Genomic DNA, 922,746 nt, shown 5'->3' with positions numbered 1-922,746 from the left:
AATCGGCGACACGGAAGTGCCGATGATGTCGCACTTGATCGGCCAGCGTTGTCGTGAGCTGGTCTACACAGGAGATATGTTCGGCGCGCAGGAGGCGTACCGGCTCGGTATCGTAAACCGTATTTTCGCCAAAGATCGCCTTGAGGAAGAGGTCACGCGTATCGCGAAGCGCATGTCTCGGGTTGCATTGCCAACGTTGGTATGGAGTAAGAAGGCACTCAACAACACACTCTTCGCGGCCGGATTGGAGTCTGCTCTACGATACAGCTTCGCCGCTGACCTTATCATTAACAAGTCGGATTCCGAGTTCAGGCGCTTTCGTGAGTTGCTACGCACTGAGGGTGCGAAGGCGGCATTCCAGTGGCGTGATTCGATCTTCGCGCCGTTCGAATCCGAGACATCGTGGGCCCGCACGGCATCCAAACAGCCGGCTAAGCCTAAGGATGGAAAAGGCTGATTTTCATTCAGCCCGGATGCGTCTTAACCAGCGCGGGACCAATGGCCGTGCCGCGCCCATTCCGGACTTCCCCATCCGTCCTCACGTTCGCCGGGAGGTCAGGTTCCAGGACGAGATGTGTGATAGCGTACCGTCACGAGAGATCTCGAACGTCCTCGGTGACCCTGCCCCACGGGCTTAATCCAGTTTGAAGTTCGCTCTGGCCCACATAACGACCAGAGCATGAAGCGCAGCCGCTTTTCGGAAGAGATGGGGTATTCGGTCCCGATCGCCTGACCTATTTGCTGCGCGGCACGTTTTGACTGACGATCATGGACCAACTCTATCCGAAGGAGAAACGTCATGATCTACGTCGGCCCCGATGTTTCGCTGAATTCCGTTGCGGTATGTGCGGTGGACGAGACCGGAAAGCTTATCCGGGAGGGAACGACGTTGGCGGACGCGCCATCGATTGTGCAGTACCTCGAACCATGGGCTGGTCAAGTTGAACGGGTGGGCCTTGAGGCAGGACCGACGTCAGAATGGCTGACCGCAAATCTAATCGAACTGGGGCTGCCGGCCGTCAGTTTAGAAGCCCGCCAAGTTAAGGCGGCGCTTTCGGCCATGCCGGTGAAGACCGATCGGAATGACGCCCGTGGGATCGCGCAGGTGGTGAGAACGGGATGGTTCAAGCCTGTTCACGTCAAGAGCATCGGCAGCCAAAGGGCGCGGACGCTGGCCGCGGCTCGCAAGCATATCATCCGCTCCATCGCTGCCACAGAGCAAGTCATCCGCGGACTTCTGCGTCCGCTCGGTCTCAAAGTCGGAATCGTCTCGCGGACTCTGTTCGCGACGCGAGTTCGTGAGTTGGTCGGCGATGACGCCTTGCTGGAGGCGATCATGAATCCACTGCTTGCCGGACGCGAAGCGCTGATGCGGGAGTACGCCCGACTGCATCGTCTGGTTCTGAAGGCCGTGCGCAGTGACCCGGCTTGTCGGCTCTTGATGACGATGCCAGGGATTGGCCCGGTCTCTGCGTTGACCTTCCGCTCCACTGTGGACGATCCCAGGCGCTTCCTGCATTCCCAATCTGTCGGCGCCTATCTCGGGTTGACGCCCCGGCGATACCAATCTGGCGACGTTGATCGGGTGGGACGGATCACAAAAGTCGGAGATGGAGAGACGCGCACAGCCCTGTTCGAAGCTGCCAACGTCGTTCTCAGGCCATCAACCCGATGGTCTCCGATGAAGGCCTGAGCGGTGCGTGTTGCCCACCGGCAAGGAAGCAAGCGTGCGAAGGTCGCGCTGGCCAGAAAGATGGCTGTCGTCCTTCACCGAATGTGGGTTGATGGAACCGAATTCCGATGGACGGCGGTGGCGTAAGGACGCCATCGTCATCCCAAGAGACGCCCGTCGCGGGGCGTGGGGATGGTCGAGTTCGTATGATCTGTCGTGGCGTCCGCCTCCAGGTCGGATGACTACGCCGAAGAGCTTGAACCGACCATTCAACCGAATCCCATCGTGTGGCGGCTTTGCCGACCACGAACAGAAGCAAGGTACCCGCGGCACGCGCTCTTAAGGGATTGACAGAAGCAGACCGAATACAGAAGCAGATCATCGGGATTTAATGAGCATGGAGCGCCGCCGCTTCGGCTATCGGCGCCGGAGGGCTATGTGATCAACCACAAGAAGTTGTTCCGGCTCTACCGGGAAGAGAGGCTTGCGGTGCGCCGTCGTGGCGGTCGCAAGCGGGCGATCGGGACCCGGGCGCCGATGACAATGGCGATGGTGCCGAACGACCGCTGGTCGCTCGACTCGTGTCGGATCAGCTCACTGACGGCCGCCGCTTCCGTATCCTGACCGTGGTCAATGATTGCACCCGCGAGTGCCTGGCGCTAGTGGTCGATACCTCGCTTTCCGGTACCCGGGTCGGGGGGAGCTGGACCGACTGGTCATGGAGCGCGGCAAGCCGAAGATGGTGGTCAGCGATAACGGCAGCAAGCTCACCAGCAACGCCATCCTGACGTGGGCCGATCAGAGCCGTGTCGCGTGGCACTGCATCGCCCCGGGCAAGCCCATGCAGAATGCCTTCATCGAGAGCTTCATGTATAGACGGCCCCGCGGATGCAAGAGATTTCAGCACCACCTTTGGCTACCGGTCGGGTGCGTTCATGTATACGGCCTGTTAGTGCGACCGATGCCATGACCGCTGGTCCTGATGGAGATCGCGGATCGAGGCCTCATCAAGGGGTCGCACTTGTTGCGCTTAGGGGTCTTCGGGCTTGCTCGATCCCCAGCTCCGCCGGTGTCCATCATGCTGTTATTTGCTCGCACACCATAAAGCGGCCAACATACGCGGAAAGTCAGGCGGTGATCTTACCCCGATAGAATTCCCCGGTCGTCATCATCGCCCAGACGATCCGGGCCAGCTTGTTGGCAACCGCGATGGCGACGACCATGGGCCGACGCCGTTCGAGCAGGGCTTCGATCCAGCTGCCTCCAACCCGGGAGCGTGCCTTTGGGTACCGAACGACGTTACGTGCTCCGATGACAAGCAAGTACCTGAGATAGGAATCGCCCTGTTTCGCAATCCGGCCGAGCCGATCCTTCCCGCCCGTCGAATTCTGCTTAGGCGTCAGGCCAAGCCAGGCCGCGAGCTCCCGCCCGGAGCGGAACATTATGGCGTCCGGTACGGTCGCGGCGAGAGCCGTGGCCGTTATGGGACCGATCCCGGGAATAGAAGAAAGCAACTTCGCCATCCGATTTACTCGCTGAATCTGGGCTAGCTCGCGCTCGATGGCCTCGACCTGCCGGTCCAATTCCTTCAGTTGGTTCACAAGGACGGCTAGTGCGATGCGGGCGTGGGCTGGTAGCGTCAGTTCCTCGTCATCCCACAAGTCCCCCAGACCATCTACCTGTTGCCGGCAGATCGCGGCCGCGTCAGCGGCGTCATTCCTGGCTCCTCTTCGTACGTACGGTTTGACATAGGCTGGCGGAATCAATCTCACATCGTGTCCGAACCGCCGAATCTCCCGCGCCCAGTGGTGAGCAGTCGCACAGGCCTCGATGCCGACCAGACAAGGTGCGAGCGAGGAGAAGAACGACAGGATCTCGCCTCTCCGGAGGCGTTGGCGACACTTGGCCTTGGCCATCAACTGCATGGACGTGAAATACGTGCTTCGAAATATCCAACCCAATTGTCGCGGTTTCCATGGTGAATTGCTCCTGTTAGCGGGTTCGTCCATCGCCAGTATATCGCCGGCGCCGAGGGGGCGGGGCCGTCTTCCCCATCAACGGCCGGCTGCGGGACGAACTGTTGAACGAGACGCTATTCACTCGCTGGCCCAGGCCCGCCTTGCGCTCGAATGCTGGCGGGTCGACTACAACGACGCACGACCACACTCGCAGCTCGGGTGGAAGACGCCCTCCGAGTTCGCCTTCACCTGCCATCCGCGCCGGGATCTCGCGCTGCGCTATGCCGAGGGCTCCGCGCCAGCTCCCGTCGCTAGCACCGCCCAACCGGGCAAATCCAACAGCCGGGGCGAACTCAGGACTGGATAAAACTTGGGGGCAAGGTCAGGGCTCTCGTCTCTCGGTCGCAACGATCGAGAGCGAATGCGACGTGAAAATATTCGGCATAATCGCAGCTATCGCAAACCCCTCCAAACACCACGGACAATCGAGCGCCCCGCTTGCGACTTACTGTCATAACACCTCTCATCTTGTTCATGCGCTCGACGCTGAAGCATGAGACCGTCGGCGCGCATGACGCGATACATGTGCTTTCGGTCAACTCGGAGTGTGCCCCGCAGCGGCAGCGTCTTGCGCGCAAATCGGCCAGACGCGCGTCTGTAAGAGAGTATATGACAAACCATCACTCAACGGCTGCAGGTGCCTCTGCGCTTCGGGAGCGCAGAGGCCCACTGCACCCGCTAAGGGACATTCGAGCGCGAGCGTCGCAAACCGCTTTCATCGATAATCGTTCCTCGACGGCAACGTCCGTTTTGAGCGTCTCTTGCGACCGCGAGTGCGTCGGCAGATCGGTCGACAGAGCGAAGTGACCGAATCTGACTGTTGGTGCCATCGTTAGGTGGCGGTCACGATTCTGTCTGGTAAAGCCTTGGGAGGCGGGCAGGAGCCGGCAGACGATTTGATCGTCTGCCGGATGTTTTGGTCTTCGAACTGATGCGGATCCGATCCTTCATGGGTGGTGGCTGTATTATGGGCAGTTCTATCCAACGGAGATGTCGAGGCTGTTCACGTTACTTTGACGAACGTCTCCGAGCGTGGGCCAGGCGGAAGTACAAGTAGCTCAAAAGGCCGGCACGGAGCTTGCTGCGGCTGAACAGTATTGCGAAGCGCAATCCCCTCATTCTTCGTTTACTGGGCGCACCTTGGTCACGCAACGGTTGGGTGACAAGAGCCGGATGATGCGAGGTATCACGTCCTGTTCTGTGAGGGGGTGAGGGTGAAACTCCGTCGGCACACCCGCCTGTTGTTCTGCGGCGAAGAGCTCTTCCAGCATCGCTTGGTGGTCGATCTTTCCTCGCTGACCCGTTCGCGCCAGCACATGGCCGAGGAGAAGCTGCACGCGCTGTTGTAGGAGAGAGCCTCTCGGTCGCCGCCAACCGAGGCGTTCAAGCCGTCCGACCTCAACCGCGTCATCGTGGACACCAGTGCAACCCAAGAACGTGATGTTTCCGGCCGATGCGCGGCTTCTTAACCACGCCCGCGACATCCTGGTGCGGCTCGGCAAGGGAGCTGGCTGGCCTCAAGCTGCGTCAGTCCCTGTGCACGGGTGGGCAGCCGCGTCATCCGCGACATCAACCGCAAGATCGAGGGCTGCACCGACCTGCTTGGCGTGATTGTCCTAGGCCACATGCTGGCGCTGGCGCGACGGGTGCTTGACCAGGAACAGCACCAGCGTGGACCGAACATCTATTCGCTGCACGCCGGAAGTGGAGTGTGCCGCGCGGCAATCTGGATGGAAGCGCGTATTGCCGCATGTAGCGATGTTCCCGATGCGCCTCTTGTTGCCTCATCTATTTTGCTCCCCAGCCCTGGGAGCGACCCGGCCGCACAACCGATAGGCGTTTCGAGCGCGCCGACGTCGCGCTCGGTCCTCGACCGAGCGCTTGCAAAGCCAACAGACCGGTGATCGGGCGTGGTCAAGGCCGCAAGCCGCCGAAGGCGGTGGCGCATCGCGCCAGCCTTGAGCACGGTCGATCACCGGTCTACTTCACACGACCGTTCGTCCGTTGGCAGCGGGGGGCTTTCCGGTGATGTCACGATTATGTCGGTCTGTGCTGCGTTTACCTGGGAGCTAAACAACAGTGCGCTTGCTTGCTCGCTGCGCCACGATTTGAGACGACGTTGAAGAGTTCGGAGTACTTTGCTCGGGTACACGCCGGGGCATTCTTCCTGAAGCTTGCACAGGAGTTCGCTGCTGGTCCGCCACGGCTCGGCTTCGAACCATTCGCGCAGCTGTGGCGTAGCCTTGACGAGTGGATCAGGGCGTCGTCGCTCTCGCTTCGGCTTCACAATCGGCTTGTCGGTCGGGCGGACCGCCCCTTCCTTCCATGCGATTCGCAAGCTCAACAAAAACTGTTCGGTCGGTGGCACCGCGGTTGGATTGCTTGCTGGGGCGGCGTCTGTGACAATGGCCAACTTCATCTGCACGGCCCGGATATCGCGCAGTAGGGCGACCGGATCTAGGCGGGCATAGATTTCATTGACGTGGGCGCGGACGGCATCAGGTGTTCTTGCTTCGGCAACCAGGCGCTGATGTGGGGTCGCGGGGGCGCTATAGGTCTTGCCGACGCGCGCTCCGTCGCGTTCCTTTCGTATCAATTTGAACGATGGCTGGAAAAAGTTCACGAACAAGCGGGCCGAACGATACAGCTGAGCCAGCAAAGCAGCCGCTTCGAGCCCCTCGTATCGACGGTAACCGACCATTCGTCGGACCACCGCGCCATTCTTCTGCTCGACAAAGGCTTGATGGTTCTTGCGATAGGGGCGACAGCGCGTGAAGACGACGCCAGCCTGTTCGCAATATTCCTTCAAAGTCTCATTCATGAACACAGACTCGTTGTCGGTGTCCAGACCCAGGAGCGCAAACGGTAGCTGTTTACGAAGTTCGGTCAGAACCGTGCTCAACAACCTCTGTTCGCGCACCAGAAGTGGCGCGCATTCCGTCCAGCCGGTCGCGATGTCCGTGAGAACGAGCGTCTGGACGAAACTGCCGCGCGCCGAAGGACCGCTGTGAGCAACAAGATCCGCCTCGACGAACCCGGGCGCAGGATCTCCCCAATCCGCCGATGTACGAACAGGGATGCGCGTCGCAGGGCACTTGCTACAGAGTGACGGCGCTGCCGGCCGCTTTGTTCACGAACGCTTCGAAGCGCCCTATCGATCGTCGCCGCACTCATCAATAACGATTTAGCCCGAATCTCTGGCGCCAAGTCGATATGATCGTGCCGCTCCATCGATTCAATCAAGATCGGCAGCAGGGCCTTCAGACGCTTGCCGCACACCCGATCTGCGGCCTCCCAAAGCAGTATCAGCGCAGTTCTCTCAGCGTCTTGGTAGATCCGCTCACGATTGCGGCGCTCCGTTGTCTGGCCGTTAGGGTCGCACCGTAGCAGCCGCATCGCATGCTTCCGATGCAAGCCCGCAATCGCGACGAACTCGTCGAGAATACGGCCCTTTTCGACGCGGCTCGACATCCTGTAGCGCCGCGCCAAAGCAGACTTCAATTCCTTGCGCGTCGCCATACTCAATCGCCTCATCGTTGCCTCTGCGCTCCCTTGCCATTGGGGAGCAATTTACGTGAGGCAACAACTCAGCATTTAGGAACATTGTTGGCGACGCAATGCGCTTCCCAGCCAGATTGTCGCGCTATAGGAGTGCATTGGCAAGGGCGAGGCCCACCGGCTTACCAGTTCGGGGGCAAGGTCTCCGTCGCCACGACGCTGCCGCACGCCAAAGGCAGCTAGTTCGTCACGCATGTGAAGGCTCTGCCCGGCAGCCCCTACGATGGCCAGCTTGTTCAACAAAGGCTGTCGCGGCCACAATGCGCCACCCGACTACAAGTTCAGGGTGTTCATCTCAGGTCAGAAGGCGAGTGACGCCCAAGATCGAACGCGAGCTGAGCCGCCCCTCGGCCATCGAGCCGGTCATTCCAATCCGAACGTCGGATGGGCCGGAACTATCTCTGGCACTGCCAGGGGGATGCCACCAATAACGTCCTCGCTGCCGCCGGCTACAACTTCTGTCGCCTCGTCCGCTGGAGCTCTTCTTGCAACAAATCCTCGTCCATCCTCCGACTTCACCTCGCCCTGAGCTGAAGTGCGCATCGTACACGGGCGACTCTCCATCGAGCCCGCTACGCTCAAGAGCGCTGGGCCGCCTTTGAATGCTGATACGTCCAATTCCGTGTGCGTACTCACCAGAGTAAGTAGTGTCTCGGTCCCCTGTTAATAATGTACCATGACGCATGAGTTCGCTGTATGGGGGCGACGCAGCCCACCGCCATAGGCCAAGATCCAGCAATGACAAGCCCAGCTAATCCGTTGCACGTATCAGGTTTTCTTCAGGTAAATGCCTTGCGACCGTCGCCACGCCGTACATCTGCTCGAGCAGTTCGCAATAGTCGGAGCGAGTTTCTCATATGACGATCGTCGGAGCGCCATACGAGCGCTCCCCGCACCCATGAGTGCATCTCGGACCATCAGCCGCGGCGGGCACGGGATGAGGGTAATTCCACAGCAATGTCGGAAGCCAGACGGCTCTGATGACGGCGGTGGGCATCTGCTGGCCGTGCCGTTACTCGCGGAAATCGCAAACCACCGCGAATCGTTGCCCGACGAGCAGAGCCGCGATCGCGGTCTCGATAAGTTCGAATGTTAGGGCAGATCAAGGGAGCATTACCATGGTTGAAAAAAACGAGTGTTGCACGAAAGTGCTATCGCATTTGCGGGTCATCGAATTAGGTAGCTCGGCCGCAACTAGCTATTGCGCGCGCTTGTTTTCGGATTTCGGCGCCGATGTTCAGAAGGTCGAGCCGCCAGCGGGCGATCCACTTCGCCGGAGCGCCCCACTTACGCCCGACGGCCAGAGCGCGTGGTTCGCATTCCTAAGCTTCAATAAGTCAAGCATCATCATCGACCCAAGTAAGCCGGACGCGAGCACACGGCTGTTAGCACTGATCGAGGATTGCGATATTCTTTTAGATGGCCGCGACATTGACCGCGCGGATTGCCCTACGATTAATATCGCCGCAATCCGCAAGCGCCGCCCCGAATTGATCTACATCGAAGCGAGCTGGTTCGGCCGTGATGGCCCTTATGCAGGGTTTGCCGCAACTGATTCGACCGTTCGTGCGCTCGCCGGCCTCATCAAGCTGATTGGACCGGCCGAGGGGCCTCCGTTGCACGCACCGGATTTCCAAACGGGCATCCTAGCGGGTCTATGGGGCTTCATTGCCGCGAGTTCTTCGACGATTGCAAGAATGCAGGGTGGAACCGGGCGGTCGTGGTCGCTCAGTGTTTTCGAATCGAGCGTCGCCCTCAGCGAATATCTTATGTCTGAAGCGTCTGAGCGCGGCAACGTGATGCGTCGGATTGGCATTAACCGATTCTGGCCGGGGTCGATCGGCATCTACGAAACGAAAGAGGGGCGGCTCGGGGTTACGGTGGGAACGCCGGCACAATGGCACGCATTCTGCGATATGCTCGGCCTACCCGAATTGCGTGACGATCCGGGACTGGCCCTCGCCGAAGATCGTCTGCAGCACATGGAGCAGATCGAGCGACATTTCGTGCCGAAGTTGAAGACGCGGACAGCGCTGGACTGGTTTGCGGAGGCTCTAAGACGCAAACTCCCGGTCGTACCAGTACCCGAAATATCGAATCTGCTGCAGGATTCGGAGAAAAAGCTGCATGGCGCGATCGTGCCCATTTTATTTGGTGAAGAAAAAGCCGCTACGGTTGGCTCAGTTCAGCAGCTGACGTTGACTCCTCCGCGCCGCGGGGGGAAAGTTCCAGCGCCTGGCGAGCAACAGGTTTTCGCGAATACTCGAAGGCGCTTGCCTGGTACCGACGCGGTGTCGTCAGACTTTATCGATACCGATCGGCCGCCGTTGCATGGCATTCGGGTTATCGACTTCTCAATGGGCTGGTCAGGGCCATTGTGTACCCGCACACTAGCTGATCTCGGTGCGGACGTCATCAAAATTGAGGCCATACAATATCCGGATTGGTTTCGTGGCGTTGATCGGCGGCCGGCTTATGTCGACGGACAGATGTACGAAAAGACCACGCGATTCTGCATCATGAATCGGAACAAGCGCGGTATTACACTCGATTTGCGCCGACCGCGAGGCGTCGCTCTAGCGAAACGGCTTTTGGCGGGAGCCGACATTGTCGTCAGCAATTATTCAGCTGAAGTGCTGCCGAAGCTTGGGCTTGGTTACGACGTGCTTCGAGAGCTCAATTCTAGGCTCGTGATGATGTCAATGTCAGCATTTGGCGCAGACAGCGTATATCGAGATTGCCGGGCCTACGGTTCGACTCTGGAGCAGGGCTCGGGCTTGCCGAGCGTGATCGGGGAACCTGATGGGCCACCCGTGATGAGCCACGTCGCCTTTGGAGATGCCGTCGGCGGACTGAATGGCTGTGCTGCAGTTCTGATAGCTCTGGTTCATGCCCGCGCAACCGGGCAAGGACAATTAATTGACCTTGCCCAGATCGAATGCATGATGCCGTTTGCAGCGCCATGGATTACTGTCCAATCGATCGACTGCATGCCACCGAAAAAGTATGGCAATCGACATCCACAGTTTGTGCCGCATGGCTGCTTCCGATGTGCAGGTGAGGACAACTGGATTGTTGTAGCCGCGACGGACGAAGAGATGTGGCATAGACTTGCGCTGCTTATTGGCCGACCTGACTGGGCCGAGGACGCATCACTAAAATTAGCCGAGGGTCGCCGGGCTATTGAGCATGTGATCGAGACGGAGATCGCAGCCTGGACGCTCGCCCGCGACGCGGATCAGGCAATGACCGAGTTGCAGGGCGTGCAGGTTGCCGCCGGAGTGGCCCTGCTGCCAATTGATCTGCTCAAAGATCGGCATCTCAAGTCGCGCGCATTTCTGCAGCAACTCGAACGTGCTTTCGTAGGCTGGCATCCGCAGCCCTCGATGCCGATCCGAGAGGGCGAGCGGCCTACTGCGATCCACACTGCGGCGCCGACGCTGGGACAGCATAATAGAGAGATCCTATCAACGCTTCTCGGCCTCTCGGACGCCGAAATAGAACAATTAGCGAGAGAGGGCATCATTGGAACAGCGATGCTTTCCGAAAGGGAGCTTGCGAAAACGCAGAAGATGTTCTCACACTAGGCAATCAATCTAGGAGCTACAATTTTCTAAGCCCGTAAGCCTTGCAGATCGGCATCGGCAGATACTTAATTCACAAGGTCTCAAAGCTTTGTCCGGTCCTAGGTGCTACCTATGCTGACGATCTTTGATAGATCTCAGGACCTTCGGCTAACCTATGTTCGTTCGCTAAATTAGGTGTTGCCTGACCAGAATGTCTAGTGAAGGACTATTCGGTTCCGAAGGTCACGAACTCGATAGCAGGATGACGGCCTGTGACTGGTCAACACAACGAGGAAAGCGGTCAACGTTTGACTTCAACGCTCGTGGCAAGCAGGTCTGTGCTCTTTTCGCGGATTGCGATAAGAATTCGGAAATGCGGGCGGTAGAAACGAGCTTCAGGGCTGACGAGCTAGTCTGTCGTCCATCAAACGCTTTCAATCGCTCCTCTTTCGATTCGGCAGTGAACCGCCCCGGGTTTGCTGGAGGCGATTTGGTTTAGGTTAGGCCGCCATGGTCGTCTGTTCTAGCTTTTTTAGTAACGTTGCTCGGCTTCGGCCGACGGGATGTTGCCGATGGGCTCCAGGAGCCGCCAGTTGTTGAACCAGTCCACACTTTCAAGTATTGCGAACTCAACGGTCTCAAAGCTGCGCCATGGCCCGCGCGATGGATCATCTCGGCCTTGTATAGGCCATTGATGGTTTCGGCGAGAGCGTTGTCGTAGGAATCCCGGCGCTGCCGACGGGGGGATCCACGCCTGTTTCAGCCAAGCGCTCGGTGTACTTAATATGAGACGTATTGGCTGCCTCTGTCGCTTTCGCGCACGAGCCAGCCGCGATGGACCGGCCGTCAATCGTGCAGTGCCTGCTCCAGCGCATCGGGCACGAAGCCCGCGTGCGCCGTGCGCGAGACCAGCCAGCCCACGATCCTGCGGGCGTAGGCATCGATGAAAGGCAACGTAGACGAAGCAGGTCCAGGTCGCGACATAAGTGAAATCGGAGAGCCAGATGGCATTCGGTCGTGGCGCCTTGAACTGGCGTTGACGTGATCCAGCGGGCATGGCGTGACGGGTGTTCCCCGGCGCGATCCAGAACCATCCCAACCGCTCGAGTCCGGACTCGGGTGAAAACTTGTTCGTCGTCTTGCTTGTCATGACTCCGTCCGCCACCAGCACGAAACGCATGATGCCCGACGATGCACTGATGTGGAACGCGTCGGCCACATCTCAGGGCGCGTCATCGTCAAGCAGCGTTTGAGCTCGACGCTAAGCGCGACCGGCCTCACACGAGGCGCGATCTTGTCACGCCAGCCGTGTCCGGTTGATGACGACGATGTCGGAAGTCCGATAAGCAGCAGCGTCATCAGAAGCCGTGCATCGGATTCTGCGAGTGGCACACCGTTTGCTGGATGAGGACTGCTGCAGCAAACGCGTTCGTCGGGGTGCCGTGTCGCCAGGAGTTCCCAATGAGACCTGCTCCAGTTCATCGCGATCATGCGTTGACCTCTTTATGCGCGTTACCGCAGAAGCGAAAAGCGATGAGCATCACGAGATAAAAGTTATCGCCGGGCTGCCGGTCGAGGAGAGGGTCAAGCGTTTAGCGAGAGGAGATGGTGAAGATGATTTCTGATGTGTTCGTCACTTGTGCAGTCACAGGCGGTGGGGAAGTGAAGCAGGCGAATGTACCTATAACTCCCGAGCAGATCGCGGACTCGGCGATCGAGGCGACGCGGGCGGGCGCGGCGGTGGTGCACATCCACGTACGTGACCCAAAAACTCGGCGTGGCTCGCGGGATCCGGCGCTGTATCGGGAAGTCGTGCAACGCATTCGGAAGTCGGATGTGAATCCGGTGCTCAACCTGACCGCGGGGACGGGCGGTGGCCTCACGCTGGGCGGAGTGGACTCTCCGCTACCGCCGGATCCGGCAGGGACGAACATGCTGGGCGCGCTGGAGCGCTTGGTGCATGTGGAAGAGTTGCGCCCGGAGATCTGTACCCTGGACTGCGGGACGATGAACTGGGGTTCCCGCAGTGACCTCATCATGGCCAACACCTCAGCGATGCTGTGCGCGATGGCCGCGCGCGTGCAGGAGCTCGGGGTGCGGCCTGAGCTTGAGGTGTTCGATACCGGGCATCTGGTGATGGTGCACGATTTAATCAAAGAGGGGCTGATCGACGGTCCGCCTCTAATCCAGCTTTGCATGGGGCTTCGCTACGGGGCGCCGGACGATTTGACGACGCTCATGGCGCTCGTGCACCGGCTGCCGCCGCGCGCCATCTACTCGGCCTTCTCGATCGGGCGGATGCAGCTTCCGTATGCGGCGATGGCGCCGCTGGTCGGCGCGAATGTGCGGGTGGGGTTAGAGGATAATCTATATCTCTCGCGCGGGCAGCTGGCGACCAACGCCGAGCTCGTGCAGCGGGCCGTGGAAATTCTCCAGCGGATCGGGGTGCGGGTGATGAGTCCAGATGAGGTCCGCGAGAAGCTCGCGCTCAAAGTTCATGCCCGCGAGGTCAAAGTTCATGTCTGAGAGCTCAAAGTCCATGTGTGAGAGGTGCCCGCAGGCGGTCGGCTTGCTAGGGGGCGGGGTCATCGGCGGCGGGTGGGCCGCACGTTTTGTCCTCAATGGGATCGATGTGCGGTTATATGGCCCGTCGTCTGGTGCGGTGGAGCGCGTCCAGAAGATGCTTGCCAATGCCCGCCGGACTTATCAGCGGCTGACGCAGGTCCCTCTGCCGGCGGAGGGGGCGCTGATCGTGGTGGACTCGGTCGCGGACGCGGTGCGCGGCGTAGAGCTCGTGCAGGAGTCTGCGCCTGAGCGGCTGGAGCTCAAGCAGCAGCTGCTCGCTGACGCGAGCCGCGCCGCGGCACCTGAGACCCTGATTTGCTCGTCTACCTCGGGGCTTCGGCCGTCCTTGCTGCAGGCCGGGATAGATCACCCCGAGCGCTTGCTTGTCGCGCACCCCTTCAATCCGGTGCACCTGCTCCCGCTGGTCGAATTGTGCGCCGGGCAGCGCACGGCGCACGAAGCGCTTGCGCGGGCAGCCGAGATCTACCGAGCGGTGGGGATGCACCCGCTCATCGTGCGCAAAGAGGTGGACGGCTTCATCGCGAACCGCCTTCAGGAGGCGATCTGGCGAGAGGCCCTGTGGCTGGTGCACGAGGATGTAGCGACGATGCAGGAGGTTGATGAGGCAATCCGATACTCCTTCGGGTTGCGCCGAGCTGTCATCGGCCCGTTCCGCATCGTGGGTGATGGAATCGGTATTCGGCGCTTTCTGGAAAAATGGGGATCCGTGCTCAACTCGCCATGGACGAAGTCTACCGACGCGCCCGAACTGTCAGGCGCGTTCCTGAGCAAGCTCGTCGAGCAGGCAGATGCGCAGACTAAAGCCGACAACCTGACGATTGCTGAGCTCGAACAGAAGCGGGATGACTGCCTCACAGCCGTGCTGCAGGCACTACGGGCTGAGGGGTTCGGTGCGGGCGAGACGCTCGCGCGCTGGGAACAAAGGCTCCGCGATCGCCTTACGCGGCCCGCTGACGGTTCCGGGCCACTGCGGACGCCGGTACTGGAGATGCACTCTGACTGGCTCGATCACAACGGCCACATCTCAGAGTGGCGCTACCTCCAGCTCTTCAGCAACGCCACCGAGACCCTCCTCAGTTACATCGGTGTCGACAGCGAGTACCGCTCAAAGAGCGGCAGTTACTACACTGTCCAGACGAACCTATCCTATCTCCGCGAACTATACGCCGGGGACCGGATTGAGGTGCTCACCCACATTCTCGGCGCCGACGATAAGCGCCTTCATATCTTTCACGTGGTCACGCGCGAAAGTGACGAAGGGCGGGTGGCCACATGCGAGCAGATGCTGCTTCACGTCGACGCCGTCGCCCGACGCAGCCGACCGGTGCAGGGGAAGGTGCGCGAGCGCATGCTGGAGCTGGCCCGGCTGCACGCGGAGCTGTCTCGTCCCGAGCCCGCCGGCACGAGCATCGGGCTGCGCTGAACGCGAACTCGCCGGTGGCACGTGATGCCCGGCAAGCCAACCCCTCGAATCACGCTGCTCACTGCGCGCAGGACTGGAGAACTCCCCAATGGCCCGTAAGCAGTTGCGCAGCAAGCGAACGTTCTTCGCCGCGCCCGCCCGTGACGTCGAGGATGTAGTGGGCAGCGGGCTGTGCACGGGCTGTGGCCTGTGCGCGAGCATAGTCGGCTCTGCGATATCGATGGGCATCAATATCGAAGGCAACATGCGGCCTCTCGTCCGAGGTGAAGTCGCTGCCGGTAAGAACGAGCAGATCATGGCCGTTTGCCCGGGCGTGTCGATCCACGGGCCCGGCAGACCCCAACGGGTCCCCATCCATCCGGTGTGGGGCCCCATGCGTGAAATACACAGGTCCTGGTCCAGCGAGCCGATCGTCCGTCAGAAGGGGGCCGCAGGCGGCACGTTGACGGCCCTAGGTCGATATCTCCTTACGAGTGGCCGGGTCCATGCCGTACTGCACGTCCGTGCCGACGATCGACAGCCCTGGCTGACGATATCCACGATCTCGAGGACGCCGGACGAAGTACTGCGCGCCGCTCAGTCTCGCTACGGACCATCGTCGCCTCTCGTCAATGTGCACCGGCTGCTCGACGAAGGCAAACGTTTCGCGGTGATCGGAAAACCTTGCGACACCTCGGCTGTTCGTGCTCTCGGAAGTATCGACCCGCGGGTCGAACGGCTGATCCCCTACATGTTGACCAACTTCTGTGGTGGCGTTCACTCTGCTCACGTCGCCAAGGCCGTAATGCGTCACCACGGCGTCGACGAGCTGGATGTCGTTTTGTACCGATACCGTGGGGAAGGGTGGCCCGGCCCCCTGCGTGTGCAGACACGCGACGGAACCATTTACGACCTGCCCTATCCAGGGGCTTGGCACATGGGTAAATTCCGCTACGAACTTCCTTTTCGCTGCAAGATCTGCCCCGATGGAGTAGGCGAAGTCGCGGATATTTCCGTGCCCGATGGCTGGATCCTTCAGAACGGAAAGCCTGTTTACGGCGAAGCGCCCGGAACCAATGTGGCCGTCGTTCGCACGCCAGCCGGCGAAGAGTTGCTCCATCGGGCCGTCGACGCAGGATATCTGGAGCTAGCGCCGGTTTCGGTCGAGGAGATCGAACAGATGCATATTAACCATCACAGGAAAGCGGCCGCGTCAGTCGCTTTGTTCGCTCTCCGGCTCATGGGCCAAAGGACGATCAGGGCTTTGGGCTACCGTACTAAGGACGGCCTTAAGCGTGCCGGCTTGCGCGGCATTTTCCAGGAATTCGCAGGAACGGTTAGGCGTGTGCTCGCCGGTGAGAACCGGGAGCACTTAATTTAATCGTCAGCGTTTTGAAAGCCAATCCTGCGATTGCGAACTCACGTCAGCGCGAAGTCGGGATCATCATGTGCTGGATGGCGGAGGCCCATGACATTGCAACGGCGCCTTAGCATTGGTCGAGCGCGCTGGCGGCTGGCAGGCAATGACTTCGCCGAGTTCAGCGGGCGTCGCGCAAGGGCGCACATTTTCGCGGTTCATGGCTTTACAGAGGTCAGATACGCCCATGCAGATGGCGCTTGCCGCGACCGAATGCTGCGAGTGTTTTCGTCGATGGCCTCTGTGCTGACGAACGGGCCACGACTTCTGGTGCCTTGCTGTTCGATTTGGCGTAAAAGTCGTTAATCTTGGCGACAGCCACGGGGCTGCCAAAACTTCGCATCGCCAAGTTTGGCCTTGTTCTCGAACTCAAACGGTTCGCCTTGCAGCGCTCTTCACGGGCATAGATCGGGTCCTCGACGCTGATGTTCAGCTCCTCGGCGAAAACTGCGAAGGCATCGGCGGAGTTGAGTCATGGCCGCTCCCCATCTCGGAGACGTCATCGCGCATGGGTGCGGACCTCCCAAGATCAGCATGAGGACCTGTGCGAACTGGTTGCTGTCCTTGTCGCGTTCGGCGCCAATCGCAAGCACGGTGCACGATCCCGCGCTTCGAAGGATGGAGAACGGAAGCGCAGAGAAATCGATATCGAGCTCGAGCTCAGAGGTTCTCAAGCTGGGCCATCAACTTTTCGATCGTCGTTGATCCTGACGTGCGAGCGAGGCGTTGTCGTCTGCTGCGCCGTGCTGATTGTCTCGGGGCAGCGCGGTCGGTGGCCGAGCAAAGCGCGATGTATGCGACGTAGTCACCTCGACAGGTTGATGCTGTTGCCCCACATACAAGTATGTAAGATACTTCAGTTTTGGACATCAGCGATATCGACTATCAGAGTTGATAGTTGCGGGGGTGGCAGTACGCTTTAAAGTGCTTAGCCTAGTCGTGGGACAACTCGGCTTATTATCACCGATGTCGCTCCCGACGCGTGTATCGGAGAAGGCGATCGCATCCTCATGAGCGCCATCGAGCAGATCAGGGCGGGAGTGACGAAATAGCGACCGGCTTCAACGGCGCTTAGTAATGGCTCATCGACAGCTCAAGTGTCGATGCTGTCAGATGTTGAACATGTTGGATAGGTGTGACCACATGCCATTGTTTGTCATCAAAAGACAGGTATTCATCATCTGCACCGTTACTGGATCAGCAATACACGGGCAAGTATCGGCATTCCCCCCCTTGCTAAAGGAAATCGCCATTGACAGTCGGCGCCGCGAAGGCCGATGCCGCTTCTGGGTCGGCTCGCAACAGTTCAGCTTTCAGCGAAAAGGTAGGCATGCGGTGGAGCGCAGTGCGCGTGCTGGTGAATCCGGAGATCGAAAGATCGCTGCGAACAGCATACGCCGGATCCGCGGGATCATGTCGCAGCCGGCGCTTGCCGGATATATGCCCGTGTCGAATGGAACTCGAGCGTTGTCTGCCAGAGCGGTGCTGGTCTGGCGAGAGTTTGCGGGCGATATCGCCAATGGCATTGCACTCGGCACCACGATGACCGGCTGTGAGCAAATCCGATTGCGATGGGCCAGCCACTTGTGTGGAAGGGGCACGGACTGATTGCCCATATAGATCCCCAGCGGGAAAACTGGTGCGCTTCTCCCCCTTTATGATCACCAGGAAACCGGCGGCCTTCATCCTCGCGAAGCCAATCGGCATCCGTTGCACTCCCAGCACCGTCCCGGACAGCCCACAAAGTGACAGAGATGCGACGTTCAACCCTTCCTCTCTTCGGAGTCAAGGTCCTCGATTTTGGTCAGTTCATTGCCGGCCCGGCGGTGACCATGATCCTCGCCGATCTTGGCGCCACCGTCGTGCATATCGATCCGCCATCAGGTCCGCTCTGGGACAGCCCGGCCAACGCGATACTCAATCGAAACAAGCTGATCGTTCCGATCGACTTGAAGACTGACAAGGGCGTGTCGCAGGCGCAGGCACTTGTCCGGGAAGCGGAGATCGTAGTCGAGAATTTCCGACCAGGAGTGCTGAGCCGCCTCGGCATCGACTTCACCGCCGAACGCAAGGCGCGGCCGGACTTGATTACCGTGTCCATTCCCGGCTTTGCTTCCAACGATCAACTCCGTCGCAAGCGGCGCGCCTACGAAGCCGTGATCTTGGCATCCTCGGGCGTGTTCACCGATATGGGACTGGGCCGCGTGCTGAGAGGTGTCAATCCATCCTTCTCGCCGCTGCCTTTGGCATCCGCCTACGGCACGATGCTCGCGGTTTCGGCCACGGTACTGGCGCTTCAGGCGCGGGAACGGAGCGGGATCGGCGATCAGATCGAGGTGCCTCTTGCATGTGCGGTGATGGAAGGCCTCGCCTACAATTCGATCAGCATTGACGACCTTCCGCTCCGCTACAAAACTCAACGTGAGCGCGAGATCGCCCGGCGGGGCGAAGCGGGATTGCCCATGGATATTTCCTACGACTCCTCGCAGGAGCTGCTTGATCCATTTTGCCGCAACTACAAATGTAAGGACGAACGCATGTTCTATGTCGTCTGCCCGGGCCACAAGTATCATACCAAGCGCTGCTTGCAGGTTCTGGGACTGTACGACGAACTCGTGGGCGAGGGACACGCAGAGGAGACCGATATCTATCGTCCTATTCGCGAATGGCGATCCGACTTTTCGCTCAGCTCCTATCCGTTGCCGAAATACTGGGCGGATAAGATCGCGGGGCGGATGAAGGCTGTCTTCCTGACACGAACAGCAAAGGAATGGGAGCGTATATTCGGGGAAAGCCGAATTCCCGCGGCGGCGCAGCATTGGTTACATGAATGGATTGGCGACGATCACGCAAAATGTACGGGCCAGATGATTGAGGTCAGCGATCCGGTGTATGGACGGATGGTCCAGCCCGGACCTCTGGCCTGGCTGGAGGAAAGCGGGAAAGCGATGCTGAGCCCGGCACCACGGAAATGGGCCGCCTTCGACCAGGCCCTCGCCGCGCTGTCGGCAATCCCAACGAAACGGCCGAACGCCCGATCGGCCGAAACGCCGGCGGGATGGCTCGACGGCGTACGGGTTCTTGACCTGTCTAATGTCATCGCTGGCCCACATTCGAGCTACTATCTCGCCCGTTTCGGTGCGGAGGTGATCAAGCTGGATCCCGCACGCCCGCTTTACGACTGCTATAATACAGTCATTTACGGCATGGCTCACATGCGCGGCAAGCGCTCGGTTCTGGTGGATATCGGTTCATCCGGTGGCAGGGAGGTTCTCGAGCGGCTGGTGAAGTCGGTTGATGTCGTCATCTGGAACGCGACTGACCTGCAGGTCAAGGGCATGGGCCTCGACCTGGAAAGCCTGAAAGCGCTCAATAACGACGCGATCTTCTGCCAGCTCGATTGCTTCGGCGGCGTCCACCGCGGCCCACGCAGCGACTATCTCGGCTATGAAAATAACGTCCAAGCGGCGACGGGCATCATGTTGAGATTTGGTGGTTCGGCGGAGACACCCGAGGAGCACGCGCATGTCGGTACAATTGACGTACTGGGTGGGTTCGGCGCGGCTCTGGGCGTTGCTGTCGCACTGTACCAGAGAGCCAAGACTGGCCACGCAGGGCGGGCTCGGATATCACTGTCGTCACTCTCCGGTATCCTGCAGATCCCGTTCTGCTACCAGTATGATGGGCGTGGACACTTCGATGAGCCGTCCGGTCCCGATGCTCAGGGCTATGATGCACTAACGCGTCTCTATAGGACGGGTTCTGGCCGCAGCGTCCTGCTCAGCGCGCGCGAGGGCGATCTGTCTCGCCTAGCGCGGGTCGAGGGACTTGAAGGGCTTGCCGATGTGCCGAAGGAAGACCGCGTCTCCTTCCTTGCAACGGCAATCGCGATGGAATCGGCTGAGGAATGGTTGTCAAGATTTGATGCAGTCGATGTCGGTGCCGCGATCTGCGAGAGCATGGCGGCCATTCGATCGGCGCATTCGCGGCCTGCGGATGGTGCTCCGGGGATCGATCAGGGCAGCTATTCCTTTTCAATATTCCATGGCCATCCGAGCGGCCATACCGTAACGTTGATTGATCCCTATGCAATCCGCTTGGCGACGGCAAAAATCTATGCGCTGTCTCCCGCAGAAAAATACGGCGCTTCGACCCGGTCGGTCCTGCGGAGATTGCAATACGACGAAACCGACATAGACGCGTTGCTCGCCGCAGGCGCCATCAGCGAGGGTTGGAGTCGCGAGTATTTGCCTAGCTGAGGACGGCAGCCCAAGTCCGATCTGGCTAAATGCTGTTAACCGGCTCTGCTGCAGCATGCCTTCGACTGATGACCGGTTTTTCTGTTGAAAGCTGCAGAAATTTCCTGATCCGGCTTCGGTGAAGTTCACGGCAACTGCGACATTGATGTTCCCCCACTCGAAAACGAAGCACAAGTCTCGATCCATCGGCCAAGGTCTATGGGCTTTGCAGGTGGCTCCTTCTTACTCATCAGACCAATCAGCATGCTATGCGGGATATTGACGAGCCTTGCTGGCAAAACGAAACACACCGCGCGATCTCGGTGAGGTGGGAGCCCGGCGAGTTTCTGCTCGAGCGTCCTCGGCGGCACGTAAATCTTTTTCTCGTACTTGCCGCCCTTCTCTGTTGGTGAACAGCTCAATCTGCGCCAGCGTGGCCACAGGCTGGGCATCTCGGTCCAGGCGAGCGAGATCTCCTTGCCAAACATCGGTGAGCATAATGTCCTTGGCGATGCAATTGGCGAGGCCGGCTTTGGCGTCCATGAAAGCGTCTTATTTGTTCGCTCGTCATTCCGGGCGCTCGACACGAGCGAGGCCGACATCCGAAGGTTCGAGATCCAAGTTCGCCGCTCAAAGCGACGCCTTAGTTGAAGTCAGCCAACCTCGGGGCCGCCGCAATCGATATTGAGAAGATTGCACATGGCTGCGGTGAACTCGGGATGCGCTGACATCCTGGCGCGCATATTCGACACATTCACATCAAACCTGCATGCATGATTTAGCGAAGTGGTTCGAGGCTTGTGGCGTGACCAGTTTTGCGATGGAATCCGCATGCTGCGGGAATCGACCAGGCAGCTCTTCCTTTTTTATATTTAAGCCCATCCAAGCGGCCAGACCGTAACAAGGTAGGTCGACCCGCTTGGCGGTAGGAAATGTCCATGCGCTGTCTACCATGGAAGAATACGGCGCCTCAACGCTGCACATTCTAACGGTAGTTGCAGTAGCCCGAAGCCGAAATAGACGGGTTGCTCGGCTGCGGGCGCTATCAGCGGAAGCTGGAGTCCCGAGTATTTGCCTAGCTGAAGCCGGCAGTCCAAATTTGATTTGTGTCTTCAATACAGTCATAGTGCTTAGCCTTCGATTCATGGCCAGTTTTCTCTTTGAAAGCCGCAGAAATCTCCTGGTCTGGCTGTCGCGGAAACCGCGGCACCTCAAACAGAGCGACATCAAGCACGAAAGCCCCAAGCTGTGCCGGGGCTTTTCCAGAGATGTGCGATCAGTAACGGTAGTGATCCGCCTTGTACGGACCTTCCACCTTCACGCCAATATAGTCCGCCTGGTCCTTGCGCAGCTCGGTGAGCTTGACGCCGATCTTGGCGAGGTGCAGGCGGGCGACCTTTTCGTCGAGGGTCTTGGGCAGCACGTAGACCTCCTTCTGATTTTTGCCGTCCTTGTTGTTGGCGAACAGCTCGATCTGCGCCAGCGTCTGGTTGGTGAAGGATGCCGACATCACGAAGGACGGATGGCCCATCGCGTTGCCGAGGTTCACGAGGCGGCCCTCCGACAGCATGATGATGCGGTGCTTGTCCGGGAACTCGATCTCGTCGACCTGCGGCTTGATGTTGGTCCACTTCAGATTGCGGAGCGCCGCGATTTGGATCTCGTTGTCGAAGTGGCCGATGTTGCAGACGATGGCGCGATCCTTCATCGCGCGCATGTGCTCGATGGTAATGATGTCCTTGTTGCCGGTCGCCGTGACGAAGATGTCGGCGCGGGGCGCGGCGTCTTCCATGGTCACGACCTCATAGCCTTCCATCGCCGCCTGCAGCGCGCAGATCGGATCGACTTCGGAGACCATGACGCGGCAGCCGGCCTGGCGCAGCGAGGCCGCCGACCCCTTGCCGACGTCGCCGAAGCCCGCGACCATCGCGACCTTGCCCGACAGCATCACGTCGGTACCACGGCGAATGCCGTCGACCAGCGATTCCCGGCAGCCATAGAGATTGTCGAACTTTGACTTGGTGACGCTGTCGTTGACGTTGATGGCGGGGAACAGGAGCGTGCCCTTGTTGGCCATCTCGTAGAGGCGATGCACGCCCGTGGTGGTCTCTTCCGAGACGCCCTTGATGTTCTTGGCGATCTCGCCGAAATAGCCCTTCGGCTTCTCCTTCAGCAGGCGCTTGATCAGCGCGTAGAAGATCTCCTCTTCCTCGGAAGCAGGCTTGTCGAGGAAGGCGGTGTCGCCGTTCTCGGCGCGGACGCCGGCATGCACCAGCATGGTGGCATCGCCGCCGTCATCGAGGATCATGTTCGGCGTACCGCCGCCATGCCAGTCGAACAGCTTCGCGGTATAGTCCCAGTATTCCGTCAGCGTCTCGCCCTTGACGGCGAAGACGGGAATGCCGGCGGCGGCGATCGCGGCCGCAGCGTGGTCCTGGGTCGAATAGATGTTGCAGGAGACCCAGCGGATGTCGGCGCCGAGGGCTGCGAGCGTCTCGATCAGCACCGCGGTCTGGATGGTCATGTGCAGGGAGCCGGCGATGCGCGCGCCCTTCAGCGGCTGCTTCGGGCCGAATTCCTCGCGGGTGGCCATCAGGCCGGGCATCTCGGTCTCGGCGAGCGAGATCTCCTTGCGGCCGAAATCGGCGAGCGAAATGTCCTTGACGATGTAATCGGTGAAGCCGGGCTTCGCGTTCATGTCTGTTTCCTAATCAGTGAGGGCTGGCGTGTCAGTACCAAGGCAAGCTGAACGCTATGTGGCACATTCTCCCTCTCCCCGTTCTTACGGGGAGAGGGCTGGGGTGAGGGGCTCTATCCAAGCACAGAGCTTGCGGAGGGTCCCCTCATCCGCCGCTTCGCGACGACCTTCTCCCGCAAGCGGAGCGAGGTAAGAGCGTTACAGCGCGCGCTTGAGTTGCTCGACGAGATCAGTCTTCTCCCAGGAGAAGCCGCCCTCGTTGTCGGGCGTGCGGCCGAAATGACCGTAGGCTGCGGTGCGCGCGTAGATCGGGCGGTTGAGGTCGAGATGGGTGCGGATGCCGCGCGGCGTGAGATCCATCGCCTTGGCGGCGGCCTTCTCGAGCTGGTCCTCCGACACCTTACCGGTGCCGTGGGTGTCGATGTAGATCGACAGCGGACGCGCCACACCGATGGCGTAAGCGAGCTGGAGAGTGCAGCGGTCGGCGAGACCGGCGGCGACGATGTTCTTGGCGACGTAGCGCGCGGCATAGGCCGCTGAGCGGTCGACCTTGGTCGGATCCTTGCCGGAGAACGCACCGCCGCCATGCGGGGCCGCGCCGCCATAGGTGTCGACGATGATCTTGCGCCCGGTCAGGCCGGAATCGCCGTCGGGACCGCCAATGTAGAACTTGCCCGTCGGGTTGATGTGCCAGATCGTCTTCGGCGTGATCCAGTCCTTCGGCAGCGCCTCGCGCACGTAGGGCTCGACGATCTCGCGCACCTGCTTGGAGGTGAGGTCCTCGATCAGATGCTGGTGCGAAACCACGATCTCGCGCACGCCGACCGGCTTGCCGTTCTCGTACTGCATGGTGACCTGGCTCTTGGAATCCGGACCGAGCACCTTCTCCTTGCCGGAGTGACGGGCTTCGGAGATCAGGCGCAGGATCTTGTGAGCGTAGAAGATCGGCGCCGGCATCAAATCGGGCGTCTCATTGGTGGCGTAACCGAACATGATGCCCTGGTCGCCCGCGCCTTCTTCCTTGACCTCGCCCGGCTGCAGCGCATCGACGCCCTGGGCGATATCGGCCGACTGCGGATGCAGCAGGATCTCGATATCGCAGGTCTTCCAGTGGAAGCCCTCCTGCTCGTAGCCAATGTCCTTGATCGCGCCGCGGACGACGCTCTCAATCTGCTCGTTGGTGACCGATTTCGGACCGCGGGTCTCACCGGCGATCACCACCTTATTGGTGGTCGCCAGCGTCTCGCAGGCGGCGCGAATCTGCCAAGGGTCGATGCCCGCCTTCGGCCCTTCACGATAGAACAGGTCGACGATCTCATCGGAGATCCGGTCACAGACCTTGTCCGGATGGCCCTCGGACACGGACTCGCTGGTGAAGAGATAGGACACGCGCATCAGCCAAACCTCTCAATTGCCGCCATCCCGGCGGCTCATATCACGATGTGTCATGGAATGTTAGTCCAGACAGCACGGGATGACGCCGCTGTGCTGCGCAGAACGTCACTAGCGCCGTCCAGAATGCGGCGTATGACTGATTTTTGTTAATCTCGCTCCTCCTGCTGAAGATCGGCGCAATCGACTGCACCAAAGGCATCGCATGTGCCGAGTCAGTCCAAATAGTCGTCGAGTGCGCCGGTAATCCGGCGAGACACGTTCGAACGATCTGCAGGACCACGGCGAGGTTTATTGTGAAGCTGCCGGCACCCCCACCCCCCCGGATGACCTCGATGCGCATCAACACTGATAGTCGCGCGTAGCAGGCAGGCCGTGCTTCCACCGAGGTGGAATCCGGAGCGTTGCCACATTCACGAAGATCCGCGTCGCTTTGCTGCTGGCGTATTGAGACATTGAGCCGTTCTCGCTGACCGCGAGTTGTGATGGCGCGTAAAAGCCAATTTGGGTTGCGGACCTGTTGATAGTGATGACCAACTCGCCTGCAGAGCCACACTGGCGGAGCGCCTGTGCTGCGAATGCGCGATGACGTGCCCCGGCCAGGTGAAGGTCCAGTTCCTTGAGAGGCGCCGTCTTAAGCACCTCCGCGCAGTTCTCGAAGGTCATAGGCTCGCTCGATAGCACGAGTTCACCCACTGCATAGGTCGAGTAGCATTTCTGAAAAGAAACAACCGATCTCTTCGAGCGCGAATGGCCCTCGAAAGGGAACACCTGAAACCGCCTCACTGCCATGATAAGGCTCCACAAGCATGTCCGCTTGCGCGCATGTCCGCTTGCGCGAAGGAAGCGGCCTAGTGGCCGATCGTTTGGTTTAATGACTCTGCAGTTTCTTTGTCGGGTTCGGTAAAGTTCGCTGCAAACCTGATCGGCTCTCATCGTGAGCTCCTGGCGGACAGCCGAGGCGAGCGCCTTCGCTGCGGCTGGCATCTACCTCCCAGCAATCGGCGTGCCGTTCGCCGGACAGGAGAAAACATGTGAGGTTAGCAGATGAAGTTGGAATGAAGCTGCCGGTTGTAGAATTTCTGACATCGCCGTATTCAACCGGACTGGCTGCCATCGCGCGGATGTGATGGCGACCGTCACTCGGCTGAACCTGAAGCTTGCCAGCGCCCATCATCCGTTCGATGGGGGAGTAGACGGGGGAACGGACAATCCTCTACAGAGCATCGAGCAGAGGAGAGCAACCATGCAAATCTAGTTGAGAGAGCGAACGCGTAGGTTCTTTCGAAATCAGCCGCATAAAATATTACCGTGGATGACGCGTTGAAGATTAACGTCGTTCGTTAATGCCGGCTCATCACGCACCTCAACGAGGTTCAATCCGTCATCGCGATCGGTCTCGCTGAAAGCGATCTTGGCAGAGAGGAGAACGGGCTGAGAGACGTCGCCAACAGATAGACCCTGGGACGGCTTGGTCCGGGTGTTTGGGTCCGAGACGCAGGCGTCAAGGCGTTCACCGACTATGGCGTTCAGCTCATCAGGATGCACAAAGTCCATTCCCTAACTCCTCAAGTAATGAATTCGATCCGTCCGCGGCTTAGCGCGAAAGGATGTTTCCAGAATGTGGGGAGTTCCCGTTCTCAGAGGTGTGCGCAAACTGTCGATCGCTCTGGCGGACTTCAGGATCTACGGCCGTCCGCTCCTGCATTACGCTTGTCGAAGTCCGAGCTTTTCATGTTCTTTGGAACAGTTGCTGTTCTGGCGGTTGGAATCTTCTCGGCGGTATTAATCGTGAGTTGATGCAGCGACTGGCGAAGGATGGGAGCTGCGTACCGCTCCTTCTCTGCCGCCAGCGGATGCGTATGCCTGCTATCGTCACTTGCTCACATCGACATTATTGTGCTCACCAAAATAGGTAGTCGCGAGCCAATGTCGATGGTGTATCGTTCAGTCCGCGACCCGCCGTGCGGCCTATGACGCAGCTCATCACGACAGGATAATGTGCAGCAATGAACAGCGAAACTGACCCGCTGCCAATCTCACGTTTGGTTCAACTACATAGCGACGCGGCCGCGCAAAGAGACATCAAGCTTTTCATAGGATTCGATTTTCAGGAGTATGTCTCAATCACCCGCGGCATTCCAACGAAAGGGCGGATATCTCCGAATTTTCGGCCAGATCGCTCGCCGATTAAATCTGGCGAGGGCTACTGGATAATAGGGGTCAACCAGAATGAGGTCGCCCTTTCATATGCTGCCCGGCTATATGACCTTTCACAGACCAACTTTGCCGAGCACCTTGAATCTCTGAAGGCGTTTTACGGTGACCCGAGCATACATGCGCATCCTCAGGACCGTTGTGCTTGCGCAGCACCAAGCGCCAAAAAGATGACCGGAAAGGTGGCCTACGGCGGGGATCTTTGGGTCCGCAGAGATCTTAGGGGAGGGGGGATGGCCGAACTCATAACACGAACAGCACATGGCGTGTCCTTTGCGCTGTGGGCTCCTGATTTCGTATGTGCGCTTGCAGCGCGCTGGCGAGTGGATAAGGGCAACGTTTCGCAGTATACCCATCATGAACCCGGCGGGGCGATATTGCGGTTGGTAGAAGAGGATATAGTGGGCGACGAATGGCTTATTTGGTTAACTGGGGACGAACTAAGAAGCCGGCTCGACGAACCAATAGCGGCACAGGCTGCTGAAAGAATAAACTCTTGAAGGACGATTTTCCTGCTAGCGTTGGCGAAGATGATGACGGGTCGCAAGCGGCTCTGTACGCGCAGTTATCGATATTGTTTTGGTTTCGTGTTTGATGGTCTGACGAAAGTATCGGATTGGGGCCTGTATCTTCGGAATATAGATGGATTGAAGGCTGCAGAGCAGCGCATGAAGAACAAATCGAGCGGACCACATGGATGCCAAGTCTAGTGCAGAGCACCGGGCCGTGTTGAAGCACGAGATATCAGTCTTGAGCAGGCGATTCCGTCCTCACGGAACACGTGACGCCAATCATCTATCTTATGCCGCCGAAACACCGAAGCAACCGATGCTACTTAAGCTGCACATATGCAGCAGCAGCGCCCGCGCAGCCTCTCGGCCAAATCGGCGGCATCCCGCAACAGTTATCAAGTTCGCGCAACAGATTCTTTGTATGCCACGGTCGCGATCAATAGACGATCCGCCGGAACGCTCGGAAAGCAGAAATGACTCTTTCGATCTTGCAGGAGGTGGGTAACGTGACGCGCACACTCGGTATATTGCAGCTAAATAGTACTCCACAGATACTGGCCGGATCGGTCAGCAATCCTGCGACGTTTTCATTTCCAACAATTTGCCGCCGCGTCCCGGGGGCTTCGGTCAAGAATGTCGTTTTTGGCGCGGATGACGATCAAATGGAAGTCGCGTTCGTAAGCACGGCAAAAAGCTTAGTGCGCGATGGCGCAATTGCGATCACGACCAATTGCGGTTTTACTATCAAGTATCAGAAGGCAGTGGCGCAGGCGCTATCAGTGCCAGTTTCCATGTCCTCATTGTTACTTCTGCCGTATATCGTTGCGACCATCAAGGGGCGCGTCGGCATCGTGACGTTCGACTCGAAACCACTGACGTCGAATTTGCTGAGGATCGCCGGTGTTGAGTCGCATGATCGCATAGCAGTTGCTGGCATCGAGAATTCCGAGACCTGGAGAGCGATGTCGGAGCCCGAGAATAACACCACGGTTTCACAGATGATCGAGGATCTGCTGGCTGCCATCGCGCTTATGCGCAAACAACATGATGACGTTGAGGCGATGTTATTTGAATGCGCGGGATTTACAGCAGTGGCCCAGGAGGTGCGCAAGCAGACACGGTTGCCGGTGTATGATGCCGTAAGCAACGCGAAGTTATTGATGAGCGGGATATGCTAGTGCGATAAAAAAGGACGCCGAGTGTCTTGCGCGCGGGCACGAGTTCAGCAAGGTCGCGGGCGGGCAGGACGAGAAGGTCTAAGAACATGCATCTCGCGTCGTCTCCGGACCTCGTCCAGGTGCAGCTGCACTTCTCGACGCCGTCGTCACTGACTCTTAGCTGGTTTGAGTCTGCGGGTGAGGGCCGTTGCGGTAGCGCATTCGGTGTCGAGCGATTGTGCATCGTCATCAAGAAGATGCGTCGACAGCTCAAAGATGTCGCTCTCGCGATCACCGATATGAATGCACCGGCCTCAATCGCCAGCAGCTCCGTCGACTGCTGTGGATTCTCCAGCCAGCGAACTCTGCTCGATCCGTAACATCCGTCGGAGTGATCTTCCGCTTCAGCACCGTCGTTCCTTTGAACTTCTTGTGGGTCCATAATTTGATCGCCGCGAGGCCGAGCGGAAGCCCCTCGGTCGTTACGGCGAGGCTCGAACGCATCAGGATGCCGCACTGCATGCGCACTGCTGTCGGACCGCCTCTGCATGTCGAAAGCTGCGTCATACCCATGAAGCCAATTAGTTCCGGCTTGTCGCGCCTGAAGCTGAATTCTGTCGTGTCATGGAGGACAAGGATTGATCCCTCCTTGCCGTCGCGCGCCCGCGCGTTGCCTCAACGTGGCCGCTAAGAATGTCCGCCTCGTTGAGCAGCTCGTTGGAGAAGAAGTGATAGGCGGCCTTCGTGTTGGCCAGTCCTGACGAACCAGGGGGATGCTTTGTATCGCTCTCGGCGGCCAAGCCGCTCATCCTTAAACTCGCATCCGGAGTTTCCCGATCAACCCACGTCTGGGTTATACCGATCGTCAATCGCTGAGCACGCGCCTCAGCGCGTACACCAGCCCCATCGGGCATGCCATGCTCCCGAATCGGGTGCTCAACAACGAATCACGAAAGTGTGTTGCCCATTCAAGATTGCGCCTCCGACGCGTCGTTCAAGTCGGGCGTGAAACTATGGGTAATTGAAAGGGGAAATGACCTCTTACGGTCGGGCGAAGAGTGCAACCAGAATTTGGTTCGCCAAACCTCATCCACTGGATGGCATGGCGAAAGTTGTAGGTGGCTGGGCTGAGCATGGCGTTGGCAGCGTCCCTCGCCGAGTTGGGGTCCGTGCGGTTGTTCAGCCTTGAGATGAGCGATGACAGGCCGGACGGCGGGTCTGTGGCGCCTGCCGCACTTTAACCTGGATCTTGCAATCCTGCCAAGAGATAAAGCCCCTGAACTTGTGGTCTCGCGCTGCATTGTGGCGGCGGTATTCCTTATCTGCGAGGATGCTCGCGATAGTTTTGCCGACTGGCGGCTCCCATATTCTGGTCCGTGTTCACCGATTGGTATCCGAGATGACGTCTCGCCACCAAAAGTTTCTGCACCGCGCACGATAAACAGTGCGTGCCATGCGAGGTCGAAATAGTGATCACTACTTTCGCCAAGAAATTGCTTGCACCATTTCAATGGTTCTCTGAGAGAATTGAGTGTCACAGTGTGCGGATCCGCGCCAAGCCGCTTCATCATGGCGAAGGATATGCTCACCAGAGTAGGTAGTGCCCCGATCCTTGTTAATGAGGTACGATCAATTGCGTATTCGCGAAGACCGGCGAGCGCGCAGCTTATCATAATAGAAAGGTGCACCAATGGCAGCCGTAGTTAATCATTGCACGTCTCACGATTGCCTCAAGTGCGCCGGCACGAACAAGGCTGCCAAACTCCCGCCTCGCTCACGCGGGCCATGCCGAGTCGCAAGGTGATATCCACATCTTCCTGCGTGTTGGCGCCGCTTGATCTTGATCCGAATGAGAAGTTGCGCGTCAGCACGCTGGAGCGGTGAACCTGACGGTCCTGTCTCTACGACGGGCATGCGGAATCGGCGAGCTGAGGACTAGGAAATCTGCGCATCGACAGTGGCTCTGGTGATCCACAATCCCAGCGAGGTGCATCAACTCGAAAAGGTTAGAGCGCTGGGTGGACTTGTCCCGTGCTCTCGAAACAAGGGTTCCAATTATGATACTCGAAAAATTGACAGCAACTCAGCTGCAAGAGCGCGTCGCGAACGCGTTGCGCAAGATCGAGGCGCTGGAGTCCGCATATGAGACGATCACAATCGCGCAGCTGGTTTCAATGCGAGCCAGGACGAACGGCTCAACCACGGCGATCGACGTCTTCGATCGCGGTGAGCGCGCAACCTACTTGGAGATGGACCAATTGTCTAATAGATGTGCGCATGCGCTACGTACGGCTGGCGTACGCAAGCGCGATCGCATTGGAGTGATGCTACCCAATCGCATCGAATTCCCCGTCCTGTGGTTCGCCATTGCGAAGCTCGGCGCGGTGATGGTCCCGATCAACATGCGCTACACGCCGCGGGAAATCGAATACGTTCTCAGCGACACACAAGCCAAGTTCGCCGTTGTCGACGGGGCGGCGTGGTCAGTGTTCGCGGCGATGGAGCCTTGGCCGCGAGACCTCGCGAAGGAGAGAGTAATTCTCGTAGGGCAACCTTCCCACGGGACAGCCACTACGCTCGATAAATTGGTCAAAGGCGCTGATAACGGATCGGTACAGGAAGATATCTCTCCCAATGACTTGCTAAATATTCAGTATACCTCGGGGACAACGGGCTTTCCAAAGGGCTGCATGTTGACGCACGATTACTGGGGCGTGAGGTCGTATCATGCTATGTGCTCGGAGCTGCAGCCATACCAGAGATATTTATCAGCGCAGCCCTTCTTCTACGGCGATCCGCAAGAGCATCTCCTAAGGTCATATCGACAGGGCGGCACGCTCTACCTGGCTCCGCAACTCAGCTCGACTCGCTTCATTGGCTGGGTCAAAAAGCACCGTATCGACTGGTGCCAAATTCCCGAGCTGATAGGCCGCCAAGCCGAGGCTTCTGACGAGGATGGGGCGACATGCCTAAAGCAGACCCTGAATTGGGGCTGGAGTCCTGACTTGGTGCGCCGCTTCCGGAAGCGTTTCGGAGCCCACACCCAGGACGCTTACGGGATGACGGAAATTGGCTATGCCACGCTGATGACGAACGAGTTCGACGAACTTGCGGACTCAGGTTCGGTGGGGATCCGTGCGCCTTTTCGAGCGCTGCGGCTGATGAACGAGGATGGCAGCCCCACGCCGGTCGGCGATGTAGGCGAGCTGTGGGTGAGGGGGCGCGGGATCCTACAGGGCTACTGGAACAAGCCAGAAGCAAACGCAGCCTTGTTTGAAGGCGAATGGTTCAAGACCGGCGATCTGCTGCGCTGCGATGAGCTCGGCTTTCATTGGCTGGTGGGACGCACGAAGGACATGATCCGCCGCTCGAGCGAGAACATCGCTGCACGCGAGGTGGAGGCGGTGATCCGAGAGATTCCCGAGATTGCAGATGTGGCCGCCGTGCCCGTTCCCGATGTGAAGCGCGGCGAGGAGGTCAAGATTTACGTCGAATTGAGGGACGGCGTCACGCCAGACAAGCTGGATGTGGAGCGCATTCTCAAACATGCCCGCGCGAACCTTGCAGTATTCAAGGTGCCGCGGTACATTGCCTTCATCCGGGCGCTGCCTAGAACCACCTCCAGCAGTAAAGTGCTCAAACGTGAGCTGATGGCCGTGAGCGATCCGCTTGCTGGCGCGTATGACGCCGAAGCGATGCGCTGGCATTGACGCGCACTTTTAAACCCCAGTTTGAGCCGCGCGTGAAGGTGCTAGTGCATCTGCACGGTGATTATGACTCTTTGGAAGAATGGGATAGGCGCGGCCCATTTTGGCGCGGGCCTTATCTGTCGTGAACACCCGCGGCATTTCGCAAATACCCGAAGACGTCTGATCGTCACCGCGTCGCCGTTGTCCGGCCGCGAAAATGCTTACCTGCATCCGGCGCATGGGAGCCGCGCCATCGACTTCAGCATGGGCCGGACAGGCGTGGACTGGGACGACGCTCGATGGCAACGCAAACGGCAACATGCATTCGACTCGCGTTAGCTTATGAAATTTCCCCGCCCCGGCAATGCGCGCGTGAACCGACCAGACCTGCAGAGCAGCCGTTCATTCCGCCGACGTCTTTGCCAAAAGGTGGAATGGCTCATGATGCGTGGCCTTCGGGAGTTCCGATCATGCGAAGCAACCAGAGCCGGTGCTCAAGTCCAACCATAGGCCCGCCAATGTGATAGGTGCAGTCCGCACCAAAGGCTGACATGGGTCATGACAGGTTGAATGTTCTGAGCACAGTGTAAGCCAACGCGAGCTTCGGCAGCACATCAACGGATTGTCGACAACGATATCAGTACCAGCCGTAAAAGGCGCTTGCGAGAGCAAGAGCGAAACCTAGTGGCCGCGTCAGGTCGAGTGTGACGTCGCAATGGCTAAGAGTCAGGAAACGCAGAAGCACATTGTCTTCTCAAACATCTGGCCGTCGACGTAAGCGGCACTTCGATCAACACCGCGCCAACAATCAGGATATTGGTTGGCTTTGACTTTGAGAACATCCGCACCGAGATCAGCCAGTATGCCGGTCTATACCCCTAACCTAATCTGGATAGCTCTACTTGATTTGGTAGCTGCCCAAGCGAAAGAGCCAATGATTTAACTCGTCGAGACAAAGGCGACAGCCGAGCTGCCCGTAAGAATCGAACAGGATCCTTCAGTTCGCCCATTGGCGTAAGTCTCGCTGAAGGTGGACATGGCTGAGCGATCGGCTGAGAATGGAAGTCTAGAATGCAAAAGCGGATCGCGCCCTCGGATAGTGGTGGCCGACTGAATACCTTCGGAACACCCTCTAAATGATTAGCGAGGGCAGGCAGTACTTGGGTGCGGCCCACACGGCTGGTCTTATGGCGGTTCATGGACGTTCCGCGACCGGACGCACTGTCGCTTGGGACAACGGTCAACTTGAGAGTCGCCCGAAGGTAATTGACTTCCTGCGATGCTCCTACCTGGGCCTCGACAATCATCCGGTGGTCGTCGCTGGCGCGATCGAGGCGATCGAGGGGCAACGGTCATTGCATTCGTCCTGTGCGCGCACGCACCTCAATTTCGATCTTCTTGGAGAGCTTGAAGAAACTCTGTCCGAGATGTTCTGCGCGCGCGTGCTCGCTTTTTCCAGTGTCATGCTCGCCAATCTGGGCGCGATGCCCATTCTCGCCTCGGGCCAATTGACAGGCGGAAGAAAACCGGTCGTGGTATTCGACAGCTTTGCACACGTCTCGCTCGCCTATCACAAGCCGGTGGTGGCTGATGAAACGCGGGTGGAAACGATCGTCCACAACGACGTCGACGCGATCGAACGCTTGTGCCGCGAAAATCCTGTGGTCGCCTATGTATGCGATGGTGTTTACTCCATGGGAGGCTATTCGCCGATCAAGGAACTGCGTCAGCTCCAGGAACGGTATGGGCTCTTTCTCTATATCGACGATGCTCACGGCATATCGATCTTCGGACGCCAAGGGGAAGGATTTGCTCGCTCTCAGTTTCCGCATGGGCTCGGTGAGCGAACGATCATAGCCGCCTCGCTGGCCAAGGGTTTCGGCGCGTCGGGCGGAATATTGATGCTTGGAACGGCCGACCAAGGGACGCTGTTTCGGCGATACTCCATTCCTTATGCATTTTCGAGCGCACCCTACCTGGCGGCGATTGGCGCGGCGCTCGGGTCGTGCAAAATCCACCGGTCGGCAGAACTCAGCCAGCGGCAGGGAAGATTGGCGCGAAGAATTGACCTCTTTGACAGTCGTGTCGCAACCGCCGAGCAAGGCAATTCACTTCCCATCAGAACGATGGCCATCGGACCGGAGGCCAATGCGATCGCAATCGCAAGACGCCTCCTCAGCTGCGGATTGTATACGTCGCTGGCGTTCTTGCCAACCCTCGGCCAAGGAAAAGCGGGGATTCGGGTGTGCATAACAGCGGAGCATGAGGTCCGCGACGTAGAGCGGCTGTGCGACTGCTTTTTGGAGCAGGTAGCCGAGACAACCGGTAAGCCCTACCCGTTGAGGTGATGTGACGATTCAGAGAAGAACTCATAGAGCCGCCCATAGAATTCAAATGGGCTGGCTCTTGAAGCGGCGGAAAGGCCGGAAACCGTTCAATCCTTCAGCCTTTGCGGAGGACAACTACATCCTACTTAGATACGCGCTGATCCTCGTTCAGTCTATGTTTCACGCTTCACTGGCGCGATCGTCAGGCGCTGGTATCACTCCTGTCGTCGACGCGCTTTCGCAGCTCTCAGCCGAGAGCTGAGGCGTCGCGGAATTCAGAGTGGGCTGAATCGCGACATGTTGCGTTCGGACCTCGAGGTTGGGAATCAAGGAGAGATCCTTTCTTCGACCGGCGGATAAACGTTACGCTCAGTACCGTATCGTGCATACAACAGGGTCGTGCATGCTCGAGCACATGCGATAAAGTTATTCGGCAGCTGGTTGCCGTCGCCGCGGAGTGGCTATAACCAGCGCGTGCGCTTGCTCGCGCGTGATGGGCAGCCCTGTGGTTTCCTCCTGCGTGACGAGCCGTTCAGTTCGGTCGATCGCAAAGCGAGCGGAATCCTTTTCCAAATCGCCGTGGGACCGGCTCCTAATCCGGAAACGCAAGTGACTGTTAGCGTCGCTGAGAGGAGAGCGGGAAATGCAAAGGCGAACACTTCTGAAGTCCGCAGCAGCGGCTGTGATTGGCGCTCTAGCTGCGCCCCACATACACGCTCAATCGAAAAAGATGTCTCGCATCAAGTTACGTGTAAACGGATTTGGCGGTGCGTGGGACGAAGCCCTTATGAAGAGCGTCGCCGCGCCACTCCAGGAGAAGTACGGCCTGAAGGTTGAATTACTCGCCGGGGCTCAAACATCTGACTTCGTCAAGTTGGTCGCGAATAAGGATAATCCTCCGTTCGACCTGTTTCAGGCCGACAACGTTTACATGCTCGAGCTCCTTAAGGCTGGCCTCATCGAAGAGACGAAGGAGTCAGATGTTCCCAATGTCAAGCGGATCCTTCCCGGATTCCGCGAATATGGCGACTACGGCGTGCCGTTCAGCGTTTCGTCTCTCCATCCAGTCTACAATTCAAACTACATCAAGCAGCCGCTTGGGTCCTACTCGGATATTGCTCGGCCTGATCTCGCTGGTCGCGCCGTTATTTTTTCTCCGACCTTGGATACCAGTAGTCTCTTTCTTCTTGGCATGGCAGAGGAAAATGGCGGCTCGATCGCGGACATGGAGCCGGCGTATAAGATTCTGCAGGCGGCGAAACCGAATATTGTCGCGATCGCTCAGACAACCGTCGCAGGATTGCAGATGTTTCAAGCCGAAGAGGTCTATGCAGGCATATTCTGGGCGGGCAGTACCTACAAACTGCGTACCATGGGCATTCCCATGGTGACCGCTGTTCCGCCTAAAGGCATTTACGCGACCACCAGTTACATGAACATCGTGAAGGGCACGAAATATCCTGAAGCCGCCTACGCGTTCGCGGAACAGCTGCTTTCCGATCAAGGCATGCTCGCAATTCCTCAAGCGCTTCGGTATTCCGTAACGACGGACGTCAAGTTGCCGGAAGAACTCCGCAAGGACGCGATACTCGGCTCGCCGGAGGTCAATGCTCTGGTAAAGAAAGTCGATTGGCAAGCCTGGATTGCGGGTCACAGCGCTCGGATCGAGCGGGTCAATAAGATCATTCGAAGCTAGTCAGGTGAATCTAAAGTTCGCCACATAAGGTCTGCTGAACTTTGCAACGAAGCGTTTGACAGAAGCCAAGATCTGGTCTGCGGACTTGGTCCATTTGAAGGGCTTATGGTTGTTGTTGTGCAGTTCGATGAAGGTACCGTGTCCGCCTCGAGCTGCCTGACGAAGGTGTGAACACCTTGCCGGATTTTGCTTTCTGGTGAGCTTAGCGTCAGCGCTCGACCTGATTGATCGATGACGCGGAAGTCGGCGTGAAGTGGACATGATAGTGGAGCCGGCGGGGCGAGCCACGCTTTGATCTTGGGTGTTTTGTGGGTGGCGTAGTTGCTGGACATCGAGGCCTTCAGGATTTGGGCGTCGATCTCTTTGAGGAACTTCTAGGGCTTGACCGCCCGATGGCGCTTTTAGCTTTCGCCGATGCCGAACCCGGAAGCGACATCGAGCGCGGCAAAAAGCCTAAGCGTAACGTCGCTGTGCATGCTACATTCCGGTACGCCATAATCGGCAAGACCGGTTGCTCGCGATCGAGTGCCTGTGGGGAGCCTCAGGAGGTTATCCTCGGTCAAACCGAGCCTGCTGATCGGTGTACGAATTTTATACGACCGCGGGCCAGTGCCAGTTGTATACCCTGATGCAGCTAGATCGGCAGCTCTTGGGCGCGCCGATCTGAGGTGGGGTAGGCTTGTGCGTAGGCCCATTCCCGAAGTGCGGTCTGGATGAAGCGCGCGGCCTGGCTGTTTATTTTGGGCGTGTAGGGTCTGGGTGCGGATGTGCTTATGCCCAGGTCTCGGCAAGCGTCGCGGAACGCGAAAGCCTTGTAGCAACTTCCGCTGTCGTCATGACGCGTGTGACGGTGACGCCGAGACTCTTGTAATAAGCCACGGCCGCGTTGAGGAAGGACACCGCGCTGTCTGCCGTCTCGTCGGGCTTGATCTCGGAGAAGGCGACGCGGGAATGATCGCCATTGCAGACATGGGCCAACTCCCAGCCGACGCCGCGGCTGTTGCTCTGGCCGGTCCGATCGCCCGTGATGCGGTGGTCGACCCGCTCTAAATGCCCGAGCTTTTGATGTCGATTTGAATGATCTCGCCTGGGTTCTCGCGCTCATGCCGGCGTTCCGGCTCGACCTGCTCAAGATCGCGTATCCGGTTTCATCCTAAGCGACCAAGGATGCAGCCGACGGTCGTGGTAAGGCCTCGACCTCGGCTGCGATTTGTTTGCCGGTGTGGCGCTGCCGGCGCAAGGTCTCGATGGCCGTGCACGTGGCTGGCGGGGTTTGGCTCGGCGATGAATACGGCTTGGAGGAGCGATCGTGCATCCCCTCCACACCTTCTGCGCGGAACCACTTGACCCATTTGGCGACGGTCTTCGGCGTCGTGTCAAACTTGTAGGCCGCGTCGGCTTGGCTCGGCCCCACCTCCCACCACGCCTCGGGCCATCGTCTCTCGGCCTTTGGGCGTCAAAGGCGCATTCTTGTGGACGTTCATCTGGTCCTTCCTCGGAACATTGAAGCTTCGCGACCTCGGCTTCCTCGGTTCAGACCAGATGGACAACTTCCTGAAAGACCACACCTCGCCATGAGTCCCCAGGCCATCCTCTGGCGGGATGAAGCTGTTGCGCTCGGTCAACTATCAACGTTGATGATTGATCTAGAAGATAGAAGCATGTCACCGTAAGCCTCGGACCTGTCAGCTGCAAGAACTTCGGCATGCAACATCAACCACAATGTTTTGTCGCCAAGCGCCCTGATCGATGCGCTGGCTCGTCGCGTGCAGGAATCTGGTTTCCTCCAGCAGTGAGCCCTCCTTTCTCATGCAAACGCAGTACGGGTTCTCCAGCGCGTTCGCCGAGCGCGCTTGTCTAAATAGGATCTGGAAATCCAGGCTGTCGAATGCGTGCTTACTGCGGTGCGCAACGAAAATCCAATTCCAAGGAGTACGGCATGCGGCGTGATCAAATGAAGCTCGGACTGTTCCTCGTCCAAGCCGGATATAATCAAGGTGCTTGGCGCGATCCGAGTGTGCCAGCGAATGGCGGCATTGATATCGAGCATTATGCTCATCTGGCTGAACTTGCCGAAAGTGCGGCATTTCACTTCATTTTTTGCGCTGATAGCCCGAGCGTGTCAGAGCGTGATAATGCAACGATAGCTCGTGCAGGCCGAAACGATGGCTTCGAGCCAATCACGCTGCTGTCAGCGCTTTCCTCAAGAACACAACAAATCGGTCTTGTCGCGACGGCGACGACGACGTACCACCAGCCCTATCATATTGCACGCATGTTCGCTTCACTTGATTACTTATCGGGGGGACGTGCGGCCTGGAACATTGTCACCTCGGCAGGTAAGTTCGAAGCCGCAAACTTCGGCGAGAAGGAACTTCCAGACTATGATGCGCGCTATGCTCGAGCGAAAGAATTCGTAGAGGTTGTGAAGGGTCTTTGGGATACGTGGGAAGATGACGCCTTCATTCGCGATAAGCAAAGTGGCATTTTCGTTGACACCAATAAGTTGCATTTGCTTAACCATCGGGGGAACTACTTATCAGTCAGAGGCCCACTGAATGTGGCAAGGCCGCCGCAAGGGTACCCTGTGTTGATTCAGGCCGGCGCATCCGACGCCGGAATACGGTTCGCTGCAGAAGTCGGAGAGGTCGTGTTCACGGCCGAACCTTCGTTAGAAAACGGTGTACGATACTACGCAAATCTCAAAGAGAAAGCGCGCGCCCTTGGGCGGCAGGACGATCAGGTGTTAATCATGCCGGGCATTGTCCCGATCGTTGGAAGGACCAAGCAAGAGGCGTCTGAGAAGCTTCAGAGACTGCAATCGTATACGCCTATCGACGTCCTAACTAGCAGAGCCGATCAATGGCTCGGATTTGTCACTGACCTACGTTCAGAGAATCTCGACGCATTGGTCCCCGAGGCTTTACCGCAGACGAATTTCTTCCAGAGTCGTCAAAAGGTGCTCCTCGGCCTGGCCGCTCGCCACAAATTCACCTGGAGACAACTGATTCGCTTGATAGCGGACAGCGGAGGCCATCTATTGGTTGTTGGAACACCAGACGACATTGCCAACACGATGGTGAATACATTTGATCAGCGTGCCGCTGACGGCTTCAACATCCTGCCGGCAACTGTTCCCGGTGGGCTCAAGGATTTTGTTGACCTCGTTGTTCCCGAATTGCGCCGACGGGGCAAATTCAGATCTGGATACTCTGGAAGAACACTAAGAGAGAACCTCGGGCTGAAGCGACCGCTCAATCAGTTCACGCGCCCGGGTGTAAGCGGCCCTTCGCAAAAGCATACTTAGAGCGCATACGCGGAAGTCGGCCCTCGGCACGGTCGTGAGTTTTGGATTGCAAACTTTCCGGGGCTGGTGGCTCAAAAAATCCACTGCCGCGCTGCTATGCGTGGACCGAGGAGGCCTACGAGAAAACTTCGGACGAGACCGGCATCGTACGCTTCCGGTGTCGGCCCCTGTTTAGGTGATCTGAGCGGATGGCTGACCGCGCTTATGCTGCGTGAACGACGTTCTGAGGTCGCCAATTGCAGGGCATCAGTTCGTGGATGCGGAGTTTGGCGGTGGCGATGAGGCTGTAGAGGCCGGCTGCACGCCGGCCGCCCTCATCGGATCCTTCGAAGGTCCAATTTTTTCGCTTACGGCGACCGCCCGTAGCTCACGCTCAGCCGCATTGTTAAAGGGCATGATGTTTTCAGCGCTCAAACCCGGTGGAGAGGACCGGTCGTCCGGATTAGTCTGTGCAAGCCGGGATAGGGGCGCTGGAGCACGAAACGGTGGCAGGCCGCCATGACCATGAGCTGTGAGCTCGCTTTGTTACTTGGCCGCCCCTACGACTTGCCCGGCTGCGCTGCGAGCGCGGATCCGTAGATGTCGTGCAAGCCACTGGCTCCTGAGACAAAGGAGAACCAAGCATGCAAATCGTCGGCATGGACATCCACCGATCGTTCGCCCAGGTGGCGATCCTGGAGGACGGAACAATAATCCGACAGCTGCGCGTTGATCTCGTCCACGATCGGCTTGTCGCCTTTGCCAACACACTCAGCCTCGAGGATGAGGTGGTTATCGAGGTGACGGGCAACAGCGCGGCGGTCGAACGTATTCTGCGCGCGCACGTTAAGCGCGTCGCGGTCGCCAATCCGAGGCTCGTTCGGGCGATCGCTTATGCGCGAGTCAAAACCGACAAGGTCGATGCTGGGATCCTGGCAAAGTTGCATGCTGCCGGCTTCTTGCCGGAGGTCTGGGTTGCTGACGAGGACACCTACAGCCGCCGGCGCCAGATGGCCGAGCGCGCTGGCGTCTTGGCGCAGATCATCCGGATTAAGGGACGCATGAAGGCTATCCTGCATGCCAACCTCATCCCGCCCTACAAAGGCTATCTCTTCGGTAAGCGCGGACAGCATTGGCTGGACAGTCTGCCTCTGCCATCGGAGGAGCGTGCAATGCTCCGGCGTCTGATCGCGGAACTCGAACGCGTGACAAAGCAACTGTCGGAGATCGACAAAGTCGTGGCCCAGCAGGCTCTGGACGATCCACGGGCTCTCAAGCTGATGACGATCCCCGGCGTGAGTTCGGTCGTCGCATCGACTGTGCTGGCCTCGATCGGCGACATCGCGCGCTTCCAGTCACCGGATAAGCTCAGCAGCTACTTCGGTTTGACCCCTCGAGTTCGGCAATCGGGAGAGCATCCGGCAAGGCATGGTCGTATCTCGAAACAGGGCAATCGTGACGCCCGCAAGATGCTGGTTGAAGCGGCCTGGTCGGCCAAGACGGCACCGGGGCCTCTGCGAGCCTTCTTCAACCGCATGCAGAAGAAGCATGGGCCCGGAGTCGCGGCCGTCGCGACGGCACGTAAGCTCGCAGTGATGATCTGGCACGTCCTGACGACCGGGAAAGATTATGCTTACGCACGACCGGCGTTCACAGCGATGAAACTGGTGGCACTCAAGGCTGGAGCGCCTCGTGCCTATGGCAAGGCTGGCCCGGGTCGGGACTACTGGATCAAGGAACTGCGTGAGCGGGAAGCTGGCTACGTCGCACGCGTCGAGCAGGCGTACGAGCGGATGGTGGCGGCCTGGAAGGAGAAGCCAAAAAAAGTTGCCTTGAACTGACGGCAGGGCTTCTCAACACCATCCGTCGACATGCAAAGCCGTCCGTCATCAAGGAAGCGACTAAATGCATCCCAGCGGCCGAGGCAGTAATTGATCGCTTCAACGATGTGCTCCTGCTGTGTGTCATCAGAAAAATCCATGTTGGGGCGACCGCGTAGTCGTTTTCTGGAGACTCAAGGAACGGAGTTGTTATCGCCGCATCTCGTGACCGTCGGGTCTGATCCTCCCTCGGTACCCATGGCGCCGATCGCGCGACATCGTGGTGACGCTTCGGCTCCGTAGGGTCCGCAGGGTCCGCAGGGGAAGCGATCATTTGGCGTCCGCTTGGCCCTCAGCTGCATGGGATGCCTGCCTTGGCACGATGGGTATCGCGTCTCGTTCCATTAGCGGTATAGGGAAATGAGCGCACATCGGCGTGCGGTTGCCTATCCATCTCTTTTCATACGCTCGGAGATCGCGGCAACCGCTGTCAAGAACGAGTCCATTTGCTCCTTCGTGCCGATGCTGATGCGAATACAGTCGTCGAGACCGTCATCTGCAAAGACCGCAACGAGTATGCCTTCTTTCTCCAGCGCGGCATGCCACCACCTGCCGTCGTGTCCATTCGGCACCCGCGCCAGCAAGAAATTGGTATGAGAAGGCGCAACACCGAATCCGAATTGACGCAATTGGGCCGCAACTCGTTCTCTTTCGTGCTTGATATGCCTATGATTCTCCTCGTAGGCCGCGCGATGTGAAAGGATGCTGACTCCGACCGCTTGCCCTATGATGTTCATGTTGAAGACGTTCTGGATGTTTCGCAGCCGTCTAATAATCTCTGGATGACCAAGGCCGAAGCCGACCCGAATGCCTGCTGCCGCATAGCTCTTCGAAAAAGTCCTTAGGAGCAGAAGGTTGGGATAGCGGCGGACGAGCCCCAGACCGTTATCCGGTGCGAAGTCGACATAGGCTTCGTCCAGCACGATTAAGCGATCAGACTGTGCAACGAGGCGTTCGATATCGGCGATAGGGGCGAACGTACCGGTGGGGTTATTGGGATTTGCCAGCAAGATGAACTTGGCGTCCTTTGCCGGACCGAAGAGCAACTGGTCAATCGGAATCGAATGCGAGTCGCTCCACGACACTTCGAGGAGCTTGGCGCTCTGCAACAGAGCAAGCTTGCGATTGAACGAGAATCCAGGAGACATCATTGCGACGCTGTCGCCCGGTCCAAGGAAGGCCCTGTAGATCAGGGCGAGAAGCTCCGACGATCCGTTGCCGGCGATCACATGGTCCTTTGAGAGGCCGTAGGCATCAGCGGCGGCTTCTCTCAAGCCGATGTTGTCGTCTTCCGGATACAAATACTGACGTTCGAGCGCCGAGATCGCAGTTCGCCATACCATTGTTGGTAGTGGAAATGGGTTCTCATTGGTGTTTAGCTTCACGTAACGTGCATCTGGCGCCCGCCGTCCGGGCGATTGAGCGCCTAGCTCTTTAGCCGGCTGCGCAAGAGAAGAGAGCACACTTTGCAGTTTTACATCGATCATGTCCTTTTCCCTCTTGATGCGCAGACGGCAGTTGCCATCGAGAGTGCGCAAGACGTTCCAACAACAGTCCGTTTCGCGGACGCGGCGCCGCGCAGTCTGGAGCGTTGGCGGTCCGCGAGCCGAAAGTCGGCGGTTAAAGTACAGCCCATTGCTCGTAGGCCCTGGGCGGTGGTGCGCGAGGTTGAGAGCGCTTTGTCAATCTCAGCGCGACTGCGTGCAGCGGAGCGGAGTTGGCAAACCAAGCCTTCCAGACCGAAGCCGCGAGCCTTGGCCTAGAAATCGGTACATACGTGACAGCGTCATGAGATTGCTCCCCGGGGAGGCACACTGGCCTGCGCCGGCTTTTCCAAAGGCCGTGGCGGCTTGTTTCTCGAGCCTACAATTTGACGCTTCGTGCGAATCAAGTCTTGTCGACGTGCTCGGGGGGCTCGCGCGAGCTTTGAACTATCGATCGGGTTTGCAGCGCCATTTTCGCGCCGCCTCCTTGCCCAGGACCCGTGTCACCACCTCAGTGTCCGTATCGGAAGCAAATCTGGCGTCATTCTGCTCAAGTTCAGCGCGCAACTCACGAAAATTATCGATGATTCCGTTATGGACGACCGCGACAATGTCGTCATATGCGGTAGGAGCTCCAGCGACCAAGACAGGCATTTTATCTGCCTGTGGCTTCATGCTCTTTACGGGGCTGCTGTGCCGTTCGGGGACGATTGCATCGCGGCCATGGGAATAGCTGTGCGATTGCTCACGATTGGCGCACTGCTTATCACCAGCTTTTTTATGGGCTCTCAAGCTGTTCTGGGTTTCGGTTGTTCAAGGCCGCAAAGCTCATGCTGTCGATGACTGTTGTGTATTCTGCGGCCCTTGTGAGTTTTACCCGACCTTTGGTCAAGCTGTTCAGCGATAGCGGGAACGTCACGGAAATTGCCGTCTCGACTTGTATCTTTTCCATCGCTTTTTGAGTTCTTTGGTATCGAGAGTTTCGTGACGATGATGCTTCAGTCGTTCGGGAGAGCACGACTTAGTGTGGCGTATTCAATATGCGGCCGATGGATTCCATGTGATTCCGGAGATTGTTCCGAGCGGGCCCAAGGAGTTCACGGAGTTCGTTGTTCCAGAATTGCGCCGACGCGGCAAGTTTAGGTCGGCAAGCTCCGGACGCACTCTTAGAGGAAGCCTCGGGCTCACGCGGCCAGTCAATCGATTTTACGTGAGCGGCGTAACCGCTCATCTCGAAGATCCTCTGGCTTACTTGGGCACAGATCGCGCTGGGCGCCGTTTTGCAGCCGGAGGTCAGAATGGCCGCCGCACACTCGAAGTGGCACGTGAGCCGGTCCGGCCCGTATGCCCGCGTCGTTCGCGATAAAAATGGCTCTCTCGATATTTACCTCCTGTTCCGACACGGGTGGGCCGGCTTGCGTCCTCTCGACATTGGTTTGGGAGGCGCCGCACCCCTGGCCGGCTCAGCGAACAATTCGGACAAGTGAATGCCTAAGGTCATGGCGATACGGTCCAGGAGATCAATGCTCGGGTTCTCTTTCTGCTGCTCAATGCCGCCCAAATACGAGCGGTCGATCCCGGCATCATAAGCCAATCGCTCTTGCGGAATGCCGCGATCTACACGGATCCGGCGCACATTCCAGGCCACAAGCGCACGAGCGTTCATGCGCAAAGCCAGCCATTCTGACGGCTATGAAACCACTGGTTATAGCCGAGCTATTATGATAAGCTGCCACACAAGCAGTTGGCTGTCGGCGGACTATTGCTTGAACGCAGCAGGTCAGGGGGAGACGCAGATGTCCTGGAGTTGTCTTCTTAATGCCGTTGGCCCCATCACAAGCGACCTCGCAGCGCGACAGCTCGCTATTGGCTGGACAGCAAAATAACCCCGGAGCTTCCGGCAGCTTTTTGGCGGCGCCGCGACCAAATAGGACAACCGTTCAGCTGGAGCTCGAAAATTGAACGAATTCTTTCCACTTGGCTGCCCTTTTGGGCTGCGGCCGTCACCAGCCGGCGGGTAAACGACCGGCCTCCACTCCGTTGCCGTAGGGTGAAGAGAAGGACAGCCTCAGCTGTGGCAAGTCTGCGATCAGCCACCGCGTGGACTGCGGGCAGATTCAGCGCCGATCAAAGGGCAAATGCACAGAATGGAGCCTCCATATGCGTTCGCGGCTACGGGGCCGGTCAAAAAGACAAGGGGCCGCGATGATTCGAGCGGTACCAAAATGACCCTAAGTTCGTTATCGTTGCTCGGATTTCGATAGAATTTTCAGTTCGGTAGGAGTTTCAGTCAGTGCCGGCCGACCCGAAGATCGCAGAACTGGCTCCCAGCGCGCACGAGCTCACGTCATATGACAAGGAGCACGCCGTCACCTACATGCGACTTCTGGATGCCGACGCTGACAAAGCAGATTGGTGCGAAATCGCGCGCGTTGTGCTTGGGCTTGACCCGACCGTTGAACCGGATCGTGCGCGACGCACCTTCGAAAGTCACCTGACGCGGGCCAGGTGGCTAGCAGGCCACGGCTATCGTGATCTGCTGCGTGGCGGTTGGCCAAAGCAATGAACACCGCCGCTCTCAGGATCGGGGGAATTTCTAGCAATCGCAAAAAACGATCATTCCATCGATTAAGTGCGTGCAGGGCCGGTACGCGGTACGTACGCAGCCGGAAAGCGCCACAATCATGGGGTGCGCTTCCTCGCGTGTGAAATCTTGCGGGGAAGTTGCGACAATGGCGGGTACTGACTGGAGATCTGAGGAAGCATACAGCAATCTCAAGAAGGCAGAAGCTGCCGACGTGGCCTGGGAGTGGCTGCGCCGAGATCCCGATTACCAGGAGGACTATAGGCGCTTGTCTCGCCGCCAACGATCCAGCGCAACCACGGAGCAGTTGCGACGGAAGTGGGGGCTCTCGTTTTCCAGCTGATCCGCAAAAGGCATTCGACAAGCAAGCAGTCTTCTGGGCACCCGAAGTGCTGTCGACCGTACTGCGTGTGCGGGCGGCCAACTGCGTGGCGCCCAAAAACTACCAGATCGATTTCGGCAATCTGACGGGCAGCGACGTTCGTCGCGCGCCGGATGGCTGGCATGCCATCGTGCCGCTCGGAGGCGCGAAGCATCGCCTTTGGCTGAAGAGCCTTCCGGCGAGCGGGTCTGTTGTCGTGGTCGACCTGCCGGTCGACGCGGATTTCGAGCTTCGCTTGCAGGCCGCACGTCGATTTTGGCTCGCCCTTGAGCATCGGCCGCTCGGAACGCCTCCTCTTGATTTGCCAGCCTTGAAGCGGCGTCGCCTTATCCTCGCGCTGCGCGCACTGGATGGATGGCAGGAAGGAAATAACTATCGCCAAATCGCGCAAGGTCTGTTTGGAAGCCATCGTATTGCCGAGCGGGGCTGGAAAACAAACGACCTGCGCAGCCGAACCATTCGACTGGTTGAGCTGGGGCGGCGCCTCTTGCGCCTTCGCTGCCGCGCATTGCTCCACAAGGGCAGACGCAGGAATAGCAGGTCATGAGCTCTCGGGCGATCAATGGCATACCTGCCTTGCAGCCAATTCTTCTGACATCGCACGATCGCGGATAGGAGGAGACCTTTATTCCGATCTCTCCCTCTGTCCCTCGTCGTCGGGATGGCCGAGTTCTATGCGTCAAGTTCAGCAAAATTGATCATGGGGTCCGGCCGAGCCATCCCCTCGGAGCCGCCGTCGCTCGCTTGCCCAAAAGCGTAGCGCTGGCGAGCGACGGCGGCGGAGAGGGGTGGCGTGCATCCCCTTGGTGGGCCTGAGCATCGTCAGGCCGCCTGGCGTAACGCCTCCTTCTCGTGCTCCTTCAACAGATCCATGTTGAGATAGCGATGATCCTCGAGCCAGGCCTCATGGCGCTCGACAGTCAGCGCCCGCACCAGCCGTAAACAGCTCTCGGCATTGGGGAAGATTCGCACCACATAGGTGCGCCGCCGGATTTCCTCGTTGAGACGTTCCAGCATATTGGTCGACTTCATGTGCTTGCGGTGCACCAGCGGCAGCCGGAAGTAGGTCAAGGTCTCCTCGATGTTGTCCTCGACCCAGCCGGTGAGCTTGGGGTATTTGCCGCCCCATTTGCCAAGCCAGGCCGCCAGATCGCGCCGCACCTCGCCAAGATCGCGCCGGTCGTACATCCAGCGCAGCTCGAGCAGGCAATCGTCGTCGACCTTGCGGGGCACATAGTCGAGCGCGTTGCGCAGGAAGTGCACATAGCAGCGCTGCCAGAACACACCGGCCAGCACTTCGGCGATCGCCTTCTTCAGTCCGGGACGATCGTCGGAGACGACGAACTCGACGCCATGCAGGCCGCGGGCCTTCAGGCCTTCCAAAAACTCCTTCCAGCTCGACCGGCTCTCCCGGTTGGCAAGCTCGACCGCAAGCACCTGACGCCGGCCCTCCCAGTCGACCCCGATCGCGATCAGCACCGCCTGGCTCGCGATGATGCCATCGACCCTAACGCGCTCGTAGCGGGCGTCCAGGATCAGATAAGGGAACGGCTCCTTGAGCTTGCGTTCGCAGAACGCCTTCAGCGACGCATCCAGCCGCTTGTTGATCGCGCTGATCGCAGAGGCCGAGAAGGCATGGCCCACCAGTTCCTCGGTGACCTGCTTGACCTTCCGCGTCGAGACGCCTTGCACGTACATCTCGGCCAAGGCCGCAACCAGCGCCTTCTCCGAGCGCTGGTAGCGCTCGAACAGCTCGGTCGAGAACCGCCCCTGCCGGTCCTGCGGCACCTTCAGCTCGATCTTGCCGACCCGGGTGATCAGCGAGCGGGGATAGTAGCCGGAGCGATAGCCAAGCCGTCCTTCGCTGCGCTCCCCTTTCTCCGCACCCAGCGTCTCCGTCATCTCGGCTTCGAGAATGTCCTGCACCGCACCCTGGATCAGCGGCTTCAGGAACTCCTTGTCCGACCTCAACAACTCTTTGACTGCAGCGACATCCGTCCTAATCTTCGTCACGGTCATGGCGGGTCCAAGCTCCTCTACGAGCGGCGATCTTCACAATCACCGGACTTACCATGACCGCTTCAGCCTCTCAGCTTTTGCAGAACCTCCCGCACACTACCGATGGCCGCAACCGAGAGGTAATCTTGGTCGGAAGAAGACGCCGCCCCTTGTTCGGATTGTCTTTCAGGTTGGCTCCTCTCGACATGAATGGGGCGGTACAGCGATCTGGCGCACCGTCATCGAGGAGACCTGGAGGGGCGTTTCAGGTAACCTGAGCTAGCGCCGCCTTCTTGCAAAGACGAGCAACCCAGCGGCAAAAAGAACGAGCGATCTCGGGGTGCTCGCTGCGATCCACCGCATAGGCGCGATATTGCATGCCACTTGGAGCGCGTGAGCCGGGAATGATTTGCAAAGCGCCCCCTCGCACCAGATCACTGACGATGATTTCTGGTGCGACAAGAAGGCATTTTCCTGTCATGACTGCCGGCAGAGCAAGATAGTTGTGATCATAGCGCGCGCCCGCTCTGATGTCGTTTGAGGACAGGTTCATCGCCCTCAGCCACGTCGGCAGGATGTCGGGACGAGATGTGATGTTCAGTATCGGCGTTGATCGAACGATCGAGAGCTTTTTGCCCGCGACCAGATGTGGCGGCCCCACGCATACCAGCTCCTCATTGTAGATCTCCCAGCTATCGGCAGGTTCGATGACGGAAAGGTCGCGTGTAATCAATATGTCGTAGTCATCCGAAGATGTCGGCGGCGACAGCGAGCTGACGACGTCCACGATAACGCCGCCCGCTTCAGCAGAGAACGCTTGCAGATTTGGGATCAGAAGCGAGGAAGCAAAAGTCGATAGTGATGTGCGAACGACAATCCGATTGGTGCCCGCGGCCGCCCGCCGCCGCATTCTCTTGGCGGTGAAGCCGACTGTCTCGAGCGGTTCAGAGACTGCGTTAGCAAATAGTCTTCCGAACTCGGTCAAATGACTGCGTCGGCCGCGCCGCTGGATCAGGTCCGCACCGAGATAGTCCCGCAGGACGGACAAATAGCGGCTGACCGAGCTCTGAGTCGTTCCCAAGCTGCTGGCGGCGCGCGTGACGCTGCCTTCGCGTGCGACGATCACAAAAGCGCGGATGGCATTTAGAGGAACGTCATCGTCTTGAGCCGCCATTGTCTGCTCCGGCGCCAGATTGAACATCCATCACATTATTCGATGTCCATAGCGGGATCGCCGCGAATCAAGGCTCGGCTGCGCACAAAATCCGCGTGGGAGCACTTTCATACTTGATCCAGTACCAAACAGATCGGTGCCCACGGCTTGGCCCTGTCAGGGGGACTAGATCCTTTTGCGGCGTACCGCCTTGGGCTTGCGACCTTTAGGTAAGGTGGCGGGCGGCGGCGCACCCTTGGATGGCCGAACAAACAGCTCGGAGACAGCAACGCCGAGCGTCTCGGCAAGGCGATCGAGAAGATCGATTGTCGGGTTTGCCTGTTGGCGCTCAAGTCCGCTCATATAGGAGCGATCGACACCTGCATCGTAGGCCAATTGCTCTTGCGGAATACCGCGCTCGACGCGGATCCGGCGCACATTGTAAGCCACAAGCGCACGAGCTCTCATGCGCGAACGCAGCCATTTCGATGGTCATCAAACCACGGGCTATACCCTACATAAAAACATCACAAAGTTGCAGGTTTCCGATCGAACCATTCAATGCGTGTCACCGAATCGTGGTTTCGCTACGCTATTGGGGCGGCCCACCAGCGCTGGCATGTCGATCCGTCTATCACTTGTGAGGGCGCAGGTTTTGCCGGCGCTGACCGGAGCTTGGTCGTTCCGCTGGCTCGTCAGCCGTTCGATTCCACTGCCCCATTTGCGTGAGCGGCCTCGAGCCAAATGCGAAGATGCTGGCTGAGAGGGCGCCCACGGTCCTCCATTCGAAATGGAGTTGCAACGGCCGATGAATGAGCAGGCCCAACCGAGGGATACAGCGACAGCCGATCAGGCGAGGTTAGAGTCGGCCTCGGGCCCTGCATCAGCGCAGAAAGCGCGTTTCAGCTGCCTTAATCTCATCCATTCTCTGCAGTCTGAAGATTTCTTCTACCGGTACGATATCCTTATGGACGTTCTGGACGCCGCCATCAGCGATGATGCGGCGGAAGGTGTCTCTCAAGGCCGTGCTTGAGGCCCGAATGGCGTAATTGCCATAGATCATCATCTGGACGTTGCCCAACGCCTTGACCCGACGGGCATCCAGATCCGGATAAGCATTGGGCACAATGGCTAGCGGCACTGAACCGGTCCAAGCGCGGGAAAAGCTTTCGATCTCGCCAGAATCCTTTTTCTTTGAATGGACCAGGATCAGGTCCGCACCAGCTTTCACATATGCTTGCGCGCGGTCTAAAGCTTCAGCTTCGCCAAAGCCCGCGATGAGCGCTTCGGTTCTCGCGATCACAAGAAAGTTTGGATCTCTTCTTGCGGCGAGAGCAGCCTCGATCTTGCCTTGGAATTCCTCGATGCGCAGCAGTTGCTGCCGGCTGTCCGCAGCAAGACTTGTAACCTTCGGAAATGTCTTGTCCTCGATGACAACGGCGCTCGCCCCCGCCCTTTCATACTCGCCAACCGCATGTATGACATTGATGGCATTGCCATAGCCTGTGTCGATGTCGGCCACAATCGGGATCGTCGTGCGCCCAGCGATTGCTCGCAGCATATCCAGATGCTGTGCCATCGAGATCAGGCTCATGTCAGCCAAGCCATAAAGTGCGGAAAGTTCGAAACCGGAGGCCCACAGCCCCTCGAAGCCGGCTTCCTCCGCGAGGATCGCTGAAAGCGGGCTGTGAGCTGCCATAATGTGGACAAGACCGTTTTCGGCCATTCGGGCGCGCAGGCGTTTGGCAGGGGACATCCAAGTTCTTTCAAGATTGGGCGGTGCAAGCGGTGATGATCCGATCGCAGGCGCGGGTGAGATCTTCAAGCGAGGAAGCATGGCAGATGCGAATATTGGGCGAAGTCTGCAAGCCGCGGGGCACTACTACGGGGGTCCAAACACGTAGAAATACGACGGCAAATATGGCTGTCAGTCCGTCACATTGCCGTCCGGCCGGCCTTTGCCGACCAAACTGGCGCAGGAGGAAAAAGCGCAAGATGAGCCGGGTAAGGGGCACGATGGTCCTTCCGCCTGGTTCAGCTTAGCGACGAGGAGTTCGGGGCGGTTGCGGAAGCGCGCGCAACGGGTTCGCCTTGGCCGAGTGTGACCGCTTCGCATTTTCGCGTAGCTCGGCTGTTCGCGCCGGCTGGCCTCGGGCTCTGAGGGACGGACAGCTGCTAACGAGAGACAATAGGGAGGACCCGAAGTGTGGCGCAGGATGGTTGATGGCTTCTACTCGTTGGCAAAGTTGCAAACAAAACGGACATATGTGTTTGTTGAATGAAATTATCGCAACTTGCGATGACTTGCGTCGCATCGCCGAAGACGGCGGTGAGTTTCGCGGCCGCGCCTTACCAGCAAGAGCAATATACTCGGCGGCTTTGTGGGTTTGGTGCCGCGCAGGCGTGTGAATGTTCTCGTCCAAAACGAAATCAACCGGACTCGAGCCGCTTTCCAGGCCACGACGAAGAAATTGCGCGAGCGCTCCTTAGGCAAGCAGGGCCAAGGCTAGCTCGCTGCGCCGATCCGTTGTCAAGCGACCTCGCGCGACGCTGCTTAGGGCCACACTGTTTAGGTCCGCAGTACCACTGTTATCGCATATTGCAGGTGCTTTAATCTACTTATTCGATGCGTGTCATCCAGCTGTAGCAGGATGGGTCTTGAAGGTCCGCAGCTTGCGCAAAGAGTTTCATGTCAGCAAGGAAGTGATGCAATGGCATCTGTTTTGATCGAAAGCATCTTTAAGGCCTACGGTCAGACGCCCGTCCTGCGCAACGTCTCGTTGTCGATAGCCGATGGTGAATTCCTGACGCTGTTGGGGCCGTCGGGCTGTGGTAAGTCGACGCTGCTCCGTATCCTGGCTGGACTTGAGGTGCAGGACGCCGGCTCCGTCTCGATCGGCGAGCGCGTGGTCGATGGAATGCCACCAAAGCGGCGGGACATCGCAATGGTGTTTCAGTCCTATGCACTCTATCCCCATATGAGTGTCGCGTCGAACATCGCGCTGCCGTTGCGGATGCGTCGGCTCTCTGCCCTACAGAGGCTTCCTCTTCTCGGCCGTCTTCTGCCTAGAACGGCGCAGATCGCCGCGGACATTGGGCTGGACGTCTCCCGTACGGCTAAGTCCCTCGGAATCGGTCACTTGTTGTCGCGCAAACCGGGGCAGCTCTCGGGCGGCCAGCGCCAGCGTGTCGCGGTCGGTCGGGCGATGGTGCGCCATCCAGCTGTTTTCCTCATGGACGAGCCCCTATCCAATCTCGACGCCAAGCTGCGCGTGCAGATGCGCGCCGAGATCAAGGAGCTGCACCAACGGCTCGGGGGCACCTTCGTCTATGTTACGCATGATCAGACCGAGGCGATGACCCTTTCGAACCGAGTCGCGGTGATGCTCGATGGTGAGTTGTTGCAGGTTGCTCCACCGCAGAACATCTATTCCGATCCAGATAATCGCCGCGTTGCCGAATTCATCGGCTCACCCAAGATCAACCTGCTTGATGGCGTGATGCGCGAACGCGGCCTAATCGACGTGGCTGGTTCGACGATCCCGATCGAAGCCCATGCCCTGGCAGGAACGCCGCTTTCGCTCGGCATTCGTCCAGAAGCTCTTTATCTCACGGACCACGCTGGTCAGGGGGTGCTGACAGGTTCGGTGCGAATGGTTGAGCACATGGGATCAGATCTCTTTGTACATATCAATCTTGCCGGGATCGATCAGCCGCTCGTCGCAAGGTTGCTCGCCGAGCGAGCGCCACATATCGCGCCCGGCCAGACTTTACACGTCGGCGCGAGACCGGATCGCATTCTTCTGTTTACACGGGATGGACGGCGATTAAGGCGGGAAGCGGATCCTGTTTGCAGATACGTCGCTCCGTTCCGGGAGGCCGCGCGATGAGCGAGCCTCATGTTTTTGCCGACGCTTATATTCGGTCCTTAACGCGGCGATGTCTTGCGATCTCACCAGCTCGTCAGCAAGCCTTTGTGGCGGCATTTGCAGGATACGGGCTGGCCGGTCCGGCGGTCTTCTTTCTGCTCGTGCTATTCTTGGCACCGGTGGTTGGGGTGTTTTTCATCGCGCTTACCGACTGGCAGCTCGGAGCGGGCTCTTTTTCCTTCGTCGGCCTCGCCAACTACCGGGAGGCGTTCGAAGACGCCACCTTTAGGGCCTCCCTCGCCAACACCGCTGTCTATGTTCTGATCGTCGTATCGGGTACGCTGCTTACCGGCCTTGTTGTTGCACTTCTGATCGAAAGCAGAAAATCCTGCCGCTCGTTCTATCGTGCCGTCCATTTCCTCCCCTTTATGGCGACGGTCACGACGATGGCCATCGTCTGGGAGGCGCTGCTGCATCCCACTATGGGCCTCGTGAACCAGATCTTCGCCGCAATCGGCGTTCCGACCGCCAACTGGCTGCGCAATGAAAATACTGTCCTGCCGGTGTTGGGCGCTTTCGGCATTTGGCAAAATCTAGGCTATGCGATGGTGCTGTTTCTCGCGGGCCTCAAAACCATCCCGCGAGATCTCTACGATGCAGCCGATGTCGACGGTGCCGACTTATGGATCGACCGCCTGCATACTGTCACTCTGCCCTTGCTTGGGCCAGTCTCGATGTTCATTGTCATTGGCGTGACACTGCGGGCCTTGGAATGCTTCGACGCGGTGAAGGTACTGACGCAGGGCGGCCCTGGAGATGCCTCCGAAGTGCTGCTCTACACTCTCTATCGAGAGAGTTTTGAGTATCTGCGCACCGGATATGGCGCCGCTATCGCCGTCGTCTTTCTCGCCGTCGTTGGAACTCTCACGCTGATTAACGCCCTGGTCATGGATAGGAAGGTGCATTACCAATGAGCGCGGCCACTTCCGTCAAAGGCTTCTCATCGCTTGCCGGTATCCTTCGTCATGCCGTGTTACTCGTCACAGCAGCGTTGATACTCGCTCCCTTCTTGTGGATGATCTCGCTATCGATCAAGGCGCCGGGCGAGATGTTCCACGCGTCCTTCTCCTTTTGGCCCGTGCAATTCTACGGCTTTGAGAATTATGAAAAAGCCCTGACTGAAGCGCCGCTGCTCCGCTACATGGGCAACGGCGTGATGGTATGCGCCGTCATACTGGCCTTCCAAATTCTCCTCTGCGCCCCCTGCGCTTACGCCATTGCAAAACTGCGATTTTTCGGTCGCGACCTCGTTTTCGGTTTGGTGCTTTTCGGTCTGATCCTCCCGCACCAAGTGCTTTCGCTGCCGCTGTTCGTCCTCGGGTACAAGCTCGGCATTCTCAACACTTACAGCGCGCTGATCCTTCCTTATGTCGTCTCCCCGTTCGGCATCTTCCTGTTCCGGCAATTTTTCAAGACGATTCCGGATGATGTCGTGCACGCTGCACGCCTCGACGGTCTCTCTGAACTCGCTATCGTCTGGAAGGTCATGGTGCCGATGGCACTACCGGCCGTGGTCGCATTCGCAATCTTCTCGGTGGTCGCGCACTGGAATGACCTGTTCTGGCCACTGATCGCCGTGCGTGATCAGTCCCTGATGCCACCACCGCTGGGTATTCTGGTCTTCAAGAACGAGGAGGCCGGCAGCGACTACGGTCCTCTGATGGCCGCATCCACTGTTGTTGTACTTCCGCTCACCATCGCCTTCCTTGGCGCCCAACGTTGGTTCGTCGAGGGACTGACCGGAGGGGCCGTCAAATAATAGGCGAACCGAGGGGATCGAAATTGTCCTCTCGTCGCATGCACAGGCAATGCCCTACCGGCAAGCGCCGAAATGGATATGGTAGAAAAGGAACTCGATGTTTACGATAACAAAGCTTTCTTCCGCAATCGGCGCGGACGTTGCCAATGTCGATCTACGCAGATTGGCGGAATCGAAAGACGCCGCCGTTGTCGCCGCGCTTCGCGAAGCGCTTGAAGCGCACCTTGTGCTTCGCTTTCGTGGTCAACATCTGTCACCAAGCGACTTCGTCAGGCTGGCGTCAGCCTTCGGCCATACAAAGACGCTAAAACGCGCAGCAGCGCCAAGTAGCGCGCATTTGGCTGGCCATCCTGAAATCAAGGTCGTCTCGAACGTAGCGAATGATGATGGCCGCCCGATCGGTGACGGTGGCGCCTCCGAGAATTACTGGCACACCGACGGCACCTATCTGCCACAGCCGGTGAAGTTGACGTTCTTGTACGGACGCGAGTCGCCCAAAACAAATCCACCGAAGACCTTCTTCATGAACCTGTCTGATGTCCATGATCGCCTGCCTCACTGTTTGACGTCCTATTTGAGCCGGCTGAGTTGTATCCATTATTCGCCGTATAACTTCGCTCCTGAATATGCCGAGCAAATTGCAGCACTCCCCGAAGGGGCGGATCGTCGGCATATTGGGCCCAGCTTTCCGCTCGTGCGGCTCAATCCCTATAGTGGAAGACCATCTCTGTATCTCCCTCGACAGCGACAATGCCTTATCGAGGGCTTGACGCGCGCAGAGAGTGAAAAAATCTCTGACCTGCTATGGACATACGTCGAAGCCTATAACGATACATGGGGCGACGTGATAGGTGTCGATGATCTCTTCGTTTTCGATAATAGCTACACCCTTCATAGACGAGAGGCGTTCGACTCTCGAGAACGCCGTGTTCTATGGCATATCACGACGCAGGGCGAACCACCGATTCCGTATGCATCGGCGTCCTAATCTAGCTCGCTAGGGTCGAGTGGCAGCAGAAAGAGTTGCGGCGGAGTGAAGGTGAGCGGTGCCATTCGCCCTGCGGCAATCATCCATGCCCGCGAAGACGAGCAGAGCCTCGGTCGGATAGCCACGAAAACTGGTGAGCCGTTTTCCCGAAACACAAGTCGCGCCATCATTGGAGAAGTGGGGTGGTTCCCTGTTGCCCGACAATGTCAGAGCCCGCCGCAAGATCGGCGGCCACGCTGTTTTCGAACGAGCTGTTTATAAATGGCGGCTCGTTTCCTGCGATTGTGTTTTGGCGTCCGCCAACCGGCACAAACCCAACCGTCGTTTTCTTGCCTGGCGGTGGCCATCTGGCCCGGGTCGCATATGGCCATCCGGGGGCGGATCCACGTGACTTCCTCGACTTCTGGCTGCGCGAGGTCGGATGGGGGCTTCTGGCGGCCTCCTATCCCAGCGATCATCCCACCTTCCCCCGGCTTTATCCCGAGATGACCGTGAGCGACTGGGGGGCATCGGTGACCGCGATCACTCTCAGCCTCTTGGCCCCGAGCCCGGAGCCACGGCGGGTCATCGTGGCCGGCTGGAGCATGGCGGGTCGAGTTGCGCGCGCAGTCTGTCAAGGGCTCGCCCGCGGCGGTTTGCCGCCGATCGGCTTTATCTCGCTCGCTGCGAGCGCTCCGTTTCCCGGCTTGGTGCCCGTCTTCGAGAGGGGCGAACCGGTGACGGAGGCGGGCTTGTGGGCTCTCTCGGCCGATGAGCCCGGTCTGCCAAGGCGTGACTCTAATTGGTGCGCTGAACTTGCTGCGCAAGCGGCCGACAACGGCCGCCTGATCATCCCCGAAGATGTCTATCAACGCGACTATCGTGTAAATACGCCGCTTCTGCTGCGCGGAGAGCCTCAATTTCTGCGATCGCGCAGCTCGGCCGTTTCGGTTGCCGATGTCACGGACGAACTCGGCACTTTCGATTTTGGTTCCCATCCGCTGACGGGTGTAATAGCGCCGACGCGGCCTTCTGATGCGCGTCATGCGTTGACGGATTCAATCACCTGGGGTTTCCTGAACGCACAGCACGTCTTCGAGCGCTACGTTAGCGGATGGCCCGACCTTTCCACTATCGATCTTCAGCTTTGGGAGCAGTTGCGCTCGCTTATGTTAGATTTGCCACGCCGTCTCACGCGTACTGTATCGGGCGGTCATTTCTTCTTTGTAGGCGAGCGCGGCGCCGAAGCAACCGTACGTCATCTAACAGATCTCGCCACCGAAATCGCAATCCTGCAGGCCGAAGTCTCGGCCATCTTTTGCAATCAACCCATACCAACCCAATAGTGTGACGGCCTTCAGCCGTTCCCAAACACTCACTTCCTGCATTTATATGCATGTCTGATGATGCCCGCGCCCTCACAAAGTGTCGGCTCCCGCGATAACAATGGATAGAGCATGCGCTGCTCTGGGCAGTGGTGGCCGCCGGGTTGCTCGCCCTCCTCTCCATGGTAGTGTGATCAGCGCTCGGAGAGGAGCGGACCAGCAACGGTCGGCGGCTCGGTAAATCCCTCAATGCTTGCAGAGACAATCTACTGGCGCCGTGCTACTGTTCGGTATCACCGGCCTCTACCGATGACTGAGAGCCAAAATGCTCCCGCCGTTTACGGGATCGGGAGATGGCAACGGAAAATGAGGCGGAGCCCCTTTCAGAGACTGAGCTGACGGTCGTGGAGCGCTATAAGCGTGCCGCGATTGAGGACATGGGCGGTCCCGAACTCCTCAAGTTGCTGAAAGAGCTGGAGGACGAGAGAAAAGGCGTGGCGGCTGCGATCTCTAAGGCTCTGCAATCCTGAGAAAAATGCTGCGCTTGGCGCTTGCGGAAGGGAAGCCGCGCATTCAGGCTCAAGAGTGGATTCTTTATCTCCACTCCGAGCCATAGTGGCGCACCATCTCGCGACGCGCGCGGCTGACAAACGCCGCTGGGCGCTGCGCCAGGCAATGCATGAAGCGACCAAGGCGAGGCCGCAGGCGAGATAGTCGTTCATAAAGCCCGACAAATTGTCGCTGCCGACGACGATGGCGAACGCGAGCAGCGCCGCCACAGCCGGAAAAGTCCCGGCCAGGTTAGCCCCAGCGAAATAGAGGTGCATGCTAACACTGTCGGCGATGCGATAGTCGGCGTTCATCGCTATCGTGCGCCGTATTTCTGCTCAATCGGTCTAGGTTGTGCGCATTTCGCACACCCTGAAGGCGTAGACGGCGGCCCGGCGCCACTTGACACATGTTAAGTCCGCGTCGGTAACTTCAGCATGTCGGGGCCGGGTTGCCCGCGGTGCAAGGCGAGCGCAGGCGGCGATCCGTTTTGTCGCGGTGCGGTTTGACCTGGAACTATCAAGGTGGCCCTCGCGCGGCGGCTGCGCGTATTGCGAAGAAGAGCGCCTATTTACCGACGAACATCCGTTTCCTGACCGGTTGGGCGACCACTTCGCCCGGCCAGAAACGATCATTGTGCACGAGCTTGGACGACCAAGCACAATTCCCACCGAGTAGCAGACCTGGAATGTCTTCCGGCAACATATTCCACAGCATTGGCAACCAGCACGCGAAGATCGTCGAGGCGAGCCTTACCAACTCCAATACCCCTATGTCAGCGGGGAGTGCAACACGGGATGGAGGAGTACGCTACAGACCGATGCTCTTCCTAGAGTCCTAGGTTTAGCGCTCGGTGTCAGGCCGAAGATGGATGCTCGCGCCCCCGTGAGATCCTCGCGCGCTGGTCTGCTATGATGACGATCACCCCCGGCTGACACGTCGCCGGCGGTCAATTGAGCGATAGCAGCGCCGCCGAATGCAGTGGCATCGCACAATTGCTACACCGATAATAGGCCCCGCAGAATGAATTCTTTAGCCAATTTTTTACTGCATCGAACCAGCCATCTCTCCGTGCGTAGGCGCACTCGCAATAGGAGCCGCGCCTTAGCACGGCATCACCTCTTCAGAATGAGCTTGCGCGCCTCCTTGGCGGCATCCCCGAGCGCCGCCTGCGCCGAGAGTTTACGGCCTAACACTAGTTGCATTTTGTCCACGATCATCGCCGCAGCCTTCGTGCTGTTCTCGCCGGGAAATGCATACCAAGCCCTCAGATTGCCAAGTTGCCGCAGCGGAACGTTGTAGTTCGGCTTTTCCAGATAAAGCTTCTGTAGCTGTGGATCCGACAGAGCAGCCGTGTTGATTGGTGTATAGCCGGTCATCGCCGCCATGATCGCCTGTGCCCGCGGGCTTGCGGCGAACTTGATGTATTTCCACGCTGCTTCCTGCCGCGCCGGGTCCTTGGTTAGCATCATCATTCCGTTGCCGGCGGCCAACGTCTTGCCGTCGTGAGCCAAAGGGATCGGCGTCATCGCAAGCACGAAGCGCTGACCGATTTTCTGTTCGAAATCAGCGAGAAGGCTGCTGGACGTCAAGTAGATACCAATCTTGCCGCCAACAAAGGACTGACGGGCATTGTCACGCGACAAGTCGATCATACCTGAATCGGCGGCGCGCGCTACGGTTGCCATAGCGGCAAGGCCCTGCCGCTGGTCGAATGTGATATCGTCTTCGCCCTCGGTCATCATCTTGCCGCCATGCGCAAAAAGCAGTGTTTCAAAGCCCCATGCGCCATTGGCATTGTACTCCACGTAGAACCCGCTGACGTTCGGCTCCAGCTTTGAGATCTTCTGTGCCAAATCGAAAACGCCGTCCCAGGTCTCGGGGAGATTCGCAGGGTCAGCGCCAGCGCGGGCGAGCAGGGCACTATTGTAGAATAGCACTGGCGTCGTCAGTGCATAAGGAACGGCATAGGCTTTGTCGCCGATCGATCCGATGTTTCGGATGGCGTCGGCAACACCCTGCTGGTTCCACTCCTGTTCGCCCGAGATAAAGGGTTCGAGCGGTACGGCGAGGCCCCGATCGGCCAGCAGTCGTATATAATTGAGGCCCTGGTGCGCGACGTCAGGCGCGTCGTCGATCAATTGGGCGCGCAAAGTACTCTGTAATAATTCGTCGTAGCTCTTCGCCGTTTCGAACTTGATTGTTATCTCGGGGTACGTTTTCGTGAATTCAGCCGCGATTGCATTGTACATCGGAGAAAAATTGGCCGGCGAATAGCTCACACGCAGTTCCAGGGCGTAAACCATGCTCGGTCTGGCCATAACAATCGAAACCAGCAAGAACAAAGCCACCGCAAGTAGACGTCTCATCGTTAGTCTCCAATAAAAGAATTCAGCGAGCAAGCGCTTCAGCCGGCCGCTCGACCCGCAGGCATGTGTTTGTGCAGCAATTGCGCCGATGACCAGTGGACTCAAGGGGCAGACGTCAGGCTGGAGCGTTTCCGATAGGTCGGCCGTCAACGGCGCGTTGCCATTGCTTCTACATCTCATCACAGGATATTCCTCGACCTCTCGATCGCGCTGGTTCGCGAAGGACTTCAAGATGGAGATGGCGACATGCAAATGACATGCATCGAGAAAGTATATGAGAAACGCGCAACATGTGATCACTGCGTGGTCTGGGGAATGCTCAGCATTCAATTGTGCGTGTCCTCGGAAAAAAACGACAGATCATCTCCGCGGCCGAGCGCGACGCGCGAGATCGAGCCCTGAAGGCGTCCGCCCCTAGCAAGGGCCGGTTCATTGCGAGAACCGCCCAGGCTGCGGCTGGCAGGTTGAGCGCCGGGCTAGAAGCGCAGGCGTTCAGCTCCTCTCTGACGCAAAAGGTCGAAAATTCCCACTAACGAGCCGCTCGTTGGGGCTCTGTATGCATGGATCGGGTGTGGACCTACCCATGAAACTGCGAGGGGACGCCATTGGCGTCGCCCGCGCGTGCTTGAGTATAACTTCGGCCGCATCATATGCGTGTCGGCTCGCCTAGTGCTCCGAGGCGCTACGATCTAGCTGATCCAGTCTTGAGCGGCTTCATGTATTTGGCGAGCGACTTTGCTAGAAGAATATCGATGTAGACGCTGAGAAGTTTAGGGCATGGCCGATTTGGGGCGTGTATGTGATGCTTGTCGGGTGATCAATATATGTCAGCCCCAAGCTCGCGTAAATTCCGGGGCCAAGATGCGCAGTATATGTTCCGGAGATTGCTTTCGCGTCCCGATGAACGAGATTTCCTTTAGCCGCCGCAGCATCAACTGCAAATCCGCTCCAAACCGTGTAAAGCCGAACCTCATAATACTGGCTAACCTTGTTGAGGTCAGGCGGAGCTCCCATGACCGAAAATCCACCATAGATGCCACGAGATGCGGTATCATGGACATGGCTCTGCCAGAGTTGCCTGTCGGCAGCAACGTAATAAAGACTATTCTCGTCAGCTCTCGGTTGGGTGGGATGTGCCAAGTTCGTGTAGTGACTGTTGTTGAAGCCAACACCCGCTCGCAACCACGTCTCGGGTAAGCCGGGAGCCGCGCGGTTGCGATAACCGCTCTCATCGAGCAACAGAATGCCCGCGTTCGCTGTACTCCAGTTTAAGCCCGTTGGATTTGCAGTTATATGCGCAAACACCCCGTCTGGACTGGTAGAGCGTTGGAGTGACACCTTATTATACAGCCGATCATCGAAATGGTAGGTCAGGTTGAGAGATGGCGTCGGCGCCGGCGCGAAGTTCATCCCACCTTGATACAGCACATTTGATGAGGGTCCAAAGACGTTTGCTCCTGGATTTCCTCCGACCACGGTGCCGGCTAGTTCATATGAGTTCATGAGATACCCGACTTTGAACTCGAGCTTCCGATCAAGAAAGGTTTGGTAGTAGGCGATCGTATTGATCCCCCATCTATCTGGGCCGCCGGGCTGCCATGTCCAAGATTGCTGCTCGGTTCCGACAATGATCTGACCGTCGGGTATCCCGTATCGGCTGAGATCATAGGTCACCATCATGTAATTTAGGGTATAGAAAGTCGGATTTTGTCCGCTATAGAGTTGGTTGGCGATAGTGCTCTTGGCTGCATTGGGCAGAAGGTTGTTAACGAAAGTATTTTGCGTCCAGGCAATGTATCCGATTCCAATCTCTGCCAGCGCGGATCTTATGCCCCCTTTGTCCTGAATCAAACTATCGGCTGGCCCAGGCAAGTTGACTTCCAATCCCTTTATGCGGAGGTTTTCGAACTTTGCGAATTGGTCGGATTGGAGTGTGGTAGCTTTGGCTGCGCGGGCGCCAGGACGCGCTGTTCGTTTATTATCAGTATCAGTTCCAACTTGGACCATCTTCTTCTGAACATTTTTCTTAGCGGTCTCGCTCGGAGCGGCTGCTTTGGAATTGGGCATGTTGGTCGTCTGTGCCAGCGCCGTTCCGGCGATAGAACTAGCTGTGAGGATACATGCAACCGCTAGCTCCGCTTTGGCAATGAAGCGAAAGCGGAGCGCATGTCCTGATGTCGAGTATGGCAGTCTTGTCTGATCATTTTGTACATGGTTACTGTTCATCTTAACGCGCATAGGGTCCCTCAGACGCGGTTAGAGCCGTTGCGCGCTGTGTTTGGCATCGTGACCGCAACTGCAGGATGACAGGCATCGGATAATTCGATGTGATTGCCTGTAAGATGCGATGGCGCTTGCTATTTGCCCGCAATGCTATTGCGAGGGTGTACTCGTGCGATTGCGAGCGAAATCAATCTATAGGCGGACCATCCAATTCATCCACCGGAGGCAGTCTGAGCCGTCAAGTGGAAGACGCCCGGATCAAGAAGCTGTCCGGGACAGCTCATCGGCTTTTGGATTATTCGAAAGTGCAGTTGAAGCGTGGTGTGCTATGACCTCGGCCCACATGTGGTCCTCGTTTGATCAGGTGCATATTCGGCTGTGGTGACACTCGAGACGGCTGTCGAGCAATCGGACAACTTCCGGCTTGGTGCGGTGCCACACCGCTGCCTTGAGGCGAAAGCGTGTCCTTCCGTTTTCAGCGGGAAGGAAGGCTGTTCGGTTGCGCTGAGATGGCCCGGTCATTATCTGGGGCACTCTCAAGGACCAGCCGTTGTCAGCATGTTGGGGATGCGAAGAAGAGACCAAGTCCATGGCAAATCATAGCCGGCTTGGATGGCTCCCAGCTGGTGCTGACGGGGTGACGAACACAATCCTGAGACGCCTCCTTCTCTGCGTGCAGTCTAGGCGGCGCCGCAGACAGCCCAGGCCTATTCCAGCGCAGCAGCGCGAAACGACCCATCTCTCTAAAGATGGGCCGACGAGCATCTGCACCGATCACGCGAGCTGCTGCGGCTCCCTCAACAGTCCTGCGCGACCGGCATCGAGCCTAGATGTCAGCCAAACGTCGATCACCCAGCGACTTTCGGCAACTCGGATAAGGTGAGTAAGCGATTCCGCTCGGGTTTCTCCTCAAGGTGGGGCTCTGCTCAAGACGAGATCGGTCAGCCAGTCAACGGTGACATAACCTGACGCGTCCTGGTGCCGGTCTAAAAGGGCGTCGAGCTCCCTGGCGATAGTTGCCGCGCCAAACTTAGCTATCGCCGTCTTTATATGTCCTGATTGACAGTAGCCGCGAAACTGCTCTGCCGTGATCGTCTGGCGCCATTTGAGATTATGGCGCTCTACAGCCGCCCAATCGTGACTCGAGCGAAGTTCCGCTTCGAAATCAGCTTTCCCATAACCGCCCCAGAAATCAGAGTAGTGGTCTCGGCAAAATCCAGGGATGTAGCGCTCTTGAAGGCTGGCGAAATCATCGAGAAATGTGCTTTCCTCGTGCCGATGCTTGTTCTGTAGGAGCAGCAATGTTCCGGAAGGCTTCAGCACCCGTGCAGCCTCTTGGTAGAATATAGGCCGATCGAACCAGTTAGCTGCCGTTGCTGCCGTCACAAGTTCACATGAATGATCTGTGAGTGGGAGATTTTCAGCAAATCCGGCGAGGACGTCGAGGCCGCGAACTGTCGCGGATCGTTCCTTGGCTACGGCGGCCATATCGCAGTTTGGCTCAATACAGGTGAGGCGCTCAATGCTCGGCATTGACGCCATGAGCTGTCTGCTGAAAATCCCAGTCCCCGCGCCGATGTCTGCGGCTGACCGCAGTGGCGCAAGTGCCGAATGATAGTTGGTGAGGATATCAAAGACCACGTGAGGATACCGCGGCCTGTACTCGTCGTAGTCCAGCGCGGCGCCGTTATAGAGCTGCCATGTCACCCGTTCATTCATATCGATCCTCGAGTGGAGTATTAAATAACCAAGAGCAGCGCTTCCCCACGCGGACGGATGCCGCCAAAAGTCCAAGGGTACCTGGAGTGAGGACGAATGCGTCAGATCTGCGTTCAATCAGGCGGTCGATCCTATCAGGCAGCGCTCAAGACGCAGACTACAAATGCCAGTAGGTGAAGAGCGAGAAAGGAGGTGTGTCCCCATTCCGTTTGCGCTGTGGTGCGGATAGCGACGCTCGGGTGTGGTAGCGCGCTCTTTGCCGAGGTTAGCGACCGCAACAGCGTCTGCGGGGGAAGAGCATTGCGGCAGTTCTGGATTGAAGAACCGGAAACGAATCGACGATGATGACATCAATGACCACGTCATCAATGTCTTCAAAAGACAGGAGTTCGCCATGACTGGTGTGCGGTATTCGTTCCAGTGGCGATGGCTCGGTAGATCTCGATCAGCTGGCGTGTGATAGCTCCGGGTTGACCACTCCCTACTACTATGCGGTCGACTGAAATCACCGGAGTGATCTCGGCGCCGGTGCCGCAGTAAAACACCTCCTGCGCGACGATGAGTTCCGTCCGATCGACATCGCGCTCGACGGTGTCTACCCCGAGGTATTCACGCGCTAGCTGAATAACAGTCTGGCGTGTGATCGATTCCAGTATATCGTTGGTCGCGCTTGGCGTTACCAACTGAGCATCGCGTACGATGAAAATGCACATTGCTGGCGCCTCGGCCAGTTTTCCTCTTGAATTAAGGAGAAAAGCGATGTCGTACCCATCAAGTTTGGCCTGCATCATAGCCAATCGTGCATTATGATAGTTCGCATTGCATTTGATGCGTGCGGGCATGACGTTGTCCGGCATGCGCATCCAAGAACTGATCTGAGCAGAAGCGCCTTGAATTGATTGTCTGGTGGTTCCGCGCGGCACGGCAGTAATGGCAGTCCCTATAGGTCCTTTTGCTACCAAGTCGCCAGGCCCATCAATGAAAGCCATCATCCGAATATGCACTGTCGTGCGAAATGCATTTGAACGGCAGAGGTGAATGAGTGCCTCGATCAGCTTATCGCTGGAGATCGGCTCATCGAACCTCATTGCCTTTTGCGAGAAGGCATATCGCTCGAGGTGCTCTGCAACACGAAACAGATAGAGTTGCTGGACATTTTCGTTCCAGTAGCCGCGTATTCCTTCAAAAACACCAATGCCATACTTCGCCACCGGCGAGAATACATGTACCCTGGCGTCATCCCATGGGACAATTCGGCCGTTGAGATACGCAAATTCTGGCGCCAACATCTATCCTTACACCTATCCTGAGTTGCCGTGATCGCGAGTTAAGTCCGACTGAGGAGTAAGTCCGCCAGAACGCGCAGTCCACGTCGGAGGTCCTCGTGGGTGGTTGGAGCGATCAACGACACTCTGATATTGTGTTCGACGTTGACGCCAGATGTCGCAAACACTCGTGGATGCCGCAGGCTTACGCCATTCAATCGAGCAGCTTGGATGAATGGCTCAGCTGTCCAGGGAGATGGCAAGTCGATCCAGACGTGCAAGGAGGATTTGTTCGTGTGCATCACCCCTAGAGGCCCAAGCATCTCCTGCGCAATGTCTTGCCTGGCCGCGATCTCCTTGGATATCTGTCCGACAATCTGGCTTGCAGCACCACTTTCAATCAGGTGAGTGATAATTGCCGCGGATAACCCTGGTACAAACCAACTCGAGACGCTCGGTATTTGTCGAAGAAGATCGGCAAGGCTGTCGTTCGACGGCGCAATAAGATACGCAGTCCTCAATCCGATGCCCAAGCATTTTGAGACGCTCATCAGGTACCAGGTGAGATCGGGGGCGATCGAGGCCAGCGGAGGGGGCGCGTTCTTCGCTATAAGGCCATGTACATCATCTTCGATGATGGGAAGAGCGTACTTGCGGGCCACTCGAACGAGGCTCTGTCTGCGTTCAAGCGACATCATTGAGGTCGTCGGATTATGACCGGTCGGATTAATGTAAACGGCCGCCAGATTGTGAGCTTTGCATAATGACTCAAGAGAATCGTCACACATACCGTCTTCGTCTATGTCAACGGGCAGAACCCTAATCCGCCCCAGCATTGCGAGTTGGCCGATCGCTGCATATGTCAGCTTTTCGGCCGCAATGGCAGCTCCTTTGGCAGCTAGGAGCGAGAACAGGACCGTTAGCGTGTTCTGAGTGCCACCTGTCATCAGTAGGCGCGTAGGAGTAGGGGGCGCGCCGAGGCGGTTCCTCAACCAATAAGCAGCGGCCTGTTTGTCACGTGCACTCCCGTGGAAGCGATGGCGTTGTATTGTGCTAGCAAGATCCGGTGCGCGCGCCGCCGCAGTGAGGCTTCTTTCGACATGTTCGCGGAAAGCTGGCACTTCAGGCGCCCATGTCCGCGTCATATCAATCTGCGCCGTCGTTTCACCACCAGACATTTGGAATCTCCTCGAGCGGCCGATACGCCACTACATCAACGCTGTGGCTGTTGGCCGAATCTCCGCCGGCAAAGGATAGAAGCGAGGTCGGGAGGTGAACTTCGCATGATGTGGTTGATGGCGGAATCGGCGGTTCCGTCTCTACCACAAATACCGCGTGTCCCGGTCAGCCGCAGTTGCTCCGGGACGAGCAGCAGGGCTTTAAGACTGATCAGAGCTCTGGGAGGTAACTGGGATTGGCTCGATGATCCCGGCCAGGGCCACGCGCAGTGACCAAGCTCGTCAGCAGACGTAGAAGCCGGTGCATAGTCGTTCTGCCGCTCAGAATGGGCTATTATCGCGAGCCGCGACAGAACGCGTCCTCGATCAAGGCTGCACCTAGAGCGATTGAAACTCAGCACAATCTCCATGTGTGCGAAGCTCCGTAGGGTTAAATGTTTCCGAGTACCCGAAGAACGATTTCGTCTGCACTCCGCCCTTAGTACCGGCCGGCGTACAAGATTTCTAAGTGGCATCTTTCGATGAACGTATGAGCCGGGGACAGTCGGTGAAGTAGAGAGCGCAATCGTTCGTCGAATTCATCTCTCCTCTGGGTTAGTACGCCTGGACAGGCCTTTGATGTCGAATACATATATTGGACGAGTTTCTCGGACGTCCAAAACACCGTGTAAGGGATGTGGCTCCTTGTGATGCTCGAAAACGCCGACCGGCGCAGAACAGCTTCGTGGTCCACCCGCAATTCGCGGCGCTTATCGCCAGGTCCGGCGGGAAAATGGCCTCCCCACCAGGTGTGCACGAACTCCCAGACTCTGTTCCACCAATCATTCGGTACGCCTTCGTCGCGAACTCTTGTGATGATCGCTACCTTGCCGGATGATAGCAGGCGACGATCAAGCGTCTCCATAACGAGCGAGCGGTCCATCCAATGAAAGGCACTGGCGATCGTGGCCCCTTGGTAGCCGGTCAAGCCCGAATCCATCTCCTCGGCGGCGCTTTCGATCAGCGAAATGTTGAGCAGCCCGCGTTCGGAGGAAAGTCGGTCGGCCTCGCCCAGCATGTCGCGGTTTGGATCGACGCAGTCCACATGTCCAACGCCAGGAGCAAGCCCAAGTCCGATCTGTCCGGTACCACATCCAAGATCAAGTATCCGACTTTCACGTGTTAGAAAAAGATGCTCGCTGAGCGACCTGAACAGTTCGTGCGGATACTCCGGTTGGTAGCGAGCATAGTAAAACGCTGCTCCCTTAAAGATGCTGCTTGCTAACATCCAGCCCTCCTTTCGGCTGCTTAACACCCCAAACCGGCGTCTGACGTCTCTCGGGCACCTAAGTCTGGGACGAACTTGCGAAGGTCTAGCGATCCGTAGCGATAGCCAGGCTGGTTTAGCTGAGGCCTCGCAATCCCAGGGTCGATGAAGCGATGACGGCGAATATTGAGATTGCGACGTACATCGTCACATTCGGCGCCGCGACGCGAATCGACGCGACATGGAGTCCTGCGAGTAGGATGAAAGTGCTGAGCGTGAAGTGTGCGAAAAGATCAACTGGAACCCACGGTCGAGCCAGGAAAATGATCGCCATCACAGGAATGTCGTATGATAGTGGGAGCCCTAGAAAGCTGCCATCACGTAAGTGGCCGAAATTGTCAAAGTAGCTCAGCCTAATTGCTCCTGCTGCGAGCAGGCAGGTCGCAGTGACTAGGCCAAAAACGGAGGGCCCGCTGAGCTGGATCAGGATTACCGCGGGCAAGACGGCTCCGTAGATAATGTCGGCAAACCCGTCGAGGCTCTTTCCCATCTTGGCAAAATCTGGGTGGCGATTTTTCGTGTGAGCTGCCACTACTCCGTCGAGGTGGTCGGACAGGACCGCCCAAAGTGCTGTCGCTATCGACAGTTCAAGGCGATTGGAGAGCGCAAGAAACAGACTGACGGACGAAAAGATAAGGCCGCCAGTCGTTATGACGTTCGCCGGGTCCCAGAGGTATTTGAGCATCGAAATGTCACCCATTGCGAAGCATGCCTCGGTCTTGCACGCTCCTGAAAAGTCGCTCTGCGACTTTGCAGATCTTCAGTCGTGTCAATTTCGTACCATCTGACATGCTCGCACCGCGTCGTGGCGAGCTGAAGGCCGCGCAGTGCAATAAGGTACGAAAGAAGCTCTTCGATGTAGGCCTGAGTCGCGCCGGACCCCATGATCTGGTCTAGCGCTGGAACAATCGTCGCTTTGAGGGTCGGCGCTGAAAGTCGCAATAGGTGTTCACTCGAATCTACGAAGCGTTCAACCGCGTCGACAAGCTGGGTCCGCGACGCTTCGTTGGCGTCGCGGTAGTCCAGAGCGCAGGCAATCGATAGACCGGACGCCCAAAGACCCTTGAAGCCTGCGCACTCGGCGATCGCAGCCGAGAGGCCATCATGTTCTTCCATCAGGAAAGAGCGTTCGGCGCTGGAGCAGACCTCGCGACGCAGCGTATCAGCACGGGAAGAACTAACCTCTTGATCGCTGCCGTCGGCGAGGAGAGAATTTGATTGATCTAGCATGCGGACTCCCGGCGCGCCGGTCGGTCTGTGTTCTTTGTTCGCCGAAGTGACATTGTTCTAACGGCTCGATCAATTGCTAGCATTGGTAGGTGACACGCGAAGAAAAAGCTGGACATTTCGCTACGGATGCGGGTCGGCAGTTAAGCTGGATTGCTCGGCTAAGGTCGATCCCAGTACTGGCGTCCGGCATGGACGGGAGCGGCGGGTATGGCAAGCCTGCATTGGGCTAAGGTTGTTTTTGGCTAATGTCCGGCTCACCCCTTCGAGGATGATCTGTTTGCAAAATATGACGCTGCGGCGCTCATGAGCTAGTGCAAAACTCCAGTTCAATCTCACGCGTAACCTCGATGATGCTTTCTGGATGGCCTCCATTCTTGAGCAGCGCATATTTCATGGCATGCGCGCGGTTGACAAAAAGGAGAAGCCCCGTTGTTCAAGCGCGACCCAGTAGCCGGCCGATTCCTGCCAACAAGAACGATCCGTGTGGCGGATCCGCGCGAAGTGTATTCGAGGAGCGGAGTCATCCTGTCCCCTCGTGAAACCACGACTGAGGCTCATGTGACCAAATCCATAGCGGAGGCATGCCAAGTCGCATCTCGAACAGTCGCGTAATTGTCAGGCGACTTATACAAATGGCGTGACATCAACCTCGTTGTCGCCAGGGTCCGCACAAGCTATGGCGTTAAGCGGCAGCCGCGCACCGAGCTCGCAATGAATACACCGAATTCGACCGACCTTCTCCTACCCGTTCTGGCACAATGAGAGAGGAGCAAGAATGTCCGGCCCAAGCAGGCTACATACGATGTATTCGCAGATTGGCAATGCAGAAGACATGCGGGGTCGAGGCGGGGCATTTGATGCCCGATCATGTTCGCATGATGATGAGACGTCCGCCCTGGCCAACCGATCCCGCTGGTGCCATGCCGTTCGGCATCTACCAGCCGAAGCCGAATGGCGATAGCGCGTTGCCGCTCTGCTCGCACAGCGTCTCCTAAGGCCTTATACGCGACGTGCAGGGCGTCCGCGGTAGCATCTGCAAAGGCATCATCCTTGTCCGGATGCTGATAAAATTGCTCCGCTAAGTCTATGGCCTCTCTTGGATGCACCTCGGCTATTGCAGTACACAACGCAACAAGCGACATCAAAATCTCGCCTGGATCTCCGGCGGCTTGCGCGCATCTGTGGTAGTGGCGTGCGGCTTGCTCGATCAGCGCGGTAATCGCACCAGGCGTCGCGAGATCGAGATCGCCGTCCTGTACCGCCGGTGGATTTCTTCTTCGAGATTCTGATGGCGCTCTCGCGCGGCGATCAGTTTCTGACGGCTCCTCTTTGGAGGAAAAATATGCTGGTTGAAAATACCTACCCATTTCAGCCGCAGCAGGGTCGGTAATAGTTATATTGTCATTTAGCAATATAGCGAAATAGATCGCGCTTGCTGGTTCTGAGCGAGTTCCTTGTCCGCCAGATGCCCTATTGTGGGTCATTTTCGACGCTACCCGCAGGGAACTCGCCGACTATGAATGGGTTGCCCATCAAGCCGATGCTGCCAACAAACCGCGTGGCATTCCTCGGGCTAACGACCGACTTGTCCTCAACGATATCTTCTGGGTCTTGCGATCTGGAGCATCTTGGCGTGATCTGCCGGCGGCGTTTGGCCCATACACCACTTGCTACAACCGGTTCGTCCGCCGGCGGCGGGCTGTGTTTGGGGGCCGCATCATACACGCACTTGCCGCTGCCCACGATGCCGCTGTCCAGATGATCGACACCTCGATTGTCCGCGTGCATCAGCATGGAGCCTGCATCACAACGAACCAGCCAATCGATGGGAAGATCACGCGGCGGCTTGACCAGCAGGATTCATGCGGCGGTCGATAGCAATGGTTTGCCGGTACGGCTGGCGCTGAGCCCCGGCGAGGTACACGACATTCGACTTGCCGGGAAACTGCTGTCTCCTCTGAAATCCGGGTCAATGCTGCTTGCCGACCCTCGCCATGACGCCGATTGGATGAGAGCGCTTGCCATGAAGAAGGGCGCGTGGGCCAACATCCCGCCGAAAAGGCAATCGCAGCGATCCGATCTGCTTCAGCCCGTATCTCTACCGCGCTCGCAACCTGGTCGAGCGGTTCTTCAACAGGATCAAACAATGCCGTCGGGTGGCAACGCGCTACGACAAACTGGCAGCGAATTATCTCGCTTTCGTTCAGCTTGCCTCGATCAGGCTATCTTAGGCCGGGATGTACCAGTATTTACAGACGATCGGGGGTTGCAATCGGGTGCGGTTGGATTAGGCTCGAGATATCGGGCATCGCCGGAGACGTGAGATGTCAAATGGCCAGCAGGAAACAAAACCTGACTACAAGCAAGCGCTCGATCTTGCGCGATATGAACTCGATTATCGCCGCAAGAAGCAATGGGATATTTTTTCCTGGTCAGTCACCATCCTGGTGTCCGTTATGGGCGGCATCATCGTCCTGATTTCGAAGGAGAACATGATACCGGATCCCGCATCGCGCAGGGCCATGGCGCTTGCACTGGGCTTCCTCACAATTTATGCCGGTTTCTGGATTTGGGAAAACATCCAGGCGGAAGACCATGCGGATGGAAAAATCAGAATGTTGCACAAGGCCGCAAACCTGCCGGACGATCTGCTCAGAAAATCCACCGCATTCGCCCTCGGCTATGTGCCGATCGTGTTATTGATCGGTGCGGCGGCGGTAGGCGCGGTCCTGCTGGTCAATACCCCGGTCGCGTTTGGCATCGCACAACCAGGCTAAGAAGGTTAGCTGCCCGGTATGATTTGCCGCGTTAGTGGGGGACGGAGACCTGGCGCGGAGTCAGGCTGGCGGGACCTTCCGAGAACAAACGCCGAGGCTTTTCCTGCCATGGACGCCGGCAGGCGAGACATAAGGACAAGCGCCGACTATGATCCGTTTCAATTCAGGACCGGTGACCGTCGGTAAGATGTCACCATACTTGTTGGTACGATGGTCATGGTGGTGTCAGGTGACATGCAAGATCGCAACCGTCAGATGCCGAAGCGACGCCGCTCCGGTGAGAGCTTCGCGGACTGCGCGGTTGGATCAAACGTCGGCTTTTGCGAAGATGCGCTCGGCGGTACGCAGATCTTCCGCGTCGTCGATTTCGTACCACCTGAGATCATCGCATCTCACCGCAGCAAGCAGCAGGCCTTGTGTTTCCACGAGAAAGGAAAGTAGCTCCTCGGTGTAGGCTTGGATAGCTCCGGCCTTGATCATATCGTCTAGGGCCGGAATAACCTCTGTCCGCAGAGTAGACGCGGACAGCCGTAACAGATTCATCGTCTTGTAAAGAGGCGGGTCACCCGCGATGAGATTTCTCGCTGTTTGCTTCAAACGAAACCCTGAAATGAAGCCAAGATCGGACAACAGCACCGCGGATCCCTGCATCAGCTTGTGGAAGGGAGCGACAGCAGCCGCGTCGGGCGCTTCACTGACGAGCAGCTGCCGCAATACATCTTCCTCGAAAAAGACGTCGCCCTCAAGAAGGAAGCAGTCTCCGGAAAGCAGTGCGGCACGCGCCAGCCATAGCGAATAGGCGCTGCCAGTACGATCGTAAACGGAGGATTCGACATATTTGACGTCAACCCTGCCAAAGCGGCCACCGCAGCTATCTTTGATCGCCTCTTTGCGATATCCGACAACAATCGTCACCTGTTCGACGCCGACACGGTCAAGGTTATGTAGCGCGTTGTGCAGGATGGGAGTGCCGTTAACTTGCACAAGGGATTTCGGGGTTAGATCCGTTAGCGGCCGCAGACGAGAGCCAACGCCAGCGGCAAGAATGAGAGCATTCTTGGGAGCATTCACTGGCATTTCATTCGCTTTCTTTAATCCCCGCCGTAACTGCGTGGGCATCGCGAGCGTCCTGTTCTGCCGTTCGGCACCGTAGACCTGTCTAGATCGTCTCGGAGATCGAAAGGGGTAGGTCGTCACCCAAGTGCATCATCCGCTGTGTGGATTGCATACACCTGGCGAGGGGAAGCTGTTTAGTGCTGTGCAAAGGTTTTCCGGCATTATGGGTCGACTGCCTGTTGTTTGACACTTCAAGTGAGACCACGAGAGGGGCACATCGGAGGACTTTCGAGGAAGGGGGCGTTATGTGATAAACCCTCTCAGCATGGACTACCGAGGCTGCAGATATCGCTTTTCGGCCGCGGCAAGCTCGTCATACCTCAAAAGCTCGAATATCTCGCTGAGCGGGGCGATATGGGATTCAATGCCCGTAACGTCCTCTTGAGCTGCGATACTATCGCAGACGCGCCGCATTGCAGCTGCCGCAGCTCGCAAGGAGTGATTGGCCCAGACGACCGTGGAGATCCCCGCATCGCGAAAGGTTGACACTGGCGTTCGATAGTAGGTCGTCGGAACAATCACAACGGGCAGCCGGTTCCGCCACTCGCTGACAAACGATAGCATCTCGTACGCGGTACTTTTTCGCGAGTGAATCAAGATTGCATCGGCACCTGCGTCGGCATAGGCATGAGCACGCAAGATGGCTTCATTCAATCCATGTCCAGCGATCAGCGCTTCGATCCTAGCCACGAGAACAAGGTGTTCAGCGACGGTATCCTTCACGGCCCGTAGGCGACCGGAGAATTCCTCGATATCAGCGAGCGGATGCCGCTCACCAATGAGCGAGTTCAGCTTCGGGAAGCAACTGTCCTCAAGCGAGACGCCCGCCGCGCCAGCCTGATGAAGTTTCCGTGCGACAAGCCGCGCATTGTTGAAATTGCCGAAGCCGCCGTCACCGTCAACGAGCACAGGTAGCTCGGTTGAGTCTACTATGCGTTCGACGCTCTGGACGAGCTGGGTCCATGAAGCTTCATTGGCATCGCGATAGCCGAGCGAACTGGCAATCGACAGACCAGAGGCCCAGAGCCCCTTGAATCCTGAGCGCTGGGCGATCGTCGCAGACAAGCCATCATGTGCTTCCATCAGAAACGATAGATCATCATTCGAGCACACCTGGGCGCGAAGCACTTCGACAGGCGACGGACGAGTGCATTGATGACCTGCGTTAGGCCGCACGGATTGTGGCTGATACTGCATACAGAAATCCTGAAGCCCGAGCTTCGATTGGTGCAAACTTCACTGTTCATATTGTTTTGTCGTGATGTCGATCAATGACCAGCGTTGGTAGTTTATTGGGGCGTAAAAGCTTGCATGATCGCCATAGGATTGGCGCCGAACGCTAGCCTGTCGTTATGGTCGATTAGCGTCGAGCCGACACGCTGGAAAGGAAAGCTTTAGTGCAAGTGAAAGATCTGGGCGCGCGAGCCGCCTGCTACGGCCCTTCACAGAGCATTCAGCCCTGGCGGGAAGAGCGCCTGGTCAAAGGGTGATATCCAGCTCACACAGATGTGGAAATATCGACTGCTACCGATTGTCGTAAATGCTACTATTGCGTTGCGGCATATGTCGCAAGCCCGTCGAGAGGGCTGCAGTTCGATGGCCGTCTCCCGAGAACGGACCGGCAATCGAAGAACTTGTCCTGCCGCGAGAGTTTGCGGGTGCCACTGAGTGGCATGGCACTTGCTGATCTCGTTCTTGTCCTCTCGGCTCCAGGAGAAATTCATGGCGGATGGGCAAGAAGTTGTGCTGTCGAAGCGGGAAAGACAGTGTTTGCGATGGGCGGAGAAGGGGAAGTCATGCTGGGCCATCGCAGTCATCCTGTGCGTGAGCGAAAACACCGTCAACTTTCATATCAAGAATGCGATGCGAAAGCTGGAAACGACCAGCCGGACCGAGTGCGTCGTCAAGGCGCGGCGTCTGGGTCTTCTTAAGTAACGGCCGCAGTTCCGTTGCCACTGAAGAGGGCGTGCTTCTATTTCGTCGCCGATTGTGACGCGGCGCCGTGGACCACTAGGCGAGGTGAGATCACCGGCGCATAACGCTCTTGAAAGCTCGACGGCCGTCGGATCCCTGTATTAACGTTGTGGTCGGTCCGTCCCCCCTGGCGGGGACGTGGCGGCCGTATGCGTGTCGCAAGCTGAAGAGAGGTGATCGTACCGGCTTAGGTACTGAAGTCGTGCTGATCGGAACAGCGGGGGTAGGCGGACTAGCCCGTACACGAAGACGGCAGTGATGGTTCGTAAACGCAGTTCGAAAGCGTGCTGCTGGTCGACGTTCCACCACACACTCTGCGCGCTCAACCAAGTGCGGGCGATCCTAACAAGCGTAGCTAGCTGAATGAATTACCCGTTCGCGGACCGGTAATGCGAAGGCTGCGTTTCTCGATGATCTAGGGGATTTGGGTCATAAGCTGGATATGTTTGCGGCGTGGCCGCGATCCTGTGTTTCCGGAATGGCAGGCGACCCGAAGTCGATTTTACTGAGTTGGACCACGACCAGAGGGCGTCATCGATGATTTCTAAAGGAGAATTCGAGGCGCGCGACGTGACCACAAATCGGTGCGCAATGTGCAGCCCATATGCATTCTGCGCAGGTGGGTGCGACTCGCAAGGAGCCATTAATCACGCACGCCCTCCGCTAAACTGGTCAACATTCGAGCTACAATTTCGTTCGTTGTCGCATAGTGGGGAGCCGGCCGCATTCTTTGTGCCGCCGGCAGAAAACAAGCCGACCACATCGGAGGTATCTTCCTCACGGTATGAAGGGGCATGTCATGGAAGCGGATCGTATCGTCGCACCGGGCCACAACCTGATAGAGCCAAGGTCGTGGGCCGATGCAGCTTGAAAGAAGCTTCTCTGCAGGCTTTTACCTCGCATTCGGATGCGCGCTGATATGCCACGGAGGACCACCCCAGGAGCCATATGATGGCCGTCTATATCGTGCCGTCAGGATGCCGCAGCGCGGCCGATGTTCGCGAGCCGATCTGCGACATCCAAAGGATTGACCTACTCCATAGACCTCGTCAATGCGCGCTCGCGCCGTTCAAAGGGAGCCGATCAGGACGGTGACCTCGCCAGAGCGCCCGAATCTTCATAGCGTCGAGACCGATTGTGCGTCGCCGGCTACGACGGCAACGCTCTGCTTGCACTCATTAAATCGACAAGCCGACCGTCGTCTTGCCTTAGGCCGACAAATTCTCGCCTCATCCCCACGACCACCTTGAAGTCCTGGTTGGATGCGTAATCCGACCATTTTGCTCGACTGGTCAGCTTCCGGAAAGCTGGACCTGTCATCGTGGCGTAATGGAGATATCTCGGGGCCGATCTGCGATCTGCATCGAACTTAAACATCGCTAAAGGGAGTTGCGAGATGGTTCGAATCCATGACACCCTCGACAGCGCAACGTTGGATTCCAGCAGCACATCAGGCGCGACCCAGCGAGATGAAACCTTAGGCCAAGCGGCCTTTGCCCTGCATCTCGATGAGATACCGTTGGAGCAGGAGCAAGAAGGAGGTGCAGGTCCTTCCCATGCTGTTGCCTCCGCCGACGTGGAACATCGCTCGGTAAACCAGCAACCCGACATGAAGCTGGTCGTCATTTCGAACCGCGGCGCGCCATTCGACCCCAATAAACCCCAGACCGGCGGACTTGCCGCAGCCCTCGAGCCGGTCGTCGAACGTTCCGGCGCGGTCTGGATGTTCTCCTCGGAGAACCGCGGCGACGGGACTGAGCGGCCCCTGCCACTCGTGAAGGCTGGCGAAGGCCATGTGGCCGAACTCGATCTGCCGGCCGCGCACTATCGCGGCTACTATCGAGATTATTCGAATTCAACCTTGTGGCCGGTATTACACTCCCTGTCCGACCGGATGTCGCGCGCGGAAGAGGGATACGACAGCTATCGGCAGATGAACAACTTCATCGCGCGTGCGGCGTTCGACTTGCGGGATCGGGACGCATTCTGGGTGCATGATTATCATTTGTTCCCGCTCGGGGGCGATCTGCATAACCTCGGCATCGAGCGGCCGACCGGCTTCTTTCTGCACACGCCATGGCCGACGCCCGACATGATAGAGCGCGTACCCAATTATCGCGAACTGATGAAGTCGATGCTGGAATACGATCTGCTCGGCTTCCAGACAAACCGGGATCTGAACAATTTCTTGGTCTCCTTGCGAACCTATTTCGGGCTGGAGAGCAAGGATGGCGTCGTGACCACGGAGCGTGGCCAGACGCGACTTCAAAAATTCCCAATCGGTATCGATCCCAGGCAATTTGCAGAGTATCTTGCGGCGGAGCTCTCGCCCGCAGAGCAAGAAAAAATCTCGTCATTATTGCAAAGCTTCGAGGGCGCCAAGTTCGCAATCGGCGTGGACCGGCTCGACTACACGAAAGGCATCGACAAACGCGTCGAAGCGTTTAACCAGCTCTTGGCGGCCGAGTCGGGCAGCATCTCGCTGTTGCAGATCGCGCCGTCCTCACGCGCCGACGTCGACGAGTATCGAACGTACAAGGAGGACGTGGAGAATGCGATCAACCATGTCAATGCCGAGCATGGCACAGAGGAGTGGAGGCCGATCCACTACACGAATGACCCGTTCAGCCAGGCTGCACTCGCGCGTCTTTACCGCGCGGCACATGTAGGTGTCGTCACGCCGCTGCGGGACGGCATGAATCTGGTAGCGAGAGAATATGTTGCTGCCCAAGATCCGAAGGATCCCGGCGTTCTGGTATTATCGAAGTTTGCTGGGGCGGCTGAAGACTTCAACGAGGACGAGGCCCTGCTGGTAGATCCAAACCATCCCGAAGAAATTGCGGACGCTATTTCGAAAGCGGTCAATATGCCGCTTGACGAGCGTGTGAAACGCTGGCGGTCGATGATGGATAAAATTGAATCCTATACGATCCACGACTGGTCGGCGGACTACCTCCGGGAGCTGGACAAGAGCCGCATCACCATTCCGGCCGATCAGTTCCACCATCTCGGTCTCGGCTGGACCAACGAGGCTCAAATGCCCCTGTATCAAAACTATGCCGCGGCGCTGACCGCCTATAACGAGATCGATCCCGCTGATGCCGCTTTGAGGCAGGCTGCCTATGAAGACGTGAAGTTGGCCTTTGAGGCGTTGGCGGCCCCACTGAAGCATACACAGGACAGATTCTGGGATCTGCCGGGGCCGACAGCTTCACGCGATGGTCATCGCGGACAAGAGCTCGGTGCCCGCGAGGACTGACCGCGAAACGCATAGCACGGCGGATGACACGCTTCTATAGCAGGATGGAGGAGCAATCCAGGCTTTGGCGCTGACGCGGTTCTTGCCGGCGGCGCAGGGCCGCATGAAATCACGACATCATGCGAGTGGTCCATGATTAGAAGGGGGCGATACAGTCAACTCAGGTTCTATCTCTAAACGACGCTGATGAGAGTGGTGGCGGCGCCAGTCGGCGCGCTGCTGCCTGTTGATCGCTCCGCCCCGGAAATCGGCGCTTAACTGCGCCGCAACAGCACCGTTACGAAACAGTTCGCAGTAGGGGTTGCACTAGCCTTGAACCAGCCCGGATGATCCGGCAGCCGCGGGCATTCTCGATCGAAAATCTCGCCCTTGATCTTCTTTGTGCGATAGGACTTCGATGAGGACCACGGCTCGTGCGTGGGTCTCCGCCGGGTGGATCAGGATCGTTTAAGCTGGACCGTAGCCCCTCAATTGCGGCTGATGCCCAGCTTCATTTCGCCGTTTTGTGCCGAAGAACCTGATCTGGTGCTTGTACCTGTTGTTGATTGTTGGCTCAATCTCAAGACGTGTTGCAACGTAGGCTGTTTCTAGGGCGCTTTTACTCGCAATCCTCTCGGCAATCAGTCAACGAACCGAGCTATCGGCGTGACTAGTGGATTTCGCGAGGAAAAAGCTCGTCCAAATGGGCAACGCTTGCAGTCAACGAGTCGGAGGTCGCCATGCATACCACCTTTGCCGACGTCGACCTGGCTGCTGATCAATGCGCAGCTCTTCGTGGGGATGATGCCTGTCGACAAGTCTGTCCGGTGGCGCCAGCGAGAAGGAACAAGCTCATATGCGGAGGAAAGCAGCATCGCTGCGTCCCGGGTTTTTGCCACTGAAGACTAAAATGAAAGGCGCTGTCTGGCAGGTGGTTCGCCGACACGCTGTGATGTCCGCTTGGCAACCAATGTCGGCAACCGAACAGGGTCGTGCAGCTCCGAACGGCTGAAACTTGCGACTCTTTAGCCGGCACGCAGCTTGCAGTGAACGGCCCGCCACATAGCCCAGCCGCGCTATGTCATGCGTTTGCGTGCTTTCCGCCGCTTTTGCTTGACGCGCCGCGGCCTGCGAGCGTGGCCTCTCGACCTTAGCCGGAGCGAATCCATGAAGACATCACTCCTCTCCGCCACGTTGCTTTCGATTGCCTGCTTCGCCTCCACGGCGCTGCGAACGGATGCGGCGGTGACTGATGACCCATTCCTTTGGCTCGAGGAGATCGAAGGGCCAGACGCCGTGGCTTGGACTCGCGCCGAGAACGAGAAGACGCTCGGGGTGCTTCAGTCAGATCCTCGCTATGGGCACTTCTACGGACAGGCGCTCTCCATCCTGCAGGCCAAGGATCGGATCGCATATGTTTCATTGAAACGGCGCGGCTTGGAGAATTTCTGGCAAGACGAGAACCAGGTGCGCGGCGTCTGGCGGCGCACCACGCTCGAGAGCTATCGTAGCAAAGACCCACAATGGCAAACCATTCTCGACGTGGACGCCTTGGCGGTCGCCGAGAACAGGAATTGGATCTTTCATGGTAGCAGATGCCTTCCGCCTGAAGAGCGCCTCTGCCTAATTAGTCTTTCCGATGGCGGCAAGGATGCCGCGACCATACGAGAGTTCGACTGCGACACCAAGACCTTCGTTGCGGGTGGCTTCTATCTCCCTGAGGGCAAGCAGCACGTCAGCTGGGTCGATCGTGACACACTCCTTGTTGCACGAGGCTGGGGCGAGGGGACTTTGACGCAAGCCGGCTACCCCTTTGTGGTGAAGGAGCTCAAACGCGCTCAGCCGCTCAGTGAGGCTCGCGAGATCTTTCGTGGCGAGCCCACCGATGTTAGGGCGTCCCCCTTCGTGCTTCGTGACAGCGACGGCAATATTCATGCGACCGGCGCGATCCGCGCAATCAGCTCTTTCGAGTCCGAGTATGTGGTCTTGCGCCCCGATGGGCCCGTCAAGCTCAATCTGCCGAAGAAGGCCGCAATGGTCGGTGTAGTGGGTGGTCGCCTGCTTGTAAGGCTTGATGAAGATTGGAGGCCGCGAGGCGATATCAGCTTCGCCGCCGGATCGCTGATTTCGTATGATCTGGCCGAATGGAAACAGGATCCGCTGCGCGCCAAAGCTTCGCTCGTCTTCCAACCTGGGCCCCGCCAAGCCCTGAGCGGGTTAGGCGCCACAAAGAATTTGTTGATCATGACGATCCTTGAGAACGTTCAGAGCAAAGCGTTCGCTTATAAGTACGATCAGGGAGCTTGGTCGGCGACGCCGATCCCGTTGCCGGAACATGCAAATATCAGCCTATCGGCCAGCTCCGATGAAGCGGACCAGGCGATGTTCGCGGTCTCGAGCTATCTCAGACCAACCTCACTCTGGTATTTTGATGGCGAAAGCAAAAGGCTTGAGGAATTGAAGAAGACACCGTCTGCCTTCGATGCGTCCAACCATATCGTGGAGCAGCTCGAAGCCACTTCGCGTGATGGCACGTCAATTCCCCATTTTCTGGTGCGGCCCAAGAACGCAAGGTTTGATGGCACGCTCCCGACGCTTCTCTATGGCTATGGCGGTTTCCAGGTTTCGCTTCTGCCCTCGTATCTGGGACCGGAGGGCCGGCTATGGCTCGAACAGGGCAATGCCTATGTCGTTGCGAACCTGCGCGGGGGCGGCGAGTTCGGCCCACAATGGCATCAAGCCGCCCAGGGGGCAACGAAGCAGACCACATGGGATGATTTCATTGCCGTCGCCGAGGACCTGATCCGCCGCAAGATCACGAGTCCACTCCGGCTAGGAGTCATTGGCGGCAGCCAGGGCGGCCTGCTCGTTGGCGCCGCAATCACCCAACGTCCCGAGCTCTTCAACGCGGCGATCATCCAGGTGCCTCTGTTTGACATGCTTCGATACACCAAACTGGGCGCGGGCGCCTCCTGGATCGGCGAGTACGGTGACCCCGCCATTGCCGAGCAGCGTGCCTGGATCGAAGGCTACTCGCCTTACCAGAAGCTGGTGGCGGGCAAGACCTATCCTGTTCCCTTAATTCTTACCTCCACCAAAGACGACCGCGTGCATCCAGCGCACGGCCGCAAGGCTGCCGCGAAGCTCGCCGCGCTCCGTCAGCCTTACTTCTATTACGAGAACATCGACGGGGGGCACAGCGCCGCCGCTAACCTCAGGGAATATGCGCGTCAACTGGCCCTTGAATACACCTATGCATCGAGGCGCCTTTGTTCTGAGTAAGATTCGGTCAACGGACTGATCGAAGCAGATAAAATGCAGACCATTGGTTATCTCAACGCCTTCACGGTGCTCAGCTGAATTCGTCGAGCCCAAGGCGAGAGGCTGAAGAGCCGCCGGCGGCGCGACGAAGTTCGTCAGATGCGCAAGGTACCGGTTTGAACAGGATCCACCGTTGCCGAGCGGGTTTTCCGGCTTCCGAGCGGATCACTTGCCAAATGCGCTTCCTTCAGGATTGTATCGGCAGACCCTGTTCGTTCGACAAGGCGCGACGTGCGGTTGACATCCGAAGACGAACAGTCAAAGCACAGCACTGCCGGCGTCTTCGTGCTTGAGAAAGCATGTCAGGTAGCTTCAATGCAGCCATGCGCGCATTGATAATCCTGCTCGACGCTGCACAAAGGAGTTCACGACCGTCCTGTTATTCAACGTCGAAAGCACCCGCCGGCTCTGGATGAACGCGGCATGTTCGAAGCTCCGCACGTCTTTAAGCCGGTCGCGCGCGACGAGTGAAGCGAAGGTCAAAACGTCATCTGAGCTGAAGCCTTGAGGCGAAGTGTCGTCGACGTCAGGACGCTCTTGTCGCTTGCACAATACGGCCGCAGCTAGACCACGCGATAAAAACGAGCACGTAACCAGGGCAGCGACTCGTCTCTTGCCGACCCTCTTGATGGCCGGGAGACTCTTCGCTAGATCACAACGGTTCACTATGGAGATGCCGCCGTGGCAATGGGTATTGTGAAGTGGTTCAACTCGACCAAAGGTTATGGGTTCATCAGGCCTGAGGACGGAAGTCCCGATGTCTTCGTGCACATCAGTGCCGTCGAAAAAGCCGGTTACACCACCCTCGAAGAGGGAGCCCGGGTAAGTTATCAGCTCAAGGCCGGGCGTACGGGTAAGATGTCAGCTGAGGATCTCCGGGTTGGCTGATCTAACCCGCCTCCGGAAGCTGCTCTCTCCAAAGCGTGTTCTCGCACCTGTCCGACAATCCCTTGTCACGGCGCCGGGCGTTCGGCCATTCGATTGTCTCTTCCCCAGCCATGAGGCTGTCTCGCAACCCGCATGACAGCCTTGATCTCCCGAGGCCGTCGACTGATCACTACGGTCAGAGTTATATGAGTTGCGGGGCCGATCGCAGTGTGGCGTGGCAAGATATTCCTGCCAGCGGCCCACGAACGGCCGCGCCGTACGCTCGTGACCAACGCGCCGGGAAGTGGCACGCCAGCCAGGCTGGTGCTCCCCTGTGCAAGCGTGATGTATATAGCTCATGAAGGTGCTCGCACAACCGGGTTCGTCCGTTACGGTTCTGGCCGGCTGCGCTGACGCTGCAGGTCTGTTTCTGTTACGCTCATGCCGTGAGCCATCGAGAGCCGGTGTAAACGAAAGCGCATTGGCTGATGCGGCGCGGTGAGGTGAAAATTCCAGGCATCGGCGCTTGGGGTGAGCCGATATAGTTGAGATTAATGCGCCTTAGTTGTTTCGTACGAGGCGGAACGCGCGCGGCTTCGATCCAAATGCCTGACACGCGGTGGAAATGTCGCACATGCGCAAGCGGTCTTTATTTGGGGACGGCGATAACCCGATCTTTGACCAATATTATCTCGGACATCCTGCGGTCGCAGCTTCTGCAGGTGCTCCATTACGCATGAAGGCAACAGTCAGCCCGATGCCGATGAGACCAATCAGGAGCGATGCCGCGGCCAGGGACGCGACGCCGCTAGTCTCAACAAGGATGCCGCCGAGAAAGGCGCCAATGGCGATCCCCGCGAACGTGGTCGAGCTGTTCATTGCCAAAACAAGCTTCGAACGATTTCCGGCCAGACCGAGAAGCCGGTGCTGGATCGGGACGAGATACATATAACTCGCATTACCCCAAAAGAAGGCGATGAGCACGGTGAGGGCACCATGCTGTCTGAACGCAACCAAAGCTACGAGCAGGATAAGTTGTGCGCCTGCAACCGCGATGAGAACTCTATACGGGCCAAAACGGTCTGTCAGAACGCCACACGCAGTGTTTCCCGTCACGGCTCCAAAACCGTAGGCAAAGAGCGCGGCTGAAAGCAGCGGCACCCCGGCAAGCAGAGAACCGGTGATGAAGACGCTCACATAGGAGTAAACGATGAACTCGGAAACGACGATGAATAGTGTCACCGAAAGCATACCGTAGATGCTCTTTGACAGCCCTTGGGAGATCGGGCCGTTTCCGCGCTCCGGCGCCTTGGGAGCTATTCCGGACATCATCGGAGCGAAGATTACCAATGCGAGAAGCCCGGCAATGACCACGAAACCGAATGAGAAGCGCCAGCCGATAGCATCTGCGATCCAGCTTGTGGCTGGAGCGCCCACAACTTGTGAAACAGTCATACCGCCAAAGATGAGAGACAACGCGAACCCCTTGCGGGCTGGCGGCAGGAGCTCCGCGGCCAGCGCGGTAGCCGCCGGGGTGAACATCGCCGCGCCGTAGGCCGCAATGACGCGACCTGCAGCAACGGTAAGGAAGTTTGGAGCGATCGCGCAGATCACGTTACCGATGATGAAGATCGAAACAGACAGAATCTGAACATTGTGGCCGCTCATCGCCGTGAACATCCAGGCATTCAGCGGCGCGAAGACGGCGTAGCAGAGCGCGTAAATCGAGATGATCGAACCCGCCGCGCCGGGTGAAATCGCAAGATCGCGAGAGATTACATCGAGTGCTCCAATGATGACAAAAGTGTCCAAGCCAATAGCGAACGCAGCGACGGTCAGAGCAGCAATGACGAGTTTCGTTCGCGCGTCGGGAGGGGATAAGGTCATGACGGTGCTCGTTCGTGTTGTTGTGGTGTGTTCAAAGGCAGCGCGTCATGCAACTCAGGATAGGGGCTGGCGATGATCGTACCCGAGTAGCGGGGACGTGGGCCGTATAGCAGGGACTTGGTCACCACCTCGCCGATTTCTTGCGCGATCTCCAGCTTGTCGGGTGTTCGAGTGTCGATATGCTGTAAACTCCCGGATCATACACGCCTTCAAGGAGTGTTTCTCGACAACCGGCTTTGTTGTTTCGAAATTCATCTTATTCCATGCTTTTGGGTCGATATACCCCAGCGTCGACTTGGGACTCGCTGCGTCCGAGGCTACTTCACTTCCTTGCGTTTAATACCGCAATGCTCTGACTCGGTAGTATGAAGGTGTTGACGACCTGGAGACCACCGCCAAACTTCTCGATCACGAGATAAACTTCAGGTGCGCGCTGCACAGAAGGATATAGCTGCACCGTGTTTTGCGGCTTCGACCGTGGCAACCATGGAAATCGTCGAGCGAGTATGATTTCGTACACCTCGAGAGTCTTTGGAACGCAAGACACTTTAAGGTCGCATGAGCGTGACAGCGACTCGCTCGACGGAACGTGTAGATGCGCACCATCAGGAGAGAGCCTTCTCATCTAGTTTTGTCGCTTCGAGCTCGCAGGCTTCGCCTATCGTTAGCGCATCCGGATCGGCTCGCATGACCAAGTGCTCACCGACAAGGATTTCGTGTCCAACTTCTGACATGGGACAAAGTCCGTCAGGTTCAAAACACCGGCTGCGTTTGGGGCGTCTTGGAGTTTTCAAAGCGTAGTCAGGCGTTTGATGCGTGCGAACCGAGATGGCACGCCTTTTGCTGTTGGGATGCAGAAACACGGAGTGAGGGCTGAGCGCACACAAGATGCGCAAAACGCGTGATGCTCTCCAACCCGTGTGCTCCGTATGAGAGAAACAGGCTAGCGCTAAGTCGCGCAACGAGTGGCAATAGTTTTGGAGAGCAACATGGTGCTGCGCATGGAGTCCCCAGCTCCTCCGATCAAGGTGGAGAACTGGCTGCGCGGCGAGCCCCTCACGAGCTTCCAGCCCGGGAAGGTGTACATCGTCGAATTTTGGGCAACTTGGTGCGGACCATGTGCGGAAGTCATGCCTCATCTAGTAGAGCTGCAAGAGAAATACAAAGACAGCGGACTTGAGCTGCTCGGCGTCGCAGCTTGCGAACAAGCTCCAACGGCGGACGAGGCCCGAACAACGTTGGACGCGTGGTTGACGGACAAGTTCTCGAACCTGAACTATCGGATCGGGTTCGACTCCACAGGCGAAATGAACAAGCTTTGGATGGACTCCAGCTTTTCTGTGGGGATTCCCACCTCGTTCGTCGTTGACCGTGACGGCCACATCGCCTTTATCGGTCATCCGATGGAGCTCGATGACGTCTTGCCGAAAGTTCTTAACGGCAGTTGGCGGACCAGCGATGAAGCTAAAGCCGCCGATACAGAGCGGATCGACAGCGGACGACGCGAAATGCGCGAAAGGACGCTGACTAAGTCGATTCTCGCCAAGCTTCGGCCGGCGATGGAGGCGGAGGATTGGGCAAAGGCGGTTTCGGCGGTCGAAGAGGCCGTCGCGGTGATGCCGGACGATCTCCGCTTCCGCGCACTCCATGCGGAACTGTTGCTTCACAAACTGCGCAACTTGCAGACCGGCTTGCCGGTTTTGAGGCAATTCGCTCGCGACGCGATCGACAAAAACGATGAGCGGTGGATGGAGTGGGCGCTGCGCCAACTCTTTGATCCGGCGAATGACAACTCCCACTTCCCGTCTGCCGAGCGCCTCGCGATGGGCAAAGAGTTGTCCGAACACATTCTTGCGCTGAATCCTCCGCAAGGGGACTGTGGCTTCAAGTACCTGTCCTATGGGATGGTCGCTCAGTATTATTATGAGTGCGGCAACAAGGATCGCGCAATCGAATTGATCGAGGTGGCGTTGAACTCGCTAGGCGGTCCTCAGCCTATCCCCGACGAACTGAAACAGGACGTCATGTCGACGTTGGTCGAAGCGCTGGCCAACTACAAGGGTGAGAAGGCTTGCTATGGGACTGTTTGTGCAACTCCACAAGACGGGTTTCCGATAGCGTCAAAGCGCAGGCAACGGAGCAAGCAACAAAAAGAAGGGTGATCGTGGGAATTGCTCGCTTGCCATCATCAATTTCTGCGCGGCCAGTGGCAACTAAATCTGACGATCTGACGGTTTACACGAAATGCTAAACGACTCCTCCGTCATCAAGATGCACGTGCGCACAGCCATCGGGGCTGCCGGACCTACGCGGGCATCGCCACGCTTCTGCAGACAGGCGAAGATGAATGTTGTCAATCCGCCGTACGCTCACCGCCATCCCGATGCAGAACGGAATCATGAAGAGGGCAATTGCGAGTTGGAGGGCAATCTGATGGGCGGCAACGGCTGTCGTGCTGATCACACCCATCGGAAGCGCCGTCGCGAAAAAAAGGCCCGAAAACGGCACCGAAACCGGCGTCCCGGGTCGCCGAACCAAATCCCGGCAACGAAAGTCGCACTGTTCACAAGGCCGGTTGCGGCAAGCCGAATTGGCCTGATCAACAGAGTGCGTTGGTCGGAATGGCGGCGAGAGTGATCCACAAGCCTGGCGTCGGGTAGTTGACCGCCGCCATGAAACTGCGGATCGCCAGGAACCACAATGTCGGCAAGATGCCCCGGCCAGCCCGAACAGATATTGTTGAGCTAGTCTAGAATCGCGATGGCTGGTTCGTGGCCGAGCGCAAGCACGATTTGCTCGCCCTGCACCGGCAAAAACCATAATCGGCGCCCACAGAAGGAATGCAGCCGATAGCCCCATGCGCAGCGAGCGCCATACCAGGGCTCTGTCCGCCGCGCCACATGCTAGCGCCGCGGGCGCATCCAGCATCGAGATCACAATCACTACACAGACCTGTGTGGTCTTGAGGGCATTCTCAAATTCGGCAAATTCTGATTCACCGAGTCGAGATCCGGGTGAACTCAAGCACGGAATCGACGTTGCGCGAGAGTTTGCGCAACAGATCGCGGCCGGAGCGGATGGGCGCTCCCGCCTGTTTATCGACTATCTGCTCGACCTAACGATAATTTTGCTTCGAACGATGGAAATTCTTCATCGCCTGCTTCAGCCGGGCGCGCGGCGATCTCGGGCAACCGCGAGCGTATGCGGACAACGGCCGGGGCGTCGCATCGGGCTCTCGCCTTCGATCTTCGCGGTTCATGACAAACCGCCTGCAGGGCGGCTTCCCGATTTCCTCGGAGCCGTTCGCGACCTCGACGAGGTCTGCCGCCGACATGGCGCATGTATCGAGGAGGCGGCCTTCGGCTGCGCAAAGCCACCCTAGTTTGGTGTCAGATTGCAACCGGGATTGCGTTCCTTGGATCATTTGGCGCTTGGTCATAGCTTCTCCATTGATCTTGAACTGCGTGGCTTGAATCATCCGGCCTTTCACACGAATGGGAAGTGCGCTGGCAATCATGGGCACGCCCGGATCACCTAGCGCCTCATGTTTTGACGCGGTTACTCGTCGCAGCGAGCTCGTCTCTATATCCCCCATCCGCTGCCAGTCGCGGAGATCGTTGTGGGCCGGCAGCGCCGCTCGACACCGAGCGGAGGCTAAGGACCATGCTTCGCTCGATCGGGCTCGGATTTCCCGGCGCACGGTCGTCGTCGATCTCCTCTTCAATGAACCCAGTTGCTCGGCGCAGAATTCCCGAGCGGTAACTTTCCGGACCGCTCTCGGTTTGAGATAATGTTCCCGTTCGGTAAATTTTATCCTCTTTCCATCGGATTTCCATCGCATCGTGCGAAAAGTTCCCGTTCGGTAACTGTCCTCTGGACATTTGCTGTTCCAACCCATAAAGTTCCCGTTCGGTAACTTCATGACGAGAGGGCTATGAACACGCCTCCAAAACGCACTCCCCCCTCGGGCGGAGACGAGGCTCCTGGCGAGACCGGTGTCGCACGCCAAGCCGCGGAGTTCGCTGCAGCATTCGGTCGCCTCATCCAGGAAGAACGCAAACGCCAGGGCCTCCGGCAGGACGAGCTGGCCATGGTGAGCGGGACAGGAAAGCGCTTCATCGTCGACCTTGAGGCCGGAAAAAGCACGTGTCAGCTCGGGCGCAGCCTGCACGTGGCAAACGTGCTCGGGCTGCGCATCGAAGAGGTTCTCAAGGATGCGCAAGTCCGCCGCGCGAACACTTCCGAGACACCGGACATTCCCGACAGCGACGAGGAGGAGCCTCATGGACCGTCTTCCGGTCTACTTTGAGACGCGAGAGGTCGGTTGGATTACTGCCGCCGACGAAGCGTCAGGCTTCACCTATGCCGAATCCTGGCGCGGGCTGACCGGCGCCTTCCCTGTGTCGCTCACCATGCCGCTCTCGCGGGCGTCGCATGATGCTTCGGCAATTCTGGTATGGGCGGCAAATCTGCTGCCGGAGAACGCAACTCTCGGGACCGTAGGTCATATGCTCGGCAAGTCGCCGGCCGATGTCATCGGTCTTCTTGCCGAGATGGGCCGCGACACCGCCGGCGCGCTCTCCATCGGACAACCTGGCACCGGGCTGATCGCCGGCAAATGGCGAGAGATCCCCGACAAGGCCTCGCTCGCGCGCATCCTCAATGAGCTACCCCACAAGCCCTTCCTCGTCGGCGAAGATGGCGTGTCGATGTCGCTTGCCGGTGTGCAGACGAAGCTCGCCGTCGCTCTGGATGGCGACACCCTGTACATACCGATCGACGGCGCGCCATCGACCCACATCATCAAGCCCGATGGCGAGCGCTTGCCTGGCGCCGTCCAGAACGAGGCATTCTGCCTGACGCTCGCGCGCATGATCGGAATCCCGACGCCGAAGGTGACGACCGGGACGGCAGGCGAATGTAGCTACCTGCTGGTTGAGCGCTATGACCGCCGTCACGACGGCAAGAGGTGGCGGCGGCTGCACCAGGAGGATTTCTGCCAAGCCCTGGGCCGTCCGCCAGCTGCCAAGTACCAGAACAACGATAGAGGCCTAAAAGGACCATCATTGGCCGACATGATCGGCGTGACCCAGCGCCACATGACAGCACAGGAGACCGCCCGCTTCGTCGATCTTGCCATCTTCAATCCGATGGTGTGGAACACGGATTCCCACGCTAAAAATTACTCGCTGATGCTATCGGCGCGCGGCGCCGCCATGGCGCCAGGCTACGACATCGTCTGTGCGGCGCCATATCCGAAGATCACCCGCAACATGGCTCAGAAGATCGGCGGGCAGAAGCAGGCCGACCAGCTCGGACGCAACCACTGGGAGCGCTTCGCCATCGACTGCAAGCTCTCTCCAGCGCAGACGATCCGGCGCGTCTCCGAGATTGCTCAGGCCGTGACGCACCATGCAATGGCGGCCAAGGCCGAGGTCGAAGCCATGCCTGCCGGCGGCGATCCCGTCCTGGACACAGTGGTCGAGGCGGTTATTTCGCGCGCACGCGGCTACCTAGAGCGCCTGAAGCAAGCGGCGCCAGCGCCGGAAGGCGCAGCAGCCCCATCGCCCTAGGAATAGACGCATGTCGCGAGAAAGCCGAGCCCGCCTGCCTCACCGTCTGAAAATGTGGCTGCAGATCTGCGCTCAAGGCTCCCGGGGGGACGCGCCCGACGATTGTCCGCACAACGATACGATCATCGCACTCGAGGCGCTGCTCGAAGACGACGACAAGGATTTCACCCAGCAGGCCCCGATCTTCCGCATCGCTCATGTAGCTTGGCGCGGCGCGCCGGATAGCAAGATGTCTGCTGCCGGCACGATATTCGCGACGTGGCATGCGAAACCGCAAACGGCGGTTTATCGCAAGGCCTGATGCGTGCCGATCGAGTGGCAGAGCGCCCAGGCTACGGCGAGCTTCGTGCTGATGGTCGTCGCCTTCTTCGCCATCAAGGAGACGAACTCGGCGAAGCCGCCGCGCCTCATGCTGGTCGTTGTCTCCAAACTCTTGCCTCCAAATCCTTGTCTCCAAACGCTTGGCCCGCTCGCGTTGCGAATCGCGGAAGGGGTCATTGGATGCGTACCAGCCGCGACAGGGTCAATGTGCGAGTTTTTGCATTTCTACCTTCGTCAAAGATGCCGCTTAGCTCATGGCTCTCGCTTCGGAGCAATTGGCCGCTCTGTGACAAAGTCGCGCCGGACCGGAGAAGGTCGCTAGCAAGGCGGTGTCGGAAGACATGGACCATGCAGCGGCAGGTCACGGCGGACATATGACCTGACGTTCAGTGGACCACGGGGGTAGCGACATTGCGATGCTTCCCAGCATGAATTTTCCGGCACCCACAAGCGCGGACGTTCTTGAGAGGCTCAGAAATCGGCTTCTCGACCAGGGCAGTTACAATCATTCTCATTCCTCGTCAGCTTCTCGAAAGCTAAGCCGCGTAGCGAGAACGTGTTTATCCGGGTTCGGCGTTCGCTGCTCAGATTTGCCAGGAGAATTGGATGGATCCGAAGCACCTCCACCCATTCGAGGCCCCGGATGTCGAGCGGGCGTACGACGACGAGCTGCAACAGCAGCAGGAGTACCAAGCGGGGTTTCAGCAGCACCTGAACGAGTTGCGTCCGCACGAGCGCCCGCCCCAGCATTCAAATAGTCTCGGCGACCGCGACGTTGTGTCGAACAGAGATGCAGATTTTTTGAGAATGCCGCACGGGCATCGCGTCGGACAAGGCACCTCGCCGTTGCCCTCGGATTCGCCTGCCTTCTCTGGACAAGGGGTCAATCAAGATCTGCTTTTTGCGGCCGCGGATCGGGGTGGCCAGTTGCCAGCCGGCAGTTTCAGTCTGACGGATAGTTGGCACGGCGTGGATGCAGCTGCCGATTGGCCGACGCAAAGTTTCGATCAGGAGGGGCATTGGTGGGCGGAGCCCGCTGATGTGGTGCCTGAGTGGCCAACGACCCCAGCAATTCCTTGGCAGCAAAATCTCGGAGCATCAATCCTCGGCCGACAGCTCCGGCCAGGCGATGGCAGTACGACGGACCTTGAAGACCCCGTCCTCAGGCAATCGCGGCTCGACCACATCTTGGACAACTGGGCCGCCGAGGAGGGGCAGACGGAAGACGAAGACCGCCAAGAGGCCGTAAGACGAATAAGAGCCTGGGCAGAGGCCGGCGACGTCTATGCAGGGCTGGAGCTGCATGATCTGGGCCTGACGACACTGCCCGCCGCCCTTCCGCCCGGGCTCCAGTCGCTCAACGTCAGCGACAACGAGCTGGTGCGCCTGCCTGACACCCTCCCGTCCGGACTCCGGACGCTTGGCGCCAGCAACAACCGCTTAACCGGCCTGCCCGACACCCTCCCGACCGGACTCCAGTCTCTCGTCATCGGCGGCAACCAGCTGACCGGGCTTCCCGAAACGCTTCCGGAGAGCCTTTCGACACTCGCCGTCTGCAGCAATCGGCTGACCAGCCTGCCAGACAACCTGCCGGCCGGGCTCCAGGACCTCGATGTCCGCGGCAACCTGTTGACCCGCTTACCCGACACCCTACCGACCGGACTTCAGTCGCTTGCCCTCGGTAGCAACCGGTTGACCAGTCTACCCGACACTCTCCCGCCTGAACTCAAAGAGCTCGAAGCCGACGGCAACCGGCTGACCAGCCTGCCCGACACTCTCCCGGCCGAGCTCCTGTTGCTCTTCGCCCGCGATAACCGGCTGACCAGCCTGCCCGAGACACTCCCGACTGAGCTCCAGAGACTCCACGTCAGCGGCAACAGCCTGTCGAGCTTGCCCGAGAACCTCCCGACCGAGCTCCAGATGCTCGAGGCACGCAACAATCGGCTGACCAGCCTGCCGGAGACCCTGCTAACCCGGCTAGGTTCTGGGTGCATGGTTTATGTGGAGGATAATGCGCTGCCCGAGCAGGTGCGGACGAATTTGGCGGCAGCCCTGAATGCGCGGAGCTATGCCGGCCCGCGCGTCTTCTTTTCAATGGATGAGGGGACGATGGTGGACCAGGAACGGCCGCTGGCCGATGCGGTCGCGGACTGGTTGAAGGGCGAGCCGGAGGCGATCGCCGCCTGGCAGAACTTCGCCCACGAGGAGGGTGCCCCGCAATACGCGCTCTTCCTCGACAAGCTGCAGAAGACTGTGAATTATGACAATCCCGAATTCCGAGAGGCGGTGGCCGAGGATCTACGGCAGGCGGCGATCAGGCCGGAATTGCGGCGGCAGTTTTTCGAGCTGGCCTACGGGGCGAGCGAGACCTGCCAGGATCGCGTCACCCTGACCTGGAACGGCATGCAGACCGCACGTCTGAAGGCTGATGTCGAGGACGGAGCCTATGACGATCGGCTCGGCGAACTCATCCAGCAAGCGCGGGTCCTGTTCCGCCTGAACGCGCTCGAGCCGATCGCCCGTCAAAAGGTCGACTCGCTCGGCTTCGTCGACGAGATCGAGGTCTATCTCGCCTATCAGGTCAAGCTACGTGAGCGGCTGGACCTGCAGCTCATCGCTCCGGACATGCGATTCTTTGATGTCGCCCACGTCACTGAAGACGACCTCACCGCAGCCGAGATCCAGGTGCGCAATGAGGAGGCGGCGGGGTTCGCCGACTATCTGGCAACTCGCTGGCAGCCCTGGGAGATGGTGGTGAGCCGGATCGCCCCACAAGCCTATGCACAGATGGAGGGCCGGCTCAGGCAGGCGATGGACGAGGAGTTTCCGAGCCGCCTTGAGCAACGGCTCGCCGAGCATCAGCTAACCGGAGATAGCGATGCCGAGGTGCAATTCGGAGCCCAGATCGGCGAGGAGATCGCCCGCGAGATCAAGGGCCCTCTGATGCGCCAAGTGCTTGGGGACCACGGGCTTGAGCTGTGAAGCGGCCATCCAATTACGAGGAGCGTCAATTTTGCTTCCACCCGGCCCTCGCTAGGTCCTGTTGTTTTCGGATGCCGGCACGCTGAATGGGGCGCTTGTTGAAAACGCTCGGCCGGCAGATCTACGGACATGGCGGCGCTCGATCTCCCCGAAAGATGACCGCGGAGGCGCGCGGCAACGGCCCAGATGCAATTCATTGCGCCAATCGCGCTCCAGAGGCCCTTCGTTCTGCGGACTGACGCAAGCGCGCCTTGAGCTCTGAGCGCACGTCTGACTGCAGAAAGGCGTTCTCACGGGCAGCATCGCGATGCGCCCTTACCGCCTCTTCCGCGGGACTTTCAGATTTAGCGAGGATGCAATCCTCGCCGAAATTGATCCATTCACTAAATCTTATAGCGATGACGACGGCTGTAGTGGATACAGTCGGCGTTGGCCGGGAAGGGGCTGTATGGCGACCAAGAGCGCGGAGATCGCGCAGGAATTCGCGCAGGCGGCGCTCAGCGCCGCACCGGTATCATTCTGGGACCTCGGCGTGAGCGGAAGAGGCTCAAGGGGCAGTTAACTGGCGGCCTCAGCGCGTCGAGCGTGTAGGACGTCGCTCATGTCTTAGGGTGCGTACTCATCGGTGGACGCCCCGCGAGATGCAAGCGATTTTTGAAGAAGATCGGCACGTAGTCGGATGCTGCCATCTGTCCGGCCTCTGATGGTGCAGCGATGAAGCTGCGGGCCCGTATGGGAGTTCGCAGACCGGAACCAAATCATAAAAGCGTGCTCTGGGCACGATGAGTACGCCTGGTTCTTCGGGCCTCGTCTCGCCGACTGTTGCGCCATACTCTCCTTCGACCGACTACACTTCCGACGACGATCACGCCTTGGCTGCGACCGGAGCCCTGTAATTCTCCTGCTTGATAAGTAGCGCCCAGACGATCCGCGCCATCTCGTTGGCAATCGCGACCATTACCAGCATGCGTGGTTTGCGAGCCAGCACTGTTCGAGCCACGAACCACTTGGCGCACCGCGTTTGCTCGCCTATTGCACAACCGCGCTGCTGCCGATGATGAGGAGGCGCCTAAGCGTGCGTTCGCCCTTGGATGTCGCACCGAGCTTCTGCTTGCCGCCTGTCGATCTTTGAAGAGGCGTGAGACCGAGCCCATGCCGCGAAGTCACGGCCTTTGGAAAGGGTCTCGGCCGGCGGCGCTAGAGCGGCGATCGCGGTGGCGCAGATTGGGCCAATGCCAGGAATGGTCATCAGCCTGCGCGATACCTCGTCTTCGCGAGCGCGCCGAGCGATCTCCTGGTCGAGATATGCGATCTTGCCATTCAACTCGGCGAGCAGGTCTAGCATCATTCGTAACATGGGGCGGGCCGCTTCGGGAAGTGAACTGGCCATGGCTTTCTTCTTCGATGTGATCGGTAAGTTTCGCCACATGTGATGGCCCCTTGGGCGCGATCCAGCCATACTCCGTGAGGTGTACTCGGATCGCGTTGATGAGCTGGGTTCGTTGCCGCACTAACAGGTCACGGGTTCGAAATACCAAGCCCGCAGCCTGTTGCTCCTCGCTCTTTAGGGCAACGAACCGCATGCTCGGCCGCTGCGCGGCTTCGCAGATCGCCTCAGCATCAATCGCGTCGTTCTTTTGTCGCTTCACAAATGGCTTTACATAGGCGGGAAGGGATCGGCCAAACGCTATGGCCAAGCTGCGCGAGCTGCCGAGCCCAGTGATGAGCTCCTCCACATGCCTCTAAGGCTACTGTGCAAATCGGCTGAGCCGCGAAGAAATCCAGCAACTTTCCCCGGCTGATCCGTTTGCTGAACAAAGCCCGTCCTTTCCCGTCCGCGCCATGAAAGTGGAAAACATGCTTGGCGATATCCAGACCGATTATGCTAACCTACACGTCCACTTTGGCCATCGATGCCGTCGGCGGGGCGTCCACCCCATCATAAAATCTGCTGCTAAGAGAAGGCGCGCGTGATGTCCGCTTCTCATCCAACAGCGGCGCGAAAGCGGACGCTGTCGGACTTCAGAGGAGGGCCAATAGTCGACATCCAGATGCAGGGAGCCCCAATTCAGGTAGCCTTAATCCTCGCAAATGCGCTTGCAGTACGCGCGTCGCAGACTTGGGCGAACTACACCGCCCCAACGTGAATTTCGAGCGGGCCTGGCGATCAGCTCTGGATGGACTTTACGGTAGAAATCGGCCATTGGCCCTCATGCCCACTGATCGATATACGAAGTCCGTGTAGGTCGTCGAGGTCGATGCGATCGATCGCGCCAGCCTTGCCGTCGCTCATGACAACAGCCCTACCGACCAACTCGTCCTCGGCTGCATGCAATTCGCGGAGAATGTTTATCGCTCGTTCCTCGCCAGAGCTCGACCAACTCATGCACAAAAGCCTTTCGCACAACAGAATCTGGAAACAGAGAGGACCTCAATCTTTGTCTTCGCTGGAAAAGGGTTCTTGGGTCTTGCGGCCTAGGAATGTGTCCGGCAAAGGATCGTGCAAAAGTTTAATAGCGTTGCCTGCCAGTTCGCGTTGTTTGGCAACGCATGCCCCTTCTTGATTCAGGGAATGCCGAAGTTCCTCCTCAGCTGATGCTCGCATCCGCTCTGCCCGTTCAGAGGCAGCTCTGCGCTTCACCTCACGGATTGCAACGCCCAACTCGCGATCTGACATCGGTCCTGTCGCTGAAGGGTTCGGTCGATTACGGTTCGGCGTGAGGCGATCTAGCACTTGCGCTAGGACGGAAGTTGTTTTCATTAAGATCATCTCGCGGTGCAGAGGTGTGAGCGGGCTAGAACATTCCAAGTTCTGCCCGAAAGTGCCTCAATCCTCATTTGAAACCTTGGGCAACAAGTCGAGTTTAATCGGGCAAAGCTTTGCCGTCGTATCAAATGATGCGGCGTCGAAATTTTCCGGATTGCGCTTTGAACCGACCTCACGAAACGCTAATACGTAACCTGAAGGAGCACTCCCGCCTTCCCGATGAAGACGTCGCGGAAATCTGCAAGTTTTCGATCACAACCCGAGACCTTACGCCTGACGAGGATTTCATTCGTCAGGGAGACCATCCAGAAATGGCGGTTTTGGTCGTATCCGGGATGGTCGCCCGCTATCACCTACTGCAGAGCGGCCGTCGACAATACCTTTCGTTCCATATGTCCGGCGATCTTCCCGACGCACAGGGACTCTTCATCGAAAGAATGGACCATGCGCTCTGCGCAATTGGCCCTGCGACCGTAGCCTTTATACCGCACAGGCAGATATTGAGGGCCTTCCAACGACGTCCCTCGCTAGGCATTGCCATTTGGAGGGAAACGCTGTTGGACGCCGCAATCTTCCGGGAAGCCATAACAAACAACAGTGCGCGACCAATGCAGGCCCGAATGGCACACCTCTTCTGCGAGCTGTTCTATCGCGCCCGCGTCTCCCGGCTGAACAAGGGAAATAGGTGCTCGATTCCGCTAACTCTGGTCCAGATTGCGGAGACGCTCGCCATGGCAATCGCTACCGTCAATCGGACCCTTCAACAGTTGCGTACCTCGCGCACTATGGATTTTCGCGACGGCGAACTGGTGGTTCTGAAATGGCGAGAATTGCAGGAGTTAGCTGACTTCAACCCAGACTACCTGCACATGAAGAAACAGTCGTCTGTTTGATGATTGGCCGGACCACCGAGTCTGTCAGCCGGAACTTCTCGCTGCGGTACGCTCGATGCACGCGCAAGCCCGCGGGTCCGCTGTGAGTCACGCCCGGAAGAACTCAGGTCGCGCATATCGGGTCCGCTGCACCCCGAGCAGCTGACATCCGACGGAAGACCGGGTCGGCCCCTTCGGGCCAATTCCGGACCCACACACCGAAATGATCCGTCTGTGTTCGACCACGCCCATAGGCTGTCGCGTTCCAGATTGCGCGCAATGTCGCTTTGCCTTACCTCACTTCCGTATACGTCGTCTTCGCTTGATGGTCAGATGCGGACTGAGCTTGCTTAATCTTTTCGCATTCGCCGCTACACGCCGCCTGTATCGACGAACGATATCTTCGCCCGAAGCACCAGCCATGAGGCTCGCACCAGCTCTGAATGCCTCGTCTATCTTTTCACTGACCATTAGTTCGGCTTCTCGCCGGGCGCGTTTGCCGCCCGCCGTCAGCTTCCACATCCGCAGCCCAACGACCTGGTTAGCCTCCAACGCCAGCATCATCCAGGAATGAAGCATCCGCTGTTTTCCGAACTGCCGCAATTCAGCCGCTCCTCTGGTCCGTTCGCGTTTCGCCAGGAGCCGTTCGCCCTGCGACGAGACCGCCTACCGTTTCAACGGCCTCTGTGATATCGGCCGTGTCGGCGTAGGTGACCATGTGCCCGGCATTCGGGACCAGGTGTAGCTCGGATCGAAGCAGCGCCCGGTGCAGATTGCGCGCCTGATCGGGTTCACTTATTTGGTCCGCTGTTCCGTGGAAAATGCATACTGGACACCGAACGGAGTGATAGGAAGATTGGAACTGTGCCGCCATCGGGATCATAAGCGCGCTTTCCTCTGCAGCCGCTCTCAGTTGTTTGGGCCTGACCGTTAGCGAAGCTGGAAACTCGTCTCTGAATTTTCGCGGCACAGGGCGCGGTGCGAACAGCTTGCGGATCAATGTCGGCAGCATTGCCCATGAGATGATCGGAGCGATGGTGTATCGGAACAGATCGCCCACTATGGGGATGGCAGGTCCCGACATCACCCACACGTCCAACCGTCGAGTGCGAAAATAGTAACCGGACACGAGCACGAGACCGCGGATCGGATAATCATTGCGCAAGCCCAACGCGATGGCGACGAGCGCCCCCCATGAATGGCCCAGCACGACCGGGTCGCGCACCCCGAGTTGCATGAACGCCTTAACGAATAGATCCGCTTGGGCTGTTGCGGTCCAGACATGTGAACGGGGCCGCTGGCTGTGTCCGAAACCTGGCCGGTCAAAGCAAAGAACGCGATTGCGACGGGCAAGATGGTCAACAAGCCCGCTAATCATGAAATCCTGGATCATAGAACCGTTGCCATGGAACAGTACCACCCATGGAGCGGCAGGATCGCCTCGCTCCACGTAATGAAGTCGTGACCCGGAGCGACATGTCAGCCATCCGACGGCCGCTCTCAAGCACGCTGGCGACTGGCATCGGCTTGGCTGCCACTCAGGTCGGAGACGAAATCGCTCAGGGGATGGGCCATGTTGATGTTCCCTCTTTCGTGACGAGTGATTTGTATATCAGCACATCTGCTTCACCGCACAGTGCCGTACTTCGAGGGCCAACGTGGGCGCGTGAGGACCGTTCCTCCTATGATGATCCTTTTCATCAGTGCTGGAGGTACGAAGGAACGAGAGCTCCGAGGCCCGGTTAAACGGGCGGACGAACTGCTTCCCAATGATGCGGCTCATCGAGGGTCCTCAATGTCCACGCGCCGCGTCTGCTCGGCGGCCTTCTCGCCGGTACGCCGAACCGTCTCTTCAGCACTGTGGGCAGTTTTCTCCTCCTGGCGGCTGAAAGCGTCTCTATCGTTGTTGCCGGGTTAATACTCGCTCTGGTCATTGGTAATGTCGTATTCTCGGTGCTGGCGGAACGGAGCAACGCTCCTATTGGTCGCTTCGTCGAATGCGATGGGATACGATGCTAAGAAACCGATAGCTGAAAGCATGGGACGCGCCGCTTAGCCGAGCGGTATGCCGCCGACAGGGCCAGCGTTCGCCGGAAGAGAACTGGAAGGCCGGTCAGGTTCGAACTTACTGAATCCACCCGTCAGGCCATCGATGACTAAAAGACGACCGGCAAGAAGCCGGGCGACCGCTTGTTCACCGGCCGCAAGGGGCCCGAGTGCAGCCTGACCACTCGGGCGCGCCTGTTGTCGGATTGGCTGGCTGGTATAGGGTTAGACCCTCACCGGTTCGGAACGCACTCACTGCATCGACCAAAGGCGACGCTCATCTATCGGCGCACTGGCAACTTGCGGGCCCGGCAGCTTCTGCTGTGGCATACGAAAATCGAGAGCACCGTCCGCTACCATGAGCGCGGCAATGTCGGCTCAGGGTCACGAACGACAAAACTCAAGGTGAGCATAATAGGTCCGCTTTCGGGTGCATAACGGCCAGTTGAGCCTGCCAGCCGAGCCATGATTCAAGCCATCCATCGGAAGGGCTCGAATCGTGCGCTACGAACTCACTGACTATGAGTGGTTTGCCATTAAGCCGATGCTGCCGAATAAGTCCCGCGGCGTGCCACGAGTGAATGACCGTCGTGTCCTCAATGGCATCTTGGTCTTGCGATCCGGGGCACCGTGGCGCGACCTGCCGGAAAGCTTCGGTCCGTACACGACCTGCTACAATCGGTTCGTTCGCTGGCGACGGGCCGGCGGTGTGGGCCAAGCTCCTGAGCGTACTGGGTGGTGCCCATGATGCTGCCGTGCGGATGATCGATACGTCCATTGTTCGCGTCCATCAACATGGAGCCTGTATCACAAGGAACCAGCGCCAATCGATGGGAAGGTCACGCGACGGTCTTACAAGCAAAATCCACGCGGTGGTCGATAGCAATGGTCTACCGATACGGCTTGCGTTGAGCCCGGCGAGGCGCACGACGTTCGACTTGCCGGAAAACCGCCATCTCGTCTCAAATCCGGATCAATGCTCCTTGCCGACCGTGGCTATAACGCCGACTGGATTAGGGCGCTTGCCATGAAGAAGGGCGCGTGGGCCAACATCCCGCCGAAAAGCAATCACAGCGATCCAATCTGCTTTAGCCCGTACCTCTATCGCGCTCGCTCGAACGGTTCTTCAACAGGATCAAGCAGTGCCGTCGGGTGGCGACGCACTACGACAGGCTTGCTGGAAACTACCTTGCCTTCGTCCAACTCGCATCTATCCGCCTATCTAGCCTAGTTTAGTTTGGAAACGCAGTCGCTGTTGGAGCTTGCACACGGATGGCGCGGGCCGCTCGCCGTCGAAGGAGAGCGGCCATCGCCGATCTTGAACCAGGCCCGCTTCTTGAGCCGCGGGTTGGCTGCTTTCGGGCAACGCTCCCTGTTGCTGATCGCGCTGCTGCTCCTCTGGTAGGCAGCTTCCAGGTTCGGATTGGTCGATCCGGTCGTCCTGCCACCACCGTTCACGGAGGTCATCGTAGCCGGCCGGCAGCTTGCGCAAACCGGCTATCATTCACGACTTGAGCACAGCTAGCGAATTCACGCGGCGCTTCGCGCCATCGGCAATCGATATGGCCATCTTCTCCGGAAATCCTTTTGGAAGTGCATTCAGCACCTGATCTATGGCTTTTGCGGCTGTATCGCCGAGCTGCTGGATGACAACCTTGACTGTTTTGTCGGGTAGACCGCAGCTTTTCGCAGTCTGCACGAAATGTCGGCCGAGAACCGTGTGGACGACGTAATGCCGGCTGCTGCCGATCGCCATGGCCAGCTTCATTTGGTTTTGGCTGATCTGTCCAGCGTCCAAACTCGGTTGGGTCGAAATGATGTCGTAAAGCGGGGCAAGATGAAAACGTCCGCCCGGCGCCAAATGAATGCTAAAATTCTTCGCGTGGCCATCGGTGGCGGCAAGCAGCCAAAACACGATCTGCGCCTTAAAGAAAATGGCCTGGTCGTCCTCAGGTGTATCGCTGCCCTTGAGGAAATCCGAGATTTTGCGGATGCCGGGTCCGCCATCGCATTCATACTTTCGCGCGGGTGGAACGGACAGCGCCTGGCAGCAGTCTTCCTGCGGCAGCCGCAACAGGCGGCCGTCGCGCGTCCAGATGCGATCGAACCGCTCAACTGCGAGCACGCGGCGCCCGGCGAAATCGATGATGCTTGATTTGGCGACAGGCAAGCCGAGTGCCGCAACCAGCTCAAGGCAGAGATGCTCGTTTTCAACGCTGCCGGTCAGGTCGATTCCGTTCGGCAACTTCCCGATCTGCGGCTTGATGATGTGCGTAGTTGCCGTCGTGCCATGAGGCACGTGCCACTTGTCTTTCCAGTAAAGCAGCGCTGTCTTTTCTTGCGCGCCCGCGAGAGAAATGCGGAAGTCCTGTTCGAGGCTGATGCCGAGCGGATTGCTGGCAAGATTGCCGAGAATGGCGGCGATCTCCTGATCGCTAGTCGCGCGGCCATCGATGGAGCCGGCGCCCCCGGGTGCGGCACCGTCGGGAAGGAATTGCAGCGCGCCAATGCAATCGCGGCCGATGGCGGAGAGCAGGTTGTAAGCGTCCGCGCCATCAGCATGCGCGCGTTCGGCGACGCGCCGGCGGATGTCGTCATTGTCGGGCAGAAGATTGTCAAAAACAGCGACGACGGGATCGCCGATGTAGTGATCCTCCCGCAGAGGCAGCGACACCGAAACGGGGATGGCATTTTCCCACGCGAGCCACTGCTCGTCATACTGGAAATCGATTGCACCGCTGCTCTCGCGCCGCAGCCGCCCGACCAGCCGTGCGTTGAGGTAGACGTTGAGCGGCGCGCGGGCAGGACGACGCGCCATCAGAACAGATCCTCAACCGCTTCAGCCGTCAATTTGGTGCGCGGCCGGATGACCAGCTCGAGGTCAAGCGCGGCCAGCGCATCCATTAAGATGCGCAGCTGCGTTGCGGGTTCGCCGGCCTCGAGCTTCGAGACCGTCGCTTGACGCGCATGCATCTTCTCACCGAGGTCAGCCTGGGTGAGCTTCTTCTGCCGCCGGTAGCGCCTGATCCCGGCGCCAATCTGTTGGGGGGTGCGGGCAATCGTATCCATAAGCTACCATACGCGAATGCGTATACATCGTCAATATACGCGACCGCGAATATCTCGCGGTTATACGTTTTCGCGTATATTTTCGCATAATACGCAGTTGCGTATAAGGCCCCGCGATCCCACTGCCTCTCTTATTGAAATTACCAAAAAACCTAAAGCTGATGATCGCTGTAGAGCTGGTGGCTCGAATCTGCCGGTGGGCGAGAGAGCCTCCGCGACATGTCGAACGTTCGTATCACTATCGTGCCAAGCAACTCCTTATATCCATTTTGCCGCAATAGTAACCACAACAAATTCAATGACTTGAGGCTGGATTATTCCGTATCTAAGACCGGACACTAGCTTCCGATCGGACTTTTGGAGTCTCGACAGCGATTGAGCTGGAAAGCTATACTAGAACATACTAAGAACGGATCTCTTCTGGTTGTATTTTCAAGACCCACTCTCAATAACAATGTTGTCCGGCACATCACGCGTTTAGCGTCGCCAACTCAGGATGAAGTCGGGCCCGGGAGCCGCGTCATTGACCTTGTTCCGCCATCTGCATGACGACGCCTTTTTAGCTTTTTCGCGCGATCACAAGCACCTGTACGCAGCGTGTCTGCTCGATCTACACGAACGCTTCTTTTCAGGCGCGCCGTCGTTCCCGACGCCGCAGCAGGTGGTCCACGCCATCTACGACGTCATGCGTGCCAACCCCGTCCTCTGGAGCGAGGGCGATGATTTGGCCAGCCTGCCGGAAATGATCTCCGCGGGACGCCGCCGGATGCGGAAGGCCGACGTCGCGCTCGCTTCCGAGAAGGGCGACAAGGCGCTCGGTCTGGCCCGACAACTATACGCTCGGCTGCTCGCCTGGGGATGGCTTGAAGAGGAGGAATACGGACTACGCGTTACCGTGGACATGGCTATGGGACCGCTGCTCGTGATCCAGCGGCTCGCGAGCCTCAACAAGGATCTCTCGCAGCGATTCGGCGGCTTGATCGTGCAAATCCGCCTCAACCTGGAGGCCGTCGAAAAACTGAGGCCTGAGATCACCGACCGCAAGCAGCGCGAAGCTGCGCTCGCCGTCCGCGAGGCGCGCAATCAGGCCGACCAGTTCACTAAGAGCCTGCGGGCCATTCTGGCCGACCTGAAGCGCGTCCGACGGACCGTCATGGAATCGAAAACAGTCGCTACCCGGCTGGAAGCCTTTTTCGAGGAGTTCATCGAACAGCTCCTGCTGAAGGATTTCGAATCCATCCTCACCGTCAACCATCCGTACCGCTTCCGCGACGCCATCGTCGATCTCGCGCGGAGGATCTCCTACACCCCCGAAACCATGCAGGTCCTCGCCGAGGAGTACACAGCTTCCAGCATGGCAGCCGACATCGAGGACGGTCGAATGGCCGCGGCCGACGACCTGCTGGCCATCGAAAGCATCTTCGATCAGATCGGGGAGATGTTCGATAGGATCGAGGCCTTCCGCAGGCAGCTCGAAGCCCGGGTCCGCAACACCATTAAGTACGCCGAGCGGGGCGGGCAGGGACTCGTCGGCCGGGCCGGCGACCTGGTGCGGCGCCTGGATGCCCTCCTGCGGGACGGCAGACACCACAGGGCGACAATCGAATGGAGCATCGAGCCGCTGCGGTCCCCCTGGTCGGAGCACCATCAGGCGACGACCAGACAGCCACGCCGTCCCGTCGAAGCAAGGGAGCTCGCCGAGCCGCCGTCGGATCCGTTGTATGAACTGCGCAAGAAGCTCCGCCTCGAGTACATCGCTCGCATCGCGCCCCGCCCCGAGGATGTCAGACGATTCCTCGAGGGCCAGGTGCCGCCATTCGCGACCAGGGAAGCCCGCTTCATGGAAATCGATACCGTGGACGACTTTCTCGCCTTCGATTGCGCCCGCCGATATGCGTTGACGGGCGAGGTTCCGGCGCAGGTCGCGGCCGGATTCGACCTGGAGCCGCGCCCAGACACACCGCCCCACGACAGCGAATGGCTTCGGTGTGCGAACTTCGTGGTCAGGCGCTCCGGCCCCCTCCGGAAAGCAGAGGCAGCCCATGCTCAGTGAGTTCGAAAACGTCGAGCGCTCCTTCGGCGCGGAAAAGGCAGCCGACCTCCGCAAGGCGCTGCACTTCCTGCTACGGCGGCAGTTCGTGTTCGCGGGAGATCCCCGGACCGGGACAGTCTACAACACGATCATGGATGGCCGCTTCCGCGACGTGGTCGACGGCTTCTTCGATAGTTGCGGATACCGCCTCCATCGCGATTCGGAGGCGCAGTGGGCCGGTATCGTCGCCATGGACGAGGACGTGCCGCTGCCCCGGATGAAGCTTGACGAAACCATCGTCATGCTCGTGCTGGCGGCATACTGGCAGCAGGAGGTGAACGTCGGAGCAGTCGAGGACCGGGCCGTCGTAGTGGCCACTTTGAACGACCTGTTCGATCGCTACCGCGAGATGGCGCAACACGGCGGCGGAGGCGCGATCTCGCCCGCCCGCTTCCGGGACGTCCTGCGCGAGGCCGCCCAACGCAGTTTGGTCGAGATCGGTGATTTTGACGACGAGCAGCAGGACTGCGAGATCAGGATCCGCCCGATGATTAAGCTGATCAGTGGCGGCGATGCCCTCCAACGGCTTGAGCGCTACGTCCGTAGCGAGGAGGCGCGGTTTCCGCAGCCCGCGGGAGACGAGGCATGATGGAGCTACGCCACCTGACGATGGTGAACTGGCACCTGTTCGACGTCGCCGACATCGACGTGACAGGACACGTCGGGGTCCTGGGCGAGAACCGGTCCGGCAAATCCACAATCCTCGACATGGCGCAGGTCGTTCTCACCGGCGGGAGCCGGCGGTTCTTGCGCCTGAACGCGGTCGCCGGCGACAGCGGAAAAGCGCGCAGCGGCTCGAAGCGCAGCGTCGTCGATTACTGCCTTGGGACGCTCGGCGAAGATCAGCGCCGGCGCGACGAGGCCCGCACCTACATCGCGCTCGGTTTCGAAGACACGGAAGGCGCCCGGCCACCGGTCACGGTCGGCATGGCGCTCGAGGCGCGCAAGTCCGACAGCAGGGAGACCGTGCTGGCACTGTTCGTCGCCGTCGGGACCGTTCTGAGCTCCAAGGACTTCATCGAGCAGCGAGGAAAGTCGCAATTTCCGGCGCCGTGGGAGGACGTGCGCGCCCGGATCGTCGCGGCGGTCGGCGAAGGCAACTTCGTCAATCATCGCGACCGGGCGAGCGACTACGTCCGCGAGTACATGCGCCATCTTCTGCCGCATTCGCCCTATGGCGAGCAGAACGCCAGCGCCCTGCAGAAATCAATCGTCAACGCGATGACGCTCGACCACAACCAGACAGCCACGCAGTTCGTGCGGAACTACATCCTCGAGGACAGTCCGATCGGCATCAAGGAGCTGCGCGAGTCGATCCAGACATACCGCAACATCAGCGAGACCATCCGGAAAATGCGCCTCAGGCTCGAAGCCCTGAGGGCGCTTCGGGGCGTCCTCGCCGCGCTTGAAGAGGCGCTCGAGACCAAGTTCAGGGAGGAGTGGATCGCAAAACGCGCGACTTGGCTCGCGGCGCGAGCCACGAATCTGGACTTCAAGACCAAGCGGCGTACCGAGATGGCGCGCCGGGACGCCGCAGCAAAAGAACTCGACTTTATCGACGACGACGTCAAAGCCATCGATAACGAGATCGAACGTCTCACGGCCGCGATCGCCGAGCACGATGCCAAGACCGGCAGAAAGTCCCTGCAACAGACCGCCGATGTGGCCGGGCAGGCGGCGCACCGCGCCTCGGCGGACTTCAAGGCTCGCATGGAGAACATCCGTCTCCTGGAGCCGCTAAGGGCGATGTGCGCGGACGGTTTCGAGGACTTCGTTCCTGCGCTTGAGCGTCTTCTGAACGCCACCGCCGGGGCCGACATCGGGGGCGTCTCCGACGAGGTCTCCGCGGCCGAGAAGTCCTTCGCGGCAAGCGGCGCCAAATGGCTGCCGAAGATCGACGAAGCGCGTCAAACGATCATCGCGGAGCTTTCCGGGCTCCGCGGCCGGCGCGACGAGGTGCTCGAACGGATCCGACAGCACGCCGCCGGAGGGGCGCGCGCCTATCTTGGCGACGACACTGAACTCCTCTGCCGCAGGCTGCGGCAGAAGGGAATGGTCCCGCGCGTGCTCTGCGACATCATCGAAGTCGCCGAACCCGAGTGGGTGGGAGCCGCCGAGGCGCTCCTCGGCCGCGACCGGGAAGCCGTGTTCGTGGACAGAGCGGATATCAGCGCCGCCACGTCAATCTTCAAGGAAGGTCGCCGCGAGTTTCGCCATGCATCGCTAGTGAGCCTAAATAAGCTCGAGCAGTTCAGGGCCAAGCCGGAGCGCGGCACTTTCCCCTCGATCTTCCGGAGCCAGGATCCGGATGCGATGGCCTTCATCATGCGCCGCTACGGCACGGTCCGCCTCGCGGACACGCTCGACCAGTTCAACAGGCCCGGCCGGGCTGTCATGAAGGACGGCCTCTACGACGACGGACTCGTCAGGACCCATCGCTGGATCGAAGCCACGCAGCACAAGATTGGAAAGGCAGCGCAGGCGAACGCCCTGCGATCCCTGCAGGATCAGGCCGAGGAACTGGGTCGCATCCTGACCGACAAGGGGAAGGAGGCCCATGCCGCGGAGCAGGCTTTTGCCGCTCTGAAGAACATCTGCGAGGGACGTAATGACCTGGGGGCTTGCGCGGCCGCCTTCGCGGCCGCGCAGATTGAGGTCGCTGAAGCTCAGGCCAGGCTCGAAGCGCTGGACGGCGCGGGGGACGGCGGGCTTCGCGACAAAAAGAGGGCGCAGCAGAAACTGAAGGAAAAGAGGCTGGAGGAGAGAAAGGCACAGCAGAAGGCGTTCGGCGAGCATGACGGCGAGGTCAGGTCGGCGGAGAGGAGGCTCGGAGAGGGCGAGAACGTGCCCGGCTCCGAACTCAACCTCAGGGTCGCCCGGTCGATATACCGCAAGTTCTTCCCACTCTACTCCACCGCGAAAGGCAGGGCCGTCTACCGCGACCGCCTCGATGCCGCAGCCCAAAAGGGCTTCGCGGAGATACACCGGGCCATCGCCGAGAAGGCCTTGAAGGATGCGAACACGTCCGACAACGAGCGCGCCCGGATCGAGCGGCGGGTCCGCGAACTCCTTTACGATTACTTCGACCAGTTCGGGATGAGTTCGCAGGTCGGCGCGGAGAGCGAGCCGCTGCGGGAGGTGAAGCCATGGATGGAGCAGCTCATCTCGGATATCGAATCCAATGAGTTGCGCCAGTACGAAAGGCAGGCGCGGGAAGCGGCGGAAAAGGCCTCTACCCTGCTGCGCGGCGAGTTCATCAACGCGCTCACGGCCCGGATCGGAAAGATGGAGCGGGAGCTGCAATCGTTGAACCGTAGCCTCTACGCCCATCCCTTCCATAACGAGCGATATTCATTCCACCGCACCCAGATGGTGGAATTCCAGCCCATCCTGAAGATCATCGAGATCGCCAAAACCTCTCCGGAGGCGCTCGATATGCTGTTCAGGGGTGACGTGCCCGATGACTTCCCGCACAAGGATACGATCGTCGCACTTGAGGCGCTGCTCGAGGATCCCGACAAGGATTTCACCCAGTTCGAGGACTACCGCAACTTCTACACCTTCGAGATCCACATGGAGGATGTCGGCACCGGCCGCTCGACGCGCTGGGAGCAGCGGCGCGGCACCGGGTCTGGCGCCGAACAGCAGGTGCCTATCTACGTTGCCATCGGCGCTTCGCTGGCGGCCGTCTACGGCAGCGCGGAGCGTCGTGCCGGCAAGCCCGCGGGCTTCGCCCTCGCCATGTTCGACGAGGCCTTCTCCAAGATGGACGGCAAGAACCAGCGGCAGATGATGAGCTTTTACAAAAACCTCGGCCTGCAGTTCGTGATCGCGGCGCCGTTCGAGAAGCGCGTCGCCGTGCTCGAGCACATGGACACCATCGTGGAGGTGGACCGGATCGGCGAGCAGTCCAGGGCTACCGTGGTGGAACTGAAAGAGAAAGCCAAGCACGAGCTGATGGCCATCGATCCGGACCTGATGTCCGAAGATGAGCTCGCCAGCCGTCTGGCCGCCGAGTAGCCATGGCTCGGCGTTTCACTGATGCGATCGGCCTGCTGAACGACCTGCTCAACCGCTTCGAGGCCGGGGCCGCAAGCCCGATCGCCCACCCGGACTACCCTGCCTTCCCATCAGTAGTCGCGGCGGACGCCTTCCTGAAACAGATCAGGGAAGCCGAAAGTGCCGGCGCGGTCTCCCTTGGTTGGGGGCGCGGGGCCAACCGAGACCAAGTGGCGCACGTGCGGTTGGCCTCGGCGGAGATCTTATACCGATATCTCGGCCGCACCCCGGCCTCACGCATCGCCGAGCATGCCGCCGTGCGGCTTGTAGCCGGAGTGGCGCTGCACGAGTCCTTGAAGAACAGCGTCTCTCAAATCGCAGAGGTGTGGGCGCGGGGTAAGACGTGGCACGGATTTGCCTCGTCCGACGTCGACACCCTGCGCCACGCATTCGTTCTCGCTCAGGCGATCCTCGATAACAAGCATCTGGACGTCGACTACAAAACTTTCTCGCGACGTACGGTGGGGCACAGCAAGATACTCGAGCGCATCGAGGGTGCCGTGGTCCGGCTTTTGAGCGGCAGAATGGACTTTCCGCCCGGCGCGCGGCCACGCGAGGCGCTCCGGGCAATCGGCCTTGAGCGCTTCGCGCCACCGCTGCTGATCGCAGGCAAGATCGACCTCGATGGAGCCGACCTCTCCGGAATCGCTCCGCTGTATCTCGGAATCACTCCCAAGGAAGCAGATCGCGTCCGCTTCCGGGAGCCGCCGGCCTACGTTCTAACGATCGAAAACTTCGCAAGCTTCAACCGGCACATCGCCGAAGCGGACCCCGGCCGATTAGGAACGACCATGTATGTCGGCGGGTACCCCTCGCTTGCCATCCAGCAGGCGCTGCGGACAATCGCAGGCCTGGTATCCGAACAGACGCCGATCTTTCATTGGTCGGACATCGATCCGGACGGCACCTGGATATTCCACACCATCGAGCGCGCCGTCGATCGACCGATCCGTCCCCACCTCATGAGCGTCGGAGTTGCCGAGCGTTTGGGACAAGTGCCGTTCAAAAAATCGGCACCCGCTCGATGTCCACCGGACTCCGGTATCGCAGCTCTGGCAGCGTACCTGGCGAAAGATGGAGCCAAGACACTCGAGCAGGAAGAACTCGATCCAGTCCTGCCAGAGTATCATTAGAAAATGCGCGCGGACGCTCGTGTTTGCGGCTTTGGCTGTCTCGCTCAAGACGTCGTTTGTTTCAAGCGCGACAACAGCACCGCCTGCAACTACGTGCTGCGGGAAAACCGACATCGTTTCTTCATAAATACGCTCAACCGGCATTGGCATGCCGGTTGCTTGAAGACGTGACGAAACCACTTGTGACTATGATGCTCGTTCAGCATCCGGCTGAGGTTATTCAGATGAAACTTGTTCCGTTTGATCATGGCAGAGGTCCCTTGATGCGCATTCCAAACCGGGCGCATGCCTTGACTCTGCCATCTTCGGATCGCGCTGCGGTTTGCCGGGCAGAAGCCGATTGTCTTGTAAGGGGGCTCGCAACGAATGGTGGTTCTCAACAAGAACCGCCAGCGTAAAGGCGTCCTCAGGACGATCGTTGGCATCGCTTTAGCCCATGGCTCAGGGTGGGCATCTGCGACATGCGGACCCTGCGTCCTTGAAGCTAAGAGCCGGCCTTGCATCGGTGCTTGTAGATGGTCAATGAGTTAATGCAGAACGATTGGGATCTTGAGAAAATACTCAGGCAACAGGACGAGCTCAAGGTCAAGCTGCTTCGCGCCCAATCGGTGGTCGCCGAATGTAAGGCAGGATTGGCGGATCTGGAGCGGAGGCTTGAGCGTCGAGCGGTCTCATCATCGATCGATGAACGCCAGCACAACTCTGCGGCAAACAATCCAATACGCAACGCACGACCGCCCAAATCGCGAAGCGTCGATAATCCTGTTAACCCGGATGCAGCCGTAGCGTTTTCGCCTCGATCATGGCACTTTTGAAAGCTGCCGCCGCGCACGTTAACGGCGACAGGTTTCGTCACGGACCTGGCGAAAGATCTCAAGACGCATGGTGTTGCGAACCCGGCGGCGAACTGGACAATTAGGTGCGGCCCTGCCGATAAATTCTCGCTTAGTCTGGGTTTTAGTGTGGGGAAATTTTCGAATGCGCTCTCGCCACGAGCACAATGGAGGTTAGAATCACCTCCCTCTCCGCCAGAACCCTCGAAAACTTCCGAAAATCAGCAGCCCTTTTTGATCTGAAAGGTTTTTCCGTCTCTTCCGGACGACCATCAGTACACAACGTCCGCCTGTTGCATTGGCGGAGGAAGAAACCCATCGGCGTGCGCTTGATCGGTGGTTCGATGGACGCGGGTAGCGAGGTGACTGCGAGTTCCCGGTTTCAACAGTTCGGTGCTATTTTCGATGGAACTGTTGAAACTATTGATTTCAAATGATAAATGTTGTTTCAACACCAAGGTCCAAAATCAGGCCGGATTGTTGAAACCATGGATTTTCAAGAGCTTAACAACGACCAACGCCGCGAGGTGGTCAATAGTCAGCAACGCTTCCAGGCCTTGAGGGATGCCAAGGAGGCCTACGATGCCCATAGGGGTTCCCTGACTTGGGTGGAGTCGAAAGGCCGCGAATACCTCGTCCGGAGCTACTACGACAAGGCGGGCCTCAGGAAGCAAGCCTCGCTCGGCGCGCGTTCGCCCGAAACTGAAAAGATGAAGGCGGACTTCGAAGCTAAACGTGCTGCTGCAGAAGACCGGGTGAAGAACTTGCGCGATACCATGGACCGTCAAGCCGCGGTCAATCGTGCGCTCGGCTTAGGCCGCGTTCCGTTGATTGGAGCCCGGATCATGCGCGCTCTCGACGGCTTCGGAATGTTGGGTTCTGGGATTCGGATTCTCGGGACCAACGCGATCTACGGGTATGAGGCCTCCTCGGGCGTCAGACTCGATCCGGGCTTGGCCACGACGGAAGACATCGATCTGCTGTTCGACGCGCGCGGCGGGCTTACGTTCGTCGCAGACGACGACGTCTCTGAGTCATCGCTCATGAAGATACTCAAGCGAGTGGACACCAGCTTCGAACGCGCCAAGCAGACGTTCCGCGCTGTAAACCGGGACGGCTATCTCGTCGATTTGATTAAGCCGATGCAGAGCCCACCTTGGAAGAAGGCTCCAGACAAGATCGGCTCGGATCCGGAAGATTTGACCGCCGTGCAAATCGAAGGACTCGATTGGCTGCAGAATGCTCCCGCGTTCGAGGCGGTCGCTATCGACGAAAAGGGCGAACCGGTACGCATCGTAGCTCCGGATCCGCGGGTTTGGGCCGCCCATAAGCTTTGGCTGTCCCGTCGGGCGGACAGGGAGGCGCTCAAACGCCAACGAGATGCAGCGCAGGCTGAAGCCGTAGGCGCTCTGGTGGCGAACTATCTTACTCACCTCCCGTTCGACGCAGAGCAATTGAGGATGCTTCCGAAAGAGGTGGTTAACAGCGCGGCGCCTCTTTTCGCTAAGAAAGATGGTGCTGCGCGAGCTTAGCGGCCAGGGTGAGCAACAACGGCTCCGGCATATCCGGCGCCGCCGATCATCAGCGGCACCATGATGATGATCAGCATGCTGCTGCTCATCGACATGCCGATGATCATGATGCCAGCATCATCATCATCCCCAGCAGCACCAGCAGCAGCAGCACGACCAGCACCACCAGATTGAGCATCGGCGCCGCCGGCAGCCCAGCGGCTGCTGGCGTCTACCTAAGAGCTATCGAAACGGCTTGCGATCGCTGCGAAATCGCTTACGAACGTACGAGCAAATCTTTGCGGCGTTAACGTTCAGTTTTCAGGCTTGGTCGCTGATTTCGACGACGGGGCCTTACAGAATCGAGTCGTTCTTAAAGCCCGCAATCGAGTCGCTCTTATAGTCCGAGCGAGTCGTTCTTAAAGTGGACCAACATGACCAACGATTATTATTGGTGGGCCCGCCTGGATTCGAACCAGGAACCAGACCGTTATGAGCGGCTGAATAACGATCAGCCTCGTTGATTTGCTGCATTTTTTGCTTGGGTTCGTCCGCGTTCGTGGCATTTTGGCGAGGTCGTTTCTGGTGCGAAACTGGTGCGGTCCGCTCGATCGCTATTGCGAGCTGCGAAGTCTGGATGAGGCCGACCGCCAGGCCGTGGGCCTCGACCTTATGCGCATTCAATACCGCTGGCCGGTGGGTATGCCGCTTTGCCGCGCACTGGGCGATGGGTTGTGGGAGGTGCGTACATCGCTGCCGAGCAACCGGATCGCTCGCGTTCTCTTTAGCGTGCAGCAGGGCCGCATTCTGGTCCTTCACGGGTTCATCAAGAAGACCCAGAAGACCCCGCCAGACGACCTAGCCCTTGCCCGCCGCAGGAACCGTGAGTTTGAGAAATGAAGGAGATCAAGATGGCCAGGAAGAAGGACGTGGCCAAGAAGAAGAGAGTAATCCGTTCCACCGCCAAACTCACCACGCTCGATGATTTCCTCGGCGAAGAAGGCAAGCTCGACGAGTTCGAGGCCATTGTCGTCAAGGAAGTCCTCGCGTGGCAGATCGAGCAGGCGATGAAGGAGAAGAACATATCCCGCAGCAACCTGGCCCAGCGCATGAAGACCTCGCGCAGCCAGATCGGGCGCCTGCTCGACCCAAAGGATGGCAATGTCACGCTGACCACGCTTCAGCGCGCAGCGCGCATGGTCGGGCGGACGCTTCGGTTGGAATTGGTTTAAGAGCTATCGGGTTCCTAATCCGTCGGCCTTCGAGCCTACAAAGCGATCAGGCTCATTGAGTGCACTGTCACCGTTTTCCCAAAGGCCCCAAGGGCGCGGTGTGAAAAATGAGGGATACCGGCGGCTTAATGTGATTGACAGAAGCCGATCATGCTACCTTGGCGTGGGCTGATTCGCTGAGGAGCACCATTCAATGCCGGTCCAGTTGCCGTATTTGAGTAGCTATAAAAACCTGCAAACACTTTTCGATAAGATTGGCTCCGCCAAGATCCCAGAGTCATTTACGCACGCGTTCTTGCAAAGCACGATCGGCCTCAAGGGCAGTATCCCTCCGGCGGCGGCCGTCTTGTGAAGTTCGGGCGTCTTTCTGAGGATGTGACCTTAAGTCTAGCCTTAAGGTCATGCCGCTAATGCAGGTGAAGGTATTGGGCGCCGAGCGCCGGCGCCGATGGAGTTACGACGAGAAGGTCCGACTTGTTGAGGAGACCTTGCAAGCTGGTGAGACGGTCTGCGGGATCGCACGCCGGCATGGGGTGGCTCCGAGCCTGCTGTTCACTTGGCGTCGGCAGGCGCGCCAGGGCCGCCTGGGCGGTGACGCCGTGCCAGTTCTCGTTCCTGTCGAAATCACTCCGGCGCCGGCTCAGATATCGATCAGCGCGCCGCAACCGGCGTCTTCGCCGCCTGCGCAGCGAAGGACTGGAATCATCGAGATCGAACTTGGCGGAGGCTGTCGCGTTCGGGTTGACCGGGACGTAGACGGTGAAGCGCTGCAGCGCGTCCTTGAGCTTCTGAGGCGGCGATGATCCCGATACCGAGCGGCGTCAGGGTCTGGATTGCCACGGGCTACACGGACATGCGGTGCGGCTTTCCGAGCCTGGCTCTCCGCGTGCAGGAAGTGCTCAAGCACAACCCCATGAGCGGTGGTCTTTTCTGCTTCAGGGGAAAACGCGGCGATCTTTTGAAGGTGATTTGGCATGATGGCCAGGGGGCATGCCTGTTTACAAAAAAACTTGAGAGAGGAAGATTCATCTGGCCTTCGGTTGCGGGCGAAGCAGTGACGATCTCTCCGGCGCAGTTGAGCTATCTCTTATCTGGAATCGACTGGCGCAATCCTCAAGAAACACGGCGTCCAACGCGAGTTGGATAGGCTTTTTACGATTGAATCTGCAGCCTGATCTGATTCAATGGCTTCATGACATCGAAGCCGGGCGCTCTTCCTTCGGACCTCGCGAGTGCCTACATGGCGCTGCTGGCTGAGCGTGAGGCGCTGCTGGCTGAACGCGATGTGGCCGTCGCGGATGCCGCCAACGCGCGGGCGGAGCTGTCGGACAACGAGGCGCTGATCGCGCATCTCGAGCTGCGGATCGAGAAGCTCAAACGCGAACTGTACGGGCAGCGCTCCGAGCGCACGGCGCGGCTGATCGAGCAGTTGGAATTGGAGCTCGAAGAACTCGTCACCACGGCGAGCGAGGATGAGCTTGCCGCGCAGGCCGCGGCGGCAAAGGCGCAGAAAGTCCGCGCCTTCACGCGCAAGCGACCGGTACGCAAGCCCTGGCCGGACGACATCGAACACGAGCGCGTCGTTATCGAGGCTCCGACGACCTGCGCCTGCTGCGGCGGATCGCGGCTGGCGAAGATCGGCGAGGATGTGACCAAGACGCTGGAGGAGATCCCGCGTCGCTTCAAGGTCGTCGAGACGGTGCGGGAAAAGTTCACCTGCCGCGATTGCGAGAAGATCAGCCAGCCGCCCGCGCCGTTCCATGCCACGCCGCGCGGCTTCATCGGCCCGCAATTGCTGGCGACCATCCTGTTCGACAAGTTCGGCATGCATATCCCGCTCAACCGCCAGAGCGCGCGCTTCAAGTGCGAGAGGATCGACCTGCCGTTGTCGACGCTGGCCGACCAAGTCGGCCACGGGACCTTCGCCGTCATGCCGCTCTTCCACCTGATCGAGCGTCATGTGCTCGCGGCCGAGCGCCTGCACGGCGACGACACCACCATCCGCATCCTGGCGAAAGGTAAGTGCGTGACCGGGCGCATCTGGACCTATGTCCGCGATGACCGCCCCTTCGCCGGACCTGCGCCGCCGGCGGCGGTCTATTACGCCTCGAGCGACCGACGCGGCCAGCATCCGCAGAAGCATCTGGCCGCCTTCACCGGCATCCTGCAAGCCGACTGCTACAATGGCTTCGAGCCGCTGTTCGACCCGCAAAAGAAGGTGTTGCCGATCACGCCGGCATTTTGCTTCGCCCATGCGCGGCGGGGCTTCTTCGAACTGGCTGACATCGAGAAAACCGTCCGGGAAGGCCAGAAAGGCAAACCGGTCTCCCCGATCGCGCTGGAGGCGGTTAGGCGCCTCGACGCGCTGTTCGAGATCGAGCGCGCCATCAACGGCCGCGGCGCGGACGAGCGGCGCGCCGTGCGCCAGGAGAAGAGCAAACCGCTTCTCGACGACATGCACGCCTGGTTGCTGCGTGAGCGCGAAACCCTCTCGCGCTCCTCCGAGGTCCTGAAGCCCATGAATTACATGCTCAGGCGCTGGGACGACTTCGCCCGCTTCCTCGACGATGGCAGGATCTGCCTCAGCAACAACGCAGCCGAAAGAGCGTTGCGGGGCATCGCATTGGGAAGGCGCAACTGGACCTTCGCCGGCTCCCAACGCGGCGCCGACCGCGCCGCCATCATGCTGACGATGATCACGACCTGCCGCCTCAACGACGTCGATCCCAAGGCCTGGCTCGCCGACGTCCTCGCCCGTATCGCCGATCTTCCCGCATCGCGTCTGCACGAACTGCTGCCCTGGGAATGGAAGCTCCTGCGCCAAGCCGACAAGCCCGCCGATCAGCCGGCCGCCTGACCTTCACGCAACGCCATCATAGAGCTCGCCGTGCCCGCGCGCATGCGTCAATCATGCGGTCCTCGTCGTATGCGTACCAAGGGCACAGGTGACAGGCCTTTGATCCCTTTCCTTAGGAGCTTGGGCTTTATTGAGCAGTCGGGTAAGCCGACCCCTGAATACAGCAAACTAAAAGGTTCGGAAGAACAGCGCCGCGTCACGATCGGCGAGGGTATCAAGAAGGCGTACCAGCCGCTTTTCGATGCCGATGAAGATGCCCACACACGCACCGGTCAAGAGCTAAGGGGCCTCGTCGCGCAGGTTGCCGGCACCGACGAAGATATGACCGCGCGCATCGCAAATACGTTCGCCGCGGTCGCGAAGCTCGGCAAGTTCGTCAAAGGCCCAAAAGATGACACCGACAAAAGCAAGGAGAAAGATAATCAAGACAACGAGGCCGACGAACACTTGACCGTGAGCAAGAAGATCAAAGGCCTGCGGACTGAATTTCACTACAACATACAGGTCGTGCTGCCATCCAACGCGACCGAGGAAGTATATCTGAATACCCGCGTGAATAACCTTTTGAGATCGCCGCCCTGAGCGCTGCGATCTCGTGCTTCAGAAACTCGTTCGCGACGAGCAGCACAGCGCTTTTGCCATCTCCCGCGCGGCGTCCCCGTAGGCTCGATGGTCAGCAGGGAGTTTATGTCGCGACCGTGTTTGCAATCTGGCGCACCGATTCAGGTTATCGACTGGAGAGCCGGCAGAATGGGCGCAGCGAAAGAAAGTCGTCCCAGCGCAATTGCAGACATCTATACGGGCCGACGGTCACGCGTAGTTGTGCCCGACCGATAAACCGCATGAAGTCCAGTTGACGGCTGCGCCTCAGCTTGAGGGTGGTGTCCCCCGAGAGACCCAAGGACGATGCTTTGGCTCAGGATCGCAAGCAGCCAATCGGATCGACGCACGTAGGACTGCCGGCTTTGAGGATTCCCAAGAGAACACTCCTTTAGACGCGGCGGAGGAAAGCGCGGCCCTTCTATCCGGATTCAGCGTCAACATCTCGATGGATGCCTGATGTACAAATTCTGGTTGAAACGTCATTCTCGTGCACGATAATGACAAAGCAATTGGGGGGTAGGCGCCCTTAGTTTGGAGGTGTCAATGTATAGATTTGTTTTCGCAATTTGGGGAATGCTGCAGCTGCTTCTTGGTATGCAGATCGCCGAGGCCAATGACGCTCTGATCAAGCTTTCTCAAGATCCAAAAGGTTGGGTCTTGCCGACCGGTGACTACGCTAACACACGATATTCGAAGCTCCGTCAGATCAACGCTAGCAACGTTGACCGATTGCAGGTGGCATGGACATTCTCAACGGGCGTTTTGCGCGGGCACCAAGGCGGGCCGCTCATCGTCGGGAACACGATGTACGTTCACACCCCATTTCCGAATAAGGTTTATGCTCTGGATCTGTCGGACGACAATAAGGTTCTTTGGAAATACGAGCCAAAACAAGATCCGAACGTAATTCCAGTGATGTGCTGCGATACCGTGAGCCAAGGTGTCTCTTTCGCAGATGGCAAAATCTTCCTGTATCAGGCGGACACTAAGCTGGTAGCTATCGACGCGAATACCGGCAAGCTCGTGTGGAGTGTCGCGAATGGCGACCCCACGCAGGCGCAGACTGCGACCTCGGCGCCCTTTATTGTGAAAGACAAGGTGCTGGTCGGTCTATCCGGGGCCGATTTCGGAGTGCGATGCCACGTTACGGCCTACGACATTCGGTCCGGCCAGAGAATCTGGCGGGCATTCTCAGCCGGTCCGGACGACGACACGCTTGTTGATCCCGAGAGGACCACTGAGCTTGGCAAGCCGGTAGGGCAAAACTCGAGCTTGAAAACTTGGCGAGCCGAGCAATGGCAGACCGGTGGGGGATGCGCGTCCGCCTGGATGTCCTACGATCCAACGTTGAATCTCTTCTACTATGGCACCGGAAAGCCGGGAAATTGGAATCCAAAACAACGTCCTGGCGAGAACAAGTGGTCGACAGCGATCTTCGCCCGCAACCCTGATACTGGTGTCGCCAAATGGGTCTATCAGCTTACTCCGCACAATGAGTGGGCGTATGACACCGGCGAAATGATCCTGACCGATCAGCAGATCGGTGCGACACAGCGCAAGTTGATCACCCACTTTGATGGAAGTGGCCTCGCATATACGCTGGATCGGAGTAATGGCGAACTGATCACCGCGGAAAAGTACGACGCGTCGGTCAATTGGACGTCTGGCGTGGACATGAACAAGAATTCGCCGACCTATGGGCGACCCAAAGTAGTCGATCGGTACTCAACCGATGTTGCTGGAGCTGACGTCAACACAAAGGGCGTGTGCCCGTCATCTTTCGGAGCCAAGAATGAGCAACCGGCGGCCTACTCACCCGATACGCAGCTGTTCTATGTTCCGACGACTCATGCGTGCATGGACTATGAACCGTACAATGTAAATTACACGGCTGGCCAACCCTATGTTGGTGCGTCAGTTTCGACATACCCGCCCCCCGGCGCGAGCAATCTTGGCAACCTCATCGCCTGGGATGGCAGGTCTGGCAAGATAGTTTGGTCGAATAAGGAGCAATTTTCCGTCGAGTCTGGGGTGCTGGCGACTGCAGGGAACGTCGTGTTTTATGGAACGCTTGAGGGGTATCTCAAGGCGATCGACGCAAAGACCGGAAAGGAGCTTTACAAGTTCAAGACGCCCTCGGGAATAATTGGCAACGTTACGACATACGAGCATGCTGGCAAACAGTACGTTGCGGTGATGTCTGGAGTAGGCGGCAGATCGGGGCAAGGGATTGCGATGGGAAGCGATGATCCAAACGCGAATCTCGGAGCCGTCGGAGGATATTCTCAATTGTCGCAATATACTGCTCTCGGTGGGACGGTTACTGCGTTTGCATTGCCAGATGGCGCCGACGCGTCAGCTGACGCAGCCGCGCTACCGGATGGGGTCAAAGCTCTCCAGCCTGTTTACTATGCGACTAATCGGGTAGTTACGGATAGCGGGACGCTCAAGACGAGCTCATTCACTTCCGAGAGAAATGCTAATCCGAACTCGGAAAGTCTAAAATACGGATTGACGGTCGTAAGTATACCGGAAGTTCATCAGATCGGGCAGGTGGAGCGTCCATTCGACATTTGGCAAGCTCTATATCAGCCATGGAATATTATAAAATTGCTGACGGATAAAGAGCGCGACGGCGAACACTTCAGAATTCGATCAATCACCCCTTTGGGTGAGCGCCAGTTCGTTGAGGCGCTGCGGACCAGAACAGAGTCCGATAGCATTCTGCTCTTTGTTCACGGATACTACACATCATTCGAGCGTGCAGTCTTCAAGGCTGCCCAAATGGCGTATGATGCAAACTTCAAAGGGCACGTCCTCGTTTTCTCCTGGCCATCGGCGGATGCGCTGGCTGACTATGACTACGATGAGGTTGCTGCTGATACTTCGAAAAACGATCTGCTGAAAGTATTTCAACTCCTGAAGGAAGTGTCCGGAAAAAAGCTCTACATCGTTGCCCACAGTCTGGGAAACAAAGTAGTGCTTGACACACTCGAGCTTGCCGCAGCCAAGAACGCTGATCTTAACATCTCAGAGTTGGTGATGGCCGCACCTGACGTTGATTATATAAGATACGGGGACGCCACTAAGGCGATAAAGGCGTTAGCTCACAATATGACCATGTACGCATCGTCCGCCGACTGGGCGTTGACGGTGTCGAGCATCAAAGCGCGGGCCATCCGTGCAGGATATATAGATTCAGGCAAGCAGCCGAATCTCTACAGCGGGGTCGATACAATCGATGTGACCGCCGTGGGCGACGACATGCTGAAGATCAATCACGATACTTCATCCAAGAGTCGCATGGTTTTGGAAGACATTGGCCACTTGATAAGTTCACGCAATCACCAGCTACCAGACGAAAGAATCACCACTTTGAAATCCCTGGTAGGAAAGGAAGCGATGAAGTACTGGTATTATCCCCGATGATGAGAGGGGGCTTTCAAGATCGTTCTTTCCATAGAGTGCCCGGGGAGCCATCTCTCAAGGCGCGTAAAACCGAGGACGATCTCCTTCCTGATGTGTGACCCCGGCTGAAGCAGCTAGCGACGGGCGGCTCCCTCAATGCAATACGAAAGTTCAGCTGTAACCGCCTTGGCTACTCTCTTCTTGTCGAAGCGTCTGGAGCGCGACCTTGTTGGAAGTTTCCTTAAAACGACGAGCGAAGGCGGCTCGGCCGGCCTGCTTATGGAAGGACTCCACTTTCGTTTCCTCCACGAGGAACAGTCGCAGGAGATGGCGCAGGGTTGCATCGTCGCGCCGGCCATGACGGTTAGACAATAGTTCGCGAGCCGCCCCCGATTTGGCGTGGGCCGCGAGTAGCCGGGGCGCGAATACGGGATTCCGGAGTTCCGCGCTACGCGCGATCAGGATTGTTCTGACGCACCACAGAATTCTCTTCGCTTGCAATGAGGAGTTAAGTCCCTCGCCAAATCTCGCTAAGAACCATCCGAATTCGCTCGCTCTAGCTATCTCGGACTGATAGTCGGACTTGAAGCGAAAGGACTTCTTGAGCTTCAACAGATATCCTTGCGGATCGATTATGGCCTTCGCCTCGTAGGCGAGGTGACAAGCAAAAAGATCACCTTGCTTGGCGTCGAGCTTCAGTCGAAGCCACGGATACAGAAAAATCGATGCATGCCCCACCGAAATGTGGCGTGTCTCGTCGTTAAGATTGACCATCAGTAGATCGGTGTCCGATCTCTCTTCTTGGTCCGATCTTGCGACACTTCCGAACAATAGAGTCGCGACTACTGACATGACCAGCCGTCTGCTCGTTTCGAAAGTCGCAGACTTTCTAGGAATCGAATCAATTGATCGATCCCGATGCCTGAGCGCGCGCAAGCGCCTCGATCGCCATCTGGCGCGCTGCAGCACGTGCCTGCGTGACTTCGTCTCGGTTTTGCAGGACGATCTGTTGCTTTTCGGGTTTGAGAACGCCCAGCTCGACGTCCAGATTGTATTCGTTCATGAGATAGAAGCTAAGACTTAGCCGGCATGGTCGTATCAGGCGCCCGCCTGACATGGCGTGCTCCGCGGCAACAGCGGCTTGGCGCTCCGGCGTCAGGCCTGGGTTCGGAACGATCACGAGATTGATCCTGTGGATCCACTCGAAATCCAGTGCGGGATCGACGGGAGAAGCCCGCTGCGCGCCGACCGAGCTAATGCGGTTCAGATTGTAGTCTCGAAAGTCGTTGTGTTCGCGCGACCAGCATCGCAGGTACCACCGGCCTGCGCTATGGGCCAGTGCATGGGGAGCGATGTCTCGGGGACGCCGTTCGGAGCCGGTCAATGAAGAGTAGGTGACGGAGATCTCAAGTCTGTTCCGGACCGCGTCGAGAACGCGCAGCAAGATCGCCGGATCGGTAGGTGGGCGACCCAAGGTCACGACCTCGACCGGCGGAATGGAGTCGAACCACGTGTCCTCTTGCCGCATCCAGCGGTTCTCGATGGCGACGAGTTGCAGCAGATACCGCTCGACCGTCTCGCCGATGAAGGCCGGCTTGAAGTCGCCGGTTCGCTTGTAGGCCTTCTCCACACGGTCGTACGCCAGATTCATCGGAGCGATTTTCTCGTACTGGGAAATGTCGGCCGAGGCTTGCTGGGCGGAAATTCCAAAGGTGTCGACCATGTCGCTACGATTGAACCGGCTCGCCCAAAACAAACGAAAATCGATGAATTCGAGCCTTCGTCGAACGCCCCACCGCAGTTTTTCGCCTTCATCCATTTGAAGCACCTCGTAAAAGTCGACACGTAACCAAATTATTGCTCTAGTTACTTGACGCAATATCGACTCCTACCCATATATATATTATGGACAGAGCCTCGTGTGCGCAAAGCCTCGGGCCTTGGTTAACGCGATTGCCCAAGGTTTGGGCGGGATAACTTGAGAGGCACATCAATGAGCGACTTGAAAGAAAAGTTTGCGTTCGACGTCGAGGGCGTAGAATATCATAGCGAAAACAAAGAGATGAGCGGCCGTGAAGTTCGCTCGCATTCGGGGCACAACCCGGCGGCCGACTGGTGCCTGATCCAGATCAACGACGGCTACACGAGTTCGGTTGGTCTCGAGGCGTCGGTGAAGCTCGGCGGCGGGGCCAAGCCGCACTTCCGCACCATGAAGAGCGACCGGGTCTTCGAGTTCACCGTCGAGGACCTCGGCTGGGAGTGGGGCTCCCCGACCATCGCCGAGGCGGACGTGCGTACCTACGGCAAAATCGCCGACGACCGCGAGATCGTGGTCGAGGTGATCGGTCAGGAAGAGATCGTCGTGCCGCGCGGCGGAACGATCGATTTGGCAGGGCCGAAGATCGAGCGCATCTATACCCGCGAAAGCCATCTGCCGAACAAGTTGCACGTCATCTTCGTGATCAACGGCGAGCCCACCCCCGTTGAGGGCAAGCCTGCCGAGCAGTTGGTCAAGCTGCTCGAGAAGGCGCTCAAGGAGAGCGAAAACACCGGCCAGCCCGTCGACGCCTGGCAGGTGACCGACGAGCCCGGCAACGTGCTGGACGTGTCGAAGACCCTTGCCGAGCTCGACATCAAGGACGGCGCGACCCTGCTGGCGAGCCTCAAAGCCGGAGCGGCAGGCTGATGATGCAGGCCGTCGACAGCGAGGTCAGCCGGCGCAAATTCGAGCGCGAAGTCGGTCATCTCCGCGAGATTGAGCCCACGCTGATCTCGCGCGGCTGGTGGGTCATGTCGGCCGATTTTCCGTGCGTGAAAGTCGCCTTCGCGACCGTCGGGATGCGCCCGCGGGTCATCCCGTTCGCGGTCAAGGCGGATTTCACCGACTACGATGTCCGGCCTTTGGCGATCACCTTCGTCGACCCCTTCGAGGATCGGGAGCTGGCTGCGTCGGAGATGATGACGCATCTTCCGCGGCTGCTGCCAGTCGATCCCGCTGTCCCGACAGAGGTCGCCGCGCAAATGCCGCCGCAGAGAATTAACCTGTACCAGCACTATCCGCACATGCCGACGACGCCGGGCTTCCTTTGTTTGCCTGGCACTCGCGCTTATCACGAGCATCCCGCGCATTCGGGCGATTCCTGGGAGCTTCATCGGAACACAGGTGAGGGGCGCCTTTTCGCCTTGCTGGAGACGGTGTGGCGCTACGGCACGGCGCCCATCCAGCAGTTTCAGTTTGCGGTCAATGTCATGCTCGGCCAGTCAGAGATTCCGGCATGAAGGTGTCCTTGACGGAGGTCGTCTCGGTGACGCTGCCGCGTTCCGTGGTGAAGCGCACCCACGCGCATCTTGCCGCGACGGGCAGGCGTGGCCTCGAGGGCATGGCGCTCTGGGCAGGCGTTCAGGAAGGCGAAGTCTTTAATATCCGCGAAGTCATCATTCCGGAACAACAGGGCGTTCGCAGCGATCACGGTCTAGCCGTCATGGTGCCGGGTCCCGAACTGCACCGCATCAACCTGCACCTATACAAGTCAAAGCTGCGGTTGTTGGCGCAGATTCACAGCCATCCGACGCACGCCTTCCACAGCGAGATGGACGACGAGTACGCGATCGCGACGGCGCTCGGTGCGTTCTCGGTGGTCGTACCGGACTTTGCGCGCGATCCCTTCTCCTTCGCGGGTTGCGCGATCTACCGGCTCACGCCGCGTCCTTGGTGGAAGCCGGGTACACGTCCTGAATGGAAGTCGGTCGACGCCGCCGCCACCATCTTCAACATCGTGGAGGGCTGACGATGGGCCTTGCCCCTTTCTTCGACCGCGCGCGCCAGAGCGCTGCGCAAGTGCTGCGCGACATCCATCCCGACGCCTTCGAGCGTCGATTGGCCGAGACGGTGGTGACGCTCGCCTTCGATTCCCAAGCGGCTTCGACCGCAGAGGGCTTGGCATCGCTCGATATGGCGGCGCGACTCATTGCCCGGCTCTATCCGCGCGTTCGCGTGCGGATGCTTGACGGCGACGACGTGCTGGTGGACGAGCTGATCGCGTTGATGCGCAACATCAATCCGAATCTGGAGATCGTGACTGAGATCGGCACCGAACTTCACGTGGCGGTGGTCGCCGGCGGAACAAACCTCGAGTCCGACGCGACCATCTACATGGGGTCCGATCGGTGGATCGCCCGCGTCTCGACCGTCGCTCCGGTTCGCTCGGTCGGAAGTCCGAACCCTTTCGGGGCCGGCGCAGCGGCGTGTATCGCCATGGCGAACGTGTTCCGGGCGGTCTTCGCGTCGTGGATGGCCAAGCCGGGCCTCGACATCGAGGTCACGTTTTCTCTGCTCAACTTCGAGATGGGATCGCGTGCTGCCAATACCGACCTTCCGGCCGGTCTTGATTTTGGCCTGGTCCAGCTCGCCGGGGTGGGCGCCATCGGAAACGCTTTCGTGTGGGCCCTGTCGCGGTTGCGTGGCGTGAAGGGCGAGATCGACCTTATCGACCACGAAACCGTCGACCTGACAAATCTGCAACGTTACTTGCTCACCGCAATCACTGACGTCGACGCCTCCAAAGTCGCGCTAGCGGCCTCGGCGTTGAAAGACAGCGGCATCGAAGCGCGAGCCTTCGCGACGACCTGGGCCGGATACGTGGAACAAGTGGGCCATCATTGCTTCGACCGCGTCGCTGTGGCGCTCGACACCGTACGTGACCGTATTCAGGTCCAAGGCTCGCTGCCGCGACGCGTGTACAACGCGTGGACCCAAGCCGGCGACCTCGGAGTCTCGCGACATGGGTTTGACGGCAACGAGGCATGCCTGGCGTGCTTGTATTTGCCTACCGGTAAGCGCCGGAATGAGGACGAGATCGTCGCGGAAGAATTGGGGTTGCGGACGCAAGAACAGATTCTTCGCGTGCGCGCCATGCTCCACCTGGGCACACCCGTCGGCGAACAGTTCGTGCGGGAGATCGCCGCCAACGTCGGCACAGACGCGGCGACTCTCCTGCCGTTTGCCGACCTACCGCTTCGCGCGTTTCGTCAGAAAGCGATCTGCGGCAACGCCATCTTGCGCGCTGCTGACGGTGCAGGACCAGAACTGGAAGTGCCCATGGCTTTCCAATCTGCGCTGGCGGGCGTGATGCTCGCGGCCGAGATCGTCGCGTCGACACCTAATGTTCGGGCCGCGCCTCCTGCAACGCGCTCGGTCGTCGATCTGACGCGTGCTCTACCCAGCCGCATCACGTTTCCTTTCTTGAAGCGGGCGCCGGGTCCGATTCGTTGCATCTGCCAGGACCCGGACTACGTCGGCGTCTACCGCGCGAAGTACGGCGCAGAAGCGGTCTGACGCACGATCACAGACGAAGAACGGAAACAGCGATTTGGGTCATGGAGATCTGCATTAACACCCGGAGATAAGACGTGACGGCACAGCTCAAGGCGCTTTCCGCGGAGATCGAACTTCCCAAGGGGATTCAGCGCATCGTTTCCCTTCCAAACGACCAACTCGGCGTCCTCTGGAATTCGATCGTCCTGGATGCGGCGATCAAAGAGAAGCTCCTGGCGCAGGCGACCCTCAATTTCGCCATGCGGGGCAAGGTATCGCGCACCGTGATTCCCCTGCACGGCGTCATCTTGTTGGTCGGCCCCCCGGGCACGGGCAAGACCTCGTTGGCCCGCGGCCTTGCGCATCGGGTCGCGAAGGCATTTCCTCAGGAGAAGTTCCGCCTGCTGGAGGTCGAGCCGCATCAGCTGGCCAGCTCCTCGTTGGGCAAGAGCCAGCGGGCCGTCACCGAACTCTTCAGCCAGGCGATCGCCGAGGCGGCCACGTCGGGCCCGGTCGTGGTGCTGCTCGACGAGGTTGAAACGCTCGCCGCCGACAGGACCAAATTGAGCATGGATGCCAATCCGGTCGACGTGCACCGCGCTACCGACGCGGTTCTCGTTCAGCTGGATCAGCTCGCCGAAAAGTACCCGCAGCTGCTCTTCGTCGCGACCAGCAACTTCCCCCGCGCAGTAGACGACGCGTTCACCTCGCGCTGCGATCTCGTCCTAGAGATCCCACTCCCCTCGAAGGATGCCTGCGCCGAAATCCTCAAGGATTGCTTGACCGGACTTGGCACGACCTATTCCGCGATCGGCAAGCTAGCCGACAAGTCAGGCTTCGCTGAATGTGCGGGCGCCTGCGTCGGTCTTGACGGCCGGGCCATCCGCAAGCTGGTCGCAAGCGCGATCGCGACTGACATCGATACCGCACTGCATCCGGAGAAGCTCACCCTTGCTCAGATCCTGGCCGCTGCCAAGGCGGCCAAGGCCGCCCGCGCGGCGACGGAGCGCTGACCATGAGCACCGTCTTCCGCCGTACCTTCGCCGCCACGCCCGCCCGCGACGCCCTCTCCACCTGGAGCGCGATCGTCGATCTGCTGGCGCCCGGCGCCTCGCATCCGGCCCGCAAGGAGATGACGGCGGTCGCCGGCATCGCGGCCAGCATCATCTCCGACCGCTCGCCGAAGGACCACGCCATCGTGGCCACCTGCGAGGGACCGCGCACCCGGGTCTATTGCATCTTCGACGACGACGCGGTCGACAGCACCGACGCCAACGAAGCCGCTCTCGGTTACGACCCGCTGAAGGGCGACTGGGCCGTCTCGCTGCCCTGCGACGTCGACGAGCTCGATTGGGTGCAGCGGGCGCTGAAGAAGCACAGCGACAGGATCACGGCGCGCGAACTCGACGCGCCGGTCGCCGCCGACCAGGACGAGCCGGCCACGGCGGCGAAGCTTTCGCTGGTCCCCGACCTGAAGGGATTGCTCGAACCATGACCGCAGTCGCCGTAAACGTCTATACGCACACGCACTCGGTCACTTACGTGGCCGAAAACATCCTCAAAAGCATGAAGGACATCATCCGCCTCAGCGGCCTCGACCCGTCCGAGTTCGTGAAGGACTGGGACTTGCACATGCGCGGCATCGACGGCTGGCTCCGCTCCGGCGAGCTCGAGCGCGTCAAGCTCGACATCTTCCATCCGCGCACCGGCGAGCTGCTCTTCCAGTGGAAGATCGATATCTCCTACAGCTGGACGGGCGGTGACGGTAGCTTCTGGACCGACACCGAGCAGCTGAAGTACGCGATCCGCAAGGCCGGCGTGGTGCCGAGCGAGGCGAAGTACGACCTGCGTCTCAAGGTTAAGCCGGGCCACCGCGAGATCGACGGCTGGAGCACGGGCGCGGCGCGGTCGACCGACGGGATGGTCCGCCAGAGCCTCGGCACCACCATCGGCCACGGCAGCCTCAGCGGCAGCACGTCTTACCTGAGGAAGCCCTGATGCTGACGACCAACGAAGCCTTCCGCAAGTTCAAGAGCAAGCTCGAGCTGAACCAACGCGAGCAGGAGAACGCCTCGTCACGCGAGAAGGAGGTGCGCGAATATCTCGACACCAAATTCTCGATCGACAGCGACTTCCTTACCGGCTCATACGCGCGATGGACCAAGACGAAGCCGCTCAAGGACGTCGACATCTTCTTCGTGCTGAACCCGAACAAGCACGACTACCGCTCCAAGGCGCCATCTGTGGTGCTTGGCGACTTCAATGATGCGCTCGTCGACAAGTACGGCGACAAGGCCGTCAAGAAGCAGGGCCGGTCGATCAACGTCGACTTCGGCGTGCACGTCGATGCCGATGACAACACCGACTACCGCATCATGAGCGTCGACGCGGTACCAGCCTTCGTCGCCGGCGACGACTATGAGATCCCCGACAAGGATCTAGGCAAGTGGATCAAAACCAACCCGAAGACTCATGCAGAGAAGGCGACGGCGGCCCACCAGGCCTATTCCAGGAAATGGAAGGGGCTGGTTCGCATGGTCAAGTATTGGAACAACAATCCGAAGCACGGCGAGAAGCCGATTAAGCCATCCTTCCTGATCGAGGTCATGGCGCTGCAGGTGCTGTACGGCGGCTTCGGCGGCAGCTTCGACAGGGAAATTCAGAGCTTCTTCGCCACGCTGGCCGACCACATCTTCGACACTTGGCCGGATCCGGCCGGACTCGGTCCGCCGATCAGCGATGGCATGGACCAGGCGCGCAAGGAACGCGCACGTGGTCTGCTGCGCGCGGCGGAGCAGGAAGCCGCATACGCGATCGATCTCGGCCGCAAAGGCCGTCAAGGGGATTCGCTGAAGGCCTGGCGCGCCCTTTTCGGCGCGAAGTTTCCGCTATCGTGAGGAGAACTTTGCCGTGACTGAGTGGTCCCTTTCCGTGCTGCTGTCCGGGCTGCACGACGACATCCAACAGAAGCTCGCCATCGCGCGCCGCTCGTTCGCCCATCCGGGAACGAAGGGCGACGCAAGCGAACAAGTCTGGCTGGAGATGCTGCAGGACTACCTGCCCCAACGATACCAGGCCGCATCGGCCCACATCGTCGACAGTCACGGCAATTTCAGCGATCAGATCGACGTCGTCGTCTTCGATCGGCAATATTCACCGTTCATCTTCAAATACCAGGGACAGACAATCGTGCCGGCGGAAAGCGTCTATGCCGCGTTCGAAGCCAAACAGGCGATCAACGCGTCCATGGTCGAGTACGCGCAGAAGAAGGTGGCCTCCGTGCGGCGCCTTCACCGCACCAGCCTGCCGATACCGCACGCTGGCGGGACCTATCCGGCCAAGCCGCTAATACCAATTCTCGGCGGCCTGCTCACCTTCGAGAGCGAATGGAGCCCGCCCTTCGGCGCGCCGCTGGAGCGTGCGCTCGCGGTAGTGGACGAGTTCGAAAGGTTGGAGATGGGGTGCGTCGCCGCCCATGGACACTTCACGTTCGACACGATCGCGAAAACCTACACCTTCACGAAGGAAGGACGACCGGCGACGGCGTTCCTCTTCAATCTGATTTCCACGCTCCAGTTCAGCGGAACGGTCCCGATGATCGACATCCAGGCCTACGCCCGCTGGCTGTCATGAACCATCCGGAACGCATGTCATGAAGAAAATTCTCCGGTTCTTCGAACGCCCGCGCACACCATCGGCTTCCTTCTCGCCAGCGTCTGGATCAGAGTGCGGGTCGGCCGGCCTGCAGAGAAGAGCGGTAGCCAGCCGACGTTCGCCGGCGCGGACCAGAAGCAGAAGCGATAGGCGATCTACTTCGACGGCACGTGGACGAACGTCTGGTGGATGCTGGCGCTCACCGCGGCGAAGAGCAAGGACGACAAGCCTCAGCTGGTCTATTACTCGGTCGGCGTCAACGGCGTGCTCGGAGGCATGTTCGGCCAAGGATTGGACGACAACATCCGCCTGGCCTACGAATGGCTGATCGAGAACTACAACGATGGCGACGAGATCTTTATATTCGGATTCAGCCGCGGCGCATGCACCGCGAGAGCGCTCGCTGGTCTGATCGCCATCGACGGCGTCCTGAAGGCCGGCTCCCCGATCGGCGTCGGCGAACTGTTCGAGCGCTATGAGAAGGGCGACGAGCCGCTAGGGTGATCCGGGTGCAGACAGAGCGCCGATCGCTCCATTTCATATCGTCGGTCGAGAGGGGCGCGCTGGCTCCTGAGAAACGACCTGTTCGGCCCAATTATCAAGGGTCTCGTCGGCGTTCCTGAATAGCGCCGCGCGGGCCGGGTCATGGAGCATGATCTGCTTCAGAGTTTGGCCGGCGATAGAATCCTTGAACGCGACTTGACGACCAAAGGATTCTAGGGCGTGCAGGCCGAATTCTGGCTGAGAAGCCGCACGTCGTCGCTGTGGAGGTGACCGAGAAACATTTGGGGCTCACGTGCGGTGTCGTGGCAAACCGTCCAGCCAGGCGGGCCTGAAGGCATTCCGCGGCGCTGCCATCCTGTCTCAGAATAGCAAAGACATGGAAGAGCGAATGCCTTTCCAATGAGGTTGACCTGCCACTGCATTTTCATCCAGCGGCAGTTAGAGTCTCGCGGTTTTGTACGCCAAGTGGCGCGGATGGAGCAACGGACGATCGGCGGAGCTGGTCGGGGTTGCGCAGCCGATCGTCCGTTGCGGTGAGGTGGGCGGCGTAGGCCGCGGGGGTCAGGTATTTCAGCGACGAGTGGGGACGCTGGAGATTGTAGTCGGCGACCCAGTTGGCGATCTTGGCGCGGGCGTCATCGAGATCGAAGAACAGGGTCTCGTTGAGTAGCTCATCGCGCATCCGGCCATTGAAACTCTCGACGAAGCCGTTCTGCATCGGCTTTCCCGGCGCAATGAAGTGCCAATCGATGGCTGCGTCCTTGCACCAAGCGAGCATGGCGTTGCAGGTGAATTCGGTGCCATGGTCGGACACGATCATTCCTGGCTTGCCGCGTCGCTGGACGATTGCCGTCAGTTCGCGGGCCACGCGCCGCCCCGAGATCGACGTCTCCGGAATGGCGCCCAGGCATTCCTTGGTGACGTCGTCGACGATGTTGAGGATGCGGAAGCGTCGGCCATTGGCGAACTGGTCGTGGACGAAGTCCAGCGACCAGCGCGCGTTCGGCCTCGCCTCGACCAGGATCGGGGCACGGGTCCCCACGGCCTTGCGGCGAGCCCGCCGTTTGCGGACGGTGAGCCCTTCCTCGCGGTAAAGCCGGTAGATCCGGTTGATCCCCGATGGCTCGCCCTCCCGCCGCAGCAAGACGAACAACCGGCGATAGCCGAAACGCCGCCGCTCGTTGGCGAGATCGCGCAATCGGCCACGCAGAACTGCGTCCGGCGGGCGGCTGGAGCGATAGCGGATCATCTTCCGATCCGCCCCCACAATCGAGCAGGCCCGCCGTTCCGACAGGCTCATGACGGCCTGCAGATGCGCGATCGCAGCGCGCTTGGCGGCGGGCCCTACCATTTTTTTGAAAGGAGCTCGCGAAGTGCGGCCGCATCGAGCATCTGCTCGGCCAGAAGCTTCTTCAGCTTCGCGTTCTCCTCTTCCAAGGCCCTCAGCCGCTTCGCTTCGGAAACGTCCATACCGCCGAATTTGGCCTTCCAATTGTAGATCGTCGCCTCGGAAACACCGTGCTTGCGAGCCAGGTCGGCTGTCTTCGCCCCAGCCTCATGCTCCTTCAATACCGCGATAATCTGCTCTTCCGTGAACCTTGCTCGCTTCATCTGTCCGTCCTTCTTCGGGCCGGACTCTAACTCCTTCTGGAGGAAATACGCAGTGGCAGGTCAAGGTCTATACTGGACTCGCGGCCGCTCGAATTCACCATGTAGAGAATGACGCGCCCAGACTCCACCATCGCACGAAACGTGACGTCGGCGACTTCCTGTTCATGGAATACGAACTTCGTGGATGACTTCCTCATAGCTTGTTCCTCAAGTGGTCTTTGAGTGCCTGTCGGGACTTGCAAATCGAGGAAGAACGCTGAATAGACCCCCCTCGCTTTGGTCGAGCTCCAGAATCGGCGAAAAAAACGAGACGAAATTCGTAACTGTTTACAGGGGATCTGCGGTCGAGTCGTTCTCAAAACGAAATCGAGTCGTTCTTAAAGCGGAAACCGAGTCGTTCTCAAAGTGTCCGCACCACAAAAAAAAGAAGGGCGAAGCGTGGTGGGCCCGGCAGGACTCGAACCTGCAACCAGACCGTTATGAGCGGCCGGCTCTAACCATTGAGCTACAGGCCCCGCTGCGGGCAGCGCTGAAAGATGGCCGGCAACGGTGCGCGGGTCGTCTACAGGATGGCCGGCACTCAGGCAATCCCAAATTGTTCCTATTGAGTCACGTACTGAACCGGAATTACAGCCATCGCGGCGGATCGAGGTAAGCGACAACAACCCCGATCGTTGCGCGCCAGACCATCACTTGCTCCGGACGTGATGCTGCTCACGTCCACGGACTCGGCTGCGGCCATGACGCGATTCCGCATGGCGATCATGTCGACGATCTCGTCGCCGAGCATCTGCACCATCCCCACAGTGATCACTGCGATGACCATGGTCCACTGGAGATCGTTCGAAATTAGGATCGTGGCTGAGCTGTTCTCTCAACGCAGTAAAATTGGCCGTCGAAACCGCACGCTACCGTCATAAAGCTGCAAGAGAGCGCTATTGTTTCGGTCGAGAGACAAGCTGATGCAGCGTCAGCGGGCGAAGCTGACCGGTGCGAGGTAGGTGTCGCGCGTCCTCGGCTTGGCGGCCGGAAATGCCGGGAAGGGGCTGGCGCGCCGGAGGAGGTCAAGCGCCTCGCGGTCGAGCACCGCATTACCGGAGGATTTTGCCACCGCGCTGTCGATCACTTCGCCGGCACGGTTCAATTCAAACCGTACGGCGACCGTGCCGGACGCGCCGTGCGCCGCCTCGGGATAGCGCTTGAACCGCTGCAGGTGACCGAACACCAGTGCGTTGTAGGCGTTCGCGCTCGCTTCGGTGAATTTCCCGACATGCTCTGTTTTCGGCGGCGCACGGGTTTCCGGCGCGGGCGGCCGAGGCTCCGGCTTCGGCTGCTCGAGCTGCTTCGGTGTTTCCTGCGGCAGCGTCACCTCGGCCTGTTGCTGCGGCGGTGGCGGCTGCTCGACCTGTTCGACCGGTTGCTCCTGCTTGGGCGGTTCCCTCGGCGCCTCCTCAGCCTGCTGCATCGCTGGCCCGACCGCGATGTCCTGGTCCTGGATTTCGGGCGAGCTGGCGTCGACCGGCGCGAGCGTCACGCTGATGGCGGGGATGATGTTGGGTTCAGGCGCCGGCCGGTGAGCGTACCAGAACACAATGCCCGCCACGAGCGCCGCATGCGCCAGCAGGATAATCACGCCGGCGATGCTCCAGCGCGAGAGGCCTTGCCGCTCCGGCAGGTGCAGCGTGTGCGCGTTCATGGCTTTATCGCCGGCGTTTCCAGCCCGACCAAGGCGAGCTTCAGATAGCCGGCATCACGCATGATGTTCATCACCTCCATCAGCTCGCCATAGCTCAGCGACTTGTCGGCGCGGATAAAGATCGTTTCATCCCTGTGATTGTTGGTCGCCGCATCGAGTGCACCGGGAAGCGCAGCGTGCTCAACAATGGTTTCACCGATGGCAACGCTCTGGTCCGACTTGATGGTGACGAAAACCGGCTTGTCGGGCCGCGGCTGTTCCGGCGCCGTACTTGCCGGCAGATTGATGCCGATGTCGACGGTCGCAAGCGGCGCCGCCACCATGAAGATGATCAGCAGCACCAATATGACGTCGATAAAGGGGGGGACGTTGATCTCGTGCTGGATTTCGAGATCGTCGCCACCGGAACGTGAGCGGAGACGCATCGCCATGGCCGTCACTCCGCCGCGTGCGGCAGCGGCATGGTCCGGCTGCGCTGCCCACGGCTGATCAAGAGCAGCAGTTGCGCCGAGGCGTCGCCCAACAAGGCGCGATAGCCCGCGATTAGACGGGCTAGATGGTTGTAGATCACGACGGCTGGAATGGCAGCAACCAGCCCGAGGGCGGTGGCGAGCAGCGCCTCGGCGATGCCCGGCGCCACCACCGCGAGGTTGGTGGTATGCGACTCGGAAATGCCGATGAAGGCATTCATGATGCCCCACACCGTGCCGAACAGCCCGACAAAGGGCGCGGTCGCGCCGATGGTGGCGAGGATGCCGACGCCGCGCGAAATCTGGCGTGTCATCGCCGCTTCAACGCGCTCCAGCCGCAGCGCGACGCGCTCCTGGAAGCCGTCATCGACGATGCCGCCGGACAATTCCGCCTCGCGCGCGGTCGAGAGGATCGACTGCGCGATGGCGTCGCGGTCGCCGTCGCAGTCGCGGACCGCATCGTGCAGGCTGCCGCCTTGCTCGAGCATCCCGATCCGGCGCCGCGCGCGGCTGCTCGCGAGACGCAGCTCGATGGTCTTGGCAAGCCAAACCGTCCAGGTCACGATCGAGGCGAAGGCAAGCCCGATCATCACCGCCTTCACCACGATGTCAGCATTGAGGAACATCCCCCATGGCGACAGTTTGTGTGGCAGCAGGGGATTTGGGGCTTGCGCGAACGCTGTTTCCGACAACGCGGTTGCCCCCAGGAAGCCGAGGACACCGAATATCGGCCATTGCCAGGTGCCGCACCGAAGTTTCTTTCCGATATGTTTCATCTCATTCTTTCTTGCCAGTTATCCCCCCAGTTATTCCCCAGCATCTTAGATCTTTTGCGAAATGCCGAAATAGAAGCCGCGCCGCGGCCCGAATTGCGGTGCAAACACGCCGATGCCACTGCCGTCCCTGATCTCATAGATTTTGTCGAACACGTTTACGACATCGAAGCGCAGTGTGGTCGGCTTGTTCGGCGCGGCAAGGAAGAAATCGTGCGATAGCCCCATGTTGACCTGCGTGTAGGACGGCACGTGCTCCGTGTTGGCAAAGCCCGATCGAAGTCCACTGCCAAAGATCATGTTGGCGGAGAAGCGCGTGCCGTTCCACAAGTAGGACGCGCCGGCCGATGCGGTCAGGATTTGGGTGTGGTCACTATAGATGTAGTGACTAGCGGCATAAGCCAATTCATCCGGATTGAAGAGATACTGATTCGAGACGACCTGGGTGGCGAGCTGCCGTGCCCAGGCGAGATTGCCGTACATCTTCAAATTGCCGTTGGTGTAGCTCAGCTTGAGCTCGACGCCGAGATTGTTTGCCTTTGCATAGTTGAACCCATCGAGCACATAGGCTTGGCCGAACTGACCATCATCCAAAAGATCGGTTGCGATCTTGTAGTAGCCGTCGAGACCGAACTCGAGACCCGGGATCGGGTAGATCTTCTGGACTACGCCGACATCGAAGACGTGGGCCCGTTCCGGCAGCACCGGATCGTTCTGGGTTACGGCGGGGGCAGCCACAGTGTTCTGGTAAAGCGCCGTGTTGGCGGGCGAAGCGACGATCTGCGGAGGCGGCGTGAAGGTTCGCGCGTAGCCTGCATGGAACGTGGTTCCGTCGTAGGGCTTCCAGGTCAGGCTAACGCGCGGGCTAAACTGGTGACGCCGACATATTGCCACATCTGGTCGAAACGCAATCCAGCGTTGAGGGTCAACTGGTTGGTGATCCTCCACTCGCCCTGCAAATAGCTGCCGAACAGCCAGCCTAGCTTCGAGCTGGAGTCGTAAAGGGTGACGGGCGAAAGCGGGTTGCCTGTGACCGGATCGAGCGCCTGCGGATTGACGCCAGTGGGATCGCTCAGGAACGTGGTATTGATGCCGGTCACCAAAGATTGTTCGGCACTGACCATAAATCCAAATCTCAGCGTGTGCGCATCGGCCACGCGCCAGGCGGTATCCTCTTGAAAGCCGTTGACGTAGCTCTGACGGTAGACGTCCGAAGCAATTCCGTTGATGATGAGATCGCCGATCGGGTCGGGCATGAAGTGGAGCTGGTTGTAGCGGTTAAAATAAGAGATCTGATAGTCGATATCCTCGTGCGAATGTTGGTAGGCGAGCACGTTGAACTGGCTGAGTTCCCGCTGCCGCTCGTTGAGATTTGAAGAATCAAAACTGGAGACGGTCGGGGTCGCAAGGCTGGATGGCTGTCCCGGATTGTTGGGGATCTGAAACAGCGAGTTTGACACGCCGCTGATCAGCGTCAGGCGGCTCTCCGGATCGATGACGGTGGAGAGATAGAGAAAGCCCTTTTCCTGCGCCGTGCGGTCGTGAATGGCTTGATTCCCGGGTGTCGGATTCTCGATACCGAGTTGATTGCCGAAATAGCGGCCCGACACGTAATATTGGGTTTGTCCGACCGTGCCGCCGTATTCCGCCCATGGAGTGATGGTCGAATGACTGCCGCCGTAGACGCTGACCGTGCCGGAATTGTTGAAGGCATCCGCCTTGGTCTGGATGTCCAGCACACCGGCGGTGCGCAGGCCATATTGCGCCGGCAGGGCGCCGTAAAGCAGCGCCATGCTGCCGACAATGCCGGAATCGAGGAACTGTCCGAAGCCACCGGCAATGCTGTCCGGGAGCATGACGCCGTTGATGCGGATCGCCAGGTTAGCGTGCTCGTTGCGCACGTGCAGTTCGCCGCTCGCCGCCGAGTCCTGGGCTACGCCCGGGAGCTGCAATAGCGCCTTGTCGAGCGTGGCGTTATTTCCCTGCGGCAAGGCTTCGATCGCCTGGCGGCCCAACTCATATGAGGTGGCCCCGATTGGCGGCAGAATGGTGTTCTGTCGCGCCGCATCCAGCTTTTGGTTTTGCTCGGTCACAACCTGCGCATGCGTCGGCGCTGCCGGTGGCGGCGCCGGGTTGCTCACGACCTGCCTTGGCGGGGGCGTGCGCGGCTGCCGGCGCTTAGTCGGTGCGATCACTCGGGTTTCCGGCAGAACGTTGGTACCTGGAGGCTGCGCCTGCGCGGCGGGCGTTGATTGCGGCGTTTGCGCCGGGACAGGGGGCGCCATGGCTTGCGGGGTCGGCGAAGGCGATGCCATCGGAGAGGCGGTGGGCTGCGATGCACCGGGCGGCGATGTGTTGTCGTTCTGGGCCAATGCGGGTGCGCTCCAAATGGCCGCGAGAGAGAGCGACGACGCCGACAGGAGCAAGTAGCGAATGGCACGCAGCGAAGTGGGACTGTTCATCTGATGAGGATTCCCGACAAGACAATTGCCATGATGCGAGGGCACCTGCAGCCCGGAACGAGCTTCGGCTCGTTGGCCTGCGGGGCGCCTCATCGCACGGCGCTAGAGACGGATTGACAAGCGACGTCAGGAGATCGGAGGGGCGCGCGATTGAAAGCCGGCGCGAGACGGCTGCGGTGCGGAGAGCAATTGATCGAGCGGCCGATCGATCCTCACCTCAGTCAACTCGACCGGCGCCGTCGCCGGTGGTGTCGACGCTAGCGCGTTGCCCATGATGGCAACGGCCATGCAGATCGGGCAAAAATCCTCGTCGTGGTGATCCGCAGGATGGTTCTGGCTTGGACCGCTGTCGCCCATTGCAACAGCGAGGATCAGCGGGTGCTCTGCGCCCCGTCCGCCCGAGACGTGGACATGACCGAAGGCGAGCGTGAAGTTGATGGCCAGCGCGACAAGCGCGAGCCACGCACCATGCCCGATATGTCTCCGATACCAACGCATGCGATAGCTGTCGTCCCTCACGCCGCCTGCTTGTCCCACCGGGGAAAGGGATCAGGGAGGTGACGCCAGGCGTCAGGGGTGAAGGCGTCGACCATACCGGTCAGCGCGGCATCGAGTTCAGCACGGATTGCCCTTTCGTCCATCTGATCGGCGAGGCCGATGAACACGATCTCCTGGCGCCTGTCACCCCATATGCGATCAAGATAGGGCTTCATGCTTTCGTGCCATTCCGGATTGTCCGGCCACCGTTCGCGCGGCACAGCTGACCACCATAGACCGCGCTTGGAGGTCCGGACGAGCGCGCCGGCCTGCGCGAGCTCGCCGACGAAGTTCGGTCGTGTCGCCAGCCAGAAGAAGCCTTTGGCCCGAACGACGCCAGGCCAGGACTTGCTGACGAAGGCATTGAACGCCATCGGCGCGAAGGGGCGCCGCGCCCGATAGACAAAGGAGCGAATGCCGTATTCCTCCGTCTCCGGCACGTGGTCCTTGAAACCGTTCAGCTCCTTGAACCAGAGCGGGTGGGTTTGCGCGCGCTCGAGATCGAACAGACCAGTGTTGAGGACGGCGCTGAGCGGGACGCGTCCATAGTCGGCATCGATGATCCGAGCCTCCGCGTTGAGCGAAGCGATAATCTTGCGCGCCAACTCACGTTGTTCGAGCGAGGCGGATCCGGCCTTATTGAGGACGACGACGTCGGCGAATTCGATCTGCTCGACCAGAAGGTCGACCAGGGCACGCTCGTCGCCTTCGCCCGCGATCTCTCCGCGATCACGAAGAAAATCCGGGCTGGAGTAGTCCTTCAGCAGGTTTATTGCGTCGATAACGGTGACCATCGTGTCGAGCCGCGCGACATCCGAAAGAGAGCCGCCGTACTCGTCCCGAAAGTCAAAGGTGGTCGCCACCGGCAGCGGTTCGCTAATCCCGGTCGATTCGATCACGAGGTAATCAAAGCGCCCGTCGTCGGCGAGGCGCCGCACCTCTTTAAGGAGATCGTCGCGCAGTGTGCAGCAGATGCAGCCGTTCGACATTTCCACCAGCTTCTCGTCGGTGCGCGAAAGGCTGCCATCCTGCCTCACCAGTTCGGCATCGATGTTCACCTCGCTCATGTCGTTGACGATGACGGCGACCTTCATGCCATCCCGGTTGTTGAGGATGTGATTGAGCAGCGTGGTCTTCCCGGCGCCGAGAAAGCCGGACAGCACCGTGACGGGGAGACGACGGTCTCCCCCGATTTGGGACTTGGTCATGGACGCTCCGGATATAGCAACAGTCGGGGAGTGGCTTTGCGCGCGCTACAGGATCGATTCCGCGAGGGCTCTAGATTTCGGTGTAGTCCAGAATGCTGTGTTCCCCCGACCAGATCTTGTCTGCGTCGTAAACCCGCTCGCGCCGCCTGGACCTGAAGTCGATTCCGAGAACGACGACGCCCGCAGTCGAAGCCTCGCCGACTACTCGCGCGCGATTGACGGGGAAGCTGGGGTTTTCCGCGACTTGGGGCTTGGTCATGGACGCTCCGGGGTGTAATATTATCACATGGAGCCTGTTATAATATTACACTCGTTGTCGTCAAGGCGCGATCTGAATGGTTCGTGACCCGGATCAGAGGGCGAGTAGCGTGGATACAGATGCGCATCATCATCATGCCATCGATGCCGATGCCCTGCAGAGCCGTGCGCGCGCCTACGCGACATCGAAGGGAATTCCGTTCACCGCGATGCGTCAGCGCGTGCTGGCGTTGCTTGCGGCGTCCGGAAAACCAATGGCGGCGTACGAGATCGCCGAAAAGTTGAGCGATGCACGCAAGGTGCAAGCGGTCCAGGTCTACCGCGCGCTTGAATTCCTGCAGGAAGCTGGGTGTGTGCACCGGCTGGCCTCTCGGTCAGCCTATTTCGCTTGCGATCATCTTCATGGGAGCGGCGAGATGGTGGTCTTTATGGTCTGCAGCCAGTGCGGCGCGGTTCAGGAAGCGGCCTCGCACCTGGTCGCGCGGGGCTTGCGAGGCGTCGCGAAGACGACCGGCTTCAAGCCTTTACACCCGATTGTCGAATTGGAGGGAGAGTGCGCGAACTGCACCGGCGAAGCCGTGCGTTAGATCACTTCGCTTGTCCGCTCTACGGCGCGACCAATATCTGCCGGCAAGCGGCCGGGAGTTCAGCAAGCGTGATCCCCCGGCTTGGCGTCACTGGAGTTGTCGGTAACTTTGGATGCAGTGTCGGCTCGCTGAACCAGTAGGCGAGGTCGCTTGCGGCACAGCCCTCATTTTCCGAGGGCGGCGGTTGCGGCTGACATTCGCTGCTGCCCGACGGGCATTTGATCCGGACATGAAAATGATAATCGTGCCCGTACATCGGGCGCACCTTTGAGAGCCAAGTCCTGTCGCCTTTGGCGTCACGGCACAAGGCCTTTTTTATCGCAGCATTGACGAAGATGCGTTCGACGGCGGGCTCCTGCGCTGCGGCGCGGATGACGAGGAGGTGGCTCGGGGTCCAGACTTTCGGATCGACATCGAGATGATCCGGGCGCACCATCATGATCGCCGACATCTCCTCACGCTCTTCACGGGACAGCTCCCGGTCCGGCATCGGCGTCAGCCAGATATCGGCATCGAGCCCAACCTGATGACTGGCATGTCCGGTGAGCATCGGCCCACCGCGCGGCTGTGAGAGATCTCCAACTCGGTTTTTCATCGAAAGCGCACGGTCTGACAGCGACCAGAACCTCGCCAATGTGCGGCGAGACAATCCATCGTGAACCAAGCCCTATGCAAACGTTGCCTGGACGACTGTAATGTTATAACATTACAAGTCAAGCGGTTTAGCATCACCTCGTCCGAGCGCCAGCCAGGTCCTACCGCCAATTGAGTACCCAACCCGCCCATGAAAATAGACCAACCGATTCCCGTGACGATCCTCACGGGCTTCCTGGGCGCCGGGAAATCCACACTGCTCAACGAGCTCCTGGCGAGCGAGGCGTTTGCGGACACAGCTGTCATCATCAACGAGTTCGGCGATATCTCCATCGATCATGATCTAGTTCGCGTGAACAAGCGCGAGCTGATGGTGACAACGACAGGCTGCCTCTGCTGCACGGCTGCCAGTGACATCAGGTCTTCCCTGTTCGAACTTTACGACGCCGTGGAAAGCAAGGCCGTCCCGCCGTTCAAGCGCGTGATCGTCGAGACGACGGGCTTGGCCGACCCCGCTCCCATCATCAATCAGCTCATACCCGGCGGTCTTCCGGCGGTCGGATATCGGGATCACGTCGTCGCAAGATGCTTTCGATTGTCCGGCGTCGTCTGCGCCATCGACGTGACCACGATCGAAGAATCGATGGAGCGGCACTTCGAATGCATGAAGCAGGTGACGTTTGCGGACATTGTCGTGCTCACCAAGACGGATGTTTGCGCAGAAGCTGCCGCGGCTCCGGATCGGTCCGGCCTGCTGACGAGGATCCGGCAGATCAACGCTGCCGCAGCCGTCGCGGACCGTCACGGAAACGACTTCGATCTCGCCGCAGTCTTTGCACCGCGTCGCTACGTTCCCTCCGAACAGGGGGGCGATGTTGAGGGGTGGTTGGCCTTAGAGCAGGCGTTGGCCCAGCAAGGGCAAGCTCACGACAATGCCGCAGGCTCAAGCCGCCACGCGGCGGCTGGCATCCAAAGTCTGGCGTTGCTGGAAAGCCGCCCTGTATCGGTACGAAATCTTACCCTATTTATTGATCTTCTAAAGGCCGTGACCGGCCCACAACTGCTCCGCCTTAAGGGCCTCATTGGACTCGAGGACGATCCGGAGCGCCCCCTCGTCGTGCACGGCGTTCAGCATGCGATCCAACAGTACCGGCTGCCGGCCTGGCCCTCGGACGATCGTCGCACGCGAATGGTCGTCATCACCCACGGCATCGATGAAGCGACCATCAAAAATCTCTTCACGGCGATCACAGGCATTCCAGCGCGCGCAAAGGTAGAATTGGTGCTCACTGCCGCTGGTCTGGCTGTTCTCGGCTTTGCGCTTGTCGCCGGGTTGTTGCTGCTGTTCCACGACCGCGCCACCGCCCAGTTCGAATCCTCCGCCGTGATCCACAATCTACCGAATCCGAAACGTTGAAAGGACCAAGCATGGACAATGCGATTTCTCAGACACCCGTCACCGTCCTCACCGGGTATTTGGGCGCGGGGAAGACGACTTTGCTGAACCGGATCCTGACCGAGACCCACGGCAAACGCTATGCGGTGATTGTGAATGAGTTCGGCGAGGTCGGAATCGACAACGATCTGATCGTCAATGCCGACGAAGAAATATTCGAGATGAATAGCGGGTGCATTTGCTGCACGGTGAGAGGTGATCTCATCAGGATTCTCGAAGGGCTGATGAAGCGGCGCGGCAAGTTCGACGGCATCATCGTGGAGACCACCGGGCTTGCCGATCCGGCGCCCGTGGCGCAAACCTTTCTTGTCGATTATGACGTGCGTCGCAACACGAGACTGGATGCCATCGTCACGGTTATCGACGCAAAACACCTCCTTGGAGAGATCGACCAGGCGCGCGAGGCGCAGGAGCAGATCGCGTTCGCCGATGTTGTCTTGCTCAACAAGACCGATCTGGTCTCGGAGGCGGATCTCAAGCTCGTCGAGGCGAGAATTCGTTCAATCAATCCCTATACCGTAATCCATCGCACGGAGCGCTGCGCGCTCGACCTCGAGAAGGTCCTGGATCGCAACGCATTCGATCTCAACAGGGTTCTTGAGTTCGAGCCCGGCTTTCTCACCGAAGCTCACGACCATGAGCACGACAGCCACGTCAAGAGCCTGTCATTGACGTCACAGACACCTCTCATTCCCGAGAAATTTTTCCCCTGGATGCAGGAGACCGTTCGTCAGTTCGGGACCGATATTTTACGGCTGAAGGGAATCATCCAATTCCAGGATGATCCTGATCGCTTTGTTATTCAGGGCGTGCACATGTTGCTCGAAGGGACCATCAACGCCCCTGGAAGCCTGGTGAGCTCCGAGCAAGCCGTCTTGTCTTCATCGGGCGCGACTTGCCCGAGGACGTCTTGAAGGCAGGCTTTGAGCAGTGCCTGGGCTCAAGTCGCTGATGAAGAAGGATCATGTGTGAAGCCGCAGCATGGCACTGGAGTCTCTCCGTTGCCATGCTGAGGCCGCGCCAGCCCTCGCAAATCCATTCGGATGCCAAGAACATGCAAAAGATTGCCTTACCTATGGGGCGGCGGGTCCAGAAGGCAGGTTATCCTCAGGCAGTTCAGCAATTAAAGCTGCAAACCCAGAACCTGTTGGGCTTGTCCGATGACGTGACGATCTCGGTGAGCGAGTTGACCTGTCGAGAGCCAGGATGTCCCGATGTGGAAACCATCGTCGCAATCCTGAGAGACGGGGAAAAGTCAAAAATCGCAAGGATCCACAAATCGATTCCCGAGGTCACTCTCGATGAGCTGAAAACAGCGTTCAATCTGAGGCTTCGTAGCTAAAGTCGCGGGGTGGCTATTGCGGGTCCCCGCATGGCAGTCCCTCAGACTACGAATCTGAGGGGCGGACGTTCGAATCGTTCCGGGCGCGCCACTTTACGATTTCGTCGCGATATCGTGGCCAGTCGTTCGCGCACCCCGCATCAAGCCGCTGACTGCCGCCATGACGAGACGACTTGTGCGCGAGACTGTGCATCGCCTCCTCGGCCTCGTGGTGGGGGCGCAGGCAGCGCCCTCATGCTGCCTTCTGGAATCTGATGCCGGGGCGCAGCCCTGCGCGCTCCGCAAGTCGAACCAGCATGCTCAGGCTAAACCGATTGATCTTTCCGTTCTTGATCTCCGACACCCGAGCCTGAGTGATGCCGAGGCGCTTCGCCGCCTCGATTTGCGTCAAAGAGGACTTGCTCAGCCATTTATTGATCCCTGAGAGCAGCTTAGCGCGCATTTCAAGCTCGGCCGCTTCTTCCGCTGGGAACAGGTCGTGAAATACGGACTTTGTCATCGTGGTCACCTGATCTGTCTGAGCCGCGCCCTCGCGAGATCGATGTCGCGCTTAGCCGTTGCTTGGGTCTTTTTCTGGAACGCGTGCAGGACGTGAACAGCATCGCCAATGGTCGCCAGATAGATGACGCGATATGCGCCCGACGCCTGACGGATCCTGATCTCGCGAACTCCAGGGCCAATAGACGTCATCGGCTTCCAGTCGGACGGTTCTTCGCCAATCTGGACCTGAAACAATTGATATCCTGCCTCGCGTCGGGCATCGACCGGAAATGCTTCAACATCGGATCGGCTGCTGCCGTGCCATCGCACCTCCTTCATGATCGAAATATTCCAGAATTGGCATAGTTCGTCAACGTGCTTTCGGCTCCGTCGGGCAACATCGCAGTCCGTCGCTTGTTATCGGACCGGATCGTATGCGCGGCCGCGGCGTCATAGTGCCACGGCGAAGCAATAGTGCCCATCTTCATCGGCTATAGCGCGCCAGCTAACCTCTTCTGGCACAATGAATTTTCTGACACTAACGCAACTACCCCGGACTAAGAGTTCTGTTTAGTCTGAGATTTGGTCTGGGGATTTTTGCAGTACGGAAGCCTTCGACAGTCGGCGGCATACTCAGCACGTCGAACTTCGGCCCGTTTACGTCTCACGTCCGGTTGGGCGAGGATTTGCTTATTGCAGGCTTGTGGCCGACTGGAGTTCTCATCAGTCTAGACGTATTCATCAACGCCCTCGTACGAGATGCAAGCGGCGCCAAGATGTCGAAGTCCAAGGGAACGTTATGGACCCTCTGGAACTGGTGGACGAGTTTGGAGCCGACGCCTTGCGCTTCACGCTGACCGCCATGTCCGGAGCTGCACGCGATATCAAGCTCTCGCGGCAGCGCATCGAAGGCTATCGCAATCTCGGCACCAAACTCTGGAATGCCACGCGCTTCGCCGACATGTCCGGCGCAGCTCTTTCGTCCGCTTCTGACGAGGCAACCAGCAGGATATCGTTGTTTTCCTTGTGATGTTGAACGCGTCATCCATCATTCCTGCCAGTGATGGAGTTCACGAACTCTTCCTCATTAAGGTGCGTCGGCAGATGTCAGCATAGACGATGTTGTGGAGACGGGGGGGCAGCGCAGCGGCTCCTGTTTCGCGCCGCTGACAAGCCGCAGTGCGGGCCGCGAGTGCGGTCTTTCGGTCTTGGGGTGTCTGGCACGGAACGGGCTCTCTCAACGCGTGGGCGAGGCTAGTGGTGGGGTTTTGGGCAGGCGGCAGGCGCGCTTCTCCGCATCCACAGCGATCGCTGAGAGCGTTTCGTTCTGATCAATGAGCAGAGAGATTGCCTTCGTCGACCAGTCCTCGTAGCTCAGTGTGCCGGAGTTCCACAAGAAGACGAGCGCGCGGGCGACCGCGTTATTGCGCGATAGTTCCTGCAGTTTGCGGTAAAGCTCGGCGTTCATTTGCTCGGGCATGCTCTTCTCTTCGTTGAGGCCGTGTCGGGGTTATCAGTCGACGCTAAGCTCGACCACGCAATGCCTCGAGCCTGTTGCCGCCATCGCGCCAGTGGTCCCGACCTTTCGTGATGTCGCGCTCGGCCTGCTCGGCGACCGACACGCGCTCATGGAGGGGCTCTTAACATCGCAACCTATGCGATAATCGGCGCCGATGGGCCACCTTGTGCCGTCTTTCTGCTTGATCAGCGGAGGGTTAGCAAACACACGCGCGAGCAGAGCGGAGGCGACTGCGACATAACCTCTAGAGAGATCCAATAATGCAGCTGCCCGGCGAGCGGCGGCAAAAGTTAGCGCCATCGCCGACCAGAAGGTCTTTAGCACCCTCGCGAATCTGGCGGACCCCGAATGTGCGCTTTTCGGCGAAATGATCCGCATCTAGGGCGAAAAACGGCACGCATTCTATGCGATCCTGCGTCTCGATCCCCTCCGGGATCAAGCGGCTGCGAGGTCCGGTTGGATTCGTCTCCATTGCCGGGCCTCGCTTCCGGCCAGTAGCGGAAGCGCTAGATCTTTGGCTGTTCAGCCGGCGCCAAGCCTCATTGTCGGCGTCTATGTGCGAGACCGCCAACCGTCCAACCGATTTGGAAGCTGGCGCTGGGCTTCCTCAAGCTGACCTCATCTCGGCAATCCTTCTACTATGCGGAGGCCGGCCAGACGCGAAATCAGCACGATCGGTTCCTGACCAATATGTCGGATGTCACAAGGAATCCTGGAGGAAACTCAAATCGGCGATGAGAAGCTGGGCTACCGCTTAGGATGGGGACGACCGCTCCCGACATGCGCATAGTTATGACTTGACATCATCTTTCGGATTTCGTCAAGCTATAGCTTTACAAAATCATCTTATTTGTATATCTATAGCTATCTGAATGGATCCGTTTGCAAAGCTGTGAGTATACAAATGGGTGTCAAAGACGTAGTTCAAAAGCAATATCAGAGGCTTGTCGACAGTGCGGCAAGCCACACAGTCTTACGGATACCTCCTGAGGGCTGGCTTCGCACGGTACGAAACGCCCTCGGCATGTCCGGCTCCCAGCTAGCGAAGAAGTTGGGCGTCACACGCGCCCGCATTCCCCAAATCGAGCAAGCCGAGCTTTCAGGGGCAGCCACCCTGAAGTCGATGCAGGCTGCAGCGGAAGCCATGGGATGCCGATTTGTCTACGCCGTCCTTCCCGTCGGAACCATACAAGATGTAATAGCTGCTCAAGCGCGAAAAAAGGCGCAGGCGTTGGTTCGTCGGGCAAGCACACATATGGCGCTCGAAGACCAAGCGCTTTCAAAAGAAAAGATGGCCGCGGAAGTCGAGCGCATCGCAGCCAAGCTTGTGCGGGAGATGCCGTCTGATTTCTGGAGCGACAAATGACCGGACTGACAGAGTATCCGGAGGGCGCGACACCCTTAGATCCAAATGAACTCGGGGGGGTGAAGTTCAAGCACATTACGACCCGCGAAGAGCTGGACGAGCTTGAGCAGGCGAATATTGAGTCTGGCCTGCAATGGCTTGGTCGCCATCGCGGCGATGTTCTGACGGACGATTTTGCAGTTGCCCTTCACAAGCGCCTGTTCGGTGACGTGTGGGATTGGGCAGGTACGTTCCGAAAGACGGGCAAGAATATCGGCGTCGATCCCATTCACATCCCAGTTCAGCTGCGGACGCTGATGGATGACGCGCAGTACTGGTCAAAGACTAAGACTTATCCTGAGTTAGAGGCAGCGGCTCGGTTTCATCATCGGCTTGTTCAAATCCATCCATTTCCAAACGGAAACGGACGGCATTCTCGGATCATGGCGGATACGATGCTTGAGCGCGTCTACGGAGCGAATCCTATCGATTGGGCGGGCGGCTACGATCTTCAAAAGATGAATGATCGTCGCACCACCTACATTGTGGCGCTCAAAGCTGCCGACGCAGGCAACATCATTCCACTGATAGACTTTTGCAGCCCGCGGGGCGGCCATTGACAACGACATGAGACAGCGATGGCCAAGAAGAAAGAGCTAAGTGAATACGAGGCTGCCTGCCTTAGGCCAATGCTACGGCTATCCTTCGTGTGCCCGGTCCCGATGTCCAATTGTTCACCGCATGCGCCCAAGTTAGGTTGTTCAGAATAACAAGGTCCCCTGGTTTTAGCTTGAGAATAATCTCGTCACAAAAAAGTTTCTCGTAATCAGCGCCTGAACACCAGCTCCGTCCTGCATTAACGGGGTCCAGTTGGTGCAACTCAAAACCGTCCGGTGGGAGCTTGAGAAGTTCGCGCTCCTGCAACATCCGAACAAAAAAGTGAAGACAGCTTTGGTCAACACTACCGATGTTATCCCAAAGGACATTCACATCGCGCCCTAGGAGAAGGGAAAAGCTTCTTTTCGGCCTTGCCATAACAATCGCCAGCAAAAGGCCCGGGATCTCGGATTTCACCTCGGCAACTATTTGGTCATCTGGTACCAAATAGTCATCCGGCGAGCTCAGACGATAAAGTGCTTTTGCACGAGTGATCACGCCCCGAGACAATGGTCTTGATCCGGGTAAGATTTTTGTCGTTTTTTCTCGTAAAAGTCCCCATGCTTCACTTGTGTCGTCGATGTTCAATAGGATTGTTTCTCCTCCGTCTTTACTATTCTCGAAACAATAAAAGCACGACAACTGCATATTAGATATCCTATCTCCTTCGGAATGCGGGGTGACAAACTGATAATCATCCCGAGAATTAACGCTCATGAAGTATTTGTTGATCCGTCGTCGGTGACCAAGAAAATCGGAAAAGCCGGCCTCCAGCTCTAGCTTTTTTTGCAATCCTAGTTCACCGGCAATTTGATGTACGAGGCCGTCCGCCTCGCTCGGTGAGACGTTACGAATCAAAATGACACAGTCTCGACTGAGTGCCTCGATCACGGAAGTCACATCCAAGCCGCTGCACCCAAGAATCAACAGCATGCGCCGATGTGAGAGATCAGGAGTCAATTGTGGTTGCGACATTCGCCGTGGACCCGTTCTTCGTCGCTTTCGTCGCCTCACGAGCAAGGGCCGTGCCAGTAGACGTCAGCGGGCATTAAGCGAAAACGCTACTTAGTGCCGAGCACCGGCCAGTCTGCGAAAACGCGATCCGTGGCGAACTTTGCAACATCGAGCGGAATCCCTGTCGCACGACACTCTCTCACTCGACAAGCAGACCACCTGGAGAAAGCAGCGGCGAGCATTCTGGCTCGCGAAGGCGATTTCGGGCGAGTTGACGGCGCGTGCTGTTGTGTTGAGCTCTGTTCGGTTCAAAGACGTTAATGTCCCAAGCCCGACGGCATGTCGGCAAAATACGGCCAGCCCGGCGAGAAGCGAATTGTTTTCTTCAGAATGAGCTCGCAGAAGGTCATTGGCGCGTCCGTTACTTAACGTGAGTGCCAAGGAGACCCCACGTAGTGCGTCGGCAAGAGATCTGAGAGTCCTCGGCATGGAGTGCCGAAGATTTGGTGATGGAAATTTCCATAAGTCTGCCTATGCCTGATGACAGAAATTATCAGGTGATCGAAGCGCCAGGCGGTGTGGACTCTAAGAATTCCCTTTTGGGAGCTGACCAGCCACTGCGAAGCGGCACGAGAAATCGAATGTTTGCTGACCTAAGATTGGCACGCATCGGATTTAGCTCAATCACGCACAGTTGCTGGCGCTGGTTGACGGGCAGGATTGGGCGAAGGTGCGTCCGGTGGTTGTGAAGCGTCCGCTATCGGTCGGTTGATATCTGCGGGCGAATTGAATCAGGGCGATGAAAGGTTTGGAAGATTGGCGGCGATTCTGCTGTACGTGCGGTGATGACGGCGGCGGTTGCAGAGCTTGCGATGACCTTTGCGGACGCCCATGCGCTGATCGTCGCCATTGACGTCTGTATTGTTGTGGTGAGCTGTGTCTGGTTCAGGACGTCGATGTCCCAAGTCCGACGGCAGCATTCCGAGCGAGGCGCGTTGTTTCTTTAGGAAACGCTCGCAGAACGTCATTGGCACGTCGATTGCTTGAAATGCAGGGTGATCCGTTACGACGGTTGGCCAATCGCTGATTGTCGCAGATTCTCCGAGCTCCTGTGCGGACTATCTCGGCTTGGGTTCCTAAGCGCTGGACTATGGAAGTGGATTGCCGCACTCGTGGCACACGCGGGGGCTTTGTCGTGGATGCGGAGCACGAAAATTACGAGGTGAGAATCTTGCCCTCGTCGAATTCCGAATTGGGCGATTGGGATATGCAACAACCTGCGGCCTCACCGGTTGGCTCTTGCATCTTTGTTGGTGGTGGTACGCTAGCTATTAGATGTGCTCAGCTAGTGATGGAGATGGGCCACGTGATCCGGGCGGCGCTGTGTGCCGACGCCATATTCCGCGATTGGGCCGCTCTCGCCGATATCTTGTGTGTGATGAGCATTGAAGAGCTATCTGCGCTGCTCAACGCCGAGCCAGTCGAGTGGATATTTTCCGTTGCCAATCCGTTCATATTGCCAGCAGATGTGTTTGGGCAAGCGCGTAGAGGCGCTTTTAACTACCACGACGGTCCGTTGCCGCGATATGCCGGGACTCATGCGACGTCTTCGGCGCTTCTTGCCCGAGAGACCGAACATGGCATCACGTGGCATCGTATCGATCATGGTGTTGATACTGGTGAGCTGGTCGTCCAACGCCAAGTGTTGACTGCGACGAGCGATACGGCGGCGACGCTGAACCTCAAATGTTATGAGGCTGCTATCGATGGCTTCCGCGAGCTTGTAACTGGCTTAACAAATGGAGAGCTTAGTGCTCGTCCGCAAGCGCTAGCGGACCGAAGCTTTTTCCCGAAAGGTCGACGCCCAGAGGCTGCGGGCTGTCTGCGATGGGATCGATCCGCACAAGATCTGGAAGCGATGACGCGCGCCTTAGACTTTGGCCCGTATCATGCCAATCCATTGGGGTTGTCCAAGGCTCTCGTTGGCGATGACGTTGTCGCCATCAGGCGCTTGGAGGTGTCGGCTCGGCGCTCGGGCTTTGCTGCGGGGTCTCTAGTTGAGATCCACCCCAGCCACTGGCGTGTGGCCACAGGGACAGAGGATGTTGATGTTTGGCTTAGCAGCTTGGATGGTAAGGCTCTACACGCGCGGGCACTCGCGAGGCGTTCTGATTCCCATGTCGGCGACCGCCTCCCGATTCTGAGCGATGACGAGGCGCGGAGCATAACGGTTGCGCATGAAATGTTGGCGCCTCGTGAGAGTTTTTGGCGACGGCGGCTTGAGCAGTTCAAAACATCCCAGCTTTCTTTTTTGTCGTCTTCAGTAGCTTTGGCTGCACCTCAATGGCAGTCGAGTTCGTGGCGAATTCCAGGTGCTTTGGCTGAGCTGTCTCCCAGTAATCGCACGGAATTCTTGCTAACGGCTTGGCTGATCTACCTGGCCCGCATCACGGGGGAATTAGAGCTTCAATTGGGATGGACTCCAGCGCCCAGTGGATCGCGAGCGGGCTTGAAAGCGCTCGAGGTGCTTGTCGCTTCTGTTGTGCCGATGGCAATTACCATCGATCTCGACAATGATTTTGCAGAGGCGCGCACGGCGGTCGCGGCCGAAATCGCTCAGCTGAAGGAGCAGGATAGCTTCGCGCGGGATCTTATCGCGCGCTGCCCCACGTTGCTCGGTATGGAGGCGTTACGATTGCGCCGCCCCTGGCCTGTTGGCGTTATGATTAATGTAAGTGGCGAGTCTGCCACTGGTGACCGAGCTTCGAGCCCGACTTCTGAGGCAGCCCTGCCTGGTGAGGCGTTAACATTTGAGGTTTGCGCTCTAGATGGGAGCTTTCGATGGCACTTTGATGCAAGTCGCTTGGAGCCCAAGCAGATCGACCGTATGACCCAGCATTTGCAAAATTTGTTGGGTGCTGTGAAGGTTGATCCGCGGCAGCCGGTGGGGCGGATTGAACTCTTGTCATCCGCTGAGCGCGCGTATCTGCTGGAGGAGCTGAACCGGACGGCATCGGCCTATCCGTCGGACGTGTGCATCCACGAGCTGTTCGAGGCACAGGTTCGCCGTGCGCCGGACGCGGTGGCGATGGTCTATCAGGACCAGCGCGTCAGCTATGGCGAGCTCAATGCGCACGCCAACCAGCTGGCGCATCATCTGATCGGGCTCGGGGTCAGGCCGGATCAGCCGGTGGCGATCTGCGTTGCGCGCAGCGTGGCGATGGTGGTCGGGCTGCTGGCGATCCTCAAGGCGGGCGGGGCGTACCTGCCGCTGGATCCTGCCTATCCGTCGGCGCGGCTGCGGCAGGTTCTCGACGATGCGGCGCCGCGAGTGCTGCTGGCCGATGCGGCGGGGCGATCGGCGCTGGGCGAGGATGCGCTACTCGATCTGACGGTGGTGGATCTGGCGGCGACGCCGGAATGGGCAGATCTGCCGGCGTCGGATCCGGACCCGCGTGCGCTCGGGCTGACCTCGCGCCATCTCGCCTACGTGATCCACACCTCCGGCTCAACCGGGACGCCCAAGGGCGTCATGATCGAGCATCGCGGAGTGGTGCGTCTGGTGGCGGGGAACGATTTCGTCGAGATCTCGCCGCAGGACGTTTTTCTCAACGCTTCCTCGCCGACATTCGATGCGACTACGTTCGAAGTCTGGGGAGCCTTGGCGAACGGCGCCAGTGTTGTGCTCTATCCTGAACGCTATCTCTCGACGGCAACGCTAGCCCGGATCATCCAAGACCAAGGCATCACAATCGCTTGGATGACTGCGCGGTTGTTCGACGTCTATGTCGGGGAGGGGCGGAGCACCAGTGGGCTGCAGCAACTGCTGGTCGGGGGCGAAGAGGTCTCCATCGCTTCCATCAGAGCATGTCAGAAGCGACATCCGATGCTTCGGATCTCAAATGGCTATGGCCCGACCGAGAACACGACCTTCAGTCTCTGCTACCCGGTGCCTGCTGGCTTCGATGGCCAGCAACGGGTGCCACTGGGACGACCAATCCGGAATTCGGTGGTCTATCTGCTTGACGGTCATGGTGCGCCCGTTCCGTTTGGCGCGGTCGGGGAGCTCTATGTCGGCGGGGCGGGGGTGGCGCGCGGCTATCTGAACCGGCCGGAGCTGACCGCGGAGCGGTTCATCGCCAGTCCCTTTGTGGACGGCGACCGGCTGTACAAGACCGGCGATCTGGCGCGCTACCTGCCGGACGGCAATCTGGCGTTTTTGGGCCGCAACGACGACCAGGTGAAGATCCGCGGCTTCCGGATCGAGCCGGGGGAGATCGCGGCGCGGCTTTGCGAGCACGTGTTGGTGCGCGAGGCGGTGGTGGTGGCGCACGCGGGCCCCGGCGGCGAGCAGCGTCTTGTCGCCTATGTGGTGTGCGCCCCGGAAGCTGCTTCGAACGGGCTGGATGGAAGCGAGCTTGCCGGCGCCTTGCGCGCACACATAAGTGCGCACCTGCCGGACTACATGGTGCCATCGGCGTTCGTGCGGCTCGCGGCGCTGCCGCTGACGGTGAACGGCAAGCTCGACCGCAAGGCGCTGGCTGCGCCGGACGATGAGGCGTATGCGCATCGCGCCTATGAGCCGCCGCAAGGCGAGATCGAGACGGCGCTGGCCGAGATCTGGGCCGAGCTTCTGGGGCTTGAGCGGGTCGGACGCCACGACCACTTCTTTGCGCTGGGCGGGCACTCACTGCTGGCGGTGCAGCTGATCGAGCGTCTGCGGCAGCGGTCGCTGGGGGTCGACGTGCAGACGCTGTTCGCCAGGCCGGTGCTGGCCGATCTGGCCGCGAGCCTGGGCAGTCATCAGGAGGTGGCGGTCCCGGCCAATCGGATCAGCGAACAGAGTACGGCGATCACGCCAGAGATGCTGCCGCTGATCGAACTGGCGCAGGGCGAGATCGACCGGATCCTCGCCAGGGTGCCCGGCGGGGTCGGCAACGTCCAGGACATTTATGGCTTGTCGCCGCTGCAGGACGGCATCCTGTTCCATCATCTGTTGGCGACAAAGGGCGATCCGTACCTGCTGGTATCGCAGATGGCGTTTGCCGACCGTGGCGTGTTGGAGCGCTATCTGGCCGCGGTGCAGCGGGTGGTGGATCGGCACGACATTCTGCGCACCTCGTTCGTCTGGGAGGGCCTGTCGCGCCCGGCCCAGGTGGTGTGGCGGAAGGCGCAACTTGAGGTGAGCGAGGTCGAGCTGGACGGGTCTGCTGGTCATGGCGCCGCGCAGCTTAAGGATCGGTTTGATCCGCGCCAGCACCGCATCGATCTTGGCCGAGCGCCGCTGCTGCGGTTTGTGATCGCGCGCGAGCCCGGCAGCGCGCGCTGGCTGCTCTTGGAGCTGCAGCATCATCTGATCGGGGACCACACCACACTGGAGGTGATGCATGCCGAGGTTAAGGCCGAGCTGGAGGGGCGGGCGCATGAGCTGACGGCGCCGCAGCCGTTCCGCAATCTGGTGGCGCAGGCGCATCTCGGCGGTGATGCCAAGGCGGATGAAGCGTTCTTCCGGGGGTGGCTGGCCGACATCGACGAGCCGAGCACGCCGTTCGGCTTGCGCGAGGTGCGCGGCGACGGCAGCGGGATCAGCGAGGCGCAGCGGATGCTGCCGCAGCAGCTGAACGCGCGGCTGCGCAGCCAGGCGCGACGGCTGGGGGTGAGCCTGGCGAGCTTGTGCCATCTGGCCTGGGGACAGGTGGTGGCGCGCAGCAGCGGGCGCGAGCAGGTGGTGTTCGGCACGGTGCTGTTCGGCCGCATGCATGGGGGTGCGGGTGGCGACCGCGCCATGGGGCTGTTCATCAACACCCTGCCGCTGCGGCTTGATCTCGATGACACCGCGGTCGAGGCGAGCGTGCGAACCACACATGCCCGGCTGGCCGAGCTTTTGGCGCACGAGCATGCCTCGCTGGCGCTGGCGCAGCGCTGCAGCGGCGTGGCGGCGCCGGCGCCGCTGTTCAGCGCGCTGTTGAACTACCGCCACACCACGCCGGCGACCATCTCCACCTCGGCAACCGATGACGCGCTGTCCGGCGTGGCATGGCTGGGCGAGGAGGAACGCACCAACTATCCGCTGACCTTGTCGGTGGATGATTTTGGCGAGGCGCTCGGTCTGACGGCGCAGGTGGCGGAGGGCGTCTCTGCGGATCGGATCTGCGGCTACATGCAGCGGGCGCTCGAGCAGCTGGCGGAGGCGCTGGAGCATGCGCCGAGCACGCCGGTGCGCGAGCTGGACATCCTGCCAGCCGCCGAGCGGGCGTATCTGCTGGAGGAGCTGAACCGGACGGCGGCGGCCTATCCGTCGGACGTGTGCATCCACGAGCTGTTCGAGGCACAGGTTCGCCGTGCGCCGGACGCGGTGGCGGTGGTGTATCAGGACCAGCGCGTCAGCTATGGCGAGCTCAATGCGCACGCCAACCGCCTGGCGCATCATCTGATCGGGCTCGGGGTGAAGCCGGACCAGCCGGTGGCGATCTGCCTCGAGCGCAGCGTGGCGATGGTGGTCGGGCTTTTGGCGATCCTCAAGGCGGGCGGGGCGTACCTGCCGCTGGATCCGGCCTATCCGCCGGCGCGGCTGCGGCAGGTTCTCGACGATGCGGCGCCGCGAGTGCTGTTGGCCGATGCGGCCGGCCGATCCGCGCTGGGCGACGATGCGCTGGCCGATGTGAGCGTGGTGGATCTGGAGACGGCCATGCCGGCGTGGGCAGACCTGCCGGCGTCGGATCCGGACCCACGCGCGCTTGGCCTCACCTCGCGCCATCTCGCCTACGTGATCTACACCTCGGGATCAACAGGCACCCCCAAGGGGGCACAGAATGAGCATCGGGCTATCGTCAATCGCTTGATTTGGATGCAAAACGCCTATGGTCTCAAGGCAACTGATGTCGTGTTGCAGAAGACGCCATTTGGCTTCGATGTCTCGGCCTGGGAGTTCTTCTGGACCTTGCTTGAAGGGGCGACCCTGGTGCTGGCGCCTGCGGGTACGCACAGAGATCCCACTGCATTGGTCGACTTGATCATCAGCCAGCGCATCACGACGGTTCACTTCGTGCCATCCATGCTGGTCAGCTTTATGGATGCGAAGAGTGTTGAGCGCTGCACATCGCTGCGACGAGTTTTATGCAGCGGCGAGCCGCTCCCTGCCGCCAGTGTGCATAGGGTTCGGCGCCTCTTGCCTTGGACGGGCCTGCACAATCTCTACGGTCCGACGGAAGCTGCGATCGACGTGACAGCGTGGAGTTGCCCCGATGAGTTTGATGGGGCCATTGTCCCGATTGGCCGCCCGATTGCGAACACGCGGATCTATCTGCTTGACGGTCATGGCGCGCCCGTCCCGTTTGGAGCGGTGGGAGAGCTTTACATTGGCGGGGCGGGGGTGGCGCGCGGCTATCTGAACCGGCCGGAGCTGACCGCGGAGCGGTTCATCGCCAGTCCTTTTGTGAACGGCGACCGGCTGTACAAGACCGGCGATCTGGCGCGCTACCTGCCGGACGGCAATCTGGCGTTTTTGGGCCGCAACGACGACCAGGTGAAGATCCGCGGCTTCCGGATCGAGCCGGGCGAGATCGCGGCGCGGCTTTGCGAGCACCCGTTGGTGCGCGAGGCGGTGGTGGTGCCGGATCGGGCCGGCGAGCAGCGTCTTGTCGCCTATGTGGTGTGCGCGCCGGAAGCAGCTTCGAACGGGCTGGAGGAAAGCGAGCTTGCCGGCGCCTTGCGCGCACACATAAGTGCGCACCTGCCGGACTACATGGTGCCGTCGGCGTTCGTGCAGCTGGCGGCGCTGCCCTTGACGGTGAACGGCAAGCTCGACCGCAAAGCGCTGGCTGCGCCTGCGGATGAGGCGTATGCGCATCGCGCCTATGAGCCGCCGCGAGGCGAGATCGAGACGGCGCTGGCCGAGATCTGGGCCGAGCTGCTCGGTGTGGAGCGCATCGGACGGCACGACCACTTCTTTGCGCTCGGCGGGCACTCGCTATTGGCGGTGCAGCTGCTCAGCCGGGTCTCGCAGGAAATTGGCTTCACACTGCCGCTGACCACGCTCTTTGCCAAACCGGTGCTGGCCGATCTGGCCGCGAGTATCATGGATGAGTTGAGCCGCTCCGGCGCGCAAGACCTGCCAGCCATTGCGCCGGTGTCGCGTGAAGCGCCGCTTGTGCTGTCGTTTGCGCAGCAGCGGCTGTGGTTTTTGGCGCAGCTGGATCAGAGCAGCACGAACTATCACATTCCACTGGGGTGGCGGCTCAAGGGCGGGCTCGACCGCAGCGCCTGGCAGCGTAGCCTGGACCGTGTGTTGGCGCGCCATGAGGCGCTGCGCAGCGTGTTTGTTGCGCCGGAGGGCAAGCCCCGGGTGGAGCTGCTGCCGGAGGATGCGGGGCTGCCGGTTGTGGAGCACGATCTGAGGGATAGGCCGGATGCGGACGAGGCGCTATTGGGTCTGTGCAGGGAAGAGGCGCGCACGCCGTTCGATCTGGCGCGTGGCCCGCTGATCCGCGGCCGGCTGATCCGGATCTCGGATGAGGAGCACGTCTTGCTGCTGACGCAGCATCACATTGTCTCGGATGGTTGGTCGCTGGGCGTGTTGGCGCGTGAACTCAGTCAGCTGTACCGGGCGTTCGTGGCCGGAGAAGGCGATCCGCTGCCGCCGCTTGCAATTCAGTATCCGGACTATGCCACCTGGCAACGGCAGTGGCTGTCGGGCGAGCGGCTGCAGAGCCAGGCGCAGTATTGGCGCAGCAATCTGTCCGGCGCGCCGGCCCGTCTGGCGCTGCCGACGGACCGGCCGCGGCCGGCGCAGCAGTCGTTTGCGGGGGCGACGGTCCCGATCGTCATTGATGCGGAGCTGACGCGGGAGCTTAAGCGGCTGGGCCTGCAGCATGGCACGACGCTGTTCATGACGGTGCTGGCGGCGTGGGCGGCGGTGCTGTCGCGTCTGTCGGGACAGGACGATCTTGTAATTGGCGTGCCGAGCGCCAATCGCGGGCGCCGCGAGATCGAAGAGCTGATCGGCTTCTTCGTCAACACGCTGGCGCTCCGGCTGGACCTGTCGGGCGAGCCGAGCGTGTCGGAGCTGTTGGAGCGGACGCGGCGCACGGTGCTGGCTGCGCAGGACTATCAGGACCTGCCGTTTGAGCAGGTGGTGGAGATCGTGCAGCCGCCCCGGGCTCTTGATCACACGCCGTTGTTCCAGGTGATGCTGGCCTGGCAGAACAACGCCGCTGGGACGTTCGACCTTTCTGGGCTGCGTGTGGAGGCGGCGGCAGACGGCTTCGATCAGGTCAAGTTCGATCTGGAGCTGAACCTTGGCGAGCAGGGTGAGATGATCGCCGGGACGCTGGGCTATGCCACGGCGCTGTTTGATCGCGCGACCATCGAGCGGCAGCGGGATTATCTACTGGCGCTGCTGCGGGCGATGGTTGCCGATGCGCAGCAAGCGGTCGGGCGGATAGAGCTGCTGCCAGCCGACGAGCGCACCTATCTGCTGGAGGAGCTGAACCGGACGGCGGTGACGTATCCTGAGCAGCAGTGCATCCATGAGCTGTTTGAGGCGCAGGTCCGCCGTGCGCCGGATGCGGTGGCGGTGGTCTATCAGGACCAGCGCGTCAGCTATGGCGAGCTCAATGCGCACGCCAACCAGCTGGCGCATCATCTGATCGGGCTCGGGGTGAAGCCGGATCAGCCGGTGGCGATCTGCGTTGCGCGCAGCGTGGCGATGGTGGTCGGGCTTTTGGCGATCCTCAAGGCGGGCGGGGCGTACCTGCCGCTGGACCCGGCCTATCCGCCGGCGCGGCTGCGGCAGGTTCTCGACGATGCGGCGCCGCGAGTGCTGTTGGCCGATGCGGCCGGCCGATCCGCGCTGGGCGACGATGCGCTGGCCGATGTGAGCGTGGTGGATCTGGAGACGGCCATGCCGGCGTGGGCAGACCTGCCGGCGTCGGATCCGGACCCACGCGCGCTTGGCCTCACCTCGCGCCATCTCGCCTACGTGATCTACACCTCGGGATCCACCGGAACGCCCAAGGGCGTCATGGTCGAGCATCGCGGTTTGGTCAATCTCAGCTTGGCTCAGATCGGGCTTTTTGGCGTTTGTTGCAACAGCCGCGTGGTGCAGTTCGCCTCCTTCGGTTTTGATGCAAGCGCCTCGGAGCTTGTTATGGCGTTTGGTTCGGGCGCCGCATTGCATTTGCCTGCGGATGAGCTCCGTCAAGCGAGTAACAAGCTATCGGATTATCTGCGAAGCGAAGCCATCACGCATGCGACGCTGCCTCCAGCCTTGCTTCAAGGAAGCCAAAAGCTGGAAGGCTTGGGATCGCAAGTTCTCATTCTTGCTGGAGAGCTGCCGAAGGCAGAACTCATCCGGAGTCTGGCTCCAGCATCCATTGTCAATGCTTATGGACCTACCGAAGCAACAGTTTGTGCGGCGACCTGGCGTTGCCCCGATGAGTTTGATGGGGCCATTGTCCCGATTGGCCGCCCGATTGCGAACACGCGGATCTATCTGCTTGACGGTCATGGCGCGCCCGTTCCATTTGGCGCGGTCGGGGAGCTCTACATCGGCGGGGCGGGGGTGGCGCGCGGCTATCTGAACCAGCCCGAGCTGACCGCGGAGCGGTTCATCGCCAGTCCCTTTGTGGACGGCGACCGGCTGTACAAGACCGGCGATCTGGCGCGCTATCTGCCGGACGGCAATCTGGCGTTTTTGGGCCGCAACGACGACCAGGTGAAGATCCGCGGCTTCCGGATCGAGCCGGGGGAGATCGCGGCGCGGCTTTGCGAGCACCCGTTGGTGCGCGAGGCGGTGGTGGTGGCGCACGCGGGCCCCGGCGGCGAGCAGCGTCTTGTCGGCTATGTGGTGTGCACGCCGGAAGCAGCTTCGAACGGGCTGGATGGAAGCGAGCTTGCCGGCGCCTTGCGCGCACACATAAGTGCGCACCTGCCGGACTACATGGTGCCATCGGCGTTCGTGCGGCTGGCGGCGCTGCCGCTGACGGTGAACGGCAAGCTCGACCGCAAGGCGCTGGCGGCGCCGGACGATGAGGCGTATGCGCATCACGCCTATGAGCCGCCGCAAGGCGAGATCGAGACGGCGCTGGCCGAGATCTGGGCCGAGCTGCTCGGTGTGGAGCGGGTCGGACGCCACGACGACTTCTTCGAACTGGGCGGGCACTCACTGCTGGCGGTGCGGCTTCTCAGTCGAGCGCTCGATGCCGGGTTCAAGTTTACCGCAGCCGATCTCTTCCAAGCTCCTGTTCTGAAGGAACTTGCATTGAAGGTTCATTTGGAGCCACAGCCCAGTAGTCCGGGAGTGATTTGTGTTCGCGCAACCGGATCGCAGCCGCCGCTGTTCTTTGTTCCCTCAGGCTTAGGAGATTGTTCCTATATCCTCAACTTGGTGGAGGAAATGGACGCAGACTGTCCGATCTATGGTCTACCGTGGCCTTCTTTCAGTGAAGTTTGTTCACCAACTCTTGAAGCGATAGCCTCGCAAGTAATTCCGGCGATCCGCAAGATCCAGTCCCATGGTCCATATCGATTTGCTGGATACTCATCAGGCGGAATATTGGCTTACGCCATAGCCGAGCACTTACTGAGCCTCAATGAAACTGTCTCATTTATGGCGTTCATTGATGTTACGTTACCCGCAAAGCCAGCCGGCATGACGCCCACCCAGATGGTGTCCGAAGTGGTGCTGGAAACTCTTGAATCCCTAGAGGACGAGCACTTCAAACTATTGAAGCGCTTTGCAGAGCACAGTTCAATTCCTCGGCTACTTGAGAAGGCTCAACAAATAGGAGCTATACCTCCGGATCACAATGACGCTTTGATGTACGAAAGAATTGAGCAGTTTCAAAGGGCGCTGCAGCTATATCGGGCTCCGTCGCTGCCAATTGAGATACATCAGTTTTACGCGACGGATTCTTCCGTAAGTCGCTGCGCACGACTAGACAAGCGCTCAATAGCTCAAGAGAGGAGCTCGCCGATGCGAGGCTGGGACAGGGTTTTGAGTGCAGCGGCCATTGATACCACACCGATTCCAGGCAATCACGCGACGATGATGAACACTCCAGAAAACCGCAAAGTCCTGGCACGCTCGTTATCAAGAGCCTTAAACAGCTCACCGACGAAATGATCTGAGGCCGCCGGCGAACTGGACCATTTTGGTTAGATTTTTTCGCGATTTCCCCGGCCGGGAGGAGCGAAGAACGATGAAGTCTCGAAGTTTTCCGGCGGCCAGAAGGCGTTCATTTTGAAGCTCGACTGGAAGTCCTTGAAGCCGCGTGCGGATTGATCGGTCTTCTCGGCCGTAGCCGGGCTGCCGTCAGTTCGTCCGCGATCATGGCGAGCAGGCGCGTATTGGGGCGAGCCCGAACAGATAATCCACGTGGTTGTCCTCCCACCGCACCATCAGCGGCTCGCGCGCAAAGGTATAGCGGCTTCGCGCCTATGTCGGCGTTAACCAGTTGACGGACCAACTTGAGATACCGCTTCCTCACAAAGCGGCTATTCATGTATTCGCCACTATCGAAAACATGGACAACAAACGCTCTAAAACGCAGTGCTTGGACCATCTCGCGCCAGCTCTGGTGGGGTCATCGCATCCCGGCTTGGTTCGGTCCGGATGGCGCCATCTTCGTCCAGGAGACCGAAGAGAAAGCCAAAGCTCAGGCTCGCGCGCATTATGGCCATGACGAGCCGCTCACTCAAGACAAGGACGTACTCGACACTTGGTTTTCCTCGGCGCTGTGGCCGTTCTCGACCCTTGGCTGGCCCGAAAAGACAGGCGATCTTGAGTGCTTCTATTCGACGACCCCCTCATCACAGGTTTCGATATCATACCTTTCTGGGTCGCCCGGATGATGATGCAGGGCCTGCAGCTAACGGGCAAAGTTCCGTTCAAGCGGGTGTTCATCAACGCGCTAGTTCGAGATGCAAGCGGCGCCAAGATGTCGAAGTCCAAGGGCAACGGCGATCGGCAGCTCGAGACCGTGCCGGCGAACCTCCTTGACCGGCAGTTCGCCGCCGAGCGGCCGAACCAGAAGTGGATCACCGACTTTACGTATCTCTGGACAGCCGAGGGCTGGCTCTACGTCGCAGCAGTGATCGACCTGTTCTCACGCCGGGTGGTGGGTTGGTCGATGAGCGGATGTCCGCCCTGGGTCTTGGCTGTGTGAAAACGCCAGGACGCTTGAGCGCGATAGAAGAAGTTATTCGTCCAAGCCTGTTCTGGGGCTCAAGCTCGCAAGCGCCTTCAACTTTGACGACGAACTGAAGAATGTAATTCTAGTTGCGTTTCGATCCTTCGCGTTTTCACACAGCCAGGGTCGGAAGCCGAAGAGGCTCGTCGGGTCATCTTCGCGTCGAAAAGCGGAAGTCGAAAATCAAAGCTGCGGGTGTGACCAACCACCTGCCAGTGCGCGGCCGACGTGTGTCACGAGTAACCCTCGGACGCGCAGTGTAGGGCGAGCCACCTCACCGGAAGAGGCAGACATACGGTGGTTCGTGCCATCTCTTTGCAAGCCTCTCAATGATGCGCCTGGGCGCGACAATGCTGCGCTTTGCGCGATAGCAGGCTGAATTGTTTCGAATCGTGATCCGCTCCGGGTCGTGTGCCCCGAGCGCGATGACGCGTTCTCCGCACCAGGTTCGGGCAAATCCAACAGCCGCCCACTAACTCAGAACTGGATTTTCACTTCGAGGTCACGGTCCAGTTACTGAACTTGAAGTTCATTCCGCCAGGGGACGAGGTGATCTCGACGCCGTATTGGACGCTACCCACATTTATGTCGCCGAAGTAGCCCTTCGACTTTATCCACTCCAGGATGCCTTTGATGTCCACTGTCCCGCTGTTGCTCTTCGAAATGGGCACGAGTGAGATGACGTTGTGACCATTGTTCCCTTCAAAAACGTTCCAGGTCGTCCCACCCACCTCAACGTTAGTGTGGACCGGGATGGCCGCCCCGGAGGGATCCTGCCGATAATGATAAGATATGGGCTTCACGTTGCCGCTACCGTCCGGGTTTCCGGTGTAGTTTGTCCAGATCATGATCTCATGCTGGTTTGAGCTGTCCCAAATATCATAGGCGGTGTCCCAGGCGCCGCCTTTAGGAACGTCCTGATTAAAGGTCGAGCTCAACGTGTTGATTGCACTGAGCGGCTTTCCGACATGGACGGTCTCGTGCGGATAGCTCTTGATGCCACCAGTTCCTGGCTGGTTCGACCACACGCTCCACTGGTTCGCTCCATACACCGAAATGGTCTGAGGCCCGGCACCACTGCCCCAGACGTCGTTATTCCAGGAGTAGCCATCGCGTGAAAAGTTCCCATACGGAGCGCTCGAACTCCAAATCGGGGCCTTTGCCGGTGCAGGAGCGGCAGCCGATCGCCCAACTTCGTTCACAGCCTGCCCAAAAAGATCATGATGCTCCTGTGAGCAGACGTACCCCAGGGGGGACTCTGGCGAGCCGGCACGGTTTATCCGATCGGAATCCATAATGCTCTCCCTTGCTCCTATGGGAACACAGCCTCTTGCCGATCCGCCCAGCGGGTGCCCTGGGTTTGCGACCAGTTCGGTCGTGGGCGGCATCGTCATCCAGAGACTGGCTTCCCAAATCTAAAAAGGTTGGCTTTCGAGAAGCTGACTAGCGCAAGAGTGCACCGTGCGCGCCTGGCCGCTCCTTTTCCAATCCATGCATGCGGCGCAAATAGAAGGATTTGTAGAAGGGTCATCGAGCGACAGGTTCGAAGGACACCCTGGGCCTTCTTGTCATCCAGCAACGACGTTGATGGAAAAGGCGAGTGGAACGTCAAGGAGGGCACTCGCAAGGGCCTTGAGGAATTCTATCAATCGCTGAAGCAGGCCAATGAGGGCTACACGCCAATGGCCTATCACCCCGGCGGCGGTGGTGTTTCGCGCGGGGGATGGTTCGGAAGCAAGGAATTTCCAGCGATCAACGCCACCGGTGGCGGTGCATTCTCCAATGCACAGCGCGACGCCATCGGCGGTAACGCAGATGTTCCTGCCGGCTCGAGCCCGCGGCCATCAGGGCTAGCCGCCAACAAGCGAGAAACGGCCAAGATCATGACGGACGAGCTGCGGCGAGCCGGCGTGTCCAAGGAAGCGATCGCCGGCATCATGGCCAACCTGCAGGATGAAAGCCGTTTCAATCCGATGCTGCGCCATCCTGACCAGCCGAATTGGTCCGGCGAGGCTCATTACACCCACCAGGAGGGCGGAGGAACAGATACGCCGCATGGCTCGGCAAAAACTATCCAGGATCCGATTGCCCCGACCCTCGCCCTCAGACCCGCTTCCTCGCGAAGAACTTGAAGAAGAACTATCCCGGCACCGGGCAGATGATGGCAAATCAGGATCGCTTCCACGCCGGCGCGACGTTCGTGAATGAGTACCTCAATTGGGCGCGGTATCGCGCGGAGCGAATGCGTCGCTATCTGAACGGTGGGGTGGGGGCACTGGAGAGCTATGCCGGGCCCCCCGAGGATGCCCACGGGGCGAGGCTTCGCGACATGGTGCGGCGAGGGCGCAATGCGCCGCAACGATGCGGAGCTCTTGATGCGCGGCATGCGCGGGACCGATGCCAGCGACGCCCTCAAGGGATCTCTCGGTGTGAAGATCTCGCTCGATGGTTTTCCGCGGGGTACACGCACCGCGATCTCCCAGGAAGGAAGCCTGCTCAAGGAGGTGCAGCTCAACCGCGGCCGGTCGATTGTCTCAGGCGAGCGAGATCTCATAACGACACGCTACACCCTTGCAGGATCCTCTGTGGCCTTCGAGAGCGTGAGGCACAACAGGGCGGCCGGTTCAAACTCCGTCGGTTAAGGAAAATTCAAGCTTAACGGCGCTCGGCGTCTCGCTACGCAGCAAACGCGCGCATCGGCGCGTCAATTGACTGCAATGATCTTCAGCTGAACGATCTGCTGATATTAGACAGCATTGTCGTTGCGGCTCGGAAATACCGGCCGCTGCTGTATTGCTCGTCCACGACATGAAGAGCGAGGAGAGCAACAAGTGTGGCGATTGCAACTCTCATGAGGACCGAGCCTACTCGTACCCTGTAAAACCCCGGTTAAAGCCATGGCGTTAGGTGGGTCTATATGCTTGACGCATCGGTCAATCCGGCTGTCCGGTACCGGGCCGATCTCCACGCCTGCAAGGCAGGCTATGTTGGAGATCCTGGCGTGAGGCAAGCCATTGATCAGCGACGAAGAACTGAGCGCCGTTACCGCGGCGATCGAGTAGTGGAAGCGCTCCCGCCAACTGCGCTACCTGCCCCAGCGCCTGCACGCTCAATCAGCTGATCGTCGCGGCTATGAATGCCGTCCTGGCACACCGGGCCGTCGCCGAGGACTATTCAACGGCGCTATGATCCCTGGCGCTTGTGCTGCTAATAACGCTGGTCTTCTGAGCGGAAATCAGGCGCCCTTCGTTTCCAGCTTCAATACTCGATCCGGCGTACTTTGCGGCTGTCAGAGGCAGATCAAATTCGAGTAGATGGTGGCCGGCCTGGCCTCGGCCCCACGAAGCACATCACCGCTGTCGATCGTGCGCGCGCCGCGGTCGCGGCCGTCGAGCAGGCCTTCGAAGGGATGGCGCAGCGCGGCGAACTGCGTGAGTAGAATGCTGCCTTCAAGGAAGCCGGAGCGTCGACCCGACCCTCCGCTATGCGACCTTCATCTCGGCTAAAAAAGCTGCCATGATCGCGGAGCTCGCGCGGCGAGCAAACAGGACTTAGGATCTGAGCCAGTGGGCGGGCTCACGGAGTGAGAAGCGTGACCTCAACTTTGAAGTTACCATGTCGGCAAGTAGGTAGGGGTGGACAAATGGACGGCCGGAGAACCTGTCTGGAGGGGGGCGCGTTCAATGACACGATGGTCCGCTATGGCCTTCGGGCAAGGCATGCGAGTCGCGGGCGGTGCTGACCACGCAAGCCTAACATGTCATCCGGCATCGCATGGATGATGGACGAGAACTGGCCAACTATGTCGCGCATGCGATCACAATGCGATTCGAAAAAGGGCGGGTAACGGCACTCACCTCGGTTCGTGAGAACCCAGGAAGAGGGTTCCCGGCGCGAATGCATCCGGTGCCGGCCGTAGCCTCGTCAGCTTCTCGAAAGCTTCTCCGAATACGGACTAACCCACTGATGTGATCCTGGACGGGAGACTGGCATGGACTCGCACTATTTCGACATATCCAACACAGGACCTCCACCATCGGTACAGCACGCCGTCAGACGATCGGTAGCCGAGCCACCCGGGAGACCGCCTTTGAGCAGCAATTGGATGCGGCGCGCGGGAACGATTTCGCTGGCCTTGCCCGACGCCTTATGTATTCGCGCGGATTTTGAAGATTCGCGAGATGATGAGCGGTGTCATACTTGACGAAAACTGTGATGGTTGGCCGCTGAGAAGTATCTTAAAATGCTTTACAAGGCGGCGCGTTTCCCGAGCGCGACCAGTCGCTCGAAGCCAGTGATGACAATGTACGAAATCGGCTCTCTAGCACCCTGTGGGTATGGCTTTGCGGGCGCTTCAAGAACAGCGCGCAAGTTCATCAGCAGTCAAGGTCAGGCGCGTGCGTGCCGCGGCTTCGGCGAGGTGTCGGGCGCACACCTGTTGCTCCCACTGAGGCGATCTGGCAGCGGCTAAGTAGACGAGCCTCAATCGGAGCGCATCGGATCGCTTTCGACAGCTCTTAGCGCCAGAGGCGGTGAACAGTCCATATCCTTAACCGCGCGGGCGCTCGACCTCGATCTCGCCGCCGTGAAAGTCGATCGCCCGCATTCGTCCAACGACGTGTCGCTACAAATCTTGCGGTGCGCCTTCCCGGCTGAACGGCGGCTTCGGTGCCAGGTGACCCTCGGCGCGCCTGTCAATTCTTGTAGTGCGGCTCTTCGATCAAAAATCGATCTGACGCAGCGTCGGGATTCACGCGCAGTTGTTGATGCCGAAAATCGGGACCGGTTGGGCAGCAGTGTGAGAACGCTGAGAAGCTGTTTGGATTTTGGACTATCGCACAACGCTTCGTCTTGTTCGCGCATAGGCAAGGTGCAGCTCCGCAATCGCAAGGTTCAGGCCTCTGCTGCGTCTTATAAATGTCATCTTGCGCGGGCCAGTGACGCGCGCGGCGGCTCGATCGAGCCAGCGCTCAATATCAGAAAAGGCACGCGGCAAGGATGCGCGTGACAAAAGCACGAGCAGGTCAATGACAAAGCGTTTTCGCAACTGTGCCCTATTCTCCGTACTCGCCTCCATCGTTGTCTGCCCCGCCGCAAAAGCGCAAGACCGCCGGACTATCGTCGAACCTGTTGCACCTGATACGGTCTGCGATCGCCCTGTGCCTTCCGGCAAGAACGATACAGTAAGCCTACAGGACGCCATTGAACATTGCCCCGCTGGCGCTGCAGTTTATCTCGGGCGCGGCGAGTTTCACTCAGGTCCACTCGAGATGAAATCGGGCGTGACCTTATGGGTCGGACGCGGTGCGACACTGATCGCCATCCCCGAACCTGCTGCTTACGACAAGGGCCTCGGACAATGTGGTCGCATCGCGGAAAAGGGCGACAGTTGCCGGCCATTCATCAGCTTTTCCAAAACGCGCGGCGGCGGCATCTACGGAGAGGGCATCATCGATGGTCAGGGCGGCGCAATGATCGGTGGCGGCGCGGAAACCTGGTGGCAGCTAGCCCGCCGCGCCCAAGCCCAGGGCGGCAATCAGAACGCCCCACGCTTGATCCAGATCGATCATGCGCAGGACATCACGTTCTCTGGTGTCACCTTGCGCAACGCTGCCAATTTTCATGTCGCGATGAACCGGGTTGAAGGTGCCACGTTTTGGGGCCTCACGATCGATTCGCCGGCGGATGCCCGCAACACTGATGGCATCGATGTTGGCGCCAGTCAGGATGTGACCATCACCCATAGCCTGATCCGTACGGGTGACGACAACGTCGCAATCAAGGCCGGCGACAATGGCTCAAGCAGCCATATCTCGATCATTGATAATTATTTCGGCTGGGGGCATGGCATGTCGATCGGCAGCGAGGTGAATTCCGGGGCCAGAGACATATTGGTGCGTAATCTGACGCTGGATGGTACGACGTCGGGCCTGCGCATCAAGAGCGATGTTAGTCGAGGCGGTCTGGTCGAGAGTGTGACCTATGAGTACGTGTGCCTGAGGGGCAACCGGTGGCCGCTGGCTTTCGATACAAAATATGACCCGCGCGCTCAAGGCACGAGGATTCCGGTCTATCGGCAAATCGTTCTGCGTCATGTGCATGGCGACAGCGGTGTGCTGCTGATGCGCGGTGTAGACGAACGGCATGCCCTGGACGTGACACTCGAAGATGTCCGATTTGCCAATTCCGCGACTTGGCAACTTGAACATGCAAAGGTCGCCGCAAATAACTCTGACGTATGGCCCCCGCTACCCGGGCGAGCTACACAACCGCTGCTGCGCGGATCGGAGGTATGTTCCAGGGCATTCCGCGACGGCAATCGGTAAGCACTACAGCCGGCGCCGAAAACAGGTGGTGCGGACGAGGTTCGGCCTCATGTCCCGAGTTGGTGCAACTGGCCGACGGTTTTGCAGGGCCGAAAATGCCAATGTGACGTGCAGGTTCTGATTTGGATGAAAATCTGGTGTCGATGCGCGGCAGCTATCGCGCTGAGAAACGAAGTGTAAGATCACATGCGAATTTTCACTTCCTCCGCTGCACTTCTGGCGGGATGTTTCTGCATCCCCGCGTCGTACGCTCATCCACTGTTGGTGTCGCATGCCGGAAATGCAGACTATCACTCCGTGCAGCAAGCCATCGACGCGTTGCCTGCGGAAGGCGGAAATGTCCGGATCGCGCCGGGCATCTATCGCGAGAAGATCAAAATCACCAAATCCGGTGTTCATCTCGCAGGGACTGGCAACAAGCCAGAGGATACGGTCATTGTGTATGGCGACGGCGCGATCAATGTAGGAGGAACGGCCCGTTCGGCGACGCTTGATGCCGCTGGCGACGACTTTCGGCTCGAGAACCTGACGATCCAGAACGACTACGCCCTCAATCCGGCCAATCCACCCTCCCAGGCGGTAGCGCTGTCCGTTACCGGAGACAGGGACGTCATTACGCGCGTCCGCCTGCTCGGCGCCCAGGACACGCTGTTTGCCGGTAAGGGACCAAACAGCAGAATGTCACGACAATACTTCTCGAACTGCTACATCGAAGGGCATGTCGATTTCATATTTGGCAACGCCAAGGCCTGGTTCCGGCAATGTCAGTTGCACGGCATCGCCAATCAAGCGGTCATCTATACCGCTCAGAGCAAGGCAACGCCGGATGAGGACAGTGGCTATGTTTTTGATCATTGCAGGCTAAGTGCCGACCCTGCTGCGCGCTATATCGCACTTGGCCGCCCCTGGCGCCCCTACGCCGCCGTGGTGTTCCTGTCGGCGAAGATAGATGCCCCTGTGATCGCGGAAGGGTGGCGCGAATGGACGCCCGGCAAGACCAATACGTTGAGGACAAGCTATTATGCTGAATACAGATCCTTCGGCGTCGGGGCTAACTCCTCAGGCCGCGAGCCTCATTCCCATCAACTGACAGATGGCGAAGCTGCCAGATGGTCGCTGAGCGTGTTCTTCGGGGGTGTCACAGATTGGCTGCCAACGAACCTTCACGCTGCGCCACAGAGCAACGTTCATGGCGAAGGGCTTCGACGGCGATCCTCGGGTGAATGACGGGAGGAGAGCCTGGTTGTGATGGAAAGTCTTGTACAGCAACCTAACTGCCGCCGGATTCAAACCGACAGAGGGCCTTGAGAACGAAGTGGGCTGGTGCTTCGCGGCTCTCTTCGTTCGGCCAGTGATGGTCAGGCCCTCGTAGCTCAGCCAGCAGCCGTCGCCTCGATCAGCCGGTACGCGCGGTGCAAGTACTGTGGAGTACGGCGTTCTTCCATGCCGGCTCCGGAGCCGTATAAACTAGCGTATCGGCTCTCCGATTTCGGCAATTCGCCCATATCCATGCGGCCCTCGATAGCAGTCGACGAGCATCCGCATCATAGAGATCGGCCATCGTCGCTTTAGGAAAACACCCGCCGGAACGAGTCGAGCAGCGCCGGTTTCTAGGTCGGCGCTGCGCCGCGCTTGCTGCGCATCACGTGAAGGCTTTCGGGCACAAACCGGCGCACCAGAGGGAAAAGATGGCTTTACAGGGTGTGGCCGTGATCATTGAGCACCTTGTCTCTTAGAACGCCCTTGATCTCACGGGCGATGTCTTTACGAACTGCAGCACCCAACTCTCGTTTGGCATCTTCGACGAGGTCGGCTTCAGCCCCGCTGAAGCCTTTGTCGACGAGCTGTTGCTTCAGTCGGCCGTCGAACTCCTTTCCCATTGCAGCAATGAGCTGGTCCTGTGTCCTGGCGTGGTCTTCCGGCGCGATACGACGCACCACGTCGTCCCAAGGTTGCCAGTCCACCGCCAAATAGTCGGCGAATTCCTCCGCCTCCCTGTTCCGCACGGATGTCTCTGCGCTGTCAACGTCAGCGTCGGTGACGCTGGAGACCTCAAAGAAGCGCATGTCCGGTGCGACGTGTTGCAGTCCCAGCCGCTCGCGTAGCTTGCTTTGATAAGCAAGAAAGACCTCAATGGCGTCGATGTCTTCGACGTCGTTGCCCGAGGCCAGCGAGTGAACCTTCTCGCGCGCGATCCCTTCCAGCGCGTCTAGTCGGAACATGACGCGTCCCAGATCGACGAGATCGGGAAGCCGGGCCTTATTGTCATAGACGCCGTTCTCGACATCTGCGATGAGGCGTGCCGTCTGCATGCCGTTCCAGGTCAAAGTTCTGCGATCCTCGCAGCTCTGGTTGACGTCCAGCGCCAGTTGAAAGTACTGCGCACGCAATTGCGGGTTTTTCGCCGCCTGTCGCAGATCATTGGCCACCGAGCGCCGGAATCCTTCATTGCTAGAATTGACGGAGTCGAACAGTTTGCCAAGGAAAAGGCCGTATTCGCGGGCGCCCGGCTCTTCTGCAAAGCTCTGCCAAGCCGCCAGCACCTCTCGATCGCCGTTCTGTGGATTGTCCCTGAGCCAGTCTGCGACCGTTTCAATGAGAGCATCGGCCTGTCCATCGTCTGTCGCGGAGAATTCACTTTCGTCATCGCGCGAAAGGTGGACGGTCGGACCGACATAGCTCTCGGCGCTTAGGACTGTATCCAGGTTCGTTAGCACCTGCTCGGGCAGCGGATTTTCAGTCAGAACTATGCTGCTACCTTCGCCCAGCTGCGTCAGCAGGTCACCGGGCAGACTCGTCAACTGGTTTCGGCTGGCGTCGAGAAACTGCAGTGAAGCAGGCAGGGCCTCCGGCAAACGCGTTAGTTGGTTTTCGCTGACGTCGAGAAACTGGAGCGTGGCAGGAAGGACCTCCGGCAGATTGGTCAACTGATTGTGGCTGGCGTGGAGAAACTGGAGCGAAGCAGGGAGGACCTCGGGCAGATCTAGCAACTGATTGTGGTTGAGGCCGAGAAACTCCAGCGCAGCAGGTAGGAGCTCAGGCAAGCTCCTCAGCCGGTTGGAACTCGCCTCGAGACCTCTGAGCTCGGTCGGAAGCGCGGGCAGGCTGGTGAGCTGATTGCCCCTAACGTCAAGACGCTGGAGCGAAGCAGGGAGATTATCCGGTAGAGTGGTAAGCCGATTGAGGGGCACATCGAGGACGACGATACCGGTCGGAAGTCTCGGCAGGCTAGTAAGAGACAGCGATTCGAGATCGAGTCTAGTGGCCTCACCCCGAGCATTCAGTCGCCTTAATGCTTCTTCCCGATCCTCGAGTGGACCCACCTCCGGTTCAGCTGCCCAATTCTCAAGCCCCTCGTCATCGTCCTCTAAATGGGCTGAGTGCTCGGGGTTTGCTGCGTAGCCTGTCGCGACTGCGTTCCACTGCGCCGCCGCTCCATTTTCCCCGCCCTCTTGTCCGGAAGATGCAGAAGGGATGCCACCGCCGCGCTGAACTTGTCCTGCCTCAAAAGGATCCATCTCACCCTCCTTACGAAACTGAGTAGACTCAGTCCATGGTGACATGCTCTAGGACCTAAGACGCTTAGCTTTCGATAAGCTGACGCAATATCACAGTAAGGTGGCAAGGATGGCATCGAATACGGCATGACTGTCGGTAAACGATTTTGGAACAGTGACTCGATCTCGACGGACGGTAGTTATCTCCGGCCTACAATTTTTGCGGATACGAAGGCGGCAGCGACTTCAGTATAGAGCCCCAGAGCCGCGATGGTGCTTAATCTCAAGGGTGGCCAACGGAGCCTTTTCGGCCGAGTTTCTGGAAACCAAGGGCAGCAGGTGGTCCGAACGGCCACGTTCAGGTCCCTCTCAGATGCCTAGGCAGTCGACGTCGAGCTGGTCTTTGCGAAGCTTGATCGGTTCACCCGCAAGCTCGATTGCTTCGCTCATCAGTGGCAAACTGAGCAACTCTGAGGTTTTGCAGCGGCACTCGTCAGCTGATCGACAGGTAGGCCTGCTAACGGCAGAACGTTCAGCCACCCCGTTACTGTCCTAGCGCACTTAACTGTCAACGAAAGGCAGTAAGCTCGCGGCAGTATCGATCGTTTTGCCGCGGCAGAGCTCGTGTGAACGTGCACCCAGTTAAGTCGGGCTGGAGCCGCAGAGCACGTGCACGGGCGGTCCAAGCATCATTGCGCTGGCAACCACCTGCTTCGCAGCTTGAGAAGCGGGGGTATTCTTGTTGTGACCATGGAGAAATTGATGAACACAGGACAGGCACTGTCGAGTGCAGGTTCTTCTTCCGCGCCTTCTGAAGATGCGGACCAGGAAAGTTACCTCGGCGGCTTCAATCGTGCCGTGGCGAATTTGATCGAAACTTTGACAGGCTATCGGACCCCAGCCTCCGCGCGCGCGCAGGTCCTCGACAATTGGGTTGCCGAAGAGGGGCAGGGCGAGGCCGAGAATAGGCAACAGGGGCGCAGACGAATCAGGAATTCGGATAACATAGGCTCGCACTCGCTGGATTTGTCCTCGCTCTCGCTGACCGCTCTACCCTCCGCGCTGCCGCCAAGGTTGCTGGAACTGCGCGCCAGGCACAACGAGCTAAGCAGTCTGCCCGCTATGTTCCCGCCCGGTCTCCAGCATCTTCTCATTAGCCATAATCGCTTGACCAGTTTGCCGGACGATCTTCCGGCGACCCTCTCTGCGCTGGAGGTCGCTGACAACAGATTGACCAGTCTGCCGGCAAACCTTCCGGCCGGGCTCCAGATCCTGAACGCAAACGACAACCAGCTAACCAGCCTGCCGGACGCTCTCCCGAGCAGGCTCACCTCGCTTGCGGTCAGTGGCAATCAGCTGACCGAGCTCCCCGAGTCCCTCCCCTCGTGGCTCACTGAACTCAATGTCAGCGGCAATCAATTGGCCGACCTGCCCAACCCTCTTCCGAGCACGCTCGAATCACTCAATGTCAGCGGTAACCGGCTGACCAGCCTGCCTGAAGGTCTTCTAGAAACTCGTGTACCTCTTAATAGCCTGTACTACCCGCATCTGGAGAGCCTAGACGTCCGGGATAACGCGCTGCCGGACGAGGTCCTCGCTCATCTGGCGGCGGCTGAAGCGCCACCGCAGCTCGCGCAGCAATCCCTGCATGAGGCGGCCGCACACTGGCTCGCAGACGATCCGGCCGCGCTGGCCGAATGGCAGCACTTTGCGGATGAGCCCGGCGCCCGAGAGTACGCACAGTTCCTGGAGAGGCTACGAGGCACTGTGAACTACGGCAATGACGAGTTCCGGCAGGCAGTGGCTGATGATCTGCGGCAGGCGGCCACCAATCCGACATTGCGCGAGCAGTTTTTTGCGCAGGCGTCCGAGGCCAACGCGACCTGCGAGGATCGTGTCACCTTGCACTGGAATGGTATGCAGACCGCGCGCCTCAACACTGATGTCGAAGACGGGGTATATGACGATCGGCTTGGCGATCTGATCCAGCTCGGCCGTGTCGCCTTCCGCTTGGAGGCATTGGACGAGATCGCGCGCGACAGGGTCAACTCGCTCGCCAGCGGAAACCCGAACGTAGACGACATCGAGGTCTACCTGGCCTATCAACATCGGCTGCGCGAGCCGCTTGAGCTCAGTCATGTCGCCCCTGACATGCGCTTCCTGGTGGTCTCTCATGTAAGCGAGAATGATGCGACGGAGGCGCTCGACCTGGTCCGGGAGCGGGAAGCAAGCCAGGTCACCGACTACTTGGCAAGCCGCTGGCAACCCTGGGAGACGGTGCTGAGGCGCATCGCTCCGGACGAATATGCCGCGATGCAAGACCGGCTCGTCGAAGCCATGGGCGAGGAGTTTCAAACCCGCTTGGATCAGCGACTGGCCCAGCGCGGTCTTCTCGGCGATCCGGATGCCGAGCGGGTGCTCGGCGCCCAGGTCCGAAACGAGATCGGTGGCGAGATCAAACGCGAGGTCATGCACCGTGTGCTCGCAGAGCGTGGCCTCGAACTATGAGGCTCCCAAACCGCGGCAGAGATAATAATCATTGCTCTGCGGGCGGTACGTAAGATCCATCGTGAAGCCATCGCTGCCAAGGTGCTCTTGCACCTTGCAAAGTGCGTTGCCGTCGATCAGGGCCTCTCGGTCTTGCCGAGGGACGAAAGTTCCCGCGCGCGAGGCGAGGGCGTATCTGCATCCCGTCGAAAGCCGCTTCGGGACGAGAGCCCGGTCGCTCGAAAAGTTGTTGAGGAGACCAAGGTGGGCAGCGGTGAATCGTCTATTGGAGGCGCTGCCGCAGCCAACCAGCTCGATTTAGAGGCAACTAACTGTTCGGCAGGTCTATTTGACTTCGGGTGCTTGGTGCGAGCTCGATCTTGGCAAGCAAGCTGTGGAGTCCAAGCATGCACCGCGTTGGCAGCTTACGACGGCCAAGCCAAGCGGTCGCGCAGGTGAGGTCGTGCGCGCGCCCGAGCGGGGCGGTCTCGAGACTGCACGAGAAGTCTTGCGGCCCCTCAGTCAAAGCTGAACCCGATTGAAGTGAACAAATCGAAGTCTGCCGGATCATTGCGGACTTAGCTTGCCAGGCCGGTAAGCGAATTGCGCGCTGGATAATCTTTAAACCTATCCCATCCCGAGAGGCGCTCACCGTTACTGCTGCGAACTCTTGTCGAAAAAAATGTTTTGATGCCTGAACGCGCTCGTCGCCACTAGGCGAGAATCTCGTCTTCAAGGGCGGAACGTCCCTTTGTGCGTCATCAATGAGCAACTGCAACAGGACAAGCTCACTACCAAAGTTGATGCCGAGGACGACAAGATGCTCGTTATGTATGATCCATTGGAGACTGGTAGCGGCTATGTGATCCCGCGGACGCTCGACTTCGGCGCTCGATCGATCGGCGATCCATTGTTATATCGGTCGACCAATTTGGTCAGCTCGAACACGGGGCCGGCGAAGACGTGCGGCAAGATTGGAGCGACTCGCTCCCGTCGTCAGGCGGGTGCCGATGCGAGGCCGGTCTCCCGCGCAGCAATATCCTGATCTCGTCAGCTTTTTGAAAGGTTGCGGCTACAACAATCGAAAATCTGAAGAGCTGCAATCTCGCCGTAATCCAGGCCGTACGGATTGATGCAGAGTCTATACAAACATCGGGAGAGCAGGATGGATCCGGTTGACCCATTCTTCCATTCAGAAGCTTGGATCCGGGAATACGCCGCGCTGCAGGGGCGGGCGGGGCAGCGACAGGGCGACTCAAGCGAGCAAGGCGACTTTGAGAAGCGGATGGAGGATTTGCATCTCGATCCGTCTGATCAAAGCAAGTCACCTTCGCCTGATCGGCCTCCCGCAGGCGGTGGTCGAGCAGTCCGGCGGGATGATTTCGGCGGTTCGATGCGGGCGCCGCCGCACTCCGCTTTCAGGGAGAGTGTGCGAGGCGACACGTGCCGGAGCGTAGACATTCCCAGCTTTCAGTTTCCCGTTTCGCCGCAAGTGCCGCAGTCTAGTTTGCGAGATGATCTGTTCAGCAGCGCGCGCTACAGCTTTCCGGAGGCAGAGTCTGCCGCGTCGGCCAAGAGCGCAAAAGGCCGCGGATTATGGTCGCGCTTCAAGTCGGGAATCGGCAAGGCGCTTGGCCGGAGCAGCAGTGGAAATTCGTCGCGCGACGCTGGGCGATCTGATGTCTTTTCGACGAATTTGCGAATTGATTATGCGAGGCAGCCAGGCCGGACGCGCGGGGCGCCTGTCCCTGAGTCCGACGAGGTGCTGATAAAAGATTTCAGAGACAACGCGGCGGGTAACCACACCGACGGCACGATCAAGAATGCAGCAGCCGATTTGCGCTATTTGAGCGCGCGCCTGAGCACGGCCGGCAGGCCCTCAATTGCGGATCGAATTGGCTGGGAATTGGAAAACGCGCAGCAGGACCATCCGGAGGTGGAAAATCGTCAGCTGGAAGCTGAGCTGGATGTGGACGTGGACACCTACGCGAAGGATCGCAGCAGACGCATCAAGGCGGCCTTGAAGAAGTTGCGTGACTTCCGTGCCGGCAAGGTCATGATGGCCGATCTCCGCCGACTTGCCCCTCACGGCGCGGATGCAGTCCTCATCAGCATGTGGGCGGCGGCGGAAAAGGCAACAGGCAGGATCGAGCCGGAGACGATCGACAGGCAAGCTCGCCGCATGTCTAGGCTGAGTGAGTGGCTGCAGACCCATGATAGGCCACCGATGGCCGGCCGACTTTCCACCCCCGCGTTGGTCCAAGATGTCGAGGAGTACAGGCGCGAAACCCACGACAGCAAGATCAATGCTGATCTGGTCAAACTTGCCCGATACGAGCAAATCCTGGAGGCGAACAGGGCGCTTGGATTGAGGCCTCCTGAGGATCCGGGCCAGCCTTCTTGGGAAGCTGCTCGACAGCCGCTTGCCCTGCAGAATCCTCCCGCAACGCCAGCTCGCCCGAGCGCGGGAGCCTGGGATCCGCTTGGCGAGCAGGTCCACTGGCCCAGCACATTGATGCCGGCGCCGCCCAGCCATGGGCAGGCCGGTTCGTCGCAGCAGCTTCCCGCAACTCCGGCGACGCCGAGCGTCGGAGCCTGGAACTGGCTTGGCGAGCAGATACACGGACCCGCCTCACCAGAGCCAGCGCCGCACTGGGTCGCGCAAGCTCATCCGCCGCTCGAGCTTCCTGCTACACCGGCCACCCCCAGCCAGGGAGCTTGGGCTTGGCTTGGGCAACAGATGCAAGACCCCGCATCGCCGTCGTCCGTGAGGCCTCGATCGTCAAACATCTACGGCGGTCTCGACTCCTTCGTTGATCTGGATCCACCCACACCTTACGACTTGCGTGACGATGCGCGCTCTGCGCCAGCATCCGAATTTGTAGCCGCCTCGTCGTTCGCGGGACCGCCGGGGGCGGCTCCGGAGCTGCGGGATATTGGAGCGATCGTTGGCGCCGGCTGGCGCCACGGCTCCCAGGCGGCTTCAGACGTGTTGATCGATGTATTGGGCAATATCCATCTGCTGCCAAACCAGTTCGGGCCAAGTCAGTTTGTGATCAATGGGGAGCGCTATTCGGCGACGCTTGGACCGGGAGGCCGCAGGGATGTTCGCCTGATCCATCATCCCCACCTGAGCCAACCGGATGAACCTGGCCCGTCTCAGTCGCTCTATCGTCCCCGGCCGATCGTGCCAGCCGCGCAATCCGGTGAGGGGCCCGTTGATCTTGGGTATCTGATCCGCGGCGGATGGGAGCATCGCGAGCGATTCCTGCCGGATTATCTTGTCCGCGCCCTCGAAGGCCAGCGCATCATGCCAGGAGTTGGGCGCCCAACCTATTTCGAGATCCGCGGAGTGCCTTACAGGGGCGAATTGCTGGAAACCGAAGGCCGCCAGCGCGTACGCATTTATCCTGAACGTGGCTGAAGAGGCAGCAGGGCTGCATCGGGCTTTCGGCGGGCGCGTAAGGCGTTCTATGCGAGGCTTTTGGCAGGCGATGGATCGGTAGCAGGGGCACGGCCTGAACCGTCCTGCTTCCTCTTTGCAGAATCTGCCAAGCTCAATGGATTCTACGAATTTGGTGCATGTCCGAACCTGCTTTCTGCATCCCTGATCCTTCCACATAGTCCGCCAATTCTTGTCTTGAAAACCGAAGCTATTGCGGGTCGAACGCATTCGTGATCGACGGAGCACGGCGCCGAGTGCTGGCGATGGACAAGTGCCAAGAACATGGCCACCAAACGAAAGCTTGCTGACGAAGGCTTTTCCTAATGGCGGCCCACGCTTGTGCCCTACTTGATTTAGGGTACGGTATTCCGTCTTATGGATTCCATACAGTATGGAGAACTTTGGGACCCCCCAATGAGGTCTGCTGCGGCTGCATTTCTCGGGACAATGATTGTTGCCGCCGCGCTAGCGGTTCGCTGGACGGTGCGCGACATCCCTTATCTGTCTCAGCTCATGCTCGGAGTGCCACCCCGCTCACTTCGATAAGTAGCCGTAACCGAGATCTGATCAGGAGGTCTCCCAAACTATCGTAGATTGCGTGCCTTATGAACCTGCTGTGTCTACTCAAGGCGAGACAATCTGGAAAAATGCCCTCGAAATTGGGTCGTTGCCCCGCGTAATTTGCTTCCCCCGAACGTCTAGCGCAGATGCGGCCGAGGAGGGAGCGCGAAGGTCCGGTCCCATGCGTCATGATAACTGAGAGCAGAACGGCGCTTGCGATGATCAGAAGAATATCAACGTAGATACCAACAGATTGAGCGCGTGTTCCGTTTGGCGCGTATGTGTGATGCTTGTCGGGTAATGAATGTATGACAGTCCGACGCTTGCATATATCCCGGGAGCGAGATGCGCGATGTATGTTCCCGTGACTGCTGTGCTATCGCGATGCGCAAGCTGGCCTTTAGCCAGAGCAGCATCCACTGCAAGCTTACTCCAGGCCGTATTGGTCGCAACAAGAGCAATCAGGTCACTGGGCCGGTTATCAAAAGGTCCCTTCGCATAAAGACGAAGCTCGTAATACCGGCTGATCCTGTTGCGCTCAGGTGGGGCTCCCATAACGGAGAAGCCGCCGTAGATGCCGCGAGACGGCGACCCAAGGGCGTCACTCTGCCAGAGCTGCCTGTCCGCAGCGATGTAGTGAAAATTATTTCCGCTCTCCCTTTGTTGCTTGGGATCCGCCAAATTCGTGTAGCGGCTACTGTTCAAACCAACGCCCGCCCGCAGCCACGTGTCGGGGACGCCGGGAGCAGCCTTGCTCTTGTAGCCGGCTTCTTCGACGAGAAGGATGCCTGCATTGGCCGTGCTCCATTTCAAGCCGGTGGGATTCTCGGTTATATGAGCATAGGCACCATCTGGACTGATTGAGCGCTGGACGGAGACCTTGTTGTACAAGCGAGCGTCAAAATTGTACTTCAAGTTGGCCGCAGGCGTGGGCGCGGCATTGGTGCTCATCCCAGCCTGGAACAACGCAGACATGTTCGATCCTGTACCTCCGAACAATGTGCCGGTGAATTCATTCTGGTTTCTGAGGTAGCCAAGTTTGAGCTCTACTGTCCTGTCGAAGAAAGTCTGGTAGTAGGCGAGCGTATTGAGTCCCACTCGATCTGGCCCTGGGCGATCCCACGTCCAGTATTGCTGCTCGGCTCCTACGACAATCTGTCCGTCGGCAATGCCAAACCGGCTCAGATCGTAGGTGACGATCATGAGGTTCGTCGACGCGAAAGTCGGATTCTGGCCCATATAGAGCTGGTTTGCGATAGTGCTTCTGGCTGCATGCGGCAGCTGGTTGCTTGCAAAGGAATTATGTGTCCACCCGATATAGCCGATGCCGACGTCCGCCAGCGCAGATCTAACGCCCCCCTTATCCTGATCAATCGTATCTGCAGGACCAGGGATCGGAAACCAGAGTCCTTTTTCACGCAGATTGTCGTACCTTTGGAAGGGATCGACCGTTTTTTGCGGTCTCGTCTGAGCAGCCCTGTCCGCATTGCCGCGCTTCTCGAAAGGTGCTCCGGGAGCTGCTGCTGGCGCCGGGGCAGGAGGGCGGATTGCCTGACGGATCAGGTCGATCGGGAGCTTTGCGGCCCGGTCGGAAGTCTTTCCTCTTTTGCTGGCCTGATCCACAGGGGGCTTACTAGGATCAAGTCCGCTCGCCCTTTGTGCCAGTACGGAATTGCCGACCAGACAAGCCGCTAGCGAAAGTGCGATCAGCTTTCCCCTTGGGCTTAAATTGAAAGAGAGTGCTGCCGTAGCCGAGTATGTGCGAGGCGAGGTCGTCGCGAGAAGGCAATCACGCATGGCGTAGTTCGGGTCCATGTCGACTGTTCATGAATAGATTGAACTGCGGCCTGATTGGCCCAGAGTGAGCTCCGGGTGGCCTGCGGCACGCGCCTGCTTCCACACCGTCATTGCGAACTCAGCGAAGCAATCCAGAATCCCTCCGCGGCGGCAGTCTGGATCGCTTCGTCGCCAGCGTTCGTCGCAATGACGGAGCACGCGGCATCGCCGGCGTCCTTTCGCGTCCGAGGGCGAGGGGGACGAGCCAGAACTCGATCTATCCGAACAGAGCCACTCGGGTTCCTGAACCTCTTAGCTCGCGGCGCTATGATGATCTGGTCCGAAACTCTGCTCGCGCATGACGCCGGTGCGCCGAGAGCCGGCGGAGAGCGCTGGCTCGGCAAATGCTCGCGAGCGCGCGGGGGCGTGCTGCCTTGGGCGCATTGCGAATGTCCACCTTGCTCACTGTGATTCTGGCGAGAATGGCGCCGCGCATTTGCATCGAAGGCGGCTTTCTGAACCAAACGGCAGCTACCAGAAAGCAAGCCTCGCCTTGCAAGAGGCTCGGCTTCACGAACCGCTTCATTGGTATCGTTGTTAGCGAAACACGAGACACTCGCCGGGCTTGAAGGCCGAAGAGCTGTTGGATTTGCGCGCGCGGCAATCACACCACAACCTCCAACGTGATCGGCCAGAAAACCGGAGGAATCAGCCATCGAGCAGCTTTTGGCGGATATCGGCGAGCAGTTGCTTGCTGCCGCCGGCGCGGCAAAACCTGTCTTGCATCCGATACCTTGATGTGCGCGGCGTTCGTTGGTCACGCTTGCCACGTGCCCGTCATCTCGAACAACCTGCCGGAACAGGTAGTTGATCAGGTGCGATGTTGCCGGTCCAATCGGCCATTGCGGTCGGCCGATCAGCGTGGCGCCTACGTCGCCCGTCCCAGACGAAGTTGCTGGTCTGGGCACTGCGCGAGGCGGGAAAATCTGCACGGTTCTTTTGATTGTTGAGAGAATGCTGCGCCATCGCCGACGAAGACGAGAACCATTGCTCGCTGGTGGCGCTATCATGGAGAACGCGCGCAAATTGTCGCGTTGCGTTGCTCAAGAAGGAGCGTTTCATAGGAGCAGGCGCAGCCGATCGGGAAGCTCGCCAAGTATTGTCGACGCCGCAGCTCCTCGAGAGGGGGAGCATCGCGGGCTATCGCGTCGACCAAATAAGCCTGCTGGGATCGGATCTTGAGCGAGGGACAATGGACTTGATTGATCAAGCGGCCGCTTCAGACGTGCGGCCGCTCTTGCACGGGCCGTCAAGAAGGATTCTTCCGGTTTTGGTGCTCCCGCTTGTCCTCGTCGGCTCGTGTGCTGCTGGCGCCTGGCTTTGGGCTAACCTTGCAGAATTTGTCCAGACGCCGGAAGGCAGGGAAGTCCTTCAACAATGAGCCTGTCACCGGAGGACAGGGCATCCCTATTCGAAATAAAGTGGGCACAGCAGAAAACTGACGATGAGATCGCAGAACTCAACCGCCGGATTGATGCTCAGCGGCATGCCCTCAAGGAGATCTTGGATCAGATCACCATGCTGACTTCGCGGATCGATTCGCTGCAGAGTTCAACACCTATTCCATCTGCTGCTTCCGAGCCTCCTTTGTCGCAAACCCGGGCTGTTTCGAGCGTCGCCAGGAAGCGCTTCGGGAGGTCCAAACCACAGGGACCTGTTTCCGTCGGAGGCGCGCCAGTGATCGCCGGACCGAAGACAGCCGAGCCTTGAGTCTGAGACTGCAGGCGTGGTCGAGTCGAGGCGGACCGTGGCTTCGCAAAGTTGCCTCCAGCCGTAAAATACCCGAAGCTAGTGCGGGCACCGGCGTCTCCAGCGGCACGTCGCTCAGGCCGTCACCATTATCAAAAGCAAATAAGGGGGGTAGAGCCCATTCGGCATGATTAGCCGTGCCCTAGACGGGGGAATCCGCTGCGCCTCTCCTTCAAATCAGCTTCCTTTTAGTCAGCCCTCCGGGCTTGAGGCTATATCTGAAAGGTCGTTGTCATCACACGGCTGCTGCATCCTCGAAATCTGGCCTGTCTGCCGGAGGTGGCCTCTTCTGATCAGTTCCTCCCGGAGAGCTCAGATGTTTGGATCTGCTTACATGCGCGGCTTAGTTAACAGGGGTGCGGTCGAGATAAGTGTCGAATGCTGCGGCAACGGCGCGAATGACCAACCGGTGCTCCTGCTTGACCCGAATGAATCCCTCTTCAATCTCCACTATCCCGTCTTCGGCAAGCATTCCCAGGCGGTTGGCCGAATTGAGAAGAGGAATCGGATCAAATCTGTGAGCAGCACAGATCGCTGGTACGTCGGCCTGCAAATCGCACATCAGACGCTCGATAATTGCGGCGCGGAGCCGATCTTCGGCGCTGAGATAGTGGCCTTTTGAGGTTGCCAGACGGCCAGCCCGAATGTGTTGGTGATAGGAAGCGGCTGCGATCTCATTCTGGACGTAACCGTCACGCAGCCGGCCGACGGCTGACGGACCTAAGCCGATCACGGTTTTGCAGGTGTCAGCCGAATAGCCCAAGGAGTTGCGGCGCAGCCGACCAGCTTTCTGCGCCAGCGCCAGCTCGTCGTTGGGCAGGGCGAAATGGTCGAGCCCGATCTGGCGGTAGCCGGCCGAGACCAGCGTATCTGCAATCGCCGCGGCTTGCTCGGCGCGGGCGAGATCATCCGGCAGCGCCGTCTCATCGATCTGGCGCTGACGTTTCATATAGGAGGGGACGTGAGCATAGCCGAAAACCGCAAGTCGGTCTGGCCGCATTGCCAGAGCCGTCCGCGCGGAGTCCACGCAGGACCGCACCGTCTGATGTGGCAGTCCGAAGAGAAGGTCGAAATTGATGCGCCTTATCCCATGCCGACGAAGGCTTTCGACGACAGAAGCCGTCTGCACGTCGCTCTGGACGCGGTTGACCGTCCTTTGAACCACGGGGTCGAAGCTTTGCACGCCTATGCTCGCGCGACTGATCCCCGCCGCTTCTAACGTTTCGACCATCTCGGCTGTGAACGCACGCGGGTCAATTTCTACGGCGATGGTAGCTGATTTGGTGAACGCGAAGCACCGGCGCAGGAGTTCCATCACGCCCAGGAATTCGGTCGGCGCAATGATGGTCGGCGTCCCGCCGCCGAAATGCACGTCGTTCACCGGCAGAGCGGGCGGCGCTTGCTCTGCGACCAAGCGTATCTCATCCTTCAGCGCCGCCAAATAATTGCGGATGGGTCGCTCGCTGCGAGTGCGGCTTGTAGGGAAGCCGCAATACCAGCAGATCGAGCGACAGAACGGAACGTGGAGGTAGAGCGAGATGGGTTCGTTCGGCGGCAGCCGCCTCAACCATGTCTCACAAATCTTTGGACCCACCATCGCGGAGAAATCCCGTACGGTTGGGTAGATGGTGTACCAAGGTAGGCGAGCATCACAATACTTGTTTAGGAGGGAGGTCTGCAAGGCTTAACTTTCCAATGCTCAAACAGCGTGAAGCTGACCGGTGCCCTCTCTTGTGTCTTTGCGTTATGTCAAACGCGCCTACTGTTTTGAGATCGGTCCCGCTTCGATGTCACTGTCGACGCAGCTTAGGGGCCGGGAGTGGGAGTGAGCGCCGCCCCTTCGATTATCCGGATGTTTGTGGGTAGAATGAACGTCTCTTACGAGTACGGCCCAAGCGCCTAGACGTCCCCGACTAGCCTGCGTGCAGTGCCAATTATTCATCCGAGGGCGCGTCGCTTCTGCACTCCCTGGCATGCAGCCTTGCGACGAAGATAGGGATCAGGGCGTCATCAAGAGCGGGCCAGGCTCGCGCCAGACTTTGAAGCTGGTTTTCCGTGGAAAAATCGATGTGCATGCTCCAGCATTCGACGGATGCCTCGCGTCCCAAGGCCGGCGTGTCACGGAAAATACGTTACTTGCTGGATGAAGAGCGCCAAGTTCGCGATCGTACAACGTGACGCTACGTGCGATTCAAGTCCTTTGGAGCAGCTCACGAAAAACATTGTCGAAGTTCAACTACAAAACGTAATGAGCCTCAATTCCGCCACGCTGCTTGTCTCATTGCAGCGAGCATCATCACGGATGTACTGATGGTGTTGGGGCGAGCCCGGCGCACTTTCAGTACCCGGCAAAGTGCGTCGGGTGCGCCTTGCTTCGGCGTCTCGTTACGGCTCCAATGCGGCTCACCAACACTCAACAACTTGCAGGTCCTGCTTATAGCGAACGCGAGCCCGGCCAGATCCACACGTGACACTATCTGCAATGTTCTATTTTGCTTTAGCGCTTGACGTCTTTTGTTTTTTTTTACATCGCCTTTGCGGCTAGCGGTCGCCGTCAGAGCGCACACAATTGCAGTTGGCCCCGCATTGGCGTCGCGATCAATCCGCCCATTTCGAATTGACTGCGACTTTCTGGCGCTCAGCACATAATCTTCCTGACAATCTCCATGAGCAGCGCGCCGCAAGGACGGACGCAACTGACTTCGAACTTGGCTTGCAGACCCTCCCCACCAAGCTCCTCGACGCAGTCGACGCGCGAGCCGACAACGAGATACTGAAAGATCTCACGGCCCCTGTCGCTCTCGAGGAAGCCGAATGAGCCTCCCTGGATTGATCCGCACGAGCGTACCTAGCGAGAGCGCGCTGAGTCGGGGATCCCTCGGGGGGAGGTGCAGTCAGTCAAGTTCCTCGACGATTGTCATGTGGACGGCCCTCATCAATTGCCAAGGCTAATACTTGACTGGGCTGGGAAAGGGCTGCGCTTGAGAGACCGACGGTTGGACTCGCGGCCGCAACCGAGAGAAGGTGCGCACCTTTCTTGGTCCAGGTCAACTCGTGCTGCGGCTCGTGCAAATGGCGCTGTCGGCTTTCCTCCCGATGTCATGACTGCTTCAATGCACTTACCTTGAGACCAATCGGGCGCCTTTCAAGCCCTTGTCTCGGCGGTGATTTTCGCGAAATCAGCAGTTGGTATGACACTTGCTGGACTGGTGCGATCCGATCCGGAGTCCTCTCCCTTCTGGAGATGCGCATGCAAAGTGTCCTCTGCATCAAGCGGGTCGCGCGACTGCGCGTATCTTCCATTGCGCCTTTGACCTGGCCATTTTCTGCCCGTTCGATTCATTTGCGCCGGACCTGCCGGGCGGACCCGCTGCGACGCCGGCCAATCATGCGAGGAGTATGGCTTCGGCTTCGACTGTTCCGTGTTGCCCATCGATCGCGTGCCCGACGCCGTCACAAGGCGGAGCAGCAGCGAACGGTTAGCGATGACAATTCGCAAGATTGGGAAGAAAAATGGCGCTCCTGTTCTCTTCGTCGGCAAGCAGACAATCGATACCGACAACGCGCAGGTCGAGGCCGGCACCGCCGGACGCATCGGCGTGCTCTACCTTAGCTGTATCGCGGAGTTCAGTGCCCAGGATCTCCTCGTGCTCGGCCTGGAGACAAAGCGAAGCATGGTTCGGACACAACCCTATTTTCTCGCCATCCAATCTGAATAGAGCTGAGCCTGTGACCGCTCGTGCTGTTCGGTTCGTCTCGCCAGCTGAGTCGTCAGGGCGCTCGGACTTTCCTTCACTGCCAGACCATCAACATGGACGACCGCCGGTGATCACCGATTTAGCCAGTACGCTATCGGTGAGCTCGACCGATCACTTTGCCTGTGCAACGGCGCTTCGATTGCGGCATGGCGTTCAGCCTGGGACTAGGGATGATGGTGGCAGCTCGGCTGTTTGAGGGGACGATCATGCCGGCGCAGCCAGCGGCGGGGCAACGAATCCGGGAATGGCGTCTGACGCAGGTTGCGGCGCTCAGGCTTCACGAAGAACAAACGCAAGGGTTCAGGTCATGGAATTGAATTTGGCTCCGCCTGAAACAAGCGCAAGCGAACACACTGACAGGGAGCTTGATCGAGGTTCTGAGGCGCCCATCAGGGATCTCTTTAGCTTCACCGAATGCGCGAACCAGACGCATTCGCTCAGAGCGCTGTTCCAGCTTCTTGTAAGCTGTGCCACCGATGAAGGGTTCAGTGAAGTCGCTTTCGGCGCTCTCAACTTCGTCGAGCCACTTCGGCTAGTGGAGTATCCACCTCCGGCTGTGGCTGTGAAGTGGCCGCCAGACTGGTGCGACCGGTACTTCAAACGCGAGTACCATACTATCGATCCGGTGGTCCGGAGGACGCCGATGCTCGCGCGGCCGTTTTTGTGGGATCAACTCGCCGACCACTATCAACTGCTACCGGACGAGAGACGCGTATTGGACGAGGCGAAAGAGGCGGGCCTGAAGCATGGCATGAGCGTGCCATTGTTTGGCCCTGCGGGTCGAGTATCTGTGGTGTCGTTTGCATCCGCGTCCGACGATGCTGATCCTCAGGACCGCATCGGTCATCTCAACGCGCTGGCCGGGCAGTTTCACAACGCCTATGGCGAAATCGCTCGTCCCTGCAATAATGGCTGCGAAAGAAAAGTTGCACTATCGCAGCGGGAGATCAATTGCTTGCGGTGGGTGGGAGAGGGGAAATCGTCATGGGAAATTGGGAGGATCCTGGACATCAGCGAGAATACGGTCAATTTTCATATCAAAAATGCGATGCGAAAGCTGGATGCGACCAGCCGGATTCAAGCGGTCATTATAGCAATTCGCCTCAATCTTCTTTGAATTCATCAGTCGAATGGAACGAGCACCACGTGCCAAATCTTGCTTCAACTTCTGGCAGGTTAATCGATGCCCCGCGATAATGGTTGCGAAAGAAACGTTGCATTATCGCAGCAGGAAACCAGTTGCTTGCGGTGGATCGCAAAGGGGACATCGTCTTGGAAAACGGGGGAGATCATGGACATTAGCGAGAATACAGTCAATTTTCATATCAAAAATGCGATGCGAAAGCTGGGTGCGAGCAGCAGGACTCAAGCGGTCGTTATAGCAATTCGCCTCAATCTTCTTTGAATGCATCAGTCGAATGGAACAGGTGCCAAATCTTTCTTCAGCTTCGTCTGGCAGGTTAATTGATGCTTATGGAGCGACACAACCTGAGGCGGGGAAAGGTTTCAGACTTGCCTTAAGAAGTGTTGTATTTGTGGCTTCGCCGAAAGTGCTATCAAATGTCGTGTCGACACCGCCAGTGTTGAGGTCAGGCGGCGTCGTTCCATCCAGCCGGTGATCGCTGCTAAGACGAACTCGGACCTTGGTGCTTCGGAAGTGCGGCAGGGTTGCCGTGAACGTGTGAAGAAAGAACCCCGACCGCGGTCGGGGCTCCCGATTCACACAATCGCGTGGAGATCACTATTTGGCAAACCCCGGGCCGAACTTGTAATTGAGCCGTGCCGTGACGAGATCGACGTCCTGGTGGACGCGATCGGCGGCAACGGCCGCTGGGAAGCTTACGTTGCTGCGCTGCATGAACAAGTGGGTATACTCGAGGCCAGCTGACCAGCTGGGCGCGAGGCTGACTTCTGCACCGGCGCCCAGCGCGCCACCCCAACGCACATCATTTTCATTGGCAATCTCGGTGCCAGTAGCCACCGAGTTCACGTGATAGGTGTTGCTGGTCACCGCAGCACCGCCCTTGGCGTACAGCAGCACGGCATTGAACGTGTAGCCAATATGGCCGGTGAGCAGGCCGAAAGCATCTGTCTTGGTGCCAATGGTGTCTGCTGGGAAGGCGGCGCTGACATTGGAGCCGCTGAAGTCGGCCCAATTGCCCTGGCCTTCGATCCCGTAGACCATGTTGAAGATGTGCCAACGATAGCCAATCTGGCCGCCGACGGTACCGCCAGTCGAATTATGGCAACCCTCGGGAGTGACTCCATTGAAATCCCAGCAGTTGCGGCTCGTTCCCCAGCCGCCATTGACACCGATATAGTAACCGGACCAATCGATAATTGGAGCTGCGACCGGCAGCGGTGGCGCCTTGACTTGGACGGGCTGCCCGGCGAGGTCCGCGCCGAGTACGGGAGCGGCCGCACTGAGTGCGCCGATGCTTGCGGTCAGAATCAGAAAATTCTTCATTCGAGTGTCGTTCCTTTCGATGCCCCTCCGGCGCCGTGCGTTTAACAATATGATCGCGAATTGCTGTAACTGCCGCACAACATGTCTTCGAAAGAAATGGGTCAAATCGCACGCGGCGTCAGATTGTGACAAAGGCCACTCTGCGCGAACACGTCCCCTGCATGCGCGCTGTTCAAAGAGTTCGGCAAATGAAGGCCGCTGATCGAAGACGCGTCTCGGGCGCTCAAGCTCATTATTCCGGCAGGAGGGTCGTGCTGCCGCTTGCAATCGTGGGGCGATGCGGCGGTGACCGATCACAGGCGTGGATCGCTTTGGCTCCGGACCTATCTTAGGTGCAGCACGATGCGGGGCTGAACATGAGTGGAGGAAGGTCAGCTCGACCACGCTCTGCCCCGGCTATTTTCCCGCCGCATAAGGTTCCCAAAAGCCTTAGCGAAGCCGAACTTATATGGCAGTAGAGGTGCAAGCGGCTTGTTGCTCCGTCGAGGGCGCCAGTTCAGCCCGCAAGCTGCGTATCGCCTCGTTTGCCAGGTTCAAAACATTCCGTTCGCCTTTGCTTATCGAAGACTCAAGGAAAGTGCGCAACCGGCTATGGAGGACCGTCTTGAGATTATGCGCCAGCAACGGATCCTTCTCAACAAAGCGCCAGGCCTTATCAAATGCGACGCTCACGATAGTATCTGTCATCTGCACTTGTTCGGGTAAGAACGGATCCATCTCAACACTCCACGACGTCCTGATACAAGGAGGTACCTTGGCAAAAGCTAACCGAGAGCCTGTGGCTTGTCCCCAGAAAGTAAGATCAGAGCGGCAGGACGCTCGGACATCGAGCTGCTCTCGGTGGTTCAATGAATTTATAGATGTTTGTTGAAATTCCGATGACCCCGCAGTCGTATTGCCAGGCGCAATTTGAATAATTCTGAAGCGGCTGAAACGGGCACGCGTTGTTCGCACGGATTCTTGCCGAAGTGCTCTTGTTGCTCGGCAACTGTCAATAATTGTGGCTCTTCCTGCAATCGGAAAATCGGCGCCACGCCAATCACGACGAAAGCCGAACACAATGAAAATGGATCGTTCCGCTCATCGCAGACTCAAGCTAAGAAGCGTTTATGGAAGCGTGTGGTGTTTTCCGAACACTGCTTGTTTGCTTTCTGACATGTGTCCGCGGCCCGTCATCCTTTGCTCGGCCCTGCGCGTGGTCTCCTGGTCTCGGTGCAGCTCCAGCTTTCTAGCATGGTGGCGAACAGTTGCGATTTGGAAAAGCCAGCGGAACCGGCGCGCTTACGGGACCGTCAGCCCATAAACGCCAAGTCGTCGATCCCTGGTGCGTACGGCCGCAGAACTCAGCCCAACGATAAAGGTCAATAAGCGCACCATCAAGCGCAGAAAACGCAAATGAAATCTCAGTCCGTTGCTGAACGTGACAGAATTAGTTTCGCGATCTTCAGTTGATTGGCGGGAGTACGGAGCTCTGCCGGTAATGCTGCCACGGCCTGATCGAGAAGGCGTCCCAAAACCTGAAGGTCTTCTGGGTAGTAAACGCCACGGTCTCGTGACAGTCGCGTCGTTCGCCGGTCGCTAGCGCGACCCCCGCCCAGCTGGCCGAGCTCCACTTCCGCCGTTATCATTTGGTTCGTGAGTGCGTTTAGCAGTCGGATGGCCTCGAGCTCGTTGCCTTGTTCGCGTATGAGGGCGGCCACGATGTCGAGTTGCAGGTCGACGCGTTCCTCGAGGTCCTCTGCGCGTGAATTGGAAGGGTCAAGTTCCACGGTGTCGCTCCAAAGTGGTTAAATGCAGGCAGCAGGCTGATTATCGGTTGTGGCAGACGGCGATTGAACGAATGGCTGCTGCACAAGGCAAGGTGCGCACGCACGGTCGCCGAAGGGGGGAGGGTGGCGGGCATGTGCCGCGAAACGACCGCAAGGGCAAATCGACGGTATAGAACGCTCCGAACTGGTTGTAGATGGCCCGTCATTTGATTAGACCGTCGAGCCGGTCCAGCGCCTTGGGCAGTGGCAGTGACTCCAGCCAGCGGGGACACCGCTAATGACGGCAAGTCCAGAAGCCAGGCCCGAACTGCTGCGGGATTGCTTACTGCCTGACATAGCGATCTCGACGGAACCGGAGGCCTCGCTAGACAGGGGATAACCGCGGCGGGATATCGTCGAAGAGCGCCGGCGCATACAATGAGATAGGGTAGCGTCAGTCTGTAGAAAGTGGGTGTGGGGGCGGCCCACCGACGAAGACTGTGCATGCGAGCAGAGTGCGAATCCACGATCACACGACGTATGGGGGTGGGCAGTAAGATCGCGAGGCTGGTCTCATCACGTCGATCGACATCAGTGCCTCGTCCTGGCCGGAGGATATGTCGCTTGCACTTAGCCTGGTCAGATAGCTGATCGCACTGCTTTGTTTGAAGGCCGCGACAGCGGCGGATTGTCGACGCTGCCCACCTGGTCCGGGCGAAAAGTCCAGCCCGCACCGGTGTAGAGGGCAGTTCGCCTGCCGGAATTTTATGCAGCGCACGCATTTACTTTGGCCAAGCAGTGTGCGTGAGAGCCGATCTTCTTGGAGAGCCTTAGTAAGATTGCAAAGGGGGAGGCGACAGCGCGATAGATTGCGCGCCGGACGTTGCGAACCGCCATCCGACTGGATTTGCGCCGCACGCGCCTCGATTCCAAAGTTTGATGGGGGTCGATGGGGATGCAGCCACGAGAAGCTTGAGTCGGCCTGCGACTATGCAGAAAGCAAAAAGGATCCATGGTCACACGACATTCGTGAAATGTGCTTTCCGGAAACCGGCGATCGACTTATGGGGTATTTGGCTGAAATTGGTAAAATCGAAAGTGTTGATGGGATGCATTCAGTTCGTGGATCGCGTACGCGCGCAATCTCATCGCCTAAATGGACTGCTTAGTGTTTCCCGCTTCTTGGTTCAGTGAGTTTAAGGGCCTTGAGGCCAGCCGGCTGATTCGTTGATGACCGGCCATGGTAGAGAAGACAAAAATCGCAGCGAATACCTCGAAATTGGACTTCAGATGTCACGAGGGTGTCACAAAAACTCCATCGATCGGCGTAAGCCAAAGAGAAGGGCATGGAATCTCGACGCCGACTATCCACCAGCTCCGGCTCCCGCAGATGCAGGATGACCCAATCGCTGGCCTTGATGATCGAAGCGGACGAAGAGCGTCCCCTGCGGATGAGTTGATAAACGCTCGCAAACACTACCTAAGCCAAAGCTCGCTCCCAAATAGAAGCGGCAGGCGGGTCAGATATCGCCGATTTTCTCCGGTATAATTTGTACCAGGCTACCCGCAACCATGAGCGCCTGTGGCTTCGCATCTGAGAAGTTGGCAGGCCAATCAAGCGTCAGGCTCCATCTGTTGTCCGCCGGTACTACAAGCGTGCCGCCGGTTGGCCGCATACAGGTGACAGTCCCCTTTTATGCGGCCGCCTTGCTCGATGTAGATGCCACAATAGCGCTCGTTTCCAACATCGACCGCACAATCTTGCCGTTGCCGACGTAGACGGCACCGCCGCCGGTTCGCCCGCGCCGACAGTCCATTGCGTAAAGCGCGCACAGAACGGAAAGATTCTCTTCGAACGCCGAGTTTCATGTGCCGAAGTAAGGAGAAGCGCCGTCAGGAACGGTGAATGTTTGATCGTTGCCATTGAGGCTGACGATCGCGTTCGCGCCCAGGACAAACGACAACGAAAATCGCATTCGGACAAACCTCGGTACGCCAGTCTCCTTGCCAAGCATATGATTCCCCAATGTAGACATTAGCCACGAAAGCTATCGAGAATTTCAGCTTTGATTGCGGTTGCCGTGTACAGGGAGATCTCCAGCGGAAGATTTCCAAATGCAAGCTGGCAAAGCAAATAGTTGGCACCCGCCTCTTCCATCTGATGAAGAAGAAGCTGCCGGACGGAGGCTGGCGTTCCAACGACACACAGTTCGCTCTCAAGTGCTGCTTCGAAGGTCAGCGGAAGGGCAGGCGGGGCCGGAATGGCATTCAGGTCGTAAAGAAACTTGAAGCTCTCCAGCCATCGCCCATACGCAGTTTTGGCCGCCGCATGAGCGTCCTGGTCAGACTTAGCAACTACGACCATGCGGAGCAGGCCGAGAAATGGCTCGCGGCCGTGTGCGGTTGTAGTGTGGGTTCGTTGGGAGCGGTAGGCCTCCGTAACTTTCCGGACAACAGAGGCGGGGCCTATGCACGCCAGATTGGCGCCATTTGCAGCGGCCCACTGCGCCGACTCGGCCCGATTGCTGGCGATCCAGGTCGGTGGATAGGGACGTTGATGGGGCCTCAAGGTTAAGGGAATTTCGTTCAGCTCAAAGTGGTGTCCCTGATAGGATAGCGTAGGTCCCTTCAGTGCAATATTCAGGATTTCGCTGGCTTCAGTATAACGGCCTGGTGCGGCTTCTGCACTGATGCCGAAATAGCTCCATTCGATCGGCTGGGAGCCGCGGCCGATCCCGAGTTCGAGCCTGCCGCCGCTCAACTGGTCAAGCATGCAGATCTCTTCGAATGCGCGCAATGGGTGATAAAGGTTGAGCAACAGGACGAGCGGACCAAAGCGCAATTGCCGGGTGCGCTGCGCGAGGCTTGATAGAAAGAGGTTCGGCGAGGGCCCCCTGCCATGAGGTGTGCAGTGGTGTTCGGCCAGGTGATAAGCGTAGAAGCCCAGAGAATCACAGACCTCCGCCAGCTTGAGACGATCTTCATATTGTCGTGCGGCATCTCGACCGTCGTCATCCAAATGGTCGAAAATGCCGCACGTTAGTCTTGAAGGAAGGCCACTCTTCACTCGATCAATCTCCGATTATGGCCGGGGCGGCGAGCCCTGGTTGCTTCATGCCGTCGCCCTCAAAGAGGTGTTGCTCCTCATTTGACGGCTTAGGCTTTTCTCTTTGGATGCGTGGATCTGCCGTTGCACGTGTGATTGGGTCACGAGAATGCGTGGATGGCGGTCCGGCAGTTACTTTGAAAAGAGGTGGCGAAGCGCCTCCACACCGAGCATGTGCTCGACCAGAAGCATCTTTAGCTTCGCGTTCTCCTCTCCTGGGCCTGCCCCAACGCTTGGCCGCAGAAACGTCCATGCCCGAACCTAGAACAATTGGGGCGCTTTAGAGGTCATGTGCCTGCGAGCCCGGATCAGCGAGACAGGGCTACTATTTGTCTATGGCGGGACGCAGCGCCTCCTTCAGTTCGACATCAGGCAGCTCTGCGAGGGCTGCAGCGAACGCGACGAATGCAACGAAAGCAGCAAGAATAAGAGAGCTTGCGAGTATCGCTGCTCCAATGTCCTGAGGGCGTCTTATCATCCGTGTCACTTCGGGTTCGGGGAGGCGGCGTTGACATCAATCAGTTCTGCTCGACAGTTTCAACACGGCCGTCGCGCCAGCGGTAAACCAGAAAGTGAGGAACCGCATTGTCTCCCTTTATATCGAACCGGACTGGCCCAATCACGGTATCGATCGCCCGTGAACGAAGTGCGCTGGCCACTCGCGCAGCATTGAGCGAGCCGGTCCGGTTCACCGCCTCTGCCCATGCTTGCACGGCGGCATAGGCGTAAAGCGTGTAGCCCTCAGCGGACAGGTTGGAAGCTTTGAGTCCGGCTACCACGCCGGCCGCATTGGCGTTCTTGGCGGGGTCCGGCATGAAGGTAAACAACGTGCCATTTCCAGCGGTGCTGGTAATGGCCCAGAACTCAGAGGTCATCAACGGATCGTTCGCCATGACGATGAGGCCCGCTCCTGCCTCTGATGCCTGGCGCACGAACAAGCCGATTTCGGTATGATAGCCGCCGATATAGACGACGCGCACCCCATCCTTCTTCATTCTTGAGACCAGCGCCCTGTAATCCTTTTCGCCGGCTACGTAGCTTTGCCGAATAACTTGTTCACCGAACCTCTGAAGCTGTGCCTCAACCACGTCGGCAATACCCTTGCCTGCGGTGCTCTTGTCGTCGAGCACTGCGATCTTGGCGTTAGGGTAGTTCCTGTGAATGTACTCAGCGGCAGCGGTGCCCTGTTGGTCGTCGCGGCCGCAGATGCGAAAGACGGTCTGAAGGCCTCGTTCTGTTAGTTGTGGATTTGTCGAGCCGGGGGAGACCTGAATGATGCCTGCTTCGGCATAGATGTCGGAGGCTGGGATCGACGACGAGGAACAAAAATGGCCAATTACCAACCGTACCCGCTCGGTTGTGAGCTTATTCGCGACTGCGACAGCTTGCTTCGGGTCGCAGGCGTCGTCGGCGACACTCATAATCACCCTGGTATCGGGAAGTAGGCCCGACGCGTTCAACGCCTCGACCGCCGCGGCCGCGCCATCGCGCATTTGCAAGCCGAACGCAGCGCTGCTTCCGCTCATCGGGCCAGCCACGGCAATCTTGACTTCGGAGCCGCGCGCAGGCGAGGCGAGGGCGCAGAAGAGAAGCGCTGTACTCGCAGCAGAAGCGTAATGCCTATTTAACATTGTAGAGCTCCCAATGCTCATCTGAAATAAAACGCCAGCAGCTGTGATCAGACGTGCCTGCAGGTCGAGGCCACCTGCCAAGCGAAGCGTGCGTTGCGACCACGTAAGAGCCTACAATTTGACGTTACGTGCGGTTCAAGCCCCGTTTGAAGGGAGTCTCGATCAAGGCGTCAACGAGCCCGGGACCGGCGAGGCCATGACGATCTGTCCGGTCGAATCCGTAAAACTGTCGGCCAGCATCAGAGCCGCCGATCAGCCAAAGTACGGCTGATCTTCCAACCCGCCAAGGGCGAGATCGAGATATTGCATGAGGCAGGGATCCCAACCAGCCAGACTACGGGGAGCGCTTAATCGTGCAAGTACCTTCAGGATCATCGAAACCCGTGAATCGGTTCCGGCGATTTCGCTGATTAGCAGGCGTGCTGCAACTGCGACAGCTTTTGCCCGCTCGCCGCAAGGGTGCTCACCCCGATCCATACAATCACGCAGGTCGTCGCGGATCCGCCGCCAGCGCTCCTCGCGGTCTGCAGCCAACTTGCAGCTGCATCGGGACGTCTGACTACGCGTCTCGACCCGCGACATGGCATTCAAGGTGGCAGGCAGCTCATCCACACTTACCTGGATCTCGCTGTTGATGGTCATGTTGCGCAAACGATCTCGCAACAGAGTTGCCCGAGTGACTTGAAGTTCTATCCGCTCTAGATGTTTGCGCAGAAGGTCAGTGAGTGAGGTCGTGCCCTCCATAGCTTTACGGATCTCGACAAGCGAGAAGCCAAGCTCACGTAGCGCCCGGATCTGGTAAACGCGCTGGACGCTTTCGCGGTCGTACATCCGGTGGCCACCGTCAGTACGCTCTGAAGCTGCCAGGAGCCCGGTGTGTTCATAATGATGCAGCGTGCGTACCGTTACTCCGGTCGCCTCTGCAAGTTCGCCAATGCGCAATCGACGCCTTCGTGGTGTAGCTTTGCTCATGTTGCTCAATTTCAAAGCCTACAACCTGACGTCACGTGCGATTCAAGGTATTTCAAAGCTCTAGCTGGATCGTCTTCCATTCCAGCGCGAGAGTGGTGACTATCCTCAGAATGGCGGGGGATCAACCCTGAGGGGAAATGGTGATCAACAAGTTCGTCAGGCATGCCAGTTGAGCATCGGTAGCCGCTGTACGCTCCAAGATGAGTTTGGCGATCGCAGTGCAATTTTCCGGAGTTTGCATGGATGGGGGTAGTGCGGCGACCGCACTATCATAAAGGTTTCCCAGGGCGGAAAGCTCTTCCGGATCGAAAACGCCGCTGCATTGCTCCAACGTTCAGCTCCTTGTTCGTCATTGCGTCATGGCAGCGCACGTCGTCAAGACGTTTGGCGGCGTTAGGGCAAAAAGAGGTCAGACCTGCGGCGCGGGGCGACGAAGATGCGATGTACTCCAGGCTGATGCGACAGGGCAACACGCGGGCGCGATGCTTGCTTGGACAGCGCATGAGATCGTGGTCATGTGCATGATCGATGACCACGACGCTCGCTGGGGATGGTGGTACGACTCCGAAACACGAAGAACCGTCTCCGCTCGTCGGGAGCCACTACTGATTCGGAGAGTTGACGACGACGTTCAGCGCCGATCCTGCTGTATCGAGGCAGGTGCGCACGATGGCCAGGTGCAACGTACGTCCCTTTTTCTAAAAGCAGGCCAACGGTCCACCGCCGCTCGCACGTCGCGTGCAGACCTACACAACGTCGTCATGAGAGCCGTCCGCTGCGACGATCTTTATGGAACGACCATGAATTCGAGCGAGGAGAACCCAAATCGCTGTGCGTTGAGACATTCGTTGAGATATGAGGTTCGCACATCTTTGCGGACGTCCTTTACGACAACGGCGAGGCAGATCGTGCGGAATCTCCGGCAGCATCCGCTCGTTCCGAAGTGCAGATGAAGGGCTCTTGTCCAGTGGACATGCGGGTAGCCTCCTGCAACAATATCTCTCGCATCCACAGGCTTGCCGGGTCGCTATTGTGCAGCACGGGCCATTGGACCGCCTCAGTGAAGGCGGGGAATGGCTGCGGGAGCTCGGCGATTCGAAGGGGGATCGTTCGTTGGAAATGCTTTACGAGCCCTAATGGCATCGTCCCTATGCGGTTCGTGCCTACCAGCAGGGGCGGGATCATGCTGAAGCTCTGCACGAGAATGTCGATGCGCCGATTGAGGGCGAGATCGAGTAGAAAGGATTCCTCGACCGGCGTCTTGCGCGCGCCTCCGAGCTTAACCGCAACGTGGCCCATGGACATATACCGGTCAAATGTGAGCCGCCGTAGCAGTTGGCTGTTGGTGCAGCAACCTACGCAGACGAGTCTCTCCTCGAATAGAGCCGCCCTGGGGTGCGCGGTGGACATGAATAATTCCGGCAAGATAACAAAATCGACTTCGCCGCGGCGGAGAAGCTCATCGTGCTCATCAGTGAGCGCGACGAGTTCGAAGCTGACGGCAGGTGCTTCTCGCGCAACGCGCTCCACCACATTTCGAAAGAACACTATTGTTATAAAATCAGAAAGGCCGATCCTGAATCGCCGGTTCGATCGAGCTGGGTCGAACACGTCCCGCGCGATAATTGAGAGGTCAATGTGCATTAGAGCCTCGCGCACAGGAGCTGCGAGTCCTTCTGCGCGTGAGGTCGGGACGAGTTCCCGCCCCCTCATTCCAAACAGCTCATCACGGAAATAGGAGCGAAGCCGGGCGACGGCAGCGCTCATGGCCGGCTGACTAAGGTTGATCTTGCGTGCCGCTGCGCTGAGGTTGCGCTCGGTCATTAGAGCATCCAGCGCGACGAGGAGATTTAGATCCAGACCTTTGAAACGCATGTCTTCTTATCCGGCACGAACGTAATTGCGGCGCATACAACGAGCGGTGAGGGCTGCGTCTGGAGAGGTCCTACTCACTCACCCGAATGGACGTCGTTCCATCGTGCGATCGCGAGAAGACGCTCGCGAAATGACCGCAACAATAGAGAGCAAGGCAGTAGGCCGGCCAGCAGCGGCCGGAAACCGTCAGGAGTTCCGAAGCTGATCGGCCTCGCTGCTTCCAGCGAGCCACGCAACGGGACCCGGTCAGTTGGTTAATGGTAGATCAACCCAGTGTCCGGCCAGCGCCGTGAGTTCGCCAAAGCGTCCAGTCGACGGTCGCGTAGCGCAGCGTTAGTCACGGCGGCCAGCCTACAACCTGACGCAGTGTGCGGTTCAAGCGATTTTATCGGGCAAGGCAAACATTATTGCACCGGAGGAAGCGTGTTTTGCCGCGATAGTGCCGGACGTCGCTGGTGCAAGCACCCCAAACCGGACCTTCGAGGTCACTACGCTCGCTACTCGGCAAGTCTTCGCAACCAATCGCCATCTCTGGCAGCTTCGCCCCGGAGACGTTGAAGTGACGAAAGCGGCCGAGCATGTCGAAGGATTGTTAGCGTATTTGTAACGTGCCGAGAGCCGCTGATGGTTCTAGCAGCGCCGGCGAGTTGGAGGCTCCTGAGGCCCAGATGCCATGTTGGATGCTTCCTCCAGCAATATCCGCCGCATCCAGATGCTCGCCGGGTCGGTATTTTGGAATGCAGGCCACTGCACAGCCTCGGTGAATGTGGGCAGCGGGAGCGGTGGTTCGACGATCCGCAGTGGCATCCGCTGTTCGAAGTGTTTGGCGAGTCGTAAGGGCATTGTGCCGATACGGCGCGTGTCTAACACTATGGGCGGAATCAGGCTAAAGCCCTGCACAACGATCTCAATGCGTCTCTTGACGCCGTGCTCAAGCAAGAACCATTCTTCGAGGTTTGGTCTGAGCGCCCGTCCGAACTTCGCCGTAACGTGGCCCATCGACATGTATTTCTCGAACGTAAGTTGCCGCGATAGCTGCTTGTTCGCGCGGCATCCCACGCATACGAGGGTCTCATCGAACAGCGTTGCCTTAGGATGCGCGCTCGACATGAACAGTTCCGGCAGAATGAGAAAGTCGACCTCGCCCCGGCGGAGCAGCTCATCGGGTTCATCGGAAAATGGCAGCAATTCGAAGCGCACCGCGGGAGCTTCCTGTGCAAGACGGTCCACAATCTTGCGCAAAAAGACGATCGTCATGAAATCGGAGAGAATGATCCTGAAGCGTCGGCTCGACTGAGTCGGGTCGAAAGTGTCCCGTGATATGATTGAGAGTTGGATGTGCAGCAGCGCCTCGCGAACCGGACCGGCAAGCGCCTCCGCGCCAGGTGTCGGGACGAGCTCGCGACCTCTCATGGTAAATAGCTCATCGCGGAAATAGGTGCGCAGCCGCCCAATCGCAGCGCTCATAGCCGGCTGGCTCAGGTTGATTTTGCGCGCCGCCGCTGTGAGGTTGCGTTCTGTCATCAGAGCATCGAGCGCAACGAGAAGGTTTAGATCAAGTCCCTTGAACCGCATCTTGTGAGTCTATCCATCGGGTGGATGTGTTCCATCGGAACTATCGATTTTACCAAAGCGCGGGATGTTGGATAGCAAACATCAGTTTGAAAAAGTAATCGGGCATATGACGATGGCTGCTGCTCGTTCACGCGGGCTGAGAGAGCAACTCCTGGACGTTCGAGCTGCCGCCGCTTGCGTTTCGAGAGCGGCTATGGGCGCGCCGTGCGAGCCGCGAAGCGTCTTCTCTGTGCGAAGCTCGCTCGAGCAAGACGTCCGGCGCACCTCGATAAACGTTGGTATGCGTGTTTCATCCCTTTCCATATTGCAGGTTTACCCGCGTACACTTGAGAGTGCGTTCAGCGGCATTCTAGTGTCGCGACATAGCGGCAGGCGCAGATTGCGGATGCCAAGTAATTCAGGCGGCTCTCCAGATGGCTGGCCTGTCCACCGCAATCACGGCGTGTAGAAGATGCATAAGGACCACTGTGAGCTGATGCCACTCCGATGCACCATCGTCGAGGCCCCGCGCATCGAAGACCAGCCCTCAGACGTTAAAGCGCCGACAGCGATGCTAGACGAAGCGGAAAAGCTCCGTGGTGCAGACATGCTCTCACCAGTCCAATCGCCTCGTCGGCATCTTTCGGCGTATCTCGCGCAGGGCGTTGGCCGGATCACGAGCGCGAACCATGCGCTCGCTTCATCGCGAGCGAAGGCGCACGGCGCGGTGCAGGCGGGCAGTGCCGCGCTCCGGCGGGTCATAGCAGCGCATTTCACTGTCGACCAGCGCTTCGGCGACTAGCGAGTTCAAGTGACCATTTCCGCTCTTCATTCCACTGGCGCAAGGAAGCCCGCCATGAATATTGCCGTATCCCGGACTGCGGAAGCTCCTCCTGCACGCGCTCAAGTGCAGTGGAGCTGTCGCTGGGAAAGCGAATTGCAGCTTACCGATCATGCCGAACTCGCCGAGTTCTTCCGCAAGAGTTACGGGCCGACAGGTGCGTTCAATGCGCAGCCATTTGAGGGCAGCCGAAGTTGGGCCGGAGCGAGGCCTGAGGTCCGCGTTATCGGTTACGACGCGCGCGGGGTAGCCGCTCACCTCGGGCTACTTCGCCGCTTCATCAAGATTGGTGGTGTCGATCTCCTCGTTGCCGAACTGGGGTTGTATGCGGTGCGTCCGGATCTCGAAGGGCTGGGAGTCAGCCACGCGATGCGCGTGACGTATCCGCTACTGCATGAGCTTGGGGTTCCGTTCGGCTTTGGTACGGTCCGGCCTGCGCTTGAGAAACATATGACCCGACTGGTCCAAAGGCGGGGGCTCGCCACCCTCATGTCTGGCATTCGCGTCTGCTCCACGCGTCCCGATGTCTATCCCAACTTGTCGCCGATCCGCATCGAAGACGTGATCGTCCTGGTCTTCCCGGTCGGACGCTCGATAAGCGAGTGGCCGACGGGGACAATGATCGATCGGAATGGGCCTGAGTTGTGAAAGAGCATCTCCCCCTATCTGCTGTCCGTTGCGATTATGCTGACGCGGCCGGAAGTCGCCCCGTCTATTTAACGTTCGATGACGGGCCAAATCCATTTTACACGCCAGAGGTGCTCGATGTCCTAGCGCAACATGGGATTCCGGCGACGTTCTTCGTAATCGGCACGTACGCGGCCGAACAACCTGAACTCATTCGACGAATGATCGCGGAAGGGCACGAGGTTGCGAACCACACGATGACGCATCCGGACCTATCCCGATGCGGACCAGCGGAAGTACGCGATGAACTTCTGACGGCGAGCGAGGCGATCCGTTCGGCGTGCCCGCAGGCCTCACCCAGGCACATGCGAGCACCTTACGGCATGTGGACGCAGGATGTGCTCGCTGTGTCAGCGAGCGCCGGTCTCACAGCTGTGCACTGGTCCGTCGATCCAAGAGATTGGTCCCGACCCGGTGTCGATAGAATTGTGAATTCAGTACTGGCGAGTGTTCGTCCGGGTGCAATTGTGCTCCTGCACGACGGATATCCTCCTGATGAGGAGCGACCGTGCACTGATGCCACGCTGCGCGATCAGACCGCGATGGCCCTGTCACATCTGATCCCGGCATTACAACGGCGCGGGTTTGTAATCCGTCCACTCCCTCAACTCCACTGAGCCAAAACTGACACCCTATGGATCTGCTCACTACAACCAGTGCTGTAACTGTTTCGTCTTATGCGTTGCTCTCGACCATCTACAAGAGCGCGCAAGCGCTTTATGCCCAACCGGCGATTAGCTCATCGCTGCACGACAACCTGGAAGGATCGGAGGTGGTCCTTCCCAGTGTAGACGTCATCGTGCCGTGCTTCAACGAGGATCCAGTCACGCTCGCCGAATGTCTGGAGTCGCTTGCGAGTCAAGACTACACCGGAAAGTTACAGGTCTATGTGGTCGACGACGGATCTGCAAATCGTGACCTTGTCGCGCCCGTGCACAAAATCTATGCGAACGATCCGAGATTCAGCGTCATCCTGCTGGCCAACAACGTTGGAAAACGCAAGGCGCAGATCGCTGCGATACGTAGCTCATCCGGTGACCTGGTGCTCAACGTCGACTCGGATACGATACTTGCCGCCGACGTTGTCACGAAGCTGGTATTGAAGATGCGTGACCCGCAAATCGGCGCGGCCATGGGTCAGTTGATTGCGAGCAATCGTAGCCAAACCTGGCTAACCAGGCTGATCGATATGGAATACTGGTTGGCGTGCAACGAAGAGCGCGCGGCCCAGGCGCGGTTCGGTGCCGTCATGTGCTGCTGCGGTCCATGTGCCATGTATCGTCGCTCCGCGCTCGCCTTGCTTCTTGATCAATACGAAGCGCAATTCTTCCGTGGAAAGCCGAGCGATTTCGGCGAGGATCGCCATCTAACGATCCTCATGCTCAAGGCGGGCTTTCGGACCGAATACGTCTCGGACGCGATCGCAGCAACGGTCGTCCCGGACCGCCTTGGGCCATATCTACGTCAGCAACTCCGCTGGGCCCGCAGTACCTTCCGGGATACGTTTCTCGCATTGCGCTTGCTGCCGGAGCTCGATAACTATCTGACGCTAGACGTTATCGGGCAAAATCTCGGTCCGTTGCTTCTCGCCCTTTCATCACTGGCTGCGGTCGCGCAGGTCCTAATCGTAGGGTCTGTACCCTGGTGGACGGGATTGACGATTGCAGCAATGACCATGGTCCGGTGCAGTGTGGCAGCCATTCGTGCTCGCGAACTGCGGTTTCTCGGCTTCTCGCTCCACACACCGATCAATATCTTTCTCTTACTTCCTTTGAAGGCCTATGCGCTTTGTACATTGAGCAACAGCGATTGGCTATCGCGCAAGGTCGCCAATGTCCCGGTCGAAGGGGAAAAGGAATCTGTCATCCTGCACCCGAACGCGGGACGAAGTGCTGCAAGTAAATGGGGAATGTCCAGTACAAGTCGTAAGGCGAGGATTTCCCAGTCTCCATCGAGCCTGACGGCAACAGAGAGTGTTTGCGGTAGCGATCGTTCGACTGCCTGCAAATAAGTAATTGGCTCATGATTCAGGACGCAAACCATCAGCTACTAGTGCGAGAGCTGGCTGTCGACGATCCATGGCGGCTCGACAGTAGTTCCTTCGAACAGGAGCGATACGCGCAAATGCTCCGGATGTCGCGTTGCAACGGAGATGTTTCGTGTGCCCTCGAAGTAGGGTGTGCAGCCGGTGCATTCACGGACATGCTGGCTCCGCTATGCGAACGGCTCATCGTTGTCGATGTCATGCCGCAGGCGATCGAGCGAGCACGACTACGAACCAGGAAGTGGTCACATATCACCTGGGTGAACTGCGACATTCAGCGGTTCTCGACCACTGAACAGTTCGATTTGATCGTCGTGGCTGAGGTTCTTTACTACCTCAAGGACATTGTCGAGATGCATGCGGCTATCCGCAACCTGGTGAGTATGCTTGCGCCAAATGGAGCTCTGATTTTCGGGTCGGCACGGGATGCCACGTGTCAACGATGGGGGCATGCTGCTGGTGCAGAAACCGTGATCGCTCTCTTCAACGAGGGACTGTCGGAAGTTGAACGTCTGCACTGCCACACCGAGTCGATCAACGAAGACTGCTTGATCGTCCGGTTCCAGAAGCCGGGTCACTCGTCAGATCAATCAAACGTGGACCACTAGACCAGGGGATCGTATGCGTATCTGCGGCATCAAAGTAACACATGACGGGGCAATTGCGGTCGTCGAGGACGGGCGGCTTGTCTTTTGCACCGAGCAAGAGAAGCGCGGCAACGGTCCACGCTACCAATCCGTCGAGAATCTCGATGCAGTCGTGCTCGCCTTGGCGGAGCACGGCCTGGACCCGCAGGATATCGATCAGTTCGTCATCGACGGCTGGGATGGGGAGATTGAGTCGCAGTTCCAGGTCCTAAGCGGAGCTGTGCCGATCGCGCTGAAAGGGGCACCATATGTCGAGCGCCATGCTGAGGGCCTTCTTGATTCCGTGGACGGCTTTGGCCTGATCCTCAGAGGCAAGGTGTTTCCATATAAGAGCTACCCGCATGTCACAGGCCACGTCGCATCAGCATATAGCACCAGTCCCTTTGCCGGCGCGGGAAAACCCGCGTTCTGTCTGGTATGGGACGGCTGCATCTTTCCACGTCTTTACTATGTCGAACCTCGGGGGGCACGGCTGATTGCATCCCTGTTTCCGATGATCGGACATGCCTATGCTGCCGCGGGCCTTCACTTCGGCCCGTACAGGCAGCCGAATCGCTCCAGTTGGGATTTGGGCATCGCCGGCAAGCTGATGGCTTACATCGCGCTTGGCTCTGTCGACGAAAGCATCGTCGCAGTCTTTCAGGAGCTCTATGAAAAGCGCTTCGCCGCTGACACGGAGGAGGCTCGTCGCTGCCGCGCTGAGATCAACAATCCCGAAGCGTCTCTTGCAGCTCTGCACGACTTCTTCGAGGCAAGCGCTTTGCGCCTGACAGCGAAGCGAGCGGAGGACGTCCTCGCGTCGTTTCATGTGTTCGTGGAACGTCTTCTTGTCAAGGAAATGGCGGTGGTTCTACTGCAACACTCGTCGCTTCCGGGAGCGAGAAATCTATGTATCGCCGGAGGTTGTGGTCTCAACATCAAGTGGAACAGCGCGCTTCGTGCGACTGGATTGTTCGATGATGTTTGGGTGCCGCCGTTTCCGAATGACAGCGGCTCGGCAATCGGCGCTGCTTGCGGCGCGATGGCGGCGCAAAATGGCTTCGGGCCATTGGAATGGTCAGTCTACAGTGGTCCGGGCCTGCAGGACAGCGAGCTTCCGCCGGATTGGGAGGCGGCGCCGTGCAGTCTGCGTGAACTTGCGGCGATTCTCGCGGACGATAAGCCGGTTATCTTCCTTTCCGGGCGCGCCGAACTTGGGCCGCGGGCGTTGGGCGGCAGAAGCATTGTTGCAGCCCCGACCTCCCCGGCAATGAAGGATCATCTCAACGACATCAAGCGTCGCGAGTACTTCCGACCGGTGGCGCCGATCTGTCTGGAGGATCGAGCGCCGGAGATTTTCAGCCCCGGTACGCCAGATCCCTACATGCTGTTCGATCACCAGACCCGCGCGGAATGGCGCGACAAGGTCCCCGCTGTCGTCCATCTCGACGGTTCGGCGCGGCTACAGACAATCTCCCGCAACTCTCCGCACAAAGTCGCCGAGCTTCTCGTCGAATTTGAAAAACTTACCGGCATTCCGCTGCTCTGTAATACGAGTGCCAACCTCCACGGACGTGGCTTCTTCCCCGATGCTGCCGCGGCATGTGAATGGGGACGCGTTGAACATGTGTGGTGCGACGGCCTGCTCTGGACCAAAACGGTCGTAGGGAAGCCATCGTCGGCTGAACGACTTTTGCCGGCCTAAGGTGAACATGTCCACCGTAGCAGTCGACCTTGCCGGGGTAAGTAAGTCATTCGGCGGCAAGCTCATCGTCAATGAGCTGTCGTTGTCGGTTGCCCGCGGAGAATGCTTCGGCCTGCTCGGGCCGAATGGAGCTGGCAAGAGCACGACTGCACGTATGCTTCTCGGCATGATCTCGCCGGACGCGGGCAAGATTACAGTCCTGAATGAGCCTGTACCTGCACGTGCCCGGGTAGCACGTGTGCGAATCGGCGTGGTGCCGCAGTTCGACAACCTCGAACTAGGATTCACCGTAAAAGAGAACCTGCGGGTGTTTGGCCGCTACTTCGGCATGAGCGCCCGCAAGATCGAGGCGGTCGCTCCCTCGCTGCTCGAGTTTGCGCGCCTCGAAAGCAAGGCGGATGTGCGTGTCGCCGAGCTGTCCGGCGGCATGAAACGGCGGCTGACGCTGGCGCGCGCACTGATAAATGACCCCGACCTGCTCGTGATGGACGAGCCGACGACCGGTCTCGACCCACATGCACGTCACCTGATCTGGGAACGCCTGCGAGTTCTGCTTGCGCGTGGCAAGACGATTCTCTTGACGACGCACTTCATGGAAGAGGCCGAGCGCCTATGCGATCGGCTGTGTGTGCTTGAGGGGGGACGCAAGATCGCCGAAGGCAAGCCTGACGCCTTGATTGACGAGCATATCGGCTGCGACGTGATCGAGATCTATGGTGGTAATCCACATGAGCTCAGTGAGCTGATCAGGCCTCATACGCGAAACGTCGAAGTGAGTGGAGAGACGCTGTTTTGTTATGCGGCACATCCGGAGCAGGTACGCGCGGAACTGCGCGGGCGAGCGGGCCTTCGCGTTCTGCAGCGCCCGCCGAATCTCGAAGACGTGTTCTTGCAGCTGACCGGGCGCGAGATGGAGAAATGATCGATGGGTGAAAACTATGCGGCGGTGATGCCGGCTAACGCGTACAACTGGATCTCAGTGTGGCGTCGAAATTGTCTTGCGTGGCGGAAAGTCGCTCCTGCGTCGGTACTCGGAAGCCTTGCAGATCCTCTAACCAATCTATTCGGCCTGGGGCTTGGCCTTGGCGTAATCGTGGGGAGCGTCGACGGTACCTCGTATGTCGCGTTTCTGGCGGCGGGCGTGGTCGCGACCAGCGCGATGACTTCCGCGACCTTCGAAACTCTCTATGCGACCTTCGCACGCATGGACATGAACCGCACCTGGGAGGCGATCCTGTCCACGCAGCTCACGCTTGGCGATATCGTGTTAGGTGAGCTGGTCTGGGCGGCCAGCAAGTCCGTTCTCGCCGGAACAGCAATCGGCACTGTCGCTGCCACGCTTGGTTATGCCTCCTGGCCGTCCATCTTCTATGCAATGCCAGCTGTCGCCCTTACCGGCCTTGTCTTCGCCAGCCTGGCGATGGTCGTCATATCTCTCGCACCAAGCTACGACTACTTCGTGTTCTACCAGACGCTTGTGCTAACGCCTATGATGTTTTTGTGTGGCGCGGTCTTTCCGATGAACCAATTGCCGAGCTCGTTTCAGCACTTCGCCGGCTTGTTGCCCCTCGCACATTCTGTCGACCTCATTCGGCCTGTGATGCTTGAGCGCGGCGCCGGCGACGCTGCTCTGCACGTCGCCGCGCTGTGCATGTACGCAGTATTTCCTTTCTTCGTGTCGACGGCACTCCTTCGGCGGCGCCTGCTCCGTTGACATGAAGTGCCGCAAGAGCAGACCAAACTCGATGAATGCGGGCTCTCGATGCCCTTTGCCGCAGCATGAGGCGATTCGAACCCTCGCGGCTGCGCTGATTGCTAAAGGAGGCGATCAAGCCGGGGAGTAGGGCCTGTTGGTTCGAGACGCCACAACCTCAATAGGCGCTAAGCAAGGAGACGGACTTGGACGCTTGGGCGTGCTGTCTGTCCCTTGCAGCCGCCGGAGCGTGACAGGACAGATAACGTAGGGGGAATGGCAGCTGGCCTTTCCGTAATGATCAAATGGAGAGCGAGATGTTGTGTCTGGGAATAAGTGGTGGTCTAGACAGAATTTTTGAAAGTTCGCCTGAGTTGCCGAATACATTTCTGCACGATGGCGCTGCCGTCCTTGTGCGGGATGGCCGCGTGATCGCTGCCGTCGAAGAGGAGCGGCTCAATCGGGTCAAGCATTCCAACAAGTTCCCGAGCAACGCGATCCGATACTGTCTTTCTAGTGCAGGCGTTGAGCTTGGCGATATCGACCGGATCGCCTTTTATGCAACCGAAGCCTACTGCAACGCCATGCTCGAGCAACAGTTTGTTTCTCGGCCGGTTGAGTTGAACGCCAAGCTGTTGGCGCGGCATCTGCTGGCACAGGTGTTCGGTACCGATGTCGATGCGTCGCGGGTTTCATTCGTGAATCACCATGAAGCCCATGCCGCGAGTGCGTTCGCGATGTCCGGGTTCGAGCAAAGCCTCATTTTCGCGGTCGACGGCGGAGGCGATTTTTGTTCCGGTCTACTGGCGGTGGGGTCTGGTACCGAAATTACGCAGCTCGCAAGCTTCCCAGAAAGCGACTCTCTCGGGCTGTTCTATCTCGAGACGATCCGATATCTCGGCTATGGACTATTCGACGAGTACAAAGTCATGGGGCTCGCCCCCTATGGTGACCCCGCTCCCTATCGCGAGCTCTTCGCGCAGTTCTATGAACTGTTGGACAACGGTGGCTATCGCCTCCACCTGGACCGTATAGGGCCGGCCCTGATCCGCAATATCGAGATCCGGCGAAAGGGCATGCCATTCACGCAGCAGCATCGAGATGTCAGCGCTACGCTGCAGGAAGCGCTGGAGCGGATCATCTTTCACATCCTGCGGCACCATCGCGAAGCGACGGGTATGGCGCGTTTGTGTCTGGCTGGAGGGGTTGCTCACAACTGTACGGTGAACGGTAAGCTACTCTATTCGGGGCTTTTCGAGGACATATTCGTTCAACCCGCTGCACACGACGCCGGTTGCGCCCTCGGCGCTGCATTGATGATGTCAAACGAGCTGGGCCAGCCTGCGCCGCGCGAGCGACAGCGGGAGGTCTATTGGGGGCCTGATCTCGGAACCGAGCAAGCGGTGGAACACGAGCTCAATGCATGGTCCGGCCACCTCGATATTCGACGCAGTGACGACATCGCAGCCAGTGCGGCTGACTGGATGGCAAATGGTGCTGTGATCGGTTGGGTTCAGGGCCGTTCTGAGTTCGGACCACGTGCGCTTGGCAATCGCAGCATTCTCGCGGACCCCCGGCCGGCAGAAAACAAGAACCGGATCAACGCGATGGTCAAAAAGCGTGAGGGCTATCGTCCGTTTGCCCCATCCGTGCTGGAGGAGGATGCAAGTGAGTTCTTTGAGCTCCCAGGCGGCAAGCGTGAGTTTCCCTTCATGAACTTCGTGGTTCGTGTGCGTGAGGCCCACCATAGCGTGCTCGGTGCGGTCACCCATGTTGATGGTACTGCTCGGCTGCAAACGGTCTCGCGCAACTCAAACCCTGCCTATTGGGATGTCATTAATGCATTCAAGAAGCGAACCGGCATCCCGGTTCTTCTAAACACGTCCTTTAACAACAATGCTGAACCGATCGTAGATTCTGTTGCCGACGCGATCGTAACGTTTTTGACGACTGACCTGGACGGACTTGTCGTTGGACCATTCCTCGTCAGCAAGCGCGCGGCAGCGCTGCAGGATTGGTGCACATTGAGCGTTTCATTACCGCCGTATGCATCGCTTCATCGAGTCCGCTCCCACGTGGCGGAAGATCGTCAGGAAACGGTCTGCGAGATCCGCACGGGACATTCGGGCGGCGACGGCGTACGCATATCACATGAGCTTTTCGAGCTGCTGATGCGGATCGAGGGGGAGGCGTCGCTCGGTGATCTTCTCGACACAACCATGTTGGACCAGGCCAAACGCGAAGATCTCGTGAAGGAACTGCGGTTCGTCTGGGAGCAGCGCCGCGTTCGGCTGCATCCCCCGCGAGCGGCGTGCGGCCACAATAAGGTGAAAAGCGAAACATAGCCGTCATGAGCATGGCCTGCCGATGCCTGCAAGTGAGGGAGCCAGGCCATCCGACGCACAGGGGTCATCGGGCACCCGACTCCGGGCACGTCGACGCAACACCGCTGAGGAAGAAATGGAAAGTTCGAGAGAACGCGGCAGATCAGGGATAGCGCTGCTATGAAGTTCTACCGACGCAGCTCGCCGGCGGCGCGATTTCAGGCGATGGGCTCGGACGAGATGATACGTGAGATTTCTGCAATGGCGTCTGTTGTCCAACCAGGAGCCCGGGAAGAGGAAATGCGGATGCTTAGCGGCTCGAGGAAGGACCGGTTCGTCGTTTCCCGGCGACGTACGGGGTTCGGCGATTGCCTGTGGTCACTGGCGGCAGCCTGGCGTTTTGCAAAGCAGACGGGGCGGACGCTGGCCATTGATTGGCGGGGATCTTGTTATCTCGATGACCCATTCACCAATGCCTTTCCAGTTTTCTTCGAACCGGTTCAAGACATTGCTGGCGTGCGGGTGATTTGCGGTGACGAGATCAACCAGTGTTCATTTCCGGGACCATTTTTCCCGACATGGTGGAACAAGCCATCCATCGATTGCGTCTATCGGCCGGACGAGCAGATTTTCCGGGAACGCGACGAACTCGATCAACTGTTCCAAAGTCAAAAAGATAGCGACGCTAACACGGTTGTGTGTGACGCCTGCCTGATGTGGCGCTGCGATCAGGAGGCCGAACGAGAAATCTTTCGGAGCGTCAAACCACAACCTCAAATTCAGGCCCGGATTGATGCTATCTACCGCGAGCACTTTGAATCGTACAGCGTAATCGGCATCCATGTCCGGCATGGCAACGGCGAGGATATCATGGGGCATGCGCCCTACTGGGCTGACCCGGAGCGCGCCTTGCGACAGGTCTGTAATGCCATTGATAAGGCAAGGGGGTTATCCCACGCAAAACCCGTGAGGGCTTTCCTTTGCACGGACAGCGCGCTCGTCGTTGAGAAGATTTCGACTATATTCCCTGATGTTTTCACGATCCCAAAACGATTTCAGGCGCCTCAGGCTGGGCCATTGCACAACGCGGCACTCGGAGCCGAGGGCGGCTTTTGCGCCCTCATCGAAATGTATCTCCTTGCGCGCTGCGACACCGTGATCCGTTTTCCCCCGACGAGCGCCTTCACCCGCTACGCGCGTCTCTTTGCCTCACGCGTTATAGAATTCGATTTGAATGATCCGAGCCGATTGATCTTGATTGAAGAAAAATCGAAAGATTTCGTAGCTTCATGAAAGTCGTAGCCCGATTGATCGACCTGATTGCCGCTCTTTGCATCCAGCGGTACTGGCAGTTCTTTTCGGGGCGGCAATTGTCTGTCCAAAGGGATGCTCTGCCGCTTTCCAGCGGAGACCAGAACGATACGTGCTAAAGCTCGACGTCGACAACAATGGCGTCAACGTGCTGCCGCCGCGTTAAACAAGTGGAACACTTCTTCGTCTTCGCCTCGGGGGACCGGCAAGTCGAAACTAATCAGTCGTCGATCGCGGATGAACATTCGAAAGGGTCGCCGTTCAGCCGGCGAGTTCCGTCGTGGCGGTCGGGCGCTCGCAGGTGCGGACGGGCGCTCTCGGGATCCGGAAACGTCAGCACGCCAGGTCGTGATCCGGAATCAATCCGCCCGGCGGTGTGCCAGTGCTAGACAGCGCAGGACGCGATGAAGTCGGCATCAGTTGCCGGCGAACCTAACGTACGAAGCTGGTAACGTCAGTTTTCGAGCTAACGCGGCTACTGGCCGTGGCCATTATCCTGATCGATCGTTGCTTCGACGAGAGGCGCTGGCCTCCGCTGGCTCTTCCGCTTGTGCAATCAGGAGATAACATGCGGCTTGCAGCCTGGTCTTGACGCAGGCAAGTGTGCTCGTGACATTACGTAGCTGATGCGCCGTCACTGTCACAAAACAAACGCTCCGTGTCTTGAACCCGCCAAGTATTCCGCGTGCGCGACATTAGGACGCAAAACGGAAACGGATTTACCTGCATCGCGGTGGCCCAAATCCTGCTACGCGTGCGGCGCGCAACAGGAGAGGAGGCGGGCGTGGGTCTCGATCTGCCAAACGTCGATCTGATCACAGGCTCGCTGCCCGAAACAGATTTTTGTTGCCCCGTGCACGCCGATAAAGCCCGCGTTCATGGCGGAGAACAGAAGGCCATGTTGCTCACCGGAGCATCACGCGGAATTGGTCATGCCACTGCCAAGCTGTTCTCGGAGGCGGGCTGGCGCATCATTTCTTGCGCGCGTCAACCGTTCGACGGCGAGCGGTGTCCCTGGCACGCAGGGGACGAGGATCATGTTCAGATCGACCTCAGCAATCATCGAATGCTGCCGCGCGCGATCACTGAGGTCAAGAATCGCTTGGCCGGTGCACCTTTGCACGCGCTAGTGAACAATGCCGGTGTCTCGCCAAAAACGCCCGCTGGCGATCGGTTGACGTCGTTGACGACGTCAACCGAGACCTGGATGAGGGTGTTCCATCTCAATCTGGTGGCCCCGATCCTGCTGGCCCAGGGTTTGTTTGACGAGCTAAGAGCCGCGTCAGGATCGATCGTGAACGTGACCTCGATCGCGGGATCGCGGGTGCACCCGTTTGCCGGCAGTGCCTATGCAACGTCGAAAGCTGCGCTTGCGAGCCTCACACGCGAAATGGCACACGATTATGCGCCGCATGGCATTCGTGTGAATGCGATTGCTCCAGGCGAAATCAGGACGGACATGTTATCGCCCGACACAGAAGCGCGTCTCGTGCCAAGTATCCCGCTGCGCAGAGTGGGGACTCCGGATGAAGTGGCTAAGGTCATCTTCTTCCTGTGCTCGGATGCGGCGAGCTATGTCACGGGGGCCGAGGTGCCGGTCAATGGTGGGCAACATCTGTGAATTGGCCGGCCTTAGCGACGCAGCTAAACTGAGCTGCAGCAGCGGCACTTATGTTCTCCGCTGACGATGCGCACGCAATCCGCAAAAATGAATGAAGGCACACTGTAAGTTTATCGTCGTGCCATGAAAAGGTCTTACGATTCTACGTCATCTCGTCAACACTTGGCGTTAGATCGAGAGTGACATGCAAAACGAAGCTCGCCAACCAGGACAGGGTACCAGGGAGGACGATCAACACAACGGAGGCCGCCTCATGCTGGATATTCCTTTCTCACACGAAAGATCTGCCTCGCAACCTGAGCCGGAGGGTAAGCTCCCGGGGGAGCCGTTGCGTGAGAGCGCACTCACCGGTATCTTCGAGATATCGAAAATTCTTACCGCACCTTGTCGGCTCGAAGTCACGTTGGCCAACGTTGTTGGTCTTCTGCAATCGTTTGTGCAGATGCGACACGGCATCGTCTCACTGTTCGACGAGGACGGCATGCCGGACATTACAGTGGGCGACGGCTGGAGCGAAGGCAGCGACGAACATTACCGGATGCGACTGCCGCGGAACGCAATCGACCAGATCATCGCGACGGACAGGCCTCTTCTCGCCGAAAACGTGGCCGCCGAGCCGGTATTCAGCGCTGCCGACCGGGAGGTGCTCGGCGCCTCGGATAGTATCCCAGTGTCGTTCATCGGGGTTCCCATTCGCATTGATCGGAAGGTCGTGGGTACGCTGACGGTCGACCGCATCCGGGACGATAGGTCGAGTCTCCGGCTTGAGTACGATGCGCGACTGCTCGCCATGATCGCCAACCTGGTGGGACAAACAGTGAAGTTACACCGCTTGTTCGCCTGCGATCGCGAACGACTGATGGCGGAGAAAGACCGGCTACAAAAGGAAGTACTAGAGCTCAGGCAACCATCTCGGGAGCGCAAGAAGCTACACGTCCATGGGATCATTGGCGACAGTCCGGCGCTGCGAGGGCTGCTCGAGAAGATTGCGGTTGTAGCCAGATCGAACAGCACAGTTCTGCTGCGTGGCGAATCCGGCACCGGAAAAGAACTCGTAGCCAAGGCCATTCACGAATCATCGTCCCGCGCCAAGCGCCCGTTCGTTAAGCTGAATTGCGCGGCGCTTCCTGAGACCGTCTTGGAATCCGAATTATTTGGTCATGAGAAAGGCGCCTTCACCGGTGCGTTCAGCTCGCGCAAGGGACGCTTCGAACTTGCCGACAAAGGAACGCTGTTTCTTGACGAGATCGGCGAGATCTCAGCTCCGTTCCAGGCGAAGTTGCTGCGCGTTTTGCAAGAGCAGGAGTTCGAGCGCGTCGGCAGCAACCAGACTATTAAGGTCGATGTTCGAGTGATAGCTGCGACCAACAAGAACCTTGAAGAGGCTGTCGCAAGGAGCGAGTTCCGGGCGGACCTTTACTATCGCATCAGCGTAGTTCCCCTACTGTTGCCGCCGCTACGCGAAAGACGCAGTGATATTCCTCAGCTTGCCAGGGAATTCCTCAGAAATTTCAATAACGAGAACGGCCGTACTCTGACGTTGGAGGCGAGTGCGATCGATGTACTGATGAACTGCGGCTTTCCGGGAAATGTCCGCGAACTCGAAAACTGCATCGAGCGGACAGCGACGCTGTGCGCCGGATCATCGATCGTGAGAAGCGACTTTGCATGCTACCACGGGCAGTGCCTTTCCGCGATGCTGTGGAAAAGCACGTCGGACGAGAGGAAAGAGCAGCCCGCACCCACGCCACCAGTGCCCGCAAAGTCCATCATTCCGCTAGCTGAAGCGACCCAGCCGGTCCAATCTGTCGGCGGCGAACTTGCCTCACTGGGGCCTCCCGGCACAGTTCTCGTTAGCGGCGCGAAGATGGCCGATCGCGAACGGGTCATTGCGGCCATGGAAAAATCTGGCTGGGTGCAGGCAAAAGCAGCGCGCCTGCTCGGACTAACGCCGCGCCAGATCGGCTACGCGCTGAGGAAATATGGAATCGAGATAAAGCGGTTCTGAACGACGACATCGGCCGGAAGTGCTGCTGCCAAATAGCTATATGAGGACGATCTTCGATAGGCAATCTCATCGCGATCTGAAGGGAGCGGGTCCGCCCTCGGCGGCAACTTGGCCCCGTGCGAAACCCCCGCCCACTTGCGGAACTGCATCGGAAAAGTGTGAAGCGGATTTCCGAAAAGATCATGCTCAAACAAAGGATCTAAAGCGCGATGACGATTCATCTTAATCTCATCGCGCTTTTGTGTGCGGCAATGCTCAATGAAAACCGCTTCGCGGCTCGCTAGCGATAAGCGGCGGTAATCTGTCGCAAGCTGGACTCACTCAGCTGGCGCGTCCTGCGGAACAGCGCTGTCGCAGCCCTGACTTATGTTGGCATTGTTCGTCGGGAAGAGCGGGCTAGAGGGGCGGATGATCCGGTCTAAGCCTGTGTAAAGGCAAGCCGACTCCAAAGGGGCGGGTGATGGTACAACACTTGCTCTGCTCTTCGCAGCTGTCGCAACTTTTGGAGCAACACCTTGCACAATGTCGTCTGCATCAAACAGGTTCCGGACTCGGCGCAGATCCGCGTGCATCCCGTGACCAATACAATCATGCGTCAGGGGGTGCCGACCATCATCAACCCATATGACCTCTTCGCGCTCGAGGCCGCGCTGGAGCTGCGCGATCGGTTCGGCGGCGAAATCACCGTGCTTACAATGGGACCGCCATCGGCGGAAGATTCCTTGCGAAAGGCGCTGACTTATGGCGCCGATCGCGCCGTCCTACTCACCGATCGCTGCTTTGCGGGCTCCGACACCCTGGCAACAACGTATGCACTTGCAACAGCCATCCGAAAAATTGATAAGGAATATGGGCCGACAAACCTCATCTTCACGGGAAAGCAGACCATCGACGGCGATACGGCGCAGGTTGGGCCCGGCATCGCAAAGCGGCTGGGCGTACTGCAGCTAACTTACGTTGCGAAGGTAAGATCGTTAGATCTCGCCAACCATACGATTGAAGTGGAACGACGCTCCGAAGGTGGTGTCCAGGTGCTGCACACGAGGTTGCCCTGTCTCATCACCATGCTGGAGGCGACGAATCAGATTCGGCGTGGCGCGATGGCGGATGCCTTGCGTGCCGCGCGTGCCCAAATCGTGAAATGGAGTGCGCACGATGCCGGTATCGAAGACGTCTCCAAATGCGGCCTCAAGGGATCGCCGACCGTCGTCAAGCGAGTGTTCGCTCCCTCTGCGCGGGCTGAGAAGGCGGCGCTGGTTGAGGCCGCCGAACAACCGGCGCAAGCGCTGATAGATGCGATTTTCAAGCGTCAACCGAAGCTCGAAGCTGATCTTACGGCACTTGTCCGTGACGCTTGATCTGGAGAGTCCTGGCAACCGCCGTCCCAACGCCAAGAGGCGCCCGCGCCAAGTGAGCGCGCTAGATGTAGCTAGGCATCTCGGCCCGCGACCAGCTCTTTCTGGGTGCATCGTGTTCGCGATTGCTCGCGATCACCTGGGACCGCATGTTCCGTAGACCACGTTATGGCCTCGATCAATGTCCGGAGTTGGCCGCGATTGTCAGGCAGATCGACAAAGGCCTGCGCATGCGTCCAGGTCCCACTGCATGGTCGTGTTTGACGGGGTTGAGGCGAGTGTTTCGCGCGTAGTTGTTACGAGCGAGGACGGATTGCGTCCGCGACCGGCATACTAGCGTCCGAACGCCCAAGGCACTGTCGCGCTGTCGAGGGCCCGAAGCCCACCTATGTGGCACCTTTGGACTAATTTTCGCGATTCAACAGCCCTATACCATTTTGAGTGGCGCTTCGCCGTTTGGTTTTTGGCGGCCGGCAAGCGCTGTCAGGTTCAATACACTTGCAATGAGAAATCGGCCGCTAGCGTTTTTTTAATGTATTCAAAACTGTGGCGTGAGTGCACGAGTTGGCACGGTGATTGCTGTAAGCATGCAAGAGAACGGCGGGGTGGCGCTCGCTACGCGAAACCTAGCGGCGGTATCTTTGAGAAGCTCGTGCCGGCCAGCAGCCGGCATTTCGCGCGGCTTGCGACCGAAGGCCCCAAGAGCCAGGTAGATGCGGATAGTCCTTGTAATGCTGTATGAAGCTCATAGCGGTTCGCCCAACTGGCAGGAGCAGAAACCGAGAGGGCCTGCGCGGCGCAAATCTCACCATGGCTCTGCAAGCGAACGCTGGCTGTGCCGGGAATTCCCGTCGCGGACCGGCGTCCGTTTGGATCGCCGCCGCTCAGTTGATGAACGCGTTCCCTTCGAATGCGCGTGAGCAGGACTGAGCATGCCGATGTCTGCTACCGCGAAGGTCGCCACCAAGAATTTCGCTTGGGTTGTAAACGCGATCACAAGTCCATGGCAACCAACGAAATCGCGGTAGCCGATAGTTGTCCCGCGGACGAAGTTGCTCCGTCAGGGAGCGTTCTCTCCTCATCGCCAGGGGTCAAATGACATCTCAAGCGTCTCGATTTACACCCGATCAGCATCCGCAGATATGCTGCGAGTACTTGACTGAGCAAGCGCGAGCCCTGTTCGGCCCGCACCCGTTTGCTGCGGAGATGTCCCAGGGCCAGGTCGCTAGCCTGCTGCCCGAATATCTGGCCATGTCACAGGCGTTCCCGTACCTGCAGGCTGGGTCGCAAAAGGATCTCATATTCGATGCAATGAATCACAATCGAGATCTTGCGAGGGACGTTGAACTGACCAGCGTGGTCGCAAATTTCATCTGTTGGGATGAGACGGGTGGTTATGGCCAAATTCTCCAGGGCGGAAAGGCGGCGCTACCCGATATTCTGATGACTAAAAACTTCCACTCGAACCTGTTTAGAAAGGATGCGTCGCAACTACTCGGCAGAGCAATACGGCCCAACTACAGCGACACGACGAAGCGGTACTTGCATTCTCTCTATACCGGATTGTCATCGAAAGATCCCTTAGTGCGTTGCGCCTACATGGTCGCTTTTGAGCTACATGCTGCGGACATGATCCAGTCGCTATGGACCACTCTGGTCAAAACCTTTGAGGTGCGGTCTGACGAGCTTGAGTACTTCCGCAGCCATGTCGGCGGAGAAGATCCCGCGGAGAAGTATCACGGAGAAATGACAAGCCGGCTGATCGGCGAACTTGTCCCGGCTGACCGTAATGATCGCTTTCTGGATGAGTTCGATCGAGCCTATCGGCTCAGCTTACAGTGGTGCCGCGATCTGCTCCGAATTGTCTCACTTCAGGGAGATGATTATTCGGAGATCACACATTATGGCCGTTGTCATTGTGGTTCCGTCAAGTTCTACGTCCAAGCGCCGCGAGAGCTCTCTGCAGTTCGATGCAATTGCTCAATCTGTCAAATGTCTGGATTTCTGCACTTGCTCGTACCTGGCAATAAGCTTGGCATTGAGTGCGGCGAAGAATTCCTCACGACGTACCAGTTCAACAAGAACATCGCTCGGCACACGTTTTGTCGGGTTTGCGGCGTAAAGCCATTCTATAGGCCGCGGTCGAACCCCTCCGGTTTCAGCGTAAATATTCGATGCCTGGATAACAGGACCATCGAACGCATAACGATAAGCGAGTTCGATGGCGAGCATTGGGACCGAGCCTTCCGCTCGATGCACCAGGACCTGGAGTCCTGCGTCGAAGATAAAACTCTGGAGTGAACTCGAATGGCGCGCGCAATGAATCATAAATCCCGTCTGCTTTCAGAAGAAGCTTTGACAAAATACCGCATAGAGCTGTTGGTGAAGGGGACGGTCGTGATTGGTCCCCAGATATTGTTCACCCAAGATGACTTGGCCAAGATCGATCAGCTGCAGGCTGAGATTCCCGAAGAAGAGGTGAGGGAGGGAGATGCCGGCGACTCGCACAATGTTTTCGTCAAACGCGTGAGGATAGACCCGCCCGGCCGCGCTCCTAGCGACGCGAGTGGTGCAGCTCCAGGCCAGCTCATGGAGCTACTTGAAAGGAAAGATCGCAGCTTTGCGCTAAAAAAAATCTTGGGCGACACGTCAGATTGCGTGATTCGCCGATGCCAAATGCATCGGATGCCTCCAGGTTCCTTTGTTGGCATCCATCTGGATGCTGCGAGCGATCCGGATTTCGAATACTCGGTGATTGTGCAGCTCGCGAGAGACTTCGAGGGGGGTGAGTTCGTGGTATATCCAAGCAGGTACGAACAGCAGGTGTTCCGACCGCCATTTGGGGCAGTCCTTGTCACCACATGTAAGCTCCGGCATGAGGTGAAGCCTGTGTTGACCGGGGAGCGCCGATCGCTGGTCTACTTCTGTTCAAAGCGCAGCGGCGCGAACCGCCGGATCATCGAAAGCTCGACGGCGGCCTCTGATTGAGGTGGCTGAAATAGGTTTCGAATGACTTGGGTAACCGGTGAGCTCTCAGGACAGATTGCTAGCTTGCCATCTTCTGGTCAGACTGTCCCTCGCAAAGGCCGCCACAATGCAGGTCGGAAGCCGCAGCTAGCTTTGCTGCCTGTAAAGGTCATCGCGCGTAATCCGAGCAAAGGTTTGCTCAGGTAGTTGTGGTAAGTCATCGTCACGGCCTCGAACTGAGAGGCGTGTCGGCGCGTGCGCGATGGTGTAATCGCGCCGAGCGCAGGAAGGCCCTGTTCTCATCAGGTTCTCGAGAGCTACACACCTAGCAAAACAGCCGAATGCTCGGGCTAATTTGGGACGGATGTGCGCGAACTGGGCCTTTGCAGGGTCCATCAGAAGAGAAGTCTGATGTGAAAATCTGAAGGCCCTAATCGCGCATGGTCTTTTGCTCGATCGTCGTGCGTTAGCCGAGACCTGAGTATTCATTCAGAACGTGAGAACGGATGGGCTTTACCCTCAACTCGCGGGAGACTCCATGAGTCGGGCAGCGCGGGCCAACAAGACAACTTGTCGGTTTCCCCCGTCGGCAGACACCCGGGCGACCGCGCCCTCGTGGACGAGTTGCACAGGAACGATCCGGATCTCACCACCCAGACTCGATTCCTTCAACCCAGCAAGCCCAGCTGCTGCGTTTAAACCGGAGCAGCTCGCAGCAGGTCTCGGCTGCCGCCTGCAAGCGGCTCGCATGGCCCGGCAGCAGAACCGCCTAATTGCGGAGTACTTTGACGCGAAGCGAGCGATAATTAGACGATTGTCGCAGGGTGAGCAGCCAGGCGATGAGCCGCTGCGCATCGAGCACCTCATCGCCGATCGTGGCCACGGAGACGTTCAAATGGTTAGCCATGTTCTGCTCCTGTGCAGCAAATAGCCAAAGATTCCCGTTGTGTTCCTTCCAGGCGCCGAGATTTCCTTCGTGAGGCCCCTCGTCATTCGTAGCGCTCAATGCTCGATGAAAACCGATTAATGCAACAAATGCCTCATGGGCGCCTAAATTCGGCGTTCCATCGCCTTCTTTCCTGGACTTGCTGCTCGTATTTTCGGTTTGTCCGGCAGAGCGCGATGTTTGATCACTGCGCCTACTGTGATTCATCGATGAAAATCCGTCATGTAGCGGATTACGAAGAAAGTCGCGGCCACGACGGCGGACGTTACAGCGAGCGAAAACGCTACCCGCGCCAAGAACTGGCCAGGGCTAAGTCCGTCCCATGAACTCATTTTCGTCCTTTGCGTTACGACTCGAATTTGCGCCTGCAGCATGATCGTTACCATACGAACTTTGCGAGTAATCAGCGGAATTCGGTTTGTGCGCGCCGCGAATCGTCGCGCCCCTTGAGGCGGTCACTCTGCAACCCTAAGCTCCGTTAGGGGCACAAAATTCCACTGCTGAGCAACTGGCCGGCTGAATTGGTAGAGCCAAGTAGAATTGCCATCTTTCGTGACGCGGGTTTTGTTGTCGATGCACAGCTTATTGTCGGCGATACTCAGAATAAAACCTGGACTTGAGTAGTCCCGCTTGGGATCGGCAGGGTGGTAGACTTCAGGCGTCAGCGATACTTCCGGAGCCATGCAATCGCCTTCCCGTGCGATTGCGAGCTTACCTGCGCTTGGGTTCAGCGTTGACGCGCGAATGTCAGGTTGCAAACATTCTGCGTCCTCTTGGACGGTGGGACAGAACAAAATGGGACAAACTCGAGAAGTACACACAGCCAGACGAGGTACAGCAGCCTTTTGACAAAAAAGGCACGTTGCTTGCTTGGGTGCAGTGAGCGTCACTGGTCTTGAAGGGGCTGTGATGCAGGGGCGGGCCTGACGTGATTCATGGCCATTTCGGGTCCGCCCCGTTATTGCTCGCGAGGCAACATGGAGCAACCTATTCGAGCAGCTTCAGCGGCTATCGCGTTCGCTCATGCGCTCGGTCGCGAAGTCCTCAGCGTGTACGAACATGAAGGCCGCAGGTCCAACAGAATCAGAGTCCGCGTAACCGGGAGCATAACAAACGGTTACGACTTCGAAAGTGAATGTCACATCGCCGGTGCGCTACCGATATATATCACTTCGGTGCGGAGTCGCATTGGCTACTAACGCCCAAGTGCCCACGAATCTACAGCGGCCTTGATTATTGCACCTCAACCCACTTCTCCATGAGAGTGACGGACAATGGTGTCCAGATGGTCGATTGGCGGAGGAATTCATTCACATACACCGTCTGGTGGGTGGTCCGCGCAATAGAAGGAAGCCGACGATGGAAATTGCGCTAGCGATTGGCGCTGTACTCGTTTTCACCGCGATCATGGTCGCTTGCCTGTGGGCGCTTGGAGCCGGGGGTGGCTGAGTATCTTGGTGAATGAGGCCGATAGAGAAAGCGTTTGTTACCTTGCCGCCCCTTCTCGTCGAATTTCCGTCCTGTCCCACTGGATTGGCCTGGTGGACCTCCCTAGCGGTCGTGCTGTTGTGGGTGTTGATTGTTTGCGAATGCCGCCGGAACAAACGTCTCCCTCCGGTGAGGGCCGTCTTGCCGGGTTAGGGCGAGTGCTGTGTAACAGCCCTTATGGACAGCAATAAGTGCAGTGCTCAGATTGAACGGTTCGAGGTTGTCGAGACCGGCCGGCGTCGTCGGTGGACCGATGACGAGAAGCTCAAGATAGTTGTGGAGAGTTTGCAGACCCCGCGGTCCGTCTCATCGACGGCGCGGCGATACGGCATCTCGCGCTCGCTCCTGTTGACTTGGCGACGATCCTTCGGGACGCGGACGAGCGAACAAACTCAGCCAGCCTTTGTGCCGGCGATGGTGATGCCGGACCCACCGTCGGCGCCGCCAGTAGCTTTGGCGGGGCCAGCGGGCGGACGCATGGAGATTGTCGTCGGCAAGGCCTGTCGCGTGATCGTGGACGCCGGCGTTGATATGACCGCGTTGTCTCGTGTGTTGGATCTGCTGGAGCGGCGATGATCCCGATCGCAGCAGGGGCGAGGATCTGGATCGCAACCGGTCACACGGACATGCGCAAGGGCATGCAGGGTCTGGCATTGCTGGTGCAGGAGGGCCTCGGGCGAGATCCTTTTGCCGGCGACGTCTTTGTGTTCCGTGGTCGTGCCGGCACACTGATCAAGGCGCTTTGGCACGACGGGGTCGGGCTATCACTCTACGCCAAGCGACTGGACCGTGGCCGCTTTATCTGGCCGGCGACGGTGGACGGCGTGGTGTCGCTGACGGCAGCTCAGATGGGCTATTTGCTGGAGGCGATCGACTGGCGCAACCCCCAACACAGTTGGCGGCCGCAGAGCGCAGGGTAAGCAGCGCAATAGTCCCGTGAGATTGCAAAAAGGCCGCGCCAAATCGCGGCTTTTGTGATTCCATCGGTGCATGGGTGACGGTCCCGAAAATCTGCCGGAAGATATAAAGGCGCTGCAGGCGGCGTTACTGGCCACGCGGGCCGAACTTGCCAGCGTTCGCGCCCAGCAGTCCGACGACCAGGCGCTGATCGTGCACCTGAAGCTGCAGATCCAAAAGCTGAACCGTGATCGTCATGGCCCTCGCTCGGAGCGTACCGCAAGGCTGCTGGATCAGCTCGAACTGACGTTGGAGGAGCTCGAGGCTTCTGCGACTGAGGACGAACTCGCTGCCGAAATGGCCGCGGCCAAGACGACGAAGGTGGCCTCGTTCACGCGCAAGCGGCCGTCGCGCCAGCCGTTCCCGGACCATCTGCCTCGCGAGCGGGTGCTTGTGCCGGGACCGACGCCGTGCATCTGCTGCGGCGGTTTGCGGCTGTCCAAGCTTGGCGAGGACATCACCGAGACGCTGGAGGTGATCCCGAAATCCTGGAAGGTGATCCAGCACGTCCGGGAGAAGTTCAGCTGCCGTGATTGCGAGAAGATCAGTCAGGCCCCGGCGCCTTTCCACGTCATCGCCCGTGGTTGGGCCGGCCCCAGCTTGCTGGCGATGGTGCTGTTCGAGAAGTTCGGCCAGCACCAGCCCCTGAACCGGCAGGCTGAACGCTATGCCAAGGAAGGCGTGCCGATCAGCCTGTCGACCCTAGCCGATCAGGTCGGCGGCTGTACGGTAGCGCTGACGCCCTTGTTCCGGCGCCTCGAGGCCCATGTGCTGAGCGCCGAGCGATTGCACGGGGACGACACTACGGTGCCGGTCCTGGCCAAGGGCAAGACCGACACCGGCCGCATCTGGGTCTATGTGCGCGACGACAAGCCTTTTGGTGGGCAGGCCCCGCCGGGGGCTGTATTTTATTACTCGCGCGATCGCGCCGGCGAGCATCCCCAGACCCATCTGGCCGGCTATAGCGGCATCTTCCAGGCCGATGCCTATGGTGGCTACGGCAAGCTTTACGAGGCGGGCCGCAACGCAGGTCCGATCCTGGAAGCCGCGTGCTGGGTCCATGCCCGACGCCCGTTCTTCGTGATGGCTGATCTGGCGGAGAATGCGCGCCGCAAAGTGCAGGGCAAAAAGCCGGCGGTGATCTCGCCTCTGGCGCTGGAAGCAGTGCGCCGGATCGACGCCCTGTTCGAGATCGAGCGCGGCATCAACGGCGAGACGCCCCAGCGGCGCCGGGCCGCGCGCCAGGAGCTCAGCGCCCCACTGGTCGCTGATTTGCAAACCTGGATGCGTGAGCAACGCGCCAAGCTCTCACGGCGCAACGATGTCGTCAAGGCGATGGACTACATGCTCAAGCGCTGGAGCGCGTTCACCCGCTTCCTCGACGATGGTCGCATCTGCCTGTCGAACAACGCCGCCGAACGAGCCCTGCGCGGCATCGCCCTGGGGCGGAAGTCGTGGCTGTTCTGCGGCTCTGATCGCGGCGGCGACCGTGCCGCGATGATGTACAGCCTGATCGTCACAGCCAAAATGAACGACGTGGATCCACAAGCCTGGCTCGCCGATGTCCTGGCGCGCATCGCTGCACATCCGGTCCAACGGCTCGACGAACTTCTGCCCTGGAATTGGCGCGACCGAAATAAGCAAGTCAACCAAGCAGCCTGAGTGACCGCTACGCGGTCCTCACCGGCTTTCAATTACCCACAAATTCTCCTCCGACCATGGCGCCCAGCGCGACGTCGGTGAGGCGTGACAGCCCGCGCCACATGACCGTATTGCCGGGCGGCGGATCGCTGGCGCGGGCGAGGTAACCGCCGAGCCGGGCGATCTTGATCAGATAGTGCGAGAGCGTTTTCCGTCTTGCTTTTGGTTTATCGTTGACGAGGCGATCGAGCACGCCGATTTCAGTCGCAGTCAATGCGAGGGTTGGCGGCGCGTCTGGGGCGGAACGGTTGAGCATCGTCATCCAGAAGACCCGCCAACTCAGGATGCAAAAGAGCGAGATCAGATTGGTCAGACGCTGGGCGGTCCTGAGCTTCGACTCCTCAGCTTTGCAGCCCGATTTGAGGATCTTGTGGAACACCTCGATCTTCCATCTCAAACCATACCATTCCAGCTTCTCAATGGCGTCGGTGCGGGAACCAACAGGCAGGTCGGTGATCAGCTTCCAATCGATCTTCCTCCTGTTTTTCGGCGTCCCGCACTCTTCGGCATGGATCACCGTCAGGGTCAGAGCGGGATAGCGCTTCTGCTTTCCAATCGGTGGCAGGACGCGAATCTTGCGATACCTGATCTCAAGAATGGCCTGGTCGGGATCGCCGTTGCTGTCTCTGACTTCGATGCGATGCAGCCCTTTGACGGCGACCTCGTCCATTTCGTCAGCGATCGTGTGATCCCCGTCTCCAGCCAAGCGGTCGACGCAGGTCCTGATCAGCAAATGGGGTCCGATCTCCTGTGCTGCGCAGAAGAGCTCGTAGATGTCACTCTCGCGATCACCAATATGGATGCATCGTCCCGGATGATCCAAGAGTTGCGTAGACTGCTTGAGATTTTCCAACCACCGGACGCTTTCCTTTTTCTCGATGGGAACCCGGGTCGGATTGATCTTCCTTTTAAGCGCTGCCGTCCCCTTGAATTTCTTCCGGGTCCAGAACTTAACGGCCGCCAACCCCAGCGGCACACCCTCGATTGTAACTGCGAGGCTCGAATGCATGAGGATGCCGCAAACCGTGTGAGATCTGAGGCGCCCCGCCTTATCCCATCCACTGTTTATGCTCTTGGTGATGCCGATTGCTTCGGAATTTTCGCGCCGATAGCTAAATTCGGTTGTGTCATGCAGCACAAGAACGAGACCTTTTGTGGCTGCGGCGCGATCACTTGTCGATTGGAAATGGCCGGCCAGAATGTCCGCTTCGCTGACCCGGTCATTAGAGAAGAAGCGGTAGGCTGCCTTGGTATTCGCCCAATCCTGGCAGACGAGCGGAATGCTTTGTCCCATGGCGCTTCCAATCTGCGTGAGCAGCTTGCGGAATCTGTCGCCCAGCCGCGCGTCCCTAAACTCGCATCCACTAGTCTCTCGATCAATCCAACATTCACCCTCCAAGGATCGCAACCGGCCTCTTGCCGATCGATCCCTTAATGTCAGCCCCATAGAGCACCCCCTCGCGAATCAGGTGCTCAGCAAGGAATCACAAGTGATTCTTTCGACTCAAGATTTCGCCGATCAGCAAATCAGGCCGAGTGGTCAAAGTTATGGGTAATTGAAAGCCTCACCGGATGCTTACGAACAAACGGGTGCGGACTCCTCGAAAGCTATACGGGTGCGCGGTGGTCTAACTCGTGGCCCGCTCTCACGGCCGCGCGTTTTGAGCGGATCACTCTGCAAGCGTAAGGTTCAGGTAGTTCGGAGAGTAGGGCAAGTCAGCGGTTTCGTTGGCCTAACAGCACCGAAACGCCGATCTTGAAGGCCACGATCTGATTGGTAAGTTCGGATGAATTGAACGGTCCAAGATATGGTCGATGCGATCTCAATCAACCATGCTCAGTAGGCGGTGCTGTAGATCGCGGGCCGCGGGCCTGTCGCGCGCAATCACAAGGCACTCCACCGTGCCAGCCTCTTCGTCTGCGGCAAGCGGGATGACGCCCTCCTTGCGTGAGCGGTCGAATAGAAATCCTTCCTTGCCGAAACGATCATGCGCTGTTTGGAGGGATCGTGATCGAACATCTCTCACGGATAAAATAACCTTGCAACCGGAATAGTCGAAGCCCAGCAGCCGGACGGCAATACTGTGTAACACGGAGCCGCCACCCCAGCGGCCATTCGCTTCATTAAACAGCAACCGTCCGCTATTCGCGAAAATGGCGTCAATGTTGATCATCCCGCGATATCCCAGGTCTCGCGCAAGCGCCACAAATCGGTAGGCGTGCGCCTGGGCGGTCAACCATTGCTCGTTCGTCAGGTCACTTGGAAGCTCAAGTCCTGTCCAGATCAGAGCTCTCTCGGATCCATCTGTGCTTTTGCGCAGTCGTATGTTTCCACTGTTGATGAAAACGATTGAACCATCATCCTCGATTTCATACTCGAGATAGAACAAAGACCGGGCCAGGTGGTACGATTCCACCACCAGCGTCTTACAAGACACTGTTGTCATCTCAGACCAAAGCGCGTCAGGATCAAACGACCGCCATGAAATTCGCCGGGTATCTCTTGCCCCAGGTAGTGGATCGCTTTCATTGCCGGTCAGGATGACATTTCCGACTCCACCGGCTCCGTTGTCCAGCTTTACAATGACTCTGCCGGTCTCGGATCTGAGGGAAGTGACCGCTCTGAATAGTTCGTTTGCGTCCGTCGTGACAGATCCATTGGGCAGCGGAAGTGCGACGCTTGTCGCCAATTGACGGAAGTGGCTCTTGCGGTTCAACAGATCAGGCCCTCGCTGCAGAGCGAAGTCGTCGCCGGTCTGCGGTATGCCCAGCATGGCCGCCAGGCGTGCGACGCCTTCAGTAGAGTAGCAAGGATACAATCGCCAGGTTGATTTCTGACGAATATGTCTGTTGATCCGCTCAACAACAGTCTTGGACAGCAATGTGCAGTCATCAAGGACCGGCGATTGGCGGCCGCCTACAGGTACAAGCAGAAAAAGACTCGATGCATCGAAATCGAGCGTCGCGCCAATGAAGGATAGCAGATCCGCCGGGATGACTACCGGGGAGACTATCAGGTCGCCGTGCTGGGCAAACCATGCTGAACGATATGCCGAGTTGGCGGCCAGCGAAAGTTGAGCTGCTGTCAGATCGGCGCCCGACATTTGAGCCGTACCGGCATTCATGATCAAGATCCGCGGCATCCGCGACCTCCAGGCATCTGGACGCGATCAGACAGGGATCGTCATGCGAGCAATGTTGAACTTGCTGCGCCGTCGTGAGGCACTGAGCGAAGGTTGATTTTGCGCCGTCTCGATGTCACCTGCGATGTAGAGCACGGCCCGCCTCCGTTCTGCCGATCTCAATTGATAGCTCCTTTCGGGCTGATCGCGTGGCGATTTCCTTCAGCAAAAAATGCTGGATCTTGCCCAACGCGGTTTTCGGTAGCTCTTGTGTGAAAATGATCTCGCGCGGCACCTTAAAACGGGCGAGCTGTGACTGGACATGTGCCGTCAGCGCTTCCGCCTCGACCCGGGCCCCCGGTCGCTTGACCACATAGGCGACGGGTACTTCTTCCCACCGCGCATCAGGTCGACCGACCACGGCGCATTCCGCGACATCCGGATGGTCCGTAAGCACACGCTCTACTTCTGCCGGATAGATATTCTCTCCGCCTGAAATGATCAGGTTTTTCTTGCGGTCGTGGACCCAAATATATCCATCTGCGTCGCAGCGGCCAATGTCCCCAGTGTGATACCAACCATTGTTCAGAGCCTCACGCGATGCCTGTTGATTGCCCCAATATCCGCAGAAAACGTTGGGCCCACGGACTGCGATTTCGCCAGGGGTGCCGGGCGGCAACTTGCTGCCCGAATCATCGATGATCGCCGCTTCGCAGCAGAGACCTGCCAAGCCGCTTGAGCCCTCAGGCACGGGATTTGCGCCGAGCTTCGTATACACAGCGATCGGGCAGGTCTCCGTCGAACCGTAAACCTGTAGGACTGGGACGCCGCGCGCGACAAAGCGCTCGACAAGGTGCTGAGGCACCATCGTCGATCCGGTACAGATTGCTCTGAGCGAGGATAGGTCGGTGCTTTCCCATCGACCATTGCTGGCCAGGGCTTGCATCATGGCTGGCACCAGGGCTGCCAGGCTCGGCCGGTCATGTTCGAACGCATCAAGCACCGTCTCCGCCCCAAAGCGGGTGTGGATACTCACCGTCGCGCCGTGATGCAAACTCGGCGTCGTCTGGATGTTCAAGCCCCCGACGTGGAAGAACGGCAAAACAGCCAGCGTGTGATCAGCCGAGGTGAGGTCATGCATGTGCTGACTCATGATGCCGTTCCACAGCAACGCTTCCTGACGCAGCACGGCGCCTTTCGGTCGCCCTGTGGTGCCCGAAGTATAGACGATCAGAAGCGGGCAAGACGGCTCCGCGCGAGGATTGCGTCCGTCACCACAGTCTCCGTCCAAGAGATCGTCCAACTTGCAGCCGCCGAGAGGCGTAAAATCCAACCCGACAAGAGAGGCACGGGGTACTTGCTTCGTCAGGACAGGCAAAGCTGCGCCGAAGCACTGCTCAAGAACGAGCACTTTTGCCCCCGAGTCTGACAAAATGAAAAGGTGCTCGGCGGCCGCAAGACGCCAATTCAATGGTACGAGGATTGCGCCGAGCCTCGCGCACGCATAGAGCAGCGCCAGATAATCAGGCCTGTTGAGGCTGAGGATCGCGATCCGGTCTCCCCTTTGGACGCCGAGCTGGCTCTTGAAGGCGCGAGCGATCCGCTCGATCCGCCGATTGAGGCTGGCGTAGCTGAGACTTTTCCCTTCGAAATGGATCGCAGTTTTGCCGGGAGTATACGCAGCGTTTCGCTCGATCAGTGTGCAGAGATCCAACTTGTTATCCATGAGCCTCTGGCCCGCACGTTACGTTTGTCCCGATGCGCTTCAGCCGCAACCCGGAATTGCTCGGCGAGGCTCCGATCACATGCTTCGGTTGGCCTTTGTACAGGCTATGAGCACACGGCCTAGGCCGGACAGGGTTCTTGATGGATGTCATGGGTTGCGAACAATGGATATTGCTTGAGAGATCTCGGGCGATTGATCACTCACTCTGTTCAGCTCGGCGTCGGTCGTGTGCATCTGTCGGTAGTGATAGGCACACCACGAAGACAGTTTCTTGCCGCGTCTTTGATATACAGGCTCGCCGCACATATAGGCCGCTCTGGCATCTCCATCTTTGAAGCCGATGATGCAACGGCATTGGCCTTCAATATGGTCGATTAACAGGACCTTCTTGACGTCGTCGGGCTCTTTCAACTTGCTGCTCCAGAATGCCAAGCAATATCTCCGATGCCGGGTGGTTGCGCGGAGCGACACTTGCAGCTCAGGCTCTTTGAAAACCAACGCAGGCCCGCCGTTTGCCTTGCCAGCCATGGAAAAGCAGTTTGAACAGAGCGGAAAGCCGGTTCGGCCAACTGATTTTGGCGCGGTGTCGCACCAGAGGAGAGGTTTGGTTCAGATCCAGGAAGCAGCGCCCGTCGGCAGGGGCTTCGGATGGAGGTCTAGGTCTATCAATTCCGACCTCAACGCCTGTCTGGTGGCCCGGCCCAGGACAGCCACATAGTCTCGGTTCCGGAATGCCGAACGATTCAAAGCTACGTGCGAGCGGTAGCTCCACAACCGGCGCTCGCTGCATAGCCCTTCCGACCGACCCCGCATCGGGGACGAGGATCATGACCGACCATCGGGGCTCGGATCTGACCAGCTGAGACATGCTCAATCCTTCACAATCCCGGCGGCAGACCGAGATAGGTGCTAACCAGGACCGTACAGCTTAACGTTACGTCAGATTCAAGCCCTTTTTGGCAGCCTGTGAAAATGGCCGCCGGCCGGTGTGCTGTCGCAAGCATTCAGCGCTGCGATGCGAGCCCAGAAAGTTCGTCTCCCGTCGAGATCAGGGTCGCTGCCAAATGAGCGCATTGTCGGAAACGCTCGCCCTTCCGCGACCAGGCGCTCGCTGCCCTTGCAGCCGATTGCGCGCCTGAAGTGCACTGCGCCGTCATTGAATAGCTCAGTCACTTCTATCTGGCGCCGACCGTGGGATGCCAAATGCGGCCGACCGATAGTTGTCGATGAGGTCGGCCTGATAGGGGCACCAGCCTATAGCCCTTGCGGCGTTCGAGAAATGATTCGGCGAATGTGCCGGCGGGCGTCATCCAACGTCCGTCGCGGTCACTGCCTTCGCCTGGTCCTGGGATTATCGCAGTGTCTGATAGAGGCGGTACAGCAGCCGCGCGCGAGGTCCAATCGACGAGATGTAGAGTTGCTCATAATGCGTATGCGCGCCCTTGCCATCGACGCCAAGGCCGTCAAGGGTCGCGGTATGCGGCGCGGTGAAATTGCTATCGGAACCGCCGCCGCTGAACGCATCGAGCAGCTCGAATCCAAGCTCGGCAGCAAGCTTTTTGGCGTGTGCGTAAAGCGCGGCGCCGGCGCTGGTCTTCTCATATGGCGGACGGTTCAATTCGCCTGATACCTTCACCTTGACGCCCTCGGTGCGCGAGCTGATGCCCAGAATCTTCGGCACCAGCTCCTCGGCATGGGCCATGGTCGGGACGCGCATGTCGACTTGCGCATAGGCCAATTCCGCGATCACGTTTGGCCTGGTGCCGCCGCGGACGACGCCGACATTGACGGTGATACCGCGCGTGAGATCGTTCATCGCCTCCAGCGTCTGGATCACATGGCCGAGTTCCCGAATCGCGCTGCGGCCGTCCTCGGGGCGCGTGCCGGCATGCGCGGGCGCGCCCTTGATGAATACCTCGAAGCGCGCAACGCCCTTGCGCCCGGTGATGACCTTGCCGCCGTCGCGCGCCGGTTCGGTCACGAGCACGTATTTGGCTCTGCGGCCCTCGGCCTCGATCAGCGCACGCGAGGTTGGGCTGCCAATCTCTTCGTCCGAGACGTAGAGCTGGGTGATGCCGAGCGGCGGGCGTGCGTCATCGGCGCAGATCTGCCGGAATGCGTGATAGGCGAGGTAGGCGCCGCCCTTCATGTCGTAGATGCCGGGACCGAACGCACTGTCGTCCTCGATCTTGAATGGTAGCCGTTCGATGGATCCCATCGGATGGACGGTGTCGAGATGGCTCAAGACCAGAATTCCCGGTACGCCCCGCCCCCAAGAAGAGCGGATGACCAAATGATCGCCGCAGCCGTCACGCCCCGCAACGCGCTCGACGCTGGCCGGCAGGTCGCGATAGCCTGCTGCGACGACATCAGCCAGCTTGTTGATCTGATCCGGCCGCTCCGTCGGAGATTCGATCACGACCCAGCGGCGAATGCCCTCAAGAATCGGGGCGATTTGGAACGGGTTGCTGGACATCTGACGCCCTTGAATTCGATTGTCATTGCTTCTGCAAGATGATGACATCATCTCTCACATCAGAATCGAGGCCGAACATCTAGAGAGTCACCAACCGTTGTGACCCAGGCGAGCCTCCGGATCCGATCTTGCTGCGGCAACGATGTACGCGCCTGTCGATTCTAACTGAGCTACCAAAGCTGGTAGTTTTCGACGGGATTATGCGGCCCCAAGAAGAAGGCCTTCTGGAGTTGGCCGTTCTGGTCCTGCGACATCGGCGAAAATCGCATTGGCCTGACCACCCCCACGCGTCCCAATGCGGGAGGTCGCCGCCCAGCGCCAGCATAGCACGAGCGGCGAAGCGCCAAAAAAATCGCCGGAGCTGAGGGACCTCTCAGTACGAGCTCTAATCTGTGAAATAGTTGCAGCCCGGTCGATTGTTCGATGACTGTCGCTGGAAGCGATCAGGAATCGAGGCCATTCATCGTTCTGCTCTCCCATCTGCGCAACCCGCGCTCAGTCAAGCAGTAGGGTTGAAGCGCGCCCGCAAGTTGATCAATGGATTGCAACGGCCTCGTCGGGTCGCGATAATTCGGTCCGATAAAGATGGTATGGGTGCCAAGCACCTTGTGATCATACAAAACGCATTCGAGCGCGCAAAATGCGTTCGGCAATAGCGGTACGTTGAGAACGCCTTGATTCTAGGGCGCTGTATCGAAGCGGTGAACGCCTTGGGGCCCCTCCCGACCGCCAAAATGCAGGGCAAGGTCTTCCTGGTCACTGCGGAGAAGACTGACTCGAAAGCTGCCGCTGGCGAGGATCATGTGCCTGGGAGCAGGCATCGATACCAACGACCAGGCACGGCGTCTCCATGCAGATAGACGTCACAGAACTCACCGTCAGTCCACGTCGTCCGGCCGTCGTTCCGGTCGTCACGATGGCGACGCCGCTCGCCAAATTACGCATGACCTGACGGAACTCTGCCGCTTGGATAGACGGCATTTCAAACTGGTGACTCATGATCTGCCTCTGGAGTTGTACTCGATTCCGACTTTGATCCGTATTGGGCGGCCTGTAATAAGGTACCCGGTGTCGGAAATTACGTGACGAGCAAGCTCAGATCGAGCTCGGGTATGATTTCGATGTCCTTTGGATTAGCTACAATCATGACCAGACCGACCCGCAGTATCTCGCCTTGTTACTGGCGATTGCAGCGGCGAGTTTCAATAGAGTGCCATAGAGTTGTGGTCGCGATCCGACCAGCGGGGCTGGAACCTCGCTGGGCCGTCGTGGGGAGAGGATGGCCGATTGCGGTACCGGCGCGCGCCTGCCAGAGTTTCTCCGCATGTAGATGGCATCGGCGCACCTAAAGCGCCTTTAGGAGAATACGTTTTTTTGCCTCGATAAGATGCTTATCCAGCGTCGCGTGCAGCGCACCCCGCAACTCCGGCGGGATCGAGCTATCTGTATCGATCAATTCCCGGAACTTCCGAATGATGTGTTCTAACACTGCAATAGATCCTTGTGTTTCAATCTTCAGCCAGGACATCATCGATTCTCTCCTTTGCGCGCAGCCGCTTCGTCGTGGGTCCTCACCGCGGCAATCCTGGCTGCAACAGGCTCTCGTCGATAAAAAAGTTGGCGCTCGGGCCGCGTGCTCAGCGCGAAATTGCTGCGGTGAGGGCGAGCGCAGGCGGCGTAGCTCCTTGAAATCCAGCAGAAGTGAGGCGCATTCGCGCCTGCAATACTTTCGCGCTCGTGAGCAGCAGACTTGGTCGGACTCGAACATCGGCCAGCTCGGCTGTCACGCGTTCGAAACCGCGATCAGGCGCTTCAGTCGAGCGGCTGCGGCGCCGCCATCAAGTGCTTCTTGTCCAAGTGCTACGCCTTCCTGCAAGGTCGAGGCCCGGCCGGCCACGACCAATGCCGCCGCCGCGTTCAAAAGCGCGGCGTTGCGAAATCGACCTGGTTCGCCATCAAGCACATTTTGCAGAGCAACGGCATTGGCCTCGGCATCGCTGTTCTCCAGCGCGTCGTTGCGGCAGCGGGAGAGCCCTGCTTCTTCCGGCGTCACTTCGAAGGTGCGGACTATACCCGCCTCAAGCGCAGCAACAAGGGTTGGACCCGTAATGGTTATTTCGTCGAGCCCGTCCGAGCCATGAACAACCCATACCGATTCGGCACCAAGGTTCTTCAAGACGTACGCCAGAGGCTCGACCCATTCGGGAGAGAATACCCCAACGATCTGCCGCTTGACCCTGGCCGGATTGGATAGAGGCTCGATTAGATTAAAGATCGTGTGGGTTCCAAGTGCGGTCCGGATCTGGCCGACGCGCTGCATCGCCGGATAACGGGCTAACGCAAACATGAAGCCGATTTTGGCTTCCTGTACACAACGTGCAATAGCTTCAGGTTTGAGATCGACCTTCACGCCGAGGCGCGCCAACACGTCTGCGGCGCTTGAACCCGAAGGTGCAGCGCGGTTGGCATGCTTGGCGACAGGAATGCCGACCCCGGCGACGATGAAGGAAGCACACGTCGACACGTTGACCGAACATATAGGGGTGTCGCTCGTGCCGACGATACCGACGGGGTCGCATGCCGCCTCCACGCGCGGCACTCTATTCCGCATCGCGGAGGCGGCGCCGGTGACTTCTTCGACCGTCTCGCCCCGGACCCGCATCCCCATCAACAAGCCACCGATTTGCGAGGGAGTCGCGTGCCCCGACATCATGCTGTCGAAGGCAGACGCAGTTTCCTCGCGCGTCAGAGTGGCGCCGGTGGCAACTTTGCCGATGATCGATCTAAGCTCTTCCATCGAACTTTACTTGTCCAAACTCTCGATCTCTTCCGCGACGCTTAAGGCAGCAGTCGGTTGAGTGTGGGCGCCCTTGGCGAGGCTACAACCTGACGCTACGTGAGGGTCAAGCTCTCCTTTTCGTGGTGCCGTCGAGAGGAGATCGTCGGCCAGTTAGAACGCTGTAGTTTCTTGCCAGGACCGATGGCACTGTCTCGCGCCCGCTTGCCGCGTCCGCAGCGGCCTCTTTACCGCGGTGTTCCGGCCGGATCACCGCATCCTTCAAACCCTTTTAGCTTTCGGGCGCCGCCGTCGTGGAGCATTGAAGCGGCTTCCTCTACCTGCTTCGCGAGTGATGGTGCTGGGAGATGGAGCCCGATCTCAGCTGGGCTCTACAAAAGAACTCCACCTGATTGTAAATGAGGGTGCGCAGCAGAGCCTTCATAGAGCGATAGACGCGTCCCGTTGATCCGGCCGCATGAGGCGGTGAGACGTGTTCGGTCCTGCCTTACAGTCGGAATACGCCGTACTGCGGCGCATCGATCGGCGCATTGAGCGAAGCACTCAATGCGACTGCGAGGGCAGTTCTGGTATCGACAGGATCGAGAATGCCGTCGTCCCAGATTTCCGAGGTCGCATAATAGGCACTTGACCTCTCGCGATATTCTTCAAGAATTGGTGCTCGAATGGCTGCCAATTCCTGCTCCGAGAGGCGCCCTCCGGCGCGAGCCAATTGTCTCGCCTTGACGTGGGTGAGAACTCCGGCGGCCTGCTCGGCGCCCATCGCAGATATCTGAGAATTCGGCCAGCTGAACACGAATCGAGGGTCAAACGCGCGTCCCGACATGGCGTAAGTTCCTGCGCCGTGCGAGCTATTGCAAATGATCGTAAACTTCGGCACGGACGCTCCGGACACCGCCATGATCAGCTTGGCGCCGTCCTTGGTGATCCCACGTCGTTCATATTCGCGCCCAACCATAAAGCCAGTTACGTTCTGCAGGAAGAGCAGGGGCGTCCGGTTCTTGTCGCACAATTGAATGAAATGAGCCCCCTTTAGCGCGCTGTCGCCGAACAGCACGCCATTATTGGCAAGGATCCCGATTTGATATCCATGAAGTCGCGCAAGGCCGCACACGAGTGATGTCGCATAGCGCGGCTGGTATTCTTGAAATCGGCTGCCATCGACCAGACGAGCGATGATCTCACGCATGTCGAACTGCGCTCGCGAGTCCTTTGGAATGATGCCGTAGAGTTCGGACGCACTATAGGCGGGCGGCTCGGAGGCCACTCGATCGATCGAGGTCTTCGCCGGTTGGTGGAAGCGAGCAACGACGTCGCGGGCAATCGCAATCGCATGGATTTCGGAGCTTGCGAAGTAATCACAGGTACTCGACACGCTGGTATGCATGAGGGCGCCGCCAAGTTCGTCGGCGGACACTTGTTCACCGGTGGCAGCCTTCACGACTGGAGGGCCCCCGAGAAAAATCGCTCCAGTGCCTTCGACAATAATGTTATATTCACTAAGCGCAGGGACGTAGGCCCCTGCCGCGGTGCAGTGGCCCATGACGATGGCGACCTGCGGCACCCCCATCTTCGAGAGAACGGATTGATTGCGGAGAATTCGACCGGCATGGTAGCGATCAGCAAAGAATTCCGCCTGCAAAGGCAGGAATCCGCCGGCGCAGTCGCACAGGTGAACCACCGGCAGACGGTTCTCGATGGCTATATCCAGTGTCCGCACGATCTTCTTGACCGAGAGTGGATACCATGCGCCGCTCTTCACGCTGGCATCGTCGGCGTGAACAATAATCTCTCGCCCCGCCACAATGCCGATGCCGACAACCTGGGCCGCGCCGGGCACCTCGCCGTCGTATGCCTTGTTAGCCGCCAGCGTCGAAAGCTCTAGGAATGGAGTTTCCGGATCGAGCAGGGCCGCGAGCCGCTCACGAACAAACAGTTTATTCTGCCGACGTAGCCGCTCGAAGTCCCGCTCAGGCCTGTGGAAGCGGGCAACACGTTGGCGCTCCTTCAATTCGGCGGCAAGTTGTCTGTTGTGCAGGTCGTTGCGACGAAAATCCTGCGAGTTCACGTTCGCCACGGAACCGATCCGCTGCATTTCAGCGCCCTTCTTTAGAAAGCGTGACCAGCACAGCGTCGTGCTCGAAGCTCTCACCTTCCTTGACGTGAATTCGATCGACGATGCCACCCTGTGGTGAGCGTATGATCGTTTCCAGCTTCATGCTTTCAATCCGCATCAGTGCCATTCCCGCCGAGACCAATTGACCAGACGAAACTGTGACCGCAACAACAAAGCCAGGCATCGGCGCCCGGGCCACCAGGGCGTGAGTCTCGCTGTTCTTGGATGCGCACGCTCGCAACGGGTCATTGTAGCGCAAAATGCGCGTCCTGCCGCGGATGTGGAGGTGAATGAGATCCCCCTCGATGGCGAACCTGACGGGTTCGCTCTGGCCCGCAATGGTCAAGATGCCGCTACTCTCATTGCAATGGGTGAGCGCGACAGGGGCAATTACCTGGTCCCGGAGATGGAGCCGGTAGCCCTGCTGGCTGGGTGAAAGCCACAATTCATGATCCACGCCGTCGACCTCGAATGAGTGATGCACGTCAATTTCTCCAACTACCGAGCGCTGCGTGAAGCTCGGGCACGGCATCGGCCGACTCGCGGACCGGTCTTGTCAGAAGAGCCGCAGATGCCAGGAACGCAGAGGTTTCCGCAGCAAAGTTGCCGGCTGCGAGATGTGGGTTTTCTTCTAGGTATCCAGTATGGAACTGACCGCCAAGAAATGCCTCGTCGCGAAGAATCCGGGCGAGCAAGCTCGCGTTGGTCTCGCACCCAAGTAGAACCAGTTCGCGAACGGCGCGATGGGCTTTCAGCGCAGCCTCTATACGGCTCGGTGAATGCACGATGATCTTGGCGAGCATGGAATCGAATGCCGGCGTTATGTGCTGGCCTTGCATGATGCCGCTGTCGATTCGTACGCCATCCGGATATTCGATATGAAGTACTTTGCCGGTGGTCGGGACGTATCCGCGTTCGGGAGCCTCCGCGCAAAGCCTGAGCTCGATTGCATGCCCCTTTGAAACAATGTCGGACTGCGAAAGTGCAAGTTTTCGGCCCGCTGCCGCATAGAGTTGTTCGGCGATCAGATCGACGCCGGTGATCATCTCGGTCACCGGATGTTCGACCTGAAGGCGTGTATTCATTTCCAGAAAGTAGAACTCTCCGCCGCTGAAAATGAACTCGACCGTTCCTGCATTCTGATAGTTCGCTGCACGCGCGATGCCGACGGCGGTTTCGCAAATCCGGGTCCGCAATTCTGGTGATAGCGCTGGCGAGGGCGTTTCCTCGATGATCTTCTGGAAACGGCGCTGCACCGAACATTCGCGCTCGAAGAGATGGACCAGGTTACCGAAGGAGTCACCGAGCACCTGTACTTCAATATGTCGCGGGTTTTCGATATATCGTTCAACGTAAAGTCGGCCATCTCCAAAGTAGCGACGCGCTTCACCGCTCGCCTGCTCAATGGCTGCCTCCAACGTAGCGGGGTCGCGTACAATCCGCATTGCCTTGCCGCCACCGCCACCTGATGGCTTCACGAGCAAAGGAACTCCAATGGCCCGCGCTCTCGAAACGAATGTGGCCGGATCATCTTCCTCGATGGCGCACGGTGCGACTGGAAAGCCATTGCCTTGGACGAAATTACGGGCGCGGATCTTATCGCCCATTAGCTCGATAGTTTCTGGAGCGGGTCCGATGAATACGATGCCGGCCTTTATCACTCTACTGGCGAATTCCGCATTCTCGGAAAGCATTCCATAACCCGGATGTATCGCGCCGGCGTTCGCCTTGTGGGCGGCAGCAATGATCTGCTCAATATCCAGATAGCCTGCGATCGGCGTGCGGCCGCTGATCGGAATAGCCAAGTCGGCCATTGAGACGGCCGGGGTTCCCGCGTCAACCTCATGGTAAGCAATTGCAGAACGAAGCCCAAGCTTGGTCAAGGTTTTGATGATACGAGCGGCTATCTCACCCCTGTTGGCGATCAGAACGGTATCGAAGGGTAATTTATGCATTCGCCCATCCGAACAAGCGCGATTGAACCAGAGCGTCGGTCAATTGTAGGCGGCCATGCTCGTCACCTGACCTCAGGTGACCGTCCTGCAGGTCAGGCTGGGGCCACTTCTGTGGATGAGGCAAACGAACAGGCCGGCACATCTTCACTTCGAGTCGCTGCTCTTCTTGCCAGTGTCTCGCACGGAGATCACGTAGCGACATTGCTGACTGAGGCTCGCTTGCCTGGATCTGAGGCAGGCAGTGATGGCGGTGGGATCTGGTATGTGGCTGCTACAAAGGCGGAACACGTCCTCCATGCAAGCCTCTTTCTCCTCTGCGGTCGGCGCTTGATCGCGCGCGTTGAGCAGCGTGGGCATTAGAGCTGTCATTGCGACGGCAAGCGCGACGACGCAGTAGTTGAGTTTGAGGCGCGAAGGCAGCTGAGTTCGTTGATTTTGAGCCATGATATTCCTTTAGGTCGGAGGGCTACGGTATTGTTCTTCCTGCGCGAAGCGCCAACATGACCTGTCAGCCGCGAAACAGGCCGGAACTGCTTAAGTGCGGTGCCGGCAAGCTCGTCCTTTCATTTTTGCGGTCTGACCCTACGGTGCTGGTCATCTGTCCGGCATGACGAAACGACACCTGCTAGTGGCGGAGCTCCGCGAAGAGAGGAAGCACTGGCGGGTAAGCTGGCCAAACAAGTGATCATTTCGGAGCTTCCGGTGATTGTGCGGTTGGTGCCTGCTTGGATGTCGCGAGGTATTGCTTGGGCGGGACATGTGCTTAGGTGCTCTGGCTCAGCCTACTCGCCAGCCGACTAATGATGCCGTAGCAGGCGCGACGCCGGGTTGAAGTGGCCCGGGCCGCGAGGCAGAGAGATCAGGCAAAAGCTAGGTCCGCTCAAGCCATTGTTGATGATGCATTCGATCGTGCAGAGCGAACCATGATGGCGCGCGCCCAGACCGTTTGGTATATCCGCACCTGTGTTCCGCGTGATGTGAAGACGTTGGGCAGGGTATCTGGGGCGGAGCCTCAGTCTTGCGTCGTTCCGGTGAGGCTACGGTGGTGGAAGCGCCTGCCGTGCAGACCTCGAAACGTGCGATTTCGTCCAGCCGCGATAGGAGCAGCTCCGACAAAGCGCGGACAAGGATGCGCCTGGAGAATCTTGTCATCCTGATCGAGCTGCGCCAGGTGAGTTTAGATGTTTGAAACATTCGCAATTCTTATGATGTGTCCGGACCACCTGGATTGTCGGGCGTGGTTCCAACTTGTCCAGGATCGTACAATCTAACGCTACGTGCGATTCAAGCCCTTTGTGCATCCCATCGTCTGAGGAGGTCGGGGCTGTGCATTCTTCGTACGAGCCTCGGCTGCAAGGCGCGTTTTGGTGCTTCAGAATTGCCTCTGTCCATGGCGATCGTCCGCGTGTGTTCAACCGAGGCGACGAGCGTCGCTGTTACGTGATTATACGGAGCGCCGGTGTCGCATTTCTTTGATCTGCGAATTGCATGCTCTCGGCATGAATCCGAAAAGTAAACTCTACCAGCCCGACCACTGGCGAGGCCGCGCGGAAGCAACGCGCAAGAAAGCGGAAGCGCTCGCTGACGGAAAAGCCAAGGACAGGCTGCTTAAAATTGCCGTGGAATACGACATGCTGGCTCGGCGTGCCCACGTGTGGCAGATGCACAAAAACGAGGACGATACGTGGCCTGAGGAAGAGCTGTAAAACATCGCTGCGGATCATCAAAAAGGCCCTAGCCTGTTGATCGCTACCCGGCGCAATAGCCGCGCAAATGTCGCTCAGCAAGCAGGTCAGTTCTTGGAAGAGACTTTGAGGGGCACCGTAGGGCGAGGGATCCTGACGCTCCTGTGGCGCGCTCCAGATCGCGATACGTAGGTGAAGGCGGAGCAGGCCGCCTGCCCAACGCTCCTTCAGGTCTACTCGGTTAGTCAGCTTCTCGAAAGCTAATCCTGATATCACGAACGTGCGAAATCCTAGACGTCAATTTGCAGTCACTGCGTCGCAACTAATGCGGAAGCCCGGATGACATCTACGCGCGGACATGTTGAGCCGTGACAGGTCAGTGTTTGGCACTTCGTTGCGGCTGCAATGGCATATCGGTTTCGCCAATTCGAGATATCGGCGGTATGCCTCAATATTCCTTTGCGTTCGTCGGAGGGGTGGAGTTCCAGGTAGTCGCGCGAAGTGTGGATTGGAATCAAGTCCGTGAACGAGGTCTCCACCTCCGATTGATGGTGCGCATAAGGTGCGGCCGCGACACGCGAGAGGCGTCGGTAAGCTCCGCGCGCCTTGCCATCCGCGAGATTAGAAGAGCGCTGAAATGATCCAGTAGATAGCGGCCCAAAGCAGCGCATTTATGAGGAGTGCGGCCAGCGGCCAAAGGTTCCACCTCCTTTGCACCAGCCGAGAGCGACAATTGGCGCCGTAATGCTTGCCCGTTGGTTGCTTTGGTGCGCGCCAATGCGTCATTTCATCAGACGTCGCGCTGGTCCACAGAAAAATGCCAGGCTTTGCATGCCTCGTACCACTCATAGGTTCGCGGTCCTCTTTCATAAGGCGAGTATCAGAATTGTCTGCGCGCGGCGAGCATCCGGCCGATGATATGCTCGTGTATCGTCGGTGCATTGAAGGTCGCGTTCCGTTGCCACAGCAATCTACATGCCACGACGGAAAAGTGTCGGCACCGCTTTTGATGCATACGAAAGCGCGTCTGTCGGGCGTTGGCGACACCAAGCCGCTGTCCAAGGTCGGATTCGCGACGTCCATGTCTGAAAGAAAACACCCACATTAGCAGCAAAAGCGCGAGCACGTCGCCGGGCGTCATCCCCTGAACAATGCGTTAGGAGTTGCATCGTAGTAACGCTGGAAAGACGGCCGACGGTCGCACCCATTGAGACCGACTAATCATTGTTTCTGACCGTCACCTTACGAGGGGACACCGAGATGGCAGGCGAATCGCTGGATGTTATCAGCGCGAAAACAGTTCACGCCCGGCGTCTGCTGCTCTGGTGCAAGCCCGTTCGAGTTGGCCCGTACAATTCAGTCGTGCTCACGTAGACGGCGCTTGGCACCGTTCAGACTCGTCGAAAGCTGCGAATGGTCAAGTCCCACGATCTCACCAAGCAGGATCGCCGAGAATCATCAACTGGTGCCGGCAGTGGTCTTGCGAGACAACATGGAATGTGGATCTCAAACGCCGCCATAGAAGCATGCCATGATGACGACCAATTCATTGAAGAGGAGATGACGGCGCCAAGAACCGACAAGTTCTTGTGCTCAGAAGGTCACCATGAAACATGAATGGGGCGCTAACGCTTGCTTGAAGAGTGATGGCGGACATTGCTGTTGCTGATGCGCGCTCTGTTCGGCGACGGCCTGCCATCGCGCAGATCGTGCTATCGCGCGTACTCACGCAATCAGTGGCCCCTGAGAGCGATCTTCGTCCACAATGCGAGCGTTAGAGACTCTATAACAGGAGAATGAGTGATGATGGACATCTGCGGCTTTCTCAGATGGTGCACTGAAGTGGGGTACAGGAGCGCTGGGCCGAGGATCGAGCCGGTTGACGAGTTGCGAGACAACGTCATCTGCGTCGAGTTCAAGGCCATCCGAGAGGCAAAGGAGCGGGCGTGCGGGCGCAGGTGATAGAGAAGCTGGAGGCCGGCCGCGTGCAACACGGCCGGTTCGCTACCGTTCCGGGATCAGGCCCTTGCGGCGTGTTCCTTGTGCAGGGGCCTTGCGGGTGTGAACTAAAGATAAGTGGATTCGTCCGTCCTGGGTGGGAGCATGTCGCTGTCTCGACGCCGCGGCGCTGTCCGAATTGGGACGAGATGTGCTTTGTCAAAGACCTGTTCTGGGATGAAGAGGAGTGCGTCATGCAACTGCATCCGCCACATTCGCAGTATGTGAATAACAGCCGATATTGCCTGCACCTGTGGAGACCCACTCATCGCGGCATCCCAATGCCGCCGCCGAGCTTCGTAGGCATCGTTGGTCTAGGGCCATCAGAAGCTGCAATGTTGTTCGCCCAGATGAGCGCGACAGCATGATGAGCTGAGATAAGGATATCCGAGCGGAAGATGAGGCCGAGCTGGTGCAGAAGCGCCGGTTCGGCGCCGCCGGAACGCGCGTCGCAAGCGGATATAATCAGAACCGATCGCCTGTTGCGCTGTGCAAGGGTGCCGAGCCTGAATTCGCTGTTCTCAAGGGAGCTGCTGATAGTGCTCTGATCTGGTTCAAGAGATGTCTCGTATGCGCTTGAGACCTATTATTGTCGAAGGAGCGGATTGGAGTTCGGGTCTTAGCGGCATTCAAACGAGTGTTTGCGGAAGCGTGCTGAGCGTCGGTTCGGCAGCAACAACGACGTCTCCCGGGACAGGCGACTGGTCGCAAGGCAATCACTGAACGATCCGACGAAGCGATTGCTCTTTGGAACGAAATGCATGTGCCGACCGAACGGCATAACGCGAAATAGTGAGACCGAAGCTAAAGCGGCGGCCGAATTCAGTTTGACGAAGGCGCTGCCCAGGCGCCGCCTAGGCCACGAGCCGGGATCCGGTCACCCTGACGGCATCCGGAATTGCTCAAGCTAGGCCTATCGGTCGCTCGGCCAGAGCCGGTCGCTCGGCCAGAGCCGGTCGCTCGTCGGCCACTACCCTCATCTGGAGCGGGGCGGAGAGCAGAGACGGTCGGGGTCGCCGAGTAGCAAACTGGGGCGGTAGCTTCTTCAATCCCATTTGGTTGTCAGCTCGTCGTCAGCTTGCCGCAATAGCATTCACGAGGGCTTAAGCAGCCCACCCTCGCTCTGAAGACACGTACGATGAAGAGGCAGGCGAGCCGCCATGTATAATCGAGTTAGTGGTCAATCCACACGCTCTGATCAAGCTAACGAACCGAGTCAGCCGGCAGACAGCAGCGAATTTGAGCAAACACTGATGGATCTCGCTCGACAGGAGAGCCCGTCACCTGGGGAATTGCCCGAGAAAATGGGGCTCTGCTGCAGCAAGCCACATACCTCCGACGCAAACATTTACAGTCCAAGCACCTCAGATTCCAGCATAACCTCTCTGTCCTCCAGCTCAAGTCCATCCTCTCCAGCGAGGCCTATTCCTGCTCTGTTCGATTACAGGACTGCGGAATTGTGCGAGGCCAATGTCAACGGCATCTGCGTCGGATTGGCAGCGGAGTGGATCCGCAATCTCCCAAGCAGTCCTTCATCCCGGATGAGGGCGCTGCGCCCGGGTACTCAAACTCACGGCTCAGCCGCGGTGCTGCAGCAGCGGTATCATGACTTAAGGACGGCGGAAGGTTCTCACAATCGTCATGCAAGAAGCATGATGTTACGCGAAGCCGGCCTAGAGCCGTCCGCCGAACAAACACGATATAGGTTTGGTACATCTTCGCGCATCGACCAGATCGTGAACGAGGTCACCCAGGATCCGTCAGTCTATTTGGTCAGCTTGCGTTTCGTCCAAGGTGACGCCCACATGATCGCAACGTCGACATCGAATGAAGTGACGACCCTCTTTGATCCTAATTATGGAGAGTTTACTGTTCGGCCAGATCAGATGGGTGATTTGTTCAAAAGTCTTGCCGACCGTTACCGCAACCCGCCGAACGGACTTGATATATCGATGGTCGTCACACAAAGGATGAGATGAGTGTTTCGGAGGTTCCGACTGACCTTGCCGATCCCACGCGCGGATTCTTTCGTGATCGATGCCGGACAGCCGCGTCGCGTCCGACAGTGTAACACCACGGCAGAGACAAGACGGATTGGGGCACTCTGAACGTGCGTCCGACGTGGTAGCGTAGCTCACCGCGGCCCTTCGGACGTTAGAGGGGCACGCTCGACGGAAGCTCTCCCGAAGTAGTGCAGCGAGGGGAGAATATTCAGAGAGAGGCTGGCCGGTCACTCAGCTTCATGAACTCCCGCCCTCGCGCGTCAAAGCCTGATGGGCTGCGCTTGCACTCGAGTAGGACCGTTGGCCGCTCGCCACGAGCTCCGCAACCATCCGCGCCCTGTCCTCGTGGCTGCACTTCCGCTGACGTCCGGCTTCTGGTGAAGACCTCAAAACCGGAACCGACGCAGACACTATGCACTGTTCCAAGGCTGATGGTCAAACTTTGCATCGAGCTAGGCTACAAGGTCGTTTGACAATTTACGTCCCGGATAATGCCAGGTGACATGCGGCCCTGGAGCTCCTCGCCGCGGAGCGCGCGCAAGCAGGCTATTAGTTCGATCTGGAAGACGTCGCCCGGTGGTTTAGAGTTGATCCCGGTCTCACACCGGAAGCAGCGCGGGCGCGACTCGGCGCTGGTCGGGCTGGATGGATCAGACGCTGTCCCTGCCCCGCCCGCACTGATTGAAGTTAGCAGAAACGTGACTCGGCGCCCAAAAGCCCCACGCATACACAGGGCAAGCGCTGTCCCTACCACGCGCCGCTAACTTCAACGGCGTTGTACACGGACTAGCTTTCCGAAAGCTGACGAACCCGACGCGGTTCGTAAAACGAAAGCGGCGGGTGTGGGGCGATGCCCTCCTGTCTGGAACGCACGCGTCTGTCCAGCGGACATCCGACTTAAGGGTATGATGCATAAACACAAGCCGATCTCTTCAAAGAGGTCGTGAAACTCGCATATGCCATGTGCCGCGGAAGGTGTCAGCAGAAGCCCATCGATGTCTGCACGGCGCGGCGCCGCGACATCATTCACGAAAGACGATCCATCATCTCTGCTACTTCGATGGCAGCTAGGCCCATCCGATCAAGCGCGAAAAGTGATCCGACAACAGGCCAACGAACGGCTTCCAGACTCCATCGGGGGCTGCGCGGCAAGGCCGATCATCTCGCGCCAGAGATCGGCATCAGAGATCTTCTCCAAGAGCGTGCGCAGGTTCATCATGTCGGTCATGGGTGGTTCCTCCCTTGCGTTGGCGGGCTTACTCATGGCTGATGGGTTCAGCATAGTGGCTTTGCCGCTCTTGTCCGAAACAACAGAAGCCTCGTGGCACTGGCTAAGTTATGGCGGTCATCTCGTTGCGGCATGCGCTTCGGTGCCCCCAATTCCAATGGAGCAAAACAGTACCAGGAATGAAGGGCGCGGAGTTTTTGCGTGTAGGGCGGAGCTTCGGTGGTGCATAGCATTTCTCGGGCAGATTTACGAGAAATGTCGGAACACGCATCCGTCTCGCGCAGTCGCCAGGCGCGAGTATCGACCATGGGAACCACGAAACGGTGGCCGGCCACCATGGATGGGGGAGACGTGCTCAAGTTCATCGAGGCCGCCCGTCCTTGTGGAGCGGCAGCGGGTCGAGGAGCGGTCTCGGGTCCTCCTGAACGCGGCACGCTGCCCCGAGCGAGATTAGGTTAGGCCCTCATAGCAGTGCCTGCGGGATTTAGAGGTGGCCAGTGCTCAGGGATGCTTCGGCTTTCCCGAGTTGCATCGTCGCGCGCGGGACCACCAGGTGGAAAGACGTCCGGCATCCGCCAAATCTCAAACATACTGCACGAGCTTAAGGTAATCGTCTGTGAGAACAGGTGAGCGAATAGAACAAGCCGCGTCTTGAAGGAAGGTGGTCAGAGTCCGACTGGCCCGATACCGGACTTCGACAGATTGCCGTGCCGGCGCGCGAGTACGGAGAGTTGCTAGTTCGGAACTGACCAGGTCAGCCGCTGCTGCGGCGCAATCTGAGACAGAGAAGCAACCAGCAGACACGACAGCGTTTGCCAGTCCCAATGTGGTAAGCCAACCCGCATAGATCAGCACGGCACCGTCTGCCTCATCGAGTCCAGAGAGCTCTTCAATTGCAGCAGCATGGACTGATGCTGCACCAACTGATCGAAAGAGATCGGCTATTTCATCACGGGTGGCTTTAGAGAGGAGGCAGCGGCCGAGATGTGATAAGAGCGCCTCAGTCGGGCCTTCGAAGATGCGAAGGATGCGAGCGTCTCGATAGATTTTGGCCAAAGGCGTTCCCTCATCGTAACCACGGCCACCTAACAGCTGGACGCATTGATCAGCGACAAGGCCACACCACTCCGAGGACAAAACTTTCGTTGCCGACGCAAGGTAAACGTTGGGCGCGCCCTGCGCTGAAACAAATCGGCAGGATGCCGCCAGCATCGCCTTTACGACTTCCCGCCGCAGCACCATCTGCCCAAATAACTGCTCGATGTAGCTGTTCTCGATCATACGCAGTTTACCGAGCCGACGATGGCTTGCATAAGAGGCTGCGAGCTGGATAGCGCGCTCAAGCGCTCCAAGACCCATAGCAGCCACACCGATACGGCCGCGGTTCATACTAGATGACGCCGCGCCCCAGCCGTCTTGATCGCGGGAGAGCACGTAAGCACGCGGCACCTCGACATCCTGGAACTCCAGCGTATTCTGAATAATGCCACGTAGACCGAGTGTGCGATGCTCGTGCGTGACCTTTAGCCCTGGAGCCTGCCTGTCAACGAGTACACCAACGAGCCGACCTTTCGCATCGGGACCAGACGCGCGAGCAAAGCAAACGATCCAGCGAGCCCAGTCAGCCAGGCCGATCCAGATCTTGCGGCCAGAGATCTGAACTTTATCTTCGCTCATGAGAGCCGAAGCTTCTATATGCCTCGGGGCAGAGCCTGCTCCAGGCTCGGTCAAAGCGAACGCGCAGAGATCGCCGCGCGTTGCACCCCAAATGATATGCTTTTGTTCGGGGATGTGCGGTGCCGCTTCGATGCAGGGCAAGGCTAGGAAGTTATGGATCACGAGGGTAGAGGCAGCGGAGACATCGAAGGATGCAGTGGCGGAGATGAGGTCGATAGCCTCTTGCAAGGGAAGAGCTAATCCGCCGTGCTCTCCTGGTGTGGTGAGTCCGAACAGTCCGTGCCTTGCCAAGATGCTGTGTAGGGTTGGAGGGAATGCTCGGCGGTCATCCGCGTCTGCGAAATTCAGCTGACTGAGGTCGGCGATCAAACTGGAGTATAGTGCAGCTGCACGGCTCTCAGCTGTGCGTTCCTGCGCCTCACCGTATTGGGCGTAAACCTGAGTATACATAGCCATAAGGCCCACAATGACCCCGGCCCCGCTTCGTGCCAATTCATCCGCGTGGCTAGCTTGGCTACACATTGGTATAGTGTGGATGCAAGCGCAGTATAAGCACGTTATCAGGACGGGATTTATTGCGGCCACCTTCGCTTCCGGGCCGATCTCAGCACCGATCAGTTCCTCAGTCTTGCAGACGCCCAGGAAACGTGGAGATTTGGCGCAAATTCTACAACAAGAAATGCTCCCAGAGGGCAATCGGCAACAGATCGCCGATTGTGCTGCGAAGCCCACGTGGCGCAACCAGCCCGCCAACGTGTTCAGAGTCGTAAAGCTCGACTTCTGGGTAGTCCAAAGTTCGGTCTCGCTGCATCCTCAAAAGTCATTCCCCGTGATTTGCCTGGCCGTATGCTCAACAGCATCAATTGCGCAACCTGCTGACACACACACTCTCTAAAACAGATATCATGGTAGGACGCTGCGGCGCAGTTCAGGGGCCCGGCAGGCGAAGCGGAGCCCATCCGCGAGGACAAAAAGAAGCGTACACTAAATCATGGCACTTCCGCAGGACATCTTGTGGTTCTTGACAATGAGCATTCTCGCTGAGGGGTTTCAAACAAGCCCTCTGGCCATGAGATGTAAGTGCGAAATTGCAGGAAAGGGCATTTGGGCGCTTGGGACCACGCGTCAGGACAGGAAAGTAGGCAAGAAGGTCGAAAGCGGGTAGACGGCGCCGGATAAGCCCCAGACGAAGTGTTCAAACACTCAGCAGGGCAGCCCGTGAGACTCAAATAGCGACAGGCCCACTTTCCATCGCAATGTTGGACCCGTTTAACTTTGACCGAGGCCCAGTCCCCGCCGAAGGAAAAGTCACAAGCAAATTAGGTCTGGGCCCTAGCGCCGTTCATATGGATAGGCGGACGGGTTGGGCCTTTTGGCGCGGCTTGCAAGGGCTACGTTGCAAGCTCGCCCGAAGCAAAACCCTGGCATTCGTGCCAGGGTTTTGATGTCATCGCCACTTTGAGAGAGCGGATCAAAAGTCCATACCGCCCATGCCGGCGCCTGGAGGCATTGCTGGACCAGGCGCGGCCTTCTTCGGCAGCTCGGCAACCATCGCTTCCGTCGTGATCAGCAGCGCGGCCACCGAGGAGGCGTTCTGGACCGCGATGCGCACGACCTTGGTCGGGTCGATAATGCCCTTGGAGACAAGGTTGCTATACTCGCCTGTCTGCGCATCGAAGCCATAAGAGTACTGCTCGTTGTCGAGGACTTTGCCGACCACGATCGAACCGTCTTCACCGGCGTTGATCGCGATCTGGCGGGCCGGCCAGGACAGCGCCTTGCGCACGATCTCGACGCCGGTCTTCTGGTCGTCGTTCGTGGTGCGCAGACCCTTGAGCTGCTCTGAGGCACGGAGCAGGGCGACGCCGCCGCCCGGCAGGATGCCTTCCTCGACCGCCGCGCGGGTCGCATGCATCGCGTCATCAACGCGATCCTTGCGCTCCTTTACCTCGACCTCGGTCGCGCCGCCGACGCGGATCACCGCGACGCCGCCCGCGAGCTTGGCGAGACGCTCCTGGAGCTTCTCACGGTCGTAGTCCGAGGTGGTCTCCTCGATCTGCGCCTTGATCTGGGCGACGCGCGCGTCGATGTCGGCCTTCTTGCCGGCTCCGTTGACGATCGTGGTGTTCTCCTTGTCGATCATCACCTTCTTGGCGCGACCGAGCATGTTGAGCGTAACGTTCTCGAGCTTGATGCCGAGGTCTTCCGAGATCGCCTGGCCGCCGGTCAGGATCGCGATGTCCTGCAGCATGGCTTTGCGGCGATCGCCGAAGCCCGGAGCCTTGACGGCCGCGACCTTCAGGCCTCCACGCAGGCGGTTGACGACGAGGGTGGCGAGAGCCTCGCCTTCTACGTCCTCGGCGACGATGACCAGCGGCTTGCCGGTCTGCACCACGGCCTCGAGCAGCGGCAGCAGCTCGTTCAGCGAGGAGAGCTTCTTCTCGTTGATGAGGATGTAGGCGTCGTCCATCTCGACGCGCATCTTGTCGGCGTTGGTGACGAAGTAGGGCGAGATGTAGCCGCGGTCGAACTGCATGCCCTCGACCACGTCGAGCTCGGTCGCGAGCGACTTGGCTTCCTCGACGGTGATGACACCCTCGTTGCCGACCTTCTTCATGGCGTCGGCGAGGAACTTGCCGATCTCCTGGTCGCCGTTGGCCGAGATGGTGCCGACCTGGGCGATCTCCTCGTTCGAGGTGACCTTCTTCGAGTTCTTCTCGAGGTCTGCCACCACGGCCTCGACCGCGAGGTCGATACCGCGCTTCAGGTCCATCGGGTTCATGCCGGCGGCAACCGACTTGGCGCCTTCGCGGACAATCGCGGCGGCCAGGACGGTCGCGGTGGTGGTGCCGTCGCCGGCAGCATCCGCGGCCTTCGAAGCCACTTCGCGCACCATTTGGGCGCCCATGTTCTCGAACTTGTCCTCGAGTTCGATGTCCTTGGCGACAGCAACACCGTCCTTGGTGATGCGGGGAGCGCCGAACGACTTGTCGAGCACGACGTTGCGGCCCTTCGGACCGAGCGTGACCTGCACGGCATTGGCGAGGATGTCGACGCCGCGCAGCATGCGGTCCCTCGCGTCTACTCCGAATTTGACTTCTTTGGCTGACATAAAGAATTCCTCAGTTTCTTATTTTCTCATCCTTCAGCACGCCCGGCGGGCGCTCGTCAGGGGGTGAGCTGTGCGAGCGCTGGGTTAGGCCGCATTCTTCTTAGAAAACACATCGGTGAGAACGCCCATGATGTCGCTCTCCTTCATGATCAGCAGGTCCTGGCTGTCGATCTTGACTTCGGTGCCCGACCATTTGCCGAATAGCACGCGATCGCCGACCTCGACGTCGATTGGAATCAGCTTGCCGGTCTCATCGCGGCCGCCCGGGCCAATTGCAATGACTTCGCCCTGCGAGGGCTTTTCCTTGGCTGTGTCGGGAATGATAATGCCGCCAGCGGTCTTCTCATCGGCGTCGATGCGCTTGACCACGACGCGGTCGTGAAGCGGACGGAAATTCATACAAGTCTCCTGAGCGTCTGAACAAGTTGGAGATAGTCAGATTGTGACGAGCCCAATTATAGCAAGAGTCAGGCCAAAAATGAGCTGAACGATCATGCCTGCAGTTCTGCTGAATCGTTGCCTGGTCTGCGCGTGTCTTTGTCCGTAAGTAAACGCCCTCAGGTACACAGCCCGCCAAACTGTTGCGAAAATGACATTGCGTTTCGTCGGAACACCCGGTTGATCCCAGGATTCCTCAACTTGGCGGCCCTTACACCAATCGACGCGCCGCGTATTCGACGGCGGCGGCCTGACTGCACACAATTGGTTCGTCTTACAGCAGCATCTGGTAGTCGGGGAAACGTACGGCGCACAAGATTCATTCGAAGGGCGGGTTCGAACAATATGAGATCCTCGCGCATAATAACAATTATGACGACTATCTAGAGCGCGGGACCTTCAAGAATTGATCTGGACCGAGCTCGATCAGGTCATTGCACGCTGCGGCACGAACACAGCAGAGGCGCGCCATGAGGAAGGCGCACGGCGGTCTCCAGACAGCGAGAGGCAATTTGCATTGCAGGGCAGTCGCTGCACCTATCGGTCCGAGAGGTTTCCCTTTTGATGTCGATGGCATCCAAATAGCCGTCATGGATCAAGGGGACTGAGGGGCATATGAACTATATACGTTGATATACGTTGTGCCGGCGCATCTGGCGTGTGATTGCAGCTTCGAAGTTCGAAATTCACGCGATCTCCGCGCCCAATGGAAAAAGCATCTGTGTCCTCTGTAGAAGTCCACCAGTACATCGTCTCACTTCTTCAGAAGCCGAATCCAGTCATCCTGGATATCGGCTGCAATGACGGGACCGATACGCAACAGTTTCTCAACCTCTGCCCGCAAGCTCAGCTCTACTGCTTTGAGCCGGACCCCAGAGCGATCGCGCGCTTCAAGAAAAAGCTGGGCTCATCCCTCAATAAGGTGAAGCTCCTTGAAATCGCGATCAGTGATCGAAACGGGATGATCGACTTCCATCCAAGCAACGCAGATGGTGATGCGAAGGAATGGGACCTCTCCGGCTCAATACGCCGCCCGAAGAATCATCTTACAGAGTATGATTGGGTCCGATTCGATCGCCCTGTCTCGGTTGAAACGCGGCGGCTGGACGACTGGTGCAGCGAGGTAAAGCTGAACACGGTCGATCTCATCTGGATGGATGTCCAGGGAGCCGAAGCCGATGTTATTACGGGCGGCATGCGGACCTTGAGCAACACGCGCTTCATCTACACGGAATATAGCGACCGTGAGCTCTACGAAGGGCAATTGTCCCTGCAAGCCATTTTGGACCTGCTACCATCATTCGAAGTAGCGGCCCACTATCCACGCACAGTGGAAGGGGATGTATTGCTCAAAAATACGCGCTTCTAGTGGCTGCTCGTATCGAGCGCCTCATTCATCGCTAGAAGACTTGACCAGCGCGCTCCATGCCACCCAAAGCTGCACAACTGGTGGTCATGAAGGCGAGGGATGTCAGTAGCCGAACGGGCACTCCGGTTGCCGGCTGCCATTGCAGACCGCACGGATCAGGTCGGCGTCGGGCGGGTGGTGGATTTCCGACGATCATCTATTTGGCGAGCCGGCCACAAGCGACGACTTCGTGGCCAGCAGGCCGAGCCGTTTCATATACTTGAATCAACACTGGCAGCTGGGGCTCGAAGCGTTAAATCACCTGAACGGCTGCTGTTGGTCTGGACCTCTTGTAAGCTGGTGCACTGCTTCGAATAAATGCCAAAGCAACTGCATGGGTTCTCGTAGTTCCTTGTCTCAACGGGAAACCGAGCTGAAGCATGTGCTCATTCCATGAGGATCGCCGTGAGGCGTCCAACGTAACTGCAGCGGCCGATCTCGCGCCGGATCGGATCAAGACCATCATCGTAATCGCGGTTACTTGCCTGCTCATTTGCCGCAGGCGGAGCCGATCATCGAATCTGCGAGCACGCGCGGCCTATGCGGCCGCGGCGCGATGACGAAGATCGGCGAGAACGTCAGTAAACGCCTCGACGTAATCCGGCGCAATGGCCGAAGTGTCTCCTAGCCGCGCCGCCAAATCACCCGCAATTCCAGATCGGCCCGATCGGGGTCCGCGTCCAGCATGGCCCGAAACTGCCGCCATTGTAGCGGCCGCCGCGGAAGCCGGGTCGGCCGAAATAGTGCCACTCGCCATCCCAACCATAGTACTGAGGAACCGGATCAATATACCAGTGGCGCCGGTCGGCGCGTGAGAGCCGGCGCATCGCGTCCTTCTGCTTGTAGAGCGGAATGCTGTTGCTCAGGGGCTGGCGATAGCCGGGCAGGAAGCCGTAACTTTGCCAGACCGGCTTGGGTCGCTTTTGAGTTGACGCAGCGTTCGCGTCGACGGACAGCAGCGACAGGACGATAGTAGCAGTTAGACACACAAGGCGCGACATGGATCGGCAATAGTCGGTCGGTTGCGCGCAGTCCATTCAAATTTTGGTGCAGAGTCGTGCGCAATCTTGCACAGAATTGTTCTCTTAGCTGATCACGCCCTTCCTGATCGGTAAGCGCGCATATCACGTGCTGTCACCCACCTGCACCACGCCGAAGCCCGAAGCTGTAGCGCGAGAAAATCCGGACCTGAGAGCTTGCGGCGACTGAATGGGCGACCGACCGAGCGCTCGATCTCGGCCAACATCGTGCGTGCGTCCGGGCACACGGTCGAGATCGTCGACCGGCCATCACGCCGCGGACGGACGAAATCCTCGAGCGGATAGAGCGTTAGGATGGCGCGGACAGTCTTCTCCATACTCATGCCCGGGAGCCGGATCAGTCGCTCCGAGCAGAGTCGCGGGTGGCCGGGTGTTGGTGTCGACGGCCATGAGGGTCGACGCCATGGCCCATGGAGGCGAGCAGCCGGAGCAGCTCGGGCGCTAAGATCGGATCAATCGATTTCAGGGTGTGATGAACTATCCTCCCGATCAATCTTACGTCTGTCTCTGTCTCCCTAGCCCTTCGCAATCATCAGATACAGCGAGCCAGAACAGTCCAAACTGTCGTTGATGGGTGGCAAAAAAAAGCCCGGCCTCATTTCGATAGCCGGGCCGAAGTCAGTCGTCGACAGAGGGAGAACTGCCGACGGTTATTTGCGGAAAAACGATCACCGCAAATTCTAATTACGAAACAGTCAATGACCGGAGAAATCTGGCGTCTTTTCCTTCCATCAGACGATATTGACCGAATGCGGCTCAACACTGCTCGCACAAACCTTGAAGAGTGTACTGTCCCTTGCCCTAAGGATCGTCGAAAGCCATGGTGACAAAATGAGCGGCGCCGAACAGAGACGATCCGAAGCTGTTCGAAAGGCGTCAACTACGTGTCGGCCGCAGAGCGCAGCAACCCAGCTTCCCCTGGGCTGGGACGAAGTACGTTGTTGTTCCCATGCGAGCACTCGGAACCCCGTTCGCGCGATCCCGCACGCGAGGGCCCGCTGCTGCATACACAACGACCGAATTGGCATCATCGTCTCACCGATGGCAGCAAGCCGCTAGCCTCTCCGATTGGCCGGGCATCCTAAGCTATTCGCATGGTACACCGTGACGTCACGTGCGATTCAAGGCCGTTTTAGCTCATCCGCAAAACTCCAAGCCGGCGACTTCTCACAGGCAGCCGCGTGGCTGCACGCAGCGGGATGCTGAGAGGCCGGGCGGGCAGTGGCGGATCAGACGAGCCTGCCGGCGAGCGTTGAACAGCAATTGAGCCAGTTGCAAACAACTGTGCCCCCGCAAGGTCTCTCTCTCTCTCTCTCTCTCTCTTGCCCTTTAAACAACGCCGGCAGGCCGCCAGGTCCTGTAGCTGCAGGCCGCATCATATCGCAGGTCCCGGCAATCCGTTGCTGCGGAGCGTGCGGGAACGTGGGTGAACCACTTCATGGAAAGCCCGGCTGTGCTGCGCTTCCGAGCAGGAGTCGGCCGGCGCTCTGGAGCGTTCCCTCGTTTAGAGCGGCGTGCTGGGCAACCACAAAGCTGTCGCACATGGCGCGCGCCAGATTGCTGGTGGTATACAGCGACCCACTTCCAGCGAGACCGCTCGCAATCCTACAGACCTCAGCGCTCTGCCGCGCGGCGTTCGTCGCGGCGAGTCGCATTAGCGTCGCCGTGCTCGGGTTTACCGCACCCTTGAGCGCTTCTTTCCATAGCTCCTCGGTGGCCTCATAGAAGAAGGAACGGGCGGAGCGCAGCATGGCTTCGACCCTGGCCATCTCCAGTTGGACATAGCCGCGCTCTGCCATCACGGGCGCTCCAGTGATCGAGGCGCGACTTCCGGCCATGGCGATCACCTCGTCTAGCGCGGAGCGCGCGATACCGATGCCGACAATCGCATGCACCTGCGCAGCGAAAGCCACGGACGGATAACGATAGACCGGCCCGTCGAGTGTCGGCGGACCGCCGCGGATCAAAGTCCATTCCTCCGGCACAATGACATCGTTGACAACGACGTCGTGGCTGCCGGTGCCTTGCAGGCCGATGACGTCCCAATTGGGGCGGATTGTCACCTTCTCGGCCGGCATTACGGCTACACGCACAAGACCACCGGTTGGATCGTCTTCCACAGTGATGCCAACGCCTATCAGGTCCGCGCCCGGTGAGCCGCTGGCAAATGGCCACACGCCGTTCACGACAAATCCGTCGGTGCTTCGCCTGGCGGGCTGGAGTGGGAAAACCGCACCTGCCAACACCACGTCAGGTCCATTCGCGTATACCTTGCGAAGCGTGTCGTCCGGAAGAGCAGCGAGGTAGCGAGCCCCATCGCCGAAGCTGGCGACCCAACCGGCGGAGCCGTCGGCTTCGGAAATACGCTCGATCAGGCGACAAAAATCGGCCGGCGTTCGCTCCTCGCCGCCGAATCGCTTGGCGGCCATAGCCCGATAGACGCCAACGCGCTTGAAGCCGTCGATGATCTCGTCGGGAATCTTTTGCGCGCGGGCGAACTCGTCTCGACGCTCGCGGATAGCGATCAGTAGCGGCGACAGGTTATCCCAGGTCGCAGCCGTAGCGTCGGTTTCTGCAGTGATCTTCTCTGGTGGAGCGTTCATAAACTGTCCTCGGTGTCTTGGGCCGATCGACGGCGCGCGTCATTGATATGGATTGCGCGCGCATCGTGAAGCCGGCCGGATTGAAATCCGAGCCGGAGGGGATGGTCGAAACTGTCGCAGTTGATACTCGACTGTGATGCGATTGCAGGCGGTTGCCGGTCCAAACCGCACGCCGAACGGATTGGCTCAAAGAAAAAGAGTTGAGGGCCGACAAGGCTGACGGAGATTTGGGCGTCGAAGTTGTCATTGAGGCTGAACCCGCAATGCAGCCGACATGCGGCGGCGCGATTGATCCGCCTCTGCAGCACTATGACGGCTGAGGGCAGCGCTCGTATTGTCATGTCTTCTCCAACGGGCGACTTGTCACACTTGGCGCCCGGTTGGCTCGAACCACCTTGTGAATTCCTAACTTGGCGACCCCTACGTCGCCCAAGCCTGCGGCTCTTTTCCATGTTGCAGCAATCGACGTGCCATCAATCATGGTCTGCCGGTCGTGTCTGAATCGAGCGAGATCACGTGGCCCATGCTGCGCCAGCAGGATGCTCGCGCCTCCCGTGTCTGATTCCAGGCACAAGATGTCATCAACCGAACACGGCGGGAGGAGAACGACTGAAGTGAACCTCGACCGCGGACCGGTCGAGCGCGGCTTGCCTGCCGGAGTTTCAGGCCCGGTCCGATCTCCTGAGATTGCCAAAGGCGCAATTTGCCGTGGTCTCAAGGAGCTGTCCGCATCGGCAGAACGAACTTCAAAGGTGCGCGCCGGCCGCGAAGATGCTCCGTTCCGATGCGCCACTTCGGAACTCCCGATGACAAGACCCGCCTGCGCAGAGCCACGAACGCCCTTTAGATGGCACGTCAACGCGTCTGTCGATAGTTGACCGCCAGGCTTGACGCACTCCGGCGAGGGCATAAGAGATTGTTCTCCGCTCGACCCGGTGGTCGCAATTGTCGTACGCGCGACAAGTTTCTGTTTATGCTGATCCAAGGTACAGGCCCAAGTCAGATGCAACGAGGCTGCTTTTCCGACACTGGCAGTCTCCCAAATGGCTGATGCGGGAGAGACGTCCGATGCCGACGCGAAGCTTTTGTCTTTACGTCGGTGGGTCGTTGGTCACGGCGGTCGTAATCCTGCTCTGTTGATCTTCGGCCCTGGCTGAGCCTGGTGGTCATAAGCAGGACCATAGATGACTTGCCGGACCGAGCGTGAGAGTCTACCGGAATTGTCGCGTGTTCCGGAGGCCGAGAGCTCAGACCCTGCATGCCTCGCACTGCGATCTGCCGCTTGAACCACGTGCGTCGGCCTAGCGCGTTAAGGTGCAGGCATGAATAAAGTTGGTCGCTGTATGAGTGTTTCTTGGTGCTGGCCTCGCGTTGCCAACATGAGCACGTAGAATACGAGGAGGATTAAGAGGCCGCGCATACCTAAGATCTTCCCGAAGCTATAACAACTGTGGAGCGGATTGTATCCGGTGCATTTGATGCAGCCGATGCACGAGCGAGTTGCGCGGAACTCGACCGGAGCCCTGTATCAGGCGGCAAACGACCAGCCGGCCGCGCGAAGTGCCAGCGTCAACTCAGCAAATCGACCCTGCCGGTGTCGAGCCGATACAGCCCCCCGACGACCTTCAGTCTGTTCTGCTCAACTGCCGCGTTCAGAATCGGTCCCGTCGATTTGAGTTTGTTGACATTATCGACTACATTTTGTCGGGTTGCTTCTGCCAACGTGTCACCGGTTTGCTGGCGAGATGCTTTTACTGCAGGCGCAAGCGCGCCGACGAGGGATGAAATGTGCCCCGGCGGCGGCCTATCGTCGTGGAGCGACTTGATCGTGGCGTCAATCGCACCGCAATGATCGTGGCCAAGTACCAGGATCAGCGGCGTGTTCAGCACGGCGACCGCATATTCCATACTGGCGAGCGTGTCATCATTGGCGAAGTTGCCGGCGAGGCGGCACACAAACAGATCACCAAGTCCGCTGCCGAAGACAAGTTCAGGCGCCACGCGAGAGTCGGCGCAGCTCAGAACCGCGGCATATGGATTTTGCCCGTCCACCAAAACAGAGCGCTCGCGCGTGAAATCGTCGCCTCGTGATACGCCCTGGACATAACGATCGTTCCCTTCCATTAGCCGCTTCAGGGCAGCATCCGGCGAGAGTAGGTTATCCGGCTTGGGCGGCGCTTTTGCTTCCTTCGCATCGACAATGTTGTTGCCAAGCCGCCAGTAAACCGCCGAAACAGCGAACAGCAAAAGCAAGCGGCGCGAAGGCGCGATCTTGGTCAGATAGGACATATTCGGATAATGGCCTGAACGCATCTCACCTCATCGCGCGGCTTTGCGCCACCCGGTGGCTTCGGCTTCCGCTTCGCTGCAGAGCCAGCGTTCACCGGATTTCTTCGTCATGTCGATTTGTTCGTAACCGAGTTGCCCGGGCAAGTAATAAATGCGCTCGCCGTTACGGTCCACGGTGCCTTTTATCAGACACTCTGACGAGGGCGGGTCCGATAACAGCGCGGATCCGAGCAGGAGTTCCTGAGCGTCGATCGGAACCGAGCTCGCGCCGATGATGATCGTCCCCTTGTTGCGGCGACGCCAGTCCCAGGGCGCGATGAACGCCCCCGACCACAGCCCCGCATAGGCTTTGCTCGCCACAACCTCATATATAACGTAGGTATGGGTCGAGAGACCCGATAGTGCCCACCCGGAGCGTACCATCCAGGCGTTCACGTCCTCGCCTTCGATGAAGCAACTGCCGCGCGACCTGCCGTATTCATCAACTCCTGTGGTATGACAATCCCACGTTCGTCCGTTCGAATGCTTGATAAGCTCGTCGCGAGCCGCTACGCCGCAAGCCCATTTCCGGCCGTGTGCGTCGAGGCAAATCTGGTCAGTCTCAGGAGCGTCGATGCCTGAAAGCCGAAGCTTGGTGTTCTCGAGCTCGATCGTATTGCCGTCGAGGATGCGCGGAGGGCCGCTGAGCTTCGCCGCGCAGACCGGAGATGTGATGACAGCGAACAATGCGACCATCATTACGCGGTGTTTCATCCCGACAATAACCTTTCGCTCTTGATTCATATTCACGCAACTTCCGGCGCCGCCACATTCGACTGCTTAAAACGCACTATGCCCGTTATTGGGCCGCATCTTGCACGTTCGCTTTATGAAAGCTTGGCCCTCATTTCCAAGCTACGACCTGACGCTGCGTGAGGTTCAAGCGATTTCTTCCGGTTGCGTGTCGCGATATCCATCGAGCCTCGCCGGTCTCACTCACTGGGCGCGCACTGCACCCTCTCGGCCTGAGGAGCAGGTCCCCATACCTCAGCCGCCAACTCGGTATGCGGAGAAAGCCGAATCTCGAAACGCTGTTTTCTCATGAGATTGAAGAAGAAAAGCGCCTGTGAAATTTGATGGTCGAGTGGAAGTCAGGCGTGGAGGAGCAACCTGGTTATGATTTGTGCCAACCCTCATCGGCAGACAGAAGGCTGCCGGCGGTTTTGGCGAGGGCGATGACATTTTAAGTTCTTGTCACGAAAAGTCTGATGTTCGAAAGAAATCTGGTCTCGCGTCCTGTCTGAGATTTGGTCGAAATGCGCCACGGAGTTCAGCTCAACGCTCGCTGCGCAAGTGAATCGGTATCGTTTGGGCAAACCGCGCAAAACCCGCAGCTCTTTCGGAGAGGCAGCCGGGATGGTCGTTGATGCAAATCTCATTGTGGCTTTTCGCACCTCTGCGCTGCACCATAATTGGTCGTAGTGCCGCGGCCCCGTTCGTAGCGTTTGCGCCAGGGAAATTTGGAAGGACAACCATGTGGAGCTGTGGCTTCGTCGTATACGCACCGGCGAGGGGTAAGCTGCCCGCGTGTTCGGACGACCGCGAGTGCCGTCCTGATGCCATTCGGTGCGAGGCATCAATCCACAACATGGGTTGGCCCCCAACGCGGCACCCGAGCAGGTAGCTCTGGTGCGGTTCAGCCGACTCAAGCTACACATCATTCTCAACCACCTCACTACACAATGGGAATGAAATGGTTGCAGCCCCGCGGGAATTGCGGGTCTCTTCTTACGCGCTTGAAGTGGATGGCCGACTCAGAGCTGAATTCGCAACCAAAGACGGCGCCAAGGCAGGTGGAGCAGAACTAAAGAAGCGTTTTCCCATGCTTCAAATCCGGATCTATGATGCGCAGACGAATGCGCGCGAGGAAATCTAACCGCCGACTCAGTTCGGTTCTCGATGCCTCGGGCACGGCTCCGGGCTGCTCGCCCGTGGCGCTCAAAAAGGACCGGTGGTCGGGGGGTATGCCGGCGGCCGCTAACACCGCCCCATTACCCTATTAACCGGTTTCGTCGCAGCACTCGATCCCGCCTGCCGTCTCGGCCTTGGAATGCTTACGCTCTTGCGGGGGCCAGTCAGTCGCGCGATGGGCGGTTCGCGCGCCGGATCGGGCTTGGGCCCGAGGCATCTGCAGGCCCGGTCCCGTGAAGAATGGCATGGAGAGCTGGTTCCCTCGCAGACGGTGTCCTCTCACTGCGTGGGGTGCGCTGACCAAGCCACTTCTCGCAAGCTGGCACGCGCCGCTGAGCTCGACTCCTCGCAGAAAGGGGCGGAGGTAATCGTGCTCCCATTTTTTCGATGCTGGCTGAAGGCCGCGGGAAAGGCTCGCGACTGTTCAAGGCGTAAACACCCGAGAGTTTAGAGCTGATATGTCTTGCCGTTGCTCTGAGACGTTCGGCCCTACAGGAGCTGCGGCGCGATCTTGCTCTGCGCGATCATTAACCGAGGCCTTTCGCTCCCCCTCTACTCTTCCCGTTCCTTTGGCTCCATGCGAGCGAACCAGGAGCCAGGAGGAAAGCCCGCGATACGCTTGGCAAAGGAGGATTGCGGCTCCCAATCTTGTCCTTCGCTCTTCTCGAAAGTGATGACCCCGTTGTGTGTAAAATAACGCGGCCCTGGGATATTACAGTTCACCACAAGCAAAACGCGCCACAGATCACCTTTCTCGGTCGGCTTGTCATTCTGCTTCGGCAAGTAGTCCACTCCAACAGGGTCAACGATAGTGCAGCGGCCCTGCCGCAGAAGATCGCCGAGCCGGCCTTGCTTGGTCGTCACAAAATTGAAGTTGGTCGTGTCACGCAGAAAGCCAAGATTTGCGTCTTTTTCGCCATCCGAGACTTCACGGGCGATCAAGGAGAGCGCGAAGGCGCGCCAGCCCAATTCCATGGGCTTTGCATAGGTCGACGCAAGTTCAATCGTCCCGTCGAGCGCGATCTTCCAGGTGATAACGTACTGTTCGTCTGATTTATCATCCCGGTGCCTGGTCCACGAGAGGAAAACATGGTCATTTTGGTCAAGTTCAGCGACGCCCCACATTCGAGGGACGAACTGTGCCACCTTCGAGACGTTGGAGATAACTTCTTCTATTGTCTCACCGTCTTGCGCTCGCCACGTTGACTTAACTCTTTCAATAAGGGGGCTGTCGTTGGCGCGAACACTGTTGCTCGTCGCAGCCAGCCCGGCCAGGCAGATCAGGAATCGAGCGAGGCAAAGCCATAGCGCGCGTCTTCCAGACATTTTCTTCATAACCGTCGGCCTATCTGGTCTCATCCACACGTCATTCCAGAGCGGGCAACCTTCAAACTGTTATGCGCGAGCGCAAGAAGTTAGCGGCGACGCGACGGGGCGACCGCCGGTTTCCCGTGCGAGCAGGCGCTCCCCTCTATGTCACGCGCCGCTAACTTCACTGCCACCGACAGCCTCAATTTGCTGTGCTGGACATGCCCAGCAGGAGGACTGGGCATAGCGAGGACGTGCATTCTTCGTGCCAGGTAACAGACGTCAATTCGCAACGGTTTTGTGTCCTCTTTGTCGACTTTCCGACTGGCGCACGTCTCGATGTTTCCATTCAACCTATCCACCCGGGCTTATGCATCCCCGTCGCGGATCGGATATTCGACGGCTCAGCGGAGCGCCTCGGTGCCAAGTTCCTGATGAGAAGTGGCAGCACGTTTGCCATCACTGAACGGTGTGGTTCGCTTATCGTTGCCGGAATGTGGGCTTTCGATCTCTGTCATGCCTTGGGCACATGTGGCGCCATGGTGTCTTTTGCGCTCCTTTCGCGACGTGCGGCGACTCCGGAAGTCGAGAACAGCCTCAGTCAGGTGCGCTTTGTACTCGATGACGAACGACGCGAAGCCGATCTTCACCGTCGAGCATTTGGAATCTGGCCGGCGCCGCAAACCAACGTGCTGGCCGGATATGTTGCTGGCTTCACAGGTGTGTTGGGCCTACGGATCCTGTTGGTCGAGAAGGTGGCTGGTGGCGAACGTGCTCCAAGAACCGCTGGTAAGCCCGGACGCGCAACAACTTCATTCTGCTCGAGGCAGCGGTCCCGACCGCGGAAGCCGCATTTGTTCCTTCCGATCTGGCGTGCGGCCGGCAGACAGCTGTGATCGCCATTCCGATATCGCTGATTTGGAGTGCACTTCTGCATCATCTCAACGATAGAGATGCACGGTCGTTCGCGTCGCAGATGTCGCAGCATCTGCTTGAGACATAATCTGAGAGGTTGACGGAAGACTCCTCTTGCCGATAATCCAAGTCGTCGAGGTTCTCCGGTTTCCATTTGATCCGGAGCTAAGAGGGAAGCCGGTGAAAATGCCGGCGCTGCCCCCGCAACTGTGAGCGGCGAGCCGCTGTCCAACGATGTCACTGAAGCCTGCGCGGCTTCGGGAAGGCCGGACAGCACCGATGACCCGCGAGCCAGGAGACCTGCCCCGACAATATATTCGTCCACGGGCGGGGTGTCCGGTGGTGCGCCAAGCAGCCGTCGCACCGCGCGACTTCCTCTGCCTGCGTCCGCCATGGCCTTTGCCCCCAACATGGGGTTAACGCTATGTCTCTTCTCTCCCTTCCTGTTGCCACGCTCGGAACGCCACGCATCGGTCCAAGGCGCGAGCTCAAACTCGCTCTAGAAAGCTACTGGGCCGGAAAAAGCAGCGAACAGCAGCTGCTCGAGGACGCAGCTGGCCTGCGTGCCGCGAACTGGGCTCGTCAGAAATCTATCGGCGTCACGGTCATTCCATCGAACGATTTCTCGCTGTATGATCAGGTGCTCGACACAAGTTTCATGGTTGGCGCCATCCCGCAGATCTACGCCTCGAAAGCCGAATCCGTTTCGCTCAAGACGTACTTCGCCATGGCCCGCGGTTCACAATGCGACGACCAAGAAGCGAGTTGCGGTCACGGACCGCGCGGATTTGGCGCACCCGTGCAGGAGATGACCAAGTGGTTCGACACCAACTACCACTACCTGGTCCCCAAGTTTCACAGGGGACAGACTTTCAAGCTATGCTCCCGCAAGCCGATCGAGGAGTATGAGGAGGCCAAGGCCCTTGGCTTTCAGACCCGCCCTGTCCTGATCGGGCCGGTCACATTCCTAAAGCTCGGCAAGAGTACCGATTCCACATTCCAGCCACTCTCATTGCTGGATGAACTGATACCGGCCTATATCGAGGTTATGCAGGAATTGGCCAAACGTGGGGCAAATTGGGTTCAGTTCGACGAGCCCTGCCTAGTTCTTGATCTGGATGAGGGGGCGCGAAAATCTTTGCGACATGCCTATAACCGGCTCGCCAAGGAGGGGCCGGCCATCAAGATCATGGTTGCCAGCTATTTCGGCGACCTCGGCGACAATCTGAACACTGCCTTGGGCCTGCCAGTTGCCGGATTGCACCTCGATCTTGTTCGAGCGCCACAGTTGTTGAACCAGATTATCGCTGGCGGCCGAAATGATCTCGTCATGTCGCTCGGTGTCATCGACGGTCGGAACGTATGGCGGTCGAATTTGTTGTCGCTGCACCAGCGGCTCGAACCAGCGATTGCGAAGCTCGGCAAGGATCGTGTACAGATCGCCCCATCCTGCTCGCTGCTTCATGTGCCGGTCGATGTTGAACTCGAGACTCGGCTCGCTTCCGACGTGAAGAGCTGGCTTGCTTTCTCGGTCCAGAAGATGCGGGAGCTTGCGATCCTGGCGCGGGCACTCGCAGGCGACCGGAATGTTGCGCTAGCTCTTGCCGAGTCGGAATGTGCCGCGACTGTTCGCCGGACTTCGCCGAAAATCCGGGATGCCAATGTCGCTGTCCGGATGAGAGCGATCGACCAGACCATGCGTCGCCGCGCGAGCCCATTTGCCCGTCGTGCCGAGATCCAAAGCAATCGTTTCGGACTACCGGCTTTTCCTACCACGACGATAGGATCGTTTCCGCAGACCACAGAGATCCGGAATGCCCGTGCGGCGCATGCGCGAGGTACGATAAGCGACGAGCAATACGACAGGTTCCTCAAGGAGGAGACTGCGCGCGCCGTACGTTGGCAGGAGGACATCGGTCTTGACGTCCTCGTGCACGGCGAGTTCGAGCGCAATGACATGGTGCAGTACTTCGGCGAGCAACTCGCCGGCTTCGCATTTACCAGGAGCGGATGGGTGCAGTCCTACGGCTCGCGCTGCGTCAGGCCACCGATCCTGTTTGGCGATGTAGCGCGACCGAAGCCTATCACCGTGGACTGGTGGCGCTATGCGCAATCACTAACCAGGAAACCGATGAAAGCGATGTTGACCGGGCCTGTGACGATCTTGAACTGGTCCTTTGTTCGCGATGATATTCCCAGAAGCGAGGTCTGCCGCCAGATTGCGCTCGCGATCCGAGACGAAGTCCGCGATCTCGAGAATGCTGGTGCGACCATGATCCAGATCGACGAAGCGGCAGTCCGCGAAGGATTGCCGTTGCGTCGATCGGAGTGGGCGGCTTATCTCGACTGGGCCGTCGATTGCTTCCGCATCTGTTCATCGGGCGTCGCCGATCAAACGCAAATTCATACACATATGTGCTACTCGGAGTTCAACGACATCATCGGTGCGATCGCTGCAATGGACGCGGATGTCATCTCGATCGAGACATCGCGCTCGAAAATGGAACTACTCGACGCGTTCAGGAACTACGATTATCGAAATCAGATCGGGCCGGGCGTGTACGACATCCACTCTCCACGGGTTCCCGAGGCGGGCGAAATGAAGGAGCTGATGGCGTTGGCTCGGACGCGGCTGCAGGATTCGCAGCTCTGGATCAATCCAGACTGCGGCCTGAAGACGCGCAAGTGGGAGGAGGTTCGGCCAGCGCTAGCGAACATGGTCGCTGCCGCCCGCGAACTGCGCGCTGCACTCGATCCGCGAGGCCGTTGATCCGGGCTTCGGCCTCTTCTCGACAAGCTGATCCGTCTGTGATCATTTGCGCGGGAGCCTTGGGAACACAAAAAAGATGCCCGGCCCCGCTTAGCGGGCCGGGCGAAAGTCTGGAAGGAGCGAAGCTGACGCATTCGCGCGGATTTCCATCGGCGGAGGGAGGACAGCCGCCGGTTCGATCACGGCGAGGACATTCTCCGAAAATCTGAGCCGAGTTGAAGCACAAGCTCAGCGCAGCTCAACTATGCTGTGGTATGCGACCGTATAGCCTGAGAGTTAGAAATCTACACCAAGGTTTGTGGCTCATGAGCGCGTCGGCACGATTACGACAGCAGCGAGGGGGCATGCCGGGCGGTCACCGCAGGGCACCAACAGCTAACTTGGTGCGCTTTCCTGCCTGGAACCTTTATGTTCGATCAGCGAGACGTAAGCGCGGCTCCAAGAATCTCGCTAGCTTAGCCAATGCATAAGCGGTTACTATTGATTTGAACCTCTGCTTAAGGCAGTCCTTGATCGACCGGTTCCATCCGATAGTCGGGGTTCGGCTTGGGCGCTGAGGAGCACCCTATCGGCACCGCGGCATCTTCAAGCTCGTGATATCCCCCGCATGGTCCGCTCATCGATCTCAAATAGAAGTTTCTGGACCCGATCACCGGAGTGTCGCCGATGGCTATGACGGCTCCAAGGCGCAATGGGAGGGCATGCTGCACGCCGCATACACGTATGTAGGATCACGATGAAGCAGTCACGCGTCAGGAATGAGCATCGTTTACGATGTGGATCCCATAGCTTGTTGAAATCCAGTCGCGCCAGAACTGCTTGTGGCGATCCACGTCCAGCGCCTTGCTGTTGGTGCTGAACGTACCCGGGTCTGGCAGCGCCTTGCATTTCGCGTGCAGTGAGTAGAACCGGCTGCGGCCGAATGATTCAGAGCGTATGGGGCGGGGCTCAAAGAGTGGGAGTGACTTCGCCGCACCCCGGGCGGCCGCAATCGTCCGTCCTCATCGGTCGGCGGACATGAGAGGCGTCCGTTTCGCGCGATATCATTGCGCAACTACCGGACCTGCGAGGGTTACATTGTGGTGCCGGAACCAGAGCTCAGCTAGGATCGGCCAGGCTGTTTGCGCCGGTGGTCGAGGAAGCGATCATATTGCGCAGAAGGCATTTTGGGGTATGGCACTACGTGGTCGCGAGCAACCCCATTTCTTTGAGCAAGAGGTCCTCTTCCTGCTGTCAAACGGCCGCGATTAATACGGCCCGTCCGTCTCGGCGCCGTGTCACGGGTTGCCGGGCTCGGCGGACGAAAACGCGACCGAACTCCGTGCGGTCTCAGCTTCTTGCTCCAATTGCAGAATATGCCCTCTTAGCGCATCGGAAGTCGCTGCCGCTGTATCGCTAAACAGCGGATCTCCATCATTGGTGAGGGCTGAAGAGATTTCGGTCCAATCCTGAGCCGAGAGAGCCTTCAGGGCGGCGGGAAAGAAATCTCGTTCTTCCCACATCATGTGGTGCCGCTCGCGTATTATAAAGTCGCGTATGATATTGCCGACGTCTTGCCGAAGGAGGTCACGATCCGCGAGGATAGCGTCAATAGCTCGCGCGAAGTGGTGCAAACGGTCGATGACTTCCTGGTGTTCAAGCGCGAGATCGCCGACCATTGCAGCTGCATCCGGATCGCGAGACTTAAGCTTGGAAAAAATCAAGTCTTCCTGTGGATGATGGTACACCTCGGGGTAAACCTCGAAATAGCTGATAATGGCGCGAATGACCTCATAATCCGGGCGGATCCCTTTCTCAAAAATCTCCAATTCGCGTTGAAGAGCGACCAGAAGCAGATCAATGTTGCGATGCTCTCGAAGCAGAAGATCGATGGTCATAGCGGTGCTCCTGGAGGCACAATCTAGGCTGGAAGCGTTTCAGCCATTTGCAAGACTGCCCAAGCCGAATTCGGTGTCCTTCGCTGCGCTGCGATGCGTCCGCGCCTTTCGACGTAAAAAGTAGCGCGCTTCAATTTGAGCTGGCGTAAATCAAGTTAGCCGAAGTGTTGCACGAAGCTCCTGGGCTGCGTCGCTACGCAGCACGACTCGGCCTGAGGTCGGCAGGGCGATCACGCGTCCACGACGATGAGCTTGCCCACGCAAGACGCTGGTCGGATGGCGTCTCGTCTTGTTAAAACTGGCGGCCTGGGCGTGCATGGCGGACCCTATCTTGCGAATGGCGATGGGACGCAGATTGGCTGCTCCTGACGAATTGGGAAATTTGGATGTTTTCCCTAGGTAGAAACCCCTAAGTATTTACACATAAGGCCCATGAGGAGGGCGTCTTGAATTGGGGGCGGCGCGGTCACTTAGTCTCAAACATGCTCAAATCGGATTAGAAAGCCGCATGCTGGCTTCGTCGGCCGCGTCCATGGAAACAGGCGGAAACGCACTGCCGTACCCCTGAAGAGCTCCAGTCAGCCGGAACGTTGTCGTCCACCGCCACTTTCGGCTCACCGCAAGAGGTCTTGTTCGGCGCCTTGACTTTGATCCTCGTCAGCATCGGTCGGCCGCGGATCTGACGGGGCGGATATTGATGGCATCCTTATCGATGTAAGCTGGCATGGTCGACGTGCTTGATGATCATGCGATAAGTGCGCATGTGAACCGAGGTGGGGCCTGACCCCGGATCATAGGACTCGGCTTGCGTGACATATTCACCTGGCGCAACGGCCGGCCTGCGTGTGTTGCATCGGCAGCCGTCACCGAAAACATGATCGGCTCGGTGCGCGCGAAACTCACCGTTCGTCGTCTGGAGTGCGCAGCTTGAATGCATGAATAAGCCATTTACGCTATTTGCGCTGCTGCTAGAGTCCCGCGGTAATGGCGATCCGCATCAACTCGGACATGCTGCGGACATTGGTCTTGGCCATCAGGTTCGCACGGTAAACCTCGACTGTCCGCGGACTTATGCCGAGATCATGGGCGATCACCTTGTTAATCTTCCCGGCCAATAGTCCCTGCAGGACGTCGCGCTCGCGCGACGACAGGTCCGCGAGGCGGGCTTCCGCCTGCAGTTTCGCTGCGTCGGCTGGCTTTGTTGGCCGCGCTTTCAAAGCACTATTGATCGCACGCAATAGCACCTCCTCCTTGAACGGTTTCTCGATGAAGTCGACCGCACCTGCTTTCATCGCTTCGACTGCGAGCGATACGTCGCCATGACCAGTTATCAAGACGACGGGGCAGTCGACGCGATCGGCTTTCACGTTTCTGACCAGTTCGAGACCGCTCATACCTGGCATATGGATGTCTGACACAATGCAGTCAACCGGACCGCTTGCGACGTCATTGAGAAAAGCGGTCGCCGTCTCATAAGTTGCTACGTAGAAGCCATTAACATCAAGCAGAAACGCGAGCGAGTCCCGCATGGCGGCATCATCGTCGATCACGAGAATGCGCCGCCCAGTCATGTGTCTTCACTAAGCTCCGCAAATCGCGCGGTGAACTGAAAGAGCCTGCCGCCGCCCGGATTCGTCCGCGACGATGTGGCCACCATGTGACTTGATGATCGTCCGGGAGATTGATAGCCCCATACCCATGCCATGCGTCTAAGTCGTGACAACTGGCTGGAACAGGCTGTCGCTGATCCAGAGCAGGGTAGCAAAGCTCGCCCAGTCCGCAGCCGCGGCGAAAGCGGCAAAAACGACGACCGGAAGGTAGATGATCGTGAACGTGCGGTCCTGAAGATACGGATTAACGCCGGGCGCAGCACGAGAGCCAACGCGGCGTCTGCCGCGTCAGTCCCATAGCCGTACCAGATGTGGTCCGACATGTTTCTAGCAGGCCCTCTCATTGATCAACTCTACATTGTTTGCCACGAGAGGCCAGCCCGAGGCAGTCCGGGCCTCAACTCACGCCAATCTATTGTGCAGGATGGCCGCCGCTATCCGGGCCAGATGCGCCAGTGCGTCGGCTGCACGGCGACGCGTTCTCCGGTCTTTGCCTTGATCCAGCCGTCGAAGATCCAGCGGCAAGGAAAGACCACCCGGTGAATGGTATTACCCTCGATCACGGCAATCTCCAGATCCTGATTAAAGGGCGGCGAAGCTTCGAGCCGCTCCCAGGTCAGGTCGCCACTAGATCCTGGACGGAGTTCCTCGCTGCGGGCTGACAAACTCAGGCAACCTTCTGAACATTACGGACGAGATCCCTTGGGCGCAGCGCGAACAGGCTCAACTCAGTATAACCCAGCCTGCGCGTGCTCTCGATGGGAGCGGCCCCGGCCGGGATTTTATCGGCCGTGGCGCCGTTGAACGTATCGTGCCGGGACATGATCCGCTCGCCAGCCGAAATATTAGGGTTGGCGCCGCGAAACAACTCCCGGGTTTCGGTCGAATCGATCTGGATCAGCTCAAGCCCGCGGCGGTTGGTATTCATCGCTGTTCTGTAGAAGTTAAACTGGACTGCCGCTCCCGCCATCTGGCCGGCGCCGGGACAAAGGTCGCCGTGGTCTGTCATGTCGAAACATCCTCCGTGGTGAGAAATCTCCTTGTCCCACGGCTTCAGCGCGGGGCGTTGGGTTGTGATGACGTCAGCCGCGCCGCTTGCGAGTAGGGCGGCATCCCCGAGCGAGAACGGGAAGACGCCGGAATTCCCTTGACAGCATTCGGATGGGCCTCGGCGCCGGTCATCCCGGCCGTCCGCAGGTCGATGAAGTGAACGCCATCGCATGCGGCGCAAATTGTTGTGTGCAGGTCATCGGCAGCGGCTCGGGTGCGTCCGGCAGCAGTCCTTGAACTCGGTCGCCGGGATCTGGACATGAAGGGATGATGGGGCGCCAAGTCTTTCTGTCTGCCATGTGTCTGACCTTGGACTGGAAGCTCACTTCTATCAGTAGGAAGTCGCCGCAGAATTGATACAGCTCAAAAGAGCTGATGCGCGTCCAGAAGGGCCAAGCTCGAGCGGCCGCTGCGAGCCGGACAGGCTCGCGTTGGTAGGCGACATGTCCCAACTTGGGCGATCCGCCAGGACCTCGCGTTGGTCTGCAACACGCCAGCGTGTAGCCGGGTTGACCTGCCACTGCGTATTTCCTCCAGAAGGAGTTAGAGTCCGGCCCGAAGAAGGACGGACAGATGAAGCGAGCAAGGTTCACGGAAGAGCAGATTATCGCGGTATTGAAGGAGCATGAGGCTGGGGCGAAGACAGCCGACCTGGCTCGCAAGCACGGTGTTTCCGAGGCGACGATCTACAATTGGAAGGCCAAATTCGGCGGTATGGACGTTTCCGAAGCGAAGCGGCTGAGGGCCTTGGAAGAGGAGAACGCGAAGCTGAAGAAGCTTCTGGCCGAGCAGATGCTCGATGCGGCCGCACTTCGCGAGCTCCTTTCAAAAAAATGGTAGGGCCCGCCGCCAAGCGCGCTGCGATCGCGCATCTGCAGGCCGTCATGAGCCTGTCGGAACGGCGGGCCTGCTCGATTGTGGGGGCGGATCGGAAGATGATCCGCTATCGCTCCAGCCGCCCGCCGGACGCAGTTCTGCGTGGCCGATTGCGCGATCTCGCCAACGAGCGGCGGCGTTTCGGCTATCGCCGGTTGTTCGTCTTGCTGCGGCGGGAGGGCGAGCCATCGGGGATCAACCGGATCTACCGGCTTTACCGCGAGGAAGGGCTCACCGTCCGCAAACGGCGGGCTCGCCGCAAGGCCGTGGGGACCCGTGCCCCGATCCTGGTCGAGGCGAGGCCGAACGCGCGCTGGTCGCTGGACTTCGTCCACGACCAGTTCGCCAATGGCCGACGCTTCCGCATCCTCAACATCGTCGACGACGTCACCAAGGAATGCCTGGGCGCCATTCCGGAGACGTCGATCTCGGGGCGGCGCGTGGCCCGCGAACTGACGGCAATCGTCCAGCGACGCGGCAAGCCAGGAATGATCGTGTCCGACCATGGCACCGAATTCACCTGCAACGCCATGCTCGCTTGGTGCAAGGACGCAGCCATCGATTGGCACTTCATTGCGCCGGGAAAGCCGATGCAGAACGGCTTCGTCGAGAGTTTCAATGGCCGGATGCGCGATGAGCTACTCAACGAGACCCTGTTCTTCGATCTCGATGACGCCCGCGCCAAGATCGCCAACTGGGTCGCCGACTACAATCTCCAGCGTCCCCACTCGTCGCTGAAATACCTGACCCCCGCGGCCTACGCCGCCCACCTCACCGCAACGGACGATCGGCTGCGCAACCCCGACCAGCTCCGCCGATCGTCCGTTGCTCCATCCGCGCCACTTGGCGTACAAAACCGCGAGACTCTAACTGCCGCTGGATGAAAATGCAGTGGCAGGTCAGGGTGATTTGAGGCGCACCGCTCGCGTTGGGCCACGACAGCATTCGTCCTCAATGCTGTGTTAGCCGGCAAGCAGATAGTCAATTGATCGCTCGCTTTGCATTGTCGGTAGCCTTGCCGGCGCTGATCCCAGCGATAGCCTTGGCGCTGAAGGCCGGAATCTTGGGCTTATGTTGGCTGCGACAAACCTGATCATCGGCTTTGCTGTCGAGGCGGCAAGGTGGACCGTCAGAAAGTCGGGGCGGTTCGCCTCATTGGCCCACGATCATTTCGCGTAGGTCTCGCCGTCGCGGCACGCCTCAGAAATGCCTCTGCCCGGTCATTGGCGCAATGACCTGGTGTTTGCGGCAATGCCTCGTGAGGCACCAAATATCGCGCGCAAGATTCTCGCCGTCTCGAGCCTCCATATTGCCAGCGGTTGAATATGGGATCGATAGAGATCAATAGCCGGCATCTCGGGCGTGACGGCGCATGCTGCTCTCAATACTCTCTTCGAGACATTACCCAATTTATCGGCACCCCAATTTGTCGGTCGAGGGCTTGAGCAGACCAGAAGACGCTTTCCCTGGGCTCAAACAGAGTGCGATCTGCCAAACTAGACCGATAGAGATCGCGTGGTTTGCGGGACAACAGGAGCGCTCGGGCCGCGCTGCCGAAGTCTCGACCTTATCTTGAGCAGCAGCGGACAACCTCTTGGGGATGCTGCTTGAGGCAGATCAAATACTCTTGAAGCGCCAATGGCAGAATGGTGGATAAGCAAACCCACAAGAAGAGGGTGCCATGCCTTCATTTAACGTTCGGTTCATCAAGACCGTTTGTGACGATACCGGTCACGAACATCGTGCCTGTGAGGCAGCGTTTAAGATCGATGCCGCCTCGCTAAGTGCTGCTGCACAGCAGGCGGAGACCGATTTCTGCAAGCAAAGGAGTGTCCGCGATTGGACAGTCTTCGCCGATGTGATAGAGCTTCGAACCCCGCCTGTATCGGCTGGTTAGCTTGACTTTGGCAAGGGAAGTCTGTGAATTGAATTGTGGGGGTCAATCTGTAATCTAACCGTGATCCCGGACAGGGGCGTGCCGGTCGTCGATTCGAGAGCACCTGGTAATGCTGTCGTCAATTCCGGAGGGCACCCTGTTGTCTCACGATAAGCGGACCTCGCTGGAGGGTTCGCCGCCTGCCGTTCAATTGGCTCTGCAGCGCTCCGCCAAGCACCGTACCGGCAGGGCCATTCCGGATCGAAGGATCCCCACAAATCGGTCTTGTTTGATTGAATGTCAAAATACGTTCCCGGCCGCTATGGCTGTTTCGAAGAGTATGTCTGATTGACAGTTCTGCACACATGCCGATGACGGTTTAGGCATTTTATCAGCCGGTTACGCGCGAGCCTGTCCCAGACATGCTAACCGGCTTACTTGAGCCCGCAGGACATCGATGCGATCGCACGTGAGCTTAATCTGTCCGCATCCGCCTTTCGAAACATGGCGCAAAGACCGGTCTCTCTTGAACTCCTAAGCAAGCGCCTCGCACTTGCCGGGTTTTCCGAGAATGCGCTTGCTGCCGCCACATCGAGACGCATTGCGCGATCTGCAACGCGTGCGCGGCCTGTGTCAGACCAAAGTCCGATGCGCTGATGTGGCGCGCTGCGTGACAAGAACGGCAATATCCTCAAAAAGGCGGACGGTCATTATCGTGTCGATCTGACGAGGCCTCGACAAGTGGATCTGCTAGCGACAATAAGGCGTGCGAAGCTCGTGTGTTCTCGGCGATGCGGAGCACACCTGAAGGAGCAACGGAATTGCGTCCTGCACGCTCAAGTGCTGGCGACATCCGGAGAGCACTCGCGTAGAGTTCTTAATCGCGACTGTTGCTTCGATGTCACCAAATGTATGAACCCGCGATCTACGCTCGTGCCAAACGAGGGACGACATGTTTGATATTTATTTGAACGGAAGGCGCGATCTTTTGGTCGTTCCGCGAGGCTTTGCGATCCCCGCGGGGGTGGACGGCAATTGGAAGCGAAAGAAACGGGCGGTGCGTTCAGTAAGCGATGTCATTCGCCAAGATGTCCAACAGCGCGGTTACCACCGACGTAGTTTGATCTCAAATCGGTCGGGGACCGCAGTTGATACCTCGTCACAAACGTAGCCAAAGCGGCTATCTCCCGCTGACCCATTCTTCGAAACACTATGGGCAGAAAGCATGAACGAACTTATACGTTGGCGTGAGTTCCGATGATTACCTCTTTTTTACGGTCGTCGCTCCGAAAAAAATGTGTTACAGGCGCTCCTCTCAGAAGGAGCATTCATCGTGAAAAAAGCAACCAAGAAACGCGTTAAGCGGCGCGAGTGGACAAAGGCAGATATCAAAGAGCTCAAAGTCCATTCGAAGGCTCGGACCCCGGTCATTAAACTAGCCAAAATGACCAAACGCAGCGAAGGTGCGCTACGCCAGAAGGCCTTAAATCTCGGAATCGGGCTCGGACATCAGCGGTAATTGTGAGCAACGCTGGCTAGTGGCCCAGTAGGGCGGCTCGCGGGCCGCCCTCGCTGTCCGTAGAAACTTTTGTCGCACATTCGCTTTGCGAACCCGCGCTGAGAGAATTTTTTACGCACGTGCTGGATGCCTTCAATGTCGCGGAACGTGCTCCAGCGCCTCCTCATGTTTGATCAAGTTTCCTGGAAGGTTGTTTCGACAGCCGCTTGCGATGTATGATCGCGAGTGAAGAGATGGTCTTAACCATAGCCCTGTCTCGAAGATGAAACCCCGAGACACTCGGCCCCGGAACGCATGGGATGGGGCCACAAAGCCCAGTCCCAGGCGCGTTAGTTCGAGAAGCTGACCAGTCTCAGAGGAACTCCTGTAGGGGCCGAATCTAACATCCGTTCGGGCAGCAGTTTCTTCAGCTTGGGCGAGGCAGTCTTGGCCGCGCTGGGCCGAACAGATCGGCTGATAGCTTTAGCCAAATGGAAACAACTCGCGAATGGGGCATCCTCGAAGCTCTTGAAAGGCTAAAGTTTGGGCGTAAGCGGACCTCGCCGAGCCTGTTGGCTAGCTCGAGCTCCGAGGCGATATGGCGCGCTCAACAGCAATTGAAAAAGCGCTCTGTTAGCTTGATAGATGGCGGCGGAGCGGTTACGTCCTGAACCAGTCATCACCCGAGCGCCCTCGGCGTTGTGAACGGACCACAACCACCTTCGACCGCGCTGCTTCAAGACATATTCGAAGGATGGGAGACTCATGTTAAGAGCTCCATTTCTGACAGTTGTTCGTTTGATCTTCTGAATGCCAGCGCGGGCCCTTTCCAGGCGAAGCCTCACCGTAGCAGCCTTGGCAATGAACTCGCTTGATCGGTCAATGCCGCTTTCATCAAAAGCGAGCTCATCCAGCGCGGCCTCTCGTGGCTCCAAAGTCGCGAGATGCTTGCGCGTTTTGGCCGTCAGCGACATCTGCCCGATCCGGGCATGGTTTGCGGAGGACTTATGCCGCAGAAAACCGCTTTTTTCTAGCAGCTTTGAGCGGGTTGTCATGAAGGAAGAGCCGACGTGCATCAATCGTGACACCAGGTCGCCCGGTACACCCTTTTCTTTGCCCAAATAGGTCACAGCCATCAGGATCGTCCACCGTGGCCGAGTGATGCCCAGCACATCTAATTTGGCAAGTGCTTCGAGACGCGCACGGATCGGTCTGATCTCCCACATAGATGACCGGAAAAGGTCGTTTCCGTCAGTAGAGATGCGGCCAAGCGCGCTTGGTAGATCAGGTAGATCCGGAGGCATCTTAAGTCAGGTTCCATCGTTTACAAGCCTCCTTAGCGCCGAAAAGGGGAGGGGCAACGCTCCAAGAGGAGGCAAATCAAACACTTGGTGTAGTTAAGGATAGGCTGGCGAACGACGGGCTGGCCGGAGCTATGGCTCAGTGTCTTGGCAGACCAGGGGCAGCATTCACGGTGCGTCGGGAGCCAGCTTGTGATTACGTAATAACCTTCCATGTGCCGTGGGCGGAATTCGGCAAACGTCCGTATGGTTCGTTTCAACCTTCCTATAACCGCAATCGATCTTCGTGTAATTGAGTTGGCTCGTGACTTCGTTTCAACTGTCGAGCAATCGAGGTGGCAATTGCAGTGTCCTTGTGTGATCCAGCCGATCGATCAAACTGAACGGTTCTCAAGTCATGAGTGGCAGACTAAATTCTTGTCGTATTAGCGCTTTGCGGCTGGCTTTCGAGCGAGTGCCTACGGGGTTTGTTTTTCAAGCACGAGGGTCTGGCCGATGAGCGGACGTATTGGCCGTTCGCCTGCGGTGTGCTTTCTCCTCGGTCTTCCACGATCCGGGACGACACTCCTGGCGCATTTGCTCCAGCACCATCCAGATGTTGTGGCTCCGCCTGAACCCTGGTTGATGCTGGCGCTTGAAGCATTTGGCAGGACGGATCAGCGCCATCCGGCGGGTAGCTCACTGATTGAGGCCGCAACCTCTGAATTCCTGGGGCGCATAGATCGCACGATCCCCAGCCGCGCTTTTGCCGATGCAGCATATGATCAGTATCTGGCACAAGCGGGCAAGCGCATCATCCTAGACAAGACACCACGCTATTGGATGGCGCTTGAGTTTCTTGAATCTGTCTATCCAGAAGCGCCACACGTCCTGCTGATGCGCAATCCCTATGCCATCGCGGCTTCACTGAAATCGACGTGGGGCGTCCCACTGCGGGCAGAAATCTCGCATCCGGTCAGCGTCTCCAGTCTCGTCGATCTCATGCTCCGTGTCCCAGACGGCATCATAACTTCACTCGCCGATTTGGCTCTGGGCCTTCCCAAGCTCGCCGCGCACCGCACTCGCCCGCACACACAGTTCGTGCAATACGAACGGCTCGTGGCGTATCCGGACGAGGAAATCCGGCGTCTGTTGACGGGGCTCGGCTGTGATCCAGCGGCCGTCGCATCGGCGGAGATGAGACAAGCGGATTATCTTCGATCGAGCAGCTTCGGAGACCGAAAAATCTTGGAACGTGACGCGGTCGACCAAAGCTCTGTCAAGGCATGGCAATCGCAATTGAGCGTCGAAGAGATGCAAACCGTGACCGATCTTGTAGGCGCCGAGCTTTTGCTAGAACTCGGATATGAGCAGGAACTGGTACATGCACGGCAAGCCGGGGTCCTGGATAGGGGAGGGGAGGTAACTGAACTTTATCGTCAGATATTCCGAACTTGGTGGGATTTGCGAAGTACCAAGGCGGGAGCATTATCCGGCTTATCTGACGCCGGAGAGCCGGTCCACGCGATGGCTGCCCAGTTGCAACAGACGCTGTCAGCGTCAGAAGTTGATCGAGCTGCGGGGCTGGATGGCATTCGCACCCGCGACGCGGCTATCGAGATGTTGCGAGGCGAAGTCGCGCGGCTTGAGCGGATCCTCAATATCCACTAGGGGATCTGAACGCTTGCGAACAAAACACGCTGGCGGATTCAGCCAAGATCCTTAACCCGCACGAGGCTGATCTCCCGATCAGGTGTGACGCAGGCGCCAGCCGCACCAGCGGCGGAATGCGATATCCTCCCAATCTGCAAGTCTGGTGTCCAGCGGGGCTTGAGCTCATCCAGAGCCCATGCGTCTTAGCCGGCCGTTTCCGCCGCTGGATATTCCCACTCTAGGCTGAAGCCATAGAACGGCGAAGAACAGAGATCCTGCATCGAAAAGAAGACATATGCTACCGAAACATCTGCGCCGCCTCGAAGCTGAATCGATTGAAATTATGCGTGATGTGGTCGCCGAGTTCAAAAGGCCGGTCATGCTTTACTCGATCGGAAAAGACTCAAGCGTAATGCTGCACATTGCAATCAAGGCGTTCTATCCGGCAAAACTGCCTTTTCCCCTGCTTCACGTTGATACGACCTGGAAGTTCCGCGAGATGATCAGCTTCCGGGACGCTACAGCCAGGCGACTCGGCCTCGACCTGATCGTCCATGTCAACAAGGAGGGCCTCACGCGCGGGATCAACCCGATCGATTCCGGCTCCGCGCTTCATACCCAGGTGATGAAGACCGAGGCGCTGAAGCAGGCGCTCGACCTGCACGGATTTGATGCCGCCTTTGGCGGGGCCCGGCGCGATGAGGAAAAGAGTCGCGCAAAAGAACGGATACTCTCCTTCCGTTCGGCCGGACACGTATGGGACCCCCGTAACCAGCGGCCGGAGCTCTGGAGCCTGTTCAACACGCGGATCCGCCAGGGCGAAACTATGCGCGTGTTTGCGATGTCAAATTGGACCGAGCTCGAGGTGTGGGAATACATCATGATCGAGAAGATTCCGGTCGTTCCGCTCTACTTCGCAAAACAAAGACCGATAGTGCGTCGGAATGGTGCGACGATCATGGTCGATGACGAGCGATTGCCCCTTAACCGCGATGAGACGCCGGAAATGCGGATGGTCCGCTTTCGCACGCTTGGATGTTATCCTTTGAGCGGAGCTATTGAATCCGATGCGACGACGATCGAAGATATCGTCGCGGAAATGCAGACTACGACTGTGTCGGAGCGCCAGGGACGTCTAATTGATACCGACGAAGCCGCTTCAATGGAGAAGAAAAAGCGGGAAGGCTACTTTTGATGTCTACGAATCCGACAACGGAATCGGTCCTGGCCAGGACAAAGGATCAGCTGCGATTCATCACATGTGGCTCGGTAGACGACGGCAAATCGACGCTGATCGGCCGACTACTGCACGACAGCAAGATGATCTACCACGATCAGCTCACGGCGCTGGAACGCGACAGCCTCAAGCACGGTAGCACCGGGAATGACATCGACTTCGCGCTGCTCGTGGACGGGCTGGAGGCCGAACGGGAGCAGGGCATCACGATCGACGTCGCCTACCGCTTCTTCACGACGCCGCGGCGCTCCTTCATGGTGGCCGACACTCCCGGTCACGAGCAGTATACCCGCAATATGGCTACCGGCGCTTCGCACGCCCAGCTCGCCATCATCCTGATCGATGCCCGGAAAGGCGTGATGGTTCAGACCCGCCGCCACTCCTTTATCTGCTCGCTGCTCGGTATTCGTCATGTCGTGCTGGCAGTGAACAAGATCGATCTTGTCGCATATAACAAAGATTGCTTCGATCGGATCGCCCGTGACTATCTGGCCTTTGCCGCCGGTCTCAGCTTCACCTCGATCGTTCCGATTCCGATCTCGGCCCGCTACGGCGACAACGTCGTGGACCGCTCCGCTCATGCTAACTGGTATCATGGTCCCTGCCTGCTCGAGCATTTGGAGAGCATTGACATCCAGTCCGGCACCGCAAGCCAGGCTTTCCGCTTTCCAGTCCAATGGGTAAACCGGCCAAATCCGGATTTTCGGGGCTATGCCGGGTCGGTGGCTTCCGGGAGGATCTCGACAGGAGACGAGATCGTTGTCGCTGCGTCGGGGCGGACCACGCGCGTCAAGCGGATCGTGACCCACGATGGCGACCTTGTCGCCGCCGAAGCCGGGGATGCGGTTACCATTACACTGGAAGACGAAATCGATATCAGTCGTGGCGACATTTTGTCGCGACCGGACGACCGACCGAAGGTGGCCGACCAGCTTGCCGCTTATGTGATCTGGATGGACAGGGAGCCGCTCGTTCCCGGACGCAATTACGTCCTGCGGATTGGATCGCAGACGGTTTCCGGCAGCATTACCGCAATTAGGCATCGAATCGACGTCAACACTTGTGAGCATCTGGCCGCCGCGACGCTTTCCCTCAACGAGATCGCCTTCTGCGATGTTGTGACCGCAACGCCCGTAATATTCGATCCTTACGACCTCAATCGAAAGACCGGATCATTCATCGTCATCGATCGTTACACGAATCGTACGGTCGGGGCCGGCATGATTGCCTTTCCGCTACGGCGGGCCACCAATATTGCTAGGCAAGCGCTATCCGTGCACAGGATGGAGCGCGCCGCGCTCAAGAATCAGAAGCCTTGCGTCATCTGGTTCACTGGCCTGTCTGGCGCGGGAAAGTCGACGATTGCCAACCTCGTTGATCAAAAGCTGTTTGCGATGTCGCGGCATACCATGCTTTTGGATGGCGACAACCTCCGGCACGGATTGAACGCGGACCTCGGCTTCTCGGAGACGGACCGCGTGGAGAACATCCGGCGCGTCGGCGAAGTTGCCAAGTTGATGGCGGACGGCGGCTTGATCGTGATCTGCTCGTTCATCTCGCCCACCAGGGCCGAACGGGACAGGGTGCGCAGCCTGGTTGGCAAGGAAGAGTTCATAGAAGTCTTTGTCGATACGCCGCTCGAGGAATGCGCGCGGCGAGACCCAAAAAGCCTGTATTCAAAGGTGAAATCCGGCAAGATCAAGAATTTCACCGGGATCGATTCGTGCTACGAAGCACCAACGACACCGGAGGTTCATCTCAGGACCATGGAGCAGACCCTAGAGCATTCCGCGGAAGCGGTAGTGGATGTCTTGATGGCGCGCTCAATTCTTGATGGTTAGCGGTCCCTCGCGTCGCATCATCGATGCGCTAGTATCCCGCAGGCCCGGCCAAGGCGATCCAGCTCAGCCGAGCCTGCGATCGGACTTTTGGCTATAAAGGAACAAAATGGTCTCATCCACTCGCCGATTGCCCGTTTCCGGTTATGTGCTCGAAGTGGATGGTCAATTCAAAACCGAGTATGCGAGCAGAGATGGAGCATTGGCGGGAGCGGAGGACCTCAATAAACGCCGTCCCATGCTCCGGATCAGAATCTACGATGCGACAACAAAAGCCAGAGAGGAAGTCCGACTTCCAGTAAGTTGACTTTTTGCTTGGCGCTTCTTGCTGGGTGTGCGGCTAGGACACGCCGAGCTCCCGTTAAAGCCGAGCCGGGCAGCGTCTCGGCCGGCTTCGATCTCTCGCGCAGTATGAGGCACCTGGGTTTCGGGACGGTCGCTTGCTTTCCAGTATATTGACCAATCCGAACTTGGCAGTCGACCACGACTCCCTCCTGTCGCGGCCATGCCGGCTTTCGGCAAGCTTGCTTCCTTTTGGCCCGCCGCTCGACGGCGGACACTGCCTGCCTACGCCCGCGCCTTCGCATTGCGAGACAAAGCAGCCGCGAACCGTAGCCATCCCGTGCTGCGCTACGGACCTCCGCCGCGCTTCGGGTTCTGCTCCGTTCCGCCTGTCGTCGTTGATCACCATGAAGGCGGCCATGGCGCGGCCGAAAAGGCCAGGGAGCTCATCCATGGCAAGCGACAAGGACGATCGAATTGATGGCTGCTCTGGTCAACCGTCAACCTGTTCGACTGCGCGGTAGACCGCGTCGAACGCGAGCTCGCCATCAACGAGCAGGCGCTGCAGAGGGGCCAACGCGAGCAGAACGGCTGGGAGATGCGATTCGTCGAACCAGAGCGCCTCACCGCAGAGGTACTTGCGCTCATTGATTGCTGGGCGCGATGGAACTCCGTTCACCTTGGGGCTTACGGTTTGGACCAGCCGTCAACCGCGGCACGCTCGCCCCGGCGATGATTGTCCGTGAGACTTTCTCGCCGCAAAGCGGCGTGCTGAACCGACAGATACTGCCAGCCTAACCATCGTGCTCACAGAGGGACACTGCCACTCATATGAAGTCGAGTAGACCTGGTCGTAGCAAAGCAGGACGACATGTTCTGCGTCACGGCGTCCTCGCCGAAAGGTCTCGAACTGTTCGTTGCTAAAGGGACCGCAATCGCAAGGTCGCTCAGATTACCTTCAAGCCCGATTCGACCCACAGCCTGCCAAGGGCGCTTCATTCAAGCGCAACGACACCTGACAGCGATGCTCATGTGCGACGAGGCGCACACTTTCCAAGTGCCAGCTATCCAGGAGGATCCGGCCGCATGGCGGAGAAGCTCGGTACCTCCATCTGCGGTATGGCAAGGAGCGTACGTGAACGGGAAGACTGGGCCATCATTACCTGCTGGTATGCGGTCGCAGGCGGAATGCCGACGGTCCTGATGTCGAACTCTCAAATTATTTCAGCTCGCTGTGAATCTCCCCACTCTGCACCCTACGTCGGCTTGTCGCCGAAAGATGGGAGTACGGCAGGAAAAAAATCTCACGAGAAAATCCCCCGAGAGGGTTGAAACGCCCCTAACGTCAAGTTGTACGATCTCGAAATGGACAACGACAGTCATCAGCGTCTCAAACCCTCCAACGAGCTACGAAGTGCGAATGCATCAAGTCCAAGCCCATGCATCACACTCCCGCTGCCAGCGACGTCATCAAGTGTGCCATGCCTTAATCTGCATCCCGGCGCGGTGATCCGGCTGCATCGCGTTCCTAATGTCAGGTTTGCCTGAATGACGCAGGTTCGCACGTAAGTCGGTCGGTCGACCTGCCGCTTCGCGACGCAAGCAGGCGCGCTCAAGCCCGCGCGTGCGTGATGGCTAATGATAGCGCGGGTCGCCGCCGGTTGTGTTCAAGGGCGCGGTCGCAAGGCCAATTTCTAGGAGGTGATGAATGGTATCGGTGAGGAGCTTTGTGGAAGATCGCTCTGCATCTGCGATGAGATGTGGAGCTTGTCATCCGGCAGGGTTTCGGACACAGACCCGAAGCGCGCCGGCAATCTATGGGCATCTGACCCGAAGCTGTTGACCCGAGGAAGTCGACCCTCGCCACAGGGGCTCCCTGGTGGGGTGGGCGTACTCCAGATCCATTAAGGAATACAACTTGAGGAGGAATGGTTTGATAAGACAGCGCTTTTTGCTGACGCCTGGTCCATTGTCGTTATCGATGGCGGTCAGGAGCCAGATGCAGCTTGATCTCGCATCGCGCGATTGCGAGTTCAAGGAAGTGACCGCCTGCATGAGGCGGCTGATGCTCAACTTGCTGGGAAATGCTGACGACTATTCGGTCGTGCCTATTCAGGGAGGGGGCTCCTTTGCGATGGAGGCAGCTCTCTCTTCATTTGTGTCCCCAGCCCATAGGCCGCTCGTTTGCATAAACGGCATCTATGGCGAGCGCATTTTGCAAATTTTGCGGCTGTGGGGCGTCGAAGCACTGAAGCTCGTGAAGCGAGCGACCGATCCTTTGGATCCGCAAGAGATTGGTGAGCATCTGAGCCGAAATCCTGGCGTTACGCACTTGTGTTTCGTGCATTGTGAGACGACAACCGGAATCGTTAATCCGCTGGACGCGATCGTGGAGGAGGCGAGAAGACGTGGCGTAAAGACCATCATCGATGGGATGAGTTCCTTCGGCGCCCTTAATATTAACCTGAGCCAGCGTGGGCCTGACGTCCTGGTCACGTCGAGCAACAAGTGCATAGAGGGGCCGCCGGGAGTGGCGTTTGTCATCGCATCCCGCGAGCTGCTCGAGAATGCGGTTCAAGAACCGAGGTCGTTTGTGCTCGACGTGAGAGATCAATGGCTCTCGCTCGAGCGCACCGGTGAGTGGCGGTCGACCCCTCCCACCCACATCGTTCAGGCAACGACAAAGGCCCTGAAGATTCTGCACGAGGAGGGCATTGATGCCAGGCGCTGCAGGTACGAGAAGGTCAGGGACGATCTCGTCAAAGAACTCGAAGGACTGGTGTCTCCGCTGCTGTCCGCGAATTTGCAGTCGCCGGTCTGCGTCGCGTTCAGTGCGCCGTCGGGAATCGTGGACCAGGTAGGATTCGATGGGCTTTATCGCCACTTGGCGGCCCACAACCTTTACGTCTACTCAAAGCTGCATCTTGCCACGCGGAGCTTTCGCGTCGGTTGCATTGGGGAAATCCAATCCAGCTGGATCGAGCAGTTGGGATGCGCTTTTCGTACATATTTCCGGTCCGGTCAGGCTCGGTTAGCAAGGCCGATGTCGGGCCAAGAGGCATGCGGGGCTCGCGTAAAGATGCCGGCTCGAGCGGCTGGGGACCCGCGGCTGCCGTTTTCGGCCGAGACTGCTGTTCTGCATGCGGGCTATCGGCGAGACCCGGTGACGAAAGCCGTCGCAGTGCCGATTTACCAGAATACGGCTTATGAACTCGACGGCGATCTAAACCACATCGCCGATGTCTACAACGTCAAGGCCGATGGGTTCACCTATACAAGGATCATCAATCCAACGACCCGCGCGCTTGAAAGGCGCTACGCCGCCGTCGATATGGGAAGCGACTCGCTCGCCGTTGCGTCAGGTCAAGCAGCGACTTTCCTTGCGATCGTCAACCTGTCAAGTGGCGAGGTGGGGGACAATGTCGTCGCCTCTCCGTATCTATACGGCAATACCTGGAACCTGCTCCACAACACATTAAAGCGTCTTGGGATCAGCGTGAGGACGGCCGATCCTCGAAGGCCCGAGACGTTTGAACGTGCGATTGATGATCGCACGATATGCCTGTTCGGAGAGGTGATTTCGAATCCTTGTCTGATTCCGCTCCCGGTCAAACAGTTGGCCGAGATCGGCCGAAAGTATGGTGTGCCTTTGGTCGTGGACAATACGACGACGCCACTGGTATGCCGGCCGTCAGATCTCGGCGCTGCTATTACGACGTACTCCGCAACGAAATATATATGCGGCCACGGCACGACGCTCGGTGGACTGATCGTTGACAACGGAGAGTTTAGCTACCGGGGAGCCTCTCGCTTTCCCTTGTTCAACTGTCCCGACGATGCGCATGGCGGAATTGTTTGGCATAACGCGGTGCGCGATGTCGACGATCTTGGAAAGAGCGAGTTTCTTCTCAAGGCTCGCATGACCTGGTTGCGTGATACCGGCGCGGCCATCGCCCCGTTTGCGAGCTTTCAACTTATCCAAGGGCTTGAAACGCTGCCACTTCGCATGAAGCAGCACTGCGCGAATGCCAGGATCGTGGCCGACGCTCTCAAGGGGCATCCAAAAGTACGCCGTGTCTTCTACCCGGGGCTCTTCGAAGGCGCCGATCGGGAAACCGTTGAACAGACACTCAATGCTGCATACGGACACGGGGCGATGGTCATGTTTGAAGTGGAGGACGAACAAGCCGGGCGCAAGTTCATCCAGAACGTCGACTTGATGTATCATGTTTCGAATGTAGGCGATGCCCGCACGCTCGTGACCCATCCTGTCTCGACGACCCACACCACCGTCCCGCGGGAAAAGCGCGAAGCCGCCGGCATATTTGGCGGCTCAATCCGGCTTTGCGTCGGCATTGAAGATGTCAACGACATCCTGCGCGATCTGGACAAGGCGCTTTCCGCAATCTGACAACCTGCAAGGCGATCAGGAGGAGGTTCTCATGAATCAGGCAGACGCTTGGAAATTGAGGTCATCACGCTATGAGGCCGTTCAGTTCAGCCGAGAAATCAATAGGCAGCTCTCCGAGCTGAGGCCCGACAACATAACGGGAGCGGCTTATATTGCCAAAGATTACGCTGTCATCACAGCGTGTACGCTCGCGACTGTGTCGGTCTCATGGTGGCTCTACCCGCTGGCCGTGCTTCTGATTGGTGCCTATCAACGCGGATTGACAACCATCGCTCATGATGCGGCTCACCGCACGCTCGCGAAGAACACGACCTGGAACTACGTCCTGGGCATTCTGTTCGCTTCCTATCCCTTGTTCCAGCGCCACTGGGCCTACCGGATCTCGCACGTCTATTTGCATCATCCCTATCTCGGAGATCCGGACAAGGATCCCGACCTGAAGTTCTTCCTGTCCAGCGGCGTTTACGACGTGCAGCCTCCGAAGCGGTACGCTTTCAACATGATCTGGAAGCCGATCTTCGGCGGCGCGACAGTAGCGTATCTGAAGTATCTTTGGACCAATCGATTTTCGATCACGGATGTCGAGGATCAGAGCCGCTCAGGCGTACTTATCGACAAGTATGGCTTCTATCTCTTCTGGATCAGCATCCTGGCCGGGTCATATGCTGTTGGGCTGCTCCATATCGTCGTCCTGTTTTGGATCGTGCCCTATCTCACCACGTTTCAGGTCCTCGGATGGTTTATCGAACTAGCCGAGCACTCACCCATGTGCGAAACCGAGACGCAGAACGTCTATCTCACCAGGAATCGGAAAGGAAATTTCCTCGAGCGGGCCATCCTCGGGCAGAATCTGGATGAGTACCACCTTGAGCATCACCTTTCGCCGGGGATCCCGTTTTGGCTGCTGCGCAAAGCTCAGAAAATCCGAATGCAGGATCCGAACTATGCGAAGGTTGCCGCGACCTGGGGCGGGCTCTTTGTCAAGGGACCTCAAGGTCAACCTAGCGTCATAGCTCAGCTAAAAGAGCGAAATCGACGCTTGTATGAGCAGGCCGTTGCCGAGGTTCGCGCGCGAGGGCAGGTCGCGTGACGTTGCTACGGCCAGAGAGCACCCGAGTCGTGGTCGGCGTCACTTCGAACCGTCTTCTGGTCGATGGTGTGCATCGCGACTGGTTGCGGCGCAAGTACTTGCAGGCACTCCATCGTCACGCGGGAGTGGCTTGCGTCATGTTGCCAACGGTCGACGCCGAAGATGCGAGGGAGGAGGTCGCCCCGGCGATCATGTGCCGGCTCGACGGCTTGGTGTTGACAGGTGATGAATCGAACATCGACCCTGCCGCCCTGAGAGCGCCTGCGTTCCTGACGCAGGCTGATCGGCAGGACGTTGAGGTTGGGATCCTTGACCGTCCGCGGGACAGGCTCTCTGCCGTAACCATAGAGAGCGCCATCGCGCTCGGAATGCCTATTCTGGGCATCTGCCGTGGGCTTCAGGAACTCAACGTCTATTTCGGCGGCACGCTCCGCTCATCGCTTGCGGAGTGGAGGCCGGAAAGTGGCGCGATGCATGCCGAGAAGCCAGATCGTCCAAGAGACCGTCAGTACGATGCTGCGCACAGCGTCAGGATATGTTCCGATGGCGCGCTCTTTCCGATCGCGCGGACGATCGAAGCGCAAGTCAACTCGCTGCACAATCAAGGCATCGACGCGCTTGCCCCGGCGTTGAGGCCGGAGGCATGGGCTCCTGACGGTTTGGTCGAGGCGGCTTCGGTCATTGGCGCCCCGACCCTCCAAATCGGTGTGCAATGGCACCCCGAATGGCACGTTTCAACCGATCTCCTCAGCAAGCAACTGTTCAAGGCATTTGGAGAGGCGTGTTTTGGGTACTACCGAACTAAGAACAACTAGAGGCCGGTTGTGACATTTCAAACCAAACGTGGCCCGTGCACGTCGAAAGGACAGTCCCTCGGAGCCGATGCACGCGTCCGGTCCCGCGAGGGCCGTGCGCGGCCTCGCCGGTACAGGAAGACTGGGCGATTGGCGACTAGCTTCGCTCTGGGAGTTCTATTTGTGGCGCTTTATGTTGTCGTGAGCGCGGCAGGCGAGGTTTATGCGGCGTCGTATTTTCAGCAAGCGGATGTGTTCGTCGCGCTTCTGCTGTCCTTCACTGTGGTTTGTCTGATGTTCAATCTCCTGGCTCGCGACGAGGGAGCCGAGGCAACGGTGACGAAATCGTCGCTCCTGGTCTTCGTCGCGCTCAATGTCGTGACGGCAATCAGCTGGATCGGCCTATTTATTGGACTGAAATACGCTGAACCTGCGATCGTCGTCGCCTTCATGGTGGCGCTGGGGCCCACCGCAACAGTGTGGTTAAACGCACTGATCAGGCGCCAGGGTGCCCCGCCAGCATCCGATATTGTGGTGAGCGTTACGATCGCAACGATCGGGAGCTACATGATTTGGATCTCGGCCAGCGGCAACGCGGGCGTGGAGTGGGGGCCACGATCGTCCTTTGGCATCGTGTTGGCAATCGTGGCCGGCCTATCGCTGGCCCTTACAAATGTACTTGTCAAACTGCTGTTCGACCGTGGGTTTTCTGGCCGACAAGTCCTGGCGCATCGCTTTTATGGAACGATTCTCTTGCTGCTCGGACTGGTCGACCATTCATCTATCGTGCCTGAGATTTCGCAGCATTGGTTTGCGATCGCGGCAATTGGGCTGTCGACGATCATTGTTCCTTTGCTCTTGATCCAGCAAGGCATTCGCCGGATAGAGCCCTTCACCGTCAACATGGTCCTGTCCACCGCCCCTATCATCACCTTCCTGTTCCAGTACTTCGATTCTCGCATCGTGCCTTCGTTACATACGTTCATAGGAAATGCTCTCATTACGGCTGTTGCTGTCGGCAACATCTACTCGCAGTATCGGAGATCCGCATGAAAGAACGGAATTGTGTAATCGTAGACGCATACTCTACCGGCCGGTACCTACCGGAAGAATTCAAGCGCTATGGAATTGGAACTGTGCATGTGATGTCGGCTGCACAGATTCCGCCGATATTCCAATCGCATTTCAATGCGGATCTGTATGAGGAAGTCATTCGTCCCAGCGAGCGCATGGGATATGACGAGATCGTTGATTATCATCTTCAGGCTCTCCATGGCCGGGAATTGGAGTTCGTTATCGCGGGCTGCGAGACCGGAGTTGAACTCGCCGATTCTTTGTCGGAGCGGCTGGGCTTACCATCAAATGGGACCGCGCTATCCGCTGCGCGGCGTGACAAGGCGCGATTGTCTTGCGCGCTGACCTCTGCAGGCGTGCGATCGATCAGACAAGTCGTGTCCGACAGTCCTGCAGAGATCGCGAGGTGGAAGCGTGAAGCGAAGTTCGATCAGATCGTGATCAAGCCGCTAAACAGTACGGGTACCGAGGATGTATTCTTTTGCTCGACAGATGCTGATATTCAGCGGGCTCTGAGCGCAATTGTCGGGAAGACGAACCGTGTCGGAGCGTTGAATCGCTTTGCCCTTGGCCAAGAAAAAATAAACGGCCAGCAATATACCGTAAATGCCGTCTCGATCGACGGGGAAGCCTTCGTTACGGAGGCCTGGACCTATGACACGGTTCCGATTGAGAGGGCATCATCGGTCTGCTCACTTGAGAGATTGTTGGAGGGCAGCGAACCAATCGTTCAGGAATTGTCCGACTACTTGATGCGTGCGTTGCAGGCACTACAGATCGTCGACGGACCGGCTCATGCTGAGATCATCGTCGATCATGGGGGACCGGTTCTGGTGGACTTCGGAGCAAGGCTTCAAGGGACCATGTCGGCAAAAGCACGAACGATGGCGTTGGGGCACAACCATATGAGCCTGACGGCCTGGCGCTACGCAGATCCCAAGGGCTTTGGTGAATATATGCGGTTGCGCGGGCCCTACAAGCGGCAGGCTCACGCACTTTGCGTCTCGCTGATCTCCGATATGGGCGGTGTCGTTGCCGGTTATCCGGGACTCGAAGCAATCCGCAAGCTCCCGAGCTTCGCGGATGCCATTGCATTCGTTCCGATTGGTCAAGAGCTAGTTCCCACGATTGACTTGGCGTCGACACCAGGCATCGTTTATCTCGTCAATAGCGACTTGACTCAGCTTGAGAATGATTATCGCAAGTTGCGAGCCATGCGAATGGACCAGGTGTTCGATTTAGTGATGCAGGATCGCGACTAATGCCAACTGATCCCAGGTTGACCGGAGCGAATCGAGCCCGCGCGGCGATGGTCGGCGTAAGCGACTTCGATGGCGTTCTGCGAGGCAAACACGTCTTGGGTGATGGTCTCTCGGATGGAGATAAAGTTATCAAGTTCTCTGAAGCGGTGCTGGCGTGGGATTGCACGGACCGGGTCATTCCGGCCAGTTTCACGCAAAAGCCGCTATCAGCGTTCGGAGATGCTGACCTGCGTATTCTGTCGGGCTCCGGCCGTTCGGTGTCTCATCTCGGCGATCAATATCTCTACCTCGCGGAGTTCGCGGGCGCACATGAGAACATCTGCCCGCGCGGTGTCTTGCGTAAGGTCCTGCGAAGAGCTGCTGACCACGGATACGACTGCACTGCCGGGTTCGAGTTTGAATTTATGCTGTTCAAGGAGAACGCAGACACGATTGAAGAAAAGCCATTCGGCGAATGGGCTCCTTTAACGCGCGGCCCGTTCGGCTACTCAGTTGCGCGCTCTGTCGCGCAACATGAGCTGTTCGATGAGATCTTGGCGCTTTGTGAGAAGGCTAGAATACCTCTCAGCGGACTACACTTTGAAACGGGACCTGGCGTGGTCGAAGCGTCACTTCGTCATTGTGATGCGCTGGAATCTGCCGATCGGGCAACCATATTCAAGTCGATGATAAAAGCCTGGGCGCAAACGCGAGGCATGATGGCTACATTCATGGCCAAGGTTTCCGAGAAATGGCCCGGCCAGTCCGGCCATATTCACATCTCGATATCCTCGGATAGTCAAAATGCGTTTTACGACGGTGATGCGTTCGGCAACGTCTCGGAGCTTATGAAGCAATTCATCGCCGGACAACTAGAATACATGAATGAGTTCTGTGTACTCGCTGCGCCGAACTTCAACAGCTACAAGAGATTGGTGCCTGGCTCCTGGGCACCAATCTGTCCAAGCTGGGGAGTTGACAACCGCTCCTGCGCGGTTCGCGCGATTCCGGGAGAGCCATCTGCCCATCGCCTGGAGTATAGGCTGCCTGGCGCAGACGTGAACCCATATCTCGCGCTGGCATGTGCGATTGGTTCGGGAATATTGGGCGTCGAGACAGGTCCGGCACTACCCGATTCGATCGTCGGTGATGCAAGCGTGGAAATGTGTCGTTCGTCCGCGACGCTGCCTCAAAGCTTATCGGAGGCAACATCTCGGTTTGCGCAGTCTGCAGCGGCCAGCGATGTCTTCGGAGAAAGGTTTGTTGAAGCGTTTTCTTGCTCGCGCCGTTGGGAGTGGGAAGCCGTTCAACATCGGGTCACCGACTTTGAACGTCAAAGATACTTCGAGATCATTTAGCTTGAGCTCTTCGACAGTTCTGAACCCTCATTACTCTGGCCGGTGCCGGCGGGGCTACTGCGGCTGTCTGTGCCGCTGATGTTGGACTTCATACAGAGCAAATGTGCTTACTCGTTAAGTGAGGACCTTGGGACACTGAGGAGGTCTGCTGGTAGCTGCTCTGTGGTAGCAACCGCGATTGCGTTTGCGATGCTAGATAATTCTAGCAACGAACAACACCATTTCCATTCGCATCAATGAAGACGTGCTCGGCTTCTTCAAGAGGGAAGGCAAAGTCGATTATGCTCAGAGGCGAGCCGAAGAGGACCGTGATGCGCGACGCTGTAGCCGAGCCGCGGAGCCACGCAGGACGCGAGGCGCAGCATCAATGGGGGCTGCGCGACCAGACGATGGCTTAGCCGCCGCCGGCTACGACGAGGCTGGCGTAGATCGGTGCTGACCAATACGCGCTTCGCGCGGCGCACGTGAATTTATGGTCGTCCGCCCAGTTTGAGATAGCGGCCAGCGAAGTATGCCGATCGGCTCCTTGAGCTTGGGTGTGCGCCCGGACTTTAGTGCGGCTACGCCAGTTCCGCAGTGACATAATGACGTAGCTGTCCCCACGCTGGGGAGGAAGATGTGCTGCCTACAGCAGCGGTGCAGATCGCAAGCTGAGTCTGAGTAGTTGCCAATGCTGATGAAGTGCGTCAAGTCATCGCGGACAGAGGCAGGTGCTTGGGTTACGGCACGTCGACCGGGGGCATAGATGCCGTCGGGCGTGGCACGAAGCCATTTTGGTGCTGGTCACGTACCGCCAACATGATCGTAAAAGCCGCGAAGAGCATTAGGAAGACCCGCATGCAACAAGGATTACTCGAAACGATATATCGCAATTATGAAACGGCTCACATCCCGTGCCTTGGAGGAGGGGCGGCTCTTACGGGGCATCCCACGCACGCAGCCTATTGGCCAGCAAACACCTCACAATTTTTGATACTCGTTCGTTCTCGCCTGTAGCCGCCGAACAATGGGACGATTGCGCTCAAAAAATGCATTTTCCTTTGCAGACCGCAGGAATAGTGCAGCGAATTTGAGTAGTAATCCGGTGATTGGCTACTCACCGCGAAGGCAGCCACCCCCTCGTGCTGCTTCCGGGCGCCATGAAGGACGGTTCATGCGCAATCATGACATTGTGTCCGGCAGCCTGTTGGCGCTGACCGCCGCTGGGCTTGCGCTGCTTTGCTCTAGCCTGCTCGCATTTGCTTTCATTTAGATCCCGCGGTCGACCTTTGGGCGCTAGGATCCCTGCGAGACCTCACGCAAGACGGTACGCAGCCGGACAGGGGCGCTGGTATGGTTTTCTACGTATGGAGGCCCGGCGGTTGCAGATGATCTGCTCAGGGTAGGGATTAGCTTCCTCGAATCTCTTCATTTTCGCATGTAGTGCCCGTCATTCTGAACGGCCGACCTGATCTCGTGGCTGGACTTCGTGCAGTTGCCCACTAGCAACGTAAGTCCTCTCCATCGAACGATAGAGTTTGTCTTATGGTTGCGCTCGCGTCACGCATTTTTTGCGTGGGTTGGGCAGCATTTTGCGCCAGGTCAACTTCGGCGCTACAAATATCGATTCTCGAACAATCAGGCACAGGAGTGCTGGAAGCGTCACCTCGCAAATCCCCGACGTGCACAGCCTTTCGGTGAGCCTCTCAAGAGCAAGCAGGTATGAATGTACTTCATAATCCCCTCTACCGGCCCTCATTATTTACCTGGTCACCTGCAGCGCAATGCCTGGCCCGTAAAACCCCTGATGCATCAAGACCCGGCTTTGGGGACAACGTTGCTGAAAACGATGCAGCGGGGGCGGCTCGCGTCAGCTCTTGACCATCTTCTGCTATCGCGGCAACGAGAACGATCAAAGCAGATCGAGATGATGAGAGCGGGGTGACGGCTGTGACGGAACAATCCCAAGCATCGGAATTGCCGCCGGTCCTGCAGAGACCGTCAAAAGGCTTTCGGTGGATCTTTGGTCTTCTAGCCGTATTGCTCGTTCTTTGCACCGGAGGAGCCTATTTTTTGACAAAAATCGAAACGTTTGCCGAGGCGGCGCCGGCGCATGAAGTCGTGCCGCCCACACTTGGCTTGTCAACTGAGGATAGGGACGCGCTTTTAGGGATCCAATCGAGGCAGCAGAAGACAGCCGATGAAATTGCCGAGCTCAATCGCAACGTCGGTGCGCAGCAAGCCGAGCTAAAGCGGATCTCGGATCAGATCGCAACACTGACCCAAAGAATGGAGGAGCTGCAGAATGCTGCGCCTGTTGCTTCTCCTGCTCCTGCTCCTGCTGCTTCCTCGCCGCCCGTGCGCACCATATCCAAGCCGGCCAAGAGAGACGTCCGTCCCTCGAAACCACAAGGTCCGGTTTCTGTCGGAGGCGCGCCGCTGACTGCGGAGCCGAGCACGGAACAGCGCTGATTACCACAAAACGCCTGCCACATGACGCTGCGCCTTCCAACCACGTCAGAAACCAACTGTCCACCATCTTGATCGGCAGGCGAGCCTCTCATTGCTCCGCGTGGTTTCGAAAATCCTCTATGAGTCGCAAGAAGTTCATAAGCAGGACGTGCCCCTGTGAGGTAAGTATCGACTCGGGATGGAACTGGACCCCATAGGTGGGATAGTAGCCGTGCGTGAGGCCCATGATCTCGCCTTCCTCCGAACGCGCTGTCACGATGAGGTTCTGCGCACATGACTGGTCAAGCTCGACGATAAGAGAATGGTAGCGTCCGACGTCAAGCGGGGTTGGCAGCCCCTTGAATAACCCTCGGCCGTCATGCGCAATGTATGAGCGCCGACCGTGCATGGGCCGATGCGCACGCGCCACCCGTCCTCCGAAAACGGTCCCAATACACTGATGTCCAAGGCAGATGCCGAGAATTGGTACGCGTCCTGAAAGTTCGCGAACCACTGCTGTCGATATTCCTGCCTCATTTGGGGTGCAGGGGCCGGGCGATATGACCACCGCGCGCGGGTTGAGACCAACGAGCTCGCTGATGCTGATAGCGTCGTTTCGGATCACTTCCGTCGCTTCACTGAGCTTGTGGAAATAGCGGGCAATGTTGAACACGAAGGAATCGTAATTATCGATGATGACAATCAAAATGCACCAACTCGTTCAGAACCAAATGCGTCAAAGATTCGCTCTGCCTTGGCGAGCGTTTCCTCGTATTCGGCCTCGGGCTCCGACAGGGCGGTTATACCGCTGCCCGCATGAAATACAGCCAGGTCGCCGTCGATCGTGACCGTGCGGATCGCAATACTTGTGTCCATGTGCCCGTTGAAGCCGATGAAGCCGATCGCCCCACAATAGACCTCTCGCGCTATGCGCTCGATTTCTGTAATAATTTCCATCGACCGCATCTTTGGCGCTCCGGTAATGGAGCCGCCGGGAAAGCAAGCACGGAGCAGGCTAACGGCGTCTTCGTCTCCGGCAAGTGTCCCCGTAACGATCGACACGAGATGGTGCACTGAGGCATAGGACTCGAGATTGCACAGGGCCGGAACCTCGACCGAATGCGCGGTGCAAACGCGTGACAGATCGTTGCGCAGAAGGTCGACAATCATCGTGTTCTCGGCATGATCCTTTTCGGAAGCGAGGAGAACAGCCGCACGGCGGTGGTCTTCCTTGAAATCAGGAGAACGCGCGATCGTGCCCTTGATTGGTCGTGTCTCGACTTGTCGCCTTTCAAGCTTCAGGAATCGTTCCGGCGAACTTGATGCGATGGTCAGCTTTCCCCATCGCAGCAGGGCCGCAAAAGGCGCCGGATTCAATGATCGTAGCTGGCAATAGAAGGCGAGTGGATCAAACGAGGTCGGCAGGCGGGTGCTGAAACGCTGCGCAATATTCGTCTGGAACACGTCACCCGCCAGGATCAAGTCGATCACGCGTTGTACCGCCGCAATGTAGCCCTCGCGGCTGAAGTTCGAGCGCCATGCGCCCGCTTTGCTGGGACACCCCTCCTGTGGCGCCTTTGAACCGGCAAGCAATGCCGCAAACTCGTCGGCTCGACGACGCGCTCGTTCGCTCCGTCGCACGCGATCCTGCTCCGGCCATCCGGTCGAGACGATCCAGCATTTGTTGTCCCGGTGGTCGAAGCTGATGACCGCATCATAGAAATGCAGGATAGATTGGGGCAAACCCAGACCGGCAATTGCCGGCGCAGACAATCGCTCCAATGTCCTGTTCATGTCGTAGGCAAGGTAGCCTGCCGCTCCTCCCTGGAACGGCGGGAGATCGGGACGATGCTCTTGCGGGTACTTCGCGAGTAGCGTGCGAAGGACCTTCCATGGATCGGCCTCGAGAGTCAGTCCGTTCCAACTGACTTGGCCGTTGGCGACCCTATAGGTGCTGAACGGGTCGCACGTTAGATATGAGTAGCGCCCAAGCAGCTCGTGCCTTGCTACGCTATCGAGAAATGTGACATGCGATCGATGCCCAAGACGTAGCATCGCTATCACAGGTTCAACCCACTGCAACTCGCGAACATACATCGGGTTATCGGTCACCGGCGGCTGACGTCGTGAAAGTGCCGTTCCATCTGTTGCCCCACCCAATGAGAACGACGCTTGTCTGCGATGGGCCGAAACTTGACGCCCATTGCCAAGTTAGCTCGGCAGTGGACTTTTTGCTGCGACAGCACCTGATCATCCTGCCGTGGAGGCGAAAGGGGTATCTATTGATGCATCGTAGTCGGCCGCGAACCGCAGCTCGCGGAGCGGTCGGACCCGTTTAATCGACTCCTGGTAGAGATCGTGCGCCTTGTACGCTGCGAGCTCCGCCTCGCTGTCGAACTCACCATAGACCACGATGTCGATATCGTTGCCGAGCTGATCGGTCTTGCGGTTGCGGGCAACCTCAAGCCGGCGCGCATGTGGTATCGTGGTGAGAAGCGAAAGACCTTCGATGATATGGTCGATATGCGCCTCGTCCTTGGCGCTGAAGAAGACGATGTGACGAATCATGGCCGTCCATGGAGATGTCGCTAGCGGGTGCCATAACTATCTGGGAATAGAGCCCGTTGCAATGAGGCTAGTCGCTTGGAGCATGATCGTCGATTGCGATCGTCGGCGATCCGCAAGGAAGCTTGCCAGATTTGCTCAGGACGCCGGAAGGGCAAGGCGCTCAATGGTTTGAATGTGCCGCGTGAGCAGGTTACAGGCTTGATCGACGTTGCGCGTTCGCAAGGCTTGCAGAATCAGGCGGTGATCTTGATTGGAGCGCGGTCGCCAGCCCACCGATCGCGCCATCGCGAACACCAATCGAGAATTGGCGAGCTGCAGTCCATCGAGGCTTGCGAGCAGACGCGGCATTCCGCACGGCGCGACCAACGCTTGGTGAAAGGCGCGGTTGGCTATCTCAAACTCCTCGATCGTCTTTGCATTGTCTCCCTCGATCAGGGTGAGCTCGATCTGCGCCAAATGAGCTGTTGTGAGCCTTGGCCCCGAATGGCGCAATGCCACCACCTCGAGCGCGGCGCGCATTTCGGCGATCTCCTTCACTGAACGGCTATCGAGCGGGGCAACCCGAACACCGCGACGCGGCACAGCGACAACAAGATGTTGTGCCTGCAACTGCCGAAAGGCCTCGCGCACGGGGACGTGGCTGGAATTGAATTCTCGTGCCACGTGATCCTGACGGAGTGGCGCGTCTGGCTCTAAGGCGCCACTGATAATGCGCTCAGCGATTGAGTCCGCGATGCGCGCGACCGTCGTCATGTTGTCGGTACGGATCATAGATTATCTACCGCAATAACGGGTGCATTTGCGAGGCAGCTCGATTAGCATCTCTTCAAGAGCGATGACTATAGATAATTGACGCGATTATCTATAATTGAGCGGGATTGAATTATGGATGCTGCTGCGCAAGTCCAGATGGAAACAGGCGACGGGGCGCAGATCCGTTATCATTGGAACGTCGAAGAGGCTAAGGCGCTCTACGAGCTTCCTTTTGCCGACCTGATGCTTCAGGCGCAGCGCGCTCATCGCAAGAACTTCGATCCAAACCACGTCGAAACTGCGAGCCTGCTCAGCATCAAGACCGGCGGCTGTCCGGAAGATTGCGGCTACTGCTCGCAAAGCGCACATTACGAGACTGGCCTGAAAGCCACCCGTCTGATGCGTTGCGCCGATGTGGTTGCGACCGCGCAGCGCGCGAAGGATGCCGGCGCCACGCGCTTCTGCATGGCTGCGGCCTGGCGTACGCCAAAAGATCGCGATCTTGATTCAGTCTGCGACATGATCAACGCGGTCAAAGGACTCGGCATGGAAACGTGCGTCACGCTCGGCATGCTGACACCGAAGCAGGCCGCGCGCCTCGCCGAGGCCGGCCTTGACTTCTACAATCACAACCTCGACACATCGCCCGAGTTTTACAGCAAGATCATCACCACCCGCAGCCTGCAGGACCGCATGGATACGCTGGCGCATGTGCGCGATGCCGGGATCAAGATCTGCTGCGGCGGTATTATCGGCATGGGCGAGCGCGTCGAGGACCGCCTAGGTATGCTCGTGCTGCTCGCCAATCTTCCCAACCATCCCGAAAGCGTGCCGATCAACCTGTGGAACAAGATCGAGGGCGTGCCGGTGGAAGACACCGCGGAGCCTCCCGATCCGATCGCGCTGGTCCGGCTGCTGGCGACCGCGCGGATCATGATGCCGAGGAGCGTGGTTCGCTTGTCCGCCGGGCGGCAATACATGACCGACGAATTGCAGGCGCTTTGTTTCTTGGCCGGCGCAAACTCAATCTTCGTCGGCGACGTGCTCCTGACCACCAAAAACCCGAAAGTTGATCGCGACGCGGATCTGCTGGCCCGGCTCGGCATCACGTCCGGGCTCGCCTGACGGAAGCAGTGCGCTCAATATGTTGCCCTACATCCAGCCTAGGTGAGAGATGCAGATAACTTTGATGAAGGGAAAAATCCATCGCGCCTCAGTGACCGAAGCTGATCTGCACTATGAAGGCTCGATCTCGATAGATCGTACGCTCCTGGACGCAGCAGGAATGGTGATCAACGAGCGCGTCGAAATCTACAATGTCGAAACAGGGGCGCGCTTTGCCACCTACGTGATCGAGGCGCCGCCGATGTCTGGCAAGATAAGCCTGAACGGTGCGGCCGCCCGACTGGCGATGCCCGGAGACAAGGTCATTATCGTTGCATATGCCTCATTCGACGAGGCCGAAGCAAAGATATTCAAGCCACGCATTGTGCGTGTGGACCGAGACAATCGCATCCTGGCAAGTTGAATCTAGCGGGTCATCCTTCGTTCTTGCACGGCCAACGCATCTTTTGCGTGATTTGATGCGATCCTGGGAGTGATGAATGCGGTCAGTCCAAACAGCTAGACTTGGTCCCTACGTCGCAGCGTTGAATGCCTTGAACGAAGATAAACGGCTGCGCTGCCTCAAGCCGCGCGTCGGGATCGATTTCGCATCGAACGACTATCTGGCGCTCGGGAACGCCTCGCGCATCAAAAAGGCGATGGTTGCCGCGCTCGAGGCGGGCACTCCGGTTGGAGCCGGCGGGTCGCGGCTTCTGCGCGGCAATTGCGAGGAGCATGAACTGCTCGAAACGGAAGCGGCTCAGTTCTTTGGCGCGGAGGCAGCGCTTTTCTTTGGAGGCGGCTACATCGCAAATTTTGCCCTCCTGACAACGCTGCCGCAGCGCGGCGATCTGCTCGTTCTCGATTCGCTCGTGCACGCCAGTATTCACGAGGGGGCGCGGGCCAGCCGCGCAGAGTGTCGAATTCACGCGCACAATGATCCCCAGGCAGTCGAAGATGCAATTCGCGACTGGCGAAACAAAGGCGGGGCGGGCCGCGTCTGGATTGTGGCCGAAAGTCTCTACAGTATGGATGGCGACTTCGCTCCACTCGAAGAGCTGGTGGCGATCGCCGATCGACAAGACGCGTTTCTGATCGTGGATGAGGCTCATGCCACAGGTGCTTACGGGCATCAGGGACGAGGGCTCACGGCCCCTTATGATAGGCGCGAAAATCTCATTGTCGTTCATACCTGCGGCAAAGCGCTCGGTGCGGCGGGTGCGCTTGTTACGGCCTCCGGCATCTTGCGCGATTTTATGGTCAACCGCTGCCGTCCGTTTATTTTTGCCACCGCCCCATCACCATTGATGGCCGTTGCCGTTCGAGAGGCACTCCTCACCCTGCAGAAAGAGCCGGAGCGACAGCAACGGCTGACCAAACTCGTTGCGTTCGCGCATCGGCAGATCACCTCGCTTGGCTTGCGCACACCATCGACCTCTCAGATCGTGCCGTACATCGTAGGTGACAACGCGCGTGCAATGCGACTTGCCTCTGCTCTGCAGGCGCGCGGCTTCGATATCCGCGGAATTCGGCCGCCAACCGTCCCTGCAGGCACCGCCCGCTTGCGAATTTCGTTGACACTCAATGTTGGGGAAGCGGACGTGCGCGCAATGCTCGATGCACTGGTTGAGGTGACGCGAGGAGCTCGTTTTGATGAATAAGCGAATCGTCGTGACTGGTACGGACACCGGGGTCGGCAAAACGATATTTTCCGCAGGGCTCGCCGGCCTTCTCGGCGCGAATTACTGGAAGCCGGTCCAGGCTGGACTCGAACAAGAGACCGACTCCGAGTGCATCCGCCGCCTCGGGGGCCTCTCGTCCGATCGGATTGTCCCGGAGCTCTATCGACTTCGGACGCCTGCGTCGCCCCATTACGCCGCGGAGATCGACGGCGTTCGCATAGATACAGAGACGCTTCGACTGCCGGACAGGGGCCAGCAGCAACTCGTGATCGAGGGCGCCGGCGGACTCATGGTGCCGCTGACAGCGCGCACTCTTTACATCGACATCTTCGAGCGCTGGCAGCTTCCCGTCGTGCTTTGCGCAAGGACCGGACTGGGCACAATCAATCACTCCCTGCTCTCCATAGAGGCTCTGCGGAAGCGTCAGATTCGAATCCTTGGAATTGCGTTCATTGGCGAAAGAAACGCCGAAACTGAAAGCGCGATTTGCGAGATCGGGAGAGTGCGTTGGTTGGGACGGCTCCCGTGGCTTGTTCCCCTCACGCACGATAGGCTGCAGGCTGCTTTCAAAGACTCCTTTGTTGGTACCGATTTCCTGAACCTATGAAGATAGCTAAGAGGTCGCCGATCTGGCACCCGTTCACGCAGCATGCTCTACAGCTGGACATGACGAAGGTGCTGCGGGGAGAGGGGGCTTATCTCTACACCGAAGATGGCCGACGCCTTATCGATGCAATCTCCTCCTGGTGGGTCGTGACCCACGGCCATTGCCATCCATGCATCGTGAACGCGATCCGAGAGCAGGCAGGCAAGCTCAACCAGGTCATCTTCGCCGGATACACTCACGACCCGGCTGAGCAAGTTGCGACGGAACTATTGAAGGTTACCTCGCCGGCGCTCGAGCATGTGTTCTTCTCCGATAGCGGGTCAACCAGTGTCGAAGTGGCGCTGAAAATGGCGCTCGGCTACTGGCGCAATACCGGAAGACAGCGAACCCGAATTGTGGTGATGCAGCACTCCTACCATGGCGACACGATCGGGGCGATGTCGGTAGGTAGCCGAGGCGTCTTCAATGCGGCCTACGGGGCGCTGATGTTCGAGGTGACCTCGATTCCGTTCCCGGCAAGGGATCGTGAGCAAAGAGCGCTCGACGCGCTTGAAAACGCGTGTCGAAGAGAACATCCCGCAGCCTTTATCGTTGAGCCCCTGATATTGGGTGCCGGTGGAATGCTGATGTATTCTCCCTCGGTACTAAGAGAGATGAAGCGGATCTGCGAAGCCTTCGACGTCCTGTTCATTGCGGACGAGGTCATGACCGGCTGGGGTCGGACGGGTACCTTGTTTGCGTGTGAGCAGGCCGATGTGACGCCCGATATTGCCTGCTATTCGAAAGGACTCACGGCTGGTGCGCTGCCGCTCGCTGTCACACTCTGTCGTGCCGATATTTTCGATGCGCATTATTCTGAAGATCGCACGCGTACGTTTTTTCATTCGAGCTCATATACGGCCAATCCAGTGGCCTGTGCCGCCGCCAAGGCTAATCTGGACCTGTGGCAGGATCAGGAATATCGCGGGCGGCTGGCATCCTTGGCCAGGATGCAAGAACAGGCACTCGCGCCATTCCGCGCCGATTCAAGGTTCGCAAACGTCCGACGCACAGGAACAGTCACGGCGCTTGAACTCAACACGAGCGATGCCGGCTATCTGGCGGACATCGGTCCGAGGCTTTTGGCTTTCTTCCAAGCGCGGAATCTGCTGTTACGCCCACTCGGTAACACAATCTACGTGATGCCGCCTTACTGCGTTACGGCGGCCGACCTTGATGAGATCTATACTGCCATCCGCGACGCTGCCGACTTGCTGATGTGAGATGCACAAGACTCTGCAATCGTCTGCAGTGACAGGATCTTGCAAGGCGAAAGTGTCCGTATTGCTGCAGTTTGATCGTGCAGCGAGGATGCAGCACCCAAGGCCAGCAGGCTGATCGCGCTTTAAGCACTTAAGCGCTCCCGATCCAACTGCCGCAGCAATCCTGCGGGCTAGCCATGAAAGGCGCAGCATTTGGCCGAAAATGTCGGGCGAATTGCGTTAACCACGATCGAGAAATCCATTATCTTGAGCAAATTCTCGGCGAGGCTTTCTGCGGAAACGACTGCTTCGCGAGGCAGCCGCACATCAGAGTCAAGGCTCTTGATGGCTGCAAGAACCAGGAGACGGACCGCTCGGCGAGCGCACCTTTGGTGCGCCCGTGGTGCTGTGGTCGGAGGGCAGCGGGGCTTCCCGAGTAAATGTCTGACAGGAGGCGAGAATGCACATTGGCTTGCGTAATTCCCTCGACCATTCAGCCACATGCTGCGCGATATGCGGCGGAAAGTTTGGGCTGATCCGCCATTACTGCTGGCGAACGGCCCTTTGCTCCAAGAAATGCGTCAACCGCTTCAAGGCGCGGCGGGAGGCTGATCAGAAATGGCTTCGATGGCGAGCGGCTTAGGAATGGACTGAGTTGTGCCGGTACGGCCCTGGTCAGAGAATTCGAGTGGGCCCTCTAGACCGCGTGGAAATGAAGTGATGGAAACATCGGCAAAAATAATCGACTTTAGGGCCTACAGGGCCAGCAGGCTGGCTCGGTCTGAGCGCCTTCGCGACGACATCTACTCGACCCCGACTCTCGCTGCGCTTACAGCGGCCTGTCACCTTTGGACGTTCCTGGCCTGCCATCCGTTTACTTTGCTCGGTGCGCCACCGCCGAAGCAGGAGTCTAAGGAGTACCCCTAGGGGGCAGACATGCAGATGTGCCCTAAAGACGAAGTCCGCACTGCGTACATTTGCAGCTCGGTCCGGTCGAGCCGGCACCGTTTGGAGAGACTGCAATCAGCCCAGAAACGCGTGCAGAAGGTGGCTCGTCGCGAGCGCCCGCTCCTCGATTGAGGACGCGGCTGGCATAGCCGCTGAAACGGCACGGGAAGACGAGCCATCGGTGGTGCAATCGCGATGAGCAAGATCTTGTCTCATGGTTGCGCGACCATTGGATTGTTGTTGCGCTGTTCTCCAGTTCTAGAGAACTGGGATCTCCATACTCCATGCCATTGACATGTTTCTCCAGCCTTCTCTAGGAAGCGCCGACGGTGTGTGGAGAGCGGATTGAGTATGAGCCACAGTTCAGAGCAGCCTCTAGAGCGTGTCACGATTCCGGCACTGCAGCAGTGGAAGGATAAAGGACGGCGTGTCGTGATGACCACCGCCTACGATGCGGTTGCGGCGCGCATCGCGGATCCCATTGTCGACATCATCCTGGTCGGCGATAGCGTTGGAAACGTCTGCCTGGGATTCGACAACACGCTGCCTGTCAGCGTGGCCATGATGAATCATCACCTGGAGGCTGTTGCGCGCACGAGGCCTCATGCGCTGCTTGTGGCCGACATGCCCTTTCTGAGCTTTCATGTCGGTTCTGAGGATACGATTCGCAATGCAGGAGGTTTTCTGCAGCGTGGCGCCGATGCTGTGAAACTCGAGGGTGGCGCCAAACGCATCGAGATGGTACGCGCTTTGGTCGACTGCGAAATTCCTGTGATGGGACATCTCGGTCTGACCCCGCAGAGCGTCAACGTCATGGGTGGTTTCAAGGTGCAGGGACGGACAACGGATACCGCCTTGCGGCTGCTCGAAGACGCGCACCATCTGCAGGAAGCCGGCTGCTTCGCGCTGGTCTTGGAGGGCATTCCTGCCGAGCTCGCGGCGCGAGCGACCGAATGTCTCACGATACCCACCATCGGGATCGGAGCAGGACCTGATTGCTCGGGCCAAGTGCTCGTGTTTCATGATGTCTTGGGGCTAACCGAAGGTCATCGCCCCAAATTCGTTCGGGCCTATACAAATGGATTCCAGCTGTTCCAGGAGGCGCTGTCGCGCTGGGCTACCGATGTCCGCAAAGGTGCATTCCCGGGCTCAGAGGAGTGCTATCGGCTTCCTGATCAGCTTCGGGATGCCGTCGCCAACTGGGTGCCCTCCAATTCAACCTCAAGGTAAGAAATGCAAGTAATTACGAAGGTCGCTGAGCTTCGTCGCGCCCTTGCAGACGTTCGCAATGCCGATAAGCGCATCGGATTCGTTCCGACGATGGGATACTTGCACGACGGCCACCTGGCCCTGATCTCGGCTAGTAGGGGACACTGCGACGTCACTGTCGTTAGCATCTTCGTCAACCCCACTCAGTTCGGCCCAAATGAGGATCTCAGCAGGTACCCTCGCGACTTCGCGCGCGATGAAGCGTTGTGCCGCAGTGCCGGGGTCACCATCATCTTCGCGCCAAGTGCAGAGGAGATCTATCCGGCTCTATTTCAGAGCTTTGTCGAGCCGGGCGAACTCGCAAAACCGCTCTGCGGGGCTTTCAGGCCTGGACATTTTCGTGGTGTAGCGACTGTCGTCTGCAAGCTATTCAACATGGTGCAGCCGGACGTCGCGTACTTTGGACAGAAGGATTTTCAGCAATGCGCTGTGATACGCCGCATGACGGTTGACCTGAATCTTCCGATCGAGATTGTCACTGTGCCAACCGTGCGGGAGCCAGATGGGCTGGCAATGAGCAGTCGCAACCGTTATCTCAGCCCGGAAGAACGTGGTCGGAGCCTTGCGATCAGCCGTGGTTTGTTCGCCGCAGCGCAAGAGTTTGCCTCAGGGGAGCGCGACGCGGCAACGCTGATTGCGCTTGCAAGAAAGCATTTGGAAAGGGTCGATCGACTGCAGTACCTTGAGCTTGTCGACGCTGGGACCTTAAGGATTGCCGAGAGTCCTCTGCGCTATCCGGCGGTGCTCTGTGTCGCAGCGTACGTCGGCTCGACTCGGTTGATCGACAATGTAGTCCTGTCCTGGTCGCCATCGTAGCCAGATCCGCAAGTGATTGCGCTCAGAAATCGTCGAACCGGGGGCACTGAAATCCTCAACATCCTGGAAGAACTCTCGGGGCGATCCGGAACTGCCCTTTGCGTGCTGAACAACTGCCCCACGCTCGAACTTATGATGTCGGCTGGAGATTGGCTCTGCCGCTGACAGGGTAGAGCGAGGCCGGGCCGCTCCCACGCTGCCGAGAGCAGCGAAGTACGAGTTCGCTTTCCGTATTATGACTTCGGCGGATCGCTCAAACACTCCGGGACGTTCCGACCGCTTTGCGCGCTTTTTACGACGTTGCGCAAAGCAATTTCAGAAAGTCGTACAACCAGCTGTTTGAGGCGCTCAATCTCCTGCTTGCAGCGCTCCAGCTCGTGCTGTTCGTCTGTCATCACAGATGGTGTAAGACGATGGTTGCTGCCGAGATGATTCATGTAGTTCCCTTTTCGGATTCGACAAACGCAGCAGATAATCTGAACAGCCCAGTCGCTTCGTCGGATCGGAGCGTTTCACACGCAGCCCGCGGTGGGCTGGTTGCTAGCCCACTCCCTGCAAAGGGCTTCCGCCTAGCTCGCCGATGCGAAACTTTCGGCGACGCCATCTCGCTCGTCGCGTCATGCTCAGTTGCAATAATGGCCCCAACAATGTGGCCGCGGAATATGCTGCTCTCCGGCTGCATGTCATTGCTCTGGGCGGAGACTGTAACAAAGTGGCAATATCTATTAATGCAACGAGCCGCGCTCTCGCGCTCAAATCCTGCATTACGGCCGCGCTCCCGATAATTTTCACGCGACGTTCGCGTGCTGGGTCCTTCAGCTACATCAGCTTGTATATCCAAAGCGCAAGTCGCTACCGAGATCACCGCCTGCAAGCGGGCATTGCCAAAGGAGATTCGCTCAAAATCGTGTGCTGCCAATACGTGCGATTATGGATCAATAAACACGCCCTGACCATGAAATTACTTCGCGATCGCGCAGACGCCCTCCTAAGCTGCATAAAGCCGAAGTTCCCTCAAGAGCGGCCAGGGGGCGAGTCAAGGGGGCAGTGAGCGCCGGCGCCGGATCTTGGCCCGATTTCGTCGCCAGACGTGGGGCGGGCGCTGGTTTTTGACGTACTTCACCGCCTGAATCGAAATCCCTCTACAGTGCGAGATGCCAAGCGCTCGGATTTGGAGCCGCAGGGCCGTGTCGTGAAACGACATCGGAGCAGAGCAGTGGCAAGCTATTTCTACCAACTCCATCGGGCAGGTATGCCAAAGCATTGGTTAGACGCAGCGGGCGCGATAAACGGCAAATCCTCTAGCCGCATTTGAGATGCTGGACATTGCACCGCGCTGGAAATCTGCGGACCGGCAGTCGCGGAGGCTTATATGATCTGATGTACTTGAGTTCCGGTCCAGCAAATGCCCATTATCTTCCTCGATGGTATGAGGGAGATCTCCCAATGCTGGACGGTGCCACGACCGCGCTTCTGCGTACGATCTTGGATGAGGTTTGCGAAAGCGTCTCACCGTATAACGCCGGCGTCCGCGCCTACGTTGCCTCCAAAATCCTGGAGGCCGCCACCAGAGGTGAGACGCGACCCGATCTGCTTAAACAGGTCGGTCAGGAAGCTCTTTCCAGAGCACCAACGATGTGGCGATAGATCTAGGACGTGGCTTGTCATTGAGTGAATCTCCAAGTAACAGTGCTGAAGATCCTGGCCTGCGCGCCGTGGCCTCGCCTGCGGCATAGTGATCCGGTCACCTCGCAGAGGTGTATCGTGGTTGCAAATCGATGGCGGCCTAACGTCACCCAAGACGCGGCCTTATCCGATGTGAATCGGTTGGCGCGTTGCTCGCTGCGGGGCCGCTCGTTGAAACGAGAGAGCAGCTCGCACAACAGGCGGCGCATCAAAGCCTTGGCACACGCACCCTTGCGCGCCACGATGTCGGTGAGCCGTCGCGCTAATAACCTTCTTCCGGAGGCGAGGGCGAACTCAGTATTCGGCACCGGAGCGCCATCGCTCAAGCGAGCCGGTGCGCCCTTGCTGTTTACTCCTGTGCGAGCGCCGCAAGTGCCCTTTCGATCGCTGTGATGTCTTGACGGACCTGAGCGATCGCTGGCTTCGGATCAACTCCGGTAACGCAGTTCAACTGCTGCAGTAGCTCCCGCCGATGCGCCAGAAGATTCTCCAGCGCGCTGCGGTTGTTTAGTTTCACATAGCCGTCGACAATCAATCCAATCGAAAGAGACATCGAAACTCTCAAACAAAGCTGTTCTCAACGAAGATGCGTATAGCACATCGGCAAACGATGTTCAGCTCGTCGAGAGAGAATACTGACGGGCGAGCTTGTTAGCGGCAAGCGTCCGGCGCCGGGGCGTGACCGCCTATTCCTTGCGCCTTACAAGCGTCCAGCTCTGTTTGAGCGACTAGCCGAGCAGAAAGACGGCTATGGCGAGCCAAAAAACGCTGCGGATCGTCGCGATGGAAGTGCTAGGGTAGGGGAAAGAATGATGTCACGAACTAGCATGGTCCTGATCCGCCTGCCGACCGGCTTCCGAGATGCGATGACAGACGGCGCGCTGATCGACGACATGCTCGCCTGAATATGTCTTCGTAGAGATTGCGACGACCTCAGGAGCGTCCAGGATGCTTGATGAATATTTGGCCCGTATTCGTGCTCACCGCAACACCATCTATCGCTATCGTCGCCTGCTGAAGTCGAACCTGTCGGATGTCGAACGTCAGGATATTGAAAAACGCCTCGCCGAAGAGCAGACCGGACTCGAATCTCTTCGGCCGAGACCTTCCCGCTCGCGTTTAGCCTTCCGAGGGGGACGGACATGCCGGCAAGCTAGGGGCGGAGCCGCGAACGACGCACACATTCGGGGCCACGCGAGTTCTGCCGACGGCGTCATCATGAGCTCGCGACCGGGCAAATAATCGATGATATCCGCCAGCTATTGGACTAGCCCCAGGACCTGATCTGCTGACCTGCACGTGAGTTCACTCCGCTCGGGTATCAGGTGCTCAATCTACATCGGCATTTGCCTATAGCGGATTAGAAAGCCGCACTGTTCGACCGGTTCTCGCTCCGGACCTGTTTGTATTCGGCCATATCTCGGCAGTTTATTTGATTGGCTACACGACCAGCCAACTCGTTCTCACTCGCTAGCCAGCTGAGACAGCCACAACTTCATCTTTCATCGGCCTGCGACGACGGCATGAGATTTGCTCTACTGGCTGAGACGCTGCGGAACCGTATTCGCGGCGAGAGGCACAGCAAGGAAGGAAACGACTTGCCAAATCTGGGATTGGGGACAGTTAATGTCGCCGGCAATATCTCCAGCAGCATTCTGGGGAAAGCAAGGTAAGCGGCGGCACCACGCGAAACGTGGGACATCAACTTCGTGCGCGTTGATCCTGTTGATGAACCGCTCGACCCGATTGCGAGCGCGGTAGAGATACGGGCTGAAGCAGATCGGATCGCTGCGATTACTTTTCGGCGGGATGTTGGCCAACGCGCCCTTCCTCATGGCAGGCTCGCTGATCCAGTCAGCATTATAGCCACGGTCGGCAAGCAGCGTTGATCCGGATTTCAGACGAGATAGCAATTTTCCGGCAAGTCGAACGTCGTGGGCTTCGCCGGGGGGCTCACCGCCAGCCGCACGGGCAGACCATTGATATCGAACACCGCGTGAATCTTGCTCGTCAAGCCGCCGCGTGACCTTCCCATTGATTGGCCGTGATTCCTGGTGATGCAAGCTCTCTGTTGATGGCCCGGACGATGGAAGTATCGATCATCTGAACAGTGGCATCATGGGCAGCGGCAACTGCGTCTATGATGCGGCCCCAGACACCAGCTCGCCGCCAGCGAACAAAGCGGTTGTAGCAAGTGGTCCACGGCCCAAACTCCGCCGGCAGATCACGCCAGGGGGCTGCAGATCGCAAGACCCAGAAGATACCATCGAGGACACGGCGGTCGTTAACCCGATGAACGCCACGCGGCTTGTTCGGCAGCATAGGCTTGATGGCAGTCCATTCATGTTCGGCGAGTTCGTAGCGCATGATTCGAGCCCCAGTTTGGGTGTGAATCACGGGCGGCCGGCCGAGCACAATGCTTCTACCATGCGTGCATTTAGGCCGACTTGTCCTGGCTGCTCTCAAGCTTCTCTCGCAAGGCCGTGATTATGCGATGGACCGTGCGTATTTCCTTGACCGACAATCCTTCTGAAAGACCGTTGATCCAGGGAGCTTGCAATTCCATTGCGGCTTCGAAGGTGCGTCGTCCATTCTCAGTTAGCACGACGAGCTGCGCCCGTCGGTGATGTGGATTGATCTCAAAAGACACGAGGTCCTCTCTGTGCAGATCGTTGATAATTCGCTGCACATTTTGACGATTGCCGCCGAGGTCGCGCGCAAGCCAAGCGACCGGTTGGGGACGTTCGGCGGACACAATGGCGCCAAGCACCTGCCAGCGTGCGCTGGTCAGGCCAAGCGAGGCGACCAGCCGGTCGCCGGCCGTCAAAAGCAGGCTGTCGAGCCTGAATAGATCGAGAACAAGGTCGGTCAGGGCGTCACCTTCGGGGGTCCGCTTGGTTCTTTTCATCTGTCACCATTATTTTATATTGACATCATGTTGTCGATTTGCTATGTAATCATAATACCAATTAGGCACCACATATCAAATAGCGATGGAGCTTCTCATGTCCCTGCTACGCCCACTTGACCCTTCCTTTCCGATCGACCGCCAGATCGCGATCGAGGCAAATTCGGTCGTCCTGGTGAACCCCTTCACCCTCGACAGAGCCGATGAGAAGGCATTTCTCAAGACTTGGCAGGATGACGCGGAATTCATGAAGCAACAGCCCGGCTTCATTTCCACTCAGCTCCACAGAGCTCTGGGCGAGAGCCCGACCTATCTGAACTACGCCATCTGGGAATCCACTGCGCACTTTCGAGCGGCGTTCACCCATCCTGGCTTCCTGGCAAAAATCGCCGGCTATCCGGCCTCAGCGATCGCTTCACCTCATCTGTTCCAGAAAGTTGCTGTGCCTGGCATCTGCGTTGCCTAGCTCTGCTGTTTTCGGAAGACACTCATGATCAGGTTGATCCATCCCGTCGCGGGCGCACTGCCTGTCGCAACGATTGGCACATTTTGGCTATCGACGGTACTTAGCGAACTCTTCGCGTCCCATGCCACTGTCGCAGCGGTTAAGGGCACCATTCCGTGGGGCTTCTTATTGTTGATTCCAGCACTCGCCACCACCGGTGGTATAGGTATCAGCATGGCGAAAGGGCGCCGGGCTGGCTTGATTGGGACCAAATTCAAGCGCATGCCATTCATTGCTGGAAACGACATACTGATTCTTATACCGTCTGCACTCTTCCTTGCGTCCAAGGCTCAGGCGGCAGAATTTGATGTCACGTTCTACGCTGTGCAGGTGCTCGAACTGGTCGCGGGCGCAACAAACATCACACTGCTCGCCCTCAACATGCGGGACGGCCTTAAAATGAGAGGACGGTTGCGCCGCACACCCGTTTGATCAACTAAACCGGAACAGCGCGAACAACTGACCTAATGGCCATTTACAGTCATGACTTTATGAGTACGCGCCCTAGGTGTGGTCTTTCAGGAGGTTGTCCATCTGGTCTGAACCGAGGAAGCTGAGGTTGCGAAGCTTCAGTGTTCCAAGGAGAGACCAGATGAACGTGCACAAGAATGCGCCTTTGACGCCCAAAGGTCGAGAGGCGATGGTCCGAAGCGTGGTGCAAGGTGGGCTAAGCCAAGCTGGCGCGGCCGACCTGTTCAATACGACGCCGAAGACGGTCGCCAAATGGGTCAAGCGGTTCCGCGCGGAAGGTGTAGAGGGATTGCGAGATCGGTCCTCCAGGCCCCTTTCATCGCCAAGCCAAACCCCGGTCGCCACGTGCACCGCTGTGGAGGCGTTGCGCCGGCAGCGCCACACCGGCAAGCAGATCGCTGCCGAGGTCGAGGTGTCACCGGCCACCGTCAGCCGCATCCTGCGCCGCTTGGGATTAAACCGGATACGCGACCTGGAGCCGGCCGAACCGGAGCGCCGCTATGAGCGCGAGAACCCAGGCGAGATGCTCCACATCGACATCAAAAAGCTCGGGCGTTTCGAGCGTGTTGGCCACCGCATCACCGGCGATCCGAGTGGTCCAAACAAGAGCCGCGGCGCTGGGTGGGATTTCGTCCACGTCTGCATTGACGATCATTCCCGCGTCGCGTTCTCCGAGATCAAGCCCGACGAGACAGCGGACAGTGCTGTTCCCTTTCTCAAGGCGGCTGTGGCTTATTACAAAAGCCTCGGCGTCACCGTCACGCGCGTCATGACCGACAATGGCAGTTGCTACCAGTCCTTCGCCTTCCGCGACGCTTGCCGGGACCTGGGCATCAAGCACATTCGCACCAAGCCCTATACGCCCAGAACAAACGGCAAGGCCGAGCGCTTCATCCAAACCGCGCTTCGCGAATGGGCCTATGCCAAAGCCTATCCAACATCAGATCGGCGCGCCCAAGAGCTGCCGTTCTGGCTGCACCAATACAACTGGCATCGGCCCCACGGTGGGATAAAATCTCAAACGCCGATCAGCAGGCTCGGTTTGACCAAGGACAACCTCTTGAGGCTCCACACCTAGGGCGTGTACTCATAAAGACGCAGATGCCTGAGCAATGAGCTTACATTCACAAATTCACAAAGAACTAGCCGGACGGAGTTGGCTCGTTCCATCGATGTTGGAGCGAAACGTTCTCGTAACCCACTAGAGGAGCGCGCTATGTCTTGGAAGTCGAAGCCGAGTTGGCACAATCTGGGCGATGCGAAGGACGAAGCGCCATTGCAGACCTCAGAGGATTTTGTGCGCACCTATGGTGCTGTCGTCGAGGCGCTCACAGCGACGATCATCAATGCAGAGGCCGGGTTAAACTGGCTGAGCGCGCAACAGCCGGATCTGGAAGAAGTTCGGCGAACTCTCAAGACCATCGCTAACGACGGTAAGCGTGCAGGCGAAATTGTCGTTCGACTTCGGGGCGCCGATGCGGGATGATGCTTCGATTTATGAGTACACGCCCCAGCCACCGCCTTCTGACGGATAAAGGACGGCATGGGTTTTAGCACCGTTTCGCTTCTGCAATACCGGAATCATTTCGAAGCCTGCTGCTGCATCGGCGGAGAGGGCGCCGTCGAGGACATGGACAGCAATGTCTTTCCCATTCGCAATGATGACATGTATGTGCTTGATAAGCATTTCCTGCGCGGGGGTGCGGAACAACGACATGATCCTCGTTCGCATCTTCTCGCGACGCTGTTGGACAGCTGACACAGCACTGCTGTGGCTATCGCATCGATTGCACTCGATTTCACCTTTGGCACGATACATGCTTAATCGTCTAAAGGGCGACCATAGAGGAGACGTCGTTCGATGAGAACGCCTACCAGAAACTCTGACGCGGTTGAGTGGCGGCTGCGATACTGCTGGCACCATATGGTCGCGTCAGTCGGGGTAGACTGAGTCTACGGGTCTTCGCACAGGTAAGCAATTGAGCAGCGGCTACTCGACCTGGTCACTCGAGCCGAAAGCCTAAGCGTCATCCTCGACCTGATCAGCGTTGCCAAGCGCATTAGCGGATCGACCCGCGTGCGCGTCAGCGGCTTGCTGGACGGGGGTCGTGCGCCATATGAGCTCTATCCCACTGACATGTCGAGGAGAAGATGCGAACCCGAGCGCGTGACTGCGTCTTTATGTTGGCGCGGCTTACAATGTGATCCCGGCTCCCCAAGCTGCGGGGGCGGCCATGAGCGTACGAGGCAAATTGGGGGGAAACGCCAATCGCGGCTTGGCTGCGTTAGGCTCTTTCATTCTGTTCACAAACGTAGGCGGTGATTTCGCGGTGGATTGCTCGCGGGGGCAATACATGTCGCGAGGCCTCCGTGAGCTGATCTGTTATTGCGTTCATTCTGGCATGCCACCTAAAGAAGCCGAGTGACGGTCAGTTCCTGCTTCAAGTTACGCTCTGGTCTCGTCAATTTTGCGAGGAAATTGCCAATCCTACGATCCAAGGAAGGAAAGGTTTACTTTCAATACGGCGCTGACATCTTAGTTCGGTTTTAACAGCCGCGCTGTGGCGTTGATGCCGCGTCGAACGCAACCTGAAATTACACCTGATACTCCACTTCGCCTTGCCGATGCCGTGAAGATGCATTCCCTTTGGGAGGAATGACGGTCGCGGGTTTGCGTCGTGAGCGCGACCGTAATCGACTGGTTATCGAGAAGATTGCCGGCAAGGAATTTACAACGCTAGCTCATATCGGACGGATGAGAGAGCTATGCCGCGAAGACGCAAGGGCGCCCGACTTCAGCTCAAGGCTGCCCGCCGAAACAAGAGCGCATAAATCACTCACCTTGCAACCTGGATCATCAGAGACAACGGCCGGGATGTCAGCACAGGCTGCGCTGCAGATGAGATTGCGGCCGCGGAGGAAAAACTAGGAGATTACATCAGCTCTAAACACGAGCCAAAGCGAAGAATCGCGAGCAAATGAACGAGGAACGAATCGCGGAAGGCTGGTCGTGGATTTGCGAGAACGATCCGGATCAACTGTGGCGTGGCACCCGTACGTGCACCTGCGGCGCCGCCGGTATGCCGTTTTGCAACCCCAGCAATGACGAGTCGTCGGCTCCCATGCCGCCGCAAGACTTCATCGGCCGGGAGGAGGGCGGCTCCTGAAACCCATGAAGCCCTGCGACGATCGAGAGCCGCGGGGCAGTTTCGTTTTGCAGATGTCGCGATGCATTGCCTCACGAGCAATGGCCTCGTCAGCTTCTGGAAAGCCAGGATGGCTCCCAGCCGGTGTCGGATTTCTTACTCGATGTCCTGGATAACATCGGGGGCCTGCCGGTCCAGTTCAGCGGCCCAACCCAGGTCTCGATTAACGGTGAGACCTACTCGATCACATCGGGGCCGCGAGGACGCCGCGGTGCGCAATTCATCCACCATTCTCGCCCGTCCCCTGTCCCGGATGCTCAGATCCGCCCGTCGGCTACCGTTGCCTCTTCCGACCGCCGCAGCGGACCCGTGCTGGGGCCCACGCAGTGGCTGGGCGACGAGCATATCCAGCGGGACTATGAGCTTCTGGCGCAGGAGTTGCAGCAGAACAATCCGGATCTCGCCGCCCGGATGCGGTTCGTGGATCCCCTAATAGCCCAAATGTTGCGATCCCCCTCCAAGGAAGCCGCCGAACGAGCATTAGGGTGGGTTCGCCATGATACAGCCGACTTCCTGCCGGTAAGCGATGCCAGCGATACGGATAGACATCAGCGCGGCGGTCACTGATCGCTGCTGCTGGTTGATCGCCGCGATCGTTGCCGGCCGGTCGCCGATCACTATGACTCCACCCAGGAATACAATGACAGGCCCGCAGCGGAACTCGCAGGCGAAGTGAATTGGAGCCTCGCGAATAAGTTAGGCGCGATCTATGGATGCCTGCACAGTGCTTAACAATCCTCTATGAAAAGGAAGTCGTATCGTTGTGACGCAGTGCCGCGCAACAGTCGAGGCGATGCAATTTTGGCCTTCGATCGTCGAGAATGGTGCCCGGCAACACGCGTCAGAGCGAATGAAACGACCTAGATTTGACTGCTAGACGAGTATTCCGCTGCGCGAAGGCGCCAAGTCGCGCTTAAAACATGCGTTTCGCGGGGCGCTGTCGCTGGAAGGCTGCTTCGAAATGCGGGCGGGTTAGCTCAGGACCGAGGACGGGTCGCACAATCCGCTCCAACCCTCTCATTACAAGTGTCTCGCTCGGGTCTCCCCACGGGTGATGGTCTTGCTGACGATAGTCCGACTGGACCCACCATCTGCCATTGATTAAGATCAAACCGTTTAATTCGGATCTTCTATCCTTCAGCGAATTAACGGAGGCAAGAGATCTCATGCGCTACGTTCTCGCTATCGGAGTGCTAACACTTCCTATCCTCGTCGGCTTTGGATCAGGCTCGACCGCCGCTTCACGGGTTCATTCGTACACCCCACCGGCCCGCCAAGACGTTTATTGCTTGCAGGGCCGAGCCTGGGGATATCCGGGCAACTGCCAGTTCTCGACCTATAGCCAGTGCATGGCTACCGCATCCGGCACATATGCCTATTGCGGTATCAATCCGATCTACGCCTTCGAGCGACAGGAAAGGCAATTCGGCTGGAGCGAACGTCGTTAGGTCAGCCAAGGACGGCGTTGGATGAACGGGCGGGCCGTCCACGCTCTTGTTGCCGTTCGCTCGACCCCGCCTATTCTGCGCTGAATCTGTTGGGACTTTTCGTTTGATTGCGTCCAGTGCTAGGCGTGCTTGCATCTTGGACTGCAATAGCCGGTCCGACCATGCGAATTCGATGCTCCGATCTCTTCGGCAGAGCAAGTGATCTCGGATGCCGGCGAATGCGATTGGAATATTCCAGTCACCGGCCGAAGCCGCAGTATTTGGTGCAGGTCGCTATGCCGTTGCCGCCGTACGGCCGTGGCGATTGAATGACCTTCTGCGCGGCGAGGAAATGATCAGCTTGCACCCACACAGCAACAAGCGACGCGTTCGCCGCCAAACAAAAGGAAGCTGATCTTCTCCGCGTGGCGAAAAATAGTTCGTCTTGGACTCGCATGGTCGAACAATCTCTGAGAGGATTGACCATCAGGCGATGGTCCCACTCAGGAGCACGGACAATGCGCAACTACGTCTTCGACAGCGTTACGCATTCGATTCCGAGCAGGCTTGTCGACCGGTTCTGTTCGTGTTGTTCCTGAGCGGCGTCTTAATTCATAGGGACGATCTGGCCTGAGATCTCCTCGAAATCAACAACGCAAACGCTGGCTGAACAGCAGTGTCGGCGCCCGCTCGTCTTGAGCGGCGTGGTCGCATGGTGCTGCGCGCTCATGCCGCACTTACCTCGCAGTAAGTGTCATTCTCAAGGGACAAACCAGGATGTCTGTAAACAACGAACCGATCAAATTCGCCTACTGGGTGCCGAACGTATCCGGCGGCCTCGTGATTTCTTCGATCGAGCAGCGTACCAGCTGGGACATCGACTACAACCGGAAACTTGCTCAGATCGCCGAAAAGGCGAGCTTCGACTACGCACTCAGTCAGATCCGGTTCACGGCGGGTTACGGAGCCGACAAGCAGCATGAGCCGGTCAGCTTCTCGCATGCGCTGCTGGCTGTGACTGAAAAGCTCAAGGTGATCGCCGCTCTCCTTCCCGGGCCATGGAATCCGGCCGTAGCAGCGAAGCAGATTGCGACGATCAGCCAGCTTACCAACGCGCGCGTTGCGGTGAATATTGTATCCGGCTGGTTCCGGGGTGAATTCCACGCAATCGGAGAGCCCTGGCTCGATCACGATGAGCGCTACCGGCGTTCGGAGGAGTTCATCAACGCTCTGCGCGGGATTTGGACGGAAGAGAGCTTCACACTCAAAGGGGACTTCTATCGGTTCAACGAGTACTCGCTGAAGCCGAAACCGCTCGATCCTCTGCCCGAGATCTTCCAGGGCGGCTCTTCGCGCGCCGCCCGCGACATGGCCGCTCGCGTGTCCGACTGGTACTTCACGAACGGGAATACGCCGGAGGGGCTGAAAGCGCAGGTCGAGGACATCAGGTCCAAGGAGAAGGCTTTCGGCAAGAGCTTTAAGACCAAGATCGGAATCAATGCATTCGGCATTGTCCGGAAAGCCGAAAAGGAAGCCAAGGACGTCCTGCAGGAAATCCTCGACAAGGCGATCCCCGATGCAGTTCGCGGCTTCCACCATGAGGTCCAGAACGCCGGCAATGCCAGCCCCGAGCGAGAGGGCAACTGGGCCAAGTCCACCTTCCAGGATCTCGTTCAATATAACGACGGCTTCCGCTCGAACCTGATCGGCACGCCGCAGCAGGTCGCTGAACGGATCATCGAGCTCAAGCATGCCGGCGCCGACTTGATCCTGCTCGGGTTCCTGCACTTCCAGGAAGAGGTCGAATATTTCGGCAAGCATGTGATCCCGCTGGTCCGCGAAATGGAGGCAAGGACGCCCGTACGTGTTCAGGTTGCGGAATAGGTGTAAAGCGAGGGGCAGCCACGTGACAGCGATTGCGACAGGGGCGTTTCGGCTGCCTCCACGCGGATGTATCGACCGAAGGCGCGTAGGAGGCGCTGGACGGGGGCGCGGGCGAGTCTGTCAAAGGCGCCCGTGCGGCCAATCCTCGGACTTTTGAACATTTCGCTGACATTCGGCGGCGTCGCAGCGCTGCGCGAAGTCGATCTCGAGGTCGCGCAGGGCGAGATCCTCGCCATGATCGGACCGAGCGGCGCGGGCCCATCGAGCGCGCCTTCCGCGACGCGCGCAGCCATCGCCATGGGAGCCTCCAATGTGATTGCTCGGGACTGGATCGGCAGGGCGCTGGCCGGCCTTCCCCTCGAGCTATTCTACGAGGGCGGTGAGTAGTTTTCGGGTCGGGACCCTGACACCCTGTCGGCGATTGCGGTGTTCGGACCCGTGCCCGACACCGCGCAGCTTGCATGGGCTTGAGCAGGTCGGCGCGCCGGGACGGCGGGACGACCCACTGTCCGAAACGGATCTTTCCGGCTCAGATGGTCTCTCGCGGGCGCGCAGCATTCGCTCCAGTATGTCTCAATCCGTCTCAGAGTTCAGCGCGGCGTGCAGCCGAGCCTTCTCCAACCGAGACCTGAGCCCAGTCAAACAGCCCGCCAGTTTGGCGAACTCCTGAATGCTGAGATAATCAAAGACGAACTGCTCGAGCTCTTCCTGCTGCCTTGCAATGCTCGCGAGGCTCTTGCGAGCAATGTCCGTGAGCGACAAAAGGACGTACCGGGCATCATTCGCGTCAGATTTCCGGCGCACGAACCGCTTGCTCTCGAGCTCCTTGGAATGCTTGGTGATGAAACCCGACTCAACTCTCATCAGCTTCGCGACAGCGTTGACGGGAACACCATCATCTTCTTCCAGTTCCGTCAGCGCCATCAAGATCATCATTTGCGGGCCTGTAATGCCAAGCGCATTCGCCTGGTAGGACCGAAGATCGTCGAGACATATGTCGATCGATCTGATCTCCCATGTGAAGCGCCTCAGTAGATCCTGACTCACGCGCTGCTCCTTCCGGAGGCGTGTTGCTAATCCAGGCAGCTTCGGTGGCATCTGATCTCAGGAGCTCCATCCTCGAAACGATTGGCTGCTGGCCGACCTCAAAAAACGGGACCGATTTTCGCTGATCGCTTCGACGTCCCCGGCGCGCGATCTAAAATCAATCGCCACACTCAGACGAGTTCGTTCCGTTTCGATATCTAAGAGGAGGAGCCCCGATCCAGGTTCGAGTGTACCACGTAACTTCACCTGATCGTTGTGATTAAATTCGTCAAATACTTGAAAATGTCCGCAGGATTTCCGTGGATCGCGCCTCTTGTGCGCGGTTATTCCGCAGGCGTCTTCTATCTGATGTCGCGAATCGCAGACACTGAGTTCGAGTTCGGATAGGGCGCAGGAGCAGCCGATTCACCATGCCCACCAACGCCAGTATCAAACCCACTGTTTTCTAAGCCTGCTAGGATTGCAGGCATCGTCTCGCAGTGATTTGGTCCTCTCAGAGCGATGTCCGTCTCGACGAGGCAAGTCATTCTATACGGAGATTTTCTGCCAACACTTTATCCGAGTTGTCCGTCTTGGGCTCGAAGCTGATCCGGGCCCCTCAGCACGGTGTAGTCCGCCTTCTCGACTGCCCTAAGGTGCCCAAATACGTCGGGTTGGCCATCAACCGGCCTGATAAAGCCATAGCCCTTTGTCGCACTAACCACTTCACAATGAAGGACACAAACGAGGGCGTTCTAAGCATGATTGCTGAGGCATCAAGGTCTTGCGGGGAGGCTCTATGAGATGTTGCCGGCCCTGGATATGCAGCCACATCGTCGCCGGCCGTGAGCTAAAGGGCTAGGTGGACCGGCCATCGCGCGTCCTCAGGCGCTTACGTCGACGATGCCTACGACTGGCGCTGTGATCTTGTCGGCCCGGGGCGAGCGCGGGAAGCTTACTTGCGAGAGGTTTCTCATCCGTGCCTTCGAGCGCTCGCTCCTGAGAGGTCGGTCGGCCCGTCTGTTCTAGCAAAGCAAGAAAGGCCCGGCCTTTTTCCGTTATGATCCAGTGTCCGGGTTCTCGCGCAACCAGCCCTTGTCCGAAAATGTTGAGATCCGGTGCTCGCTCTGCCAATCGCTTCATACGAGCCCTCCACTCCGGACCGCTGGTGTAGAACACCGCCAAGTAGTCCTTCAGGACGGCGAGACTCGCACGGCCTTCCGGTTGGCCGGCGAGAATTTTAAGTATCGAGACCTGAAAACTCAATTTCTAACCAAACGCGATAGAACGAACGCCGCACATCTTAGCGGCACCTGCCGGACCCCGCGCTGGACTTCAAAACAAGAACCTGAAGACAAATGCTGATGAGCGGATCATCCAGCAAATTTGGATGAAGCTTAGACTGTCCTGTCTGATCCAGGGAGACCCATTTGATGCAATTCTCGGCCCTTCCTGGATGGCCTGCAGGCTATCGAGCATCGAACCTGACTGATCGTGGACAGCCCAGAGCCTTGCGAAATGAGCTTGCGCGTCTCACGTCAGGTCGAAACTCGCGAGCGCGAGTTTTCGATCTAAGGTCGACGTCGCAAGAAAGCTGAAGACTACCATACGCGCGTAAATGTATCGGCGCCCTTCAGCTTGCTGGGCTTGCCGTTCTTATCAACGTAGAACAGCGTCCATGACGTTGGCATTTGAGGACCGTTAATCTTTCCAACCCACCGGGTGAAAGAATTGCACTGACCAAAAGTAACAATAAAATATAGTCCGGTTGGACGGACGGCTCCCGATGCGGGATAAGGGATACCTTGGCAGGCAAACCCTTGAGCATGGTTTGTGAAGGTCCCTTGTATGGCGCCGCCAGTGGCGGACCAAACAAACAGTTCCGAGCCCCGTTCATTCTTCCAGTATGAGGGAGCAGGAAGCGCCTGGGACTGGGCCTGCCCGACGGCCAAGAAAAACTGAGCGATCAACAAAAATGCCAGAAGTCGCTGCATATTGAAGCCCCAAAAGTGTTCGCGCCTAAAGTAGCAATTTGGATCGCCAGTCTGATACAATCTCAGTAACGTTCGCTGCTCTTATCTCGCGTTCAGCAATGAATTGCGGCGCATATGCACTAGTTCGTGCTGGATCTCGACGTCGCTCCAGCTCCGCGGCTCTGCATCCGCAAGCCACTCCGCCCAGCGGCCGAACTCCGAGCCATGATCGGTTAGCTGCCCGTCAAAGTCTGGTCTCTAGACGCAACGCTATTGTTGACGGCGATAGGGCGACTTCTGGCTGAGATTGCGCTCGGCATCCTGCCTCGCCCGCAGCTCTTGAGGCGAACGCCTCGAGAGTTACCGCATGTTTTGCACAAATCCTCGCGGGGCTTGTCTTGGATTATCGTCCTCGTGCTCATTTCCTTTGGTCTGTTCGCCGTGGCGGCCTATACTTGGACCAACATGGAGAGAATTTTGGCCAGGTCGCCGGCGCCTGAGCCAGGCTTATCACCTGAGGATAGGGAAGCTCTGTTGGAGATTCGATTAGGACAACAGAAGGCGAGCTATGCAATTGCAGAGTTCATTCGCAACGTCGGTGCGCTGCAGGCCGAGTTGAAACGGATGGCGGACCAGATCGAGGCGCTCACCGCGAAATCGAATCCTTGCAGAATGTACCCGTCCCTGCCTCTGTTCTCCCGGCTCCTTCTCCGCCGGCCGCCCATCCCGTCTTGAGGCGAGCCAAGAGAGCAGTCAAACCCCCCTAACCTGAAGTGCCGACCTCGGTGGGGCCGCTCCCCTGGTTCCGGAACCAGGCCCGGCCAGCGTAGCGGCTTTGTCGTGAACGGGTTTCGTTGTTGCAGCGCTCCCGGCCGTTCTCGCCATGGCGCGTTCAATGGTTCTGTGCGTCCAAACACACACGAAGAAGATAGCAGATTCAACATCGTGATTGATGCGCTATTCTCAGTCGGTGATCATATACGTACGGCGGTTCACGCTTTCTGTGTAATTTGCAGCAGATGAGAGGCGCGGGTTCTCGATGACGGTCCGGATCGTCTTGAGAATAGCGTGGGCGATGCCTGCCTCTTGCAGCTCCATCAGGAGGCTGTCGGCTGCGCTTCTGACCCGCTCTGCCGTTTGCCTTCGCTTCTTCCGCCGATTCTCGCGCGCGGCATCAGTACCCTCCAGCGGGCAGATGATTCGTGCAAATAAAGCGTGTTTTCGGAATTATGGCGTTCGCTTTGTAAATACTGTGCTCGCTTTGAAGGCGGCAAGCTGACGCTTAGAAGAGATTCGGCAACGAACAACATTCCCGCAGTTCGCTAGTCATCTCTCATGGTTGTCCTTAGCGAACATGGCTGATCGACTTGGTGCCCCGCAAGCAATTCTCAACTGCGCTCGAGCACTTTCTGCCCTTGCTGAAGGAAGCCTCAGCCAATCCTTTCCAAATCGGCCAAGCACTTTTCGAGGTTGCCCTTGGCTTCGTTCAAAAGCCTTCTCGTTTCGCCCAGTCGCTTGAAGTCAGGTTTCACCGGGCCGGCCCCCACCGCGCTCAGGTGATGGCAAACAGTCGTGAGATCGTTCGACATGTCCTCGAGAACGAAAGCTATATTTTCGAGGGGCACGAGCTCGGAAAAAAAGGTCTTGGATATGGTGTCGTCCTGGCCGGTGGGTCCCTCGAACTTCAACTCGACGAGTGGGACTAGGACATCGCGATTGTCACGTGCAGCTCTGCCCATACTCATGACCAGCGAGCTGAATGTCGTCGAGATATATGTGAGCCGGTCGACCAGGGCGCTTCCATACAACATGACGGCGTCGGGATCACTTTGCGCCTCGTCCGGCTTCGAAGCACTAAGATCTTCAGTCGACATGTTCGGTCTCCTCTCCCTGTAGATGCAGCATCCCCACGGGGAATGAGGCGGGTTTGGGATTGTTCATCGGCTCTATAGTGTAGGAGCCGTGAGCTTCGGCCTTTTTTGGCTGCACGACAGTTACGGAAAAGGCTTGGTAGGAGCTTTTCGTTCTCGCCTTCATATATCCGGGCGCGGCAGGTGCCGGCCCATGAAAATGGAGCAGATAGTCCTCCATTGCTCGCCGGACGTCGATGGCGTTCGCGTTCAGCGACCCAGCTGTGTTGGCGTGCAACGAGCCCTGCACTGCCAGATCAATAAAGGTACGAAGAACCGTATCTGCATCCGCCGTTACGTGGAGCGGGTGGGCGGCTGCTGGAAATTTGTCTCGCACGAGATGGGTTGACCGGCCACGCTCTTTTGCTTCGCGCTTTTCGCGCCTTTCTAACTCAAGCAAGCCGTCGCGCGTCAGGGCGAAATGAGCGAACTTGCCCTGCGTTGTTCGCTCCACGAAACGAGCATTCGTCATGAGGCGGAGGATGCGGCTGAGGTTGGCATCTCTCAGAGACAATCTCTTGGCGATCGCCGCCTTCTCCATCTGCCCCGAGGGTGTGTCGCGCAGCAACCGAAGTACGTCGATGACGTGCTGACGATGCATGACCTCCCTCGGACGTACGAGCTTGGAGGTGTTTATCGACATCTGCAGTAGATCGTAGAATGCTCTGAAGCGCTCCGCATAGACAGCATTCCTTGACCCGAGAGTTGCGCTCGTCCGACGCAAGATATCGAACCATTCCCGCAGCTCAGGATCACGCCGGCGGCTTTCAAGGGCGTTCCAAACCCACGCGCCCAGTGTTGCATAGAGGCGCTCCAGGCTTCTTTCGGACCCCTCTTTGAGGAGTTCCGATATGACACGCCTTGCTTCGTTCGCCGTCGCTTCGCCCGTCTCTATCTTTTCCAATGCTACGTCCGACATGGGCTAGCCCTACATCACAAGCGTTAAGAACGTTTTACAACGCTTTACTCTGATTTTAGTCCCCGAATCTAGCTGTCAAGAGCCCCATTTGTAGGCAGCCCAAACGGTTTTTTGACCAAGTTTCTCGGCTGAAACCGAGTTAGGTTCCTTCAATGGAGGTAAAATAGTACCTAATCTATGATCTTTGAAGACGGTTTGGGTTGGATGCTGCACCACAAAGCTGCGGGTGCCGAACCTCACCTCAACTTGAGCCGCGGTGGTTTGGTGGCCCTGCATTGTGCGGTCGTTCCCCATCGAGGGGACCAGCATCAAGTCCAACTGCATCGAGCTCGCTGAAGGGCGTCTCGCACACGTCACAGAAGTCCAGGCAAATGGCGATTCCGATCAAAGCGCCTTCGGTGGCAAGGACACATACCCGGTCACCCGCAGTGATGTTTTCCGTGCCCCAGCCATCGTCAGCGTAGGGAGCGATCTTGTCGTAGATCAGGCGCTCCTCGCCATAGCCGTCGTAGATCCGGGCCCGGTTCACGATGCCATGGTTGGTCGTCTCGTGCCAGGTTCCTGGAATCAGAATTTCGGGAGCTTCGAGCGCGTCTGCAACGTCGCGGTCTCGAATGAGCTTAATGATGTTCTCGCGCAAGTCCGGGGAGACGGTTAGCTCCGGCCACACGACGGCGATGCAGTTCTCCTTGAGAGCCTGAGCAATCTGCTCCGAAATGGCGTCACCGGCTGATGGCGCCTCGACGGCCGCGACAATGAAACGCTTATCGCCTCCTATGGAAACAAATTCTGGCTTGATCTCGAGCGCCTTGAACAGGCAAGCACCCATCTTCCATTTGCTCGCGTCCGGTGTCGTACTATGCAATGTGCGAGTATCTACGACATGAACAGGATAGCCCTGTATCAGTGCGGGCAGAACCCTGTGAAAAAGCAGGCCGCGCTTCGAGTAAGCCTGCCCCCTTCGAGCCGGACGCAAGGCGCTCACCCCCTGCCGCGGAATGAACCAGCATCCGAGCTCCCCGAGGTGCCACTCACTTGGTGCAATCGGCCACTGAGACCGTCGCTCGGCAAGGACCCGGTCGATTTCCCGTATGAAGCCGCCCATCCTTAACGCTGCTAGTTCAGGCGTCTTCTCATCGGACAACGACCACGAAAGATGGCCATCTCCTATTGAGTGAGTGAAGCTCTCTCGTGCCTCCTCGATTCGCTTTTCCGTGAGATTTCGGTAGGCCTTGTGCACGCTTCCTGGGGCTTTCCGAAACAGCGCATCGAGCTCGATCAGAGCTCTTCTGAGCTCATCTCGGCTGGCATTCCTGATCAGCTCCTGCCGCCCGGCAAGCGTCTGGGCCTCCTTCTTCCAGGCATCAAAGGCTGACGTTTCGGCTCGGTTGTCCACGGGCCCAGGCAAAATCTTCGTCCAAATCACACCAGCAATATGTTCCATCGATAGGCGTACGCCGACGATTTTGCAATCGGCTCGACACTGTTGCTCACACTTCTTCGCCTCTGCTGTAAGACCATCACTGAACACGATTGCCAAGACGTGGGAGGTCGCGCGGAAAACCTGCGAGAAATCCGACGGGGACAACGAAAAGCTGCATTGTCATCACGATGCTATTGACGAACCCATGTAGACTGTTTTCCAATCTGACCGGGAGATCCGCGCGTGCTCAGCGACGCGGACGGGGGCGTTCATATGTGGAAATTCAGCCGAGCCGCGGCTTGCGTTGGCATTTGCCTCGCTATGGGCGGGTGTACCAGTCTGTATCATATCCATGATCCGCAGACAGGCGTGATCACAGCGGGCGAGCTGCCGTACTTTCTCAAGTCGATCAGGTGTGAGGTCGTGACCTTCTACCAGATAGAACGAGAGAGACGGAAGGCATACCTGAAGATCTACAAGACGCGGCCTGAAGAGGCGTTCGACAGGTACGCTCATTTCGACATCGACCCGTTCCTGTACGGTACCTTCTTCCTAGAGTTAAAGGTGACTGATACAGGCGGATTCGGATCCGGTACGGCATTCGACTATAAGCGGATTCTGAGCGCGACAAGTAACGAGGTGACCCATGTGGGCCCCACCGCTTCAGCCCAGGACACCTATGACCTGATCTGGTCGTTCCTTCTGAAGCAGAATGCCCAGCTTGCGTCCGATACGACCCCGCAGGCGGCGAGTTCGGCATCGTACGAACGCGGCTGTTACCGCGGAGCACCTGCCGATCTGGTCGAGCTGGAGGCCTTGGCCGAAAACAAATATCCGGAGCGAACCGCCTATAAGCGCATCATTGTAGATGCTTCCAAGCCGCTAGCGGCCTGGTTGCGGGACAATGCGATTCTCATCGCGGCCAACGATCTGACGCCGGCCATGCCCACAGAGAGAGCTGAGCCGGCGCAGATGACGTATACCTTCTCGATCCAGGTTACTGGCGGCGTGGAAGCAAAGTACTCCCTGACTTCGTCGCGTTGGACACCCGCTGCGGTTCAAGCTTCTGCCTCCGCTCAGCAGTTCAGTAATCTCGGAATCTACATCAACGGTCCGAATGCGGTCCTTGCTAATGGAGCCAAATCCGGCTCGGCCGGCTATGCGGAGAAGGCGCCACCGCTCGGATCGAAGGAGAATCCTATCTACACGACTCCCTTGCCGGGAGGAGAGAAGTCGCAGGAATTTCCCGGAGGTCCCGCGGCAGGCCGCCCAACGGGCGCCGGACCTCGGACCAAGGGCTTTATCTTGGCGCCGGTGCCTGTTTTCCCCCCGACACCAACCCCGACGCAGTAGGAAAATGTTTCGCATCTGGTTGCCCAGACTCGTTCTTCTGCTCGCGCTCTTGTTCTGCTGGGGCGCGAATGCTCAACCTGCTCTTCCTTCGGGAGTGTCCGAAATGGAGCTGTACGGCACGGTCATCCGTGGCTCGAAATGGGAGATCAAGGAAATTCCGGTCTGCTGGGAGAACCTACAGCCGAAGGATCAAAAGTATGCCGAGCTGGTTCGAAAAGCGGTTGCGGAAACTTGGGAAACAGCGGCGCAAGGTGGCGTGTGGTTTTCGAAAGACTGGCCGTCATGTACCGACGGCGCGCCCGGTGTACACGTGCGGATCGCTGACGAGGGCGCCCACACTGACGTCGTCGGCAAGTACCTCGACCGCAAGCCATCAGGCATGACTCTCAATTTCAGTTTCAATCATTGGAGCAAAGGCTGTCGAAATAGACGCGAGTTCTGCATTCGTGCCGTAGCGGTTCACGAATTCGGACATGCGCTTGGCTTCACGCATGAGCAAAATCGTGACGACGCGCCGGAGCAGTGCCGCAATGAGAAAGCTTCTGGCTCGGTCGGCGATTATAAAGTCACCAAATACGACCCCAATTCCATAATGAACTATTGTAATCCAGCATGGAACGGAAACGGACAACTCAGCCCGCTCGATATTGCCGCTGTCAGAACATTCTATCCGTCCTGACACTCGGTCTCTTCGTATTCATGAGCGCTCCCGCGCATGCGGATCGCGCGGCGGTGCAGATTGCTGCGCGGTACAACGTCAGGACGGTTCACGTCCAGTACGTTGGCGTCATGTACAACGATAAGCAGGAGGTCGGCGGCGGCTCCGGGCTGCTCATCGGCGACAGCCTCGTGCTGACCAACAGCCATGTGATCGGACGCGAGGAGAACTACAAGAGCTTTGAAGTCAATGCCCGCCTCGGATCGCGCAATGCGAACCCGATCAAGGTCACCGCGATTCACCGCGACGATGCCAGAGACCTGGCGCTTCTCGAATTGTCGCAGTCCGCCAGCAACAGCGGAGGCACCTCTCGTTGTCCGATGCCCGTGATCGACGACAACCAGCAAGCCCCTATGGGGACCCAGCTTTATCTTCTCGGTTATCCCCTTGATCTCGATCTCAGCATATCCAGCGGTCTAATCAGCAACCAGACCAGCCAGAACGGTCGCTGGCAAACCGACACGGTCATGAACGTCGGAAACAGCGGCGGGCCCGCATTCAACGAGTTCGGCGCGCTTCTAGGGATCGCGGTCGGCGGCATCGTCAAGTGGAACGATGCTCAGGTTTCCGGCGTCAATTTCATCATTCCCGCCACCGTGATTACCGCAAGCCCGCTATACAGCATGATTACGGCCCTTCCTCAGCCATCTGTGTGCTGGACGAAGTGGGTCGACACAACGATCTCGTTTGAGAATTGGAGCAAGCTGAATTCCACGCACATACAAACGCAAGCGAATTCCGGCATGAAAATCCCCGAAATTCTCGCCGGAGCGATCCATACCATCTTGCCCGAGGACCGTCGGCTTATCGTGAACGTTCCGGTATCGCAGCTCGCCGAGCCGAAGCAGATCGAGCGCTCGTATACCGTGGACAAAACCAAGGATGATCACCCGGTCGTATTTGCCGAGCATTCGGCGGACTACGCCGAGACCTTCGCGGCTGAACCCGGCTACCGAATCACCGGGTGTTCATGGCATGTCGAGACCGCCAATGGCGCCGGCAATATCGCTTGCGCGATCAACGATGGCGGAGCGCAGGCTCGCTTCACCTACAAGCTCACCAGCGGTCCTGCTGTCGACAGGTATCGCGGATGGCTGGGGGCTACGGTCAACCTCTCCCAAACGCTTGCTAAGTAGGTCCCTGATCAATGGTCACGCTTGCCTTGCCAATGAACGCCTTGAACCGATTGCGCCAGCTCGGCCGTGCGTTCGAAGGGATTTGGACAGTTCTCGTTGTCTTGGTCTGCGCGCTCGCGACCGGTTGTGCCCACCCGGGTCCGGCCTCACAGCCGACCAAGCCGCCGCACGTACACAAGGCGTCTGAGAAACATGGGAGCGCGTTCAAGAGATACGGCTATCGCTATGGACCTGGGTACTACCACCACCATGTCCGGCACTATCATGCCGATCGGCCGTGGCGACCGACAACCGGTGAGGCGAGCGAGGAGGCGCCTCCCGAGAAGACCACCTCCGAGGCCGCAACCAATAAGTCGGCGATCAAGGGCGTGGTGCCAGTCTACTTTGCCACGAATCGAGTGGTAACGGGTGGCCCTGGTTTGGAATTAAGGCAGGTCTCCTACGGCCGGGCTTCCACCAACACCTTGGGCTATGTGATGGTTAGCATTCCGATCGTCCACAAGATGGGCGAGGTGGAGACGCCGAAGACAAGCTGGTTCGGACTGCGCAAGGAGGCGGAGGAAGCCGGAAAGCATTTCCGAATCCAGAAGCTCTATCGCCTCTCCCGCGAAGAGTTTGCTTCCGCTATTGCTAATCCCGCCGACAGCCTGATGCTCTTTGTGCATGGCTATAACGTTGCGTTTTCCGATGCGGCTTTCAAGGCGGCGCAAATCGCGTTTGACGCGAACTATAAAGGTCGCGTGATGATGTATTCGTGGCCGTCCAAGGGCGGCCTGCTCGACTATGACTACGATCGCGAGAGCGCGCTTTATGCGCCGGATGGATTGTTCGATCTTCTCCAGCTCATCAAGAAGGAAGGCAAGGTCTCGAGGATCATCGTGATCGCCCATAGCCTGGGCAGCGAAGTGGTATTGGGCGCACTGCAGCAAGCAGCTCTCAGCCAGACCACGCTGGGCATCACCGAGTTGATTTTTGCCGCACCCGACGTAGATCACGACCTCTATTTGGAGAGGGCGAACCAGATCAAGTCGGCAGCCGGTGCGGTGACGCTGTATGCCTCCTCAACCGATCGCGCGCTGCTCGCTTCGATGAAGAAGGCGCAATCCAAATCCAGAATGGGCTTTGTGACCGACGCCGGTCCTACGCTCGCGCCAGGTATTGAGACAATCGACGTCTCCGCCGTGGGGAGCGACATGTTCGCCCTCAACCATAGTACATACTCCACGAGCCGCGCCGTGCTCGATGACATAGGCCGGATCATCGCTTCTTCGACGCACCTCAAACCTCCGCAGCGCACGCCCACTTTGCGGTCCATGCCCAACGAACTCAACACCACCTATTGGATGTACCCGTATTGAGGTTTTCGCGTGCGACAGCTTATCTAGGATCCCTCGGGGATTGATGTTGGATTGCACCAGGCCTTGTGCTTGTTGACGATTGTATCTCGCTTAACGTGCAATCTTTGCAAGAAACGAATTGGTTCGAGAAAATAGGACGACAGATAATGGCATTCGAGCACGATGCCCATCAGTGTGTATCACAGCTTCGCCAAACACTCTCTGCTGACAAGCTCCCGATCGGGTTCTTCCTTGGCGCAGGCTGCCCCTGCGCCGTGATGGTTGACGGAGCTGATGGGTCGGGAATGTCGTCCATTATACCCGATATTCGAGGTCTCACCGCCTATATTCATGAAGTTCTGACTGCGACTGACGATGCGAAGGAAACCTATTCAAAGCTGCTGGGACTTTTCAAAGAGGACGAAATTGAATCTCCCAATGTTGAGCTGATGCTCAACCGTGTGCGACAATTTCGCCAAGTGGCGGGGAAAGTCGGTGTCAGAGGCCTTTCAGCTGATGAGTTGGCCAGTCTCGATCGGCACATCTGCAAATCGATTGGTGCACGCGTTAAGCGATCTCTTCCACCTGATTGGACCCCGTATCATTCGCTTGCGGAGTACGTCGGGCGCCACCGCTCTCCATCGACTGAGCTATTTACGACGAACTACGACATGCTCCTTGAGGAAGCTCTCGAGCATCAGCAGGTGCCGTATTTTGATGGGTTTGTGGGGTCCTCTCGTCCCTTCTTCGATCAAAAGGCGATTGAGGACGGTGGGATTCCTCAAAGATGGGCTCGCTTGTGGAAGTTGCATGGATCCATCAACTGGCGGTTCAATAAAGCCTCAAAGGTCGTCGTCCGTACTGATCGAGAGGAAATCGGCGATGAGCTCCTCATTCACCCCTCCCATCTGAAGTACGACGAAAGCCGGCGAATGCCCTATCTGGTCATGGCAGATCGGTTGAAAACATTCTTAAAGCGTGGTGAACGCCCGGTTGCGCTGTTTATCCTGGGATATTCCTTTGGCGACGAGCACATCAACGAGGCGCTTATTGACTGTCTGCGTTCCAATCCATCCGCCGCGTGCTTCGCCATCCAGTACGATGCTCTCTCGCGTTATCCTGACGCCGTGAAGCTTGCGACCGAAAATTCAAATCTATCGGTCATGGCAAAGGATCGCGCCGTCATTCGACGGCGGGAGTCCGGCTGGCTTGTGAGACCGACGCGTGATGTCGCCAGCCTGGCAGAAGTTTTCACGGTCGGTGCCGAATTCGCCGGAACGGATTCCGATGCGCCTCGTCCCTGTGAATTTGAGATTGGTGACTTTGCGAGATTTGGAGACTTCTTGCGTATCGTGTCCAGCGCTGTCGGCGAAGCCAGGTAGCCATCATGATTCGGTCAGATCCTACATTGTTGGGTACAGTTGAAGACGTCAGCGGGCCAACAATTCGAGTAAAGCTTGGACGCGACACAGTTTCCGGACTGAGCTTCATTGAGGGACAAAGCTATCGTGTTGGACAAGTCGGTGGCTTTATTCGAATTCCACTCGGATTTGCGAATCTTTATGGCGTGATTTCGCAGGTTGGTGCGAGTGCAGTACCGGAGCGGCTGGCGGAGGTCGAGATCCATGGCAACAGGTGGATGACGATCCAACTCGTCGGCGAGGGGCAACCTGGGGCTCGTTTTGACAGAGGGATATCTCAATTCCCCACTGTTGGCGACACGGCTCATCTCGTCACTGAGGCCGATCTTAGAATGATTTACGGGCGGCCGAACGACGATCGCTTCGTGCAGGTTGGGCACCTCGCGAGCGCCAGCAGCATTCCTGCTCTCATCGAGATTGATAAACTCGTTACCCGTCACAGCGCTGTACTCGGGACGACCGGTTCCGGAAAATCAACGACGGTCGCGGGTTTGTTGGCCGCCTTGTCTGACCGCATCTGCTATCCGTCGGCACGCATCCTGGTTATCGATATTCACGGAGAGTACGGTAAAGCTCTGCAGGATAGAGCCGCGATATTTCGTATCAATCCCGACACCAGAAAGGGAGAGCGTCCTCTCTACATTCCGTATTGGGCGATGACTCTCGACGAGTTGTTGCCGATAACGTTCGGTACGATTGAGAATGCCGGTGATCGCGGAGCTGTTATCGACCGCATCATGGCGCTGAAGCTGGAGGGGCTCGGCGCCCGACCGCGTCCTGGCGTCGATGCCGATACCTTAAGCGTTGATACACCTGTCCCGTTCAGCATGCACAAGCTGTGGTTTGATTTGCACTGTGAGATGCGCTCAACGCACGTCGAGCGGGATGGGCAGGCCCAATCACGTGAGACGTGGGCGCTGGAGCGCGACCCTGCGACAAATAAAGCCGTGCAGGAGGGGAGCGCGATAAGAGGAATACCGCCACGTTTTCGGGCCGTGAAAGACATAAAGGGCGATCCCGAAAAGATAAGGCATAGTCGGTCGCCTCTTTCGATCAGTAGGCAGATCGATGCGCTCGGCTCCAAAATTCGTGACCCCCGGTTCGACTTTTTGCTGCGGCCGGGGCCTTACTGTCCTGCGGAGAACGGGAGCACCGAGCAAGATCTCGATACATTGCTGGCGGATTGGCTCGGTGACCGCTGCCCGATCACCATTCTTGACCTGTCGAATATCCCACCCTCGATCCAGTCAGAGCTTGTCGGTGCGGTTCTGCGCATCGTTTATGATGCTCTCTATTGGGCGCGAAACATACCAGAAGGCGGGCGAGAGCGTCCATTGCTCGTCGTTCTCGAAGAGGCGCATGCCTATCTGAACGAAAAACAAATTGCCTCCACGGCAGTTCGCAGGATTGCGAAGGAGGGGCGCAAGTACGGCATAGGCATGATGCTCGTCAGCCAGCGGCCGGCGGAGATTGATCAAACGATTCTTTCACAGTGCGGAACCTTGTTCGCTCTGCGTCTAAACAACGCCGAGGACCGCAACCACGTAAAGGGTGCCGCTTCCGACAATTTGGATGGACTCTTTGCCATGCTGCCCATTCTTCGAACTGGAGAGGCGGTTATCATTGGCGAAGCCGTGAACTTGCCTATCCGCACGCTCATCAACCCTCCGAGCAACAGTCGGAGACCCGACAGTGCTGACCCGAAGGTTGTCGTCGCTGGGTCAAAAGCTGATGGTTATGAAGGACCAGGCGGGTGGAATCAAAAGCAAGATCCAGCGAACTACTCCGAAGCGGTTGAATTGTGGCGGCGTCAGAACCCGCGGCCGAGCAACGTTTTTGTTGAGGCAATTGCTGCAGAATTTTCTGACACAGGAGGTACCAAGTGAGGCGGGAGCCAGTAACTTCTTCCAACGTGGCGGAGATCGGCTACGATGCCGATAGCCGCATTCTCGAGGTCGTGTTCAAGACGGGCTCGGTTTATCAATACTTCGAAGTTCCGCGCCAAATTTATGAAGCGCTTATGCAGGCTTCCTCGATAGGGGGCTTCATAAATTCGAACGTAAAAGGGCAATACCGCTATGCCCGCGTATGACAGCAGTATCGAGGCGCTTACTGATCTAGCATGTATAGTTCGAAACTCTCAAGCCGGCTTGTCGAACGTTGTCAGCGGCTCGGTCGCTGACGGCGAGCTAGCGATCAAAAGCGCTTGACCTAATGGGCGGTTTCAGGAGTGCAGCCCAAGCGGGGTCGGCCACTGCGAGAGGTCGCTGAGGCTATTTCCGAATGTGCGCGGAATCTCCCCGTGCACTACGAGCCTTTGAAGGGAGCAGCGGACTCTCGAGGCTCCCGACGTTCTGATGACGGCCCAGAACTGCCTTTGAGCGTGTTCAGCTTGGTTTCAGTGGAAAATCTGACTTGGATGTCAAGTTCATTCGACTAGAGTGTGGAAATCGCAGTAAATCCGGACGGCAAAGCTGGCAAAGCTAGCCGGATCGCGTTTTTTTTCCGGTAGCAAAGCGATCTCAACGAGGAGGGTTCATGAGCTTCAAAGCAGTCGCGATCGACACCGCTCATGAGCCCATCTTGCGTTGTCCGAGCTGCAACCATGAAATTCGGTTGACGGAATCACTTGCTGCTCCACTGCTCGAAGAGACACGGCAACATTTCCACGAGCTGCTGGCGAACAAGGATGCCGAGATCGCCAGCAAGGCCGAGGCCCTGCGTCAAGAGCGCGCCCAGCTCTTAAGGGACCGCGAGCAAATCGATGACCAGATTACAAAGAGGCTGGCGGCGGAACGCAGTCAATTAGTAGCTGCCGAAGCCAAGAAAGCGCGCGAAGCCGCTGCAGCCGAACTGGGGGCGCGCGAGCAGGAGGCGGCAGAACTTCGTCAAGCGCTTAAAGCGAATGACGCCAAACTGGCTGAGGCGCAGCAGGCACAGGCCGAGCTCATTCGCAAGCAACGCGCGCTCGACGAGGAAAAGCGCGAATTTGATCTAACAGTGGAAAAGCGTGTGCAGGCTTCCATCGAGCAAATCCGTCTAAAGGCCAAGCAGGAGGCCGATGATGCTGCTCGGCTGCGAGTCGCAGAGAAGGACCAAACAATCGAATCCATGACGCGCACCATCGAAGAGCTCAAACGGAAAGCCGAACAGGGTTCGCAACAGATCCAGGGCGAGGTGCTCGAACTCGAACTTGAAGGTGTGCTTCGCGGCCGTTTTCCGACCGATCTGATCGAGCCGGTCGGCAAAGGTGAACTCGGCGCGGACCTAGTACAGCAGGTCAATGGCGCAATCGGCCAACCTGCCGGGGTGATTCTCTGGGAATCCAAGCGGACCAAGGTGTGGAGCGATGGATGGCTGGGAAAGCTGCGTGAGGACCAGCGGCGTAGCGCAGCCGATGTCGCACTTATCGTATCACAAGCGCTGCCCAAACAGGTTGAGCATTTCGATCTGATCGATGGAATCTGGGTGGCGCATCCGCGCTGCGCAATCCCTGTAGCTGTCGCCCTTCGTCAGGCGCTTATCGACATTAGCAGTGCTCGTGTGATCCAGCAGGGCCAACAAACCAAGATGGAGCTGGTCTACCAATATCTGACGGGGACAAAGTTCCGGCAACGCGTGGAGGCGGTCGTCGAAAAGTTCAATGACATGCGCGAGGATCTTGACAAGGAACGCAAGTTCATGGGCCGCCAATGGGCCAAGCGTGAAACACAGATTTTGTCCGTAATTGAATCTACCGTTGGCATGGTAGGTGATCTGCAGGCGATTGCGGGTAAAGCCATGCCCGAGATTCCGAGCCTCGACATGCCGTTGCTTGAAAGCCTCCCTGAGCCCGCGCGGAAGGCTGGATGATCATCAATTCCAACTATTTGCCGATTGAGACGACAAGCCGGAAATGAAGTTTATGTCCGCTTTTCCTGAGAACAGGTCCCGTTGCCAATCAGGCCTTTTCAGCTCAAGGCAGCGAAGCCCGGCGTGTGCCGGGCTTCGCATCTCGGTTGCATGGAGGGCAACCCAAGCTACCGATAGCAAAGCCAGTTTCGCAAGCCGGCCTAGAAGTCGAAGCTGAGTTGGTTCGGCCAAGAGCGCCAATGTTCGCACACGTGCTCTAGGCGACCGAGCCGCTTCCGCGTGTACGAATTTACGTGCACGCGCTTCGTCTCCGAACTGGGAAAAGACCCCATTTCGATTCTCCACACTTTCGCGGGTAGAAGCCCGCTGCTCCAGACTGCATTATTGCAGTCGCGCGGCGAGGAGCCCGATTGGCATTGGTTGTGGTGAAGCCGCTGACGGTAGCCAAATGAGGTTACCTGATTCGTCGCGTGAACGCACAGGCGGACCCTGCCTGTCGGGCTTATGCACGCCGTGGTCGGCTCGGCGACCTTGCTTATGCTAACCGTCTCGCAAGCTCCGATTCGTACTTTGCAATAGTGGGCGTGGCTGCATTGTCATCAGCAATTGCGGTTCTTCTTCGGATCTCAGCACGACCTCTTATCTCGGGCCAATCGCCTTTTGCGGCTCCTATCGGTAGCATTGCAGGCGCCTTGTGCTTGCCGCCGCTCGGGTCAGGCCTGCCGCGATCTCGCGCGAGGTTTTACGCTGGCGTACTCCTCAAACACCCGCCCAACGATCTTGGCTCGCTCAGGATCAATTTCGCGCTCGCCCCGCTTAGTGAGACTTTCCAGGACGTTTTCGGCGTCCAACTGCAAGCGACGTTCTCGCCAAGTAAATCGGGCGACTGCTGTGTGCGAGACCCGATGATTCTACGCTCAAGCTTGAGATCCTGCGACTGTGCGGACCTGCTTGCGAAGTAAGCCAAGAGGCGGGAGCAACGATGTGGTCACTCTCAGGAGCGCCTGTCTTGACCCTCAAGTTGCGCCACGAGCCAGTCTGCAAAGGCTCGTACCGCAGATCTTTGCCGGCCTGCGCGCGGGTAGATTAGGCGGTGTCCGACGTAGCGGATGTCGTTGGCGCGTCCTGTCAGCGGCGCAACCAGGCGCCCGCTCGCCAGTTCGCGTTCGCCCAGAAGCGTCGATTCCAGCGCGACTCCCAGACCTTCCGCCGCTGTCGCGGATCGTGTCCCCGGGCGTGGTGTAGCTGGCGGCGGGCACCGCGTTCGCCGGCGTGGGCCGGGCCGGTCAGCTGGCGATAGCCGGAAGGCTGACGGTTGGATCATCGCTCAAGGGCGCGATGGTTTCCAGCGTCATGTAACGGGCACGCTGGACGGCCCATTCATCGTTCTGCTCGAGCAGGATCGCACCGATGAGGCGGACGATCGCATCCTCGTTGGGGAAGATGCCAACCACCTCGGTGCGCCGCTTGATCTCGCCGTTGAGACGCTCGATCGGGTTGGTCGAGTGCAGCTTGGTTCGATGCTGCGGCGGGAACATCATATAGGCCAGCACATCGGTCTCGGCCTCGTCGAGGAAGCCAGCAAGCTTGGGCAGCTTGGGACGGAGCTGGTCAGCGACCTTCCGCCACTGCGCCGTTGCAGCTTCGGCATCGTCCTGGGCAAACGCGGTGGCAATGAAGGCGGACACAACGCGCCGCCCGCTCTTCCCGGCGTGCGCCAGCGCGTTGCGCATGAAGTGGACGCGGCAACGTTGCCAAGTGGCGTTGAGCACCTTGGCGACGGTGGCCTTGATGCCCTCGTGGGCGTCGGAGACGACGAGCTTGACGCCGCGCAGGCCGCGGCGGGCAAGTTTGCGCAGGAACGCCGTCCAGAACGTCTCGGCCTCGGAGGGACCAATATCCATGCCGAGAACCTCGCGCCGGCCGTCGCTGTTGAGCCGACCGCGACAATCACCGCGATCGAGACGATGCGGCCATTCTGGCGCACCTTCACGTAGGTGGCATCGATCCACAAATACGGCCAGTCGCCCTCGATCGGGCGGGCGAGGAACGCCTTCACCTTGTCGTCGATCTCACCGCACAGCCGGCTCACCTGGCTCTTGGAGATACCGGTCATGCCCATGGCCTGCACCAGATCGTCCACCGAGCGGGTCGAGACGCCTTGCACGTAGGCCTCCTGCACCACGGCGGTGAGCGCCTTCTCGGCCATGCGGCGCGGCTCCAGAAAGCCCGGAAAGTAGGAGCCCTTGCGCAGCTTGGGGATGCGAAGCTCGACCGCGCCGGCGCGGGTCTCCCAGATCCGGTCGCGATAGCCGTTCCGTTGGGCCAGACGCTCAGGATTCTTCTCGCCGTAGGCCGCCCCGGTCTGGCTTTCGACCTCCAGCTCCATCAGCCGCTGGGCGGCGAAGCCGATCATCTCGCGCAACAGATCGGCATCAGGGGTCTTCTCCACGAGCGTGCGCAGGTTCATCATATCGTCGGTCATCGGTGGTTCCTCGGTTGCGTTGGCGTGTCGCAACCCGATCCTACCGACGAATCGCCGGTGACCACCGCAAAGCCGCCCGCCCGCTACGGCGCTATTTGAGGCGCGCGTACGGGCGGCTTTGCTCTACCGAGCTACACCATCACTGGGGACACGACCCTGTCGCGATCGCGAGAAAGCTACGATCGAACCTCATGCCGTGGAGTGCAGGGGCCTCCATTCCATTGGCCGTGAACCATTGGTGCCACTGAACCTGCTTCACGTCGGAGCGGATCAGCGTCTGATCGAGGAGATCGGCAGGCTTCCGGATCGATTTTGCGAGGGCAGGTGAGCAGAGCGGGGTGACCGTCTCCTCCGGAAGAGGGACGACCTCGACGCCCTTCGCCCGCGGTGGACCGTAGACGATATCGATGTCGAAATCATCGTTGCTGAACCGCGCATAGTCCGTATTGGCAGCCAGTCGAACCTCGAGCTTCGGGTAAGCGGCGAGAAATTGTGCAAGCCGGGGTGCCAGCCATTGTGTGGCAAAGCTTGGTGCGGAGTGCACGCGCACCAATTGCGGTCCGCGCGCGGCAACTTCTTCAAGGCCGCGGCGGAGCTGATCGAAAGCGGCTCCGGTGTGGCGCATCAGATTCTCGCCGGCCGGCGTGAGTCGCACAGAGCGAGCGCTGCGCTCGAACAGAATGGTGCGGAGCGTGTCCTCCAGCTTGCGGATCGCATGACTGACAGCACTCGGCGTCAGGTGAAGCTCATTCGCCGCATCGCGGAATGATCCCGTGCGAGCAGCGGCTTCAAAGGCGCGAATTGCCGATATCGGGACATTCGACAGCATTCCATAAGTGAACCAGATTCATCGATCCGTGACAACTGTGCGTTTGTCTGTTGTGCGTCCGCGGGGCATTTCTAGCCTTAAGGAAAAACAATTTGCGGGAGGAACTGATGCTGCTCAGCGGTAAGACGGCCATCATTTCGGGTGCGGCATCGCCGCGCGGCATCGGGCTTGCCACGGCACGGCGGTTTGCCACCGAGGGCGCTCGGGTCGCCATTCTCGACGTTGACGCGAGCGCGGCGGCGGATGCTGCGGCATCCCTCGGAAAATCCCACATCGGACTTCCGTGCGACGTCGCCGACAAATCATTCTGCGAGCAGGCGGTGGCCCGAGTGATCGAATTCTTCGGCGGCGTCGATATCCTGATCAACAATGCTGGCATCACCCAGCCGGTCAAGTTCCTACAGATCTCGGCGGCCGATTGGGATCGCATTCAGGACGTCAATCTGAAGGGCATTCTGTTCCTCTCCCAGGCGGTGATCCCACATATGCGCTCACGAAAATCCGGATCAATCGCCTGCATGTCTTCGGTCTCGGCCCAGCGTGGCGGCGGAATCTTTGGCGGCCCGCACTATTCGGCCGCCAAGGCGGGTGTGCTTGGTCTCGCCAAGGCGATGGCCCGTGAGTTCGGTCCGGACGGCATCCGCGTCAATTGCGTGACGCCGGGCCTGATCGGTACCGATATCACCGCGGGCAAGCTGACCGACGAGATGAGGGCGAAGATCCTGGAAGGTATTCCGCTCAATCGTCTCGGCACGGCAGACGACGTCGCCGGCATCTACACCTTCCTGGCCTCGGATCTTTCCGCCTACGTGACCGGTGCCGTGATCGACGTCAATGGCGGCATGCTGATCCACTGAGCCAGGAAGACAAGGTCCAGATCGATGGAAACGCTGACCAACACGCCCAAGCTGGCGGACCGCGCCTACAACATTCGCCGCAATGCGCTGCGCATGGGCGAGGTCCAGGGGCAGGGCTATATCGCACAGGCGCTGGACATCTCCGACGTCCTCGCCTTGGCCTATTTTCACGCGATGCGCTACCGGCCGGAAGATCCGTCCTGGGACGAACGCGACCGCTTCCTGCTCTCGAATGGTCACTATGCCATCGCGCTCTACGCGGCTTTGATCGAAGCGGGGATCATCCCCGAGGAGGAGCTCGAAACCTATGGCAGCGACGAGAGCCGCCTGCCGATGTCGGGCATGGCCTCCTATACGCCCGGAATGGAAATGTCGGGCGGCTCGCTCGGGCTTGGGCTGAGCATCGCCGTCGGCATGGGCCTGGGGCTGAAGCGCAAGAAATCCGAGGCGCGAGTGTACACGTTGTTCTCGGATGGCGAGCTCGACGAGGGCTCGGTCTGGGAGGCCATCCAGTCGGCGGGGCACTACAAGCTCGACAATCTGATCGGCATCGTCGACGTCAACAATCCGCAGGCGGATGGTCCTTCGACTCAGGTGATGGCGTTCGAGCCGCTGGTCGAAAAGCTTGAGGCCTTCGGCTGGTTCGTGCAGCGCGTCGACGGCAACGATCTCGATGCCGTGCTTGCCGCTTTCGACGCCGCCAAGTCCCATCCCGAGCCTAAGCCGCGGATGATCGTCGCCGACACGCTGATGGGCAAGGGCGTTCCTTTCCTGGAACAGCGCGAGAAGAACCATTTCATCCGCGTCGAGCAGCACGAGTGGCAGCTCGCGCTGACCGCGCTGGAAGCCGGGAGGCAGGCATGAAGACCGTCAGATCAGCACCCCAGCCGGGCAAGCCGCGCCTGACCACCTCAGCCATGATCGCTTCGATCGCGGCGGAGGGGCAGAAGACGAAACCGGCGCCGTTTGGACACGCACTCGTCGAGCTTGCGCGAAGTCGGCCCGATGTGGTGGGCATGACGGCCGATCTCGGCAAATACACCGACCTGCACATCTTCGCGAAGGAATTTCCGGACCGCTATTATCAGATGGGCATGGCTGAGCAGCTTCTGTTTGGCGCGGCTTCGGGCCTCGCCGCCGAAGGCTTCATGCCGTTCGCGACCACGTACGCGGTGTTCGCATCGCGGCGCGCCTACGATTTCATTCACCAGACCATCGCGGAGGAAGACCGCAACGTGAAGATCGTCTGCGCATTGCCGGGCCTGACCTCGGGCTATGGTCCGAGCCATCAGGCTGCAGAGGATCTCGCGCTGTTTCGCGCGATGCCGAACATGACGGTCATCGATCCCTGCGATGCTCATGAAATCGAGCAGCTGGTGCCCGCAATCGCAGCGCATCAGGGGCCGGTTTACATGCGCCTGTTGCGTGGTCAGGTGCCGGTCGTGCTGGACGAATATGACTACAGGTTCGAGCTCGGCAAGGCCAAGCTGATCCGTGACGGGAAGGACGTCCTGATCATCTCATCCGGCATCATGACCATGCGTGCGCTCGAGGCGTTGCAAACTCTGAAGAACGACCGCGTCGATGCTGCGGTGCTCCACGTGCCGACCATCAAGCCGCTCGACGCCGAGACGATACTGCGTGAAGCCGGTAAATCAGGTCGTCTGGTCGTCGTGGCCGAAAACCACACGACGATTGGCGGTCTCGGCGAGGCGGTCGCCGCACTCCTGATGCGTTCAGGGGTCCATCCGCCGTTCCGCCAGATTGCATTGCCGGACGAATTTCTTGACGCCGGCGCACTTCCGACGCTGCACGACCGCTACGGCATTTCCACCGCCGAGGTCGCAAGGCAGATCAAGCAGTGGCTTTAGCGCACCGGCACTAAGCGTCAGCCAGGTCAAATACGAGTGAAGAGTTCCGCCCGCTGCATGTAGCGGCGGGCGAGCGATGGCTGTTGCCCGAATGCGCCGGCGAAGAGCCCGGACAGCTGAAAACAGCGCAGGCTCATGCAGCCGGCACAACGTCAATACAGGGACCAGGAGGAAAACATGACTGTCTCGAAGCCCGGACGCATCAGCCGCCGTTCGCTATTGATGGCGGCGAGCGCCGTACCTCTCTGCGGGATTCTAACCCGTCCAGCGTCTGCCGCCGAGTTCGTCTACAAGTTCGCAACCGGACAGGACCCGACCCATCCGGTGAACATCCGCGCGCAAGAGGCGATCGACCGCATCCGCGAAGCGACCGGCGGACGGCTGGAGATCAGGCTGTTCCCGGCCAACCAGCTCGGTTCCGACACCGAACTGCTGACCCAGGTTCGCAGCGGTGGCGTCGAGTTCTTCAACCAATCGTCCTCGATCCTCGCCACCCTGGTGCCGAGCGCGGGCATCGTGAATACCGGCTTCGCGTTTGCCGACTACGACAGCGTATGGAAGGCGATGGATGGCGATCTCGGCACCTACATCCGGGCGCAGATTGCCAAGACGCCGATCATGGCGGTGTCGAAAGCCTGGGACAACGGCTTTCGCCAGGTGACCTCTTCCGGCCGCGAGGTGCGCACGCCGGATGATCTGAAGAATTTCCAGATCCGCGTTCCGCCCGCGCCGCTGCTCACCTCGCTGTTCAAGGCCCTCGGCGCCGGACCGACGCCGATCAACTTCAATGAGGTCTATTCCGCGTTGCAGACCAAGGTCGTCGACGGGCAGGAGAACCCGCTGCCAATCATCGCGACCGCGCGTCTTTATGAAGTCCAGAGCACGTGCAGCCTGACGGGGCACGTGTGGGACGGCTACTGGATCCTCGGCAACAAGCGCGCTTTCGAGCGCCTGCCCAAGGACATGCAGGAGATCGTGACACGCGAGCTTGACCGCTCCGCCATCGATCAGCGCGCCGACATCGCAAAGCTCAGCCAGTCCCTGCGCACTGACCTCTCGGCCAAGGGTCTCAAATTCATCGACGTTGATCGCGCCGCCTTCCGCCAGGCCTTGTCCAAAACCAGCTTCTACGCCGACTGGAAAGCCAAATTTGGCGAGGAGGCATGGTCCCAGCTCGAAAAAGCAGCGGGCCAGCTATCATGAGCAGCATGAGCCATACGCCGCGTGTCGATGCCGGTATGGCGGCCGGCGCGTCGAAGGCAGCCCCGCGCAGTTGGGTGATAACGGCGAACACGGTGCTTGGTCATGTCGTCGCGGTCCCGGCAGCACTGCTCGTGCTGGCGGAGATTGCGGTTCTGTCTGCCGGCATCGTAGGTCGATACGTGTTCCGCTCGCCGATCATCTGGTCCGACGAACTCGCGGGCATTCTCTTCCTCTGGCTCGCCATGTTCGGTTCCGTGATTGCGTTCCAGCGCGGCGAGCACATGCGGATGACCGCGATCGTGGGCGTTCTCAGTGCTCAGGTTCGAGCGTTTCTGGACGTCGTCGCGGCCGCGGCGTCGCTTGCATTTCTCGTCCTCGTCGTCTGGCCCGCCTATGAATTCGCCGCAGACGAGGCATTCGTCACCACGCCGGCGCTCGAGATCGTCAATAGCTGGCGTGCGGCGGCTTTGCCGATCGGGATCGGATTGATGCTGATCGCAGCGGTCCTCCGGCTCATCCGCATCGCGAGCCTGCGCAGCCTGCTGGCGTCCTTGGCGATCGTCGCGGGCATCATCGCGACGTTCGTTCTGCTGGCGCCGGTCTTGAAGCCGCTCGGCAATCTGAATCTTTTGATTTTCTTCGTCGTCGTGGTTGGCGCCATGGTGTTCGCGGCCGTGCCTATCGCGTTCGCTTTCGGCCTCGCCACGGTCGGCTATCTCGCTTTGACGACCAGCACGCCCGACGTGGTGATGATCGGACGGATGGACGAGGGCATGAGCCACCTGATCCTGCTCGCCGTGCCGCTCTTCGTATTTCTCGGCCTCCTGATCGAGATGACTGGCATGGCGCGCGCCATGGTCAGCTTCCTGGCGAGCCTCCTGGGCCACGTGCGCGGTGGATTGCACTACGTGCTGGTCGGAGCGATGTATCTGGTCTCGGGCATTTCCGGCTCCAAGGCGGCGGACATGGCTGCTGTAGCTCCGGTGTTGTTTCCCGAGATGCGGCAGCGGGGAGCCAAACCGGGAGACCTCGTTGCGCTTCTCGCGGCGACCGGCGCCCAGACCGAGACGATCCCGCCCTCACTGGTCCTGATCACGATCGGCTCGGTGACCGGCGTGTCGATCTCGGCATTGTTCACCGGCGGCTTGCTTCCGGGCGTGGTGCTCGCGGTTATGCTCGGGGCCGTGGTGTGGTGGCGATATGCCGCGAGGACCTGTCCCACGTCAAAAGGGCGAGGGCCCGCGAGATTGGCCGCGCCTTCGTCATCGCAATACCGGCCATCGCGCTGCCGTTCGTGATCCGGACCGCCGTCGTCGAAGGCGTCGCGACCGCAACGGAGGTCTCGACCATCGGCATCCTCTACTCGGCCTGTGCGGGTCTCTTCATCTACCGCCAGTTCGACTGGCGCCGCATCTATCCGATGCTGGTCGAGACGGCCTCGCTGTCAGGGGCGATTCTGCTCATCATCGGCGCGGCGACAGGCATGGCCTGGGCCCTGACCCAGTCGGGATTTTCGGCCTCTCTGGCCAAATTCATGACCAGCCTTCCCGGCGGGGTCCCTGTCTTCCTGGCAGTTACGATCGTGACCTTCGTGATCCTCGGCAGCGTGCTGGAGGGAATCCCGGCCATCGTCCTGTTCGGTCCTCTGCTGTTCCCGATCGCGCGGCAGGTCGGGGTGCACGACGTCCACTACGCGATGGTGGTCGTCCTCGCCATGGGCATCGGCCTGTTCGCGCCACCGTTCGGCGTCGGCTACTATGCGGCCTGCGCCATCAGCCGCATCAATCCGGACGAAGGCATGAAGCCGATCGTGGGCTATATGATCGCGCTCCTGATCGGCACGCTGATCGTTGCCGCCGTGCCCTGGCTCTCGATCGGCTTCCTTTGATAACGGGCGAGGCGCTCTCGCGAAACAGCGCGAGGGAATCTCGTCAGGCGAATTTCGGCAGATGCAGCGGGAGACCTTCGCAAGGCATGTCGATCTCCTCGACCTGGCCCTTGCCGACCTCAGTGACGCGTAGCTTCCTGCCTTCGAGCGCAAAGGCACAATTGGTCGGTTGGGGTCCGTCCAGGACCAGACGATCGGCGACCTCACCCCGCCGGTCTAGCACCGTAACGTTCTTCTGGTTGTAGACCGTGCAATAGAGCCGGCCGTCCGTTCCGAAGGCCATCCCGTCCGGTCCCTTGAAGTCCGGATTGGCATCCGGCTGCAGCACGTTGCCGAAGACGACGCGCTTCGGCGCTGCCTCGCCAAGCACGTCATATCGGTAGATCTCGCCCGTGAAGGACGCGTTGGCGTAGAGGTGGTTGTCGGGACCGAAGGCAATGCCGTTGGTGAAGCGGATCTTGCGATCGAGCACGCGGAGCACCTTCATGGCTGCGGGATCGATCTCGTATACACGGCCGTCCCAGTCGAGATCCATATACCCGTCGACGAAGGCCTGGCCGTTGATGAAATCCTCGGCGGCCATTCCGGAGTCGGTCATGTAGAGCAATCCGTTCGGACCGAAGCAGAGGTCGTTCGGAAACAGAAAGCGCTCCGCGCCTTCGCCCTGCATGCGCCGGATCTCGTTGCCGCCCTCGTCGATGCAGATCAGCGCCCGCAAACCAGCTTCCGCGATCCAGATGCGGCCGTGGCCGTCGGTCGTCAGTCCATTTGGACGGCCGCCGGTCGTTCGGATCACGCGGCGGTTGCCGCGGGGATCGAGCCGCGTGACACAAAGGGTCGACGCGGACATCTCCGTGACATACATCGAGCCGTCAGGTAGGCACACCGGCCCCTCCGGCGCGCCAATTCCGGTTGCAAACAGTGTCGACGCCATTCATCCCTCCCGTTTTCGAATGTTGCTCTCGTTATGCGATAACCAGGCCGCTGGCCGGGTCGATCAGCACCACCCGATTGAGGTCGATGACGAGATCAATTCGCTCGCCATGGCTGCTGACGTCATGGGCCTGCAGTTCGGCAACGGCATCGGTGCCGCCGATCTTGATGGTGGTGAAGGTGCGTGTCCCTGTCGGCTGAATGAGATCGGCAGTGGCCGAATAGGGGACCACACCTTCGCGCAACGGCCCGCCGGCTCGACTGAAGTGCTGGGGCCGAATGCCGACGAGAATTTCTCGCCCATCCATACCGGCCAGCGGCCTCGCCTTCGCGCTCGGAAGCGTCAGTTCACCGCCGGATTGAAACACCACGGCTGCCTCGAGACCGTTTGTCCTGAGGGTCGCCGGGATGAGGTTGATCGAGGGAGAGCCGAGAAAGCCGGCGACGAACCCCGTACGGGGCTGCTCGAACAACTCGAGCGGTGCGCCCTGCTGCTCGATCTGTCCGTCGCGCAGCAGCACGATGCGGTCGGCCAGCGTCATCGCCTCGACCTGGTCATGGGTAACGTAGATCATGGTCGTCGTGATCTCGTGATGCAGGCGCTTGATCTCGGTGCGGATCTCGTCGCGCAACTGAGCGTCGAGATTCGAGAGCGGCTCGTCGAACAGGAACAGGTCGGCCTTGCGGACGATGGCGCGGCCAATGGCGACGCGCTGACGCTGTCCACCGGAGAGCTGCCGCGGATAGCGCTGCAGGAAATTGCCGATGCCGAGCATCTCGGCGGCTTCACTGACGCGCTTCCTGATCTCGATCTCGGGAGTCCTGCGGGCGCGCAGACCGAAGGCGATGTTCTCGCTTACGGTCAGATAGGGGTAGAGCGCATAGTTCTGAAACACCATCGCGATATTGCGCTCGCGCGGGCGCAGATCGTTGACCACCGCGCCCCCGATGGTGATCGTTCCACCATCCGGATCCTCGAGACCGGCGATGGTTCGCAAGAGAGTGCTCTTGCCGCAGCCGGACGGCCCCACCAGCACAGCGAATTCGCCATCGGCGATGGTGAGATCCACCCCCCGGACCGCATGCACACTGCCGTAATATTTGTGCACGCCGGACAACTTGACGTCAGCCACTCCGCTCTCCCTAACCCTTGACTGCGCCCAACGAGATGCCGCGCACGAGATAGCGCTGCATCACCGAGACCGCGACGAAGATCGGCAACGTCCCCAGGACCGACATCGCCGCGATCTTCGCCCAGAAATTCGATTGGCCGCCGAAATAGTGCGTCAGCATGACCGGAAAGGTGATGACCTCGGTGCGTGTGAGCACCAACGCGAATAGGAAATCGTTCCAGGCGAACACGAAGGTGAAGACCGACGTCGCCATGAGACCGGGGCGGACCATCGGGAAGACGACTTTCCAGATCACCTCCCATCGGTTCAGGCCGTCGACGAGCGCGCTTTCCTCGAGCTCCAGCGGAACATCGACGATGTAGCCGCGCATCATCCAGATCACGTAGGGAAGATTGAACGCCGTATAGAGCAGGATCAGTCCAAAGTAGCCGTCGACCAGGCCGAAATAGACGTAGATCAGAAAAATCGGGAAGATGACTGCTATTGGCGGGATCATGCGCTGGGAGATGATCCACATCGCTAGGTTTTCCCCGCCGGTGCCGAACCGGGCGAGGCTGTAGGCGCAAAGCGTCCCTAGAACGATTGCGATGCCGGAGCTGACGCCTGAGACGATCAGGCTGTTCAGGATGGCAAGAACGTCGCCGTCTCTAAACAGAACATAGTAGTTCGAGAACTGGATCTGCCCGGGTATCCATAGGGGCGGCACGTGATAGATCTCGTCCGGCGTCTTGAACGAAATCATGAACAACCAATAGACCGGAAACAGGAACAGCAGGGTCACGACGCCAGCGCCGAGATAGCGGACGGCGAGAATGCGAGCTTTTCTCGCCGGTAGCTTGCCGACCCTCATCGCGCAAGCTCCATGCGCTTGAGGACCAGCGTGGTGATAACCGTGAGCAGCGCAATCACCAGGAAGGAAATCGCGGCCGTATAGCTGGTCTCAAATTGCGAGAAGCCCTGCACATAGGTGTAGAGCGAGATGGTCTCGGTCATCGAGCCCGGCCCGCCTTCGGTGAGGGCCCAGATGATGTCGAAGATGCGAACAAGATCGAGTCCGCGGATCAGGCAGGCGACGGCGACCACCGGCGCGATCGCCGGCAAAATGATCGCGCGAAGCACGCGCAGGTACGACGCCCCATCGATCTCCGCAGCCTCGAGCTGCGACTGGTCCACATTCGACAGCGCGGCCAGCAGTAGCAGGAACATGAATGGCGACGACTGCCAGACCTCGCAGATGATGATCGCCGGATAGACGTAGGCCGGATTGACCGTCCAAAGGATCCGGACCGGTTCGCCGGCGAAGAAACTCAGGATCTGGCCAATCGGGCCGAAGCGGACGTCGAACATCAGACGCCACGTCGCACCCGCGACGATCGGAGAGATCACCGTCGGAAGCACCAGCAGCGCGACGAAGATCTGTCGACCCGGCATGCGATCGATGAAGAGCTGCGCCATCAGGAATCCGACCAGCAGCTCCAGGGGGAGGGCGACCGCGGTGATGATGGCGGTGTGGCCGAGCGAAGCCCAGAGGCGGGCATCCCTGAACAGCTCCGCATAGTTTAAGAAGCCAACGAAGGAGGTGTCGTTCTCGGTCATCGTGATGCGCTGGAAGCTCACGATCAGCGAGTAGATCAAGGGAAACAAGCCGACCAGGAGGAGGATCAGAATGGCGGGCGCGACGATGAGATAGGGCAGGCGGTCTTCGAGCATGCGCCCGAAGCGGCTGGGGCGGCGCTGCTCGGCAGCCTTGAGACTCTCGGAAAGTGTCATCATCTGTCCAGGAAACGGCCGCACGGGAGGGCGATGCCTCCCGTGCGCTGTCCAAAGCAGCTATTGCGGGTAGGCACCGGGCTTCGCGGCCCAGACCTTGTAGACGGCTTTCTGGTTCTCGATGCCGACCTTCTCGGTGATCGAGTCGAACTGTTGCGCCATGCGATCGAGAATGGCCTTGGGATCTTCGCCGGCCCAGAGGCTCGAGATCGCCTTGGTCATCGCTTCGTCGTACTTGTCTTGTTGCAGGAGCGAGAGATCAAGCAGGCCCTTCTCGCCCGACGTCTTGATCGTGTCGAGATAGGCTGGAGCATCGGGCCAGAGTGCGCGGTATTTCTCGCTTGCGTAGTGCGAGAGGCGGAACGGATCGCGCAGCGTATAGGGGAGCTGGTCGATGCTGGTTTTCTTGCTGTTCAGCCACTGGATGAAGAGATAGGCGGCCTCCTTGTTCTTGCTGGTGGCGGACACCGACAAATCGAAGCCGACGCCGAGCTCAGGGCGGCCGAGAGGCGTGAGCGCGTAGCCAACCTTGCCGGCGACCTGCGATTTCGGCACCCACTTCAAAGCTTGCTCGCCCGAGCCATAGCCCGCGGCCCAGCGGCCGTAGGGCGGCCAGGAGATCGTCATGGCGGTCGTGCCCTGAAGGAACGCAGCGAGATTGTCGACGAAATTCCACTGCTCGACGCCGGGCGGCATGAACTTGTTTTCCGCCAGCATTTCCTTGAACACCTTGAGGCCGATGTCACTATTCACCGTTGCCTTCATGGTGTCTGCATTGAAGAACTTGCCGCCCTCCATGCGGAAGCGCTCCTGAAACATGTATTGCGGATAGGGCGCGGTACGAAAGAATCCGGCGCCGTAGACCTTCGGCGCCATCTTGTCGGTGATGAACTGGCCGATCTCGTCGAACTGCTTCCAGTCCTTTGGCGGCGCCAGCTCGTAGCCGAACTTGGCCTTGAACTCGTCCTTCATCTTCGGATCCTCGAAGATGTCCTTCCGGTAATAGAGCAACATCACGTCGCCGTCGTCCGGGAAGCCGTAGATCTTCCCGTCATACTGCATCTGGTTGTCGCGATAGGCGGCGGCGACGTCCTGCAACTCCTCGCGGTAGCCGAACTTGTCGACATATTTGTCGAGCGGCTCGAGCGCTCCTGCACGCGCAAGATCGGGCATCCAGGATGGAATGACGTTCAGCGCGTCATAGGCCCCGGCGCCCGATTTGAAATCCTGCATGATCTTGGTGAACATCTGGTCGGTCGGCACTTCGACCACCTTCACCTTGATGCCGGTGAGCTTTTCCCATTGCGGACCCGAATAGTTCAACGGGTCCAGAGACTGGAGGCCGGCCTCCCAGACGATGCTAATGGTCGCACCCCCATACTTCTTCGCGGCTTCGACCGCGGTGTCGGCGGCATCCTTGTCGGCCGCCGGCGCCGAACCAGCAGCCAGCACTAGCACTGCGGCCGCGCCGAGAAACGTCCTGAACTTCATCCCTTCCTCCTCCTCTTGGGCGTCCGGAGTCCGGGAGAGCCGGCTTCGGAGCGCTTCTCACGTGATCCTTGGCGAGTTAGCCAGCCGTAGGCGTGAACGGACGCTGTCGGCGGCGACCTGGCCGAAAGAAAAATAGGTTCATCTATGTCGAGGATTTGCAGCGCGGGCGCATCGCGGGTCCGGGCTTGTCGCCCGCAACCTGAATGGACGCCAGTTGGCGTTGTAGAAGCACGCATCCTCCCCAAAACGCTCAAGAGCGTTGACTTTTGGGGCTAGTCTGCGTCGGGGCGGAACCGGCCGACAAATGAGAACTTTGCAATCATTGGTGAGCCGCATTCACCTGTGCTCTGATTTCTCTCTGAAACGAAACGGAGCGCGAATCTGCCCTATCTGCCTAGCTCAATCCGCTCGCGCGGCAAACGGCGCCCCGCTCGTTTTTGCATCTTGCTGGACGTTCTCTTAGATGACTGGCTCGCAGTCACATCGCCAGAAGTGCGACCACGATGTGCAAGGCTAGATGCTGCCATATGCACTTTTTCTCTTCGCGCCTCGTGGTAACGGGTCGCCTTGGGAATGATTCACGCAGGGAGCCATAACCCATAATAAACGGCTTCGAGGAGGCCGGTAAGATAGGGAAGAAACTCCGGCGGCCACTCGCCATCGAGGCTGATAGAAGCGGGCATATCAGACTCCATAGATGCTCGATGGAGCGTCCTTGGATTCCGGTTACTGGAGATGGCGGTCGCTCAGCGAAGCGGTTCCTCTACGGACCTGTGTCTCTGTTGCAGAGATTCAATAGCGGCGAGGGGTCCGTGCACCACTTTATCAGTAGCGTTACTGCGAAAGGCACCAGAGGGAAGCGACGTTCCGCGATTCCGATGTCAATGAACCGCATCTGCCATGATACTGGCCCACAGTCGAAGCCGCAGAAACTATGACGAGTGCTCGAACTGCGGTTGCCACCGCAACAAATAGGACTGCAGTGCGCGGACGGCGACCGCCAGCAAGATGCCGACGATCATCATGACGAAGATGGCGACCATCATCTCGCTGGCGTTGGCGCGCGCCTCCGCTTCAATGATGAGCTTGCCGAGCCCGCGCTCTGCGCCGATGAACTCGCCAACGATGACGCCGATCAGCGCAAAGGATACTGCGGGCAACAGCGAAGCGAACACCCAGGCGAGCGCGGACGGGATCACGACGGTGCGCAGCACCGTGAACTCGCTGGCGCCGAGCAGGCGCGCGGCGGCGATCTGGTCGCGGTCGACCGCGCGCGTGCCCTCGAAGGTGTTGAAAAACACCACGAAGAACACGACGAGCCAGGCGGTCGCGATCTTGGAGAGGTCGCCGAGGCCGAAGATCAGGATGACGAGCGGCACCAGCGCGATGCGCGGGATCGAGTTGAGCGCGACGATATAGGGCCCGAACACGCGGGCCAGAACATCCGACCGGCCGAGAATGAGGCCAGCAGCGATGCCGCTCGCCGAGCCGAACAGAAAGCCCCACCAGGTGTTCTTCAAGGTGACGAGCGTCGCAAGCCACAGATTGTTGTCGTTGCCCGTGACGCAGGCGGCAAAGCCGGCGGCGTCAGCGAAGCAGCCAAGCCGCAGAAAGCTCTGCCAAATCAGCGACGGCTTGGCGACGAAATAGGGATCGAGGATCTTCGGCACGTACGCTTTCGGCAGCAGCGCCTTGCTCCATTCGAAGCCCCACTGCCAGACGACCAGAATGGCGACAAGGATGGCCAGTTGCCAGAACAGGATGGAGGTGCGGCTGTTGGACATGGTCAGTCGGCCCTGGTGCGGCGAAATTCTTCGCCGAGGGAGTGCCAGATGTGGGAATAGAGGCGGCCGAACTCGGCGGTCTCTCGCACGGCGACGGGATCACGCGGACGCGGGATGGCGACGTCGAAATCCTCCTTGAGGCGCCCGGGCCGGGCGGAGAGCAGGATGATGCGGCTCGCCAAGGTCAGGGCTTCGCCGAGATCGTGCGTCACGAACAGCACGGTCTGTTGCTCGCGTTCCCAGATCTCCAGCAGCGTCTTGTGCATCTCGAGCTTGGTGTGGGTGTCGAGCGCGCCGAACGGCTCGTCCATCAAGAGAATCTCGGGCTCCAGGATCAGCGTGCGCATCAAGGCGACGCGCTGGCGCATGCCGCCGGACAGCATGCGCGGAAAGCTCTGCGCAAAGCCCGAGAGCCCGGCCTTCTCGACCGCCGAAGCGACGCGCCCGGCGCGCTCGGTCTTCGGCACTCCCGCGATCTCGAGCCCATAGCCGATGTTCTGCTCCACGGTCCGCCAGGGAAACAGCGTATCGCGCTGGAAAACGTAACCGACTCTGGGATTGACCTTGCCGGTCTCGACCGTCTCCCCGTCGATCAGGATGCGTCCGCCCGAGCGCGGCAACAGGCCCGCGACCATGTTGAGGATGGTGCTCTTGCCGCAGCCGGACGGACCGAGCAGCGCGACGAACTCGCCCTGCCTGACCTCGAAGGAAACGTCATCAACCGCCAAGAACTCGCGGCCGGAGGCGTTGAAGCGCTTTGCGAGCCCCTGCACGGTAATGCGCGTGCGCGCAGCCGCTGCTTGATCTTCATCGCGCGCAAGCGCGAGGCCCTGGCTTGGCGCGACGATCATTTGTATTTCGCCCTGGCGGTCTCGAGAAAGCTCATGTCGACGACATCCCCGTACCTGGTCTCGGGAATGTCGGTCCCTTTGCGGTACCAGGGCTTGGCGCCGCGCTCGAACGAAGCCTTGTCGATAACACCGTCATAGGCCCAGGTCGACTTGTCGAAGCCGAGCTCGGCGCTGACCGCATCGGGATCGATCCCTGAGAAATATTTCGGCGTGACCAGAGCCTGCACCTCGGCAAGCGGCGCCGCTTTGACGAAGGCCATCGCGCGGTAGACCGCGTTGACATAGGCCTGCACCATCGCCTTGTCCTGCTCGACCGTGTCCTGCAGCGTGTAGATCACGAGTACGGGCAGCGTCCCGCCGAAATCCCTGTCGAACACGCCAGGCTTCGACGTGTCGTAGATCGTCCGGCCAAAATCCTTCTTCTCGACCTCGACGATCCAGCTCGGTGGCGCCATGATGGCGTCGAACTGCTTGGTCTGTAGCGAAGGGAACATCGTGTTGGGCCCGCCGCCCGCGACCCAGTTCACCTTGGTGCCGAGCCCGCGCGCTTCGAACACATAGGTGCCGAATACCCAGGTGCCCGATCCGATGGCGGTCGCGGCGACGATCGGCTTGGCGCCGTCGGGGCGCTTGTAATCCGCGAGCTTCTCGACCGAATTGATGCCGCTGTCGTAGAGGTCCTGCCGGACCATAATGTTGGCATAGGAGCACACCATCTCGGTCGCGAGCAGGATCTTGCAGGGCTTGCCGCGCGCACCGAGCTGGAGCGGATGGCTGGCATCGCCGTGGGCGAACAGCGCCTGCCCCGCCGCCAATGTCTGGCGGCCGAATGTACCGGCGTTACCCGTGACGAGCTTGGAATTGAGCCCTTCGTCCTTGAAGTAGCCCTTGAGTTCCGCGATCATGCCGATGGCGTAGACCGGCGAGACCGGCCCGAACGCGAGCGAGACCTGTTTCGTTTCGGCGTGCAACCGTCCCGGCAGCAGCGACGCGCCGGCCCATGCGCAGCCCGCGATCAGCGCCTGGCGCCTCGTCATGCTCATGTGCTCCTCCTCCCTTGGTTCTTGTTCAGTCGGGCTGGCCGGGTCAGGACGACGCAACCTTGATCGTGCCGCGCTGCCGCAGCGCTTCGATCTCGTCCGGCGACACGCCGATCTCGCTCAGGATCTCGCCGCTGTGCTGACCGATCCCGGGAGGATCGTAGCGATTGGGCAGACGCATTCCGTCCATGGAAATCGGCAACAGCGGCGTCTTGGCCTCCCGGCCATCGGGCAGCCGAATGTCGGTCAGACCACCCGACCGGTTGAGATGAGGATCGTCGAAGAGATCGCCGGGCTTGTTCACCGGGGCGTAGGGCAGATCGAGTTGCTCGAGCCGCGCGGCGAGATCGGCCTTGTCCCATTGCTTGAAGATCTTCGCGATCTCCGGGATCAGCCAGCTGCGATGATCGACCCGGTCGTTGCTGCTCGCAAAGCGGGGATCCGAGAGCCAGGCTTTGCGATCGAAGGCGCGGCAGAACGCTTCCCATTGCTCTTCACCGACGATGGTGACGAACAGTTTTGAGCCATCCCTGGTGTCGAAGAGATCGTAAACGGGCCACGGGCTGTCCTTGATCGAATACGGGATCGAGGGCTGACCGCTGACCACCTCACACATCATGGCCTGCGCCATCAAGAACACGTTGTTCTCATAGAGCGCGCTCTGGATGTAGCGGCCCCGGCCGGTGCGCTGCCGCTCGGCGAGCGCAGCCTGGATCGCGATCACGCCGAACATGCCGCCCATGACATCGTTAACCGAAGCGCCCGCGCGCATCGGCCTGTCGGGCAAACCGGTCATGTAGGCGAGGCCGCCCATCATCTGCACGACCTCGTCGAGCGCGAGGCGGTTCTCGTAAGGGCCGGGCAGATAGCCCTTCAGCGAGCAATAGATCAGACGCGGTGCGAAGACCGCGACGCTTTCGTAGTCCAGACCGATCCGCTTCAGCAGGCCCGGCCGGAAGTTCTCGATCAGGACGTCGGCGTTCTCGATCAGCTTGCGTGCGATGCCCTGGCCTTGCGCGGTCGACGTATCCAGCGCGATGCTGCGCTTGTTGCGGCTGTAGGTCGCAAAGAAGCCGGCGGCAGGCCCCTTGAAGGTGCGGGTGCGGTCGCCCTTGGGCGGCTCGACCTTGATCACGTCGGCGCCGAGATCGGCGAGGATCAGCCCGCAGCTCGGCCCCATCACCATCTGGCTGAACTCGATGACCCGAAGGCCCGCCAGCGGTCGAAGCTCCAATGCCGTCTCGCGCGCAGCCGTGGTCATGCCGCGCTCCGCAGGACCTTGGGAATTCCGGCTTCGTGCAGATGGCCGGTCAGATGGCTTGCCGGGATGTGGCGGGCGAGAATCTCGCGCGTCTGCATCAGGCGGTCCAGGTCGATGCCGGTGGAGAGTCCCATGCGCTCCAGTATGAACACGAGATCCTCGGTGACGATGTTGCCGCGCGCGCCGGGTGCAAAGGGACAGCCACCGAGGCCGGACACGGCAGCGTCGAAACGGCGGATGCCGGCTTCGAGGCCGGCGACGGCATTGGCAAGGCCCGCACCGAGCGTGTCGTGCAGATGCAGCCGCAGCGTCATTTGCGTTCCGACCTCACGCTGCACGGCAGCGACGATCTGCCGGATCGATTTGGGCGTCGCATAACCGACGGTATCGGCTAGCCCGATCTCGTCGGCACGCGCTTCGGCAAAAGCGCGCGCGACCCGGCATACCGCCGCTTCGCTCACCTCGCCTTCCAGCGAGCAGCCAAAGGAGGTGGAGATCGCGCCCATCAATTGCGGCCGCTGGCTCGCCGGCCGGGCATCGATCGCGGCGCGGACTGCGCGAAACCCCTCGACCTGTTCGTCGACCGAGCGGCGCACGTTGGCGCGGTTGTGGGTCTCGCTGGCCGAGATGACGAAATAGACGACGTCGACGCCGGCGCCGATGGCACGCTCGGCGCCCTTCGGGTTCGGCACCAGCGCGCCGATGGTGGTCGATTTGTGCGTGAGCGCATGCGCCATCACCGCATCGACGTCGGCGAATTGCGGCACGACCTTCGGCGGAACGAACGACCCGGCATCGATCTCGCGTACGCCCGCGGCCGCGATCGTGTCGATCAACGCGCATTTGGCTTCGGTCGGAACGAAGATGTCCAGGTTCTGGAGACCATCGCGGGGCGCGACTTCGCAAATGTGGAAATCGGGCTCGCGGGCCATGTGAGTCTCCCTAGGTCGATTGTATATTGTTGCATAAAAGAACAATCCGTGGGACAGTCTGTCAAGCCCTAAGACTGCGTGCACTGCGATGACGGCTACCCAAAGTTACCGACGTTCCCAAGGCAAAGCCGGTTCCGAGCGCGCCGAGCACCTCGCCGGCTTGATCATGGCGCTCGCCCGGCGCGACGGCATGAAGGCAGGCGATCGTTTGATCGAGCAGAGGCTGGCGGACGCGCTCGACCTGTCGCGCGCCCCGATCCGGCTCGGGCTGAAGGCGCTGGAAGCCGCAGGCCTTGCGCGCGGCGAGCCACATCGCGGCTTCGTGCTGGCGAAGAATCCGACCAGCGGCGCGGCCCAGCCGGCGCTCGCGGCCGTCAGGCGCGGCGAACAGGTCTATGCGAGCATTGCCGGCGACGTACTGGCGAGCCGGCTTTCGGCTGACGTCACCGAGGCGGAATTGATGCGCCGTTATGATCTGAGCCGGGCCGAGCTGCAGCGGCTTCTTGATCGCATCGCGGCCGAGGGCTGGATCGCGCGCCTGCCGGGCTATGGCTGGCGCTTTGCGGAGACGGTGTCGAGCCCCGCCGCGCAGGCTCAGGCGATGGCGTTCCGCGTGGTGATCGAGCCGGCGGCGATGGCGCAGCCGAGCTACGCGCTATCGCATGAGGTGATCGCGCGATTGCGTGAGCGGCAACAGCGCGTCCTCGGCGGCGAATTCGAGAAGATGACCATAGGCGAGATCTATCAATCCGGCTGCGAATTCCACGAAGAGATCATCCGCGGGGCGGGCAATCCCTTCTTCCTCGAAGCGCTCAAGCGCGTGAACTCGATCCGTCGCCTGTTCGCCTACCGCAGCTTCGCCGACCGTGAAGGCATGCGCCGTCACGTGCGCGAGCATCTGCGCTTGCTCGATCTGCTGGAGGCGCGCCACTATGCGGAAGCGGCCGAACTGATGACGCGGCACCTGCAGCGCCCGCTAGTCGAAGGCCTGTCTTGATGTTTCGGGGGCAGCGATTGAACGATTTAACACCATGCTTCCGTTGCACGTCGCGGTATCGCACAAGCTACCTCGGGATTCGTACCTGAAGGCTAGATTGCCATCGAGAACGTCCGTGATCTTCGCGCCGCTGGAACTATTGATCCAAGCAGCTAGGGGTCAACACGCGATCACCAGCCGACGTCAGCAGTGATGGAGAAGCTTATGCGTGGAAATCCTCGTTTCGATTTCGTTGCTTGCGCTCACAGCGGCCATTGGCGAGCCGGCTCCTCGTCGGGGAGGTGATGCCAGCTCGTGGCTCGTGATCCATTAGGGTACCGCACTAACTTTTAGCGCTTCTAGTGGCATAGCTTTGTCGCATCAGCCCTGTAATCGCGGGTACTCGGCCTACCCCAAGCCGCCGGGCTTTTCCAGATCGGCCCAGATCTTCGCAAAATACTCCTGGAACTTCGGGGCGGTGCGCAGGCCTGCGGGGTCACAGTTGGCGCGCGGCAGGTCGATTACAAGCATTGACTGGACCGTCGCCGGGCGGGCGCTCAGCATCAGCACGCGATCGGCCATGGCGATGGCTTCGCCGATGTCGTGGGTGACGAGAATGGCGCTCTTGCCGCGCTCGGCGATGACGCGGGAGACGTCGGCCTGCATCAGCAGCCGGGTCTGGAAGTCGAGCGCCGAGAACGGCTCGTCAAGCAGGATTACTTCAGGGTCGAAGGCCAGCGTGCGCATGATGGCGACGCGCTGGCGCATGCCGCCGGAGAGTGCGGCCGGCTTGGCATGCTCGAAGCCAGAGAGGCCGTAAGTCCGGATCAGCTCCAGCGCGATCTCGCGCGCGCGAGGTTTTGGCGTCTTGCGGATCTCCAGCCCGAGCATGACGTTGTCGAGCACGCTGCGCCACGGCAGCAGCAGGTCCTTTTGCAGCATGTAGCCGACATGACCGGCGGCGTCGTCGACGCGGCGGCCGCCGACCTCGACATGGCCGCGGGTCGGCCGCAGCAGGCCTGCGATTGCGTTGAACAGAGTAGATTTGCCGCAGCCGGAAGGGCCGACGATCGCCAGCGTCTCGCCGCGGCGGAGCTCGAAGTCCACTTTCCGGATCGCCTCGACCGGCCGGCCCGCACCGTCGAAGGTGACGCCGACATTGTCGGCGCGCAGCACGATCGGCGCCGCTTCCGCGAGATCGTGCGCGAACGCGTTCATCGGTCCACCTCCTTGCAGAAATCGAGCAGCGTGTCGTTGAAGACTTCTGGTGTGACCACGCTGAAGGCATGTGCGCCCAAATCGACCTCGTGCACCCGCGCATCGGGAATCGCAGCGGCGAGCTCGCGCGTGAGATAGGCCGGCACCAGCGCGTCGTCTTTCGCGGAAGCCAGCAGCGTCGGCACGTTGATTGCGGCGAGGCGCCTGCCGCCCTCGAACGCCAGGAACATGTCGATACGCTGGTTCATCGTCGCGACGGACGGGAAGTGTTTCAGGATGCGCTCTTCCTCGGCATCGAGACGGGCGATGTTCTCGGAGATCCATTGCGGCGGATAGAGGAACAATGGCTGTGCCCGCACATAGGCTTGCGGACCGGAGTGGTTGAGGAGCGCTTTGCGGATTTCGAAGCAGCGCCGCAGGAACGGATCGGCGCAGCCCCAGCCGTTCACGACGGTGAGGCTGCGCAGCCGTTTCGGATGACGCAGCGCCAGCTCGATGCCGACGATGCCGCCGATGGCGTGGCCGACGACGTGGGCCGCGTCGACGTTCGCCTGGTCGAGCACGCAGGCGATGTCGTCGGCCATGCCGGCGATGCTGCGGTGGCCAGCTGCGCTGCGGCCGGTGCCGACGTGATCGTAGAGGATGACCTGGTGGCGGTTCGCAAGCGAGTCGAGCTGCGGCGCCCAGAACGAGCCGCTGCCGCCCATGCCGGCCGAGAGCACAATCGGCGTGCCGCGCCCGTGAACTTCGTAATAGATCTCGGCATCCTTGCCGCGTGCAAAAGCCATGACGTCCCAGCTGTTGAAGTGATGTGGTTTCGGATCAGGACAGCAGGCGGCGCTCGATCAGGTCGATCGCGCCGTACATCAGCAGCGCCACCGCCATCAGCGTCGCGATGCCGACCCAGACCGCGTTGAGGTCGTAAAGCACGCCGGCATAGTAGATCATGTAGCCGAGGCCCTCCTTGGAGGCGATGTACTCGCCGACGACGGCGCCGATCAGGGCGAAGCCGACATTGAGGCGGAACGCCGCGACGATCCACGGCATCGCGCCGGGGACGATGACGGTGCGCCAGGTCTTCCAGCGCGAAGCGCCGAGCGAGCGCAGCAGCTTGACGAGATCGGCGTCGACCTCCTTGGCGCCCTGCAGCGCGGTGATGACGGCGACGATGAAGGTGATGATCGTCGCGATCGCGATTTTTGATGAGAGGCCGATGCCGAACCAGAGGATGATCAGCGGGGCCAGCGCGATTTTTGGCAGGCCGTTGAGCGCGACGAGATAAGGTCGCAGCACCGCAGCTCCTGTCGGGACCAGCCACAGTGACAGCCCCGCCGCGCTGCCGAGCACTGTCCCGATCAGGAAGCCGGCGATGGCTTCCCATGCGGTGAGCGCGGCGTCGCGGAGCAGCTCGCCGCTTGCGATCAGCTTGGCGCCTTTCGCGATAATGCCGCTCGGCTGGCCGTAGAGATAGACCGCGATCAGCCCGAACCGGATCGCGAGTTCCCAGGCCGCGAGCAGCGCGACCAGCAGCGCGATCTGGAGCAGCGCGATCTTCAGTGCAGGCGGCAGCTTGAAGCGTGCGCCGCCGGTCGCAGCGGCCTGGCCGGCGTCGAGTACGGCCACCTCACGCCCTCTTGTGTGCGATCGAGGCGATCTCGACGAGGCAGGCAGGCTTCACCAGGCCGCACTCGATGCAGTAGCGCGCCGGCTTCTCGCCCGGAAAATACTCGGCATAGACCTTGTTGACCGCGGTGTAGTTCGCCCAGTCGGTGATGAAGATCGAGTTGAAGGTGACGTCGGCAAGGCTCGAGCCCGCCGTCTCCAGCACACGCTTGATCGTCTCCAGGATGTGCCGGGTCTGGCTGGCGGCATCGCCCTCGTGGACGACGTCGTTGTTGGCATCGAAGGCCAGCGTGCCCGACACGTAGATCACGTTGTCGGCCATCATGCCCGGCGAGAACGGGGCGATGGGGGCGTGGGTGCCCGGTGGAATGATGGCGCGGTCGGTCATAGCGTATCCTCTTTGGCTGGAACGGCTTCGGTCTGGGCAAAGGCGCGGCGGAAATCGCTCGCACTCGAGACCCAGCCGAAGAAGGTCCAGATTTTCCGAGGCTTGTCCGTCTGCTGGACCGGCTTGGCGGAGCACTTTCGGGAGGGGAGCAGCAGTTGTTAGCGCTTGCAAGATGTCTCTGCGCCAATCCAAAGCTGATTCTGCTCGACGAACCTACTGAGGGCATTCAGCCGTCGATCATCGAGGAAATCATCGAGACGTTGCTCGCGCTGAGGAAGCGCCGATCCCTTTCGATGATTGTTGTCGAGCAGAATCTTGAGTTCATTGCTTCGCTCTCGGATCGCGTGCTCAGCATTCAGAAAGGTCGTATCACGGGCGAGGTAAGCCGTGAGGATCTGCTTGCCGGCCGCGTCGGCCTTGCCGTGCCCTAGACCGGCTAACCGGAGTCCCTGCGGCATTTCCATATTTGCGGGAAATGCATGCGAGAGCACCATTTCTCTCAAGTCCGCTTTAAATAGCCCACTGCCTGGAGTAATTCGTGATCCATAAACTCGAAGATAGCGAGCGTCGCATCGCGCAGCTCGAAGACATCGAAGCCGTTCGACAACTCAAGTGTGAATATGCGCGCAGTCTGGATGCAATGATCAACGTGAGCGGCCCTGCTCAAGCAGTCCTCAATACCTTCAATGAGGATGCGACTTGGGAGTCGCTGCATTTCGGAGTCTACCGGGGATACGCTCAGCTGTCGGAGTTTTTGGCGTCATACAAGACCAAGATCTCGTTTTCGCTCAACTTCATGATGAACCAGATTATCGAGATCTCGTCCGATGGGAGCAGCGCGACGGGGCGATGGACGACTTGGGCGCCGCTGACGGTTGGAGGCAAGCCGATGCTGATGGCTGGTCTTTACAAGGATGCATACGTAAAGCGCAATGCGCAATGGTTAACGTCTCGCGCTGAGTTCACGGTGAAGTTCATTTCCGATTATCGGATCGGGTGGGCGGAAGAACGAATCTCAAAGTCGTGGACGTGGCCCCAACAGTCTTGTGAGGACGGCAATGTTGCTTGAGGCGCGCATCTCAAGGCTAGAGGATATTGAACGTCTTCGTGAGAGGGTCGTCGAATTCTTCGAGCATTGTGACACCGGTGGTTCGACCGGCGAGGCTTACAATCCGAAAGCGCTCGCTTCGCTATTCCTCCCTAACGGATGCTTTAAGAGCGGCGAGCTCAGGTGCATGGGAAGGCCTTCTATGGAGGAACTGTTCGCGGATTTGGCGCAGACCTTCTGCCTTCACTATGCAGGCAATTATGTATTCGACGTGCGCCCCGGAAGTGATGCTGCTTACGGCCACTGGAGCGCATGGGAAACCCCGGTTCTATCAGGCAAGGCAGTTTGGGGCTGCTTCGTTCACCGGCACTCTTATCGGAAGCGGGATGGTGAGTGGTATTGGCTAAATTGGGATCAGACGATCAAGTTCTTTGTTCCTGTATCTGACAGCTGGGAGCAGGCCGATCGGATCGTGGAGCAGCGCCTCTCACACGGGGCCTAGTTCTGAGCCGGCAGCTCCGGGTTGGGTTGGTATTGCTGCGAACTGACCGTCTTCTGCAGGTAGAACGTCGATCAGGACAGCGGCCGCGGGCGCGGCGCCATCTCCGAGTCGAGGATAAGTCGACCATCGAGTCGGCCATCCAACCGCTTCACGTATTCTGACGCTTCCCCCATATGCGCTTTCATGAGCGCGCGCACGCGCTCGCTGTCGCGTGCGCGGGCGGCCTTGGCGATCTCGGTGTGAATCCTGACGTTGGCGCATCCGAATCTGGTGTGCTCCTCCGGAGGCGTTTGGGTGCTGAAGACAACCAGCCGACGAAGCATCTCGTTGATCAGCTCGCATGCGAAGCGCAGGAAGGGATTGGGGTTTGCTGCAGCCAGGATGTCGTGAAAGTCGAGATCGGCCTGGCGTTGACGAACCAGAAGAGACGGCTCCTGCGAGGTCGGCTGGCACGTTTCGATGTTGTGCTCCAGCGCGTCGAGCTGCTCGTTCGACAGAAACGGCACCGAGCCGGCAGCCAATTCGGGCTCCAGCAGGCGCCGCGCCGCATAGATGTCCTCCATGCTGACCTCTTTGAAGAACAGGTAGTTCTGCAACAGCTGAAAGGTGCGCTCGAGCGGGACCTCCATGATCGTCGCCCCGCCAGTCGGGCCGGTGCTGATGGTGATAAGTCCCTGCACCTCGAGCGACTTAAGAGCCTCGCGGATCGTGCTCTTGCTGACCGAAAACAGCCGCTGAAGCTCCTTCTCCATAGGAAGCTTGTCGCCCGGACAAAGGTTCTTCTGCGTGATCAGCTGCTTGATCTCTTCGGTGACGAGATCGGCCCGCTTTTGAATTTTCAGCCGGCCCCCCGGTCGCGGCAATTTTTCCAGTTCGACCGTCATTCCGAATTCTCCAAAGCTCCCAATAGTTTCCAGGATCGGCTCCACGGCGAACTGGCGCGGGGCCAAGCAAAGAACCGACTCGTCCATTGACACTTCTCCCATAATAGGCATATTAATGCAAATCCGGTTTATCATGATAAATAGGATAGACCGGTCGGATCAAGGGAGCGACCATGGCGATCGGGCGGAACATCCCGGAAATCTGGGCGGCGATTCACACGCCCTTCGATGCATCCGGAGCCATCGACGAGGCCGGCGTCCGCCGGAACGTCCGCCACTACATCGCAACCGGATTGGCCGGCGTTTTCTGCAACGGGCTGATCGGCGAAGTCTGGTCGCTCACGCTGCAGGAGAGAAAGCGTGTCATCGAGGTCATTGCGGACGAGGCGGGGGGGCGCCTTGGGATTTCCGTGGTGATCTCGGGTCCTTCGGTGGAAGAAACCATCGATCTCGGCGAGCATGCGCGTCGGCTTGGCGTCAGCCATGCCGTGCTCATGGTCCCAACCTCCGGGCCGCGATCGCCTGCGCAGCAATTCGCCTATCTGCACAATATCTGTGTCCGCTTGGAGATGCCGATCGTCATCTTCAACGCGCGAACTGCCGCGGGCAGCCCGTTGGATCCCGGCGTTTTCACGCAGCTCTGCTCGCTACCCAACCTGAAGCTCCTGAAGACGACGGGCAACGCAGCCGAGAACGCGGCGCTTCGCCTGGCTGCGCGAAACGGCGTGCTGGTGTCAGACCCACTGGAGGAGAACTTCTTCGCCAACATGCAGGCCGAGGGTCAGTCGATCCTCTATGCCGACCCCGAGCCCTACCTCTATCAACGCGGCGAGTTTCGCCCGATCGCCGAATACGTCGCTCTGTTGGCGGCCGGACGGACGGAAGAAGCAGCCCGCATTTGTGCTTCACTCGCGCCACAGCGGATCATCTTCAATAAGTGGATCATGGACCCGCTGAAGCGCGGTCACATGCCGAACGCGGCGGTCAAGCATTGGTGCGATCTGATCGGCCTTGCCGGGGGCGCCGTGCGCTCGCCGGTGACGCCGCTATCCGCTGCTGAAAGGCGAGAGCTGGAAGCCGATCTCATTGCATGTGGTGCGCCGGGCCTGCTGTCTGCTGCCGAACGAATTTCGTCGTGACTTGCTGATTGCAATCTTCAACGGAGGGGAACATGAGTTTGAAGCCTGTTGACCGTCGATCAATGCTCCAGATGCTGGCCGCTGCCGGTTCCGCACCATTCGTTCTCAAGAGTACCGTTGCCCGCGCGGAGACGCCGCTCACCGTCGGAGTTCTCTACTCCGGCTCCAAGCAGGATTACGGCTTCAACCAGTCCCACGCGCAGGCCGCCGCGGCCCTGAAGAAGCTGCCCGGCATCAAGGTGATCGAGGAGGAGCGCGTTCCGGAAACGATCGCGGCCCAGCGCAGCATGGAAGGAATGATCCGTCAGGACGGCGCTCAACTCATCCTGGCGACGTCCTTTGGCTATTTCAAGCCGCACGTTTTGGAGATGGCAGCCAAGCATCCGGACGTCACCTTCGCTCACACCGGCGGCGTGTGGACGGCGGGCATGCCCGAAAACATCGGCACGTTCTACGCCTACATCTTCGAGGCGCAGTACATTTCGGGAATCGTCGCCGGCCACATGACGAAGAGCAAGAAGCTCGGCCTCGTCGCGGCGAAGCCGACGCCCAATCTTCTGCGCAGCATCAACGCGTTTGCGATCGGCGCGCGATCTGTCGATCCGGCCATTCAGGTGCAGGTCATCTTCACGGGCGACTGGGTTCTTCCAGTCCGCGAAGCGGAGGCGACGAACACGCTGGTCGACCAGGGGGCCGACGTCATCGCCGCCCAGGTCGACAGCCCGAAAGTCGTGGTCGAGACGGCGGAGAAGCGCGGTGTCATGTCATGCGGCTACCATTCGAGTCAGGCCGATGTGGCTCCCAACGGCTATCTCACCGGAGCCGAGTGGAACTGGATCACGCCCTATCTTGTCTATGCCGGCAGCGTGCGTGGCGGCAAGAAGCCGGAGCACTATCTCCGTGCCGGGCTTGGTGATCATTTCGTAAAGAACAGTCCTTTTGGAAAACTCGTTACGCCTGAGGCGCGCGCAGCGGCCGAGACGGCGCGGGCAGACCTCATCGGCGGTACGCGCGTGATCTACAGCGGCCCGCTCAAGGACAACAAGGGCAACGTCGTCATCCCAGCCGGAATCATGCAGAGCAGCAACGACCGTGCACTCGACGGCATTAATTATCTCGTCGAAGGCATCATCGGCCAAGTCTAGGAGGCGCTCTTGTCTTCGATCTCCGGAATCGAACCCGTGCCTCCGAAGCCGCTGGTAACCGCAGCTCAACTGAGTGTGGCCTTGCCTGTCCTGGCGGTGCTGCTCGCCTCCGCCATCTTTGCGGCGTTCGTGGCCTTGTACGGACAGAACCCCGCCACGGTGTTCGGTCTGATCGTCCAGGGCGGCTTCGGTAGCAGCTTCGCCTGGCAGGATACCTTGTCACGCGCAGCTCCTTTGGTCCTCGTGGGCCTCGCCGTTGCGATCCCCGCGCAAGCGGGGCTGGTGATTATCGGCGGCGAGGGGGCCTTGGTGCTAGGCGGGCTCGCGGGTGCCGTTGTGACGTTGCCGTTCGCGGGAGCGCACGCGCTTCCCATGCAACTCTTGATGTTGCTGGCCGGCGCCTTGATCGGAGGGCTCTGGTTCGGTCTGGCGGGTGTGCTCCGCCAATACCGCGGCGTCAACGAAACGATCTCGAGCCTGCTGCTCTCCTATATCGGAATCGCCGTCTTCCACCACCTGACCGAAGGCATGTTGCGCGATCCGGCAAGTCTCGACAAGCCATCGACCCACCCTGTCGATCCCTCCTACATGCTGCCGACGCTGCCAGGTGTAGGCGTTCACGCCGGCCTTGCCGTCAGTCTATTGCTGGCGATCGCCGTACATGTCGTGCTCGGCTACACCCGCTGGGGGTTTGCGCTGCGAGTGGTTGGCGGAAGTGCCCGGGTCGCGAGGATGATCGGTCTTGCCGTGAATCGCTGGATCATCGGCGCCTCGGTCGTGGCAGGCGGCATGGCGGGCATTGCCGGCGCGATCGAGGTGGCGGCCGTGCAGGGGACGGCCAACTCCTCGCTCATCGTCGGCTATGGCTATAGCGGAATCCTCGTCGCCTTCCTGGCGCGGCACCAGCCGCTTGCGATTGTCGCCGTCGCGCTGTTGATCGGTGGCCTGCAGGCGAGCGCCAGTTTGCTGCAACGGCGTCTCGGACTTCCGGATGCGACAATGCTGGTGTTTCAGGGCTTGATCTTCGTTTGCGTCCTCGTCGCGGATGCAATTGCGCAACAACTCCGAGAAGCGACGCGGAGGTAAGACATGGACGCTACATCAATCGGCTGGCTTGCGCTGCCGCTCGCGATCCTAGGTGGCGCCATCCGTGTGTCGACACCCTTCATTTTCGTCAGCATCGGCGAGCTGATTACCGAGAAATCGGGCCGTATCAATCTTGGGCTCGAAGGCACGCTGATGCTCGGGGCCATGGCGGGATACGGGATCTCCTACCTCTCCGGATCGCCCTGGCTCGGCGTGCTTTCCGCGGGACTTGCCGGCATGGCCTTCGGGCTTCTGCATGGCCTTTTGTGCAGTGTGAAACGCGTCAATGACACCGCGATCGGCATCAGCCTGATCGTGCTGGGTACGGGCCTCGCGTTCTTCCTGGGCAAACCCTTGATCGAGCCCAAGGCGCCGCCGCTTCCCTCGATCGCGCTCGGATTTTGGTCGAACGTTCCGCAGGTGCGAGCTGCGTTGGACGTCAACGCACTGTTCTTCGTCGGAATTGCATTGGCTTTTGCGGTCTACGTCTTCCTGAACAGGACCGGCTGGGGGTTGATGCTGCGCACGGTGGGAGACAGCGAGGATGCGGCACGCGCGCTTGGTTTTCCCGTATTGCGGGTGCGCATCATCGCGACCATGGCGGGCGGCTTTCTCGCGGGCATCGGCGGCAGCTTCCTGTCGCTTTCGTATCCGGGGAGCTGGAGTGAAGGCCTGTCGAGTGGCCAAGGCATCATGGCCGTCGCGCTCGTCATCTTTGCCCGCTGGCGTTCGATCAATGCCCTCGGCGCATCGCTGCTGTTCGGCGGGGCGGGTGCTCTCGGTCCTGCGCTCCAGGGCATTGGCGTGACCGGCTACTACTACCTGTTCAACGCGGCCCCCTACGTTCTGACCCTTGCAATCATGGTGGCGTCGACGTCGCGGGCTGCTCCGTTCGCCGATGCGCCGGGCGAGCTCAAGCTCCACCGGTGACGGTGTGACGGGAATTCATCCTCAGAGGATAGTCCGATGACTGCTCCGCAAGTTGAGCTCAAGAACATGACGAAGCGTTTCGGAGCGAATCTTGCTTTGAACAACGTGTCGCTGCTGATCCGCTCGGGCACCGTCCATGCGCTGCTCGGGGAGAACGGCGCCGGCAAGAGCACGTTGGTCAAATGCCTCGTGGGCTTTTATCATCCGGACGAGGGGCACATCCAGGTGGATGGGCGCGAGCACCGGCTAAACTCGCCGAAGGATGCCGATGCGCTCGGCATCGGCATGGTGTATCAGCATTTCACTCTCGTGCCGTCGATGACCGTGGCGCAGAATCTGGTCGTCAGCAGTGCGAAATTGCCGGCCTATATCAACTGGCAAAGCGAGCTGAAACGGCTGGGCGAAGTCACCAGGAAGCTTCCGTTTCACGTGCCGCTTGACGTGCGCGTCTCGCAGCTCTCTGCGGGCGAGAAGCAGAAGGCTGAGATCGTCAAGCAACTCTATCTGGGGCGAAAGCTACTCGTCCTCGACGAGCCGACGTCGGTGCTGACGCCGGCAGAAGCCGACGAAGTGCTCGGCCATGTTCGCAGCCTGACACGGACGGGCGAACTCAGCGCTATCCTGATCAGCCACAAGTTTCACGAAGTGCGCCGATTCGCTGACGACGTGACGGTGCTGCGTCGAGGTGCGTCAGTGCGAACGGGGGCCGTTGCCGATTTGACGGACGACGCTCTGGCGCAAGCTATGATCGGAGAGCCCGTCAGCAAGATGGTGCAGCACGCGCTGAAATCACCGCCGAGGTCCGACATTATCCTCTCCGTTAGGGACCTCTGCGTGAACGGCGACAATGGCCTTCCGGCCGTGAAGGATCTCTCGCTCGAGGTGCGAGCAGGCGAGATTGTCGGGATTGCCGGGGTCTCCGGAAATGGGCAGTTGGAGTTGGTCGAGGCCATGATGGGGCAGCGGGATCGCAACGGTACGATTGCCGTCTCCGGCTCGTCCTTCAACGGTACGCGAAAGGAAATCGCCCGCCTGGGCGTCTATGGCTTGCCGCAAGAGCCCCTCAAGAACGCCTGCATCGATCGCATGTCGCTGGCCGAGAATCTCGCCCTGCGCAATTTCGATCGGGCGCCGCTCTGCCGCGGTATCGCAATGAACTACGGGGCACTCGTGGAGCAGGCTGAGAGGCTGGTGGCGCAATTCCGTGTCAAGGCGCCTGGCTTGACCGCAAGCATGAGCGCGCTGTCCGGTGGCAACGTGCAACGCGCCGTTTTGGCGCGAGAGCTCACCCAGGATGTTCGCTTGCTGGTCGCGTCCAATCCGACGTTCGGTCTTGATTTCGTTGCGTGCGAAGAAACGTACCGTCGGATCCTCGATGCACGGAACGGCGGAGCCGCAGTGCTGCTCATCTCGGAGGATCTCGACGAGTTGCTTGGCTTGGTCGACAGGATCCTCGTCATGAGCGCGGGCCGGATCGTCCATGAGGTCTCGGCCGAAGGCGCCGACAAGCGCGTGATCGGCAAGTACATGGCGGGAATGAAAGCGGCCTGACTCGAGGGCGCTTGTCTGATCAAAATCTATAAGGAGACGTTCGTGGTCACGCAGATCAATCATTTCATCGATGGCAAGCAGGTCCCGGGTAGCACCGAACGCAGTTCGCCGGTCTTCAACCCGGCAACGGGCGAGCAGACGGGCCGTGTTGTGGCCGCCAACGCGGCCGTGGTGGCGGACGCGGTATCCGCCGCGAACAGGGCGGCACAGGGTTGGGCCGACACGACGCCTCTCAGGCGTGCACGCGTCCTCAATCGCTTTCTGCGGATCCTCGAGGATCGCGCAGGTCAGCTTGCCGACGTGATCGTCTCCGAGCACGGCAAGGTTCACTCCGACGCTCTCGGGGAAGTTCAGCGCGGAATGGAGGTGGTCGAGTTTGCCACGGCCGCTCCGCAGCTCCTCAAGGGCGAACTCACCGAGAATGTCGGTACCCGCGTCGACAGCTATTCTACGCGCCAGCCGCTCGGTGTCGTCGCCGGAATCACGCCCTTCAATTTTCCGGTCATGGTTCCGATGTGGATGTTCCCGGTCGCTCTCGCCTGCGGAAATGCCTTCATTCTGAAGCCATCTGAGCGCGACCCATCGCCCTCGCTCATCATCGCGGAGTGGCTGAAGGAAGCCGGCCTGCCGGACGGTGTGTTCAACGTGGTGCAAGGCGACAAGGAAGCTGTCGATGCGCTGCTGCATCACCCGGATATTTCGGCGATCAGCTTCGTTGGCTCCACACCGATTGCGCAATACATCTATTCGACGGCCGCGAACATCGGGAAGCGCTGCCAGGCGCTGGGAGGCGCCAAGAACCATATGATCGTGATGCCCGATGCCGACATGGATCAGGCGGTCGATGCTTTGATGGGGGCCGCCTACGGTTCCGCCGGCGAACGCTGCATGGCGATCTCGGTTGCCGTGCCGGTCGGCGAGGGGACCGCGGACAGGCTGATCTCCGCGCTCGAACCCAAGGTTCGAGGCCTGAAGGTCGGGCCGGGTACCGACCGCGAAGCGGAGATGGGGCCTCTCGTCACGAGGCAGCACCTGGAGAAGGTAAGGAGCTATATCGATGCCGGTGTCGCCGAGGGTGCAAAGTTGCTGGTCGACGGACGCAGGTTCAGGATGCAGGGCTATGAAAATGGTTTCTTCGTGGGCGGAAGCCTGTTCGACTATGTCAAACCGAACATGAAGATCTACAAGGAAGAGATCTTCGGACCGGTGCTGTCAGTCGTTCGATCGCCGGACTACGCGACAGCCGCGCGCATGATCAATGAACACGAATTTGGCAATGGTACCGCCATCTTCACGCGTGATGGCGATGCCGCGCGTGAATTCGCCCATCAGATCAAGGTGGGGATGGTCGGCATCAACGTTCCGATTCCGGTGCCGATGGCCTTTCACTCCTTCGGTGGATGGAAAGCATCGATCTTCGGCGACCACCACATGCACGGCCTTGAAGGCGTCCGCTTTAATACGCGAATGAAGACGGTCACCAGCCGCTGGCCCACCGGAATACGAGCTGGTGCGGAATTCGTCATGCCGACAATGTCGTAGCACAACTGCGACCAAGTCTCTGCATACCGGTTCCTCCCTGACTGCGAGGGCCTCTCAGGCCCTCGCTTCTTTTCAGGCGACTTCATCCGCCACAAGACTCCTTCAGCGCTCGTAAGGGTTGCTCGTCGCCGCAACGGCGCAAAATCTCTGCAAGCTCGCAAAGTTGATCCGCTGCTAGCTAGGCTAGGCCGCTCATCGTCACGTAATCGTGTCCGCTGCGTCCTGGCCGTAACGGATAGCGAGACCAAAATAGCGCGCCTTTGATGTTTCGCGAAAAAGGTCGCTTTGACGCTAGCGTCGCCAAGACCCTCCTCCAATATTGCTTCGTACGAGTTTAGAATTGCGCTTGCCCCAGGCTCAAGAACTGCCTCATGCGAAGGACTGGATGAAATATCGTAGATTTGACTTTGTGGGGAAAGGCGGTAGCACTCCCCGGCTGCCAACCGTACGATTTTGCACGCTAAACTACCATTGCGGGAAGCCCAATGAGAACGGCGGCGGTGCAATGACCATCCATTATTTCTTATGGTTTGGAACCTAGTAACTTCCTGTTATTCATTTTTTTTGCCCGCTCCGGAGGCTTAGGCGTCCGGCACGAGCACCATGAACACCACCACCATCAGGGCCGCGACTAAGCGGGCAAGGATGGTCCAGAGACAATTAAGGCCGCCCTTGGAGGCGGCCTTAGTTCCTTGTCAGAGGCTGTCCTGGTTCTTCTGCCATCGCCCCGATTTCAACGCGGGGAAGCCCCGCGTGTGGTCCTTTTTCGGCTCCCTGACGAATGAGGCAGACGCAACCGTTGGGGTCCTTAGTTGTGTCAGCCATCCCCAGCAGCGTCGACGCGGCCTCACAAGGCGAAGTAGTTGGAGGACGAGCGGCAGACTGGCAGGCGACAGAGGAATTACTTCATCCCTTGCGGAGCCGAGACGGCATTAGCCGTCCTCGATTTTGGCTCGTTCATGGTCGCGCCGGGATTTGCCGAATTCGGGGGCCTTGACGAACCAGGCACCCTGACCACCGGTGGCAGCTGGCGAATCTCTCTGACCGCCGCCTCCGGCCGCCAGCGCCTGCGGCTCGATCTAATCTGTTTAACGCGCAGACGAACCAGATCGAATATTATTATCTGTCGCGATTGCCGGGTGAGCCGATCGGTGGCGCCGCTGCTTGCCACGTGCGAGCCGACGATTGATCTTACCGACGAGATTCACCCACGCCGGACTTGCACGACCTCGTCCAGCGCGCTGCTCTCGCCTCCATCAAAACGAAGAGGTGGGAGCCCGCGGCGGTCACCGAAAGGACGCGGTTCACTTTGCAGGACGGCTTTAGAGTGGTCAAAGCCCGCTTTTCCGAAGGTGGCTGACCTGAACAAAGCAGACACGTGGCGACATAACCTAAGTTCAGCCACGGAGCAAAGCCAGCCGTACCAGCTTGGGCGGCTTCCGCTTGAAGCAGAACGCAGCTTAGGTATCTGGGGCCTGCATCAAACTGCTATCGTCGCGCGCGTAACAGCTAAATTGACCGTTGCCCGCATCGACTGCGGTGCCCCATACATGCACGAGCGCCAGAGCCACTCGATAGGACCGAACCGATACCGGCGCAGCCACCACGCGCTGAACACCACCTGCGCGACATACACGAAAATCCCGATCGCCAGTGTCGCGGCCACGCCGAGGCGGCCAAATTGGCCTAGACCATAACCGTAGAAGATCCAGCCGCAGATCACAGATTGCGCCAGATAGTTGGTGAACGCCATGCGGCCAAGCGGCGCGGCCCAGCCCAGCATCCTCTGCCCGCCCGAGAGGTTCACAGCGGCGATGACCGCGGCCGCATAGCCGAGGGCCAACACGACCGCGCCCAGCTGTTCCACCGAAAAATGCGCGCGCCCGAGCGACGGCCAATCGAAGAGCTCCTGTCCTGCTGCCGCGAGACTCAATCCGCCGCCGAGAACAATGCCAAAGGTTGCGACGACGAACAGCAGGGACCGGCTCGCCGAAGCCCGCCGCAAGACCCCGCTGCGCCACGCGAAGGCGCCGACCAGGAACAGCGCGACAGTGGGCGGCAAGGCCATGACCTGCAGCGGAAAAATCACCGTCACCTCGCGGATACGGAACGCGAGCACATCGAAAAATCCGCCCGTGCCGTAGGCACGCGTCGCGTCCGCGGCAAGAGCGGCCATCTCGGCCGCATCCGGCAGCGGCACGATCGGCGGTAGCACCGGCATGGTCACGTAGAGCCCCAGGAGCAGCAGGGCTGCACCCGCCATGAGCCACCGCGCGCCGCCGAGGAAGGGCAGCACCACGAAGCCCGCCAGCGCATAATGGACGAGAATGTCACCGCTCCAGACCAAATAGAGATGCACCAGGCCAATCCCCAGCAGCACCACCAGCCTGCGCACGAGCAAGATCATGCGCCGTGGATTGCCGGCAAGCCGCTCGAATTGGATGGCGAGGCCCACGCCGAACAGCAGCGACAACAGCGCAATCGCCTTAGAGTCGACGGCGACCGTCAGCACGGCCGCTACCGCTCGGTCGAGCGGCCCCGCCGGCTCCGCTTTCGGCAAGAGCGAAGCGAAGATGGAGACCCGAAATATGGTCACGATGTTCATGGCGAGCACGCCGAATAGGGCCAAGCCCCGCAGCACGTCAATCGCGTCGAGCCGCTCCGACGGGTTCATAGGCTTTGGAGGCGCGTCACTCGCCGTTGGCGCGGCGCGCGAGCCGATGCTTCCGCTGGTCATCGCAGGACTCCCCATTTCCGGTGGAGAGATTTAGAATCCCGCCTCGTGCCGCGTCAAACTACCTGAATTGAGGAGCTGAATCGAACCGTGACAAATTGATTCACCGCTGACCTGCCACTGCATTTTCATCCAGCGGCAGTTAGAGTCTCGCGGTTTTGTACGCCAAGTGGCGCGGATGGAGCAACGGACGATCGGCGGAGCTGGTCGGGGTTGCGCAGCCGATCGTCCGTTGCGGTGAGGTGGGCGGCGTAGGCCGCGGGGGTCAGGTATTTCAGCGACGAGTGGGGACGCTGGAGATTGTAGTCGGCGACCCAGTTGGCGATCTTGGCGCGGGCGTCATCGAGATCGAAGAACAGGGTCTCGTTGAGTAGCTCATCGCGCATCCGGCCATTGAAACTCTCGACGAAGCCGTTCTGCATCGGCTTTCCCGGCGCAATGAAGTGCCAATCGATGGCTGCGTCCTTGCACCAAGCGAGCATGGCGTTGCAGGTGAATTCGGTGCCATGGTCGGACACGATCATTCCTGGCTTGCCGCGTCGCTGGACGATTGCCGTCAGTTCGCGGGCCACGCGCCGCCCCGAGATCGACGTCTCCGGAATGGCGCCCAGGCATTCCTTGGTGACGTCGTCGACGATGTTGAGGATGCGGAAGCGTCGGCCATTGGCGAACTGGTCGTGGACGAAGTCCAGCGACCAGCGCGCGTTCGGCCTCGCCTCGACCAGGATCGGGGCACGGGTCCCCACGGCCTTGCGGCGAGCCCGCCGTTTGCGGACGGTGAGCCCTTCCTCGCGGTAAAGCCGGTAGATCCGGTTGATCCCCGATGGCTCGCCCTCCCGCCGCAGCAAGACGAACAACCGGCGATAGCCGAAACGCCGCCGCTCGTTGGCGAGATCGCGCAATCGGCCACGCAGAACTGCGTCCGGCGGGCGGCTGGAGCGATAGCGGATCATCTTCCGATCCGCCCCCACAATCGAGCAGGCCCGCCGTTCCGACAGGTCATGACGGCCTGCAGATGCGCGATCGCAGCGCGCTTGGCGGCGGGCCCTACCATTTTTTTGAAAGGAGCTCGCGAAGTGCGGCCGCATCGAGCATCTGCTCGGCCAGAAGCTTCTTCAGCTTCGCGTTCTCCTCTTCCAAGGCCCTCAGCCGCTTCGCTTCGGAAACGTCCATACCGCCGAATTTGGCCTTCCAATTGTAGATCGTCGCCTCGGAAACACCGTGCTTGCGAGCCAGGTCGGCTGTCTTCGCCCCAGCCTCATGCTCCTTCAATACCGCGATAATCTGCTCTTCCGTGAACCTTGCTCGCTTCATCTGTCCGTCCTTCTTCGGGCCGGACTCTAACTCCTTCTGGAGGAAATACGCAGTGGCAGGTCACCGCCAACGCGCGAGGAAATAATCATGAACTTGGATTGGCGGAATTTCTCCAATGGCTCAACTTGATCTCCCGGTATTGCCGCGGGTGTTATTTCGGTACAGTTCGATAACAGACGAGACCACCAAACGCGAAATCTCTGCTATTGCCGAGCAGTATCTGGTTGTCCGAATTTCGGCCTTTGAACGATCCGATGGAAGGATTCTTCCAACCAGACGTTCCGAAGTTTATCGACCCCACGGGGCGGACTAAGGGTGTTCTCCGCAGCAATCCAAAAATTCGAAATTTGTTGCTTTAGCTAAACCAACGACAACGAACTAAAGTGGGCGCATTGCGCGGCCAGGGTTTGAGTCGCATATTTGGCGAAACGCTTGATCGCCGGGACTCTTGATCGCAAGGCCGCCGGCCTTGCGAAACTGCAGCCCATCACCGATCGCGGCAAGTAGAGCGGTCGCACCCAATGCGCCGATGCCGGGGATCCGGCATCAGCCGGCGTGTGACGTGCTCACGATCGGCTACCGATACGATCTCCTCTGTCACTTTCGCGGATCCGTTCTTCGAGGCGGCGGAGATCGGCGAAGAGATCGCCGACGAGGCGATGCATCACTGGTGATAAATCGTTTCCTTTCATTCAAAGCGCGCGGCAACCCGAGCTTGAATATTCCGGCACCCTGACACAAAGGTACACCCTACTCGAGGCAGAAAGCCCGCATCTGATTGATCAGGCGTGTCCTCGAGCCAACCATCTGGTCACGGACTCGATGCCGCGCTTGAAGATCGGCCTGGTCCTCCTCCTTGACGGCGACGAAGCGAATCGTCGGTTGTGTTGCGGGCCTCGCCGTCACTGATATCGTTCTCGTTTGGCTTCACCTGGGGCTTCACGAATTGCGCGGGGATCAAGCGTGCCTGGTGACCAAGTGCCTGCATTTTCCGGCGAGCCACCTTGAACCGGCGCAGGATTCCATGCCAACGATGCTTGCTTGTGCGCGAGCAAAAAACTGAAGAAGGGTGTCACGTCGAGGCGAACTTTCTGAACAGGTGTGCGGTTGCAGCGTCCCCTAGACTGTAAGGCGTTACGGCCTTCCCGTCACTAGGGCTAGTGCCTGCTCCTTTCGACAAGATAAAAGCACCCATCGTCTGTTCTGACCATACGATCCCGTATTTCGAGCCATTCGCGCATCGTCGGGTTGATGTAATCAAACGCACGCGTCGCAAAACAACGGCGAGGCGCTGCGCTGTCGGTTTCCGTTTTTCCACCTTGCAGGTGCGCTAAGGGATTAGCCCTTAGTGGCGTCACTTGTCGTCTGAACATCTTCCCTTTTCCTTAGCGGCTCACCCTCACGCACTGCACAGCCGCGCATTCTATCGATGTGAGAAGCACTTTTGCCCTAGCACACCCTGCCGGTCCTCGCTTTGGGCGTGGAGGTCCACTATCTACAAGACAATTGGGTTTCCTGCGTATTGTGGTCTGACGTCCAATTCGGCCCCTGACCGGGATGTAGTCATGGCACTGGGGAACGACCGACGAGAACGGTGAGCAAGCCGCCGCCCCACAGGCGCGCCGCTGCTCTCTTGGCATCCTCCAACGTTACCGCATCGACGACGGCGTCGTGTTTTTCGAGATAGTCGATCGGCAGCTTGTCAAGCTGATGCTGCAACAGCGTTCGCGCAAGCTTCGATGTTGTATTGAGAGCTAGTATCTGCGAGCCCTTTAGGTAAGACTTTGCATCATCAAGTTCCTGCTGGGTCGGTCCTTTCTCGGCAAGTTGGCGGACCTGCCTCTCGATCTCTTCGACTGTCCCGCCGGCGCGGTCAGCCCGCGTGCCGCTATTGCCGACGAACACGGCTGAATGATCCATCCAGACCAGCCGCTCGCTGACGGAATAGGCCAACCCGCGCTTCTCGCGGACTTCGCGGAAGAGCCGCGAGGTCAAACCGCCGCCGCCAAGGACGTGGTTGACGACACAGGCTGCCATGAAATCCGGTTCGGTGCGCCGGACGCCGGGACCGCCGAATATCACAAACGTCTGAGGTACATCGAGCGGAATGAAGATGCGCTGCGGCGGCTTTGCTGCGACCACGTCTGCAACGGGCGTCGAGTTCGAGCTGGCCGGCAGGCCCCCAAAAGTCATGTCGAGCCATTTGCAGAGAACCTCTGGATCGATGTCGCCGACCACTGCGATCTTGAGTGTGTCTTTTGCGAGTACGCTTCTGAGATAGCCCTTGAGATCTGCTACGTCGATCGTCGGCACGCTCTCGAGGGTGCCTTCGGCGTGCCGAGCATAAGGATGATCCTTGAAGGCCACCTCGAAGAATTTGCGATTTGCGAGCGACGCCGGATTGGTCGAGTCATGTCGAAGGTTCGCAAGCACGCCAGCACGAATTCGTTCGACATCGGCCAGGTCGAAACGTGGTGAGGTTAGCGCCATCCGTAAAAGGTCAAAGGCGTCCTCCTTGCAGTCCTTAAGCGTGCGCAAGCTACCGCGGAAGTAGTCGCGGTGCGATGCAAAGCTTAACTCAATGGCGCGGCTATCGAGCCGCTCATGAAACGTCTTGGAGTCAAGATCGCCGGCGCCTTCGTCGAGCAGGCTAGCCACCATGTGCCCAACACCGGCTTTTTCGGTGGGATCCTGCGTCGCGCCGCCGCCGAAGGCATATTCCAGGGCGATCAGCGGGACAGTCGCATCCTGCACCAACGTCGCCTTTATACCGCAAGGCGAGACCAGGTGTTTGATCTTGGCCACGGCAAGCGTGCTGGTGGCAGCAAGCAAACTTGGTGATGCGAGCATTGCGATTGAAGTCGACGCCCCGGCGACGAGGACGTCACGTCGTGTGCAAGACTGGGCCATTATCGCCTCTCCGCGTGTCTTTGGGTGGGTTCCTTGACGAGATAGCCTGTCACCGAGCGCTTTTTGTCGAGCCATTTGCGCGCGGCCGCGAGCACCTGCGCGGCACTGACCTCGCGGATGCTGTCCGGCCAGCCTCGGATCTCGTCGATGGTCAGTCCAGTCGTGAGCCGGCGGCCGTACCAGTCCGCAAGCTTTGCTTGATCGTCCTGGACATAGATTGCTTGAGCGAGCAGCCGCGTCTTGACCAGCTCGATATCTTCTGTGCGCGCAGGATGCTGCGCAATACCGGCAATCACGCCGTCGATGGCGTTTTCAATCTGCCCGAACTCGATGCCTGGTTCTGGTGTAACAGAAATTGTGAGTCGCGACGAATCAAGGGCGGTGGGCTCGTACCTCGCCGAGGCACTACTCGCGAGCTTCTTGTCGATCACCAGCGCGCGATAGAGATATGAGTTGATGCCGCCGCCCATCAATTGCGCGAGCACGTCAAGCACCGGACTCTCGCCTGCGACCGCAGTGCACGCCGACGGCACCAGATAGTAGCGGTGCAGCACTGGCTGCTCGACGCGGGGATCGGCCAGTATCACCGTGCGTTCCGCGGCCGGAGGCGGCTCCTGAGGTCGCAAGCGTTCCGCCGGGATCCGTGGTTGCGAGGGAATGCCGCCAAAACTCGTCTCCACCAGCGGGCGGAGCGCGTCCGCCTCTACGTCACCGGCGATGATTAGGATAGCGTTGTTTGGTGCATAGAACCGCTTGTAGAAGCCGAGCGCGTCTTCACGGCCAAGCTTTTCGATCTCCTGCCGCCAGCCGATAATGAGCCGACCGTAGGGGTGGTTAAGGTAAAGTGCCGCCAACATCTGCTCGATGAGCCGCGCACCTGGATTGTTGGCGACGCCCATATTTAATTCTTCGAGCACGACGTCGCGCTCGGACAGCACGTCCTCATCTTTAAGAACAAGATTGGTCATGCGATCAGCTTCAAATTCCAGCATCTTGCCGAGCTGATCGCGCGGAACATGCTGAAAATAGCTTGTATAGTCGGTGCCGGTGAAAGCGTTTTGGTAGCCGCCGACGCGCTGCACGGCCTGGATAAATTCACCCGGCGGATGTTTGGATGTGCCCTTGAACATCAGATGTTCGAGGAAATGCGCCAGCCCCGATCTTCCGGGTGGCTCGTCCGCGGAGCCGACCTTGTACCAGATCATCTGAGTTACGACGGGCGTCCGATGATCCGGTATCACCACAACCTCGAGCCCATTCTGAAGCGAAAAGATGGCTGGTCGATCCCACCTGGCCTGAGCAAGAACGCCGCCGTCGTGAGAACCGTATTGGTTAGGAGTAGTGCTATCCCTCGTTCTCTCTTCGACTAGTGTCGTCCGTGTCATCGGGAAGGCACGTGCGGCGATCTCCTTCGTGTTGGCGGTGACCGAACTCCGATCGCTCATGGTAACGCCTTTCGTTCCATACATATGCATCGACTGTGGCGGAGCAGAACAAGGCTTGGCAGGCGCTCGCCGTCCGAATTGCAATGAAGCAAAGGCTGGGCCATTTGCCATGGGATGCGCAAGGGCGTGCGCCACCTGGATATAAAGCAGAACCAACGCCTATCCTGTCGAAAGGCCGCTGTCGCCATGTCGTGAACACGACATGGCGCAGGGAGCCTTACAATTTGGCGAGATTGTACAGCGACAACTTAGTCACATAGATTGGGCTGAGACTTGATAGGCGGCTCAACTTGTTGGAGTTTGCTATTAGACGTTTTGCTGCTGTGGCTTTTCCATATTGTGAAGCTACTACTCTGACGGTTGGTTCGCACGGAAACGGCAGAGCCAACGAGCGCCAGCTCCTTCCGGCATTCAACCGTTGTGGGCGCCCGCTGAAAGCGGCGACGACGCTCTCAAGGATCTCCCTCTGGCTTGGCCATTCAATCGCTTACTTCCGTCATTAGTGTCAGCATCCATCAACGACCAAGAACGTCTGATTCAATTAGGGTCCAAGGTCGTGGCCCCAGTGATGGTGTAGCTCGCAAACAGCGCTGTAGCGGGCGGGCGGCTTTGCGGTGGTCATCGATGATTCGTCGGTAGGGTCGGGTTGCTAACCCCAACCTGATTCGAGGAGCCGCCGATGACCGACGAGATGATGAACTCTTCCAAGCTAGCGCGCCGATTCGCTTCCCGACGCCGGAGCCGGTTGGATGATTGATCCGACTCAGCTTCTTGGTCATCCAGGGACGACTATTCTAAGTGGACCCCACCGGCTCATATCCTGCGGCAAAGTCGGGGGCCGACTTCCTCGAAGCCGTTGCGCAGATAGAAGTCGAGGGTACGCTTCCATTTCGGCTGCCACGGTGCTCCGACCTCCAACCGCTTCCATCCTCGCACGCGTCCTTCGGACAGAGCGACCGCGATCAGATGAGGCGCAATGCCCTGCGATCTCATGTCGGGGCGAACATAGAGCTCCGAGATTTCTCCGAACTTGCCGCCCGCGTAGATCGCAGTGCATTCGTTTAGAAGCATGACGCCAGCCGGCTCGTTGTCTCCGCAGGCGATCACCGCGACGACGCTGACATCCGCAAGAACTGCCGTCGCGCTTCGCGTGACGATTTCGATCCCGGGGGCCATCCGGCCCAAGAGCTCGACTTGGAGAGCATGAACGAAGCGGGCGACGGTTCCGGCATCTGTGACTTCAGCGCGGCGTGTGGATATGACCGGCATCTTTCTTTCCTGTCTGCTCCGCATCGGAATGGTATTACTCTGCGCCACGAGCGTCAGCGTGACATTTGTGATCTGCTAGACAGAGACAAGCCTAGCTGAGAATCCCGAACACCGCGAACCACAGCCGATTGGAGCACTTTCCAATTAGCTGATCTCTGCTGCGGGTCTTGGTTGAGTGAAAACGCCTGATGACCTGCGATTTCGGCTGTCAATCAGCGTCCACAACTGAATTTCGATCCAACCGATCGCTCTCACGTCGCAGGGTACACGAAGTAAAGCTCGCCTCTCCAAGATAGGATCATGATCATCGCGAACCTCATTTGTCGAAACGGTCCTTCAAGCGGCTGCTGATCTTGAGCCGACAATCCGATGAGACGATCACGTATTCCAGGTCAAAAAGCCGATGGATGTCGGTACGTAGAAGGAACCGTTCAGAGGTGTATGCGCTCCACCGCATTTTGACTCTCGGGAACCGAGCTCAATTGCTCCGTGACCGCAGTCTATAGATATTGGCGATCTCCTTCCTCGGTGCTGAATCCTTTACCAGTCACAATGTTTGGAGGCCAGCTCTCTGGAATGGTAGCCATGAATCCCCCGGCCAGAAGTACCGCTGGGGTAGGATTCGACAGCCGATAACAGGATCCTCTCGGTCGTCGGCAGCGATGGGATCGAGACGGTAACTCCCTATTCGCGCATTTCACGACGACTTGAGACGCGTTCTTTAGGCTAAAGGTGTCCTGGCCAGGGAGGGTGGCGCAACAAGTGGCGAGAGTCGCAACATCGCCAAGGCAGTCGGGGCGCGGTCGGGCGAGATCAACCGTACGGTCACCGCCTTTGAGCACGACGATCTCCGGCGATCGCTGGCGCTGTGACGAAGACTCATCTTGGCGAATCCAAGTCGATCTCAATCTCGCCCGGACGCTGCTCGATTGAGTCCTGCGAAGGAAACTGGAGAAGGCAAGCGCCGTGGGCGGGCTGGCGGGTGGGATCATCACCCGCGGGAGGCCAGTCGTCGACACCGGTGTTGCGCCCGCCGACCAGGAGGGACTTGCTCGCCTCCACCTCCGGCGATCCGCACCATTAGTTTGGCCGCGACCTCTCGCCCCTCGCTCCACAATCTCGAGGCATAGCCGAGCAGCAAGAACAGCACAAGCTCGCGGCTGATGCGCCCATGCATCAGCGAAACTGTCGCTACGTAGACCAGGGCGGCGGCAACGAAGCAGTATTCGGGCGCGATCGGCGCGAGCTCGCGGACTACGCGCCAGCCTCCAATGACGAGCGCCACGAGCGCGAGCCCGGCGAGCCAGCCGAACTCGAGCGCCGCCCGCAGGAAGACGTTATGCACGCCGATGCTCTCGATGCAGCCCGTCGCCTCAAAGCCATCGAGGCTGATTCCAGACGGACCTGCCGCCAGCAAGAGACGCATAGCATCGGAAAGATCCGGCCGCGGATCGCAATCCGGATGTCGCGATCGACCGCATCGCAGGCGGTCGACCAGGCGCCGGCGGCTGCATAAAAGGCAAGGTCGACAAATACCCGCGTGGTCTGCGAGCGCAGCGCCAGCGCGCCGACGATCGCGAAGAGCGCCAGGGCGGTCACGGCCGCAATCACCTTGCGGCTCTGCACGCGCGGGCCGAGCACTGCGGGGACGAGCAGCGCCAGCGCCACAAAGCTAAACCGCACCATCGAGGCGGCGAAGATCGCAGGCGGCACCATAGCAAGAACGCCGCGCGCGATTACACCAGAGGCACGGGACGGGCTCGTCAGCCAAGCCAGCAGGCAGAAATCCATCAAACTCGCGAACTGCGGTCGGCGCGGGGGCGAATTGGCAAACACCCTTGACTTGCCATGCGGCGCCAACCATTGCTGGATTAAGGCAACCACGTCGCCAGTGCGCCGGCCGCCATCACCGCGGACTCGATCATCATCAGTCTCCGCCGGATCTCGCGCTCGCCGCAAAGGCGCCCCGCCAGGTAGCCGCCCAGCGTGATCACCAGAAGCGTCAGCTACTTGAGGTCGACGCCAATCACCGGGTCGATTAACTGTCTGATGGCTCCGGGGCGGGTAAGATTTGGCTGCTTTTGCTGGAGCTTCAATCGTGTTCGCTTGTCGGCGTGTATGTCTGAATCCCGACACGAAGGCGCAGATGATCGGCCCGCGCGGCACAGTGCATTGATTTTTCTTCCCCAAGCAAATGTCGCACAGATACTTTTGCGGCATGCTGATTGCAGGGAGGCGATAAAGGACCGTTTCGGCAATAGTGGTCTCTCGGTCAACGACGCAGGAGAGATGAAAGTTCTCGTTCGTCACAAATTGATACCAGACACTGGCCCCGGTAAGGCACCTCCCCAATTGAAGCGTTGTCCGTCGCGGGTCCCTCCGTCGTTCTTCACGACGACCGCAGATCATGTCGTTCACGCAAACTAAAAGCGAAGTGCCGGCACAGGATTTCTGATGAGCTCTACGCAAGCAATTCGTGAACGCCTGCGCGACGCCGGCGCGTCGTTTGCGGCAAACGACAATATCGCAGAATATCTGCTGCCTGGCGACATTGATGTGATCCAAGCCGAAGTCGAGCAGCACGTGCAGGCTGTGCTTGAAGCCCTGGTTATCGACACCAGCCGCGACCACAACACCAAAGCGACCGCAAAGCGCGTTGCCAGGATGTACGTGCGCGAGGTTTTTGCCGGCCGCTTTGAGCCCGCGCCCGAGATTACGGGCTTCCCGAACGCGAGTGGCCTGAACGAACTCTACACGTTGGGTCCCATTGCCGTGCGCTCGACGTGCTCGCATCACCTCGTACCCATGACCGGCCGCATGTGGGTTGGCGTGGTGCCCGGCGAAAAAGTGATCGGTATCAGCAAACTGGTGCGCGTTGCCAACTGGATCATGTCGCGCCCGCACATCCAGGAGGAGACCGCTGTTATGTTGGCGGACGAGCTGGAACGCCGCATCCAGCCGAAGGGATTGGCCGTCATCGTTAGGGCGCAGCACCAATGCATGATCTGGCGCGGTGTTCGCGAGACTGGCACCATCATGATAACCAACATCATGCGCGGTGCTTTCCGCGACGACAGGACATTGCGCAGCGAATTTATGGCACTGATCAAGGGTCAACCGTGACCTACCTATCGACGAAGACATACGGTCATGAAATCGGACTATCCACTACATTTCGCCAGTGGCGCGCGCTGTCACACTGTCGTCTGCTGCACGGTTACTCGTTGTCATTTCGCTTCGAGTTCGAGGCCGACACTCTAGACGACAAGAATTGGGTCGTTGATTTTGGTGGCCTCAAAGAGCTGAAAGCGATCCTCGAACACACGTTTGACCATAAGACCGTCGTAGCTGCGGACGATCCAGAGCTTGAATGGTTCCACGAAGCGGCGCGGCGTGGCGTCGCGGATATCGTTGTGCTACCTGCTGTCGGCTGCGAAAAGTTTGCCGAGCACGTCTACGGCATCGCGAGCAAGTGGCTGCTGACAGAGCGACTTGCTCCGCGTTGCCGGCTTGCATCTGTCGAAGTCAAAGAGCACGGTGCGAACAGCGCGATCTATCGGGGAACGAGCCGTGCTGCCGGTCAACGAGATCTTTGAAAGTATCCAGGGCGAAACCTGCAAGAGCGGGACGCCGTCCGTGTTCTTGCGGCTACAGGCTGGCCCAGTTGGTTGCCCCGGGGTGTGACAGCAAGCGCACATGGATCGCAGATCCAGCATGCCAAGTGCCGATAGCCGAGATCCCGCCAAGATCGAGGACGCCAACACCTGGGACTATGATGTCGCCGGAGGAAATGCTCGCCGTGCAGGGGTTTAGGGCTTGGCATGTCATGATCACGGGCGGCAAGCCCGCAGGATACGACCTTTAGCCATTGATGACGCTACTTATCAAGTCTGGTTCTGTCACTGAGCCGCTCCCCCAAGCGGAAAGCGTCCTGAACAGGACCTCTCCTACTTTCAGCTATCGCTTCGGTGGCGACGCCGCTAATATTCACCTTTAGGATAAGGCTCTTTGCAAAATCGCGCCAGAAATCTCCCCTGTAGTGAGTCGTGACTATCCGAATATTCCTTTTGCAGGCGGCAGACAGGAGACTGTCGAGCAGGGCGCAGCCGGTTTTCAGCCTTTCTTGTTCTGCCGCTGGTTCGACAGCCTGGGCGAACAACAGGAGCCATTCCGAGCCGATGTGCAATGCAGCGGTAGCCATCAGTCGAGTAGAGGCACCTCACGTTTCGGATCTCGACAAGCCTCTCAATGAACGTTCCAGGGGCGACATCAAGGTGATCTGGATCATGGATTTCGGAAGCGGTCTGGCCGGGGTTGGCAAAGATCTCTTTAAGATGAGCTGTCCCCAATTTCCTAAGAAGGCGAGTTGTCTTTAGGGCTGCGGCCGCTTTATCGACGCACAGCAAGCGTTGCTTTTTGTTCTTCACTGTCGCGCAGTCCGTTATTGGCATACTGGCCCGCCGTACATCGGCTGCCAATGCGGGCGAAGACGAAAAGAGGATGATTGCGGCGCTACAAAGGTACGAAGCATCTCTGCTTCTGAATTGGCTGCTGAGACTCATCCGGACTCATCTTTCCACAAAAAGAAGGCATGAAGGCTGCTCGAAACTCGGCAACGGCCCTCCGTGGGCGGTTCGCCCGGGGGCTGCGGCGCCGCGCAGCCTACGCGTTGCAGGCTTTCATCGTGCATCGATTAGGTTAGCTATAAGACTTATGCGCTTGCAGACCAATTCACTGAAACTTGTAGGACGCCTCTAAGAAGGTACCCCATCGCTCCATGCTGTACTTCGCGAGTGCAGGGATCTGAATGAACGTGGCTCGGCCGCTGCAGCCGCTGCAGTTGAATATGAAATCGCTGTCGTTCTTGGTCCACATTGCCCAGTACCGAGCGCCGACGCCGATACTGATATTTCTGCCGAGGAGGTACGACAGCGTTCCTCCCCCACCTTGCCTGCGCTGATCGTAGAAAGTTGTTTCAGGACGGAGGAGATGGTTATCGCAACCGGTGAAGTCGGTCCAGGCAGGTAAGCAACATCTGCGCTCACGCGCCAGTCCTCAAACAGCATAGTCTCGGCTTTAAGCCCGATGCGCAGCGCATCCCAATTGGCATGTTGAGTGCCGATGATTTGCTGGGCCGGAACCGCCATGCCCCCTATAGCGAGGCTGTGTGCACGGTCGAAGTAAGTACCACCGATAAATACGCGCGCATGCGATCGAATCCGACTTCTGGCCCGGGAGCGGATCGGCATTCAGTATTGGCGCAGCGCCTCGACGGTCGCTGGAACGTCGAGGTGGGCATTGCGGAGAAAGTCCTCAGTCTCGCGGCCGCTTCGCGCTCCATTAGCCTAAGCCGGGATGAGCTCGAAGCCGGTCCTGGAGGGACCGCCGATTGGCGACGAGGTTGTCAAGGTGCAGCAACTCGTGCCCTGGCCGCTCTCCTTGGGCCAATCGTCGAACCAGCGCCCGCGTGCCGTCCACCACAAAGACGCCACAATCATAGCTGTTCCGCTGCTGGGCCATGTTGGGTGACTCCAGGCGGGCGCGCAGCCGTCGTGCGAGGTGCGCTGCCGCCTCGTGGTTGTGTCCCCGGACAGAGTCGTAGTGATAGGCAACTGGCTCTCCTCGCGTGTGGCGATCAAGGAGCAGCAGCGACCAGTGCGTGCCGAGGCGATTAGGATCCATAGCGTCGTTCACTGGCAGGAACAGGAAGTCGGCCGTATCATTACCATTTGAATCGTAGACGATGCGCTGGAACGCGCGGAGCATGTCGGGCTCGGCGCCGAAGCGCAGTTGATAGTGAGCTATTAGGGGGTCCACCAGCTGCGTCAGGGCGGCGAGTTCCGGACGGCTCCGCCGCAACTCCTCCGCCAGGAGCTCGTAATCCCTGTTGATATGCTTGTCGCCCAGCCATTCCTTGGCACCGAGCTCTAGTTTGCTGCGGCCGTAGGAGAAGGCTGTCGGATCCATAGCCCCGATTTGAGCATCGTCGGATGTGCGCGGGAAGGGCGCAGAACGAGCATCATCACGCAGCTCCTGCAACGTGGGCGGATTTAGATCAATCACCTGCGGTCTGGGCGCATCCCGACCAACAACTGATACAGAACCAGCGTAGGTGTCTGAGCGAGCCCTGGCAGGATCGGCTGGCGCAAAGTGAGCATCGTCCCGCAAGTCGGAGGGCGTTGGCGCATTCAGATCAACAAATGGCTCAAGACCAGCGTAGGTGTCTGAGCGAACCCTGGCAGGATCGGCAGGCGCAAAGTGAGCATCCTCGCGCAACTCGGACGGCGGTGGCGCATTCAGATCAACAAATGGCTCAAGCCTGCCCTTAGCATTTGACGCGGGCCTGGATGGTGATCCTGGTTCTTGCAGCTGTTCACTCAACCAAACCCAAGCTCCAGCGCTTAGGCTGGCCGGCGTTGAGGGAAGATCGCGCGAAGAGCCGGAAAACCGATCGCCCTGCGCGGCCGGCGAGCGCGGCTGCTCAGGGCCTGGCAGCCCCAGCTCTCGGTTCGCCTCGACGAGTTTCAAGTAGCTGCGAAGATGCGACAGATCCGGACCGTGTACTCTGCCTCCAGTCCGTTGGAATGCTACCACGTCATTGTCGAGGGATACCTGCTCCCTGCTCGAGCCGTTTAGCCGCCCGATGATGCTCCCTTTGCCTTTCTCTCTAAGCCACGCACTCAGCGCGCGAAGACGCCTCGCCCGCTGTTGCGCAGACTGCCTCAGCTTCACAGTCGGATTATTAAGATCTTTCAGAGCTTGGCTCAGCGCGCCCTCGATGAGGGGCGCATCTTCTGGATGAGGAACTAGGCGACGGGGGGCACCGAGGACGCGGGGTTCGGGTGCTTCGACTTCTTCCCCCCCACGCAGCAGCCGCCGGAGAACGTCCACAGCCGATCTAATGCGGTTCTGGGGGTCACGGCCCAAGCTCCTGTACTTCGCTATTTCCTCATCGAGCGATGAACCGTCTCGCAGCCGAGAAGCTACAGGGCCCCGATGACTTGCGTTGACCCAGCGGACAAAAGCCCCAAGTCCGGAAACATTGTTGTTGATGGCCCCTGGGGTAAGCTTGCGCCGCTCGGCGTGCACGCGAAACCTCGTCAAGAGCTCCGCGTCTTCGGCCGGAAGCTGCTCGCCGATCAGCTCGTCCGGCGACGACACCGGAGCTTGTCTCTGCGCTGGTAACGTCGCCAGTTGATGGGATGGGATCTGCATCAGCGGCCGCTCAACCGCGTCGCCCTGCGGAGGCGGCGAGGAGCTGGGTCCGTCCATCGTCTCTAAAGACAGATCCTGCTGGTTCGCAGGCAGAAGCTCCGGCCAGCTGACAGCTCCGTTCGACCCGCTGTGCTGCGCAGTCGCGGAGAGGGTCGGCTTCATCTCGGCGCGAACCGCGTCTTCGAGATCAGGCAGGGGGCAAATATGACGCAGGAGTTCGATCGCTGTAGCACCCGCCGGCGACTTCAGGAGATGAGCCAGTGCGGCTCGGGCTTTACTGCGGCCATGGGGGTCCGCCTCCTTATACCGATTGACATCTTCATCCAGCGAGCCGTGGCCAAGCCGAGCAGCAATGCCGGGCTTATCGTTTTCACGGAGGTAATCACTGAAATCGATAAGAAGAGTTGCATAGCTCCTGGCGGTGTTGGCGGTGCTCGGGGGTGCTTCTTCCTTGTACCTTTTGATGAGATCCGCATCCTGGGGATAGGGATTCCGCTCAACCCGGCTTGCAAACGGCATGATGCCGCCCGGCGATTGGGAGGCTCGAAGATGATCCAGTGGGGTAGCGATGGCCTGCCCCTCCTGCTCGGCGAACTCCTGGGCATCCTTGTCCAGCGACTTGTCGAAAAGCCGGGAAGCAATGCCCGGCTTGTCGTTCTTCACGAGCCAATGCCCCAAGCTGAGAAGACCACGTAGATTGCGACCGACCGTGCTCTCGGAGGCCCCAGCTTTGATGAGTGCGGGCCTCAGCCCCTCAATAAGAGAGGCATCTTCGCAATAAACAGGATCTAGGCTGCTACCTGCGAAAACCAAATTTGCATGGCCGGGCGGTAGCGCCGAGGCATTCAGCATCGTTCTACCGCCTTGACCGTGCGGAGGCGGCGTAGATGGGTGCCCACTCGCCCGCATGATGGGAATCTGCTCGCCTGGCATGAGGATGTTGCGGTAACGTTCATCCGTCAGCTCGTCGTCCTGGTGGCGCCAGTTCACGGGATGAGGGGACTCTGTAGGATTCAATGCCAGGCCGTGCCGCGGTGGCTGAAGACACGACGATGCACCGGCTTCGTCGACCGTCCCAAAGAATAAATCTCGATCATCCCCCTCAGCGAGTGCCGCTGGCCAACTGAAGGCGGGCTGCGACCAGCCCTGCTTGGCCGCGGCCTCAATGCCCTCTGCCCGGACAGTGATTGACGCGACTCCGCCCGGCGACTGAGAGGCGCGGAGACGATCTAGTGCGGTAAGAACGAGGTGCCTGGGACTTTGATCGAAGATCGCAGCGTCGCTGCTGAGCGATTCGTCGTTAAGCCGAGCAGCCACTCCCGGCTTGTTTTGTTCGAAGAGCCACCGGCTGAATCTGCGAAGAGGACGAACATAATTCGTCTTAGCGGTGATCTCCTCGTACCCAGCCTTAACGAGTGCTTCTTGAAGTCCGGAAATCAAGGGCGCGTCTTCGGGATGAAAAGGCGGACCGTTGAGTTTTCTCGCTCCATTACGGAGATGATCAAGTGCCGCGCCGATACTTTTGTTACCCCCGGCGTCCTTGTAGCGCTTGATCTCTTCATTCAGCGGTTCGTCCTCGTTCCATGTCTCGTCCTGAAGCCGAGCAGCAATGCCAGGCTTGTTGTTTGCACGAAGGTAGTGGCTGAAATCCGTGAGAATGGATGCATAGGTTTTGGCGGTACTTGAAGTTCCGGCCGCCACTGCTTGCTGTCTGTATTCTTTGATGAGAGTTCCGTCCTTGGGATAAGGAGTCAGGTCAGGGCGGCCTGCGATCGGTACGGCTCCCCCCGTCAATTGAGAGGTCCGCAGATGAGCTAGTGCCCAACGGACGTTCGCCGTCCCACCTTTGGTTATGAACTCCTCGACATCCTTGTCCATCGACTCGTCATGAAGCCGATCAGCGATGCCCGGCTTGTCCTTTGCAAAGAGCCAGCGGCTCAAGCTGAGCAGATAACCGACGTAGCTCGTGGCGGTGCTCTCGGCGGCTCCAAGGAGCGCCTGCTTAAGACCGGAAATAAGGCGCGCATCCGTAGCATAAAGCGGCTCCTTGCTGCGGCCTACCAAGACCCAATTTGACTGAACGGTCTGGAGCGCTGAAGCGCCCAGCACCGCCTCATCCTCTCCGGCATGGGCCTCAGATCGCGATGCATCCGCTTGATGGGCGCGGACCTGGATGAGCACGGGAGCCGACGGGACAACGATCTCGCCCAGCTGCCGCTGAAAGGCCGCCGCCTCTGCCGATGAGTCAGCCGGAGAGGCATCTTGCGCGTCCACGCCATTGGTTTGTTGTCCCACCTGATTCATCGAGACGAAGTTCATCTGTACTCACTTTCGAAGATGGAGGACCGGAGCAGGCCGATGAGTGCTGACATGCTGATCTGCATTGCAAAAGGAATGAAAATGACAAATTTTGGGAGAAAGAATCAACACTCCGCGCGTTAGAAAGAGCATTGCGGCCGCCAAACGCCCGATGAGATCAAAAAAACGCATTTCAGAGTTAACCTTGTGCCCTCGTAGCACAGCCGGCGTCGCGCACGACCTCAATATAATCTGCTGGCGACGGTCGCCGCAGGAGCGATGATGACTTCGCCCGATGGCCAGATCGTGTTCAAGTTCGAGCCGGTCGATCAACCTCATTGCGAAACGAGCCTGCGGATAGCGGCGGCAGGCTCGACTTCGACGCGCAGAAGTTGTCGCGGCGACACGAATACAGGCTCGGCTGCTCCGAGTGTTCGCTGAGGGTTGGTCCGAAGCACAGGGCTGGTCTCCCGACAGAGTCTTGAGAATGAGGCCCATCCCGCTGGTCGGACGTATTCGATATCCAAAGCTTCGTCATGAACGCTTTCGGTTGCCTCGAAAAACCTCGCCTGGATCTGGCAAGCCCTACGTCCGCAACTCGTTTAGTGCCGAGTTCAAGGCGTTCCGAGACGGCAACAAGGACTGGTCGGCGAACCTGATTTCTCTCCGTGACGGTCTCGCGCACCGGATCCCGCTCGTCCTATGTGATCGATAACGCCTCGACCGAGCAGCATAGGACGCTTGGCGCCGCCGCAGTCGCTTCAGGCGTCGCCGGCGACCAAGCTGAGTAAAGATTGTCTTCTCAGCAAGCAGCAGGCGCTCGGCCAATTCCGTCCGTGGATTACCCATTCAGTCTACGAAGAAGCACCGACCATCCGCCATTGGCACGACGACCAAATAGTCACTCGTGGGGACACGCTCTCCTTTCGATCGACACCAAGGATCTACCGCGGATCAGGCCGGGAGTTCCTCACCCAGTCATCGAATCGTGGTTCGTGGAGCCTCCTTTACGGAACTTAGAATCGTTGATCGGTTTGTGGCGGATTGTTGTCCGTCAGCTTGTCGCTGGTGAAATCAATCGATCTCGCGGCCCAGACCGTGAGGACGCCTTTCCTTATCTCGGCGGATCGTCCCCGAACGTTAGTGCCCGGCTCGGATTTCGCCCTGGCGCGCTTGAAGCACCACCCCGGCGGAGTATACGCCTCCTTGTTGGCATTCTCTAATCGAGCCCGGGCTTCCTTGTGTTCGGCCTCGAACACGTCGAATGGCTTGTAAGGACCTTTGCGGCGAGGTCCCCGAAAAGGATAGGTTCTTGTATTCACCAGCGAGCCGCATGGCCGTCGGCAGATGCTCATCCAGTTTCAACGCCGCGTAAACCGCCGGCACGATGCCGGCGACCAGCGCCATGGTAGCCGTGAGGTGTTCGTACTTGTTGTCGCCTTTTAAGATTTCTCGGCTTGGGAAGCACGCCGAAGATGATCGACATCACAACGAACGCAATGCGCAGAGTGCGCAGCGCGCGAAGCCAAACCATGAGGGTGTTTGACGTATAGGCACCGTATTCCTAGTAATGCTGCACCTCCCCTTCGCGGCGAATTGCTCAAGTATCGCCGGATGAAGGACTGCCTAGCTCTGCACTTGACGTAACCCTTGGGGTCCACTTGGCTTACCCCCGCAAGCGACCGGGTCGCACTCGTCGTGCTACGGACCAAGCGGATCCGGAGTCAGCTTTAGGAATCTATCGTCTGCCTTGATGCCGAAGCCGTCGGGCGTCTTGCCGTCGGGAAAGCTCTCGGCCGCATGCGCCATCCAACTCAGCGGAATGTCGGAGAGGCGAGCTTCGTTTTCCGGATAGCTACCGCCGACATCGGGTGTTTCCTGCGAACCACACCGGTTGCAGCCAATCAGGATGCTTGAAATATCGCTTGGGCTGCCCCGCACATTCAGCGCGAGAGCGGGCCTTTGTCGGGCACTTGCTGCGCCGGTTGTCGGCATTGAGACTCAATGCCAGAAACCTGACACTACACGCCGCTACGGAGTGCCTGCTGAGCCTGCGAATTCACTTCGGCACGCGATTTGCTCTGTTCACGCATCATCACCAATCGCAGTGCATGGTCTTCGGGACGGGCACCGCGCCGACCAAGCTGGAGCTCAAGGCGGTGTTCGGTTCGATCTTCCAGCGCTTTCCCGCGCTCCGCCTGGCCGTGGCGCCCGAAGAACTGAAGTTGCGCAAGGCGATCGTCCTGGCGGGTTCGAGGAGTTTCCGGTGCTCTGGCGATGTGGCGGACGCCGCCGGGAATCGCGATCTTCTCCGCAATTTGCCGGCGGGCATGGCGCGAGCCGGTCGGATCAGCCAGCCAACAGGTAACGAGGATGGACGTGCAAGAAACCACGGCAGCATGCCGGGACGCGTTCGCCGAACTGGCGTCGCCAACCTGCACCCACGACCCGTATCCGGTCATGCGGTGGTTGCGCGAGCACGATCCGGTGCATCGCGCGGCGTCGGGCCTCTTTCTGTTGAGCCGCCACGCCGACATCTCCTGGGCGTTCAAGGCCACGGGCGATGCGTTTCGGGGACCGGCGCCGGGCGAACTGGCGCGCTATTTCCCGCGTGCGGCGAGAAGCCTGTCGCTCAATCTGCTGGCGTCCACACTGGCGATGAAGGACCCACCGGCGCATACGCGTCTGCGCCGGCTGATCTCGCGCGATTTCACCATGCGCCAGATCGACAACCTGCGGCCGAGCATCGCGCGCATCGTCGCAGCGCGACTGGACGGCATGGCGCCCGCGCTGGAGCGCGGGGAGGCGGTGGACCTGCATCGGGAATTCGCGCTGGCCTTGCCCATGCTGGTTTTCGCCGAACTGTTCGGCATGCCCCAGGACGACATCTTCAGGCTCGCCCCCGGCATCGGCGCCATTCTGGAAGGCCTGAGCCCGCACGCCAGCGATTCCCAGCTCGCCGCGGCGGACGCGGCCAGCGCCAGAGTGCAGGCCTACTTCGGCGACCTCATACAGTGCAAGCGCACCAATCCCAGCCACGACATCGTGTCGATGCTGGTCGGCGCCCATGACGATGATGCCGACAGGCTGTCGGATGCGGAGTTGATCAGCATGCTTTGGGGCATGCTTCTGGGCGGCTTCACCACCACTGCTGCGAGCATCGACCATGCCGTCCTGGCGATGCTGGCGTATCCCCAACAGCGGCACTGGCTGCAGGCAGACGCCGCGGGGGTGAAGGCATTCGTCGAAGAAGTCCTGCGCTGCGACGCGCCCGCCATGTTCAGCTCCATCCCGCGCATCGCCCAGCGCGACATCGAACTGGGCGGCGTGGTGATCCCGAAGAACGCGGACGTGCGCGTGCTGATCGCGTCCGGCAATCGCGACCCGGACGCCTTCGCCGATCCCGATCGCTTCGATCCCGCGCGGTTCTACGGCGCCAGCCCAGGCATGTCGACCGACGGGCAGATCATACTGAGCTTCGGCCACGGCATTCACTTCTGCCTCGGTGCGCAACTGGCCCGGGTGCAGTTGGCCGAGAGCCTGCCGCAGATCCAGGCCCGCTTCCCCACGCTGGCATTGGCCGAGCAGCCGACCCGGGAGCCCTCGGCGTTCCTTCGGACGTTCCGCGCGCTGCCGGTGCGGCTGCATGCGCGAGGGAGCTGAGATGCGCGTCATGGTCGACCAGGATCTGTGCGGAACCAGCGGGCAGTGCGTGCTGACGCTGCCGGGCACCTTTCGCCAGCGCGAACCGGACGGCGTCGCCGAAGTGTGCGTGGCGACGGTCCCTCAGGCGCTGCGCGCCGCCGTGCGGCTCGCGGCCAGCCAGTGCCCGGTCGCCGCCATTCGGGTCATCGAAAGCGACGCTGGCAATGGCGAGCGCGGCAGCGCCGACCCTGCGTGTTCTCCAGCGGAGGCCGAGCGGCATGCCGCGAAAGACCAGCACAATCTAGGATGACACGATGGGGCGATTTGAAGGCAAAGTGGCCGTGGTGACCGGCGCCGGCGCCGGCATCGGCAAGGCATGCGCCCTCGCCATCGCGCGCGAGGGCGGCAGAGTGGTGGTGGCCGACATTGATGGCTCGGCGGCCATCGCCTGCACCGCGCAGATCGCGGCCGAAGCGGACCACGCGCTCGCCCTGGCGATCGACATCGCCGATGCGCAGGCGGTGGCAGCGTTGTTCGAGACGGCGGAGCGGCACTTCGGCGGGGTCGACCTGCTGGTGAACAACGCGAGCGCGATGCATCTGACCCCGCGCGACCGCGCGATCCTCGAGCTGGACCTAGCAGTCTGGGATCAGACCATGGCGACCAATCTGCGTGGCACGCTGCTCTGCTGCCGGCAGGCCATCCCCCGGATGATCGCCCGCGGCGGTGGCGCGATCGTCAACATGTCGTCGTGCCAGGGCCTCAGCGGTGACACTGCGCTGACATCCTACGCCGCGTCGAAGGCGGCGATGAACATGCTGTCGGCCTCACTCGCCACCCAGTACGGTCATGCGCAGATCCGCTGCAATGCGGTTGCGCCGGGTCTCATCATGACCGAGCGGCTCCTCGCCAAGCTGGACGCGTGCATGCAAACCCATCTGCGCCGCCACCAGCTCCTGCCGCGCGTCGGCCGCCCCGAGGACGTGGCCGGGCTGGTGGCGTTCCTGCTCTCCGACGATGCTGCGTTCATCACCGGCCAGGTCGTGTGCATCGACGGCGGCATGCTGGCGCATGTGCCGACGTACGCCGACGGTGGCAACAGCCGCGCCGCGCGGCCTGCCGGCGAGACCGCCGAAGCGGACGCGGCGCCGCGCTGCTGATGGACATGCTGCTCAACCCGCTGAACCGTCGGCATCGGCTGCGGCACGACATCCCGGTCGTGCCCGGCGCTTTCCCGCTGGTCGGGCATCTTCCCGCCGTCGTCTGCGACCTGCCGCGCCTGCTGCGGCGCGCGGAACGGACGCTGGGCAGCCACTTCTGGCTAGATTTCGGCCCTGCCGGACACCTGATGACCAGTCTGGATCCGGATGCTCTCACACTGCTCCGGCACAAGGATGTGTCCTCGGCGCTGATCGAAGACATCGCGCCCGAATTGTTTGGCGGAACGTTGGTCGCCCAGGACGGCAGCGCGCACCGGCAGGCGCGCGATGCGATCCAGGCGGCGCTTCTGCCCAAGGGGCTGACCCAGGCCGGCATCGGCGAGCTGTTCGCGCCCGTCATCCGGGCGCGGGTGCAGAGGTGGCGCGACCGGGGCGACGTCACCATCCTGCGCGAAACCGGCGATCTGATGCTCAAGCTCATCTTCAGTCTCATGGGAATCCCCGCGCAGGACCTGCCGGGATGGCATCGCAAGTACCGGCAATTGCTGCAGTTGATCGTCGCGCCCCCGGTCGACCTGCCCGGACTGCCCTTGCGGCGCGGCCGTGCCGCCCGCGACTGGATCGATGCGCGGTTGCGCCAGTTTGTCTGCGCCGCGCGCGAACATGCCTCGCGCACCGGGTTGATCAACGACATGGTGAGCGCCTTCGATCGCAGCGACGATGCGCTTTCCGATGACGTCCTGGTCGCCAATATCCGCTTGCTGCTGCTTGGTGGTCACGACACCACCGCCTCGACGATGGCCTGGATGGTGATCGAGCTAGCGCGGCAGCCTGGGCTGTGGGACGCCCTGGTCGAGGAGGCGCAACGGGTAGGCGCGGTGCCGACCCGGCACGCGGACCTGGCGCAGTGCCCGGTCGCCGAGGCGCTGTTCCGCGAGACGCTGCGCGTGCATCCGGCGACGCCGCTCCTAGTGCGTCGCGCACTGCGTGAATTGCGACTTGGCCAATGGTGCATTCCTGCCGGCACCGACTTGTGCATCCCGCTGCTGCATTTCTCGACCTCGGCGTTGCTTCACGAGGCGCCTGATCAGTTTCGGCTGGCGCGGTGGCTGCAACGCACCGAGCCGATCCGGCCGGTGGACATGCTCCAGTTCGGTACCGGCCCACACGTCTGCATGGGCTACCACCTGGCATGGCTGGAACTGGTGCAGTTCTGTATCGCTTTGGCGCTGACCATGCACGAGGCCGGGGTGCGGCCGCGGTTGCTGAGCGGCGTCGAAAAAGGCCGGCGCTATTACCCGACCGCATATCCGTCGATGACTATCCGCATCGGATTCTCATGAGCTGGCATCGCATGTCCCGGGTGGTGAGGCCGCGGCGCCGGCGACGCGCTGCATTGCTGCACTCGGCGCGAGGCCGGCAACACCGCGGCGGCTCGCCGCTGCCCCTGGTCGTCTCCTGGCAGGTACAAGGACATGAACAACATGCAGACCGGTTCCACGCCACACGACGACCGAGCTGGCGTTTCCGCGAACGGCGGATTGGGCGCGCAGGCCCGCGGCGCATCCGGCAGGCTGCTGCCCGAGATCTGGATGCAGGACGGCGCAAAGCGGGTCGAACAGGCGCTGGCGCGTCTTCTCTGCGCCGAAGACGACGGTGAGACCGAGCTGATGGCGGCGATGCGCTACGCCACCTTGCATGGCGGCAAGCGCACCCGCGCCTTGCTCTGTTTGGCTGCCGGCGCACTGGCCGACACGCCGGCGCACATGCTCGATGACGTCGGTGCCGCCATCGAGATGATGCACGCCTGTACGTTGGTCCACGACGATCTGCCCGCGATGGACGACGACGTACTTCGCCGCGGCCTTCCAACCGTGCACGTCAAGTTCGGCGAAGCCACCGCGATCCTGGTCGGCGATGCGCTGCAGGCGCACGCCTTCCTGACCCTGGCGAGCCTGGATGCGCCGGGCGACAACCGTATCGCGCTCGTGCGCGAACTGGCGCAGGCGGTGTCCGCCGAGGGTGCCGCGGGCGGGCAGGCCATGGATCTGTCGCTGGTTGGAAAGCACGTCGAGCTGGACAGGATCCTGGTGATGCACCGGATGAAATGCGGAGCACTAGTGCGCGCATCCGTTCGCATGGGCGCGCTATGCGCCATCGCGGAGGATGCCGCGCACGCTGCGCTGTACTGTGCGCTCGATCGCTACAGCGCCTGTTTCGGCCTGGCTTTGCAGGTGATCGACGACATTCTCGACGCGACAGCGGATACCGCGACGCTGGGCAAGACCCCCGGCAAGGACGCGGCGGCGCGGAAGCCGACCTGCGCGTCGATCATGGGGCTGCAGGCAGCGCGGCAGTTCGTGACGGATCTGTTGCGCGACGCCGGGGAGGCCGTCGCCCCGTTGGGGCCGCGTGGGGGACGGTTGGCGCAGATCCTGCAGCGGGCCAACGCGTATCTGTTCAAGCACGCACCATGTGCATGAGCGCGCCGGTACGGATGGAGTCGCCCCTGTGCCGCTGCGATCGGCCGGCGGCAGCGGTGCATGTTGTCCGAATCCGTGGCGCCGATCGCAGCGGTTGCCCAGCACGGCCGCGACGGGCCTGCGCCCACGTGCGCGGCGTCTGCCCGATCCTGGTTCCTGTCAACCATCTGCAGAAGGAACATCCCGCGTGAACGCGCTGGCTGAACAGATCCTTTCCGAATTGCGCCACCTGCTGAGCGAGATGCGCGATGGCGGCAGCGTCGGTCCATCCGTCTACGACACGGCGCGAGCCCTGCAGTTCCACGGCAACGTGACCGGTCGGCAGGACGCATACGCGTGGCTCATCGCGCAGCAACAGGCCGATGGCGGATGGGCAAGCGCGGACTTCCCGCTGTTCCGTCATGCGCCGACATGGGCGGCGTTGCTGGCATTGCAGCGTGTCGATTCTCTTCCCGGCGCTGCCGACGCTGTCCAGGCTGCAACGCGGTTCCTCCAGCGCCAGCCCGATCCCTATGCGCATGCGGTGCCGGACGACGCGCCGATCGCCGCGGAGCTGATCCTGCCGCGGTTTTGCGACGAGGCCGCATCCTTGCCGGGCGGCGTGGCGTTTCCGCGCCACCCGGCGCTGTTGCCGTTGCGGCAAGCGCGGGTCAAGCTGGGGGCCGTGGCGACGTTGCCGAGCGGCCATCCGTTGCTGCACTCCTGGGAAGCCTGGGGGACGTCGCCGACGACCGCATGGCCAGATGATGACGGCAGCATCGGCATCAGTCCGGCGGCCACCGCCGCGTGGCGTGCGCACGCCTTGACAGAGGGGAGCACGCCGCAGGTCGGGCGCGCCGACGCCTATCTGCAGGCGGCATCGCGAGCGACGCGCAGCGGCATCGAAGGTGTCGTTCCCAACGTTTGGCCGATCAATGTGTTCGAGCCATGCTGGTCGCTGTACACCTTGCATCTGGCCGGTCTGTTCGCGCATCCCGCGCTAGCAGAGGCGGTGCGCGTGATCGTCGCGCAGCTCGACGCCCGCCTGGGCTTGCGCGGTCTGGGCCCGGCCGTGCAGTTCGCGGCAGATGCGGACGACACCGCCGTTGCGTTGTGCGTCCTGCGCCTTGCAGGGCGCGACCGGGCGGTCGATGCGCTGCGCCATTTCGAAATCGGCGAGCTGTTCGTCACCTTTCCCGGCGAGCGCAATGCCTCGGTGTCGACCAACATCCATGCCCTGCATGCGTTGCGACTGTTGGGAAAGCCCGCCGCCGGCACCAGCGCCTACGTCGAGGCCAATCGCAACCCGCACGGTCTCTGGGACAACGAAAAATGGCACGTTTCGTGGCTGTATCCCACCGCGCATGCGGTCGCAGCGCTGGCGCAAGGCAAGCCCCGGTGGCGCGACGAGCGCGCGCTGGCGGCGCTGCTGCAGGCGCAGCGCGACGACGGCGGCTGGGGCGCCGGTCGCGCGTCCACATTTGAGGAAACTGCCTATGCGCTGTTCGCGTTGCACGTGATGGACGGGAGTGAAGAGCCGACAGGGCGGCGGCGCATTGCGCAGGCGGTGGCGCGCGCGCTGGAGTGGATGCTCGCCCGCCATGCGGCGCATGCATTGCCGCAGACTCCGCTGTGGATCGGCAAGGAACTGTATTGCCCCACCCGGGTCGTGCGCGTGGCCGAACTCGCCGGGCTGTGGCTGGCGCTTGGTTGGGGCCGGCGCGTCCTGGCCGAGGGAACAGGAGCGGCGCCATGATTCAGACCGAACGCGCGCTGCAGGAGGTGCTGGAATGGGGGCATTCCCTGACCGGGTTCGCCGATGAGCATGCCGTGGAAGCGGTCAGGGGCGGCCAGTACATCCTGCAGCGCATCCACCCGAGCCTGCACGACATCAGCGCCCGCACCGGCCGCGATCCGCAGGACGAAACGCTGACCGTGGCGTTCTATCGCGAACTGGCGCTGCTGTTCTGGCTCGACGATTGCAACGACCTTGGCCTGATCGCGCCGGAGCAGCTCGCCGCAGTCGAGCAGGCACTAGGGCAGGGCGTGCCGTGCGCACTCCCCGGATTCGAGGGCTGCGCTGTGCTGCGCGCCTCGCTGGCCGCCCTCGCCTACGATCCTCGCGACTATGCTCAGCTTCTCGACGATACCCGGTGCTACTGCGCGGCGCTGCGCGCCGGACACGCGCAGGCGGCAGGGGCGGGACGCTGGTCCTACGCCGAGTACCTGCACAACGGCATCGATTCGATCGCCTACGCGAACGTGTTCTGTTGCCTGTCGTTGCTGTGGGGACTGGACATGGCGACCTTGCGCGCGCGTCCGGCGTTTCGCCAGGTCCTGCGGCTCATCTCCACGATAGGGCGCCTGCAGAACGATCTGCATGGACGCGACATGGACAGGTCGGCCGGCGAGGCCGACAACGCGGCGATCCTGCTGCTGCAGCGCTATCCGGCTATGCCTGTGGTAGAGTTCCTCAACGACGAGCTGGCCGGCCATATGCGCATGCTGGATCGGGTGATAGCGAAAGAACGCTTTCCCGCGCCCTGGGGACCGTTGATCGAGGCCATGGCGGCCATCCGCGCGCAGTACTACCAGACCTCGACCAGCCGCTACCGCAGCGACGCTGCGGGAGGAGGTTAACGTGCGCCGGCCTGAACGCGCGGGAGGGCGGCGGCGTGCGCGCGCTGCCGTCGGTCCGATCCGACGCAACACCGTCGCCCGATGCGACGGATGCCCTCGTTGTTACGCAGTGGTAGAGAGTCCTTGGGAAGCGAATAGTTGGTCTATGGATTGCCGATGAAAGGGGCTGCCATCGCTCATCGCGAAATCCCAGCGATCCGGCTGCGGCAGTAGCAAGAACTCCGCTTATGTGCGCTGTGGTTGGATGCCCCCAATACGCGTTGGCGATAGATCTTCGATATATTCGTCAGAAGTCGACGTCAGCAGCGCAACGCCTGCCGCATTCAGGCCGCTGACTCAGCTTCCGGCAGCTGGAGCCAAGCTCAAGATTTTGGCGCTTGCTCAGAAAACCGCCTCTGTGTGAGACAAGGGTCCCTGTACGCGCAATAAGAGGAACCGCGCTGTGTCAGTCTCTCTTGACGGCGAAGTTCGAGACGGACGGCACTATATGCAGGTCCGTGTCTACTTTGAAGATACCGACGCCGGCCAGATTGTTTATTACGCGAATTTTTTGCGTTTCATGGAACGTGGCAGAACGAATTACTTGCGCCTGCTCGGCAATCAGCAAGCGCTGCTCGAGGAAACGCGGAACGATGCGCCTGGCTTCGACTTCGTTGCCCGTTCGATGACAAAACGATTTTCTAAAACCGGCAGTCTTGGACGAGCTGCTCGACGCTGTCACGGTCCCGCAAGAGGTGAGAGGCGCGTCGATTGGCTTGCTGCAGGAGTGCAGGGCCGGCGGCGATCTCTTGGTCTGAGCGCGTGTAAGGGGCGCGTTTATCTCAGGCGGAAAAGCGCAGCGCATCCCAAAGGCTCTGTGGCTTGCTATGGAAGAGCACAGATAAATCTGTCTTTCATTTACGCTTAACGCTCCAGCGACCCAATGATATCAATGCGTTGGCCTTTTGCGATACGGCTCCTTCATACAAGGCGATCGCACGCTGCTGACCTCGAGCCCCCAAGTCGCTTTTGAGCCGGTCGTAAACAGTCGTGCTCATTTCTGGAAACGCCGCAGCAAGCGGATGAATGCGATACATGCCGAAAACCCTACTCTATTGGTGACTCGTATCGTCAGCGCGCTTCAGAAGAAGCTCCTCAGACAGGCGCCTCTCGAGATATTGGCGCTCAAGTCCAGTCATGTTTGTTTCAAGCAAATGGCGATAACGATGGATGCGGTTGCGGCGGGTGCGCATGGCGGCCAATTGATCGCTGATCATCGGAAATGGATCCTAAAGGGCCGTGCAGTGGTCATGCACTTCGAGTTAGCTGTCGAGCAGATTCTGTACGGTGCTCTGGTGAGATCCCGCCGGAAGAAGGCGCCTATGAGCTTCAGTGTCTTGCATCAATCCAAGCGCGGATGGGCGTAAAGAGGCGATGCAATTGCAAGAAAGCCCGCAAGCAAGTCGGTCACGGCCCACCATTGAAGGTCGGCAAGCATGCTGTTTGTGGCTTCAGGGAAGGGGCGTGCTGATCTCGCTGTCAGATACCAAAATTGAGCGAACCCACTAAAGCTCCTTAGTCAAGCGGGCTACCGTGACGGATTATTGATTGCGGTAATGGAAGGCTGTACGGTCAAGCGATAAAGCACGAGGTGGGCCGCTCCGAGCTCCTCGATCAGTGTGCCGCAAACAGGGCAGTGGTAGTTTCCTTAGAGCCACGTTCAGACGTAAGCTCAAGACGGCCAAAACCAGCACCGCATTTCGAGCACGTCACATCGCTCTTTTTCATGCGTGGCCTCCTCGCGCTGGCAGTCGTCACATTTCTTTAACATGCGCTTAGTTGTCGCGCATCTCCCTGGGACGGTCCTTCAAGCACAATTAACATTGAGGATCTGCTGACGCCTGCGCCGTCGGCAAATGGTAGTCGTACAAATCGGACATCCGATAAAAATTCGCGCGCAACTGACGAGCGTTCCTTCGTAGAATACGTGACGGTCAAATCATTCGTTCGAAGATTCTCGTCGTCACAGCGGCGCTGGCAAACGCTTTTCGTCGAAATTATCCACTACCCCTGCGGATTTTCTGCGTTATGAGCCTTGAAGATGGTCGCGCCTGATGTTTCATGCAACGGCATCGATCAGCAGGGGCCGAACGCGATCGTCTCGTCTTTTAAGAGCGAATTAAGCCAAGCTGGATTTGATGCCGCCCCAGGAAGCTTAGGTCTGTAGGGCGTGTGATGAGTGCTGCCAACGAGCAATCCGCAGAATCAGATACGAGGCTGTTTAATGACATGCCGGTCCTGCGGCGCAAGTGGCAGGCTGCGCTCAAGCCCGGCGAAGCGCTTCCCCGCTACGAAAATGTGCTGCTGGGGAGCCTCGGGCGGCTTGCCGATCATCTTGTGCTGCTCAGGTGTGACAATGACGCGTTTGTCGTTTCGCGCACTGGCCGTTATGTGCAGAACTGGTTGGGCGACGCCCGTTGGGACATTCCGCTGGATGCGTTGCGTCCAGATTGCGTGACAGCCCTCACCGGGGCGGCCTCGAATGCGATTGCAAACAACCATCCCTATCTGGCAACCGCTCATTGCGTGCACGCCGGCATGGTGCGGACCTATGACGTGCTGGCACTGCCGACCTTATCGCGTTGGGCCGGTACGCTGGTCGGCGTCTATGTCAACGAGCGCGCTACAGAATACAATTTGATCGATGCAATCTTTTGCAAGACCGACGATGGCGTTATCTCGCTCTCAACCGTTCGCGATCCCGCAGGCAGACCATTTGATTTTCAAGTTGTGCACCACAATCAGGCAGCAGCAAGACTCCTCGGTGTGGAAGAGGGCAGTCTGTTGTGGCAGCGCCTCGGCACTTCAGACCATCTGCTTTGTTCGAAAGAGGTGATGGAGCGGTTAGGCGCCGCGGTCGCGAATGACGTCGGTGACCAGTTCGAGCTCGAATACGGTGATCAGAGCCTGCGCTTGCGCCTCAGTGCCTTCGGAGACATCGTGTCCGTGGTCATTTCCGACGTTACGTCGTTCAAGCGCCGGGATGCCTCGTTCAGGTTGCTGTTCGACAGTAATCCGATGCCGATGTGGGCGTTAGATGCCGAGACAATGGACTTCGTGAGGGTCAATGACGCGGCAGTGCAGCACTATGGCTATGCTCGCGAGACCTTCCTGCGAATGAAAGTTCAGGAGATCTGGCCCGACGACGTGCGGGTCAGCTATACGCGGGCGCTGCGAGAAGCGGGCGACATCTCTCAGTCCGAACATCCCTGGCGCCATGTCAGGGCTGATGGCACTGAGATTTCTGTGCTGACCTTTGGGCGGCGCCTCATGATCGAGGGACGCGAGGGCTATCTGGTTGTGGTGGTCGACATCACCGAACGGCGCAAGGCCGAGGCTCGCATCGCCCATATGGCACTTCACGACGGGTTGACCAACCTCGCCAACCGCGCACTCCACCAGAGGTGGCTCGGAGAGGCGCTCGAAAGGGCTAATGCAGCCGGCAACAGCGTCGCGGCGCTGTGTATCGACCTCGACCTCTTCAAGAACGTCAACGATTCGTTCGGCCACCTCATCGGCGATCACCTGCTCGAGCAAGTGGCCGACCGGCTGCGGTCCAGGGTGGCCGGCAACAATCTGGCGGCACGGCTCGGCGGCGACGAATTTTCGATCATTCTCACGGATGACACCTCGCCGACGCATGTGAGCCAATTCGCGGCCGACCTGATCAAGACGTTGAGTACGCCTTACGAGGTTGATGGCAATCAAGTCGCTATCGGTGCCTCGGTCGGAATCGCGCTGTCACCGGGCGACGGCACCAGCAGCGCCGAGCTGATGCGTAACGCCGATATGGCGCTCTATCGCGCCAAAGAGGATGGCCGCGGAACACATCGATTCTTCGAGCGGGAGATGGATCAGCAGGTGCAGCGACGCCGCGAGATGGAGCTTGATTTGCGCCGCGCCTTTGCCAGCAGCGAGTTCGAGCTGTACTATCAGCCGCTGGTTGACATCGCGAGCGACAAGATCTCAGGTTTTGAGGCGCTTCTCCGCTGGCCGCACCCAACGAAGGGCATGATCTCGCCGGCCGAGTTCATTCCCCTTGCGGAAGAAATCGGGCTGATCGGGCCCCTCGGAGAATGGGTGCTGCGCGAAGCCTGTAACGAGGCGGTAAAGTGGCCTTTGGAGATCAAGGTCGCGGTCAACCTGTCGCCGGTGCAATTCCGTAGCCGCAATCTGGTTCAGGTGGTGATTTCAGCGCTGGCGAATTCCGGCTTGGTCCCGAAGCGGCTCGAGCTTGAAATCACCGAATCGGTGTTTCTGGCCGAGACGGAGGCAAATCTTGCGATCCTGCATCAGCTCCGCGAGCTCGGCGTCTCCATATCGCTGGATGACTTTGGAACGGGCTATTCGAGCCTCAGCTACTTGCGCAGCTTTCCCTTCGACAAGATCAAGATTGATCGCTCCTTTGTGAAGGATCTGGCGAAACGCTCCGATTGCGGGGCCATCGTGCGGGCGATCTCGGGCCTCGGCCGGAGCCTCGACATCACGACGACAGCGGAAGGGGTGGAGACCACGGAGCAGCTCGATTGGCTTCGTGCCGAGGGTTGCAACGAGGTGCAAGGATTCTTGTTCAGCGCCGCCAGGCCAGCCGCCGAAGTGGGGCAGCTCTTGTTTCGCTTTGGCGCAAGGGCCTCCAGGGCGGCATGATCGCCGTGCCGCAGGGACAGCTTCGTCACGTTGAGGCTTCGCAAATCGATCAGGCCACGAGGTCGTCCGTAGCCGTCTCTGCATCAGGAGTTGATCTCCGACACTTCTCGCGCGCCTTCACTGCGGCAAGGCGTGGTGCCAAGACGTCAATGGGGCTTCAGCGCTCCTGGCCGCAGCCGGCACCAGATGCACGATCCGATACCCGTTCTGATGCAGGTAGCGCAGGAACGCAGGCAGCATGGCCGCCGTCCGCGTCTGCGCATCATGCAGCAGAATGATGCCCTTACGAGCGGCCTCGAGCCGCTCGATAAGGATTGTGAGCTCCTGCTCTGGAGTTATGTTCTCCCAATCGCTCGCCCAAAGGTCAGCTCCGAACACGACAATTCCGCGCGCCTGCAAGAGATCGAGCGTCGCAGGTGTCGCGTCGAAGTAGGGGAACCGGAAGAACGGTGTCGAGGGCATTTTGGTAGACACACCGTTGAGCGCCATTTCAACGGCGGCTATACCGCGGTCGATGTCCTCCTTCGCCTGCTCGAACGGGATTTTCGACATCATTGGATGCGACCAGCTGTGGTGCGCTACCGTGTGGCCTTGGGCGGCCATACGCCGCACGAGCTCGGGAAATTCCGCCGAGGATCGGCCGACCAGAAAGAACGTGGCTCGCGCGCATTCCTGTGCGAGCGCAGCCAGCACCCTATCCGTGTTCGGCGGTCGCGGTCCGTCATCGAAGGTGAGGACGACTTCATGGTCCGCCAGAGCAAGCGTCTCTGGAAAGCTCTTCAGCCCCACGCGCGGGAACCACAATCCGTAGGCCCAAGCCAACCAAATCCAGCCATAGTTTTGAGGTAAAAATCCTAGAGTTTGCGGGTAGTTATGGCCTATGGGGCCATAGCCGGCCATAGCTGACCTTACCACATTTTGTATGCCCCCGTTGTGCCCGCCGTCGGTTTTCCCTTGGGGCACAAAAACGGGGGCAGGTCTGAGACCCGGTTCTGTTCGAGGCTGACCGCCATTCTTGCGGGGCACACCCGGGCACAGAGAGAGGCAATGAATCATGACGGAGCCGGCCAACCAGCTGACACTCACTGATGCGGTGATCCGCAACGCAACGCTGCCGCCGGGTAAGGCGCAGCATTATCTCCACGACGACAAGTTGCCCGGCCTCGCCTTGCGCATGCGCGACACCGGCGGCCGGACCTGGGTCTACCTCTTCACCAAGCCGGGGGTTAGGGGGACCCAGCGCAAGACCCTTGGCGCGTGGCCCAAATATAATGAGAAGGCCGCGCGCAAGGCCGCCACCATCGCCGCAGGCGAGGTCGTCAAGGGCTTGGACCCGAACGACGCGAAGCGCGAGGCGAGGCGGCAACAGGTAGCCGAGAAGCAGCGCACCACGCTCGCGACCCTCATTGTTGAAGATGGTCCCTACCAAACCTCCCTGACCGAACGTCAAGTCGTCAACTGGAAGCCAGCAATGTCGGCGCTGCGGCGCGGGCTCAAGGATCACGCCGAAAGCGGTGTGGGGGACCTAACGCGACGGCAGATCATGGCTGCGGTCGACAAGATTGCCAAGACTGGCAAGCGCGGTGCAGCTAGGGACTTGCGCAAGCACGTGCATACCTTCCTCGAATGGTGCGTCGGCGAAGGTTACGTCGAGCACAACGTGCTCGCCGGTTATCGCGCGCCCAAGGAAACCCGCGCGCAAAGGGTCGGACGCCGAACGAAGGGTCGCGCGCTGACCGATGAAGAAATCATCAAGGTCTGGGATGCATCCGGCAAGCTCGGAGCTTTCGGTCTCCTGGCACGCATGTGCCTGCTCGGCGGCCCGCGCCGCAGCGAGCCTACCATGATCGAGTGGCGAAAGCACATCATGGATGACCGTATCACCTTCGATGCGGCATGGACCAAGATGGGGTTGCACCACGATGTACCGCGCACTCACCTGGTTGACGAGGTGCTCGCGGTCGCGAAACATTTCCAGCGGGCAACCTCCGACTATGTCTTCCCTTCACCGAAGACCGGCGGCCAGATGTCCGGCTTCACCAAGATGGTCAACCGCCTAGTCAAGGAAGCGGGCGTTGCCAAGTTCACCATGCATGATCTAAGGCGCAGCCTGCGCACTATCATGTCACGCTGTGGCTACGACAACGAAATCCAGCGGCTATGTGTTGGGCAAAAGCCAAGCGGAATCGATCAGGTCTACAATCACGACGAACAATGGATCATCCGCAAGATGGCGTTCGAAGCGGCTCACGACTACATTGCGCAGTTGGTTGGCGCCAAACGGGTCGGCAAAATCGTGCGCCTGCAGCGGACGAACCCGCTTGACCCAATCAAGGCCGAGCTCCTCGGCCGTCTCCGTGAGCATTATGCGGCTGAGGCGCCTTAGTGGTTCTATTGCGCTGGGCCAGATAGTCGCGCACTGCGTCGACACGATAGAGCGGCCGGCCATCGACGTAACGCCATTTCAGCGGGTGGTTCGGATGCCTCCGCCACTGCTCCAGCGCGCCGGGCGTGCGCCGGAGAACGGCAGCTGCCTCCAAAGCCGTCAAATTAGAGCTCCCGGGCAGAGTGTCGATGTCGAACGGCGCGGGCGGCGGCATGCCACGGTTCTTGCGACCGCGCTTCGTGGGCCGGGGCGTTTCCGTGCGATCTGGCGACCCTAACGCCTCGACCCGAGTTCTCTCGTCCTTGCCGTCCATGTCTCCCACCGAACCTCGACCGGCCTGGGCCATAGGATCGCAAATCTTGCCAGCAAAAAAGAAATCTAGAGCGCCGGTGCGGCTGCTGGATGCCGTGGCGTACGAATCGGACGAACGATGCGAAGCGTCGCTCACCCTAGCCGGGCAGATGAAGGTCGGGCGGCATCAAGCGTTGCACATTAGGCAGCCGAGAGCACGCCATGCGCATTTTGCCCCCGCGGTGTCCTTGGCAGGTCGCTCAGTCTGCCCCCTACATCGGTCAGATTACTTCAGTTCGAATTGGCCCACCAGGAATTGCTAAAACAATTCAATAGTTGGGCAAATCCCCGCAATACTGCCGTCGAGAGAGTTCACCGATGTACTAACACATAGGGTCAGCCGACGGAGAGTTGCGCCTCAACGCGACTGTGCTAGTACGCCACTCTCGAATCGAGGAGCTAAAAGTGGCGAAGAAGGCAAACAAGACGGCTACGAAGAAAGCAATGCGTCGCGAATACACAAAGGCCGACGTGAAAGAGCTGCGCGCTCATTCGAAAGCGAAGACGCCGGTTGCAAAAATCGCGAAGCTCACAAAGCGCTCCGAAGGCTCACTCCGTCAAAAGGCACTCAAGCTCGGAATCGGGCTCGGTCACCAGCGCTAGAGGCGGTGTCATGAGGCTCTTCAATAGGGTGTTCTCGACCAGAACGTTGCTGCAAATCATCTGCGTTCTCGTCGCTGTTGTCGCAATGAAGTTGTTGAGCGCTCACTATGACTTCAGCTAGGCAACCGCAGTTAGCGGTTGACTAGAAGAGCACCTGGAACGCTGAGCAGAAAACAAGCCCTCGAGTGGCGAGCTATCACGGGGCGTTCAGGTCTGCGAGGCCCCTCCAAGCCGCAAGGTCAGGAGGCCAGTCAAAAATCAAGTGGGGCGATTTCCCGATATGCCCGGCAGGTCTCAAACCATAGATCAGGCGGTTATGAGCGGCCGGCTCTAACCATTGAGCTACAGGCCCGCCGGGCCGCGGCTCGCCAGACTGCACGGCCGGCAATGGTGCGCGGTTCGCTGGCAAGGCGCTTCGCCGCATCTCTCTAAATTGTGTCATGAAGTGGCTGCTGCCTGTGGTAGATATGCCGGTGCGCAACAACCCAGGCAGGGGTAGAGCATGCAAGTGGCTGATCGTTTCATCGGGCGTTCATCACGAAACAGGGCGATGCTCGGCATGCTTGTCCTGCTCATCTGCGTCCATTCCGGCGCCGCGAGCGGACAGAGTAATGAGGCGGTGTGGCCAACAACGCAATGGCAAACCTCGACGCCGGAAGAGCAGGGCATGGATTCGGCCGCACTCGCCAGGGTTGTTGCGTTCGGTACCACGCGCAGCTTCGACAGCCTGCTGATGACCCGCCACGGCCGCGTCGTCCTCGATGCATACTACGCGCCGTTCACTGCCGACATGCCGCACACGATTAATTCCGCCACCAAGGCGGTGGTCGCGACGCTGACGGCGATGGCTTACAAGGACGGCCTGCTAGATCGCCTCGACCACCCAATGCTGGATTTCTTTGCCGATCGGAAAGTCGTCGATGCCGACGAGCGCAAGAAGGCGGTCACGGTTCAGCATCTGCTCAACATGACGTCCGGCCTCGAGTGGGACGAAGGGTTTGAAGGCGGCCGCGAACAATCGATGCGAGACATGGGCGCGAGTCCCGATTGGGTAAACTTCATCCTCGACCGTCCGATGGCGCATGCGCCGGGCGAGAGCTTCTATTACAACAGCGGCGGCTCGCATCTGCTGTCCGCAATCATCAGCAAACTCACCGGAAAGAACACCGCCGATTATGCTAACGAGCGGCTGTTCGGCCCGCTCGGCATCGCGCCGCCATTCTGGCGCCGCGATCCGCAACGGCTTCCGATTGGCGGCTTTGGCCTCGCGATGCGGCCTCGCGACATGGCGAAGCTCGGCTATCTCTATCTGCGTAACGGCGAATGGGATGGCAAGCGGCTGCTCCCAGCGGACTTTCTCGGCGTCGTCGGCCATGCCACCATTAACATGAACGCGCGGTCCGATCCCGCGCTGCGCTACGCCAACCAATTCTGGGCGATTCCCGGCAAGCACGTCTACATGGCGGTCGGATATCACTGCCAGATAATCATGGTCCTGCCCGAAAAAGATATCGTCGCCGTAATGACGGCGCGGGATTTTTGTCCTTTGGGTAGACTGGCCGACGACATCTCCGGCGCGGTCAAGGCCGATTCTGCGCTGCCGGCCAACCCGGCGGCAGCCGGTCGACTGGCCGAGGTGATCGCGGAGGTCTCGACCGAAAAGGCGACCAAGGTCGGCGCCGCGCCGGCGATCGCTGCCGCCATCTCGGGGAAGACTTACAAATTCTCCGACAATGCGCTCGGCATCAAATCGCTGGTGCTCTTCCTGGGCGACGAGAACCCACGCTACATCGTGCAGATGGCGGCGGGCGATCCGGCGCAGCGACAACTCGATGGGCCGATCGGGCTCGACGGCCTGTACCGCAAGAGCGCGCCGAGCTTCCTCGGTATTCGTGCCGCCAAGGGCTCGTGGCAGAACGAACAGACCTTCATCTTCGATTTCCAGTATGTCGGACTTGGCGAAACCTCGATGTGGACGCTGACCTTCGACGGCGACAAGGCGACGCTGCGCGGCAAAGCGCGGTACGGGCGCGAGGCGACGGCGGAAGGGACGTCGGGCGGTTGAGCGATACGCACCGCGGCGGCGGTCGAGCACGATTGTGCGTTTTCCACCGCCTGCTCGAAGACAATCGCTTCGAGTTGCGTTGACAGTGCTGGCCCGCCTCGCCCCGCGAGGGCTTCGGCGAGGCAGCCTTCGCTACGACGGCGCTCGCCGAGCCGAAGCTCGCGAAGCGAGCGACGGCTAGTGGGCCCCGCAGGACTCGAAGTTGCAACCAGACGGTTATGAGCGGCGGGACAACGATTGGCTTCGTTGATTTTGCTGACGCTTTTTTGTTTGAAACGCGTTATTGCGCTCCGGCTGGGTCGGTTCTGGTGCGAAACTGGTGCGGTAGCGCCTGCTCGCGCAGACGAGCCGTGCCTGACGTCCGTAAGGTCTGCCATGGCCGTAGCGGACGCCGTGGCGCTCGTCGACGAAGTCGAGATGAGCATCGATCTGTACCAGATGGATCGGATCCTGATCGCTGAAGGCGGCGATGCAGGGGATATTGATCGAATGATCGCCGCCAAGCACCACCGGCAAGGCGCCGGCCGCCAGGATATTGCGGACCCCGAGCTCGATATTGGCGTGGCTTGCGATCGTATCGGTATGGATGATGTCGGCGTCGCCGAGATCGACGATGCGCACGCCTTCAAGATAGGTGACGTCGTCCTCGTGATCGTAGGCGCCGGCATGGCCGAAGGAGAATAGCGTCGATGCTTCACGAATGGCCCGAGGCCCAAAGCGCGCACCGGCACGCCATTGAGTTCCGAAGTCGAAGGGCGCGCCGAGGATCGCGACATCCGCCTCGATCCGGTCCCAGTCCTGGACATAGGGACTCTTGGCGAAGGTCGCGATGCCGACGAAGGGCAGGTCGAGACGACCCTTCTCGTAAGCGTGAGTTGTCATGATCGTCCTTTCCGTCCCTCACTGTGGGCTGCGCATTCGCGAAAAATGGTGTCCGGAAATATTCAAAGCGCCGCTGACATGCGCTGTCGTACGCGAGCGCCCTCGGATGTTCGCATTGACGTTGCTCGTCGCACAATCAACTCTTGTCCCGTCGAGCTCTGTGCGAATGGAGGGCCACGTGAGATACAATCGAGGAGAGAAAACTGGCGGACAACAGTCACAAGTCAGTCTATCCGCACCGAAAGCAGCAGAACCGAGCACGATTGCCATTCGCCCAGCGGCTCACCTGCACTATTGACGATGCATGCGAAGTGACCGGCTTGGGACGCACGAAGCTTTAAGAGTTGATAGGGGCTCGGCGTATCGTCACGACAACGGTCGGACGTCGCGACCAGTAGTGGTCCACTCACTTCTGGCGCTCCTTGACGCCAACATGTCGAGCTAATGGACGTGCCGAGGTCCGACTAAGTGCCTGATTTTTTGACAAAGTTGGCGATGCTGCTCCTACGTTTCGGGTTTGCAAACGCTGCAATGTTCAATACACTTTTTTGCGACACAGCGGCATGCTGTTCTTTGCACTGCCGCTCCTTATGCATAGGATATTCCAAGGGTCCGGATGACGGAAAATTTTTATTTTGATCAGAGCAAAACAGTCTCTGAGAATCCCGGACCGTTCTATTTCTGTCAGACGTCGCTCCGGGCGTTCCAGCAGTGACAATGCCGGAAATAACGAGCGCCCGCACAACGCCGGGTCACGAACCCGAGACAGTGTCGTTTGGTCCATTCTCGCTCAGGACGCGGCTGCTTGAGAAGGACGGCGTGCCCGTCAAGCTGGGCGGGCGGGCAACGGATATCTTGCGGCTGCTGTTGAGCCGCGCGGGAGAGGTGGTTCCGAAGGAGGAAATTCTCGCCTACGCCTGGTCAGGCCTCGTCGTCGAGGAAATCAGCCTGCGGGTCCATATTGCAGAGCTGCGCAAGGCGCTTGGTGATGGCAAGGACGGGGCACGCTACATCACCAACGTTCCGAGTCGTGGCTACTGCTTCGTCGCGCCGGTCCAACGCAGCACACTGATGCCGGCCCCGCCGCCGCCCCCGGGTCCACCGGCGAACGCCGCCCCGGAGAAACCGGCGCCGGTCTCGCTGCCGCACCGGCTGGAGCGGATGGTGGGGAGGGAAGACATCCTCCAGGATTTGTCGGCTCGTATTTTGAGCGATCGCTTCGTCACGCTGAGAGGTCCAGGCGGAATTGGCAAGACGACCGTCGCCGTCGCATTGGCCCACGACATGCTGGCGGCGTTCGAAGGCCAAGTGTACTTCCTTGATCTCAGTCCTCTAAAGGACGCGACGCTTGTCGCGAGTAGCGTCGCTGCGGCGCTCGGCCTTGTGGTTCATCACGCCGATCCCACAGACAGCATCGTCGCCTTTCTGCGCGATCGTCGTCTCCTTCTCGTCCTCGACGGTTGCGAGCACGTGATCGACGTCGTCGCGACGCTTGCGGAAAATATCCACCAGCGGGCATCCCACGTCAGTATCCTTGCGACCAGCCGGGAGTCGCTGCTGGTGCAGGGTGAGCAGATTTTTGAGCTCGTCCCGCTGCAGGCGCCGCCCCGAGGAGCCGGGCTGAGTGCCAGCGAGGCACTGAGCTATCCAGCGGTGCGTCTATTCATGGAGCGGGCGACGGCCGCAGGTCATCGGGCCGACCTTACAGATGACGACGCCGACGTGCTGGCGGAGATTTGCGGCAAGCTCGATGGCATTGCGCTGGCGATCGAACTCGCAGCGGTCCGTGTCGGTGTTCACGGGTTGCGGGAGGTGGCAACGCTGCTCGACGGCCGCCTGAAGCTGGAATGGCGCGGACGGCGAACCGCGCCGCCGCGGCATCAGACGCTCGGCGCCACGCTGGACTGGAGCTATGGTCTGATCGACGAGAGCGAGCGGACAACGCTGCGGCGTTTGGCGATTTTCGCAGGGCAGTTCACGCTGCAGGGTGCGCTTGCCGTGGCGGGCGATGCGCGCTCGCCGGCCGATCAAGTCGTCGATGCGCTTGGGCAACTCGTCGCCAAGTCTCTGGTTTCGGCGCGGCCGGATGGCGTCTCGACACGCTATCGCCTGCTCGACACCACCAAGGCTTACGCCATGGAGAAGCTGGTCGATTGCGGCGAAGCGCCGGGCACGGCTCGCCGGCATGCCGCCTACGTTCAGCAGGTGCTTGAGACAACGATGGCGCCCGAAGCGAGCGGGAGCGGTCAGGCACCTCGTGCACAGGAGCGTGCAAGTCTGCTCGCCGACGCCCGAGCCGCGTTGACCTGGGTCTATGCCACTGATGACGGCGCCGACCTGCGCGTGCCGCTGGCGGGCGCCTGCGCCAGATTGTTTGTCGAACTCAACCTGCTGAACGAGGGGCGCATCTGGTGCAGTCGCGCGCTTGCGGCCCTTGACGACAGCAGTCGCGGGACTGCATGGGAGCTTGAGCTCCAGTCGACGCTGGGTCATGCCTTCATGTTCACCGAACGCAACAGCGAGCAGGCTGAGGGAGCGTTACGTCGCGGTCTCGAGATTGCGGAAGGTCTCGATGATTTATCCCACAGGTTCAGGCTGCTGGCGCGACTGAACATGTTCTATCGCCGGACCGGCGAGTATCAGCACCTGCTGCCGGTAGCCCTCGAGGCCGAGAAGGTTGCGCGGGTGATCGGCGACCCTGCTGGGCTCGCCGGCGCCAAGGCCCTTGTCGGGGTCTCCTACCACCTTGTCGGCAACCAGACCGAAGCGCAGGTCCATCTAGATGAGGGTGTGCAGGGGGATGCGGCGTTGCGCAGCGCCCAGCCGGGGCATTTTGCCTACGCGAGAACGCCGCAGATTCCGCTCGCGCGCGTCCTGTGGTTGCGCGGCTTTCCAGACCGGGCGGTCGAATGCGTTCGCCCGCTGACGAGCACCGCTACGCCGCGCGACGTCGTGATGCACAGTATCGCGCTGTGCTGGTCAGCATCTCTGTACGGATGGGTCGGCGACTGGGAGGTTGTCGAATCATTGGCCGGCCGGTTATCCGCGCATGCCGGCATTCACGGACTGACACCTTATCAGGCCGTTGCTGCTGGCTTTCGCGGGCAGATCATGATTGCCCGCGGAGAGCTGAAAGCCGGCATCGATCTGTTACAGTCTTCGCTGCCGCGCCTGCATGCCGACCGCTACGAACTCTATGCATCCGCATTCGCTGCCGAGCTGTCGCAGGGGCTGGCGGCATTGGGCAGGTTGCCGGAAGCTCTCAAGGTGCTGAACGAGACGATTGCGCGCGTCGAGCCGGAGGGGGCGGCCTTTGACATGCCCGAGCTGTTGCGCTTGCGGGCCGAGCTCGAGGCGCGTCGAGGCGACCTTGCAGCTGCGGAAGCAAGCCTTGCGGAAGCGGTCCTGCTGGCCGAACAGCAGGGGGCGTTGTCCTGGCGGTTGCGAACGGAGATGTCGCTTGCGCGGCTCCAGCGTCGGAAGGGCCTCCCGGATGCCCTGACGGGGGTGGCTGAAACCTATGCCCGGTTCTCCGAAGGATTTGAGACCGCCGATCTGAAGGCCGCGAGGCTCATGCTGAACGAGACGCCAGCGCGGTAGCGATGGCTCAGCCGAAGCGAAATGCGGAGAGATCGATCGAGACCATCAGGGTGTCGAGCATCGGCATCAGATTGTCGTCACGCAGGTAAACTCTCCGCTTGGTCGGGATCCTTATGCCGTCGACGCTGACTGGGTCCGAGATGTACTGGGCAGCCGAAAAATTTCCGGCGATTTCCACGCTGTAATCATGCCGCCGAATGAGCATGTCGGGGCCGAAATAGAAATCCTGCTCGGTGCTGTGGCTTGCGATCGTGGCAGGGAAGGTCGCGCGAAGTCCGCGCCAGACCTCCGCACCTTCGCGCCATGGTTCGATCTCCCGGAGCTGAAATCCCTCCATCGCAAGCAGGAAGGGCGTGGTCAGGCAGGTCCAGAGGGCGTAGCCGTTGAAATAGCCGCGGTGCAGCGGATCCCAATGCGTGCGCAGATCATGCTGCGCAAATGACGCGCGTGGGCTGTTTCGTTCCGCGATGACGCGCTCGTCTTCGGCGACAATGGCGATGTGCCCGGGCGTGAAGTCCATGCGCTGGCCGGGCCTTCCGAATGGCGCGATGGATGCCCGCTCGCGATGCAGATCGATCCGCATCGTTCGCGGCGTTTGATCCTGATCGATTTCCTTCAGGGCCCACAAATCTCCGCCGCACCTGATCGCGGCCGAGAGATGTTGGTGCGCCTTCCACTGGTGTAGGCCACCATGGGCCTCGATCGCATCTGCCAATAATGGAATCATTGGCGGTTACCTCTTGCATGGGCTGCCTTTGTCACACTGAGGTAACCCCAAACGTCGGCATTCGCCCGTTAAGCGTTGTTATGCCCTGTTGTATTTGCCGGCCAAACCCGTAGAAACGCGGAAAAAAGGTCGTCTTTTTTATCCGCTTCTACGCTTGTCACCGAGGGTTTGAGCGTAGGTCTTGCCGTAGGGATAGAAGCGCTCCTTGCGGCCCTGCTGCCATGCCGCCTTGAGATCCGCTGTCGTGATGTCCCAGTCCGACCGGCATTTAATGGTGACGGCGCGCAGGTCCACCCGGAGTTCCTCGACTGTCGGACGACCGAAGACCAGTAGCCGTTGTAGATCTTGTGAATGACAAGGCCGGGCTGCAGTACGATCACGTGCGGGATCATCGGGTCGTGAACGGGATCGGTGTATTCGGCGATGTCGAGGTCCTTCTGAACGATGCGCCGGGAGTCGGAGAGAAAGGTCCAGTGCGCTCCCACGCCGCTGCGGTATTCGTTCGTCTGGGTGATATTGTCGGTCGTGATGGTGACCAGCCGGCAATAGCCAACCTCCATCTCGCGATGGAGTTCGAGCAGGCCTTCAGCCTGACGGCGATCCTTGGGACAGAAGCCGCCGCGGCCGAGCACGACCACCATCGGATCCTGTTCCTGCAGCTCCGAGAGCTTGCGATGCTTTCCGGTGTGATCGCTGAGCTCATAGTCGGGAAAGACAGCGCCTTGGATCATGTCGGATCGCATTTGATCTTCTCCGGGTTTTGCGAAATCAGCACATTCACAAATCAATCACGACATCGCCTGCCGGCTGTGCGCAGCAGATCAGCACATTGCCGTCCGACGGTGCATCGATTGGGTCCGGCCGATAACCGACGGTCCCCGCCACGAGCCCGCTCTCGCAGGTGTGGCAGACGCCGGTTCGACACGCGAAGCGCACGGGTACGTCGCACGCCTCGGCGAGCTCGAGCAGGCTCTGGAACAATGGCCCCCAGTGCACATCGAGACCGCTACGGGCAAAGGAAACCATCGGTCCCGTTGCGACGGCCTCTGCCGGCGGATGCGGCTGTCGGCGCGGCGAGGCCTCGATGCCGGGAGTAATGGATGGGCCGGCGCCGAACAGCTCGGTGTGGACCTGAGTCGGTGCGACGCCCAACGCGGCGAGGCCGGCGGTCAAATCACTCATGAACGTCGATGGGCCGCAAATGTAGAAATCAGCATTGCGCGGCAGGCCAAGTTTCTGGAGCGCCTGCATGTCGAGGCGCCCCGCAGTGTCGAAATCGACATTGGGCCGATCCTTGGGGTCGGGCGAGCTGTAGCAAACGTAGCTATGGTGATGGGCAAGCGAATTGAGCAGCCCACGCGTCTCATCGGCGAAGGGATGCTCGCGGCCGTTACGTGTTCCGTGCAGCCACCAGACTTCCCGCGTCGACGCTTCGGCCGCCAGCACGTGAAGCATCGCGAGCACCGGCGTTACGCCGATCCCGGCACTTAGCAACACAACAGGCCTGTCGCCGGGGCGCAGTGTGAAGTCGCCGCGCGCCGCGCTTGCTTGCACGATGTCGCCGATCTGCAGGCTGTCGTCGATGAAGGCGCCGGCCGCGCCATGGGCTTCGCGCTTGATGCTGATGCGATAGTGGGATGCGCCGGGTTCCCCCGACAGTGAATAGCTGCGCATCAGCGCAGGCACAGATGCCGGCTCGAGCCGCAGCACGACAAACTGCCCGGGGAGCGCGGTTGCGATCGGCTTTCCGTCCACCGGCTCGAGCAGCAGCGAGATCACGTTGCCGCTCTCGCGCACCTTGCGCGAGACACGGAAGGGGCGGAAACCACGCCACGCTGGCGGCGGCCCAGCCGCGGCATTGAGCCCTGCGTTTCCCGTCGTTGTACCGCAGTCACGCGCCTGCGTGAGCAGCGCTTCGAGGGATCGGCGCCACCCGACGCTCAGCATCGGGATGCGCAGCGCCCGCTCCAACTGGTCGCGGGGATGACCCGGCTTGTAAAGGAGGGCGTCGATCTCGGACACGCTCATGTGCTCCGGTCCGGAAGCGACCTGAATGATCTCGTCGCCGGCCTGTACTTGCCCTTCCTCCAGCACACGGAAATAGAAGCCGGGCCTTCCGTGCTTGACCACCAGCGCGGCCATCTCCGGCTCGTTCATACGGATGCCGAGCCGGTAACAGGTGACGCGCGGCTGCGTCACCTCGAATAGCGCGCCGCCGATCCGGTAACGATCTCCGATGCACACCTCCGCATCCGACAGGCCGTCGACCGTAAAATTCTCTCCGAACTGCCCATGAACGAAGTCGTCTCGTCCAAGATGGCTTTGCCAATACCGATAAGAATCCAATTGATAGACGAATACAGCTCGGCGTTCGCCGCCGTGACCATTCAAGTCCCCCTGGCCGTCACCGTCCAGGTTGAGGTGACGCGCCATCCGCGGCCCCTCGACCGGCGTCTTCCAGATGCCGGTGTGCACCGTTTTGCCCTGCCAGACGATGTCACGCGGCAGACCAACATTGATTGAAATCAATCGTCCCATCGCAGCCGGCCCTATCCAAGCAGGAAAGATGGCGCAAACTGGATCAGCATGACCAGGATGATCGCAACCAATGCCGCGATTGTGACTGCTTTGCGCATTCTCGTTTTCCACTTGCTGGAGCGAGGCAACCTGCGGGCCGCAACTGGCCAGCCCGCAAGTCCCGCTCTGGCGTCCCGTCAGCTGTCGGCGACGACGTCGATGATGGCCTCCGCGAATGCGCGGGGCGCTTCCTGAGGCAGATTGTGCCCGATGCCACCCTTGACGGTCCGATGCGAATATTTTCCCGAGAACTTCTTGGCGTAGGCAGCAGGCTCGGGATGCGGTGCGCCGTTCGCGTCGCCCTCCATGGTGATGGTGGGTACGCTGATGACCGGAGCCTCGGCAAGTTGCTTCTCAAACGCGTCGTATTTTGCTTCGCCTTCGGCAAGGCCTTGCCGCCAGCGGTAATTGTGAATCACGATCGCGACGTGGTCTGGATTGTCGAACGCCTTTGCGGTACGCTCGAAGGTCGCACCATCGAAATTCCATTTCGGTGAGCCGAGCTGCCATATCAGTTTCGAGAACTCGCGACGATACATGTCGTAGCCGGCCCGGCCGCGCTCGGTCGCGAAATAGAATTGATACCACCATTGCAGCTCGGCTTGCGGCGGCAACGGCTTCTTGCCGGCTTCCTGGCTGCCGATCAGATATCCGCTGACCGAGACCAGTGCCTGGCATCGCTGCGGCCAAAGCGCCGCCATGATGTTGGCGGTTCGCGCGCCCCAGTCGAATCCGGCAAGGGTCGCCTTCTGGATATTGAGGGCGTCCATCAGCGCGATGATGTCGGCTGCGATCGCTGATGGTTGTCCGTTACGGAGAGTCGCATCGGACAGAAAGCGGGTGCTGCCGTGGCCGCGCAGGAACGGCACGATGACACGGTAGCCTTCAGCCGCGAGAAGGGGTGCCACGTCGACGAAGCTGTAGACGTCATACGGCCATCCGTGCAGCAGGATCACCGCCGGTCCTTCCGCAGGACCGGCTTCGGCATAGCCGACACTGAGCACTCCGGCATCGATCTGCTTCAGCGGCGCGAACGATGTATGCGTGCCCGCCTTGACTGGCCCAAGATTGGCCGACTTCGGCTTCGACAATTGGGCTTCGGCCGCGCCGCTGAACGCGAGCTGGCTCGTCACAAAGGTGAGGGCGGCAGCGCCGACCAGGCGGCGACGATCTTGATCGATCTCATTGGACATAGGTCTCTCCCGTGAGTTTGGGCTGCAGCAGTGCGGTGACGCCAGTCAGGTCGCTCGAACCTTCCGATGTTTCGGTGCCGGGCTTGGGGGCTGACGCTCCCCTGACCACATTCGTCAGTTCCGGAGTGAAGCTTGTATCGCCTGGCGCGATGTGTCCGGTCAGTCGTGGGGTGACTTCCTGGAACACCCACGCGTTGCCGTCGGGATCGCTGAACGAGGCGTAGGAGGCGTAGCTTTTCCGTCCCGGGTTTGGGCCACTGACCAGGTCTTTCGAAGCGACATGATGGAACACGCCGCAGGCGTCATGGAACAGCTCGCTGATCGCGACACCACGGCGGAGCAGATCGAAGCGCGTGGCCTCGATGTCGGACACGATCAGGTGCAGGCCCTTCGCCGAGCCTGGTGCAGGCGTCGTGACGTTGGTTCCGAAGATGATCGAGCATCCGGATCCGGCCGGCGTGAACTGGATCATCCGATAGTCGTCGCCGGTTGCGTAGTCGATGTCGAGCCTCCAACCAAGTCCGCTGTAGAACAGCTTGGCGCGATCGACGTCGGAAACTGGGATCACGACGACTTCGAGCTTCATGTCCGATTTGTCGGCGGCCACGGATTCCCGGAGTGCCGACTCCAGGATGTCGACGTCCTGCTCAACGGTGCCACCGCTTACGCCAACCCCCGCAACCAATTGACCCTCGACGACGAGCGGCGCTCCACCGCCCATCGAACAATACCGTCCCCCGGAGACTCCCATCAGAGGGAACAAAGGTTGCCCTGGCTGTACGAGCAGGAAAATGTCGGCTGTTCGAAGTCCCACCAACGCAGACGTGTAAGCCTTCCGCTCCGATAGATCGGCCGCAAAGACTGGCACTCCATTCATGCGATATTTGAGGATGATGTTGCCGTGGATGTCGATAATTGAAACCGCGACCGGTACGCCGGTTTGCGCTGATTGCGCCTCCGTCCAGCTATGTTTTTTGCATAGGTGAGTAAGTCCATGACGGGTGTCCTTGCATGAGGATTGTGGAGAAAAGTAAATTCAGGACCGCGTCACGCTTTGAACGTATCGCCCTGCAATGGTGCCACCTTCGCCCTATTGAGAGGCGCTAATCAAAGCACCGCTCCGGCAGGAATTCGCAACCGTATCGATGGATGATAGCCTGCGAAGCTCAGGCAGCCGGCCTGACGCGCTGCTTCACGGCGGCGAGCAGGGTGTGCGCAGCCGGGCCCGAGGAATGCGGGTTCTGACCGGTGATCAGCAAGCCGTCGCTGACGACATGAACTCCCCAGTTTGCCGTTTTCGAGAAAACGGCGCCGAGCTTCAGCATCTCATCTTCGACAAGGAACGGTACCACCTTGGTGAGGCCTACATCTTCCTCTTCGCCGTTGGTAAAGCCGGTTACTTCCTTGCCCTGTACGAGGGGCTTGCCGTCGGGCGTCTTGACATGACGCAGAGCACCGGTGGAATGACAGACGACGGCGATGATTTTGCCGGCGGCGAGGAAGGACTCGATCAATTTGACCGAGTCCTTGTCCTCGGCGAGGTCCCACATCGGGCCGTGACCGCCGGGATAGAACACCGTGTCGTAATCTTCCTGCTTGACGCTGTCGAGGCGCACGGTCTTGTCGAGCTGCGCTTCCGCCTCTTCGTCTTCCTCGAACCGAAGGGTGAGTTCGGTGCGGAATTCGGGCTCGTTGCTCTTCGGGTCGAGCGGCGGACGGCCTCCCTTCGGGGATGCCAGCGTCACGTCGGCGCCGGAGTCCTTGAAAACGTAGTAGGGAGCGGCAAGCTCTTCGAGCCAGAAGCCGGTCTTCCGTCCGGTGTTACCCAATTGGTCGTGGGAAGTGATAACCATCAGCACCTTCATGATTGTTTCCTGTGTCTGCATTCGTTGAATGAAACGCCGCGCCTGATCTTGTTGAGAAGTGCCGGCGCAATCCCGTTCGAGCTCATGCATTTGGCCGTTGCCCGTGGACACACCCTGTACCCAAACGCCGCTGTTGGCTCGTTAGGCGTTGTTAGGCGTTGCAAGTGGGCGCTAGGATCGTGTGAGGGAGAGCGGGAGCGAGAAGGCGTCGCTATTCGAACGTGGCGTCAAGGACTTCCACGTCGAGCAGGATCGATTTGGGAGCCGCGGTTCCATCGGACCGCAATGCGAGCGAACGCCGGTCTCGCTCGCGCTCAAGGGAGAGCTGCAGGTCATACGAGGCGCGGTAGACGAAGGGCTTGAATTGCTTCAGCAATCCTTGCCCCGGATGATTGCTGATCGCCTCGAGCGTTACAGGGGGCCGCCGCCGTCGCATTGGTAGAAGGCTTGGCAATCCGGTAGCGGCTGGATGATGCGCTCAACGCGATACAGACTGAAATCAAGTCCGTCGCCGACCAGGGCGAAAGCTGGGAAATGCCGGAGCTTCTGCGCGTCCGCGGGGAGCTTCGCGCGCGGAGCGGTGACCGTCCCGGTGCAGAACAGGATTTTCGTGCCGCCATGGATCTGGCGGGACAGCAATCCGCCCTGTCGTGGAGCTTGCGGGTTGCCATGAGCCGGTTGCGTCTTGCGATCGAGCCGATGGCTAGGGCCGGCGCGGTCTCCGATCTGAAGCGCATCTACGCGCGTTTCGGGGAAGGATTCGACACCGCCGATCTTCGCGATGTCCGCGAAATCCTTCAGCAATTCCGATCCTGCGGCCTGAGGGCAGGCAGCGTGGCGAGCCATCACGGACCGGCCAGACATTTCGTCGCTCGCAACGGTTAACGGCCCCTAACAACCCATAACGAGCTATTTCGCGGCCGCTGCGCGAGTGTCATGACGCACCAATCAGCCGGGTCTCAGGCCCGGTCGCCGCAACGCCAGCCGGAGGAGGTCGTCATGACCATGACGGAAGAGCGCCGCGAAGCCGCTGTTAAGGTTCCCGCGCTCGCGATCGACATGAAGCTCGAGATCGTCGTCATTCCGGTCTCGGACGTGGATCGCGCAAAGGCGTTCTATGCGGGCCTCGGATGGAGACTGGATGCCGACTTCGCCTCCGGCAACGGCTGGCGTGTCATCCAGTTCACACCGCCGGGATCGCCGGCCTCGGTGATCTTCGGCAAGAACGTCACCGCGGCGGCGCCGGGCTCCGCGCAAGGCCTTTACGTGATCGTTTCCGACATCGAGGCCGCGCCCTCCGACCTTGTTCGTCGCGGCGTCGAGGTCAGCAAGGTCTTTCACGGCGCTGGCCACGCGCATGTCGGCGCCGATGAGCCCTATCTGTTCGGACGGTTGCGATTCAGCGGCCCGGATCCCGAGCACGGCAGCTACCGATCCTTCGCGTCGTTCAGTGATCCGGACGGCAACGGCTGGCTGATGCAGGAGATCACGACGCGATTGCCCGGCCGCGTCGAAGGCGGCACCGCGTTCACTTCCGCGGCCGACCTCGCAAGCGCATTGCGGCGCGCGGCGGCCGCGCATGGCGAACATGAAAAACGTTCCGGCGGTCAGCACGATGAAAACTGGCCCGACTGGTACGCCGAATACATCGTTCGCGAGCAGGCCGGCAAGCCACCGCTTTCATAAAAGTTACCCATCCAGCTCTCGAGGGGAGGTCGACATGAAGAAAACTCTGCCGACGATTGTTCGAACCGCGATATCGGCGACGCTGGTCGTCGGAAGCGTGTGCGTTCAGCACGTCGCGCGCGAACAGCAGCCACAACACGGGTATGCCGGCCTGCAGCTCAGCGACAGCGTCGGCGACGAACTTGCAGATTACATCGTCGAACGCGGCAAGGCGTTCTTCACGTTGATGAGGTGATCGCGTCTGGCGCGTGTGGCACGAGACGTTGACACCAGGCATCACTCGCAACGGCTAACGCTCCTTAACAACCCATAACGAGCAATCTCGAAGACCTTGAGCAAGTATCAATCCGCAGCAAGTGCAAACCCGGTTCAGCCCGGACATTCATCGAAACAAGGAGATCCAACATGTCCACGAAGCCAGTATCCGAAGCCGTCCATCAGGATCGTCGTCAGCTCCTGAGCAATGCGGCGATGGGAATCGCAGCGGCTAGTGCCGCGAGCATCTTTCCTGCGTTCAAATCGAATGCAGCCACGAGCGCCGAGATTCGTCCGTTCCGCGTCCATTTTTCGGAAGAGGCGCTGCTCGATCTGCGCAAGCGGGTCAGCGCGACAAAGTGGCCCAGCCAGGAAATCGTCAGGGATGCAACGCAGGGCGTCCAATTGGCGACCATGCAGAAGCTCGCACACTACTGGTCGACCGATTACGACTGGCGCAAGATTGAGTCCAAATTGAATGCCCTGCCGCAGTTCGTCACCGAGATCGACGGCCTCGATATTCATTTCATTCACGTTCGCTCGAAGCACGAACACGCGTTGCCGATGATCGTGACGCATGGATGGCCCGGCTCGATCATTGAACAGCTGAAGATCGTCGATCCGCTTACTAACCCCACAGCACACGGCGCGAGCGCGTCGGACGCGTTCCACCTCGTGATTCCGTCGCTGCCCGGTTACGGCTTTTCCGGCAAGCCGACCACAACGGGTTGGGATCCCATTCGGATCGCCCGCACCTGGGCCGTGCTGATGCAGCGCCTCGGATACACGCGATATGTGGCGCAAGGCGGTGATTGGGGAAATGCGGTCACGGAGCAGTTGGCCCTGCAGCAGCCTGCGGGATTGGTCGCTATTCACACCAACATGCCTGCGACCGTACCAGCTGATATCGACAAGCTCGCCTTTGCCAACGCGCCAGCGCCGTCGGGCCTCTCAGTCGACGAGAAGCATGCGTATGACCAGCTCAGTCACTTCTACAAAACCGGCCTGGCCTATGCCCAGGAGATGGGGTCCCGGCCACAGACGCTGTATGGCATCGAGGATTCGCCGATTGGTCTCGCCGCATGGATGATCGACCACGACGAGCGTAGTTACGCGCTTATCGCGCGTGTGTTTGACGGCAAAGCCGAGGGCCTGACCCGCGAGGACATCGTCGACAATATCACGCTCTATTGGTTGACAAATACCGGCATCTCTTCGGCTCGCCTTTATTGGGAGAGCAAGCTTGCCTTTTTCGCACCGAAGGGCATCACGCTTCCGGTTGCCGTAAGCGCGTATCCGGACGAGCTGTATCAGGCGCCGCGGAGCTGGGCGGAGAAGGTATATCCGAAGCTCATTCACTACAACAGGCTCGACAAGGGCGGTCACTTCGCCGCCTGGGAGCAGCCGGCATCGTTCAGCGCCGAGATGCGTTCCGCGTTCAAGTCATTGCGGCAATCGAGCTGAAGCAAGCAGGACGCGCACCTGCTGCGCGTCCCATTCCCCACACATCAACGGAGTGCCCCATGAACCGCCCCGAGAAGACCTTTAGGGCTACGCAAATTCACCTCGAGCGGCGCCTGCCGTCGTACTGGCGCGTGACGTTCGATCATCCTCCGCTCAACATCTTCGGCCCCGAGACGATTCCGCAGCTGGACGAAATCATCACGGCGCTGGAGACAGATCCGCAGGTGAAGGTCGTCGTGTTCGACAGCGCGGTGAATGGCTTCTTCCTGACGCATTACGACTTCTTTGCGCCGCTGAAGGAATCTACGCGCATCCCGCCCGGTGCGACTGGCCTACAGGCGCTCCCCGATATGCTGGCCCGTCTCAGCCGCGCGCCGGTCGCATCGATCGCCTCGATCCGAGGCCGCGCCACCGGGGTTGGAAGTGAACTGGCGCTGGCGAGCGATATGCGGTTCGCAAGCCGCGAGAAGGCGATCCTGTCGCAATGGGAGGTCGGCGCCGGCCTGGTGCCGGGCGGCGGCCCGATGGCTCGGCTGCCGCGCCTGATCGGCCGCGGCCGCGCATTGGAGGTGCTGCTCAGCGCCGACGACATCAACGGCGAACTCGCCGAGCGCTACGGATACGTCAATCGCAGCCTGCCGGATTCCGAACTCGACGGCTTTGTCGATGCGCTGGCGATGCGGATCGCCTCGTTCGACAAGCAGGCGATCACCGAGACCAAACGTCTCGTCAACACGGCGAGCTTGCCATCGGATGCGGAAATCGCCCCGGAGTGGGATGCGTTCCTCGCCTCCGTGCAACGGCCTGCCAGCCAGACCCGGATCAAGAAACTGCTGGAACGCGGCTTCCATCGCGCCGGCGACGTCGAAAACCGGCTCGGCTTCCACGTCGGCCAATTGGGCAGTTGAGCTTGTTTGACAGCATCACCGCCTGCGGCGTCGTGCAGGCGGTGATGTCCAAGGGAAGGAGAAACATCATGGCATTCACGATCAGCATTAATGGAATCTGGCACAGCGTCGATGTCGATGCCGATACGCCGTTGCTCTGGGTATTGCGCGACGTGCTCGGCATGACCGGCACGAAGTTCGGTTGCGGCGCGGCCCTATGCGGCGCCTGCACCGTTCATATCGATGGCGTCGCAACGAGGTCATGCGTCACGCCGATCGACAGCATCGGAAAGTCGGCAGTTACGACGATCGAAGCGATTGGAGCCACAGCGGCCGGCGCAAGGATTCAAAAGGCCTGGCTCGGCCATGAGGTCGTCCAGTGCGGCTACTGTCAGTCCGGGCAGGTCATGTCCGCCTCGGCGTTGCTGGCGAGCAATCCGCACCCGACGGACGCCGATATCGATGAGGCCATGAGTGGCAACATCTGCCGCTGTGGAACTTATGTGCGCATCCGCGAGGCGATCAAGCTTGCCGCGCAGTCGACCGGAAAGGGAGGCTGACATGGGTTTCGATCGCGTGACTTCACGTCTCGACGACACCAACCTGTCACGGCGTGGTTTTCTTGCCGGCACCGCGGCGGTTGGTGGCGGCCTGTTATTGAGCCTGGCGCTGCCCCTCGGCCAAAGCAACGCGGCCTCAACTAACTTTGCACCAAACGCCTTCATCCGCATTGGCGACGACGGCGAGGTTGTCCTGACCATGCCCTATGTCGAAATGGGGGCAAGGTACCTATACCTCGATCCCGATGCTGATCGCCGAAGAGCTCGAGGTGAACCTGAGTCAGGTGCGCCTGGAACACGCGCCGCCAAACGAAAAGCTTTACGCCAATCCGATGCTTGGCGTACAGGCGACGGGAAACTCGAATGCTATGCGCGGTGCGTGGAAGCCGCTGCGCGAGGCCGGGGCGACGGCGCGGATGATGCTGATCGCAGCGGCTGCCAAGCGATGGAACGTAGACCCGGCGACCTGCCGCGCAAGGGACGGCGAAGTGATCCATGATGCGAAGGGGCGACGCCTGAAATACGGGGAACTGGTCGCAGATGCGGCACGGGTCGCAGTGCCGAACAAAGTGACACTGAAGGGGCCCGATGATTTCAAGCTGATTGGCACGCCCGCCAAGCGGCTTGACGCGCCGGGAAAGGTCAACGGCACGGCCCGTTATGGCATAGATGCGCGCCCACCGGGTGTGAAGATTGCGACACTGGCACAATCGCCGGTGTTCGGTGGTCGCCTGAAGAGTCTGGACGATACGGAAGCAAAGGCCGTCAAGGGCGTGCGCCAAATTGTTCGGCTCGATGATGCTGTTGCTGTCGTTGCTGATCACATGGGAGCGGCCAAGAAGGGGCTGGAAGCCCTCAAGATCGAGTGGGAGGACGGCCCGCACGCGGCGCTGTCGACAGCGCAAATCGCGGGTCAGCTCGAACAGGCGACGCTCGGCTCGGGCACGGTGGCGCAGAACAACGGCGATGCGGACAAGGCGTTGGCGGCTGCAGTCATCAAAGTAGAGGCGACGTATCAACTTCCATTCCTGGCCCACGCCACGATGGAGCCCATGAACTGCACCGTGCATGTCCGCAAAGACGAATGCGAGATATGGATCGGCAGCCAGGCTGTGGCTCGCGTGCAGACGATGGCTGCCAAGGCAGCGGGCCTGCCGCCGGAGAAAATCATCGTCCACAATCATCTCATTGGCGGCAGCTTTGGCCGGCGGCTGGAGGCCGACGTCGCGGTCCGGGCCGTCGAGATCGCCAAACAGGTCGATGGCCCTGTCAAGGTGGTTTGGACTCGGGAGGAAGACATTCAGCACGGAATGTATCGGCCGTACTGGTTTGACCGACTTGCTGCGGGGCTCGATGCGCAGGGAAAGCCCGTGGCCTGGAAGAACCGCTTCGCCGGGCCGTCAGTTATTGCGCGATGGCTGCCGCCGGCCTTCAAGGATGGTCTCGATCCCGATTCGACCGAAGGTGCGATCGATCTCGTGTACGACCTGCCGAATTTCCACGTGGAGTTTGTCCGCGTGGAGCCTCCGGGTATTCCGACGGCGTTCTGGCGCAGCGTCGGGCCGTCGCACAATGTCTTCGTGACCGAAAGCTTTGTCGACGAACTGGCCTCTGAAGCGAAACAGGATGCCGTCGCCTATCGCCGGATGCTGCTGGACGGCAACCCGCGCGCCAGGGCGGTGCTCGATCTTGCCGCGGAAAAATCCGGCTGGGGACAGGCCTTGCCCAAGGGCAGCGGGCGCGGCGTTGCGCTGCAATTCGTTTTCGGCAGTTATCTGGCGCAGGTGGCCGAGGTCGAAGTGTCGAAGGATGGCAACGTCCGGGTTCGCTGGGTGGTCTGTGCGATGGATTGCGGCACGGTCGTCAACCCCGACACGGTGCAGGCGCAGCTCCAGAGCGGCGTCATCTTCGGCGCAACAGCCGCGCTCTACGGCGAGATCACGCTGAAGAACGGGTGCGTCGAGCAGACCAATTTTGACACCTACCAGATGCTCCGTATGAACGAGGCGCCGGTGATCGATGTGCACATCGTGAAGAGTGCGGAGCCGCCCGGTGGAATGGGCGAGACCGGAACGTCACTGATCGTGCCGGCGATCGCGAACGCGATCTTCGCGGCGACTGGCAAACGCCTGCGAAAGATGCCGGTCGATAGCAGCGTTCTGAAGCTGCCGGCGTAACCGGCGCGATGGGGTAGTCCCGCACACTTCCGTGCGGGGCTGTGTGCAGAACTAACAGGGAGAAGAGCAATGATCCGTAAGGCAAAGGCAGTGTGGCATGGCACGGGGCGTGCAGGGAGCGGCCAGCTGACCAGCGATTCAGGTGTCCTGGATGCGACCCCGTATTCCTTCAAGACCCGCTTCGAGAACGAGAAGGGCACAAATCCCGAGGAACTGATCGCGGCCGCTCATGCCGGTTGTTTCACGATGGCCCTGGCATTCGGCCTGCAGACGGCGGGATTCAATCCAACCGAGCTCTCCACGGAGGCCGCGGTAACGCTGGATCCGGACGGCCAGGGATTCAAGATCAGCAAGTCTGCTCTCACCTTGCGGGCCAAGGTACCCAACCTCGACGACGCCGGCTTTGCCCGTATCGCGGGAGAAGCCGAGAAGAACTGCCCGGTATCGAATGTGCTCAACGCCACGATCACGCTGGACGCGAAGCTCGACTAGTCAGCCGTCAGGAAGGAGGCAGCGTCATGGGCCGCAATCATCAACCCGATCAATCGACGTTCAGGGCAGTGTTCCCTGAGGATATCGAGTGGAAGCCGTTCCCCGCGTTTCCGTCAGGTGCGCGGCTCGCCGTGATGGTGGGCCATCCATCCGAGGCGGGACCTTATGTCGTCCGCGTCAAGGTGCCTGGCGGCACCAGGCTGATGCCGCACAAGCATCCGGAAGACCGTATCTACACGGTCATGTCGGGCGTCTTCTACATCGGGCTCGGGGAAACATTCGATGGCGACAAGGTGACGGCCTATCCGCCCGGCAGCGTCATCGTGCTGCCCGGCGAGACCTGGCATTTCCACTGGGCGAAGTCCGGAGAATACGTCACGCAAGTCTCCGCGATTGGTCCGCTCGGCCTCGAATATCACGATGCGCACGATGACCCACGTGTGCAAGCCGCGGAAGCGCGGCGAGCGTGATTGAAGCGCGGGTCTTTTGAGGACACACACAACACGGAGAAACATCATGACGATAAGATTGACCGAGATTACCGGACACGAAGTGCAAAGCGGTCGCGGCGACCCACTTGACGCATTGATCGCGTTTTACAAAGCCTTCAACGCGCGGGACCTTGAGGGGCTGGCGGCCAACTGGGAACAGGGGGATGCGCTCAGCATGGACAACCCGATGGGCGGCATCCGGCGAGGTTGGCGGTCGATCAGTGAAGGCTATTTGAAATTGTTCGGTGGTCCGGCGATTGTCCAGGTGACCTTCCACGATTTCACGAGCCAGGGCGGCGACGATTGGCACCTGTTCGTCGGCCGCGAAGTCGGCACCTGCATGACTACCGACCTGAAGATGGACGTTCGATTTCGTACCACGCGCTGGTTCACGCGACGGGGCGGTGCGTGGCGCCAGCTGCATCACCACGGATCGATCGAGGAGCCCGGAATGCTGGCGGCATACCAAACGACAATTCTCGGAACGGTGTTGGGCGAGGCGGCGTGAGTGGCTGTTACAAGATTGGCGGATACTGCGTCCGCGTGTGGCTTGCCGAGCCGTAGCGCGCCGCAACAGCCCGTCTTCGCCCAATTGGGGCTTCTGCGCGGCAGCCTTCACTCGTTACGTGCGCGAAGATTGGTGGGCCCGGCAGGACTCGAACCTGCAACCAGACGTTATGAGCGGGAGAATATTGACCAGATTTGTTGATTTTGCTGGGTTTTCGTTTGATTTCGTCCGCGTTCGGTGCGTTTCGATCAGGTTGTTTCTGGTGCGAAACTGGTGCGGCTAGTCTGAGCTTTCCGCCTCTGTTTATCTTCCGCCTTCGAACTGAGCCGTGGAACGAGGCAAGACGGCAGCCTCCGACTGGCGTTATCGACCGGTGCGCCGCGTTGCGCGCCGCTTCTTGCGAGAATCCGGCGGATTCGCTGCGGAGTCCCGATCCTCCTGCAACTTGAGCGTAGCCTGCGCATGTACGGCCAGCTTCAACGCGTTTTCGGCGTTTGATGCAAGCCGGGACAACAGCTGAGCCAGCATTTTGAACTCCTCGCGCGTCAGCATTCCAAACAGCGCGTCGTTGACCGGTCGCTGCAAGGCGGCAAGGCGGATCAACAGGCTCATTCCGTGCTGGGTGAGGGCAAGCTGCACCCGTCGTCCGTCCTCGGGATGGGGGGTTTTCTCGAGGAAGCCGTCGGACACCAGTTTGTTGATCTCGTTGGTGACGAAGGCGCCGCTCAGGTATAGCCGTTCGGCGACCTGATTCACGCCCATCGGTTCTTCCGCGGTCGAGTTCTTGATCGCGATCAAGATCAGATATTGGGTCGGCGACAGGTCTACGAAGCCTGCGAATATTTCCCGGCAGGCTTCTAGACCGCGTCCAAATGCGAAATAGTCGTAGAGGAGGCCGCGAAGCGTGCGATCTCCTTCCTTGTCGAGCAACTCGGGCTTCGAGGCCGTCAGCAGCGCATCGGACACGGGCATTCTCTCCGCAAAATCATAGCGTTGGACGCTGCCTAAAGAGCACGCATGCGCTCGGTCAGCAAGGGTATTGACATTTCAAAGTAGCTTGGTCAGAAAGCTATCTGAGAACTATAAATCAGGACCGGGCGACGAGGCGGTGTCCATGGAGGATCGTGCATTCAGGCGTGCCCTGGGCGAATTCGCCACCGGCGTTGCGGTGGTGACCGCGCGCGGCAAGGGCGAGGAGCTCATCGGGATGACCATGAGCTCGTTCAACTCCGTTTCGCTCGATCCGCCGCTCGTTCTCTTCAGTGTCGACCGCAAGGCGCGCAGCCTGCCAGCGATGCTCGAAGCCAAGGGTTTTGCCGTCAACATCCTCGCGCGCGAACAGGAGCAGATCTCCAATCAGTTCGCGCGCGCTCTTTCCGACAAATGGGATCAGGTGAAGACGTCGGTTGGCCATGCCGAGGCGCCTCTGATCTCGGGCGCGATGGCACATTTCGAATGCGCACCGTATGCGATCTACGAAGGCGGCGACCACATCATCTTCGTGGTCCGTGTCATCAGGCATGCGAGTCGCGCCGAGGCCGCTGCTCCCCTGATCTTCTTCCGCGGCCGCTACCGCGATCTCGTCGATGAAACCGAGCGCGAGCCGACCTGGCCGCTTTCCATCCACTACTAGCTTTGAACCGGAGACCTGCGATGCGCAGCGCAAAGGAATACCTGTCAGGCCTGAAGGACGGCCGGACCATCTACATCAACGGCGCCTCGGTCGGCGATGTCACGACACACCATGCCTTCCGCAACCTCGCCACCTCCATGGCGGGCCTGTTCGACTTCGCGAGCGCGCCGGCGAACGCGGATCTGATGACGTTTGACGCGGGTGCAGGTCGCGCCAACCGCATCTGGCAGCTTCCGTCCTCCTATGCCGAGCTCGTGACACGGCGAAAGGCGCTGGAGGCGTGGGCCTCGCTGCATGCCGGCTTCATGGGCCGCGCCCCCGACCACGTGGCGTCCTGCATTTCCGGGCTCTACATGGGGCTCGACGTCTTCAAGGCGCATGATCCCGCCCGCGCCGGCGCGCTCGAGAGCTACTACCGTTACGCCCGCGACAAGGACCTTTATCTCACCTACGTCATCATCAATCCGCAGGCCGATCGTTCGAAGGGTGCAGCCGAACAGGCCGATCCATTCCTCACCGCCGGTGTGGTCGATCGCGACGCAGAGGGGATCACGATCCGCGGCGCCAAGATGCTCGCCACCGGCGGCGTGGTTGCCGACGAGGTCTTCGTCACGACCATCCAGCCGATGCGTCCAGGTGAAGAGCGTTATGCGATGTCCTTCGCGATACCCATGAACACGAAGGGCCTGAAGATGCTGTCGCGGAAATCCTATGAGGATGCCGCCGGTGCAGTGTTCGACCATCCCCTGTCGAGCCGTTTCGACGAGAACGACTCGGTTCTCTATTTCGACGACGTGAAGGTGCCGTGGGACCGCGTCTTCATCGAAGGCAATGTCGAAATGTGCCAGAAGCAGTTTCACGGCACGCCGTGCCATGTCTATCAGAACTACCAGGCGATGGTCCGTCTCAGCGTCAAGCTCAAATTCCTGACCGGCCTTGCGCATCGGACCGCCGAAATGAACGGCGTTACCCAGTTCCCGCAGGTGCGCGAAATGCTCGGTCAGCTCGCGGCCGAGACCGGTATGGTCGATGCGCTGGTGGCCGCTATGGAGGCCAAGGGCGCGCAGGTCGGCCCCTATTTCATCCCGGACCGGCACACGCTCTATTCCGCGCAGGTGCTGACGCAGCAGCTCTATGCCCACGTCATCAACACGCTCCGCGAGCTCGCCGGCGGCGGCATGATCATGCTGCCTTCGTCGGTTGCGGACTTCGACAATCCCGAGATCGCAGCCCTGATCGGCAAGACCCAACAGTCGCCGAAGGCCAATTCACATGACCGCGTGAAGTTCTACAAGCTCGCCTGGGATGCCGTGGGCTCCGAGTTCGGCTCGCGCCACCAGCAATACGAGATGTTCTACGCCGGTGCGACCTTCGTCACCAAAGGCCATTCCTATCGCACCTACGACTGGGCCGGCGCCGACCGGTTGGTGCAGACCATGCTCGATTCCTACGACCTCAACGGCGTCTCGACCGCCAGCAAAGCCGCCTGATCCAGGGAGACAATCCATGCCCGTCAATAAGAAGCATGACGAATTCCATACGCTCGACATGACGACCGGTTGGGAAGTGCCGGCAGGCTATCCGGCCGGCATCCAGCAGAAGATCATCTCTGGCGGACTGGACGAGGAGAACTGGCGCGGGACGCGGACCCGGCTGCTGCGCTTCGCGCCCGGCGTCTACACCACCGCGCCGTTCTCGCACGAGTACTGGGAAGAAGTGTATCTCGTATCGGGCGATCTGATTGTCGGAAATGACGCGAAGGGCGAGGGCGGCGAGAGCTTCCCACCGAACACGTATGCCTGCCGGCCGCCGCACGCGCCGCACGGTCCGTTCAAGTCCGTCAACGGCTGTCTGCTCCTGGAGATGCATTACTTCGATCCGGTCTGACACCCGGTTCGCTATCGCCACCAACATCATCGATAGACTGGCCAAGGGGAAGAGGAATATGGCGTTCAAAGGTATGTCCACCGTAGTTGCGCGTTGCCTATCGTCGCTCGGTCTGCTCTTCAGGCTCGAGCGCGGGTTACCGCAGTCCAATCTTCGGTTGGTTGTCGATGGTCTTGCGGGAGCTCTCGCGGTCGGCGTAGTGGCAACAACTCCGGTCGCTGCGCAGGAAAAGCCGAGTTCGCTGGGGCTGGGTATCTTTACGTTCACGTCGGGTCCCGCCGCAGCCTACGGGATGCCGGGCAAGAACGCCGCCGACCTCATGATCGACGAGATCAATGCAAAGGGCGGGATCGCAGGCGTTCCGGTCAGCGCGACCTATGTCGATGAGGCGCAGGGCGCGCAAGGTGTGATCGCGGAATACCGCCGGCTCGCTGGGGATGCGAAGAACCTGGTTATGATCGCGGCCTTGTCGAGCGCGAATTGCCTGGCGCTGGCGCCGCTCGCCGAGCAGCTCGAGGTTCCCACCGTGGGCTGGAACTGCGACACCCACCAGCTGCTGATGGACGGCAAGAGCAAATATGTGTTCCGCCCCAACGGCAATACCGTGCCTGAATTCATCGCCTACGCGATCTACCTGCTGGATCGCAAACCCGATGTGAAAACGGTGGCGATCATCAACCCGGACTATGCGTTCGGCCATGACGCGGCGAAGATCTTCACCGCGGCGTTGAAGGCCCTGAAGCCCGACGTCGAGATCGTCGCAGAACTCTATCCGAAGCTTGGCTCGCCGAACTACCAGACCGAAATCTCGCGCCTCACCACGGCACGCCCGGATGTGGTCTTCTCAAATCTTTGGGGAGCCGATCTCGAGAACTTCGTTCGCCAGGCCGCACCGCGTGGGATCTTCACCTCCAGTCAGGTCATTCTGGCACTCGGCGAGACAATGTTGCAACGCGTGCCGTTGCCTGACGGCGTGATCGTCGGGGTTCTCGGCGATGGCTGGTGGATGTCGCCGGATGCCAGGGCGAAGCCAGAGACGGTGAAGTTTGCTGATGCCTACAAGGCGCGCTTTGGTGAGTATCCGGTGTTTCCCTCGATCAAGATGGCCAACGCACTGATCTACGTGAAAGCCGCCTACGAGGCTGCGATCCAGAAGAACGGCGGCAAATGGCCGACGCGTGCCGAACTCGCCGCCGCCATGAAGGGCAGCAAGGTCGAGACCCTGACCGGCACGGCGCAGACGCGCGCCGACAATGACGGCCTCGTCGACCAGATCGTCGGCGTCACCGTGAAGACACCGGCGCAGCAGTTTCCCGTGATCGGCGACATGGTCCGCTACAAGGGCGACGGCTTGATGCCGCAGACCGGCCAAGGTCCGCTTGCCTGGATTTCGACGCTCAAGCCCGAGTTTGTCAGAAGCCTACCGAAGCCGGGTAGCTACAAATAGAGCGGAATGACGTGCACCTGATTCCAATCACGGAAGGCGTGAGCCGATGTTGAATGCAATCATTCCCTTGCTGCTGGACAGCCTGGCGAGCGCCGCGTTGATCTTCTTCGCGGCGGTCGGCCTGACGCTGGTCTTCAGCGTGCTGCGCGTCCTCAACGTCGCCCATGGCAGCCTCTATTCGATTGGCGGGTATGCCGCGGCCTCCATCTGCCTGTTCGTCGCAAGCCGCCAGCTCAACCCGTATTTGTCGTTCCTGGCGCTCCTGTTCAGCGCCGTGTTCGTAGCGGCGACATTCGGTCCGCTGATCGAGCGCGGCCTGGTCCGCTGGACCTATGGAAAGTCCGAAGCGGTGCAGATCCTTATCACGTTCGGGCTGTTCCTCATCCTGGAGGATCTGCAGCGCGTGATCTTCGGCGTCCAGTCCTTCTACTAAGACGCGCCGATGCGATTGCTCGGCACCACCTCAATCGGTGGCGTCGTCTATCTCAACTACCAGATCGTGCTGATCGGGATGGCGCTCATCGTGGTCGGCGGCCTGCGGCTCCTGATCAACCACACCCGGCTTGGGCGCCTGATCACGGCCGTCGTCACCGACCGCGAGATGGCGCAGTCGATCGGCATCGATACCAACCGGATCTTCATCCTCGCCTTCTCACTGGGCGTGTTCCTTGCGGCATGGGGTGGTGCGCTGGCCACGCCAACCTCAGGCATCGCGCCGGGGCTCGGGGCCGATACCATGGTGCTCGCCTTCGCCGTGGCGGCGATCGGAGGCCTCGGACAGATCGAGGGGGCGGCCGTCGCCTCGCTGATCGTGGGACTGGCACGCGTGCTGGCGATCTATATGGCGCCGTCCCTGGATGCGGTTACTCCCTATGCAGCGATGCTTGTCGTTCTCCTGATCCGTCCCTACGGGCTGTTCGGATCGGTGACGGCGCGGAGGATATGATGCGAACGATCTTTGCAACTGCTGCGGTTCTCATCCTGGCGTTGTTGCCCATCGCCGCGCCCTGGCTGCAATTCGTGTTGACGCTTGCCATCGCCAAGGGGTTTGCAGCACTCGGCGTCGCGGTGCTGCTCCGCGCCGGACTGATCTCCATCGGGCATGCGATGTTCTTTGCCGCGAGCGCCTATGGGGGCGCGTTCCTGGCGCGCACCGGCGTCAACGATCTTGGGCTGCTGCTGATCCTGTCGGTGCTGGGCGGGGCGTTCGTGGGTGCCGTCGCCGGATCGTTTCTCGTCCGCTATCGCGCGATCTTCTTCGCGATGTTGAATCTTGCTGTCTCCATGGTGTTTTACGCGCTGTGCGCAAAACTGTACGGCGTCACCGGCGGAACCGACGGCATGCCGGTGCCAGTCCCGGCGGTGTTCGGCCTCGTGCTCGGCGAACCGGCGTTCAAGAGCGTGCTGTTCTATCTCAGCCTGGGACTGATGGTGCTCGTCGGTCTTGCCGTGCAGCGTTACCTGAACAGCCCGCTCGGCCATGCGCTTTCGGCCGTCCACACCAACGAGATCCGGCTCGAATATCTGGGCATTCCGGTCTGGGCAGTCCTGCTGATTGCCTATGTCGTCTCGGCCGCGCTCGCCGGCCTCGGCGGCGCGATCGCCGGTTTTGCAATCGGCCGCGTGGTCCCGGAGTTTGCGTTCTGGACCGCATCGGGTCACCTCGTGCTGATCGCCGTGCTTGGCGGCATTGGTGGCGTACCGGGCGCGTTCATCGGTGCCTTGTTTCTGGAATTGCTGCATAGCGCAGCGGTGACTGTCACCGATTCCTGGAATTTGATCGTGGGCATGACACTGATCATCGTGATCATGTTCATGCCGCAAGGGATCTATGGGTTGTTCGCGCGCAAGGAGGCGACGAGCCTATGACGCGTCCGATCCTGGAAGCCAAGCGCCTCCACGTCGCATTCAACGGCGTCAAGGCCGCCGACGACGTCAGCATCGTGGTCCATGAGGGCGAGTTCCTCGCGATAATCGGGCCGAACGGGGCCGGCAAGACCACGCTGCTGAACATCTGCACGGGCTATATTCGTCCGAGATCGGGCAGCGTGCTGCTCGATGGCCACGACATCACCCGCCTGTCGCCACGTGCCATCGCGCGCCGCGGCGTCGCCCGCGCATTCCAGATCCCGCAGCTCTTCTCCGCACAGCGCGTGATCGACAACATGATGCTGGCGCTGGCGGCAACCGATGGTCTGTGGAGCGTAGTCCACCCGCTCGAAACTGCGACGCGACGCGACGAGGCAATAGCGTTGCTTGACCTCGTCGGGCTCGCCAAGGATGCCGACCGGATCGGCAGCACGCTTCCCGAAGGACATCGCAAACTGCTCGACATTGCAGTCGCATTGGCGCTGAAGCCGCGGCTGCTGCTGCTCGACGAGCCGACCAGTGGTGTGAGCGCCCTCGAACGCTTTCCGCTGATGGAGGCACTGATGGCGGCGCTGCGCCAGCGCCGCATCACGGCGCTGTTCGTCGAGCACGACATGGACGTGGTCGCGCGTTACGCGAGCCGCGTCCTAGTGTGGAACGCCGGCAACATCATGGCCGAGGGGCGGCCCGACGAGGTGTTCGGCAATGCGCAAGTCCGCCAACGTGTCGTAGGGGTGGCCTGATGCTCACGCTCGACAAGGTCAGCGTCTCGATCGAGGGCGTTCGCGTGCTGCGCGCCGTCAGTTGCGAGATCATCGCGCGCAAGACGACGGTGTTGATCGGGCGCAACGGCGCCGGCAAGACTACGACGCTTCGTGCAATCATGGGCCTCATCGCGCTTGACGACGGCTCGGTCCGCCTCGATGCCGACGATCTCGGCAGCAGGCCTGCTCATACCCGCGCCCGGGCCGGTATTGGCTATGCGCCGGAGGACCGGCGCCTGATTTCGGAGCTGAGCGTGGAGGAGAACATCCGCCTCCCGGCGCTGGCGCTGAAGCTCGAACGTGCCGAGATCGCACGCAGGCTCGACGAGATCTACCACTTATTGCCCGAATTGCACGTGATGCGCTCCAGGCCCGCTGGCGGCGTTTCCGGGGGACAGGGAAAGATGGTCGCACTGGGCCGCGCGCTGACGGTGGCGCGCAAAGTCCTGCTGCTCGACGAGCCCTTCCAGGGCCTTGCACCGGCCCTCGCGCTCGATTACGCGCGAACCCTCGGCGAGCTACGCAAGCACCGGCCCGAGCTTGCCATGCTGATCACCGAATCTTCGCCCGCGCTGCTCGACCGGATCGCCGACAGGACGCTGCAGATCGAGCGCGGCGAAGTCCTGGCCACGCCGACCAAAGAGAAGGAATTCCATGTTGCTACAATTTGAACGCCTCGCAAGTGGCCGGACCGATCGTGTTGCCGTCGAGATCGGGTCCCTTGTCATCGCTGGCTGGGCAGGCAGGGATGCCGCGGCGATCGAGCACCACATCGCGGAACTCGCAGCGCTCGGCATTCCGCGCCCCTCGACGACACCGCTCTATTATCGCGTCGCGGCGCAAACATTGACCCAGGAAAGCCGGCTGACCGTCCTTGGCGCGGACAGTTCCGGCGAGGTCGAGCCGGTGATTGTCGCCATGGCGGACGGACTCTGGGTCGGCATCGGATCCGATCATACCGACCGCAAGGCGGAAGCTTCGGGCATCGCCCTTTCGAAACAGTTGTGCGGCAAGCCGGTCGGCCCACAGCTCTGGTCATATGCTGATGTTGAGGGGCATTGGGATGAGCTGGTCCTTCGATCGTGGGCGACGATCGACGGCGAGCGGGTCCTCTACCAGGATAGTCTGGTCTCCTCGCTGAGGACGCCGCGCGATCTCATTCGTCGCTACACCGGAACGGACATGCTGTCGGCGGGCACACTGATGTTCTGCGGAACGCCTGGCGCGATCGGAGGCATTCGGCCGGGGACGCGTTTTGAGATGGAGCTGAAGGATCCGGTGCTTAACCGGTCCCTGACCCATAGCTACGACGTCGACGTCCTGCCGGTCGTCTCCTGATCGTTCTCCCCAAGCGGGCCTCATGATAGCAACAAAGGATCGATCGCACCTTTCTGCCGTTGCCCGGCTGGAGGTGGCACTTGCGCGGATCCATTCGCCGCAAGCAAAGAACGTCTTTACGGCTGTGTTCGCGGATAGCGCCCGCTGGGAGGCTGAGGCCGCGGACCGGCGCGCCGCTACAGGTAGCTCTCGCGGTCCGCTCGATGGCCGCATCGTTTCGGTGAAAGCGTTGTTCGACGTCGCCGGAACGGTCACGAGCTCTGGATCTGCTGTGCTGCGCCGTCTGCCGCCCGCAGTTGAGGACGCTGAAGTCGTCAAGCGGCTGCGAGCTGCAGGTGCAATAGTCATCGGCAAGACCCAGATGACCGAGTTTGCCTTCTCCGCGCTGGGTACAAACTCGCATGACGGGATGCCGGGCAATCCTCGAGACCGCGCCCGCGTCCCCGGAGGGTCGTCATCGGGCGCTGTGGTGTCGGTGATTGACGGCATGGCGGAGCTTGCCATCGGCAGCGATACCGGCGGTTCGATCCGAATCCCGGCCGCGCTGTCGGGCGCGGTCGGCTTCAAGCCCACCAGCGGCTTTGTGCCGACCGCCGGCGCGTTCTCATTGTCATCGAGTCTAGATACGATCGGTCCCATCGCGTCGAACGTCGCGGACTGCTTCGTGGCCGATCAGGTGCTTTCCGGGGAAGGCGCGCCGCCGCGGCTAAGGGCAGCCCCTCCAGGCACTTTCCGTCTCATCGTGGCCCGCGGACGCCTGTTTGATCGCTGTGAGCACGAGGTGCTCAACGCGTTCGAGAATGCCATAGATCGGCTGCGATCAGGGGGCTTGCAGATCAAGGATGGATCCATCGAGGCTGCTCTCGATGATGTCGCACGAATCGACAGGATCGGCACGTTCCCATCGATCGAGGTCGGCGCAACCTTGCGCAGTTTGGGGCTCTCGGATCTAGACGGTGTCGATCCTCGGACGCGCGCTCGCATCGAAGCCGGCGCCGGCGTCCTCGGCACCGAGTATGTCCACATGGTGCGGCTCCGGCAGGCTGCGATCCGGTCGTTTGAACAGTCTTTCGGCAACAATGAGGTTTTCGTCCTGCCGACAGTGCCAATCCGTGCGCCGCTTCTCTCCTCTATTGCGGACGACACCGCATTCCATCAGCTCAATGGGCTCGTGCTGCGCAATCCGCGCGTCGCCAACATGCTCGACTGCCCGTCGATTTCGCTGCCACTGCCCGCGGGCGGTCTTCTCACTGGACTGATGCTGATCGGTCGCAGGAACGCCGATCGCCATTTGCTGGAGATCGCATCCACCGTCGACACGATGCTGCGAAGCTATTCGCATCCTGTTTAGCCTTTTCGCGCGAAAGAGCCGCCGAATCTACGGTTGAGTGGAGACGTTATGGCAGGAGCGCGTGCGAAGCTGTAGCTTACCGATTGTTGATATATCGCGATGCCACCGAAGCGAGGCGTTTCTGGTGCGGCAAGCCACCGCCGGCGAAATGAAACCTGTGACCCACTGATTCAATTGGTGGGCCCGGCAGGACTACACCAGATCAACGAAATCAAGCTCTTAGAAAATCGTGAGACACTTAGATTCGTCGATATCTATCGATGCTTGTCTCACGCCTTTGTCTCTCACATTGTGATTCAGCGTGACGATGGCCGTTGGTCGATCGGCTGGCACGACGATGCACCGGGACCGTTCGAGAGCCGCAACTTCGCCGAGGCTGTAGCGCGCAAGGAGGTGCTTGATGTTGGCGCCGCCTGGAACGCGAAGCCGGCGCGAGGGCGGCAACCCTTGCACCGGCGAATATCGCAACCTGGAAGTTCAGCAACCAGAAACCGCCATATCCAGCCGCCGGGCGCAACGTCTCCAGCGCATGTTCGGCCTTAGTCTGTCAATGGCGGCGGCCATTGCGGAACTCGCATTTGCGGGGCTGCCGCGATGACGGTTGATCGTGAGGCGGCAAAGTTCGAGTTCGCTCGGTACATCCTAAGGGAGGCGGCGCGCGATGGCCGCTAAGCACCGAGTCGATTTCTTCATCAAGAAGCTGAAGTGGCTGGATGAGATTGGCGTTGCTCTCGGCAAGGACCATCTAGCGGCGCATGTCGCGATGGTCATTGCCAAGCACATGAGCAGCGATACCGGAGACACGTTCGTCGGTCGCAATACGATTGCGGATCTGATCGCCGCAAACGTCCGGACTGTCGAGATTGCAATCCAGAAGATCGAGACGCTCGGCTTCCTCAAGGTCCAGCGTGCGCGTGGTCGCGGGCACTGCAACACCTATACGCTGGCATTTCCGGAAAAGGCGGTCTCCGCGCCGCCTTTTGAAGAAGAAAAGGCGGTCCATGCACCGCCTTTTGAGGCCGAAGAAAAGGCGGTCGACGGAGAGCTAAAAGGCGGTGAAGAGCCGCCTAAAAGGCGGTCTCCAGACCGCCCTAACCTTAAAGATTCTAACCTTGAAGAAATAACCTTTGGGAAATTTGGGGAAAGGGATGGTGCTGCGGCGGCACCACCGTTCCGACTACGGTCACCGCAAGCGGTAGGACGTCCGACCTTCAAACCGATACCAAATTCGCGCCCCCGAGCGTTCCAAGATCGAGGCGAATTCGAGCAGCGGCTTGCTGAGCTGATTAGCGAAGCAGGCCGTGACGGGTGGAACGTTCTGATGGACCTCGACGAGGTCCGCGTTGCGGCCTTGTGCCGTCGGCTGCGAAACGGCGTTCTGACGCAAATCGAGATTAGCGAACTTTGCGGGCCTCGCCGCAAGGCCGGAGCCCATATGCATAATCCAGCTGGAGGTGCATCGTGAAATCGCGTCGTCATCAGCCGCAACAGCTCGGCGGCGTCGTCAGCCTAACGCGAGTTCGCGACCGAATGGGAGAGGAGGACGGGGACAGATTCTGTGTGTCGTGGCATTCGACAGGAGGCGACTTGCCGTTCCTATCCGGATTTGCCGTTCCTATCCGGAAGAGTACCGGCATTGTGTTGAAACGAACAGAACGGCGCTTCGAGCTGCAGTAAGTAGTAGTTGCTTGAACTTCCCCAAGGTCCGAGCACCCAACGGCCCCGGCCGCCCACCCCTAGAAGCCCACGGCCGGGGCCGTCTTTTGCTCGCTACCGATATTCGGTGCGGTCCTAATTAGGACACCCTCGATTTGAAATTAGGACAGGAACGTTTGCGCCCTTTGCCAAGTTTTCCCGTCACCCTTCAACGAGGGTGACGCCAAAGTCGGCCCCAGTTCCACCGCCCCGACGCGAGCTGGGCCATTTCTCGCGAAGCCCCAGCCACTAGACCCCCAAACTCGGCTGGGGCCTTTTTGCGCGTCCGGCTGCGACTTGCGCGTCCCGACGAAGATGCCGCCAACTGAGGCGGCCTTACTTTGCATCGATCCTATAAACGTCGCCCGGACCGAGGTTTAGTTCCTCGAATATCCTTTGCTGCTTATCCGTAAGGATCGCTGGGACAACTTCCGCCGTCCAACCCTCTGGAACAGCGGCGAGGACCAGAGTTAGCGCCTGGCTAGGCTTGGCTAAGGCTAGCCACATCTGCCTCCTTGGCGGCGCGTCGTCTGAGGCCACCTCAACGATAGTGAAAGAACTGCCGAACGACTCCGCCATCGCTGGCTAATGCAACAGCGCGTCGCTAGTTGCTGTCTGGGGGTAGCCGAACGGGACCAGCTATCAACCGATAGGTGGGCACCCAAGCGGTGTTCCACGATTCCAGCGGAGCGCCGCAAACCGAGCAGTCGAAGCTGGCTATTTCCCGCGAAGGGGCCATCGCCTCAGTGCGGCTGTAAACAGCGCCGCACTGACAGGACCGATGATGAGATTCTGGCATGCACCTTTATGCGCCTGAAAAACAAAACCGGCCACCTATCAATTCAAACTAGACCACTGAGGCCGGAAACAGGCCGGCGCCCGTAGCAACGCCGCGATTTTGGAAATTCCAATGCGGCCTTACTCTTTCGGCGGCTCTGGATGCCAGACGACGGGCATTGAAACCCGCAGCAATTCCTCAGATCGCGCCAGCGCCTCACGCGATCTGGCAATCATCCGCTGCGTCATCTCGTGTGCAGCATCCGAGCGCTCGCGGCGCGCCCGAAGATAGCAGTCCAGTGCGGCCTTGTCGTAAGGCACGAGGGCGTCCTCCGCTGCCTGCCAGACTTTAACTTAAGTTAAATTAGGGCACTCCGCGATTCAACTCAGGACTCACGGAGGGTCAAATACGGACAGTACCCAGCTTCGCGACATAAGTTGCTGTGGGTTGGGCTCAGCGCGTTACCTACGCTTGTGCTTGCTTGCTGATGCTACCTGTGTATAATCTTGCGGCGTGCCGTTCTTGAGGAACCTGATATTTGAGATTTGGCACCCTGTGTGGTCGCTGTGGTTCAGTCAATTTTGAGAACTCATTTTTACAGTCGCGTTTTGGAATGCCCATGTCCTGTAAAGCAATCGTCTCAGCTTATGTGAGCTTGAGGAACCAGCGGGCCCTCGAGGATATGAGAGATCTTCGGCGCGAATTGCTCGAATCCATGTCCGCCTCCGCGACGAACTATCTTCACGATGATCTCCGATTAATCGAAGACGGGTTGGAACAGCTCCGCCGAACTTGGGAAGCGCACAGTACCGGAACCCGTCGTTTGCACCGCACTGACAGCTGGCATCGCACATCTGAGGTACGCCGGTTGCTCAAGAGCTAGTTGCCCGGTAGCAACCACCCCGCCTTCAATCGAGGTTAAGATCGGGCATGAGCAGAGAACTACTAGTGCGTGTAGTTGTCATTGGCGCTGGTGCTTTCACCGTGGCTGCCGCAGCGGCGCTACTCTTTGGCCTTTGATCTATCTCAATTAGCGCACGCGAGCCGCCCGCATCCTCCCATATGGGAGGAGGCGGCGACAATGACAATTCGGCCTTGGACGTTGCATGTGCTGGCGTGGGGTGCGGCCGCTGTGGGCTTGGCAGCCATTATTTCCATGAGCCTGTAGGGGCCGAGTTTCTGCTTCCTCAGCTCGCCGGCGTGCGCCAGCAGATCCTCGCCGGCCTTCTTCAGCCGCACATAGGTGCCGCTCTCATGCAGCTCGAGCCAGCCCTGCTCGATCGCGAACCTGATGCCAGCACCGAACTCGGGGTCGGTCGCCTTGCAGCCGTGTTGGCTATTGGGCTTTTGGGGCTTCGCAATATGCGAGGCGCGCTATGATTCCTGTACCACCGAGCGAAGCAATTCTCACTGTCGGCATTATGAGCCTCACTGTCCTAATCGAGGTTGCGCTTTTCGCCTCGATCGGAATGTTCTGATAGACGCGTGCGGCGGTTTAGCCGGGAGGACGCCTCAATCCCGGCCAAAATTTTTTCAATCCCGGCCAAAATTTTTGCATCGTTCGCAACCACGGACCTGCCCGCAACGGAACCAATTTTCAGCGAACACAATTGTCTTGTCGTCAGCGATGGGAGGATCATCGCCATGAGGATCAAATATCTCTCCGCGATTGTAATAGCTGTTCTTGCCGCTGGTACCGGGCTGGCCGTCAATTCTCTCGGCTCGCTGCCTACCGAAAAGCAGTCCACGCCGAATATGCAAGTGGCAGACCGACTAGCTGCCTCGGTTGATCCATTCTTGCTTCGGTACGGTGGCTAACAGGCGGTGTTGTAGTCAACGGTGCTTGCATCCTGTGGTAACTCATTTCGCGCTGTGGTTGGATTTTTATTCGCGCAGCAGCGATCTTGAGTTGTTTGACGAAGTTTTGCTGAAACAAAAGGCTGCTATACTAAATTTTAGATAATTAGCCCTGTTCCGTTTTTGCACCGACAAGCAGGTTAGCTGATCATTCTTTGAAGATTGGCGCATCCTGTGGATGGACTCACATCGGACAGCCATCGCTGGGGCTTAGATTATCCGAAAATCGGAATATCTCATAGCGATACTCAACGATGGGGGCCCCATGCCCGCCATAATCGACCTGCTCTATCGCGAATACTGCCGCGCCCGCCTCGCTGAAATGCGGAAACAGCTTCTGATTGCGGGACAAAATCCTGAAAGCCTGGCAGCCGATTATGATCGTGCTGATCAGGGCAGTCTTGGCAGGACAGACACGCAGCACGAAATCAGTTACGGCGCGCCGAATTGAAGTGGCCGCGAGACATGGGCTCTCCTCGAGGCCGCAAACGAACAAGCGGCGATGGCTCGCGATACCCATTTGTGTACGAACTAAGATTGTAACTGCGCAGTACTTCATCTCGGTTGTGAGGGCTCAACTCATGACGAAACACTTTTCGAAGCGCATTGTGATCGATGTGCTTGTAGTCGCCATATCTTTGATGACAATCACGATTGCAGCGGCATCGTTGGGCGAGCCCATTGTTGCAGGGATTGCTGCTTCTGTTCCGGGCCCATTCCATCTTGCGACGGAAAGGACACTTGCAGGTGCCGGGCCGAGCAAACCGCCGCTCGCCCGCGCGCCAACGGGTTGTCGGCTTCGATCTGCTCCTCTGCAATGGAAGGTGGACTGGCTTTTCGGGCCGCCTGCGGCTCCCTTATGATGAATCTCCGCCCACGGCTGCCGACCGCTGCCCTTGAGGCTTAACGGAAAGGGCGATCCGACGATTTGCTCGCGTTCGCCGCGCCGTGATCGCCCTCGGCTATGTCGAAGATTTTGACTGCCTGTGAAGTAGCTTGCATCGCTTCGCTCGTGGCGCGCGCAAATGTGAGGAAAGGTTCTTACCTTGACGGAGGCCTCCAATGCTCGCAGCAATCAAATGGAACTCCCGACATAGTGCTCGCGAATGGGTAATGATGGCTGTGGCGCTTGTCGTCCGCATACAGGCAAACCGGCAGAACGGCGAAAGGAAACAAAAGCAGCCACTCTGGAAGCATTTCGACGACACCCATCATTGGGACTCAACCGCGGAGGAATGGGTCCCCAACCCAGACCGAGCGACTTCCTAAATACCTGCGAACGACGGGGGTGTTGGGCAGGGCGATGGAATTTCTGTCAGCAAGACTTGCGGGATATCCAATCGGCGAGTCCAACGATCGGGGACCGACTGCTTGCCAGTCTGATCGGACGAGTTGCCTACCCCATCCACGCGTGCATCGCATTGTCGGTCCCGACGAATCCTTTGGCTTGGCCTCCCAGCAAATTGCTTTGAGCCTGGCTGCAGTTCCGTCGCGTTCTGCAGTGGCTTTACCCTGTCTAGCCAACATGATCCACGAACGGTTGATGTCGGATAATGGCCCCGCAGCCGCTCAATCAGACGCCGCGATGTCTGCCTCAGGGAGATGAACCGACCGTCTCCGGTAAGCTCCCGAGGGCGGCCTTTAACCCCTGGCTGTGTAAAAAAGCCAAAGGATCGAAACACAACTAGAATTACATTCTTCAGTTCGTCGTCAAAGTTGAAGGCGCTTGCGAGCTTGAGCCCCAGAACGATCTTGGACGAATAACTTCTTCTATCGCGCTCAAGCGTCTTGGCGTTTTCACACAGCCAAGACCCAAAGCAAACATTCTCTCTCTACAGTGATGAAGCCTCATCGATATGTCAAAATATAACTATGAGTGTGGGTGATTTCACACACATAGGGTGATTTACCGACTAATTTTTCGAAACTCAGCTTGAGTGGTTTGCCCAGGGAGCAAGCCATGAACTCATCAACTTCAGAGCGCGGCAATCGCGCTGCCGCGACCGCGCTACGGACCGGATGACCCATTGGCACCTCTTCGGGTAGACTGGTTTCCTGAGCCCCCGAACGGGAACGGGTATGCGCATGGCCCGGAAGCTCGCCGCCATCATCGCCGCCGACGTTGTCAGCTATAGCCGGCTGATGGGTGTCGACGAGGCAGAAACCTTGGCGGCGCTCAAGACGCATCGACGAGATTTGATCGACCCGAACATTGCCGAGCACCAGGGCCGCATCGTCAAGACAACCGGCGATGGCCTTCTGATCGAATTCCCGAGCGTGATCGAAGCCGTCCAATGTGCGGTCGAGGTCCAGCGCGCGATGCAGGAGCGTAACTCGGACGTACCGATGGACCATCGCATCGAGTTCCGCGTCGGCATCAACCTCGGTGACATCATCATTGACGGCGACGATATTTATGGCGATGGCGTTAACGTTGCAGCACGGCTCGAAGGCCTCGCCGAAGCCAATGGGATCTGCGTAAGCAGAGTCGTACACGATCAGGTGCGCGACAAGCTGGGTCTTGGCTTCGAGGATCTGGGTGAGCGGCAGCTCAAAAACATCGCCCGCCCGGTCCGCGTCTTCCGGATTGCAGCACCGGATATCGGACTGCGGACACAATCGGCAAATCCCACACTCGCGATACCGGACAAACCGTCGATTGCCGTATTGCCTTTCACCAACATTAGCGGGGATCCAGAACAGGACTACTTTGCCGATGGAATGGTCGAGGACATCATCACAGCGCTATCTCATTTCAAGGCGCTGTTTGTCATCGCCCGCAACTCCAGCTTCACATACAAGGGGCGCGCCGTCGACGTGAAGCTGGTCGGGCGTGAGCTTGGAGTGCGCTATGTGTTGGAAGGAAGCGTTCGCAAGGCCGCAAACCGAGTGCGCATCACGGGTCAGCTTGTCGATACCGCTACTGGCGTGCATCTTTGGGCGAACCGGTTTGATGGTGGGCTCGGCGACATTTTCGATCTGCAGGACCAGGTGACGGAGAGCATTGTCGGAGCGATCGCGCCGGCGGTTGAAAAAGCCGAGATCGAGCGCGCCAGATGCAAGCCGACCGAGCGTCTCGACGCCTATGATCACTACTTGCGCGGTTTAGCTAAGTCTTATCAAGATGCTAGTCAGCAAGCGTGCAACGAGGCACTGCAACTATTCAACAGCGCGATCAAGCTCGACCCAGACTTTGCGACAGCCTACGCTCGTGCCGCCTTTTGCTATGCCAATGCCAAGGCCTTTGGCTGGATTTCGCTCACACCGGCAAAGGTTGCCGAGGTATCGAGGCTCGCTCAGCGAGCGGTTGAACTAGGTAGGGATGATTCGATCGCGCTCGCTGATAGTGGATGGGCATTGGCATATGTTGTTCGCGATCTCGATCGAGGCGCCGCTTTAATCGATCGCGCGCTTGCGCTCAATTCCAATGTGGCCGAGGCGTGGGATTGCGGTGGCTGGGTAAAGAATTGGCTCGGCGAGTACGAGCTAGCGATCGAGCGCTTCACGCGTGCCATACGCCTGAGCCCGCTTGATCCGTGGATCGCACCGATGCGAGCTGGGACTGCGCATGCAAATTTCTTCCTGAATCGCTACGACGAAGCGGCATCGTGGGCGGCAATGGCGTTGCAGGACAATCCAAACTCTCAACCTCTACTTCGTATTGGCGCTGCGAGCAATGCGATGGCGGGACGGTTGGATCTAGCGCAGAAGGCGGTCGTGCGCCTGCGCAAACTCAATCCTACACTGCGGGTTTCCAACCTCAAAAACGTGCTGGGACCTTATCGGCGTGCCGAAGACATCTCGCGATACGAAGAAGGATTGCGGCGTGCCGGGCTCCCCAAATGATATGGAGGAAGGAAGCGTTACCTTGGCCGATTCTTTCGAGACCTCGGTTATTCGGGAGGTCGCGACGAGATTTCTGCGCATCTACGCCACACCGGACCGAGAATCTCATTTCGGATGATGTCCATATCAAAGCCTACTGCGCTTACTCTCGGGGCTCAAAAGCGTCTGGATCTGACAGACTTTTGAACCCGTACAAGATGCGCATTACGGGCTCGATCCAAACATATCCTTCGTCAGTTTTTTCGACATAACCAAGCGGGACCAGCGCTTCAAGAATCCGAGTCATTCGGCCGTTGCGTCCGAATGGCACGTATATGGCACTGGAAAAATCGTGATAGTCCTTTCCGTAACCATCAAAGAAGTCAATGAAGGCTTCCAGCAATTCTGGCAAGCTTGGGCTGCCATCTTGCCAGTTGTGTTCGGCCACTTGATCGGCCTCCTCGGTGCTGCACCGGAACGCGAAGGCGTTGGCCCATCCCTTGGGCCCTGGATCGAGTGGATTGAAAATGCCGAGTCGCCACAGAACGAGCGCAAGCGATGTGAACGTGTCGTTGTGGGCGAAGATTGGACGTGGGGCATTGGGGAATTGGGACGCAAAAGCATCGGCATCTGAATCGGCCTCAGCAAGCTGGTAAGCTCTCTCAGCGAGCGCTTGCGCGAGTTTGCATAGGCATTCAGTTCGTTTCCATTCATGAGAGCCTCAATGGCGCGCGACGGCTCGGTTCGCTCTCTATCTTTCTTCCTCCACCAGCGTTGATGGATAGCTCGGTAGATCTTTCGAACTTTAGCGATTTTAGGCCGCTTCCGCTTTTGGCCCCAACGCCGACGTGCCTAGGTGTAGCCTCTACGTCGGCTTGTGAACCGGAAGGGCGAGGCATTTCAGCAAGGTTGACAGGACGCCCCTTCCGCCGAAAAGGGGCCCCTCCTGACGAGAGCAAAGATCTTCAGTTCGTCGACAATTCTGGCACTCAGCGAAATACTCTAGAGATACGCTGACGGTTCGCGGTCCTCAGCCGAAAACCTGAAGGTAGCCCACACCAACTGGTCGCATTCCGGTCGCGCTATGGCTGCGACGGCACGCGAGGACCATCGAACGACCGGACCAGCGCGCTCCTGATCTCTGACGGTATTTGAACATACGCCAAACCAGGGCGGTAACGGCAGTCTTGACCACGCCGGCAGCGCGGATCCAGTCGATCGACTCCGATAGGTGGCGAAACCGCCGAGAGCGCGAACGGCTCAAATTTTTCTGTGAATTCAAGACCACAAAATTGCGGCGGGTATACCGTCGGCATTAGTCCCTCAGACTTGAAAAGTTGTGCTGGCAAATCAACGATGAAAAGTCGTTCGAAACGATAGAGTGGGAGTAGGGAAATCCATTGCTGCGAGTGGTTTGGCGTAGGCTTGGTGGGGCTGCTCATGTGCGTCGCGGTGGGCGGCGACAAAGTTAAAGGCAGGCCGAGCAATCGGCGTCCAAGGAACACCCGCTCCACAAGCCAACGACGAGGTGAACCGCGCACTAATCCGTCGCACCACGGTGCGCCTTACGGGCTCTCTCGGTTCTCCGCTCGACCTGTCTGTTCGCGGCGACAGCCTTCGCGCGTTCCTCGCAACGCTTGCGCAGATCCTCGAGTTCTTCCGCGGTTAAATGCTCGATGCCGACGAAGGAATTCTGGACGGCGCCTGTTCGGATAAGTTCATCCAGCTTCACCTGGATGGCTGCGCTGTCCCGGTTCTGTGAGTTCTGGATCAGGAAGACCATCAGAAACGTTATGATAGTCGTTCCGGTATTGATGACCAGCTGCCAAGTGTCGGAGAACCGAAACAGAGGCCCTGTAACAGCCCAGATGGCAATCACCGTGCAGGCCAAAATAAAGGCCGATGCACGGCCGGCCGCTTGCGATGCCCTGTTTGCAATCGATGCGAAAAGTCGGCGAGGTCGCTCGCTTTCCTGATGCTGCTGCTGCATTCAGTCCTCCTATACCTGGAACGACTGGCCGAAAGCATCCCTGGAGCGATGGGCGTCCCGCGGCGCCCGCTAAGGCTGGGCAACGCCACCCTTAGAGCTTCTTGACCGGTGCTTTCATTGGCCGGTCTTTACCGCTTCTCGCGAACTTCGTGCGCCTTCTTCGCTTTCCCCCGGCCAACGCGGCGGAATTCATCAAAGTTCCCGCCGATAGGTATCGACGGTGGTGAGGGGTACTCGGGATCGCCCACCTGTTGGCGACTGGACACACATGGCGACCGGCGGTGGCAGTGCAGTCGCGTCAATGAGGGCTTCGCATGCCAGTAGGCGACCGCCAGCGCCAAGCCGGATTGGACGCTGCTCGCGACTCTCATCTCTGCTCGGCTCAGAAGAACCGGAACCGGGCGTGCTCCCTCCTATGTGCGCATCCCGCTACCGGCCTCGGAAGCGAGCAAAGGCATCAGTCTCCTTTCCGCATTGATAAGCCTGCCACTTACGACAGTCCATTTGGGCCTCGTCGGCACATATCGGCTCGAACGCGGAGGCCTCCGTTCAAAGGAACGGTTGCGCTTTGTCCTTCGTTTGTACTCCAGAGGACAAACGCCATGAACGTGCTGGATGAGGATACCAAATCGCTTTGGATGGAGACATTCATCCCGGCGGCCTCGCGCCTGTCAGGCCAGGAACGCGCCGATGTCGGCGTGGTCGGGGCGGGCATCGCCGGTTTGTCGGTGGCCTATGAACTGGCCGCGCGCGGGCGCTCAGTTATCGTGCTCGACCGCGGCAGGATCGGCAGCGGAATGACTGCGCGCACCACCGCGCATTTGGCAACGGCCTTGGACGACGACTACAATGAGTTGATCAGGGTCCGCGGTGAGGATTGCGCGCGGCTGTATCACCAGAGCGTCGCCGCCGCGATCGACCGCGCGCAGGCGATCCAGTCCGCCGAGGAAATTGACTGCGAGTTCCGTCGCGTCGATGGCTATTGGGTGTTGGCGCCGGAGACGCTGCCATCGCATCTCGATGAGGAATACGAAAGCTGCAGGAGCCTGGGCATCCCCGTCGAGCTTTGCAGCGATCCGACACCTATCCATCATGGCGGTCTCGCGCGCTCGCTTCGCTTTCCCCGACAGGCGCGCTTTCATCCGACCAAATATCTTGCCGGACTGGCGAAAGCGCTGCATCGGCGCGGCGCCAGGCTATACGGCGACACCTGTGTCGAGGCGATCGAGCACGGCCGGGGCGAAATCGCTCTCAAGACGTCAGGCGGCGAAGTGCGGGTCACGGACGTCGTCGTCGCGACGAACTCGCCTGTCAATCTGCAGGTCGCGATCCATACCAAACAGGCGCCCTATCGCACCTACGTGATTGCGTCAAAGTCCCGGCCGGCTCGCTGCTGGATGCGCTGTATTGGGACACGCTCGATCCCTATCACTATGTCCGCCTGCAGCCACATTCGGCGAATGAGGACATTGTGATTGTCGGCGGCGAGGATCACAAGTCCGGTGAGGCCGACGATGGTCAGGCGCGTTTTGCCGCGCTCGAACAGTGGACGCGGGCGCGATTGCCGATGATCGGGGAGATTACCCATCGCTGGTCTGGCCAGGTACTCGAACCGATGGACTTCACTGGCTTCGTCGGACGCAGCCCCGACGAAGATCATGTTTACCTCGTCAGCGGCGATTCCGGACAAGGCATGACCAATGGCCTTGTGGCAGGCCTGCTGATTGCGGATCTGATCACGATCGGCGGCAATAGCTGGGAGGCCGTCTATTTGCCGGAGCGCAAGATCTCCAAGAACATCACCACCTTCATCAGCGAGAACATCACGCCGCTAAAGAACTTTTCGGAATATCTCGGCGCCGATGCACTTGCCACGGTGGAGCGGCTTCGCTTGGGAGAGGGCCGGCTCGTTCGCAGCGGATTGAGGAAGATTGCCGCCTGCCGCGACCGCGATGGCGAATTGCATCTGCTGTCGGCGAGCTGCACCCATCTTGGTTGCGTCGTGCATTGGAATTCGCTGGAGCAGTGTTGGGATTGCCCCTGCCACGGGTCTCAATTCGCGCCGGACGGCACTGCGCTCAATGGTCCCGCCGTATCTCCGCTCGCGCCGGTGGAAATTCCGCCGACTGTCCAGGCCGCGGAATAGTGACAGGTGACAGTTGTGGAGGAAAAGGCCTGCCACATCGTCTGCTTCGGTTCACGTCCGACGGATCCTCGAGGGAGTTCGATGTGATGTACCCCGCAATGGGTAGCAAGGTTCGTTCCGAGCATTCGCTTGCGTTGGGCGAGGATCGAACGGCGGACGGCTGATTGTCGTGAACTGGAGCGAAGTACGATCCTTGAGCCATGTTCAAAATTGCTAGAGTTTCAGCACCTCGCGTTAGAGGGCAGGGCGGTCAGCGTCCGGCCGACCAAGGCGGATGTCGTGGCCGCACGCTTCATCGCCCGCAACACTGCGCCGGCTCCGGAGATGGTAGCCCGCGCCTTGACTTGGGGTGCCGACGAGAAGGTCCTGCTGGTCCTGGCGGCGGCTGGTTGGCTTGCGTCGCGCGGGCGGGGCGAGCCGCTGCGGCGTGTTGGCAACCATGCTCTCCTGGTTACGGTCGCGGCGTCGCTGCTGCCCCATGGTTTGAAGCTTCTGTTCGATCAGACCCGACCGGACCGACGGACAGTGATCTTCCGGGAAACGTGAGGACGCCTTTCCCTCTGGCCACGCGCTGCACATGGGAGCCTTGGCATCGGCGGCTGGCGCGTTGCCCGCCGGCCCTCGTCGGGCGATCCGCGCCGTTGCGGTCGGCATCTCGCTGACGCGCTTAGTCGTTCTGGCGCACTGGGCGAGCGATGTCGTCGCAGGTTTCGCATTGGGAGCGGTTCTTGAACGGTTCCTGCGGCTGTGCACCGGCTACCCCCTCGACACTTCAACGGAGAACGATCATGCCGACCCTTGAGGATCTAAAGGCGTACGCGGAACGCGCCACCGGTTTGCGGCGCCCTGGCAAGCGGAAAGCTATGGGCCTCGCGCAAGCGCGAAGCCCTCAGACTGTCCGCTTCAAGGATGACGGTCTCATCCTCAATCATCCGCGATGGCCGCTGATCATCTACCGCGGCGCAATCGATCTCGACGAGCGCCACGACCCCGCGGCCGTGATCGAGGACCTGTTCGAAGCGCACGGATGGGCCGACACTTGGCGCGACGGCATCTACGACTACGTGCACTATCACTCCCAGATCCACGAGGTGCTCGGCATTGCGCGCGGCAAGGGAAGCGTCCGTTTCGGCGGTAAGACGGGAAGGATCTTCACGTTGAAGGCCGGCGACATTGCTATTCTGCCGGCCGGCACGGGGCACCAGTGCCTGGGGGCAGACGACGACTTCCTCGTCATCGGCGCCTACCCGCCGGCGGGCACGTACGACGAGTGCACAACGGTCGAGGACCGTCCACGTGCCCTCAAGACCATTCCGAAGGTGCCTGTGCCACGCAAGGATCCGGTCTACGGTATCGGCGGCCCCCTATCGAAACTCTGGAGGAAAGCGAGATGACCGAGTACGTGATCCGCTTCCTCGCCGGAGGCGCCGTTGTGTCTGTCTTCGCGATGCTGGGAGATCTCTTGCGTCCCAAGAGCTTCGCCGGTCTGTTCGGAGCAGCACCCTCGGTCGCGCTCGCCACGCTCGGAATCGCGGTGTACCAGCATGGGGCCGCTTACGCAGCTCTGCAAACTCAGGCGATGATTGCGGGTGCGATTGCGCTCGCTGTCTATAGCGTCGTCGTTTGCCAAATCCTCGCTCGTGCACGACTGCAAGCGTTGCCTGCCACCTTGCTATCCCTCGTCGTCTGGCTGATCGTCGCCTTCGGCGTACTGATGCTTGCCGGAGGGCAGACATGACGCCGATCCGCCTTTCGCCGTCATCTCTCAAGGAAGGCCGCTGGTACGAATATCTGATCCGCTTCGCGCTCGGCGGTGCCGTGACCGTCTTCGCGGGCCTTGTCAGCAGCCGCTATGGAGCCACTATCGGCGGGCTTTTCCTCGCCCTTCCGGCGATCTTCTGCGCCAGCGCCACTCTGATCGAGAAGCATGAAATTCGCCGCAAGCGGGAGGCGGGCCTCGCCGGCAGGCGCCGCGGGCAGATGGCGGCCGCGGTCGATTCGGCCGGCGCCGCACTCGGCGCGCTCGGCATGCTGGCCTTTGCGATGGTCTTTTCGTTAATGGCGGAAACCAGCATCGCAGCCGCCTTCATGGGGGCATCGCTTGCGTGGCTGGTCGTCTCGGTGGTGGCCTGGTACACATGGCGCAAAACGCGATCAGTGCGGAGAGGGCGGGCCGAACGAAAAGGCAGCGGCTCCGCGATTGTGCGCAGCCGCTAAGGTCGATCCACGCTGCCATCAAGCTGCGCTCGACGCCTTCCTGTTCACGCCCTTGCGAAGCGCAACCGTATTGAGTTTGCTATTCGCCGCCTTCTCCTCGTTGAGGTTCGTGGTGAGAAAGCGCACGATGTCGTCGTGACCGAGTTCCTCGGCCCACGCGATCAGAGTGCCATAGCGGCAGATTTCATAGTGCTCGACGGCCTGCGCCGCCGCGACGAGAGCGGCATCGAGGACGGATTTGTCCTCGATCTCGCCGGCGATCTCGTCGGCCTCCTTGATGATTCCGTCGATCGCAGGACACTGCGTGCCGCTGGGCTCCTTTCCGAGCTTCTCGAACACGTTCTGAAGCCGCTCGACCTGCTTGTTGGTTTCTTCGAGATGGCCTTTCAACCCCGCGACGAGGTCTCGGTTGGTTGCCTTTTCGATCATCTTGGGCAGTGATTTGATGATCTGCTGCTCGGCGTAGTAGATATCCTGCAGGCCGTGCATCAGCAGGTCTTCCATCGATTTTATGTCCTTCGTGAACATTCCCATATTTGAATCTCCTCTCCCAATGATGGCAATGGAACGCGGCTAACCGGCTGCCGTTCCTGCCCCTGCAGCGCATTCGGAGGATCGAAATGAACGGCAAGGACATTTCGTCAGCCTGCTGCTGGTATGGGCGCGGCGGACGGGCGATATGCCGCGGGTATCCAGGAGGCGTTGTTCGAGACCGCGATGAAGGGGGCAGGGAGCGTCAGGAGGCTTGCGCGCCTGCTTCTCGACTGGCCTGCACCGGCGAGACCGGTCTAGCCAGGCGAGGAACGGGATAACCCTAAGCGTCGTTAATACAAACCGCACGTTTACTTGCGGCTTGTCTAGGGCTCAAGATGGCTGACGAAACGATCACGACCACCGGCATCGCGGCTCACGGCGCCTCCCGCCTCCCGTCAGTGGAGGTCGACAGCTTTAACATTGAGCTGAAGGATGAGGAGGGTTTTCTTGGGGATCGTGCCAGCAAGGGCGCCTTCCGGGATACACTCGAAAAGTGGCGGAAGCCGCTGCGTAACAATGGCGAAGACCCGCTCGGCGAGGAGCTTTCCGAAAACATCAGCAAGAAGGAACTCGACGCCATCCTAGTCGGCGACGACACCGACGCTTGGGCGGTCGTGCAGAGCGCGATCGAGGACTTCGCACAAGAACTCGCCCACGTGACACGTCGCTTCCTCAAGACCAAAGCCTGGGAGAAGACTGAGCGCATCGTGGTGGGCGGCGGCTTTAGCAATAGCCGGCTCGGCGAACTCGCCATCGCGCGCGCCGAAATCATCCTGAAGGCCGAGAGCTTCAAGATCGAGATGCTGCCGATCCATCAGCACCCGGACGACGCTGGCCTGATCGGCGCGCTGCATCTCGCCCCTTCCTGGATCTTCGAAGCTCATGATTCCATCCTTGCCGTCGACGTCGGAGGCACGAATATCCGCTGTGGCGTCGTAGAAACGCGTCGCAAGAAGGCGTCGGATCTCTCCAAGGCGTGCGTGTGGAAGTCCGAGCTGTGGCGTCATGCCGACGACGAACCGAGCCGTGAGGAAGCAGTTAAGCGTCTCGTCAAAATGCTCAGGGACCTGACCACGAAGGCGGAGAACGAAGGCTTCAAGCTCGCGCCGTTCATCGGCATCGCGTGTCCTGGCGTCATCGAGAGCGACGGCTGGATCGCAAAGGGCGCGCAGAACCTGCCCGGCAACTGGGAGAGCACTAAATTTAATCTGCCGGCAGCTCTGGTCGAAGCCATCCCTCAGATCGGAGAACACGATACGACGATCGTCATGCATAACGACGGCGTGGTGCAGGGCCTGTCCGAGGTGTCCCGTTCATGAAGGACGTGAAACGCTGGGGCGTGCTGACGATCGGCACTGGCCTCGGTAACGCCCGCTTCACCAACCGCAACGGCAAGAACGGCAAGAGCGAACGCTGAGCCTAACCCTCTTCGAGGCAGGCCGACACAGCAAGAATATCGGGAAGGAGGAACGTCGCGCCCCGCCAACTGTTTGCTCAATCATCGCGGAGCATAGGAGGAGCATCCATACCTACGCAGATTGTTTTGAACCATGGCGGGGACACGCGGCACGAATTTGACGCGGCATGGAAGCCTTGGCCAAGGCGGAGCAGCGCTTCAAAAAATTGACCGGCAATGGATTCACTGCAGCAACGCGGACGGGGCCCGGCGAAGTCGCTGTAGTGCGGGCGTTCGACCCGACGGCCCAAGAGACGTTATTTTACCCGCGCCTCGTCGGCGGCTAAGTGAGCGCTGGGCCATGCTTCTGTTCGGAGCTCGACGCCGGGCGGGTTCGCGGCTGCAGACGCTCCGCGAGCTCTATGCCAGCTTCATCGGAGAAAACTCGCCAGAGGCCCGCGGCCGCCATCTGCTGCGCGCGTGGCTGTCACCGGTACAACTCGCCCAGTTCGATGAACACCAGTACTTCGATGTGGTCGGTTGCGATACGGCCAAGCGCTACCGCATCAACTATGGGACGGCTGCGAACGTCCACGAGCTCGACGGGGCGGGAACGCCGAGGGTGGGTCGCGCCTTCAGCACGGCTTGTGCCCGGCGACGTGATGCTCGCGCAGAAGATTGCTCTGGAAACCAACGAGAATGCTGCGCTCTCTGTGGCGAACGAGTTTCCGCCGCGGATGCCGTTTAACCCATGACCCTAGGGAGAATGCCATGCTCGATTATCCGCGCCCGCCTTATCCCAGCCAACAGCAACCGATGCCCGGTTCGACCTCGGCGATGAAGCCACGTCCGGACCATGGCGAGGACAGCTTCAAGGGATCGGGCCGTCTTGCAGGCAAGAAGACCGTCATTACCGGAGGAGACAGCGGGATCGGGCGAGCGGTGGCAATTGCATATGCCCGCGAGGGGGCCGACATGCTCATTTCTTATCTCGACGAGCATCAAGATGCCGAGGAGGTGAAGGCTCTCATCGCGAAGGAAGGCCGCAAGGCTGTCTTGTTTCCCGGAGACCTGCGAAAGCCAGATTACTGCCGCGCCGTCATTAAACGCGCCGTCGATGAACTCGGCGGGATCGATATCCTCGTCAACAATGCGGCCCATCAGGCCACGTTCAAAGATATCGCGGATATCAGTGATGACGAATGGCAGAGCACGTTCGAGGTCAACATCCATGCGATGTTCTATCTCTCCAAGGCGTCCGTTGGGCATATGAAATCTGGATCCGCCATCATCAACACCGCTTCCGTGAATGCCGACATGCCAAACCCCATCCTGCTGGCCTATGCGACCACAAAGGGTGCGATCCAGAACTTCACGGGCGGTCTTGCCCAGATGCTTGCCGAAAAGGGCAACGTGTTAACGCCGTCGCGCCAGGCCCGATCTGGACGCCGCTGATCCCGTCGACCATGCCCATCGGACACGGTAAAGAACTTCGGCAAGCAAGTGCCGATGAAACGAGCCGGCAGCCGGCTAAGCTCGCAACTGCCTATGTCATGTTAGCCGATCCGCTTTCGAGCTATACGTCCGGTGCGACGCTTGCTGTAACAGGCGGAAAACCTTTCATCTGATCGCGAGAGCGACGAGACGGAAGTTAGTGTGGCGTAACGCCCAGCGCGAACACCATTGCTAGTGGCCGCGGTTCTCGTCCTGCTTGTTTGTTCTTTTAGGTGTCGGTCGCGGATAGGGAACCGCGGCGAGCTTTGGGTATCGTCTCCGATCGATTGCTGGCTAACGCCAGAACAATGCAAGCAGCAGGATCACCGGAAGAGGAATGCCGAGCAGCCACAATAAAGCGCCTCTGCCAAGTGTCATGGCGGTATCCTCCTGTTGTTTTCCAGAAAACCAAGTCCAGAACCCACCCGGGGTTCCTGCAAACAGGAACGGGCGATTTAACGGCGCGTTGGAACCGGAGCATAAGCTACTGGAGGAGTTCGCCATGGCTACACGCACCGTTCCCAATGTGTTTTTTGGCTGGACATGGTCAGCCGTACTGGCCGGCGTGTTCACTTCGTTGGTTGTCCAGATCCTGCTGACCATGCTGGGGTTCGGCATCGGTCTGCTCGCGATCGACATTCCCACTGCCGCATCGGCGCCTGCGGGCGCAGGCTGGGCCGCATTCGTGTGGTGGGCGGTCTCAGGGATCATCGCCGCATTTCTAGGTGGCGCCGTTGCGGCAGCCAATTCGCCGGATCAGACCGGCCTCGGTCGGGTCGGTCATGCGATGGCCGCCTGGGCGGTCGCGACCGTCGTGGTGGTCGGTGCAGCGGCAATGTTGCCGGCTTCGGCGACCAGCATCGCCAGCAACCTCGTCGGCCCGTCATATTCCGCCAGCACGCGCGTCGCGTATTTTTCGAACAATACGGGACGGGAAACCGTCGGCGCGACAACGAGAACCGCAACGCCCGCTCAGATTGATGCAGCCCGGAAGCACTTCGCATACGCGATGTTTGCAAGCTTCTGCGCCCTTCTTCTTGGTGCGGGAGCGGCCTACGCCGCCGGAATGGCGACCACGGGCCAGGCTGTCAAGGAAGCGGCGCGACCTGTGACATGACGAGTCCTAAATGGCTGAGGTTTGGTGCAGGGCACTACGTGCACGGGTGACAACGTGACTGTCCTGAGGTCCGCCTTGGGTACGGGAGCGGCCGGTTTGGTGTCGGCGAAATTCCCCTACCGTCCCTACGGATGTTTCTCGATTCTTTCCGTCCTACTTCCCGTACTGAGCCTAGCGCCCACCATCACGCATCTTGGACCGGTAGGTACAAAAAGCAGCCCGGAACCAATGAAGTGCATCTGAGGCAAAAACATATGGCTGAACCGAATGAGGACGAGATACGAACCTACGCCCATCAGCTCTGGGGAAAGGCCGGGCGGCCTGAAGGCCGCGACAAGGAATTTTGGGAATTGGCCCAACAAGAGTTGCGGAATCAGAACAAATCCTCTCCGGTGCGCACCCCCGATAACCTCTAGATGAGCAAGAATTGCCCAATCTGCGCATCCGCTGAGTTTGTGAAAACCATCCGCAGCTGACTTGGACCCAAGACCCAATGAGCGTCAGTGCGGCGCGGGGATGCGATAGTTGTCAGCAGGAAGGACGTGATCTGGCGTCACCTTAGAGGCTGACGATGTAAGCGCTGAGCCCAACAGGTCTTAGCGACCCGAACGTCTCTTCGTTGCACGCCGGTTGTAGGGTGAACGATTGATGGGCTTCAGGGAAATCCCTTCGCGCTGCGCCTTGCTTCGGATAGCCGCGACGGGACGTTGAAGTTTGACGCTCATGACTCCAGCCGGCGTGTTACCCCTCGCGAGCTGCTTGAGCATTTTCACATCTGCGCTCGACCAGGGTTCACGCGTGCGTTGCTTGTATGAGGGATTTGCCTTGCGCGGGCCCTTCTTGCCGATCGGCGAGCCGGGCCGCTTCCATGATGCTCTTGCCATTAAAGTTCTCCTGTAAGTCGTTCTTGAACGAAGGAATCGGCAATTCGGTTCCGATGAACAGGAACGGCAGGGATCGGCGGGAAGTTCTTCGTTGACCAAAGGTCAATGGAGGTATCAATGCGCGTCCGACTAGCATCGATATGTCTTGTGCTGTCCGGTGGATTGGCGATTGCACAGCCTGCCAAGCCGGCAGATGACCTTGGCGCGCCGACGGGGCGTTCGGCGCCCGAAGACAAGGGTCAATTGCAGCCGCAGGGCTGGACCGGGCCTACCAACACCGGTTCAGGTGGTGCGCCTCCGGAAAGTCCCCAAGGGCAAAGTCCACCACGGATGCAGCCGGCGCCGGACGGATCGACAAAGACCACGGTTGAGCCTCCCAAGTAGCCCCCAGGGCTATTGCGCGTCGGCGCGGGCATCCAAGGCAGAATATGCTCTCCGGAGAATTCATCAATGGCTAGGCAACAGAAGAGCAGTTACGGAAATTCGCGTTCGAACTGTGGGAGCAGGCGGGCAAACCCGATGGGCGGCGAAGATGAGTTCTGGCCCGATCAAGAGGTACACACGCGGAATTACTAAATGTCGGCGAAGCTTGGGGCGACGAAACCGATCTCCACTGGCCAAACAGGAGGCTTGGAACGGCCCTCGTCGTCAAACGTTGGGAACGACCAAGATCTTAAGGATGATTTACGCCATGATGAAAGCAATTGTTGTTATCGGCGCTCTGGTAGCTGCTACGTCAGCCTTCGCACAAACGGATAGAAAGGAGCCGGGAGCTTCGCAGTATGCACCGGGCCAGCAGATGCAGGACCCGAACGCCAAGTCTACGGCACCTGGCGCCTCAGAGTATGCTCCAGGACACCAGAAGAACACCACAGCTGGTCCCGGCCATTCTGAAAGCGCGCCAGGTCAGCAGACCACCACAGGATCGAGTTCGAAGTCCGATACCAGCAGCACAAAGAAGTAAGTGCTGAAAGCAACTGAATGCTCCGGAAAAACGCCCCGGCTTGGCTGGGGCCTTTTTCTTTGGCGTTCACGAGGGAGCGAACCGGTGGGTGCCCCTGGGGGCTGATCTCTATGTTTGCACTTCCGCTTCCGGATCGAAGCGAGCGCCCGGATCCGCGGTTCTTGGGCCGATAGCCGGCGCCCAAATATAACCAAATATAAAAGGACCTCCAACTGAGGGCGCCTCATTGATCGGTTTCATCCCGCAGGAGGTAGTCATGAACGGAGGAAACCAAACAATGTAGCGCCGAAGCGGTTCTCACCCCGGTGGCAATAAATTCCAGATGTGGCGCCGACCGCAGCGAGGAACAAAAGGGAACTCAGGCCGTAATTTAGAGAGCAGTAGAACCGGAACGGACCCTTGAGATATGCCGGGCCCATCCCGCCTGTGGACCTCGCCTGGAAGCATCGCGAGTTCTCTATTTCCCGCGGTAGTCGCGAGCAATCTCTTCATCGGCCTGGCCCTCGTGGCGTTGCTCTATTTCGGCCGTGAGCTCTTCGTGCCGGTTGTCGTTGCGTTGCTGTTGAGCTTCGTGCTCGCTCCGGTCGTTCGGTTTTTTCATCGCTTGTATGCCGGCCGCGTGGGCTCGGTTCTTGCCGCGGTGACGCTTGCATTCCTGCTGATTTTCGGGCTCAGCGCCATTATGACCCAGCAGGTCGCACAACTCGCCGAGAACTTGCCCCGCTATCAGCTGACGATAAGCGATAAGATTCATTCGGTCCAAGACGTCGCGCTCAGTCCGGGAATCTTCAATCGGCTAAAGGATATGCTCGGAGATCTCCGCCAGGAAATGTCCAAGCCGCAGGAGCAAGGACGGACGAATTCAAGCCCTGATCAGCCCGCCCAGACGGCTGCAGGAGAACCCCAGGTTAAGCCACTGCCGGTGGAAATCCAACAGCCGCCGCCTAGACCGTTCGATGTAGTGCAAACCATCGTCGGGCCGCTGTTGGCGCCTCTGGCGACGACGGGCATTGTTATCGTTCTCGTGATTTTTATGCTGCTTTTTCGAGAAGATCTGCGGGGCCGTTTTGTTCGCATCGCAGGCGCAGAGGATTTGGGGCGCACGTCCGAAGCAATCGACGATGCCGGTCGGCGACTGAGCCGGTATTTCCTGACGCAAACCTGCATCAACGCAACGTTCGGGATTGTCATCGGGATCAGCCTTGCGGTGATCGGCATTCCCAACCCAGTGTTGTGGGGCATCTTCGCGGCTCTAATGCGCTTCGTTCCTTATATCGGCGCATTCATCGCTGCCGCAGTCCCTGCGGCGCTTGCCATCGCGGTTGATCCGGGGTGGTCCATGCTCTTTTGGACGGTGGCATTGTTCGTGATCGTAGAACCGATCCTCAGCCAAATTGTGGAGCCCATGCTGTATGGCCACAACACAGGACTCTCCCCGGTAGCGGTCGTGGTGGCTGCAGCCTTCTGGACCTGGTTATGGGGTCCAATTGGACTTCTGCTTTCGACACCCCTGACGGTGTGCCTGGTGGTCTTGGGGCGTCACGTCGAGCGATTGGAGTTCTTGGATGTGATCCTAGGTGATCAGCCGGCGCTCACGCCAGAACAGAATTTTTTTCAACGTATGCTGGCCGGCGATCCCGACGAGGCTGCGGACCAAGCCGAGAGGTTCATGAAGGAGAAGTCCCTCTGCGCTTACTACGACGAAATTGCAATCCCTGGGTTACTGCTGGCGCGGGCCGACGCGCGACGCGGCGCTCTGGACCTGGATCGCCTGCGCCGGATTAAGGAAACCGTCGAGGGCGTTATCGACGATCTTTCCGATCGCGATGACTGCGCTCCATCTGTGAAGAGCAACGAGGACCTCCATGACTCCAGCACACTTGAAATCGAAGTGGTCGACACTCCCGATCTATCGCCACCGGTTGTACCGACTGGAACGGTAAGGTCCGATTGGCGAGACGGAAAGCCGGTATTGTGCATCGGCGCGCGAGATCCTCTTGACGAAGCGACGGCGAACATGATCGCGCAGCTTCTGGAAAAACATGGCATCGGCGTCCGCATCGAACCTTCGACAGCTGCCTCGTCCTCCAACATCTTTGGGCTTGATACAGCTAACATAAGGATTGTGTGCGTATCTTGCCTCGGAAGCGGAAGTCCGGCGCATCTACGCTTCCTTCTTCGGCGTCTGCGTCGCAAAATGCCACACGCTTCACTCCTTGTCGGCCTATGGGGATCGACCAAAGACTCAGAGGATGAAGAGAGTCTGGATGACGAGACAATCGGCGCGGATTTCTATGCGAAGTCGCTCCGCAAGGCGGTAGAGCTTTGCATCGAAGAGGCACATCGCTCGACCGCCGCACCCGAAGGAGAAACAAAACGAACCGAAGCGCACCGGTCTCGAGCACCGAGATCTGCTGGTAGGAGAAGGGACCGCAACTGAGGACGCCTCCGCCTGCTAGCAGTGTGGGACGATTAGATTAGAAAAATGCGCGCATGCATGCAGCGTTCTGCCCGGTTGGATCCGTCTCCCGTTCTTTAGTGTTCCTGTAGCGGCGGCAAGTTTCAAATGCCAGCCTCGGTGCGATGACAACCGGGACTTTCTAGAGGTCGGCGTAGGCGCGATTGGCGGCGAATTCAAAACGAGGGGCTTCTTCTCGGCGACGATGTGTGCGGCTTAGACTTTTCCGTGAAACTCGGCTCGTCCAGCGGCACGCCGCAAAAGCATGTGAATCGGCCGCCCTCGTTTGCGTTGGCAACCGGCCGCCGCGCTCCAACGTTGCCATCAGTCCTAATTGCCGGCGGTAGGCCCGGAAATCGCCTTCGGCGCATTGGCACGCGGCTTCAAACGCAGCGCGGACAGTCTCAAGATCGGCGGCGCCATCGGCGCCATTAGCGCAAAGCCGACATTCGCGCTGACCGTATGTCCCAGAAGAGCCAAATCGAGCATTGCGGAATGCGCATTGTCGAACACGATCTTGAAAAGCGGCCGCTGCGCTCAAACAGGGGGCGCGCTATCGTTGTGAAATCTTCTCCCAAGCCAGGAACGCCCCCGTAACGGCCGAGTTAAGCCGACAAAGCCCACTTGTGAGGGAGACGAAGCCATGGCCCGCGCAACAGCCCATCCGGATCATCAATGCATCTCAAGCGAAGACATTCAAGGAACCAAGGTTTACGGAGCAGACGGGAAGAATATCGGTGAGATAGATCACCTCATCATCGACAAGGTGTCAGATCGCGTAGCTTATGCCGTCATGAGCTTTGGCGGATTTGTCGGGTTGGGTCACAGCCATTACCCCATTCCCTGGGCCGCGCTGACATATGATACGTCGCGTGGTGGTTTTCGAACCAATATCACCGAGCAACAGCTGAGGGACGCGCCTGAGTTCAGTGATGACTCGTGGCAGGATCGAGACTGGGAAACGCGCACCCACCAGTATTACGGAACGCCTACGTACTGGGAGGCGCGACCGGGTGGCCTATAACAGTAGGCAGCGCATCTCGCCCTATGGTCTCGTCAGCGCGCAGCTGACAATTCCACTCGGCGTTGCCCGCAGCGGGATTGTCTGTAGACAGATAGTTGCTTCAGCCGCGCTTGGCGGAATAGCCAGCGGTCACCTCATCTTTGTGAGCGGCAAAGGCTTCCAGGACCTCGGCCTTTTCGCGCTTCGGGACCTTGAAGTGATCCAGGCTCCGTCCGAGCTCCGCAGCGATCTCGTCGAACGCTGCGGGGCGATCCGGAGATTGCGGTGAGCCTCCTCAAGGCCGAGCGGCGTTGCGCCGGGCCTCGTCGCTGTGAACTTGAAAGGCCCACCCGAAACGTCGCAGACCCATAGCGTGCGCATGAACTTGAGGCCGGGCAGCCTTTCCAGGCTCTTGGTGTGCCATTCTCGCAGCTGCGGATTCTTGGACCCTTGGCCGACGATGGGATGCTTCACGATGGCGTCGCTGAAGTGATCCACGACCGCTGCGATGGCGAAGACGCCGCCCAGCCGCCGTACAGACTTTTCTCAGGCGTGGCTTGCTTGTCCTGTGCGTAGGCCTTGTTCGCACTTGCCAACGACAGTGGGACGGCAGTCATCGCCAAACCTGCGACGATGCGTCGTCGGGTGGTAGAAGTTGGAAGAACCCTGGCCATTGACTTGGGGATTGCTCGAAAGCCTCACCTTGTCCTCCGGTACCAACGGGTGTGTCCCGCACGATTCGGGTGTCCAACGCGTCTGATCGGCGCTCCCGTGGCTGCATCGTTGGATGGCTTTGAAGGGAAAACGTTCCCGTCAAAATCAAATTGACAGCCCGCTTGCCGGCTTGCCGCCCGATCGGACCGTCAGCGATGCGCCGCCAGCCAAGCGATGATGTTCGGCCAGATACGCGCGTAAGCCTCCCGTCCTACAAGGATTCCGAGGTGTTGCAATGCAACCCCGATCTCGCCGGAGTATTTGATGAGCGAGACATCTTTGGTAGGCAATGCATCAAGGAGCGCTTCGATCGAGTCCAGCGGCGCGACCTCGTCTGCCGTGTTGACGACCGCGAGCGTCGGAACGTCAAGACAGGACGGGCCAATCGTACGACCGAGCACGGTAAGGGTACCTCGGCAGAACCGGTTTTCTCGATACAGCCATTCAGCAATCTGATAGATCAGCTTCCCTGGAACTGGGGCTTCGTCCAATGCCCAGCGCTCAACCCGCGCATGGACATCCAGGGCCCGTAAGTCGCCAATGCTCATTGCTGCATCCCTCAGCCGAGACCAAACGAAAGCATTAGGGGAGGCGAAAGCGCTTGCATGCGACAGCAGCGACCCCGGAATGATGCCCGCTTCAGTCAGACCAGGCGGAATCATCGAGACGAGCGTATCGCGAAATCTGTTCGTCCCGGGTTGAAAGCAAAGGGGCGCGCCGAGAAGCAATAGACCACGCACAGCTTGCGGTTCGCCTGCACAGAAGACTGCCGCTAACGTCCCGCCCAGCGAATGGCCAATCAAGAAGGGTTTTGTCGCTTTTGGCCCGGTTGCGATCCTCGCCACACATTCGGATATGGCTCTTGCGCATTCATCGAGCCCGACATGCCCTCCTGATGCTGACGGTGCAATCCATTCGAGAAGGTATACGCGCACGTCATGGCTCAGACAGTTCCGGATAACGCTGAGGTTTGGCCCGAGATCCCAGATATAGGGCCGCTTGATTGGAGCAGCGATAATGAGCAGCGATGTTTCTGAGTCCGGGCCGCCGTAATCGCGAAGCTGCCAATAAGCTCCACTGGCAAGTCTCCGATGCGTCAGTTCGGCAGGATCAAATCCCATAACGCCCAGTGCGTGTCCCTGCGCGCAGCGCACGAGGTCAAGGGTCGCAAATTGGGCCTGTTGTAACGACTCCACGGGACCACGCGCTGCCTTTGGGACGTCCCGAACTTGAGAAGCCCCGCCACACATCGACCGCCTCACACCAGTCCTGGTGGTCGGCCCCGCGCTCCTAGCAGTCCTCCCCCGCCGCCGCCTTTTGCTGGGACGGTGCCGGCTCGGCCGCACCGGCCGTGGCCTTCTTTGATCGTTCAGTAGGCGCCGGACGTGTTTGCTCGACCGTGCCTGCCGTCCGATCCGGTTGCTGCGCGGAGGGTGCCGGCTTGGTCGCCGTTGATTGCTCGGCAGCGGTAGGCTGGCTCTGCATCTGGCGCTGCGCGTCTTCCGACGACGTTGCGGTATGCTCTGAGGCTTTGCCCATCGAAGCTGTCGGCGGATGCTCCTTGGAATCAGCTGCAGTGGAACCAGTAGTTTGTCCAGTATAGCCGGGGACATTCCCCGATCCGGCATCGCGGCTCGCCGTGTTGCAGGGACCGGCATACACGGAGGTGGCGCTGAAGGCGAGCACCGCGCCCACGATCATAAGTCTGTTAGCGATCATAGCCCTTCTCCTCAGTTAGGACTCTGGAGGATTGAACAAAAGTATTGGGCTTTCCGTTCCGGGTGTGTGAACACGGCGCCCACATTGGCGAACTTCTGAGTTCGCCCGGGCCTGTTTGGCGATTTCGCCGGTCGAGCAGGAGAGCGTCGCCTAGGAACAGCGAACAGATTAATGGTGGTGCTCTCGCGGCCCTGTTGCCACTGCGCTCACCACATTCGCTGCCAAGCGGCGCTACCCCTTACTCGGACCGGCCTTCAACCGCCTAGGTCGCGCGAGCTTGCTTGGCACACCCCATTCGATCATCTCGTCAGCGTGGGCGAGCTTGCGCCACACCGATCGACGGCTCTTCGCGATCGCCGGAACATGAAACCGGTCGGAGTGAACCTTCTGGCCACCTCGAGCGCGCGGCTCTCGCAGCTTTCCAGCGCAATTTTCTGGGAAAGCATGATGTCTCCGATTGGCAGCTCGCCCACCGGCAGGAAGCACAGCCCGATTGTCGGATGGTCCTTTTCATCGATCTCGCAGACGTTCGTCATGGCGCCCGGGTAGATCCTGTACCGCTTGCCCGTGTCGCCGCCGACGACCTCGAAATAGCCTTTTACCGCGAACTGCGTCCGTTGCGCTGGCGATAGCCACTCTCGCAAGAGCCGCAGCGAGCGGCCCTCCGGAGTTCTCTCGGCACCGTGTCGTATGACGAGAGCCCGGATGGCTCTCACGCGCGAGAGTTCACCCGGTCGAGACGGCCTGAAGCCCAACATGGCGCGGACCAATCACCCGCCGACCAGCCTAGGGAAGAACACGGTTTCCTTCGCGGTTGGGTCGAACGACCGGATCTGCGAGACCTGACCCGGACCCGTCCGGGCCGCTGCAGTGAAGCCGGCATCGGTGAGCTCGTAGAACCGCCGCTCCGCCCTCGCCAGCTCTCGTTCGTCGGCCGGATCGAAAAGGTGACGGCTGTCGCCGGTACGGTCCATCACGATCTGGATTGCCATGATCGTCCTCCTCGGATTGCTGATGGCCAAGGACCCGATCCAGTATCCGGCCGAAGTCGCGTAGTTTCAAGAGAAGATCGTCGCGAACGCTGGATATGACCAGCCCAAGGGGCCACAATCTTGATGACCCGATCGCAGAGCCGACTTTGGTCAGGCGGGAAAATGAGAAAACCATCACCGCGAGCTGCGGAGCCGGCGCGACCGGCAGGATCGCATCGAAAATACCACTGATGGGGCGGACAAACTGGCCAAGCTTGCCGAAGGCAGAACGAACCCATGCGCCCTCAGTGGCCTGAAGCGGTCGGATCACACTTTGGGCATCGTCCGTCTGCGGCAACGGCAAGTTGGCGATCGATCTCTTCCCTGAGAGCTCGTCCCGTCGCGACGCGCTTGGCGCGTTCGTAAGCATGGCTCTCGGCGGCATCGTCGCCCGCGCGGATGATCACCTCATCGTGGAAGGGGCAGATCGTTGTCGCACAGGTCGTCTCGAGCGCGTAGCGCACCACTGCTGTCTCGTCGACGTTGGCGGACATCATGGCTCTCTCCCACTGGAGGTGCCGCCGATGGTACCTGTGCCTGACGGCGGCCGGCGGGTGAATCGGTTAAGAACGCTTGCTGCCGCGTTGACCCAGTAGAGCCGACACAAATCAGCCCCGGCTTCCAGAGGAGCGCCGAGGCCGATTGAGTCGCTCTTTGGAGCCAACTCCTTGGTCGCGGTCGTCTGGCCTTGCACCGAAGCGGCGCCCCGGGGTGCCAAGAGGTCCTGGGCTTTGCTTCGCCGGTACCGGAGCGCCCAGCGCCCAATGCCGCACCAAGCGTAGGAATGGACGCACTTGCCTTGACCCACCGCAAACGCCGGGATGGGCCTTAAGTAGTCAACCGCAATTTCCCCGGGTCTGAATCAAGAGCACTAAGTGGGCATGCCGCGCCAGATCCTTTTCAAGTGCCCACGCACGGGCATGAATGTCCAGCATCGACTGGACGATGCCCGGCCGGAGAGTTCGGAGATCGTAGACACCCACGTTTCCGTGTGGTGTCCTGCCTGCGCCTCGCTACATTTCGTCAATAGCACCACCGGCAAGTTGCTAAGCGAGCAAAGCGCTCCATCTGATCCCGCCGTCCGTCCTCGTCGTGGATAGGCGAGTTGATCCGGCTGCCAGTAGTGTTCGACGAGCGTGCCGTCCGGATCACGATACGGGTGCGCCGTCGAAGTCGGAAAGAAGCTGCAGCCGGACGCCTGAGGCGTCGACTGATTTCAGGTGCTGCGGTCCGATCGGCGACGTTTGCGCACCCTGTCTTCGGCATTCAGCAGCGCCAGTTCAATCCTGTCTGGCAGCACCATCCATCCTATTGGATGCATTGATTTTCTTGGAAATTCGGTCCTGAGTGCCACACGAAAGTGCCACACAGACCAATGGTTTTCTTGAAGACTTCTATGGCTAAACGAGCCCGCTCTAACGTCCCCCAATTCCGGATTCGAGTTCCTGCAAAGGTCGTCAACCAGCTCCGCGGTAGGCGCATTCTGCTCAACCTGTCGAACCGCCACGATGTTCAGTGCATCAAGGTAACGAAGATCGCTGACGATGTTGCGTTCAGCCTTGAAACGACTGATCGCATCGTTGCTGAGGCAAGGCAGGCCAACGCACTGGACCACCTCAAGAGGCTATTCGAACTAACGGAAGCTGAGCCGATTCATCTCTCATACAAAGAGCTGGTCGCGCTCAGCGGCGAGACCTACCGCCTCTACAACGAAATTCACGGGGACGATCCTGGAGAGCCTTCTGCCTGGACATACCACAAGGCACTTCATAGGGCGGCGCTTGAAGGGCGCATCAAGAACCCACCACCGGCCGCGCTCACGCCCAACGAAACGGCCAGCGCGGTCGAACTATTCGGGACCGGCGATCTGACCGCGGCCGTGAATGCGCGCCCAGCAGGTCAATACGACAGCCTAGAGGACCGCTTCGGCTTGCTCGCTGACTGGGTGCTGATCCGCCAGCGCATCAAACTTGCACCGACAGAGCGGCGCCGATTTCTGCAACTTGTCGGAACCGCCTCCCTGGACGCTGGATGGCAACTGCGGCGCAATTCGGAGGGCGACTATAGTCCGGACCCGAAGGCGCAACGTTTCCCGGCAATCGAGACGGTCAAAGCAATCAAACCGAAGCAGACGATCACCGGCTTGTTTGATCTGTGGTGGGCGGAAGCCAAGGCCACCGGACGCAGCAAGACCACACACGACGCCTACAAAGGCGCTATAGACCGTTTGGTGAGGTTCTTGGGTCATGACGATGCAGGCCGCGTCACCGACGCAGACATGATCGGCTTCAAGGATCACCGCCTCAAGACAGTCTCTGCCAAAACGTTGAAGGACGGCGATCTGCCGGGGATCCGATCCGTGTTCGGCTGGGGCGTGGACAACCAGAAGCTGGCAAGGAATCCAGCGGATGCAATCAAGGTTAAATCTGAAAAGAAAATCCGCACTCGCTCAAAAGGCTTCACCGACGAGGAAGCAGAAGCGATCGTCGCGGCTTGCCTCGAAAGAGGATGCTCGTACTGCCGCCGCCAAGAAGTGGGCTCCGCTCATCGCGTGCTACACTGGCTGTCGGATTGCCGAGGCGCTACAGCTTCGCAAAGAGGACATCCGCAAGCACTCCAAACATCACGTATTCGATTTCAATCCCGGCGCGGGCAGCATCAAATCAGGTTCGTACAGGTTAGTGCCTGTGCATGAGCACCTCCTCGACCTCAGCCTTCTAAGCTTTGTCGAAGAATGATGGTCCACTCTTTGCGAAGGGAGCCTACAAACGCGTGTTGGATTTTGTTCGAGCTGTCGTGCTCGATAAGCGTGTGCAACCTAACCACGGCTGGCGGCACCGTTTGAAAACGATCGCTCGAACCCTTGGTCTAGATCACCGAGTCGTCGATGCCATCCAGGGGCACGCGCCGCGAACAGCCGGAGAGGATTATGGTGATGTCACTGTCACCGCCATGGCACGGGTGATTGAAGCCATACTCCGCGTCGCACCTGGGAAACATTAGGCTGATCACTTGGGTGCTTGCTCGTCCGCCACGGGCAGATCACGCCAGGGTGCCCCTGATCGCAAGATCCAGAAAATGCCATTCAGGACACGTCGGTCGTTTACTCGAGGTGGGCGTCGCGGCTTGTTCGGCCGCATCGGCTTGATGGCAACCCACACATAATCGGCGAGTTCGTAGCGCATGATTCCAGCCCCCAAGTTTGGAGGTTTGAATCATGGGATTTTGGCCGAAAGCAACGCTTCTGGCCCTGTCCTGTTATGGCGCTTAAGGGGAGAAGCGGACATCGACCTGCCTACAAGGCCGCTGAATCCGTCGAAAATGACCCGTGCAAACTTTCGTCTGGCAGCGGCCCTATTTTGGAAGGGTGCGGCTCTAGTTTATCCATCACATCCCGTCCAGGCGACTTCGCCAAGAGACCTGACATGCTCGTATGAGAATCAACTACTGGTATTTGGGATCGGGTTCTCCGGCTCGAAGTTGACAGTGGTCTCTCGAAGTATTGCGCTGGCAGCCTGTAGATCCGGTGTCCCAAAGCCCTCGGTGAACTGGCTATAGAGTGGCGCGAGCAGGTCGTGCGCCTCGCCGCACCGACCCCGGTCTCTCCACAATCGTGCAAGGCGTGTCGCCGCGCGCAACTCCCACAGCTTGGCGCCCTGCTGTCGCGCCGTTGCAGCCGCATGCTCGAACCGAGCTTCCGCGGCGGTCGGGTCGGACCTCGGCAGCTGCAGCATCAGCTCGCCCATCATACGATGGAGCTCGGCCTCGAACCACCGCTCGCCGGTTTCTTCCACTCGGTCGAGCGCTTCGGTAATGAGATCCAAGCCCTCGTTCACAGCGCCCGACTGGCCGTGGACCTCGGCCAGCAGGCTTCGGAAATAGGGCACCAAGAAACCCGCTCCGGTGGCCTGCCACATCGCAAGCCCATCTCGGATCTGCGCGATGCCAGCCCCAAAATCCCCAACCTCGCCCAGCGTCCAGCCACGAATGATGATGCCGGCTCCGAGGAAGTGTGGGGAATCCTGCTCGGCTGCAAGTGCGATCAGCGCATTCGCCCGATCTCGGGCCTCGTCTATGTCGTGGCGGAGCTGCGACAGGATGCAGCCGTAAAGCAGGGCATAGCCGAGGGTATTGCGATGGGACAACTCCTTCGCGTCTGTCAATGCCTGTTCGCTCCTCGCCTGCGCCTGTTCGGGATAGCCGAGAGCGAACAGTCCCCAAGACAGAACGGACAGTCCCGCCACGCGCGGATCCTGCGCGAACAGGAAGGCGAGCGACCGATGCGCGGAGGGATCGTAGAGAGCGAGCGTCCGCTCCAGATGATCGCGAGCAGCCGCTAACTCGCCGCGAAGCAATTCAGCGGTTCCGACGATGCGGTTGCCAATGGTTTCGGCGGCGACGTCGTTCTGTTCCTGGGCACGGCGGAGTAAATCCTCGCCTGCCGTCCGACCGGCCTCGAGCTCCGCCCTCACGACGTGAAAAACCCACTCCCCATAGAGCACAGGAAAGAGCCGCGACGTGTCGCCAAGGCGCTCGCACAAGTCTCGGGCGCGTGCATTGGCCTGCCCGACCTCCGGTGCCGCCCAGCCCTTCACAGCCATCAGCGCGACACCGAGGGCAACTTCCAGTTCGAGTTCCCGCCGCCATCGTGCGGCGTCGTCGGAGAGAGCCGGGATCAGTTCGAGCCCCTTGCTAAGTTGCGTGATCGCCTCTGCTGTGGCCGAGCGCGCGATCTCTGCTTGTCCTGCCTTCAACCAATAGTCGATCGCCGGTGCAATCAGTGCGGCCTCTGAGAAATGATGAGCCAGAAGCTCCGGCTGTGTCTGTCCCGTCTCCGGAAAATGCTGCTCGATGGCGGTCGCGATGCGGGCGTGCAAGCGCTGCCGCTTCGTGCGCACCAGGGTCGCATAGGCGGCGTCCTGCACAAGCGCATGCTTGAAGCTGTAGGTCGCCTGAGGCGGCGTCCCGCGCCGGAACACCAGGCCCGAGCCGACGAGGTCGTGCAACGCCGCCTGCAGTTCGCTCTCCGGCAGCGCCGCCGTCATCGCAAGCAGCTCGTGAGAGAACTCCCGGCCGATCGCGGCTGCGACCTGGGCGACCTCGCGGGCCGGAGCCAGCCGGTCGAGCCGCGCCAGCAGCGACTCCTGTAGCGTAGTTGGGATCGCCATCGGCGGCAGCGGCCCCGCGAGCGCGTAGTGGTCGCCCTCATCGCGGAGCAGATTGGTTTCCAGCACGGTCCGCGTCAGCTCCTCGACAAACAGGGGGACGCCGTCCGTCTTGGCGACGATCTGGTCGAGCACCGCAGGAGGCAGCGCCTTGCCGCCGCTCAGCCGCGCGACCATGGCCGCGCCCTGCCGGCGGCTCAATCTGCTAAGCGTCAGCGCGCTAACATGGGCATAGCGCATCCAGGGCGGCTCGAACGCGGGCCGGAAGGTGATGAGGACGAGCACGGGAGCGCCTTGCACCCGGTCGACCAGAAGATCGAGCAGCTCGAGCAAGGTCGGATCTGCCCAGTGCACGTCCTCGTACAGGGCGAGCACGGGCCGGCGCGCTGCGAGGCCCAGGACCTGATCGACCAGCGCCTCGAGCGTCCGCTCCTTCTGCCGATGCGGGCTCATGTCGAACGGCCGGTAGCGCGCAGCCGTCTCGAGCGACAGCAATGGCGCAAGCAGCGGCGCCACCGTGGTGACATCATCGGTCGAGAGCGCAAGCAGCGCCTCGAGCTTGTCGAGCCGCGTTGCGGCGGGATCGTCTGCGGCGAAGCCCGCCGCCCGCTCCAGCAGGCCAACCACCGGATAAAGTGGGCTGGTCTGATGATGCGGTGAGCAGTAGTGGCTCAGCGCCGTATGCGTCTCATGCTCAAGTCGCCCGCGCAGCGCCCGCACGAGGCGCGACTTGCCGATGCCAGGCTCGCCCGTCAGCAGCACCACCTGACCCTCACCCTCCTTGGCTCGCTCCCAGTGCTCGAGCAGCAGCCCGATCTCATTCTCGCGACCGACAAGCGGCGTCAGGCCGTCCCCGTGCAACGCCTCGAACCGGCTCTCGGCGGTGCCTTCCCCGACCACGCGCCACGGCCGTACTGGAACGGGAAATCCCTTCAGGATCTGCATGCCGAGCTCGGCGAGCTCGAACAGCCCGCCAATGAGCTCCCGGGTCCGGGCAGAGATCACCACCGCACCCGGCTCGGCCAGGGTTTGCAGCCGCGCCGCAAGGTTCGGCGTGTCGCCGACCACCGTCTCCTCGCGCACCGCGCCCTCGCCGATCAACTCGCCGACAACCACCGGGCCGGTCGCGATGCCGACACGGGCTACCAGCGTCGCGCCATGCGCCGTTAGGCTGCGCACCGCCGCGACCGCGGCGAGGCCGGCCCGCACCGCACGTTCGGCCTCATCCTCATGGGCGCGCGGATAGCCGAAATAGGCCAGCACACCGTCACCCATGTACTTCGCCACATGGCCTTCGAACCGCGCGATCGCGCCCGCCACTGCACTGTGATAGTTCCGCAGGACTTCGGCCATCTCCTCCGGATCGAGCCGCGCCGCGAGCGCGGTCGAGCCGACCAGGTCGACGAACATCACCGTGAGTTGGCGACGCTCGGCCTCGGGTGCAAGCAAAGCTTTCCCGGACAGCGCGGCGGGTGCGGCCGTGTCAGGGGTGGTCGCCGAAATTGAGCCGGCGCGCAGGGCTGCAATGGCGGCGAGCAGCTTGCGGCGATGGCCGATCGAGGCGACGCCGAGCCCGATCAGATCCTCGGCCGTGAGGTCCATGAGGACCTCGGCGTCGATGTCGTTCTCCCGGAACGCCTGTTCGTACTGTCCCAGCCCCAGACCACACAGCCAGGCCGCGACGTCCATGGGCGCCTCCCGGCTCTCGTCTTCAGAGCACCAAGCGCTCGAGTCTACCTCAAAATGGCGTGTGCGAGGCGCGGTAAAACGTCACGAGCTGACTGCGGAGGAAAGGCTGCTTCTGGCCCATCGCGACATCCTGCGCTGCCGCACAAACGTCGTCGCATTAGGCGCAAAGCAGACGTAGTCCTCGTTGCATAACGCCGCCGGGTTTTAGGTACACTGCCTAACGCCGTGAGGAACCACGGCGAACCCAAGTAACTCAGTAGCGAACTTGGCCATCTCTTTGTAGCTGCCGGTGTTGACGCCAGCGAACTTCGCGATCCCGGTGAACACGTCGCTGACGGTCGACCAAACAGCCTTCAGACCTTCCGCGATTCCTTGGCCAACCTCACCCCACTTCTTAGGATCACCGGCTGATGCACCGCCAATCTTGCCGCGATCTCGAGTCTTAGCGGAGTTTTTTGTCCGATGTCTTCAAGAGACAGGTCCGCTCGTAACTTTGACGATCTGGGCGTCGACATTTGGTGCTTTCTCTCTAGGAGCATGATTGTCGACGATAGGGAGCTGGCGTTTGCATATTTGAGCCTCGACTGGCTAGCCATTTGCATCCGCGCAAATGTCGCGCTTGTGATGGGCGGCCGCGAGCGGCCACCCATTGCTCAAGTGTGTTCGGACAAACATGTCATCAAGCATACCGCGCCAAGTGTCATAATCAAAGCCCTTCAGGATGCCGGATACGAACTTCCGCATGGTCTCGGTCAGTCTTTCTCCGTTGAAAGTCGATCCGGCGTCTATGAACCAGGAACTGATTTCCTCAAAGGCTTCGGTGAATCCCTCTCCGATTTTCTCCAAGACCAGGGTGAAGCCAGCAACCATGCTGTTCCATCGCCGCTGCAATGAATCCGTCTTCAACTTCGAAGCCTCGCTGATCTTTTCCGTCTTGGTTTTGGGGCCTTCGCAAATGCAGTGCAGGGTTTGCCCAATGACTTCAAGAATGCCGGCGATCTAAGGCCCATCTTGCTGAGCTGTTTGAATCGCGACAATGAGGGGAAGCATCGATCTGCCATTTATCGAGCTGCGTCGCGTCTTGACGAAATACTTCATTCCCATAGGGCCAGTTGATGCTGGTGGAGATCTTGGATGCACTATGATCATCAATTCATCGACGCAAGAGGTCGAAAAATTGAGTTTGACGTGAGGGAGGATTGGATAAGCGCTTACCACGAAGGAAAAAAAGTCGGCGAGTTCAGTCTGCGCATCGTGGAGCATGAGATGTTGGGCGACGAAGTCCATGCTGATGTCATTGACCTTCAAGAAGGCTTCCGAAGTGCCGGCATCGGTTCAGAGATGGTCCGCTTGGCCTTCGAGATGCACGGAAAGATCATTCCTCCGGCAACTTATTATCCTGAAAAAGAGAATCGAAATTCAATGACGCCCGAAGGGTTGCGCTTGATGATCTCATGCCAAAAGAAGGGCTGGGTCGGGCCATTCCCAGACCAGGAGCCACCACCCGATTGTGGATGAGAACGGCGGCTAACGACTGGGCCGTCAGAGACCGTTCCGCATTCGTGCGCGGGCAGGTCCTCTACCGGCGAAGGAGTCGCTGCCCCCGAATATCTCACCAATCGAAAGCGGGTGTTTTCATACCGCCCCGGTCGCCTAGCGATCTGGACAGGACAACGGAACAGGTGGACAAGCCGGAGCCCTGCCGATTGCGAATCCCTGCCACGTGCTAACCGCCCGGAACGAGCGACGGGGCACAAGGATTCGTCCCGGCAGGAGCGATGTCGATGCTGATGACGAAGGAGAGGCGGCCGGCGATCCGGACGCTGTGCGGCTGCGCGCTGTCCGTGCTGCAGGAAGCCGGTGCCATTCGCGAATGCGACGAGCACGGCTGGATGCAGGACCGCGCTGATCCGCACGCCCGCGAGCGCGCCTTCACATCGCCCGCCGGGATCCGCCGGTTGGAGTCTCCTCGGATGATGCGCTTGCGGAGGTCCAGGAGGTGCTGGATTCGATCGGAGAAACCTGCCCGGACTATCCGCCGGATTCGGACTAGGCCGCCTCTTCGGCGTCGGCACCCAACATCGAGGGCTCCCGGAGGCGAGCGATTTCCTGCCAGGCCATCGCGAGGCCGATCCAGCGTTGCCGTTCGAATCCATCGGTCGCCGCGGCCAGCTTCATCGCCGCTTCGGCTTCTCGCTCGGTATCATAGTCGCTGTCCATCGAGCCGGAATTTAAGCCGAAATCGTAAAGAATCCCGCGACGAGAGGTCCGTAGCAATCCGGTGCGTCGCGCGCCACGGTGCGCACGCCGGATCTCGCGGTGGTCGCGCCAGCCGCCTCGGTCGAAGCGCTCAGAAGATTCCGAGAAGAGCGAACACTGCGACCTCGCCGAGGAAGGCAAGAGTCATGATCGCCACTGTGAGAAATACATCACCTATTGGTATTAGGGGCATCGGCATGCCTCGCGTGTCGTGCGCCCCTGCCGTGAACACATGACGGCATGAAAAAGTTGCGGTTCCAGTCGCCGAGTTCCCGATATAGCGTCCGCGGCAGGGCAGGCCCTTCAACCGGGGCAGGTTATGCGAGTCTTCGAGGTGTCATGCTGGTGCGTGACCGCGACGGGTCTGGTCGTGGTGGTCGCGGTCCTGACGCTGCTCTGAATTCCGGTCCAGTCACCTCGCGGTGGTCGGGCGGGCTCCGTCCCCAAGACGGGAGGCGGCGGTGATCAGTTGCGCCGGCGCGGACGGCCATTCGATGCGCACAGGCTCGGCTACCTTATGCCCGGGGCGAGCGAGGCACTAGCCGTCGCCAGCAGCATCGGGCGCCTCGGCACCGCCTTCGGCGCGCGGCTCCTCGGCTTGCTCCTTGAATCGGCGGCCTTTTCGACCAAGCCTAAGGCGACCATCGGATTGGTGGTCGTCTTCGCGAACTTGAGGAGGGTGGCCGCCTGTCGGTTCAGATACTCTCGTCCCGCCACGTTTCGCCTTCCGACAAGCGCTATTCTAATTCGGCCCCAAGCACAAAGTACAACCTGAGCGATTCGTTCCGCGGAATGTTCAAAAGTGAACTTTAGCCGCAACCAATCCGGCGCCCGAATGTTTGGAATTTCGGAGGAGATAGTGAATTCGATGCGGAACTCGGTCGTGATCGATGCCATGCAGAGCCGCGCCATCGCTGCGGAGGTCGGCGAACGGCTGGGCTCCCTGATGCGCGTCGAGAGAGAATTTCCGTCCTCGCTGAAATCTCTGCTCGATCGCCTCAGGGCATCCGAGGAGACCACCAAATCACGCTAACGCGGATGCGCCCGCACTCCGACACGCAGCCCTGCTTCGGCCGTTCGTATGCGAATTCGCCCCCGAGCTGCTGAGACTAGGTGCGCCTCCAACGTCTGGATCGGCGATGCAGGAGTCGAATGCGGGGAAAAAAGGAAGTGCAATCTAGCCGCTCTTTGCGGCGCGATGGAAAGCTTCGATCTTCGCTAGGTCTTTCGAGTGGGTGTCCTCGCGGTCAGTCTTCGTTTTCGAATCGACGCCGGCAGGTCGGACCAACCGGATGGCCTCTTTGACATTGTCCGGTCCTAGCCCGCCTGCGAGGATTACTGGACTCCGAACAGTCTCGACAATCTTTCGACTGATGCTCCAATCATGCGTCACGCCCTGCGCACCGATCTGAGCATCGCCTATGCGGTGACTATCAAGCAGGATCCAGTCGACAATTCCATCATATGTGCGCGCCACCTGCACCGCCGCGGCTTCCGTCACAGGTACGCTGCGCATGAACTTGACGTTTGGCAGAGACCTTCGAAGCGCCACGACATCATCGGGGGCGAGCAATTCGCTCGAAGCACCAAGGTGCACGATGGGCGGGTCAAGCTCCCTGGCCATCCGTTCGATGAGACCGACATCCGCCGAGAGGAATAGCGCGGAAAGTAGGGACGGCGCGCGGATCTCTTTCATGATAGCTGCTGCTTTGTGGACTGGAAGCTCGCGAGGGAAGACGCCATCGCCGACAAGCACGCCGATATGGTCCACGCCGATTGCGGATATCGCCTCGGCTTCGGCGGGCGTAGCTACCTCATAGATCTGCGTCAGCATCGTTCTATACCGGCTCCCTTTCGAATTCATGCTCGGCTAACTCTGAGGACGAGCGCCATCTGATCCTTCGGTCGTCAGGAGCCGTGAAATCGCCAACCCCGAGCGGAGGTTCGATACCGACAGCGGCACAATTGTGCGCGTGAGCCAGGCCCAGTGAAGCTTACTGAGGCACGGTCATGAGTTCGAGCATGTGGCCATCAGGGTCACGAAAATAGACGCCGCGGCCCCCGTTCCAATCGTTGAGCTTGTCGTCCTCGAGGCTCCAAGGTGCGCTGCCATAGGCGAGGTTCGCCTCGCGAATGCGACCGAAGATGGCATCGAACTCGGCATCGCTGACGTGGAAGGCGTAGTGATGGCTCTCGAACACCTCCTGTTCGTCGAAAAGGAGCGTGAGCGTGTCGTTGATACGCACCGGAGCGAAATGGCCGTCTTTCAGATCCGGATGAAGGCCAAAAATGCGCACAAAAAATTGCGCCGCTGCCCTCTTGTCGCGGGCAGGGACGATGGTGTGATTCAGGTTGATGGTCATCGGAGGAGCTCTCGTTAACGAACGCACCTTTAACGCGTCCTAAGCCGATTTCCGCTGCGGCCTGGCCGCCGACTTTTTTGCCGCTGCTTCCTTGGCCGGCTTCTTGCCGGCAATCGGCATCAGCATTTCCTTCTGCCCGGCCGCCGCCTTCCTCCCCTTCTTGGCCGGCTTCTTCGGAGTCTTGGTCTCGGCGGCCTCGCCGCGCACGCTCCAACGCAGTGGCTCCATCAGGTCGACGACGTTTGTCGATGCCGGCCGCTCCTTCGCCGTGTTCGGCTTGCCGGCACGCTTCTGGTTGATGAGGTCGATGAGCGCGGTCTCGTAGTGGTCCTCGAACTTCTCGGGATCGAACCGCGCCGCCTTCTGGTTCACGATGTGCCTGGCGAGGTCCAGCATGTCCTTGGTGACTTTGACATCCTGGATCTCGTCGAAATATTCCTGCTCGCTGCGCACCTCGTACGGGTAGCGTAGCAGCGTACCGACGAGACCCTTGTCCATTGGCTCCAGCGCGACGATGTGCTCGCGGTTGGTCAGCACGACGCGCCCAATCGCGACCTTGTCCATCTCGCGAATGGTCTCGCGGATCACAGCGAAGGCATCGTGGCCGACCTTGCCGTCGGGGCGCAGGTAGTAGGGCCGGATCAGATAGCGCGGGTCGATGTCGGACTCGTCGATCTCGATCGTGCGCGTCGATTCCAGCGCGATCTCCTCGAGCTCTTCTTTCGAGACCTCGATATACTGGCCCTTGTCGAGTTCATAGCCCTTGACGATGTGCTCGTTCGGCACCTCGTCGCCGGTGTCCGCATCGACCTTCAAGTACTTGATGCGATGCCCGGTCTGTCGGTTGAGCTGATTGAAGCTGATCCTCTCACTGTCGGAAGTGGCCGGGTAGAGCGCTACCGGACAGGTGACCAGCGATAGTCTCAAGAATCCCTTCCAATTGGCGCGCGGGGCCCTGTTACGCAGAACTCCGATTCGAGGCCTGGATTCAAGACGAACGGCAGATGCCAGTTCCGACAGGCCAGCCTTTCCTGGCGAAGATTCATCCGCATGGGTCCCTCGCGCCAGCGGAATGCCAGTTGACTCAGAAGGAACCAAATAAAGAACATGGAAGCATGTCCGCCGCTTCAGAACCTGCTGCAGCCGCCGAGGCCGATCTCGAACTGGCCGCCGACCAGGCGATCGAAGCCTGCGGCGGGGACGCCCGGCAGGCGTGAAGGCGCTATTGGTCGCCATCGATTTTCTCGAAGCCGAGACCAACGAGCTGCGTGCGGCCGTCTCGAAAGGATATGCACGCGGGCGACAGCACGAGCGCAAGGAGTGACTGCGATGGACGTCACCTATTGCGTGGCGCTGCCGTTCGTGATGGCGGACGACGGCGTCGCGCCCAGCGAGGCGGTGGAATGCCTGAGCGCCAACGCCGCCGTCATGCGCGCCGAGGCGCTGTCGCGAAAACCAGGCTGCGCGGGCGCGGTCGCCTTTTCGCGGACCGGAGATCCGTCGAGCGGCGAATTCAGCGACGCCACACTGATCCGGAAGTTCGGCGAGGTGCCGGACGATCTGAGCGCGCTCTGACGGGCGGCGACTTCGGTTCACTCGTCGTTTGGACCGGCCGCATCTCTCGGATCGAGCAGGTTCAGCGCCGTCTCGATCTGGGCGAGCAGCGCCTGGATTTCCTCCCGCTCGTTTGGCCCAGGAGCGCTCTCCAGTCGCTCCAGGAGCGCCTGCTTCCGCGCGAGCAGCTTTGCGACCGTCGACATCGCGCCTCCCCATGTTTGGCATCTAAAACGAGTTGGTGCGCCGCCGACGAACTTGCCAGTCCGGGCTTTGCGAGGCCCGGACCAACCCGGGTCGATTTCTTTTCCGGGCCACTATTTCGCCGGCGGCCGCAGCGGGCCGTCCACCCACTTGCGGGCGGCGGGATCGTGCAGCGGATCATCGTCGCAATCGGGGCAGACGTAGCGCTCCCCGCCTCTGGCCGCCTCGTCGCGCACGAGCTTCATCGGGCGCCCGCAGTGCGGGCACGGCTTCCGGATAGGGTGCAGCAGCGACATGTGACTCCCCCGCCTCGGTCAGCGTAGTGCCGTTTACCGGACGGGCACAAGCGATCTCTTGACGTGAGCCTCGCCGGCCATCGAAGATAGGCGCTCGGTGATGTTGTGGGGTGGCGTCATGGAAGAGTTCTACAGCGGCTTCGCGCAGCGGGCGCGCGACCTGGCGGAGAAGGCCGATCCGTTCACACGCAGAAGGCTGCTTGAGTTAGCCAAGAGGTACGACGCCAAGAGCAAACCCACCGGCAGCGCCCGGCCGCTGCCGCCATCGCGCACCAGCGCCCTCTAGCCTTTTCTCCGGCGCCGGAGAATCGAGAGGAAACGTGGGCCCGCAGAGGTCAAGGGCGACGTCTGCGGTGGCACCGGGCATCAGCCGGCGCACAGAGGACGCCCCCTGATCCGTGAGTTCGTCGTCGAAGCGCTGCGCGGCTATCGCGGCTATCACGTGATCCAGGCAAGCACCGGCGAGGAGGCGCTGGACTAGCGCCACGTCGCGGACGTGCTGGTCATCGACGTCAAGCTGCCCGGAACGTCGACGGTTGGCAGATCTCGGAGCGCTGCCGCGGCGGCGAAAGGCGGATGCCGCCCAACTAGGAAGATCCGTCGGCATCAAACCCGAGCCGCCGCATCACTTACGATCGGGCTCCTTGGCCGTGATGAGCTGCGCCGCCAGGCAGACGTCTTCATCGAACTAGCGGAGCTGCAGGCCAACGTCAGTCGCGACCCTTTCGAGCGACAAGCGGCACGCGAACGCGGCGAGGCGCGTGGGCAATACGCTCAGCGCCAGACCTTGCCAAGACCGCGCACCGACAATGACGAATTCGATCGTTGAATGTCGCATCAGCGTCGTGGAGGCTCCGGCTGTCTGGCCGGCTCCCGGACCCGAGAAGGAACGCGAGGCCGAGTGATGTCCGGTTCGCGAACTTGCGCGGTATGAGCATCGCCGTCATGGAGACGCAGTTTCCTCAAGATCGACTCGAGCGATTGCGAGCTATGGTCCATGGCATCTCTCATTTTAAGGACGGGCGCAGGCTGGAGGCGACCCCACCCGCACGCCCGTCCTTACAGACCGTCTGGGAGCGGTCTCTGCCGAGGGTGACGCCGCATCATTAACGGGCGAATAAAGCTTGCTCCCGGACGACTACGGGAAAAGCACGCAGCACCGCCGACCAGCGCGCGACGCGAGGCCGTTCGACCGAGGTCTGAGTCCCGGTTAACGGACGGTCACCGTAAAGCATAAAATCCTGGACACCGCGACGAAACAGCGCTTACCCGAACACCGCATCCTGCCGACGATAGCAACCCGCCATTAAGACCCGAGTGGGACCCTGTGCTAAAAGGAGCCACACGTCCGATGCCAAGCACCCGCCGCGAGGTCGAGAAGGCCCGCTTCCCCTTGTGGGCGGCGGCTTTCGTGGCCTTGGCTTGCGTCGCCATTCTGGCGCTGAGTGGATGGCGCGAGTGGGAGTCCCGCCAGGTCGAGCTGCGCAACGCCGAAGTCGACATGGCCAACTTGGCCCAGTCGTTGACGCAGCATGCCGAGGATACCTTCGAACTCGCCGACACCATCCTCGCTGGCATGGTCGACCGGATGGAGGTCGGCGGAACGAGCCCGGCAGCCGTCGCGAAGATCCAGAGCTTCCTGCAAGCCCGCAAGTACAACAGACAACGCATCCGTGGCATCTTCGTCTACGACGAAGCCGGCCGCTGGCTCGCCACCACCGAAGACGGCGACTTCGCCAGCTTCAACAACAGCGATCGCGACTACTTCCAGCGCCACCGCGCCTCGACCGACCGCGGAACGCTGATAGGTCGGCCGGTGAAGAGCCGGTCCGGCGGACAGTGGATTGTCACCGCGTCCCGTCGATTCAACCACGCCGACGGCAGCTTCGCCGGCGTGGTGCTGACCAGCGTCGATGTCGCCTATTTCACGCAGTTCTACCGGCGCTTCGACATCGGGCCCAACGGCGCGGTCTCGCTGCTCACGGCCGACGGCATCATGCTCGCCAGGAGTCGCGACGACGAAGCGGCCTACGTCGGACGCGACATGTCGGGCTCACCGCTATTCCGCACCATGGGCCAGCGGCCGGACGCCGGCGCCTACTACTTCAAGTCTCCGCTGGACGGGCAGGAGCGACTGAGCTTCTACCAGAAAAGCGGCCGGTATCCGATCGTCGTCTTGGCGACGAAAGCGCAGAGCGATGTCCTCGCCCCGTGGCGCCAACAGGCCGTCACGCGCTTCGGCATCGTCGCCGGTCTGACCCTGTCGATCGCGCTGATCGGCTTCTTCCTGGTGCGTTATCTCGCGAAGGGGCAGCGCATGGCGGCCGCGCTGGTCGCCAAGGAGGGCGATTTCCGCCTGATCGCCGAACAGTGCAGCGACGTGGTGATGCGCGTCGGGCTGGACGAGCGCATCCTCTACGCCTCCCCCTCTTGCGCCCGCATCCTCGGTTGGGATCCGGCAAGGCTGCTCGGGACCTCGGCTCTCGCCGGCGTCAATCCGGAGGACCGGCCGCGTGTCGAGCAGGTCGTGGCGGCGTTGAAGGGCGGAGAGGCCGAAGAGGCGCGCATCATCTATCGCGCCAATCACCGCCAGAAGAAGGAGATCTGGGTCGAGACGGCGCTGCGGGTTACCCGGTCGTCGGAAACCCATGAGATCGATGGCGTGGTGGCGATCTCGCGCGACATGACCGAGCAGAAGGACCTGCAGGACAAGCTCGCCGCGCTCGCCACGTCCGACGGACTGACCGGGATCGCCAATCGGCGGCATTTCGACGAGCGGCTGACGGAAGAATGGGCGCGGGCCAAGCGCGACGGCACCCCGCTATCGCTGCTGCTGGTGGACGTCGACCACTTCAAGAAGTTTAACGACCAGTACGGGCACCAGGCCGGCGACGCCTGCCTGCGGGCGCTGGCGCGGATCCTCTCTACGCAGATCCGGCGTCCGGCCGATCTCGCCGCCCGCTACGGCGGCGAGGAGTTCGCGCTGCTGCTGCCCAACACGGACGCGGAAGGTTGTGAGCTCGTCGGCGAGAACGTCCGCGAGGCGCTGCGCGACCTCGGCATGCTGCACGCACTGAACCCGCCCTCCAAGATCGTCACGGTAAGCCTCGGCGGCGCGACCAATATGCCCTTCCAGGGCGCACTGGACTGCGGCTCTCTGGTGGCGGCGGCCGATCGCGCGCTCTATGCCGCCAAGGACAGCGGGCGCGACCGGCTCGTCATGTCCGGACAGGTCGTCGCCTGGCCCGGCGCCAGAAGCGCGTAGTCACTGCATCTAACTCCGCTACGCTTCGATAACGGCGCGATGACGACTTCGCATTCGCGGGTCGTCTTGTGCCTTTTGGGCAAGTTCGACGATTAGTACCTCGCGACGACCGGGCCACCGAAGCGGTAGTTCACGCGAACGATGCCGATGTCGACGTCCTGACCGATCCGGGCGGCGCCGGCAAAAGCGCCCGGCGCAAGGCCAATAACCCCAGTGCCGTAGAAGTTCACATCACGATCACCCATGAACAGATGGTCGTATTCCACGCCGACCGACCAGTTCGGCGCGAAGCCAAATTCGAGACCGGCCCCCACTGCACCGCCCCAGCGGGTTTCGTTCCCATCGACGATGGTCAGCCCGGTCGGAATATCGAACGCACGGTACTTGTCGTTGACGATCGCGGCACCGCCCTTCACGTAGAGCAGCACGTTATTCCAGGCATAGCCAACCTGCCCCGTGAACAGGCCGAACGCATCGATCTTGGTTTCATCCTGAACGCCCGCCATGGCGAGGTTGGCGTTGGATCCCTTGAAATCGGCCCAGTTGCCCTGTGCCTCCACGCCAAACACCCAGTTCGCCGACTGCCAGCGGTAGCCGATCTGACCGCCGGCCGTGCCGCCGGTCGCATCGTGGCACCCCAGGGCAACGGCCGGTACGACGGGCACCCCTCCGACATTGACTTGATCCCAGCATTTGTGGGCGGAACCGGCGCCGCCATTGATGCCGATGTAGAAGCCGCTCCAGTCGTAGATCGGAGCGATCATCGGCGGCGGCGCCTTAGCGTAGGGCCGCGCCGCCAGATCAGCCGCTGACGCGGGAACGGCAAGCGCAATAAACGCAATGGCGGCGAGCGAGAGCTTCTTCATTTTTGATCCACTTCCGAATCATGTGCAGCACCCCCAGGTTTCAACCTAACATTTTCCGCCGAAGATTGTGTCGCGCGGCCGCTACACCGCTGGAGAAACACAATGAGTGCCTCAACCTGACGTTGCTTCCGCGCAGGATCGGTCCCGCTGCGCGGTTGGAACGACATCGTGCTGCGGGTCTACGGCAACATCTCCGAGCACCGCCTCCTCGCGCTGGCCGCCGGCATGACGCACTACAGCCTGCCGGCACTCTTTCCAGCGCTCGCGGCTCTCGTCGCGATCTACGGTCTCTTCTCGGATCCGGGGAGGACCAGGTCTCGGGATTCGTCCCGGGCGGGGCAATCGACATCGCCAGAGATCAGCTCACACACTTCGCATCGAAGGCAATCGCACGCTTGGTCTGACTCTCGTGGTTGGCCCAGCCGTCCTGGGCCCTGGCTATCGGCTATGGTGATCCTGCTGGGCGCAGAGTTCGATGCGCGACACGACCAGGAGCTCCGAGAAGCCCATGGGGATGGCCGACACGGTCGGCGCGGCCGGCGGCGGCTGATAGTCCAGGCAGCGGCCCTAGGCGGCGTTTCGAAGGTGCGTATGCAAAATGGCCGCAGACTTACAGCCTGCGGCCCACGCAGGTTGAAAATCCTGATTATCCTGCAAGGCCATTGCCGCCCACGAGGCTGCCTCGTCGTAGCGACCAAGGAAGATATGGGCGTGCGAGAGCCCAGCTCGCACTCCGCTAATTGAGGGATCGAGCGGGTTAAGGCGGATGGCGCGTGCGAAGCGCTCGATCGCGACCTCCGGCTCGCCTAGCCAGTTTTTCACCCATCCACCCCAGAACCATGCCTCCGCCCAATTGGAATTGAATGCGAACGCGCATCGTGGGACACGGCCTGGAAAAGAGCGACACCTACTATTGCTGCGATCACTGCGCCCAAAAGGAAGGCGTGACCGATCTCCGCGATCGCGTGTAGAATTTGGGCGACCACGGAGATGACACGGGTGCTGCCGTTGCTATCCGACCATGTCGGTTAGCGTATGGCCGAGCTCGGCGTATTTCGCCGCTCCCGAGTGGCACCTCGTAGTGGCACCTCGTATGGCGGGCCGAGCCTCTTTTGGTAGATAGTAAGCAACGTCAATCCTAGCCCAAGGATGCAATGCTAATCCCAGTAAGGAATAGGTGGGCGGGCAATCATCAGCCAAAAGATAACCAACACAGCTGCGAACGCCGGAAATCCGAAGGCAAACCACCAGCGGAATTGACGGTGGTAGCCGGCAGGCAGCTTAGTGTTCGTCTCGACCGCATGGACGGCAAGATCGCGCATCCGCATCTGCATCCACATCACGGGCAACCAGAAAGCGCCTGTCACCCCATAGAGCGCAATGGACGCCGCAATCCATCCATCGCGAAGGGAATAGCCGCTCGACCAGGCAAGCCATATGCCGGTGATCGGCTGAAGGATCACGGCACTTGCCGTAAACAGGAAGTCGGCCAGTACTACTGTCCGCGCAACCCCGGCTATCTCGCGCGGGTCACCGCGCAGATGCGCCACCAGCATGAAGAAGGCGATGCCGGCGCCCGTGCCGAGCAGTACTGCACCACCGATTATATGCACCATCTTTAAGAGGAAATAGAACACTAGCGATCCTCCCGGATCGCCATCGCGACTAGATTGAGTATCAGCACAGGCCAGATCTTCAGCATCGGCCCGAGCGGATCGGCCCACAACCGGGGTACCAGCGTCGTCCCGATCACGACGTAGGTTAGTGAAATGATCAGTGCCGCCCAGAGGCCATAGCGGCTCACGGGCCGCCAAAGGATCGCGAGGCCGATGACGATATCGGCAAGAGCGCCCGCGATAACTGTGAGAGCGGCGAAGTTTTCTTGCAGCCCGCCTTCGCCAGCGTAGCCAGCGGCGAAACAGCGCGACGGCGTCGCTAAATGCCATCTGCCGCGGACCGGCCAGATCAAGCGCGATGCGTGAGGGCGCGCCTGGTTGCAGAAAGAACAGAACCGTTTCGACGAGGTCATCGAGATGTACCGGTTGAATGGCCGCCGTATCGGGCATGACCGGCAGAACCGGTAGTGACGCCAGCCCCCGCAACAGCGCGCTGCCCCCGTATGCGGCCCGGCCGACGACGATAGAAGGCCGCAGCACGACCCAATCGAGGTCACGTGCCATCAAGACAGCTTCGCCTTCCTGCTTGGTTCGAGAAAATTCGCTGGGTGTTTCGCGATTGGTGCCGATTGCGGAGAACAGGATTACGCGGCGGACGCCAGCGCTTTCGCAAGCCTTATAAAGCCCGGCGCTGCCGGCGACATGAACGCCTTGCATGTCCTGTCCCTGCAGGGCGCCCGCGGCATTGATAACGGCATCGACGCCCATAAGTAGGCTCTTCCATGTCGCAGCGTCGGTGGTCCGTGCATATCGAGCGCGACGTGATGGACATCAGGCGATCCCGTTGGATGGCGGGACGCCAACATGCATTCATGCCCTTCGGCGGAGAGCCTGGCGTGGATCGCGGATCCCAGAAGGCCAGTGCCGCCAACGAGAAGGATACGCATCGACTAACCCTTCAGTCGGCGATCGCGATATCGCAAACCGCGGATCAACTCTTCAAGGTACGGCAGCACTTCGAGCAGCGCGGTCAAGGTCAGCATCGTGACAATGTACGCCAGTGGCAGCGGAGATTGCTTCAGCCTCAATGAAAGGTCGGGCGTTCCATAGCCGAACAATGCCGCAAATGCTGGCCAGTGAAGCGCGATGACGAGCAGCACTCCCGTCAAGGGAAGCATCTCGAGAACGCTGTGTATGTGCTGCTCGGTGGGCGACACCTCACGCCTTGCCGACGCGTAGCTAACGTCCCAAATGGCAGTGGCTTCGTGGAGTATGAGAAACACGATCATCACCAGGATCACGCCGGAGGTGATTTCGAGGAACAGCGCGGCCAGGACCGGGACGGCCATCTCGGCAAACTGCGCGATGTGCAGGACAGATTCTTTCCAGCCACTGGTCCTTTCGATATGGGTGGCGCGATGGCAGAGGTAATCGGCAAAGCCGGCGAACAGCCAAAGCGGCAGGACAAAATACATCAATATCGCCCGCAGGACCTCGTTTGGTCCCATGACCAGATCTCCATGCCAAGCGTGCGGAGGAATAAAGCGGGGGTCAATACAATCGTTCCTTGCGACGGAACTGGCGAGCTAACGGGACATCGCGAAATTCGCTGGCTCGCCTAGCCGAACAGGGATGAAATCGCCGTCGCGATGGCACGCAATGTCGGAACTGAGCCACGTTATTCGTCTTGAATCCGAGTAGCCCTCGTTTTCGGAGTACCGCGTAAATGGCCCCGCGCGCCAACTGGAAGGGCTTCCTGAGATTGTCCCTCGTTACCTGTCCGGTCGCGCTCTATCCGGCGACTTCCGAGCGCGAGAAGATCTCGTTCAACCAACTCAATCGCGCCACCGGCCGCCGCATCAAGTACCTGAAAGTCGACGCGGACACGGGTGACGAGGTGCCTAACGAGGACATCGTCAAAGGTACAACAAGGACATCATTGCGCTTGAGCATCTCGACAAGGAGTGGGTCGGCACGTTGCTGCGCTACCCGTACGAAGTTCGCAGCGAGCAGGAGCATTTCAAGGATATCCAGCGGGTGAAGCCGACCAAGGACATGCTCGACCTCGCGAAGCACATCGTCAACCAGAAGTCCGGGCGCTTCGAGCCCGAGAGATCGACCTCATCAACCAGAAGCGGGCCGGCAAGCCGATCACGCCGGAGGGGCGGCTGACCGTGGGCAACGTCGTGGACCTGATGGAGGCGCTGCGGCGGAGCGTCGGCGGCGGCACCAAAGCCACCGCTCCGAAAAAGCCCGCTAAGAAGGCCAGGAAGGCAAGCGGCCGGCCAAAGGGAAATGCTATGCCGATCGCCGGCAAGAAGCTGGCGAAGGATACGGCGGCGAAGAAGCCGTCCGCGGCGCGGCGCAAGTCCGTCTGATGCCAGCGGAGGGTCGCATGGATATGAAAGAAGCGTCGGCGATGACGGAGGCCTCCGGGCTTGTGAGCGATACTGACGGCGTCGAGCTGGTCTCAGGCGAGAGCCCAGCGGCGCGAGCGGTAAGGAGTCCGCCTTCGTCGGATGCCGCACTGCGCTGGGCGGAGCAGCTGCGCGAGGTGACCGTGCGGAATTCGCTGCAGGCTCTGTTGGTGGCGTTTCTGCTCGGCGTCTGGGTCGCGCGCCGGCGCTAGAAAAATCGCTGGGCCTGCGCGCTTCATCGCATTCGACGAAGGTGCATCCCGCCCGATCGGAACCCATTGCCTGCTCAAGGATTTGTTTTTTCGGCCAGCCAGGCTGGCCTTTCGCATTCTCTCTCCATGTCTCGGCGAGGCCGCCCAGGTGAGCGGCCGCCGCCGGAGCGGATCTCCAACGTGAGGTGCGACCATGAAAAAGCGATGCCGGATCCGGCAGACCACATCCCTCCAGGCGCGTTTGGCCGCGGAAGCGGAGCGACTGAGGCGGAAGGCGGCGCGTTTCGGACCGGGAGCGGAGCGGATGGCGTTGCTGGCCAAGGCGCGGCAGATGAAGGAGGCGGCCGAAATGACCGACTTCCTGGCGGCCTCCGGCGGCGACCCTGGTCGGGCATTCTCGGGCGCGCATTCAGGACATCTGCCGCTGACCGATATGTCGACCGCCGCGGTGGCAGCCGCCCGTGAGAGAGCGGTCGGGGCTGATGCTATGCCGTGCTTGCACCGCGCGCGCACCCGGTGAGCACCACGAACGGAACGGCCCACATCGCCGCAGCATGCCCGAGAACAATCATCGTCAGGACGGTCTGGGTGAACGTCATGCCGGCCTCCGGAACGCGGCGGCCCAAGGCCGCCGCAGCCGCATCGGCACGCCGCCGGGTCGCGGCGGATCGTCGTCGTCGCCGTCCAGCCGGCGCAGCGCGGTCAGGATGTCGGCGAGCCGGACGGCGCGACCCATGCCGGGTATTTCGCGCAGCGCAGGGCAGGACTCGACGGCGAACATGTCGGACGCCCATGACGACAGGATGATCCGCTTCTCCGGAGCCGAGAGCTCGATATCGTTCAGGACGTCCTCCGGAGACTTGTAATGCGCCGCCGGGTGGAAGAGGGGATCGAGATTGCCGGTGTTCGTATTGGCGTTGGTCATCGGTTGCCTCCCTTTACGCTCCTTTCTCGGGATGGGGTGGACGGGCGGCGGCCAGTCGCCGCCCGTTACGGTTACTGCTTATTGATCGCGATGCGCTTGACGCCCGCTCGCGGGTTCTCGGACCTCGGTAGGGAGATCGTCAGGACGCCGTCCTTGAACGAGGCCTCGGCCTTGTCCTCCTCGACATCCTCGAGCGCGATCTGCCGCTGGAACGAGCCGTAGTGGCGCTCGGTGAAGTATCTGCCTTCGTCCGTGCGCTCGCTCTTTCTTCTCGCCGCGGATGGTCAGGACGCCGTTCGCGATTTCGATTTGGACGTCGTTATCCGTCATGCCGGGAAGCTCGGCCGAGATCGTCAGCGCCTTGTCGGTCTCGCTGAGTTCGATCTCGGGCCAGCCGAATTGCCCTTCCATGAGCGGCGACAGGCTTGTGCCGCCGAATCCGCGGAAGACATCGTCGAACAGCCGGTTCATTTCGCGATGAAGCGTCATGAACGGATCGTGGGCGCCGCGCGCCGGCGGGAGCTCCTGGTTTCTCGACCAGGGAATGAGATCACGAACTGCCATGGTTTTCTCCTTCATTGCATGGGCCAGGGAACGCGGCCCCGCTTGCGCATGCCGCGTGCCGCGTTCCGCCGTCGAACCTCGATCCCAGCGGTCAGGCCGCCTTCTTCTGCTCGATCTGCGAGGCGGGAGAGCCGCTTCCGATCTGGATCCGGCGCGGCTTGATCGCTTCCGGCACCTCGCGGACGAGATCGATGATCAGCAGTCCGTCCCGGAAAGAGGCCTCCTTCACCTGAACGTAGTCGGCGAGGTTGAACACGCGACGGAACGGGCGCGCGGCGATGCCCTGGTAGAGATACTCGCCGCCCGCCTTCTCGGGCTTGCGGCCCTCGATGGTGAGCGCGTTCTGCTCGGCCGTCACGGCGATGTCGTCGGCGCCGAAGCCGGCGACCGCGAGCGAGATCCGGTAGTGGTCCTCGCTGGTACGTTCGATGCTGTAGGGTGGGTAGTGGTCTTCGCTCGCCTGGCGCAGCGTGCTGTCGACGAGGTCGGCCAGGTGGTCGAAGCCGATGGTAGAGTGCCACAGGGGCGCGAAGTCAAAGCTGGTCCTCATAACCAAGTCCTCCAAAGAGCAAGATGGATACGAAGGAGCGCTGGAGTGGCGTTTTCGGACAGGTCCGAAGACCACCGATCCGGCGCCCGTGCCGGACCCGTTGAAGGCGCCCGGCCGCTCTCGCGGCGAAAAATGACTTAGAAAAATGAGAAGCCGTTTCAAGAGGGGCATGCAAAGGGAATTTCGAGAATGCGTTGCCCAAGCGGCTCAGTTCACCGCCCTCCACCGCTGCCCAGAGGAACGCCGCGATGTAACTTTTCGTTGCGGTATCGCTCTCGACCACCTTGATGCGCTTGCGCGGCTGGAGGCCGGAAAAATAGGACGCCGCCGCGGCGGAACGCACGGGATGACGGCATTGCAAAAAGGCGATCAGTGGAGAATGCGATGCCCGCCGACGGCACAATTGCTGCTCGTCACAATAGACGGGGACTTCGGCACATCCCGTTGAGCAGCTCCATAGTTACGCTACATCGATCACATGGTGGGGGAAGAGGTTTGACTGATCTTGGCCCTGAACTGCCCTTCTAAAAGGGGCGGAGTTGGTCCGCTCCGCCCAGGTAGATCAGACGTCAACTTGTTCTGCTATTGCGAGCGCGTCGTCGACATCGATGCCGAGGTATCTAACGGTGCTCTCGATTTTTCGTGTGACCCAATAAGAGCTGCACGGCTCGCAGGTTGCCGATGCGCCGGTAGATCAGGGTCGCCCTTTGTACCATCAGGCGGCGCTCTTGGCCCACTCGGACATCGAAGCCATTTGTTTTAGCCGGATTGTTTGTGCGACATCCTGGCCAACATGAATGTCTTTTGGGTGGGCGTGGGATCCTGTAATCTCCCTCAAAGCTGCTTTTCGAGACAGGGCGTGCCGACGTCTCCGTTCGAAGCGAATTGCAGCGGGGAATGCCATCGGCGGGCATCGCACTCTCTAAAACCGACAAATCCTTTTTCGTCGGTCTCTTCGTGGGCATCCGCAATGCGCGCGGGCGTGGGAGAGCGCATGATTGTGCGCGCAACGCCTCTAGTCCGACCTTAGCACGTAGTCTGGCAGTTGTGACTTTGGATCGGCGGTCAGTCGTCCAACTCGCAGTTCAATCAAAGTCGTTCTTTTTGAGTCGCAAACCCAAGAGGAGACTCCAAGATGCGTAAAATCCTTTTTGCGTCGATGTTCGCCGCCGGTTTGGTATTGCCGGCATCGGCTGAGGACGCGGGCACGATCAAAATCCACAGCGGGTGGAAATTGATCCAAGAACGCGTAGACAAAGGAGTTGCCTACGGGACCCTGTGGGGGATCACCTTCAACGACGCTGGTAGCGGCCCTCTGCACATGGCACCTGCTTCAGGGACGTATAGTCTTACACAAGAGACCGGTAAGGGTGAGGGCGAACTCACTTGGGGCACCGGCGATGACCAACTAAAGGGGCCGTTTACCATCACGGTTACTGACGGTAAGGCAAAAGGCGAGAATACCGTCAAGGGGACTGGAAAACTTTCCGGAATAACCGGCGGCCCATTTGAGTGTGCTTTTGTGGGCAAGCCCGAAGATCAGCAGGCGTGGTGTACGGAGGTGTTTAATCGGAAGTAGGCGGCACGATCTTCTCAATCTTCGGTAAGCGCCGGTCCTCACCATGCCTGCCGGTCCGGTCGCCGCCGCTGACCCGGCTGTTAATTGATGCGGTGCATGAGTCGGGATATGGCCCATCAGCGAAGTCACGGCTCGTGTCGTGGAGGTCCGGCTTTTGAGGCAGAGCGGACCAGATTTGCTTAGGCTGAGTTCTTCGCAGTTTGACCCGAAGCCGACCTGTTCCTCCAATTTTGGCAATTGGCTTGGTGTCTAGTTGACCTTGGCTGGCCTACGATAGGCGGCAGTTTGCAGCGAGACTCACCGATGCCAGTGACATCGATACTATTTGTCGCGATGATCGCGTTCGAGAACTCTCGTGTTCTTGCTCCTCGGCCAGCGATCTCGTCGAGACAACACGTAGTTAAGGCAGAAAGGCCGGGTAGCGAAACCGAGCCTTTCTTGTACTTTCGAGCGCTCAATGGTCGGGATTAGAAGTCCATACCACCCATGCCACCGCCCGGGGGCATCGCGGGGCCGGCAGCGGCCCTCTTCGGCAGCTCGGCGACCATGGCTTCGGTGGTGATCAAGAGTGCCGCCACGGAGGAGGCGTTCTGGATCGCCACGCGCACGACCTTGGTCGGGTCGATGATACCCTTGGAGACCAGGTTGCCGTATTCGCCGGTCTGCGCGTCGAAGCCGTAGCCGTACTGATCCTTCTCCAGCACCTTTCCGACGATGACGGAGCCGTCCTCACCGGCATTGATTGCGATCTGACGGGCCGGCGCGGACAGCGCTTTGCGCACGATCTCGACGCCCGTCTTCTGGTCGTCGTTTTTGGTGCGGATGCCCTTGAGATGCTCGGAGGCACGGAGCAGGGCGACGCCGCCGCCCGGCAGAATGCCTTCCTCGACAGCGGCGCGGGTCGCATGCATCGCGTCATCAACGCGATCCTTGCGCTCCTTCACCTCTACCTCGGTAGCGCCGCCGACGCGGATCACCGCGACGCCGCCCGCGAGCTTGGCCTGACGCTCCTGCAGCTTCTCACGGTCGTAGTCCGAGGTGGTCTCCTCGATCTGCGCCTTGATCTGCGCGACGCGCGCCTCGATGTCGGTCTTCTTGCCGGCGCCGTTGACGATCGTGGTGTTCTCCTTGTCGATCATCACCTTCTTGGCGCGACCGAGCATGTTGAGCGTGACGTTCTCGAGCTTGATGCCGAGGTCTTCCGAGATCGCCTGACCGCCGGTCAGGATCGCGATGTCCTGCAGCATGGCCTTGCGGCGATCGCCGAAGCCCGGAGCCTTGACCGCCGCGACCTTCAGGCCGCCGCGGAGGCGGTTCACGACCAGGGTCGCGAGCGCCTCGCCTTCGACGTCCTCGGCGATGATCACCAGCGGCTTGCCGGTTTGCACGATGGCTTCCAGCAGCGGCAGCAGTTCGTTCAACGAGGAGAGCTTCTTCTCGTATATCAGGATGTAAGCGTCCTCCATCTCAGCGCGCATCTTGTCGGCGTTGGTGACGAAGTAGGGCGAGATGTAGCCGCGGTCGAACTGCATGCCTTCGACGACGTCGAGCTCGGTCTCGAGCGACTTGGCTTCCTCGACGGTGATGACACCCTCATTGCCGACCTTCTTCATGGCGTCGGCGAGGAACCTGCCGATCTCGGCGTCGCCGTTGGCCGAAATGGTGCCGACCTGGGCGATCTCCTCGTTCGAGGTGACCTTCTTGGTGTTCTTCACGAGGTCCGCAACGACGGCGTCGACCGCGAGGTCGATACCGCGCTTGAGATCCATCGGGTTCATGCCGGCGGCAACCGCCTTGGCGCCTTCGCGCACGATCGCCTGGGCGAGCACGGTGGCGGTGGTGGTGCCGTCGCCGGCCGCGTCAGCGGACTTGGAGGCGACTTCGCGCACCATCTGCGCGCCCATGTTCTCGAACTTGTCCTCGAGCTCGATCTCCTTGGCAACGGCGACGCCGTCCTTGGTGATGCGGGGAGCGCCGAACGACTTGTCGAGGACGACGTTGCGGCCCTTCGGGCCGAGGGTGACCCTCACCGCATTGGCGAGAATGTCGACACCGCGCAGCATGCGGTCGCGAGAGTCTACGCCGAATTTGACGTCTTTGGCTGACATATCTGGATTTCCCTGAGTTAAGTCGCTCTTACCTTTGAGGCGACGCCGGCAGGCGCTCCTCAGTGTGAGCGATGGATTAGGCGGCCTTCCCGAACAGCACGCGGTCGCCGACCTGCACGTCGATCGGGATCAGCTTGCCGTTCTCATCGCGGCCGCCGGGGCCAACGGCGATGACTTCGCCCTCGGAGGGCTTTTCCTTGGCCGTGTCGGGAATAATGATGCCGCCAGCGGACTTCTCCTCAGCTTCGATGTGCTTGACCACGACGCGGTCGTGAAGCGGACGGAATTTCATGTAATCCTCCTTGATCTTTATGAATATTTTTGCGTTGGCAGTCGCAATGAGCGAGTGCTAACCGCCCTCACATATGCCAGTGACACAGGGGCGCAAGAGGTTCGGTCCATGATGTTTGAACGGAGGAGCCGGTAACGATACATTGGTGGGCGGGCCTGCAGGGGATAATTTAATCGGCGGGGCCGGAGCCGACAGGTTTGTCTATTCCAACCGGCACAGCAACGCTGTGAGCTGGTTCGATGGCGATACCGTCAGATCTGAGGGGAACGTTTATCGTCTTGTCGGCTTCAACACGCCAGAAAAGGGTGACTTGGCTCGCTGTGCGAATGAGCGCAAACTGGCGGATGCCGCGACCAGTCGGCTGAAAGCTATTATAGCAACCGGCGACGCGCGCCTAAGCCGCGTCCCTTGCGCTTTGCCCGGCCAAGAAGGCACCAAGCTCTGCAATTATGGACGTCTATGCTGATCGCTTTCGGTTGCCGGGCGCGACGTGGCTCAGCTCATGATCAGCGAGGGACTTGCCAAGCCGTATGTCTGCTATGCGACGGGTTGCCCGCGACGCAGATCGTGGTGCGGACGACGTTCGACCTACTGCGGCTCGTGCTTGTCGGTTATTTCTCGCGCAGCCAACCCAAGCTCCAGCTCTCTAATCTGCTCTATCAGCAGCTCTACGATTTCTTCGTAGTCAGACGGCGCAAGCGAATGCACGCCGCGCAATGTCAGCTGGTTCTGGAGGATCGTCGCCATCATGGCTTTGACGCTCATGGGCCACCGTCTGAAATTGGGTCGTTATGAAATTCAATGTGAAGTAGATGCCAAAGATCGACGATGCGCAACGACCGTAGAATTACGGATACCATTGGCCGCGAAGTTCTCAGTGCTGGGATGCGAGTACCATCTTATGGCGACCTAACCGAAGGTGCGGATGCATCAGCCAGACCCCTCCGCGCGCGTGCAGACGATGTCTACTTCTTCAAGAGTATCCCCATCGTCCGCGCCATTCGCCTCACCGATCCTGCGTAGCGGCCAAGTTCGGCCGCTATCCTCGAGGCGCCCACTCCCTGCCGGGCCAGCCTGAACAATCGTCGGACCTCGTGTTCGGCCCATTGTTTTGGCTTCGGTGTTTTCATGGTGCGGCGCTCAACCGGCCCCAGTTAACCAGGTCGCCTAGTTGCCGCACTTGGGAAATTTACGGGTGGCGCGCTGGCGTAAACCCCGCGGGGCCGGGTGCTGTCCCAACTGGGACACGCACGCGCCCACTCGGGAACGCCCCTTGATCGGCAGGTAAAATCAACTTGCTGCGCATGGCTGGAAGATACCGACGTCAGCTATGAGCTTCGGCTATATGCCCATCCTCGTGAGTGCCTTGTTGCGGGCTCGGCAAATGCATTCTGCTTGCTCGTCGCACGGACAAGAGGCGGCTGGGTCCTGCCAGTTACCTCTTTAGCTGATGATCTCCTTGACCTTGATGCCGCGCAAGGCTTCGGTGCAGTCGGCCACCAAATGCAAGAGTTCTTGCCTCTTTATGTTTTTCACTTGGCGGCCTTCCATATTGGTGAGAATGAATCTCGCCATCTCGTAGGCGACTTCAAACTGCGATTTTCCGGTAGCCTGGACATCGATTTTTTCAGCCATTTCGCTCCCCGCTAGTTGTACTTGGAAAGCCGCAGTCCATGGGTAAACCTATCGGAAAGTGGGTGGCCCAGTCGAGTCCGATGTAAGGAGTGCGGATACCATCGACCGCCTTTGAAGGTCGTGGACGAACGGCCGCGGAAGAGCGAATATGAGCGCTGCTTCGCAAGGGGATCGACCACGCGAGTCGCGTTGGAATTTGCCGTCTGCCTCTGTATCACCGCTTGGCTCCTGCTGGCGCACGTTGGCTGAGAACGTCCTTCCCGGACCGCGGCGGTGGTGCGCTTCACCGGGCCAGCAACTTCTCGCCTCGTTCCCACGCGGCATATTTCCATTCCTGCTCTAGCCGCCACTCCTCGAAATCCGCCCGGGTTCGCTTGGAGACGAACACGGCCCATGGCGCCGAGAACGTGGTGCGTCCGTTCTCGAATCTAAAAGCTCGGGCGTTTCGAGCGTGTGGGCCACCGCATCACCGGCGATCGGAGCCACTGTTCCAGACGTGCATTCGCCGGGACGTGATCCGGGATAGAAGCCGCAGCGCCATTGCCATGGGTCGCTCTCAGTCGGATTGCCGGAGCGGTAGGCCGATGCTGCCGACCTGGACATCGCCGTAAGAGATCAGCCAGCTTTCTTGGCGCGCATCGGGATCGCGGCGGCGGGTGAGAGTGGGCATGCAAGATGAAAGCGCCGGGCGATGCCGCAGGCAAATTATCAATGCATTGGGGACCAGATCGCCGCTGGGCTACTGGGCGTCGTGGGTGTCGCTAGGTCTGCTGTTTGCAGAAGTCCGGACATCGGTCTGCACCTGCCCGACTGGTGCTTTTGGCCCGAAGCCGGCGTAGATGGTCAGCGAGCAAAGACCGCGAAGATGAGCACGCCCAACAACAGAAACGCGACCGCCCAAAACAATATGCCGATGAGGACTTCAACGAACGGATTTGATTTCATGCCCCAAGAGGACAGGACTTTTCGGCCTGTACTTTCGAACACCCCATCAATCAACCCTTCGATCAAAGCGCCAATTATGCGCAGGAGGATTTCGGCCATTGGGGCTAAACAGGGTAGCGCCATTTCAACGCGCGGCGCAGGAAAAGCAAAGCCACAATGATCGCGAGGGCGGCGAGCCAGAGCAAAGCTGGAACGGGCGACTGATTGTGTATGTGGGCAATGTACAACACGAGGCCCAACAGGACAGCAACCAGCGCATTCGATACCCAATACGCGCGCCACCAACAAAAGCCGAAGAATGCAAGAGCGTAGCGCTTAGCGAACGGAACGTACAGAAGGCAGGCTAGGCCCAACGCTATCAGTGCCATAATCAGGTTGAGGCCGAGGAACACGTAGATGCTTGAGGTGCCCCCGACGACAAGGAGTAAGCATAAGAGTAGAACGAATGCTGAAAGGCGACATGCCCGCTAAAGTAGCACGAGGACGCCCTCAGGCGGTAGACCCCCGAGAATTAGGTTTGCAGACCATTAAGGCGCTTCTGCCCATGCCTGACCTGAGCCAAAGCGTCGCGAGGTCTCCTTCCCGTAGGTAAAAGCTTGCGATATGCGCTCAAGGAGGCTGGTCCGTCGGACCAATGACAGTTTCTCCATCGCTTTAAGGTTGAGGCAATCAATGCACGCTATTGGCTCGCCAGCGCCTTCGAGATGGCGGCGGTTGCGCCAGGAATCCCATCGAATGTACTTGCTCATCGCCTGTCTGATTGTGTTGGCCTTGACTGCCTTGGTGGCGTCTCGCAGGGCCAGGCGTCTGCCACGGACCCCTCAGGGGCGGTTTTCAGCGATCTGGCCCGCTCTTTGCGCGGGAACTTTTGCGCTGGGGGGTGCTCGCAATTTGGCGTGCTTAAGACGCGCAGGACGTCGAACCCTCTGTAACAACCTGTCTCCTCATGCTTGTTGTCGCCTTCAATGCTGGCTGGTTTATCGGCGTCATGGGCGAGCGGTCGTGGCATTGAGGATGTCGCAATCAAAGATCGCATCGGACGCGACCGCCGACGAGCGTCCATGACTTTGGCATCGTGAGTCTGGCATCGTGCTGTTGACGTCAGCTTTTGGGCCGATTTTGTTGCAAAAGTCAGTTGAGACGAGCCGGCAAGCGTGATTCCGTTGTGTTGACGCGAATCGCGACGATGGGCCGTCTGAAGAGTGACCAAGGTCAACTGTTCTACGAGTTTCATCTCAGCGACGCGGTTCCCGAAGATCATCTGGTGCGGAAGATCGACACTGCTCTCGATCTGTCTTGGCTTCGCAGCGAACTAGCTCCTCATTATTCGTCCATGGGTCGCCCGTCGATCGATCCGGAACTGATGATCCGGATGCTGATCGTGGGGTATGTCTTCGCGATCTGCTCGGAGCGGCTGCTCTGCCGTGAAGTGCAGGTGAACGTCGCCTATCGGTGGTTCTGTAAGCTCGGTATCGAGGATGCTATCCCGGATCATTCGGCCTTCTCGCGGGCCCGCAATGAGCGCTTCCGCGAGGGACATGTCGTTCGTCGCGTATTCGAACATATCGTCGAGGCGTGCATTGTGGCCGGTCTGGTTGGTGGCGAAGCTTTTGCGGTAGACGCAGCCTGATCCAAGCAGATGCCAACAAGCGGCGCTCGATCGCGGGTCAGGATTGGCGCAGGGATCGCGATCCGGCGAGGTCAAGCCGCGAGGTGAAGGAGTATCTGGCAACCCTCGACGATACGGCGTGGGGTGCGGCCAGTGACGTTGTCCCGAAGTTCATCTCGCTGTCCGATCCCGCGGCCCAGTGGACCGGAGCTCACAAGGGACCAGCGTTCTTCGCTTACTCCGACAATTATCTCATCGACGTGAAGTTCGGCGTCATCGTTGATATTGAGGCGTCCCGCTCCATTCGACAGGCCGAGGTCGGAGCGGCGAGGACAATGATCGAACGAACAGAGGAGCGCTTTGGTCTCAAGCCGGAGCGGCTTGCCGGGGATGCCGCTTACGGGGCTGCTCCGATGCTGAACTGGCTGGTCGAGGAGAAGGGCATCGCGCCACATATCCCCGTGTTCGACAAGTCGAAGCGAGATGACGGTACCTTCTCGCGCAGCGACTTTCGATATGATCCGGCCAGCGACGTCTACCACTGTCCGGGCGGAAAGCGGCTCGGGACGAGCGGTACCGTGCACGAAGGCAAAACGCTTCTGTATCGTGCGAGCAAGCTCGACTGCGACTCATGCCCGCTTAAACCGCAGTGCCGTCCAAAAGAACCATCGCGCAAGATCCCGCGCGACATACATGAGCCCGCCCGGGACGTCGCCCGATCGTTCGCTGGCACCGAGGGGTTCGAGACGTCACGACGTCAGCGCAAGAAGATCGAGATGCGGTTTGCGCACTTGGAGCGCATCCTGAGGCTTGGTCGGCTTCGGCTTCGTGGCCCATGGGGCGCCCAGGACGAGTTTGTTCTGGCTGCCATCGCTCAAAACCTGAGGCGCCTCGCGTCGTTCGTTGCGTGACCACCACCCGCTCATGCTTTGTGCATTGCATAGCGTAGGAGTTGCGTTGAGAGCGTTAGGGGCGGCGGATCAAAGTCGGTCGGCCTTACCGAATGGCCGAAAGACATCCGTCGGTTACAGCCGACTTTTGCAACAAAATCGGGCCCAAAACCGACGTGCCGAAGGCCGGCAATGTCCAGTTTCAGGGGGTAAAGCTGACATGGCGGTCCGGTGCCGGTACCGCGGTTGCTTGAGGGTGAGGGGCCTCGACGCTCCTCACCTCCCTGATTGCGCCTGGCCCGGTATCGGATGTCCCCCGATGCCGGGCTTTTTCGTCAGAACTCGCGGCTCTTGGCCGGATGGGTGCGGTTCTTTACCTTGACCCATTCCCTGGTGCGGCCGGCGATGTAGCGGCGATCGCGGCGCTTGGAGACGATTCCCTTGAGGCGGAGGTCGCAGGCGGCGCGAAACAGATCGGGCCCGATCGCGCCGCTCTCGAACGGCGCCACGAACATGCCGTCGGGCCGGCCGCGCAGCAGCCGGGCGAGGTTGGGACTTGCATATCTCCAGCGGCAGCTGCCGCAGATCCTCGCCGCCGAGCGCGAGGAGATCGAACGCGTAGAGCTGCACCTCCTCGTCGTGCCGGCGCAGTGCAGTGCATCGAAGTGGGAGACGCCGTCGACGCCGAGCACGACGGCCTCGCCATCGATGACGAACTGCTGTTCGCGGCTGCGCAATGCCGACTGCACTATCCAGGCAAAGCGGTCGGTCCAGTTGTGGCCGTTCCTGGTGATGAGGCGCGCACTGCGGCCATTGCGCTCGACGCGCAGGCGATAGCCGTCGTACTTGATCTCGTGGAACCAGTCGGGGCCGTCAGGGACGGCCTTGGCGGCGGTCGGCAGGCAGAACTCGAATGTGCTGGGCATGACAACGACATAGTCACGCGGTCGCGAATATGCGAATCTTGTGCTCGATTTTGAGCGTCGGGATTTCGTCAGTGAGGGACCGCATTGCCGTACCTTGGAATTGCGGTCTGCTGCTCGCTCGCGGTCTGGTTGGTGAGTCTGGTGCTTTGGGAGCGGAGCGGAAGCGTTAGCTGCACGCCGATCGAGCGGCCGAGTTGGCTCTCGACGAAATCTTTCAAGGCGGGAGAGATCTCGTTGCCGCCGTGGACCGGCTGGCAACTGGCGGGCCTACGTGCCGCGCTGATCGTCGCCGCCTTTGCTTAGGCACCTTCGTCGGGCGGGCGGATTATTGGCCGATGAGCGATGACGCAGCGAGATACCTCCGCCAAGCGAAGGACTGCCTCGATGAGGCTCAGAAAGCGACGAGCGAAGCGGACAAGGAGGCTTGGCTGAAGCTGGGGCAAGAGTGGTTGGCCATGGCTGAGAAAGCCCGAAGGCCACGGTCCGACGAGAATTAGGCATCAATATCCCCGCGGAACGGCTCGCTTTAACATGAGTTAATTTCCGGGTTCACTTGGGAGGCGCCCCCAGATGCCGCCAGACGACCGGGAATGGCTACACGCTTACATCTATGCGCGCATCGAAAGGCACCGCATCAAAGAGGACATGACGCATGACATGCTCCGTCGGTCACGCGATGCGCTTGCGCGCTCCTATGAACTGTTGAGAGTGCCGGTGCCCGTCTGGCACCCCGAGCCGCCGAAACGGTTAGGCCGCCGGAAGGGATCTCGCAATACGGGGTAGCCCTAATGGATTAGGGACGGGCCCTTGAGGTGGATCGAACTAGAAAAATTGAGGAGGTGGTATTCCGCCACGCAGCAGTTGCAGAGATGGAACAAGGGCGCTTTAATTGTTCCATCGATCGCGGTTGCTGAGGGCCGCAAGATGCCAGAGTACCAAGCCTACGTCATCGGCGAGGATGGGCATATTCAACAGCGCATTGACTTAGTCTGCGCTGATGATGGCGAGGCGAAAGAACGCGCAAAGTCGCTGGTAGGCGTCCACGCCATAGAGCTATGGCAGGGCGATCATAAGTTGGCGACGTTCGAGCCCGATCCCGCTGAAAGAGCGCAGGGCTGGCTCAATGGTGAGTTACCCCACCGAAGTAAGGCTGCCTCAAGTGGCGGCCCGTCATTTGATCTGGCTCAAACGGCCCGCATCTCGACGCACAATCATCCGGGCATGCTGGAGTCTGACAAGCGAGCTGGGAATAAGGAAGCCGAGCCATCGCGCCTGGACGAGGCGCGCCGCATCATCGAGGAGTACGCGGCAAGCTCCGCCGCAAGATGAACTAAGGCGCTGGCGGCGGTTTTGCCGAGCAAATCTTCGCCCGGCGTCAGCCTCGCATAGGTGCACAGCTTGAACCGACCGTTGATGTTAAGCTGGGGGCAGCTGCAATCAGTGCTTCTTCTGAGCGTGCTCGGCCTCGACGGCGCGGAGCAGGGCGGCAAGGCTGGGATATTCCACGCCATTGCGAGCGTAGCGGTTGATGCGCTCGACATAGGGGGCCGATCCGTCGGGCTGCCGCGCCAGCTGAACTGCAGCACGGCGCTGTTGTGCTGGCGCAGAACGTGCCCGGCGCCACTACCGAAATACTTGCTCATGGCGTGGCGTTTCATGACCGCGCCTCCAGCTTGCCAGCTTCGACTCGTCCATTCCCGGATAAGCATCCGGAACAGAGACGTTCCTTATTGTGAGGCGAGGAGGAATTTCGTCTGGCGTCGAGCAGTGTCAGCAGTGCGACCGCCCAGGCGTATCGGATCTTCGAAAGGCTGCCGCCAGCCTCGTTCGGTCATTCGTGCGCAAGAGTTTGCTGTTCCTATCCGGAAGAGTACCGGGATTGTTTTGAAACGAACAGAACGGCGCTTTGAGCTGCACTAAGTAGTAGTTGCTTGAACTTCCCCAAGGTCCGAGCACCCAACGGCCCCTGCCGCCCACCCCTAGAAGCCCACGGCCGGGGCCGTTTTTTGCTTGATACCGATATTCGGTGCTGTCCTAATTAGGACAGTCGTGCTGGCAGATTAGGACCTGAGTGCCTCTTTCGGACAATCGTTATTCTTTGGTGGCGGCGGTAAGATCGGTTATCTCCGGGCAAATCTCCAGCCTCGGTGTACCGGAGCGCAGGCGGCCTCGCCACGCACCGTGCCAGCGTTGGTGAGGCCGCCGCACTGAGACGCTCTTAATTCATCTTGCGGCGGAGCTGTTCAAGAAGCGCCCGGAGATCAGCCACGTACTCCTCGATGATGCGGCGGGCCTCCTCCAAGCGCGACGGTTCGGCTCCCTTACCCACGCTCTGTTCGTCAGGATCGGGCACACCCGCACGGTTGGCTCGTGACGGCAGGAGGATCTAGCGCAAGGGAATTGAACCAAATTTACGGATGCTTACCCCTTGAGGCTCGCCACCAGTTCGCGCCATTCAAAGGCGAGGACGATGCTGCCGACAACGGCGGTGCCGATACAGCTCATTGTCTAAACCATTCCCCGCACTTTGGTACTTAGGAGCCTCGCCGCCCTGTGAGGTGTCGATGCTGCATCTCGGCGCTCCTTGAGCCGTTAACGATGACTCACAACAGAGGGGACGTACGTGGGCTCTTCCAGTGGCGGAGCCAAGGTCTTAACATAGGTTATTCTTGGGCTGCATACCCGGAGGCGCACCCGTGTTGCCGATTGAACGGTAGGTGCTCGAGCTTTACCTCAAGCACTTCGTTGAAAGACGCCGCGTTAAAGACGAGTTGACGAGCGAGATGCTTCGTCGCTCGTGGGCTGCTCTCATCAGGTCTTATGAACTGCTGGCTAGGCCGGTACCGTTTGTTTGGCGCCCCGAGGCGCCCAAGGAAGACTAGCAAATCATTGAACGATCCGAGACCGGGGCGCCTTTTTGTCCTACGTTATTGCGAGTCAGCGGGGGTCGTGAGAATTTGGAGCCATCCAGCGATGGTGGAATTTCTAGCAGATGGCACGCTACTACTTCGATCTAAGAGACGGAACGGAACTGTTCCACGACGAGGAAGGCCTAGAGCTTCCGACGGTGCGAGCTGCGGAGGTCGAGGCGGCCCGCGCGCTGGGCGGCATGGCCCGCGATCTCGAACCCACGTCGGAAGGTCGGGACTTGGCGATTGAAGTGCGAAACGAAAGCGGCCCCTTGTTTCAGGCCGCTCTTGTGTTCACGATCAACAAGTCAATGCAGTAAGACCGCTTCGGTTTGGCGGCTCTGCACGACTCCTTCGCGAGAAGACGCAGCCGCAGGAACGATCAAGCGACGAATGAATCGTGATAGCAGCCCCCGTCGATTGGGACCTGCGATGCGATATGTTGCATACGCGCTCGATTTACTGGGCGTTGCTCGTGCAGTTTACGAGATTGAATGTCCGACAGACAAAGACGCCCAAGCTCGAGCCGAGAAGTTTTTAGAGGCGTTTCCTGCTGTTGAGGTGTGGGACGGGCCTCGCAGGGTCGTTCGGTTGGTCCGTGAGAGTTCGGACGATGAGTAACCGAGGCCTGAGCCGGAGTGGACCAGCACCGGTCAGCTAACGCTTACTTGTCCTTTTGTAAGCGGGTTGAGCCGATCCAATTGCCCTGCCAGACCTGTCGACCGCAGACCTGATGCCGGGCGCCGACCTCGCTGCCGCGGCCATCCCGAGCCGGCAATTGAACGCCGTGATCGCCTGCTCAGCCGCGCGTTTGGTCGCAGATCCAAGAGGGCACTGGGTCGTGACTCGGTGTTGAGCTAGGGCAGCTGGATGTCAGTGCTTCTTCTGAGCGTGCTCGGCCTCGACGGCGCGCAGCAGGGCGGCCAGGCTGGGATATTCCATGCCATTGCGAGCGTAGCGGTTGACGCGCTCGACATAGCGGGCCGAACCGTCGGGCTTGCCGCGCCAGCTGAACAGCAACACGGCGCTGTTGTGCTGGCGCAGAACGTGGCCGGCGCCACTACCGAAATACTTGCTCATGGCGTGGCGCTTCATGGCCGGCCTCCAGCTTCGCCAGTTCCGACTCGTCCATTCCCGGGTGAGCGTCCCGGACGGGGACGTTCCTATTGTAGGCGAGGAGAGATTCGGCGGGGGTGAGCAGCTTCACACTTCTTGGTTTTCAGGAGGGTTGGAATAGGCTGACAGCTGCACGGGTCGGGAGCCTTCCATAGGAATAGCGCTCACTGTCCAGCATGCCAGGCTGCCTCGGCGTCGGGAGCGCGAGCTCCGGGCTGCGCAGTACGTCCGGATGTCGACGGACCGGCAGCAATATTCGATCGCAAACCAGATGGCTGTCATCGCCGCCTACGCAGCCGCGCATCGGCTCACGATCGTTCGCACTTATATCGACGAGGGCATCAGCGGATTGAGGATCAACAACCGACTGGGGCTCATCGGGTTGATCAGCGACGTTCAATCAGGAGCCGCCGATTTCGGGAACGTCCGGTGCGGGACGTCAGTCGCTGGGGGCGGTTTCAGGACACAGACGAGAGCGCATATTACGAATTCATCTGCAAGCTCGCTGGTGTGAAGGTGCTCTATTGCGCCGAGGTCTTCGAGAACGACGGAAGCCCGATGTCCGGACTCTGGAAAAACATGAAGCGCCTGATGGCAGCGGAGGACAGCCGGAATCAGTCGGCAAAAGTTTTTGCGGGGCAGAGCAGGAACGCCGGGCTTGGCTATTGGGTGGGCGGTCGGCCCGGCTTCGCGCTGCGCAGAGAGCTGATCGACGCAACTGGCAAGTCAAGGAATTTCTCGAACATGGCCAGCAAAAGGCCTTGCAGACTGACATCTGCATTGACCCAGAGACTAACAACTTCCAATGCTCGAAATGTCAGGTATCAATTCCGTGATCCCAAATGGCTCGGGATCCCAGCCATTTTCGCGAGGCGATTAGCTGTGCGGCAAAGCGCGGCAATTCTTTCACCAACGTCACGAGCGCTTAAAGGCACGGCGCTTGGCGCCAAATCAACGCGAAGAAGGCTCAGGAATAGGTGGCACTTATGGCTCTTCGGTGCCTCAACCTAAAGCATTGAGAGCACGATGATGCCGTTCTCAAGCTCCCCCGAGGCGAGGCGCGACCGGGCCATTTGCTCGAACTCGGTCCGATATTTATGAAGATAGCTGAAGGCTTGCGTCTCGGTCTGAAACGTCGCCGCAAGCCTGCAGATCTGTCGCGCTGCGCCGAGCGCAAGTGAAAAAGTGATAGTACCGCCGCCGTCTGACTTCGCCCTTCGCACGACCCGCCCCACTGGCATGTGACTCGATTTTGCAACACACCAACCGTTGCCGGAATGGTTATCGCGCCAACTTACTCCTGCGCTTCTTTAGCAACGGTGCCGGCAACGATGCGCGAAGAGTTGCATCAGCGGCTTCCTTGGTCTCGCGAAGCTCTCGAAGTCGCGCCATGTTCTTTCGAATGTCAATGGCTTGCCTCTCGACATCCGCCAATGCGCGCGCGCCCTCTTCAGCAGCCAATCGTCTCCGGTTGAAGCGCGCGATGCTGTCGGGTGACGGCTCTGCTGATTTCCTGGCGCTCATTTTTGATCCCGGTTTGCCACGGACAAAACCCGCTCAATCCGGAGATCGAGCGGGAGCGGCCGTTTCAGTACGTCCGTGAAACGGCGCCGCAAGTTCAGGCCAGTGAGAGGTTTTCAGCGCTGACTTTGCCTCGCATCTTGTCGGTCTTGGTCTCGAAGTTGACCTTTTGGCCTTCGGCGAGACCAGCAAGGCCAGCCCGTTCGACCGCGCTGATGTGAACGAACACATCGTTGCTGCCGTCGTTCGGCTGGATAAACCCAAAGCCCTTCTGGCCGTTGAACCACTTAACGGTACCTGTCGTCATTTTCATTCTCCAAAGCGCACGAGCGCGTGCGCGTGACTATCACGCGACAACTTTCAACTTCGTCGATGTCTTTGGAAAAGGAGCCCGCGGGCGCGTTCAACAAGGCACAGCGGCTAATCGCATATTCCCAATATAAGTGACATTCGCACTTTTGCAAGGAAGGCTGCCGAAATAGTTTCGGCGAGCACTCTGGCTGCCGTTCGAGAAGCTTCGAGTAGACCTCTCGAAGCAGAGAGGGGCTTTATCGATTGACAGGGCCCCGCGAGAGTGGTCACTTCGCTCCTACCGAACTGGATCGCCGTGACGAATGGGCCAGCTTGTTCGATGCGGGCGAAGAATTGCGCCGTCACTCTCTTCCATAATCGCGACGAGACTCCTGCGCAATTGGCTGCATGCAGGACTGCCGCATTTCGCAGCCCAGTGAGGAGTTTCAATTGCAGGTCCTTGTTCGCGACAACAATATCGACCAGGCGCTTCGTGTTCTGAAGAAGAAGATGCAACGTGAGGGCGTCTTCCGGGAAATGAAGCAGCGGCGCTCCTACGAGAAGCCTTCGGAGAGGAAGACGCGCGAAAAATCCGAGGCCATTCGTCGAGCCCGCAAGCTCGCTCGGAAGCAGGCGATCCGCGAAGGACTGCTGCCCGCGCCGCCGAAAAAGAAGCTTCCGGAGCGCAAGCCATCCTTGCCGGACACCACCAGCAAGGAGCGCGCTTAGCCAAGGCGATTCCGGGAGAACGCTGAACGCCAACAGAAGCGGGCTCTTCGTCTACATCTAGACTGCTCGACGCTGCCTCTTAGGTGTTACTCTGTCCTCATCTTTTTTCGGGAAATAAACCGGTAAGGTGTCACATTGCAGAGGATCGTTTGGGCGGTCCCAATTGTGGGCGATCGAAGATCCTATGTCCTGAAATCGATGCCCCGCAGCACGATTCCCCGTGGACTGCCTTCAAGCTCTGTCGCTCGATACTTGCTGGCCGCGCGCGCCTCTATGCGGTCGCGTAAGCTCCGCCGTCCTGCATCGAGAACAGCATGATCATCCGGTCATGTTCGTGGCCGATGTAGCGGCCGCTCGTGAGCGTCATGGCTTCCTCCGTTACGCGATGGCTCCTGGCACAAGCGCGCGTCCGGCTTGTTGTACCGCCTCAGCCCTCGCCGGAGAGCCGGACGAAATCGTCGAGCAACGCCGCCACCAGCGCGCGGTGCCTCGTGTCCTCGGCAGGCAGGCTCGCGGCGTAGAGGTTCAGCAGATGCCGCGCCTTGACAGCGGCCTCCGGCCACGAAGCGGCAGGCACTGTCATCATGCGGTGTTCGAGCTCAGCCTCCCGCTCGCGCAGCTCCCTGACATGGGCCTCGACGTCCGCCAGCGCACGGCGCAGATCGGTCGCCTTCTGCGCCGCCATGCCGCGATGCTTGTCGAGGTCGACCGGCTGGTCAGTCATGGGGCGGCCCCCGCATCCGCAGCCTGCGCATTGGCGAGGTCGACCGAGCCGATCGAGAGCATCTCCATGGAATCGCGGGCACCTTCCGCGGGCACCATGATCATCGTAGCGATGCGGCGATAGGCCGAGAAGGTGAGACCCTCGATTGTCTCTTCGTCGGTGATGACCTCGTAGGCGCCGGCGGGCAGCACCCGCTCGATGCCGCGGATCTGGAACGGACGCTTGAACGTGACGGTCTCTCGCCGTGTGCGGATGGTCATGCACGCCTGCCTTTTCACAAGAGGGGCCCCACCGACCGGCAGCGACGACCATGCGCCCATCGCGGGGGAATAGCTAGCACATCATCATTGCCACGAGCTGACGCCGCAGCGCGATCCTCGTCGCACGCGGCGTTTTAGTGCTCGCTATTGGCCTGCCGCAGGCGTAGGGTCGTCACATCACCGCACTTCTCAACGGCATCGACCGGTGACTGAGGGTCACGTGCGCTCCCGCCGACAGAGTTGCAGGAGCGCTCGATGTCGCGTTTTCGCGCCTCGGAATGGATCGTCCCACCGGTGATCGTTCCACTATTCCTTTTGCTTCTGGTGTGTGCGGCGGCCATCCTCAATGGCTAAGGCAACGCGCGTGCCTTACCTGGTGACCGGAACCAACGAGTATGGCAGCGCCAATCTCGGACGCGGCAGTGCCACCGTCGCACTGCGACTCGCGCGAAAGCTGCTGCGTGACGGCTACATGGACGTCCGCATCTGTACGCCGCGCGGGCGCGTCCTTCAGTCGGATGAACTGGACGAACTCGAACCCCAACAGGAGATGGATGTCATGGCCAAGGGACAGCAACGCGGCAATCGCGAAACCAAGAAGCCGAAGAAGGAAAAGGCCAAAGTGATCGCGGCACAGCCCAGCCGGAAAGAAGTAGCCTGGCAACCGGATTTCGGGCCGGCGAAGAAGAGGTAGGTAGAGGTCGGAGCTTCCACTTGATGGGTTCTAATGCTTGAAGCGAAGATGGAGTTCGCATCTGGGAACCTTGGAGAGGCGATCATAATTTGGCGCAACGCCGCCTAGGTTGTGCGACAACGATTCTGGGCGGCGGCGACTGAGAGCGTTGCAAGCTGCTGCCTGAATGCGGGAGTGTGCGTTGACCGAGCCGCCTAAGACGCCACCCGAGGCACCAGCCCACTGTCCCAAATGCGACGAGCTTCCTCGCCTGTATTTGAGGATGCCCGACACGCACTGCGGCACCACGGTCTACGTCTATCGATGCAACCGATGTCGCAGCCTTATCTGGCTCGATTAGGAACGGCGCCCGAAATGGCTGTCCGTATTTGACCGGCCGCGATCTGGCTCATTATTTTGATCAGCTCACAAAGGAGCGGCTGAGTGAGGGTCTTGCTGAACTAGAGGCCGAAAAGGCTGCACTCCATGCGGAGTCCAAGTGAAGGCTCCTCAGGATTTGGCCTACCCAGCTTTTGTCATGGCCTTCCGGGTCTGCCGGTTCTTGTCGTAGTCGCGGTCCTATTCGTGAAGTGGGCCACCATAATTGGTGGCCTCGTCGCCTTTGTAGCACGTCTTTTGTTGGACCCTTAGTTGACCATTTGGGCAATCGGTTGAGGGGCGCTGATGACCTTATCGGACATGCGGCGCGTCTCAATTAGGAACTGAAACCACCGGCAGCCATTAGCCAGTATCACGGCCCGATCCTCCTTTCGTCGGTGACTGAGAGCCCGAGTGCTCCCGCCTCAAGCTGAGCGGGTGATCCGATGTGCGAAACGTGCAAAGAGCTAGACGAGATAATCGCCCACTACCAGCGGCTCGCGGCCTTCCCCTTCGATCTGCTCACCGCGGAGCGTATTATCGGCGTGGTCGCCGACCTACAGCAGAAACGGGACGCGATGCATCCCACCGTTCTGCTCTCGTCACAGTTAGACCACTGACAGCTATTTCGCCGCGCTCCCGGGTGCATTTTTCGATATCGCTGCACGCTGTTTAAGCCTACGGTGTCACCCATCACCGCCCTATCAGTGGCATCTATCGGTGACTGAGAGCATTGCGCTCCCGCCTCAACCTGAAGGGAGGCGGTCAGATGTCCGACCCCGGCAAATTCGATATTCGTGCGTGGCTCGTACCACCGTTATTGGTCCCGATCTTCTTTGTACTGCCAATCGCTGTCTCAGCCGTTCTATAGCGATAGTCCCTCTCAATCGCGGCCGGGTGCTCGAGCCAGGACGGAGGCCCAGATAGGAATCGGAAATGGCAAACACAGCAATCATCAGGGACGCCTATGGGGTCCCGGCAATTTTTGTTGATTCGAAAACGGGGCGGGACGATGCGGCCTTTGTTTTCGTCAGGGTCGGAGACGAGGAGCGCCGGATGCGTTGGTCAGAATGGGATGCTCTTCCGGCCTGGACCGGCGAGCGTCCGTCTTGGGCAAGCAAATCGAAATGAGAGGTTCAGCATGAAGAAGGCCCTAACAGGCACATGGACGGCGGCGCTTTTCCTTTCGGCAATCGGTGCAGCTACGCCAGCCGCTTTCGCCGCGGAGCTGAACTGCCGCGCGATCGAAAGCACCAGCGCGCGTCTCTCCTGTTACGACGCGGCCTTTCCTCCAAAAACGAACAAGCCAGCCGAGACCAGTACCGATTCAACGTCGGGCTACAAGGACCCATTCCTTGCGGAAGAAGCCCGAACCGCCGCAAAGCTAAAGAATATTTGCCGCGGCTGCTGAGTTTCACCAACCGCGCGGGCGTGTTCCGAACATGTGCGCTCCAATTCAGAGGGGCTAATCAAATGATCAGAGAGGGTGCCAAAGGCCGCCGAGTGGCCAGTCAACGAAAGCGTGCTCATCATCTGGCGGGCACCGTAATAGATGACAGAGCGGACAGCTCAGCGAGCTCCAAGGATCAATCGACGAGAAAGCAGCGCCTGCTTGAAGGCCCTGCTGAATTTCGAGCGGTCCGCATTGATCGTTCGCAGATGTCAGACGATGATGAGTGATCGAGCCAACGGCCAACCCCGGGGCCGTTCGCAGGTCGTTTCTGCGAGAAAACGACACAAATCGCTCGCTATCTGGCAGATTAAGGCGCACTGTCCCCGCGTCACCGAGCGGCCCGTAGCATCCATCGGTGGTGTGAACGTAAGTTTGCGCTCTCGATCAACCATAGCGGAGCACAAAACATGCCGGCCCGACGAATCCTGGAACAATCATCGACATTCGAGTACCGTCTCGCGCGAGAGGCGGCCAATTTGCGTCAACAGGCCAAAGGAATGCTCCCTGGCATCCGCCGCACAGAGCTCTTGCGAAAGGCCCGGCAGATCGATGCCGCCGGAGAGGTTAACAAGTGGCTGACCTCATCCTGAGAGGGCGATTGAACCGACCTCCAAGATGGCCACGGGACAAAGGCGCTACAGCCCATTGCAGTCGCCCTTGCACATGGCTTCCCATCGCAGCCAAGGGGCGCTTCGAGAACAGAAAGTCAGTTTTGAAATTTTATATCTAGCGGATTCGGGCGGTCGCCCGGGGGAGCGCCCCGGAAGGACCCAAAATGGTGCGCGAAGAAGCCAGAGCCCTGCTGATGTCCGCTGTTGCCCAAACAGCAGCGCAATGGCGGCCGTCGCTCGAAGTCGCAGATGGGCCAGTATGGGAAGTGGCCCATCGCAACCATTCACTCGGCTCGATGATGGTTAGGCGAGCTATTGGCCGCTATCCATGGGGCTCATCGGGCTTTTTGACGTGGTCCATGAGGGCATGGTTTATCTTCAGACAATCGCCACAAAGCTTCATCACACGCCCCCCACAGTCAGTCTTCACGAAGGCCGCGATGTTCCAGTATTCACTCGATGTATTGCGCCAGCGCTATGTCGTCGAGAAAAGACCGCTCGAGGCCAGCGTCGAGCAGATCTTGCGGGCCGACACCCGCGCGGGAGCTCGCGCCATCCTGGCTTCAATCGATAAACGGCGCTTCGAAAACAGGTCCGAAGGGCAGCGCCTCCGCAAGATGCTCCGCTTCGAGACCTCTCTTTGGGAAAGCGGCCAACAAGCTGTGGCAGGCGTGGACGAGGCGGGAATGAGCCCTCTCGCCGGGCCGGTCTCCGCTGGCGCCGTGATCCTGAAACCTGGCACGCGGATAATCGGGATCGACGACTCGAAAAAACTCGACGCCTCGGCTCGCGAAGAACTCGCAAAAGAGATTAAGGAAAAGGCAGAGTGTTGGTGTGTGGCGTTCGTCGAGGTCGAGGAGATCGACGCGATCAACATCTATTGGGCTGGTATCCAGGCTATGCAGCGTGCGGTCCGGGGGCTAGGGTTGATGCCGCAGCACTTGCTTATCGATGCGAAGCGGTTGAAGGAAATCGACATCCCCCAGCAGGCCATCATTAAGGGCGACGCCAAGTCCGCCAGCATCGCGGCCGCCTCCATCCTGGCGAAAGTCGAGCGCGACAGTGTCATGCGGACGCTGGACGTGCGTCACCCCGGCTACGGATTCGCAGATCACAAGGGTTACCCGGTGCCGGCTCATTATGAGGCCCTCGCCAGGCTTGGCGCGTGCGCAGCTCACCGGAGGTCGTTCGGACCTGTACGCAAGGCTCTCGGGTTGCCGCCCCTGCCGCCGTGGCCTTCGGCATCCGAGCGCGACACCGGCTGAACAGGGCGCACCTTCGTCTCGGCGGCGTTATGTTCGCGACCACTTCTTTTCGCGAACGACGTCCTTGGCGTTTTTGTCGGACCGCAGGCCGAGATAGACCGGCTGGCGCAGCTCGCCCTTGCTCGTCCACTCCGCGAACTTCACTTCCGCAACCAGCGAAGGGCGCACCCAGGTCGTGACCTGCTCGTCCTTCACCTTGGCAGGAAAGGGCGACTTGGCCGTCTTGAGCCGCATGAGCTTGCCGTGAAGCTGTTCGAGAACTTGGTGACTGAAGCCGGTTCCGACGTGACCGATGTACCGCCATGCGTCATCTTCGCGTACCGCCAGCACAAGGGCACCGAAGAATGGCCGGGTTCGCCGCGGCGCCGTGAAGCCGGCGATCACCACCTCCTGCCGCTGCGCGGTCTTCACTTTCAGCCAGTCGGCGGTCCGGCGTCCGGACGCGTACGGGCTGTCGGCACGCTTGCCCATGATGCCTTCGAGATGTCTCCGCTCGGCTTCAGCGAAGAACTTCGTTCCCTTGCCTTTGCGGTGGTTGCTGAACGCGATCAGCTTGTCGCGCGGCAAGATGGCCTTGAGCCGCTTCTTGCGCTCGAGGAGCGGCAGCGCGCGCAGGTCCTCGCCGTCTGCGAACATGAGGTCGAACGCGCAGTACAAGAGTTTCGCTTCGTGACGCAGCGCGTTTTGCAGCAACTGGAAATGGGATACGCCGTCCTTCCCGATCGCGACGAGCTCGCCGTCGATCACGGCATCCGCCTTCACGCGCTCAAGTGCTTTCGCGACCTCGACATAGGAGCGGCTGATGATCTTCCCGTTGCGGCTGTAGAGCGCGACCCGACCATGCCGGATTTCGGCGACCATGCGGAAACCATCGAATTTGTCCTCAAAGACCCATTTGGGATCGTCGAACGGTGAATCGGTCAGCGTGGCCAGCATGGGCTGCAGGCGTTGAGGCAGGGTCGATTTTCGGGCCATGGCCGGGTCTTTCTACAATGCTGGCAAGGCTCGAAGCGGGGAGGCCGGAAGGCGAACCCGCGCGGCATCGCCCGCCGCGACCGGTCCGCCGGCCCGAACCACACCCAGCACCCCTGATTTGAATGGAGGGGCCGTTTCCGCCGACGAAAGCACCTGCCGTTTCAGGCCGGGCCGGAAGCGGTCGATCAGGACACAGGGCGTCCGGAGACCGGTCAGCTCGACGATGGCAGTGGGCCCCAGTTCGATCAGGGTGCCGAGCGGCAATCGCTCAAGGTCCAGGCCGGCAGTGGTGACGTTCTCGCCGAGGTCTCCCGCTGCGATTGAGAAGCCAGCTTTGCCGAGGTTTGCGAACAGCTCGGAGGGGATCAGGTGGACCTGCCTGAGATTGGGCAGGCGGGGTCGTCGGCGGGCGAGAAAGCGGTGCCGGACGAACGCGCCGCAGTGGGCGTCTCCTTCCACGCCATGGCCTTCCACCAACGCTATGAAGTCCCGGGTCGGTTTGCTGAAGTGGTGCCCGCGGTCGGCAGCGACAGCCACCACCCTTCCCTCGACCGAGAGATCGTTCGCCTGCGGCATCAGGCCGCCCGGGCGAACGAGCGCCGCTTCTGGCGCAGGTAGCGCGTGATCTCCGGAAGAGACATCGCGTTCAGGACCCGGTCCGGAGGGACGCCGCCCTTGCGGGCCATCTCGACGCCCCAGTGCATGTGGTCGAGCTCGGGGATGGAATGGGCGTCCGGATTGATGCTCATCATGCAGCCGAACTCGAGGGCGGCCTGGTGCCAGCGCCAATCAAGATCGAGACGCCATGGGTGAGCATTGATCTCGACGACCACGTCGTGCTTGGCGCATGCCCGGAGCACCCTCTCGACGTCGATTTCGTAACCTGGCCGGCGCTGGAGCTGCCGACCCGTCATGTGGCCTATGATTGTCGTGTGAGGATTGGCGATCGCGCGCAGCAAGCGCTGCGTCTGCGCCTTGCGGTCCAGTTTGAACCGGCCATGAGTGCTCGCGACCACGAAATCGAAGCGCTCCAGCACGTCGTCCGGATAGTCCAAGGAACCGTCGGCCAGGATGTCGGATTCGATGCCTTTGAGAATTTGGAAATCCTTGCCGAAGCGCTTGTTCAGGCGGTCGGCTTCCCGCCGCTGTTCGGCGATCTCCTCGACCGACAGCCCGCCCGCATAGTGCGCGGACTTTGAATGGTCCGCGACCCCGAAATACTCGAAACCGCGCTGGCGCGTGGCTTTGGCCATCGTCTCCAGAGTCTCGGTCCCGTCTGAGGCGTCGGTGTGGCAGTGAAGGATTCCACGAAGGTCCTGATCGGTGACGAGCTTCGACAGCTTGCCCTTGAGGGCAAGCTCGACCTCACCGCGCCCCTCTCGGAGCTCGGGATCGATGAAGGGCAGGCCAAGGGCTCGATAAATATCGACTTCGTCGCCAGCGATCAGGGTGCGACCCTTGTGCAAGCCGTCGGCCTCCAAACGAAGCCCCTTCTCGGCGGCAAGCGCCATAAGCTGTTCGACGTGAGCGGCGGAGCCGGTCGCGAACAGAAGGGCGGCGCCGAAGTGCTTGCGGTCGGAAACGCGGAGTTGCAATCCTTCGGCTGACGTCACCCACGTCTTGTCCGACTTGGCAGCCTCCGCAACGATCGCGAGGTCGCCGACGAGCTCGCAGCCGCGACGGAAATCGCCGGCGATCGTCACGCGCTTGAGCTCGGGATGGGCCTTCCGGATGGATTCCTTCGCGTGCGCGAGAAGGGCGGCGGCACGGTGTAGATGGAGACGGCCTTCTCCGCTCTTTGCGATGGCCAAATTCTGCAGGATCTTGGTCTGCAGTGCGGAGCCGAGCCCCTTGGCCTTCTGGATGCGGTCTTCCTTGGCGGCCGCCTCCAGTCCGGCGAGAGAGGCAATGCCAAGATCGTTATAGAGACGCAGCACCTTGTCGGGGCGTAGGCCGGGCACGGTCAGCATTTCGAGGACGCCGGCAGGAATATCCGTGCGCAACTTCTCGAGGCTCGGATGGCTCCCGGTCCGGTGCAATTTGGTGATGATGTCCGCGATCGCGTCGCCGACCCCGGGGATCTCGGTGAGCCGGCCTTCTTCGATCAGGACGCGGAGCGGAATTGCGAGGGCGGCGAGACTGTCCGCTGCGCGGGAATACGCCTTGGCGCGGTACGGATTGCCTCCGCGCAAGGCGGTCCGCTGCGCGTATTCTCGCAGGAGCTTGGCCACGGTTTGGTTGTCAGCGGCCGGCACTCACGCTCCTCCTCTCGCGGCCTGTTCTTCCGAGCGGTTCAGGCCTTCGCATGTCCACCGGCTGATCAATCGCGACGCCATCACTCGAGCGATTTCTCGAGCTTCTGCGCGGCCCGAAACTCGTCCAGATGCTGTAGATTCGGGCCGTATGCGGCCTCCTTGGTGAGGAGGTGATACACTCTCCTACCATCATCTGCAGGTGCTTCATTCTTCCGCGACGCATCCTTCGAGCCTTGCAAAGGGCTCGGACCGCATGGGCAAGGAAGTAGTCAAAAGCGTCCGACATCGGTGACTCAACGCCTCGCCTGAGGCTTGGTTCTTACAGGCCAGCCATCGGGAACGGCGCCGGGCCAACCTTGTTAAATGGCATGACCGCGAGAGTTCTCTACGAAAGCCCCAATGGTGACATCTGGCGGCTGATCCGGGATCCGCAATCAGGTGTGCCGATGGTGGAGCACGAGCCGAACCGCAGCTCCGGGGGCCGGACTTCGCTGATCGAGATCGGACAATTCCATGGCGCGGGTGGAAGCGGCCCCGAGCACCAGGCACTCCTCCAACTGATCGGCACGCTTCTTGACGACTGACGAGGGCAGGAGGGCGACCGGCTTTCCGGAACGACCTCGGGGTTTGGCTGGTTAGCGTCGCATCTGATCCTTCGCGACGGCTCGAATATGTTCTTCTTCTTTTCAAACCGCCTGGGCTGTTTCGGTTCTCTTCTGATCTCGGCCGTCGTCACCGTCGCGCTGCTTTTCATGTTCGGAATGCTGCGGTTCTGACGGAATTCTCTCCCATGCACCTGGTCGAGATACTTCTTCCCCTGAACGACAACGAAGGCCGGCCGTTCGATCCCGAGAAGTTCTCAGCGCTCCGCGACAGACTGACCGAGCGCTTCGGCGCATTGACGGCATTCACCCGTTCACCCGCCCAGGGCACGACACGAGAGGGCGAGAAGACAGTGTGCGACGAGATCATCGTCTTCGAAGTCCTGACTGAAACACTCGATGAGCTTGGTAGAGGAGATGCCGGCAGCTACTAGAGACGGACTTCCGGCAGGACAAAATCATCGTTCGTGCGCCGGCCGTGACCTTGTTGTAAAGCCGCCACCGCTCACATCTTGACGGTTGACTTCCGGTTCTCGCCGAGGTTTGACTCCTGCCCTGTCAGCCTCGCCTTGACGAACTCGAATGCGGTGACCGCTGCGCTCGCCGGTCCGTCCCACAATTCGGCCGTGGAAGGCTCGATCCTGAGCAAGCTCACGTCGGGACTGCCCGGACCGTCGGGCCACCATACCTCGTCGCTCTTCCGCCACCCCGCCTTCGTCTTCTCGACGTCGCGCAAGACGGAGGCACGGCCCGTGATCGATAGGTAGGCCTTCTCATCCGCATCCATGAAGACGATACCGACATCGGGAGCGGACGCGATTTCATCCTCCTTCGGGCTATGGACGTCCGTAACGAAGAAGATCGAGCCGGCCTCGCGGTCGGGCCTGCTTCGAGGGGGCGCGCACGTAGCCCACCGGCGAATTGCGTCGTCAGCATGCACACGCCGAGTTTTTCGATGATGTCCCAGACGCGATCGATGTCGACTTGCTCGCTCATGTCATACCGTCCTTTCGTGGTGCTCTATGGCCAGCGTCAGAGGTCGTTCCGCAGCTCTCGGCCGGAGACAAGAGGAACGAAGCGCACCTCCTCTAATTTTTCTTCGACCAAATGACCGGTCGGTCTACGTGTCAGCTTTGTCAGCCACTGCACACCGCCAGGATCGCCGAGTGGGATGAGAAGTCGTCCCGACGGAGCCAGTTGAGCCTTGAGGACCGTGGGCGTCTGCGCAGAGGCGGCCGACACCAGGATCACGTCGAACTCGCCGCCATCCGGCCATCCTGCGGTCCCGTCGCCCTGCCGCAGATCCACGTTGCGGGAGCCGAGATGCCGAAGGCGCGATCGGGCGCGCTGCACCAATGCTTCATGGCGCTCGAGCGCGCAAACCTCCTGCCCGAGCTTGGCGGCGAGCGCCGCCAGATAACCCGAACCCGCCCCGATCTCCAGAACCCGGTCCGACTTGGCGATCGCGGCAGTCTCGAGCATCCTGGCGACGATGTAGGGCTGAGAGATCGTCTGCCCTTTAGGGATCGGCACGGCGCAGTCTTCGTACGCGGCTTCCGCAAACCGTCGATCAAGGAAGAATTCGCGGGGGACCTGCCGCATCGCCAGCAGGACCCGCCTGCTGCGGATGCCGCGGCTGGCAATCTGCACGTCGACCATCGCATCGCGGAGGAAGCGGGACCTCCTGGACCGTTTGCTCTCCTTGGCCGCGCGCATGACCTCTCCGAGCGTGAAATGATTTCGTTCCAACAGAGAGAAACTCGGAGGCCAGCGACTTGCTCCTTGACGAGAGGGAGCCGCGGCTCTCGCCGAAGAGGCCGGCTCCGCTGCCGATGAGCAAGGTCGCGGAGCTGCAGTCAGGAAGTGCCCGCGCGGAACGAGCGCCGCCGGATCGAATTGATCTCGCGGAAACCGAGCCAGGAGAAAGCTCATGAAAAGGATCTTCACGGCGGCATTCATGGCTGCAATGGCGCTCGCTTCGGCCTCAGGCGCGGACGCGAAGGGCTGCATCAAGGGCGCCATCGTCGGGGGCGTCGCCGGCCACATGGCGGGGCGCGGCAAGCTCGGCGCTGCCGCCGGCTGCGTCATCGGCCATCATGAGGCGAACAAGAAGAACCCGAACGATTCGAATGCTCAGGCGCCGTCGGGCCGGAAGTGACCTTCCGGAGCTGCAGGGGGTCGTCGTGACGCCGCGTTGCGCCGGAGCTCGATCCGAACGTCGGCGCCGCGATATCGAAGCCGAGACGCCGCTCGTCGGGTCTTCGTGATTCCAAGGAGGAGACGCGATGCGATGGGTGGTGTCGGCACTCGTTCTCGGACTTGCCGCCTCGAGCTCCGCAGTCTCGGCGCAACCGGTGAGATGGACGACCTACTCCATCCCGCAGACGGGCACCTCGGTGGATTTCCCGGCCTCGATCTTTACCGAAGAAGCCGGCCGGCCGGAGGGGTACGGACAGCGATTTCGGACTGCGGATGGGAGAGCCGACCTTACGATACAGGCCGCACCCAACGTCGCGAACGACTCACCTGCTGCATTTCTCGCGAAGAAGCATCCGCCCGCGCGCATTCAGTACAAACGAACGACACCTCGGTTCTTTGCGGTGTCCAGCTACAAGGGCGACAAGGTTTGGTACAACCGGTGCAACTTCGCGAGTGGAATGATTCACTGCGTCCTGATCAACTACCCGGCGAGCGAAGAGCGCGAGTGGGACGACATCGTAACGCGGATCAGTCTCTCGCTGAGGGGCAGATAAGGCGGGTGCGGGGGGTGGCCCTCGCGCGGCCGGGCGAGCGCCTAGGCGCGTGGCTTCGAGAACACGGAAGTCCGGAGAGGCCGCCGCCTTTGGCTATCCTCGCGAGCGCTGGTTCTGAATAGCGGGTCGTGAGACCTTTGGCTATCCGCGACAGGCGCCGTAGTTCAACGGCGGGCGACGGTCCCTGCAGGTCAATCGGGTGGCAAGGTTATCGTTCCTCCGATTTGCCCGCGGCTCGCCGATCCGTGGTTCACGCGGTAGCCGCCGCCCGCCCGGCATCGGTGATGCGATACTCGACATCTCCGGATGGAAGTGGTTCGGTTTCCACCAGACCCAGCTCAACGAGCCGCGCCACGATTTCGTGGTCGAACGTCGGCGGGCTCACCCAGGATTCGCCGAGGAGTTTTCTCAGAAAATCGCGCTCCAGATCGGTCAGTTCCATCTTCGCGCCCTCTGCCATCTCGTGCCGACGGGTATCGCGGCCACCTCATCCGATGCCCGGGAGATCAACGTTTAGCCGCGGCACCTGCCAGGAACGGAGCCATAGTGGCCCCGTTGACTTCCAAGGCAACATCCAGGAGGCCACCATGGCCACTATGGAAGATCGCGGGACGTTTAGCCTCATCGGAAGCGACAAGGTCGAGGGCACGAACGTGTACGGGGCCGACGGCGAAAAGGTCGGTTACATCGAGCGCGTCATGATCGCCCTGGCAGGCGTTGAAATACGACACCAACCTCGGCGGTTACGTCACCGGCATCACCCAGGATCAGCTCCGCGGCGCCCCCAAATACGCCGACGAGAGCAGTTGGAATTGGAGCGACCCGGCGACGACGCGCTCCGTGAACGCCTACTACGGTGTGCCGGTGGCCTAAGGGGGACGACACTCTGGCCTCTGGCTGCTCGACGCACCCGCCAGTCGACGATCAGGCCTGATCGCCGAGGAGACTTGAAAGTGAGTGAGACCGTTCGTGTTCTGGTCGTGGAGGATGAGGTTCTCATCGCCAGCTTCGTCGAGGACGCCTTGTCCGACGGCGGTTTCGAGGCCTGCTCGGTGCATTCGGGGGAGGCGGCCCTGTCCACGTTTCGCGATGGCCGCGAGGGATGTCGGGTCCTGCTGACTGACGTCAACCTGGGTGACGGCATCAGCGGCTGGGAGCTGGCGCGGCAGATCAGGGAGATCACGCCTAGCTTTCCTGTAGTCTACATGACGAGCGCCAGCGCGCCTGACTGGCAATCGCAGGGCGTCGATGGCAGCGTCCTGATTCAGAAGCCCTTTGCCCCGACGCAATTGGCTGCCGCCGTCTCGCAGCTACTCGGTAGCGGGGCCTCACCGGCTTGAATCGGAATCCTTGTGAGTTTCCGATCCTTCGATCGAGCCCATAAGGGTGGCAGCGGATCGCCGCTGCCCGCGCGCTCCCTTAGCCGCGCGTTGCGGCCGCGGCACGCGCCTCCGCGACCGCCATCCAGTCCCGAAGCAGGCCCTGTCCTCTCTCGAAAAGGACGCTCGCCGCTTGAGATCGTCCAGCGTCTCGCCGGGATGGCATCGATCGAAATCCTCGCGGATCAGCGACTCGAGGTAGGTGCGCTCCCACGCGCCGGCTAGATCGAAATGCTGGTGCGAGTAGGTCTTCATGTCTGTCGTTTCGGTGCACGCAGTCGAGGCCGGTCCGGATGCCGGCACAGGAGCGATTGTTGGTTCACGAATGGATCTGTCCGTCGAGGACGGGTTTCGGCGGCAGGTTCTTGAGGGAGACGCACCGAGGCGGGAACCTTGGCAAGTTCAGGCCGTTCGCAGCCACGGAGGACTTGCCTTGAAGGAGCCGGCACGATGATCGAAACCGAGACCCTCTTGGAAAAATGCCCCCGCTGCGGCGCCTGGCCCATGGCCGCGAACCTGCAGCGGACGTCAACCGCGCAGCCGGATATCCGGTTCAGGTGTCCAAGGTGCCACGGTGACGAGGCGGGCCGGCTTCGTCGCCCGTTCGTGCAGCGCGGCCCGGAGCGGAATCTGGACGCGGCCTAAAGAAGAAGATCCGGTCCCATTCCGAAAGCCACATCGTCGAGCTCGAAGACGGCTCGCAATGGCAGGTGTTCCCGGGCGATCTGGACCTTACGTTGGCTTGGAAGCCCGAGACTGATCTGACGGTGGCCATGGCGGACGATGACGTAGCCTCGCACACGCTGGTCGGCGGCGGCGTCAAGGTCCGCGTCATACCAGCCGGCGAAAGCTGGCCAGCACGCGAGGTCAAGGATGCGCTGAAGCAAGGTTGATCGCGGGAACACGCATGTGACCGCGGTCTCGCACCACGCGCCTAAAGCCGACCGTAGACTCCCGGAATCCAAAATGCGGCGCGGAAGGCTTATGTATTCCGCAGCACCGGGGCTGGCGTTTTCATCACTGTTCATATTTTTCCGGTGGGCCGCAGGCGGATCGTCTGCGGCCATTTCGTGTGCGGAGCTCGAATTGCGAGGGGCTTGTCGGAGGCACCGGCATCAGCCGCTGCGGCGGCGCCGACCGTATCGGCCATCCTGGCCCACGCGCAGCGGCTTCTCCGATCCCGCCCACGTGTCGCGCGCGGTCTGGTGCTCCAAAGGATTCGGCAGGCGTGGGCGCGTTAAATAGAACCGGCCCGTCAGAGCCATGCAACGAGCCGCTTCATGGCGAGCTTCTTTTCGCTCAGTGCACGTGAAGCAACCAGTACCCGGCGCGGGCCGCCATCGGCCGGTCCGATATCCCTACTGCTCGGTGCCGACCTTACGACCCCTTCCTCACGCTTCCCCGCTGCCGGAGAAGATCGTCGAGGGCGGGGTGGTGCGCGGCGGCGGCCGCGGCCGGGTGTTGCCGCCGGGTTTGCTCCTGGCGTCGTACCTCTTGGCGAGATCGAGCAGCCGTCTGCGTGTGAACGGGTCCGCCTTCTCCGCCAAATCGCGCGCCCGCTGCGCGAAGCCGCTGTAGAACTCTTCCATGACGCCACCCCACAACATCACTGAAGGTCGATCTTCAGTCGCCGGCGAGGCTCGCGTCAAGAGATCGCTTGTGCCCGCCTGGCAAACGGCACTACGCTGATCGAGGCGGGGGAAGCCGAATGTCGCTGCTATATCCGATCCGGAAGCCGTGCCCGCACTGTGGGCGGCCGATGAAGTTCGTGCGCGACGAGGCCGCCAGAGGCGTAGAGCGCTACGTCTGCTCAGACTGCGACGACGATCCGTTGCACGATCCAGCCGCCCGGAAGTGGGTAGACGGCCCGCTGCGGCCGCGAATAGCGGCCCGGAAGAAGCCGTTCGGAGAGGGGCCGAGCGCGGCAGGGCCAGGGACTGGCGAGATCGGCGCTGACACACCAGTTCCTTTGGAAGTGCCGCTTCACTTTGGGAGGTTCGGATGTCGGCTGTCGCAAACCTGCTTGCACGGAAGCAGGCGCTCGTGGAACGACTGGAAAGCGGTACCGGACCGAACGAACGCGAGGAAATCGAGCGACTGCTGGCGCAGATCGAGACCGCGCTGAACCTGCTCGAGCACGGAGATGCCACCGCTCCGGACGAGGAATGATCCTTTCACAGCGCGCTCAGGTCGTCCGGCACGTCGCCGAACTTCCGGATCAGCTTGGCGTCGCCGAAGTCGCCGCTGGACGGATCTCCTGTCCGCGAGAACGCGACGGCGCCGGCGTTGCCGGGCTTCCGGGACAGCGCCTCGGCCCTCAAGACCGCGGCATTGGCGCTCAGGCACTCCGTCGCCTCGCCGGCGGCCACGCCGTCGTCGGAGAAAACGAACGGTAGAGCGACGTAATAGGTCACGTCAGTCATCTGGCTCACTCCTCTGTTCGCGCGTCCCCGGAAGCCGTCCCTGGGCGTACCCCGTCGAGACCTTCCGCCAGAGCCCTTCGAGCTGGGCCTCGAGGAAGTCGTTGGCGACGATGAGCGCCTTCACTGCTTCCCGCGCATCGCCGCCGCAGGCCGCGATTGCCTGGTCGGCGGCCGCCTCGATGTCGTGGACGACGGGCTCGGTCTGGTCGCGAGCGGCTTTCATCAGCCTATGTTCCCGTTTCGTTCCTATGGAGTCAAGAGACCCTCGCCCGAATTCCCATGGCGCTGCGGTCCGCGGCGGACGAATCTCGGGGACGGCGGCCGCCGGTGTCGGAACGGCTCTGCCTCGTTCGTCTTGAATCCAGGCCGCCTCGAACCGGAGTTCTGCGTACATGGCCCCCCGAGCTAACTGGAAAGGGTTCCTGCGTCTCTCGCTAGTGACGTGCCCCGTAGCCCTCTACCCGGCGACGTCGGAGAGCGAGAAGATCTCCTTCAACCAGCTCAACCGCCAGACCGGTCACCGGATCAAGTACCTGAAGGTCGACGCCGACACCGGCGACGAGGTGCCGAACGAGGACATCGTGAAAGGCTATCAGCTCGAGAAGGACCAATTCATCGAGGTCACGAAAGAGGAGCTCGAAGAGATCGCCCTCGAATCCACGCGGACGATCGAGATCGACGAATTCGTCGACAAGTCCGACATCGACCCGCGCTACCTGATCCGCCCGTACTACATCCGGCCGGACGGCAAAGTTGGCCACGACGCCTTTGCGGTGATCCGCGAGACCATCCGCGAGATGGACAAGGTCGCGATCGGGCGCGTGGTGCTGACCAACCGCGAGCACATCATCGCGCTCGAGCCGATGGACAAGGGCCTGGTCGGCACGCTGCTCCGCTACCCCTACGAGGTGCGCAGCGAGCAGGAATACTTCGACGAGATCCAGGACGTGAAGGTCACCAAGGACATGCTCGATTTGGCCAAGCACATCGTCAACCAGAAGGCGGGGCGGTTCGATCCTGAGAAGTTCGAGGACCACTATCAGACTGCGCTGATTGACCTCATCAACCAGAAGCGCGCCGGCAAACCGATCACGCCGAAGTCGAAGCCCGCAGCGACCAACGTCGTCAATCTGATGGAGGCGCTGCGCCGATCCGTGGGCAAGGAGGCCGCGCCAGCGAAGGCTGCCAACCCGGCCAAGAAGCCGCGCAAGGCGACAGCCGGCCAGAAGGAAATGCTGATGTCGATCGAGGGGAAGAAGCCGGCGAAGGAAGCGGCGGCGAAAAAGCCGGCCAAGGCGCAACGAAAGTCGGCGTGAAATTCGAGACACCAGGGGATTGGAACGAATGGGTTCGCGAAGCGTCGAATCCATGCCCCCGGCTCCCCAAAAGCCCCGCCGGGGGAAAACCTACCCCCTAGGTTGGCGGTCCGAACGCGCAACATAGCGCAAGGACCGTTTGCGCCCAAAGGAGGGAGCAATCGCACATCGGACCGAAGGACGCCGACCGCGGCCGAACGGGAAGCGCGCAAGGTGTTTCGCGACACGAGCGCGACGGCACCGGTCTCCGAGCATGAACGCGACCAGCAGGCATTCCATGCAAACCGGGAGCGCCTGAAGGCGGAGCGCTTGGCTCGCGAAGCGGTAGAAAAGCAGAGGCCAAAGTCCTGAGACGCCGAATACGCGTCCCGGTTTTCGGCCGGCGATCGGACATCGCTCATGAAAGGCCAGCAACCGCTGCCTTAACGCCACCAGATTCATTGCGCTTGCCAGGGTCACACGGGGGTGGGCACATTATGCGTCGGCAACGGGGAACCGCATCTGCTTACGGCTTGGACCCCATGAATAGGCTCTACCCATTGGTTCTGGAGCACAGGCTTCCGAGCCTGGTCCGGTACGGCATTTCCGCGAGCATCATGGTGGCGTGCGCCGTGCTGCAGATGGCGCTCCAGATGCAGACCGGCGCGCCGGGGTATTTCCTGCTGCTGCCCGGCGTGTTTCTCTCGGGTCTGATTTTCGATCGCGGCTCCGGGATCTTCGCAGCGCTCATCGCGGTCGGCGTCGGGGCCTATCTCAGCTACGCCGGCGGCTTCGGCCTCGATTTCCTCGCGACGAATTCGCTCTTCGCGATCACTGCGGCCGGGACGGCGACCGTCGCCGAATTCCAGCGCGCCGAGCTCCGGCGCGTCATGCTGGCGGACCAGACCAAGGCCGTGCTGCTGCAGGAGATGGCTCACCGGACCAAGAACAATCTGGCCATGCTCAGCGGGATGATCCGGCTCGAGGCAAGACACGGCGGGCCGGAGGTCGCGGCCGCGCTGGAGGCAACCGCGCGCCGGCTGCAGGTGATGGCCGAGGTGTACGACCACCTCTCGCTCAAGGAGGACTCGCGCTCGGTGAATATGCGCTACTTCCTGACCGAGGTGGTCGAGAAGGTCTTTCAGTCCCTGGCTCCGTCCGGGCCGGTCGCCTTCAAGGTGATCTGTGAGGACATTCACTTGCCGAACAGTCATGCTCTCGCGATCGGCATGATCGCGAACGAGCTCGTCACGAACTCGCTGAAGTATGCGTTTCCCGGCGACAAGCCGGGAAGCGTCCTCGTCTCTTTGTCGAAAGGCGACGGCATCGAACTATCGGCGTCCGACAACGGCGTCGGCCTTCCCACCGGCACCGACCCAGGTGGATTGGGTTCGCGCATCGTCCAGCTCCTCGCCCAACAGCTCGATGGCGAGATCGCATACGAGCGGTTGGACCCGGGATTGCGGGTCAGGGTGCGGGCGCATCCGCGTTAGCGTGACGTGGGGCTCTCTTGGGAGGCACCGAGCCGATCGAGCAGCGGTTTCAGGGACGGAGGAAGTTCCTTCTCGGCGGGCATCCAAAGGCGCAGCCGCTCGCCGATTTCGGCCGCGATGGCGCAGCCGTCGCGATCATACCTTGGCCTTCCTGGGGAGGTTGCCGGTTTCGCTCTGCTCGGGATCTTCAGAATCAAGCCCGTGCCTTGGCGCGAGCTTAGCGGGCGCCGCAGGATGTCCGCCGTCGCCCAGGCCGGCCCCGGATTCCTACGGTCGCATTGATGCGTGATCGTTTACCATCCGCGATTATATTTCGGCTTATGGACGTCGAGTACGACCCCGAGCACGAGGCGGCGATCGCGGCGATGACGCTCGCCGCCGAAGCCGATGGAGCCGAACGGCAGAGATGGATCAACGCCGCACTGGCGTGGATCGAACTCACTCGCCTGCAGGTGCCGTTCGGCCGCGAGCCGAGAGAAGAGACGGCCTAGCCCCCGGACGAGCACTCCGGACAGGAATCGCCGATCGAATCCAGAACATCGCGTACCTCGGCGATGGCCTCCTCCGGAGAGAATCCGGTTGGCGGATCCTGACGTGCGATGTCGAAGGCCCGCTCGCGGGCGTGCGGGTCGCCACGGTCCTGCATCCACCCGTGCTCCTCGCATTCGCGGATGGCTCCGGCTACCTGCAGCACCGAGATCGCCCAGGCCCGCAGCGTCCGGGTCGCGGGGCGCCTTTCCTTTAACATCAGCATCGAAATCGCTCCTTGGCCTTCGACGAATCCTTGTCGGCCGCCGTGCGTTCCGCGCTGCTACCACAGCCCAGAGATTCGAAATCGCCGCGGCTACGCTTTTCCACGTGTTCCCCGCTGCGCCGACCGAGGAACAAGGTGTCCCTGCACCCATTGAATCGACGAGTGCGAGTTGCGTGGAGTTGGCCGATGACCGCGGAAAAGCAGGTGATGGAAGCCGTCGGGCGGGCCCAGGCCATCCTGGCGCGCTACCTGGAGCCGGGCGAGCGGGACTGCGAGCGCACGGTCAACGACCTTCTCGACGTTCTCGATCGCGACGAGGTCGTCGCTGCGGTGGAGGAGCTCGAACGGCGCGGCGAGGCCGTCGGCGAGCTGAGGCGGCTTCTCGATCGAAGTTCACCTTCCTGGAGCTCTCCGCCCCGAAATGCGGCCGACCCCGACCTACCGCCGATGCCGCCCGAGAAGCGTCCGCAGGATCCGGGCATGGACGGCAGCGACATGCGCTTCGAGGGCTACCGCGTGGAGACCAGAGAACACGCCGGCGAGTATCCCGATACGATGCCACAGGTCATCGAAGTCACCGACGCCGAGGGCCGGAAGGCGGCATACGTGCCGCTCAGCCGCGACGGCAAGATCGTCGAGAGTTCAGCGGTCGTGGACAAGCTCAAGCAGTGCGGCGACAGGGACTGAGACTTAGGCCGCAGCGGGCTGGTCCTCCTTCACGCCGCGGGCGCCCCGCTGTCTTTCCTGACTACAAGGCGCGTGCGGCCAGGGCCGCACCGGGCTCTCGTGAACCGAGCCGCCCAGCGTCTCGGCCTTACGGCTTCGATCCCTCGCGCAAGAGCTTTGGTGCTCCTCGCCGGGGGCACTCGGGAAAGGGGCTCGCCTGCGGCGATCGCTATCACTGCCCCGTTCCCGGGTGCCGCTGTTGAACCGGTCTCGTTGCTGCACTCGGACCCGCGTGCCCCTTCGGGTCGCTATGCTCACGCTCTCCGGGTGCCATTTTCCGTTGAGGCGATGCGCCGCTGGCGCACGCCTAATCGGGCCTGCGGCCCTCAGGCAAATTGCGAAGAGGCTGAGAGTAAGAGTGCAGGCTGGTTTTTCCGTGACGGGTTACAAGCTGCGAGAGAGGCTCGCGGTGCCCGCCGCGGAGATTCGCGATGTCAAACCCTACTGCTCGCGCGCGCGCCGGCCAGGACCGGGCGAACCTCTACAACGAAATCACCGGCAAGATCATTGCTGAGCTCGAGGCCGGACGCGTCCCCTGGGTTCAGCCCTGGGGCACGGCCGCGGCGAAAGCGCCGCTGGCCATGCCGAAAAACGCGTCGACTAACCGGCAATACAGTGGGGTGAACATCCTTATCCTCTGGGGAGCAGTGATCGAACGCGGATTTACAGGTCAAAGTTGGCTCACCTTTCGTCAGGCCCTCTCGCTCGGCGGCCACGTTCGCAATGGAGAGCGCGGCACCACTGTCGTCTACGCTGATCGTTTCGTGCCGAATGATGAAAGGCGACGCGCCGCAGAGACTGGCGAAGACGCGCAGGCTATTCCGTTTCTCAAGCGGTTTACCGTTTTCAACACCGATCAGTGCGCAGATCTGCCTGACGAGATTGCCACTGCTGCGCCCCTACCGCCGGCGGGCCTGATCGAGCCAACTGTCGAGGCCCTGATCAAGGTTAGCGGAATTCCGTTTCGGATCGGTGGAGATCGCGCATTCTATTCAACAGCCGAAGACTATGTTCAGGTCCCGCCGCCGCAGGCCTATTTCGAACCCATCAACTGGCACCGCACGGCGTTGCATGAACTCGGTCATTATGCCGTAAGTCGGATTATGCCGCATGGCCGAGTTTGGCGGCGGTTACGCCTGCTCTTGGCCATGCGGCGGTTCGGCATAATCAGAGCGCTTCGAGGAAGGCGAGCAGTTCGTCGCTGGGACGATACCGCCCGGGATGCATTTCTGGACTGGCGACCTGCGAGAGTGCCTTTTCCTTCAGCCTCATGTCGGCGTGGATATAGATCTGTGTTGTTTCCACGGACTCGTGCCCGAGCCATAGCGCGATCACGGATTGGTCAACGCCGTGATGGAGCAGCTCCATCGCCGTACTATGGCGCAGCGTGTGCGGCGTGACGCGTTTGCCAGCGAGGCGCTGGCAGGCTCGCGATGCCGCTAGGCAATGCTTGCCAACCAGATGTTCCAAAGCATCACGGCTGAGCCGCTCGCCCCGGATCGATGGGAACAATGGTCCGTCGCTGTCAAGGCGTTCGCCTATCCAGGCCTGGATCAGCTTGGCCGTGTCACGACGAAGAGGCGTGCTGCGTTCTTTCCGCCCCTTGCCGATGCACCGGATATGAGCCCCCGTGCCGAGGATCACGTCCTTGCAGCGCAGGTGGATCAATTCGGACGCCCGCAACCCGGTCTGAAGTGCAAGCACCAGCAGGACGTGATCACGCCGGCCCACCCACGTCTTTCGATCCGGCGCGGCCAGCAGCGCCGCTATCTCCTCAGCATCAAGGAACGTCACGCTCCGCTTCACGTACCGCTTGTTCGGCATTGAGAGAATGCGCTGGCAATGAAGAAGGCAGCTCGGGTCGGTCAATGCAACGTAGCGGAAGAACGAGCGGATAGCGGCAAGACGCGTATTGCGGGTGCGTGCCGTGTTGCCTCGCGCCGTTTCCACATGGGTCAGGAAGTCGGCGACAAGATCAGCGTCGAGATCTTCGATCGTCAGTTTCGTGGGTGGCTTTCCACGCCGTGAACTTGCATACCGGATCAGCAACCTAAATGTATCGCGGTAGCCAGCGACGGTATGGCGGCTCGCTTCCATCTGCGTGCCGAGCCGATCGGTGAAGAAGCGCTGGATCAGCGCGGGGAAGTTGGTCGCCTTCATCGGGTTTCCGCCTCCACTGCCGCGCCTGTTATCCGAGCGGAGGCCAGCTCCAGCAGTTCCGGGACCGCTTCGAGATACCAATAGGTATGGGCGGGGTTCGCATGACCAAGCCATGTCGTGAGCTTGATCATCTCGCGGCCGACGTCTTTGCCCGACCGATACCAGCTCAGCATGGTACGCACCGCGAAGGTATGGCGAAGATCGTGGATGCGTGGTCCACGGCCGTGCCGAAGATAAAGCTGCGGCTCTCGCAGCCCGATCTGCTGGCATACATGCGCGAAGTTGTACCGCGCACCGCAATCGCCAAGACGATGCCCCTCGCAGGTCACGAAGAGTGCTTCCGGCCTGCGCCCGAGCAGTCGGTCCCGCTCGCGGCCGTAGCTTTCCAGCCGCTGCACGACGCTTGGGTCCAGCGGCAGCAACCGTTCCTTGCCGAGCTTGCCCTGCCGGACATGAAGCACGCCGGATTCGACATCGAGATCGGCAGGGTCGAGACCGAGAGCTTCGCCGATCCGAAGTCCGGTCACGGCGACAAGGCCGAAGAGCGTCGAGCACGTCAGGCCACGCATGCCGTAGACCGATGGCAGAGTCCGCGCATGCTCGATGATCGCAACGATTTCGGCCTCACTATAAATATATGGATGCACGCGTTGAACGCGACCGGGCACCAGTCCCCGGGGCGGGGCTTCATGCTTGGGGTCTATGCCATGCAACCATTCGGCAAATTGGCGAGCTACTCTGAAGCGTGTTGCCCGGGTTCCGGTACTGGCAGAGGACAAGCTCTCGAGCCAGCGCATGATCAGGTTGGTATTGACGTACTTCATTTCATCGCGGTCGGCGAAGATAGCGAAGCGACGTAGTATCCGCTCATCCGTGCTCAGATCGGCGCCGAGCTGTCTTCTGACGGTCAGGTAGCGGTCGAGTTCGGCAAGGAAGCTCATCGTGCCACCTCCGCGACCGGCCAAGGCTGGGCGATGGAACGCAGGCCATCCGTGTCAAGCTTCGCGTAGATCATCGTCGTCGCCCGCGATCGATGCCGCAGCAGATCGCCGATCTCTTCCAACGAGGCGCCGGCGCGAACCATGTTCGTCGCCAGGCTGTGGCGCAGAACATGCGATCCCACGTAGGGTGTCGGCGGCTTCACGCCCGTCGCCGCGAACGCCTCCTTCAATATGGCGTTGATGACCTGGCTGTCCTTGAACGGGCGGTTTGGCGCCCGATGCGTCACGAACAGCGTGCGCGTGCGCGTGGTCGTTGAGGTTCGCTCCTCCTGTAGATATCGGATGATCGCTTCGCCGACGTCTGGCGGGATCGGCAGCCGGTCATGGCGCTGCCCTTTTCCACGAACGAGAAGCTCGCCCGAGCGCCAATCGATGTCATCCAGTTGGATAGCGATAACCTCCGGCGCGCGCAGGCCAAGGCGGGCCATCAGCAGCAGCATTGCGTAATCGCGTGCGCCGTGCCGCGGATTGGTGCGCACCGAGGCCAGAACAGCCTCCACCTCATCAAGCGACAGATAGCGAGGGAGCCTTGCGCCCCAAGGTTTGTGGGCCCTGGGGACGCAGAGCGACAAATTTGTCGTCGTGAGGCCCTGTGCGAACAGATACTGGAAGAAGCTGCGAAGATGAGTTGCCGGTGTCTTATCGCGGAATGGGCGCTTGCGTGAGAGAAGGTGCTCCATGAACGCCACGACATCCCGGGCGTTAAGCGCCGGCAGATCGAGCACATGGTCGCCGAAGCGATGATGGAGAAAGCGATCCGCGAACCGGAGCACGTGATAGACGGAGCGAGGGCTGAGGCCGCGCTGCCGCAGAAGATAGGTTTCGAAGTTGCTCAGCAGTTCGTGACGTTCGGCCTGCGAAGGCGTAAGCGGTGGTCGGCTCGCCACTCCTATCTCGATGAGATGCAGGACGAACAGCCTGGCAAGATTGGGAACCTTGATCTGGCTCTTCGGTGTGATCGGCAACCGCCGCCCCAGCGCGACAGCAAGGTCTGGCGTCAACGTCGACGGCACAATGCTCTCGGCTTCGAGCAAGCGGCCGAAGCGTCGAAGCAGGTAGCGATAGTTCGCCAAGGTCTCTGGCTTGTAGTTCCTTGAAGAAAGACTTTCCTCGAATGATACGAAGTAGGGATCGAGGCAGGTAATCTTGTCGGATATTTCCATTTCTTGTGCTCCATGTTGTTGGAGCAACAAACTTCCCATCAAAACCTCGATATGTAACTAGCCATCGGCGTTCCCGCGCTGAGGATCAGCGCAAGTGGCAGGGCCGCCGCTTACAGAAAGCCCGATGTGCCGCAAAAGTCGGCCGCAAATCGCCGACTTTCGCGATGGATTTTTGCGACACGAATTCTCTTTAGATTTGAGGGGGCTTAGATTTGAGGGGGCGATCTGCCGTGAAACTTAGGATTTTTGCGACGCCGCGGCAATCGCCTGAAGTAGTTTCGCTGTGCTGTAACCGATATCTTCCCGCGTCAATCCCATGCGCAGGATCACCAGTTTACGCGAGGGGATGATCGCGATCACCTGACGCAGGTGCCCTTGCATCATGAACGTGTCGGCTGGAAGTCGGAATCCCTGGCCCGGCCCCAACCAAAGCTGTCCGCGACCGTAGACCGGGCCATGTCCCTCTTCGGAAACCAGCACAGGCGAGCGCATGTAATCGACGAAGCCCGCCGGCAAAAGCTGTTCGCCGTTCCACTCTCCGTTCAGGCGCAGGAATTCGCCGAAACGCACCCAATCATGCGCATTAGCGAAGAGAAAAGCTTCACCAAGGAATGTACCTGAAGGGTCGGCTTCGAGAACGGCGCTGGTCATGCCCAAAGGCTTGAACAATCGCTCCTGCGGATAAGCTCGCGCGTCCGCTCCAACCGCGTTCTGCCAGAGCCGGGCCAATAGGACGGATGACCCCCCGGCATAGTTGAACTTCGTTCCAGGCGGGGCGACGAGCGGTCGATCCCTCGCGAAGGCCGCTGCATCCTTTGCGAGATTCTCCAACCCGTCAGGGTCGGGAGAATCGCCAGCTTCACTCCATTTCAATCCGCTCGTCATGGCCATCAAATCGGCCACGGAAATGTCCGCACGCGCGTCGCCGGCCCACTGCGGAAATAAGTTCTGTCGATCGAGCGAAAGCTTTCCGTCCTTGATCGCCATGCCGGCCAGGGCAGCGTTTACGGTCTTCGTCATCGACCAGCCCTGCAAGGGCGTCGAAGCGCTAAACCCTTCGCCATAGGTTTCAGCGACGATGCGCCCGTCCTGAACCACGACGATCGCGCGCATGCCGGGCCCTTGGAGAGCCGGATCGTTCAGCGCTGCCAGCAAACGCTTGTCTTCGGACAATTGCACCCTCTCGCCGGCCGGCCAGAGCGCATCAGGCTTTGCCGGACGTGAAGGCGGCGCGGCGCGATCGGGGATTTCGTCCTTCGAGACCAGCGTGCAACCGCGTCCGTCCTCATTTTGGGCGTCGCGTTTGGCGAAGAGGCCGCGAAATGCCACTTCGACACGCTGGTTGGCGGGGTCCACCGAGATTTTCAGACGGTTGGCGACATGAGGGAGCGCAAACGCTACATCGCTTCCAATGACGGAGGCCGCGTCGCGTTTGGCAATGAAGACGTTCGAACAAACCATTTTTGCCGCAACGGCCGATGCCGATAGAAGTCCATCGGGCGGGCTGAAGGTTAGCCAGCCGATTATCCCCGAAATCCCAATCATTGTAATTGCAACAACAAAAAGGAATAGTTTCTGGACGCGCCGCATATTTCCCGACCTTCCAATATCCTAAAAGAACTGTCGCGAAATTCCCGATTAAAGCGACGATTTTGAATCCGACTTCAGCTACGTTGCAGAATAGCGAATTTTGCAACGGCTTCAATGTCAGCAAAGAAAGGCCTCTCGGAACGATTATGCGTTTCGTATAGTTGGCGCGATTATGCCGACTGTCAGCGCATTGACGACGTCCAATTCCAACGGCCTTCTCGAAAATTCGGCATAATCCGGCTTACGGCATAATGGCCATTATGCCGATATCGGCATAACGGTCATGCGACCGGGCATCCCTCACGCCTCAATCGCGACCAGAGCGGATCCTACGGTACGAAGAAATATGCCTTCGAAGAACTGGTCGCTGAGTTGAGTGCCGCCTTCAGCTGCGCGTCGCTCGGGATCGTCCCGACCGTGCGCCATGCCGACTATATCGGCTCCTGGCTCGAAGTCCTGCGCGAAGACAATCGAGCCATCGTGCGTGCCGCCTCGCAGGCGAGCAAGGCCGCAGACTATTTGCTCGACTTCGTTCCAGGGTCCATTCAGCCCGCGTTGCTGGACTCGGTTGTTGCCGGTCACAAGGCTACGTGATGCTCGGCCTCGTGGCCGCGCGAGAGTGAGAGGAGGTGAGGCTGTTCGCGACGGGTTGGAAGCCGAGAGAGAGTCTTTCGGCCGCCCGTCGTGGAGAGCCAAAATGACGAAAGCCGTACAAAAGATCACGCTGTCGCCTTCCCGGGACATTCCCTTCAACAAGCTCGTACTCAGCCAGTCGAACGTTCGCCGCGTCAAGGCCGGTGTCTCGATCGAGCAGCTCGCCGAGAGCATCGCGCAGCGTACACTTCTGCAAAGTCTGAGTGTCCGGGCCGTTGTTCATGCAGATGGCAACGAGACCGGCATGTTCGAGGTGCCGGCGGGCGGCAGGCGCTATCGCGCTTTGGAACTCCTGGTGAAACAGAAGCGCATGTCCAAGACGCAGGCGGTGCCGTGCGTCGTTCGAGAAGGGGGCATCGCCGAGGACGATTCGGTGGCGGAGAACGACGAGCGGGTCAGCCTTCATCCGCTTGATCAGTTTCGGGCCTTCCAGACCCTCCGCGACCTCGGCATGAGTGAGGAAGACATTGCCGCGCGCCATTTCGTGAATCCTACGATCGTCAAGCAGCGCCTGCGCCTGGCGTCGGTCTCGCCGAAATTGCATGACGTCTATGCCGAGGACGGCATGACGCTTGAGCAACTCATGGCGTTCTCGGTCACAGCCGATCACGCCCGCCAGGAGCAAGTCTGGGAGAACGTCAGCCGCTCCGGATATGACGAACCTTACCAGATCCGGCGCTTGCTTACCGAGAACACCGTGCGCGGGTCGGATCGTCGGGCCCAGTTTGTGGGCCTCGATGCCTATCAGCACGCGGGTGGCGGCGTTCTGCGCGATCTGTTCGAGCACGACGACGGCGGCTGGCTGCAGGACGTCGTGTTGCTCGACCGCCTCGTAACCGAAAAGCTCAAAGCCGAAGCCGAGACCATTGCTGCCGAAGGCTGGAAGTGGATTTCAGTCGCCGTAGAGTTCTCCTACGGTCACAGTCAAGGCCTGCGAAAAATCGAAGGCAAACCTGTCGATCTCTCGCCTGAGGAGCAGGCCACCATCGATGCCCTGAATGCCGAGCAAGCCAAACTTGAATCCAACTATCAGGATGCCGACGAATTGCCCGAAGAGGTCGATCAGCGTCTCGGCGAAATCGAATCGGCGCTGGCGGCGTTCGAAGATCGGCCGATGCTCTACGATCCGACCGAGATCGCCCGAGCTGGTGTCTTCATCAGCATCGATTCCGAAGGACGCCTTTCGGTGGACCGGGGTTACGTCCGGCCAGAGGACGAGGCGCCGGCAACTGATCCTGATGTCGGGCAGGGCGCCGATGCGTCGTCGACCGAAGGTCAAGAAGAGAGCCCTTCTGTCCAGCGCACGGTGATCGCGGTTGCGGGTAGCGCTCCTGATGCCGAGGAGGATGATGAGGACGCCGCCAGGCCTCTGCCGGATCGGCTCATCACCGAGCTGACGGCGCATCGGACCCTGGCATTGCGGGACGCGTTGGCAGAAAATCCTGCGATCGCGTTTCAGGCGGTGCTGCACAACTTCGTGTTGACGGCCTTTTACCGGTTCGCATCGTCCGGAAGCTGTCTTGAGATCGGACTTCGCACGCCGACCTTTCCCGCTCATGCTCCGGGGCTGAGGGAAAGTGTCTCTGCCAAAGCTGTCGAGGCGCGGCATGAGGCCTGGAAGGCTCGGTTGCCGAAGAGTGAGAACGATCTCTGGGATGCGTTGACGGCTCTCGATGGTGGTGCACAGGCGTCGCTGTTCGCCCACTGTGCGTCATTTGCGGTCAATGCCGTCTACGAGCCGGCCAACCGCTACAATCAGGGCCGCGTCTCCGCCCACGGTGTCCGCACGCGTCTGGACCAAGCTGATGTGCTGGCGCGCGCGCTCGGCCTCGACATGGTCGAGGCTGGCTGGAGACCGACCGTCGACAACTATCTCGGCAGGGTCACCAAGCCTCGCATCCTCGAGGCGGTGCGGGAGGCCAGGGGTGAGTCGTCGGCTCAACTGATCGACCATCTGAAGAAGGCCGACATGGCCAAAGAGGCCGAGCGTCTGCTGGATGGCTCGGGCTGGTTGCCGGAGCCGCTGCGTCTCGTCGATCCCGCTGCAGTGCCAGTGGCGCAGGAGGGCGAAGCGGGCCCGCTGCCGGAATTCCTCGACGACGACGAGGATCAGGAGAACGTCAGCGACGAGGATGCGCAACAGCTGGACGCTGCTGAGTGACGTCACAGTGCGGGGTGGCTCCGGCTGTCCTGCGTTGATCGGGGACCGGTGCACAGCGCCGGTCCCCATTTTCTTGCCAAGGTCTGAGAGGGAGAGGCTGGCCGGGAAGGGTTTGAGCCGTCCGGTCCAAGGAGAGCGCCTGATGGTTCGAGCCATTCCTGCTCTCTGAAAGAAATCCTGCCATGACCGAATCTTTCCCAGGCGGCGCCGCGCCGCTCTCGATGCGTGCCCCTGCAAGTCTCACCTCGGCCGCCACCAGGGCCGCGCGACAGCTCTTGACCGATCTGGAGCGCGGCCGTCGCATCGATGCCGCCGTCCTGCGTGGTGCCATGGAGGCTGCCTTCGGTGCCTCGGACGCGTCCGGCGCCTGGAACTGGAAGACCGCCTATGACGTCTGCGAGGTGGCAACCGTTCTATTCCTTCGCAAGTTCGGCCCGGCCATGCGCGCGAGGGCGGGTTCGACCGCGGCGATGCTGCCGATGCTCGCCAAAATCGCGAGCTGTCTGCCGACCCATACGCGGCGTTCCGAGAACAGTCAGGCGTTTCAGCAGTTCTCGACGCCGATTCCGCTTGGGCTGGCCGCATGCACCGCAGCCAGGATCACGCCTGCCGATCGCGTGCTGGAGCCATCCGCAGGGACCGGTTTGCTCGCCATCCTTGCCGAACTCGCCGGCGGCTCCTTGATATTGAACGAGTTGGCCGAAGGCCGTGCGGCGCTGCTAGATCATTTGTTTGCCAACGTTGAGGTTACGCGGTTCGACGCCGCGCAGATCAATGATCATCTCGACGCGAAGGTCGTACCGAGCGTCGTTCTGATGAACCCGCCATTCTCCGCAGTGGCGAATGTCGATCGACGGATGGTGGACGCCGCTTTCCGGCACATCGCTTCGGCGCTCGCGCGTCTTTGCGACGGTGGACGCCTCGTCGCCATCGCTGGTGCGGGCCTTGCGCCGGATAACCCGGCGTGGCTACAGGCATTTGTTCGCCTCCAGGAGCGCGGGCGCGTCGTGTTTTCTGCCGCGATCGACGGTGCTGTGTACGCCAAGCACGGCACTCAGACGGACACGAGGCTGCTTGTAATCGACAAGTTGCCCGCCGCAGATCCGAAGGTCTTTCCCGCTTCGCCAGGCATGGCGGACGATGTTGCCACCTTGCTTGACTGGGTGACTAAGCACATGCCTCCGAGGCTGCCCGTCGCCACGCCGATCGTGGCCGACATCGTTAGGCGCCCTGCAATACCCCGATCGGCCGGCACCATTGCACCAAGCCCGTCGTCCACGTCGGGGAGCGCACCAGAAGGTGTGGAGCTTACGTACGAGACCGTCGAATGGTCGCCGCCCCAAGGCGCCCGCCTCACCGATGCTCTTTATGAGGAGTACGGATTGCAGTCGATCCGTATTCCTGGATCGTGCGCGCATCCCACCAAGCTCGTGCAGTCCGCCGCGATGGCGTCCGTTGCGCCGCCGAAGCCGTCGTACCGGCCGCACCTGCCTTCGGACCTGGTGGCAAATGGAGTTCTGTCGGACGCCCAGATCGAGAGCGTTATTTATGCTGGCGAGGCTCATTCCGAATTTCTGGCGGGCTCTTGGACGGTCGATGCGACCTTCGATCTTGTGGCCGCCGCGCCGGACGACGCCGAGAACGCCGTCCGCTTCCGCCGCGGCTGGTTCTTGGGCGATGGCACGGGCGCGGGTAAGGGGCGGCAGGTAGCTGGCATCCTTCTCGACAACTGGCTTAAGAGGCGCCGCCGTGCGGTCTGGATCAGCAAGTCCGACAAGCTGATCGAGGACGCGCAGCGCGACTGGGCCGCGCTCGGCATGGAGCGACTGCTCGTGACGCCTCTTTCCCGGTTTCGCCAGGGCACTCCGATCCGGCTTTCGGAAGGCATCCTTTTTGCCACCTACGCCACGCTGCGCACCGATGAGCGTGGCGAGAAGCTTTCGCGTGTCGGGCAGATCGTTGAATGGTTGGGCTCCGACTTCGACGGAGTGATCGTCTTCGACGAGAGCCATGCCATGCAGAATGCGGTCGGCGGCAAGGGCGAGCGCGGCGACCAGGCGGCCTCTCAGCAGGGGCGCGCAGGGCTGAGGCTCCAGCACGCCTTGCCGAACGCTCGCGTGGTTTATGTGTCGGCGACGGGCGCCACCACGGTTCACAATCTCGCTTACGCCCACCGTCTTGGCCTGTGGGGCGGCGCCGACTTCCCGTTCGCCACACGTGCCGAGTTCGTCGAAGCGATCGAGGAGGGCGGCGTCGCGGCGATGGAGGTGCTGGCGCGCGACCTCAAGGCGCTTGGTCTCTACGCGGCGCGGTCGCTCTCTTACGAGGGCGTCGAGTACGAACTCGTTGAGCACCAGCTGACGCCGGAGCAGGTTCGCATCTACGACGCCTATGCGGATGCGTTCAGTATCATTCACAACAACCTCGATGCGGCGATGCGGGCCGCAAACATCACCGGCGAAACCGGGACGCTGAACGGGCAGGCAAAATCGGCGGCCCGATCCGCCTTTGAGAGTGCCAAACAGCGCTTCTTCGGTCATCTCCTGACCTCGATGAAGACGCCGTCGTTGATCCGATCGATCGAAGGCGATCTCGACGCCGGCCATGCCGCCGTCATCCAGATTGTCTCAACGGGCGAAGCGCTGATGGAGCGCCGGCTGGCCGAGATTCCGACCGAAGACTGGGGCGACGTGCAGGTCGAAATCACCCCGCGCGAGTATGTGCTCGACTATCTCGCCCATTCCTTCCCGGTCCAGCTCTACGAGCCCTTTACCGATTCGGAGGGCAACCTCTGCTCCCGGCCTGTCTATCGGGACGGCCAGCCGGTTGAGAGCCGGGAAGCCGTCGCACGACGTGGCCGCCTCATCGAGAAGCTCGCCTCGCTCCCTCCGGTACCGGGCGCGCTGGATCAAATCGTGCAGCGCTTCGGCACCGACATGGTGGCCGAAGTGACTGGCCGATCGCGCCGGCTCGTCCGTAAGGGCGACCGGCTGATAGTCGAAAACCGCGCCGGTTCGGCCAATCTCGCTGAGACATCGGCCTTCATGGATGACGTCAAGCGGATCCTCGTGTTCTCCGACGCGGGTGGCACGGGGAGGAGCTATCACGCCGAACTGTCGGCCCGGAATCGCCGTCTGCGCGTCCATTACCTCCTCGAGCCCGGCTGGAAGGCCGACGCTGCGATCCAGGGGCTCGGCCGGACCAACCGCACCAACCAGGCGCAGCCGCCGCTGTTTCGACCCATCGCGACCGACGTGAAGGCCGAAAAGCGCTTCCTCAGCACCATCGCACGTCGGCTCGACACATTGGGAGCCATTACGCGCGGCCAGCGCCAGACCGGAGGGCAGGGCCTGTTCAGACCCGAGGACAATCTCGAAAGCCAGTACGGGCGCGATGCGTTGCGTCAACTCTACACCCTGCTAGTGCGAGGCAAGGTCGAGGGATGCTCGCTCGAGAGGTTCGAAGATGCGACTGGCCTGAAGCTGACGGACGCCAATGGGCTCAGGGATGACCTGCCGCCGATTACGACCTTCCTGAACAGGCTGTTGGCGCTCACCATCGATCTGCAGAATGTCCTCTTCACCGCCTTCGAGCAGCTCTTGACCGCTCGGATCGAGGGTGCTGTCGCGTCGGGCACCTACGACATTGGGCTGGAAACGCTCCGAGCCGAAAGTTTTGTCGTCGCCGACCGGCGGACCATCTATGTCCATCCGGGTACTGGCGCCGAGACCCGGCTGCTCACGATCACGCAGCGACAGCGCAACCATCCTGTGAACCTGGATAATGCTCTCGATCGCCTTTCCGATCATCGCGCTGTCCTGCTGATCAATGAGCGGTCGGGACGAGCCGCCGTGCAGATCCCAACGGCAAGCGTCATGCTCGACGACGGCGAGATCGAGCGCCGCGTCTGCCTGATCCGGCCTATGGAACAGCACAGGGTCCCCCTGACCATGATGGCGGAGAGCCATTGGGTCGATGCGGACCGTGAACGCTTCGCCGCAGCCTGGCTGGCGGAGCTTGCCGAGGTCCCCGAGTTCACGGAAAGCAAGATCCACGTCGTGGCCGGCTTGCTGTTACCCATCTGGAAACGGCTGCCGAATGAATCGACCCGCGTCTATCGGCTCCAGACCGATGCGGGCGAACGCATCATCGGCCGTAAGGTTTCTGCCGCGTGGGTCGCAAACGCCCTCTCGGCGGACGCGCCCACCCTGACGCCGGACGCTGCCTTTGCCGCGGTTATGGAAGGACGTACCGTCCTCGACCTCGCGGAGGGGCTCCAGCTTCGCCGCGTCCGGGTCATGGGCGCATATCGCATCGAGGTGTCGGGATTCAACGACACGATGCGCGATCGCCTGCGCGCTTACGGTCTCTTCGGGGAGATCATCTCCTGGAAGCTGCGGATGTTCGTACCCACGGACGCAAGCGGCGTCGGGATCCTGACAAAGGTGCTCGACACCTATCCGGTCGCGCGTGTCAGTCAGCGGGAGGCCGCGTGATGGCCTCCGACGCTTCCGAACTGGCACGCCGCCTCGCGCGCGAGGCTGAGGCAGTGTGCCGATACTATCTCTCCAATGGCAAGCGGGCGGGGCGATACTGGGTGGTCGGCGACGTCCACAACACGCCGGGCCGCTCGATGTTCGTGCGGCTCCAGGAATCGCCGAAGGGGCCTGCTGGCAAGTGGACGGATGCTGCGACCGGCGAACATGGCGACCTCCTCGACATCATCCGCCATTGTCGGGATTTGCGCGACTTCGGCGAAGCCGCCGAGGAAGCGAGGCGCTTTCTGAAGTTGCCTCGTATCGAGCAGCAAGAGGCTCCGAAACCCGTTCGTTCGGTGGCGCCAGCTGGATCGCAGGAATCCGCCCGTCGGCTCATTGCGATATCCAGCCCGATCGAGGGGACGGTGGTCGACACGTATTTGAAGCGGCGCGGAATAGCGCGCATCCACCATGGCGGCAGCCTGCGCTTCCACCCTCGTTGCTACTATCGTCCGGATGAGCATTCGCCGACCGAAATATGGCCGGCGATGATCGCTTGCGTCACGGACCTCGAGGGGCGGGTCACCGGAGCGCACCGAACGTGGCTGGATCCAGACGGCTTTGATCGCACTCGTCTCGGCAAGGCTCCGGTCCACACGCCACGGCGGGCCATGGGCCACCTGCTCGGCAACGCCGTTCGCTTCGGCGTGGTGGACGACGTGCTCGCTGCCGGCGAGGGAATCGAGACGATACTCTCGCTGTGTTACGTGCTGCCGACTATGCCTATGGCCGCGGCGCTCTCGGCCAATCACCTCACAGCCATGTTGCTGCCGTCTGGGCTACGACGGCTCTATATTGTCCGAGACGCAGATGCCGCCGGAGATGCCGTGCAGGCAACTCTCACTCAGCGCGCGGAAGACGCCGGCATTGAAGCGATTACGTTGTCGCCCCGGCTGGGCGATTTAAACGAAGACCTGCGCATCTTCGGTCTCGAGACCCTCCGAGCAGCGTTGCGGCTTCAACTCGTACCAGAGGACGTCGTCCGTTTCCTGCATCCGTCGACGCTAGCCGCAGAATAGGCCGGTGCTTCGATCGACGTTGATAGGTCGGTCATAACGAGGCCATTGCCGGACGAGGGCGCGACCTCGGCCTTCTAGAGGGCGATCGGACGGCAACCGGACCGGGCCGGCAATGGCTACGCCCGGCTATTTTCCGCCGCGCGCCGGCGATGCGCATACATAACAGCCATCAAACCGGCGCGCTTTGCATCGCGAAGCAAAATAGCCGGCCTCCGCCATCCTCCGCTGCCGCTTCGGCCCTTGCGGGTTCTGGCCCGCTCCGCCCGCCGTCTGAGTGATCGCCACGAAGGCCGCGATGGGCGCGGCCGATCCGGCAAAGGGTCCTTCCAATGACCGACCACGACGACAACGAACCGGCGCACACCTCTTCTCCAACTGACCATGTCCTCACCGAACTACAGCTCTTCGGCTACCGTCCCTTCGACGACCAGCCTGACCCGCGACCGCTTCCCGACGGCAAGATGATCGCTGGCGCTGTCGCCGATATCTTCGACGCCCTGGTCGCGACGCTGAGCGACACGCGGCTCGAGCCGGACTTAGGCGATCTGCTCTGGTCGACAGTCAACCTGTTCCATCGCGCCGTCGACCGCATCGAGCGTCAACTCGACGACAATGAACAAGCGCAGCAGAAGAGCCAGCGCGAGCAGAACGGCTCCGAGGTACGATCAGTCGAACTCGAGCGCCTCACGGCTGAAGGCATCACGTTGATCGAGCGCCGCAGCTGCCTGGAGCTTTTCCGCGACCAGGCCATCGAGCGGTTTGAGACACATACCGGCTCATTCTGGCGTCCGCGATCGGGCTCGCTGGTGAACCACCGCACGCTGACCGCCGCGATGATCGACTCCCGCGACTTCATTGCTGCCAAGCGCCGTGCCGAAATCGAGGTCTTGTTGCCCTCAGGACCGAAGATCGCACTCACCGGCGGGCTCGACTTCAATGACCATCACCTCATCTGGGACCGGCTCGACAAGGTTCACGTCAAGCACCCCGATATGGTGCTGCTTCACGGCGGCTCCCCTAAGGGAGCCGAACTGATCGCCTCCAAATGGGCCACGACCCGCAAGGTACCTCAAATAGCATTCAAGCCCGACTGGACGAAACATGCCAAGGCAGCACCGTTCAAGCGCAACGACGCCATGATCGAACTCCTGCCGATCGGTGTCATGCACTTCCCTGGCACTGGAATTCAGGACAACCTCGCCGACAAGGCGAAGCGGCTCGGCATCCCTGTCTGGAGGTTCGGCGGCGCGTGAGCGCCGTTCGCCGTCGATCATTGAAGCGGAGTGGCATGCGCCGCAACTCCGCCTCGTTTCGATCCTATGTCCAGGTTGCGCCGTGGTGGTGGTGGAAGGCGCGACCGCTAGACCTATGCACATGGAGCCACCGCCATGCTCGCCCTTGGGCTTGTTCTCAACATACTCGGAATTGGCTTGTTCTGCTGGGCGATCTTTGCGCTCGCTGTATATGCCCTGCCGTTTTTCGTCGCACTGAGTATCGGGATGACCGCCTTTCGGAGCGGCGCAGGCCTCATAGGTGCGCTGCTTATCGCGACGGCCGGCGGTGCGCTGACGCTCGCCCTCGGCCAGGTTGCCGTCGCAATTATCCGGTCCTTGGCTTTGCGCATCGCGATCGCGACGGCATTTGCTATTCCCGCCGCCGTTGCCGGCTATCATGTGGTGTTCGCCTTGTCCAAGATCGGGGTGCCTTCGTTGGCTTGGCGTGAGGTCTTCGCTTGCCTGGGCGCGGTTTGCATTGGCGTCACGTCATGGACGCGCTTGATCATTCTGGCAGAGACCCGCCCGTTCGAGCCGGGTGGGGTGGCGGAGAGTCCGTCCTAACCAGTCTTACGGCCGGAAGGCCCGGGGGGTGTCCGTACCGCCTTCATCGTCGAAAAGGTTGACGTAGATCGGCGCGCTGAACGGGAGACGATCGAGACCCGAGCGCGGGAGAGGCAGTCCTCCTCGGAGCTCCTCGATCAAGCCGCTGGCATTTCGGTCTGGCTCACGCAGCCCCGGCGGAGCGGTGTTGACTCGATCCGTTCTGGGAGACGATACCGCCCTTTGCAGCAGATTTTTTCTCTTTCTGCGCTGAATCGTTCCGACCTCTTGTTCATCAAAACCGAGATAAGCCACGTCTTCTCCCGAGATTGCGGTTCAGCACGCGGACGCACGTGGCCTCGTTGATGGCTTGATCTGGCCGAAGACCGGCTTCGCCTCGATCGTCTGAGCCGCAACGCCGTTGCTGCGACTTTCTTCCCCTGGGCTTTGCCCATTCCTCGCGAGACAAGAAACTCGCCACAACGACGTCCTCCGCTGCGCTCCGGCCCGACCGGGTGCGTCGCCGATCGTCCTCGGCCCTAGATCGCCATCGAGGCCGCGATGGTCGCGGGCTCGAAACACAACGGGAGAAGTGACATGGCTAACATCGGTTCTTTCAAGAAGGTCGGTAACGAATTCCAGGGCGAGATCGTGACCCTGAGCCTGAAGGCCAAGGGCGTCCGCATCGTAGCCGAGACCAACCGATCCAACGACAACGCTCCCAGCTACCGCATCTATGTGGGTCGCGCGGAGATCGGCGCGGCCTGGTCGAAGCGCTCCGAAGAGGGGCGCGACTACCTCTCGCTCAAGCTCGATGACCCCTCGTTCAACGCGCCGATCTACGCGAACCTGTTCGACGACGAAGGCGGTGAAGGCTACACCCTCCTGTGGTCGCGGCCGCGAAAGAATGGCGAGTAGGCCCACTCCACCAAGCCCCGTCCGGTCCGCCGGGCGGGGCTTCTCATTCCAGGCATCATCAATGGAAGGGAATAAGCCACCGATAAGGAAAATGTAAGCCGCTCGTAAAGCGCACTGGGCCGAGCTTCGGCAGTCTAGGCAGGCGAGAAAACGCGGCGGAGGCGACAATGAGTGCTGCCACCTACGACTCTGATAGAATGCGACAGGCGGCTGCATCTCCAAGATGGAGTGCCAGCCTACTTGTCTGCGGTGCGCTTGTCGTCGCGTTCCCCAACGCTGCTAAAGCCCAATGCTCGCCGCAGGATGTCCTGCGCAATCGCCTGGCGCTCAAGGGGGCTCCGCCGGCCCGCGGCGCCCGGACTTCATTCAGGTCCGCTGCCGACGTTCCTATGTGGAAGAGGATTACTGTCGGGACGTTTGCGGATTTGGCCGCCCTTCGCCGCGCGATGAGTGCACTGGGCTGCGGTGTTGGGAGTTCGGCTGACGAGATTGTCGGCCGGCCGAGCTTTATCCTTAGTGAGAAGAAAACCGAGGTCGAGCTTGTTGTCGTATCGCCAGCTGAACTTGGCTTTGAGGGCAAAACGGCAACGCTGGGGAACATCTATGCGCGCGCGCAACTGCTGGGCCTCCAACTTGCCCCCGCCAAAGTCGCGCCGCAGCTAAGGCTTCAGTATTTGGATCAGCCAATCGGCGAGTTTCTAATCATGGCCATGGAGCCGATTAGGACATGGGCCGGTGAACCGATCATCCTAACAGTTGCCAATGGTGGAGCGAGCCTCATTCTGATCGTCCAGGACGGCAGCGACGATTTGGAAGTACCGGTGATGTCTCATTTTGTATTTTCTCGGCCCGGTACATTCGACCCTGCTGAGCCTGCAGCATTCGCTCGATAGCCGCGTAAACCGGATTTTGTCGCGCTTCCGATCTCAGCATAGGCGGGAGCAGACAGCAGGTACGCGCTAGCGCGCTGCAACATCGTACAGAGGAAGCAATGTTCACGAGAATATATGCAGCGCTGATGGTTTGCCTGATTGCGTTGGCGACACCGGTGCTCGCTCGTGATGATGGGCGCTACGCCAACTCGCCGCTAAAGTCATGGTTCGAAAGCCTGCAGAGTGACTTTGGGCAGTGCTGCACGAATGCCGACGGATACATGGTCCTTGACTCGGATTGGGATTCTAATCGCGGACATTATCGCGTCCGCATCGAAGGCGAGTGGGTCGTGGTTCCTGACGGCGCGGTCGTAAAGGAGCCGAACCGTGCCGGGCCGACAATGGTATGGAAGCATTACATCGACGGCCACCCAGGGGTTCGTTGTTTCATGCCCGGCAGCATGACCTGATGCCATGCTCAAGGACGTAAGGAGGCTAGGCGGGCAAGGCGTTGGCTAACTCGTGAACGGCGAAGTGCAGCCTCGCGGGGAGGGCAATTCTCGGCGGAAGATCCGCGTGGGGTGGTGAGTCTGAGCAACAGTAGAAGTTCGCAAGATCGAGTTCCCAGCCCCCAATTGGCTGCTTACCATTCACTTCTCGCGAAGTCCTGCGTTGCGCAAACCCTCGGCTATCCGGATCCGCTGTCCGAGACAGATCGGATTGTCTGTTGGCGAACTGGCGTGGAATTGGGCGATGCTGAAATGGGGATCGAGAACGAGGCCCGCCTGCAACGAAGCCCGCGCTTCCTCGATCCGCCCGAGATGCGCCAGCGCCGCGGCCAGATAGAAGTGAACGAATGCCGCGACATTCCGGTTGTTCTCGATCGATCGCTTGAACCAGTTGACCGCAGCCTCATCGGCGGCAAGATATGACTGCGCGACGCCCGCGGTATTCATCCAGCTGGATGCCCGGTTGTCTCGGGGAGACAGCCGAAATGCATTCATGATGCAGGCTTCGGTTTCCTCAGCCCGGCCTAGATAGCACTTGCCAAGTCCAATCCACGCGTGAGCGGCGGCCAGATTTCGATCCAACGCCAAGGCGCGCTCGCATTCGGCGATACCCTGGGCGGCGCGCTTGGAGAAAATCTGGGTCACACCCACGATGCAATGCGCCATCGCATGATCTGGCGTGTGTGCCAGTATCTCGGCCAGGGACGCCTCGACAGCCAACAGGCGCGCGGTTCGGTCGCTGGTCATCATGGACGTGGCCCGCATGGCATCCACGAATGCCATCCCAACCATTGCCTCAACGTTGCCGGCATCCAGGCAGAGAGCCCGTTCGAAGAACTTGCGCGCTTGCGCCAGGATAGTGGGGGCTCCTCCCCGGTTCACACTGGCCATGCCCTGGAAATACAGATCCATTGAATCGGGAAGTGGCGCCCGCGCCGCCCGGCGGGCCTCGGCGGTGGCCAATTCCGTTCCGAGCTGGCCCGCAAGGCGCGCACCGATTTCGTCCTGCATGTCGAAGATATCGGCGATCGGCTTGTCGAATCGTTCGGCCCAGAGATGATTGCCGGTTTCGGCATCGATGAGCTGGACGTTGATGCGCATGCGGTCTCCACCCCGCTGCACGGAACCTTCAAGGACATAACGAACGCCAAGTTCGCGACCGATCTGCTTCAGATCGACATGCTTTCCCTTGTAGGTGAAAGCAGTGTTGCGACCGATCACGAAAATACCGGCCATGCGTGATAAATCCGTCGTCAGGCTCTCGGTCACGCCGTCAACGAAATATTCCTGATCGGGATCAGGGCTCAGATTGGCGAACGGCAGAACGACAAGTGAGGGTTTGTCAGGGACGGAGAACGCGGGTCTCGGCGAACCGCTCGCGATGGTCGCGTTCGCCGGATCGGGCATTTCATGTACCGTGCCGACGAAACGGAAGCCCTTGCGCGGAAGGGTCTTGATGAGACGTTGCTCATCGCCGGAGTCACCAATGGCCTTCCGCGCTGCATTCAAGCGAGTGGTCAGAGCCACATCCGAGACAGCGCGGCCTTCCCAGATAGTGCGTATGAGGTCGTCCTTGCTGACGACGCGCTCCCGATTGTCGATCAAATAGCCGAGCAAGTCGAACACTTGCGGCGCGATGGCGATTACATCCGTCCCGTGACGTAGCTCGCGCCGATCGGTATCGAATGAAAAATCTTCAAAGAAATAGCGCACGCCACTTCCCCGCAACTGCTATAAATCATCGATGTTCTTCTACCCGAGCGCAAGAATAAGCTGATGGTAAGGAAAAAGTAAGCCGGAAACCAAGCCAGCCCATCCCCGCCGTGGTACATGCAAACGTAGAGTGGGGGCCGAGGCATCAAACCGCGGTGAGGAGACAGTTGATGATCACACGTCGTGATTTATTGACCGTGGCGGCGGCTGGCGTCGCGTTCTCCGCCGCGACCATCGCGAAGCGGGCCATCGCACAACAGCTTGCAAGAACCGCGCATATATTGTCGGGTTTCACGCCCGGGCTGCAGGACGCCCTGGCAAGGCTCGTTGCCGGCCAGATGAAAGATTATGCGGAAACGATTGTAGTCGAGACCCGGCCGGGTGCAGGCGGTCGTGTCGCGGTGGAGGCGGTGAAAGCGGCCGACGCCGACGGATCGGTCATGCTGCTGGCGCCGCTTGGATTCATGATGTTGTTTCCGCACGTCTACAAGACGCTCAGATACCAGCCGCAGGATTTCACCCCGGTCTCGACAATTGCCTCGACCCCGACATTGCTGACGGTCGGTTCGAAGGTGCCAGGCCAGGTGAAGACCCTTACAAATTTCGTCGCTTGGTGCCGCGCCAATCCGAAACAGGCCACCTACGGCACGCCGGGTGCCGGGACCACCCTGCATTTCCTTGGTGCGATGCTGGGGCGCACTGCGGGCTTCGATTATCTTCACGTACCCTATCAGGGCAATGGCGCGATTCAGGATTTGCTCAAAGGCGAGATCGCGTCGGCGATCATGCCGGTCGGTAGCTCGCTCGGCCTCGTCCAATCCGGAGATATTCGGGCCTTGGCCACCACCGGCCCGCGCCGCAGCCCATTCGTTCCCGCGGTACCGACGGTGAGGGAAGCCGGCTATCCAGCGCTAGAGGACCTCACATGGTATGGGTTCTTCCTTCCCGCGAAGACGCCGACCAACATCGTTGAAAAGCTCAATACCGTCATCCAGGCGGCGCTACGCACCGACGAGGTGAAGTCCGGCATGGGAAAATTGGCGGTCGAGCCCGACGCGATCGCCATGGGAGACTTTGCCCGGCTGATCGCATCCGAATCCGACCGGTGGAAGGCGATCGTACAGGCAACCGGCTTCGCCCCGACCGATTAGAAGCCCGGAGATCGGACCGACGGAAGTTGTTTCGGTTTAGGAACCATCGGGGGAACACATGAGCCAATCAGAATCCATCCATGATCTCGTGCAGTCGCATCGCATCACGGCGGTGATCTATGTGGCGGCGAAGCTCAATCTCGCCGAGGCCATCGGCGAAGATGCGAAATCGGCCGCCGAGCTCGCCGGGCTGGTGTTCACGGACGAGCGCGCGCTACGCAGACTGCTCGTTGGCATGACAACTGTCGGCCTCTGCAAGCAGGTCGATCGGGACCGATTTTCCTTGACCGATCTTGGGCGGCAGCTCGACGGCAGCGCCGATCAATCTTTCAAGGACTGGGCTCTGTTTGAGGGCGAGATCCTCGTGCAATCCTGGAGCGGACTAATCGATTCGGTTCGCACCGGAAAAAGCGCAACCCAGCTCCGGGGAGAAGGCGACGACCGCTATGCCGCGGGAGGCAATTCGCCGGAATGGATCGCTCGGTTCAACGCCGCGATGGTTAATCTCACGCGGACTGTGGTTCCTCAGATCGTTGAGGCCTTCGACTTCTCGACCGCGCGTGTCGTCCTGGATGTGGGTGGGGGCACCGGCGAACTGCTCGGCGGCGTGCTGCGCCACCACCCCAGTCTTGAAGGGATCGTCTTTGACCTTGCACGCTGCGAGGAAGGGGCACGGGCACATTTCGACCGTCTGGGTATCGCAAATCGCTGCCGCTTCGTCGCCGGCAACTTCTTCGAAACGGTGCCATGCGGCGCCGACACAATCTTATTGAAGAGCATCATCCATAATTGGAAGGACGATCGTTGCAGGACCATCCTGCGCAATTGCCGGGATGCACTTCCATCCGGCGGCAAGCTGATCATTGTCGAACGGATCATGCCGGAGCCTGCCGTGGCCGACCCTGAACACCGTTCGCGCGCTATGAGCGATCTCAACATGTTGCGGGGGACCGGCGGCGTCGAACGAACGGAATCCGAATACCGCACCCTGACTGAGTCTGCCGGCTTCGTTTTTGCCAAAACGTCTAGTGCCGGTGCGTTCAGTCTGATCCAGTTTGAGAAGGTCGCCAGCTGATCTCGGATAATCTAAGGGCATCGCAAAGCCGATTTCTCCGTTTGGAGGGAAACAATGTCACGCAGAATATCGCGACGACAATTTGCGGCAGCGACCGCCATGTCATCTGTTGCCTTCTTCGCGGCGCCTCATGTGCGCAGTGCTTACGTTGCCGGCAAACTATCGATAGGTCTCTGGGATCATTTTGTGCCCGAGGCCAACAAGGCGTCGGGCGATCTCATCCAGGAATGGGCTGCGAAGGAAAAAGTCGAGGTCCAGATCGATTACATTACAACCCAGGGCAACAAGCTCTTGCTGACCATCGCCGCCGAAGCGCAAGCGAGAGCTGGCCACGACATTCTCGCGATGTCGACGTGGCGGCCTCACACGCATGCCGAGCAGCTCGAGCCGGTCAACGATATCATGGAGCCGATCATCAAACAGAACGGTGAAGTTAACAGTGTTGTGCAGTATCTCGGCCAAGTGAACGGCAGGTGGATGGCCGTTCCGGCCACGGCTGGTAGCCAAATCCAGGCTTCATGCTCTCGCATCGACCTGATGAAAAAATACGCCGGCATCGACGTGCAGGACATGTATCCGGCCGGAGGACCGCCGAGAGCCGACAATTGGACAACAGAAACCTTCCTGAAAGTAGCAGAAGCCTGTCACAGGGGAGGATTTCCCTTCGGCATCGGATTGGGAGAGACGATCGATAGCGTGGCTGCTGCCGGCGCATTCTTCCAGTCATTCGGGGCACAGCTGGTCGATGCCCATGGCAAGATCACAGTCAGGACCGATGAAGTACGTCAAGCGCTGGAATTTTACAGGAAGTTGATCGGGCTTTTGCCTCCCGATGTAGCGGCGTGGGACGATGCATCCAATAACAAATGGCTCATCTCCGGCAGAGGAGCGCTGATCATGAATGCGCCTAGTGCCTGGGCGGTGGCGAAACGAGATGCGCCACAGATCGCCGCGCAATGCTGGACCCACGGCTTCCCGGCAGGTCCGAAAGGCCGCTTCGCGCCGTATCTGCCCTTCTTCTGGGCGATATGGGAATTTTCCAAAAACAAGGAAGCCGCCAAGAGTCTCCTCGTTCATCTCTCACAGCCGTCATCGATTGAGAGAATGGTGGTTGCAAGTGGAGGCTATGATCTTCCGGCCTACGAGAAGTTCACGACGTTGAAGATTTGGGCGGAAGCAGAGCCGCCCAAGGGCACCCTTTATCACTACCCCAATCCTTACAATCATCAGAAGCTCTCCATCGCGGCTTCGCCGGCTCCGCCGAAGATTGCGTTGCAGATCAATGTCCAGGCGACGCTAACCAAGATGTGTCTCCGTTACGCGCAAGGTGAGGCGGTGGAGAGGGTTCTCGCCTGGGCGGAAGGCGAGTGCGAGGGCTTCATGCGGACCTGAAAAGAGATGGCGTGCACTTAACGCAATGGAACCGCTCTACGGCGCGTTCCTGCGGCCTGACAGGGCGTTCGTCTCGTCGAACCATAGGAACGCATCGAATTGCTGAGGCATGGACGCTTCCGCGTAGTGGCTTTGCAGCTCGGTGTTCGGCCGGTAGATGACGCCGATGAAGCGTTCGAGGCGCGGCTCGAGCAAACGACGGCGAAGGCTTTCGTCTCGGCGGAATTCGAGCAGGCCGCGCGCCACACCGGCATCGTGAAATTGCCGTTCGTAACTGTCCGGCCGAGAGGGTCGAACCTGCATCACTTCCATCTTGCCGTCCCAGTCCGACGCTGCGGCAACGGTTCCGGTATGGGTGCGGAATCCGATCAGGCACGCTGCGTCGGCAAACTTTTCTCGACAAAGCTGACCAATGTTGAGCTCCTCGCGGACCGCTCCCATCTCGGTGAAGCGGGCGTCTCCGATATGGGAATTGTGCGCCAGACCACCGCCTTCGATCGGGGCCCTTGCGCGTCCAGGATATGGCCCAACGTCTCGAACATGTGGGTGTCGCGCAGATTCCAGGATTCGGCTCCGCCATAGTACATGATCCGATAATACCGCTCGGCCGAGGCGACCAGCCGCGCGTTCTGCGCCGCGTCCAGGAAGCTGTCCGGGTCGCTCGCGGCGTAGTCGAGTTGCTTTCCCAGGATGTCCTGGCACTGGCGGATGACCTCCGCCTCGCATTTCCGGTAGCCTTTGGTCAGGACGGCACGGCCGTAGGTCGAAGGTTCGCGCTGCCAAGGGGTCAGGCAACCGTAGCGTTCTCGGGCCACAGCGGCTGCTTCAGGATCTACGCTGTCGAAGTAGGAGAGGACCGCCGCGATCGAGCTTCGCATGTTATAGATGTCGAGCCCGAAGCATGCGGCCTGCTCGCCTACCGGCTTGCCGTCGTTGTGTTCGCGCATCCACTCGACGAAAGCGGCGACATCGGTGTTACGCCACATCCAGGTCGGGAAGCGTTCGAACGGCTTCTCGTCCGGGCCGCGCGACCCTCGATGGCGAACATAGCGGTCGATCGCGGCGGCATCAGGCCAATCCGCTTCCACTGCGACGGTCGTGAAGCCGTGCTTCTCGATCAGGTGTCGCGTGATCGCGGCTCGGGCCTGGTAGAACTCCGACGTACCGTGGCTGGCTTCGCCGAGCAGGACGACGCGGGACTGCGCGAAGCGATCGAACTGGGCACCGAAGCCCGGATCGCGGAAGGAAGGCAAGGGTTCGACGGCGGCGCCGATCATCTCGGTCAGCGAGCGGAAATGCGTGCGTCCGGGGATGTGGTTGCTGGCGGAACGCGTGCCGTCCTCGGCCCATCCCTGCTCCCCGATCAGGGGCACGAAGCGGACGGCCCCGAAGGTTTCTTCTTCGTATTCGGTGTCGCTCCAGCGCGTGATCCGCAGCAGCGACTGTTCGTGTTCGGAATCACCGACCGGAATGACGAGGCGCCCGCCGATAGACAATTGCCGCTTGAGTGCATCCGGCACGATGGGACCGCCGGCGGCGACCAGGATCGCGTCGAATGGCGCCGCTTCGGGCAAGCCGCGGGTGCCGTCTCCGGTATGGACGATGCAATTGTCGTACCCGAGCGCCGCAAGCCGCCCAGCGGCGATCCTGGCCAGATCTTCATGCCGTTCGATGGTGTGGACAGTTTTGGCGAGCCGCGACGCGACCGCCGCGGCATAGCCCGAACCGGTTCCGACTTCGAGCACCTTGTCCGGCGGCTTCAGTTCGGCCGCTTCGGTCATCAGTGCGACGATGTAGGGCTGCGAGATGGTCTGCCCGTTCGCGATAGGCAGCGCACCGTCCTCATAGGCGAACTCCTCCAGGCCGGATTCCACGAACCGCTCCCGAGGAATCTGCTTCATCGCGTTCAGAACGCGTCGATCGCGGATTCCGCGGCGTGCGAGTTGAACGTCGACCATGCCGTGGCGAAGATGTGAAAAATCGGTCATGGCAACCGATCCAACGAATTACGAAGGTGCCTGGAAGCGCATGCGCAAGGCCATCAACCGTACCGCCGGCCGAGACTCTGCCGGTTTTACAGACGATCGCGGAGCTCGGTCACACCTTCCTCCTGGGCGCAGTGGTCGCAGCAATAATACGTGCCGTTCTTTTCAAGGCCGTGTCCAACAATGCGCGTTCCGCAATGTTTGCACGTCGGGGCCAGGGCATGAATTGCGCACTCAAAGCTATCGAACGTGTGCGCCTGGCCGTTCATCGTCACCTGAAAAGCTTTGTCATAGTCATTGCCGCAGGTTTCGCATGTCGACATTATGCCTCCTTCACGCCGCACGGCGCTTGCGAGTTTGAGCAGCTTTCTTGGCTGACTTGGAACGTTCAGAGGCTGGGCGGCTGGCGGACGCTTTTCCGCCAAGCCTGCCGCCCTTGCGGGACGGTGAAGTGTCTTCTTCGGTGCCTCTGCCGGACCCGCTCTTTTTGCCACCATGGGTTTCTTTGTTTACGGTTGCCCAGGCTCGCCGTTCGGCTTCCTTGTCGGGAACGCCTCGAGCTTCGTAACCTTCCTCGATGTGCTCGGCCTGTCGCTTCTGCTTGTCGGTGTAGCTTCGTTTGTCTCCGCGTGGCATCACGGCCTCCTTTGACAAAATCGCCTCTTGTTCTACTGCCGCTATTCAACGCCAGCCCTCTTGCGCATTTCTTCAATGAGCTTGGACGCCTGCGCCTTGGTGAGGTCCTTCCCGACCGTGAAGGGCTGGTGTGCTTGTTCTGACAGGGTCTGCAAGTAGGATGCCTGGGCGTCAGTCATCGGCTCGTCCCCCGACACCCAATCGTCGGGGTCCTTCTTAATATTGGCAGCGGTTTCCTTGGTGCTCATGGGCGTTGCCTTGCGCTAGGAACGGTGAAGCTCACTGACGCTAGGAACGGTGGAGTTCTCTGATTGTTCCTATTTCGAGTGACAAATCCAGACCGATTCGGCAATCCCGATGCGATCTTGAATGTGGCGCCCGCTGAGAATCGGCCCTTGCGATACTCTGTGGACACGAAGGATCGCCGGGCTCCTGCCACCTTCCCAACCGCCTCGCTACCTTGGAAGTGCGGGAAGCTCTCTCCAATGGCGTCCAAGGCGAGGCAAGGCAGCGCATTCGTAGTGCCGAAGCGCCGGCTTCTGCGATCCGTCGTGCGACGCTGCGCGTCAGGGAGCGGATGATGCAGTTTCGCCGGTCAACGAGATTGGCTGGCGGCGCGCGGATGATGCCCCGGTTGGGCTTCGGAGGCCCACGCTCGCTCTCCACTTGGGCGCGGTGGCGTCTTCATGCTCTTCGAGGTAGGCGATCAGGATGTCCGCGCCCTCGCGAGCGAAGGCGATGGCGACGGCTCTTCCAATTCCACTGTCACCGCCCGTGATAATGGCCCGTTTGCCCCGCAGACGGCCCGAGCCCTTGTAGCTGTTCTCGCCGTGATCCGGACGCGGATCCATCTTCGCGGTCGAACCGGGCATCGGTTGGCTCTGACTGGGGTACGGCGGCTTAGGATAGTCGGGCATTGTCAGAGCGGTCTCCACTCGTCGAGAACCCGACAACCGCCTGGCAATGCCCAAGGTTCCTAAGCAGTTGCCGACCGTCCCCGCCGATTACCGCTCGCGAAGCGCTTGCGCACAGGCGCGCCCGGCTTCCGTCGCAACAATCGAGGGTCGCCCGATCTGCATAGAGCGCCAGCAGGTCCTCTAGACGTTTGGCCCGGTGGCGCTTGCGCTGTGCCCACATTCGCGCTCGCCCGATCTTATCGACGATCCTGATCCAGATCAGTATCGGATGACAAGGCGCCTCTAGATACATTTCACCTGCTTCGCGTTCGCAAGGTGGAGCATCGTGCAAATGGGGCGTGACGATCTACATAGCCGGGCTTCTGATTTGATCAAGCGGGGGTTAGGTCTTTTTCGTTCCACGAGAGCACAGCCTGCCGCTGTCCACGAGCGCGGGCTTTGACGAAGGCATTGTCGAGCTGACCAGTCTGCGGACGCCCTGTGTCCTCATCGAACGCTTCCAGGCCGGCTTGAAACGGCAGCTCTCGTCGGCGGAAAACGCGCGCTCCATTCAAATCTGGGGTGCTGGGCGTGGTGCGGGCCGGCGGACCGGTCGCGGCCGGCGACAGCGCGCGGGTTCGGCTGCCGTCCTCTTCGTTTCGCGCCTCACCGGCCTTGTAAGAGCGCGGTACCGAATCGAAGCTCGTTCGGTTGACCGGACAGGCATGGCCGCAAGGTAACGGCGGTACGCTTGGGGCTGGGGGATCAATCGACAGTCCGGGACTATCTAAGCCGCCGCGCCCAGCTGGCGGCTTTTTCTTTGGCCTCGATCTTTCCTTCCCCGCAACGCCAGATTGATCTCCTCGAGCAAGCGTGGGTCAGGAATTGCCGCATCGCAGAAGTGCCGATACCTAGCGGATATTCCCTGTGCTTAGCAGGTGAACCCGCCTACTTGAGCGGGAGGAGCCACGTTTTCCTTAAAGGCGTCCCTTATTAGGAACGAGCTCTCGACTTCGACATTCCATTCGAAATGCAATCGGGAGCCTCAGCATGGCCACGCAAATCGTTATGGATCACAGCGGCGACAGCCGGCACTTTTTCGACAACTCCGAGGCAGATGCCTTGGCAGAAGCAGAGAGGTTATTCCTAGAATTCACCAGCAAGGGTTATACTGCGGCGGTGCGGACAGACCCTGGCGAGGTAACCAGGATCACCACATTCGATCCAGCGGCGGAAGAGACATTGTTTTTCCCGCGGCTTGTGGGTGGGTGAGCACAAGTGAAGAATGTGTCCCGTCGCGCAGGTAATTGGAGTCTGCGGAGCTTGGCCGTTGGTAAGCTTTATCAAGCGGCCAAGGACGAGAAGACGAGCTTCGCTCGCTCCCTGCGGCTTCTGCGTTCATGGCTTTCGCTCCAGCAAAGAGTTCAATTCGACACGAAAGGATACTTCGACGTCGTCGGATGTGATACCGGAAAGCGCTACCGCATTCGTCGGGGAACATCAGCTAACGTCCACGAAATCGATGAATATGGGCGTCTCGGGACGGGGCGATGCTTCGTTCCGCTCGGTGGCTTGCCACATGGCGACGTCATGCTTGCTCAGAAGATCGCTCTGGAGACGGACGAGGCGCGCGCCTTGAACGTCGCCAACAGCTTCCCTGGGCCTGTCACCTGGCGAATGCCACGTCTTTCTTCAGAGAGGAGAAGTTCACGGCGCTCTCTTTCGACCGAGTTGGGTCAATCGCATCAGTGATTCGATTGATTCGGTTGGTTGGATGCATTTTCGAAGGGTTTACCGATGGCGATCGATGCTTTTAGAGGAACAACGCCGCTGTTTCTTCCTGAACGTTTTTTCGTCGGGCGGCTAGAAGGTTGGGCAGTACTGGAAAGTCTAGTTGGCGGACTACTGAAACGCGCAACAATTGTTGGTCACGGCGAACTAGATGCTGACACCGACACAGTGCTGTTCATCGAGACATATACATTTGACGATGGTCATAGCGACACTCTGCATTGGACAATCAGAAAGGGTGAGGAGGGCAAGTACACCGGCTTGGAAAATCGTCTCGAAGGTGATGCCATTGGGGAGCAAGCCGGTTGCGCATTCCACTGGAAATACACGCGCGATACACCACAAGGGGGTGGTAAATCGTTCAAGCTGAATTTCGACGATTGGTTTTATGGAATCGATGAACGAGCTTGCATAGTTCGCGGCCGTGCTGGCCGTGCCGGCATCCCGTTTGCGACGGCGCACATTACTTACCGTAAGCTTTAGCGTCGCCGGTGTCCGTCACTGCGGCAGGCGAGAGCAGGTGAGGGGTGAACGCCCAGGTGTTTAAGCTAACGCTCCACCTTGCCAAGGCGTCGGCATTGTCCACCGTAGTTCGCTCCTAGCTGGGTCTTAGTCAGAAAGCCTGCACTAGCTTGCTCCTGCCGGGTCCGAACCATACCGGCGGTCCTCCGCGCCCGAACACGCCCTCGCGCACTTCTCGAGCCGCCGATACTTGCTTCGCGGACATTGCGAGCGGAGGACGTTTGCGTGAGCGCCTGCGTCTGGATTCGAACCTACTGTACGAGCGGTGGCGCTGTTGTGCTGGCGCGAAGGTTCCGAAGGCGTCTTTGTCAGGAAACGACGTCCGGCTGTCCTGATCCGTGGGATCGGATTGGTTGTCAAAAGCAGAGTCCATTGCGACATATGCCCTCTCGCCGAGGCGAGCACGATCAAGAAAGCCGTTTCACTGAACACGACTCGAACGATCGCGACGCGATTACGGGCGGGCACTGCGCCGACGAGGCGAGCTATGGCACGCGCGGTCGTGAAGTTAGCCGGGATGGGGACATGCCATGAATCGAGCAAAAGGAGCATGAGATGACCAACGGCAGCATCGTTCCTCAGACTAACGAAGAGCGAACTCATTCAACGATGATGGCCTGGCGCGTGCACGAATTTGGGCCACCAGAGATCATGAAGTTCGAGCGCATCTCGCGCCCCGAGCCTGTCCCGGGCGAGGTTCTGGTCAAGGTTGAAGCCGCTGGAGTTGGCCCGTGGGATGGCTGGATCAGGGCCGGAAAGAGTGCTTTGCCGCAACCGCTCCCCCTCACTCTTGGGTCGGATCTCTCGGGTGAAATCGTCGCCGCAGGACCCGGGCTCTCTGAACTGCGTGTGGGAGAACAAGTTTATGGGGTCACGAACCCGCGGTTTATCGGTGCCTATGCCGAGTATGCTGTGGCTTCCGCAGGCATGGTTTCGACCAAGCCAACCTCGCTAACCCACGTTGAAGCCGCCTCCCTTCCCGTCGTTGCCGTCACCGCATGGCAGGCATTGTTTGACCACGCCCAACTCGAAGCAGGTCAAAGGGTGGTCATTCATGGGGCGGCGGGCAACGTCGGATCCTATGCGGTTCAACTGGCCCGTCAGGCGGGTATCCAAACGATCGCAACGGTATCGACGGGCGATGTTGCCGCCGTGCGCAACCTCGGCGCAAACACCGTGATTGATTACCGGACCCAGCGCTTTGAGGAAGAAGTAAGGGATGTCGATGCTGTCATCGATCTGGTCGGCGGCGAAACCCAAACCCGCTCGTTCCAGGTCCTTCGTCGCGGCGGCAAGCTGATTTCGGCAGTGTCAAATCCGGATCAGCAACTCGCCCAACGCTACGGTGTCGGAGCTAATTTCTTTCTAGTCAACGTTACGAGCCAACATCTGAAGGAGATTGCTCGCCTCGTCGATGGTGGAAAACTACGAACACACGTCGGGGCAGTCGTGCCTCTCGCCGATGCGCGCGAGGCTCATCTGATGCTGGAACGCGTGCGGCCTCAGCCGAAAGGAAAGATCGTGCTCGTTGTCGGTTGATCGATCAATTCTCCTCGTTGCGGTCGGCTATCATTCCCACAGCTACTCCAAAAAAGGACACGACAAATGATCTCAAAAAATTTGTCCAACGCCCTCGTCATTCCCGATTCGTTGCTCGCGAAAGAGGCTACAGAAGTCCTGCGCGAGCATTCCACTGATCTGCTATTCAATCATTCGATTCGCGTCTACCTGTTCGCCGCCGAGCAGGGGCGTCAGAGGAAACTGCGCTTCGACCCTGAGCTCCTTTACGTTGCCGCCGCGTTTCACGATCTCGGCCTGATCAAGAAGTTCTCGAGCCCGGACGAACGCTTCGAAGTCGATGGCGCGAACGCCGCCCGGCAGTTTCTTGGCACCCACAACATCGCCGAACATCAGGTGCAGGCCGTCTGGGAGGCGATCGCGCTGCACACTACGCCCGGCATTCCGAAATATATGCGCCCCGAAGTAGCGCTCCTCAATTCCGGTGTTCTTCTCGATGTAATCGGGGTGGGGTTCGATCAGTTTCCCGCGGAGCTGCGCGAGGAAATCGTCGCCAAGTATCCCCGCATCCATTTTAAGGAAGGCTTTATCCAGGAGTATTTCGCCGGCTTTGCACACAAGCCTGAAACGACGTATGGGACCGTCAACGCCGCCATCTGCGAACGTTTCATGCCAGGATTCAAGAGCCCCAATGCTTGCGACTTGATCGCTGCTTCTCCCTTTCCGGATTCCCTGTCACAAGGCTCAGGATCATGACGGGGCGTATCCTGTGCTGAGTCCCGATTGCGGCCGAACGTGATGGCGCGGCGGTGGCTTCATACCAGAAGCTTTACCATGACCATCAGCGCGGGCTGCGTCTTGACTTCAAGTGGTTTGCATGAACTCGTTAGAAGAGGAGATGCGATGATGTCGATCAGCGGATTTGCCTATCGGATTGGTGTGCTCTCAAACCCTCGAGGTATGACGGCAATAGCAGCAAGGAGAGCGATGCAAACAGCCTTCGTCCCGCTGATAGCAGCAGCCATCGCTCTGGGAGCTCCCCCTGCCATCGCGCAGGAGCAGGAACAGGTGAAAGTAGCCTTCGAGCACGCACTGCCAAACGTCGACGGAAAGAGGATAGTCGCCGTGACGGTGACCTATCCTCCCGGCGGCAAATCGCTGGCTCATCACCATGCAGCCTCGGCATTTATCTACGCCTATGTACTGTCCGGCGTCATCCGCAGCCAGGTCGGCGACGAGCCCGCGAAGGTTTATCATCAAGGCGAAGGCTTTTACGAAATGCCGGGCTCACATCACAGCATCAGTGAGAACGCGAGCGCGACGGAGCCCGCCAGCTTACTGGCAATCTTCGTTGCCGATTTCAAGGACGAGCCGTTGACGTCCCCAGACAGGGCGCCGGGATCACGATGATGGCGCGACGGATTCGCCTGTCGCCGTGACGATCTGTTTCATGGGCCGCTTGGTGGGCTAATCGTCCGAGAAAATCCGTGAACCGAGATGCACCGTGTACGTTCTGTTGCTTCCGAGATCGGGCCAGGCCTTTGCAGGCTCCAGACTACCTGCATAGTGGGGCAGCCAGACTCGAGAGGTAGTAAGACGTGCCGGTACAAGCTGTCGCGATCGTTGTCTATGAGGGGGTCCAAGCCCTGGATGTGGCTGGTCCGCTAGATGTGTTCAGCGAGGCCAACAGCTTTCTCGGCAGCGCTGACCGTTATGAAACAGTGTTGGTTGCCGCTCACCGCAATCCGCTGCGCGCGTCGAACGGCATACGGCTGATGGCCGACCTGACCTTCGAAGACGCGGTGGGCGGCTTCGACATCATTCTGGTGGCCGGCGCTCCGACGCCGCCGGAAGCGGAGCCCGAACCGTGCCTGCTTGAGTGGATCAGGGAGCTGCCGTGGCGCTCAAGCCTTTATGGATCGATCTGCACAGGCGCTTTTGTGCTCGGCTATGCCGGGCTCCTGGACGATCGGCGAGTCACAACCCACTGGCAGGATGCAGAAGCGCTGGCGGCCAGGTTTCCGAAGGCGAAAGTTGAACCGGACTTGATCTATGTGCGCGACGGACGGCTGATCACCGCCGCCGGTGTGACTGCGGGGATAGATCTGGGCTTGGCGCTCGTTGGGCAGCGGCACGGTGCGGAAACTGCGCTCAAGGTCGCCAAGCGACTGGTTGTGGTTGCCCAGCGCCAGGGGGGACAGTCGCAGTTCAGTCCCTATCTCACGGCGCCCGCCGATCCGGAATCGCCAATCGCACGCATTCAGGACCATGTCATGGCCAAAATCGGGGAGCGCCACACCCTGGAATCGCTCGCCGGCATCGTCGGCATGAGCCCCCGGAATCTGGCCCGGCATTTCGTGCAGGCGACCGGGACGACACCGCACGAGTTCATCGAGCGCGCCCGCGTTGATGCGGCGCGCATGATGCTGGAAGGAAGCGACCGCCCGCTGAAGACCGTCGCCTTCGATTGCGGGTTCGGGTCGGCCGACCGGATGCGAATCGTGTTCAGCACTCGTCTTGGCGTCACCCCCGTCCAATATCGCGCCAGCTTCCGGCGGGCGGAATCGGAATAGATCGGGAGCTCTGACGACGACGGGTGTCTTCGGCTACCGCCAACGTTCCGACGGCCTTTTGTCAGCAAACGCCGTACGGCTGTCCTGATCCGAAGCATCCTGTTTGTTGCTCAGAGCAGGGCTGCATTGCCCAATGGCGACCAGCAGCCAACCCACTACCCATGAAGGAGATCGCTCCATGTCTGAGGTCATCGCCGGCATCCGCTTGCCCGACAGTGCTATCGCGCGCGCCGCCACGGAGCTCGTGCGCGATACCGAGGATGACCTGCTCTACAACCACAGTCGCCGCGTCTTCCTGTGGGGCGCGCTGACCGGCGAGCGCCGTGGCCTGAAGTGCGACCCGGAGCTACTTTACCTCGGCGCGATGTTCCACGACATGGGCCTCACCGAGACATATTCGAGCGCCGACCTGCGCTTCGAGGTCGACGGTGCCAATGCCGCACGCGAGTTCATGAAAAGCTACGGCGTGCCGGAGCGCGATATTGAGGACGTCTGGACTGCAATCGCACTCCACACCACGCCCGGTATCCCGGAGCATATGCGACCCATCATCGCGCTGGTAACCGCCGGTGTGGAAATGGACGTGCTCGGCATCGCCTATCACGACTTCACGCATGAACAGCGCGATGATGTCTGCGTCCATCATCCGCGCGAGACGAACTTCAAGGAAAACATCATCGATCACTTCGCCAACGGCATCATCAAAAAGCCGCTGACGACGTTTGGAAACGTGAAGGCGGACGTGCTGGCGCTGAAGGATATGAACTACGTTCGTCAGAACTTTTGCTCGATCATTCTCGGCTCAGCCTGGCTGAACTGAACCCTTTTCGCGGCCGCGTCGGAGGGGAGGGCGGTTATCGAGCACGCAGTCGTCGAAGGCTTTGGCCGGCGTAGGGCCCGCCATCACGGTGAGACCTTCCCGCAGCGCGCAAGCGACGCCCTCTCGGCCCTGACGGTCTGTTCGGCCTGCGGCGCCAGCTCGCTCCAGTGAGTCTGGGCTTCGTAGATCCAGCTGAGCCGTCGGTGTGGGTGGAACTGTCTCGCGCTGACCGGCGCTTCGTCACCGAGCAGCCGTCTTCAAAATCGCTCAAGGCGACCTCGCGGTCCTCGAAGCCGACCACTACAAGCCGATCAAGGACCGCTCCAAGGACCTCATCTGGAGGACATCTCGTCGGTCGTGTCGAGGACATCCAGGGATGTTGACAGGCCCAGTTCGACATAGCCCATGACTGACGGCAGCGATCCTAGTCCAATAAACTCTCGAAAAGACGGCAGGATTTCGCGCTTCCGCGAAAGTTTCCAGATCGCGGCTGCAGCTGCATATGCCGCACTAGGGATCTGCAAAAACCGCATTTGTTGATCCTCTTTTGGGGCTGTATAAGTTGTTAGCTTCTTCCTCCTAGTTGAAGAGGCTACCATGAACGCATTGCATACGTGGCTTTCGCAACAGCACCACGGGTTGCAGACTTTCCGCGAATTTCAGCAAAGGCTCTATGATGCCTGCAAGAACGAGCCTGATCAACAGGGCCTGTGCTGTCTGCTGAATACCGTCGTTGACAACTATGTAGAGGCCTTCGACGAAGAGCCTTTGCCGGTCGCCGTCGCTGACCATGCCTATCAGCGTCTGCTCGATCTAGTGGCAGACATAGATTTCGGTGCAAGCGCCGAACAGCGCCTCGTCATTATCAACCGAGTAGCAGCCAGCGATTTGCTGCACTAAAGCGGGATGTAGCGAACGCTCCAAGAGGTTCAGAGTTCGGTTGTGGTCCGCTTGCGACATGCCGGCGCGGCCAGACGATGTCTGCTCGAAGGGAGTAACGGGACTAGAACGGCATGCGGCCAAAGTGAAGCGGTGGCCATTCAGCGAAGTGGCGGCACGTTTCAAGGAGGGCCGCGTGAAATTGCGGACTTGACTTGCTCGGGTTGGGTTCTTCGTGTTTTGACTCCCTGACAACCTGCAGTTCGAGTTGCACGGCACAAACTCTCCGCGATCCGCTTTGTTCTTATCGCGTCAATCACGGGGCGGTCCGGTGCTGCAACGTTATGCGATGGACGAGGTTTGGGCTGCGTGAGGGTGAACCGGCGCGAGCACCAGCGAGGCAAACTATGCGCAATACTGGCTGCAAAAATAGAAGGAAAAGGCTCCCAGGCGGGATCGACCGCGAGATCAGGGACGACCTTTATCGCGCGCCCGCAAAGCCGACGCCGAACGATGGCGTGCCAATCTCAGACAACACGTTGCGGATCATGAACTCCTCTACGACCCGCCGGCGGCGGCCCTGCACGCAAGGCTTTCGGTCGACCGTGTCGACTCTGCTCCACGAGGAGGGCGCGTTCGACGACATGTAGTGGAAGCCTGGCTCCCCTCCCGCGGAGAAAGCGTCCCGGCGCGACTTGCGGGCTCTCCCGGCACCAAGCCCGACGAGGACAAGCGCCCGGACACGTACGGTGCGCGGTGGCAAGGCGGCTGAAACTTCCATCTATCCAGATAGTCACGCAGCCAGCAACGCTAGCTCGATCACCCCTTTCTTGGGTCCACGCGTAGCCCGGTCGCCCCGGTGCTCGCGGACACACGCGAGTTCAGGATTGGTTATGAGGTCGGCACACGTGGGAGCTCGATCTCCGTGCCGAGATCCTGTCTGGTGCTGTGCTCGAGATAGAGTTGGCCGACCACCAACATGAGACCCGCGAAGAACAGCACCAGAGCAACGGTCATGAGGTCGCGATAATCGTCCATCGCTGATCTATCAACCTTGCCGAGCTGTCGAATACAGGGTCTCAATGCCTTTCGGCAGTTGTTTGCTCTCTCGTGAACGGCTTTGACGAACTCCCTTGGTCGAAGCCCTTAACGGACGGGCCACTATCGCAGCGCTCGTGGCGGCCGATAGATCATGCGGCGATGCCGCACGTACCAGACGGAATGCAACAGGAGAGCCAGGTATAGGATTGTCGCCGGCACGCTTAACAAGTCCCCGTGTGACGAGGTTTCCCAGGGCAAGGAGAAGATCCTTCGCTTGCTGCTGCATGCCAACATTGGCAGCAAGGCTCTCAAGGGTGACCGCGCGACCGTTGCTACCGTGACGTTCGAAGAGCTTGAGCAGCCTGCGCTCAAGCTGCTGCGGATCGTTTAAGATTACGTTCTTCATGTATTTCTCCCTGAATCCGGCGACGCGAGCTCGCTCTGCCATTAGGTGTCCACCCGCAGTTCGGTGCACGCTGGTAGCTGAGCGAGGAGCTCCCCGCTGACTAGCAGGCGAGTGAACTCAGGCCGTTTGCTGGTTCGCGAGCTTCTGGTTGTCGTTGCCGGCTTGGATCGGTATCTGCCGCGGCTTCATAGCTTCGAGGAGTTCACGTACCAGCTCGATCTTGAGCATTCCGTCTTCAAACGAAGCGCGCTTCACTTGCACGTACTCGGCGAGATTAAACTGATGCCGGAATGGACGCACGGAGATACCCTGGTACAAGTATTGGTGGTCTCCCTTATCGGCCTTTCGGCCTTCAACCGTGAGTACGTTTTGCTCCGCAGTAATGGTTATTTCATGCGGTGCAAAGCCGACTAGCGCGAGGGAGATCTGATAGTGATCCTGGTCGGCCCGCTCAATGTTGTAAGGTGGGTAATTGTCGCCCGTCGATTGGACGGAATCCTCGAGCAGATCAAACACGCGATCGAAACCAACGGTCGAAAGCCACAGGGGGGCAAAATCAAAGGTGGTCATAGCCACATCCTCCACTTGAGCAACATGGTTTATGAGCGCCGGACATCGCGTCCGGCGCCCGAAAACCGGACCCTCGACTGGCGTCCGGTGCAGCGCGATCCGCACCGCAATCTTCGAATTAGAACCCACTGGTCAGGTTTCAAGAGGTCCGCCGCCCTGATGCAAAGCCTGCTCAATTTCGCTTTCGGCGGCCGCAGTGGAGATACGTCCACGCCCGTGCGAGTGCGTCGACCCTGGACGTTGAGATCTACGAGCGGTCCGAACGCGCAGAAGTCAAAGTGGCGGTCGACGGCTTACCAGGGGCGGAGCCTCTGCCCAAGCGGACTGCCGCAGTCGAGATGCCCGACGGGGCTACGTCCGGTTCCGTCAGGAACTCGTTGAAACCAATGCCACGCCAGAGTGTTTGGTGCAGTGCCGCGCCAACCGCCGATTATCCGGTCGATTCGGGGAAGCTGCTTCCGGGCCCTTTGCATCGAGTTTCTGCATGACCAGCAAAACTCGCTTCAATGACGGATATACCATCGCCGCTATTTTCGCGGTCTTCTTCATCCAGTATCTTATCGCAACGGCCACACAAATTGCCGTCATTCCCTACAGCGAATACCTGCAACTACTGCACCAAGGAAAGGTCGATGCGGTCGGCATTTCCGATCGCACCCTGCAGGGTGCGCTCAAGGAGCCGCTGCCAGGCGGCCAGAAGAGATTTGTGACCACGCGTGTCGACCAGGACGTGGCGCAGGAACTGGAGAAATACAACGTCCGCTTTACCGGACAAATCGAGAGCACCTTTCTGCGCGACCTCCTCTCGTGGGTGATGCCTGTACTGCTATTCTTCGGGCTGTGGTGGTACATCGGCCGTCGCATGGCTGAAGGCGGCGGCCTTGGCGGCGGACTGATGGCGATCGGCAAGAGCAAGGCCAAGATCTATGTCGAGTCCAACACGGGCGTCACCTTTGCCGATGTCGCCGGTGTCGACGAAGCCAAGGACGAGCTTCGCGAGGTCGTCGATTTCCTTAAGCATCCCACCGATTACGGTCGGCTTGGCGGTCGCATGCCGAAAGGTGTGCTGCTGGTTGGTCCGCCGGGCACGGGCAAAACCCTGCTGGCGAAGGCGGTTGCAGGCGAAGCCGGAGTTCCGTTCTTCTCGATCTCGGGTTCGGAATTCGTTGAGATGTTTGTTGGTGTCGGCGCGGCACGGGTTCGAGATCTGTTCCAGCAGGCACACGAAAAGGCACCGGCAATTATCTTTACTGACGAGCTCGATGCGCTTGGCCGAGCGCGTGGCATCGGCCCGTTTGCTGGAGGGCACGACGAGAAGGAGCAAACGCTCAACCAGCTTCTGGTCGAACTTGACGGTTTTGACTCACGATCGGGTCTGGTCATCCTTGCGGCAACCAACCGGCCTGAAATTCTTGATCCTGCGCTGTTGCGCGCCGGCCGCTTCGATCGTCAGGTGTTGGTCGATCGTCCCGACAAAAAGGGGCGCATCGAGATACTTAAGGTCCATATGAAAAAGGTGCAACTGGCCGGCAACGTGCCGGAGTCGGTTGCAGCTTTGACGCCGGGATTTACCGGCGCCGACCTGGCTAACCTCGTCCACTCCTGGCAACCCGCCGCGGCGCCGAGGCGGTAAGCATGAGCGACTTCAATAACGCGGTGGAGCGCATGGTCGCCGGCCTGGAGAAACGTAACCGGCTGCTCAATCCCAAGGAACGTGAGATCGTCGCTTTTCATGAGACGGGCCACGCGCTGGTCGCGCTTTCCTTGCCTGGTGTCGATCCTGTGCACAAGGTCTCGATCATACCCGTGGGGTCGGTGCACTCGGCTACACCATTCAGCGGCCGATCGAAGACCGATTTTTGATGACCAAGGAGGAGCTGGAAAACAAAATGGCCGTTCTGCTCGGCGGCCGTGCAGCTGAGCTCATCGTGTTCGGTCATCTATCGACGGGAGCAGCCGACGATCTGCGCCGGGTGACCGACATCGCACGGAGCATGGTGACACGCTATGGGATGTCGGAGAAGCTCGGCAGCGTTGCCTATGACCGCGAGCCCGGCAGTTTCCTGGCAGGCCCTGACCAGCCCTATCCAGTTCGCGAGCGTGGCTACGCGGAGGAGACCGCCGCAGCCATCGACCGCGAGGTAAAGGATATTGTGGATCAGGTCTTTCAGCGCACCCAAGGCATACTGAACACGCGGCGTCCGATCCTGGACCGCGCGGCAAAGAAGCTCCTTGAGAAGGAGACGCTGGAGCAGAGCGATATTGACCTGCTGATCCGGGAGATGCCGAAGGAAGGCCTCCGGGCGGTCTAACGGCGCGCTCATTTTCGCGCCCCAGCTAGAGCTGGTCCACCACCGCGCTGAGAATGCCGGAGCAGGTGAATATCTTCTGATGCTGGTTTTTGGCTCCGCCAAATCGCTGGCAAGATCGACAGGTCTCATCACGCGTTACTTGAACTCGCCCGGGACAGTTCTAATTCACTGTATAGCCGAACCGAGGTTCGGCGAAGTGGACCATGACAAGGAGACAAGTGCGCAGAGCACGTAGTAACTTGAGGGAAACGACATGAGAAAGCTTGCTCTTGCAGTCGTCGCGGCGGCAACGCTCCTCATCGGATCAGTTGCGCCGGCTTCGGCCCATTGGCGTCATCATGGCTGGGGCGGTCCGGGTATCGGTCCCGGGCTTGCTCTCGGATTGTTCGCTGGAACACTAGCGGCCGCAACCGCACCACCGGTCTATTATCGACCGGTCTATGGCCCGCCCTACTACTATGGCCGTCCGTATCGGGTAGTCCGATACTATCGTCCGGTTTATCCGTACTGGTACTGGTGATGAAAAGGAGGCCCGGTTCCCGCCGGGCCTTCGTTCAGGGCGCGCGACTTGCTCGCTCGCGCTGTCATCAGTTGTGGGACGGAGAAAATGGAGGTCAAGAGAATCAGAATAGCAGAACATCGTGGACGATGAGCCGGCGAAAGTCTCGGAGTGGTTGCCGTATTTCGCAGAATCGGCGGGTGGTGGGCCGCCGCTCCGGCTTGCATCGTGGCTCGGTCTCTTCGTGGCCGGCAAAGCAGCGGTGCAATGGATGAATGAGGGCCGTGGCGCTTCGAACGCCAAGGCAAAACGGGAGCTGGACTTGAGCTCATTTATCCGACCTGGCGCGAGGCCTTCCGTGCCGGATTGGCATCTCCATCCAGGTAACTGCCGCCTGCCGCAAAGCGTCGCGTTGGAGAGCAGGGCAGGCAGGGCACACGACTGGTGAAGCACCCTCGCAGGTTCGGCTGCGCTATCGACCGATCGCTAGGCTCCATGCGCCGGCTTCTTGATCCCAGGTGTTTGCGCGATCTGTGCCGAGAGAAAGTCGGCCAACAAGCGCACTCGGGCAATGCCCAACCGTTCCGGTACGATCAGCATGTTCAGCGGAACGGGCGGTGGCGAAAATTCGGGAAGCACCACTTCGAGCTTGTGGGCGGCGAGGAGATCCTCGACGAGCCAGAGATGTGCAGGCGCTATCCCGCGTCCGGCTACGAGGGCCTCTCTGGCTGCAAGTCCATGATCGACGCGCAAGTGCCCCCCGAATGGCACCACATGGCGCCCGCCGCGCTGACCATGAAGGACGAGGAGATCGCTGCCCGCGATATTGGACATCCTGACGCCTTCGTGATCCGCCAAGTCTTGCGGACGCGCCGGCTTGCCGCGTTCGGCTAGATAGCCGGGTGCGGCAACGAGCATTCGCCGGGATTGGCCCAGCGCTTTGAGCTTCATCGAGCTATCGCCAAGTGGCCCAAGCCGGAGAGCAATATCGACGCCCTCCTGCACAAGGTCGATGCGCTCGTCCGTGAGGCTGAGATCAACCAGGATGTCCGGATGGCGGTCCTGAAAGGCGAAAATGAAACGGCTGACGTGCAGGACTCCGAAGGCCGCGGTGCACGAGATGCGTACCGTACCCGCTGCCGCGCCACGTGTGCTGCGTGCCTCCTCGCCCGCCAAGTCAACCTGACGCAGGATCTGGACGCAGTGCCGATAGTAACGCGCCCCTTCTTCAGTCATCGTCACCCGGCGCGTGGTTCTGCTGAGCAGCGGCACGCCGACCGCGCCCTCCAGCTCGCGCAAATGCCGCGTCACCGTCGACTGGCCGACTCCGAGCTCCCTCGCGACCGCGGACAGGTTACCCCGCTCGGCGACCCGGACGAAGCTGCGCATGCGCTCGAGCGTGACGTCTGATTTATCCATTTTATGGCATAATCCTATACATTGCCGACATCTACTGCATCCCGGCTTCGCGTGCCACCTGATCGACATCACTCATCAGGAGGTGCTGTCATGAAGGTCTTGATTGTGTTCGCCCATCCGGAGCCGCGCTCGCTGAACGGCGCGCTGCTCGACGTCACCGTCAGCGAGCTCAAGCGGCTCGGTCACGAGGTGCAGGTGTCGGATCTCTATGCCCAGGGCTGGAAATCCGAGGTCGACCGCGGGGACTTTCCCTTGCTGGTTCAAGGTGAACGGCTCAAGCCGGCCGCGGCCTCCAAGCAGGCTTTCGAGGCGGGCGCGTTGACCAGCGACGTAAAAGCCGAGATCGAGAAGCTGTTATGGGCCGATGTCCTGATTCTGCAGTTTCCGCTGTGGTGGTTTTCGATGCCGGCGATCCTCAAGGGCTGGGTCGACCGGGTGTTCGCCTACGGCTTTGCTTACGGAGTCGGCGAACATAGCGACAAGCGATGGGGCGACCGCTATGGCGACGGAACTTTGAAGGGCAAGCGCGCGATGCTGGTCGTGACCGCCGGCGGATGGCAGGAGCACTATTCCGATCGCGGGGTCAACGGGCCGATCGACGACCTGCTCTTCCCCATCAATCACGGCATCCTCTACTATCCCGGCTATGATGTCCTGCCTCCGTTCGTGGTGTACCGGGTCGATCGGTTCGACGATTCTGGCTTCGAACCCGTCGCCGAGGGTCTGCGAGAGCGGATGCGGTCGCTTGCCACCACCCCGCCCATTCCGTATCGGCGGCAAAATGGCGGCGATTACCTGATCCCGCGCATGCAGCTCCGCGCCGGGCTCGAGGTTCCCGGCACAAGCGGATTCGCACTTCACCTCGATCGCGGAGGTCATGCCGGGCGGGATAGTAAGCCCCACGCATCGAACTCGTCCCCCGCTTCATCGGGCAGCGGCAGCTTGGCTTCCGACGAATTGGCTAGCTGACACGGGGAACAACCCGTTGGCTTCGCGGTTCTTTTGGCGCCGCCGGCCTGAGTGTCGTTGGGCGCCTCAGGGCCCAGCTAAGCCAGGCGACACGGCGGCTCGTACCATTTTGCTCCATGGAGGATTTGGATATGAAAGCTAGCTGTATCGTCGCTTGGCAGTCGATCAGTCTCACTCATCTCGGTGGGCTCTCGCGGCGGTATCTTCCCTCTGGCCGCTCGTTAGAGCTCAAGAGTGGCGATGGCTTCTGAAGGAGGGTGCGTCATGTCAATCAAGTCAGCCCTCCCTGCCATCCATTCGGAAGCCGGGTTGTCCCGGTATCTGCAAGAGATCCGTAGCTTCCCGCTGCTCGATGCCTCCGAAGAAGTGATGTATGCAAGGCGCCTTCGGGATTCCGGGGATCGCGAAGCTGCCTACCGTCTGGTGACGAGCCATCTGCGATTGGCCGCCAAGATCGCGCTGAAATATCGGCGCTATGGATTGCCCATCGCCGACCTCATCTCGGAAGCCAACGTCGGATTGATGCTGGCCGTCAAGCGGTTCGACCCCGAGAAGGGATTTCGCCTGGCGACCTATGCCGCTTGGTGGATCAAGGCCTCCGTGCAGGAGTTCGTCCTGAGATCGTGGTCACTCGTTAAGCTCGGCACGACCGCGGCGCAAAAAAAGCTGTTCTTTAACCTTCGAAAGTTGAAGAGACGCCTTGGTGCGCCGGACGATGGCGAGCTTTCGCCGGAGCAGGTGAAGCAGATCTCCGAGCATCTTCGGGTCAAGGAAACCGACGTCGTCGAGATGAACGGGCGGATCCGTGGCGACATGACGCTGAACGTTCAGCTCAGTGACGAAGAAGGCGAGCAATGGCAGGACAGGGTCGCCGATTCATCTCCTGATCCTGAAACCCTGCTCGTGGAGGCCGGATACCGTGAACGGCAGAAGGCCGCACTCTCTGAGGCGCTGAGTGCGCTTTCTCCGCGAGAACGCACCATCGTCGAAGCCCGTTACATGGCTGAACAGCAAAGCACGCTTGACGATCTTGCTAATGCCTTCGGGATTTCTCGTGAGCGTATCCGCCAGATCGAGCAGCGTGCGTTGAAGCGCATCAAGACGATGATGTGCGTACGTCTTCCGGATCTTGAGGCTGCTTCAGCAAGCGCATACTAGAAGCAGAACACGAAAAACCGCTGGCCGGCTGCTGATCGGTGGATCAGCAGCCGGTGCAGATATCAGGCACGATCGCTTCCGCTGAGAAATCACGGTCCCTGCGGCCATCGGATCTTGTTCTTGCCGACTTGACCCGCGGCTGGCCGCTTTGATTGCTGACAAACTGCTTAACGGCCGCGTCGGAGCTTCGCACTGATCGCGACGAATCCGTTTCTTTCGCTTGCAGCGAAACCACCATCCCGAGGAAAGCAGCAAGTACCAATAAAGTCCGCATCTCTGGTTATCCTCCTTTCGAAGATGCTCCAGTTTGCTGCGCAGAGTCTGCTCTGCAGCCGAGAAAACATCTTGGTTTGATGATCTCAGTTTTCAACGTGCGGCGAGCGATGCTGGACGCTGGGGAAGACTCTCCGGGTGCAAGCCGCGAGCGATAGCGACGAGCCGGCCTTCGTCGCAAAAAATTTTCTTCCTCCCTCTTGAAAGTAGATCCCTCGCTCCTAGGTGCTTTTCCGCCCGGGGGCCGTTACGGACCCGGATTTTGGACATCGCTGAACCTACCCAAGGAGGATGTGCATGCATTTCCGTCCCTTGCACGATCGCGTGCTCGTGCGACGTCTCGACGCCGAAGAGAAAACCGCCGGCGGTATCATCATTCCGGACACAGCAAAGGAGAAGCCACAGCAGGGCGAGATTGTCGCCACTGGCCCCGGCGCACGCAACGAACAGGGCCAGCTCGTTCAACTCGACGTCAAGCCCGGTGACCGTGTTCTGTTCGGAAAGTGGTCGGGTACGGAGGTCAAGATCGACGGCGAGGAATTCCTGATCATGAAGGAAAGCGACCTTCTGGGTGTCATCGACAAGGCAGGCACCGTCAAGAAGGCAGCGTAGCGCGCTGACAGTCATAGAGGAAAGGAGAGATCAAAATGGCTGCCAAGGACGTCAAGTTCGCAACCGAGGCCCGAGAGCGCATGCTGCGGGGCGTCGACACTCTGGCAAACGCGGTGAAGGTCACACTCGGTCCGAAGGGGCGAAACGTCGTGATCGAGAAATCGTTCGGTGCGCCGCGCATCACCAAAGATGGCGTGACCGTCGCCAAAGAGATCGAACTGGAGGACAAGTTCGAGAACATGGGCGCGCAGATGGTGCGCGAGGTCGCCTCGAAGACGAGCGATGCCGCCGGTGACGGCACCACAACGGCCACCGTGCTTGCCCAGGCCATCTTTAGGGAAGGCAGCAAGTCCGTCGCCGCCGGCATGAATCCGATGGACCTGAAGCGCGGCATCGACCTTGCTGTCGACGCCATCGTTTCCGACCTGAAATCACATGCGAAGAAGATTACCTCCAATGACGAAATCGCGCAGGTCGGCACAATCTCCGCCAATGGCGACACCGAGATCGGGCGATTCCTCGCGGATGCCATGAACAAGGTCGGCAACGAGGGCGTGATTACCGTCGAGGAGGCCAAGAGCCTGCACACTGAGCTCGAAGTGGTCGAGGGTATGCAGTTTGACCGCGGCTACATCTCGCCATACTTCGTCACCAACACCGAGAAGATGCGCGTCGAACTCGAGGATCCCTACGTTCTGATTCACGAGAAGAAACTGTCTGGCTTGCAGACCATGCTGCCGCTGTTGGAGCAGGTCGTCCAGTCCGGGAAGCCGCTCCTGATCATCGCCGAGGACATCGAAGGCGAAGCGCTTGCGACATTGGTCGTCAACAGACTGCGCGGCGGACTGAAGGTCGCTGCCGTCAAGGCGCCGGGCTTCGGCGACCGCCGTAAGGCGATGCTGGAGGACATCGCGATCCTGACCGCCGGCAATGTCATCAGCGAGGACCTCGGCATCAAGCTGGAAAAGGTGACAGTGAAGATGCTCGGGCGCGCCAAGAAAGTGGTCATTGACAAGGACAATACCACCATCGTCGGCGGCGCGGGCGCCAAGAAGGATATCGAGGCGCGGGCCCAGCAGATCAGGCTTCAGATCGAGGAAACGACCTCCGACTATGATCGCGAAAAGCTGCAAGAGCGCCTCGCCAAGCTTGCCGGAGGCGTCGCAGTGATCCGCGTGGGCGGTGCGACGGAGGTCGAAGTCAAGGAACGCAAAGACCGTGTCGACGATGCGATGCATGCTACGCGCGCGGCGGTTGAGGAAGGCATTCTCCCCGGAGGCGGGGTAGCCCTTCTGCGGTCCCTCAAAGCGCTTGACGGCATCAAGACCGCCGACGCGGACCAGAAGGCCGGCATTGACATTGTTCGCCGCGCCATCCAGGTGCCGGCTCGGCAGATCGTGCAGAACGCCGGCGAGGATGGCTCGCTGATTGTCGGCAAGCTTCTGGAGCACCAGAGTTACAATTGGGGCTTCAACGCGGCGACTGGCGAGTACGAAGACCTGGTGAAAGCCGGCGTGATCGATCCCGCCAAGGTTGTCCGCACCGCCTTACAGGACGCCGCGTCGGTCGCATCGCTGCTGATCACGACCGAGGCACTCGTGGCCGAGAAGCCGAAGAAGGCCGAACCAGCTCCGGCCGCTCCCGCCATGGACTTCTGAACAGGAGAGCCCGGCCGATCAAGGCCGGGCTCCACCGATGAGAGGAGAGAAGACCGCTTCCAAGGATGGAGTGTCCCATGAACAGGTTTAATCGTCATTGGCTCAGGATGAGGCAGGAGGCGATCCACTGGTTCATGTTCGACCTGAGCTTTGTCACCCTTGCCTGGATCTGTTTTCGAACGATTGGAGGAGTATAGATGCTGAGCCATCACCATACGTTCTCCGCCCGGACGGAGACCAACCGCAATCTGCGGCGACGCCTGCTCGCTCTAGTAATGGGCAGCGCAATGTCCCTGACCGCCTTCGGTGCTTACGGCCTGGAAAGCCCGCGGGGAGCCGAGGCCACACAGCGTGCGTTCACTGGACTGCCACTGCCGCCAATCCCGTATCTCGATACGATGCCGTGGTTGAAGTGGCAGCCTGCGGCGGCAACGATGAAGATCGACATCTTGCTGCCGCCGACATCCGCGCCGACGGGTATTTGGCCGCAGCCGACGCCCCATCCCGCCGGACTGGCGGCAGCAAGCTGAATGTCAGTGAGCGGCCTGCAAAGGCCGCTCGCTATCTTATGCAAGGTCGTCAAGAGCGAGCGACAATCATGTTTGAAGCGAATTCGGCGAGGCATTCCGTGCGCGGGAGCTCCGATGCAGCCTCAAGCACAGCAGTCGAGCTTGGCGTCCGCGACTTCCTCATCCGACGCTGTCAAAAGGTGATCGGTCACTACGAGCGCCGCCTGCTCTCAACTGCGAGGAGCGAGCAAGAGCAGCAACTCTATCAGCCCGGATTGAGCGAGAGCAGCGAGTGATGGATGTCCTACGCGAGGGCGCTCACCCGGATCGCTTGGCCGCGTAGTCGCTGAGCTGCCAGGCGAGGCTCGATCAGAAAAAAACGCACAGCCTCTTGAACTCATGAGTGTCAGTTTTAATTCGTTTCTCGACCGCCACTGCGGTGTGTCGAGCGCCAGGCGGGGCTCGGCACGAGGCGCTGGACTGGGGTGTTCGACGATAATCGAAACTCCGATCCTGCCTTGCTTCGTATCCATATTGCTCTTTGGAGGACTTGGCTATGAGGACACTTGATTTCGCACCACTTTGGCGCACCACGGTCGGCTTCGATCATCTGGCTGACCTCGTCGACGGCATGTCACGCCAGCCGACTGAGGACAGCTACCCGCCGTACAATATCGAGCGGTCCGGCGAGGACCACTATCGAATCACGCTGGCGGTGGCAGGCCTCGGTGCTAACGATATCTCCGTGACTGCCGAGCAGAATGCTCTCACGATCGAAGGCAGGAAATCCGATGGTGCTGCGCGCGAGTATCTCTATCAAGGTATTTCGGCGCGACCGTTCCGGAGAGTCTTCAGCTTGGCCGACTACGTTCAGGTGAAGCAGGCGTCCTTCCAGGACGGTCTCTTGGTCATTGATCTCGTTCGAGAGATTCCGGAAGCGATGAAGCCGCGCAAGATCCAGATCGGAAGTGGAACGGCTACTTCATCGCAGATCGAGCAGAAGAACGCCGCTTAGTAGCCCCGATCCATGGACGGGCGATTCTGAACGGAAGTCGCTCTCTGTCCTATCTCATCTCACGTGGGTGGCGACATCGACTACGCCGCCACCCAAATCTCGATCACCATCCCTTGGAAAGGAGTGAATAGGGAGGCGAGCCATGACTAACGTAAAAATCAACGGCGGTGGTCTTCACCCATTCTTCCACCCTGCCGCTCACTACGTTTCTCCGGCGGAAGTCCTGAATGAGAAGGAGCTCTCGACGCCTGAGAAGCGGATCATCCTGTCCTCGTGGGCGTCGGACATGTACGCCGTGGAATCCTGTCCCGACCTGCGGGAGGTCCCCGGAACGGGCCACGCTGTGAAGTTGGCCGACATACTGGCAGCGTTGCGGCAACTCGACGGAGACGACGATGATGATCCGCCCCGTGGCGGTGGCGTTCCCATGCGGTTGCGGCGGCCCTGGGCTGCCGCCGCACAGCGGAGGGCGCTGTGATGGTCACGGAAGCCGTTCTAGCCATCGTGCTGCTTGGCCATGCCGCAGCAGTCTGGGCAATTCCGCTCGTAGCATTGGAAGGAACACTTCTGCCTCAGATTGACGATCCGACAAGCATGCAAGGGTGATCGGAATGTTGGGTCAGCGAACAATATTGGCATGGCTTCTGGTTGTGGCGCTATTCGCGGCTTCACCGGCTACAGCCCAAGTGCCGGACCTGAAGACGGGCGGTTCTGTGCCAACATTGGCGCCGGTGGTTCGACAGGTGACGCCGGCTGTTGTGAATATTTCCGTGCACGGCCGTGTTCGCGAGGACAATCCACTTTATCGCGATCCGTTCTTTCGTGAGTTCTTCGACATTCCCAAGCAGGTCGAGAAGGAAATCAATTCGACGGGTTCGGGCGTCATCGTCGATGCCAAGCGCGGCTATGTGTTGACCAATAATCACGTTGTCGAAGGCGCTTCAGTCGTTCAGATAACGACCAAGGATGGCCGGCAGCTATCTGCGAAGGTAATCGGGCGCGACGCGCCGACTGACGTCGCAGTGCTGCAGATCCCAAACGCTGCCGGCCTCCAGGGGCTTCCTTTCGCCGACAGTGATGCGCTTGAAGTCGGGGATTTCGTGCTTGCGATCGGAAATCCCTTCGGACTCGGCCAGACCGTTACGTCCGGGCTCGTCAGTGCGCTGGGTCGGACTGGCTTGAGCAAGGAAGGCTACGAGGACTTCATCCAGACCGACGCTGCGATCAATCCGGGAAATTCCGGCGGCGCATTGGTGAATCTTCGTGGCGAGTTGGTCGGCATTAACTCTGCGATCATTTCGCCCGGCGGAGGGAATGTCGGGATCGGCTTTGCAATTCCCGCGAATATGGCCCGGCTCGTTATGGAGCAGATCGTAGATAGAGGATACGTTGAGCGTGGCCGCATTGGCGCTTCAGTGCGCGAGCTCCAACCGTCGACGAATCCTCGCCGCAACGAAGGGGCAGTGATCGCGGAGGTCGCGCCAGACTCTCCGGCTGAAAAGGCGGGCTTGCGCAAGGACGATATCGTGGTCATGGCAGATGACCGTCCAATCCGCACCGCGTCGCAACTTCGGAACAAAATTGGCCTTGCACGCATCGGTCAGGATGTGAAGCTTACCATCGTGCGGGGCGGCCAAACCAGTTCCGCGGTCGTGAAAGTAGCTCCGCCCGTCCAGGCAAGCAGCACATCCACTCGTCTGTTGCGCTGATGCAAACGGGTTCAAGACAACGGCTCGCACCGACGGGTATCTGCCGGTCATGCAAGACCATTTGCTATTAAGACTATTCTTCTGCCCCTAGGGAAGCCATCTAACTTGCTCAATCTTGTAACTCTTCTCGCCTCCTGGAGTCTCGACGGCTACGACTGCGCCTTGGGACTTGCTTATCAACGCCCGTGCGAGAGGTGAGCTGACTGAAATTTTGCCTCTGGCCGCATCGGCCTCCGGCTCGCCGACGATATGGCAAATTCGCTCCTCGCCCGTATCCTGATCCGTCAGCGTGACCGTCGCGCCGAATTTGACGATTTCGCCGGAGAGCTTCGAGACATCGATGACCTCTGCGCGTGCAAGTTTGGTTTCCAACTCGGCTATGCGAGCCTCGTTGAGGCCTTGCTCGGTCAGCGCGGCCTGATACTCCGAATTCTCAACAAGATTAGGTTCGTCCGCGATCGCGTGCTGAATACGCTCGGCAAGATGGGGCCGCCTAATTCGTATGCGGTTGGCTAATTCGTTCTGAAGAGCCGCATAACCGACCGCGGTCATAGGGAGAGCTGGCATCGCATTCGCTACCGGGTTTCCTAAGAGCGCTGCCGAGAGCCGAGAACGGCCGCGCTGTTATCCGCCGGCCGACGCGAACTCGGTGCTATTCGGTTGGCAACTATGCTGAACATCGCCTGTTCCAAGGAGCGCCTGTGCCACGGCGATCGTCCCTGCGCTGGACGGATTGCTCTACAGCGATCCCTCTTAGCGTCGGAGGAACTGACCTTCCGGTCGTGAGTTTTGCGCGTGTCCAGAGCGGACTCTGGCACGCTCCCGGCCGAGCGCCTCGGAGTGTCGCCTTCGCTGCATTGCGACAATGAAGATAAGGTGTCGATCAATGTACCAGCATCCCGAACTCACACCTCTGATGACGAGCGTGGCAATGCTCCTGACGCGAAAGCACCACCTGATCAGCCGCCTAGAAGAAGAGCCAGGTCCAAGGGAGCGCGAGGAGATCGAACGTCTTCTCGAAAAAATAGATGCCGAACTGGACGCGGTTGATAGCCCCGATAACCTTTGAGAACCGCGGAAGGGAGGGGCGATTATGCCGATCGAGCCGGATTCCGACTTGGGCGGTGCCACTCAAGATGAGACGGCATATCTCGAATCGCTGATCCGCCAGGATTTCGAGCAATGCCATCCCGGCGAGACTCTTGACGATCTCAAGCGGCGAGCCTCCTTTTCCAGGGAGGACAGAGGTTTGTTGCGAGATTGGATGGCGATTGCGGCGAGCCGTGCAGCGGCTGAGCGGGCCAAGAGGAGCGACTTCAACTCGGTGGCGTAGTCCCGAGCGCGTCTTCTCGAGATGAGGGATTGATTTCGATCGCCAGCGTTCTTGGCCAAGACTTGCCCTAATAATAATAAAATGAGGATGGTCCTACCGGCTCACCAAGCCAGGCAGTTGGCTCTTGATCCCCGTCATGATGAAATTCACGGCGATTGCCGCGATGATGAGAGCCATCACACGGGTCATAATGTTGATGCCGGTTCGGCCCATGAAGCGTTCGATCGCAGCAGCCATCCACAATGTCAAACCGATCAGTGAGGTCGCGAGGACGGCTGCGGCGGCCAAGAAGGCCTTGCCAAGCCATCCTGGGTTATCGTTCGAGAGGGTGATCATGATGCTCAACTCGGCCGGCCCCACCAGCAAGGGAAACGCAAATGGCGTGATGGCCAGACCATGTATGTCGACCTCGCTATAGTTTGCCTCGTCGGCGCGAGGAATGAACTTTCCATACTGTGCCTGAAACATTTCGAATGCGATCACCAGAACGAGCAGCCCACCGGCGATCCGGAAGTCATCGAGCCCCACATTGAAGAAGGCCAAGATCTCCTTCCCGAACATCGCAGACCCAATGAAGAAAACGGCTACTGCCGCGCAGGCCAAAACGATGATCCGGTGGGTCTTCACCACGCCGGCGCGCCCAGTCATTGCCAGGAAAACCGGGATGGCTCCGACCGGGTTCGTCAGGGCATAAAGAAGCATGATGGTGCCGACAAACTGATTCCAAGCCACAGTCTTCCGAGTCCCTTTGCTCTGGCCTGCCGAGCAGCTGTCGTGCTCAGAGATCTCGTGGGAGCCGGGTAACTCCAACCTCTTATTCGGGTTCCGGCCCGCGGCAGTTTCAGTGGCTTGACAGAACGCCGGAAATTCGTACGAAAATACCCTCCAGGAAGATGTTTGCAGCCATGGTGCCTGCTCAAGGGCTTTGGCCCTGTCTTCGCGAAAACCACGCCAATCACATCCAGCCATGCCAGCCGGGCAGAACGACGTCTGCTGGCCGGCGCGCGCTTGGACATCCGGAAGACAAATGAACATTCCTGAAGGCAGCACCAAAACGCAGGCAATCTCTACGGGCATCGCCGGCTTCGATGGCATTCTCGATGGCGGATACGCATCGCACCGCGTGCACTTGATCGAGGGCCAGCCGGGAACCGGCAAGACCACCCTCGCCCTGCAGTTTCTTCTCGACGGCGTCTCCAGGGAGGAGCGCTGTCTTTACATCACGCTCTCCGAAAGCAAGGACGAACTGCGGCAAGTAGCCGAAACCCACGGCTGGGATCTCGATGGGATCGAGATTTTTGAGCTCGTCCCGGCGGAACTCAGCCTCGACCCCAAGCAGCAACAGACCGTCGTCTATGCCTCTGACCTTGAGCTTGGCGAAACGACGACAATGACCTTCGACGAGGTGAGGCGGGTTGCACCTAAGCGGGTCGTTTTCGATAGCCTCTCCGAAATTAGGCTCCTGGCGCAAAATCCGCTGTGATACCGCCGGCAGGTCATTGCTCTGAAGCATTTCCTGGCCCAGGAGGCCTGCACCGGGTCGTTTCTGGACGACCTTACCGATCAGGCCGACGATCTCAATCTGCACAGTCTCGTCCATGGCGTCGTCAGGCTTGAGCATAATGCGCTGCAATATGGTGCGGAGCGCCGCAGGCTGCGCATCTTCAAGATGAGGGGGCGCAGCTTCCGTGGTGGCTTCCATGATTTCGTCATCCGCAAGGGCGGAATAGTTCTGTTTCCCGGCTGATTGCGTCCGAGCACCTCGATAGCAAGCCGCCGGCAGAACCGCTCCTGAGTGGTATCAACGAGCTGGATCAATTGCTGGGAAGTGGTCTCGACCGGGGCACGAGTACCCTGCTCATGGGGCCGTCTGGCTCCGGCAAATCATCCATCGCCATGCAGTTCGTGATGGCGGCGCTCGCTCGTGGTGAGCGCGCCCTCTTTGTGACCTTTGATGAGACCAAAGCAATCCTGATGAAACGTGCAGCGGGCATGGGCTGGTACTTGGATCAGCCATCGCATCGGGCAGTTGGTGCTCGAGCAAGTCGATCCCGCAGAGCTTTCCCCCGGAGAACTCACAGGGATGGTTCGCCGGCGGGTCGAGACGGACAATGTCCGGGTAGTGGTAGTGGACAGCTTAAGCGGATATCAGAACGCCATGCCTGCCGAGCAGTTCATGCTGCTCCTCATGCACGAAATGCTGACCTATCTGAATCACCGCGGTGTCGTGACGATCCTGACCCTTGCGCAGCACGGCCTTGTCGGGTCGATGCAATCAAGCGTCGACCTCACCTATCTGAGCGACGCAGTCTTGCTGTTGCGCTTCTTCGAAGCTGCTGGAAAAATCCGCCGCGCGATCTCGGTCCTAAAGAAACGCACCGGACGCCACGAAGACGAAATTAGAGAGTACCGGCTAGATAACCGCGGAATTCGCGTCGGGCCGCCGCTGGCGGAATTCCAGGGCGTGTTATCAGGCTCGCCGATCTATACCGGCCAGCACGGCGCGCTACTTACGGCAGCTGCCGATGGACGGTCGTGAGAAGAGCCAAAGCGGCCCGGTACTCGTCCTAGCGCCGTTTGGCCGTGACGCCAGCGTGGTTTGTTCGGCTCTGCGCGACGTCGGCATTCAGGCATTAGAGCAGTCGAGCCTTTCCGAACTGGTGTCCAGCTTGAGTGATGCTGCCGCCGCCGTCATTGCAGAGGAAGCGCTCGTTCACGAGCATCGTGGCGCCTTGGCTGATTGGATCGCCAATCAGCCGCCATGGTCGGATTTTCCTTTCGTGCTGCTAACGCTGAGAACCGGCAACAATGGCCCGGCTCTTACCGAACTCATCGATCTGCTTGGACACGTCACGGTCCTTGAGCGACCATTGGCCGCCACCTCTCTCAAGAGTGCGGTGCTCGCAGCAGTGCGCGGTCGCAGGCGGCAGCGACAGGCTGAACAGTATCTGAGGCAATTGAAGCAGCTGGCCGACACGCTCGAGCGGCGCGTGGGGAGGCGGTCGGGCAACTCACGGGCGGCATCGCGCACGACTTCAATAATCTGCTGATGGCAATCATCGGCAATCTTGAGCTGATTGCCCGGCGGGTGGAGGACGAACGCATTCAGCGATACGTCCGGAATGCCATGCATGGAGCGCAGCGCGGGGCCAAGCTCGTCGGGCAGCTGCTGACATTCTCCCGCAAGCAGCGGCTCGCGCCGGAGCCCGTCGACGTCAATCAACTCGTTTGCACGGTTGCGGAGATGTTGTCCAGAACCCTGGGAGCCTCCATCCGGGTCGACGTAGTCACACAGAGGGATCTTTGGCCTGCACTGGTCGATGCGACCCAACTAGAGCTGATGTTGCTCAATCTCGCGATCAATGCACGAGACGCGATGCCTGAGGGGGGCCTTCTTACGATAGAGACAAACATTCTCCACAGTGTCCCGGAAGATCTGCAGACTGAGCTCAAGCGGGGTGAGTATGTCTCGATCGCAGTGAAAGATACTGGTACCGGTATGCCTCCGGAAGTCCTGGCCCGAGCCTTCGATCCATTCTTCACGACCAAGGAGCCCGGTAAGGGAACGGGTCTCGGATTGTCGCAGGTCTACGGATTTGCCCGCCAGTCCAGCGGGACAGCGAAAATTGAGAGTCAGGTTGGGCGGGGAACGGTTGTGCGAATACTCTTGCCCCGATCGACCGATGTAGTTGTACGAGGCGAAGATCGCCAATTGAGTCCTCCAAGTGTGGGAGCAAGGGAGCACATCCTTGTTGTGGACGACGATGCCAGCGTGCTCGAAACGACACGGAGCATGCTTGACGATCTCGGGTACCAGGCGATCGCGGCTGACAATCTGGATGCTGCGTTAGCAACCCTTTCTCATCAAGCCATCGATTTGGCGATTATCGACCTCGCGATGCCTGGCGTCTCGGGGCTGGACGTCGGGCTCGAACTTCAACGGCAGCAGCCCGGCCTGCCGGTCGTGTACTGCAGCGGCTATCCAGATCTCATCGAAGAAACCGGCAAACGTATGAACGGCAGTGTGCTCCTCAGCAAGCCGTTTTCCTCGCGGGAACTCTCAGCCAAGATCGAAGCGATGCTACACACAAAAGCCAGCCAATAGTCTGCTCAAGTCGGACGCATGCTAACGCAACTTAGCTCCGCTCGCTCTCAGTCGAGACCGGTCCGCACCATCGCGCGAGCCAACTCAAGTTCGCTGATCGCTTGGCGCAGCGATCGACGGGCTCCGTCCTTATCCCCATTCGCACAGGCCACTTTCAATTCCTTGATGTGCTGGGCCGCGATCTCCGCATGTGCAACGACATCCGAAGCGCCTGCGAAACTGGATTTCCGCCTTGTGTCCATGTCCGGCACATCTCCGCGACGGTTTGCTCTATTAGAAGCAGGACGGGAGCGGAGACCGCTCCCGTCGATTTTGTCATTTCGAGTTGATCGCGATACGCTTTACCTTGGATTCTGCTTGCGGCAGCTTTGGCATGGTGACAGTCAGCACTCCGTTCTTGAACGCAGCAGAAATCTTGTCCTGGTCCACGTCTTCGATCGGGATGCGCCGTTCAAATCTGCCGTAGTACCGCTCGCTGAACCGGCGATCCTTATCTTCCGTCTCGGTCTTCTTCTCTCCCTTGATCGAGAGAACGCCATGGGCGAGTTCGATCTGGACGTCTTTCTCGTCGAGACCTGGCAACTCTGCCGTGACTTTCACGTCCTTGTCGGTCTCGTTGACCTCGATGCTCGGCCAATTCATCGACTGCTCGAGAAAGCCGCCGCCAAATGGCGCGACATCGAAGCCGCGGAAGACATCATCGAATAGCCGGTTCATCTCCCGGTGCAGGGTTAGAACCGGATTGTAGTTTTCGGAGCGACGGGTGGTCAGATCACGACCGCGGCCCCAGGGGATCAGATCAGTGATAGCCATAGAGCTTCTCCTTTTCTTTTGTTCCAAAGCTTCGCGACGTGGCGAGCCCACGCCGCAAAAATCAATTCCGCGCAGGCGGTGTTATGCCGCTTGCTTGTTCTCACCTTGCTGGTGATCATCACGTGTGCCGATCGCAATCTGGCGCGGCTTTATCGCCTCGGGAACCTCCCGAACCAGATCGATCTTGAGCATGCCATTCTCGAACGAGGCGCCCTTCACTTGCACGTACTCGGCCAGATTGAAGGTCCGTCGGAACGGGCGCGAAGAGATGCCTTGATAGAGATATTGATGGCTGCCCTTTTCGGCCTTGCGACCCTCGACGGTCAGCGTGTTCTGCTCGGCCGTGATGGAGACCTCGTCAGGCGTGAAGCCGGCAAGAGCCAGCGAGATTTGGTAGTGGTCCTCACCGACACGTTCGATGTCGTAAGGCGGGTAATTGTCCCCGCCGGTCCATCGGCCGGAGTCGTCCTCGAGAAGGTCAAACAGACGATCGAACCCGATCGTCGATCGCCACAGGGGGGCAAGATCAAGCGTGGTCATAGCCATATCCTCCTTTGAGCAACATGGATAAGAGCACCTCGGACACCTGCCGGGTGCCCGCTGACCGGGCCCTGTACCAGGCGCCCAATCGTGCCGTGCAATTGCTGCGCGGCTACCCATGAAATTAGAAGCGCGTCGTATCGTTTCAAGGCCTTCCAGGCACTTGCGAAAATTGCGGTGTCGCACCCATGTCTTTGTTGGGTCCGGCTGAGACGAATCTGGAAGGGGTTCCTATCGTCCTGCTGCGCCTCGGCCGGTCCCTCGAACCTTACCTGAAGTGAGAGTGACCATGGCCCAAGCAGCGCCTCACGATGTGATCGAGACAGCGCTTCTGGAATCTTTTCCTGCGAGTGATCCGCCGTGCTTCGCCGCGCTCGGTGTCAACATCGGATCTCCTAGCCGGTTTGGTATCTCGCGCGCGGAGCCCCTTGAGCTTAGCCCCCGGCCCTCGGCTGCAGGGCGGGCTGGGCGGAAGGTGACCGCCGCTGATCGCCCTGCTGACGGACAGCCATTCTCAAGCCGACGTTCCATGATAGCAGCGGATGCTGCCTTCGCGGAACGGTTTGAGGTTCACAGCGCTGCCGCGCGCCGGCATGGCCATGCTGGCGGCGCCCAGGCCTAATGTTGGACGAGTAATGTCCCGAATTGGAAATGCGGAGGACCGAATGAAGATCGCGCAGATTGCCCCGCTATTCGAGAGCGTGCCGCCCCGGCTCTATGGCGGTACTGAGCGGGTCGTGCACTACCTGACGGAAGAATTGGTCAGACAGGGTCACAAGGTCACCCTGTTCGCGAGCGGGGACTCCATCACTTCCGCCGAGCTCGTTCCCTGCACGCCGCGGGCCCTGCGCCTCGACCCGGATGTTGCAAATTCCATCCCGCATCAAATGGTGCTGCTCGACAAGGTGCGGGAGCGCTCTGGGGAGTTCGACGTCCTCCACTTCCACGTCGACTACTTGCACTTTCCGCTGTTTCGGACCGAGGCGGGACGGACATTAACGACCCTCCACGGACGGCAGGACCTGCCAGACCACCTGCCGTTCTATGCCCATTTTCCTGAGATGCCGTTGGTGTCGATCTCCAACGCGCAGCGCGCGCCCCTGCCGCGAGCCAATTTCATCTCAACTGTATACCACGGGCTGCCGCTCGATCTGCACAAGCCGGCCTATGACCCGCGCGGTAACTATCTCGCCTTCCTCGGGCGAATTTCACCCGAGAAGCGGCCAGACCGCGCCATTGCAATCGCGCGCGCAGCAGGACTGCCGTTGAAGATTGCCGCGAAGATCGATCATGCCGATGAGGTCTACTTCCGCGATACCATTGCGCCGCTGCTCGACGGCCCGGGGGTGGAGTTCATCGGCGAAATCAATGAGAGCGAAAAGACGGAATTTCTGGGAAACGCCGCAGCACTGCTGTTTCCGATCGATTGGCCGGAGCCGTTTGGCCTCGTGATGATCGAGGCTATGGCATGCGGCACGCCGGTTTTGGCGTTCCGCGGTGGGTCGGTCGCCGAGATCATCGAAGACGGCATCACCGGATGTATCGTCGATAGCGTGGAAGAGGCCGTGCAGGCCGTGCCAAACTTGCTCGCGCTGGACCGTAAGGCCGTGCGCGCCCGTTTTGAGGAGCGTTTCTCCGCAACGCGCATGGCGGCCGATTACGTGAAGCTTTATCAGAAGATGCTGCGAAAGCGCGCAGCATCCGAGCGTCACCTGTCGAGCTTGGCGGAGCATTTGACCGCCAGAGCGCACGCTCCGGCGGGAGCTGCATCTCAAAGTGAACCCAATTGAGGAGGCCCAATACGGGACGTCACCATGACATCCAGGGATGTCTCCACTGCCGGCGCACCCGGACCGACGCCGACGCAGGGTATGAGCTTAGAGAACGACGCAGCCTGGTTGCGTTGCCTTGACGGCGATCGAGATGCCTTCCACGGCTTGATTGGCCCTCATCTGGGCGAACTGCTCTCCGCTGCGCAGCGAGACATCAGATACCACGTCGCTGTCGCTGATCTTCGAGCTGGCGATCTCTCGGCAGAGGAGCTCGTTGGCGAGACCCTGCTGCGCGCTTGGCGAGACCGCCGTACTCGGCCGCGGCTCCTCTGTCTTCGCGCGTGGCTGCTTGGACTGCAGTTTCGTGTGCAGATGCGCATCGTAGGGCAGGAGCAATTACTGCGGCGTCTCATTTCCGTGTCGCTGGAGGCGCGCGCGCCCGAGCCACCCATCTACGATGATGATGAAGGCTTCTACGAGTGGTTCCAACCGGACGAGGTGGTGCGCTGGGAAGATGTTTTGGCCACTAAGACCCATGTTGAGCCCGCTGCCGAGGTATTCGAAGAAAACGTTCCGGGCCTTTCGCCAGTCGCGCGCCAAGTGTTGGTCATGCGCCATATACATCGCCTCAGCTTCACCGAAATCGCCGTTGGCTTGCGGCTCTCGCGGGAGACCCTGTCGCAGCTATGGCGAGAGGGGCATGCCCGCCTGGCCGAACTGTTGAGGAGAAACGCAAATGAAGGCTCTCAGCCCCGCCATTGATGCGCATCATGCGCTCACTCCCGAATTGCGCGAACAGATCGTTCAGAATGTGCGCGCACGGTTGCAAGACCCCCCATATCGTCTGCTCTCCCCCGAGCATTTCCGTACTCTTGCAATACTTGACACAGCTGGCCATCCCGTGGTCAGCCTGTATCTAGAGCTGACCCCGGAGCGACGCGTTGGGCGCGCATGGAAGTCGGCTTTCTCGGCCCTCACCCACCAGGTCTTTCAGACGATGGACGAGGCTGAGCGGAACAGCGTTACGCCGACCTCCAGGATATTCAGCGCGCGCTGGACGACCAACTGCCTGAACTTGGACGGGGTGCTGCATTTTTTGCGTGCCGTGAGCGTGGGATCTGGCGTCAGATCGCTCTGCCAATTCCGTTGCCTGATAGAATCCAGATCGGTCCCCGGCCATATCTCCGACCTCTGTTGCGCTGCTGCGGCCGGAGCGACCGCATGCTAGTTGCGCTGCTGTCGCGCGAGCAGAGCCGATTTTTTGTCAGCCACCTCGGCACCGTCGAAGAGATTTACCGGGTAAAGGGGCAGCGGATTCGTGGCATGCTGACCGACCGCGTTCCTCGCGACCGCCGCGATGCGTTGGCAAACCAGCTCATGAAGGACGAGGCAAAGGCCTTGGCTTCCATGACGGAAGTCATCGGCCGGGAGCTCGAAACGTCTCATTTCTTGCTATGCGCGCCGCCCGATATGAATGCCGCCTTCCGCGCTCATCTGTCCAAGGAGTCTCTGTCCCGCCTCGGGATGTTCGAGGCGAACGTACATGCCTCGCCCACGGAAATCGGTGCCGCGGCCGCCGCCATACAAGAGCAGCTGAAAGTCCGTGAAGAGCGCGAGCTTGTTGATCAGTTGCGCGAAGCAAGCCCGGTCGCGGTCTCGACGGGAGTGCAGGAGGCGCTCGATTGCCTGAGTGAGGGGCGAGTCCTCACCTTGATCGCTGACGACAGCTACGCTGCTGACGGCACCCATTGCCGCCAGTGCGGGTGTTTGTTCGAGACGACGCAGCTATCCAAGTGCCCAGCGTGCGGCGAGACCGATCTAGAGCCGATCGACGACCTGGTAGAAGCGGCGCTCCAGCAGGCGCTTGAGCGCAGGGCCCAGGTCGTGTTCGTTCGCGATCCTGCTTGCCGGTCAGCGCTTGCAGAGAAGGCGCCACTGCAGGCGTTGCTGCGTTACTGAGCGAAGACGGCAGCCCCCCGCAGCGGCTGCCTTTGCTGCCGACATCGGTTCAGGATGGTTTGAAGACGGCGTTTCAAGCGGCTGCGACAATTCGATTCAAGCCGACGTGCAGCCAAGTCTACATATCAGAGCTCGCGCGAAGGTCGAATGAGCCGCGGATAAATCAAAGCGGCCGACGAAAAGCGGGTGTCTCATCGAAGTCCACTCACCAGGCCATAACCGAGGCGCCCGTTGAGCCTTGTAACAACGCTGAGCCATTTTTCTTGAGCGGTGCTGAATTGAGTGCCCCTGTTGTGCCCTGGGCTTTTCGGGGCACTCTGCCGGGGAATCGATCTGCTAAGCTATTGGAAATGTGGGACTAATGGTGGGCGCACAAGGGATCGAACCTTGGACCTCTCCCGTGTGAAGGGAACGCTCTCCCGCTGAGCTATGCGCCCGGGACCATCATGCAGGCGGCCGGACTTTCGGCCGGCCGACGCATTGGAGCCCGCGATTTAGAAGTGCGGGCTTGAGGTGTCAAGTTTCCAGGCGCCATGGATCCGAAAAACCTTGCTCGATCACGCAATTCGCCAGGGAAACCGCCTTTTCGGCCCGCTTTACGCGCCCTGCTGGCGGGCGCGGGAGGCGTGGGCCTGGAGCGCGCGGATGCGCTCGGCCAGCGTTCCGCCGCCCTCGGGCAGGGTGGCTGCGGCCGCGCCATTGGTCGTGGCGTCGTTGGCGGGGCGGGGCACCGGCTTCGGCGGCTGGCCGGCCTCGGCCGCCAGCAGCGCCTCGATCGGGGAGTTCGGGCCTTCGAGCTGCATCGCCAGCTTGGCGACCTCGGCGGCGATGTCGTTGATGCGCTCGCGCAGCAGCGCGTTCTCCATCCGCTCGGTCGCCCAGGAGCTTTCCGCCTGCTGCTGGATCGCGTTGATGTCACGCTGGAGTTTTGCACGCTCGTCGCGCGCGGAGCGGAGCTGCTCCTCCAGCGCGGTCTTTTCCGCGCGCAGCCCCTCGAATGCAGCCGACGATTTGCCGCCGCTCAGGGCGGCGATCTCGACGCGCAGCTCCTTGGCGGTGCGCTCCGAAGTCTCATTGGCCTGGCGGAGCTGGTTGTTCTCGTAGTCGCGCTCGGCGAGCAGCTTGCCCTGCGTCGCAAGGCGGCCCTCGAGGTCGGCGACGCGCCCCGACAGCATCTCGGCCTCCTTGACCTGCACGATCAGCTGGCGATCGAGCTCGGTGACGCGCTGGCTCAGATTCTCGACCCGGCCGCGGGCATCGCCGAGCTCACGCGAGGCGGTCTCGGATTCGGTACGCTCCTGCGCGAGGCGCGCTTGCGTCGCGGCAAATTCCTTCTCGGCATCGCCGACGCGGTTCTTCAGCTCCTCGATCTGCGTGCGCACCGCGACCAGTTCGACCTGGCGGCTCTCCGCCATCATCGAGCGGTCCGACAGTTCGGAGTTGATCTTGGCGAGCTCGTGCTGCTTGTCGGTCAGCGCATTCTCGGCAGAGCGCAAGCTTTCCGTCTTGGCGGCGAATTCCTCTTCGGTGGCGCGGAGCTGCTCCTTCACCGCCTTCTCGCGCGCTTCGAGTGCGAAGATCGTGGCGTTCTTCTCGCCCAGCTCGATCTTCATGCGGTTGATGGCGTCGCTCTTCTTGCCGAGCTCGGCGAGCTGGCTCGTGGTCTTGTTCTTGAGCTGCTCGACACTCATCTCGAGCCGTCGCGCCGACATGGCGAATTCGGCGCGGAGCTGGTCCTTGTCGGCCTGGATCTCCGCCATCGACAGCGGGGTGGCGGCCTCGAGCCGGCGCGTGGTCAGGCGGACCGCGCGGTTATGCACCAGCGGCACGATGGCAAGCCCGCACAGCATCGCCAGCAGGAAACCGATCGCCAGGTACATGATCGGTTCGACCATGGGCCAGAACTCCCAAAGCTAAGGAAAAATTTACCAACGACAATGCATGCGGGGCCGGCAAAAAGCCAGCCCCGGCCTGTCGTTAACCTTGATCCCTCACAGGATGGGAAGGAGCCCTAGAAGGGGTTCCAGGTCGCGCGCGGCGTGTATTTGAGGTAGCCGATATTGGCGCCGAGCCGCAGGCCGAGGCCCGAGCGGATCGGCACCAGCACGATGTTGTTGGCAGTGAGCGCCGTCATGCCGAAGCCGCCGATGATGTAGGCCGAGCCGTCGAGGCCGGCGAAGCGCTGGTAGATCGCGTTGGTGGCGGGCAGGTTGTAGACCAGCGTCATGGTGCGCGCGCCGTCGCCGCCCCAGTCGAAGCCGAGCGAGGGGCCCTGCCAATAGACGCGGAGGTCGCCGGCGTTCTTGGTGTAGAGCGTGCCCTCGCCGTAGCGCAGGCCGGCGACGAAGGCGCCGGAGCCTTCCTCACCCAGGATGTAGCCGTTCGGCAGACCCCATTGGCTGACGGCCTTCTCGATGATCGAGGCGAGCCCGCGCGAGACGTTGCCGAAGAAGCGGTGGCCGGCCGTCACCAGCTCGTCCGGCCCATAGGTACTGGGCGTCGGGGTGCGCTGTGGCGGCGGCAGATTGGGCGGCGGCGCCTGCTGGGCCGAGGCCGGCACGATCCAGCCGACCATCGCGGCAAGCGCGAGCGCAGCAAGGCGTGATGCGAAAGTCATAAAAGAACCCCTGGTATCGAATCCGATCGCTTCCTTAACCTGACGCCAACAGGCACGGCCCTAGGTTGCGCCGGATGTCCCCTCGACTCGGATGTTATCCGCAGCAACTATGACGGCACAACGGCAGGAAGATAGCCCTTTGCGCCCCGGAATTGCCTTGATCGGCCGTCTCCTCGGCCTACTGGCGGCCATTTGGATCGCCTGTCCGGGATTGCCGGCCCAGGCTGCCACCACCGAGCGGATCGTCGTCAACCGGTTCAGCGGCGTCGCCATCGAGGGTTTCGACCCCGTCGGCTATTTCGTCGACGGCGCCGCCGAGCAGGGCACAGCCGAGTTCGAGGCCAACCTCTGGGGCGCGGTCTGGCGCTTCCGGAACGAGGGCAACCGGGCCTCCTTCCTGGCCCATCCCGAGGTCTATGGTCCACAGTTTGGCGGCTATGACCCCGCCGACATCGCCCGCGGCGTCACCAATGCCGGCAACCCGCGCTTCTTCGCGATCGTGGCGCAGCGGCTTTATTTGTTCAGCCGGGAAGCCAATCGCGACGCCTTCGCCGCCGATCCGGAGCGCTTCCTCTATGAGGTCGGCAAGCGGTGGCCGGCGCTCCAGGAGCAGCTCAGTCAGTAGCAACCTACCGCCTGCGGGTCGCCCCAGGCGACGAATTCCGGGATGATGAAGCCGGTATCGCGCCGCTGGCCGAAGCTGAGCTCGCCGCCCTTGCCGTCGGTCACCCTGCCGCCGGCGGCGGTCACGACCGCGCAGCCGGCCCCGACGTCCCATTCCGAGGTCGGCCCGAACCGGGGATAGATGTCGGCGCTGCCTTCCGCGATCCGGCCGAATTTCACGGCCGAGCCACAGGTCTTTCTCAGCGCGTTGGGCCTGTTGTCGATGAACGCTTCGCTTTTGGGATCGCCATGCGACCGGCTCACCGCCGCGACCCAGGGCGCGCCCGGTGCCGGCAGCTTGCGGGTGTGGATCGGCTCGGCGTCACCAATGGCCGCGCCGTCAAACCGCACGCGCTCGGCGCCGCGGCCGACGATGCCGCGCCAGAGCAGCCCGAGCGCGGGGGCGCTGACGATGCCGAGCAAGGGAACGCCCCGGGTCACCAGCGCGAGATTGACGGTGAACTCGTCACGGCCGGCGACGAACTCCTTGGTGCCGTCGAGCGGATCGATCAGGAAGAAACTGCCCTGGAACGGCGGCGCGGCGACCTGGGTCCGCTCTTCCGAGAGCGTCGGGACGTCGCCCGCGAGCTGGCCCAGGCCGTCGGCGATGATGCGGTCGGCGGCAAGGTCCGCCTCGGTCACCGGCGAGCCGTCCTGCTTGCCGTCGACCCGCATCGCCGCGCGGTTGACGGCAAGGATCGCTTCGCCCGCCTTTACCACCAGCGCGGTGAGCGGCTCCATCAATCCGGATGCGGCCTCGGCCTCGATGATCCTCACCTGCATGCCTCATTCATCGGCAAGTCTTACCCTCTCGGTTGATTCGCCCGCGGCCTTTATGGCCGCTTCGAACCTATCGCAAGCTAGCTGCCACCGGCTGGCGAATGTTAGAACCCGCAGCATCCGTCAAGCATGCGTGATTCGCGGCGTCCAGCGCCGTGCAAATTCCAGGAACCCTCCAGGACCCCATTATATGTCTGACGCCTCGTCGCCCGCGACTGCTACTGCTCCCGATATGCTCGAACTCGCCGCGCTGCTGTGCTCGCGGGTCTGCCACGATCTCATCAGCCCGGTCGGTGCCATCGTCAACGGGCTCGAAGTGCTCGACGACGATCCCAAGCCGGAGGACCGCGAGTTCGCGCTCGACCTGATTCGCAAGAGCGCCAAGACCGCCTCCGCCCGCCTCCAGTTCTGCCGTCTCGCCTTCGGTGCCGCCGGCTCGTCCGGCGCCCAGATCGACCTCGGCGATGCCCAGACTATGGCGAAGGGCCACATCGAGGACGGCAAGTGCTCGATCACCTGGAATCTGCCACGGCTCCTGCTGCCGAAGAATCGCGTCAAGCTGCTGCTCAACATGCTGGTCGTTTCCCAGCATACGATCCCGCGTGGCGGCATGCTGACGGTCGATCCGATCGGCGAGGGCGAGACGATGAGCTTCCGCATCACCGCGACCGGACATAATGCGCGCCTGCCGCAGAACATCTCCGAACTCCTGAGCGGCGAACGGGGACCCGCCGCGGATGCGCACGCGATCCAGCCTTATTATACGCGGCTGCTCGCGCAGGCCTGCGGGCTCACCGTGACGCTCAAGCCCGAGGGCGAAGCCATCATCGTTACCGCTTCGTAAACGCGCGGACCGCGCGCTCAGAGGTTAATCCAATCTTTACGAGGCGCTTCGGCTTGTCCGGAGCGCCTTATCTCTTTGTTGGTTCCGTTCTTTTCCACATACTCAACCATTATTAAACGCTTTGCGGTGAAGCTGGCCCCATTCGGAAAATGGCGCATCACGCCTCGTGCGCGCCCTCCCTGTATGAAGGCCTGTTTTCATGGATGATCTGTTGCGGGAGTTTTTGACGGAGACCAGCGAGAGCCTGGACACCGTCGACAATCAGCTGGTGAAGTTCGAGCAGGAGCCGAACAACGCCAAGATCCTGGATAACATCTTCCGCCTGGTCCACACCATCAAGGGCACCTGCGGCTTCCTCGGCCTGCCGCGGCTCGAAGCGCTGGCGCATGCCGGCGAGACGCTGATGGGCAAATTCCGCGACGGCATGCCGGTGACCGCCGAGGCGGTGACGGTGATCCTGTCCTCGATCGACCGCATCAAGGAGATTCTGGCCGGGCTCGAGGCGACCGAAGCCGAGCCCGAGGGTAACGATCGCGACCTCATCGACAAGCTGGAAGCGATGGTCGAGCAGGGCATGGCGGCCATGGCCGCGGGCGCTGCTGCGCCTGTCGCCGACGCGCCGCCGCTGGCGCCGGAAGCACCAGTTGCCGCTCCGGCAAAGGAGATGACCACGGGCTCGCTGATCGATCAGACCCTGGAGCGTCCGCTGCGTCCGGGCGAAGTCTCGCTCGACGAGCTCGAGCGCGCCTTCCGCGAGACCGCGATCGAAGCGCCGGTCCCCGCGCCCGTCGCCAAGGCCGAGCCCGCTGCTGAAGTTCCTGCGCCTGCGGCCAAGGAAGCTGCAAAGGAAGCTGCAAAGCCCGCCAAGGAGAAGGCCGCGCCGAAGAAATCGATGGCCGACGAGACGGCGAGCGAGGGCGACCGCATCGCCAACCAGTCGATCCGCGTCAACGTGGACACGCTGGAGCATCTGATGACCATGGTCTCCGAGCTGGTCTTGACCCGCAACCAGCTCTTGGAGATATCAAGGCGCAACGAGGACACCGAGTTCAAGGTGCCCTTGCAGCGCCTCTCCAACGTCACCGCCGAGCTGCAGGAAGGCGTCATGAAGACGCGCATGCAGCCGATCGGCAATGCCTGGCAGAAGCTGCCCCGCATCGTCCGCGACCTCTCGAGCGAACTCGGCAAGCAGATCGAGCTCGAGATGCACGGCGCCGACACCGAGCTCGACCGCCAGGTGCTCGATTTGATCAAGGACCCGCTCACCCACATGGTGCGCAACTCCGCGGACCATGGCCTGGAGACCCCCGCCGAGCGCTTGGCGAGCGGCAAGGGCGAGCAGGGCACCATTCGCCTCTCCGCCTATCACGAGGGCGGCCACATCATCATCTGCATCGCCGACAACGGCCGCGGCCTCAACACCGAGAAGATCAAGGCCAAGGCGATCTCTAGCGGTCTCGTCACCGAGGCTGAGCTCGAGAAGATGAGCGAAGCCCAGATCCACAAGTTCATCTTCGCGCCGGGCTTCTCGACCGCGGCCGCCATCACCTCGGTCTCGGGCCGCGGCGTCGGCATGGACGTGGTCCGCACCAATATCGACCAGATCGGCGGCACCATCGACATCAAGTCGGTGGCGGGTGAGGGCTCGAGCGTCACCATCAAGATCCCGCTGACGCTCGCCATCGTCTCGGCGCTGATCGTCGAGGCCGCCGGCGACCGCTTCGCCATCCCGCAGCTCTCGGTGGTCGAGCTGGTCCGCGCCCGCGCCAACAGCGAGCACCGCATCGAGCGCATCAAGGACACCGCGGTCCTGCGCCTGCGCAACAAGCTGCTGCCGCTGATCCACCTGAAGAAGCTCCTCAAGATCGACGACGGCGCGGCCAGCGATCCCGAGAACGGCTTCATCGTGGTGACGCAAGTCGGCAGCCAGACCTTCGGCATCGTCGTCGACGGCGTGTTCCACACCGAAGAAATCGTGGTCAAGCCGATGTCGACCAAGCTTCGTCACATCGACATGTTCTCCGGCAACACCATCTTGGGCGATGGCGCGGTCATCATGATCATCGACCCCAACGGCATTGCCAAGGCACTCGGCGCCGCCGGCTCCTCGGCCCATGACATGGGCGACGAGAACGGCGCGCACCACATCGGCTCGGGCGAGCAGACCACCTCGCTCCTGGTGTTCCGCGCCGGCTCGTCCCAGCCCAAGGCGGTCCCGCTCGGCCTCGTCACGCGCCTGGAAGAGCTCCCCGCCGACAAGATCGAGTTCTCCAACGGCCGCTACATGGTGCAGTACCGCGAGCAGCTGATGCCGCTGGTCGCCATGGAAGGCGTCACCATTGCCAGCCAAGGCGCCCAGCCGATCCTGGTGTTCGCCGACGACGGCCGCTCCATGGGCCTCGTCGTCGACGAGATCATCGACATCGTCGAGGAGCGCCTCAACATCGAGGTCGGCGGCTCCAGCCAGGGCATTCTGGGCTCGGCCGTGATCAAGGGCCAGGCCACCGAGGTGATCGACGTCGGCCACTTCCTGCCGATGGCGTTCGCCGACTGGTTCACCCGCAAGGAGATGAAGCCGTCGATGCATTCGCAGTCGGTGCTGCTGGTCGACGACTCTGCGTTCTTCCGCAACATGCTGGCGCCGGTGCTGAAGGCCGCCGGCTACCGCGTCCGCACCGCGCCGACCGCGCAGGAAGGCTTGGCGGCATTGCGCGCGCAAAACTTCGACGTGATCCTGACCGACATCGAGATGCCCGACATGAACGGGTTCGAGTTTGCCGAGACCATCCGCTCCGACAACAACCTCGCCGCGACGCCGATCATCGGTCTCTCGGCGCTGGTGTCGCCGGCGGCAATCGAGCGCGGCCGGCAGGCCGGCTTCCACGACTACGTCGCCAAGTTCGACCGTCCCGGTCTGATTGCGGCGCTGAAGGAGCAGACCGCGGGCGCCGCCGGCGCCTCCGAGCTGAGCCGGGCGGCGGCGTAACCAACGGGATCAGGAGTCAGATCGATGAGCAGCAAGACCCAATCCAGCGACGCCATGGTCGAATACGTCACCGCGATGATCGGCGGCCAGCTGTTCGGCCTGCCGATCTCCCGCGTCCAGGACGTGTTCATGCCCGAGCGCGTCACCCGCGTGCCCTTGTCCTCGCGCGAGATCGCGGGGGTCCTGAACCTGCGCGGCCGCATCGTCACCGTGGTCGACATGCGCTCGCGTCTCGGCCTGCCCAGGGACGAGGACGGCAAGACCCCGATGGCGGTCGGCGTCGATCTGCGCGGCGAATCCTATGGCCTCTTGATCGACCAGATCGGCGAGGTGCTGCGCCTGCCCGAGGCCGGCATGGAAGAGAACCCCGTCAACCTCGATCCCCGCATGGCCAAGCTCGCCGGCGGTGTCCACCGCCTCGACGGCCAGCTCATGGTCGTGCTCGACGTCGATCGCGTCCTCGAGCTCGCGCCCGAGATGATGGCGGCTTGATACGGCGGCATTGCCGCCGACGTGCCAGTAATTGGAAGTGTCCCCGCAAGGGGACAGGAAGCAGAGGTTCACATGCGAACTTGTCTCGTCGTTGATGATTCCAGCGTCATCCGCAAGGTCGCGCGCCGGATCCTGGAGGGCCTCGACTTCCAGATCCTCGAAGCCGAGGACGGTGAGAAGGCGCTGGAGGCCTGTAAGCGCGGCCTGCCCGACGCGGTGCTGCTCGACTGGAACATGCCGGTCATGGATGGCTACGAGTTCCTCGGCCATCTCCGCCGCATGCCCGGCGGCGACCAGCCCAAGGTGGTGTTCTGCACCACCGAGAACGACGTCGCGCACATTGCGCGTGCGCTGCACGCCGGCGCCAACGAGTACATCATGAAGCCGTTCGACAAGGACATCGTGACGGCGAAGTTCCAGGAAGTCGGACTTATCTGAGCGAACGTCCGGAGGCTGAACGGATCCTTCGGCGATTGTTTTCAACTGAACCGTTTCAGTCTGAGTTGGTGAGTAATGAGTGTTGCGTTCGCAGGTAATTCGACCACGGGCACGTCGCGCGAAGCCGGGCCGCTGCGGGTGATGATCGTCGACGACTCCGTCGTCATCCGCGGTCTGATCTCGCGCTGGATCGGTGCCGAGCACGACATGGAGGTCGCTGCGTCCTTGCGCACCGGGCTCGAGGCGGTCAACCAGCTCGAACGCATCAACCCTGACGTTGCCGTGCTCGACATCGAAATGCCCGAGCTCGACGGCATCTCGGCGCTGCCGAAATTGCTGGCGAAGAAGCGCGATCTCGTCATCATCATGGCCTCGACGCTGACACGCCGCAATGCGGAGATCAGCTTCAAGGCGCTGTCGCTCGGCGCAGCCGACTACATTCCGAAGCCGGAATCGACGCGCGAGGCTTCGGCCGCCGATACCTTTCATCACGACCTGATCCAGAAGATCCGCCATCTCGGTGCGCGGCTGCGCCGCAAGCCTGCGGTCGCGAGCCCGCCGCTCGCGCCGGCGAGCCCTGCTGCTCCGACTGCCCCGGCTGCGCGCGCACCGGCCATCGTCCGGCCCGCCGCGCCTGCACCCGCTCCGGCCTTGCATGCTCCGTCGACAGGAGTGCTGTCGACGCGCCCGTTCTCGACCCAGGCTCCGAAGGTGCTGCTGATCGGCTCCTCGACCGGCGGTCCGCAGGCGCTGATGGCGCTCGTCACCGAGCTCGGGCCTGTGATCGACCGCTTCCCGGTGCTGATCACCCAGCACATGCCGCCGACCTTCACCACCATTCTTGCCGAGCATCTGGCGCGTTCGAGCCGCAAGCCGGCGGCCGAGGCGGTTGACGGCGAGCCGGTGAAGCCGGGACGCATCTACCTTGCGCCCGGCGGCAAGCACATGCGCCTCGCACGCAGCGGCGCAGACACGGTGATCGCGCTCGACGACGGGCCCGCCGTCAATTTCTGCAAGCCCGCGGTCGATCCGCTCTTCACCTCCGCCATCGACATCTGGCACGGCGCCATCCTCTCGGTGATCCTGACGGGCATGGGCTCGGACGGCATGCGCGGCGGCAAGGACATCGTCGCGGCCGGCGGCAGCGTGATTGCGCAGGACGAAGCCTCCAGCGTGGTCTGGGGCATGCCGGGCGCGGCCGCCAATGCCGGCATCTGCGCGGCGATCCTGCCGCTCAACCAGATCGGCGCCAAGGTCAACCGCCTGTTCGCGGGAGACCGCTCGTGACCCCGACGGACTACGATTATCTGCGCAAGTTCCTGAAAGAGCGCTCGGGTCTCGATCTCTCGCCCGACAAGCAATATCTGGTCGAGAGCCGGTTGCTGCCGCTCGCGCGCAAGGCAAGCCTTCCCGGCATTCCCGATCTCGTGCTCAAGATCAGGAACGGCGACGGCCGGCTTGCGACCGACGTCGTCGAAGCCATGACCACCAACGAGACATTCTTCTACCGCGACAAGATTCCATTCGATCATCTGCGCGAGACGATCTTGCCCGGCCTGATCCAGGCCCGCGCCGCGCGCAAGTCGATCCGCATCTGGTCGGCGGCCTCGTCGACCGGGCAGGAGCCTTACTCGATCGCGATGTGCGTGAAGGAGATGGGGGCGGCTCTCGCCGGCTGGCGCATCGAGATCGTCGCCACCGATCTGTCGCAGGAGGTGCTGGAGAAGTCCAAGGCCGGCGTCTACAGCCAGTTCGAGGTGCAGCGCGGCCTGCCGATCCAGCAATTGATGAAATACTTCACGCAAGTCGGCGAGCTCTGGCAGCTCAATGCCGACATTCGCGCCATGGTGCAGTTCCGCCAGCTCAACCTGCTGCAGGACTTCTCCCATCTCGGCACGTTCGACGTGATCTTCTGCCGCAACGTGCTGATCTATTTCGATCAGGACACCAAGGCCGTGATCTTCGAGCGCATGGCGAAGGCGATGGAGGCCGACGGCACGCTGCTACTCGGGGCTGCCGAATCCGTCGTCGGCATCACCGACGCATTCCGTCCGATCACCGAGCGCCGCGGCCTCTATCAGCTCAACCCGGCACGCTCCGGTCGCGCGATGGGCGGCTTGATGCCGCAGCCGCTGAAGGTTGCCGCCGCGAGGTGAAGTGGCCGAACGGCGGGCGCTCTGCGAGAGCGCCATCGTTGTGGACGATCGGCAAAATCTGACGAGATATCTTCCGTCATCGTGCGCGACTCTGCACGAGCATTTGAGCGCTCGCGAATTACTCCGCTACCGCGCAACACCGATTGCGCCGCGATGCAGCATGATCGCGGCGCTGATGAGCATTTGAAGGTTGTGCTATGCTGCCGATGGTTCCGCTCAACCAAGGCGGGATTCCATTCCATCCTGAACGAATTTGAGGAGGACATACCATGCGAATGTCTTGTGCCTCGTACTTTTTATTGATCGCGATTTCGTTGCCGGCGACTGCTCGCGCCGGCGAGCAAGTGCTCGAATTCAAGCTCGTCACGAAGCCAGTGGACGTCAAGGTCACCGAGGTCGCGAATGTCGAAGGTCAGATGGTCATGTCCGGCAAGATGTTCGGCGTTGCCTTCTTCAAGGACGGCCGCATTGCCGTGAAGGACTTCGTCAATTCCTCCGACTTGCTCAAGGGCTCAGGACCGATGTTCGGCTACAGCACCTACACCTTCGACGACGGCTCTTCGATCACGGCGCGCTATACCGGCGCGGTGAAGGACGGCAAGGCGAAGGGCGAATACACGATCCTGTCGGGCACCGGGACGTACGCCAACGCGACGGGCACAGGCGGCTTCGAGAGCGTGCAAAGCGGGTTCAAGGGCGCGGGCCTGTATGACGGAAGATTTATCGTCAAGACACCTTAGGTCTGCACCTTCGCGCTCGCGTCCCTCGCCAATAAGGCCGCGAGCGCATTTCACAAAATCGCATGCGGCAGAAACCGCGAGCCGTTGCCCGTGATCGGGCTTTCGTCCTCGCGGATCGACAAGCCGCACGGCTCATGATCCACCAGCCAGCTTCCGATCACCGGATAGAAGCCTGAAAAATTCGGCAGCGGTGCCAACGCCTGCCGTATGAAACCTTCAGCGCCATAGGGGCCCGCCTGCTCGTCGAGCGGCGTGCCGCCCGACACCAGCGTGACATTGGCGCCTTCGCGCGACAGCAATGGCTTGCGCACATAGGAACTGCCGAGCTCGGCAGCGCGTGGATCATCCTCGAAGAAGGCCGGCAGCAGATTGGGATGGTTCGGAAACATCTCCCAGAGCAGCGGCAAAATGCCCTTGTTGGAGATCACCGCCTTCCATGGCGGCTCGATCCAGCGCGTCGGGGCCTCCTCGAGCTTTGCGCCGAAGGCGTCCTGGACCATCCATTCCCAGGGATAGAGCTTGAAGGCGAGCGCGATGTCGGCATCGTCGAGATCGACGAAGCCGCCGCCCTCATCGCGCCAGCCGACCTGCTCGATGTCGAGCAGCGTGGTCGAGAGCCCGGCCTGGCGCGCGGTGTCCTCGAGATAGGCGAGCGTGCCGGCGTCCTCGTCATTGCCTGTCGTGCCGGTGAGATGCAGGTGGCGGCCGGCGGCGATAGTCTTCCATGCCGCGATCAGCCGCTCGTGGATGGAGTTGAACTGATCGGCGCGCGCGGGAATGATGCGGCGCTCGATCGCCTGTTCGAGCCAGGTCCATTGGAACACGGCGGCCTCGAAGATCGAGGTTGGCGTATCCGCGTTGTATTCGAGCAGCTTTGCCGGCTCCTTGCCGTCGAACTTCAGGTCGAGCCGACCGTAGAGGCTGCGGTCGTCGCGCGCCCAGCTCTCGGCGATCAGGCTCCAGAACGCCTCCGGAATCTTCAGGCGCCGCAGATGCCGCTCGTCGCCGATGACGCGGCCGGCAAGCTCCAGGCACATCGCGTCGATCTCGCCGGTCGGCGTTTCGATGCCGCGCTCGATCTCGTCGAGCGTGAAGGCGTAGTAGGCGCGCTCGTCCCAATAGCGGTCGCCGCCATTGGTGTGGAAGACGAAGCCGCATTGCGCTGCGGTCTCCCGCCAGTCGTCGCGTTCGAGACAGGTGATGCGTTGCATGGATCAACCGCCGCCCGAGAAGCCATGCCCGAACGAGCCGAAGCCGCCGCGGCTCACGCTGCTGTGGCCCGAGTCGGACGACGTGCTTGACGAGGAGTGGCTCGAGGAATCGCTGCTGAAGAAGCTCGATCGCGACGATGAGCCCGAGCCGCCGCTGCCGCCCGAGGAGCTGCTTCTGCTGCTACTGCATGCGGTGCTGGTCTGCACCGTCGGATCCGTCCCGGGAGGAGGGGGCTCGCAAGTCTGCCGCGGCATCAGCGTGTAGGCGGTGGTGCCGACCGCGATCGTGCCCATCACCAGCAGCGCGACATGGCCGGAGCGCTTCACCGGCTGCTCCCTCGGCGGCAGCGGCAGGTCCGCCGGCAGGCGCGGCCGGCGCCTGCTGAACTCCTTGCTGGGGGGCTCGTTGGCCATATCACTTCGCTACCATGTCAGTAGATCATGCAGGCGGCGTTCAGCAGGCCCGCGGCGAGCGACGACAGCCCGAGCCAGATGGCGGGCGCAAGCTCGCCGGCGGCGATCCGCGCCGACAGGTTCGGCACCGGCACCCTGACGAGAAAGAACACGATGACCTGGACGATCAGCGCGATCGTTGCCCAGATCAGGCAGTCCAGCACATTGGCCGAATGCGCGATGGCGCTGACCAGCGGCGCGACGAAGCCGAGCAGGCTGAGGCCGAGCGCGATCGCGGCGGCCGGCTCGTTGTCGCGGATCAGCTGGAACTCATTGTAGGGGGTGATGCGGGTATAGACGAACAGATACGCCACGATCGCGATCAGGCCGGTGCAGAAATAGACCAGGAAGGCGGGCAGGCCGGCGAGTGATTGCAGGATCATCGTTCCCCCATCGTGCAGCGACCATTCGTCGGCGGGAGAAGCATAGCGGTTCAACGTTAGAGGTGGGTGAAGCCGTATCGGCACGGTCGGTGCAACCTCTCCCGCTTGCGGGGGAGGTCGCTGCGCGCGAGCGCAGCGGGTGGAGGCTCTCTCCACACGGGGACTGCCGATGCGGAGACAGCCGCACCCCGACCCTCTCCCGCAAGCGGGAGAGGGAGAAGACGTCCCCAAAAACGAAAACCCCGCCATTTGCGGCGGGGTCCAGGCTGGGAGGAGCAAGCCCCGGGGGGCTTGCGACGTAACCCTGAGATCAGGCGGGGATGCGCTCTTCGTGCTCGTGCGGCTCGCGCAGCACGTAGCCGCGGCCCCACACGGTCTCGATGAAGTTGCGGCCTTCGGAGGCGTTGGCGAGCTTCTTGCGGAGCTTGCAGATGAAGACGTCGATGATCTTCAGCTCCGGCTCGTCCATGCCGCCATAGAGGTGGTTGAGGAACATTTCCTTGGTGAGGGTCGTGCCCTTGCGGAGCGAAAGCAGCTCCAGCATCTGATATTCCTTGCCGGTCAGATGCACGCGCTGGCCGCCGACTTCGACCGTCTTGGTGTCGAGGTTGACGACGAGGTCGCCGGTCTGGATGACCGACTGGGCATGGCCCTTGGAGCGGCGCACGATCGCGTGGATGCGGGCCACCAGCTCGTCCTTGTGGAAGGGCTTGGTCATGTAGTCGTCGGCGCCGACGCCGAGACCCTTGACCTTGTCCTCGATGCCGGCGAGGCCGGAGAGGATCAGAATCGGTGTCTTGATCTTGGAGACCCGGAGCTGCTTGAGCACGTCGTAGCCGGACATGTCGGGCAGGTTGAGGTCGAGGAGAATAATGTCGTAATCGTAAAGTTTACCGAGATCGACGCCTTCTTCCCCCAAATCGGTCGTGTAGACGTTGAAGCTCTCAGACTTCAGCATCAGCTCGATCGACTGCGCGACGGCGCTGTCATCTTCAATCAGCAAAACGCGCATGCCAGTTCCCCATAGTCGCCGCTCCTGGGCGTCAGGTCGGCCGCATTCGCGGCACTCAACAAAACGCCTTTGAACAACTGATTCGGATCCTGACAACAGATGGTTAACAAACTCTGATTCTGGAACGCAAGTCCCCCCAGTGCAATTTTTGTCGAATCGCCCTAAGGTCTTGCGCTGGAAGCAGCTTTCGTTACCCCGATCTGTTCAAGCTCCACTTTAAGAGACGGGCCTAACCGACTCCCGCGACTCAGCCTTCTTCTGAAGGGGAGGCGCGCTCAGTCACAAAGACAGTGACGCAATGATTAATGATGCGGGTAAACACGGAGTTAAGCGCCGTTCAGAAATATGGCGAAACTTAAGAGTTTCACCGTGAAGGCCCGGAGCACGACGGCGGTCACCTCATGTCGGCCCTCTCATCTCTTATGAAGGCGCGCCCCCTATGAAGGCTCTTGCCGAACAGATCGGCGACATCGACGGCGCCAACATCTATGGCCGTGTGGTCGGCGTGCGCGGCCTGATGGTCGAGGTGGCCGGTCCCATCCATGCGATGTCGGTGGGTGCGCGGCTCGTGATCGAAACCGGCGCCAATCGTTCCATCCCCTGCGAGGTGATCGGCTTCTCCGGCAACAACGCTGTGGTGATGCCGTTCGCCGGGCTCGACGGCGTGCGCCGCGGCTGCAAGGCCATCATCGCCAATGCCGCCAACCAGGTGCGGCCCTCGTCGGCCTGGCTCGGTCGTGTCGTCAATGCGCTGGGCGAGCCGATCGACGGCAAGGGGCCACTGCCGCAGGGCTCTTCGCCGATGCCGTTCCGCAATACGCCGCCGCCGGCGCATTCCAGGAAGCGCGTCGGCGCGCCGCTCGATCTCGGCGTGCGCGCGATGAACACCTTCCTCACCTGCTGCCGCGGCCAGCGCATGGGCATTTTCGCGGGCTCCGGCGTCGGCAAATCGGTGCTGCTGTCGATGCTCGCGCGCAACGTCGATGCCGCCGTCAGCGTCATCGGGCTGATCGGCGAACGCGGCCGCGAGGTGCAGGAATTCCTGCAGGACGATCTCGGCGAGGAGGGCCTCGCACGCTCCGTCGTCGTGGTCGCAACCTCCGACGAGCCGGCGCTGATGCGCCGCCAGGCCGCGTATCTGACGCTCGCGGTCGCCGAGTATTTCCGCGACGAGGACCAGGACGTGCTCTGCCTGATGGACTCGGTGACGCGCTTTGCCATGGCCCAGCGCGAGATCGGCCTGTCCGCCGGCGAGCCGCCGACCGCCAAGGGCTATACGCCGACCGTGTTCACCGAGCTGCCGAAGCTCTTGGAGCGGGCCGGGCCGGGCCTGGGCGAAGGCGCCATCACCGCCATCTTCACCGTGCTGGTCGACGGCGACGACCACAACGAGCCGATCGCGGACGCCGTCCGCGGCATCCTCGACGGCCATATCGTGATGCAGCGCTCGATCGCCGAGCGCGGCCGCTACCCCGCGATCAACATCCTCAAATCCGTCTCCCGCACCATGCCGAAATCGGCCGACCCGCAGTTCTGGCCGACCATCCAGAAGGCGCGGGCGGTGATGGCGACCTATGCCGACATGGAGGAATTGATCCGGCTGGGCGCCTACCGGGCCGGCTCCAGCCCCGAGGTGGACGAGGCGATCCGGCTGCACGAACCGCTGGAGGCGTTCTTGCGGCAGCGCAAGGACGAAAATGCCTCACTGGCGGACGGCTATCGGCAGTTGGCGCAAATCCTCGGCAATTTGGAAACGGAACGCTAACTTTGTCAGTTCATCATCCGATCCCACAGAGTAGCAGAGCCGGTCTTGGCCCTCATCGGGCCTGTGGGGAGACCGGTGCCGTCCCAATGTGTGTATGTCTTGCAGCTAGGGGACTTCTGGGGAGTACGAGTCGATGAAGTCACGTGATACCCTCATCCGCCTGAAGAAGTTTCAGGTCGACGAGAAGCGCCGCCGGGTCACCCAGATCGAGACCATGATCGCCGATTTCCAGCGGATGTCGGTCGATCTCGAACGCGAGATCCAGACCGAGCAGGACCGTGCCGGGATCAACGATCCCTCGCACTTCGCCTATCCGACCTACGCCAAGGCCGCGATCCAGCGCCGCGAGAACCTGACCCGCTCGGCCGACGAGCTCAAGGGCCAGCTCGACGAAGCCAAGGCCGCGCTGGCCGAGGCCTTCGAGGAGCTGAAGAAGGTCGAGCTCCTCGACGAGCGCGACCAGGCCCGCGAACGCGCCGAGGAGAACGCCCGCGAGCAGGCCGACCTCGACAGCATCGGCCTGATGCGCGCCCGCATCGGCGCCGTCGCCTGACGCGCTAGCCACAAACCTGCCGAGAATTTGCCAAACCCGGACCCGCAAGGTCCGGGTTTTCGCATGGGCTGTCCACAGCGCGGCGCCACGCCCCTTGGTGGTCGGCTTTGCCGCGCGCTATGGTAGCGAAGTGCCGGGGCCTGCGCGGAACGCGACGGCCCACGTGTTGGGGGGCTGAATGCTGACGCCAGCAGAGCTGGTCGGGCTGATCGAGGCGGTCGCCAGGGGCGATCAGGCCGCGTTCGAGCGCCTCTACGTCGCCACCCGCGCGAAACTCTATGGCGTCGTGCTCCGTATCTTGCGTCGGCAGGATCTCGCAGAGGAGGTCGTTCAGGAGACCTACGTCAAGATCTGGAACGGCGCCGGCCAATTCAACCCGGCGCTCTCGTCGCCGATCACGTGGATGGCGTCGATCGCGCGCAACCGGGCGATCGACATCGTGCGCAAGAAGTCGGAAGCCTCCATCGAGGAAGAGCCTCAGGCGATGGAGGTTGCGGCCGACAGTCCCGATCCTCTGGCGCGCCGGGAGATGACCGAGGAGCTGAAGCGGCTCCTGGAATGCATCGGCCGGCTCGAGACCGACCGTCAGAAGCTCGTGCTGCTCGCCTATTACAACGGTTGGAGCCGCGAGCAATTGGCGGAGAAATTTGCAGCGCCCGTCAACACGGTGAAGACGTGGCTGCGGCGCAGCATGCTGGATATCCGGGAGTGCCTCGGATTGTGATGGCCCGGACGACGAGGAAGGTTCTGGACTGCAATTGATGGCCTACACAGAGGACCATATCGCGCTCGCCGCGGAATATGCGCTCGGCACCCTCGACGCCGACGAGCGCGCGCAGGTCGAGACCATGATGGCGGTGGACAAGGCGTTCGCCGAAATCGTGCAGGCCTGGTCCTACCGGCTCGGCGTCCTCAACCAGATGGTCGGCACGATCGAGCCGCGACCGATCGTGTGGGAGAACATCAGGGCCGAGCTCGCGCGGACCGACTTTGCACAGGCGACGCCCGCGCCGTCTGAAGCATCGCCGCCTCCAGCACCTCTGCCGGAAGCTTCCCCGTTTGACGCCGTGTTGCCGCCGCCTTCGGATAGCACGCAGCCGGCCGAGCCGCAGCCTTCCGCAGTGGAGCCGCCGGAGGCGGCGCGACCGGGCTCCGATGCGCTGTCCGACGTCGTGCCGATCTTCATGCCGCAGGTCCATGCGCCCGATCCGGACGTGGTGCATGCGCCGCCGCCGCCGGTCGCCGACAACTCCAACGTGATCCGGCTCGAAGGCCGCGTGAAGCGCTGGCGCACCATCGCGTCCGCCGTCGGCGCGCTCGCGGCCGCGCTGCTGGTGACGCTGTCGCTCCAGATCTTCCAGCCCGACGCGCTGCCGGGCGCGTTGCGTCCCGCACCGCGCATTCAGACCGTCGAGGTGAAGACGCCGGCTCCGCTCGCCGCGTCCGCGCAATATGTCGCGCTGCTGCAGGGCCCGGGCGGCGGCCCGGCCTTCATCCTCACCATCGACGGCGCAACGCGAAACTTCACCGTGCGCAAGGTCGGCGCGACGCCGGAGCCCGGCAAGAGTTTCGAGCTCTGGCTGATCTCCGACAAGCTGCCGCGCCCGCGCTCGCTCGGCGTGATCGGCCAAGGCGAGTTCACCGCGCGTCCGCTGCTCGCCGGCTACGATGCCGACCTCGTCAACGGCGCGACCTATGCCGTCACCGTCGAGCAGGCCGGCGGCTCGCCCAGCGGCCAGCCGACCTCGGCGCCGGTGTTCACCGGCAAGCTGATCGAGACCGTGCCGCCGGCGCAGCCGCAAGCACCCGCGAAGAAGTAGGGGCGTCGTAGCGGTACCGTAGCCCGGATGAGCGAAGCGATATCCGGGGACAGTGGTCCCGCATGTCGCTTCGCTCATGCGGGCTACGAGACCGCGCTACTGTCGCCCCCGTCCGCCCCGCCGTCGCATTCCGACAAGTCCGCCCAAATCCCATCCCGGTTTGAACCTCCCCGCAATTCGCCGCGTCAAATCCCCGGAATTTGCAGTCGGCGCGGCCGATCATTGTGCCGAAGAGGGGCGAGACATCAGATGGATGCAGCGAAAACGCCGGGCATCTTTATTCACCAATATGCAGGCCTGCCGCAGGGTGCGGCCTTCGAGCATTGGCGCGAGCGGGCCGTCGGGGCCTGCGGCCTCGACATCGGGCCGAGCCAGGGCGACAGCATCGATTGCCGGCTCCAGGTCAGCGTGGTCGACAATATCGTGCTGGCCATTCCCGAAGGTGCCTCCGCGCAATATTCGCGCACCCAGAGCCACCTTGCCGACGGCAGCGACGATCTCGTGCTGATCGCGGCACATGCGGGCCTCGTCCGCGTCGGGCAGAACGGCCACACCGTGGAGCTCGCGCCCGCGCAGATGGTGCTCGTCGACATGGGTATCACCGGCACCGTCGGCCACACCGATGAGGATCGTTTCACCAGCATCCGCATGCCGCGCCGCGCGCTGCTGGACATCAATCCGCGCGCAGAGGACAAGCTGTCGCAAGTGCTCTCCGACGGCGCGGTCGCCGAGACCATCTTCCGCTACCATGCGCTCGCCGCCAATCACGCGCCGCATCTGGACGCCGTCGGCCAGCGTCTGACCGCGCAGCACATGGTCGATCTCGTCGGTCTCCTGCTCGGCACCGATGCCGAGCATGCAAGCCTCGCGCGCGGGCGCGGGCACGCGGCGGCCCGCCTCGACCTGATGCAGGCCGACGTGATGGCCGCGCTCGGCCGCAACGATCTGTGCCTGGCCGAAGTCGCGACACGCTCCGGCTTAAGTCCGCGCCAGGCGCAGCGCCTGTTCGAGCAGGCCGGCACCACCTTCACCGAATTCGTGCTGGAGCAGCGCCTCTTGCTGGCGCGAAAGCAGCTCAGTGATCCCCGTGCGAGGGCGCGCAAGATCAGCGACATCGCGCATTCCTCGGGCTTCTCCGACCTGTCCTATTTCAACCGCGCCTTCCGCAAGCGCTTTGGCGCGACGCCGTCGGAACTTCGCGAGGCGTGAGGCCCACGTTTTGTGCAGCGGCCCGGCGCCGCCGCAGTTGGTCGATCCTGACGAATGGGCTATATCTAGCCGCGCGGGCAGGCCGCAGGACCTCTTTGGAAAGTGCGAGTAGGCGGACATGGCGCGTATCGTCGTGCTCGGCGCCGGGTTTGCGGGTCTGTGGGCGGCCATCGGCGCCGCGCGCAAGCGCGACGAGATCGGCGTAGGCGGCCGTGACATCGAGATCCGCCTCATCGACCGCAGCCCCTATCACAACATCCGCGTGCGCAATTACGAGACCGACCTCAGCGAGGTCGCACTTCCGCTTGCGCAGTTGCTCGATCCGATCGGCGTCACGCACGGCCTCGGCGAGATCGAGTCGATCGATCCGGCGCATCGCAAGATAGCGCTGGTCACGAGCGGCGGGGAGGAGACGCTGAGCTATGATCGCCTCGTGCTCGCGCTCGGCAGCGAGGTGATGCGCCCGGACATTCCGGGCCTTGCCGACCATGCCTTCGATGTCGATACCTATGCTGCGGCGCTTCGCCTCGAGGATCATCTGATTTCGCTCGGGCGCAGCGCGCCGTCGCCGGGGCGATCCACCGTCGTCGTGGTCGGCGCCGGCTTCACCGGCATCGAGGTCGCGGCCGAAATGCCCGACAGGCTGGCGCGCGCCGGCATCACCGGCGGCCGCCGCATCATCCTGGTCGATCCCAATCCGACTGTCGGCGCCACCATCGGCGCGCAAGCGCGTCCCGTCATCGAAACGGCCTTGTCGTCGCTCGATGTCGAGACGCGGCTCGGCGCGCGCGTCGTCTCGATCGAGGCCGCCGGCATTCACCTCAGCTCGGGCGAGTTCATCCCGACCCAGACGGTGATCTGGTGCGCCGGCATGCGTGCGAGCCGGCTGGCCGAAAACTTTCCGGGCGCGCGCGATCGCCTTGGGCGCCTGCTGGTCGATCCCTTCTTGCGCGTTGCGGATCTGCCTGGCGTGTTCGCGGCCGGCGACGTCGCCTCCAGCGTGGTCGACGGGCTGCATCCGACCGTGATGTCCTGCCAGTTCGCCCGGCCCATGGGCCGCTTCGCCGGCCACAATGTGGTGGCCGATCTTGCCGGTGAGCCGATGCTGCCGCTGCGGATCGACTGGTACGTGACCGTGCTCGACCTCGGCGGCTGGGGCGCGCTCTATACGGAAGGGTGGGATCGCGAGGTCCGCGCCACCGGCGCGGCCGCGAAGGCAACCAAGCAGACCATCAACCGCAAGCGCATCTATCCGCCGCTCAACGGCAGCAAGGACGATCTGTTCGCCGCCGCAGCGCCGACCGTGCAGGCACCGCCGCCGACGTATGGGGCGAGGTAGTTGGGAGGCGAGGCCGTGCTCCTTGCTCCGTCATTGCGAGCGCAGCGAAGCAATCCAGACTGTCTCCGCGGAAAGACTCTGAATTGCTTCGCTGCGCTCGCAATGACGAGCCACCCCAGACGTGAGAAAGCGCCCGTGGGGGGCGGGCGCTTTCTGTAGTCGACTTGGGGTTGGGGTCGTCTACATATCCACGTGGCGACTTTGGGGGGCTGGTAAAGAGCCGCGTGAATTCACAAAACTTGTCAGATCTCCTTATCGAACGAGGGACGCGTTCGAGCTGGTGATAACGACCGGCTTGCCGGCCTTGATGACGCGGGCCGTCTGGGTCAGACCTTCGTCCGAACCCGAGCGTGCCGTGATGCCGAAGCCCGCCACCGCGATCCCTGCGACGAGGGCGACGACCACAATCTTCAAATGGGTCGCGCGATCGGCGCTGTAGATCGAGTGGTTCATGGAAGCCTCCTGCCGCCACCTACCCGAAGTAGTCGCCGGCCGTTTGAGGCAGGTTCATGCTTCCGGTGCCCAACAACGTAGTATTGGGCGGATTCGTTCCCAAGGGGCGATCACAAGAGCGTGATAGGACGTGAAAGATCGCGATCAAAAACGGCTCTTGATCGTTCTTTTTTATAATTATTTCAAAGCTGTAATGCGCCTTCCGGGCGCCTCTTGGGGCTTTGGTCCACAAGGCGCCAGGAACTCAAAAACCATTTGCCTGTGGCCGAAAAACACACGGCTTCTTAAGGCAAATCAGATGCTTCCGACCGTTTTCAACCTCGCCCTGGGGTGGATTTCAGCCTGCGACAGCACGGTGGTCTGGGCGCGGAACCGCTCAACGAGAGAGCGCACGAAGGGACGAATTGCCGCAGAGGTGACCAGCACCGGCGCCTCGCCTTCGCGGGCGGCGCGCTCGAAGGCCTCGCGCACGGCGGTCATGAACTCCGACAGCTTCGAGGGCTGCATGGCGAGGCTGCGCTCCTCGCCCTGGCCGATGATGGATTCGGCGAAGGCCTGCTCCCACCGCGCCGACAGCGCGATCAGCGGCAGATAGCCGTTGTAGGAGGTGTTCTGCGCGCAGATCTGTCGGGCGAGGCGGGCACGGACGTGCTCGACCATGGTGGAGGGATTGCGCGAGAAGGCGAGCGAGTCCGCAATGCCCTCGAGGATGGTCGAGAGGTCGCGGATCGAGATGCGCTCGGCGAGCAGCAGCTGCAGCACGCGCTGGATGCCGGAGACCGTGACCTGCCCGGGGACGATGTCCTTGACCAGCTCGCTCTGCTCTTTCGGCAGCTCCTTGAGCAGCTTCTGCACCTCGCCATAGGAGAGCAGGTCCGACATGTTGGCCTTGAGCAGCTCGGTGAGATGGGTCGAGAGCACGGTCGCGGCGTCGACGACGGTATAGCCCTTGAGCGAGGCCTCTTCCTTGAGGCTGGCATCGACCCAGGTTGCGGGTAGGCCGAAGGTCGGCTCGGTGGTGTGGATGCCGGGCACCTGAACCTGGCTGCCGCCGGGGTCCATGACCATGAACTGGTTCGGCCAGATCTTGCCGGTGCCGGCGTCGACCTCCTTGATCTTGATGATGTAGGTGTTGGCCTCGAGCTGGACGTTGTCGAGGATGCGCACTGCCGGCATCACAAAACCCATCTCGATCGCGAGCGAGCGGCGCAGCGCCTTGATCTGTTCGGTGAGGCGGTCGGTGCCGTCAGGTCCGTTGACCAGCGGCAGCAGGGCATAGCCGAGCTCGATCTTGAGGTCGTCGATCTTCAGCGCGGCCGAGATCGGCTCTTCCGCCGCGGCCGCGCCGGGCGCACCCGGTGCGCCGGCGGCAGGCGCGGCGCTGGCGGCTTCCTCGGCCTTCGCGGCGGTGCGCTTGTGGTTGCGGGCGTGCCATGCCAGCGCGCCGGCGCCGGCACCGAGCGCGAGGAAGGGAATGGTCGGAATGCCCGGCAGGGCCGCCAGCACCAGCATCACTGCCGAGGACATCGCCAGCGCCTGCGGATAGCCGGAGAACTGCTTCATCAGCGCCTTGTCGGCGGCGCCGGAGACGCCGGCCTTGGAGACGAGCAGGCCCGCGGCGGTCGAGACGATCAGCGCCGGCACCTGGGTGACGAGGCCGTCACCCACAGTCAGCAGCGTGTAGCTGCGCCCGGCGTCGGCGAAGGACATGCCCTGCTGCGCCACGCCGATGATCATGCCGCCGACGACGTTGATGAAGACGATCAGAAGGCCCGCGATGGCATCGCCGCGGACGAATTTGGAAGCACCGTCCATGGCGCCGAAGAAGCCGCTTTCGTCCTCCAGCTCCTTGCGCCGCTGCTTGGCGACCTTCTCGTCGATCAGGCCGGCGCCGAGATCGGCGTCGATCGCCATCTGCTTGCCGGGCATGGCGTCGAGGTGGAAGCGTGCGGCGACTTCCGCGATACGGCCCGAACCCTTGGTGATGACGATGAAGTTGACGATGATCAGGATGGCGAAGACGATGATGCCGATGACGAAATTGCCGCCCATCACGAAGCTGCCGAAAGCTTCGATGACGTGACCGGCGGCGGCCGTGCCCTCGTGCCCGTGCGACAGGATCAGGCGGGTCGAGGCCATGTTGAGCGACAGACGCAGCATGGTCGAGATCAGCAGCACGGTCGGGAAAGCGGAGAATTCCAGCGGCGTCTGGATGAACAGCGAGGTCATCAGGATCAGGATCGACAGCGTGATCGAGATCGCCAGGAACAGGTCCAGCACGATCGCGGGCAGGGGCAGGATCAGCACCACCAGGATGGTGAGAACGCCCAGCGCCAGCGCGATGTCGCCGCGCTTGAGGATGTTGACGATCTCGTTGAGGGAGGGGATGCCGGGCTTTGCTGCGCCTACGCCCTGTCCCGCGGTGACGTCGACCATGGTAGCTGCCTCCCCGCGCGACTGCCGGCCGCGCGCCCCAAACGTCTGCGCGGCGGCCGATGGGCCGCCGTTCCGAAAGTGAGGCACCGCACTGGCGTCCACGGGAGCTCCCGTTCTACGCGGCTGACGACACTCGACTTCACTCGGCAATTCTTGCCGGGTGTATGGTTAGCAAAGGGTTAACGGAGGGGATGGCAGGGGGTCGGACTGGGGTGTTTCGGGGACTTTCCGGGCGTCGTTCCGGGGCGGCTCGGAGAGCCGAACCCGGAACCTCGAGATTCCGGGTTCGATGCTGCGCATCGCCCCGGAATGACCGTTGAGGGGGAGGCGCCCCTACTTCGCCTTGTCCATCTTCGTCACCGTATACCCCGAAGTCGCCTCCTCGGCCTCGAAGGTCACCTTGTCGCCGACCTTGACCTGCTTGAGCATGGCGGGGTCCTTGACGCGGTAGACCATGGTCATGGGCTCCTCCATGCCGAGGCTCTTGGCCGGCCCGTGCTTGAGCGTGATCTTGCCAGCGCTTTCGTCGATTTTCTTGACCTCGCCGCTGATCGAGGCGCCCTGCGCCGCTCCGAAGGTCAGGCCGAGCGTCAGCACGAGCGCGGCGGTGGTGCGGGTGATCGATTTCATGGCTCTCTCCAGTGCTTCACTTGACGGTGACGTGGCCGACCATGCCGTAGTCGCGATGGTCCGGGATCAGGCAGGAAAATTCGAACGTGCCGGCCTTGCTGAACTTCCAGACGATCTCGGCGGTCTTGCTCGGGGCGAGCCGGACCCCGTTCGGGTCGTCGTGCTCCATGTGCGGATGTTTCTTCATCACCTCGGCGTGCGCGAGGTTCTCCTTGGTGGTGGCGAGCAGGAATTCGTGGTCTTCCTTGCCAGAATTGCGCAGCACGAAGCGGATCTGTTCGCCGCGTTTGACCGTGATGTTCGACGGCTCGTAGGACATCTCGCTCATCGCGATCTCGATGGTACGTGCGGGCTTCTTGGGATCGCCGGGCTCGCCGGCCGAAAAGGTCCCGTGCGCGTGCTGGTCATGAGCAATGGCCGGCGCGATAGAAAGCGCAGCCAGCGCGAGTCCGAGTTTGATAGTCTTCTTCATTGTAGTCTCCAGTTGGTGGTTCATCGAAACGCTCACATCTTCATGTTCTTCATCGGCGGACTGCCTGGTTTTTGCCGCGCCGGCTCCGCAGCCGGTGCCGTGACCTCGTAGGCGACGGTGCCTTGCGGGAATTTGTACGGACCGGGATCGCGGTAATCGTCGCGCGCGAGGTCCTCGCGGATCTTCATCACCGTGAACATGCCGCCCATCTCGATCGGACCGAACTGGCCGGTGCCGGTCATCATCGGCAGCGTGTTGTCGGGCGCGGGCATCTCCATGTTGCCCATCGCCATGCCGGTCGAGCCCATCGCCATGCCGTCAGGTGCGAGCTTGCCGACGGCCCTGGCGAGATCCTTGCGCGACACGCCGATCAGGTTGCGCACCTCGTGCCCCATCGCATTCATGGTGTGGTGCGACTTGTGGCAGTGAAACGCCCAGTCGCCGGGATTGTCGGCGAGTACGTCGAACACCCTGACCGCGCCGACCGGAACGTCGGTCGTCGTCTCCGGATATTGCGCGCTCTCCGGGATCCAGCCGCCGTCGGTGCAGGTCACCGCGAAGCTGTGGCCGTGCAGGTGGATCGGATGGTTGGTCATGCTGAGATTGCCGATGCGCACGCGCACCTTGTCGCCGAGCCGCACCGGCAGGGGATCGATCCCCGGAAACACCCGCGAATTCCAGGTCCACATGTTGAAGTCGGTCATCTCGTTGACCTGCGGCAGATAGGTGCCGGGGTCGACGCGATAGGTGCTCATCACGAAGACGTAGTCGCGGTCGACGGGGCGGAAGCTTTGATCGCGCGGATGCACGACGACCATGCCCATCATGCCCATCGCCATCTGCACCATCTCGTCGGAATGCGGGTGATACATGAAGGTCCCGCTCTTCTTCATCTCGAATTCGTAGACGAAGGTTTTCCCCGGCTCGATGTGCGGCTGGTTCAATCCGCCGACACCGTCCATGCCGCTGGGGATGATCATGCCGTGCCAGTGCACGGTGGTGTATTCGGGCAGTCTGTTGGTGACGAAGATGCGGACCTTGTCGCCCTCGACCGCCTCGATGGTCGGGCCCGGCGACTGGCCGTTATAGCCCCACAGATTCACCTTCATGCCTTCGGCGAACTCGCGCACCACGGGCTCGGCGACGAGGTGGAATTCCTTCCAGTCGCCGTTCATGCGGAACGGCAGTGACCAGCCGTTCAGCGTCACTACGGGGCGATAGTCGGGGCCGCTGATCGGGTGCAGCGGCGGCTGCATCACCACCTTGTCCATGGTGGGCGCTTCCGGAATGGACGCGGCCTGAACGCGGCCGCTGATGGCCGATGCGCTGGCAAGCGCGGCGGTGCCCAAAAATCCTCGGCGGGAAAACATGATGGCCTCCGTCTCAGTGGCCGCCATCGGCAGGCGCTGCCGCGGCGATAGTGGTTGACGTCTCGCCGCCGGCGGCGGGCGCGCCGCCACCATTGACGGCGGTCTGCAGGTCGGACTGGGCGAGGAAGAAACTTTGCTTGGCGTCGATGGCGCCGCGCAGTGACGCCAGGCGCTGCCGTGCCTCGGTCAGAAGCGCGAAGATGTCGACCTGCATGCTGGAGAAGCGCAGCTGCATCTCCTCGGTGATGATCTTGCGCAAGGGCACGATCTCGCGCTGGAAGTGGCTGGCGATGTCGTACGTGGACCGGTAGACGCGATAGGCATCTCGTGCCTCCGAGCGGACATTCACGGCCCGCTCGGTCAGGCGGTTGAAGGCGAGGTTGTAGGTCTCGGCCGCCTGCCGTACGCGCACCTCGCCGCCGTCGAAGATCGGGATCTGGAACTGGACGTCGAAGCCGCGTTCGCGGAACGGCGGCCCTTCCGGATCCTGGGTGCGGCGGGAGATGCCGGCGAGATCGAGCAGCGTCACCAAGCGCGTCGCCTCGGTGAGGTTCAGCGATTTCGCCAGCGCCGTCAGCTCCAGCCGCGCGATCTGCAGGTCGATGCGATGCGCCACCGCGTCGGCCTCGATCGTGGGCAAGGCCTGCGGACGGCGCGGCAGCGGCGGCAACTGGTTGGGCAAGCGGAAGTCGAGACCGTCGTCCCACAGCCCCATCAGGCGCGCCAGTCTTTCGCGCGCGCTCGCCGCCGCCTGGCGCGCCGTCGCGAGATCGGCGGTGGTCTCGGCATAGAACACCTGCTCGCGGGCCTGGTCGAGCTTGTTGAGCGAGCCGGTCTCGCCAAGCTTGACCGCAAGCTGAGCGGTCGATTCCGCCGTCGCCTTCGCGTCGGTCAGCAGCGCCACCATCTCGTTGGCGGCAACAGTGCGGACATAGGCGCGGCGCACGTCGGCAGCGAGCCGCAGCGTCGCCAGCGCCGCGCGCAATTGCGCCTGACGGAAGCGGTCGCGCGCGATCTCGGAGCGGAACGGCAGTGTTGCGAGGGCGAGGATGTCGCCGACAACCTGGCGCTCGATCTCGTTCGCGCCATTGCCCGAAATCCGCGAGATCGAGAACACGGGATTGGGCGGCAGGCTCTGCTCGACCAGCTCGGTTTCGGCCAGCGCCAGCTCGTTGTAAGCGGCTTGCAGCCCCTTGTTGTTGAGCAGCGCGATCTGCACGGCCGTCTCGGTGGTCAGCGTGCGCGCCAGCAACCGGCGGACGGTCGCCGTGACGGCCTCGGCACCTTCGGCCGTTCGCACGAAGGCAACGTCCTTGTTGATGGTCTGGCTCGTGAGCTCCGAGACCGTCGTCATGCCGCCGTCCGGCGAGAACGCCATGCAGCCGGAGAGTCCGAACGCGGTGAGCACGAGCAGGCCCCGCGCAAGATGGTGTGCCATGGCGCGCTCCTACCGGTCTTGCTTCGGCTGCGGCGTCACGGCGTCGTTGCGGTCGCGCCATGGCGCCGGCGTCGCAGGCCGCAGGCTGGTGTAGGGCGCGATGGTCGAGCGATAGCCGACGCGTGCCACCTTCGCCGCGGGATCGGCGGGGTCGGCACTGGCGAATTGTGTCGTTACCGACATGCAGCCGGACAGCGCCAGCGCGGCAAAGGCCGGCAGCAGCCAATTGAATCGAAAGTGTCGTCCACCCACCGCAGATGCGGCGGCAGACTTCGCCCCGGAAAGCGCGAGCATGATTCATCCCTGATCTGGAAACCACAGGTTCGCGCGCGCAAAAGCGCGCTCGGACCGACGTCGTTGCGTCAGATCAGGCGATGGGGGGGCGGTAGTGCTGGGGCGGCGCCGCGCTGTGCAGGCTGGCCACGATCTCGGGCGCGCAGGTCGACGTCGGCTGGACCGGCGTGGCGACGCTGGGCAGATCGGCCGGCAGCGCGCTGACGCACATCATCGCGCAGCACGGACCGACGGTTCCCTTGCCGCCATGATGATGCGGAGCCGGTGCATCCTTCGAGGCGGTCTGGTGATGAGCGTGGGTTCCCGCATGTTCGTGCGAGGCATCGCCATGCTGATGGCTCGCCATCTGGTGATGCGCCGGCACGAGATCGGCGAGGAGTGCGTCGTCAAGGCACGGCGCAGGGCCATTGCCCAAGGCAAGGCTTGCTGCCGGCGCGAGCACGCAGAACAGATAGGCGAGGGCGATGATCCGCCCCACCCTGATCCGCATCGATCGCGTCAATCGCAACAACATTCCGCCGATAGGCTCCTCGCGCGGCAAGGTTGCACACGCTGATTGCAAACTAATGGCAAATCGCGCGTTCGCCAAGCTCCTTCTTACCGCAGTGCACCGCGCATGCCCAATATATCGCCACGTTGCTTGACCGTGTGGCGATCCGCGGGCCATGGTCCGGCCCGTGCACGCGCCAAATCATCCCGAACAAAGATCAGACTCATTCAGCCCTGATTCCCGTCAGGCCTGGATGCGGCTCGTCATTGCGCTGGTGATCGGCTCGATCGGCGGCGTCGGCATGTGGGCGATCGTCGTCATGATTCCCGCGGTGCAGGCCGAATTCGCGGCCACGCGCGGCGCGGTGTCGCTGGCCTTCACCCTCATGATGTTCGGCTTCGGGCTTGGCGGCGTGATCGCCGGCAAGATCACGGACCGGTTCGGCATCGTGCAGGCGATGGCGATCAGCATCGCCTTCCTCGGTGTCGCCAATACGCTGGCGGGACTTTCGACGCAGCTCTGGCAGTTCATCGCGGCCTATTTCCTGATCGGACTGGGAACATCGGCGACCTTCGCGCCGCTGATGGCGGAGGCGTCGCACTGGTTCGAGCGTTATCGCGGCCTCGCCGTGACCATCGTCGCCAGCGGCAATTATGTCGCCGGCACGATGTGGCCCCCGATCGTCAATTGGGGCATGCAGTCGATCGGCTGGCGCTATACCCATATCGGCATTGGCCTCGTCTGTGTGGGCCTGATGACGATCCTGGTGCTGGTCCTGCGCGCGCAGATGGGTAACGACACGGTCCATGACCACGCCAAGGCACCTCCGCCGCGGGTCGATCTCAAGCTGTCGACCAACACGCTGACGGTGCTGCTCTCGATCGCCAGCATCTCCTGCTGCGTCGCGATGGCAATGCCGCAGGTCCACATCGTCGCCTATTGCGGCGATCTCGGCTATGGCGTCGCGCGCGGCGCCGAGATGCTGTCGCTGATGATGGGCTGCGGCATCATCAGTCGCATCGGCTCGGGCTATCTCGCCGACAAGATCGGCGGCATCCGCACGCTGCTGGTGGGATCGCTGGCGCAAGGCTTTGCGCTGGTGTTCTATCTGTTCTTCGACAGCCTTGCCTCGCTTTATATCATCTCGGCGATGTTCGGCCTGTTCCAGGGCGGCATCGTGCCGAGCTACGCCATCATCGTGCGCGAGGCGATGCCTGCGAGCGAAGCGGCGACGCGCGTCGGCATCGTGATCTTCGCCTCCGTGTTCGGCATGTCGTTCGGCGGCTGGGTGTCGGGCGTGATCTTCGATGCCACCGGCTCCTACGGTGCGGCCTTCGCCAACGGCGTTGCCTGGAACGCGCTCAATATCGGCATCGTCGTGCTGCTGCTGATCCGCTCGCGGATGGGCTCGGTGAAGACCGGTCCGGGCTTTGCGACTTAAACGGCCTGTCCTGCTTTCAGCAACGAACAGCCGGTGATCTTGTAGCTGCCGTCCGGCTGCTGCTCGAGCGTGTAGAGCGCCTCCCAGGCTTCGCCATTGGCATCAATGATATGGACGCGCTGGGCGATCCAACTGCCTTCGCTCTTGCTCTCGCCAAATTCAAAACTCTTGTGACGATAAACCGGCGCGTAGCCGTTCTGCACCATCGACATGAAAATGTCGGGGGTGGGGAAGATCTCCTTGATTGTGGGCGCGGCGTGAGAATAGGCCGCGGCCGCATCGTCGCGTGCAAAGGCCTGCTCCTGGGCGCGGACGATGCCCTGTGCCGCCGAGACATCGCCGGCGCGTGCTGAGACGGGGCCAAGCGCAATACCAAGGGCAACAGTGAGAGCGATCAGCAAGGCGGCAAGGCGCATGACAGGCTCCGCGTTGAAATCCCGGCGATGCTGATCTTAGCACGCTCCATAGGAAATACGGGCGTGCTATCGCTTCCGTTTCACCGCCGGTTTCGCGGGCTTGGCAACGCGGATCTTGACCTTGTTGGCCATCTGCACCCGCAGACCGTCGACGAACACGTCGAGCATCCGCAGCACCGAGGACTGCCAGCCGGGCTGGTCGTGCATGTAGCACATGCCGAAGAACGCGCGCAGCAAGTCCTCGGGACTGATGTCGGCGCGCATCTCGCCGGCCGCGACGGCACGATGGAGCAGCGAGCCGATCGCCGTGGTCAGCCGCTCGAAGGAGAAGGCATGCAGCTCGGACCCGCTCTGCACTGCGAGTGCCAGGGCTGCCACCATGCCCTTCTTGGTGGCAACGAATTCGACACCTGAGCGCAGCCAGCGCCTGAGCGCGTCGATCGGATCCTTCGTAGTCTTCAACTGCTCGGCGAGCTCGCTGAGCTGCTCGACCTCGCGCCGGTACACCGCCTCGAACAGATCCTCGCGCGTCGGGAAATGCCGGTAGAGCGTGCCGATGCCGACGCCGGCGCGTTTGGCCACGGCTTCCAGGCTCGCCTCGGGGCCGCCAGCGCTGAACACGGCCTTGGCCGCTTCGAGCACGCGCTCGCGATTGCGTACGGCATCGGCGCGGGGTTTTCGGGTCTGGTCGGTGTGGTCGTCCATATCAGGCAATGTAGATCACGAATTGGTTAGATTGAACCCTTGTTGAACCCTTGGCCGGCTGCATCGCGTTGTATGCGCACGGGCTTTGACGAATTCCAAATATTTTTCCGCGGCCCTTGTTAAGCGGAGGGTGCCTCCGTATCTTCACTGAGATGTTGGCCCGGCTCCGCCCGGTCAATTCGAAATCGACGGCGGCCACGGCGGTGGCGCGCTGCGCGATGAGCCATGTCCATATCTGATCGGAGCCTTGTATGAACCACTCCATCAGCCTCACCGTGAACGGTGCGCGGCGCGACTTCGTCCTCGACGATCCGCGCGTCACGCTGCTCGATCTCCTGCGTGAGCGCCTCCATCTGACCGGAACCAAGAAGGGATGCGACCGCGGCCAGTGCGGCGCCTGCACCATCCTCGTCGACGGCAAGCGCATTAACTCCTGCCTCGCGCTCGCCATCAGCCATGACGGCGCCGAGATCCTCACCATCGAAGGCGTCGCGCGGGGCGATCAGCTTCACCCGGTCCAGGCCGCTTTCATCGCCCAGGACGGCTTCCAGTGCGGCTTCTGCACCCCCGGCCAGATCATGAGCGCGATCGGCATGATGCAAGAGGCCCAGGCCGGCAACGATCCCGAACGCATCCGCGAATGCATGAGCGGCAATCTGTGCCGCTGCGGCGCCTATGCCGGCATCGTCGATGCCGTGCTGGAAGCGCAGGCCGGCATGGACGAAACCAACCAGAGGCGCTCCGCATGAAACCGTTCGATTATGTCAGGCCCGCCACAGTCACTGAAGCCGTTGCCGCCGCCGCGCAGCCGGGCGCCGTTTATCTTGCCGCCGGCACCAATCTGCTCGATCTGATGAAGGGCGGCGTCAGCCGGCCGGATCGCCTCGTCGATGTCACGCATCTCCACGGGCTCGATCAAATCGAGACGCTCGCCGACGGATCGTTGCGCATCGGCGCGCTGGTGAGCAACGCTGATCTCGCGCATGATCCGGAATTCGCAAGGACTTATCCCGCCGTGGCCGAAGCGCTGCTCTCCGGTGCGTCGGCGCAATTGCGCAACGCCGCCACCGTCGGCGGCAATCTGCTGCAGAGGACCCGCTGTGCGTATTTCTACGACACCGCCAGCCGCTGCAACAAGCGCGAGGCCGGCTCCGGCTGCGACGCCCGCGATGGCGAGAACCGCGGCCATGCCGTACTCGGCTGGAGCGAGAGCTGCATCGCCACGCATCCGTCCGACTTCTGCGTGCCGCTCGTCGCACTCGATGCCGTCGTCGAGATCGAAGGCAGGAGCGGCCGGCGCGAGATCGCGCTCGACGCGCTGCACCGCCTACCGGGCAATACGCCCGAGCGTGAGTCGGCGCTCGAGCCCGGCGACCTCATCGTCGCCGTGCGCCTGCCGCCCGCAGCGCGCGGCTTCGCCGCGCACGCGCGTTACCTCAAGGTTCGCGAGCGCACGTCCTATGCCTTCGCCGTCGTCTCGGCTGCGGCTGCGTTGCGGATCGAGAACGGCAAGATCGCCGAAGCGCGGCTTGCGCTCGGCGGTGTCGCCGCAAAGCCCTGGCGTGCCCGCGCCGCGGAGGACGTTCTGAGGGGTGTCGCGCCGACGGCCGACGCCTTCCAGGAAGCCGCCTGGCGCGCGCTCACCGACGCAAAGCCGTCCGGCGACAACGCCTTCAAGATCGAGCTCGCGCGCCGCATCGTCGTGCGCGCGCTGACACTTGCCGCTGCCGGTACGCCTGCGCGTATCCCCGCGCTGCCGGCATCGCCCTTTGCCTCGACCTCCGGAGCCATCCATGCCTGAGCTCAATCTGTCCAGCTCTCCCGCCCATCTGCGGCACGGCTCGAACATCGGCCAGCCGCTGACCCGCCGCGACGGCGTCCTCAAGGTCAAGGGACAGGCGACCTACGCCGCCGACAATCATCCACCCGGCCTGCTGTTTGCGGTGATGGCGGTCGCGAGCATTTCGCGCGGCCGCGTGGTCTCGCTCGATGTCGCGGCGGCCAAGCGCCATCCCGGCGTCGTCGATGTCATGACGCCGGACCACAAGCCTGAGCTCGCAATCGATCCTGAAATCAAGACCAATCCGTTCGTGTTTCGGATGGAGGTGTTGCAAAGCAATGAGGTCCGCTACGCCAACCAGCCGATCGCCGTCGTGATTGCCGAGACGCTGGAGGCGGCGACGGAAGGCGCGCTGCTGCTGGCGCCGCGTTACGAAACGTTGCCGGCGCTCGTGGGGCTCGATGCCGGCGAAAGCTTCGTGCCGCCGGTCGTCGGTGTCGGCAATCCCACGGAAAGCCACCGCGGCGATGTCGAGGCTGGCCTCGCCACGGCTGAAAAGCAGATCGACGCGACTTACGAGACGCCGCCGCAATATCACAACGCGATGGAGCCGCATGCGATCGTCGCCTCCTGGGATGGCAACCGTCTGCAGATCGACATGCCGACCCAGGGCCTGATGCTGTCGCTGGCGCGCATCGCCGAATTGTTCGGCATCGCGCACGACAAGATCCACATCCGTAGCCCGTTCCTCGGCGGCGGCTTCGGCTCCAAGGGATTGATGGCCGGGCCGCCAACGCTCGGCATCATGGCGGCAAAACTCGTCGGCAGGCCGGTCAAGCTGGTGCTGCGCCGCGAGCAGATGTACGGCCCGGTCGGTCACCGCGCGCCGACGCGGCAGCGCTTGCGCATCGGCGCCGACGGCGAGGGACGCCTGACCGCGCTCGATCATCATGCAAGGACCGTGTCGAGCACCTTCGACGATTTCTACGAGCCCGCGGCCGACGCCTCGCACACGCTCTATGCGGCGCCTGCGATCCGCACCTCGCACGATGCCGTGCGCGTCAACACCGGCACGCCGCTGTTCATGCGCGCGCCCGGCGAGGCGACCGGCTCGATCGCGCTGGAGAGCGCGATCGACGAGATGGCCTGGGCCTGCGGCATGGATCCGCTGGCCTTCCGCCTGAAGAACTACGCCGAGGTCGAGCCGATGACGGGAAGACCGTTCTCCTCGAAAGCGCTGCGCGCCTGTTACGATCAGGGCGCAGCGCGTTTCGGATGGGCGAAGCGCTCGCTCCAGCCCAGACAGATGCGCGACGATGCCGGACTTCTGGTCGGCTGGGGGATGGGCACCGCGACGTTCCCCGCGCTGATGTTCCAGGCCGAGGCGCGCGCTGTGCTCCGCCGCGACGGCTCGGGCGCGATGGAGATCGGCGCGCACGACATGGGGCAGGGCGCCTGGACGGCGCTGGCGCAGATCGCGGCCGATGCCGTCGGTCTCGATATCGACCGCGTGGACTTCAAGGCCGGCACATCTGACCTGCCCGATGCCGGCATTGCCGGCGGTTCGGCGCACACGGCGACCGCGGGTGCTGCGATCCACAGCGCCGGCGCGGCCGTGATCGCAAAGCTTGCCGATCTCGCCACCAATGATGAGCGCTCGCCGCTGTTCGGCGCCGGCAATGCCGGTGTGATCGCGCGGGACGGCAGGCTGATCCGTCGTGACGACGAGAGCCGCAACGAGAGCTATGCGGAGATCCTCGCGCGTGCCGGCGTTGCCGAGGTCGAGGCCCGCGGCACCGGCGCGCCGAACCCGGCGGCGATGGAGCAGTATGCGATGCATGCCCATGGCGCGGTGTTCGCGGAGGTGAAGGTCGATCCCGAGCTCGGCCAGGTTCGCGTCACCCGCATGGTCGGCGCCTTCGCAGCGGGACGCATCGTCAATCCGCATCTGGTGAAGAGCCAGCTGTTCGGCGGCATGATCTGGGGCCTGTCCTTCGCGCTGCACGAGGAAGCCATCACCGACCGCCGCAGCGGCCGCATCATGAACGCCAATCTCGGCGAGTACCACATCCCCGTGAATGCCGACGTGCCGCCGCTCGATGTGATCACGGTCGAGGAGCACGATCCGCATGTGAATGCGCTCGGCATCAAGGGTGTCGGTGAGATCGGCATCACCGGCAGTGCCGGTGCGGTCGCCAACGCCGTCTGGCACGCGACCGGCGTACGCGTCCGCCGCTTCCCGATCCGGATCGAGGAGTTGCTGACGCAGCGTTGAGACAGAATGCGGCGCGAGATCCTCTCGCTCCGCCGCGTCTCGCTAATGCAGCTTCTTGCGGACCGCCTTGAGCGCCTCGCGCTGCATCTCGATGTAGTCGGCGATAGCCTTGCGCAGCTCCTGCGAGCGGAGCTTGTCGGCATCGCGCTGGACTTCGTCGAGCGCGGCTTCGGCGTTGGCGAGCGTGATCTTCATCTGCGAGCCTTATGAAGCGGCGCCGGAATGTCTCTCGGCTGCGGCTCGCATCATATAGAGGAACGGCTCGCGGAAATTGAGATGCCTCAAGGTCCGTAAGACACCGGGGCACTCCGTAGGATCCCGGATGCCGCCGATCGCGTCAGAACGTCGGCGGCGTGCACGCCGAGATCACTTCACACGGCTTGCCGCCGACGCAGCGGAAGCGATGCGGGCGGCGGCTCTCGAAATAATAGGCATCGCCTGGATTGAGAATGCGGCGCTCGTCCTCGACGGTGACTTCGAGCTTGCCTGATATCACGATGCCGCCTTCCTCGCCGTCATGGACGAGATGCACGCGTCCGGTGTCGCTGCCGGGCTCGTAGCGCTCCTTCAAGATCTGCAGGCTGCGGCCGAACAGATTGTCGCCGACCTGCCGATACGAGATCGGCTTCTTGCCGACCTCCGTCAGCTCCTCCGCGCGGTAGAAGATCTTGCGCCTGGACTCCGGCTCCAGCGCGAAGAACTCGGCGAGCCCCATCGGGATGCCGTCGAGGATGCGCTTGAGCGCGCCGACCGATGGGTTCATCTGGTTGGATTCGATCAGCGAGATCGTCGAATTGGTGACGCCGGCGCGTTTGGCAAGCTCGCGCTGCGACAGCTTGTGGCGCGCCCGGATGAATCGCAGCCGTCCACCGATGTCGACGCTCATAGCCCAGGTCCTGTGTTTCAGGTGTTGCGGATCGCGCAAATATGGACTAGCTGCCCCAGCAAAATCAATGGCTTGCAGGTCACCAGAAAAGGACTTGTTGCGCTTTCCAAGCCGTGGCTCTGCTAGTGGGTCAGCAAAGGAGCGCGGCCGTGACCCTTCATCAGATTCCGAACACTATCAAGACCGACTCGTTCTGGATGCCGTTCACGGCCAACCGGCAGTTCAAGAAGGCGCCGCGCCTGTTCTCCTCGGCCGAAGGCATGCACTACACCACCGTCGACGGCCGCAAGGTGATCGACGGCTCTGCCGGCCTCTGGTGCGTCAATGCCGGCCACGGCCGCAAGCAGATCGCCGCCGCGGTTGAGCGGCAGCTGATGACGCTGGACTTCGCGCCCACGTTCCAGATGGGTCATCCGCTGGCATTCGACTTCGCCGAGCGCCTTGCCGAGATCGCGCCCAAGGGCCTCGATCGCATCTTCTTCACCAACTCCGGCTCCGAGTCGGTCGATACCGCGCTGAAGATCGCGCTCGCCTATCATCGCGCCAACGGCCAGTCGAGCCGCACCCGCCTGATCGGCCGCGAGCGTGGCTATCACGGCGTCGGCTTCGGCGGCACCTCGGTCGGCGGCATGGTCGCCAACCGCCGCGCCTTCGCGACTCTGCTGCCGGGCGTCGACCACATCCGCCACACCCACGATCTCACCCGTAACGCTTTCGCCAAGGACCAGCCCGAGCATGGCGTCGAGCTCGCCGACGATCTCGAGCGTCTGGTGGCCCTGCACGGCGCCGAGACCATCGCCGCCGTCATCGTCGAGCCGGTGCCGGGTTCGACCGCGGTGCTGCCGCCGCCGAAGGGCTATCTGCAGCGCCTGCGCGAAATCTGCGACAAGCACGGCATCCTGCTGATCTTCGACGAAGTCATCACCGGCTTCGGCCGCCTCGGCACGCCGTTCGCCGCCAACTTCTTCGGCGTCACACCTGACCTGATGACGACGGCCAAGGGCATCACCAACGGCACCATTCCCTGCGGCGCCGTGTTCGCGAGCCGCAAGGTGCATGACGGCATGATGGTCGGCCCCGAGAACCAGATGGAGCTGTTCCACGGCTACACCTATTCGGCGCATCCGACCGCTTGCGCCGCCGGCATCGCGACGCTCGACATCTACAAGGACGAAGGCCTGCTCACGCGCGGTGCGTCGATCGCCGAATACTGGCGCGATGCGCTGCATTCGCTCAAGGGCCTGCCCAACGTCGTCGACATCCGCAATTGCGGCCTGATGGGCGCGGTCGAGCTGGCGCCGCGTGACGGAATCGTCGGCGCGCGCGGCTACGACGTCATGGTCGACTGCTTCAACACCGGCCTCTATCTGCGCATGAGCGGCGACAGCTTCGCGATGTCGCCCCCGCTCATCGTCGAGAAGAGCCACATCGACCAGATGGTTTCGATCCTCGGCGACGCCATCAAGAAGGTGGCCTGATAATTGCTCTCGCCGTTGCGAGTTATTTCCTTGCAGCGGCGAGCGTGATGCCGCGGGAGTTTGACCAAGCGTGAAAGTTCTGATCCTCGGCAGCGGTGTCATCGGTGTCACCTCTGCCTACTACCTCGCACGTGCCGGCCATGATGTGACGGTCGTCGACCGTCAGCCGGAGCCGGCACTGGAGACCTCTTTCGCCAATGCCGGCGAGGTGTCGCCCGGCTATTCCTCGCCCTGGGCCGGCCCCGGCGTGCCGGTGAAGGCGGTCAAGTGGCTCTTGATGAAGCACGGCCCACTGGTGATCCGGCCGAAGCTCGACCCCGTCATGTGGGTCTGGCTGCTCAAGATGCTGCGCAACTGCACCAGCGAACGCTATGCGGTCAACAAGAGCCAGATGATTCCGATCGCGGAATACAGCCGCGATGCCTTGCGCGATCTGCGCCGCGACATCGGCATCCAGTATGACGAGCGCTCGCAGGGCACGCTGCAGCTGTTCCGTTACCAGTCCCAGCTCGACGGCACCGGCGAAGACATCGCCGTGCTCAAGCAATATGGCGTGCCCTTCGAGGTGCTGAGCCGCGAAGGCTGCATCGCGGTCGAGCCGGCGCTCGCCGGCGTAAAGGAGAAGTTTGCCGGCGGGCTCCGCCTGCCGCAGGACGAGACCGGCGACTGCCACATGTTCACGCAGGCGCTGGCCAAGCATGCCCAGGCGCTCGGCGTGCGTTTCATGTTCAACACCGGCATCGATCGCATCGTCACCGACGGCGCGCGTGTCAGCGGTGTCGCGACCAGTGCCGGCCTGTTGCAGGCAGATAGTTACGTGCTCGCGCTCGGCAGCTGGTCGCCGCGGCTCGTCGCGCCGCTCGGCATCTCGCTGCCGGTCTATCCGGTGAAGGGCTATTCGATCACGGTGCCGATCAAGGACGCTTCCGGCGCGCCGGAATCGACCGTGATGGACGAGAGCTACAAGGTCGCGATCACCCGCCTCGGCAATCGCATTCGCGTCGGCGGGACTGCCGAAATCTCGGGCTATTCGAGCAAGCTGTACGACGCGCGCCGCGCCACGCTCGATCATTCCCTGACCGACCTGTTCCCGCGCGGCGGCGACCTGTCCAAAGCGACCTTCTGGAGTGGCCTGCGTCCGATGACGCCGGACGGCCCGCCCGTGATCGGCCCGACCCACTTCGCCAACCTGCATCTCAACACCGGCCACGGCACGCTCGGCTGGACCATGTCCTGCGGCTCGGGGCGCGTGCTCGCCGACATGCTGTCGGGCAAGAAGCCGGACATCGACGTGAGTGCGCTGTCGGTGGAGCGGTACAAGTACCGGTTTGGGTGACACTCTATCCCCTCGTCATTGCGAGGAGCCCTTGCGACGAAGCAATCCAGGCTGTCTCCGCGGCAAGACTCTGGATTGCTTCGCTGCGCTCGCAATGACGGTGCGGAGGCATCGCGGATCCACTCCATCACCGTCACCCTGAGGCGTGAGCTGCGCGGCGCAACGCGCCGTGCGGCGAGCCTCGAAGGGCGACGGCCCGGCTGTGGCCGTGCATCCTTCGAGGCTCGACTTGCGATGCGATCGCATCGCAAGTCTCGCACCTCCAGCGACAACGGCTTCGCCGTTGCGCGGGGATGACGGGGATGGAGTTGCGTTCGCGGTCCGACGAGTGAGCTACCCGGCCCCCGTCACGCAATTCACCCACAGCACCACGGCCTTTGCATCGTTCGCCGGGTTCGAAAACCGGTGCGGCCTTCGGCTCGCGAACCGAAAACTGTCGCCTTGCTTCAGCGACCAGGTCTCGCTGTCCACCGTCAGCATCATCTCGCCTTCGAGCACGAGGCCGGCTTCTTCGCCGTCATGGGTGTAGAGCTCGTCGCCGGTGGAGCCGCCGGGCTCCAGATGCACCAGGAACAGGTTGAGCCGGTTGTCGGCGCTCGCCGGGCTCAGCAATTGTTTTGAGACGCCGGTGCGCCACAGCTTCAGCTCGGGGCGCTGCAGGCCGCGCGTCACCACCTGGTCGGATGCGCCGTCAGCACTTGGGCTCGCGCCGAACAGCGCGGCGATGCCGACGCCGAGCACGTCGGCGAGCGTCGCCAGCACGCGCAGCGACGGCGACGACAGGCCGCGCTCGATCTGGCTGAGGAAGCCGATCGAGAGCTCCGTCCGGGCCGCGACTGTCTCCAGCGAGAACTGCCTGACGCGTCTGAGATCCCGGATACGGCGGCCGACCGCGATGTCCATCGCGGGTTCGGCCGGCTTGGCGACAGGCTTGGCGACGGCCTTGGCTTTCACCTTCCTGGCCGGCTTCGCGGCGGCCGGTTTGCGCATTCTTTTGCCACCGCTCACGTCAAACCGCTTCCTTCATGTGCATGAAAACCGCTTGCATCATCAGCGAAAGTGTGACCAGATTTTCATATTGGTGAAAATAGGCCGAAACGGCTTGGCCCGCAACGTCTGCGATCGAGACATCTGCGAGCGCCGGCACCGGTCGGACCCAAAGGGGGATGCGATGAAGCGTTTTGTTCAGGCCGCAGTTGCGGCGCTCGCGCTGTTTGCCGCCGCGCCAGGGTCGGCGCAGCAGGTGCTGAAGGTCGGCTCGACGCCGACGGGCATCCCCTTCACCTTCCTCGACACCAAGACCAACACCATCCAGGGTATCATGGTCGATATCATCACCGAGGTCGGAAAGGACGCCGGCCTCAACGTGCAGATCGAGCCGATGGCGTTCTCGGCGCTGATCCCGTCGCTGACCTCGAGCAAGATCGACATCATTGCCGCCGCGATGTTCATCACCGCGCCGCGCAAGGAGGTCGTCGACTTCTCCGACCCGATCTACAGCTACGGCGAAGGCCTCGTGGTGCCGAAGACCGACACCAAGGCTTACACCACGCAGGAAGACCTGAAGGGCGAGACCGTCGGCGCGCAAGTCGGCACCGCCTTCGTCGACGCGCTGAAGAAGACCGGCCTGTTTGCCGACGTGAAAGCTTACGACACCATTCCCGACATCCTGCGCGACGTGAACACCGGCCGCCTCAAGGCCGGCTATGCGGACTATCCGATCCTTGCCTACAATCTGAAGCAGGGTGGCTTCCCCGAGGTGCGTCTCGTCGACGGCTACAAGCCCGTCACCGTCGGCTCGGTCGGCATCGGCGTCCGCAAGGGCGAGACCGCGCTGCTCGGCAAGATCAATGCCTCGCTGGCAAAGCTGAAGGCCAACGGCACCATCGACAAGATCCTCGAGAAGTGGGGCCAGAAGGCGCAAGGTTGATTGGCAAGACCTGATCGATCGAAGGCTGCCCGATGAAAGGCTTCTTGCACGACGCCGCCGAGTTCTTCCCGATCCTGATGAACGGCGTCGCGCTGACGATCGTCGTCACCATCGGCTCGCTGCTGCTCTCGACGGTACTTGGTCTGATCTGGGCGATGATGCGGGTCTCCGGCATCAAGGCGCTGTCGATGCTCAGCGCCAGCCTGATCAACGTCATCCGCGGCATCCCGATCATCGTGCTGTTGTTCTACCTCTACTTCGTGATGCCGGATCTCGGCGTCACGCTGTCGGCCTTGCAGGCCGCCATCCTCGGGCTCGGCATCGCCTATTCGGCCTATCAAGCGGAAAACTTCCGCGCCGGCATCGAGGCGATCGACAAGGGACAGATCGAGGCGGCGCAGTCGATCGGCATGGGCTGGTGGCTGACCATGCGCCGCGTGGTGCTGCCGCAGGCCGTGCGCATCGTGCTGCCGCCCTACGGCAACGTCATGATCATGATGCTGAAGGACTCCTCGCAGGCCTCGACCATCACGGTCGCCGAGCTTGCGCTGCAGGGCAAGCTGATCGCGTCCTCGACCTTCAAGAACACCAACGTGTTCACGCTGGTTGCGCTGATGTATCTCACCATGAGCATCCCGCTGATCCTGCTGGTCCGTCACTTCGAGAAGCGGGCCGGCAAGCGATGATCGAGCTGAGCGACGTCCACAAGAGTTTTGGCAAGGTCGAGGTGCTCAAGGGCATCACGGCTTCCGTCGAGAAGGGCGAGGTGGTCTGCATCATCGGCCCCTCGGGCTCGGGCAAGTCCACCATCCTTCGCTGCATCAATGGCCTCGAAAGCTACGACCGCGGCGAGATCAGCGTCGAAGGATTGAAGGTCGATCGCGACGCGCCGTCGATCGTGAACATCCGCACCCAGGTCTCGATGGTGTTTCAGCGCTTCAACCTGTTCCCGCACCGCACGGCGCTGGAGAACGTGGTCGAGGGTCCGCTGTTCGTGAAGAAGGAGCCGCGTGCCCAGGTGCTCGAGCGCGGCCGCGCGCTGCTCGCCCAGGTCGGGCTCGCCGAGAAGGCCGATGCCCATCCGCCGCAGCTCTCCGGAGGCCAGCAGCAGCGCGTCGCGATCGCGCGGGCGCTGGCGATGCAGCCCAAGGCCATCCTGTTCGACGAGCCGACCTCGGCGCTCGATCCCGAGCTGGTCGGCGACGTCCTCGGCGTGATGCGCAAGCTCGCCGACGACGGCATGACCATGGTGGTCGTCACCCACGAGATGGGCTTTGCCCGCGACGTTGCCGACCGCGTGCTGTTCATCGACGGCGGTGTCATTGTCGAGCAAGGTCCGGCGAAATCGGTGCTCAATCAACCGCAGCACGCGCGCACGCAGGACTTCTTGCGACGCGTGCTGCATCCGCTCTGATCGGTTCTCGCCATGAATGCGCGCCTGCCTCTGCCGCCCTCGCTCTATGCCGACACCGCCGTCGCGCCGGTTGCGACGCCGCCGCTCGATACAGACAAGAGCGTTTCCGTCGCAATCGTCGGCGGCGGCTATACCGGCCTGTCCACTGCGTTGCATCTGGCCGAGCAGGGCGTCGAGGCGCTGGTGCTGGAAACGCAGGAGCCGGGCTGGGGCGCCTCCGGCAACAATGGCGGCCACACCAATCCCGGATTGAAGCACGACCCCGATCAGATCGAGGCGGATTTCGGCGCGGAGCTCGGCCGCCGCATGATCGCGTTCTCCTACGGCACCACGAACTTCACGCACGATTTGATCCGCCGCTACCAGATCCCCTGCGAAGCGCGGCAGAACGGCACGCTGCGCGCGGCCTATCATTTGGCCAGCGCTGCTGCGATCGAAAACACCGCGCAGCAATGCATCCGCCGCGGCATGCCGGTGTCCTACCTGAACCGCGAGCAACTGCGCGAGATGACGGGCACCGACCGCTACGTCGGCGCGATGCTGGACACGCGCGGCGGCGATCTGCATCCCCTGAGCTACGCCCGCGGTCTCGCGCGCGCCGCGATCTCGGCGGGCGCTAAAGTCCATGGCGAAACGCCGGCGCTATCGCTTCGCCGCAACGGCAGTCGCTGGCGCATCGAGACGCCGCGCGCGGTCGTGCATGCGGACAAGGTTCTGCTTGCGACCAACGGCTTCACCGACGATCTCTGGCCGGCGCTCCGCCGCACCATCGTGCCGGTGTTTTCCTCGATCGCCGCCACCGCGCCGCTTTCGGATGAGGCCGCGCGTTCGATCATGCCGACGCGCCCGGTGCTCTACGAGAGCGGCCACATCACCGTCTATTACCGCATCGATCAGCAGAATCGCCTGCTGATGGGCGGCCGTGGCCCGATGCGCTGGATCAACTCACCGCACGACGTCGCCTATCTCATGCGTTATGCGGAGAGGCTGTGGCCCCAAATCAAGGGCGTCGCCTGGACCCATGGCTGGAATAGCCGGCTCGCGATCACCAAGGACCACTATCCGCATGTGCACGAGCCCGCGGAAAACATCCTGATCTCGCTCGGCTGCAACGGCCGCGGCGTCGCGCTCTCGACCGCAATGGGCGCGCAACTCGCCCGCCGTCTGATCGGCGGCGCCAAGGCCGAGCTCGACATGCCTGTCACGGGCATCAAGCCGATCCCGATGCACGCGTTCTGGCCGGTCGGCGTCGCGACCGCCGTGATTGCGGGCCGCGTGCGGGACCGGCTCGGCCTATGAAAAAGGCGCCGCCTTGTGAGGGGCGGCGCCTTGCAGGAATGGCAGATTGCGTCAGCAGCGGCCCTGCTTCCACAGTCCGGGCGGGCACCCGTGACCGCGCCAGCCGACCTTGCGCCCATGGTACCATCCGGGCGGCGTGCCATGGTGATGATGGCCCATCGAATGGCCATGACCGTGTCCATGACCATGCCCACCCTTTGCAAGCGCAGGGTTGGCAAATGTAAAGCCGGCCGCGACGATCAGCGACGCGGCGAGCGCAAGTTTCTTCATCATGTCCTCCAGTGGGGCGAGCGCACTTGTCCGTTCGATGAACGGACGACGCGCAGCTAAGTTCCTTGCAAATGTGGAGGAGTCGTGACGCTCGCAGAGATGCGCAATCGCGTATCGCTCAACGCGTGCTGGCATGCTCTCTTGTTGAACGGAGTCACGCCTCCGCCACCGCCTCGGCCCAGGGCTGGAAGATCTCGACTGCGCCGGAATTGAGCTCGCCTTCGCGCATCACCACGCTCGGGCAGGCGAATTTCTGCGGCAGCGCCTGCACGCGGCTCTCTTCATAGTCGAAGCGCGCGGTGAGAGCTTGGCGCACCTCCGCCGGCAGGCGGGAATCGCCGATCACCACCGCGCCTTCGCTGGCATCGATGCGCGGCTGGTGGATGGCGGCATCGAGGTCCATGCCGAAATCCATCGCAAAGGACACGAGTTGCATCACCGACGGCAGGATGCGGCGGCCGCCGGAGGCGCCGACTGCGAGACGCTTGCCGTCCCTGGTTTCGGCGATGACGGGCGTGTAATTACAGAGACAGCGCTTGCCTGATACGAGCGAGTTGGTGGTGCCGGGCGTCGGGTCGAACCACATGATGCCGTTGTTCATGGCGATGCCGCTGTGCGGCGTCACGTATTTCGAGCCGAACGACGAGAGCAGCGTCTGCGTCACCGCCGCGATATTGCCGTGGCGGTCGACCACGGAGAAATGAGTGGTGCAGGCGGGTGCAAGATATTCGGCGCCGAGCGAGCGCTTGCCGTCGGCATCACCCATGTCCTTGAGCCGCTCGCGGAAGGCCGCCTGCAGGGCAAGGGCATACTCGATATAGGCGGTCGCGTCCGGCGCGCTGGCGGGCTTCAGGCTTTGCTGCAACAGGCGCAGCGCATGCGCCATGGTCGGCCCGGCCGTGAGCTCCGGGGTCGCAAACACCTTGCCGCCGCGATAGGGGATCGCCAGCGGTTCGCGCAGATGGCTGCGGAACGCGGCGAGGTCCTCTACCGACAGCGAGCCGCCGTCGGCCTTGATGTCGGAGGCGATGCTCCTGGCGAGATCGCCCTGGTAGAAATCGCGCGGGCCGGCGTCGGCGAGATGCGACAGCGTCGCCTTCAGATTGTTCAGCGGCAGCCGCGTCTCGGACTTGATGCCCCAGGGCGCACTTGGCGGCAGGCCGTCCTTCAGGAATGTCGCTGCGCTTGCGGGATAGCGCCGGAGGTCGGCCGCCGAGTTCGCGATCGTCAGCGTGGTCCACCAATCGACCAGCAGGCCTTCGCCGGCGAGTGCTGTGGCCGGCGCGACCAGATCCTTCCACGGCAGCTTTGCGTAGCGGCGATGCGCCTCCTCCATGCCGGCGACGACGCCAGGCACTGCGACCGAGCCTGGCCCGTGGATGTTGCGATCATCCTTCACCCGCGGCCAAGGAAACAGATCGGAGGCCGCGCCTTCACCGCTGAGTGGATAATCGGCGGTGCGCAGGCTCTGCGGCGCACACATGCCGTAATCGATCACCTCATAGCGATTTTCCTTGGCGCGGTAGAGCACCATCGCGCCGCCGCCGCCGATGCCGCTGTTCCAGGGCTCCAGCACGTTCAACGCCATGGTGGTTGCGACGATGGCGTCCACACAGTCGCCGCCCGCCGCCAGCACCTCGGCGCCCACTTCGGCCGCTCGCCGCGACTGCGCGGCGACGATACCGCCCTCGGATGTGACGGCGGGTTTGCGGACGGTCTGGGCGAGGCTGAACTGATGAGGCATGGTGTCGTCTTGATCTGTGTCTTGTTGTCTTGGCTTCGTTGCGGTGACGTCGAGCTCCGGATTGGCGGAGCGCGCGGACAATGGCACATTGCCGCCAACGAGAACATCCAAAGGGAGACGCGACATGGCAGGTGTGAAACAAGCGCGGGATGGCGCGGTCGGGATTCTGACCCTCGACGAGCCCGCGAGCCTGAACGCGATGACGCCGGACCTGCTCGGCGCACTCGCCACCGCCATCGCCGAGATGACGCAGGACGAGGGTGTGCGTGCCCTGGTCCTCACCGGCGCCGGGCGCGGTTTTTGCTCAGGGCAGAATTTGAAGGCGTCCGAGTCGCTCGGCGAGGACATCGCCGCCGGCGTGATGCGTTTCTACTGGCCGGCCTTCCGGGCGCTGCGCGAATGCCGCGTGCCAGTCGTCGTCGCCGTCAACGGGGTGGCGGCCGGCGGCGGCTTCAGCCTTGCGATGGCTGGCGACATCATCGTCGCGGCGCGGTCGGCGAGTTTTATTCAAGTGTTCAGCCGCATTGCGCTGGTGCCCGATCTCGGCTCGACCTGGCTGCTGCCGCGCCTCGTCGGCCGGCAGCGCGCACTCGAGCTGATGCTGCTCAACGAGCCGCTGACGGCCGAACGCGCCCAGGAGATCGGCCTGGTGCGGCAGGTCGTCGACGATGCGAAGCTGATGGACGAGGCGCTGGTGCTGGCGCGCCGTCTGGCGGAGGGCCCGACGCGCGCTTTGGTCGCAACCCGCGCGCTGGTCGAGGAGAGCGAGCACGCGACCTACGAGGCACAGTTCCGCCGCGAGATCGAGCTTCAGGCCACGATCCGCAGGAGCGCGGATGCCATCGAAGGGCGCACCGCTTTTGTCGAGAAGCGCAAGGCGAGGTTTACAGAACGGTGAAGGGCCGTTCCCAAACGCATCATGGCCGGGAAACCCGGCCATGATGATGAAGAGACGGAAATCAGCTGGAAAGCGAAGCTGGTGCGCTCAGAGCGAGCGGTCGAGCCGGCTGGCCTGATATTTGGCGCGCCATTTCGGGCCGGGCCCGCGCATATAGTGAAGCTCGGGGCGGTAGGGGTTGCCGGCGACTCTCACCAGCGTCTGCCATTTGCTGGCGACGAAAGTCAGGGGTTGGCGGAGCAGGCTGAGTGAAGCGAGCAGCATGGCATTGACCTCAGTGCGGCTTGCCAAGCATGGCGGTGAAGGGAAGATCGAAGATCTCCTCACCATCGTCATCGCTGACATGGATCACCCAGTCGCGCCAGTCTTCGGCACCGGGCGTCTGGATCATCGAGTGCATGATCTGGGTGGCGCGGTCGCGCGCCTCGGTCAGACTGGCAACGGCGGCGCCGTAGCGGTCGATCAGCGTGCCCTCGGTGTTGGAGCAGTGAAAGTAGACCTGGACCATAAGCGCCTCCTGTAGAAAGCGATTGGGACGGCAAACCGATACCACCCCAAGCATTCGCCAAACATTCGGGTCGAGCCCGGTAAGGGAATTTACGGAGATTGGTCGGCACCAAGGTCGTTACAGGTTTAATCACAGGCGAGTGATGACTGGACGGCGCGCGGGTGCCATGGAACAAGCGTCCCCGGGAAGTCGGGGGCACCGTGAACCAGTTCACATTCGGGAGCGAACGGCGAAATCTGCGCCTGCTGGCAGCGGTCCTGGCCGCCGCGCTGCTCGGCTTCGCCCCGGCTTCGTCCGAGCCGGCCAGGAAGAGCGGCTACGCAATCGGTTCGGATAGCTGCGGCAGCGGTGACCTCGCCTTTCCGCGGATCCAGCTCGACATGAAGGCGGGATTTTGCGCCGGCCTCGTTGCCAGCGAGGAGGACCGCCTCAAATTCCCGCGTTCGATCGTCCAGGTGCCCGGCCGTGACCTGTTCGTGGTTGCCGACATGGGCGGCTGGGGTCACACCGACGGGCGGTTGCTGCTGCTCGATCCGCGCGCTGGAGAGGGCAAGCGGTTCAAGGAGCTGCTGACGGGGCTCGAATACCCGTTCGGCCTCGTGATTGGCCCGGACAAGAGGCTCTATGCCTCGACCGCGGAGACGATCTTCCGGTTCGACCCGCTGGCGGACAACCCTCGCAGCACGGTCGAGACCATCGTCCGGCACATGCCCGGGCGCCGGATCACGTTGCCTGACGGCACGAGGCTCGACGAGAGCGCGCACCCGCTGAAGCAGTTCGTCTTCGATCGCGACGGGCGGCTGTTCGTCAATGTCGGCTCGCACAGCGACGACTGCATCACGCCGGCGCCGATCACAAAGCCCTGCGCCGCGGTCGAAGGGGGCGCGGCGATGGCCGCGATCTGGCTGTTCACGCCGCCCGCAGGCGGCATCTTCCCGGCATTGAAGCCTGGCGATCCCGATCCGCCGCACACCGTCTATGCGCGCGGCTTGCGCAACTCGATGGCGCTGGCGCTGCACCCGAGTTTTCCGGATGCCGGTTACGCCTTCCTGCAAGGCGAGAACGGCCGCGACCTGCCCGACATCTTCAAGCCGAACGAGGAGATCAACGCGATCGAGCCGGGCAGGCACTACGGCTGGCCCTATTGCTACGACCTGTCGACGCCGAGCCCCGAATTCAGGCTCGTGCTGCAATCGGGAATCTACAAATCGTTCTGCTCAGCCAATCCCCTCTACAAGCCGCCGCTCTCGCTGATGCCGCCGCATGGTGCGCCGCTCGCCATGCTCTATTACCACGGCGCGAAATTCCCCGAGCTGGAAGGCAAGCTGCTTGTCGGCCTGCACGGCTATCGTCCGACCGGCAGCCGCGTTCTCGTCTACGACGTTGACGATCACGGCTTTCCCAGGCCGAGCCCTCCGCCGGTGCGATACCACGTCAGCTGCGCAGCCGATCCGACGCGCAGTTTCCAGACCGACACCGGCGAGGTCGCCGCCGCGCCGTTCGACGAACTGATCGCCGGCTGGCACCGCGTCAACGGCGCGCGGCCGCAAGGCGCCCCCGTCGGCATGACGGTCGCGGAGGACGGCGCCATCTGGCTGGTCGAGGACAAGAACCAGACCGTGATCCGGATCGATCGCGCCGCGGGCGATCCGCCTCAGCCGCTCCGCTGCGACACGCGCAGCCAGGCGATGATCGACCAGCTCGCGGCCTTCGTCGCCAGGGATGCACAGAACAGCATTCGCCTCACCACCTTGCGCAAGGGCCTCGTCGAGAAGCACTGCCTCGGCTGCCATTCCGATTTCGGTCTGAAGGCAGGCCAAACGGACGCGGAGAAGGACGGGGCGGCGCTCCGCTTCATGCTGTCGCAGGACGGCTGGATCTATCCAGGCGATCCCGATGCCGGCAGGCTGCGCACGCGCCTGCGCGGCCTTGGCGCCGAGAAGCTGATGCCGCCGGGCGGCGAGAGCCTGCCCAAGACCGAGCCCGGTTACACGCGCCTGCTCGATACCGCGGACCTGCTCGTCGCCAAAATGGTTCCGGGCACGCGGATGCGGATCAAGCCTGGCCCGCCGCAGCGGAAGTTTTTCAGCAAAACCAACAAGGAATGCGGCGAAATACCGGCCGCCAAGGTCGTCGTCGTGACACAAAGGAGCGCTGTAGACAGACCCGGCTTCAGTCGATTCTTCCGGCCGGCCGATCCCTATCTGAATGGCGAGTGCACCGACGACGATGGCTATTACATCCGGCAGGAATTTCTGGTGCCTGTGCAGTAGCATCCTGCTTGTCGCGACGCCGCCGGCCGCTGCCGAAACAAAACTGTTCGACAGCGCGCAGGTGACGCCCGCCAGCGAATACACCTTCGGCATCGAAGGGCCCGCCGCCGATCTCGACGGCAATCTGTTCGTCGTCAATTTCGGCAAGCCCGGCACCATCGGCAAATTGCCCGCGGGCGGTGCGGCGTCGGAGCTGTTCACGACGCTCCCCGAAGGCAGTGTCGGCAACGCGATCCGTTTCGATCGCAGCGGCACCATGTTCATCGCCGACTACAAGAAGCACAACATCTTCGCGATGGCGAAGGGCGCGACCGAACCTGCCGTCTGGTTTCACTCCGACGAGATGAGCCAGCCCAACGACATCACCATCGCGCGCGACGGCACGATCTATGCAAGCGATCCGAACTGGAAGGGGCGCGAAGGCCACATCTGGCGCATCGCGAAAGCCGCGGACGGATCGGTGCAGGGGCAGGTGATGTCGGCGCCGCGCGCGATGGGCACCACCAACGGCATCGATCTCAGTCCCGATGGGAAGACGCTCTTTGTCGGTGAATCCAGCAGCGGCCAGATCTGGTCCTATGCGATCAACGGCAACGAGCTCACCGCGGCAAGACTGGTCAAGGCGTTTCAGCCCGACACCATCGACGGCCTGCGCACGGACGTTGCCGGCCGTCTTTACGTCGCGCGCATTCTCAAGGGCACGATCGCGCTGATGAAGCCGACCGGCGCGGTCGAGCGCGAGATCCCGCTGAGGGCCAAGGAGCCGACCAACCTTGCGTTCGGCGGCAGTGACGGCAAGACCGTCTTCGTCACCCAGCGCCAGGGCGGCTTCATCGAGGCCTTCCGCACCGACCAGCAGGGCCGCGAGCACTGCCTCCAGCGCGGCCGCTGCTAGAGCCCACCGCTTAAAGCCGGTCTGCTTCCCGTGCAGAACAGTGGCGCGAGGGCGGCATTCTTCTTGCTTGCATCCGGCCGCCGCAGGCATCAAGACATCTGTGGCACCCCTCGCGACCACGGAGTGTTTGAGTGAAAGCCGTCCATACCGAACTGCACCGGAGCCACGATCCGCAATTCTTCCTTGTTCGCGGCGTCGTCAAGCGCACCACCGAGCAGCCCGAGCGCGCCGACCGCCTGCTCAAGGGCCTGAAGGACGGCAAGCATCAACTGGTCGAGCCGACCAAGTTCGGGCAGGGGCCGCGGGCACGCATTCACAGTCCGGAATACCTGACGTTCCTGAGCGAAGCCTGGGATGCCTGGACCGCGCTTGGCGATTCCGGTCCGGAGATGATCGGCAACATCCATCCCGTGCGCCACGCCGCGACCTATCCCACCCACATCGTCGGCAAGCTCGGCTGGCACACCGCCGACACCGCGGCGCCGATCGGTCCGGGCACCTGGGCGGCGGCCTGTGCCGCAACGGACGTTGCGGTGACGGCGGCGCAAATGGTGATGGACGGCGAGGATGCGACCTACGCGCTCTGCCGTCCGCCCGGCCATCACGCCTATCGCGACATGGCCGGCGGCTTCTGCTTCCTCAACAACAGCGCGATCGCGGCGGCGCATCTGCGGCTCAAGCACGAGCGCGTCGTGATCCTCGACGTCGACGTCCATCACGGCAATGGCACGCAAGGCATTTTTTACGCGCGGCCGGACGTGTACACGATCTCGATCCATGCCGATCCCGTCGCATATTATCCTTATGTGTGGGGCTATGCGCACGAGCGCGGCGAAGGCCCGGGCCTCGGCGCCAATCTCAACATTCCGCTGCCCATCGGCACCGGCGACGACGGCTACATGCAGGCGATGGACGTCGCGCGCAAGGCGATCGAATCCTTCGCGCCCGGCGCCCTCGTCATCGCGCTCGGCCTCGATGCCTCCGAACACGATCCGCTGAAGGGCCTTGCCGTTACCACGCCCGGCTTCCGCCGCATCGGCCAGGCCATCGCCAAGCTGGGCCTGCCGACCGTATTCGTGCAGGAAGGCGGCTATCTCTCGGATATCCTCGGCGCGAATTTGACTTCGGTGCTGGCGGGGTTTGAAGAGGCAAGGTGAGTTTCGCTGAATAGACCGTCATTCTCCGTCATTGCGAGCGAAGCGAAGCAATCCAGCATCTTTCCCCGGCATCAGCCTGGATTGCTTCGTCGCAAGGGCTCCTCGCAATGACGATGCGGATGCAGTGTGGTCAGTAGTTAAAACATCCCGCTTGCCGCCAGCGCCTTGCAGACGTGCTGCATCTCGGTCTCGTCCGCGACCACGTCGAGCATGATCGTGGTCAGTCCCTTCGCCGCAAACGCCCTCAGCTTGGCGCCGATCTCCTCGTAGCTGCCGACGAGATAGGGGCAGTCGGCCTGGAAGGTCAGGAATGGCAGCAGCCAGTAGCCGTTGGGCTGAAGCTCGCCGCTTTGCCCCTCATATAGCCGCCGCTTCCACACGGAGTCGCTGTTCTCCACGGTGAGCGCGAGCAGCTCGCGATCGTCGGGGTTGTCGCGGAAGCGTGCCTTCGCCGCTTGCCGCGCCTCGTCGCTTCTCTCGCGTGCCAAGATGCCGAAGTTCATGCCGGGTGCCGCGAAGCCATCATCGAGATCGGGCGGCAGCATCTGCATCTTGATGCAGCCGGTCTCCCTGGCCACGCGCTGCGCCGCCTCGGACTGGCCGGCGATCAAAAATTCCGGCATCAGCTCCGCCGGCAGGCGCGGGCGCAATTGCAGATTGCTGGCACGATAGAACCGACCCTCGACAATCACCGGCCGCGGGCTCGAGAGCAGCTGGCGCATCAGCGCGACGAACTCGCCGAGCCTGACATAGCGGTCGGCATGGGTCTGCTCGTCGCCGAGGCCCTGCAAGTCGCTGACCGCGGTCCCCGTGATCATGTTGAGATAGACCTTGCGGCCGTAGAGCTGCGCGAACGACGAGACGAATTTCGCCGCCGTGAACGGGTGCATGTAGACCGGATTGACGGCGATCAGCGGCGAGTTCCGTGTCGTCTTCGCCATGATGTGCTGGGCCATGGCCCAGGGCTCGACGAACACGTCGTTGCCTTCGAACAGCAGAATGCCTTCGAAGCCGTTGCGGTCGGCGAACTCTGCCACCCGCATCAGCTCACCGACATATTGCTTGGGATCGCGGTTGCGCGAGATCGCGGGAAAGACGCGCAGCCGCGAGGTCATCATTCAGCCGCTTCCTGGAGCGGCCAGGCATTGCGGCTGATGGGAAGGCCGCCATGCGCCCGGGAGCCGTCGGCGATCGCGAGGCGATGCGAGGGGGAGGGCGAACACAGCGAGAAGCGCCATCCCGAGGGATCGTCGACGATATCGGGCTTGAAGCTGATCTCGATGGCCTCGCGCGAGACCTGCATCGCGAAGGCGTCGAGCGGCAGGTTGAGCCCGAAGCCCCTGGCCTTCAGATAGGCCTCCTTGAGCGTCCAATAGTCGAAAAAGCGCTCGATCGCCGCCGGCTCCGGCAGCCTGCGCAGCGTTTCGACCTCCTCCGGCGCAAAGAAGCGATTCGCGGTGGAAAGCGGGGCGACGCGCCGTGACACTGTTTCGACGTCGACGCCGACCGCCTCATGCCCGGATACGACACAGGCAACGCAGCCGTCGGCGTGCGACAGGCTGAAATGCAGCGCGGTCGAGGTTTTGGGCGATGCGACGAACGGGCGCCCATAACGGCCGGCCCCAAAGGACCAGTCGGTGGGAGCGACATTCGGCGCGACCTGGGACAGCGCCAGGCGCAGCATGGCGTGCGCGAATATATATTGCCGCCGATGCCGCTCGAACTTGAAGCGGTCGGCGCGGATCCGTTCGTCGACCGAGAGCAGCCGTCGGCACGCATCGGCTGCGCCCGGCGCGTCAATGGTCGCGATCAGTCCGACAAACAGTTCAATTCTGTCGTCTGCCATCAATTGGGCCTTTGGCGTCAGGCAGAGGACAAATCCCCGGCCCTGACGGAAGAATCAACTGAGCAAGAATCAACCAGTGGACCGGTCTTAGCGGTCCACCCAGGCAAATTCTTGTCGATTTGCAGGCCGGTTTACAGGCGCAAGCTTGTGCGAGACCCCAACTCGACGAGCGAGCGGCCCAATTTGAAAACCGGAGGCCGAAAAATGAAGCCTGAAGATTGGTGCGGCGTCCCTGCCGACTAGTCTTACTTTTTCTTCTTGGCCTTCTTCGACCCGCCCAGCATCGAAAGGCTGGCGTCGACGTCCTTCATCGCGGCCTGGAGCTTCTTCTTCTCGTTGGTCAGCAGCTTCTGCAGGGCCTTGCGGTCCTTGTCGCTCAACGAGGCGCCCTTGGTAAATTTGATGAAACCCATAACGCACTCCCCCGGTTGAAAATAATCGTCCAAATCAAAATGGCGGGAATAATCTTGCGCGATGGCGCCAAATAATCAAGATGCAACTTGATCATGCACAGCTTTGACGAGTGAACCTGTATTCGCCCTCGTGTACGGCCGGTCATGCCGCCTTGCGCGCGAGCAGCTGGCCGAGTGGTGTGCCGGATTGGTCGACGGCCGCCGCCAGCAGCGCGACGAGATCCGCCATCCATGTGCGGACCGTGCCGCCGTCGAGGAGCTCGTGCTTGTAATTGCATGAACCGGTGATTCCGGTCGGGCGCTCCTTCAGCATCAGCGACAGCCAGGTCTGGTCGATCGGCAGCACCGGCTGGCCCTCGCGCGCGACATTTCCGATCGATTGCACTGCAATCTCCGGCAGATCGAGCGGCTGGCGCAGCGGATTCTGCAGCGTGAAATAGACCTGGAGCAGCGCGGCCGGGTCGATCCCCTCCCGCTCCAGATGGTCGGCCAGCATGTTGAACGGCAGCTCCTGCCGCGCATGCGCATCGAGCACGCTCTGGCGCACCCGGCTCAGGGCCTGCGCGAACGACAGATCCGGCGTGATTGTCGTTCGGACGATCACCGTGTTCTCGAACGGGCCGACGATGCGGTCGGTGTCCGGCTGGGCGCGATTGGCCATGGCGGTGGCGACCGAGATGTCGGTGCGGCCGGTCCGCGCCAGCAGCAGGGCTTTCAGGCCAGTCAGCAGACACATGAACAGCGTGGCGTTGTGCTGGCCCGCGAATGCGGTGAGTCGCGCGATCAGATCGGGCTCGAGCCAGAGCGGATGGTGCCCGGTGGACGCGCCCGGGTCCGCTTCGCCCTCGAAGATCGGAGCCGCGCCGCGTAAATTCTCCGTCCAGTCGGCGGCCTGGCGACGGGCGGCGTCGGTGCCACACCACCAGCGCTGCCAGCGCGCGACGTCCGAAAAGGCCGGCGGCGGCCTCAGTAGCGGTGCTGCGGGGCGCCCGGCCAACGCCGCATAGCGGCTGGACAATTCCTCGAACAGCACCCCGATCGACCAGCCGTCGGCAATGACATGATGCAGCGTCAGCAGCAGCACGTGGTCGTCGGCATGGAGCTGCAACAGCCGCGCCCGCAATAGCGGCGGCCGCGCGATGTCGAACGGGGCATAGGTCTCCTGCTCGATCAGCAGATCGATCTTCCGGAGCTCGAGCGCCTTGCGCCGCTTGTTGTTGTGCGGCCGCCCGTCGCCGATGACCTCGACGGTGAGGACGGGCCCGAGCTCGCTCGGAGTGGCGATGCGGCTGACGGGCTCTTTGCCGCTCCAGCCGAAACCGGTCCGCAGCGATTCGTGGCGGCGTACGATGTCGCCGAATGCTTGCGCGAGGATGGCCGGATCGAGCGGGCCATCGAGACGGAAGGCAAATGGCAGGTTGAACAGCGGCAGGCCCGGAAGGTTCTGCTCGATCCGAATCATCTGGTCCTGTGCGATCGAGAGCGTCGGCGGACCGCTGTCGATCAGCCGCGATACGCTTGCGGCAGGCTTGTGCGGTTTCGCTGCTACGGCCTCGTCGACCCGACGGGCAAGCTCTTCGACCGTCGGCGCCTCGAAAATGGTCTTGATCGGCAGGGACACGCCGAGCGCCCGGGCGACGCGCGCCATCGCCTGGCCGGCCAGCAGCGAATGGCCGCCGAGATCGAAGAAATTGTCTGTCACCCCGAGGCTCTCGACCTTCAGCAGGTCGATCCAGATGTCGGAGAGCACCTTTTCGGTAAAATGCCGCGCTGGCACGGCGGCAGCATCTGGCGTGGAGGTTTCCTGTTGTGCGGGTGCCAGCAGCGCGGAGCGATCGATCTTGCCATGGGCGTTGAGCGGCACCTGGTCCAGGAACAGGAAGGCGGACGGGATGGCATGGCCGGGCAGCCGGCTCTTCAGGAATTCGCGCAGCTCGCTGGCGCTGACCCGGCTGTCGGGCCTGGCGACGATATGGGCGATCAGCCTGACATCGCCGCCGGCTTCGGGGCGAGGCTCGACGACGCCGGTGCGCACGTCAGGATGATCGGCAAGCGCGTTCTCGATCTCCTTGAGCTCGATGCGATAGCCGCGGACCTTGACCTGATGGTCGGCGCGGCCGAGGCATTCGATCGTGCCATCAGCGCGGCGGCGGGCGAGGTCGCCGGTGCGGTAGAGGCGGCCGCCGGGCTGGCGCGAAAACGGATCGGGCAGGAAACGTTGCCGGCTCTGCGCGGGATCGTTGACGTAGAAGCGGCCGATTCCGGCGCCGCCGATGCAGAGCTCGCCAGTCACGCCGACCGGCTGCGGCTCGAGGTTGGCGTCGAGCACGTAGAGCTGGGTGTTCGGCAGCGGCGCGCCGACTGGAATGTTGCCCGTCGCGATCGCCGGCGCCTTGGTCAGACGATGCAGCGACACGTCGTCGGAACATTCCGACGCCCCATAGGCATTGATCAGCGGCACTTTCGGGCAGCGGGCGAACCAGGCGCGGCAGAGATCGACCGGCAGCGGCTCGCCGGTCGAGATCAGGACCCGCAACTTCGCGAAGGCGCGCCGGACCTGCGCCTCGTCCATGCGATCGAGGATCACGCGGAGCAGTGAGGGCACGATCTCGAGCACCGAAATGTGCTCGCGCTCGATCTCCCGGGCGAGCAGGATCGGGTCCTGCACGGTCGCCGTGCCGCAGACATGCACGCGCGCGCCGACCATGGGGCCTGCGAGGAACTGCCAGACAGAAATGACAAAACTCTGCGGCGCGGTCTGCGCGATCACGTCCTTAGGCGACAGCTTCAGCTCGGAGATCAGCGAGGCCAGATGGTTCGACAGGCCGCGCTGCTCAATCATGACGCCCTTCGGCGCGCCGGAGGAGCCGGACGTATAGATGAGATAAGCAAGGCTCGAGGCTGCGCGCCGCGCGGCGCGGGCCGGCTTGGTCATCCCTGGCGCGGCGGTGTCATCGATTTCGGCCACCTGAATGCGCTCGACCAGCGGTTCGAGCAGCGCCTCGACCAGGGCCGATTGGGCGCGCCCGGTCAGCAGCACGCGGGCGCAGCTCGATCCGAGGATGGTCGTGAGCCGTGCGGTCGGCTGGTCCGGATCGAGGTTCAGGAAGGCCGCGCCCACGCGCTGTACCGCGATCATGGCGGCGAGCAGATCGGGGCCGCGCTCGGCGAGCAAGGCGACCACCGTCTCGGGCCCCACGCCCTCGCGCAGGAGCCAGCGCGCGATCGCCTGGCTGCGGCGCGCCAGCTCGCGATAGCTCAGGGATGCGCGACCGTCCGACACCGCGATCGCGTTCGGCGTCTTCTTCGCTTGGCGTTCGAAGCGTTCGTTCAGATTGCCGCGTGCGGCGAAGTTGGCCGGCACGCCGTGGCCTCTCGCCAGCAACTGCCGGCGTTCGGCCTCGGTCAGCAGCGGCAGGCGCGAGATGCGCTGCTCCGGATCTGCGATGACGGCCTTGAGCAGGGTCTTGAACTGCGCGGCCATGCCTTCGATCGTTACCGCGTCGAACAGATCCGTGGCGTATTCGAAGAAGCCGGTGAAGCGCCCGTCGGCCTCGACCAGTTCGAGCGTGATGTCGAAGCGTGCCACCTTCGGGTCTACCTCCAGCCGCCGGGTCGACAGGCCGGGGAAGCGCGCCGCCTCGATCGAGGCGTTCTGGAGGATGAACATGATCCGGAACAGCGGATTGCCGTCCGTCCTTCGCGCGACCTGCAGCGCGCGCAGCACCTCCTCGATCGCAAGATCCTGATTGCGGTAAGCGTCCAGCGTCACCTGACGCACCCTCCGCAACATCTCGCCGAAGCTCGGATCGCCGCCAAAATCGTTGCGCAGGATCAGGGTGTTGGCGAACAGCCCGATCAGGCGCTCGCTCTCGATCTGGTTGCGGTTGGCGATCAGCGATCCCGTCGCGACGTCCTCGTGTCCAGTGTGCCGGAACAGCAGGCACTGGAAGGCGGCGAGCAGGGTCATGAAGGGCGTGACGCCCTGGGCCTGGCTCAGCGAGCGGACGTCGCCCGAGAGAATCCTGGAGAACTCGAAATAGTGCCGGGCGCCATGACCGCTCCAGACCTCCGGCCGTGGCCGGTCGGTCCGCAGCGGTACTGTGGTGACACCGTCGAGCTGCGCCCGCCAGTAATCGAGCTGCTCCTTCGCGGCCGGCGTCTGCGCCCAGCCCTGCTGCCAGAGCGCGAAGTCGCAATACTGGAAAGCGGGCGAGGGCAGCGCCGCCACGTCCTTCTTGTGTGCTGCGGCATAGTGGGCGGCGAGCTCCTCCCAGAACAACCGCTGCGACCAGCCGTCGGTGACGAGGTGATGGACGTTGACGACCAGCGCGTGGCTGGATTTGTCGAACGACAGCAGCGTGACTTTCAGCGGCGGCTCGTGCGCTAGGTCGAACTTGTATTGCGCGAGCTTGAGCGCCTCACGCCGGATGATTGCCACCCGCTTGTCCGCGGGGCAGGGCTTGAGCTTGATCCGCTCGAACCGCCGCGGGGACTGCAGCACGCGCTGTGCCGGCTCGCCCTGCCGTTCGATGAAGACCGAGCGCAGCGCCTCATGACGCGCGCAGATCGCGGCGAGGCTCGCAGAGAGTGCGGCGACGTCGACCAGGCCCTTGAGCATCGCGACTTCGACGACATTGTAATTGTAGCGCGTCGGATCGAGCCGCGACAGCAGATACATCCGCTGCTGCTGGAACGACAGCGGCACGTCAGCTGTCACTGCAGCGGCCTGACGCCAGGCCGGCAGCGCCACGTCGCGATGCGTTGCTGCCGTCTCGATCCGGGCCGCAAGCGCCGTGACCGTGGCGCAATCAAAGATGTCCTCGAACGAGAAATCGACGCTGAAGCGTTCGCGCAGGCGGGAGCGCATCTGCGTCACCGCGAGCGAGTCCGCGCCGAGTGCGAAGACGTCCTGGTCGATGCCGACCTGCGGCAGCTCCAGGAGGCCGGCCCAGATCTCCGCGAGCTGGGTCTCCAGCGCATTGCGCGGCAGGCGCGTCTCGCCGGCACCCGCGGTCTCCGTGATCAACCCTACCAGCGCGTTGCGCTTGACCTTGCCGCTGGCGCCCTTCGGCAGCGCGGCCACGCTGCGGATCAGGCTCGGCACCTTGTACGCCGCAAGACGCTTTCGCGCGAACTGGCGCAGCTGGTCCGAGCTCGCCTCGGAATTTTGCCGCAGCACCACGACGGCAGCGACGTTCTCGCCGAGCTTCGGATGCGGGACGGCGAACACGCCGGCCTCGAGCACCGCCGGATGGCCGAGCAGCACGTCTTCCACCTCGAGCGGAGAGACCTTCTGTCCGCCACGGTTGATGACGTCCTTGATGCGGCCGACGATGAAGAGATAGCCGTCGGCGTCGAGATAGCCGAGATCGCCGGTCCGGAACCAGCCGTTGCGGAACGCGGTCTGCGTCGCCGCCTCGTCGTTATAGTAGCCACGCGTCATGTTGGCTCCGCGCAGCACGATCTCGCCATGCTCGCCGCTTGCGAGCGCGCGGCCCGCCTCGTCCATGATCGCGATCTCGGGGCCCGCGGCGCGGCCGACCGATCCGACCTTGCGCAGCTCGAACGGATTGGCCGCGATCTGCGAGGCCGCCTCCGTCATGCCGTAGGTTTCGAGCACGGGAACGCCGAACGTCGCCTCCAGTCCGGCAAGGATAGCGGGCGCCAGCGAGGCCGAGGCCGAGCGGATCACGCGCAGCGACGAGGCTCGGACGCGGTCGGGGTTCGCTTCCGCCGCCGTCAGCAGCGCGCGATGGATGGTCGGCACCGCCGTGTACCAAGTCGGTTGCAGCTCACGCATCCAGCCGAAGAAGGACGCAGCGTCGAAGCCGTCGGTGCAGATCACGCTGGACCCCGCGGCTAATGCCGTCAGAAGGCCGGAGATCAAGCCATGGGCATGAAACAGCGGCAGGACGTTGAGCAGGCGATCATGCGACGTGAGAGACAGCACGCGGCCGGCATTATAGGCAGAGAGGCACACGTTGCGATGCGTCAGCGGCACCATTTTCGGCCGCGCGGCCGTGCCCGACGTCAGCAGGATGAGGGCGTCGCCATCGCCGCGCGAGGCGCCGCTCGCGCTTGCAGGCCCGACGGTCGGGCCCATGAACGCACAGCCGCCGAGATCGTCTTTCGGCCCCGGCACGAAATCGATCACCGCGATACCGAGCGCCTTGGCGACGTCGCGACTGGGCGAGTTCATGTCGGCGCGGGTGACGAGCGCCGTCAGCTTCAATTCGCTGAAATAGCGTTGCAGCTCGTCCGCGGTCAGGTCGGGATTGACGGGGATGCAGGCGCAGCTTGAGGCGACCGCGATCAGGGCCAGCGCGCTCTCGGCGCCGCGCGGCAGCGCGACGGCGACCCGGTCCGCAGGCGCGATGCCGAGCCCACGCAGCGTGTGCACGAGATCGTGCGTCCGCTCGCCAAGCGCGCCATAGGTGAGGGCCGGCCGTCCAGGGGCGAGGATAGCGGGCGCCGCAGGAATCCTGCGGGCGTAGAAGTCAAGCAGGCCGCCGATATGGGAAAAGATCTTCGTTTCCAGGCTCGCGCCGACCGATCCCGCTCCGGATGCAATGTCCGACAATGCCATTCCCTTTTGATCTGATTGAGCTATTCTTCTCAAGAGTTAGGGAACGCGTCCAGTCTGAGGTGAAGTTCGGGCCCCAAAATCTGTGGTTGAGGGGCCCCAAAGCCCTTCGACGGAGTGAAGGTCGGGCGGAATCACCATGCTGGAGAATGAGCCGGGCACGGCAACGGAAGGCGGGCTGAAGCGCTGGCTCGAGGGCGTCGGCCTCGGCCACTACTCCGACCTTTTCGCACAGCACCGCCTCGATCTCGACGTCTTGGGGGATCTCACGGAATCCGACCTGGTCGAGCTCGGATTGCCGCTTGGCGATCGCAAGCGGCTCCAGCGGGCGATGGCGGCGCTGTTCCAGGCTGAAACGGCAGAGCCGCCGGCCGCGGCGGCACGCCCGCAGACCCGGACGGAGGTCGGGGCCGAACGGCGCCAGCTCACCACCATGTTCTGCGACATGGTCGATTCCACCTCTCTCTCGGTGCAGTTCGATCCGGAAGACGTGCGCGACATGATCGCGAGCTTCCGCGAGACCTGCGTCCGCGTGGTCAAGCATTACGAGGGCTTTGCCGCCCGTTTCGTCGGCGACGGTATCCTCGTCTATTTCGGCTATCCGACCGCACATGAGGACGACGCCGAGCGTGCAGTGCGTGCGGGTCTCGAGATCGTGCGGGTGCTGTCGACCGCGCGGGCGATCGAGCCGCGCGGCGCGCTCACCCATTCGCCGGCCGTCCGCATCGGGATCGCGACCGGTCTCGTGGTGGTCGGCGATCTCGTCGGGCAGGGCACCGAAGAACGCGACTCCGCGGTTGGTGAAACCGTCAACCTTGCCGCGCGCCTGCAAGCCCTGGCGCCGCCCAATGGCGTCGTGATCTCCGCCTCGACGCAGTCGCTGCTGAAGGGCAAGTTCGACTACCGCAGTCTCGGTGTCCATGCGCTGAAGGGCATCTCGGAGAAGGTGCAGGCCTGGCATGTGGTGCGCGCCTCGCGGGTGGAAACCCGCTTCGCCGCCGCGATGGGCGCGCGGTTGACGCCGCTCGTCAACCGCGAGGAGGAGATTGCGCTGTTGATGGGCCGCTGGCAGCAGGCCAAGGGGGGCGACGGCCAGGTCGTGGTCAAGTTCGGCGAACCCGGCATCGGCAAGTCGCGCATCATCCAGGAAATCTTCGAGCGGATATCGGGCGACCGGCATGCGCAGGTCTCGTTCCAGTGCTCGCCCTACTACACCTCCACCGCGTTCTATCCGTTCGCCGAGCAGCTCAAATTCTCCCTCGGCCTCGACCGCGAGGATGCCTCCGCGCTGTCGCTGGCGAGCCTGGAGACTGCGATCGCCGCCGCGCATGGCGACATCGAGCAGGTCACGCCGCTGTTTGCCGGGCTGTTGTCGATACCGACCGGAGACCGCTATCCGCCGCTCGATCTGTCGCCCCAGCAGCAGAAGGATGCGACCGTCGCGGCGCTGGTCAATCACTTCCTCGGCCTCGCGCGCGAGATGCCGCTGGTGATCGCGTTCGAGGATCTGCACTGGATCGATCCGACCTCCCGCGAGGTGATCGACCTGCTCGTCGACCGGGTGCAGAACCGGCCGATCCTGGTCATCATCACCGCTCGCTCCGAATTCCAGCCGAGCTGGAACGCGCATTCGCACATCACCACCCTGGTGCTCAACCGCCTGAGCCGGCAGCTGCGCACGACGCTGGTCGAGCGCGTTGCCGGAAGGGAGCTGCCGAAGGAGGTCGTCGAAGAGATCATCGTCAAGACCGACGGCGTGCCGCTGTTCCTGGAAGAGCTCACCAAGACCGTTCTGGAATCCAATCTCCTGACCGAGCGGCACGGGCGCTACGTGCTGTCGGGCCCGTGGCGGCAGCTGGCGATCCCGGCGACGCTGACGGACTCGCTGATGGCGCGGCTCGACCGGATGGGCCCGTTCAAGCGGATCGCGCAGATTGGCGCCACCATCGGCCGCGAGTTCTCCTACGAGACGCTCCAGGCCGTCGCCAATACGCCGGCGGAGCAGATCGAGGCCGCGCTCAATCATCTGGAGGAGGCCGGGCTGGTCATGCGGCGCGGCCATCCGCCGGATGCGCTCTACTCCTTCAAGCACGTGATGATCCAGAACGCTGCGCATGCGAGCCTCCTGCACAGCGAGCGCCGCAAGCTGCATGCGCGCATCGCGCAAGTGCTCGCCGAGATGTATCCGGAGAAGACCGATCGCGAACCGGAGCTGCTGGCCCATCACCTCACCGAATCAGGCCAGAGCGAGGGAGCCGCGAGCTTCTGGCTCAAGGCCGGCAAGCAGGCAGCCAGGAGCGGCGCCAATCTGGAGGCGATCGGCCATCTGCGCCGCGGCTTGAGCGTCGTGCAGGCCAATGCGCGCATGCAGGGCGCCGACGAGATGGAGCTCGAGCTGCGCATCGCGCTCGGCAACGCGCTGATCGCCGCCAAGGGCTACGCGGTGCAGGAGGTCGAGGAGAACTACACCCGCGCGCTCGAGCTCGGCCAGCAGCTCGACGACGACGAGAAGGCCTTCGCCGCGACCCGCGGCCTCTGGGTCTGCCACTTCATCCGCGCAGATCTCACCCGCGCGCATGATCTCAGCGTCGAGCTGTTGAAATTCGCCAAGCGCGAGCGGCTGAACGAGCGGTCGCAGCCGGCGCAGCAGACCGGCTATCTGATCGAGGCGCACCGTTCGATCGCGATGACCATGCTCTATCGCGGCCGCTTTGCCGCCTCGCAGCATCATCTGCATCGCTGCATCAACCTCTACAGCCCCGATCTGCATTCCGATCTGATGGAGCGGCACGGCACCGATCCCGGCGTCGTCTCGCTGTCCTATCTCGGCTATCTGCTCTGGTTCCTCGGCCGGCCCGACGCGGCGCGCCAGCACAGCGAGCAGGCGATCGCCAATGCCGAGAAGATCCGCCATCCGTTCACGCTCGCCTTCGCACTCGTGTTCGGCGCGTATCTCTGCCAGCATTTGCGCGACGTCGAGGGCACGCGCGACCACGCCAACCGCGCCATGATCATCGCCACCGAACACGGTTTCCTGCACTGGAAGCAGCAGGCCGCGATCCTGCGCGGATGGGCACTGACGCAGCTCGGCGAGGCCGACGAGGGTCTCAGCCAGATGCGCTTCGGCCTCGACGAATATGAGGCGATGGATTCCTGGCTCGCCGGCTGCTGGTTCCGCTGCCTGTTGGCTGAAGCCTATGCCAAGGTCGGGATGCGCGATGCCGCCTTGCGCGCGCTGGACGGCGCGCTCGCGACCGCCAGACGGACCGGCGATCATTCCTACCTCGCCGAAGTCTATCGCCTGCAAGGCGAGATCACCCTGTCGGACGGCGACCCGGCCTCGGTGCAGGAGGCCGAGGACCTGTTCGGCCTGTCGCTGGATGTCGCACGCAAGCAGGGCGCGCTGTCCTGGGAGCTTCGTACCGCCGTCAGCCTGGCGCGGCTGTCGCATCAAGCCGGCAAGCGTGAGCACGCGCGTCTCCTGCTCGTGCCGATCGTCAACAGGTTCAGTGAGGGTTTTTACACCCCGGACCTGAAGCAGGCGATGCAGCTGGTCAACGAGCTCGATGCGGATGTGCCGGTCCGTGAACAGGCCGATGCGGCGAGATGAGCGATCTTGCCGCCGCGCGTGCGCGCTATGCCGGGATGATTGCGAAGCGCGAGAGGATTTCCTCGCCGCGCCTGCTCGAAGCGCTCGCTGCCGTTCCGCGCGAAGATTTTCTGCCCAGAGGCCGTTGGCGCATCAAGAGCGAGGCGGCGCGCAGCTACCGGCTGACGCCGGACGCCGACCCGGTTCATCTCTATGACAATGTGCTGGTCGCGATCGACGCGCGCCGCAGGCTCGACACGGGCCTGCCGAGCCTGTGGGCACATCTGATCGACGTGCTCGACATCAAGGAGCGCGACCGTGTCGTGCAGATCGGCTGCGGCCTCGGCTATTTCACTGCGATCCTGTCGAAGCTGGTCGGCCCGAAAGGCTGGGTGCAGGCTGTCGATTGCGACCAGCGCCTGGCGTACCGTGCCGCTAGCTACCTTCGCCCCTATCGCAACGTCGAGGTGTTCCATGGCGATGGGTGTGAGGAGATTCCAGAGCCTGCCGACGTGATCATCGTCCACGCTGGCTTTCCGCACCCGCATCCGATCTGGCTCCAGTCGCTCCGCCCGCGCGGCCGCCTCCTGGTGCCGCTGACGCAGCGGGACCGCGAGGGCGCGGTGATCAAGATCACGCGGAGGGGCAAGGGGTTCGAGGCCGAGGCGGTGCAGCAGATCCGGATCTTCCCCGGCCAGGGCCGCGGTGTGACCGCACTCGACGACCGCGTCGCCGACTGGTGGCAGCGCGCCTCAGCCCTCGCGCCGCTGCGCTTTCGCGGGCTCGAGCAGGGGCTGCCGTCGGATGGCTAACGCTTCGTTTCATTTTACCTTGATTCCGTTTGTGAGTTTCCAGCACCTCGCGGTGCGGCTATGAGTGCGGCCTGATCGCCATTCGAGCGCGCCCATGCATTCCGTCGCCCTGCTGACTGCGAGCTATGCCAAGGATATCGAACGCTTTTCGCTGCTCAGCGAGAGCATCGACACCTGGCTGACGGGATATACGCGGCATTATGTTCTCGTTAACGATGAGGATGTGCCGCTGTTCGCGCGGTTTGCGTCCGACAAGCGCGTCATAGTTCCGGCCTCGCTTTATTTGCCGAAATGGCTGTTCGCGCTGCCGCCGTCGCTGCAGTTCATCAGCAAACGACGCGTCTGGCTGTCGCTGCTGTCGTCGCCCGTGCACGGCTGGCACATCCAGCAGATCCTGAAGATCGCCGGCGTCCTCAACGCGCCCGAGCAGCGGGTCTGCATCCTGGATTCCGACAATCTGTTCTTCCGCGAATTCAACGTCGGCCAGTATGCCGGCGGCGAGAAGACGCCGCTCTTCGTCACGCCCAAGGGGATCGACGCCGGTCACCCCTTGCATGTGCTGTGGCTGCGCACCGTCGATCAGCTTCTCGGTGTCACGGAGCGCTCGTTCCCGGCCGACGATTATGTCGGCAACGCGCTGGTCTGGGACAAGGACACCGCGCGCGCGATGACCGACGCCATCAAATCGGCAACGGGTCTGAGCTGGGCTCTGGCGCTGTGCCGGAAGAAGAAATTCTCGGAGTATCTGCTTTACGGAAACTTCGTCGCCAGTTCGCCGAATCATCTGGCAGGGCATCGGGTGACGGAAGACAGCATCGCGGTGTCGCACTGGGACGATACCCGCCTCGACCGCCCGGCGATCGAAGCGATGATGCGCGCCGCTTCCCCCGAGCAGGTCGCGCTCTGCATCCAGTCCTATTCGTCGACTTCGATCGAGGACATCCGCGACGTCTTCAGGCTGAACTCGGCTGACAGGCGCAGTCCGAGTCTGGCTCCCGATCAGATCGGGGACACACAAGCGTTCGAGACGCCCAAGACACGCTAGCCTTTCAAGATACGCTAGCTTCAGACGTCCTTCGTGAACTTGCTGATGACGTCCATGAACGGTTTTGGCTTGAACTCGCCGTCGAGCGGCAAGGGACGGTTCGGCTGCTTGTCTTTGCGGGCGAAGGTGCCGTTGATCCAGCTGTAGCGATCGGAGAGGCCCCAGGTCAGGATCGAGCGTACCGGGCCGCTGGCAGAGACGGCCGTCAGCAGATCGTCGACGCGCTTGGCGACGATGGTGTCGCGCTCCGCGGGACCGCCCGTCAGCTTCTGATCGTCGACATCGAGCTCGGTGACGAGAACCTCGAGGCCCCAGGAGCGCAGCTCGGTGACGAATTCGGCGAGCCCATGCGTGTCGATCTCGAGCTCGGCATGCAGATGCGATTGCAGCCCGACGGCGTGCAGTGGAACGCCCTGGTCGAGCAGCTCCATGATGAGGTTGCGGTAGGCCGCACGCTTGGTGATGAAGGAGTCCTTCGCCGACTCGATGTCGTACTCGTTGATCGCGAGCTTCACGTAAGGATCGGCCGCGGCCGCCGTGCGGAACGCCAGTGGAATCCAGCTCTTGCCGAGATGCTGCGTCCAGAACGTATCGCGCCGGTCGGTGATCCCCTTTGGATTGTCCGGGATCGGCTCGTTGACGACGTCCCACGAGGTCAGCTTGTCTTTGTAATACGAGACCACGGTGCCGATGTGGTCGCGATAGGCGCGCTCGACGCCCTTGGCGTCCTTGATCTGCCTGGTCCAGTCCGGAATGTCGTGATACCAGGCGAGCGTGTGTCCGCGCATCGTCAGATCGTTCGCCTGCGCGAAGTCCAGGATGGCATCAGCGCGCTCGAAGGCAAAGGTGTGCGCGTCCGGCCGCAGCATCGGCCATTTCAGCTCGAGCACAGGCACCACTTGCGTGCAATAGGTGCTGATGGCTTCGCCGAGCCTGGGATCGGCCTGCAGGTCCCAGAGCGTGGCCGCCGCACCAAAGCCCTGATGGCGCTGGGCGAGCTTCGAGGCCGGTAACGCTGACGCGGAGACGCCCGCCGCGAGCGTCGCGGCGCTGCCGAGGAGAAACTGGCGTCTGTCGAGCCTGGTCACGCGTGGTTCTGCATCACGGCTTCGGCGATCTCGTAATAGTGAAGCGCGCCCTTCTCGAGCGTCAAATTCTCGGTCACGTAGTCGCGCGGCGCGAAGTCGCCGGCGCTTACATGCGACCAGAACTCGCTCCAGCCGGAGACGAAACCGGCCGCGTCGATAAAGGTCATGCCGCAGCGCGCGTCGAAATAAGGCACCGAGGATACGCCGCCCTCGTACCGCACCTTGTGCGGAAAATACTTCGGATCCTGCCACGGCCCGCCGCGATCCCACGCAAAGACGGGAACGCCGCTCGACAGCGCCTGCTGGCACGCGATGCCCTGGCTCTCGTGCTCGCACAGGAAGATCATGCTGCGGCAACGCGCCAGCGCCGCCTTGTAGTCGTCTTCCTTGTAGTGACCGTAGCGGATCACCTCGACCGTGAGGCCGCTGGCCTCGAGATGCCTGCGGATCGGTTCGATCAGTTCGGGCTCATATCGCTCGTAGTCCCAGCGAACCTTGTCATAGAGCAGCACGTCCACGCTCTTGCGGTCGGCCGGTGTCGGCGTCCACAGGTCGGTGTCGATGCCGACGGGCCAGGCGTCGACATGGGGCCAGTGCGGACGGAACATGTCGGCGTACCATTTGCACGGCACCAGCACGCGCTTCACCTGCAGGTCCTTCAGGCGTTCCGGTGCATCGACCGGGTGGTCATACATGGCGACGCCGAGCAGGAGCGGGTTCTTCCACTTGAACCAGTCGAGCACGAATGGCCGCCCGATGACGCAGGCGAGCTCCTCGGGGTGCTTCTGGATGTAGCGATAGTCGTTGACGCGGTAGCGGATGCCGAGGCGGTCGAGGCCCGCGCACAGATTGAGAAGGACGCGCCGCTGTCCGCTGATGAAGGACTCGCCCTTGACCAGGCGCCGCAGCAGCGGCCGGATGTGACGGTCACCGGGAAACCAGCGGTCGTCCCGCTCTTCAAAGAAAAGATTGAGGACCATCCTGTCGCGCTTTTGCATGCCGAAATCCGCCGGAACGAGCGGCGCGTCGGTGCCGCCATGCGGCCGGGAGGTCGGGTGCGCCCGTGTTCGTTCGGCAACGTCCATGTCAGTCACGTCCACGCATCGGATGGGTCGGGCGACCTTTTGATATTATTGCTTCTTTTCTGTGATCCCGCCGGTTCCTACAAGGACAGGGCAAATTTAACGCTAACGCGCGATAACCGCTGAGACGTTTCATTCGCGATCCGATTTGCATGCTGATGCGACTATCTTGGTCGGTGCTGGCGGCGCAGTGCGATGACCGCAGCAAAGGCCAACTGTTTTAACGCTTCGTTAATCCTCAAGGCGCCGCCGGTCCCGTGCTCGCATGCTGAATCGCCATTTCTCGATTTACCTCGTGGCCTACATCCTGCCGGCGGCGGTGGGCTTCTTCGCGGTCACGGCGTACACGCGGCTTCTGAGCCCGGCGGAATACGGCGTCTATGTCGTCGGCATCAGCCTTGCCGGCATTCTCGGCGCGATCTTCTTCGCCTGGATCAAGCTGTCGGTGTCGCGCTATCAGGCGATGTCGGCGGAGGTGGATTTTCGCGGCACGGCGATGGTCGCCTTCGGGCTCACGGTTGCGGTGCTCTGCGCCACCACGCCGCTCGTGTTCCTGTTCCGCAGCGATGTCAGTGTCGAGCTGCTGCTTGCCAGCATGTTCGTTGCGATCATGGCCAATGCGGTCGATGTCGGACAGGAATTCGAGCGCGCCAAGCTGCGTCCGTATCGTTTCGCCGCGATCTCGATCGTGCGCAGCGTGGCGAGCGTCGGCTTCGGGCTCGCCGGCATCTGGCTCGGCTGGGGCGGCCTCGGCCTGCTGGCGGCGTTTGGCCTGGGATCACTCACCGGCATCATCCTCAATCTCGTCGGTGACCGCAGCAGGATCGCGCGCTTCCAGCGCAGCCAGTTCATGCAGCTCGCGCGCTATGGCCTGCCGCTGACGCTGGCCGGGCTTTCGGTCGCGCTGTATTCGAGCTGCGACCGTCTCATCGTCGCCTATCTCCTCGGCAAGGACGCCGCCGGCATCTTCGGCGTTGCCGCCGACCTGCCGCGCCAGTTCATGGTGATGATCGCGTCCAGCGTCGCCGCGGCGACCGTGCCTCTGGTGTTCCGGTCGCTGTCTGAGAACAACAGCGAGGTCACGCGCGAGCGGTTGACCGAGAGCCTCGAACTGCTGCTCGTCGTCGTCGCGCCGGTCGCGATCTGGCTGGCGCTCGCAACCGACCAGGTTGCGGGCACGCTCGTGGGCGTCGATTTCCGCGCCGGCGTGTCGGCACTGCTGCCGACCCTGGTGCTCGCGCGCTTGTTCGGCATCGCCAACCAGTTCTACGTCCAGATCAGTTTTCAGCTCGCCGAGCGTCCCTTCATGCTGGCGGCGCAGTCCTTCCTCACGCTGGTGATGAGCGTGGCGCTGATGTTCGCGCTGGTGGCGGGCTACGGGATCTATGGCGCCGCGCTGGCGACGCTCGCGACCGAGGTGATCGGCTTCGTCGTTGCGGTCGTCCTGATGCACCGCGCCCATCCCGTGCCGTTCGACGCGAGCCGCCTTGCCGGCGTGGCCGTCTCCGCGGCAGCGATGGCGGCTGCGATCCTCCTCGCGCGCTCGCAGGCCAGTGGCACCGGCTTCGTGGCGCTGACCATGGTGAGCCTTGCCGGCGGGCTCGCTTACGCGGCAGTGGCCTGGCTGCTCAATGTCGCGAATGTGCGCACGCTGTCGCTTCGTGTCCTGCGGACCTTCAACCGGAAAGCGCTGGGCGTCTAGCGCGCCCCTGTCTGGCGTGGTCTCGCCGCCCGTCCGGCCAGGCCAATCACCGCCCGACCCCGGACATTCTGCCGCAGCGGTGGACCGCCAGCTCCGGACCAGCCTCGGCCGCAAGCGCCCTTCCGCCCGTTCGGGCCCTCGTATATGAGAGATTTGCCGCCGGATCGTGCCGAATCTTGCCACAGACGGAACGTATGGCGGCTGTGATTTCTTAATTTAGAGATCGCAAACTGACATTTGGCGGCACGCGCGGATTGGCATTTCGACCGAGGATGGCATGAAAAACCTGATGACAACGGCGCAATCCACCGTGGCGATGCGGCGTTGGGGGCCTCCCGGAATTGTGACGCTGGCGGCGATGGTCGCGTTCGCGACCCTCGGCCCGGCGACCGCAGCCAAGCAGGCGCGCCAGGCGGCTGAGGCGGTGGCGCAGCGCGAAGCGGGCGAGCCGATCATGGCGATCGTGTCGATCAAGAGCCAGCAGGTCACCTTCTACGATGCCGACGGCTGGATCCTGCGTGCGCCGGTCTCGACCGGCACCACCGGGCGCGAGACGCCGGCCGGCATCTTCGCCATCGTCGAGAAGGACAAGGACCACCGCTCGACCATGTATGACGATGCCTGGATGCCGAACATGCAGCGCATCACCTGGAACGGTATCGCGCTGCATGGCGGGCCGCTGCCCGGCTATGCCGCCTCGCACGGCTGCGTGCGCATGCCGTTCGGCTTTGCCGAGAACCTGTTCGACAAGACCAACATCGGCATGCGCGTGATCATCTCGCCGAACGACGCAGCGCCGGTCGATTTCTCGCACCCGTCGCTGTTCGTGCCGAAGCGGGAGGCTATTGCCGCGGTGCCGAGCCGGGCCGACAAGCTTTCGTTCGAAGCCGAGGAAGCCACACGGGCCGCCGACGAGACCAAGAAGGCTGCGGCCGCGGCCGCGAAAGAGGCGGCCTCGCTCCCGGCATCGCTGCGCAAGCTGGAGCAGCAGAAGGCCCGCGCCGACGCCGAGCTCGCCTTCGCCGACAAGACGCTTGCGAATGCAAAGACCGATCCGGCCCGCGCCAAGGCCGAGGAGCTGAAGCAGAAGGCGGCCACGAAGGCCGCCGATGCGACGACGCAGCTCGATGCCGCCAAGACCGCGGCGCAGCCGAAGCGTGACGCGGTCGCTGCGACGAAAGAGGCGGCGAAGGTGGCTGCGGCGAAGAAGGCCGACGCGGTGAAGGCCGCGACCGACGCAAAACTCGCGCTCGAGCCGGTCTCGGTCTATATCAGCCGCGCGACGCAGAAACTCTATGTGCGGCGGAACACGCACAAGCCGGCGCCGGACGGCGGCGGCGAGGTGTTCGACACCAGCATCGAGGTCCCCGTCACAATCCGCAATCCCGACCAGCCGCTCGGCACGCACATCTTCACGGCGATGGCGAAGACCGACACGGGCCTGCGCTGGAGCGTGGTCTCGATCGAAAGCGGCGACGACGCCAAGAACGCGCTCGATCGCATCACCATCCCGCAGGAGGTGTGGGATCGCGTCGGACCGACCGCGTTGCCGCGCTCCTCGATCATCATCTCGGACGAGCCGCTCAGCAGCGAGACCAACTACCGCACCGAGTTCGTCGCGGTGCTGAGCAACCATCCCCAGGGCGGCTTCATCACGCGCAAGCCGACCGCGCCGTCGATGGACATTGCCAGCGATGACGGCTGGGACAATGGCGGCAACGGCTTCGGCTACTTCTTCCAGCAGCGCGATCCGTACGCGCAACCGGTCAATCCACGCCGGCAGCGCGGCGGGTACCAGTACTATCAATCGACGCAGCCGATGCAGCGGAACTGGTGGTAAGGCGCGCGGCCTCGGCCTGCCAGACCGAAGCCCGCAACTACGGACGCGCCTCGATCACGATCGCCTGGATCTTGCCGTCGATCGCTCCGGAGCCATGGCGCGCCCGGAGCGCCTCGGCAACGATATCGGTTGCAGCCTGAAGCTTGCCAGCGTCCCTGGCCTCGATCTCGCTGCGCAGCGGCGTGCCCTGGCAGAGCGCGATCGCGACGTATTCGGCCGACGGCGCGCGGCTGATCTCGGATCGCGTCTCGATCGAGATGTCGCGGAAACCCGCACGTTCGAGATCGGCCCTGATGACGGCCTTGTCGTGATAGCCGTGCGGCGTCCGGATCATGAAACGGGGCGGATCGTCGGGAAACAGCTTTGCGAGCGCGACCGTCGCTTCGTGCGCGAGCACATTGTCCTCGATGCGATCCCAGACGTTGAACACGAACGTGCCGCCCGGCTTCAGGACCCGCTTCACCTCTCCGTAGGCCTTGACGCGGTCCGGAAAGAACATCGCGCCGAACTGGCAGCAGACCACGTCGAACTCGGCATCGCCGAAAGGCAGGGCCATTCCGTCCGCCTGGCGCCAGGTGATGCGATCATCATCCGCCTGGCGCTGCGCGGCGACCGCGAGCATCGGTTCGTTCAGGTCGGTCGCGACATAACGGATGCCGCGCGGCAGCGCCGCCGCGACCGCGCGCGTCACGGCGCCGGTGCCCGCGGCGATCTCGAGCAGCACGGAAGGCGAGCGGGCCGCAACGCGCCGTGCCATGTCCTGCGCATAGACGGAGAAGATCAGCGGGACGAGATACTCGTCGTAGATCTTCGGAATCGAGCCGGCGAAAACCTTGTCAGTGTCGGACATGCTTGCCTCGCTGAAGGTTCGGACACGAGGCTCAAGTTAGCATGGTTTTCTTCTCTGTCGTGCCAGCAACGACGTAAATCGCGCCGGTTCCTGCCGCGTCTTGCACGATTCGAACAACATCGCCGGGCCTATGATCTCCCGCCGCCGACCTCGCGGATCGGACGCGTGCCGTCCCAGCTCAACGCCGCCTGCCGGACCTTCTCGAAGAACGGCCCCTTGGTGCCGCCGATGTCGGAGATCTCGATGATCGTGCCCGGATGCGCCTGCGTGTCGAAATAGGCAAAGCGTCCCTTGTCGCCGCCGATCTGGCCCTCATGGCCGATCCTGTAGCCGAGCCCGATCGCCTTGTCGTAGAGCGCCTGATAGTCGTGGCTCCAGTACGACATGTGCTGGAGCCCTTCGTGGCCGGCGTCCAGAAACTCCTTGTACAGCGAGGGGGCGTCGTTGCGCTGCTGGATCAGCTCGATCTGCAGATCGCCGGAATTGGCCAGCGCAATGCTCATCTCGACCGCCGAGTCCTGGCCGCGATGGCGGAACCAGTCGGTCTTCACCCGGTCCATGTAATACCAGGGGCCGACGCCCATCACCTCGATCCAGTGCTTCATCGCGGCGTGGATGTCCCGCACCACGTAACCATTCTGGCGTACCGCGCCGAAGATGCGGCTCATGCCCGCGCTCCTCTTCTCAATCTATTCACTGCTGGACCTCATCCTGAGGGCCCGCCGCAGGCGGGCGTCTCGAAGGATGGCCGCGTGCAAGCTTCCCGCCACGTTCCTGCTCACTTGACCTCGATCCCTGCGTCCTTGGCAACCTGTTTCCAGGCCGCGATGTCGCGGGCGTTGATGTCGCGCTGCTCCTCGCCCGGGACGAATTGCGGCGTGATGCCGAGCTTCAACAGCTTCTCCTTGACCTCGGCATCGCCCAGCGCGTCCTGCAGTGCCGCCGAGAGTTTCTTCGCGATCGGCGGAGCAAGGCCCGCGGGCGCATACATAGCCCAGGACAGGCTGCGGTCGAACGGCACGCCCTGCTCCTTGTAGCTGGCGACGTCAGGCAGGCTCGGCGAGCGCTCGCCGCAGGCGGCCAGCGCCTTGATCGAGCCGTCCTTTACCAGCGGCGTTGCGGTCGCAACGTCCAGCGTCGCCAGCGAGATGTGGCCGCCGAGCAGGTCGCCGGCAAGCTTGGCGATGCCGTTGAACGGCACGTGCTCCATCTTGATGCCGGTCTGCTGCATCAGGATCTCCGCACAGAACTGTCCGGTCGAGCCGATGCCCCAGCTGCCGTACTGGATCGGCTCGCCCTTCTTCGCCAGTGCAATCAGGCCCTTGATGTCGTTGGCGGCGAAATCCTTGGTCGCGACCAGGATGATCGAGGACACGCCGACGCGGCCGATGGTGGTAAAATCCTTGATCGAATCGTAGGGCAGCTTTGGATAGATCGCCGGCGCCAGCACATGCGTGGTCATGCCGCCGACGGTGATGGTGTAGCCGTCGTTCGGCGAGGTCGCGACCATCTGTGTGCCGAGCGTGCCAGCTGCTCCCGTGTGGTTCTCGATATAGATGCTCTGTCCGAGCGTCTTGCCCATCCTGTCGGCGAGCAGCCGGCCGACCACGTCGCCCCCGCCGCCGGCCGCGTAAGGAAGCAGCATCTTGATCTTGTGAGTGGGGTAGGCGGCGAGGTCTTCCGCTCGCGCCGGCAGTGCGGCCAATAGCAATGCGAGAAACGAAAGTGTGACGGTGCGCAGCATCATGATGGCATTCCTTAATCTTCGAAACGAAATCGATAGGTCTCGCCGTGCCGGATCACGCGGCCTGCGGTCGGCGCCGGAAAATGGCCGGTGAGCAGATAGCTCGGCGTATCCGCGAGCTCCTCCAGCAGCGCCATCCGCGTTGCGACCGCCGCCGCCGGATCGACATCGGCGGCATTGGACAGCCATGGCGCCGCGCACTGGATCGGATGATGGATCACGTCGCCCGACATGACCGCGTGGTCGTGGCCGCCGTTGAGATGAATCTGCATGTTGCCGGCGGTGTGGCCCGGAGCCGGCGCGAAGCGCAAGGCGGCTTCGCGATCGCCAAACAGGCGATGATCGGTCTCGACGAATTCGGCAAGGCCCGCGGCGACGACCGGCAGTACGGAATCCTCGAACGAGCCGTGGTTCACGGGGCTCTTCGGCGCCGCATTGTGCGCGGCCTCGAAATGGCGGTACTCCTCGCGCCCTATCAGATAGCGAGCGTTGGGGAAGGTCGGCACCCACCGGCCGTCGAGGAGCCGCGTGTTCCAGCCGACGTGATCGACATGCAGATGCGTGCACATCACGAAGTCGACCTGTTCGGGGGCAACGCCCAGCGCACGCATGTTGTCGAGGTAGGGCTGGTTGAGATCGTTCCATGCCGGTACGCGCGGTCGCTTCTTGTGATTTCCGCAGCAGGTGTCGACGATGGCGGTCCAGCGCGGCGTGCGGACCAGATAGGAGTGGTGACTGAGAATGAAGCGGCCGGTCTCCGGCTCGATATAGCGGTGATCGAGCCAGCTGCGGTTCTCCGCGATGTCAGCGTCGGTGACGTTGGCGAACAGCCAGGTCTTCTCAAAAGCGAGCGCGGGGATCTCGCTGACGAGATCGACCCGCATGCTGCCGATCTTGACCTGCCGCATGCTCAGTTCTTCAGGAGCTCGCCGAACGGCACCCAGCGCGTGCCGTCGAAACGGATGAGTTGAAGGCTCGTCATCGGCGTATAGCGCTTGGGCGAATTGTTCACCGCGGTGCCGTTGATCAGCATCGGCAGGCGCACGTCCTTCATGGTCGTGGCCTGCTTCATCACATTGGCGCGGGTGAGATCGTTGCCGGAGGCCTTCAGCACCGTCACCAGCGTCTGCGCAATGGTGTAGCCGTAGACGTTGAGCCAGTCGCTCTTGTTGGCGTCGGGCTGGTACTTGTCCATGAAGGCGAGCCATTCCTTGGTGCCGGCATCGTCCTTCAGCGCCGGATCGGTCGCGTCCTTCAGATACTGGCTGGAGATGACGCCGATGGAATTGTCCTTGCCGGCCGGCTCCAGCACGCCGCTGATCGAGGCCGAAACGTTGGAGATGATGGTGACCGGCTTCCAGCCGATCTCGCCGATCTTGCGGATCGCCTGCGCCGCGAACTTTGGCGTCGCCGCGACCAGCACGACGTCGGCGCCGGCGGTCTTCAGCTGCAGGATCTGAGTGTCGACGGTCGGTGCCGAAGTCTCGTAAGCGGCGCGCGCGACGATCGCTTCGCCGGTGCCGAGCCCTTCCTCCAGCGCCTTCAGATAGTCCTTGCCGAGATCGTCGTTCTGGTAGAGCACGCCGATCTTGGCATTGGCGTGGCTCGCCTTGATGTATCTGGCGTAGGCGATGGCTTCGTCGCGATAGGTCGGCTGCCATCCGACCGTCCACGGAAAATTCTTGGGATCGTCCCACTTCGCCGCACCGGAGCCCAGAAAGAGCTGCGGCACCTTGCGGTCGTTGAGGTATTTGTGCACGGCGCTGTTGGTCGGCGTGCCGACGCCGCCGAAGATCAGCAGCACGTCCTCGCTCTCGACCAGCCGCCGCGTCTGCTCCACCGTCTTCGGCGGGCTATAGGCATCGTCAGCGATGATCATCTGGATGCGCCGTCCGTTGACGCCGCCCTCGTCGTTCACCTTGCGGAAAAAGGCTTCCGCCGATTTGGCGATCTGCGCGAAGGCGGAGACCGGGCCGCTCAGCGGCGCCGTGGTGCCGATCTTGATGGTCTTGTCGTCGGCGCCGGGATCGTATTTTGCGGATTGGGCAGAGGCGGTGCCGGCTGCGAGCAGCGACAACAGGATGCAGGCCGCGGACAAGCGAAGGCGGGCAAAGCGCGCCATGGGTCGTCTCCCCAGATTTGCTCTCCGCCTCTCGATCGAGCGGAGTTGAAACGCGAGAACGGCGCCCGCAAGAGCGGACTTGCGGGCTGCGCCCGTTGCCGCCAGACTGGCGAAACGAACGATCGTTCGTACGGTTTGACTAGCGAACGATCGTTCGTTAGTCAAGCGGCATGGCTGTCCACACCTCCAGCGCGGCGGAAGCGGCTGCGCCGACGACGCGCGAGCGCATCCTCATCGAAGCGCTCAATTTGTTTGCGCAGAGCGGCTATGGCGGCGCCTCGATGCGCGAGCTCGCGCGCCGCGTCGGCATCCGCGAGAGCAGCCTCTACAATCATTTCTCTGGCAAGGCCGCGATCCTGGAAGCGATCGTCAGCGAGCACGGCCCGGCGAGCTCCGCGAGCCGGCTGGAAGAAGTGCGCTACAAGCAGCTCGCGCGCCAGCCCGCCGCGTTCTGCCGCCAGTTCGCGCTCGACCTCGTCGAGCAATGGTCCGATCCGCGCGAGCATCAGTTCCAGAAGGTCATCACCGCCGAGCGCAACCGCGTGCCCGGCATCCGCGCCAAATTCGCCGACCATTTCTATGCGCGCGAGCAGAGCATGATGACGGACTATTTCCGCGGCTTCGCGCTCGCCGGCCTGATCTCGACCACTGATCCGCGCGAGACGGCGCGGCTGTTCGCCGCCGGTCTCATCTACATCCGCCTCGAGCATTACGTGATGGGCGCGGTGCCGTCGCCGCGGCCGAAGGTGATCGAGGCGATCGACCGTTATCTCGCCTTCTTCCTGTCGCTGATCGCGGCGGGCAATGACACCGACAACAAGAAACGAAAAGCCAAGGGAGAAACGCGTGGCAAGGCTGCCCCTGATTGATCCGGAGACGACGAGCGGCGACATCCGCGCCTCGTTCGACCGCATGCCGGTCAAGCTCAACATCTTCCGCATGATGGCGCACGCCGAGGCCAACATGATCCCGGCGATGCGGCTCGGCAATTCGATCCTGCACAAGCAGAAGCTCTCTGCCGTCAACCGCGAGCTCCTGATCCTCCAGGCCGCCCAGCTCGAGGGCGGCGCCTATGAGTGGCGCCAGCACGTGCCGATCGCGCTCGGCGTCGGCTGCACGCAGGCGCAGGTCGATGCGGTGGAGCGTTCCGATTACGATGCCGTCGCGTTGAACGATGCTGAGCGCGCGCTGCTGAAGTTCGGCCGCGAGGTCGTCGAGGATGTCCGCGTCGGCGAAGCCACCTTCGCGGCTGCTCGCGCGCATTTCAGCGACCAGGAGATCGTCGAATCCATCGTCGCGCTCGGCTTCTATATGATGATGGCGCGCCTGACTGAAGCGACCGAAACCGATCTCGATCCTGCGGCCGGCATGACGGTCTATGACGGCGGCAAGAAGCAGGGCGGCTGAGATGACGGACACCGAGACCAAGCCGGAGCGCTACGTCCGCCCGCCCAGCGCGGAGTCCTCGGGCGAGGCGCCGGGCAGGGGGCGCCTGAAAGGACGCCGCATCCTGATCGTCGGCGGCGGCCAGCGCGTGTTCGACGCCGCAACCGACCCGATCGGCAACGGCCGCGCCATGAGCATTCTATGCGCACGCGAGGGCGCGAAGGTCGCGGTCGCCGATCTCAATCGCAGCTCCGCCGAACAGACCGTCAAGCACATCACCGACGAAGGCGGCGACGGTCATGCGATCGCGGCCGATGTCACGCGCGAAGCCGACGTTATCAGCATGATCGAGGAAGCGCATCGCGCCATGGGCGGGCTCGATGGCATGGTGCTGAACATCGGCACCTTCGGCAAGACCGGGCTCGACAACGTCAGCCCGGACGAATGGAACAGGATCTACGACGTCAATGTTCGCGGCCCCATGCTGTGCTGCCGCGCCGCAATGCCGAGATTCGACAATGGCGGCGCCATCGTCTTCATCTCCTCGATCGCCGCGCTTAAAGCCGGCTCGCAGATGGCGGTGTATGACTCCTCGAAAGCCGCGCTCGGCGGCCTCATGCGCAACATCGCCCATCTCGGATCGCGCCGCGGCATCCGCGCCAACCTCGTCTATCCCGGCCTCGTCGACACCCCCAACGGCCGCGAAGCCGGCGCCGGCCGCCCTAACCGCGGCAAGGGCCACATCCCGTTCGGCCGCCAGGCGACGGCCTGGGAGATCGCCTATGCCGTGCTGTTCTTCCTGTCGGACGAGAGCGTCTACGTCACCGCACAGACGCTGGCGGTCGATAGCGGCTTGAGCGGGATGTAGATGCGCTCATCGCCCGTGCGATCGTGCGCGACAGATGAGATGGTCGAGCGAGAGGTTCCCCGGCCCGTAAGCCATGATACCGAGCGCCATGGCCGCCCAGGTGAGATGGATCGGCCAGCCGTCGGGGACCGTGAGCTCGACGATCGCTGTCATAAACAGCAATCCGAGCCCCGCAAACCGAGTGCCCAGTCCGAGCACCAGCAGGATCGGGAACAGGATCTCGCCCGAGCCCGACAGGAAGGCCATCACCGCCGGTGCCGGAAAATGGTAAGGCCCGCCCGGCAGATGCAGCATGAACTCGTCGCTGAACAACGTCACGGCGGTGTCGTTGAGCCGCAGGAAGCCGGCCCATTTGAGCATGCCCGAGCGCCAGAACGGCACGGCCAGCGCAACGCGCAGTACGAGCTGGACCAGCGACGGCGTGGCAAGCGTCTGCACCAGTTGATTGGCCTTGTCGACGAGCAGCCCGAGGGGTGGAAGGCTGCCGTTTGCGGGCATGCGCTGGTCCGTAATCATGCTGGATCTCCAAAGGCAAATGAGATGAACGCGCCGGCTTCGATCAGGCCGGCGATGTTCGCGGCGATGTCGAAGTCGGCTGATGCGTCGAACGCCGCCATTGCGGCCGCGCCGAGCGGCTCACCGGACATCAGGCTGGTGGCAAAGACAGCGCCGCCGGGCGGAAGGTGGCGCACCACGACGTCGAACTCGGCCCGGGTGATCAGGGCGTCTTCCGGCGTGGACGCGTCGATGCGCGCCACGGGCGCGCTGTCGCGGTTGGCGGCAAAGATCGTCACGGCCGCATAATGCGAGCGTACGATCCGTGTGGCCGGATGAGGCGTGAAGACGAGATCGCCAAGCAGTTCCGGCGCGATCGCGGACAGAAGCGCAGATGACAGCCGCAACGCGTCGGCGGCATGATAGGCATCGAGCCAGGCGCGCTCGATGCGCGCGACATCGGCCAGCCAGGGCATATCCTGCGCATGGGTGTAATTCGCGACGAAGTCCGGGAAGTCGCGGCCGTAGTCGAACAGCAGCGGCGAGGTCGGCGGGCTATTGCGGACGTGGAAGCGCGCCATGGCGCGGAAGAAATCGGTGCCGGTGATGCGCTGCACGGCCGGATAGATCGCAGCCAGTGCATCGATCAGGCTGACCGTGACGTTGTTGCGGTAGACGTCATAGCGTCGGCCTGCCGGCTTGCCGTTTCGGCCGGTCACGGCCGTCGGCGCGTCACGTGCGGGGTCGAGCAGCGGCGGCGCGAAGGCCGCGGCAAATCCGGGGTCAGCTTCAGGCCGCACGGCGATCCTCCGTCTCTTCGGCCGTCCGGCAGCGATCGAGGATCGCCTGCGCGGCGGCGGCCTCGGCGCGCAGGATCGGCCATTCCGGGATCTTGCTGTCCCATTCAATCAGCGTCGGCACGGGGCCGCGCCGCGCGATGATGATCTCGAACAGCTTCCACACCGCGTCCGCGACCGGGCCGTCATGGCTGTCGATGAGGAGGGGGTTGCCGTCATCGTCGGTCTGCTCCGCGTGGCCGGCGAGATGAATCTCCCCGACGCGAGCAAGCGGAAAATCGGCGAGATAGTCGAGCGCGGAGTAGCCGTGATTGGTTGCGCTGACGAACACGTTGTTGATGTCGAGCAGCAGGCCGCAGCCGGTGCGCTGCACGATGGCGCGAATGAAATCGGTCTCGCTCATCGTGGACTGGCTGAAGGTGACATAAGTCGACGGGTTCTCCAGCAGCAGTGGGCGGCGGATTGCCTCCTGCACCTCGTCGATGTGATGGCAGACGCAGGCCAATGTCGCCTCGGTATAGGGCAGCGGCAGGAGGTCGTTGAAGAAGCTGGTTTCATGCGTCGACCACGCCAGATGCTCGGAGACCAGCGCCGGCTGATAGCGCGCGACGAGACCGCGAAAGCGCGCCAGATGGGTCCTGTCGAGCGGCTGCGGCCCGCCGATCGACATGCAGACGCCGTGCAGGGACAGCGGATGGTCGCGGCGGATGGTTTCCAGCGCGCGATGCGGCGGTCCGCCCGCGCCCATGTAATTCTCGGCGTGCACCTCGAAGAAGCCGGCTTGCGGGCCGGCTTCGAGAATGGCGGGAAGGTGCTCGGGCTTGAAGCTGGTCCCGGCGACGCCGCCGAGCGGAAATGAAAAGCGGAGCGGCACGGTGGCGGGCTTGGTGGCCGTGATCATGGTGCGTCTCCGCTTCCCTCGTGTTGGCGTGATGGATCGGCCGGACCGCGTCAGACCGGCTTCAGCGAGCCCTTCTTGCCGCCGGGCAGCTCGATGCTGGTGCAGGTGCCGCCCTGGACGAATTTCCAGGCATTGCCCTGGAAGTCGACGGTCGAGGTGCCCTGGCAGGTCGTGCCCGGTCCGGCGGCGCAATCGTTCTGGCCCTTCAGCGCGACGCCGAAGCACTTTTCTTTCTTGGCGGCGACGGCGGCATCGGCCTCGGCCTTGGTCAGCGGACCGGCGGCGGCGAGGGTCGCGAGCGCGGTCGACATGGCGCCGGCGAGAGCAAGCGTGGTGACGACGTGTTTGGCAGACATCGAAGTTCTCCTTTTCAGATGCATCGCCTGGCAGGCGAAGGCGCATGGTCTTCTTCGTTTCGCGGGCAGCCGGCGTTACCGCCGGAATGCTCACGAGTCCGTGAGACCGATTGGTCGGGGCGCCCGGTTGGTGCGCTTGGGCCGGGATTAACGGGCAAGCGCCGGTGCAAATCCAATGCCTTGGCTCTATCGAGACGTTAGCCGCAGGGCATTGGTGCGGATGGCCCGGACCTGCCAGACGTAACGAATGGCGGCCGGCCCCGTAGAGCGATGTCAGAGGACGGGCGGATCCGCGAAGGCGAAGACGGCGATGAATGTTGACCCCGGGCGGCGGCTTCAGGCGATCGCAAGGCTGACGGTCAGCATCCGCCTCGCTGTGTCCGCGCTGGTCCTGGCCGCGATCCTGCTCACGGCCGCGCTTTCCAGCCTGCTGTGGTGGCGCACCGCGGAGGCAACCAGCCGCCAGCTCGCTTCCACCATCAACGAGCAGATCGTGGCGGCGGTGCGCAAGGAGGTCTCGGCCATCGTCGACGAGGCGCGCGCCGCGCATACCGCGATCCGCACGCTGTTCCTCCAGAACGTGCTCGACACCCGCGAGGCCGACAAGCGCGAGTTCGTTTTCCTGTCGCAGTTGCAGTCGCAGGCGACAATCTCCTGGGTCGCCTTCGGCTGGCCCGACGGCTCGTTCTTTGCTGCGCACAAGCTCGGTGATCGCCGGCTGGAAATGATGGAGATCTCGCTGACCGATCATCCGGGTCAGCGCCGCGTCGATGAATATGACGTCGTGCCCGGCGATATCGAATTCGCGAGCCGCCGTTTCGAGCCGACCGAGTTCCGTGTGGCCGATCAGGCCTGGTTCAAGGCCGGGCTCACCGCGGACGACCCGCAATGGTTCAGGGTGATGGACCATCCGACCGGCGAGCGGCCGTCGATTGCCTTTGCGGGACCGATCGACGTCTACCAGGAGCGGCAAGGCGTTCTGGCTGTCGTGATCGAATATACGAGGCTCGCGCGCTTCCTGTCGCAGCTCGAGGTCGGGCGTACGGGAACCGCCTTCATCGTCGATGATAGCGGTGAGCTCGTCGCAGCCCCGGACAAGGAGGCCGACGAGCTGCACCCTGCGCGCGGCGACATCACGCTGCTGCCGCTGGCGCGCGCAGCGCTCGAACAGGCAGGCGAGGCCGGCCGCAAGGAGGCCTGGCGGACCCGGCTGACATCACGCGGCGCGGCATATGAGGTCGCGCTGACGCCGCTGCCGTTTCCCGGCTGGTCGCTCGCAACCGTGATCCCAGAGGCCGAATTTCTTGGGCCCGTCGAGACGACGCTTCACCGTCTGATCCTCGGCCTCGCGGTTGGCGCCGTGCTCGCGGCGCTGGCGTCGGCGGCGCTGGCGCGTTCCGTCATTGCTGCGCCGCTGTCCCGCGTCGTCGGCGAGCTTCGCCATGTCGAAGCGTTCGCGCTGGAGCAGGTTCGCCGGCATCCGTCGCGGCTCAAGGAGATCGCGAGCCTGTCGGGTGCCATCGCCGAGATGGCGTCCGGCCTGTCCGCCTTCCGCAAATTCATCCCCGCCGATCTCGTTCGCGGTTTGCTGCGTCAGGGTGTCGAGGCGAGGCCCGGCGGCAGCATCCAGGAGCTCAGTGTGATGTTCATCGACATCGCCGGCTTCACCGGACTGTCCGAGCGAATGGGCGATCGCGTCGTGCCGCTGCTGTCTCGCTACCTCGACCTCACTTCGGAAATCATCGTCGCCAATGGCGGCACCATCGATAAATTCATCGGCGACGCCGTCATGGCATTCTGGGGCGCGCCGCAGCCGCAAGGAGATCACGCCCTGCGCTGCTGCCGCGCGGCGCTGGCCTGCCGCAGGGCGATGGACGAGTCCGGCCTTGTCGACGATCTCGGCCAGCCGCTTCAGATCCGCATCGGCATCAATTCGGGCCGCATGCTGGTCGGCAATATCGGCTCGGAGCTGCGATTGAACTACACCGTGATCGGCGATGCCGTAAACGTTGCCAGCCGCCTCGAAGGCGCCAACAAATCCTATGGAACGCGCATCCTGATCGGCGAGGCGACTGAACGCCTGGCGCGCGGCGCCGTCCTCACGCGTGAGATCGAGAGCATCGCGGTTTACGGACGCGAGGAGGGGCTCTCCGTCCACGAACTGGTCGGAATCCTGGATGACGGCGTGACCGAAGCCGGCTGGATCGCAGATTACGAGCACGGTCTCGCCCACTATCGAGCGCGTCGGTTTGCCGTCGCGCTCGCCGATTTCGAGGCCGTGCTGGAGCAACGCGCCCACGACCGCCCCGCCGCGCTGATGCGTGACCGATGCCGGCAATTCATCGCGGCCGCGCCTGATGACGCTTGGCGTCCGATAGCGGCACTGACGTCGAAATGACGCGTTTGATGCCGGGGATTTTTACGCCAGGATCCCTGCTGCGCCGCTCTGGTCTCAGAGCTCGTCGAGCGCGGCCCATTGCGGCACGTGCGCGGCGAGCTTGTCGAGCAGGCGCTCGAATTCGTTGCGCTCGGCCCGCGTAAGGCACGCGAGCATGGCGCGCTCCCGCTCGCGCAGGGCGGGGATGTATCGTGCGTAGAGCGCACGGCCGGCCGCCGTCATGAACAATTGCTGGCGGCGGCTGTCGGTCTTGTCGGCGGCGCGCCGTATCAGCTTCTTCTTCTCCAGCGCGATGATGCCGCGACTGATATTGGCCTTGAGATGGCCGGAGAATTCGCAGATCTCGCTCGCGGTCACGCCTTCGCGGAAGTTCAGGAAGATCAGGGTGACGATCTCCGGTCGCGTCAGACCGAGCTCCATCTCGATCCGCCGGAACGACGGCTCGCGGTAGAAGTTCAGCACGTAGCCCATCCGGTACGCGATCTGGAGCTCGGTTCCCCCGATCACCGTCGCGAGCGGCTCCCGCTCCGGTGGGAGGTCTTTGGTCGTGCCGTTCGGTGTCTTTCGAGATGGTCTCATATGAGACTTTCTGGTTGCTTTTCGATCGGGCATGATCTTAACATCGCCGCGCGACCCGCAAGAACGGCCGTCGTCGATAGTTGTGGAGGAACGGATGGAGGCGACGCCGGCCAGGCGCAGCGCTAAAGACCCGTCGTGCGAGCGCGAGGTTCGGTGCTTCTATGCGGGAACGGGCGCGCATCCGGTCTATGTCGATCATGTGCCATCACCGCGCGCGGCCACAGGCAGGGCGCCCGTCGTCATGGTTCACGGCGGCGGTCACACCGGGACCTGCTATCTGGCGACGCCGGATGGGCGGCCAGGCTGGGCGGTGCGGTTCGCCGCGGCTGGCCGGGATGTGTTCGTGCCGGACTGGCCCGGCCACGGCCGTTCGCCGCAGCCGGCGGATTTTCCGCGGCTGGGCACCGCCGATGTCGCCACCTCGCTGCTGGCGCTGGTCGAGCAGATCGGCCCTGCCGTGCTGCTGGTGCATTCGGCGAGCGGGCCGATGGCATGGTGGATGGCGGAGCGGCGTCCCGATCTCGTCCGCGCCGTGATCGGCATCGCACCGGGGCCGCCGGCCAACCTGCTGCGCGATCTGCCCGACGATCCCGTATCGATCCTCGCCTTGCGTGACGACGCCAGCGCCGGCCACCCGGTCTATTCGGATGAAACCATGCCGGTGCGGCTGACGGCGGAGTTTGCCGCGGCCTATTGGGCCAATGCGCCGCGCTTTCCGCAGGGCGCGTTCGAGAACTACTGTCGCTCATTCGCGCCGGAGAGCGCGCGCATCCTGAACGAGCGCTTCAACATCGCCGGCCGCGGGCTCAGGATCGGCGATCCCAAGCGTCTGCGGTCCACGCCGATCATGATCGTGACCGGGGACCGCGATCCGCGCCATCCGCGCGAGGCGGATGCGGCGACGGCAGGCTATCTCGGCGCAGAATTCGTCTGGCTTCCGGATCGCGGCATCGAGGGCAACGGTCACATGATGATGATCGAGAACAACAGCGACGATCTGGCCGCCATGATCCTGGCCTGGCTCGACGCCGTCAAATGCTGAGATATCGCATCGAGGGGGACGACAGATGAATTGGATTGCGCGCGCTCTGCTGCTGTTTGCGCTTCCCGTTGCCGCACAGGCGCAAGTCAGTAGCGACGTCGTCAAGCTCGGTGTGCTCACCGACATGGCCGGCGTCACCGCCGACATCACCGGCAAGGGCTCGCTGGTCGCCGCGGAAATGGCGGCCGATGAAATCGGCGGCCAGGTTCTGGGCAAGCCGATCCAGATCATTTCCGCCGATCACCAGCACAAGGCCGATGTCGGCTCCGCGATCGCCCGCCGCTGGTTCGACGTCGAGGACGTCGATGCGATCGTCGATGTGCCGAATTCGGGCGTTGCGCTTGCGGTCCAGGGCCTGGCCCGGGAAAAGAAGCGGATCGTCCTGTATTCGGGTCCCGGCACGACGGCGCTCACCAATGAGCAATGCTCGCCCTACGGCTTCCACTGGACTTACGACACCTACGCCGTCTCCCACGGCACCGCGTCTGCCGTGGTCAAGGCAGGCGGCAGCAGCTGGTTCATTCTGGCCTCGGACTATGCTTTCGGCCATCAGCTCCAGCAGGACGCGACCAGCGTGATCACCGCATCGGGCGGCAAGGTGCTGGGTGCGGCCCGCCATCCGCTCAACACGCCGGACTTCTCCTCATTCCTGCTGAGCGCGCAATCCTCCGGCGCCAAGGTCATCGGCCTCGCCAATGCAGGGAACGACACAGTCAACGCGATGCGGCAGGCCGGCGAATTCGGCCTGACGCAAGGTGGCCAGAGTCTCGCCGCGCTGATCCTGTTCCTTCAGGACGTGCATGCCCTCGGTCTCAAGGACGCGCAGGGCACTTACCTGACCACGGCGTCCTACTGGGACATGAACGAGACGACGCGCGCCTGGTCGAAGACGTTCTTCGCGAAAACCGGGATGATGCCGTCGATGCTGCATGCCGGCGTTTATGGCGCTGTGCGCCACTATCTCAAGGCCGTCGCCAGCGCCGGCACCGACGACGCCGACAAGGTCGCAGCCGCGATGAAAGCGCTCCCCGTCGGGGACGTCTTCTCGGAGGATGCGCACATTCGCGGGGATGGCCGGATTACGCGCACCATGTATCTAGTCCGCGTCAAGAAGCCGTCGGACTCGAAATACCCCTGGGACTATTTCGAGATCGTGCGCAAGATTCCGCCGGAGGAGACCGTCTGGCCGCTCGCGGAGAGCAAATGTCCGCTGGTCAAGGCCTCGAACCGCTGAATCGGGGACGGCTGTCGAACGGGGTGGCAAAGCGAGCTCGCCACGCGCATGATGCGGGCGTGATATCTCGCCCTCTTGCGATCCCGGACGACCCCAACACATGAAAACCACGCTGCTGAAACCTGAAGACTACACCCGCTCGCCCTGGAAGAACGGCGGCGGCATATTCACCGATATCGCAGGCGCCCATCGTGCAGACAGCCCGGTGAAGGACTGGAACAGCCTGCTCTGGCGCTTTGCCTCCACGCCGATCGTGGCGCCCGGTCCGTTCTCCCACATGCCCGGCATCGACCGCCTGCAGATGGTCGTCAAGGGGCGCGGGCTGGTGCTGAAGTCGCCGACGCAGGAATTCGACGAGCGTGAACCTTTTACGACGGTGCGCTTCACCGGCGAGCTCGAGATCGTCACCGCGTTGGAGGCAGGTCCCGTCGAGGTCGTGAACCTGATGGCGCGGCGGGGAGTTGCGGAGATCGAGCTCGTGGCGCTGAGGGAACCGGGCGAGCGGCCATTGTCCGCCGGCACGCATCTGGTCTACGCCGCGCATGGCGATTGCCGCATCCGTCTCGGCGGGGAGAATTTTGCGATTTCGCACGAATATACGCTGAAGGTCGAGCTGACCGAGGCGTCCAGTCTGGCGCTCGTTTCAGGCCTGGCAGTTTTGGCGTCGATCCAGCCCGTCGGCTAGGCTGCAACCGCCCTTGGGATTCGCACAATCCGTGCAACTGGCTAGGTTGACGCCGCGGCGCCGGCGCACGATATCTGCTCGATGCAGACCGCCGCGAAGGGGCCGGATATGAATGCGCCACACCAAAATCCCCCCACGCTGTCCGACGGCGTCGTCCACTGGCTCACCAACGGCACGCGCGACGAGCGCTTCATCGACAATATCTTCGCGGAGATGTGCATCCGTCTCCAGCAGGCGGACATTCCGCTCAAGCGGTCGACGATGCACGTCCGGATCCAGCATCCGCAATGGCTCGGCGCCGGCTTCATGTGGTCGGACGGCATGCGCGAGGCGAAGATAACGCGGGTCGACTTCGACGTGCTCGAGCGATCCGAGTTCATCGGCAGTCCTGCCAACGAAATGATGGACGGCGCGACCGAGCTCCGCGAAAAGCTCGAAGGCGATCCGTCGCTTGGCCGCAAGCACGCGCTCTATGACGAGATGCGCGCGAAAGGCCTGACCGACTACGTTGCCTGGCCGCTCCATCACACGCTCGGCAAGCGCCACTTCGTCACCTTCGCCACCGACCGACCCGGCGGTTTCGAGGATGCGCACATCGCGGCCCTGAAGAACGTGCTGCCGGTGCTGGCACTGGTCAGCGAGATCCGCATCAAGAACCGCCTGGCGCGAACGCTGTTGGAGACCTATGTCGGCGCCCATGCGGGCGAGCTGATCCTGGCCGGCGCTACCAGGCGCGGCACCGGCACCACGGTGCGCGCCGCGATCATGATCTGCGACCTGCGCGATTTCACGAAAATCTCCGACAACTGGCCGCGCGACGACGTCATCGATCTCCTCAACGATTATTTCGACGCGATGTCGGAGCCGATCGCGCGGCACGGCGGCGAGATCCTCAAGTTCATCGGCGACGGCCTGCTCGCGATCTTTCCGCTGAGCCAGCCCGATGCTTGCGCAAACCTGCTGCATGCCGTGAGCGAAGCGAGGGGAGCCATGGCCGCGCTGAACGAGCGCAACAGGAGCAGCGCCCGCGCGCCGCTGAACTACGGCATCGGCGTCCATGTCGGCGACGTCATGTACGGCAATATCGGATCATCGAGCCGGCTCGACTTCACCGTGATCGGTCCCGCCGTCAACATGGCCTCGCGCCTCGAAGCGCTCACCAAGCAGCTCGGGCGCAACGTGCTGCTGTCGCGGGACTTCGCCGAGCTCGTACAGCCGAAATTCGAGCTGGAGCGCTTGGGCAAATACGAGGTCCGCGGCTTCAGCGATCCGATCGAGCTGTTTGCGTTTCCTGGCTGACGCGCGCGAGACCGGCGGTCGCGTCACCCGCCCCCATGTCGTCTTCCGGTCAGGGCCGGCTTGAATGCCTGCGCCTAGCGCCATCGCGCCCGCGATCGCGCCTGCCTTCTCGTGACGTTTCCGAGATCGAACGATAATCCGGACCTTGCCGCCGGGCGTGTTCTGGCCCGACTTGTCGGTTGCGCAAACGCCGGTTTGCCGGCTCACCCTTCATCCGCGGAGCCGCGCGTCGTGCGGACGGGCAATTGAGGGCACCTTGTTGAAAGAGATTGCCGCGCGGGACTCGTAAGGTGAGTTCGTTGGCGGCGAATGCCGCCCGCTTCATCGGGAACCGAGACAACTCCCGGTGCAACAGAAGAGGTGATTGGCGGTATCTGGCGTGACAACAAGAGGAGGCTTCAATGCCAACCTGCTCCGGAAATCTTCATGGTCGAACCGGACGATGCGCGGTCTGCGACGGCAGATTCGGTCTCGTTCGGTACTACGCGTGGCGCAGGCCTCTTTGCTCGAAGAGATGCGTCGAACGTTTCGCGACGCGCCGCCAGGACGACCGCGACTGGGTGGGCCGTTTTCCGGTCGCCTTCGATACGCTTGCAGAGAACCGCGTGAGGATCCCATGACGCTCCAGATGTCACGACGAGGCAAGGCCTACATGGAAACGGCGCAGAGCCTGCTCCGCGCGGCCCGAAGCATGACCGACGATGCGGTTGCGACGCGGCTGAAGATTCTGGCCGACGACTATCAGCAGCGCGCCGAAAAGGCCTCGAGCGCCGATGCAGCGAGGTCGGTGGCGCGCTCGGCCGCCGGAGCCGGCTACGACTGGTCTAAGGAGCTTGCGTGAGATGATCCGGATCATTGCCGTGCTCTGTCGTCTTGCTTCTCCGACGGACTGTCATGAACAGATCGTCACGACCTCGGACTTCGCCGATGTGACGATGCAGTCCTGCCTGATGGGCGCGCCGCAGCTCGCCGAATGGATGGCGCAGCATCCGGCCGAGCGTCTGGCTGGGTGGCGCTGCACGATCGGCAAGCAGGGCAACGGCAGGGGAGCTTAGGATGCGGAGAACGGAGTAGCGGGCCGGCAAGCACCGTTGCCAACGCTGGAATGTCCGACTACCTTTTGGCCCGGGGCCTCCCAGACGGTCCTGCGATCAGCCACCCGTTCATGCCCAAATTCCTTCGCATCGGTGTCCATCAGTCGAACGTCTCCGGGTACACGTCAAAGGCGTGGTGCATCAGGCGCGCCGGCTCGACGATCTTCCTGAAGTGGGGCGCCGTGGAGGTGCATGGCGCTGGTTCCGGGCGAAAGGTCTACTGGGCGCGTGTGCCGCAGGAGAAGACGATCCGCTGCCGCACGGCGCAGCGCGCCCAGGATTATGTCAAGGCCGCGATCGCGCGTCGCCGCAACCACCGTTATGAGCCGCTGGCCGGAGCCATCGCGAACCGGCGCCCATCCGCCGCACCCAGCGCCGAGCTCAAGCAGGCGCTCGCCACCATCCTGATCGTCGACATCGTCGGTTCCACCGCCAAGGCCGCCAAGCTCGGCGATGCGCGCTGGACCAAGGTGATGGGCCACTATTACGCCGCTGTCCGCAAGGAGCTGAAGAGCTCGCGCGGCAAGGAGGTCGTGACCACCGGCGACGGCGTGCTGGCGACCTTCAAGGCGCCCGCCGCCGGCATCACTTGCGCGACCGCGATCCAGAAGGCCGTGCTCACGCTGGGTCTCGAGATCCGGGTCGGCCTGCACGCCGGCGAGTACACGATCAGCGGCGGCGAGATGGTCGGCCTCGCCTTCCACATCTGCACCCGTATCGCCGCCAAGGCGCGCGCCGGCGAAGTCCTGGTGTCGAGCGCGGTGAAGGAGCTGCTGAGGGCGCAGTCCGCGATCGGCCTGAGAGATCACGGCGTGCACCGGCTCAAGGGCGTGCCCGAGCGGTGGAGGCTGTGGCGCGTGGAGGCGTGAGGGGCGTGCGGGATTGGCCGCCGGATACCTCCGTTTGACGGACATTCTCAAGCAGCGGCTGCGGCTGCGCCAACACGTACTCCCGTTGGCCGCATCAGTGTTCTCTGCAGACGTGTACGGCAACATCGCCGTCGCCCTGTCGGAACAGTCGGTGCGGCGGGGTGTCTTACCCCGAAATTGGTAATGCCTTTTCCCCCATTTACCGGGAACCTTCTTGCCGTCTAACTGGGGAACTCGATGCGTGGGCTTGCCTCGAATGTCTTCCGTGAGCGCTACGCGTCAACAATTGCAGATTTTACATTTGATCACGCGGGCAGGCCGCTTCCTATGCGTTGATGTTGAAATCTCAGCCACGGCGTCTCGTTTGCCTCTCCACTTGCCTTCGAAGCGTGCAGCAGATCGAGGGAGCATCGCATGCAAAAGTATTTGAGCATTTTCTTGTCGCTAGTTCGTACTCTGACTGATCATTAGGTCGGGGCGGCGGGGCGCGCGCGAGCTAGAGACGGGCTCCCGCTACACGCCATCTACCTGAACTGCCAGAAACTGACGTCCCCTCCCGGCGAGCGACAGACCGCCGGAGAGCGAGCGCATGGAATTTCCGTCACTCAGGAATTTCGGGACCGATCGCGCGCCAGAATGCGAGAAGTCCCTGCATCCAATTCAGAACCTATTGGCGATTAGGAGAACACAATGGCACTCGATATTTTGACCCAAGACATCATCGTCGACGAGAGCATTGGTTTTCAGGATAGTGATATCGATCCATCCGTTGCGCCGTACGATACCAACACCACCGTGAACTATCTCCTGGGCCGCGACGGACCGGGCGGGCTGGCTTCGCCGCAGGTCGCCGTCCAGACCAACTTTGTGCAGGCGACGGCGGACGCAGGGGAAACCATCACCTCGATCATTCTCACCAAGGATGCCAACGGAAATCCGTTTTCCACCGCCGTGGGCGTGAACAGCGGCATCAAGACTGTCGATGGCAACTACGTCTGGCTATTCCAGGACGCTACCCCCAACCATGCCAACGTCGTAATCGGCGTCATCGGGACCTCTGACGCGAACGCCGCACCCGCTGCGACCGGAGCGCTCGCCTTTTCGTTCGCACTGGTCAGCACCAGCAATACCGCTGCGGACCTTTATCTGGTCCAGTATGTGCCGTTGTTCCATCCGGATGACACCAACCCGGACGACCGCATCGATCTGAGCAACAAGGTGTTCGCCTCGGTCACCGGAACCGTCGTGGTCAATTTCAGTCAGCTTGGGGACGCTCCTCCCGGCCACAATAATTGGTATATCCTCGATGCCGACGTCGCGAGCTCGCAGAAGATTCTCGTGACGGCCCACGACAATGGCGTGCAGGCCGAAGTCAACGTTAGCACCCAGGGCCTGGGTGTCGCATCCCAGGATGTGCGTTTTGGCCGTGAGCTCCAGATCGACCTGATCAGCGGCGGCACCCAGAGCGCGGGCAAGAACTTTACCAACGCGCCCCTCGCACCTGACTACGGTAGTCACCTCGAGAACGTCTCCTCGGCGGGTTTCTCGGTCTCGCAGTCGACGCCGACCAATACGGTGGCCGATATCGAGATCCACGCCTATAACAACAACGACAACGCGGAGGGCGCAGCGCTCCCCGGTGATGATAACGATACGGAGATCAATATCACCGGCGCGACTTTCAAACTGAACGGCGTCGCAACAACAGCCGCGGCCCTGGGCATCACGGTTGACACCAGCGGCACTGGACTGATCCTTCATGGTGTCGGCGAGGGCGTGACGGTCGATTTCACGACCGCAGGCGGAGCCGGCGGAACCTTCGACCGCTTCACCATCAAGAACATCGACACTCAGAAAGACTATTTCGACGTCAAGGAAGTGCACTTCGGTGGTGAGCAGGGCAACGCCCGCAATGAAGAGGTCGGCTCGTTCATCAACTTCGACGATGACGGTCCGACGCTCTCGATCACGGCCGCGCCGACGGTTGGCTCCGCCACGGTGATCGAGGCGAGCGGAGTTGCCGGGCAGAACCAGGCGACCATCACGCCACCGACCTTCACCGCGAGCGCGGTCGACGGCTACACGACGGATGTGAGCTACGCGCTCGGCCTGGCTGCCGGGACGGCGACCGGGCTGCAGACGACGGACGGCAACCACGCGATTACGTTAGTGGCCGATTCGGCCACCCAGATCTCGGGCAAGTACGACAGCGACGGCAACGGTTCGAACGATGCCACCGCGTTCACGGTGACGCTGTCCGGCACGACGGTAACGCTACGGTCGTTCGTTGCGCTTGAGCACTCGAATGCGCCGCAAGGTGCAGGCGAGGACAACACGCTCGACCTCAACGGCCTGATCAACGTGAAGGCGACTGTGACGGTGACGGACGGCGACCACGACCCGGTTTCGAAGGACAGCACGAGCGGGACGCTGTCGCTGACCTTCAACGATACCGATCCGACGCTCTCGATCACGGCCGTGCCGGTGGTTGGCTCCGCCACGGTGACCGAGGCGAGCGGGGCTGCGGGGCAGAGCCAGGCGACGATCACGGCTCCGGGCTTCACGGCGAGCGCGGTCGACGGCTACACGTCGGATGTCAGCTACGTGCTATCCTTGGTGAACGCAACGACCGGGCTGCAGACGACGGAAGGCAACCATGCGATCACGCTGGTGGCCGATTCGGCCACCCAGATCTCGGGCAAGTACGACAGCAACGGCGACACCACGCTCGATGCCACCGCGTTCACGGTGACGCTGTCCGGTGCGACGGTGACGCTGACATCGTCGGTTGCGCTTGAGCACTCGAACGCGCCGCAAGGTGCAGGCGAGGACAACACCCTCGACCTCGACGGCCTGATCAAAGTGGTGGCGACGGTGACGGTGACGGACGGCGACAATGACTCCACGTCGTCGCAAAGCACGAGCGCGGGGCTGTCACTAACCTTCAACGACACCGATCCGACGATCACGGTTCAGTTCGACGGTGACCCCGGTACTGCGGGTACTCAAAGGGAGACGCTGACTAACGCAGTGGGAGCGACGGCCAGCGGGGCTTTCGGTTTCGACATGACGGACAAGCACACGGCCGCGGAATATTCGGCGGGCGTGAGCGACTTTGTCGATGCCAACACGAACCTCGCAGGTGTGCAGATCGGCCTAACAGGTACGATCGACAATAACCAGAACCCGGACATCACCGACGCCGTAGCAACGCTCACTGCAGAGGACGCCACCTCTGCAACGTTCGGCTTCTCGTTCCACTATGACAAGGACCCGATCACGGTGGGCGTGCAGGACAGCCAGGCGGCCGGCACCCTTGTTTTTGACAAGGTCAATGACACCTACACCTTCACCTTGACCGACGCGATCGACGGGTTCAGCTTCGACGTGCTGCATACGTCCGGGCTGGTTGCCAAGCAGCCCACCGGCAATACCGGACACCCGCTGATCGTCGCGGAGCAACTGACGCCGGACGGGGATCCAAGTCCGTTCTTTGTGCAGTTCACCGGCAACTCGGTCACCACGAAGATCGGGTTCGGGTTCAACTCGACCGGCGACGGAGCGCCTGTTGGTGACACCACATTCAACAACGGCGGTGCCACCCACGACATGGTCACCAACACCAACGAGGACTGGGTGAGCGCAACCCAGGCGACGAATGGCGTCGCTGGAGACACGATACAAAAAGGCGAATTGCTGACGCTGCGGTTCTTCAACAGTAACATCCTCGGCGATGTAAACCCGGGCGCCCCGGGTGGTGGCACTGAGAAGGTCGATCCGTCGGCGACCGCCAGTGGCATCGTCGTCAAGTTCGATGGCATCGGATCCTCCGAGGACCTCCTCGTGATCCTCGATTTGAAGGACGCCGGCGGCAATGAAATCACTCGAGCCATCAACGTCGAGAACTCGGACCTCATCAAGGGTAACGCAAATATTCCGCCCCCCTACAACACCGAGTTCACGCTCGACAACAACGATGCCCTGCTGATCATTGAACAGAACGACTACACGGTCGCTGGCGAGACCTACCAGATCCAGGGCATCCAGATCATGCAGAGCTCGAACGGGTTGACGGGTGACGCCATCAACCTGAATGGGGCGACCGGGACCAATGGCTTCAGCAAGGCCACCACCCAGCTGACCGCCTGGGACCCGACCGATAATGATGTCTTGAAGATCGTGGACATCGGCTTCGTGCAGCAGAACAGCGGCAGCATTAACGCCAGCCTCGACTTCGCGCTCACTATCGGTGACGCGGACGGGGATGTCACGACGCTGCAACATCTGCTGGTCGACGTGCTCAATGCTTGATCCGCAACGGCGCGTCCGGAGGCCGGCAATTGGCTCCGGCCACGGACGAGCCACGCGGTGAACCAGCCGGCGGCGCATGCTTGAAGCGGAAGCGCCGCTGGGCCTTTTGGACCAGAAAGCTTCTCGGAAGTGAGCGTGTTGGATATTCTTTCAAAGGGCGGGTCTCAAGTCGTTGCCGACGCGCAGGCCTGGCTCGGTCCGCTTCTCGATGGGCCGCGCGGCTCCGATCCGCTGCAATTCATCTTCCGCGCGGCGCCGCTCATCGTGGCGGCGATCATTCTCGTTCGCTTCGGCCTGGCGCGACGCCGGCGAGCGCGCGTTGCGCCCGGTGGCGATCGCGACGGGGCACCGCCCGTACGCGACCTTGCCTCGCTGTTTCACGCCTGCCGGGGCGTGCTGGTCGGGCTCGGCCTGATCACCGGCATGTTGAACGTGCTGTACCTGACCGGTTCGTTCTTCATGCTGGAAGTGTACGACCGTGTGGTGCCGAGCCACAGCGTGCCGACGCTGATCGGCCTCGCCGCGCTGGTCGGAGCCCTCTATGTGTTCCAGGCATTCCTCGACATTCTGCGCGGGCGCATCCTTGTCCGCATCGGCGAATGGCTCGACCGTGCATTCTCGGCGCGCGCCTATGACATCGTCGCGCGCTGGCCATTGCGGGCGCGCGCGAGCGGCGACGGGCTGCAGCCGGTGCGCGATCTCGACCAGGTGCGCAGCTATCTGTCCGGGCTCGGCCCGACCGCGCTGTTCGACCTGCCGTGGATCCCGTTCTACCTCGCGATCTGCTTCCTGTTTCATCCGCTGATCGGGCTCACGGCGACGATCGGCTCGCTGGTGCTGGTGTCTCTGACCCTTCTGACCAACCGGCTGACGCGCGAGCGAACCAGGGAAGTCACCGGGCAGCTCGCGCAGCGCAATGCGCTCGCCGAGGCCAGCCGCCGGAACGCCGAGGTGTTGCAGGCCATGGGTATGCGCGGGCGGCTTGCCGCGCGCTGGGCGGAGGCCAATGACAGCTACATGGCCACCCAGCGCAGTGCCGCAGATATCACCGGCGGCTTCGGCTCCGTTTCCAAGGTGCTGCGCATGGTGCTGCAATCGGCGGTGCTCGGCGTCGGCGGCTATCTCGTCATCAACCAGGAGGCGACCGCCGGAATCATCATTGCCGGCTCGATCCTCGCCTCGCGCGCGCTCGCGCCGGTCGAGCTCGCCATCGCCCATTGGAAGAGCTTGATCGCGGCCCGGCAGAGCTGGAAACGCCTGCAGCAGCACTGGGCACAACTCCCGGCCGAGGACGACAAGACGCCGTTGCCGCCACCGTGCAAGTCCCTCGTGGTCGAGGCCGTCTCCGTGGTGCCGCCGGGCGAACAGGCCGCCGTCGTGATGGAAGCCTCCTTCGCGTTGAACCCGGGGCAGGGGGTCGGCATCGTCGGTCCGAGCGCATCGGGCAAGTCGTCGCTGGTGCGCGCCGTCGTCGGCGTGTGGGTGTCGGCGCGCGGCAAGGTGCGGCTGGACGGCGCCGCGCTCGACCAATGGAGCTCCGAGGCGCTCGGCCGCCACATCGGCTATCTGCCGCAGGACGTCGAGCTGTTCGCCGGCACGGTGGCGCAGAACATCAGCCGCTTCGAACCGGCTCCCGACGCGGAGGCGATGATCGCCGCCGCGCGCGCGGCCGGCGTGCACGAGATGGTGCTGCGATTGCCGAAGGGCTACGACACGCCGATCGGCGAAGGCGGCGCGGCGCTCTCTGCCGGGCAGCGGCAGCGCATCGCGCTCGCCCGCGCGCTCTACCGCGATCCCTTCCTGGTGGTGCTCGACGAGCCCAACTCCAATCTCGACGCCGAGGGCGACCAGGCTCTGACGCAAGCCATTCACGGCGTGCGCGCGCGAGGCGGCATTGTCATCGTCGTCGCGCATCGCACCAGCGCGCTCGCCGGCGTGGACCAGTTGATCGTGATGGCCGAGGGGCGCGTGCAGACGTTCGGACCCAAGGACGCGCTTCTGGCCAAGATGGTGCAGCCGCGCGCGGGGCCGGTGCCGCTCAAGGTCGTGACCGAGGGAGCTGGTCCATGAATCGCGAGCCGATGAACGTGGTTCCGCTCTCGATCCGCCGGCATCTGCGCGCCGGCCTTGCGGGAGTCGTCATTCTCGCCGGCGGCGTCGGCGGCTGGGCGGCGACCACGGAATTGGCCGGCGCCGTCGTCGGCTCCGGCACGCTGGTGGTCGACAGCTACACCAAGAAGGTGCAGCACCCGACCGGCGGCGTGGTCGGTGAACTCAACGTCCGTGAGGGCGCCCAGGTGAAGGCCGGCGACGTGGTCGTGCGCCTCGACGAGACCGTGACACGGGCCAATCTTCTGATCGTCGTAAAAAGCCTCGACGAACAGACGGCGCGCCGGGCGCGGCTCGAGGCGGAGCGCGACGGCCAGGACTGGCTCGGTTTTCCCGCGGAGCTCGTTGCACGTGCCGCTGATCCGGACGTCGCTCGCCTGATCGTCGGCGAACGTAAGCTGTTCGAGCTGCGCCGCGTCGCCCGCGCCGGCAAGAAGGCGCAGCTCAACGAGCGCATCGGCCAGCTTCAGGAGCAGATCCGCGGGCTCGACGAGCAGATCCAGGCGAAAGACCGCGAAACCACCTTCATCGACCAGGAGCTTCTGGGCGTGCGCGATCTGTGGCGAAAGAATCTGGTCCAGATCACGCGCCTGACCACGCTCGAGCGTGATGCGGTACGTCTGCATGGCGAACGCGGCGCTCTGGTCGCCGCCATTGCCGAAGCCAGAGGCCGGATCACCGAGACCACGCTGCAGATCATGCAGATTGACCAGGATCTGCGTAGCGAGGTCGGAAAGGATCTCGCCGAGATCCGCGCCAAGACCTCGGAGCTGGTTGAGAAGCGCGTGGCCGCCGAGGATCAGCTCAAGCGCATCGATATTCGGGCGCCGCAGGACGGCACCGTGCATCAACTGGCGCTGCACACCGTCGGCGGCGTCATCAGCGCCGGCGAGCAGATCATGCTCATCGTCCCCGCCCACGATGCGCTCGTCGTCGAGGTGCGGATTCCTCCGCATGAGATCGATCGTCTGTCGGTCGGCCAGCCGGTGCTGCTGCGCTTCACGACCTTCAATCAGCGTACCACGCCTCAACTCACCGGCGAGGTGAGCAACGTCTCTGCCGATGTCGCAGTCGACCAGAAGAGCACGGCGAGCTTCTACGTCGCCCGCATCGCCGTTCCCGAGGCGGAGATCGCGCGCCTGGGCGAGCTGAAGCTGATCGCCGGCATGCCGGTCGAAGCCTTCATCCAGACCGGTCAGCGCACGGTGATGTCGTACCTCGTCAAGCCGCTCTCCGATCAGCTGATGCGCGCCTGGCGCGAACGCTAGCGCGCGCCCGGCGTTTTCAAATGCAGCCATCACATATGTGATCTCTGCAGCTGAGCGTGTCATTCGCAAAGGCTTTGCGATTGCGACCGTCCCGCCGCTGCGAACTCATTGCATGAGAATCGGACCAAACGGCGGGGTCGGTATCATGCTCCGCAGTCGTTGATTCAAATCAATCTGCTGGTCCCTGGCACTGTCAATGTTTGCGACGCGTTGGTCGTTCTTGGGGAGTGCTCGCAATGGGAATCCCTCGCAGCGCATTTGCAGGCGCATTCGTATTGGCCTTGGGCTGGACTCCGTCAGCTGCGCAACAGGTGATAGGCACTCCAGGCTCCGCTGATGCCACGACCACCATCACCGGCCAGCAACTTCCGTCGCCGCCGCCAAAGTTTGGCGGCGTGATCAAGGAAAAGGCCGTGGAGTCGAGTTCGTGGTGGGCGCCGCGGATCGTGCCGCCGAAAGGCGCGCCTAACGTGCTGCTGATCATGACAGATGACCAGGGCTTCGGGGCGCCCAGTACCTTCGGCGGCGTCATCCCTACGCCATCGATGGATCGCATCGCCAAGGCGGGGGTGCGATACACCAACTTTCATTCCACGTCGCTGTGCTCGCCGACGCGGGCAGCTCTGATCACCGGCCGTAACCATCACTCGGTCGGGTACGGTGTCGTGGGTGAAATCGCAACCGGGTACCCGGGTTACGACTCGATCATACCGCTCGATAAAGGCACCCTTGGCACGATTCTCAAGGAGAACGGCTACGCGACGTCGTGGTTCGGCAAGGACCACAACACGCCCTCCTATCAATCCAGCCAGGCCGGGCCATTCCATCAATGGCCGAATGGAATGGGTTTCGAATATTTCTACGGCTTCGTCGGCGGCGATGCCAGCCAGTGGCAACCGAACCTGTTCCGCAACACGACCGCGATCTATCCGTTCCTTAACAATCCGGGCTGGAATCTGGAAACAGCAATGGCCGATGAAGCCATCCAGTACATCAAGCAGCTCAAGGAGGTTGCGCCGGGCAAGCCGTGGCTCGTCTACTACGTGCCGGGTGCCACTCATGCGCCGCATCACCCCACGCCCGAGTGGATCAAGAAGATCAGCGACATGCACCTCTTCGACGAAGGCTGGAGCACGGTGCGCGAGAAGATCTTCGCCAATCAGAAGCGGCTCGGCATCATGCCCGACAACGCCAGGCTGACACCGTGGCCAAAGGGATTGCCGGAGTGGGATTCCCTGAACCTGGAAGAGAAAAAGCTCTTCATCAAGCAAGCCGATATCTACGGCGCCTACCTTGCTTACGCGGATCATGAGATCGGACGCGTGATCCAGGCCGTGGAAGACCTCGGCCAGCTCGACAATACGCTGATCATCTATATCGGCGGCGATAATGGCGCGAGTGCCGAGGGCATGGTGAACGGCACGCCCAATGAATTCACGACCTTCAATGGCGTGCCTGTGCCTGTGAAAGATCAGTTGCTCTGGTATCCGTTCTGGGGATCCGAGCGTACGTTCCCGCACTTCGCCGCGGGCTGGGCATGGACGATGGATACACCGTTCAAATGGGTGAAGCAGGTGCCGTCGCATTTCGGTGGAACGGCTCAGGGTGTGGTCATGTCATGGCCGGGGCACATCAATGACGCCGGGGGCATCCGCAAGCAATTCCACCACGTCATCGACATCGTGCCGACGATTCTGGAAGCGGCCGGCATCCCGCAGCCCGAGATGGTCAACGGCATCAAGCAGGATCCCATTGAGGGTGTCAGCATGGCCTATACGTGGGAAAAGGCGGCCGCAGATTCGGCAACGACCCACAAGACCCAATACTTCGAAATGCTGGGCAACCGCGCGATCTACCAGGACGGCTGGGTGGCTGCGACCACGCCCGCGACCCTGCCTTGGGAGTTGAGCACCGCGACGCCGCCGGACGTCATCACCGGCTACAACTGGGAACTGTACGACGTGCGGGAGGATCCCACCCAGTTCGACGACCTTGCGGCAAGGATGCCGGACAAGCTCAAGCAGATGCAGGATCTCTTCTATGCCGAAGCGAAGAAGTACAACGTCCTGCCGCTCGACAACTCGACGCTGGCTCGTTGGAATACGCCACGTCCGAGTCTCACCGCTGGCCGAACGGAATTCACCTACTCCGGCGAATTGATCGGCACGCCGGCCAGCGCCGCGCCGAGCATCCTGAACAAGGCTTATGCCATCAGGGCGGAAGTGGAGATCCCGCAAGGCGGCGCCGAAGGCATGATCGTCACCCACGGCGGCCGCTTCGGCGGCTATGGCCTGTTCCTGAGCAAGGGCGAATTCGGCGCCGGGCGCGGCAAGGTGGTGTTCCTGTACAATCTGCTCGACCTGAAGCGCACGACATGGGAGGGCCCCGAGCTCGAAGCCGGGAAACACACCATCGTCTTCGAGTTCAAGCCCGAAGCGCCCGGTCTTGGCAAGGGCGGCACCGGCGTCTTGTTGGTCGATGGTAAGGAGGTGGCGCGGAATACTCTGGAGCATACCACGCCCGTGACCTTCCCAGAGGACGAGACCTTCGACGTCGGTCAGGACACCCGCACGGGCGTAGCTCTGCTGGAGTACCGCTATGAGCCGCCGTTCAAGTTCACCGGCAAGCTCAACAAGCTGACGTTCAAGCTCGATCCGGAGCCCACGACACAAGGGAAGAACTAGCGGCCGCTCACCCTGCGACGTCGGGATCCGGGTCTGGGCGCGCTGGCGCTTTCGGCTGTCAAAACGTCTCGGTAATCTTGCTCAGGCGGGGGGGACGATCCGGGTCAAATCCGCGGGCGCATGCCGCCTGCTCGATCATCCGATAGGCCGGAACCAGCATGGTGATCGCGTCGGTGGCAGGGTCGTCCTCGGCCAGCCAGGGCAGCGAACCATGCGGTCCGCCGCAGAGATGCAGCGCGAACTTCTGCTCACGCAATTCCTCTGCAAGTGCGTCCACGCTGGCCGCAGTTTCATCCATGAGGCGCATCATGACAACGGGCGTGCGTGACGAAAGCGCGGCACGTGGCCCATGCTGCAGTTCGGCGGCGCTCAAGCCGATGGAGGGAAGGCGCAGGATTTCCGAAAGCTTGAGCGCGATCTCCCGCGCCGAGCCCAGGGCCAGGCCTCGAGCTGCCACAAACACGGCCGACGCCTTGACGAGATCATCGGCAATCCCGGACCAGTCGAGCGCGAGCGCACGGTGCAGGCGTTCGGGCAGCCGGTCGAGGGCTGACCGCAGCGCACGATCCTGCGCCAGCTCGGCAACCAGTCCGGCACCGGCGGCCATCGAGCCGATGACGGTCTTTGTCGCCGCAACTGAATGCTCCTGGCCGGCTTCGATCGGAACGACGAACTCCGCTTCGTCAGCCACCGGCGACGAGGTCGTATTGACGATGGCAATGGTGCGGGCGCCCGAAGCGCGCGCCGACCTTGTCGCCGCGACGAGATCCGGGCTGCGCCCGGATTGCGAGATCACGATGAACAACGCATCGCGCAGCATCAAGGGTGTGCGAAATGCCGTGATCACCGAGGGGGCACTTGCCGAAACGGGGAGGCGAAGCCGCGTCTCGACAAGGTATCTCAGGAAAACTCCGGCATGCCCGGAGCTTCCCCGGCCACACACGACGCACAGGGGGGCGGAGCCTATCTCAATTCGCTGCGCGATGTCGCGCGTGGCGGGACGGCCGCGAACGATTTTCGCGACGGTATCGGCGCTTTCCAGGATTTCACTCGCCATCGCGGATGTCATCACGACTTAACCGCTCCGCCCTGCTTGCCTGCCGCCGGTGCCTTGGGATGCCGATCACGATGCGAGTCCCGATCCGAGTTCCGATCTCTGGCGAGCTCGGCAAACACGCGCCGGAGATTGCCGTCGCCCTCCTTCAGAATGGTTTCGGCATCGGCCCTGTCGACGCCCAGCGCCAGAAGGACTGCCGTCTTGACGTCTCCTTCGGCCTGCTCGAGCGAGCGTGCCGCGCGCACCGGATCGCAGTCGGCGATTTGCGCCACCATGGCCTCGGCGCGCCGCTTCAGCTTGGCATTGGTCGGCGGCATGTTCACCATCATGCCGCGATACACTCGGCCAAGACGCAGCATGATCCCCGAGGAGATCAGGTTGAGCACAACCTTCTGCGCAGTGCCCGCCTTCATCCGCGTGGAGCCGGCGATCAGCTCGCGGCCGGTCTCGATCAGGATGGGAAACCTGGCCGATGCCAGCAGTGCGGTGCCAGGATTGTTGGCGACACCGACCGTCACGGCACCGCAGGAGCCGGCCTCCTGCAGCGCCGCGACCGTGAACGGCGTTGTCCCGCTGGCGGCGACCGCAATCACCACATCATGCGCTGTGAGCCGCGTCGCATTGATCTGTGCGACCGCATCATCAATGTCATCCTCCGCGCCCTCGATGCTGGTGACGAAGGCACTGTCTCCGCCGGCGACGACGAAGCGGACGCGCTCTTTGGGCCAGGCGAAGGTCGGCGTCAGCTCGGCGCCGTCCTGGACCGCCACGCGCCCCGAGGTGCCGGCGCCGACATAGACAAGGCGCCCGTGATCGCCCAGCGCCTCTTTGGCAGCTTCAGTCGCCGCGGTGATCGCGGGGAGAGCCTGGCCGATCGCAGCGACTGCCGCAAGCTGCCCCTCCCACATCGCTTCCATCGCCGTGGCCAGCGACCATGCATCAAGGTCGGCAAAGCGGGGATCGACTTCTTCGGTGGCCATATCGTTGATCCATGCGCCATCAAACGCGGAACTTTGAAGCCGGCTCATGCTCGGTTTCCATTCTGGGTAGTGTAAGCCGCCCTCGCGCCACCAGTAACGCGCCGGCCGCCGCATCGCCGTCAGGACGCTTCAGGCGGGCGCGCAGGTCGGGCGTCAGCCAGGGCGTAATGGCTTCTGCGAGCCCACCCACCAGCGAGAGCCGGTCGATTCCTCTCGCCAGGAATAGATCGAGCAGATCGCCAATGGCATCGGCCGCGCGTTCGACAATGCGACGGCCGACCGGATCACCCTGGTTGGCGTGCCGCATCACGATCGGTGCAAATGCGGCGTAGTCTGCGGCTCTGGCTTCTTCGGACCAGGCCACCGCCTGATAGGGATCATCATCGAATGCGCCCAGCACCTCTGCAAGCAATGGCGTCAACTCGCCGCGGCGATCCGCGGCCCGCAGCGCCAATCGGACAACCTGCAGGCCGATGTCGGCGCCGCTGCCTTCGTCCGACACGGGAAAACCGTAACCGGCGAGACGGACCTCGCGGCCGTCGACCAGGCCGACACCGACCGAGCCTGTGCCGGCCACGACAATGGCTCCGTCCGCGCCGCTATGGGCGCCAAGACAGGCCGCGAGGCCGTCGCTGATCAAGTTAACGGACGCAAAGGGATGCGCGATCTCGCTGAGCGCCGATTTCGCGCCCCGGCGGCCAATACCGGCAAGGCCAATTCCGGCGTGCATTTGGGCGAAATCCTCACGGCTCAGTCCGGCCCGTGTCGCCGCCGCTTCGGTGGCCTCCATGATGGACCGCCAGGCCTTATCGACGCCGATCCGCGTTGTGGCCGGTCCCGCGTTCGCTTCTCCGAGCGTCTTGCCGTTTTCGTCCTCGATCCGGGCGCGGCAGTGGGTTCCGCCGCCATCAATGCCGAGATACGTGGTACCTTTTGTTCCCATGGAAAGTTAACGCGAAGGTTTCGCTTGGGGTCCGCACAAGGTCCCCTTGGCGTACATATGAGCTCTTGTGCGAGATTCGCCTCACGAGTCCGTGACGGCCATTCCCGGATCGATACAAATGGGCCACTCTGGTTCTGCCTCTCTCACGATTGCTGCACAGCACATCTTTGATGGCATCGACATGCGCGGGCCGGGGTCGGTCAGGATCGCGCAGGGACGGATTGAAAGCATCAGCTTCGGCGAGACCGCGGGAGCGTCAATCCGCCTTTCCCGAGATGCAATCCTCGCCCCCGGCTTCATCGACATCCAGGTGAACGGAGGCGGGGGCGTGCTTCTCAACGACCAGCCAACCGAGGCCGGCGTTCGCGGCATCGTCGAGGCGCACCGCAAGGCCGGCACCACGGGCTGCTTGCCGACCCTCATCTCCGATCGAAGCGAGGTCATCGAACGATTGGCTGCAACAGCCGAGGCGTGCCTCGAAATTCCCGGCGTGCTCGGCTTTCATCTGGAAGGTCCGGCCCTCAACAGGTCCCGCAAGGGCATTCACCCGGACGCCGAGATACGCGTGCCCGATCGGCGCGACCTCGCCGCCATCAAAAGTTTCGGGGACCGCGGTCGCTCCATTGTGACCTTGGCCCCGGAATGCGTGCCCGCGTCCATGATCGATGAATTGATCGCCGCCGGATTGCGTATCGCGGCCGGTCACAGCGACGCCACCGCAGCCGAAATCGGGCAGGCGGTCGATCGCGGTGTCTCGGGGGTGACCCATCTGTTCAACGCCATGTCGCAGTTGAACGCCCGGGAGCCGGGCCTGGTGGGCGCCGCGCTGGGCGATGACCGGCTGTTTGCAGGAATCATCTGCGACGGCATCCACGTCGACCCCACCGGTTTGCGTATTGCCTTCCGCTGCAAGGGACGCGATCGATTGATGCTGGTCACCGATGCCATGCCATTGGCGGGCACGAACGACCGGCAATTCATGCTTCAGGGCAGGGAGATCACGTTGCACCACGGTCGCCTGACTGGCCGGGATGGCACACTCGCGGGCGCTCACCTCACCATGATCGAGGCGGTCCGCAACGCAGTTGCGCTCATCGGAATCTCACTCGTCGATGCCCTCATCATGGCGTCCCGGACGCCCGCTTCATTTCTGGGCCTTGGCTCCGAGCTTGGACGGATCGCGCCGGGATACCGCGCCGATCTCGTCGCCTTCAATCCGGATTTTGAGGTTGTCGACACCTGGATAAGCGGTGTCGGTTCGATGGGCGAGGCGAGCAAGGCTTCCGAGCGAGGTTAGATGCGCAACCATCCCGTCATCGTGCAGAAATATGGTGGTGTCTGCCTGGAAACACCGGCGAAGATTCGCGCGGTTGCGCGCAGTCTCGCCGACCTCTACGGCCGCGGTCATCGTGTCGTGGCGATCGTCTCCGCCATGGGCACGACCACCGACCAGTTGATTCAGATGGCTCATCAGGTCAGCCCGGCTCCCAACCGCCGCGAGCTCGATATGCTGCTGACGACTGGCGAGCGCATCAGCATGTCCCTGATGAGCATGGCGCTTTCCGATCTCGGCGTGCCTGCGATCAGCTTCACCGGCAGCCAGGCCGGCGTGATGACCGACGACTCCCATTCCTCCGCACGCATTCTGGATGTACGGCCCATTCGCGTGCTCGAGGAGCTCGATCGCGGACGCGTCGTGGTGCTGGCAGGATTCCAGGGTGTGAACCCGGCGACCAGGGAAATCACCACGCTCGGCCGGGGCGGCAGCGACACCACGGCCGTCGCGATGGCCGCTGCGCTGAAAGCCGAACGCTGTGAAATCATCAAGGAGGTCGACGGAATTTGTTCGGCCGATCCGCGCATCGTGCCGGACGCAAGGCCCCTGCGGCACGTGGACTTCGCATCCCTGTCGGAGATGTGCTTCTGGGGTGCAAAGATCCTGCATTTTCGCAGCGTAGAGCTGGCGCAAAGTCAGGATGTGCCTCTGGTCCTCAAGCAGTGGGGTGGCGCCGGGCACAGCACGCAAGTGATGAAAGAGGTTTCAGGCATGGAAAACGGGAAGGTTCTCGCCGTCAACTCGATCGCTCGTATTGAGCATGTGGAAATCGATTCCAGGGATCTCAATCACGGTTTCGAGAAACTCGCGCAGCATCTCAAGCAAAACAGCCTGTCGTGGCCGCAGCTCCTTGCATCACACTTCGCCGCAGGAAAAACCAGCATGACCGTGGCGTGCGATACGGAGTGGTTGGATGCCCTGTTGCGCACGCTGGACCACGCCAAGGACCTGCGCAAGCAGCGCGAAGCCTCGAGCGCGGTGAGTCTCACCTGCTTCGGCGGCATCTCGTCGGAATTGCCGTTCAGGGCGTTGCAGGTCCTTGGGGCTCAGGGGATTGTCCCTGACAGGTACGTGTTGTCACCGCATTCGGTCAGCCTGTTTGTCCCCGTGGAGAGCAGGGAAGCCGCGGTGAAGGCTTTGCATTCGCTGGTTCAGCAGACAGGGCAGGAGCAGTTGCAGAGAGAGTGAGCGAGACCCGTCGCGGCTTCGGACCCTCCGGTCAGCTTTCATGCAGTCCGCGCACCATCTGATCGGCTTAGATTGCGTCTATACTGCAAGGGACTAACGCTCATTTCCGAGCGGAACATGAATATAAAGGCTGAGGCCGACGAGTAGCCGAGACGCAACGCGATCTCCGTAATCGGGAGGTCGCTGCCCAGCAATTCGATGGCCTTGAACAGGCGGACACGCTGGCGCCACGCGCGCAAGCTCATGCCGACTTCACTCTCAAAGTGCCGGGTCAGGGTTCGCGCGGACATTCCGATCTCACGTCCCCATTTGTCGGCGTGGCGAGGATTGGCGGGATCGGCATAGAGGCTCTCGCAAAGTGCGAGCAAGGAGGGGTGGGAAGGCCATGGCAGTGCTCCCGCGATCGGCGTCGCTCGCCGCAACTGATCGAGGATGAGTGCGGTAACGCGGTTGGCGTAGCGACGATCTTCTCGTTTGAGCGAAGCGGCCTCCACAATGAGCGCCCGCAGAAGTGCCGACACATGCATGACGGTGGTTCGGGACGTCATGCCGCGGCTCGCGACGTCGGCGACCCACAGGCTGCGAAATTCCGCGCCCATCAGGGATCCGACCGAGTGTGCCGTGCCGGTCGGCAGCCAGACGGCCTGCTCCGGCGAAATGACGAGGCTCCTTCCATTGGCGTTGACTGTGAGCGCACCCGCAATCGCGTAAACGAGTTGACTCCAGGTGTGACTATGCTCGGCGAAGTAGCTTCTCGGAGGCAGCGACTGCACCCGAACGATCATGGGCCTGGGTGATCCAAGACCCGGCGGAGCCTGAAGCAGCTTCCAGCCAATGGTCTTCGGCGATTGACGCTTCATCGACATAAATTGGCATTTTGTCGAGGGAAAGACCAGCGCTCTTTTCCTAGGCTGCGGCAATTGACGCCGCGCCGGTTCGGCTGACGTTGGTCGGCATTATCCGCGCCACCGCAATGACAAAGGGGGATGGAGCTATGAGCGTCAGTCGACGACAAATTCTGGCGTCGGGAGCGGCTCTCGCCATCGGCGGCTTGTCCTCCACGAAATCCGTCGAAGCGCAAGCTGGCAATGTCCCGCTGGATGTTCCGGGATCGATGCATGAGCAGGGCAGGCCAGTCCTGTCGCCAGCCTACGGACTGCCGTCGAAATTCGAGAAGGATGTTGTTCGACGCATTCGCGAGCCTCGCGCCACCGACACCGAGGCCTTCAGCGTCACGCCGTTGCAGAACCTTCACGGCATCATCACCCCGAATGGGCTGGTGTTCGAGCGTCATCATGCCGGGGTGCCCGAGATCGCGCCCGATCAGCATCGCTTGCTGATCCACGGCTTGGTGGAGCGGCCATTGATCCTGACGATGGACGATCTCCTGCGCTTTCCTGCGGTCACCCGCATTCACTTCCTGGAATGCTCCGGGAACAGCTCCACTGAATGGAAGAAGTCCGGCTATCACTCGGTTCAGCGCACACACGGGCTGCTGTCCTGTTGCGAATGGACCGGCGTGCCCCTTTCGACAATCTTGGGCGAGGTCGGACTGAAACCGGATGCCAAATGGGTCCTGGCCGAAGGCGCCGATGCGGCCGCCATGACCCGCAGTGTGCCGATCGAAAAAGCGCTCGACGATGCGCTGATCGTCTACGCCCAGAACGGAGAGATGCTCCGGCCGGAGCAAGGCTATCCCGTTCGGCTGTTCCTGCCCGGATTCGAGGGAAACATGTCGGTGAAATGGCTGCGTCGCCTGAAGGTCGGCGATCGTCCATGGCACACGCGAGAAGAGACTTCGCGTTACACCAACCTGCTCGCAAACGGCAAGGCGTATCAGTTCGCGTTCGAGATGGACATCAAGTCGGTCGTGACCTTTCCGAACGCGGACCGCAGCTTCAAGGCTCCAGGGTTTTACGAAATCTCGGGAATTGCCTGGTCGGGACGCGGCCATGTCACGCGCGTCGACGTTTCGGTCGACGGCGGTGCCACGTGGCATCGGGCTTCGCTCCAGGAGCCTGTCCTCGACAAATGTCTGACCCGCTTCCGGCTGCCATTCAACTGGCAGGGCCAGCCTCTGGAAATTCAGAGCCGAGCCTACGACGACAAGGGTTGGATGCAGCCCACCCGCTCGAGCTTGATCGCCGCGCGGGGAATAAATCCCCGGTACCACTTCAACGCAATTCAGGGCTGGAAGGTCGCTGTCGATGGAGGCCTCACCAATGCGAGCGCTTAGCGCCTCGGCTGCTCTTGCCCTGTTATTCTTCGCCGGGTCAGCAGTCGCGCAGCAAGCGCGGCTTGACCTCGGAATGCCGGCTACCCCGGAACAGATCCGCGGGTGGGACATCGACGTGAGGCCGGACGGCGCAGGGTTGCCGCCCGGGAAAGGCAGCGTCGAGCAAGGCGAGAAGATCTATGCCGAGCAATGCGCCGCCTGTCATGGCGAGAAGGGACAAGATCCGGCGAAGGGATTCGACCGGCTTGTCGGGGGCAAGGGCACGCTTGCCACGCCCAAACCCGTACAGACGGTTGGCAGCTACTGGCCCCATGCGACGACTCTCTTCGACTATGTTCATCGCGCGATGCCGTTTCCCGCGCCGCAAACGCTCACGGCAGACGAGGTCTACTCGGTCGTGGCGTACCTCCTTTACCTCAACGATATCGTCCCACGCGACACCGTCATGAACGCGCAGGGCTTGATGAAGGTGAAAATGCCCAACGCAGAAGGGTTCATTCCGGACGGACGGCCCGACGCAGAGAACATGAGATGCAAGACGGATTGCAAATAGCCGGATTTGCGCCGGATGCGTCGGCAAGTGTTCGCCGAGAGCGCGGCAATGTCGTAAGGCTCGCCGTCGCCCAGGCCCTGGCGGGCGCCAATTCCACCGTCGTCTACGCAACCGGCGCCGTGGTTGGCGACATGCTGGCGCCCACCACGGCGCTTGCGACGCTTCCGGTTTCAGTTTTTGTCGTCGGCATGGCGCTGTGCACGCTGCCGGCGGGCGCCGTCGCCGAGCGGTATGGCCGACGTACGACATTCCTGCTCGGTGCAGGCAGTGGCGTCCTCGCGGGCTTGATTGCACTCCTCGCGATAGTCTGCTCGTCGTTCTGGCTATTCTGTGCGGGCACCTTCTTCGGGGGCGTCTACGCGGCAGTTGTGCTCTCGTTTCGCTTTGCGGCTGCGGATTGCGTAGCGGCCGCACGGCGTCCGCGTGCTCTCTCTGCCGTGATGGCTGGCGGCGTGTTCGCCGGTGTGATCGGCCCACAGCTCGTGACACACACCATGAACTTGTGGGCGCCTCATCTCTTTGCTGCGACGTTTGTTGGCCAGGCGGCAGTTGCCGCTCTCTCCGCAGTCATTCTGGCGGGGGTTGAGCTTCCTCCGCTCACTGCGGCTCATTCGAGCGCCGGAAGGCCGCTGGTCATCATCGCGCGACAGCCGCGTTTCATCCTGGCGGTGATCTGCGGGGTCGTCTCCTATCTTCTCATGAACTTCCTCATGACGGCAGCCCCTCTGGCGATGAAGTTATGCGGACTGCCCCAGGAGTCAGCCAATCTTGGGCTGCAGTGGCATGTCATCGCGATGTATGCTCCCAGCTTTTGGACGGGGCGCCTGATCACGCGCTTCGGTGCATCCGTTATCGTGGCGGTCGGGCTGGCGCTTATCGCGGCCTCTTCGTCCGTTGGCCTGCTCGGCATCGACGTCGCGCATTTCTGGGCGACGCTGAGCTTGCTCGGGATCGGCTGGAACTTCGGCTTCATCGGCGCCTCGGCCATGGTTCTGGAGTGTCATCGTCCCGAGGAAAAGGCGCGCGTTCAGTCGCTCAACGACTTCGTTGTCTTCGGCACGATGACGTTCGGCTCCTTCCTTTCGGGCGGGCTGCTGTCGTCCTTCGGCTGGTCGACCGTCCTGATGCTGTCGTTCGCACCACTGCTCGCCGCGCTGTTGGCACTCATTGGCTTTTCATTTCGGCCCGCCGCACCACGAAGTTAGCGTCTCGAGGAGAATCCACATGACCGTAGCGGAAATCCCCGTTCAATATATGGAGCGAACGCGCCACTATTACCGTGCCCTCGGCTACGACAGCGATTATGTCTGGGCGAGCTTCGATGACGTCCCCTTCACCACACCTGCCAAATCGTCATCGGACCTGCGTATCGCACTGATTACCACGGCCAGTCCGCCGGATTTTGATGGCGTGAAGCGGGTGTGGTCAGGTTTGGTTTCGCCGCCCCCCAAGAAGCTGTTTACCGACAACGTTGCGTGGGACAAGGAGTCGACCCACACCAATGACCCCGGCAGCTTCCTGCCGATAGAAGCCGCTTTCGGATTGGTCGGCGAAGGCGCCCTTGTCGGTCTGACCCGGCATTTTCACGGTGTGCCGACAGAATACAGCCAACGGAAAACGAACACCGAGGATGCGCCTGAAATCCTGGCGCGCGTTCAGGAAGATGGGGCGGATGCTGCGATCCTTTGTCCGCTTTGCCCTGTTTGTCATCAGACCGTAAGCTTGGTGGCCCGGCATCTCGAAGCGAACGGTATTCCGACCCTCATCATCGGCTCGGCGCTGGATGTTGTGGAGCACTGCGGCGTCCCACGGTTCTACTTCACGGATTTTCCTCTGGGCAATCCGTGCGGTCATCCCTGGCGACCCGACATGCAGCGTGAAATCCTGCGCCAGGCGCTCACCCTTTTTGATACGGCGAAGACGCCGCGAACGACCGTGAATGCGCCGTTTGCGTGGAAGGAAGATGGTTCCGAGTGGCGGCCCCGATACGGAAGGGTAACTCCGGAGAATCGCGAGCGCCTGCTCCAGCTGGGTCATGAGCGTCGCCTGCGGCAGGCAACGGCCAAGCAGGTTGTCGAGGAGCGTCGTCAAAATGGCCGAGAACGCGATGAGCAATCGTGCGAGCGCTCTTGAAGACCGGTATGGCAACAGATTGAGCACAAGCTCTTCCGCCGCTCGCGACGCTTATGTGATCGGCGTCGACAAGCTGCTCTCGGCCGGCACGGGGATTGATGAGGCGTTCCGCGACGCGATCGCTGCCGACGAAGGCTTTGCCCTGGCACACATCGCGCTTGCGCGAACCTTGCAAGTGCTTGGCCGGGGTAACGAAGCAAAAGCACCGCTCGAACGGGCATTGGCGCTCGCCCCGGCGACGACAGCGCGCGAACAAAGCCATGTTGCGATCTTCGCCAGGATCCTGGGCGGTCGAGGCGCTGAGGCTGTTTCGATGATCGCCGGGCACATCAAGGATTGGCCGCGTGACGCGATGGTGCTGGCCCCGGCCACCGGTGTTTTCGGTTTGATCGGCTTCTCCGGAGAGTCCGGGCGCGAGGTCGAACAGCTGGCGTTGCTGGAGCCCCTTGCGACCCACTACGGCGACGACTGGTGGTTTCGAACCGTGCTCGCGTTTGCCGAAATCGAGCTGCACAGGCTCGACAGTGGTTACACGAATATCGAGGCCGCACTTCGCGGGTTTCCTCGCAACGCCCACGCTGCCCACATCAAGGCCCATCTGTTCTATGAGAAGGGCGAGCGCGAAGAAGGCCTTGCCTATCTCGGCCGATGGAACGCTGCCTATCCACGCGAGGGACAACTGCACTGCCACATAAGCTGGCATCTTGCCCTCTGGTCCCTGGAGACCGGCCGGCGGGATCAAGCCTGGAAGATCTATCGCGAAGCGCTGCATCCGGGCGGTTCATGGGGCCCGCAGATCAATGTCCTCACCGACTGCGCTTCGTTCCTTGCACGCGCCGAGCTGGCGGGCGAGCCGCGATCTCCGGAACTGTGGAGCGAGATCAGCCGGTATGCGGCGAAGTGGTTTCCCAATTCGGGGATCATCTTTGCCGATATGCATAGTGCGCTTGCCTTTGCGATGGCTGGTGACGAGGAGGCTCTGGCGAGGATCATCGAGAACCCAAAGGGACCCGCCGCGGATATTCTGGCACCGATCGCTCGCGGCTTCGACGGTTTTGCGAGAGGCGACTGGACGCGGGTCGTCGATGAACTGAAGCCCGTCCTGCAAACGCATGAAAGGGTCGGAGGCAGTCGCGCCCAGCGCGACCTCCTGGAATATTCCGTCACTTGCGCCCTGCTGCGCAGTGGTCGCGCCGACGAAGCGCGACAGCTTATTGCATCTCGACGACCTCGGAACGCAGCGCGCGGTCTTCCGCTCGCCGGCATCTAGTGCGTACAGCTTTCCGGGCGAGAAGGTCCAAAGGAGCAAGACATGAAGCGATCCTATCGCGTCGCGCAGGTCTCGACATCCGGCACGCTCGACATTGCGGAACGGGAGACGCCACCGCCAGGCGCGGGAGAGGTGCTATTGTCGGTTGAGGCCTGCGGAATATGCGGTGCGGACGCTGCCGACATCGACCGCGCGGATCCGGCGATGCGACCGCCGCGCGTCCCTGGTCATGAGGTGGTGGGTCGCATCGCGGCCCTCGGCGCCGGAACGCCGTCGATCTGGAAGGTCGGTCAGAGGGTCGGGGTCGGAAGGCTCGGCGGTCATTGCAGCGAATGCGTCCAGTGCCGTCGGGGTGAATTTCAGCTCTGCACCAATCAGCCGGTCGTCGGATCGTCGTGCGACGGCGGCTACGCGGAGATGATGATCGCCCGCGCGACCGGGCTCGTCTCGGTGCCTGACGAACTGAGTTCCGAAGAGGCTGCACCGCTGCTCTGCGCCGGCATGGCGACGTTCAACGCGCTCAAGAAATCTGGTGCGGAAGCCGGCGACACGGTGGTCGTGCAGGGGATCGGAGGGCTCGGACATCTCGCGGTTCAATACGCAAGAAAGATGGGTTTCAGGGTCGTGGCCGTCGGACGCGGCGCGGACATCGCAGATGATGCGCTTCGCTTAGGGGCGCATATCTACATAGATGCGAACAAGGAAGACGCGGTCGGCCATCTGCAGGGCTTGGGCGGTGCCAGCGCGATCGTCACCACGATCGGCGACGTTCAGGCCGTCGCCGCGCTGATGGCTGCTCTCGCCCCGCAGGGAAGGCTGGTGCTGCTCGGCGTGGCAAAAGACCCTCTGCCGGTCTCGGCGGGACATCTCGTCCGCGGTGAGCGCGGCGTGCTGGGTTCGATGACAGGCACGCCCTTCCAGAATGAAAGGACGCTGGATTTCTGCGTGCTCGCGGGCGTGCGTCCGTGCATCGCGACCATGCCGCTGGAGAGAGCCGCCGAGGCGGTCGCACGGATGCGGTCGGGGCAGGCCAAGTTCAGAATGGTATTGACCATGACGGAGAAGAGCCATGCGCATCAATGATGATTTGACGGTTCCGGTGATAGTCCACGCCGGGCAACTGCCGTGGACACCAAGTCCGGCGGCCGGTGTCGACCGACGCATGCTGTTCCGCATTGGCGACGAGGTGGCGCGCGCGACGTCGATCGTGCGCTATGCACCGCGCAGCGTGTTCCCCCGCCATACGCATGGTGGCGGTGAGGAGATCGTTGTTCTCGACGGCGTCTTTCAGGACGAGCACGGCGACTACCCGGCGGGCAGCTACTTCCGCAACCCTCCAGGGACTTCGCACGTTCCCGCATCGAAGGACGGCTGCACGATCTTCGTCCGGCTTTGGCAATTCCGGGATAGCGATCGTGACCAGATCGTGCGACGGCCAGCGGAAGGTCGTCGGATCGAGCCGAGATCGGAGGCGGCGAGCGCGATCGAACTGTTCGACGACGGATTCGAAAACGTACGCTTTGAGAACTGGGCGCCCGGCAGTCCCGTCACCGTCGAGAACGCACGCGGCCTCGAAATGCTGGTTCTCGCGGGGAGCCTGTCGATCGGCGATCAGACCCTGATCGCGCAAAGCTGGGCCCGCTTGCCGGCCGGACAGCCGCTGAGCGCTGCCACCGGTACGGACGGCGCGAAGGTCTGGTTGAGGGACGCGCCCCTTCTTCATTCGGACGTAAGCCGACTGCCATGAGGTCGAAGCGCGGAGATCTGCTCGTCGCGACGGAAAGCCACTCTCGCGTGCACTCGGCCAAGAAGAGCGGGCAGCCGATTCATGGCGCAGGAATTCGATTCTCTCTGGGCGATGCAACTCGACTGGAGCAAGCGGACTTTCAATCATTTCCGCACTGGAAACGCCGTGCCTTGTTGCTCATTGCCTTGCCTCAACAGACTTCCAGCCAGCGCCCCATGCTCCATCGCACTTTGGCCTCTTCTTCACCATCGTAGAGTTGCCGAAGTGCAAGCATGACGCCGCACGCCCCATGTCTGCGACGTCATTCAAAACGCTGTATCGGCAACCGCGGGTGCCCGATTCCATTCGGCGGCCGGAGCATCTCGCACGCTTCGCCGCTGGCTCGCGTCAAGGTCGGGCTACCCGGACGGCTCAGAGCCGCGGCGGGTCGGCGTCGAGGCCCAGCTCGGTCTACTGCCCCTCAAGTTCGTCGATGACCAAGTCAAATTATGGCGTGATATTGTTCCTCCTTTAACTGTTGCTGCATTCAGCAACACAATCATCGGTAGAGACCATATTGTTGTCACTGGTTTGTCACTATCAAAGGTTGCAATTTGCTTCTTTCTAGTTAGATAGAAGTCTAGGAACGTAAGCCTAGGGAGCATCGGTAGTGGTCGTCTGGGATGATCTTCGTTTTCTGCTTTCGGTTGAGCGAACTGGGACGTTGTCGGCCGCTGCCAATCAGCTCCGGGTTACACAATCCACGGTGGGACGCCGTCTTTCGCGACTTGAAAGCACGCTTGGCGTTAGACTGATGGACAAGACTCCCGATGGATACATTAGGACCTCAGTTGCCGAGGACATTCTGAGCGAGATCGAGCGGCTTGAACGCTCCATAGAGGCGATCGTTCAGATAGCAGACAGTCGGACTCGAAAGGTCGATGGTGTCGTTCGAATCTCCTGCGCCGAACCGATCGCCAGTCGTATCGTTGCGCCCTGTATCGCCGTCCTGCACAAGAAGCATCCCGCGATCACCGTGCATCTAAGGAATGACGCACGCGTTCACGATCTGATGCGTCGGGAAATCGACATTGACGTTAGGATGGTTCGGCCAGATCAGAAGGAACTGGCGGTGCGGCGTCTAAGTAGCGTGGCCTTCGGGCTATACGCGAGTTCATCATACGCCGAATTCTTCCGTAGTTCTAAGGACGTGCCGTTTGCATATGTCCTATTGGAGCAAGACGGTAGAGACATATTCCGGCATGCTCGCTGGTTCAGCGACCTCTTTCCCTCATCAAGAATCTTGCTCCGGACTAATAACTATGAGGCGCAGTTTTCCTGCACCCTAAATCATGGTGGATTGTCTTGCTTGCCCCGGTTTCACGCGGATCTCTATCCGGAGCTTGTTAGGCTCGATGAAGTCAGCTCGCCTCCTGATGCCGTGGCGTATTTGACGATACATCGAAACAATTCCGATGTTCCTCGCATACGCATCGTCGCTGATGCGATCAGTCGCGCAATAGGCGAACTGGTTCCGATTAAACACGCGCCCGCGTCAATCACCGGTGATGGTCCTGATGGACCCGTCAAGCTGCTTCCATTGTGATTGACAGGCGCCGGCGCATGACGGTGTCGAGCGGCAGATTGAGAGAGGTCGGTGGCGGGTTTTAACCCCGGAGCGCCGCCAAGTCGGGAAATGCGCGAGCCGGCGAACAACGATAGTCCGCAGCACTCGTTCGTTCGATCGCTAGATTGGGGCCGCTAAAGCGCAGCAGTTCGTGCACCTTGCTGCGGCTGGTCCTCCAACTCACCACCTGTTTGATGTGGGTCTGGCACGTCGCACAAACCCTGTCCGGTCTTCGGCTCGGCACGCTGCGGTGTGAGTCAAGTGCGACAACCTCGAGCCTCTTGAACGGCGCGGCTGGATTGTTCTCGGCGTTGCGGCCAGCTACGCGAACGGACGACAGAAGTCGCAAATGGTGCGCGCGGTTCGTCCCGTAACAAATATTTCTGCACAACCAATGAGCGAAAATTGAATCTTGGCGAGAGAGGTCGTTTTCACTAGGGATAATTCGACTCCCGGTGACGCGCGCTGGCCAGCGTGGCCTGCGTTTTAATGGAAGGACAAGTAGATCATGACGTCCGAACCTGCGGTACTTACCGAAATGAGCAGCTACAACATTCCAAGAGATTTTTGGGATTCGGAAAGATTTGATTCGCTCCGACGGCAGCTAATTCCGTCGTTCGACCTGCTTTATGCAACGGGCGCGGACTTTGTCGGTGCGGTTTGCAGACATGATGCACGGATCTTGGATATCGGGGCAGGTACGGGTCTGTTCAGTGGCTTGATACGCGCAAGACTGCCGCGCGCGGTCTTCACCTTGCTTGATGCGTCGCCGGAAATGCTGAGCAAGGCAGTCCATCGCATGGGCGACGGGGCCAAGTGCTGCTATCTGCATGGCGATTTCAGCAGGTCTTTGCCAGAAGGACGCTACGACGTTGTTGTGTCGGCCCTTGCTATTCATCATCTGACGCATGCCGACAAACGTGCGCTGTTCTGCAAGATCTTCGAGTGCCTCACTCCGAACGGCCTGTTCGTCAATGTCGAACAGTTGGCCGGCTCCAGTTCTGCAATTGAGCAGTTTTACGACAGCCAACACGAGAGGCACGTGCACGACATGGAGACGCCTCCGGAGGAGTGGGCGAGGGGCCGGGAACGCATGAAGTTGGATATCCCCGCTGACCTTCTCACGCAGTTGGACTGGCTGCGTTCCGCCGGCTTTTCCGAGGTCGAATGTCTCGCCAAGGACTGTCGATTTGCGACGTATGCCGCTTGGAAGCGATAGGCAGAGAAGCGGACCCATGGACAAGACGCGTCAAAGCATCGCTAGCTCCATTCCCATTTTCGACGCTATCTCACAGATAGCGAGGGAGAACGCCAATGGAGTGGCGATCGAGGCGTTGTCAGGGGAAACGTGCACTTTCGGATCCCTGGTAGAGCGCGCCGAGATGCAGGCACGCGGCCTCCACGCCTTGGGGGTAGGCGCGGGCCATTGCGTTGCGGTCTATTGCAAGACGTCGATCTCGTATGCCAGCTTGATACTTGCTGTCTGCCGGCTTGGCGCGTCCTACGTTCCGATCCTCAACAATTTTGACCTGGAGGCTCGCAGGCGGGCCTTCCAAATGGCGCAGCCCGTCCTCGTCGTCCATGATGGTGTACGGAGCTATTCATCGTTCGGTCGGCCGGCGGTCGAAATTCGTGCTCTTATTGAACCGACCTCAGATCGCGGCCCTCCTCCGCGTCCTGATGCAGAGCATGTCTTTCGAAAGCTGTGGTCGTCGGGGTCGACCGGCGGCTCCAAGCTTATTGGATGGACTCAGGGAAAGCTCCTTAAGGAGCGGTTGCGCTGGCAGAACCATGTCGGCCTGCGCGGTTCGGACCGCTACTTCTGCAAGCATACGCTCGATGTAGCGCACGCTACCGATCTTCATCTGTTCTCGGCATTGCTCTCCGGTGCGACCTGCATTCTGGATGACGTCCATGCCGGGGACGCGGCCCTTTGGGAGACTATGGCCGACTGGCGGCCGACCGTGATGAGCGCGCTACCAGAACATTATCGGGATTGGTTGCGGCACTACCGAGCGAATGGAACGAGACTGCCCGGAACACTACGCCTGGCGATGTGCGGGGGGACCTATGTAAGTCCCGAAACCGCGGCAGACGTCGCTGACGGGCTGGGCTTCAGGCTACGTCAGATCTACGGATCGACTGAATTCGGGCTGGCGATGATTTCCGAAGAGAGCGCCGGCGATCTGGTGCTGGTCAACGGCGTCGGAGCAAGGCTCGAGCCGTTGTCACAAGGGACCGCGGGAAACCTCGGGCACTTGATCCTTATCTCGGATTGCACCAGCGAGGGCTATCTAGGTGACGCCGATGAGCATGCAGCAGCGTTCCGCGGCGAGGAGTACGGGACCGGCGATGTTGCCGAGATGGTTTCGCCGAAAACATACCGGATCGTGGGCCGTACGAAAGAACTGCTCAATGTCGGTGGAAGAATAACGACGACGTCCATGGTGGATCGGCGAATCCAAGCCGAACTGCGCTTGCAGAATTTCGCAACGGTGGTCGATCCGCGATCGAGCGAGTCCGTAACGGTATTCGTGGATCAACCTCCGGGCACGCCCGTAGAAGAAGAACGCCTTCAACGGCGTATAACGGCCGCAACTGAGCCGCTCGGTCTGAAGCCATCGATCGTATTCCTGCACCCCTTTCCGTACACGGAAGTCGGAAAGCCGGACAAAGCCGTTCTGCGGCAAAAATTGGCGACACCCGTCAATATGAGATTGAATTGCCGCGAACTGGGCAGAGGATTTCCGCTGGTGATCCTCCCAGGTCTGTGCCTGACCGATGCGATCTTCGAGCCGCTGATCGATCTTATTCAGGACGAATATCGCCTTTTGCTGATCGATCTTCCCGGACATGGCCAAAACCAAAGCCTCCCGCCCGAAGTGACGGCTGGACCAGGGATCATCGACCGGTTCTGCGACGGCATCTACAGCCTGCTCGCGGAAAGAGGAATAGAGAAGTTTGCGGTGATGGGAGTGTCCCTCGGTGCGACCGTCGCTTACGCGCTGGCAACAGGCCGCCATGCGGACCAAATATCGGCGCTGGTCTCCATCGAGCAAACGCCTTTCCTGCTTGCTGACGATGGATGGGGGCATGCTGCGTTCGGAACGTTAACGAGGGAAGGCGCACAACAGATTCTGGCTGGCCTCGCGACGGATTCAGGTGAGTTCTCCCGGCAGATTATCGCCGCTTCTCTTCTCGAGGCGACAAGAATTGATAAGGCGCTTAAAGGCCGTATCGTTCGAAGCTCCGCGGCCTGCGACCCAAGGGCGATGGCCGCCCTCCTTGCTGATGCACTCAGCCAAGACTGGCGACCGGGTCTGCAAGGAGCAACCAGGAATGTGATGCTGGTGCATGGTTCCCAAAGCGCCGTTTACCCCACAAACGTCGGCTCTTGGCTGAGTGAGAACTGGGATGTCAAAGCGCTTCTTCAGCTGAAAACTGGAGGACACCTTCCGTTTATCGACGAGCCCGTGATGTTCTCGAACACAGTGAAGGCATTTCTGAAGTCAACCTGCGGTGATCAAAATGATGAGCACTAAGAAAGAGGCGACCTCGTTGAAGAACGTGTTCTGGGTTTATCCAGAAAGAAACACTGCTCGGCAGCGGGAGTTCGAGGAGCGGCGCGTGTGGGCGCCGTATCGGAAGGTATTGGAATCGATGGGTTACAGGTTCGGGCTCGTAAAGCCGGACGATGTCCATATCGAATTCGATCATGAACGGTCGGTATGCTTCGTCAATGACGCGCGGGTTACACCCCGCGACACCATCTTTGTAACTTCCATGTGGACGATGCCACATCAGGTAGTCGATACCTGCAATCAGCTGTTCTTGTATTCTGCGCTGGAAATGCTCGGCTTCTTTCTGCCGATCCCGCTGAAGTTCGCCAATATCACAGTAGACAAAATGGCGACCTATCTGCACCTCAGGGAATGCCCGGTACGGCATTTGCCGACGTCTCGCATTGCCGCCGGCCGTGACGTATTCACCAAGGATTACGCAGTCGCTGTGGCCAATGTGAAATATCCCGCCTTGGTGAAGCCGTCCTACTGGGCAATGGGTATTGGCGTCTGCATCGCGCATAATCCCGAAGAGCTGCATGGATTGGTAGGGCTCGCTCGCGGCGCTGACACGGCCGTGGTCGTCCAACCGTTCTTGAGCGGCGCATCGGACTATCGCGTGTATGTTGTTAACGGAGAGCCCGTTCTCATAATGAAGCGTTCCCCCCGCAAGGATTCGTTGACGGCCAATCTCGCGACCGGCGGTACGGCGGAGTATACCAAGACCCTGCCGTCGGAGCTTCGCGGCTCCATTGACTATATCGCCTCACGCTTGCCGATGCCCTATATGGCGATGGATTTCTTGCACGATGGCGAGAGGTTCTGGTTTTCGGAGATCGAACCGGACGGAGCTCTCGTATTCGATAAGGCCGACGAGTTGACGGACGCAATGAAAGTCGAGGCCGCTACAAAGCGGTTTCAAGCCTTCGTCGACGGGCATTCGGCCCATTGCGCGGAGTTGAATCAATGAGTGTGATCGGAACCTTGGACCATAGCGAGATTGTGGCCCACGCAAAATCCTTGCAGACGCACGGCGGCCTGCCTGTTTCCGGGATGGCCAACTCTCTCGGCGATCTGCCTGTTTGCGATGCATCGACGATTTATTCGATTACCCGGACCTTGGCAAAAGGCCGCGGTGGAATCCTGATGTCGAGCGGCGGTACGACGGGGAAGCCGAAGCTGACAGTCAACACCTTCGATCAAGCTTGCGGGCGATTGCTGGCCGAGTGGAAACCGCTCGGTCCCGCCGACGTCTTGCTCAATCTGTTCAATCCCGGCCGGCTCTGGGGATCGCACTACTATATGCAAGAGCTGGCATCGGCTAGCCAGGCCATCATTGCGCCGGCCGGACCTTATGCGATTGAAGATGTCTCCAACTGGATGAGCATATTTGACCATGTAAAGCTCAATGCCCTCGCCGGCACGCCGACCGGATTGTACGAGTTTGCCCTGGGCGTCCAGATGGCGGGCCGCAGTTTGCCGATAGAGAAGATCATCTGGATGGCCGAGCCATGGGTCGATGGCAAGCGTGAGTTCGTCGAGAGCCAGTTTCCCCAGGCGAAGTTCTGGGGGAACTACGGGTCAGTCGAGACATACGTGATTGGTACGAACAACCCGAAATGCGATCCCTATACCTTTCATTTGATGAAGGACCAGATCATCGAGATCGACGATGAAGGCGCGTTACTCTCTCGTGTCGGGGCGGGATGGACCGTGCCAATTGTCCGATATCGCATTCGGGATGAGCTAAAACCCGTCCGCTGCAGGTGTGGCCGCGCAGACGCGTTCATGATCGTCGGCCGATCAGACGATTCGATCAGTCTGAGGAGCATTTTGTTCAGTGTGAACGAGCTTCGCAATGTGGCGCTTGGCACGCCGGGTGTGAGCGAGGTTCAACTGGTATGTAGTCCGGACGCGGACAACCCAAAAGCAGCCGCTTCTCTGACAATCTCCTATGTCGGCACGGCGGACACCCACGAAGTCATGAGGCAGGTGATTTCAAGCTTCTACCACATGCCGGCGATCATCAGATCCTACAAGAACGCTCTCAATGTCGAGCGGGTCAACTCGCTTCTGTCGAATCCAAGGACGCAAAAGACGGTGCCGCTAGTATGGAGACAGTGTTGAGATGAGCGGAAAGCCCCTCCGTGATACGGCACCAAATTTCGTGCTGGCTATTCTGTCGCTTGGCTTCCTGATGACGTTCATCGACCTGACGGTCATGAATGTTGCGATACCGGCGATCTCAGCGGACCTCAACGTTGGCATGGATAGCCTGCTGTGGGCGGTCAACTCGTACGTTTTGGTTGTCTCGTTCCTTTTGATTACGATGGGGCGGCTCGGAGATATCGTCGGAACACGAAATATGTTTCTTTTGGGCGTGGCATTGTTTTCCGCGGCAAGCGCAGGTGTTGGCGCCTCACGGACAGCAGCCCAGATGATCTCGTTCCGCGCGCTGCAAGGCGTAGGAACGTCTATGCTGCTTCCGCAAACGCTCGCAATTTTGGTTCAGGTCTTTCCTCCAGAGAAGCGAGGCGCCGCGTTTGGAACTTGGGGTACCGTCGCGGGAGCTGCCGCAATAGCGGGGCCGTTCTTGGGGGGGCTAGTCGTGTCAACGGTCGGCTGGCGATGGATCTTCTTGATCAATGTCCCGGTTGGCCTTCTCGTTCTGCCCTTGGGCTGGCAATTTCTTCCGGCAGGAAAAAGTGCGCAGAAAGCATCGCTCGACATTTTGGGAGCCATCTTAATCTCTGTCGTTCTATTCTCCGTCACCTATATCTTCATGGAGATTCGAAGCCAGGGCTGGAGCGTCGTCATGCAGGCCTTCGGCGGGGCCGCTGCCGTGGCTGCGCTGATTCTATTCAGGCAGCAGTCGCGTAGACAAGATCAAAGCCCCCTCATTCCATTCGGCCTATTTTCGGCAGAGGGATTTGCGACGATGAACCTGGTGATGGCATGCTCATCGATCAGCATTGTTGCTTTGATGTTGATCATTTCGATCTTCCTGCAGACGGGATTGAATTACTCTGCCTTCTATGCGGGTCTCGCCATTGTTCCCGCCTCGCTGATGTCGATGCTGCTGGCCCGATATACAGGTGGGCTTACAGATCGATATTCCGGCCGGAATGTCGTCTTTTCGGGACTCCTGATATCGGCCGCTGGGGTTATGTTCCTCATATGGGCAATGAACCTGGCCGTAGGGGGCACTGTCTCCGTTGCGGATGCTGGTCTTGGCCAAGTGCCGGAGAAGTTCTGGTACTTCATCGCGCCGATGGTGCTTGTCGGAATCGGAAATGCGTGCGTGGTTGCGCCGACGAATGCAACAGCAATGCGTCGTGTGCCCTCAGAACTTGCGGGGGCTGCGTCAGGCATTCTCAACACCGTTCGACAAATTGGATTTGTCGGCGCGGTAACGATGACGAACTTCTTGATCGAATGGCGCATCGGCCAATCCCTGGACGTCAAGGCTCAGAAGGACGCCGCGCTGATAGCGCACGCGTTGCCTGATGTGATGTGGTTGCCGGCAGCGGCGATGATAACCGGCGCAATCGTCTGCCGAACGGTCAGGGGAGCGGACGAGCGGGTGAAACTCGAAGCACGCACGTGACGAGAACGGCCTGAAGGTTGCCTTGTCGGCGCACAATACCGCTCCAGATTGCCACGAAGGCCGAAGAGTTTTGTCGGACCTCAGTTAGGTCAGCGCCGGCGATGCCCGGCGGCTGGCCAAACCGGGCAGGGTGAGACTAGCGCAAGCTTGACTGGCGGAGCGGTTTGCACTTGAAGCAGCGCCAAGTTGGCGGGCCTTTGCCTTTTGATGGCGTCAAGGTCAACGGCTTCTTACAGCGGGAGCAGGGTGGGGAGGGGCGCACGCGCGGCATTCTGGGCACAACTCGAAGGCAGATGAGATTGTCGATTGATGCGTGGAGCGGCTTATTCGTTCGGAGCCAACATCTCGGTCAACACTGCCATCCTCACCGGAACTCCATTTGCAGACTGCTCGAAGTAGATCGCCCGTCTATCATTGTCGACGTCGAATGCTATCTCCTTGCGTCTTCTTGGGAGCGGATGAAGGATCAGAGCGTTGGGCCGCATCAGTGTCACGTCTGGGGCAGTGAGCGAAAACGAGTTGTCATATTCAACGTTTGGATCAATTCCAGCATGATAGACGATGTCGACCCGAGGGAGTGCATCTCGATAATCCTTGAGTACATCGATGCGCCCTCCTCGACTTTCGATCAGGCGAACATCGTCTCTCCCCAAGCCGTGCTCACCAGGATGGCAAAGAATAAGGTGCGGCGAGTCGTATTGAGACAGACCCAGGGCAAGAGATCTTGCGGAGCGTTGATCCAGCTCGCCTAGCAATAGCGCGCATAAACCGTCCAAGCGCCCCAATCTTGACTGGATAGTGAATAGATCCGTCAAGGCTTGGGTCGGATGCTCAGCATCATGACCGACACCAGTTCCGGCGCTCACGACGGGAGCAGAAGAGTGTTCCGCGTATTCGGCGGCGCTGCTTGCGGAGGGATGGCGCAAGACGACGAGATCTGCATAACCGTCGATTACGCGCGCGAGGTCTCGAATTGGTTCTACGGGGCGCCTTTGGCCGGGAGACGGATTTACGTCCGAAAAATTCAAGCCCTCGCCACCGAGCGCGCCAAGGGCACGCTTAAAGCTCATTTCCGTGCGGGTACTTGGGCTGAAGAAAACAAAAGCAACAAACTTGCCCTTGGCAGCGAGCGCCAGTCGGCCGGCGCCATGATTGTGTTTGATGCTGGAGGCAAGGCCAAGAATACGATCGATGTCGCTTCTCGTCAGATCTGACATTCGTAGCATGTCTTTTCCAAAAATGTTCGACACAGCACGCGCCTCCTTGCAAGACCACCGCCGAAGAGAAAATTCGCAACGCGAGCGCGACAATCGCAGGTCCTCTCTCTCCGAGAGAGATGAACTTGCTCTTCACAATCGCGAAACACTACCATCATCAAAAAAACACAACCTATAAGATAATGCAACCTCGGGTGTTGAACGATGGCTCTTGCCTCTCCATCAATTGGGACAGGAGCTCGTTCACGGAATTGGAGTGCGACTATGGATGCTGATGGGTTCTATGCGGTCGTTAGAAACGTGGAAGAGCAATATTCAATTTGGCCGCAGGACCGGGAGATACCGACGGGCTGGACATCTGTAGGCTTCGAGGGATCCAAAGCAGAGTGCTTGTCTTGGATATCGAGCAATTGGACGGATATCAGGCCGCTGACCGTTCGATTGCGGCTGGCTGAATCCCACGATTCGAACAGCACATAGCGCTGACACCGGAAAAGGAGAAGAGGCCGGCGCTTTAGGCAACGCATGGGAGCGCGTGCGTTCAGGAAGTAGAGCACCCAGCGGGAGCATACATGTCTTCGAGTGTCCAGTTTTGGCTTGAGAGTTTGAATGGCGCACCGCAGGTGTTGGAGCTCCCAACGGACTTCCCCCGTCCGGGAGTTCCGAGTTTTCGGGGCGCCCGGCATAGTTTCCCGATCGATGCTGACGCGACCGCGCGGTTGACGCGTTTTGGTCAGGAGCGAAATGCCACCCTGTTCATGGTCGTGTTTGCCGCGTTTGCCGTCGTGCTCGGTCGATATAGCGGCCAGCGCGACCTGCTGATCGGCGTTCCCGTCGCCAATCGGCAGCGTGGCACCGAGGACCTGGTCGGCTTGCTGACAAACACATTGGTGCTGCGGGCAGATCTATCCGGCGATCCCAACTTCGATACGGTTCTGGCCCGCGTGAAGCGCGCATCGCTGGGCGCTTATGCTCACCAGGAAATGCCGCTGGAGAAGCTGATCGAGCTCTTGCAACCTGCACGCGATACGAGCAGGCAGCCCCTGTTCCAGGTGATGCTCAATTTCGTTGACATCGATTTCTCGGAGCAACTTCCAAGCGGCTGGGAGGTCTTGTCGGGGCATCAGGATGTCGCGCAATTTGATCTGACATTGTATGTCACCAGACAGGACGGCGGCCTCCAGCTCCAGGTCGAATATGCGACGGATCTCTTTGCTGACGATACGGTTCAACGCTTTGCCCAGCATCTGCTGACGGTCCTTGGCAGCGCCACTGCCGCCCCGAAGACCAGCGTCTGGCTGCTGCCGATGCTCACGGAGCGGGAGGAGCGCCAATTGCTGGTCGAATGGCAGGCGCCGGCAGCTGACTATCCCACCTCGCGCTGCGTGCATGAACTCGTCTCGGAGCAAGCCGCCAGGACGCCCGCCGCGATCGCGTTGGAGCACAATGGCAAGACTCTCAGCTATGCGGAGCTGGAGAAGCGCTCCAACCGGTTGGCGCATTTTCTCATTAAATCAGGCGTCCGGCCGGAGACGCCGGTCGGGCTCTGCCTCGAGCGCTCGTTTCACTGGGTGATCAGTCTGCTTGCGATCCTGAAAGCAGGCGGCGCCTATGTCCCGCTCGACCCCAGCTATCCGAAGGACCGAATAGCGTACATGGCGTCGAAGGCAAAGCTGGCGTTCCTCTTGGCGGCGGCCGACAATGGAGGTCTCGATCGGGCGCCGGAAACAAAAACAATCATTGTCGACAGTGATCTCGATCTGACCGCCCTTTCTGAAAGCGAACCAACGAGAACAGCGAACGAAAACGGTCTCGCATACATCTTCTTTACGTCCGGTTCGACCGGCACGCCAAAGGGCGTCATGGCCCATCACGGGGGGTTGGTCAGCTACCTCCACCAAATGAAGAACGTCTTCAAGTTGCAGCCAAAGGATGTCGTTCTCCAGGTAACATCGCAATCCTTCGATCCGTCTCTCAGAGAAGTATTCGCCCCGCTCCTTGCGGGCAGCAAATTGGTGATTCCGGTTGGGACGGACGCGAAAGATCCGAAAAAGTTGCTTCAGTTGATTCAATCCCAGCAAGTCTCCAGCATCGTCGGCATTACGCCGAGCCTTCTGGATATGTTGGTGGAGGCGTCGGGAGCGGGGCAACTTCCTTCACTCAGGCTAATCTGCCCGTCCGGGGAGACACTCAAGTCATCGCTCTGTTTCAAAATATGGTCCAAGCTTGGTCCGGCGATCAAGATCGTCAACCTCTATGGTCCGACGGAAATAACGATGACGTGTTGCGCACATGCCGCAACATTTCCACTGACTGGAGCAAAAATTCCGATTGGATGTCCAATCCCCAATACATCCCTGTACATCCTGGACGAGCACCTGAGGCTCCTTCCGGTCGGAATACCGGGCGAGCTATTTGTCGGCGGGCGCCACGTCACGTGGGGCTATGTCGCGGACCCGTCCCTGACTGCCGAGCGATTTTTGCCCAATCCCTTCTCTGCGGGAGATCGTATTTATCGGACCGGTGATATCGCTCGCTGGAATAGCAACGGTCAGGTGGAATTGCTCGGTCGCGCTGATGACCAGATCAAGCTGCGCGGCTTCCGGATTGAACCGGGTGAAATAGAGGCAGTTCTCAACGCCCAACCAGGTATCCGCAGCTCCGCTGTGCTCCAGATGGAGATAAGTGGTGAGCCCAATCTGGTTGCGTTTCTCGCGACTTCGGTCGAGCCAAACGCCTCGATTGAAGCATCGTTTCGCAAGATCCTACGTCAATCGTTGCCTGAATACATGGTCCCGTCGCGATTTGTCGTCGTGGACCGATTACCTCTGACGCCGAACGGAAAGGTTGATCGACAAGCGCTTAAAACGCGCAATCTCGACTCTGCTTTGCCTGTTTCAACGCCGGCAAGCGTATCGTCTGATGCTGTCAGAGAGGTGTGGCGCGAGATTCTCCAACAGGCGAGCATAGATCAAGAGGATAGCTTCTTCGACCTGGGCGGGCATTCAATTTTAGCAGCCAAAGTTGTGAACAGACTTGAGGCTCTGCTAGGCGTAGACATACCTTTTGCATTGATCTTCGAGTTTCCCGTTCTTCGCGATTTCGAGAAGCGGATCGACGAGATTGTTGCAAATCGCGCAAATCCAGGCGGCGGGCGGCAGATCGATCTTGGCGGCGGAAAGCACCTGCCACTTACCTTTTCGCAGCAGCGAATGTGGTTTCTGCACAGGCTAGACCCCGATGGGGCGGCATATAACGTTCAGCTGGCGATCCGCTTTGCATCTCCTGTTAGACTAGAAGTCCTCGAAAGGGCGCTTCAATGCGTCGTAGATCGGCATGGCAGTCTCCGCGTTCAGTTCTCCGTCGAAGACTCTGAGGGGGGTGTTTCTCAGAGTTTCGTTGGAAATCTTCCCATCGACATTAAGACGATAATAGCTGGCCCGGAGACGGGCGCGGACGTGTTGTCCTCATTCCTGAGGAACGAATTCGGACAGCCGTTCGATCTCGAGAAGGGACCTGTGTTTCGTTGTGCTGTCCTTCAAGAGCTGGGGCGAATAACCGCGCTGGCATTCACAATTCATCATATCGCAACCGATGCCTGGTCGAACGCGATATTGCTGCGAGAGCTGGCGGAGGCATACAGTCAATACGAATTGCAGGGCGAAGCAACACTGCCACCGCTCGTTCTGGACTATCCCCAATATATTGATCGCGCGCCGGCAGTTCTTGGCACTCAGCTGGCGCATCACCATTCCTTTTGGCTCGAGAGTTTGAATGGCGCACCGCAGGTGTTGGAGCTCCCGACGGACTTCCCCCGTCCGGGAGTTCCGAGTTTTCGGGGCGCCCGGTATAGTTTCCCGATCGATGCTGACGCGACCGCGCGGTTGACGCGTTTTGGTCAGGAGCGAAATGCCACCCTGTTCATGGTCGTGTTTGCCGCGTTTGCCGTCGTGCTCGGCCGATATAGCGGCCAGCGCGACCTGCTGATCGGCGTTCCCGTCGCCAATCGGCAGCGTGGCACCGAGGACCTGGTCGGCTTGCTGACAAACACATTGGTGCTGCGGGCAGATCTATCCGGCGATCCCAACTTCGATACGGTTCTGGCCCGCGTGAAGCGCGCATCGCTGGGCGCTTATGCCCACCAGGAAATGCCGCTGGAGAAGCTGATCGAACTCTTGCAACCTGCACGCGAGACGAGCAGGCAGCCCTTGTTCCAGGTGATGCTCAATTTCGTTGACATCGATTTCTCGGAGCAACTTCCAAGCGGCTGGGAGGTTTTGTCGGGGCATCAGGATGTCGCGCAATTTGATCTGACATTGTATGTCACCAGACAGGACGGCGGCCTCCAGCTTCAGGTCGAATATGCGACGGATCTCTTTGCTGACGATACGGTTCAACGTTTTGCCCAGCATCTGCTGACGGTCCTTGGCAGCGCCACTGCCGCCCCGAAGACCAGCGTCTGGCTGCTGCCGATGCTCACGGAGCGGGAGGAGCGCCAATTGCTGGTCGAATGGCAGGCGCCGGCAGCTGACTATCCCACCTCGCGCTGCGTGCATGAACTCGTCTCGGAGCAAGCCGCCAGGACGCCGGCCGCGATCGCGTTGGAGCACAATGGCAAGACTCTCAGCTATGCGGAGCTGGAGAAGCGCTCCAACCAGTTGGCGCACTTTCTCATTAAATCAGGCGTCCGGCCGGAGACGCCGGTCGGGCTCTGCCTCGAGCGCTCGCTTGACTGGGTGATCAGTCTGCTTGCGATCCTGAAAGCAGGCGGCGCCTATGTCCCGCTCGATCCCAGCTATCCGAAAGACCGAATAGCGTACATCCTCGACCTTGCTCTGCCCCGCGTCGCAGTAGTTGAGCATAGGAATGCGGGGCCTGCGCTCGATGCGCTAGCCGCAAAATCCGTCAGCCTGGTGGTGTTAGGGGAGTGCAGTCACGAAATCGACGTATCGATTTTCCGCCGCGAGTCGAGATCAACCCGAACAATTTTGCCTACGCATTCTTCACGTCAGGTTCGACCGGAGCGCCCAAGGGAGCGTGCGTTGAACACGAAGGTTTTACGAACCACGTTTTTTCGAAGATCGATGTTTTGAAGCTCACATCGGACGATTGTGTTGCTCAAACATCGTCTGCCTCTTTTGATATCTGCCTCTGGCAGGTCTTCGCGGCCCTGGTCTGCGGCGGCCGCGTGTCGATCATTGACAGCCAAGTGATTGCAGATCCGCATGCATTGGTTGCGGAATTGGGAAGAACCGGTGTTTCTGTTTTTCAGCCTGTTCCGTCTCTTCTAAGGATGATGGTTGATGGTGCGGGTTCTGCGATCGGAAAACTTTCGCGCCTTCGTGTCATCGTTCCAACTGGCGAGGCGCTCTCGCCGGACCTTTGTCAAAAGTGGTGGGATATTCTGCCGTCGGTTCCGATTGTGAACGCTTACGGAGCCACCGAGACGTCGGATGACTTCACTCATTGCAGAATAACAGAGCCGCCGCCGAGCCACGATGCGGTATCGCTTGGAACACCAATCGCCAACAGCCGGGTGATCGTGGTTGATCGACATGGCGAACTGACGCCAATCGGAGTGCCTGGTGAAATCTGCGTAGCCGGCGTGGTGGTCGGACGGGGTTATCTTGGCAACGCGCCGATCACGGCAGAGCGGTTTGTCCCCAGTAGATATGCACCGGGACAGCGCGTGTACCGAACGGGAGACATGGGCCGTTGGCGTTCGACGGGTACGCTGTCATTCCTGGGGCGCGTCGATAGCCAGGTCAAGTTGCGCGGCTTTCGTGTGGAACTCGGAGAGATCGAAGCTCATATCAAGGCTGACGCGGCGGTGAACGACGCTGTGGTGATCGTCAGGGAGGATGTGCCCGGTGATCAACGGCTGGTCGCTTATCTGGTTTGGAGCCGTCCCGAAACCTACGTCAATTCTCTCGCGGGAGTTCTACGAAGCAAGCTTCCCGCCTATATGGTGCCGGTTGCATTTGTCGTTCTGCAGTCGATGCCCCTCAATTCGAACGGAAAGCTCGATCGCGGGAGATTGCCAGCCCCGAACTACGCCGCCGACGTCGGCGAGTGCCATCTGCCGGGACGTAGCGCAGAGGAAGAAATACTCTGCAACATTTGGGCCCAGTTGCTGGGGCTGGAACGAGTGTCCCCCAACGACAATTTCTTTGAGCTTGGCGGTCATTCGCTGCTCGCGGCCAAATTGCTGACGAAGATGCGAGCCGTGTTCGGTACAAGTATTAGCTTGCGAGACGTGTTCGCAAATCCGACGCCAGCCCAAATCGGTCGCCTCATCGCGAGATCACCGCAAGCCGAACGACTTGCGATTCCCAAGAGAGAGAACGACGCTAGCGCGATTTGCTCGTCTGCCCAGCAGCGGCTTTGGTTCCTGCATGACTACGATCAGAACAAATCCGTCTACAACATAAATCTAGCGTGGCGGCTCGTTGGAAAGATCCGGATCGAGGCCCTGCAGCAGGCTGTCGATCGCGTCGTGCAGAGGCACGAGAGCTTGAGAACGACGTTCGACTTTGAGGGCGATGCTGTTCGCCAAATGATTGGCAGCGGCAAATATCCAAGGATTGCGATGGCGGACCTGTCGGGCCAGGCCGACGCGGAATTGGCTCTCGATCGCTGGATGACAAAAAATGCGGAGGCGCCATTCGACCTCAAGAATGATTGCCTTCTCAGAGTTGGTCTGGCGCAACTTGCGCCGGAGATGAACGTGCTGCATCTGTCGATGCATCACATCATTTCCGATGGTTGGTCGGTCGGCATATTCGAGGAAGAGCTGAGCCGGGCCTACAACGAGTATGCTGCAGGGATACAGGCCGAGTTCGCCGACCTGCCCATCCAATACGGTGACTATGCCGAATGGGAGATGGGGCGTCTGACGGGATCGGGATGCGCAGCCAGCCAACGCTATTGGCTTGATTATCTCAAAGATGCGCCAACGCTGCTCACTCTGCCGAGCGATCTGCCAAGACCCGCGGAGTCTACTTACGACGGAGAACAAGTCCGGTTCTCATTTGGCGCTGAGCTCTCGGCCAGTCTTCGTTCGCTTGCCAAGGCCTGCGACGCGACGCTATTTGCGGTTCTCATGAGCGGCTTTAGCTTGCTGCTGTCCCGCCATTTCGATGAAAAGGATATTTGTATCGGCTATCCCGCCGCAAACCGGGAAGTTGAGGGCACGGGAAGCTTGATCGGCTTCTTTGTCAATACGTTGGTATTTCGTTCGAAGATCGACGAACGTATGAGTGCGACCAAGCTGGTTCGACATGTTCAGGACGCGTTGCTCGTGTCCCAAGAGCATGGGTCTTTTCCATTCGAGAAGATCGTGGAGCTGAAAAACCCTCAACGGAGCAGCAGTCATTCGCCAATTTTCCAAATAATGTTCGCGTTCAACAATACGGCTCGACGTGCAATCAAAATGCACGACATTGTCGCCGAGGAAGTTGAGCATGATAGCCGCTTCTCGAAATTCGATCTGACGCTCGAGATGGATGGCGCAGAGCCCGAGCTTTCCGGCGCGTTTCGGTACAAGCGAGATCTGTACTCTGGCTCAATGGTTCGAAAGCTGTCGGCCCGCTTCGAGGCGCTGCTCGATGCGCTGACTCGCAATCCCGAGCGCCCGATAGTTCAACTTTCGCATATTCCTCAAGCTGAGACCGCTGCGCTCATGGAGATCGGGAGTGGTGCTCGGAGCAGCTTTCCCAATCACTTCGTGGACGAGCTGATAAAGGCGCAAGCGGACCGAGATCCGGGCAAGGTGGCCGTTGTGTACAACGAGTCAAGCTTGACATATGGCGAGCTGGATCGCGCGTCATCTGTGGTTGCCAGGGAGTTGGCGCAGAAGCTGCCGGTGGGGGTACGGGTCGTTCCGCTACTGATGTCGAGCGGCGTAAACATCGTGGTTGCCATGCTGGGCGCAATCAAGGCCGGAGTGGCGTTCGCGCCCCTGGATGCGGCCTGGCCGGATTTGCGTTTGAGGCAAATCATCGATGACTTTCAAGGGAAGTATATCTTAGGAGACTGCGTCACTCAGCCCAATATTGAGAAGCTGGGCGCAATCGCAATCTTGGTCGATTCTCTGACTGCATCGGCCGCTCAAGCCGAGGCGCCCCAAGTGGATCGCTCCCTCGGTGACACCATGTATGTCATGTTTACGTCGGGATCGACCGGCGCCCCGAAGGGCGTGATGGTGAACGGCGCCGGTGTAAACAATCGGCTCGCCTGGATGAATGAGCAGTTCGGAGAAGCGGCTGCTCAGAGCGTCATACAGACGACCCGTCTCACATTCGATAGCTCGATTTGGCAGATCTTTTGGCCGCTCATCAACGGCGGTCGAACGATTTTGACGCCCGTCAATTTCTCGTTCGACCCGGGGATTCTCCTGGATCTTATCCGACTGCACAAGGTGTCATTCATGAACTTTGTGCCGTCAGTCTTTAACGTCTTGCTGGAAGCACTTTGCGCCGGCGAGGAAGCAAAGCTGGCTCTGACCTCGCTGAACACCGTGATTATGGGCGGTGAAGAGATGCGGCCGCGAGATGTCGCTCGATTTCGGAGTGCTCATCCTCACGTAAGGGTCTTCAATGTATATGGGCCCACGGAGGCGACGATAGGGTGTCTATTTCACGAATTTCGGGGAGACCAAGGTGCTGCACGTGTTCCCATTGGTCGGCCAATCGCGAATACGCAAGTCTACATACTCGATGACGGATTGCGCCCGGTTGCCCAGGGCGTAGTAGGCCAGCTCTATATCTCGGGCGTCTGTCTGGCAGACGGTTATCATCGCCAGTCTGCCCTTACGGCGGAAAAGTTCATACCGAATCCGTTCGGCCCGGCTGGTAGCAGAATGTACGGTACCGGCGACCTGGTCCGGATCACTGATGCGGGAGCGGTCGAATATCTCGGGCGAAACGATTGGCAAATCAAAGTGAGAGGAATGCGCATCGAGCTGAGCGAGATTGAAAGCGCAATGCGCACTCACGCTGCAGTCAAGGATGTTGCCGTTGTGCTGCAGAAGAATGGATCTGTTGGCCAGCAGCTCGTTGCTTATGTGGTCATAAGAGACGAGCACACGGTGCTCGATGTGGATGAACTTGGGAAGCACGCACGTCGCTTGATTCCTGCCTACATGGTCCCCGCTGAAATTCGGCGCCTGTCGGCTCTTCCTCTCACCCCGAACGGGAAATTGGATCGAAATCGGCTGCCCGTGGATTCCGTCCCTTCCTCGAGCGCAAATGGCGGGAGATCTCGACCTGGTTCTGGCACCGAGGAATTGGTCAGTTTCGTTTGGGCTGAGCTTCTGGAGAATCCTCGTCTGGGCATGGACGATGATTTCTTCGCGCTCGGTGGTCATTCGCTTCTTGCCGTCCAGGTCGTACAACGCATTCGCTCTGTGTTGGGCTTCTCTGTCCCTGTTGCGGAGCTCTTCCGAAATCCCACGGTACGAGCATTTTCAGCGGCGCTGAACGACTACATTCCGGGACGAGCCAACGGAATGATTGAAGTGAGGGACTCCGGTGGCTCCGAAGCCTTGAGCCTGGTCCATGATTTTACCGGCCTCGCAAATTGCTTCTTCGGCCTCTCGAAAGGTCTTTTGCCCGAATACACTTTGCTTGTTTTCGAAGCAGCCATGAACCAGGGGGCTGCACCTTCCACGATAGAGGAATTGGCGGACTCGTACATTGAGGCGATGAGCTCCCGTGTAACCGGAGTGGTCAATGTTGGTGGCTACTCGTTCGGGGCGCTGGTTGCGTTTGAGATGGCGCGTAAGTTGCGAGCGGCCGGGCGCCAGGTGGGGACCGTTTTGCTCATTGCGCCGCCCTTGAGGATTGGTGACAAACAAAGACGGAATGGTCGACGCGACGTCGATATTGAGACTGAGGCCCAGAGGGCGCTCGAGTCGGCCTTTCGTGTCAGCTCGGATGGAGCAAAACATCTGAAGCTGATCAGGGAGGGCGCCATCCGACATATCGCCGCGGCGGATAAGTACGAGCCCGGCTTTTTGGATACGGAATGCGTGTTGCTCCAACCAGAGGCAGACGCCGGGGACCCCGGTATCTGGGCCACGCTCTGCGCGCGTCTCCGTCAGGTATCGATAGCCGCGCGCCACTACGAGGTCTTTCGAAGCTCTCATATTGAGGGCACGAGCGACGCAATCAACTCAATCCTGCGGCAGAGTCGTTCCGGAGACAGTGATGCAGAGCATACTGCGACGCGGTAGTGCGCTATATGCCGGCTTGGGCCCCGGTGTATTCACATTGGCCGGCTTTGCGCTGCTGAATGCGCTTTCGATGTCCAGCAATTCGTTCCTCTCGCTGTATCTGACTGCGCATCGACACATCGAGGCAAGTGTTGTGGGGCAACTCATATCGCTGCGAGGTCTCGCAGCGATAGTGGGAGCTTACATAATTGGATACGTCATTGATTATGGAGGGCCGAGGAAGACCCTTGCGGCCGCTTATGTTCTCTGCGCAGCAGGCTACCTGACACTCGCGACCTCCGGCACCGCTGCGGTTGTCGGAGGCGCGCTAGTTGCCGTGGCATTGGCGAGGACCGCGTTCAGGCCAGCTTATAACGTTCATTTGTCTTCGATTACCGCCGAGAGCGACCGGGGGCGCGCTTACTCGCTGTTCGTAATGGGGCTTAACGGCGGTAGCGCGTTGGCGTCGTCGATCGGAGGAATGATCATGAGCATCGTGCCGGCTGCGGTGTTCATGTGGGATGCGGCCCTGTGTTTGGTCGCTGCATCAGTCGCGGTGGTGCTTCTGCGGAGCCAATACCCTATCCCTGAGCAGAAGCAGGCGCAGGTGCTGGAGGAGAAGTCACAACGCGGCACCAGAAACGAGTTCCTGATACTTTGTGCGCTGTACTTCTTCATTGAGATTTCGGAAAGCCTATCCTTCTTCGCGTTGCCAATACGCATCGTCAACGAGCTGGGGTACAGCCCAAACATCTGGGGCTACATGATGGCTGCCCTGGGCATCTCGGTGTTTTCGCTGAGCCTTTTGGCCTCCAACTATGCGAAGCGACACGACCAGAGATGGGTTATCATGATTTCGTGTATCGCGATGTGCCTTGGGTTGGCCGTCGCCGGCCTTGCAAGCTCCTCCGCGTTGTTGGCGCTGGGGTGGCTGGCGTTCTGTATAGCCCAGGTCTTTGTATACCCTGCGCTGATGCAGCGACTGTTATCGACCATCGGTGACAACAACAAAGCGCGTTCAATCTCGTTCTATTATTCGTGGTCATCCGTGGCTTCGACGGTAGGTCCATTGCTGGCGGGGTGGGCCATCTCGGATCAATCGGCCGTTCGAGTCCCCGTGTTCTGTGCGCTAGCCGCGGGTGTGTGCGGTATCCTGGGTGCTCTGCTGCTATCCAGCAAACATACAAGTGAGTCCGTCGTGACCTAGCTCTTTCCGGAGCCTCATTGAGGCGCGGAATATTTTCCTTTGGTCATCAGTATGGATGCAAAGTTGCCATAATACAACCATAGCATGAATCATAAAGGGATGGTGTCGCGGCTTCGCTTGCGCGGATTGCCGCTATCGCAGGAGACGAAATGACTCTAGCCGACCTGGATTCTGCGAATAGTGCTGCCGAGTTGCGTGAACGAGCATGCCAGCTTCGATGTTTCACCGAAGAAGATGCTCGGGATGTTGCGCCAACTGCCGTTGCGAACGAAGTCTCACATGTCGCAGCTCCATCCTCGTTCAAAGCTCAACCGGCGATGAACGCGAAGGCGCGAGCTGGCCTCATCAATATCGCCTTCCGCGAACTCCGTGAGGTTAGCCCGTGGTTGTTCGGCCTTGACGCTGTCGCGTGCGTCAGCCGCGGAGGAGCATTGCAATGACTATTCCTTCACTCGAGTCGCTCATCCAGGATGACGTCTTCTACGAGCTGCCGTTGCCGGGAACTCAACTGGTCGTCCAGCTGAAGTTGGAAGGATTGAACCCGGCCGGCTCGATCAAGTTCAAGACTGCTCTGGCCATGATCGGAGATCTGGAGCGATCCGGAAAGTTGCGCGCGGGCGCGACGATCGTAGAGTCGTCGTCGGGCAACCTCGGTCTGGCCCTGAGTCTGCTGTCTGCCTCCCTGAGCTTCCGTTTCATATGCGTGTGTGATCCCAACATATCGCCCGACACCAGTCGCCTGATTGAGGCGCATGGCGGCATTCTCGAACCAGTCACGGAACTTGATGCAAATGGCGGCTTTCTTGGTACGAGACTCGCTCGCGTCGCGAAGATAGTGCGCGAAGTGCCAAATTGCGTTTGGACGAACCAGTATGCCAACCCTGCGGCGAAATGGGCGCACCACCGCTGGACTGGTCCCGCCATTCGACGAAAATGTCCTCGCATAGACTACTTGTTCGTCGGCGTGGGGACTTCCGGAACTGCCATGGGGTGTGCCGAGTACTTTCGGGCGCATGCTCCGCATGTACGCATTATTGGAATCGACAGCGTCGGCTCAGTGACCTTCGGTCACCAGCCGCAACGACGATATCTCCCTGGCCTGGGTGCAAGTCAACGGCCCCCGCTCTTCGACGCAGATCTGATGGACGACCAGGTCATGGTCCCGGAAGCCGACGCCGTGCGGGCTTGCTGGCAATTCCAGCGCGAGCACGGCTTCTTGCTCGGCGCGTCCAGTGGAACTGTCATGGCCGGCATCCAAAAATACTCTGATCGCATCCCTCCTGGTTCAACGATCGTCGCGATCTCGCCAGACTTCGGAGATCGCTACACCTCTACACTCTACGACTCCTCATGGGTCCTAGAACGTTATCCCGAACTCGAGCAACCGCATCTTGATCGAAAGATTGCATGAATCCCGGAGGAGGCTTGAAGATGAACGCGTCCATGATCCCGCCGCAGCCCACGTTCTCCGTCGTTGGAAGCGACTTTATCCGCAACTACGTCGCCGAAAACGTCGAGAATCTCGTCGAGATCGTAAAGGCAACATATCTAGCGCATCGTCGGGGGAGCACGGTCAATCCGGACAGCTACTTCCTGCGATTTCCCGATCAGCCAACCGCGCGAATTATCGCGCTCCCTGCGGCTCTCGGAGAGCAATCGCCCATTGCCGGCATCAAATGGATTTCGAGCTATCCTTCCAATCATGAACGTGACCTGCAGCGAGCTTCGGCGGTTCTGATTCTTAACGACTACACTACGGGCTACCCCTTCGCCTGCCTTGAGGGATCGATTATTAGCGCCGCACGAACGGCGGCGTCGGCGGTCGTTGCCGCCGAGCAACTGCATCCGTCTCCGAAACAAATTCGGCGGCTAGGGGTCGTCGGTGCTGGGCCGATCGCGCGGATGACCTGCGAATTCCTGCTGCGGAACGGGTGGCAGATCGGTGAGATGCGCGTGCATGATCTCAATGCCGAGCGTGGCAAATCGCTTGTGGATCACATGAAGGCGGCCTGGTCCCTGACGGCCGAATTCGAGCCCGACAACGCCGCGATGATTGCGAGCAGCGATCTGGTGCTCTTTGCTACGACTGCCCCGACGCCATACCTAGGTAATCCTGGTCTATTCGAGCACAACCCCACCGTACTCCATGTTTCTCTCAGAGATCTTAGTCCTGAGATCGTGCTGAGCTGTCAGAATGTGGTCGACGATATCGAACATTGTCTCAAGGCAAATACCTCGGTGCATCTAACGGAGCAGAGCGTCCGACATCGCAACTTCATCGCGGGGACCTTGGCAGATATTCTTGCCGGCGTGCTACGACCCGATTTGGATCGCCCTCGGCTCTTTTCACCGTTTGGGTTGGGCGTGCTCGATCTAGCCGTTGGAGCGGCGATCTACCAGGCGAGCGTTGGTGACAAAACGGATCGGCTCGTTCCCGGCTTTTTTCCTCGCACGTTGGACTTCGCCGGATCGTCCAATTGAACCGGCACTTCGATCCATCTTCCCGTTTGTCAAGGTAACGTGAGTAGAGGCAATGGAACTTGAAAAGTCGATCAGAAGAATTGGCCGAAAAGTCTGCTTTGCGCATTCCGCTTATCACATGCACGTCAAGTTCGAAGAGCGCAAAACGGGAATCTCCAGCTTTCAGGTGAGATCCGTCGAAGAATTGAAGGAGCATCTATCGGAGGTGGACGTCGTCGTAATATCGATGATGTGGAGAAATGAACTCCTGAGGGACGCGCCAAATCTCAAATATATACAGTCGATCAGCTCCGGTACGGATCACTTCGACAGGGGAGCCCTACGGGAGAGGGGGATTCGTCTGGCGAGCGCGTCTGGAGCGAATGCGAATGCCGTAGCCGAACATGCCATGGCGTTGATGCTCTCCCTCCGGCGCCATGTTCATACAGGACGCGACAACCAATCTGCAAAGTTGTGGCGCGGGATGATTTCCGATCTCGACAGCCGGGAAGACGAACTGGCCGGTAAAACCCTTCTGGTCGTTGGCTACGGTCGGATCGGATCGCGGCTTGGGAAGATTGCAAAGGCGTTCAACATGAATGTGATTGCCGTCAAGCAGGACGTGTCAGTTGGAGCTGAATCGGCCGATGAAGTGTACGATAAAAGCCGCTTGTTTGAGTTGTTGCCTCGAGCGGACGTCGTAGCGTTGACCTGCCCGCTGACCAGTGAAACGGAAAATCTCATTACCGCATCTGCATTGCGCGCCATGAAACCGAGTGCGCATCTGATCAACGTCGCAAGAGGGAAGGTGGTTGACGAAGGTGCACTCATCGATGCCCTGGAGTCACGATCGCTGAGGGCGGCGGGGCTTGACGTTACCCGCGAAGAGCCGCTGCCCCCCGAATCTCCGCTGTGGCGATTGCCAAACGTCCTGATCACGCCTCATACGGCAGCCGAAACATGCGCTTATGAGGACAACGTGATCGATATTCTGATCGAAAATCTGTCGAGGCTTGGGCGAGGTGAACAGACGCTTCGCAATCAGGTGGTTTGATCCGTCTTCAGAGTGATCTGCTACCGTCCTCTTACGTTCGGTCGGCCCGCCCAGTTATGCGCAGTCATTTGGCTTGGGCTCGGCGGAGCCGGTTGCTGCCGTCGAGCTTAGGTCTTCGCGTTTCGAGTTGCCGCGCCGAGTCGCTGAAGCGGGCAAGCTTGCGGATCTCAATTCCAAATGCGTATCGGTCTGGGCTCGACGAGTTGTCATGAAAGCTGCACAACATGACTGACCAACCTCCTACAACGCGGCGCGAGCTTGTGGTGCCAGCGGTCCTCCCAGATCGGCGATCTGTGCTGAAAGCAGCGCTTGGTGGCACCGCGTTGCTGTCGACACTTGGCTCGAGTGAAGCGCAAATGTCGCACGCTTTCTTGGACGGCTATAAGCCTCTATATTTCAGCACGACGGAATGGGCATTCATTCGTGCGGCCTGTGCGCGGTTAATCCCATCGGAGGGCGAGGGCCCCGGCGCTCTCGAGGCACGAGTTCCAGTCTTCATTGACACGCAGATGGCGGGAGAGTTTGGCAAAGCGTCGGACTGGTACATGCTTGGCCCCCACGAGCCCGGCGCCAATCCCCTGCTCGGCTTTCAATCGCCCCTGACGCCGGCACAGATCTATCGCCAGAGCATCGCGCTCGTCGACGAATGGTGTACGGAGGAAAAGGGTAAGGCCTTTGCGGAGCTCGGTCCCAATTTGCAGGACGAGGTTCTCAAAGATTTGCAGGCAAGGAAAATGCCGCTCAAGGCGGAGCTGCGCGACTTCTTCGTGCTCCTCCTCCAGAACACGAAGGAAGGTTACTTCGCGGATCCGATCTATGGCGGTAATTACCGAATGGCCGCCTGGAAATACATAGGCTTCCCCGGCGCTCGCGGTGCGTATCTTGAATGGGCAAACGACAAGGGCGCTCCTTATCCGCTCGGCCCCGTTTCCATTTCAGGCGACAGGGGATGACGATGGCGCGCAGACAGAAAAAGACGGATGTCGTTATCGTCGGGCTGGGTTGGACCGGCTCCATTCTGGGAATCGAGCTTGCCAACGCCGGCCTGAAGGTACTTGCGCTCGAGCGCGGCGCGGATCGCGATATGATACAGGATCTCGCGTATCCGAAGATGATCGACGAACTGAAATACGGCGTTCGTCACGGTCTGATGCTGCGGCCCGCCGACTCAACCGTGACCGTCCGTCATTCACTACGGGACACGGCTCTGCCGTATCGTTCGCTCGGCAGCTTCCTGCCCGGAAACGGTGTCGGCGGAGCGGGCCTGCATTGGAATGGTCACACTTGGCGAGCGTTGCCGGAAGAGCTCCGGCTGAAGACCTACGTCCTGGAGAAGTTCGGTGCGAGTGTCATCCCGGCGGGCATGACCATTGAGGATTGGGGCGTGACCTACGACGAGCTTGAACCCCACTTTGAGCGGTTCGAGTATGTCTGTGGCATTTCAGGACGGGCCGGCAATCTCGGCGGATCAACACAGGCCGGCGGAAATCCGTTCGAGGGGCCGCGCAAACGCGATTATCCGTTGCCGCCCCTACCAACGCTGTTAAACGGCAAGATATTTGGCGATGCCGCAAAAGCAATGGGCTATCACCCGTTCCCGCTGCCGGCGGCGAACCTCTCCGATGCCTACACCAACGAATATGGAATGCAGCTCGGACCGTGTAATTTCTGCGGATTTTGCGAGCGCTTCGGTTGTATCGGCTACTCGAAGTCTTCGCCGCAGACCTGCATTCTCGGCGCGTTGAAGCGCAAGTCGAACTTCAGCTACCAGACGCGTTCAGAAGTATTACGCGTCGAACTCGCGTCGGACAGGAAGACGGCGACCGGAGTGACCTACATTGACGAGAAAGGAGAGGAGATCTTCCAACCCGCCGATCTCGTGATTCTGGCAGCCTATCAGTTCCACAACGTACACCTTCTGCTGCTGTCGGGGATCGGCAGGCCGTATGTGGCGGAAACCGGAGAAGGTGTCGTGGGCAAGAACTATGCTTACCAAATGACAGGCGGTACCAGCCTATTTTTCAAGGAGTTGAATTTCAATCCGTTCGTGGGCGCGGGCTCGAGCGCGATGGTGATTGACAACTTCTCCGTAGGTCAGATCGACTTCGGAAAAGAAGGGTTCATTGGTGGCAGCTATATATCCAGCGGTCAGTTCAACGGCCAGCCAATTCGCTCGATGGCGCTACCGTCTGGCACGCCGACCTGGGGGGCAGGCTGGAAAAAGGGTATCAGGGATTGGTATGGCCACTCCATGAGCATTGGCTCGCATGGCTCGAACATGTCCTATCGGGACTGTTACCTCGATCTCGATCCGACCTATCGCAACAAGCACGGTCAGCCCATGCTGCGTATGACATTCGACTGGAAGCCAAATGACATTCGTATGACCCAGTTCATGCGCTCCAAGGTCGAGTCCATCGCGAAATTTCTGAATCCAACGAGCTGGGTGTCCGGGTATAAAGGAGACAGTTCGCATTACGATGTCCGTCCCTACCAAACAACCCATACGGTCGGCGGCGCAATCATGGGTGTCGACCCAACGAAGAGAGGGTGAACCGCTATCTCCAAACTTGGGATGTCCACAACGTGTTCGTAATGGGCGCCAGCGCCTTCCCCCAGAACCTGCAATACAATCCCACAGGGACCGTCGGCGCTCTAGCCTACTGGTCAGCGCATGCGATCAAACACGACTATCTGAGAAACCCCCGTCCGTTGGCCTGAGTCGAGGAGCATGGCATGAGGGCGCTTGTTCGCATCATTGGCGGGCTCATCGTTCTCGCAATTGTCACACTTCTTGGTCTGATGCTCATGCCGATGCATCGCACCGCAGCGGTCACGAACTTGGCGGCAGGCTACGAGCCTCCGGCGGGAGCGGGCGAGCGGGTTGCGATCGCGGCCGATTGTGCGGCGTGCCATACCGCGCCCGGAGGCAAGCCTTTCGCGGGTGGGCGTGTGGTCGAAACGCCAATCGGCAGAATCTACGCGAGCAACATCACACCTGACAGAAAGACCGGCATCGGCAATTACACGCTCGATGACTTTCGCGCCGCCCTCTATGACGGTCTCAGGAGAGATGGCGTGCATCTCTATCCGGCCATGCCCTATCCGAGCTATCGTAAAATGACGGAAGAGGATGTCCGTGCACTCTACGGCTATTTCATGAATGAGCTGGCACCGGTGGAAGCGTCAGTTCCGGAAACCCGCCTTGCCTTTCCGTTCAACCAGCGTTGGGGCATCCGGCTCTGGGACTGGGCCTCGTTGCCGCCGGCGGGATTCAGGCCTTATATGCGTAGTGCCAAGCTCGACCGCGGCGCGTATCTCGTTGAAGCCTTGGCGCATTGCGGCTCCTGCCACACCCCGCGCAACGGCTTGACTTTCGCCGAGAAGGGTTACGAGTCCCGCTCTGCCGACTTTCTTACCGGAGGTGTCATCGGCGCCTGGCCAGCACCCGATCTGCGCGCCAGGGACAGCGCGGCCCAACGCTGGAGCGACGAGCAGTTGGCCGCCTTGCTTGCCAGCGGCCGGAACGAGACGGCTGGCGTTTCGGGCGAGATGGCGGTGGCTGTCGATCATTCGCTGCAGCATCTGCCCAAAAGCGATATGGAGGCGATCGTCTCTTATCTCAAGGCGATCAAGCAGGATCGCCCCATCGCCGACGCAAGCGCACCGCGCAGCACGCCTGCTCCGACCGCCCAGCAATTGGCCAGCGCCTCTCCCCAACTGGGACTCGGCGCAAGGCTCTATCTTGATAATTGCAACGCCTGTCATTTTGCCACCGGCAAGGGCGCCAAGAACGTATTCCCCAACCTCGACGGCAACGCCGTGGTGACGGCAAAGCAACCGGGCGGCTTGATCTCGCTCATCCTAAACGGCGATGCGATACCGTCCACAAGCGAGCGTCCAGAGCGGCTTGTCATGCCGGGCTTCGGCTGGCGGCTGAACGATGATGAGGTCGCTGCACTTGCGACATTTGTTCGCCAAAGCTGGTCGAATGCTGCGCCAGCCGTGACCACGGCAGACGTGGCGAAGCTGCGAGGGGCAGTCAACACCACACCGTGATAGTCAGGCCAAGTGGTGTCGATAGTGGCTCCGGATAGCCCGCGGTGCGGATCGGCGCACCCGAATTGGCCTGTGGGCCATAAGCCGGTCATCGGCATCTTTTGGTGGTGCAAAGCGGACCTTCGAACACTCAAGTTGCAGAGGGGTCCAAGAGCGGACCAAATCGGGCCACTGCGCGCTTAATAGGCGCTTAACGCTTTTGCGCAACAGATGGATTACCAGCGCGGAATTAGTCCTAGTTACAAGTGCGAGCCGAGCTCCCAGGGAGGGAATCGGATGGGACTGCTTTTTGTTGGAGTGCTGGCAGGAGTCCTGATCGGCTTTGGCTGGTTCGCGCCTTCCCGAGGGTATTTCCTTGGGTGTGCGTCACGACCCTGTTTCGACCGGGTTGCGGTCGCCCGACCCGCGCAGCCACCGCCGACGGCATTGGCGCCGAATCCCGTGATCGTCAAATCGAATTCTGCAACTCCGGGAAGGTCCGGCAAGAAATCATCTCCAAAGAAGAGCAAATCGGTCGACCTCGCCAAAGCGGCGTCACCGCGGACGAGGATCAACGTCCCGGCATCCGAACGGCCCGCGGAAGTATCAGATCCTGTCCTGGAAAAGGCGAAGGTCACCATCGCGACGAAGATGGAGGATCCAGGATCGGCCGAATTCACCGAAATGAAGCGCACGATGCGAAGGAACACGCTTGGACGCCCCGTGGATACGATTTGCGGGCGTGTGAAAGGAAGAAGCGCATCAGGCGGCGAGACCGGAGAGAGACCGTTTCTTTATCTCGTGAAGGAGGATGAAGCATATGTCGTCGACGGCAAGTCGGGGTCGGCGGCGTCAACGGCCTATCGAAATATCTGCAATTAGGGAATGCGTCGACTGCGTCACCGCGCGGTACGCGCCGAAATGATTTGAGCGGAAAGAATTTCCACCCAGGCGTCAGGTAAACCCGCAGTGGATAAGGCACTGCGGTGGCACTGCGCCGCTCTCATGATGATCATTCAGGATGAATGCAGCAGCAGGGGAGAAGCAATAGGGAATGGGAATATCGTGGAAGCTCTTTTCATCTCGAGGAAATCATGGACGACATAACCAACTCCTCAAAGCGGCTCGATGGGTCGCTTCACTTGCCGGTTCTGGTGATCGTCGAACCGCTCCTGTTGCCTCGCACATGTATTCTGAACGTCCTCAGGCGGGAATTGGCGGAATTCGAGATCCTCGACATGGCAACGGTCGAAAGCCTGGACTGCACGTCAACCCGCGATGTTCGTCTGGTGGTGCTGAGTATCGCAGACAAGCCCATCGACGATCCCTCGGTTGAGGGCAGTCTCGCCTTCGTCGCGGAGTGTTGTCCCAACGCCGCCGTTGCAATCCTGTCAAACCATGACGACGAGCCGACCGTACAGGCCGCGATGCAGCGGGGCGTACGCGGCTTTCTTTCTACCTCGCTGCCGATCGAGATCGCCATAGCTGGCCTGCGCCTTGTCCTTGTCGGCGGCGTCTACAGGCCGTTGCCCGTCGCCGGGATGAACAGGATACCGAATTTCGAGCCGCCAGATGCACGCGGGCTTGCGCGCGCATATCTTGTGAACGAGGGAGCCGGAGTGACTATCGAAAGGAGCGTGACGGATCTCACGCCTCGTGAGCAACAGGTTCTGGCGGAATTGGAGCTCGGCCTGCCCAACAAGCTGATCGCCGCCAAATTGAACCTCTCGGAAAGCACAGTCAAAATGCACATCCAGCATATCATGCGGAAATGTGCTGCGCACAATCGGACGGAAGCCGTGCTCCGCTGGCGTGGCCGGTTGCCGGCGCAGGGGCGCGATCACGAACCCGGCGCAGGTCCGATGCAGGAGACTTAGTCCTCTCTGAATGCACCACGGAAGCTGTCGAGCAGGGGCCTGAGCGCGTAGAGAGCCACGGTACCGCGCCCTGTCGTGATGAACACTTGAACCGGCATGCCGGGGACGATCGGGATGTCGTTTGCGACGATCTGCGCGTCGTCGATCCGGATTTTGGTCGCGTAGTATGGCTGGTCGGTACGCTTGTCGAGGAGCCGGTCTGCGGACAGGTGCACGACAGTTCCCTTTAGGCGAGGTACGCGACGCTGATTGTACGGTAGGAGGTGAACCTCGGCATTGAGGCCGGGATGAACCACATCGATATCCTCGGGCCTCAGGCGCGCGGTCACGATGAGACGGTCTTGCCGGGGCACCAGGTCCATGAGCGGAGCGCCCGCTCCGATGACGCCACCGGCTGTATGAATCCGCAAATCGGTTATCACGCCGTCCTCTGGCGCCTTGACCTCCGTTCGCGATAGCTGGTCCCTGGCCGCAAACAACCGCTCGCGGAGCTGGAATATCTGATTCTGTGCCTCACGAAGCGACTGTGCGATCTCGTTCTGCCTCTCGCTCTCGAGCTTGAACAATGTGGCCTGCTGTTCGCTGATGACTTGCGCGGCGCGGGAAATCTGCGCCGCGATCTCGCCGCGGCGGCCCTCAACGTCGGCCAGCTCCCGCTGCAGGTTCAGAAGTCGCGGCCGCCGTTCGAGCCCCTTGTTGACGAGGGTCGTGACCATATCCAGTTCCTCCCGGACGATGCCGATCCGCTGCCCGGTGGCGCTCTCCTGCGCCGTGAGACCTTCGATCTCCTTCTCGACTTGACGCCTTCGTTCGCGAATGACCGCAAGCTGCGACTCGTGAACCTGCAGGCGCGCCTGAAAAATGAATTGCTGCGCCGACACTGCAGCGGCGGCCACTCCGCTCTGCCTGCTGTCCTGTTCCAGCGCGTCCGGAATTGCGATCCTCTCGAACCTCTGCTGCTCGGCTTGAAGCCGAGCGGCACGAGCAGCCGCATCCCAAAATTGGCCTTGAAGACTTTGTACCTCCGAGCTCGCCCGGGTGTCCTCCAGCGCGATCAGCGTTTGGCCGCTGCGCACGTTGTCGCCATCCGAAACCAGGATCTTGCTGACGATACCGCCTTCCAGATGCTGAATCGTCTTCCGGCTCGATTCCGATTCCACGACGCCGGACGCGACCGCGGCGCTCTCGAGAGGCGCGAGGCTCGCCCATGTACCAAGCCCCAGCATGAAGCAGAGCACCAGCAGATTGCCCGCGACGGTGATAGCGCGAAGCCTTCCGCGTGGCGAGGTCGGCGTAGGCGTCGAGCACCACGGAAATTCCAGAGGCTCGAAATCGTCGATTGCGGTCACCACGACGCCAGATCGCCGTGCGGGCGGGGGGCTTGGCGGCGCTCGCATGAGCCGGTCCCAGATCATGGGAAGTCTCGAGACGGCGGGATGCTTCCAGATGGTGAGAGAATTCCACATCATGGCGCAACCTGCGAAGTAACCTGGGGTCGGCTCAGGTGCCGTTCAAAGATGTCCTCGCTGTCGCCGAACGCGGCGACCGCACCGTCTTCCATGATGGCAATCTTGTCCGTGGCGGCGAGGAGACCCATCCTGTGAGTGACGACGACAAGGATGACGCCTGCGAGCTTCATGCGCTCGATGGCATCCAGGAGCATTCGCTCGCCCCCGTAGTCGAGGCTGGCGTTGGGTTCGTCGAGAACGATGAGGCGTGGGCTGCCGAAAAAGGCGCGGGCAAGACCGAGGCGCTGCCGATACCCGCGTGAGAAGATTGTTTCACTGTGAACCACCGTGTCGTAACCCTGCGGCAGGCGCATGATCGCCCCATGGATTCCGGCGAGCTTGGCCGCTTCGACGACCTTCCGCCGGTCGGCATCTTCAAGGCGTGCGATGATGTCGTTGATGGTGTCGCCGATCAGATTGATGTCCTGGGGGAGATATCCGAGGCCGTCGCCGTTTCGGCCCTCGCGAAGCAGCGAGACGTCGGTATTGTCGAGGAGGACACGGCCATGCGTCGGCATCGACAGCCCGGCGATCACCTGGCCGAGCAAGGACTTGCCTGACCCGGACGGACCGATGATGCCAAGGCATTCTCCGGGCATGAGGCTGAAGGAGACGCCGTTCAGCAGAAGATGGTAGGTCCCCGCAAGCCACACGCCCACATTGTCGACGACGAGGCCGCTTCGCGCCTGCGGCGGGAAAACCCCCGCGCTCTCCTGCCGGGCGACGGGGAATGCGGCGAGAAGTGCGCCGAGCCGCTGACAGGCGTTCACGGCCGTCACGAGTGATTTCCAGCCTGCGACCGCACTTTCGACCGGCGCGAGCGCCCGGCTGAACATCAGCGTAGAAGCAAAGATGATTGCCGGACTTTTCCCGTGATCGAGGACGAGCCACGCGGCAGCCCCCATGATCAAGACCTGCGACAGCGCGCGAACCGGCTTGGTGGCCAGTGAGACGATCTCGCCTCGCCGGAGCGCCACATCGTGCTCTCTGCGCGCGTGCTGCGCGTCACGGTGGATCATGCGCGCAGCGCTATCGAACATTCCCATGGCGCGGATCATGTGGATGTTGCCCGCGGCAGTCTGAAGGCGACCGTAGCTTCTGGAGAGCGCGGCGCTGGACCTGAGCAAAGCGTCTTCCGTGACCAGCTCTCCGGCGACCGTGAGTGCGAACAGGAAGGCGACGCAGCAGGCGCCCACCACGCCAAGCAGGGGATGGATCAGAACGAGGACAAGGAGGAACAAGGGCGCCCAGAGCGCGTCGAACAGCATCGTACATGAGCCGGACTCGACGAACTGGCGCAGCACGGTGAGGTCCCGATATGCGCCCGACGCTTGCGTCCAATCGCTACGAAACGCTGATTCGAGGCCGGCCGAAAGCACGCAGGGACGAAGGCGATCGTCGAGCCAGGCGCCGAGGCGTCCAAGGACGGCGCGCCGCAATGCATCGAACACGCCGCCGACGACCACTGTGATCGCGACTATGAGCGTGAGCAGGAGCAACGTGTCGCCGCTCCGGCTCGACAACACCCGGTCGTAGATCTGAAGAAGATAGATGGAGGGCGCAAACAGCAGCAGATTGTAACTGCAGCTATATGCGAATACGAGACCCAGCGGTCCCACGCAGGACCGGAGGGCTGTGTGCAGTGGCGTCCGGATCTGCGGCAAGATGGGCAACCGAATGGGCGGCATCAGCATGATCGTCACCGCCTGAAATCGAGGTCCAGCGCACTTGACTGATGGTCAACGCAATCCGGCAACCGCATCGGTAGATCTTTGGCGCGAAATCCGGGACCGGCGGCCGCGGCAGCCGGTCCCGCCAGTCGGACGAGCGGCTCGTCAGAGCGTGTCGAGATGGAAGGTCACTCCGCCACCCCATGCGAAGTTGCCGTCTCCGCCATCGCCGCCGATGCCGGCGACAACTTCCTGGTGCTGGTCCACCGCAAGCTTGTTGATCTGGGTGGCATCCGTATTGGCGTAGACCTTGGAGGTATCGTAGCCGCTGTAGGACTTCTGGCTTCCGTTCGACTCGGCGTCTCCGCCATGAGCCTTGGAGAACACCGAGGCCTTGGCGTTGGCGCCGCCGGCATCCCAATCCGCCGTCTGTTTGACGTGATCGCCGGTGCTCACGTGCACGTCGGCGCCTTCCGCCTTGTTGGTCGGATCGTAGTTGACAGTCGGCTTGCTGATGATGGCTCCCTTGAAGGTACCGTCGCCGCCATTTCCGGCACTTTGACCACCGGTGTCGATCGATTTGAATTTGATCGTATCCGAGATGTTGATTGCCTTTGGCATCATTTGAGGCCTCCGTCGTTTTGTTGGTTGTCGTGCAACATCCATCCCGATCAGGCGGACGCGCACGGCAAGTCTGATCCGCCCGTGCGCGAGCGCGATAGATGTCAAATCGAACACCATCCGGTTTGGTGGGCCTACGTACGAAAGTACGACATTTCGTCAGGGGAGGGCGCCTCTGCGCGGGCTTTGCATGCGAAGAGCGGCGACGGCGCGCGCCGCGATGCGATCGGCCATGCGAGCGATGCGACGTTTCGCTATGCCACCAGGTGAAGATCCGACAACAGATGCGCGGCATCGCCACCTAGCGCGAGGTTGCCGTAGCCGCCGTCCCCGCCAACGCCGGCGATCTGGGTCGTACTCTGGTCGATGTGCACGTTGTTGACCTGATCGGCCACGGCCGTCGAATGGGGACCTGCGATTGCTATGTTGATGGGTGCATAGATCGCGACGCTGACGTCGACCAGACTGCCCGCAAAATAACCGTTGCCGCCATTGCCTGCGCTGTTCGAACCGGTCGCGATCGTGTCGGACCCGCCCCACAGATGATGGGAGAGAAGGTTTGCATGGCCGCCCGCTGCGGCGTTGTCGTTGCCGCCGTGCCCGCCAATGCCGGCGATCTGAACCGCGGATTGATCCACGGAGACATCATTTATCTGGACCGCGTAAGCGCTGGAGCCATAGCCCGCGACTGCGATGTTGATCGGGTTGTACACGACAAACGAGGTATGGATGAGTTCCCCGTAGAACATGCCGTCACCGCCATTGCCGGCCTGGCTTCCGCCCGTTTGAACGTCAAAGACGCTCGATCCCCAATTGGGGTCGAGCGTGATGACGCTGCCGCCGGCGGCCACATTGCCATGTCCGCCACTTCCGCCGACGCCCGCGACCTGCGTGGCCGATTGGTCGATGTCGACCGTGTTCGACTGACTTGCATGTGCAGTGCCGCCCGAGCTCGCCAATGCAATATTGATCGGATGATAGATCACCACGGGAGCGTCCACGATCGCACCCGAGAAATAGCCGCTGCCGCCGTTTCCGGCGCTGTTGTCGCCACTCGCGATCACGCCGGAATCCAAAAACGTACCGGTGCTCCCACCCGCTGCAATGTTGTCATTGCCGCCATGGCCGCCGACGCCGACCATTTGAAGAGCGGATTGATCGACATTCAGATTGTTGGACTGGTTGGCCAGGGCGACCGAGCCGTATCCCACGCTGATCGAAATGTTGATCGGTTCGTAGATCAACAGGGACGCGTGAATGATACCTCCGTAAAAATGGCCATCCCCGCCGTTCCCTGCCGTATTCGCGCCACTCTCGACCGAAGCAATGCCCTTCTCGGGAGAGGATGCGCCGGCAGGAGGCTTCGTAGACGAAGCATCCAGGCCCGCTGCAGCGTGGTTGCCGGCGTGGCCGCCCATCTCGCCCCCCGATGGGGGATGTTTGGATTGAACGGGGTCGGAGTCTCTATGATGGGTATTCGCGCTCGCGGCGTATGCTCCAGGACCAGCAAACGGGCCGGGACGATGGACCAGGGCGCTACCGCCGACCGGGTCAGCCACGAACGGAGCACTCGACGCAGGGCCCAATTCGTCCGCGCCATCGTATCCATCGTGGTGACGAGAGGCGTGATGCAGCCGGATTCCATCCGACATCCGCGTAAAATCCATCGTAGCCTCCCTCATCGCAATCGCTCCGCGCGATCGGACGGGTTCTGCACTGCGGGCAGAATGTCGTCCCGGGAAGCTCGAATGCCCAGCCGTCAGTTCGGATATAGCGCTCGTCTGGCAGCCGTAACATCGGCTACATCCGTTCGGGTGTGGTTACAGCCTTTGCATCAATTCCCCCGGTCCGCGCACTCATCTCGGTCTGAACCGAGGAAGCTGAGGTTGCGAAGCTTCAGTGTTCAGGGAGAGACCAGATGAACGTCCACAAGAATGCGCCGGGGCGCGGTCGCTGCTCCGCCAGCAGGACCATTACGACTGCAAATTGCGTGGCTTTCGTTGCTTTGGCCGACCGGAACGATGTAGACCCCGCACTTCCTGCTGTTGAAAAAGTTCCGCGCAGACGCCACGCAACCATTGGCTTGCCGGATCGTGATGGAAACGGGCGTGCCAATATTGCTTTACAGTAAATCCGGCGATTGCCAGGGGGCAGTCGAGCACGCGCAGGCCGTAGTAGTGAGCCAGCGTTTCGCCAATGTGCCTTGGAAGGGTTGCGATCAGGTCAGTCGTCCCGACGATTGCAGGTAACCCCAAAAAGCCCGGTAGCTCGAGCGCAACGTCAAGGACCATCCGCTGCTGCTGTAGCGCGTCCGCGAGCAACTGATGTCCAGTGCCGGAGCGGATGAGGACGTGTGCCTCACGCCGGAAATCCTTAGCTGTGATGCGGTCGCGGATCCGGGCATGTCTTGCGTTCGCCAGGCAGACCCAATCCTGCGGAAACAGCGCCTGCTGGAAGTGCCCCGCATCGAGATCCGAGATGTAGCCGAGCGCCAGATCAGCTTCGCCGGATTGCAGCATCCGTGGGGTGTCCGCGCCGATCTGTGTCGCCTCGATACGAACGCCAGCGGCAACGCGGCGGACGTGAGCGAGAATGGACGGAAGCAGCGTGACGTGGCTTCCATCCGTCATGCAGATGGTAAAACGGCGTTTTGCGGTTGTCGGATCGAAATCCGTGCGAAGCTCGGCCAGGCGACGCAGCATTTCCAGCACCTGCCTCGCCGTCCCGATGAGAGCCTCGGCGCGCGGCGTCGGCAGCATCCCCTCCGCCGACCGGATGAAGAGCGGATCGTCGAGTTCCTTTCGCAGGCGCGCCAGCCAGATCGAAATGGTCGGCTGACTTTGACCGAGCCTTTGGGCTGCCTTGGTGACGCTGCCCGTGGTGAACAAGGCGTCGAAGAGCCGGAGCAGGCGCGGGTCCAGCAGGTTCGTCTCGGAGAGGTCCCGGTGCTTCATTGCGAACTACAATAATGGTTATAAGGGTCATAGCATATCCAAATATTGAGCAGACTGCTACCACGCCTCCGACGCTCGAAAAGGCGCGGGAGAAACGTTCGGATGAGGATCTGCTTTATCGGAGCGGGGGCCTTGGGCTCGACCATCGGCGGCACCCTGGCGCGCGGCGGTGCCGAGGTCTGGTTGATCGATCCGTTTCGAGCTCATGTCGAGGCGATCAATGCCGGTGGGCTACGGATGCTCGAAGGTGGCGCCGAGACCACTGTAAAGCTCTCTGCGTGCACCTCCGCGGCCGAGGTCGGCATAGTGGCGGACCTCGTCATCGTCCTCGTCAAATCCTACCACACGCGAGATGCCATCCGGGCGGCAGCGCCGATCATCGGGCCGCAGACGGTCGTGATGTCGCTTCAAAACGGTCTTGGGCACGAGGACATCCTTTCGGGGGAAGTTGGTCGCGAGCGGGTCATGGCGGGCAAGACCTACGTTGGCGGCGTGCTGCTGGGTCCTGGTCATGTTCGCTCCGGGGTCATCGGCAAGGAAACCATCATCGGCGAACTTGACGGGCGCTTGACGGAACGCGCACAGCGAATTTCCGAGACGTTCAATCGTGCCGGCATTCTCACGCTGCTCAGCGACAACATCTTGGGCACGATGTGGGACAAGTTGTTCATCAACGTGGCCGGTGGGGGAATTACCGCAGTTACCGGGCTGACCTATGGCGGCCTGTATTCACTGCCTGTCCTGGAAGAGTGTGCGCTGGCCGCAATCTCGGAGAGCATCGCAGTCGCGCAAGCCGCTGGCGTCAAGATCTCGATTGCCGACCCTCGGCTCGCTTGGACGATGGCATCCGCTGGGCTGCCATCCGAGTTCAAGACCTCGATGCTGCAGAGCTTGCAGTCCGGCAACCTGACTGAGGTCGATTACATTCACGGCTCGGTCGTGCGTTGGGGGGCCAAGTTCAACGTCCCGACCCCCGTCAATTCGACCCTCGTCGCGTTGATCAAAGGGCTCGAATACGCCCGCAGCGATTATCCAGGAAAGGCCTGAGACGATGTCGTTGCCCCGCGCTTATGTCGAGCACGTCGCGATTCGCGTGCCGGATGTTGATCGTCACGTCGACTTCTTTCGTGAGGTGCTTGGTCTCGCTATCCGAGACGAGCAACCCGCCGATGGCCCGCGCCCGCGTCAGGTATGGGTGCTCGGAAGCGTGCAACTCATCGAGGATCCGAACTTCGTCGGACCGGAGGGCCGCCTCGCCCATCTCGGCATCATGGTCGACGATTACGAAGGTGTGCTCGCCCGAGCTGCCGCGTGGGGCGCTAAAGCACTGCCCGCCGGGCCGAACTGGCTCGAGCTGCCGGGCGGGCTGAACGTCGAAATCTTGCAAGCCAGTACGGGTGCCGTGGAAGCGGCGCTGGCGATCGATCCACGGGCCTAAGGAACACGCGACATGACCGATGAGCGCTACTGGGACGATGCCAGGGTCGGTGACGAATGCGTCACTCCCTCAGTGACGGTTACCGAAACGATGGTGAACGCCTACGCCGAGCTGACGGGCGATTTCACGCCGGTCCATGTCGACGAGGAATACGCCAGGACTACACCATTCGGTACGCGCGTCGCGCACGGGCTGTTTGGTCTGTCGCTGGCCGATGGTTTGAAGACCCGTGCCGACTACCGCTTCCTCCCGGGAATGTCGCTGGGCTGGACATGGGATTTCAAGCTGCCGATCAAGCTCGGCGACTCCGTACATGTGAAGTTCCGCGTTGGTTCAATGCGCGCCACGAAGCGGGAAGGGTGGGGCATCGTGGTGCTGCCCTCGGAGCTGATCAACCAGCGCGGCGAAGTGGTGCAGCTAGGCGAGCACCGGCTGATGATTCCGATGCGCCCGAAGACCAGCGTCGCGGGAGGGCAGGCATGACCGCACAAGATCTGCCGCTCCAAGATCTGCCGCTCAAAGGCATTCGCGTCATCGACTACAGCCATTTTCTCGCAGGCCCGTTCATGGGCCGTTGCCTCGCCGCGATGGGCGCTGAGGTCATCAAGGTGGAGCGTCCGAAGCAAGGCGATGCGGGTCGCGCCCACGGCTATTTCAAGGACGGACAATCCGGCTACTTCCTGCAGCAGAACATGGGCAAGCAGGGCCTGTGCATCGATCTGCGCGACAGGCGTGGCCTCGACATGATGATGAAGCTGGTCGACACGGCCGATGTCTTCATCGAGAACTACCGCCCCGGCGCACTCGAACGCCTCGGGCTCGGTTACAAGACGCTGTCGGCGCGCAATCCCGGACTGATCTACTGTTCGGTCTCCGCCTATGGCCACACCGGTCCCTATGCCGACCGTCCCGGCTTCGGCCTGATCGCAGAGGCGATGTCGGGCGCTCTGGCGCAACTGGGCAATCCCGGCGAAGCGCCGCCGCTGCTGCGGATGCCATTGGCCGACATGTACACCGGCATTCACGGCGTGGCTGCCGTCAATGCCGCGCTGGTCGGCCGCGCGTCGTCCCGGCGCGGTCAACACATCGATCTGGCGCTGTACGACTGCATGGTCTCGATGCACGACTATGCGGTGCAGCGCTACTTCCTCTCCGGCGGTACCGACCTGCCGAAGCAGACCGGAAGCGGACAGCCAGATTCGACCGTCTACGGCGTCTTTCCGGCAAAGGACGGCAATCTTGTCATCGCCGCGCAAGTTGATGATGCGTGGCGACGATTGGCGACACTGATTGGGGGAAGCAGCTTGTCATCCGACGAACGCTTCACCACGCCTGCTGCGCGCAACGCCCATTATGCCGAAGCGATGGAGATTGTGCGCACCTGGACGCTGTCGCAACCCTCTCGGGACGCCTGTCTTGCGGCACTCGACGAAGCTGGTGTGCCGTCCGCTCCCGTGCAGACCATCGAAGAGGTCGTGAACGATCCGCAGATCCACGCGCGCGGCATGTTGGTCGAGCAGGAGCATCCTGTGCTCGGCAAGGTGACGTTGCCGAACCTGCCGTTCCGGTTCTCTGATTGCGACACCACCGTGCGTACTCCAGCGCCGCTGCTCGGCCAGGACAATCGCCGCATTGCAGAGTCGCTGGGACTCTCGGCTGGCCTCGTCGAGGCGATGGTGCGTGACGGGGTTCTCTACAACGAAGTCGCAGTGCGGGAGTGAGCGATGAGCGACCGGTATGCGGTGATCGGCAATCCGATCGGCTTCAGCAAATCACCTCTCATCCATGGCACTTTCGCCAGAATGACAGGACAGGACCTTGTCTATGAGGCGATCGAGGGCCCCCTCAATGGTTTCAACGAGCGGGTTGATCAATTCCGGACAGAGGGCGCCAAGGGGCTGAACATCACCGCCCCGTTCAAGCTCGATGCCTTCGCCTACGCAAATGAGCTTTCAGAGAGCGCCAAACGAGCAGGCGCTGCAAACTGCCTGAAGTTCGACGGCGATCGGATCGTTGCCGAGAATTTCGACGGGATCGGCCTCGTGCGCGACATCACCGTCAATCTCGGCGTCAAAATGACCGGCCGCCGCGTCCTGATGCTCGGCGCTGGAGGAGCAGCGCGTGGCGCGCTGCTGCCGTTCCTGCGTCAGGAGCCATCCGAGTTGGTTCTCGTCAATCGTACCTTATCGAAGGCTGTGGCATTGGCCGAAGAGTTCGCCGGTTTTGGTCCCCTGATCGTCAGCGGCTATGCTGAACTGGCCGATCTCGCCGAAGGCTATGACGTCGTGGTCAACGCGACATCGGCCAGCCTGCGGGGTGAGTTGCCGCCGCTTCCAGGCAACGTCTTCCGCGGTGCGGAGCTGGCGTACGAACTCGCCTATGGCAAAGGGCTGACTCCCTTTCTGCAAGCGGCCCGCGCCGAAGGCGTAGCCAAGCTGGCGGACGGCGTCGGCATGCTGGTCGAGCAGGCGGCGGAAGCTTTTGCCTGGTGGCGCGGCGTTCGACCGAGCACGGCTCAGGTCATCGCCGAGCTGACTGTCCCTTTGAGCTGACGGGCGATGCCGGCCATGCATCAGAAGTCCAGCTTTCTCGTCGGCCTGATCGGGAGCGGCATCGCGGCGTCACGCACTCCGCCTATGCATGAAGCGGCCGCTGACGCCGCGGGCATCCGTTATCTCTACAAGAAGATTGACCTGACTGAGTTGAAGCTTGGTGCCGAAGCGCTGCCGGAATTGCTGACGGCGGCAAAGTGGATGGGCTTTGACGGGCTGAACGTGACTCATCCCTGCAAGCAGGCGATCATTCCACTCCTGGATGAGCTTTCGCCTGACGCGGAGGCGCTTGGTGCCGTGAACACCGTGGTCGTCAGGAATGGCCGAATCATCGGCCACAACACCGACTGGTTCGGCTTTGCCGAGAACTTTCGCCGCAACATGCAGGGTGCATCGCTCGGTCGTGTCGTCCAATTCGGCGCCGGCGGTGCAGGAGCGGCAGTCGCTTTCGCGCTGATGAAGCTCGGCGTGCGGGAGTTGACCATCATCGACGTCGACCCGGCCAAGGCGCAGAATGTGGTCGACGGCTTGTCCCCGCGATTTGCAGAAGGGCGCTTGAGGGTCGGCCGGGATGTCGCGGCCGCCGTTGCTGCCGCAGACGGAATTGTCAACGCGACGCCGATCGGCATGGACAAATATCCGGGCACGCCGCTGCCGACGGCTCTGCTGCGTCCCGATCTGTGGGTCGCTGAGATCGTCTACTTCCCGCTGGAAACCGCCCTGCTGCGCGCGGCGCGTGCCCTCGGCTGCCGCACCGTCGATGGTGGTGGCATGGCGATCTTCCAGGGCACCGAAGCATTCCGCCTGTTCACGGGCATCTCACCTGATCCAGACGTTTTCTTCGCCACTTTTGCATCCCTGGGAGGGTAACACCCGGCCGATGGGCGAGCGGCACGCACAACGCCCGAGAGGAAACGCAAGATGGGCTATACGCTCGATTTCTCGGTGGTTTGGCACGCGATGCCGGCCCTGCTGTGGGGGTGCGTGGGAACGTTGGCCCTGGCGCTTGCCGGCATGACGCTCGCAATGATGATCGGCGTCGCCGGCGTCGCGGCACGCGATTCGAAGGCGGCCTGGTTGCGGGCCATCGTGATCGGCTTTGTCGAGATCGTGCGCAACACGCCTTTCCTGGTGCAGATCTTCTTTCTCTTCTTCGCCCTGCCGCTCATCGGATTGAGGCTCAATCCGACCGCCACCGCCATCATCGCGCTCGGCGTCAATGGTGGCGCCTACGCCATCGAGATCATCCGCGGCGGGGTGCAGTCCATTCATAAAGGACAGGTGGAAGCCGGCTACGCGCTCGGACTGCACAAAGGGCAGGTATTCCGGTTCATTGTGCTCAAGCCCGCGCTTCGCGCGATCTACCCCTCGCTGACGGGGCAGTTCATCATGCTGACGCTGACCTCATCGATCTGTTCGGCGGTATCGGCCTACGAATTGACATCGGTTGCGCAGCGCATCGAAAGCGACACGTTCCGCAGCTTCGAGGTCTATTTCTTCGTCACCTTCCTCTACCTCGCGATCTCCTGGCTCTTGATGCTGGGCTTCGCCGTCGTCTCTCACCGCTTCTTCTCATATCCGACACGCTGAGGGAGCGATCATGACACCGCATTTTGGCCTTCCCGAGTTCGGCTTCCTGCTGCGTGGTCTGCAATGGACGATGCTGCTGACTCTGGTTGCGTTTGTGGGCGGCTGCACGGCAGGTCTGGCTGTAGCATTGCTGCGTACCTGTGGTCATAGGGGCGTGGAGTGGATCACCCGCATTTACATCGGGTTGTTCCAGGGCACTCCGCTGCTGCTGCAGCTTTTCGTCGTGTACTATGGATTGGCGCTCACCGGGCTGAAGCTCGACGCCTTCGTGGCGGTGGCGATCGGCTTCACCGTGAATGCCTCCGCCTTCCTTGGTGAGATCTGGCGCGGAGCGATACAGGCCGTGCCGCGTGGCCAGACCGAGGCCGCGATGGCGCTTGGACTGCACTATTCGTCGCGCATGCGCGACATCGTGCTGCCGCAGGCAATCCGCATCTCGCTGCCCGCGACCATCGGCTATCTCGTGCAGCTCATCAAGGGCACGTCGCTCGCCGCCATCGTTGGTTTCATCGAACTCGCCCGCGCCGGTCAAATCGTATCGAACCAGACCTTCCAGCCCTTGCTCGTCTTCGGCGTGGTCGGCGCGATGTACTTCATCCTCTGCTGGCCACTGTCGTGGTGGGGCAGTCGGATGGAGGCCAGGCTCGCCCTGGCCAGTCAAAGGTAGGAACGGCGCACCTGCTCAATCACAAACAGCCATCACCAGGAGGAGATATTCATGTTGTTTTCACCCAACCGTCGCCAGCTCGGCATCGCGCTGCTGGCATTGGCGGCTATCGCCATCGCAGGCAAATCGCAGGCCGGCACTCTGGAAGACGTGAAGAAGAAGGGCGTCGTCGTCATTGGCATTCAGGGCGACAATCCTCCCTGGGGCTATGTCGACAGCTCGGGAAAGCAGGATGGCATCGATGCCGACATGGGACGGGCCTTCGCTGAATATCTTGGCGTGAAGGCCGAGTTCGTTCCGCTGGCGGTGGCCAATCGTATTCCGGCGCTGACCACAGGCCGGGTCGACATTCTGTTCGCGACCATGGCCATGCTGCCCGAGCGTGCGAAGGCGGTGCAGTATTCCAAACCCTACGTCGCCAACGAGATTACACTGGTCGCAGCCCAGGCAACGCCGATCAACAGCAATGCCGACATGAGCAAATTCGTCATCGGCGTTCCGCGGTCCTCCACGCAGGATACTCAGGTGACCAACAACGCCCCGTCCGGGACCGAGATCCGCAGATTCGACGATGACGCCGCCACCATCCAGGCGCTGCTCTCTGGCCAAGTCCAGGCCGTCGGCGCGAATCTGTTTTATCCGCAGCGCCTCAACGCCGCAAAGCCGGAACTGGGGTTCGAGCCCAAACTTCACTTTACCGCTCTGTACAACGGCGCCTGCACGCGCCTCGGAGAGAAGGAGTGGAACGAGACGGCCAACAAGTTCATCGACCAGATCAAGTCGAACGGCAAGTTGGCCAGTTTCTACGCCAAATGGATGAAGGTCCCGGTCCCTGTCTTCCCGGACTCCGTCCCCGGCGTTCCCTTCACCGTCCAGTAGCCACCGCGAGCGGCCGACGCGATCCGCGTCGGCCGCCGCCCAACGGCGGAGACCAGCATGCAGGACCAGATCCTGATCGAAATGAAGGGCGTGCAGAAGTGGTACGGCGGGTACCAGGCTCTCCGCAACGTCGATCTCATCGTGCGAAAAGGCGAGAAGATCGTGCTCTGCGGTCCGTCGGGCTCAGGCAAGTCGACGCTGATCCGCTGCATCAACCGCCTCGAGCCGATCCAACAGGGCAGCATCGTGGTGAACGGTCATCGGCTTGACGACAGCATCAAGGCTATCGATGTCGTACGTCAGGACGTCGGCATGGTCTTTCAGAGCTTCAATCTTTTTCCGCATATGACGGTCTTGCAGAACTGTATGCTCGCACCCATCCGCGCGCGCCGCATCGGCAAGAGCGAGGCGGAAGCGATTGCGCGAAAATACCTCGAGCGTGTGCGCATCGGTGACCAGGCCGAGAAGTATCCGGCTCAGCTTTCGGGCGGTCAGCAACAGCGCGTTGCGATCGCGCGCGCGCTCTGCATGCAGCCCAAGGTGATGCTGTTTGACGAACCGACCTCGGCACTCGATCCTGAGATGGTCAAGGAGGTGCTCGATACGATGATAGGCCTCGCCAACGACGGTATGACCATGATTTGCGTCACCCACGAGATGGGCTTTGCCCGCCAGGTTGCCGACCGCGTCATCTTCATGGCCGAAGGCCAGATCATCGAAGAAGGCGCGCCCGACGCATTCTTCCGCAATCCCCAGCAAGCCCGCACCAGGCAGTTCCTCGGCGAGATCCTTGCCCATCACTGAATGGAGTTCATCCATGAGTCGTCTTGTCTACGTCCTCAACGGACCAAATCTCAATTTGCTCGGCAAGCGCCAGCCCCACATCTATGGTCACGAGACGCTCGCGGACGTGGAGCGGGATTGTCGGGCGCTGGCCAAGGAGCTCGGCCTGGAGATTCGCTTCCATCAATCCAACCGGGAATACGAGCTGATCGACCGGATCCACGAGGCGCGCGAGACGGCTGCCGGGATCGTGATGAATCCCGCGGCTTTCACCCATACGTCGGTCGCGATCCTCGATGCTCTAAACACGTTCGAGGGGACAGTGATCGAGGTCCATATTTCCAATGTGCACAAGCGCGAGGAATTCCGCCACCACTCGTTTGTCTCCAAACGAGCGGATGGGGTCATCGCAGGCTTCAGCACCCAAGGTTATCTGCTCGGCTTGCGTCGCGTGGCCAAGCTGCTTGATGAGAAGAAGGGATAGCATTGTTGAGCGCACCCGTCCGCCTCTCGGTGATGGGAGCGGGTCGCATCGGCAAGCGACATATCGAACACATTCTCGCGGCCGGAGGCGGCACTGTCGTCGATCGTCGATCCGGCGCCGGCGGCCCGGGAGCTGGCAGTTTCGCTCTAGGTGGACTGGTTTCCGTCCTTTCAGGACATGCTTTGCGGAAATCGGCCGGAAGGGGTGGTTGTCGCCGCCCCTAATCAGATGCACGTGGCCAACGGCATGGATTGTATCGCTGCGGCATCCCGGCCCTCTCCGAATAGTTCTTCGGCCCGAAGAAGGGCATCAGAACGCGGGCGAAAAAATCGAGGCGAAATTGATTAGTCGTATCAGAGGGATCTGAAATCGGGTCGTTCTCAAAACGAAATCGAGTCGTTTTCAAAGTGTCCGCACTTGATCGATTTACTGGTGGGCCCGGCAGGACTCGAACCTGCAACCAGACCGTTATGAGCGGCCGGCTCTAACCATTGAGCTACAGGCCCCGCCGCGGGACGGCCGCGGAACGCGCGGCCGGCAACGGTGCGCGGTTCGTTTACAGGGCCTGAGGCGGGGGTGCAATCCTCAAGCGTTTTCAAAGCGAAGTGGTCCTCGGTTCGCGTCAGGACAACGCGTCGAACATTGCCGCGATCGAGGGGAACGCGGGCGCTGCGCCGAAAGCGAGGCTCGTCGGATGATTGCTGGATTCGGAATAATGGCATTTTGCCACTGTTTTGCCCGACAAGTCAAACGGCCCTCACGATCATCCGGCCGGTGCCCAGTTTGACGCTGCCGTAACCCGCTGTGATTGCTCACGTCTTCTACTGTGCATGGGGTTGTTTTCGCACTTTTTGTTTTGAGAGGGCCTTTCGGCCCCCTCAGATGCTTTGCCGGTGAGCCACGGGCGGCGCGGCGGCCTGGCGCTAGTCCACCGACACCCCCGCGAACTCCACCACCTTGCGCCACTTCTCGGTCTCATCCGTGACCAGCTTGCCGAACTCGGCGGGCGTCATCGGCTTGGGGATGCCGCCTGTCTCGGCGAGGCGGGCGATCACCTTCGGGTCCTTCAGCGCTTCGCCAATGGCCTTGTTGAGGGTTTCGATCACCTCGCTCGGGGTGCCCTTCGGCGCGGAGATGCCGTAGAAGCCGACCGATTCGAAGCCCGGCACGGTCTCGGCGATCGCGGGCACGTCGGGCACGCTCGGCCAGCGCTGCGGCGAGGTCACCCCGAGGGCGCGGACATTGCCGCCCTTCGCCTGCTCCAGCGCGGACGGCAAATTGTCGAAGATCAGCTGCACCTTGTTGGAGATGATGTCGGGGAAGGCGATCGCGGATCCTCGATAGGGCACGTGGATCATGTCGCACTTGGTCATCGCCTTGAACAGCTCGGCCGACATGTGCACCGAGGTGCCGTTGCCGGACGAGGCATAGGAGATCTTGCCCGGATTGGCCTTGCAATAGTCGATGAACTCCTGAACCGTCTTCGCGGGAAACGCGTTGGAGACCACCAGCATGTTGGTGAGCTGCATGATGCTCGCCACCGGCACGGTGTCGCGCAGGAAGTCGAACGGCAGCTTCTTGTAGAGCGAGGTCGAGATCGCGTTGTTCGGCGCGACGAACAGCAGCGTGTAGCCGTCGGGGGCTGCGTTGATCGCGGCCGCAGCCGCGATGTTGCCGCCGGAGCCGGTGCGGTTCTCGACGATGAATTGCTGGCCGAGCCGATCCGAGAGCGCCTGCGCCATGATCCGCGCCACGATGTCGACCGGGCCGCCGGCGGCGAAGCCGATCATCCAGTGCACGGGGCGGTCGGGATAGGCGGCCGCGGCGGGAGGGGTGGTGCTGAAAAGACCTAAGAGAACTGCGAGCCCGAAAACACCGTTACGCAAAATTCGCAACATGACACCTCCCATTGTTCTATTGTCGTTGGGCTGCATGCTTTCACAAAAACGCGCGGCTGCCTACATCGTCGCAAGTCGGTGTTGACGCAGGCCCGCCGGGAACGACCATGAGATTCGCAATCATCCTTCTCGCAGCGGCGCTGCTCGCAAGCCCCGCCGCCGCCCAGACCGGAGGCACGGCCATTCCCACCACGACACTCAGCTTGGGCACCGCGACACCCGGCGGCGGCTTTCCGCTCTATGGCAACGCCTTTGCCGAGGTGATGAACGCAGCCGATCCGGTCATCACCATTGCCCCGCGCAACACCAAGGGCAGCAACGAAAACATTCCGCTTCTGGAGAAGGGCGAGCTCGATCTCGCTCTGGTCGCGGGCGAGCCGGCCTATGAGGCTTTTGCCGGCATCGGCCGCGCGCCGGTGCGGCTGAAGATCTTGACGGCGATCTATTCCAACCCCGGCATGTTCGTGGTGCGCGCGGACAGTCCCTACAGGACGATTGCCGATCTCGTCGGCCAGCCCGTCGCGTTCGGGGCCAAAGGCTCGGGCCTGCCAATCCTGGCGCGCTATGTGCTCGACGGTCTCGGCCTGAAGCAGGACGAGGACTTCAAGGCGGTCTATCTCGACCGCGCCGGCGACGGCCCCGCGATGGTCGAGGACGGCCGCGTCGCCGCACTCTGGGGCGCCGGCATCGGCTGGCCCGGCTTCGCCGCGGTGGCCTCGAGCGCATCAGGCGCGCGCTTCATCGCTCCAAGCGCGGACGAGATTGCGCGCATCCGCGCCAAGCATACGTTCCTGAAGCCGCTGACCGTGCCGGCGGGCAGCTACCCCAAGCAGTCCGAGCCGATCGTCTCGCTCGGCTCATGGAGTTTTGTGCTGACGCGCGAGGATCTGCCCGACGACGTCGCCTATCGCCTGGCGAAGACGCTGCATGGTGCCGAGGCGACGTTCTGCAAAACACTCGCGCAGGCCTGCGAGACCACGGCCGCGAACACCGTCGCGGCCGCGCCGCGGCCGGAGCTGATCCATCCGGGCGTCGTGAAGTATTTTCGCGAGATCGGCGTGGTGAAATGACGGTCGCCTAAAGCGACCGTCATTCCGGGGCGCGTCGAAGACGCGAACCCGGAATCTCGAGATTCTCAGGTGCGCAATTGCGCACCTTAGTTCGCGCTTTGCGCGCCCCGGAATGACGATCGCTTTAAGCGATCGTCATTTCTTCACCAGCGGACACGCCGGGTCCGGCGGGCCGAACGCCTTGTCGCCGGAGATGGTCGTGAGGATCTTGTAATAGTCCCACGGATATTTGCTCTCCTCCGGCGTCTTCACCTGCACCAGCCAGAGGTCGTGCACCATCAGATTGTCCTCGCGCAGTTTGCCGTTGCGGGCGAAGAAATCCTCGATCGGCTTCTCGCGCATCTTTGCCGCGACCTTGAGCGGGTCGTCGGTGCCGGTCTCCTTGATGGCGTTGAGATAGTGCATCACGCTGGAATAGACGCCGGCCTGCCACATCGACGGCATCTTGTTCATCTTGGCGAAATAGCGCTTCGACCATTCGCGGGTCTTGTCGTCCATGTCCCAGTAGAACGACGTGGTCAGGAGCAAGCCTTGCGCGGCCTGCAGGCCGAGGCCGTGGATGTCGGTGATCAGCGCCAGCAATGCCGCCATCTGCTGGCCGCCCTTGAACACGCCGAACTCCGAGCCGGTCTTGATCTCGTTCATGTTGTTGGGGGGACCGGCGGCAATGCCGATGATCTTGGCCTTGGAGGCCTGCGCCTGCAGCACGAAGGAAGAGAGATCAGGCGTTGCCAGCGGCGGCCGCACCGAGCCCAGCACCTTGCCGCCATTGGCGGTGACGACGCTGGAGGCGTCGCGCTCCAGCGAATGGCCGAAGGCGTAGTCGTCGGTGATGAAGAACCAGCTGTCGCCGCCGCGCTTGACCACGGCATCCGCGGTCCCGACCGCGAGCGCGCGGGTGTCGAACACCCACTGGATCGCGTAAGGCGAGCAGAACTTGCCGTGGAAATCCGCGGTGCCGGTGGAGTGGGTGATGAACAGCCGCTTCTTCTCGTTGGCCATGTTCTGCACCGCGAGCCCGACCGCCGAGACCGGCACGTCGACGATCAGGTCGACCTGGTCGACGTCATACCAGCGCCGCGCCAGCGAGGCGCCGATGTCGGCCTTGAGCTGATGGTCGCCGACCACGACGCTGATCGGCTTGCCGAGCACGGTGCCGCCGAAATCGTCGATCGCCATCTGCGCCGCGGTCACCGAGCCCTGGCCGGTCGGTGCGGATGCCGGGCCGTTCATGTCGGTGAGCACGCCAATCTTGACGACATTGTCGGACACCTGCGCCATGGCGGTGCCCGGCAGCAGCGCTGCCGCAACGGCGGCCGCGACCGGCAGTCCAAATCTCGCTCGCTTCACGTTTGTCCTCCCCTGATCCGGCGCGTTGGCCGGTGTTGCTTTTGCCGGGTATGGCCCGGCTGAATTGGTTTCTTTTGCAACTATTCAGGGGTGGGCGTCAACGTCAGGCCGCGAAGCGGATCTGTCCCGCCGGCGAGGGGTCGTAGCCGGTCAGCTCCTCGGCGCGCTGCCGCAGCCGTCTTTCGCTGAGAAACCTGATCAGCGCCTGCATGGCAGGGCGGAAATAGCTGCGCTGCCGCATCGCAAGATCAAAGTTCTCCCAGACCAGCGGCACGAAATCGAGGCCGGCCGAGCGCGCCGCCGCGCGCGTCGCGACCCCGCAATCGGCTTGTCCGGCGCGGACCATTTCGGCGAGATCCGGCCCGGTGAGGGCGGGCGTCTCCACCCGGCGCAGATCGCGCGTCGTGGCGTCCGCGCGCTTGAGCAGCGCGTCGAGCAGCATCTGAGCGCCTGTGCCCTGTTGTCGCATCGCCATCCTGGCGCCGATCGCGAGCACGTCGGCGAGCCCGCGCAGCCGTTTCGGATTGCCGGGCGGCAGCACCAGGCCCTGCTCGCGGCGCACGAATGCGACCAGCAGGGCGTCATGCAGGTCCGGAGCGTCCCGCAGCGCTGTCACACTGGCATCAGCGGCAAGATTGCCGGTGGAATCCAGGCTGTGGAAGTGCATGGCCACGGCCATCACCTCGTCGCGCTGCAGGCGCTCGAGCCCGCGCGCGCTGCCCTCGCTCATGGAGCCGAGGCCGGAGCCGGATTCACGCAGGCTCCAATCGAGCAGCTCGTCCTGGCTGCCGCCCATGACGGGCGGCGGCTCCGTGGTCAGCATGCCCGCCGGACGCGCGAGGCCCGAGAGGACCCAGAGGTCGAGCTCGTGCCGGGGGAAGAGCCACTTACCGGTCACCTTGCTGCAGGGGATCGCACCGGTGGTGACGAGTTCGTAGAGCTTGCGTTCGCCAAGTCGGAGATAGTCAGCGGCTTCACTGGTCGTCAGGAATTCCATCCTGCATTCCTATGCAAATTCTTGCTTCTTTTTGGACGTTCGTCGCAGGTGGAATTCTGCATTTCATTTTGTGTCCGCGGGAACCATGCCCGATCATCTCGTTGCTTTGCAACACATCCGCGCCTGCGATTTCTGCTTTGGTGAACGATCCTCAAGCGCTCGAATGGTGCGGGCCTTGCGGCTGTCGCGAACGTGCATGCGAAGGCCGGTTTTGCAATCGCCGTGCCGCGTCGTCGTTGCCGAAATATCCCGAACGGAGCGCGATTGGCGTCACGAGTGCGGCGCAATCCATCATCATGATCGCGTCATATCGAAGGGAACCAGCTCATGGCCGCTCGCCGCCTGTCCGTTGCATTCGCGCTTCTCTGCGGCCTTGCTGCGGGCGTTGCGGCCTCCTTCGCGGAGGATCGCGCGATCGTGCTGGCCACGACGACGTCGACGCAGGAGTCCGGCCTGCTCGATCATCTGCTGCCGATCTTCCGCGATAAGACCGGTGTCGACGTGAGGGTGATCGCGCGGCGCGCCGACGAGGTGCTCGACGGCGCACGAAAGGGCGAGGCGGACGTCGTGCTGACGCATGCGCGGCCGCAGGAGGAAAAATTCGTCGCCGACGGTTTTGCCGTGAAGCGCTTCGACGTGATGTACAACGACTATGTGCTGATCGGGCCGAAGAGCGATCCCGCCGGCGTCAAGGGCAAGGACATCGCGACCGCGCTCAAGGCGATCGAGGCCAAGGGCGCGCCGTTCGTGACGCGTGGCGATCGCTCGGGCACCCACGCTGCGGAGCTCGCGCTCTGGATCGTCGCCGGCATCGACATCGCCGCCGCCAAGGGTGCCTGGTATCGCGAGGCCAAGCAGGGCATGGACGCGGCGCTCGAGGCTGCACGCACGGCGAACGCCTATGTGCTGTCGGACCGCGGCAGCTGGATCGGCTTCAGGGATCGCGGTGATCTCGATGTCGTCGTCGAGGGTGACAAGCGGCTGCTCAACCAATACGGCGTGATGCTGATGAGTCCCGACAAGTTCCCGAACGTGAAGAAGGAGCTGGGGCAAACCTTCGTCGACTGGCTGATCTCGCCGGAGGGGCAGGCGGCGATCGCTGCCTACAAGGTCGACGGCCAGCAGCTGTTCTTTCCAAATGCGGACAAGACGGGCGGCTGAGATCCTCATCTCCTGCGGTTGCCAAACCGGGCGAGGCATGGTCCATCATGGCGCATGACCCAGCGCCTGTCGCCATCGCTGACGCCGCTCGACACCGCACTCGCCGCGTTGCTGCGAGGCGTTGATCCGGTCGCGCCGGTCGCATTGCCGCTGTCCGAGGCCATTGGCTGCGTCGCGGCGGGCGCGCCGCAGGTAGTGGCCTATCCGTCTCATGACATCGCCGCCGCGGATGGCTGGGCGCTGCGCGCCACCGATCTCGTCGGCGCCTCCGCCTATGCGCCGCTGCCCTTGGCGACGGCCCCTGTCTGGGTCGATGCCGGCGATGCGATGCCGCAGGGATGCGACTGTGTGCTCGAAGCCGACGCAGTCGAGGTATCGGGGCCGCTTGTGCAAGTGCTGGCGGAGGGTGTTCCGGGGCAGGGCATCCGGCGCGCCGGAGCCGACATTGCCGCCGGTACGACGGCCGGCGCGAAGGGATACCCGGTCGGTCCGGCCGACCTGTTGCTCGCGGGCGTCGCGGCGGTGGACGGGCTGAGCGTGCGGCGACCGCGGCTGCACATCGTCAACGTGCCGGGCGCGACGACGACGGTGCATATGATCGCCGGTCTCGCCCGTGCTGCGGGACTGGATGTGCAGACCGTTGAGGCCGCCGCACGCGATGACGCATCGATCGCCGATGTGCTCGATGCGTCCGCTTGCGACCTGTTGTTGACGGTCGGCGGCAGCGGCCTCGGTCGCCAGGATGCCGCGGTGGCTGCGTTGGCCCGGCACGGTGAGGTGCTCGCCCATGGCCTTGCGCTTCAGCCCGGCCGCACCGCTGCGGTCGGACGGCTTGGCAAGGTTCCCGTTGTTGCCTTGCCCGGCTCGCCGGATCATGCGCTTGCGGTCTGGCTGGCGCTGGTACTTCCGCTCATCGATCGTCTATCGGCACGGCAGCCGCGCCGGCAAATGCCTCTGCCGCTCGCGCGAAAAATCGCATCCAGTGTCGGCATCGCCGAAATCGCGCTGCTGGCCGAGGAACATCGTGCCTGGATGCCGCTTGCGGTGGGGGAGTGGCCGCTCCAGGCCATCGCCCGTGCGGATGCATGGCTGATCATTCCCGCCAGCCACGAGGGATTTGCGGCGGCTACGCCCGTTGATGCCTATCTGATGCAGGAGTGATATGGGTTCCGGCATGTCGATGATCCCGCAATCGCAAGGCCGCAGCGCGCTCGAACAAGAGCAGTTCCTCAAGATCCTCTCGCGCGAGGAGGCCTTGGCGCGCTTCGAGGCGGCGCTGTTCCCGCGCGCGATCCCGAGCGAGCTGCGTAAGCTCGCTGCTGCGCTCGGCGCGGCACTCGCCGAGGACATCACTGCGCCGATCGATGTGCCGCCGTTCGATCGTTCCAACGTCGATGGCTTTGCCGTCCGCTCGGCGGATCTCGCCGCCGCGGGTGAAGGCGCACCCGTTCGGCTCTCGTTGAACGCCGAGACGATTCACTGCGGCACCGCGCCGAGGATGCAGGTCGCCGCGGACACCGCCACGCCGATCGCCACCGGCGGCCCGCTGCCGCGGGGCGCCGACGCCGTCGTCATGGTCGAGCACACCCAACCGGCCGGCCCGGATGCGATCGACGTCCGCCGTGCCGTGTCGCCCGGACAGTTCGTGTCCTACGCCGGCTCCGACATTGCGCGCGGCGAGGCGCTGCTGCGCGCCGGCACCATCATCGGATCGCGCGAGATCGGCATGCTGGCGGCCTGCGGGATCGCCGAGGTGACCGTCGCGCGCAAGCTGCGCGTCGCCGTCATCTCCACCGGCGACGAGCTGGTGCAGCCCGGCGAGGCGCTCGCGCCCGCGGCGATCTACGACACCAACGGCGCGATCGTCGCGGCTGCGATCGACGAGAACGGCGGCGAGGCGATTTTCCTCGGCGCCATTCCCGACGATGAGGTCAAGCTCGAAGCTTCGATGCGGCGCGCACTTGAAGACGCCGACATGCTGGTGCTCTCGGGCGGCACATCGAAAGGCGCGGGCGATCTGTCCCATCGCATTATCAGCCGGCTCGGTCAGCCCGGCATCATCGCGCATGGCGTCGCACTCAAGCCCGGCAAGCCGCTGTGCCTTGCGGTGTGCGACGGCAAGCCGGTGGTGATCCTGCCGGGCTTTCCGACCTCGGCGATGTTCACCTTCCACGACATGATCGTGCCCGTGCTGCGCAGGATGGCCGGGCTGCCGCCGCGCTCCGATGCCAAGGTCAGCGCGACCGTGCCGGTCCGCATCGCCTCCGAGCTCGGCCGAACCGAATTCGTCATGGTCTCGCTGGTTGAGGGCAAGAACGGCCTGATCGCCTATCCCTCCGGCAAGGGCTCTGGCGCGATCACGTCCTTCGCACAGGCGGACGGCTTCCTGCGCATCGACGCGCTCGCCGACCAGATGCCGGCGGGCACCGAGACCGAGGTGACGCTGTTCACGCCGCATGTGCGGGTGCCCGATCTCGTCATTGTCGGCAGCCATTGCACCGGCCTCGATCTCGTGACCGCGCAGCTCGCGCGTGCCGGCCTGACCGTGCGCTCGATCGCGGTCGGCAGCCTCGGCGGCCTTGCGGCGGCCAGGCGCGGCGAATGCGATCTCGCGCCGATCCATCTGTTCGACGACAAGAGCGAGACCTACAACACGCCCTATCTCGTCGAGGGGCTCGAGCTCGTCCCGGGCTGGCGGCGGATGCAGGGCATTGTCTTCCGCGAGGGCGACGCGCGATTTGAGGGTCTGAGCGCGAAGGATGCGGTTGCCGCGGCGCTCGCTGATCCCACCTGCATCATGGTCAACCGCAACCAGGGCGCCGGCACGCGCATCCTGATCGACCGGTTGCTCGCCGGTGCACGTCCGGAAGGCTATTGGAACCAGCCGCGCTCGCACAACGCCGTTGCCGCGGCTGTTGCGCAGCACCGCGCCGATTGGGGCATGACCATTGCGCCGGTCGCCCATGCGGCCGGCCTCGGTTTCATTCCGCTCGCGGAAGAGCATTATGATTTCGCGCTGGTGACGGCGCGCAAAGACCGACCGGCGGTGCAGGCGTTTCTCGACGCGCTCCGCTCGAATGATGCGCGCGCCGCACTGGAGCACGCAGGCTTCCGGCCTGCGTAGATCGACGCGGCATGCAAGCCGCGCGACAGGGTGGGGGACGCGATGGCAAGGCCGCTTTCGGTTGCGATCGTCGGTGCCGGCATGGGCGGGCTTGCGACCGCCGCGGCGCTGAGACGCGCCGGCGTCAACGTCATGATCTACGAGCAGGCCTCCAAATTCGCCCGCATCGGCGCCGGCATCCAGATCGGCTGTAACGCCATGAAGGTGCTGCGCGCGCTCGGGCTCGAGGCGCGGATGCGCGAGCACTCCTTCTATCCGCGGTCCTGGAACAATCGCGACTGGAAGAGCGGCGACATCAAGTTCGACATGATTTTTGGTGAGAGCGCGGAAGAGAAGTTCGGCGCGCCCTATCTGCTGGCTCATCGCGGCGATCTGCACGCGGCACTCGCGAGCGTGGTGCCGCGCGAAGTCGTGAGGCTGAGCCACAAGCTGGCCGGTCTGGATGACACCGGCGATGGCGTCCGGCTGACCTTTGCCGACGGCACCAGCGCCGTTGCCGATGCCGTGGTCGGCGCGGACGGCGTGCATTCGACGGTGCGCGACATCCTGTTCGACACCGCGCCGGCCAGGTTTACCGGTCGCATCGCCTACCGCACCACCTATCCGGCCGCTCTGCTCGGTGGGGAGAAGATCGACGACTGCACGAAGTGGTGGGGCGAGGACCGCCACATCGTGATCTACTACGTCAAGCCGGATCGTAGCGAAGTCTATCTCGTCACCAGCCAGCCAGAGCCGGATTTCCGCATCGAGTCATGGTCGGCGAAGGGCGACGTCCGCGATCTGCGTGCCTCCTTCGAAGGCTTCCACCCGCAGGTCGGTCAGGTGCTCGCGGCGTGCCCCGACGTGCACAAATGGGCGATCATGGACCGCGAGGCGCTCGATCGCTGGGCCGACGGCAAGGTCACGCTGCTCGGCGATGCCTGCCATCCCATGACGCCCTACATGGCGCAGGGCGCGGCCATGGCGATCGAGGACGCGGCCGTTCTTTCACGCTGTCTCGCCGGTGTCGGTCGCGACGGTGTTGCCGGCGCATTCCGCCGCTTCGAGGCGACGCGGAAAGGGCGGACCACGCGGGTGCAGGAGACGTCGCGCGCCAACATCTGGCTGAAGGACAGGACCGATACGAGCTGGGTCTACGGCTACGACGCCTGGTCGGTGCCGCTGGCGGCCTGATCGCGTTGGCGCTCACGTTCCTCGGCTTCGGCAAGTGCACGCTGCGCGGCAGGCGACAGCGGCTTCGGGTCCGGCGGCACCTCGACGATGTCAGGCTTGCTCAGCCGCTTCGTGCGATCGATCGTTTCCGAAACATCGATGGCGAAATCGACAACTTCGAATATGACTTCCAAGAGAGAGACGGCCATGGCTCATCCGGGCAACGTACCTATCATTGGTCGTCCCTGTGCGCGGTCCGGTTCACGGCCATGGACTCAAAGCAGAGCCCTAGGACGCGTCATCCAGCGCCGCCAGCCGTTCGGCCTCGGCGATGTCCTCGACCGTGTTGGCGTTGAAGAACGGATCGAGCGGCTCGGCCGGCCAGGTCACCGTCGCGAGCGGATAGCGCGCGGTCCAGCGATCGATCTTGCGGAGGTCCTCGACGACCAATGCGTGACGCAGCTCGTCGCGCAAGGCAACACGCCACAAGCCGATCACCGGATGCGACTGCTCGCCTGAAGCGGCGACCGCGAGCTGCGCGTTCTCTCGGCTTCGGGCTTCGTGCAGGCGTGCGACCAGATCGCGCGGCAGGAACGGGCAGTCGCCGGCGGCGCTGAGCACCCATGCGACGTCAGGCCGGTTCGCGGCGGTCCAGTCCAGCGCGGCGAGGATGCCGGCCAGCGGCCCGGGATAGCCGGGTACGTCGTCGGCGACGACCTGCAGGCCGAAGGTCGCGAAACGCGCGGGATCGCCGTTGGCGTTGAGGATCAGCCTGCTGCATTGAGGTTTCAGGCGCGCGATCACGCGCTCCAGAATGGTGCGGCCGCCGATCGTGCGCATGGGCTTGTCGCCACCGCCCATGCGCCGCGCGAGGCCACCGGCGAGCAGCACGCCAACGGTCGGCGAAACACTCGTGGCGGGAATTTCAGTCGTCACCACCTTCACCCTTGCGCTTGTGTTTTGCCGATTCCTCCTCGACGTAAGCGAGGTTCTGGTCGTAGACGATGCGCTCCTCGCCCGCGAGCGCGATGAAGCGCTTTCCGCGCGTGCGTCCGACCAGCGTCAGCCCGACCTGCCTTGCGAGATCGACGCCCCAGGCGGTGAAGCCGGAGCGCGACACCAGGATCGGAATCCCCATCCGCACGGTCTTGATCACCATCTCCGAGGTGAGGCGCCCGGTGGTGTAGAGGATCTTGTCGGAGGGGTCGACGCCGTGGCGGTATATCCAGCCGGCGATCTTGTCGACGGCGTTGTGCCGGCCGACATCCTCGGTGTAGCAGAGCGGCGTGCCTTCCTTGCACAGCACGCAGCCGTGGATCGCGCCGGCCTCGAGGTACAGCGAGGGCATGGTGTTGATGGTCTGCGTCATCTGGTAGAGCCAGGAGGTGCGCAGCTCGGCCTTCGGCAGCGCGACGCTCTCAACGGCTTCGAGCAGATCGCCGAAGGCGGTACCTTGCGCGCAGCCCGAGGTCTGCGTGCGCTTCTTCAGCTTGGCCTCGAAATTGGTGTGGTGCTCGGTGCGCACCACCACCACCTGGAGGTCGTCGTCGTATTCGACCTCGGTGACCACGTCATTATATTTCAGCATGTTCTGGTTCAGCAGGTAGCCCAGCGCCAGATATTCCGGATAGTCGCCGATCGTCATCATGGTGACGATCTCCTGGGCGTTCAGGTAAAGCGTCAGCGGCCGCTCCATCGGCACCTTGATCTCGACCCTGGCGCCGGTCTGGTCGGTGCCGGCCACGCTCTGGGTCAGGCGCGGGTCGTCCGGGTTGGGGACGATCAGGGGCACCGGGGCTTTGTCGATCTTCATCATGGCCGCGACGTTAGCATGACATTCCGCTCAAGCCGATATAAGCATGGCAGGGAATGGGTGAAATGCCTCCGCTCGTCATTGCGAGCGGAGCGAAGCAAACCAGAAATGCATCCGCGGAGACAGTCTGGATTGCTTCGCTGCGCTCGCAATGACGGGGAGAGGCTGTGGTTCCATCGGCTGGCGAGCCGTTGGCGGAGATCGAAGGGTTATGAAAGTCATCGGCCTTGCAGGCTGGAGCGGTGCGGGAAAGACCACGCTGTTGACGCGGCTGATCCCGCATTTCAACGCGCAAGGCCTGCGCGTCTCCGTCATCAAGCATGCGCATCACCAGTTCGATGTCGACGTGCCCGGCAAGGATTCCTGGCGGCATCGCGAGGCGGGGGCGGCCGAGGTGCTGGTGGCCTCGTCGAACCGCTGGGCCTTGATGCATGAATTGCGCGGCGCGGCGGAGCCGCGGCTGCCGGAATTATTGAGCAAGCTCTCCGCCGTCGATCTCGTCGTGGTCGAGGGATTCAAGCGCGAGCCGCATCGCAAGATCGAGGTGCACCGCGCCGCCAATGGCAAGCCGCTGCTGTTTCCCGACGATCCCGGGATTGCCGGCATCGCGACCGACACCGCCATTGAAACCCGGCTGCCGACCGTCCATCTCGATGATATCCCCGCTGTGGCCGCGTTGCTGCTGCGTGCGGCGATGCCGGTCGAGGAAGCGGTGGCAAGAAGCGCCGCGACGCGCTGACGAGGCACCATGGCGCAACTGTCGGACGATTGCTTTGCCTTCGGCGGACCGATGATGTCGGTCGACGAGGCCGTTGGCCTGATCACGACGCGCGTCAACGCGATTGTCGATCTGGAAACCGTGGGGCTCGTCGATGCGGACGGGCGCGTGCTGGCGCGCGACATTGCAGCGCCCTTGCCGCTGCCGCCGTTCACCAACTCTGCGGTCGACGGTTACGCCGTCCGCAACGCGGACCTTCCGCAAGCTGCGGAGCAGGCGTTCCCGCTTCATGGCCGCATCCAGGCCGGTAGTCTTGCGCAGGCACCGATCAAGCCCGGCCACACCGCGCGAATCTTCACCGGCGCGCCGATGCCACTGGGCGCCGAAACCGTCTTCATGCAGGAGGATGTCCGCATCGACGATTCCGGTCGGATCGTGCTGCCGCCGGGGCTGAAGCCGGGCGCGAATGTCCGCCCCGCCGGCGAGGACATTCCGAAGGGACAGGTTGCGCTGCGCGCCGGCCAGCGCTTGCGGCCGCAGCATATCGCGCTTGCCGCGGCGTTCGGCCTTGTCAGGCTCGATGTGGTCAGGCGCATCCGTGTCGCGGTGTTCTCGACCGGCGACGAGCTGGCTTCGCCGGGCGAGCCGCGCGCGACCTCGCAGCTGTTCGATTCAAATCGCTTCATGCTGATGGCAATGCTGCGCCGGCTCGGTTGCGAGGTCAGCGATCTCGGCATTTTGCGCGACGAGCGAACGTCGCTTGCGAGCGGCCTGAAGGAGGTAGCAGGCGCGCATGATTTGATTCTCACCACCGGCGGCGTCTCGACCGGCGAGGAGGACCACGTCAAGGCGGCGGTCGAGAGCGTCGGCTCGCTGGTGCTGTGGCGGATGGCGATCAAGCCGGGCCGTCCCGTGGCGATGGGCATCATCGGCGGCACGCCGCTGATTGGCCTGCCCGGCAATCCCGTCGCGAGCTTCGTCACCTTCGTCCATGTGGTGCGGCCGACGGTGCTGGCGCTGGCGGGTGCCCTCCCGGAGCCGCTGGTGCCGATCCCGGTGCGGGCTGCGTTTACCTACAGGAAGAAGGAAGGCCGGCGCGAATATGTCCGCGTCTTCCTCCGCAAGGGGCAGGACGGTGCGCTCGAGGTAACCAAGTTCCCGCGCGAGGGCGCCGGACTGCTGTCGTCGCTGGTCGAGACCGACGGCCTGGTCGAGCTCGGTGAAGCCGTCACGGGCGTCGAGCCCGGGCAGAGCGTCGGCTTCCTGCCCTACGCCGGCCTGATCTGATGTCCGCGTTGACGCCGCCGGCCCGCCCCGCCATGTTGCCGCGATGACCAGGACGACTCTCGATCTCACCGGGCTGAAATGCCCGCTACCGGCCCTCAAGACCCGCAAGGCGCTCAAGCCGCTCAAGGCAGGGGACCAGCTCGAGGTCCACTGCACCGATCCCCTCTCGGTGATCGACATCCCCAACCTGATCCGCGAGACCGGCGACAAGGTCGAGATCACCGAGCGCAACGAGGCGCGCATCGTGTTCCTGGTCGAAAAGAGCGACGGCCCGTAGAAAGGCGAATGTTCACGGCCGCAACGCTTGACTATGCTGCGCCCCCTTGGGGAACGGCCGGAGCTTCGCTGCAATGCGAAAAGGCCCGGTTGTTGCGGTGGATGATCTCAAACCTAAGACGTCGGGCATGAATCTCTCAACATCGAAGGCAAGCGCAGCTGCAGGTTCCGCGGCGGCCCGCGAGCCTGCCGTCAAGCTCGGCAAGACGGCCACAGGTCCCGAGTTCAGCGCACTGGCGCAGGCCTCCATCCTGATCGTCGACGACGAGCCGGGCATGCGCAATTTCCTGTCGCGCACGCTTGCGCCGCGCTGCAAGCTGGTGGACGAGGCGGCCGACACGGATCAGGCCTCGCGCAAGCTCGATTCCAACCGCTACGACGTCGTCATTCTCGACAACATCATGCCGGGCAAGAATGGCGTCGATTGGCTCGCAGAGCAGCGCGCTGTCGGCTTTTTCGCCGACGCGATCCTGATCACCGCCTATGCCGACCTCGACACCGCGATCCAGGCCCTGCGCGCCGGCGCGGCCGATTTCGTGCTCAAGCCGTTCCGCTCCAACCAGATCCTCAACGCGGTGGCGCGATGCCTCGACCGTGTCCGCCTCCAACGCGAGAACTATGTCCTGCGCTACGCCTTGCGCGCCTCGTCCGACCGCACCTTCCTGCGCGACAATCTGATCGGACAGTCGGCGCCGACGCTGCGCGTGCGTGAGACCATCGCACGCGTTGCGCGCCTGCCGACCTCGGTTCTCCTGACCGGCGAATCCGGCACCGGCAAGGAAGTCGCAGCGCGCTCGATCCACTCGCTGTCCGACCGCGCCGACAAGCCCTTCGTGCCCGTGAATTGCGCGGCGATCCCGCCCGAGATGATCGAGGCCGAGCTGTTCGGACACATCAAGGGCGCCTTTACCGGCGCCGATTCCGGGCGCGAAGGCCTGTTCCTGTATGCGCATGGCGGCACGCTGTTCCTCGACGAGATTGGCGATCTGCCGCTGCCGATGCAGAGCAAGCTGCTCCGCGTGCTCGAGGACCGCCGCGTCCGCCCCGTCGGCTCCGAGCGCGAGGTTCCGGTCGACCTGCGTTTCATCTTCGCAACCAATGCCGAGCTTCAGAAAGAGGTCGAGAAGGGCCGCTTTCGAGCCGATCTGTTCTACCGCCTCAACGTGATGCAGATCCACCTGCCGCTCCTGAGGGATCGCGGTGACGACGTGCAGGAGCTCGCCGCCATCTTCATGAGCAAGCTGTCGACCCAGCTCGGCATGCCGCCGGTCCCGATCGACGCTTCGGTGCGCGCGGCGCTCGCAAGTTATGACTGGCCGGGCAATGTGCGCGAGCTGCGCAATTTGATCGAGCGCACGCTGATCCTCGGCGCTTTCCCCGACGACTTCGCCGGTCCCCGCAACGACGGCCAGTCGGCGCCCGCCGACAGTCTCGCGGAGCTCGAGCGCCGTCACATCCTCGGCGTCCTGAAAGAGGTCAATGGCAATCGCGAGGAGGCGGCACGGCGGCTCGGTATCTCGCGCAAGACCATCGACCGCAAATGCGCGTTGTGGGATGTCTGATGCGGCCGGTCGCAGCGACGAGCCCGTGCGGGGACGCTCCGTGCGCTTCCGGCTGCTCGCGATCGCGTTGTTGCCGATGCTGGTCATCCTGCCGCTCTTGCTTGGCGTTGCGATCTATCGCTGGAACGCAAAATTCGACGCGACCTTGATCTCCAAGGTGAACGGCGATCTCACCATCGCCCACCAATATCTCGCCCGCATCCTTGAAAAGACCGGCGTCCAGCTCCGGGCGCTCGGCCTGTCGGCCCGCTTCCACGAGGTGCTGGCGCCGGATGCGCGCGGCTCCCTGCGCGATCTGCTCGACGAGACCCGCAAGGAAATCGGTCTCGACTTCCTGTATCTGACCAACGGCCGCGGCGACATCCTGGCCTCATCGCCGCCGTTGCAGCATCAACCGAGAAATGACTGGCCAATCATCATTTCGGCGCTGTCGGGTCAGGTTCCGGCGACGGGCATCGACATTTTTTCCAATGACGAGCTCGCCGCGATCTCGCCGACCCTGGCTGAGCGCGCGCGCCTGGACCTCGTGCCGACGCCCAACGCGGTGCCGACCGACCGCAGCACGGAGACGCGCGGCATGGTCGTGCATGCGGCGAGCCGCGCGATGCTGCCCGACGGCGGCGCCGCGGCGCTGGTCGGCGGCACGCTGCTCAACCAGAATCTCGAATTCATCGACACGATCAACGACCTCGTCTATCGCGCGGCGAGCCTGCCGGAAGGCAGCCAGGGCACCGCGACGCTGTTCCTGGAGGACGTGCGAATCTCGACCAACGTCCGCCTGTTCGAGGGACGGCGCGCGCTCGGCACGCGCGTCTCGGCGGCGGTACGCTCGGCCGTGCTGGGCGAGGGACGCACCTGGCTCGACAGCGCCTTTGTGGTCAATGACTGGTACATCTCCGCCTACGAGCCGCTGGTCGACAGTTATGGCAAGCGCGTCGGCATGCTCTATGTCGGCTTTCTGGAAAAGCCTTTCAGCGAAGCCAAATACCAGACGCTGGTGATCGTCATCGCGGCGTTCATCGCGATCACGGCCGCGACCGTCCCGATCTTTCTGCGCTGGGCGAGCTCGATCTTCATGCCGCTGGAGCGCGTCACTGCGACGATTGGCGAGGTGGAACGGGGGAACCTTTCCGCCCGCACCAAGATGCCTGTCTCGGGTGACGAGATCGGCCGCGTCGCGGTTCATCTCGACAGCCTGCTCGACCAGATCCAGGAACGCGACCGGCAGCTCCGAGAATGGAACGAGGAACTGAACGTCCGCGTGCGGGAGCGGACCCGGGACCTCGAGCACGCCAATCTCAAGCTCGAGACAACCACCAAGCAGCTCATCATGTCTGAGAAGCTGGCTGCGATCGGCGAGATCACCGCGGGTGTCGCACACGAGATCAACAATCCGATCGCGGTGATGCAGGGCAATCTCGACGTCATCCGCAGCGTGTTCGGGCCCGATGCCGACAAGGCGAAGGTCGAGTTCCGCCTGCTCGACGAGCAGATTCACCGCATCAGCCAGATCGTGACCAAGCTGTTGCAGTTTGCAAGGCCGGAGGAATATGCCGGCTATGTCGAGCGCCATGCGCCGGCAAGCATCATTTCGGACTGTCTGCCGCTGGTGCAGCATCTCCTGAACAAGACCGAGATCGCCGTCGTCAGGGACGACCGCGCCAGCCGGCTGGTGCTGATGAACCGCAACGAGCTGCAGCAGGTGCTGGTCAATCTGATCGTCAATGCGATCCACGCCATGCCGGATGGCGGAACCTTGACGCTCCGCGCCTTCGATGCCGAGCGCGACGGTCATCAAGGCGTCGCCATCGAGGTCGCCGACACCGGCATCGGCATGAGCACCGAGGTGGTCGAGAAGATCTTCGATCCCTTCTACACGACGAAACGGCGGCAGGGCACCGGGCTGGGCCTCTCCATCAGCCAGACGCTGATCAAGCGCCAGGGCGGACAGATCACCGCGGAGAGCCGCGTCGGCTCCGGGAGTACATTCACGGTGTGGCTGCCCGAGGCGACCTGATTGGACATTTTGTCCGAGGATTTCAGGACATTTTGTCCCGCGCAGCACATTGCGCTGCGGGAAGTCATTGATTCGTCATAGCGCGATATCTGGCACGCGCGTTGCTCACTCCAAGACAGGGTGTTGAGGGGGATGAGGGCGCGATAGCCGTCACTGCAACGCTGCTTGCGAGGCGAAGGGACATCACCCGCGATCAGCTGCTTGCTCGGTGCACATGACGAGATGCGCACCAGATGATTCCACTTCGGCATGAAGTTCGACCGGTCATGCGCGGCTGCCAAGCGCGCGTGCGACCGGTCTCAAACCGATGCGCCGGTAAGGCCACGCTTTGGAGGTAATGCTTATGACAACTGCCGATACCGTTCTTGCACCTGTTGGTGCCTCCGGCTTTCTCGATCGCGAGCGCACGATCGCGACCGCCGGCTTCAATCGCTGGCTGGTGCCGCCGGCGGCGCTGTGCATCCATCTCTGCATCGGCATGGCCTATGGCTTCTCGGTGTTCTGGCTGCCGCTGTCGCGCGCGATCGGCGTGACCGCGCCGAAAGCCTGCGGTGACATTTCGCTGTTGCAGGAGCTGTTCACGACCAGCTGCGACTGGAAGGTCGCGAGCATGGGGTGGATGTACACGCTGTTCTTCGTGCTGCTCGGTATCGCGGCCGCGGTCTGGGGCGGCTGGCTCGAACGCGTGGGACCGCGCAAGGCCGGCTTCGTCTCGGCGCTGTGCTGGTGCGGCGGACTCTTCCTCGGTGCGATCGGCGTCTACACCCATCAGCTGTGGCTGTTGTGGCTGGGGTCGGGCGTGATCGGCGGCGTCGGCCTCGGCCTTGGCTACATCTCGCCGGTGTCGACGCTGGTGAAGTGGTTCCCGGACCGCCGCGGCATGGCGACCGGCATGGCCATCATGGGCTTTGGCGGCGGCGCCATGATCGGCGCGCCGCTGGCGAACCTGTTGATGAACTACTTCAAGACCCCGACCTCCGTCGGCGTCTGGGAGACCTTCGTCGCGATGGGCGTCATCTACTTCGTGTTCATGATGATCGGCGCATTCCGCTATCGCTTGCCGCCGCCCGGCTGGCAGCCCGAGGGCTGGACCCCGCCGGTCAAGGCCAACGCGATGATCTCGAAGAACAACGTCCATCTCAACGACGCGCACAAGACCCCGCAGTTCTGGCTGATCTGGTGGGTGCTGTGCCTGAACGTGTCGGCGGGTATCGGCGTGATCGGCATGGCCTCGCCGATGCTCCAGGAGATCTTCGGCGGCAAGCTGATCGGCCTGCCGGACGTCGGTTTCAACGCGCTCGATGCCGGACAGAAGGCGCAGATCGCGGCGATCGCCGCCGGCTTCGCCGGATTGCTGTCGCTGTTCAACATCGGCGGCCGCTTCTTCTGGGCGTCGCTGTCTGACAAGATCGGGCGGAAGAACACCTACTATACCTTCTTCATCCTCGGCATCGTGCTCTACGCGCTGGCGCCGACCTTTGCGGCGATGGGCTCGAAGCTGCTGTTCGTGCTCGGCTTCGGCATCATCCTGTCGATGTATGGCGGCGGGTTCGCCACGGTGCCGGCCTATCTGGCCGACATGTTCGGCACCCAGTTCGTCGGCGCCATCCACGGCCGGCTGCTGACGGCGTGGTCGACCGCAGGCATCATCGGCCCGGTCGTCGTGAACTACATCCGCGAGTTCCAGCTCGCGGCCGGCGTGCCGCGCGACCAGCTCTACAACACGACGATGTACATCCTATGCGCGATGCTGATCGCGGGCCTGATCTGCAACTATCTGGTCAAGCCGGTCGATGCGAAGTGGCACATGAAGGACGCCGATGTCGCCAAGTTGCAGGCGGCGAGTGCCAGTGCTGCAGCTGCGGGGCCGCACGGCTCCTACGGCATCGGCTTTGGCGGGCTCGACGCCAAGGCGGCGCTGTTCTGGGCCTTCGTCGGTGTCCCCTTGGCGTGGGGCGTCTGGAAGACGCTGGAGAGCGCGGTCAAGATCTTCTGATCGCCCATTCATCGCGAGCGGGAGCGCACCATGAGGGCGCTCCCGCCGCTCGTTTCGCTTGTTTCAAAATGACCCCTGGGGGAATTCGATGGTTCGTAAACTCGCTTGTGCCGCCGCCATGCTGCTCGTCGCCGGCGCCCTGCAATCCGCATCCGCACAGACCGCCGCGGCACCGGCCCTCACGCCGCCTGCCGCGACCGAGGCCAAGCCCGGCAAGATCAAGCTGACCGTGCAGAAGCTCAAGGACATGAAGGCCAAGTGGAGCGCCAACAAGCCGAAGCTCAAGGAGTGCCGCAAGGACGTGAAGGCCAAGGGCCTCGCGGGCGACGATCGCTGGTTCTATATCGAGGTGTGCATGGGCAAAAGCTGACCCATCGGCATCGGGGCATGCAGGGTCACCTGTAGCCTCGGCGCGGGAGCTCGATACGATTTCGCTATCGCAGCATAGGAAGCCTTTATTGATCTCCAGACCAATTCAGGCTTCGTTTGATCAGTTGGCGCGTTGGACGAACGCAAGGCCGTGTCCGGGCAGCGATCCAGGGTTGCCCTTGAGCTGCGCTTAACTGCTTCCGCGAGCATGATAATTCGCTTGGCATCTGGCATGCCAGAAGCTAGAACTGGAGCCGTTCTAAAAGACGAGATCGAGACGAATCGATGAGCCACGACGTGCATGAGGTCCGCTCGTTCGAGCATCCGGGCGAGGGACGGAAGCGAGCCAAGGCCACGCCCAAGGGGCGGCAGGTCGATCCGACCGCCGCGCATGAGATCGAGCAATTGCTCGGCGATCGGCCGCGGCGGCGCGATCTCCTGATCGAATATCTGCACCTGATCCAGGACAAGTACCACCAGATCTCGGCCGCGCATCTCGCCGCGCTCGCCGACGAGATGAAGCTCGCCTTCGCCGAAGTGTTCGAGACTGCGACCTTCTACGCGCATTTCGACGTGGTGAAGGAGGGCGAGCCTGATATTTCGCCGCTGACGATCCGCGTCTGCGATTCGCTGACCTGCGCCATGCTCGGCGGCGAGAAGCTGCTCGAGGATCTGCAGAGCGCTTCCGGCCCCGGCATCCGCGTCGTGCGCGCACCCTGCGTCGGGCGCTGCGATACCGCGCCTGCTGCCGAAGTCGGCCACAACTTCGTCGACCATGCGACCGTCGCCAACGTGACGGCGGCCGCGAAGGCCGGCGACACTCACGCGCATCTGCCTGATTATATCGACTACGACGCCTATGTTGCCGGCGGGGGCTACAAGCTGCTGGGTCGCCTGCGCTCGGGCGAGCTGTCGAAGGACGATCTCCTGAAGTCGCTCGACGATGCTTCGCTGCGCGGCCTCGGCGGCGCCGGCTTCCCGACGGGGCGCAAATGGCGTGCGGTGCTGGGCGAGCCCGGTCCGCGGCTGATGGCGATCAACGGCGACGAGGGCGAGCCCGGCACGTTCAAGGACCGCTATTATCTCGAGACCGATCCGCACCGCTTCATCGAGGGCATGCTGATCGGCGCGCATGTGGTGCAGGCCTCCGACGTCTACATCTATCTGCGCGACGAATACCCGGCCTCGCGCGAGATTCTGGAGCGCGAGATCGCAAAGCTTCCCGCCGGCGGCCCGACGCTGCACATGCGCCGCGGCGCCGGTGCTTACATCTGCGGCGAGGAATCCTCGCTGCTTGAAAGCATCGAGGGCAAGCGCGGCCTGCCCCGGCACAAGCCGCCTTACCCGTTCCAGGTCGGCCTGTTCGGCCTGCCGACGTTGATCAACAACATCGAGACGCTGTGGTGGGTGCGCGACATCGTCGAGAAGGGCGCCGACTGGTGGAAGGGCCACGGCCGCCATGAGCGTCACGGCCTGCGCAGCTTCTCGGTCTCGGGCCGCGTCAAGAATCCCGGCATGAAGCTGGCACCAGCCGGCATCACCGTGCGCGAGCTGATCGACGAATATTGCGGCGGCATGGCCGACGGCCATCAGTTCTACGCCTATCTCCCTGGCGGCGCCTCGGGCGGCATCCTGCCGGCATCGATGGACGACATCCCGCTCGATTTCGGCACGCTGGAGAAATACGGCTGCTTCATCGGCTCGGCCGCGATCGTCATCCTGTCGCAGAAGGACAGTGTGCGCGCTGCCGCACTGAACCTGATGAAGTTCTTCGAGGACGAGAGCTGCGGCCAGTGCACGCCGTGCCGTGTCGGAACACAGAAGGCGGCGCTGCTGATGCAGAAGCCGGTCTGGAACCGTGCCTTGCTGGAAGAATTGAGCCAGGCGATGCGCGATGCCTCGATCTGCGGGCTCGGACAGGCGGCATCGAATCCGCTGTCTTCCGTGATCAAATATTTCCCTGACGAGTTCAAGGAAGCGGCCGAATGACCAAGATTACGTTCGAGCTCGACGGCAAGCAGGTCGAAGCCAAACCCGGCGAGACGATCTGGCAGGTCGCCAAACGCCAGGGCCGCGACATCCCGCATCTGTGCTACTCGCCGGCGCCCGACTATCGGCCCGACGGCAATTGCCGCGCCTGCATGGTCGAGATCGAGGGCGAGCGCGTGCTGGCGGCATCGTGCAAGCGGACGCCGTCGGTCGGCATGAAGGTGAAGACGGAATCCGCGCGTGCGGTGTCGGCGCAAAAAATGGTGATGGAGCTGCTCGTCGCCGACCAGCCGGCGCGCGAGACCTCGCACGATCCGGATTCCAAGTTCTGGCACTGGGCCGAGACCACGGGCGTCACCGAGAGCCGTTTCCCCGCCGCCGAGCGCTGGGAGACCGATGCCAGCCATCCGGCGATGCGCGTCAATCTCGATGCCTGCATCCAGTGCGGCCTGTGCGTGCGTGCCTGCCGCGAGGTCCAGGTCAACGACGTCATCGGCATGGCCTACCGCAACCATGGCTCGAAGATCGTGTTCGACTTCGACGATCCCATGGGCGAGTCCACCTGCGTCGCCTGCGGCGAATGCGTGCAGGCCTGTCCGACCGGCGCGTTGATGCCGGCCGTGATGCTCGACGACAAGCAGACCCGCGTGACTTACGCGGACAAGAAGGTCGATTCGCTCTGCCCGTTCTGCGGCGTCGGCTGCCAGGTGACCTACGAGGTCAAGGACGAGAAGGTGATCTATGCGGAAGGCCGTGACGGCCCCGCCAATCACAACCGACTCTGCGTCAAGGGCCGCTTCGGCTTCGACTATATCCACCATCCGCATCGCCTTACAAAACCGCTGGTGCGGCTGCCGAATGCGAAGAAGGACGCTAACGATCAGGTCGACCCGGCCAATCCCTTCACGCATTTCCGTGAAGCGAGCTGGGAAGAGGCGCTCGACATCGCCGCCAAGGGCCTCGTCAAGATCCGTGACGAGAAGGGTGTGAAGGCGCTGGCCGGCTTCGGCTCGGCCAAGGGCTCGAATGAAGAGGCCTATCTATTCCAGAAGCTGGTGCGCACCGGTTTCGGCTCCAACAACGTCGACCATTGCACTCGCCTGTGCCACGCTTCGTCGGTCGCGGCGCTGTTCGAAGGCCTGAGCTCGGGTGCGGTGTCGGCGCCGTTCTCCGCCGCGATGGATGCCGAAGTCATCATCGTGATCGGCGCCAACCCGACCGTGAACCATCCGGTCGCCGCGACCTTCATCAAGAACGCGGTCAAGCAGAACGGCGCCAAGCTGTTCGTGATGGATCCGCGCCGGCAGTCGCTGTCGCGTCATGCGACCAGGCATCTTCAGTTCAAGCCCGGCTCCGACGTCGCGATGCTGAACGCGATGATCAACACGATCATCACCGAGGGCTTGACCGACGACCAGTACATCGCCGGCTACACCGAGGGTTTTGAGGACCTCAAGGAGAAGATCAAGGAATTCACGCCGGAGAAGATGGAGCCGATCTGCGGCATCCCGGCCCAGACGCTCCGCGAGGTCGCGCGCACCTATGCGCGCGCAAAATCCTCGATCATCTTCTGGGGCATGGGCATCAGCCAGCACGTCCACGGCACCGACAATGCGCGCTGCCTGATCGCGCTGGCGCTGATCACCGGCCAGGTCGGCCGTCCCGGCACCGGCCTGCATCCGCTGCGCGGCCAGAACAACGTGCAGGGTGCCTCCGATGCCGGCCTGATCCCGATGTTCCTGCCGGATTACCAGCCGGTCGGCCGCGACGACCTGCGCGGCAGCTTCGAGAAGCTGTGGCAGCAGGATCTCGATCCCGTGCGCGGCCTGACCGTGGTCGAGATCATGAACGCGATCCATGCCGGCGAGATCAAGGGCATGTATATCGAGGGCGAGAATCCCGCGATGTCCGACCCGGATCTGCAGCATGCGCGCCATGCCCTTGCCATGCTCGATCATCTCGTGGTGCAGGATCTCTTCGTCACCGAAACCGCGTTCCACGCCGACGTCATCCTGCCAGCCTCGGCGTTTGCGGAGAAGGACGGCTCCTTCACCAACACCGACCGCCGCGTGCAGCTCGCGCGCCAGGTGATCAAGCCGCCGGGCGATGCGCGGCAGGATCTCTGGATCATCCAGGAGATCGGCAAGCGGATGGGGTTGCCGTGGAATTATGCCGGCCCCGGCGACGTCTATACGGAGATGGCGGAGCTGATGCCGTCGCTGAAGAACATCAGCTGGGAGCGGCTGGTGCGCGAGGGCGCCGTCACCTATCCAGCCGACGATCCGAACAAGCCCGGCAACGAGATCATCTTCACCACGGGATTCCCGACCGCGAGCGGACGCGGCAAGATCGTGCCGGCGAAGGTCGTCCCGCCGGACGAGCTGCCCGACGCCGAATATCCGATGGTGCTGTCGACCGGCCGCGTGCTGGAGCACTGGCACACCGGCTCGATGACGCGCCGCGCCCAGGTGCTCGACCAGATCGAGCCGGAGGCGGTCGCCTTCATGTCACCGAAGGACATGCGCAAGAAGAAGCTCGCGCCGGGCGATTTCATTCGCCTCGAGACCCGTCGCGGCGCCGTCGAGGTCAAGGTCCGCTCCGATCGCGACGTGCCGGAGAACATGGTGTTCATGCCGTTCTGCTACGCGGAGGCGGCCGCGAACCTGCTCACCAATCCCGCGCTCGATCCGTTCGGCAAGATCCCCGAGTTCAAGTTCTGCGCGGCGCGCGCCGAGCGCGCGGAGATGCGGGACGCGGCGGAGTAGGGGGCGGGCCGTCGTTTGGCGGCATAAGGCCTTCCAAACATGCGATGTCGTCCCGGCGAACGCCGGGACCCATACCGCGTGATCTCTCGATCGGGATCGGTCGTAGTACCGCGCACCACGAGTCTTCGCCAAACTGCTCCCTGGGGTTATGGGTCCCGGCCTTCGCCGGGACGACACCGAGGGTGTCGTGCGCATCTTTGTCCACATCGTCATTGCGAGCGAAGCGAAGCAATCCAGGCTGCCTCCACGGCGGGATTCCGGATTGCTTCGCCGCTTCGCTCCTCGCAATGACGGTGATAAACGTGGCGCATGTCCAAAGTCACCCCAGCCACACGCGCGCTTGAAGCCGCCGGCGCCGCCTTCACCGTTCACACCTACGACTATGATCCCGACGCCGAAAGTATCGGGCTCCAGGCGGCGGCCGCGCTCGGGGAGAACCCGGCGCGTGTCCTGAAGACGCTGATGGCGCTGGTCGATGGCAAGCCGGTCTGCGTCATCGTCCCGTCCGACCAGGAGGTCTCGATGAAGAAGCTCGCCGCTGCCGTGGCCGGCAAGTCGGCGCAGATGATGAAGCCGCCGGAGGCCGAACGCGTCACCGGTTTCAAGGTCGGCGGCATCAGCCCGTTCGGGCAGCGCAAGCTCGTGCGCACCGTGATCGAGCAGAGCGCGCTCGCGCATGATCTCGTCTATCTCAATGGTGGCCAGCGCGGCTTGCAGGTGCGGCTGAAGCCCGGTGACGTCAGGGATGTCCTGAAGGCCGTCGTGGCCGACGTGCTCGCGTGAGCGTCTCGTCTATTGCTTCTGCAACAGCTTCAGCCGGCAGCGCAGCGCTTCCCGGATATGCGCGCGCGCCAGTCGTTCGGCCTTGTCGCCGTCGCGCGCGGCGATCGCGTCGATGATGGCCTGATGCTCGCCGTGGCTGGTTGAGGGGCGTCCGGTCACTGTGAAGGTGGTCGGACCGAGCAGGGCGATCCAGTCCTGCAATTCCCGCGAAGCGTTGTCGAGATAGCGGTTGCGCGCGGCGCGGCAGATGGCCTCGTGGAAGGCGCGGTTGAGCCGCGCCATCTCGGCGGCGTCGGTCGCTGACGCTTCCACAAAGGCCTGCTCGATATCCCTGAGTGCGTCGATCTCCGTGGCCGAGGCATGCCCGGCGGCGAGGCGCGCGGCGGCGCCTTCCATGATCTCGCGCATGGCGTAGAGCTCGAGCACCTCCGAGATGTCGAGGTTGCGCACGATCAGCCCGCGGCCGCCGGCAGGTTCGACGAAGCCGCGCGCCGCGAGCCGTCCCAGAGCCTCCCGCACCGGCGTACGGCTGACCTTGAGCCGCTGGGCGACCTCCTCCTCGCGCAGGCGGTCGCCGGCCCGGTAGTTGCCGGCCTGCAGCGCCTCGCACAGCGAGCGGAACACGGCTTCCCCGAGCGCCACGCCGCCGCCGCGTCCGATTGATCCGCCTGTCTTCGCCGGGCGTCTGGCCATGCATCCTCGTCGGCCGCCAAGCGCATCCTGCCCATGCAGAGATGTCGCTTGCGCCATTTCTGTATATCTTTGTATACAAAAGTACGCAATGGCGGGCACGGTTGATCCGTGCCGACCGGCGGGCAGAATGTCTCCAACTTCGTCGCATCGGGCAGACGGCATGGGCAGCAAAAACGACGTGCTGGTGATCGGCGGCGGCAATGCGGCGCTGTGTGCGGCGATCAGCGCCCGCCGCGGCGGCGCCTCGGTGCTCGTGCTCGAAGGCGCGCCAAAGTTCTACCGCGGCGGCAACACGCGCCACACCCGCAACATGCGCTGCGCCCATGACGCGGCGACCGAAATCCTGACCGGTCCCTACACCGAGGAGGAATTCTGGAGGGATCTGCTGCTGGTCACCGGCGGGCAGACCGACGAGGAACTCGCGCGCCACATGATTCGGGAGTCCAAGGACATCCTGAACTGGATCGTGGAGCAGGGCGTGCGCTGGCAGCCCTCGCTTGGCGGCACGCTGAGCCTCGGCCGCACCAACTCGTTCTTCCTCGGCGGCGGCCGGGCGATGCTCAACGCGCTGTATCTCACAGCCGAACGGCTCGGCGTCGATGTCGAATACGACGCTGAGGTCACCGATCTCGTGATCGAGGACGGCATGTTCCTCGCCGCGCGTCTCAAGCGGCCGGTCAGGGGTGAGACCGAGATCCGCGCGACCTCGCTGGTCGCGGCGGCCGGCGGGTTCGAGGCCAACATCGAATGGCTGAAGCAATATTGGGGCGAGGCCGCCGACAATTTCCTGATCCGCGGCACCCCCTATAACCGCGGCTCGATCCTGAAGATGCTGCTCGACAAGGGCGTGCAGGAGGCGGGCGATCCCACGCAGTGCCATGCGGTCGCGATCGACGCCCGCGCGCCGAAATTCGACGGCGGCATCATCACGCGCCACGACTCCGTCGTGTTCGGCATCGTCGTCAACAAGCACGCCCAGCGCTTCTATGACGAGGGCGAGGACATCTGGCCGAAGCGTTACGCGATCTGGGGCCGGCTGGTCGCAGCCCAGCCCGACCAGATCGCCTATATCATCTTCGACTCCACCGTCGTCACCAGCTTCATGCCGACGCTGTTCCCACCAATCGCCGGGCAGACCGTCGCCGAGCTTGCCGGCAAGCTCGAGCTCGATCCGGCCGCGCTGGAAAAGACCATCACCGAATTCAACGCCGCGGTGCGCCCCGGCACCTTCGACCACACGATCCTGGATGACTGCGTGACCGAGGGCATCACGCCACCCAAGACGCACTGGGCACGCAAAATCGAGACGCCGCCTTATCTCGCTTATCCGGTCCGGCCCGGCATCACCTTCACCTATCTCGGCACGCGCGTGAACAAGGAGGCGCGGATGCTGATGGCCGACGGCAAGCCGTCGGCCAACATGTTCGCGGCCGGCGAGATCATGGCGGGCAATGTGCTCGGCAAGGGCTATGCGGCCGGCATGGGCATGACCATCGGCAGCGTGTTCGGACGCATCGCGGGGCGGGAAGCGGCACGCCACGCCAAGAACTAGGGATCAAGAAGAAAGCCAGAGGGAGAAACCATGTCGCGCATTGCCATTGCCTCGATCACGGCGCTGCTGATCGCCGGCCACGCCCATGCCGCCGAGCCCATCACCTTGCGCGACATGGGCTCGTTCCATGTCGGCGGGCGTCTGGTCGAAATCTCCGGCAAGCCGGTGAAGGAGGTCATGTTCACGCCCGGCGGCGTACCGGCCAAGGTCGATCCCAATGGCACCTATCAGGTCGAGCAGATGTACGTGCAGTACTTCCTGCCGGCCACCGAGAAGGGGGCCTATCCGTTGCTGATGTGGCACGGCGGCGGACTGACCGGCGTCACCTACGAGACCACGCCCGACGGACGCGAAGGCTGGCTGAACTACTTTTTGCGCAAGGGATGGGCGGTCTATAATTCCGATGCGGTGGAGCGCGGACGCGCAGGCTGGGCGCAATATCCTGACATCTTCAAGAGCGAGCCGGTCTTCCTCACCACGGCCAATCCGTTCGAGCGTTTCCGCATCGGCGACGGGCCGAACTCCTACGATCCCGATCCAACCAAGCGGAAGGTGCTGCCGGGCAACCAGTTTCCGGTCGAAGGCTACGAGAACTTCGTCAAGCAGAACGTGCCGCGCTGGACCACGACTGACGACGCGACCGTCGCCGCCTATGTCGCCGAGATCGATCGCGTCGGTCCCTCAGTGATCCTGTTCCACAGCCAGGCCGGCAGCTTCGGCTTCAAGGTGGCGCAGGCACGGCCAGACAAGGTCAAGGCGCTGATCGCAATCGAGCCGGCCGGCATCGGCGATATCGCCAAGGCGGATGTGCTGAAGAACATTCCGACCCTCATCATCTATGGCGACTATATCGAGCGCGATGCCCGCTGGCCCAAGATCCGCGCCAACGGCATCGCCTTCGCGGACGCTATCAAGGCGGCCGGCGGCAGCGTCGACATCGTCGACCTCCCGCAGGCCGGCATCAAGGGCAATTCGCATATGGTGATGATGGACAAGAACAACCTCGAGGTCGCGGGCCTGATCCAGAAATGGCTCGAGGCGAAGGGCCTGACGAAGTAAAGCCATGCACGGAACCCGAATCCTCGACGAGGCCGACCGTCTGATGACGGTCTGCAATTCCTGCCGGTACTGCGAGGGACTTTGCGCGGTATTTCCCGCCATGGAGATGCGGCGGGCCTTCTCCGACGGCGATCTCAACTACCTCGCCAATCTCTGCCATTCCTGCGGCGCCTGCTATTTCGACTGCCAGTTCTCGCCGCCGCACGAGTTCAATGTCAACGTTCCCCAGACGCTCGCGGTCGCGCGCGCCGAGTCCTATGCGGCCTATGCCTGGCCGCAGGCGCTGTCCGGCGCCTTCGCGCGCAACGGCCTCGTCATCAGCATCATCGCCGCGCTCAGCATGGCGGCCTTCATCCTCGGCTTCGTCGCGCTGAATGACCGCAACGTGCTGTTCGGCGTCCACACCGGACCCGGCGCGTTCTACAAATTGATGCCGCACAATGCGATGGCCGCATTGTTCAGCGCCGCATTCCTCTACGCCATTCTTGCGCTGGTCATGAGCGTGCGTGCGTTCTGGCGTGACATCGGCCCACCCATCGGCGGTCGCGCCGACGGCGGCTCGATCTTCCAGGCGATCCGCGACGCCGGCGAGCTGCGTTATCTCCATGGCGGCGGCGTCGGCTGCTACAACGAGGACGACAAGCCGACGGACCGGCGCAAGCTGTATCACCACCTGACCTTCTACGGCTTCCTGCTGTGCTTTGCCGCGACCTCGGTCGCGACGCTCTATCACTATCTGTTCGGGCGCGAGGCGCCGTATCCGTGGTGGGATCTGCCGGTCGTGCTCGGCACGCTGGGCGGCATCGGCCTGATCATCGGGCCGATCGGCCTGTTCGCGGCCAGGATGCGCCGCGATCCGGCGTTGCTCGACGAAAACCGCTACGGCATGGACATCGGCTTCATCGCGATGCTGTTCCTGACCGGCCTCACCGGCATGCTGCTTCTGATCCTGCGCGAGACTGCCGCGATGGGACCGCTGCTGGCCGTGCATCTCGGCGCCGTATTCGCGCTGTTCATCACCATGCCCTACGGCAAGTTCGTGCACGGCATCTACCGCTTCGTGGCTTTGGTGCGCTATGCGCAGGAGCGCCGCAGCGAGGCCGGCTCTTGAGGGACGTACTGGGCTGACGTATGTCTTCCCGGCTCGCGCACAGCGCGAATCGCCTGGGGAGCCCGCGCTCATGTATATGTTTTTGCCATTCCTGCTGGCGCTCGCGGGTTGCGCGAGCGTCTGGCGTTCGCGCGCGGGACTGAGCTACGCGCTCTGGAGCGCAACACTCGTCGTCACAGTCGCCTGGTTCTTCCACCATGCGACTGATCCGCTGAAATTCTCTTTCTGACGGTGCCAGAGATGAGCATCGTTGATACGAGCAAGCAACGATCAGTCGGCGCGATGCTGAACATGCTTGGCCTGCTCGGGATCTCATCGATCCTGACGGTCGCGTTCTCCTACCAGCTTGTGCTCGGCGAGTTTCCATGCCCGCTCTGCCTGCTGCAACGGGCCGGGTTCATCGCAATCGGCATGGGCTTCCTGTTCAACCTGCGCCTCGGTGAGCGTCCGTCGCACTATGCGATGATCCTCATGGCCAGCCTCGTCACCGGCTTCATCGCGATGCGGCAGGTCTCGCTGCATCTGGCGCCCGGCGATCCCGGATATGGCTCGGCGTTGTGGGGCCTGCATTTCTACACCTGGGCGCTCATCGCGGCTGTGGGCGTCGTGTGCTATGTCGCGCTGGTGTTTGTCCTGAAGGATGCGACCGGCAAGCGAGAGGGAGATGCACCCATGACCGGGTTCGCGTCGAACGCGGTCTTTGCAATCTTCGCATTGCTGGTTGCCGCAAATCTTCTGTCGACCGTGCTGGAGTGCGGCGCAGGTCAGTGCGACGACAACCCGGTCCGCTATCTCCTGCTCAAGTGAGAGGCGGCGCGGAAGCGGCCGTCGCGCAGGAAGGCGATCGTCTGTTCGATCGCGGCGGTATGACGTGGAAGCCCGGTGTGGGTCGCCTTCACGACGACATGGTCGGTCATGCCGGCCAGCATCGTGCTCTGCACCGACACCCGTCCGTCATTGGGTTTCGGCAGAACCAAGAGGCCGGCGACGGGATCGATGAAGCGGGTTCCGGCGATCACGCCGACCGGATAGTCGATGGCGGGGAGGGCACTCGGCACGGTCGCAGGCGTGGTGGTGAGCTCGAGGCCGGCTGGCCCGTAGAATGCGCGGTAGGGCGGAAATCCCCGCAGGAGGTCGGCGACCTCGCTGCCGCTGTTCGGCGTGCCCAGCATCACGACGCGGCCAAGCCGGGCCGGGCGGTGTCTTGCGATATAAGCGCGCGCGACGAGGCCGCCCATTGAATGCGCGACGAAATGCAGCGGCGCGTCACGTTCGGCGAAACGGGTGATCGCCGGATGAATGTCGTCCGTGATGGCGGCGATCGGCTTGCTGCGGCTGGGATAGTCGATGTTGAGTGTCGTGAACCCGCTCGCCTGGAGCGCCCGTTCCAGCTTGGCCAGGGATGCCGAGGTCCGCGCGATGCCGTGAAGCAGAACCACTCCGGGGCATCGCGCGTCGCCTGATTGAGGCGCCTCGTGCATTCGTTTACGCCACCTCGCGGTCCGGTGCGGATGCCTGCTCGCGGGCCATGGCGGTTGCCGTGACATAGTCGGTCTTGCCGGTGCCGAGCAGCGGCACCTTGTCGACCACCATGATCGTCGCGGGAACGGTCAGCTCGGAGGCGCCGATCGTCTTGGCCTGGCCCTGCATCGCGCTGCGCTCGGCGTTCTTCTCCGTCGTCAACAGCACGATGCGCTCGCCCTTGCGCTGATCGGGGATCGACACCGCGACCGAAGCAGCCTGCGGCCACAGCGCCGTCGCGATGGCTTCGACTGCAGACAGCGAGACCATTTCGCCCGCGATCTTGGCAAAGCGCTTGGCGCGGCCCTTGATGGTGATGAAACCGGCGGCGTCGATCGCCACGATGTCGCCGGTGTCGTGCCAGCCCTCGGGAAGCTTTTCCAGCACGCCGGGATTTTCGGCCCTGAGGTAGCCGAGCATCACGTTCGGCCCGCGCACCGAGAGGCGTCCGCCTTCCTCGATGCCGGGGACCGGATCGAGGCGGCTCTCCATCAGCGGCGAGAGGCGGCCGACAGTGCCGGGACGGTTGGCCATTGGCGTGTTCATCGCCAGCACCGGCGCTGTCTCGGTGACGCCGTAGCCTTCGAGGATGCGGATGCCGTAGCGCTCCATGAACACCTGCCGCGTGCGGTCCTTCACCGCCTCGGCGCCGGCGATCACCAGACGCAGGGTGCGGAAGTCGTAGGCATGGGCCGAGCGGGCGTATCCGGTGAGGAACGTGTCGGTGCCGAACAGGATGGTGGCGCCGGTCTGGTAGATCAGCTCCGGCACGATCCGGTAGTGCAGCGGGGAGGGGTACATGTAGATCGGAATGCCTGCGAGCATCGGCATCATCATTCCGCCGGTCAGGCCGAAGGAGTGGAACACCGGCAGCACGTTGAACACCTTGTCATTGGCGTTGGCATCGACCCGCGCCAGCGCCTGTGCCGCGTTGGCGAGGATGTTGCGGTGGGACAGCACCACGCCCTTGGGCGTGCCTTCCGAGCCCGAGGTGAACAGCACGACGGCCGGATCGTTGGCCTGGCGGGATACGCGCGGCGCGGTGCCCGCGAGCAGGCCCTTGATCTTGTCGGCGGTGCCGATCGAGGCGCGAACATCTTCGAGGTAGACTACGCGTGCCTCGGCGGAGATCGCGGCCATCAGCTTGTCGAGCTTGCCCTTCTCGATGAAGGCTTTCGAGGTCAGCACGGTCTTGACCTGCGCGGCCTTCATGGCGGCGAGGACGTTGACCGGACCGGCGGAGAAGTTGAGCATCGCCGGCACGCGGCCGATGCTTTGCAGCGCCATGAAGACGACGGCGACGCCCGCGGAATTCGGCAGCAGCACGCCGACATTCTCGCCGGCGGAGGTGCCGTCTTCCAGCTTCCGGCTCAGGACCTGCGCGCCGAGGATCAGCTTGCGATAGGTCAGCTTGGTGCCGAGCGCGTCCTCGATGATCACCTTGCCGGTGTCGCGGTCGCGATAGGCGTGCCCAAGCGCCTCGAACAGGGTATGATCGAGCATGGCGTTCTTCACCATCGCGTCGATCATCACGTCCTGGAGCGCGGCGCCGGCGGCATTGCGGCGCGCCTTGCCCTTCAGAGCCGCATCAACCGGCAGCTTGACTGGAGGCAGGATCGTCACTGTCACCCGCGGGAACCACGAGCGCTTGATCTGGCTAGAGTTGAGGTAGCTGAGATGCGAGCGCTGCGCGCCTTCGATGCGGACGGGCACGACGACGGCGTCGGCCTTGTCCGCGATCATCGCGGTGCCGTCATAGACCTTCATCAACGACCCGGAGACCGTGATGCGTCCTTCCGGGAAGATGACGACAGGCTCGCCCGCGGCGACGAGCTTGATCAGGTCGCGGGCGGCGAGCGGCTTGGTCGGATCCATGGTGTAGTGCTTGACCACGCGCAGGAACGGTTTTGCCCACCAGGCTTTGGCAATGCCGGTATCGACCGCGAAGCTCGCGTCGATCGGCAGCACCGCGTGCAGCATCGGGCCGTCGATCAGGCTGACATGGTTGGGCGCGAGCAGCATGCGCGTGCCCGGAGGCGGCAGGTTTTCGAGGCCACGCACCTCGGTGCGGAAGAGGGCGCGGAACAAGAGTCCGCCGGCATCGCGCACGCCTTCCTTGCCCCACTTGGTCAGCACGAACCACACCGCGCCGAAGCTGGCAACGCCGAGGCCGAAGAAGATCCAGCCGACATGCAGCCCACCCGCCTGCAGCAGCGCGACGAACAGCGAGCCGACCACCATGAAGGCGGCCTGGAGCACGTTGCCGGCGGCGATGATGCGGGCGCGCTCGGAAGGTTCCGACCAGGCCTGGACCGCAGCGAAGGACGGGACGACGAACAGGCCGCCGCCAAAGGCGAACGCGACGAAGTCGGCCAGCATGCGCAGCCCCGCGAACGAGGTCGCGAAATCGACCGCGGTGATGTCCTGGCCCTTGGTGGTCACACCGATGGCCCAGGCGAGATCGAGGCCGGCAAACCCCATGATGATGGCGCCGATCGGCACCAGCGCGAGGTTCGGGCGAACGTGGCTCAGGCTTGCGGCAAACAGCGAGCCGATGGCGATGCCGATCGCGAAGATCGCAAGACACAGCGTCACCACGCCCTCGGTGCCGCCGACCACCTCCTTGATCAGCGCCGGCAGCAGCGACAGCACGATGGCGCCGACCAGCCAGAACCAGGAGACGATCACGGTGCCGTCCCACAGCCGGTGGTCGGCGTAGAGCGTCTTGAGCAGGCCGAGTGTGGAGGTCCAGGGATTGGCATCGACCGGCAGATCGGGCGCGGAGGGCGTTGTCTGCGGAATGCGGGACGCGAAAGCCCAGGACAGCAGGGCCAGCACGACGACGGCGGAGGCGATCCAGCCCATATGCGTGGAGCCGGCGACGAACTGGCCGCCGGCGACGGTGCCGAGCAGAATGGCCATGAAGGTCGCGCCTTCGACCAGCGCGTTGCCGGTCGCGAGCTCGCCGAGCTCGAGCTGGTCCGGCAGCATGGCGTATTTCACAGGGCCGAACAGCGCGGCGATGGTGCCGAACAGCGCGAGCGCTGTGAACAGCAGCGGCACCGAGTGCAGGAAGAAGCCGGCGGCGGCAAAACCTGCGGCGAAGATCTCGACGAATTTGAGCCGCCGTGCGACGACGGACTTGACGTATTTGTCGGCGAGCTGGCCGCCGAGCCCGGACAGGATGAAGTAGGGGAAGATGAAGACGGCGCCTGCCACCGTCACCAGCGCATCGCCGTGACCAGTCGCGGCACTGTAAAGCAGGATGATGACGAGTGCGTTCTTGAGCACGTTGTCATTGAGCGCCGAAAAGAATTGCGCCCAGAACAGCGGCGCGAAGCGGCGTGACGACATCAATTCCCTGATCATGACTAGTCCTGTTTTGAAAAAGGCAGCCTGAGGTTGTTGCTTTGGCGGTGAAAGTGTCACGACCGGAAGGGCATGGGACGAACGATTGCAGAGTGACTGGTGTCGTCGGTCTGCTCTGTCCCCCTGGTCCCTCTGATCCTGTTGGTCTCCAAATGCTCTCGTTAGGTTCGCAAATTTCCCATTGCGGCCACGTCAGCTTTGGGCGGAAAGGCCGCTCTGACCCGGATATGCGACGGGCCGTGAGCAAAAACTGAACCGCACCGGTTAGGCTCGCGACATCGGCTGCGAATGTCGGCAAATGGTAAGCCCTTCATTGCGGCCTTTCCTTGCATTCGAGCCGTTTCGTGGCGCGCGCCTCACGTGAGATGGGCGAGGTGGCGAAAGGGCGAGAGGCGACCAAGCAGGCTGAACCGGCGGCCATCGCGACGGCTGTGGCCGCGGTTGGCCCGCCACATCCGGAAGGTCGCACGGCGCTCGGCGAGCACGCCGGCAATGTCGCAGGCATTGGCGATGCGATCGATCGGGGCCATCGCGAACTTGAGCAGGGTCCGGCCGGGGCCGGTCACGAGGGCTGCGGCGTCATCGACGAAGGTGGCGGCGATATCAACAGCGAGGGTTTGCATTTTGCAGGTCTCCGGGTTAAGTTGAACAATGTTCACATTGGTAGCCTGAAAATGAACAATGTTCAAGAAGAATCGCTGCGGGACCAGAAAAAAAATCGGCGTCGGCTCCAGATCCTGGAGATCGCCCGCGGAATCATTGCCGCTAAGGGATTGAGATCACTCAAGGTTCGGGATGTTGCGGAGGCCGCAGGCTGCTCGGTCGGCAGCGTCTATAACGAGTTCGGCGATTTCGACGGGGTCATCCTGACCGTTAACCGGGAGACCGTTCAGGCACTTACGGCCCGCCTGCGCGGGGTTCCGGGCGAAGATCCCGTTCGCCAGCTCTATGGGCTTGCCGAGACCTATCTCGAATTCTTTGCCGGGCACGCCAATCTGCTGCGCTCGCTGTTCGAGCACCGGATGGAGGACGATCGGCCTTATCCGGACGACATCCTTCAGATGGTGATGGATGCCTTCGCGCTGATGCACGCGCCCTTGGTGCGGGTGCTACCGAATGCGGACGACGTGAAGATCGCGCTGCTGTCGCGCACCCTGTTCTCGGCGGTGCACGGCATCATCTCGCTTGGCCTCGAGGAGCGTATGGTGGCCGTGCCGCCGCAGATGCTGCGCCAGCAGATCGAACAGTTCATCGATACGCATCTCGCCGGTCTCGGAATTCGTCCGGTCGGCGCAGGGTTATCTCGATGAGGCGTCGCCACTACCAGGCGTATCGCAGGCTCGCAGTGCCGGAATAGGTCGTGCTGCGCGCCGCGAACTCGCCGTCGAATTTGGCGGACAGCGCGATGCCGTTCGCAAACTTCAGCTCGGCGCCGGCGGATGCGAGCGCGGCGTCCTTTGCCGGCGTCGCGCCATTGACGATGAAGCTCGCGCCGGGCAGCGCCTGGAACGCGGCGACGAGCGTGGGATCGCTGATCCAATCATGCGCCCAGGCCGCGCGGCCGCGCAATGTGAGGACAGCATTCGGCGCGACCAGCGTCGCGCGATCGAAACGCGCGCCGACCTCGCTCCGTGTGTCGGAGGCGGTGCGTCCCTGATAGGTCAGGCCGAAGCCGCTGCCGGCCAGATCGGTCTCGGTATAGGTCGGCGTACGAAACGCCTGCCCCTGCGCTGCCGCGTAGGGCGTGAAGCCGCCGATCGGCGTGACGAAGCGATAGCCGCCCTCGATGCGGCCACCGACGGTTTGCGCGTCGAACTTCGCAGTGAGCTGATTGCCGAACGGAGCGAGCCGGTCGGTCGACATCCAATGATTGGCCACGGCGAGCGAGGCAGCGAAATAGGCCGGCCCATTGCGTAGTGCGGTGTAGACGCCGGCCTGCAACGCCTCGCTCTTGCCGCCACCGATCGCCTGCGCGAGGTCCCATTTGGTGCCGCCGCCCGAGAGCGCGAAGCCGACCAGGGCGTCACGGCTGAAGTGATAGTCGGCGCCGGCCGCGACGCCGCCAGCGCGCGCGTTGAGGTCGTGGCTGCCAATGGCGACGGGGTCGCCACTGGTGCGGTTGGTGCCGCCGAACGCCGTGCCCCAGGCCGTCCAGCGCTCGGCAAAGGCTGGCGCTTTCGCGGCCGGCATGCCCAAGGCCTTGTTGTAGGCGAGGGCAACAGCTTCCGGCAGCGCGGCGCGCTCCGGGCTGAAGCCGAGCGCGGTGTCGCCGGCGCTCATGCCACCGCGTCCGCTCACGAACGGATCGAGCATGAGGCCGAGGAACTGGCTGGTGAACTGGAACGCGCCCTGCTGCGCGCCGGTGGCAGCTTCGCCCGAGAGCTGATCGAGATTGTAACGAAGCTGCGTGTCGCTTTGGCCTGCGAAAGACGACAGGAAAGGCAGGTTGGAGCCGAACGCGCTCAGCGCGCCGGCCACTTCCTTCTGGTTTTGCGTCTGTGCGATGGAGAGGAACGCGGCGTTGTTGTAGTTGAGCGTCAGGAAGACGTTGAACCCGTCATAGCTGAGGGAGGACGCGAACAGCTGCGGATTGTATCCGCTGACAGTCACGCCCGCGAAGTTGCCGGTGAGGCCAGCCGTCGTGCTGAGGATGGTGTATTGCGTCGAGGGATTGTAGGCGCCTGCAAGCGTGGTGACGGCGACGGTGCCGCCGGTCAGTGTCGCGCTCATGGCGGCAATCTTGTCTGATTGCCCGGCCGCGTTGACCGAGATCGCGTACGTCGACCCTGACTGGAACGCCGCATTGGTGTTGACGACGAGTTGACCGAGATTGCCGGGCGCGACCGTGCCGCCCGACACCACTGTGAGCGATCCGATCATGCCGCTGCCACTGAGCGTGCCGCCGGTCACCACCGTCCCGAAGTTGGCCATCGTGCCGTTGGCGATGAGGGTGCCGGCCTGGACGATCATGGTGGCCGCGTCCATGGTGATGCCCGTCAGCGTCCAGGTCGAACTACCGGTCTTTTCCAGCGCTTCGAAGTCCTTGAACTGGCCGGCCGCGCCGAATGTGCCGAGGTCGAACGCCGCGTTGGCGGTCCCGCCCAGGCGCAACGTGTCCAGTCCGTTGCCGCCCACGACCCAGCCTGTGATGTTCGATCCCGCGCGCAGCTCGAAGACGTCGTTCCCATTCTTGAGATCGACTGCGATGCTGACGCCGTTGCTGGTGATCGTGCCCGAGTTGATGATGGTGTCCTGACTGTTCGAGCCGAAGATTGCCGTGCCCGAAGCATTCGATACGGTGCCGGCATTGTTGATGGTGTTGCCGTCCGCCGCGCCGTTGAAATCGATGGCCGCCGGGCCGTTGCCCTGGACAAAACCGCCCGGCAGGATGTTCAGCTGATTGCCTGCCGAACCGCCGAAGATGCCGATGCCGGCAGTTCCGGCCGCGCCGCTTCCAACCGTACCTCCGATCACGACGATGTTGTTGTTCGAACCGAAGAGGCCAAGCGCCGTCGTCCCGACGGTCGGCGATCCGACTGCAGCACCTGCATCCACCGTGATTGTATTGTTGCTGCCGCCTATCACGTCGATGCTGTCGCTGTTGGTTGGCGCGACCGACGCATTGCCGAAAATCTTGACCGCGCTGTTCGAAGCCGCGTCAAAGACAATGCCGGCAAAGACGGGGTCGTTCAGGGATGTCGGGCTGCCGTCGCCGACGTTGACGGTGACCCCGCTGACCCCTGACGCCGTTCTGACCAGCGTATTGCTCAACCCAGTGCAGGTAATTGAATCGCCGGACTGGAGTGCTACCTGCGAGCCGGCTCCGCTGATCACACATGCCGCTTGTGCCGGCACGATGAACCACGGCAGCGAGCTGCCGAGGGCACCGATCGCAGTGCTCAAGAGAAGCGCGCGCGGCCGGGACGTCGTTGCGCGAACGATATTGCGCGGGGCGATCAAATCATTCCAAGGCACTTCCAAACTCCTCTCGCGGCGCGATTCCGGTCGGATTCGCCCCCGCAGCATCGGGGCGATGCCATCCTTAGCGAGAGAGGTCCCGGCCATCGTGGACCGGCGCGCAATGTGATGTGTCCGAATGCGAAGAGGGCTGCTTTTTCAGAGCCATGTGGCCACGACGTCACAACTGCGCCGTGTCGCCGCATTGCCCGGCGCGCCGGGGTGGATCGAAGCGCCATCGGGAGGGCCTGAGGCGAACTCAAACTGATTGCGATCGTCCCCGGAGATGAATTTGACCGGGCCGCAATCAGCCTTGCGCAGCGACGGCCTCGCGCGGCCGGGGCGCGACCAGCACGACGTCCGGCCGTCCGCCGTCGACCTGAACCCGGTTGCGTCCCTTTTCCTTGGCGCGGTAGCAGGCGGCATCCGCGCGCCGCATCGCCTCCTCGAGCGAGGTATCGCGGTCGGCGATGCAGGTGACGCCGACGCTGGCGGTCACCGCGAAGCAGCGATCGTCCCAGGTGAAGCTGAACAGCTCGAGCGATCGTCGCAGCCGTTCGGCGATGTCGACGGTGTTCGACGGCGAGCACCGCGGCAGGATCAGGCCGAACTCATCGCCGCCGAGCCGGGCCACCAGATCATGCGGCCGCCGGTCCCGTTGCAGGAGGCTGGAGACCTGGCAGAGCAGGCGGTCGCCCGCGAGATGGCCGCAGCTGTCGTTGACGTTCTTGAACTGGTCGAGGTCGAGCAGGATCAGTCCCAGCGGACCCGCCGCGACATTGTCCAGCTCGCCTTGCAGGCGCGCCTCGAAGGCGCGGCGGTTGGAAAGCCCTGTCAGCCAGTCGTGCGATGCCTGCCAGGCGAGGCGCTCCTTCTCGGCATGTAGTGCGTCTTCGAAGGCCTGTCGCTGCAGCACCAGCCGTCGCGTGTGCCAGATCAGGAGCAGGATCAGGGTCGCGGCGGTCGCGACGTTGATGCAGGTGAGCGTCACCTTGATGGCGCGGGAGCCTTCCCCGAGCACAGTGGAGAAGCGCTTGGCATGCACCGTGAATTGGGTGTTGAGCTCCGAGAGCCGCGCCGACAGGAATTGCAGACGGCCGTTGTCCCGAACGGGGCCCTTCGCCAGCTCGGACCGGATGACCTCGCCGAAGACGCTCAGCTCCAGCAGCATGGGATCGGTGGCGGTCCACTCGCGGATCGCTTCCTGGAGGAAGCTGACGCCATTGAAGTAGCGAAACAGCCAGATCAATCCAGGTACGTCATCAGGGTGGTTGCCGCCTTGCAGGAAGCCGATGCGGGCGGCCTCGACGTCGACCGGATCGCGCTCGAGCGCCCAGCGCGCGAATTCGTCGCCGATGGGTACGGCGAGCGAGGCCTGATATTGCGCGAACTGGCTCGGTTCGCCCGAATGCAGATAGAGATTGAGGAAATAGACCGCGTTCTTCTGCGAGCGCGACCATAGCGCTTCACCTGCGACATAGGCGCGGACCGACGACATCACCTCGAGGCTGAATCCTGCAATCGTCGCCTGGAGCACGACGACCATCACGAAAGGCGAGACGAGCTTGATGACGTGAAGGAAGCTGCGTTCCTTCGTCGACGACGCTGTTCTGCGAAACACCCTGCGTTCCCCAAATCGCTCAACGACCCCAGCGGAGCGGTTGCGCCTGCAACGCGAAGTAGAGGAGAAGGTTGCTTAACTCGACCTGAAAATGGGGGGACTGCGTCGCAGGGTGAAGGCGTCGTGAAGCGGATGGCCGCAGATCGCTTCAAATACCGAGAAAGCGGAACTGGCGCGGAATCGGCAAATCAATGCCGCGCATTCGTCGCGTGCTGTTTACCCGATCGAGAGAATTGCTAGACCAGCACCGGCTTGCGTACGCGTCCGGCATCGCCGAACACACGCAGGTAACGCTCGATCTCCGAAGGCAGGCCTGTTGCCTTTTCCGGATTGTCGGAGAGCTTGACGGCCGGATGGCCGTCGACCGACGACACCTTGCAGACCAGCGAGATCGGATCGAGATTGAACGAGCCGTCCGGCGTGCAGCCGACGAAATCGTTGGTGAGGTTGGTGCCCCAGCCGAACGACAGCCGCACGCGGCCGGTGAAATGGTGATAGGTCTCCTCGATCGAGCCGACGTCCATCGCGTCGGAAAACACGAGCAGCTTGTCCCTGGGGTTGCGGCCCTTCTTCTCCCACCAGGCGATGATCTCCTCGCCGGCCTGGATCGGCGGCGCGCTGTCGGGGCGGAAGCCGGTCCAGTCGGCGACCCATTCCGGCGCATCGCGCAGGAAAGCCTTGGTGCCGAAGGCATCGGGCAGTGCGATCAGGAGGTTGCCGCCATAGGTCTGGCGCCACTGATCGAGGATGCGGTAGGGCGCCCAGCGCAATTCCTCGTCGTCCCTGGCAAGCGCAGCCGCGACCATCGGCAGTTCGTGCGCGTTGGTGCCGATGGCTTCGAGATCGTTGTCCATCGCGAGCAGCACATTGGACGTGCCGATGAAGGAGGGGCCCAGGCCTTCCTTCACCGCCTCGACGCACCAGCGCTGCCAGAGGAAACCGTGGCGGCGTCGCGTGCCGAAGTCGGAGAGCCGCAAATTCTCCAGCTTGCGCAGCCGCTCGACCTTGGTCCACAGCTTGGCCTTGGCGCGGGCATAGAGCACGTCGAGCTCGAAGCGGCCGCGGCCCTTGATCGCCGCGCGCGAGCGCAGCTCGTTCAGGATCGCGAGCGCCGGAATCTCCCACATCGAGGTGTGGGTCCACGGCCCGTGGAAGTGCAATTCATACTGGCCGTCGACCTTGCGCAACTCGTATTCGGGAAGGCGGAATTCGGCGAGCCAGCGGATGAAGTCCGCCGAGAACATGTGGGTCTTGCCGTAGAACGTGTTACCGGCCAGCCAGATCAGCTCTTTCTTGGTGAAGCGGATGGTGCGGGCGTGGTCGAGCTGGGCGCGCAGCTCGCCCTCGTCGATGATCTCGGCGAGCCGCACATGGCGCGAGCGGTTGATGACCGAGAAGGTCACCTGCTGATCCGGGTAATCCTCCCGAATCATTTGCAACATCAATAGCTTGTAGAAGTCGGTATCGAGCAGGCTGCGGATGATGGGATCCAGCCGCCAGCTGTGATTGTAGGTCCGGCTCGCAATATCGGTCACTGTCATGGGGCAATTCTAGCGTGGTGGCCCCCGCCCAACCAGTGGGTTTGGCGAGGGGCTGGCTTTCCCGAAATTGGAGCGGGGCTCAGTCTCCGGCTGCCGTCGTCGCGACGGTCTCGAGCTGGCTCCGAATCCAGCGATGGGCCGGGTCCTTCTGGTAGCGCTGGTGCCAGACCATGAACATCGGCAGCTCGGCCAGCGTGCGGGTGCGCGAGGCCAATGGAATGCGCGCTTGCGCGAAGCCGCCCATCACGCCGGACGCGAGCAGGCTCGGCATGCTCGCGAGCATCTGCGAGCCGCGCAGGAAGGACGGCACGCCGGAAAAGCTCGGCACGGAGATGGCGATGTCACGGTGGAATCCATTGCCGGCCAGGCGGCGGTCGAAGTCGAGCCGCTCATTGTCGGTATAGACGACGGTGATGTGGCGCGCCGCGAGATAGGCATTGCGGTCGGAAGGCGCCGCGCGCGCTTTGGGATCGTAGTAGCAGACGTAGTGATCGCTGAGCAGCCGCTTCTGCACGATGTCGACGCCGGACGGCGGCAGCGGCGTGATCATGAGATCGCAGCGGTTCTCGCGCAGCATCGCGGGCGAGGGGGATTGCGAGGGGATGACGCGCAGGTTCAGGCTCTTCACCTGGCCGGCGACATGATCGAAGAAGCGCGGCAGCAGCAGGTCGCGCTGGAAGTCGTTGGCGGCGATCGTCAGCGACAGTTGGGCCTGTGCCGGCGCGAAGCTGACGCCGCCGGCAAAGCTGCGCATCTCGTCGATCAGCGCGCGCGCCTTCGCCGCGAGGGCCTGGGCGTGCGCGGTGGCGACGATGCCGCGGCCGGACTTGGCGAACAGCGGGTCGCCGGCGATCCGCCGCAGCTTGTTCAGCCCGTGGCTGACCGCAGATTGCGTCAGGCCGAGCCGGGTTGCCGCCGCCGTCACCGAACCTTCCTCCAGCACCGCGAGGAACAGTTCGAGGGCGTGGCCGTCGAGGGCCAAATGATCGATTTCCTTCATGGAATTCATTATAATCGATCTATTTATCTTGAGAATGGGTGGCGGCATTATCGTTCAATAAGCCGCGCGCCCGGACCGGGCGCCACAGGGAGAGACAACGCCGATGAATGCCCAGGCGACAGCCTTGCAGGATCCCCGCCTCAACCGCCCCGATCCGTTCACGCCGCCGCTCGGCGACGGCGGCTTCTTCCAGCGCGACCGCTCCATCCATCCGCCGGCACATGCGCCCGGCTACAAATCCTCGGTGCTGCGCTCTCCGCGCCAGGCGCTGCTGTCGCTGGAGAACTCGGTCTCGGAAATCACCGGGCCGGTGTTCGGCCATAACGATCTCGGCCCGCTCGACAACGACCTGATCCGCAACTACGCCAAGGACGGCGATCCCGTCGGCGAACGCATCATCGTCCACGGCCGCGTGCTGGACGAGACCGGCCGGGGCGTTCCGAACACGCTGGTCGAATTCTGGCAGGCCAATGCCGGCGGCCGCTACCGGCACAAGAAGGACACGTATCTGGCGCCGGTCGATCCTAACTTCGGCGGCTGCGGCCGCGCCCTGACCGACGACACCGGCTACTATTATTTCCGCACCGTGAAGCCGGGCCCCTATCCCTGGCGCAACTACGTCAACAGCTGGCGCCCCGCCCACATCCACTTCTCGGTGTTCGGCTCGGGCTTTGCGCAGCGGCTGATCACCCAGATGTATTTCGAGGGCGATCCCCTGATCCCGGTCTGCCCGATCCTCACGACCATTCCGGACAAGGATGCGCTCGACCGCCTGGTCGCGCCGCTCGACCTCAACGCCTCGACGCCGTTCGACTCGCTCGCCTATCGCTTCGATATCGTCCTGCGCGGCCAGCGCTCCACCTATTTCGAAAATCGCACCGCGGGGAACTAAGTCCATGCCGCAGCCGCTCAACTATCTCAAGGAAACCGCCTCGCAGACCGCCGGGCCCTACGTCCATATCGGCCTGATCCCGGCGATGGCCGGCTTCGACATCTTCGAGAAAAACTTTTCCAACGTGCTGGTGACGCCGAACACCAAAGGCGAACGCATCACGCTGGAAGGCAGGGTGCTCGACGGCGCAGGTTCGCCGCTCCGCGACGTGCTGCTGGAAATCTGGCAGGCCAATGCGGCCGGCCGCTACAACCATCCGGCGGATCGCTCGGCCGGCGCGCTGGAGCAGGAGTTTCGCGGCTGGGGCCGCGCCGGTTCCGACTTCGACAGTGGACTCGTCACTTTCGAGACCATCAAGCCCGGCGCGATCACCGACAAGACGGGACGCAAATGCTCGCCACACGTCAATGTCTGGATCGTCGCGCGCGGCATCAATATCGGTCTCAACACGCGGCTCTATTTCTCGGACGAAGAGGCCGCCAATGCCGCCGATCCCGTGCTCAACCTGATCGAACAGCCGGCCCGGCGTTCGACGCTGATCGCAAAGCGTAGCGAGCGCGCCGGCAAGGTCGTGTATTCCTTCACGATCAATTTGCAGGGGCCGGAGGAGACGGTGTTCTTCGACGTGTGACGATCCGGCGGTCGTTGCGCAGGGTCACTCGACCCGGTCGTCGCGTTTGATCGTTCCGCGCGCGAGGAATTGCGGTGGCTGCCGCACCTCGCGCGATGCCGGGCGGTCGACCGGATCGCGCCCCACCTTTTGTTTCAGCTCAGCCAAATCGATGAAGACGTCCGCCTGCCGGCGCAGGTCGTCGGCGATCATGGGGGGCTGAGTGGAGAGCGTGGAGACGACCGTCACGCGGACACCGCGGCGCTGCAGGGATTCCACCAGCGAACGAAAATCGCCATCGCCCGAGAACAACACGATCTGGTCGACATGTTGGGCAAGCTCCATCGCACTTACGGCGAGATCGACATCCATGCTGCCCTTCACCTTGCGGCGGCCGGTGTTTGCGTCGACGAACTCCTTGGTGAGCTTGGTGACGACAGTGTATCCGTTATAGTCGAGCCAATCTATCAACGGACGAATTGACGAGAACTCCTGATCCTCGATGACGGTCGTGTAGTAGAAGGCGCGCAACAGCGTGCCTCGGCTTTGGAATTCGCCGAGCAGACGCCTGTAATCGATATCGAAGCCGAGCGCCTTGGAGGTGGCATAGAGATTGGCGCCATCGATAAAGAGTGCGATCTTCCCAATTGAAGACATTATGGACAAATCTCCAGTTCCGCACGAAGCCAGCCTGTTCGGCCACGGGGCACCGTGTGTCGGCGGGAAACACTGAAGGCGCCGATGGCTTGCTGAAAAAGCGGCGCCGGCGACCGGACAGGGGTGGCCGCCTTGCGCCAAGGTTAGGGAGGGTTCCATGCCACCAGCGCCAGGGCGCCGAATGCAGCCACGCTAAAGCGAGCGCATTCCCTGCTCAATTGTACGGAGGTAAGGGGCCCCTATCCAAAGGATAGCACCCCATATACGAAGGTAAGTGGGCGCGCGCCGGCAACCAACGCGACTGCGGCGTGACCTCCGACCATCAGCGCGCGTGGTCTTTCGTCCGATGTGTCAGCCTTCGCCGTCGTGAAGCTGCGCGCGAAAGGCGCGTGGCGACAGTCCGGTGGCGGCCGCATAGACCCGGCTGAAATAGGCGGGATCCTCGAAGCCGAGCGCGTAGGCGATCGTCGAGACCGGCAGGTTGGTGTAGACGAGGTTGCGCCGCGCCTCGCGGATCAGCCGGTTGAGGATCAGGTGCGAGGCGGTATCGCCCGTTGCCGCCCGGGTGATCCGGTTGAGATGGGTCGGCGTGATCGACAGTGCGCCTGCGTAGTCCGCAACGCTCCAGCGCTTCAGATGGTGCTGCTCCAGCAGCGCCTCAAACCGGCGGAACAGGCCGCTTTCCGCCGTGCCATTGCCGCCGCTCTCACTGGTAATCGCGCGGGCCACCAGTCCGATCATGGCCGCCGATAACGCGCGCAGCACATGGGCGCGGCCGAAATCCCGCGCGGCGTGCTCGGCAAAAATCTGCTTCATGGTGGTGCGGATCTGTGGCGTGCCGCGTGCGACGGCAGATCGCGACAAGGGTCCACGCAGGCCTTCGGCGGCGAGCAGCGCCTCGTCCAGGATCTCGGCGGCGATGGTCAAGACCCAGCCCTGGGTATCCGGCTCGAAGCGGAAGCCGTGGACGTGCCCGACCGGCACATTGACGATCTGCATCGGCTTCAAGGGCACCACGCGCCCGTCGAGCGTCGCCTCGCCGCCGCCGCGCTCGATCAGCAGCACCTGGTGCAGCCGGGCATGACGGTGCACGGCTAGGGTCCAGTCATGCAGCACCGAGCGGGACGCAATCGTCTCGCAATGCACGACGTCGGGCAGATCGCCGGATTCGCCGAACAGATTGTAGACCCGGATCGCCGGGGCAGGGGCCGCGCTTCGCATGTTCGAATAGTACAAGACAATGGCGAAACCCTCCATCGGTTTGCAGAGCCAGATCTGCAAAAAAGTGCCGACGGGAGGACGTAAAAATGAAAGTTCAGGTCTGTATCATCGGTGGTGGGCCGTCCGGGCTGCTGCTGTCCCAGCTCCTGCACCTCAAGGGCATCGACACGATCGTGCTGGAGAAATACAGCCGCGATCATGTGCTCGCCCGCATCCGCGCCGGCGTGCTCGAGCACGGTTTTGCAAAGCTGATGCGCGAGGCGCAATGCGGCGAGCGGATGGACCGCGAGGGCGAGATCCACAACGGGTTCGAGATTGCCCATGACGGGGTGCTGTCCCATATCGACCTGCACAAGCATTCCGGCGGCAATTCGGTGCTGGTCTACGGCCAGACCGAGCTCACGCGTGATCTCTACGAGGCGCGCGACCGCTTCGGCGGCAAGGTCGTGCACAATGCCGAGGATGTGACGCCGCACGAGCTGACGTCGGACCGGCCCTACGTGACCTACCGCTCGAACGACGAGACCATCCGCGTCGATTGCGACTACGTGGTCGGCGCCGACGGCTTTCACGGCGTCAGCCGCAAATCGATCCCGAAGGATGTCCTGCGCGAATACGAGAAGGTCTATCCGTTCGGCTGGCTCGGGGTGCTGTCGCGCACGAAGCCGGTGTCGCCCGAGCTGATCTATGTGAAGCACGAGCGCGGCTTTGCACTCTGCTCCCTGCGTTCGCAGGTATTGAGCCGCTACTACATCCAGGTGCCGCTGACCGACAAGGTGGAGGACTGGAGCGACGATGCGTTCTGGGCCGAGCTGAAGCGCCGCCTGCCGGACGACGTCGCAGGCCGCCTGATCACGGGGCCGTCGATCGAGAAGAGCATCGCGCCATTGCGCAGCTTCGTCGCCGAACCGATGAGCTATGGCCGCCTGTTCCTCGCCGGCGATGCCGCCCACATCGTGCCGCCCACCGGCGCGCGCGGACTGAACAGCGCCGCCTCCGACATCTACTATCTCTATCACGCCATGCTCGCGCATTATCAGCGCGGTGACGATTCCGGCCTCAAAGGCTACTCCGCCAAGGCACTGGCGCGGATCTGGAAGGCGCAGCGCTTCTCCTGGTGGATGACGATGATACTGCATCGTTTCCCCGACCGGATCGAATATGAGGATCGGCTGCAGCAGACCGAGCTGGACTATCTGCTCTCGTCGGAGACGGCGCAGCGCCTGCTTGCGGAGAACTATGTGGGCCTGCCGTTTTAGGCGGTCTCTCTTCACCCTCCCCTGGATGGGGAGGGTCGATCGCGCGCAGCGCGAGCGGGGTGGGGTGATCTCTCCACACGGGCACTGTTGGCGAGGAGAGACTGTCACCCCACCCCGTCTCACATTTCGCTGCGCTCAATGTGAGCCGACCCTCCCCCTCCAGGGGAGGGTAAGAAAGCTACTTCCCTTCCAGCGTATTGACCGGGGTCCAATCCGGCGGCGGCGGATTCGCCGTCAGCACTCTTGCGCGCTTCGCAAACAGCGCCGACGCCGGATCGCTCTTCGCCGTCTTTCCGAACGCATCAGCCGCCCTCGCAAACTCCCTTGCCCGCCAGCAGGCCAACCCCTCTGCATACGCGACCGCCACCTTCGCCTGCTCGGCCGTCTCGGCGCCCTTGTCCGCCAGCGGCTCGAACACCCTGATCGCCTCGCCGCGGCCCATCACCCTGATCGCGTCCAGCTCGCGCCAGGCGAAGGTGTCGCCGGTCTGCGCGACCGTCGCTTCCGAGGCCATGATCGCGGTGCCGTAATATTTGTTGGCGCCTTCGAGCCGCGAGGCGACGTTCACGGTGTCGCTCATCACGGTGTAGTTGAAGCGGCGGCGGGAGCCGATATTGCCGACCACGGCTTCGCCGCTGTTGAGCCCGATGCGGTGCGACAGGCCGTGGCCGGCGAAGGCGGGATTGCCGGCATTGAGCTCTGCCAGCTTCTCGTGGCATTTCAACGCGGCGCGGACGGCGTTGCTTGCGTGGGCAGGATCGTCCGCGGGCGCGCCGAACATGGCGACGATGGAATCGCCGATGTATTTGTCGACGTAGCCGCCATGGCCCTCGATGATGTCGGTCATGGCGGAGAGATATTCGTTCATCAGCGTCACCAGCTCGCCCGGCGTCATCGTCTCTGCGATCGAGGAGAAGCCGCTGAGGTCGGAGAAGAACATGGTGACGTTGCGCATCTCGCCGCCGAGCGCCGGCATCTTGCCGGAGGCGACCATGGTCTCGATCACCTCGGGCGCGAGATAGAGGGCAAAGCTCTTGCGCAGGAAACGCTCGTCGCGATCGGCAAGCACGAAGCGATAGCCGATCATCATCGCGAGGGCAGCGAGGCTTGCGAGCGCAGGCTCCGTCAGGGGCAGCGCCAGTGCGTGAACGAAGGCGCCGACGGCAACGGCTGTGTAAACGACGGTGACGGAGAGCCAGGCGATCAGCGCGCCCCCAGGCGCGAGCATGCAGGCCGCACAGGCGATGATCGCCGCAAGCACAATCGTGAGAATCGTTCGTGCCGGAAAGCCGAGCTCGGTCGCGGCGTCATGCTCGATCAGATTCCGAACGACAGCGGCGTGTACGAACACGCCGGCGATGTCGCTACGGACCTTCTGCGCGGTGCCGGTGGTGGAGGGCAGGGCGCATCGTGGCGCCGGCGAGCCGTCATGTCCGCCGGACAATCGCATCGAGGTGAGCTTGCGGTCCTCGAAATTCAGGATGGTGCCGAGCAGCACGACCTTGCCGTCGAATGCGCGGTGGAAGAAGTCGCGGTCGCCCTTGTCGGTGCAGGCGTGCAGGTCGGCGAAAGAATAGGCCGGGACGTCGCGGCCGAGGCCGCGGAAGTTGAGCGTCAGCGTGTTGGGCACCGCGCTCGGGACGGCATAGCCGGACAATGTCGTCGCACCCGACGGCGCGATCTCGGGCTTGGCGTCGAGCGCTCGGGCAGCTAGCTCGACCGCCATCGCCGGAACGGGCTTGCCGTCGATGGAGAAGCTCAGCGGCATCCGCCGGATCACGTCGTCGGGGTCGGTATGGACGTTGAGAGCGCGAATATTGTTCTTCACCGCGAGCTGCTGTGCGCGGTAGGGCCTGTCCGGATGGTCGTTGCTCAGGATTTCGCCGAGCACCAGCTTGCCGCTGTCGGAGAGCTGTCGCAGGGCGATGAGGTAGTCCCGGTCAAAGCCCTTCATGCGCGTCCCGAGCGACGCTTCGCCAAAGGGAATCTCCGACTGCTCGATCGAGCTCGGAAAGATCACGTCGAAGCCGATCACCTTGGCGCCGCCCTCGGTGATGCTGCCGAGCACGCGGCCGATCTCGCGCGTCCAGGTCTGCGTCGGCGATCCCTTGAAGGGCGGCGTGTCGTAGGTTTCCCCGTCGATTGCCACCACGACGACCGGCGACGTCGCGGGATCACGGCGGTCGGGGACGAGTTTGCCGCGCAGCGCGGTGAGGATGTCGAGGGAGAGACCTTGCAACGCCTGAAGCGGTGATGACGTGAAGACCGCGCCCGCAAGGAGCGCGATCAGGATCGCCGCAACGATGTCCCGCCTGCCGATCCGCCGCATCGCGCCGTCGCTAGGCCGGCTATTCGAGCCGCAGCAGGCGGCCGACGATCGGCGTCGGCGATGACGTGGCGCTGGCATCGACCTGGAAGGCGTAGCGCTTGGCGCCGAGGATGGCGAGATAGCTGCCGCCCGGCGTCAGCGACTTCCCGGCCTTGGCAAAATCATAGAACTTGCCGCCGACCATGACCTCGTTCTTGAGCGGCACGGTGATGGTGGGCTCCTTGCCATCGGTGCGCTCGATCACGAGCGTGCTGCCGCTCTTGGCCTGCACCAGCGGGGCTGTGCCGTAGAGCGTCGGCAGCTTGGCCGGGGCGCCCTTGGCATCCGAGCGCATCGTGCGGAAGGTGGTCGCTGCGCTCTGGTTGGCCTCGCGCTCGGACAGTTTTGCCGCATTGGTGTCGCAGGGCACCTTTTCCCGCTTGACCTCGCCGAGCTGCACCGTGCTCTGCTCGGCGCCGACCAGCACGACGCCTTCGCTGATCGTCTCGCGCTGACAGGATTTCAGGTAGCTGAGCGTGATGCTCGCCTTGGGCCCGAGCTTGATGATCTTGCCCGGCGCCACATAGTCCATGAAGGCGATGCCGTCGACCTTGCCTTGTACATCCTCGACGATTGCGGCCGGGGTCTCCGCCAAGGCGGGGGCCGCAACACAGAACGCGCCGACAGCGGCGCCGATCAGACTTCTCATGGGAGCTCTCATCCAATTCGACCGATGTATTTGCCGGTCCCCGTCCAGGTCCGATGCTTAGCAGCGGCGCGCCCAGGCAAGTGTGACCAGAATCACTCTTTATTATTGGTGCCACTCTAGCAGGAACAGGTTCAACCCGGCGACCGGAGAAACCGGAGCTGCGGCAAGCTGTTGGCCGGATGGATAATGTCAGATGGCCGGGACCGGCCCGGGCGCGCGCTCCTCGACCGGACGGCTCTGCGCTGCGCTAGGAGCGAGCGTGGCTTCGGCCTTCACAAACGGCGTCGCCTGCTGTCCGGCGGCGATCTTCACGACCTCGTCCCAGCGCGACAGAAAGGCTTCGACGCAGGCCGGGTCGAACTGCCGTCCCGCGTTCTCGATCAGGTAATTGCGCGCCGTCTCGAGCGGCATCGGCTCCTTATACGGCCGCCTCGTCGTCAGCGCGTCGAACACATCGGCGACCGCGACCACGCGTGCGGCAACCGGGATCTCGTCCGTCTTGAGGCCGTTCGGATAGCCTGCGCCGTCCCAGCGCTCGTGATGGCCTGCGGCAATTTGTGCGCCAAGCTGGATCAGCTCGCAGCTGGAGTCCGCCAGGATCCGTTCGCCGATCCTGGCGTGGGTCCGGATCACCGCCATCTCCTCGTCGGTCAGCTTGCCGGGCTTGAGCAGGATGTTGTCGGGAATGGCGACCTTGCCGACGTCGTGCAGGGGGGCGGCCAGATAGATGTCGCGGCAGAGCCGGGCCGGCAGGCCGAGCTGCTCGGCGATGACGCGGCTGTAGCGGGCGACCCGCAGCGTGTGCTCGCCGGTGTCGTTGTCGCGGTATTCGACCGCCAGCGCGAGCCGCAGGATGATCTCCTCCTCGCGCTCGCCCAATTTTCGTGTCGCGGCTGCGACTTCGCTGGCCAGATGCGCGGCGCGGTCGTTTAGCTTGCGTACGGCTGCACCAAGCTGAATCAAATTCCGCAGGCGCACCGTCATCTCGACGCTCTGCGGCGCCTTGGGCAGGAAATCGGTTGCACCGGCCTGCAGCGCTTCCATCTTCACGTCGTCGGTCTGCCGCGACGTGATCATCGCGATCGGGATGTCGGCGCAGCCGGGAAGGGTGCGGAGCGTACGGATGAAGCTGATGCCGTCCATGTGCGGCATCTCGTAGTCGACCAGCACGAGGTCGAAGACGCGCTCGCGCGCGCAGACCAGCGCGTCCACGGGATCGAGGAAGGTGGTGGCCTCGACCAGACCTTCGGCCTCGATGTGCCGTTTCAGGAAGTTGAGGACGGAGCGGCTGTCGTCAACCAGAAGCGCTTGGGTCAGCATCGGCGGCCGGACTTGTTCGGATGGCGAGGCATGACCTCAACAACTAGCCTTTGCGATTTAACGCGAAGCAAACGTTTCACCGGCGGCAAGCTGCTTCATGACTGCGCGCGGCGCATGAGATTTGAGCGAGCCATGCACGCCTGCGCGCATACGCGAAGTTCTTCGAATTGTGACCCGTAGTTGTACGGAGGTATCCATTAGGGGTTTGCACACTCTCCATACCGAATAGTCGGCGCGCGGGATTCGCGCCATGCGTGCAGTGAGTCCCCGGAAATTTTGGGGGACGAATGTCGTCTGATGTCACTGAGCCGAAGTGGTCCCTACGGCTGCCTGCAGACTGCAGTATCGCTGCGATCCGCAGTGTCTACGACCTGATCCGCGAGGCTTTCGGCCGGCAGGACCGGCTCGAGATCGACTGCTCCAGCGTCGACAAGGCCGACGTGACCTCGATCCAGCTTCTGCTGTCGACCGCCAAGACGGGCGAGGCCCAGGGCCGCCCGGTGGTGCTCACCTCATTCTCCCAGTCTCTGCGCAACACCCTTCGCCGCGCCGGCTTCGCCAGCGACGCGATGATCGATCAGCATTTCCCGCAAAAGAAAGATGGCACCTAATGGCCACGATTCTCACGGTCGACGATTCCCCCAGCATCCGGCAGATGATCAAGGTCGTGCTCGAGCCGGCCGGTCACAACGTGATCGAGGCCGGTGACGGCGCGCAAGGGCTCGCCAAGGCCCAGGCCGGCAAGCTCGACCTCGTCATCACCGACCTCAACATGCCCGTCATGAACGGGCTGGAGCTGATCCGGGCGCTGCGCAAGCTGCCGAGCTCGGTCGGCATGCCCATCGTGTTCCTGACCACCGAATCCAACGATGCGGTGAAGCAGGAAGCCAAGAGCGCCGGCGCCACCGGCTGGATCACGAAGCCGTTCAAGCCGGAGCAGTTGCTCGCCGTCGTCGGCAAGCTGGTGCGCGCATGAGCGCGATGGACCCGACCGAGGTCTTCCGCCAGGAAGCCAGCGAGCTGTTCGAGGTCCTGGAAGGGGCCCTGCTCGATCTCGGCCAGCGTCCCGACGACCGCGAGCTGGTCGATTCCGCCTTCCGCGCCCTGCATACGATCAAGGGTTCGGGCGCCATGTTCGGCTTCGACAAGGTCGCCTCCTTCACCCACGAATTCGAGACTGCGTTCGATCGTGTCCGCAAAGGCGAGATCAAGCCGACCCAGGAGCTGATCTCGGTCGCGCTCGCCGCCAAGGATTACATCCGCACGCTGATCGAGGATCCCCAGTCGACCGACGATATCATCGGCGAAGCCATCCTCGACGACCTCAGGCGCTTCGTCTCGGCGGATCAGCCCGCAGCTCCGGTCGTCGCGATCGCGGAAGCGCCGCCGCTGGCGCCAGCTGAGGGCAAGCAGGCCGGCTGGCATCTTTATCTCGAATTCGAATCCCACATCCTGCGCAACGGCTCCAACCCGCTCGACCTGCTGGAGGATCTCTGCAAGCTCGGCCCCTGCTTCGTCGTGCCGGTCACCGACGGCATCCCGTTCCTCGACGAGATGGAGCCGGAAGACTGCTATCTGAAGTGGGACGTCAAGCTGCACGCGGCCTGCGACAAGGATGCGATCGACGACGTCTTCATGTTCGTCCAGGACGAGATGAAGCTGACGCTCTCGCCGCTCGCGCAGATCGAAGCGCCGGCCCCGGCGCCATTGTTCCTGCTCATCGACGAGGAGCCGGTGCCCATGGCCGAGATGGCTGCGCCGGTGGTCGAGATTGCTGCCGCACCGATTGCGGAGCAGCCCGTCGCAAAAGCTGAGCCGAAGCCCGAAGCCAAGCCGGAGCCGAAGGCCGAGGCCAAGCGCGAAGAGCGCGGCATCGCCACCGTTCGCGTCCAGGCCGAGCGCCTCGACGAGCTGATGGACCGGGTCGGCGAGCTCGTCATTGCCCAGGCGCGGCTCAGCCAGCTCGCCGCCTCCGGCTCCGATCTCTCGATCAAGATGATCGCCGAGGAGATCGAGCGTCTCGCGTCCTCCTTGCGCGACACCACGATGGGCGCCCGCATGGTGCCGATCGGCTCGCTGTTCGGCCGCTTCCGCCGCCTGGTGCACGATCTGTCGCGCGATTTGTCGAAGCCGGTCGAATTCGTCACGACGGGCGAAGACACCGAGCTCGACAAGACTATGATCGAGTGCCTGGCCGATCCGCTGGTGCACCTGATCCGCAACGCCATCGACCACGGCATCGAGGACAACGCAACCCGCGCTGCCAACGGCAAGACCGAGCAGGGCCGGATCGAGCTCGCCGCCGTTCATTCCGGCGCGCAGGTGCTCGTCACGGTGAAGGACAATGGCGGCGGCCTCAACACCGCGCGCATCCGTGCCAAGGCGGAAGAGCAGGGCCTGATCGCCGCCGGCACCGTGCTCACCGATCACGAAATCCACCAGTTCCTGTTCCACCCGGGCTTCTCGACCGCGCAGACCATCTCGGCGCTGTCGGGTCGCGGCGTCGGCATGGACGTGGTCAAGCGCACCATCGAGAACATGCGCGGCTCGATCGACCTGTCGACCAGGCCGGGCCAGGGCACCACGGTGACGCTGCGTCTGCCGCTGACGCTCGCGATCATCGAAGGTCTCCTGATCCGCGTCGGCGAAGGCCGCTACATCATTCCGCTGTCGGCGGTGGAGGAATGCGTCGAGCTGACGGCCGAGGACGAGCGTTCGCGCGGCCGCAACTTCCTCAACGTGCGCGGCAACCTCGTGCCGTTCCTGCGTCTGCGCGAGCTTCTGACGGCCTCCGGCTCGCCGGACAAGCACCAGAAGACGATCATCATCTCGACCGGCGAGACCCGCGTCGGCCTCGTCGCCGACCAGATCATCGGCAACCACCAGACCGTGATCAAGTCGCTCTCCAAGCTGCATTCCGACGTCACGATCTTCTCCGGCGCGACGATTCTCGGTGACGGCACGGCGGCGCTGATCCTCGACGTCGCCCAGCTCGTCACGCTGGCGCAGTCGAAGGTCGAGAAGCAGCACATCAGCGAGGCGGCGTGATGAACGATAGCTTGGCCGGAGAGCATCAGGCGGGTGCGATGCAGGTCGTGATGATCGGCCTTGGCGAGGAGAAGTTCGCGCTCGACGCCGGCCTCGTGCGCGAGATCATCGATCCCGTCCCCGTGACCAAGGTCGCCGGCGCCCGGGCCTTCGTTCCCAGCGTGATCAACGTGCGCGGCAACGTCATCCCGCTCGCCGATCTGCGCCTCCGCTTCGGCATGCCGCAGCTCGACAATTCGGCCGACACGCGCATCGTCGTGATCGAGCTCGAGCTCGACGGCGAGCCTGTTCTGGTCGGCGTCACCGCGGACAAGGTCTACGAGGTCACGGAGATATCGCAGACCGACGTGCAGCAGACGCCGCGCGTCGGCATGCACTGGAAGCCGGAGTTCATTCGCTTCATCGCCAAATGGCGCGAAGAGTTCGTCATCGTTCCCAACATGGAACGCATCCTGAATTGAAATGAGGTCTCGGGCGAGACTGGGGTAGGGGCTGGAAATGAGATTTACGGTCAAGGCAAAGCTTGCCAGCGCGTTCGGCGTGGTCCTGCTGCTCTCGATGGCGGCGGGCGGCCTCGCTTATGTGAAGCTCAGCGAGATGATCGACACCGCCGACAGCCTCGTGTCGCGCGCCGGCCGGATGGATCGTGCGGCGGAAATCGAAAAGGGAATTCTGTCTCAGGTTCGGGCCGAGAAGAACCTCCTGCTCGCGCCCGAAAGCGAGGCCGATCGCTTCACCGCCGAGATCGCCAAGCAGCGCGAGACACTGCTGAAGCTGAAGGAGGAGATCCATGCCGCGGCCTCCGCCGAGGGCAAGAAGCTGATTGAGAATTTCGGCGCCGCCTATGCCCGGATGAATGCCGTTCAGGACGACGCCCTCAAGACGGCCCGGACCGACAAGGCGAAGGCCGCCGAGCGCTCGATGACCGAAGTTCGCAAGGCGGTCGCCGAAGCCATGGAGGCCGCCAACGCCTATGTCAGCAACGTCAAGAAGAACATGGCGGAGCAGGCCGCCCGGGCTCATGAGGACGGCAACCGGGCCCACATGATGCTGATCTCGGCCGTGCTGGCATCGCTTGCGATCGGTCTGATCGCGGCGATCTGGATCTCGATGAGCATTTCCCGTGGCCTTGGTCGCGCGGTCGGCCTTGCCGGCGCGGTGGCGAGCGGCGATCTCAGCCAGACCATCAACGTCTCCAGCAATGACGAGATCGGTGACCTCGTCAAATCGCTGAACCTGATGGTCGAGAAGCTTCGGCAGGTCGTCGAGGAAGCGCTCACCGCGGCCAGCAACGTCTCCGCCGGCAGCCAGGAACTCTCCGCCAGTGCCGAGCAGCTCTCGCAAGGCGCGACCGAGCAGGCCTCGTCCGCGGAAGAGGCCTCGTCCTCGATGGAGGAAATGGCTTCGAACGTGAAGCAGAACGCCGACAACGCCAACCAGACCGAGAAGATCGCAGGCCAGTCGGCCAGGGATGCCGAGGCCAGCGGCGTGGCCGTCGGCCGCGCCGTCGAGGCGATGCAGACCATCGCGGAAAAGATCACCATTGTGCAGGAGATCGCCCGCCAGACCGACCTGCTCGCGCTCAACGCGGCGGTCGAGGCCGCGCGCGCCGGCGAGCACGGCAAGGGCTTTGCGGTGGTTGCTTCCGAAGTGCGCAAGCTCGCCGAGCGCAGCCAGGCCGCTGCTGCCGACATCGGCACGCTGTCGACGGAGAGCGTGAAGGTCGCGCAGGAAGCAGGCCACATGCTGTCCAAGCTCGTGCCCGACATCAAGAAGACCGCCGCGCTGGTCCAGGAGATCACGGCGGCCTGCCGCGAGCAGGACGTCGGCTCGGCGCAGATCAACCAGGCCATCCAGCAGCTCGACAAGGTCGGCCAGCAGAACGCCAGCGCGTCCGAGCAGGTGTCTTCGACCTCGGAGGAGCTCGCCTCGCAGGCCGAGCAGCTCCAGTCGACCATCTCGTTCTTCCGGATCGAGCATGCCGGACGCAGCGAGAGCGCCGCCCCCGCGCCGATCGATCGCGCCGTCACCCAGCTCCGCGCCAAGGCGGCGCACATGGCGGCAGCAGATCGCGGCGCGAAGAAGCCCGCGCCCGTCCGCAAGCCGGCACGCGCGATGAAGGTCGCCGGCGGCGGCGGTTTCGCCTTCGACATGCATGACGGTGAAGACGACCGCGACGCCGAATTCCAACGCTGATCAACCGGTCCGGCCTCGCGCCGGACCGTACTCGTTTCCAAAACCTTCGGACCCCCTGGACTGCATCATGGCCGCAACCTCGCAATATCTGACGCTCGGGCTCGCTGGAGAGACGTTCGGCATCAGCATCCGCAACGTCCGCGAAATCCTGGACATGCGGCCGATCTCGCGGCTTCCACACGCACCGAACTTCCTGCTCGGCATGATCGACGTGCGTGGCAGCGGCTATCCGATCGTCGACCTCCGGACCAAGCTCGGCTTGCCCAGTGTCGCGGCCACAGAAGCCACCCGCATCATCATCCTCGACGTGCCGATGAAGGACCGCCTGGTCGGCGTCGGCTTCGTCGCCGACTGCGTGTTCGAGGTCACCGATATCGACGAGCAGGCGATCGAGCCGATCCCCGAGGTCGGCGGGACGTGGCAGTCCGACTATGCCGCCGGTATCGGCCGCAAGGGCGAAAAGTTCGTCGTCATTTTCGACCTCGCCAAGCTGATGGCGAATGACAGGATTCCGGAAGCAAGCGATGCCGGCGCCGATGCGCCGCGCGCCGCCTGAGTTTGCAAGTGTGAAGCGTGGTCAAGCGTAAGCACCCCAATTCGAACCAACGAGCCCCACAATGAGATTCACCGTCAAAGCCAAGCTTGCCAGCGCCTTCGGCGTCGTCATCCTGCTCTCAATGATCGCCGGTGCGGTCGGATACATGAAGCTGGTCGACATGGTCGGCATCACAGAGGTTCTCGTCGCCCGTGCGGGCCGCATGGAGAAGGCCGCCGAGCTGAAGGAAGGCATTCTCTTCCTCGTGCGCGCCGAGAAGAACTCGATCCTGGCGGCGTCCGATGCGGAGTATGACCAGTTCGTCGCCGATCTCGCCAAGAACCGCGAAGCGGTCGCCAAGTCCAAGGACGAGATCTACGCCGCCGCCAGCGAAGGCGGCAAGAAGCTGATGGAAGGCTTCAACGTCGCGTTCGCCAAGCTGAACGCCTATCAGGATGAGACGGTCAGGCTTGCGAAGACGGACAAGCCGAAGGCGCTCGACCGTTCCATGCACGACGGCCGCAAGTTTGTCGCTGACGCGCTGGAAGCGGCCGACGCCTACATCAAGAACGTCAAGAAGAACATGGCCGAGCAGGCCGAACAAGCCAAGCAGGACGGCTCGCGTGCAGAGCTGCTGCTGATGAGCCTGGTCATCGCCTCGCTGTTGATCGCTGCCGTCGCCGCGACCTGGATTGCGATGAACATCAGCCGGGCGCTGGCCCAGGCCGTCGGCCTCGCCGACGCGGTCGCAATCGGCGATCTCAGCCGCAAGATCGAGTCCTCCACCAACGACGAGATCGGCGACCTCATCAAGTCGCTGAACGCGATGACGGTGAACCTGAATGCCACCGCGGCCCTCGCCAACGAGATCGCGCAAGGCAATCTCATGGTCGAAGCAAAGCCCCTGTCGGACAAGGACACGCTCGGCCTCGCGCTCGAGCGCATGGTGGAGAAGCTCCGGCAGATCGTGTCGGAAGCGCTCACCGCGGCGCAGAACGTTTCGGCCGGCAGCCAGGAATTGTCCGCCAGCGCCGAGCAGCTCTCGCAGGGCGCAACCGAGCAGGCCTCGTCCGCGGAGGAAGCCTCCTCCTCGATGGAGGAGATGGCCTCGAACGTGAAGCAGAATGCCGACAACGCCAACCAGACCGAGAAGATCGCCGCACAGTCCGCCAAGGACGCCGAGGCGAGCGGCGCAGCCGTCGGGCGCGCCGTCAACGCGATGCAGACCATCGCCGAGAAGATCACCATCGTGCAGGAGATCGCACGCCAGACCGATCTGCTCGCGCTCAACGCGGCGGTCGAGGCCGCGCGTGCCGGCGAGCACGGCAAGGGCTTTGCGGTCGTCGCATCCGAAGTGCGCAAGCTCGCCGAGCGCAGCCAGGCGGCCGCGGCCGAGATCGGCACGCTCTCGACCGACACCGTCAAGGTGGCGCAGGAGGCCGGCGCCATGCTCGCCAAGCTCGTGCCTGATATCAAGAAGACCGCGGAGCTGGTCGAGGAGATCACCGCGGCCTGCCGCGAGCAGGACGTCGGTTCGGCGCAGATCAACCAGGCGATCCAGCAGCTCGACAAGGTCGGCCAGCAGAACGCCAGCGCCTCCGAGCAGGTGTCCTCGACTTCGGAGGAGCTTGCCTCCCAGGCCGAGCAGCTCCAGTCGACCATCGCCTATTTCCGTATCGAGCAGGGTGGAAAGGGCCAGGCCGCACCGATCGACCGGGCCGTGACCCAGTTGCGCGCCAAAGCGGCGACCATGGCGGTGGCGGAGCGTCCGGCCAAGAAGCCGATGGCGAGGCCCGCGCGCGCCGTGAGGGTCGCCGGCGGGGGCGGTTTCGCCTTCGACATGAACGACGGCGAGGACGACCGCGACGCCGAGTTCCAACGCTGAGTTTCCTTGTGGGATCGGCCCCTCAATCGGGGGCCGATCTGTCTTCAGTCATTGCGTAGACGTGTAGGATTCAAGATGGCCCGTTCGGCCCGACATTCAGTGCAGGCGGCCGTCCCGGACCGAGGCATGCAGCGATGATGCCCGCCGTGCAGGATACGGCCGTGCATCTGTCGGACCGCCACTTCCGGACCATTGCCGAACTGATCGAGGGCCAGGTCGGCATCAAGCTGCCGCAAGGCAAGCGGCTGATGCTGGAGGGGCGGCTGCACAAGCGCGTGCGCGCGTTGAATTTTTCCGACCTCAACGAATATGTCGACAACCTGTTCGAGGCCGACCATTTCGACACCGAGCTCACCCACCTGATCGATGTGGTGACGACCAACAAGACCGACTTCTTCCGCGAACCCCAGCACTTCACCTTCATGCGGGACGTCGCCGTCCCCGCTTTGCTCAAATCGCATGGCCGCAGGAACGCGAACCTGAAGATCTGGAGCTCGGCGAGCTCGACCGGCATGGAAGCCTATACGACCGCGATGGTGCTGGACGACATGACGCGAAACGGCTCGCGCTTCCAGTATCGCATCCTCGGGACGGACATCTCGACGGCCGTGCTGCGCCTCGCCAAGACCGCGATCTACACCCGCGATGTGCTCGCACCGGTGCCTGAGAACTTCGTGAAGCGATACTTCCTGTCGTCGCGGGACAAGTCGCGGGGCGAGGTGCGGGTTGTGCCGGAGCTGCGGCGCATGACGCATTTCATGCGGATGAACCTCATGGATGCGTCCTATCCCGTCGATCGCGACGTCGACATCATCTTCTGCCGCAACGTCCTGATCTATTTCGAGCGCGAGACGCAGCGCAAGGTGATCCAGCAATTGTGCAGCCATTTGCGGCCGGGCGGCTATCTGCTGGTCGGACATTCGGAATCGATGATTCACAGTGCAGTGCCAGGCTTGAAGCAAGTTCAGCCAACCATTTTCCAGGTCTAGCCGGAGCGCAGCCACAATGCCGAGGGAGAAAGTTCGCGTGCTGATCGTGGACGATTCGGCGTCGGTGCGCCAAATCCTTCAGACGATCCTTTCCGAAGACCCTGATATCGAGGTGATGGCGACCGCCTCAGATCCCTTCGTCGCGGCCCGCCGCCTCGAGAAGGAGCTGCCCCACGTCATCATTCTCGATCTCGAAATGCCGCGCATGGACGGCATGACGTTCCTGCGCAAGATCATGGCGCAACGTCCGATCCCGGTGATCATCTGCTCCTCGCTGACCGAAGAGGGTTCGAACGTGATGTTCGAGGCGTTCGAGGCGGGCGCGGTCGACATCGTGCCGAAGCCGAAGATCGACACGCGGCAGGCGCTGCTCGAATGCTCCACCCGGCTGCGCGAGGCGGTCAAATCGGCAGCGCGTGCGCGGGTCCGTCCGCGCTCGGAGCGCCGCGTGATCGAGAAGAAGCTGACGGCCGACGCCATCATCCCGCCGCCGGTGCAGGGCAAGGCCCGGCCGACGACGGAACGCATCGTGTGTATCGGCGCCTCGACGGGCGGCACCGAAGCGCTCAACGACGTCCTCGAGATGCTGCCGTCGCATTGTCCGCCGCTTCTCATCGTCCAGCACATGCCGGCGGGCTTCACCGCGGCCTTTGCCAGGCGCCTCGACAGCGTCTGCCAGATCCGGGTCAAGGAGGCCGAGGACGGCGAGCCGGTGCTGCCGGGCTGTGCCTATATCGCGCCCGGCGCCCGCCACATGCTGCTCCAGCGCATCGGCCTGCGCTACCAGATCGCGATCAAGGACGGCCCGCCGGTGTCGCGGCATCGCCCCTCCGTCGACGTGCTGTTCCGCTCGGCGGCCCAGCATGCCGGCGCCAATGCGCTCGGCGTCATCATGACCGGCATGGGCGATGACGGCGCGCGCGGCATGCTGGAGATGCGCAAGCTCGGCGCCTCGACGCGGGCGCAGGACGAAGAGAGCAGCGTGGTGTTCGGCATGCCCAAGGAAGCCATCGCCCATGGCGGCGTCGAGAAGGTCGTCTCGCTGCACAATATCCCGCGCGAGATCATGACCTGGTACCAGGCCGGACATACCGTGATGGCAGGTTGAGCGCGATGCCCGCCATTCCACCCCACACGCCCACCGAAGCGATCGCCGCGATCGAGGACGTCTCGTCGCGCATCGAGGACGTCTTCGCGCGGGTCGGTCACGAGCTCGGCCGCGGCCACATCATCTTCAAGGAGCTGAACCAGGGCCTCGCGACGCTCTCCGGGGAGCTCTCGGGCGCCGAGATCGAGGGCGCCGCGACCGCGCTGCAGGAGATTGCCGCCCGGCTCAGCGAGCTGGCGCAGGCGCTGCCGGCCGAGAGCGCCCTGCTTGCGACGATCGGCGCGAGCACCGCAGAGGCGTCTTCGCTGCTGAAGCCGTTGTTCAAGCACATCCAGATGATCACCATCATCGCGCGCAGTGCGCGGATCGAGGCGGCCTCGCTCGACGGCGATCGTGAGGGCTTTCTCGCCTTCACCCAGGAAGCCTATGACCTCGGCAAGGCGGTGCAGCGTTCGCTCGAGGAGTGCGGGAGAGATCAGCAACGCCTGTCGGAAGCCGTCGCCACTGCCTCCACCCGGCAGAAGGAGTTCGAGAGCCGCTACCGAAATGAGCTGGTGTCGGAGAGTGCCGCGCTCGGCGCGGCCTATGGCGGACTGCGCGACCAGCGCAGCAAGAGCAGCCATCTCGCCGACCTCGCGAGCGCCAGCACCAGAAAGATCGCCGAGGCGGTCGGCAGCGCGATCATCTCGCTGCAGGCCGGCGACAGCACGCGCCAGCGGCTCGAGCACGTCTGTCACGGTCTCGGCCTCGCTTCCGGGTCATCTCCGAGCCTTGTTCCCGAACCGGTTGCCAGCGACGACGGCGCGCGCGCGATCTGCCGGTTGCAGGCGGCGCTGCTCAGGGACGCCCAGCGCGAGTTCGGCAGTGACATCGGACAGATCGTCCGGGCACTGACGGCGATCCTCAACGATGCCGGCAGCGTCGTCGGCCATGGTCGCGCGCTGTTCGGCGGTGAGGATGGCGGCTCGTCGTCGTTCCTGACGCGCATCAAGCAGACGCTGGCGCATGCCTCGACGTTGATCTCCACCTGCGAGGGCGCCGGCCGTTCGGTCGACGACGCGCTCGCGATCGTCGAGGACACGCTGGCGAAGTTTCGCCAGGCGATATCGGGCCTTGCCGAGGCCACCGTCGACATCACCCTGATCGGGATGAATGCCGGCCTGAAGGCAAGCCATCTCGGCAGCCGCGGCAGCGCCTTCGTCGTGATCGCCAACGAGCTCAAGGCGACTGCGGACCAGGTCTCGGCGGGCGCGGCGCGGTTGAGACCCGTGCTCGACGGCATCGAGCGTTCGGCAAGAGAGCTGAAGGAGCTGCGCGTGCAGGGTGATCCCACGCAGCTCGCCCAGCTCGAGCCGCAGATCCTCCAGGCGCTGCGCGAGGTCGAGGCGGGCAACGAACGGCTGGACAAGCTGATGAAGCGGCTCGTCGACGAAGGCGCCGAATTCGAAGGCCTGATGAATTCGGCGCAAGGCCTGATGACCACGCTTGGCGAGGGCTCCGCCGCCCTGCCTGCTGTTGCGACGCGCCTCGAGACCGCGAGCGCGGGCGCCCAGCGTCCGCAGCCGCAAGCGCAGGACGAGGCCATGCTCGACGATCTCTTCGCGCGCTACACGATGGAGCGCGAGCGGGACGTCCACCGTGAGTTCTTGCAGACGCTTGGGCTTGCGTCGATCGCCGCCACGCGGCGCGTCGAGACGGTCGAAGCCGCGGATGACGGCATAGAATTGTTTTGATCTCCGCGCCGCCGCCGCACGCCTCGGCAGCAATTCGACGGATCGGGTTTCGAGGGCGTTAACCTTGCCGTTAGCGCTGGCGGTTTGGTCATTGTCGCGCCCCAGAGTTGGCTGCAAATACCTCGTCAATTTCACGGCGAGAAATTCCGTATGTTGAGAGACGGCAAGTATGCAGCCTGGTTCAGGACCCCGCGTGGTCAGGGCACCGGCCAGGTGGACCTCACCGACGGCCAGATTTCAGGGAGCGACAGCTTCTTCACCTATGGCGGCTCGTATCGTGTCGATGAGAAGCGCTTCTCGGCGGTCTTGACCGTGAACCGCCACTCCGATGGTCCGCCGAACGTGTTTGGGCCAGACCAGGTCGAGGTCGATCTCTCGGGTGTATGCAACGGCCTGCTGGCGACCTGCACGGGAACGGCCAGGGAAGCACCCGACGTGAAGTTCGAGGCGACGCTGATCTACAGCCAGGAGGATGTGCCGGCCTCCGACGCCCGATGTGCGGTGGTGAAGCTCAACGCCGACAAGCTGCCGAAGGGCCTCGACAAACGTACCCGGCCACGCCCCGTGTTCACGCCGACCAAGACTCCCCTGTCCTGAAGTGCCGGCGTCTTAGCTTTGCATTGACGCTGTTGTCGCGAAAACATCGCGAGACTGCACTGCAGCAACCCCGCTTTTAGAGGTGACCTCTAGGTTGAGGCCCATAACAAAAGGCGGACAGGGACATGCCTCAGATCTGGATGACATATGATGAATTCGCGACGCTCAACGGCTGCAGCGCTGCCGAAGCACGGCTGCAGGCGCTGCATCTGTCGCTCGACCGCCGCAAGAGCCGCGACGGGAACACCCGCGTCAAGCTGAACCCTGTAATGATGGCCCGGTTCTTGGGGACCATTCGCGAGGCCGACTTCGCGCTCGACGATGCGATCGCGGCGCTGCGCGAGACCCATCGGCAGATGTCCGGCGTTCTCGCGACCGAGCAGGAGAGCCTCAGGCGCGGTGTGGCGTAACTCCGCTGCGCCACCTGCACTCCTAGGATGGCGGCCGCGGCAGGAAAGCCAGGATGGTTTGAGCCAGAAGGACGCCGACGGTGCCGCCGGCGGCCTTCTGCAGCACATCTACGAGCCGCGGATCGCGATCCGGCGTTACTGCTTGCAGAACCTCGAGTCCGATCGCGACGGCCAAAACGAACATGCAAGCCAGCTTGAGCCGCCCGGGCAACAGGAACGAAAGAAGGAAGCCCAACAGGCCATAGGCGCTGAAGCGCTCGATGACGACGACCCAATAGGCCTCCGCGTGGCCCACGAGCACCGGCCTGCCCGCGAGCTTGGCGAGCGTGGCGTAGATGATGAGCACGAGGCAGATTCCCGCGGCTGCGATGAGATGGTTGCGGCGCATGGCGCCAGCATAAAGGCTCTGTCCGCCGGCCGCTTTCGAAAGCCAAGAACATCGTTAAAGTTCATGAACCTTCAGGGGACGAACGCTCAGGCGCGAAGCCACGCGCCTGACGGTGACAAAGGCGTTCGCGGGACGTGACGTTCAGCGCCGATTGTAGGACCAGCCCTTGTCGACATTGGTCGGGTAGTGGGCCGCGAACTGCGGATTCTTGAGACAGTTCCGCGCCGGATCATAGATCCAGTCCGCGCATTCCCGGTAGTTGAGGAACCTGCAATCGAAGCCAAAGGCGCACCATGGCGCACCGTTCGGAAATCCGAACCGTACAGGAACTTGCGCCGACGCCATCGAAGGCAGAGCCAGGAGCAGGGCTACGGCGAGTGCGCGGGACAACATGGTGCATTCCTCCAACAACCGATCGGGCGGATATCGCAGCCGATGGCGCGATCATTCTCCGCCGAAAAAAACGACGCTCAATCTTCGTCGCCGGGCAGCTTAACATCCCGGCGCGCAGAGATCGAGTGTGCTGAAGGTATTGGGATTGCGTCGTTTGGCGGCCTTCCGTCGTCGCTTGATGCGGGGAGGCGCGTACGTCCGTGAACTGTCGTGCATGGCCGGTGCGGCGGGCGTCAGTTCTTCTTGGTGCTCTTGGATTTCAGCGACAGGCCGAGGCGCAAGGCCATGCGCTTGATCGCGTCGGGCGAGCGACCGAGAAGCTTCGCCGCCTCTTCCAGCGATGTCGAAGACTTGGCCAACTCCATCAGCCGGCGGTCTTCCTTGAACGACCAGGGCCTTCGCGCCATAACCGAAATCATCCTCTCGTCGACACAACGACAAAGCCGCCAAGCGGACCCACGTTCGCTCGACGGCTTTGCTTGGTGGGGCCGGGCCTGGGGAAAGCCCGGTGCGAAGATGGATATGCGATCCTTCGGCATTCGCAACAAACACCGTGGATTAAGCTAACCGCTCAACCTTACCGCGGTGAAATCGGCGCCCGCCGCTCCGTAGTACCACGGGGTTTTCGTCGGCCATGGCCGATCTGCGCGCTCCGATGGCCGCAAGGAGTTCGAAGGGCCGCGGCTCGCGTTCGACCTGGCCGCGATTCACGGCGTGGCGTGAGGTCGTGGCCGCGTGACGAAGCCGATCGGGCCGCGCAACTTTGTCCGAAGCCAGGGCCATCGGAGCCGGCGCGCCAAGCGCCGCATCTGCGAGTGACGGGCGCGGCGCCAAATCCGCAGACATCGTCTCGCCACGATCACTTGAATGCGATTTCAGAATCGTTGTCGCGACGGCCGCGCTTCGCCGAGGGCGGAGCCGATTTGGATTGAATCACCGCGCGGGCGCTGATCGCAACCGTGCCGAACCAGAATCGATCCAGTCGCGACGGCGGCGCGTGCCGCACTCAATCTCGACGAGCAGCATTGCGCTTCGCTCAGGCGAGACGTCACGAGATCGTCGAATTCGTTCGGCTATGGTCGCGCCAACGACCACGAACAAATCAAACAAATCAGAAGACCGAGATGCTTCAAAAAGCGCGAGCGGCGATTCCTCTCACCAAGATCAGAGAGTGGGCATTCGAAGGCGCATTTTTCAGCGTTGCGCTGATTGCGATGGCGGGATGGGTGTATTTCATCACGCTGTTGCTGGTGAGGTTGTTCGTCTGGTTCTTCAGCTGAGCGCGCGACCGATCGTTTCGCGAGCATGGTGCTGCCAAAAAAAATCGCGGGCGTGGCAAGAAAATCAGCGGCGCTCATCATGATCTCGACACAACTCGAAGACGAGACTGGCGCATCACGTCGGCGAGAGCGCTTGCGGGTATTTCTATGATTTACAACCGGCGTGGCGCGCCGGCTTGTATCGCGGCAGGGGGAGTGGATCATGACGGGAGCGCGGGTAGACGCCTTCACCAGTTCGACGAACACCGCGCCGCGGCGGTATTTCGTCGATGCGGGAGGCCGACGCGTCCTGATTGGCCTGACGCCCGAGGAGACGTTCGAGTTCGAGCGGCTCGACAGCGGACAGGCGCCGGGCCGGGTGCACCTGGCGTCCGACGGCCGCGATACGTGGCCTGATGCCGGCGAGCGGCGCCGGCTCGAGCTCTACGAGAAGCACGAGGGCGCCTGGAAGGCCTGGATGGCGCAAAGCCGCACCGAACGGCGCGAAGGATTCAGCCTTTATTAACCATCCCGGACCCATTTTCTGGTCTGGCGCCTCGAACCGGAAAATGCACGCATGTTTCAGCTCTTCTTGCGGGCCCGCACCCATAACTTCCTGAAAGACCGTTTCGGGGGAGAGCAGACCTTCCGGGCGCGCTCGCCCGAGCGCGACGCCGAAACCGATCGCACGCGCATCGAAGCCATCATGAGCGCGATCGAGGACGCGCTCCATGCGGCGGAACGGGAACAGTCGGGCTTGAACCGCCGGGTGGAAGACGTGCTGGCGCGCGCGGCGGTGACCATCGGCAATGGCGACGACGAATATCTCGAGCGCGAGGCGCTCGACAACCATCACCAGGATTTGTTCGACAAGGAGATCCTGAACGGCCAGCGCCGGCTCAAGGAGCTTGGCGCCTCGATCGCGCATTTCAAGTTCCTGAAGGCGGCGATGCTGAGCCGCTTTCCTGAATACAAGCCTCCGGCAAGCTCCACCAATTAGAGTGTGGGGTGTCGTCGGCTAGATCGCGAGCATGCTGTTGCCCTGGATGGACAGCAGCGTCAGATTTCCGGTGGCGTACGCGCCGGTATCGATGTTGGCGCGGTTCTCCAGCAACTCGGCCTGCTTCACCGGCGTGTGACCGTGCACGACGTATTTGCCGAACCGCCTTTTGCTCTGGAGGAATTCGTCCCTGATCCACAACAGATCGGACTCGCGCTGCTCGGAGAGCGGGATGCCCGGACGCACCCCGGCATGGACGAAGAAGAAGTCGCCGCATGTGAATGTCGGCCGCAACTGGCGCAGGAATGCAATGTGCTCCGGCGGCATCGCGGATGAGAGCTCGCGCACGAGGTCGGATTGTTCGTCCTTGCTGAGGCCCGGCGCTGCCGACACGCCGTACGACATCAAGGTCTGCAGTCCGCCGAACTGAAACCAGTCGGCGGTGCGGGAGGGATCCTCCAGCACCGAGGTGAAATAGGCCTCGTGATTGCCTTTGAGAAACACCGTGTTGCGGCGGCGGCTGCGGCTGATCAGGAGGTCGAGGGTGTGGCGCGAATCCGGCCCGCGGTCGATGTAGTCGCCCAGGAAGACCTCGATGGCGCGATAGGGCCGGCTGTTCGCCATGTCCGCGTCGATGACGGCAAACATCTGTTCGAGCAGATGCGCGCAGCCGTGGATGTCGCTCATCGCATAGATGCGCACGCCGTTGGGTAGCTTCGGCCGTGGCGAATTTTTGGGCGCGGTCGCGGGCATGGGGTGCAACTCTTTCAGAGAGCTTCGCCCGGGATGTCAATATGCTATCGGCGAAAACGGGATGCCACGAGCCGCTTTTTCCCTGGCTTCCGCTTCTGAAGGTTGATTTGTGCTACTGACCGATATCTCGCGCGTGGCGAGCCGTCGATCCCAAGCACATCCAGCCGACTAGCCGAAGCTACGGCTGTCGAACGAGGGCGCGGCCTTGCCGCGATAGGCGGACGCCCGCGCGCGGACCAGAGCCGCGCCGCAGAAATAGCCGAGCTGGAGCACGGCCGCAAAAACAAGAATCGTCACAACGGTGTGAGCCGAATCATGTCCTTGCCAAGTCAACCCCGCACCGAGGATCACGGCACCGACAACGATGACGGGCGGCAGGATGAAGATGCGGAATCGGCCTCCCAGCAACGATCCAATCAACAGGCTGAAAACGGCAACCGTACTCACGACACAACTCCCCGAATTGGTCACGAGTGTTAATGGCCGCGAGCTAATAACGGCTTAAGCGGAATAGTTGAACAGTCGTTCAAATGCGCGCGACGCGTTGCGCGCAAATGACGCGATTTGACGGAAATCGTGGCGTGATGCCCGCATAATTGTCACGTGTGTGACAGTAGTTTGAGCATTCTCTCGCAGCGACGCTGCATTGCATAAAAATCGATTTGATTTTTTCGGTGCACTGCCGCAATGTCGCTTTGTTTAGTTAAGATATACTTCGGCGCACGTCGAAAATTTTCGATTGAATTGCTCGCATCCATTGCGAGAGCGTGACGAGGCAGCGAGGTTCGGATGGCTGTAGCAACTTACGGTTCGGAAAACTATTATTCGGGTATATCGAACCGACGCGGTGCCCTCCAGAGACCCCTCCAGGTGGCTTTGATCGCCGGTGACTTCGTCGCGGTGCTGCTCAGCTATTTCGCGGCGAGCGGTTTGTATCGCGTGCTGGTGGTCGAGCAGGATTCATCCGTCGGAGCAGGTCTCGTCGTCGCCGCGGTGTTCGTGATGATCGCCTACTTCCAGGGCGTCTACGATCACCATCGCCTGCTGAACACGATGTGGCAGCTGCGCAAGAGCCTGGCGGTCTGGCTGATCTCGCTGACCATTCTCGCCGTCGAGGCGTTCTTGCTCAAATCGTCTGCGGATCTGTCGCGCGGAACCACGCTGCTCTTCGCCGCGACCGGCGGCATTGCCCTGGGCGGACTGCGCGCGTTGTGGCGCCTCGGCCTCACCTCGAGCTATGCCAAGGGCCGTCTCGTCGACCGCAAGGTCGTGCTGCTCAGCCTCAAGCCGCTCGATTTCACCTCGACCCGCTTCAAGGATCTGCGCAAGCACGGCTTCAACGTCGTGCGGCATTTCGTGCTCGAGCCGTCCGAGGAGGGCGCAGGCTGGGATCGCGAGATCCGCGACATCATTCGTCAGGCCCGGACCGCGGACGTGGAAGAATATCTCCTGGTCATCGACTGGGACGAGATGCCGCTTCTCCAGAAGCTGAGCCAGCACCTGCGCGTCGTTCCGCAGCCGATCCGCCTGCTGCCGGATTTTCCGATCGCCGATCTGGTCTCGCGTCCGTTCCAGCCCGTCAGCGGCACGGTCGCGATCGAGATCCAGCGTGCGCCGCTCAGCGTGTTCGAGCAGGCGCAGAAGCGCTGCCTCGACATCGGCATTGCCTCGTTCGCGCTTTTGTTGCTGGCGCCGCTGCTGGTGACGGCGGCGATCATGATCAAGCTCGATTCCAAGGGCACGGTGATCTTCAAGCAGTTCCGGCGCGGCTTCAACGGCAAGCAGTTCGAGATCTGGAAGTTCCGCTCGATGACCGTGGCGGAGAACGGTCATGTCGTCACGCAGGCGACCAAGAGCGACGCGCGGGTGACCCGTGTCGGCCGCGTGCTGCGGCGGACCAGCATCGACGAGCTGCCGCAGCTCTGGAACGTTTTGCGCGGCGAGATGTCGCTGGTCGGGCCGCGCCCGCATGCGCTCGCGCACGACAATTACTACGACCAGCTCATCAGCAATTACGTCTACCGGCATCACATGAAGCCGGGCCTGACCGGTTGGGCCCAGGTCAACGGCTTCCGCGGCGAGACGCCGACCATCGATCTGATGGAAAAGCGGGTCGAGTACGACGTCTGGTACGTCAGTAACTGGAGCATCTGGCTCGACATCAGGATCATCCTGAAGACCGCATTGGCGCTGATCCACCAGGAAGCCTACTGAGCCGGGCTGCAGTTGAGAACCGGGAGGCTGTAGCTTTCGGTCTCTCCGTCCAAAGAAGGTTGGGCTGCGAACGGACACGGCACGTCCGCTTCTCTGCTCGTCGCGCGTGAAGATCACCGCGGGCGCAGCCATCGGCTTCGTGATCTTCCACGCTGTCGCGCATGTGTCCTAGAAGTATTTCGAATCGCCGATCCTGCGCAGCCGCCGCGGGCTGACCACGTTCTTCCTGCACTACCTGCCCGAAACCCGCCCGCAGGGTGAGCCGCGAACCGAGCTGAAATAGATCTAGCGGCTCACACGAAAGCCGTCGCCTTCGGCTGGATAGCAGCGGTGACGAATCCGCAGCCCCTTCTCCGCGACGAAATGCGAGAACAGGTCGCGATCGGCTTCGGGGGCCGTGCAAGTGCGGTCGAGCAGCGCAATCCGCGCCGCCGTCCCTGCCGCCTGATAGAGCGTGGCGGCGCTGGGGAACAGGCGGGCCTGGAAGATGTCGGCGAAGTCCTGGGCGGCGTAATCCCTGAGTGCGGGCGAGGCCGCGTGGAAGACGCGAAGCGCGAGCGGGGCGCGGATGAGCTGGAGCCAGGCCTCGTGCGGCGCGAAGCGATAGGACAGGTCGAGCAGCTCCGCCGTTCGCGGTCCAAAGCCCACCTGGCGAATTTCGGCCCAGTAGCTGCCGAACCAGCCCAGCGCTTCGGTCGGTGCGCACGCGAGCAACGCCTGGCTCGTGGACGCGACCGCGTCGGTGTCGACGTCGATCTGTTTCAGGTTGCCTGTGCGCGCGGAATCGTCGGCGATCGCGAGCTGCAGCAGCAGCAGTTCGCGCAGCGTCTTGGCGCTGCATAACCGGCGCGCGGACGGCAGATTGTCCGCGACGATCCATCTCAACCGATCGACCTCATAGCGCTCGCCGCGCGCGACACGGCCGGCGATCTGCGGAACCGCGGGATTGGTTACATCGGGGACGACGGCAGCGATCCAGACCAGCGTGACCGCAGCGAGGGCGACGGTCGAGCCGCGCAAAAGCCAGCGAAACGCCCGTTCTCCCGCCTGCGCTGCCGGTTCGGTGGCGCTAGGCTCCCTCGACATAATAGCTGTTGTAGTGCGAGCCTTTGTACGCCTCGATCCGCTTCAGCATCTTCGGATTGGCGCGGTTGAGCACGGCGCCGAGGAGCTTCTTCTGGATGCCTTCGGAGCTCGCCATCGACTCCTGCAGCGCGTTGCGGCTCGTGCGGCCCCACTCGATGACGTAGACCATGGCGTCGACGAGATGGCTGACCGCCTTCGCATCCGTCACCGGCATCACCGGCGCCAGATCGATGACGATGTACTCATACTCCTCGCGCACCACCGCGAGCAGGTCGGCCATCGCCTTGGAGGCGATCACGTCCGCCGAATTGACCATGCGCGACGCGACCACGGAGGGCAGGAAGTCGAGCCCGCTCTCCTTGCTGCGCTGGATGTGATAGCCGAACGAGCGCGGATCCTTGAGGGCCTCGACGAGGCCGGTCTTGGAATGGGGGGCCAGCGCCCGCGTCAGCGAGCGCGTATGGAGGTCGCCGTCGATCAGCAGCGTGCGGTGGCCGGTCAACGCGGTCAAATGACCGAAATTGGCGGCGACCGTGGTTTTTCCTTCCTTCGGCAGGGACGAGAGGATGCCGATCACCTTGACCTCGCGCGAGAGCCGCGCGACGTCGATCGACACCTTGATGTTCCGCAATGTCTCGGCAAATCGCGAGAACGGGTGCTCGACGACGTAACTGGATACGTTCGCTTCCGGATGGTCCGCCGACGCTCTTGCCGGACGAATGTCGGGGAGGACACCGAGGCATTTCACGCCGAGCTGGTCCTCGACGTCGCTCGGAGAGCGCAGTACGTCGCTCATCAGCTCCTTCGTGAAAGCGGCACCGAAGCCGAAGCAGAGGCCACCGAGGAGGCCGCCGGCCAGCGCCAGCAGCGTCTTGGGCGAGCTCTTCTTGTCCGGCTTGACCGCCGTGCTGATGATGCGTGCTTCACTGATCGGGAAGCTCTGATTCTGCGTCGCGTTCTGGAGCTTTTCGAGGAAGTTGTTGTAGAGGTTGCGATAGGTGTCCGCCGCGCTCTCGAGGTCGCGCAGCTTGACCTGGGCCTGGCTGGTGCTGCTGGCCTGGGACACCAGATTCTTGAGATTTTCGTCCAGCGACGTCTCGCGGCTCTTGGCAATCTCGTATTCGCTGCGATAGGCGTCCGCGATGCGGCGGACTTCGTCCGCGATCGCCTTGCGCAACTCTTCCATACGGTTGGACAGGTTGATGGCAGCCTGGTGGGTCTTGCCGTAACGGCTCGACCAGTCGGCGTACTGGGCCGCGAGGTCGAGATATTGGGCGCGAAGTCGCGTGATGACGGTGTTGTTGAGGGCGTCCGTGACCGTCGGCTGGACCAGGTCCTTGTCGAGCAGCGCCTCGATCCGGTCAAGGCGAGCCTTGGCTTCTGCCGTTGCCGCGCGCGCAGTGACCAGCTGCGAGTTGGCGTCGGCGAGCTGTTGCTCGCTCATCAGGCCGCGGCTGGTGCCGACGATGTTGTTCTCAGCTTTGAAGGTCTGCACGGCGCGGTCGCTGGCCGTCGCCTGCTCGCGCAGCTCGGCGCTGCGCTGCTGAAGCCATTCGCCGGCGCGCTTGGTCGACTGATACTTCGCCTCCAGAGCACCAACGATATAGGCGTCCGCGATCGCGTTGGCGATCTTCGCAGCCTTGTTCGGATCGATCGAGCGGTAATTCATGGAGAGAACATAGGTCGTCAGCACGCGCTCGACCTTGAGATTCTTCTGGAGCAGCTCGACCGCGCCCCGCTCGACCCGCTCCTTGCTGGGAGGGCCGTCCGATCCGAACAGCCCGATGACCTTGCCGATGACCAGCGGAATCAATCCGGGCTCCGAGCCGTTGAATTCCGCGTCTTCGGTAAGCTTCAAGCGCCGGACGATCGACAGCAGCAAGTCGTCGGACTGGAGAATCTCGACCTGACTGTCGACGAAGCCCGGGTCGATCAGCGCATTCGCCGTTCCGCTGTCCTTGTCCAGCACCTGGGTCTGACGCGTGTCCATCAGGATACGCGCGTTCGCCGTGTACATCGGCGTCGCGACGATAAGGTAGACGAGAACGAGTGCGAGCGCGCCGGCCACGACGGCCGCGATCAGCGGCCACTGGCGACGCACGATGTCCAGAGCGCGCTCGGCGCTGAGCGTCGTGCCACCGACCTCGATGGCATATCTCGGGCGGTGCGGAAACTGATCTCGTGGCTGAAACATTTCTGGAAATCTTGAGGTTGTCACTCGGGAAGGGGGACGGGTTTGAACGGATCGGCGAGTTCGGTCTTCCATTCACCCGACATCAGACCGGCGCTCGAGCTTGAGCTTGCCGGCACTGCAGGTGGAGCGGGGCTGCCCGGCGCGGGCGCCGCCGCCGCATCCTGGTCCCCGAAATATCCCTTGAGCACGGCGCCGTCGTGCAGCTTGGCGACGAACTCGCTGATCCTGCGTGCGACGTCGGGCTTGGTGGACACGCAACGGTCTTCAGCACGATGGAGCCCGGCGCCGATGGCAATGCGATCGGCCTGGCTGGCCTCGCGCAGCATCGCACGGACCGAATCGAGTGCAGCGATATCCGTCACCAGCACCCCGGTCAGCCGGCCCGTCAGCTTGTCTCTGTCGTTCTTTGACGATCGAAGAATGACCGTCGGGTCCGCGATGAAGGCGCTGACTGCGGCCGGAGGGGCGCGCTCGGCGCGGTCGACGCATTGAGCCCGCACCGGCGTTGCGAAGCTCGCGCACAGTGCAACGACGAGGGCCGCAGCGATCCGTGAGGCCACAGCATGGCCACGCAACAAGCTATCGAGTTTGAGGAGGATCGCGCTCATATCTCGTTGCGAAGGATTGATGGCAGTGGGGGGATTTAGGCCGTAGGTCCTTGATGGCCCAAAACTATGTCAAATTCTTGTGCGGCGCAAAATATAAACCAGCGCGGACCGAATTGCCATCCTTGCCACCGCAATTCAACATGAACGAAGCTTGTGCTGCGATCAGGCAGATTCAGCGAACGTTTGCACATACCCGCATGCGTGAAGCACGATTCTTAGGCAAACACCACTGCCCACGACAAAGGCGCGAGGGGCGGTCCATCGACCATCTCCTCGCGCCTGTGAAACTTGTGACTGAGAGGCGGGTAGACTGAAACGTCGTCCGGTTACTGGACGGTCCGCAGCATCGCGAGGCGGGTGGCGCGAAGGCGCTCGCCATGCTCGCCGATCGCGACCCAGAACCGCGGATTGCCGGCGGACTGCATCGAGATCCACTCGTATTCCGCCGCATTCCAGGGGCGCACCGAAGCGGACAGATTGTCCAGGACGAAGTCGCCGTCGGCGAGCCGCGCGACCAGCACGAGATGGCCCTGGCCGCCATTGGTCAGCACAACTGCAAGTCGCAGCGCCGAGCTCGGCCAGCCCATCTCGATCAGCTGATGACGCTTTGTGACGGCGTAGTCGTTGCAGTCGCCGGCGGACGGCGCAATCGTCCAGCGTGCCACCGTCGGATTGGTCGATTTCTGCATCGGCGTGATCGATGCGTTGACCGCGCTGTTCACCTCGCGCAGCATGCTCATGGCCCGCTCGCCCGAGGGCAGGGTCCGCTCTGCAGAGTCGGCGGCGCATTCGCTGCCGTTGTTCATGCAGAATTTGACGAACTGCAGCGGCGCGAGCGCATTGTCGTACTCGCGGATGAACGTACCCTTCGCCTGATTGAGCGAACCGTCGTTCACGATTTCGGCCTTGGCGGCAGCACCGGTCGACGCGATCCCGATCGCGACCAGCGACTTGATGATCCAGCTCATGACATCCCCGTTTCGTCTTTTTTGTTGACGCTACGGGTATCTCACAAACGATTTGAACTTTGGTTCCGCGGAAATTTACAATTGTAACGAAATCGGCCGGTCGCTGGACCGGCCGGAGCAGGGTGGTTAATGCGCTGCCAACGCAGCGATTCCCGTCGTCAGCGCGACGGGCTTACCGAGGTCAGAACCGAAGTCGTCGTGGCTGCAAACAGTGTCTGCGTCTGCGTCTGCGACGCCGCGCCGGGGCCGGCTTGATTCAGGGCCGTGGGCGTCGTCGAGCTCGCCGCGCCGGCGCGGGCTTCCGCGGCGGTCGCGCCCGGGCCGCCTCCGGCCGTCGTCTCTCCGGTCGGATCGGCGCCGTTCGTCGCTTCGGTCGGGATATCGCCGGTGATGCTGGTGAATGAGGTGATGAGGTCGGGATTCTCGGTCCTGAGGACCGCTTCCTGGATCAACTGCGCAACTTGAGGCTGCGACAGGACACAGGTCGAGGCGGCCGTGCCGAGGCCCGCGCCGATGGCGCGGCTTTGATCGGCGCTGCTGGCCTTCGCCAGCGAGACAATGCCTTCGACGGTCTCGGGGCGGGCGGTCAGGAGGTCGCGAACAGCCGATGCGAGGCCGCCTTGTCCGTCCTTGAACTGGTCGAGCAGGCCGCTCGGATTGGCGAGAAAGTCGGTCGCACGTTCGGCCGAAACGATCCCGGTGTTGGCAACGCAGCCCGCGCTGACACCCGTTGCGCCGAATGCCGCCGACGTTCCGGCGAACATCGCCAGTGCTCCGACGATCGCGCCAAAGCGCCTATCAAAATTCCAAATCATTGCCCTGCCCAATTCCAATATTTTCAGTTTAACTCGATTTGCACCAACTTGCCACGTTCTTTTCGAAATTGTGACGGTAGCGATTGCGCGAGGCCGCATCCGACAACGGCCGCGAAAAACACGCCGTAGCCGGGGATTTGTAGCGAGAAATCGATGCAGCTATGTGTAACTCCCAACACGGCGACGCTTGCGCCGATCACGGGTATGTAGCGATCACGCTTCCGGCGCAAGCTGCCGGTGAACAAATGGTAAAAGCACCAGAGGCTGACGAGCGCGATCACGGCGAAGGCGGGAATGCCCAATTCGACGGCAATTTCCAGTGGTGTGCTGTGAGCGCGATCCCAGATGCCGAGACTGCCGAGTGCTGCGGGCCGAATGGCGGGAAAAACCGCCTCGAAGTTGCCCAGTCCAATGCCGAGCAGCGGGTGATCGGCGATGATTCCCGCTGATGTCTGATAGGCGGCAAGCCGCTGAGGATCGATCAGCCCGTATTCGATGATTCGGCCGGCCACGAGGCCGCCGACGAGTTGTAACAGCACCAGCGCCGCCGCCGCCGAACCTCCGATGACCAGCCATTTCCTCGATCTGCCGAGCTCGAGAGGAATGAGATAAAGGACGATGGCGAGCGCGAACGCACCGACCGACAGCAGCAGGCCCGCCCGTGATCCGGTCATGGCGAGCGCGATCGTGCAGATCGCGAAGCCTGCGCCGAGCGCTATCGGCGCGGAAAGGACCTCTTCCAGCCGCGATCGCCAGTTCGGTTGCGCTGGCGCGCCGCCTTCCTGACGGTGCATGCTGCGCAGGAGAGGCACCAGAAACAGCAGAGCGCAGCTGCCCCAGAACGTCGCCGCCGTATTTCGGTTGACGAACGTTCCCGTGGCAAAGCCCAGATAGGCGTCCTTCTGCCTGAACAGCACCATGTCAGGCGCGATCAGTTCGGCGAGAATTCCATAGAGTGCATACAGGCAGCCCGCCCACGCCAGTATTCGCAGCAGCGCGCGCGCGGCTCCCGCATCGCTTGCAAGAATGATTGCGCGGGTGAAGGCGAGCGACAGCAGCAGGACCGAACCAAATGCCAGCCACGGGCCGCGCGCGGTCGCGGAGAGGCGGCCCGGCAATGCGAGGCCGAATAGCCGTCGCGGCAGTTCCCAGATGGCTGCGGATTGTGCAGTGGGGTCGCTCCACATTTGTAACGCAATCATGACGCCCACCGTTGCGACGGCGACTGCCACAGGAATCAGCAGCATGGCGTTGCGACGACTCACGACTGAGAGATCAGCCGTCAGCAGGCTGCAAACGAGCAGCAAATTCCAGACACAAATCCACGCGAGGTCGAGGGATCCGAGCGGAAGTGGCGCCAGCACGAACACGGCTGCGGCGAAAAATCGCGATATCGCGCCCAAAGGCCCCTCTGTCATTCAGCTCAGCGCAGACGGAGCTATCAGAACTTCGCGCGAGATCAAGTTATTGCGCATCCTGTCACGATTTCAGCACGATCGGCGCGTTTACCATCGATGGATGCAACGGCCGAACATCAAGCGACGATGAGCGCTAAGCATCTCGATAAATCTCGGTTCAATTTGAGTGTTGCCAGTTGAACCGCAGGTCGAAGGAAGGCATTATGTTGCGACGCAGCATTTTGCTCTAGCTCATTGTCAGGTGCTCTGCCTTGCCGGTTCATAAGCCCAAAGCTCACTACGTGCCGCTCGACAGCGTTCGAGGTATCGCGGCTTTGTGTGTCGTCGTTCACCATTTCGTCGGCTCGGAGTTGCTTAAGACGATTCTGCCGCATCGGGCGTGGATCGACGTCGCGTTCTTTCATAATTCGTGGCTCTGCGTCGACCTGTTCTTCGTGCTCAGCGGCATCGTCATTTCGATGAGCTACATGAAGTCGGAATTCGGCGGGTTCGACTTCCGTGACTTCGTCTCGCGGCGTATTGCGCGAATCTATCCGCTTCACCTTGCGACGTTGCTCGCCTTCCTGTCGTTTCGATTGATGAAGATGGGCCTGGTGGCGATCGGCGTCCTGCACTTCGCGTCACCCGAGATGGTGGTCAACAACTACGTCTCCTTCGTCGTGAACCTCCTGCTGCTGCAGGCGTCCGGCATCATCGGCTATCTGAGCTGGAACGGGCCGAGCTGGAGCATCAGTGCGGAGTTCTACACCTACCTCGTCTTCGCAGCCGTGATGCTCGTGGCGCAGGCCGCGAGGAATGTCCGCATGGTCTACGCCCTCTCGATCCTGCTCGTTGTGGGCAGCCTCGGAATCATCCTGTTCGTGCTGCGGATGGAAAGCCTGGACTTTCATTATCAGTTCGGCATCGTTCGTTGCGTTCTCAGCTTCTTCCTCGGGGTGCTGACGGTTCGCGCGGCGGCAATGGTGCGGCCGGACGTGAGCCCTGTGCTTCAGTCGGTCGTGCAGATCGGCGCGGCGGTTACGGCGATCTTGATCATCTCGGTGGTCGGGTGGCTGCCGGTCATCAGCTTCGTCGCGCCGGTTGTCTTTGCGATCCTGCTCGGGTCGCTGATGGTGTTCCCCAATCGTCCGCTGCCCGAACTGCTGACGGCGAAGCCGCTGGTGTGGCTGGGCAAGCGGTCCTATTCGATCTACATGGTCCACGCGCTGGTGCTCGTCCTGCTCGAATATTTTGCGCGCGGCGTTGGAACGGCCCGTTTCCAGTCGTTGGATGGTCTGCTGCCCGGCTTGCCCGCCTCGGTGCTGCTCGTCGCTTTCGTTGGCGCGGTGCTCGCGCTTTCGAACCTGACCTACACCACCATCGAAATGCCGGGGTCGCGGCTGGTTCTCGGGCTGCTCAGGCCCCGTCCAGCCAATTCGCTCGCCGCAGCCGAGTGAATCGATGGCCGCTCATCCATCATCTTCAACGCTTGTTGCTCCGGGCTTCCGCTTCGCGGAACCGCCCATCGACGATGGCGCGCAGGCGAGCGGTTCGACCTTCAATCTTGAGGCGATCGCGCTGGTTCTCTACTTCTATCGCGACGCGCTCGCCGGCGCATTGCGCTATTACCTGGCGGTCGCCAAGATCGACCCCATCTGGTTCCTGCCCGACATCTTCGCGATGGTTTGCATCCTCGCGTTCATCCAGCGCTACATCCTGGTGGGGAGAAGCCTGGTTGCGATCCTGACGCTGTTCTACATCGCGTTTGCACTTTATCTCGGATACGTTTTCCTCGGCTACTTCACCGGCATGATATCGTCGTTCAAGATGATCGCACCGGTGTTCGTGGGGTTCTGCTTCTGCGGCCGCAATTTCGGCGAGTACCGGCGACTGCTGGCCTGGATTCATCCCCTCTTTTACCTCACGATTTTCGGCATTTTCCTGTCCTCCCGTATTCAGCTGCCGTGGGTCGGTTTCGCCTACGAGACCTTCGGAGGAACGCGGCAGGCGAGCCGGCTCTGGTGGGCGGCGTCGGAGACGCGGCTGGCTGGCCTTGCGGCCGACAGCACCATGGCCGCCTTCTTCGTGTTCATCACCTACGTGGTGACGTCCGTGCGCCGCAGCCTGCTGTGGTGCCTGCTTTGGGCGCCGGTCGGCCTCTATGCGATCAAGCTGACGACCAGCAAGACCTCGCTGGGCGTGATGGTGATCTACGTCGTTTGTCTGGTCATTGTCCGGCTTCTGCCCGAGCGCGAGAAGTTTCCCATGCTGCGCCGAATGGCGCTGCTGTCGTTCCTATCGATCCTCGTACCCGCGCTGCTGATGGCCCTGTTCTCCGGCAGCTCGCTCGTCAGCATATCGCGCAGCTTGTACAGCCTGCAGGACCGCGTCAACAACAGCTGGCAACTGCCATTCGTCTACATGGCCGATCTCATGCCGGTGGGCTTCTTCTTCGGCTGCGGCCTCGGATGCTTCAACTATCCGCAGCTGCTGTTCTCGAACAAGCTCAGCTATTACGTGCCGGTGGATAATTTCTACCTCGGCACGTATCTGATGTTCGGGCCGATCTTCGTGGTGTTCGTGATCCTGGTCATCCTCGCGGTCGCAAGGACCAGGGACATCTACAAGCTCTCTTTCGCGGTCGCGATGAATCTCTTCACCATCACGGTCCTGGCCTATGGTCCGGCAAGCGGCTTGATCATGCTGAGTGTGGTATTCAGCGAAGTCTTCGCGCGAGAAAAGGGGAGAGCTGACAGGATCGCCTCGAGCGCGGCGCCGCTGGCGCCTGACGTCGATGACCTGGTTTCGCGGCCGGCGTGAGGCCATGTTGCCACATGCAATGAGCTGCGGTGCGCAGCGCGGGCTCCGGTCCGGAATTTTCCTTCATCTCGGGATCGGATCGCAGCAGTGAGCGGAGACAGCAAGAATTTCGTGGAGGCGATCCAGGGGCTGCGCGGCGTCGCGGCGCTCAGCGTGCTGATCGTGCATCTGCAGGACATGCCGCTGCTGGCGGGCTTCCTGCCTCCGATCTGGCCGTGGCTCGAAGCCACGGTCAACATGGGTGGGCACGGGGTCGAGCTGTTCTTCATGATCAGCGGCTTCTTGATCCCGGCGAGCCTCATGCGCCACCGCAGCGTCGCGAGGTTCTTTCTCGATCGCGCCCTGCGAATCCTGCCCGTGTTCGTGATCCTGCATCTGATCCTGTTCACGGCGGGCCCCCTGGTCGGCTACAAGTTCTTCAAGGGCATCGACCTGGCGACATATCTCAAGCTGTTCTTCGTCAATCTCGCGTTCCTGCCGGACGCGCTGGGATTGCCGATCGGCCAGCAGAACGCCTGGACGCTGGCTTACGAATGGGCATTCTACATTCTGTTCGCGATTATCTTCGTGATGGCCGTTCAGCGCAGGAACTGGTTGCTGGCGGCGCCGTTCATCCTGCTCGGTGTTGCCGGCATTGTCTTCCGGCCGATCGCCGCCTTCTTCCTCGTCGGTTTGCTGTTCAGTCTGATCGACTGGCGGATCCGAATCGGTGGCTGGCGCGGCGTGCTGGCCGGCTTCGTCTGCGGCGCCGCCATGTACGTGTCGATCGAACATGTGCATCCGCTGGTCGGGCTGCTGCCGGGAGCGCTGCTGTTTGGAATGGTCCTTGCTCCGGACTCCGGTGTTGCCGTTGCGCTGAGCGGCAGGTTCCTGCAGTTCCTCGGAAAGATCAGTTACAGCCTCTATTTGGTCCATCCTTTCGCGCTATTTCCGTTGCAGGTCATCGGCGTGAAGCTGGCGGCGCATGGCGTCAATCTGTGGCTGATCTGGGCCGCCTTTGCGGGCCTCGGTCTGGTTGCTTCGCTGATCGCGGGTGCGGTCAGCTACGAGCTGATCGAGGTGAGACTCCGCCGCTTGCTCGATCCGGCGCTGCGGGGCCTGTTTTTCGGAGTGCGTCGTGAAGCCCGTTATGTCGCGTGAGCGCGTTCCCATGCCATCGTTTCAGCCGGATCACGTACGGGTGACGTCATGATCATCAAGAATCTGCTTTCGATGTCGAGCGTGAACGTCGTCAAGTCGGCCGTTCAGTTCCTCATCACGCTGCTGATCACCTATTTCGTGACGCCGACCGAATTCGGGCTCGTGGCGTTTTCGCTGCCGTTCATCGCCTTCATCTCCATGCTGACCGATCTCGGGCTGTCGAGCGCGATGATCCAGCGGAGCTCGCTGACGAAGGAGGAAGCCGGTGCGGCGACGACCCTGATGGTTGCGATCGGGATCGGCTGTGCCCTGGTGCTGGCCGCAGCCTCGAAGCCGCTCGGCGCCGCGGTCAATATGCCGGGCCTGCCGGCCGTGCTGGCCGCGCTCTCGGGCTCGGTGGTCCTGTCGATCTCCGCGATGGGACCGCGCGCGGTGCTGGAGCGATCCCTGCGGTATCAGACGATCGCCCTGATCGAGGCCGGAGCGGCCCTCATTGCTGCGATCGTCGGCGTGGCTGGCGCCGTGCTGGGCTGGGGAATCTGGGCGCTGATCGCGTATTACGTCCTGATGCAGGCCGTGCGAGCCGTCGCGTTCTATGTGAACACCAGGCGCCACATTCACCTGTCCTTCAAATGGCGCAGCGTCGCCCTGATGCTGTCGTTCGGCGGCTGGGTGCTGGCTTCGAACGTCCTCAACTTCGCTGCGAGAAACGTCGGCAATCTCATGATCGGCGCCAAATTGGGCGCGGCGGCGGTCGGCCTGTTCGGTCTCGCCTTCCAGTTCATGACGCTGCCGCTGATGATCCTCTCGTGGCCGGGCGGCGGAGTTCTGATGGCGACCTTGAGCCGGATGAACGGCGAGCGGGAGCAGGAGCGGCGCAGGGCGGCGATCTGCGCGGTTCTCGGCATGACGGCGATGATCACGTTCCCGGCGATGATCTATCTGACATTCGGGCTGAAATATCCCGTTGCGACATTCCTGTCGGCGCATTGGCAGGAAGTGTTGCCGCTGATCGCCATTCTCGCGCCGGCGGGCGCCGCGCAGTCGATCGCGGCCTATGCCGGCCCGGTTCTGCTGGCGCACGACAAGGCACGACTTCAGTTCTGGGTAAGCACCGCCAACAGCGCCAGCATGATTCTCGCCTTCCTCATCGCGTTGCCGTTCGGGCTGACGGCCGTGGCCGTCGTGTATCTGGTCGTATCGATCCTGGTTTGCGCGCTCATGCTGATGATCGGAGCTAGAAGCTGCGCGGTCCCTTATGCAGCGCTGTTCGCGGCCCTGATGCCGGCCACCGTCGCCACGACGCTCGGCGCTGTGTGTGCGCTCGTCGCCACGAAGGCAGATGTTGCAAGCCTGTCGCATTGGCTGATTGCGACGGCGGTCTATGTTCTGATCGTACTCGGCAGCTATGTGGTCTTCAGGCGCCGGATCTGGAGCAGCGTGCAGTCGCTGCTTGGTGGGTCGGCTCCGTCGATTCAGGCAAATCTTCCCTCGGCAAGTTAGTAGAGATTGGTGGATGTCTTCAGAAGCGGGAATGGGGAGCGAGCCTCAGGCGGGAATTCCGTGGCGCGAGGACCTGATGGCGAATACCGGCAAGTCCGGTGTCGGGGCAGCCTTCATCGCCTTGCTCACGAGCCCGGGCTTTGCCGTGATCACGACCTGGCGGATAGCCAAGATGCTGCGCTTCCAGACACGCTGGGGGCACCAGATCACCTGGCTGCTGGTGCGAGCGCTGATGCGCCGCGGCTGCTACATCTCGGTTCTAGCAGAGATCGGGCCGGGTCTGATCCTGCCGCATCCGACCGGCGTCGTGATCGGCGAGGGCGCCCGGATCGGCCGTTCCGTGATGCTGTATCACAATGTCACGCTCGGACGGCGCGCCTGGGATGAGCCGGGTTGCCCGACCATCGGCGACAATGTTGTCATCTATACCGGTGCCGTCATTGTCGGCCCGACGTCGATTGGCGAAGGCGCCAACGTCGCGGCCAATGCGGTCGTGACGCGTGATGTTCCGCCGCACGCCGTCGCTGCGGGAGCACCCGCGCGGGTCGTGCGCTCGCAAGCACCGGGCCGCATGCGCGCCTGAAGCAGCGCGACGGGCGCGAGTATCCTGCCGTTTGGTTGTTCGTCGACGGCAGAAGGCAATCGCTTGCGCATGAGCGTGAGCACAACAATCTCTGGCGCGGCGTTTGGCGCTCCGAGGATCACGAACAGTTTTCTCCTGACGTTGACGAGAGACGGTCGGCGCTTCGCGGTTCAATGCACCGAGCAAGCGCGGGCGCAGATCGTATCTGCATGCGGGCTGATCCGTCGTCGATCTCAATGCGTGCGTGAAACTCTCGCATGAACATGCATTGCTGATCATCTCTAATGATGTTGCATTGCATCTCATCTGCAATCATTATGAGTTTAGGCAAATGCAATTCTGGAAAAATTCGATGACGCTTGAGGACAAGATTGCAGCGGCCAATGGTCGGCCGACTGGGTTTGACTATCTCAGACTGGCTCTCGCTTTAAGCGTAGTCGCGGTGCATATTTTCCAGACCGGTTTAGGCGACGAGGCCGCCAGCGCCTATCTCACGCCCGTTGTTCGCCCGCTGGTTGCCTGCATATTGCCTATGTTTTTCGCACTGAGCGGCTTTTTGGTGGCCGGCAGCCTGGTGCGGACGCAAACCTTGCCGGAATTCTTTGCGCTTCGCGTCATCAGGCTTGCGCCTGCGCTGATTGCGGAAGTTGTCCTGAGCGCGTTTGTGATCGGCGCCTTGTTCACGGCGCTACCGCTCTCCGAGTATTTTTCGCACCCCAAGTTCTGGGCCTACCTCCTGAACATCATTGGATATATCCATTTCACGCTGCCCGGCGTGTTTCTGGATAATCCGCGGCCGAACATGGTCAATCAGCAGCTCTGGACAATCCCGTGGGAACTGGATTGCTACATTGTGCTCGGGGCACTTGCGTTTGCAGGTTTGAAGAAGAGCAGGACGCTATTGATCGTCGCAATTGTCGCAGCTCATATCTTCGCGATGTATTGGTACAGCGTTCATGAGGCGAAGTCGCCATTGACTGCCAAGGCCGCGGTGCTGCCGATATCGTTTCTTGTTGGCGTGCTGTTCTACTTTTACGCGAGCAAGATCAAGTGGTCTTTTGCGCTGTTCGGCATCGCCCTGGCGGTTTCGTATCTCCTGCTCCGCTTTCCCAATGGCGACCTCGTCGTCGCCGTCCCGCTGACATACGTGACGGTGTTCCTGGGGGTTGCCAATCCCGCTCGAAACAAGCTCATGCTCAGCGGAGACTATTCTTACGGCATCTATCTGTACGGGTTCCCGCTTCAGCAGGCCTTTGCTCATCTGTGGCCGGGTCTGAACCTGGGATCGGCAGCGGCTGTCGTAGCAACTGTTTGCTTTGCAGCCTTTTCATGGTGGTGTGTCGAACGCCCGGCGCTGGGCGCCAGGAAACTTCTCAAGAAAATCAAATGGCCTGCACGACTGCGCTTGTCAGCGCCCGATCGTACAGTCATGGAGATTGAGGACGCAGCCGTACGGAAATGACTGCCGGCGGGGAGTTCGACATCTGCGCGGCCACAGCGCTCCGGCCCTACTGAAGTTGCTCTTCCTGTTGTCACAGAGACAAGCGCCGGCAGGCTCACCTGCCGGCGCTCGTCTTTGTGTCAGACAAACAGGAAGTTGCCGTGATCGAGCGTCGCGGCCGTTTGTTTCGCAGCTTCTTCGTGGTGGTTTGTCGAACGTCCGGCGTTGGCTGCCAGGAAGCTCGTCAAGAAAATCAAATGGCCTGCACGACTGCGCGTGTCAGCGGCTGATGGTCCAGTCATTGAGGACACGGCCGTCCGGAAATGAGGCCCGCGGGAAATACGACACCGGCTCGGCCGCAGCTTCCCGGTTACACCGAAGTCGCTCGTCCTATTGTCCTGGAGACTGCGCCGGCAGGCTCACCTGCCGGCGCTTGTCTTCGTGTCAGACGAACAGGAAGTTGCCGTGATCGAGCGTCGTCGAATTCACGTTCTTCAACAGGATCGAGTCGTTCGTCGAGAGCTGGATCAGCGTATCCGAACCCGACTGCGAAATCTGCAAATGGCTGTAGTCGGCCACCAGTGATTTCAGGATCTCGATCGTGTCGTGGTTGGACGCTGTTCCGGCGTGGAAGCTCTTGATCTGATCGTTGCCGCCGTCGAACATGACGGTCGTGGTGCCCGGCGCCGCGGAGAAGACGTCGTTGCCGCCTCCGCCGGCCAGCGTCAGTCCCGCGCTCACCGCGGTGACGTTGTGGGTGCCATCGCTGTTGGTCACGTCGATCGCGAGCAGCGAGCCGCTGGAATTGTAGCTGTCGTGCTCGACGGCGCCCGGCAGTCCCGAGAGCTGGAACTTGAAGATGTCGGAGCTGCCGTCGGCGTTGTTGATGGTTTCCGTCGTCTTGACCCCGGCGCTGTCGTAAACATCCGTGATCTTGCTGCCGTCCGACTTGAGAACCTGCGTGTAGTCGAGCGTGCCATCCGCGTGGGAGCGCTCGAGTAGCGTCACCTTGTTCGAGGAATCGAGGTGCTGATGCTCCGTCACGTAGCTCTTGCCGGTGATGTTGTACGCGTAGTTGTCGTGGCTGCCATCGGCATTGTTGATGTAGGCCTTGGTCTTGACGCCTGATGTGTAGATCGTCGTCGAATTCGACCCGTCCTTGTTCAGCACGTAGTCGCTGGAGAGGTTGCCGCTGCTGTCGAACAGCTTGGTCTCCTTGGTGCCGTCGGCATTGACGACATAGATCGACGAATTCAGCCCGTTCACGTAATTCGTCGTCGTGACATCGCCGCCGGCGGTCTTGACGACGTGCTGGGTGGTCGCGCCGGACGAATCGTAGGTGTCCGTCGTGGTCGACCCATCGGTGCCGTTGAGGATCTCGCTCGTCTTGTGACCGGTGCTGTCGTAGAGGTCGGTGACCTTGCTGCCGTCGCTGTTGATCACCTGCTTGTAGGCAAGGGTGTCGTCGGCATGTAGCCGGGTCAGGGTCGTCAGCGTGCCGGCCGCGGTGAGGTGCTGGATCTCGGTCGTATAGCTCTGGCCCGTGATGTTGTAGAAGGTATTGTCGTGGCTGCCGTCGGTGTTGGTGACGTAGAGCTTCATCTTGACGCCGGCCGAATAGACCGTGTTCGAGGACGAGCCATCCTTGTTCTGGACCAGATCGCTGGCGATGATGCCGTTGGAGTCGTACAGCTTGGTGTCCTTCGATCCGTCGGCGTTGACCACGTAGACCGATGCCAGCCGCGTGCCGCTGTAGTTCGTCGTGGTGGTGTCGCCGGAGCTCGTCTTGACGATCTCCTGCTTCAGTGCGCCGGACGACGGGTCGTAAGTATCGGTCGTCGTCGCTGACGACGTGACGGTGACGACCGAGGTCTTGTGGCCGGTGGAGTCGTACTGGGTCGTGACCTTGCTGCCGTCGCTGTTCAGCACCTGGCTGTAGGCCATCGAGCCGTCGGCATGGGTGCGGCTGACCAGCAGCAGCTTCCCGCTGGGATCGATGTGGTCGTGCTCGGTCGTGTAGGACTGGCCGGTGATGTTGAAATAGTAATTGTCGCGGCTGCCGTCGGCGTTGGTGACATAGGCCTTGGTCTTGACGCCGGCCGTGTACAGCGTGTTCGAGGACGAGCCGTCCTTGTTCTGAACGAGGTCGCTGGCGATGATGCCGTTGGAATCGTAGAGCTTCGAGTCCTTCGAGCCGTCGGCGTTCACCACGTAGACCGACACCAGCAGCGAGCCGTTGTAGTTGGTCGTTGTCACGTTGCCGGAGGCCGTCTGCACGACCGTCTGCTTGAGTGCGCCGGCGGCGGTGTAGAAGTCTGTCGTGGTGGCCGTCGACGTCGTGGTGACGACCGAGGTCTTGTGGCCGGTGGAGTCGTACTGGGTCGTGACCTTGCTGCCGTCGCCGTTCAGCACCTGGCTGTAGGCCATCGTGCCGTCGGCATGCGTGCGGCTTACCGAGACAAGCTTGCCGCTTGCATCGAGATGGTCGTGCTCGCTGGTGTAGGACTGGCCGGTGATGTTGTAATAGTAGTTGTCGCGGCTGCCGTCGGCGTTGGTGACATAGGTCTTGGTCTTGACGCCCGCCGTATAGAGCGTGTTCGACGACGAGCCGTCGGCGCTCTGGATCAGGTCGCTCGCGATGATGCCCTTGGCGTCGTACAGTTTCGACTCCTTGGACCCGTCGGCATTGACCACGTAGACGGACGCCAGCAGCGAACCGTTGTAGTTCGTGGTGGTCACGTTGCCGGAGGTCGTCTGCACGATCGTCTGCTTGAGCGCGCCGGTCGTGGTATAGAGGTCGGTCGTGGTCGCCGTCGACGTGACGGTGATCACCGAGGTCTTGTGCCCCGTGGAGTCGTACTGGGTCGTGACCTTGCTGCCGTCGCTGTTGAAGATCTGGCTGTAGGCCATGGAGCCGTCGGCATGCGTGCGGACGACGGACAGCAGCCTTCCGCTGGCGTCGAGCTGGTCGTGCTCGGTCGTGTAGGACTGGCCGGTGATGTTGTAATAGTAGTTGTCGTGCGTGCGGTCGGCATTGGTGACGTACATCTTGGTCTTGACGCCGGCCGAGTAGAGCGTGTTCGAGGAGGATCCGTCTTTGTTCTGGACGAGGTCCGCGATCAAATTGCCGCTCGCATCGTAGGTCTTGGTGTCCTTGTCGCCGATCGCCGTGACCGTGACGTCACGCACCATCTTGCCGTTGGTGTAGGCGATGCTCTCCGTCGAGCCATCGGTATTGAGCGTGGCCTTGCTGGTGATGATGCCGTTCGTGAAGTTCGACGTGCTGGTCGATAGAAGCGTCGCCGAGGAGTCGTAGACCTTGGTCACGCTCCAGGTGTCGGTCGAATTGGTGACGGAGAACTGGTAGCCGCCCTGGATCGCCGCCAGCGCCTTCGTATAGTGCGAGATCATGTACTCCATGGTCGAGATCGAGGCGACCGGAAGCACGTGCGTGTCGGTGAGCGTGATGGTCTGAAGCGAAGCCGAGGCGTTCAGCTCGGACATCTGCGACACGATGTCCTCAGCGGTTCCGCTGACATCGGTCACGGCGGGCGGCGTCGTGCCGCCTCCTGTCGGAGCGTCGATCTCGATGATCAGTGGGTGGTCCGAGACCGGAACCACGATCTGGCTGACGTCGGTATAGGTGGCGATCGGCGTGCTGCCCTTCAGCGGATCGTAGACGCTGATCAGGTGATGGACGCTGCCGAGGTTCACCGTGACGGAACTGGTCGGGTTCGAGATCTCGGTGTCGGTCGCGTCGTTCCAGATTTTGGGTTCCGCCCACACCACCAGCTCATAGGCGCCGTTGCTCTTGCCGAGAACCATGCTGTTCCCGCTCGCAGGCAGGCCGTCGAGCGTGTAGTTCAGCGACGCGGTCGGCGCGTTGCCGCCCTTGCCGTCGTCGGCCAGGATCGTGGTCAGGTTGTGGATCGCGGTCGCGGCGAGCTTCGGAGTTCCGTCGCTGTTGAACAGGCCCCAGTGCGATTCGGAGTCCGTGGGGTCGTTGCTCGCCGAAGCGTCGAGCAGCTGATAGAGATAAGTTGTGCTGACGCCGTCCTTGTAGGCATCGACCAACGTGTTCAGGATCGACTTCGCCTGCACGTTCTCGTTGGCGCCAATATAAGGTGTGTCGCTCTTGGTGGTGTAGCCGGTCTCGGTGATCACGACCGGATCGGTGCCGGTCACCGACGTAGCGTTGCCGAGCAGGGCTTGAAGGGCGGCCGCGGGCGTCAGGCTCGTGCTGACATATGCGTGGGAGTTGGCGTAATCCGTCGAGCCCGAGAGGTCTCCGAGCTTTGCGTAGTCGGTGGTGTCGTTGTAACCCAGCGACAGGTTATAGACCGAAATCTTGCTGAGCGTGCCGTCGGCCTTGATGGCGTTGTAGTAGGCGGTCTGGAACCGCGCCGCGGCCTCGATGGTCAAGGTTCCGTCGTAGTTGAATTCGTCGAGGTTGACCTCGTTGAGGCCCTCGAGCGCGATGACGCTGCCTTGATGGCTGGTCGCGAACGCCTTGACCGCATCGAGATAATCTTGAAGTGCGGATGTGCCGCCGATCGCAACCTTCGACTGAACCACGAGGTCAAACTTGTACCCGTCCTTGGCGAGGCCATCGAGGACCGGTTGGGCGGCCGGGCTTGTCGCAAGTCCGTCGCGCAGCTTCGTAACACCGAGATATTTGAGGTCGTCCTCTACGAGTGCGAGGTTGTTGTAGCCTCCCCACCCATAACCAACGTGGGTATTGACGCCGATGGAACTAATGAAGGTGCTCGCCGACAGGATCGTCTGATCTGGTGATGCAGTAGTCATCGGTATTCCGAATCCTTTCTGGAGCGCGAGAGTTCGTTGCCGCTTGTAACCGTCGTATCGGCCAATCTCTGTTTTTGGAGTTGGTGAGATCAGTAAAAATAGACGCACCCCGGAGATTTTCTCACCGGAGCGTTCTGCACGACGCCGACCCGCGTACGAATCTGCCTAGAGTGATTGATTCTGAATCACCACGCCAATGTGCTGTCAGCGTGACGTCGCGATGGCGATGCAACGACGATGTTGCATCGATGTTGTGCCGCTGCTCAATCAAAGCGCATCTGCTTGTCGCGCAGGCAGCATCGAGCTCGATTGTGTTAAGCGCTATTAAGCCTATGGTCAGGGCAGATCGAATTGCCTAGAAGCGGGTTGCCGTAAATGCACGGGCCGAACTTCGAATGTGACAACTGTTCTGGCGTCGAAGGCTCGACTGGAGTCTGCCGAAGTTTCCCGAGAGCTGCGAGGAGTCAGGAATCGGATGCGGTGGAACTTTCTCTGGAAGATCAGCGCGCTTCTTTTTGTCGCTGTGACGAGCGCGTCGATGTCGTCGTCTGCCGAGGCGCTGGAGTGGGGCTTGAACGGACCCGCAGCGATGCGAAAGGATCCCGAGCCGTTCTTTCGCGTGATGAAGGAGCGCGGCTTCACCGTGATCAGATGGGGCGTGAACCTGACCAAGGACAACGAGCAGACGGGAGGTCCGGCGTTCGCGAAGACATTCCAGCTGGCCAAGGCCTACGGGATAAGACTGCAGCCGGTCTTCGGCTTCCCGTTCCGTTGGGGGGATCGCACCGATGCAGGCCTGTATCCTGCCGGTGATCGCGAGGCGCTGTACCAGCAGGGATACAACCGGACGTATGCGTTCGTGAAACAGTTCAAGAATGAGATCGATCAGTGGGAATTGGAGAACGAGATCAATCTCGTTGCGCGCGACCGCAACGACAAGCGCCTTTTCGGCCAGGGGATGACCGCTGCGGAGTTCGAGATGCCGGCCATGGAGGATTGGGCAGCCGTTCTGCGCGGGGCGTCTGACGCGATCGACCGGATCAATCAGGAGAGCGGGTTGCACCTGAAGAAGATCCTGAACACCACCTCGACGATGTTCGGCTTCCTGGATTTCATGGAGTCGCGCGGCGTGCACTACGACCTGATTTCCTACCATTACTACGAAGTGCTGGGACAGGATATGCGTCATGCCTGGAACGGCTGGAACCCGCGCTTCGACTTGTTCAAGAAGCTCGCGTCCTATCGCCGGCACGTCCTCTTCAACGAGGTCAATTGCGGCGAGATCTACAAGCCCGATTACGGCAACGCCCCTGGGGACGCTGCAACCGAGCGTTGTCTACGGAATTTGAACGGTATGTTGACGGCAATCAGGGATCAGAAGGACGTCGTGGTCGATGCCATCAACATCTACCAAATCGTCGACGAGCCGGCCAAGAAGCCGCCGGAAAACCGCTTTGGCCTGATGTACGATTTGGACCGACCGAAGGTCGCGCTCTACCTCGTGTCGCGCTTTGCGGGGGGCAAGCTCACTCCGGAGGAAGCCGCTGAACTCCAGAAACGCGGCTTCTGAAGCGGCTTTTGCCGGCCTGTCGCGTGTCGCAGATCCGCAACGTCAATATGTTAGGCGCGCAAAGCTATTGCGGGCAAACCGCTGGCACGGCACGAAATTTGCCGCTAAGCACTGGTTAAAGTCTCGTTGATCGAACGGAGTAGAAGGCCATTCCCATGAAGGATCCCATGTCGGGCGCCCCGAATGTCATGTTTCTGGTTGAGGTCGTGAACTGCAATGACGGGATTGCATCCTATTGCGAGACCTTGGCCACGGGGCTGCACGCCCGCGGCGTGCAGATCCACCTGGTCTCCGGCATCGTGCGGTCGGACGAGAAGTCGGAATACAAGCGCCAGAAGCTGGCGGCGGCCGTCAAGCAGTGGCACGTCGTTCCCGGACTTCGCAAGCTGCCCTCGCTGTCGATCTTCATGCAGCTCCTGAAGGTGATCCGGGAGAACGACATCTCCGTGATCAACGTCCACGGGCTCGGCATGCTGATGTGGGGGCGGCTGCTGTCGCTGCTGACCGGCGCGCGCTGCGTGGCGACCTATCATCCATCGGTGCTCGGGAACATCGACAAGGTGCAGAATGCGCCGCAGTCGACGTTCAGCCTGGTCCAGATCCTGTACTTCAACCTGTTCCTTCCGCACACCCTCATTCTGATGTCGGAGGAATCGCTCCGGCATCTCAGACGCTACGTGCTGTTCGGCAAGAACCGGATCGCCAAGGTGTATGGCGGCGTCGATACCGTACATTTCCGTCCGCCGTCGGATGCCGAGCGCCGCGATGCCCGCGCCAAATTCGGCGTCGCCGAGGGCGAGTTCATGTGCCTGCTGGCGGCGCGTCTCGCCTGGGTGAAGGGCCACGACCTTCTCATCAAGGCGGCGCGCAAGATCCGCGACAGCGCCACGCCTTCGCCCATCGATATCAAATGCTACTTCGTCGGCAGTGGGGGCGCCGAGCGCGAGAAGGAGATCAAGTCGTTTGCCTTTGCCGGCGAGAAGGACAAGCACACCTTCAAGTTCCTCGGCTTCATGGGCGACGTCCGTGAAATTCTCTGGGCCGCCGACGTGTTCGCGCTGCCGAGCCGGTTCGAGGGATTCCCGCTCGGCGTTGCCGAGGCCATGGCGACGGGACTGGTCCCCGTGCGGACCCCGGCGGGGGGCGCAACGGACCAGATCATCGAAGGTCAGACCGGCTTCATCGTGCCGTTCGAGGACGTCGATGCGCTCGTCGGCGCGCTTGAGAAAGTAGCGGATCCCGCAACCCGCGCTGCGCTGTCGCGCAATGCCCTTGCGCGCGCCCAGCAATATTTCGGCGTCGGGCCGATGGTCGACGAGACGCTCAGGATCTACGGCCTGATCGGCGACACCAGCGGCAATGCGCTGGCGCACGCGGTGAAGGCTTGATCTAGGCTTAATCTAGCTGCGTGCCGAAGCCAGCAGGTCGCCTCGCCACGTCACCAGGACGACGGCAAGGCCGGCGACGGCGATCTTCCCCGCAAGCCAGAGCAGGGAATCGGAGGGGGCCGTCGCGAGCATGGCGACCGCGGCGGCTGCGACGGTTGCCTCAACGATCAGCAGCGCGCGCGGCGCCGCCCGGAACCGGATCAGCGGGCCGCTGGCGAAGAGGATGACGAGCGCGGTGGCCAGTGCCGCGCTCGCGATTTGTCCCGCGACCGATATGTGCAGCAACGCGCCGATCGAAGCTGCCGCTGACACCAGCACCAGCTGGCACGCTGCGACGACCACCAGCCGCGTTGCCGATTTGGTCAGATGCGGCACGATCGCGAGGGTGGCCTGAAGGTGGGTGTGGAGAAAATAGAAGATCGCGGCGACCGGTGCGGCGCCGAGAAAATCGACCAGCAGATCGGCCGGAACGAACAAGTGCGCCGCGTCCGGCAGAAGGCCGATCAGCCCGCCCAGCATGACGATCGTCGCACACAGGATGAAGTCGAGCATGCGGGCGGTCGTCCTGCGCGCTTCGCCGTCGATGCTGCGCTCGAACTGGACGACGACATTGGGGTAGCAGACGGTGTGAATGGCGGCCACGAGAACAGAGAACGGCCGTTGCAGCAGGTCGATCGCCATCGAGAAGCCGGCGGCTCCCGTCGAGGCCCGGCCGAGCGTGGCGATCACGATCAGGCGCAGCGTGACGGGGACGGAGAGATGGATGACGGAGGCGGCCGCGGCCATGATGCCATAGCGGCAGAAATTGCCCCAATCCGCCAGCATCGCATGCCGCGACGGTCGCTGCAGCGAGATGCGATGTACGACCAGGCTCACGAGAAGCACGGCGCCGTAGCCCGCGGCGATGCCGCACAGCGTCGCCGCCGCGGTGCCGTGGAGGTGCGCGGCCGCAACCGCGCCGGCCAGAAGCACGCTGGCGCGCAGGATCAGCAGGGCTGACGCTGTCGCCAGCCGGTCGGACACGCGCACGATCATGAAATACAGGTCGGTGCCGCCTTGCAGCACGGCCAGCGCCAGCGCCAGGGCGACGACGCCTGTCTCCAGCGTGCTCAGCAGCCCCGCCACGCTGCCGACGAGCAGCAGAACCAGCGCACTGAGCCCTCCCGCTGCGAACAGCGAGAATCGCAGACGCGCCGCCTCTGCTCCGGAGGCGGCGGCGAGGAAGCGGACGCCGGCCAGTTGCAGCCATTCGAACACGAAGACGCAGGCCAGCTGGCTCGTCGCCAGCGCCAGCGAGAACGAGGTGTACTGGGCCGGAGAGAGGATATGGCTGACGGCGAAGATCAGAATGATCGCGGACGCACTCTGGTAGATGTAACTGCCGAATGCGAGCAGGCTGGTCATGTCTGACGATGCGCGTGAGGGAATATGGGGGAATGGTCGAGGGACGTCAGCGGCATCTCAGTCCGCCTGTCCTAGGTGCGAGCCATGCCGCGGCTGCGCATGATCTGGTCGAAGGTGTTGCGATAACCGGTGACCACGTCGTCGAAGGCCCATTTATCGATGCCGGACTTCAATCGACCGCTCATCTCCTGAATCTGCTCGGGAGATTCGACGATCGCCAGAATGCTCTTGGCGATCGAGGCCGGATCGGGTGACGTCAGCCAGCCGGTCAAACCGGGCTTGATCGATTCCTGGATGCCCCCGAAGGGGGTGCCGAGCAGGGGCTTGCAGGCGGCTTGCGCGTCGGCGACGACAAGCGGGCTTGGATCTTCCCAGACCGAGGGCACGACCACGACGTTCACCTGTTCGTAAAACTGCTTCGGCTGCACGAAGCCGAGAAACTCGATCCGCGCATTCGGGGCCAGCTCCTTGATCTGCTTGCGCTGGCTCTCGGATGCGTGCCCCGCGATGACGAGCCGGATCCGCTCGGGCGGGAGCGTCGCGATGGCGCGAACGAGATTGTAGATGCCCTTTTCTTCGGTCAGCCGGCCGATGAAGCCGAAGGTGACGGTGCCGTCGACGATGGCCGTCTCTTCGCTGCCGACGTCAGCCGTCGAGGCGTTTCGAATGACGATCTTGAGCGGTGTCTGCGTGAAGAGACCGAGCCGGGTATGGATGTCGAGAATGCGCTGGCTGACGCCGACGACGGCGTCCAGATGCCTCGTCGCGCCGCGGCGGCGAAAGGTCAGCAGCTGGCAGCTCATGCAGCTCGCCTCGCAGGCGTGCCCGTCCGAGAAGCGCGAGCAGCGGGGGCAGGTGAGATAGTAGTCGTGAAGCGTGTGCAGGACCGGAATGCCGAGCTCCGCCGCGGTCCGCCACACGGCCGTGGTCAGCCCCGAGAGATTGTTTGAGTGGAGGATGTCAGGCTTGAACGCCTTGATCCTGGCCGCGACGATCTCCGACATCTGCTGCCAGTCCTCGACCGCGTGCCAGATGCCGCGCACGGGCGCGCTGTGCTGCTTGGCGAAGGGGAAATAGATATTGTGCACGGGCGCCGAATACACGTCGATGCCGTTGCAGCTTTCCATTGGCTGGTTCGAGACAGACGCGGCACGTATCACTTCCACGCTGTCGTTCTGCCCCACCAGGGTCTCAGCGAGGCGGCGGACGAATGTTTCCGCGCCACCGACCACCTTCGGAGCCAACGGCGTCGGATAGAGGGATGACGTGATAAGGATCTTCATCGGAAAAGGTCTGTCCAGCTTTCCAGCCAAATGGCTTTCTGAAATCTCCGTTTCGGCTTATTGCCGGTTGGTTCGATTGTTATTCAAATAGACGTCCAAATATTGTCCTGTCACCGAATCTGCCGAGAACCTTTCGGCAAATCCCGGCTGTGGAGGCCGCGCAACCTTCCAGCGCGATCTCTCGTTGAGGGCCTTCAGCATCAATTCTCCCAGTCGCTTATAGTCGTTGGGCTCGTAGGACCCGACCATATTGGAAAACCCCGCGATCTCGGGAATCCCTCCCGCGGTCGAACAAATCGTCGCCCGGCCCGCGTTGATGCTTTCGATCAACGTCCGCGGCAGCGGCTCCGGCCAGACCGAGCTCACCAGACAGACGTCTATGCTGGCATAGAATTCGGCCGCCCGGGCAAAGCCGAGCCATTCGATGTTGCCCCTGCTGCGGCTCTTGAGCGCCCGCACGTAGTCCTCAAGTCCCTTTCCGGCAATTTTCAGCTGCCACCCCTCGTTGGGGAGCTGCTCGGTGGCTTTGAGGACTACTTCGATACCTTTTTCGGCCTCGAGCCGGCCGATAAACCCGAAGATCAGATCGTCCGAGCTTGAGGGAGGAGAGGGCACCACCGAGCTCGGATCGGCGATGTTGAAGATGACGCGGCCGTCGGTGCCGGGGAAATATTTCAGTTTGGTGTGCTGGTCGAGCACGAACTGGCTGTTCGAGACTACGGCGTCGACCATGCGCGAGGCCAGCAGATAGGGCGAGGTCATGGCGGCGCACAGCGTGCAGCGCTGCGCACATGTCTCCTCTCCGCGAAACAAGGTCGAACGCTTGCAGAGCAGGGAATAGTCGCGCAGCGTATGTACGATCCGGATGTTGCGCCGCTTGGCCTCCGACCACAACGAGACCGAAAATCCGGTGAGGTTGTTGGTGTGGACGACCTCCGGTTTCTCGATGTCGAGGATTTCGGCGAAGCGCGCCGCGGACTTGCGGTTCCAGGTATCCTGAAGATGCCACTTCAAACGCTGGACTGAAGAAGGCTTCCTGTCGTTGCCGAACGGCCAGTAGTCGTTGTCCAGCGGCACACGATACACCCGCACTCCCTTGATGTCGTCGACGCTGCGATCCTGCTTGTTTTGAAGGCAGACCACCGAAACCTGGTGGCCGCGTTGGACCAGCGCTTCCGCCAGCAACGACACGGACACTTCGGCACCGCCGATGATTTCTGGCGGATAGAGCGTGTTAACGATCAGTATCTTCAAGGGGAGCCCCGGATTCAGCAGCCAGCCGCAGCGTCAGTTCGATGGCCGAATCTCGAAATCCGGCACGGCCGAGCCCTTGACGCTGACAAGCAGCGGCGTCGTCGACAACGCCGTCCAGGCGCCAGGCGCAGAACTTGCCGCTTGCTGACATACATAGCCGATCTCGACATTCGCTTCTGCACTTTTTAATCGAACCTCGAAGCGCTTCGACGGATTCTCCGACCACAGCGCCAATTTCGTGTCCGATCCGCTCTCGCTGCGGATCTGCACGACACCCGGCAGCGGTGTGGTTCGCGTCGCCTTCAGGCTGTTGCGGACGAACGCCCAGCTTTCGCGAATGGAGCACACCGCGGGCTTCGGCGAATTGTCGAAATGATAGATGCCGAAATTGTCCTCGAGATCGCCCGGCTTCGTCCCGCTGTCCTTCAGCTCGTAGAGCCATATCCCCTTGAGCCAGGGACCTGCGGTCGATGCCCAGAGGATCATCTGCGCCATGTTGTCGGCAGACAGCTGCTCGTTGACGCCGCATTTCGCGTTTGGTGTCGGCCATCCCGTCTCGGTCAGATAGATCGGATAGTTGGGATTGCCGGTCGCCTGTGCGACGCGCTGATGAAAGTTTTCCAGCCGTTCGATCGCTTCGGTCGCGGTGCGCCCGACCGGCGGCAGGCAATGGTTGTAGATGTGGATCGACATGCCGTCCGCGATGCGAGCCACGTCGGTCTTCAGAAGCGCGTCGGTGAATTTCCAGCCGGGATCGTCGCCGAGCGCGCCGATCACGAAGGGCGCGGAAGGGGCCGCTTGCTTGACCGCGGGCTGCACCAGACGGGCAAGCGTCACGTAATTTTCGACCGTGAATTGCGACTCTGCGCGCGCGCGCAGATTGTACTCGTTCCACAATTCGAAGATCGGCTGCCGCATCGCGACCGCTTGCGCGGCCGTCGCGGCGTAGGCGACGAATCGTTGGCGCGCTTCGTCGGTCGTCGGTGGATCGGAGTTCGGGACGAGATGATGACCGGCGCCGAGAATGAGCAGCGGGATGCCGCCGCTGGTCCTGATCTGGGTTTCGAGGCGGCCGTTCAGGGCATTGAAGCCGAGCCGCTTGCCGGGCAGCTCGAAATCCGACCAGGGGAAGTCGTCCCGGAACGAGGTGACCCCGAGTTCCTTCATCTGCTTGATGGCGGTGGCGGGCACGTAGCCGCGAGCGCTGGTGACGCCTCCGAGGCCCTGATGCGTGCCGACGCCCAGCAGGAAGCGCTGATCGAGTGGTTGCGCATTCTGCGCGTTCGCAGGATAGACGAGGCCGGCCGCGGCGCAGAGCCCACATATCAGCGTCCGGAAACGACGCGTCGCGCGTTTCCTCTTTTGCTCCGTCACGCTCGTATCTACTCCTGCTCGCGTCAACCCGACAAGGCTAGTCCTCTTCTGTGGCCCCAATGGGGTGAGGCGACCTTGTCTGCGCGCTCGTCATTGAGCGCGCTGAGTTGGGCTATTTGGAGTTCACGACCACCGAGCTGATGTTGTCCGCGTTGACGCTCGCCGCGTTCAGCGGGTTCATGAGCTTGACGAATTCGGTCGACGGCGATTCCGCTACCGAGATCACGTCATGATCGCGCATCCTGAACGTATCCGCCTGGAACCAGCCGTCGGGCTTGCTCATGTCGAACTTGTACACGGCAGGCACCGTCTTGGTCGGGAACTGCGACACGTCGACGCCGATCCTCTCCAGCAGCGGCTTCGGCTCGAAGCGGTAGACGTAGATGGACTTGGAGTCCGCGCGGTTGCCGTCGAGACCGCCGGCCTTCGCGATGGCTTCCGCCAGCGACATGTTGTCGTTCTCGAAAGTGAAGCGGCGGTTATTGGTGCCACCGATCGATCCCGGCGACGGCGTCGAACCAAAGGCCATGTAGACGCGCGGAATGCGGGTCAGGAAGACCACGTCGCCCGGCGCGAGGAGGACGTCCTGGTCGGGGTGGTGCACCACCGACGACATCGACTCGCTGTAGGTGCGGCCCTCGCGCTTGATCGTGATCGTGCTCTCGTAGGAGGGATATTTCGGGCCGCCGGCGCGCGCGACCGCGCCCATCAGGCGAATGCCGCCCGGGTCGACCGGAAAGCGCAGCGGCGAATTGACTTCGCCGAGCACGCTGATCTGGTTGCCGCGCTGTTCGGCGACGCTGACGACGGCCTGCGGGTCGATGGCGCGGTCCTTGAGGCGCTCGCGGATGATGTTCGAAACCGCGCGCGGCGTCAGCCCGGCGACCTTGATCGATCCGGCGTAGGGAATGTTGATGTTGCCGGACTGGTCGACCTGCTGCCTGGGAATGTCGACGAAGTTGCCCGGCCTCACGCCCGCTTCGCGCGGAATGAACAGGCCGCCGGCCTGTGCCTCGTACACGGTCACGGTGACGATGTCGCCGATGCCGATCGTGACGTCGCGATAATTGCCGCCGGGAAGACGCGAGAACACCATTCCGGAGGAGTCCGTGAACGCGTTGGTCGCCTGAAGGATCGACGGATTGACCGGCATCAGGGCATAGGCGAGCGGCGCCGACGGTTCGGTGACCAGCGCGGCATTGGTGTGCGTGGCGACGGCATCCGGCGCGTCCAGGGGAATGAAGCCCGCGCAACCCGCCAGGGAGACGCTGATCGCAGCTGCTGCCAGGATTCGGCTAATCCCGAAATCAAAAGAAAAACGTTCGGTCTTAGCCACCGCCATTCCCTCGTACTCATTTAAAATCGGAAACACCGTACAAATCCCGTGCTGCTGAGTCACTGCTACGTCTTCGACTTTATGGTAAAGCACTCATGGCTGTGACCTTATTGCCACTTGTGAACTGCGATTCACGTAAGAATGGCCTGTTCAAAATCTGTGCGACGGGTTCCTGTTTCATAAGCAGTTTGCAAACTAAACATACACGTGTCGGATCGATGTCACGATTGAGGCTGTTGTCGAACTTGTTGGTCGCGTGCGCGATGATGGTTCGAGTGCTCGCGTGATCGGCTGCCGGCGGAAATTTCTGCGGCGGGATTTCGCCTCCATTAACGCTTAGATTCGGAAGCTGGCGTCACGCTGGCGTCCGTAAGGTCTTCCTAATCCTGATCCGGCTAGTTGCACGGTCAAACAACAGGGAAGGCGAAAGACGATGCTGCAGACCGGATCACTGCTGTTCGCAGCAGGCTTTCTCACCTGCGCGATGATCGTTGCGTCCGCAATCGCCTGGTCGTTCTCCGACAATCGGGTGACCGACGGCGAGTTCGCGCAGGAAGATGGCCGCCGCATGGCCTGATCGGCCGGTCATCACGGTCGCAGATTGTTCGGAAGGTCGGACTGCAGCTTCGCCTGCTGCCCGGATTCGCTCTGGCGCATGTGCAGGACGTCGGCATAGACCTGACTCAAGGTCCGGTGCGTCTGCTCGATGTCGTAGAGGCGGGCGAAGCGCTCATAGCCGGCCCGGCCGACCGCAGGCAGGTCCATTCGCGTCGCGCGTTGAAAACCTTCGGCCAGCTTTTCCGCCGAGACTTCGTCGCAGAGCACGCCCGTCGCGTTGTCTTCGACGATTTCCGGTAGGGCGCCGATGCGGAAGGCGATGATCGGTTTGGCCGCACGCATTGCCTCGATCGCGACCAGGCCAAACGCCTCCCAGCGCGACGGAATTGCGACTATGTCGGCCTGGTCGAGCTCGGCCTCGATCTGGTTGCGATTCATCCAGCCCAGAAATGTCACGTTGGCCGGCAGGTCGCTTCGGTGGAATTTGCTGACCACCGAAGCGCCGATCAGACGCACGTCGAGCGTACTTCCGAGCGCGCGCGCGGCCTCGATCAGGAGGTCATACCCCTTCTGGCGGTCGAGGCGTCCGATGAAGAGGACCTTGATCTTCTCCGACCGCCACGGTGCTGCGCTCTGGTCGAGCACGGGACGCTGTCTGGAAATCCCGTTGTGCACAAGAACGAGGCGATTCGCCGCGATTCCGACCTGCATGGCGTCGGTCCGCTCGCTCTCCGAGATGCACACGATGCGATGGGTGAATTTCGACAGCACCAGCTCGGTGAACTTGGTGACCTCGCGGCTGAGGCGGCCGGTCTCGCGGCCGAACGCCCATCCGTGCGGGCAATAGACGATTCGCGAACGCCGATAGGTCAGCCAGAGCACCGGGCGCACCACGAGCCCGGCGAACGAGGAGTGAAGATGGATGATGTCGGGCCGCAGCTGCCGGACCGCGCGCATCGTCGCGAACAGCATGCGAAACAGGCCGAGCGCGTTGCGGCCCTCGCGCGGAAACGTGGTGACGGCATCATCCTCGATGTTCACCAGATCGCCGCGATGGTCGGACGGAACTACATAGTTGACGTTGCCGCGGCCGAAGCTGGCGCACTGATGCGGATGCAACTCGTTGAGGTAGGTCGCAATGCCGCCTCTGACCGTCTCGGCGACATGCAGAATTTTCAGGCCGCTGGACAACGGTCATTCCTTCCATGACTTGCAGGCGCCGGATCTTGCGGACACACATCTAGCGCCGCCAAGCAGCAATATTTGGGCCGCTTCATTGTACGAGGCGCCCCGATGCGGTTTGCGGATCCAGTTTGGCGAGGAATTCGAGCATTGCTGCGGCCGACTTGGCCCAGGAATATGTCGCAAGGCGCTTTTGCTGCCTCTCCTGTTCCGCAGGCGAAATCCTGCCGAGTACAATCCTTTCGTGCATTCGCGCCGACAGCCCGTCCGCATCGAGCGGATCGAAATAGACGGCGGCATCGTCGCAGGTCTCGCGCACCGCCGCGGCAGAACTCGCAATCACCGGGCAGGCGAAGTACATCGCTTCCAGGGGAGGGATGCCGAAGCCCTCGTAGAGGCTTGGAAAAACGAACGCCGCCGCCCGGGCGAACAGCGCCGCGATTTCCTCGTCCGTCAGGCGGCCGGCGACAACGATGCCGGTGCGCGATTCGGTGGCGCTGTCGCCAAAGACCTTGCTGTTGTCGCCCCCGACCACGACCAGCGGAAAATCGGCGCGGCCGAGCCGCTCGGCGGCGCGAACGGCGGTGTCGACATTCTTGTTCTTCGTCATCGAGCCGACGAAGAGGAAGAACTGGTGGGGCGCAAGACGCAACCGGTCGATGATCGAGAAATCCGGCGCGACGGTCGCGAAGTGCTCCGCGCTGTTCGGAATGACGGGGATCGAGGCGGGATCCAGCGACAGCACCTCGGCAAGTTCGTTGCGCGAAAACGCGGAAACTGTTGCGATCGTTGCGGCGCGGGCCAGCATATGGTCGAGCGTCCGATGCAAGGCGAGGTAGCGCCAGCTGAAGAAGTCCGGCCGCCTGAAAACCTGCGCGTCGTGAATCACGACCAGGTGGTCGCGATGGAGCACCGGGCCGGAATTGGCAAGGCTGATCAGGCGCGTGCCGGCGGCTGCGCGCGCCAGGTCGATCTGGTCCCACGCGTGGCCCTGCAACGATCCGACCTGCTTGATTTTGATGCGGCGAAGACCGGGAAGCGTCTGCGCATTCGGTGGCGCGAGAATCTGCCACTCTGCGTCCACCAGTTGTCGTGGAGCCTCTCCGCTCGCGAGCAAGCGGTCCATCGCCTTGACGATTTCGGCGGCGTAGCGTTGCACGCCCGTAAGCGATTGTGACAGGAACCTGCCGTTGATGGAAAGTTTCAAAGCCGATCTTTTCTTGGTGGGGGACTTGTTCTTGGTGAGTGTCTGGCGCGAGCGTTGCCTCAAGACTAAGCATTCGCGCCGAAGAGATGATCCATGACCTGTAGCACAGTTGGCGCTATCGTCCGAGCATCTTCGCGAGGCCGATAGCATGCGACGATGCATGGCGCCATCATGTTTCCTACACATTTCGATGCGCTTACATGGGCGCCTGATTTGATGACTGTCGCAATCGTCCAAACCTTGCCTCTCATGTCCTGGTCTGGCATTGCATGCGCGGAATGAACGAGGTGACAACTTTGCGGCCAGTGATCGTGACCGGTGCTGCCGGCTTTATCGGAATGCACGTTTGTGAACGGCTGTTGGCTCGCGGCGAGCAGGTCGTTGGCATCGATGCAGTCACACCGTATTACGATCCGGCTCTGAAGCGTGCGCGTCTTGCAACGCTCGAGAACCGTCCGGGTTTCAAATTTTACGAGATCGATCTTGCTGATTTCGCCGCGGTGACGCGCGTGTTCGACGAGGTCTCGCCCGACCGCGTCGTGCATCTGGCGGCGCAGCCCGGCGTGCGTGCGTCGATCGACGATCCCATCACCAGTATCCGCGCCAATTGCGACGGCTTCGTCACCGTGCTCGAGGCCGGCCGGCGCCATGGCCTCAAGCATCTCGTCTACGCTTCGTCGAGCTCCGTCTACGGTGCCAATCGCACCTTGCCGTATTCGACCGAGCATTCGGTGAACCATCCGGTCAGCCTTTACGCCGCGAGCAAGAAGGCGAACGAGCTGATGGCGCACACCTTCGCGCATGTTCACAAGCTGCCGGTGACCGGCCTTCGCTTCTTCACCGTCTACGGTCCGTGGGGCCGGCCCGACATGGCCGCCTGGCTGTTCACGCGCGCGATCTTCGCCAATGAGCCGATCAAGATCTTCAACAACGGCGACATGTGGCGCGACTTCACCTATGTCGACGACATCGTCGAAGGCGTGATCCGCACGCTCGACCGGCCCGCGGCGCCGAATCCTGCGTGGAACGCGGAGCAGCCGGAAAATTCGTCGAGCTATGCGCCGTACCGCGTCTACAACATCGGCAACAACCGCTCGGTCAATCTGATCGAGTTCGTCGAGACGCTGGAGAAGATCATCGGCAAGCCCGCGATCCGCCAGTTGCTGCCGATGCAGGCCGGCGACGTCCTGGAGACGCGCGCCGACATCTCCGCCCTCCAGCGCGACGTCGGTTTCTCGCCGTCGACGTCGATTGCGGACGGCCTTGGCCGTTTCGTCGAATGGTACCGCAAGTATCACGGGCTCTGATTCCGCGATCGGCGGCACCTTGCGTGCCGTCCGGCTTTACGGTGGTTCTTGCGCTTTTGGCCGCCGGTGACCTTGTCAGCGGGCGCGAACGGTGGTTATCCGTCCTCCGAACCCCTTTTGACCCGGAACCAGGCGCAGGCCCAAAGCTGAGCGGATCATGGCTGAGCGGATCGCTCTCATCACCGGCGTGACCGGCCAGGACGGCGCCTATCTCGCCGAACATCTGCTGTCGCTCGGCTATGTCGTGCACGGCATCAAGCGGCGCTCGTCCTCGTTCAACACGGCGCGTGTCGACCATCTCTACCAGGACCCGCATGTCGGCAACGTGCCGTTCCTGATGCACTATGGCGACATGACGGATTCGACCAATCTGATCCGCCTGGTGCAGCAGATCCGCCCCACGGAGATCTACAATCTCGCGGCCCAAAGCCACGTCGCCGTCAGCTTCGAGAGCCCGGAATACACCGCCAACGCCGACGCCATCGGCGTGCTGCGCCTGCTGGAGGCGATCCGGATCCTCGGCATGGAGAAGGAGACCCGGTTCTACCAGGCCTCGACCTCCGAGCTCTACGGCCTTGTGCAGGAGATCCCGCAGAAGGAGACGACGCCGTTCTATCCGCGCTCGCCTTATGGCGTCGCCAAGCTCTACGGCTACTGGATCACGGTGAACTACCGCGAAGCCTACGGCATGTTCGCGTCCAACGGCATCCTGTTCAACCATGAGAGCCCGATCCGCGGCGAGACGTTTGTCACGCGCAAGATCACCCGTGGCGTGTCGCGCATCGAGGTCGGGCTCGAGGACGCGCTCTATCTCGGCAATCTCGAGGCCAAGCGCGACTGGGGCCATGCGAAGGATTACGTCGAGGGCATGCACAAGATCCTGCAGGCCGACAAGCCGGATGATTTCGTGCTCGCCACCGGCGAGATGCATTCGGTGCGCGAGATGGTCGAGCTGTCGTTCGCGCAGGTCGGCCGCCGCATCATCTGGCGCGGCAAGGGCGTCGACGAAACCGGCATCGACGAGAAGAGCGGCAAGACGGTCGTGAAGATCGATCCAACCTATTTCCGCCCGACCGAGGTCGATCTCCTGATCGGCGATGCCAGCAAGGCGCGCGAGGTGCTCGGCTGGACGCCGAAGCGGACGTTCGCTGAGCTCGTCGCGGAGATGATGAGAAGCGATCTGGCCGAGGCGAAGCGGGATGCAGGCCATGGCAAGCCTACCGTTTGAGCTCAAGGGCAAAAGCGTCTACGTCGCCGGCCATCGCGGCATGGTCGGCAGCGCGCTCGTGCGCCGGCTCGCAGCGGAGGACGTCCAGCTCGTCACGCTGGATCGCCGCGAGGTCGATCTGCGCAACCAGGCCGCCGTGTTCGATTGGTTCGCGCGCATGCGGCCGCAAGTCGTGTTCCTCGCTGCCGCCAAGGTCGGCGGCATCGTCGCCAACGACACGCTGCGCGCCGAGTTCATCTACGACAACATCGCGATCGCCGCGAACGTGATCCAGGCCGCGCATCAGAACCGCGCCGAGAAGCTGATGTTCCTCGGCTCCTCCTGCATCTATCCGAAGCTGGCGCCGCAGCCCTTGCGCGAGGACTCGGTGCTGACGGGGCCGCTGGAGCCGACCAACGAGCCCTATGCGATTGCCAAGATCGCGGGCATCAAGATCGTGGAGGCCTATCGCAGCCAGTACGGATGCGACTTCATCAGCGTGATGCCGACCAATCTCTACGGCCCCGGCGACAATTATCACCCCGAAATGAGCCACGTCGTCGCCGCCCTGATCCGTCGCTTCCACGAGGCCAAGGTGTCGGGCGCGAAGAACGTCGTGGTCTGGGGCACCGGCACGCCGCGGCGCGAGTTCCTCTATGTCGATGACATGGCGGATGCCTGCGTGCACCTGATGAAGACCTATTCCAGCGCGGAACTGGTCAACATCGGCACCGGCGAGGACATCACCATCGGCGAATTCGCGCGCCTCGTCGCCGACATCGTCGGCTACAGCGGCGAGATCTCCTTCGACACGTCGCGGCCCGACGGCACCCCGCGCAAGCTGCTCGACGTCAGCCGCCTCGACAAGCTCGGTTGGCGTGCGACGACGTCGCTTCACGATGGCCTGACGCGCGCATATGCGGCGTACCTCTCGCATACGTAGAATGCACAATTGCATGTCGCGCATTTCAGAGGATGTCCGCAACTCCCTGTCACGCGCGGCGGCTAAGGATTATTCGCTGAGCGATGCAACCTGCCCTAATGTTGTGCGTGCGGCCTGATAGAGAAATGGTCTAGGGTGTTCAGTGGAACATCCGTCTTCAACGGAAAGAGTTTTTCATGCGAATCGCGATGATCGGAACGGGCTATGTGGGACTGGTGTCCGGGGCCTGCTTTGCGGATTTCGGTCACGACGTCACCTGCGTCGACAAGGACGAGAAGAAGATCGCGGCCCTGCACCGCGGCGAGATTCCGATCTACGAGCCCGGTCTCGACGAACTCGTCGCAGCGAATGTGAAGGCGAAGCGGCTCGACTTCACCACGGACCTGTCGAAGCCGGTGGCCGATGCGGACGCCGTGTTCATCGCGGTCGGCACGCCCTCGCGCCGCGGCGACGGTCACGCCGATCTGTCCTATGTCTACGCTGCCGCGAAGGAGATCGCGCAGTCGCTGTCCGGCTTCACGGTGGTCGTGACCAAGTCGACCGTGCCGGTCGGTACCGGCGACGAGGTCGAGCGCATCATCCGCGAGACCAATCCAAAGGCGGACGTCGTCGTCGCCTCCAACCCCGAATTCCTGCGCGAGGGCGCGGCGATCCGCGACTTCAAATTCCCCGATCGCGTCGTCGTCGGCACCTCCGACGAGCGTGGCCGCAAGGTAATGGGCGACATCTATCGTCCGCTGTCGCTGAACCAGGCACCGCTGATGTTCACTGCGCGCCGCACCGCAGAGATGATCAAATACGCCGCGAACGCGTTCCTGGCGACCAAGATCACCTTCATCAACGAGATCGCCGATCTCTCGGAAAAGGTCGGCGCCAACGTGCAGGAGGTCGCGCGCGGCATCGGCCTCGACAACCGCATCGGCACCAAGTTCCTGCATGCCGGCCCCGGCTTCGGCGGCTCGTGCTTCCCGAAGGACACCAAGGCGCTGATCAAGATCGCGCAGGATTACGACGTATCCTTGCGCATCGTCGAGTCCGTGCTGGCCGTGAACGAGAATCGCAAGCGCGCGATGGCGCGGAAAGTAAGCCAGGCGCTCGGCGGCTCCTTGCGCGGCAAGACCATCGCCGTGCTCGGCCTCACCTTCAAGCCCGACACCGACGACATGCGCGACGCGCCGTCGATCCCGCTCGTGACCGGACTGATCGACATGGGCGCGAAGGTGAAGGCGTTCGATCCCGTCGGCATGGAGCAGGCGAAGGGTGAGCTGCCCAACATCACCTATTGCGAGGACGCCTATTCCTGCGCGCAAGGCGCCGATGCGCTCGTCATCGTGACCGAGTGGGTCCAGTTCCGCGCACTCGATCTCGACCGGCTGAAGGCAACCATGGCGCAGCCCGTCGTGGTCGATCTCCGCAACATCTACCGCCCCGAAGAGATGGCGGCCGCCGGCTTCACCTACGAGAGCGTCGGGCGCTCGTCGCAGGACTAGTCGTCGGCCTGCATGGTTCGAGACGCCCGCTTTGGCGGGCTCCTCACCATGAGGGTTGAATATCTCGCCGCAAAACCTGACCTCATCCTGAGGGCCCCGCCAAGGCGGGCGTCTCGAAGGATGAAGACGGGCCAAACTCCAATGCGATATGATCCAGTCGCATCAGGCTGCGCGTTGGCCCGTCAGCCTCGCTGCCGCCATGGAGATTGTCATGACCGACGACACGCACACGATCCGCAGCGGCGGCCTCACCGCGACCGTCAAGGCGCAGGGCGCCGAAATGTGCTCTCTGAGGAACGACGCCGGCGTCGAATTCGTCTGGCAGGCCGAACCGGCCTGGCCGCGCCACGCGCCGTTGCTGTTTCCGATCGTCGGCCGTCTCGCCAATGACGAATTGCGGCACAAGGGCAAGACGTACCGGATGACACAGCACGGCTTTGCGCGCGACAGCCGCTTCCAGTGGGCGGAGCGCGGCGAAAACCGCTGCGTGCTGGTGCTCGAAGACAGCGAGACGACGCGCGCGCTGTATCCGTTCGCGTTCCGTCTGACGGCCACTTATACGATCGACGACGCCGGTCTCGACCTCTTACTCACGATTGCCAACATCGGCAGCGAGACGTTGCCGGCTTCGCTCGGCGGCCACCCCTCCTTCAACTGGCCGCTTCAGCCCGGTCTGCCCAAGGAAAGCTACACGCTCACCTTCTCGAAGCCAGAGTCGTCTCCGATCCGTCGTCTCGACGGCGGCCTGCTGCGTGCGGCGGCGGAGACAACCCCTGTCAAAGACACGGTGCTGCCCCTGTCCGAATCCTTGTTCGTCGACGACGCCATCATCTTCGACCGGATCGAGAGCAACGCGGTCCGCTTTGCCGCAGGCGCGAGCACATCGACCGGGCCCTGGCTCAAGATTTCCTGGCAGGGTTTTCGCGAGCTCGGTGTCTGGTCGAAACCGTCGGGTGCGCCGTTCCTCTGCATCGAGCCCTGGCGCGGCCATGCCAGTCCCGCCGGCTTCGACGGCGAGTTCAGCGACAAACCCGGCCTGATGCATATCGCGCCTGGCGCGGAAGAGCGCTTGTCGTTCCGGATCGACGTCGCATCGTCCTGAGATCGGCGGTCCCTTAGACCTCGATCCGCGTCAGGTCCTCGCCGATCACGACCGGCCCCGAATAGTCCTTCTGCACATCCGCGAGCAGCGCCTTCAGCATGGCATCGTCGGTGCGCGGCCGGTGATGGGTCAGCGCGAGCTTCTTCACGCCGGCCTTGGCCGCGACCTTGCCGACCGTATCGCCGCAGGCGAGCGTGTATTTCGCCAGCCGGCGGAAGTGTTCGTTGTTGATCTCGGGCGTTGCGAGAAAGCAGACTTGGACGAGCAGGTCGGCGCCCTCAGCCAGCCGCTCGAGACCGGGGCAGGGGACCGTGTCGCCGGAGATCGCGATGACCTTGCCCTCCGCCTCGAAGCGGTAGCCGAGACACATCCAGCGCGCCAGGAACGCCGGCGACATGTCGAGGCCGTCGCCATGCGAGACGAGCTCGGCGCTGATCTTCCAGCGGCCGGTGTCGAGAACGGGACCGGGAATGATGTCCGTCGCGACGACCGGCTTCCAGCCGCCGAAGGTCGGCTCGCCCTGATCGCGCCAGGCGATGTCCTTGTCGTAGACCTGCGTGACCAGCGTGTTGACGAGACGTTCGGTGTCCGGCGGCCCAAAGATGCGCAGATCGTCCTTGCGCCCATGCATCCATGAATTCAGCATCACGTCGTAGAGGTCGCCGATGTGATCGAAATGGTGATGGGTGAGAAACACCGTGTTGATGGCGCCGAGCGGCACGCCGGCCTTGTGGAGCTGCACCATCACGCCGCGGCCGGCGTCGAACAGGATGTTCTCATCGCCGAGCCTGATCAGCGTGGTCGTCGCCATCCGGCGCGGGTCCGGGCGCGGGCCGCCGGTGCCGAGCAATATGACTTCCATTTCGCCTACTCCAGCGTGAAGCCGGTCGACTTTATCACGCTGCCCCAGCGGTCGTAATCGGCCTTGATGATGCGGGCGAACTCGGCGCGCGTATCGGCGACGACGCCGACGTCGAGCGCGGACAGCAACTGTTGCACGGCGGGATCGGCCAGCGCGGTGCGCAGATTGCCGTTGAGCTTGTCCAGGATCGGCTCGGGGGTCTTGCCTGTCGCGAACAATCCATACCAGAAATCCGCCGCCTCGATGGCGCCGAGGCCGAGCTTGAGCTCGGCGAAAGTAGGGACGTCAGGTAGGCGCGGCGAGCGGTTTGCGCCGGTGATTGCAAGCAGCCGGATCGTGCCGGCCTTGTACTGCTCCATCAGGCTCGCGGTGGTGTCGAACGCTGCCTGGATCGTGCCGCCGAGCAGATCCGTGATGGCCGGCGCCGAGCCGCGATAGGGCACGTGAGCCATCTCGGTGCCGGCGGCCTGGTTCAGCATCACGCCGAGGAAGTGGGAGGGGGTGCCTGCACCGAGCGAGCCGAAATTCACCCGCTCCTTGTTGGCGCGCGCGTACGTGAGGAAGTCCGCAAGATTGGCGGTGGGTAGCTTGGTGTTGACGGCGAGCGCGAATTGAAACGTGCAGAACCTGCTGATGGGCGCGAGATCGACCAGCGGATCGAACGGCAGGGACTTGAAGATGAACGGATAGAACGCGGTCGCGACGATCGGCGCAGACAACAGCGTCGAGCCATCAGGCTCGGACCGGACCACCGCCTCGGCGGCGATGCGGCCAGCCGCGCCCGGCTTGTTCTCGACGATGGCGGCTGTGCCGGTCTGCGAGCGCAGTCTGTCGGCAATGATGCGGCTCATCGCATCAAGTCCGCCTCCCGCGGGGAAGCCTACGACGATCCTGGTGGTCCTCTCCGAGGTCTGTGCGCGGGCGCGGGTGGCAAGCGCGGCGGCGGCTCCGCCGACGGTCCCAAGAATTGCGCGCCGCGTTGCGCGTCGTGTGCTGATGCTCATTGTGCCCCGAGAAACCGCATTGTTTCGGGGCGCACAGTAGATTCGAAGCCGGCGGCGAGGCAAGCCGCATCGGCGAGGTGGAGCGGGGCGCTCAGCGCATGCCGGTCGCCGTGGCCGCGATGTTGGGGCCGATGGCTGGCCGGCTTGACGCCGGGGAGGTCAGGCGGTGCGCGAGATCCTGCGCGCGCCGTTCGACCAGCTGCCAAGTCGCGCGCGCGACGAGGTAGCTGAGCGCGGCGGTGACGGCATAGGCGATGAGCAGCGAGACCAGCCCGTCAGCGAGCGGCCAGACCTGGCGCAGGCCGTAGATCACCGCGAAGTGCGACAGGTACATCGAATAGGAATTGCGGCCGAGCGCCTCGATCGGCGACCAGCGGATCGTCAGGCGAATGCAGCCGGCAACCAGCGCGCCCAGCACGAGGTTGATCATCAGATAGTTGAACTCATGTGAATCGGTGGCGCGATCGGCGATGAAGGACAGCACGATGAAGAGGGCGAAGATCGCGGCATCCGATTTGGCGAAGCCGTCGCGCAGCGCGAAGAACAGCGCGCAGCCGACGAGGAAGACCGGAAGCTGGTTCAGGAAGCTGATATGCAGCGCGTTCCAGACGAAGGCTTCGTTGCCCGGCCCGTAATAGGCGGAGAACAGCGCAAAGGCGTACGGCTTGAACAGGCAGACATTGACGAGATGCAGCACGATCGCCAGCCCGAGATAGAGGTGGCGGCGCGCGCCGAACGCGGTGATCAGGAACGGGAAGAGGAGATAAAACGTCATCTCCGCGGCGATCGACCAGTCGCCCGGCACGACGCTGTTGACGCTGTCCGGCCAGAAGCCGTGCAGGAACGTTGCGGTCAGGATCACCTGGAGCGGCCCGATGCCATTGGGCGCGTTAGTGCTCGGGCCCGTGCCGTTGACGGCGAGATAGAGCGGGATCGCGAGCCAGAACAGCGGCGCGATGCGCAAGAAGCGGCGGATGTAGAACTTGCGCGTCGGGTTCGTCTCCGTGCGCTGCGTCCACATCAGGCACATCGTCATGGCGCTGACGAAGTAGAACACGTTGACGCCGGTCCAGCCGCACATGAAGGCGAAGTCGACGGCACGGATGTTCGATGGAAAAGATTGGGAAACGTGGATCGCCATCACGCCGACGATGGCAAGACCGCGCAGGAAGTCGAGGCTGTGCGAACGGCCGAAGGGCGCTGCGGCTTTCTCGGTTCGACCGGCAACCGGCCGGGACTGCCCCTGCATCACGCCTGCTCCTTCGGTTTTCCATCTGCCGGCGGGACCATAGAGGCCCGGCCGGCTTTCCCGAAGCCGAAGGCTTTCTTTACGTTAACCGGCGGTTGAATCCGTAAGCGGATGTACGGGATTGGCGATGTCGAGCTGGCACCGCGGGGCGCCGGCGCGAGCCCTGTCGGCTTAATGATGCATCGGATGAGAAGTGTGGGGCAATTCATACTTAATACGCCAACACTGTGACCAATATTGTTTGGGCTGCACAACACGCCTAATATTCGGCAGGCAATTTCGGGGGCTCGAACCAGCTGTGAATGTACGTTCACAAGACAATGCGTTGCGCGACGGCGTGACTTTTCAGGCCGGGGCGCCCGCACACAGGACATCCAACATCGTGGCTGATTCCGCACGTCAGGACTTGCGTCCCGCAGGCCGTGAGCGGCTGATCGTGGTCGAAGACGATCCGGTAACGCGGACCATGCTGGTCGGCTATTTCAACGACAACAATTTCGACGTGGTCGGCGCCGGCTCCGTTGCGGAGTGCCGCCAGGCGCTGCGCTCGCGCACCGATCTCGTCTTCCTCGACGTGCAGCTGCCCGACGGCGACGGTTTCGAGCTCGCCAAGGAGATCCAGGCGACCAGCAATGCGGGCATCATCTTCGTGACCCGTCGCGACACCGATGTGGATCGCATCCTCGGCCTCGAGATCGCGGGCGATCATTACGTCACCAAGCCGATCAATTTGCGCGACCTGCTCGCGCGTGCGCGCAGCGTGCTGCGGCGGCGCTCGATCGACCGCAAGGCGGCGCGCAACCACAATTCGATCGCCTTCGGCGACTGGATCATCGATCTGACGCGGCGCGAGCTGCTCGGCGCGGACGGCAAGCCCGTGGCGCTGACGCGCGCCGAATTCGACCTGCTCGCCGCGCTCGTCGGCGCCGACGGCCGGCCGCTCAGCCGCGACTATCTGATCGAGGTCGTCAGCAACCGCCAGGCCGAGGTCGACATCCGCACCGTCGATGCGCTGGTGGCGCGGCTGCGCCGCAAGCTCGTCGGCAGCGGCACGCCCGTCATCGCGACCGTCACCGGCGTCGGCTACAAGCTCGCGCTCAGCGAACGGCCCTAGCCGCTATCGCGCGCGGGCGCTCTGGTCCGTCGATGTCTTCTGCGCAGGCCCGGCCAGCCGGTCGTCGACCGCATAGAGCGTGCAGGTCGGCGACCATTTCAGGCAGGCGGCGAGCGAATCGCGCTGGGCCTCGTCAACGGTCGTGCGCCCGGAACGCCAGCCATAGCCGCCGTTCGGCGACACCGCGAACGCCTTGTGCGGCAGCGTGCTGGCGAGATAGCGCGCGAACTCGGCGCGCGCAGCCTCGTTGAGCTGGCCCGGCGGCGGCAGCGGATCAGGCGGGCTCAGCATGTCGTGGTTCAGCCCGCGCTCGCGCAGGAACGTGTCCACATAGGGCGTCCATTGCGGGCGGCCGGCCACGGAATAGAGATAGTGTCCATCGTCGCCGTAGGCCGGCGCTGCGACGAATTTTGCGGTGCCGCCGTTGCCGCGAAACCCGTCATAGAGCCGGCGCGCGAGATCGGGACCGAAGAAATTGTCGTTGGTCGCATAGACCCACAGCATCGGCACGCGCGAGGTCTTGCCGAAGCTGGCGAAGGCCTGCACCAGCCCATCCTCGTTGCAGACGTCGTCGTCGTCGCGCGAGCCGCGGCCGCCGGCGAAGCTGATCGCGGCGACGAGGCCGCTTGGTGCCTGCGCGGTCAGCGCGACGGTGGCGAGCCCGCCGGCGGAATGGCCGGCCGCGATCATGCCCGATGTCGTGACGTCGGCCCGCCGTGCCATCGCGTCGATCGCCGCGCGCAAGTCCGCGACCGCAACCGCCGCCGCCGGCAAATAGGCGGCATTGGCGCAGCCGCCGACGCTGTCGACGCGGCCGCCGGGTGATGTGCCGTAGCCGCGCCGCATCACGATCAGCGCGGCAAAGCCGCGCCGGGCATATTCCAGCGCGATGCCGTAATATTTGTGCGCCGACATCGTCGCGCGATCTTCGAACTTGCGCGGCGAGCCGTGGCTGAGCAGCGCCAGCGGATAGCGCTTCGTCCCCGCGGGGCGAACCAGGAACGCCTCCAGCCCCTGCGGTCCCGCCTCCGCCATCGGGATGCGCAGATCCTCGGTGTAGAACTCGGCGGCACGCGCCGGCATGCCGGCCATGACAAGGCCGGCGATCAGCAGGATCAGCTTGCAAGGGATCATGGGACGATTCGGAAGGCGGCGATGGCGGCGAGCATAGCACGATCCCGTAGCCCGGATGAGCGAAGCGACATCCGGGACGGCTGGTCCCGCATGTCGCTTCGCTCATGCGGGCTACTGCACCTTCGCCGACCTCCCACGGAACGCCTTCCCCCTCGCGCGTGTTGTGCATTTGGCGGCGGCCCGGCCGATGCTATGGTGTCCCGCACTCACGAAGACGAGGATCATTCAGTGGCTGATGTTCATCCCGCGGCGGGCAAGCAGGTCTCGCCGGACGCGCTCACCAACATTCCAAGGCTGGTGACGGCCTATTTTGCGGGCAAGCCCGATGTTGCGGATCCGGCGCAGCGGGTGGCGTTCGGCACCTCCGGCCACCGCGGCACCTCGTTCAAGAACACTTTCAATGAGGGTCACATCCTTGCGACCACGCAGGCGATTTGTGACTACCGCAAGGAGAAGGGGCTGACCGGCCCGCTCTTCATCGGCATCGACACCCATGCGCTGGCCGAGCCGGCGCTGGTCAGCGCCGTCGAGGTGTTCGCCGCCAACGGCGTCGACATCATGATCGACAAGGACGGCGGCTACACGCCGACGCCCGTGATCTCGCACGCGATCCTGACCTACAACAAGGGCCGCAGCAGCGGCCTTGCCGACGGTGTCGTCATCACGCCCTCGCACAATCCGCCCGAGGACGGCGGCTACAAATACAATCCGCCGCATGGCGGCCCGGCCGACACCGACGTGACCGGCGTGGTCGAGAAGCGCGCCAACGCCTATCTCGCGGACGGCCTCAAGGGCGTGAAGCGCATCGACTACGCCAGGGCGCGCAAGGCCGCGAACGTGCATCCTTACGACTTCATCACGCCCTACGTCGCCGATCTCGGCAAAGTCGTAGATCTCGACCTAGTCAAATCCGCCGGCATCAAGATCGGCATCGATCCGCTCGGCGGCGCCGCCGTGCATTATTGGCATCCGATCATCGACCGCTACGGCCTCAACGCCACGGTCGTGAACGAAGCGATCGACCCGACCTTCCGCTTCATGACCGCGGACTGGGACGGCAAGATCCGCATGGACTGCTCTTCGCCTTACGCGATGGCGAGCCTGATCGGGATGCGCGACCGTTTCGACGTCGCCTTTGCCAACGACACCGACGCCGACCGCCACGGCATCGTCACGCGCACCGGCGGCCTGATGAATCCGAACCATTATCTGGCGACCGCGATCTCCTATCTGTTCGCGCACCGCCCGGACTGGGGCAAGAGTGCTGCGATCGGCAAGACCGTGGTATCGAGCTCGATCATCGACCGCGTCGCGAAAAAACTCGGCCGCAAGCTGGTGGAGACGCCGGTCGGCTTCAAATGGTTCGTCGACGGCCTCGTCGGCGGCGGCTTCGGCTTCGGCGGCGAGGAGAGTGCAGGGGCCTCGTTCCTGCGCCGCGACGGCACGGTGTGGACCACCGACAAGGACGGCATCATCCTCGGCCTGCTCGCCGCCGAGATCATGGCCAAGACCGGCCGCGATCCCAGCCAGCTGTTTGGCGATCTCACCGCCGAGCTCGGCGTGCCGCACTATGCACGCATCGACGTTGCCGCCACGACACCGCAGAAGAACATCCTCAAATCCGTCACCCCCGAGCAGCTCGGCCTCAGGGATCTCGCCGGCGATCCGGTTCGCGCGACGCTGAGCAAGGCGCCCGGCAACGGCCAGCCGTTCGGCGGCATCAAGGTCGAAACCGATTTCGGCTGGTTCGCCGCGCGGCCGTCGGGGACCGAGGACGTCTACAAGATCTATGCAGAAAGCTTCCGCAGCACCGAGCACCTGAAGCGGATTCAGGAAGAGGCTCAGGCCGGGCTGGCGAAGGTGTTCGCGGCGTAGCTGACGCGGGCGCCTCTTACCCTCCCCTGGAGGGGGAGGGTCGGCGCGAAGCGCCGGGGTGGGGTGATCTCTCCACACGGGCAGTATTCGATGAGGATAGACCTTCACCCCACCCCGCTCGCGCTACGCGCGATCGACCCTCCCCCTCCAGGGGAGGGTAAGAGAGCGCCGCATGCGGTCATTCGCACCTTCGCGGAGAGCAGATAGTCGTTTCACTTGTATACATAAAGATCTATAAAGGTACCCAGATAAGCAATTTTTGCCCTTGAACGTTTCCACCCCTCCGCTATTGTATACATAACGCATACATAAGCCGTGGGAGATCGCCCGTGACAAAACCCTTCCCCATGAATGCCTGGTACGCCGCCGCCTGGGACGCGGATGTGAAGCCGGCGCTGCTGCCGCGGACGATCTGCGGCAAGCACATCGTGATGTACCGCAAGGCCGACGGCTCGGTGGCCGCGCTGGAGGATGCCTGCTGGCATCGCCTGGTGCCGCTGTCCAAGGGCCGGCTCGAGGGCGACACTGTCGTCTGCGGCTATCACGGCCTGAAATACAACGCGCAGGGCCGCTGCACCTTCATGCCCTCGCAGGAGACCATCAACCCATCGGCCTGCGTGCGCGCCTATCCCGTGGTCGAGCGCCATCGCTACATCTGGCTCTGGATGGGCGATCCTGCGCTGGCCGATCCCGCGCTCGTGCCCGACATGCACTGGAATCACGATCCGGCCTGGGCCGGCGACGGCAAGACCATCCACGTCAATTGCGACTACCGTCTCGTGCTCGACAATCTCATGGACCTCACCCACGAGACTTTTGTGCACGGCTCCTCCATCGGTAACGATGCCGTGGCCGAGGCGCCGTTCGACGTCACCCATGGCGAGAAGACTGTGACGGTGACGCGCTGGATGCGCGGCATCGAGGCGCCGCCGTTCTGGGCCAAGCAGCTCGGCAAGTCCGGCCTCGTCGACCGCTGGCAGATCATCCGCTTCGAGGCGCCATGCACCATCGCCATCGACGTCGGCGTGGCGCCGACAGGCACCGGCGCGCCGGAAGGCGACCGCTCGCAGGGCGTCAACGGTTTCGTGCTCAACACCATCACGCCGGAGACCGAGAAGACCTGCCATTACTTCTGGTCCTTCGTCCGCAACTACCAGATCGGCGAGCAGCGCATCACCACCGAGATCCGCGAGGGTGTCTCCGGCATCTTCCACGAGGACGAGCTGATCCTGGAAGCGCAACAGCGCGCCATGGACGAGAATCCGGATCGCGTCTTCTACAATCTCAACATCGACGCCGGCGCGATGTGGTCGCGCAAGCTGATCGACAAGATGGTGGCGAAGGAAAATCCGCCGCCGCGCCTTCAGGCCGCGGAGTAGGGACATGGCCGAGCGTGAGGTCGACCGCTCCGTGTCGCAGACCGTGAAGGCGCAGCTCGCGCTGCGCGACCAGATCCTGTCGGGCTCCTTGCGCCCCGGCGAGCGCATCTCCGAGCTGCAGGCGGTGGAGACCACAGGTGCCTCGCGCACGCCGGTGCGCATGGCCTTGGTGCGGCTGGAGGAGGAGGGCCTGCTGGAGGGGATCCCCTCCGGCGGTTTCATGGTGAAGGCGTTTTCGGAGCGCGACATCTCCGATTCCATCGAGCTGCGCGGCACGCTGGAGGGCCTCGCCGCACGCTTCGCCGCCGAGCGCGGCGTCTCCGCGCGCGAGCTCGAGCCGCTGAAGGAATGCCTTGCCGCGATCGACGAACTGCTGAGCCAGGTGCCGATCTCGATCGAGGCCTTCTCGTCCTATGTCACGCTCAACGCCCGCTTCCACGCGGTGCTCACGGAATTGTCGCGCAGCCCGCCGCTGATCCGGCAGATCGACCGCGCCTCGGCACTGCCGTTCGCGTCGCCAAGCGGCTTCGTGATGGCGCAGTCGGCGCTCCCCGAGGCGCAGCAGATCCTGATCATCGGGCAGGAGCATCATCGCGTCGTGATCGATGCGATCGAGAACCGCGAAGGCGCGCGCGCCGAAGCCATCATGCGCGAGCATGCACGGCTTGCGGTTCGCAACTTGAGGCTCGCGCTGCGCAACCGGACCCATCTCGACCTCCTGCCGGCGCTCGCGCTGATCAAGACCGCAACCGACTGAGGCAGTCACCATGCGCTTCATCGAAACCTGGACGCCGGCGACGCTCGTCTCGACGCGCGATCTCGCCCCCGGCATCCGCGAATTCCTGATCCGCCCCGATCGGTTCGACGGCGCGGCCTATCCGGTCGGCAGCCACATCAATGTCAGCGTGACCATCGACGGCCTGCCGGAGACGCGGTCCTATTCGCTGGTCGGCGAGGCTTCGTCGCAGGGCCTTCGAATCGCGGTGCGTCGCACTGATGATTCCCGCGGCGGCTCGCGCTACATGTGGTCCTTGCAGGCGGGTGCGCGGCTCGACATCACCCAGCCCGCCTCGCTGCTCGCGGTGGACTGGGCGCGGGAAAACTATTGCCTGATCGCCGGCGGCATCGGCATCACCCCGATCCTCGGTGCGGCACAGGCGCTGGCGCGGCGCGGCGCCGATGTCACCCTGCACTATGCGGTGCGCTCACGCGGCGAGGCCGCCTATCTCGACGATCTCGCCGCGATGCTCGGCGAGCGCCTGGTCGTCCATGCCAGCGATGAAGGCCGGCGGCTCGATCTCGACGCGCTGTTTGCTTCACTTCCGCAAGGCGCGCTGGCGCTGTTCTGCGGCCCGATGCGGATGCTCGATGCCGCGCGTCACGCCTGGATCGGCGCCGGCCATCCGCTGCCCGATCTCCGCTACGAGACCTTCGGCTCCAGCGGCACGCTGCCGACCGAAACTTTTCGCGTGCGGTTGAAGGGCTCGAACGTCGAGCTCGAGATCCCGCGCGAACGCTCGATGCTGGACGTGCTCAACGCCAGCGGCCACGACGTCATGTACGACTGCAAGCGCGGAGAATGCGGCCTCTGCGCCATCGACGTGGTCGAGGTCGACGGCGAGATCGACCATCGTGACGTCTTCTTCAGCGACCATCAGAAACAGAGCAACCAGAAGATCTGCGCCTGCGTCTCCCGCGCGCGCGGCACCATCACGGTGGACACGCTGCTGCGGGCCGACGCGGTCTGATCAATTCGTCGCGCCGCTCTGCCTGGAAGCCGGCCCAGGCACCGCGGTCTCCCGACTCTCCTCCGTCAGGCGCGCTTCCCGCCGACCGAGATAAAGGCCATGAGACAGGGTTCGGGCAACGGGTTGCGCCAGCGATGGCGCGTTCCGTTCTGCACGATGCAATCACCCTGACGCAAATGGACTTTCTGTCCGTCGTCCAGCTCCAGCGTCATCTCGCCGCGAACCACGACACCGTAGTCGATGGTGTCCGATGTGTGCATCCCTGGAGCGGCGCGGTCAAAATGATCTCCCATGGCAGGGATCTTTTCCGACATTTCTCTGAGCCCGCTCTCGAAGGTGACACCAGGCGGCGGCTTCCAGCCTTCGGGGCGCTTCGGCGGATAGGAGATGAGGCGAAACATCGTGCCTCCGGGACCCGGAAAGGCTTTCGTTCCCTTCAACATCGGATCCGGCTCGCGGCCGGTGAGTTCCGGTACGCCCTCGGTCATATACAGCTCGTAGAAAGTCAGTCCGGGATTTGCATCGATCTCGACCACCTTCGGCGTCACGTCGAAAGACGTCAGCACCGACTTGCCGGCCTCATCGCGGCCGGTCAGCGCGCGTCTCGGCGGCGGCAAATCACTCGAATCTCTTGCTTCGGCCGGGTGTGATATTCCAGTCAGCGCACTGCCGGTCGCGAGGACCGACAGCGCTTGCAGCAGGTGTCGCCGATCCCTGCCTTCGAATTGTTCGGAAGACGACGCCGCCCCGTCCGAAGCTGGCTCCGCGTTATCCCGCGAGTTTTTCTTGTGCCGTTGCCACAAGCGCCAAAGGAAGCTGCTCATCATGCGGTCTCCCCTGCTTGCCCGCCGACAACCTGCCTTTACGCGTTCAATCTAGGCGCGTAGACCTCGCAGTGCTATTCGGCTTTGGTCGAGGATGGATGGGCGTCAATGACGCATCCCGCCCGCAGGCTGATGGTTGTGAGCAGCGTGTCTACGCCGCGTAGATCGCCCGGTACTTCTTCGTATTCAGCAGCGCCAGTACGTTATCGGCCGATACCGGCCGGCTGATCAGATAGCCCTGCACCTCGTCGCAAGCGATCTGGCGCAGATATTCGAGCTGGTCGGCGGTCTCGACGCCTTCGGCGACCACGGCGATGTTGAGGTCGCGCGCCAGCGAGATCACCGACTTCACGATCGCGGCGCAGTCCGGCTGCATCAGCATGTCGCGAATGAAGGACTGGTCGATCTTGATGCGGCTGAACGGCAGCTTGCGCAGGTAAGTCAGCGATGAGAAGCCGGTGCCGAAATCGTCGAGCGCCACGGTGACGCCGAGTTGCAGCAGCGCGTTGAGGATCGAGGCGGCCGAGCCGTATTTCGACAGCAGCATCGATTCCGTGATCTCGATCTCGAACCGGTTGGGCGAGACTTTCGCATCGGCGAGGGCCTGCACGATGGTCTGGAGGATGGCCGTGTTGTGAAACTGTGCCGCGGAGAAATTCACGGCGACCCTGATGTCCTCGGGCCAGTCCGCCAGCGTCGCGCAGGCGCGCCGGATCACCCATTCGCCGATCTCGTGGATCAGCCCGGTCTCCTCGGCGATGGCGATGAACTCGCTCGGCGGCACGAGGCCCCGCGAGGGATGCTGCCAGCGCAGCAGCGCCTCGAAACCGGTGATCCGGTTGGTCCCGAGATCGAGGAACGGCTGAAACACCAGGAACAGCTCGTTGCGCGCGATGGCACCCTCGAGGTCCGACTGCAGCGCCTTGCGGTCGCGGGACAGCCTGTCGTCGGCCTGCTCGAAGAAGCAGACCGTGCCCGGTCCCGCCTTCTTGGCGCGATAGAGTGCAGCGTCCGCGTTCTTCATGAGGTCGAGCGCCATGTTGCCGTCGCGAGGGGCCAGCACGATGCCGACGCTGGTCGCGCCGACGATCTGGCGGCCCTCGATCTGGAACGGCTCGTCGAAGGCCGCAACGAAGCGCTCGGCGATCTCGAGTGCATCCTCGGGCCGCGCCAGATTGGCCATCACCAGCGCGAACTCGTCGCCGCCGATGCGCGCGACGTGCTCGGCGGCGCGGGTGCAGCGCTGCAGGCGGCTTGCGGCCTGCACCAGAAATTCGTCGCCGGCGGGATGGCCGAACTTGTCGTTGACCTCCTTGAAGCGATCGAGATCGAGCAGCAGCACCGCGAACTCCTCGCCCGACAGCGCGAGGCGCTTCAGCGCGGCATCGAGCGTCTCGTTGAAGGCGAAGCGGTTGGGCAGTTGCGTCAGCGGGTCCTGTCGCACCGTGCGCTCGGCCTCGATCTGCCGCATCACGCGGCGCGCGAACGAGAACGAATTGACGAAAACGCCGCGCAGCAGCACGCTGCCATAGACCACGACGAGGAAGGCGATCAGCAGGAAGGCGAGGTCGCCGTTCCTGCCGAGGCAGATGGCGATGCCGACGAAGATCGGGGCCGTGAAGGCGATGGCCGCGATCGGGATCGTGGCGAAAGCAAGCGCACCGCCGGCCAGCATTCCCGAGCACAGGCAGGTGATGACGAGCTGGCCGCCGGTCGAGGCATTGGCGAAGAAGGCGACCGGGACGATGCCCCAGGCCGCCCCGAGCAGAAAGGCATTGCGCACCAGCCGATGCATGGCGCGCTGCGAGACGAAGTGCGGCTTGGTGATGCGCCGTGCGCCGTGGGATTGCAGGCCGAATGCGATCGCGGCAGTGGCGACCGTGCCCGCCCAGATCAGGGCGAACGTCCGGTCCGGCGAGGCCCACAGCGCGATGGCCAGCACCATGGCGTTGCAGGCATTGGCAAGCATGATGCCGACCGAATAGCCGAGCACCAGCGACATCTGTTCGGCGCGGATGTGGCCCGCCACGGCCTCGTCCGTTGCGGGACCGCCGAACGCCGACAGATCGCCGGCGAACAGCCGCGCGAAATAGCTGGTCAGTTGAGTCCGCATTCCAGAGCCTAGCAGCAGGGCCGTTTGTCCGGCTCGATCCGAAGAATTCTCCGCAAACCTTTGACGAACTATGAATTATCCACGCTGGCGGCTGGTGTTGCGATCACTTCTAGGTGCCGAAACATTTGTATCGATAACAAATCGATACAATTGCGGCGCGTCGCGTTACGGTTGTAACGGAAGGAACATGTTCGCCACGAGTTCCGCTGTCGAGCCGGGCGATGACACCGGTGTCAGGAAGGGGCGTTCAGCGCCCCGATTGCTTCGGATCGCAACAGAGCGATTCTTCAGACCACGCCTTGTTCGTCCAGGAATCGCATGAGCGCATCGGTTTGCTGCGAGCCAACGAAGGCGCCGATGTAGCCGTCGGGACGTATCAACACCCAGTCCCCGGGCGAGACGGCGTAGGCGCTGCGGAAGTGCTGGCCTTCGTCGACGAGTTCGCCATCCGGGCCGACGCAGTGGATGTGTAGCCCGTTGCGCGCCTGCACGGCGCGTCGCGTTTCGCTTGATAGCCAAGCAGCGTCCAATGAGGCCCCTTGAGCAGCTCGAACAGCCGCATCGGCTGTCCGGCGGCGCCGCGCAGCGGCGCATCCGGTGCACGATCTCCCGCGAGCAGCCCAGACTCGCGCTCCGGCTGCTCCAGCGCGAGCGGCGAGCCGGGATAGCCGATGTCGAGCTGCTGCACCTCGCGGCCGCGCCTCATCTCGCCACGCTTGGCGGCATCCAGCAATTTTGTGGCAAGGCCGAGCATGCCGGCGGCAACCGGGCGGCGTTCGCTTTGATAGCTGTCGAGCAGAGCTGCGGGGGCCCCGCCGATCACGGCGGCGAGCTTCCAGCCGAGATTGTAGGCATCCTGCACGCTGGTATTGAGACCTTGCCCACCAGTCGGGGGATGAATGTGAGCGGCATCGCCGATCAGGAATGCGCGGCCGTCCCGGTAACGATCGGCAAGACGCGCATTCATCTGATAGGCCGACGCCCAATACACGGCATGAACGCGAATATCGCTACGCCCGGTGCGCTCGGCGATCATGGCCGAGAGCCCTTCGGCCGACAGATCGACCTCGCCTTCGAGCGGGATCGGCGCCTGCAACTGAAACAGCTCCGTGCCGGCCAGCGGACACAGCGCCATCTGCCGATCCATCGCACCGTCGTGGAAGCGATGCCACGCGCCACGGTCCAGCCCCGTCAGCACGACGTCGGCGACGATGGCGCGCACGCCGAGCGTCTTGCCCGGAAAGCCGATAGCGAGCGCATGACGCACGAAGCTGCGGCCGCCGTCGGCGCCGACGAGGTAGCGCACGCGGATGGTCTCCTCGCCGCCCCTGCCTGACAGGTGCGCGGTCACACCGTCCAGGTCCTGCTCGAAGCCGGTCTGTTCGCGGCCAAACTCCACCCGCTGCCCAAGCTCGCGCAGGCGTTCGCGCATCACCCCCTCGGTCAGGAATTGCGGGATCATCAGCGCCATGTGGTAGGGCTCGGCCGGTGTCGGGGCGATGTGCTCCGCGACCTCGGATTCGATGAAGCTGCCGTCGTCGCGGTATTCGCGCTGGGGCGGGTAGGGGCCGCCGGCCGCGACGATGCGGTCGAGGATGCCGAGGTCCTCGAAAATCTCCTGGGTACGCGGCTGGATTCCCTTGCCGCGGGAGCCGTGAAACGGACCGTCATTCTTCTCGATCAGCCGAAAGGAGACGCCCCGCCGGGCGAGCTCGATGGCGAGCGTCAGGCCGGCCGCGCCGGCGCCTGAGATCAGGACGTCGGTCGTGAATTGCTTTGTCATGGGACCCTCGATATGTGTAATATGCACATATTAGGCGGAGGGCAGCCGGAGTGTCAAGAAGGGTGCAAAATACACATATTAAAAAACAGGTGCGTTCGCTTCACGAGGCGTTGATCGACATCATCAGCGTGATGAACCGCCGGCAGGGCGATGAGATGATGATCCGCGAAGCCGGGATATCGCTCGATCGCGCCCTGTTTCCGCTGCTCGTCGGCATCGAGCGGCGGGGTCCGATCGGCGTCGTCGACCTCGCCGATCGGATGGGACGAGACTACACCACGGTGAGCCGGCAGGTCGCGAAGCTGGAAAGCCTGGGTCTGGTGAAGCGCCATGCCAGCGAAGCGGATCGCCGCGTCAGCGAAGCCACCATCACGCCGAGCGGCAAGGCCATGACGGACGCAGTCGACAGGGCACGCGAACGCATCGTCGGCGGGATGTTCGCGAGCTGGGACGATCAGGATGTCGAGCATCTCGTGCGATTGATGCGCAAGCTCGCAGACGCGATGATCGCATCTGGCGATCCAAGCTGACATCGATCACGAAAGCGCTGCCAGGTGCGGGTGTTGATCGGGCGCTTGCAAACCTAGCGTTTTACTCAGCGCCCCAGCTGCTTCGGGTCGTAATAGAATCGTTCTTCGATCAGCTTGTCGCCCTGCCAGGTCTGCCATGCGATCTCGTCCAGCGTCCGCGTGATACCTTCAGCATTGGTGAAGCTGAAACTCCAGCGCGTCGCGACATGGTCGCCCTCGATCATGCTTGGCCCGATGCGGACCGCCTTGACCTCCTTGGAGGCTGCCAGCACGCCGCGCTCCTTGGCAACGAGCTTGTCGCGACCGACCGTAGGTGCAGCGTTGTTCTCATAGGTGGCGGCATCCGGCGTGTAGAATTGTTCTATCGCGCCGACGAAGTCCCCATCCTCCAGTCGCTGCGCAAAAGCTTCGACGATGTCACGGCTCGGCATGGCGACCTCACGACTAAAACCGACTGATAGTCGGTAAATACCGACCGGTAGTCGAAAAGTCAACTGGCCGCTCGCGGCAAATTCGATTAGAGCTTCACCTGATCAAATTGAGGTGCGTCCGCGAAGAAGGTCGGCCCCCTTTCCCGCTTGCGGGGAGGGCTGGGGTGGGGGTGTCTCCGCAATGAAGAACCCCCAAGAGGAGAGAGCCCTCACCCGGCGCTTCGCCATAGCCGAGGCGGCGCCTCGGCGTTCCTAAGCGGACGGCCGCCGAAGGCGGCCTGTGCCTCTCCCGCAAGCGGGAGAGGTTGAGCAAACACCCGCGGCTCCAGACGAGGACCCATGGCGAAACAGGCGGAGCGGCGGGCGGCGACTTCGGAGGCGATCCTGACGGCGGCGCGCCGCCTGTTCGGGACGCAGGGCTTTGCCGCCACCACGATGGACGAGATTGCCGAAGGCGCCTCCGTCGCCAAGGGCGCGGTCTATCACCACTTCAAGACCAAGGAGGCGGTGTTCGAAGCCGTGTTCGACCAGGTCTCGCGCGACCTCGTCGCCGAGATCGACCGCACCGTGCGGGCCGAGAAGGACGTGCTCGCCGCGATGGTCGCAGGCACCCAGCATTATTTTGCCGCGACCGCCAAGGGGCCGACCGGCCAGATCATCCTGCGCGACGGTCCCGCCGTGCTCGGCTGGGAACGCTGGCGCGAGATCGACGCGCAGCATTTTGGCGGCAAGATGCCGCGTGCGCTCTCCGCAGCAATGGAGGCCGGCCTGATCGCGCGGCAGCCGGTCGAGCCGCTGGCGCGGCTGCTGCTCGGCGCGGTCACGGAGGCCGCGGTCGCCTGCGCCGGACGCGCCGACATCGCAAGGGCGGGCGCGGAATATGCCCGTGCGTTCAAGTCGCTGGTCGAGGCGCTGCGCGTGCGCGCATGATTGTGCTAGTGACGAACGGGAAACGCCCCACCAACAAGAAGAACAGTAGCGCATGAACGCAAATTCCTCTCTCGCACCTAGCGATCCCGAATTCGACTACATCATCGTCGGCGCCGGTTCCGCCGGCTGCGTGCTTGCCAACCGCCTGTCTGCGAACGGCAAGCACAGCGTGCTCCTGCTCGAGGCCGGCCCGAAGGATTCCAACATCTGGATCCACGTGCCGCTCGGCTACGGAAAACTGTTCAAGGAGAAGTCCGTCAACTGGATGTACCAGACCGAGCCGGAGCCCGAGTTGAAGGGCCGCCAGGTGTTCCAGCCGCGCGGCAAGACGCTGGGCGGCTCGAGCTCGATCAACGGCCTGCTCTATGTCCGCGGCCAGCACGAGGACTACGACCGCTGGCGCCAGCTCGGCAACACCGGCTGGGGCTATGACGACGTGCTGCCCTATTTCAAGAAGGCCGAGAACCAGGCGCGCGGTGCGGATCAGTATCACGGCAGCGGTGGTCCGCTGCCGGTCTCCAACATGATCGTCACCGATCCACTGTCGAAGGCCTTCATGGACGCCGCGGTCGAGACCGGTCTGCCCTACAATCCCGACTTCAACGGCGCGACGCAGGAAGGCGTCGGCCTGTTCCAGACCACGACGCGCAACGGCCGCCGCGCCTCGACGTCGGTCGCCTATCTCGGCCCCGCGCGGACGCGCGGCAATCTCAAGGTCGAGACTGAGGCGCTCGGTCAGCGCGTGCTGTTCGAGGGTCGTCGCGCCGTCGGCATCGAGTACAGGCAAGGCGCAACCGTGCGCCGCGCGCGGGCACGGAAGGAGGTCGTGCTGTCGAGCGGCGCCTACAACTCGCCGCAGCTCTTGCAGCTCTCCGGTGTCGGTCCCGCCGATCTGCTGCGCAAGCATGGCATTGACGTGGTGCTGGACGCGCCGGGCGTCGGCCACGACCTTCAGGACCACATGCAGGTCCGCATCGTGATGCGCTGTTCGCAGAAGATCACGCTGAACGACACCGTCAACAATCCGCTCCGCCGCACCATGGCCGGCGCACGCTATGCGCTGTTCCGCAAGGGCTGGCTGACGATTGCGGCCGGCACGGCGGGCGCATTCTTCAAGACCAGTCCGCGGCTCGCTTCGCCCGACATCCAGGTCCACTTCCTGCCGTTCTCGACCGACAAGATGGGCGAGAAGCTGCATGATTTTTCCGGCTTCACCGCCTCGATCTGCCAGCTCCGGCCCGAGAGCCGCGGCTCCCTGCGCATCAAGAGCGCCGACCCGAGCGTACCGCCGGAGATCCGCATCAACTACATGTCGACCGAGACCGACCGCACCACCAACGTCGAGGGCATCAAGATCCTGCGCAAGATCCTGAACGCACCGGCGCTGAAGCCGTTCGTGGTCAGCGAGTACGATCCCGGGGCGAAGGTATCCACGGATGCCGAGATCCTGGATTATTGCCGCGAGCGCGGCAGCACCATCTACCATCCGACCTCGACCTGTCGTATGGGCAACGACGCGCTCGCGGTGGTGGACCAGCGACTGAAGGTGAGGGGGCTCGACGGTCTCCGCGTCGTCGACGGCTCGGTCATGCCGGACCTCGTCTCGGGGAACACCAACGCGCCGATCATCATGATCGCCGAAAAGGCCTCCGACATGATATTGGAGGATGCGCGTTAATTTGCGGCTCGAAAGGACAACGGCTTGGCTACGCGACTGAAGATCGGCACCCGCAAGAGCGCGATGGCGCTGGCACAGACGGAAGAGATCGCGCGCCGCCTGACTGCCGCCGTGCCCGGTCTCGATGTCGAGATCGTCAAGTTCGACACCACGGGTGATCTCGACCAGACCAGCAAGCTCTTGCCGCATGGCGGCAAGGGCGGGGCCTTCGTGGCACAGATCCGCGCCGCCGTGTTGTCGGGCGAATTGCAGGCGGCGATGCATTCGCTGAAGGACATGCCGGGCAACGAGGACACGCCCGGCCTCGTCATCGGCGCCACGCTGTCGCGCGATCCGCCAAGCGATGCGCTGGTGCTGCGCGACGGCGTGACGCTGGAGGCGCTGCGCCAGTCCCGCGGCAAAGGTTTCAAGATCGGCACCAACGCGGTGCGCCGGGCCGCCTATGCGCGGCGGTTGTTCCCCGATGTCGAAGTGATCCACTTCCGCGGGGCGGCCGACACCCGCGTACGCAAGCTTGATAATGGCGAGAAGCAGCGCTTGCCCGATGGCGGCGCGGTGGGGCCGGCGGATGCGCTGATCATGGCGCGCTCGGGTCTCGATCGCGTTGGACTCGCCAGCCGCATCGCCTACGAGTTTACGCCGGCGGAGATGCTGCCGGCGGCAGGGCAGGGCATCGTCGCCGTCGAATGCGCCGCGCAGGACTGGCAGACGCGAAAAATCCTGTCGTCGATCGACGATGCTGCCGCGCACGCCTCAGCCGATGCCGAGCGCGAGGTGCTGTGGGTGCTCAACGGTCACTGCAATTCGCCGGTGGCGGGTTTTTCGACCATCGCGGGCGATCAGATGTCGCTCACCGCGTCCGTGCTCGACCTCTCCGGCAACACCATCATCGAAGCCTCGCGCACGGGGCCGGCCAACCGCCCGCGCGAGCTCGGCCGCGCGGTGGGTCTCGATCTGCTGGCGAAGGGCGCGGCGGAGATCATCGAGCGCAGCCGGCCGCGCTGAGGCGCTTTCCGCCATCGCCGTCGTCATTGCGAGCGCAGCGAAGCAATCCAGACTGCTACCCGTGGAAAGATTCTGGATTGCTTCGCTGCGCTCGCAATGACGGGTTTGGTGAGGAGCCCTCGTCTAACCCGCTTCAGCAAAGCCGGTTGGCACGCTGGTCTTTCTCAAAACGGGCCAGCGGCGGGATCATGCCATCCTGCTCCTGTTTTGCCCGACGTGTCAAAGGTCGGCGCGATCTGGTGCGTGACGGCCCATCCGATTTCAGCGCACGCTAAGTCATTGATCGGGCGTGGTCGCTCTACTGTGCATGGGGTTGTTTTCGCACTTTTTTGTTCCGCCGCTTGAGAGGCGGAAAAATCAGCCCCGCACCCGCCTGATCATCTGCTCGACATGGGCGATCGGCGTCTCCGGCTGGATGCCGTGGCCGAGATTGAAGATGAACCGTCCGGCAGCGAAATTGGCCAGCACGTTGTCGACCGCGCGGTCGAGCGCGGCGCCGCCGGTGATCAGCACCAAGGGATCGAGATTGCCCTGCACGGCGACCTTGCTCTGCACGCGCTCGCGGATGAAGGCCGGCTCCGCGGTCCAGTCGATGCTGACGCCGTTGACCCCGGTTGCCTCGACGTAACCAGGCAGTTGCGCAGCAGCCCCGCGGGGGAAGCCGATGATCTTCGCATCCGGCGCCTTCGCCCGCACGCCCTCCACGATGCGCCGCGTCGGCTCGACCGACCATCGCACGAATTCGGCCGGCGGCAGCACACCGGCCCAGGTGTCGAAGATCTGCAAGGCATCGGCGCCGGCGGCGAGCTGCGCCAGCAGATACTCGATCGAGCTGTCGACCAGCACGTCGATGATCTTCGAGAAAGCTTCCGGATGCCGGTAGGCCATCATCCGGGCGGGCGCCTGGTCGGGCGTGCCGTGGCCCGCGACCATGTAGGTCGCCACCGTCCACGGCGCACCGCAGAAGCCGATCAGCGCGGTCTTGGGATCGAGCGCGCTGCGCACGATCTTCAGCGCCTCGAACACCGGCGCGAGCTTGCTGGCGTCCGCCTGCGAGGCGAGCGTTGCGACCTTCGCCGGATCGTCCAGCGGCTCAAGCCGCGGGCCTTCGCCGACCTCGAAGCGCACCGAGCGGCCGAGCGCGTAGGGGATCACGAGAATGTCGGAGAAGATGATCGCCGCGTCGAAGCCGAACCTTCGGATCGGTTGCAGCGTCACCTCGGCCGCCAGCTCCGGGTTGAAGCAGAGATCGAGGAAGCCGCCGGCCTTGGCGCGCACCTCGCGATATTCCGGCAGGTAGCGGCCGGCCTGTCGCATCATCCACATGGGCGGGACGGGCTGGCGCTGGCCGGAGAGCACGTCGATGAAGAGCTTTTTTGCAGGCTGGGGCACGAATGGTCCTGAACGAGGTTATGGCTCCTGATACACCGCCCCGGCGCTCAGCGGAACAGGGGAACCAGCGCAATCGGGTCGCGTTGACCAGCCAAAGGAGGAGATCATGGCTGAGAGATTCAATCCCGCCCCGCACGACAAGCACGCCGACGATCTGCGTGAGGCGCTCGCCGCCGATCGTCACGCCAAGCTCGATACCGGACTGGAGGACAGCTTCCCGGCGTCCGATCCCGTCAGCGCCACGCAGCCGACGCCGTCGAAGGCCGATGCGGAGGCAGATGCCCCTTCGCTCTGGGACAAGGTTAAGGCGATCTTCAGCTAGGGGCGTGGCACGCCGGATTCCGATCGGTCTGCTAAGGTCTTATTAGCAATGCGCTGATCCCGGCGTCCGTAAGACTACTGGAAGCGGGGAGATAGCCGCGTATTCCGGTAGTGATTTCAGAGTTCACTAAGAGAAGCCGCAGAGTTTCCGAAACGATCGGAGAACTCTGCCGCATGAGCGCTACCCAACGAGCCGGATGGAGCCGCCTGCCGCTGCGTGCGGCGGCGTTCGTCGTGCTGACCTGCGCGACCATCCTCGGCGTCAGCGCCTGGCGTGAATGGGCCGCGCGCGACGCGGTGCTCAAGGGCGCCGAGACCGAGATGGCGAACGTTGCGCGCTCGCTGACACAGCATGCCGAGGACAGCCTCGACCTGCTCGATTCGGGCGTCGTCGGCGTCGTCAGCCGGTTGGAGATGGACGGCACCGACCCCGCCACGATCGCGAAGCTCAGATACCTCATGGAGGTGCGCAAGAAGGCGACGGAGCGCGTGCACAGCTTCGCCATCATCGACGACCAGGGCAACTGGCTGACCTCGCCCGGCACGATCGGCTCGACGCTCAGCGACGACGCGTTCTTCCGCCATCACCAGCTCTCTCCGAAACGAGAGGCCCATCTCGGCCGTCCCGTGAAGAGCCTGCTCGATGGCGAATGGGTCGTCACCCTGTCGCGCCGCTTCAACAAGCTGGATGGCAGCTTTGGCGGCGTGGTGCTCGCGACCATCAGCTCCGGATATCTGTCGCATTTCTACGAGCAGTTCGAGATCGGCCGCAACAGCTCCGTGGCGCTGACACATGGCGACGGCCTGATCGTCGCACGCTACCCGAGCAACGAGAAATTCGTCGGACGCAGCGTCGCCGACAAGCCGCTGTTTCGCGACCCGAGCCTGCAACGGCCGAGCGGCGCCTATCACTTCAAGTCGCCGCTGGACGGCGCCGAACGCGTCAGCTTCTTCAAGCGCTCTGGCCGCTATCCGTTCTTCCTGCTCGCCACCGTCGACAAGGACGCACTGCTGGCGCCCTGGCGCACCGCCGCAGTTTCCCGCATGCTCTACGTCATGGCGCTGGTCATGCTGATCGCGATCATCGGCGCGGTGCTGGTGCGGCAGCTGCAGCGCGGGCAGCGCATGGCGGCCGCCCTGGTCGAGAAGGAAGCGCATTTCCGCCTGCTCGCCGAAGGCTCCAGCGACATGGTGACCCGGATCGGGCTCGACGAGCGGCTGCGCTACGTCTCGCCGTCGTCGGTCCGCGTCGTCGGCTGGCGCGCCAATCAGCTGATCGGAACGGACGCGCTCGCCGGCATTCACGAGGAAGACCGGCCGCAGGTCCAGGCCCTCGTCGACGCCATGAAGCGCGGCGAGAAGGAGGAGGCGCGCGTCACCTACCGTAACTCGCACCGGCAGAAGGGCGAAGTCTGGCTCGAATCGACGATGCGGGTGACGCGCAAGGACAACGGCCGTGTCGATGGCGTGGTCGCGATCTCGCGCGACATCACCGAGCAGAAGACGCTGGAGACCAGGCTCGAGACGCTCGCGACCGAGGACAGCCTCACCGGGCTTGCCAACCGTCGCCGCTTCGACGAGCGGCTGAAGGAGGAATGGGCGCGGGCCTATCGCGACCGGTCCAGCCTTGCTCTGCTGATGATCGACGTCGACCATTTCAAGGCCTACAACGACGAATACGGCCACCCCGCGGGCGACGCCTGCCTGCGTGTCGTGGCTCAAGTCATCGCGGCCGAGGTGCAGCGTCCCGGCGATCTCGCTGCGCGCTACGGCGGCGAGGAATTCGCCATGCTGCTGCCGAACACCGATGCGGCCGGCTGCGCGCGGATCGGCGAGCGGATCCGGAAGGCGATTCGCGGGGCGGGCCTCGTCCACACCAGCAATCATGCGTCAGGCTACGTCACCGCTTCGCTCGGCGGTGCGGCCTGCCGGCCGGCACTGGAGCGCACTGCCGGCGTCGGCACCCTTGTCGAGGCGGCCGATCAGGCGCTCTACGCCGCCAAGGAAGGCGGCCGCGACCGCCTGATGATGTCGGTCCAGGTCGCGAACCTGCTGCCCAAGGCGGTCGGCGAGTAAGATGGCTCAATAATGCGGCGGCCGCTCGTTGGCGGGGCCCGGCGCATGGGCTTCGGCGTTCTGCAGTCGCTCGCCGAGCTCTGCGATCTTCCGCGTCAGCGCGTCGATCTGCTTCCACTGCGCGGTGATGGTCTGGTTGAGCGTCTCGATCGTGTCGTCCTGATAGGCGATGCGCATCTCCAGCGTGTCGATGCGCTCGCTCAGCGTCTTGATCTCATTCGTCACGTGCCGCGTCCTTGTCCCGTTCCCTCAAGCCATGGCCAAGCGCAACGCGCTCGTCGAACACGAAACATTCGCCGCGCCAGCGGCTCTGTGCCTCCGGCACCACTTCCAGATATTTCAGGATGCCGCCCTTGAGGTGATAGACCTCGGCAAAGCCGCGCGCGAGCAGGTGCGCGCTCGCCTTCTCGCAGCGGATGCCGCCGGTGCAGAACATCGCGATCCTGCGGTGTTTGGCCGGATCGAGTTTTTGCGCGGAAAAGTCCTTGAACTGGCCGAAGCTCCTGATGTCGGGATCGACCGCGCCCTCGAACGTGCCCATCGCCACCTCGAAGGCATTGCGGGTATCGAGCACCAGCGTGTCGGGTGCCGCGATCAGCGCGTTCCATTCATTCGCATCGACATAGGTGCCGACCTGGCGCGTCGGATCGGCCGCCGCATCGCCCAGCGTGACGATCTCCTTCTTCAGCCGCACCTTGAGCCGGCCGAACGGCATCGCCTCCGCGGTCGAGAACTTCAATTCGAGGCTGTTCAGCCGGCCGCCGAACAGGGCGCCGTGTGCGAGCTCGTGGGCGAACGTGTCGATCGCCTCGGGCGCGCCCGCGATGGTGCCGTTGATGCCCTCTTCGGCCAGCAGCACGCTGCCCTTCAGCGCCAGGCCGGCGCAGAGCGCGCGCAGCGGCTCGCGCAGCTCGCGGTAATCGGGCAGGGCGGCGAATTGATAGAAGGCGCAGACCTTGGTGATCATGGCGGCTCGTTTAGCAGGCGGCCGCCGCCCAGAAAACCCGCATGGCCGAACGTTAATTCCCGTCTATACGCCCAGCGGATGGCTGCCATTTCCCTGGTATGCCAGCATTGCCCCGACCGGCCGGAATGTGTCATGTAGACCCGGTTTTTCCGATACGGCGCGGCGCGCGCATCCACGGCCAAGAAAGCCTCAAGAAAGCCTAACGAGAGCAAGAATTCGATGAGAAACTTCCATTTCCCCGGCAGGTCCACGGTCCACGCCACCAACGCGATGGTGGCGACCTCGCATCCGCTGGCCTCGCTGGCCGCGATCGAGGTGCTGCGCGAGGGCGGCACGGCGGTGGACGCGGCCGTGGCAGGCTCGGCCTTGCTCGGCGTGATCGAGCCGCAGTCGACCGGCATCGGCGGCGACTGCTTTGCGCTGATCCAGCCGCGTGGCGAAGGCAAGATCATTGCCTATAACGGCTCCGGCCGCGCCCCGAAGGCGGCGAACGCCGACTGGTATCTCGAGCGCAAGATCAACTCCGTGCCGTTGACCTCGGCGCATGCGGTCTCGATCCGGCGTGATCGACGCCTTCGCGACCGTGCTGCGCGATCACGGCAAGTTCGGCTTCGACCGCCTGCTCCAGCCCGCGATCAAGGCGGCCGAGGAGGGCTATGTCGTCGCCCCGCGCATCGCCTTCGACTGGAAGAACCAGTTCGAGAAGCTGAAGAACGGCACCAACACGGTCCGCTACCTGCTGCCGGGCGGCAAGCCGCCAGTGGCCGGCGACATCATCCGCCAGGCCGAGCTCGGCAAGACGCTGCGCGCGATCGCCAAGGACGGCCGCGACGCCTTCTACAAGGGCGCGATCGCGGAGGACATGGTCGAGACCCTGCGCGGCATCGGCGGCCTGCACACGCTCGACGATTTCGCCGCGCACACCACCGAAACGACGACGCCGATCGGCGCCGCGTACAAGGGCTACGACGTCTGGCAGTGCCCGCCGAACGGCCCGGGCGTCACCGCGCTTCTGATGCTCAACATCCTGTCGCGCTTCGACCTGACCAAATACGCGCCCATGAGCGTCGAGCGCTTCCATCTCGAGGCGGAAGCCGCGCGCATCGCCTACATGAATCGCGAGATGCATGTCGCCTCGCCCGAGCACATGAAGATCAACGTCGCCGAGATGCTCGAGAAGGGTTTTGCCGACGAGTACATCAGCAAGATCCGCATGGACGGCATGCTCGACCTGCCGAACGTCGCGCCGCCGATGAACCCCTCGACCATCTACATCACGGTGGTGGACAAGGACCGCAACGTCTGCTCGTTCATCAATTCGGTCGCGCACTCCTTCGGCTCGGCGATCGTCTCCAACAAGTCCGGCGTGCTGTTCCAGAACCGCGCCGGCGGCTTCCGCATCCAGCCCGGCCATCCCAACTGCATCGAAGGCGGCAAGCGCCCGCTGCACACGATCATGCCGGGCCTGCTCACCAAGGGCGGCCGTTCCATGATGTCGTTCGCGGTGATGGGCGGCCAGTACCAGCCGACCGGCCAGACTCATCTGCTGACCAACATCCTCGATTACGGCTGCGACGTGCAGGAGGCGATCGACATGCCGCGCGGCCTGCACTACGAGGGCCAGTACCAGCTCGAGGACAGCGTTCCCGCCGACATCGTCGAGGGCCTGAAGAAGCTCGGCCACAAGACCACCAGCGTGGTCGGCCCGCTCGGCGGCGCCCAAGCGATCTGGATCGATTGGGACAAGGGCACCCTCACCGGCGGCTCGGACCCGCGCAAGGATGGCTGCGCGCTCGGCTACTGATCGCCGGCGCGGGACAAGTTCCGCGCAGAAGATCAGGAAAAGTTGACGGAGGGCGGCGTGGCATCTGACTGCGCCGCCCTTTCTCATTCGGAACGGGGCTCATCGCTCCCAGTTAAGGGCGGAGCGGCGCAGGTGTGCGCCGCTTGATCCGAAAGCGGCGGAGGCCGTTCATGCCCGACAACGCGAGTTCCAGACCATCCGGCTTCGACCGACGCGCCTTCATGGCCGGTGCTGCCGGCAGCGCGCTTGTTCCGATCACGGCGCGCGCGGCTGCGCAGGACCCACTCGCACCGGCCGCGCAGGATCCGTCAGCCCCGGTCGACGTCACGCTGCATGTGAACGGCAAGGATCGGCGCCTGCGCATCGATGCGCGCACGACTGTGCTCGATGCGCTGCGCGAGCATATGGGCCTGACCGGCAGCAAGAAAGGCTGCGATCACGGTCAGTGCGGCGCATGCACGGTGCTGATCGGTGACCGCCGCGTGGTGTCGTGCCTGACGCTGGCGCTTGCAGCCGAAGGGCAGGAGATCACGACGATCGAAGGCCTCGCCACCGATGATCGCCTGCACCCGATGCAGCAGGCTTTCGTCGACAATGACGCGTTCCAATGTGGCTATTGCACGCCCGGCCAGATCATGTCGGCGATCGCCTGCGTGAAGGAGGGGCATGCGGGCTCCGAGGCCGATATCCGTGAATATATGAGCGGGAACATCTGCCGCTGTGCGGCCTATCCCAACATCGTCGCGGCCGTGAAGCAGGCTGCGCCCGAGATCTTGAAAGGCTAAGCGCATGCGACCCTTCCTGTATCAGAGGGCGACGGACCCTGACATGGCGGTGCAGGCGCTCGGCGCAGCTGCCGCGGCCAACAATCCGCGGACCCGGGCCACCGCGCAGCCGCTCGCCGGCGGCACCACGCTGATCGACCTGATGAAGCTCGACGTGATGCGGCCGACCGCGATCGTCGACATCAATCCGCTCGCACAGGGCTGGTCGGCGATCGAGCCTGATGGCGAGAACCTGCGGCTCGGCGCGCTCGCGAAGATGTCCGATGTCGCCGCGCATGACGAGATCCAGCGCAACTATCCGGTGATTGCCAATTCCCTGAAGCTCGCCGCCAGCGCCCAGCTGCGCAACATGGCAACGCTCGGCGGCAATGTGATGCAGCGAACGCGCTGCAGCTATTTCCGCGATGTCTCCTACGAGAACTGCAACAAGCGCAATCCGGGCTCGGGTTGCGCGGCGATGGACGGCGTCAACCGCATGCATGCGGTGCTCGGCGTCTCCGACCAGTGCATCGCGACCTATCCCGGCGATTTCGCCCAGGCCCTGATCGCGCTGGATGCGACGGTCGAGATCACGGGCAGGTCCGGCAGCCGCAGCATGCCCTTCGCAGAGCTGCACAGGGTGCCCGGAAATTCGCCAGACATCGAGACCACGCTGCAGCCGGGCGAGCTGATCTCGGCCTTTGCGGTCTCCGGCCGCTGGCCGCGGTCGGTCTACCTCAAGGCGCGCGACCGGCAGTCCTACGAATTTGCCCTGTCGTCCGCTGCGATCGCGCTCGACGTGCAGGATGGCACGATCCGGGAGGCACGGGTCGCGCTCGGCGGCGTTGCCACGGTCCCCTGGCGCGCCCGCGAGGCGGAGGCGCTGTTGAAGGGACAGAGGTTCGATGACGGCCTGGCGCAGCGCGCGGCCGATGCCGCCTTTGCAGACGCGCGCGGCCGCCGGCACAACAGCTTCAAGATCGCGCTCGGCAAGCGCGTGGTGGCACGCGCGCTCCAGCAGGCCGTAACGATGGAGATTTGACCATGACTGCTGCTGCTCCCGAGCCGAAGGCGAACATGGGCCAGCCCGTGCCGCGTTATGACGCGCACTCGAAGGTCACGGGGCGGGCGACCTATGCGTCCGACATGCCGCTGGCCAATCCGGCCTATGCCTTCCTGGTCACCAGCGCCATCGCCAAGGGCCGCGTCGACGGTTTTGATCTCGCCGAAGCGAGGGCGGTCCGAGCCGTGATCGACATCGTCACGCACGAGAATGCGCCAAAGCTGAAGGAATCAAAACTGTTCAGCAATGGCGGCTACGCAGGGACCACGATCCAGCCATTGAAATCACCCGACATCGCCCATGACGGCCAGATCATCGCGGTCGTCATCGCCGAAAGCTACGAGGCCGCGCGCGAGGCGGCCAACCGCGTCAAGGTCAGCTATACCGTCGCTGCACCCAGCGCGACCTTCGACTCGCCGGGAACGACGACAGCCGCCGCGAAGGGACAAAATTCGCAGTTCAAGGAAGACCCGAAGGTCGGCGACTTCGCGAAGGCGTTCGCGGCGGCCGAGATACAGCTCACCGCCGCCTACGATACGCCGACGCAGCACCACAATCCGATGGAGCTGTTCACGACGAGCTGCGCCTGGATCGGCGACGATCTCGTCATCTACGAGCCCAGCCAGTACGTCCATGGCCTGAAGAACGGCGTCGCCGAGCAGCTCGGCATCGATGCCGACAAGGTGCGCGTGGTTAACCCCTATGTCGGCGGCGGCTTCGGCTCGCGTGGATCGATGACGCCGCGCACCGCGATCATTGCCGGCATCGCCAGGCGGCTGAACCGGCCGATCAAGCTGGTCGCGACCCGCGACCAGGGTTTTACCATCACGACCTACCGCGCCGAGACCCGCCACGAGATCAAGCTCGGCGCTGGCCGTGACGGCAAGCTGGTGGCGCTCAGGCACGAGGGCGCCGAGGTCTCCTCGCGGCCGGACGCCTATTGTGTCGGCGGCACCAAGACGACGACGCGGCTCTATGCCTGCCCGAATGTCGACAGCCTGGTGTCGATCGTGCGCGCAGACCGCAATACGCCCGGCTTCATGCGTTCGCCGCCGGAGGTGCCGTATCTGTTCGCGCTGGAAAGTGCGATGGACGAGCTCGCCGTGAAGCTCGACATGGACCCGGTCGAGCTCCGCCGCATCAATGACACCACCAATGAGCCGATCGGCGGCAAGCCCTATACGTCGCGATCGCTGATGGCATGCTTCGACGAAGCGGCCAAAGCCTTCGGTTGGTCGCAGCGATCGTCGCAACCGAAATCGATGGCGGAGGGTGACTGGCTGATCGGCTATGGCTGCGCGGCCACCTGCTATCCGACCCAGATGGGACCGGCAGCCGCCCGTGTGCGCCTCCAGCGTGACGGCCGTACCCGGGTCGAGATCGCCGGCCATGAGATCGGCACCGGCGCCTATACAGTCATCGCGCAGACCGCGGCCGAGCGGCTCGGCGTGCCCCTGGAGAAAGTCGCGGTTTTCATCGGCGACAGCGATCTGCCTCCTGCTCCGGTTGCAGGCGGTTCGAACTCGACCGCCAGCACCTGTTCGGCGGTGATGATGGTGTGCGACCAGATTCGCCAGCGCCTGTTCAAGGCCGTGATGCCTGACAGTCTCACAGACAAGGCCAAGGAGACCGTTGGCATCAGCCAGGCGCCAACGACCCAAGCCGCGAAGAGCAATCGTCCGCTCGATATCGAGAAGGCCTTCGACGCGCTCGGCGTCAGCGTGGTCGAGGAATATGGCGAGTGGAAGCCGGAAGGCGCGCCGCTGGACTCGTTCCGGGCCATGCACAGCGGGCACGTACGTCTCGTCGGCGGCCATCAAATGCAGGACAAGATCGCCTACGCATTCGGTGCCGAGTTCGTCGAGGTCAGAGTCAACCGCTTCACGCACGAGATCCGCTGTCCTCGCCTCGTCGGCGCGTTCGCGGCCGGCCGCATCATGAACCCGCGCACGGCGCGGAGCCAGCTGATGGGCGGCCTGATCTGGGGCATGTCCTCGGCGCTGCTGGAGGCCACCGAGATCGACGAGCGCAATGCGCGCTACGTCAACGACAATCTCGCCGACTATCTCGTGCCAGTGAACGCGGACGTCCCCGGCGTCGAGGTGATCCTGCTCTCCGAGCAGGACGATCACATTAATCCCGCGGGCGCGAAGGGGCTCGGCGAGCTCGGCAATGTCGGCACCAATGCGGCGATCTGCAACGCGCTCTATCACGCCACCGGTCAGCGCATCCGCAAGCTCCCGGTCCGGCTGGAAAATATCGAGGTTTAAAGGGGTGGAAACGGCGACGGCGTTGGGTTAGACACCTCCCGCCTCAAATGGAAGGTGTCTTATGCAGCGTTTCCAGCGCGTGCTCCTCGCTATCATGTCGGCACTCGCGATCACGGTGATCGCCAGCGTGTCCGATTTCGTTTCCACCACGGCCTCGGCCCAGACCGCAGGAAAGACCATGACCACAGCTTCAGGCTTGCAGATTATCGACACCGCCGTCGGCACCGGCGCCTCGCCTCAGCCCGGCCAGATCTGCGTGATGCATTATACCGGCTGGCTCTATGAGAACGGCCAGAAGGGCAAGAAATTCGACTCCTCCGTCGATCGCAAGGAGCCGTTCGAGTTTCCGATCGGCAAGGGACGCGTGATCGCGGGCTGGGACGAGGGCGTCGCCTCGATGAAGGTCGGCGGCAAGCGCACGCTGATCATTCCGCCGCAGCTCGGCTACGGCGCGCGCGGCGCCGGCGGCGTGATCCCGCCGAACGCGACGCTGATGTTCGACGTGGAATTGCTCGCGGTGAAATAATCACCCCGTCATTCCGGGGCGATGCGTAGCATCGAACCCGGAATCTCGAGATTCCGGGTTCGGCTCTTCGAGCCGCCCCGGAATGACGGCTCAAACAAAAAGACCGGCCTTGCGGCCGGTCTTTTCGTTTTCAGATCGATGCGTCACTCCGCCGCGCGGCGTGCCGCAGCCGCGGCGTGATCGATCGCATCCTTCGCGGCGTCCTTGGCATCGCCCATGGCTTGCTGGCCCTTGCCCTTGACTTCCTGGACCGCGCCTTCGCCCTTCATGCGGTCGGAACCGGTGGCTTCACCGACGCCCTGCTTGGCCTTGCCGATCGCCTCGTTGGCGGTGCCCTTGATCTTGTCGGTCGTGCTACCCATGAAGCTCTCCTTCCATTTTGCGCGCGAGGACAACGTCAGGCAGCTACGAGAGTTCCGATTTTGGTATGGCTTGCGGATGCGGCTTCGGGTTAGTTTGCCGCGCACGGAACCAACAGAAAGCAAGACCAATGACCGGCCATGACCATTCACATTCCCACCATGACCACGATCATCACGACGATCGCTGGAAACATGACGGCGTGCGTGTCATTCCCGGCAACCAGCTCGATACCAACGTGCCGTCGACGGCCGGCATGGACCGCGCGGCGGCGATCAATTTCGCACGCGTCGGCGCGCAGAAATTGTGGGCGGGCACCGTCAGCATCAAGCCCGACGCCAAGACCGGTGCGCATCACCACGGTCATCTCGAGAGCGTCATCTACGTCGTGAAGGGCAAGGCGCGGATGCGCTGGGGCGAGAAGCTGCAGTTCACTGCGGAGGCGGGCCCCGGCGACTTTATTTTCGTGCCCCCTTACGTGCCGCACCAGGAGATCAATGCCAGCCCGGACGAGGTGCTGGAATGCGTGCTGGTGCGCAGCGACGGCGAGGCGGTGGCAATCAACCTCGACATCGAGCCGGTCGAGAAGCCCGAGACCGTGCTGTGGATCGACCCGGTGCACCGGGACCCCAACGAGAAGAAGTAAGGCCGGCCTGAAAGCCTGCCGGTTCTGTGCGACAGAACCCCGCAGGCGGAGGAGCCTGAAAAAATATCCGGAAGCCGTGTCGGATGGCCGTCGGGCCGTCCGTCCTTGGGCAGAACCCGCCCAAGGAGCTTCCGATGCCCAGGATGATTTTCGTCAATCTGCCGGTGACCGACCTCAAGCGCGCGACCGCTTTCTATGAGGCGGTCGGCGCGGTCAGGAACCCGCAATTTTCCGACGAGACGGCGAGCTGCATGGTCTTCTCCGAGACCATTTTCGCCATGCTGCTGACCCACGACAAATTCCGCCAGTTCACGCCGAAGCCGATCTCGGATGCCAGGACCTCGAACCAGGTGCTGTTCTGCCTGTCCGCGGACAGCCGCAACGAGGTCGACGAGATCGTCGGCAAGGCGGAGGCGGCGGGCGGCGTTGCCGATCCCGGCCCGAAGGACGAATACAGCTTCATGTACGGCCGCAGCTTCGAGGATCCGGACGGCCACATGTGGGGTGTGAACTGGATGGACCTCGCGGCCTTCGCCGCGCAGTCCGACATGGCGGACGCCTGATCGAAACCCAAGCCAGCTGAAGAGGAGCATTCACGATGTCCAAGCTCGTGCCCTGCATGTGGTTCAACGGCGATGCCGAGGAAGCTGCGAAGTTCTACACGTCGCTGGTGCCGAATTCCGAGATCACGCACGTTCAGCGAAATGTTTCGGACGGCCCGTCCGGCAAGACGGGCTCCGTGCTCGTCGTCGAGTTCACGGTGGCCGGGCAGCCCCTGGTCGCGCTCAACGGCGGCATGAAGATGGAGTACACCCACGCGATCTCGCTGATGATCCATTGCGACGACCAGGCCCAGGTCGACAGCGTCTGGAGCGCGTTCCTCGCCCATGGCGGCAAGGCGGAGCAGTGCGGCTGGCTCAGGGATCGCTGGGGCGTGGCCTGGCAGGTGGTGCCGAAGGTGATGTTCGAATTTTTGTCGAGCCCGGACAAGGCCGCCGCCGCGCGCGCGATGCAGGCCATGATGAAGATGGTGAAGCTGGACGCCGAAGTCTTGCGGCGAGCCTTCGAGGGCAAGTCGGCGGCGTGACGTCAGCACAGGTGCCGTAGGGTGGGTTAGCCGAAGGCGTAACCCACCCTACGAGACCGTGCCCGCCGCTAATAATTAATCCTCAGCCCCACGCCGCCGTGAATCGTGTTGCCGACCGGCTGCGGGCCCAGCGTGCCGTTGGCGAACAGGTCCACGATCCAGCCCTTCTGCACGCGGAAGCCGAGGCGGCCGCCATATTCGAACCAGCCCTGGTTGCCCATGGTCGGCACCACCGTGCCGTTGCCGGTCACCGTGGCGACGATGCCGCTGCGGCTGGCGAACGACTGCACCCAGCCGCCGTTGATGTTGGTCTCGATGTTGCTGCCGAACAGATGCGTCCACTGGCCGCCGATCTTGACGAGGCTGGTGCGGTCGGTGCCATCAGCGATGCTGGCGTCGAATGGATTGAACGCCACCGCATTGTCGCTATAGCCGGAGACACGTTGCCAGAGCTGCCAGACCTCGATCGAGGCTGCGACCTCGTCGCGCGGTGACACGCGGCTCATCCAGCCGGCACGGCCGTAGACCGCGTAGTTCGAAGCGTTGGTCGAGCTCGTGACGCTCACCGGGCCGAGGCTGGTGTCGTAGCTGCGGGTATAGCGCGCCTTCTCCCATGGCGTCAGGATGGTGCCGATGTCGAAGAACGGGCGCGAGGAGCCCCAATCGGTGAAGTCATAGCGCAGCGCGAAAGCGCCGATCGGCGCGCTGGTGATCTTGTAGCCGCCCTCGTTGTATTGCGTGTAGGCGATGCCGGCGAGCAGCGACAGATTGTTGGTCAGCTCCTTGCGGCCGTGGATGCCGGCCGAGAACGAGCCGGCTGAGCCGAACGCGCTGATGCAGTCGCTGCAATTGATCTGCTCGTTGACGCCGAGCAGCACCGTGCCGAGCACCCGGTTGGTGATCATCTGGTTGAAGCGCTGATTGGCGAGACCGCCAATCGAATTGCCGCTGGAATCCGCGCCGGTCGGTGTCGGGCTCGGCGACGGATACGGGTTCGGCGATGGTGACGGAGAGGGGATCGGCGACGGAGAGGGCGAAGGTGAGGGAGAGTAGGTCGGTATGGGAGTCGGTCCGGTGGTGCATTCGGACTCGCACGTCGCCTGGGCTGCAGCCGGGCGGACGTCCAGCGCGACAACGGCAAGTGCAGCGACGGCGGCCAGCACGCCGGCAAGGATGAATCGTCCGAAGTGGAATTTCGTCATCGTCAGCGCCCGCACAGCATGCCGTCGTCATGGACGGCGGGCGTGATGGTCGGCGAGGCGTCGGCATATTGGTTGACCGCGCACAGCCCGGCGCTTGCGGCGCAGTTGGCGGCGAAGGTCCAGGGCGGCGTGCTGGTCTTGGTGATGGAGACCTTGCCGCCGGTCGATGTGATGATCGCGGTGTCGCCGGGCTGGGTGAGCTGCACGCATTGGAAGCTCAGCGTGCAGACACTCGCGGCGCCATCCTGAAGCACGACGACGGAACGGCCGCGCTGGGAGAGGATGTCGAGCGTGGTGCCGCGCACGCCGATGGTCGCGAGCGGCGTCGTGATCTTGTAGGCGGTCTTCTCGGAATGCCCGGTGACGAAGCGGAATGCGCCCGTCGTCATGCGGATCGCGACGTCGCGATAGCTGTGCTCGTCGTTGAAGACGGTGCGGTCGAGCTTCAGCGTCGCGCTCGGGCCAAGCGACAGATTGGTGCTGTCGGCCATGACGAAGCGCGCCGCGCCGTCGGCGCCGGTGCGCACGGTCTCGTCGCGCAGCATGCTGTCGCCGACATTGATCGGCGTCGTGGTCGCAGCTACCCGCACCACCTCGTTCTGGATCACGACGGCTTCGCCGACGCGCGTCTGCGCCTGCGCGCAAGGCGCGGCGCACAATGCGGCCGTGAGCAGCGTGGGGAAAAGCCAAAAACGCAAATTCATTTCGCAACCGATCGATGGGTCCCTGATCGTACCGGATCGCGCACGCTTGCGATGTGGCGGAATTATCACAAGCGGCGCGGGACGTGCGCAATGCTTAGTGACAGTTGCGGCAGAATGCGTTCAATGACGAGAACCAATATTTTTTTCTCCGCGGTGAAGCCAATTTGCCACGCAAAACAGCCCCACAACAGACGCTCGAATTGCCTGCGGTTCCGAAGGTGTCGCGGAGCGCAGTGATTGCTGTCGCGATTTTCCTGATTGCGCATCTGGCGCTGTTGATCGGTCTCACCACGCCGGAAAAATTCGTCTTCGACGAGGTGCATTACGTGCCGGCGGCGCGTCAGATGCTGGCACCCGTGATGTCGCAGCCGATGCTCAATCCGATGCATCCGCCGCTGGCCAAGGAGCTGATCGCGGCGTCGATCGCGACCTTCGGCGACAACGCGTTTGCCTGGCGCTATCCCGGGACGTTGTTCGGCGCACTCGCCATCGTCGCGATCTATCTGTGCGGCCTCGCGCTGTTCGCAGCGCAAGGGCCGGCGATCGCCGCCGCGCTGATCGCGGCCTTCAATCAGATGCTCTACGTGCAGGCGCGCATCGCGATGCTCGACATCTTTGCGCTCGGCTTCGGTCTGCTCGCGACCGCCGCCTTCATGCATGGCTTTCGCAGGGAGCGGCCGCATGCACTGTTCGCATTCGCGGGCGCTCTGTTCGGTCTTGCCGCAGCCTGCAAATGGAGCGGCTTGTTTCCACTCGGTGTCTGCATCGCCATCGTCGCGGTGATCCGTCTGATGCAGAGCTGGCGCACGCTGTTCGCCGATGCGAAGCCGGACGACTGGTACCGGCCCGATCTCTGGCCGGACTTCAGCGCGCTCCAGGTCGCGCTTTGCTTCGTCGTGCTGCCGGCGATGACCTATCTCGCCGCCTTCGTTCCGCTCTATGGATTGTCGCTGACTGATCTGGTCGAGGCGCAGCGCCGGATCTTTGCCGACAACACCACGACCGCGATCGCCGGGCACACCTATATGAGCTCGTGGCCGTCCTGGCCGCTGCTCGCACGTCCGGTGTGGTTCCTGTTCGACAAGACGGCGGAGGACAACATCTCCGCGATCGTCTTCCTCGGCAATCCTCTGGTGGCGTGGCCGGCGCTGGCTGCGCTCGCCGTCGTGCTGCGCGATTTCATCGTCGCGCGCCGGTGGGATGCGTTTCTGATCGCGGCGTTCTACTTCGGCCCATGGCTTGCCTGGGCGTTGCTGCCGCGCACGCTGGGATTCATCTACTACTACCTGCCGGCCGCGACCGCGGCGTCGCTTGCACTGGTCTACGTCTTGCGCCGGGGCGGCATGCCGCGCTGGCTGCTGTGGGTCTATGTCGGCATCGCGGCGATCGGGTTTGCGGTCATGCTGCCGATCTCGGCAGCCTTCATCGGCACGTCGATGCAGACGTTCAATCGGCTGATGCTGTTCCAGAGTTGGATCTGACAACGGAAAGCCGCCTGCCGTTCGAGCGGCAGGCGGCTTGTTGATTGGCAGTTACATCTCAGCTCATTTCGACGCGGTCTTGGTGTCCATGTTCACGACCTGGACGCGGCGGTTGATCGGGTCGGCGCCGTTGGCCGTATCCTTCAGCTTGGTCTTGCCGTAGCCGACGGTGACGAGATCGGTGCCGTTGAGGCCGTAGTTCTGCACCAGGTACTTCTTGATGGTATCGGCGCGCCGTTCGGAGAGGCCCTGATTATACTCTTCGCCGCCGATCGCATCGGTGTGGCCGGCGACCACGAAGGTCGAGCCCTTCAGCGCCGGGTCGGACAGCGCCTTGCCGAGCGCCTGCACCGATGGCACCGAGGTCTTGGCGATGTCGGCCGAGTTGTAGTCGAACTGGATCTCCAGATCGATCTTCGGCTTGGTCGCCGCGAGCTCGGCGATCTGCTCGCGCTCGCCCGTCGAGAGCGACCGGGTCGAGCGGTTGCGCACCGTGTTCAGGAATGTCGCTTCCTTGGCCTGCGCGGTCGGATCGGCCTGCGGACCGACGGACAGGCCGCGGGTCACCGGCTTCGGCTTCAGCGCATCCAGGATCTTGTCGGTGGAGACGTTGTTGTCGCCGGCCAGAGCCAGGCCCGCCGTCATCGACAGCGCCGCCGAGAGCGTGATCGCCTTCAGTCCAAAAAACCTATCAAAACGGGTCATTGTCGTATTCCTCGCTGTAACGCCTGATGGCGATTTGATGCTGCGAGCATAGGGGAGGTTCAAAACCCAAAGTGTGATCTTGGTCACGGTGGAAGGAGAGGCCATTCTGGCGCGATCGGCGGTTTTCTGGCGCATGACGGCCCAGCCGTCCGGGACGAGCGCGAGCGCGGGAAGAGGAGAGGTCGCATCCTTCCCGACGCAGGTTCGAGCTGCGGTTGTCCTGGCGTGACCCAGATCACCATGGATAGCGGCCGCGACCCGCAAGGCCGGTTCACATGACGAAACCTGTGCTCACCGATCGTCGCAAAGCCGTCGCGCGATGGCCAGTCTGCGAACAATTTTTCGGCCAGATGCATGCCTAGCAGGACACGTTATCCGACGAGAGCGAATGAGGGGAGCCGAGTACCGTCCAGTGCCGAGGCCGAGTGACTATCAATCCTATCGCAGTGGCCTGCCCGATCGGACTGTGTCCCTGAGCTCCATGCCTATCTATATCGGCGCGGCGATGATCGCGCTGGCGATCCTGCTGTCGACGCTGATCACGGGCCTCACCTCCCGCTATGTCGGCCTCGGAGCGCCGACCGAAGAGAACATGTGGCTGGTCGACCGTCTCACCGGCAGCGTCTATCGCTGCCAGGCCGAGGGGCGCGGCAAGGCGTTGTGTGAGCCGGACGTTGCCACGGGCAGCCTCGGAGACCGGTCCGGGCCGCCGAAGGACAGTCGTTGACCGCTTCCGCCTTCGCACCGCAGCAAGAAAATTGTCTTCTCCGCGAAACGTCCGCGCGAGAGAATACGTAATTGCGAAGGCCGGCATGACGCCGGTTTCGTTTTACGGAGGAGACTTTTGATGAAGATCTTGCTCACGGCCGCAGCCTTTGTCGCGTTCACTCTTTCGCTGTCCCCCGCATCCGCCGCCATGATGGCGTGCACCAAGGACAACATGATGAAGACCGCCGCCATGATGGGCGGCACACCCGATACGCCGGCCAAGATGGCAGCCAACAAGGAAATGGCCATGGCCAACACCGACATGAGCAACGGCAAGATGAAGAGCGCCTGCGCGCACTACATGAAGTCGCAGAAGGCGATGTCGATGAAATAGGCGCGCCGCGCGCCATCCAGCCGCGCTGTCAGCAGATGGCAGCGCGGCTTTTTCTTTGACGGCTGCTTTGCCCCGTTCTTTCTCTTGGCGCGAATCCCGCTACATTGTGTCCTGCAATGTCCCGCGCGCCCAAACCTCTCTCCCTCACCACGACACAGGCCCGGCAGATCTGGCTGCATGCCCAGCGGCTGGATGAGCGCACCCCGTTCGGCGAGGGGCCGCAGGCCGTCGCCGACACGGTCGCTCATCTCGGCTATGTCCAGATCGACACCATCAATGTCATCGAGCGCTGCCACCATCACATCCTGTTCAGCCGCATCCCGTCCTATCGCCGCGCCGATCTGCGCCAGGCCCAGAGCGCCGACAAAAGCGTGTTCGAATACTGGACCCATGCGCTCTCTTACATCCCGGCCGCCGACTTCCGCTTCTTCCGCCCGGCGATGCGCGAGCACCGCCGCGAGGGCCACAAATGGTACGCCTCGGTCAAGCCGGCCGACACGCGCAAGGTGATGCGGCTGCTGCGCGCCGGCCCGCTGACGATCCGCGATATCGAGGACGACGTGCTCACCGAGAAGGAGCACCTTTGGCAGAGCCGCAAGCCTTCGAAGCGGGCGTTGCAGCTCGCCTTCTACACCGGCGTTGCGACCATCAGCGAGCGCCAGGGCATGCTCAAGACCTATGAGCTGATGACGCGCCATTTCGGCTGGGACAAGCTGCCGAAGCCGGCCTCGAACAAGGACATCACGGCCTATCTGCTCGACCGCGCGCTGCGCTCACAGGGCGTCGTCAGCCTGGATTCGATCTGCCATCTCGACGCGCCGCGCAAGAAGGCCGTCGCGGGCATGATCGCCACGCGCGTTCGCCGCGGCGAGCTCATCCCGGCCGCGATCGAGGGTGCCGGCAAGCAGGAGCATTGGGCGCAGCCCGCGGTGCTGGAGGAGGGCGGCGAGGGGCCATCGCCCGATCTCGTCCACATCCTCTCGCCGTTCGACCCCCTGATCATCCAGCGCAAGCGCACCAACCTCATCTTCGGCTACAACCATCTGTTCGAGGCCTACGTGCCGAAGGCCAAGCGCAAGCTCGGCTATTTCGCGCTGCCGGTGCTGGTCGGCGAGGAGATCGTCGCCGCGCTCGACCTCAAGACCGACCGGCAGGCAAAGAAGCTGTTGATGCAGAAATGGACCTGGGTCGGGCAGGGCAAGAAGACGGCGGGGCGCAAGGACTTGAAACGAGTGATCGAGGAAGAGCTGCACCGCTTTGCGCAATTTCAACTCGCGGAGTGAACCGCGTCGTCCTGTCTACGGTCGCTCTTCGAGCTCACCCGATCCGCTAGCTACGACATGCGCATATCGGTCCAGCACCTCCTCGGCCGAATAGCTGGACCGTTGCGCAAATTCGTCCCGCAGGCCCAGCCGCGCGGAGAGCTTCAAGCGCGCCACCGTGGCGGTGGCCATCAGGGGATCGAAACCCAATTCCCGCAAGCCTGCGGCTACGCCATCCATTTCCACCGCGCGGCGTTCGGCGTGCAGCACGTCGGAGCGGACGCACATGTCCAGGAACTTGCTGAACGTGGTGGCGTCCATCGACGTGCAAAGTCCGCGCATGGTTTCATCGCGCACGCCGGCGAGCGTTGCGGCGGTCAGCGCCTCGACCAGCAGCGCCTCCATGCCTTTCGTCACCACGCTTCGCAGCATCTTCACGGCCGCTGCCGTGCCGGCTTCGGGGCCCGCGACCTCGATACGGAAGCCGAGTGGCCTGAACGCTTCTGCGAAGCGCTCGGCACCGCTGCCGGACGTGTAGAGCGTGACCGCGGCGCCATAGAGGTCGACCGACCCCATCAGGTTCGCGTCCGCGAACAGTCCGCCGCGTGCCTCCACGGCTTCGGCTATTCTCTTCTTCGTTCGCGGGGTCGCGGCGTTGATGTCCACCACGAGGCAGCCGGGACGAACGACCTTGGAGATGGCCTCGCCCATCTTGGGCGCGACAGCAACGACCACGGCGGAAAAGATCACGTCCGCGTCCGACAGGTCCTCGAGCCGGTCGACCAGCGTGACGCCACAACCGGCCGCCATCGCACGAAAAGCCTGGGAGTAGGGCGGTGCATTGGTCTTGCCCTGGCAGAACGCGACCATCGGTGCACCGGTCTGCGCCGCAAGATGCGATGCAAAGCATCGCGCGGCCTCGCCAAAGCCGACAAAGGCGATCTTGGGCTGCGGCATGGCTGGAGCCTCCTTGCGCGGCGTTTCACCGCCGACGGCCATTGTGCCGGGTTCGCTAGAGGAGTCAATGAACCGGTTCATACATGGTTTGAGCGCTCACGGTCATTGTTAGTGCGTAATGGCTAGATATGCGGCAAAAATGGCCAGATCGACCTTGTCCGGAGTGGTGAACCGGTTCATATAACGGCATGCCATCACACGCTCGCCGATCGCCAACCGTGAAGGTCAAGGACGTCGCCCGGGAGGCCGGTGTCGCGGTTGGGACCGTATCCCGCGTACTCAATGATCATCCCGCGGTGACCGCGGAGCTGCGCGAGCGCGTCGAAAAGGCCATGGCCCATCTCGGCTATGAGGTCGATGTCACGGCCCAGAGCATGCGTGCGGGCCGGTCGCGGCTCGTCGCCTGCGCCATTCGGGATTTCGACATCCCGCGTTTTGCGCTGTTCATCAAGGAGGCCGAGGCGGTCCTGCGCGAGGCCGGCTACACCTTGCTGCTGGCGAGCACGACCAACCGCCCCGACGTCGAGATCGCCTTGCTGCGTGCCTTCCGCAGGCGCCGGGTGGACGGGGTGATGATGACGCTGAGCGACGAGCAGCATCCAGATGTGCGCGCGGCGCTGTCGGAGTCGCCGATGCCGGTGCTGCTCATCGACCGCGATCGCATCGAGGCGCTCGATCGCGTGACGGCCGATCATCGCGAGGGCGCGCGCCTGGCGACGAGCCATCTGCTCGATCTCCGGCACCGGCGGATCGCCATGCTGGTCGGCGACCTCAACGCCTTTCCGTCGCGAAGCCGCCTGGAGGGTTTTCGCGCGGCGCATGCGGCGGCGGGCATCGCGCCGGACCCGAGGCTGTTGCGAGACGATGTGCTCTCGAGCGAAGACGCCTATCGGGCGACGGCGTCGCTCATGAGTCTCGCGGAGCGCCCGACAGCGCTCTTCGTCGCGGCAATGGACATGCTCGGCGGCTGTCTGCGCGCCCTGCGGACCATGGGCGTTGCCGTCGGCGACGGGATTTCAGTGGTGGCCGGCAGCGATTCCGATCTCGCCGAATTGCACACGCCGCCCATCACGGCAATCGCGTGGGATCTGGCGGCCATGGGCCGCCACGCCGCGACCATGCTGCTGGAGCGGATGCGCGGCGATGAGATCGAGCGCGGCCGTGGTCTCACCGTGCCGACGCAGTTGATCATTCGCGGGTCGAGCCGGCCGTTTGCGAATTGAGCGGGCTCACCCTCCGCATGTCGGCCAGACGGTCCAGCCCAACGCCGAACACGATCCCGATCGCATAGGCCACCAGATTCCACAGCGAAAATATCCGTCCGAGCAAAAGCGCGCCCGCCGTCGTGAGTCGAAAGGCATCGAGCCACGGCACATGCACCAGCCGGGAGAATTCCACGACGATCGCGATCAACACCGCGATGGCTGCGAGTTGCGTCCGCGTCAGCCGTGGCAGCAAAACTCCGACCAGCAAGAACACCATCGTCGCCCACAGCAGCGAGCCGCCGTACTTCACCACGAAGGCGGGGAGGCCAAGCGGAAAACCGTACCAGCGTAGGGACAGCCCGCACGCGATCACGACCAGCGCGAGGCCGGCGCGGGTCAGCGATGTCCGGAGCGGTGCAATGGAGTTGACTGGTTGCGTCCCGTGCATTGCTCGCTCCATTGACTCTTTGCCCGCAATGCGGAAAACCGCGAGCCAGCCCATAAAAGCAACAACCCCGGGGGGAAAGCCATGAGCCAGACCACGACCTATGCCGGTTCCGCCGGCGCCGCCAAGAGCGAAATCGAGATCTCGACGATCCGCGCTATCTCCTGGCGCCTGATTCCGTTCCTGGTGCTGGCCTACTTCTTCTCCTACCTCGACCGCGTCAATCTCGGCTTCGCCGCGCTGACCATGAACGCGGAGCTGAAGTTCACGCCGCTGATCTTCTCCTGGGGCGCCGGCATCTTCTTCATCGGCTATTTCATCTTCGAGGTGCCGAGCAATCTGGCGCTGGAGAAGTTCGGCGCCAGCCGCTGGATCGCCCGCATCATGGTGACCTGGGGCATCATCTCCGCCTTGATGGCCATGGTCAGCGGCGTGACCAGCTTCTACGTCCTGCGTTTCCTGCTCGGCGTCGCCGAAGCCGGCTTCTTCCCCGGCATCATCCTCTATCTCACCTATTGGTATCCGGCCGAGTATCGCGCCCGCTTCCTCGCCGCCTTCGCCGTCGCGGTGCCGGTCTCGACCGTGATCGGCGCGCCGATCTCGGGCCTGCTGCTCGGGCTCGACGGTTTGATGGGGCTGAGGGGATGGCAGTGGCTGTTCATCATCGAGGGCATTCCGTCCGTGCTGCTCGGCATCGTCACCTGGTTCTATCTCACCGACAAGCCGGAGAAGGCGGACTGGCTCTCGGCCGAGCAGAAGGCCTGGCTCAAGGCGAAGCTCGATTCGGAGATCGCGGCCAAGCAGGCGGTGAAGCATCTCTCGCTCGGCGAGGCGTTGTCCTCGCCGAAGGTGATCGCACTCAGCCTGATCTATTTCGGCTTCGTCGGCGCGCTCTACGGCATGCAGTTCTGGCTGCCGCAGATCGTCAAGGCGTTCGGCCTCACCAACGCGCAGACCGGCTTCGTCACCGCGATTCCGTATCTGTTCGGCACCATCGCCATGATCCTGTGGGCGCGGCATTCCGATGCGACGCGCGAGCGCGTGATGCATGTCGGCGCGCCGCTGCTGCTCACGGCGGTCGCGCTCGGCGTCTCCTCCTATCTCACCGATCCTACGGCGACGATGGTGGCGCTGACGGTGGCCGCGATCGGCGTGTTCTGCTGCTTCGGCGTGTTCTGGACGCTGCCGACCGCCTGGCTCTCCGGCACGGCCGCCGCCGGCGCCATCGCGCTGATCAACTCGATCGGTAATCTCGCCGGCTTCGGCGGTCCGTATCTGATCGGCTGGGTCAAGGAGGCCACGGGGCAGACCTCGACCGGTCTGCTCGTCCTCGCGGTCCTGCCTCTGCTCGCCGGCATCCTGGTGTTTGTGGGCGGCCACGACACCAAGCACGAGTTCGCCGGACAGGGGCGGTGAGAGCCGAGTGAACGGTCCCGTAGGGTGGGCAAAGCGCAGCGTGCCCACCAGACCGCTATTGTGATCCTCAAATGAGAGATGGTGGGCACGGCGCTACGCGCCTTTGTCCACCCTACGGTATCTCGCCCGAGGCCCAGGATTGCGCCGCGTTCCATCCGGGTCTACGGGCCTCCTCCCACCCTACAATCGCACCTTCCTGGCAACCATCCTCCAATCCTTACCACCCCTTAACGATCACGCTTTCCTGATGACTGACGATTATTGACTTTTATCAGTGATTAGTCGACATTCCTCTCATTGCAGCCGCAGGAGTGTCCTCCGATGTTCGTCCGGTCCGTTTTGTCCAGCTATTCCAAGCTCTTGGCGGGTGTGTCGCTGGCCCTGATGGCCGCCACCCTGGCCGGGTGCAATGACACCGTCGCCGAAAAGGCCGAGCCGCCGCGGCCGGTTCTGGTCGCGACCGCCCATTATGACGCCGAGACCCCCGAGCGGAGCTTCGTCGGCACCGTCCGGCCCCGCATCGAGAGTGACCTGGGCTTCCGCGTCGCCGGTAAAGTTGCAAAACGTCTCGTGGAAGTCGGCCAGACCGTCGAGATCGGCCAGCCGCTCGCCACCCTCGACGAGGTCGACCTGAAGCTCCAGGCCGAGCAGGCCCTGGCGGAGCAAACCGCTGCGACCGGCGTGCTGGCCCAGGCCGCCGCCGCCGAGCAGCGCGCCAAGGATTTGAAGGCCAAGGGCTGGACCACCGACGCGCAGATGGATTCGAGTCGTGCTTCCGCCGACGAGGCGCGCGCCCGCCTGAACCGCGCCGAGCGCGCGCTCGAGCTGAGCAAGAATTCCCTTTCCTACGCGACGCTTGCTGCCGACGCCCGTGGCGTCGTCACCGCAACGCTGATCGAGCCCGGCCAGGTGGTCGCCGCGGGCCAGGCTTCGATCCGTGTCGCCCGCTTTGCCGAAAAGGAAGCGGTCGTCGCGATCCCTGAGACGCTGGTTGGACGCGCCAAGTCGGGCGTCGCCAGCGTCACTCTTTGGTCGGAGCCGGACAAGAAGTACGCGGCGAAGCTGCGCGAGATCGCGCCGGCCGCCGATCCGGCCACGCGCACCTATCTTGCAAAATTCTCGCTGCCCGAGGCCGACGACAAGGTTGCGCTCGGCATGACCGCGACGTTGACGCTGTCGGACGCCGCCACCGAGCGCGTCGCGCGGCTGCCGCTGTCGGCGCTGTTCAACGAAGGCGGCAAGCCGTCCTTCTACGTCGTCGACGACAACGGCGCGGTCACGCTCAAGCCGGTGACGGTGAAGTCCTACGAGAGCAACGACGTCGTCATCACCGGCGGTGTCGACGAGGGCGCCAAGATCGTCGCCCTCGGCGTGCAGAAGCTCGATCCGGGCCAGCGGGTGCGGGTCGTGTCGTCATTGAGTTTCTAGTTCCTGTCATTCCGGGATGGTCCGAAGGGCCAGACCCGGAATCTCGAGATTCCGGGTTCGCCCTGCGGGCGCCCCGGAATGACACGAGAAGTGAGTTACGTCGTGTGAGGTGAGTTTCGGCCTTTGTCCCTAAGCAAAGGCTGAAGCGGCGAAGCGATCCAGAATCTGCCCAGCCCCCTGGATTGCTTCGCTGCCTCGCGACGACGGTTTGAACAGAGCGGCTGTCGTTGTTTGCAACTGGATCGTCTTTTCGGAGAGAGCGATGAAGCGCTTCAACCTTTCGGCCTGGGCCGTCAGCCATCCGACGCTGGTTCTCTTCCTGATGCTCGTGCTCGGCGTCGCCGGCTTCTTCTCCTATGAGAAGCTCGGCCGCGCCGAGGATCCGTTCTTCACGGTGAAGGTGGTCAACGTCTCCGTCATCTGGCCCGGCGCGACCGCGCAGGAGATGCAGACCCAGGTCGCCGACCCCATCGAGAAGAAGATCCAGGAGCTGCCCTATTTCGAGAAGGTGCAGACCTATTCCAAGCCGGCCTTCACTGCGCTCCAGGTCACCTTCCGCGACTCGACGCCGCCGAAGGACGTGCCCTATCTCTTCTATCTCCTGCGCAAGAAGCTGGTCGACGTGCAGGGCCAGCTGCCGTCCGGCATCCTCGGGCCGGTCGTCAACGACGAGTTCTCCGACGTCGATTCCATCCTCTACATGATGACCGGCGACGGCGCCGACTATGCCCAGCTCAAGAAGGTCTCCGAAGGTTTTCGCCAGCGCCTGCTGAAGGTGCCCGGCGTCACCAAGGTCGACGTCTACGGCAATCAGGATGAGCGCATCTTCGTCGAGTTCAGTCACGCCAAGCTCGCCACCCTCGGCATCACGCCGCAGGCGCTGTTCGATTCGCTCGCCAAGCAGAATAATGTGACCCCGGCCGGCACGGTCGAGACCTCCTCGCAGCGCGTGCCGCTGCGCGTCACCGGCGCGCTCGATGGCGCCAAGGCTGTCGCCGAGACCCCGGTCGAGAGCAACGGCCGCGTGTTCCGCCTCGGTGATATCGCCACCGTCACCCATGGCTATGTCGATCCGCCGAGCTTCGTCGTCCGCCAGGAAGGCAAGGCCGCCATCGGCATCGGCGTCGTCACCGCCAAGGGTGCCAACATCCTCGAGCTCGGCAAGGAGGTCGAGAAGGCCACGGCCGAGTTCATGAAGGCCGTGCCGCAGGGCATCGACGTCAAGCTGATCGCCGACCAGCCCAAGGTGGTCGAGCACGCCGTCGGCGAGTTCGTGCACTCCTTCATGGAAGCGCTCGTCATCGTGCTGTTCGTCTCGTTCCTGGCGCTCGGCTGGCGCACCGGCATCGTGGTCGCGCTGTCGGTGCCGCTGGTGCTCGGCATCGTCTTCATCGTCATGAACATGATGTCGCTCGACTTGCACCGCATCACGCTCGGCGCGCTGATCATCGCGCTCGGCCTGCTCGTCGACGACGCCATCATCGCGGTCGAGATGATGGTGGTGAAGATGGAGCAGGGCTGGGATCGCATGCGGGCTGCGTCCTTTGCCTGGGAATCCACTGCGTTTCCGATGCTCACGGGAACGCTGGTCACGGCCGCTGGCTTCCTCCCCATCGGCTTTGCCAATTCGGCGGTCGGCGAATATGCCGGCAGCATCTTCTGGATCGTGGCGATCGCGCTGGTCGCCTCCTGGTTCGTCGCGGTGATCTTCACGCCCTATATCGGCGTCAAGCTGCTCCCGGAGATGAAGGCGCACCACAACCACGACCCGCACGCGGTCTACGAGACCCGCATGTATCGGGGCCTGCGCGCCATCGTGCAATGGTGCGTCAACCACCGCATCACCGTGGTGGTCGCGACCGTCGGCGTATTCATTGCCTCGATCGTCGGCTTCGGCCATGTCCAGCAGCAGTTCTTCCCGCTGTCGGAGCGGCCCGAGCTGTTCCTCCAGCTCCGCCTGCCTGAGGGCACCGCCTTCAACGTCACCGAGAAGTCGGTCAAGAAGGCCGAGACGCTGCTCAAGGACGACAAGGACATCGAGACCTATACGTCCTATGTCGGCCAGGGCTCGCCGCGCTTCTGGCTCGGCCTCAACCCGCAGCTCCCGAACGAGGCCTTTGCCGAGATCGTCATCGTCGCCAAGGGCGTCGAGGCGCGCGAGCGCATCAAGGCCAAGATCGAGGGCGCGGCTGCCGATGGCTTCCTGTCCGAGGCGCGCGTCCGTGTCGACCGCTTCAACTTCGGTCCGCCGGTCGGCTTCCCCGTCCAGTTCCGCGTGATCGGCCCCGACGCCAACAAGGTGCGCGAGATCGCCTACCAGGTTCGCGACGTCATGCGCCAGAACAAGAGCGTCAAGGATGTCCAGCTCGACTGGAACGAGCAGTCGCCCTACCTGAAGCTCGTCGTCGACCAGGATCGCGCCCGCGCCATGGGCCTGACCCCGCAGGACGTCTCGCAGGCGCTCGCAATGCTGATCTCGGGCTCGCAGGTCACCACCGTGCGTGACGGCATCGAGAAGGTCGGTGTGGTCGCCCGTGCGATCCCGTCCGAGCGTCTCGACCTCGGCGGCGTCGGCGATCTCACCATCACCTCGCGCAATGGCGTTGCCGTGCCGCTGCAACAGATTGCCAAGATCGAATATGCCCACGAGGAGCCGATCATGTGGCGGCGTAACCGCGACATGGCGATCACCGTGCGCTCCGACGTCGTCGACGGCGTGCAGGCGCCCGACGTGACCAACCAGATCACGCCGAAGCTGAAGGCGATCAAGGACCACCTCGAGCCGGCCTACCGGATCGAAGCCGGCGGCGCGTTCGAGGAATCCGCCAAGGGCAACGCCTCGATCTTCATCCTCTTCCCGGTGATGGTCATGGTGATGCTGACGCTGCTGATGATCCAGCTGCAGAGCTTCTCGCGCCTGATCCTGGTGTTCCTGACCGCGCCGCTCGGCATCGTCGGCGCCTCCTTCGGCCTCAACGTCGCCAACGCCCCGTTCGGCTTCGTGGCGCTGCTCGGCCTGATCGCGCTCGCCGGCATGATCATGCGCAACGCGGTCATCCTGGTCGACCAGATCGAGACCGACGTCAGCCACGGCCTGACCCGCCGCGAGGCGATCGTGGAGGCGACCGTCCGCCGGGCCCGGCCGGTGGTGCTGACGGCGCTCGCCGCCATCCTCGCCATGATCCCGCTGTCGCGCTCGGCTTTCTGGGGCCCGATGGCGATCACGATCATGGGAGGCCTGTTTGTCGCGACGTTCCTGACGCTGCTGTACCTGCCGGGCCTCTATGCCCTGTGGTTCCGGAAGAGCCTGGACGAGGCGGGTACCCCCGAGCAGCCTGCCGCGCCGCAGCATGGGAGCGATGACGAGCACGCAATTCCGCTTGCCGAAGCGGCTGAATAGATGAGAAGACTGCTGACCAACGAGTCCTGACTGATGGCCCTTGTTTCGGAACATATCGAAGTCGACACCCGGGATCGTATCCTCGAGGTGGCCGAGCGGCTGTTCCGTGTGATCGGCTACCAGAAGACCACGGTCGGCGACATCGCCAAGGAGCTCAGGATGAGCCCCGCCAACGTCTATCGCTTCTTCGAGTCGAAGAAGGCGATTCACCAGGCGGTGGCGCGGGGCCTGATGGGCGAGGTCGAACTGGAGGCGCAGCGGATAGTGACCCGGCCCGGTCCGGTGCTGCCGCGCTTCCGGGAGCTGCTCACCACCATCCACCGCATGAACACCGAGCGCTATGTCGGCGACAACAAGCTGCACGAGATGGTCGCGATCGCGATGGAGGAGGACTGGGACGTCTGCGTCGCCCATATGGAGTGCATCGCGGGCGTGATCGGCCAGATGATCGCGCAAGGGGTGGCCTCCGGCGAGTTCGAGGCGCCCGACCTGCAACTGGCCTCGCTGTGCGCCTGCACCGCGATGATTCGCTTCTTCCACCCCCAGATGATCGCCCAGTGCGCCACCAAGCCGGGCCCGACCATCGACCAGATGATCGATTTCGTCATCGCGGGTCTGTCGCCGCGCCACTGACAGGGCGGCCCATTTTTCCCTATAAGTTGGTTTGCCGCCCGGCAGAGGATGGCGGCAAAGGACGGATCAACAAACTCCGTCATTGCGAGCGTAGCGAAGCAATCCAGACTGTCTCCGCGGAGGGATTCTGGATTGCTTCGCTGCGCTCGCAATGACGACAAGGAAGCAGCGCGTGACCGACAAAGACCTTTACTTCTACGAGCCCTCCAAGGGCCATGGCCTCAAGCACGATCCCTTCAACGCCATCATTGCGCCGCGCCCGATCGGCTGGATCTCCTCCCGCGACACCAAGGGCCACATCAACCTCGCGCCCTACAGCTTCTTCAACGCGTTCTGCTACGTGCCGCCGATCATCGGCTTCTCCTCGACCAACTGGAAGGACACGGTGGCGAACATGGAGCAGACCCGGGAGTTCGTCTGGACCACGATGGACCTCGCCAAGAACATGAACGCGACCGCCGCGCATGTCGCCCCCGAGGTCGATGAGTTCAAGCTCGCGGGCCTCACCGCCGTGCCCGGCAAGCTCGTCAACGTGCCGCGCGTCGGCGAAAGCCCCGTCGCCTTCGAGTGCAAAGTGTCCGACATCGTCCGCCTCAAGGGCGCCGACGGCAAGGAGGCTGATGCCTGGCTGACGCTGGGCGAGGTCGTCGCCGTCCATATCGACAAGGCCATGATCAAGGACGGCGTCTACCAGACCGCCGCCGCCCGCCCCATCGTCCGCGCCGGCCGCCGCGGCGATTATTTCGAGATCAAGCCGGAAAACATGTTCGAGATGGTGCGGCCGGATTGATCTGGTCGCTCCCGTAGCCCGGATGGAGCGAAGCGAAATCCGGGATTCTTACGGCGGATAGACTTTCCCGGATTGCGCTTCGCTCCATCCGGGCTACCGCTCCTCATCCTCCCGGAACTGCCACCACGCCCCGGCCGTTATGGCCTGGGCGGCCGCCCGGCCGCGTCAATTCGCTTGTTTTTGCCCGCGAAGTGTTCACGCACCCCCGCCAGTTTCCGCTAAAATGCCCTGTCACCGCGCCGATGCATGAGGTCCGCCATGAGCTTCCGCCGCGACACCGTCACCAAGCCGATCTTCTCCTGGGCGCGCGGCGTGCTGCCGGCGATGTCCGACACCGAGCGCGAGGCGCTGGAGGCGGGCGATGTCTGGTGGGATGCCGATCTCTTCACCGGCGATCCCGACTGGTCGAAACTGCTGAAAATCGCGCCGGCCAAATTGACCGACGAGGAGCAGGCCTTCCTGAGCGGCCCCGTCGACGAGCTCTGCGCCATGCTCGACGAGTGGAAGATCTTCTGGGAATTGCGCGACCTGCCGCAGGACGTCTGGCACTTCGTCAAGCGCGAAAAGTTCTTCGGCATGATCATTCCGAAGGAGTTTGGTGGCCTCGGTTTCTCGCCCTATGCGCATTCGGAAGTGGTGCGCAAGATCTCGACGCGCTCGATCGCCGCGGCCGTCACCGTGATGGTGCCGAACTCGCTCGGCCCCGGCGAGCTCTTGATGCGCTTCGGCACGAAAGAGCAGCAGGAGCGCTGGCTGCCGCGCCTTGCCGACGGCCGTGACATTCCCTGCTTCGGCCTCACCAGTCCGGAGGCCGGATCGGATGCCGCCTCGATGGTCGATACCGGCATCATCTGCAAAGGCAATTTCGAAGGCCGCGAGGTCACAGGCCTTCGGCTCAACTGGCACAAGCGCTACATCACGCTCGGACCCGTCGCGACGCTGCTCGGTCTCGCCTTCAAGGCCTATGATCCCGATCATCTTGTCGGCGACCAGGAAGAGCTCGGCATCACCGTGGCGCTGATTCCGACCAATCTGCCCGGCGTCGAGATCGGCCAGCGCCATCTGCCCTCGATGCAGGTGTTCCAGAACGGCCCGAACCGGGGCCGCGACGTCTTCATTCCGCTCGATTACGTCATCGGCGGCCAGGAGCGTCTCGGGCAGGGTTGGAAGATGCTGATGACCGCGCTCGCAGCCGGCCGCGGCATCTCGCTGCCGTCGCTGTCGGCGGCCGGCGCCGCCTATGCCGCGCGCACCACCGGCGCCTATGCGCGCATCCGCGAGCAGTTCGGCATCTCGATCTCCAAGTTCGAGGGCGTCGAGGAGCCGCTCGCGCGCATCGTCGCCACCGCCTATCAGCTCGACGCGGCGCGGCGGCTGACCTGCGCGGCGCTGAATGCCGGCGTTCATCCCGCCGTCATCTCCGGCATCATGAAGCTGCACGCGACCGAGCGGATGCGCACCTCGGTCGACGACGCCATGGACATTCACGGCGGCAAGGCCGTGATCGACGGTCCGCAGAACTATCTCGGCAATCTGCATCGCGCCGTGCCCGTCGGCATCACGGTCGAGGGCGCCAACATCCTGACCCGCAATCTCATCGTATTCGGGCAGGGCGCCATCCGCGCCCATCCCTATCTTCTCGACGAGATGAATGCGCTTGCGGACACCGATCGCGAGCGAGGGCTCACCGCGTTCGACGCCGCGTTCTGGAAGCACGTCGGCCACAGTTTTCAGACGCTGTTCCGCGCCTTCGGCCGGAGCTGGACCTTTGGCGCTTTTGCAATGGCGCCCGATGCCGGCGATGCCACGCCATTCTACCGCCAGCTCTCGCGCTATTCGGCGGCCTTCGCGCTCTGCGCCGACATGGCGCTGCTGACGCTCGGCGGCGCGCTGAAGCGCAAGGAGATGCTGTCGGCGCGCTTCGGCGACATTCTCTCCGAACTGTATCTGCTCTCGGCCGTCCTGAAGCGCTGGCAGGACGAGGGGCGGCAGACGGAGGACTTTGTCGCGCTGGAATGGTGCATGGCGACCGGCTTCAAGACCATCGAGAACCGGCTTGCCGAAATCCTCGCCAACCTGCCCAATCGCTTCGTCGCCGGCTTCCTCAAACTCGTGGTCCAGCCCTTCGGCGCGCGCGTGCTCGGCCCGTCCGACCGCGTCGTGCATCGATGCGCCAGCCTCGTGCTGGAGCCGTCGGCCGCGCGCGAGCGCCTCACGCCGGATCTCGCGCATGTTGACGACGACGGCGCTTTCGCCCGGCTGGAGCGCGCGTTCAAGCTGGTTGCAGAGGCCGACGCCATCGCCAAGCGCATGCGCGCCGCGCACGTCCGCGACTGGAAGGAGGCGGTGACCAAGGGCGTGATCACGCAGGCCGAGGGTGAACAACTGGCGGCTGCTCACGAAGCCGTCACAAAAGTCATCGAGGTCGACGATTTTGCGCCGGAGGCGCTGTCGCCGATTTACAGGAAAGCCGCCGACGTGCATCAGTTCTTCCAGGAACTCGGTGAGCAGAGGGCGGCAAGCTGATGGCACGACCGGTTTTCATCGTCGACGGCAGCCGGACGCCGTTCTTGAAGGCCCGTTCGGGGCCGGGTCCGTTCACGCCGGTCGATCTTGCCGTGCAATGCGGTCGGCCGCTGCTGGCGCGCCAGCCGTTTTCACCTGATGATTTCGACCAGGTCATTCTCGGCTGCGTCAACGTGATCGCGGATGAGATGAACCCGGCCCGCGTCGCCGCGCTCCGGCTTGGCATGGGCGAGGACATGGTCGCCTTCACCGTGCAGATCAATTGCGGCTCCGGCATGCAGTCGATCGACACCGCCTATCGCTACATCCGCGAAGGCCATGCCGACATGATTTTGGCGGGCGGCACCGAGGCGCTGAGCCACGCGCCGCTGGTCTGGCCGAATTCCGGCGTGCGCTGGTTTGCAGGTCTCGCCACCGCCAAGGGCGTGGCGGCGAAGCTCGCCGCCGCGTTCAAGCTGCGCCCGCGTTATCTCAAGCCGATCATCGGCCTCGAGCGCGGGCTGACCGATCCCGTCACCGACCTGAACATGGGCCAGACCGCCGAGGTCGTCGGCCATCTCTTCGGCATCACCCGCGCCCAGTCCGATGCCTACGCTGCAGAGAGCCACCGCCGGCTTGCGCATGCGCATGCCGAGGGCTTTCTGAAAGGCGAGGTCGAGACCGCGTTCTCCCGCGACGGAAAATTCTTCGACCATGACGACGGCGTGCGGCCGGACTCGACGGCCGAGTCTCTCGCGAAACTGAGGCCGGTGTTCGAGCGCCCCTGGGGCCAGGTCACCGCCGGCAATTCCTCGCAGATCACCGACGGCGCCTCCTGGGTGATCCTTGCTTCCGACGCGGCGGTGGCCAAGCACAAGCTGACGCCGAAGGCGGTGATCGTCGACAGCCATTGGGCCGCGCTCGATCCAAGCATCATGGGGCTTGGTCCCGTGATGGCGGCGACACCGCTGCTCCAGCGCAACGACCTCACCGTCAAGGATATCGAGACCTGGGAGCTGAACGAAGCCTTTGCGACCCAGGTGCTCGGCTGCCTCGCAGCCTGGAACGACGAAAAGTTCTGCCGCGAGATTCTTGGGCTCGACGGCGCCGCCGGTGAGATCGACCGTGACAGGCTCAATGTCGATGGCGGCGCGATCTCGCTCGGCCATCCCGTCGGCACGTCAGGCAACCGTATCGTGCTGCATCTCGTCAACGCGATGAAGCGGCTCGGCACGCGGCGCGGGGTTGCCACCGAATGCATCGGCGGCGGGCTCGGCGGCGCCATGCTGATCGAGGCGGTGTGACCATGGATTCCAAGATCATGACCGCGCTCGGCGATCGCGTGCTGACGCTAGGGCCGCAACCTGCGACGGATGGTCCCTACAGGCACTTCAAGCTGACGCGCGATGCCGACGGCGTCGCCTGGCTGCTGTTCGACCGTAACGGCGCCAGTGCCAACACGCTGTCCTCTGACGTGATGGAAGAGTTCGACGCCGCGCTCGCGGCGATCGAGACCGAGCGTCCCGCCGGCCTCGTGATCCGCTCGGCAAAACCGTCCGGCTTCATCGCGGGCGCCGACGTCAACGAATTCCGCGGCGCGGCCGATCCCGAGATGGTCGAGACGCGCATCCGCGCGGCGCATGCGGTGGTCGATCATCTGGAAGCGCTAAAGCTGCCGACGGTCGCGGTGATCCATGGCTTCTGTCTCGGCGGCGGGCTCGAGGTCGCGCTCGCCTGCCAGGCGCGCATCGCCATCGACGGTGCGCGCTTCGGCTTCCCGGAGGTGATGCTGGGCCTGCATCCCGGTCTCGGTGGCACCGCGCGCTTCACCGCGCTGGTCAATCCGACCCAGTCGATGGCCTTGATGCTGACCGGCCGCACCATCGATGCGCGCCGCGCCAAATCGCTCGGCCTCGTCGACACTGTGACGCAGGAGCGCCACGTCCGCGGCGCCGTGAAGGACGTGCTGTTCGGCCGGCTGAAGCGGGCGAAGCCCGGCCTGCTGGCGCGCGCCGCCAATCTCGGACCGGTGCGCGGGCTGCTGGCCAAGCGCATGCGCTCGGAGGCGGCGAAAGCTGCCCCCCGCGAGCATTATCCCGCGCCTTACGCGCTGATCGATCTCTGGGAGGCTCATGGCGGCAGCAAGGCCGCGATGCTGAAGGCCGAGCAGGCCTCGTTCGCCAAGCTGATGGTGACGCCGACCGCGCAGAACCTGATCCGCGTGTTCTTCCTGCGCGAGCAGATGAAGAAAGCGGCAGGCTCCGGCAACACATTGAAGCATGTCCACGTCATCGGCGCCGGCGCGATGGGCGGCGACATCGCGGGGTGGTGTGCGGGGCAGGGGCTGCGCGTCTCGCTCGCCGACATGAAGGCGGAGCCGATCGCAGGCGCGGTCAAGCGCGCGGCCGAGCTCTACGGCAAGATCATCCGCAAGCCCACCGACGTGCGCGACGCGCTCGATCGCCTGATCCCTGACATGGACGGCGAGGGCGTCCGCAACGCCGATCTCATCATCGAGGCGGTGCCGGAAAAGCTCGAGCTGAAACAGAAGGTCTATGCCGGCCTCGAGCCGCGAATGAAGCCGGGCGCGATCCTTGCGACCAATACGTCGAGCATTCCGCTTCAGGATCTGCGCACCACGCTGGCGCGGCCGGAGCGGCTGGTCGGCCTGCATTTCTTCAACCCGGTCTCGCGGCTGCAACTGGTCGAGGTCGTCAGTCACGACGGCAACGACGCTCAAGTGCTGAAGGAAGCGCTCGCCTTCGTCGGCGCGATCGACCGCCTGCCGCTCGCCGTGAAGAGTTCGCCCGGCTTCCTCGTCAACCGCGCGCTGACGCCTTACATGCTCGAAGCCATGGTGATGCTGGACGAGAAGACCGACCAGCGCCTGATCGATGCCGCGGCCGAGCAGTTCGGCATGCCGATGGGGCCGATCGAGCTCGCCGACCAGGTCGGCCTCGACATCTGCCTCGACGTCGGCGACATGCTGCGCACCAAGTTCGGTGATCTCTTGCCGCCGACACCGGCCTGGCTGCGCGAGAAGGTGGCCAAGGGCGAGCTCGGCCGCAAGACCGGCAAGGGCTTCTACACCTGGAAGGACGGCAAGGCCGAGAAGGCGCCGTTGCCGGAGACCGGCCCGCGCGTCACCGACCAGATGATCGACCGCCTGGTGCTGCCGATGTCCAATGTCTGCGTCGCGGCGCTGCGCGAGGGCATCGTCGACGATGCCGATGCGGTCGACGGCGCCATGATCTTCGGCACGGGTTATGCACCCTTCCGCGGTGGTCCGCTCAACTATGCGCGAACGCGCGGCGTGGAAAACATTGTATCCACCCTGCGTGCGCTGGCGGAGCGATTCGGCGAGCGCTTCGCGCCCGATCCGGGCTGGGACAATTTCAAGTGAGCAATCCCAAGTGAGAGAGGCATGAGCGAGCAATCCAATACCGGACCGAGCGGCGATCTCTGCATCCGTACGCTGGCGATGCCGGCCGATACCAACGCGAACGGCGATATCTTCGGCGGCTGGCTGCTCAGCCAGATGGACGTCGGCGGCGGCGTGTTTGCATCGAAAGTCGCGAAGTCGCGCACGGTCACGGTTGCGATCGAGGCGATGAATTTTCGAAAAGCCGTCTATGTCGGCGACCTCGTCTCCGTCTACGCCAACCTCGTACGTGTGGGGCGCACGTCCATCACCGTGCATCTGGAAGCGTGGGCGCTGCGCCGCGGCGAGCAGCATCCGTTCCTCGTCACCGACGGTAACTTCACCTACGTCTCGATCGACGAGCACGGTCGCCCGCAGGCGGTTCGCTCGAGCGACACCGTCATCGCGACGTAATCGCGCGCGGCGCTCTGTCTCGTCTCACGAAAACTTGCAGCAAACGAAACGCGGCGCGCGTGAGTCATCGCGTCGCGGCTTCGCCAAGAACCAGTCATAAAACGGATGAGGTCCCGGCGTACTCAATTGCCTGTCGATTCGAGGTGAAAACGGCCTCAAATGCCCAGGAACTTTTGGGCCGAGATGCCGTTATTTGCCCGCACTGAGGAAACCACGGACCATGCCGGACAGCTACATCATCGAAGTCGATTCGCAGACCGCAGGTATCGTCGTTCGTTCTTCTGGAGGTTACTGCTTCTTCGCCTCATCCCACCGATTCAACCGTCTCGAAGGCCAGCTCTTCCGCAACGCCCGAGAAGCCGAGCGCGCTGCCCGCAAGCTGGTGAACGGCGATGTGAAGGAGGCGGCGTAAGCGCCTGCCGCCGGTGATTTCGACGCGCGAAGCGTGTCGGAATTTTTTGCAGCCTCTTCCTTCTCCCTTGTGGGAGAAGGTGGTGCGAAGCGCCGGATGAGGGGTCTGCTTCCGCAAATTCAACTGTGAGAGGTCAATCGCGGAGAGAGACCCCTCACCCGTCTCGCCGCGTTGCGGCGAGCCACCCTCTCCCACAAGGGGCCTGTTGCGTTATCGGCTTTTGAGGCTGAGGAGGTCAGGAGAGAAGGCCGCGGTCACGACAATTGCCAGCCAATTCTGTAGTTGTCGCCCTCGGCGGGCGGCTCAGGCGGCGATCGTGGCCCAGCGCCTCATGTTGAAGGCGATCGAGGCGAGCAGGACCTGCCCGCTTGCCTTCATGAGACCGACGTAGCGGATGCAGGTCAGTCGCATCCGGCGTTTGAGAGTGGCGAAGGTGGTCTCGACCTGGGCTCGTCGGCGCGCGATGAGGAGGTTGTAGCGTTTGAGCCTTGGCGGCAGTTCCGGATGATGTCGGTTAGGACGGAACGCGATGCGGGGCTTTTTCCCCGCCGCTTTCAGCCGGGCTCGTCTGGCATGCGTGTCATAGGCCGCATCGGCCCACACCACGGCCTCATCGCCGCGGATCAACTCATCGGCCGGCGTGGTGTCGTTGATGTTGGCGGGCGTGGTGAGCACTGTGCGGATCAGGCCGGAGCCTTCATCGACACCGACATGGGCCTTGTAACCGAAGGTCGAGCCGCCTTTGCCCTGCCGCTTGGTGAACCGGGCGTCAGGGTCGTTTGAGGGGCGATCCTCCTTCGGAGGAGCCGACACCGCCTGGATCAAGGTCGCATCCAGCATCGTGCCGCGCTTGAGGATGACGCCGGCATTCTCAAGCTGGCGATCCAGTTCACTAAACAGCTTCTCCAGCAGCCCTTGTTCAACGAGCTGGTTCCGGAAGCGGTTCAGAACCGTGTGGTCGGGCGTTGCATCCTCAAGGCTCAGACCGACGAAGCGCTTGAACGACAACCGGTCGCCCAGCGCTTCCTCGAGTTCGCGCTCCGAAAGACCATAGAGGGACTGCAGCAGCACAGCACGAAACAGCACCAGCACCGGATAGCCCGGACGACCGGGGCTCCCTTCATCCCGCAAATGGCCGATCAGCTTCTCGAACCGGTACCACTTGACCAGGCCCGCCAGCCGATCCAGCGCCGCATTGGCGCCGGCCCCCTTCGGCATCAGTGCTTCCACAAAGCTCGGCTGTCCCGTCCGCTTCACCGCCATCGTCATTCCCCTAAGGCTTTGCCCTAGAGAATCACAACCGACGGATTACGCAACAGGCCCACAAGGGGAGAGGGGAAGAACTTCATCACAACTTCGTCGCGGAGCGGGACAACAGCTTCCAATCGTCGCCCTGCTTCAGCCAGTTCATCAGGATGTGAAGGCTGTTTGCCACTTTCTGTCCGCCGGTCATCATCTCGGCCAGCCAGTGGAAGCGTACGATCGCGGCGGGACCGACGATCTTGATGGTTGGATCCTTGTACGTAATCGACAGGAACTCGGTCTTGCCGTCGGTGGCGTTGGCGATGAAAGCCGCCTTGTCCTCGAGGAAGCCGCTGGAATGGCTGTAGCTCAAATCGTCCGCGCACAGCGCGCCGAGCGCCTTCGGATCGGCCGCGATCTGGGCGAGGCGAAATGCCTCGACGTTCTTTGCCACCGCCTCGTAGTCCGTCGTGGCAGCATGATCGCGATTCAGTGTCATCATATTCTCCGTCCTTGATCTTGCGCCCACTGTTGCAGCCGCACTTGATTTTGTCATTTTGTCGAGCGTCAGGTCGCAACACGCTGCATTGTGCCAGGCAGCGCGATTTCTGACACGCGAAGCGTGGTCGGAATTTTTTGCCGCCTTGATGCCGCTGCACTTTCTTCTCCCCTCATGTTCGCCGAAGCCCTGGCGAAGGCGGATGTGGGAGAAGGTGGCATAGGCCGCCTTCGGCGGCCGTGCCTTAAGAGAACGCCGAAGCAAAGCTTCGGCTATGGCGCCGGATGAGGAGTCTGCATCCTTGAATTCCGCTGCGAGAGGTGTGCCTGCTGAAGCATACCCCTCACCCGGCTCGCCGCTATGCGGTGAGCCACCCTCTCCCGCAAGGGGAGAGGGTGAGAACGCCATCACAACTTCGTCGCGGCGCGCGACAAGAGCTTCCACTCGTCGCCCTGCTTCTGCCAGTTCATCAGGATGTGAAGGTTGGTCGATACTTTTTTCCCATCGGCCGCCATTTCCTGTTCTCCCAGCCAGTGGAAGCGGACGATCGCGGTGGGGCCGACGACCTTGATGGTCGGGTCCTTGTATTCGATCGACAGGAACTTCGATTTGCCGTCGGTGGCATTGGTGATGAAGGTCGCCTTGTCTTCGACCTTGCCGCTGGAATGGCTGTAGCTCAGATCGTCCCAGCACAGTGCGCCAAGGGCCTTCGGGTCGGCCGCGATCTGGGCGAGGCGGAAGGCTTCGACCTTCTTCGCCACGGCGTCCTCGTCCGCTGACGCGGCCAGCGCCGATGTGGTGAGAGCGAGCGCGGAAACCGCCAGAGTCGAGAGAGCCAGATCGCGTCGGTTGATCGTCATCGTTTCCTCCTTTTTGGTCTTGGCCGGAGTGTTGCAGCCGCGCGCGACTTTGTCGAGTGTCACGTCGTGGTCATGTGGATGCGTCATTGCGTGATCGAGGCCGTATTGATACGTCTCGCGCATCGATGCGTCGCGCATGTGGGAAAGTACGGAAATGATCGAGGCTAGACAGGGTGCGATGGGCAAGGCGTTGCTGTTCGACATCGACGGCACGCTCGCCGACACCGATCCGTTGCACCTGAAGGCTTTCAACCAGGTGCTCGGCCCGCACGGCCATGTCTTCGATCACGCACGCTTCTCCAGGGAGCTGCAAGGCTTCGCCAATGTGGCGATCGGCGAGCGCTTTCTGCCCGACGAGGCGCCGGAGCGGCGCGCCGCGATCCTCGACGAGAAGGAGGAAGTCTTCCGCGCGCTCGTGGCCGGCCAGATCGCGCCGCTGCCCGGCCTGATGGCGCTGCTCGACCGGGCCGACAGTGCCGGCATTCCCATGGTTGCCGTGACCAATGCGCCGCGTCTCAACGCCGAGCTGCTGCTCTCCGGTCTCGGCATCACGCATCGCTTCAAGGCGCTCGTGATCGGCGCGGAGCTGCCGCACGGCAAGCCGCATCCGCTGCCTTATCAGGAAGGGCTGCGTTTCGTCGGCGCGCGCCCGGAAACCTCGATCGCATTCGAAGACTCCCGCACCGGCGTGCAATCCGCTGCGGCGGCGGGCATTCCGACCGTCGGCATAAGGACCAGCCTCAGCCACGCCGATCTCGTTGGGGCAGGCGCGGTCACCTCCGCCAGCGCCTTCGACGATCCGGCGCTGCTCGCGCGTCTTGCGAGCGCCATGACTTGGTAAGACAAGACTTGGTAAGACATGACTTGGTAAGAAATGGCGTGGTGAGGGCCCTTCATCCGTTAACCGTGATCGGCGCGCGCATTGACCGCAGGCGCGAACCGCCGCACCATGCATCATCCTGATTTGAGGCCGTTGCCGTGACCGGATTGACCCATCGCCAAGCCGAAATCCTCAACATCGCGCGCGCCTCCGGCCGCGTCATGGTCGAGGAGCTCGCGCGCCGGTTCGAGGTCTCGGCGCAGACCATCCGCAAGGACCTCAACGATCTCTGCGAGCGGAGGTCGCTGACTCGCATTCATGGCGGCGCCATCATCGCGTCCGGCGTGGAGAACCTCGCCTATGAGGCGCGCCGCTTCGTCGCGGCCGACGAGAAGAAGGCGATCGGGGCTGCGGCGGCGTCGCTGATCCCGAACGGCTGCTCGCTCTTCATCAACATCGGCACCACGACCGAGGAAGTCGCGAGCGCGCTGACCTCGCATGAGGATCTCCTCGTCATCACCAACAACCTCAACGTGGCGATGCTGCTGTACCGCCATCCCCGCATCGAGGTTGTGGTTGCCGGCGGCACGGTGCGGCGCGCCGATGGCGCCGTGGTCGGCTCGACCGCGACGCAGCTGATCGGCCAGTTCAAGGTCGACTACGCCATCATCGGTGCGTCCGCGATCGACGAGGAGGGCGCGCTGCTCGACTTCGACTATCGCGAGGTGCAGGTGGCGCAGGCCATCATCGCCAATGCCCGCAGCGTCATGCTGGTCGCCGATTCCACAAAGCTCCGGCGCAGCGCGCCGGTGCGCATCGCCCACATCACCCAGATCCAGACCTTCGTCACCGACCAGGAGCTGCCCGAGCGCCTCGCCACCATCTGCCACAGCAAGGGCATCGAGGTGGTCGAGGCGATGCCGAAGGGGGCGGACATCGATGATCCGCCGGCCGATGCCCAGGATGCAGCGCCGGAAGCCGCGCCGGTGGTGCGGCTGCGCTGAGATTTAGGTGCCGGTCCACGGATTGAGCAGCGGGACGCCCATAGGTTCCAAATCCGCCACATTGCGCGTAACGACCGTCAAGCCGTGAACAAGCGCGGTCGCTGCGATGAGGGCGTCGCGCTCGGCCCGCGGGTTGGGAACGTGCAGTTGCGCGCAACGCTGCGCGACGGCCGTGTCGATCGCCAGGATCCGCCCCTCGAAGCGGGCCAGAATGTGATCGTTGATCCAGGCACGCAGCACGGCACTTTGTGCCGCGTCCTTGCGTTCGATCAGGCGTGCGCCAAGTTCGATCTCAAGAATCGAAATGGCGGAAATGAAAAAATTTGCCGCTGGAGCTGCATTGGCCCAGGCGACGACGTTCCGATCAGCCTTATCCGGCCGTCTCAGTTCTGAAATGACATTGGTGTCCAGCAGGAACATCAGTCGAGATCAGCGGCCCTGAAGATCCCGTCGTCAACGCGAGGCGGATCGAAATCAAAGTCCGCATTCGTCTGCGCCAGAGCTTCCGCAAGGCTCATGTGTCCGCCGCTCAGGCGCAAATAATCCTCGATCGTCAGCAGGACGTGGGCCGGGCGGCCGCGGTCCGTAATAAAGACGGGTCCCTGCGATGCTGCTTTCTTGGCGCCGCTGGTGTCTTGATTGAATTCCCGGCTGGTCAGGGTGGTCACCATCGTCTGAGGCTCCAAGCCGTGAGTATGACTCCGCTTGCGAGACATATGTAGAGATGTTTCTACATTCAAGTCCATAAGCTTGTTGGTTGACGGGACCGCGCCAGCCTTGCCGTTCAATCGAGCTGCTTGCCCCTCAATCTGCCCGTCGACCTGCCGATTTTCCCGCCTCGTTGCCGTTGAAAAAGTTCCTCTTTCACTTCCTTCCGCCTCTCTTTCATCTTGCTTTCGTTTTTCGGTGTGATCTAATCAAAAACGAAAGTAGCCGCTCGAAGGAACGGGCGGTCGCCGGGGGATGCGTCTGTTGGAGCGTATTTTCGATCTCGCCATCATTGGAGGCGGTGTTAACGGCTGCGGCATCGCGCGTGACGCGGTGGGCCGGGGCAACACGGTTTTCCTGTGCGAAATGAATGATCTGGCGTCCGGGACGTCGTCCTGGTCGACCAAGCTGGTGCATGGCGGCCTGCGCTATCTCGAATATTACGAGTTTCGGCTGGTCCGCGAGGCGCTGATCGAGCGCGAGATTCTCTGGGGCATCGCGCCCCACATCATCCGCCCCCTGCGTTTCGTCTTGCCGCATCACGCAGGGCTCCGCCCGGCCTGGCTGCTGCGCCTCGGCCTCTTCCTTTATGATCACATCGGCGGCCGCCATCTGCTGCCCGCCACGCGCTCGGTCGATCTCAAGCGCGACGAGGTCGGCAAGCCGCTGATCCCGAATCGCTACAGCCGCGCCTTCGAATATTCGGACTGCTTCGTCGATGACGCCCGCCTCGTCGTGCTCAACGCGCGCGATGCCGCCGACAAGGGCGCCGAGATCCGCACCCGCACGCGCGCCACCGAGATCCGCCAGGCCGACGGCGTCTGGACCGTCAGCATGCTCAACACGCTGACCGGCGAGCGCTCGCAGGTCCGGGCGAAAGCGCTGGTCAATGCCGGCGGCCCGTGGGTCGAGGACGTGCTCGGCCGCGGCGCCGGCGTCAATGCCAAAGCCAAGGTGCGCCTGGTGCAGGGCTCGCACATCGTGGTCAAGAAGCTCTACGACCACGACCGCGCCTACATGTTCCAGAATGCCGACGGCCGCATCATCTTCGTGATCCCGTACCAGGACGATTTCACGCTGATCGGCACCACCGATCGCGACTATGACGGTGATCCCGCCAAGGTGAAGGCGACGGCTGAGGAGATCGAGTATCTCTGCAAGGCGGCCAGCGAATATCTGGCGAAGCCCGTGACGCCTGAGGACGTGGTCTGGACCTATTCCGGCGTGCGGCCGCTCTATGACGACGGCGCCAGCGAGGCCAAGGCCGCGACGCGCGACTACGTGTTCGAGCTCGACACGCCCGGCGGCTCTCCGCTGCTGTCGATCTATGGCGGCAAGATCACGACCTATCGCCGCCTCGCCGAGGAGGCGCTGGAGCGGCTCGCGCCCTATCTTCGCAGTGCGAAAGCACGCGAGGGCTGGACCGGCAAATGGCCGCTGCCCGGCGGTGACATGAACGTGTCCGACATCGACGGCCTGATCGTGGAGCTGCAGCGCGGCTATCCCTTCCTCGGCCATGAGCATGCGCGGCGCCTCGCGCGCGCCTATGGCACCCGCGCCATCAAGCTGCTCGGCGACGCGAAATCCGCCGCCGATCTCGGACAGGCCTTTGGTGCGACCCTGACCGAGCGCGAGGTCCGCTACCTCATGGCCAACGAATGGGCCGTCACCGCCGAGGACATCGTCTGGCGCCGTTCCAAGCTCGGCCTGCGACTATCTGCCGACGAGATCGCGGCGCTTGACGACTGGATCAGGGCCCACGCTATGCCGCAAAGTCCCCTGCTGGAAGCGGGAGGACGCTCATGACCGTGACACTCGATCACGTGACCCGGACCGTCGACGGTATCGAGCACATCCGCGACGTCTCGCTGACGCTCGAGAGCGGCACGCTCAACGTGCTGCTCGGGCCGACGCTCTCGGGCAAGACCTCGATCATGCGGCTGCTCGCCGGCCTCGACAAGCCGACCACGGGCAGGGTGCTGGTTGGCGGCAAGGACGTCACCGGCGCCGACGTGCGGCAGCGTTCGGTTGCGATGGTCTATCAGCAGTTCATCAACTACCCCTCGCTCACGGTCTACGAGAACATCGCCTCGCCTTTGCGCGTGCAGGGCAAGCCGCGCGAGGAGATCGAGACGCGGGTGGCGGAAGCCGCAAAGCTGCTGCGGCTCGAACCGTTCCTGAAGCGCACGCCGCTCCAGCTCTCCGGCGGCCAGCAGCAGCGCACCGCGATCGCGCGCGCTCTGGTCAAGGGCGCCGATCTCGTGCTGCTCGACGAGCCGCTCGCCAATCTCGACTACAAGCTCCGCGAGGAGCTGCGCGCCGAACTGCCGCGCATCTTCGAAGCCTCCGGAGCGATCTTCGTCTATGCCACCACCGAGCCGACAGAAGCGCTGCTGCTCGGCGGCAACACGGTGTGCATGTGGGAGGGCCAGGCGCTGCAGATGGGCGAGACCGCCAACGTCTACCGCCGGCCGCAGACCTTGCGCGTCGCGCAGGTCTTTTCCGATCCGCCGCTCAACCTCGTCGGCATCGAGAAGAGGAACGGACACGTCGCCTATGCCGGCGGCACGGCCTCGCCGGCCTCGGGACTCTATGCCTCGCTGGCCGACGGCGCCTATCGCGTCGGTTTCCGTGCCCATCAGCTCGCCCTTGCCAATGGCGAGGCCGACCGCCACGCCTTCCATGCCACTGTCACGGTGACCGAGATCACCGGTTCGGAGAGCTTTGTGCATTTGACCCGCGACGGATCGAACTGGGTGGCGGTGCTGCACGGCGTGCACGAGTTCGAGCCCGGCCAGACCATCGATGCCGTGCTCGATCCCAATGATGTCTTCGTCTTCGATGCCGCCGACCGTTTGGTCGCGGCACCGGGCTCGTAAGGGGGAGGTGCGCGATGGCCCGCATTGACCTCGTCGATCTCGCCCATTCCTACGGCGGCAATGATGCGCCGCAGGAGAGCTTTGCGCTCAAGCCTGTCACCATGACCTGGCGGCAGGGCGGCGCCTATGCGCTGCTCGGCCCAAGCGGCTGCGGCAAGACCACGCTGCTCAACGTCATCTCCGGCATCATCACGCCCTCGCGCGGGAAAATCCTGTTCGACGGGGTGGACATCACACCGCTGTCAACCCAGAAGCGCAACATCGCCCAGGTGTTCCAGTTTCCGGTGATCTACGACACCATGACGGTGGGGCAGAACCTGGCGTTTCCGCTGAAGAACCGCGGCGTGGCGAAGGCCGACATCGACAGGCGCGTCGCCGAGATCGGCCGCCTGCTCGATCTCGAGCCCTATCTGAACCGCAAGGCGACGCGGCTCACGGCCGACGCCAAGCAGAAGATCTCGCTTGGCCGCGGCCTCGTGCGCAACGACGTCGCCGCCGTGCTGTTCGACGAACCGCTCACCGTGATCGATCCCGAGCTGAAATGGCAGCTTCGGTCCAAGCTGAAAGCGCTGCATCGCGAGCTCGATCTCACGATGATCTACGTCACCCACGACCAGACCGAGGCGCTGACCTTCGCCGACACTGTCGTCGTCATGCATGACGGCCGCGTGGTGCAGAGCGGCACGCCGGCCGAGCTTTTCGACAAGCCGGCGCATACGTTCGTCGGTTATTTCATCGGCTCGCCCGGCATGAACATCCTGCCGGCCGAAGTGAGGGGACGCGAGGCCAAGATCGACGGCCACGTCATCGCGCTGAACCGCAGCTACGACAACATTCCGTCCGGCGCCAAAATCGAGATCGGCGTGCGCCCCGAATTCGTCGAGGCGGTCGCGCCCGCGCCCGGCCTGCTCACCGCCAGGATCGAGCGCATCGACGATCTCGGCCGCATCCGCTTCGCGCGGGCGCGCCTCGGCGATGCCAAGCTCGCGGCGCGCGCGCCGGCGGGCTTCACCTCATCCGACGGCAATGCCGGGCTGAAATTCGATCCGTCGCATGTGCACGTCTATGCCGACAGCCTTCTGGTGGAGGGAGCCGCCTGATGGACAAGACCGTCAACCAAAAAGCCTGGTTCCTGGTGCTGCCGGTGTTCCTGGTCGTCGCCTTCTCCGCGGTGATCCCGCTGATGACGGTGGTGAACTATTCGATGCAGGACACCTTCGGCAACAACCAGTTCTTCTGGAACGGTGTCGGCTGGTTCAAGGAACTGCTCGATCCCTCGACCGATCTCGGCGGCCGCTTCCTCGCCTCGCTCGGTCGCAATCTGTTCTTCTCGATGGTGATCCTCGCCATCGAGGTGCCGCTCGGCATCGTCGTGGCGCTGTCGATGCCGCGCGAGGGCTGGACGGTGGCGGCCTGCCTGATCATCCTCGCGCTGCCGCTGCTGATTCCGTGGAACGTGGTCGGCACGATCTGGCAGATCTTCGGCCGGCCCGACATCGGTCTGCTCGGCTATGTCCTGAACGCGATTGGCATCGACTACAACTACGTCTCCAACGAGGTCGACGCCTGGGTCACGGTCATCGTGATGGACGTCTGGCACTGGACCAGCCTCGTCGCGCTGCTCTGCTATGCCGGCCTGAAGTCGATCCCGGACGCCTATTACCAGGCGGCGCAGATCGACGGCGCCTCGCGCTGGGCGGTGTTCAAGGCGATCCAGCTGCCGAAGATGAACCGCGTGCTCTTGATCGCGGTGCTGCTGCGCTTCATGGACAGCTTCATGATCTACACCGAGCCGTTCGTCGTCACCGGCGGCGGACCCGGCAACTCCACCACTTTCGTGTCGATCGAGCTCGTCAAGATCGCGCTCGGCCAGTTCGACCTCGGCAAGGCCGCGGCGCTGTCGCTGGTCTACAACCTGATCATTCTGATCGTCTGCTGGATCTTCTACACCGTCATGACCAATGCCGGTGTCGAACGTAAAGTTCAGGCTTCGAGCGAGCCGGCGGCGGAGCCGAAGCCTTCGGCCGCGCTCAAGCCCGTGCCAGCGCTCAAGCCAAAGGAAGGAGTGGCCTGATGCATTCGATCCCCGGCCGCCGCCTCATCATGGGGCTGTTCCTGATCTTCCTGCTGCTGCCGATCTACTGGCTCGTCAACATGAGCTTCAAGACCAACAGCGAGATCGTCTCGACGATGACGCTGTGGCCGCACACCCCGACGCTGCAGCACTACAAGCGCATCTTCACCGACGAGAGCTGGTATTCCGGCTACATCAATTCGCTGGAATACGTCGTCCTCAACACCATCATCTCGATCTCGGTGGCGCTGCCCGCGGCCTACGCGTTCTCGCGCTACCGCTTCCTCGGTGACAAGCACCTGTTCTTCTGGCTGCTGTCGAACCGCATGGCGCCGGCGGCGGTCTATGCGCTGCCGTTCTTCAACCTTTATTCGGCGATCGGCCTGTTCGACACGCCCTGGGCCGTCGCGCTCGCGCACTGCATCTTCAACGTTCCGCTGGCGGTCTGGATCCTGGAAGGTTTCGTCTCCGGCGTGCCGCGCGAGATCGACGAAACCGCCTTCCTCGACGGCTATTCCTTTCCGCGCTTCTTCATCAAGATCCTGGTGCCGCTGATCGCGAGCGGCATCGGCGTCGCCGCCTTCTTCTGCTTCATGTTCTCCTGGGTCGAGCTGCTGCTGGCGCGCACGCTGACCTCGGTGCACGCCAAGCCGATCGCGGCGATCATGACGCGCACGGTGTCGGCCGCGGGTATGGACTGGGGCCTCTTGGCTGCGGCCGGCGTGCTCACCATCATTCCGGGCGCGCTGGTGATCTGGTTCGTCCGCAATTACATCGCGCGCGGCTTCGCGCTCGGCCGGGTGTAGGGAGGTTCTTATGGAATCCATCGCATGGATGGCCTGGACGCTGCCGACCGCGATCTTCTTCGCCGCGCTGGCCTGCACGCTGGCGGTGATGACGTGGCTCGCCGCGGTCTATCCCGAGGCCGAACGCGTCGGCGTGCTCAGTATTCCGACCACGCGCGGCGACCGCCTGTTCGTCTCGCTGATTGCGGCAGCCGTCATCCATCTCGCGTGGATCGGCCTCGTCGGCACCGACGCGCTCGCGACGCTGCCGATCGGTGAGGAGGGGTTTGAGATCTCGAGCCTGTGGCTCGCAAGTGGAATTTCGCTGGCCACGGCCGTGCTCATTTTCCGCACGGTCTGAAGCTTGCGAAGGGACGGCCAGATCCGGGGGCAACCCGGGCCTGTATAAAATTTTGTCGCTGCAACGGAGGAACAACATGCGACAGTTTAGGAGAAGGAAAGGTCCATTGACCAAGAGCAGTTTTCTGACCATGTCCAGCACTGCCGCGCTTCTGGCGGTGTCGTTCACCGTCTCGGCGCCGGTCCGCGCTGCCGACGACGCCGCGATCCAGAAGTGGATTGCGGAGTTCCAGCCCTCGACGCTGTCGAAGGAAGACCAGAAGAAGGAGCTGGAGTGGTTCGCCAAGGCCGCCGAGCCCTTCAAGGGCATGGAGATCAACGTCGTCTCCGAAACCATCACGACTCACGAATACGAATCGCAGACGCTGGCCAAGGCGTTCTCCGAGCTCACCGGCATCAAGCTCAAGCACGACATCATCCAGGAAGGTGACGTCGTCGAGAAGCTGCAGACCCAGATGCAGTCCGGCAAGAACGTCTATGACGGCTGGATCAACGACAGCGACCTGATCGGCACGCACTTCCGCTACAATCAGACGATCGCGCTGTCGGACTACATGACCGGCGAGGGCAAGGACGTCACCGATCCCATGCTCGACGTCAACGACTTCATCGGCAAATCGTTCGGCACGGCGCCGGACGGCAAGCTCTACCAGCTGCCCGACCAGCAGTTCGCCAACCTCTACTGGTTCCGCTACGACTGGTTCACCAACCCCGACTACAAGGCCAAGTTCAAGGCCAAGTACGGCTACGAGCTCGGCGTGCCCGTGAACTGGTCCGCCTATGAGGACATCGCCGAGTTCTTCACCAACGACATCAAGGAGATCAACGGCGTCAAGGTCTACGGCCATATGGACTATGGCAAGAAGGACCCCTCGCTCGGATGGCGTTTCACCGACGCCTGGCTGTCGATGGCCGGCAACGGTGACAAGGGCATTCCGAACGGTCTGCCGGTGGACGAGTGGGGCATCCGCATGGAAGGCTGCCGTCCGGTCGGCTCCTCGGTCGAGCGTGGTGGCGACACCAACGGTCCGGCCGCGGTCTACTCGATCACGAAGTACCTCGAGTGGATGAAGAAGTATGCTCCGCCGCAGGCCCAGGGCATGACCTTCTCCGAGTCCGGCCCCGTGCCGGCCCAGGGCAACATCGCCCAGCAGATGTTCTGGTACACCGCCTTCACCGCCGACATGGTGAAGCCGGGCATCGCCGTGATGAACGCGGACGGTACGCCGAAGTGGCGTATGGCTCCGTCGCCGCACGGCGCCTACTGGAAGGAAGGCATGAAGCTCGGCTACCAGGACGCCGGCTCCGTGACGCTCTTGAAGTCGACCCCCGCGGATCGCCGCAAGGCGGCCTGGCTCTATCTCCAGTTCATCGTCTCCAAGACGGTCAGCTTGAAGAAGAGCCATGTCGGTCTCACCTTCATCCGTGAATCCGACATCTGGGACAAGTCGTTCACCGAGCGTGCGCCGAAGCTCGGCGGCCTGATCGAGTTCTACCGCTCGCCCGCGCGCGTGCAGTGGACCCCGACCGGCAACAACGTGCCCGACTATCCGAAGCTCGCCCAGCTCTGGTGGCAGAACATCGGCGATGCGTCGTCCGGTACGAAGACGCCGCAAGCCGCGATGGACGCACTGGCCGCTGCCCAGGACTCCGTGATGGAGCGCCTGGAGAAGTCCGGCGTGCAGGGCGCCTGCGGTCCGAAGCTGCACAAGAAGGAGACGGCCGAATACTGGTTCGCCAAGGCCCAGAAGGACGGCACCATCGCCCCGCAGCGCAAGCTCGCCAACGAGAAGCCGAAGGGCGAGACGGTGGACTACGACACGCTGATCAAGTCGTGGCCGGCCACCCCGCCCAAGCGCGCGGAAGCGAAGTAAGCGGCGCAAAGCGTCATCAAATTCGAAAGGCCGGGAGCGATCCCGGCCTTTTTGTTTGTGGCGCAGCTGTCACCACAACGTCATTACGAGCGCAGCGAAGCAATCCAGAGTCTTTCCCTGGAGGCAGTCTGGATTGCTTCGTCGCAAGAGCTCTTCGCAACGACGGAGGATGAAGCTACGGCGCCGCTACTCCGCCGGCTCGGCCGCCAGCGTCGGGTAGTCCGTGTAGCCCTTCGCGCCGCCGCCGTAGAACGTGTTCTTGTCCCAGTCGTTCAGGCCAGCACCCTGCTTCAGCCGCTCGACGAGGTCGGGGTTGGAGATGAACGGCTTGCCGAAGGCGATGAGATCCGCAGCGTTCGCGTCCAGCACCTTGGTGGCGAGATCGAAGTCGTAGCCGTTGTTGGCGACGTAGGCGCCGGCAAAGCGCTTGCGCAAGGACGCATAGTCGAACGGCGCGATGTCGCGCGGCCCGCCGGTGGCGCCCTCGACAACGTGCAGATAGACCAGCTTCAACGCGCTGAGGCCGTCGACGATGTAATTGTACAGGGCCTGCGGGTTGGAATCCGAGATGTCGTTGGCCGGCGTCACCGGCGAGATGCGGATGCCGGTGCGATCGGCGCCGGCTTCAGCCGCGACGGCCTTGGAGACTTCGAGCATCAGCCGCGCGCGGTTCTCGATCGAGCCGCCATAGGCGTCCGTACGCTTGTTGGCGCCGTCCTTGGCGAACTGCTCGAGCAAATAGCCGTTGGCACCATGGATCTCGACGCCGTCGAAGCCGGCTTCCAGCGCGTTCTTCGTGGCGCGCTTGAAGTCGTCGATGATGCCGGGGATTTCGGAGAGCTCGAGCGCGCGCGGCTCGGAGACATCGGCGAAGCCGCCGTTGACGAAGGTCTTGCCCTTGGCGCGGATCGCGCTCGGCGCCACCGGGGCTGCGCCATTCGCCTGCAGATCGACATGCGAGATGCGGCCGACATGCCAGAGCTGGATGAAGATCTTGCCGCCGCGCTCATGCACCTTGTCGGTGACCTTGCGCCAGCCGGCGACCTGCTCCTTGCTGTAGATGCCGGGGGTGTCCTGGTAGCCCTGGCCCTGCTGCGAGACCTGGCTTGCTTCGGTGATCAGGAGCCCTGCGGACGCGCGCTGGCCGTAATAGTCGGCGGCGAGCGCGCCGGGTACGAAGGTGCCGGGCACGGCGCGGTTGCGCGTCAGCGGCGCCATGACGAAGCGGTTGGCCAGCGTGATCGGGCCGAGCTTGTAGGTCTCAAACAATTTGGTCGAACGGCTCATGGGAATGCTTCCAGGCGGTGAGAGGTCCCGAACACTTGTGCATCGCGACATCCGGCGCAAGGGATGAGCCATACGGAAAGTGCAGGCGAGCTACGCGGCAGCGCCCGCGTAGCATAATTCATGTGCAATTCCGGCTGCGACAGCGGATTTCGACTGACGCCGCCGTGCGATTTCGCAAATCAGTTCGCGCCGAGGAAATCGCGCTTGCCGATCTCGACGCCGTTATGGCGCAGGATGCCGTGGGCGGTCGTGGCGTGGAAATAGAAGTTCGGAAGCGAGAATGCGCTGAGGAATTCCTGGCCCTTCATCGTGGTGGTTTTGTTGGGGCCGGACGGGAAGGTGACGTCCTTGGTCTCGGCGCCCTCGAACTGCTCGGGCTTGAACGATTTGACGTAGTCGATCGTCTTCGCCAGCCGCTGCTTCAATTCCGCAAAGCTGGTCTCGGTGTCGGGGTTGGAGGGCACTTCGCTGTGCGTGAGGCGCGCGCAGCCCTTGGTGGCGAAATCGCTGACGAGCTGGATCTGCTTCGACAGCGGCAGCATGTCCGGGAACAGGCGCGAGCCGAGCAGCACGCTGGGATCGATCTTTTTCGCCGCGCAATGCGCCTCGGCCTTGGTCAGCAGGCCGGTCAGGCTGTTCAGCATTTGCAGATAAGCAGGGACGACGGCGTCGTAGAAGGACATGTGATGCTCGCTTCAATGAGAGAAAATCTCAGGAGAAAACCTGAGCCACTCACATGGGAGCCTCATGGAAAAATACAATCGCGCAAGGGCTTGTGCGGTGCGAAAATTCTCCATTGCTGTCATCGCCCGCGAAGGCGGGCGATCCAGTACTCCGCAGCGTTAGTGGTCGAGCCGATAGGCCGCGGCGTACTGGATGCCCCGCCCCCGTGCGCAATTGCGCACTAGGCGGGGCATGACAGCGGAGGTCTTAGCGGATCGTCGCCTGTGGCTGCGCCTGCGCCGTGCCGCCGCGCATCCGCGCGAGCAGCTCGGCGGTCGGCCAGGAATCCGCGGGCAGGCCGAACTTGATCTGCATCGCCTTCACGGCCGCGCGGCTCTGCTGGCCGAGCACGCCGTCGACCTTGCCGACATTGAAGCCGGCCTGGACCAGAAGCTGCTGCAATTGCTTGAGCTCGTTGAACGGCAGCTGCGCAACCGGCGCGGCAGGCTTGCGCATCGGCGGCGCGCCCGCGATGCGGGTGGCGAGATAGCCTGCGGTGGTCGAATAGATCAGCGAGTTATTCCACTCGGTGTAGGCCGCGAAATTCGCATACGCCATGAAGGCAGGACCGGTCCGTCCCATCGGCAGCAGCACGGAGGCCGGCAGATTGTCGTTCGGCAGCGGCCGTCCGTCGGGATAGATGACGCCCAGCTGCGCCCATTTCGAGCGCGGCTGTTGCACCGTGAGATCGGTCTGCTCCCATGGCAGGTTCTGCGGCACCTTGATCTCCTCCAGCCACGGCTCGCCGCGCCGCCATTTCAAGCCGTTGGCAATGTAGTTCGCGG

At 61.3% G+C, this 922,746-nt stretch carries 756 protein-coding genes, 4 tRNA genes, 66 pseudogenes and 1 riboswitch (2 of these 827 only partly in view); of the genes and pseudogenes, 484 read left to right on the top strand and 342 right to left on the bottom strand.

All coding sequences use genetic code 11. The features are described 5' to 3' along the window. The 3 genes and pseudogenes from N2603_RS38405 to N2603_RS38395 all read left to right on the top strand — a co-directional run. Window positions 1-457: the 3' portion of an enoyl-CoA hydratase/isomerase family protein gene (locus N2603_RS38405; RefSeq protein WP_260386259.1), read on the top strand. Its footprint begins 440 nt before the window's first position; the window shows 457 of its 897 coding nt (coding positions 441-897); its start codon lies beyond the left edge, outside the window; the stop codon is at window positions 455-457. A 342-nt stretch (window positions 458-799) separates the two neighbouring features. Then, window positions 800-1,819, top strand: a pseudogene (locus N2603_RS38400) (IS110 family RNA-guided transposase). Between the two features lie 244 nt (window positions 1,820-2,063). After that, window positions 2,064-2,540 (top strand): annotated as a pseudogene (locus N2603_RS38395) (DDE-type integrase/transposase/recombinase); the annotation flags it as partial. Window positions 2,541-2,799: 259 nt separating this feature from the next. On the opposite strand, the pseudogene N2603_RS38390 reads toward N2603_RS38395, so the two are convergent. Further along, a pseudogene (locus N2603_RS38390) lies at window positions 2,800-3,649 on the bottom strand (IS110 family RNA-guided transposase). 79 nt (window positions 3,650-3,728) lie between these two features. Here N2603_RS38390 and N2603_RS38385 point away from each other — a divergent pair. The 3 genes and pseudogenes from N2603_RS38385 to N2603_RS38375 all read left to right on the top strand — a co-directional run. Beyond that, window positions 3,729-3,997: pseudogene (locus N2603_RS38385) on the top strand (integrase core domain-containing protein); the annotation flags it as partial. A 907-nt stretch (window positions 3,998-4,904) separates the two neighbouring features. Then, on the top strand, window positions 4,905-5,039 hold the full coding sequence (locus N2603_RS45045; protein ID WP_425248949.1) for a hypothetical protein: 135 nt from the start codon (window positions 4,905-4,907) through the stop codon (window positions 5,037-5,039). A 195-nt stretch (window positions 5,040-5,234) separates the two neighbouring features. Then, window positions 5,235-5,594, top strand: a complete 360-nt coding sequence (locus tag N2603_RS38375) for a hypothetical protein (RefSeq protein ID WP_260424452.1) — start codon at window positions 5,235-5,237, stop codon at window positions 5,592-5,594. 68 nt (window positions 5,595-5,662) lie between these two features. On the opposite strand, the pseudogene N2603_RS38370 reads toward N2603_RS38375, so the two are convergent. Continuing rightward, window positions 5,663-7,224: pseudogene (locus N2603_RS38370) on the bottom strand (ISNCY family transposase). 115 nt (window positions 7,225-7,339) lie between these two features. Between N2603_RS38370 and N2603_RS38365 the strand changes: the two are divergent. Together N2603_RS38365 and N2603_RS38360 are read left to right on the top strand one after the other, a co-directional pair. Continuing rightward, window positions 7,340-7,725, top strand: a pseudogene (locus N2603_RS38365) (IS5/IS1182 family transposase); the annotation flags it as partial. A 641-nt stretch (window positions 7,726-8,366) separates the two neighbouring features. Further along, window positions 8,367-10,835: a CaiB/BaiF CoA-transferase family protein gene (locus N2603_RS38360; protein WP_260386258.1), complete on the top strand. Its 2,469-nt coding sequence runs from the start codon at window positions 8,367-8,369 to the stop codon at window positions 10,833-10,835. A gap of 479 nt (window positions 10,836-11,314) precedes the next feature. Here the strand turns inward: N2603_RS38360 and N2603_RS38355 are convergent. Beyond that, window positions 11,315-11,876: pseudogene (locus N2603_RS38355) on the bottom strand (IS3 family transposase); the annotation flags it as partial. A 552-nt stretch (window positions 11,877-12,428) separates the two neighbouring features. Between N2603_RS38355 and N2603_RS38350 the strand changes: the two are divergent. The 3 genes from N2603_RS38350 (at window position 12,429) to N2603_RS38340 (ending at window position 16,183) form a co-directional block, all read left to right on the top strand. Beyond that, a complete protein-coding gene (locus N2603_RS38350; RefSeq protein WP_260424358.1) occupies window positions 12,429-13,340 on the top strand; it encodes a beta-keto acid cleavage family enzyme in 912 nt (303 codons plus the stop codon). Continuing rightward, on the top strand, window positions 13,279-14,823 hold the full coding sequence (locus N2603_RS38345) for a 3-hydroxyacyl-CoA dehydrogenase NAD-binding domain-containing protein (protein WP_311740786.1): 1,545 nt from the start codon (window positions 13,279-13,281) through the stop codon (window positions 14,821-14,823). Before N2603_RS38350 ends, N2603_RS38345 begins: the two co-directional genes overlap by 62 nt. Before the next feature lie 88 nt (window positions 14,824-14,911). Next, window positions 14,912-16,183: a Coenzyme F420 hydrogenase/dehydrogenase, beta subunit C-terminal domain gene (locus N2603_RS38340; RefSeq protein WP_260386257.1), complete on the top strand. Its 1,272-nt coding sequence runs from the start codon at window positions 14,912-14,914 to the stop codon at window positions 16,181-16,183. A 1,272-nt stretch (window positions 16,184-17,455) separates the two neighbouring features. Here N2603_RS38340 and N2603_RS38335 read toward each other — a convergent pair. Continuing rightward, the gene (locus tag N2603_RS38335) at window positions 17,456-17,926 is read right to left on the bottom strand and encodes a hypothetical protein (protein WP_260386256.1); all 471 of its coding nucleotides are present in this window, start codon (window positions 17,924-17,926) and stop codon (window positions 17,456-17,458) included. A 47-nt stretch (window positions 17,927-17,973) separates the two neighbouring features. On the opposite strand from N2603_RS38335, the gene N2603_RS38330 reads away from it, so the two are divergent. After that, complete coding sequence (locus tag N2603_RS38330; protein ID WP_260386255.1) at window positions 17,974-20,478, top strand: CoA transferase; 2,505 nt, start codon at window positions 17,974-17,976, stop codon at window positions 20,476-20,478. Between the two features lie 246 nt (window positions 20,479-20,724). Here N2603_RS38330 and N2603_RS38325 read toward each other — a convergent pair whose 3' ends face one another. From N2603_RS38325 to N2603_RS38305, 5 genes are all read right to left on the bottom strand, one after another. Next, window positions 20,725-21,000 (bottom strand): hypothetical protein, encoded by a 276-nt coding sequence (locus tag N2603_RS38325; RefSeq protein ID WP_260386254.1) that lies wholly within the window; start codon window positions 20,998-21,000, stop codon window positions 20,725-20,727. 733 nt (window positions 21,001-21,733) lie between these two features. Then, on the bottom strand, window positions 21,734-23,155 hold the full coding sequence (ahcY, locus tag N2603_RS38320; protein WP_260386253.1) for an adenosylhomocysteinase: 1,422 nt from the start codon (window positions 23,153-23,155) through the stop codon (window positions 21,734-21,736). 198 nt (window positions 23,156-23,353) lie between these two features. Further along, window positions 23,354-24,550, bottom strand: a complete 1,197-nt coding sequence (metK, locus tag N2603_RS38315; RefSeq protein ID WP_260386252.1) for a methionine adenosyltransferase — start codon at window positions 24,548-24,550, stop codon at window positions 23,354-23,356. A gap of 339 nt (window positions 24,551-24,889) precedes the next feature. Next, window positions 24,890-25,339 (bottom strand): hypothetical protein, encoded by a 450-nt coding sequence (locus tag N2603_RS38310; protein WP_260386251.1) that lies wholly within the window; start codon window positions 25,337-25,339, stop codon window positions 24,890-24,892. 498 nt (window positions 25,340-25,837) lie between these two features. Next, on the bottom strand, window positions 25,838-26,104 hold the full coding sequence (locus N2603_RS38305) for a hypothetical protein (RefSeq protein WP_260386250.1): 267 nt from the start codon (window positions 26,102-26,104) through the stop codon (window positions 25,838-25,840). A gap of 452 nt (window positions 26,105-26,556) precedes the next feature. Between N2603_RS38305 and N2603_RS38300 the strand changes: the two genes are divergently transcribed. The 6 genes from N2603_RS38300 to N2603_RS38275 all read left to right on the top strand — a co-directional run bounded on the left by N2603_RS38300 (window position 26,557) and on the right by N2603_RS38275 (window position 36,145). After that, the gene (locus N2603_RS38300) at window positions 26,557-27,264 is read left to right on the top strand and encodes a hypothetical protein (protein ID WP_260386249.1); all 708 of its coding nucleotides are present in this window, start codon (window positions 26,557-26,559) and stop codon (window positions 27,262-27,264) included. A 485-nt stretch (window positions 27,265-27,749) separates the two neighbouring features. Continuing rightward, entirely contained in the window at window positions 27,750-28,454 is a 705-nt protein-coding gene (locus N2603_RS38295) for an aspartate/glutamate racemase family protein (RefSeq protein WP_260386248.1), read from the top strand. Window positions 28,455-28,540: 86 nt separating this feature from the next. Continuing rightward, window positions 28,541-28,813: a hypothetical protein gene (locus N2603_RS38290; RefSeq protein ID WP_260386247.1), complete on the top strand. Its 273-nt coding sequence runs from the start codon at window positions 28,541-28,543 to the stop codon at window positions 28,811-28,813. A gap of 1,677 nt (window positions 28,814-30,490) precedes the next feature. Then, a complete protein-coding gene (locus tag N2603_RS38285; RefSeq protein WP_260386246.1) occupies window positions 30,491-32,143 on the top strand; it encodes a class I adenylate-forming enzyme family protein in 1,653 nt (550 codons plus the stop codon). 1,115 nt (window positions 32,144-33,258) lie between these two features. Then, window positions 33,259-34,470 (top strand): aminotransferase class I/II-fold pyridoxal phosphate-dependent enzyme, encoded by a 1,212-nt coding sequence (locus tag N2603_RS38280; protein ID WP_260386245.1) that lies wholly within the window; start codon window positions 33,259-33,261, stop codon window positions 34,468-34,470. Between the two features lie 766 nt (window positions 34,471-35,236). Next, window positions 35,237-36,145, top strand: a complete 909-nt coding sequence (locus N2603_RS38275; protein WP_260386244.1) for an ABC transporter substrate-binding protein — start codon at window positions 35,237-35,239, stop codon at window positions 36,143-36,145. A gap of 10 nt (window positions 36,146-36,155) precedes the next feature. Here N2603_RS38275 and N2603_RS38270 read toward each other — a convergent pair. Both N2603_RS38270 and N2603_RS38265 read right to left on the bottom strand, forming a co-directional pair. Then, window positions 36,156-36,677 (bottom strand): annotated as a pseudogene (locus N2603_RS38270) (transposase); the annotation flags it as partial. Window positions 36,678-36,681: 4 nt separating this feature from the next. Beyond that, window positions 36,682-37,629, bottom strand: a pseudogene (locus tag N2603_RS38265) (leucine zipper domain-containing protein); the annotation flags it as partial. 455 nt (window positions 37,630-38,084) lie between these two features. Between N2603_RS38265 and N2603_RS38260 the strand changes: the two are divergent. Beyond that, complete coding sequence (locus N2603_RS38260) at window positions 38,085-39,452, top strand: LLM class flavin-dependent oxidoreductase (protein WP_260386243.1); 1,368 nt, start codon at window positions 38,085-38,087, stop codon at window positions 39,450-39,452. 202 nt (window positions 39,453-39,654) lie between these two features. Here N2603_RS38260 and N2603_RS38255 read toward each other — a convergent pair. After that, a pseudogene (locus N2603_RS38255) lies at window positions 39,655-39,839 on the bottom strand (IS66 family transposase); the annotation flags it as partial. Window positions 39,840-40,090: 251 nt separating this feature from the next. Between N2603_RS38255 and N2603_RS38250 the strand changes: the two are divergent. Continuing rightward, complete coding sequence (locus N2603_RS38250) at window positions 40,091-41,272, top strand: IS110 family RNA-guided transposase (protein ID WP_260424356.1); 1,182 nt, start codon at window positions 40,091-40,093, stop codon at window positions 41,270-41,272. On the opposite strand, the gene N2603_RS38245 is transcribed toward N2603_RS38250, so the two are convergent. The 4 genes and pseudogenes from N2603_RS38245 to N2603_RS38230 form a co-directional block, all read right to left on the bottom strand. Beyond that, a complete protein-coding gene (locus tag N2603_RS38245; protein WP_260386242.1) occupies window positions 41,191-41,412 on the bottom strand; it encodes an IS66 family transposase in 222 nt (73 codons plus the stop codon). The genes N2603_RS38250 and N2603_RS38245 overlap by 82 nt on opposite strands. A 285-nt stretch (window positions 41,413-41,697) precedes the next feature. Further along, on the bottom strand, window positions 41,698-42,798 hold the full coding sequence (gene hisC, locus N2603_RS38240; RefSeq protein WP_260386241.1) for a histidinol-phosphate transaminase: 1,101 nt from the start codon (window positions 42,796-42,798) through the stop codon (window positions 41,698-41,700). A 489-nt stretch (window positions 42,799-43,287) separates the two neighbouring features. Next, a pseudogene (locus tag N2603_RS38235) lies at window positions 43,288-43,410 on the bottom strand (hypothetical protein); the annotation flags it as partial. Window positions 43,411-44,179: 769 nt separating this feature from the next. Next, window positions 44,180-44,461, bottom strand: coding sequence for a helix-turn-helix domain-containing protein (locus tag N2603_RS38230; protein WP_084299066.1), 282 nt, complete (start codon window positions 44,459-44,461; stop codon window positions 44,180-44,182). Window positions 44,462-45,088: 627 nt separating this feature from the next. Between N2603_RS38230 and N2603_RS38225 the strand changes: the two genes are divergently transcribed. The 3 genes from N2603_RS38225 to N2603_RS38215 all read left to right on the top strand — a co-directional run bounded on the left by N2603_RS38225 (window position 45,089) and on the right by N2603_RS38215 (window position 46,308). Next, the gene (locus tag N2603_RS38225) at window positions 45,089-45,361 is read left to right on the top strand and encodes a DUF2285 domain-containing protein (protein WP_260386240.1); all 273 of its coding nucleotides are present in this window, start codon (window positions 45,089-45,091) and stop codon (window positions 45,359-45,361) included. Between the two features lie 118 nt (window positions 45,362-45,479). Beyond that, window positions 45,480-45,722, top strand: a complete 243-nt coding sequence (locus N2603_RS38220; RefSeq protein WP_311740782.1) for a transcriptional regulator domain-containing protein — start codon at window positions 45,480-45,482, stop codon at window positions 45,720-45,722. A 46-nt stretch (window positions 45,723-45,768) separates the two neighbouring features. After that, window positions 45,769-46,308 carry a DUF2285 domain-containing protein gene (locus N2603_RS38215; protein WP_260386238.1) on the top strand — a complete coding sequence of 180 codons (540 nt, stop codon included), beginning with the start codon at window positions 45,769-45,771 and terminating at the stop codon, window positions 46,306-46,308. A 275-nt stretch (window positions 46,309-46,583) separates the two neighbouring features. Here N2603_RS38215 and N2603_RS38210 read toward each other — a convergent pair whose 3' ends face one another. From N2603_RS38210 to N2603_RS38200, 3 genes are all read right to left on the bottom strand, one after another. After that, entirely contained in the window at window positions 46,584-47,780 is a 1,197-nt protein-coding gene (locus N2603_RS38210; protein WP_260386237.1) for an IS256 family transposase, read from the bottom strand. Window positions 47,781-48,024: 244 nt separating this feature from the next. Then, window positions 48,025-48,933: a LysR family transcriptional regulator gene (locus N2603_RS38205; RefSeq protein WP_260386236.1), complete on the bottom strand. Its 909-nt coding sequence runs from the start codon at window positions 48,931-48,933 to the stop codon at window positions 48,025-48,027. A gap of 165 nt (window positions 48,934-49,098) precedes the next feature. Then, window positions 49,099-49,380 (bottom strand): helix-turn-helix domain-containing protein, encoded by a 282-nt coding sequence (locus tag N2603_RS38200; RefSeq protein ID WP_260386235.1) that lies wholly within the window; start codon window positions 49,378-49,380, stop codon window positions 49,099-49,101. Here N2603_RS38200 and N2603_RS38195 point away from each other — a divergent pair. Further along, window positions 49,379-49,675: a hypothetical protein gene (locus N2603_RS38195; RefSeq protein ID WP_260386234.1), complete on the top strand. Its 297-nt coding sequence runs from the start codon at window positions 49,379-49,381 to the stop codon at window positions 49,673-49,675. The genes N2603_RS38200 and N2603_RS38195 overlap by 2 nt on opposite strands. Before the next feature lie 120 nt (window positions 49,676-49,795). Here N2603_RS38195 and N2603_RS38190 read toward each other — a convergent pair whose 3' ends face one another. After that, window positions 49,796-50,668: an isocitrate lyase/phosphoenolpyruvate mutase family protein gene (locus N2603_RS38190; protein WP_260386233.1), complete on the bottom strand. Its 873-nt coding sequence runs from the start codon at window positions 50,666-50,668 to the stop codon at window positions 49,796-49,798. Window positions 50,669-51,623: 955 nt separating this feature from the next. Between N2603_RS38190 and N2603_RS38185 the strand changes: the two genes are divergently transcribed. The 5 genes from N2603_RS38185 (at window position 51,624) to N2603_RS38165 (ending at window position 56,913) form a co-directional block, all read left to right on the top strand. After that, window positions 51,624-52,802: an ABC transporter ATP-binding protein gene (locus N2603_RS38185; protein WP_260386232.1), complete on the top strand. Its 1,179-nt coding sequence runs from the start codon at window positions 51,624-51,626 to the stop codon at window positions 52,800-52,802. Beyond that, window positions 52,799-53,755 carry a carbohydrate ABC transporter permease gene (locus tag N2603_RS38180; protein WP_260386231.1) on the top strand — a complete coding sequence of 319 codons (957 nt, stop codon included), beginning with the start codon at window positions 52,799-52,801 and terminating at the stop codon, window positions 53,753-53,755. Before N2603_RS38185 ends, N2603_RS38180 begins: the two co-directional genes overlap by 4 nt. Beyond that, window positions 53,752-54,600, top strand: coding sequence for a carbohydrate ABC transporter permease (locus N2603_RS38175; protein WP_260386230.1), 849 nt, complete (start codon window positions 53,752-53,754; stop codon window positions 54,598-54,600). Before N2603_RS38180 ends, N2603_RS38175 begins: the two co-directional genes overlap by 4 nt. 97 nt (window positions 54,601-54,697) lie before the next feature. Further along, on the top strand, window positions 54,698-55,588 hold the full coding sequence (locus tag N2603_RS38170) for a TauD/TfdA dioxygenase family protein (protein WP_260386229.1): 891 nt from the start codon (window positions 54,698-54,700) through the stop codon (window positions 55,586-55,588). 203 nt (window positions 55,589-55,791) lie between these two features. Beyond that, entirely contained in the window at window positions 55,792-56,913 is a 1,122-nt protein-coding gene (locus tag N2603_RS38165; RefSeq protein WP_260386228.1) for a hypothetical protein, read from the top strand. Window positions 56,914-57,275: 362 nt separating this feature from the next. Here the strand turns inward: N2603_RS38165 and N2603_RS38160 are convergent, their stop codons facing one another. The 9 genes and pseudogenes from N2603_RS38160 to N2603_RS45040 all read right to left on the bottom strand — a co-directional run. After that, window positions 57,276-57,755, bottom strand: a complete 480-nt coding sequence (locus tag N2603_RS38160) for a hypothetical protein (RefSeq protein WP_260386227.1) — start codon at window positions 57,753-57,755, stop codon at window positions 57,276-57,278. Window positions 57,756-58,556: 801 nt separating this feature from the next. Then, a complete protein-coding gene (locus N2603_RS38155) occupies window positions 58,557-60,140 on the bottom strand; it encodes an ABC transporter substrate-binding protein (RefSeq protein WP_260386226.1) in 1,584 nt (527 codons plus the stop codon). Between the two features lie 408 nt (window positions 60,141-60,548). Beyond that, the gene (locus tag N2603_RS38150) at window positions 60,549-62,048 is read right to left on the bottom strand and encodes a carbohydrate porin (protein ID WP_260386225.1); all 1,500 of its coding nucleotides are present in this window, start codon (window positions 62,046-62,048) and stop codon (window positions 60,549-60,551) included. Between the two features lie 894 nt (window positions 62,049-62,942). Beyond that, window positions 62,943-63,752 (bottom strand): class I SAM-dependent methyltransferase, encoded by an 810-nt coding sequence (locus tag N2603_RS38145; RefSeq protein WP_260386224.1) that lies wholly within the window; start codon window positions 63,750-63,752, stop codon window positions 62,943-62,945. Window positions 63,753-64,126: 374 nt separating this feature from the next. Then, complete coding sequence (ilvE, locus tag N2603_RS38140) at window positions 64,127-65,041, bottom strand: branched-chain-amino-acid transaminase (protein WP_260386223.1); 915 nt, start codon at window positions 65,039-65,041, stop codon at window positions 64,127-64,129. 38 nt (window positions 65,042-65,079) lie between these two features. Then, window positions 65,080-66,195: an aminotransferase-like domain-containing protein gene (locus tag N2603_RS38135; protein ID WP_260386222.1), complete on the bottom strand. Its 1,116-nt coding sequence runs from the start codon at window positions 66,193-66,195 to the stop codon at window positions 65,080-65,082. Between the two features lie 478 nt (window positions 66,196-66,673). Next, window positions 66,674-67,462 (bottom strand): class I SAM-dependent methyltransferase, encoded by a 789-nt coding sequence (locus N2603_RS38130; RefSeq protein ID WP_260386221.1) that lies wholly within the window; start codon window positions 67,460-67,462, stop codon window positions 66,674-66,676. A gap of 115 nt (window positions 67,463-67,577) precedes the next feature. Further along, window positions 67,578-68,186, bottom strand: coding sequence for a CDP-alcohol phosphatidyltransferase family protein (locus N2603_RS38125; protein WP_260386220.1), 609 nt, complete (start codon window positions 68,184-68,186; stop codon window positions 67,578-67,580). A 266-nt stretch (window positions 68,187-68,452) separates the two neighbouring features. Then, window positions 68,453-68,617 (bottom strand): annotated as a pseudogene (locus N2603_RS45040) (isocitrate lyase/phosphoenolpyruvate mutase family protein); the annotation flags it as partial. Window positions 68,618-69,588: 971 nt separating this feature from the next. Here N2603_RS45040 and N2603_RS38110 point away from each other — a divergent pair. The 3 genes and pseudogenes from N2603_RS38110 (at window position 69,589) to N2603_RS38100 (ending at window position 71,508) form a co-directional block, all read left to right on the top strand. Continuing rightward, window positions 69,589-69,726, top strand: coding sequence for a hypothetical protein (locus N2603_RS38110; protein WP_260386219.1), 138 nt, complete (start codon window positions 69,589-69,591; stop codon window positions 69,724-69,726). Between the two features lie 487 nt (window positions 69,727-70,213). Continuing rightward, a pseudogene (locus N2603_RS38105) lies at window positions 70,214-70,962 on the top strand (IS5 family transposase). 93 nt (window positions 70,963-71,055) lie between these two features. Continuing rightward, window positions 71,056-71,508 (top strand): hypothetical protein, encoded by a 453-nt coding sequence (locus N2603_RS38100; RefSeq protein ID WP_260386218.1) that lies wholly within the window; start codon window positions 71,056-71,058, stop codon window positions 71,506-71,508. A gap of 306 nt (window positions 71,509-71,814) precedes the next feature. On the opposite strand, the gene N2603_RS38095 is transcribed toward N2603_RS38100, so the two are convergent. Continuing rightward, complete coding sequence (locus N2603_RS38095) at window positions 71,815-72,585, bottom strand: phosphocholine cytidylyltransferase family protein (protein ID WP_260424355.1); 771 nt, start codon at window positions 72,583-72,585, stop codon at window positions 71,815-71,817. Window positions 72,586-72,894: 309 nt separating this feature from the next. After that, complete coding sequence (gene aepX / locus N2603_RS38090; protein ID WP_425248948.1) at window positions 72,895-73,821, bottom strand: phosphoenolpyruvate mutase; 927 nt, start codon at window positions 73,819-73,821, stop codon at window positions 72,895-72,897. 525 nt (window positions 73,822-74,346) lie between these two features. Between aepX and N2603_RS38085 the strand changes: the two genes are divergently transcribed. The 4 genes from N2603_RS38085 (at window position 74,347) to N2603_RS38070 (ending at window position 82,045) form a co-directional block, all read left to right on the top strand. After that, on the top strand, window positions 74,347-74,559 hold the full coding sequence (locus tag N2603_RS38085) for a response regulator transcription factor (RefSeq protein WP_260386217.1): 213 nt from the start codon (window positions 74,347-74,349) through the stop codon (window positions 74,557-74,559). Between the two features lie 1,435 nt (window positions 74,560-75,994). Continuing rightward, window positions 75,995-77,857: an alpha,alpha-trehalose-phosphate synthase (UDP-forming) gene (locus N2603_RS38080; protein WP_260386216.1), complete on the top strand. Its 1,863-nt coding sequence runs from the start codon at window positions 75,995-75,997 to the stop codon at window positions 77,855-77,857. Between the two features lie 1,146 nt (window positions 77,858-79,003). After that, the gene (locus tag N2603_RS38075; RefSeq protein WP_260386215.1) at window positions 79,004-81,118 is read left to right on the top strand and encodes a prolyl oligopeptidase family serine peptidase; all 2,115 of its coding nucleotides are present in this window, start codon (window positions 79,004-79,006) and stop codon (window positions 81,116-81,118) included. 720 nt (window positions 81,119-81,838) lie between these two features. Further along, complete coding sequence (locus N2603_RS38070) at window positions 81,839-82,045, top strand: cold-shock protein (RefSeq protein ID WP_027575593.1); 207 nt, start codon at window positions 81,839-81,841, stop codon at window positions 82,043-82,045. A 666-nt stretch (window positions 82,046-82,711) separates the two neighbouring features. Here the strand turns inward: N2603_RS38070 and N2603_RS38065 are convergent. After that, window positions 82,712-83,911 (bottom strand): MFS transporter, encoded by a 1,200-nt coding sequence (locus N2603_RS38065; protein ID WP_260386214.1) that lies wholly within the window; start codon window positions 83,909-83,911, stop codon window positions 82,712-82,714. A gap of 989 nt (window positions 83,912-84,900) precedes the next feature. Here N2603_RS38065 and N2603_RS38060 point away from each other — a divergent pair. Beyond that, window positions 84,901-86,073 (top strand): TlpA disulfide reductase family protein, encoded by a 1,173-nt coding sequence (locus N2603_RS38060; protein ID WP_260386213.1) that lies wholly within the window; start codon window positions 84,901-84,903, stop codon window positions 86,071-86,073. Window positions 86,074-87,026: 953 nt separating this feature from the next. On the opposite strand, the gene N2603_RS38055 is transcribed toward N2603_RS38060, so the two are convergent. After that, on the bottom strand, window positions 87,027-87,434 hold the full coding sequence (locus tag N2603_RS38055; protein WP_260386212.1) for a hypothetical protein: 408 nt from the start codon (window positions 87,432-87,434) through the stop codon (window positions 87,027-87,029). Window positions 87,435-87,845: 411 nt separating this feature from the next. Here N2603_RS38055 and N2603_RS45035 point away from each other — a divergent pair, with 411 nt between their 5' ends. From N2603_RS45035 to N2603_RS38040, 3 genes are read left to right on the top strand one after another with little or no spacing between them, the layout of a single operon-like run. Then, window positions 87,846-88,220 carry a helix-turn-helix domain-containing protein gene (locus N2603_RS45035; protein ID WP_425248947.1) on the top strand — a complete coding sequence of 125 codons (375 nt, stop codon included), beginning with the start codon at window positions 87,846-87,848 and terminating at the stop codon, window positions 88,218-88,220. Further along, window positions 88,126-89,484, top strand: coding sequence for a type II toxin-antitoxin system HipA family toxin (locus N2603_RS38045; RefSeq protein ID WP_311740776.1), 1,359 nt, complete (start codon window positions 88,126-88,128; stop codon window positions 89,482-89,484). The genes N2603_RS45035 and N2603_RS38045 overlap by 95 nt, the downstream gene beginning before the upstream one ends. Window positions 89,485-89,494: 10 nt before the next feature. Then, window positions 89,495-89,785 (top strand): hypothetical protein, encoded by a 291-nt coding sequence (locus N2603_RS38040; RefSeq protein WP_260386211.1) that lies wholly within the window; start codon window positions 89,495-89,497, stop codon window positions 89,783-89,785. Here N2603_RS38040 and N2603_RS38035 read toward each other — a convergent pair. Continuing rightward, window positions 89,770-89,913, bottom strand: coding sequence for a hypothetical protein (locus N2603_RS38035; RefSeq protein WP_260386210.1), 144 nt, complete (start codon window positions 89,911-89,913; stop codon window positions 89,770-89,772). The two genes, N2603_RS38040 and N2603_RS38035, sit on opposite strands and share 16 nt — an antisense overlap. A 498-nt stretch (window positions 89,914-90,411) precedes the next feature. On the opposite strand from N2603_RS38035, the gene N2603_RS38030 reads away from it, so the two are divergent. After that, window positions 90,412-92,787, top strand: a complete 2,376-nt coding sequence (locus tag N2603_RS38030) for an NEL-type E3 ubiquitin ligase domain-containing protein (RefSeq protein ID WP_260386209.1) — start codon at window positions 90,412-90,414, stop codon at window positions 92,785-92,787. A gap of 865 nt (window positions 92,788-93,652) precedes the next feature. On the opposite strand, the pseudogene N2603_RS38025 reads toward N2603_RS38030, so the two are convergent. The 3 genes and pseudogenes from N2603_RS38025 to N2603_RS38015 all read right to left on the bottom strand — a co-directional run bounded on the left by N2603_RS38025 (window position 93,653) and on the right by N2603_RS38015 (window position 95,464). Beyond that, window positions 93,653-94,671: pseudogene (locus tag N2603_RS38025) on the bottom strand (IS110 family RNA-guided transposase). Window positions 94,672-94,954: 283 nt separating this feature from the next. Continuing rightward, window positions 94,955-95,173: a PRC-barrel domain containing protein gene (locus N2603_RS38020; RefSeq protein ID WP_260386208.1), complete on the bottom strand. Its 219-nt coding sequence runs from the start codon at window positions 95,171-95,173 to the stop codon at window positions 94,955-94,957. 45 nt (window positions 95,174-95,218) lie between these two features. Further along, the gene (locus N2603_RS38015; RefSeq protein ID WP_260386207.1) at window positions 95,219-95,464 is read right to left on the bottom strand and encodes a hypothetical protein; all 246 of its coding nucleotides are present in this window, start codon (window positions 95,462-95,464) and stop codon (window positions 95,219-95,221) included. Window positions 95,465-95,715: 251 nt separating this feature from the next. On the opposite strand from N2603_RS38015, the gene N2603_RS38010 reads away from it, so the two are divergent. Then, entirely contained in the window at window positions 95,716-96,447 is a 732-nt protein-coding gene (locus tag N2603_RS38010; RefSeq protein WP_260386206.1) for a Crp/Fnr family transcriptional regulator, read from the top strand. A 276-nt stretch (window positions 96,448-96,723) separates the two neighbouring features. On the opposite strand, the gene N2603_RS38005 is transcribed toward N2603_RS38010, so the two are convergent. Together N2603_RS38005 and N2603_RS38000 are read right to left on the bottom strand one after the other, a co-directional pair. Continuing rightward, window positions 96,724-97,029, bottom strand: coding sequence for a hypothetical protein (locus N2603_RS38005; RefSeq protein ID WP_260386205.1), 306 nt, complete (start codon window positions 97,027-97,029; stop codon window positions 96,724-96,726). A 1-nt stretch (window position 97,030) separates the two neighbouring features. Continuing rightward, window positions 97,031-97,819, bottom strand: coding sequence for an alpha/beta fold hydrolase (locus tag N2603_RS38000; protein ID WP_260386204.1), 789 nt, complete (start codon window positions 97,817-97,819; stop codon window positions 97,031-97,033). A 1,197-nt stretch (window positions 97,820-99,016) separates the two neighbouring features. On the opposite strand from N2603_RS38000, the pseudogene N2603_RS37990 reads away from it, so the two are divergent. Then, a pseudogene (locus tag N2603_RS37990) lies at window positions 99,017-99,708 on the top strand (IS5 family transposase). A gap of 268 nt (window positions 99,709-99,976) precedes the next feature. On the opposite strand, the gene N2603_RS37985 reads toward N2603_RS37990, so the two are convergent. Next, the gene (locus tag N2603_RS37985; protein ID WP_260386203.1) at window positions 99,977-101,290 is read right to left on the bottom strand and encodes a type II toxin-antitoxin system HipA family toxin; all 1,314 of its coding nucleotides are present in this window, start codon (window positions 101,288-101,290) and stop codon (window positions 99,977-99,979) included. After that, complete coding sequence (locus N2603_RS37980; RefSeq protein WP_260386202.1) at window positions 101,290-101,541, bottom strand: helix-turn-helix domain-containing protein; 252 nt, start codon at window positions 101,539-101,541, stop codon at window positions 101,290-101,292. Before N2603_RS37980 ends, N2603_RS37985 begins: the two co-directional genes overlap by 1 nt. Window positions 101,542-102,064: 523 nt before the next feature. On the opposite strand from N2603_RS37980, the gene N2603_RS37975 reads away from it, so the two are divergent. The 16 genes and pseudogenes from N2603_RS37975 (at window position 102,065) to N2603_RS37905 (ending at window position 119,290) form a co-directional block, all read left to right on the top strand. Beyond that, complete coding sequence (locus tag N2603_RS37975) at window positions 102,065-103,594, top strand: Wadjet anti-phage system protein JetA family protein (protein WP_260386201.1); 1,530 nt, start codon at window positions 102,065-102,067, stop codon at window positions 103,592-103,594. Then, a complete protein-coding gene (locus tag N2603_RS37970; RefSeq protein WP_260386200.1) occupies window positions 103,584-104,222 on the top strand; it encodes a DUF4194 domain-containing protein in 639 nt (212 codons plus the stop codon). Before N2603_RS37975 ends, N2603_RS37970 begins: the two co-directional genes overlap by 11 nt. Further along, on the top strand, window positions 104,219-107,653 hold the full coding sequence (locus tag N2603_RS37965; protein WP_260386199.1) for an SbcC/MukB-like Walker B domain-containing protein: 3,435 nt from the start codon (window positions 104,219-104,221) through the stop codon (window positions 107,651-107,653). The genes N2603_RS37970 and N2603_RS37965 overlap by 4 nt, the downstream gene beginning before the upstream one ends. A 2-nt stretch (window positions 107,654-107,655) precedes the next feature. Then, complete coding sequence (locus tag N2603_RS37960) at window positions 107,656-108,825, top strand: DUF2220 domain-containing protein (protein WP_260386198.1); 1,170 nt, start codon at window positions 107,656-107,658, stop codon at window positions 108,823-108,825. Between the two features lie 515 nt (window positions 108,826-109,340). Then, window positions 109,341-109,640, top strand: coding sequence for a hypothetical protein (locus N2603_RS37955; RefSeq protein WP_260386197.1), 300 nt, complete (start codon window positions 109,341-109,343; stop codon window positions 109,638-109,640). Window positions 109,641-109,825: 185 nt separating this feature from the next. Continuing rightward, on the top strand, window positions 109,826-110,095 hold the full coding sequence (locus N2603_RS37950; RefSeq protein WP_260386196.1) for a hypothetical protein: 270 nt from the start codon (window positions 109,826-109,828) through the stop codon (window positions 110,093-110,095). A 51-nt stretch (window positions 110,096-110,146) separates the two neighbouring features. Beyond that, window positions 110,147-111,190, top strand: coding sequence for a nucleotidyltransferase domain-containing protein (locus N2603_RS37945; protein ID WP_260386195.1), 1,044 nt, complete (start codon window positions 110,147-110,149; stop codon window positions 111,188-111,190). Between the two features lie 504 nt (window positions 111,191-111,694). Next, complete coding sequence (locus N2603_RS37940) at window positions 111,695-112,069, top strand: type II toxin-antitoxin system RelE/ParE family toxin (protein ID WP_260386194.1); 375 nt, start codon at window positions 111,695-111,697, stop codon at window positions 112,067-112,069. 29 nt (window positions 112,070-112,098) lie between these two features. Then, window positions 112,099-112,401: a helix-turn-helix domain-containing protein gene (locus tag N2603_RS37935; protein ID WP_260386193.1), complete on the top strand. Its 303-nt coding sequence runs from the start codon at window positions 112,099-112,101 to the stop codon at window positions 112,399-112,401. Window positions 112,402-112,594: 193 nt separating this feature from the next. Continuing rightward, window positions 112,595-112,753 carry a DUF5343 domain-containing protein gene (locus tag N2603_RS37930; RefSeq protein ID WP_260386192.1) on the top strand — a complete coding sequence of 53 codons (159 nt, stop codon included), beginning with the start codon at window positions 112,595-112,597 and terminating at the stop codon, window positions 112,751-112,753. Window positions 112,754-112,802: 49 nt separating this feature from the next. Next, on the top strand, window positions 112,803-113,204 hold the full coding sequence (tnpA, locus tag N2603_RS45030) for an IS66-like element accessory protein TnpA (RefSeq protein WP_425248946.1): 402 nt from the start codon (window positions 112,803-112,805) through the stop codon (window positions 113,202-113,204). Continuing rightward, window positions 113,201-113,548 carry an IS66 family insertion sequence element accessory protein TnpB gene (tnpB, locus tag N2603_RS37925; RefSeq protein ID WP_260386191.1) on the top strand — a complete coding sequence of 116 codons (348 nt, stop codon included), beginning with the start codon at window positions 113,201-113,203 and terminating at the stop codon, window positions 113,546-113,548. The genes tnpA (N2603_RS45030) and tnpB (N2603_RS37925) overlap by 4 nt, the downstream gene beginning before the upstream one ends. A 45-nt stretch (window positions 113,549-113,593) precedes the next feature. Beyond that, on the top strand, window positions 113,594-115,258 hold the full coding sequence (tnpC, locus tag N2603_RS37920; RefSeq protein ID WP_260386190.1) for an IS66 family transposase: 1,665 nt from the start codon (window positions 113,594-113,596) through the stop codon (window positions 115,256-115,258). A 69-nt stretch (window positions 115,259-115,327) separates the two neighbouring features. Continuing rightward, window positions 115,328-115,840, top strand: coding sequence for a DUF5343 domain-containing protein (locus tag N2603_RS37915; RefSeq protein ID WP_260386189.1), 513 nt, complete (start codon window positions 115,328-115,330; stop codon window positions 115,838-115,840). Window positions 115,841-116,434: 594 nt separating this feature from the next. Next, window positions 116,435-118,201: pseudogene (locus N2603_RS37910) on the top strand (PQQ-dependent dehydrogenase, methanol/ethanol family); the annotation flags it as partial. 213 nt (window positions 118,202-118,414) lie between these two features. Continuing rightward, on the top strand, window positions 118,415-119,290 hold the full coding sequence (locus N2603_RS37905) for an alpha/beta hydrolase (protein WP_260424352.1): 876 nt from the start codon (window positions 118,415-118,417) through the stop codon (window positions 119,288-119,290). A 150-nt stretch (window positions 119,291-119,440) separates the two neighbouring features. Here the strand turns inward: N2603_RS37905 and N2603_RS37900 are convergent, their stop codons facing one another. Then, window positions 119,441-120,043, bottom strand: a complete 603-nt coding sequence (locus N2603_RS37900) for a hypothetical protein (RefSeq protein WP_260386188.1) — start codon at window positions 120,041-120,043, stop codon at window positions 119,441-119,443. Window positions 120,044-120,170: 127 nt separating this feature from the next. After that, a complete protein-coding gene (locus N2603_RS37895; protein WP_260386187.1) occupies window positions 120,171-121,088 on the bottom strand; it encodes a helix-turn-helix transcriptional regulator in 918 nt (305 codons plus the stop codon). A 174-nt stretch (window positions 121,089-121,262) separates the two neighbouring features. Between N2603_RS37895 and N2603_RS37890 the strand changes: the two genes are divergently transcribed. From N2603_RS37890 to N2603_RS37845, 10 genes are all read left to right on the top strand, one after another. Next, window positions 121,263-121,955, top strand: coding sequence for a DUF2604 domain-containing protein (locus N2603_RS37890; protein WP_260386186.1), 693 nt, complete (start codon window positions 121,263-121,265; stop codon window positions 121,953-121,955). Further along, window positions 121,955-122,548 (top strand): putative metal-binding protein, encoded by a 594-nt coding sequence (locus N2603_RS37885; protein ID WP_260386185.1) that lies wholly within the window; start codon window positions 121,955-121,957, stop codon window positions 122,546-122,548. Before N2603_RS37890 ends, N2603_RS37885 begins: the two co-directional genes overlap by 1 nt. Then, on the top strand, window positions 122,545-123,057 hold the full coding sequence (locus tag N2603_RS37880) for a Mov34/MPN/PAD-1 family protein (RefSeq protein ID WP_260386184.1): 513 nt from the start codon (window positions 122,545-122,547) through the stop codon (window positions 123,055-123,057). The genes N2603_RS37885 and N2603_RS37880 overlap by 4 nt, the downstream gene beginning before the upstream one ends. A 2-nt stretch (window positions 123,058-123,059) precedes the next feature. Further along, window positions 123,060-124,604, top strand: a complete 1,545-nt coding sequence (locus N2603_RS37875; RefSeq protein ID WP_260386183.1) for an E2 ligase fold family C protein — start codon at window positions 123,060-123,062, stop codon at window positions 124,602-124,604. 74 nt (window positions 124,605-124,678) lie between these two features. Beyond that, window positions 124,679-125,596: an AAA family ATPase gene (locus N2603_RS37870; protein ID WP_260386182.1), complete on the top strand. Its 918-nt coding sequence runs from the start codon at window positions 124,679-124,681 to the stop codon at window positions 125,594-125,596. A 2-nt stretch (window positions 125,597-125,598) separates the two neighbouring features. After that, on the top strand, window positions 125,599-126,078 hold the full coding sequence (locus N2603_RS37865; protein ID WP_260386181.1) for a hypothetical protein: 480 nt from the start codon (window positions 125,599-125,601) through the stop codon (window positions 126,076-126,078). Beyond that, complete coding sequence (locus N2603_RS37860) at window positions 126,075-126,581, top strand: HORMA domain containing protein (RefSeq protein WP_260386180.1); 507 nt, start codon at window positions 126,075-126,077, stop codon at window positions 126,579-126,581. The genes N2603_RS37865 and N2603_RS37860 overlap by 4 nt, the downstream gene beginning before the upstream one ends. Then, window positions 126,581-127,480, top strand: coding sequence for a CBASS oligonucleotide cyclase (locus N2603_RS37855; protein WP_260386179.1), 900 nt, complete (start codon window positions 126,581-126,583; stop codon window positions 127,478-127,480). The genes N2603_RS37860 and N2603_RS37855 overlap by 1 nt, the downstream gene beginning before the upstream one ends. A 13-nt stretch (window positions 127,481-127,493) precedes the next feature. After that, window positions 127,494-128,216 carry a DUF6602 domain-containing protein gene (locus N2603_RS37850; protein WP_260386178.1) on the top strand — a complete coding sequence of 241 codons (723 nt, stop codon included), beginning with the start codon at window positions 127,494-127,496 and terminating at the stop codon, window positions 128,214-128,216. Window positions 128,217-128,426: 210 nt separating this feature from the next. Continuing rightward, entirely contained in the window at window positions 128,427-128,741 is a 315-nt protein-coding gene (locus N2603_RS37845; protein ID WP_260386177.1) for a phospholipase effector Tle1 domain-containing protein, read from the top strand. A gap of 424 nt (window positions 128,742-129,165) precedes the next feature. Here the strand turns inward: N2603_RS37845 and N2603_RS37840 are convergent. From N2603_RS37840 to N2603_RS37795, 10 genes and pseudogenes are all read right to left on the bottom strand, one after another. Next, window positions 129,166-130,352 (bottom strand): IS3 family transposase gene (locus tag N2603_RS37840; RefSeq protein ID WP_260386094.1). Its coding sequence is split into 2 segments (ribosomal slippage): window positions 129,166-130,100 and window positions 130,100-130,352, totalling 1,188 coding nucleotides; the frame shifts between segments, so codons are not numbered across the junction. A 439-nt stretch (window positions 130,353-130,791) separates the two neighbouring features. Continuing rightward, a tRNA-Ile gene (locus N2603_RS37835) sits at window positions 130,792-130,867 on the bottom strand. 86 nt (window positions 130,868-130,953) lie between these two features. After that, on the bottom strand, window positions 130,954-131,178 hold the full coding sequence (locus N2603_RS37830; protein ID WP_260386176.1) for a hypothetical protein: 225 nt from the start codon (window positions 131,176-131,178) through the stop codon (window positions 130,954-130,956). A gap of 144 nt (window positions 131,179-131,322) precedes the next feature. Beyond that, complete coding sequence (locus N2603_RS37825; protein ID WP_260386175.1) at window positions 131,323-132,048, bottom strand: energy transducer TonB; 726 nt, start codon at window positions 132,046-132,048, stop codon at window positions 131,323-131,325. Further along, the gene (gene exbD, locus N2603_RS37820) at window positions 132,045-132,479 is read right to left on the bottom strand and encodes a TonB system transport protein ExbD (protein WP_260424351.1); all 435 of its coding nucleotides are present in this window, start codon (window positions 132,477-132,479) and stop codon (window positions 132,045-132,047) included. The genes N2603_RS37825 and exbD overlap by 4 nt, the downstream gene beginning before the upstream one ends. 5 nt (window positions 132,480-132,484) lie before the next feature. After that, on the bottom strand, window positions 132,485-133,294 hold the full coding sequence (gene exbB, locus N2603_RS37815; RefSeq protein ID WP_260386174.1) for a tonB-system energizer ExbB: 810 nt from the start codon (window positions 133,292-133,294) through the stop codon (window positions 132,485-132,487). 45 nt (window positions 133,295-133,339) lie between these two features. Next, window positions 133,340-135,084: pseudogene (locus tag N2603_RS44900) on the bottom strand (TonB-dependent receptor domain-containing protein). 795 nt (window positions 135,085-135,879) lie between these two features. Continuing rightward, complete coding sequence (locus N2603_RS37805; RefSeq protein WP_260386173.1) at window positions 135,880-136,251, bottom strand: DUF2946 family protein; 372 nt, start codon at window positions 136,249-136,251, stop codon at window positions 135,880-135,882. A gap of 17 nt (window positions 136,252-136,268) precedes the next feature. Continuing rightward, on the bottom strand, window positions 136,269-137,498 hold the full coding sequence (locus N2603_RS37800) for a GTP-binding protein (RefSeq protein ID WP_260386172.1): 1,230 nt from the start codon (window positions 137,496-137,498) through the stop codon (window positions 136,269-136,271). Window positions 137,499-137,568: 70 nt separating this feature from the next. Continuing rightward, the gene (locus N2603_RS37795; RefSeq protein ID WP_260386171.1) at window positions 137,569-137,757 is read right to left on the bottom strand and encodes a hypothetical protein; all 189 of its coding nucleotides are present in this window, start codon (window positions 137,755-137,757) and stop codon (window positions 137,569-137,571) included. Window positions 137,758-137,866: 109 nt separating this feature from the next. Here N2603_RS37795 and N2603_RS37790 point away from each other — a divergent pair, with 109 nt between their 5' ends. Beyond that, window positions 137,867-138,343, top strand: a complete 477-nt coding sequence (locus N2603_RS37790) for a Fur family transcriptional regulator (RefSeq protein ID WP_260386170.1) — start codon at window positions 137,867-137,869, stop codon at window positions 138,341-138,343. Between the two features lie 19 nt (window positions 138,344-138,362). Here N2603_RS37790 and N2603_RS37785 read toward each other — a convergent pair. Then, window positions 138,363-138,926, bottom strand: a pseudogene (locus N2603_RS37785) (penicillin-insensitive murein endopeptidase); the annotation flags it as partial. A gap of 225 nt (window positions 138,927-139,151) precedes the next feature. Between N2603_RS37785 and N2603_RS37780 the strand changes: the two are divergent. The 4 genes and pseudogenes from N2603_RS37780 (at window position 139,152) to N2603_RS37765 (ending at window position 141,826) form a co-directional block, all read left to right on the top strand. Next, the gene (locus tag N2603_RS37780; RefSeq protein ID WP_260386169.1) at window positions 139,152-140,354 is read left to right on the top strand and encodes a CobW family GTP-binding protein; all 1,203 of its coding nucleotides are present in this window, start codon (window positions 139,152-139,154) and stop codon (window positions 140,352-140,354) included. 11 nt (window positions 140,355-140,365) lie between these two features. Beyond that, a pseudogene (locus N2603_RS37775) lies at window positions 140,366-141,345 on the top strand (CobW family GTP-binding protein). A 12-nt stretch (window positions 141,346-141,357) separates the two neighbouring features. Beyond that, window positions 141,358-141,735 carry a hypothetical protein gene (locus N2603_RS37770; RefSeq protein WP_260386168.1) on the top strand — a complete coding sequence of 126 codons (378 nt, stop codon included), beginning with the start codon at window positions 141,358-141,360 and terminating at the stop codon, window positions 141,733-141,735. An 18-nt stretch (window positions 141,736-141,753) separates the two neighbouring features. Next, window positions 141,754-141,826, top strand: a tRNA-Arg gene (locus N2603_RS37765). A 141-nt stretch (window positions 141,827-141,967) separates the two neighbouring features. Here N2603_RS37765 and N2603_RS37760 read toward each other — a convergent pair. After that, window positions 141,968-142,234: a helix-turn-helix domain-containing protein gene (locus tag N2603_RS37760; RefSeq protein WP_260386167.1), complete on the bottom strand. Its 267-nt coding sequence runs from the start codon at window positions 142,232-142,234 to the stop codon at window positions 141,968-141,970. 5 nt (window positions 142,235-142,239) lie between these two features. After that, on the bottom strand, window positions 142,240-142,554 hold the full coding sequence (locus N2603_RS37755) for a type II toxin-antitoxin system RelE/ParE family toxin (RefSeq protein WP_260386166.1): 315 nt from the start codon (window positions 142,552-142,554) through the stop codon (window positions 142,240-142,242). A 395-nt stretch (window positions 142,555-142,949) separates the two neighbouring features. Between N2603_RS37755 and N2603_RS37750 the strand changes: the two are divergent. Beyond that, window positions 142,950-143,233: pseudogene (locus N2603_RS37750) on the top strand (class I tRNA ligase family protein); the annotation flags it as partial. 219 nt (window positions 143,234-143,452) lie between these two features. Here the strand turns inward: N2603_RS37750 and N2603_RS37745 are convergent. After that, the gene (locus tag N2603_RS37745) at window positions 143,453-143,695 is read right to left on the bottom strand and encodes a hypothetical protein (protein ID WP_260386165.1); all 243 of its coding nucleotides are present in this window, start codon (window positions 143,693-143,695) and stop codon (window positions 143,453-143,455) included. Between the two features lie 943 nt (window positions 143,696-144,638). Between N2603_RS37745 and N2603_RS37740 the strand changes: the two genes are divergently transcribed. After that, window positions 144,639-145,100 carry a mobile mystery protein A gene (locus N2603_RS37740; protein WP_260386164.1) on the top strand — a complete coding sequence of 154 codons (462 nt, stop codon included), beginning with the start codon at window positions 144,639-144,641 and terminating at the stop codon, window positions 145,098-145,100. Further along, window positions 145,097-145,699 (top strand): mobile mystery protein B, encoded by a 603-nt coding sequence (locus tag N2603_RS37735; protein WP_260386163.1) that lies wholly within the window; start codon window positions 145,097-145,099, stop codon window positions 145,697-145,699. Before N2603_RS37740 ends, N2603_RS37735 begins: the two co-directional genes overlap by 4 nt. A 61-nt stretch (window positions 145,700-145,760) precedes the next feature. Here the strand turns inward: N2603_RS37735 and N2603_RS37730 are convergent, their stop codons facing one another. After that, window positions 145,761-146,627, bottom strand: coding sequence for a hypothetical protein (locus tag N2603_RS37730; RefSeq protein ID WP_260386162.1), 867 nt, complete (start codon window positions 146,625-146,627; stop codon window positions 145,761-145,763). A gap of 1,420 nt (window positions 146,628-148,047) precedes the next feature. On the opposite strand from N2603_RS37730, the gene N2603_RS37725 reads away from it, so the two are divergent. The 3 genes and pseudogenes from N2603_RS37725 to N2603_RS37715 all read left to right on the top strand — a co-directional run. Then, complete coding sequence (locus N2603_RS37725; protein WP_260386161.1) at window positions 148,048-158,814, top strand: non-ribosomal peptide synthetase; 10,767 nt, start codon at window positions 148,048-148,050, stop codon at window positions 158,812-158,814. Between the two features lie 431 nt (window positions 158,815-159,245). After that, window positions 159,246-159,649: pseudogene (locus N2603_RS37720) on the top strand (class I tRNA ligase family protein); the annotation flags it as partial. Window positions 159,650-159,676: 27 nt separating this feature from the next. Next, window positions 159,677-159,823, top strand: a pseudogene (locus tag N2603_RS37715) (DDE-type integrase/transposase/recombinase); the annotation flags it as partial. A gap of 548 nt (window positions 159,824-160,371) precedes the next feature. Here the strand turns inward: N2603_RS37715 and N2603_RS37710 are convergent. Continuing rightward, window positions 160,372-161,175 carry a GH12 family glycosyl hydrolase domain-containing protein gene (locus N2603_RS37710; RefSeq protein ID WP_260386160.1) on the bottom strand — a complete coding sequence of 268 codons (804 nt, stop codon included), beginning with the start codon at window positions 161,173-161,175 and terminating at the stop codon, window positions 160,372-160,374. 270 nt (window positions 161,176-161,445) lie between these two features. On the opposite strand from N2603_RS37710, the gene N2603_RS37705 reads away from it, so the two are divergent. From N2603_RS37705 to N2603_RS37690, 4 genes are all read left to right on the top strand, one after another. Continuing rightward, the gene (locus N2603_RS37705; protein ID WP_260386159.1) at window positions 161,446-162,012 is read left to right on the top strand and encodes a phage tail tip lysozyme; all 567 of its coding nucleotides are present in this window, start codon (window positions 161,446-161,448) and stop codon (window positions 162,010-162,012) included. Window positions 162,013-162,228: 216 nt separating this feature from the next. Continuing rightward, window positions 162,229-162,522, top strand: a complete 294-nt coding sequence (locus tag N2603_RS37700; protein WP_260386158.1) for a hypothetical protein — start codon at window positions 162,229-162,231, stop codon at window positions 162,520-162,522. Window positions 162,523-164,907: 2,385 nt separating this feature from the next. Further along, window positions 164,908-166,206 carry a glycoside hydrolase family 28 protein gene (locus N2603_RS37695; protein WP_260386157.1) on the top strand — a complete coding sequence of 433 codons (1,299 nt, stop codon included), beginning with the start codon at window positions 164,908-164,910 and terminating at the stop codon, window positions 166,204-166,206. A gap of 186 nt (window positions 166,207-166,392) precedes the next feature. Next, window positions 166,393-167,433 (top strand): pectinesterase family protein, encoded by a 1,041-nt coding sequence (locus N2603_RS37690; RefSeq protein WP_260386156.1) that lies wholly within the window; start codon window positions 166,393-166,395, stop codon window positions 167,431-167,433. A gap of 467 nt (window positions 167,434-167,900) precedes the next feature. Here N2603_RS37690 and N2603_RS37685 read toward each other — a convergent pair whose 3' ends face one another. Continuing rightward, window positions 167,901-169,724, bottom strand: a complete 1,824-nt coding sequence (locus N2603_RS37685) for an NEL-type E3 ubiquitin ligase domain-containing protein (RefSeq protein WP_260386155.1) — start codon at window positions 169,722-169,724, stop codon at window positions 167,901-167,903. 741 nt (window positions 169,725-170,465) lie between these two features. Here N2603_RS37685 and nopM point away from each other — a divergent pair. From nopM to N2603_RS44790, 4 genes and pseudogenes are all read left to right on the top strand, one after another. Continuing rightward, entirely contained in the window at window positions 170,466-172,211 is a 1,746-nt protein-coding gene (gene nopM, locus N2603_RS37680; protein WP_260386154.1) for a T3SS effector NEL-type E3 ubiquitin ligase NopM, read from the top strand. Between the two features lie 730 nt (window positions 172,212-172,941). Further along, window positions 172,942-173,235: a hypothetical protein gene (locus N2603_RS37675; protein ID WP_260386153.1), complete on the top strand. Its 294-nt coding sequence runs from the start codon at window positions 172,942-172,944 to the stop codon at window positions 173,233-173,235. A gap of 120 nt (window positions 173,236-173,355) precedes the next feature. Continuing rightward, the gene (locus N2603_RS37670; protein ID WP_260386152.1) at window positions 173,356-175,614 is read left to right on the top strand and encodes a hypothetical protein; all 2,259 of its coding nucleotides are present in this window, start codon (window positions 173,356-173,358) and stop codon (window positions 175,612-175,614) included. A gap of 378 nt (window positions 175,615-175,992) precedes the next feature. Beyond that, window positions 175,993-176,181: pseudogene (locus tag N2603_RS44790) on the top strand (nodulation factor fucose acetyltransferase NolL); the annotation flags it as partial. 237 nt (window positions 176,182-176,418) lie between these two features. Here N2603_RS44790 and N2603_RS37665 read toward each other — a convergent pair. Continuing rightward, window positions 176,419-178,011 (bottom strand): carbohydrate porin, encoded by a 1,593-nt coding sequence (locus N2603_RS37665; RefSeq protein ID WP_260386151.1) that lies wholly within the window; start codon window positions 178,009-178,011, stop codon window positions 176,419-176,421. Window positions 178,012-179,409: 1,398 nt separating this feature from the next. Here N2603_RS37665 and N2603_RS37660 point away from each other — a divergent pair. Continuing rightward, window positions 179,410-179,742, top strand: a complete 333-nt coding sequence (locus N2603_RS37660) for a hypothetical protein (protein WP_260386150.1) — start codon at window positions 179,410-179,412, stop codon at window positions 179,740-179,742. A 382-nt stretch (window positions 179,743-180,124) separates the two neighbouring features. Here the strand turns inward: N2603_RS37660 and hemN are convergent, their stop codons facing one another. Beyond that, entirely contained in the window at window positions 180,125-181,462 is a 1,338-nt protein-coding gene (gene hemN / locus N2603_RS37655) for an oxygen-independent coproporphyrinogen III oxidase (RefSeq protein WP_260386149.1), read from the bottom strand. Between the two features lie 1,741 nt (window positions 181,463-183,203). Between hemN and N2603_RS37650 the strand changes: the two genes are divergently transcribed. The 3 genes from N2603_RS37650 (at window position 183,204) to N2603_RS37640 (ending at window position 184,944) form a co-directional block, all read left to right on the top strand. Then, a complete protein-coding gene (locus N2603_RS37650; protein WP_260386148.1) occupies window positions 183,204-183,500 on the top strand; it encodes an adenine nucleotide alpha hydrolase family protein in 297 nt (98 codons plus the stop codon). A 346-nt stretch (window positions 183,501-183,846) separates the two neighbouring features. Then, entirely contained in the window at window positions 183,847-184,656 is an 810-nt protein-coding gene (locus N2603_RS37645; protein WP_260386147.1) for a LuxR family transcriptional regulator, read from the top strand. A gap of 66 nt (window positions 184,657-184,722) precedes the next feature. Continuing rightward, window positions 184,723-184,944, top strand: a complete 222-nt coding sequence (locus N2603_RS37640) for a response regulator transcription factor (RefSeq protein ID WP_260386146.1) — start codon at window positions 184,723-184,725, stop codon at window positions 184,942-184,944. 336 nt (window positions 184,945-185,280) lie between these two features. Here N2603_RS37640 and N2603_RS37635 read toward each other — a convergent pair whose 3' ends face one another. The 8 genes from N2603_RS37635 to nodD1 form a co-directional block, all read right to left on the bottom strand. Next, complete coding sequence (locus N2603_RS37635; protein ID WP_260386145.1) at window positions 185,281-186,006, bottom strand: outer membrane protein; 726 nt, start codon at window positions 186,004-186,006, stop codon at window positions 185,281-185,283. A gap of 444 nt (window positions 186,007-186,450) precedes the next feature. After that, the gene (locus N2603_RS37630) at window positions 186,451-186,723 is read right to left on the bottom strand and encodes a hypothetical protein (RefSeq protein ID WP_260386144.1); all 273 of its coding nucleotides are present in this window, start codon (window positions 186,721-186,723) and stop codon (window positions 186,451-186,453) included. Window positions 186,724-187,409: 686 nt separating this feature from the next. Continuing rightward, window positions 187,410-187,775, bottom strand: coding sequence for a NolY (locus N2603_RS37625; RefSeq protein ID WP_260386143.1), 366 nt, complete (start codon window positions 187,773-187,775; stop codon window positions 187,410-187,412). Window positions 187,776-189,789: 2,014 nt separating this feature from the next. Then, entirely contained in the window at window positions 189,790-190,821 is a 1,032-nt protein-coding gene (locus N2603_RS37620; RefSeq protein ID WP_260386142.1) for an LLM class flavin-dependent oxidoreductase, read from the bottom strand. Window positions 190,822-191,378: 557 nt separating this feature from the next. Continuing rightward, complete coding sequence (locus N2603_RS37615) at window positions 191,379-192,491, bottom strand: branched-chain amino acid ABC transporter substrate-binding protein (RefSeq protein ID WP_260386141.1); 1,113 nt, start codon at window positions 192,489-192,491, stop codon at window positions 191,379-191,381. 252 nt (window positions 192,492-192,743) lie between these two features. Beyond that, a complete protein-coding gene (locus N2603_RS37610; protein ID WP_311741572.1) occupies window positions 192,744-193,463 on the bottom strand; it encodes a MerR family transcriptional regulator in 720 nt (239 codons plus the stop codon). An 885-nt stretch (window positions 193,464-194,348) separates the two neighbouring features. After that, window positions 194,349-195,338: a transcriptional regulator NodD2 gene (gene nodD2, locus N2603_RS37605; RefSeq protein WP_260386139.1), complete on the bottom strand. Its 990-nt coding sequence runs from the start codon at window positions 195,336-195,338 to the stop codon at window positions 194,349-194,351. A 630-nt stretch (window positions 195,339-195,968) separates the two neighbouring features. Then, the gene (gene nodD1 / locus N2603_RS37600; protein ID WP_260386138.1) at window positions 195,969-196,913 is read right to left on the bottom strand and encodes a transcriptional regulator NodD1; all 945 of its coding nucleotides are present in this window, start codon (window positions 196,911-196,913) and stop codon (window positions 195,969-195,971) included. Between the two features lie 835 nt (window positions 196,914-197,748). Between nodD1 and N2603_RS37595 the strand changes: the two genes are divergently transcribed. The 14 genes from N2603_RS37595 (at window position 197,749) to N2603_RS37530 (ending at window position 216,095) form a co-directional block, all read left to right on the top strand. Continuing rightward, complete coding sequence (locus tag N2603_RS37595) at window positions 197,749-198,381, top strand: NodA family N-acyltransferase (RefSeq protein WP_260386137.1); 633 nt, start codon at window positions 197,749-197,751, stop codon at window positions 198,379-198,381. Beyond that, entirely contained in the window at window positions 198,378-199,037 is a 660-nt protein-coding gene (nodB, locus tag N2603_RS37590; RefSeq protein ID WP_260386135.1) for a chitooligosaccharide deacetylase NodB, read from the top strand. Before N2603_RS37595 ends, nodB begins: the two co-directional genes overlap by 4 nt. 17 nt (window positions 199,038-199,054) lie before the next feature. Beyond that, on the top strand, window positions 199,055-200,431 hold the full coding sequence (gene nodC / locus N2603_RS37585) for a chitooligosaccharide synthase NodC (protein ID WP_260386134.1): 1,377 nt from the start codon (window positions 199,055-199,057) through the stop codon (window positions 200,429-200,431). An 11-nt stretch (window positions 200,432-200,442) separates the two neighbouring features. Further along, on the top strand, window positions 200,443-201,072 hold the full coding sequence (gene nodS / locus N2603_RS37580; RefSeq protein WP_260386133.1) for a nodulation methyltransferase NodS: 630 nt from the start codon (window positions 200,443-200,445) through the stop codon (window positions 201,070-201,072). 13 nt (window positions 201,073-201,085) lie between these two features. After that, the gene (gene nodU / locus N2603_RS37575) at window positions 201,086-202,795 is read left to right on the top strand and encodes a nodulation protein NodU (protein ID WP_260386132.1); all 1,710 of its coding nucleotides are present in this window, start codon (window positions 201,086-201,088) and stop codon (window positions 202,793-202,795) included. A gap of 1 nt (window position 202,796) precedes the next feature. After that, window positions 202,797-203,717: a nodulation factor ABC transporter ATP-binding protein NodI gene (gene nodI, locus N2603_RS37570; RefSeq protein WP_425248945.1), complete on the top strand. Its 921-nt coding sequence runs from the start codon at window positions 202,797-202,799 to the stop codon at window positions 203,715-203,717. A 3-nt stretch (window positions 203,718-203,720) separates the two neighbouring features. Further along, window positions 203,721-204,509: an ABC transporter permease gene (locus N2603_RS37565; protein WP_260386130.1), complete on the top strand. Its 789-nt coding sequence runs from the start codon at window positions 203,721-203,723 to the stop codon at window positions 204,507-204,509. A gap of 296 nt (window positions 204,510-204,805) precedes the next feature. Then, on the top strand, window positions 204,806-206,833 hold the full coding sequence (locus N2603_RS37560; protein ID WP_260424350.1) for a carbamoyltransferase family protein: 2,028 nt from the start codon (window positions 204,806-204,808) through the stop codon (window positions 206,831-206,833). Window positions 206,834-206,992: 159 nt separating this feature from the next. Then, window positions 206,993-208,105, top strand: a complete 1,113-nt coding sequence (locus tag N2603_RS37555; RefSeq protein WP_311740754.1) for a nodulation protein NodZ — start codon at window positions 206,993-206,995, stop codon at window positions 208,103-208,105. An 802-nt stretch (window positions 208,106-208,907) separates the two neighbouring features. Further along, a complete protein-coding gene (locus N2603_RS37550) occupies window positions 208,908-209,744 on the top strand; it encodes an SDR family NAD(P)-dependent oxidoreductase (RefSeq protein WP_260386129.1) in 837 nt (278 codons plus the stop codon). 253 nt (window positions 209,745-209,997) lie between these two features. Next, the gene (nifA, locus tag N2603_RS37545; protein WP_425248944.1) at window positions 209,998-211,752 is read left to right on the top strand and encodes a nif-specific transcriptional activator NifA; all 1,755 of its coding nucleotides are present in this window, start codon (window positions 209,998-210,000) and stop codon (window positions 211,750-211,752) included. Window positions 211,753-212,267: 515 nt separating this feature from the next. Then, on the top strand, window positions 212,268-213,110 hold the full coding sequence (locus N2603_RS37540) for an electron transfer flavoprotein subunit beta/FixA family protein (protein WP_260386126.1): 843 nt from the start codon (window positions 212,268-212,270) through the stop codon (window positions 213,108-213,110). A gap of 1,152 nt (window positions 213,111-214,262) precedes the next feature. Next, window positions 214,263-215,408, top strand: coding sequence for a GFA family protein (locus N2603_RS37535; RefSeq protein ID WP_260386125.1), 1,146 nt, complete (start codon window positions 214,263-214,265; stop codon window positions 215,406-215,408). Window positions 215,409-215,414: 6 nt separating this feature from the next. Continuing rightward, window positions 215,415-216,095, top strand: coding sequence for a 2OG-Fe(II) oxygenase (locus N2603_RS37530; protein WP_260386124.1), 681 nt, complete (start codon window positions 215,415-215,417; stop codon window positions 216,093-216,095). A gap of 748 nt (window positions 216,096-216,843) precedes the next feature. Here N2603_RS37530 and N2603_RS37525 read toward each other — a convergent pair. Both N2603_RS37525 and N2603_RS37520 read right to left on the bottom strand, forming a co-directional pair. Beyond that, window positions 216,844-217,227: a hypothetical protein gene (locus N2603_RS37525; RefSeq protein ID WP_260386123.1), complete on the bottom strand. Its 384-nt coding sequence runs from the start codon at window positions 217,225-217,227 to the stop codon at window positions 216,844-216,846. 248 nt (window positions 217,228-217,475) lie between these two features. After that, on the bottom strand, window positions 217,476-217,703 hold the full coding sequence (locus tag N2603_RS37520; protein WP_260386122.1) for a hypothetical protein: 228 nt from the start codon (window positions 217,701-217,703) through the stop codon (window positions 217,476-217,478). Between the two features lie 982 nt (window positions 217,704-218,685). Here N2603_RS37520 and tnpA (N2603_RS37515) point away from each other — a divergent pair. The 3 genes from tnpA (N2603_RS37515) (at window position 218,686) to tnpC (N2603_RS37505) (ending at window position 221,127) form a co-directional block, all read left to right on the top strand. Beyond that, window positions 218,686-219,084, top strand: a complete 399-nt coding sequence (gene tnpA / locus N2603_RS37515; RefSeq protein ID WP_260386121.1) for an IS66-like element accessory protein TnpA — start codon at window positions 218,686-218,688, stop codon at window positions 219,082-219,084. Next, window positions 219,081-219,428, top strand: a complete 348-nt coding sequence (gene tnpB / locus N2603_RS37510; protein ID WP_038388978.1) for an IS66 family insertion sequence element accessory protein TnpB — start codon at window positions 219,081-219,083, stop codon at window positions 219,426-219,428. The genes tnpA (N2603_RS37515) and tnpB (N2603_RS37510) overlap by 4 nt, the downstream gene beginning before the upstream one ends. A gap of 70 nt (window positions 219,429-219,498) precedes the next feature. Beyond that, entirely contained in the window at window positions 219,499-221,127 is a 1,629-nt protein-coding gene (gene tnpC / locus N2603_RS37505) for an IS66 family transposase (protein ID WP_260386120.1), read from the top strand. Between the two features lie 28 nt (window positions 221,128-221,155). Here tnpC (N2603_RS37505) and N2603_RS37500 read toward each other — a convergent pair whose 3' ends face one another. From N2603_RS37500 to N2603_RS37445, 12 genes are all read right to left on the bottom strand, one after another. After that, window positions 221,156-222,613 (bottom strand): IS4 family transposase, encoded by a 1,458-nt coding sequence (locus N2603_RS37500; protein WP_260386119.1) that lies wholly within the window; start codon window positions 222,611-222,613, stop codon window positions 221,156-221,158. 376 nt (window positions 222,614-222,989) lie between these two features. Next, window positions 222,990-224,309 carry a preATP grasp domain-containing protein gene (locus N2603_RS37495; RefSeq protein WP_260386118.1) on the bottom strand — a complete coding sequence of 440 codons (1,320 nt, stop codon included), beginning with the start codon at window positions 224,307-224,309 and terminating at the stop codon, window positions 222,990-222,992. Between the two features lie 115 nt (window positions 224,310-224,424). Further along, a complete protein-coding gene (locus N2603_RS37490; protein WP_260424348.1) occupies window positions 224,425-226,002 on the bottom strand; it encodes a class I adenylate-forming enzyme family protein in 1,578 nt (525 codons plus the stop codon). Between the two features lie 159 nt (window positions 226,003-226,161). Then, complete coding sequence (locus tag N2603_RS37485; protein ID WP_260386117.1) at window positions 226,162-226,425, bottom strand: hypothetical protein; 264 nt, start codon at window positions 226,423-226,425, stop codon at window positions 226,162-226,164. A gap of 940 nt (window positions 226,426-227,365) precedes the next feature. Continuing rightward, entirely contained in the window at window positions 227,366-228,490 is a 1,125-nt protein-coding gene (locus N2603_RS37480; protein WP_260386116.1) for a M20 family metallopeptidase, read from the bottom strand. 756 nt (window positions 228,491-229,246) lie between these two features. Continuing rightward, window positions 229,247-229,435: a flavin reductase gene (locus N2603_RS37475; protein WP_311741571.1), complete on the bottom strand. Its 189-nt coding sequence runs from the start codon at window positions 229,433-229,435 to the stop codon at window positions 229,247-229,249. A gap of 400 nt (window positions 229,436-229,835) precedes the next feature. Further along, a complete protein-coding gene (locus N2603_RS37470; protein ID WP_260386115.1) occupies window positions 229,836-230,021 on the bottom strand; it encodes a hypothetical protein in 186 nt (61 codons plus the stop codon). Between the two features lie 252 nt (window positions 230,022-230,273). Continuing rightward, window positions 230,274-231,287 carry an anthranilate phosphoribosyltransferase gene (gene trpD, locus N2603_RS37465; protein WP_260386114.1) on the bottom strand — a complete coding sequence of 338 codons (1,014 nt, stop codon included), beginning with the start codon at window positions 231,285-231,287 and terminating at the stop codon, window positions 230,274-230,276. 487 nt (window positions 231,288-231,774) lie between these two features. Next, window positions 231,775-233,382 (bottom strand): acyl-CoA carboxylase subunit beta, encoded by a 1,608-nt coding sequence (locus N2603_RS37460; RefSeq protein WP_260386113.1) that lies wholly within the window; start codon window positions 233,380-233,382, stop codon window positions 231,775-231,777. A gap of 1 nt (window position 233,383) precedes the next feature. Further along, window positions 233,384-233,887: an acyl-CoA carboxylase biotin carboxyl carrier protein subunit gene (locus tag N2603_RS37455; protein WP_260386112.1), complete on the bottom strand. Its 504-nt coding sequence runs from the start codon at window positions 233,885-233,887 to the stop codon at window positions 233,384-233,386. Between the two features lies 1 nt (window position 233,888). Further along, window positions 233,889-235,358, bottom strand: coding sequence for an acetyl-CoA carboxylase biotin carboxylase subunit (locus N2603_RS37450; RefSeq protein ID WP_260386111.1), 1,470 nt, complete (start codon window positions 235,356-235,358; stop codon window positions 233,889-233,891). Between the two features lie 1,436 nt (window positions 235,359-236,794). Further along, window positions 236,795-237,145: a hypothetical protein gene (locus N2603_RS37445; protein WP_260386110.1), complete on the bottom strand. Its 351-nt coding sequence runs from the start codon at window positions 237,143-237,145 to the stop codon at window positions 236,795-236,797. A gap of 2,045 nt (window positions 237,146-239,190) precedes the next feature. Here N2603_RS37445 and N2603_RS45025 point away from each other — a divergent pair. Further along, window positions 239,191-239,409, top strand: coding sequence for a DUF7694 domain-containing protein (locus N2603_RS45025; RefSeq protein ID WP_051380690.1), 219 nt, complete (start codon window positions 239,191-239,193; stop codon window positions 239,407-239,409). Between the two features lie 1,089 nt (window positions 239,410-240,498). Beyond that, a complete protein-coding gene (locus tag N2603_RS37440; protein WP_260386109.1) occupies window positions 240,499-241,020 on the top strand; it encodes a YopT-type cysteine protease domain-containing protein in 522 nt (173 codons plus the stop codon). Between the two features lie 1,105 nt (window positions 241,021-242,125). Here N2603_RS37440 and N2603_RS37435 read toward each other — a convergent pair. The 4 genes from N2603_RS37435 to N2603_RS37420 form a co-directional block, all read right to left on the bottom strand. Then, window positions 242,126-242,272 (bottom strand): hypothetical protein, encoded by a 147-nt coding sequence (locus tag N2603_RS37435; RefSeq protein WP_260386108.1) that lies wholly within the window; start codon window positions 242,270-242,272, stop codon window positions 242,126-242,128. Window positions 242,273-242,854: 582 nt separating this feature from the next. Beyond that, window positions 242,855-244,399: an acyl-CoA dehydrogenase family protein gene (locus N2603_RS37430; protein WP_260386107.1), complete on the bottom strand. Its 1,545-nt coding sequence runs from the start codon at window positions 244,397-244,399 to the stop codon at window positions 242,855-242,857. A gap of 1,021 nt (window positions 244,400-245,420) precedes the next feature. After that, window positions 245,421-247,061 carry a chaperonin GroEL gene (gene groL / locus N2603_RS37425; RefSeq protein ID WP_260386106.1) on the bottom strand — a complete coding sequence of 547 codons (1,641 nt, stop codon included), beginning with the start codon at window positions 247,059-247,061 and terminating at the stop codon, window positions 245,421-245,423. An 84-nt stretch (window positions 247,062-247,145) separates the two neighbouring features. Beyond that, a complete protein-coding gene (locus N2603_RS37420) occupies window positions 247,146-247,460 on the bottom strand; it encodes a co-chaperone GroES (protein ID WP_260386105.1) in 315 nt (104 codons plus the stop codon). 760 nt (window positions 247,461-248,220) lie between these two features. On the opposite strand from N2603_RS37420, the gene N2603_RS37415 reads away from it, so the two are divergent. After that, on the top strand, window positions 248,221-248,868 hold the full coding sequence (locus N2603_RS37415; protein WP_197960309.1) for an FkbM family methyltransferase: 648 nt from the start codon (window positions 248,221-248,223) through the stop codon (window positions 248,866-248,868). 680 nt (window positions 248,869-249,548) lie between these two features. Here N2603_RS37415 and N2603_RS37410 read toward each other — a convergent pair. From N2603_RS37410 to N2603_RS37395, 4 genes are all read right to left on the bottom strand, one after another. After that, complete coding sequence (locus tag N2603_RS37410; RefSeq protein ID WP_260386104.1) at window positions 249,549-249,908, bottom strand: hypothetical protein; 360 nt, start codon at window positions 249,906-249,908, stop codon at window positions 249,549-249,551. Window positions 249,909-251,383: 1,475 nt separating this feature from the next. After that, the gene (locus N2603_RS37405; protein WP_260386103.1) at window positions 251,384-252,550 is read right to left on the bottom strand and encodes an acyl-CoA dehydrogenase family protein; all 1,167 of its coding nucleotides are present in this window, start codon (window positions 252,548-252,550) and stop codon (window positions 251,384-251,386) included. 1,569 nt (window positions 252,551-254,119) lie between these two features. Next, window positions 254,120-254,863, bottom strand: coding sequence for a carbonic anhydrase (locus tag N2603_RS37400; RefSeq protein WP_260386102.1), 744 nt, complete (start codon window positions 254,861-254,863; stop codon window positions 254,120-254,122). Between the two features lie 6 nt (window positions 254,864-254,869). Next, window positions 254,870-255,622, bottom strand: a complete 753-nt coding sequence (locus tag N2603_RS37395; RefSeq protein WP_260424347.1) for a thermonuclease family protein — start codon at window positions 255,620-255,622, stop codon at window positions 254,870-254,872. Between the two features lie 949 nt (window positions 255,623-256,571). Here N2603_RS37395 and N2603_RS37390 point away from each other — a divergent pair. Beyond that, window positions 256,572-256,754 carry a hypothetical protein gene (locus tag N2603_RS37390; RefSeq protein WP_260386101.1) on the top strand — a complete coding sequence of 61 codons (183 nt, stop codon included), beginning with the start codon at window positions 256,572-256,574 and terminating at the stop codon, window positions 256,752-256,754. 587 nt (window positions 256,755-257,341) lie between these two features. Here N2603_RS37390 and N2603_RS37385 read toward each other — a convergent pair. Further along, window positions 257,342-258,124 carry a nodulate formation efficiency C protein gene (locus tag N2603_RS37385; protein WP_260386100.1) on the bottom strand — a complete coding sequence of 261 codons (783 nt, stop codon included), beginning with the start codon at window positions 258,122-258,124 and terminating at the stop codon, window positions 257,342-257,344. 1,007 nt (window positions 258,125-259,131) lie between these two features. Next, window positions 259,132-259,334, top strand: a riboswitch (cobalamin riboswitch). A gap of 102 nt (window positions 259,335-259,436) precedes the next feature. On the opposite strand from N2603_RS37385, the gene metE reads away from it, so the two are divergent. After that, window positions 259,437-261,782 (top strand): 5-methyltetrahydropteroyltriglutamate--homocysteine S-methyltransferase, encoded by a 2,346-nt coding sequence (gene metE, locus N2603_RS37380; protein WP_260386099.1) that lies wholly within the window; start codon window positions 259,437-259,439, stop codon window positions 261,780-261,782. A 1,277-nt stretch (window positions 261,783-263,059) separates the two neighbouring features. Here metE and N2603_RS37375 read toward each other — a convergent pair. The 4 genes from N2603_RS37375 to N2603_RS37355 form a co-directional block, all read right to left on the bottom strand. Continuing rightward, window positions 263,060-263,659 carry a hemerythrin domain-containing protein gene (locus N2603_RS37375; RefSeq protein ID WP_260386098.1) on the bottom strand — a complete coding sequence of 200 codons (600 nt, stop codon included), beginning with the start codon at window positions 263,657-263,659 and terminating at the stop codon, window positions 263,060-263,062. Between the two features lie 968 nt (window positions 263,660-264,627). Next, on the bottom strand, window positions 264,628-265,230 hold the full coding sequence (gene fixJ, locus N2603_RS37370) for a response regulator FixJ (protein WP_260386097.1): 603 nt from the start codon (window positions 265,228-265,230) through the stop codon (window positions 264,628-264,630). Between the two features lie 473 nt (window positions 265,231-265,703). Next, complete coding sequence (locus N2603_RS37360) at window positions 265,704-265,934, bottom strand: hypothetical protein (protein ID WP_260386096.1); 231 nt, start codon at window positions 265,932-265,934, stop codon at window positions 265,704-265,706. A gap of 2 nt (window positions 265,935-265,936) precedes the next feature. After that, window positions 265,937-266,278: a hypothetical protein gene (locus tag N2603_RS37355; RefSeq protein ID WP_260386095.1), complete on the bottom strand. Its 342-nt coding sequence runs from the start codon at window positions 266,276-266,278 to the stop codon at window positions 265,937-265,939. 614 nt (window positions 266,279-266,892) lie between these two features. Here N2603_RS37355 and N2603_RS37350 point away from each other — a divergent pair. Then, window positions 266,893-268,079, top strand: a protein-coding gene (locus tag N2603_RS37350; RefSeq protein WP_260386094.1) for an IS3 family transposase whose coding sequence is annotated in 2 segments (ribosomal slippage) — window positions 266,893-267,145 and window positions 267,145-268,079 — 1,188 coding nt in all. Because the reading frame shifts where the segments join, the coding sequence is not laid out codon by codon here. A 2,325-nt stretch (window positions 268,080-270,404) separates the two neighbouring features. Beyond that, the gene (locus N2603_RS37345; RefSeq protein WP_197960219.1) at window positions 270,405-270,590 is read left to right on the top strand and encodes a hypothetical protein; all 186 of its coding nucleotides are present in this window, start codon (window positions 270,405-270,407) and stop codon (window positions 270,588-270,590) included. A 515-nt stretch (window positions 270,591-271,105) separates the two neighbouring features. Here the strand turns inward: N2603_RS37345 and N2603_RS37340 are convergent. Next, entirely contained in the window at window positions 271,106-271,705 is a 600-nt protein-coding gene (locus N2603_RS37340) for a hypothetical protein (protein ID WP_260386093.1), read from the bottom strand. Window positions 271,706-272,365: 660 nt separating this feature from the next. Between N2603_RS37340 and noeE the strand changes: the two genes are divergently transcribed. The 10 genes from noeE (at window position 272,366) to N2603_RS37290 (ending at window position 289,278) form a co-directional block, all read left to right on the top strand. Then, window positions 272,366-273,520 (top strand): nodulation protein NoeE, encoded by a 1,155-nt coding sequence (noeE, locus tag N2603_RS37335; RefSeq protein WP_260386092.1) that lies wholly within the window; start codon window positions 272,366-272,368, stop codon window positions 273,518-273,520. Window positions 273,521-273,797: 277 nt separating this feature from the next. Beyond that, window positions 273,798-274,697 (top strand): sulfate adenylyltransferase subunit CysD, encoded by a 900-nt coding sequence (gene cysD / locus N2603_RS37330; protein WP_260386091.1) that lies wholly within the window; start codon window positions 273,798-273,800, stop codon window positions 274,695-274,697. Next, entirely contained in the window at window positions 274,697-276,580 is a 1,884-nt protein-coding gene (gene cysN / locus N2603_RS37325) for a sulfate adenylyltransferase subunit CysN (protein WP_260386090.1), read from the top strand. Before cysD ends, cysN begins: the two co-directional genes overlap by 1 nt. Window positions 276,581-278,858: 2,278 nt before the next feature. Further along, window positions 278,859-281,270 (top strand): 2-aminoethylphosphonate--pyruvate transaminase, encoded by a 2,412-nt coding sequence (locus tag N2603_RS37320; RefSeq protein WP_260386089.1) that lies wholly within the window; start codon window positions 278,859-278,861, stop codon window positions 281,268-281,270. A 31-nt stretch (window positions 281,271-281,301) separates the two neighbouring features. Next, a complete protein-coding gene (rtxC, locus tag N2603_RS37315; RefSeq protein WP_260386088.1) occupies window positions 281,302-282,360 on the top strand; it encodes a dhydrorhizobitoxine desaturase in 1,059 nt (352 codons plus the stop codon). 29 nt (window positions 282,361-282,389) lie between these two features. Then, the gene (locus N2603_RS37310; protein WP_260386087.1) at window positions 282,390-283,175 is read left to right on the top strand and encodes a gamma-glutamyl-gamma-aminobutyrate hydrolase family protein; all 786 of its coding nucleotides are present in this window, start codon (window positions 282,390-282,392) and stop codon (window positions 283,173-283,175) included. Window positions 283,176-283,337: 162 nt separating this feature from the next. Beyond that, complete coding sequence (locus N2603_RS37305) at window positions 283,338-284,207, top strand: DMT family transporter (RefSeq protein WP_260386086.1); 870 nt, start codon at window positions 283,338-283,340, stop codon at window positions 284,205-284,207. Next, the gene (locus tag N2603_RS37300; protein WP_260386085.1) at window positions 284,204-285,490 is read left to right on the top strand and encodes an ATP-grasp domain-containing protein; all 1,287 of its coding nucleotides are present in this window, start codon (window positions 284,204-284,206) and stop codon (window positions 285,488-285,490) included. The genes N2603_RS37305 and N2603_RS37300 overlap by 4 nt, the downstream gene beginning before the upstream one ends. Further along, on the top strand, window positions 285,490-286,827 hold the full coding sequence (locus tag N2603_RS37295; RefSeq protein WP_260386084.1) for a glutamine synthetase: 1,338 nt from the start codon (window positions 285,490-285,492) through the stop codon (window positions 286,825-286,827). The genes N2603_RS37300 and N2603_RS37295 overlap by 1 nt, the downstream gene beginning before the upstream one ends. Window positions 286,828-288,747: 1,920 nt before the next feature. Continuing rightward, complete coding sequence (locus tag N2603_RS37290) at window positions 288,748-289,278, top strand: hypothetical protein (RefSeq protein ID WP_260386083.1); 531 nt, start codon at window positions 288,748-288,750, stop codon at window positions 289,276-289,278. Window positions 289,279-289,366: 88 nt separating this feature from the next. On the opposite strand, the gene N2603_RS37285 is transcribed toward N2603_RS37290, so the two are convergent. The 4 genes from N2603_RS37285 to N2603_RS37270 all read right to left on the bottom strand — a co-directional run bounded on the left by N2603_RS37285 (window position 289,367) and on the right by N2603_RS37270 (window position 292,596). Beyond that, window positions 289,367-289,963 (bottom strand): anthranilate synthase component II, encoded by a 597-nt coding sequence (locus tag N2603_RS37285; RefSeq protein WP_260386082.1) that lies wholly within the window; start codon window positions 289,961-289,963, stop codon window positions 289,367-289,369. Further along, on the bottom strand, window positions 289,960-291,354 hold the full coding sequence (gene pabB, locus N2603_RS37280) for an aminodeoxychorismate synthase component I (protein ID WP_260386081.1): 1,395 nt from the start codon (window positions 291,352-291,354) through the stop codon (window positions 289,960-289,962). Before pabB ends, N2603_RS37285 begins: the two co-directional genes overlap by 4 nt. A gap of 153 nt (window positions 291,355-291,507) precedes the next feature. Further along, window positions 291,508-291,825, bottom strand: coding sequence for a Dabb family protein (locus N2603_RS37275; protein ID WP_260386080.1), 318 nt, complete (start codon window positions 291,823-291,825; stop codon window positions 291,508-291,510). 135 nt (window positions 291,826-291,960) lie between these two features. Continuing rightward, on the bottom strand, window positions 291,961-292,596 hold the full coding sequence (locus N2603_RS37270; protein ID WP_260386079.1) for a GntR family transcriptional regulator: 636 nt from the start codon (window positions 292,594-292,596) through the stop codon (window positions 291,961-291,963). 114 nt (window positions 292,597-292,710) lie between these two features. Between N2603_RS37270 and bioB the strand changes: the two genes are divergently transcribed. The 7 genes from bioB to panC all read left to right on the top strand — a co-directional run bounded on the left by bioB (window position 292,711) and on the right by panC (window position 300,245). Continuing rightward, complete coding sequence (gene bioB, locus N2603_RS37265; RefSeq protein ID WP_260386078.1) at window positions 292,711-293,703, top strand: biotin synthase BioB; 993 nt, start codon at window positions 292,711-292,713, stop codon at window positions 293,701-293,703. Window positions 293,704-293,752: 49 nt separating this feature from the next. Continuing rightward, window positions 293,753-294,106: an aspartate 1-decarboxylase gene (gene panD, locus N2603_RS37260; RefSeq protein WP_260386077.1), complete on the top strand. Its 354-nt coding sequence runs from the start codon at window positions 293,753-293,755 to the stop codon at window positions 294,104-294,106. Window positions 294,107-294,182: 76 nt separating this feature from the next. Then, window positions 294,183-295,343: an 8-amino-7-oxononanoate synthase gene (locus tag N2603_RS37255; RefSeq protein ID WP_260386076.1), complete on the top strand. Its 1,161-nt coding sequence runs from the start codon at window positions 294,183-294,185 to the stop codon at window positions 295,341-295,343. Beyond that, a complete protein-coding gene (gene bioD / locus N2603_RS37250) occupies window positions 295,336-295,971 on the top strand; it encodes a dethiobiotin synthase (protein WP_260386075.1) in 636 nt (211 codons plus the stop codon). Before N2603_RS37255 ends, bioD begins: the two co-directional genes overlap by 8 nt. Continuing rightward, a complete protein-coding gene (locus tag N2603_RS37245; RefSeq protein WP_260386074.1) occupies window positions 295,968-297,233 on the top strand; it encodes an adenosylmethionine--8-amino-7-oxononanoate transaminase in 1,266 nt (421 codons plus the stop codon). The genes bioD and N2603_RS37245 overlap by 4 nt, the downstream gene beginning before the upstream one ends. Before the next feature lie 1,278 nt (window positions 297,234-298,511). Next, window positions 298,512-299,390, top strand: a complete 879-nt coding sequence (panB, locus tag N2603_RS37240; RefSeq protein WP_260386072.1) for a 3-methyl-2-oxobutanoate hydroxymethyltransferase — start codon at window positions 298,512-298,514, stop codon at window positions 299,388-299,390. A gap of 3 nt (window positions 299,391-299,393) precedes the next feature. Then, window positions 299,394-300,245 (top strand): pantoate--beta-alanine ligase, encoded by an 852-nt coding sequence (gene panC, locus N2603_RS37235; protein WP_260386071.1) that lies wholly within the window; start codon window positions 299,394-299,396, stop codon window positions 300,243-300,245. A 233-nt stretch (window positions 300,246-300,478) separates the two neighbouring features. Here the strand turns inward: panC and N2603_RS37230 are convergent, their stop codons facing one another. After that, window positions 300,479-300,682, bottom strand: a complete 204-nt coding sequence (locus N2603_RS37230; RefSeq protein ID WP_260386070.1) for a hypothetical protein — start codon at window positions 300,680-300,682, stop codon at window positions 300,479-300,481. A gap of 1,009 nt (window positions 300,683-301,691) precedes the next feature. Between N2603_RS37230 and N2603_RS37225 the strand changes: the two genes are divergently transcribed. Further along, a complete protein-coding gene (locus tag N2603_RS37225) occupies window positions 301,692-301,892 on the top strand; it encodes a hypothetical protein (protein ID WP_260386069.1) in 201 nt (66 codons plus the stop codon). A gap of 388 nt (window positions 301,893-302,280) precedes the next feature. Here N2603_RS37225 and N2603_RS37220 read toward each other — a convergent pair whose 3' ends face one another. Continuing rightward, complete coding sequence (locus tag N2603_RS37220; RefSeq protein WP_260386068.1) at window positions 302,281-302,484, bottom strand: hypothetical protein; 204 nt, start codon at window positions 302,482-302,484, stop codon at window positions 302,281-302,283. A 395-nt stretch (window positions 302,485-302,879) separates the two neighbouring features. Between N2603_RS37220 and N2603_RS37215 the strand changes: the two genes are divergently transcribed. Beyond that, on the top strand, window positions 302,880-303,173 hold the full coding sequence (locus N2603_RS37215) for a hypothetical protein (RefSeq protein ID WP_260386067.1): 294 nt from the start codon (window positions 302,880-302,882) through the stop codon (window positions 303,171-303,173). Window positions 303,174-303,645: 472 nt separating this feature from the next. On the opposite strand, the pseudogene N2603_RS37210 reads toward N2603_RS37215, so the two are convergent. Next, window positions 303,646-304,298 (bottom strand): annotated as a pseudogene (locus tag N2603_RS37210) (IS5 family transposase); the annotation flags it as partial. A 70-nt stretch (window positions 304,299-304,368) separates the two neighbouring features. Further along, window positions 304,369-304,839, bottom strand: a complete 471-nt coding sequence (locus N2603_RS37205; protein ID WP_260386066.1) for a MarR family winged helix-turn-helix transcriptional regulator — start codon at window positions 304,837-304,839, stop codon at window positions 304,369-304,371. 97 nt (window positions 304,840-304,936) lie between these two features. Between N2603_RS37205 and N2603_RS37200 the strand changes: the two genes are divergently transcribed. The 10 genes and pseudogenes from N2603_RS37200 (at window position 304,937) to N2603_RS44785 (ending at window position 312,719) form a co-directional block, all read left to right on the top strand. Further along, window positions 304,937-305,305, top strand: coding sequence for an antibiotic biosynthesis monooxygenase family protein (locus tag N2603_RS37200; RefSeq protein ID WP_260386065.1), 369 nt, complete (start codon window positions 304,937-304,939; stop codon window positions 305,303-305,305). Window positions 305,306-305,329: 24 nt separating this feature from the next. Then, complete coding sequence (locus N2603_RS37195) at window positions 305,330-305,776, top strand: hypothetical protein (protein WP_260386064.1); 447 nt, start codon at window positions 305,330-305,332, stop codon at window positions 305,774-305,776. A 160-nt stretch (window positions 305,777-305,936) separates the two neighbouring features. Next, the gene (locus N2603_RS37190) at window positions 305,937-306,893 is read left to right on the top strand and encodes an IS481 family transposase (RefSeq protein WP_260386063.1); all 957 of its coding nucleotides are present in this window, start codon (window positions 305,937-305,939) and stop codon (window positions 306,891-306,893) included. A 138-nt stretch (window positions 306,894-307,031) separates the two neighbouring features. Continuing rightward, on the top strand, window positions 307,032-307,301 hold the full coding sequence (locus N2603_RS37185; protein ID WP_260386062.1) for a hypothetical protein: 270 nt from the start codon (window positions 307,032-307,034) through the stop codon (window positions 307,299-307,301). A 26-nt stretch (window positions 307,302-307,327) separates the two neighbouring features. Then, window positions 307,328-307,554: pseudogene (locus tag N2603_RS37180) on the top strand (ectoine synthase); the annotation flags it as partial. Window positions 307,555-308,793: 1,239 nt separating this feature from the next. Then, a complete protein-coding gene (locus N2603_RS37175; RefSeq protein ID WP_260386061.1) occupies window positions 308,794-308,982 on the top strand; it encodes a hypothetical protein in 189 nt (62 codons plus the stop codon). 123 nt (window positions 308,983-309,105) lie between these two features. Continuing rightward, a complete protein-coding gene (locus tag N2603_RS37170; protein WP_260386060.1) occupies window positions 309,106-309,588 on the top strand; it encodes a hypothetical protein in 483 nt (160 codons plus the stop codon). Between the two features lie 599 nt (window positions 309,589-310,187). Then, window positions 310,188-310,469 carry a DUF3551 domain-containing protein gene (locus N2603_RS37165; protein ID WP_260386059.1) on the top strand — a complete coding sequence of 94 codons (282 nt, stop codon included), beginning with the start codon at window positions 310,188-310,190 and terminating at the stop codon, window positions 310,467-310,469. Between the two features lie 756 nt (window positions 310,470-311,225). Then, window positions 311,226-312,332, top strand: a complete 1,107-nt coding sequence (sfnG, locus tag N2603_RS37160) for a dimethylsulfone monooxygenase SfnG (RefSeq protein WP_260386058.1) — start codon at window positions 311,226-311,228, stop codon at window positions 312,330-312,332. 132 nt (window positions 312,333-312,464) lie between these two features. Then, window positions 312,465-312,719 carry a hypothetical protein gene (locus N2603_RS44785; RefSeq protein ID WP_311740749.1) on the top strand — a complete coding sequence of 85 codons (255 nt, stop codon included), beginning with the start codon at window positions 312,465-312,467 and terminating at the stop codon, window positions 312,717-312,719. A 186-nt stretch (window positions 312,720-312,905) separates the two neighbouring features. On the opposite strand, the gene N2603_RS37150 is transcribed toward N2603_RS44785, so the two are convergent. From N2603_RS37150 to N2603_RS37125, 6 genes are all read right to left on the bottom strand, one after another. Continuing rightward, window positions 312,906-313,379: a MarR family winged helix-turn-helix transcriptional regulator gene (locus N2603_RS37150; RefSeq protein ID WP_260386057.1), complete on the bottom strand. Its 474-nt coding sequence runs from the start codon at window positions 313,377-313,379 to the stop codon at window positions 312,906-312,908. A gap of 554 nt (window positions 313,380-313,933) precedes the next feature. Continuing rightward, entirely contained in the window at window positions 313,934-314,083 is a 150-nt protein-coding gene (locus N2603_RS37145; protein ID WP_425248943.1) for a cold shock domain-containing protein, read from the bottom strand. Window positions 314,084-314,959: 876 nt separating this feature from the next. Beyond that, window positions 314,960-315,352, bottom strand: coding sequence for an avidin/streptavidin family protein (locus tag N2603_RS37140; protein ID WP_260386056.1), 393 nt, complete (start codon window positions 315,350-315,352; stop codon window positions 314,960-314,962). Window positions 315,353-316,761: 1,409 nt separating this feature from the next. Then, window positions 316,762-317,205: a hypothetical protein gene (locus N2603_RS37135; RefSeq protein ID WP_260386055.1), complete on the bottom strand. Its 444-nt coding sequence runs from the start codon at window positions 317,203-317,205 to the stop codon at window positions 316,762-316,764. Next, window positions 317,195-318,160 carry a helix-turn-helix domain-containing protein gene (locus N2603_RS37130; protein WP_260386054.1) on the bottom strand — a complete coding sequence of 322 codons (966 nt, stop codon included), beginning with the start codon at window positions 318,158-318,160 and terminating at the stop codon, window positions 317,195-317,197. Before N2603_RS37130 ends, N2603_RS37135 begins: the two co-directional genes overlap by 11 nt. Before the next feature lie 241 nt (window positions 318,161-318,401). After that, window positions 318,402-319,700 carry a carbon-nitrogen hydrolase family protein gene (locus N2603_RS37125; RefSeq protein WP_260386053.1) on the bottom strand — a complete coding sequence of 433 codons (1,299 nt, stop codon included), beginning with the start codon at window positions 319,698-319,700 and terminating at the stop codon, window positions 318,402-318,404. Window positions 319,701-319,826: 126 nt separating this feature from the next. Here N2603_RS37125 and N2603_RS37120 point away from each other — a divergent pair, with 126 nt between their 5' ends. The 8 genes from N2603_RS37120 (at window position 319,827) to N2603_RS37085 (ending at window position 329,400) form a co-directional block, all read left to right on the top strand. Next, window positions 319,827-320,936, top strand: a complete 1,110-nt coding sequence (locus tag N2603_RS37120; RefSeq protein WP_260386052.1) for a hypothetical protein — start codon at window positions 319,827-319,829, stop codon at window positions 320,934-320,936. Window positions 320,937-321,039: 103 nt separating this feature from the next. Beyond that, entirely contained in the window at window positions 321,040-321,615 is a 576-nt protein-coding gene (locus tag N2603_RS37115; protein ID WP_260386051.1) for a M12 family metallopeptidase, read from the top strand. A gap of 20 nt (window positions 321,616-321,635) precedes the next feature. Beyond that, window positions 321,636-322,790 (top strand): S1 family peptidase, encoded by a 1,155-nt coding sequence (locus N2603_RS37110; RefSeq protein WP_260386050.1) that lies wholly within the window; start codon window positions 321,636-321,638, stop codon window positions 322,788-322,790. A gap of 11 nt (window positions 322,791-322,801) precedes the next feature. Further along, a complete protein-coding gene (locus N2603_RS37105; protein ID WP_260386049.1) occupies window positions 322,802-324,148 on the top strand; it encodes an alpha/beta hydrolase in 1,347 nt (448 codons plus the stop codon). Between the two features lie 146 nt (window positions 324,149-324,294). Beyond that, window positions 324,295-325,509 (top strand): SIR2 family protein, encoded by a 1,215-nt coding sequence (locus tag N2603_RS37100; protein ID WP_260386048.1) that lies wholly within the window; start codon window positions 324,295-324,297, stop codon window positions 325,507-325,509. 5 nt (window positions 325,510-325,514) lie between these two features. Beyond that, window positions 325,515-327,434 carry an ATP-binding protein gene (locus N2603_RS37095; protein ID WP_260386047.1) on the top strand — a complete coding sequence of 640 codons (1,920 nt, stop codon included), beginning with the start codon at window positions 325,515-325,517 and terminating at the stop codon, window positions 327,432-327,434. Then, window positions 327,431-327,640: a KTSC domain-containing protein gene (locus tag N2603_RS37090; protein WP_260386046.1), complete on the top strand. Its 210-nt coding sequence runs from the start codon at window positions 327,431-327,433 to the stop codon at window positions 327,638-327,640. The genes N2603_RS37095 and N2603_RS37090 overlap by 4 nt, the downstream gene beginning before the upstream one ends. A gap of 446 nt (window positions 327,641-328,086) precedes the next feature. Beyond that, window positions 328,087-329,400, top strand: a complete 1,314-nt coding sequence (locus N2603_RS37085; protein ID WP_260386045.1) for a DUF2130 domain-containing protein — start codon at window positions 328,087-328,089, stop codon at window positions 329,398-329,400. A 994-nt stretch (window positions 329,401-330,394) separates the two neighbouring features. On the opposite strand, the pseudogene N2603_RS37080 reads toward N2603_RS37085, so the two are convergent. Both N2603_RS37080 and N2603_RS37075 read right to left on the bottom strand, forming a co-directional pair. Then, window positions 330,395-330,619, bottom strand: a pseudogene (locus N2603_RS37080) (LysR substrate-binding domain-containing protein); the annotation flags it as partial. A gap of 67 nt (window positions 330,620-330,686) precedes the next feature. Continuing rightward, window positions 330,687-331,825 (bottom strand): annotated as a pseudogene (locus tag N2603_RS37075) (IS256 family transposase). Here N2603_RS37075 and N2603_RS37070 point away from each other — a divergent pair. After that, window positions 331,721-331,984, top strand: coding sequence for a hypothetical protein (locus N2603_RS37070; protein ID WP_260424451.1), 264 nt, complete (start codon window positions 331,721-331,723; stop codon window positions 331,982-331,984). The pseudogene N2603_RS37075 and the gene N2603_RS37070 sit on opposite strands and share 105 nt — an antisense overlap. 52 nt (window positions 331,985-332,036) lie before the next feature. On the opposite strand, the pseudogene N2603_RS37065 reads toward N2603_RS37070, so the two are convergent. Next, window positions 332,037-332,714, bottom strand: a pseudogene (locus N2603_RS37065) (LysR family transcriptional regulator); the annotation flags it as partial. A gap of 107 nt (window positions 332,715-332,821) precedes the next feature. Between N2603_RS37065 and N2603_RS37060 the strand changes: the two are divergent. From N2603_RS37060 to N2603_RS37040, 5 genes and pseudogenes are all read left to right on the top strand, one after another. After that, window positions 332,822-333,571, top strand: a complete 750-nt coding sequence (locus N2603_RS37060; protein WP_260386044.1) for an SDR family NAD(P)-dependent oxidoreductase — start codon at window positions 332,822-332,824, stop codon at window positions 333,569-333,571. Between the two features lie 24 nt (window positions 333,572-333,595). Further along, window positions 333,596-334,435 (top strand): transketolase, encoded by an 840-nt coding sequence (locus tag N2603_RS37055; protein WP_260386043.1) that lies wholly within the window; start codon window positions 333,596-333,598, stop codon window positions 334,433-334,435. Further along, on the top strand, window positions 334,432-335,442 hold the full coding sequence (locus N2603_RS37050) for a transketolase family protein (RefSeq protein ID WP_260386042.1): 1,011 nt from the start codon (window positions 334,432-334,434) through the stop codon (window positions 335,440-335,442). Before N2603_RS37055 ends, N2603_RS37050 begins: the two co-directional genes overlap by 4 nt. Before the next feature lie 177 nt (window positions 335,443-335,619). Beyond that, window positions 335,620-336,645, top strand: coding sequence for a TRAP transporter substrate-binding protein (locus N2603_RS37045; protein ID WP_260386041.1), 1,026 nt, complete (start codon window positions 335,620-335,622; stop codon window positions 336,643-336,645). 5 nt (window positions 336,646-336,650) lie between these two features. After that, window positions 336,651-338,533, top strand: a pseudogene (locus N2603_RS37040) (TRAP transporter large permease). 43 nt (window positions 338,534-338,576) lie between these two features. On the opposite strand, the gene N2603_RS37035 reads toward N2603_RS37040, so the two are convergent. The 10 genes from N2603_RS37035 to N2603_RS36990 all read right to left on the bottom strand — a co-directional run bounded on the left by N2603_RS37035 (window position 338,577) and on the right by N2603_RS36990 (window position 349,728). Then, entirely contained in the window at window positions 338,577-339,467 is an 891-nt protein-coding gene (locus N2603_RS37035) for an SMP-30/gluconolactonase/LRE family protein (RefSeq protein WP_260386040.1), read from the bottom strand. Between the two features lie 31 nt (window positions 339,468-339,498). Beyond that, entirely contained in the window at window positions 339,499-340,599 is a 1,101-nt protein-coding gene (locus tag N2603_RS37030) for an ABC transporter ATP-binding protein (RefSeq protein WP_260386039.1), read from the bottom strand. A gap of 10 nt (window positions 340,600-340,609) precedes the next feature. Next, the gene (locus tag N2603_RS37025) at window positions 340,610-341,449 is read right to left on the bottom strand and encodes a carbohydrate ABC transporter permease (protein WP_260386038.1); all 840 of its coding nucleotides are present in this window, start codon (window positions 341,447-341,449) and stop codon (window positions 340,610-340,612) included. Next, window positions 341,446-342,369, bottom strand: coding sequence for a carbohydrate ABC transporter permease (locus N2603_RS37020; RefSeq protein WP_260386037.1), 924 nt, complete (start codon window positions 342,367-342,369; stop codon window positions 341,446-341,448). The genes N2603_RS37025 and N2603_RS37020 overlap by 4 nt, the downstream gene beginning before the upstream one ends. Window positions 342,370-342,429: 60 nt before the next feature. After that, window positions 342,430-343,860 (bottom strand): ABC transporter substrate-binding protein, encoded by a 1,431-nt coding sequence (locus tag N2603_RS37015; RefSeq protein WP_260386036.1) that lies wholly within the window; start codon window positions 343,858-343,860, stop codon window positions 342,430-342,432. Window positions 343,861-344,792: 932 nt separating this feature from the next. After that, complete coding sequence (locus N2603_RS37010; RefSeq protein ID WP_260386035.1) at window positions 344,793-345,644, bottom strand: ABC transporter permease; 852 nt, start codon at window positions 345,642-345,644, stop codon at window positions 344,793-344,795. Between the two features lie 2 nt (window positions 345,645-345,646). Then, entirely contained in the window at window positions 345,647-346,495 is an 849-nt protein-coding gene (locus N2603_RS37005; RefSeq protein WP_260386034.1) for an ABC transporter ATP-binding protein, read from the bottom strand. Beyond that, window positions 346,492-347,538: an ABC transporter substrate-binding protein gene (locus N2603_RS37000; protein ID WP_260386033.1), complete on the bottom strand. Its 1,047-nt coding sequence runs from the start codon at window positions 347,536-347,538 to the stop codon at window positions 346,492-346,494. The genes N2603_RS37005 and N2603_RS37000 overlap by 4 nt, the downstream gene beginning before the upstream one ends. 43 nt (window positions 347,539-347,581) lie before the next feature. Continuing rightward, window positions 347,582-348,796, bottom strand: coding sequence for a CaiB/BaiF CoA transferase family protein (locus N2603_RS36995; RefSeq protein WP_260386032.1), 1,215 nt, complete (start codon window positions 348,794-348,796; stop codon window positions 347,582-347,584). Then, the gene (locus N2603_RS36990) at window positions 348,793-349,728 is read right to left on the bottom strand and encodes a hydroxymethylglutaryl-CoA lyase (RefSeq protein WP_260386031.1); all 936 of its coding nucleotides are present in this window, start codon (window positions 349,726-349,728) and stop codon (window positions 348,793-348,795) included. The genes N2603_RS36995 and N2603_RS36990 overlap by 4 nt, the downstream gene beginning before the upstream one ends. An 88-nt stretch (window positions 349,729-349,816) precedes the next feature. On the opposite strand from N2603_RS36990, the gene N2603_RS36985 reads away from it, so the two are divergent. After that, window positions 349,817-350,725 (top strand): GntR family transcriptional regulator, encoded by a 909-nt coding sequence (locus tag N2603_RS36985; protein ID WP_260386030.1) that lies wholly within the window; start codon window positions 349,817-349,819, stop codon window positions 350,723-350,725. 387 nt (window positions 350,726-351,112) lie between these two features. On the opposite strand, the gene N2603_RS36980 is transcribed toward N2603_RS36985, so the two are convergent. The 4 genes from N2603_RS36980 to rutC are packed head-to-tail and all read right to left on the bottom strand — an operon-like array spanning window position 351,113 to window position 353,933. Beyond that, the gene (locus N2603_RS36980) at window positions 351,113-351,922 is read right to left on the bottom strand and encodes an ABC transporter ATP-binding protein (RefSeq protein ID WP_260386029.1); all 810 of its coding nucleotides are present in this window, start codon (window positions 351,920-351,922) and stop codon (window positions 351,113-351,115) included. Then, complete coding sequence (gene rutD, locus N2603_RS36975) at window positions 351,919-352,710, bottom strand: pyrimidine utilization protein D (RefSeq protein WP_260386028.1); 792 nt, start codon at window positions 352,708-352,710, stop codon at window positions 351,919-351,921. Before rutD ends, N2603_RS36980 begins: the two co-directional genes overlap by 4 nt. Window positions 352,711-352,744: 34 nt before the next feature. Next, window positions 352,745-353,545 (bottom strand): ABC transporter permease, encoded by an 801-nt coding sequence (locus tag N2603_RS36970; RefSeq protein WP_260386027.1) that lies wholly within the window; start codon window positions 353,543-353,545, stop codon window positions 352,745-352,747. 1 nt (window position 353,546) lies between these two features. Beyond that, on the bottom strand, window positions 353,547-353,933 hold the full coding sequence (gene rutC, locus N2603_RS36965) for a pyrimidine utilization protein C (protein ID WP_260386026.1): 387 nt from the start codon (window positions 353,931-353,933) through the stop codon (window positions 353,547-353,549). An 89-nt stretch (window positions 353,934-354,022) separates the two neighbouring features. On the opposite strand from rutC, the pseudogene N2603_RS36960 reads away from it, so the two are divergent. The 3 genes and pseudogenes from N2603_RS36960 to N2603_RS36950 form a co-directional block, all read left to right on the top strand. Then, window positions 354,023-354,364, top strand: a pseudogene (locus tag N2603_RS36960) (ATP-binding cassette domain-containing protein); the annotation flags it as partial. 107 nt (window positions 354,365-354,471) lie between these two features. Continuing rightward, window positions 354,472-355,002, top strand: a complete 531-nt coding sequence (locus N2603_RS36955; protein ID WP_260386025.1) for a nuclear transport factor 2 family protein — start codon at window positions 354,472-354,474, stop codon at window positions 355,000-355,002. Next, a complete protein-coding gene (locus tag N2603_RS36950; protein ID WP_260386023.1) occupies window positions 354,992-355,483 on the top strand; it encodes a nuclear transport factor 2 family protein in 492 nt (163 codons plus the stop codon). The genes N2603_RS36955 and N2603_RS36950 overlap by 11 nt, the downstream gene beginning before the upstream one ends. A 71-nt stretch (window positions 355,484-355,554) precedes the next feature. Here N2603_RS36950 and N2603_RS36945 read toward each other — a convergent pair whose 3' ends face one another. After that, window positions 355,555-356,454 carry a FadR/GntR family transcriptional regulator gene (locus N2603_RS36945; protein WP_260386022.1) on the bottom strand — a complete coding sequence of 300 codons (900 nt, stop codon included), beginning with the start codon at window positions 356,452-356,454 and terminating at the stop codon, window positions 355,555-355,557. 86 nt (window positions 356,455-356,540) lie between these two features. On the opposite strand from N2603_RS36945, the gene N2603_RS36940 reads away from it, so the two are divergent. The 6 genes from N2603_RS36940 to N2603_RS36915 are packed head-to-tail and all read left to right on the top strand — an operon-like array spanning window position 356,541 to window position 363,760. Then, entirely contained in the window at window positions 356,541-357,506 is a 966-nt protein-coding gene (locus tag N2603_RS36940; RefSeq protein WP_260386021.1) for a dihydrodipicolinate synthase family protein, read from the top strand. Window positions 357,507-357,538: 32 nt separating this feature from the next. Beyond that, window positions 357,539-358,651 carry a BMP family ABC transporter substrate-binding protein gene (locus tag N2603_RS36935; RefSeq protein ID WP_260386020.1) on the top strand — a complete coding sequence of 371 codons (1,113 nt, stop codon included), beginning with the start codon at window positions 357,539-357,541 and terminating at the stop codon, window positions 358,649-358,651. Between the two features lie 9 nt (window positions 358,652-358,660). Continuing rightward, window positions 358,661-359,737, top strand: a complete 1,077-nt coding sequence (locus tag N2603_RS36930) for an ABC transporter permease (RefSeq protein ID WP_260386019.1) — start codon at window positions 358,661-358,663, stop codon at window positions 359,735-359,737. A 3-nt stretch (window positions 359,738-359,740) separates the two neighbouring features. Beyond that, window positions 359,741-360,667, top strand: a complete 927-nt coding sequence (locus N2603_RS36925) for an ABC transporter permease (RefSeq protein ID WP_260386018.1) — start codon at window positions 359,741-359,743, stop codon at window positions 360,665-360,667. 36 nt (window positions 360,668-360,703) lie between these two features. Then, window positions 360,704-362,218 (top strand): ABC transporter ATP-binding protein, encoded by a 1,515-nt coding sequence (locus N2603_RS36920; RefSeq protein ID WP_260386017.1) that lies wholly within the window; start codon window positions 360,704-360,706, stop codon window positions 362,216-362,218. A gap of 42 nt (window positions 362,219-362,260) precedes the next feature. After that, the gene (locus N2603_RS36915) at window positions 362,261-363,760 is read left to right on the top strand and encodes a CoA-acylating methylmalonate-semialdehyde dehydrogenase (RefSeq protein WP_260386016.1); all 1,500 of its coding nucleotides are present in this window, start codon (window positions 362,261-362,263) and stop codon (window positions 363,758-363,760) included. Window positions 363,761-365,240: 1,480 nt separating this feature from the next. Here N2603_RS36915 and N2603_RS36910 read toward each other — a convergent pair. From N2603_RS36910 to N2603_RS36880, 7 genes and pseudogenes are all read right to left on the bottom strand, one after another. Beyond that, window positions 365,241-366,497 carry a DUF418 domain-containing protein gene (locus tag N2603_RS36910; protein ID WP_260386015.1) on the bottom strand — a complete coding sequence of 419 codons (1,257 nt, stop codon included), beginning with the start codon at window positions 366,495-366,497 and terminating at the stop codon, window positions 365,241-365,243. 125 nt (window positions 366,498-366,622) lie between these two features. Continuing rightward, window positions 366,623-367,808 (bottom strand): annotated as a pseudogene (locus N2603_RS36905) (IS3 family transposase). A 1,563-nt stretch (window positions 367,809-369,371) separates the two neighbouring features. Beyond that, entirely contained in the window at window positions 369,372-370,658 is a 1,287-nt protein-coding gene (locus N2603_RS36900; protein WP_260386014.1) for a M16 family metallopeptidase, read from the bottom strand. A 59-nt stretch (window positions 370,659-370,717) separates the two neighbouring features. After that, complete coding sequence (locus N2603_RS36895) at window positions 370,718-372,103, bottom strand: M16 family metallopeptidase (protein ID WP_425249018.1); 1,386 nt, start codon at window positions 372,101-372,103, stop codon at window positions 370,718-370,720. 873 nt (window positions 372,104-372,976) lie between these two features. Further along, entirely contained in the window at window positions 372,977-373,432 is a 456-nt protein-coding gene (locus N2603_RS36890) for a GNAT family N-acetyltransferase (protein WP_425249017.1), read from the bottom strand. A 1,254-nt stretch (window positions 373,433-374,686) separates the two neighbouring features. Beyond that, window positions 374,687-375,223 carry a hypothetical protein gene (locus N2603_RS36885; protein WP_260386012.1) on the bottom strand — a complete coding sequence of 179 codons (537 nt, stop codon included), beginning with the start codon at window positions 375,221-375,223 and terminating at the stop codon, window positions 374,687-374,689. 80 nt (window positions 375,224-375,303) lie between these two features. Next, the gene (locus N2603_RS36880) at window positions 375,304-375,426 is read right to left on the bottom strand and encodes a hypothetical protein (protein ID WP_260386011.1); all 123 of its coding nucleotides are present in this window, start codon (window positions 375,424-375,426) and stop codon (window positions 375,304-375,306) included. A gap of 460 nt (window positions 375,427-375,886) precedes the next feature. Here N2603_RS36880 and folE point away from each other — a divergent pair, with 460 nt between their 5' ends. Both folE and N2603_RS36870 read left to right on the top strand, forming a co-directional pair. Beyond that, window positions 375,887-376,555 (top strand): GTP cyclohydrolase I, encoded by a 669-nt coding sequence (gene folE, locus N2603_RS36875; RefSeq protein ID WP_260386010.1) that lies wholly within the window; start codon window positions 375,887-375,889, stop codon window positions 376,553-376,555. After that, window positions 376,552-377,028: a 6-pyruvoyl trahydropterin synthase family protein gene (locus tag N2603_RS36870; RefSeq protein WP_260386009.1), complete on the top strand. Its 477-nt coding sequence runs from the start codon at window positions 376,552-376,554 to the stop codon at window positions 377,026-377,028. Before folE ends, N2603_RS36870 begins: the two co-directional genes overlap by 4 nt. A 1,744-nt stretch (window positions 377,029-378,772) precedes the next feature. On the opposite strand, the gene N2603_RS36865 is transcribed toward N2603_RS36870, so the two are convergent. Further along, complete coding sequence (locus tag N2603_RS36865) at window positions 378,773-382,966, bottom strand: C48 family peptidase (RefSeq protein WP_260386008.1); 4,194 nt, start codon at window positions 382,964-382,966, stop codon at window positions 378,773-378,775. A 1,680-nt stretch (window positions 382,967-384,646) separates the two neighbouring features. Next, entirely contained in the window at window positions 384,647-384,940 is a 294-nt protein-coding gene (locus N2603_RS45020) for a hypothetical protein (RefSeq protein WP_425248942.1), read from the bottom strand. A gap of 146 nt (window positions 384,941-385,086) precedes the next feature. On the opposite strand from N2603_RS45020, the pseudogene N2603_RS36855 reads away from it, so the two are divergent. The 9 genes and pseudogenes from N2603_RS36855 to N2603_RS36815 all read left to right on the top strand — a co-directional run. After that, window positions 385,087-385,313, top strand: a pseudogene (locus N2603_RS36855) (cytochrome P450); the annotation flags it as partial. Window positions 385,314-385,318: 5 nt separating this feature from the next. After that, window positions 385,319-386,608 carry a cytochrome P450 gene (locus N2603_RS36850; RefSeq protein WP_260386007.1) on the top strand — a complete coding sequence of 430 codons (1,290 nt, stop codon included), beginning with the start codon at window positions 385,319-385,321 and terminating at the stop codon, window positions 386,606-386,608. Between the two features lies 1 nt (window position 386,609). Further along, a complete protein-coding gene (locus N2603_RS36845; protein WP_260386006.1) occupies window positions 386,610-386,900 on the top strand; it encodes a ferredoxin in 291 nt (96 codons plus the stop codon). 4 nt (window positions 386,901-386,904) lie between these two features. Then, window positions 386,905-387,750 carry an SDR family oxidoreductase gene (locus N2603_RS36840; protein WP_260386005.1) on the top strand — a complete coding sequence of 282 codons (846 nt, stop codon included), beginning with the start codon at window positions 386,905-386,907 and terminating at the stop codon, window positions 387,748-387,750. Next, window positions 387,750-389,093: a cytochrome P450 gene (locus N2603_RS36835; RefSeq protein ID WP_260386004.1), complete on the top strand. Its 1,344-nt coding sequence runs from the start codon at window positions 387,750-387,752 to the stop codon at window positions 389,091-389,093. Before N2603_RS36840 ends, N2603_RS36835 begins: the two co-directional genes overlap by 1 nt. Window positions 389,094-389,234: 141 nt before the next feature. Then, window positions 389,235-390,233, top strand: coding sequence for a polyprenyl synthetase family protein (locus N2603_RS36830; RefSeq protein WP_260424345.1), 999 nt, complete (start codon window positions 389,235-389,237; stop codon window positions 390,231-390,233). Window positions 390,234-390,420: 187 nt separating this feature from the next. Beyond that, window positions 390,421-391,968: a hypothetical protein gene (locus N2603_RS36825; protein WP_260386003.1), complete on the top strand. Its 1,548-nt coding sequence runs from the start codon at window positions 390,421-390,423 to the stop codon at window positions 391,966-391,968. Next, window positions 391,965-392,852 (top strand): terpene synthase family protein, encoded by an 888-nt coding sequence (locus N2603_RS36820; RefSeq protein ID WP_260386002.1) that lies wholly within the window; start codon window positions 391,965-391,967, stop codon window positions 392,850-392,852. Before N2603_RS36825 ends, N2603_RS36820 begins: the two co-directional genes overlap by 4 nt. 442 nt (window positions 392,853-393,294) lie before the next feature. Next, window positions 393,295-393,736, top strand: a pseudogene (locus N2603_RS36815) (YbgC/FadM family acyl-CoA thioesterase). 9 nt (window positions 393,737-393,745) lie between these two features. Here the strand turns inward: N2603_RS36815 and N2603_RS36810 are convergent. Together N2603_RS36810 and N2603_RS36805 are read right to left on the bottom strand one after the other, a co-directional pair. Beyond that, window positions 393,746-393,928 (bottom strand): hypothetical protein, encoded by a 183-nt coding sequence (locus N2603_RS36810; protein WP_260386001.1) that lies wholly within the window; start codon window positions 393,926-393,928, stop codon window positions 393,746-393,748. 15 nt (window positions 393,929-393,943) lie between these two features. Then, a complete protein-coding gene (locus tag N2603_RS36805; RefSeq protein WP_260386000.1) occupies window positions 393,944-394,108 on the bottom strand; it encodes a hypothetical protein in 165 nt (54 codons plus the stop codon). Between the two features lie 958 nt (window positions 394,109-395,066). Between N2603_RS36805 and N2603_RS36800 the strand changes: the two genes are divergently transcribed. Continuing rightward, a complete protein-coding gene (locus N2603_RS36800) occupies window positions 395,067-397,538 on the top strand; it encodes a putative bifunctional diguanylate cyclase/phosphodiesterase (RefSeq protein WP_260385999.1) in 2,472 nt (823 codons plus the stop codon). A 117-nt stretch (window positions 397,539-397,655) separates the two neighbouring features. Here the strand turns inward: N2603_RS36800 and N2603_RS36795 are convergent, their stop codons facing one another. Then, window positions 397,656-398,438 (bottom strand): polysaccharide deacetylase family protein, encoded by a 783-nt coding sequence (locus N2603_RS36795; RefSeq protein ID WP_260385998.1) that lies wholly within the window; start codon window positions 398,436-398,438, stop codon window positions 397,656-397,658. A 154-nt stretch (window positions 398,439-398,592) separates the two neighbouring features. Here N2603_RS36795 and N2603_RS36790 point away from each other — a divergent pair, with 154 nt between their 5' ends. The 3 genes from N2603_RS36790 to N2603_RS36780 all read left to right on the top strand — a co-directional run bounded on the left by N2603_RS36790 (window position 398,593) and on the right by N2603_RS36780 (window position 402,943). After that, a complete protein-coding gene (locus N2603_RS36790) occupies window positions 398,593-399,924 on the top strand; it encodes a tyrosine-type recombinase/integrase (RefSeq protein ID WP_260385997.1) in 1,332 nt (443 codons plus the stop codon). 756 nt (window positions 399,925-400,680) lie between these two features. Continuing rightward, complete coding sequence (locus tag N2603_RS36785) at window positions 400,681-400,878, top strand: hypothetical protein (RefSeq protein ID WP_311740746.1); 198 nt, start codon at window positions 400,681-400,683, stop codon at window positions 400,876-400,878. A gap of 559 nt (window positions 400,879-401,437) precedes the next feature. Beyond that, entirely contained in the window at window positions 401,438-402,943 is a 1,506-nt protein-coding gene (locus N2603_RS36780) for a serine hydrolase domain-containing protein (RefSeq protein WP_260385996.1), read from the top strand. Window positions 402,944-403,300: 357 nt separating this feature from the next. Here the strand turns inward: N2603_RS36780 and N2603_RS36775 are convergent. After that, window positions 403,301-403,825 (bottom strand): annotated as a pseudogene (locus N2603_RS36775) (arginase family protein); the annotation flags it as partial. 717 nt (window positions 403,826-404,542) lie between these two features. Here N2603_RS36775 and N2603_RS36770 point away from each other — a divergent pair. Next, complete coding sequence (locus tag N2603_RS36770) at window positions 404,543-407,425, top strand: ATP-binding protein (protein ID WP_425248941.1); 2,883 nt, start codon at window positions 404,543-404,545, stop codon at window positions 407,423-407,425. A gap of 7 nt (window positions 407,426-407,432) precedes the next feature. Here N2603_RS36770 and N2603_RS36765 read toward each other — a convergent pair whose 3' ends face one another. The 8 genes and pseudogenes from N2603_RS36765 to N2603_RS36730 all read right to left on the bottom strand — a co-directional run bounded on the left by N2603_RS36765 (window position 407,433) and on the right by N2603_RS36730 (window position 414,591). Beyond that, window positions 407,433-408,152, bottom strand: coding sequence for a hypothetical protein (locus N2603_RS36765; RefSeq protein ID WP_260385994.1), 720 nt, complete (start codon window positions 408,150-408,152; stop codon window positions 407,433-407,435). A 138-nt stretch (window positions 408,153-408,290) separates the two neighbouring features. After that, window positions 408,291-408,895 (bottom strand): annotated as a pseudogene (locus tag N2603_RS36760) (redoxin domain-containing protein). Between the two features lie 34 nt (window positions 408,896-408,929). Continuing rightward, complete coding sequence (locus tag N2603_RS36755) at window positions 408,930-410,690, bottom strand: MOSC and FAD-binding oxidoreductase domain-containing protein (protein ID WP_260385993.1); 1,761 nt, start codon at window positions 410,688-410,690, stop codon at window positions 408,930-408,932. A gap of 176 nt (window positions 410,691-410,866) precedes the next feature. After that, window positions 410,867-411,922, bottom strand: a complete 1,056-nt coding sequence (locus tag N2603_RS36750; RefSeq protein ID WP_260385992.1) for an alpha/beta fold hydrolase — start codon at window positions 411,920-411,922, stop codon at window positions 410,867-410,869. Next, window positions 411,912-412,829, bottom strand: coding sequence for a heme-binding protein (locus N2603_RS36745; RefSeq protein WP_260424343.1), 918 nt, complete (start codon window positions 412,827-412,829; stop codon window positions 411,912-411,914). Before N2603_RS36745 ends, N2603_RS36750 begins: the two co-directional genes overlap by 11 nt. Before the next feature lie 259 nt (window positions 412,830-413,088). Beyond that, complete coding sequence (locus tag N2603_RS36740) at window positions 413,089-413,787, bottom strand: type 1 glutamine amidotransferase domain-containing protein (RefSeq protein WP_260385991.1); 699 nt, start codon at window positions 413,785-413,787, stop codon at window positions 413,089-413,091. Window positions 413,788-413,998: 211 nt separating this feature from the next. Beyond that, on the bottom strand, window positions 413,999-414,163 hold the full coding sequence (locus N2603_RS36735) for a hypothetical protein (RefSeq protein ID WP_260385990.1): 165 nt from the start codon (window positions 414,161-414,163) through the stop codon (window positions 413,999-414,001). 35 nt (window positions 414,164-414,198) lie between these two features. Further along, a complete protein-coding gene (locus N2603_RS36730; protein WP_260385989.1) occupies window positions 414,199-414,591 on the bottom strand; it encodes a hypothetical protein in 393 nt (130 codons plus the stop codon). Between the two features lie 195 nt (window positions 414,592-414,786). Here N2603_RS36730 and N2603_RS36725 point away from each other — a divergent pair, with 195 nt between their 5' ends. The 9 genes and pseudogenes from N2603_RS36725 (at window position 414,787) to N2603_RS36685 (ending at window position 422,307) form a co-directional block, all read left to right on the top strand. Beyond that, window positions 414,787-415,473 carry a VOC family protein gene (locus tag N2603_RS36725; protein WP_260385988.1) on the top strand — a complete coding sequence of 229 codons (687 nt, stop codon included), beginning with the start codon at window positions 414,787-414,789 and terminating at the stop codon, window positions 415,471-415,473. Window positions 415,474-415,507: 34 nt separating this feature from the next. After that, complete coding sequence (locus N2603_RS36720; protein ID WP_260385987.1) at window positions 415,508-415,708, top strand: hypothetical protein; 201 nt, start codon at window positions 415,508-415,510, stop codon at window positions 415,706-415,708. A 170-nt stretch (window positions 415,709-415,878) separates the two neighbouring features. Beyond that, window positions 415,879-417,192 carry an epoxide hydrolase family protein gene (locus tag N2603_RS36715; protein ID WP_260385986.1) on the top strand — a complete coding sequence of 438 codons (1,314 nt, stop codon included), beginning with the start codon at window positions 415,879-415,881 and terminating at the stop codon, window positions 417,190-417,192. Between the two features lie 59 nt (window positions 417,193-417,251). Then, entirely contained in the window at window positions 417,252-418,100 is an 849-nt protein-coding gene (locus tag N2603_RS36710; protein WP_260385985.1) for an enoyl-CoA hydratase/isomerase family protein, read from the top strand. 68 nt (window positions 418,101-418,168) lie between these two features. Further along, complete coding sequence (locus N2603_RS36705; protein WP_260424342.1) at window positions 418,169-418,639, top strand: (2Fe-2S)-binding protein; 471 nt, start codon at window positions 418,169-418,171, stop codon at window positions 418,637-418,639. Between the two features lies 1 nt (window position 418,640). Then, window positions 418,641-420,816, top strand: a pseudogene (locus tag N2603_RS36700) (xanthine dehydrogenase family protein molybdopterin-binding subunit). Between the two features lie 69 nt (window positions 420,817-420,885). Then, on the top strand, window positions 420,886-421,308 hold the full coding sequence (locus tag N2603_RS36695; protein ID WP_260385984.1) for an OsmC family protein: 423 nt from the start codon (window positions 420,886-420,888) through the stop codon (window positions 421,306-421,308). Window positions 421,309-421,334: 26 nt separating this feature from the next. After that, a complete protein-coding gene (locus N2603_RS36690) occupies window positions 421,335-421,778 on the top strand; it encodes a cupin domain-containing protein (protein ID WP_260385983.1) in 444 nt (147 codons plus the stop codon). A gap of 46 nt (window positions 421,779-421,824) precedes the next feature. Further along, on the top strand, window positions 421,825-422,307 hold the full coding sequence (locus N2603_RS36685; protein ID WP_260385982.1) for a YybH family protein: 483 nt from the start codon (window positions 421,825-421,827) through the stop codon (window positions 422,305-422,307). A gap of 363 nt (window positions 422,308-422,670) precedes the next feature. Here the strand turns inward: N2603_RS36685 and N2603_RS36680 are convergent, their stop codons facing one another. After that, complete coding sequence (locus N2603_RS36680) at window positions 422,671-423,279, bottom strand: MarR family winged helix-turn-helix transcriptional regulator (protein ID WP_260385981.1); 609 nt, start codon at window positions 423,277-423,279, stop codon at window positions 422,671-422,673. 142 nt (window positions 423,280-423,421) lie between these two features. Here N2603_RS36680 and N2603_RS36675 point away from each other — a divergent pair, with 142 nt between their 5' ends. The 12 genes and pseudogenes from N2603_RS36675 (at window position 423,422) to N2603_RS36620 (ending at window position 434,061) form a co-directional block, all read left to right on the top strand. Then, the gene (locus N2603_RS36675) at window positions 423,422-423,940 is read left to right on the top strand and encodes a flavin reductase family protein (RefSeq protein ID WP_260385980.1); all 519 of its coding nucleotides are present in this window, start codon (window positions 423,422-423,424) and stop codon (window positions 423,938-423,940) included. A 20-nt stretch (window positions 423,941-423,960) separates the two neighbouring features. Then, entirely contained in the window at window positions 423,961-425,430 is a 1,470-nt protein-coding gene (locus tag N2603_RS36670) for a 4-hydroxyphenylacetate 3-hydroxylase family protein (protein ID WP_260385979.1), read from the top strand. Between the two features lie 16 nt (window positions 425,431-425,446). Next, on the top strand, window positions 425,447-425,827 hold the full coding sequence (locus N2603_RS36665; protein ID WP_260385978.1) for a cupin domain-containing protein: 381 nt from the start codon (window positions 425,447-425,449) through the stop codon (window positions 425,825-425,827). Beyond that, window positions 425,736-427,274, top strand: coding sequence for an ABC transporter substrate-binding protein (locus N2603_RS36660; protein WP_260385977.1), 1,539 nt, complete (start codon window positions 425,736-425,738; stop codon window positions 427,272-427,274). The genes N2603_RS36665 and N2603_RS36660 overlap by 92 nt, the downstream gene beginning before the upstream one ends. 46 nt (window positions 427,275-427,320) lie before the next feature. After that, a pseudogene (locus N2603_RS36655) lies at window positions 427,321-428,220 on the top strand (branched-chain amino acid ABC transporter permease). Further along, the gene (locus N2603_RS36650; protein WP_260385975.1) at window positions 428,220-429,143 is read left to right on the top strand and encodes a branched-chain amino acid ABC transporter permease; all 924 of its coding nucleotides are present in this window, start codon (window positions 428,220-428,222) and stop codon (window positions 429,141-429,143) included. The pseudogene N2603_RS36655 and the gene N2603_RS36650 overlap by 1 nt, the downstream one beginning before the upstream one ends. Beyond that, window positions 429,140-429,886 carry an ABC transporter ATP-binding protein gene (locus N2603_RS36645; protein WP_260385973.1) on the top strand — a complete coding sequence of 249 codons (747 nt, stop codon included), beginning with the start codon at window positions 429,140-429,142 and terminating at the stop codon, window positions 429,884-429,886. The genes N2603_RS36650 and N2603_RS36645 overlap by 4 nt, the downstream gene beginning before the upstream one ends. Continuing rightward, entirely contained in the window at window positions 429,886-430,578 is a 693-nt protein-coding gene (locus tag N2603_RS36640; RefSeq protein WP_260385971.1) for an ABC transporter ATP-binding protein, read from the top strand. Before N2603_RS36645 ends, N2603_RS36640 begins: the two co-directional genes overlap by 1 nt. Beyond that, entirely contained in the window at window positions 430,562-431,245 is a 684-nt protein-coding gene (locus tag N2603_RS36635) for a DUF2848 domain-containing protein (protein ID WP_260385970.1), read from the top strand. Before N2603_RS36640 ends, N2603_RS36635 begins: the two co-directional genes overlap by 17 nt. Before the next feature lie 22 nt (window positions 431,246-431,267). Continuing rightward, window positions 431,268-432,596, top strand: a complete 1,329-nt coding sequence (locus N2603_RS36630; RefSeq protein ID WP_260385969.1) for an amidase family protein — start codon at window positions 431,268-431,270, stop codon at window positions 432,594-432,596. Between the two features lie 400 nt (window positions 432,597-432,996). Continuing rightward, the gene (locus N2603_RS36625) at window positions 432,997-433,194 is read left to right on the top strand and encodes a hypothetical protein (RefSeq protein WP_260385968.1); all 198 of its coding nucleotides are present in this window, start codon (window positions 432,997-432,999) and stop codon (window positions 433,192-433,194) included. A 63-nt stretch (window positions 433,195-433,257) separates the two neighbouring features. After that, window positions 433,258-434,061: a hypothetical protein gene (locus tag N2603_RS36620; protein ID WP_260385967.1), complete on the top strand. Its 804-nt coding sequence runs from the start codon at window positions 433,258-433,260 to the stop codon at window positions 434,059-434,061. Between the two features lie 1,148 nt (window positions 434,062-435,209). On the opposite strand, the gene N2603_RS36615 is transcribed toward N2603_RS36620, so the two are convergent. Beyond that, window positions 435,210-435,389, bottom strand: a complete 180-nt coding sequence (locus tag N2603_RS36615; RefSeq protein ID WP_260385966.1) for a hypothetical protein — start codon at window positions 435,387-435,389, stop codon at window positions 435,210-435,212. Between the two features lie 1,116 nt (window positions 435,390-436,505). Further along, window positions 436,506-436,715: a hypothetical protein gene (locus N2603_RS36610; protein WP_260385965.1), complete on the bottom strand. Its 210-nt coding sequence runs from the start codon at window positions 436,713-436,715 to the stop codon at window positions 436,506-436,508. A 476-nt stretch (window positions 436,716-437,191) separates the two neighbouring features. Here N2603_RS36610 and N2603_RS36605 point away from each other — a divergent pair, with 476 nt between their 5' ends. The 3 genes from N2603_RS36605 to N2603_RS36595 all read left to right on the top strand — a co-directional run bounded on the left by N2603_RS36605 (window position 437,192) and on the right by N2603_RS36595 (window position 441,385). Continuing rightward, window positions 437,192-437,377, top strand: a complete 186-nt coding sequence (locus N2603_RS36605) for a hypothetical protein (RefSeq protein WP_260385964.1) — start codon at window positions 437,192-437,194, stop codon at window positions 437,375-437,377. 1,634 nt (window positions 437,378-439,011) lie between these two features. Continuing rightward, the gene (locus N2603_RS36600) at window positions 439,012-440,772 is read left to right on the top strand and encodes an adenylate/guanylate cyclase domain-containing protein (RefSeq protein WP_260385963.1); all 1,761 of its coding nucleotides are present in this window, start codon (window positions 439,012-439,014) and stop codon (window positions 440,770-440,772) included. A gap of 331 nt (window positions 440,773-441,103) precedes the next feature. Further along, on the top strand, window positions 441,104-441,385 hold the full coding sequence (locus tag N2603_RS36595) for a hypothetical protein (RefSeq protein ID WP_260385962.1): 282 nt from the start codon (window positions 441,104-441,106) through the stop codon (window positions 441,383-441,385). A gap of 906 nt (window positions 441,386-442,291) precedes the next feature. Here N2603_RS36595 and N2603_RS36590 read toward each other — a convergent pair. Then, window positions 442,292-442,741, bottom strand: a complete 450-nt coding sequence (locus N2603_RS36590) for a low affinity iron permease family protein (protein WP_260385961.1) — start codon at window positions 442,739-442,741, stop codon at window positions 442,292-442,294. Window positions 442,742-443,343: 602 nt separating this feature from the next. On the opposite strand from N2603_RS36590, the pseudogene N2603_RS36585 reads away from it, so the two are divergent. The 5 genes and pseudogenes from N2603_RS36585 (at window position 443,344) to N2603_RS36565 (ending at window position 447,104) form a co-directional block, all read left to right on the top strand. Then, a pseudogene (locus tag N2603_RS36585) lies at window positions 443,344-444,887 on the top strand (FAD-dependent oxidoreductase). A gap of 200 nt (window positions 444,888-445,087) precedes the next feature. Then, window positions 445,088-445,689, top strand: a pseudogene (locus tag N2603_RS36580) (phosphatase PAP2 family protein). Continuing rightward, window positions 445,676-446,281: a cupin gene (locus tag N2603_RS36575; protein ID WP_260385960.1), complete on the top strand. Its 606-nt coding sequence runs from the start codon at window positions 445,676-445,678 to the stop codon at window positions 446,279-446,281. The pseudogene N2603_RS36580 and the gene N2603_RS36575 overlap by 14 nt, the downstream one beginning before the upstream one ends. Further along, window positions 446,278-446,625 carry a DUF3147 family protein gene (locus N2603_RS36570; protein WP_260385959.1) on the top strand — a complete coding sequence of 116 codons (348 nt, stop codon included), beginning with the start codon at window positions 446,278-446,280 and terminating at the stop codon, window positions 446,623-446,625. Before N2603_RS36575 ends, N2603_RS36570 begins: the two co-directional genes overlap by 4 nt. Then, entirely contained in the window at window positions 446,622-447,104 is a 483-nt protein-coding gene (locus N2603_RS36565) for a DUF3147 family protein (protein ID WP_260385958.1), read from the top strand. Before N2603_RS36570 ends, N2603_RS36565 begins: the two co-directional genes overlap by 4 nt. Window positions 447,105-447,122: 18 nt before the next feature. On the opposite strand, the gene N2603_RS36560 is transcribed toward N2603_RS36565, so the two are convergent. Next, entirely contained in the window at window positions 447,123-447,638 is a 516-nt protein-coding gene (locus N2603_RS36560) for a YciE/YciF ferroxidase family protein (RefSeq protein WP_260385957.1), read from the bottom strand. Between the two features lie 335 nt (window positions 447,639-447,973). Here N2603_RS36560 and N2603_RS36555 point away from each other — a divergent pair. The 4 pseudogenes from N2603_RS36555 (at window position 447,974) to N2603_RS36540 (ending at window position 450,662) form a co-directional block, all read left to right on the top strand. Beyond that, a pseudogene (locus N2603_RS36555) lies at window positions 447,974-449,055 on the top strand (ROK family protein). Between the two features lie 108 nt (window positions 449,056-449,163). Continuing rightward, window positions 449,164-449,381 (top strand): annotated as a pseudogene (locus N2603_RS36550) (hypothetical protein). 14 nt (window positions 449,382-449,395) lie between these two features. Then, window positions 449,396-449,789: pseudogene (locus N2603_RS36545) on the top strand (hypothetical protein). Continuing rightward, window positions 449,734-450,662 (top strand): annotated as a pseudogene (locus N2603_RS36540) (SDR family oxidoreductase). Before N2603_RS36545 ends, N2603_RS36540 begins: the two co-directional pseudogenes overlap by 56 nt. A gap of 160 nt (window positions 450,663-450,822) precedes the next feature. On the opposite strand, the gene N2603_RS36530 reads toward N2603_RS36540, so the two are convergent. Further along, on the bottom strand, window positions 450,823-451,032 hold the full coding sequence (locus N2603_RS36530) for a hypothetical protein (protein WP_260385954.1): 210 nt from the start codon (window positions 451,030-451,032) through the stop codon (window positions 450,823-450,825). On the opposite strand from N2603_RS36530, the gene N2603_RS36525 reads away from it, so the two are divergent. Both N2603_RS36525 and N2603_RS36520 read left to right on the top strand, forming a co-directional pair. Beyond that, window positions 451,031-451,645 carry a hypothetical protein gene (locus tag N2603_RS36525; protein WP_260385953.1) on the top strand — a complete coding sequence of 205 codons (615 nt, stop codon included), beginning with the start codon at window positions 451,031-451,033 and terminating at the stop codon, window positions 451,643-451,645. The two genes, N2603_RS36530 and N2603_RS36525, sit on opposite strands and share 2 nt — an antisense overlap. A 254-nt stretch (window positions 451,646-451,899) precedes the next feature. Further along, the gene (locus tag N2603_RS36520; protein WP_260385952.1) at window positions 451,900-452,061 is read left to right on the top strand and encodes a DUF2934 domain-containing protein; all 162 of its coding nucleotides are present in this window, start codon (window positions 451,900-451,902) and stop codon (window positions 452,059-452,061) included. A 376-nt stretch (window positions 452,062-452,437) separates the two neighbouring features. Here N2603_RS36520 and N2603_RS36515 read toward each other — a convergent pair whose 3' ends face one another. After that, window positions 452,438-452,635, bottom strand: coding sequence for a hypothetical protein (locus N2603_RS36515; RefSeq protein ID WP_260385951.1), 198 nt, complete (start codon window positions 452,633-452,635; stop codon window positions 452,438-452,440). 385 nt (window positions 452,636-453,020) lie between these two features. Here N2603_RS36515 and N2603_RS45015 point away from each other — a divergent pair. Both N2603_RS45015 and N2603_RS36510 read left to right on the top strand, forming a co-directional pair. Next, window positions 453,021-453,065: pseudogene (locus N2603_RS45015) on the top strand (hypothetical protein); the annotation flags it as partial. Between the two features lie 834 nt (window positions 453,066-453,899). Continuing rightward, window positions 453,900-455,933 (top strand): AI-2E family transporter, encoded by a 2,034-nt coding sequence (locus tag N2603_RS36510; RefSeq protein ID WP_260385950.1) that lies wholly within the window; start codon window positions 453,900-453,902, stop codon window positions 455,931-455,933. Window positions 455,934-456,281: 348 nt separating this feature from the next. Here N2603_RS36510 and N2603_RS36505 read toward each other — a convergent pair whose 3' ends face one another. Next, complete coding sequence (locus N2603_RS36505; protein ID WP_260385949.1) at window positions 456,282-456,464, bottom strand: hypothetical protein; 183 nt, start codon at window positions 456,462-456,464, stop codon at window positions 456,282-456,284. A 130-nt stretch (window positions 456,465-456,594) separates the two neighbouring features. Between N2603_RS36505 and N2603_RS36500 the strand changes: the two genes are divergently transcribed. Further along, window positions 456,595-456,975, top strand: a complete 381-nt coding sequence (locus N2603_RS36500) for a PRC-barrel domain-containing protein (protein ID WP_260385946.1) — start codon at window positions 456,595-456,597, stop codon at window positions 456,973-456,975. After that, on the top strand, window positions 456,965-457,243 hold the full coding sequence (locus N2603_RS36495; RefSeq protein ID WP_260385945.1) for a hypothetical protein: 279 nt from the start codon (window positions 456,965-456,967) through the stop codon (window positions 457,241-457,243). The genes N2603_RS36500 and N2603_RS36495 overlap by 11 nt, the downstream gene beginning before the upstream one ends. A 574-nt stretch (window positions 457,244-457,817) precedes the next feature. Here the strand turns inward: N2603_RS36495 and N2603_RS36490 are convergent. The 5 genes from N2603_RS36490 to N2603_RS36470 all read right to left on the bottom strand — a co-directional run bounded on the left by N2603_RS36490 (window position 457,818) and on the right by N2603_RS36470 (window position 460,915). Beyond that, window positions 457,818-458,864 carry an alpha/beta fold hydrolase gene (locus tag N2603_RS36490; RefSeq protein WP_260385942.1) on the bottom strand — a complete coding sequence of 349 codons (1,047 nt, stop codon included), beginning with the start codon at window positions 458,862-458,864 and terminating at the stop codon, window positions 457,818-457,820. 94 nt (window positions 458,865-458,958) lie between these two features. Continuing rightward, window positions 458,959-459,387, bottom strand: coding sequence for a hypothetical protein (locus N2603_RS36485; protein WP_260385941.1), 429 nt, complete (start codon window positions 459,385-459,387; stop codon window positions 458,959-458,961). A gap of 299 nt (window positions 459,388-459,686) precedes the next feature. Next, window positions 459,687-460,145, bottom strand: a complete 459-nt coding sequence (locus N2603_RS36480; RefSeq protein ID WP_260385940.1) for a hypothetical protein — start codon at window positions 460,143-460,145, stop codon at window positions 459,687-459,689. A 12-nt stretch (window positions 460,146-460,157) separates the two neighbouring features. Beyond that, window positions 460,158-460,379 carry a hypothetical protein gene (locus N2603_RS36475; protein WP_260385939.1) on the bottom strand — a complete coding sequence of 74 codons (222 nt, stop codon included), beginning with the start codon at window positions 460,377-460,379 and terminating at the stop codon, window positions 460,158-460,160. A gap of 284 nt (window positions 460,380-460,663) precedes the next feature. Then, on the bottom strand, window positions 460,664-460,915 hold the full coding sequence (locus N2603_RS36470; protein WP_260385938.1) for a hypothetical protein: 252 nt from the start codon (window positions 460,913-460,915) through the stop codon (window positions 460,664-460,666). An 899-nt stretch (window positions 460,916-461,814) separates the two neighbouring features. On the opposite strand from N2603_RS36470, the gene N2603_RS36465 reads away from it, so the two are divergent. Further along, a complete protein-coding gene (locus tag N2603_RS36465) occupies window positions 461,815-463,113 on the top strand; it encodes a hypothetical protein (RefSeq protein ID WP_260385937.1) in 1,299 nt (432 codons plus the stop codon). Between the two features lie 340 nt (window positions 463,114-463,453). Here N2603_RS36465 and N2603_RS36460 read toward each other — a convergent pair. Then, window positions 463,454-463,606 (bottom strand): annotated as a pseudogene (locus tag N2603_RS36460) (transposase); the annotation flags it as partial. 252 nt (window positions 463,607-463,858) lie between these two features. After that, window positions 463,859-467,272, bottom strand: a complete 3,414-nt coding sequence (locus N2603_RS36455) for an adenylate/guanylate cyclase domain-containing protein (protein ID WP_260385936.1) — start codon at window positions 467,270-467,272, stop codon at window positions 463,859-463,861. Window positions 467,273-467,734: 462 nt separating this feature from the next. On the opposite strand from N2603_RS36455, the gene N2603_RS36450 reads away from it, so the two are divergent. The 3 genes and pseudogenes from N2603_RS36450 (at window position 467,735) to N2603_RS36440 (ending at window position 469,325) form a co-directional block, all read left to right on the top strand. Further along, window positions 467,735-468,166 carry a hypothetical protein gene (locus N2603_RS36450; protein ID WP_260385935.1) on the top strand — a complete coding sequence of 144 codons (432 nt, stop codon included), beginning with the start codon at window positions 467,735-467,737 and terminating at the stop codon, window positions 468,164-468,166. A gap of 240 nt (window positions 468,167-468,406) precedes the next feature. Beyond that, on the top strand, window positions 468,407-468,790 hold the full coding sequence (locus N2603_RS36445; RefSeq protein WP_260385934.1) for a hypothetical protein: 384 nt from the start codon (window positions 468,407-468,409) through the stop codon (window positions 468,788-468,790). A 266-nt stretch (window positions 468,791-469,056) separates the two neighbouring features. After that, window positions 469,057-469,325 (top strand): annotated as a pseudogene (locus N2603_RS36440) (hypothetical protein). Here the strand turns inward: N2603_RS36440 and N2603_RS36435 are convergent. After that, a complete protein-coding gene (locus N2603_RS36435) occupies window positions 469,322-469,492 on the bottom strand; it encodes a hypothetical protein (protein WP_260385933.1) in 171 nt (56 codons plus the stop codon). The pseudogene N2603_RS36440 and the gene N2603_RS36435 sit on opposite strands and share 4 nt — an antisense overlap. 907 nt (window positions 469,493-470,399) lie before the next feature. Here N2603_RS36435 and N2603_RS36430 point away from each other — a divergent pair. Next, complete coding sequence (locus tag N2603_RS36430; RefSeq protein WP_260385932.1) at window positions 470,400-470,564, top strand: hypothetical protein; 165 nt, start codon at window positions 470,400-470,402, stop codon at window positions 470,562-470,564. 144 nt (window positions 470,565-470,708) lie between these two features. Here N2603_RS36430 and N2603_RS36425 read toward each other — a convergent pair whose 3' ends face one another. From N2603_RS36425 to ku (N2603_RS36415), 3 genes are all read right to left on the bottom strand, one after another. Next, a complete protein-coding gene (locus N2603_RS36425) occupies window positions 470,709-471,365 on the bottom strand; it encodes a phosphoribosylanthranilate isomerase (protein WP_260385931.1) in 657 nt (218 codons plus the stop codon). 160 nt (window positions 471,366-471,525) lie between these two features. Then, window positions 471,526-471,894 (bottom strand): VOC family protein, encoded by a 369-nt coding sequence (locus tag N2603_RS36420; RefSeq protein WP_260385930.1) that lies wholly within the window; start codon window positions 471,892-471,894, stop codon window positions 471,526-471,528. A gap of 39 nt (window positions 471,895-471,933) precedes the next feature. Continuing rightward, window positions 471,934-472,860, bottom strand: a complete 927-nt coding sequence (ku, locus tag N2603_RS36415) for a non-homologous end joining protein Ku (RefSeq protein WP_260424340.1) — start codon at window positions 472,858-472,860, stop codon at window positions 471,934-471,936. Window positions 472,861-473,223: 363 nt separating this feature from the next. Here ku (N2603_RS36415) and N2603_RS36405 point away from each other — a divergent pair, with 363 nt between their 5' ends. Next, window positions 473,224-473,469, top strand: a complete 246-nt coding sequence (locus N2603_RS36405; protein WP_260385929.1) for a hypothetical protein — start codon at window positions 473,224-473,226, stop codon at window positions 473,467-473,469. Between the two features lie 17 nt (window positions 473,470-473,486). Here the strand turns inward: N2603_RS36405 and N2603_RS36400 are convergent, their stop codons facing one another. Continuing rightward, window positions 473,487-473,654: a hypothetical protein gene (locus N2603_RS36400; RefSeq protein WP_260385928.1), complete on the bottom strand. Its 168-nt coding sequence runs from the start codon at window positions 473,652-473,654 to the stop codon at window positions 473,487-473,489. 111 nt (window positions 473,655-473,765) lie between these two features. Beyond that, window positions 473,766-473,948: a Lar family restriction alleviation protein gene (locus tag N2603_RS36395; RefSeq protein WP_260385927.1), complete on the bottom strand. Its 183-nt coding sequence runs from the start codon at window positions 473,946-473,948 to the stop codon at window positions 473,766-473,768. Window positions 473,949-474,066: 118 nt separating this feature from the next. Between N2603_RS36395 and N2603_RS36390 the strand changes: the two are divergent. The 3 genes and pseudogenes from N2603_RS36390 to N2603_RS36380 form a co-directional block, all read left to right on the top strand. Continuing rightward, window positions 474,067-474,259, top strand: a pseudogene (locus tag N2603_RS36390) (hypothetical protein); the annotation flags it as partial. Between the two features lie 185 nt (window positions 474,260-474,444). Then, window positions 474,445-474,777, top strand: coding sequence for a hypothetical protein (locus N2603_RS45010; RefSeq protein ID WP_425248940.1), 333 nt, complete (start codon window positions 474,445-474,447; stop codon window positions 474,775-474,777). A gap of 522 nt (window positions 474,778-475,299) precedes the next feature. Further along, a complete protein-coding gene (locus tag N2603_RS36380) occupies window positions 475,300-477,213 on the top strand; it encodes a diguanylate cyclase (RefSeq protein ID WP_260385926.1) in 1,914 nt (637 codons plus the stop codon). A gap of 92 nt (window positions 477,214-477,305) precedes the next feature. On the opposite strand, the gene N2603_RS36375 is transcribed toward N2603_RS36380, so the two are convergent. The 7 genes and pseudogenes from N2603_RS36375 to N2603_RS36350 form a co-directional block, all read right to left on the bottom strand. Then, window positions 477,306-478,079, bottom strand: coding sequence for an outer membrane protein (locus tag N2603_RS36375; RefSeq protein ID WP_260385925.1), 774 nt, complete (start codon window positions 478,077-478,079; stop codon window positions 477,306-477,308). Window positions 478,080-478,646: 567 nt separating this feature from the next. Continuing rightward, window positions 478,647-478,901 carry a tetratricopeptide repeat protein gene (locus tag N2603_RS45185; protein ID WP_341850460.1) on the bottom strand — a complete coding sequence of 85 codons (255 nt, stop codon included), beginning with the start codon at window positions 478,899-478,901 and terminating at the stop codon, window positions 478,647-478,649. A gap of 335 nt (window positions 478,902-479,236) precedes the next feature. Next, a complete protein-coding gene (locus N2603_RS36365) occupies window positions 479,237-479,716 on the bottom strand; it encodes a DUF2269 family protein (RefSeq protein ID WP_260424339.1) in 480 nt (159 codons plus the stop codon). Beyond that, a complete protein-coding gene (locus tag N2603_RS36360) occupies window positions 479,716-480,108 on the bottom strand; it encodes a DoxX-like family protein (protein ID WP_260424338.1) in 393 nt (130 codons plus the stop codon). Before N2603_RS36360 ends, N2603_RS36365 begins: the two co-directional genes overlap by 1 nt. Window positions 480,109-480,274: 166 nt before the next feature. Continuing rightward, a pseudogene (locus tag N2603_RS36355) lies at window positions 480,275-480,463 on the bottom strand (NAD(P)H-binding protein); the annotation flags it as partial. A 110-nt stretch (window positions 480,464-480,573) separates the two neighbouring features. Next, window positions 480,574-480,642: pseudogene (locus N2603_RS44890) on the bottom strand (hypothetical protein); the annotation flags it as partial. Between the two features lie 3 nt (window positions 480,643-480,645). Next, window positions 480,646-481,203: a diguanylate cyclase gene (locus tag N2603_RS36350; protein WP_260385924.1), complete on the bottom strand. Its 558-nt coding sequence runs from the start codon at window positions 481,201-481,203 to the stop codon at window positions 480,646-480,648. Window positions 481,204-481,421: 218 nt separating this feature from the next. Between N2603_RS36350 and N2603_RS36345 the strand changes: the two are divergent. The 3 genes and pseudogenes from N2603_RS36345 to N2603_RS36335 all read left to right on the top strand — a co-directional run bounded on the left by N2603_RS36345 (window position 481,422) and on the right by N2603_RS36335 (window position 482,844). After that, window positions 481,422-482,073: pseudogene (locus N2603_RS36345) on the top strand (Ku protein). Between the two features lie 17 nt (window positions 482,074-482,090). Then, complete coding sequence (locus tag N2603_RS36340; protein ID WP_260385923.1) at window positions 482,091-482,324, top strand: hypothetical protein; 234 nt, start codon at window positions 482,091-482,093, stop codon at window positions 482,322-482,324. A gap of 304 nt (window positions 482,325-482,628) precedes the next feature. Continuing rightward, window positions 482,629-482,844, top strand: a complete 216-nt coding sequence (locus N2603_RS36335) for a hypothetical protein (protein ID WP_260385922.1) — start codon at window positions 482,629-482,631, stop codon at window positions 482,842-482,844. A 75-nt stretch (window positions 482,845-482,919) separates the two neighbouring features. On the opposite strand, the gene N2603_RS36330 is transcribed toward N2603_RS36335, so the two are convergent. The 4 genes and pseudogenes from N2603_RS36330 to N2603_RS36315 all read right to left on the bottom strand — a co-directional run. Continuing rightward, window positions 482,920-483,249: a hypothetical protein gene (locus tag N2603_RS36330; RefSeq protein WP_260385921.1), complete on the bottom strand. Its 330-nt coding sequence runs from the start codon at window positions 483,247-483,249 to the stop codon at window positions 482,920-482,922. Between the two features lie 71 nt (window positions 483,250-483,320). After that, a pseudogene (locus N2603_RS36325) lies at window positions 483,321-483,813 on the bottom strand (Hsp20/alpha crystallin family protein). Between the two features lie 91 nt (window positions 483,814-483,904). Then, a complete protein-coding gene (locus N2603_RS36320; RefSeq protein WP_260385920.1) occupies window positions 483,905-484,363 on the bottom strand; it encodes an Hsp20 family protein in 459 nt (152 codons plus the stop codon). Window positions 484,364-484,925: 562 nt separating this feature from the next. Next, window positions 484,926-485,070 (bottom strand): annotated as a pseudogene (locus tag N2603_RS36315) (tyrosine-type recombinase/integrase); the annotation flags it as partial. 428 nt (window positions 485,071-485,498) lie between these two features. On the opposite strand from N2603_RS36315, the gene N2603_RS36310 reads away from it, so the two are divergent. Further along, window positions 485,499-485,942, top strand: a complete 444-nt coding sequence (locus N2603_RS36310) for a hypothetical protein (protein WP_260385919.1) — start codon at window positions 485,499-485,501, stop codon at window positions 485,940-485,942. A 467-nt stretch (window positions 485,943-486,409) separates the two neighbouring features. Here N2603_RS36310 and groL (N2603_RS36305) read toward each other — a convergent pair whose 3' ends face one another. Beyond that, window positions 486,410-488,050: a chaperonin GroEL gene (groL, locus tag N2603_RS36305; RefSeq protein WP_260385918.1), complete on the bottom strand. Its 1,641-nt coding sequence runs from the start codon at window positions 488,048-488,050 to the stop codon at window positions 486,410-486,412. Between the two features lie 85 nt (window positions 488,051-488,135). Then, window positions 488,136-488,342 (bottom strand): annotated as a pseudogene (locus tag N2603_RS36300) (co-chaperone GroES); the annotation flags it as partial. A 145-nt stretch (window positions 488,343-488,487) separates the two neighbouring features. Here N2603_RS36300 and N2603_RS45005 point away from each other — a divergent pair. Next, entirely contained in the window at window positions 488,488-488,808 is a 321-nt protein-coding gene (locus tag N2603_RS45005; RefSeq protein WP_425248939.1) for a hypothetical protein, read from the top strand. A gap of 122 nt (window positions 488,809-488,930) precedes the next feature. Here N2603_RS45005 and N2603_RS36295 read toward each other — a convergent pair whose 3' ends face one another. From N2603_RS36295 to N2603_RS36280, 4 genes are all read right to left on the bottom strand, one after another. Further along, window positions 488,931-489,107, bottom strand: a complete 177-nt coding sequence (locus N2603_RS36295) for a hypothetical protein (protein ID WP_260385917.1) — start codon at window positions 489,105-489,107, stop codon at window positions 488,931-488,933. Between the two features lie 678 nt (window positions 489,108-489,785). Next, window positions 489,786-489,977, bottom strand: coding sequence for a hypothetical protein (locus tag N2603_RS36290; RefSeq protein WP_260385916.1), 192 nt, complete (start codon window positions 489,975-489,977; stop codon window positions 489,786-489,788). Window positions 489,978-490,820: 843 nt separating this feature from the next. After that, window positions 490,821-491,021 carry a hypothetical protein gene (locus tag N2603_RS36285; RefSeq protein ID WP_260385915.1) on the bottom strand — a complete coding sequence of 67 codons (201 nt, stop codon included), beginning with the start codon at window positions 491,019-491,021 and terminating at the stop codon, window positions 490,821-490,823. Between the two features lie 5 nt (window positions 491,022-491,026). Further along, window positions 491,027-491,314, bottom strand: coding sequence for a hypothetical protein (locus N2603_RS36280; RefSeq protein WP_260385914.1), 288 nt, complete (start codon window positions 491,312-491,314; stop codon window positions 491,027-491,029). A gap of 794 nt (window positions 491,315-492,108) precedes the next feature. Here N2603_RS36280 and N2603_RS36275 point away from each other — a divergent pair. Continuing rightward, window positions 492,109-493,442 (top strand): annotated as a pseudogene (locus tag N2603_RS36275) (transposase). 314 nt (window positions 493,443-493,756) lie between these two features. Here N2603_RS36275 and N2603_RS36270 read toward each other — a convergent pair. After that, window positions 493,757-494,347 carry an ATP-dependent DNA ligase gene (locus N2603_RS36270; protein ID WP_311740744.1) on the bottom strand — a complete coding sequence of 197 codons (591 nt, stop codon included), beginning with the start codon at window positions 494,345-494,347 and terminating at the stop codon, window positions 493,757-493,759. Between the two features lie 807 nt (window positions 494,348-495,154). Here N2603_RS36270 and N2603_RS36265 point away from each other — a divergent pair. Both N2603_RS36265 and N2603_RS36260 read left to right on the top strand, forming a co-directional pair. Continuing rightward, window positions 495,155-495,676, top strand: coding sequence for a hypothetical protein (locus tag N2603_RS36265; RefSeq protein WP_260385913.1), 522 nt, complete (start codon window positions 495,155-495,157; stop codon window positions 495,674-495,676). A gap of 1,663 nt (window positions 495,677-497,339) precedes the next feature. Beyond that, window positions 497,340-497,576 carry a DUF6894 family protein gene (locus N2603_RS36260; RefSeq protein WP_260385912.1) on the top strand — a complete coding sequence of 79 codons (237 nt, stop codon included), beginning with the start codon at window positions 497,340-497,342 and terminating at the stop codon, window positions 497,574-497,576. Window positions 497,577-498,129: 553 nt separating this feature from the next. Here the strand turns inward: N2603_RS36260 and N2603_RS36255 are convergent. Beyond that, window positions 498,130-498,351: a hypothetical protein gene (locus tag N2603_RS36255; protein WP_260385911.1), complete on the bottom strand. Its 222-nt coding sequence runs from the start codon at window positions 498,349-498,351 to the stop codon at window positions 498,130-498,132. 253 nt (window positions 498,352-498,604) lie between these two features. Here N2603_RS36255 and N2603_RS36250 point away from each other — a divergent pair, with 253 nt between their 5' ends. Continuing rightward, window positions 498,605-498,886, top strand: a complete 282-nt coding sequence (locus tag N2603_RS36250; protein WP_311740743.1) for a recombinase family protein — start codon at window positions 498,605-498,607, stop codon at window positions 498,884-498,886. A 493-nt stretch (window positions 498,887-499,379) separates the two neighbouring features. Here N2603_RS36250 and N2603_RS36245 read toward each other — a convergent pair whose 3' ends face one another. From N2603_RS36245 to N2603_RS36235, 3 genes are all read right to left on the bottom strand, one after another. After that, window positions 499,380-499,613 (bottom strand): hypothetical protein, encoded by a 234-nt coding sequence (locus N2603_RS36245; RefSeq protein WP_260385910.1) that lies wholly within the window; start codon window positions 499,611-499,613, stop codon window positions 499,380-499,382. 40 nt (window positions 499,614-499,653) lie between these two features. Continuing rightward, window positions 499,654-499,896: a transcriptional regulator gene (locus N2603_RS36240; protein ID WP_260385909.1), complete on the bottom strand. Its 243-nt coding sequence runs from the start codon at window positions 499,894-499,896 to the stop codon at window positions 499,654-499,656. A 94-nt stretch (window positions 499,897-499,990) separates the two neighbouring features. Next, a complete protein-coding gene (locus tag N2603_RS36235; RefSeq protein WP_028145479.1) occupies window positions 499,991-500,200 on the bottom strand; it encodes a cold-shock protein in 210 nt (69 codons plus the stop codon). A 434-nt stretch (window positions 500,201-500,634) separates the two neighbouring features. On the opposite strand from N2603_RS36235, the gene rpsU reads away from it, so the two are divergent. After that, window positions 500,635-500,913, top strand: a complete 279-nt coding sequence (gene rpsU, locus N2603_RS36230) for a 30S ribosomal protein S21 (RefSeq protein WP_260424336.1) — start codon at window positions 500,635-500,637, stop codon at window positions 500,911-500,913. Between the two features lie 427 nt (window positions 500,914-501,340). Here rpsU and N2603_RS36220 read toward each other — a convergent pair whose 3' ends face one another. Next, a complete protein-coding gene (locus N2603_RS36220) occupies window positions 501,341-501,637 on the bottom strand; it encodes a hypothetical protein (RefSeq protein ID WP_260385908.1) in 297 nt (98 codons plus the stop codon). Then, the gene (locus N2603_RS36215; RefSeq protein ID WP_260385907.1) at window positions 501,634-501,897 is read right to left on the bottom strand and encodes a hypothetical protein; all 264 of its coding nucleotides are present in this window, start codon (window positions 501,895-501,897) and stop codon (window positions 501,634-501,636) included. Before N2603_RS36215 ends, N2603_RS36220 begins: the two co-directional genes overlap by 4 nt. A 364-nt stretch (window positions 501,898-502,261) precedes the next feature. Here N2603_RS36215 and N2603_RS36210 point away from each other — a divergent pair, with 364 nt between their 5' ends. The 4 genes from N2603_RS36210 to N2603_RS36195 all read left to right on the top strand — a co-directional run bounded on the left by N2603_RS36210 (window position 502,262) and on the right by N2603_RS36195 (window position 506,277). Then, window positions 502,262-502,591, top strand: a complete 330-nt coding sequence (locus N2603_RS36210; protein ID WP_260385906.1) for a hypothetical protein — start codon at window positions 502,262-502,264, stop codon at window positions 502,589-502,591. Window positions 502,592-503,884: 1,293 nt separating this feature from the next. Further along, the gene (locus tag N2603_RS36205) at window positions 503,885-504,079 is read left to right on the top strand and encodes a hypothetical protein (protein WP_260385905.1); all 195 of its coding nucleotides are present in this window, start codon (window positions 503,885-503,887) and stop codon (window positions 504,077-504,079) included. Window positions 504,080-504,089: 10 nt separating this feature from the next. After that, window positions 504,090-504,359, top strand: coding sequence for a type VI secretion protein (locus tag N2603_RS36200; RefSeq protein ID WP_260385904.1), 270 nt, complete (start codon window positions 504,090-504,092; stop codon window positions 504,357-504,359). Window positions 504,360-505,452: 1,093 nt separating this feature from the next. Further along, window positions 505,453-506,277, top strand: a complete 825-nt coding sequence (locus N2603_RS36195) for a ribonuclease HII (protein ID WP_260424335.1) — start codon at window positions 505,453-505,455, stop codon at window positions 506,275-506,277. Window positions 506,278-506,304: 27 nt separating this feature from the next. Here the strand turns inward: N2603_RS36195 and ligD are convergent, their stop codons facing one another. The 3 genes from ligD to N2603_RS36180 are packed head-to-tail and all read right to left on the bottom strand — an operon-like array spanning window position 506,305 to window position 509,507. Then, on the bottom strand, window positions 506,305-507,252 hold the full coding sequence (gene ligD, locus N2603_RS36190) for a non-homologous end-joining DNA ligase (RefSeq protein WP_260385903.1): 948 nt from the start codon (window positions 507,250-507,252) through the stop codon (window positions 506,305-506,307). 12 nt (window positions 507,253-507,264) lie between these two features. After that, window positions 507,265-507,828 (bottom strand): MOSC domain-containing protein, encoded by a 564-nt coding sequence (locus N2603_RS36185; RefSeq protein WP_260385902.1) that lies wholly within the window; start codon window positions 507,826-507,828, stop codon window positions 507,265-507,267. After that, window positions 507,828-509,507, bottom strand: coding sequence for a DNA polymerase/3'-5' exonuclease PolX (locus tag N2603_RS36180; protein WP_260385901.1), 1,680 nt, complete (start codon window positions 509,505-509,507; stop codon window positions 507,828-507,830). Before N2603_RS36180 ends, N2603_RS36185 begins: the two co-directional genes overlap by 1 nt. 368 nt (window positions 509,508-509,875) lie before the next feature. Here N2603_RS36180 and N2603_RS36175 point away from each other — a divergent pair, with 368 nt between their 5' ends. Together N2603_RS36175 and N2603_RS36170 are read left to right on the top strand one after the other, a co-directional pair. Then, window positions 509,876-510,091 carry a hypothetical protein gene (locus tag N2603_RS36175; protein ID WP_260385900.1) on the top strand — a complete coding sequence of 72 codons (216 nt, stop codon included), beginning with the start codon at window positions 509,876-509,878 and terminating at the stop codon, window positions 510,089-510,091. Window positions 510,092-510,297: 206 nt separating this feature from the next. After that, complete coding sequence (locus N2603_RS36170; RefSeq protein WP_311740742.1) at window positions 510,298-510,543, top strand: hypothetical protein; 246 nt, start codon at window positions 510,298-510,300, stop codon at window positions 510,541-510,543. A gap of 71 nt (window positions 510,544-510,614) precedes the next feature. Here N2603_RS36170 and N2603_RS36165 read toward each other — a convergent pair whose 3' ends face one another. Further along, entirely contained in the window at window positions 510,615-511,049 is a 435-nt protein-coding gene (locus N2603_RS36165) for a pyridoxamine 5'-phosphate oxidase family protein (RefSeq protein WP_260385899.1), read from the bottom strand. A 92-nt stretch (window positions 511,050-511,141) separates the two neighbouring features. Next, complete coding sequence (locus N2603_RS36160; RefSeq protein ID WP_260385898.1) at window positions 511,142-511,825, bottom strand: protein-L-isoaspartate(D-aspartate) O-methyltransferase; 684 nt, start codon at window positions 511,823-511,825, stop codon at window positions 511,142-511,144. 214 nt (window positions 511,826-512,039) lie between these two features. On the opposite strand from N2603_RS36160, the gene N2603_RS36155 reads away from it, so the two are divergent. Both N2603_RS36155 and N2603_RS36150 read left to right on the top strand, forming a co-directional pair. Continuing rightward, entirely contained in the window at window positions 512,040-512,267 is a 228-nt protein-coding gene (locus N2603_RS36155) for a hypothetical protein (RefSeq protein ID WP_260385897.1), read from the top strand. A 127-nt stretch (window positions 512,268-512,394) separates the two neighbouring features. Continuing rightward, window positions 512,395-512,862 (top strand): hypothetical protein, encoded by a 468-nt coding sequence (locus N2603_RS36150; RefSeq protein ID WP_260385896.1) that lies wholly within the window; start codon window positions 512,395-512,397, stop codon window positions 512,860-512,862. Between the two features lie 250 nt (window positions 512,863-513,112). On the opposite strand, the gene N2603_RS36145 is transcribed toward N2603_RS36150, so the two are convergent. Further along, window positions 513,113-513,304 carry a PadR family transcriptional regulator gene (locus N2603_RS36145; RefSeq protein WP_260385895.1) on the bottom strand — a complete coding sequence of 64 codons (192 nt, stop codon included), beginning with the start codon at window positions 513,302-513,304 and terminating at the stop codon, window positions 513,113-513,115. Window positions 513,305-513,449: 145 nt separating this feature from the next. Here N2603_RS36145 and N2603_RS36140 point away from each other — a divergent pair. From N2603_RS36140 to N2603_RS36130, 3 genes and pseudogenes are all read left to right on the top strand, one after another. Beyond that, window positions 513,450-513,735, top strand: a pseudogene (locus tag N2603_RS36140) (PRC-barrel domain-containing protein). 80 nt (window positions 513,736-513,815) lie between these two features. Beyond that, window positions 513,816-514,202, top strand: a complete 387-nt coding sequence (locus tag N2603_RS36135; protein ID WP_260385894.1) for a response regulator — start codon at window positions 513,816-513,818, stop codon at window positions 514,200-514,202. Window positions 514,203-514,978: 776 nt separating this feature from the next. Beyond that, entirely contained in the window at window positions 514,979-515,134 is a 156-nt protein-coding gene (locus N2603_RS36130; RefSeq protein ID WP_260385893.1) for a hypothetical protein, read from the top strand. A gap of 498 nt (window positions 515,135-515,632) precedes the next feature. Here the strand turns inward: N2603_RS36130 and N2603_RS36125 are convergent, their stop codons facing one another. Further along, window positions 515,633-515,830, bottom strand: coding sequence for a hypothetical protein (locus tag N2603_RS36125; protein WP_260385892.1), 198 nt, complete (start codon window positions 515,828-515,830; stop codon window positions 515,633-515,635). 412 nt (window positions 515,831-516,242) lie between these two features. Between N2603_RS36125 and N2603_RS36120 the strand changes: the two genes are divergently transcribed. Continuing rightward, window positions 516,243-516,410, top strand: coding sequence for a hypothetical protein (locus N2603_RS36120; protein ID WP_260385891.1), 168 nt, complete (start codon window positions 516,243-516,245; stop codon window positions 516,408-516,410). A gap of 5 nt (window positions 516,411-516,415) precedes the next feature. Here the strand turns inward: N2603_RS36120 and N2603_RS36115 are convergent, their stop codons facing one another. Both N2603_RS36115 and N2603_RS36110 read right to left on the bottom strand, forming a co-directional pair. Continuing rightward, entirely contained in the window at window positions 516,416-516,664 is a 249-nt protein-coding gene (locus N2603_RS36115; protein WP_260385890.1) for a hypothetical protein, read from the bottom strand. Next, window positions 516,657-516,887: a hypothetical protein gene (locus N2603_RS36110; RefSeq protein WP_260385889.1), complete on the bottom strand. Its 231-nt coding sequence runs from the start codon at window positions 516,885-516,887 to the stop codon at window positions 516,657-516,659. Before N2603_RS36110 ends, N2603_RS36115 begins: the two co-directional genes overlap by 8 nt. Before the next feature lie 169 nt (window positions 516,888-517,056). On the opposite strand from N2603_RS36110, the gene ku (N2603_RS36105) reads away from it, so the two are divergent. From ku (N2603_RS36105) to N2603_RS36095, 3 genes are all read left to right on the top strand, one after another. Further along, a complete protein-coding gene (gene ku / locus N2603_RS36105; protein WP_260385888.1) occupies window positions 517,057-517,980 on the top strand; it encodes a non-homologous end joining protein Ku in 924 nt (307 codons plus the stop codon). A 521-nt stretch (window positions 517,981-518,501) separates the two neighbouring features. Beyond that, the gene (locus N2603_RS36100; protein WP_260385887.1) at window positions 518,502-519,452 is read left to right on the top strand and encodes a sensor histidine kinase; all 951 of its coding nucleotides are present in this window, start codon (window positions 518,502-518,504) and stop codon (window positions 519,450-519,452) included. Between the two features lie 320 nt (window positions 519,453-519,772). Beyond that, window positions 519,773-519,943 carry a hypothetical protein gene (locus N2603_RS36095; RefSeq protein WP_260385886.1) on the top strand — a complete coding sequence of 57 codons (171 nt, stop codon included), beginning with the start codon at window positions 519,773-519,775 and terminating at the stop codon, window positions 519,941-519,943. On the opposite strand, the gene N2603_RS36090 is transcribed toward N2603_RS36095, so the two are convergent. Then, window positions 519,940-520,206: a hypothetical protein gene (locus N2603_RS36090; RefSeq protein WP_260385885.1), complete on the bottom strand. Its 267-nt coding sequence runs from the start codon at window positions 520,204-520,206 to the stop codon at window positions 519,940-519,942. The two genes, N2603_RS36095 and N2603_RS36090, sit on opposite strands and share 4 nt — an antisense overlap. A 186-nt stretch (window positions 520,207-520,392) precedes the next feature. On the opposite strand from N2603_RS36090, the gene N2603_RS36085 reads away from it, so the two are divergent. Both N2603_RS36085 and N2603_RS36080 read left to right on the top strand, forming a co-directional pair. Next, window positions 520,393-520,893: a hypothetical protein gene (locus tag N2603_RS36085; RefSeq protein ID WP_260385884.1), complete on the top strand. Its 501-nt coding sequence runs from the start codon at window positions 520,393-520,395 to the stop codon at window positions 520,891-520,893. A 470-nt stretch (window positions 520,894-521,363) separates the two neighbouring features. Beyond that, window positions 521,364-522,017 (top strand): annotated as a pseudogene (locus N2603_RS36080) (ArdC family protein); the annotation flags it as partial. 82 nt (window positions 522,018-522,099) lie between these two features. On the opposite strand, the gene N2603_RS36075 reads toward N2603_RS36080, so the two are convergent. The 4 genes from N2603_RS36075 to N2603_RS36060 all read right to left on the bottom strand — a co-directional run bounded on the left by N2603_RS36075 (window position 522,100) and on the right by N2603_RS36060 (window position 526,846). Further along, complete coding sequence (locus N2603_RS36075; protein ID WP_260385883.1) at window positions 522,100-523,092, bottom strand: site-specific integrase; 993 nt, start codon at window positions 523,090-523,092, stop codon at window positions 522,100-522,102. After that, entirely contained in the window at window positions 523,089-524,033 is a 945-nt protein-coding gene (locus N2603_RS36070) for a tyrosine-type recombinase/integrase (protein WP_260385882.1), read from the bottom strand. Before N2603_RS36070 ends, N2603_RS36075 begins: the two co-directional genes overlap by 4 nt. Then, entirely contained in the window at window positions 524,030-525,256 is a 1,227-nt protein-coding gene (locus N2603_RS36065) for a tyrosine-type recombinase/integrase (protein WP_260385881.1), read from the bottom strand. Before N2603_RS36065 ends, N2603_RS36070 begins: the two co-directional genes overlap by 4 nt. A 237-nt stretch (window positions 525,257-525,493) precedes the next feature. After that, the gene (locus N2603_RS36060; RefSeq protein ID WP_260385880.1) at window positions 525,494-526,846 is read right to left on the bottom strand and encodes a serine hydrolase domain-containing protein; all 1,353 of its coding nucleotides are present in this window, start codon (window positions 526,844-526,846) and stop codon (window positions 525,494-525,496) included. A 276-nt stretch (window positions 526,847-527,122) separates the two neighbouring features. Here N2603_RS36060 and N2603_RS36055 point away from each other — a divergent pair. The 6 genes and pseudogenes from N2603_RS36055 to N2603_RS36030 form a co-directional block, all read left to right on the top strand. Then, window positions 527,123-527,440 (top strand): annotated as a pseudogene (locus N2603_RS36055) (zincin-like metallopeptidase domain-containing protein); the annotation flags it as partial. A 103-nt stretch (window positions 527,441-527,543) separates the two neighbouring features. Next, entirely contained in the window at window positions 527,544-529,661 is a 2,118-nt protein-coding gene (locus N2603_RS36050) for a ParB/RepB/Spo0J family partition protein (protein ID WP_260385879.1), read from the top strand. A gap of 182 nt (window positions 529,662-529,843) precedes the next feature. Continuing rightward, complete coding sequence (locus N2603_RS36045; RefSeq protein WP_260385878.1) at window positions 529,844-534,157, top strand: strawberry notch family protein; 4,314 nt, start codon at window positions 529,844-529,846, stop codon at window positions 534,155-534,157. After that, window positions 534,157-535,218: a DUF7146 domain-containing protein gene (locus N2603_RS36040; protein ID WP_260385877.1), complete on the top strand. Its 1,062-nt coding sequence runs from the start codon at window positions 534,157-534,159 to the stop codon at window positions 535,216-535,218. Before N2603_RS36045 ends, N2603_RS36040 begins: the two co-directional genes overlap by 1 nt. Window positions 535,219-535,547: 329 nt before the next feature. After that, window positions 535,548-536,471 (top strand): DUF2493 domain-containing protein, encoded by a 924-nt coding sequence (locus N2603_RS36035; RefSeq protein ID WP_260385876.1) that lies wholly within the window; start codon window positions 535,548-535,550, stop codon window positions 536,469-536,471. Between the two features lie 135 nt (window positions 536,472-536,606). After that, the gene (locus N2603_RS36030; protein ID WP_260385875.1) at window positions 536,607-537,056 is read left to right on the top strand and encodes a hypothetical protein; all 450 of its coding nucleotides are present in this window, start codon (window positions 536,607-536,609) and stop codon (window positions 537,054-537,056) included. Window positions 537,057-537,062: 6 nt separating this feature from the next. Here N2603_RS36030 and N2603_RS36025 read toward each other — a convergent pair whose 3' ends face one another. Then, window positions 537,063-537,350, bottom strand: coding sequence for a hypothetical protein (locus N2603_RS36025; protein ID WP_260385874.1), 288 nt, complete (start codon window positions 537,348-537,350; stop codon window positions 537,063-537,065). 282 nt (window positions 537,351-537,632) lie between these two features. Here N2603_RS36025 and N2603_RS36020 point away from each other — a divergent pair, with 282 nt between their 5' ends. The 3 genes from N2603_RS36020 (at window position 537,633) to N2603_RS36010 (ending at window position 539,295) form a co-directional block, all read left to right on the top strand. After that, the gene (locus N2603_RS36020; protein ID WP_260385873.1) at window positions 537,633-537,953 is read left to right on the top strand and encodes a DUF736 domain-containing protein; all 321 of its coding nucleotides are present in this window, start codon (window positions 537,633-537,635) and stop codon (window positions 537,951-537,953) included. A gap of 167 nt (window positions 537,954-538,120) precedes the next feature. Next, window positions 538,121-538,846: a hypothetical protein gene (locus tag N2603_RS36015; protein ID WP_260385872.1), complete on the top strand. Its 726-nt coding sequence runs from the start codon at window positions 538,121-538,123 to the stop codon at window positions 538,844-538,846. A gap of 98 nt (window positions 538,847-538,944) precedes the next feature. Next, the gene (locus N2603_RS36010; RefSeq protein ID WP_260385870.1) at window positions 538,945-539,295 is read left to right on the top strand and encodes a hypothetical protein; all 351 of its coding nucleotides are present in this window, start codon (window positions 538,945-538,947) and stop codon (window positions 539,293-539,295) included. Between the two features lie 180 nt (window positions 539,296-539,475). Here the strand turns inward: N2603_RS36010 and N2603_RS36005 are convergent, their stop codons facing one another. Next, entirely contained in the window at window positions 539,476-541,047 is a 1,572-nt protein-coding gene (locus N2603_RS36005; RefSeq protein ID WP_260385869.1) for a winged helix-turn-helix domain-containing tetratricopeptide repeat protein, read from the bottom strand. Between the two features lie 170 nt (window positions 541,048-541,217). On the opposite strand from N2603_RS36005, the gene N2603_RS36000 reads away from it, so the two are divergent. From N2603_RS36000 to N2603_RS35990, 3 genes are read left to right on the top strand one after another with little or no spacing between them, the layout of a single operon-like run. Beyond that, window positions 541,218-542,198, top strand: a complete 981-nt coding sequence (locus N2603_RS36000) for a tripartite tricarboxylate transporter substrate-binding protein (protein WP_260385868.1) — start codon at window positions 541,218-541,220, stop codon at window positions 542,196-542,198. Between the two features lie 58 nt (window positions 542,199-542,256). Continuing rightward, window positions 542,257-543,273 carry a methyltransferase gene (locus tag N2603_RS35995; RefSeq protein ID WP_260385867.1) on the top strand — a complete coding sequence of 339 codons (1,017 nt, stop codon included), beginning with the start codon at window positions 542,257-542,259 and terminating at the stop codon, window positions 543,271-543,273. Window positions 543,274-543,327: 54 nt separating this feature from the next. Then, window positions 543,328-544,665: an ABC transporter substrate-binding protein gene (locus N2603_RS35990; RefSeq protein WP_260385866.1), complete on the top strand. Its 1,338-nt coding sequence runs from the start codon at window positions 543,328-543,330 to the stop codon at window positions 544,663-544,665. Between the two features lie 36 nt (window positions 544,666-544,701). On the opposite strand, the pseudogene N2603_RS35985 reads toward N2603_RS35990, so the two are convergent. The 5 genes and pseudogenes from N2603_RS35985 to N2603_RS35965 form a co-directional block, all read right to left on the bottom strand. Continuing rightward, window positions 544,702-546,653 (bottom strand): annotated as a pseudogene (locus N2603_RS35985) (protein-L-isoaspartate(D-aspartate) O-methyltransferase). Window positions 546,654-546,739: 86 nt separating this feature from the next. Then, window positions 546,740-546,973: a hypothetical protein gene (locus N2603_RS35980; RefSeq protein WP_260385865.1), complete on the bottom strand. Its 234-nt coding sequence runs from the start codon at window positions 546,971-546,973 to the stop codon at window positions 546,740-546,742. A 10-nt stretch (window positions 546,974-546,983) separates the two neighbouring features. Then, the gene (locus tag N2603_RS35975) at window positions 546,984-547,286 is read right to left on the bottom strand and encodes a plasmid stabilization protein (protein WP_234683705.1); all 303 of its coding nucleotides are present in this window, start codon (window positions 547,284-547,286) and stop codon (window positions 546,984-546,986) included. A 41-nt stretch (window positions 547,287-547,327) separates the two neighbouring features. Then, window positions 547,328-547,534 (bottom strand): DUF3072 domain-containing protein, encoded by a 207-nt coding sequence (locus N2603_RS35970; RefSeq protein ID WP_260385864.1) that lies wholly within the window; start codon window positions 547,532-547,534, stop codon window positions 547,328-547,330. Between the two features lie 429 nt (window positions 547,535-547,963). Continuing rightward, a pseudogene (locus tag N2603_RS35965) lies at window positions 547,964-548,203 on the bottom strand (SDR family NAD(P)-dependent oxidoreductase); the annotation flags it as partial. A gap of 1,029 nt (window positions 548,204-549,232) precedes the next feature. Here N2603_RS35965 and N2603_RS35960 point away from each other — a divergent pair. From N2603_RS35960 to N2603_RS35925, 8 genes are all read left to right on the top strand, one after another. Then, on the top strand, window positions 549,233-549,454 hold the full coding sequence (locus tag N2603_RS35960; protein ID WP_260385863.1) for a hypothetical protein: 222 nt from the start codon (window positions 549,233-549,235) through the stop codon (window positions 549,452-549,454). Between the two features lie 51 nt (window positions 549,455-549,505). Next, window positions 549,506-549,934: a hypothetical protein gene (locus tag N2603_RS35955; protein ID WP_260385862.1), complete on the top strand. Its 429-nt coding sequence runs from the start codon at window positions 549,506-549,508 to the stop codon at window positions 549,932-549,934. Between the two features lie 45 nt (window positions 549,935-549,979). After that, window positions 549,980-550,456: a DUF3833 family protein gene (locus N2603_RS35950; protein WP_260385861.1), complete on the top strand. Its 477-nt coding sequence runs from the start codon at window positions 549,980-549,982 to the stop codon at window positions 550,454-550,456. A gap of 594 nt (window positions 550,457-551,050) precedes the next feature. Next, window positions 551,051-552,034: an NADP-dependent oxidoreductase gene (locus N2603_RS35945; RefSeq protein WP_260385860.1), complete on the top strand. Its 984-nt coding sequence runs from the start codon at window positions 551,051-551,053 to the stop codon at window positions 552,032-552,034. Between the two features lie 66 nt (window positions 552,035-552,100). Continuing rightward, entirely contained in the window at window positions 552,101-552,769 is a 669-nt protein-coding gene (locus N2603_RS35940) for an HD domain-containing protein (protein ID WP_260385859.1), read from the top strand. Window positions 552,770-553,000: 231 nt separating this feature from the next. Next, window positions 553,001-553,423: a cupin domain-containing protein gene (locus N2603_RS35935; protein WP_260424334.1), complete on the top strand. Its 423-nt coding sequence runs from the start codon at window positions 553,001-553,003 to the stop codon at window positions 553,421-553,423. Window positions 553,424-553,611: 188 nt separating this feature from the next. Continuing rightward, the gene (locus N2603_RS35930) at window positions 553,612-554,586 is read left to right on the top strand and encodes a GlxA family transcriptional regulator (RefSeq protein WP_260385858.1); all 975 of its coding nucleotides are present in this window, start codon (window positions 553,612-553,614) and stop codon (window positions 554,584-554,586) included. A 178-nt stretch (window positions 554,587-554,764) separates the two neighbouring features. Next, complete coding sequence (locus tag N2603_RS35925; protein ID WP_260385857.1) at window positions 554,765-555,406, top strand: HD domain-containing protein; 642 nt, start codon at window positions 554,765-554,767, stop codon at window positions 555,404-555,406. Window positions 555,407-555,738: 332 nt separating this feature from the next. Here N2603_RS35925 and N2603_RS35920 read toward each other — a convergent pair whose 3' ends face one another. After that, window positions 555,739-555,939 carry a hypothetical protein gene (locus N2603_RS35920; protein ID WP_260385856.1) on the bottom strand — a complete coding sequence of 67 codons (201 nt, stop codon included), beginning with the start codon at window positions 555,937-555,939 and terminating at the stop codon, window positions 555,739-555,741. Window positions 555,940-556,003: 64 nt separating this feature from the next. Between N2603_RS35920 and N2603_RS35915 the strand changes: the two genes are divergently transcribed. Then, entirely contained in the window at window positions 556,004-556,306 is a 303-nt protein-coding gene (locus tag N2603_RS35915) for a hypothetical protein (protein ID WP_260385855.1), read from the top strand. Window positions 556,307-557,176: 870 nt separating this feature from the next. Here N2603_RS35915 and N2603_RS35910 read toward each other — a convergent pair. The 3 genes from N2603_RS35910 to N2603_RS35900 form a co-directional block, all read right to left on the bottom strand. After that, entirely contained in the window at window positions 557,177-557,323 is a 147-nt protein-coding gene (locus tag N2603_RS35910) for a hypothetical protein (protein WP_260385854.1), read from the bottom strand. Window positions 557,324-557,333: 10 nt separating this feature from the next. Then, complete coding sequence (locus N2603_RS35905; protein WP_260385853.1) at window positions 557,334-557,732, bottom strand: hypothetical protein; 399 nt, start codon at window positions 557,730-557,732, stop codon at window positions 557,334-557,336. Window positions 557,733-557,849: 117 nt separating this feature from the next. Beyond that, window positions 557,850-558,302: an Hsp20 family protein gene (locus N2603_RS35900; RefSeq protein WP_260385852.1), complete on the bottom strand. Its 453-nt coding sequence runs from the start codon at window positions 558,300-558,302 to the stop codon at window positions 557,850-557,852. Between the two features lie 484 nt (window positions 558,303-558,786). Here N2603_RS35900 and ftsH point away from each other — a divergent pair. Together ftsH and N2603_RS35890 are read left to right on the top strand one after the other, a co-directional pair. Next, window positions 558,787-560,614 (top strand): annotated as a pseudogene (ftsH, locus tag N2603_RS35895) (ATP-dependent zinc metalloprotease FtsH). A gap of 253 nt (window positions 560,615-560,867) precedes the next feature. Beyond that, on the top strand, window positions 560,868-561,134 hold the full coding sequence (locus N2603_RS35890) for a hypothetical protein (RefSeq protein ID WP_260385851.1): 267 nt from the start codon (window positions 560,868-560,870) through the stop codon (window positions 561,132-561,134). 465 nt (window positions 561,135-561,599) lie between these two features. Here N2603_RS35890 and N2603_RS35885 read toward each other — a convergent pair whose 3' ends face one another. Beyond that, the gene (locus N2603_RS35885; protein WP_260385850.1) at window positions 561,600-562,532 is read right to left on the bottom strand and encodes a LysR family transcriptional regulator; all 933 of its coding nucleotides are present in this window, start codon (window positions 562,530-562,532) and stop codon (window positions 561,600-561,602) included. A gap of 90 nt (window positions 562,533-562,622) precedes the next feature. Here N2603_RS35885 and N2603_RS35880 point away from each other — a divergent pair, with 90 nt between their 5' ends. Further along, window positions 562,623-563,501, top strand: coding sequence for an NAD(P)H-dependent oxidoreductase (locus N2603_RS35880; protein WP_260385849.1), 879 nt, complete (start codon window positions 562,623-562,625; stop codon window positions 563,499-563,501). Between the two features lie 264 nt (window positions 563,502-563,765). Next, window positions 563,766-564,659, top strand: a complete 894-nt coding sequence (gene rpoH / locus N2603_RS35875) for an RNA polymerase sigma factor RpoH (RefSeq protein WP_260385848.1) — start codon at window positions 563,766-563,768, stop codon at window positions 564,657-564,659. A gap of 43 nt (window positions 564,660-564,702) precedes the next feature. On the opposite strand, the gene N2603_RS35870 is transcribed toward rpoH, so the two are convergent. Beyond that, complete coding sequence (locus N2603_RS35870; protein WP_260385847.1) at window positions 564,703-564,933, bottom strand: hypothetical protein; 231 nt, start codon at window positions 564,931-564,933, stop codon at window positions 564,703-564,705. 296 nt (window positions 564,934-565,229) lie between these two features. On the opposite strand from N2603_RS35870, the gene groES reads away from it, so the two are divergent. The 6 genes from groES (at window position 565,230) to N2603_RS35840 (ending at window position 570,435) form a co-directional block, all read left to right on the top strand. Further along, the gene (gene groES, locus N2603_RS35865) at window positions 565,230-565,544 is read left to right on the top strand and encodes a co-chaperone GroES (RefSeq protein ID WP_212470136.1); all 315 of its coding nucleotides are present in this window, start codon (window positions 565,230-565,232) and stop codon (window positions 565,542-565,544) included. 35 nt (window positions 565,545-565,579) lie between these two features. Further along, a complete protein-coding gene (gene groL / locus N2603_RS35860; RefSeq protein WP_260385846.1) occupies window positions 565,580-567,202 on the top strand; it encodes a chaperonin GroEL in 1,623 nt (540 codons plus the stop codon). Between the two features lie 197 nt (window positions 567,203-567,399). Then, entirely contained in the window at window positions 567,400-567,732 is a 333-nt protein-coding gene (locus N2603_RS35855) for a hypothetical protein (protein ID WP_260385845.1), read from the top strand. 535 nt (window positions 567,733-568,267) lie between these two features. Next, window positions 568,268-568,726 carry an Hsp20 family protein gene (locus N2603_RS35850; protein WP_260385844.1) on the top strand — a complete coding sequence of 153 codons (459 nt, stop codon included), beginning with the start codon at window positions 568,268-568,270 and terminating at the stop codon, window positions 568,724-568,726. A gap of 142 nt (window positions 568,727-568,868) precedes the next feature. Further along, complete coding sequence (locus N2603_RS35845; protein ID WP_260385842.1) at window positions 568,869-569,204, top strand: hypothetical protein; 336 nt, start codon at window positions 568,869-568,871, stop codon at window positions 569,202-569,204. Window positions 569,205-569,337: 133 nt separating this feature from the next. Continuing rightward, entirely contained in the window at window positions 569,338-570,435 is a 1,098-nt protein-coding gene (locus N2603_RS35840; protein ID WP_260385841.1) for a trypsin-like peptidase domain-containing protein, read from the top strand. Window positions 570,436-570,522: 87 nt separating this feature from the next. On the opposite strand, the gene greA is transcribed toward N2603_RS35840, so the two are convergent. Next, entirely contained in the window at window positions 570,523-571,002 is a 480-nt protein-coding gene (greA, locus tag N2603_RS35835; RefSeq protein ID WP_260385840.1) for a transcription elongation factor GreA, read from the bottom strand. A 319-nt stretch (window positions 571,003-571,321) separates the two neighbouring features. On the opposite strand from greA, the gene N2603_RS35830 reads away from it, so the two are divergent. Further along, window positions 571,322-571,504 carry a hypothetical protein gene (locus N2603_RS35830; protein WP_260385839.1) on the top strand — a complete coding sequence of 61 codons (183 nt, stop codon included), beginning with the start codon at window positions 571,322-571,324 and terminating at the stop codon, window positions 571,502-571,504. 24 nt (window positions 571,505-571,528) lie between these two features. Continuing rightward, window positions 571,529-571,768, top strand: coding sequence for a hypothetical protein (locus N2603_RS35825; protein ID WP_260385838.1), 240 nt, complete (start codon window positions 571,529-571,531; stop codon window positions 571,766-571,768). Between the two features lie 93 nt (window positions 571,769-571,861). Here N2603_RS35825 and N2603_RS35820 read toward each other — a convergent pair whose 3' ends face one another. Then, window positions 571,862-572,500, bottom strand: a complete 639-nt coding sequence (locus N2603_RS35820) for a MarC family protein (protein WP_260424333.1) — start codon at window positions 572,498-572,500, stop codon at window positions 571,862-571,864. Between the two features lie 295 nt (window positions 572,501-572,795). Between N2603_RS35820 and N2603_RS35815 the strand changes: the two are divergent. From N2603_RS35815 to N2603_RS35805, 3 genes and pseudogenes are all read left to right on the top strand, one after another. After that, window positions 572,796-574,307 (top strand): annotated as a pseudogene (locus tag N2603_RS35815) (ATPase domain-containing protein). After that, window positions 574,294-574,818 carry a hypothetical protein gene (locus N2603_RS35810; protein ID WP_260385837.1) on the top strand — a complete coding sequence of 175 codons (525 nt, stop codon included), beginning with the start codon at window positions 574,294-574,296 and terminating at the stop codon, window positions 574,816-574,818. The pseudogene N2603_RS35815 and the gene N2603_RS35810 overlap by 14 nt, the downstream one beginning before the upstream one ends. Then, on the top strand, window positions 574,818-575,873 hold the full coding sequence (locus tag N2603_RS35805) for an ATP-binding protein (RefSeq protein WP_260385836.1): 1,056 nt from the start codon (window positions 574,818-574,820) through the stop codon (window positions 575,871-575,873). The genes N2603_RS35810 and N2603_RS35805 overlap by 1 nt, the downstream gene beginning before the upstream one ends. Window positions 575,874-575,920: 47 nt before the next feature. Here N2603_RS35805 and N2603_RS35800 read toward each other — a convergent pair whose 3' ends face one another. The 3 genes from N2603_RS35800 to N2603_RS35790 form a co-directional block, all read right to left on the bottom strand. Then, window positions 575,921-576,115, bottom strand: a complete 195-nt coding sequence (locus tag N2603_RS35800) for a hypothetical protein (RefSeq protein ID WP_260385835.1) — start codon at window positions 576,113-576,115, stop codon at window positions 575,921-575,923. A 73-nt stretch (window positions 576,116-576,188) separates the two neighbouring features. Continuing rightward, window positions 576,189-576,686, bottom strand: coding sequence for an Hsp20/alpha crystallin family protein (locus N2603_RS35795; RefSeq protein WP_260424332.1), 498 nt, complete (start codon window positions 576,684-576,686; stop codon window positions 576,189-576,191). Window positions 576,687-576,767: 81 nt separating this feature from the next. Continuing rightward, on the bottom strand, window positions 576,768-577,226 hold the full coding sequence (locus N2603_RS35790) for an Hsp20 family protein (protein WP_260385834.1): 459 nt from the start codon (window positions 577,224-577,226) through the stop codon (window positions 576,768-576,770). A 665-nt stretch (window positions 577,227-577,891) separates the two neighbouring features. Here N2603_RS35790 and N2603_RS35785 point away from each other — a divergent pair. From N2603_RS35785 to N2603_RS35770, 4 genes are read left to right on the top strand one after another with little or no spacing between them, the layout of a single operon-like run. Next, window positions 577,892-579,016, top strand: a complete 1,125-nt coding sequence (locus tag N2603_RS35785; RefSeq protein ID WP_260385833.1) for a glycosyltransferase family 4 protein — start codon at window positions 577,892-577,894, stop codon at window positions 579,014-579,016. A 24-nt stretch (window positions 579,017-579,040) separates the two neighbouring features. Next, window positions 579,041-579,760: an RNA polymerase sigma factor gene (locus N2603_RS35780; protein ID WP_260385832.1), complete on the top strand. Its 720-nt coding sequence runs from the start codon at window positions 579,041-579,043 to the stop codon at window positions 579,758-579,760. Next, window positions 579,735-580,226: a hypothetical protein gene (locus N2603_RS35775; protein ID WP_260385831.1), complete on the top strand. Its 492-nt coding sequence runs from the start codon at window positions 579,735-579,737 to the stop codon at window positions 580,224-580,226. The genes N2603_RS35780 and N2603_RS35775 overlap by 26 nt, the downstream gene beginning before the upstream one ends. Further along, on the top strand, window positions 580,220-580,957 hold the full coding sequence (locus N2603_RS35770) for a baeRF10 domain-containing protein (protein WP_260385830.1): 738 nt from the start codon (window positions 580,220-580,222) through the stop codon (window positions 580,955-580,957). Before N2603_RS35775 ends, N2603_RS35770 begins: the two co-directional genes overlap by 7 nt. A gap of 362 nt (window positions 580,958-581,319) precedes the next feature. Here N2603_RS35770 and N2603_RS35765 read toward each other — a convergent pair. From N2603_RS35765 to N2603_RS35755, 3 genes are all read right to left on the bottom strand, one after another. After that, window positions 581,320-581,394 (bottom strand) — tRNA-Val (locus N2603_RS35765). Between the two features lie 159 nt (window positions 581,395-581,553). Further along, the gene (locus N2603_RS35760) at window positions 581,554-582,852 is read right to left on the bottom strand and encodes a coiled-coil domain-containing protein (RefSeq protein ID WP_260385829.1); all 1,299 of its coding nucleotides are present in this window, start codon (window positions 582,850-582,852) and stop codon (window positions 581,554-581,556) included. Between the two features lie 116 nt (window positions 582,853-582,968). Continuing rightward, window positions 582,969-583,574 (bottom strand): DUF1134 domain-containing protein, encoded by a 606-nt coding sequence (locus tag N2603_RS35755; protein WP_018646986.1) that lies wholly within the window; start codon window positions 583,572-583,574, stop codon window positions 582,969-582,971. Window positions 583,575-583,713: 139 nt separating this feature from the next. Between N2603_RS35755 and N2603_RS35750 the strand changes: the two genes are divergently transcribed. Continuing rightward, window positions 583,714-584,199: a YHS domain-containing (seleno)protein gene (locus N2603_RS35750; protein ID WP_018646987.1), complete on the top strand. Its 486-nt coding sequence runs from the start codon at window positions 583,714-583,716 to the stop codon at window positions 584,197-584,199. Here N2603_RS35750 and N2603_RS35745 read toward each other — a convergent pair. Next, window positions 584,193-585,020, bottom strand: coding sequence for a 3'(2'),5'-bisphosphate nucleotidase CysQ family protein (locus N2603_RS35745; RefSeq protein ID WP_260385828.1), 828 nt, complete (start codon window positions 585,018-585,020; stop codon window positions 584,193-584,195). The two genes, N2603_RS35750 and N2603_RS35745, sit on opposite strands and share 7 nt — an antisense overlap. 187 nt (window positions 585,021-585,207) lie before the next feature. Here N2603_RS35745 and chpT point away from each other — a divergent pair, with 187 nt between their 5' ends. The 7 genes from chpT to N2603_RS35710 all read left to right on the top strand — a co-directional run bounded on the left by chpT (window position 585,208) and on the right by N2603_RS35710 (window position 592,673). Then, window positions 585,208-585,861, top strand: a complete 654-nt coding sequence (chpT, locus tag N2603_RS35740; protein WP_026312619.1) for a histidine phosphotransferase ChpT — start codon at window positions 585,208-585,210, stop codon at window positions 585,859-585,861. Window positions 585,862-586,060: 199 nt separating this feature from the next. Next, window positions 586,061-588,847: a hybrid sensor histidine kinase/response regulator gene (locus N2603_RS35735; protein ID WP_260385827.1), complete on the top strand. Its 2,787-nt coding sequence runs from the start codon at window positions 586,061-586,063 to the stop codon at window positions 588,845-588,847. Between the two features lie 24 nt (window positions 588,848-588,871). Continuing rightward, the gene (locus tag N2603_RS35730) at window positions 588,872-589,339 is read left to right on the top strand and encodes a chemotaxis protein CheW (RefSeq protein WP_260385826.1); all 468 of its coding nucleotides are present in this window, start codon (window positions 588,872-588,874) and stop codon (window positions 589,337-589,339) included. 72 nt (window positions 589,340-589,411) lie between these two features. Beyond that, on the top strand, window positions 589,412-589,777 hold the full coding sequence (locus N2603_RS35725; protein WP_007600538.1) for a response regulator: 366 nt from the start codon (window positions 589,412-589,414) through the stop codon (window positions 589,775-589,777). A 75-nt stretch (window positions 589,778-589,852) separates the two neighbouring features. Continuing rightward, entirely contained in the window at window positions 589,853-591,064 is a 1,212-nt protein-coding gene (locus tag N2603_RS35720; protein WP_260385825.1) for a protein-glutamate methylesterase/protein-glutamine glutaminase, read from the top strand. Further along, window positions 591,061-591,933 carry a CheR family methyltransferase gene (locus tag N2603_RS35715; RefSeq protein ID WP_018646229.1) on the top strand — a complete coding sequence of 291 codons (873 nt, stop codon included), beginning with the start codon at window positions 591,061-591,063 and terminating at the stop codon, window positions 591,931-591,933. The genes N2603_RS35720 and N2603_RS35715 overlap by 4 nt, the downstream gene beginning before the upstream one ends. A 314-nt stretch (window positions 591,934-592,247) precedes the next feature. Then, on the top strand, window positions 592,248-592,673 hold the full coding sequence (locus N2603_RS35710; RefSeq protein WP_244635928.1) for a hypothetical protein: 426 nt from the start codon (window positions 592,248-592,250) through the stop codon (window positions 592,671-592,673). 50 nt (window positions 592,674-592,723) lie between these two features. Here N2603_RS35710 and N2603_RS35705 read toward each other — a convergent pair whose 3' ends face one another. The 4 genes from N2603_RS35705 to ctrA form a co-directional block, all read right to left on the bottom strand. Beyond that, a complete protein-coding gene (locus N2603_RS35705; protein WP_260385824.1) occupies window positions 592,724-593,884 on the bottom strand; it encodes a glutathionylspermidine synthase family protein in 1,161 nt (386 codons plus the stop codon). A gap of 3 nt (window positions 593,885-593,887) precedes the next feature. Next, complete coding sequence (locus tag N2603_RS35700; protein WP_260385823.1) at window positions 593,888-594,298, bottom strand: hypothetical protein; 411 nt, start codon at window positions 594,296-594,298, stop codon at window positions 593,888-593,890. A gap of 17 nt (window positions 594,299-594,315) precedes the next feature. Then, window positions 594,316-594,720, bottom strand: a complete 405-nt coding sequence (locus N2603_RS35695; protein WP_018646226.1) for a DUF350 domain-containing protein — start codon at window positions 594,718-594,720, stop codon at window positions 594,316-594,318. Window positions 594,721-595,030: 310 nt separating this feature from the next. Next, complete coding sequence (gene ctrA, locus N2603_RS35690; RefSeq protein WP_008138878.1) at window positions 595,031-595,732, bottom strand: response regulator transcription factor CtrA; 702 nt, start codon at window positions 595,730-595,732, stop codon at window positions 595,031-595,033. 439 nt (window positions 595,733-596,171) lie between these two features. On the opposite strand from ctrA, the gene fliI reads away from it, so the two are divergent. The 6 genes from fliI to N2603_RS35660 all read left to right on the top strand — a co-directional run bounded on the left by fliI (window position 596,172) and on the right by N2603_RS35660 (window position 602,418). Next, window positions 596,172-597,497 (top strand): flagellar protein export ATPase FliI, encoded by a 1,326-nt coding sequence (gene fliI, locus N2603_RS35685; RefSeq protein WP_260385821.1) that lies wholly within the window; start codon window positions 596,172-596,174, stop codon window positions 597,495-597,497. Between the two features lie 133 nt (window positions 597,498-597,630). Then, complete coding sequence (gene fliJ / locus N2603_RS35680; protein WP_008562039.1) at window positions 597,631-598,050, top strand: flagellar export protein FliJ; 420 nt, start codon at window positions 597,631-597,633, stop codon at window positions 598,048-598,050. 178 nt (window positions 598,051-598,228) lie between these two features. Then, window positions 598,229-598,774: a sigma-70 family RNA polymerase sigma factor gene (locus N2603_RS35675; protein WP_260385820.1), complete on the top strand. Its 546-nt coding sequence runs from the start codon at window positions 598,229-598,231 to the stop codon at window positions 598,772-598,774. 37 nt (window positions 598,775-598,811) lie between these two features. Continuing rightward, window positions 598,812-599,870 (top strand): anti-sigma factor, encoded by a 1,059-nt coding sequence (locus tag N2603_RS35670; RefSeq protein ID WP_260385818.1) that lies wholly within the window; start codon window positions 598,812-598,814, stop codon window positions 599,868-599,870. Between the two features lie 249 nt (window positions 599,871-600,119). After that, on the top strand, window positions 600,120-601,079 hold the full coding sequence (locus N2603_RS35665) for a helix-turn-helix transcriptional regulator (RefSeq protein ID WP_260385816.1): 960 nt from the start codon (window positions 600,120-600,122) through the stop codon (window positions 601,077-601,079). 118 nt (window positions 601,080-601,197) lie between these two features. After that, complete coding sequence (locus tag N2603_RS35660; RefSeq protein ID WP_260385815.1) at window positions 601,198-602,418, top strand: NAD(P)/FAD-dependent oxidoreductase; 1,221 nt, start codon at window positions 601,198-601,200, stop codon at window positions 602,416-602,418. Between the two features lie 252 nt (window positions 602,419-602,670). Here the strand turns inward: N2603_RS35660 and N2603_RS35655 are convergent, their stop codons facing one another. The 8 genes from N2603_RS35655 to N2603_RS35620 all read right to left on the bottom strand — a co-directional run bounded on the left by N2603_RS35655 (window position 602,671) and on the right by N2603_RS35620 (window position 610,025). Next, window positions 602,671-602,871: a hypothetical protein gene (locus N2603_RS35655; protein WP_018646220.1), complete on the bottom strand. Its 201-nt coding sequence runs from the start codon at window positions 602,869-602,871 to the stop codon at window positions 602,671-602,673. Window positions 602,872-603,165: 294 nt separating this feature from the next. Then, the gene (gene flhA, locus N2603_RS35650) at window positions 603,166-605,307 is read right to left on the bottom strand and encodes a flagellar biosynthesis protein FlhA (RefSeq protein WP_026312493.1); all 2,142 of its coding nucleotides are present in this window, start codon (window positions 605,305-605,307) and stop codon (window positions 603,166-603,168) included. A gap of 333 nt (window positions 605,308-605,640) precedes the next feature. Next, window positions 605,641-605,937: a copper-binding protein gene (locus tag N2603_RS35645; RefSeq protein WP_018646218.1), complete on the bottom strand. Its 297-nt coding sequence runs from the start codon at window positions 605,935-605,937 to the stop codon at window positions 605,641-605,643. A 16-nt stretch (window positions 605,938-605,953) separates the two neighbouring features. Beyond that, entirely contained in the window at window positions 605,954-606,409 is a 456-nt protein-coding gene (locus N2603_RS35640) for a cupredoxin domain-containing protein (RefSeq protein ID WP_035667462.1), read from the bottom strand. Window positions 606,410-606,441: 32 nt separating this feature from the next. Beyond that, the gene (locus N2603_RS35635) at window positions 606,442-607,779 is read right to left on the bottom strand and encodes a copper oxidase (RefSeq protein WP_026312491.1); all 1,338 of its coding nucleotides are present in this window, start codon (window positions 607,777-607,779) and stop codon (window positions 606,442-606,444) included. Between the two features lie 13 nt (window positions 607,780-607,792). After that, complete coding sequence (locus tag N2603_RS35630) at window positions 607,793-609,217, bottom strand: TolC family protein (RefSeq protein WP_260385814.1); 1,425 nt, start codon at window positions 609,215-609,217, stop codon at window positions 607,793-607,795. A gap of 9 nt (window positions 609,218-609,226) precedes the next feature. Then, window positions 609,227-609,511, bottom strand: coding sequence for a hypothetical protein (locus N2603_RS35625; protein ID WP_260385813.1), 285 nt, complete (start codon window positions 609,509-609,511; stop codon window positions 609,227-609,229). Between the two features lie 73 nt (window positions 609,512-609,584). Then, the gene (locus N2603_RS35620) at window positions 609,585-610,025 is read right to left on the bottom strand and encodes a hypothetical protein (protein WP_260385812.1); all 441 of its coding nucleotides are present in this window, start codon (window positions 610,023-610,025) and stop codon (window positions 609,585-609,587) included. A 151-nt stretch (window positions 610,026-610,176) separates the two neighbouring features. Here N2603_RS35620 and N2603_RS35615 point away from each other — a divergent pair, with 151 nt between their 5' ends. After that, on the top strand, window positions 610,177-611,442 hold the full coding sequence (locus tag N2603_RS35615) for an MFS transporter (RefSeq protein WP_260385811.1): 1,266 nt from the start codon (window positions 610,177-610,179) through the stop codon (window positions 611,440-611,442). Here the strand turns inward: N2603_RS35615 and N2603_RS35610 are convergent. Together N2603_RS35610 and N2603_RS35605 are read right to left on the bottom strand one after the other, a co-directional pair. After that, window positions 611,439-611,858 carry a DUF4864 domain-containing protein gene (locus N2603_RS35610; protein ID WP_260385810.1) on the bottom strand — a complete coding sequence of 140 codons (420 nt, stop codon included), beginning with the start codon at window positions 611,856-611,858 and terminating at the stop codon, window positions 611,439-611,441. The genes N2603_RS35615 and N2603_RS35610 overlap by 4 nt on opposite strands. A 66-nt stretch (window positions 611,859-611,924) precedes the next feature. Then, window positions 611,925-612,563: a TetR/AcrR family transcriptional regulator gene (locus N2603_RS35605; RefSeq protein WP_260424331.1), complete on the bottom strand. Its 639-nt coding sequence runs from the start codon at window positions 612,561-612,563 to the stop codon at window positions 611,925-611,927. 251 nt (window positions 612,564-612,814) lie between these two features. On the opposite strand from N2603_RS35605, the gene N2603_RS35600 reads away from it, so the two are divergent. Genes N2603_RS35600 through N2603_RS35590 form a run of 3 tightly spaced genes read left to right on the top strand, consistent with a single transcriptional unit; the run spans window position 612,815 to window position 616,618 of the window. Further along, window positions 612,815-613,312 (top strand): (2Fe-2S)-binding protein, encoded by a 498-nt coding sequence (locus tag N2603_RS35600; protein ID WP_260385809.1) that lies wholly within the window; start codon window positions 612,815-612,817, stop codon window positions 613,310-613,312. Further along, on the top strand, window positions 613,309-614,364 hold the full coding sequence (locus N2603_RS35595; RefSeq protein ID WP_260385808.1) for an FAD binding domain-containing protein: 1,056 nt from the start codon (window positions 613,309-613,311) through the stop codon (window positions 614,362-614,364). Before N2603_RS35600 ends, N2603_RS35595 begins: the two co-directional genes overlap by 4 nt. Further along, complete coding sequence (locus tag N2603_RS35590) at window positions 614,357-616,618, top strand: xanthine dehydrogenase family protein molybdopterin-binding subunit (RefSeq protein WP_260385807.1); 2,262 nt, start codon at window positions 614,357-614,359, stop codon at window positions 616,616-616,618. The genes N2603_RS35595 and N2603_RS35590 overlap by 8 nt, the downstream gene beginning before the upstream one ends. Before the next feature lie 42 nt (window positions 616,619-616,660). Here N2603_RS35590 and N2603_RS35585 read toward each other — a convergent pair whose 3' ends face one another. After that, window positions 616,661-616,813, bottom strand: coding sequence for a hypothetical protein (locus N2603_RS35585; RefSeq protein WP_167526364.1), 153 nt, complete (start codon window positions 616,811-616,813; stop codon window positions 616,661-616,663). A gap of 142 nt (window positions 616,814-616,955) precedes the next feature. Further along, window positions 616,956-617,504 carry a cupin domain-containing protein gene (locus N2603_RS35580; protein WP_018646206.1) on the bottom strand — a complete coding sequence of 183 codons (549 nt, stop codon included), beginning with the start codon at window positions 617,502-617,504 and terminating at the stop codon, window positions 616,956-616,958. 149 nt (window positions 617,505-617,653) lie between these two features. On the opposite strand from N2603_RS35580, the gene aptA reads away from it, so the two are divergent. Further along, window positions 617,654-618,982 carry an omega-aminotransferase AptA gene (gene aptA, locus N2603_RS35575; protein ID WP_260385806.1) on the top strand — a complete coding sequence of 443 codons (1,329 nt, stop codon included), beginning with the start codon at window positions 617,654-617,656 and terminating at the stop codon, window positions 618,980-618,982. 70 nt (window positions 618,983-619,052) lie between these two features. Continuing rightward, on the top strand, window positions 619,053-620,318 hold the full coding sequence (locus N2603_RS35570; protein WP_260385805.1) for a D-amino acid dehydrogenase: 1,266 nt from the start codon (window positions 619,053-619,055) through the stop codon (window positions 620,316-620,318). A 333-nt stretch (window positions 620,319-620,651) separates the two neighbouring features. On the opposite strand, the gene N2603_RS35565 is transcribed toward N2603_RS35570, so the two are convergent. Continuing rightward, entirely contained in the window at window positions 620,652-621,308 is a 657-nt protein-coding gene (locus tag N2603_RS35565) for a helix-turn-helix domain-containing protein (RefSeq protein ID WP_260385804.1), read from the bottom strand. Window positions 621,309-621,489: 181 nt separating this feature from the next. On the opposite strand from N2603_RS35565, the gene N2603_RS35560 reads away from it, so the two are divergent. From N2603_RS35560 to N2603_RS35545, 4 genes are read left to right on the top strand one after another with little or no spacing between them, the layout of a single operon-like run. Then, on the top strand, window positions 621,490-622,248 hold the full coding sequence (locus tag N2603_RS35560; RefSeq protein ID WP_018646201.1) for an ABC transporter substrate-binding protein: 759 nt from the start codon (window positions 621,490-621,492) through the stop codon (window positions 622,246-622,248). A 32-nt stretch (window positions 622,249-622,280) separates the two neighbouring features. Then, a complete protein-coding gene (locus N2603_RS35555; RefSeq protein WP_018646200.1) occupies window positions 622,281-622,934 on the top strand; it encodes an amino acid ABC transporter permease in 654 nt (217 codons plus the stop codon). Continuing rightward, window positions 622,931-623,662: an amino acid ABC transporter ATP-binding protein gene (locus N2603_RS35550; protein ID WP_018646199.1), complete on the top strand. Its 732-nt coding sequence runs from the start codon at window positions 622,931-622,933 to the stop codon at window positions 623,660-623,662. The genes N2603_RS35555 and N2603_RS35550 overlap by 4 nt, the downstream gene beginning before the upstream one ends. Window positions 623,663-623,674: 12 nt before the next feature. Beyond that, window positions 623,675-624,961: an NAD(P)/FAD-dependent oxidoreductase gene (locus tag N2603_RS35545; RefSeq protein WP_260385803.1), complete on the top strand. Its 1,287-nt coding sequence runs from the start codon at window positions 623,675-623,677 to the stop codon at window positions 624,959-624,961. A gap of 51 nt (window positions 624,962-625,012) precedes the next feature. On the opposite strand, the gene N2603_RS35540 is transcribed toward N2603_RS35545, so the two are convergent. Together N2603_RS35540 and N2603_RS35535 are read right to left on the bottom strand one after the other, a co-directional pair. Then, on the bottom strand, window positions 625,013-625,231 hold the full coding sequence (locus N2603_RS35540) for a hypothetical protein (RefSeq protein WP_260385802.1): 219 nt from the start codon (window positions 625,229-625,231) through the stop codon (window positions 625,013-625,015). A gap of 154 nt (window positions 625,232-625,385) precedes the next feature. Then, the gene (locus N2603_RS35535; RefSeq protein WP_260385801.1) at window positions 625,386-626,975 is read right to left on the bottom strand and encodes a gamma-glutamyltransferase family protein; all 1,590 of its coding nucleotides are present in this window, start codon (window positions 626,973-626,975) and stop codon (window positions 625,386-625,388) included. 124 nt (window positions 626,976-627,099) lie between these two features. On the opposite strand from N2603_RS35535, the gene N2603_RS35530 reads away from it, so the two are divergent. After that, a complete protein-coding gene (locus N2603_RS35530; protein WP_260385800.1) occupies window positions 627,100-627,873 on the top strand; it encodes an enoyl-CoA hydratase-related protein in 774 nt (257 codons plus the stop codon). Window positions 627,874-627,960: 87 nt separating this feature from the next. Here N2603_RS35530 and N2603_RS35525 read toward each other — a convergent pair whose 3' ends face one another. Together N2603_RS35525 and N2603_RS35520 are read right to left on the bottom strand one after the other, a co-directional pair. Next, complete coding sequence (locus N2603_RS35525) at window positions 627,961-628,137, bottom strand: hypothetical protein (protein WP_260385799.1); 177 nt, start codon at window positions 628,135-628,137, stop codon at window positions 627,961-627,963. Between the two features lie 10 nt (window positions 628,138-628,147). Further along, window positions 628,148-628,381 carry a DUF6894 family protein gene (locus tag N2603_RS35520; protein WP_018646193.1) on the bottom strand — a complete coding sequence of 78 codons (234 nt, stop codon included), beginning with the start codon at window positions 628,379-628,381 and terminating at the stop codon, window positions 628,148-628,150. A gap of 200 nt (window positions 628,382-628,581) precedes the next feature. Here N2603_RS35520 and N2603_RS35515 point away from each other — a divergent pair, with 200 nt between their 5' ends. The 3 genes from N2603_RS35515 to N2603_RS35505 all read left to right on the top strand — a co-directional run bounded on the left by N2603_RS35515 (window position 628,582) and on the right by N2603_RS35505 (window position 632,706). Next, the gene (locus N2603_RS35515; protein ID WP_260385798.1) at window positions 628,582-630,654 is read left to right on the top strand and encodes a PQQ-dependent sugar dehydrogenase; all 2,073 of its coding nucleotides are present in this window, start codon (window positions 628,582-628,584) and stop codon (window positions 630,652-630,654) included. Then, window positions 630,611-631,549 carry an SMP-30/gluconolactonase/LRE family protein gene (locus N2603_RS35510; protein WP_260385797.1) on the top strand — a complete coding sequence of 313 codons (939 nt, stop codon included), beginning with the start codon at window positions 630,611-630,613 and terminating at the stop codon, window positions 631,547-631,549. The genes N2603_RS35515 and N2603_RS35510 overlap by 44 nt, the downstream gene beginning before the upstream one ends. Before the next feature lie 131 nt (window positions 631,550-631,680). Beyond that, window positions 631,681-632,706, top strand: a complete 1,026-nt coding sequence (locus N2603_RS35505; protein WP_260385795.1) for a histone deacetylase family protein — start codon at window positions 631,681-631,683, stop codon at window positions 632,704-632,706. A gap of 137 nt (window positions 632,707-632,843) precedes the next feature. Here the strand turns inward: N2603_RS35505 and N2603_RS35500 are convergent, their stop codons facing one another. The 4 genes from N2603_RS35500 to N2603_RS35485 form a co-directional block, all read right to left on the bottom strand. Beyond that, window positions 632,844-633,824 (bottom strand): LLM class flavin-dependent oxidoreductase, encoded by a 981-nt coding sequence (locus N2603_RS35500; protein ID WP_260385794.1) that lies wholly within the window; start codon window positions 633,822-633,824, stop codon window positions 632,844-632,846. Beyond that, window positions 633,821-634,552: a 4'-phosphopantetheinyl transferase family protein gene (locus N2603_RS35495; RefSeq protein WP_018646187.1), complete on the bottom strand. Its 732-nt coding sequence runs from the start codon at window positions 634,550-634,552 to the stop codon at window positions 633,821-633,823. The genes N2603_RS35500 and N2603_RS35495 overlap by 4 nt, the downstream gene beginning before the upstream one ends. A 245-nt stretch (window positions 634,553-634,797) precedes the next feature. Beyond that, the gene (locus N2603_RS35490; RefSeq protein ID WP_260385793.1) at window positions 634,798-634,965 is read right to left on the bottom strand and encodes a hypothetical protein; all 168 of its coding nucleotides are present in this window, start codon (window positions 634,963-634,965) and stop codon (window positions 634,798-634,800) included. Window positions 634,966-635,107: 142 nt separating this feature from the next. Then, the gene (locus N2603_RS35485) at window positions 635,108-641,554 is read right to left on the bottom strand and encodes a non-ribosomal peptide synthetase (RefSeq protein WP_260385792.1); all 6,447 of its coding nucleotides are present in this window, start codon (window positions 641,552-641,554) and stop codon (window positions 635,108-635,110) included. Window positions 641,555-641,690: 136 nt separating this feature from the next. Here N2603_RS35485 and N2603_RS35480 point away from each other — a divergent pair, with 136 nt between their 5' ends. The 3 genes from N2603_RS35480 (at window position 641,691) to N2603_RS35470 (ending at window position 646,997) form a co-directional block, all read left to right on the top strand. Further along, on the top strand, window positions 641,691-645,161 hold the full coding sequence (locus N2603_RS35480; protein WP_260385791.1) for an ATP-binding protein: 3,471 nt from the start codon (window positions 641,691-641,693) through the stop codon (window positions 645,159-645,161). Further along, entirely contained in the window at window positions 645,158-645,952 is a 795-nt protein-coding gene (locus tag N2603_RS35475) for a protein-L-isoaspartate O-methyltransferase family protein (RefSeq protein ID WP_260385790.1), read from the top strand. Before N2603_RS35480 ends, N2603_RS35475 begins: the two co-directional genes overlap by 4 nt. Before the next feature lie 94 nt (window positions 645,953-646,046). Then, a complete protein-coding gene (locus N2603_RS35470; protein ID WP_260385789.1) occupies window positions 646,047-646,997 on the top strand; it encodes a DUF6492 family protein in 951 nt (316 codons plus the stop codon). A 20-nt stretch (window positions 646,998-647,017) separates the two neighbouring features. On the opposite strand, the gene N2603_RS35465 is transcribed toward N2603_RS35470, so the two are convergent. Together N2603_RS35465 and N2603_RS35460 are read right to left on the bottom strand one after the other, a co-directional pair. Further along, on the bottom strand, window positions 647,018-648,085 hold the full coding sequence (locus N2603_RS35465; protein WP_260385788.1) for an endo-1,4-beta-xylanase: 1,068 nt from the start codon (window positions 648,083-648,085) through the stop codon (window positions 647,018-647,020). Beyond that, on the bottom strand, window positions 648,082-649,170 hold the full coding sequence (locus N2603_RS35460) for a glycosyltransferase family 1 protein (RefSeq protein WP_260424330.1): 1,089 nt from the start codon (window positions 649,168-649,170) through the stop codon (window positions 648,082-648,084). Before N2603_RS35460 ends, N2603_RS35465 begins: the two co-directional genes overlap by 4 nt. A 262-nt stretch (window positions 649,171-649,432) precedes the next feature. On the opposite strand from N2603_RS35460, the gene N2603_RS35455 reads away from it, so the two are divergent. Both N2603_RS35455 and N2603_RS35450 read left to right on the top strand, forming a co-directional pair. Further along, window positions 649,433-650,869, top strand: a complete 1,437-nt coding sequence (locus N2603_RS35455; RefSeq protein ID WP_260385787.1) for an oligosaccharide flippase family protein — start codon at window positions 649,433-649,435, stop codon at window positions 650,867-650,869. 277 nt (window positions 650,870-651,146) lie between these two features. Beyond that, complete coding sequence (locus tag N2603_RS35450; RefSeq protein ID WP_260385786.1) at window positions 651,147-652,709, top strand: L,D-transpeptidase; 1,563 nt, start codon at window positions 651,147-651,149, stop codon at window positions 652,707-652,709. A 37-nt stretch (window positions 652,710-652,746) separates the two neighbouring features. Here N2603_RS35450 and N2603_RS35445 read toward each other — a convergent pair whose 3' ends face one another. From N2603_RS35445 to N2603_RS35425, 5 genes are all read right to left on the bottom strand, one after another. Then, complete coding sequence (locus tag N2603_RS35445; RefSeq protein WP_260385785.1) at window positions 652,747-653,559, bottom strand: class I SAM-dependent methyltransferase; 813 nt, start codon at window positions 653,557-653,559, stop codon at window positions 652,747-652,749. A 128-nt stretch (window positions 653,560-653,687) separates the two neighbouring features. Beyond that, entirely contained in the window at window positions 653,688-654,227 is a 540-nt protein-coding gene (locus N2603_RS35440; RefSeq protein ID WP_260385784.1) for a VOC family protein, read from the bottom strand. Between the two features lie 110 nt (window positions 654,228-654,337). Beyond that, the gene (locus N2603_RS35435; RefSeq protein ID WP_260385783.1) at window positions 654,338-655,306 is read right to left on the bottom strand and encodes a Bug family tripartite tricarboxylate transporter substrate binding protein; all 969 of its coding nucleotides are present in this window, start codon (window positions 655,304-655,306) and stop codon (window positions 654,338-654,340) included. Window positions 655,307-655,317: 11 nt separating this feature from the next. Next, window positions 655,318-656,211: an MBL fold metallo-hydrolase gene (locus tag N2603_RS35430; protein WP_260385782.1), complete on the bottom strand. Its 894-nt coding sequence runs from the start codon at window positions 656,209-656,211 to the stop codon at window positions 655,318-655,320. Between the two features lie 2 nt (window positions 656,212-656,213). Further along, complete coding sequence (locus N2603_RS35425; protein WP_260385781.1) at window positions 656,214-657,425, bottom strand: ABC transporter substrate-binding protein; 1,212 nt, start codon at window positions 657,423-657,425, stop codon at window positions 656,214-656,216. 170 nt (window positions 657,426-657,595) lie between these two features. Between N2603_RS35425 and N2603_RS35420 the strand changes: the two genes are divergently transcribed. From N2603_RS35420 to N2603_RS35410, 3 genes are read left to right on the top strand one after another with little or no spacing between them, the layout of a single operon-like run. Beyond that, complete coding sequence (locus tag N2603_RS35420; protein ID WP_260385780.1) at window positions 657,596-658,294, top strand: TetR/AcrR family transcriptional regulator; 699 nt, start codon at window positions 657,596-657,598, stop codon at window positions 658,292-658,294. Next, window positions 658,272-658,832, top strand: a complete 561-nt coding sequence (locus tag N2603_RS35415) for a carboxymuconolactone decarboxylase family protein (protein ID WP_260385779.1) — start codon at window positions 658,272-658,274, stop codon at window positions 658,830-658,832. Before N2603_RS35420 ends, N2603_RS35415 begins: the two co-directional genes overlap by 23 nt. A gap of 1 nt (window position 658,833) precedes the next feature. Beyond that, on the top strand, window positions 658,834-659,679 hold the full coding sequence (locus N2603_RS35410) for an SDR family NAD(P)-dependent oxidoreductase (protein WP_260385778.1): 846 nt from the start codon (window positions 658,834-658,836) through the stop codon (window positions 659,677-659,679). A gap of 6 nt (window positions 659,680-659,685) precedes the next feature. On the opposite strand, the gene N2603_RS35405 is transcribed toward N2603_RS35410, so the two are convergent. Genes N2603_RS35405 through N2603_RS35390 form a run of 4 tightly spaced genes read right to left on the bottom strand, consistent with a single transcriptional unit; the run spans window position 659,686 to window position 662,228 of the window. Further along, window positions 659,686-660,195, bottom strand: coding sequence for a DoxX family protein (locus N2603_RS35405; RefSeq protein ID WP_260385777.1), 510 nt, complete (start codon window positions 660,193-660,195; stop codon window positions 659,686-659,688). Next, window positions 660,192-660,974, bottom strand: coding sequence for an HvfC/BufC N-terminal domain-containing protein (locus N2603_RS35400; protein WP_260385776.1), 783 nt, complete (start codon window positions 660,972-660,974; stop codon window positions 660,192-660,194). The genes N2603_RS35405 and N2603_RS35400 overlap by 4 nt, the downstream gene beginning before the upstream one ends. After that, a complete protein-coding gene (gene bufB / locus N2603_RS35395) occupies window positions 660,964-661,872 on the bottom strand; it encodes an MNIO family bufferin maturase (RefSeq protein ID WP_260385775.1) in 909 nt (302 codons plus the stop codon). Before bufB ends, N2603_RS35400 begins: the two co-directional genes overlap by 11 nt. Window positions 661,873-661,922: 50 nt before the next feature. Further along, entirely contained in the window at window positions 661,923-662,228 is a 306-nt protein-coding gene (locus N2603_RS35390) for a BufA1 family periplasmic bufferin-type metallophore (RefSeq protein ID WP_260385774.1), read from the bottom strand. 310 nt (window positions 662,229-662,538) lie between these two features. Between N2603_RS35390 and N2603_RS35385 the strand changes: the two genes are divergently transcribed. Beyond that, window positions 662,539-664,626 carry an adenylate/guanylate cyclase domain-containing protein gene (locus N2603_RS35385; RefSeq protein ID WP_260385773.1) on the top strand — a complete coding sequence of 696 codons (2,088 nt, stop codon included), beginning with the start codon at window positions 662,539-662,541 and terminating at the stop codon, window positions 664,624-664,626. Window positions 664,627-664,680: 54 nt separating this feature from the next. Here the strand turns inward: N2603_RS35385 and N2603_RS35380 are convergent, their stop codons facing one another. Further along, a complete protein-coding gene (locus tag N2603_RS35380; RefSeq protein WP_260385772.1) occupies window positions 664,681-665,205 on the bottom strand; it encodes a MarR family winged helix-turn-helix transcriptional regulator in 525 nt (174 codons plus the stop codon). A 94-nt stretch (window positions 665,206-665,299) separates the two neighbouring features. Here N2603_RS35380 and N2603_RS35375 point away from each other — a divergent pair, with 94 nt between their 5' ends. The 11 genes from N2603_RS35375 (at window position 665,300) to N2603_RS35325 (ending at window position 681,800) form a co-directional block, all read left to right on the top strand. Continuing rightward, window positions 665,300-666,247: an alpha/beta fold hydrolase gene (locus N2603_RS35375; RefSeq protein ID WP_260385771.1), complete on the top strand. Its 948-nt coding sequence runs from the start codon at window positions 665,300-665,302 to the stop codon at window positions 666,245-666,247. A gap of 25 nt (window positions 666,248-666,272) precedes the next feature. Next, window positions 666,273-667,481 carry an ABC transporter substrate-binding protein gene (locus tag N2603_RS35370; RefSeq protein WP_260385770.1) on the top strand — a complete coding sequence of 403 codons (1,209 nt, stop codon included), beginning with the start codon at window positions 666,273-666,275 and terminating at the stop codon, window positions 667,479-667,481. A 100-nt stretch (window positions 667,482-667,581) separates the two neighbouring features. Then, complete coding sequence (locus N2603_RS35365) at window positions 667,582-668,166, top strand: HutD/Ves family protein (protein WP_260385769.1); 585 nt, start codon at window positions 667,582-667,584, stop codon at window positions 668,164-668,166. A 108-nt stretch (window positions 668,167-668,274) separates the two neighbouring features. Beyond that, a complete protein-coding gene (locus N2603_RS35360) occupies window positions 668,275-669,465 on the top strand; it encodes an adenylate/guanylate cyclase domain-containing protein (RefSeq protein ID WP_260424329.1) in 1,191 nt (396 codons plus the stop codon). A gap of 616 nt (window positions 669,466-670,081) precedes the next feature. Continuing rightward, window positions 670,082-670,306 (top strand): hypothetical protein, encoded by a 225-nt coding sequence (locus tag N2603_RS35355; RefSeq protein WP_260385768.1) that lies wholly within the window; start codon window positions 670,082-670,084, stop codon window positions 670,304-670,306. A gap of 1 nt (window position 670,307) precedes the next feature. After that, window positions 670,308-670,520 carry a hypothetical protein gene (locus N2603_RS35350; protein ID WP_260385767.1) on the top strand — a complete coding sequence of 71 codons (213 nt, stop codon included), beginning with the start codon at window positions 670,308-670,310 and terminating at the stop codon, window positions 670,518-670,520. A gap of 110 nt (window positions 670,521-670,630) precedes the next feature. After that, window positions 670,631-671,428 carry an adenylate/guanylate cyclase domain-containing protein gene (locus tag N2603_RS35345; RefSeq protein WP_260385766.1) on the top strand — a complete coding sequence of 266 codons (798 nt, stop codon included), beginning with the start codon at window positions 670,631-670,633 and terminating at the stop codon, window positions 671,426-671,428. Window positions 671,429-672,118: 690 nt separating this feature from the next. Continuing rightward, window positions 672,119-675,739: a DUF5801 repeats-in-toxin domain-containing protein gene (locus tag N2603_RS35340; protein ID WP_260385765.1), complete on the top strand. Its 3,621-nt coding sequence runs from the start codon at window positions 672,119-672,121 to the stop codon at window positions 675,737-675,739. Between the two features lie 372 nt (window positions 675,740-676,111). Then, the gene (locus tag N2603_RS35335) at window positions 676,112-677,809 is read left to right on the top strand and encodes a type I secretion system permease/ATPase (protein ID WP_260424328.1); all 1,698 of its coding nucleotides are present in this window, start codon (window positions 676,112-676,114) and stop codon (window positions 677,807-677,809) included. Further along, window positions 677,806-679,116 carry an HlyD family type I secretion periplasmic adaptor subunit gene (locus tag N2603_RS35330; RefSeq protein WP_260385764.1) on the top strand — a complete coding sequence of 437 codons (1,311 nt, stop codon included), beginning with the start codon at window positions 677,806-677,808 and terminating at the stop codon, window positions 679,114-679,116. The genes N2603_RS35335 and N2603_RS35330 overlap by 4 nt, the downstream gene beginning before the upstream one ends. A gap of 236 nt (window positions 679,117-679,352) precedes the next feature. Further along, window positions 679,353-681,800, top strand: a complete 2,448-nt coding sequence (locus N2603_RS35325; protein ID WP_260385763.1) for an arylsulfatase — start codon at window positions 679,353-679,355, stop codon at window positions 681,798-681,800. Window positions 681,801-681,858: 58 nt separating this feature from the next. On the opposite strand, the gene N2603_RS35320 is transcribed toward N2603_RS35325, so the two are convergent. Genes N2603_RS35320 through N2603_RS35310 form a run of 3 tightly spaced genes read right to left on the bottom strand, consistent with a single transcriptional unit; the run spans window position 681,859 to window position 684,780 of the window. Further along, entirely contained in the window at window positions 681,859-682,857 is a 999-nt protein-coding gene (locus N2603_RS35320) for an SIS domain-containing protein (protein WP_260385762.1), read from the bottom strand. 11 nt (window positions 682,858-682,868) lie between these two features. Beyond that, window positions 682,869-683,837, bottom strand: coding sequence for an N-acetylmuramic acid 6-phosphate etherase (locus N2603_RS35315; protein ID WP_260385761.1), 969 nt, complete (start codon window positions 683,835-683,837; stop codon window positions 682,869-682,871). Between the two features lie 19 nt (window positions 683,838-683,856). Continuing rightward, complete coding sequence (locus N2603_RS35310) at window positions 683,857-684,780, bottom strand: glucosamine kinase nucleotide-binding domain-containing protein (RefSeq protein WP_260385760.1); 924 nt, start codon at window positions 684,778-684,780, stop codon at window positions 683,857-683,859. Between the two features lie 118 nt (window positions 684,781-684,898). Here N2603_RS35310 and nagA point away from each other — a divergent pair, with 118 nt between their 5' ends. Together nagA and N2603_RS35300 are read left to right on the top strand one after the other, a co-directional pair. Continuing rightward, window positions 684,899-686,077: an N-acetylglucosamine-6-phosphate deacetylase gene (gene nagA / locus N2603_RS35305; RefSeq protein WP_260385759.1), complete on the top strand. Its 1,179-nt coding sequence runs from the start codon at window positions 684,899-684,901 to the stop codon at window positions 686,075-686,077. Then, window positions 686,078-687,304, top strand: a complete 1,227-nt coding sequence (locus tag N2603_RS35300; RefSeq protein WP_260385758.1) for an aspartate kinase — start codon at window positions 686,078-686,080, stop codon at window positions 687,302-687,304. 38 nt (window positions 687,305-687,342) lie between these two features. Here the strand turns inward: N2603_RS35300 and N2603_RS35295 are convergent, their stop codons facing one another. After that, complete coding sequence (locus N2603_RS35295) at window positions 687,343-688,170, bottom strand: AraC family transcriptional regulator (protein ID WP_260385757.1); 828 nt, start codon at window positions 688,168-688,170, stop codon at window positions 687,343-687,345. Between the two features lie 128 nt (window positions 688,171-688,298). Between N2603_RS35295 and soxC the strand changes: the two genes are divergently transcribed. From soxC to N2603_RS35230, 14 genes and pseudogenes are all read left to right on the top strand, one after another. Then, window positions 688,299-689,540 (top strand): sulfite dehydrogenase, encoded by a 1,242-nt coding sequence (gene soxC / locus N2603_RS35290; protein ID WP_260385756.1) that lies wholly within the window; start codon window positions 688,299-688,301, stop codon window positions 689,538-689,540. Further along, a complete protein-coding gene (locus tag N2603_RS35285) occupies window positions 689,527-690,093 on the top strand; it encodes a c-type cytochrome (protein WP_341850459.1) in 567 nt (188 codons plus the stop codon). Before soxC ends, N2603_RS35285 begins: the two co-directional genes overlap by 14 nt. Next, complete coding sequence (locus N2603_RS35280; protein ID WP_341850458.1) at window positions 690,072-691,298, top strand: MFS transporter; 1,227 nt, start codon at window positions 690,072-690,074, stop codon at window positions 691,296-691,298. The genes N2603_RS35285 and N2603_RS35280 overlap by 22 nt, the downstream gene beginning before the upstream one ends. 19 nt (window positions 691,299-691,317) lie before the next feature. Then, window positions 691,318-692,226 (top strand): glycine reductase, encoded by a 909-nt coding sequence (locus N2603_RS35275; RefSeq protein WP_260385755.1) that lies wholly within the window; start codon window positions 691,318-691,320, stop codon window positions 692,224-692,226. After that, window positions 692,186-693,496, top strand: coding sequence for a tetratricopeptide repeat protein (locus N2603_RS35270; RefSeq protein WP_260385754.1), 1,311 nt, complete (start codon window positions 692,186-692,188; stop codon window positions 693,494-693,496). Before N2603_RS35275 ends, N2603_RS35270 begins: the two co-directional genes overlap by 41 nt. 42 nt (window positions 693,497-693,538) lie before the next feature. Then, window positions 693,539-694,579: an alcohol dehydrogenase catalytic domain-containing protein gene (locus N2603_RS35265; protein WP_260385753.1), complete on the top strand. Its 1,041-nt coding sequence runs from the start codon at window positions 693,539-693,541 to the stop codon at window positions 694,577-694,579. Further along, the gene (locus N2603_RS35260; protein WP_260385752.1) at window positions 694,566-695,243 is read left to right on the top strand and encodes a cupin domain-containing protein; all 678 of its coding nucleotides are present in this window, start codon (window positions 694,566-694,568) and stop codon (window positions 695,241-695,243) included. The genes N2603_RS35265 and N2603_RS35260 overlap by 14 nt, the downstream gene beginning before the upstream one ends. A 649-nt stretch (window positions 695,244-695,892) precedes the next feature. Then, window positions 695,893-696,009 (top strand): annotated as a pseudogene (locus N2603_RS45000) (LysR family transcriptional regulator); the annotation flags it as partial. Between the two features lie 27 nt (window positions 696,010-696,036). After that, entirely contained in the window at window positions 696,037-696,828 is a 792-nt protein-coding gene (locus N2603_RS35255) for a LysR family transcriptional regulator (RefSeq protein ID WP_018645987.1), read from the top strand. 529 nt (window positions 696,829-697,357) lie between these two features. Then, a complete protein-coding gene (locus N2603_RS35250) occupies window positions 697,358-698,068 on the top strand; it encodes a class I SAM-dependent methyltransferase (RefSeq protein ID WP_260385751.1) in 711 nt (236 codons plus the stop codon). Between the two features lie 16 nt (window positions 698,069-698,084). After that, window positions 698,085-700,391, top strand: a complete 2,307-nt coding sequence (locus N2603_RS35245) for an alpha/beta fold hydrolase (RefSeq protein WP_260385750.1) — start codon at window positions 698,085-698,087, stop codon at window positions 700,389-700,391. Next, the gene (locus N2603_RS35240; protein ID WP_260385749.1) at window positions 700,378-701,379 is read left to right on the top strand and encodes an ATP-grasp domain-containing protein; all 1,002 of its coding nucleotides are present in this window, start codon (window positions 700,378-700,380) and stop codon (window positions 701,377-701,379) included. The genes N2603_RS35245 and N2603_RS35240 overlap by 14 nt, the downstream gene beginning before the upstream one ends. Next, window positions 701,376-702,536 (top strand): phenylacetate--CoA ligase family protein, encoded by a 1,161-nt coding sequence (locus tag N2603_RS35235; RefSeq protein ID WP_260385748.1) that lies wholly within the window; start codon window positions 701,376-701,378, stop codon window positions 702,534-702,536. Before N2603_RS35240 ends, N2603_RS35235 begins: the two co-directional genes overlap by 4 nt. A gap of 1 nt (window position 702,537) precedes the next feature. Then, complete coding sequence (locus N2603_RS35230; protein WP_260385747.1) at window positions 702,538-704,016, top strand: MFS transporter; 1,479 nt, start codon at window positions 702,538-702,540, stop codon at window positions 704,014-704,016. A 323-nt stretch (window positions 704,017-704,339) separates the two neighbouring features. On the opposite strand, the gene N2603_RS35225 is transcribed toward N2603_RS35230, so the two are convergent. Then, a complete protein-coding gene (locus N2603_RS35225; protein ID WP_260385746.1) occupies window positions 704,340-705,233 on the bottom strand; it encodes an aspartate/ornithine carbamoyltransferase family protein in 894 nt (297 codons plus the stop codon). 204 nt (window positions 705,234-705,437) lie between these two features. Here N2603_RS35225 and N2603_RS35220 point away from each other — a divergent pair, with 204 nt between their 5' ends. The 12 genes and pseudogenes from N2603_RS35220 to N2603_RS35165 all read left to right on the top strand — a co-directional run bounded on the left by N2603_RS35220 (window position 705,438) and on the right by N2603_RS35165 (window position 726,082). After that, window positions 705,438-705,713, top strand: a complete 276-nt coding sequence (locus N2603_RS35220; protein ID WP_311740731.1) for an MbtH family protein — start codon at window positions 705,438-705,440, stop codon at window positions 705,711-705,713. 92 nt (window positions 705,714-705,805) lie between these two features. Continuing rightward, window positions 705,806-710,092 (top strand): annotated as a pseudogene (locus N2603_RS35215) (amino acid adenylation domain-containing protein); the annotation flags it as partial. Between the two features lie 68 nt (window positions 710,093-710,160). Next, window positions 710,161-715,467: a non-ribosomal peptide synthetase gene (locus N2603_RS35210; protein ID WP_260385745.1), complete on the top strand. Its 5,307-nt coding sequence runs from the start codon at window positions 710,161-710,163 to the stop codon at window positions 715,465-715,467. Next, window positions 715,442-716,653, top strand: a complete 1,212-nt coding sequence (locus N2603_RS35205; protein ID WP_260385744.1) for an MFS transporter — start codon at window positions 715,442-715,444, stop codon at window positions 716,651-716,653. The genes N2603_RS35210 and N2603_RS35205 overlap by 26 nt, the downstream gene beginning before the upstream one ends. Window positions 716,654-717,089: 436 nt before the next feature. Then, window positions 717,090-718,064: a 2,3-diaminopropionate biosynthesis protein SbnA gene (sbnA, locus tag N2603_RS35200; protein ID WP_260385743.1), complete on the top strand. Its 975-nt coding sequence runs from the start codon at window positions 717,090-717,092 to the stop codon at window positions 718,062-718,064. Window positions 718,065-718,084: 20 nt separating this feature from the next. Further along, complete coding sequence (sbnB, locus tag N2603_RS35195) at window positions 718,085-719,134, top strand: 2,3-diaminopropionate biosynthesis protein SbnB (protein WP_260385742.1); 1,050 nt, start codon at window positions 718,085-718,087, stop codon at window positions 719,132-719,134. 52 nt (window positions 719,135-719,186) lie between these two features. Further along, entirely contained in the window at window positions 719,187-720,167 is a 981-nt protein-coding gene (locus N2603_RS35190) for a D-2-hydroxyacid dehydrogenase (protein ID WP_260385741.1), read from the top strand. A 293-nt stretch (window positions 720,168-720,460) separates the two neighbouring features. After that, window positions 720,461-721,120: a gluconate 2-dehydrogenase subunit 3 family protein gene (locus tag N2603_RS35185; protein WP_260385740.1), complete on the top strand. Its 660-nt coding sequence runs from the start codon at window positions 720,461-720,463 to the stop codon at window positions 721,118-721,120. 2 nt (window positions 721,121-721,122) lie between these two features. Beyond that, window positions 721,123-722,888 (top strand): annotated as a pseudogene (locus N2603_RS35180) (GMC family oxidoreductase). A 15-nt stretch (window positions 722,889-722,903) separates the two neighbouring features. Continuing rightward, window positions 722,904-724,226 (top strand): cytochrome c, encoded by a 1,323-nt coding sequence (locus N2603_RS35175; RefSeq protein WP_260385739.1) that lies wholly within the window; start codon window positions 722,904-722,906, stop codon window positions 724,224-724,226. Window positions 724,227-724,502: 276 nt separating this feature from the next. Then, window positions 724,503-725,087, top strand: coding sequence for a hypothetical protein (locus tag N2603_RS35170; protein ID WP_260385738.1), 585 nt, complete (start codon window positions 724,503-724,505; stop codon window positions 725,085-725,087). Between the two features lie 212 nt (window positions 725,088-725,299). Next, window positions 725,300-726,082 carry a response regulator transcription factor gene (locus N2603_RS35165; RefSeq protein WP_260385737.1) on the top strand — a complete coding sequence of 261 codons (783 nt, stop codon included), beginning with the start codon at window positions 725,300-725,302 and terminating at the stop codon, window positions 726,080-726,082. Here the strand turns inward: N2603_RS35165 and N2603_RS35160 are convergent. The 5 genes from N2603_RS35160 to N2603_RS35140 all read right to left on the bottom strand — a co-directional run bounded on the left by N2603_RS35160 (window position 726,079) and on the right by N2603_RS35140 (window position 732,835). After that, the gene (locus N2603_RS35160) at window positions 726,079-727,431 is read right to left on the bottom strand and encodes an HlyD family type I secretion periplasmic adaptor subunit (RefSeq protein WP_260385736.1); all 1,353 of its coding nucleotides are present in this window, start codon (window positions 727,429-727,431) and stop codon (window positions 726,079-726,081) included. The two genes, N2603_RS35165 and N2603_RS35160, sit on opposite strands and share 4 nt — an antisense overlap. Before the next feature lie 116 nt (window positions 727,432-727,547). Next, window positions 727,548-729,284, bottom strand: coding sequence for a type I secretion system permease/ATPase (locus N2603_RS35155; RefSeq protein WP_260385735.1), 1,737 nt, complete (start codon window positions 729,282-729,284; stop codon window positions 727,548-727,550). Window positions 729,285-729,425: 141 nt separating this feature from the next. Then, complete coding sequence (locus N2603_RS35150; RefSeq protein ID WP_018643963.1) at window positions 729,426-729,884, bottom strand: hypothetical protein; 459 nt, start codon at window positions 729,882-729,884, stop codon at window positions 729,426-729,428. A gap of 251 nt (window positions 729,885-730,135) precedes the next feature. Then, complete coding sequence (locus tag N2603_RS35145) at window positions 730,136-731,299, bottom strand: hypothetical protein (RefSeq protein ID WP_260385734.1); 1,164 nt, start codon at window positions 731,297-731,299, stop codon at window positions 730,136-730,138. A 555-nt stretch (window positions 731,300-731,854) separates the two neighbouring features. Next, window positions 731,855-732,835: a LysR family transcriptional regulator gene (locus tag N2603_RS35140; RefSeq protein WP_260385733.1), complete on the bottom strand. Its 981-nt coding sequence runs from the start codon at window positions 732,833-732,835 to the stop codon at window positions 731,855-731,857. 102 nt (window positions 732,836-732,937) lie between these two features. Here N2603_RS35140 and N2603_RS35135 point away from each other — a divergent pair, with 102 nt between their 5' ends. The 11 genes from N2603_RS35135 to aroQ are packed head-to-tail and all read left to right on the top strand — an operon-like array spanning window position 732,938 to window position 741,228. Then, the gene (locus N2603_RS35135) at window positions 732,938-733,882 is read left to right on the top strand and encodes a ketopantoate reductase family protein (RefSeq protein ID WP_311740729.1); all 945 of its coding nucleotides are present in this window, start codon (window positions 732,938-732,940) and stop codon (window positions 733,880-733,882) included. A gap of 4 nt (window positions 733,883-733,886) precedes the next feature. Next, a complete protein-coding gene (locus N2603_RS35130; protein ID WP_260385731.1) occupies window positions 733,887-734,273 on the top strand; it encodes a VOC family protein in 387 nt (128 codons plus the stop codon). 12 nt (window positions 734,274-734,285) lie between these two features. Beyond that, window positions 734,286-734,756: a MaoC family dehydratase gene (locus tag N2603_RS35125; RefSeq protein ID WP_260385730.1), complete on the top strand. Its 471-nt coding sequence runs from the start codon at window positions 734,286-734,288 to the stop codon at window positions 734,754-734,756. Then, on the top strand, window positions 734,753-735,994 hold the full coding sequence (locus N2603_RS35120; RefSeq protein WP_260385729.1) for a CaiB/BaiF CoA transferase family protein: 1,242 nt from the start codon (window positions 734,753-734,755) through the stop codon (window positions 735,992-735,994). The genes N2603_RS35125 and N2603_RS35120 overlap by 4 nt, the downstream gene beginning before the upstream one ends. Before the next feature lie 3 nt (window positions 735,995-735,997). Continuing rightward, on the top strand, window positions 735,998-736,825 hold the full coding sequence (gene aroE, locus N2603_RS35115) for a shikimate dehydrogenase (protein WP_018643971.1): 828 nt from the start codon (window positions 735,998-736,000) through the stop codon (window positions 736,823-736,825). Window positions 736,826-736,840: 15 nt separating this feature from the next. Beyond that, window positions 736,841-737,695, top strand: coding sequence for a shikimate dehydrogenase (locus tag N2603_RS35110; protein ID WP_260385728.1), 855 nt, complete (start codon window positions 736,841-736,843; stop codon window positions 737,693-737,695). Window positions 737,696-737,746: 51 nt separating this feature from the next. Further along, window positions 737,747-738,415: an amino acid ABC transporter permease gene (locus N2603_RS35105; protein ID WP_260385727.1), complete on the top strand. Its 669-nt coding sequence runs from the start codon at window positions 737,747-737,749 to the stop codon at window positions 738,413-738,415. A gap of 10 nt (window positions 738,416-738,425) precedes the next feature. Further along, window positions 738,426-739,082 (top strand): amino acid ABC transporter permease, encoded by a 657-nt coding sequence (locus tag N2603_RS35100; RefSeq protein ID WP_018643974.1) that lies wholly within the window; start codon window positions 738,426-738,428, stop codon window positions 739,080-739,082. 51 nt (window positions 739,083-739,133) lie between these two features. Further along, window positions 739,134-739,961, top strand: a complete 828-nt coding sequence (locus N2603_RS35095) for a transporter substrate-binding domain-containing protein (RefSeq protein ID WP_260385726.1) — start codon at window positions 739,134-739,136, stop codon at window positions 739,959-739,961. A 57-nt stretch (window positions 739,962-740,018) separates the two neighbouring features. Continuing rightward, entirely contained in the window at window positions 740,019-740,765 is a 747-nt protein-coding gene (locus tag N2603_RS35090) for an amino acid ABC transporter ATP-binding protein (protein WP_260385725.1), read from the top strand. A 13-nt stretch (window positions 740,766-740,778) separates the two neighbouring features. Next, complete coding sequence (gene aroQ, locus N2603_RS35085) at window positions 740,779-741,228, top strand: type II 3-dehydroquinate dehydratase (RefSeq protein WP_260385724.1); 450 nt, start codon at window positions 740,779-740,781, stop codon at window positions 741,226-741,228. A 430-nt stretch (window positions 741,229-741,658) separates the two neighbouring features. Here aroQ and N2603_RS35080 read toward each other — a convergent pair. Beyond that, window positions 741,659-741,734, bottom strand: a tRNA-Ile gene (locus tag N2603_RS35080). Between the two features lie 417 nt (window positions 741,735-742,151). Further along, complete coding sequence (locus N2603_RS35075; protein ID WP_260385723.1) at window positions 742,152-743,126, bottom strand: Bug family tripartite tricarboxylate transporter substrate binding protein; 975 nt, start codon at window positions 743,124-743,126, stop codon at window positions 742,152-742,154. 107 nt (window positions 743,127-743,233) lie between these two features. Between N2603_RS35075 and N2603_RS35070 the strand changes: the two genes are divergently transcribed. After that, a complete protein-coding gene (locus N2603_RS35070; protein WP_260385722.1) occupies window positions 743,234-744,196 on the top strand; it encodes a TAXI family TRAP transporter solute-binding subunit in 963 nt (320 codons plus the stop codon). Between the two features lie 135 nt (window positions 744,197-744,331). Here the strand turns inward: N2603_RS35070 and N2603_RS35065 are convergent, their stop codons facing one another. Together N2603_RS35065 and N2603_RS35060 are read right to left on the bottom strand one after the other, a co-directional pair. Beyond that, window positions 744,332-745,546: an ABC transporter substrate-binding protein gene (locus N2603_RS35065; protein WP_260385721.1), complete on the bottom strand. Its 1,215-nt coding sequence runs from the start codon at window positions 745,544-745,546 to the stop codon at window positions 744,332-744,334. A gap of 103 nt (window positions 745,547-745,649) precedes the next feature. Further along, window positions 745,650-746,543 (bottom strand): helix-turn-helix transcriptional regulator, encoded by an 894-nt coding sequence (locus tag N2603_RS35060; RefSeq protein WP_260385720.1) that lies wholly within the window; start codon window positions 746,541-746,543, stop codon window positions 745,650-745,652. A 327-nt stretch (window positions 746,544-746,870) separates the two neighbouring features. On the opposite strand from N2603_RS35060, the gene N2603_RS35055 reads away from it, so the two are divergent. From N2603_RS35055 to N2603_RS35040, 4 genes are read left to right on the top strand one after another with little or no spacing between them, the layout of a single operon-like run. Next, entirely contained in the window at window positions 746,871-747,704 is an 834-nt protein-coding gene (locus N2603_RS35055; RefSeq protein ID WP_260385719.1) for an ABC transporter substrate-binding protein, read from the top strand. Window positions 747,705-747,758: 54 nt separating this feature from the next. Beyond that, on the top strand, window positions 747,759-748,865 hold the full coding sequence (locus N2603_RS35050; protein WP_260385718.1) for a molybdopterin-binding protein: 1,107 nt from the start codon (window positions 747,759-747,761) through the stop codon (window positions 748,863-748,865). A 1-nt stretch (window position 748,866) separates the two neighbouring features. Next, window positions 748,867-750,828: a molybdopterin biosynthesis protein gene (locus tag N2603_RS35045; protein WP_260385717.1), complete on the top strand. Its 1,962-nt coding sequence runs from the start codon at window positions 748,867-748,869 to the stop codon at window positions 750,826-750,828. Window positions 750,829-750,870: 42 nt separating this feature from the next. After that, complete coding sequence (locus N2603_RS35040) at window positions 750,871-752,001, top strand: FAD-dependent monooxygenase (protein WP_260385716.1); 1,131 nt, start codon at window positions 750,871-750,873, stop codon at window positions 751,999-752,001. Here N2603_RS35040 and N2603_RS35035 read toward each other — a convergent pair. The 3 genes from N2603_RS35035 to N2603_RS35025 form a co-directional block, all read right to left on the bottom strand. After that, window positions 751,968-752,189, bottom strand: a complete 222-nt coding sequence (locus tag N2603_RS35035; protein WP_260385715.1) for a hypothetical protein — start codon at window positions 752,187-752,189, stop codon at window positions 751,968-751,970. The genes N2603_RS35040 and N2603_RS35035 overlap by 34 nt on opposite strands. A 79-nt stretch (window positions 752,190-752,268) precedes the next feature. Beyond that, window positions 752,269-752,925 (bottom strand): molybdenum cofactor guanylyltransferase MobA, encoded by a 657-nt coding sequence (mobA, locus tag N2603_RS35030; protein WP_260385714.1) that lies wholly within the window; start codon window positions 752,923-752,925, stop codon window positions 752,269-752,271. Further along, entirely contained in the window at window positions 752,906-753,796 is an 891-nt protein-coding gene (locus tag N2603_RS35025; RefSeq protein ID WP_018643988.1) for a formate dehydrogenase accessory sulfurtransferase FdhD, read from the bottom strand. Before N2603_RS35025 ends, mobA begins: the two co-directional genes overlap by 20 nt. Before the next feature lie 208 nt (window positions 753,797-754,004). On the opposite strand from N2603_RS35025, the gene mobB reads away from it, so the two are divergent. The 10 genes from mobB (at window position 754,005) to ybaK (ending at window position 767,555) form a co-directional block, all read left to right on the top strand. Further along, window positions 754,005-754,532, top strand: coding sequence for a molybdopterin-guanine dinucleotide biosynthesis protein B (gene mobB, locus N2603_RS35020; protein ID WP_018643989.1), 528 nt, complete (start codon window positions 754,005-754,007; stop codon window positions 754,530-754,532). A 9-nt stretch (window positions 754,533-754,541) separates the two neighbouring features. Then, window positions 754,542-755,798 carry a molybdopterin molybdotransferase MoeA gene (locus tag N2603_RS35015; RefSeq protein ID WP_260385713.1) on the top strand — a complete coding sequence of 419 codons (1,257 nt, stop codon included), beginning with the start codon at window positions 754,542-754,544 and terminating at the stop codon, window positions 755,796-755,798. Between the two features lie 43 nt (window positions 755,799-755,841). Beyond that, window positions 755,842-756,075, top strand: a complete 234-nt coding sequence (locus N2603_RS35010) for a sulfurtransferase TusA family protein (protein ID WP_018643991.1) — start codon at window positions 755,842-755,844, stop codon at window positions 756,073-756,075. A 127-nt stretch (window positions 756,076-756,202) separates the two neighbouring features. Further along, window positions 756,203-757,636 carry a sigma-54-dependent transcriptional regulator gene (locus tag N2603_RS35005; protein ID WP_260385712.1) on the top strand — a complete coding sequence of 478 codons (1,434 nt, stop codon included), beginning with the start codon at window positions 756,203-756,205 and terminating at the stop codon, window positions 757,634-757,636. After that, the gene (locus N2603_RS35000) at window positions 757,629-759,653 is read left to right on the top strand and encodes a sensor histidine kinase (protein ID WP_260385711.1); all 2,025 of its coding nucleotides are present in this window, start codon (window positions 757,629-757,631) and stop codon (window positions 759,651-759,653) included. The genes N2603_RS35005 and N2603_RS35000 overlap by 8 nt, the downstream gene beginning before the upstream one ends. Before the next feature lie 343 nt (window positions 759,654-759,996). Continuing rightward, window positions 759,997-761,649: an OFA family MFS transporter gene (locus tag N2603_RS34995; RefSeq protein WP_260385710.1), complete on the top strand. Its 1,653-nt coding sequence runs from the start codon at window positions 759,997-759,999 to the stop codon at window positions 761,647-761,649. An 88-nt stretch (window positions 761,650-761,737) separates the two neighbouring features. After that, complete coding sequence (locus N2603_RS34990) at window positions 761,738-762,019, top strand: hypothetical protein (protein WP_260385709.1); 282 nt, start codon at window positions 761,738-761,740, stop codon at window positions 762,017-762,019. Window positions 762,020-762,303: 284 nt separating this feature from the next. Beyond that, a complete protein-coding gene (locus N2603_RS34985) occupies window positions 762,304-764,007 on the top strand; it encodes an NADH-ubiquinone oxidoreductase-F iron-sulfur binding region domain-containing protein (protein WP_260385708.1) in 1,704 nt (567 codons plus the stop codon). Beyond that, on the top strand, window positions 764,004-766,772 hold the full coding sequence (fdhF, locus tag N2603_RS34980) for a formate dehydrogenase subunit alpha (protein ID WP_260385707.1): 2,769 nt from the start codon (window positions 764,004-764,006) through the stop codon (window positions 766,770-766,772). Before N2603_RS34985 ends, fdhF begins: the two co-directional genes overlap by 4 nt. A gap of 309 nt (window positions 766,773-767,081) precedes the next feature. Further along, window positions 767,082-767,555, top strand: coding sequence for a Cys-tRNA(Pro) deacylase (ybaK, locus tag N2603_RS34975; protein WP_260385706.1), 474 nt, complete (start codon window positions 767,082-767,084; stop codon window positions 767,553-767,555). A gap of 9 nt (window positions 767,556-767,564) precedes the next feature. Here the strand turns inward: ybaK and N2603_RS34970 are convergent, their stop codons facing one another. Next, window positions 767,565-768,248, bottom strand: coding sequence for a GntR family transcriptional regulator (locus tag N2603_RS34970; protein ID WP_260385705.1), 684 nt, complete (start codon window positions 768,246-768,248; stop codon window positions 767,565-767,567). Window positions 768,249-768,408: 160 nt separating this feature from the next. On the opposite strand from N2603_RS34970, the gene tcuA reads away from it, so the two are divergent. From tcuA to N2603_RS34945, 5 genes are all read left to right on the top strand, one after another. Further along, the gene (tcuA, locus tag N2603_RS34965) at window positions 768,409-769,800 is read left to right on the top strand and encodes an FAD-dependent tricarballylate dehydrogenase TcuA (protein ID WP_260385704.1); all 1,392 of its coding nucleotides are present in this window, start codon (window positions 768,409-768,411) and stop codon (window positions 769,798-769,800) included. A gap of 30 nt (window positions 769,801-769,830) precedes the next feature. Next, entirely contained in the window at window positions 769,831-770,859 is a 1,029-nt protein-coding gene (locus N2603_RS34960; protein WP_260385703.1) for an alpha/beta hydrolase, read from the top strand. A gap of 4 nt (window positions 770,860-770,863) precedes the next feature. Continuing rightward, window positions 770,864-771,970, top strand: a complete 1,107-nt coding sequence (gene tcuB / locus N2603_RS34955) for a tricarballylate utilization 4Fe-4S protein TcuB (protein ID WP_260385702.1) — start codon at window positions 770,864-770,866, stop codon at window positions 771,968-771,970. A 70-nt stretch (window positions 771,971-772,040) separates the two neighbouring features. Beyond that, on the top strand, window positions 772,041-772,199 hold the full coding sequence (locus N2603_RS34950) for a DUF5993 family protein (RefSeq protein WP_018644003.1): 159 nt from the start codon (window positions 772,041-772,043) through the stop codon (window positions 772,197-772,199). 11 nt (window positions 772,200-772,210) lie between these two features. After that, window positions 772,211-772,777 (top strand): disulfide bond formation protein B, encoded by a 567-nt coding sequence (locus N2603_RS34945; RefSeq protein ID WP_260385701.1) that lies wholly within the window; start codon window positions 772,211-772,213, stop codon window positions 772,775-772,777. On the opposite strand, the gene N2603_RS34940 is transcribed toward N2603_RS34945, so the two are convergent. Next, a complete protein-coding gene (locus tag N2603_RS34940) occupies window positions 772,759-773,451 on the bottom strand; it encodes an esterase/lipase family protein (protein WP_260385700.1) in 693 nt (230 codons plus the stop codon). The two genes, N2603_RS34945 and N2603_RS34940, sit on opposite strands and share 19 nt — an antisense overlap. A 4-nt stretch (window positions 773,452-773,455) precedes the next feature. After that, on the bottom strand, window positions 773,456-776,860 hold the full coding sequence (locus N2603_RS34935; RefSeq protein WP_260385699.1) for an acyl-[ACP]--phospholipid O-acyltransferase: 3,405 nt from the start codon (window positions 776,858-776,860) through the stop codon (window positions 773,456-773,458). Window positions 776,861-777,534: 674 nt separating this feature from the next. Here N2603_RS34935 and N2603_RS34930 point away from each other — a divergent pair. Then, window positions 777,535-778,170 carry a TetR/AcrR family transcriptional regulator gene (locus N2603_RS34930; protein ID WP_018644008.1) on the top strand — a complete coding sequence of 212 codons (636 nt, stop codon included), beginning with the start codon at window positions 777,535-777,537 and terminating at the stop codon, window positions 778,168-778,170. A gap of 10 nt (window positions 778,171-778,180) precedes the next feature. Here N2603_RS34930 and N2603_RS34925 read toward each other — a convergent pair whose 3' ends face one another. From N2603_RS34925 to N2603_RS34910, 4 genes are all read right to left on the bottom strand, one after another. Further along, the gene (locus N2603_RS34925; protein WP_260385698.1) at window positions 778,181-780,763 is read right to left on the bottom strand and encodes an autotransporter outer membrane beta-barrel domain-containing protein; all 2,583 of its coding nucleotides are present in this window, start codon (window positions 780,761-780,763) and stop codon (window positions 778,181-778,183) included. Window positions 780,764-781,124: 361 nt separating this feature from the next. Then, window positions 781,125-782,438, bottom strand: a complete 1,314-nt coding sequence (locus N2603_RS34920) for a GGDEF domain-containing protein (RefSeq protein ID WP_260385697.1) — start codon at window positions 782,436-782,438, stop codon at window positions 781,125-781,127. A gap of 236 nt (window positions 782,439-782,674) precedes the next feature. Next, window positions 782,675-783,979, bottom strand: coding sequence for a nicotinate phosphoribosyltransferase (gene pncB, locus N2603_RS34915; RefSeq protein ID WP_260385696.1), 1,305 nt, complete (start codon window positions 783,977-783,979; stop codon window positions 782,675-782,677). A gap of 79 nt (window positions 783,980-784,058) precedes the next feature. Next, the gene (locus N2603_RS34910; protein WP_260385695.1) at window positions 784,059-784,988 is read right to left on the bottom strand and encodes a LysR family transcriptional regulator; all 930 of its coding nucleotides are present in this window, start codon (window positions 784,986-784,988) and stop codon (window positions 784,059-784,061) included. A gap of 94 nt (window positions 784,989-785,082) precedes the next feature. Between N2603_RS34910 and pcaH the strand changes: the two genes are divergently transcribed. Beyond that, the gene (gene pcaH / locus N2603_RS34905) at window positions 785,083-785,871 is read left to right on the top strand and encodes a protocatechuate 3,4-dioxygenase subunit beta (protein WP_018644014.1); all 789 of its coding nucleotides are present in this window, start codon (window positions 785,083-785,085) and stop codon (window positions 785,869-785,871) included. 4 nt (window positions 785,872-785,875) lie between these two features. Then, entirely contained in the window at window positions 785,876-786,502 is a 627-nt protein-coding gene (gene pcaG, locus N2603_RS34900) for a protocatechuate 3,4-dioxygenase subunit alpha (RefSeq protein WP_260385694.1), read from the top strand. 24 nt (window positions 786,503-786,526) lie between these two features. Here pcaG and N2603_RS34895 read toward each other — a convergent pair whose 3' ends face one another. Together N2603_RS34895 and N2603_RS34890 are read right to left on the bottom strand one after the other, a co-directional pair. Continuing rightward, window positions 786,527-787,138: a LabA-like NYN domain-containing protein gene (locus tag N2603_RS34895; protein ID WP_145831944.1), complete on the bottom strand. Its 612-nt coding sequence runs from the start codon at window positions 787,136-787,138 to the stop codon at window positions 786,527-786,529. A gap of 351 nt (window positions 787,139-787,489) precedes the next feature. Continuing rightward, window positions 787,490-788,395, bottom strand: coding sequence for a helix-turn-helix domain-containing protein (locus N2603_RS34890; RefSeq protein WP_260385693.1), 906 nt, complete (start codon window positions 788,393-788,395; stop codon window positions 787,490-787,492). Between the two features lie 50 nt (window positions 788,396-788,445). On the opposite strand from N2603_RS34890, the gene pobA reads away from it, so the two are divergent. Beyond that, a complete protein-coding gene (gene pobA, locus N2603_RS34885) occupies window positions 788,446-789,618 on the top strand; it encodes a 4-hydroxybenzoate 3-monooxygenase (protein ID WP_260385692.1) in 1,173 nt (390 codons plus the stop codon). 178 nt (window positions 789,619-789,796) lie between these two features. Here the strand turns inward: pobA and N2603_RS34880 are convergent, their stop codons facing one another. The 3 genes from N2603_RS34880 to N2603_RS34870 form a co-directional block, all read right to left on the bottom strand. Continuing rightward, on the bottom strand, window positions 789,797-791,947 hold the full coding sequence (locus N2603_RS34880) for an adenylate/guanylate cyclase domain-containing protein (protein ID WP_260385691.1): 2,151 nt from the start codon (window positions 791,945-791,947) through the stop codon (window positions 789,797-789,799). Between the two features lie 19 nt (window positions 791,948-791,966). Further along, window positions 791,967-792,635, bottom strand: a complete 669-nt coding sequence (locus N2603_RS34875; RefSeq protein ID WP_026312152.1) for a hypothetical protein — start codon at window positions 792,633-792,635, stop codon at window positions 791,967-791,969. A gap of 189 nt (window positions 792,636-792,824) precedes the next feature. After that, window positions 792,825-793,955, bottom strand: coding sequence for an HD domain-containing phosphohydrolase (locus N2603_RS34870; RefSeq protein ID WP_260385690.1), 1,131 nt, complete (start codon window positions 793,953-793,955; stop codon window positions 792,825-792,827). Window positions 793,956-794,242: 287 nt separating this feature from the next. Between N2603_RS34870 and N2603_RS34865 the strand changes: the two genes are divergently transcribed. From N2603_RS34865 to N2603_RS34810, 12 genes are all read left to right on the top strand, one after another. Then, on the top strand, window positions 794,243-794,566 hold the full coding sequence (locus N2603_RS34865; RefSeq protein ID WP_063692297.1) for an STAS domain-containing protein: 324 nt from the start codon (window positions 794,243-794,245) through the stop codon (window positions 794,564-794,566). Continuing rightward, window positions 794,566-794,931, top strand: a complete 366-nt coding sequence (locus tag N2603_RS34860; RefSeq protein ID WP_260385689.1) for a response regulator — start codon at window positions 794,566-794,568, stop codon at window positions 794,929-794,931. Before N2603_RS34865 ends, N2603_RS34860 begins: the two co-directional genes overlap by 1 nt. Then, window positions 794,928-797,003, top strand: a complete 2,076-nt coding sequence (locus N2603_RS34855) for a chemotaxis protein CheA (protein WP_260385688.1) — start codon at window positions 794,928-794,930, stop codon at window positions 797,001-797,003. The genes N2603_RS34860 and N2603_RS34855 overlap by 4 nt, the downstream gene beginning before the upstream one ends. Next, window positions 797,003-797,464, top strand: a complete 462-nt coding sequence (locus tag N2603_RS34850; protein WP_260385687.1) for a chemotaxis protein CheW — start codon at window positions 797,003-797,005, stop codon at window positions 797,462-797,464. Before N2603_RS34855 ends, N2603_RS34850 begins: the two co-directional genes overlap by 1 nt. A gap of 37 nt (window positions 797,465-797,501) precedes the next feature. Next, window positions 797,502-799,199 carry a methyl-accepting chemotaxis protein gene (locus tag N2603_RS34845; protein ID WP_260385686.1) on the top strand — a complete coding sequence of 566 codons (1,698 nt, stop codon included), beginning with the start codon at window positions 797,502-797,504 and terminating at the stop codon, window positions 799,197-799,199. Between the two features lie 67 nt (window positions 799,200-799,266). Then, entirely contained in the window at window positions 799,267-799,755 is a 489-nt protein-coding gene (locus tag N2603_RS34840; RefSeq protein WP_260385685.1) for a chemotaxis protein CheW, read from the top strand. A 61-nt stretch (window positions 799,756-799,816) separates the two neighbouring features. Then, on the top strand, window positions 799,817-801,619 hold the full coding sequence (locus tag N2603_RS34835; protein ID WP_260385684.1) for a methyl-accepting chemotaxis protein: 1,803 nt from the start codon (window positions 799,817-799,819) through the stop codon (window positions 801,617-801,619). 134 nt (window positions 801,620-801,753) lie between these two features. Continuing rightward, a complete protein-coding gene (locus tag N2603_RS34830) occupies window positions 801,754-802,608 on the top strand; it encodes a CheR family methyltransferase (RefSeq protein WP_018644028.1) in 855 nt (284 codons plus the stop codon). A 16-nt stretch (window positions 802,609-802,624) separates the two neighbouring features. Beyond that, window positions 802,625-803,716, top strand: coding sequence for a protein-glutamate methylesterase/protein-glutamine glutaminase (locus N2603_RS34825; RefSeq protein WP_260385683.1), 1,092 nt, complete (start codon window positions 802,625-802,627; stop codon window positions 803,714-803,716). Window positions 803,717-803,721: 5 nt separating this feature from the next. Further along, window positions 803,722-805,449 (top strand): chemotaxis protein, encoded by a 1,728-nt coding sequence (locus N2603_RS34820; protein WP_260385682.1) that lies wholly within the window; start codon window positions 803,722-803,724, stop codon window positions 805,447-805,449. 150 nt (window positions 805,450-805,599) lie between these two features. Beyond that, window positions 805,600-806,046, top strand: coding sequence for a hypothetical protein (locus N2603_RS34815; protein ID WP_260385681.1), 447 nt, complete (start codon window positions 805,600-805,602; stop codon window positions 806,044-806,046). A gap of 125 nt (window positions 806,047-806,171) precedes the next feature. Next, window positions 806,172-806,456, top strand: a complete 285-nt coding sequence (locus N2603_RS34810; protein WP_260385680.1) for a hypothetical protein — start codon at window positions 806,172-806,174, stop codon at window positions 806,454-806,456. A gap of 22 nt (window positions 806,457-806,478) precedes the next feature. Here N2603_RS34810 and N2603_RS34805 read toward each other — a convergent pair whose 3' ends face one another. From N2603_RS34805 to N2603_RS34795, 3 genes are all read right to left on the bottom strand, one after another. Beyond that, window positions 806,479-806,844: a VanZ family protein gene (locus N2603_RS34805; protein WP_311740725.1), complete on the bottom strand. Its 366-nt coding sequence runs from the start codon at window positions 806,842-806,844 to the stop codon at window positions 806,479-806,481. Between the two features lie 141 nt (window positions 806,845-806,985). Further along, a complete protein-coding gene (locus tag N2603_RS34800; RefSeq protein WP_260385678.1) occupies window positions 806,986-807,237 on the bottom strand; it encodes a hypothetical protein in 252 nt (83 codons plus the stop codon). Between the two features lie 233 nt (window positions 807,238-807,470). Beyond that, window positions 807,471-807,644 (bottom strand): hypothetical protein, encoded by a 174-nt coding sequence (locus N2603_RS34795; RefSeq protein ID WP_183246004.1) that lies wholly within the window; start codon window positions 807,642-807,644, stop codon window positions 807,471-807,473. A gap of 717 nt (window positions 807,645-808,361) precedes the next feature. Here N2603_RS34795 and N2603_RS34790 point away from each other — a divergent pair. The 3 genes from N2603_RS34790 (at window position 808,362) to N2603_RS34780 (ending at window position 809,496) form a co-directional block, all read left to right on the top strand. Beyond that, window positions 808,362-808,517, top strand: coding sequence for a hypothetical protein (locus N2603_RS34790; RefSeq protein WP_018644038.1), 156 nt, complete (start codon window positions 808,362-808,364; stop codon window positions 808,515-808,517). Between the two features lie 202 nt (window positions 808,518-808,719). Further along, window positions 808,720-809,022 (top strand): hypothetical protein, encoded by a 303-nt coding sequence (locus N2603_RS34785; RefSeq protein WP_260385677.1) that lies wholly within the window; start codon window positions 808,720-808,722, stop codon window positions 809,020-809,022. Between the two features lie 51 nt (window positions 809,023-809,073). Further along, window positions 809,074-809,496: a hypothetical protein gene (locus N2603_RS34780; protein WP_018644040.1), complete on the top strand. Its 423-nt coding sequence runs from the start codon at window positions 809,074-809,076 to the stop codon at window positions 809,494-809,496. 18 nt (window positions 809,497-809,514) lie between these two features. Here the strand turns inward: N2603_RS34780 and N2603_RS34775 are convergent, their stop codons facing one another. Next, the gene (locus N2603_RS34775) at window positions 809,515-810,249 is read right to left on the bottom strand and encodes a metallophosphoesterase family protein (RefSeq protein ID WP_260385676.1); all 735 of its coding nucleotides are present in this window, start codon (window positions 810,247-810,249) and stop codon (window positions 809,515-809,517) included. A gap of 168 nt (window positions 810,250-810,417) precedes the next feature. Further along, complete coding sequence (locus N2603_RS34770) at window positions 810,418-810,696, bottom strand: hypothetical protein (protein WP_260385675.1); 279 nt, start codon at window positions 810,694-810,696, stop codon at window positions 810,418-810,420. A 342-nt stretch (window positions 810,697-811,038) separates the two neighbouring features. Here N2603_RS34770 and N2603_RS34765 point away from each other — a divergent pair, with 342 nt between their 5' ends. Further along, window positions 811,039-812,463 (top strand): undecaprenyl-phosphate glucose phosphotransferase, encoded by a 1,425-nt coding sequence (locus N2603_RS34765; protein WP_311740724.1) that lies wholly within the window; start codon window positions 811,039-811,041, stop codon window positions 812,461-812,463. A gap of 285 nt (window positions 812,464-812,748) precedes the next feature. Here N2603_RS34765 and N2603_RS34760 read toward each other — a convergent pair whose 3' ends face one another. The 6 genes from N2603_RS34760 to N2603_RS34735 all read right to left on the bottom strand — a co-directional run bounded on the left by N2603_RS34760 (window position 812,749) and on the right by N2603_RS34735 (window position 819,537). Then, window positions 812,749-813,549, bottom strand: a complete 801-nt coding sequence (locus N2603_RS34760) for a hypothetical protein (RefSeq protein WP_260385673.1) — start codon at window positions 813,547-813,549, stop codon at window positions 812,749-812,751. After that, window positions 813,533-815,743, bottom strand: a complete 2,211-nt coding sequence (locus N2603_RS34755; protein WP_260385672.1) for a GNVR domain-containing protein — start codon at window positions 815,741-815,743, stop codon at window positions 813,533-813,535. Before N2603_RS34755 ends, N2603_RS34760 begins: the two co-directional genes overlap by 17 nt. A 20-nt stretch (window positions 815,744-815,763) precedes the next feature. Then, window positions 815,764-816,351, bottom strand: a complete 588-nt coding sequence (locus N2603_RS34750) for a hypothetical protein (protein WP_018644047.1) — start codon at window positions 816,349-816,351, stop codon at window positions 815,764-815,766. A gap of 326 nt (window positions 816,352-816,677) precedes the next feature. Further along, complete coding sequence (locus N2603_RS34745) at window positions 816,678-817,319, bottom strand: transglutaminase-like cysteine peptidase (protein ID WP_260385671.1); 642 nt, start codon at window positions 817,317-817,319, stop codon at window positions 816,678-816,680. 158 nt (window positions 817,320-817,477) lie between these two features. Beyond that, complete coding sequence (locus N2603_RS34740; protein ID WP_260385670.1) at window positions 817,478-818,083, bottom strand: hypothetical protein; 606 nt, start codon at window positions 818,081-818,083, stop codon at window positions 817,478-817,480. A 74-nt stretch (window positions 818,084-818,157) separates the two neighbouring features. Further along, window positions 818,158-819,537 carry an O-antigen ligase family protein gene (locus N2603_RS34735; RefSeq protein ID WP_260385669.1) on the bottom strand — a complete coding sequence of 460 codons (1,380 nt, stop codon included), beginning with the start codon at window positions 819,535-819,537 and terminating at the stop codon, window positions 818,158-818,160. Between the two features lie 266 nt (window positions 819,538-819,803). Here N2603_RS34735 and N2603_RS34730 point away from each other — a divergent pair, with 266 nt between their 5' ends. From N2603_RS34730 to N2603_RS34705, 6 genes are all read left to right on the top strand, one after another. After that, window positions 819,804-820,988, top strand: coding sequence for an acyltransferase family protein (locus N2603_RS34730; RefSeq protein ID WP_260385668.1), 1,185 nt, complete (start codon window positions 819,804-819,806; stop codon window positions 820,986-820,988). Between the two features lie 4 nt (window positions 820,989-820,992). Then, the gene (locus tag N2603_RS34725; protein WP_260385667.1) at window positions 820,993-822,351 is read left to right on the top strand and encodes a hypothetical protein; all 1,359 of its coding nucleotides are present in this window, start codon (window positions 820,993-820,995) and stop codon (window positions 822,349-822,351) included. Window positions 822,352-822,438: 87 nt separating this feature from the next. Beyond that, window positions 822,439-823,491, top strand: a complete 1,053-nt coding sequence (locus N2603_RS34720) for an acyltransferase family protein (RefSeq protein WP_260385666.1) — start codon at window positions 822,439-822,441, stop codon at window positions 823,489-823,491. A gap of 48 nt (window positions 823,492-823,539) precedes the next feature. After that, a complete protein-coding gene (locus tag N2603_RS34715; protein WP_260385665.1) occupies window positions 823,540-824,994 on the top strand; it encodes a lipopolysaccharide biosynthesis protein in 1,455 nt (484 codons plus the stop codon). A 31-nt stretch (window positions 824,995-825,025) separates the two neighbouring features. Further along, window positions 825,026-825,577 (top strand): serine O-acetyltransferase, encoded by a 552-nt coding sequence (locus tag N2603_RS34710; protein ID WP_260385664.1) that lies wholly within the window; start codon window positions 825,026-825,028, stop codon window positions 825,575-825,577. A 352-nt stretch (window positions 825,578-825,929) separates the two neighbouring features. After that, window positions 825,930-827,039: an acyltransferase family protein gene (locus N2603_RS34705; RefSeq protein ID WP_260385663.1), complete on the top strand. Its 1,110-nt coding sequence runs from the start codon at window positions 825,930-825,932 to the stop codon at window positions 827,037-827,039. 423 nt (window positions 827,040-827,462) lie between these two features. On the opposite strand, the gene N2603_RS34700 is transcribed toward N2603_RS34705, so the two are convergent. Beyond that, complete coding sequence (locus N2603_RS34700) at window positions 827,463-831,824, bottom strand: glycoside hydrolase family protein (RefSeq protein ID WP_260385662.1); 4,362 nt, start codon at window positions 831,822-831,824, stop codon at window positions 827,463-827,465. Between the two features lie 397 nt (window positions 831,825-832,221). Between N2603_RS34700 and N2603_RS34695 the strand changes: the two genes are divergently transcribed. Continuing rightward, window positions 832,222-833,394 (top strand): glycosyl hydrolase 53 family protein, encoded by a 1,173-nt coding sequence (locus N2603_RS34695; protein WP_260385661.1) that lies wholly within the window; start codon window positions 832,222-832,224, stop codon window positions 833,392-833,394. A 155-nt stretch (window positions 833,395-833,549) separates the two neighbouring features. Next, window positions 833,550-834,782, top strand: coding sequence for a glycosyltransferase family 4 protein (locus N2603_RS34690; protein WP_260385660.1), 1,233 nt, complete (start codon window positions 833,550-833,552; stop codon window positions 834,780-834,782). Between the two features lie 12 nt (window positions 834,783-834,794). On the opposite strand, the gene N2603_RS34685 is transcribed toward N2603_RS34690, so the two are convergent. The 5 genes from N2603_RS34685 to N2603_RS34665 all read right to left on the bottom strand — a co-directional run bounded on the left by N2603_RS34685 (window position 834,795) and on the right by N2603_RS34665 (window position 841,439). After that, window positions 834,795-836,186, bottom strand: a complete 1,392-nt coding sequence (locus N2603_RS34685; RefSeq protein WP_018644060.1) for a hypothetical protein — start codon at window positions 836,184-836,186, stop codon at window positions 834,795-834,797. A 71-nt stretch (window positions 836,187-836,257) separates the two neighbouring features. Further along, window positions 836,258-837,469 (bottom strand): glycosyltransferase family 4 protein, encoded by a 1,212-nt coding sequence (locus N2603_RS34680; protein ID WP_260385659.1) that lies wholly within the window; start codon window positions 837,467-837,469, stop codon window positions 836,258-836,260. Window positions 837,470-837,526: 57 nt separating this feature from the next. Beyond that, window positions 837,527-838,723 (bottom strand): glycosyltransferase family 4 protein, encoded by a 1,197-nt coding sequence (locus N2603_RS34675; protein WP_260385658.1) that lies wholly within the window; start codon window positions 838,721-838,723, stop codon window positions 837,527-837,529. A 33-nt stretch (window positions 838,724-838,756) separates the two neighbouring features. Next, window positions 838,757-840,097, bottom strand: coding sequence for a glycoside hydrolase 5 family protein (locus N2603_RS34670; protein WP_260385657.1), 1,341 nt, complete (start codon window positions 840,095-840,097; stop codon window positions 838,757-838,759). Between the two features lie 112 nt (window positions 840,098-840,209). Further along, window positions 840,210-841,439, bottom strand: a complete 1,230-nt coding sequence (locus tag N2603_RS34665) for a polysaccharide biosynthesis/export family protein (protein ID WP_260385656.1) — start codon at window positions 841,437-841,439, stop codon at window positions 840,210-840,212. 427 nt (window positions 841,440-841,866) lie between these two features. Between N2603_RS34665 and N2603_RS34660 the strand changes: the two genes are divergently transcribed. Then, the gene (locus N2603_RS34660) at window positions 841,867-842,010 is read left to right on the top strand and encodes a hypothetical protein (RefSeq protein WP_260385655.1); all 144 of its coding nucleotides are present in this window, start codon (window positions 841,867-841,869) and stop codon (window positions 842,008-842,010) included. An 11-nt stretch (window positions 842,011-842,021) separates the two neighbouring features. Here N2603_RS34660 and N2603_RS34655 read toward each other — a convergent pair whose 3' ends face one another. Together N2603_RS34655 and N2603_RS34650 are read right to left on the bottom strand one after the other, a co-directional pair. Then, window positions 842,022-843,182 (bottom strand): glycosyltransferase, encoded by a 1,161-nt coding sequence (locus tag N2603_RS34655; RefSeq protein ID WP_260385654.1) that lies wholly within the window; start codon window positions 843,180-843,182, stop codon window positions 842,022-842,024. Between the two features lie 82 nt (window positions 843,183-843,264). Beyond that, entirely contained in the window at window positions 843,265-844,380 is a 1,116-nt protein-coding gene (locus N2603_RS34650) for a glycosyltransferase family 4 protein (RefSeq protein WP_260424326.1), read from the bottom strand. A gap of 278 nt (window positions 844,381-844,658) precedes the next feature. Here N2603_RS34650 and N2603_RS34645 point away from each other — a divergent pair, with 278 nt between their 5' ends. The 5 genes from N2603_RS34645 to N2603_RS34625 all read left to right on the top strand — a co-directional run bounded on the left by N2603_RS34645 (window position 844,659) and on the right by N2603_RS34625 (window position 850,429). Then, a complete protein-coding gene (locus N2603_RS34645; RefSeq protein WP_260385653.1) occupies window positions 844,659-845,687 on the top strand; it encodes an NAD-dependent epimerase in 1,029 nt (342 codons plus the stop codon). Between the two features lie 157 nt (window positions 845,688-845,844). Then, window positions 845,845-846,915, top strand: a complete 1,071-nt coding sequence (gene gmd / locus N2603_RS34640; protein ID WP_260385652.1) for a GDP-mannose 4,6-dehydratase — start codon at window positions 845,845-845,847, stop codon at window positions 846,913-846,915. Next, window positions 846,896-847,837 carry a GDP-L-fucose synthase gene (gene fcl, locus N2603_RS34635; protein WP_425248938.1) on the top strand — a complete coding sequence of 314 codons (942 nt, stop codon included), beginning with the start codon at window positions 846,896-846,898 and terminating at the stop codon, window positions 847,835-847,837. Before gmd ends, fcl begins: the two co-directional genes overlap by 20 nt. A gap of 176 nt (window positions 847,838-848,013) precedes the next feature. Then, window positions 848,014-849,327 (top strand): UDP-glucose dehydrogenase family protein, encoded by a 1,314-nt coding sequence (locus N2603_RS34630; RefSeq protein ID WP_260385650.1) that lies wholly within the window; start codon window positions 848,014-848,016, stop codon window positions 849,325-849,327. A 211-nt stretch (window positions 849,328-849,538) separates the two neighbouring features. Further along, the gene (locus N2603_RS34625) at window positions 849,539-850,429 is read left to right on the top strand and encodes an aldose 1-epimerase family protein (protein ID WP_260385649.1); all 891 of its coding nucleotides are present in this window, start codon (window positions 849,539-849,541) and stop codon (window positions 850,427-850,429) included. 13 nt (window positions 850,430-850,442) lie between these two features. On the opposite strand, the gene N2603_RS34620 is transcribed toward N2603_RS34625, so the two are convergent. From N2603_RS34620 to N2603_RS34610, 3 genes are all read right to left on the bottom strand, one after another. Then, on the bottom strand, window positions 850,443-851,291 hold the full coding sequence (locus N2603_RS34620) for an MBL fold metallo-hydrolase (protein ID WP_260385648.1): 849 nt from the start codon (window positions 851,289-851,291) through the stop codon (window positions 850,443-850,445). A gap of 5 nt (window positions 851,292-851,296) precedes the next feature. Beyond that, on the bottom strand, window positions 851,297-852,142 hold the full coding sequence (locus N2603_RS34615; RefSeq protein WP_260385647.1) for a Bug family tripartite tricarboxylate transporter substrate binding protein: 846 nt from the start codon (window positions 852,140-852,142) through the stop codon (window positions 851,297-851,299). A gap of 244 nt (window positions 852,143-852,386) precedes the next feature. Further along, complete coding sequence (locus tag N2603_RS34610) at window positions 852,387-853,544, bottom strand: acyltransferase family protein (protein WP_260385646.1); 1,158 nt, start codon at window positions 853,542-853,544, stop codon at window positions 852,387-852,389. A 298-nt stretch (window positions 853,545-853,842) separates the two neighbouring features. Between N2603_RS34610 and N2603_RS34605 the strand changes: the two genes are divergently transcribed. Further along, window positions 853,843-854,658 (top strand): response regulator transcription factor, encoded by an 816-nt coding sequence (locus tag N2603_RS34605; RefSeq protein WP_026312371.1) that lies wholly within the window; start codon window positions 853,843-853,845, stop codon window positions 854,656-854,658. 3 nt (window positions 854,659-854,661) lie between these two features. Here the strand turns inward: N2603_RS34605 and N2603_RS34600 are convergent, their stop codons facing one another. Next, on the bottom strand, window positions 854,662-855,792 hold the full coding sequence (locus tag N2603_RS34600; protein WP_260385645.1) for an alpha/beta hydrolase family protein: 1,131 nt from the start codon (window positions 855,790-855,792) through the stop codon (window positions 854,662-854,664). A gap of 228 nt (window positions 855,793-856,020) precedes the next feature. On the opposite strand from N2603_RS34600, the gene pgm reads away from it, so the two are divergent. The 4 genes from pgm to N2603_RS34580 all read left to right on the top strand — a co-directional run bounded on the left by pgm (window position 856,021) and on the right by N2603_RS34580 (window position 860,794). After that, on the top strand, window positions 856,021-857,667 hold the full coding sequence (gene pgm, locus N2603_RS34595; RefSeq protein WP_260385644.1) for a phosphoglucomutase (alpha-D-glucose-1,6-bisphosphate-dependent): 1,647 nt from the start codon (window positions 856,021-856,023) through the stop codon (window positions 857,665-857,667). 329 nt (window positions 857,668-857,996) lie between these two features. After that, window positions 857,997-859,046, top strand: a complete 1,050-nt coding sequence (locus N2603_RS34590) for an aromatic ring-hydroxylating dioxygenase subunit alpha (RefSeq protein WP_260385643.1) — start codon at window positions 857,997-857,999, stop codon at window positions 859,044-859,046. A 4-nt stretch (window positions 859,047-859,050) separates the two neighbouring features. Continuing rightward, on the top strand, window positions 859,051-859,803 hold the full coding sequence (locus N2603_RS34585) for a GntR family transcriptional regulator (protein WP_260385642.1): 753 nt from the start codon (window positions 859,051-859,053) through the stop codon (window positions 859,801-859,803). A 10-nt stretch (window positions 859,804-859,813) separates the two neighbouring features. Beyond that, a complete protein-coding gene (locus N2603_RS34580) occupies window positions 859,814-860,794 on the top strand; it encodes a PDR/VanB family oxidoreductase (protein ID WP_260385641.1) in 981 nt (326 codons plus the stop codon). Window positions 860,795-860,859: 65 nt separating this feature from the next. Here N2603_RS34580 and N2603_RS34575 read toward each other — a convergent pair whose 3' ends face one another. The 3 genes and pseudogenes from N2603_RS34575 to N2603_RS34565 all read right to left on the bottom strand — a co-directional run bounded on the left by N2603_RS34575 (window position 860,860) and on the right by N2603_RS34565 (window position 865,514). After that, window positions 860,860-861,621 (bottom strand): cupin domain-containing protein, encoded by a 762-nt coding sequence (locus N2603_RS34575; protein WP_260385640.1) that lies wholly within the window; start codon window positions 861,619-861,621, stop codon window positions 860,860-860,862. Between the two features lie 148 nt (window positions 861,622-861,769). Further along, window positions 861,770-863,731: a putative bifunctional diguanylate cyclase/phosphodiesterase gene (locus N2603_RS34570; protein ID WP_260385639.1), complete on the bottom strand. Its 1,962-nt coding sequence runs from the start codon at window positions 863,729-863,731 to the stop codon at window positions 861,770-861,772. Between the two features lie 287 nt (window positions 863,732-864,018). Next, window positions 864,019-865,514: pseudogene (locus N2603_RS34565) on the bottom strand (FAD-dependent oxidoreductase). 50 nt (window positions 865,515-865,564) lie between these two features. Between N2603_RS34565 and N2603_RS34560 the strand changes: the two are divergent. Beyond that, the gene (locus N2603_RS34560; RefSeq protein ID WP_482151226.1) at window positions 865,565-866,044 is read left to right on the top strand and encodes a MarR family winged helix-turn-helix transcriptional regulator; all 480 of its coding nucleotides are present in this window, start codon (window positions 865,565-865,567) and stop codon (window positions 866,042-866,044) included. Between the two features lie 65 nt (window positions 866,045-866,109). On the opposite strand, the gene N2603_RS34555 is transcribed toward N2603_RS34560, so the two are convergent. Further along, on the bottom strand, window positions 866,110-866,475 hold the full coding sequence (locus N2603_RS34555; RefSeq protein ID WP_260385638.1) for a nuclear transport factor 2 family protein: 366 nt from the start codon (window positions 866,473-866,475) through the stop codon (window positions 866,110-866,112). Between the two features lie 339 nt (window positions 866,476-866,814). On the opposite strand from N2603_RS34555, the gene N2603_RS34550 reads away from it, so the two are divergent. From N2603_RS34550 to hemC, 3 genes are read left to right on the top strand one after another with little or no spacing between them, the layout of a single operon-like run. Then, window positions 866,815-867,405: a TetR/AcrR family transcriptional regulator gene (locus N2603_RS34550; RefSeq protein ID WP_260385637.1), complete on the top strand. Its 591-nt coding sequence runs from the start codon at window positions 866,815-866,817 to the stop codon at window positions 867,403-867,405. Between the two features lie 52 nt (window positions 867,406-867,457). Next, complete coding sequence (locus N2603_RS34545) at window positions 867,458-869,083, top strand: GMC family oxidoreductase (protein WP_260385636.1); 1,626 nt, start codon at window positions 867,458-867,460, stop codon at window positions 869,081-869,083. Between the two features lie 24 nt (window positions 869,084-869,107). Then, window positions 869,108-870,088, top strand: coding sequence for a hydroxymethylbilane synthase (gene hemC / locus N2603_RS34540; RefSeq protein WP_260385635.1), 981 nt, complete (start codon window positions 869,108-869,110; stop codon window positions 870,086-870,088). Window positions 870,089-870,445: 357 nt separating this feature from the next. Here hemC and hemE read toward each other — a convergent pair whose 3' ends face one another. Further along, on the bottom strand, window positions 870,446-871,480 hold the full coding sequence (hemE, locus tag N2603_RS34535) for a uroporphyrinogen decarboxylase (RefSeq protein ID WP_260385634.1): 1,035 nt from the start codon (window positions 871,478-871,480) through the stop codon (window positions 870,446-870,448). A gap of 106 nt (window positions 871,481-871,586) precedes the next feature. On the opposite strand from hemE, the gene N2603_RS34530 reads away from it, so the two are divergent. Both N2603_RS34530 and N2603_RS34525 read left to right on the top strand, forming a co-directional pair. Continuing rightward, the gene (locus N2603_RS34530) at window positions 871,587-871,802 is read left to right on the top strand and encodes a hypothetical protein (protein WP_260385633.1); all 216 of its coding nucleotides are present in this window, start codon (window positions 871,587-871,589) and stop codon (window positions 871,800-871,802) included. A gap of 173 nt (window positions 871,803-871,975) precedes the next feature. Beyond that, window positions 871,976-873,877 (top strand): sensor domain-containing diguanylate cyclase, encoded by a 1,902-nt coding sequence (locus N2603_RS34525; RefSeq protein ID WP_260385632.1) that lies wholly within the window; start codon window positions 871,976-871,978, stop codon window positions 873,875-873,877. A 6-nt stretch (window positions 873,878-873,883) separates the two neighbouring features. Here N2603_RS34525 and N2603_RS34520 read toward each other — a convergent pair whose 3' ends face one another. Next, window positions 873,884-874,054, bottom strand: a complete 171-nt coding sequence (locus tag N2603_RS34520; RefSeq protein WP_260424324.1) for a SlyX family protein — start codon at window positions 874,052-874,054, stop codon at window positions 873,884-873,886. 37 nt (window positions 874,055-874,091) lie between these two features. Further along, window positions 874,092-874,844, bottom strand: a complete 753-nt coding sequence (trhO, locus tag N2603_RS34515; RefSeq protein ID WP_260385631.1) for an oxygen-dependent tRNA uridine(34) hydroxylase TrhO — start codon at window positions 874,842-874,844, stop codon at window positions 874,092-874,094. A gap of 219 nt (window positions 874,845-875,063) precedes the next feature. Between trhO and ggt the strand changes: the two are divergent. The 5 genes and pseudogenes from ggt to N2603_RS34490 all read left to right on the top strand — a co-directional run bounded on the left by ggt (window position 875,064) and on the right by N2603_RS34490 (window position 881,271). After that, a pseudogene (ggt, locus tag N2603_RS34510) lies at window positions 875,064-876,648 on the top strand (gamma-glutamyltransferase). A gap of 221 nt (window positions 876,649-876,869) precedes the next feature. Further along, window positions 876,870-877,433, top strand: a complete 564-nt coding sequence (locus tag N2603_RS34505; protein ID WP_425249016.1) for a (2Fe-2S)-binding protein — start codon at window positions 876,870-876,872, stop codon at window positions 877,431-877,433. 4 nt (window positions 877,434-877,437) lie between these two features. Further along, entirely contained in the window at window positions 877,438-878,454 is a 1,017-nt protein-coding gene (locus N2603_RS34500; protein ID WP_260385629.1) for an FAD binding domain-containing protein, read from the top strand. Between the two features lie 2 nt (window positions 878,455-878,456). Continuing rightward, window positions 878,457-880,745 (top strand): xanthine dehydrogenase family protein molybdopterin-binding subunit, encoded by a 2,289-nt coding sequence (locus N2603_RS34495; RefSeq protein WP_260385628.1) that lies wholly within the window; start codon window positions 878,457-878,459, stop codon window positions 880,743-880,745. Between the two features lie 61 nt (window positions 880,746-880,806). Then, window positions 880,807-881,271 carry an FKBP-type peptidyl-prolyl cis-trans isomerase gene (locus tag N2603_RS34490; RefSeq protein ID WP_018645311.1) on the top strand — a complete coding sequence of 155 codons (465 nt, stop codon included), beginning with the start codon at window positions 880,807-880,809 and terminating at the stop codon, window positions 881,269-881,271. Window positions 881,272-881,414: 143 nt separating this feature from the next. Here the strand turns inward: N2603_RS34490 and N2603_RS34485 are convergent, their stop codons facing one another. Beyond that, a complete protein-coding gene (locus tag N2603_RS34485) occupies window positions 881,415-881,633 on the bottom strand; it encodes a CsbD family protein (protein ID WP_026312366.1) in 219 nt (72 codons plus the stop codon). A 128-nt stretch (window positions 881,634-881,761) separates the two neighbouring features. Between N2603_RS34485 and N2603_RS34480 the strand changes: the two genes are divergently transcribed. The 3 genes from N2603_RS34480 to N2603_RS34470 all read left to right on the top strand — a co-directional run bounded on the left by N2603_RS34480 (window position 881,762) and on the right by N2603_RS34470 (window position 883,364). Further along, entirely contained in the window at window positions 881,762-882,277 is a 516-nt protein-coding gene (locus N2603_RS34480) for a cupin domain-containing protein (protein ID WP_018645309.1), read from the top strand. Window positions 882,278-882,411: 134 nt separating this feature from the next. After that, entirely contained in the window at window positions 882,412-882,840 is a 429-nt protein-coding gene (locus N2603_RS34475) for a VOC family protein (protein ID WP_026312365.1), read from the top strand. 35 nt (window positions 882,841-882,875) lie between these two features. Further along, entirely contained in the window at window positions 882,876-883,364 is a 489-nt protein-coding gene (locus N2603_RS34470) for a VOC family protein (protein ID WP_018645308.1), read from the top strand. A gap of 68 nt (window positions 883,365-883,432) precedes the next feature. Here N2603_RS34470 and N2603_RS34465 read toward each other — a convergent pair whose 3' ends face one another. Continuing rightward, a complete protein-coding gene (locus tag N2603_RS34465) occupies window positions 883,433-884,566 on the bottom strand; it encodes a hypothetical protein (RefSeq protein WP_260385627.1) in 1,134 nt (377 codons plus the stop codon). 2 nt (window positions 884,567-884,568) lie between these two features. After that, the gene (locus N2603_RS34460) at window positions 884,569-885,270 is read right to left on the bottom strand and encodes a FecR family protein (RefSeq protein WP_260385626.1); all 702 of its coding nucleotides are present in this window, start codon (window positions 885,268-885,270) and stop codon (window positions 884,569-884,571) included. A 200-nt stretch (window positions 885,271-885,470) separates the two neighbouring features. Between N2603_RS34460 and N2603_RS34455 the strand changes: the two genes are divergently transcribed. Then, window positions 885,471-886,751 (top strand): phospholipid carrier-dependent glycosyltransferase, encoded by a 1,281-nt coding sequence (locus N2603_RS34455; RefSeq protein ID WP_260424323.1) that lies wholly within the window; start codon window positions 885,471-885,473, stop codon window positions 886,749-886,751. Between the two features lie 63 nt (window positions 886,752-886,814). Here N2603_RS34455 and N2603_RS34450 read toward each other — a convergent pair whose 3' ends face one another. Then, window positions 886,815-887,456 carry an OmpA family protein gene (locus N2603_RS34450; RefSeq protein ID WP_260385625.1) on the bottom strand — a complete coding sequence of 214 codons (642 nt, stop codon included), beginning with the start codon at window positions 887,454-887,456 and terminating at the stop codon, window positions 886,815-886,817. 481 nt (window positions 887,457-887,937) lie between these two features. On the opposite strand from N2603_RS34450, the gene N2603_RS34445 reads away from it, so the two are divergent. The 3 genes from N2603_RS34445 to N2603_RS34435 all read left to right on the top strand — a co-directional run bounded on the left by N2603_RS34445 (window position 887,938) and on the right by N2603_RS34435 (window position 889,841). Then, the gene (locus N2603_RS34445; protein WP_018645303.1) at window positions 887,938-888,183 is read left to right on the top strand and encodes a hypothetical protein; all 246 of its coding nucleotides are present in this window, start codon (window positions 887,938-887,940) and stop codon (window positions 888,181-888,183) included. Between the two features lie 120 nt (window positions 888,184-888,303). Beyond that, complete coding sequence (locus N2603_RS34440; protein ID WP_260385624.1) at window positions 888,304-888,558, top strand: hypothetical protein; 255 nt, start codon at window positions 888,304-888,306, stop codon at window positions 888,556-888,558. A 116-nt stretch (window positions 888,559-888,674) separates the two neighbouring features. Further along, window positions 888,675-889,841, top strand: coding sequence for a winged helix-turn-helix domain-containing protein (locus tag N2603_RS34435; RefSeq protein ID WP_260385623.1), 1,167 nt, complete (start codon window positions 888,675-888,677; stop codon window positions 889,839-889,841). 15 nt (window positions 889,842-889,856) lie between these two features. Here the strand turns inward: N2603_RS34435 and N2603_RS34430 are convergent, their stop codons facing one another. Further along, the gene (locus N2603_RS34430; RefSeq protein WP_260385622.1) at window positions 889,857-890,777 is read right to left on the bottom strand and encodes an NAD(P)-dependent oxidoreductase; all 921 of its coding nucleotides are present in this window, start codon (window positions 890,775-890,777) and stop codon (window positions 889,857-889,859) included. Window positions 890,778-890,965: 188 nt separating this feature from the next. On the opposite strand from N2603_RS34430, the gene N2603_RS34425 reads away from it, so the two are divergent. Beyond that, a complete protein-coding gene (locus tag N2603_RS34425) occupies window positions 890,966-892,000 on the top strand; it encodes a LacI family DNA-binding transcriptional regulator (protein WP_260385621.1) in 1,035 nt (344 codons plus the stop codon). Here the strand turns inward: N2603_RS34425 and N2603_RS34420 are convergent. Next, window positions 891,966-892,430 (bottom strand): ribosomal maturation YjgA family protein, encoded by a 465-nt coding sequence (locus N2603_RS34420; RefSeq protein ID WP_260424322.1) that lies wholly within the window; start codon window positions 892,428-892,430, stop codon window positions 891,966-891,968. The genes N2603_RS34425 and N2603_RS34420 overlap by 35 nt on opposite strands. Before the next feature lie 81 nt (window positions 892,431-892,511). Here N2603_RS34420 and N2603_RS34415 point away from each other — a divergent pair, with 81 nt between their 5' ends. The 10 genes from N2603_RS34415 (at window position 892,512) to N2603_RS34370 (ending at window position 906,846) form a co-directional block, all read left to right on the top strand. Further along, window positions 892,512-893,843, top strand: a complete 1,332-nt coding sequence (locus N2603_RS34415; RefSeq protein ID WP_018645297.1) for an MFS transporter — start codon at window positions 892,512-892,514, stop codon at window positions 893,841-893,843. Between the two features lie 321 nt (window positions 893,844-894,164). Further along, complete coding sequence (locus tag N2603_RS34410; protein ID WP_260385620.1) at window positions 894,165-895,271, top strand: efflux RND transporter periplasmic adaptor subunit; 1,107 nt, start codon at window positions 894,165-894,167, stop codon at window positions 895,269-895,271. Between the two features lie 262 nt (window positions 895,272-895,533). Further along, complete coding sequence (locus tag N2603_RS34405) at window positions 895,534-898,671, top strand: efflux RND transporter permease subunit (RefSeq protein ID WP_018645295.1); 3,138 nt, start codon at window positions 895,534-895,536, stop codon at window positions 898,669-898,671. A gap of 33 nt (window positions 898,672-898,704) precedes the next feature. Continuing rightward, window positions 898,705-899,304 (top strand): TetR/AcrR family transcriptional regulator, encoded by a 600-nt coding sequence (locus N2603_RS34400; protein ID WP_018645294.1) that lies wholly within the window; start codon window positions 898,705-898,707, stop codon window positions 899,302-899,304. A 172-nt stretch (window positions 899,305-899,476) separates the two neighbouring features. Next, window positions 899,477-900,094: a flavin reductase family protein gene (locus tag N2603_RS34395; protein WP_260385619.1), complete on the top strand. Its 618-nt coding sequence runs from the start codon at window positions 899,477-899,479 to the stop codon at window positions 900,092-900,094. Between the two features lie 258 nt (window positions 900,095-900,352). Continuing rightward, the gene (locus N2603_RS34390) at window positions 900,353-902,620 is read left to right on the top strand and encodes an acyl-CoA dehydrogenase (protein ID WP_260385618.1); all 2,268 of its coding nucleotides are present in this window, start codon (window positions 900,353-900,355) and stop codon (window positions 902,618-902,620) included. After that, on the top strand, window positions 902,620-903,903 hold the full coding sequence (locus N2603_RS34385) for an acetyl-CoA C-acetyltransferase (RefSeq protein WP_260385617.1): 1,284 nt from the start codon (window positions 902,620-902,622) through the stop codon (window positions 903,901-903,903). Before N2603_RS34390 ends, N2603_RS34385 begins: the two co-directional genes overlap by 1 nt. Window positions 903,904-903,905: 2 nt before the next feature. Beyond that, window positions 903,906-906,002: a 3-hydroxyacyl-CoA dehydrogenase NAD-binding domain-containing protein gene (locus tag N2603_RS34380; protein ID WP_260385616.1), complete on the top strand. Its 2,097-nt coding sequence runs from the start codon at window positions 903,906-903,908 to the stop codon at window positions 906,000-906,002. Between the two features lie 21 nt (window positions 906,003-906,023). After that, window positions 906,024-906,434, top strand: a complete 411-nt coding sequence (locus N2603_RS34375; RefSeq protein WP_260385615.1) for an acyl-CoA thioesterase — start codon at window positions 906,024-906,026, stop codon at window positions 906,432-906,434. A gap of 220 nt (window positions 906,435-906,654) precedes the next feature. After that, window positions 906,655-906,846 (top strand): hypothetical protein, encoded by a 192-nt coding sequence (locus tag N2603_RS34370; RefSeq protein WP_018645288.1) that lies wholly within the window; start codon window positions 906,655-906,657, stop codon window positions 906,844-906,846. Window positions 906,847-907,149: 303 nt separating this feature from the next. Here N2603_RS34370 and N2603_RS34365 read toward each other — a convergent pair whose 3' ends face one another. The 3 genes from N2603_RS34365 to N2603_RS34355 all read right to left on the bottom strand — a co-directional run bounded on the left by N2603_RS34365 (window position 907,150) and on the right by N2603_RS34355 (window position 909,447). Further along, on the bottom strand, window positions 907,150-908,109 hold the full coding sequence (locus N2603_RS34365) for an IS5 family transposase (RefSeq protein WP_425248937.1): 960 nt from the start codon (window positions 908,107-908,109) through the stop codon (window positions 907,150-907,152). Between the two features lie 85 nt (window positions 908,110-908,194). After that, window positions 908,195-908,590: a nuclear transport factor 2 family protein gene (locus tag N2603_RS44775; RefSeq protein ID WP_018645287.1), complete on the bottom strand. Its 396-nt coding sequence runs from the start codon at window positions 908,588-908,590 to the stop codon at window positions 908,195-908,197. Between the two features lie 404 nt (window positions 908,591-908,994). Then, the gene (locus N2603_RS34355; protein WP_026312358.1) at window positions 908,995-909,447 is read right to left on the bottom strand and encodes a nuclear transport factor 2 family protein; all 453 of its coding nucleotides are present in this window, start codon (window positions 909,445-909,447) and stop codon (window positions 908,995-908,997) included. A gap of 154 nt (window positions 909,448-909,601) precedes the next feature. On the opposite strand from N2603_RS34355, the gene N2603_RS34350 reads away from it, so the two are divergent. Next, entirely contained in the window at window positions 909,602-910,288 is a 687-nt protein-coding gene (locus N2603_RS34350; protein WP_260385611.1) for an HAD family hydrolase, read from the top strand. Window positions 910,289-910,425: 137 nt separating this feature from the next. Further along, window positions 910,426-911,271, top strand: coding sequence for a DeoR/GlpR family DNA-binding transcription regulator (locus N2603_RS34345; protein ID WP_018645284.1), 846 nt, complete (start codon window positions 910,426-910,428; stop codon window positions 911,269-911,271). A gap of 3 nt (window positions 911,272-911,274) precedes the next feature. On the opposite strand, the gene N2603_RS34340 is transcribed toward N2603_RS34345, so the two are convergent. Beyond that, complete coding sequence (locus N2603_RS34340) at window positions 911,275-911,691, bottom strand: type II toxin-antitoxin system VapC family toxin (RefSeq protein WP_260385610.1); 417 nt, start codon at window positions 911,689-911,691, stop codon at window positions 911,275-911,277. Beyond that, window positions 911,691-911,942 carry a type II toxin-antitoxin system prevent-host-death family antitoxin gene (locus N2603_RS34335; RefSeq protein WP_260385609.1) on the bottom strand — a complete coding sequence of 84 codons (252 nt, stop codon included), beginning with the start codon at window positions 911,940-911,942 and terminating at the stop codon, window positions 911,691-911,693. The genes N2603_RS34340 and N2603_RS34335 overlap by 1 nt, the downstream gene beginning before the upstream one ends. Before the next feature lie 292 nt (window positions 911,943-912,234). Between N2603_RS34335 and glpD the strand changes: the two genes are divergently transcribed. From glpD to N2603_RS34300, 7 genes are all read left to right on the top strand, one after another. Next, the gene (gene glpD / locus N2603_RS34330) at window positions 912,235-913,785 is read left to right on the top strand and encodes a glycerol-3-phosphate dehydrogenase (protein ID WP_260385608.1); all 1,551 of its coding nucleotides are present in this window, start codon (window positions 912,235-912,237) and stop codon (window positions 913,783-913,785) included. Next, window positions 913,782-914,858 carry an ABC transporter ATP-binding protein gene (locus tag N2603_RS34325; protein ID WP_260385607.1) on the top strand — a complete coding sequence of 359 codons (1,077 nt, stop codon included), beginning with the start codon at window positions 913,782-913,784 and terminating at the stop codon, window positions 914,856-914,858. The genes glpD and N2603_RS34325 overlap by 4 nt, the downstream gene beginning before the upstream one ends. A gap of 14 nt (window positions 914,859-914,872) precedes the next feature. Continuing rightward, complete coding sequence (locus N2603_RS34320; RefSeq protein ID WP_260385606.1) at window positions 914,873-915,958, top strand: ABC transporter ATP-binding protein; 1,086 nt, start codon at window positions 914,873-914,875, stop codon at window positions 915,956-915,958. After that, complete coding sequence (locus N2603_RS34315) at window positions 915,958-916,932, top strand: carbohydrate ABC transporter permease (protein WP_260385605.1); 975 nt, start codon at window positions 915,958-915,960, stop codon at window positions 916,930-916,932. Before N2603_RS34320 ends, N2603_RS34315 begins: the two co-directional genes overlap by 1 nt. Further along, window positions 916,932-917,738 carry a carbohydrate ABC transporter permease gene (locus tag N2603_RS34310; protein ID WP_018645277.1) on the top strand — a complete coding sequence of 269 codons (807 nt, stop codon included), beginning with the start codon at window positions 916,932-916,934 and terminating at the stop codon, window positions 917,736-917,738. Before N2603_RS34315 ends, N2603_RS34310 begins: the two co-directional genes overlap by 1 nt. A 10-nt stretch (window positions 917,739-917,748) precedes the next feature. Beyond that, window positions 917,749-918,078: a DUF2160 domain-containing protein gene (locus tag N2603_RS34305; protein WP_018645276.1), complete on the top strand. Its 330-nt coding sequence runs from the start codon at window positions 917,749-917,751 to the stop codon at window positions 918,076-918,078. A gap of 130 nt (window positions 918,079-918,208) precedes the next feature. Next, window positions 918,209-919,951 carry an ABC transporter substrate-binding protein gene (locus tag N2603_RS34300; protein ID WP_035667209.1) on the top strand — a complete coding sequence of 581 codons (1,743 nt, stop codon included), beginning with the start codon at window positions 918,209-918,211 and terminating at the stop codon, window positions 919,949-919,951. 186 nt (window positions 919,952-920,137) lie between these two features. Here the strand turns inward: N2603_RS34300 and N2603_RS34295 are convergent, their stop codons facing one another. The 3 genes from N2603_RS34295 to N2603_RS34285 form a co-directional block, all read right to left on the bottom strand. After that, complete coding sequence (locus N2603_RS34295; RefSeq protein ID WP_260385604.1) at window positions 920,138-921,238, bottom strand: alkene reductase; 1,101 nt, start codon at window positions 921,236-921,238, stop codon at window positions 920,138-920,140. 179 nt (window positions 921,239-921,417) lie between these two features. Beyond that, window positions 921,418-921,921, bottom strand: a complete 504-nt coding sequence (locus tag N2603_RS34290) for a DUF1993 domain-containing protein (RefSeq protein WP_260385603.1) — start codon at window positions 921,919-921,921, stop codon at window positions 921,418-921,420. 247 nt (window positions 921,922-922,168) lie between these two features. After that, window positions 922,169-922,746, bottom strand: partial view of a lytic murein transglycosylase gene (locus tag N2603_RS34285; protein WP_260385602.1) — the 3' portion only. Its footprint extends 724 nt past the window's final position; only the last 578 of its 1,302 coding nucleotides appear in the window; the start codon falls outside the window, past its right edge — the gene reads right to left on this strand; it ends in the stop codon at window positions 922,169-922,171.

Origin of the sequence: Bradyrhizobium huanghuaihaiense (assembly GCF_025200885.1) — a bacterium.
Classification (GTDB): domain Bacteria; phylum Pseudomonadota; class Alphaproteobacteria; order Rhizobiales; family Xanthobacteraceae; genus Bradyrhizobium; species Bradyrhizobium huanghuaihaiense.
This window is presented reverse-complemented; position numbering and strand designations above follow the sequence as displayed.

What these genes read in the sequence shown, in the direction of transcription:
- N2603_RS38360 (WP_260386258.1), top strand. Translation starts at nt 8,367, where the DNA reads ATGGTTGAAAAAAACGAGTGTTGCACGAAAGTGCTATCGCATTTGCGG.
- N2603_RS38350 (WP_260424358.1), top strand. Translation starts at nt 12,429, where the DNA reads ATGATTTCTGATGTGTTCGTCACTTGTGCAGTCACAGGCGGTGGGGAA.
- N2603_RS38345 (WP_311740786.1), top strand. Translation starts at nt 13,279, where the DNA reads ATGAGGTCCGCGAGAAGCTCGCGCTCAAAGTTCATGCCCGCGAGGTCA.
- N2603_RS38340 (WP_260386257.1), top strand. Translation starts at nt 14,912, where the DNA reads ATGGCCCGTAAGCAGTTGCGCAGCAAGCGAACGTTCTTCGCCGCGCCC.
- N2603_RS38335 (WP_260386256.1), bottom strand. Translation starts at nt 17,926, where the DNA reads ATGCCGATTGGCTTCGCGAGGATGAAGGCCGCCGGTTTCCTGGTGATC.
- N2603_RS38330 (WP_260386255.1), top strand. Translation starts at nt 17,974, where the DNA reads ATGCGACGTTCAACCCTTCCTCTCTTCGGAGTCAAGGTCCTCGATTTT.
- N2603_RS38325 (WP_260386254.1), bottom strand. Translation starts at nt 21,000, where the DNA reads ATGGACGCCAAAGCCGGCCTCGCCAATTGCATCGCCAAGGACATTATG.
- ahcY (WP_260386253.1), bottom strand. Translation starts at nt 23,155, where the DNA reads ATGAACGCGAAGCCCGGCTTCACCGATTACATCGTCAAGGACATTTCG.
- metK (WP_260386252.1), bottom strand. Translation starts at nt 24,550, where the DNA reads ATGCGCGTGTCCTATCTCTTCACCAGCGAGTCCGTGTCCGAGGGCCAT.
- N2603_RS38310 (WP_260386251.1), bottom strand. Translation starts at nt 25,339, where the DNA reads ATGGCAGTGAGGCGGTTTCAGGTGTTCCCTTTCGAGGGCCATTCGCGC.
- N2603_RS38305 (WP_260386250.1), bottom strand. Translation starts at nt 26,104, where the DNA reads ATGGACTTTGTGCATCCTGATGAGCTGAACGCCATAGTCGGTGAACGC.
- N2603_RS38300 (WP_260386249.1), top strand. Translation starts at nt 26,557, where the DNA reads ATGAACAGCGAAACTGACCCGCTGCCAATCTCACGTTTGGTTCAACTA.
- N2603_RS38295 (WP_260386248.1), top strand. Translation starts at nt 27,750, where the DNA reads ATGACTCTTTCGATCTTGCAGGAGGTGGGTAACGTGACGCGCACACTC.
- N2603_RS38290 (WP_260386247.1), top strand. Translation starts at nt 28,541, where the DNA reads ATGCATCTCGCGTCGTCTCCGGACCTCGTCCAGGTGCAGCTGCACTTC.
- N2603_RS38285 (WP_260386246.1), top strand. Translation starts at nt 30,491, where the DNA reads ATGATACTCGAAAAATTGACAGCAACTCAGCTGCAAGAGCGCGTCGCG.
- N2603_RS38280 (WP_260386245.1), top strand. Translation starts at nt 33,259, where the DNA reads ATGATTAGCGAGGGCAGGCAGTACTTGGGTGCGGCCCACACGGCTGGT.
- N2603_RS38275 (WP_260386244.1), top strand. Translation starts at nt 35,237, where the DNA reads ATGAAGAGCGTCGCCGCGCCACTCCAGGAGAAGTACGGCCTGAAGGTT.
- N2603_RS38260 (WP_260386243.1), top strand. Translation starts at nt 38,085, where the DNA reads ATGCGGCGTGATCAAATGAAGCTCGGACTGTTCCTCGTCCAAGCCGGA.
- N2603_RS38250 (WP_260424356.1), top strand. Translation starts at nt 40,091, where the DNA reads ATGGACATCCACCGATCGTTCGCCCAGGTGGCGATCCTGGAGGACGGA.
- N2603_RS38245 (WP_260386242.1), bottom strand. Translation starts at nt 41,412, where the DNA reads ATGGATTTTTCTGATGACACACAGCAGGAGCACATCGTTGAAGCGATC.
- hisC (WP_260386241.1), bottom strand. Translation starts at nt 42,798, where the DNA reads ATGATCGATGTAAAACTGCAAAGTGTGCTCTCTTCTCTTGCGCAGCCG.
- N2603_RS38230 (WP_084299066.1), bottom strand. Translation starts at nt 44,461, where the DNA reads ATGAACGCTCGTGCGCTTGTGGCCTGGAATGTGCGCCGGATCCGTGTA.
- N2603_RS38220 (WP_311740782.1), top strand. Translation starts at nt 45,480, where the DNA reads ATGGGGTGCGCTTCCTCGCGTGTGAAATCTTGCGGGGAAGTTGCGACA.
- N2603_RS38210 (WP_260386237.1), bottom strand. Translation starts at nt 47,780, where the DNA reads ATGACCGTGACGAAGATTAGGACGGATGTCGCTGCAGTCAAAGAGTTG.
- N2603_RS38205 (WP_260386236.1), bottom strand. Translation starts at nt 48,933, where the DNA reads ATGGCGGCTCAAGACGATGACGTTCCTCTAAATGCCATCCGCGCTTTT.
- N2603_RS38195 (WP_260386234.1), top strand. Translation starts at nt 49,379, where the DNA reads ATGCGCGAACGCAGCCATTTCGATGGTCATCAAACCACGGGCTATACC.
- N2603_RS38200 (WP_260386235.1), bottom strand. Translation starts at nt 49,380, where the DNA reads ATGAGAGCTCGTGCGCTTGTGGCTTACAATGTGCGCCGGATCCGCGTC.
- N2603_RS38190 (WP_260386233.1), bottom strand. Translation starts at nt 50,668, where the DNA reads ATGTCCCCTGCCAAACGCCTGCGCGCCCGAATGGCCGAAAACGGTCTT.
- N2603_RS38185 (WP_260386232.1), top strand. Translation starts at nt 51,624, where the DNA reads ATGGCATCTGTTTTGATCGAAAGCATCTTTAAGGCCTACGGTCAGACG.
- N2603_RS38180 (WP_260386231.1), top strand. Translation starts at nt 52,799, where the DNA reads ATGAGCGAGCCTCATGTTTTTGCCGACGCTTATATTCGGTCCTTAACG.
- N2603_RS38175 (WP_260386230.1), top strand. Translation starts at nt 53,752, where the DNA reads ATGAGCGCGGCCACTTCCGTCAAAGGCTTCTCATCGCTTGCCGGTATC.
- N2603_RS38170 (WP_260386229.1), top strand. Translation starts at nt 54,698, where the DNA reads ATGTTTACGATAACAAAGCTTTCTTCCGCAATCGGCGCGGACGTTGCC.
- N2603_RS38165 (WP_260386228.1), top strand. Translation starts at nt 55,792, where the DNA reads ATGTCAGAGCCCGCCGCAAGATCGGCGGCCACGCTGTTTTCGAACGAG.
- N2603_RS38160 (WP_260386227.1), bottom strand. Translation starts at nt 57,755, where the DNA reads ATGAACGCCGACTATCGCATCGCCGACAGTGTTAGCATGCACCTCTAT.
- N2603_RS38150 (WP_260386225.1), bottom strand. Translation starts at nt 62,048, where the DNA reads ATGCGCGTTAAGATGAACAGTAACCATGTACAAAATGATCAGACAAGA.
- N2603_RS38145 (WP_260386224.1), bottom strand. Translation starts at nt 63,752, where the DNA reads ATGAATGAACGGGTGACATGGCAGCTCTATAACGGCGCCGCGCTGGAC.
- ilvE (WP_260386223.1), bottom strand. Translation starts at nt 65,041, where the DNA reads ATGTTGGCGCCAGAATTTGCGTATCTCAACGGCCGAATTGTCCCATGG.
- N2603_RS38135 (WP_260386222.1), bottom strand. Translation starts at nt 66,195, where the DNA reads ATGTCTGGTGGTGAAACGACGGCGCAGATTGATATGACGCGGACATGG.
- N2603_RS38130 (WP_260386221.1), bottom strand. Translation starts at nt 67,462, where the DNA reads ATGTTAGCAAGCAGCATCTTTAAGGGAGCAGCGTTTTACTATGCTCGC.
- N2603_RS38125 (WP_260386220.1), bottom strand. Translation starts at nt 68,186, where the DNA reads ATGCTCAAATACCTCTGGGACCCGGCGAACGTCATAACGACTGGCGGC.
- N2603_RS38110 (WP_260386219.1), top strand. Translation starts at nt 69,589, where the DNA reads ATGCCCGATCATGTTCGCATGATGATGAGACGTCCGCCCTGGCCAACC.
- N2603_RS38100 (WP_260386218.1), top strand. Translation starts at nt 71,056, where the DNA reads ATGTCAAATGGCCAGCAGGAAACAAAACCTGACTACAAGCAAGCGCTC.
- N2603_RS38095 (WP_260424355.1), bottom strand. Translation starts at nt 72,585, where the DNA reads ATGCCAGTGAATGCTCCCAAGAATGCTCTCATTCTTGCCGCTGGCGTT.
- aepX (WP_425248948.1), bottom strand. Translation starts at nt 73,821, where the DNA reads ATGCAGTATCAGCCACAATCCGTGCGGCCTAACGCAGGTCATCAATGC.
- N2603_RS38085 (WP_260386217.1), top strand. Translation starts at nt 74,347, where the DNA reads ATGGCGGATGGGCAAGAAGTTGTGCTGTCGAAGCGGGAAAGACAGTGT.
- N2603_RS38080 (WP_260386216.1), top strand. Translation starts at nt 75,995, where the DNA reads ATGGTTCGAATCCATGACACCCTCGACAGCGCAACGTTGGATTCCAGC.
- N2603_RS38075 (WP_260386215.1), top strand. Translation starts at nt 79,004, where the DNA reads ATGAAGACATCACTCCTCTCCGCCACGTTGCTTTCGATTGCCTGCTTC.
- N2603_RS38065 (WP_260386214.1), bottom strand. Translation starts at nt 83,911, where the DNA reads ATGACCTTATCCCCTCCCGACGCGCGAACGAAACTCGTCATTGCTGCT.
- N2603_RS38060 (WP_260386213.1), top strand. Translation starts at nt 84,901, where the DNA reads ATGGTGCTGCGCATGGAGTCCCCAGCTCCTCCGATCAAGGTGGAGAAC.
- N2603_RS45035 (WP_425248947.1), top strand. Translation starts at nt 87,846, where the DNA reads ATGAACACGCCTCCAAAACGCACTCCCCCCTCGGGCGGAGACGAGGCT.
- N2603_RS38045 (WP_311740776.1), top strand. Translation starts at nt 88,126, where the DNA reads ATGCGCAAGTCCGCCGCGCGAACACTTCCGAGACACCGGACATTCCCG.
- N2603_RS38040 (WP_260386211.1), top strand. Translation starts at nt 89,495, where the DNA reads ATGTCGCGAGAAAGCCGAGCCCGCCTGCCTCACCGTCTGAAAATGTGG.
- N2603_RS38030 (WP_260386209.1), top strand. Translation starts at nt 90,412, where the DNA reads ATGGATCCGAAGCACCTCCACCCATTCGAGGCCCCGGATGTCGAGCGG.
- N2603_RS38020 (WP_260386208.1), bottom strand. Translation starts at nt 95,173, where the DNA reads ATGAGTTGGTCGAGCTCTGGCGAGGAACGAGCGATAAACATTCTCCGC.
- N2603_RS38015 (WP_260386207.1), bottom strand. Translation starts at nt 95,464, where the DNA reads ATGTCAGATCGCGAGTTGGGCGTTGCAATCCGTGAGGTGAAGCGCAGA.
- N2603_RS38000 (WP_260386204.1), bottom strand. Translation starts at nt 97,819, where the DNA reads ATGATCCAGGATTTCATGATTAGCGGGCTTGTTGACCATCTTGCCCGT.
- N2603_RS37985 (WP_260386203.1), bottom strand. Translation starts at nt 101,290, where the DNA reads ATGGCGCGTCGTCCTGCCCGCGCGCCGCTCAACGTCTACCTCAACGCA.
- N2603_RS37980 (WP_260386202.1), bottom strand. Translation starts at nt 101,541, where the DNA reads ATGGATACGATTGCCCGCACCCCCCAACAGATTGGCGCCGGGATCAGG.
- N2603_RS37970 (WP_260386200.1), top strand. Translation starts at nt 103,584, where the DNA reads ATGCTCAGTGAGTTCGAAAACGTCGAGCGCTCCTTCGGCGCGGAAAAG.
- N2603_RS37965 (WP_260386199.1), top strand. Translation starts at nt 104,219, where the DNA reads ATGATGGAGCTACGCCACCTGACGATGGTGAACTGGCACCTGTTCGAC.
- N2603_RS37960 (WP_260386198.1), top strand. Translation starts at nt 107,656, where the DNA reads ATGGCTCGGCGTTTCACTGATGCGATCGGCCTGCTGAACGACCTGCTC.
- N2603_RS37955 (WP_260386197.1), top strand. Translation starts at nt 109,341, where the DNA reads ATGGTCAATGAGTTAATGCAGAACGATTGGGATCTTGAGAAAATACTC.
- N2603_RS37950 (WP_260386196.1), top strand. Translation starts at nt 109,826, where the DNA reads ATGGAGGTTAGAATCACCTCCCTCTCCGCCAGAACCCTCGAAAACTTC.
- N2603_RS37945 (WP_260386195.1), top strand. Translation starts at nt 110,147, where the DNA reads ATGGATTTTCAAGAGCTTAACAACGACCAACGCCGCGAGGTGGTCAAT.
- N2603_RS37930 (WP_260386192.1), top strand. Translation starts at nt 112,595, where the DNA reads ATGCCGGTCCAGTTGCCGTATTTGAGTAGCTATAAAAACCTGCAAACA.
- tnpA (WP_425248946.1), top strand. Translation starts at nt 112,803, where the DNA reads ATGCCGCTAATGCAGGTGAAGGTATTGGGCGCCGAGCGCCGGCGCCGA.
- tnpB (WP_260386191.1), top strand. Translation starts at nt 113,201, where the DNA reads ATGATCCCGATACCGAGCGGCGTCAGGGTCTGGATTGCCACGGGCTAC.
- tnpC (WP_260386190.1), top strand. Translation starts at nt 113,594, where the DNA reads ATGACATCGAAGCCGGGCGCTCTTCCTTCGGACCTCGCGAGTGCCTAC.
- N2603_RS37915 (WP_260386189.1), top strand. Translation starts at nt 115,328, where the DNA reads ATGCGTACCAAGGGCACAGGTGACAGGCCTTTGATCCCTTTCCTTAGG.
- N2603_RS37900 (WP_260386188.1), bottom strand. Translation starts at nt 120,043, where the DNA reads ATGGTCAATCTTAACGACGAGACACGCCACATTTCGGTGGGGCATGCA.
- N2603_RS37895 (WP_260386187.1), bottom strand. Translation starts at nt 121,088, where the DNA reads ATGGATGAAGGCGAAAAACTGCGGTGGGGCGTTCGACGAAGGCTCGAA.
- N2603_RS37890 (WP_260386186.1), top strand. Translation starts at nt 121,263, where the DNA reads ATGAGCGACTTGAAAGAAAAGTTTGCGTTCGACGTCGAGGGCGTAGAA.
- N2603_RS37885 (WP_260386185.1), top strand. Translation starts at nt 121,955, where the DNA reads ATGATGCAGGCCGTCGACAGCGAGGTCAGCCGGCGCAAATTCGAGCGC.
- N2603_RS37880 (WP_260386184.1), top strand. Translation starts at nt 122,545, where the DNA reads ATGAAGGTGTCCTTGACGGAGGTCGTCTCGGTGACGCTGCCGCGTTCC.
- N2603_RS37875 (WP_260386183.1), top strand. Translation starts at nt 123,060, where the DNA reads ATGGGCCTTGCCCCTTTCTTCGACCGCGCGCGCCAGAGCGCTGCGCAA.
- N2603_RS37865 (WP_260386181.1), top strand. Translation starts at nt 125,599, where the DNA reads ATGAGCACCGTCTTCCGCCGTACCTTCGCCGCCACGCCCGCCCGCGAC.
- N2603_RS37860 (WP_260386180.1), top strand. Translation starts at nt 126,075, where the DNA reads ATGACCGCAGTCGCCGTAAACGTCTATACGCACACGCACTCGGTCACT.
- N2603_RS37855 (WP_260386179.1), top strand. Translation starts at nt 126,581, where the DNA reads ATGCTGACGACCAACGAAGCCTTCCGCAAGTTCAAGAGCAAGCTCGAG.
- N2603_RS37845 (WP_260386177.1), top strand. Translation starts at nt 128,427, where the DNA reads ATGCTGGCGCTCACCGCGGCGAAGAGCAAGGACGACAAGCCTCAGCTG.
- N2603_RS37830 (WP_260386176.1), bottom strand. Translation starts at nt 131,178, where the DNA reads ATGGTCATCGCAGTGATCACTGTGGGGATGGTGCAGATGCTCGGCGAC.
- N2603_RS37825 (WP_260386175.1), bottom strand. Translation starts at nt 132,048, where the DNA reads ATGAACGCGCACACGCTGCACCTGCCGGAGCGGCAAGGCCTCTCGCGC.
- exbD (WP_260424351.1), bottom strand. Translation starts at nt 132,479, where the DNA reads ATGGCGATGCGTCTCCGCTCACGTTCCGGTGGCGACGATCTCGAAATC.
- exbB (WP_260386174.1), bottom strand. Translation starts at nt 133,294, where the DNA reads ATGAAACATATCGGAAAGAAACTTCGGTGCGGCACCTGGCAATGGCCG.
- N2603_RS37805 (WP_260386173.1), bottom strand. Translation starts at nt 136,251, where the DNA reads ATGCGTTGGTATCGGAGACATATCGGGCATGGTGCGTGGCTCGCGCTT.
- N2603_RS37800 (WP_260386172.1), bottom strand. Translation starts at nt 137,498, where the DNA reads ATGACCAAGTCCCAAATCGGGGGAGACCGTCGTCTCCCCGTCACGGTG.
- N2603_RS37795 (WP_260386171.1), bottom strand. Translation starts at nt 137,757, where the DNA reads ATGACCAAGCCCCAAGTCGCGGAAAACCCCAGCTTCCCCGTCAATCGC.
- N2603_RS37770 (WP_260386168.1), top strand. Translation starts at nt 141,358, where the DNA reads ATGTGTGAAGCCGCAGCATGGCACTGGAGTCTCTCCGTTGCCATGCTG.
- N2603_RS37760 (WP_260386167.1), bottom strand. Translation starts at nt 142,234, where the DNA reads ATGACAAAGTCCGTATTTCACGACCTGTTCCCAGCGGAAGAAGCGGCC.
- N2603_RS37755 (WP_260386166.1), bottom strand. Translation starts at nt 142,554, where the DNA reads ATGAAGGAGGTGCGATGGCACGGCAGCAGCCGATCCGATGTTGAAGCA.
- N2603_RS37745 (WP_260386165.1), bottom strand. Translation starts at nt 143,695, where the DNA reads ATGCCCGAGCAAATGAACGCCGAGCTTTACCGCAAACTGCAGGAACTA.
- N2603_RS37740 (WP_260386164.1), top strand. Translation starts at nt 144,639, where the DNA reads ATGGGTGTCAAAGACGTAGTTCAAAAGCAATATCAGAGGCTTGTCGAC.
- N2603_RS37735 (WP_260386163.1), top strand. Translation starts at nt 145,097, where the DNA reads ATGACCGGACTGACAGAGTATCCGGAGGGCGCGACACCCTTAGATCCA.
- N2603_RS37725 (WP_260386161.1), top strand. Translation starts at nt 148,048, where the DNA reads ATGGGCCACGTGATCCGGGCGGCGCTGTGTGCCGACGCCATATTCCGC.
- N2603_RS37710 (WP_260386160.1), bottom strand. Translation starts at nt 161,175, where the DNA reads ATGGATTCCGATCGGATAAACCGTGCCGGCTCGCCAGAGTCCCCCCTG.
- N2603_RS37700 (WP_260386158.1), top strand. Translation starts at nt 162,229, where the DNA reads ATGCGCCGCAACGATGCGGAGCTCTTGATGCGCGGCATGCGCGGGACC.
- N2603_RS37695 (WP_260386157.1), top strand. Translation starts at nt 164,908, where the DNA reads ATGACAAAGCGTTTTCGCAACTGTGCCCTATTCTCCGTACTCGCCTCC.
- N2603_RS37690 (WP_260386156.1), top strand. Translation starts at nt 166,393, where the DNA reads ATGCGAATTTTCACTTCCTCCGCTGCACTTCTGGCGGGATGTTTCTGC.
- N2603_RS37685 (WP_260386155.1), bottom strand. Translation starts at nt 169,724, where the DNA reads ATGGATCCTTTTGAGGCAGGACAAGTTCAGCGCGGCGGTGGCATCCCT.
- nopM (WP_260386154.1), top strand. Translation starts at nt 170,466, where the DNA reads ATGAACACAGGACAGGCACTGTCGAGTGCAGGTTCTTCTTCCGCGCCT.
- N2603_RS37670 (WP_260386152.1), top strand. Translation starts at nt 173,356, where the DNA reads ATGGATCCGGTTGACCCATTCTTCCATTCAGAAGCTTGGATCCGGGAA.
- N2603_RS37665 (WP_260386151.1), bottom strand. Translation starts at nt 178,011, where the DNA reads ATGGACCCGAACTACGCCATGCGTGATTGCCTTCTCGCGACGACCTCG.
- N2603_RS37660 (WP_260386150.1), top strand. Translation starts at nt 179,410, where the DNA reads ATGAGCCTGTCACCGGAGGACAGGGCATCCCTATTCGAAATAAAGTGG.
- N2603_RS37645 (WP_260386147.1), top strand. Translation starts at nt 183,847, where the DNA reads ATGGAATTGAATTTGGCTCCGCCTGAAACAAGCGCAAGCGAACACACT.
- N2603_RS37640 (WP_260386146.1), top strand. Translation starts at nt 184,723, where the DNA reads ATGCCCCGCGATAATGGTTGCGAAAGAAACGTTGCATTATCGCAGCAG.
- N2603_RS37635 (WP_260386145.1), bottom strand. Translation starts at nt 186,006, where the DNA reads ATGAAGAATTTTCTGATTCTGACCGCAAGCATCGGCGCACTCAGTGCG.
- N2603_RS37630 (WP_260386144.1), bottom strand. Translation starts at nt 186,723, where the DNA reads ATGGATCCGTTCTTACCCGAACAAGTGCAGATGACAGATACTATCGTG.
- N2603_RS37615 (WP_260386141.1), bottom strand. Translation starts at nt 192,491, where the DNA reads ATGTTAAATAGGCATTACGCTTCTGCTGCGAGTACAGCGCTTCTCTTC.
- N2603_RS37610 (WP_311741572.1), bottom strand. Translation starts at nt 193,463, where the DNA reads ATGAGCAAAGCTACACCACGAAGGCGTCGATTGCGCATTGGCGAACTT.
- nodD2 (WP_260386139.1), bottom strand. Translation starts at nt 195,338, where the DNA reads ATGCGTTTCAAAGGTCTGGATCTAAATCTCCTCGTCGCGCTGGATGCT.
- nodD1 (WP_260386138.1), bottom strand. Translation starts at nt 196,913, where the DNA reads ATGCGGTTCAAGGGACTTGATCTAAACCTTCTCGTTGCGCTCGATGCT.
- N2603_RS37595 (WP_260386137.1), top strand. Translation starts at nt 197,749, where the DNA reads ATGAATATTGCCGTATCCCGGACTGCGGAAGCTCCTCCTGCACGCGCT.
- nodC (WP_260386134.1), top strand. Translation starts at nt 199,055, where the DNA reads ATGGATCTGCTCACTACAACCAGTGCTGTAACTGTTTCGTCTTATGCG.
- nodS (WP_260386133.1), top strand. Translation starts at nt 200,443, where the DNA reads ATGATTCAGGACGCAAACCATCAGCTACTAGTGCGAGAGCTGGCTGTC.
- nodU (WP_260386132.1), top strand. Translation starts at nt 201,086, where the DNA reads ATGCGTATCTGCGGCATCAAAGTAACACATGACGGGGCAATTGCGGTC.
- N2603_RS37565 (WP_260386130.1), top strand. Translation starts at nt 203,721, where the DNA reads ATGGGTGAAAACTATGCGGCGGTGATGCCGGCTAACGCGTACAACTGG.
- N2603_RS37560 (WP_260424350.1), top strand. Translation starts at nt 204,806, where the DNA reads ATGTTGTGTCTGGGAATAAGTGGTGGTCTAGACAGAATTTTTGAAAGT.
- N2603_RS37555 (WP_311740754.1), top strand. Translation starts at nt 206,993, where the DNA reads ATGAAGTTCTACCGACGCAGCTCGCCGGCGGCGCGATTTCAGGCGATG.
- nifA (WP_425248944.1), top strand. Translation starts at nt 209,998, where the DNA reads ATGCTGGATATTCCTTTCTCACACGAAAGATCTGCCTCGCAACCTGAG.
- N2603_RS37530 (WP_260386124.1), top strand. Translation starts at nt 215,415, where the DNA reads ATGGCGCGCGCAATGAATCATAAATCCCGTCTGCTTTCAGAAGAAGCT.
- N2603_RS37525 (WP_260386123.1), bottom strand. Translation starts at nt 217,227, where the DNA reads ATGAATCACAGTAGGCGCAGTGATCAAACATCGCGCTCTGCCGGACAA.
- N2603_RS37520 (WP_260386122.1), bottom strand. Translation starts at nt 217,703, where the DNA reads ATGGCTCCGGAAGTATCGCTGACGCCTGAAGTCTACCACCCTGCCGAT.
- tnpA (WP_260386121.1), top strand. Translation starts at nt 218,686, where the DNA reads ATGGACAGCAATAAGTGCAGTGCTCAGATTGAACGGTTCGAGGTTGTC.
- tnpB (WP_038388978.1), top strand. Translation starts at nt 219,081, where the DNA reads ATGATCCCGATCGCAGCAGGGGCGAGGATCTGGATCGCAACCGGTCAC.
- tnpC (WP_260386120.1), top strand. Translation starts at nt 219,499, where the DNA reads ATGGGTGACGGTCCCGAAAATCTGCCGGAAGATATAAAGGCGCTGCAG.
- N2603_RS37500 (WP_260386119.1), bottom strand. Translation starts at nt 222,613, where the DNA reads ATGGGGCTGACATTAAGGGATCGATCGGCAAGAGGCCGGTTGCGATCC.
- N2603_RS37495 (WP_260386118.1), bottom strand. Translation starts at nt 224,309, where the DNA reads ATGCCGCGGATCTTGATCATGAATGCCGGTACGGCTCAAATGTCGGGC.
- N2603_RS37480 (WP_260386116.1), bottom strand. Translation starts at nt 228,490, where the DNA reads ATGTCCAGCAACCCGTTCCAAATCGCCCCGATTCTTGAGGGCATTCGC.
- N2603_RS37475 (WP_311741571.1), bottom strand. Translation starts at nt 229,435, where the DNA reads ATGCGTAATTTGGCGAGCGGCGTCGCCATCGTGACGACCGGAACGACG.
- N2603_RS37470 (WP_260386115.1), bottom strand. Translation starts at nt 230,021, where the DNA reads ATGATGTCCTGGCTGAAGATTGAAACACAAGGATCTATTGCAGTGTTA.
- trpD (WP_260386114.1), bottom strand. Translation starts at nt 231,287, where the DNA reads ATGGAAGAGCTTAGATCGATCATCGGCAAAGTTGCCACCGGCGCCACT.
- N2603_RS37460 (WP_260386113.1), bottom strand. Translation starts at nt 233,382, where the DNA reads ATGCAGCGGATCGGTTCCGTGGCGAACGTGAACTCGCAGGATTTTCGT.
- N2603_RS37450 (WP_260386111.1), bottom strand. Translation starts at nt 235,358, where the DNA reads ATGCATAAATTACCCTTCGATACCGTTCTGATCGCCAACAGGGGTGAG.
- N2603_RS45025 (WP_051380690.1), top strand. Translation starts at nt 239,191, where the DNA reads ATGTGCTTTGTCAAAGACCTGTTCTGGGATGAAGAGGAGTGCGTCATG.
- N2603_RS37435 (WP_260386108.1), bottom strand. Translation starts at nt 242,272, where the DNA reads ATGACCGACATGATGAACCTGCGCACGCTCTTGGAGAAGATCTCTGAT.
- N2603_RS37430 (WP_260386107.1), bottom strand. Translation starts at nt 244,399, where the DNA reads ATGTATACTCAGGTTTACGCCCAATACGGTGAGGCGCAGGAACGCACA.
- groL (WP_260386106.1), bottom strand. Translation starts at nt 247,061, where the DNA reads ATGTCAGCCAAAGAAGTCAAATTCGGAGTAGACGCGAGGGACCGCATG.
- N2603_RS37420 (WP_260386105.1), bottom strand. Translation starts at nt 247,460, where the DNA reads ATGAATTTCCGTCCGCTTCACGACCGCGTCGTGGTCAAGCGCATCGAC.
- N2603_RS37410 (WP_260386104.1), bottom strand. Translation starts at nt 249,908, where the DNA reads ATGTCGCGCCTTGTGTGTCTAACTGCTACTATCGTCCTGTCGCTGCTG.
- N2603_RS37405 (WP_260386103.1), bottom strand. Translation starts at nt 252,550, where the DNA reads ATGAACGCTCCACCAGAGAAGATCACTGCAGAAACCGACGCTACGGCT.
- N2603_RS37400 (WP_260386102.1), bottom strand. Translation starts at nt 254,863, where the DNA reads ATGCGTTCAGGCCATTATCCGAATATGTCCTATCTGACCAAGATCGCG.
- N2603_RS37395 (WP_260424347.1), bottom strand. Translation starts at nt 255,622, where the DNA reads ATGAATCAAGAGCGAAAGGTTATTGTCGGGATGAAACACCGCGTAATG.
- N2603_RS37390 (WP_260386101.1), top strand. Translation starts at nt 256,572, where the DNA reads ATGGTTGCAGCCCCGCGGGAATTGCGGGTCTCTTCTTACGCGCTTGAA.
- N2603_RS37385 (WP_260386100.1), bottom strand. Translation starts at nt 258,124, where the DNA reads ATGAAGAAAATGTCTGGAAGACGCGCGCTATGGCTTTGCCTCGCTCGA.
- metE (WP_260386099.1), top strand. Translation starts at nt 259,437, where the DNA reads ATGTCTCTTCTCTCCCTTCCTGTTGCCACGCTCGGAACGCCACGCATC.
- N2603_RS37375 (WP_260386098.1), bottom strand. Translation starts at nt 263,659, where the DNA reads ATGACCATCGATCTTCTGCTTCGAGAGCATCGCAACATTGATCTGCTT.
- fixJ (WP_260386097.1), bottom strand. Translation starts at nt 265,230, where the DNA reads ATGACTGGGCGGCGCATTCTCGTGATCGACGATGATGCCGCCATGCGG.
- N2603_RS37355 (WP_260386095.1), bottom strand. Translation starts at nt 266,278, where the DNA reads ATGACAGACCACGGCGACCTTTGTCCCGGCGCCGGCCAGATGGCGGGA.
- N2603_RS37340 (WP_260386093.1), bottom strand. Translation starts at nt 271,705, where the DNA reads ATGGCTGTGACCTATTTGGGCAAAGAAAAGGGTGTACCGGGCGACCTG.
- noeE (WP_260386092.1), top strand. Translation starts at nt 272,366, where the DNA reads ATGAGCGGACGTATTGGCCGTTCGCCTGCGGTGTGCTTTCTCCTCGGT.
- cysD (WP_260386091.1), top strand. Translation starts at nt 273,798, where the DNA reads ATGCTACCGAAACATCTGCGCCGCCTCGAAGCTGAATCGATTGAAATT.
- cysN (WP_260386090.1), top strand. Translation starts at nt 274,697, where the DNA reads ATGTCTACGAATCCGACAACGGAATCGGTCCTGGCCAGGACAAAGGAT.
- N2603_RS37320 (WP_260386089.1), top strand. Translation starts at nt 278,859, where the DNA reads ATGCAGCTTGATCTCGCATCGCGCGATTGCGAGTTCAAGGAAGTGACC.
- rtxC (WP_260386088.1), top strand. Translation starts at nt 281,302, where the DNA reads ATGAATCAGGCAGACGCTTGGAAATTGAGGTCATCACGCTATGAGGCC.
- N2603_RS37300 (WP_260386085.1), top strand. Translation starts at nt 284,204, where the DNA reads ATGAAAGAACGGAATTGTGTAATCGTAGACGCATACTCTACCGGCCGG.
- N2603_RS37295 (WP_260386084.1), top strand. Translation starts at nt 285,490, where the DNA reads ATGCCAACTGATCCCAGGTTGACCGGAGCGAATCGAGCCCGCGCGGCG.
- pabB (WP_260386081.1), bottom strand. Translation starts at nt 291,354, where the DNA reads ATGTATGTTCGCGAGTTGCAGTGGGTTGAACCTGTGATAGCGATGCTA.
- N2603_RS37275 (WP_260386080.1), bottom strand. Translation starts at nt 291,825, where the DNA reads ATGATTCGTCACATCGTCTTCTTCAGCGCCAAGGACGAGGCGCATATC.
- N2603_RS37270 (WP_260386079.1), bottom strand. Translation starts at nt 292,596, where the DNA reads ATGATCCGTACCGACAACATGACGACGGTCGCGCGCATCGCGGACTCA.
- bioB (WP_260386078.1), top strand. Translation starts at nt 292,711, where the DNA reads ATGGATGCTGCTGCGCAAGTCCAGATGGAAACAGGCGACGGGGCGCAG.
- panD (WP_260386077.1), top strand. Translation starts at nt 293,753, where the DNA reads ATGCAGATAACTTTGATGAAGGGAAAAATCCATCGCGCCTCAGTGACC.
- N2603_RS37255 (WP_260386076.1), top strand. Translation starts at nt 294,183, where the DNA reads ATGCGGTCAGTCCAAACAGCTAGACTTGGTCCCTACGTCGCAGCGTTG.
- bioD (WP_260386075.1), top strand. Translation starts at nt 295,336, where the DNA reads ATGAATAAGCGAATCGTCGTGACTGGTACGGACACCGGGGTCGGCAAA.
- N2603_RS37245 (WP_260386074.1), top strand. Translation starts at nt 295,968, where the DNA reads ATGAAGATAGCTAAGAGGTCGCCGATCTGGCACCCGTTCACGCAGCAT.
- panB (WP_260386072.1), top strand. Translation starts at nt 298,512, where the DNA reads ATGAGCCACAGTTCAGAGCAGCCTCTAGAGCGTGTCACGATTCCGGCA.
- panC (WP_260386071.1), top strand. Translation starts at nt 299,394, where the DNA reads ATGCAAGTAATTACGAAGGTCGCTGAGCTTCGTCGCGCCCTTGCAGAC.
- N2603_RS37230 (WP_260386070.1), bottom strand. Translation starts at nt 300,682, where the DNA reads ATGAATCATCTCGGCAGCAACCATCGTCTTACACCATCTGTGATGACA.
- N2603_RS37225 (WP_260386069.1), top strand. Translation starts at nt 301,692, where the DNA reads ATGCTGGACGGTGCCACGACCGCGCTTCTGCGTACGATCTTGGATGAG.
- N2603_RS37220 (WP_260386068.1), bottom strand. Translation starts at nt 302,484, where the DNA reads ATGTCTCTTTCGATTGGATTGATTGTCGACGGCTATGTGAAACTAAAC.
- N2603_RS37215 (WP_260386067.1), top strand. Translation starts at nt 302,880, where the DNA reads ATGCTTGATGAATATTTGGCCCGTATTCGTGCTCACCGCAACACCATC.
- N2603_RS37205 (WP_260386066.1), bottom strand. Translation starts at nt 304,839, where the DNA reads ATGAAAAGAACCAAGCGGACCCCCGAAGGTGACGCCCTGACCGACCTT.
- N2603_RS37200 (WP_260386065.1), top strand. Translation starts at nt 304,937, where the DNA reads ATGTCCCTGCTACGCCCACTTGACCCTTCCTTTCCGATCGACCGCCAG.
- N2603_RS37195 (WP_260386064.1), top strand. Translation starts at nt 305,330, where the DNA reads ATGATCAGGTTGATCCATCCCGTCGCGGGCGCACTGCCTGTCGCAACG.
- N2603_RS37190 (WP_260386063.1), top strand. Translation starts at nt 305,937, where the DNA reads ATGAACGTGCACAAGAATGCGCCTTTGACGCCCAAAGGTCGAGAGGCG.
- N2603_RS37185 (WP_260386062.1), top strand. Translation starts at nt 307,032, where the DNA reads ATGTCTTGGAAGTCGAAGCCGAGTTGGCACAATCTGGGCGATGCGAAG.
- N2603_RS37175 (WP_260386061.1), top strand. Translation starts at nt 308,794, where the DNA reads ATGAACGAGGAACGAATCGCGGAAGGCTGGTCGTGGATTTGCGAGAAC.
- N2603_RS37165 (WP_260386059.1), top strand. Translation starts at nt 310,188, where the DNA reads ATGCGCTACGTTCTCGCTATCGGAGTGCTAACACTTCCTATCCTCGTC.
- sfnG (WP_260386058.1), top strand. Translation starts at nt 311,226, where the DNA reads ATGTCTGTAAACAACGAACCGATCAAATTCGCCTACTGGGTGCCGAAC.
- N2603_RS37140 (WP_260386056.1), bottom strand. Translation starts at nt 315,352, where the DNA reads ATGCAGCGACTTCTGGCATTTTTGTTGATCGCTCAGTTTTTCTTGGCC.
- N2603_RS37135 (WP_260386055.1), bottom strand. Translation starts at nt 317,205, where the DNA reads ATGTCGACTGAAGATCTTAGTGCTTCGAAGCCGGACGAGGCGCAAAGT.
- N2603_RS37130 (WP_260386054.1), bottom strand. Translation starts at nt 318,160, where the DNA reads ATGTCGGACGTAGCATTGGAAAAGATAGAGACGGGCGAAGCGACGGCG.
- N2603_RS37115 (WP_260386051.1), top strand. Translation starts at nt 321,040, where the DNA reads ATGGAGCTGTACGGCACGGTCATCCGTGGCTCGAAATGGGAGATCAAG.
- N2603_RS37110 (WP_260386050.1), top strand. Translation starts at nt 321,636, where the DNA reads ATGAGCGCTCCCGCGCATGCGGATCGCGCGGCGGTGCAGATTGCTGCG.
- N2603_RS37105 (WP_260386049.1), top strand. Translation starts at nt 322,802, where the DNA reads ATGGTCACGCTTGCCTTGCCAATGAACGCCTTGAACCGATTGCGCCAG.
- N2603_RS37100 (WP_260386048.1), top strand. Translation starts at nt 324,295, where the DNA reads ATGGCATTCGAGCACGATGCCCATCAGTGTGTATCACAGCTTCGCCAA.
- N2603_RS37095 (WP_260386047.1), top strand. Translation starts at nt 325,515, where the DNA reads ATGATTCGGTCAGATCCTACATTGTTGGGTACAGTTGAAGACGTCAGC.
- N2603_RS37085 (WP_260386045.1), top strand. Translation starts at nt 328,087, where the DNA reads ATGAGCTTCAAAGCAGTCGCGATCGACACCGCTCATGAGCCCATCTTG.
- N2603_RS37060 (WP_260386044.1), top strand. Translation starts at nt 332,822, where the DNA reads ATGCTGCTCAGCGGTAAGACGGCCATCATTTCGGGTGCGGCATCGCCG.
- N2603_RS37055 (WP_260386043.1), top strand. Translation starts at nt 333,596, where the DNA reads ATGGAAACGCTGACCAACACGCCCAAGCTGGCGGACCGCGCCTACAAC.
- N2603_RS37050 (WP_260386042.1), top strand. Translation starts at nt 334,432, where the DNA reads ATGAAGACCGTCAGATCAGCACCCCAGCCGGGCAAGCCGCGCCTGACC.
- N2603_RS37045 (WP_260386041.1), top strand. Translation starts at nt 335,620, where the DNA reads ATGACTGTCTCGAAGCCCGGACGCATCAGCCGCCGTTCGCTATTGATG.
- N2603_RS37035 (WP_260386040.1), bottom strand. Translation starts at nt 339,467, where the DNA reads ATGGCGTCGACACTGTTTGCAACCGGAATTGGCGCGCCGGAGGGGCCG.
- N2603_RS37025 (WP_260386038.1), bottom strand. Translation starts at nt 341,449, where the DNA reads ATGAGGGTCGGCAAGCTACCGGCGAGAAAAGCTCGCATTCTCGCCGTC.
- N2603_RS37020 (WP_260386037.1), bottom strand. Translation starts at nt 342,369, where the DNA reads ATGACACTTTCCGAGAGTCTCAAGGCTGCCGAGCAGCGCCGCCCCAGC.
- N2603_RS37015 (WP_260386036.1), bottom strand. Translation starts at nt 343,860, where the DNA reads ATGAAGTTCAGGACGTTTCTCGGCGCGGCCGCAGTGCTAGTGCTGGCT.
- N2603_RS37010 (WP_260386035.1), bottom strand. Translation starts at nt 345,644, where the DNA reads ATGTCCAACAGCCGCACCTCCATCCTGTTCTGGCAACTGGCCATCCTT.
- N2603_RS37005 (WP_260386034.1), bottom strand. Translation starts at nt 346,495, where the DNA reads ATGATCGTCGCGCCAAGCCAGGGCCTCGCGCTTGCGCGCGATGAAGAT.
- N2603_RS37000 (WP_260386033.1), bottom strand. Translation starts at nt 347,538, where the DNA reads ATGAGCATGACGAGGCGCCAGGCGCTGATCGCGGGCTGCGCATGGGCC.
- N2603_RS36995 (WP_260386032.1), bottom strand. Translation starts at nt 348,796, where the DNA reads ATGACCACGGCTGCGCGCGAGACGGCATTGGAGCTTCGACCGCTGGCG.
- N2603_RS36990 (WP_260386031.1), bottom strand. Translation starts at nt 349,728, where the DNA reads ATGGCCCGCGAGCCCGATTTCCACATTTGCGAAGTCGCGCCCCGCGAT.
- N2603_RS36985 (WP_260386030.1), top strand. Translation starts at nt 349,817, where the DNA reads ATGACGGCTACCCAAAGTTACCGACGTTCCCAAGGCAAAGCCGGTTCC.
- N2603_RS36980 (WP_260386029.1), bottom strand. Translation starts at nt 351,922, where the DNA reads ATGAACGCGTTCGCGCACGATCTCGCGGAAGCGGCGCCGATCGTGCTG.
- rutD (WP_260386028.1), bottom strand. Translation starts at nt 352,710, where the DNA reads ATGGCTTTTGCACGCGGCAAGGATGCCGAGATCTATTACGAAGTTCAC.
- rutC (WP_260386026.1), bottom strand. Translation starts at nt 353,933, where the DNA reads ATGACCGACCGCGCCATCATTCCACCGGGCACCCACGCCCCCATCGCC.
- N2603_RS36950 (WP_260386023.1), top strand. Translation starts at nt 354,992, where the DNA reads ATGTTGCTTGAGGCGCGCATCTCAAGGCTAGAGGATATTGAACGTCTT.
- N2603_RS36945 (WP_260386022.1), bottom strand. Translation starts at nt 356,454, where the DNA reads ATGGACGAGTCGGTTCTTTGCTTGGCCCCGCGCCAGTTCGCCGTGGAG.
- N2603_RS36940 (WP_260386021.1), top strand. Translation starts at nt 356,541, where the DNA reads ATGGCGATCGGGCGGAACATCCCGGAAATCTGGGCGGCGATTCACACG.
- N2603_RS36935 (WP_260386020.1), top strand. Translation starts at nt 357,539, where the DNA reads ATGAGTTTGAAGCCTGTTGACCGTCGATCAATGCTCCAGATGCTGGCC.
- N2603_RS36925 (WP_260386018.1), top strand. Translation starts at nt 359,741, where the DNA reads ATGGACGCTACATCAATCGGCTGGCTTGCGCTGCCGCTCGCGATCCTA.
- N2603_RS36920 (WP_260386017.1), top strand. Translation starts at nt 360,704, where the DNA reads ATGACTGCTCCGCAAGTTGAGCTCAAGAACATGACGAAGCGTTTCGGA.
- N2603_RS36910 (WP_260386015.1), bottom strand. Translation starts at nt 366,497, where the DNA reads ATGACCAGCGGAAGCATCGGCTCGCGCGCCGCGCCAACGGCGAGTGAC.
- N2603_RS36900 (WP_260386014.1), bottom strand. Translation starts at nt 370,658, where the DNA reads ATGCTCGCATCACCAAGTTTGCTTGCTGCCACCAGCACGCTTGCCGTG.
- N2603_RS36895 (WP_425249018.1), bottom strand. Translation starts at nt 372,103, where the DNA reads ATGACACGGACGACACTAGTCGAAGAGAGAACGAGGGATAGCACTACT.
- N2603_RS36890 (WP_425249017.1), bottom strand. Translation starts at nt 373,432, where the DNA reads ATGCCGGTCATATCCACACGCCGCGCTGAAGTCACAGATGCCGGAACC.
- N2603_RS36885 (WP_260386012.1), bottom strand. Translation starts at nt 375,223, where the DNA reads ATGGATTTCTGCCTGCTGGCTTGGCTGACGAGCCCGTCCCGTGCCTCT.
- folE (WP_260386010.1), top strand. Translation starts at nt 375,887, where the DNA reads ATGAGCTCTACGCAAGCAATTCGTGAACGCCTGCGCGACGCCGGCGCG.
- N2603_RS36865 (WP_260386008.1), bottom strand. Translation starts at nt 382,966, where the DNA reads ATGAACTTCGTCTCGATGAATCAGGTGGGACAACAAACCAATGGCGTG.
- N2603_RS45020 (WP_425248942.1), bottom strand. Translation starts at nt 384,940, where the DNA reads ATGCCGACAACCGGCGCAGCAAGTGCCCGACAAAGGCCCGCTCTCGCG.
- N2603_RS36850 (WP_260386007.1), top strand. Translation starts at nt 385,319, where the DNA reads ATGGACGTGCAAGAAACCACGGCAGCATGCCGGGACGCGTTCGCCGAA.
- N2603_RS36845 (WP_260386006.1), top strand. Translation starts at nt 386,610, where the DNA reads ATGCGCGTCATGGTCGACCAGGATCTGTGCGGAACCAGCGGGCAGTGC.
- N2603_RS36840 (WP_260386005.1), top strand. Translation starts at nt 386,905, where the DNA reads ATGGGGCGATTTGAAGGCAAAGTGGCCGTGGTGACCGGCGCCGGCGCC.
- N2603_RS36835 (WP_260386004.1), top strand. Translation starts at nt 387,750, where the DNA reads ATGGACATGCTGCTCAACCCGCTGAACCGTCGGCATCGGCTGCGGCAC.
- N2603_RS36830 (WP_260424345.1), top strand. Translation starts at nt 389,235, where the DNA reads ATGCAGACCGGTTCCACGCCACACGACGACCGAGCTGGCGTTTCCGCG.
- N2603_RS36820 (WP_260386002.1), top strand. Translation starts at nt 391,965, where the DNA reads ATGATTCAGACCGAACGCGCGCTGCAGGAGGTGCTGGAATGGGGGCAT.
- N2603_RS36810 (WP_260386001.1), bottom strand. Translation starts at nt 393,928, where the DNA reads ATGTATCGCATTCATCCGCTTGCTGCGGCGTTTCCAGAAATGAGCACG.
- N2603_RS36805 (WP_260386000.1), bottom strand. Translation starts at nt 394,108, where the DNA reads ATGATCAGCGATCAATTGGCCGCCATGCGCACCCGCCGCAACCGCATC.
- N2603_RS36800 (WP_260385999.1), top strand. Translation starts at nt 395,067, where the DNA reads ATGAGTGCTGCCAACGAGCAATCCGCAGAATCAGATACGAGGCTGTTT.
- N2603_RS36795 (WP_260385998.1), bottom strand. Translation starts at nt 398,438, where the DNA reads ATGGCCGGCTATGGCCCCATAGGCCATAACTACCCGCAAACTCTAGGA.
- N2603_RS36790 (WP_260385997.1), top strand. Translation starts at nt 398,593, where the DNA reads ATGACGGAGCCGGCCAACCAGCTGACACTCACTGATGCGGTGATCCGC.
- N2603_RS36780 (WP_260385996.1), top strand. Translation starts at nt 401,438, where the DNA reads ATGCTTGTCCTGCTCATCTGCGTCCATTCCGGCGCCGCGAGCGGACAG.
- N2603_RS36770 (WP_425248941.1), top strand. Translation starts at nt 404,543, where the DNA reads ATGCCGGAAATAACGAGCGCCCGCACAACGCCGGGTCACGAACCCGAG.
- N2603_RS36765 (WP_260385994.1), bottom strand. Translation starts at nt 408,152, where the DNA reads ATGATTCCATTATTGGCAGATGCGATCGAGGCCCATGGTGGCCTACAC.
- N2603_RS36755 (WP_260385993.1), bottom strand. Translation starts at nt 410,690, where the DNA reads ATGGGACGATTGATTTCAATCAATGTTGGTCTGCCGCGTGACATCGTC.
- N2603_RS36750 (WP_260385992.1), bottom strand. Translation starts at nt 411,922, where the DNA reads ATGTCCAATGAGATCGATCAAGATCGTCGCCGCCTGGTCGGCGCTGCC.
- N2603_RS36740 (WP_260385991.1), bottom strand. Translation starts at nt 413,787, where the DNA reads ATGAAGGTGCTGATGGTTATCACTTCCCACGACCAATTGGGTAACACC.
- N2603_RS36725 (WP_260385988.1), top strand. Translation starts at nt 414,787, where the DNA reads ATGACCATGACGGAAGAGCGCCGCGAAGCCGCTGTTAAGGTTCCCGCG.
- N2603_RS36720 (WP_260385987.1), top strand. Translation starts at nt 415,508, where the DNA reads ATGAAGAAAACTCTGCCGACGATTGTTCGAACCGCGATATCGGCGACG.
- N2603_RS36715 (WP_260385986.1), top strand. Translation starts at nt 415,879, where the DNA reads ATGTCCACGAAGCCAGTATCCGAAGCCGTCCATCAGGATCGTCGTCAG.
- N2603_RS36710 (WP_260385985.1), top strand. Translation starts at nt 417,252, where the DNA reads ATGAACCGCCCCGAGAAGACCTTTAGGGCTACGCAAATTCACCTCGAG.
- N2603_RS36705 (WP_260424342.1), top strand. Translation starts at nt 418,169, where the DNA reads ATGGCATTCACGATCAGCATTAATGGAATCTGGCACAGCGTCGATGTC.
- N2603_RS36695 (WP_260385984.1), top strand. Translation starts at nt 420,886, where the DNA reads ATGATCCGTAAGGCAAAGGCAGTGTGGCATGGCACGGGGCGTGCAGGG.
- N2603_RS36690 (WP_260385983.1), top strand. Translation starts at nt 421,335, where the DNA reads ATGGGCCGCAATCATCAACCCGATCAATCGACGTTCAGGGCAGTGTTC.
- N2603_RS36685 (WP_260385982.1), top strand. Translation starts at nt 421,825, where the DNA reads ATGACGATAAGATTGACCGAGATTACCGGACACGAAGTGCAAAGCGGT.
- N2603_RS36680 (WP_260385981.1), bottom strand. Translation starts at nt 423,279, where the DNA reads ATGCCCGTGTCCGATGCGCTGCTGACGGCCTCGAAGCCCGAGTTGCTC.
- N2603_RS36675 (WP_260385980.1), top strand. Translation starts at nt 423,422, where the DNA reads ATGGAGGATCGTGCATTCAGGCGTGCCCTGGGCGAATTCGCCACCGGC.
- N2603_RS36670 (WP_260385979.1), top strand. Translation starts at nt 423,961, where the DNA reads ATGCGCAGCGCAAAGGAATACCTGTCAGGCCTGAAGGACGGCCGGACC.
- N2603_RS36665 (WP_260385978.1), top strand. Translation starts at nt 425,447, where the DNA reads ATGCCCGTCAATAAGAAGCATGACGAATTCCATACGCTCGACATGACG.
- N2603_RS36660 (WP_260385977.1), top strand. Translation starts at nt 425,736, where the DNA reads ATGCCTGCCGGCCGCCGCACGCGCCGCACGGTCCGTTCAAGTCCGTCA.
- N2603_RS36650 (WP_260385975.1), top strand. Translation starts at nt 428,220, where the DNA reads ATGCGAACGATCTTTGCAACTGCTGCGGTTCTCATCCTGGCGTTGTTG.
- N2603_RS36645 (WP_260385973.1), top strand. Translation starts at nt 429,140, where the DNA reads ATGACGCGTCCGATCCTGGAAGCCAAGCGCCTCCACGTCGCATTCAAC.
- N2603_RS36640 (WP_260385971.1), top strand. Translation starts at nt 429,886, where the DNA reads ATGCTCACGCTCGACAAGGTCAGCGTCTCGATCGAGGGCGTTCGCGTG.
- N2603_RS36635 (WP_260385970.1), top strand. Translation starts at nt 430,562, where the DNA reads ATGTTGCTACAATTTGAACGCCTCGCAAGTGGCCGGACCGATCGTGTT.
- N2603_RS36630 (WP_260385969.1), top strand. Translation starts at nt 431,268, where the DNA reads ATGATAGCAACAAAGGATCGATCGCACCTTTCTGCCGTTGCCCGGCTG.
- N2603_RS36625 (WP_260385968.1), top strand. Translation starts at nt 432,997, where the DNA reads ATGTTGGCGCCGCCTGGAACGCGAAGCCGGCGCGAGGGCGGCAACCCT.
- N2603_RS36620 (WP_260385967.1), top strand. Translation starts at nt 433,258, where the DNA reads ATGGCCGCTAAGCACCGAGTCGATTTCTTCATCAAGAAGCTGAAGTGG.
- N2603_RS36610 (WP_260385965.1), bottom strand. Translation starts at nt 436,715, where the DNA reads ATGGCGATGATCCTCCCATCGCTGACGACAAGACAATTGTGTTCGCTG.
- N2603_RS36605 (WP_260385964.1), top strand. Translation starts at nt 437,192, where the DNA reads ATGCCCGCCATAATCGACCTGCTCTATCGCGAATACTGCCGCGCCCGC.
- N2603_RS36600 (WP_260385963.1), top strand. Translation starts at nt 439,012, where the DNA reads ATGGCCCGGAAGCTCGCCGCCATCATCGCCGCCGACGTTGTCAGCTAT.
- N2603_RS36590 (WP_260385961.1), bottom strand. Translation starts at nt 442,741, where the DNA reads ATGCAGCAGCAGCATCAGGAAAGCGAGCGACCTCGCCGACTTTTCGCA.
- N2603_RS36575 (WP_260385960.1), top strand. Translation starts at nt 445,676, where the DNA reads ATGCCGACCCTTGAGGATCTAAAGGCGTACGCGGAACGCGCCACCGGT.
- N2603_RS36570 (WP_260385959.1), top strand. Translation starts at nt 446,278, where the DNA reads ATGACCGAGTACGTGATCCGCTTCCTCGCCGGAGGCGCCGTTGTGTCT.
- N2603_RS36565 (WP_260385958.1), top strand. Translation starts at nt 446,622, where the DNA reads ATGACGCCGATCCGCCTTTCGCCGTCATCTCTCAAGGAAGGCCGCTGG.
- N2603_RS36560 (WP_260385957.1), bottom strand. Translation starts at nt 447,638, where the DNA reads ATGGGAATGTTCACGAAGGACATAAAATCGATGGAAGACCTGCTGATG.
- N2603_RS36525 (WP_260385953.1), top strand. Translation starts at nt 451,031, where the DNA reads ATGGCTACACGCACCGTTCCCAATGTGTTTTTTGGCTGGACATGGTCA.
- N2603_RS36530 (WP_260385954.1), bottom strand. Translation starts at nt 451,032, where the DNA reads ATGGCGAACTCCTCCAGTAGCTTATGCTCCGGTTCCAACGCGCCGTTA.
- N2603_RS36520 (WP_260385952.1), top strand. Translation starts at nt 451,900, where the DNA reads ATGGCTGAACCGAATGAGGACGAGATACGAACCTACGCCCATCAGCTC.
- N2603_RS36510 (WP_260385950.1), top strand. Translation starts at nt 453,900, where the DNA reads ATGCCGGGCCCATCCCGCCTGTGGACCTCGCCTGGAAGCATCGCGAGT.
- N2603_RS36500 (WP_260385946.1), top strand. Translation starts at nt 456,595, where the DNA reads ATGGCCCGCGCAACAGCCCATCCGGATCATCAATGCATCTCAAGCGAA.
- N2603_RS36485 (WP_260385941.1), bottom strand. Translation starts at nt 459,387, where the DNA reads ATGATCGCTAACAGACTTATGATCGTGGGCGCGGTGCTCGCCTTCAGC.
- N2603_RS36480 (WP_260385940.1), bottom strand. Translation starts at nt 460,145, where the DNA reads ATGTTGGGCTTCAGGCCGTCTCGACCGGGTGAACTCTCGCGCGTGAGA.
- N2603_RS36475 (WP_260385939.1), bottom strand. Translation starts at nt 460,379, where the DNA reads ATGGCAATCCAGATCGTGATGGACCGTACCGGCGACAGCCGTCACCTT.
- N2603_RS36470 (WP_260385938.1), bottom strand. Translation starts at nt 460,915, where the DNA reads ATGATGTCCGCCAACGTCGACGAGACAGCAGTGGTGCGCTACGCGCTC.
- N2603_RS36465 (WP_260385937.1), top strand. Translation starts at nt 461,815, where the DNA reads ATGGCTAAACGAGCCCGCTCTAACGTCCCCCAATTCCGGATTCGAGTT.
- N2603_RS36455 (WP_260385936.1), bottom strand. Translation starts at nt 467,272, where the DNA reads ATGGACGTCGCGGCCTGGCTGTGTGGTCTGGGGCTGGGACAGTACGAA.
- N2603_RS36450 (WP_260385935.1), top strand. Translation starts at nt 467,735, where the DNA reads ATGTCTTCAAGAGACAGGTCCGCTCGTAACTTTGACGATCTGGGCGTC.
- N2603_RS36445 (WP_260385934.1), top strand. Translation starts at nt 468,407, where the DNA reads ATGCACTATGATCATCAATTCATCGACGCAAGAGGTCGAAAAATTGAG.
- N2603_RS36435 (WP_260385933.1), bottom strand. Translation starts at nt 469,492, where the DNA reads ATGGACAGCGACTATGATACCGAGCGAGAAGCCGAAGCGGCGATGAAG.
- N2603_RS36430 (WP_260385932.1), top strand. Translation starts at nt 470,400, where the DNA reads ATGCGGAACTCGGTCGTGATCGATGCCATGCAGAGCCGCGCCATCGCT.
- N2603_RS36425 (WP_260385931.1), bottom strand. Translation starts at nt 471,365, where the DNA reads ATGCTGACGCAGATCTATGAGGTAGCTACGCCCGCCGAAGCCGAGGCG.
- N2603_RS36420 (WP_260385930.1), bottom strand. Translation starts at nt 471,894, where the DNA reads ATGACCATCAACCTGAATCACACCATCGTCCCTGCCCGCGACAAGAGG.
- N2603_RS36405 (WP_260385929.1), top strand. Translation starts at nt 473,224, where the DNA reads ATGGACGTCACCTATTGCGTGGCGCTGCCGTTCGTGATGGCGGACGAC.
- N2603_RS36400 (WP_260385928.1), bottom strand. Translation starts at nt 473,654, where the DNA reads ATGTCGACGGTCGCAAAGCTGCTCGCGCGGAAGCAGGCGCTCCTGGAG.
- N2603_RS36395 (WP_260385927.1), bottom strand. Translation starts at nt 473,948, where the DNA reads ATGTCGCTGCTGCACCCTATCCGGAAGCCGTGCCCGCACTGCGGGCGC.
- N2603_RS36380 (WP_260385926.1), top strand. Translation starts at nt 475,300, where the DNA reads ATGCCAAGCACCCGCCGCGAGGTCGAGAAGGCCCGCTTCCCCTTGTGG.
- N2603_RS36375 (WP_260385925.1), bottom strand. Translation starts at nt 478,079, where the DNA reads ATGAAGAAGCTCTCGCTCGCCGCCATTGCGTTTATTGCGCTTGCCGTT.
- N2603_RS36360 (WP_260424338.1), bottom strand. Translation starts at nt 480,108, where the DNA reads ATGACCTCGTCGAAACGGTTCTGTTCTTTCTGCAACCAGGCGCGCCCT.
- N2603_RS36350 (WP_260385924.1), bottom strand. Translation starts at nt 481,203, where the DNA reads ATGGGACCAAACGAGGTCCTGCGGGCGATATTGATGTATTTTGTCCTG.
- N2603_RS36340 (WP_260385923.1), top strand. Translation starts at nt 482,091, where the DNA reads ATGGATATGAAAGAAGCGTCGGCGATGACGGAGGCCTCCGGGCTTGTG.
- N2603_RS36335 (WP_260385922.1), top strand. Translation starts at nt 482,629, where the DNA reads ATGGCGTTGCTGGCCAAGGCGCGGCAGATGAAGGAGGCGGCCGAAATG.
- N2603_RS36330 (WP_260385921.1), bottom strand. Translation starts at nt 483,249, where the DNA reads ATGACCAACGCCAATACGAACACCGGCAATCTCGATCCCCTCTTCCAC.
- N2603_RS36320 (WP_260385920.1), bottom strand. Translation starts at nt 484,363, where the DNA reads ATGAGGACCAGCTTTGACTTCGCGCCCCTGTGGCACTCTACCATCGGC.
- N2603_RS36310 (WP_260385919.1), top strand. Translation starts at nt 485,499, where the DNA reads ATGCGTAAAATCCTTTTTGCGTCGATGTTCGCCGCCGGTTTGGTATTG.
- groL (WP_260385918.1), bottom strand. Translation starts at nt 488,050, where the DNA reads ATGTCAGCCAAAGACGTCAAATTCGGCGTAGACTCTCGCGACCGCATG.
- N2603_RS36295 (WP_260385917.1), bottom strand. Translation starts at nt 489,107, where the DNA reads ATGAGCGTCAAAGCCATGATGGCGACGATCCTCCAGAACCAGCTGACA.
- N2603_RS36290 (WP_260385916.1), bottom strand. Translation starts at nt 489,977, where the DNA reads ATGGCTGAAAAAATCGATGTCCAGGCTACCGGAAAATCGCAGTTTGAA.
- N2603_RS36285 (WP_260385915.1), bottom strand. Translation starts at nt 491,021, where the DNA reads ATGGCCGAAATCCTCCTGCGCATAATTGGCGCTTTGATCGAAGGGTTG.
- N2603_RS36270 (WP_311740744.1), bottom strand. Translation starts at nt 494,347, where the DNA reads ATGCCCAGCACATTCGAGTTCTGCCTGCCGACCGCCGCCAAGGCCGTC.
- N2603_RS36260 (WP_260385912.1), top strand. Translation starts at nt 497,340, where the DNA reads ATGGCACGCTACTACTTCGATCTAAGAGACGGAACGGAACTGTTCCAC.
- N2603_RS36255 (WP_260385911.1), bottom strand. Translation starts at nt 498,351, where the DNA reads ATGAAGCGCCACGCCATGAGCAAGTATTTCGGTAGTGGCGCCGGCCAC.
- N2603_RS36250 (WP_311740743.1), top strand. Translation starts at nt 498,605, where the DNA reads ATGTCGACGGACCGGCAGCAATATTCGATCGCAAACCAGATGGCTGTC.
- N2603_RS36245 (WP_260385910.1), bottom strand. Translation starts at nt 499,613, where the DNA reads ATGCCAGTGGGGCGGGTCGTGCGAAGGGCGAAGTCAGACGGCGGCGGT.
- N2603_RS36240 (WP_260385909.1), bottom strand. Translation starts at nt 499,896, where the DNA reads ATGAGCGCCAGGAAATCAGCAGAGCCGTCACCCGACAGCATCGCGCGC.
- N2603_RS36235 (WP_028145479.1), bottom strand. Translation starts at nt 500,200, where the DNA reads ATGACGACAGGTACCGTTAAGTGGTTCAACGGCCAGAAGGGCTTTGGG.
- N2603_RS36220 (WP_260385908.1), bottom strand. Translation starts at nt 501,637, where the DNA reads ATGACTGACCAGCCGGTCGACCTCGACAAGCATCGCGGCATGGCGGCG.
- N2603_RS36215 (WP_260385907.1), bottom strand. Translation starts at nt 501,897, where the DNA reads ATGACCATCCGCACACGGCGAGAGACCGTCACGTTCAAGCGTCCGTTC.
- N2603_RS36205 (WP_260385905.1), top strand. Translation starts at nt 503,885, where the DNA reads ATGGCAAACACAGCAATCATCAGGGACGCCTATGGGGTCCCGGCAATT.
- N2603_RS36200 (WP_260385904.1), top strand. Translation starts at nt 504,090, where the DNA reads ATGAAGAAGGCCCTAACAGGCACATGGACGGCGGCGCTTTTCCTTTCG.
- N2603_RS36195 (WP_260424335.1), top strand. Translation starts at nt 505,453, where the DNA reads ATGTTCCAGTATTCACTCGATGTATTGCGCCAGCGCTATGTCGTCGAG.
- ligD (WP_260385903.1), bottom strand. Translation starts at nt 507,252, where the DNA reads ATGGCCCGAAAATCGACCCTGCCTCAACGCCTGCAGCCCATGCTGGCC.
- N2603_RS36185 (WP_260385902.1), bottom strand. Translation starts at nt 507,828, where the DNA reads ATGCCGCAGGCGAACGATCTCTCGGTCGAGGGAAGGGTGGTGGCTGTC.
- N2603_RS36175 (WP_260385900.1), top strand. Translation starts at nt 509,876, where the DNA reads ATGACCGCGAGAGTTCTCTACGAAAGCCCCAATGGTGACATCTGGCGG.
- N2603_RS36170 (WP_311740742.1), top strand. Translation starts at nt 510,298, where the DNA reads ATGCACCTGGTCGAGATACTTCTTCCCCTGAACGACAACGAAGGCCGG.
- N2603_RS36160 (WP_260385898.1), bottom strand. Translation starts at nt 511,825, where the DNA reads ATGCGCGCGGCCAAGGAGAGCAAACGGTCCAGGAGGTCCCGCTTCCTC.
- N2603_RS36155 (WP_260385897.1), top strand. Translation starts at nt 512,040, where the DNA reads ATGAAAAGGATCTTCACGGCGGCATTCATGGCTGCAATGGCGCTCGCT.
- N2603_RS36150 (WP_260385896.1), top strand. Translation starts at nt 512,395, where the DNA reads ATGCGATGGGTGGTGTCGGCACTCGTTCTCGGACTTGCCGCCTCGAGC.
- N2603_RS36145 (WP_260385895.1), bottom strand. Translation starts at nt 513,304, where the DNA reads ATGGAACTGACCGATCTGGAGCGCGATTTTCTGAGAAAACTCCTCGGC.
- N2603_RS36125 (WP_260385892.1), bottom strand. Translation starts at nt 515,830, where the DNA reads ATGGAAGAGTTCTACAGCGGCTTCGCGCAGCGGGCGCGCGATTTGGCG.
- N2603_RS36120 (WP_260385891.1), top strand. Translation starts at nt 516,243, where the DNA reads ATGTCGGCTGTCGCAAACCTGCTTGCACGGAAGCAGGCGCTCGTGGAA.
- N2603_RS36115 (WP_260385890.1), bottom strand. Translation starts at nt 516,664, where the DNA reads ATGACTGACGTGACCTATTACGTCGCTCTACCGTTCGTTTTCTCCGAC.
- N2603_RS36110 (WP_260385889.1), bottom strand. Translation starts at nt 516,887, where the DNA reads ATGAAAGCCGCTCGCGACCAGACCGAGCCCGTCGTCCACGACATCGAG.
- ku (WP_260385888.1), top strand. Translation starts at nt 517,057, where the DNA reads ATGGCCCCCCGAGCTAACTGGAAAGGGTTCCTGCGTCTCTCGCTAGTG.
- N2603_RS36100 (WP_260385887.1), top strand. Translation starts at nt 518,502, where the DNA reads ATGAATAGGCTCTACCCATTGGTTCTGGAGCACAGGCTTCCGAGCCTG.
- N2603_RS36095 (WP_260385886.1), top strand. Translation starts at nt 519,773, where the DNA reads ATGGACGTCGAGTACGACCCCGAGCACGAGGCGGCGATCGCGGCGATG.
- N2603_RS36090 (WP_260385885.1), bottom strand. Translation starts at nt 520,206, where the DNA reads ATGCTGATGTTAAAGGAAAGGCGCCCCGCGACCCGGACGCTGCGGGCC.
- N2603_RS36085 (WP_260385884.1), top strand. Translation starts at nt 520,393, where the DNA reads ATGACCGCGGAAAAGCAGGTGATGGAAGCCGTCGGGCGGGCCCAGGCC.
- N2603_RS36075 (WP_260385883.1), bottom strand. Translation starts at nt 523,092, where the DNA reads ATGAAGGCGACCAACTTCCCCGCGCTGATCCAGCGCTTCTTCACCGAT.
- N2603_RS36070 (WP_260385882.1), bottom strand. Translation starts at nt 524,033, where the DNA reads ATGAGCTTCCTTGCCGAACTCGACCGCTACCTGACCGTCAGAAGACAG.
- N2603_RS36065 (WP_260385881.1), bottom strand. Translation starts at nt 525,256, where the DNA reads ATGGAAATATCCGACAAGATTACCTGCCTCGATCCCTACTTCGTATCA.
- N2603_RS36060 (WP_260385880.1), bottom strand. Translation starts at nt 526,846, where the DNA reads ATGCGGCGCGTCCAGAAACTATTCCTTTTTGTTGTTGCAATTACAATG.
- N2603_RS36050 (WP_260385879.1), top strand. Translation starts at nt 527,544, where the DNA reads ATGACGAAAGCCGTACAAAAGATCACGCTGTCGCCTTCCCGGGACATT.
- N2603_RS36045 (WP_260385878.1), top strand. Translation starts at nt 529,844, where the DNA reads ATGACCGAATCTTTCCCAGGCGGCGCCGCGCCGCTCTCGATGCGTGCC.
- N2603_RS36040 (WP_260385877.1), top strand. Translation starts at nt 534,157, where the DNA reads ATGGCCTCCGACGCTTCCGAACTGGCACGCCGCCTCGCGCGCGAGGCT.
- N2603_RS36035 (WP_260385876.1), top strand. Translation starts at nt 535,548, where the DNA reads ATGACCGACCACGACGACAACGAACCGGCGCACACCTCTTCTCCAACT.
- N2603_RS36030 (WP_260385875.1), top strand. Translation starts at nt 536,607, where the DNA reads ATGCTCGCCCTTGGGCTTGTTCTCAACATACTCGGAATTGGCTTGTTC.
- N2603_RS36020 (WP_260385873.1), top strand. Translation starts at nt 537,633, where the DNA reads ATGGCTAACATCGGTTCTTTCAAGAAGGTCGGTAACGAATTCCAGGGC.
- N2603_RS36015 (WP_260385872.1), top strand. Translation starts at nt 538,121, where the DNA reads ATGAGTGCTGCCACCTACGACTCTGATAGAATGCGACAGGCGGCTGCA.
- N2603_RS36010 (WP_260385870.1), top strand. Translation starts at nt 538,945, where the DNA reads ATGTTCACGAGAATATATGCAGCGCTGATGGTTTGCCTGATTGCGTTG.
- N2603_RS36000 (WP_260385868.1), top strand. Translation starts at nt 541,218, where the DNA reads ATGATCACACGTCGTGATTTATTGACCGTGGCGGCGGCTGGCGTCGCG.
- N2603_RS35995 (WP_260385867.1), top strand. Translation starts at nt 542,257, where the DNA reads ATGAGCCAATCAGAATCCATCCATGATCTCGTGCAGTCGCATCGCATC.
- N2603_RS35990 (WP_260385866.1), top strand. Translation starts at nt 543,328, where the DNA reads ATGTCACGCAGAATATCGCGACGACAATTTGCGGCAGCGACCGCCATG.
- N2603_RS35980 (WP_260385865.1), bottom strand. Translation starts at nt 546,973, where the DNA reads ATGTCGACATGCGAAACCTGCGGCAATGACTATGACAAAGCTTTTCAG.
- N2603_RS35975 (WP_234683705.1), bottom strand. Translation starts at nt 547,286, where the DNA reads ATGCCACGCGGAGACAAACGAAGCTACACCGACAAGCAGAAGCGACAG.
- N2603_RS35970 (WP_260385864.1), bottom strand. Translation starts at nt 547,534, where the DNA reads ATGAGCACCAAGGAAACCGCTGCCAATATTAAGAAGGACCCCGACGAT.
- N2603_RS35960 (WP_260385863.1), top strand. Translation starts at nt 549,233, where the DNA reads ATGGCCACGCAAATCGTTATGGATCACAGCGGCGACAGCCGGCACTTT.
- N2603_RS35950 (WP_260385861.1), top strand. Translation starts at nt 549,980, where the DNA reads ATGGCGATCGATGCTTTTAGAGGAACAACGCCGCTGTTTCTTCCTGAA.
- N2603_RS35945 (WP_260385860.1), top strand. Translation starts at nt 551,051, where the DNA reads ATGACCAACGGCAGCATCGTTCCTCAGACTAACGAAGAGCGAACTCAT.
- N2603_RS35940 (WP_260385859.1), top strand. Translation starts at nt 552,101, where the DNA reads ATGATCTCAAAAAATTTGTCCAACGCCCTCGTCATTCCCGATTCGTTG.
- N2603_RS35935 (WP_260424334.1), top strand. Translation starts at nt 553,001, where the DNA reads ATGCAAACAGCCTTCGTCCCGCTGATAGCAGCAGCCATCGCTCTGGGA.
- N2603_RS35925 (WP_260385857.1), top strand. Translation starts at nt 554,765, where the DNA reads ATGTCTGAGGTCATCGCCGGCATCCGCTTGCCCGACAGTGCTATCGCG.
- N2603_RS35920 (WP_260385856.1), bottom strand. Translation starts at nt 555,939, where the DNA reads ATGCGGTTTTTGCAGATCCCTAGTGCGGCATATGCAGCTGCAGCCGCG.
- N2603_RS35915 (WP_260385855.1), top strand. Translation starts at nt 556,004, where the DNA reads ATGAACGCATTGCATACGTGGCTTTCGCAACAGCACCACGGGTTGCAG.
- N2603_RS35910 (WP_260385854.1), bottom strand. Translation starts at nt 557,323, where the DNA reads ATGGACGATTATCGCGACCTCATGACCGTTGCTCTGGTGCTGTTCTTC.
- N2603_RS35905 (WP_260385853.1), bottom strand. Translation starts at nt 557,732, where the DNA reads ATGAAGAACGTAATCTTAAACGATCCGCAGCAGCTTGAGCGCAGGCTG.
- N2603_RS35900 (WP_260385852.1), bottom strand. Translation starts at nt 558,302, where the DNA reads ATGACCACCTTTGATTTTGCCCCCCTGTGGCTTTCGACCGTTGGTTTC.
- N2603_RS35890 (WP_260385851.1), top strand. Translation starts at nt 560,868, where the DNA reads ATGAGAAAGCTTGCTCTTGCAGTCGTCGCGGCGGCAACGCTCCTCATC.
- N2603_RS35885 (WP_260385850.1), bottom strand. Translation starts at nt 562,532, where the DNA reads ATGGATAAATCAGACGTCACGCTCGAGCGCATGCGCAGCTTCGTCCGG.
- N2603_RS35880 (WP_260385849.1), top strand. Translation starts at nt 562,623, where the DNA reads ATGAAGGTCTTGATTGTGTTCGCCCATCCGGAGCCGCGCTCGCTGAAC.
- rpoH (WP_260385848.1), top strand. Translation starts at nt 563,766, where the DNA reads ATGTCAATCAAGTCAGCCCTCCCTGCCATCCATTCGGAAGCCGGGTTG.
- N2603_RS35870 (WP_260385847.1), bottom strand. Translation starts at nt 564,933, where the DNA reads ATGCGGACTTTATTGGTACTTGCTGCTTTCCTCGGGATGGTGGTTTCG.
- groES (WP_212470136.1), top strand. Translation starts at nt 565,230, where the DNA reads ATGCATTTCCGTCCCTTGCACGATCGCGTGCTCGTGCGACGTCTCGAC.
- groL (WP_260385846.1), top strand. Translation starts at nt 565,580, where the DNA reads ATGGCTGCCAAGGACGTCAAGTTCGCAACCGAGGCCCGAGAGCGCATG.
- N2603_RS35855 (WP_260385845.1), top strand. Translation starts at nt 567,400, where the DNA reads ATGCTGAGCCATCACCATACGTTCTCCGCCCGGACGGAGACCAACCGC.
- N2603_RS35850 (WP_260385844.1), top strand. Translation starts at nt 568,268, where the DNA reads ATGAGGACACTTGATTTCGCACCACTTTGGCGCACCACGGTCGGCTTC.
- N2603_RS35845 (WP_260385842.1), top strand. Translation starts at nt 568,869, where the DNA reads ATGACTAACGTAAAAATCAACGGCGGTGGTCTTCACCCATTCTTCCAC.
- N2603_RS35840 (WP_260385841.1), top strand. Translation starts at nt 569,338, where the DNA reads ATGTTGGGTCAGCGAACAATATTGGCATGGCTTCTGGTTGTGGCGCTA.
- greA (WP_260385840.1), bottom strand. Translation starts at nt 571,002, where the DNA reads ATGCCAGCTCTCCCTATGACCGCGGTCGGTTATGCGGCTCTTCAGAAC.
- N2603_RS35830 (WP_260385839.1), top strand. Translation starts at nt 571,322, where the DNA reads ATGTACCAGCATCCCGAACTCACACCTCTGATGACGAGCGTGGCAATG.
- N2603_RS35825 (WP_260385838.1), top strand. Translation starts at nt 571,529, where the DNA reads ATGCCGATCGAGCCGGATTCCGACTTGGGCGGTGCCACTCAAGATGAG.
- N2603_RS35810 (WP_260385837.1), top strand. Translation starts at nt 574,294, where the DNA reads ATGGACGGTCGTGAGAAGAGCCAAAGCGGCCCGGTACTCGTCCTAGCG.
- N2603_RS35805 (WP_260385836.1), top strand. Translation starts at nt 574,818, where the DNA reads ATGGCAATCATCGGCAATCTTGAGCTGATTGCCCGGCGGGTGGAGGAC.
- N2603_RS35800 (WP_260385835.1), bottom strand. Translation starts at nt 576,115, where the DNA reads ATGGACACAAGGCGGAAATCCAGTTTCGCAGGCGCTTCGGATGTCGTT.
- N2603_RS35795 (WP_260424332.1), bottom strand. Translation starts at nt 576,686, where the DNA reads ATGGCTATCACTGATCTGATCCCCTGGGGCCGCGGTCGTGATCTGACC.
- N2603_RS35790 (WP_260385834.1), bottom strand. Translation starts at nt 577,226, where the DNA reads ATGACCACGCTTGATCTTGCCCCCCTGTGGCGATCGACGATCGGGTTC.
- N2603_RS35785 (WP_260385833.1), top strand. Translation starts at nt 577,892, where the DNA reads ATGAAGATCGCGCAGATTGCCCCGCTATTCGAGAGCGTGCCGCCCCGG.
- N2603_RS35780 (WP_260385832.1), top strand. Translation starts at nt 579,041, where the DNA reads ATGACATCCAGGGATGTCTCCACTGCCGGCGCACCCGGACCGACGCCG.
- N2603_RS35775 (WP_260385831.1), top strand. Translation starts at nt 579,735, where the DNA reads ATGAAGGCTCTCAGCCCCGCCATTGATGCGCATCATGCGCTCACTCCC.
- N2603_RS35770 (WP_260385830.1), top strand. Translation starts at nt 580,220, where the DNA reads ATGCTAGTTGCGCTGCTGTCGCGCGAGCAGAGCCGATTTTTTGTCAGC.
- N2603_RS35760 (WP_260385829.1), bottom strand. Translation starts at nt 582,852, where the DNA reads ATGGTCGAACCGATCATGTACCTGGCGATCGGTTTCCTGCTGGCGATG.
- N2603_RS35755 (WP_018646986.1), bottom strand. Translation starts at nt 583,574, where the DNA reads ATGACTTTCGCATCACGCCTTGCTGCGCTCGCGCTTGCCGCGATGGTC.
- N2603_RS35745 (WP_260385828.1), bottom strand. Translation starts at nt 585,020, where the DNA reads ATGCAGGTGAGGATCATCGAGGCCGAGGCCGCATCCGGATTGATGGAG.
- chpT (WP_026312619.1), top strand. Translation starts at nt 585,208, where the DNA reads ATGTCTGACGCCTCGTCGCCCGCGACTGCTACTGCTCCCGATATGCTC.
- N2603_RS35735 (WP_260385827.1), top strand. Translation starts at nt 586,061, where the DNA reads ATGGATGATCTGTTGCGGGAGTTTTTGACGGAGACCAGCGAGAGCCTG.
- N2603_RS35730 (WP_260385826.1), top strand. Translation starts at nt 588,872, where the DNA reads ATGAGCAGCAAGACCCAATCCAGCGACGCCATGGTCGAATACGTCACC.
- N2603_RS35725 (WP_007600538.1), top strand. Translation starts at nt 589,412, where the DNA reads ATGCGAACTTGTCTCGTCGTTGATGATTCCAGCGTCATCCGCAAGGTC.
- N2603_RS35720 (WP_260385825.1), top strand. Translation starts at nt 589,853, where the DNA reads ATGAGTGTTGCGTTCGCAGGTAATTCGACCACGGGCACGTCGCGCGAA.
- N2603_RS35705 (WP_260385824.1), bottom strand. Translation starts at nt 593,884, where the DNA reads ATGCAACGCATCACCTGTCTCGAACGCGACGACTGGCGGGAGACCGCA.
- N2603_RS35700 (WP_260385823.1), bottom strand. Translation starts at nt 594,298, where the DNA reads ATGGCCAACGAGCCCCCCAGCAAGGAGTTCAGCAGGCGCCGGCCGCGC.
- N2603_RS35695 (WP_018646226.1), bottom strand. Translation starts at nt 594,720, where the DNA reads ATGATCCTGCAATCACTCGCCGGCCTGCCCGCCTTCCTGGTCTATTTC.
- ctrA (WP_008138878.1), bottom strand. Translation starts at nt 595,732, where the DNA reads ATGCGCGTTTTGCTGATTGAAGATGACAGCGCCGTCGCGCAGTCGATC.
- fliI (WP_260385821.1), top strand. Translation starts at nt 596,172, where the DNA reads ATGAAGGCTCTTGCCGAACAGATCGGCGACATCGACGGCGCCAACATC.
- fliJ (WP_008562039.1), top strand. Translation starts at nt 597,631, where the DNA reads ATGAAGTCACGTGATACCCTCATCCGCCTGAAGAAGTTTCAGGTCGAC.
- N2603_RS35675 (WP_260385820.1), top strand. Translation starts at nt 598,229, where the DNA reads ATGCTGACGCCAGCAGAGCTGGTCGGGCTGATCGAGGCGGTCGCCAGG.
- N2603_RS35670 (WP_260385818.1), top strand. Translation starts at nt 598,812, where the DNA reads ATGGCCTACACAGAGGACCATATCGCGCTCGCCGCGGAATATGCGCTC.
- N2603_RS35665 (WP_260385816.1), top strand. Translation starts at nt 600,120, where the DNA reads ATGGATGCAGCGAAAACGCCGGGCATCTTTATTCACCAATATGCAGGC.
- N2603_RS35660 (WP_260385815.1), top strand. Translation starts at nt 601,198, where the DNA reads ATGGCGCGTATCGTCGTGCTCGGCGCCGGGTTTGCGGGTCTGTGGGCG.
- N2603_RS35655 (WP_018646220.1), bottom strand. Translation starts at nt 602,871, where the DNA reads ATGAACCACTCGATCTACAGCGCCGATCGCGCGACCCATTTGAAGATT.
- flhA (WP_026312493.1), bottom strand. Translation starts at nt 605,307, where the DNA reads ATGGTCGACGTCACCGCGGGACAGGGCGTAGGCGCAGCAAAGCCCGGC.
- N2603_RS35645 (WP_018646218.1), bottom strand. Translation starts at nt 605,937, where the DNA reads ATGAAATCGATCACCCGCACCACCGCCGCGCTCGTGCTGACGCTCGGC.
- N2603_RS35640 (WP_035667462.1), bottom strand. Translation starts at nt 606,409, where the DNA reads ATGAAGAAGACTATCAAACTCGGACTCGCGCTGGCTGCGCTTTCTATC.
- N2603_RS35635 (WP_026312491.1), bottom strand. Translation starts at nt 607,779, where the DNA reads ATGTTTTCCCGCCGAGGATTTTTGGGCACCGCCGCGCTTGCCAGCGCA.
- N2603_RS35630 (WP_260385814.1), bottom strand. Translation starts at nt 609,217, where the DNA reads ATGGCACACCATCTTGCGCGGGGCCTGCTCGTGCTCACCGCGTTCGGA.
- N2603_RS35625 (WP_260385813.1), bottom strand. Translation starts at nt 609,511, where the DNA reads ATGCTCGCGCTTTCCGGGGCGAAGTCTGCCGCCGCATCTGCGGTGGGT.
- N2603_RS35620 (WP_260385812.1), bottom strand. Translation starts at nt 610,025, where the DNA reads ATGTTGTTGCGATTGACGCGATCGATGCGGATCAGGGTGGGGCGGATC.
- N2603_RS35615 (WP_260385811.1), top strand. Translation starts at nt 610,177, where the DNA reads ATGGTCCGGCCCGTGCACGCGCCAAATCATCCCGAACAAAGATCAGAC.
- N2603_RS35610 (WP_260385810.1), bottom strand. Translation starts at nt 611,858, where the DNA reads ATGCGCCTTGCCGCCTTGCTGATCGCTCTCACTGTTGCCCTTGGTATT.
- N2603_RS35605 (WP_260424331.1), bottom strand. Translation starts at nt 612,563, where the DNA reads ATGGACGACCACACCGACCAGACCCGAAAACCCCGCGCCGATGCCGTA.
- N2603_RS35600 (WP_260385809.1), top strand. Translation starts at nt 612,815, where the DNA reads ATGAACCACTCCATCAGCCTCACCGTGAACGGTGCGCGGCGCGACTTC.
- N2603_RS35595 (WP_260385808.1), top strand. Translation starts at nt 613,309, where the DNA reads ATGAAACCGTTCGATTATGTCAGGCCCGCCACAGTCACTGAAGCCGTT.
- N2603_RS35590 (WP_260385807.1), top strand. Translation starts at nt 614,357, where the DNA reads ATGCCTGAGCTCAATCTGTCCAGCTCTCCCGCCCATCTGCGGCACGGC.
- N2603_RS35585 (WP_167526364.1), bottom strand. Translation starts at nt 616,813, where the DNA reads ATGAAGATCACGCTCGCCAACGCCGAAGCCGCGCTCGACGAAGTCCAG.
- N2603_RS35580 (WP_018646206.1), bottom strand. Translation starts at nt 617,504, where the DNA reads ATGAGCGTCGACATCGGTGGACGGCTGCGATTCATCCGGGCGCGCCAC.
- N2603_RS35565 (WP_260385804.1), bottom strand. Translation starts at nt 621,308, where the DNA reads ATGCGCAAACCGGCCGCCGCGAAGCCGGCCAGGAAGGTGAAAGCCAAG.
- N2603_RS35560 (WP_018646201.1), top strand. Translation starts at nt 621,490, where the DNA reads ATGAAGCGTTTTGTTCAGGCCGCAGTTGCGGCGCTCGCGCTGTTTGCC.
- N2603_RS35555 (WP_018646200.1), top strand. Translation starts at nt 622,281, where the DNA reads ATGAAAGGCTTCTTGCACGACGCCGCCGAGTTCTTCCCGATCCTGATG.
- N2603_RS35550 (WP_018646199.1), top strand. Translation starts at nt 622,931, where the DNA reads ATGATCGAGCTGAGCGACGTCCACAAGAGTTTTGGCAAGGTCGAGGTG.
- N2603_RS35545 (WP_260385803.1), top strand. Translation starts at nt 623,675, where the DNA reads ATGAATGCGCGCCTGCCTCTGCCGCCCTCGCTCTATGCCGACACCGCC.
- N2603_RS35540 (WP_260385802.1), bottom strand. Translation starts at nt 625,231, where the DNA reads ATGAAGAAACTTGCGCTCGCCGCGTCGCTGATCGTCGCGGCCGGCTTT.
- N2603_RS35535 (WP_260385801.1), bottom strand. Translation starts at nt 626,975, where the DNA reads ATGCCTCATCAGTTCAGCCTCGCCCAGACCGTCCGCAAACCCGCCGTC.
- N2603_RS35530 (WP_260385800.1), top strand. Translation starts at nt 627,100, where the DNA reads ATGGCAGGTGTGAAACAAGCGCGGGATGGCGCGGTCGGGATTCTGACC.
- N2603_RS35525 (WP_260385799.1), bottom strand. Translation starts at nt 628,137, where the DNA reads ATGCTGCTCGCTTCACTCAGCCTGCTCCGCCAACCCCTGACTTTCGTC.
- N2603_RS35520 (WP_018646193.1), bottom strand. Translation starts at nt 628,381, where the DNA reads ATGGTCCAGGTCTACTTTCACTGCTCCAACACCGAGGGCACGCTGATC.
- N2603_RS35510 (WP_260385797.1), top strand. Translation starts at nt 630,611, where the DNA reads ATGGCTATTACATCCGGCAGGAATTTCTGGTGCCTGTGCAGTAGCATC.
- N2603_RS35500 (WP_260385794.1), bottom strand. Translation starts at nt 633,824, where the DNA reads ATGATGACCTCGCGGCTGCGCGTCTTTCCCGCGATCTCGCGCAACCGC.
- N2603_RS35495 (WP_018646187.1), bottom strand. Translation starts at nt 634,552, where the DNA reads ATGGCAGACGACAGAATTGAACTGTTTGTCGGACTGATCGCGACCATT.
- N2603_RS35490 (WP_260385793.1), bottom strand. Translation starts at nt 634,965, where the DNA reads ATGGGTTTCATCAAATTTACCAAGGGCGCCTCGTTGAGCGACAAGGAC.
- N2603_RS35485 (WP_260385792.1), bottom strand. Translation starts at nt 641,554, where the DNA reads ATGGCATTGTCGGACATTGCATCCGGAGCGGGATCGGTCGGCGCGAGC.
- N2603_RS35480 (WP_260385791.1), top strand. Translation starts at nt 641,691, where the DNA reads ATGCTGGAGAATGAGCCGGGCACGGCAACGGAAGGCGGGCTGAAGCGC.
- N2603_RS35475 (WP_260385790.1), top strand. Translation starts at nt 645,158, where the DNA reads ATGAGCGATCTTGCCGCCGCGCGTGCGCGCTATGCCGGGATGATTGCG.
- N2603_RS35470 (WP_260385789.1), top strand. Translation starts at nt 646,047, where the DNA reads ATGCATTCCGTCGCCCTGCTGACTGCGAGCTATGCCAAGGATATCGAA.
- N2603_RS35460 (WP_260424330.1), bottom strand. Translation starts at nt 649,170, where the DNA reads ATGGACGTTGCCGAACGAACACGGGCGCACCCGACCTCCCGGCCGCAT.
- N2603_RS35455 (WP_260385787.1), top strand. Translation starts at nt 649,433, where the DNA reads ATGCTGAATCGCCATTTCTCGATTTACCTCGTGGCCTACATCCTGCCG.
- N2603_RS35450 (WP_260385786.1), top strand. Translation starts at nt 651,147, where the DNA reads ATGAAAAACCTGATGACAACGGCGCAATCCACCGTGGCGATGCGGCGT.
- N2603_RS35445 (WP_260385785.1), bottom strand. Translation starts at nt 653,559, where the DNA reads ATGTCCGACACTGACAAGGTTTTCGCCGGCTCGATTCCGAAGATCTAC.
- N2603_RS35440 (WP_260385784.1), bottom strand. Translation starts at nt 654,227, where the DNA reads ATGAGCCGCATCTTCGGCGCGGTACGCCAGAATGGTTACGTGGTGCGG.
- N2603_RS35435 (WP_260385783.1), bottom strand. Translation starts at nt 655,306, where the DNA reads ATGATGCTGCGCACCGTCACACTTTCGTTTCTCGCATTGCTATTGGCC.
- N2603_RS35430 (WP_260385782.1), bottom strand. Translation starts at nt 656,211, where the DNA reads ATGCGGCAGGTCAAGATCGGCAGCATGCGGGTCGATCTCGTCAGCGAG.
- N2603_RS35425 (WP_260385781.1), bottom strand. Translation starts at nt 657,425, where the DNA reads ATGGCGCGCTTTGCCCGCCTTCGCTTGTCCGCGGCCTGCATCCTGTTG.
- N2603_RS35420 (WP_260385780.1), top strand. Translation starts at nt 657,596, where the DNA reads ATGGCTGTCCACACCTCCAGCGCGGCGGAAGCGGCTGCGCCGACGACG.
- N2603_RS35410 (WP_260385778.1), top strand. Translation starts at nt 658,834, where the DNA reads ATGACGGACACCGAGACCAAGCCGGAGCGCTACGTCCGCCCGCCCAGC.
- N2603_RS35405 (WP_260385777.1), bottom strand. Translation starts at nt 660,195, where the DNA reads ATGATTACGGACCAGCGCATGCCCGCAAACGGCAGCCTTCCACCCCTC.
- bufB (WP_260385775.1), bottom strand. Translation starts at nt 661,872, where the DNA reads ATGATCACGGCCACCAAGCCCGCCACCGTGCCGCTCCGCTTTTCATTT.
- N2603_RS35390 (WP_260385774.1), bottom strand. Translation starts at nt 662,228, where the DNA reads ATGTCTGCCAAACACGTCGTCACCACGCTTGCTCTCGCCGGCGCCATG.
- N2603_RS35385 (WP_260385773.1), top strand. Translation starts at nt 662,539, where the DNA reads ATGAATGTTGACCCCGGGCGGCGGCTTCAGGCGATCGCAAGGCTGACG.
- N2603_RS35380 (WP_260385772.1), bottom strand. Translation starts at nt 665,205, where the DNA reads ATGAGACCATCTCGAAAGACACCGAACGGCACGACCAAAGACCTCCCA.
- N2603_RS35375 (WP_260385771.1), top strand. Translation starts at nt 665,300, where the DNA reads ATGGAGGCGACGCCGGCCAGGCGCAGCGCTAAAGACCCGTCGTGCGAG.
- N2603_RS35370 (WP_260385770.1), top strand. Translation starts at nt 666,273, where the DNA reads ATGAATTGGATTGCGCGCGCTCTGCTGCTGTTTGCGCTTCCCGTTGCC.
- N2603_RS35365 (WP_260385769.1), top strand. Translation starts at nt 667,582, where the DNA reads ATGAAAACCACGCTGCTGAAACCTGAAGACTACACCCGCTCGCCCTGG.
- N2603_RS35360 (WP_260424329.1), top strand. Translation starts at nt 668,275, where the DNA reads ATGAATGCGCCACACCAAAATCCCCCCACGCTGTCCGACGGCGTCGTC.
- N2603_RS35355 (WP_260385768.1), top strand. Translation starts at nt 670,082, where the DNA reads ATGACGCTCCAGATGTCACGACGAGGCAAGGCCTACATGGAAACGGCG.
- N2603_RS35350 (WP_260385767.1), top strand. Translation starts at nt 670,308, where the DNA reads ATGATCCGGATCATTGCCGTGCTCTGTCGTCTTGCTTCTCCGACGGAC.
- N2603_RS35345 (WP_260385766.1), top strand. Translation starts at nt 670,631, where the DNA reads ATGCCCAAATTCCTTCGCATCGGTGTCCATCAGTCGAACGTCTCCGGG.
- N2603_RS35340 (WP_260385765.1), top strand. Translation starts at nt 672,119, where the DNA reads ATGGCACTCGATATTTTGACCCAAGACATCATCGTCGACGAGAGCATT.
- N2603_RS35330 (WP_260385764.1), top strand. Translation starts at nt 677,806, where the DNA reads ATGAATCGCGAGCCGATGAACGTGGTTCCGCTCTCGATCCGCCGGCAT.
- N2603_RS35325 (WP_260385763.1), top strand. Translation starts at nt 679,353, where the DNA reads ATGGGAATCCCTCGCAGCGCATTTGCAGGCGCATTCGTATTGGCCTTG.
- N2603_RS35320 (WP_260385762.1), bottom strand. Translation starts at nt 682,857, where the DNA reads ATGGCGAGTGAAATCCTGGAAAGCGCCGATACCGTCGCGAAAATCGTT.
- N2603_RS35315 (WP_260385761.1), bottom strand. Translation starts at nt 683,837, where the DNA reads ATGGCCACCGAAGAAGTCGATCCCCGCTTTGCCGACCTTGATGCATGG.
- N2603_RS35310 (WP_260385760.1), bottom strand. Translation starts at nt 684,780, where the DNA reads ATGGGAACAAAAGGTACCACGTATCTCGGCATTGATGGCGGCGGAACC.
- nagA (WP_260385759.1), top strand. Translation starts at nt 684,899, where the DNA reads ATGGGCCACTCTGGTTCTGCCTCTCTCACGATTGCTGCACAGCACATC.
- N2603_RS35300 (WP_260385758.1), top strand. Translation starts at nt 686,078, where the DNA reads ATGCGCAACCATCCCGTCATCGTGCAGAAATATGGTGGTGTCTGCCTG.
- N2603_RS35295 (WP_260385757.1), bottom strand. Translation starts at nt 688,170, where the DNA reads ATGTCGATGAAGCGTCAATCGCCGAAGACCATTGGCTGGAAGCTGCTT.
- soxC (WP_260385756.1), top strand. Translation starts at nt 688,299, where the DNA reads ATGAGCGTCAGTCGACGACAAATTCTGGCGTCGGGAGCGGCTCTCGCC.
- N2603_RS35285 (WP_341850459.1), top strand. Translation starts at nt 689,527, where the DNA reads ATGCGAGCGCTTAGCGCCTCGGCTGCTCTTGCCCTGTTATTCTTCGCC.
- N2603_RS35280 (WP_341850458.1), top strand. Translation starts at nt 690,072, where the DNA reads ATGCAAGACGGATTGCAAATAGCCGGATTTGCGCCGGATGCGTCGGCA.
- N2603_RS35275 (WP_260385755.1), top strand. Translation starts at nt 691,318, where the DNA reads ATGACCGTAGCGGAAATCCCCGTTCAATATATGGAGCGAACGCGCCAC.
- N2603_RS35270 (WP_260385754.1), top strand. Translation starts at nt 692,186, where the DNA reads ATGGCCGAGAACGCGATGAGCAATCGTGCGAGCGCTCTTGAAGACCGG.
- N2603_RS35265 (WP_260385753.1), top strand. Translation starts at nt 693,539, where the DNA reads ATGAAGCGATCCTATCGCGTCGCGCAGGTCTCGACATCCGGCACGCTC.
- N2603_RS35260 (WP_260385752.1), top strand. Translation starts at nt 694,566, where the DNA reads ATGCGCATCAATGATGATTTGACGGTTCCGGTGATAGTCCACGCCGGG.
- N2603_RS35255 (WP_018645987.1), top strand. Translation starts at nt 696,037, where the DNA reads ATGGACAAGACTCCCGATGGATACATTAGGACCTCAGTTGCCGAGGAC.
- N2603_RS35250 (WP_260385751.1), top strand. Translation starts at nt 697,358, where the DNA reads ATGACGTCCGAACCTGCGGTACTTACCGAAATGAGCAGCTACAACATT.
- N2603_RS35245 (WP_260385750.1), top strand. Translation starts at nt 698,085, where the DNA reads ATGGACAAGACGCGTCAAAGCATCGCTAGCTCCATTCCCATTTTCGAC.
- N2603_RS35240 (WP_260385749.1), top strand. Translation starts at nt 700,378, where the DNA reads ATGATGAGCACTAAGAAAGAGGCGACCTCGTTGAAGAACGTGTTCTGG.
- N2603_RS35235 (WP_260385748.1), top strand. Translation starts at nt 701,376, where the DNA reads ATGAGTGTGATCGGAACCTTGGACCATAGCGAGATTGTGGCCCACGCA.
- N2603_RS35230 (WP_260385747.1), top strand. Translation starts at nt 702,538, where the DNA reads ATGAGCGGAAAGCCCCTCCGTGATACGGCACCAAATTTCGTGCTGGCT.
- N2603_RS35225 (WP_260385746.1), bottom strand. Translation starts at nt 705,233, where the DNA reads ATGTCAGATCTGACGAGAAGCGACATCGATCGTATTCTTGGCCTTGCC.
- N2603_RS35220 (WP_311740731.1), top strand. Translation starts at nt 705,438, where the DNA reads ATGGCTCTTGCCTCTCCATCAATTGGGACAGGAGCTCGTTCACGGAAT.
- N2603_RS35205 (WP_260385744.1), top strand. Translation starts at nt 715,442, where the DNA reads ATGCAGAGCATACTGCGACGCGGTAGTGCGCTATATGCCGGCTTGGGC.
- sbnA (WP_260385743.1), top strand. Translation starts at nt 717,090, where the DNA reads ATGACTATTCCTTCACTCGAGTCGCTCATCCAGGATGACGTCTTCTAC.
- sbnB (WP_260385742.1), top strand. Translation starts at nt 718,085, where the DNA reads ATGAACGCGTCCATGATCCCGCCGCAGCCCACGTTCTCCGTCGTTGGA.
- N2603_RS35190 (WP_260385741.1), top strand. Translation starts at nt 719,187, where the DNA reads ATGGAACTTGAAAAGTCGATCAGAAGAATTGGCCGAAAAGTCTGCTTT.
- N2603_RS35175 (WP_260385739.1), top strand. Translation starts at nt 722,904, where the DNA reads ATGAGGGCGCTTGTTCGCATCATTGGCGGGCTCATCGTTCTCGCAATT.
- N2603_RS35170 (WP_260385738.1), top strand. Translation starts at nt 724,503, where the DNA reads ATGGGACTGCTTTTTGTTGGAGTGCTGGCAGGAGTCCTGATCGGCTTT.
- N2603_RS35165 (WP_260385737.1), top strand. Translation starts at nt 725,300, where the DNA reads ATGGACGACATAACCAACTCCTCAAAGCGGCTCGATGGGTCGCTTCAC.
- N2603_RS35155 (WP_260385735.1), bottom strand. Translation starts at nt 729,284, where the DNA reads ATGCTGATGCCGCCCATTCGGTTGCCCATCTTGCCGCAGATCCGGACG.
- N2603_RS35150 (WP_018643963.1), bottom strand. Translation starts at nt 729,884, where the DNA reads ATGATGCCAAAGGCAATCAACATCTCGGATACGATCAAATTCAAATCG.
- N2603_RS35145 (WP_260385734.1), bottom strand. Translation starts at nt 731,299, where the DNA reads ATGGGCGGCCACGCCGGCAACCACGCTGCAGCGGGCCTGGATGCTTCG.
- N2603_RS35140 (WP_260385733.1), bottom strand. Translation starts at nt 732,835, where the DNA reads ATGAAGCACCGGGACCTCTCCGAGACGAACCTGCTGGACCCGCGCCTG.
- N2603_RS35135 (WP_311740729.1), top strand. Translation starts at nt 732,938, where the DNA reads ATGAGGATCTGCTTTATCGGAGCGGGGGCCTTGGGCTCGACCATCGGC.
- N2603_RS35130 (WP_260385731.1), top strand. Translation starts at nt 733,887, where the DNA reads ATGTCGTTGCCCCGCGCTTATGTCGAGCACGTCGCGATTCGCGTGCCG.
- N2603_RS35125 (WP_260385730.1), top strand. Translation starts at nt 734,286, where the DNA reads ATGACCGATGAGCGCTACTGGGACGATGCCAGGGTCGGTGACGAATGC.
- N2603_RS35120 (WP_260385729.1), top strand. Translation starts at nt 734,753, where the DNA reads ATGACCGCACAAGATCTGCCGCTCCAAGATCTGCCGCTCAAAGGCATT.
- aroE (WP_018643971.1), top strand. Translation starts at nt 735,998, where the DNA reads ATGAGCGACCGGTATGCGGTGATCGGCAATCCGATCGGCTTCAGCAAA.
- N2603_RS35110 (WP_260385728.1), top strand. Translation starts at nt 736,841, where the DNA reads ATGCATCAGAAGTCCAGCTTTCTCGTCGGCCTGATCGGGAGCGGCATC.
- N2603_RS35105 (WP_260385727.1), top strand. Translation starts at nt 737,747, where the DNA reads ATGGGCTATACGCTCGATTTCTCGGTGGTTTGGCACGCGATGCCGGCC.
- N2603_RS35100 (WP_018643974.1), top strand. Translation starts at nt 738,426, where the DNA reads ATGACACCGCATTTTGGCCTTCCCGAGTTCGGCTTCCTGCTGCGTGGT.
- N2603_RS35095 (WP_260385726.1), top strand. Translation starts at nt 739,134, where the DNA reads ATGTTGTTTTCACCCAACCGTCGCCAGCTCGGCATCGCGCTGCTGGCA.
- N2603_RS35090 (WP_260385725.1), top strand. Translation starts at nt 740,019, where the DNA reads ATGCAGGACCAGATCCTGATCGAAATGAAGGGCGTGCAGAAGTGGTAC.
- aroQ (WP_260385724.1), top strand. Translation starts at nt 740,779, where the DNA reads ATGAGTCGTCTTGTCTACGTCCTCAACGGACCAAATCTCAATTTGCTC.
- N2603_RS35075 (WP_260385723.1), bottom strand. Translation starts at nt 743,126, where the DNA reads ATGTTGCGAATTTTGCGTAACGGTGTTTTCGGGCTCGCAGTTCTCTTA.
- N2603_RS35070 (WP_260385722.1), top strand. Translation starts at nt 743,234, where the DNA reads ATGAGATTCGCAATCATCCTTCTCGCAGCGGCGCTGCTCGCAAGCCCC.
- N2603_RS35060 (WP_260385720.1), bottom strand. Translation starts at nt 746,543, where the DNA reads ATGGAATTCCTGACGACCAGTGAAGCCGCTGACTATCTCCGACTTGGC.
- N2603_RS35055 (WP_260385719.1), top strand. Translation starts at nt 746,871, where the DNA reads ATGGCCGCTCGCCGCCTGTCCGTTGCATTCGCGCTTCTCTGCGGCCTT.
- N2603_RS35050 (WP_260385718.1), top strand. Translation starts at nt 747,759, where the DNA reads ATGACCCAGCGCCTGTCGCCATCGCTGACGCCGCTCGACACCGCACTC.
- N2603_RS35045 (WP_260385717.1), top strand. Translation starts at nt 748,867, where the DNA reads ATGGGTTCCGGCATGTCGATGATCCCGCAATCGCAAGGCCGCAGCGCG.
- N2603_RS35040 (WP_260385716.1), top strand. Translation starts at nt 750,871, where the DNA reads ATGGCAAGGCCGCTTTCGGTTGCGATCGTCGGTGCCGGCATGGGCGGG.
- N2603_RS35035 (WP_260385715.1), bottom strand. Translation starts at nt 752,189, where the DNA reads ATGGCCGTCTCTCTCTTGGAAGTCATATTCGAAGTTGTCGATTTCGCC.
- N2603_RS35025 (WP_018643988.1), bottom strand. Translation starts at nt 753,796, where the DNA reads ATGATGAAGATCGACAAAGCCCCGGTGCCCCTGATCGTCCCCAACCCG.
- mobB (WP_018643989.1), top strand. Translation starts at nt 754,005, where the DNA reads ATGAAAGTCATCGGCCTTGCAGGCTGGAGCGGTGCGGGAAAGACCACG.
- N2603_RS35015 (WP_260385713.1), top strand. Translation starts at nt 754,542, where the DNA reads ATGGCGCAACTGTCGGACGATTGCTTTGCCTTCGGCGGACCGATGATG.
- N2603_RS35010 (WP_018643991.1), top strand. Translation starts at nt 755,842, where the DNA reads ATGACCAGGACGACTCTCGATCTCACCGGGCTGAAATGCCCGCTACCG.
- N2603_RS35005 (WP_260385712.1), top strand. Translation starts at nt 756,203, where the DNA reads ATGAATCTCTCAACATCGAAGGCAAGCGCAGCTGCAGGTTCCGCGGCG.
- N2603_RS35000 (WP_260385711.1), top strand. Translation starts at nt 757,629, where the DNA reads ATGTCTGATGCGGCCGGTCGCAGCGACGAGCCCGTGCGGGGACGCTCC.
- N2603_RS34995 (WP_260385710.1), top strand. Translation starts at nt 759,997, where the DNA reads ATGACAACTGCCGATACCGTTCTTGCACCTGTTGGTGCCTCCGGCTTT.
- N2603_RS34990 (WP_260385709.1), top strand. Translation starts at nt 761,738, where the DNA reads ATGGTTCGTAAACTCGCTTGTGCCGCCGCCATGCTGCTCGTCGCCGGC.
- N2603_RS34985 (WP_260385708.1), top strand. Translation starts at nt 762,304, where the DNA reads ATGAGCCACGACGTGCATGAGGTCCGCTCGTTCGAGCATCCGGGCGAG.
- fdhF (WP_260385707.1), top strand. Translation starts at nt 764,004, where the DNA reads ATGACCAAGATTACGTTCGAGCTCGACGGCAAGCAGGTCGAAGCCAAA.
- ybaK (WP_260385706.1), top strand. Translation starts at nt 767,082, where the DNA reads ATGTCCAAAGTCACCCCAGCCACACGCGCGCTTGAAGCCGCCGGCGCC.
- N2603_RS34970 (WP_260385705.1), bottom strand. Translation starts at nt 768,248, where the DNA reads ATGGCCAGACGCCCGGCGAAGACAGGCGGATCAATCGGACGCGGCGGC.
- tcuA (WP_260385704.1), top strand. Translation starts at nt 768,409, where the DNA reads ATGGGCAGCAAAAACGACGTGCTGGTGATCGGCGGCGGCAATGCGGCG.
- N2603_RS34960 (WP_260385703.1), top strand. Translation starts at nt 769,831, where the DNA reads ATGTCGCGCATTGCCATTGCCTCGATCACGGCGCTGCTGATCGCCGGC.
- tcuB (WP_260385702.1), top strand. Translation starts at nt 770,864, where the DNA reads ATGCACGGAACCCGAATCCTCGACGAGGCCGACCGTCTGATGACGGTC.
- N2603_RS34950 (WP_018644003.1), top strand. Translation starts at nt 772,041, where the DNA reads ATGTATATGTTTTTGCCATTCCTGCTGGCGCTCGCGGGTTGCGCGAGC.
- N2603_RS34945 (WP_260385701.1), top strand. Translation starts at nt 772,211, where the DNA reads ATGAGCATCGTTGATACGAGCAAGCAACGATCAGTCGGCGCGATGCTG.
- N2603_RS34940 (WP_260385700.1), bottom strand. Translation starts at nt 773,451, where the DNA reads ATGCACGAGGCGCCTCAATCAGGCGACGCGCGATGCCCCGGAGTGGTT.
- N2603_RS34935 (WP_260385699.1), bottom strand. Translation starts at nt 776,860, where the DNA reads ATGATCAGGGAATTGATGTCGTCACGCCGCTTCGCGCCGCTGTTCTGG.
- N2603_RS34930 (WP_018644008.1), top strand. Translation starts at nt 777,535, where the DNA reads ATGAACAATGTTCAAGAAGAATCGCTGCGGGACCAGAAAAAAAATCGG.
- pncB (WP_260385696.1), bottom strand. Translation starts at nt 783,979, where the DNA reads ATGACAGTGACCGATATTGCGAGCCGGACCTACAATCACAGCTGGCGG.
- N2603_RS34910 (WP_260385695.1), bottom strand. Translation starts at nt 784,988, where the DNA reads ATGAATTCCATGAAGGAAATCGATCATTTGGCCCTCGACGGCCACGCC.
- pcaH (WP_018644014.1), top strand. Translation starts at nt 785,083, where the DNA reads ATGAATGCCCAGGCGACAGCCTTGCAGGATCCCCGCCTCAACCGCCCC.
- pcaG (WP_260385694.1), top strand. Translation starts at nt 785,876, where the DNA reads ATGCCGCAGCCGCTCAACTATCTCAAGGAAACCGCCTCGCAGACCGCC.
- N2603_RS34895 (WP_145831944.1), bottom strand. Translation starts at nt 787,138, where the DNA reads ATGTCTTCAATTGGGAAGATCGCACTCTTTATCGATGGCGCCAATCTC.
- N2603_RS34890 (WP_260385693.1), bottom strand. Translation starts at nt 788,395, where the DNA reads ATGGAGGGTTTCGCCATTGTCTTGTACTATTCGAACATGCGAAGCGCG.
- pobA (WP_260385692.1), top strand. Translation starts at nt 788,446, where the DNA reads ATGAAAGTTCAGGTCTGTATCATCGGTGGTGGGCCGTCCGGGCTGCTG.
- N2603_RS34880 (WP_260385691.1), bottom strand. Translation starts at nt 791,947, where the DNA reads ATGCGGCGGATCGGCAGGCGGGACATCGTTGCGGCGATCCTGATCGCG.
- N2603_RS34875 (WP_026312152.1), bottom strand. Translation starts at nt 792,635, where the DNA reads ATGAGAAGTCTGATCGGCGCCGCTGTCGGCGCGTTCTGTGTTGCGGCC.
- N2603_RS34870 (WP_260385690.1), bottom strand. Translation starts at nt 793,955, where the DNA reads ATGCTGACCCAAGCGCTTCTGGTTGACGACAGCCGCTCCGTCCTCAAC.
- N2603_RS34865 (WP_063692297.1), top strand. Translation starts at nt 794,243, where the DNA reads ATGTCGTCTGATGTCACTGAGCCGAAGTGGTCCCTACGGCTGCCTGCA.
- N2603_RS34860 (WP_260385689.1), top strand. Translation starts at nt 794,566, where the DNA reads ATGGCCACGATTCTCACGGTCGACGATTCCCCCAGCATCCGGCAGATG.
- N2603_RS34855 (WP_260385688.1), top strand. Translation starts at nt 794,928, where the DNA reads ATGAGCGCGATGGACCCGACCGAGGTCTTCCGCCAGGAAGCCAGCGAG.
- N2603_RS34850 (WP_260385687.1), top strand. Translation starts at nt 797,003, where the DNA reads ATGAACGATAGCTTGGCCGGAGAGCATCAGGCGGGTGCGATGCAGGTC.
- N2603_RS34845 (WP_260385686.1), top strand. Translation starts at nt 797,502, where the DNA reads ATGAGATTTACGGTCAAGGCAAAGCTTGCCAGCGCGTTCGGCGTGGTC.
- N2603_RS34840 (WP_260385685.1), top strand. Translation starts at nt 799,267, where the DNA reads ATGGCCGCAACCTCGCAATATCTGACGCTCGGGCTCGCTGGAGAGACG.
- N2603_RS34835 (WP_260385684.1), top strand. Translation starts at nt 799,817, where the DNA reads ATGAGATTCACCGTCAAAGCCAAGCTTGCCAGCGCCTTCGGCGTCGTC.
- N2603_RS34830 (WP_018644028.1), top strand. Translation starts at nt 801,754, where the DNA reads ATGATGCCCGCCGTGCAGGATACGGCCGTGCATCTGTCGGACCGCCAC.
- N2603_RS34825 (WP_260385683.1), top strand. Translation starts at nt 802,625, where the DNA reads ATGCCGAGGGAGAAAGTTCGCGTGCTGATCGTGGACGATTCGGCGTCG.
- N2603_RS34820 (WP_260385682.1), top strand. Translation starts at nt 803,722, where the DNA reads ATGCCCGCCATTCCACCCCACACGCCCACCGAAGCGATCGCCGCGATC.
- N2603_RS34815 (WP_260385681.1), top strand. Translation starts at nt 805,600, where the DNA reads ATGTTGAGAGACGGCAAGTATGCAGCCTGGTTCAGGACCCCGCGTGGT.
- N2603_RS34810 (WP_260385680.1), top strand. Translation starts at nt 806,172, where the DNA reads ATGCCTCAGATCTGGATGACATATGATGAATTCGCGACGCTCAACGGC.
- N2603_RS34805 (WP_311740725.1), bottom strand. Translation starts at nt 806,844, where the DNA reads ATGCGCCGCAACCATCTCATCGCAGCCGCGGGAATCTGCCTCGTGCTC.
- N2603_RS34800 (WP_260385678.1), bottom strand. Translation starts at nt 807,237, where the DNA reads ATGTTGTCCCGCGCACTCGCCGTAGCCCTGCTCCTGGCTCTGCCTTCG.
- N2603_RS34795 (WP_183246004.1), bottom strand. Translation starts at nt 807,644, where the DNA reads ATGGCGCGAAGGCCCTGGTCGTTCAAGGAAGACCGCCGGCTGATGGAG.
- N2603_RS34790 (WP_018644038.1), top strand. Translation starts at nt 808,362, where the DNA reads ATGCTTCAAAAAGCGCGAGCGGCGATTCCTCTCACCAAGATCAGAGAG.
- N2603_RS34785 (WP_260385677.1), top strand. Translation starts at nt 808,720, where the DNA reads ATGACGGGAGCGCGGGTAGACGCCTTCACCAGTTCGACGAACACCGCG.
- N2603_RS34780 (WP_018644040.1), top strand. Translation starts at nt 809,074, where the DNA reads ATGTTTCAGCTCTTCTTGCGGGCCCGCACCCATAACTTCCTGAAAGAC.
- N2603_RS34775 (WP_260385676.1), bottom strand. Translation starts at nt 810,249, where the DNA reads ATGCCCGCGACCGCGCCCAAAAATTCGCCACGGCCGAAGCTACCCAAC.
- N2603_RS34765 (WP_311740724.1), top strand. Translation starts at nt 811,039, where the DNA reads ATGGCTGTAGCAACTTACGGTTCGGAAAACTATTATTCGGGTATATCG.
- N2603_RS34760 (WP_260385673.1), bottom strand. Translation starts at nt 813,549, where the DNA reads ATGTCGAGGGAGCCTAGCGCCACCGAACCGGCAGCGCAGGCGGGAGAA.
- N2603_RS34755 (WP_260385672.1), bottom strand. Translation starts at nt 815,743, where the DNA reads ATGTTTCAGCCACGAGATCAGTTTCCGCACCGCCCGAGATATGCCATC.
- N2603_RS34750 (WP_018644047.1), bottom strand. Translation starts at nt 816,351, where the DNA reads ATGAGCGCGATCCTCCTCAAACTCGATAGCTTGTTGCGTGGCCATGCT.
- N2603_RS34745 (WP_260385671.1), bottom strand. Translation starts at nt 817,319, where the DNA reads ATGAGCTGGATCATCAAGTCGCTGGTCGCGATCGGGATCGCGTCGACC.
- N2603_RS34740 (WP_260385670.1), bottom strand. Translation starts at nt 818,083, where the DNA reads ATGTTCGCCGGAACGTCGGCGGCATTCGGCGCAACGGGTGTCAGCGCG.
- N2603_RS34725 (WP_260385667.1), top strand. Translation starts at nt 820,993, where the DNA reads ATGGCCGCTCATCCATCATCTTCAACGCTTGTTGCTCCGGGCTTCCGC.
- N2603_RS34715 (WP_260385665.1), top strand. Translation starts at nt 823,540, where the DNA reads ATGATCATCAAGAATCTGCTTTCGATGTCGAGCGTGAACGTCGTCAAG.
- N2603_RS34710 (WP_260385664.1), top strand. Translation starts at nt 825,026, where the DNA reads ATGGGGAGCGAGCCTCAGGCGGGAATTCCGTGGCGCGAGGACCTGATG.
- N2603_RS34705 (WP_260385663.1), top strand. Translation starts at nt 825,930, where the DNA reads ATGACGCTTGAGGACAAGATTGCAGCGGCCAATGGTCGGCCGACTGGG.
- N2603_RS34700 (WP_260385662.1), bottom strand. Translation starts at nt 831,824, where the DNA reads ATGACTACTGCATCACCAGATCAGACGATCCTGTCGGCGAGCACCTTC.
- N2603_RS34690 (WP_260385660.1), top strand. Translation starts at nt 833,550, where the DNA reads ATGAAGGATCCCATGTCGGGCGCCCCGAATGTCATGTTTCTGGTTGAG.
- N2603_RS34685 (WP_018644060.1), bottom strand. Translation starts at nt 836,186, where the DNA reads ATGACCAGCCTGCTCGCATTCGGCAGTTACATCTACCAGAGTGCGTCC.
- N2603_RS34680 (WP_260385659.1), bottom strand. Translation starts at nt 837,469, where the DNA reads ATGAAGATCCTTATCACGTCATCCCTCTATCCGACGCCGTTGGCTCCG.
- N2603_RS34665 (WP_260385656.1), bottom strand. Translation starts at nt 841,439, where the DNA reads ATGGCGGTGGCTAAGACCGAACGTTTTTCTTTTGATTTCGGGATTAGC.
- N2603_RS34660 (WP_260385655.1), top strand. Translation starts at nt 841,867, where the DNA reads ATGCTGCAGACCGGATCACTGCTGTTCGCAGCAGGCTTTCTCACCTGC.
- N2603_RS34645 (WP_260385653.1), top strand. Translation starts at nt 844,659, where the DNA reads ATGAACGAGGTGACAACTTTGCGGCCAGTGATCGTGACCGGTGCTGCC.
- gmd (WP_260385652.1), top strand. Translation starts at nt 845,845, where the DNA reads ATGGCTGAGCGGATCGCTCTCATCACCGGCGTGACCGGCCAGGACGGC.
- fcl (WP_425248938.1), top strand. Translation starts at nt 846,896, where the DNA reads ATGGCAAGCCTACCGTTTGAGCTCAAGGGCAAAAGCGTCTACGTCGCC.
- N2603_RS34630 (WP_260385650.1), top strand. Translation starts at nt 848,014, where the DNA reads ATGCGAATCGCGATGATCGGAACGGGCTATGTGGGACTGGTGTCCGGG.
- N2603_RS34625 (WP_260385649.1), top strand. Translation starts at nt 849,539, where the DNA reads ATGACCGACGACACGCACACGATCCGCAGCGGCGGCCTCACCGCGACC.
- N2603_RS34620 (WP_260385648.1), bottom strand. Translation starts at nt 851,291, where the DNA reads ATGGAAGTCATATTGCTCGGCACCGGCGGCCCGCGCCCGGACCCGCGC.
- N2603_RS34615 (WP_260385647.1), bottom strand. Translation starts at nt 852,142, where the DNA reads ATGAGCCGCATCATTGCCGACAGACTGCGCTCGCAGACCGGCACAGCC.
- N2603_RS34610 (WP_260385646.1), bottom strand. Translation starts at nt 853,544, where the DNA reads ATGCAGGGGCAGTCCCGGCCGGTTGCCGGTCGAACCGAGAAAGCCGCA.
- N2603_RS34600 (WP_260385645.1), bottom strand. Translation starts at nt 855,792, where the DNA reads ATGATCCCTTGCAAGCTGATCCTGCTGATCGCCGGCCTTGTCATGGCC.
- N2603_RS34585 (WP_260385642.1), top strand. Translation starts at nt 859,051, where the DNA reads ATGGCCGAGCGTGAGGTCGACCGCTCCGTGTCGCAGACCGTGAAGGCG.
- N2603_RS34580 (WP_260385641.1), top strand. Translation starts at nt 859,814, where the DNA reads ATGCGCTTCATCGAAACCTGGACGCCGGCGACGCTCGTCTCGACGCGC.
- N2603_RS34575 (WP_260385640.1), bottom strand. Translation starts at nt 861,621, where the DNA reads ATGATGAGCAGCTTCCTTTGGCGCTTGTGGCAACGGCACAAGAAAAAC.
- N2603_RS34570 (WP_260385639.1), bottom strand. Translation starts at nt 863,731, where the DNA reads ATGCGGACTCAACTGACCAGCTATTTCGCGCGGCTGTTCGCCGGCGAT.
- N2603_RS34555 (WP_260385638.1), bottom strand. Translation starts at nt 866,475, where the DNA reads ATGCCGAGCCGTGACATCGTCGAAGCTTTTGCGCAGCGACTGGAGGAT.
- N2603_RS34550 (WP_260385637.1), top strand. Translation starts at nt 866,815, where the DNA reads ATGGCGAAACAGGCGGAGCGGCGGGCGGCGACTTCGGAGGCGATCCTG.
- N2603_RS34545 (WP_260385636.1), top strand. Translation starts at nt 867,458, where the DNA reads ATGAACGCAAATTCCTCTCTCGCACCTAGCGATCCCGAATTCGACTAC.
- N2603_RS34530 (WP_260385633.1), top strand. Translation starts at nt 871,587, where the DNA reads ATGGCTGAGAGATTCAATCCCGCCCCGCACGACAAGCACGCCGACGAT.
- N2603_RS34525 (WP_260385632.1), top strand. Translation starts at nt 871,976, where the DNA reads ATGAGCGCTACCCAACGAGCCGGATGGAGCCGCCTGCCGCTGCGTGCG.
- N2603_RS34520 (WP_260424324.1), bottom strand. Translation starts at nt 874,054, where the DNA reads ATGCGCATCGCCTATCAGGACGACACGATCGAGACGCTCAACCAGACC.
- trhO (WP_260385631.1), bottom strand. Translation starts at nt 874,844, where the DNA reads ATGATCACCAAGGTCTGCGCCTTCTATCAATTCGCCGCCCTGCCCGAT.
- N2603_RS34505 (WP_425249016.1), top strand. Translation starts at nt 876,870, where the DNA reads ATGGCCGGTGCTGCCGGCAGCGCGCTTGTTCCGATCACGGCGCGCGCG.
- N2603_RS34500 (WP_260385629.1), top strand. Translation starts at nt 877,438, where the DNA reads ATGCGACCCTTCCTGTATCAGAGGGCGACGGACCCTGACATGGCGGTG.
- N2603_RS34495 (WP_260385628.1), top strand. Translation starts at nt 878,457, where the DNA reads ATGACTGCTGCTGCTCCCGAGCCGAAGGCGAACATGGGCCAGCCCGTG.
- N2603_RS34490 (WP_018645311.1), top strand. Translation starts at nt 880,807, where the DNA reads ATGCAGCGTTTCCAGCGCGTGCTCCTCGCTATCATGTCGGCACTCGCG.
- N2603_RS34485 (WP_026312366.1), bottom strand. Translation starts at nt 881,633, where the DNA reads ATGGGTAGCACGACCGACAAGATCAAGGGCACCGCCAACGAGGCGATC.
- N2603_RS34480 (WP_018645309.1), top strand. Translation starts at nt 881,762, where the DNA reads ATGACCGGCCATGACCATTCACATTCCCACCATGACCACGATCATCAC.
- N2603_RS34475 (WP_026312365.1), top strand. Translation starts at nt 882,412, where the DNA reads ATGCCCAGGATGATTTTCGTCAATCTGCCGGTGACCGACCTCAAGCGC.
- N2603_RS34470 (WP_018645308.1), top strand. Translation starts at nt 882,876, where the DNA reads ATGTCCAAGCTCGTGCCCTGCATGTGGTTCAACGGCGATGCCGAGGAA.
- N2603_RS34465 (WP_260385627.1), bottom strand. Translation starts at nt 884,566, where the DNA reads ATGACGAAATTCCACTTCGGACGATTCATCCTTGCCGGCGTGCTGGCC.
- N2603_RS34460 (WP_260385626.1), bottom strand. Translation starts at nt 885,270, where the DNA reads ATGAATTTGCGTTTTTGGCTTTTCCCCACGCTGCTCACGGCCGCATTG.
- N2603_RS34450 (WP_260385625.1), bottom strand. Translation starts at nt 887,456, where the DNA reads ATGACCCGTTTTGATAGGTTTTTTGGACTGAAGGCGATCACGCTCTCG.
- N2603_RS34445 (WP_018645303.1), top strand. Translation starts at nt 887,938, where the DNA reads ATGCCTATCTATATCGGCGCGGCGATGATCGCGCTGGCGATCCTGCTG.
- N2603_RS34440 (WP_260385624.1), top strand. Translation starts at nt 888,304, where the DNA reads ATGAAGATCTTGCTCACGGCCGCAGCCTTTGTCGCGTTCACTCTTTCG.
- N2603_RS34435 (WP_260385623.1), top strand. Translation starts at nt 888,675, where the DNA reads ATGTCCCGCGCGCCCAAACCTCTCTCCCTCACCACGACACAGGCCCGG.
- N2603_RS34430 (WP_260385622.1), bottom strand. Translation starts at nt 890,777, where the DNA reads ATGCCGCAGCCCAAGATCGCCTTTGTCGGCTTTGGCGAGGCCGCGCGA.
- N2603_RS34425 (WP_260385621.1), top strand. Translation starts at nt 890,966, where the DNA reads ATGCCATCACACGCTCGCCGATCGCCAACCGTGAAGGTCAAGGACGTC.
- N2603_RS34420 (WP_260424322.1), bottom strand. Translation starts at nt 892,430, where the DNA reads ATGCACGGGACGCAACCAGTCAACTCCATTGCACCGCTCCGGACATCG.
- N2603_RS34415 (WP_018645297.1), top strand. Translation starts at nt 892,512, where the DNA reads ATGAGCCAGACCACGACCTATGCCGGTTCCGCCGGCGCCGCCAAGAGC.
- N2603_RS34410 (WP_260385620.1), top strand. Translation starts at nt 894,165, where the DNA reads ATGTTCGTCCGGTCCGTTTTGTCCAGCTATTCCAAGCTCTTGGCGGGT.
- N2603_RS34405 (WP_018645295.1), top strand. Translation starts at nt 895,534, where the DNA reads ATGAAGCGCTTCAACCTTTCGGCCTGGGCCGTCAGCCATCCGACGCTG.
- N2603_RS34400 (WP_018645294.1), top strand. Translation starts at nt 898,705, where the DNA reads ATGGCCCTTGTTTCGGAACATATCGAAGTCGACACCCGGGATCGTATC.
- N2603_RS34390 (WP_260385618.1), top strand. Translation starts at nt 900,353, where the DNA reads ATGAGCTTCCGCCGCGACACCGTCACCAAGCCGATCTTCTCCTGGGCG.
- N2603_RS34385 (WP_260385617.1), top strand. Translation starts at nt 902,620, where the DNA reads ATGGCACGACCGGTTTTCATCGTCGACGGCAGCCGGACGCCGTTCTTG.
- N2603_RS34380 (WP_260385616.1), top strand. Translation starts at nt 903,906, where the DNA reads ATGGATTCCAAGATCATGACCGCGCTCGGCGATCGCGTGCTGACGCTA.
- N2603_RS34375 (WP_260385615.1), top strand. Translation starts at nt 906,024, where the DNA reads ATGAGCGAGCAATCCAATACCGGACCGAGCGGCGATCTCTGCATCCGT.
- N2603_RS34370 (WP_018645288.1), top strand. Translation starts at nt 906,655, where the DNA reads ATGCCGGACAGCTACATCATCGAAGTCGATTCGCAGACCGCAGGTATC.
- N2603_RS34365 (WP_425248937.1), bottom strand. Translation starts at nt 908,109, where the DNA reads ATGGCGGTGAAGCGGACGGGACAGCCGAGCTTTGTGGAAGCACTGATG.
- N2603_RS44775 (WP_018645287.1), bottom strand. Translation starts at nt 908,590, where the DNA reads ATGATGACACTGAATCGCGATCATGCTGCCACGACGGACTACGAGGCG.
- N2603_RS34355 (WP_026312358.1), bottom strand. Translation starts at nt 909,447, where the DNA reads ATGACGATCAACCGACGCGATCTGGCTCTCTCGACTCTGGCGGTTTCC.
- N2603_RS34350 (WP_260385611.1), top strand. Translation starts at nt 909,602, where the DNA reads ATGATCGAGGCTAGACAGGGTGCGATGGGCAAGGCGTTGCTGTTCGAC.
- N2603_RS34340 (WP_260385610.1), bottom strand. Translation starts at nt 911,691, where the DNA reads ATGTTCCTGCTGGACACCAATGTCATTTCAGAACTGAGACGGCCGGAT.
- N2603_RS34335 (WP_260385609.1), bottom strand. Translation starts at nt 911,942, where the DNA reads ATGGTGACCACCCTGACCAGCCGGGAATTCAATCAAGACACCAGCGGC.
- glpD (WP_260385608.1), top strand. Translation starts at nt 912,235, where the DNA reads ATGCGTCTGTTGGAGCGTATTTTCGATCTCGCCATCATTGGAGGCGGT.
- N2603_RS34325 (WP_260385607.1), top strand. Translation starts at nt 913,782, where the DNA reads ATGACCGTGACACTCGATCACGTGACCCGGACCGTCGACGGTATCGAG.
- N2603_RS34320 (WP_260385606.1), top strand. Translation starts at nt 914,873, where the DNA reads ATGGCCCGCATTGACCTCGTCGATCTCGCCCATTCCTACGGCGGCAAT.
- N2603_RS34315 (WP_260385605.1), top strand. Translation starts at nt 915,958, where the DNA reads ATGGACAAGACCGTCAACCAAAAAGCCTGGTTCCTGGTGCTGCCGGTG.
- N2603_RS34310 (WP_018645277.1), top strand. Translation starts at nt 916,932, where the DNA reads ATGCATTCGATCCCCGGCCGCCGCCTCATCATGGGGCTGTTCCTGATC.
- N2603_RS34305 (WP_018645276.1), top strand. Translation starts at nt 917,749, where the DNA reads ATGGAATCCATCGCATGGATGGCCTGGACGCTGCCGACCGCGATCTTC.
- N2603_RS34300 (WP_035667209.1), top strand. Translation starts at nt 918,209, where the DNA reads ATGTCCAGCACTGCCGCGCTTCTGGCGGTGTCGTTCACCGTCTCGGCG.
- N2603_RS34295 (WP_260385604.1), bottom strand. Translation starts at nt 921,238, where the DNA reads ATGAGCCGTTCGACCAAATTGTTTGAGACCTACAAGCTCGGCCCGATC.
- N2603_RS34290 (WP_260385603.1), bottom strand. Translation starts at nt 921,921, where the DNA reads ATGTCCTTCTACGACGCCGTCGTCCCTGCTTATCTGCAAATGCTGAAC.